The organism is Cutibacterium sp. KB22876 (assembly GCF_059728865.1).
Map to the genome: position 1 here is coordinate 1,548,049 of NZ_AP040858.1, position 922,746 is coordinate 2,470,794.

790 protein-coding genes, 21 tRNA genes, 6 rRNA genes, 1 other RNA gene, 22 pseudogenes and 2 riboswitches (2 of these 842 cut by a window edge) are annotated in these 922,746 nt (G+C 62.8%); of the genes and pseudogenes, 437 read left to right on the forward strand and 403 right to left on the reverse strand.

What is annotated here, in order from left to right:
* The 12 genes and pseudogenes from AC6I1W_RS07005 to AC6I1W_RS07060 form a co-directional block, all read left to right on the forward strand.
* Positions 1–848: the 3' portion of a glutamate-5-semialdehyde dehydrogenase gene (locus tag AC6I1W_RS07005; protein WP_065673964.1), read on the forward strand. Its footprint begins 400 nt before the window's first position; 848 of the gene's 1,248 nt are visible here — the last part of the coding sequence; its start codon lies off the left edge, out of view; the stop codon is at positions 846–848.
* A gap of 59 nt (positions 849–907) precedes the next feature.
* Positions 908–1,030, forward strand: coding sequence for a hypothetical protein (locus AC6I1W_RS07010; RefSeq protein ID WP_004811737.1), 123 nt, complete (start codon positions 908–910; stop codon positions 1,028–1,030).
* Positions 1,030–1,695 carry a nicotinate-nucleotide adenylyltransferase gene (gene nadD, locus AC6I1W_RS07015; RefSeq protein WP_004811736.1) on the forward strand — a complete coding sequence of 222 codons (666 nt, stop codon included), beginning with the start codon at positions 1,030–1,032 and terminating at the stop codon, positions 1,693–1,695. Before AC6I1W_RS07010 ends, nadD begins: the two co-directional genes overlap by 1 nt.
* Positions 1,692–2,078, forward strand: coding sequence for a ribosome silencing factor (gene rsfS / locus AC6I1W_RS07020; protein WP_016667376.1), 387 nt, complete (start codon positions 1,692–1,694; stop codon positions 2,076–2,078). The genes nadD and rsfS overlap by 4 nt, the downstream gene beginning before the upstream one ends.
* Positions 2,075–2,707 carry a histidine phosphatase family protein gene (locus tag AC6I1W_RS07025; protein ID WP_016667377.1) on the forward strand — a complete coding sequence of 211 codons (633 nt, stop codon included), beginning with the start codon at positions 2,075–2,077 and terminating at the stop codon, positions 2,705–2,707. Before rsfS ends, AC6I1W_RS07025 begins: the two co-directional genes overlap by 4 nt.
* A gap of 433 nt (positions 2,708–3,140) precedes the next feature.
* A pseudogene (locus AC6I1W_RS07030) lies at positions 3,141–3,374 on the forward strand (ATP-binding protein); the annotation flags it as partial.
* 231 nt (positions 3,375–3,605) lie between these two features.
* Positions 3,606–4,283, forward strand: coding sequence for a DUF6803 family protein (locus AC6I1W_RS07035; protein WP_270235835.1), 678 nt, complete (start codon positions 3,606–3,608; stop codon positions 4,281–4,283).
* Between the two features lie 31 nt (positions 4,284–4,314).
* Complete coding sequence (locus AC6I1W_RS07040; protein ID WP_270235837.1) at positions 4,315–5,010, forward strand: response regulator; 696 nt, start codon at positions 4,315–4,317, stop codon at positions 5,008–5,010.
* Complete coding sequence (locus AC6I1W_RS07045) at positions 5,010–6,149, forward strand: sensor histidine kinase (RefSeq protein ID WP_179856593.1); 1,140 nt, start codon at positions 5,010–5,012, stop codon at positions 6,147–6,149. Before AC6I1W_RS07040 ends, AC6I1W_RS07045 begins: the two co-directional genes overlap by 1 nt.
* A 35-nt stretch (positions 6,150–6,184) precedes the next feature.
* Complete coding sequence (locus AC6I1W_RS07050; protein WP_270235840.1) at positions 6,185–7,663, forward strand: multicopper oxidase family protein; 1,479 nt, start codon at positions 6,185–6,187, stop codon at positions 7,661–7,663.
* A gap of 176 nt (positions 7,664–7,839) precedes the next feature.
* On the forward strand, positions 7,840–8,145 hold the full coding sequence (locus tag AC6I1W_RS07055) for a hypothetical protein (RefSeq protein WP_284950918.1): 306 nt from the start codon (positions 7,840–7,842) through the stop codon (positions 8,143–8,145).
* A 68-nt stretch (positions 8,146–8,213) separates the two neighbouring features.
* Positions 8,214–10,550, forward strand: coding sequence for a copper-transporting P-type ATPase (locus AC6I1W_RS07060; RefSeq protein ID WP_270235841.1), 2,337 nt, complete (start codon positions 8,214–8,216; stop codon positions 10,548–10,550).
* Positions 10,551–11,042: 492 nt separating this feature from the next.
* Here the strand turns inward: AC6I1W_RS07060 and AC6I1W_RS07065 are convergent.
* The 5 genes from AC6I1W_RS07065 to AC6I1W_RS07085 all read right to left on the reverse strand — a co-directional run bounded on the left by AC6I1W_RS07065 (position 11,043) and on the right by AC6I1W_RS07085 (position 15,091).
* A tRNA-Ala gene (locus tag AC6I1W_RS07065) sits at positions 11,043–11,115 on the reverse strand.
* A 69-nt stretch (positions 11,116–11,184) separates the two neighbouring features.
* Positions 11,185–11,260: transfer RNA gene (locus AC6I1W_RS07070), tRNA-Ala, on the reverse strand.
* A 219-nt stretch (positions 11,261–11,479) separates the two neighbouring features.
* Positions 11,480–12,772 (reverse strand): N-acetylmuramoyl-L-alanine amidase, encoded by a 1,293-nt coding sequence (locus AC6I1W_RS07075; protein ID WP_065673970.1) that lies wholly within the window; start codon positions 12,770–12,772, stop codon positions 11,480–11,482.
* A 110-nt stretch (positions 12,773–12,882) separates the two neighbouring features.
* Complete coding sequence (locus tag AC6I1W_RS07080) at positions 12,883–13,920, reverse strand: nitronate monooxygenase (protein WP_249361343.1); 1,038 nt, start codon at positions 13,918–13,920, stop codon at positions 12,883–12,885.
* A 226-nt stretch (positions 13,921–14,146) separates the two neighbouring features.
* Positions 14,147–15,091, reverse strand: a complete 945-nt coding sequence (locus tag AC6I1W_RS07085) for a sugar-binding transcriptional regulator (RefSeq protein WP_065673971.1) — start codon at positions 15,089–15,091, stop codon at positions 14,147–14,149.
* A gap of 180 nt (positions 15,092–15,271) precedes the next feature.
* Here AC6I1W_RS07085 and AC6I1W_RS07090 point away from each other — a divergent pair, with 180 nt between their 5' ends.
* From AC6I1W_RS07090 to AC6I1W_RS07115, 6 genes are all read left to right on the forward strand, one after another.
* Positions 15,272–16,264 carry a phosphotriesterase family protein gene (locus tag AC6I1W_RS07090; RefSeq protein WP_117189801.1) on the forward strand — a complete coding sequence of 331 codons (993 nt, stop codon included), beginning with the start codon at positions 15,272–15,274 and terminating at the stop codon, positions 16,262–16,264.
* Positions 16,265–16,269: 5 nt separating this feature from the next.
* Positions 16,270–16,923, forward strand: a complete 654-nt coding sequence (locus AC6I1W_RS07095) for a 3-keto-L-gulonate-6-phosphate decarboxylase UlaD (RefSeq protein WP_065673973.1) — start codon at positions 16,270–16,272, stop codon at positions 16,921–16,923.
* On the forward strand, positions 16,920–17,807 hold the full coding sequence (locus AC6I1W_RS07100) for an L-ribulose-5-phosphate 3-epimerase (RefSeq protein WP_065673974.1): 888 nt from the start codon (positions 16,920–16,922) through the stop codon (positions 17,805–17,807). The genes AC6I1W_RS07095 and AC6I1W_RS07100 overlap by 4 nt, the downstream gene beginning before the upstream one ends.
* 91 nt (positions 17,808–17,898) lie before the next feature.
* The gene (locus AC6I1W_RS07105) at positions 17,899–18,567 is read left to right on the forward strand and encodes an L-ribulose-5-phosphate 4-epimerase (protein WP_065673975.1); all 669 of its coding nucleotides are present in this window, start codon (positions 17,899–17,901) and stop codon (positions 18,565–18,567) included.
* Positions 18,564–19,514, forward strand: coding sequence for a sugar kinase (locus AC6I1W_RS07110; RefSeq protein ID WP_065673976.1), 951 nt, complete (start codon positions 18,564–18,566; stop codon positions 19,512–19,514). Before AC6I1W_RS07105 ends, AC6I1W_RS07110 begins: the two co-directional genes overlap by 4 nt.
* Before the next feature lie 34 nt (positions 19,515–19,548).
* Positions 19,549–20,907 carry an MFS transporter gene (locus AC6I1W_RS07115; protein ID WP_270235846.1) on the forward strand — a complete coding sequence of 453 codons (1,359 nt, stop codon included), beginning with the start codon at positions 19,549–19,551 and terminating at the stop codon, positions 20,905–20,907.
* Positions 20,908–20,911: 4 nt separating this feature from the next.
* On the opposite strand, the gene AC6I1W_RS07120 is transcribed toward AC6I1W_RS07115, so the two are convergent.
* The gene (locus AC6I1W_RS07120; RefSeq protein ID WP_270235847.1) at positions 20,912–22,279 is read right to left on the reverse strand and encodes a serine hydrolase domain-containing protein; all 1,368 of its coding nucleotides are present in this window, start codon (positions 22,277–22,279) and stop codon (positions 20,912–20,914) included.
* A gap of 110 nt (positions 22,280–22,389) precedes the next feature.
* Positions 22,390–22,498, forward strand: a riboswitch (TPP riboswitch).
* Here AC6I1W_RS07120 and thiM point away from each other — a divergent pair.
* From thiM to AC6I1W_RS07140, 4 genes are all read left to right on the forward strand, one after another.
* Positions 22,467–23,300, forward strand: a complete 834-nt coding sequence (thiM, locus tag AC6I1W_RS07125) for a hydroxyethylthiazole kinase (RefSeq protein WP_270235849.1) — start codon at positions 22,467–22,469, stop codon at positions 23,298–23,300. (Overlaps the previous riboswitch by 32 nt.)
* Positions 23,287–23,934, forward strand: coding sequence for a thiamine phosphate synthase (thiE, locus tag AC6I1W_RS07130; RefSeq protein WP_065673979.1), 648 nt, complete (start codon positions 23,287–23,289; stop codon positions 23,932–23,934). Before thiM ends, thiE begins: the two co-directional genes overlap by 14 nt.
* A gap of 98 nt (positions 23,935–24,032) precedes the next feature.
* The gene (locus AC6I1W_RS07135) at positions 24,033–25,001 is read left to right on the forward strand and encodes an L-lactate dehydrogenase (RefSeq protein WP_016667398.1); all 969 of its coding nucleotides are present in this window, start codon (positions 24,033–24,035) and stop codon (positions 24,999–25,001) included.
* Positions 25,002–25,043: 42 nt separating this feature from the next.
* Positions 25,044–26,750, forward strand: a complete 1,707-nt coding sequence (locus AC6I1W_RS07140; protein ID WP_065673981.1) for an NAD-dependent malic enzyme — start codon at positions 25,044–25,046, stop codon at positions 26,748–26,750.
* A 109-nt stretch (positions 26,751–26,859) separates the two neighbouring features.
* Here the strand turns inward: AC6I1W_RS07140 and AC6I1W_RS07145 are convergent, their stop codons facing one another.
* Entirely contained in the window at positions 26,860–27,102 is a 243-nt protein-coding gene (locus AC6I1W_RS07145) for a hypothetical protein (RefSeq protein ID WP_036976547.1), read from the reverse strand.
* On the opposite strand from AC6I1W_RS07145, the pseudogene AC6I1W_RS07150 reads away from it, so the two are divergent.
* A pseudogene (locus AC6I1W_RS07150) lies at positions 27,095–27,385 on the forward strand (hypothetical protein); the annotation flags it as partial. The gene AC6I1W_RS07145 and the pseudogene AC6I1W_RS07150 overlap by 8 nt on opposite strands.
* A gap of 171 nt (positions 27,386–27,556) precedes the next feature.
* A complete protein-coding gene (locus tag AC6I1W_RS07155) occupies positions 27,557–28,561 on the forward strand; it encodes a DUF4192 domain-containing protein (RefSeq protein WP_065673982.1) in 1,005 nt (334 codons plus the stop codon).
* A 19-nt stretch (positions 28,562–28,580) separates the two neighbouring features.
* Here AC6I1W_RS07155 and AC6I1W_RS07160 read toward each other — a convergent pair whose 3' ends face one another.
* Positions 28,581–29,408 carry a VIT1/CCC1 transporter family protein gene (locus AC6I1W_RS07160; RefSeq protein WP_270235853.1) on the reverse strand — a complete coding sequence of 276 codons (828 nt, stop codon included), beginning with the start codon at positions 29,406–29,408 and terminating at the stop codon, positions 28,581–28,583.
* A 142-nt stretch (positions 29,409–29,550) separates the two neighbouring features.
* On the opposite strand from AC6I1W_RS07160, the gene leuS reads away from it, so the two are divergent.
* From leuS to holA, 5 genes are all read left to right on the forward strand, one after another.
* The gene (leuS, locus tag AC6I1W_RS07165; RefSeq protein WP_065672588.1) at positions 29,551–32,031 is read left to right on the forward strand and encodes a leucine--tRNA ligase; all 2,481 of its coding nucleotides are present in this window, start codon (positions 29,551–29,553) and stop codon (positions 32,029–32,031) included.
* A gap of 152 nt (positions 32,032–32,183) precedes the next feature.
* Positions 32,184–33,038 (forward strand): helix-hairpin-helix domain-containing protein, encoded by an 855-nt coding sequence (locus AC6I1W_RS07170; protein WP_065672589.1) that lies wholly within the window; start codon positions 32,184–32,186, stop codon positions 33,036–33,038.
* 40 nt (positions 33,039–33,078) lie between these two features.
* Positions 33,079–35,361: a ComEC/Rec2 family competence protein gene (locus AC6I1W_RS07175; RefSeq protein WP_493536879.1), complete on the forward strand. Its 2,283-nt coding sequence runs from the start codon at positions 33,079–33,081 to the stop codon at positions 35,359–35,361.
* A gap of 113 nt (positions 35,362–35,474) precedes the next feature.
* Positions 35,475–37,223: a DEAD/DEAH box helicase gene (locus tag AC6I1W_RS07180; protein ID WP_474063897.1), complete on the forward strand. Its 1,749-nt coding sequence runs from the start codon at positions 35,475–35,477 to the stop codon at positions 37,221–37,223.
* A gap of 32 nt (positions 37,224–37,255) precedes the next feature.
* Positions 37,256–38,254, forward strand: coding sequence for a DNA polymerase III subunit delta (gene holA, locus AC6I1W_RS07185; RefSeq protein ID WP_179856522.1), 999 nt, complete (start codon positions 37,256–37,258; stop codon positions 38,252–38,254).
* A 186-nt stretch (positions 38,255–38,440) separates the two neighbouring features.
* Here the strand turns inward: holA and rpsT are convergent, their stop codons facing one another.
* Together rpsT and AC6I1W_RS07195 are read right to left on the reverse strand one after the other, a co-directional pair.
* Positions 38,441–38,707, reverse strand: coding sequence for a 30S ribosomal protein S20 (rpsT, locus tag AC6I1W_RS07190; RefSeq protein ID WP_004811708.1), 267 nt, complete (start codon positions 38,705–38,707; stop codon positions 38,441–38,443).
* A gap of 145 nt (positions 38,708–38,852) precedes the next feature.
* Positions 38,853–40,766: an alpha-amylase family protein gene (locus AC6I1W_RS07195; protein ID WP_270235865.1), complete on the reverse strand. Its 1,914-nt coding sequence runs from the start codon at positions 40,764–40,766 to the stop codon at positions 38,853–38,855.
* Positions 40,767–40,941: 175 nt separating this feature from the next.
* Here AC6I1W_RS07195 and lepA point away from each other — a divergent pair, with 175 nt between their 5' ends.
* Genes lepA through menD form a run of 3 tightly spaced genes read left to right on the forward strand, consistent with a single transcriptional unit; the run spans position 40,942 to position 45,343 of the window.
* Positions 40,942–42,789, forward strand: coding sequence for a translation elongation factor 4 (gene lepA / locus AC6I1W_RS07200; protein ID WP_171048675.1), 1,848 nt, complete (start codon positions 40,942–40,944; stop codon positions 42,787–42,789).
* Positions 42,786–43,796 (forward strand): o-succinylbenzoate synthase, encoded by a 1,011-nt coding sequence (locus AC6I1W_RS07205; RefSeq protein WP_081302554.1) that lies wholly within the window; start codon positions 42,786–42,788, stop codon positions 43,794–43,796. The genes lepA and AC6I1W_RS07205 overlap by 4 nt, the downstream gene beginning before the upstream one ends.
* Positions 43,793–45,343 carry a 2-succinyl-5-enolpyruvyl-6-hydroxy-3-cyclohexene-1-carboxylic-acid synthase gene (gene menD / locus AC6I1W_RS07210; RefSeq protein ID WP_260186293.1) on the forward strand — a complete coding sequence of 517 codons (1,551 nt, stop codon included), beginning with the start codon at positions 43,793–43,795 and terminating at the stop codon, positions 45,341–45,343. Before AC6I1W_RS07205 ends, menD begins: the two co-directional genes overlap by 4 nt.
* A gap of 6 nt (positions 45,344–45,349) precedes the next feature.
* Here menD and AC6I1W_RS07215 read toward each other — a convergent pair whose 3' ends face one another.
* Genes AC6I1W_RS07215 through AC6I1W_RS07230 form a run of 4 tightly spaced genes read right to left on the reverse strand, consistent with a single transcriptional unit; the run spans position 45,350 to position 49,351 of the window.
* Positions 45,350–46,540: an isochorismate synthase gene (locus AC6I1W_RS07215; RefSeq protein WP_270235872.1), complete on the reverse strand. Its 1,191-nt coding sequence runs from the start codon at positions 46,538–46,540 to the stop codon at positions 45,350–45,352.
* A gap of 60 nt (positions 46,541–46,600) precedes the next feature.
* Positions 46,601–47,767 carry an AMP-binding protein gene (locus AC6I1W_RS07220; protein ID WP_270235874.1) on the reverse strand — a complete coding sequence of 389 codons (1,167 nt, stop codon included), beginning with the start codon at positions 47,765–47,767 and terminating at the stop codon, positions 46,601–46,603.
* Positions 47,768–47,806: 39 nt separating this feature from the next.
* The gene (locus tag AC6I1W_RS07225) at positions 47,807–48,796 is read right to left on the reverse strand and encodes a 1,4-dihydroxy-2-naphthoyl-CoA synthase (protein ID WP_004811696.1); all 990 of its coding nucleotides are present in this window, start codon (positions 48,794–48,796) and stop codon (positions 47,807–47,809) included.
* Between the two features lie 33 nt (positions 48,797–48,829).
* Positions 48,830–49,351, reverse strand: a complete 522-nt coding sequence (locus tag AC6I1W_RS07230) for a rhomboid family intramembrane serine protease (RefSeq protein ID WP_270236143.1) — start codon at positions 49,349–49,351, stop codon at positions 48,830–48,832.
* Between the two features lie 228 nt (positions 49,352–49,579).
* Here AC6I1W_RS07230 and acs (AC6I1W_RS07235) point away from each other — a divergent pair, with 228 nt between their 5' ends.
* Positions 49,580–51,466, forward strand: coding sequence for an acetate--CoA ligase (gene acs / locus AC6I1W_RS07235; RefSeq protein ID WP_270235877.1), 1,887 nt, complete (start codon positions 49,580–49,582; stop codon positions 51,464–51,466).
* 144 nt (positions 51,467–51,610) lie between these two features.
* Positions 51,611–53,494 carry an acetate--CoA ligase gene (gene acs / locus AC6I1W_RS07240; RefSeq protein ID WP_270235878.1) on the forward strand — a complete coding sequence of 628 codons (1,884 nt, stop codon included), beginning with the start codon at positions 51,611–51,613 and terminating at the stop codon, positions 53,492–53,494.
* Between the two features lie 94 nt (positions 53,495–53,588).
* Here acs (AC6I1W_RS07240) and AC6I1W_RS07245 read toward each other — a convergent pair whose 3' ends face one another.
* From AC6I1W_RS07245 to AC6I1W_RS07255, 3 genes are read right to left on the reverse strand one after another with little or no spacing between them, the layout of a single operon-like run.
* Complete coding sequence (locus AC6I1W_RS07245) at positions 53,589–54,443, reverse strand: carbohydrate ABC transporter permease (RefSeq protein WP_270235880.1); 855 nt, start codon at positions 54,441–54,443, stop codon at positions 53,589–53,591.
* Positions 54,436–55,440, reverse strand: a complete 1,005-nt coding sequence (locus tag AC6I1W_RS07250) for a carbohydrate ABC transporter permease (protein ID WP_270235882.1) — start codon at positions 55,438–55,440, stop codon at positions 54,436–54,438. Before AC6I1W_RS07250 ends, AC6I1W_RS07245 begins: the two co-directional genes overlap by 8 nt.
* Positions 55,437–56,729, reverse strand: coding sequence for an ABC transporter substrate-binding protein (locus tag AC6I1W_RS07255; protein WP_270235884.1), 1,293 nt, complete (start codon positions 56,727–56,729; stop codon positions 55,437–55,439). Before AC6I1W_RS07255 ends, AC6I1W_RS07250 begins: the two co-directional genes overlap by 4 nt.
* Before the next feature lie 151 nt (positions 56,730–56,880).
* Between AC6I1W_RS07255 and hemW the strand changes: the two genes are divergently transcribed.
* From hemW to AC6I1W_RS07270, 3 genes are all read left to right on the forward strand, one after another.
* Positions 56,881–58,059: a radical SAM family heme chaperone HemW gene (gene hemW, locus AC6I1W_RS07260; protein WP_117189541.1), complete on the forward strand. Its 1,179-nt coding sequence runs from the start codon at positions 56,881–56,883 to the stop codon at positions 58,057–58,059.
* 84 nt (positions 58,060–58,143) lie between these two features.
* A complete protein-coding gene (locus AC6I1W_RS07265; protein WP_171048644.1) occupies positions 58,144–59,022 on the forward strand; it encodes a DUF3097 domain-containing protein in 879 nt (292 codons plus the stop codon).
* Positions 59,019–59,780, forward strand: a complete 762-nt coding sequence (locus AC6I1W_RS07270) for an inositol monophosphatase family protein (protein ID WP_004811680.1) — start codon at positions 59,019–59,021, stop codon at positions 59,778–59,780. Before AC6I1W_RS07265 ends, AC6I1W_RS07270 begins: the two co-directional genes overlap by 4 nt.
* A gap of 26 nt (positions 59,781–59,806) precedes the next feature.
* Here AC6I1W_RS07270 and AC6I1W_RS07275 read toward each other — a convergent pair whose 3' ends face one another.
* Positions 59,807–60,490: an MBL fold metallo-hydrolase gene (locus AC6I1W_RS07275; RefSeq protein ID WP_117189616.1), complete on the reverse strand. Its 684-nt coding sequence runs from the start codon at positions 60,488–60,490 to the stop codon at positions 59,807–59,809.
* Between the two features lie 143 nt (positions 60,491–60,633).
* Here AC6I1W_RS07275 and hrcA point away from each other — a divergent pair, with 143 nt between their 5' ends.
* From hrcA to AC6I1W_RS07290, 3 genes are read left to right on the forward strand one after another with little or no spacing between them, the layout of a single operon-like run.
* A complete protein-coding gene (gene hrcA / locus AC6I1W_RS07280; protein WP_004811678.1) occupies positions 60,634–61,653 on the forward strand; it encodes a heat-inducible transcriptional repressor HrcA in 1,020 nt (339 codons plus the stop codon).
* A 3-nt stretch (positions 61,654–61,656) separates the two neighbouring features.
* Positions 61,657–62,832 (forward strand): molecular chaperone DnaJ, encoded by a 1,176-nt coding sequence (gene dnaJ, locus AC6I1W_RS07285; protein ID WP_117189543.1) that lies wholly within the window; start codon positions 61,657–61,659, stop codon positions 62,830–62,832.
* Entirely contained in the window at positions 62,829–63,569 is a 741-nt protein-coding gene (locus AC6I1W_RS07290) for a 16S rRNA (uracil(1498)-N(3))-methyltransferase (RefSeq protein ID WP_117189544.1), read from the forward strand. Before dnaJ ends, AC6I1W_RS07290 begins: the two co-directional genes overlap by 4 nt.
* 17 nt (positions 63,570–63,586) lie before the next feature.
* On the opposite strand, the gene AC6I1W_RS07295 is transcribed toward AC6I1W_RS07290, so the two are convergent.
* From AC6I1W_RS07295 to AC6I1W_RS07325, 7 genes are all read right to left on the reverse strand, one after another.
* Positions 63,587–64,633 carry a zinc-dependent dehydrogenase gene (locus tag AC6I1W_RS07295; protein WP_069101535.1) on the reverse strand — a complete coding sequence of 349 codons (1,047 nt, stop codon included), beginning with the start codon at positions 64,631–64,633 and terminating at the stop codon, positions 63,587–63,589.
* A 26-nt stretch (positions 64,634–64,659) separates the two neighbouring features.
* Positions 64,660–66,573, reverse strand: a complete 1,914-nt coding sequence (locus AC6I1W_RS07300) for a PTS mannitol transporter subunit IICBA (RefSeq protein ID WP_171048633.1) — start codon at positions 66,571–66,573, stop codon at positions 64,660–64,662.
* A gap of 187 nt (positions 66,574–66,760) precedes the next feature.
* Entirely contained in the window at positions 66,761–67,162 is a 402-nt protein-coding gene (locus AC6I1W_RS07305) for a DoxX family protein (RefSeq protein WP_270235892.1), read from the reverse strand.
* Positions 67,163–67,323: 161 nt separating this feature from the next.
* Positions 67,324–69,474 (reverse strand): RecQ family ATP-dependent DNA helicase, encoded by a 2,151-nt coding sequence (locus tag AC6I1W_RS07310; RefSeq protein ID WP_270235894.1) that lies wholly within the window; start codon positions 69,472–69,474, stop codon positions 67,324–67,326.
* Positions 69,475–69,557: 83 nt separating this feature from the next.
* A complete protein-coding gene (locus AC6I1W_RS07315; RefSeq protein ID WP_063280019.1) occupies positions 69,558–70,775 on the reverse strand; it encodes a hypothetical protein in 1,218 nt (405 codons plus the stop codon).
* 41 nt (positions 70,776–70,816) lie between these two features.
* On the reverse strand, positions 70,817–71,668 hold the full coding sequence (locus AC6I1W_RS07320; protein WP_270235896.1) for an EamA family transporter: 852 nt from the start codon (positions 71,666–71,668) through the stop codon (positions 70,817–70,819).
* 102 nt (positions 71,669–71,770) lie between these two features.
* Positions 71,771–73,003, reverse strand: a complete 1,233-nt coding sequence (locus tag AC6I1W_RS07325; RefSeq protein WP_270235898.1) for a hypothetical protein — start codon at positions 73,001–73,003, stop codon at positions 71,771–71,773.
* 147 nt (positions 73,004–73,150) lie between these two features.
* On the opposite strand from AC6I1W_RS07325, the gene tgt reads away from it, so the two are divergent.
* The 3 genes and pseudogenes from tgt to AC6I1W_RS07340 form a co-directional block, all read left to right on the forward strand.
* Entirely contained in the window at positions 73,151–74,392 is a 1,242-nt protein-coding gene (tgt, locus tag AC6I1W_RS07330; RefSeq protein ID WP_270235900.1) for a tRNA guanosine(34) transglycosylase Tgt, read from the forward strand.
* A 251-nt stretch (positions 74,393–74,643) separates the two neighbouring features.
* Positions 74,644–74,766: pseudogene (locus AC6I1W_RS07335) on the forward strand (ABC transporter ATP-binding protein); the annotation flags it as partial.
* A 92-nt stretch (positions 74,767–74,858) separates the two neighbouring features.
* A pseudogene (locus tag AC6I1W_RS07340) lies at positions 74,859–75,025 on the forward strand (ABC transporter permease); the annotation flags it as partial.
* A gap of 126 nt (positions 75,026–75,151) precedes the next feature.
* Here the strand turns inward: AC6I1W_RS07340 and AC6I1W_RS07345 are convergent.
* Positions 75,152–75,904 (reverse strand): queuosine precursor transporter, encoded by a 753-nt coding sequence (locus AC6I1W_RS07345; protein WP_117189618.1) that lies wholly within the window; start codon positions 75,902–75,904, stop codon positions 75,152–75,154.
* A 37-nt stretch (positions 75,905–75,941) separates the two neighbouring features.
* On the opposite strand from AC6I1W_RS07345, the gene pip reads away from it, so the two are divergent.
* On the forward strand, positions 75,942–76,946 hold the full coding sequence (gene pip, locus AC6I1W_RS07350; RefSeq protein ID WP_117189551.1) for a prolyl aminopeptidase: 1,005 nt from the start codon (positions 75,942–75,944) through the stop codon (positions 76,944–76,946).
* A gap of 64 nt (positions 76,947–77,010) precedes the next feature.
* On the opposite strand, the gene AC6I1W_RS07355 is transcribed toward pip, so the two are convergent.
* A complete protein-coding gene (locus tag AC6I1W_RS07355) occupies positions 77,011–78,153 on the reverse strand; it encodes a phosphotransferase family protein (protein ID WP_171048635.1) in 1,143 nt (380 codons plus the stop codon).
* Between the two features lie 36 nt (positions 78,154–78,189).
* Here AC6I1W_RS07355 and AC6I1W_RS07360 point away from each other — a divergent pair, with 36 nt between their 5' ends.
* Genes AC6I1W_RS07360 through era form a run of 4 tightly spaced genes read left to right on the forward strand, consistent with a single transcriptional unit; the run spans position 78,190 to position 81,992 of the window.
* Positions 78,190–79,218, forward strand: coding sequence for a PhoH family protein (locus AC6I1W_RS07360; RefSeq protein WP_169311836.1), 1,029 nt, complete (start codon positions 78,190–78,192; stop codon positions 79,216–79,218).
* Entirely contained in the window at positions 79,215–79,682 is a 468-nt protein-coding gene (gene ybeY / locus AC6I1W_RS07365) for an rRNA maturation RNase YbeY (RefSeq protein ID WP_063280017.1), read from the forward strand. Before AC6I1W_RS07360 ends, ybeY begins: the two co-directional genes overlap by 4 nt.
* The gene (locus tag AC6I1W_RS07370) at positions 79,679–80,977 is read left to right on the forward strand and encodes a hemolysin family protein (RefSeq protein WP_016667429.1); all 1,299 of its coding nucleotides are present in this window, start codon (positions 79,679–79,681) and stop codon (positions 80,975–80,977) included. The genes ybeY and AC6I1W_RS07370 overlap by 4 nt, the downstream gene beginning before the upstream one ends.
* Positions 80,970–81,992, forward strand: a complete 1,023-nt coding sequence (gene era, locus AC6I1W_RS07375; RefSeq protein WP_016667430.1) for a GTPase Era — start codon at positions 80,970–80,972, stop codon at positions 81,990–81,992. The genes AC6I1W_RS07370 and era overlap by 8 nt, the downstream gene beginning before the upstream one ends.
* A 14-nt stretch (positions 81,993–82,006) precedes the next feature.
* Here the strand turns inward: era and AC6I1W_RS07380 are convergent, their stop codons facing one another.
* Complete coding sequence (locus tag AC6I1W_RS07380; protein ID WP_117189619.1) at positions 82,007–83,503, reverse strand: amidohydrolase; 1,497 nt, start codon at positions 83,501–83,503, stop codon at positions 82,007–82,009.
* Positions 83,504–83,714: 211 nt separating this feature from the next.
* Between AC6I1W_RS07380 and leuA the strand changes: the two genes are divergently transcribed.
* Positions 83,715–85,439, forward strand: a complete 1,725-nt coding sequence (gene leuA, locus AC6I1W_RS07385; RefSeq protein ID WP_117189552.1) for a 2-isopropylmalate synthase — start codon at positions 83,715–83,717, stop codon at positions 85,437–85,439.
* A 27-nt stretch (positions 85,440–85,466) separates the two neighbouring features.
* On the opposite strand, the gene AC6I1W_RS07390 is transcribed toward leuA, so the two are convergent.
* Positions 85,467–86,162: an isoprenyl transferase gene (locus tag AC6I1W_RS07390; protein WP_065672839.1), complete on the reverse strand. Its 696-nt coding sequence runs from the start codon at positions 86,160–86,162 to the stop codon at positions 85,467–85,469.
* A 222-nt stretch (positions 86,163–86,384) separates the two neighbouring features.
* A complete protein-coding gene (locus AC6I1W_RS07395) occupies positions 86,385–87,050 on the reverse strand; it encodes a hypothetical protein (protein WP_065672616.1) in 666 nt (221 codons plus the stop codon).
* Positions 87,051–87,193: 143 nt separating this feature from the next.
* Between AC6I1W_RS07395 and recO the strand changes: the two genes are divergently transcribed.
* Positions 87,194–87,934 (forward strand): DNA repair protein RecO, encoded by a 741-nt coding sequence (gene recO, locus AC6I1W_RS07400; RefSeq protein ID WP_117189620.1) that lies wholly within the window; start codon positions 87,194–87,196, stop codon positions 87,932–87,934.
* A 124-nt stretch (positions 87,935–88,058) separates the two neighbouring features.
* Complete coding sequence (locus AC6I1W_RS07405; protein ID WP_117189553.1) at positions 88,059–88,280, forward strand: hypothetical protein; 222 nt, start codon at positions 88,059–88,061, stop codon at positions 88,278–88,280.
* A 66-nt stretch (positions 88,281–88,346) separates the two neighbouring features.
* Here the strand turns inward: AC6I1W_RS07405 and AC6I1W_RS07410 are convergent, their stop codons facing one another.
* Both AC6I1W_RS07410 and AC6I1W_RS07415 read right to left on the reverse strand, forming a co-directional pair.
* Positions 88,347–89,510 carry a sensor histidine kinase gene (locus AC6I1W_RS07410; protein WP_065672617.1) on the reverse strand — a complete coding sequence of 388 codons (1,164 nt, stop codon included), beginning with the start codon at positions 89,508–89,510 and terminating at the stop codon, positions 88,347–88,349.
* Positions 89,511–89,564: 54 nt separating this feature from the next.
* Positions 89,565–89,750, reverse strand: a complete 186-nt coding sequence (locus tag AC6I1W_RS07415; RefSeq protein WP_065672618.1) for a hypothetical protein — start codon at positions 89,748–89,750, stop codon at positions 89,565–89,567.
* 229 nt (positions 89,751–89,979) lie between these two features.
* Between AC6I1W_RS07415 and AC6I1W_RS07420 the strand changes: the two genes are divergently transcribed.
* On the forward strand, positions 89,980–90,654 hold the full coding sequence (locus AC6I1W_RS07420; protein ID WP_065672619.1) for a response regulator: 675 nt from the start codon (positions 89,980–89,982) through the stop codon (positions 90,652–90,654).
* Here AC6I1W_RS07420 and AC6I1W_RS07425 read toward each other — a convergent pair whose 3' ends face one another.
* Complete coding sequence (locus tag AC6I1W_RS07425) at positions 90,655–91,065, reverse strand: Fur family transcriptional regulator (protein ID WP_065672841.1); 411 nt, start codon at positions 91,063–91,065, stop codon at positions 90,655–90,657.
* 212 nt (positions 91,066–91,277) lie between these two features.
* On the opposite strand from AC6I1W_RS07425, the gene AC6I1W_RS07430 reads away from it, so the two are divergent.
* The 4 genes from AC6I1W_RS07430 to AC6I1W_RS07445 all read left to right on the forward strand — a co-directional run bounded on the left by AC6I1W_RS07430 (position 91,278) and on the right by AC6I1W_RS07445 (position 96,480).
* Positions 91,278–92,696, forward strand: a complete 1,419-nt coding sequence (locus tag AC6I1W_RS07430; protein WP_117189621.1) for a glycine--tRNA ligase — start codon at positions 91,278–91,280, stop codon at positions 92,694–92,696.
* A 129-nt stretch (positions 92,697–92,825) separates the two neighbouring features.
* Positions 92,826–93,596, forward strand: coding sequence for a succinate dehydrogenase cytochrome b subunit (locus tag AC6I1W_RS07435; RefSeq protein ID WP_004811651.1), 771 nt, complete (start codon positions 92,826–92,828; stop codon positions 93,594–93,596).
* Positions 93,593–95,725 (forward strand): fumarate reductase/succinate dehydrogenase flavoprotein subunit, encoded by a 2,133-nt coding sequence (locus tag AC6I1W_RS07440; protein ID WP_065672621.1) that lies wholly within the window; start codon positions 93,593–93,595, stop codon positions 95,723–95,725. The genes AC6I1W_RS07435 and AC6I1W_RS07440 overlap by 4 nt, the downstream gene beginning before the upstream one ends.
* The gene (locus AC6I1W_RS07445; RefSeq protein ID WP_284950669.1) at positions 95,722–96,480 is read left to right on the forward strand and encodes a succinate dehydrogenase/fumarate reductase iron-sulfur subunit; all 759 of its coding nucleotides are present in this window, start codon (positions 95,722–95,724) and stop codon (positions 96,478–96,480) included. The genes AC6I1W_RS07440 and AC6I1W_RS07445 overlap by 4 nt, the downstream gene beginning before the upstream one ends.
* A gap of 83 nt (positions 96,481–96,563) precedes the next feature.
* Here the strand turns inward: AC6I1W_RS07445 and nadC are convergent, their stop codons facing one another.
* The 3 genes from nadC to nadA are packed head-to-tail and all read right to left on the reverse strand — an operon-like array spanning position 96,564 to position 100,031.
* On the reverse strand, positions 96,564–97,454 hold the full coding sequence (gene nadC, locus AC6I1W_RS07450) for a carboxylating nicotinate-nucleotide diphosphorylase (protein ID WP_284950670.1): 891 nt from the start codon (positions 97,452–97,454) through the stop codon (positions 96,564–96,566).
* Positions 97,451–99,031, reverse strand: coding sequence for an L-aspartate oxidase (nadB, locus tag AC6I1W_RS07455; RefSeq protein ID WP_284950671.1), 1,581 nt, complete (start codon positions 99,029–99,031; stop codon positions 97,451–97,453). The genes nadC and nadB overlap by 4 nt, the downstream gene beginning before the upstream one ends.
* Positions 99,024–100,031 (reverse strand): quinolinate synthase NadA, encoded by a 1,008-nt coding sequence (gene nadA / locus AC6I1W_RS07460; protein ID WP_284950672.1) that lies wholly within the window; start codon positions 100,029–100,031, stop codon positions 99,024–99,026. The genes nadB and nadA overlap by 8 nt, the downstream gene beginning before the upstream one ends.
* A 99-nt stretch (positions 100,032–100,130) precedes the next feature.
* Here nadA and AC6I1W_RS07465 point away from each other — a divergent pair, with 99 nt between their 5' ends.
* Positions 100,131–100,883 (forward strand): NUDIX hydrolase, encoded by a 753-nt coding sequence (locus AC6I1W_RS07465; protein ID WP_117189556.1) that lies wholly within the window; start codon positions 100,131–100,133, stop codon positions 100,881–100,883.
* Between the two features lie 60 nt (positions 100,884–100,943).
* Here AC6I1W_RS07465 and bluB read toward each other — a convergent pair whose 3' ends face one another.
* A complete protein-coding gene (gene bluB / locus AC6I1W_RS07470) occupies positions 100,944–102,710 on the reverse strand; it encodes a 5,6-dimethylbenzimidazole synthase (RefSeq protein WP_081302557.1) in 1,767 nt (588 codons plus the stop codon).
* Between the two features lie 136 nt (positions 102,711–102,846).
* Between bluB and dusB the strand changes: the two genes are divergently transcribed.
* Positions 102,847–103,992, forward strand: a complete 1,146-nt coding sequence (gene dusB / locus AC6I1W_RS07475) for a tRNA dihydrouridine synthase DusB (RefSeq protein ID WP_270235925.1) — start codon at positions 102,847–102,849, stop codon at positions 103,990–103,992.
* Positions 103,993–104,040: 48 nt separating this feature from the next.
* Positions 104,041–105,159 (forward strand): HD domain-containing protein, encoded by a 1,119-nt coding sequence (locus AC6I1W_RS07480; protein ID WP_117189558.1) that lies wholly within the window; start codon positions 104,041–104,043, stop codon positions 105,157–105,159.
* A gap of 31 nt (positions 105,160–105,190) precedes the next feature.
* Here the strand turns inward: AC6I1W_RS07480 and AC6I1W_RS07485 are convergent, their stop codons facing one another.
* The gene (locus AC6I1W_RS07485; RefSeq protein WP_117189559.1) at positions 105,191–105,985 is read right to left on the reverse strand and encodes an ABC transporter permease; all 795 of its coding nucleotides are present in this window, start codon (positions 105,983–105,985) and stop codon (positions 105,191–105,193) included.
* Between the two features lie 42 nt (positions 105,986–106,027).
* Here AC6I1W_RS07485 and dnaG point away from each other — a divergent pair, with 42 nt between their 5' ends.
* The 4 genes from dnaG (at position 106,028) to AC6I1W_RS07505 (ending at position 109,460) form a co-directional block, all read left to right on the forward strand.
* Positions 106,028–107,872, forward strand: a complete 1,845-nt coding sequence (gene dnaG / locus AC6I1W_RS07490; protein WP_065672845.1) for a DNA primase — start codon at positions 106,028–106,030, stop codon at positions 107,870–107,872.
* A gap of 86 nt (positions 107,873–107,958) precedes the next feature.
* Entirely contained in the window at positions 107,959–108,771 is an 813-nt protein-coding gene (locus AC6I1W_RS07495) for a sigma-70 family RNA polymerase sigma factor (protein ID WP_016667450.1), read from the forward strand.
* 4 nt (positions 108,772–108,775) lie between these two features.
* The gene (locus AC6I1W_RS07500; protein WP_171048639.1) at positions 108,776–109,291 is read left to right on the forward strand and encodes a hypothetical protein; all 516 of its coding nucleotides are present in this window, start codon (positions 108,776–108,778) and stop codon (positions 109,289–109,291) included.
* A gap of 96 nt (positions 109,292–109,387) precedes the next feature.
* Positions 109,388–109,460: transfer RNA gene (locus AC6I1W_RS07505), tRNA-Asn, on the forward strand.
* A gap of 133 nt (positions 109,461–109,593) precedes the next feature.
* Here the strand turns inward: AC6I1W_RS07505 and AC6I1W_RS07510 are convergent.
* Positions 109,594–110,997: an alpha,alpha-trehalose-phosphate synthase (UDP-forming) gene (locus AC6I1W_RS07510; protein WP_065672627.1), complete on the reverse strand. Its 1,404-nt coding sequence runs from the start codon at positions 110,995–110,997 to the stop codon at positions 109,594–109,596.
* A gap of 125 nt (positions 110,998–111,122) precedes the next feature.
* Between AC6I1W_RS07510 and otsB the strand changes: the two genes are divergently transcribed.
* Positions 111,123–112,016: a trehalose-phosphatase gene (gene otsB, locus AC6I1W_RS07515; RefSeq protein ID WP_462552499.1), complete on the forward strand. Its 894-nt coding sequence runs from the start codon at positions 111,123–111,125 to the stop codon at positions 112,014–112,016.
* Between the two features lie 180 nt (positions 112,017–112,196).
* Here the strand turns inward: otsB and AC6I1W_RS07520 are convergent.
* A pseudogene (locus tag AC6I1W_RS07520) lies at positions 112,197–112,293 on the reverse strand (kinetochore protein); the annotation flags it as partial.
* 255 nt (positions 112,294–112,548) lie between these two features.
* On the opposite strand from AC6I1W_RS07520, the gene AC6I1W_RS07525 reads away from it, so the two are divergent.
* The 3 genes from AC6I1W_RS07525 (at position 112,549) to cysK (ending at position 114,787) form a co-directional block, all read left to right on the forward strand.
* A complete protein-coding gene (locus AC6I1W_RS07525; protein WP_249361287.1) occupies positions 112,549–113,553 on the forward strand; it encodes a YeeE/YedE family protein in 1,005 nt (334 codons plus the stop codon).
* Positions 113,550–113,777 (forward strand): sulfurtransferase TusA family protein, encoded by a 228-nt coding sequence (locus tag AC6I1W_RS07530; protein WP_117189563.1) that lies wholly within the window; start codon positions 113,550–113,552, stop codon positions 113,775–113,777. Before AC6I1W_RS07525 ends, AC6I1W_RS07530 begins: the two co-directional genes overlap by 4 nt.
* Before the next feature lie 74 nt (positions 113,778–113,851).
* Entirely contained in the window at positions 113,852–114,787 is a 936-nt protein-coding gene (cysK, locus tag AC6I1W_RS07535; protein WP_016667456.1) for a cysteine synthase A, read from the forward strand.
* 52 nt (positions 114,788–114,839) lie between these two features.
* Here the strand turns inward: cysK and pdxR are convergent, their stop codons facing one another.
* Entirely contained in the window at positions 114,840–116,246 is a 1,407-nt protein-coding gene (pdxR, locus tag AC6I1W_RS07540) for a MocR-like pyridoxine biosynthesis transcription factor PdxR (RefSeq protein WP_171048645.1), read from the reverse strand.
* An 83-nt stretch (positions 116,247–116,329) separates the two neighbouring features.
* On the opposite strand from pdxR, the gene pdxS reads away from it, so the two are divergent.
* The 5 genes from pdxS to AC6I1W_RS07565 are packed head-to-tail and all read left to right on the forward strand — an operon-like array spanning position 116,330 to position 121,308.
* Positions 116,330–117,226 (forward strand): pyridoxal 5'-phosphate synthase lyase subunit PdxS, encoded by an 897-nt coding sequence (gene pdxS, locus AC6I1W_RS07545; protein ID WP_081302560.1) that lies wholly within the window; start codon positions 116,330–116,332, stop codon positions 117,224–117,226.
* Complete coding sequence (gene pdxT / locus AC6I1W_RS07550; protein WP_117189565.1) at positions 117,177–117,884, forward strand: pyridoxal 5'-phosphate synthase glutaminase subunit PdxT; 708 nt, start codon at positions 117,177–117,179, stop codon at positions 117,882–117,884. Before pdxS ends, pdxT begins: the two co-directional genes overlap by 50 nt.
* An 18-nt stretch (positions 117,885–117,902) precedes the next feature.
* The gene (bioA, locus tag AC6I1W_RS07555) at positions 117,903–119,240 is read left to right on the forward strand and encodes an adenosylmethionine--8-amino-7-oxononanoate transaminase (protein ID WP_063279690.1); all 1,338 of its coding nucleotides are present in this window, start codon (positions 117,903–117,905) and stop codon (positions 119,238–119,240) included.
* A complete protein-coding gene (gene bioD / locus AC6I1W_RS07560; RefSeq protein WP_016667461.1) occupies positions 119,237–119,941 on the forward strand; it encodes a dethiobiotin synthase in 705 nt (234 codons plus the stop codon). Before bioA ends, bioD begins: the two co-directional genes overlap by 4 nt.
* Complete coding sequence (locus tag AC6I1W_RS07565) at positions 119,938–121,308, forward strand: APC family permease (RefSeq protein WP_063279691.1); 1,371 nt, start codon at positions 119,938–119,940, stop codon at positions 121,306–121,308. Before bioD ends, AC6I1W_RS07565 begins: the two co-directional genes overlap by 4 nt.
* Positions 121,309–121,324: 16 nt before the next feature.
* On the opposite strand, the pseudogene AC6I1W_RS07570 reads toward AC6I1W_RS07565, so the two are convergent.
* Positions 121,325–122,526: pseudogene (locus tag AC6I1W_RS07570) on the reverse strand (SLC13 family permease); the annotation flags it as partial.
* 192 nt (positions 122,527–122,718) lie between these two features.
* On the opposite strand from AC6I1W_RS07570, the gene AC6I1W_RS07575 reads away from it, so the two are divergent.
* Positions 122,719–122,792, forward strand: a tRNA-Ile gene (locus tag AC6I1W_RS07575).
* Between the two features lie 335 nt (positions 122,793–123,127).
* Positions 123,128–124,162, forward strand: coding sequence for an esterase/lipase family protein (locus AC6I1W_RS07580; RefSeq protein ID WP_117189567.1), 1,035 nt, complete (start codon positions 123,128–123,130; stop codon positions 124,160–124,162).
* Positions 124,163–124,308: 146 nt separating this feature from the next.
* Here the strand turns inward: AC6I1W_RS07580 and AC6I1W_RS07585 are convergent, their stop codons facing one another.
* Together AC6I1W_RS07585 and AC6I1W_RS07590 are read right to left on the reverse strand one after the other, a co-directional pair.
* The gene (locus AC6I1W_RS07585) at positions 124,309–125,106 is read right to left on the reverse strand and encodes an HAD hydrolase family protein (RefSeq protein WP_016667464.1); all 798 of its coding nucleotides are present in this window, start codon (positions 125,104–125,106) and stop codon (positions 124,309–124,311) included.
* Positions 125,106–126,026 (reverse strand): hypothetical protein, encoded by a 921-nt coding sequence (locus AC6I1W_RS07590; protein WP_117189568.1) that lies wholly within the window; start codon positions 126,024–126,026, stop codon positions 125,106–125,108. Before AC6I1W_RS07590 ends, AC6I1W_RS07585 begins: the two co-directional genes overlap by 1 nt.
* Positions 126,027–126,177: 151 nt before the next feature.
* On the opposite strand from AC6I1W_RS07590, the gene AC6I1W_RS07595 reads away from it, so the two are divergent.
* The 6 genes from AC6I1W_RS07595 (at position 126,178) to AC6I1W_RS07620 (ending at position 131,630) form a co-directional block, all read left to right on the forward strand.
* A complete protein-coding gene (locus AC6I1W_RS07595) occupies positions 126,178–127,302 on the forward strand; it encodes an AAA family ATPase (protein WP_117189569.1) in 1,125 nt (374 codons plus the stop codon).
* 48 nt (positions 127,303–127,350) lie between these two features.
* Entirely contained in the window at positions 127,351–128,355 is a 1,005-nt protein-coding gene (locus AC6I1W_RS07600) for a DUF58 domain-containing protein (protein ID WP_171023463.1), read from the forward strand.
* Entirely contained in the window at positions 128,352–129,326 is a 975-nt protein-coding gene (locus AC6I1W_RS07605) for a VWA domain-containing protein (protein ID WP_117189570.1), read from the forward strand. The genes AC6I1W_RS07600 and AC6I1W_RS07605 overlap by 4 nt, the downstream gene beginning before the upstream one ends.
* Positions 129,317–130,279, forward strand: a complete 963-nt coding sequence (locus tag AC6I1W_RS07610; RefSeq protein ID WP_117189571.1) for a VWA domain-containing protein — start codon at positions 129,317–129,319, stop codon at positions 130,277–130,279. Before AC6I1W_RS07605 ends, AC6I1W_RS07610 begins: the two co-directional genes overlap by 10 nt.
* A 54-nt stretch (positions 130,280–130,333) precedes the next feature.
* Positions 130,334–131,053 (forward strand): YggS family pyridoxal phosphate-dependent enzyme, encoded by a 720-nt coding sequence (locus AC6I1W_RS07615; RefSeq protein ID WP_117189572.1) that lies wholly within the window; start codon positions 130,334–130,336, stop codon positions 131,051–131,053.
* 73 nt (positions 131,054–131,126) lie between these two features.
* A complete protein-coding gene (locus AC6I1W_RS07620) occupies positions 131,127–131,630 on the forward strand; it encodes a DUF3145 family protein (protein WP_063279693.1) in 504 nt (167 codons plus the stop codon).
* 61 nt (positions 131,631–131,691) lie between these two features.
* Here the strand turns inward: AC6I1W_RS07620 and AC6I1W_RS07625 are convergent, their stop codons facing one another.
* The 6 genes from AC6I1W_RS07625 to AC6I1W_RS07650 all read right to left on the reverse strand — a co-directional run bounded on the left by AC6I1W_RS07625 (position 131,692) and on the right by AC6I1W_RS07650 (position 136,697).
* Positions 131,692–132,966, reverse strand: coding sequence for a beta-ketoacyl-[acyl-carrier-protein] synthase family protein (locus tag AC6I1W_RS07625; RefSeq protein ID WP_117189573.1), 1,275 nt, complete (start codon positions 132,964–132,966; stop codon positions 131,692–131,694).
* Positions 132,967–133,038: 72 nt separating this feature from the next.
* Positions 133,039–133,284, reverse strand: a complete 246-nt coding sequence (locus AC6I1W_RS07630; protein ID WP_004811613.1) for an acyl carrier protein — start codon at positions 133,282–133,284, stop codon at positions 133,039–133,041.
* An 81-nt stretch (positions 133,285–133,365) separates the two neighbouring features.
* A complete protein-coding gene (locus AC6I1W_RS07635; protein ID WP_270235967.1) occupies positions 133,366–134,364 on the reverse strand; it encodes a beta-ketoacyl-ACP synthase III in 999 nt (332 codons plus the stop codon).
* On the reverse strand, positions 134,361–135,233 hold the full coding sequence (locus tag AC6I1W_RS07640; RefSeq protein ID WP_270236148.1) for an ACP S-malonyltransferase: 873 nt from the start codon (positions 135,231–135,233) through the stop codon (positions 134,361–134,363). Before AC6I1W_RS07640 ends, AC6I1W_RS07635 begins: the two co-directional genes overlap by 4 nt.
* Before the next feature lie 187 nt (positions 135,234–135,420).
* Positions 135,421–136,335, reverse strand: a complete 915-nt coding sequence (locus AC6I1W_RS07645) for a 2-dehydropantoate 2-reductase (protein ID WP_202725232.1) — start codon at positions 136,333–136,335, stop codon at positions 135,421–135,423.
* Positions 136,332–136,697, reverse strand: coding sequence for a NifB/NifX family molybdenum-iron cluster-binding protein (locus AC6I1W_RS07650; protein ID WP_016667476.1), 366 nt, complete (start codon positions 136,695–136,697; stop codon positions 136,332–136,334). The genes AC6I1W_RS07645 and AC6I1W_RS07650 overlap by 4 nt, the downstream gene beginning before the upstream one ends.
* Before the next feature lie 157 nt (positions 136,698–136,854).
* Here AC6I1W_RS07650 and AC6I1W_RS07655 point away from each other — a divergent pair, with 157 nt between their 5' ends.
* Entirely contained in the window at positions 136,855–138,300 is a 1,446-nt protein-coding gene (locus AC6I1W_RS07655; protein ID WP_270235971.1) for a sugar porter family MFS transporter, read from the forward strand.
* A 19-nt stretch (positions 138,301–138,319) separates the two neighbouring features.
* Here AC6I1W_RS07655 and AC6I1W_RS07660 read toward each other — a convergent pair whose 3' ends face one another.
* Positions 138,320–139,423, reverse strand: coding sequence for a PucR family transcriptional regulator (locus AC6I1W_RS07660; protein ID WP_179856519.1), 1,104 nt, complete (start codon positions 139,421–139,423; stop codon positions 138,320–138,322).
* Between AC6I1W_RS07660 and AC6I1W_RS07665 the strand changes: the two genes are divergently transcribed.
* The 3 genes from AC6I1W_RS07665 (at position 139,422) to AC6I1W_RS07675 (ending at position 143,063) form a co-directional block, all read left to right on the forward strand.
* Positions 139,422–139,550: a hypothetical protein gene (locus tag AC6I1W_RS07665; RefSeq protein WP_256998299.1), complete on the forward strand. Its 129-nt coding sequence runs from the start codon at positions 139,422–139,424 to the stop codon at positions 139,548–139,550. The genes AC6I1W_RS07660 and AC6I1W_RS07665 overlap by 2 nt on opposite strands.
* Positions 139,551–139,788: 238 nt before the next feature.
* Positions 139,789–142,542: a pyruvate dehydrogenase (acetyl-transferring), homodimeric type gene (aceE, locus tag AC6I1W_RS07670; RefSeq protein WP_270235977.1), complete on the forward strand. Its 2,754-nt coding sequence runs from the start codon at positions 139,789–139,791 to the stop codon at positions 142,540–142,542.
* Positions 142,543–142,658: 116 nt separating this feature from the next.
* Complete coding sequence (locus AC6I1W_RS07675) at positions 142,659–143,063, forward strand: DUF3052 domain-containing protein (protein ID WP_004811605.1); 405 nt, start codon at positions 142,659–142,661, stop codon at positions 143,061–143,063.
* Between the two features lie 99 nt (positions 143,064–143,162).
* Here AC6I1W_RS07675 and AC6I1W_RS07680 read toward each other — a convergent pair whose 3' ends face one another.
* Complete coding sequence (locus AC6I1W_RS07680; RefSeq protein ID WP_270235980.1) at positions 143,163–145,400, reverse strand: glycoside hydrolase family 3 C-terminal domain-containing protein; 2,238 nt, start codon at positions 145,398–145,400, stop codon at positions 143,163–143,165.
* A 154-nt stretch (positions 145,401–145,554) separates the two neighbouring features.
* Here AC6I1W_RS07680 and AC6I1W_RS07685 point away from each other — a divergent pair, with 154 nt between their 5' ends.
* The 11 genes from AC6I1W_RS07685 to pyrE all read left to right on the forward strand — a co-directional run bounded on the left by AC6I1W_RS07685 (position 145,555) and on the right by pyrE (position 158,782).
* Complete coding sequence (locus tag AC6I1W_RS07685; RefSeq protein ID WP_270235983.1) at positions 145,555–147,165, forward strand: glycoside hydrolase family 13 protein; 1,611 nt, start codon at positions 145,555–145,557, stop codon at positions 147,163–147,165.
* Positions 147,166–147,339: 174 nt separating this feature from the next.
* Positions 147,340–148,353, forward strand: a complete 1,014-nt coding sequence (gene mgrA, locus AC6I1W_RS07690; protein ID WP_036975936.1) for an L-glyceraldehyde 3-phosphate reductase — start codon at positions 147,340–147,342, stop codon at positions 148,351–148,353.
* A 157-nt stretch (positions 148,354–148,510) separates the two neighbouring features.
* Positions 148,511–149,086, forward strand: a complete 576-nt coding sequence (gene pyrR, locus AC6I1W_RS07695) for a bifunctional pyr operon transcriptional regulator/uracil phosphoribosyltransferase PyrR (protein ID WP_016667483.1) — start codon at positions 148,511–148,513, stop codon at positions 149,084–149,086.
* Positions 149,083–150,027 carry an aspartate carbamoyltransferase catalytic subunit gene (locus AC6I1W_RS07700; protein ID WP_016667484.1) on the forward strand — a complete coding sequence of 315 codons (945 nt, stop codon included), beginning with the start codon at positions 149,083–149,085 and terminating at the stop codon, positions 150,025–150,027. The genes pyrR and AC6I1W_RS07700 overlap by 4 nt, the downstream gene beginning before the upstream one ends.
* A complete protein-coding gene (locus AC6I1W_RS07705) occupies positions 150,024–151,361 on the forward strand; it encodes a dihydroorotase (protein WP_063279696.1) in 1,338 nt (445 codons plus the stop codon). Before AC6I1W_RS07700 ends, AC6I1W_RS07705 begins: the two co-directional genes overlap by 4 nt.
* Entirely contained in the window at positions 151,358–152,446 is a 1,089-nt protein-coding gene (locus tag AC6I1W_RS07710) for a carbamoyl phosphate synthase small subunit (protein WP_016667486.1), read from the forward strand. The genes AC6I1W_RS07705 and AC6I1W_RS07710 overlap by 4 nt, the downstream gene beginning before the upstream one ends.
* On the forward strand, positions 152,446–155,652 hold the full coding sequence (carB, locus tag AC6I1W_RS07715) for a carbamoyl-phosphate synthase large subunit (protein WP_270235990.1): 3,207 nt from the start codon (positions 152,446–152,448) through the stop codon (positions 155,650–155,652). Before AC6I1W_RS07710 ends, carB begins: the two co-directional genes overlap by 1 nt.
* On the forward strand, positions 155,652–156,446 hold the full coding sequence (locus AC6I1W_RS07720; RefSeq protein WP_270235993.1) for a dihydroorotate dehydrogenase electron transfer subunit: 795 nt from the start codon (positions 155,652–155,654) through the stop codon (positions 156,444–156,446). Before carB ends, AC6I1W_RS07720 begins: the two co-directional genes overlap by 1 nt.
* The gene (locus tag AC6I1W_RS07725; RefSeq protein ID WP_270235995.1) at positions 156,443–157,366 is read left to right on the forward strand and encodes a dihydroorotate dehydrogenase; all 924 of its coding nucleotides are present in this window, start codon (positions 156,443–156,445) and stop codon (positions 157,364–157,366) included. Before AC6I1W_RS07720 ends, AC6I1W_RS07725 begins: the two co-directional genes overlap by 4 nt.
* Before the next feature lie 26 nt (positions 157,367–157,392).
* A complete protein-coding gene (gene pyrF, locus AC6I1W_RS07730) occupies positions 157,393–158,103 on the forward strand; it encodes an orotidine-5'-phosphate decarboxylase (protein ID WP_016667490.1) in 711 nt (236 codons plus the stop codon).
* 28 nt (positions 158,104–158,131) lie between these two features.
* Positions 158,132–158,782, forward strand: coding sequence for an orotate phosphoribosyltransferase (gene pyrE, locus AC6I1W_RS07735; protein ID WP_016667491.1), 651 nt, complete (start codon positions 158,132–158,134; stop codon positions 158,780–158,782).
* Positions 158,783–158,908: 126 nt separating this feature from the next.
* On the opposite strand, the gene AC6I1W_RS07740 is transcribed toward pyrE, so the two are convergent.
* Entirely contained in the window at positions 158,909–159,715 is an 807-nt protein-coding gene (locus AC6I1W_RS07740) for a fructosamine kinase family protein (RefSeq protein ID WP_270236001.1), read from the reverse strand.
* Between the two features lie 35 nt (positions 159,716–159,750).
* Here AC6I1W_RS07740 and rimO point away from each other — a divergent pair, with 35 nt between their 5' ends.
* From rimO to AC6I1W_RS07760, 4 genes are all read left to right on the forward strand, one after another.
* On the forward strand, positions 159,751–161,175 hold the full coding sequence (gene rimO, locus AC6I1W_RS07745) for a 30S ribosomal protein S12 methylthiotransferase RimO (protein ID WP_270236004.1): 1,425 nt from the start codon (positions 159,751–159,753) through the stop codon (positions 161,173–161,175).
* 120 nt (positions 161,176–161,295) lie between these two features.
* Positions 161,296–161,916, forward strand: a complete 621-nt coding sequence (gene pgsA, locus AC6I1W_RS07750) for a CDP-diacylglycerol--glycerol-3-phosphate 3-phosphatidyltransferase (protein ID WP_016667494.1) — start codon at positions 161,296–161,298, stop codon at positions 161,914–161,916.
* On the forward strand, positions 161,913–162,398 hold the full coding sequence (locus AC6I1W_RS07755) for a CinA family protein (RefSeq protein WP_016667495.1): 486 nt from the start codon (positions 161,913–161,915) through the stop codon (positions 162,396–162,398). Before pgsA (AC6I1W_RS07750) ends, AC6I1W_RS07755 begins: the two co-directional genes overlap by 4 nt.
* A 101-nt stretch (positions 162,399–162,499) precedes the next feature.
* A complete protein-coding gene (locus AC6I1W_RS07760) occupies positions 162,500–162,775 on the forward strand; it encodes a helix-turn-helix domain-containing protein (RefSeq protein ID WP_004811583.1) in 276 nt (91 codons plus the stop codon).
* Between the two features lie 120 nt (positions 162,776–162,895).
* On the opposite strand, the gene AC6I1W_RS07765 is transcribed toward AC6I1W_RS07760, so the two are convergent.
* The gene (locus AC6I1W_RS07765) at positions 162,896–163,654 is read right to left on the reverse strand and encodes a DeoR/GlpR family DNA-binding transcription regulator (RefSeq protein ID WP_065672851.1); all 759 of its coding nucleotides are present in this window, start codon (positions 163,652–163,654) and stop codon (positions 162,896–162,898) included.
* A gap of 149 nt (positions 163,655–163,803) precedes the next feature.
* On the opposite strand from AC6I1W_RS07765, the gene AC6I1W_RS07770 reads away from it, so the two are divergent.
* The 4 genes from AC6I1W_RS07770 to rny all read left to right on the forward strand — a co-directional run bounded on the left by AC6I1W_RS07770 (position 163,804) and on the right by rny (position 167,622).
* The gene (locus tag AC6I1W_RS07770) at positions 163,804–163,998 is read left to right on the forward strand and encodes a DUF3046 domain-containing protein (RefSeq protein ID WP_016667497.1); all 195 of its coding nucleotides are present in this window, start codon (positions 163,804–163,806) and stop codon (positions 163,996–163,998) included.
* Positions 163,999–164,306: 308 nt separating this feature from the next.
* A complete protein-coding gene (recA, locus tag AC6I1W_RS07775; protein WP_270236010.1) occupies positions 164,307–165,353 on the forward strand; it encodes a recombinase RecA in 1,047 nt (348 codons plus the stop codon).
* Positions 165,350–165,898 carry a recombination regulator RecX gene (recX, locus tag AC6I1W_RS07780; RefSeq protein ID WP_081302564.1) on the forward strand — a complete coding sequence of 183 codons (549 nt, stop codon included), beginning with the start codon at positions 165,350–165,352 and terminating at the stop codon, positions 165,896–165,898. The genes recA and recX overlap by 4 nt, the downstream gene beginning before the upstream one ends.
* Positions 165,899–165,996: 98 nt before the next feature.
* The gene (gene rny, locus AC6I1W_RS07785) at positions 165,997–167,622 is read left to right on the forward strand and encodes a ribonuclease Y (RefSeq protein WP_493536867.1); all 1,626 of its coding nucleotides are present in this window, start codon (positions 165,997–165,999) and stop codon (positions 167,620–167,622) included.
* Positions 167,623–167,676: 54 nt separating this feature from the next.
* Here the strand turns inward: rny and AC6I1W_RS07790 are convergent, their stop codons facing one another.
* The gene (locus AC6I1W_RS07790; RefSeq protein WP_065672657.1) at positions 167,677–168,576 is read right to left on the reverse strand and encodes an aldose 1-epimerase family protein; all 900 of its coding nucleotides are present in this window, start codon (positions 168,574–168,576) and stop codon (positions 167,677–167,679) included.
* 181 nt (positions 168,577–168,757) lie between these two features.
* Between AC6I1W_RS07790 and AC6I1W_RS07795 the strand changes: the two genes are divergently transcribed.
* The gene (locus AC6I1W_RS07795) at positions 168,758–170,299 is read left to right on the forward strand and encodes a YfcC family protein (RefSeq protein ID WP_117189594.1); all 1,542 of its coding nucleotides are present in this window, start codon (positions 168,758–168,760) and stop codon (positions 170,297–170,299) included.
* Positions 170,300–170,348: 49 nt separating this feature from the next.
* Positions 170,349–171,833: a tRNA (N6-isopentenyl adenosine(37)-C2)-methylthiotransferase MiaB gene (gene miaB, locus AC6I1W_RS07800; RefSeq protein ID WP_270236013.1), complete on the forward strand. Its 1,485-nt coding sequence runs from the start codon at positions 170,349–170,351 to the stop codon at positions 171,831–171,833.
* 156 nt (positions 171,834–171,989) lie between these two features.
* Here the strand turns inward: miaB and AC6I1W_RS07805 are convergent, their stop codons facing one another.
* Complete coding sequence (locus AC6I1W_RS07805; protein WP_016667505.1) at positions 171,990–172,190, reverse strand: antitoxin; 201 nt, start codon at positions 172,188–172,190, stop codon at positions 171,990–171,992.
* A gap of 117 nt (positions 172,191–172,307) precedes the next feature.
* Between AC6I1W_RS07805 and miaA the strand changes: the two genes are divergently transcribed.
* The 4 genes from miaA (at position 172,308) to AC6I1W_RS07825 (ending at position 177,708) form a co-directional block, all read left to right on the forward strand.
* The gene (gene miaA, locus AC6I1W_RS07810; protein WP_117189596.1) at positions 172,308–173,267 is read left to right on the forward strand and encodes a tRNA (adenosine(37)-N6)-dimethylallyltransferase MiaA; all 960 of its coding nucleotides are present in this window, start codon (positions 172,308–172,310) and stop codon (positions 173,265–173,267) included.
* Between the two features lie 4 nt (positions 173,268–173,271).
* Positions 173,272–174,096 carry a diaminopimelate epimerase gene (gene dapF, locus AC6I1W_RS07815; RefSeq protein WP_016667507.1) on the forward strand — a complete coding sequence of 275 codons (825 nt, stop codon included), beginning with the start codon at positions 173,272–173,274 and terminating at the stop codon, positions 174,094–174,096.
* Positions 174,097–174,218: 122 nt separating this feature from the next.
* The gene (hflX, locus tag AC6I1W_RS07820) at positions 174,219–175,670 is read left to right on the forward strand and encodes a GTPase HflX (protein WP_016667508.1); all 1,452 of its coding nucleotides are present in this window, start codon (positions 174,219–174,221) and stop codon (positions 175,668–175,670) included.
* The gene (locus AC6I1W_RS07825; RefSeq protein ID WP_270236018.1) at positions 175,660–177,708 is read left to right on the forward strand and encodes an ATP-dependent DNA helicase; all 2,049 of its coding nucleotides are present in this window, start codon (positions 175,660–175,662) and stop codon (positions 177,706–177,708) included. Before hflX ends, AC6I1W_RS07825 begins: the two co-directional genes overlap by 11 nt.
* A gap of 10 nt (positions 177,709–177,718) precedes the next feature.
* On the opposite strand, the gene AC6I1W_RS07830 is transcribed toward AC6I1W_RS07825, so the two are convergent.
* Positions 177,719–178,402: a LexA family protein gene (locus AC6I1W_RS07830; RefSeq protein ID WP_069101461.1), complete on the reverse strand. Its 684-nt coding sequence runs from the start codon at positions 178,400–178,402 to the stop codon at positions 177,719–177,721.
* Positions 178,403–178,685: 283 nt separating this feature from the next.
* Between AC6I1W_RS07830 and AC6I1W_RS07835 the strand changes: the two genes are divergently transcribed.
* The 8 genes from AC6I1W_RS07835 to AC6I1W_RS07870 all read left to right on the forward strand — a co-directional run bounded on the left by AC6I1W_RS07835 (position 178,686) and on the right by AC6I1W_RS07870 (position 192,509).
* Entirely contained in the window at positions 178,686–179,036 is a 351-nt protein-coding gene (locus AC6I1W_RS07835; protein WP_016667511.1) for a hypothetical protein, read from the forward strand.
* 226 nt (positions 179,037–179,262) lie between these two features.
* Positions 179,263–179,769, forward strand: coding sequence for a transcriptional regulator NrdR (gene nrdR / locus AC6I1W_RS07840; protein WP_081302567.1), 507 nt, complete (start codon positions 179,263–179,265; stop codon positions 179,767–179,769).
* A gap of 81 nt (positions 179,770–179,850) precedes the next feature.
* Complete coding sequence (locus AC6I1W_RS07845) at positions 179,851–182,700, forward strand: vitamin B12-dependent ribonucleotide reductase (RefSeq protein WP_284950494.1); 2,850 nt, start codon at positions 179,851–179,853, stop codon at positions 182,698–182,700.
* A 195-nt stretch (positions 182,701–182,895) separates the two neighbouring features.
* Complete coding sequence (locus tag AC6I1W_RS07850; RefSeq protein WP_270236025.1) at positions 182,896–183,822, forward strand: T3SS (YopN, CesT) and YbjN peptide-binding chaperone 1; 927 nt, start codon at positions 182,896–182,898, stop codon at positions 183,820–183,822.
* Positions 183,823–183,911: 89 nt separating this feature from the next.
* Positions 183,912–184,766: a universal stress protein gene (locus tag AC6I1W_RS07855; protein WP_065672665.1), complete on the forward strand. Its 855-nt coding sequence runs from the start codon at positions 183,912–183,914 to the stop codon at positions 184,764–184,766.
* Between the two features lie 420 nt (positions 184,767–185,186).
* Positions 185,187–189,269, forward strand: coding sequence for an ATP-dependent RNA helicase HrpA (gene hrpA / locus AC6I1W_RS07860; RefSeq protein ID WP_270236029.1), 4,083 nt, complete (start codon positions 185,187–185,189; stop codon positions 189,267–189,269).
* A 102-nt stretch (positions 189,270–189,371) separates the two neighbouring features.
* Positions 189,372–191,546, forward strand: coding sequence for a 1,3-beta-galactosyl-N-acetylhexosamine phosphorylase (gene gnpA, locus AC6I1W_RS07865; RefSeq protein ID WP_270236031.1), 2,175 nt, complete (start codon positions 189,372–189,374; stop codon positions 191,544–191,546).
* A gap of 54 nt (positions 191,547–191,600) precedes the next feature.
* Positions 191,601–192,509 carry an acyl-CoA thioesterase gene (locus AC6I1W_RS07870; RefSeq protein WP_202725266.1) on the forward strand — a complete coding sequence of 303 codons (909 nt, stop codon included), beginning with the start codon at positions 191,601–191,603 and terminating at the stop codon, positions 192,507–192,509.
* Positions 192,510–192,572: 63 nt separating this feature from the next.
* Here the strand turns inward: AC6I1W_RS07870 and AC6I1W_RS07875 are convergent, their stop codons facing one another.
* On the reverse strand, positions 192,573–193,511 hold the full coding sequence (locus AC6I1W_RS07875) for a sigma-70 family RNA polymerase sigma factor (RefSeq protein ID WP_065672668.1): 939 nt from the start codon (positions 193,509–193,511) through the stop codon (positions 192,573–192,575).
* A gap of 332 nt (positions 193,512–193,843) precedes the next feature.
* Between AC6I1W_RS07875 and AC6I1W_RS07880 the strand changes: the two genes are divergently transcribed.
* Positions 193,844–195,397 carry an RNA polymerase sigma factor gene (locus AC6I1W_RS07880; protein ID WP_270236036.1) on the forward strand — a complete coding sequence of 518 codons (1,554 nt, stop codon included), beginning with the start codon at positions 193,844–193,846 and terminating at the stop codon, positions 195,395–195,397.
* Positions 195,398–195,466: 69 nt separating this feature from the next.
* Here AC6I1W_RS07880 and AC6I1W_RS07885 read toward each other — a convergent pair whose 3' ends face one another.
* Positions 195,467–198,037 (reverse strand): glycoside hydrolase family 2 protein, encoded by a 2,571-nt coding sequence (locus AC6I1W_RS07885; protein WP_065672670.1) that lies wholly within the window; start codon positions 198,035–198,037, stop codon positions 195,467–195,469.
* A gap of 106 nt (positions 198,038–198,143) precedes the next feature.
* Here AC6I1W_RS07885 and AC6I1W_RS07890 point away from each other — a divergent pair, with 106 nt between their 5' ends.
* The gene (locus AC6I1W_RS07890) at positions 198,144–198,755 is read left to right on the forward strand and encodes a TetR/AcrR family transcriptional regulator (protein ID WP_016667524.1); all 612 of its coding nucleotides are present in this window, start codon (positions 198,144–198,146) and stop codon (positions 198,753–198,755) included.
* Here the strand turns inward: AC6I1W_RS07890 and AC6I1W_RS07895 are convergent.
* Complete coding sequence (locus AC6I1W_RS07895) at positions 198,696–199,877, reverse strand: alpha/beta hydrolase (protein ID WP_284950503.1); 1,182 nt, start codon at positions 199,875–199,877, stop codon at positions 198,696–198,698. The genes AC6I1W_RS07890 and AC6I1W_RS07895 overlap by 60 nt on opposite strands.
* Before the next feature lie 191 nt (positions 199,878–200,068).
* Here AC6I1W_RS07895 and AC6I1W_RS07900 point away from each other — a divergent pair, with 191 nt between their 5' ends.
* The gene (locus tag AC6I1W_RS07900; protein WP_065672671.1) at positions 200,069–200,650 is read left to right on the forward strand and encodes a GNAT family N-acetyltransferase; all 582 of its coding nucleotides are present in this window, start codon (positions 200,069–200,071) and stop codon (positions 200,648–200,650) included.
* 156 nt (positions 200,651–200,806) lie between these two features.
* On the opposite strand, the gene AC6I1W_RS07905 is transcribed toward AC6I1W_RS07900, so the two are convergent.
* The gene (locus tag AC6I1W_RS07905; protein ID WP_016667527.1) at positions 200,807–201,013 is read right to left on the reverse strand and encodes a DUF7455 domain-containing protein; all 207 of its coding nucleotides are present in this window, start codon (positions 201,011–201,013) and stop codon (positions 200,807–200,809) included.
* Positions 201,014–201,167: 154 nt separating this feature from the next.
* On the opposite strand from AC6I1W_RS07905, the gene AC6I1W_RS07910 reads away from it, so the two are divergent.
* The 3 genes and pseudogenes from AC6I1W_RS07910 to AC6I1W_RS07920 all read left to right on the forward strand — a co-directional run bounded on the left by AC6I1W_RS07910 (position 201,168) and on the right by AC6I1W_RS07920 (position 206,231).
* Positions 201,168–203,327: a DNA gyrase/topoisomerase IV subunit B gene (locus tag AC6I1W_RS07910; protein ID WP_065672857.1), complete on the forward strand. Its 2,160-nt coding sequence runs from the start codon at positions 201,168–201,170 to the stop codon at positions 203,325–203,327.
* A 200-nt stretch (positions 203,328–203,527) separates the two neighbouring features.
* A pseudogene (locus AC6I1W_RS07915) lies at positions 203,528–204,846 on the forward strand (anaerobic C4-dicarboxylate transporter family protein).
* Positions 204,847–204,899: 53 nt separating this feature from the next.
* Positions 204,900–206,231, forward strand: a complete 1,332-nt coding sequence (locus AC6I1W_RS07920; RefSeq protein ID WP_284950497.1) for an MFS transporter — start codon at positions 204,900–204,902, stop codon at positions 206,229–206,231.
* A 69-nt stretch (positions 206,232–206,300) separates the two neighbouring features.
* On the opposite strand, the gene AC6I1W_RS07925 is transcribed toward AC6I1W_RS07920, so the two are convergent.
* The 3 genes from AC6I1W_RS07925 to AC6I1W_RS07935 form a co-directional block, all read right to left on the reverse strand.
* Positions 206,301–206,783 (reverse strand): carbonic anhydrase, encoded by a 483-nt coding sequence (locus tag AC6I1W_RS07925; protein ID WP_065672673.1) that lies wholly within the window; start codon positions 206,781–206,783, stop codon positions 206,301–206,303.
* Between the two features lie 16 nt (positions 206,784–206,799).
* Complete coding sequence (locus AC6I1W_RS07930) at positions 206,800–209,451, reverse strand: DNA gyrase/topoisomerase IV subunit A (protein ID WP_284950499.1); 2,652 nt, start codon at positions 209,449–209,451, stop codon at positions 206,800–206,802.
* A gap of 65 nt (positions 209,452–209,516) precedes the next feature.
* Positions 209,517–210,614 (reverse strand): App1 family protein phosphatidate phosphatase, encoded by a 1,098-nt coding sequence (locus AC6I1W_RS07935; protein ID WP_336620869.1) that lies wholly within the window; start codon positions 210,612–210,614, stop codon positions 209,517–209,519.
* Here AC6I1W_RS07935 and AC6I1W_RS07940 point away from each other — a divergent pair.
* The 3 genes from AC6I1W_RS07940 to AC6I1W_RS07950 are packed head-to-tail and all read left to right on the forward strand — an operon-like array spanning position 210,595 to position 213,025.
* The gene (locus tag AC6I1W_RS07940) at positions 210,595–211,257 is read left to right on the forward strand and encodes a DUF5998 family protein (protein WP_036975946.1); all 663 of its coding nucleotides are present in this window, start codon (positions 210,595–210,597) and stop codon (positions 211,255–211,257) included. The two genes, AC6I1W_RS07935 and AC6I1W_RS07940, sit on opposite strands and share 20 nt — an antisense overlap.
* Positions 211,254–212,381 (forward strand): alkaline phosphatase family protein, encoded by a 1,128-nt coding sequence (locus AC6I1W_RS07945; RefSeq protein WP_221269055.1) that lies wholly within the window; start codon positions 211,254–211,256, stop codon positions 212,379–212,381. The genes AC6I1W_RS07940 and AC6I1W_RS07945 overlap by 4 nt, the downstream gene beginning before the upstream one ends.
* Positions 212,378–213,025, forward strand: coding sequence for a thymidine kinase (locus tag AC6I1W_RS07950; protein ID WP_036975948.1), 648 nt, complete (start codon positions 212,378–212,380; stop codon positions 213,023–213,025). Before AC6I1W_RS07945 ends, AC6I1W_RS07950 begins: the two co-directional genes overlap by 4 nt.
* Positions 213,026–213,100: 75 nt before the next feature.
* On the opposite strand, the gene sepH is transcribed toward AC6I1W_RS07950, so the two are convergent.
* Positions 213,101–214,171 (reverse strand): septation protein SepH, encoded by a 1,071-nt coding sequence (gene sepH, locus AC6I1W_RS07955; RefSeq protein WP_065672676.1) that lies wholly within the window; start codon positions 214,169–214,171, stop codon positions 213,101–213,103.
* Between the two features lie 209 nt (positions 214,172–214,380).
* On the opposite strand from sepH, the gene AC6I1W_RS07960 reads away from it, so the two are divergent.
* Complete coding sequence (locus tag AC6I1W_RS07960; protein ID WP_002513666.1) at positions 214,381–214,677, forward strand: DUF4193 domain-containing protein; 297 nt, start codon at positions 214,381–214,383, stop codon at positions 214,675–214,677.
* 68 nt (positions 214,678–214,745) lie between these two features.
* Here AC6I1W_RS07960 and AC6I1W_RS07965 read toward each other — a convergent pair whose 3' ends face one another.
* Positions 214,746–215,045 carry a DUF4235 domain-containing protein gene (locus tag AC6I1W_RS07965; RefSeq protein WP_015582794.1) on the reverse strand — a complete coding sequence of 100 codons (300 nt, stop codon included), beginning with the start codon at positions 215,043–215,045 and terminating at the stop codon, positions 214,746–214,748.
* A 38-nt stretch (positions 215,046–215,083) separates the two neighbouring features.
* Here AC6I1W_RS07965 and AC6I1W_RS07970 point away from each other — a divergent pair, with 38 nt between their 5' ends.
* Genes AC6I1W_RS07970 through AC6I1W_RS07985 form a run of 4 tightly spaced genes read left to right on the forward strand, consistent with a single transcriptional unit; the run spans position 215,084 to position 217,268 of the window.
* Entirely contained in the window at positions 215,084–215,644 is a 561-nt protein-coding gene (locus AC6I1W_RS07970; RefSeq protein ID WP_036975951.1) for a DUF3093 domain-containing protein, read from the forward strand.
* Positions 215,637–216,095 carry a dUTP diphosphatase gene (dut, locus tag AC6I1W_RS07975; RefSeq protein WP_065672678.1) on the forward strand — a complete coding sequence of 153 codons (459 nt, stop codon included), beginning with the start codon at positions 215,637–215,639 and terminating at the stop codon, positions 216,093–216,095. The genes AC6I1W_RS07970 and dut overlap by 8 nt, the downstream gene beginning before the upstream one ends.
* 43 nt (positions 216,096–216,138) lie before the next feature.
* A complete protein-coding gene (locus AC6I1W_RS07980) occupies positions 216,139–216,873 on the forward strand; it encodes a DUF3710 domain-containing protein (protein WP_016667541.1) in 735 nt (244 codons plus the stop codon).
* A gap of 2 nt (positions 216,874–216,875) precedes the next feature.
* On the forward strand, positions 216,876–217,268 hold the full coding sequence (locus AC6I1W_RS07985) for an OB-fold nucleic acid binding domain-containing protein (RefSeq protein WP_065672680.1): 393 nt from the start codon (positions 216,876–216,878) through the stop codon (positions 217,266–217,268).
* 611 nt (positions 217,269–217,879) lie between these two features.
* Here AC6I1W_RS07985 and AC6I1W_RS07990 read toward each other — a convergent pair.
* Both AC6I1W_RS07990 and AC6I1W_RS07995 read right to left on the reverse strand, forming a co-directional pair.
* Positions 217,880–218,539, reverse strand: coding sequence for a potassium channel family protein (locus tag AC6I1W_RS07990; RefSeq protein WP_016667543.1), 660 nt, complete (start codon positions 218,537–218,539; stop codon positions 217,880–217,882).
* Positions 218,540–218,581: 42 nt separating this feature from the next.
* Positions 218,582–219,277 (reverse strand): potassium channel family protein, encoded by a 696-nt coding sequence (locus AC6I1W_RS07995; protein ID WP_081302568.1) that lies wholly within the window; start codon positions 219,275–219,277, stop codon positions 218,582–218,584.
* A 134-nt stretch (positions 219,278–219,411) separates the two neighbouring features.
* On the opposite strand from AC6I1W_RS07995, the gene AC6I1W_RS08000 reads away from it, so the two are divergent.
* The 6 genes from AC6I1W_RS08000 to dxs all read left to right on the forward strand — a co-directional run bounded on the left by AC6I1W_RS08000 (position 219,412) and on the right by dxs (position 229,427).
* Positions 219,412–221,436, forward strand: coding sequence for an APC family permease (locus AC6I1W_RS08000; RefSeq protein ID WP_065672682.1), 2,025 nt, complete (start codon positions 219,412–219,414; stop codon positions 221,434–221,436).
* Between the two features lie 180 nt (positions 221,437–221,616).
* Positions 221,617–222,798 (forward strand): class I SAM-dependent RNA methyltransferase, encoded by a 1,182-nt coding sequence (locus AC6I1W_RS08005; protein WP_065672683.1) that lies wholly within the window; start codon positions 221,617–221,619, stop codon positions 222,796–222,798.
* A 19-nt stretch (positions 222,799–222,817) separates the two neighbouring features.
* Positions 222,818–223,051, forward strand: a complete 234-nt coding sequence (locus tag AC6I1W_RS08010) for a DUF6767 domain-containing protein (protein WP_004811475.1) — start codon at positions 222,818–222,820, stop codon at positions 223,049–223,051.
* Positions 223,052–223,404: 353 nt separating this feature from the next.
* Positions 223,405–226,074, forward strand: coding sequence for an aconitate hydratase AcnA (gene acnA / locus AC6I1W_RS08015; RefSeq protein WP_117189607.1), 2,670 nt, complete (start codon positions 223,405–223,407; stop codon positions 226,072–226,074).
* Between the two features lie 210 nt (positions 226,075–226,284).
* Entirely contained in the window at positions 226,285–227,406 is a 1,122-nt protein-coding gene (locus AC6I1W_RS08020; protein WP_117189608.1) for an alpha/beta hydrolase, read from the forward strand.
* A 152-nt stretch (positions 227,407–227,558) separates the two neighbouring features.
* Positions 227,559–229,427, forward strand: coding sequence for a 1-deoxy-D-xylulose-5-phosphate synthase (gene dxs, locus AC6I1W_RS08025; RefSeq protein ID WP_065672686.1), 1,869 nt, complete (start codon positions 227,559–227,561; stop codon positions 229,425–229,427).
* Positions 229,428–229,461: 34 nt separating this feature from the next.
* Here dxs and AC6I1W_RS08030 read toward each other — a convergent pair whose 3' ends face one another.
* The 3 genes from AC6I1W_RS08030 to msrB all read right to left on the reverse strand — a co-directional run bounded on the left by AC6I1W_RS08030 (position 229,462) and on the right by msrB (position 231,836).
* Positions 229,462–230,700, reverse strand: coding sequence for an HRDC domain-containing protein (locus AC6I1W_RS08030; protein WP_493536866.1), 1,239 nt, complete (start codon positions 230,698–230,700; stop codon positions 229,462–229,464).
* Positions 230,697–231,266, reverse strand: a complete 570-nt coding sequence (locus AC6I1W_RS08035) for a DUF3000 domain-containing protein (RefSeq protein WP_065672688.1) — start codon at positions 231,264–231,266, stop codon at positions 230,697–230,699. The genes AC6I1W_RS08030 and AC6I1W_RS08035 overlap by 4 nt, the downstream gene beginning before the upstream one ends.
* Positions 231,267–231,389: 123 nt before the next feature.
* On the reverse strand, positions 231,390–231,836 hold the full coding sequence (gene msrB / locus AC6I1W_RS08040; RefSeq protein WP_016667552.1) for a peptide-methionine (R)-S-oxide reductase MsrB: 447 nt from the start codon (positions 231,834–231,836) through the stop codon (positions 231,390–231,392).
* A gap of 134 nt (positions 231,837–231,970) precedes the next feature.
* Here msrB and AC6I1W_RS08045 point away from each other — a divergent pair, with 134 nt between their 5' ends.
* Positions 231,971–232,825, forward strand: coding sequence for a PPK2 family polyphosphate kinase (locus AC6I1W_RS08045; RefSeq protein WP_065672689.1), 855 nt, complete (start codon positions 231,971–231,973; stop codon positions 232,823–232,825).
* 56 nt (positions 232,826–232,881) lie between these two features.
* Here the strand turns inward: AC6I1W_RS08045 and AC6I1W_RS08050 are convergent, their stop codons facing one another.
* From AC6I1W_RS08050 to AC6I1W_RS08065, 4 genes are all read right to left on the reverse strand, one after another.
* Entirely contained in the window at positions 232,882–233,640 is a 759-nt protein-coding gene (locus AC6I1W_RS08050) for a sirohydrochlorin chelatase (protein WP_065672690.1), read from the reverse strand.
* A 244-nt stretch (positions 233,641–233,884) separates the two neighbouring features.
* Positions 233,885–233,959 (reverse strand) — tRNA-Val (locus AC6I1W_RS08055).
* A gap of 1 nt (position 233,960) precedes the next feature.
* Positions 233,961–234,031: transfer RNA gene (locus AC6I1W_RS08060), tRNA-Cys, on the reverse strand.
* Between the two features lie 28 nt (positions 234,032–234,059).
* Positions 234,060–234,132: transfer RNA gene (locus AC6I1W_RS08065), tRNA-Gly, on the reverse strand.
* Between the two features lie 499 nt (positions 234,133–234,631).
* On the opposite strand from AC6I1W_RS08065, the gene AC6I1W_RS08070 reads away from it, so the two are divergent.
* Positions 234,632–234,706, forward strand: a tRNA-Val gene (locus tag AC6I1W_RS08070).
* 165 nt (positions 234,707–234,871) lie between these two features.
* On the forward strand, positions 234,872–235,936 hold the full coding sequence (locus AC6I1W_RS08075) for an NAD(P)-dependent alcohol dehydrogenase (protein ID WP_117189610.1): 1,065 nt from the start codon (positions 234,872–234,874) through the stop codon (positions 235,934–235,936).
* Here AC6I1W_RS08075 and AC6I1W_RS08080 read toward each other — a convergent pair.
* Together AC6I1W_RS08080 and AC6I1W_RS08085 are read right to left on the reverse strand one after the other, a co-directional pair.
* A complete protein-coding gene (locus AC6I1W_RS08080) occupies positions 235,893–236,681 on the reverse strand; it encodes an ABC transporter ATP-binding protein (protein ID WP_065672692.1) in 789 nt (262 codons plus the stop codon). The two genes, AC6I1W_RS08075 and AC6I1W_RS08080, sit on opposite strands and share 44 nt — an antisense overlap.
* A 33-nt stretch (positions 236,682–236,714) precedes the next feature.
* On the reverse strand, positions 236,715–237,776 hold the full coding sequence (locus tag AC6I1W_RS08085) for an FtsX-like permease family protein (protein ID WP_065672693.1): 1,062 nt from the start codon (positions 237,774–237,776) through the stop codon (positions 236,715–236,717).
* 228 nt (positions 237,777–238,004) lie between these two features.
* Here AC6I1W_RS08085 and AC6I1W_RS08090 point away from each other — a divergent pair, with 228 nt between their 5' ends.
* From AC6I1W_RS08090 to AC6I1W_RS08165, 16 genes are all read left to right on the forward strand, one after another.
* Entirely contained in the window at positions 238,005–239,225 is a 1,221-nt protein-coding gene (locus AC6I1W_RS08090) for a sensor histidine kinase (RefSeq protein WP_065672694.1), read from the forward strand.
* Complete coding sequence (locus AC6I1W_RS08095; protein WP_016667559.1) at positions 239,222–239,854, forward strand: response regulator; 633 nt, start codon at positions 239,222–239,224, stop codon at positions 239,852–239,854. Before AC6I1W_RS08090 ends, AC6I1W_RS08095 begins: the two co-directional genes overlap by 4 nt.
* 73 nt (positions 239,855–239,927) lie before the next feature.
* Positions 239,928–241,997, forward strand: coding sequence for a threonine--tRNA ligase (gene thrS / locus AC6I1W_RS08100; RefSeq protein WP_493536865.1), 2,070 nt, complete (start codon positions 239,928–239,930; stop codon positions 241,995–241,997).
* Positions 241,990–242,550, forward strand: coding sequence for an HIT family protein (locus AC6I1W_RS08105; RefSeq protein ID WP_015582769.1), 561 nt, complete (start codon positions 241,990–241,992; stop codon positions 242,548–242,550). Before thrS ends, AC6I1W_RS08105 begins: the two co-directional genes overlap by 8 nt.
* On the forward strand, positions 242,543–243,166 hold the full coding sequence (pgsA, locus tag AC6I1W_RS08110; protein WP_117189630.1) for a phosphatidylinositol phosphate synthase: 624 nt from the start codon (positions 242,543–242,545) through the stop codon (positions 243,164–243,166). The genes AC6I1W_RS08105 and pgsA (AC6I1W_RS08110) overlap by 8 nt, the downstream gene beginning before the upstream one ends.
* Positions 243,167–243,211: 45 nt before the next feature.
* Entirely contained in the window at positions 243,212–243,865 is a 654-nt protein-coding gene (gene clsA, locus AC6I1W_RS08115; RefSeq protein ID WP_117189612.1) for a cardiolipin synthase ClsA, read from the forward strand.
* Between the two features lie 20 nt (positions 243,866–243,885).
* Complete coding sequence (locus tag AC6I1W_RS08120) at positions 243,886–244,629, forward strand: DUF881 domain-containing protein (RefSeq protein WP_065672860.1); 744 nt, start codon at positions 243,886–243,888, stop codon at positions 244,627–244,629.
* A gap of 42 nt (positions 244,630–244,671) precedes the next feature.
* On the forward strand, positions 244,672–245,004 hold the full coding sequence (locus AC6I1W_RS08125; protein WP_002513635.1) for a small basic family protein: 333 nt from the start codon (positions 244,672–244,674) through the stop codon (positions 245,002–245,004).
* Positions 244,997–245,749 carry a DUF881 domain-containing protein gene (locus AC6I1W_RS08130; protein ID WP_065672696.1) on the forward strand — a complete coding sequence of 251 codons (753 nt, stop codon included), beginning with the start codon at positions 244,997–244,999 and terminating at the stop codon, positions 245,747–245,749. The genes AC6I1W_RS08125 and AC6I1W_RS08130 overlap by 8 nt, the downstream gene beginning before the upstream one ends.
* A gap of 64 nt (positions 245,750–245,813) precedes the next feature.
* Positions 245,814–246,206, forward strand: coding sequence for a glycine cleavage system protein H (locus tag AC6I1W_RS08135; protein ID WP_065672697.1), 393 nt, complete (start codon positions 245,814–245,816; stop codon positions 246,204–246,206).
* An 8-nt stretch (positions 246,207–246,214) separates the two neighbouring features.
* Entirely contained in the window at positions 246,215–246,796 is a 582-nt protein-coding gene (locus AC6I1W_RS08140; protein ID WP_117189613.1) for a zinc-ribbon and FHA domain-containing protein, read from the forward strand.
* Positions 246,796–247,506, forward strand: coding sequence for a transcriptional regulator FtsR (ftsR, locus tag AC6I1W_RS08145; RefSeq protein ID WP_016667568.1), 711 nt, complete (start codon positions 246,796–246,798; stop codon positions 247,504–247,506). Before AC6I1W_RS08140 ends, ftsR begins: the two co-directional genes overlap by 1 nt.
* Before the next feature lie 67 nt (positions 247,507–247,573).
* Complete coding sequence (locus AC6I1W_RS08150; protein WP_117189614.1) at positions 247,574–248,053, forward strand: bifunctional nuclease family protein; 480 nt, start codon at positions 247,574–247,576, stop codon at positions 248,051–248,053.
* Positions 248,054–248,236: 183 nt separating this feature from the next.
* Complete coding sequence (locus tag AC6I1W_RS08155; RefSeq protein WP_016667570.1) at positions 248,237–248,824, forward strand: MerR family transcriptional regulator; 588 nt, start codon at positions 248,237–248,239, stop codon at positions 248,822–248,824.
* Between the two features lie 109 nt (positions 248,825–248,933).
* A complete protein-coding gene (locus tag AC6I1W_RS08160; RefSeq protein ID WP_117189631.1) occupies positions 248,934–250,154 on the forward strand; it encodes a YhjD/YihY/BrkB family envelope integrity protein in 1,221 nt (406 codons plus the stop codon).
* A gap of 217 nt (positions 250,155–250,371) precedes the next feature.
* Positions 250,372–251,526 carry an MFS transporter gene (locus tag AC6I1W_RS08165; protein ID WP_117189615.1) on the forward strand — a complete coding sequence of 385 codons (1,155 nt, stop codon included), beginning with the start codon at positions 250,372–250,374 and terminating at the stop codon, positions 251,524–251,526.
* 90 nt (positions 251,527–251,616) lie between these two features.
* Here the strand turns inward: AC6I1W_RS08165 and AC6I1W_RS08170 are convergent, their stop codons facing one another.
* Positions 251,617–252,816: a pyrophosphate--fructose-6-phosphate 1-phosphotransferase gene (locus AC6I1W_RS08170; protein ID WP_016667573.1), complete on the reverse strand. Its 1,200-nt coding sequence runs from the start codon at positions 252,814–252,816 to the stop codon at positions 251,617–251,619.
* Positions 252,817–253,076: 260 nt separating this feature from the next.
* Between AC6I1W_RS08170 and AC6I1W_RS08175 the strand changes: the two genes are divergently transcribed.
* Genes AC6I1W_RS08175 through AC6I1W_RS08185 form a run of 3 tightly spaced genes read left to right on the forward strand, consistent with a single transcriptional unit; the run spans position 253,077 to position 254,793 of the window.
* Entirely contained in the window at positions 253,077–253,397 is a 321-nt protein-coding gene (locus tag AC6I1W_RS08175; protein WP_069102812.1) for a hypothetical protein, read from the forward strand.
* Positions 253,398–253,434: 37 nt separating this feature from the next.
* Positions 253,435–254,055: an L-threonylcarbamoyladenylate synthase gene (locus tag AC6I1W_RS08180; protein WP_065672702.1), complete on the forward strand. Its 621-nt coding sequence runs from the start codon at positions 253,435–253,437 to the stop codon at positions 254,053–254,055.
* 51 nt (positions 254,056–254,106) lie between these two features.
* The gene (locus tag AC6I1W_RS08185; protein ID WP_462552539.1) at positions 254,107–254,793 is read left to right on the forward strand and encodes a 5'-methylthioadenosine/adenosylhomocysteine nucleosidase; all 687 of its coding nucleotides are present in this window, start codon (positions 254,107–254,109) and stop codon (positions 254,791–254,793) included.
* A 29-nt stretch (positions 254,794–254,822) separates the two neighbouring features.
* On the opposite strand, the gene AC6I1W_RS08190 is transcribed toward AC6I1W_RS08185, so the two are convergent.
* Genes AC6I1W_RS08190 through AC6I1W_RS08210 form a run of 5 tightly spaced genes read right to left on the reverse strand, consistent with a single transcriptional unit; the run spans position 254,823 to position 260,707 of the window.
* Positions 254,823–255,734: a diacylglycerol/lipid kinase family protein gene (locus tag AC6I1W_RS08190; RefSeq protein WP_069101422.1), complete on the reverse strand. Its 912-nt coding sequence runs from the start codon at positions 255,732–255,734 to the stop codon at positions 254,823–254,825.
* Positions 255,735–255,778: 44 nt separating this feature from the next.
* Positions 255,779–256,429: an IMPACT family protein gene (locus AC6I1W_RS08195; RefSeq protein ID WP_065672704.1), complete on the reverse strand. Its 651-nt coding sequence runs from the start codon at positions 256,427–256,429 to the stop codon at positions 255,779–255,781.
* A complete protein-coding gene (locus tag AC6I1W_RS08200; RefSeq protein ID WP_065672705.1) occupies positions 256,426–258,180 on the reverse strand; it encodes an FUSC family protein in 1,755 nt (584 codons plus the stop codon). The genes AC6I1W_RS08195 and AC6I1W_RS08200 overlap by 4 nt, the downstream gene beginning before the upstream one ends.
* Positions 258,177–259,664: an Hsp70 family protein gene (locus tag AC6I1W_RS08205; protein WP_065672706.1), complete on the reverse strand. Its 1,488-nt coding sequence runs from the start codon at positions 259,662–259,664 to the stop codon at positions 258,177–258,179. The genes AC6I1W_RS08200 and AC6I1W_RS08205 overlap by 4 nt, the downstream gene beginning before the upstream one ends.
* 35 nt (positions 259,665–259,699) lie before the next feature.
* Entirely contained in the window at positions 259,700–260,707 is a 1,008-nt protein-coding gene (locus AC6I1W_RS08210; RefSeq protein WP_270236067.1) for a PAC2 family protein, read from the reverse strand.
* Positions 260,708–261,093: 386 nt separating this feature from the next.
* On the opposite strand from AC6I1W_RS08210, the gene AC6I1W_RS08215 reads away from it, so the two are divergent.
* The gene (locus AC6I1W_RS08215) at positions 261,094–261,597 is read left to right on the forward strand and encodes a peptidylprolyl isomerase (protein WP_065672863.1); all 504 of its coding nucleotides are present in this window, start codon (positions 261,094–261,096) and stop codon (positions 261,595–261,597) included.
* A gap of 9 nt (positions 261,598–261,606) precedes the next feature.
* On the opposite strand, the gene AC6I1W_RS08220 is transcribed toward AC6I1W_RS08215, so the two are convergent.
* On the reverse strand, positions 261,607–262,419 hold the full coding sequence (locus AC6I1W_RS08220; RefSeq protein WP_016667583.1) for an alpha/beta fold hydrolase: 813 nt from the start codon (positions 262,417–262,419) through the stop codon (positions 261,607–261,609).
* Positions 262,416–262,697 carry an Rv1322 family protein gene (locus AC6I1W_RS08225; RefSeq protein ID WP_036901816.1) on the reverse strand — a complete coding sequence of 94 codons (282 nt, stop codon included), beginning with the start codon at positions 262,695–262,697 and terminating at the stop codon, positions 262,416–262,418. Before AC6I1W_RS08225 ends, AC6I1W_RS08220 begins: the two co-directional genes overlap by 4 nt.
* A 72-nt stretch (positions 262,698–262,769) precedes the next feature.
* Between AC6I1W_RS08225 and nucS the strand changes: the two genes are divergently transcribed.
* Entirely contained in the window at positions 262,770–263,528 is a 759-nt protein-coding gene (gene nucS, locus AC6I1W_RS08230) for an endonuclease NucS (protein WP_171048550.1), read from the forward strand.
* Between the two features lie 84 nt (positions 263,529–263,612).
* Here the strand turns inward: nucS and AC6I1W_RS08235 are convergent, their stop codons facing one another.
* Both AC6I1W_RS08235 and mce read right to left on the reverse strand, forming a co-directional pair.
* On the reverse strand, positions 263,613–264,965 hold the full coding sequence (locus AC6I1W_RS08235; RefSeq protein ID WP_117189028.1) for a DivIVA domain-containing protein: 1,353 nt from the start codon (positions 264,963–264,965) through the stop codon (positions 263,613–263,615).
* A gap of 137 nt (positions 264,966–265,102) precedes the next feature.
* Positions 265,103–265,561 carry a methylmalonyl-CoA epimerase gene (gene mce, locus AC6I1W_RS08240; RefSeq protein ID WP_015582742.1) on the reverse strand — a complete coding sequence of 153 codons (459 nt, stop codon included), beginning with the start codon at positions 265,559–265,561 and terminating at the stop codon, positions 265,103–265,105.
* A gap of 245 nt (positions 265,562–265,806) precedes the next feature.
* On the opposite strand from mce, the gene AC6I1W_RS08245 reads away from it, so the two are divergent.
* Together AC6I1W_RS08245 and AC6I1W_RS08250 are read left to right on the forward strand one after the other, a co-directional pair.
* Complete coding sequence (locus AC6I1W_RS08245; RefSeq protein WP_016667586.1) at positions 265,807–265,965, forward strand: hypothetical protein; 159 nt, start codon at positions 265,807–265,809, stop codon at positions 265,963–265,965.
* Positions 265,966–265,967: 2 nt separating this feature from the next.
* The gene (locus tag AC6I1W_RS08250; RefSeq protein ID WP_015582741.1) at positions 265,968–266,495 is read left to right on the forward strand and encodes a PH domain-containing protein; all 528 of its coding nucleotides are present in this window, start codon (positions 265,968–265,970) and stop codon (positions 266,493–266,495) included.
* 90 nt (positions 266,496–266,585) lie between these two features.
* Here AC6I1W_RS08250 and pgm read toward each other — a convergent pair whose 3' ends face one another.
* Positions 266,586–268,217, reverse strand: coding sequence for a phosphoglucomutase (alpha-D-glucose-1,6-bisphosphate-dependent) (gene pgm / locus AC6I1W_RS08255; protein ID WP_016667587.1), 1,632 nt, complete (start codon positions 268,215–268,217; stop codon positions 266,586–266,588).
* A 112-nt stretch (positions 268,218–268,329) separates the two neighbouring features.
* On the opposite strand from pgm, the gene AC6I1W_RS08260 reads away from it, so the two are divergent.
* From AC6I1W_RS08260 to AC6I1W_RS08270, 3 genes are all read left to right on the forward strand, one after another.
* Entirely contained in the window at positions 268,330–269,268 is a 939-nt protein-coding gene (locus tag AC6I1W_RS08260) for a tetratricopeptide repeat protein (protein ID WP_117189030.1), read from the forward strand.
* Between the two features lie 108 nt (positions 269,269–269,376).
* Positions 269,377–270,120, forward strand: coding sequence for an HAD family hydrolase (locus tag AC6I1W_RS08265; protein WP_117189032.1), 744 nt, complete (start codon positions 269,377–269,379; stop codon positions 270,118–270,120).
* Positions 270,117–272,630, forward strand: a complete 2,514-nt coding sequence (locus tag AC6I1W_RS08270) for a glycoside hydrolase family 65 protein (protein ID WP_117189034.1) — start codon at positions 270,117–270,119, stop codon at positions 272,628–272,630. Before AC6I1W_RS08265 ends, AC6I1W_RS08270 begins: the two co-directional genes overlap by 4 nt.
* Positions 272,631–272,723: 93 nt before the next feature.
* On the opposite strand, the gene AC6I1W_RS08275 is transcribed toward AC6I1W_RS08270, so the two are convergent.
* The 7 genes from AC6I1W_RS08275 to glgX all read right to left on the reverse strand — a co-directional run bounded on the left by AC6I1W_RS08275 (position 272,724) and on the right by glgX (position 285,470).
* Complete coding sequence (locus tag AC6I1W_RS08275; RefSeq protein WP_065672716.1) at positions 272,724–274,805, reverse strand: glucose PTS transporter subunit IIA; 2,082 nt, start codon at positions 274,803–274,805, stop codon at positions 272,724–272,726.
* A gap of 96 nt (positions 274,806–274,901) precedes the next feature.
* Complete coding sequence (locus AC6I1W_RS08280; RefSeq protein WP_065672717.1) at positions 274,902–275,696, reverse strand: NUDIX hydrolase; 795 nt, start codon at positions 275,694–275,696, stop codon at positions 274,902–274,904.
* Positions 275,697–275,717: 21 nt separating this feature from the next.
* A complete protein-coding gene (gene glgB, locus AC6I1W_RS08285) occupies positions 275,718–277,652 on the reverse strand; it encodes a 1,4-alpha-glucan branching protein GlgB (protein WP_016667593.1) in 1,935 nt (644 codons plus the stop codon).
* 81 nt (positions 277,653–277,733) lie between these two features.
* Entirely contained in the window at positions 277,734–279,032 is a 1,299-nt protein-coding gene (locus tag AC6I1W_RS08290; protein WP_065672718.1) for a phosphotransferase, read from the reverse strand.
* Entirely contained in the window at positions 279,029–280,801 is a 1,773-nt protein-coding gene (gene treS, locus AC6I1W_RS08295; protein WP_284950650.1) for a maltose alpha-D-glucosyltransferase, read from the reverse strand. The genes AC6I1W_RS08290 and treS overlap by 4 nt, the downstream gene beginning before the upstream one ends.
* A complete protein-coding gene (locus tag AC6I1W_RS08300; protein WP_371258407.1) occupies positions 280,798–282,894 on the reverse strand; it encodes an alpha-1,4-glucan--maltose-1-phosphate maltosyltransferase in 2,097 nt (698 codons plus the stop codon). The genes treS and AC6I1W_RS08300 overlap by 4 nt, the downstream gene beginning before the upstream one ends.
* Positions 282,895–283,379: 485 nt before the next feature.
* Positions 283,380–285,470, reverse strand: coding sequence for a glycogen debranching protein GlgX (gene glgX / locus AC6I1W_RS08305; RefSeq protein WP_016667597.1), 2,091 nt, complete (start codon positions 285,468–285,470; stop codon positions 283,380–283,382).
* 156 nt (positions 285,471–285,626) lie between these two features.
* Here glgX and AC6I1W_RS08310 point away from each other — a divergent pair, with 156 nt between their 5' ends.
* From AC6I1W_RS08310 to AC6I1W_RS08325, 4 genes are all read left to right on the forward strand, one after another.
* Positions 285,627–286,772, forward strand: a complete 1,146-nt coding sequence (locus AC6I1W_RS08310) for a cysteine desulfurase family protein (protein WP_117189040.1) — start codon at positions 285,627–285,629, stop codon at positions 286,770–286,772.
* Positions 286,773–286,863: 91 nt separating this feature from the next.
* Positions 286,864–287,964, forward strand: coding sequence for a tRNA 2-thiouridine(34) synthase MnmA (gene mnmA / locus AC6I1W_RS08315; protein WP_270236075.1), 1,101 nt, complete (start codon positions 286,864–286,866; stop codon positions 287,962–287,964).
* Positions 287,961–288,944 carry a methionine synthase gene (locus tag AC6I1W_RS08320; protein ID WP_336620870.1) on the forward strand — a complete coding sequence of 328 codons (984 nt, stop codon included), beginning with the start codon at positions 287,961–287,963 and terminating at the stop codon, positions 288,942–288,944. Before mnmA ends, AC6I1W_RS08320 begins: the two co-directional genes overlap by 4 nt.
* Before the next feature lie 18 nt (positions 288,945–288,962).
* On the forward strand, positions 288,963–289,175 hold the full coding sequence (locus tag AC6I1W_RS08325; protein ID WP_016667601.1) for a hypothetical protein: 213 nt from the start codon (positions 288,963–288,965) through the stop codon (positions 289,173–289,175).
* Between the two features lie 28 nt (positions 289,176–289,203).
* Here the strand turns inward: AC6I1W_RS08325 and AC6I1W_RS08330 are convergent, their stop codons facing one another.
* Both AC6I1W_RS08330 and AC6I1W_RS08335 read right to left on the reverse strand, forming a co-directional pair.
* Positions 289,204–289,716 (reverse strand): SNARE-associated domain-containing protein, encoded by a 513-nt coding sequence (locus AC6I1W_RS08330; RefSeq protein ID WP_004811374.1) that lies wholly within the window; start codon positions 289,714–289,716, stop codon positions 289,204–289,206.
* A 6-nt stretch (positions 289,717–289,722) separates the two neighbouring features.
* Complete coding sequence (locus AC6I1W_RS08335; RefSeq protein ID WP_016667602.1) at positions 289,723–290,334, reverse strand: ACT domain-containing protein; 612 nt, start codon at positions 290,332–290,334, stop codon at positions 289,723–289,725.
* Between the two features lie 144 nt (positions 290,335–290,478).
* Here AC6I1W_RS08335 and gatC point away from each other — a divergent pair, with 144 nt between their 5' ends.
* The 3 genes from gatC to gatB are packed head-to-tail and all read left to right on the forward strand — an operon-like array spanning position 290,479 to position 293,797.
* Positions 290,479–290,802 (forward strand): Asp-tRNA(Asn)/Glu-tRNA(Gln) amidotransferase subunit GatC, encoded by a 324-nt coding sequence (gatC, locus tag AC6I1W_RS08340; protein WP_036910368.1) that lies wholly within the window; start codon positions 290,479–290,481, stop codon positions 290,800–290,802.
* Positions 290,799–292,304, forward strand: a complete 1,506-nt coding sequence (gene gatA / locus AC6I1W_RS08345; protein WP_284950652.1) for an Asp-tRNA(Asn)/Glu-tRNA(Gln) amidotransferase subunit GatA — start codon at positions 290,799–290,801, stop codon at positions 292,302–292,304. Before gatC ends, gatA begins: the two co-directional genes overlap by 4 nt.
* A complete protein-coding gene (gatB, locus tag AC6I1W_RS08350) occupies positions 292,304–293,797 on the forward strand; it encodes an Asp-tRNA(Asn)/Glu-tRNA(Gln) amidotransferase subunit GatB (RefSeq protein ID WP_270236154.1) in 1,494 nt (497 codons plus the stop codon). Before gatA ends, gatB begins: the two co-directional genes overlap by 1 nt.
* A gap of 31 nt (positions 293,798–293,828) precedes the next feature.
* On the opposite strand, the gene AC6I1W_RS08355 is transcribed toward gatB, so the two are convergent.
* Positions 293,829–294,464, reverse strand: coding sequence for a TIGR03085 family metal-binding protein (locus tag AC6I1W_RS08355; protein ID WP_270236076.1), 636 nt, complete (start codon positions 294,462–294,464; stop codon positions 293,829–293,831).
* 96 nt (positions 294,465–294,560) lie between these two features.
* Here AC6I1W_RS08355 and hisI point away from each other — a divergent pair, with 96 nt between their 5' ends.
* The 12 genes from hisI (at position 294,561) to pbp4b (ending at position 309,868) form a co-directional block, all read left to right on the forward strand.
* Positions 294,561–294,926, forward strand: coding sequence for a phosphoribosyl-AMP cyclohydrolase (hisI, locus tag AC6I1W_RS08360; protein WP_270236077.1), 366 nt, complete (start codon positions 294,561–294,563; stop codon positions 294,924–294,926).
* Positions 294,926–296,425 (forward strand): anthranilate synthase component I, encoded by a 1,500-nt coding sequence (locus AC6I1W_RS08365; protein WP_065672725.1) that lies wholly within the window; start codon positions 294,926–294,928, stop codon positions 296,423–296,425. Before hisI ends, AC6I1W_RS08365 begins: the two co-directional genes overlap by 1 nt.
* 47 nt (positions 296,426–296,472) lie before the next feature.
* Positions 296,473–297,054 carry a Trp biosynthesis-associated membrane protein gene (locus AC6I1W_RS08370; protein ID WP_065672867.1) on the forward strand — a complete coding sequence of 194 codons (582 nt, stop codon included), beginning with the start codon at positions 296,473–296,475 and terminating at the stop codon, positions 297,052–297,054.
* 150 nt (positions 297,055–297,204) lie between these two features.
* Complete coding sequence (locus tag AC6I1W_RS08375; protein WP_004811364.1) at positions 297,205–297,420, forward strand: HGxxPAAW family protein; 216 nt, start codon at positions 297,205–297,207, stop codon at positions 297,418–297,420.
* Positions 297,421–298,221 (forward strand): indole-3-glycerol phosphate synthase TrpC, encoded by an 801-nt coding sequence (gene trpC / locus AC6I1W_RS08380; protein WP_065672726.1) that lies wholly within the window; start codon positions 297,421–297,423, stop codon positions 298,219–298,221.
* A gap of 31 nt (positions 298,222–298,252) precedes the next feature.
* A complete protein-coding gene (trpB, locus tag AC6I1W_RS08385) occupies positions 298,253–299,509 on the forward strand; it encodes a tryptophan synthase subunit beta (RefSeq protein ID WP_065672727.1) in 1,257 nt (418 codons plus the stop codon).
* Positions 299,506–300,339 (forward strand): tryptophan synthase subunit alpha, encoded by an 834-nt coding sequence (trpA, locus tag AC6I1W_RS08390; RefSeq protein WP_065672728.1) that lies wholly within the window; start codon positions 299,506–299,508, stop codon positions 300,337–300,339. Before trpB ends, trpA begins: the two co-directional genes overlap by 4 nt.
* Positions 300,336–301,175 (forward strand): prolipoprotein diacylglyceryl transferase, encoded by an 840-nt coding sequence (gene lgt, locus AC6I1W_RS08395; RefSeq protein ID WP_065672729.1) that lies wholly within the window; start codon positions 300,336–300,338, stop codon positions 301,173–301,175. Before trpA ends, lgt begins: the two co-directional genes overlap by 4 nt.
* A gap of 126 nt (positions 301,176–301,301) precedes the next feature.
* Positions 301,302–305,825: a glutamate synthase large subunit gene (gltB, locus tag AC6I1W_RS08400; RefSeq protein WP_065672730.1), complete on the forward strand. Its 4,524-nt coding sequence runs from the start codon at positions 301,302–301,304 to the stop codon at positions 305,823–305,825.
* Complete coding sequence (locus tag AC6I1W_RS08405) at positions 305,818–307,290, forward strand: glutamate synthase subunit beta (protein WP_065672731.1); 1,473 nt, start codon at positions 305,818–305,820, stop codon at positions 307,288–307,290. Before gltB ends, AC6I1W_RS08405 begins: the two co-directional genes overlap by 8 nt.
* A 63-nt stretch (positions 307,291–307,353) precedes the next feature.
* Complete coding sequence (locus tag AC6I1W_RS08410; protein WP_016667618.1) at positions 307,354–307,656, forward strand: hypothetical protein; 303 nt, start codon at positions 307,354–307,356, stop codon at positions 307,654–307,656.
* Positions 307,657–307,768: 112 nt separating this feature from the next.
* Positions 307,769–309,868 (forward strand): penicillin binding protein PBP4B, encoded by a 2,100-nt coding sequence (pbp4b, locus tag AC6I1W_RS08415; protein WP_249361203.1) that lies wholly within the window; start codon positions 307,769–307,771, stop codon positions 309,866–309,868.
* Positions 309,869–309,937: 69 nt separating this feature from the next.
* On the opposite strand, the gene AC6I1W_RS08420 is transcribed toward pbp4b, so the two are convergent.
* Entirely contained in the window at positions 309,938–310,597 is a 660-nt protein-coding gene (locus AC6I1W_RS08420; RefSeq protein WP_065672732.1) for an HdeD family acid-resistance protein, read from the reverse strand.
* A gap of 22 nt (positions 310,598–310,619) precedes the next feature.
* Positions 310,620–311,483 carry a MurR/RpiR family transcriptional regulator gene (locus AC6I1W_RS08425; protein WP_065672733.1) on the reverse strand — a complete coding sequence of 288 codons (864 nt, stop codon included), beginning with the start codon at positions 311,481–311,483 and terminating at the stop codon, positions 310,620–310,622.
* 180 nt (positions 311,484–311,663) lie between these two features.
* Between AC6I1W_RS08425 and murQ the strand changes: the two genes are divergently transcribed.
* From murQ to AC6I1W_RS08555, 26 genes and pseudogenes are all read left to right on the forward strand, one after another.
* On the forward strand, positions 311,664–312,578 hold the full coding sequence (gene murQ / locus AC6I1W_RS08430; protein WP_065672734.1) for an N-acetylmuramic acid 6-phosphate etherase: 915 nt from the start codon (positions 311,664–311,666) through the stop codon (positions 312,576–312,578).
* A 16-nt stretch (positions 312,579–312,594) separates the two neighbouring features.
* Positions 312,595–312,765: pseudogene (locus AC6I1W_RS08435) on the forward strand (PTS sugar transporter subunit IIB); the annotation flags it as partial.
* A gap of 300 nt (positions 312,766–313,065) precedes the next feature.
* Complete coding sequence (locus AC6I1W_RS08440; protein ID WP_081302571.1) at positions 313,066–313,992, forward strand: N-acetylglucosamine kinase; 927 nt, start codon at positions 313,066–313,068, stop codon at positions 313,990–313,992.
* A gap of 14 nt (positions 313,993–314,006) precedes the next feature.
* Positions 314,007–315,023 carry a Tat (twin-arginine translocation) pathway signal sequence gene (locus AC6I1W_RS08445; protein WP_065672736.1) on the forward strand — a complete coding sequence of 339 codons (1,017 nt, stop codon included), beginning with the start codon at positions 314,007–314,009 and terminating at the stop codon, positions 315,021–315,023.
* Positions 315,020–316,450: a glycoside hydrolase family 1 protein gene (locus AC6I1W_RS08450; protein ID WP_117189047.1), complete on the forward strand. Its 1,431-nt coding sequence runs from the start codon at positions 315,020–315,022 to the stop codon at positions 316,448–316,450. The genes AC6I1W_RS08445 and AC6I1W_RS08450 overlap by 4 nt, the downstream gene beginning before the upstream one ends.
* 28 nt (positions 316,451–316,478) lie before the next feature.
* Positions 316,479–316,790, forward strand: a complete 312-nt coding sequence (locus AC6I1W_RS08455; RefSeq protein ID WP_081302572.1) for a PTS sugar transporter subunit IIB — start codon at positions 316,479–316,481, stop codon at positions 316,788–316,790.
* Positions 316,787–318,064 (forward strand): PTS sugar transporter subunit IIC, encoded by a 1,278-nt coding sequence (locus AC6I1W_RS08460; RefSeq protein WP_065672738.1) that lies wholly within the window; start codon positions 316,787–316,789, stop codon positions 318,062–318,064. Before AC6I1W_RS08455 ends, AC6I1W_RS08460 begins: the two co-directional genes overlap by 4 nt.
* Positions 318,065–318,113: 49 nt before the next feature.
* Positions 318,114–318,434 (forward strand): PTS lactose/cellobiose transporter subunit IIA, encoded by a 321-nt coding sequence (locus AC6I1W_RS08465; protein WP_065672869.1) that lies wholly within the window; start codon positions 318,114–318,116, stop codon positions 318,432–318,434.
* Between the two features lie 183 nt (positions 318,435–318,617).
* The gene (locus AC6I1W_RS08470) at positions 318,618–318,776 is read left to right on the forward strand and encodes a hypothetical protein (protein ID WP_171048554.1); all 159 of its coding nucleotides are present in this window, start codon (positions 318,618–318,620) and stop codon (positions 318,774–318,776) included.
* Positions 318,777–318,880: 104 nt separating this feature from the next.
* On the forward strand, positions 318,881–322,453 hold the full coding sequence (dnaE, locus tag AC6I1W_RS08475) for a DNA polymerase III subunit alpha (protein WP_284950655.1): 3,573 nt from the start codon (positions 318,881–318,883) through the stop codon (positions 322,451–322,453).
* Positions 322,450–323,004 (forward strand): hypothetical protein, encoded by a 555-nt coding sequence (locus AC6I1W_RS08480; protein WP_284950656.1) that lies wholly within the window; start codon positions 322,450–322,452, stop codon positions 323,002–323,004. The genes dnaE and AC6I1W_RS08480 overlap by 4 nt, the downstream gene beginning before the upstream one ends.
* Positions 323,005–323,008: 4 nt before the next feature.
* Positions 323,009–324,328: a histidinol dehydrogenase gene (gene hisD / locus AC6I1W_RS08485; RefSeq protein WP_065672740.1), complete on the forward strand. Its 1,320-nt coding sequence runs from the start codon at positions 323,009–323,011 to the stop codon at positions 324,326–324,328.
* A gap of 32 nt (positions 324,329–324,360) precedes the next feature.
* Complete coding sequence (locus AC6I1W_RS08490) at positions 324,361–325,488, forward strand: histidinol-phosphate transaminase (RefSeq protein ID WP_065672870.1); 1,128 nt, start codon at positions 324,361–324,363, stop codon at positions 325,486–325,488.
* The gene (gene hisB / locus AC6I1W_RS08495) at positions 325,488–326,108 is read left to right on the forward strand and encodes an imidazoleglycerol-phosphate dehydratase HisB (protein WP_065672741.1); all 621 of its coding nucleotides are present in this window, start codon (positions 325,488–325,490) and stop codon (positions 326,106–326,108) included. The genes AC6I1W_RS08490 and hisB overlap by 1 nt, the downstream gene beginning before the upstream one ends.
* Positions 326,101–326,721 carry an imidazole glycerol phosphate synthase subunit HisH gene (gene hisH / locus AC6I1W_RS08500; RefSeq protein ID WP_284950657.1) on the forward strand — a complete coding sequence of 207 codons (621 nt, stop codon included), beginning with the start codon at positions 326,101–326,103 and terminating at the stop codon, positions 326,719–326,721. Before hisB ends, hisH begins: the two co-directional genes overlap by 8 nt.
* Positions 326,722–326,734: 13 nt before the next feature.
* Positions 326,735–327,502, forward strand: coding sequence for a bifunctional 1-(5-phosphoribosyl)-5-((5-phosphoribosylamino)methylideneamino)imidazole-4-carboxamide isomerase/phosphoribosylanthranilate isomerase PriA (gene priA, locus AC6I1W_RS08505; protein WP_016667632.1), 768 nt, complete (start codon positions 326,735–326,737; stop codon positions 327,500–327,502).
* A gap of 149 nt (positions 327,503–327,651) precedes the next feature.
* Positions 327,652–328,446, forward strand: coding sequence for a YebC/PmpR family DNA-binding transcriptional regulator (locus tag AC6I1W_RS08510; protein WP_065672743.1), 795 nt, complete (start codon positions 327,652–327,654; stop codon positions 328,444–328,446).
* A gap of 41 nt (positions 328,447–328,487) precedes the next feature.
* The gene (gene ruvC, locus AC6I1W_RS08515; RefSeq protein ID WP_117189240.1) at positions 328,488–329,033 is read left to right on the forward strand and encodes a crossover junction endodeoxyribonuclease RuvC; all 546 of its coding nucleotides are present in this window, start codon (positions 328,488–328,490) and stop codon (positions 329,031–329,033) included.
* Positions 329,030–329,635 carry a Holliday junction branch migration protein RuvA gene (gene ruvA / locus AC6I1W_RS08520; RefSeq protein ID WP_069101383.1) on the forward strand — a complete coding sequence of 202 codons (606 nt, stop codon included), beginning with the start codon at positions 329,030–329,032 and terminating at the stop codon, positions 329,633–329,635. Before ruvC ends, ruvA begins: the two co-directional genes overlap by 4 nt.
* Before the next feature lie 47 nt (positions 329,636–329,682).
* A complete protein-coding gene (gene ruvB / locus AC6I1W_RS08525; protein WP_036901822.1) occupies positions 329,683–330,711 on the forward strand; it encodes a Holliday junction branch migration DNA helicase RuvB in 1,029 nt (342 codons plus the stop codon).
* Positions 330,712–330,773: 62 nt separating this feature from the next.
* A complete protein-coding gene (gene yajC, locus AC6I1W_RS08530) occupies positions 330,774–331,211 on the forward strand; it encodes a preprotein translocase subunit YajC (protein ID WP_016667636.1) in 438 nt (145 codons plus the stop codon).
* A gap of 73 nt (positions 331,212–331,284) precedes the next feature.
* Entirely contained in the window at positions 331,285–332,928 is a 1,644-nt protein-coding gene (secD, locus tag AC6I1W_RS08535; RefSeq protein WP_065672746.1) for a protein translocase subunit SecD, read from the forward strand.
* 1 nt (position 332,929) lies between these two features.
* A complete protein-coding gene (gene secF / locus AC6I1W_RS08540; RefSeq protein WP_065672747.1) occupies positions 332,930–334,099 on the forward strand; it encodes a protein translocase subunit SecF in 1,170 nt (389 codons plus the stop codon).
* Positions 334,096–334,629 carry an adenine phosphoribosyltransferase gene (locus AC6I1W_RS08545; protein ID WP_063279940.1) on the forward strand — a complete coding sequence of 178 codons (534 nt, stop codon included), beginning with the start codon at positions 334,096–334,098 and terminating at the stop codon, positions 334,627–334,629. The genes secF and AC6I1W_RS08545 overlap by 4 nt, the downstream gene beginning before the upstream one ends.
* A gap of 2 nt (positions 334,630–334,631) precedes the next feature.
* Positions 334,632–335,726 carry a potassium channel family protein gene (locus AC6I1W_RS08550; protein ID WP_065672748.1) on the forward strand — a complete coding sequence of 365 codons (1,095 nt, stop codon included), beginning with the start codon at positions 334,632–334,634 and terminating at the stop codon, positions 335,724–335,726.
* Between the two features lie 141 nt (positions 335,727–335,867).
* Positions 335,868–338,189 carry a RelA/SpoT family protein gene (locus AC6I1W_RS08555; protein WP_284950659.1) on the forward strand — a complete coding sequence of 774 codons (2,322 nt, stop codon included), beginning with the start codon at positions 335,868–335,870 and terminating at the stop codon, positions 338,187–338,189.
* Positions 338,190–338,284: 95 nt separating this feature from the next.
* Here AC6I1W_RS08555 and AC6I1W_RS08560 read toward each other — a convergent pair whose 3' ends face one another.
* Positions 338,285–339,583, reverse strand: coding sequence for a DUF349 domain-containing protein (locus AC6I1W_RS08560; protein ID WP_171048555.1), 1,299 nt, complete (start codon positions 339,581–339,583; stop codon positions 338,285–338,287).
* On the opposite strand from AC6I1W_RS08560, the gene AC6I1W_RS08565 reads away from it, so the two are divergent.
* The gene (locus AC6I1W_RS08565; protein ID WP_081302573.1) at positions 339,561–340,250 is read left to right on the forward strand and encodes an MBL fold metallo-hydrolase; all 690 of its coding nucleotides are present in this window, start codon (positions 339,561–339,563) and stop codon (positions 340,248–340,250) included. The genes AC6I1W_RS08560 and AC6I1W_RS08565 overlap by 23 nt on opposite strands.
* Before the next feature lie 107 nt (positions 340,251–340,357).
* On the forward strand, positions 340,358–341,722 hold the full coding sequence (gene hisS, locus AC6I1W_RS08570) for a histidine--tRNA ligase (protein WP_065672752.1): 1,365 nt from the start codon (positions 340,358–340,360) through the stop codon (positions 341,720–341,722).
* Between the two features lie 73 nt (positions 341,723–341,795).
* Here the strand turns inward: hisS and AC6I1W_RS08575 are convergent, their stop codons facing one another.
* From AC6I1W_RS08575 to AC6I1W_RS08585, 3 genes are read right to left on the reverse strand one after another with little or no spacing between them, the layout of a single operon-like run.
* Positions 341,796–342,491, reverse strand: a complete 696-nt coding sequence (locus AC6I1W_RS08575; protein WP_371258406.1) for a DUF998 domain-containing protein — start codon at positions 342,489–342,491, stop codon at positions 341,796–341,798.
* Positions 342,485–343,048, reverse strand: coding sequence for a GNAT family N-acetyltransferase (locus tag AC6I1W_RS08580; protein ID WP_065672872.1), 564 nt, complete (start codon positions 343,046–343,048; stop codon positions 342,485–342,487). The genes AC6I1W_RS08575 and AC6I1W_RS08580 overlap by 7 nt, the downstream gene beginning before the upstream one ends.
* Positions 343,049–343,082: 34 nt before the next feature.
* Positions 343,083–347,516, reverse strand: a complete 4,434-nt coding sequence (locus AC6I1W_RS08585) for an acyl-CoA dehydratase activase-related protein (RefSeq protein ID WP_284950660.1) — start codon at positions 347,514–347,516, stop codon at positions 343,083–343,085.
* Between the two features lie 85 nt (positions 347,517–347,601).
* Between AC6I1W_RS08585 and AC6I1W_RS08590 the strand changes: the two genes are divergently transcribed.
* The 14 genes from AC6I1W_RS08590 to AC6I1W_RS08655 all read left to right on the forward strand — a co-directional run bounded on the left by AC6I1W_RS08590 (position 347,602) and on the right by AC6I1W_RS08655 (position 364,131).
* Positions 347,602–348,255, forward strand: a complete 654-nt coding sequence (locus tag AC6I1W_RS08590) for a TetR/AcrR family transcriptional regulator (RefSeq protein ID WP_474063896.1) — start codon at positions 347,602–347,604, stop codon at positions 348,253–348,255.
* Between the two features lie 123 nt (positions 348,256–348,378).
* Positions 348,379–349,449 carry a hypothetical protein gene (locus AC6I1W_RS08595; protein WP_065672755.1) on the forward strand — a complete coding sequence of 357 codons (1,071 nt, stop codon included), beginning with the start codon at positions 348,379–348,381 and terminating at the stop codon, positions 349,447–349,449.
* A 180-nt stretch (positions 349,450–349,629) separates the two neighbouring features.
* A complete protein-coding gene (gene aspS / locus AC6I1W_RS08600; RefSeq protein WP_284950425.1) occupies positions 349,630–351,453 on the forward strand; it encodes an aspartate--tRNA ligase in 1,824 nt (607 codons plus the stop codon).
* Between the two features lie 107 nt (positions 351,454–351,560).
* Entirely contained in the window at positions 351,561–352,952 is a 1,392-nt protein-coding gene (locus AC6I1W_RS08605) for a replication-associated recombination protein A (protein ID WP_065672757.1), read from the forward strand.
* Positions 352,949–353,410, forward strand: coding sequence for a DUF948 domain-containing protein (locus AC6I1W_RS08610; RefSeq protein ID WP_016667652.1), 462 nt, complete (start codon positions 352,949–352,951; stop codon positions 353,408–353,410). Before AC6I1W_RS08605 ends, AC6I1W_RS08610 begins: the two co-directional genes overlap by 4 nt.
* A 170-nt stretch (positions 353,411–353,580) precedes the next feature.
* Positions 353,581–356,259, forward strand: a complete 2,679-nt coding sequence (gene alaS, locus AC6I1W_RS08615; protein WP_117189065.1) for an alanine--tRNA ligase — start codon at positions 353,581–353,583, stop codon at positions 356,257–356,259.
* A gap of 35 nt (positions 356,260–356,294) precedes the next feature.
* Positions 356,295–356,738, forward strand: a complete 444-nt coding sequence (gene ruvX, locus AC6I1W_RS08620) for a Holliday junction resolvase RuvX (protein WP_171048567.1) — start codon at positions 356,295–356,297, stop codon at positions 356,736–356,738.
* The gene (gene mltG / locus AC6I1W_RS08625; protein WP_065672760.1) at positions 356,735–357,844 is read left to right on the forward strand and encodes an endolytic transglycosylase MltG; all 1,110 of its coding nucleotides are present in this window, start codon (positions 356,735–356,737) and stop codon (positions 357,842–357,844) included. The genes ruvX and mltG overlap by 4 nt, the downstream gene beginning before the upstream one ends.
* Before the next feature lie 16 nt (positions 357,845–357,860).
* Positions 357,861–358,667, forward strand: coding sequence for a shikimate dehydrogenase (locus tag AC6I1W_RS08630; protein WP_117189069.1), 807 nt, complete (start codon positions 357,861–357,863; stop codon positions 358,665–358,667).
* Between the two features lie 13 nt (positions 358,668–358,680).
* Positions 358,681–359,877 (forward strand): chorismate synthase, encoded by a 1,197-nt coding sequence (gene aroC / locus AC6I1W_RS08635; protein ID WP_117189071.1) that lies wholly within the window; start codon positions 358,681–358,683, stop codon positions 359,875–359,877.
* Positions 359,874–360,389 (forward strand): shikimate kinase, encoded by a 516-nt coding sequence (locus AC6I1W_RS08640; protein WP_117189073.1) that lies wholly within the window; start codon positions 359,874–359,876, stop codon positions 360,387–360,389. Before aroC ends, AC6I1W_RS08640 begins: the two co-directional genes overlap by 4 nt.
* Positions 360,386–361,465 (forward strand): 3-dehydroquinate synthase family protein, encoded by a 1,080-nt coding sequence (locus AC6I1W_RS08645; protein ID WP_117189075.1) that lies wholly within the window; start codon positions 360,386–360,388, stop codon positions 361,463–361,465. The genes AC6I1W_RS08640 and AC6I1W_RS08645 overlap by 4 nt, the downstream gene beginning before the upstream one ends.
* A gap of 199 nt (positions 361,466–361,664) precedes the next feature.
* Positions 361,665–362,060 carry an ArsR/SmtB family transcription factor gene (locus tag AC6I1W_RS08650; protein WP_117189077.1) on the forward strand — a complete coding sequence of 132 codons (396 nt, stop codon included), beginning with the start codon at positions 361,665–361,667 and terminating at the stop codon, positions 362,058–362,060.
* Positions 362,061–362,172: 112 nt separating this feature from the next.
* Positions 362,173–364,131 (forward strand): heavy metal translocating P-type ATPase, encoded by a 1,959-nt coding sequence (locus AC6I1W_RS08655; protein WP_117189079.1) that lies wholly within the window; start codon positions 362,173–362,175, stop codon positions 364,129–364,131.
* Here the strand turns inward: AC6I1W_RS08655 and ppk2 are convergent.
* Positions 364,050–365,000, reverse strand: coding sequence for a polyphosphate kinase 2 (gene ppk2 / locus AC6I1W_RS08660; RefSeq protein WP_015582679.1), 951 nt, complete (start codon positions 364,998–365,000; stop codon positions 364,050–364,052). The two genes, AC6I1W_RS08655 and ppk2, sit on opposite strands and share 82 nt — an antisense overlap.
* Before the next feature lie 231 nt (positions 365,001–365,231).
* Between ppk2 and efp the strand changes: the two genes are divergently transcribed.
* From efp to rpe, 12 genes are all read left to right on the forward strand, one after another.
* Positions 365,232–365,801, forward strand: coding sequence for an elongation factor P (gene efp / locus AC6I1W_RS08665; protein WP_016667663.1), 570 nt, complete (start codon positions 365,232–365,234; stop codon positions 365,799–365,801).
* Positions 365,798–366,490 (forward strand): transcription antitermination factor NusB, encoded by a 693-nt coding sequence (gene nusB / locus AC6I1W_RS08670; protein ID WP_069101361.1) that lies wholly within the window; start codon positions 365,798–365,800, stop codon positions 366,488–366,490. Before efp ends, nusB begins: the two co-directional genes overlap by 4 nt.
* A 90-nt stretch (positions 366,491–366,580) precedes the next feature.
* Positions 366,581–366,898 carry an integration host factor, actinobacterial type gene (mihF, locus tag AC6I1W_RS08675; protein ID WP_016667665.1) on the forward strand — a complete coding sequence of 106 codons (318 nt, stop codon included), beginning with the start codon at positions 366,581–366,583 and terminating at the stop codon, positions 366,896–366,898.
* A gap of 51 nt (positions 366,899–366,949) precedes the next feature.
* On the forward strand, positions 366,950–367,549 hold the full coding sequence (gene gmk / locus AC6I1W_RS08680) for a guanylate kinase (protein ID WP_117189081.1): 600 nt from the start codon (positions 366,950–366,952) through the stop codon (positions 367,547–367,549).
* Positions 367,550–367,569: 20 nt separating this feature from the next.
* Entirely contained in the window at positions 367,570–367,917 is a 348-nt protein-coding gene (rpoZ, locus tag AC6I1W_RS08685; protein ID WP_002516821.1) for a DNA-directed RNA polymerase subunit omega, read from the forward strand.
* 12 nt (positions 367,918–367,929) lie between these two features.
* Complete coding sequence (coaBC, locus tag AC6I1W_RS08690) at positions 367,930–369,162, forward strand: bifunctional phosphopantothenoylcysteine decarboxylase/phosphopantothenate--cysteine ligase CoaBC (protein ID WP_117189083.1); 1,233 nt, start codon at positions 367,930–367,932, stop codon at positions 369,160–369,162.
* Between the two features lie 40 nt (positions 369,163–369,202).
* Positions 369,203–370,399, forward strand: coding sequence for a methionine adenosyltransferase (gene metK / locus AC6I1W_RS08695; RefSeq protein WP_065672873.1), 1,197 nt, complete (start codon positions 369,203–369,205; stop codon positions 370,397–370,399).
* Between the two features lie 52 nt (positions 370,400–370,451).
* Positions 370,452–372,461 carry a primosomal protein N' gene (locus AC6I1W_RS08700; protein WP_117189085.1) on the forward strand — a complete coding sequence of 670 codons (2,010 nt, stop codon included), beginning with the start codon at positions 370,452–370,454 and terminating at the stop codon, positions 372,459–372,461.
* 36 nt (positions 372,462–372,497) lie between these two features.
* Positions 372,498–373,445 (forward strand): methionyl-tRNA formyltransferase, encoded by a 948-nt coding sequence (gene fmt, locus AC6I1W_RS08705; protein ID WP_065672771.1) that lies wholly within the window; start codon positions 372,498–372,500, stop codon positions 373,443–373,445.
* Complete coding sequence (locus AC6I1W_RS08710; protein ID WP_117189087.1) at positions 373,442–374,806, forward strand: RsmB/NOP family class I SAM-dependent RNA methyltransferase; 1,365 nt, start codon at positions 373,442–373,444, stop codon at positions 374,804–374,806. The genes fmt and AC6I1W_RS08710 overlap by 4 nt, the downstream gene beginning before the upstream one ends.
* Positions 374,807–375,201: 395 nt before the next feature.
* Positions 375,202–376,047, forward strand: coding sequence for a CAMP factor family pore-forming toxin (locus AC6I1W_RS08715; RefSeq protein ID WP_117189089.1), 846 nt, complete (start codon positions 375,202–375,204; stop codon positions 376,045–376,047).
* 425 nt (positions 376,048–376,472) lie between these two features.
* Positions 376,473–377,144, forward strand: a complete 672-nt coding sequence (rpe, locus tag AC6I1W_RS08720) for a ribulose-phosphate 3-epimerase (protein ID WP_065672774.1) — start codon at positions 376,473–376,475, stop codon at positions 377,142–377,144.
* A gap of 9 nt (positions 377,145–377,153) precedes the next feature.
* Here rpe and AC6I1W_RS08725 read toward each other — a convergent pair whose 3' ends face one another.
* Positions 377,154–377,960, reverse strand: a complete 807-nt coding sequence (locus AC6I1W_RS08725) for a proteasome assembly chaperone family protein (protein WP_065672775.1) — start codon at positions 377,958–377,960, stop codon at positions 377,154–377,156.
* Between the two features lie 51 nt (positions 377,961–378,011).
* On the opposite strand from AC6I1W_RS08725, the gene metH reads away from it, so the two are divergent.
* Together metH and AC6I1W_RS08735 are read left to right on the forward strand one after the other, a co-directional pair.
* The gene (gene metH, locus AC6I1W_RS08730) at positions 378,012–381,497 is read left to right on the forward strand and encodes a methionine synthase (RefSeq protein WP_117189091.1); all 3,486 of its coding nucleotides are present in this window, start codon (positions 378,012–378,014) and stop codon (positions 381,495–381,497) included.
* A 7-nt stretch (positions 381,498–381,504) separates the two neighbouring features.
* On the forward strand, positions 381,505–383,127 hold the full coding sequence (locus AC6I1W_RS08735; RefSeq protein ID WP_117189093.1) for an HAD-IA family hydrolase: 1,623 nt from the start codon (positions 381,505–381,507) through the stop codon (positions 383,125–383,127).
* A 114-nt stretch (positions 383,128–383,241) separates the two neighbouring features.
* On the opposite strand, the gene AC6I1W_RS08740 is transcribed toward AC6I1W_RS08735, so the two are convergent.
* From AC6I1W_RS08740 to AC6I1W_RS08755, 4 genes are read right to left on the reverse strand one after another with little or no spacing between them, the layout of a single operon-like run.
* Positions 383,242–383,634, reverse strand: a complete 393-nt coding sequence (locus AC6I1W_RS08740; RefSeq protein WP_065672778.1) for a DUF3054 domain-containing protein — start codon at positions 383,632–383,634, stop codon at positions 383,242–383,244.
* The gene (locus AC6I1W_RS08745; RefSeq protein WP_117189096.1) at positions 383,631–385,817 is read right to left on the reverse strand and encodes a YhgE/Pip domain-containing protein; all 2,187 of its coding nucleotides are present in this window, start codon (positions 385,815–385,817) and stop codon (positions 383,631–383,633) included. Before AC6I1W_RS08745 ends, AC6I1W_RS08740 begins: the two co-directional genes overlap by 4 nt.
* 3 nt (positions 385,818–385,820) lie before the next feature.
* Positions 385,821–386,729, reverse strand: a complete 909-nt coding sequence (locus tag AC6I1W_RS08750; RefSeq protein ID WP_117189098.1) for an ATP-binding cassette domain-containing protein — start codon at positions 386,727–386,729, stop codon at positions 385,821–385,823.
* Positions 386,729–387,349 (reverse strand): TetR/AcrR family transcriptional regulator, encoded by a 621-nt coding sequence (locus tag AC6I1W_RS08755; RefSeq protein ID WP_036975990.1) that lies wholly within the window; start codon positions 387,347–387,349, stop codon positions 386,729–386,731. Before AC6I1W_RS08755 ends, AC6I1W_RS08750 begins: the two co-directional genes overlap by 1 nt.
* A 143-nt stretch (positions 387,350–387,492) precedes the next feature.
* Between AC6I1W_RS08755 and prcB the strand changes: the two genes are divergently transcribed.
* The 7 genes from prcB (at position 387,493) to AC6I1W_RS08790 (ending at position 393,454) form a co-directional block, all read left to right on the forward strand.
* Positions 387,493–388,332 carry a proteasome subunit beta gene (gene prcB, locus AC6I1W_RS08760; protein WP_065672781.1) on the forward strand — a complete coding sequence of 280 codons (840 nt, stop codon included), beginning with the start codon at positions 387,493–387,495 and terminating at the stop codon, positions 388,330–388,332.
* Positions 388,329–389,006 carry a proteasome subunit alpha gene (prcA, locus tag AC6I1W_RS08765; protein ID WP_065672782.1) on the forward strand — a complete coding sequence of 226 codons (678 nt, stop codon included), beginning with the start codon at positions 388,329–388,331 and terminating at the stop codon, positions 389,004–389,006. The genes prcB and prcA overlap by 4 nt, the downstream gene beginning before the upstream one ends.
* Positions 388,927–390,090, forward strand: a complete 1,164-nt coding sequence (locus AC6I1W_RS08770; RefSeq protein WP_260186314.1) for a prephenate dehydrogenase — start codon at positions 388,927–388,929, stop codon at positions 390,088–390,090. Before prcA ends, AC6I1W_RS08770 begins: the two co-directional genes overlap by 80 nt.
* A gap of 62 nt (positions 390,091–390,152) precedes the next feature.
* Entirely contained in the window at positions 390,153–390,824 is a 672-nt protein-coding gene (gene cmk, locus AC6I1W_RS08775) for a (d)CMP kinase (protein WP_081302575.1), read from the forward strand.
* 64 nt (positions 390,825–390,888) lie between these two features.
* A complete protein-coding gene (gene der / locus AC6I1W_RS08780; RefSeq protein ID WP_065672784.1) occupies positions 390,889–392,259 on the forward strand; it encodes a ribosome biogenesis GTPase Der in 1,371 nt (456 codons plus the stop codon).
* A gap of 63 nt (positions 392,260–392,322) precedes the next feature.
* A tRNA-Pro gene (locus tag AC6I1W_RS08785) sits at positions 392,323–392,396 on the forward strand.
* A gap of 209 nt (positions 392,397–392,605) precedes the next feature.
* Positions 392,606–393,454 (forward strand): HAD family hydrolase, encoded by an 849-nt coding sequence (locus tag AC6I1W_RS08790; RefSeq protein ID WP_065672785.1) that lies wholly within the window; start codon positions 392,606–392,608, stop codon positions 393,452–393,454.
* On the opposite strand, the gene AC6I1W_RS08795 is transcribed toward AC6I1W_RS08790, so the two are convergent.
* Entirely contained in the window at positions 393,455–394,672 is a 1,218-nt protein-coding gene (locus AC6I1W_RS08795) for an acetyl-CoA hydrolase/transferase C-terminal domain-containing protein (RefSeq protein ID WP_117189100.1), read from the reverse strand.
* A 67-nt stretch (positions 394,673–394,739) separates the two neighbouring features.
* Between AC6I1W_RS08795 and metX the strand changes: the two genes are divergently transcribed.
* The 5 genes from metX to AC6I1W_RS08820 are packed head-to-tail and all read left to right on the forward strand — an operon-like array spanning position 394,740 to position 399,468.
* Positions 394,740–395,966 (forward strand): homoserine O-acetyltransferase MetX, encoded by a 1,227-nt coding sequence (gene metX, locus AC6I1W_RS08800; RefSeq protein WP_171048556.1) that lies wholly within the window; start codon positions 394,740–394,742, stop codon positions 395,964–395,966.
* Positions 395,942–396,592 carry a methionine biosynthesis protein MetW gene (gene metW, locus AC6I1W_RS08805; RefSeq protein WP_117189102.1) on the forward strand — a complete coding sequence of 217 codons (651 nt, stop codon included), beginning with the start codon at positions 395,942–395,944 and terminating at the stop codon, positions 396,590–396,592. The genes metX and metW overlap by 25 nt, the downstream gene beginning before the upstream one ends.
* A complete protein-coding gene (locus tag AC6I1W_RS08810) occupies positions 396,589–397,080 on the forward strand; it encodes an Lrp/AsnC family transcriptional regulator (RefSeq protein ID WP_117189104.1) in 492 nt (163 codons plus the stop codon). The genes metW and AC6I1W_RS08810 overlap by 4 nt, the downstream gene beginning before the upstream one ends.
* Positions 397,077–398,669, forward strand: a complete 1,593-nt coding sequence (gene lnt, locus AC6I1W_RS08815) for an apolipoprotein N-acyltransferase (protein ID WP_065672789.1) — start codon at positions 397,077–397,079, stop codon at positions 398,667–398,669. Before AC6I1W_RS08810 ends, lnt begins: the two co-directional genes overlap by 4 nt.
* Positions 398,650–399,468 carry a polyprenol monophosphomannose synthase gene (locus AC6I1W_RS08820; protein ID WP_117189106.1) on the forward strand — a complete coding sequence of 273 codons (819 nt, stop codon included), beginning with the start codon at positions 398,650–398,652 and terminating at the stop codon, positions 399,466–399,468. Before lnt ends, AC6I1W_RS08820 begins: the two co-directional genes overlap by 20 nt.
* 113 nt (positions 399,469–399,581) lie before the next feature.
* On the opposite strand, the gene AC6I1W_RS08825 is transcribed toward AC6I1W_RS08820, so the two are convergent.
* Together AC6I1W_RS08825 and AC6I1W_RS08830 are read right to left on the reverse strand one after the other, a co-directional pair.
* A complete protein-coding gene (locus AC6I1W_RS08825; protein ID WP_004811252.1) occupies positions 399,582–399,914 on the reverse strand; it encodes an RNA polymerase-binding protein RbpA in 333 nt (110 codons plus the stop codon).
* 161 nt (positions 399,915–400,075) lie between these two features.
* Positions 400,076–400,870 (reverse strand): glycerophosphodiester phosphodiesterase family protein, encoded by a 795-nt coding sequence (locus AC6I1W_RS08830; RefSeq protein WP_171048557.1) that lies wholly within the window; start codon positions 400,868–400,870, stop codon positions 400,076–400,078.
* Between the two features lie 66 nt (positions 400,871–400,936).
* Here AC6I1W_RS08830 and pdxY point away from each other — a divergent pair, with 66 nt between their 5' ends.
* The gene (pdxY, locus tag AC6I1W_RS08835) at positions 400,937–401,812 is read left to right on the forward strand and encodes a pyridoxal kinase (protein ID WP_117189110.1); all 876 of its coding nucleotides are present in this window, start codon (positions 400,937–400,939) and stop codon (positions 401,810–401,812) included.
* Here pdxY and AC6I1W_RS08840 read toward each other — a convergent pair.
* On the reverse strand, positions 401,749–403,275 hold the full coding sequence (locus AC6I1W_RS08840; protein WP_065672792.1) for a helix-turn-helix domain-containing protein: 1,527 nt from the start codon (positions 403,273–403,275) through the stop codon (positions 401,749–401,751). The genes pdxY and AC6I1W_RS08840 overlap by 64 nt on opposite strands.
* Before the next feature lie 151 nt (positions 403,276–403,426).
* Between AC6I1W_RS08840 and lpdA the strand changes: the two genes are divergently transcribed.
* Positions 403,427–404,830 carry a dihydrolipoyl dehydrogenase gene (gene lpdA / locus AC6I1W_RS08845; RefSeq protein WP_065672793.1) on the forward strand — a complete coding sequence of 468 codons (1,404 nt, stop codon included), beginning with the start codon at positions 403,427–403,429 and terminating at the stop codon, positions 404,828–404,830.
* A 183-nt stretch (positions 404,831–405,013) separates the two neighbouring features.
* Here lpdA and AC6I1W_RS08850 read toward each other — a convergent pair whose 3' ends face one another.
* Genes AC6I1W_RS08850 through AC6I1W_RS08860 form a run of 3 tightly spaced genes read right to left on the reverse strand, consistent with a single transcriptional unit; the run spans position 405,014 to position 407,572 of the window.
* Entirely contained in the window at positions 405,014–405,643 is a 630-nt protein-coding gene (locus tag AC6I1W_RS08850; protein WP_117189112.1) for a hypothetical protein, read from the reverse strand.
* Positions 405,644–405,649: 6 nt separating this feature from the next.
* Positions 405,650–406,216: a hypothetical protein gene (locus tag AC6I1W_RS08855; RefSeq protein ID WP_065672795.1), complete on the reverse strand. Its 567-nt coding sequence runs from the start codon at positions 406,214–406,216 to the stop codon at positions 405,650–405,652.
* A gap of 57 nt (positions 406,217–406,273) precedes the next feature.
* Entirely contained in the window at positions 406,274–407,572 is a 1,299-nt protein-coding gene (locus AC6I1W_RS08860) for a hypothetical protein (RefSeq protein ID WP_065672796.1), read from the reverse strand.
* Between the two features lie 504 nt (positions 407,573–408,076).
* Positions 408,077–408,198: riboswitch (cobalamin riboswitch) on the forward strand.
* Positions 408,199–408,359: 161 nt separating this feature from the next.
* On the opposite strand from AC6I1W_RS08860, the gene AC6I1W_RS08865 reads away from it, so the two are divergent.
* Genes AC6I1W_RS08865 through AC6I1W_RS08875 form a run of 3 tightly spaced genes read left to right on the forward strand, consistent with a single transcriptional unit; the run spans position 408,360 to position 411,270 of the window.
* The gene (locus AC6I1W_RS08865) at positions 408,360–409,379 is read left to right on the forward strand and encodes a FecCD family ABC transporter permease (protein WP_117189114.1); all 1,020 of its coding nucleotides are present in this window, start codon (positions 408,360–408,362) and stop codon (positions 409,377–409,379) included.
* Complete coding sequence (locus tag AC6I1W_RS08870; RefSeq protein WP_284950444.1) at positions 409,379–410,209, forward strand: ABC transporter ATP-binding protein; 831 nt, start codon at positions 409,379–409,381, stop codon at positions 410,207–410,209. The genes AC6I1W_RS08865 and AC6I1W_RS08870 overlap by 1 nt, the downstream gene beginning before the upstream one ends.
* Positions 410,206–411,270 (forward strand): ABC transporter substrate-binding protein, encoded by a 1,065-nt coding sequence (locus AC6I1W_RS08875; RefSeq protein WP_249361207.1) that lies wholly within the window; start codon positions 410,206–410,208, stop codon positions 411,268–411,270. The genes AC6I1W_RS08870 and AC6I1W_RS08875 overlap by 4 nt, the downstream gene beginning before the upstream one ends.
* A 67-nt stretch (positions 411,271–411,337) precedes the next feature.
* Here the strand turns inward: AC6I1W_RS08875 and AC6I1W_RS08880 are convergent, their stop codons facing one another.
* The 9 genes and pseudogenes from AC6I1W_RS08880 to AC6I1W_RS08920 form a co-directional block, all read right to left on the reverse strand.
* Positions 411,338–411,892, reverse strand: coding sequence for a YagU family protein (locus tag AC6I1W_RS08880; RefSeq protein ID WP_117189245.1), 555 nt, complete (start codon positions 411,890–411,892; stop codon positions 411,338–411,340).
* Between the two features lie 135 nt (positions 411,893–412,027).
* Positions 412,028–415,051: a type I restriction endonuclease subunit R gene (locus AC6I1W_RS08885; protein WP_493536863.1), complete on the reverse strand. Its 3,024-nt coding sequence runs from the start codon at positions 415,049–415,051 to the stop codon at positions 412,028–412,030.
* Positions 415,052–415,054: 3 nt separating this feature from the next.
* On the reverse strand, positions 415,055–416,281 hold the full coding sequence (locus AC6I1W_RS08890; RefSeq protein WP_333490142.1) for a restriction endonuclease subunit S: 1,227 nt from the start codon (positions 416,279–416,281) through the stop codon (positions 415,055–415,057).
* Positions 416,278–417,606 carry an HsdM family class I SAM-dependent methyltransferase gene (locus AC6I1W_RS08895; RefSeq protein WP_497743538.1) on the reverse strand — a complete coding sequence of 443 codons (1,329 nt, stop codon included), beginning with the start codon at positions 417,604–417,606 and terminating at the stop codon, positions 416,278–416,280. Before AC6I1W_RS08895 ends, AC6I1W_RS08890 begins: the two co-directional genes overlap by 4 nt.
* Positions 417,607–417,982: 376 nt before the next feature.
* Positions 417,983–419,210, reverse strand: a pseudogene (locus AC6I1W_RS08900) (IS256 family transposase).
* A gap of 273 nt (positions 419,211–419,483) precedes the next feature.
* Positions 419,484–421,226 carry an ABC transporter ATP-binding protein gene (locus AC6I1W_RS08905; protein ID WP_013170750.1) on the reverse strand — a complete coding sequence of 581 codons (1,743 nt, stop codon included), beginning with the start codon at positions 421,224–421,226 and terminating at the stop codon, positions 419,484–419,486.
* 14 nt (positions 421,227–421,240) lie between these two features.
* Positions 421,241–422,983: an ABC transporter ATP-binding protein gene (locus AC6I1W_RS08910; RefSeq protein ID WP_201612957.1), complete on the reverse strand. Its 1,743-nt coding sequence runs from the start codon at positions 422,981–422,983 to the stop codon at positions 421,241–421,243.
* Positions 422,984–423,018: 35 nt separating this feature from the next.
* Complete coding sequence (locus tag AC6I1W_RS08915; RefSeq protein WP_497743539.1) at positions 423,019–425,301, reverse strand: ATP-binding cassette domain-containing protein; 2,283 nt, start codon at positions 425,299–425,301, stop codon at positions 423,019–423,021.
* 37 nt (positions 425,302–425,338) lie between these two features.
* Positions 425,339–425,860, reverse strand: coding sequence for an ECF transporter S component (locus AC6I1W_RS08920; RefSeq protein WP_332106851.1), 522 nt, complete (start codon positions 425,858–425,860; stop codon positions 425,339–425,341).
* A 371-nt stretch (positions 425,861–426,231) separates the two neighbouring features.
* On the opposite strand from AC6I1W_RS08920, the gene AC6I1W_RS08925 reads away from it, so the two are divergent.
* Both AC6I1W_RS08925 and AC6I1W_RS08930 read left to right on the forward strand, forming a co-directional pair.
* Positions 426,232–426,489: a helix-turn-helix domain-containing protein gene (locus AC6I1W_RS08925; RefSeq protein ID WP_041630930.1), complete on the forward strand. Its 258-nt coding sequence runs from the start codon at positions 426,232–426,234 to the stop codon at positions 426,487–426,489.
* A complete protein-coding gene (locus AC6I1W_RS08930; protein WP_497743540.1) occupies positions 426,482–427,699 on the forward strand; it encodes a DNA-methyltransferase in 1,218 nt (405 codons plus the stop codon). The genes AC6I1W_RS08925 and AC6I1W_RS08930 overlap by 8 nt, the downstream gene beginning before the upstream one ends.
* On the opposite strand, the gene AC6I1W_RS08935 is transcribed toward AC6I1W_RS08930, so the two are convergent.
* Positions 427,680–428,852 (reverse strand): 5-methylcytosine restriction system specificity protein McrC, encoded by a 1,173-nt coding sequence (locus tag AC6I1W_RS08935; protein WP_230972836.1) that lies wholly within the window; start codon positions 428,850–428,852, stop codon positions 427,680–427,682. The two genes, AC6I1W_RS08930 and AC6I1W_RS08935, sit on opposite strands and share 20 nt — an antisense overlap.
* Positions 428,852–430,156 (reverse strand): AAA family ATPase, encoded by a 1,305-nt coding sequence (locus AC6I1W_RS08940; RefSeq protein WP_201517971.1) that lies wholly within the window; start codon positions 430,154–430,156, stop codon positions 428,852–428,854. Before AC6I1W_RS08940 ends, AC6I1W_RS08935 begins: the two co-directional genes overlap by 1 nt.
* A gap of 165 nt (positions 430,157–430,321) precedes the next feature.
* Here AC6I1W_RS08940 and AC6I1W_RS08945 point away from each other — a divergent pair, with 165 nt between their 5' ends.
* Positions 430,322–431,812 carry an MFS transporter gene (locus AC6I1W_RS08945; protein WP_497743575.1) on the forward strand — a complete coding sequence of 497 codons (1,491 nt, stop codon included), beginning with the start codon at positions 430,322–430,324 and terminating at the stop codon, positions 431,810–431,812.
* A 17-nt stretch (positions 431,813–431,829) separates the two neighbouring features.
* Positions 431,830–432,402, forward strand: coding sequence for a TetR/AcrR family transcriptional regulator (locus tag AC6I1W_RS08950; RefSeq protein ID WP_021353195.1), 573 nt, complete (start codon positions 431,830–431,832; stop codon positions 432,400–432,402).
* Between the two features lie 530 nt (positions 432,403–432,932).
* Here the strand turns inward: AC6I1W_RS08950 and AC6I1W_RS08955 are convergent.
* Genes AC6I1W_RS08955 through AC6I1W_RS08970 form a run of 4 tightly spaced genes read right to left on the reverse strand, consistent with a single transcriptional unit; the run spans position 432,933 to position 436,159 of the window.
* Positions 432,933–433,145 (reverse strand): helix-turn-helix domain-containing protein, encoded by a 213-nt coding sequence (locus tag AC6I1W_RS08955; RefSeq protein WP_014320331.1) that lies wholly within the window; start codon positions 433,143–433,145, stop codon positions 432,933–432,935.
* The gene (locus AC6I1W_RS08960) at positions 433,142–434,791 is read right to left on the reverse strand and encodes a DUF2326 domain-containing protein (protein ID WP_014320330.1); all 1,650 of its coding nucleotides are present in this window, start codon (positions 434,789–434,791) and stop codon (positions 433,142–433,144) included. Before AC6I1W_RS08960 ends, AC6I1W_RS08955 begins: the two co-directional genes overlap by 4 nt.
* Entirely contained in the window at positions 434,785–435,003 is a 219-nt protein-coding gene (locus AC6I1W_RS08965; protein WP_041630928.1) for an ABC-three component system middle component 7, read from the reverse strand. The genes AC6I1W_RS08960 and AC6I1W_RS08965 overlap by 7 nt, the downstream gene beginning before the upstream one ends.
* Entirely contained in the window at positions 434,990–436,159 is a 1,170-nt protein-coding gene (locus AC6I1W_RS08970) for an ABC-three component system protein (protein WP_242619971.1), read from the reverse strand. The genes AC6I1W_RS08965 and AC6I1W_RS08970 overlap by 14 nt, the downstream gene beginning before the upstream one ends.
* 474 nt (positions 436,160–436,633) lie before the next feature.
* On the opposite strand from AC6I1W_RS08970, the gene AC6I1W_RS08975 reads away from it, so the two are divergent.
* The 7 genes from AC6I1W_RS08975 to AC6I1W_RS09005 all read left to right on the forward strand — a co-directional run bounded on the left by AC6I1W_RS08975 (position 436,634) and on the right by AC6I1W_RS09005 (position 441,982).
* Positions 436,634–437,275: a sigma-70 RNA polymerase sigma factor region 4 domain-containing protein gene (locus tag AC6I1W_RS08975; RefSeq protein WP_071345765.1), complete on the forward strand. Its 642-nt coding sequence runs from the start codon at positions 436,634–436,636 to the stop codon at positions 437,273–437,275.
* 63 nt (positions 437,276–437,338) lie between these two features.
* The gene (locus AC6I1W_RS08980) at positions 437,339–437,581 is read left to right on the forward strand and encodes a hypothetical protein (protein WP_071346043.1); all 243 of its coding nucleotides are present in this window, start codon (positions 437,339–437,341) and stop codon (positions 437,579–437,581) included.
* On the forward strand, positions 437,578–438,006 hold the full coding sequence (locus tag AC6I1W_RS08985; RefSeq protein ID WP_071345766.1) for a hypothetical protein: 429 nt from the start codon (positions 437,578–437,580) through the stop codon (positions 438,004–438,006). Before AC6I1W_RS08980 ends, AC6I1W_RS08985 begins: the two co-directional genes overlap by 4 nt.
* On the forward strand, positions 437,999–439,132 hold the full coding sequence (locus AC6I1W_RS08990) for a DUF2800 domain-containing protein (protein WP_497743541.1): 1,134 nt from the start codon (positions 437,999–438,001) through the stop codon (positions 439,130–439,132). Before AC6I1W_RS08985 ends, AC6I1W_RS08990 begins: the two co-directional genes overlap by 8 nt.
* A 25-nt stretch (positions 439,133–439,157) precedes the next feature.
* Positions 439,158–439,715 carry a DUF2815 family protein gene (locus AC6I1W_RS08995; protein WP_049189297.1) on the forward strand — a complete coding sequence of 186 codons (558 nt, stop codon included), beginning with the start codon at positions 439,158–439,160 and terminating at the stop codon, positions 439,713–439,715.
* 17 nt (positions 439,716–439,732) lie between these two features.
* On the forward strand, positions 439,733–439,942 hold the full coding sequence (locus tag AC6I1W_RS09000; RefSeq protein ID WP_497743542.1) for a hypothetical protein: 210 nt from the start codon (positions 439,733–439,735) through the stop codon (positions 439,940–439,942).
* Between the two features lie 78 nt (positions 439,943–440,020).
* Positions 440,021–441,982: a DNA polymerase gene (locus tag AC6I1W_RS09005; protein WP_497743543.1), complete on the forward strand. Its 1,962-nt coding sequence runs from the start codon at positions 440,021–440,023 to the stop codon at positions 441,980–441,982.
* Here AC6I1W_RS09005 and AC6I1W_RS09010 read toward each other — a convergent pair.
* Positions 441,967–442,788, reverse strand: a complete 822-nt coding sequence (locus AC6I1W_RS09010; RefSeq protein WP_497743576.1) for a TIGR02391 family protein — start codon at positions 442,786–442,788, stop codon at positions 441,967–441,969. The two genes, AC6I1W_RS09005 and AC6I1W_RS09010, sit on opposite strands and share 16 nt — an antisense overlap.
* A 163-nt stretch (positions 442,789–442,951) precedes the next feature.
* Between AC6I1W_RS09010 and AC6I1W_RS09015 the strand changes: the two genes are divergently transcribed.
* From AC6I1W_RS09015 to AC6I1W_RS09045, 7 genes are all read left to right on the forward strand, one after another.
* Positions 442,952–443,719: a phage antirepressor gene (locus AC6I1W_RS09015; RefSeq protein ID WP_497743544.1), complete on the forward strand. Its 768-nt coding sequence runs from the start codon at positions 442,952–442,954 to the stop codon at positions 443,717–443,719.
* Positions 443,716–444,159, forward strand: coding sequence for a DUF7768 domain-containing protein (locus AC6I1W_RS09020; RefSeq protein WP_497743545.1), 444 nt, complete (start codon positions 443,716–443,718; stop codon positions 444,157–444,159). Before AC6I1W_RS09015 ends, AC6I1W_RS09020 begins: the two co-directional genes overlap by 4 nt.
* Positions 444,156–446,420 carry a phage/plasmid primase, P4 family gene (locus tag AC6I1W_RS09025; protein WP_497743546.1) on the forward strand — a complete coding sequence of 755 codons (2,265 nt, stop codon included), beginning with the start codon at positions 444,156–444,158 and terminating at the stop codon, positions 446,418–446,420. Before AC6I1W_RS09020 ends, AC6I1W_RS09025 begins: the two co-directional genes overlap by 4 nt.
* A 136-nt stretch (positions 446,421–446,556) precedes the next feature.
* Positions 446,557–446,835, forward strand: coding sequence for a PDDEXK family nuclease (locus AC6I1W_RS09030; RefSeq protein ID WP_497743547.1), 279 nt, complete (start codon positions 446,557–446,559; stop codon positions 446,833–446,835).
* A complete protein-coding gene (locus tag AC6I1W_RS09035; protein WP_497743548.1) occupies positions 446,816–448,177 on the forward strand; it encodes an SNF2-related protein in 1,362 nt (453 codons plus the stop codon). The genes AC6I1W_RS09030 and AC6I1W_RS09035 overlap by 20 nt, the downstream gene beginning before the upstream one ends.
* Positions 448,174–448,638: a hypothetical protein gene (locus tag AC6I1W_RS09040; protein WP_440226222.1), complete on the forward strand. Its 465-nt coding sequence runs from the start codon at positions 448,174–448,176 to the stop codon at positions 448,636–448,638. The genes AC6I1W_RS09035 and AC6I1W_RS09040 overlap by 4 nt, the downstream gene beginning before the upstream one ends.
* A gap of 155 nt (positions 448,639–448,793) precedes the next feature.
* Positions 448,794–449,171: an HNH endonuclease gene (locus tag AC6I1W_RS09045; protein WP_005295540.1), complete on the forward strand. Its 378-nt coding sequence runs from the start codon at positions 448,794–448,796 to the stop codon at positions 449,169–449,171.
* Between the two features lie 219 nt (positions 449,172–449,390).
* Here AC6I1W_RS09045 and AC6I1W_RS09050 read toward each other — a convergent pair whose 3' ends face one another.
* Positions 449,391–449,957 carry a ClbS/DfsB family four-helix bundle protein gene (locus tag AC6I1W_RS09050; RefSeq protein WP_005295544.1) on the reverse strand — a complete coding sequence of 189 codons (567 nt, stop codon included), beginning with the start codon at positions 449,955–449,957 and terminating at the stop codon, positions 449,391–449,393.
* Between the two features lie 84 nt (positions 449,958–450,041).
* Here AC6I1W_RS09050 and AC6I1W_RS09055 point away from each other — a divergent pair.
* From AC6I1W_RS09055 to AC6I1W_RS09215, 33 genes and pseudogenes are all read left to right on the forward strand, one after another.
* Positions 450,042–450,906 (forward strand): annotated as a pseudogene (locus AC6I1W_RS09055) (IS5 family transposase).
* A gap of 27 nt (positions 450,907–450,933) precedes the next feature.
* Complete coding sequence (locus AC6I1W_RS09060) at positions 450,934–451,509, forward strand: P27 family phage terminase small subunit (RefSeq protein WP_005295551.1); 576 nt, start codon at positions 450,934–450,936, stop codon at positions 451,507–451,509.
* Positions 451,510–451,597: 88 nt separating this feature from the next.
* Entirely contained in the window at positions 451,598–452,788 is a 1,191-nt protein-coding gene (metK, locus tag AC6I1W_RS09065; RefSeq protein WP_060797815.1) for a methionine adenosyltransferase, read from the forward strand.
* A complete protein-coding gene (locus tag AC6I1W_RS09070; protein WP_497743549.1) occupies positions 452,760–454,010 on the forward strand; it encodes a site-specific DNA-methyltransferase in 1,251 nt (416 codons plus the stop codon). Before metK (AC6I1W_RS09065) ends, AC6I1W_RS09070 begins: the two co-directional genes overlap by 29 nt.
* Positions 454,011–454,156: 146 nt before the next feature.
* Positions 454,157–454,342: a hypothetical protein gene (locus tag AC6I1W_RS09075; protein WP_005295559.1), complete on the forward strand. Its 186-nt coding sequence runs from the start codon at positions 454,157–454,159 to the stop codon at positions 454,340–454,342.
* Entirely contained in the window at positions 454,339–454,989 is a 651-nt protein-coding gene (locus AC6I1W_RS09080) for a hypothetical protein (protein ID WP_005295561.1), read from the forward strand. Before AC6I1W_RS09075 ends, AC6I1W_RS09080 begins: the two co-directional genes overlap by 4 nt.
* Positions 454,990–454,991: 2 nt before the next feature.
* Complete coding sequence (locus AC6I1W_RS09085; protein ID WP_005295562.1) at positions 454,992–455,189, forward strand: DUF4314 domain-containing protein; 198 nt, start codon at positions 454,992–454,994, stop codon at positions 455,187–455,189.
* Between the two features lie 94 nt (positions 455,190–455,283).
* Positions 455,284–455,619, forward strand: coding sequence for a hypothetical protein (locus AC6I1W_RS09090; protein ID WP_497743550.1), 336 nt, complete (start codon positions 455,284–455,286; stop codon positions 455,617–455,619).
* A 193-nt stretch (positions 455,620–455,812) separates the two neighbouring features.
* The gene (locus AC6I1W_RS09095; RefSeq protein WP_497743551.1) at positions 455,813–456,100 is read left to right on the forward strand and encodes an Nmad4 family putative nucleotide modification protein; all 288 of its coding nucleotides are present in this window, start codon (positions 455,813–455,815) and stop codon (positions 456,098–456,100) included.
* Between the two features lie 33 nt (positions 456,101–456,133).
* The gene (locus AC6I1W_RS09100) at positions 456,134–456,424 is read left to right on the forward strand and encodes a hypothetical protein (protein ID WP_005295569.1); all 291 of its coding nucleotides are present in this window, start codon (positions 456,134–456,136) and stop codon (positions 456,422–456,424) included.
* A gap of 106 nt (positions 456,425–456,530) precedes the next feature.
* Positions 456,531–458,129 (forward strand): terminase large subunit, encoded by a 1,599-nt coding sequence (locus AC6I1W_RS09105; protein WP_497743552.1) that lies wholly within the window; start codon positions 456,531–456,533, stop codon positions 458,127–458,129.
* Positions 458,130–458,156: 27 nt separating this feature from the next.
* A complete protein-coding gene (locus AC6I1W_RS09110) occupies positions 458,157–459,479 on the forward strand; it encodes a phage portal protein (protein ID WP_007000809.1) in 1,323 nt (440 codons plus the stop codon).
* Positions 459,476–460,306: a head maturation protease, ClpP-related gene (locus tag AC6I1W_RS09115; protein ID WP_007000810.1), complete on the forward strand. Its 831-nt coding sequence runs from the start codon at positions 459,476–459,478 to the stop codon at positions 460,304–460,306. Before AC6I1W_RS09110 ends, AC6I1W_RS09115 begins: the two co-directional genes overlap by 4 nt.
* Positions 460,307–460,328: 22 nt before the next feature.
* Complete coding sequence (locus AC6I1W_RS09120; RefSeq protein WP_497743553.1) at positions 460,329–461,549, forward strand: phage major capsid protein; 1,221 nt, start codon at positions 460,329–460,331, stop codon at positions 461,547–461,549.
* A gap of 32 nt (positions 461,550–461,581) precedes the next feature.
* Positions 461,582–461,896, forward strand: a complete 315-nt coding sequence (locus tag AC6I1W_RS09125; protein WP_014320303.1) for a head-tail connector protein — start codon at positions 461,582–461,584, stop codon at positions 461,894–461,896.
* A 21-nt stretch (positions 461,897–461,917) separates the two neighbouring features.
* Positions 461,918–462,262, forward strand: a complete 345-nt coding sequence (locus tag AC6I1W_RS09130; RefSeq protein WP_497743554.1) for a phage head completion protein — start codon at positions 461,918–461,920, stop codon at positions 462,260–462,262.
* Positions 462,231–462,668 (forward strand): HK97-gp10 family putative phage morphogenesis protein, encoded by a 438-nt coding sequence (locus AC6I1W_RS09135; protein ID WP_100622305.1) that lies wholly within the window; start codon positions 462,231–462,233, stop codon positions 462,666–462,668. Before AC6I1W_RS09130 ends, AC6I1W_RS09135 begins: the two co-directional genes overlap by 32 nt.
* A complete protein-coding gene (locus tag AC6I1W_RS09140) occupies positions 462,665–463,009 on the forward strand; it encodes a hypothetical protein (RefSeq protein ID WP_007000815.1) in 345 nt (114 codons plus the stop codon). Before AC6I1W_RS09135 ends, AC6I1W_RS09140 begins: the two co-directional genes overlap by 4 nt.
* Before the next feature lie 18 nt (positions 463,010–463,027).
* Positions 463,028–463,624: a major tail protein gene (locus tag AC6I1W_RS09145; RefSeq protein ID WP_005295596.1), complete on the forward strand. Its 597-nt coding sequence runs from the start codon at positions 463,028–463,030 to the stop codon at positions 463,622–463,624.
* Between the two features lie 12 nt (positions 463,625–463,636).
* The gene (locus tag AC6I1W_RS09150) at positions 463,637–464,047 is read left to right on the forward strand and encodes a hypothetical protein (protein WP_007000816.1); all 411 of its coding nucleotides are present in this window, start codon (positions 463,637–463,639) and stop codon (positions 464,045–464,047) included.
* Positions 464,048–464,064: 17 nt separating this feature from the next.
* The gene (locus AC6I1W_RS09155; RefSeq protein ID WP_007000817.1) at positions 464,065–464,241 is read left to right on the forward strand and encodes a hypothetical protein; all 177 of its coding nucleotides are present in this window, start codon (positions 464,065–464,067) and stop codon (positions 464,239–464,241) included.
* A 131-nt stretch (positions 464,242–464,372) separates the two neighbouring features.
* Positions 464,373–466,955 carry a phage tail protein gene (locus AC6I1W_RS09160; protein ID WP_497743555.1) on the forward strand — a complete coding sequence of 861 codons (2,583 nt, stop codon included), beginning with the start codon at positions 464,373–464,375 and terminating at the stop codon, positions 466,953–466,955.
* Positions 466,955–467,641 (forward strand): hypothetical protein, encoded by a 687-nt coding sequence (locus tag AC6I1W_RS09165; RefSeq protein WP_497743556.1) that lies wholly within the window; start codon positions 466,955–466,957, stop codon positions 467,639–467,641. The genes AC6I1W_RS09160 and AC6I1W_RS09165 overlap by 1 nt, the downstream gene beginning before the upstream one ends.
* Before the next feature lie 81 nt (positions 467,642–467,722).
* On the forward strand, positions 467,723–470,644 hold the full coding sequence (locus AC6I1W_RS09170; protein WP_497743557.1) for a phage tail spike protein: 2,922 nt from the start codon (positions 467,723–467,725) through the stop codon (positions 470,642–470,644).
* A 21-nt stretch (positions 470,645–470,665) separates the two neighbouring features.
* A complete protein-coding gene (locus AC6I1W_RS09175; RefSeq protein WP_007000821.1) occupies positions 470,666–471,106 on the forward strand; it encodes a DUF1617 family protein in 441 nt (146 codons plus the stop codon).
* Complete coding sequence (locus AC6I1W_RS09180) at positions 471,103–471,312, forward strand: hypothetical protein (RefSeq protein ID WP_007000822.1); 210 nt, start codon at positions 471,103–471,105, stop codon at positions 471,310–471,312. Before AC6I1W_RS09175 ends, AC6I1W_RS09180 begins: the two co-directional genes overlap by 4 nt.
* Positions 471,313–471,398: 86 nt before the next feature.
* On the forward strand, positions 471,399–471,866 hold the full coding sequence (locus AC6I1W_RS09185; protein ID WP_007000823.1) for a phage holin family protein: 468 nt from the start codon (positions 471,399–471,401) through the stop codon (positions 471,864–471,866).
* Positions 471,866–472,708, forward strand: coding sequence for an N-acetylmuramoyl-L-alanine amidase (locus AC6I1W_RS09190; RefSeq protein ID WP_497743558.1), 843 nt, complete (start codon positions 471,866–471,868; stop codon positions 472,706–472,708). Before AC6I1W_RS09185 ends, AC6I1W_RS09190 begins: the two co-directional genes overlap by 1 nt.
* A 481-nt stretch (positions 472,709–473,189) precedes the next feature.
* Complete coding sequence (locus AC6I1W_RS09195) at positions 473,190–473,600, forward strand: hypothetical protein (protein WP_007000825.1); 411 nt, start codon at positions 473,190–473,192, stop codon at positions 473,598–473,600.
* Positions 473,601–473,602: 2 nt separating this feature from the next.
* Positions 473,603–473,812 carry a hypothetical protein gene (locus AC6I1W_RS09200; RefSeq protein WP_497743559.1) on the forward strand — a complete coding sequence of 70 codons (210 nt, stop codon included), beginning with the start codon at positions 473,603–473,605 and terminating at the stop codon, positions 473,810–473,812.
* A 19-nt stretch (positions 473,813–473,831) separates the two neighbouring features.
* Positions 473,832–475,268, forward strand: a complete 1,437-nt coding sequence (locus AC6I1W_RS09205) for a recombinase family protein (protein WP_497743560.1) — start codon at positions 473,832–473,834, stop codon at positions 475,266–475,268.
* Entirely contained in the window at positions 475,269–476,855 is a 1,587-nt protein-coding gene (locus AC6I1W_RS09210; RefSeq protein WP_060797832.1) for a recombinase family protein, read from the forward strand. It abuts the gene before it with no gap.
* A 76-nt stretch (positions 476,856–476,931) separates the two neighbouring features.
* On the forward strand, positions 476,932–477,378 hold the full coding sequence (locus tag AC6I1W_RS09215; RefSeq protein ID WP_197408649.1) for a GCN5 family acetyltransferase: 447 nt from the start codon (positions 476,932–476,934) through the stop codon (positions 477,376–477,378).
* Positions 477,379–477,403: 25 nt separating this feature from the next.
* Here the strand turns inward: AC6I1W_RS09215 and AC6I1W_RS09220 are convergent, their stop codons facing one another.
* The 4 genes from AC6I1W_RS09220 to AC6I1W_RS09235 form a co-directional block, all read right to left on the reverse strand.
* Complete coding sequence (locus AC6I1W_RS09220; protein ID WP_497743561.1) at positions 477,404–478,096, reverse strand: type I restriction-modification system subunit M N-terminal domain-containing protein; 693 nt, start codon at positions 478,094–478,096, stop codon at positions 477,404–477,406.
* Between the two features lie 359 nt (positions 478,097–478,455).
* Positions 478,456–478,878 (reverse strand): alternative ribosome rescue aminoacyl-tRNA hydrolase ArfB, encoded by a 423-nt coding sequence (gene arfB, locus AC6I1W_RS09225; RefSeq protein ID WP_065672803.1) that lies wholly within the window; start codon positions 478,876–478,878, stop codon positions 478,456–478,458.
* A 221-nt stretch (positions 478,879–479,099) separates the two neighbouring features.
* Positions 479,100–480,299, reverse strand: coding sequence for an MFS transporter (locus tag AC6I1W_RS09230; RefSeq protein ID WP_270237271.1), 1,200 nt, complete (start codon positions 480,297–480,299; stop codon positions 479,100–479,102).
* Positions 480,296–480,619, reverse strand: coding sequence for a MarR family winged helix-turn-helix transcriptional regulator (locus AC6I1W_RS09235; RefSeq protein ID WP_270237294.1), 324 nt, complete (start codon positions 480,617–480,619; stop codon positions 480,296–480,298). Before AC6I1W_RS09235 ends, AC6I1W_RS09230 begins: the two co-directional genes overlap by 4 nt.
* Before the next feature lie 263 nt (positions 480,620–480,882).
* Here AC6I1W_RS09235 and AC6I1W_RS09240 point away from each other — a divergent pair, with 263 nt between their 5' ends.
* The 3 genes from AC6I1W_RS09240 (at position 480,883) to AC6I1W_RS09250 (ending at position 483,769) form a co-directional block, all read left to right on the forward strand.
* Positions 480,883–482,094: a low temperature requirement protein A gene (locus AC6I1W_RS09240; RefSeq protein WP_171048559.1), complete on the forward strand. Its 1,212-nt coding sequence runs from the start codon at positions 480,883–480,885 to the stop codon at positions 482,092–482,094.
* Positions 482,095–482,096: 2 nt separating this feature from the next.
* Positions 482,097–482,933, forward strand: a complete 837-nt coding sequence (locus AC6I1W_RS09245) for a uracil-DNA glycosylase (protein WP_065672806.1) — start codon at positions 482,097–482,099, stop codon at positions 482,931–482,933.
* Between the two features lie 185 nt (positions 482,934–483,118).
* Positions 483,119–483,769, forward strand: a complete 651-nt coding sequence (locus tag AC6I1W_RS09250; RefSeq protein WP_117189129.1) for a cob(I)yrinic acid a,c-diamide adenosyltransferase — start codon at positions 483,119–483,121, stop codon at positions 483,767–483,769.
* Here the strand turns inward: AC6I1W_RS09250 and AC6I1W_RS09255 are convergent, their stop codons facing one another.
* The 21 genes and pseudogenes from AC6I1W_RS09255 to lysA all read right to left on the reverse strand — a co-directional run bounded on the left by AC6I1W_RS09255 (position 483,770) and on the right by lysA (position 503,820).
* Complete coding sequence (locus tag AC6I1W_RS09255) at positions 483,770–484,282, reverse strand: DUF2550 domain-containing protein (protein WP_117189130.1); 513 nt, start codon at positions 484,280–484,282, stop codon at positions 483,770–483,772.
* A 130-nt stretch (positions 484,283–484,412) separates the two neighbouring features.
* The gene (locus tag AC6I1W_RS09260) at positions 484,413–484,844 is read right to left on the reverse strand and encodes a F0F1 ATP synthase subunit epsilon (protein WP_065672809.1); all 432 of its coding nucleotides are present in this window, start codon (positions 484,842–484,844) and stop codon (positions 484,413–484,415) included.
* Between the two features lie 5 nt (positions 484,845–484,849).
* Entirely contained in the window at positions 484,850–486,304 is a 1,455-nt protein-coding gene (atpD, locus tag AC6I1W_RS09265) for a F0F1 ATP synthase subunit beta (protein ID WP_270237276.1), read from the reverse strand.
* 11 nt (positions 486,305–486,315) lie between these two features.
* Complete coding sequence (locus AC6I1W_RS09270) at positions 486,316–487,260, reverse strand: F0F1 ATP synthase subunit gamma (protein WP_270237278.1); 945 nt, start codon at positions 487,258–487,260, stop codon at positions 486,316–486,318.
* A 3-nt stretch (positions 487,261–487,263) separates the two neighbouring features.
* Positions 487,264–488,901: a F0F1 ATP synthase subunit alpha gene (gene atpA, locus AC6I1W_RS09275; protein ID WP_270237281.1), complete on the reverse strand. Its 1,638-nt coding sequence runs from the start codon at positions 488,899–488,901 to the stop codon at positions 487,264–487,266.
* A 53-nt stretch (positions 488,902–488,954) separates the two neighbouring features.
* On the reverse strand, positions 488,955–489,746 hold the full coding sequence (locus tag AC6I1W_RS09280) for a F0F1 ATP synthase subunit delta (RefSeq protein WP_270237283.1): 792 nt from the start codon (positions 489,744–489,746) through the stop codon (positions 488,955–488,957).
* Entirely contained in the window at positions 489,743–490,297 is a 555-nt protein-coding gene (locus AC6I1W_RS09285) for a F0F1 ATP synthase subunit B (protein ID WP_004811192.1), read from the reverse strand. Before AC6I1W_RS09285 ends, AC6I1W_RS09280 begins: the two co-directional genes overlap by 4 nt.
* A 10-nt stretch (positions 490,298–490,307) precedes the next feature.
* Positions 490,308–490,529 (reverse strand): ATP synthase F0 subunit C, encoded by a 222-nt coding sequence (gene atpE / locus AC6I1W_RS09290; RefSeq protein ID WP_004811190.1) that lies wholly within the window; start codon positions 490,527–490,529, stop codon positions 490,308–490,310.
* 85 nt (positions 490,530–490,614) lie between these two features.
* Positions 490,615–491,391 carry a F0F1 ATP synthase subunit A gene (atpB, locus tag AC6I1W_RS09295; RefSeq protein WP_270237285.1) on the reverse strand — a complete coding sequence of 259 codons (777 nt, stop codon included), beginning with the start codon at positions 491,389–491,391 and terminating at the stop codon, positions 490,615–490,617.
* Positions 491,388–491,666 (reverse strand): hypothetical protein, encoded by a 279-nt coding sequence (locus AC6I1W_RS09300; protein WP_015582632.1) that lies wholly within the window; start codon positions 491,664–491,666, stop codon positions 491,388–491,390. Before AC6I1W_RS09300 ends, atpB begins: the two co-directional genes overlap by 4 nt.
* A gap of 14 nt (positions 491,667–491,680) precedes the next feature.
* Positions 491,681–492,184 (reverse strand): cyanate permease, encoded by a 504-nt coding sequence (locus tag AC6I1W_RS09305; RefSeq protein ID WP_249361210.1) that lies wholly within the window; start codon positions 492,182–492,184, stop codon positions 491,681–491,683.
* A 156-nt stretch (positions 492,185–492,340) separates the two neighbouring features.
* Complete coding sequence (locus AC6I1W_RS09310; protein ID WP_117189134.1) at positions 492,341–493,444, reverse strand: MraY family glycosyltransferase; 1,104 nt, start codon at positions 493,442–493,444, stop codon at positions 492,341–492,343.
* Between the two features lie 203 nt (positions 493,445–493,647).
* Positions 493,648–494,431: pseudogene (locus AC6I1W_RS09315) on the reverse strand (L-threonylcarbamoyladenylate synthase); the annotation flags it as partial.
* A gap of 1 nt (position 494,432) precedes the next feature.
* The gene (gene prmC / locus AC6I1W_RS09320; RefSeq protein ID WP_016667726.1) at positions 494,433–495,299 is read right to left on the reverse strand and encodes a peptide chain release factor N(5)-glutamine methyltransferase; all 867 of its coding nucleotides are present in this window, start codon (positions 495,297–495,299) and stop codon (positions 494,433–494,435) included.
* Complete coding sequence (gene prfA / locus AC6I1W_RS09325; RefSeq protein ID WP_065672813.1) at positions 495,296–496,384, reverse strand: peptide chain release factor 1; 1,089 nt, start codon at positions 496,382–496,384, stop codon at positions 495,296–495,298. The genes prmC and prfA overlap by 4 nt, the downstream gene beginning before the upstream one ends.
* Before the next feature lie 103 nt (positions 496,385–496,487).
* On the reverse strand, positions 496,488–496,697 hold the full coding sequence (gene rpmE, locus AC6I1W_RS09330) for a 50S ribosomal protein L31 (protein ID WP_004811173.1): 210 nt from the start codon (positions 496,695–496,697) through the stop codon (positions 496,488–496,490).
* A gap of 114 nt (positions 496,698–496,811) precedes the next feature.
* A complete protein-coding gene (gene rho / locus AC6I1W_RS09335) occupies positions 496,812–498,713 on the reverse strand; it encodes a transcription termination factor Rho (RefSeq protein WP_117189140.1) in 1,902 nt (633 codons plus the stop codon).
* Positions 498,714–499,013: 300 nt separating this feature from the next.
* Entirely contained in the window at positions 499,014–499,904 is an 891-nt protein-coding gene (thrB, locus tag AC6I1W_RS09340) for a homoserine kinase (RefSeq protein WP_270237290.1), read from the reverse strand.
* 10 nt (positions 499,905–499,914) lie between these two features.
* Positions 499,915–500,991, reverse strand: a complete 1,077-nt coding sequence (thrC, locus tag AC6I1W_RS09345; RefSeq protein WP_270237292.1) for a threonine synthase — start codon at positions 500,989–500,991, stop codon at positions 499,915–499,917.
* Positions 500,988–502,313, reverse strand: coding sequence for a homoserine dehydrogenase (locus tag AC6I1W_RS09350; RefSeq protein WP_065672816.1), 1,326 nt, complete (start codon positions 502,311–502,313; stop codon positions 500,988–500,990). Before AC6I1W_RS09350 ends, thrC begins: the two co-directional genes overlap by 4 nt.
* A 70-nt stretch (positions 502,314–502,383) precedes the next feature.
* The gene (gene lysA / locus AC6I1W_RS09355; RefSeq protein WP_117189146.1) at positions 502,384–503,820 is read right to left on the reverse strand and encodes a diaminopimelate decarboxylase; all 1,437 of its coding nucleotides are present in this window, start codon (positions 503,818–503,820) and stop codon (positions 502,384–502,386) included.
* 122 nt (positions 503,821–503,942) lie between these two features.
* Between lysA and AC6I1W_RS09360 the strand changes: the two genes are divergently transcribed.
* From AC6I1W_RS09360 to AC6I1W_RS09375, 4 genes are all read left to right on the forward strand, one after another.
* Positions 503,943–504,014: transfer RNA gene (locus AC6I1W_RS09360), tRNA-Arg, on the forward strand.
* Positions 504,015–504,165: 151 nt separating this feature from the next.
* On the forward strand, positions 504,166–505,395 hold the full coding sequence (locus tag AC6I1W_RS09365) for a glycosyltransferase 87 family protein (RefSeq protein ID WP_270237295.1): 1,230 nt from the start codon (positions 504,166–504,168) through the stop codon (positions 505,393–505,395).
* 186 nt (positions 505,396–505,581) lie between these two features.
* Positions 505,582–509,382 carry a multifunctional oxoglutarate decarboxylase/oxoglutarate dehydrogenase thiamine pyrophosphate-binding subunit/dihydrolipoyllysine-residue succinyltransferase subunit gene (locus tag AC6I1W_RS09370; protein ID WP_221267856.1) on the forward strand — a complete coding sequence of 1,267 codons (3,801 nt, stop codon included), beginning with the start codon at positions 505,582–505,584 and terminating at the stop codon, positions 509,380–509,382.
* Between the two features lie 76 nt (positions 509,383–509,458).
* Entirely contained in the window at positions 509,459–509,635 is a 177-nt protein-coding gene (locus AC6I1W_RS09375; RefSeq protein WP_171048560.1) for a DUF6104 family protein, read from the forward strand.
* Between the two features lie 48 nt (positions 509,636–509,683).
* On the opposite strand, the gene AC6I1W_RS09380 is transcribed toward AC6I1W_RS09375, so the two are convergent.
* Positions 509,684–510,082, reverse strand: a complete 399-nt coding sequence (locus AC6I1W_RS09380) for a hypothetical protein (RefSeq protein WP_270237022.1) — start codon at positions 510,080–510,082, stop codon at positions 509,684–509,686.
* A gap of 278 nt (positions 510,083–510,360) precedes the next feature.
* Between AC6I1W_RS09380 and AC6I1W_RS09385 the strand changes: the two genes are divergently transcribed.
* Positions 510,361–510,612 carry a WhiB family transcriptional regulator gene (locus AC6I1W_RS09385; protein WP_002513444.1) on the forward strand — a complete coding sequence of 84 codons (252 nt, stop codon included), beginning with the start codon at positions 510,361–510,363 and terminating at the stop codon, positions 510,610–510,612.
* 69 nt (positions 510,613–510,681) lie between these two features.
* On the opposite strand, the gene AC6I1W_RS09390 is transcribed toward AC6I1W_RS09385, so the two are convergent.
* The gene (locus AC6I1W_RS09390) at positions 510,682–512,157 is read right to left on the reverse strand and encodes a sensor histidine kinase (protein ID WP_065672819.1); all 1,476 of its coding nucleotides are present in this window, start codon (positions 512,155–512,157) and stop codon (positions 510,682–510,684) included.
* Between the two features lie 181 nt (positions 512,158–512,338).
* On the opposite strand from AC6I1W_RS09390, the gene AC6I1W_RS09395 reads away from it, so the two are divergent.
* Positions 512,339–512,413: a 50S ribosomal protein bL37 gene (locus AC6I1W_RS09395; protein ID WP_369797015.1), complete on the forward strand. Its 75-nt coding sequence runs from the start codon at positions 512,339–512,341 to the stop codon at positions 512,411–512,413.
* 343 nt (positions 512,414–512,756) lie between these two features.
* Positions 512,757–514,862 (forward strand): PHP domain-containing protein, encoded by a 2,106-nt coding sequence (locus AC6I1W_RS09400; protein ID WP_270237026.1) that lies wholly within the window; start codon positions 512,757–512,759, stop codon positions 514,860–514,862.
* A 216-nt stretch (positions 514,863–515,078) separates the two neighbouring features.
* Here the strand turns inward: AC6I1W_RS09400 and AC6I1W_RS09405 are convergent, their stop codons facing one another.
* Both AC6I1W_RS09405 and AC6I1W_RS09410 read right to left on the reverse strand, forming a co-directional pair.
* A complete protein-coding gene (locus AC6I1W_RS09405; protein ID WP_171048569.1) occupies positions 515,079–515,354 on the reverse strand; it encodes an anti-sigma factor RsrA in 276 nt (91 codons plus the stop codon).
* Positions 515,345–516,055, reverse strand: a complete 711-nt coding sequence (locus tag AC6I1W_RS09410; RefSeq protein ID WP_016667739.1) for a sigma-70 family RNA polymerase sigma factor — start codon at positions 516,053–516,055, stop codon at positions 515,345–515,347. Before AC6I1W_RS09410 ends, AC6I1W_RS09405 begins: the two co-directional genes overlap by 10 nt.
* A gap of 190 nt (positions 516,056–516,245) precedes the next feature.
* On the opposite strand from AC6I1W_RS09410, the gene AC6I1W_RS09415 reads away from it, so the two are divergent.
* From AC6I1W_RS09415 to rsgA, 3 genes are read left to right on the forward strand one after another with little or no spacing between them, the layout of a single operon-like run.
* Positions 516,246–516,878 carry a DoxX family membrane protein gene (locus AC6I1W_RS09415; protein WP_284950462.1) on the forward strand — a complete coding sequence of 211 codons (633 nt, stop codon included), beginning with the start codon at positions 516,246–516,248 and terminating at the stop codon, positions 516,876–516,878.
* On the forward strand, positions 516,868–518,157 hold the full coding sequence (aroA, locus tag AC6I1W_RS09420; protein WP_270237029.1) for a 3-phosphoshikimate 1-carboxyvinyltransferase: 1,290 nt from the start codon (positions 516,868–516,870) through the stop codon (positions 518,155–518,157). The genes AC6I1W_RS09415 and aroA overlap by 11 nt, the downstream gene beginning before the upstream one ends.
* Positions 518,158–519,159, forward strand: coding sequence for a ribosome small subunit-dependent GTPase A (rsgA, locus tag AC6I1W_RS09425; RefSeq protein WP_270237031.1), 1,002 nt, complete (start codon positions 518,158–518,160; stop codon positions 519,157–519,159).
* Between the two features lie 21 nt (positions 519,160–519,180).
* Here rsgA and AC6I1W_RS09430 read toward each other — a convergent pair whose 3' ends face one another.
* Positions 519,181–520,698, reverse strand: coding sequence for a S10 family peptidase (locus tag AC6I1W_RS09430; protein WP_117189156.1), 1,518 nt, complete (start codon positions 520,696–520,698; stop codon positions 519,181–519,183).
* Positions 520,699–520,780: 82 nt separating this feature from the next.
* Between AC6I1W_RS09430 and AC6I1W_RS09435 the strand changes: the two genes are divergently transcribed.
* A complete protein-coding gene (locus AC6I1W_RS09435) occupies positions 520,781–521,569 on the forward strand; it encodes an inositol monophosphatase family protein (protein ID WP_065672825.1) in 789 nt (262 codons plus the stop codon).
* Positions 521,570–521,651: 82 nt separating this feature from the next.
* Here the strand turns inward: AC6I1W_RS09435 and serA are convergent, their stop codons facing one another.
* From serA to AC6I1W_RS09465, 6 genes are read right to left on the reverse strand one after another with little or no spacing between them, the layout of a single operon-like run.
* Positions 521,652–522,842, reverse strand: coding sequence for a phosphoglycerate dehydrogenase (serA, locus tag AC6I1W_RS09440; RefSeq protein WP_016667745.1), 1,191 nt, complete (start codon positions 522,840–522,842; stop codon positions 521,652–521,654).
* Positions 522,843–522,888: 46 nt separating this feature from the next.
* Positions 522,889–523,674 carry an ABC transporter ATP-binding protein gene (locus tag AC6I1W_RS09445; RefSeq protein ID WP_117189158.1) on the reverse strand — a complete coding sequence of 262 codons (786 nt, stop codon included), beginning with the start codon at positions 523,672–523,674 and terminating at the stop codon, positions 522,889–522,891.
* On the reverse strand, positions 523,671–524,483 hold the full coding sequence (locus tag AC6I1W_RS09450) for an ABC transporter ATP-binding protein (protein WP_117189160.1): 813 nt from the start codon (positions 524,481–524,483) through the stop codon (positions 523,671–523,673). Before AC6I1W_RS09450 ends, AC6I1W_RS09445 begins: the two co-directional genes overlap by 4 nt.
* Entirely contained in the window at positions 524,483–525,295 is an 813-nt protein-coding gene (locus tag AC6I1W_RS09455; protein ID WP_221267861.1) for an ABC transporter permease, read from the reverse strand. The genes AC6I1W_RS09450 and AC6I1W_RS09455 overlap by 1 nt, the downstream gene beginning before the upstream one ends.
* The gene (locus tag AC6I1W_RS09460; RefSeq protein ID WP_065672828.1) at positions 525,292–526,269 is read right to left on the reverse strand and encodes an ABC transporter permease; all 978 of its coding nucleotides are present in this window, start codon (positions 526,267–526,269) and stop codon (positions 525,292–525,294) included. Before AC6I1W_RS09460 ends, AC6I1W_RS09455 begins: the two co-directional genes overlap by 4 nt.
* A complete protein-coding gene (locus AC6I1W_RS09465) occupies positions 526,266–527,753 on the reverse strand; it encodes an ABC transporter substrate-binding protein (protein WP_065672829.1) in 1,488 nt (495 codons plus the stop codon). The genes AC6I1W_RS09460 and AC6I1W_RS09465 overlap by 4 nt, the downstream gene beginning before the upstream one ends.
* 219 nt (positions 527,754–527,972) lie before the next feature.
* Here AC6I1W_RS09465 and AC6I1W_RS09470 point away from each other — a divergent pair.
* The 4 genes from AC6I1W_RS09470 to AC6I1W_RS09485 all read left to right on the forward strand — a co-directional run bounded on the left by AC6I1W_RS09470 (position 527,973) and on the right by AC6I1W_RS09485 (position 531,314).
* Positions 527,973–528,046: transfer RNA gene (locus AC6I1W_RS09470), tRNA-Met, on the forward strand.
* 704 nt (positions 528,047–528,750) lie between these two features.
* The gene (locus tag AC6I1W_RS09475; protein ID WP_270237096.1) at positions 528,751–529,149 is read left to right on the forward strand and encodes a helix-turn-helix domain-containing protein; all 399 of its coding nucleotides are present in this window, start codon (positions 528,751–528,753) and stop codon (positions 529,147–529,149) included.
* 208 nt (positions 529,150–529,357) lie between these two features.
* Positions 529,358–529,822 (forward strand): type IV secretory system conjugative DNA transfer family protein, encoded by a 465-nt coding sequence (locus AC6I1W_RS09480; protein ID WP_270237035.1) that lies wholly within the window; start codon positions 529,358–529,360, stop codon positions 529,820–529,822.
* 670 nt (positions 529,823–530,492) lie between these two features.
* Positions 530,493–531,314 carry a hypothetical protein gene (locus tag AC6I1W_RS09485; protein ID WP_333490139.1) on the forward strand — a complete coding sequence of 274 codons (822 nt, stop codon included), beginning with the start codon at positions 530,493–530,495 and terminating at the stop codon, positions 531,312–531,314.
* An 80-nt stretch (positions 531,315–531,394) separates the two neighbouring features.
* Here AC6I1W_RS09485 and AC6I1W_RS09490 read toward each other — a convergent pair.
* A pseudogene (locus tag AC6I1W_RS09490) lies at positions 531,395–532,664 on the reverse strand (IS3 family transposase).
* A gap of 379 nt (positions 532,665–533,043) precedes the next feature.
* On the opposite strand from AC6I1W_RS09490, the gene AC6I1W_RS09495 reads away from it, so the two are divergent.
* From AC6I1W_RS09495 to AC6I1W_RS09510, 4 genes are all read left to right on the forward strand, one after another.
* Positions 533,044–533,796: a hypothetical protein gene (locus AC6I1W_RS09495; RefSeq protein ID WP_117189168.1), complete on the forward strand. Its 753-nt coding sequence runs from the start codon at positions 533,044–533,046 to the stop codon at positions 533,794–533,796.
* An 85-nt stretch (positions 533,797–533,881) separates the two neighbouring features.
* The gene (locus AC6I1W_RS09500) at positions 533,882–534,391 is read left to right on the forward strand and encodes a hypothetical protein (protein WP_117189170.1); all 510 of its coding nucleotides are present in this window, start codon (positions 533,882–533,884) and stop codon (positions 534,389–534,391) included.
* 696 nt (positions 534,392–535,087) lie between these two features.
* Positions 535,088–536,191, forward strand: coding sequence for a hypothetical protein (locus tag AC6I1W_RS09505; protein ID WP_117189174.1), 1,104 nt, complete (start codon positions 535,088–535,090; stop codon positions 536,189–536,191).
* A gap of 166 nt (positions 536,192–536,357) precedes the next feature.
* Positions 536,358–537,002 (forward strand): cation efflux transmembrane domain-containing protein, encoded by a 645-nt coding sequence (locus AC6I1W_RS09510; RefSeq protein ID WP_117189176.1) that lies wholly within the window; start codon positions 536,358–536,360, stop codon positions 537,000–537,002.
* Between the two features lie 73 nt (positions 537,003–537,075).
* Here AC6I1W_RS09510 and AC6I1W_RS09515 read toward each other — a convergent pair whose 3' ends face one another.
* From AC6I1W_RS09515 to AC6I1W_RS09525, 3 genes are all read right to left on the reverse strand, one after another.
* The gene (locus AC6I1W_RS09515; RefSeq protein ID WP_171048571.1) at positions 537,076–537,561 is read right to left on the reverse strand and encodes a universal stress protein; all 486 of its coding nucleotides are present in this window, start codon (positions 537,559–537,561) and stop codon (positions 537,076–537,078) included.
* A 167-nt stretch (positions 537,562–537,728) separates the two neighbouring features.
* Positions 537,729–538,292 carry a PPA1309 family protein gene (locus AC6I1W_RS09520; protein ID WP_171048572.1) on the reverse strand — a complete coding sequence of 188 codons (564 nt, stop codon included), beginning with the start codon at positions 538,290–538,292 and terminating at the stop codon, positions 537,729–537,731.
* Positions 538,289–539,437: a YlbL family protein gene (locus tag AC6I1W_RS09525; protein ID WP_065674071.1), complete on the reverse strand. Its 1,149-nt coding sequence runs from the start codon at positions 539,435–539,437 to the stop codon at positions 538,289–538,291. The genes AC6I1W_RS09520 and AC6I1W_RS09525 overlap by 4 nt, the downstream gene beginning before the upstream one ends.
* A gap of 86 nt (positions 539,438–539,523) precedes the next feature.
* Between AC6I1W_RS09525 and AC6I1W_RS09530 the strand changes: the two genes are divergently transcribed.
* Positions 539,524–540,885 (forward strand): zinc-dependent metalloprotease, encoded by a 1,362-nt coding sequence (locus AC6I1W_RS09530; protein WP_065674070.1) that lies wholly within the window; start codon positions 539,524–539,526, stop codon positions 540,883–540,885.
* Here the strand turns inward: AC6I1W_RS09530 and AC6I1W_RS09535 are convergent.
* On the reverse strand, positions 540,873–541,496 hold the full coding sequence (locus AC6I1W_RS09535; protein WP_117189180.1) for a M48 metallopeptidase family protein: 624 nt from the start codon (positions 541,494–541,496) through the stop codon (positions 540,873–540,875). The genes AC6I1W_RS09530 and AC6I1W_RS09535 overlap by 13 nt on opposite strands.
* Before the next feature lie 442 nt (positions 541,497–541,938).
* On the opposite strand from AC6I1W_RS09535, the gene AC6I1W_RS09540 reads away from it, so the two are divergent.
* Positions 541,939–542,619: a hypothetical protein gene (locus AC6I1W_RS09540; protein WP_249361213.1), complete on the forward strand. Its 681-nt coding sequence runs from the start codon at positions 541,939–541,941 to the stop codon at positions 542,617–542,619.
* Here the strand turns inward: AC6I1W_RS09540 and AC6I1W_RS09545 are convergent.
* Positions 542,577–544,658 carry an ATP-dependent DNA helicase UvrD2 gene (locus AC6I1W_RS09545; RefSeq protein WP_117189252.1) on the reverse strand — a complete coding sequence of 694 codons (2,082 nt, stop codon included), beginning with the start codon at positions 544,656–544,658 and terminating at the stop codon, positions 542,577–542,579. The genes AC6I1W_RS09540 and AC6I1W_RS09545 overlap by 43 nt on opposite strands.
* Positions 544,659–544,822: 164 nt before the next feature.
* Here AC6I1W_RS09545 and AC6I1W_RS09550 point away from each other — a divergent pair, with 164 nt between their 5' ends.
* From AC6I1W_RS09550 to recD, 3 genes are read left to right on the forward strand one after another with little or no spacing between them, the layout of a single operon-like run.
* Complete coding sequence (locus AC6I1W_RS09550; protein WP_117189184.1) at positions 544,823–547,981, forward strand: exodeoxyribonuclease V subunit gamma; 3,159 nt, start codon at positions 544,823–544,825, stop codon at positions 547,979–547,981.
* Positions 547,978–551,211: a UvrD-helicase domain-containing protein gene (locus tag AC6I1W_RS09555; protein ID WP_270237048.1), complete on the forward strand. Its 3,234-nt coding sequence runs from the start codon at positions 547,978–547,980 to the stop codon at positions 551,209–551,211. Before AC6I1W_RS09550 ends, AC6I1W_RS09555 begins: the two co-directional genes overlap by 4 nt.
* Positions 551,204–553,072 carry an exodeoxyribonuclease V subunit alpha gene (gene recD, locus AC6I1W_RS09560; RefSeq protein WP_065674064.1) on the forward strand — a complete coding sequence of 623 codons (1,869 nt, stop codon included), beginning with the start codon at positions 551,204–551,206 and terminating at the stop codon, positions 553,070–553,072. The genes AC6I1W_RS09555 and recD overlap by 8 nt, the downstream gene beginning before the upstream one ends.
* A gap of 31 nt (positions 553,073–553,103) precedes the next feature.
* Here recD and nudC read toward each other — a convergent pair whose 3' ends face one another.
* The 4 genes and pseudogenes from nudC to AC6I1W_RS09580 form a co-directional block, all read right to left on the reverse strand.
* The gene (gene nudC, locus AC6I1W_RS09565; RefSeq protein WP_371258435.1) at positions 553,104–553,892 is read right to left on the reverse strand and encodes an NAD(+) diphosphatase; all 789 of its coding nucleotides are present in this window, start codon (positions 553,890–553,892) and stop codon (positions 553,104–553,106) included.
* A gap of 133 nt (positions 553,893–554,025) precedes the next feature.
* A complete protein-coding gene (locus AC6I1W_RS09570) occupies positions 554,026–557,274 on the reverse strand; it encodes an ATP-dependent helicase (protein WP_117189187.1) in 3,249 nt (1,082 codons plus the stop codon).
* Positions 557,271–558,974: pseudogene (locus tag AC6I1W_RS09575) on the reverse strand (RecB family exonuclease); the annotation flags it as partial. The gene AC6I1W_RS09570 and the pseudogene AC6I1W_RS09575, both read right to left, overlap by 4 nt.
* A 72-nt stretch (positions 558,975–559,046) precedes the next feature.
* Positions 559,047–560,441 (reverse strand): annotated as a pseudogene (locus AC6I1W_RS09580) (UvrD-helicase domain-containing protein); the annotation flags it as partial.
* A gap of 269 nt (positions 560,442–560,710) precedes the next feature.
* Between AC6I1W_RS09580 and AC6I1W_RS09585 the strand changes: the two are divergent.
* Together AC6I1W_RS09585 and AC6I1W_RS09590 are read left to right on the forward strand one after the other, a co-directional pair.
* Positions 560,711–561,574 (forward strand): PP2C family protein-serine/threonine phosphatase, encoded by an 864-nt coding sequence (locus AC6I1W_RS09585; protein ID WP_065674061.1) that lies wholly within the window; start codon positions 560,711–560,713, stop codon positions 561,572–561,574.
* Positions 561,575–561,595: 21 nt separating this feature from the next.
* Positions 561,596–561,823: a DUF3107 domain-containing protein gene (locus AC6I1W_RS09590; protein ID WP_065674060.1), complete on the forward strand. Its 228-nt coding sequence runs from the start codon at positions 561,596–561,598 to the stop codon at positions 561,821–561,823.
* Positions 561,824–561,915: 92 nt separating this feature from the next.
* Here the strand turns inward: AC6I1W_RS09590 and AC6I1W_RS09595 are convergent, their stop codons facing one another.
* Positions 561,916–562,482 carry a hypothetical protein gene (locus tag AC6I1W_RS09595; protein ID WP_171048573.1) on the reverse strand — a complete coding sequence of 189 codons (567 nt, stop codon included), beginning with the start codon at positions 562,480–562,482 and terminating at the stop codon, positions 561,916–561,918.
* 249 nt (positions 562,483–562,731) lie between these two features.
* On the opposite strand from AC6I1W_RS09595, the gene AC6I1W_RS09600 reads away from it, so the two are divergent.
* Complete coding sequence (locus tag AC6I1W_RS09600; RefSeq protein ID WP_065674058.1) at positions 562,732–564,369, forward strand: DEAD/DEAH box helicase; 1,638 nt, start codon at positions 562,732–562,734, stop codon at positions 564,367–564,369.
* Positions 564,370–564,422: 53 nt separating this feature from the next.
* Here AC6I1W_RS09600 and trpS read toward each other — a convergent pair whose 3' ends face one another.
* The 3 genes from trpS to AC6I1W_RS09615 form a co-directional block, all read right to left on the reverse strand.
* A complete protein-coding gene (trpS, locus tag AC6I1W_RS09605; RefSeq protein ID WP_117189191.1) occupies positions 564,423–565,514 on the reverse strand; it encodes a tryptophan--tRNA ligase in 1,092 nt (363 codons plus the stop codon).
* Between the two features lie 145 nt (positions 565,515–565,659).
* A complete protein-coding gene (locus tag AC6I1W_RS09610) occupies positions 565,660–566,457 on the reverse strand; it encodes a PHP domain-containing protein (RefSeq protein WP_065674092.1) in 798 nt (265 codons plus the stop codon).
* A gap of 59 nt (positions 566,458–566,516) precedes the next feature.
* Positions 566,517–571,127 (reverse strand): NAD-glutamate dehydrogenase, encoded by a 4,611-nt coding sequence (locus AC6I1W_RS09615; protein WP_065674093.1) that lies wholly within the window; start codon positions 571,125–571,127, stop codon positions 566,517–566,519.
* A gap of 151 nt (positions 571,128–571,278) precedes the next feature.
* Here AC6I1W_RS09615 and AC6I1W_RS09620 point away from each other — a divergent pair, with 151 nt between their 5' ends.
* Positions 571,279–571,752 carry a DUF2505 domain-containing protein gene (locus tag AC6I1W_RS09620; protein WP_065674056.1) on the forward strand — a complete coding sequence of 158 codons (474 nt, stop codon included), beginning with the start codon at positions 571,279–571,281 and terminating at the stop codon, positions 571,750–571,752.
* A 28-nt stretch (positions 571,753–571,780) separates the two neighbouring features.
* Here AC6I1W_RS09620 and AC6I1W_RS09625 read toward each other — a convergent pair whose 3' ends face one another.
* Positions 571,781–572,278 (reverse strand): DUF6912 family protein, encoded by a 498-nt coding sequence (locus AC6I1W_RS09625; RefSeq protein ID WP_016667780.1) that lies wholly within the window; start codon positions 572,276–572,278, stop codon positions 571,781–571,783.
* A gap of 179 nt (positions 572,279–572,457) precedes the next feature.
* Between AC6I1W_RS09625 and AC6I1W_RS09630 the strand changes: the two genes are divergently transcribed.
* Entirely contained in the window at positions 572,458–572,982 is a 525-nt protein-coding gene (locus AC6I1W_RS09630; RefSeq protein WP_117189192.1) for an Rv3235 family protein, read from the forward strand.
* A 48-nt stretch (positions 572,983–573,030) separates the two neighbouring features.
* Here the strand turns inward: AC6I1W_RS09630 and secA are convergent, their stop codons facing one another.
* The 7 genes from secA to AC6I1W_RS09665 all read right to left on the reverse strand — a co-directional run bounded on the left by secA (position 573,031) and on the right by AC6I1W_RS09665 (position 582,246).
* Positions 573,031–575,733: a preprotein translocase subunit SecA gene (gene secA, locus AC6I1W_RS09635; protein ID WP_442542392.1), complete on the reverse strand. Its 2,703-nt coding sequence runs from the start codon at positions 575,731–575,733 to the stop codon at positions 573,031–573,033.
* Positions 575,734–576,001: 268 nt separating this feature from the next.
* On the reverse strand, positions 576,002–576,613 hold the full coding sequence (hpf, locus tag AC6I1W_RS09640; protein ID WP_016667783.1) for a ribosome hibernation-promoting factor, HPF/YfiA family: 612 nt from the start codon (positions 576,611–576,613) through the stop codon (positions 576,002–576,004).
* A 217-nt stretch (positions 576,614–576,830) separates the two neighbouring features.
* Complete coding sequence (locus AC6I1W_RS09645) at positions 576,831–577,325, reverse strand: ComF family protein (RefSeq protein WP_117189254.1); 495 nt, start codon at positions 577,323–577,325, stop codon at positions 576,831–576,833.
* 194 nt (positions 577,326–577,519) lie between these two features.
* Positions 577,520–579,301, reverse strand: a complete 1,782-nt coding sequence (locus AC6I1W_RS09650) for an LpqB family beta-propeller domain-containing protein (protein ID WP_117189194.1) — start codon at positions 579,299–579,301, stop codon at positions 577,520–577,522.
* Positions 579,298–580,776, reverse strand: coding sequence for an MtrAB system histidine kinase MtrB (gene mtrB / locus AC6I1W_RS09655; protein WP_117189256.1), 1,479 nt, complete (start codon positions 580,774–580,776; stop codon positions 579,298–579,300). Before mtrB ends, AC6I1W_RS09650 begins: the two co-directional genes overlap by 4 nt.
* A gap of 116 nt (positions 580,777–580,892) precedes the next feature.
* Positions 580,893–581,603 carry an MtrAB system response regulator MtrA gene (gene mtrA, locus AC6I1W_RS09660; protein WP_117189196.1) on the reverse strand — a complete coding sequence of 237 codons (711 nt, stop codon included), beginning with the start codon at positions 581,601–581,603 and terminating at the stop codon, positions 580,893–580,895.
* 64 nt (positions 581,604–581,667) lie between these two features.
* The gene (locus AC6I1W_RS09665) at positions 581,668–582,246 is read right to left on the reverse strand and encodes a YqgE/AlgH family protein (protein ID WP_065674053.1); all 579 of its coding nucleotides are present in this window, start codon (positions 582,244–582,246) and stop codon (positions 581,668–581,670) included.
* A 419-nt stretch (positions 582,247–582,665) separates the two neighbouring features.
* On the opposite strand from AC6I1W_RS09665, the gene AC6I1W_RS09670 reads away from it, so the two are divergent.
* Positions 582,666–583,529: an amino acid oxidase gene (locus tag AC6I1W_RS09670; protein WP_117189198.1), complete on the forward strand. Its 864-nt coding sequence runs from the start codon at positions 582,666–582,668 to the stop codon at positions 583,527–583,529.
* Positions 583,530–583,830: 301 nt separating this feature from the next.
* On the opposite strand, the gene ssrA is transcribed toward AC6I1W_RS09670, so the two are convergent.
* From ssrA to prfB, 12 genes are all read right to left on the reverse strand, one after another.
* Positions 583,831–584,201: a transfer-messenger RNA gene (gene ssrA, locus AC6I1W_RS09675) on the reverse strand.
* Between the two features lie 29 nt (positions 584,202–584,230).
* Positions 584,231–584,842: a DUF1707 SHOCT-like domain-containing protein gene (locus tag AC6I1W_RS09680; protein ID WP_171048562.1), complete on the reverse strand. Its 612-nt coding sequence runs from the start codon at positions 584,840–584,842 to the stop codon at positions 584,231–584,233.
* 97 nt (positions 584,843–584,939) lie between these two features.
* Positions 584,940–585,473, reverse strand: a complete 534-nt coding sequence (locus tag AC6I1W_RS09685) for a DUF1707 SHOCT-like domain-containing protein (protein WP_117189202.1) — start codon at positions 585,471–585,473, stop codon at positions 584,940–584,942.
* Entirely contained in the window at positions 585,470–586,876 is a 1,407-nt protein-coding gene (gene argH / locus AC6I1W_RS09690; protein ID WP_117189258.1) for an argininosuccinate lyase, read from the reverse strand. Before argH ends, AC6I1W_RS09685 begins: the two co-directional genes overlap by 4 nt.
* A 145-nt stretch (positions 586,877–587,021) precedes the next feature.
* Positions 587,022–588,221 carry an acetylornithine transaminase gene (locus tag AC6I1W_RS09695; protein ID WP_036980101.1) on the reverse strand — a complete coding sequence of 400 codons (1,200 nt, stop codon included), beginning with the start codon at positions 588,219–588,221 and terminating at the stop codon, positions 587,022–587,024.
* 10 nt (positions 588,222–588,231) lie between these two features.
* Positions 588,232–589,164 (reverse strand): acetylglutamate kinase, encoded by a 933-nt coding sequence (gene argB / locus AC6I1W_RS09700; protein ID WP_004811010.1) that lies wholly within the window; start codon positions 589,162–589,164, stop codon positions 588,232–588,234.
* Complete coding sequence (gene argJ / locus AC6I1W_RS09705) at positions 589,161–590,327, reverse strand: bifunctional glutamate N-acetyltransferase/amino-acid acetyltransferase ArgJ (RefSeq protein ID WP_117189204.1); 1,167 nt, start codon at positions 590,325–590,327, stop codon at positions 589,161–589,163. Before argJ ends, argB begins: the two co-directional genes overlap by 4 nt.
* Positions 590,328–590,338: 11 nt before the next feature.
* Positions 590,339–591,394 carry an N-acetyl-gamma-glutamyl-phosphate reductase gene (argC, locus tag AC6I1W_RS09710; RefSeq protein WP_117189206.1) on the reverse strand — a complete coding sequence of 352 codons (1,056 nt, stop codon included), beginning with the start codon at positions 591,392–591,394 and terminating at the stop codon, positions 590,339–590,341.
* 98 nt (positions 591,395–591,492) lie between these two features.
* Positions 591,493–591,975, reverse strand: coding sequence for an SsrA-binding protein SmpB (gene smpB, locus AC6I1W_RS09715; protein WP_004811003.1), 483 nt, complete (start codon positions 591,973–591,975; stop codon positions 591,493–591,495).
* A 46-nt stretch (positions 591,976–592,021) separates the two neighbouring features.
* Entirely contained in the window at positions 592,022–592,924 is a 903-nt protein-coding gene (gene ftsX, locus AC6I1W_RS09720) for a permease-like cell division protein FtsX (protein WP_212750683.1), read from the reverse strand.
* A 32-nt stretch (positions 592,925–592,956) separates the two neighbouring features.
* Entirely contained in the window at positions 592,957–593,643 is a 687-nt protein-coding gene (ftsE, locus tag AC6I1W_RS09725) for a cell division ATP-binding protein FtsE (protein WP_117189208.1), read from the reverse strand.
* Between the two features lie 10 nt (positions 593,644–593,653).
* Positions 593,654–594,760, reverse strand: a complete 1,107-nt coding sequence (gene prfB, locus AC6I1W_RS09730) for a peptide chain release factor 2 (protein WP_172590591.1) — start codon at positions 594,758–594,760, stop codon at positions 593,654–593,656.
* A 98-nt stretch (positions 594,761–594,858) separates the two neighbouring features.
* Between prfB and AC6I1W_RS09735 the strand changes: the two genes are divergently transcribed.
* Together AC6I1W_RS09735 and AC6I1W_RS09740 are read left to right on the forward strand one after the other, a co-directional pair.
* Positions 594,859–594,932 (forward strand) — tRNA-Val (locus AC6I1W_RS09735).
* A gap of 152 nt (positions 594,933–595,084) precedes the next feature.
* Positions 595,085–595,657, forward strand: coding sequence for a DUF805 domain-containing protein (locus tag AC6I1W_RS09740; protein WP_004810996.1), 573 nt, complete (start codon positions 595,085–595,087; stop codon positions 595,655–595,657).
* A gap of 78 nt (positions 595,658–595,735) precedes the next feature.
* On the opposite strand, the gene AC6I1W_RS09745 is transcribed toward AC6I1W_RS09740, so the two are convergent.
* Positions 595,736–598,108, reverse strand: a complete 2,373-nt coding sequence (locus AC6I1W_RS09745) for an FtsK/SpoIIIE family DNA translocase (protein WP_065674046.1) — start codon at positions 598,106–598,108, stop codon at positions 595,736–595,738.
* A 19-nt stretch (positions 598,109–598,127) separates the two neighbouring features.
* Here AC6I1W_RS09745 and AC6I1W_RS09750 point away from each other — a divergent pair, with 19 nt between their 5' ends.
* Positions 598,128–598,382: an amidase gene (locus AC6I1W_RS09750; protein WP_065674085.1), complete on the forward strand. Its 255-nt coding sequence runs from the start codon at positions 598,128–598,130 to the stop codon at positions 598,380–598,382.
* A gap of 50 nt (positions 598,383–598,432) precedes the next feature.
* Here AC6I1W_RS09750 and AC6I1W_RS09755 read toward each other — a convergent pair whose 3' ends face one another.
* Positions 598,433–599,395, reverse strand: a complete 963-nt coding sequence (locus AC6I1W_RS09755) for a thiamine-phosphate kinase (RefSeq protein ID WP_004810989.1) — start codon at positions 599,393–599,395, stop codon at positions 598,433–598,435.
* Positions 599,396–599,446: 51 nt separating this feature from the next.
* Here AC6I1W_RS09755 and AC6I1W_RS09760 point away from each other — a divergent pair, with 51 nt between their 5' ends.
* Complete coding sequence (locus tag AC6I1W_RS09760) at positions 599,447–599,905, forward strand: DUF3515 family protein (protein ID WP_171048563.1); 459 nt, start codon at positions 599,447–599,449, stop codon at positions 599,903–599,905.
* Between the two features lie 9 nt (positions 599,906–599,914).
* Here the strand turns inward: AC6I1W_RS09760 and AC6I1W_RS09765 are convergent, their stop codons facing one another.
* From AC6I1W_RS09765 to leuC, 4 genes are all read right to left on the reverse strand, one after another.
* A complete protein-coding gene (locus AC6I1W_RS09765) occupies positions 599,915–601,012 on the reverse strand; it encodes a D-alanine--D-alanine ligase family protein (protein ID WP_004810986.1) in 1,098 nt (365 codons plus the stop codon).
* Positions 601,013–601,060: 48 nt separating this feature from the next.
* Entirely contained in the window at positions 601,061–601,783 is a 723-nt protein-coding gene (locus AC6I1W_RS09770; RefSeq protein WP_171048575.1) for a lysophospholipid acyltransferase family protein, read from the reverse strand.
* Positions 601,784–601,925: 142 nt separating this feature from the next.
* Positions 601,926–602,516, reverse strand: a complete 591-nt coding sequence (gene leuD / locus AC6I1W_RS09775) for a 3-isopropylmalate dehydratase small subunit (RefSeq protein ID WP_270237071.1) — start codon at positions 602,514–602,516, stop codon at positions 601,926–601,928.
* Between the two features lies 1 nt (position 602,517).
* Positions 602,518–603,939, reverse strand: a complete 1,422-nt coding sequence (gene leuC, locus AC6I1W_RS09780) for a 3-isopropylmalate dehydratase large subunit (RefSeq protein ID WP_065674042.1) — start codon at positions 603,937–603,939, stop codon at positions 602,518–602,520.
* 120 nt (positions 603,940–604,059) lie between these two features.
* Between leuC and AC6I1W_RS09785 the strand changes: the two genes are divergently transcribed.
* A complete protein-coding gene (locus tag AC6I1W_RS09785) occupies positions 604,060–604,779 on the forward strand; it encodes an IclR family transcriptional regulator (protein ID WP_004810977.1) in 720 nt (239 codons plus the stop codon).
* A 139-nt stretch (positions 604,780–604,918) separates the two neighbouring features.
* Here AC6I1W_RS09785 and AC6I1W_RS09790 read toward each other — a convergent pair.
* The 4 genes from AC6I1W_RS09790 to AC6I1W_RS09805 all read right to left on the reverse strand — a co-directional run bounded on the left by AC6I1W_RS09790 (position 604,919) and on the right by AC6I1W_RS09805 (position 607,038).
* Positions 604,919–604,994 (reverse strand) — tRNA-Glu (locus AC6I1W_RS09790).
* 134 nt (positions 604,995–605,128) lie between these two features.
* A tRNA-Gln gene (locus tag AC6I1W_RS09795) sits at positions 605,129–605,200 on the reverse strand.
* A 75-nt stretch (positions 605,201–605,275) separates the two neighbouring features.
* Complete coding sequence (locus AC6I1W_RS09800; protein WP_270237075.1) at positions 605,276–606,238, reverse strand: CPBP family intramembrane glutamic endopeptidase; 963 nt, start codon at positions 606,236–606,238, stop codon at positions 605,276–605,278.
* Entirely contained in the window at positions 606,238–607,038 is an 801-nt protein-coding gene (locus AC6I1W_RS09805) for a fumarylacetoacetate hydrolase family protein (RefSeq protein WP_065674084.1), read from the reverse strand. Before AC6I1W_RS09805 ends, AC6I1W_RS09800 begins: the two co-directional genes overlap by 1 nt.
* Before the next feature lie 82 nt (positions 607,039–607,120).
* Here AC6I1W_RS09805 and AC6I1W_RS09810 point away from each other — a divergent pair, with 82 nt between their 5' ends.
* The gene (locus AC6I1W_RS09810) at positions 607,121–608,404 is read left to right on the forward strand and encodes a thymidine phosphorylase (protein WP_065674040.1); all 1,284 of its coding nucleotides are present in this window, start codon (positions 607,121–607,123) and stop codon (positions 608,402–608,404) included.
* Between the two features lie 111 nt (positions 608,405–608,515).
* Here the strand turns inward: AC6I1W_RS09810 and AC6I1W_RS09815 are convergent, their stop codons facing one another.
* The gene (locus AC6I1W_RS09815) at positions 608,516–609,607 is read right to left on the reverse strand and encodes a branched-chain amino acid aminotransferase (RefSeq protein WP_493537009.1); all 1,092 of its coding nucleotides are present in this window, start codon (positions 609,605–609,607) and stop codon (positions 608,516–608,518) included.
* A gap of 89 nt (positions 609,608–609,696) precedes the next feature.
* On the opposite strand from AC6I1W_RS09815, the gene AC6I1W_RS09820 reads away from it, so the two are divergent.
* Positions 609,697–610,755 (forward strand): 3-isopropylmalate dehydrogenase, encoded by a 1,059-nt coding sequence (locus AC6I1W_RS09820; RefSeq protein WP_065674039.1) that lies wholly within the window; start codon positions 609,697–609,699, stop codon positions 610,753–610,755.
* A gap of 100 nt (positions 610,756–610,855) precedes the next feature.
* Positions 610,856–611,434 carry an O-methyltransferase gene (locus AC6I1W_RS09825; RefSeq protein WP_036976641.1) on the forward strand — a complete coding sequence of 193 codons (579 nt, stop codon included), beginning with the start codon at positions 610,856–610,858 and terminating at the stop codon, positions 611,432–611,434.
* Positions 611,435–611,518: 84 nt separating this feature from the next.
* Here the strand turns inward: AC6I1W_RS09825 and ilvC are convergent, their stop codons facing one another.
* The 12 genes from ilvC to AC6I1W_RS09885 all read right to left on the reverse strand — a co-directional run bounded on the left by ilvC (position 611,519) and on the right by AC6I1W_RS09885 (position 623,520).
* Positions 611,519–612,547, reverse strand: a complete 1,029-nt coding sequence (gene ilvC / locus AC6I1W_RS09830; RefSeq protein WP_016667806.1) for a ketol-acid reductoisomerase — start codon at positions 612,545–612,547, stop codon at positions 611,519–611,521.
* 60 nt (positions 612,548–612,607) lie between these two features.
* On the reverse strand, positions 612,608–613,114 hold the full coding sequence (gene ilvN, locus AC6I1W_RS09835) for an acetolactate synthase small subunit (RefSeq protein WP_004810963.1): 507 nt from the start codon (positions 613,112–613,114) through the stop codon (positions 612,608–612,610).
* On the reverse strand, positions 613,111–614,943 hold the full coding sequence (locus tag AC6I1W_RS09840) for an acetolactate synthase large subunit (RefSeq protein WP_117189222.1): 1,833 nt from the start codon (positions 614,941–614,943) through the stop codon (positions 613,111–613,113). The genes ilvN and AC6I1W_RS09840 overlap by 4 nt, the downstream gene beginning before the upstream one ends.
* 207 nt (positions 614,944–615,150) lie before the next feature.
* Entirely contained in the window at positions 615,151–615,561 is a 411-nt protein-coding gene (locus tag AC6I1W_RS09845) for an HIT family protein (protein WP_016667808.1), read from the reverse strand.
* Positions 615,562–615,605: 44 nt separating this feature from the next.
* Positions 615,606–616,367: an imidazole glycerol phosphate synthase subunit HisF gene (gene hisF / locus AC6I1W_RS09850; protein WP_016667809.1), complete on the reverse strand. Its 762-nt coding sequence runs from the start codon at positions 616,365–616,367 to the stop codon at positions 615,606–615,608.
* Positions 616,368–616,438: 71 nt separating this feature from the next.
* Positions 616,439–619,198, reverse strand: coding sequence for a DEAD/DEAH box helicase (locus AC6I1W_RS09855; RefSeq protein WP_117189224.1), 2,760 nt, complete (start codon positions 619,196–619,198; stop codon positions 616,439–616,441).
* A 29-nt stretch (positions 619,199–619,227) separates the two neighbouring features.
* On the reverse strand, positions 619,228–620,121 hold the full coding sequence (locus tag AC6I1W_RS09860) for a diacylglycerol/lipid kinase family protein (RefSeq protein ID WP_117189226.1): 894 nt from the start codon (positions 620,119–620,121) through the stop codon (positions 619,228–619,230).
* A gap of 38 nt (positions 620,122–620,159) precedes the next feature.
* Positions 620,160–621,053 (reverse strand): twin-arginine translocase subunit TatC, encoded by an 894-nt coding sequence (gene tatC, locus AC6I1W_RS09865; protein WP_065674033.1) that lies wholly within the window; start codon positions 621,051–621,053, stop codon positions 620,160–620,162.
* Between the two features lie 8 nt (positions 621,054–621,061).
* Positions 621,062–621,295, reverse strand: a complete 234-nt coding sequence (locus tag AC6I1W_RS09870; protein WP_004810948.1) for a twin-arginine translocase TatA/TatE family subunit — start codon at positions 621,293–621,295, stop codon at positions 621,062–621,064.
* 92 nt (positions 621,296–621,387) lie between these two features.
* Entirely contained in the window at positions 621,388–621,591 is a 204-nt protein-coding gene (locus tag AC6I1W_RS09875; RefSeq protein ID WP_004810945.1) for a hypothetical protein, read from the reverse strand.
* A 1-nt stretch (position 621,592) separates the two neighbouring features.
* On the reverse strand, positions 621,593–622,561 hold the full coding sequence (locus tag AC6I1W_RS09880; RefSeq protein WP_065674031.1) for a WYL domain-containing protein: 969 nt from the start codon (positions 622,559–622,561) through the stop codon (positions 621,593–621,595).
* A complete protein-coding gene (locus AC6I1W_RS09885; RefSeq protein ID WP_015582539.1) occupies positions 622,558–623,520 on the reverse strand; it encodes a helix-turn-helix transcriptional regulator in 963 nt (320 codons plus the stop codon). Before AC6I1W_RS09885 ends, AC6I1W_RS09880 begins: the two co-directional genes overlap by 4 nt.
* Positions 623,521–623,565: 45 nt before the next feature.
* Between AC6I1W_RS09885 and gluQRS the strand changes: the two genes are divergently transcribed.
* Positions 623,566–624,597 carry a tRNA glutamyl-Q(34) synthetase GluQRS gene (gene gluQRS, locus AC6I1W_RS09890; protein WP_117189228.1) on the forward strand — a complete coding sequence of 344 codons (1,032 nt, stop codon included), beginning with the start codon at positions 623,566–623,568 and terminating at the stop codon, positions 624,595–624,597.
* Between the two features lie 48 nt (positions 624,598–624,645).
* Here gluQRS and AC6I1W_RS09895 read toward each other — a convergent pair whose 3' ends face one another.
* The 15 genes from AC6I1W_RS09895 to AC6I1W_RS09965 form a co-directional block, all read right to left on the reverse strand.
* On the reverse strand, positions 624,646–625,722 hold the full coding sequence (locus AC6I1W_RS09895) for an FKBP-type peptidyl-prolyl cis-trans isomerase (RefSeq protein WP_311734330.1): 1,077 nt from the start codon (positions 625,720–625,722) through the stop codon (positions 624,646–624,648).
* Between the two features lie 9 nt (positions 625,723–625,731).
* Positions 625,732–626,469: a pseudouridine synthase gene (locus tag AC6I1W_RS09900; RefSeq protein WP_016667813.1), complete on the reverse strand. Its 738-nt coding sequence runs from the start codon at positions 626,467–626,469 to the stop codon at positions 625,732–625,734.
* A gap of 17 nt (positions 626,470–626,486) precedes the next feature.
* Entirely contained in the window at positions 626,487–626,849 is a 363-nt protein-coding gene (locus AC6I1W_RS09905; RefSeq protein ID WP_065674029.1) for a hypothetical protein, read from the reverse strand.
* A complete protein-coding gene (locus tag AC6I1W_RS09910; protein WP_065674028.1) occupies positions 626,834–627,751 on the reverse strand; it encodes a ParA family protein in 918 nt (305 codons plus the stop codon). The genes AC6I1W_RS09905 and AC6I1W_RS09910 overlap by 16 nt, the downstream gene beginning before the upstream one ends.
* A gap of 96 nt (positions 627,752–627,847) precedes the next feature.
* Positions 627,848–628,768, reverse strand: a complete 921-nt coding sequence (locus AC6I1W_RS09915; RefSeq protein ID WP_065674027.1) for a site-specific tyrosine recombinase XerD — start codon at positions 628,766–628,768, stop codon at positions 627,848–627,850.
* A complete protein-coding gene (locus AC6I1W_RS09920; protein WP_462552638.1) occupies positions 628,765–629,424 on the reverse strand; it encodes an NUDIX domain-containing protein in 660 nt (219 codons plus the stop codon). The genes AC6I1W_RS09915 and AC6I1W_RS09920 overlap by 4 nt, the downstream gene beginning before the upstream one ends.
* Positions 629,421–631,121 (reverse strand): CTP synthase, encoded by a 1,701-nt coding sequence (pyrG, locus tag AC6I1W_RS09925; RefSeq protein WP_117189232.1) that lies wholly within the window; start codon positions 631,119–631,121, stop codon positions 629,421–629,423. The genes AC6I1W_RS09920 and pyrG overlap by 4 nt, the downstream gene beginning before the upstream one ends.
* 75 nt (positions 631,122–631,196) lie before the next feature.
* Positions 631,197–632,876, reverse strand: coding sequence for a DNA repair protein RecN (gene recN, locus AC6I1W_RS09930; RefSeq protein ID WP_065674024.1), 1,680 nt, complete (start codon positions 632,874–632,876; stop codon positions 631,197–631,199).
* Positions 632,873–633,829: an NAD kinase gene (locus AC6I1W_RS09935; RefSeq protein ID WP_171048576.1), complete on the reverse strand. Its 957-nt coding sequence runs from the start codon at positions 633,827–633,829 to the stop codon at positions 632,873–632,875. The genes recN and AC6I1W_RS09935 overlap by 4 nt, the downstream gene beginning before the upstream one ends.
* A gap of 21 nt (positions 633,830–633,850) precedes the next feature.
* Positions 633,851–634,588, reverse strand: a complete 738-nt coding sequence (locus tag AC6I1W_RS09940) for a TlyA family RNA methyltransferase (RefSeq protein ID WP_117189262.1) — start codon at positions 634,586–634,588, stop codon at positions 633,851–633,853.
* A gap of 216 nt (positions 634,589–634,804) precedes the next feature.
* A complete protein-coding gene (locus AC6I1W_RS09945) occupies positions 634,805–635,428 on the reverse strand; it encodes an energy-coupling factor transporter transmembrane component T family protein (protein ID WP_117189827.1) in 624 nt (207 codons plus the stop codon).
* On the reverse strand, positions 635,425–636,144 hold the full coding sequence (locus AC6I1W_RS09950) for an energy-coupling factor ABC transporter ATP-binding protein (RefSeq protein ID WP_117189828.1): 720 nt from the start codon (positions 636,142–636,144) through the stop codon (positions 635,425–635,427). The genes AC6I1W_RS09945 and AC6I1W_RS09950 overlap by 4 nt, the downstream gene beginning before the upstream one ends.
* Positions 636,141–636,710, reverse strand: a complete 570-nt coding sequence (locus tag AC6I1W_RS09955) for a biotin transporter BioY (protein ID WP_117189829.1) — start codon at positions 636,708–636,710, stop codon at positions 636,141–636,143. Before AC6I1W_RS09955 ends, AC6I1W_RS09950 begins: the two co-directional genes overlap by 4 nt.
* A gap of 70 nt (positions 636,711–636,780) precedes the next feature.
* Positions 636,781–637,779, reverse strand: a complete 999-nt coding sequence (locus AC6I1W_RS09960; RefSeq protein ID WP_117189830.1) for an HAD-IIA family hydrolase — start codon at positions 637,777–637,779, stop codon at positions 636,781–636,783.
* Positions 637,776–639,170, reverse strand: coding sequence for a hypothetical protein (locus tag AC6I1W_RS09965; protein WP_117189831.1), 1,395 nt, complete (start codon positions 639,168–639,170; stop codon positions 637,776–637,778). The genes AC6I1W_RS09960 and AC6I1W_RS09965 overlap by 4 nt, the downstream gene beginning before the upstream one ends.
* 152 nt (positions 639,171–639,322) lie before the next feature.
* Between AC6I1W_RS09965 and AC6I1W_RS09970 the strand changes: the two genes are divergently transcribed.
* Positions 639,323–639,982, forward strand: coding sequence for a class I SAM-dependent methyltransferase (locus AC6I1W_RS09970; protein WP_117189832.1), 660 nt, complete (start codon positions 639,323–639,325; stop codon positions 639,980–639,982).
* A 345-nt stretch (positions 639,983–640,327) separates the two neighbouring features.
* Positions 640,328–641,506 carry an IS256-like element IS1249 family transposase gene (locus tag AC6I1W_RS09975; RefSeq protein WP_005323424.1) on the forward strand — a complete coding sequence of 393 codons (1,179 nt, stop codon included), beginning with the start codon at positions 640,328–640,330 and terminating at the stop codon, positions 641,504–641,506.
* A 102-nt stretch (positions 641,507–641,608) separates the two neighbouring features.
* Here AC6I1W_RS09975 and rrf (AC6I1W_RS09980) read toward each other — a convergent pair.
* The 6 genes from rrf (AC6I1W_RS09980) to AC6I1W_RS10005 form a co-directional block, all read right to left on the reverse strand.
* A 5S ribosomal RNA gene (rrf, locus tag AC6I1W_RS09980) occupies positions 641,609–641,725 on the reverse strand.
* Positions 641,726–641,827: 102 nt separating this feature from the next.
* Positions 641,828–644,910, reverse strand: a 23S ribosomal RNA gene (locus AC6I1W_RS09985).
* A gap of 275 nt (positions 644,911–645,185) precedes the next feature.
* Positions 645,186–646,707 (reverse strand): 16S ribosomal RNA (locus AC6I1W_RS09990).
* The 16S, 23S and 5S rRNA genes sit together here, the layout of an rRNA operon.
* Before the next feature lie 733 nt (positions 646,708–647,440).
* Positions 647,441–648,697 carry a tyrosine--tRNA ligase gene (gene tyrS / locus AC6I1W_RS09995; RefSeq protein ID WP_117188475.1) on the reverse strand — a complete coding sequence of 419 codons (1,257 nt, stop codon included), beginning with the start codon at positions 648,695–648,697 and terminating at the stop codon, positions 647,441–647,443.
* 87 nt (positions 648,698–648,784) lie between these two features.
* Positions 648,785–649,324: an arginine repressor gene (locus AC6I1W_RS10000; protein WP_117188476.1), complete on the reverse strand. Its 540-nt coding sequence runs from the start codon at positions 649,322–649,324 to the stop codon at positions 648,785–648,787.
* Positions 649,325–649,421: 97 nt separating this feature from the next.
* Positions 649,422–649,988 carry a TetR/AcrR family transcriptional regulator C-terminal domain-containing protein gene (locus tag AC6I1W_RS10005; RefSeq protein ID WP_117188477.1) on the reverse strand — a complete coding sequence of 189 codons (567 nt, stop codon included), beginning with the start codon at positions 649,986–649,988 and terminating at the stop codon, positions 649,422–649,424.
* A gap of 60 nt (positions 649,989–650,048) precedes the next feature.
* Here AC6I1W_RS10005 and bioB point away from each other — a divergent pair, with 60 nt between their 5' ends.
* Complete coding sequence (gene bioB, locus AC6I1W_RS10010; RefSeq protein ID WP_065674181.1) at positions 650,049–651,215, forward strand: biotin synthase BioB; 1,167 nt, start codon at positions 650,049–650,051, stop codon at positions 651,213–651,215.
* Between the two features lie 89 nt (positions 651,216–651,304).
* Here bioB and pheT read toward each other — a convergent pair whose 3' ends face one another.
* The 7 genes from pheT to AC6I1W_RS10045 all read right to left on the reverse strand — a co-directional run bounded on the left by pheT (position 651,305) and on the right by AC6I1W_RS10045 (position 658,175).
* Positions 651,305–653,824: a phenylalanine--tRNA ligase subunit beta gene (gene pheT / locus AC6I1W_RS10015; RefSeq protein WP_065674182.1), complete on the reverse strand. Its 2,520-nt coding sequence runs from the start codon at positions 653,822–653,824 to the stop codon at positions 651,305–651,307.
* The gene (gene pheS, locus AC6I1W_RS10020) at positions 653,821–654,930 is read right to left on the reverse strand and encodes a phenylalanine--tRNA ligase subunit alpha (protein WP_065674183.1); all 1,110 of its coding nucleotides are present in this window, start codon (positions 654,928–654,930) and stop codon (positions 653,821–653,823) included. Before pheS ends, pheT begins: the two co-directional genes overlap by 4 nt.
* Before the next feature lie 153 nt (positions 654,931–655,083).
* Complete coding sequence (locus AC6I1W_RS10025) at positions 655,084–655,905, reverse strand: TrmH family RNA methyltransferase (protein ID WP_171048529.1); 822 nt, start codon at positions 655,903–655,905, stop codon at positions 655,084–655,086.
* Position 655,906: 1 nt separating this feature from the next.
* Positions 655,907–656,278 carry a 50S ribosomal protein L20 gene (rplT, locus tag AC6I1W_RS10030; protein ID WP_004808521.1) on the reverse strand — a complete coding sequence of 124 codons (372 nt, stop codon included), beginning with the start codon at positions 656,276–656,278 and terminating at the stop codon, positions 655,907–655,909.
* Between the two features lie 100 nt (positions 656,279–656,378).
* Positions 656,379–656,585 (reverse strand): 50S ribosomal protein L35, encoded by a 207-nt coding sequence (gene rpmI / locus AC6I1W_RS10035; protein WP_015582520.1) that lies wholly within the window; start codon positions 656,583–656,585, stop codon positions 656,379–656,381.
* Positions 656,586–656,686: 101 nt separating this feature from the next.
* On the reverse strand, positions 656,687–657,328 hold the full coding sequence (infC, locus tag AC6I1W_RS10040) for a translation initiation factor IF-3 (RefSeq protein ID WP_004808524.1): 642 nt from the start codon (positions 657,326–657,328) through the stop codon (positions 656,687–656,689).
* A gap of 370 nt (positions 657,329–657,698) precedes the next feature.
* Positions 657,699–658,175, reverse strand: coding sequence for an SseB family protein (locus AC6I1W_RS10045; RefSeq protein ID WP_221267918.1), 477 nt, complete (start codon positions 658,173–658,175; stop codon positions 657,699–657,701).
* A 97-nt stretch (positions 658,176–658,272) separates the two neighbouring features.
* On the opposite strand from AC6I1W_RS10045, the gene AC6I1W_RS10050 reads away from it, so the two are divergent.
* Complete coding sequence (locus AC6I1W_RS10050) at positions 658,273–658,851, forward strand: hypothetical protein (RefSeq protein ID WP_065674185.1); 579 nt, start codon at positions 658,273–658,275, stop codon at positions 658,849–658,851.
* A gap of 94 nt (positions 658,852–658,945) precedes the next feature.
* Here AC6I1W_RS10050 and hisG read toward each other — a convergent pair whose 3' ends face one another.
* The 6 genes from hisG to AC6I1W_RS10080 all read right to left on the reverse strand — a co-directional run bounded on the left by hisG (position 658,946) and on the right by AC6I1W_RS10080 (position 663,046).
* Positions 658,946–659,800 carry an ATP phosphoribosyltransferase gene (gene hisG, locus AC6I1W_RS10055; RefSeq protein ID WP_065674186.1) on the reverse strand — a complete coding sequence of 285 codons (855 nt, stop codon included), beginning with the start codon at positions 659,798–659,800 and terminating at the stop codon, positions 658,946–658,948.
* A 71-nt stretch (positions 659,801–659,871) separates the two neighbouring features.
* Positions 659,872–660,138, reverse strand: a complete 267-nt coding sequence (locus AC6I1W_RS10060; RefSeq protein WP_065674225.1) for a phosphoribosyl-ATP diphosphatase — start codon at positions 660,136–660,138, stop codon at positions 659,872–659,874.
* Between the two features lie 84 nt (positions 660,139–660,222).
* Entirely contained in the window at positions 660,223–660,888 is a 666-nt protein-coding gene (gene pnuC, locus AC6I1W_RS10065) for a nicotinamide riboside transporter PnuC (protein ID WP_065674187.1), read from the reverse strand.
* 72 nt (positions 660,889–660,960) lie between these two features.
* Positions 660,961–661,800: an SCO1664 family protein gene (locus tag AC6I1W_RS10070; protein ID WP_016665650.1), complete on the reverse strand. Its 840-nt coding sequence runs from the start codon at positions 661,798–661,800 to the stop codon at positions 660,961–660,963.
* On the reverse strand, positions 661,758–662,339 hold the full coding sequence (locus tag AC6I1W_RS10075; RefSeq protein WP_016665651.1) for a DUF3090 domain-containing protein: 582 nt from the start codon (positions 662,337–662,339) through the stop codon (positions 661,758–661,760). The genes AC6I1W_RS10070 and AC6I1W_RS10075 overlap by 43 nt, the downstream gene beginning before the upstream one ends.
* Positions 662,340–662,392: 53 nt before the next feature.
* A complete protein-coding gene (locus tag AC6I1W_RS10080; protein ID WP_016665652.1) occupies positions 662,393–663,046 on the reverse strand; it encodes a histidine phosphatase family protein in 654 nt (217 codons plus the stop codon).
* A 94-nt stretch (positions 663,047–663,140) separates the two neighbouring features.
* Between AC6I1W_RS10080 and AC6I1W_RS10085 the strand changes: the two genes are divergently transcribed.
* Positions 663,141–664,112 carry an aldo/keto reductase gene (locus AC6I1W_RS10085; RefSeq protein WP_016665653.1) on the forward strand — a complete coding sequence of 324 codons (972 nt, stop codon included), beginning with the start codon at positions 663,141–663,143 and terminating at the stop codon, positions 664,110–664,112.
* A 24-nt stretch (positions 664,113–664,136) separates the two neighbouring features.
* Here AC6I1W_RS10085 and AC6I1W_RS10090 read toward each other — a convergent pair whose 3' ends face one another.
* Complete coding sequence (locus AC6I1W_RS10090; RefSeq protein WP_117188484.1) at positions 664,137–665,435, reverse strand: citrate synthase; 1,299 nt, start codon at positions 665,433–665,435, stop codon at positions 664,137–664,139.
* A gap of 2 nt (positions 665,436–665,437) precedes the next feature.
* A complete protein-coding gene (locus AC6I1W_RS10095) occupies positions 665,438–666,802 on the reverse strand; it encodes a M20/M25/M40 family metallo-hydrolase (RefSeq protein ID WP_065674189.1) in 1,365 nt (454 codons plus the stop codon).
* A 139-nt stretch (positions 666,803–666,941) separates the two neighbouring features.
* Between AC6I1W_RS10095 and AC6I1W_RS10100 the strand changes: the two genes are divergently transcribed.
* The 4 genes from AC6I1W_RS10100 (at position 666,942) to AC6I1W_RS10115 (ending at position 669,540) form a co-directional block, all read left to right on the forward strand.
* Positions 666,942–667,027: transfer RNA gene (locus AC6I1W_RS10100), tRNA-Leu, on the forward strand.
* Between the two features lie 320 nt (positions 667,028–667,347).
* Complete coding sequence (locus AC6I1W_RS10105) at positions 667,348–668,478, forward strand: alpha/beta fold hydrolase (RefSeq protein ID WP_063279752.1); 1,131 nt, start codon at positions 667,348–667,350, stop codon at positions 668,476–668,478.
* Between the two features lie 275 nt (positions 668,479–668,753).
* On the forward strand, positions 668,754–668,969 hold the full coding sequence (locus AC6I1W_RS10110; RefSeq protein ID WP_004808547.1) for a CsbD family protein: 216 nt from the start codon (positions 668,754–668,756) through the stop codon (positions 668,967–668,969).
* A 49-nt stretch (positions 668,970–669,018) separates the two neighbouring features.
* Positions 669,019–669,540, forward strand: a complete 522-nt coding sequence (locus AC6I1W_RS10115; RefSeq protein ID WP_249361179.1) for a methylated-DNA--[protein]-cysteine S-methyltransferase — start codon at positions 669,019–669,021, stop codon at positions 669,538–669,540.
* Here the strand turns inward: AC6I1W_RS10115 and dprA are convergent.
* The 21 genes from dprA to AC6I1W_RS10220 all read right to left on the reverse strand — a co-directional run bounded on the left by dprA (position 669,515) and on the right by AC6I1W_RS10220 (position 687,970).
* Positions 669,515–670,654 (reverse strand): DNA-processing protein DprA, encoded by a 1,140-nt coding sequence (gene dprA, locus AC6I1W_RS10120; protein ID WP_117188488.1) that lies wholly within the window; start codon positions 670,652–670,654, stop codon positions 669,515–669,517. The genes AC6I1W_RS10115 and dprA overlap by 26 nt on opposite strands.
* Positions 670,651–672,174, reverse strand: a complete 1,524-nt coding sequence (locus AC6I1W_RS10125) for a YifB family Mg chelatase-like AAA ATPase (protein WP_117188490.1) — start codon at positions 672,172–672,174, stop codon at positions 670,651–670,653. Before AC6I1W_RS10125 ends, dprA begins: the two co-directional genes overlap by 4 nt.
* Positions 672,171–672,593, reverse strand: coding sequence for a YraN family protein (locus AC6I1W_RS10130; protein ID WP_016665660.1), 423 nt, complete (start codon positions 672,591–672,593; stop codon positions 672,171–672,173). Before AC6I1W_RS10130 ends, AC6I1W_RS10125 begins: the two co-directional genes overlap by 4 nt.
* Before the next feature lie 111 nt (positions 672,594–672,704).
* Positions 672,705–673,016, reverse strand: a complete 312-nt coding sequence (locus AC6I1W_RS10135; RefSeq protein ID WP_004808565.1) for a DUF2469 domain-containing protein — start codon at positions 673,014–673,016, stop codon at positions 672,705–672,707.
* Positions 673,013–673,660, reverse strand: a complete 648-nt coding sequence (locus AC6I1W_RS10140) for a ribonuclease HII (RefSeq protein ID WP_117188492.1) — start codon at positions 673,658–673,660, stop codon at positions 673,013–673,015. Before AC6I1W_RS10140 ends, AC6I1W_RS10135 begins: the two co-directional genes overlap by 4 nt.
* Before the next feature lie 7 nt (positions 673,661–673,667).
* Positions 673,668–674,495 carry a signal peptidase I gene (gene lepB, locus AC6I1W_RS10145; RefSeq protein WP_065674193.1) on the reverse strand — a complete coding sequence of 276 codons (828 nt, stop codon included), beginning with the start codon at positions 674,493–674,495 and terminating at the stop codon, positions 673,668–673,670.
* 176 nt (positions 674,496–674,671) lie between these two features.
* Positions 674,672–675,025, reverse strand: coding sequence for a 50S ribosomal protein L19 (gene rplS / locus AC6I1W_RS10150; protein ID WP_004808571.1), 354 nt, complete (start codon positions 675,023–675,025; stop codon positions 674,672–674,674).
* A 244-nt stretch (positions 675,026–675,269) separates the two neighbouring features.
* On the reverse strand, positions 675,270–676,043 hold the full coding sequence (locus tag AC6I1W_RS10155; RefSeq protein ID WP_004808573.1) for a succinate dehydrogenase/fumarate reductase iron-sulfur subunit: 774 nt from the start codon (positions 676,041–676,043) through the stop codon (positions 675,270–675,272).
* Positions 676,040–678,067, reverse strand: a complete 2,028-nt coding sequence (locus tag AC6I1W_RS10160; RefSeq protein WP_004808575.1) for a fumarate reductase/succinate dehydrogenase flavoprotein subunit — start codon at positions 678,065–678,067, stop codon at positions 676,040–676,042. Before AC6I1W_RS10160 ends, AC6I1W_RS10155 begins: the two co-directional genes overlap by 4 nt.
* A complete protein-coding gene (locus AC6I1W_RS10165) occupies positions 678,067–678,747 on the reverse strand; it encodes a succinate dehydrogenase cytochrome b subunit (RefSeq protein WP_081302734.1) in 681 nt (226 codons plus the stop codon). Before AC6I1W_RS10165 ends, AC6I1W_RS10160 begins: the two co-directional genes overlap by 1 nt.
* A gap of 202 nt (positions 678,748–678,949) precedes the next feature.
* A complete protein-coding gene (gene trmD / locus AC6I1W_RS10170) occupies positions 678,950–679,648 on the reverse strand; it encodes a tRNA (guanosine(37)-N1)-methyltransferase TrmD (RefSeq protein WP_016665666.1) in 699 nt (232 codons plus the stop codon).
* Between the two features lie 2 nt (positions 679,649–679,650).
* Positions 679,651–680,190, reverse strand: a complete 540-nt coding sequence (gene rimM, locus AC6I1W_RS10175; protein WP_117188494.1) for a ribosome maturation factor RimM — start codon at positions 680,188–680,190, stop codon at positions 679,651–679,653.
* Positions 680,191–680,329: 139 nt separating this feature from the next.
* Entirely contained in the window at positions 680,330–680,608 is a 279-nt protein-coding gene (locus AC6I1W_RS10180; RefSeq protein ID WP_004808588.1) for an RNA-binding protein, read from the reverse strand.
* Positions 680,609–680,610: 2 nt separating this feature from the next.
* On the reverse strand, positions 680,611–681,054 hold the full coding sequence (gene rpsP / locus AC6I1W_RS10185) for a 30S ribosomal protein S16 (protein ID WP_016665668.1): 444 nt from the start codon (positions 681,052–681,054) through the stop codon (positions 680,611–680,613).
* Between the two features lie 204 nt (positions 681,055–681,258).
* Positions 681,259–682,422 (reverse strand): amidohydrolase family protein, encoded by a 1,164-nt coding sequence (locus AC6I1W_RS10190; RefSeq protein ID WP_016665669.1) that lies wholly within the window; start codon positions 682,420–682,422, stop codon positions 681,259–681,261.
* Positions 682,423–682,497: 75 nt separating this feature from the next.
* Positions 682,498–684,084: a signal recognition particle protein gene (ffh, locus tag AC6I1W_RS10195; protein WP_270236636.1), complete on the reverse strand. Its 1,587-nt coding sequence runs from the start codon at positions 684,082–684,084 to the stop codon at positions 682,498–682,500.
* Between the two features lie 75 nt (positions 684,085–684,159).
* Complete coding sequence (locus AC6I1W_RS10200) at positions 684,160–685,302, reverse strand: alpha/beta hydrolase (RefSeq protein WP_065674227.1); 1,143 nt, start codon at positions 685,300–685,302, stop codon at positions 684,160–684,162.
* Between the two features lie 46 nt (positions 685,303–685,348).
* Entirely contained in the window at positions 685,349–686,536 is a 1,188-nt protein-coding gene (gene ftsY, locus AC6I1W_RS10205; RefSeq protein WP_270236639.1) for a signal recognition particle-docking protein FtsY, read from the reverse strand.
* Positions 686,537–686,586: 50 nt separating this feature from the next.
* Positions 686,587–686,754 (reverse strand): hypothetical protein, encoded by a 168-nt coding sequence (locus AC6I1W_RS10210; protein WP_270236640.1) that lies wholly within the window; start codon positions 686,752–686,754, stop codon positions 686,587–686,589.
* A gap of 63 nt (positions 686,755–686,817) precedes the next feature.
* Entirely contained in the window at positions 686,818–687,450 is a 633-nt protein-coding gene (locus tag AC6I1W_RS10215; protein WP_429830879.1) for a GtrA family protein, read from the reverse strand.
* A 343-nt stretch (positions 687,451–687,793) separates the two neighbouring features.
* On the reverse strand, positions 687,794–687,970 hold the full coding sequence (locus AC6I1W_RS10220; RefSeq protein ID WP_171048531.1) for a zinc finger domain-containing protein: 177 nt from the start codon (positions 687,968–687,970) through the stop codon (positions 687,794–687,796).
* A 68-nt stretch (positions 687,971–688,038) separates the two neighbouring features.
* Here AC6I1W_RS10220 and AC6I1W_RS10225 point away from each other — a divergent pair, with 68 nt between their 5' ends.
* Positions 688,039–688,314 (forward strand): hypothetical protein, encoded by a 276-nt coding sequence (locus AC6I1W_RS10225; protein ID WP_143483483.1) that lies wholly within the window; start codon positions 688,039–688,041, stop codon positions 688,312–688,314.
* A gap of 302 nt (positions 688,315–688,616) precedes the next feature.
* Here AC6I1W_RS10225 and AC6I1W_RS10230 read toward each other — a convergent pair whose 3' ends face one another.
* From AC6I1W_RS10230 to AC6I1W_RS10250, 5 genes are all read right to left on the reverse strand, one after another.
* Positions 688,617–688,916 carry a hypothetical protein gene (locus AC6I1W_RS10230; RefSeq protein ID WP_270236643.1) on the reverse strand — a complete coding sequence of 100 codons (300 nt, stop codon included), beginning with the start codon at positions 688,914–688,916 and terminating at the stop codon, positions 688,617–688,619.
* A 39-nt stretch (positions 688,917–688,955) separates the two neighbouring features.
* Positions 688,956–689,798, reverse strand: coding sequence for a bifunctional DNA-formamidopyrimidine glycosylase/DNA-(apurinic or apyrimidinic site) lyase (gene mutM, locus AC6I1W_RS10235; RefSeq protein WP_270236645.1), 843 nt, complete (start codon positions 689,796–689,798; stop codon positions 688,956–688,958).
* Positions 689,791–690,528, reverse strand: a complete 738-nt coding sequence (rnc, locus tag AC6I1W_RS10240; protein ID WP_171048532.1) for a ribonuclease III — start codon at positions 690,526–690,528, stop codon at positions 689,791–689,793. Before rnc ends, mutM begins: the two co-directional genes overlap by 8 nt.
* Before the next feature lie 10 nt (positions 690,529–690,538).
* Positions 690,539–690,730: a 50S ribosomal protein L32 gene (gene rpmF, locus AC6I1W_RS10245; protein WP_015582493.1), complete on the reverse strand. Its 192-nt coding sequence runs from the start codon at positions 690,728–690,730 to the stop codon at positions 690,539–690,541.
* Between the two features lie 63 nt (positions 690,731–690,793).
* Entirely contained in the window at positions 690,794–691,354 is a 561-nt protein-coding gene (locus tag AC6I1W_RS10250; RefSeq protein WP_117188509.1) for a YceD family protein, read from the reverse strand.
* Between the two features lie 212 nt (positions 691,355–691,566).
* Here AC6I1W_RS10250 and AC6I1W_RS10255 point away from each other — a divergent pair, with 212 nt between their 5' ends.
* The 3 genes from AC6I1W_RS10255 to AC6I1W_RS10265 all read left to right on the forward strand — a co-directional run bounded on the left by AC6I1W_RS10255 (position 691,567) and on the right by AC6I1W_RS10265 (position 694,809).
* Complete coding sequence (locus AC6I1W_RS10255) at positions 691,567–692,877, forward strand: ABC transporter substrate-binding protein (protein ID WP_117188699.1); 1,311 nt, start codon at positions 691,567–691,569, stop codon at positions 692,875–692,877.
* 82 nt (positions 692,878–692,959) lie between these two features.
* Positions 692,960–693,916 (forward strand): carbohydrate ABC transporter permease, encoded by a 957-nt coding sequence (locus AC6I1W_RS10260; protein ID WP_117188512.1) that lies wholly within the window; start codon positions 692,960–692,962, stop codon positions 693,914–693,916.
* The gene (locus tag AC6I1W_RS10265) at positions 693,913–694,809 is read left to right on the forward strand and encodes a carbohydrate ABC transporter permease (RefSeq protein ID WP_065674202.1); all 897 of its coding nucleotides are present in this window, start codon (positions 693,913–693,915) and stop codon (positions 694,807–694,809) included. The genes AC6I1W_RS10260 and AC6I1W_RS10265 overlap by 4 nt, the downstream gene beginning before the upstream one ends.
* A 94-nt stretch (positions 694,810–694,903) precedes the next feature.
* Here AC6I1W_RS10265 and AC6I1W_RS10270 read toward each other — a convergent pair whose 3' ends face one another.
* Positions 694,904–695,911, reverse strand: coding sequence for a LacI family DNA-binding transcriptional regulator (locus AC6I1W_RS10270; protein ID WP_065674229.1), 1,008 nt, complete (start codon positions 695,909–695,911; stop codon positions 694,904–694,906).
* A gap of 209 nt (positions 695,912–696,120) precedes the next feature.
* Here AC6I1W_RS10270 and AC6I1W_RS10275 point away from each other — a divergent pair, with 209 nt between their 5' ends.
* The 3 genes from AC6I1W_RS10275 to AC6I1W_RS10285 all read left to right on the forward strand — a co-directional run bounded on the left by AC6I1W_RS10275 (position 696,121) and on the right by AC6I1W_RS10285 (position 702,834).
* On the forward strand, positions 696,121–698,457 hold the full coding sequence (locus tag AC6I1W_RS10275; protein ID WP_117188514.1) for a TIM-barrel domain-containing protein: 2,337 nt from the start codon (positions 696,121–696,123) through the stop codon (positions 698,455–698,457).
* 70 nt (positions 698,458–698,527) lie between these two features.
* Complete coding sequence (locus tag AC6I1W_RS10280; protein ID WP_117188516.1) at positions 698,528–701,611, forward strand: alpha-mannosidase; 3,084 nt, start codon at positions 698,528–698,530, stop codon at positions 701,609–701,611.
* Positions 701,608–702,834 carry a glycoside hydrolase 5 family protein gene (locus AC6I1W_RS10285; protein ID WP_117188518.1) on the forward strand — a complete coding sequence of 409 codons (1,227 nt, stop codon included), beginning with the start codon at positions 701,608–701,610 and terminating at the stop codon, positions 702,832–702,834. Before AC6I1W_RS10280 ends, AC6I1W_RS10285 begins: the two co-directional genes overlap by 4 nt.
* 67 nt (positions 702,835–702,901) lie before the next feature.
* Here the strand turns inward: AC6I1W_RS10285 and coaD are convergent, their stop codons facing one another.
* Positions 702,902–703,378, reverse strand: coding sequence for a pantetheine-phosphate adenylyltransferase (gene coaD, locus AC6I1W_RS10290; RefSeq protein WP_065674206.1), 477 nt, complete (start codon positions 703,376–703,378; stop codon positions 702,902–702,904).
* Positions 703,375–703,968 (reverse strand): 16S rRNA (guanine(966)-N(2))-methyltransferase RsmD, encoded by a 594-nt coding sequence (gene rsmD, locus AC6I1W_RS10295; protein ID WP_081302736.1) that lies wholly within the window; start codon positions 703,966–703,968, stop codon positions 703,375–703,377. Before rsmD ends, coaD begins: the two co-directional genes overlap by 4 nt.
* Positions 703,969–704,135: 167 nt before the next feature.
* Here rsmD and AC6I1W_RS10300 point away from each other — a divergent pair, with 167 nt between their 5' ends.
* Positions 704,136–704,558: a pyridoxamine 5'-phosphate oxidase family protein gene (locus tag AC6I1W_RS10300; RefSeq protein ID WP_004808626.1), complete on the forward strand. Its 423-nt coding sequence runs from the start codon at positions 704,136–704,138 to the stop codon at positions 704,556–704,558.
* A 63-nt stretch (positions 704,559–704,621) separates the two neighbouring features.
* Here AC6I1W_RS10300 and AC6I1W_RS10305 read toward each other — a convergent pair whose 3' ends face one another.
* From AC6I1W_RS10305 to rimP, 26 genes and pseudogenes are all read right to left on the reverse strand, one after another.
* A complete protein-coding gene (locus AC6I1W_RS10305) occupies positions 704,622–706,841 on the reverse strand; it encodes an ATP-dependent DNA helicase RecG (protein ID WP_249361196.1) in 2,220 nt (739 codons plus the stop codon).
* A gap of 91 nt (positions 706,842–706,932) precedes the next feature.
* A complete protein-coding gene (rpmB, locus tag AC6I1W_RS10310; RefSeq protein WP_016665706.1) occupies positions 706,933–707,118 on the reverse strand; it encodes a 50S ribosomal protein L28 in 186 nt (61 codons plus the stop codon).
* Between the two features lie 177 nt (positions 707,119–707,295).
* Entirely contained in the window at positions 707,296–708,042 is a 747-nt protein-coding gene (locus AC6I1W_RS10315; RefSeq protein ID WP_493536874.1) for an Abi family protein, read from the reverse strand.
* 72 nt (positions 708,043–708,114) lie between these two features.
* Entirely contained in the window at positions 708,115–712,470 is a 4,356-nt protein-coding gene (locus AC6I1W_RS10320; protein WP_270236743.1) for a DEAD/DEAH box helicase, read from the reverse strand.
* Positions 712,412–712,987, reverse strand: a complete 576-nt coding sequence (locus AC6I1W_RS10325) for a restriction endonuclease (RefSeq protein ID WP_270236662.1) — start codon at positions 712,985–712,987, stop codon at positions 712,412–712,414. Before AC6I1W_RS10325 ends, AC6I1W_RS10320 begins: the two co-directional genes overlap by 59 nt.
* A 103-nt stretch (positions 712,988–713,090) precedes the next feature.
* Positions 713,091–714,782, reverse strand: a complete 1,692-nt coding sequence (locus AC6I1W_RS10330) for a ribonuclease J (RefSeq protein ID WP_270236663.1) — start codon at positions 714,780–714,782, stop codon at positions 713,091–713,093.
* A 10-nt stretch (positions 714,783–714,792) separates the two neighbouring features.
* Positions 714,793–715,443, reverse strand: a complete 651-nt coding sequence (locus AC6I1W_RS10335; RefSeq protein WP_065674210.1) for a lysophospholipid acyltransferase family protein — start codon at positions 715,441–715,443, stop codon at positions 714,793–714,795.
* Positions 715,440–716,543 (reverse strand): glycosyltransferase, encoded by a 1,104-nt coding sequence (locus tag AC6I1W_RS10340; protein WP_333490128.1) that lies wholly within the window; start codon positions 716,541–716,543, stop codon positions 715,440–715,442. The genes AC6I1W_RS10335 and AC6I1W_RS10340 overlap by 4 nt, the downstream gene beginning before the upstream one ends.
* A 160-nt stretch (positions 716,544–716,703) precedes the next feature.
* Positions 716,704–718,443 carry a pyruvate dehydrogenase gene (locus tag AC6I1W_RS10345; RefSeq protein ID WP_016665714.1) on the reverse strand — a complete coding sequence of 580 codons (1,740 nt, stop codon included), beginning with the start codon at positions 718,441–718,443 and terminating at the stop codon, positions 716,704–716,706.
* A 107-nt stretch (positions 718,444–718,550) separates the two neighbouring features.
* Positions 718,551–719,366, reverse strand: a complete 816-nt coding sequence (locus tag AC6I1W_RS10350; protein ID WP_270236664.1) for a DUF2993 domain-containing protein — start codon at positions 719,364–719,366, stop codon at positions 718,551–718,553.
* A 16-nt stretch (positions 719,367–719,382) separates the two neighbouring features.
* The gene (dapB, locus tag AC6I1W_RS10355) at positions 719,383–720,123 is read right to left on the reverse strand and encodes a 4-hydroxy-tetrahydrodipicolinate reductase (RefSeq protein ID WP_004808670.1); all 741 of its coding nucleotides are present in this window, start codon (positions 720,121–720,123) and stop codon (positions 719,383–719,385) included.
* Positions 720,124–720,302: 179 nt separating this feature from the next.
* Positions 720,303–722,510: a polyribonucleotide nucleotidyltransferase gene (locus tag AC6I1W_RS10360; protein WP_270236666.1), complete on the reverse strand. Its 2,208-nt coding sequence runs from the start codon at positions 722,508–722,510 to the stop codon at positions 720,303–720,305.
* A 327-nt stretch (positions 722,511–722,837) separates the two neighbouring features.
* A complete protein-coding gene (gene rpsO / locus AC6I1W_RS10365; protein ID WP_002514283.1) occupies positions 722,838–723,101 on the reverse strand; it encodes a 30S ribosomal protein S15 in 264 nt (87 codons plus the stop codon).
* Between the two features lie 494 nt (positions 723,102–723,595).
* Positions 723,596–724,564: a bifunctional riboflavin kinase/FAD synthetase gene (locus AC6I1W_RS10370; RefSeq protein WP_371258438.1), complete on the reverse strand. Its 969-nt coding sequence runs from the start codon at positions 724,562–724,564 to the stop codon at positions 723,596–723,598.
* 73 nt (positions 724,565–724,637) lie between these two features.
* A complete protein-coding gene (locus tag AC6I1W_RS10375; RefSeq protein WP_270236667.1) occupies positions 724,638–725,645 on the reverse strand; it encodes a glycine betaine ABC transporter substrate-binding protein in 1,008 nt (335 codons plus the stop codon).
* Positions 725,646–725,727: 82 nt separating this feature from the next.
* Positions 725,728–726,594: an ABC transporter permease gene (locus AC6I1W_RS10380; protein ID WP_069102739.1), complete on the reverse strand. Its 867-nt coding sequence runs from the start codon at positions 726,592–726,594 to the stop codon at positions 725,728–725,730.
* 5 nt (positions 726,595–726,599) lie between these two features.
* On the reverse strand, positions 726,600–727,943 hold the full coding sequence (locus AC6I1W_RS10385) for a quaternary amine ABC transporter ATP-binding protein (RefSeq protein ID WP_270236669.1): 1,344 nt from the start codon (positions 727,941–727,943) through the stop codon (positions 726,600–726,602).
* A gap of 337 nt (positions 727,944–728,280) precedes the next feature.
* The gene (gene truB, locus AC6I1W_RS10390) at positions 728,281–729,177 is read right to left on the reverse strand and encodes a tRNA pseudouridine(55) synthase TruB (protein WP_270236670.1); all 897 of its coding nucleotides are present in this window, start codon (positions 729,175–729,177) and stop codon (positions 728,281–728,283) included.
* Between the two features lie 34 nt (positions 729,178–729,211).
* Positions 729,212–729,649 carry a 30S ribosome-binding factor RbfA gene (gene rbfA / locus AC6I1W_RS10395; protein WP_270236672.1) on the reverse strand — a complete coding sequence of 146 codons (438 nt, stop codon included), beginning with the start codon at positions 729,647–729,649 and terminating at the stop codon, positions 729,212–729,214.
* Positions 729,650–729,729: 80 nt separating this feature from the next.
* The gene (locus AC6I1W_RS10400) at positions 729,730–730,341 is read right to left on the reverse strand and encodes a hypothetical protein (RefSeq protein WP_270236674.1); all 612 of its coding nucleotides are present in this window, start codon (positions 730,339–730,341) and stop codon (positions 729,730–729,732) included.
* Positions 730,338–731,510: a conjugal transfer protein TraL gene (locus tag AC6I1W_RS10405; protein ID WP_270236675.1), complete on the reverse strand. Its 1,173-nt coding sequence runs from the start codon at positions 731,508–731,510 to the stop codon at positions 730,338–730,340. The genes AC6I1W_RS10400 and AC6I1W_RS10405 overlap by 4 nt, the downstream gene beginning before the upstream one ends.
* Positions 731,507–732,288: pseudogene (locus tag AC6I1W_RS10410) on the reverse strand (ABC transporter ATP-binding protein). The gene AC6I1W_RS10405 and the pseudogene AC6I1W_RS10410 overlap by 4 nt, the downstream one beginning before the upstream one ends.
* A 684-nt stretch (positions 732,289–732,972) precedes the next feature.
* A complete protein-coding gene (gene infB, locus AC6I1W_RS10415; protein WP_270236676.1) occupies positions 732,973–735,873 on the reverse strand; it encodes a translation initiation factor IF-2 in 2,901 nt (966 codons plus the stop codon).
* Positions 735,874–736,104: 231 nt separating this feature from the next.
* Positions 736,105–736,341 carry a YlxR family protein gene (locus AC6I1W_RS10420; protein ID WP_221267945.1) on the reverse strand — a complete coding sequence of 79 codons (237 nt, stop codon included), beginning with the start codon at positions 736,339–736,341 and terminating at the stop codon, positions 736,105–736,107.
* Between the two features lie 89 nt (positions 736,342–736,430).
* Complete coding sequence (gene nusA / locus AC6I1W_RS10425; protein WP_016665729.1) at positions 736,431–737,402, reverse strand: transcription termination factor NusA; 972 nt, start codon at positions 737,400–737,402, stop codon at positions 736,431–736,433.
* Between the two features lies 1 nt (position 737,403).
* Entirely contained in the window at positions 737,404–737,940 is a 537-nt protein-coding gene (rimP, locus tag AC6I1W_RS10430) for a ribosome maturation factor RimP (protein WP_065674222.1), read from the reverse strand.
* Positions 737,941–738,084: 144 nt separating this feature from the next.
* Between rimP and AC6I1W_RS10435 the strand changes: the two genes are divergently transcribed.
* Positions 738,085–739,029, forward strand: a complete 945-nt coding sequence (locus tag AC6I1W_RS10435; protein WP_270236678.1) for a DUF4439 domain-containing protein — start codon at positions 738,085–738,087, stop codon at positions 739,027–739,029.
* Between the two features lie 31 nt (positions 739,030–739,060).
* Here AC6I1W_RS10435 and AC6I1W_RS10440 read toward each other — a convergent pair whose 3' ends face one another.
* The 3 genes from AC6I1W_RS10440 to AC6I1W_RS10450 form a co-directional block, all read right to left on the reverse strand.
* Positions 739,061–739,828, reverse strand: coding sequence for a sulfite exporter TauE/SafE family protein (locus AC6I1W_RS10440; RefSeq protein WP_016665732.1), 768 nt, complete (start codon positions 739,826–739,828; stop codon positions 739,061–739,063).
* Positions 739,829–739,915: 87 nt separating this feature from the next.
* On the reverse strand, positions 739,916–741,667 hold the full coding sequence (locus AC6I1W_RS10445) for a TIGR03767 family metallophosphoesterase (protein WP_270236679.1): 1,752 nt from the start codon (positions 741,665–741,667) through the stop codon (positions 739,916–739,918).
* A gap of 162 nt (positions 741,668–741,829) precedes the next feature.
* Positions 741,830–743,575 (reverse strand): proline--tRNA ligase, encoded by a 1,746-nt coding sequence (locus tag AC6I1W_RS10450; protein WP_063279310.1) that lies wholly within the window; start codon positions 743,573–743,575, stop codon positions 741,830–741,832.
* A 506-nt stretch (positions 743,576–744,081) separates the two neighbouring features.
* Between AC6I1W_RS10450 and AC6I1W_RS10455 the strand changes: the two genes are divergently transcribed.
* Genes AC6I1W_RS10455 through AC6I1W_RS10475 form a run of 5 tightly spaced genes read left to right on the forward strand, consistent with a single transcriptional unit; the run spans position 744,082 to position 751,217 of the window.
* Complete coding sequence (locus AC6I1W_RS10455) at positions 744,082–746,958, forward strand: TIGR03773 family transporter-associated surface protein (protein WP_462552994.1); 2,877 nt, start codon at positions 744,082–744,084, stop codon at positions 746,956–746,958.
* Positions 746,955–748,481: an anchored repeat ABC transporter, substrate-binding protein gene (locus tag AC6I1W_RS10460; protein ID WP_065673865.1), complete on the forward strand. Its 1,527-nt coding sequence runs from the start codon at positions 746,955–746,957 to the stop codon at positions 748,479–748,481. The genes AC6I1W_RS10455 and AC6I1W_RS10460 overlap by 4 nt, the downstream gene beginning before the upstream one ends.
* Positions 748,482–748,500: 19 nt before the next feature.
* Positions 748,501–749,580 (forward strand): choice-of-anchor M domain-containing protein, encoded by a 1,080-nt coding sequence (locus tag AC6I1W_RS10465; protein ID WP_117188549.1) that lies wholly within the window; start codon positions 748,501–748,503, stop codon positions 749,578–749,580.
* Positions 749,573–750,346 (forward strand): anchored repeat-type ABC transporter ATP-binding subunit, encoded by a 774-nt coding sequence (locus AC6I1W_RS10470; RefSeq protein WP_069102718.1) that lies wholly within the window; start codon positions 749,573–749,575, stop codon positions 750,344–750,346. The genes AC6I1W_RS10465 and AC6I1W_RS10470 overlap by 8 nt, the downstream gene beginning before the upstream one ends.
* 13 nt (positions 750,347–750,359) lie before the next feature.
* On the forward strand, positions 750,360–751,217 hold the full coding sequence (locus tag AC6I1W_RS10475; protein WP_270236682.1) for an anchored repeat-type ABC transporter permease subunit: 858 nt from the start codon (positions 750,360–750,362) through the stop codon (positions 751,215–751,217).
* 536 nt (positions 751,218–751,753) lie between these two features.
* On the opposite strand, the gene AC6I1W_RS10480 is transcribed toward AC6I1W_RS10475, so the two are convergent.
* From AC6I1W_RS10480 to dxr, 5 genes are all read right to left on the reverse strand, one after another.
* Positions 751,754–752,593, reverse strand: a complete 840-nt coding sequence (locus AC6I1W_RS10480) for a GNAT family N-acetyltransferase (RefSeq protein ID WP_270236684.1) — start codon at positions 752,591–752,593, stop codon at positions 751,754–751,756.
* A gap of 1 nt (position 752,594) precedes the next feature.
* Positions 752,595–753,776, reverse strand: coding sequence for a flavodoxin-dependent (E)-4-hydroxy-3-methylbut-2-enyl-diphosphate synthase (ispG, locus tag AC6I1W_RS10485; RefSeq protein WP_036975348.1), 1,182 nt, complete (start codon positions 753,774–753,776; stop codon positions 752,595–752,597).
* Between the two features lie 86 nt (positions 753,777–753,862).
* Positions 753,863–756,508 carry an ExeM/NucH family extracellular endonuclease gene (locus tag AC6I1W_RS10490; RefSeq protein ID WP_270236686.1) on the reverse strand — a complete coding sequence of 882 codons (2,646 nt, stop codon included), beginning with the start codon at positions 756,506–756,508 and terminating at the stop codon, positions 753,863–753,865.
* Positions 756,509–756,664: 156 nt separating this feature from the next.
* A complete protein-coding gene (locus AC6I1W_RS10495) occupies positions 756,665–757,942 on the reverse strand; it encodes a M50 family metallopeptidase (RefSeq protein WP_065673470.1) in 1,278 nt (425 codons plus the stop codon).
* Positions 757,939–759,162: a 1-deoxy-D-xylulose-5-phosphate reductoisomerase gene (gene dxr / locus AC6I1W_RS10500; RefSeq protein WP_270236687.1), complete on the reverse strand. Its 1,224-nt coding sequence runs from the start codon at positions 759,160–759,162 to the stop codon at positions 757,939–757,941. The genes AC6I1W_RS10495 and dxr overlap by 4 nt, the downstream gene beginning before the upstream one ends.
* 98 nt (positions 759,163–759,260) lie before the next feature.
* Between dxr and AC6I1W_RS10505 the strand changes: the two genes are divergently transcribed.
* On the forward strand, positions 759,261–760,631 hold the full coding sequence (locus AC6I1W_RS10505; RefSeq protein ID WP_270236688.1) for a serine hydrolase domain-containing protein: 1,371 nt from the start codon (positions 759,261–759,263) through the stop codon (positions 760,629–760,631).
* A gap of 158 nt (positions 760,632–760,789) precedes the next feature.
* On the opposite strand, the gene gdhA is transcribed toward AC6I1W_RS10505, so the two are convergent.
* The 8 genes from gdhA to AC6I1W_RS10545 form a co-directional block, all read right to left on the reverse strand.
* The gene (gene gdhA / locus AC6I1W_RS10510; protein WP_016665745.1) at positions 760,790–762,127 is read right to left on the reverse strand and encodes an NADP-specific glutamate dehydrogenase; all 1,338 of its coding nucleotides are present in this window, start codon (positions 762,125–762,127) and stop codon (positions 760,790–760,792) included.
* An 86-nt stretch (positions 762,128–762,213) separates the two neighbouring features.
* Positions 762,214–763,467, reverse strand: coding sequence for a dual-specificity RNA methyltransferase RlmN (gene rlmN, locus AC6I1W_RS10515; protein ID WP_270236747.1), 1,254 nt, complete (start codon positions 763,465–763,467; stop codon positions 762,214–762,216).
* 61 nt (positions 763,468–763,528) lie between these two features.
* Positions 763,529–764,392: a phosphatidate cytidylyltransferase gene (locus AC6I1W_RS10520; protein WP_063279302.1), complete on the reverse strand. Its 864-nt coding sequence runs from the start codon at positions 764,390–764,392 to the stop codon at positions 763,529–763,531.
* Positions 764,393–764,403: 11 nt separating this feature from the next.
* On the reverse strand, positions 764,404–764,958 hold the full coding sequence (gene frr / locus AC6I1W_RS10525; protein WP_016665748.1) for a ribosome recycling factor: 555 nt from the start codon (positions 764,956–764,958) through the stop codon (positions 764,404–764,406).
* Between the two features lie 33 nt (positions 764,959–764,991).
* Positions 764,992–765,708 carry a UMP kinase gene (gene pyrH, locus AC6I1W_RS10530; protein WP_036975349.1) on the reverse strand — a complete coding sequence of 239 codons (717 nt, stop codon included), beginning with the start codon at positions 765,706–765,708 and terminating at the stop codon, positions 764,992–764,994.
* A 233-nt stretch (positions 765,709–765,941) separates the two neighbouring features.
* Entirely contained in the window at positions 765,942–766,754 is an 813-nt protein-coding gene (tsf, locus tag AC6I1W_RS10535; protein ID WP_016665750.1) for a translation elongation factor Ts, read from the reverse strand.
* Positions 766,755–766,789: 35 nt separating this feature from the next.
* Positions 766,790–767,638, reverse strand: coding sequence for a 30S ribosomal protein S2 (gene rpsB / locus AC6I1W_RS10540; protein ID WP_065673467.1), 849 nt, complete (start codon positions 767,636–767,638; stop codon positions 766,790–766,792).
* 326 nt (positions 767,639–767,964) lie between these two features.
* On the reverse strand, positions 767,965–771,285 hold the full coding sequence (locus AC6I1W_RS10545) for an endo-beta-N-acetylglucosaminidase (protein ID WP_065673466.1): 3,321 nt from the start codon (positions 771,283–771,285) through the stop codon (positions 767,965–767,967).
* Positions 771,286–771,612: 327 nt separating this feature from the next.
* On the opposite strand from AC6I1W_RS10545, the gene AC6I1W_RS10550 reads away from it, so the two are divergent.
* Positions 771,613–772,548, forward strand: coding sequence for a tyrosine recombinase XerC (locus AC6I1W_RS10550; RefSeq protein WP_065673465.1), 936 nt, complete (start codon positions 771,613–771,615; stop codon positions 772,546–772,548).
* On the opposite strand, the pseudogene AC6I1W_RS10555 reads toward AC6I1W_RS10550, so the two are convergent.
* Positions 772,510–773,261 (reverse strand): annotated as a pseudogene (locus tag AC6I1W_RS10555) (peptidoglycan DD-metalloendopeptidase family protein). The gene AC6I1W_RS10550 and the pseudogene AC6I1W_RS10555 overlap by 39 nt on opposite strands.
* A 151-nt stretch (positions 773,262–773,412) precedes the next feature.
* Here AC6I1W_RS10555 and AC6I1W_RS10560 point away from each other — a divergent pair.
* Together AC6I1W_RS10560 and def are read left to right on the forward strand one after the other, a co-directional pair.
* A complete protein-coding gene (locus tag AC6I1W_RS10560; protein WP_221267966.1) occupies positions 773,413–774,495 on the forward strand; it encodes a lactonase family protein in 1,083 nt (360 codons plus the stop codon).
* Between the two features lie 66 nt (positions 774,496–774,561).
* Positions 774,562–775,164 (forward strand): peptide deformylase, encoded by a 603-nt coding sequence (gene def, locus AC6I1W_RS10565; RefSeq protein ID WP_270236693.1) that lies wholly within the window; start codon positions 774,562–774,564, stop codon positions 775,162–775,164.
* On the opposite strand, the gene AC6I1W_RS10570 is transcribed toward def, so the two are convergent.
* On the reverse strand, positions 775,148–775,987 hold the full coding sequence (locus AC6I1W_RS10570) for a TrmH family RNA methyltransferase (RefSeq protein ID WP_117188561.1): 840 nt from the start codon (positions 775,985–775,987) through the stop codon (positions 775,148–775,150). The genes def and AC6I1W_RS10570 overlap by 17 nt on opposite strands.
* A 32-nt stretch (positions 775,988–776,019) precedes the next feature.
* On the opposite strand from AC6I1W_RS10570, the gene AC6I1W_RS10575 reads away from it, so the two are divergent.
* A complete protein-coding gene (locus tag AC6I1W_RS10575) occupies positions 776,020–777,006 on the forward strand; it encodes a bile acid:sodium symporter family protein (RefSeq protein ID WP_065673462.1) in 987 nt (328 codons plus the stop codon).
* A 4-nt stretch (positions 777,007–777,010) separates the two neighbouring features.
* Here AC6I1W_RS10575 and AC6I1W_RS10580 read toward each other — a convergent pair whose 3' ends face one another.
* The 5 genes from AC6I1W_RS10580 to AC6I1W_RS10600 all read right to left on the reverse strand — a co-directional run bounded on the left by AC6I1W_RS10580 (position 777,011) and on the right by AC6I1W_RS10600 (position 781,284).
* On the reverse strand, positions 777,011–778,147 hold the full coding sequence (locus AC6I1W_RS10580) for an MFS transporter (RefSeq protein ID WP_270236695.1): 1,137 nt from the start codon (positions 778,145–778,147) through the stop codon (positions 777,011–777,013).
* On the reverse strand, positions 778,144–778,485 hold the full coding sequence (locus AC6I1W_RS10585) for an ArsR/SmtB family transcription factor (protein WP_065673460.1): 342 nt from the start codon (positions 778,483–778,485) through the stop codon (positions 778,144–778,146). The genes AC6I1W_RS10580 and AC6I1W_RS10585 overlap by 4 nt, the downstream gene beginning before the upstream one ends.
* A 169-nt stretch (positions 778,486–778,654) precedes the next feature.
* Complete coding sequence (locus tag AC6I1W_RS10590) at positions 778,655–779,923, reverse strand: SPFH domain-containing protein (RefSeq protein ID WP_004808720.1); 1,269 nt, start codon at positions 779,921–779,923, stop codon at positions 778,655–778,657.
* Positions 779,924–780,008: 85 nt separating this feature from the next.
* The gene (locus tag AC6I1W_RS10595; protein ID WP_004808721.1) at positions 780,009–780,473 is read right to left on the reverse strand and encodes an NfeD family protein; all 465 of its coding nucleotides are present in this window, start codon (positions 780,471–780,473) and stop codon (positions 780,009–780,011) included.
* Positions 780,474–780,498: 25 nt separating this feature from the next.
* Positions 780,499–781,284, reverse strand: coding sequence for an ABC transporter ATP-binding protein (locus tag AC6I1W_RS10600; RefSeq protein WP_036979508.1), 786 nt, complete (start codon positions 781,282–781,284; stop codon positions 780,499–780,501).
* 113 nt (positions 781,285–781,397) lie between these two features.
* Between AC6I1W_RS10600 and AC6I1W_RS10605 the strand changes: the two genes are divergently transcribed.
* On the forward strand, positions 781,398–782,138 hold the full coding sequence (locus AC6I1W_RS10605) for an Rv1486c family protein (RefSeq protein WP_069102703.1): 741 nt from the start codon (positions 781,398–781,400) through the stop codon (positions 782,136–782,138).
* Here AC6I1W_RS10605 and fabI read toward each other — a convergent pair whose 3' ends face one another.
* Both fabI and AC6I1W_RS10615 read right to left on the reverse strand, forming a co-directional pair.
* Positions 782,139–782,912 (reverse strand): enoyl-ACP reductase FabI, encoded by a 774-nt coding sequence (gene fabI, locus AC6I1W_RS10610; RefSeq protein ID WP_016665763.1) that lies wholly within the window; start codon positions 782,910–782,912, stop codon positions 782,139–782,141.
* 41 nt (positions 782,913–782,953) lie between these two features.
* Positions 782,954–783,673, reverse strand: coding sequence for a beta-ketoacyl-ACP reductase (locus AC6I1W_RS10615; protein WP_016665764.1), 720 nt, complete (start codon positions 783,671–783,673; stop codon positions 782,954–782,956).
* Between the two features lie 135 nt (positions 783,674–783,808).
* On the opposite strand from AC6I1W_RS10615, the gene AC6I1W_RS10620 reads away from it, so the two are divergent.
* The 3 genes from AC6I1W_RS10620 (at position 783,809) to AC6I1W_RS10630 (ending at position 785,816) form a co-directional block, all read left to right on the forward strand.
* Entirely contained in the window at positions 783,809–784,096 is a 288-nt protein-coding gene (locus AC6I1W_RS10620; protein WP_311734356.1) for a DUF3099 domain-containing protein, read from the forward strand.
* 71 nt (positions 784,097–784,167) lie between these two features.
* Positions 784,168–784,998, forward strand: a complete 831-nt coding sequence (locus tag AC6I1W_RS10625) for an SURF1 family cytochrome oxidase biogenesis protein (RefSeq protein WP_270236699.1) — start codon at positions 784,168–784,170, stop codon at positions 784,996–784,998.
* Entirely contained in the window at positions 784,995–785,816 is an 822-nt protein-coding gene (locus AC6I1W_RS10630) for a methyltransferase domain-containing protein (RefSeq protein ID WP_333490129.1), read from the forward strand. Before AC6I1W_RS10625 ends, AC6I1W_RS10630 begins: the two co-directional genes overlap by 4 nt.
* A 22-nt stretch (positions 785,817–785,838) precedes the next feature.
* On the opposite strand, the gene AC6I1W_RS10635 is transcribed toward AC6I1W_RS10630, so the two are convergent.
* The 3 genes from AC6I1W_RS10635 to AC6I1W_RS10645 form a co-directional block, all read right to left on the reverse strand.
* Positions 785,839–786,342 carry a helix-turn-helix domain-containing protein gene (locus tag AC6I1W_RS10635; RefSeq protein WP_270236701.1) on the reverse strand — a complete coding sequence of 168 codons (504 nt, stop codon included), beginning with the start codon at positions 786,340–786,342 and terminating at the stop codon, positions 785,839–785,841.
* Positions 786,343–786,410: 68 nt separating this feature from the next.
* Complete coding sequence (locus AC6I1W_RS10640) at positions 786,411–788,009, reverse strand: ABC-F family ATP-binding cassette domain-containing protein (protein ID WP_065673455.1); 1,599 nt, start codon at positions 788,007–788,009, stop codon at positions 786,411–786,413.
* Between the two features lie 54 nt (positions 788,010–788,063).
* Entirely contained in the window at positions 788,064–788,561 is a 498-nt protein-coding gene (locus AC6I1W_RS10645) for a GNAT family N-acetyltransferase (protein ID WP_179856566.1), read from the reverse strand.
* An 18-nt stretch (positions 788,562–788,579) separates the two neighbouring features.
* Between AC6I1W_RS10645 and AC6I1W_RS10650 the strand changes: the two genes are divergently transcribed.
* The 3 genes from AC6I1W_RS10650 to AC6I1W_RS10660 all read left to right on the forward strand — a co-directional run bounded on the left by AC6I1W_RS10650 (position 788,580) and on the right by AC6I1W_RS10660 (position 791,992).
* The gene (locus AC6I1W_RS10650; protein ID WP_036975351.1) at positions 788,580–788,939 is read left to right on the forward strand and encodes a hypothetical protein; all 360 of its coding nucleotides are present in this window, start codon (positions 788,580–788,582) and stop codon (positions 788,937–788,939) included.
* A gap of 11 nt (positions 788,940–788,950) precedes the next feature.
* Positions 788,951–789,823 carry a KPN_02809 family neutral zinc metallopeptidase gene (ypfJ, locus tag AC6I1W_RS10655; protein ID WP_117188567.1) on the forward strand — a complete coding sequence of 291 codons (873 nt, stop codon included), beginning with the start codon at positions 788,951–788,953 and terminating at the stop codon, positions 789,821–789,823.
* Between the two features lie 156 nt (positions 789,824–789,979).
* Complete coding sequence (locus AC6I1W_RS10660; protein WP_171048535.1) at positions 789,980–791,992, forward strand: oxidoreductase; 2,013 nt, start codon at positions 789,980–789,982, stop codon at positions 791,990–791,992.
* Between the two features lie 76 nt (positions 791,993–792,068).
* Here AC6I1W_RS10660 and AC6I1W_RS10665 read toward each other — a convergent pair whose 3' ends face one another.
* The 8 genes from AC6I1W_RS10665 to AC6I1W_RS10700 form a co-directional block, all read right to left on the reverse strand.
* Positions 792,069–792,425 (reverse strand): metal-sulfur cluster assembly factor, encoded by a 357-nt coding sequence (locus AC6I1W_RS10665; RefSeq protein ID WP_004808735.1) that lies wholly within the window; start codon positions 792,423–792,425, stop codon positions 792,069–792,071.
* Positions 792,425–792,916 carry a Fe-S cluster assembly sulfur transfer protein SufU gene (sufU, locus tag AC6I1W_RS10670; RefSeq protein WP_117188569.1) on the reverse strand — a complete coding sequence of 164 codons (492 nt, stop codon included), beginning with the start codon at positions 792,914–792,916 and terminating at the stop codon, positions 792,425–792,427. Before sufU ends, AC6I1W_RS10665 begins: the two co-directional genes overlap by 1 nt.
* Positions 792,913–794,154: an aminotransferase class V-fold PLP-dependent enzyme gene (locus tag AC6I1W_RS10675; RefSeq protein ID WP_270236706.1), complete on the reverse strand. Its 1,242-nt coding sequence runs from the start codon at positions 794,152–794,154 to the stop codon at positions 792,913–792,915. Before AC6I1W_RS10675 ends, sufU begins: the two co-directional genes overlap by 4 nt.
* 2 nt (positions 794,155–794,156) lie before the next feature.
* Complete coding sequence (gene sufC, locus AC6I1W_RS10680) at positions 794,157–794,924, reverse strand: Fe-S cluster assembly ATPase SufC (protein ID WP_004808738.1); 768 nt, start codon at positions 794,922–794,924, stop codon at positions 794,157–794,159.
* 6 nt (positions 794,925–794,930) lie between these two features.
* A complete protein-coding gene (locus AC6I1W_RS10685) occupies positions 794,931–795,254 on the reverse strand; it encodes a non-heme iron oxygenase ferredoxin subunit (protein ID WP_270236709.1) in 324 nt (107 codons plus the stop codon).
* Positions 795,254–796,354, reverse strand: a complete 1,101-nt coding sequence (gene sufD / locus AC6I1W_RS10690; RefSeq protein WP_036976103.1) for a Fe-S cluster assembly protein SufD — start codon at positions 796,352–796,354, stop codon at positions 795,254–795,256. The genes AC6I1W_RS10685 and sufD overlap by 1 nt, the downstream gene beginning before the upstream one ends.
* 160 nt (positions 796,355–796,514) lie before the next feature.
* Positions 796,515–797,963 carry a Fe-S cluster assembly protein SufB gene (gene sufB, locus AC6I1W_RS10695; RefSeq protein WP_015582398.1) on the reverse strand — a complete coding sequence of 483 codons (1,449 nt, stop codon included), beginning with the start codon at positions 797,961–797,963 and terminating at the stop codon, positions 796,515–796,517.
* Complete coding sequence (locus tag AC6I1W_RS10700; RefSeq protein ID WP_065673450.1) at positions 797,960–798,724, reverse strand: helix-turn-helix transcriptional regulator; 765 nt, start codon at positions 798,722–798,724, stop codon at positions 797,960–797,962. Before AC6I1W_RS10700 ends, sufB begins: the two co-directional genes overlap by 4 nt.
* Positions 798,725–799,860: 1,136 nt before the next feature.
* Here AC6I1W_RS10700 and AC6I1W_RS10705 point away from each other — a divergent pair.
* Positions 799,861–800,043: a hypothetical protein gene (locus AC6I1W_RS10705; RefSeq protein WP_065673449.1), complete on the forward strand. Its 183-nt coding sequence runs from the start codon at positions 799,861–799,863 to the stop codon at positions 800,041–800,043.
* On the opposite strand, the pseudogene AC6I1W_RS10710 reads toward AC6I1W_RS10705, so the two are convergent.
* The 3 genes and pseudogenes from AC6I1W_RS10710 to AC6I1W_RS10720 form a co-directional block, all read right to left on the reverse strand.
* Positions 799,989–800,117, reverse strand: a pseudogene (locus AC6I1W_RS10710) (transcriptional regulator); the annotation flags it as partial. The gene AC6I1W_RS10705 and the pseudogene AC6I1W_RS10710 sit on opposite strands and share 55 nt — an antisense overlap.
* A complete protein-coding gene (locus AC6I1W_RS10715) occupies positions 800,114–800,296 on the reverse strand; it encodes a hypothetical protein (RefSeq protein WP_216362421.1) in 183 nt (60 codons plus the stop codon). The pseudogene AC6I1W_RS10710 and the gene AC6I1W_RS10715, both read right to left, overlap by 4 nt.
* A 97-nt stretch (positions 800,297–800,393) precedes the next feature.
* Positions 800,394–800,585: a hypothetical protein gene (locus AC6I1W_RS10720; RefSeq protein ID WP_036975357.1), complete on the reverse strand. Its 192-nt coding sequence runs from the start codon at positions 800,583–800,585 to the stop codon at positions 800,394–800,396.
* Between the two features lie 153 nt (positions 800,586–800,738).
* On the opposite strand from AC6I1W_RS10720, the gene AC6I1W_RS10725 reads away from it, so the two are divergent.
* The gene (locus AC6I1W_RS10725; RefSeq protein ID WP_138774602.1) at positions 800,739–800,930 is read left to right on the forward strand and encodes a hypothetical protein; all 192 of its coding nucleotides are present in this window, start codon (positions 800,739–800,741) and stop codon (positions 800,928–800,930) included.
* A 308-nt stretch (positions 800,931–801,238) separates the two neighbouring features.
* On the opposite strand, the gene AC6I1W_RS10730 is transcribed toward AC6I1W_RS10725, so the two are convergent.
* Positions 801,239–801,541: a hypothetical protein gene (locus AC6I1W_RS10730; protein ID WP_416241598.1), complete on the reverse strand. Its 303-nt coding sequence runs from the start codon at positions 801,539–801,541 to the stop codon at positions 801,239–801,241.
* On the opposite strand from AC6I1W_RS10730, the gene AC6I1W_RS10735 reads away from it, so the two are divergent.
* The 4 genes from AC6I1W_RS10735 (at position 801,525) to AC6I1W_RS10750 (ending at position 806,287) form a co-directional block, all read left to right on the forward strand.
* A complete protein-coding gene (locus AC6I1W_RS10735) occupies positions 801,525–802,631 on the forward strand; it encodes a sugar ABC transporter substrate-binding protein (RefSeq protein ID WP_270236712.1) in 1,107 nt (368 codons plus the stop codon). The genes AC6I1W_RS10730 and AC6I1W_RS10735 overlap by 17 nt on opposite strands.
* A gap of 105 nt (positions 802,632–802,736) precedes the next feature.
* Positions 802,737–804,341 (forward strand): ABC transporter permease subunit, encoded by a 1,605-nt coding sequence (locus tag AC6I1W_RS10740; RefSeq protein ID WP_270236713.1) that lies wholly within the window; start codon positions 802,737–802,739, stop codon positions 804,339–804,341.
* The gene (locus AC6I1W_RS10745) at positions 804,341–805,246 is read left to right on the forward strand and encodes a sugar ABC transporter permease (protein WP_270236715.1); all 906 of its coding nucleotides are present in this window, start codon (positions 804,341–804,343) and stop codon (positions 805,244–805,246) included. The genes AC6I1W_RS10740 and AC6I1W_RS10745 overlap by 1 nt, the downstream gene beginning before the upstream one ends.
* 27 nt (positions 805,247–805,273) lie before the next feature.
* A complete protein-coding gene (locus tag AC6I1W_RS10750) occupies positions 805,274–806,287 on the forward strand; it encodes a LacI family DNA-binding transcriptional regulator (RefSeq protein ID WP_270236716.1) in 1,014 nt (337 codons plus the stop codon).
* Between the two features lie 105 nt (positions 806,288–806,392).
* Here the strand turns inward: AC6I1W_RS10750 and AC6I1W_RS10755 are convergent, their stop codons facing one another.
* Together AC6I1W_RS10755 and AC6I1W_RS10760 are read right to left on the reverse strand one after the other, a co-directional pair.
* Positions 806,393–806,683 carry a hypothetical protein gene (locus AC6I1W_RS10755; protein ID WP_497743562.1) on the reverse strand — a complete coding sequence of 97 codons (291 nt, stop codon included), beginning with the start codon at positions 806,681–806,683 and terminating at the stop codon, positions 806,393–806,395.
* A gap of 500 nt (positions 806,684–807,183) precedes the next feature.
* Complete coding sequence (locus AC6I1W_RS10760; protein ID WP_497743563.1) at positions 807,184–807,384, reverse strand: hypothetical protein; 201 nt, start codon at positions 807,382–807,384, stop codon at positions 807,184–807,186.
* 612 nt (positions 807,385–807,996) lie between these two features.
* Here AC6I1W_RS10760 and AC6I1W_RS10765 point away from each other — a divergent pair.
* From AC6I1W_RS10765 to AC6I1W_RS10780, 4 genes are read left to right on the forward strand one after another with little or no spacing between them, the layout of a single operon-like run.
* A complete protein-coding gene (locus tag AC6I1W_RS10765) occupies positions 807,997–810,480 on the forward strand; it encodes a sodium-translocating pyrophosphatase (RefSeq protein WP_270236752.1) in 2,484 nt (827 codons plus the stop codon).
* A gap of 28 nt (positions 810,481–810,508) precedes the next feature.
* Positions 810,509–811,264: an ABC transporter ATP-binding protein gene (locus AC6I1W_RS10770; RefSeq protein ID WP_171048536.1), complete on the forward strand. Its 756-nt coding sequence runs from the start codon at positions 810,509–810,511 to the stop codon at positions 811,262–811,264.
* A complete protein-coding gene (locus AC6I1W_RS10775; protein ID WP_270236718.1) occupies positions 811,239–812,030 on the forward strand; it encodes an ABC transporter permease in 792 nt (263 codons plus the stop codon). The genes AC6I1W_RS10770 and AC6I1W_RS10775 overlap by 26 nt, the downstream gene beginning before the upstream one ends.
* Positions 812,027–812,905: a COX15/CtaA family protein gene (locus tag AC6I1W_RS10780; protein ID WP_065673441.1), complete on the forward strand. Its 879-nt coding sequence runs from the start codon at positions 812,027–812,029 to the stop codon at positions 812,903–812,905. The genes AC6I1W_RS10775 and AC6I1W_RS10780 overlap by 4 nt, the downstream gene beginning before the upstream one ends.
* 109 nt (positions 812,906–813,014) lie before the next feature.
* On the opposite strand, the gene AC6I1W_RS10785 is transcribed toward AC6I1W_RS10780, so the two are convergent.
* Positions 813,015–814,310, reverse strand: coding sequence for a cytochrome P450 (locus AC6I1W_RS10785; RefSeq protein ID WP_284956412.1), 1,296 nt, complete (start codon positions 814,308–814,310; stop codon positions 813,015–813,017).
* A gap of 229 nt (positions 814,311–814,539) precedes the next feature.
* Positions 814,540–815,526 (reverse strand): heme o synthase, encoded by a 987-nt coding sequence (locus AC6I1W_RS10790; protein WP_065673439.1) that lies wholly within the window; start codon positions 815,524–815,526, stop codon positions 814,540–814,542.
* Positions 815,527–815,787: 261 nt separating this feature from the next.
* On the opposite strand from AC6I1W_RS10790, the gene zwf reads away from it, so the two are divergent.
* The 8 genes and pseudogenes from zwf to AC6I1W_RS10830 all read left to right on the forward strand — a co-directional run bounded on the left by zwf (position 815,788) and on the right by AC6I1W_RS10830 (position 829,313).
* Entirely contained in the window at positions 815,788–817,362 is a 1,575-nt protein-coding gene (gene zwf, locus AC6I1W_RS10795; protein WP_117188585.1) for a glucose-6-phosphate dehydrogenase, read from the forward strand.
* A 9-nt stretch (positions 817,363–817,371) separates the two neighbouring features.
* Positions 817,372–818,301, forward strand: a pseudogene (locus AC6I1W_RS10800) (glucose-6-phosphate dehydrogenase assembly protein OpcA).
* Entirely contained in the window at positions 818,301–819,035 is a 735-nt protein-coding gene (gene pgl / locus AC6I1W_RS10805; RefSeq protein ID WP_065673445.1) for a 6-phosphogluconolactonase, read from the forward strand. The pseudogene AC6I1W_RS10800 and the gene pgl overlap by 1 nt, the downstream one beginning before the upstream one ends.
* Before the next feature lie 111 nt (positions 819,036–819,146).
* On the forward strand, positions 819,147–819,941 hold the full coding sequence (locus AC6I1W_RS10810) for a DsbA family protein (RefSeq protein ID WP_270236724.1): 795 nt from the start codon (positions 819,147–819,149) through the stop codon (positions 819,939–819,941).
* Positions 819,942–820,040: 99 nt separating this feature from the next.
* A complete protein-coding gene (locus tag AC6I1W_RS10815; RefSeq protein ID WP_065673435.1) occupies positions 820,041–820,544 on the forward strand; it encodes a DoxX family protein in 504 nt (167 codons plus the stop codon).
* 85 nt (positions 820,545–820,629) lie between these two features.
* Entirely contained in the window at positions 820,630–821,424 is a 795-nt protein-coding gene (locus tag AC6I1W_RS10820; RefSeq protein WP_270236758.1) for a DsbA family protein, read from the forward strand.
* A 110-nt stretch (positions 821,425–821,534) separates the two neighbouring features.
* The gene (gene valS, locus AC6I1W_RS10825; protein WP_270236725.1) at positions 821,535–824,144 is read left to right on the forward strand and encodes a valine--tRNA ligase; all 2,610 of its coding nucleotides are present in this window, start codon (positions 821,535–821,537) and stop codon (positions 824,142–824,144) included.
* A 279-nt stretch (positions 824,145–824,423) separates the two neighbouring features.
* A complete protein-coding gene (locus AC6I1W_RS10830; protein WP_493536869.1) occupies positions 824,424–829,313 on the forward strand; it encodes an endo-alpha-N-acetylgalactosaminidase family protein in 4,890 nt (1,629 codons plus the stop codon).
* A gap of 129 nt (positions 829,314–829,442) precedes the next feature.
* Here AC6I1W_RS10830 and AC6I1W_RS10835 read toward each other — a convergent pair whose 3' ends face one another.
* Positions 829,443–832,718: a S41 family peptidase gene (locus AC6I1W_RS10835; RefSeq protein ID WP_270236728.1), complete on the reverse strand. Its 3,276-nt coding sequence runs from the start codon at positions 832,716–832,718 to the stop codon at positions 829,443–829,445.
* Positions 832,719–832,767: 49 nt separating this feature from the next.
* Between AC6I1W_RS10835 and AC6I1W_RS10840 the strand changes: the two genes are divergently transcribed.
* On the forward strand, positions 832,768–833,151 hold the full coding sequence (locus AC6I1W_RS10840) for a hypothetical protein (protein WP_004808763.1): 384 nt from the start codon (positions 832,768–832,770) through the stop codon (positions 833,149–833,151).
* Positions 833,152–833,153: 2 nt separating this feature from the next.
* Here the strand turns inward: AC6I1W_RS10840 and clpX are convergent, their stop codons facing one another.
* From clpX to tig, 5 genes are all read right to left on the reverse strand, one after another.
* Entirely contained in the window at positions 833,154–834,446 is a 1,293-nt protein-coding gene (gene clpX / locus AC6I1W_RS10845) for an ATP-dependent Clp protease ATP-binding subunit ClpX (protein ID WP_270236730.1), read from the reverse strand.
* 203 nt (positions 834,447–834,649) lie between these two features.
* Positions 834,650–835,339, reverse strand: a complete 690-nt coding sequence (locus AC6I1W_RS10850) for an ATP-dependent Clp protease proteolytic subunit (RefSeq protein WP_016665810.1) — start codon at positions 835,337–835,339, stop codon at positions 834,650–834,652.
* Positions 835,340–835,346: 7 nt separating this feature from the next.
* Positions 835,347–835,952, reverse strand: coding sequence for a ClpP family protease (locus AC6I1W_RS10855; RefSeq protein ID WP_002516946.1), 606 nt, complete (start codon positions 835,950–835,952; stop codon positions 835,347–835,349).
* A gap of 81 nt (positions 835,953–836,033) precedes the next feature.
* Complete coding sequence (locus tag AC6I1W_RS10860) at positions 836,034–837,290, reverse strand: AI-2E family transporter (RefSeq protein WP_270236760.1); 1,257 nt, start codon at positions 837,288–837,290, stop codon at positions 836,034–836,036.
* 191 nt (positions 837,291–837,481) lie between these two features.
* Positions 837,482–839,095, reverse strand: coding sequence for a trigger factor (gene tig, locus AC6I1W_RS10865; protein ID WP_270236732.1), 1,614 nt, complete (start codon positions 839,093–839,095; stop codon positions 837,482–837,484).
* Positions 839,096–839,338: 243 nt separating this feature from the next.
* Here tig and AC6I1W_RS10870 point away from each other — a divergent pair, with 243 nt between their 5' ends.
* Positions 839,339–840,586, forward strand: coding sequence for a peptidase T (locus AC6I1W_RS10870; protein WP_270236734.1), 1,248 nt, complete (start codon positions 839,339–839,341; stop codon positions 840,584–840,586).
* Positions 840,587–841,142: 556 nt separating this feature from the next.
* On the opposite strand, the gene AC6I1W_RS10875 is transcribed toward AC6I1W_RS10870, so the two are convergent.
* Positions 841,143–841,817, reverse strand: a complete 675-nt coding sequence (locus AC6I1W_RS10875; protein ID WP_270236735.1) for a metalloregulator ArsR/SmtB family transcription factor — start codon at positions 841,815–841,817, stop codon at positions 841,143–841,145.
* 164 nt (positions 841,818–841,981) lie between these two features.
* Between AC6I1W_RS10875 and arsD the strand changes: the two genes are divergently transcribed.
* On the forward strand, positions 841,982–842,383 hold the full coding sequence (gene arsD, locus AC6I1W_RS10880; RefSeq protein WP_016665816.1) for an arsenite efflux transporter metallochaperone ArsD: 402 nt from the start codon (positions 841,982–841,984) through the stop codon (positions 842,381–842,383).
* On the forward strand, positions 842,374–844,146 hold the full coding sequence (arsA, locus tag AC6I1W_RS10885) for an arsenical pump-driving ATPase (protein ID WP_065673425.1): 1,773 nt from the start codon (positions 842,374–842,376) through the stop codon (positions 844,144–844,146). The genes arsD and arsA overlap by 10 nt, the downstream gene beginning before the upstream one ends.
* Positions 844,147–844,603: 457 nt before the next feature.
* Here the strand turns inward: arsA and AC6I1W_RS10890 are convergent.
* A tRNA-Gly gene (locus AC6I1W_RS10890) sits at positions 844,604–844,674 on the reverse strand.
* Positions 844,675–844,833: 159 nt separating this feature from the next.
* On the opposite strand from AC6I1W_RS10890, the gene AC6I1W_RS10895 reads away from it, so the two are divergent.
* The 3 genes from AC6I1W_RS10895 (at position 844,834) to AC6I1W_RS10905 (ending at position 846,905) form a co-directional block, all read left to right on the forward strand.
* A complete protein-coding gene (locus tag AC6I1W_RS10895) occupies positions 844,834–845,277 on the forward strand; it encodes a DUF2871 domain-containing protein (RefSeq protein WP_069102668.1) in 444 nt (147 codons plus the stop codon).
* Between the two features lie 966 nt (positions 845,278–846,243).
* Positions 846,244–846,462, forward strand: coding sequence for a hypothetical protein (locus AC6I1W_RS10900; protein WP_270236736.1), 219 nt, complete (start codon positions 846,244–846,246; stop codon positions 846,460–846,462).
* Complete coding sequence (locus AC6I1W_RS10905; protein ID WP_270236737.1) at positions 846,459–846,905, forward strand: hypothetical protein; 447 nt, start codon at positions 846,459–846,461, stop codon at positions 846,903–846,905. The genes AC6I1W_RS10900 and AC6I1W_RS10905 overlap by 4 nt, the downstream gene beginning before the upstream one ends.
* Before the next feature lie 58 nt (positions 846,906–846,963).
* Here the strand turns inward: AC6I1W_RS10905 and AC6I1W_RS10910 are convergent.
* The 5 genes from AC6I1W_RS10910 to AC6I1W_RS10930 all read right to left on the reverse strand — a co-directional run bounded on the left by AC6I1W_RS10910 (position 846,964) and on the right by AC6I1W_RS10930 (position 853,808).
* Positions 846,964–847,036: transfer RNA gene (locus AC6I1W_RS10910), tRNA-Pro, on the reverse strand.
* A gap of 91 nt (positions 847,037–847,127) precedes the next feature.
* Positions 847,128–848,069, reverse strand: coding sequence for an alpha/beta fold hydrolase (locus AC6I1W_RS10915; protein WP_270236738.1), 942 nt, complete (start codon positions 848,067–848,069; stop codon positions 847,128–847,130).
* A 37-nt stretch (positions 848,070–848,106) separates the two neighbouring features.
* The gene (gene lysX, locus AC6I1W_RS10920; protein WP_493536957.1) at positions 848,107–851,352 is read right to left on the reverse strand and encodes a bifunctional lysylphosphatidylglycerol synthetase/lysine--tRNA ligase LysX; all 3,246 of its coding nucleotides are present in this window, start codon (positions 851,350–851,352) and stop codon (positions 848,107–848,109) included.
* A gap of 261 nt (positions 851,353–851,613) precedes the next feature.
* Complete coding sequence (locus AC6I1W_RS10925; RefSeq protein WP_171048549.1) at positions 851,614–852,891, reverse strand: hypothetical protein; 1,278 nt, start codon at positions 852,889–852,891, stop codon at positions 851,614–851,616.
* A 98-nt stretch (positions 852,892–852,989) separates the two neighbouring features.
* A complete protein-coding gene (locus AC6I1W_RS10930) occupies positions 852,990–853,808 on the reverse strand; it encodes an Fpg/Nei family DNA glycosylase (protein ID WP_021107701.1) in 819 nt (272 codons plus the stop codon).
* Between the two features lie 97 nt (positions 853,809–853,905).
* On the opposite strand from AC6I1W_RS10930, the gene AC6I1W_RS10935 reads away from it, so the two are divergent.
* Positions 853,906–854,145, forward strand: coding sequence for a hypothetical protein (locus tag AC6I1W_RS10935; RefSeq protein ID WP_065673362.1), 240 nt, complete (start codon positions 853,906–853,908; stop codon positions 854,143–854,145).
* Here the strand turns inward: AC6I1W_RS10935 and AC6I1W_RS10940 are convergent.
* Positions 854,134–854,607: a ribose-5-phosphate isomerase gene (locus AC6I1W_RS10940; protein WP_016665831.1), complete on the reverse strand. Its 474-nt coding sequence runs from the start codon at positions 854,605–854,607 to the stop codon at positions 854,134–854,136. The genes AC6I1W_RS10935 and AC6I1W_RS10940 overlap by 12 nt on opposite strands.
* A 71-nt stretch (positions 854,608–854,678) precedes the next feature.
* Between AC6I1W_RS10940 and AC6I1W_RS10945 the strand changes: the two genes are divergently transcribed.
* Positions 854,679–855,968: a GNAT family N-acetyltransferase gene (locus tag AC6I1W_RS10945; protein WP_065673363.1), complete on the forward strand. Its 1,290-nt coding sequence runs from the start codon at positions 854,679–854,681 to the stop codon at positions 855,966–855,968.
* Between the two features lie 100 nt (positions 855,969–856,068).
* Here the strand turns inward: AC6I1W_RS10945 and ligA are convergent, their stop codons facing one another.
* The 3 genes from ligA to AC6I1W_RS10960 all read right to left on the reverse strand — a co-directional run bounded on the left by ligA (position 856,069) and on the right by AC6I1W_RS10960 (position 860,711).
* Positions 856,069–858,291: an NAD-dependent DNA ligase LigA gene (gene ligA, locus AC6I1W_RS10950; protein ID WP_117188606.1), complete on the reverse strand. Its 2,223-nt coding sequence runs from the start codon at positions 858,289–858,291 to the stop codon at positions 856,069–856,071.
* 117 nt (positions 858,292–858,408) lie between these two features.
* A complete protein-coding gene (locus AC6I1W_RS10955; protein ID WP_117188604.1) occupies positions 858,409–859,983 on the reverse strand; it encodes a histidine-type phosphatase in 1,575 nt (524 codons plus the stop codon).
* Positions 859,984–860,108: 125 nt separating this feature from the next.
* Positions 860,109–860,711 (reverse strand): mycothiol-dependent nitroreductase Rv2466c family protein, encoded by a 603-nt coding sequence (locus AC6I1W_RS10960; protein ID WP_171048539.1) that lies wholly within the window; start codon positions 860,709–860,711, stop codon positions 860,109–860,111.
* A 172-nt stretch (positions 860,712–860,883) separates the two neighbouring features.
* On the opposite strand from AC6I1W_RS10960, the gene pepN reads away from it, so the two are divergent.
* A complete protein-coding gene (gene pepN, locus AC6I1W_RS10965; protein ID WP_117188602.1) occupies positions 860,884–863,496 on the forward strand; it encodes an aminopeptidase N in 2,613 nt (870 codons plus the stop codon).
* An 86-nt stretch (positions 863,497–863,582) separates the two neighbouring features.
* Here the strand turns inward: pepN and AC6I1W_RS10970 are convergent, their stop codons facing one another.
* On the reverse strand, positions 863,583–863,765 hold the full coding sequence (locus tag AC6I1W_RS10970; protein WP_065673387.1) for a hypothetical protein: 183 nt from the start codon (positions 863,763–863,765) through the stop codon (positions 863,583–863,585).
* A gap of 65 nt (positions 863,766–863,830) precedes the next feature.
* A pseudogene (locus tag AC6I1W_RS10975) lies at positions 863,831–865,058 on the reverse strand (IS110 family RNA-guided transposase).
* Positions 865,059–865,628: 570 nt separating this feature from the next.
* Between AC6I1W_RS10975 and AC6I1W_RS10980 the strand changes: the two are divergent.
* From AC6I1W_RS10980 to AC6I1W_RS10990, 3 genes are all read left to right on the forward strand, one after another.
* On the forward strand, positions 865,629–866,555 hold the full coding sequence (locus AC6I1W_RS10980) for a putative endonuclease domain-containing protein (RefSeq protein ID WP_117189818.1): 927 nt from the start codon (positions 865,629–865,631) through the stop codon (positions 866,553–866,555).
* A gap of 268 nt (positions 866,556–866,823) precedes the next feature.
* Positions 866,824–868,272, forward strand: coding sequence for an NADP-dependent phosphogluconate dehydrogenase (gene gnd / locus AC6I1W_RS10985; protein ID WP_117189817.1), 1,449 nt, complete (start codon positions 866,824–866,826; stop codon positions 868,270–868,272).
* 91 nt (positions 868,273–868,363) lie between these two features.
* Positions 868,364–870,037 (forward strand): glycoside hydrolase family 13 protein, encoded by a 1,674-nt coding sequence (locus AC6I1W_RS10990; RefSeq protein ID WP_284950790.1) that lies wholly within the window; start codon positions 868,364–868,366, stop codon positions 870,035–870,037.
* 7 nt (positions 870,038–870,044) lie between these two features.
* On the opposite strand, the gene AC6I1W_RS10995 is transcribed toward AC6I1W_RS10990, so the two are convergent.
* Together AC6I1W_RS10995 and AC6I1W_RS11000 are read right to left on the reverse strand one after the other, a co-directional pair.
* A complete protein-coding gene (locus AC6I1W_RS10995; protein WP_065673370.1) occupies positions 870,045–870,890 on the reverse strand; it encodes an acyl-CoA thioesterase in 846 nt (281 codons plus the stop codon).
* On the reverse strand, positions 870,887–872,794 hold the full coding sequence (locus AC6I1W_RS11000; protein ID WP_284950791.1) for an AMP-dependent synthetase/ligase: 1,908 nt from the start codon (positions 872,792–872,794) through the stop codon (positions 870,887–870,889). Before AC6I1W_RS11000 ends, AC6I1W_RS10995 begins: the two co-directional genes overlap by 4 nt.
* A 142-nt stretch (positions 872,795–872,936) precedes the next feature.
* Here AC6I1W_RS11000 and AC6I1W_RS11005 point away from each other — a divergent pair, with 142 nt between their 5' ends.
* Both AC6I1W_RS11005 and AC6I1W_RS11010 read left to right on the forward strand, forming a co-directional pair.
* Entirely contained in the window at positions 872,937–873,494 is a 558-nt protein-coding gene (locus AC6I1W_RS11005; RefSeq protein WP_065673371.1) for a MarR family winged helix-turn-helix transcriptional regulator, read from the forward strand.
* 4 nt (positions 873,495–873,498) lie between these two features.
* Positions 873,499–876,402 (forward strand): FAD-binding and (Fe-S)-binding domain-containing protein, encoded by a 2,904-nt coding sequence (locus AC6I1W_RS11010; RefSeq protein WP_065673372.1) that lies wholly within the window; start codon positions 873,499–873,501, stop codon positions 876,400–876,402.
* A gap of 95 nt (positions 876,403–876,497) precedes the next feature.
* Here the strand turns inward: AC6I1W_RS11010 and AC6I1W_RS11015 are convergent, their stop codons facing one another.
* From AC6I1W_RS11015 to AC6I1W_RS11060, 10 genes are all read right to left on the reverse strand, one after another.
* Positions 876,498–877,823 carry a toxic anion resistance protein gene (locus tag AC6I1W_RS11015; protein ID WP_284950794.1) on the reverse strand — a complete coding sequence of 442 codons (1,326 nt, stop codon included), beginning with the start codon at positions 877,821–877,823 and terminating at the stop codon, positions 876,498–876,500.
* 46 nt (positions 877,824–877,869) lie between these two features.
* A complete protein-coding gene (locus AC6I1W_RS11020) occupies positions 877,870–879,027 on the reverse strand; it encodes a hypothetical protein (protein WP_284950795.1) in 1,158 nt (385 codons plus the stop codon).
* Positions 879,027–879,662 carry a hypothetical protein gene (locus tag AC6I1W_RS11025; RefSeq protein ID WP_284950797.1) on the reverse strand — a complete coding sequence of 212 codons (636 nt, stop codon included), beginning with the start codon at positions 879,660–879,662 and terminating at the stop codon, positions 879,027–879,029. Before AC6I1W_RS11025 ends, AC6I1W_RS11020 begins: the two co-directional genes overlap by 1 nt.
* A complete protein-coding gene (locus AC6I1W_RS11030) occupies positions 879,659–881,314 on the reverse strand; it encodes a vWA domain-containing protein (RefSeq protein WP_284950798.1) in 1,656 nt (551 codons plus the stop codon). The genes AC6I1W_RS11025 and AC6I1W_RS11030 overlap by 4 nt, the downstream gene beginning before the upstream one ends.
* Positions 881,315–881,395: 81 nt before the next feature.
* Positions 881,396–883,081: an energy-dependent translational throttle protein EttA gene (gene ettA, locus AC6I1W_RS11035; RefSeq protein ID WP_065673376.1), complete on the reverse strand. Its 1,686-nt coding sequence runs from the start codon at positions 883,079–883,081 to the stop codon at positions 881,396–881,398.
* A 120-nt stretch (positions 883,082–883,201) separates the two neighbouring features.
* The gene (locus AC6I1W_RS11040; RefSeq protein WP_065673377.1) at positions 883,202–883,654 is read right to left on the reverse strand and encodes a single-stranded DNA-binding protein; all 453 of its coding nucleotides are present in this window, start codon (positions 883,652–883,654) and stop codon (positions 883,202–883,204) included.
* Between the two features lie 144 nt (positions 883,655–883,798).
* Complete coding sequence (locus AC6I1W_RS11045; protein ID WP_284950799.1) at positions 883,799–885,409, reverse strand: YfjP family GTPase; 1,611 nt, start codon at positions 885,407–885,409, stop codon at positions 883,799–883,801.
* Complete coding sequence (locus tag AC6I1W_RS11050) at positions 885,406–887,271, reverse strand: GTPase family protein (protein ID WP_016665853.1); 1,866 nt, start codon at positions 887,269–887,271, stop codon at positions 885,406–885,408. The genes AC6I1W_RS11045 and AC6I1W_RS11050 overlap by 4 nt, the downstream gene beginning before the upstream one ends.
* Before the next feature lie 22 nt (positions 887,272–887,293).
* Positions 887,294–888,604 carry a PrsW family intramembrane metalloprotease gene (locus AC6I1W_RS11055; RefSeq protein ID WP_284950800.1) on the reverse strand — a complete coding sequence of 437 codons (1,311 nt, stop codon included), beginning with the start codon at positions 888,602–888,604 and terminating at the stop codon, positions 887,294–887,296.
* A 75-nt stretch (positions 888,605–888,679) separates the two neighbouring features.
* Positions 888,680–888,755 (reverse strand) — tRNA-Arg (locus AC6I1W_RS11060).
* A gap of 141 nt (positions 888,756–888,896) precedes the next feature.
* Here AC6I1W_RS11060 and AC6I1W_RS11065 point away from each other — a divergent pair.
* The 3 genes from AC6I1W_RS11065 to AC6I1W_RS11075 all read left to right on the forward strand — a co-directional run bounded on the left by AC6I1W_RS11065 (position 888,897) and on the right by AC6I1W_RS11075 (position 890,912).
* Positions 888,897–890,069, forward strand: a complete 1,173-nt coding sequence (locus AC6I1W_RS11065) for an MFS transporter (protein WP_179856560.1) — start codon at positions 888,897–888,899, stop codon at positions 890,067–890,069.
* 73 nt (positions 890,070–890,142) lie between these two features.
* Positions 890,143–890,751, forward strand: coding sequence for an oligoribonuclease (orn, locus tag AC6I1W_RS11070; RefSeq protein WP_065673380.1), 609 nt, complete (start codon positions 890,143–890,145; stop codon positions 890,749–890,751).
* An 85-nt stretch (positions 890,752–890,836) separates the two neighbouring features.
* A tRNA-His gene (locus AC6I1W_RS11075) sits at positions 890,837–890,912 on the forward strand.
* A gap of 507 nt (positions 890,913–891,419) precedes the next feature.
* Here the strand turns inward: AC6I1W_RS11075 and AC6I1W_RS11080 are convergent.
* The gene (locus AC6I1W_RS11080; RefSeq protein WP_284950801.1) at positions 891,420–892,754 is read right to left on the reverse strand and encodes an amidohydrolase family protein; all 1,335 of its coding nucleotides are present in this window, start codon (positions 892,752–892,754) and stop codon (positions 891,420–891,422) included.
* A 117-nt stretch (positions 892,755–892,871) separates the two neighbouring features.
* Between AC6I1W_RS11080 and AC6I1W_RS11085 the strand changes: the two genes are divergently transcribed.
* The 4 genes from AC6I1W_RS11085 (at position 892,872) to AC6I1W_RS11100 (ending at position 899,136) form a co-directional block, all read left to right on the forward strand.
* A complete protein-coding gene (locus tag AC6I1W_RS11085; RefSeq protein WP_419762712.1) occupies positions 892,872–894,293 on the forward strand; it encodes an amino acid permease in 1,422 nt (473 codons plus the stop codon).
* A 76-nt stretch (positions 894,294–894,369) separates the two neighbouring features.
* Positions 894,370–895,875, forward strand: coding sequence for a serine/threonine-protein kinase (locus tag AC6I1W_RS11090; protein WP_284950804.1), 1,506 nt, complete (start codon positions 894,370–894,372; stop codon positions 895,873–895,875).
* 258 nt (positions 895,876–896,133) lie between these two features.
* Positions 896,134–897,168 carry a glycoside hydrolase family 3 N-terminal domain-containing protein gene (locus AC6I1W_RS11095; RefSeq protein WP_284950809.1) on the forward strand — a complete coding sequence of 345 codons (1,035 nt, stop codon included), beginning with the start codon at positions 896,134–896,136 and terminating at the stop codon, positions 897,166–897,168.
* Between the two features lie 393 nt (positions 897,169–897,561).
* On the forward strand, positions 897,562–899,136 hold the full coding sequence (locus tag AC6I1W_RS11100) for a hypothetical protein (RefSeq protein ID WP_462553052.1): 1,575 nt from the start codon (positions 897,562–897,564) through the stop codon (positions 899,134–899,136).
* Between the two features lie 607 nt (positions 899,137–899,743).
* On the opposite strand, the gene rrf (AC6I1W_RS11105) is transcribed toward AC6I1W_RS11100, so the two are convergent.
* From rrf (AC6I1W_RS11105) to imuA', 6 genes and pseudogenes are all read right to left on the reverse strand, one after another.
* Positions 899,744–899,860, reverse strand: a 5S ribosomal RNA gene (rrf, locus tag AC6I1W_RS11105).
* Between the two features lie 102 nt (positions 899,861–899,962).
* Positions 899,963–903,045, reverse strand: a 23S ribosomal RNA gene (locus AC6I1W_RS11110).
* A gap of 275 nt (positions 903,046–903,320) precedes the next feature.
* Positions 903,321–904,842: ribosomal RNA gene (locus AC6I1W_RS11115) — 16S ribosomal RNA — on the reverse strand.
* Between the two features lie 527 nt (positions 904,843–905,369).
* Positions 905,370–908,767, reverse strand: a pseudogene (locus tag AC6I1W_RS11120) (error-prone DNA polymerase).
* Positions 908,768–908,772: 5 nt separating this feature from the next.
* A complete protein-coding gene (locus AC6I1W_RS11125; protein ID WP_462552877.1) occupies positions 908,773–910,356 on the reverse strand; it encodes a Y-family DNA polymerase in 1,584 nt (527 codons plus the stop codon).
* Positions 910,346–910,942, reverse strand: coding sequence for a DnaE2-dependent mutagenesis accessory factor ImuA' (gene imuA' / locus AC6I1W_RS11130; RefSeq protein WP_065673689.1), 597 nt, complete (start codon positions 910,940–910,942; stop codon positions 910,346–910,348). The genes AC6I1W_RS11125 and imuA' overlap by 11 nt, the downstream gene beginning before the upstream one ends.
* 333 nt (positions 910,943–911,275) lie before the next feature.
* Here imuA' and AC6I1W_RS11135 point away from each other — a divergent pair, with 333 nt between their 5' ends.
* The 6 genes from AC6I1W_RS11135 to AC6I1W_RS11160 all read left to right on the forward strand — a co-directional run bounded on the left by AC6I1W_RS11135 (position 911,276) and on the right by AC6I1W_RS11160 (position 917,034).
* On the forward strand, positions 911,276–912,430 hold the full coding sequence (locus AC6I1W_RS11135) for a MurT ligase domain-containing protein (protein ID WP_065673690.1): 1,155 nt from the start codon (positions 911,276–911,278) through the stop codon (positions 912,428–912,430).
* Positions 912,427–913,155, forward strand: coding sequence for a type 1 glutamine amidotransferase (locus tag AC6I1W_RS11140; RefSeq protein WP_065673691.1), 729 nt, complete (start codon positions 912,427–912,429; stop codon positions 913,153–913,155). Before AC6I1W_RS11135 ends, AC6I1W_RS11140 begins: the two co-directional genes overlap by 4 nt.
* A 56-nt stretch (positions 913,156–913,211) precedes the next feature.
* Positions 913,212–913,284: transfer RNA gene (locus tag AC6I1W_RS11145), tRNA-Lys, on the forward strand.
* A 401-nt stretch (positions 913,285–913,685) separates the two neighbouring features.
* Positions 913,686–914,999 (forward strand): ABC transporter substrate-binding protein, encoded by a 1,314-nt coding sequence (locus tag AC6I1W_RS11150; RefSeq protein WP_065673692.1) that lies wholly within the window; start codon positions 913,686–913,688, stop codon positions 914,997–914,999.
* Positions 915,000–915,112: 113 nt separating this feature from the next.
* Positions 915,113–916,159 (forward strand): carbohydrate ABC transporter permease, encoded by a 1,047-nt coding sequence (locus AC6I1W_RS11155; protein WP_016665894.1) that lies wholly within the window; start codon positions 915,113–915,115, stop codon positions 916,157–916,159.
* Entirely contained in the window at positions 916,156–917,034 is an 879-nt protein-coding gene (locus tag AC6I1W_RS11160) for a carbohydrate ABC transporter permease (protein WP_004808821.1), read from the forward strand. Before AC6I1W_RS11155 ends, AC6I1W_RS11160 begins: the two co-directional genes overlap by 4 nt.
* A gap of 99 nt (positions 917,035–917,133) precedes the next feature.
* Here AC6I1W_RS11160 and AC6I1W_RS11165 read toward each other — a convergent pair whose 3' ends face one another.
* Positions 917,134–917,700 (reverse strand): DUF3618 domain-containing protein, encoded by a 567-nt coding sequence (locus AC6I1W_RS11165; protein WP_221268104.1) that lies wholly within the window; start codon positions 917,698–917,700, stop codon positions 917,134–917,136.
* Positions 917,701–917,783: 83 nt separating this feature from the next.
* Between AC6I1W_RS11165 and bcp the strand changes: the two genes are divergently transcribed.
* From bcp to AC6I1W_RS11185, 4 genes and pseudogenes are all read left to right on the forward strand, one after another.
* Complete coding sequence (bcp, locus tag AC6I1W_RS11170; RefSeq protein ID WP_493536890.1) at positions 917,784–918,269, forward strand: thioredoxin-dependent thiol peroxidase; 486 nt, start codon at positions 917,784–917,786, stop codon at positions 918,267–918,269.
* A gap of 52 nt (positions 918,270–918,321) precedes the next feature.
* Positions 918,322–918,403: transfer RNA gene (locus AC6I1W_RS11175), tRNA-Leu, on the forward strand.
* Positions 918,404–918,790: 387 nt separating this feature from the next.
* Positions 918,791–918,994: pseudogene (locus tag AC6I1W_RS11180) on the forward strand (lyase family protein); the annotation flags it as partial.
* Positions 918,995–920,155 (forward strand): lyase family protein, encoded by a 1,161-nt coding sequence (locus AC6I1W_RS11185; RefSeq protein ID WP_270237475.1) that lies wholly within the window; start codon positions 918,995–918,997, stop codon positions 920,153–920,155. It abuts the pseudogene before it with no gap.
* Here AC6I1W_RS11185 and AC6I1W_RS11190 read toward each other — a convergent pair.
* Both AC6I1W_RS11190 and dcuC read right to left on the reverse strand, forming a co-directional pair.
* Entirely contained in the window at positions 920,145–921,020 is an 876-nt protein-coding gene (locus tag AC6I1W_RS11190; protein WP_065673696.1) for a MurR/RpiR family transcriptional regulator, read from the reverse strand. The genes AC6I1W_RS11185 and AC6I1W_RS11190 overlap by 11 nt on opposite strands.
* 75 nt (positions 921,021–921,095) lie before the next feature.
* Positions 921,096–922,460, reverse strand: a complete 1,365-nt coding sequence (gene dcuC, locus AC6I1W_RS11195; RefSeq protein WP_060801722.1) for a C4-dicarboxylate transporter DcuC — start codon at positions 922,458–922,460, stop codon at positions 921,096–921,098.
* Between the two features lie 162 nt (positions 922,461–922,622).
* Between dcuC and AC6I1W_RS11200 the strand changes: the two are divergent.
* A pseudogene (locus AC6I1W_RS11200) lies at positions 922,623–922,746 on the forward strand (hypothetical protein); its annotated part runs 134 nt beyond the window's last position; the annotation flags it as partial.

Sequence of the window (922,746 nt, forward strand, 5' to 3'; positions counted from 1 at the left end):
CCGCCGGTATCTGCCTCAAGTCCGGCAACGCTTGCCTGTTGCGAGGATCGTCCTCGGCTCTAGAGTCCAACCGTGCCGTCATCGCGGCGATGCGCTCCCGGTTGCCCGAGGAAATCCGTGAGGCGGTGCAGCTCGTCGAGGGTGGCCATGAGGTCACCGACGAGCTCATGGCTGCCCGTGGGTACGTCGACCTGCTCATTCCGCGTGGTGGGGCCGGGCTCATCAACGCCGTCGTCTCCGGGGCTGAGGTGCCCGTCATCCAGACCGGAACCGGCAACTGCCACCTCGTCATCGACGCCAGTGCCGATGTGGAGATGGCGATCAGCATCGCCGTCAATGCCAAGACGCAGCGTCCCAGTGTGTGCAATGCCATCGAGACGGTGCTGGTGCATCGGGGAATTGCGGACACCGCAGTGCCGCTGCTGGTGGACGCCATGAGCGATCGCGGAGTGACGGTGCATGGCGATGAGGACAGTACTCGGCTGGATCCCCGCATCGTGCCGGCCGAGCCCGATGAGTACGACGACGAGTACCTGTCCCTGGACCTCGCGCTGCACATCGTCGACGACCTGGAGGAGGCCGTCGACCACATAGCCAAGCACGGTTCGGGCCACTCGGAGACGATCATCACAAGGTCGATGACCTCCCAGGAGTTCTTCACCTCCAGCGTCGATGCCGCGGCGGTGCTGGTGAACTGCTCCAGCCGGTTCGTCGATGGCGGGGAGTTCGGATTTGGTGCCGAGATCGGTATTTCCACCCAGAAGCTCCATGCCCGCGGACCGATGGGTCTGTGGGAGATGACGACGACGACCTACGTCTTGCAGGGAGACGGTCAGACCCGTCCGTGAGGCCGTCCTTGACCGTTCAACGGTCGTTCTGGGGTGGTTGTGGGATAGGCTGAGGCGCCATGAGCATGGTTCCTCTTCTCATGGAGTCCTCGGCCCTCGTCGTCGGTATCCTGACGCTGCTGGTGCTGCTGATTGCACTTGGCATCGTTCGTGGTATCGGCAAGGGTCGGCCGCATTCCTGATGCCGAGTGTTGAGCTGGGGCTGGCGCGGGTCCACAACGGACGCCGTTACCGGCTCGGGGTGATGGGCGGTACCTTCGACCCCATTCATCATGGCCACCTCGTCGCAGCCTCTGAGGTTGCGGCCAGGTTCGACCTCGACGAGGTCGTTTTCGTGCCCACTGGCGTGCCCTGGCAGAAGAAGGGACGCAAGGTTTCGCAGGCCGAGGACCGTTACCTCATGACGGTCATCGCGACGGCGTCGAACCCGTCATTCTCGGTGTCACGGGTCGACATCGATCGTCCGGGGGACACGTACACCGTCGACACCCTCAAGGATCTGCGACGAGAGCGAGGCAGTGATGTCGATCTGTTCTTCATCACCGGTGCCGACGCGCTGAGTCACATCCTCACGTGGCGTGGCGCTGAGGAACTGTTCGACCTCGCACACTTCATTGGGGTGTCGCGTCCCGGGGTGCCGCTGGGAGCCAAGGACATCTCCCATCTGCCGGCTGAGAAGGTCACTCTTCTCGAGGTGCCGGCTATGGCCATTTCGTCAACCGACTGCCGTCAGCGGGTCGGGGAGGACATGCCGATCTGGTACCTCGTGCCGGATGGCATCGTGCAGTACATCAACAAGCGCGGTCTCTATCACGACAACATCAACATCAATCCGGAGGATCATTGAGCGCCACCGAACAGGCCATCGAGCTCGCCCGTGTGGCGGCACACGCCGCCCTTGACAAGAAGGGCTTCGACATCGTCGCCCTTGACGTCTCGGAGCACCTCGCCATCACTGACATCTTCGTCATCATCTCTGCGGCCAGCGAGCGTCAGGTGTCGGCCGTGGTCGACGCCATCGACCAGACCATGCATGAGCACGAGGCTCATCGCGCCCGCCGCGAGGGAGAGCGGGAGAACCGTTGGGTGTTGCTCGACTACGTCGACATCGTGGTGCACGTGCAGCATCAGGAGGAACGCGAACTGTACTCCCTGGAAAGGCTGTGGAAGGACTGCCCGGCCGTCGACCTGCAGCTGCCTGAGGAGCAGCTCGACTGGGACCAGATGTGACGACGCGGATCGTCCTGGTTCGGCACGGCGAGACCGAGTTCAACGCCGACGGACGGCTCCAGGGGCAGTTGGACATTCCGCTGTCCTCGGTGGGGATTGCCCAGGCCGAGGCCGTTGCGCCCGTCATTGCCGGGATGGATCCGGTGGCGATCGTGTCGTCGCCGTTGGTGCGTGCCAGGGTGACGGCCGAGACGATCGGGCGTGCTACCGGTCTCGAGGTCGGTTTCGATGACCGGCTCAAAGAGGTCGACGTAGGTCAGTGGGCGGGGGAGACCGTGCCCGATCTACATCGCAACGACCCCCATTACACGCGCCTGATGGCCTCTGGCGAGGATTTCCGGCGCTCTGACGGCGAGACGACCGCCGAGGTTGCCGAGAGGGTGACGGCGGCGGTCAGGGATGCCGTGGACGAGCAGAAGAACCAGACGGTGTGCCTGGTGGCCCATGGATTTGCTCTGCGGGCTGCCGTGGTGTGGCTGCTCGGCGGTGGGTATCCGGAGTTCCTTCGGTTCGGTGGGCTGGGGAATTGCTCGTGGACCGTGCTGGATCGGATTGGATCCGGCGAGGCCGACCGACGCGGAATGGACGATCGGTGGAGGTTGCGGACATATAACGCGACCGTACTGTGACTTGGCGATGCTGGTGTACTGATCGGACACGTTGATTTGCGTCCGCCAAGAGACCTCGTCCCACGGGCGCTACTACAAGTTGTACTTGTGGCACTGCCTGGGAGGTCATCGTGGACATGGAACACATGCCCCGACCGGACAAGTACCCTGCAATGTCAAGGTCGGCCCGACGCCGAGCTTCCCCTCTCACGATTCATCAACGTCCCCAGTCAGTACAACGTGAGCAACGCTGGGCATGAGAGCGAGGATGGTGGGCTTGGTCCTGCAGCATGGCTTTCGCTTGGAATAGTCGACTTGAGCGTCATGCCTCCGGCGACTGCGATCCGGTCAGCCACACCTGGAAACTCTCGGTCAGACACTGCTTGAGTAGGCGGACATCCGGTTGGGTTGAGGTGGCCGGCCAGGCAAGCAGTCCCTCGAGCCCCACAGCGACATGGAGCTCGACCGGCGCGGCGCCGAGCTGTTGTTCCAGGTCCTCACAGAGCGGGAGGAGAAGAACGCCATCGCGATCGCGTCCAACCAGTCCTTCTCCGCCTGGACCGACACCTTCACTGACCCCAGGCTCTGTGCAGCGATCGTCGACCGCCTCACCTACAACGCCACCATCATCGAGACCGGAACCAACTCCTATCGCCTCGCCCACACGCGAGCTCGCCAGACTCTGTGACTCGACGGGTCATGGCGTGGCCATCGAGAGCAGTGCACGGCAGAGAGGCGGCCGAACCGAATGCCGGTCGACTTCTGGTGGGTTTCTGTGCCACTGCGGGTACTGCACAGGTCCGGGGCATCGATGGTCCGGACGGGGGAGGTGGGTGACAGCCGGTGTTCGCGGTGGATCTTGATCATTTCTCACACTGTCTTGCTCGTGGCTCGACATGCCGCCTGGAGGCTTGGCGGCATGACGACAAATGAATCCTCATCCCTGGCTCGTGGGTCCCTCGCATTCCTGGGAATTGCCAGCGTGGCCGCGGTCGGGCTGGCCCTGGCCGTGCCCGACCTGACTGCTGGCTCGGGCATGGCTGGCATGGCGATGACCCACTACATGGAACTCCTCGCGGTGCGGCAACCGTGGAACCTGCTGTTGTTCATGGCCCTCCCGGTCATCCTGGCCGAGACCTTGGCGATCACGGAACTGGTCATGCTGCTGGGGCGCCGCAATGACCGGCCCGCAGCCCCGTGGGTGGCGAGGCTCAGTCGGGCTGCTGGCCTGCTCGCCGGTCCCGTGTGGGTCTTCATCGGGACGCACCTGATGGTCCACGCGGTGGTGCCCTTGACCATGAATGGGGGATGGCGCGGCCCGGCTGATGTCATCGCGGTCCTCAGCTACCTGGTCGGTGGCCTGCCCATGCTCGTGATCAGTCTCCTCGAAGCGGGGGTCCTGGGCCGCAGTAGTGAGAACCGTCTGCGGATGCACGTGGCGATGGCGGCGGCCTTCCTCGTGGTGGCCCACGTGGCGATGATCTTCGGGATGGTCGATCCGGCAGTCCTGGGAGGTGACACGTCGTCGAGCGTCATGAACCACGACATGGGCAGCATGAACCACAACATGTCCCCGTCCTCGCAACCGACGAGGTGACGCCTGCTGGGTCTCGTGGTGAGATGGAGTCATGAGCGATGTGGCGCGCACTTCGGTGCTGGTGGTCGACGACGAACCGGTGCTGGCCGGCATGGTGAAGAACTACCTGGAACGGGCCGGCATGGCCGCAGACACCTGTGCAGACGGGAACGAGGCGGTTTCGCGGATCCGGGAGGAGCAGCCGGATGTCGTCATCCTCGACCTCGGCCTTCCGGGCCTCGACGGAGTGGAGGTCTGTCGCAAGGTGCGCACCTTCAGCGACTGCTACGTCCTGATGCTGACCGCGCGAGCTGACGAGGTGGACATGCTCATCGGGTTGTCCGTGGGCGCGGATGACTACCTCACCAAGCCCTTCAGCCCGCGCGAACTCGTGGCACGCGTCCAGGTGATGCTGCGTCGCCCGAGATCCACGGCTTCGGCATCCGTCGCCCGCAGGATCGGGGAACTGGTGGTGCATCCCGACTCGCGCGAAGCTTTCATGGATGGTGTGGCGGTGGACCTGACACGCACCGAGTTCGACCTGCTGAAGGCGCTGTCCGCGCATCCCGGACGTGTGTTGAGCCGGCGTCAGCTCACGGACATGGTCTGGGGCGAGGACTGGGTCGGCGACGACCATCTGGTCGATGTCCACGTGGCACACCTTCGCAAGAAGCTGGGTGAGGAGGCCGCCGATCCCCGCTACGTGCTGACTGTGCGGGGCGTGGGCTACCGGATGGGCCGAGGCTGATGGGAGGACGGCCATCAGAGCTGTGGCCCGGGTTGTCGTGGGGTCGACGGCTGGTGTGGACCCAGTTCGCCGTCCTGGTCACCATGAGCGTCACGCTGGTACTGACCGCCCTGGAGATGGGCCCGCCGTTGTTCAAGAAGCACATGGCCGAGGCCGGGCACACCCAGCCCATGGTGCTGGACCATGCCGAGCGTGCCTTCCATGACGCCGGTGCGGCCTCCCTGGGATTGGGACTTGCCGCCGCGATGATGATCGCGGCGGTGACGTCATGGGTGCTGAACCGCAGCCTCATCCGAGGGCTGGATGCCCTGGCCGAGGGGGCTGAGAGGGTCGCGCACGGCAACTACGACGACCCCGTGCGCATGCCGCCACTGGGGCGCGAACTCGAATCCGTGGCCCATGAGTTCAACCGGATGGCGGCCCAGATCGCGGCCACGGAGGCCACCCGACGACGCATGTTGACCGATCTTGGCCATGAGCTGCGAACGCCCCTGTCCGTGACGAGGGTGACGCTCGAGAGCCTCCAGGACGGAGTCGCCGTGTATGGGCCGGAGGTCCTTGAGGTCCTCCAACGCCAGAACGAGCGCATCACGGCGCTGGCGGCCGACATCTCCGAGGTCTCCAGGGCAGAGGAGGGGCGGATCCCCTTGGAACTACGGCTGACCCGCATCGATGACCTGGTGGAATCGGCGGTCACCTCGTGTGCGAAAGCCTGTGCCGAGGCAGGTATCCAGCTGGTGACCCGTGGCAACTGCCCCGTGGAGGTGGATGTCGACCCTGCACGCATCGGCCAGGTCCTGGACAACCTGCTGCGCAACGCCGTCCAGCACACGCCACGCGGGGGTGAGGTATGTGTGACGAGCTGGTCTGACACGGACTCGGTGTCCATCCAGGTCAGCGACACCGGCGCAGGCATACCCGCCGGTGAGGTGTCCCACGTCTTCGAACGCTTCTTCCACCAAGGATCACGCAGGGTCCGTGACGTCGACGGCGGAACCGGAGTCGGCCTGACCATCGCCAGAGCCGTCGCCCGGGCACATGGGGGCGACGTGCTGGCGGCCAGTCCGGGGGTGGGCTGCGGTGCGTCGTTCACCCTGGTGCTGCCACGAAGTCTTGATCGAATCTCCACACTTCCCTGACCCGGTCACAATGCGGGGCGGGAAGAGTCGTGGGCATGAACACGATCACTCGCCGACAGGCCTTGCTCGCCGGCCTCGGCCTGGCATCCACCAGCGCCCTGGCTGCATGCGGCGCCAAGCAGCCCTCCCCGGCCAGCACCACCCCGGCCACATGGGCCATCCCGACCCAGACACCACTCGCCACCCCGGCCGGGGCGACGACCGTCACCCACACCCTGACCCCGCGCCCTGTCACCTTGGACCTGGGCGGTGTCCTGGCCAAGACCTGGGCCTACACCGACGAACTCGACGGGAACGTCCTGCGCGGCAAGGCGGGCGACCTGTTCCGGGTCACGGTCGACAACCAGCTCCCCACAGCCACCTCGGTGCACTGGCACGGCATTGCCCTGCGCAACGCCTCCGACGGTGTGCCTGGTGTCACTCAGGACCCCATCGCCGCCAAGAGTGCCTTCACCTACGAGTTCGTCGCACCCCATGCCGGAACCTACTTCTTCCATCCCCACAGCGGAGTCCAGATCGACCGGGGGCTGTACGCTCCCCTCGTGCTGGACGACCCACGCGATCCGGGCGACCACGACGCGGAATGGGTCCTGGTCCTGGATGACTGGACCGATGGGGTTGGCAAGTCACCGGATGCGATCTTCGCCGACTTCAAGGCCAACAGCGGCCCCCTGTCCCAAGGAATGAACCACGACATGGGAGGCATGGACCACGGCAGTTCCCCCTTGGGCGATGCCGGAGACGTGAGCTACCCGCACTACGTCGTCAACGGCCGGATCCCGGCCGCACCGCGCACCCTCACGGCACGCCCCGGGGACAAGGTCCGGCTACGGCTCATCAATGCCGGAGCCGACACGATCTTCAAGGTCGGCCTGTCCGGGCACCGACTCACCATCACCCACGCCGACGGTTTCGCCGTGCAGCCGGTCGAGGCGACGGCCATCTACCTCGCCATGGGAGAAAGGATCGACGCCACCGTCACCGTCGGCGACGGCGTCTTCGTGCTGCAGGCCGCCCCCGAGGGCAAGACCGGTACTCCCGCCCGCGCCATCGTCAAGACCGGCGCCGGCAGCATTCCGCCGGCCACCACCCGAATCCCCGAACTCGGAGGAAAGGCTGTCCTGGGCACCGCCCTGCGCGCCGCCGACGCAGCCAAGCTGCCCGACAAGGAACCGGAGCAGACCCTCGAGGTCCAGCTCAACGGCCAGATGAAGCCCTACGCCTGGGGCATCAACGGCAAGAAGTTCGGTGAGGACACACCCCTGTCGATCAGCCCGGGACAGCGGGTCCGGATGCGGATGACGAACATGACGATGATGGCCCACCCGATGCACATCCACGGCCACACTTGGTCCCTGCCGGGCAGCAACGGACTGCGCAAGGACACTGTGCTGCTGCTGCCCATGCAGACCATCGAGGCCGACCTGCAGGCCGACAACCCCGGAGCCTGGATGCTGCACTGCCACAACATCTACCACGCCGAGATCGGCATGATGACCAGCCTGCGCTACTGACCCCCAGCCCACGCCGGTGCGGTTCCCGCGTCACCCCGGGAACCGCACCGCCGCATGCCCGCACATGCCTCCGACGTCTTGGTCAAACCTTCATCATTTGCCCCGGTCCAGCTTCATGGACGCTCGACAGTCTGGATGGTGACGGCAGCCAGCCACACACGACGAAGGAGACCACCATGTACACAAGCCCCACCCAGCTCAACCGCAGTGACAGCGACGCTCCCCGCCCCGCCGCCGACCCGGTACTCGAGCCCGTGCGGCACCGGCACGATCCGAAGATGACAGGCCACGGCAAGAGCCACCACTGGATGCACCTGCTGATGTGTGCCCCGATGCTGCTCATCGTGGCCGGATACCTGTGGACAGGTCGTGCCAGCCGCTCCGCAGGCGGCGTCATGGCCGCCGCCATCCCCGCCCTCGGCTGCGTAGTGATAATGTGGCTCATGATGCGGATGATGAACCACGGGGCCGATCACCACTGAGCCAAGAACCTCGCACCACGCGCCCACCAGCACCACAGAGCACCACCACTCAACGGACGAAGAAGACCATGACCAGCCCTACCCCACCCGACAAGCCCATCACGGCTGAAGGGGACTCCTTCACCTGCCCCATGCACCCCGAGGTCACCAGTGACCACCCTGGCCGCTGCCCCAAGTGCGGCATGTTCCTCCAACCGGACGGACAGCCCCCCGCGCCAGCAGCACACCAGCACACCGACCCCGGGCAGCCTGCTGCCCACCAAGAGCACGGCGGGCAAAGCGCCCCGCCACCACAGGCCGACACCGGCCCACGCGATGGCGAATGGACCTGCCCCATGCACCCCGAGATCCGGCAGGATGGGCCGGGCGAGTGCCCGATCTGTGGCATGGCGCTCGAACCGGTCTCGGTGGGCGTCCACGACGGACCCAACCCAGAGCTGGCAGACATGCGCCGCCGTCTCCGCGTGGCAGCCGTGCTCAGCCTGCCCCTGGTGGTGCTGGCGATGGTCCCGGCCCTGGCCGTCGGGGCGTGGGTGCCCTGGGTCGAACTCGCGCTGTCCACCCCCGTGGTGTGGTGGGCCGGGTGGCCATTCTTCGCACGTGGCGCCCGATCAGTGGCCAGCCGGCACCTCAACATGTTCACCCTCGTCAGCCTCGGTGTGGGTGCCGCGTGGTTCTACAGTGTGGTCGCCGTCCTGGCCCCGGGGATCTTCCCGGCCATCATGCGTGATGACGGTGGCCGGGTCGGCGTCTACTTCGAGGCCGCCGCCGTGATTCTCACCCTGGTGCTGCTGGGGCAGGTACTCGAACTGCGGGCACGCGACCAGACCTCGGGTGCCATCCGCGCCCTGCTGGACCTGTCGCCAGCCACCGCGCATCGCATCAACCTCGACGGAGAAGAAGAGGAAGTGCCATCCGCGGACCTGCAGGTCGGCGACCATTGCCGGGTCCGCCCCGGTGAGAAGATCCCAGCAGACGGCATCGTGGTCGACGGCCACGCCTACGTCGACGAATCCATGATCACCGGCGAGCCGGTACCTGTTGACAAGAACCCCGGCGACCGTGTGATCGGCGGCACCATCACCAGCGGCGGCAGCCTGGTCATCGAGGCCACCGGCCTGGGCGCCGACTCGACCCTGGCCCGCATCGTCGACCTCGTGTCCCAGGCGCAACGTTCCCAAGCCCCCATCCAAGGGCTCGTCGACAAGATCTCCGCTGTGTTCGTGCCGGTCGTGATCGGCATCGCACTGATCATCTTCGCCGTCTGGGCCACGGTCGGGCCACAGCCCCGGCTACCGTTCGCGATCGTTGCTGCAGTGTCCGTGCTCATCATCGCCTGCCCTTGCGCGCTTGGCCTTGCCACACCCATGTCCATCATGGTCGGGGTTGGTCGCGGAGCCCGCGATGGCGTCCTGGTCAAGAACGCCGAAGCACTCGAACGACTGCAGAAGATCGACACCCTGGTGGTCGACAAGACCGGGACCCTGACCCAGGGCCATCCCAGCCTCGTCGACCAGAAGGTCGTCGCCGGCCACCACGCCGAGATCGTGCTGGCCATGGCGGCCGCTGTCGAGTCCGGGTCCGAACATGCCTTGGCCCGCGCGATCGTCGACGCGGCGCGAGAACGCGACGTCACCGTACCGACCGCCACTGCATTCACCGCCCGCCCGGGTGGCGGCGTCGAAGCATTGGTCGACGGTCACCAGGTCATGGTCGGCAGCCCTGCCTTCCTCACGACCCAGCATGCCGACACGACCCCCCTGACCGACGACATCGACGCCTTCCGTCGCCAAGGAGCCACTGCCGTCATCGTGGCTGTCGATGGTCAGCCTGCAAGCATCCTGGCCATCGCCGACCGACTCAAGCCCACCACCGCCCAGGCCATCGACGACCTACGTCACCGTGGCATGCGGATTGTGATGCTGACCGGGGACAACGCCACCACCGCCCACGCCATCGCCGACGAGCTCCACATCGACGAGGTGATCGCGGACGTGCTTCCGGATCAGAAGCATGGGCACGTCCAGCGGTTCCAGGAGCAAGGTCACACGGTCGCGATGGCCGGTGACGGCGTCAACGACGCCCCTGCCCTGGCCGGGGCGGACGTTGGCGTCGCCATGGGCACCGGGACCGACGTCGCCATCGAGAGCGCAGACGTGACCCTCCTCGGCGGCGACCTCGCAGCCCTGGTCAAGGCCCGCGACCTGTCCGTCGACACTATGCGCAACATCAAGCAGAACCTGCTGTTCGCATTCATCTACAACGTCATCGGCATTCCGATCGCCGCGGGAGTGCTCTACCCCGCCTTCGGCTGGCTGTTGTCCCCGATGATCGCCGCAGCCGCCATGGCCCTCAGTTCGGTGAGCGTCATCACCAACTCCCTGCGCCTGCGCCGACACCACTGACATGAACTGCCCCCCATAAGCTGCCCGGAGTTCACTCTGGGTTGGCTTCTCGCACCCAACCGGGGCCCAGCCAGACCGACAATCCGGGGCCAAATGAAGTTGACATAGCCAGCCCTGCTCGCAGCGGGACCATCCGGACCGCCGCCGCTTTCTCGTCCGGGGCGTAGCGCCGTATCTGCGGTTTCCCGGGAACCTGCCACTTCGACATGTGCTCGTCCCCGTTTCTAGACCGATGCCTGAACAGGCTTGGATCAGCTCACCGAAGTCCTCGACGACCTCCACCAACAATTGCGAATCAGCCGAACGCCGCATCCTCAACCGCACACTGTTCACCCACATCACCGTCGACGACGAAGAGAACGCCCCACATATCCGCCGAGGCCACCGTCAGCGTCCTCGCTCATACGAGCATCGACGCCCCGGCGCACGTCACCGCAGAAACAAAACTGCCCCACCATCAGGCGGGGCAAGCTTCGATATTCTTATTTTACGTGGAGCATAGGGGATTCGAACCCCTGACCTCTTCCATGCCATGGAAGCGCGCTACCAACTGCGCCAATGCCCCGCGGGCGACCTCGTCAGGCCTTCGACACGATCCTCCGCTGCGGCGTCCACCACGCCGGAACATCCTGTCTGGTGGAGCATAGGGGATTCGAACCCCTGACCTCTTCCATGCCATGGAAGCGCGCTACCAACTGCGCCAATGCCCCGAAAACAACTCCTCAGGAGGGTCATCCTCTTCGTTCACCCGACCGCCCGGGCGACCAGGCAAACGTTACCGGATCCCACCCATCCTCACCAAATCGGACCAAGCCAGGCCAGTACCTGCGTATGGGTATCGACACACACTCATGCGCAACGCACCCTCACTGCCCCAAGCAGCCGTCCATCACCGCGTCCGTCCCTCTGCGCGACTCCTACCGCCGACGTCAGCTCTGCACGTCTGTGGCTTTCAGGTAGCCCTGACGGTGTCCCAGGAAGACACATACGTACCGGTCCTTTCCGGTCACATTGACGTGGTCCTTGGGCGGCGGGGCGTCGAACGTCGTGGACCGGTAATAGTCTGTCGCAGGCTGAGAGTCGATGACGACATAGCGCTGACCAGGCTCCAACACGTACGGCAACGCAGCCTCGGGCTGCACCCAGGTGCCGTCCGGATAGGCAGAGGCTTCCGGGTACGCCCGGCCATAACCTGACGTGCGCGAAACCACGGTGATCGTTCGCGCTCCCGGGACAACTCGTGCCACCGGCTGTCGAGCGGGATTGTGGAACCACGCCTTAGCTCCCAGGTACCAGACGGCGACCCACTCGTCGTTCTTCCCTCCAACCTCTGCGACGACATATTCCGCACCCGTGTTCAGCCGGGCGCCGACGTCGGCAGGTTCTGTTGTTGCCGGCTCCGGGCTGATACCGGCATCAACAACCGTCGGGGCATCCGACGACGGGGCTTGCCTCGCCGTCACAAAGTTCACTCCTCTGACGACCTGGCCGTTGTAGGCCTGCGTGTTCATTTCGAAATCAGGCAAAATCCTCACGACGTCGCCGCGCTTGGGTCTGGTGCTCACCGTGCCCTCGGTGAGTGGGCGGCCCAACAGCTCAAAGTATCGAGCCCAGTTCCAGAAGGCGCCCGGATCCCAGTGCATCCCCTTGATGTGCTCGGTGTCAATGCCAGGAACCTCGTCATGGCCAATGACGCGACCACGCGTCAGCGGGATCTCATATTTATCGCACAGATAGCGGACTAGCGCTGCACTCGAGCGGTACATCGCGTCCGTATACCAGGATTCTCCCTCGAGAGCCTTACCCTCGTGTTCGAGTCCGAGGGCGTGCATGTTGTAATACCAGTTCCCGGAGTGCCAGCCGATGTCCTTGGGATCGAGGTGTTGCGCAACGTGACCGTCAGAAGATCTCAACGTGTAGTTCCATGCGAGGTAGTTCGGCTTCTCCACGAGTTTGATGGTGTTGTCGTAGGTCTCCTCGGTGTCGTGGATGACGATTCTCGTCAGTGAAGGCGCAGAGGGGCGGCGCGCAAGGTCGTGATTTCCGTACTTCACCGGATCAGATCCGTACTGCTGATACGGGGCAGGTACCCACTCGATGTGGAGGCTGTCCGGCCCGTCAATCGGTGGCCCGGACACCTTATGCTCAGGTAACGCTGTTCGGCTGATAAGCGGGCCAAAGATGGCCATGGCAGTAAACGAACGGCGGCTCATGTCAATCATCGGAATCGTCCTCTCGCCCGGTAAAGATGCTTGTGAAGCCACACAAGCGCACCACATATGGGGGTCACATCACGGAGGATCACCGCGCAGGAGCGTTACACCCATGCCGGTTAGGTGAGGTGCTCATCGTCGGGGAGTGGGTAGAGCGTGCGGATGATGTTGGCGGCTGGGCCGGTGGGTGCGTTGCGGTAGCCGGTTCCGGCCCAGAGGTGGACCCGGTGGGCGTCTCCGGCTTGGGTGGCAGCTTGTCGCAGTGGACGGGTGAGGTGGTGCACGGCGGGGTATGCGTGGGGTGCGGTGGCGTGGTGTTGGGTGATGAAGTCGTTGGTGAGGGCGCGGGCCGGTCGTCCGGTGAAGGCGTGGGTGATGGTGGTGTCGTCGAGGGCGGGGTCGGCCAGTGCTGCCCGGTGGGTGGCTGAGGTTCCGGCTTCGTCGGTGCGGAGCAGAAGGGTCCCTACCGCAACGGCGATGGCGCCTGCATCAAGTGCTGCTCGTACCGCTTTAGCGTCATCGATGCCGCCGGCGGCGATCACTGGCAAGGGGCTGGCCTTGCGCACGCGGCAGACGAGAGTGGGGAGGTCTTCCGGTTGTGGTGTCCGCGTGGGGTCGAAGGTGGCGCTGTGTCCACCGGCTGCGGGGCCTTGGATGATGAGCCCGTCGGCGCCGCGTTCAGTTGCGGCGGCGGCTTCCTCTGGGGTCGTGACGGTGATCAGTGCCTGTGTGCCGTGCTCGTGGAGTTTGGCGATGATGTCCTGGGGTGGCAGGCCGAAGGTGAAGGACACCACGGGGACGGAATGTGTGGTCAGGAGCGCGATCTTGTCATCCCAGTGGTCGTCATCGGAGACGGGGCAGGGGTCGAGTTGCAGGCCGTAGTGTTCTGCTTCCGGGGCAAGCTCATCGGCATAGGCAGACAAGGCAGCCGGGTCGACGGTGGCGTTGCTCGGCACGAAGATGTTGACGCCGAAGGGAACGTCCTTGGCCTGAAGCTGCTGGATTTCTGCGTGGAGGGCTTCGGCGGTTTTATAGCCGCCGGCGAGGAACGGGAAGCCGCCTGCTTCGGCGACCGCCAGGGCAAGCGCGACAGTGGTGGGCCCACCTGCCATGGGTGCAGCAACGATCGGCCGGGGAGTGGGAATGAGGATAGTCACGAGCGTTTCCTTCCCCCTGAGGGGATTCATGTGGTCTCGGGCTGGGGATGGGTTGCATTGAAGCAAGCAAGTCCAACGATACGAGCAGTGCCAAGTGGATGAGGGCGGCTGCCGGCCTCGGCGACGAGGGGTGCGCCGTCGTTGGTGAGGAAGATGGGGACGTTGTTGATCTCGCGGAGTTCTTGGCAGGTGGGTACTCTGCTTTGCGGGTCCGGTCATACCAACCTCAGCCACGACGATCGAGCACAGCCTTCGCAGTTGCGATGTCGGTTACCAGATCCGTTACCAGATGGGCTCGAAGGATCGCCGATAAAGCTGGCACCTTTTCAGCTCCGAAAGCGCTGACGATGACGTGGGTGATCGATGGGATTCGGTCGATCGGTATCGTCATCAACCCTTGGCAGAAGTCCGCATCGACGTGACGGCCCTGAGCATCGATGTGGTGCCCACAGATGTGGCCGACCGCTCCCCGCGACAACAACTCGGCATGAGCCCGTTCGGGCATCACATGATCGAAAATCGGTGCCACCGAATTCACCCCGACCGCGCCCACCCCTGTTACCAAGATGTCGGCGTGGGAGGCCATTGCGATCGTCATTCCAATGGATTTCTCTGCCTTTAAAGCCGCTGCTACTTGCGGATTCGATACCAACACTGGCGCGGGCATCACTCGGTAAGCGCAGCCAAGTCGCTCCGCCAGTTGGCGACACAGTTCGGGGGAGTCAAGGACTAGATTCCCCCGCGCTGTCCCCCCAATTGCCTGGACCACTGTCGCTTCAGGGTGACGTGTCGGGGTCATGGCGCGCACCACCGAAGCTACTCCACGCCCATTCGACAGCGCGATGACCGAGTCCGGGTGCATATATGTAGTCACGAGATCGGAAGCCATCCGTGATACCTCGTGAGCCGCAGAGTCGTCATCCGACATGGCTACGCGCGCGCACGCTAACCCGAAGGTGCGAGTCAGGTCCTGTTCCAACTCAATTGCTCGTTGTAACGGGTGCTGCACGGTAAACGTGATGATTCCGCGGCGCCGCGCTTCATCGAGCAGGCGTGACACCATTGATCGGGAGTAGCCGATCTCAGCGGCGATCTCGGCCTGAGTTGCTTGTTCCAACCAGTATCGCTTTGCCACGGTCAGTAAGGTCTGGATGTGTTCGCGGTCAGTCATATGAATCTCACAAATGTGAATCTTTGTAATCATAGCCCCGCTGAAACGCGGTGTTGAACCAACGTACTGGCGTTTTAGCGCTTAGTGAATTCACATATGTGAGCTCATGGCCTTGCGAAGGATGTCGGGCTGACGGCTGAATGGTTCTCGTCACACAGTCGTGAGAGAGGAATCACCCCAATGGCCGTCGTTCGTACCATCACTGGCGACGTTTCACCCGACACGCTTGGTGTCGTCAATGCCCACGACCACCTCATCCGTGTTGGCGCCGGTGAGGTCTACATCGATCCTGACCATCTGCTCGACGACGTCGACAAGGCAGCTCAGGAGGCCACCTACTTCGTCGAAGCTTCCAGGAGCTGGGCCGACGGCGCCACGATCGTCGACATGTGCCCCGCATCCTCGGGTCGCGGTGTGCTCAAGACCCTTGAAGTTGTTGAGAAGGTCCCAGGCCTCCAGGTCGTCCAGGCCACCGGATTTCACCAGCAGAAGGTCTACCTGGAATGGCGTCAGAGCTGGGTCAACCAGTACACCGTCAACCAGATTGCCGATCTGCTCATCGCCGACATCGTCGAGGGCATCGACCGCTTCGACTACATGGGCCCCATCGTCGAACGTACCGGGGCCAGGGCCGGCGTCATAAAGTGGGCGACCGCTTACGGCAAAATTACCGAGTGGGAACAGAAATCCGGCAAGGCGGTGGCTATCGCATCTAAGGAGACCGGATGCCCGATTAACACCCATGTGACGGCCGGAACCTGCGGCCCTGAGCAGGCACGCTTCCTCGTCAACCAGGGCGTCGATCCTGCCAAAATTGCAATCGGTCACATGCAGCGTAACTGGGATCCGTGGGCCCACGAGCAGATCTGCAAGCTTGGCTGCTACGTCGAGCTCGACGGCACAAACCGCATCAAGTACGTCCCGGACAATACCCGCGTCAACCTGATTAAGGCCCTCGGGAAGAAGGGCTACGGCAAGCAGGTTCTGCTGGGTACTGATTCCGGTAAAGCCTCTTACCAGAAGGTCTACGGTTCGGTCTCGGGCATTGACTACGATCCGGCCGTCTTCTGCCCGCGTCTGGTTGAGGACGAGGGCTTTGACCGCAGCTACGTCGATGACCTGCTCATCAACAACGCCGCGACCTTCCTTGGCTTCGAGCCCCTGGCTGGGTGACAACGATGCCACGACTCCAAGTTGCGCTTGATACCTACGACCTGCCGTCGGCCCTCGCCCCGCTGGCCCAAGTGTCCAACGAGGTTGACGTCATCGAGTGTGGCACCATCCTGGTTCTAGCCGAGGGCATGGATGCGGTGCGTGCCGTTCGGGCGGTTTACCCTGAGAAGGCTATTCTTGCCGACGTTCGCATAGCCGAAGCCGGAGCCAAGATCGCCCGGCTGTGCTTCGAAGCCGGAGCTGACCTCGTCTCCTGTGTCGCCGGGGCATCACTGACCACCATCGATCAAGTGTGCAAGGTGGCAGAGGAATTAGGTGGTGAAGTCCAGGTCGAGCTTGCTGATGAGTGGTACGACGCTGACCGCGCCCGCACCTGGCGTGAATTAGGTGTCCAGCACGTCATCGTTAAGCGTTCCCGCGACCGTGAGGCCGCCGGGGACTTGTCATGGAAGCCCGAGGACCTCGGGCGGGTAGACGAACTCGCCGAGATGGGATTCACGGTCACCGTCACTGGGGGCATCACTCCCAAGGACCTTCCGGTCTTTGCTGAGCATCCAGTCGGCATTGTCATCGCTGGTCGTTCAATCGTCGCCGCCGACGACCCAAGGGCTGCGGCACAGCAGCTACGCTCCACCCTGGACGAGGTGTGGCCGAAATGATTGAGCCCCTGTCAGACGGAGTGACCCTCGGCATCTACGAGAAGGCCCTCGTTGGCAACCCGCTTGAGACTGCCGACGACTGGCGTCGCTTCCTTATCCAGGTGCCTGAGTCCGGCTTCGGTTTCGTCGACCTATCGATCGATGAAACCGAAGAACGAACCGCACGGCTTGAATGGGATCAGAACCAGCGTCGTATGGTGCGCCACTGCATCGAGGAAACAGAGACTACGATCGGTGGTATCTGCTTGTCAGTGCACAGGCGCATTGGTCCCGGTAGCGCCGACCCCACGGTGCGTCAACGCGCCCGCGAAGTGATGGCCGAAGGGTTGCAGCTGTGCCACGATCTCGGAGTGCCTGTGCTTCAGGTGGCGGGATACTACTGCTACTACGAGCAGATGAACGATCAGTCTGAGCAGTGGTACACCGATCTTCTGATCGACGCCGTCCCGATGGCTGCCCGTCTCGGCGTCGTGATGGGTATCGAAAACGTTGACGGCACCGACGTCACCTCGATCCGCAAGGCCATGGAGTTCGTCAAGCTCGCTCACTCTCCTTACCTGCAGGTCTACCCCGACATCGGAAACATTGCCGAGCAGCAGCTCGATGCCACGATCGAACTCGAGGCTGGGCGCGGCCACATGGTTGCGATCCACGTGAAGGATGTCCGGCCCGGCGAGCCTCGGCGGGTACCGATGGGAGAGGGGACCGTCGACTGGGACGATGCCTTCGCCATCCTTGCCAAGCAGGGTTGGCGCGGCCGAATGATGATCGAGATGTGGAACGACGATGCCCCCGATTCCAGTGATCGCAGTGTGTCGGCGCGTGAGTTCATCGAGGAACGCCTTCGAACCGCCGGAATCCCGGTTCGTAGGACCCTCGCTTGATTCGAGATCGGTCGGCCCAGCCTGAATCTCGGGCCGACCGACACCAAACCTCCAAAAAATTTCTATACCGCTGTTCAAAGGAGAACGTTCGATGCTCGAAGAGCTCAAGAAAGACGTTTGCGAAGGCAATCTCGACCTGCCCCGACACGGCCTGGTGACCTGGACCTCGGGCAATTTGTCTGCCCGGGACCCCGGGACCGGCTTGGTGATCATCAAGCCTTCCGGGATGCTATACGACGAGATGACCCCTGACGACATGGTTGTCGTCGACCTTGACGGAAAGGTTGTCGAAGGAGATCGTGGACCATCTTCGGACACCGCTTCGCACCTGTACGTCTATCGTCGCCATGACGACATCCGCAGCATCATCCACACTCACTCCACTTTCGCCACCGCCTGGGCTGCCACGGGCCAGGACATACCCTGCGCCATGACCGCCGTCGCTGATGAGTTCGGTGGACGAGTCCCGTGCGGAGATTACGCCCAGATTGGCACTGAGCAGATAGGTGAGCAAGTTGTACGGTTCATCGATGAGTCCCCAGCCGTACTACTCAAGAAACACGGTGTCTTCACTGTCGGCACTTCCATTGAGAAGGCTGTCAAGGCAGCCGTTATGGTCGAGGACGTCGCCAGGACCTTGACCTTTGCCAAGCTCATCGGCGAGATCTCCCCGCTCCCGCAGTCGGAGATCGACTCCAACCACGACCGATACACCAACCGCTACGGCACCCCAGCTGCGTCCCAGGGAGTGACGTCATGACTTACGACATCTCAACTATCGGTGAGGGACAGATCCGGCTCACCTGCTACAAGGGCGAGCGTCTCGTTAATGCCCAGCAGCTACGGGCCACTGCTGCCTGCTCCGAAGCCAACGTCGCAGGCTTGTTGTCCCAGGTCGGTCGCGACACCTGCTGGACATCTGTTATGCCACAGGGCGATCTCACCGACCGGGTTGTTAACGAGTTTCGTAGTGTCGGTGTCGATGTCTCCCACATCTGTATCAAGCCTGAGGGACGCGTCGCCCTGTACTTCATGGAGCCTGGTGAGTACCCGATGCCAGCACGTGTACTTTACGATCGCGAGCACACCCCTTTTCGTGACGTCCGTGTCGAGGATCTCGATTGGGAGGCCATGCTCGACACGAAATTGGTTTTCGTGACTGGCATCACAGCTGCTCTGACCGAGAACACGGCTGTTGTGGTGAGCCATTTTGTCGAGGAGGCTCACCGTCGTGGAATAGCCGTCGCACTTGACGTCAATTATCGTTCCCTGCTGTGGGAGCCGAGGCGAGCTCGAGAGGTGCTCGAGCCCATTGCTCGCATATCGGATATTGTCTTTTGTTCAGTGCGTGATGGCAGGGCGGTATTTGGAATAGAATCTGACGGAGAACAGGCATGCCACGATCTGCGCGAATTGTTCGGAGCTCCGACGGTCGTGTCCACTGACCAGATCAATGGTGTCTATCTATCCGACGACGAGCGCGGCGACCGCACCTTCCCAGTGGTTCAGGTTCCTGTCGTCGACCGTCCAGGTGCAGGAGACTCCTTCGTTGCAGGAACATTGCACGGGTATCTTGCAGGTGACGTGGTCCAGGGAATCTATTACGGGCAGCGGACATCTGCTTACGCCCTGACTCATTATGGAGACCTTACTCGTGTGAGTCCCAGTGAGCTCAATATTCCTTCGAACACAGACATTCTGCGTTGATAATAGCCGCGGCGCGGGTAGGAGATATAATTACATGTCCACTTCTACAACATCCAAGAAATCAGCATTAGATCTTATAGATTCGCGCCCTTTGACGCGCAATCAGAAGAACCTTGTCGCCCTTGCTATCATCGGAAATATTTCCGAGTTCTTTGACATCTTCCTCATTGGTTTCGTTGTATCCGTCCTCACTAAGCCATGGAACCTGACCGGCGCTGAGGCGGGCGTCATCCTCGCCTGTTCTGGCTTGGGTACGGTCATCGGTGCCATTATGTGGGGACGTCTGGCAGACAAAATCGGACGCCGTTCGTCATTTTTCTGGTGCGTCCTCATGTTCGTTGCATTCACCGTCCTATCAGTGTTCACCCCAGATCACGGCTGGGTTATGCTTGCCATATTGCGTATTGGTGTGGGGATCGGTGTTGGCGGCCTCAATACCACCTCGATTCCGTATGTTCAAGAGTTTGTGCCAGCTAAACAGCGTGGACTTCTTGCTGGATTGGCGTCGGTATTCATACCACTCGGTCTATTTCTGGGGTCACTCGCGCAAAATGTCTTGGGTGATAATTGGCGTGCCCTCATCGCACTGGGTGCGATTCCCGTCTTCCTGCTTGTGTGGATTCGCTTTGTCCCCGAGTCGCCAAGATTCTTACAGAGTCATGGACGGGAAAATGAAGCTCGTGAGGCTTTGGCGTGGGCGTTGGAGATGCCGGCTGACGACATTGGAGATCTGCCGCCCGTAGAGCACGTCCGAGACGCTTCGTACTCACTTGTCTTCGGCAAGTACCGCAAGAGCCTCCTTATTGTCAGCCTAGGGTCCTTCTGCTTCATTCTGGGGTCATTCACGATTCAGTCGTGGGGTCAGACCCTCCTCAAGACCGGCTTCGGCAAGTCTGCAGAGCAAGTTGGAATCCTGTTTATGTTCGTCTCTCTGGCCGATCTCATCGGGCGCTTCCTGTCAGCATGGCTGGCCGACCGCATCGGTCGGAGGATCACGATGCTGTCATTCGGTCTGGTAGGTGCCGCCGGAACTCTGATCATCGCGCTTTCGGCTCATCTGGGTTGGGGCTGGCAGGTCTTCTTTGCCGGCGTCCTTGTTGCGATGGCCTTCGGCGACGGCGCCTTCGGTATTCTGAACGCCTTCGGCGCCGAGCAATTTCCCAATGAGGCTCGCTCCACCGGTCTCGGACTCGGTTACGGCATCGGTGCGACTGCCAAGGTCATCGGTCCGGCGCTCATGGGACTCATGGTGGGCGGATCTGCGGTCAAACAGAATGTCACCTTGGACGCGGTCTTCCCGGCGTTCATCCTGTTCACCGTGCTGCTCGTCATCGGCGGTGTGACATACATGTTCGCCCGCGAAACTCGCGGCACCTCACTCGACACGATCTGACCTATCAAACGATCCTGACGTCGAGGGCCTGTACCTGACCCAACGGGTTAACCGAAGCCGTGACCTGACGGGTAGCCAAGGGGCCCTCGACACGCCAGATCCAGCAATACGGCGTCATCTCGACGACGTCGATCGTGGCATCCGCGGATTCCCCGGTGGCCTTGACCACGTCCTCGAAATCCTTGCGGCGCTGATCCAACGGACGATCCATGTCCATCGTCGGGCACCACTCCTGAGCCACCAGATCGTCCGACCAGTTGCGAATGATCTTCTCGACGTCGTCGAGATGCTGCCGGACTTGGGGATTCATCGGCGAAGGATGGACGGCATCACAGGCCTTGCGATCCTTGGCCGCGGAGGGCAGCAGCAGGTCACCCACCCCGGGAACAACGGTGTCGAGGGCCGTGGAGGTTACGCGGATGGCCGGGTGATACGTCCGATTCGCCAGCACCACGACGCCGACCCCGGAGGACGGATGCCACATCATCGTCGATCCATACCCTGGATACCCGCCACAGTGGTAGACGATGTGTTCCTTCCCCGTGACAGCGACGTGCAGGCCATATCCGTACCCTTCGGTGACTGGGCCGTACGTCGTGAAATACCGCTGCATTTGCTGCATGTCGCGAAAGACCTGGCCCCAACCATCGTCCTCGCTGGTCCACGCGGTGATGAAATGGCTCACCCAGATCCCGACATCCTTGGCCGTGCAGATGAGGCCGCCGATGGGGGAGAAGGTTCCGGAGCCAAGCAAGGGCTGGACGCTGCCATCTCTGCCGAGGCCTGGGGCGAGCTTTCCCTCGGGTACTTGCGTGACGTCGAGGAAGGATTCGGTCATCCCCAACCGACGGATGACGTCTTCCTCGACGACGTCGATGAATGGCCGCTCGGTCGCCAATTCGACGACGCGGCCCAGGATCGCGTAACCGAGGTTGGAATAGGCGTACCCCGTCCCCGGCGCGAAGTTCGTGATGAAGGGTTTACCCAACAGCGCCTCGAACTCCTCGCGTGACATGGCCTGCTGACGGTCGGCCCACGGATCGTCCGGTGGTAGACCGGTAGACATGGACAACGCGTCACGGATCGTCGCGCTGGCGATGGGCTCCTGAAGCTGCGGAATCCAACTACCGAGGGTGTCGTCGAGAGCGGGCCGTCGAGAAGCCACGTCGATCAGCCCGTGACAGATCCCAAGGACGCTGGCAGCGGTGAACGACTTCGACATCGACGCGATGCTGTAGACGCGATCGTCGGTGTCGTTACAGCGCACCTCACTGTCGTCAACGGTTGCCCAGGACAACGAGGTTCCACTCCCGGCGGCTTCTGACGACGCAGCATTGAGAACGTCGGCGACAGGGCTAAGACGGGGATTCATGGCGGCATTGTGTCACTTGAGACGTGGGTTGGTAGAGCGGATTCGGACACCGCTGGCCCTAGAAGACAGGAGTGCGGCGTTGGCAGCGCGCATCGTGGCAGTAGATTGGACCACAACAACGCGGGAGCCCACCACAAGGGCTGAGAGGGTGTCGTGATGGCACCGACCGTCTGAACCTGTCCGGGTAATGCTGGCGAAGGAAGTGGTTGGCATGACTGAATTGTCGAATCTGGTGTCGGAGTCTGTGGAGCGGCTGCGTCGGGACAAGCCGCTGGTGCAGTGCTTGACGAACATCGTGGTTGCCAATTTCACCGCGAATGTGTTGTTGGCTGCGGGGGCGGTTCCCGCTATGGTCGATAACCCCTCAGAATCTGAAGGGTTCGCCTCGGTGGCTGACGGCGTGCTAGTCAATATTGGTACCCCGTACCGGGAGACCGCTGAGGCCATGGTTGTTGCCGCGCGTGGCGCCGCAGGTAGTGACACGCCGTGGGTGCTCGACCCGGTGGGGGTCGGGATGCCATGGCGTACCCAGGTCGCGCTGGACGCGTTGCACGTCGGCGCTCCAGCCGTCATCCGGGCGAATGCCTCCGAGGTATTGACCTTGGCTGGAACGGGAGCGTCTTCCCGAGGCCCGGAGGCTGGAGATACCGTCGAGGATGCCTTGGGATCCGCCGCTGAGCTCGTGCGCACATACGGCACCGTGGTCGCCATTAGTGGTCCCGTCGATCACATCGTGGACGCTCGCCGGCACGTAACCGTGTCATCGGGGCATGAATGGATGGCGCGAGTGACCGGGGTCGGATGCTCACTAGGGGCTCTGACAGCAGCCTTCGCAGGCGTCCAGAAGGATCACCTCATTGCCGCTACATCCGCAACCGCCATGCTGTGCGTAGCTGCCGAACGAGCAGCAGATCGCAGTGTGGGCCCGGGCGGATTCGCTCAAGCTCTCATCGACGAGCTGTTCCTGGTGTCACCCGACGAAGTTGGCGCGAGAGGAGGGCTTCGCGATGTCACGGCCTGACTTCGATCTGTCGGTGTACCTCGTCACAGACACCGCCCAATGTGGCGGCCCAGACAGGGTCGTCGAGACCGTGCGGCGTGCTATCGCCGGCGGGGTGACTCTGGTCCAATTCCGCGACCACGATCTGCCCGACGACGAATTCGTCACCTTGGGACGGCGGGTGAAGGATGCGTGCAGTGGAGTACCCCTTATTATCGACGACCGGGTGCATCTGGTCGCCGACATCGGAGCCGACGGCGCCCATGTCGGGCAGTCCGACATGCCGGTCGCCCAAGTTCGAGAGATTCTCGGGGACGATCTGCTAATTGGCTTATCCGCGCAGACCTCCGCCCATGTGGAGGCTGCGCTGTCTCATGGCCGTGACGTCGTCGATTACTTGGGTGTTGGGGCTTTGCATGGCACGGGGACTAAACCTGAGGCAGGCGAGCTCGGCTTAGCCGCGATACGCGATGTCGTCGACGTCAGCCCGTGGCCGGTGTGCATCATTGGCGGCGTCGCTGCCTCTGACGCTCAGGATGTAGCCCGGTTGGGTTGCGACGGCCTCAGCGTAGTCTCGGCAATTTGTCGAAGCGCCGATCCCGAGTCCAGTGCTCGGGAACTCGCACAGGCGTGGCGCCGCGCGAAGGGGAGGTGACGTCAGGGCGTGCACAACCGCCCAGTGCGACTGGCATCTTGTTCAGATGAGCGGCCCTGGTGCGCATGGTACATAATCAGGCACGAGGGCACCCTAAGATGAGCGCCATGAGCACTTCTGACGTCACTCGTCGCGCCTCCAAGATCTCCGTCGTCGGGGCCGGTTCGGTTGGTTCCTCGCTGGCCTACGCCTGCCTCATCCGCGGATCGGCCGACCTCGTTGCCCTCTACGACATTGCCAAGGACAAGGTCGAGGCCGAGGTAGCGGACCTCGCCCATGGCACTCAGTTCACCCCCGCCTCAGTGATGGGTGGCGCTGATGTCCACGACACTGCCGACTCTGATGTCGTCTTCATCACTGCCGGGGCCCGTCAGAAGCCGGGCCAGACCCGTCTGGACCTTGCCGGCGTCAATGCCAATATTTTGCGTTCCCTCATGCCGCAGCTGGTCGAGCAGTCCCCGAACGCCCTGTTCGTGCTCGTCACCAACCCCTGTGACGTCCTGACCGTCGTTGCCCAGCAGGCCACCGGGTTGCCGGCTAACCGCGTCTTCTCGACCGGTACCATGCTCGACACCTCGCGGCTGCGCTGGCTCATCCGTCAGTGGGCCAACGTCGAGCAGCGCCATGTACACGTGACCATCGTCGGCGAGCACGGCGACTCGGAGTTCCCGCTGTGGTCGACCGCCAACATCTCCGGTGTGCCGATCCACGACTGGACAGTCGAGGGTGAGCGCGTCTTCACCGAGGACGTGCTCGCTGATCTGGCTCACGAGGCCGCCTTCGCCGCGTACAAGATCATCGAGGGCAAGGGTGCGACGAACTACGCCATCGGTCTGACGGGTGCTCGTCTTGCCGAGTCCCTGCTGCGTCCGGGCCGTTCCGTCCTGCCGCTGTCCAGCGTCATCGAGGATGTCCACGGAGTCTCCGGGGTAGCCCTGTCCATGCCGTGCATCGTCTCGCGTGACGGCATCGAAGGAGTGGTCCCGGTCTCCATGAGCGCAGCGGAAATTGCCTCCCTTGAGGCTTCCGCGGAACGCTTGCGTGACACTTTGTCATCCATCTCGTGACCTGCTGAACATTTGTGCTGACGACCTTCTAGGCTAGGGGGTATGTCAGTTCCTTTTCAGTATGCACAGGACAGTGACGGAGAACTTCTCAAGATTGCGGCTCGCGGCCAGGAGGTGTTGACGAACCCCCTGGCCAACCGAGGCACGGCTTTCACCCTCGAGGAGCGCAAGACCCTTGGTCTCACGGGCCTGTTGCCGTCGGGAGTCATGACGATCACCGACCAGCTCAAGCGGGTTTACGCCCAGTACTCGGCGCAGCCGGACGACCTGGCGAAGTACCTGTACCTCAACCACATGCACGACCGTAATGAGGTGCTGTACTTCCGCCTCATCGCCGAGCACATCGAGGAGATGCTGCCCATCGTCTACACCCCGACGATCGGCAAGGCGATTGAGGAATACAACCACTGGTACGACCGTCCGCGCGGTATTTACCTGTCCATTGACGACCCGGAGGACATGGAGCAGGCCCTGGGGCAGTTGGGCCATGGCCCTGACGATGTCGACCTCATCGTGGCCACCGATGCAGAGGGCATCCTTGGCATCGGTGACCAGGGTGTCGGTGGCGTGGCGATCACCGTCGGGAAACTGGCGGTGTACACCGCGGCAGCCGGAATCCACCCGCACCGTGTCCTACCCGTCATCCTCGACGTCGGCACCGACAACATGGAACGCCTCAATGACGACGGCTACCTCGGTGTGCGTCACCCTCGTGTGCGCGGAGAACGCTATGACGCCTTCGTCCAACAGTACGTCGAGACGGCCCACCGGATGTTCCCGCACGCCCTGCTGCACTGGGAGGACTTCGCGGCCGGTAACGCCACCCGAATCCTCAACAAGTACCGGGACGACTACTGCACCTTCAACGACGACATCCAGGGCACCGCGGCCGTGGTCGTCGCCGCCGTGTTGAGTGCCGTCAAGGCGTCCGGCACCCCGCTGAGCAAGCACCGTATCGTCATTCACGGCGCTGGTTCAGCTGGCACCGGCATCGCGAATCTCCTGGTACAGCTCATGGTCAGCCAGGGCCTGGACGAGGAAACTGCGCGTTCCCACTTCTGGGGATTGGGATCCCGGGGTCTGCTGCGGGACGGTCTGCGGCTGCGTGACTTCCAGCAGCCCTTCGCTCGCAGCAAGGAGGAGCTGGAAGGGTGGACCACTGACGCCCCCGACCAGTACACGTTGAGTGACGTCGTGCGTAACGTCCATCCGACGATCCTCATCGGTTGCTCCGCCCAGACGGGGGCCTTCACCGAGGAGATCGTCAAAACGATGTCGGCCCACTGTGATCGTCCGGTGATCATGCCGCTGTCGAACCCGACCCGTAAGGCCGAGGCACTGCCTTCCGACATTCTCAAGTGGACTGAAGGACGCGCCCTGGTGGCCACCGGTTCGCCGTTCAAGCCGGTCATGGTCAACGGTGTGACGTATCAGATCGCTCAGGCCAACAACGCCCTGGTCTTCCCGGGCATCGGTTTGGGAGCCATCGCAGTGCGGGCGTCCCGCGTCACCAAGGGCATGATCGCGGCTGCTGCCGAGGCGGTCGCCATGCACGTCGACAACCGGGTGATGGGAGCCTCGCTGCTGCCGTCCATCAAGACCCTGAGACCGCTGTCGGCGTCGGTGGCCATTGCCGTTGCCCAACAGGCGATGGAGGAAGGTGTGGCGACCGAGGCCACCGATACCCCGGTTGAGAAGGTGTTCTCGGCGATGTGGCAGCCGCGGTACCCACGCGTCGAGGTCATCTGAGCGACGATGCAGACTGATGACAGTGAAGTGACGGGACTGAGCTGATGACATGGGGTCCGGCATCGTGCCGGACCCCATGTCATCTCAGATGGGCATCAGAGGTGGCGAGTCACGCCTTGATCGTCAGAGCTGAGATGGGGGAGGACATCCCCGATCCATGAGTGAACATGACGGTGGCGTCAGCGCGCGGACAGTCAATGGTGACCGTGCCGTGCACCTTATGTCCCGGGGAGATGGTGTCGCCGAGGGTTCCGGTGGGCGGCAGGCTGGCCTCGTGGATGTTAGTCGACTCGTTCTCCATAATGAAGAAGGTGTAGTCGCTCAGGGATCCCCTGGTGACCTCGATGGTCACCGTGAGGGTGACACTTCCGGGACCCCAACTGACGTCGTCGATCGACCATGTTCCCTCGCTCGAGTCGTCCTTGGACGAGAACGGCACCGAGGAGGCCACAGCCGTCACTGACGCCGGAATCGGTGTCGGCGTGGTCGCCGATGACGGCGTCGCCACCGGAGTTGGGATGGGGGACTGGGGGAGATCAGGTTCGCTGGTGACCCGGCGAGCCACCAGAACAAGGGCGATGATGACGGCCACCGCGATGATGGCTGCGATCCAGCCGCGGTGGCGTTTCGGCGGCTGATACTGGCTGATGTCAGGCGGTTGGCTCATGGTGGCTCCACTTTACGTGGTTGGTGGTCGTCGGTGCTGTCCACAGGTTGGCGTTGAGACGAGATGACGCTGCCGGGAGTTGTCCACAGGTCCCCAATTGCTTGGCGGATTTCACGGGGTCGGGACGACAACTGAAGGTATGACAACACTGCATTCGTCCACCACCGATGACCGTGATCCACTGACTGTCAGGACCGTCGACGAGGCGATAACCCTGGCGCCCTACCTGCTCGGCTTCCAACCCAGCGAGAGCCTGCTCCTCATCGTCGCTGACGATGGCGCGACCTGCCAAGGTTTCGTCGCCCGGGTCGATCTCGACGACGTCGAACTGACCCTGGCCATGGACGCCTTCGCATCCCGAGTCGTCTCGTTGGCAGGGCAAGGACGGACGGTGATCCTGGCCTTCACCGAGGACCAAGACCGTGGCATGGCTGCCTTGGCGTTGGCCATCCGGGCGATGGAAGGCATGAACATTAGTGACGCTGCCTGGACAGATGGTGAGAGCTGGAGCAGTATCTTCGGCGATGAACGGAGCTGCGGGGAGAATCACCCGTACATTCCCGCCCCGGAGATTGCTGCCGAGGCGGTCTATCGGGGGCTCACCGTTCTGCCGAGCCGCACCAACCTGGTCGATCAGCTGTCCGGGCCCGGAAGAACCTGTGACCCAGGTACTCGTCGACTCATCACCAATGCGCGACGACGACTCTCTCGCCGCGGTGACGACGTCGTCGCTGCCAGATGCCGTGCCCTCGTGAGGTCCGGTTCACCGATTGATGATGCCGCCGCCGTTGAGATGGCCGTTGCCGTCCAGCGTCCGGAGGTGGCACGCACCTTGTGGATGACGATGGAACGGGAGCACGCGTCGAGATGGCTGACGGTCTGGAGCCAAGCCGTCGGAATGATCCCTGATCGGTTGGCCCCGGCCCCGCTGGCCCTCTGCGGGCTGGCCGGGTGGCTGAATGGAGACGGGGCGGTGGCGTCAGTGTGCGCCCACCGATGCCAATCCATGGTGGGGGCTGCGGACCTGCCACAAGCCTTGATGGTCATCGTCGACGCCTTCGTGCCGCCCAAGCTATGGGAGATCATGGATCGCGACCCAACGTTGATCGCCCACCCACTCCCGGCGGAGCAGGTGGGCGAATAAGTCACAGCGGCGACGACAGTCAGACCTGCATACCGACGAGGTGACCGATGACATAGGTGATCGTCATGGAACAGATGCCCACGATGATGTTGCGGGCGATGGGGTGGGCCTTGCCACTGCCGCTGGCGATGGCTGACCCCAGACCGGTGAGGAACAGGCCGATCATCGTGGCGGCGATGGTGATGTAGACGCGGGTTGCCGTCGGGGAACACACCATGGCGAGCAACGGGACCAAGGCGCCGACGGTGAAGGCAGCCATCGAGGCGAAGGCCGCGTGCCAAGGGTTGGTGTACTCGTCAGGGTCGATACCCAGTTCGGCCTCGGCGTGGGCTCGCAGCGGATCGTGATCGGTGAGCTCTCGGGCAACCTGACGAGCAGTCTGCTCGGACAGGCCCTTCTCGGCGTAGATCCCGGCGAGTTCCTCGAGCTCCTCGTCAGGGAAGTCACGCAGCTCAGCGGCCTCCTTGGCCATGACGGCCTTCTCGATGTCGCGCTGTGAGCTCACGGAGACATACTCGCCGCCGGCCATGGACAGGGCACCGGCGACAAGCCCAGCCAAGCCGGCGATGAGGAGGGAGGAGCGATCGATGGTGGCGCCGGCGACACCCATGACGATGCCTGCCGTCGAGATGATGCCGTCGTTGGCTCCGAGCACCGCGGCACGCAGCCAGTTGAGTTTGGAGTTGAGGCTTCCCATGCCCTTGTCGGCCTCGTGAGGCTTGCGGGCTGGGGCGGGGGAGTCGGCCGACGTTGCGTCGTCGGCGGGGGCCAGGGCGGACATGGCCGGAACGGAGGCCGGTTCGGTCTTCCCGACTGACCTGTTCGCGCGGTGGGCCGTGGTGCTCATGACACCAACTGTGCTCGTGTTCAACGAGTGTTCACAAGGAAGGACAGGGAATCCTGACGGTAGGTGTGGGGCAGCTTCGCTAAACTCTGGTCCGTATGTGTCGCGGGTCGGTGAGACCCGTAGTGGATCCGAGAGGTGTGACGTGAGCGACCAGGTGCGCGAGACGACGGGCTACGACGCAGCCGCAGCCCAGGAGAAGTGGTCCAGGTACTGGGAGGAGAACCGCACCTTCGCAGCCCTTGACGACGGTTCCAAGGAGCGCCGCTACGTCCTCGACATGTTTGCATACCCCTCCGGTGACCTCCACATGGGTCATGCCGAGGCATTCGCCATCGGCGATGTGCTCGCGCGCTACTGGCGACTGCGCGGGTTCGACGTCCTGCACCCGGTCGGTTGGGACTCCTTCGGTCTGCCGGCCGAGAACGCCGCCATCAAGCACGGCACCCACCCCGCCGAGTGGACCTACAACAACATCGACACTCAGGCAGCCTCATTCAAGCGTTATGCCGTCTCCTTCGACTGGTCGATGAGGCTGCACACATCCGACGAGGAGTACTACCGCTGGACCCAGTGGCTGTTCAATCGCTTCTTCGAGAAGGGGCTGGCCTACCGCAAGGATTCCTGGGCCAACTGGTGCCCCAATGACCAGACCGTGCTCGCCAACGAGCAGGTCAAGGACGGCTGCTGCGAGCGCTGCGGCGCCGTCGTCACCAAGCGTCAGCTCAACCAGTGGTACTTCCGCATCACCGACTACGCCCAGCGTCTGCTCGACGACATGGGTCAGATCGAGGGCAAGTGGCCCGATCGCGTGCTGTCGATGCAGCGCAACTGGATCGGACGTTCCGAGGGGGCCTACGTCGACTTCACCATCGACGGTCGTGAGGAGCCGGTGCGGGTCTTCACCACTCGCGCCGACACCCTCTATGGAGCGACCTTCATGGTCGTCGCTCCCGACTCCGCCTTGGCCCAGGAGATCGTCTCCGACGAAGCCCGTCCCGACTTCGAGACCTACCTTGGTGAGGTCAAGAAGAAGTCCGAGATCGAGCGTCAGTCCACCGAGTACGAGAAGACCGGTGTGCCTCTCGGTGTCGAGGCGACCAATCCCGTCAACGGGGCCAAGATTCCAGTGTGGGCTGGCGACTATGTGCTGGCTGACTACGGCACCGGTGCCGTCATGGCCGTGCCGGCCCACGATCAGCGTGACCTCGACTTCGCCCGCAAGTACGGCATCGACGTCATCCCTGTCATCGACACCGGCGAGGCCGATCCGCGCGAGTCCGGCATCGCCACCACCGGTGACGGCGCATACCAGAACTCCGGATTCCTCGATGGCATCACCACCAAGACTGAGGCCATCGAGAAGATGTGCGAGTTCCTCGGGGACAAGGGCATCGGCGAGCCGACGATCACCTACCGTCTGCGCGACTGGCTGCTGAGCCGTCAGCGCTTCTGGGGATGTCCGATCCCGATCATTCACTGCGACACCTGTGGCGACGTCCCTGTCCCCGATGACCAGCTGCCGGTCAAGCTGCCCGATCTGCGCGGGGCCGAGCTGGCTCCCAAGGGCAAGTCACCGCTTGCCGGTGAGGAGGCTCGCGAGTGGCGAGAGGTCTCCTGTCCCAGGTGTGGCGAGGACGCCCAGCGTGACACTGACACTATGGACACCTTCGTGGACTCGTCCTGGTACTTCATGCGTTACTGCTCCCCGCACTTCGACCAGGGGCCGTTCGACACCGACGCCGTGCGTCGTTGGATGCCGGTCGCCCAGTACATCGGCGGCGTCGAGCACGCCACCATGCACTTGCTGTACTCGCGGTTCTTCACCAAGGTGTTGCACGACCTCGGCATGCTCGACTTCACCGAGCCCTTCCAGCGGCTCATGAACCAGGGCCAGGTCATCAATGAGGGTCGGGCAATGTCGAAGTCGCTGGGCAACGGTGTTGATCTCGGCAAGCAGATCGACGAGTTCGGCGTCGACGCGGTGCGGACCACCGTCATCTTCGCCGGTCCGCCGGACGAGGACATCGACTGGGCGGACGTCTCCCCAGCTTCGATCCTGAAGTTCCTGCAGCGTGCCTGGCGGGTGGCTTCCGAGGTCACCAGCGACCCCGACGTCGACGTGACCAATGGCGACGTCGGCCTGCGCCGTGTGACTCACCGCAGCATCGCCGACATCACCGAGCTGCTCGACGGCGGCCGGTACAACGTCGTCGTGGCGCGCATCATGGAGCTCGTCAATGCCACCCGCAAGGCCATTGACTCGGGTTGTGGCCCGGTCGACCCGGCGGTGCGCGAGGCCGTCACCTTCACCGCCCAGGCGCTCTCCCTGGTGGCCCCGTATCTGGCCGAGGAGATGTGGGAGATGCTCGGCCTCGAGCCGTCCGTCGCCAACTCTCAGTGGCCGACCGCTGACGAGAAGCTGCTGGTCGCCGAGGAGGTGACCATGGTCGTCCAGGTGACGGGCAAGGTTCGTGCCAAGATCCAGGTGAGCCCTGACATCACCGAGGAGCAGGCCCGTGAGCTGGCCCTGGCTGACTCCAACGTCCAGCGGTTCACCGAGGGCAAGGAGATCGTCAAGGTCATTGCCCGTCTGCCGAAGATGATTTCCATCGTCGCGAAGTGACCCCCTGAAATCCTCGTGATCATGCCAGTCATGAGCTGATACCCCGACGACGCGGCGGCGAGTCTGTGGAAAACAGACTCGCCGCCGCGTTGCGTTGTCCACAGATTTGAAAAAGGTGGCGGATTCCAGGTCCTTCGACGACAACTGACGGTATGAGCGATGAGTACCGAGAACGTCTTGAGGACCTCATGGCGCGGCTGCCTGCCCGAAGTATGGGGCCCAGACGCTCTGCCACCCCCGCGGCGGAGGAACCGGCAGAGGATGACGCCCCAAGGCCGACACGGTCAGTGACCCGTGTCCACGCCTCGGCCGTGGGCATCCTGCTCGTCCTGGTGCTGTCGGTGGTGGCCGTCGTCTTGCTGAGATCCAAACCCGCCGAGGTACCCGCTGGGGCAGTGGTCGTCTCGACGGTGCCAGAAGGTGCGACTCTGCCGGGCGCGGCCAGCAGCGATGCGGAGACGCCTGAGGGATCTGCGTCTGCTCCAGCGGCAGTGTTGAGCCCCTCACCAGCTCCCACCGAGAATCAGAGTGTCCAGGTGCACGTGGCGGGGCGGGTGAGGCATCCCGGGGTCTACACGGTGCCTGGCGACGCGAGGGTTGCTGACGCCGTCGAAGCAGCTGGAGGCATGGCGTCAGGAGCTCACCCGGGACGCCTCAACCTTGCCGCTCCGGTCTGTGATGGCTGCCAGATATGGATTCCAGCTCGTGGGGACGGAATGGTGGCCCCGCCTGGTCAGACTGGCAGCGTCACAGCGACTCAGAGAACCGGACCGAGTGAGACTGGTGGGGCCGCCGGCGGGCCGTCCGCGGCTGGCGCTCCGATCAATCTCAACACCGCGAGCCAGGGTGAGCTCGAGTCGATCGATGGGGTGGGGCCGGTCATGGCCGGTCGGATCGTGGCGTGGCGGCAGGAACATGGCCGCTTCACCTCGGTCGATCAGTTGCGCGAAATCTCAGGGGTCGGTCCCAAGACCTTCGAGAAGATCAGACCTCATGCCACGGTCTGAGCATGGCCATGGCGAGCAGGCCGTCACACCTGACGTCCGCATGGTTCCGGTCGCCGTGACGGCGTGTGTGGCGGCTGCACTGGGGATCAGTGGTCGGCCTCGGCTCATCCTCGTCGCTGCTGCGGGATGGCTTCTCGCGAGCATGATCGCAGCACGGCGCAAGGGATGGCTCGTGGTCGTCACGGCCCTCGTGGGTCTCAGCGTCCTTGTCACCTCCGGAATGCGCGACCACATCGTCCATGGCATGGGAGTGGCGGAGCTGGCTGACGAAGGGGCCATGGCGACCGTGACAGGTCGAGTGACCGTGGAGCCACGGACCTTTGACGGCAACGGGTCAGGAGGACCGATGGTCATGATCACCCTCGCTGTCAGTCGCGTCGCCACCGAGGACCGGGCCATCAGGCAGTCGACACAGGTCGTCGTCATGGCAACTGGGCCCAGATCGGCCGCAGCCGCGAAGCTGTCCGTCGGGGAACAGATCGAGGTGCGTGGGCTGCTGACCCCGCCACGGGAGGGACGCTCGGAAGCGGCTGTCATGAAGCTGCGCTCACCGCCCAAGGTTGTCGCTCCCGCCGGTCCGCTAGACCGTGCCGTCAATCGCTTTCGCGCCGGCTTGGTGAGGGCGGTGGCAGGGTGCCCTGATGGTCAGCGGGCCATCGTACCGTCCTTGGTCGTTGGGGATACCGCGGCGGTGTCGGAGGAGATGTCGGAGGACTTCCGCGTCACTGCATTGACCCACCTCATGGCCGTCTCAGGAGCCAACCTGGCGTCCACGACCGCTTTGCTGTGGTGGATCGGAGCGTGGTGCGGCATGAAGAGGCGCGGGTTACGCGTGCTCTCGGTGATCGGGGTCGTCGGTTTCATCGCGGTGTGTCGAGCAGAGGCATCCGTGGTGCGTGCAGCTGCCATGGGAGCCGTCGCCATGTCGGCGACCGGGGTGTCCTTCGATCGTCGCGGGGGAGTACGGACCTTGGCGGTCGCGGTGACCGGACTCATGCTCGTCGATCCGTGGCTGGTGCGATCAGTGGGATTCTGGCTGTCCGCCTGCGCCACGGCAGGGATTTTGTGGTGGGCCCGACCCTGGACGACCGCGATGGCGTGGGCGCCAACCTGGTTGGCAGCGGCCGTCACCGTGCCATGGGCCGCCCAGCTTGCGACCCAGCCAGTCGTCACCTGGATGGCAGGGACGGTCTCCACCACCGGTCTGGTCGCCAACCTGGCCGCAGCTCCCTTCGTTCCGCTCGCCTCGGCCCTGGGAATGACGGCTGGACTCGTGGCCTTCATCTGGCCACCGCTGGCCGTGCCGTTGGGACGCCTGGCGGGATGGTGTGTCCAGCCGATCATCTGGATCGCGCACCTGGGAGCCAAGGCTCCGGCTGGCCTGTTGACCTGGCCAGCGGGAGGGACGGCCCTCGTCGTCCTCGGTGGGTTGTGTCTGGGCCTGGCCTTGATCACACCTGCTGTCCTGGCACGGCCATGGTTGACGGTGGTGGCAGGCGTCGCGGTGGTTGCGGCCACTGTCGTCCGCCCTCCTGTCCCTGGCTGGCCGGGGGCGTGGCAGGTGGCCATCTGCGACGTCGGGCAGGGAAGTGCTGCGTTGGTGCGCGCTGGCCCTCGTGCCGCAGTCGTCGTCGACACTGGTCCTGATCCTGACAGGCTGGGCCGGTGCCTCGATGATCTAGACGTCAACCAGGTGCCCATGGTGGTTCTCAGTCACTACCACGGCGACCACATCGACGGGTTGGACGTCATTCGTGATCATGGGCCGACGACGACTGTCGTCGTCTCCCAACTGGCGTCTCCGGAATGGGCAGCCAAGCGGGTGACGCAGGTCGCCACCCAGATGGGAGCACAGGTTCTCGTCGCACACCCGGGCCAGGTCATGACGGTTGGTACGGCGAGTCTCACGCTTTTCGGCGGAATCCACCTGGTCGACGCTGACGAATCGGAGGAGGAACCTGCCGTTGAGAACAATTCCTCCGTCATCGTCAAGGCCACGGTCGAGGGGCTACGAGTTCTCCTTCCAGGAGATGCCGAGCTCGGTGAGCAGCGCCACGTCCTGGCAGATCACGCTGATCTGTCGAGTGACGTCCTCGTGGTTCCCCATCACGGATCTGCTCATCAGGACGACGACTTCTGGGCCGCGACAGGGGCTAGCGTCGCGGTGATTTCGGCAGGTAAGGCCAACCCTTTCGGACATCCCACTCACAAGGCTATTTCCCTGGCCAAGAAGATGGGGATGCAGGTTCACCGCACTGACGAGGAAAGTACGGTTCTGCTGGCGCGCAGTGGTGGGACCGTCCTGGTGCAGACGCGATCATGACTGATCCCGTGTTCCGCGTCGCAGGGAGATTCGTCGATGTGGAGGTGTCGGACGAGCGCGCTAATCTGAGCGGTCGGTTCACCTGAGGTGAGCCCTCACGGGAAGGAGAGCAGGTGGCGTCACGGTTCACGACCAAAGGGCCTCGCATGCCGATGCGGTTGCGCACATGGCAGCGGGAGGCGCTGGATTCGTACCTGGCTTCCAGCCCACGTGACTGGCTGGTGTGCGCTACCCCTGGCGCCGGCAAGACGACGTTCACCCTGGCCGTCGCGGCTCACCTGTGGCAGGACCACGTCATCAACCGTGTCATCGTCGTCTGCCCGACCGACCATCTGCGCACCCAGTGGATAGGTGCGGCCCGCGGACTCGGCTTTGACCTGCGCGACACCACGAATGCTGAGGCGCTTCCGCCCGACTGCCACGGCTGCGTCGTCACCTACGCCCAGGTCGCCCAGAAACCAACCCTCCACGCAGCCCGGTCTACCAACATGCGCACCCTCGTCATCTTCGACGAGATCCACCACGCCGGCGACGTCATGAGCTGGGGATCTGGCGTCATCGAGGCCTTCTCGGGCGCGGTGCGACGCCTCGGTGTCACCGGAACCCCGTTCCGTTCCGACGAGGCCAGGATCGCCCACGTCCGCTACGAGGAAGTCGGCGACGGCGCCTTCGAGTCGGTGGCCGACTACACCTATGGCTACGGTGACGCGCTGCGTGACGGGGTCGTGCGTCCCGTCACCTTCGCCACCTATACCGGACGATCCACCTGGACCGACGCGCTGGGGGAGACCCACACCGCCATTCTCGGTGACTCCGAACTCACCAAGGCCAACGAGGAAATGGCCTGGCGTACCGCCTTGGACTCAGACGGGGAGTGGATCGCCCATGTCATGGCCGCGGCATGGGCGCGGGTGAACCAGCTGCGCGATTCCGGGACGATCCCGCACGCCAAGGTGCTCATCCCGGCCTCGAATCAGAAGGTGGCCAAGGAATACGCGGAGGTCTGGCGAGAGGTCACGGGCAATGAGCCCTCGGTGATCCTGTCCGAGGATGCGGCCTCGGCCAAGAAACTCACCGCCTACCGTGACGACCCGGACAAGATCTGCGCGGTCTGTGTGCGCCTCATCACCGAGGGGGTCGACGTTCCCGACGCCGCCGTGCTGATCTACTCGACGACGGCCTCGACCCCGCTGTTCTTCGCACAGATGGTGGGGCGTGTGGTTCGTGCGCGCAATCGTCGCGAGCGTGCCACGGTCTTCTTGCCAGTAGTGGGACGTCTGCTCGACATGGCCTCCGAGATGGAGGAGACTCGCGACCACGTCATCGGGCCGCCCGAGGAGCCGGACCTCATCGAGGAGTTCGACACCCGGGAACGCTCCGAGCCTGACCCTGATGCCGGGACCTGGCAGGCCGTCGCCTCTGATGCCATCCTCGGCGAGGTCATCGACACCTACGCTCCCCTCCCATCCGATGGCGGACTCTTCGCCCTCGACGGCCTCTTGAGTCCTGAGCAGGAGCGCGCTCTGCTGGCCCGTGACGAGAAGATCCGCGCCGAGCAGGCCCGGCGCGTCGCCTCGGCTCGCCGTGCCTCCAAGGCGTCGAAGGCAGCGGAGGAGAGGCAGGCCCGACGTGACAACCTCGTCGCCCTGCAGCGCCGTGGTGGCTCGGTGTATGACACCATCAGTGACCCGCGCGAAATGCGCCGAGAGATTCATCGAGCCCTGCTCGACTACTCCCACCATCACGACCTCACCCCGCAGGCGGGCTGGGGGCAGCTCTACCGAGAGGTGCCGGGCCCCAAGAATGAGTCAGCGCCGATGGATCTGCTTCGCACCCGGTTGGAGTGGCTGCACTCTCACTGATCCTCTGACGAGACAGAACACCACCTGACGCGATCCTGACGGCATCCTCTGGCATCCTTGGGAGAGTGAGTTCGGTCTACGGCACAGCATTGTTGGTCCAGGGGTCGGAGACCCTGTTGTCGGACAGGGCCGTCGATGCTCGGGTGAAAGCCGCCCGACAGGAGGTCCCAGAGGCTGAACTGGTTGAGTTGGAGGGCCGCGAGGTCGACGCGGGCCGGTTCGTGGAAGCCACCGGAGGGTCCCTGTTCAGCGAGGCGACGATCGTCGTCGTCGATTCCATCGCTGATCTCGACAAGGACCTCTTCGACCTGGTCGTCACCACGGCGTCACAACCCTCGGACGACCTGTGCCTCGTCCTCGTCCATCCCGGTGGGATGAAGGGAAAGGGGCTCTTGACCAAGCTCTCCAAGGCGAAGATCGAGACGGTGAAGGTGGAACCCCCCAAGCCTTGGGCCATCCCTGACTTCATCGCCAAGGAGGCTCGTCGAGCCCATCTCGACATGGATCATGACGCCTACGACGCCTTGCACCAAGCCCTTGGCAACGATCTTCGCACTTTGGCCGCGGCCATCGACCAGCTGGCCAGCGATTCACCGGATGGCCGGATCGGGGCCGAGACCGTCAAGACTTATTTCGGTGGCAGGGCGGAGATCTCGGCATTCAATGTTGCCGACGCCAGCCTGGAAGGACGGCTTCCCGATGCCCTGGAAACCTTGCGCTGGGGGTTGTCGACCGGGGTTCAGCCAGCAGCGGTGACGGCCGCGATGGCTCGCGGTCTACGATCCCTGGGACTGTTCCTGGACATGCGCAGCCAGCGGATGGGGGACAAACAGCTGGCTCAGGCGATCGGCGTCTCGCCCTGGAAACTCAAGGCCCTCAACAAGCAGGCTCGGTCCTGGAGCAAGGCTGGAGCGGCCAAGGCAATTCGGCTCGTCAGTACCTGCGACGCCGCCGTCAAGGGTGCCGCAGTTGACGCCGATTACGCCCTGGAGTCGATGCTCATCGACGTCGAGAGGGCCCGACAATCCTGAACCAGAGCCCCGGGCCGTATCCTTACCAAGGCTCTGAAGAGTGTCAGGTCCGATGGAGTTCCTGGGTTGGCCGGGCCGCATGATTGGCGGTAGCGTCTTGACATGTTCCACGACAGGCACGTCAAGCGCCTCGACCACCCAGTGGGTCGAGGCGCTCTGTGCATCCCCTGAGGGGGAGAGGAAGACTCAGGCTGCCAGAGAGTTGAGCTTCTTGGAGATGGCCGACTTGCGGTTGGCGGCCTGGTTCTTGTGGATGACGCCCTTCGACACGGCCTTGTCGAGCTGACGGTTGGCGATCTTGGCAGCCTTGGTGGCGACCTCGACGTCTCCGGCCTCAGCGGCGCGACGGAAGTTGCGCACGTAGGTGCGCAGGGCGGACTTGACGGCCTTGTTGCGCTGGCGCGACTTCTCGTTGGTCTTCACGCGCTTCATCTGCGACTTGATGTTCGGCACTGGGCAGCCTCTGATTCCTTGATCGGTGTACGTGGAAAGCGCCAAACAGGCGCGACAGGTCATGTTACCAAATCAACGCCGTACGCCCCAAATCAGCGGGTACCCTCGTGGTCTCACCCCTAGTCGGAGCATTGTGGTGGGCACATCAGGATCCAGGTCGGGCACTCAACCAGAGACACTCGTATGGGGCAAGCCGCAGGTTCATGGGGGTGAGATCGTAGTCGAATCCGCTCAGCAGCTCGGTGACGACGTCGTCGAGTTCCGATCGGAGGGTTTCCATGGGGAACCAGACTTCCTGCTCGCTGACGTTGTACAGCTCGATCATTCGGCCTTCTGGATGCGGTCGGCCCCACATGATGACCTTGCGGCTGGGTGAGGGCAGTACGACCGTCTCCACCGACGCATGGAACTCGGGGCTGCGACGACGGGCATTGATGGCTCGTCTCACCCCGCGCCAGATTCGACCAGGGACGCTGTGAGGCTCGGCCTGAGCCTGCTCCACCAACGACCAGTCCATCACCGGACGATGGACCCATCGGTTATCGTCAGTATGATCAGGGTCGCGCTGCCAGTCGTCGTTGAGCATTCCGACCTCGTCACCCATCCAGATGAGCGGCACGCCGCCGTACCCCAGGATCGCGGTGTGCAACATGACGATGCGGGCGATGGCGGCGTCGATGAGGGCCGGGTCCTCGGCCTCCAAGGCACGTTCCAATCCAGCGAGGCTCGCCAGGGAGCCGCTGATGCGACGGTCACCGGTCTCCGGGTTGTCCTGGAAGACCAGGCCGCGGGCGAAGGACCCGGGGAAATCCCCAGAGTAGAAGTCTGAGAGGAATCGACGGTGGGCGACGGGGTCCAGCCCGGTGTCGCGGGCGTCAGCGTCGTCGATCGCCCATCCGATGTCGTCGTGACACCGGGCATAGGTGGCCCAGGTTGTCGTCGAGGGCTTGTCGGGGACCCGGCTCAAGGCCGTCTCCATGAGACTGACGTCGCGGGCAGCCAGGGCGCTCCACAGCTGCACCATGAGGCTATTGTGGTACGCCATGTCCGATACCTTGCCCCAGTGGCGGCCTCGTCCCAGATACCCGATGAGGTCATTCGGGCCGACGACAGCCTCGGCCTTGAAGGCCACGGCAGGAGCGACGATTCGCATCGCCTGGCGCAGTGACTGGGTGATGTCGTGGACTTGTGGGAGGTTCTGGCAGCCGGTGCCGAGCTTCTTCCAGATGAAGGCGATGGCGTCCAGACGGAAGACCTCCACTCCGCGGTTGGCGAGTTCGCACATGAGGTCGAGGAACTCGCAGAAGACGTCGGGATTGGCCCAGTTGAGGTCCCACTGGAACTCGTTGAAGGTCGTCCAGACCCATCCCTGACAGTCGTCGTTCCAGGTGAAATTGCCACGCGCAAAGTCGGGGAAGACCTCCGGGAGATCCTTCTCCCACGCATCGACCTCGTTCTGAGTCTTCAGGACGTGGAAGTAGTCACGGTATTTCTGCTGACCAGCACGTGCTCGCTGAGCCCACTCATGCTCGGCTGCCACATGGTTGACGACCAGGTCCACGACCAGGGAGATGCCGTGGCTCCTCAGCGTGGTCGTCAGATCGTCGAGATCGTCCATCGTACCCAGATCAGTACGGATCGTGTGATGGTCGGCGACGGCGTAGCCCCCGTCATTGACTCCTTGTCGTGGTTGCAGCAAGGGCATGAGGTGCAGATATCGCACCCCCATCTCGGACAGATGGTCCAGATGATCGTTGATGCCCTTGATGGTGCCCGTGAAACGGTCGGTGTAGGTGGCGTATCCGATCATGGACGGCTTCTGCAGCCAGTCGGGTTCAAGGAGCCGAGCCTCGTCGAGACGCTTGAGATCGTCAGGGCGCTTGGCGATCCGGGTCACGAGAATGTCCCGGACTCTCTGCAAGGTTTCGTCGGCGCGATCGCCGTAGACCCTGCTGAGACCGATCCACAGATCGGGGAGATAGCGCTCCCAACGCAGTTCGAAGGATTGCTGGGTGGACGGATCGAGGCTCGCATGTCGGAGGCTGTCGTCGGCGACCATGATTCAAGCCTAATCGGGTGTGGAGCTGACCGTCGGGATTGACGTGTGGTCGACGGGATGAGCGCCGTGATGAGTACTGAGTTGAACCAGGCCGTGAGCACTGGTTGAGCACTGTGTCGCTGGTGCGTGAGAGACTGGAAGTTGAGCCGGGCACCCCCGGCACCATCGTCGAGACATGAGGGAGCAGATGTCCGCGCCTCAGCCTGGCAGCACAGATCCGGCCATCATTCGGAACTTCTGCATCATCGCGCACATTGACCACGGCAAGTCGACCCTGGCCGACCGGATGTTGCAGATCACCGGTGTCCTTGACGAGCGCAGCGCTCGCGCTCAGTACCTGGACCGTATGGACATCGAGCGGGAACGCGGCATCACCATCAAGTCCCAGGCGGTGCGGATGCCGTGGGAGGTCGACGGTGCCACCCACATTCTCAACATGATCGACACCCCGGGGCACGTCGACTTCTCCTACGAGGTCTCGCGGTCCCTGCAGGCTTGTGAGGGGGCGATTCTGCTCGTCGACGCGGCTCAGGGCATCGAGGCCCAGACCCTGGCCAACCTGTACCTGGCCCTGGAGGCCGACCTGGAGATCATCCCAGTTCTCAACAAGATTGACCTTCCGGGCGCCGAACCGGATCGTCACGCCGCTGAGATCGCCGGAATCATTGGATGTGATGAGTCCGAGGTGCTGCGGGTCTCCGCGAAGACCGGTGACGGGGTAGACGACCTGCTCGACACCATCGTCGCTAAGGTGCCTGCTCCCGAAGGAGTGGCCAACGCTCCAGCTCGTGCCCTCATCTTCGACTCGGTCTACGACACCTACCGCGGCGTCGTCACCTATGTCCGCGTCGTCGATGGCGCTTTGCGTCACCGCGAGAAGATCCTCATGATGAGTACCGGGGCAGCCCACGAGGTGCTCGAAATCGGCGTCATCTCCCCGGAGATGGTGCCAGCTGACGGACTGTCCGTCGGCGAGGTCGGTTACCTCATCACTGGCGTTAAGGATGTCCGTCAGTCCCGAGTCGGCGACACCGTCACCAATGCCGCTAAGCCCTCCGAGAAGGATCTCGGCGGGTACCAGCATCCCAAGCCCATGGTGTACTCGGGGCTCTTCCCAATCGATGCCAAGGACTATCCGGAGTTGCGCGACGCCCTCGACAAGCTGCAGCTCAACGACGCAGCCCTGGTCTACGAGCCCGAGACCTCGACCGCCCTGGGATTTGGTTTCCGCGTCGGCTTCCTGGGATTGCTGCACATGGAGATCGTGCGCGAGCGCCTGGAACGCGAGTTCGATCTCGATCTCATCTCCACCGCGCCCTCGGTGGTGCATCACGTCCTCATGGAGGATGGGTCGACCGTCACCGTCACCAACCCGTCGGAGTACCCGACCTCCGGGCGTATCGCCGAGGTGCACGAGCCCATCGTCGATGCCACCATCCTCAGTCCTGCCGAGTACATTGGCACTATCCTCGAGCTGTGCCAGCAGCGCCGTGGGGTCCAGCAGGGACTGGACTACCTCTCCTCGGACCGCGTGGAGATTCGGTACCGACTACCCCTCTCGGAGATCGTCTTCGACTTCTTCGACCAGCTCAAGTCCCGCACGAAGGGCTACGCCTCGCTGGATTACCACGAGGCGGGTGAGCAGGCCGCTGACCTCGTCAAGGTCGACATCCTGCTCAATGGCGATCCGGTCGACGCCCTCAGCTCCATCGTCCACCGCGACAAGTCCTATTCCTATGGCGTCGCGATGGCGGCCAAGCTCAAGGAACTCATCCCGCGCCAGCAGTTCGAGGTGCCGATCCAGGCTGCCATCGGCGCTCGCGTCATCGCTCGAGAGACCATCCGTGCCGTCCGTAAGGACGTGTTGGCCAAGTGCTACGGCGGTGACATCTCCCGAAAGCGCAAGTTGCTCGAGAAGCAGAAGGCGGGTAAGAAGCGGATGAAGGTGGTCGGCTCGGTCGAGGTGCCCCAGGAGGCCTTCGTGGCCGCTCTGCGCACCGGCGAGTCGACGGAGAAGAAGTGAGTTCCCGACTGCACGCCCGTCGGCTGCAGGTTCCGCCCCAGCTGGCTGATCGCGGCATCGACCAGGTGATCGCCTTCACCGTGCCGCTGACGGTGAGGTTTCGTGGCATCGAGGTGCGCGAGGGAACCCTGCTGCACGGCCCGGAGGGCTGGGGAGAGTGGTCCCCGTTCTGGGACTACGACCCGGCCGAGTCCGCGTCCTGGTTGCGTGCGGGCATCGAGGGGGCCACTCAACCTGTCCCGGCCGCCCGACGTGACCGCATCCCCGTCAACGTCACCATCCCTGTTGTTGACGCCGATCTCGCCCGGACGATGGCAGCTGAATCGGCCTGCACCACCGCCAAGGTCAAGGTCGCCGATCCCCGCAGCGACTTGTGGGAGGACTGCCGCCGGGTCGCCGCGGTGCGTGAGGCCATGCCAGACGGCCAGATCCGGGTGGACGCCAATGCTGCGTGGGACGTCGAGACGGCAGTGTGGGCCATCGCCGAACTCAACGCCGCAGCCGAGGGACTGGAGTACGTCGAGCAGCCTTGCCCCCAGGTCGAGGATCTCGCCCAGGTGAGACGCCGGGTCGATGTTCCGGTGGCGGCCGACGAGTCGGTGCGTCGCGCTGACGACCCGGTTGCGGTGGCACGAGCTGGTGCGGCCGACCTCATCATCGTCAAGGCTCAGCCGTTGGCCGGTGTTGTCCGCGCCCTCGAGGTCATCGATGCCGCCGGGTTGCCGGCCGTCGTCTCCTCGGCCCTGGACACCAGCATCGGCATCGGACTGGCCACCCACCTGGCGGCCGCCCTGCCCGAGCTCGACCATGCCTGCGGGTTGGGGACCCTGAGGCTCTTCCGCGGTGACGTCAGTGGCTCACCCCTGATGCCCGTTGATGGCTACCTGACTCCGCAGCGAGGCGTGGTCGACGTCGAGGCCGACGATCCCGACGACGACCTGTGTCCGAGATGGACCGAGCGTCTGGATCTCACCGTGGCCGCCCTGGCCGACTTGGAACGGAGATGACCGTGAACCCCTCCACTGCAGTAGCTCGCCGATTGGTGAGTGCCCTTGTCGGAGCCGGGGTCGAACATGTCGTCTACTGTCCTGGATCCCGCGACGCCCCCATCGGATATGCCTTGGCGGATGCTGAGGCTGCTGGATGGCTGCACGTCCACGTGCGTCTCGACGAACGGTCGGCCGGATTCGTCGCCCTGGGGCTCTCACGAGGCTCGATGATGGAGGGTTTGTGGCGCCCGGCTGTGGTCGTGACGACCTCGGGGACAGCGGTGGCCAACCTGCATCCCGCGGTGTTGGAGGCCGACGCCAGCGGAGTTCCGCTCGTCGTGTGCTCTGCCGATCGTCCCCACGAGATGTGGCAGACCGGTGCCAACCAGACCACCACCCAGGAAGGGATTTACGGGACGGCACCGAGGTTCTTCGGCGCCATTCCCGCCGGTTTCCCCGCTGACGACCGTCTCGACGGGCTCGTGCTGCGCGCCGTGACGGCTGCCAGTGGGGCACTGTCCTCGGACCCCGGGCCGGTCCATCTCAACGTCGGATTCCGTGACCCGCTCGTCCCCGACGAGCCGTGGCATCCGGTGCCCCCCAAGCCCCGAGTCGTGGACAGGATCGTCCGGCCGTCGACCCCGGTCTTCATGCCTCCTCACACCGTCGTCGTCGCCGGTGACGGTGCCGGACGTGACGCGGTCGCCCTGGCCGAGGAAGGACGCTGGCCACTGCTGGCCGAGCCGAGTTCCGGGGCGCGAGTGGGGGAGAACGCCCTCACCGACTACCAAGGAGTGCTCGGGACCAATCTGGCCGACGAGGTCGAGGCCGTCCTCGTCCTCGGACATCCCACCTTGTCACGACCCGTTACACGACTCTTGGCGAACCAGCCCGTCACGGTCGTCGCCGACGGTTCTCGCTGGACCGACGTCGCCGGTGGTGCCCGGGTCGTCCCAGGTCCCATCACGGTGCGCACCGCCAGTCGGGACGAGGCCTGGCTCGCTCGGTGGAAACGCGCCGACCATCCGGTAGCCGTCACTCGCAAGGACGAGATCTGCGCGGCCATCTGGGCCGACGCCTGCCGCGGGGTCGGGCCACTTCTCGTGCTCGGCGCTTCCGCCGTCATCCGCTCCTTCGATCGCTGCGCCGTTCCCGAGCAGCGGGGACCGGTGGCCATCGCCAACCGAGGACTGGCTGGGATTGACGGCACCGCTTCGACAGGTGTCGGCCTGCACCTGGGGCTGGGAATGCCGGTGCGAGTCGTCGTCGGGGACCTTACTGCCGCCCACGACGCGACCGCCCTCCTCAGGGGAGCTGCGGAACGGGACATCGACGTCCAGGTCGTCGTCCTCAATGACGCCGGGGGAGCGATCTTCACCGGTCTGGAGCACGCCGCTGCTCCTCGTCCGGTGTTGGAGAGGTTCTTCCTCACCCCGCAGGAGCTTGATCTGGCAGGGCTGGCGAAGACCGTCGGGGCCCGCTACCAGTGCGTCGAGACCACGGATTTCCTGACTGAATCTGTCCGCGGACGAAGCATCGTCGAGGTGACATTGCCCCAGGTCTGAGGGGTCTCAGCCCTCCAACGCCGACGTGAAGGCCTCCATCTTGGCTCCGGTCTCGATCCATTCCTTGTCCGGGTCGGAGCTGGGCATGATGCCCGCACCGGCGTGTACCCGGACGGATCGGTTGTCCTCGGAGAACTGACCACAGCGCAGGGCCAAGGCCCACTGGCCTGACCCATCCGGCGACATCCATCCCACTGGCCCGGCGAACCGTCCTCGGTCAATGACCTCGGTCTGCTCGATGAACTGGTAGGCGAGCTCTCGAGGAGTGCCGCACACAGCTGCGGTCGGGTGGATGACGTCGACGATCTGTGCAGCATTCGACGTGCCGACCCTAGCGGTGATGTCCGTGGCGAGGTGGGTGACATTGGGCAGTTCCAGCAGGAAGGGCCCGCGGATGGCAGGGTCGGACAGGCCAGCCTCGGTCAGTCGTCCTGTCACGGAAGCCACCGCCAGCTCGTGCTCACGATGCTCCTTGGGATCCTGCAACAACTCATGGGACCAGGAAGGCTTGCGGGTACCGGCGAGCACCCGGCAACGGAACAGGCCATCGCGGCAGTCAACGAGCAACTCGGGAGTCGCCCCAACCAGGCCATCATGGCAGTAGGTCCAGCAGCCGCTGAACTTGCCCGATAGCCGGGACGCGACGAGTCCACGGTCCATCGGGGCGGACGCCTGGACGGTCACCGACCGCGAGAGCACCACTTTTTCCAGCTCGGGGTCCTGGGACAGCCGGGTCGTCGCGGCGTTGACGGCCTGGCTCCAGTTCTCAGCGTCAAGATCGGGAAGCTGGGTCTCGATGACCGGCAGGTCAGAATCGCCGCGATGAATCGGGGTGGGATCCGGGCAGAAGACGAGAGTGCGCTCGCCCAGGTGACGACGGAGGAGGAGGACAGCGGGGACGACGAGGAATCCGTCCTCGTCCCGGGAAAACGGGAAAGAACCGAAAGCCACGGGAGCTGCGTCAGAGTGCTGCGCAGCCCACGATGAATAGGCATTGAACGCCTTCGCGGCAGCGCCGTGGCCGCCTGCGGTGAAGCGGGCCTGCTCGCCCCACCCGACCATGGCCGGGGCATCGTCGGTGTCGGGAGCCACCCAGATCCACGGCTCGACCTCGGGCGGGCAGTAACGACGCGTGGTATCCAACCACCGAGCCCCACTCGCAGCGGACAGGTCGACATCGCAGGACAAGGTGTGCACGAGGGGAGATGCTACTCCGGGCCTGTCGGCCGGCCACGGGAACGGCAGCAGCGGCCTGAGTCAACGCGTCCAGGCAGATCCGTCTGCCTTGGCCTGCTCGGCTAGTCTCCTCACCTCGAGACGATCCACTTTCCCGGAAGCCAACATGGGAATGGCCTCGACCGTCACGACGATTCGCGGACGAAGTTGCCGTGGCAGATTGACGGTGTCCCGGACACGCTCCGGTTCCTGACATCCCGTGACGACGGCCGTGACGACCTGGCCCCACCTCTCGTCGGGCAGCCCGACGACGACACAGTCCTTCACCAACCCGGTTGCGGTGACGGCATCGGCCACCTGGCTGGGGGAGATCTTGAGTCCACCGGAAATGATGAGGTCGTCGGCCCGACCATCGACGGCGAGTCGGTCGTCTCGCCAGTGGGCGATGTCGCCGGTGAGGTACCAATCATCGGCCGGTCCCTCATCGAGATACCCCGACATCACCATCGGACCAGACAGTGACACCCGACCATCCTCGTCCAGACGAACCTGCACCCCGTCGAGCGGGACCCCGTCGTAGACACAACCGCCACAGGTCTCGCTCATGCCATAGGTCAGCACGATCGGCATCCCCGCAGCTCGAGCCTCGGAAACCAACTGCGAGGAGGTCGCGGCACCCCCGACGAGAATCGCGGAACATCGCGTCAAGGTGTCACGGGCAACTGAGTCATCCATGCAGTCGGTCAGCTGGGTCGGCACCAGGGACAGATACACCCGACCGTTCGGATCCCTCCGTACCGCTTCGTCGATGGCGTCAGACAGGGCCTGAGGAGTCACCTTCCCCTCGACGACGACCACCGAGCGATCACCGGCTGCGGCCCTGGCGACGACCTGTAGACCGGCAATGTGGTTGGGGGGAAGGGCGAGCACCCAGGTTCCGGCCCCGCCAAGTCGCGCATCCGTGGCGTTGATGGACGCCAGCAGCTGAGCCGCTGAGATACCCACGAGGCGTCCGTGAGCAGAGGTCGACCCGGACGTGCGCATCACGAGCCCGACCTCATCGGGCAGGAAGACCGTCCTCCTCTCGAGGTCCTCGAGGGTGGCCACTGGGTTCTCCTCGCTCCCGGCCGGCACGAGAACCGAGCGCGTTGAGCCTTGGAAGAAGCGTGTCAAGCGCTCGGTCAGCCAGACGACGTCTGTCTGGGTGCGTTCCACCCTGACGACGTGCAGTCGTGCGGTCTCGGCCATCGGGCCTCCTGTCGGGTCGTGGTGTCCAGAGGTGAGGAATCAGAAGTAGTACGGGTAGCTGGACCAGTCGGGGGAGCGGTGCTCGAGGAAGGCGTCGCGACCCTCCTGGGCCTCCTCGGTCATGTATGCCATGCGGGTTGCCTCGCCGGCGAACGCCTGCTGACCGGCGATGCCGTCGTCGACCATGTTGAAGGCGTACTTGAGCATTCGGATGGCCTGCGGGGACTTACCGGCGATCGTCAGGCCCCACTCGATGGCGATGCTCTCCAGCTCGACGTGATCGACGGCACGGTTGATGACCCCCCACCGCTCGGCCTGCTCGGCGGTGTACGTCTCCGCCAGGAAGAAGATCTCGCGGGCCCTCTTGTCACCGATCTGGCGAGCCAGCAGGGCCGAACCATATCCGGCGTCGAAGGAGCCGACATTGGCATCAACCTGCTTGAACCGAGCGTTCTCCCGGCTGGCCACCGCCATGTCGGCCACCACCATGAGGGAGTGGCCACCACCGGTCGTCCAACCAGGAATGGCGGCGATGATCGGCTTGGGGGTGGCGCGCATGAGCCGCTGCACCTCGAGGATGTGGAGACGCCCCAGACGTCCCCTGGCGATCCGCTCTCGGCGGGCGTCGGTGGCCAGGTCCTCGTCGCCGGCCGTCTCCTCGGACTCGTACTGGTAACCAGCTGCACCGCGAATGCGTTGGTCACCGCCGGAGCAGAAGGAGTATCCGCCGTCGCGCGGAGAGGGGCCGTTCCCGGTCAGGATGATCGCTGCCACGTCAGGGGTGCAGCGTGCCGCGTCGATACAGCGGTACAGCTCGTCGACGGTGTGCGGGCGGAAGGCGTTGCGGATGGCAGGACGGTCGAAGGCGATCCGCACCACCGGCAGGTCCTCGCCGGCCGGGGCGTGGTCGACCTCTCCACGCGAGATGAGGCGGTGGAAGGTCATGTCGGTCAAGGGGTCGCCGGGAAGGTTGACCTCGCGCCAACGGTCTGCGTCAAAGGTGTCGGAGACGAAAGGAAGGGTGCTCACCCGGTGGAAGCTACCACCCCTGGTCAGGCAGTCTCACCTGGGACGACGAGCCAGCCACGACGCCGCGATGACACCTCCGACCGCACCGCCCAGATGGGCCTGCCAGGACACCCCAGCCTGTCCCGGAAGCACACCCCACAGCACAGACCCGTAGATGAGGAAGACGACGATGGCCACCAGGATGTCGCGCAGCCTCTTGGTGAACAGGCCCCGGGCCAGCAGATACGCCAACCAACCGAAGACGATCCCGGACGCACCGAGGGTGATGGTTCCCGGTGCGCTGAAGAACCACGCGAAGAGCCCCGAGCACACCGTGATCATGAGCCCTGAGGTGACCCAGGTTGATGTCGATTCCATGTAGACGAGCATGCCGAGGACGAAGAGCGGCACGGAGTTACCGGCCAGATGGGCCCAGCCGTAATGCAGCCACGGAGCAGTGAAGATTTCCCACAGTCCCTGACCGGTCCAGGAATGGATCCCGAACTGATCGAGGGTGTTGCCGAGCACGGTGTCGACGATCTCGAGGATCCACATGATCGCGACGACGACAGTCATCACCCCGGCGCTGCTGGCGATGGAGTTCGTGCGACTCGGTGTTTCGGCCCGACGTCGGTGGACAGGAGTGGACGACGGAGGCAGGTAGGAAGTCATGTATCCAGTGTCGCAAAGAAGAATCGGGAAATTTCTGTGATTTTCCTCACAAACGACCCGTCGGTGTGGTTCTATCGTTCCCAACACACGAAACGGATGCCGCAAGAGCGGTAGAAGGTCGAGGAGGACCGTATGGCGGACCAGCAGGACGTCTTCGAGCCTGATCAGAGCATCATCGACAACGCCTGGGTCTCGGACTGGAAGACGCTCGAGGAAAAGGCCAAGGCCGACCCAGTCGCTTACTGGGAGGAACGAGCCCGGGAGCTTGAGTGGTCGAAGCCATGGGACAAGATCCTCGACGATTCAGGCAAGCCCTTCTTCAAGTGGTTCACCGGGGCCCGCACGAACATCGTCACCAATGCGGTGGACCGTCATCTCGATACCGCGCGTCGTAACAAGTTGGCCCTCATCTGGGTCGGCGAGAACACCGACGAGGTGCGCACCTTCTCCTACTTCGCCCTCAATCGCGAGGTCGAGCAGATGGCGAACGTTCTCAAGGCCATGGGCGTGCACAGGGGTGACGTCGTCACCATCTATCTGCCTCGGATCCCCGAGATCTTCTTCGCGATGCTGGCCTGCGCCAAGATCGGTGCCGTTCACTCGGTGGTCTTCGCCGGTTATTCCTCGGAGGCCCTCAACGCCCGTATCGACGGTTCGGAGTCCAAGGTTGTCATCACCGCTGACGGGTCGTGGATCAACGGCAAGGTCTTCCCGATGAAGCAGATCGTCGACGATGCGGTGAAGTTCTCACCGACCGTGGAGAACGTCATCGTGGTGCGCAACACCAAGTCCGACGTCGCCCTGGACTCCACTCGGGACCACTGGTATCACGAGCTGTGCAAGTTGCCGATTGCCAAGGGTAAGTGCCAGACCGTCCAGGTGGACGCTGAGGACCCGTTGTTCATCCTCTACACCTCGGGCTCGACCGGTAAGCCGAAGGCCATCGTTCACACTCACGGTGGCTACCAGGTTGGTACCTATACCACCCTCAAACAGTGCTTCGACATCAAGGAGGAGGACCGCTGGTGGTGCACGGCCGACCCGGGCTGGATCACCGGTCACTCCTACCTCGTCTACGGACCGCTGCTCAACGGAGCCACCGTCTTCATGCATGAAGGCGGCCCGACCTATCCGTACCCCGATGGCTGGTGGCAGCTCATCGAGCACTACGGCATCACGAGCTTCTACACCGCTCCGACCGCTATCCGTACCTTGATGCGCTTCGGCGAGGCCTGGGTGCGCAAGCACGACCTGTCCAGCCTGCGCATGCTCGGCTCGGTCGGCGAGCCGATCAATCCGGAGGCCTGGCGTTGGTTCCACGATGTCGTCGGCGACGGCACGTGCCCGATCACCGACACCTGGTGGCAGACCGAGACCGGCATGTTCCAGATCACCACGGTTCCCTCCATGCCTCTCAAGCCCGGCGCTGCTGGTCGACCGGTCTTCGGTCAGGAGGCTGCTGTCGTGGACGAGGATGGCAACGAGCTGCCCGCCGGTAAGGAGGGATTCCTGGTCCTCAAGAACCCGTGGCCCGCCATGATGCGTACTCTCTATAAGGACCCCGACCGTTACCTCGACACCTACTGGAAGAAGTATCCGGGGGTCTACCTCACCGGCGACTCCGCCCGTATCGACGAGGACGGCTACATCTGGATCATCGGACGTACCGACGACGTCATCAAGGTGTCCGGTCACCGCATCGGCACCGCCGAGGTCGAGTCCGCCCTCATCTCCCACCCGGCCGTCGCCGAGGCTGCCGCGATCGGTTTGCCGCACGAGGTCAAGGGCAACTCCATCCACTGCGCCGTGATCCTCGCCCAAGGATACGAGCCCACCAAGCAGCTCACCGCCGACCTGCGCGCTCATGTCGCCGAGGTGCTCTCCCCGATCGCCAAGCCGGACAGCTTCGACTTCGTCGAGAAGCTCCCGAAGACTCGTTCCGGAAAGATCATGCGAAGGGTCCTCAAGGCTCGAGCCCTCGGCCAGGATGAAGGCGACCTTTCCACCCTGGAGGACTGATCCTCGACTCCCTTCCTCGGAGGATCCGCACACCACAACCACATATGGACAACTGAAAAGGGTCCCGACGCCGGGTATGCCAAGCGTCGGGACCCTCCCATACCCAGCCCCGATCCACTAACCCCAGATGTCAAGGAGGACACCATGACTGACGAGAACATCGTTGAAGCACCGCAGCCCGTTGTCGACGTCGCCAATGTGGGCGATTGGAACAAGCTGCTCGAATCCGCCACCACTGATCCCGAAGGATTCTGGGAGGCCGAGGCCCAGGAACTCGAGTGGTCGAAGCCGTGGGACAAGGTTCTGGATCGTTCCGACACTCCGTTCTTCAAGTGGTTCACCGGGGCCAGCACGAACATCGTCACCAATGCGGTGGACCGTCATCTCGATACCGCGCGTCGTAACAAGTTGGCCCTCATCTGGGTCGGTGAGGACACCTCGAAGGTGCGCACCTTCTCGTACTTCTCGTTGGCACGCGAGGTCGAGCAGATGGCCAACATCCTGCTCTCGATGGGCGTGCGCAAGGGTGACGTCGTCACGATCTATCTGCCTCGGATCCCTGAGCTGTTCTTCGCGATGCTGGCCTGCGCCAAGATCGGTGCCGTTCACTCGGTGGTCTTCGCCGGTTATTCCTCGGAGGCCCTCAACGCCCGTATCGACGGTTCGGAGTCCAAGGTTGTCATCACCGCTGACGGGTCGTGGATCAACGGCAAGGTCTTCCCGATGAAGCAGATCGTCGACGATGCGGTGAAGTTCTCACCGACCGTGGAGAACGTCATCGTCGTCAAGAACACGGCCACCGAGGTCACCATGGACCCGACCCGGGACCACTGGTATCACGAGCTGTGCAAGTTGCCGATTGCCAAGGGCAAGTGCCAGACCGTCCAGGTGGACGCCGAGGACCCGTTGTTCATCCTCTACACCTCGGGCTCGACCGGTAAGCCGAAGGGAGTTGTCCACACCCACGGTGGTTACCAGGTGCATTTGTCGGCAACCATGAAGTACTGCATGGACATTCACGAGGAAGATCGCTGGTGGTGCACCGCTGATCCGGGCTGGATCACCGGCACCTCCTACGTCATCTACGCCCCGCTGCTGCGCGGTGCGACCACCTTCATGGCCGAGGGCAGCCCGGTCTTCCCCTACCCGGACGTGTGGTGGCAGCTCATCGAGCACTACGGCATCAACAGCTTGTTCACCGCTCCGACGGCCATCCGCACCTTGATGCGCTTCGGTGACGCCTGGGTGCGCAAGCACGACCTGTCCAGCCTGCGCATCCTCATCAGTGCCGGTGAGCCCCTCAACCCGGAGGCCTGGCAGTGGTTCCACGACGTCGTCGGCGATGGCACGTGCGCCATCATCGACACCTGGTTCCAGACCGAGACCGGTGCCATGCAGCTGACCAGCCTCCCGACGATGCCGAAGAAGCCGGGATCTGCGGGCAAACCCATCCCCGGCCAGGAGGTCGCCGTTGTCGACGAGGAGGGCAAGGAGGTCCCGCCGGGCACCGATGGCTTCCTGGTCCTCAAGAACCCATGGCCGTCGATGCTGCGCACCCTGTATAAGGAGCCGGAGCGTTACGTCGAGACCTACTGGAAGAAGTATCCGGGGGTCTACCTCACCGGCGACTCGGCCAAGATCGACGAGGACGGTTACGTCTGGATCATTGGTCGTACCGACGATGTCATCAAGGTGTCCGGTCATCGCATCGGCACCGCTGAGGTCGAAGCTGCCGTCGGCTCCCACCCGGCCGTCGCCGAGTGCGCCGCGATCGGTCTGCCGCACGAGGTCAAGGGCAATGCGATCCACATGGTCGTCGTGCTCAACACTGGATATGAGCCGTCCAAGGATCTCATCGCCGACATCCGCGGCCACGTCGCCGAGACCCTCTCGCCGATCGCAAAGCCCGACGCCATCGAGTTCGTCGAGAAGTTGCCGAAGACTCGCTCGGGCAAGATCATGCGTCGCGTCCTCAAAGCTCGTGCCTTGGGAGAGGACGAGGGGGACCTGTCGACCCTGGAGGACTGAGCCACTCCATTGACGTGCGAGGGCCGGGACACCATCTGGTGTCCCGGCCCTCGTGATGGTTCTCGACGGCGTAGCTACACCGGAGCACGGTTCCTTAGTCCATGCCAGAGGTCTCCAGGCCCTGCACCAGGTAGCGCTGCAGGACGAGGAAGACAATGACCACCGGCACGATTGCCACCAGAGCGCCGGCGAAGAGCTCGGAGTAGTTGACTCCCTGGCTCGTCATGAACCGACTCAAGGTGAGCTGGACGGTCGTGGTGTTGTCGCGAGCCACCAGCAGCGGCCACAGGAAGGAGTTCCAGGCCCCGATGAAGGTGATCGTCGACACGGCCGCGATGATTCCCTTGGAATTGGGGACGACAATGCGCCACATCGTCGTCCACGGATTGGCTCCGTCGAGGTTCGAAGCCTCCTCCAGCTCCTTGGGGAACTCCAGCAGGGATTGCCGAAACATGTAGGTCGCGAAGGCCGAGAACATCATCGGGATGATGAGGCCACGGTAAGAGTCGATCCACCCGAATCGGGTCGTCATGATGAAACTCGGCACGAAGGTGACAGCGGTCGGTACCATGAGGGTGAGTACCGTCAGACGCAACACCACCGTCTCAGCCTTGCTGCGGAATCTCGCAAGCCCGTAGCCAGCCATGAAACTGACGATGACCGTCAGCACCGTCTGGCCGACGGCCTGCATGGCTGAGTGGACCATCGCCCCAGGCAGGTTGAGGTCAGTGTCGGAGAAGAGATCCCGCAGCACCGAGAAGTCGAGGTTGTCAGGCAACCACTTCCAGTCCGCGGCGACGAAGGCCTCCGAGCTGCTGAAGGCATTGCGGAAGATGACGTAGAAGGGCAGCAGGAAGAGCAGGGCCAGGATGAACAGCACGACGATCTTGAGACCGTGCAAGAAGCTCCCCGAGCGGCCCGTGACCATGTGGGAACGTTCCTCAGCCATCGAACACCTCCTTGCGGTGGGTCTTGGCAGACTGCTTGATGGCCTTCTTCTCGCGACGCTCCTGGCCACTCATGAGCCAATTCTGGGCCAGTCCGAACAGCACGATGATGGCGGTGAGGGTGACGGTCCCGGCGCCACCCATACCGAGATCCTGGTCGGCTCCACCGACGCTGATGAGGTACAGATGCACCAGCGGGGGGCGAGCGTAGGGCGGGTAGGTGCCCGAGGAGGACAACAAGTTGTAGAACTCGTCGAAGGCCTGGAAAGCACCGATGAGCAGCAGCATGAGGACGGCCGCACTCACTCCCCGCAGCTGCGGCATGGTGACGTGACGCAGGGTCGCCCAGCGACCGGCACCGTCAATCGCGGCAGCTTCATAGGTGTCGGTGGGGATGCGGTTGAGACCCGCGATGAGCAGGATCATGTAGTAGCCGACCTGCAGCCACAACCGCAGTGAGATCAGCGCGATCCAGTACCAGTAGCCCACTCCGGACAGCCAGTCGATGTTGCTACCGCCGACCTTGCGCAGCAGGGAGTTTGCCAGGCCGAACCGTGCTCCGTTGAAGAAGCTGAGTCGCCAGACCATTGCCGCGACGACGTAGGAACATGCTGTCGGGATGAAGAAGGAGGAGCGGAAGAAGGCCCGGAACTTGCCGACGTTGTTGAGGGCCAGCGCAAGGGCCAGGGAACAGACGTAGGTGAGCGGAACGATGAAGACCGCGAAGATGATGAAGACCAGCATCGAGTTGCGGAACAGGGTGTCCGACAACAGGTTCTGGTAGTTCGCGAAACCGACGAACTTCGTGGGGGACAGGGTTGCCCGGGCGTCGAAGAATGACAGGTAGGCGCTCCAGATGATCGGGATGTAGACGAAGACCAGCAGCCCGATCAGGAACGGCGCAACGAACAGGGCAAACCAGAGGTTACGCCCCTGGTGCCCCCGAACCCGCTGCCAGAAACTGCGGGTGGGGGGCACCGAGACTGCCGACGAACTCACTTGTTGACGCGCTTGAGCTCGGCCTTGGCCGCCGACTGCACTCCGGCAAAGGCCGACTTCGGGTCTGCACCCTTCTTGACGACGTTCGTGAGCGCGGCGCTGTAGGCGTCGGAGATCTTGGAGGTCCAGAAGAGGCTCGCGGCCTTGCCATGCTTGTCGACCATCTCGGCAGCGGCCTTGCCTGCGCCGTTGTTGATCTGGGAGCACTTGTCGGTGAGGTCAGGCTGAGACGGGATGTGGGTGCCGTAGGAGTTGGCGAAGTCGACCTGCTTGTCGGTCTGATCGACCCACAGCCACTTGGCGTACTTCTTGGCGGCCTCGACGTCGTTGCTCGCTCCCTTGGCGGCGACACAGGAACCGTAGGCGCCGAAGGGCACGGCCTGCTTGCCGGACTTACCGATGGCAGGGAACGGGATGACGCCGAAGTCGTCCTTCCACTTCTTGGAGATGTCGCCCAACGACCACAGGCCGCCCCACTGCATGGCGGTCTCGCCATTGGTGAAGGGGGAGGCGTCGAACCAATCCTTGGAGGCGGCAGTTAGCAGGGCGCCGGACTTGTAGAAGTCGCGGTAAGCGGCGACGGCGTCGAAGAAGGCCTGCTCCATGAAGGCGACGTCAGTATGGTCGTCGTTGAGCTGGTCGAATCCGGAGGCCCAGATGAGAAGGTTGCCGAGCACACCGACGCCACCGTCGTTGCCAGCGAAGAAGCCGCCCATCTCCTTGGTCTTGACGGCCTTGGCAGTCTCGACGAGCTGCTCGAAGGTGGTCGGGGCCGACAGCTTGGCCTTCTCCAGGGCTGACTTGCGGTAGTAGAGCAGCTGCATGTCGACGACCTGCGGGATCGCGTAGATCTTGCCGTCGAGGGTCATGCGATCCAGCACCGGCTTCGAGAACTTGGACTTGGCGTCACCGATGGTGTCGGTGAGATCAACGACCTGACCCTTCTGAATCATGTCGAGGGTGGCGCCGTACTCGGACTCGAAGACATCAGGGATGCCCGATCCGGACAGCAGGGTGGTGCTCAGCAGCTTCATGTAGTCGGTACCGGGGTTCCACTTCACGGTAACCGTGGCGTCCTTGTAATCCTTGGCGTAGCGATTGACGGCCTGCTGGACCCCTTTCTCGCCGTATTCGTGGTACCACTGGACGATTTTTCCGGAGCCACCCGAAGCAGCGCTGGATTTCGAGCCGGTGGAGACGCTACCGGTGTTCGATCCGCATCCGGTTAGGACCGCGGCAGTGGCCAAACCGGCTGATGCGCTGAGGAAGTGACGGCGAGAGAAGATCATGACGGCAGCTTAAACCTCAAACTGTTGAAATTTCACCCGTTGATCGTGGTGTTCGCCATTCGAATAGCTGTGAACTCGTGCGGCTGAGCCGTCTCCGGCCCAGATGGCATCATGCAAGGGCCGCATTCGCACCTTGGACCTCAGGAGGACCATGACTCACGCAAACGGCGACCTGCCACAGCTCCAGGCAGCTGACGGCCCATGGAGCATCTATCTGCACGTGCCGTTCTGTGCGTCCCGGTGCGGATACTGCGACTTCAACACCTATGTGCTCGCAGCCATGGGGGAGGACGCCATCCCTGGTTACCTGGAGGCGGCTCATCGCGAGTTGGACCTCGCTGGGCAGATGTGGAGACGGCGTCCGGCGGTGTCCACCATCTTCTTCGGGGGAGGCACTCCGACGATGCTCACCCCGGCCCAACTGGGAGAGCTCGTCGACCACATCCGTACTGTGTGGGGGATCGACGACGACGCCGAGATCACCACGGAGGCCAACCCGGAAACCCTGGACGAGGATGTGCTCTCTGGGTTGCTCGCAGCCGGGATCAACCGGTTGTCCATGGGAATGCAGTCCTCCGATGAGTTCGTCCTGACGATTCTGGATCGTCGTCATCGGCCCGGGCGTGCCGTGGAGATGGCAAGGCTGGCCCGCCAGGTGGGATTCGACGACGTCAGCCTCGACCTCATCTTCGGCGCCCCCGGGGAGGACCTCGGTTCCTGGCGGTGCAGTCTCGAGGCCGCGCTGTCGGCCGAGCCCGATCACGTCTCCGCCTACTCCCTCATCGTCGAAGAGGGCACCAGGCTGGCAGCGCGCATCCGGCGTGGCGAATTACCGATGACTGACGAGGACGACCTCGCCGACAAGTACCTCATCGCCGAGAAGGCCCTCACCGAGGCAGGGTACGTCAACTACGAGGTGTCGAACTGGGCCCGGTCCCGCGACGGTCATGACCATCGGTGTCGTCACAACATGGCGTACTGGCTGGGACGTGACTGGTGGGGGATTGGTCCTGGAGCCCACTCCCACGTGAACGGGACGAGGTGGTGGAATGTCAAGCATCCCGCCACGTACCGGGGCAGGCTGGCCGAGGGTCGTCTGCCCGTCGAGGACCATGAGGTCCTCGACGCGGAGCAGCGTCACGAGGAGACGGTGCTGCTGCAGCTGCGTCTGGCTGACGGGTTGCCGTTGTCCCAGCTGACAGAGGTGGAACGTCACCGGGCTGACCACGTCGTGGAGCAGGGACTTGGGGCGATCCGAGGCGGTCACCTGGTACTCAACCTGTCCGGGCGAATGGTGGCAGACAGGATCATCACGGATCTGTTGGTGTGAGGCCATTGCGCGGGTGGTCATGCCGAGTGGGTCATTTCAGCTGGTGATGCACGGCTTGTCGTCATAGCCATGCGTGGCAATACAGTGGCTACCGTGATCGACCGGTATTCCCACGACGTCCTCGCAAGCGGCTGGCGCACCTCTCACATGAAGAAAAGCGTCGACATGCCATTGGAACTCGACATGGTTGTCGAGGATCCATCGAGCGGATACGTCGGGGCCGTCGTCGCGTGGCAGAACGGCTTGGTCGTGCTCGAGGATCGCAAGGGCAAGCGCAAGTCCTTCCCCATCGGTCCGGGTTTCTGGGTGGACGGCAAGCCCGTCAATCTGTGCATTCCCCCTCGTCAGGGCAGTGCCAGCATCAAACACACGGCGTCGGGGTCCGTTGCCGGAGCGGCTGGGCCAGCTCGCGTTGCCCTTCCCAGCCGCATCTACGTCGAGGGTCGTCACGACGCCGAACTCGTCGAGAAGATCTGGGGAGACGACCTGCGCCACGTCGGGGTCGTCGTGGAATACATGGGCGGTATGGACGACCTGGTCGGAATCGTCGCCGAGTTCAAGCCGGGCCCTGGGCATCGACTGGGAGTGCTCGTCGACCATCTCGTTGCCGGAACCAAGGAATCCCGCGTGGCTGACGAGGTGAGACGCGGCGGATATGGCGAGTACGTCATGATCACCGGACACCGGTTCATCGACATCTGGCAGGCCATCAAGCCCGAGCGGATCGGACGGAAGGGGTGGCCGGAGGTTCCGATGGACGAGGACTTCAAGCTCGGCACCCTGAAACGTCTCGGCCTGCCACACTCCACCCAGGCCGACGTGGGCAAGGCCTGGCAGGCCATGTTGAAGAGGGTGCGTGACTGGCACGACCTGGATCCACGGTTCAACACCGAGATGGAGAAACTCATCGACTTCGTCACCTGTGACCACGTCGACGAGCTGGACGATGAGGAGACGGCATGAGTATCGATGCCGAGACGGTCTGCGACCTCATCCGGGACGTCAGTGCCAGGATCATCGATCCGCGGTTCCGGTCCTTGCATGATCATCAGATCCACCAGAAGAAGCCCGGAGACTTCGTCACCGACGCCGATCGTCAGGCCGAGAAGGAGCTTGGCGCGGCGCTGACCAAGCACGCCGGTGGAGTCGTCGTCGGGGAGGAGTCCGCCTTTGCCGACCCGACCATCCTCGACGCCGTTCCGGGCGCCGACCTGGCGTGGGTCATCGATCCCATCGATGGCACGAAGAACTTCGTCCACGGATCGGTGGACCACGGGGTCATGCTCGCTCAACTCATTCGTGGCGAAACGGTGAGGGCCTGGATCTGGCAGCCCCAGTACGGCCACATGTGGTGTGCCGAGCGCGGTGCCGGGGTCACCTGCGACGGTCAGGCGGTGACCCGCGACGGGTCCCGCATCCCGGTTCGCGCCGCGACGACCCACGAGGCTTACAAGATCGCCTCACCACAGGTGGAGTGGCGGATGTCGAAGTGGTGCTGCGCGGTGGACTACCCACTGATCTGCCTGGGGGAGAACGACGTCACCGCCTATCAGCACTCCCACCCGTGGGATCACCTGCCTGGCGCCCTCATGGTGCGCGAGCTCGGCGGGGTCGTTCGGACTGTCGACGGGGCCGAGTACGGGCCTCGCGAGATGTCGGGAACACTCGTCGTCGCAGCCGACGAGGATGCCTACCGGGTAGTTGCTGAACTGCTGCGCTGAGCTAGCCGTGCGGGGCCGGGCCCGCATCAGGCCGGCTGGGGAGGAACGTGCCTGGTCACCGGGGTGAGCGGGATCTCGACGGGGACTCTCTCGGCGAGCGCGGCGCGCTGCTTCATGACGGCGGTCGCATCGATCGGGTGCCCGTGGCCAGGTACGTAGACGCCTACACCATCGGTGCCGGTGATAACCGAGTCAATGGCGCGCGGCCAGCCTCGGACATCGGTCGTCTCGTCGGACTGTGGCTCTCCTGCGGTCTCCACCAGGTCCCCGACGAAGGTCACCTTCTCGTCGCGGACGATGACGACGAGGTCTCCGTCGGTGTGGGCCGGACCAGGGTGGATGACCTCGGCGCCGATGCCGCCCAGGTCGACATAGGCCATCAGCGCGATGGGATGGTCGACCCAGAGATCAGGGCAGTGAGCCAGAGCGGCCTCATGCATCCAGGTCTCAGCCCCGTCAATCCCAGGGAGTCCGCCGCTGTGGTCATAATGATGGTGGGTGACGACGACCCGATCAACCGGACGACCTAGCATGCATGCCGCCGACATCGCCAGGGCGTGTCCCTGTTCAGGAGCCGAGCCGGTGTCGATGAGGAGGACATGATCGTCACCGGCGACCAGTCCGCAGGTGACGGCTTCCGGTTTGATGACGGTCGTCCATACCCGGGCAGTGAGAGCGGACCACCGGGGAGTCTCGGGATTCGTCGACATGATCACCAGTGTGGCACGTCCCGAGGCGTGCGCTGCCAGCGAGAGAGGCAGAAGGACGTCAGGTGAACGCGATAAGGTGGCACTCGGCACCTGAGAGTGCCAAAGTGGGACTTGTACCCGATGGGATCGCGTGAGGAGGGATTGTGCTCGACGACCGCAAGCTCGACGTGCTCAAGGCCATCGTCACCGATTACGTCTCCAGTAAGGAGCCGGTGGGTTCCAAGGCGTTGGTGGAACGCCACGGGCTTCGGGTGTCCCCGGCAACCGTTCGCAATGACATGGCCGTCCTGGAGGAGGAGGGGTACGTCACCCACCCCCACACCAGCGCCGGTCGTATCCCGACGGACAAGGGGTATCGCCTCTTCGTCGACCGGATCGCCACCCTCAAACCGCTGTCCGGGCCAGAGCGCCGGGCCATCCAGGCCTTCATGACCGGAGCCGTCGACCTCGATGACATCGTGCGTCGCACGGTGCGACTGCTCGCCCAGATCACTCACCAGGTCGCCATCATGCAGTATCCGGTGGCGACGACGGCGACGATCCGTCACCTCGAGTTGGTGAGCCTGTCGACCGACCGCATCCTCATCGTCCTCATCATGTCCTCGGGGTCGGTGGAGCAGCGGATCGTGGAGCTTCCCGGTCACGACGAGCAGAATCTTGTCGCCCTTCGTACCCGGCTCAACCAGGCCCTCGTCGGTCTGACGGTGGCAGAGGCCGTCGACTCCCTCAATCGGCTTCTTGACGAACTCGGGCCGGCTGAGGGGCCGCGCGCGACCTCCGTCGTCGCGACGGTCCTGGAGATCCTCGCCGTCGACCCATCTGCCCGCGTGGTGGTCGCCGGGGTTCCTAATCTCACCGCATTCGGTGCACAGTGGGAGACGACGGTGCGTCCGGTCTTGGAGGCTCTCGAGGAGCAGGTCGTCCTGATGCGACTGCTCGGCGAGGCCACCGCTGGAGAAGCCGGTGAGGTCACGGTGCGTATTGGTGCCGAGAACACTGACGTGCCCTTCCAGTCCACCTCACTGGTGGCAAGCACATACGGATCCGACGATACCCTGTCGAGCCTCGGCGTGGTCGGACCCACCCGAATGGACTACCCCTCAACCATGGCAGCCGTGCGAGCCGTGGCCCGTTATGTGGGCCGGTTCCTGGCAGAAGGATGATCCTTGAGCAACGACTACTACGAGATTCTCGGTGTTTCCCACGATGCGAGCGCCGACGAGATCAAGAAGGCTTATCGCCGCAAGGCCATGAAACTCCACCCCGATGTGGCCGGACCGGGATCCGAGGACGAGTTCAAGAAGGTCCAGGAGGCCTATGAGGTGCTCCAGGATCCGCAGAAACGCGCCGTCTTCGACCGTGGTGGCGACCCGAATGCCCGCATGGGCGGATTCGGGGAGGGAGGATTCAGCAGCGCTGGATTCGACTTCACCAACCTCGTTGACGCCATGTTCGGTGGTGGAACCTCCTTCGGTGGTGGCGGACGTGGGCCACGCTCACGGACCCGGCGAGGTCAGGACGCCCTGGTGCGGATGCGCCTGAGCCTGGCCGAGGCGGTGTTCGGCGTCACCAAGCCGCTGGAGGTCGACACCGCAGTTGTGTGTCCCAAGTGTCAGGGCAAGGGGGCCGAGTCCGGCTCCGAGCCCGTCACCTGCAACACCTGTCAGGGACGTGGTGAGGTCATCACGGTGCAGCGTTCCTTCCTGGGCGACATTCGCACCAGCCAGCCCTGCCCGACCTGCCGTGGTTACGGCACGGTCATCCCGGATCCGTGTCAGGAGTGCTCCGGTGAGGGACGAGTGCGCACCACCCGCACCATCAACGTCAAGATTCCTGCCGGTGTTGCCGACGGCAACCGGATCCACCTGGATTCACAGGGAGAGGTGGGGCCCGGTGGTGGCCCAGCAGGTGACCTGTACATCGAGATGACGATCAGCCCGCACGAGGTCTTCACCCGCGAGGGTGACAACCTCGAGATGGTCGTCACGATCCCGATGACGGCGGCTGCGCTGGGAACCAAGGTTCCGGTGCACACCCTCGAGGCCGATCGCGAGGACTTCGAGGAGTCCCAGAAATCGGTCAGCGTCGAGGTGCCGGCAGGAACCCAGTCGGGAACCCGCATCGTCGTGCCTGAGCGGGGAGTGCCGAGGCTGCGTCGTGGCGGTCGGGGCGACCTGGGCGTCACCTTCATCGTTCAGACACCGACCAAGCTCGACTCCCACCAGAAGGACCTGCTGCGCCAGTTGGCCGAGGCCCGCGGGGAGACCAAGGTGGCGGCGTCCGTGGAGAAGTCGGGTGGACACGGCATGTTCTCCCGCATCAAGGAAGCCTTCGGCGGATGAGTGACGCCTGCTTCCTCGGGGAGGTTTCCGGGGCCACGCCCGGGTCGGTGGTCGAGATCACCGGTGCGGAAGGCCACCACGCCGGTTCGGTGCGCCGCATTCGGATGGGAGAGTCCGTCCTCGTCACCGACGGCGTGGGCCATGCGGTGCGCGGACCTGCCGTCGAGGTGACGAAGGGATCCGTGAGCGTCGAGGTGACCGAGGTGCTCGAGGCCCCTGTCACGGCTCACCGTTGGGTTGCCGTCCAGGCCCTGCCGAAAACCGACCGCGCTGAGCTTGCGGTGGCAACCCTCACCGAGATGGGGGTTCACGAGATCTTGGCCTGGCAGGCCGATCGCAGCATCGTGCGCTGGAAAGGCGACAGGCAGGCCAAGGGTGTGGCGAAGTGGCAGGCGGCTGCCCGCGAGGCCACCAAGCAGTCACGACGATTCCTCGTTCCCCAGGTTGAGCTGGCGCAGACCAAGGATGTGGTTGAGAGGATTCGCGATGCTGACGCTGCCTATGTGCTCCACGAGTCGGCCACCGAGCCGCTGGTGAACCAGGACCTGCCCGAGTCTGGTGAGGTGATCGTCATCGTCGGGCCTGAGGGCGGCATCACCGACCAGGAAGTCGAGTCCTTCGTGGCTGCCGGGGCTCATCCGGTGATCGTGTCTGATGGGGTCCTGCGGACCTCGACGGCTGGCGTGGTCGGACTGGCCCAGTTACGGGCCATAGCCGACCTCACCGCCTGCGGATGAGAATTTAACGGAGCCGGTCAGGGCTCGACGGTTACTTTGATGGCCTCGCCCTTGGCGACGATGTCGAAGACCGTCATGACGTCATCGAGTTTCACGTGTCGGGTGATGAGGTCCTTGACCGGAACCCGTCCCGACGCGATGTACTGCAAGGCGCGCTTGTTGTGCTCGGGGGCTGAACCGTTCGCGCCATGGATATGGAGTTGACGGTAGTGGACCAGATTCGAGTCACAGGTGATCGTCGGGTTGGTTTTCGGTAGTCCGCCGAAGAATGAGATACGGCCGTTTCGAGCTGCCATTGACAAAGCTTGCTCCTGAGTAATGTTAGCTGGGGTAGCTGTGATAACGACATCAGCACCTCGGCCATCGGTAAGGTCCATGATCTTGGCGACGACATTTTCTTGTGAACCGTCAATGGTGACGTCGGGTTTGACAGCAGCGGCCGACATAGCGAGGCGTTCGGCATTGATGTCGATCATGACGATAGTGCCGGCCTTGTGCACGCCGCGTGCGATGCGGGTATGCATACAGCCGATTGGGCCGGCACCGAAGATGACGACGAAATCACCTTCTTCGATGCCAAGTTGTTCTTGGGCGTTGATAGCGCACGCGAAGGGTTCGGCAGCACTGGCCTCATCGAAATCGACGCCGTCGGGGATGCGATTGAGACCGTCTACCCTGAGCACCTCCGGCGGGATAACCATATATTCGGCGAAGCCACCGTCGTATTGGTATCCGATACTGGTCTGGTTCTGGCAGACCTGCATCCATCCCTTTCGGCACTCGTGGCATTCGCCGCATGGGACCGCAGCAATCGATTGAACTCGGTCACCGATCTTCCATCCTTCAGCCACTTTCGAGCCAATCTCGACGATCTCACCGGCAACCTCGTGTCCCATGGTCGTGACTCGAGTGATGTTCTGGTGACCGTTGTGGAGGATCTTGACGTCGGTGCCACAGGTGGAGCAATTGCGAACCTTGATTTTGATCTCGTCAGGTTTGCACTCTGGTTCGGGAATGTCTTCGAGACGAACGTCCTCGGGTGCGCGGAACCTCAATGCCTTCATGATGTGTGCCTTTCTATGATGTGGTTTTACGCCTGCTGGGAAGTGAGAAGACGGAGTACTTCGTCGGCGGATGACGCCTCACGAAGTTGGCGGGCGGTTTCAGCATTGGACAAGAGTCTTGCGAGGGTCGCCATGATCTCGAGGTGCTCGTCGCTCGACGATGCGATGGGAATGACGACGGTGCAGGTGTTCCCATCCCATTCAACTCCCTCGGGGAACTGAAGAAAGCCCAGGGTGGCCTTGCCAATGTGATTGCGGACTTCATTGATGCCGTGGGGAATCGCGACTCCCGCGCCCATGTAGGTGGAGATCTGGTCTTCTCGGGCGAGCATGCCCTTGACGTAGACATCGTCTGCGGCACCTTCGTCAATGAGTACCTGGCCAGCCATGGTGATGGCCTCCTCCTTGCTCGCGGCGTGTTGTCCTAGACGGATGGCGTCTCGGGGCAGCACGCTGGTGGCGACATGGGTGCTAGAGGGCCTGTCTGCGGTCGACGTCTGGGGGAGTTTTTCGTCGTCAGCAGTCCCTGGTGCACCGTGAGCGGCGCGGATTTCAGCCTCGACGCGATCGAAAGCAGGATCGTTCATGTAATTCGTAAACGCGACGACACGGGCGCCCGGGGCGCGCTTGTGAGCGCGGTCAACGAGCCCTTGCTGGGTGAGAATGAGTGATGCGTCTGGGGGAATTTGGTCGATGGCCGTGTGGGCGACGTTGATCCCATATGGCGACAACCTCTTTTTCATGGCGGACGCGACCATTACCGAGGAACCCATACCGGCGTCACAGGCGATGACGACTTCGGAGATGTCAGTAAGTGGTGCTGCGGCACTGGCTGGGGCGGCGCTAACGACGTTCCGGTCCTGATCCTCAGCGACGGTGTCGCCCTTGTCATGATCCTTGCGGATAACCAACATTGCCACAATGAAGGAGACGACGGTTGCAATTAGGAAATCGGCAATCATGGCCACGTAGTGTCCAGGCTGACACATGAGGAACCACGCAATGATTGACCCCGGGGAGGCAGGTGCAACGAGGCCAGCGTGAAGGGCGACGCCGACGGCTAGACCACTCATACCGCCGGCAATGGTGGCGAGAATCGTCTTGGGCTTCATGAGCACGTATGGGAAGAAGATCTCGTGAATACCGCCAAAGAGGTGGATGATGATGGCGCCCGGAGTCGATTGACGGATCTGGCGGGAACCGAAGAACTGGTAGGCAAGTAGAAGGCCGAGGCCGGGGCCAGGATTCGACTCGACCATGAAAAGAATCGAACGCCCGGTGGTGTGAGCCTCTTGGGTGCCCAACGGAGTGAAGATGCCATGGTTAACGGCGTTATTGAGGAAAAGAACTTTCGCTGGCTCGACGAGGACAGATGCGAGCGGCAGCAAACCGTGGTGGACGAGGAATCCAACCCCGGTGGCCAACCAACCCATGAGGGTAGACACGATCGGCTCGACGCCCACGTGCCCGATAATTGCTAGGACCATGCCGAGGATGCCAATCTCAAAGTTGTCCACGAGCATCTCGAACCCGGAGTGAATTCGACCTTTGAGGAGCTTGTCCACTTGTTTGAGCAGCCACGCGGCGAACGGGCCCATCACCATTGCGCCAAGAAACATCGTGATGTCGGCACCCACGACGACGCCCATTGTGGCGATCGCGCCGATGACTCCACCACGTGTCCCATTGACGATCTTGCCACCGGTGTAGCCGATGAGTACGGGAAGCAGATAAGTCAGGGTCGGACCGACGAGCTTGGCGAGGGTTGCGTTGGGAGCCCACCCCGTCTCGATGAAGAGGGCCGTTAACAAACCCCAGGCGATAAACGCCCCGATATTCGGCATAATCATGCCGGCCAGGAAGCCTCCGAATCGTTGGACGGAGGCACGTACGCTGCGTCCCTGCAGGTTCTTATTGACCGTCGCATCAGGTAATGACATCGGAACTCCAGTGTGCTCAGCTGCCAGCATCGGCAGGATCCCCATCGATCTGTGAACAAGTCTGGATCTATCTGTTTGTGTTGTCAAGGAGTTGGGTTGTGTTGGTTTCTTGGGGGTATAAACCACGGGGTCGGACAGATGACATCTGTCCGACCCCGTTGATGTACGTCGCTTTCAGGGCGAAACGTCACTTAGCGCCATCAAGAGCGACGACGAGCAGGCCACCGATGAGACCAAGGTTCTTGAAGAACTGGATCTGCTCACCGGTCTTCTCGTCGCCATTCTTCTCCCAGAAGGGATGTCCGGCGAGGGTCACGGGGACGAGCTGGGCGGTCAGGATGGTGGCGGCCAGACGCGGCTTGATTCCGAGGGCCAGCAGGGAACCGGCTGTCAGCATGGTGCCGCCGCTGACCTTGACCAGCAGTGAGGGGTCAACCTCAGCAATCTGAGAGCGGACCGATTCGGGCAGCTTCTCGAGCAGCCCGTCAACAGCGCCGGAGAGCTGATCGGCATTCTTGAACTCGGCGAGGCCCCCGGTGACGAAGATGGCCGACAGGGCGGAACGGGCGGTGAACTTGGCAAGGGACATGAATCCTCCTGACTACTAGGTGCTACTTCCATCGTGCCCCATCAAGGCTCGCTTGGGTGGTCACGTTCGCGTTTAGGTGACGAATCCACTTCTTTTCATGGTGGCAACTCAAGGACGATGGCGGCCATGGACGAGTGATTCGTGGGTGAACACCGGGGGGATCAGTGGGTCAGTGCCAGGGCCAGCGGCAGGACAGGGCCTGACCCAGCTCGTCTCAACGATCGTGCGGCGACAGTCATCGTCCATCGACTGGAGATGACGTCATCGACGAGGAGAACCGGGGCACCCCCGAGGTGTGACAGGCGTGACATGAGCTGCGGACCGACGCTGAAACGGTTGTGTACGTCGCGAAGGCGGTAGGCCGAATTCGTCGATGAATTGAGTCGTGGTGCATTCTCTGCGAGATCGAGCCCGCCAAGGTCCTGGAGGTGGCCGACCCGGGCAAGTCCCGAGGCCAGAGAGTCGATGAGGTGAGGTCGAGTGGCGGATGGCACTCGGACCACAGCGGTCGGACGATGCACCCATTCCCACTCGGCCAGTACTCGGACACAGGCCTTGGCCAGTGCCGGGGTGATCTCGGCGTCGATGGGGACGCCGTCGGCGTCGTTGCGAAGCAGGTCTCTCAGCGGCCCACCCCAGCCCAGATCGGAGAGCCTGGCGATGACGCGGCCCTCCTCGGCCGTCTCGTCGGCGCTGATCCGACCCTTGAGCCCAACTCCCAGGGTGTCCATTCCCGATGGCCACGTCGTGCGAGGCTCCACAGGTACGCCTACCCGGTCCAGGGCGGCCGTCGCCGAGGATGATGCTGTTGGGTCAACCTTCGTCGGATACCACGGTCCGGTGCAGACATCGCAACGACCGCAGGGAGCGGGTGAGGGGTCGTCGAGCTGACCGGTGAGGAAGACCATCCGGCAGGTGTCCAGCCGTTCGTAAGTGAGCATGGCCTGCTGCTCATCGCGTCGCGCCTGGGAGATCCGCTCGTAGCGCTCGGTGTCATGGATCCACGGCTTTCCGGTCGCCCGCCAACCACCACGAACCTTTTCGACCGCCCCATCGACCGCCATCACCTTGAGCAGCAGATCGAGCTGACTGCGTTTGATGTCAACACGGGCTTCCAACGCCGGCACCGACAGCACCTGACCGTTGGACAGTGCTCCCAGGGTGGTGTCGGTACGTTCCTGGGTAGGCATGGATGCGGTTGCGAAGTAGGTCCATATCCCCTGGTCCTCAGGACCCGGAAGCAGCAGGACGTCAGCGTTCTCAGTGGCGCGACCGGCTCGACCGATCTGTTGGTAGTAGGCGATGGGGGAGCTGGGTGCTCCCAGATGAACCACGAACCCCAGATCGGGCTTGTCGAACCCCATGCCAAGAGCACTCGTCGCGACGAGTGCTTTCACCTGGTTGTCGCGCAGAGCCTCCTCGAGGGCTGCTCTTTCCTCGGGGTCCGTGCGTCCGGTGTAGGTGCGTACCTGGTGCCCGGCCTCGACCAGTGCTCGTGCGGTGTCCTCCGCCGTGGAGATCGTCAGGCAGTAGATGATCCCGGACCCCGGCAGCTCACCCAAGTGCTGCACGAGCCAGGCCAGGCGGTCGGCCGGCCTGGACAGGTTGAGCACTCCTAAGCGTAGGGAGGCTCGGGCCAGGGGTCCGCGCAATACGAAGACGTCATGACGATCACGAGCCGGTGCGATCTGTTCGGCGACGTCCTGGACGACCCGCGAGTTGGCGGTGGCAGTCGTCGCCAGCACCGGGATGTCGTCGGGCAGTGCCGAGACGAGATCACGGATGCGTCGATAATCGGGTCGGAAGTCGTGGCCCCAGTCGGAGATGCAGTGAGCCTCGTCAATGACGAGCATCCCGAGGCGTCTCACCAGATCAGGCAATTGCTCATTGGCGAATTGTGGATTGACGAGTCGTTCCGGAGACACCAGCAGGACGTCGACCTCGTCAGCATCGAGCCGCTGGATGATCTCGGCCCACTCGGTGACATTGGCCGAGGAGATCGCGGCGGCCCTTACCCCAGCGCGCTCCGCTGCAGCCACTTGGTCGCGCATGAGGGCGATGAGAGGGGAGACGATGAGGGTCGGCCCTGAACCCGTGGCACGCTGAAGCAGGGTGGCGACAAAGTAAACCGCCGACTTTCCCCAGCCGGTGCGCTGGACGACGAGCGCTCGACGATGATGGGCGACGAGAGCTTCGATGGCCTCCCACTGTCCGGGGTGGAACTCGGCATCATCACGACCGACGAGCCGGCGCAAGATTGCCAGTCCGCGGCTGTGCAGGTCGCGGTCCGGTGTCTCAGACGTTGTCGTCATGGTCCCTCCTCTCACCCCTCATCCTGACCGGAACCACCGACAGTTTCGTGCCGCGGTCCCGGAACGCCAGGAGAACAGCGAGGTCAGAACGGTAACGGCAGTTGGTCGATGACTTCCTGGGCCTGGGACTGCTGGGTCGAGACGATGCTGCCCAACCATTCGATGACAGCCTCTTGGGTGGCTTCGTCGAATCCCTGCACGACGTCGAGGTACTCGGCGCCACTGTTCGCGGCTGCACCACAGGAACGCACCACGTCAGCCGGAGCCGGCGCATCGACGACGGACAAGATGGACAGGAAGACGTCACGGCTCTCGATCAACTGAGCTCGGCCTGCGTCGGTCGGCCGGAGCTTGCCGACGAGGGACTCGAGCCTCTTGACCCGCTCGGCACGCGCCGAGGCGAGGTTGTCGAGGGCTCCCTGCCACACCAGCCCGGACAGCCGGTCGTGCGACATGAAGAGGCGACGAATCTGGCGGTACCAGGCCTCCAGGGCCGACAGGTTGCCGAGGTAGGTGACGTTGTGGGCGATGATCCTGTCGAGCTTGGCGTAGCTGGCCGGGGTCACCGGACGCTGCCTACCGGCGGGCGGAGGAGTGAGGACGAGCTGGTCGTCATCGGGGATGTCGTCACGCAGGATCGACCCAGCCCCGACCACGGTTCCGAATCCGGTCGCCACCGGCCCGACCGTCCCACCCTGACCGCCGAGGAAGATCGGGTGTTGGTTGAGCAGCACCCCGTGCGGGACGTCGCCGAAGAGGGATGCCGTCGTCTTGTCGCCGTCAGGAGTGAAGTTGAAGTGAATGTAGGACGACCCGACCTCGGAGTGATCTGACCGAGAGGTTCCTCCGGCCATGAGGACGTCACAGAAGTTGATGAGGCTGCCGAGGGTGACGAATGGCAGCAGAATGGTCTGCTTGAGGCCGACGGTGTGGGCGCCGCTGGCTTCTTCCTCGAGGATGGTGCCGCCGCGGACGTGCGCGCCCGATGCCATGTTCGCCCCGGCCAGGAAGACGGCGTCCTGGGCGAAGCCGCCCTTGAGCTTGACCCCGGTGCCGAGCTGGCAGTCCTGGATCGTCATGGGGGTTTCGTCGCCGAGCACGCACCCGGCGGAGATGACCGTGCGACGGCCACGAATCCGACATCCGGGGCCAATGACGACACCGTCACCGCTGATGTTGTCGACGTCGACGTCGTCGTCAATGTCGACGGTCAACGGATTGGGGATGCGCACCCCCCTGTCGATGAGCTTGGCCGCTTTCTCCAGGCCACGCGGTTGCAGCGCAGGGGAGTTGACGTCCATCGATGGTCCTTTCGGGTGGCGGTTCGTACCGACCAGCGTAGTCAGTCGTGCTGACGGCCGCGGGCCATGACGAGCCAGGCCGCTGCGACGACGAAAGCCATGCCAACCATCTGCACCGGGGTGAGGGTCTGGCCCAGGATGAAGAATCCTGCGGTTGCGGCCACGGCCGGTTCCATACCGGTGAAGACGCCATAGACCGTGGTGTCAATGTGGCGCAGGGCGTACATCTCCAGGCTGTAGGGCAGGGCGGAGGACATCAGGGCTACCACGAGACCAATGAGGAGGTGACGGGGCTGGACGAGGTCAGCCCCCTGGGCAACGAATCCGATCGGCAGCAGGACGACCGAGCTCAGCGCGATGGCCCACCACAACCCCTCGAGCTTCGACCAACTCGCCCCGACGAGCTGTGCTGACTTGGCGTAGAGGGCCCAGAAGATACCGGCGGTGAAGGCCAGCAGGAGGCCGAGAATGCTGATGCTGGCCCAATCGGCATTGAGGGCCCCGGAGACCCCGACGACACCGCCCAGAGCGAGCAGGATCGCCAACCAGTCACGCACTGAGTGGCTTCCCAGGGCGGCCATCCCCAGTGGCCCGAGGAACTCGACGGTCACCGCCACACCCAGCGGCAATCGCTCCAGGGAGAAGTAGAAGGCGGTGTTTAAGCCGCCCAGGGCGATGACCAGAGCCAGCACCCTCATCCAGTCGTCGCGGGTGTGGCCGTGTAGATGAGGTCTGACGACAGGGGCCATGAGAAGGGCGGCCAGCGACATTCGCAACGCAACGGTTCCCAGCGGTCCCACCTGAGGGATGAGGGTGGCAGCCAAAGCTCCCCCGATTTGAACTGAGAGGACAGCTCCTAACATGAAAAGAACTCCGCGCACGGGGCCCACCATAGTGGCGCACCTGCCACGATCATGGCGCTGCTGTCGGCTCGTCGCGCCCTGGAGGGTCTGGATCGATGCCCCACACTCGGTGTATCGGTTCTGTGGCTGACCTCAGCGCGGCACCACCAGGGCGAATCCTGACAGGAATAGGCCGGTGAAGATGCCTCCGGAGCGTTCTTGGGCTTTCTTGGCTGCTGATGAGTCCACTTCTTTGATCATGGCTCCGGTTTGCAGATCGTAAAGTCTGATGACAGGACTGTCGGTGGCGGTGTCGACCACCCCGACGGTTTTACCTTGGATTCGGAGTGGAATTCCCTGATCTGCGGCCAAGTGGGTGTTCACGATGAGGCGGGATTTTCCAGTGGTCAGGTCAGTGGCCACGACTTGCCCGGACAGGAGGGTCCAGATGAATTCATGTCCCATGATGACCGCGTCTGAACCGGTAGGGCCCATGCTGTCTTCGCGGACTCCTCCGCCGTCGATCGTATTGAGGGGTTTCCCGTGTTCATCGATGATCGGGATCTGCCGGGCTGATCCTGTTTTCAGGTCGAAGAATGCCAAGGTGGTTTGCGGGTATGTCGCCTTTTTGTTCCATGACGTTGCCCCCAGTCGCACGACAAGATCCTTCCCGTGACATGCGAGGCCGCTTTCGGGGGTCAACCCCCACCGGGGTGTCATAAGAGGCCCGAGGTCTACCGTCTTGTGGTGCTGTCGGTCGATGCGGAAGAATTGCACTCCTGAAGGGCTATGGTATGTGTTGTAGGAAATCCCATATATCTGATTGTTGCACATTGTAATATCAGACACCCAGTGTGGTATGTGCATTGATGTGCCATCGGTGAATTCGAGAAGGAATGTATATCTGTCGGGATTTGATGAATCGTCGCCCCAATTCGACAAGAATGCAAATTCTCCGGCACCGAGAGGATAGGGGTAGATGAATTGCGAATCTGATACGTAAGGATCTTTTCGGGGTATGATCCTGGTTCCTGATTTCCCCATGACGTACATGTTGGAAAAGTCAATGAAGGCGACATTTCCGTCACTATCGGAGCTAGCGCTGGTGTATCGGGGTGCGTTTTCAAGTTTTTTGAGTTCATGGGTGGTGTCGCCGTCGAGGGACAGAAAACCCGGGCGATTGAAGATGGGGGAATCTGGTTGGCTCCAGGATGTGGCGATCCTGACATCGGCATGAAGCGTATCGGCTTCACTGATGGAACTCGTTCTGACTTTTCCGCACGCACTGGTTGTAATGAGACAGATCACCGCGACCATGCAGGTCGCGAACCTTGTGCGCTTGTGTCGATTGCGTGTTGCTCTCATGGTGATTGGCGCGGTTTTCATCCTCAGTACTTCCCGGAGGTGAGCCACATCGCTCACAGCGTAGCCACAGGCTAGCAGTAGGGGCCGTACCGGAGAGGGGCAGGGTGGTTTCCCTGGTCCCCTCTGGCCCGGCGCGCCCAGGGGGGACTCGTCAATACAATGACGCCCATGCCATTCGGATTCGACGTCACCTCGCACCTCAACGACTCCTATGGGCGCACTGGCGTCATCCACACCCCGCACGGTGATATCGAGACCCCGGCCTTCGTCGTCGTCGGGACCAAGGCCACCGTCAAGTCCTTGCTGCCTGAGTCCGTGGCGCAGCTGGGAGCCCAAGCCGTGCTGGCCAACGCCTATCACCTCTTCCTGCAGCCGGGTCCAGACCTCGTCGACGAGGCCGGCGGACTGGGACGGTTCATGAACTGGACCGGCCCAACCTTCACCGATTCCGGCGGCTTCCAGGTGCTCAGTCTCGGCGCCGGGTTCAAGAAGACCCTGGCGATGGACGTCTCGGAGCTCACCGAGGAAGACGTCATTGCTGCCGACGCCGACCGCAAGGCCATGGTCGACGACGACGGCGTCACCTTCCGCAGCCCGCTCAACGGTGACCTCCATCGCTTCACCCCTGAGGTGTCGATGGGGATCCAGCACCATCTCGGTGCGGACATCATGTTCGCCTTCGACGAGCTGACCACGCTCATGAATACCCGCTCCTACCAGGAGGAGGCGTTGGAGCGGACGCGACGGTGGGCCGAACGCTGTCTGGCTGAGCATCGTCGCCTCACCGAGGCCCGGGCCGGCAAGCCGTACCAGGCTCTGTTCGGGGTTATCCAGGGAGCACAGTACGAGGACCTGCGCCGCAAGGCCTGCCGGGATCTGTCGCAGATGGAGATCGACGGCCAGCGGTTCGACGGCTTCGGCCTGGGAGGTGCCATCGAGAAGGTCAATCTCGGGCGGATCGTCACCTGGTGTGCTGAGGAGCTTCCGGAGGATCGTCCCCGTCACCTGCTGGGCATCTCCGAGCCTGACGACCTCTTCGCCGCCTGCCGTGCTGGTGCCGACACCTTCGACTGCGTCAACCCTTCCCGGGTGGCCCGCAACGCCGCCATCTACACCGTCGATGGGCGCTACAACGTCAACACCGCTCGATTCCGGCGTGACTTCGGTCCGTTGGAGGAGGGCTGCGACTGCTACACCTGCACTTATTACTCCCGTGCCTACCTCCACCACCTGTTCAAGGCGAAGGAGATGCTTGCCAACACCCTGGCGACGATCCACAACGAACGCTGGACGGTTCGGCTCGTCGATCAGATTCGCGCTGCCATGCGTAACGGGGAGTTGGATGCCCTCGAGACCGAGTTCATGGGTCGCTGGAATATCAACGGTGGAAGGTTGGTCAAGGCCAACTGATATGCCTGTTCTCCCTCATTCCCGGCCTCGCGACGGAAGAGACTGAAGGCGCCATTCGTGACGCTCGCGAACGCGAGAGTCGATCGTGGCCTTCGTGGCGATGGACGCCCTTGACGTCGATGACGACGTCGAGGTGGGGTCACTGATAATGGTCGGTCGATTCGATCGGCTCCCTCGACCAGGGTGATGATTGACGGGATGCCCGAGCGGGTCGAGGTCCTGGGCGGCACCATCGCCTCGTCGAATTCCGTGGTTCCACTCAGATCGACCGTCTCCTCGAGATCATCGTCACCGAGCCGATGAACCGTGGCGGACTGATCAAGCTGGACCATCTTCGCCCGAGCTTGAGCGGGGTCTACCGAGAGGTGTCCCAGTGGGACCTGGCTGTCAGCGAGGTAATGGACAAGATCGAGGTGGTTCGGGATGCTGATGAGGCCGAGGCCGATCGCAGGTTTCAGGGTGACGGCTGGTCTTCATTCCACTGCGCATGCTCGGTCATCGCACGCGGCGGTGGCCCTTGTCCTGATGGCGTTCTCCGTGCTCGCAGGAGAAAGGATCTACCGACACTCGATCTTGCAGACGATCGGCCGGGTCAGCGTCGAGAACGCTTGGAGGCCGAACGAATTCGTGGCGCGACGTTCGAAGGTGCTGGTGTACGGGACTGTCAGCGAAATCTGCCAAAAATCGGCCCGACACCATGATGGCAACGTCACCATCGGCGTTTATTGGCAGATTTCGCCGGTATTCCGAGGCACAGCGTCAATGCTGAGCTGCTGCCAGCCTCTCCTGGTAGGTCGGCTCACGCTTCTTGATCCACGCGATGATGCGAGTCGTGATCGGGATGCAGGCGTACTCAACGAGGGTCTTCCACAAGAATCCGAAGAAGGCGTAGTTACACCACTGGCCGAAGCTGGTGATTCCGACGACTGGTGCCGCGATGGCGCAGAAGATGACGGTGTCGACGGCCTCACCAGCGCCGGTGGACCCCATCAGTCGACCGACCAGGCCGCGCTCCAACCACTTGGCCTTGAGACGAACCATGATGACCGAATTCGTGAACTGCCCGGCGAGGAATCCGCACGCACCGGCCAGCACCATCTGCCACAGCGGTCCCAGCGACATCTCGAGGGCGGCGTCATGAGCCACAGAGTAGGGATCGGTGAACCCCGGAAGGGCAATGATCGCCCAGAAGCACAGCACCGAGAGGATTGCACATATGAACCCCATGACGATGGCCCGGCGAGCAGCCTTGATCCCGTAGATCTCAGTGGTGATGTCTCCCATGACGTAGGCGAGCGGGAAGAGGAAGAACCCGCCGTCGGTGGTGATGGGGCCGAGCTGGACTCCCTTCGATCCACCGATGTTCGACAGGATGACCACGACACACATGAGGGTCAGGAGGATGTCGTAGTGCCCAGATCCGCGATCGGCATACGTCGGGCGGATGGTGGCAGATGATCTGCGGCTGGAGGAGTCTGATGTCACGGCGACATGGTATCCGTGTTGAGAAATACCATCGAGGTGACGACCACAACCAAAGGAGGTTTCCGTGACCCTTGCAAGCTCGGAACTCAGCATCAGCCCACAGCGAGATCTTTACCCGCCGATCGAGCCTTATGACACCCGGATGGTCGATGTGGGTGATGGTCAACAGCTTTACGTCGAGCAGTGTGGCAACCCCAATGGCAAGCCGGCGGTCTTCCTGCATGGTGGCCCTGGCGGCGGTGGCGGTGTCGAGCGCCGTCGTTTCTTCGACCCCGAGGCCTACCGCATCGTCGTCCTCGACCAACGCGGTTGCGGCCTGTCGACCCCGCACATCGCCAAGGCTCGCACTCCGAAGGAGATGACCAGCAACACCACCTGGAAGCTCGTCGAGGATCTTGAGAAGATCCGTGAGCTGCTGGGTATTGAGCGCTGGCAGGTCTTCGGCGGATCCTGGGGATCGTGTCTGTCCCTGGCCTACGCCGAGAGCCATCCCGAGCGGGTGACCGAACTGGTGCTGCGCGGCATCTTCACTCTGCGTGAGCAGGAACTCGACTGGTATTACAACTTCGGTGCGTCCGAGGTGTACCCAGAGCTGTGGGACAAGTTCTGCGAGCCGCTGCGTCGAGCTGGACATGACTTCTCCCGCGACAACATCGCTGCCTACTACGACCTGCTCTGGGACGACGACCCCGATGTCCACGGCCCCGCCGCCGTGGCCTGGACGACCTGGGAGGGAGCGACCACCTCGCTTTCCTTCGACCCATCCCACGTCAAGGAGTTCTCCGATCCGGAGTTCGCGCTGGCCTTCGCCCGCATCGAGAACCACTACTTCGTCAACCACGGGTTCATGGTCGAGGGACAGCTGCTGCGCGATGCCCACAAGCTCGCCGACATCCCGACGATCATCGTCCAGGGCCGCTACGACATGTGCTGCCCGGACGTCACCGCTGTCGACCTGTCGAAGGCCCTGCCGAGCGCCGACCTGCGGATCGTGCTGGCCGGACACTCGGCCTTCGAGCCGCTCGTCGCCTCCGAACTGGTCAAGGCCACCGATCAGTTCCGCGGTTGAGATCTGACTCCGGGAGGGCCGGCGTCGAGAGGTGCCGGCCCTCCCGGACTGTCCTCCAGACTGATCACCCGCGGAAACAGGGGACCGTCTCCAACTCCCCGGGCCATCCCCATTCCTGGACGGCCAGGTCTGCCGCCCGGCCACACATCCGGGCCAATTCCGGCGTCCGTCCGCGGTGGTCGGCCACCCACCGCCACCGCGAGACCAGACGTTGACGCCCGCTCCCGAACCGTCCGGAAGCCTCCCGTCGCCGCAACGGGCCCAGCGACAACTCGGTGGTTTGCAAGGTGGCCGCAGCCGCAGCCAGGGCAACCATGTCCTCACTCACCTCGGGGCCGACCTCCCGATACCCGGCCATGGCAGCTTCCCTGAAAAGCTTGCTCACCTGGCCAGAGTCGTCACAACTGACCCACGGAACCTGCAGATGTGCGAGATCGACCGCGGGATGATGGACGCTGCTGGCCTCGAAGTCGATGAAGGTGGCGTCACCCCCATCAGCGGGAATGACGATGTTTCCCGGACACGGATCAGCCTGGGTGAGGACGGCGTCATCCCCGCCTGCGAGCTCGGCGAACAGCTCGATCTCGGTCAACGCCTCCGCGCTGAGCACCCCGTCGTCCAACAGCTCAGCGAGTCTCGTCGCCCCACGCCCTGGCAGCCGAGGAGAGGCCGGACCGCCTGCGGACAGCGTCCCCGGATCGGCCTTCCTGATGAGTTGTCGGAAGGTCGCCACATCGGCCCCGCGCATCGTCGCCCCCAGTCCGCGTCCCCACGCCCGAGCGGCCTCCACAGCGGTATCAGGATCAGATCCGGACAGCACATCGGCCAAGGTCGTCATCTCGCCGAGATCGGCCATGACGATGACCCCGAGATCCAGGTCGGCGGCCAACAACCGTGGCGCCCCGGGGATCGTCGCCAATCCAGCCCATTCCCGCACGATCCCGAAACCGCCGGAGTTGTGGGCCATGGCCTTGGATCGAAAACACTTGGCAATGACGGTGTGGGCTCCCTCGCTGGCCACGGTGGAACCGTCCACCCAGCACCGAGCGACGCTGGTGCGCACCCCGTCGCGCAAGACCTCGTCAAGGGACAACTCCGTGCCCAGGACGAACGCGGCGTCGTCGAGCCAGCCCAGTCCCATCTCCACCTCCTGGCTACCGCGGCGATCAATACAGTCGTTGGCTACGTCTACAGTGGGAGAGTACACATTCGCGTCATACCGGAGAGAACCCTGACCACCACCTTGCACTCCCACAACACCGATACCGGCAACCCCGGCCCGGCGCGCCGAGTCGTGACGGTGCCCGCATCGATTCCCATGGTCACCCTGGTCGGCCCCAACGACGAGTTCCTCAAGCATCTCGAGGACGCCCTCGGTGCCGACATCCTGGTGCGAGGCAACGAGATTCACCTCGCCGGGCATCCCGCCGATCTTGCCGACGCCAACGACATCCTCACGGAGATGACCACCATCATCCGTACCGGGCAGGGACTGTCCGCCGACGACGTCGACCGGATCGTCGCGATGACCCGCAACGGGGAGGGGCCGGCCGAGATCATGACGGCCGACATCCTCAGTAGTCGTGGCAAGACGGTTCGCCCCAAGACCCTCAACCAGAAGCGCTACGTCGACGCCATTGACGCCCACACCGTCACCTTCGGCATCGGCCCCGCCGGTACCGGCAAGACCTACCTGGCGATGGCGAAGGCGGTCCAGGCCCTGCAGACTAAGCAGGTGAGCCGGATCATCCTCACCCGTCCGGCCGTGGAGGCGGGGGAGAAGATCGGCTTCCTGCCGGGCACCCTCTCGGAGAAGATCGACCCCTACCTGCGCCCGCTCTACGACGCCCTGCGCGACATGGTCGACCCGGACTCTATCCCGCGTCTCATCGGCGCCGGAACCGTCGAGGTGGCACCGCTGGCGTACATGCGTGGCCGCACCCTCAACGACGCCTTCGTCATCCTCGACGAGGCCCAGAACACCTCGCCCCAGCAGATGAAGATGTTCCTCACCCGTCTGGGGTTCGGATCCAAGATCGTCGTCACCGGCGACATTACCCAGGTCGACCTGCCCGGTGGGGTGAAGTCCGGCCTGCGAGTGGTGCAGGGCATCCTTGACGGCATCGATGACATCGCCTTCTGCAACCTCACCAGCCGTGACGTCGTCCGTCACCGTCTCGTCGGCAAGATCGTCGCCGCCTACGACCGGTACGACACCGTCGCCGAGTCATACGGCCCCAGGAACCCGCGCAAGAACAGGAAGACCCGATGATCGACATCACCAATGAGTCCGGTTCCCCGGCCGATGAGGAGGGGCTCGTCGGACTGGCGACCTTCGCCCTCGACCGGCTCCGCATCCATCCCTCCTCGGAGCTGTCGATCATCCTCGTCGACGAGGACACGATGGAGGCCTACCACGAGAAGTTCATGGGCCTCCCCGGACCGACCGACGTGCTGAGCTTCCCCATGGACGAGATGCGTGCTCCCGGCGACGACGAGGACCCGCCGTCAGGTCTGCTTGGCGACATCGTGCTGTGCCCGACTGTCACGGCTCGGCAGGCGGCCGAGAACGGTCGTACCCCCGACGGGGAGGCGGAATACCTCCTCATCCACGGTTTGCTTCATCTGCTTGGCCACGACCACGCCGAGCCGGAGGAGAAGCGCGTCATGTTCGGACTCAACGACGAGATCATCGCCGCATGGGATGGTCATCGAGAACAGGCAGGCCAGCGGTGACGCAGCAGGAATGGGTCGTTCTTGCGATCGCCTTCATCTTCACGGTGTTGGCAAGCCTCAACGTGGCCATGGAGACGGCCCTTCAGCATATGTCCCACTCCAAGGCCGAGGAGCTGGCCGCCGATGGGCGGAAGCCTCACCTGCGAGTGCAGGACATGGTGGCCGATCCCGCCCCCTTCATCAACACCGCGATGCTGGTGAGAGTCATTTCCGAGGTGACGGCGACGGCCCTCGTCGCTCTCCTCATCTTCGGTCATTTCGATCTGCTCTGGCAGCAGGTGCTTGTCGTCGTGGCGATCATGGTCTTCGTCGATTTCTTGGCCTGGGGAGTGGCGCCGCGCACCCTGGGTCGCCAGCATGACACCGCCATCTGCACCTTCTGGTCGCGACCGTGGGGTGTGTTGGCGCAGATCCTTGGCCCGATCGCAGCCCTGCTCATCCTCATCGGCAATGCGCTGACCCCCGGAAAGGGATACGCCGAGGGGCCGTTCACCTCCGAGGCCGAGCTGCGCGAGATGGTCGACTACGCCGAGGCCTCCGACCTCATCGAGGCTGGCGAGCGCGAGATGATCCACTCGGTCTTCGAGCTGGGTGACACCCTCGCCAAGGAGGTCATGGTCCCGCGTACCGACGTCGTCTTCATCCCGCGGTCCAAGAACTTGCGTCAGGCCATGTCCCTGGCCCTGCGTTCCGGATTCTCCCGGGTCCCGGTCATCGGTGAGAGCCTCGACGATGTTCAGGGGGTCGTCTACCTCAAGGACCTCTCGCGTCGAGTTCTCGACAACCCTGAGGGCTACGCGTCCGAGACCGTCGAGTCGATCATGCGTCCGCCCGTCGTCGTTCCCGATTCCAAGCCGGTCGATCAGGTGCTGCGCGAGATGCAGCGTGACCGTAATCACCTCGTCATCGTCGTGGACGAGTTCGGTGGCACTGCTGGCCTGGTGACGATCGAGGACATCGTCGAGGAGATCGTCGGCGAGATCGTCGACGAGTACGACGCCGAGCCCACCCTCACCGAGGAGATCGAGGACGGAGTCTTCCGGATTTCCTCGCGTCTGCCGGTCGACGACCTGGGCGAGCTGTTCGACCTCAAGGTCGACGATGACGACGTCGAGACCGTCGGCGGCCTCATGGCCAAGGAATTGTCCGTCGTCCCGATCCCCGGATCTGTCATCATCTGGGAGGGGCTGGAGATCACCGCCGAGAAGGCAACCGGGCGACGTCACCAGGTGGACACCTGTCTGGTGAAGCGGGCCCCCGAGGAAACCCCCGATGAGGAGGACGACGATGAGTGACGACGAGATGCCCTCGCTGGCCTATCTCATGGACGGTGACGACGAAGAGATCTCCGACGTCGACTATGTGGCCGCCCGGGTGGCCGAGTCCACCCGCTCCGGGTTCCATTCCGGGTTCGTGTGCTTCGTCGGGCGCCCCAACGCCGGCAAGTCGACTCTGACGAATGCCTTGGTCGGCTCGAAGATTGCGATCGCCTCCTCGAAGCCCCAGACGACCCGCCACGTCATCCGCGGCGTCGTCACCGACGAGAACTCCCAGATCGTCGTCATCGATACCCCCGGACTACACAAGCCGCGCACCCTGCTGGGCCAACGCCTCAACGACCTCGTCTTCGACACCTGGACCCAGGTCGACGTCATTGGGGTGTGCCTGCCGTCCAACCAGCGGATCGGGCCGGGAGACACCTATCTCGTCAAGCAGATCGCCGACCTTCCCAGGAAGCCTGCACTCATCGCGCTGGCGACGAAATCGGATCTGGTCTCCTCGGCGCGGATGGTTGAGCACCTCACCGCCATCGACAAGCTGCAGGAAGAGGTCGGGATCGAGTTCGCCGCGATCGTCCCCTGTTCGGCGGTCTCCGGTGAGCAGGTCGACGAGGTGCACGACGTTATCGTCTCCCTGCTGCCAGAGGGGCCGGCCTACTACCCGGACGGAGAGGTCACCGATGAGCCGACCGAGACCCTCGTCGCCGAGCTCATCCGTGAGGCGGCTCTGGAGGGTGTACGCGAGGAGCTCCCGCACTCGCTGGCCGTGGAGATCGTGGAGATGGGGCTGCGTGAGGGAAGGCCGGAGGACCGTCCGCTGCTCGACGTCCACGCATCCCTCATCGTCGAGCGTGACTCTCAGAAGGGAATCATGATCGGTCACCGCGGATCCCACATCAAGGAGGTCGGCACCCAGGCCAGGCAGCAGATCTCTGCTCTGCTGGGGACACCGACTCATCTGGACCTGCAGGTCAAGGTGCTGCCGAATTGGCAGTCCGACCCGAAGTACCTCAACCGGCTGGGGTTCTGAGACCGATGACGGCCTCATATGGCTGAGGCCGTCACCTCTCCGCCGACGATCGTCAGGTCACTGGTCAACCCTGCCAGTGTCTCCCCGGAGAGGTCGAAAGGGTTGGTGCCCACGGCGATGACGTCGCTCGGCCCGCCCTCGACCACCTTGGCAATCTGGCGAGTACTGGACAGCAAGGCCTGGGAGATGGTGAGGGCATGCTCCATGTGCCATCCCGGGCGAAGGTCCCCGGTCCGCTCGACGGCCACCCGTACGGCACCCCATGGATCGACTGGGGAGACCGGGGCATCCGACCCCATTGCCAACTCGGCCCCGGCCTCCACCATGTCGGCGAATCGGAAGCAGCGATCGGCGCGGTCGGCCCACATGACGTCGGTGGCGTCACGATCATCGACCATGTGCAGGGGCTGGACGCTGGCTCGCACTCCCAACTTCGCGAACCGGGGGACATCGGAATCGGTGAGGACCTGGGCGTGCTCCACCGATCCCGAGATGCCGGTCGTCTCGAAGGCGTCGAGGACCTCCCGGACGGCGCGATCGCCGATGGCGTGGGCCGCACACTGCAGGTTGGCGGCCTTCGCCCGTCTCATGAGCTCGACGAGGTCCTCAGGTGTGACCGAGTCGATTCCGGCCCCCTCAGGTCCACCACCCGATGGATATGAATCCATGCACCACGCGGTGCGCGTTGACATTGAGCCATCGACGATGACCTTGAGCGGGCCCATGGCGACCCGGCTGGGACCAGGCTTCTCAGTGATGGGGGACTGCCCGGTGGCCAGTCCTTGCGCGATCGCCTCGTCAAGACGCTCGGGGTAGACGCTCACCTCGACTCGCAGCGGACAGCGTCCATCTGCCTCGCGCCGCAGCCAGGTCTCGACGTCGGTGTCGAATTCCATGTCGCGGATGCCGACGACTCCCAGCCGAGCAGCCGCACCTCCGCAACTTCCGACCCAACCGTCCAGCACATGGGGATCGACATGGGAAAGCTGGGTCTGGATGTCGAAGCTGGCCTTCTCGCGGAAGAATCCGTCACCCTGGACGCCGAGTTCGCGCATCGCGGCGGTGTTGCACCACACCGAGTGCAGATCAGCCGAGACGAGGACGGCCGCCCGGTCGCCGGTCACGGCGTCGAGCTGCGCGGCATTCGGGTTCGAGTCCCACACCGAGGACCGGAAACCAAACCCTTGCAGGATGGGCTCGTCACTGTCCGCGCGTCGTTCCACGTGTGTCGCGACCTCGTCGAGGACCTGTTGGTAACCAGCGGTCTGGCTGACGAGGAATTTTCGGGATGCCAATGCCGACTGCCCGACGTGGACGTGCTCGTCCCACAGCCCGGGCATGAGGATGCGTCCGTCCAGGTCGACACGGCGCACGGCCTCCGAGGAATCAGCGGCACGTTGCCAGGCCTCCGGACCGACCGCGACGACGCGATCGGAGAGCAACACATCGGTGGGTTCGCCAGCGGACCCGTCAATCAGGTCGAGAATGCGGGCGTCGTGAAGCAGCAGCATGACCAGATGGTCCCACCGACGGCGGTCCATGTCAGACTTCGGACGATTTTGAGAGGAATCCCACGTTTCCACGACTGCGGTGTACTCTGACACACATGTCGCGCGCGTTCCTGCTTGTGTGCCGCAGCGAGACCCGTTGAAAGGGTGGCCTCCTCGCTGCGGGTGATCGGGCTGCCCGAGAAGTCACACACTTTCGGAGAGACCACTACTGATGACGCGAATTCAGCCCCTCCCCTGTCAGCTGGCCAGTCAGATGCCCATCGGTCGCTACCAGCCCTTCGTCCCGCAGAAGCTGCCTGACCGCACCTGGCCCGACAAGACCCTCGACCACGCCCCGCGCTGGCTGTCCACCGACCTGCGCGACGGCAATCAGTCCCTCATCGACCCCATGACCCTGGCTCGCAAGATGCGTATGTTCGAGCTGCTCATCGAGATGGGCTACAAGGAGATCGAGATCGGTTTCCCCTCGGCCTCCCAGACTGACTTCGACTTCGTCCGTCAGGTCGTCGAGTCCGGCATCGTCCCTGACGACGTCACTATCTCGGTCCTGACCCAGGCCCGTGAGGACCTCATCGAGCGCACCGCGCAGAGCCTCGTGGGCGCCCACCGCGCCACCATCCACATGTACAACGCGGTCGCCGAGCTCTTTCGCCGGGTCGTGTTCAAGATGGATGAGCAGCAGTGCATCGACCTGGCTCACCGGGGCACCGAGTGGGTCGTCAAGTACGCCGAGAAGTACCTGGACGACGTCGAGTTCGGTTACGAGTACTCCCCGGAAATCTTCAGCCAGACCTCCACGGACTTCGCCATCGAGGTCTGCCATTCCGTCATGGACGTCTGGCAGCCCGGTCCGGACCGCGAGATCATCCTCAACCTGCCGGCCACCGTCGAGATGAGCACCCCGAACACCTACGCCGACCAGATTGAGTACTTCTGCCGCAACATCCGTGACCGCGAGAACGTCTGCGTCTCCCTGCACCCGCACAACGACCGTGGCACCGCCGTCGCGGCCGCCGAGTTCGCTCAGATGGCCGGCGCCGACCGCGTCGAGGGCTGTCTCTTCGGCCACGGCGAGCGCACCGGCAACGTCGACCTGGTCACCCTGGGCATGAACCTCGTCAGCCAGGGAGTTGACGCCGGTATCGACTTCTCCGACATGCCCAAGATCCGCCGCACCGTCGAGTACTGCACCGGTCTGCCAGTGCCGGCCCGCCAGCCCTACTCCGGCGATCTGGTCTTCACCGCCTTCTCCGGTTCCCACCAGGACGCCATCAAGAAGGGTCTGGAAGACCTGGCCCGTCGCGCCGAGGACCAGGGCATTGACATCAACGAGATCGGCTGGGAGGCCCCGTACCTGCCCGTTGACCCGCACGATCTCGGCCGTACCTACGAGGCCGTCATCCGTGTCAACAGCCAGTCTGGCAAGGGCGGCATGGCTTACCTGATGAAGACTGAGCACCAGGTCGACCTGCCGCGTCGTCTGCAGATCGAGTTCTCCCGCGCGGTGCAGAACTACACCGACGACCAGGCTCGCGAGATCTCCCACGACGAGATCTGGGACCTGTTCAACCGCGAGTACCTGCAGGTGCCCGGTATCGAGCTGGTCAGCCGCACGACCTCCACGGAGTCTGGCTCCTACCAGCTCACCGCCAACCTGCGAAACAACGACGAGAACACCCAGGTCCATGGTGAGGGCAACGGTGCGGTCTCGGCATTCATCGACGCCCTGGCCTCCCTCGACGTCGCCGTCCAGGTGCTCGACTACTCCGAGCACGCCATGACGTCCGGCGGCACCGCGAAGGCCGCCGCCTACGTCGAGTGTGAGATCGGAGACGGCGAGACCTCGCAGATCCTCTGGGGTGTCGGAATCGATCCCGACATCACCCAGGCCTCCCTCAAAGCCGTTGTCAGCGCGGTGAATCGCTCCCGTCGCTGACCCAGCCAAGGATGGGCGACCAGCAGATCAGGCGGTGGGGTTGACCTCATTGGGGACGGCCCCGCCGAACCTGCGGTCCCGCTTCGCGTACTCCAGGACGGCGTCCCACAGGTCTCGGCGATCGACGTCGGGCCACAGCACGTCGGAGAACACCATCTCGGCGTAGGCCGACTGCCACAACAGGAAGTTCGATGTGCGCTGCTCTCCCGAGGAACGCCAGAACAGGTCGACGTCAGGAATCTCTGGCTCGTCGAGGTGAGTGCGGAAGCTCTTCTCAGTGATGTGATCCGGAGCGATCTTCCCCTCGGCCGCCAGCCTGGCGATGTCTCGCACCGCGTCGACGATCTCGGCGCGACCGCCATAGTTCACGCAGAACTGCAGGGTCAGGACGGTGTTGTCAGCTGACTGCTGCTCGGCCGACTCCAACTCCTTGATGACCGACTTCCACAACTTGGGGTGACGACCCGCCCAGCGGATACGCACCCCCATGGCGTCAAGCTGGTCACGACGACGATGGATGACGTCGCGGTTGAACCCCATCAACCAACGCACTTCGTCGGGGGAGCGCTTCCAGTTCTCGGTGGAGAAGGCGTAGGCGCTCAGGTAGGGGATGCCCATCTCGATGGCCCCCTCGATGACGTCGAAGAGGGCGTCCTCACCACGGGCGTGCCCCTCGGTTCGTTTGAGGCCGCGCTGCTTGGCCCACCGTCCGTTGCCGTCCATGACGATGGCGACATGTCGGGGGATGAGCTCCGGAGGTAGTTCCGGAGGACGAGCTCCGGACGGGTGCGGCAGCGGGCCGCGCTTCGGGGGTCGCGGTGTGGTGTGAGCCATGGGTCACAGCGTAGTGGCGTTGCGCTCGTCAGGGATCCGACGGTGGTGTTACAGCCGACGTCCCATGTTGCACAGACGGACCAGCAGCAACTGGCAAGCCTGTTTCGACCCTCACAGCGTCGTCCAGACGATGATGATTCCCGAGCCGAGACAGGCGATGATCGAGGCGACGCTAGTCCAATGGCCGATGCGTTCTCGAGTCCGTCCGGAGATACCCGAGGAATTGGGGCGCAGACGATCGACAACGATCGGCAGCCATGCCGGGATGAGGACGATCCACCACGTGACGATGAGGGTCAGGATGCGCACGATGAGTGGCAAGTCGGATGTTCCGATGCGCTGGCTTGACGAGATGAACAGTGGGATCGTCGTGAAGTTGGTGGCCATGCCGAGAGCACCCCAGGTGAACATGCCGTGCGCACCCGTGGATCGCGGACCCGACGATTTCTTGTGTCGGAATTTCTGGACGCGATGGGATCCCCATTTCTTCCACGCCAGATAACAGCCGAAGAGGAAGAGCAGAATGCCCAGTACACGGTCGACGGCGTGGGAGGCCAGCTGACGGGAGGCGAAGTCGGTGGCGGCACTTCCGAGCAAGCCAAAACTCGTGATGCCAATGGCGCCGAGCACCAGCCCTGCACCGGACACGAAGGCCCAACCATGGTTCTGTTTCTGGCCATGCACAGCGGCGCTGGCATTGAGGATCATGACCGGACTGACGGCTGCCACGAGCACCAGGTACCACACGCTGCCGAGCAGCGCGACGAAGGTATCCATGAGGCTTCTCCTGGTGGGGGTTCGCGACAACGTTACTGGGTGGGGGCATGCTCAGAGTCGGCGGACACCCTGAAAGGCCAGGCATGGCAGTTTTGCGCGGAGCATTTTCGGTTGCACACCGTGACTGGGAGACAATGGGGGTCATGCCCACCTACCGCGATCAAGCTGTCGTCCTGCGCACGCACAAGCTAGGTGAGGCCGATCGCATTGTCTCCATGCTGTCGCGGGAACACGGCAAGATTCGCGCAGTGGCCAGAGGTGTCCGACGCACCTCCAGCAAGTTCGGAGCCCGGCTGGACCCTTTCAACCTCGTCGATCTGCAGTTGGTGCAGGGACGAAACCTCGACGTCGTCGCTCAGGTGGAATGCCTTCACCCATATTCCGCGCCACTGCGTCAGGACTATGGGCTCTTCACGGCCGCAGAGGTCATGGTCGAGGCCGCCGATCACCTGGTCCCGGTGGATCGGGAGCCCGCCCCGGCCCAGTATCGGTTGCTCGCCGGTGCGCTGCGAGTTCTTGGCCGGGGGACGGCTGACGGTCCACGTCCACCTGAGATGGTGTTGGACTCCTACTTGTTGCGATCCTTGTCGGCGTCGGGATATGCCCCGGATCTGGTCGATTGCGTCCGCTGTGGAGCTCCCGGCCCGCACCCTGGGTTCTCGCCCAGCCTGGGCGGAGTGGTCTGCATCAACTGTCAGCCACCGGGCACGCCACATCCCCATGAGGAGACGATCGCCTACCTGCAGGCACTGCTGGTGGGGGACTGGCCTGCTACCCGTGAGGTGACGTGGCCGAGGATCCGGGAAGGATCGGGGCTCGTCGCCGCCTTCGTGTCCTGGCACATGGATCGAGGACTGCGTTCGATGCCGTTCCTGGAGCGTTGATCTGGTCTGGAGCCTGACCTCTGGCCACCTGCGGTGGCTACGACGACATCAATCACAACGTGCCGATTATCTCCACCGACACCAGCGGTCCGGTGAAAGCCAATCTGCTCAGTACCCACCCGGTGTGCAAGCAGGGCGACTACCGCGCCGTGATCTCCCCGGGACGAGGGACACCTTCAAGCCCTACGGGGCCTTCGAGGCGACCAGCACCACTGACCGGGAGATGCCGCTCACCCAGGCTGGTCGCCTTCCTGACGACCACGCCGCGTGGAATGACCAGGACACTAATTCCCATAAGTGGACCTGGAACGACACGAATCACCGTCAGAACGCGGGACTGTCCTGAGCTGTCAAAGATAGCGGGAGGCCGGCGTGATGTCGGCCTCATGTTTGTGTGTTCTTGTACGGACTATCAGGTTTCGCGAATGGGTTTGGCGCGCGGGATTCGAGCATCGACGACCCACCAACCATTGCGCAGACCAATGGAGATCTCACCACGGAGCAGGGAGACCCGCTCCTTGAGTCGCGCAATACCCATCCCGGTGGAACGGACGGGTTCAATCTCGGATTCGGTAACCGGATTGGAAACGGTGACGACGACGCCATCGCCATCGTCTCGGACAATGATCTTTGCCGTGGTCGGGCCATTGTGTTTGATCGCGTTCGCGGTCGACTCGTCGAGGATTCGGTTGACGGCGTCGGAAACACTCACTGGCATTGGTTCACAATCAACCGACCAATCGACGTGCCATCCCAAGGTTTCAAGGCGCGTCACCATGGCTGCCACGGTGGCCTCGACGGAGTCCTCGTGGGTGGGGGAGGACACCAGCGGAAGATTCTGGTTTCGCAGCACCAGGAGCAGGCGCTGAAGGTCGTCGAGGGCCGTCCGGGAGGTCGTCTCAATGGACTTCGACGCCGTGATGACGTCTTCGTCAGCGGTATTGAGACGAAGGGAACCCGCCAGCATGGTGATGACGGTGAGGTCCTTGGCCACGACGTCGTGGAGCTCGGCTGCCAGCTGTTGGCGCTCTTCCTCGCGGGCGTGGGCGGCCTGTTTGAGGGCGTCAGCTGCTTGCTCCTCCGCCTGTTCGCGGCGGTGATCGAGCCAGCGGAATGCAGAGCCGAATCCGACACCGATTCCGCATGCGAGGCCTGAGACCAATAGGATGGAAGCCAATCGCGTTTCATGAGTGGTCGCTCGAACTATGACGACAGTGGCTCCGATAATAATCGGAATGAAATGGCGTCTTAGGCCGTGTTGGCTGGCGAAGAATGCAAGCACGACCAGCAGGGGGATGCTAAATGCGATGTTTCCTGCGGCTACGCTACTGACCAGGCCGACGAGGAGTAGCAACTCCTGTAGTACAGGACGCCCCCAGCACAGCAAGGCCACCGTGGTGAAGACGTAGGTGGCTGCCATCCAGATCAGCGTACTGCTGCATCGGTGAGTTACGACAGCCACACGAAGATCGTCCGCACCGGAAAACACCAGCACAGTGATGACGGTAACCGTGATACCAAAGGTTCGACTGCTCCCTTTGGAAATGAGGCGACGCCCAGGCGAATCACTATTCATTTAATGTGCTTCCATATGGCCCAGACGGCCCTCATATTGGGTATGGGTGCCGGATCAGTAGTAACACCAATCAGGGTAGATGCTGCACAAGCCGTCCATAACTCCCTCGGCATGTGCCTTTGGCTGCGTATTGACGGCGTTCTGGACAGGGGCGGACTCGGCGGAGGCCTGAGCGGGGACTGCCATCGAGAAGGAGCTAACTGCTAAGGCAGCCACGATGCCGGTGATGATTTTCTTCATGGGCACAATGTATCCCTTCGGAGGGGCCACCTACAACGGGATGCAGAGAGTCGCGCGGATGTCACTGACACGTGCAGCGACATGCTGTGCGCATGGGCCGGTTGGCCGCGCACATGGCCCGGAATGTGGCCTGACTTTGATCATTTGTTCGTCAGTGGCGCTGGGTCGAACCCGCTGTCATGGGGGCTGCTCAGACATGCGAGGATGGTAACCAGCGTAAGGAGGTGCGATGTCAGTTCGAGTCGTTGTCACTGACGATCATCCGATCATGAGGCAGGCCCTCGCGGGCTATTTCTCCCGCGTCGAGGAGATGGAGGTCGTCGGCCAGGCCTCCAACGGTCGTGAAGCCGTCGAGCTCGTTGACCAGCTGTTGCCCGACGTCGTCCTCATGGACCTCAAGATGCCTGAGATGGACGGTCTGACGGCCACCCGAATGATCGTCTCCCGCCATCCTTCTGTTCGCGTCGTCGCCCTGACCACCTTCGCCCGCCGGGACATCGTCGTCGAGGCCATCCTTGCCGGTGCCGCCGGATATCTCCTCAAGGAGTCCGAGCCCGAAGCCGTCATCGCTGGGGTACGCGCCGTCATGGCCGGTCAGGTGACCGTCTCACCAGAGATCGCCCGAGGGGTTGTCGAGACCTTCTCGGCCCAGGTTGGGGGGAAGGCAACACCTCGTCATGTCGACATGAACCCGGTGGAACTCTCCAACGCCGACGACGACGTCCTCAAGCTTCTCGCCGAGGGGCTGTCGAACGCTGTCATCGCGGAAGAACTGTGCCTCAGTGAGTCTGCCGTCAAACAGCGTATTGGTCATCTGGCGAAGAAACTGGGAGTGCGAAGCCGTCTCGAGGTGCTGGTGCGAGCCTGCGAGCTGGGTCTCGTCACCCCGCGGCTGCGCCGCTGATCAGGAATTGTCGCGCGTTGTCGAGCATTCCGAGCAGATCCCGAACAACTCCAATTCGTGTCCGGTCTCGCTGAACCCGTGCTTGGCAGCGATGTCGCGCGCCCAGTCCTCCAGGATTTTCTCCGGGCCAATCTCGACAGCCTTGCCGCAATTACGGCACACCAGATGGTGGTGGTGAGCTGAGGAACAGCGTCGGTAGGTCATCTCGCCATCCTCGGAGCGGATGGCATCGAGTTCGCCGTCCTCGGCCATCGTCTGCAAGTTCCGGTAGACCGTGGCCAGACCGACCTGGTCCCCCCGTTCCCTCAGTTGGTCGTGGACCTGCTGGGCAGTGAGGAAGAACGACTCGTCGTCAAACAGAGCACGAATGGCAAGGCGCTGTTTGGTCGTACGCCGCTGATTCTCCACCATGATCACCTCACTGCTGGGCGTGGAATTGCCTCAAATGTACCCCAGCGTCTTGTGGATGACCCCGGGTGCACCATCTCGGACGGCTCCGAGGCGGGGTTGGTGGTGATTGCTGCCGCGTGGTTACCGGTAGGCTGGTCAATGGCCTCGCTGCCTGGACATGTAGATCCGTCGGTGGCGCTGCCCGCGTGGACACCATCCGGGTGTCCACTCCAATGAGGACTTGGAAGAAAGGGACGGCTGTGGCCTCCACCAGCACACTCGACAACGTCATCAACCTTTGCAAGCGTCGCGGATTCGTGTTCCCCTGCGGCGAGATCTACGGCGGCACCCGGGCGGCCTGGGATTACGGCCCATTCGGCGTCGAGCTTAAGGAGAACATCAAGAGGCAGTGGTGGCGTTACATGGTCACCTGTCGTGACGACGTCGTCGGCCTTGACTCGTCGGTCGTCCTGCCCCGCGATGTGTGGGTCGCGTCCGGCCACGTCGGCGTCTTCAATGACCCGTTGACCGAGTGTCTGTCGTGTCACAAGCGTATGCGTGCTGACCATCTTCAAGAAGGCCACGCCGCCAAGCACGGGATCGGCGATCCGGACTCCGTCCCTCTGGGGGAGATCAACTGTCCCAACTGTGGCAACAAGGGCCAGTGGACCGAGCCCCGTGACTTCAACATGATGCTCAAGACTTACCTCGGCCCGGTCGAGGACGAGTCCGGTCTGCACTACCTGCGTCCCGAGACCGCCCAGGGTATCTTCGTGAACTTCCAGAACGTGCTCACCAGCGCTCGTAAGAAGCCGCCGTTCGGTATTGCTCAGACCGGTAAGTCCTTCCGGAACGAGATCACCCCCGGGAACTTCATCTTCCGCACCCGCGAGTTCGAGCAGATGGAGATGGAGTTCTTTGTCGAGCCCGGCACCGACGAGGAGTGGCACCAGTACTGGATTGACAACCGCACTGCCTGGTACACCGACCTCGGTATCAACCCCGACAATCTGCGTCACTACGAGCACCCCAAGGAGAAGCTCTCCCACTACTCGAAGCGTACCGTCGACATCGAGTACAAGTTCGGGTTCGCCGGTTCCGACTGGGGCGAGCTCGAGGGCATCGCCAACCGCACCGATTTCGACCTGGGCACCCATTCGAAGCATTCTGGCAAAGACCTGTCCTACTACGACCAGGCCAACAACAAGCGTTACCTGCCTTATGTTATTGAGCCGGCGGCTGGTCTTACTCGTTCGCTCATGGCGTTCATGGTTGACGCGTACACTGAGGATGTGGCTCCGAATGCCAAGGGTGGGGTTGATAAGCGTACTGTCCTGAAGCTGGATCCGCGTCTCTCGCCGGTCAAGGCTGCTGTGCTGCCGCTCAGCCGTAATTCCGATTTGTCTCCGAAGGCTCGCGATCTGGCGGCTCGCCTGCGTCAGTACTGGAACGTCGACTTCGACGATGCTCAGGCCATTGGTAAGCGTTACCGTCGCCAGGATGAGATCGGTACTCCGTTCTGTGTCACTGTGGACTTCGATTCCCTCGAGGATGACGCTGTGACGATCCGTGAGCGCGACACCATGGCTCAGGAACGCATCGCCATCGACAAGGTCGAGGAGTTCCTCGCCGGGAGGTTGCTCGGCTGCTGATCCTCTGGTCAGACCAATCCGACTGACAGTGGGGCCGGGGTATCCATCTCAGGTATCCCGGCCCCGGTGCGTCTTAGGAAAACGTCGTCCTTTAGGCTGTTCGGACAGCAGTGAAAGGGTGATGACTCCATGAGCGTGCCTGACGTTCGAGAGCGACGTGAACTTGAGCGCGGGGGGGATGCCGTGGCCATTCGTGCGCGCAGCGCAGCGCGTCCCTCCAACGTCACACTGAAATTGATCATGGCCATCACGGGGACGATCTTCGCGTTGTTCGTCTTCGTGCACATGGTCGGAAACCTCAAGGCCTTCATGGGCGCAGACGACTACAACGCCTACGCGGAGTTTCTCCGCACGGTCCTGTACCCACTGTTCCCCATAGGTGGGGTGCTGTGGTGCTTCCGGATCGTGCTACTCGTCTGTCTGGTCCTGCATGTGTGGGCCGGTCTGACGATCTGGGCAAGGGGTCGACGAGCCCGCGGAAAGTTTTCCCGGCACAACATGAAGGCGTTGGGATGGGGGGCCCGCACGATGGTGCTGTCGGGCATTGTCATCTTGGCCTTCGTCGTGGTGCACATCCTTGACCTGACCTTGGGTAAGGGTGTCGCGTCCGCGTCCTTCCAGGGGCCGGTCAACGAGGGAACTCCTGACATCCAGATCACCGCGTACCAGAACCTCATCGCCAGTCTGTCGCGGCCGTGGATGGCGATCTTCTACACCGTCGTCATGATCATCATCGGGTTGCACATCTGCCAAGGCGTGCGCAACACCATCAATGACTTCGGCGGAACCGGCCGTCGTCTCCGCGCCGTCTGGACGGTGATTGGCCTGCTCATCGCACTGGCCATCGTGGTGTGCAACGGCGCACTTCCCATGCTCATTCTCGCCGGGGTGATCTCATGAAAAACGTCATTGGTGCCATCATCAAGCCTCTTGAGAAGATTGCCGGACGTCACGGTGAGGTGACTGTCGACGAGCCGGCCAAGGAACTTGTCAAGCCCGAGCAACCTCAGCCACGTCAGGCTGAGGTGAGCGTGCCGAGACGAGCAGCCCGCAAGGGTTCCAAGGCCCGCGACAACCTTGGGCCGGCTCAGAAGAAGGCCGGATACCTCGTAGGGGACGAGCTTGACGGCAAGGCCCCCGAGGGGGACCCGCTGACCGCGTGGACCCGTCGTCAGAGCGAGTACAAGCTGGTCAACCCCGCCAACCGACGCAAGATGAACGTCATCGTGGTGGGAACTGGACTGTCCGGTTCCGGCGTCGCCGCGACCCTGGGGCAGCTCGGCTACCACGTCGACTCCTTCTGCTTCCACGACTCGCCGCGTCGGGCCCACTCGGTGGCCGCTCAGGGCGGTATCAACGCCGCTCGGTCCCGCAAGGTTGACGGCGACTCCCTCAAGAGGTTCGTCAAGGACACCGTCAAGGGAGGCGACTACCGAGGCCGTGAGGCCGATGTCGTTCGACTCGGCACCGAGTCTGTACAGGTCATCGACCACATGTATGCCATCGGCGCTCCGTTCGCCCGCGAGTACGGCGGTCAGTTGGCCACCCGATCCTTCGGCGGCGTGCAGGTCTCTCGCACCTACTACACCCGTGGTGAGACTGGTCAGCAGCTCGAGGTTGCCTGTTCCCAGGCCTTGCAGGCCCAGATCGACGCCGGATCGGTGACGATGCACAACCGAACCGAGATGCTCGACCTCATCGTCGCCGACGGCAAGGCTCAGGGCATCGTCACTCGTGACCTGCTCACCGGTGAGGTCAGGGCTTGGACGGCTCACGTCGTCATCCTGTGCACCGGCGGATACGGGTCGGTCTACCACTGGTCGACCCTGGCCAAGGGATCCAACGCCACCGCGACCTGGCGGGCTCACCGTCAAGGTGCCTACTTCGCCAGCCCTTGTTTCGTGCAGTTCCACCCGACCGCCCTGCCGGTCAGTTCGTACTGGCAGTCCAAGACGACCCTCATGAGTGAGTCGTTGCGCAATGACGGCCGGATCTGGGTGCCGCGGAAGGCCGGTGACGAACGTCCGGCGAACGACATCCCGGAGGAGGAGCGTGACTACTACCTGGAGCGCAAGTACCCGGCCTTCGGCAACCTGACGCCTCGTGACGTCGCCTCCCGCAACGCCAGGACTCAGATCGACAGCGGCCACGGTGTGGGTCCGCTCAAGAACTCGGTGTACCTGGACTTCCGGGATGCCATCCAGCGTCTGGGTAAGAAGACCATTGCGGAGCGTTACGGAAACCTCTTCGACATGTACCTCGATGCCACCGGGGAGAACCCCTACGAGGTGCCGATGCGTATCGCCCCGGGAGCCCACTTCACAATGGGTGGCCTGTGGGTCGATTACGACCAGATGAGCACCATCCCGGGTCTGTTCGTCGGTGGTGAGGCCTCGAACAACTACCACGGCGCCAACCGGCTGGGAGCCAACTCCCTGCTGTCGGCCAGCGTCGACGGGTGGTTCACCCTGCCCCTGACGGTGCCGAACTACCTGGCCGGATTCGTCGGGAAGCCAGTGCTGCCGCTGGATGCTCCCGAGGTCACCGCGGCCATCGAGAGGGTCCGGAAGCGCACCGATGCCCTACTCAATTGTGGGGGGACCCACCGTCCGGAGTGGTTCCATCGCAAGCTGGGCGACATCCTCTACGAGCACTGCGGGGTCTCGCGTGACGAGTCGGGCCTCCTCGAGGGTCTGTCCAAGGTGCGTGAGCTGCGTGAGGAGTTCTGGCGCGACGTCAGAGTCGTCGGAAGTGGTGACCGACTCAACCAGGAACTGGAGAAGGCTGGCCGGGTCGCCGACTTCATCGAGCTCGGCGAGGTCATGATCCTCGACGCCCTGGATCGCCGGGAATCGGCTGGTGCGCACTTCCGCACCGAATACGCCACCGAGGCTGGCGAGGCCAAACGTAATGACGACGACTGGTGCGCGGTCTCGGCGTGGGAGACACGGCCCGACGGCACCCAGGTTCGCCACAGCGAGCCGCTGACGTTCTCGTTGATCGATCTGCAGGTGAGGGATTACCGATGAGGGTGACATTGGATATTTGGCGTCAGGACGGCCCGAAGGCCAAGGGACGTTTCGAACGCCACGTCGTGGAGGACGCCGAGCCGGAGTGGAGCATCCTCGAGTTGCTCGACCGGCTCAACGACCAGATCGTCGAGAATGACGGTGACCCGATCGTCTTCGAGTCCGACTGCCGCGAGGGAGTGTGTGGCTGCTGCGGATTCGTCGTCAACGGCAAGCCGCACGGGCCGCTGCCGAACACCCCGGCGTGCCGTCAGCACCTCAGGGCCTTCCCCGAGATCACCCACTTCAAGATCGAACCCTTCCGCTCGGCGGCCTTCCCGGTCATCCGTGACCTGGCCATCGATCGCTCGAGCCTGGACCGCCTGGTGCAGGCCGGCGGAACCGTCGACGTCATGACGGGAACCGCTCCCGACGCCGACTCGGTGCCCCAGCCGCACAAGGATGCCGAGCAGGCCCTCGACTTCGCATCCTGCATCGGATGCGGAGCCTGCGTGGCTGCCTGCCCGAACGGTGCTGCCATGCTTTTCGCCGGCGCGAAACTCTCGCACCTGGCGATGATGCCGCAGGGTCGTCAGGAGCGCTCGAAGCGAGCGCGTCGCATGGTCAATGCCCTCGACGAGAATTTCGGCCCCTGTTCCCTCTACGGGGAATGCGTCGAGGCCTGCCCGGTGAGCATCCCGTTGGTTGCCGTTGCCCGGGTCAATCGGGAGCGCTGGCGTGCCGGGTTCCGTGGGGCGCGCAGCAAGGACAACTGATTGGAAAGGTCAGCTGAGACGACGAGAGGGCTGGTATCCGTGACGGGTACCAGCCCTCTCGCGTGATGTGTACGGGATCCGGCTCAGTCGAAGTCCAGACCCAGGTCGAGCACCGGGGCGGAATGGGTGATGGCACCCACCGCTATGTAGTCGACCCCGGTCGCGGCCACATCCTTGGCTCGGTCGAGTGTCAGGCCACCAGAGGCTTCGGTGATGACACCGCGGGGCCGACAGATGCTGACTGACTCCGTCATGAGGGAGTCGTCCATGTTGTCGAGCAGAATCGTCGTCACACCTGCCTCGACGGCCTCGCGCACCTGGTCGACGGTGTCACACTCCACCTCGCAGACGATATCGGGCTGGTGGGATCGCACCGCTTCGACAGCGGCCGTCAGAGACCCGGCCGCGGCGATGTGGTTGTCCTTGACGAGGGCAGCATCCGACAGTCCCATGCGATGGTTGAGCCCACCTCCGCAGCGCACCGCGTACTTGTCGAGGTCACGCAGACCGGGGACGGTCTTGCGGGTGTCGCGGACCTTGGTGTCGGTGCTTGCCAGGGCATCAACCCACTGGGAGGTGGCCGTCGCCACTCCGGAGAGATGACTGGCCAGGTTGAGCATGGTGCGCTCTGCCACCAGCAGGGTGCGCAGCGGCCCCGAGACGGTCGCGACGGCGTCGCCGGGGGAGACCCGGGTGCCGTCGTCGTGGTGGGTGGTGAACTCGACATTGGTTCCGGTGCGGTTGGCGAGGAGGTGCAGCACGGCAGCGCCGACTGGAACCCCGGCCAGGCAGCCGTTCTGACGAGCTCTGATGTCGGCTCGGCCGGCGGCCCCACCGAAGATCGACTCGGTTGTGACGTCAGTGCCGCCGCGCAGGTCCTCGTCCAGACAGGCCTCGATGGTTCTGACGACGAGGTCGGGATCGAGCCCGCGTTCGGAGATGGTGCGGACCAGATCGTGCGGCAGTGCGGTCATGCGATGCTCCTCTCCTGGCTGCGCGTGATGACCGTCGGACGTCCACCGACGAGGCGCAGGTCAGTGTGCAGCTGGAAGGACGGGTTCTGACCCGGATGATCGCTGCGGCGATGAGCTCCCCGGGACTCCGTGCGCCACAGGGCCGCGATCGCCAGGGTTGCCGCGACCAGAGCGGCATTGGTCGCGGTGAGGGTGGCGTCTTCGAGACCCTCAGTGGGAGTCATCCGGTGCAGGTCTCGGAGGGCTCGCCGCAGACCGGTGGCATTGCGACTGATGAAGACGTCGCGGTCCATGATGGCCTGCACGGACTCCAGATGCTCGCCCGGTAGCCAGCGACGATGGCGCAGCTGCTCAGGGACGTGGGACGTCGGGGAGAGCGGGCCAGTGGGACTGGTGGAGCAGCGTCCGCTGCGCTCGCCAGCGATGAGGGCCTCGGTCAAGGAATTCGAGGCCAGACGATTGGCCCCGTGAACTCCTGTGCAGGCAGCCTCGCCGACGGTCAGCAGGCCGGGGACCGAGGTGCGTCCATCCATGCCGGCGGCGATGCCACCGCAGTGGTAATGAGCTCCTGGAGCGACCGGGATCGGCTCGGTACAAGGGTCGATGCCGTGTTCTCGACAGCTGGTCAGGATCGTCGGGAAGCGATGCCGCCACATGTCCTCGCCGAACCCGGTCGCGTCGAGGAGTACGTGGTCAGATCCGGTGGCGATCATGGCCTCGTGCTCGGCGGCGGAGACGATGTCGCGGGGTGCGAGGTCGGCGAGCGGGTGGACTCCGGTCATGATGCGACGACCGTTGACGTCCAGGAGGACGGCACCCTCGCCGCGCACCGCCTCCGAGATGAGGGGAGATCGGCCCTCGTTCCCGGGGAGGAAGAGAACGGTGGGGTGGAATTGCATGAACTCGGGGTTGCGGATCGTCAGTCCGGCGCGCAGGGCTGCCGCCATCCCGTCACCGGTACACACCGAGGGGTTGGAGGTGGCCGACCACAGCGCTCCGATGCCCCCGGTCGCCAGTACGACGCAACGCGCCGGAATCATCACCGCATTTCCGTCAGACAGAGCCGTCACACCGCATACATCCCCATTCGGACCGATGATGAGGTCGATGAGACGGGTACCCGTCAGGACGGTGATCCCGGTTCCCTCCAACTGAGCGCTGAGGCACTGATGGACCTCGTGTCCGGATCGGTCGCATTCGGCATGGAGAACTCGACGAGCATGGTGGCCCCCTTCGAGGTGGAGATCCGGCTCGCCATCGGCCCCGGTGTCGAAGTGAGCTCCGAGGCCCATGAGATGACGCAGGGCTCCCGGGGCGTGGTGGACCAGGTCGTCGACGTTGTCGCGGTGGCACAGCCCAGCACCTGCCGCGAGGGTGTCGTCGAGATGGAGGGAGAAGGAGTCATCCTTGCCCCAGACCGCAGCCAGACCACCCTGCGCCAGATCGGTGGAGGAGTCGTCTATCCCCTCGCGGGTCATGATCGTCACGGAGCGCCCGATCTCGGCAGCGGCCAGAGCGCAGGACAGGCCCGCGGCTCCGCTGCCGACGACGAGAACGTCGCATTGATGCTCAGGCATGAGCCGACTCCTTGACGGGGGCGGCCGTCCCGCCGATGGCGATCATGCGCTCAACGGCTCTGCGAGCCTTCTCGGCCAGGGCGGGATCGACGGTGACGGCCTCGGCCCCGGTCTCCAGGCAGCGCAGCAGTTTCTCCGGAGTGATCATCTTCATGAAGGGGCAGACGGCATCCGGGTTGACCGCGGTGAAGGTGGTGCCGGGATTGGCCTGACGCAGCTGGTGGAGCATGCCGGTCTCGGTGGCGACCAGGACGTGGCTATTGCGGGTGGCGCGGGCGGCATCGAGCATTCCGCCGGTCGACAACACATGGGTACGATCCTGGGGAAGGTCGCCGTTGCTGGTCAGCCACAGGGCGCTGGTCGTGCAGCCACACTCGGGGTGGATGTAGAGGTCGGCCTCGGGATTGGCCTTGACCTGGTCACACAGCTCGGTGGGGGAGATGTCGGCGTGCACGTGGCACTCGCCCATCCAGACGTGGATGTTGTGGCGTCCGGTCATGCGGCGCACATGGGCACCGAGGAACTGGTCAGGACCGAAGAGGATCTCCTGGTCGGCAGGTAGGGAGTTGACGACGTCGACGGCATTGGAGCTGGTGCAGCAGATGTCGGACTCGGCCTTCACCTCGGCGGTGGTGTTGACGTAGGTGACGACGGCAGCGTCGGGATGCTCGGCCTTCCAGGCCCGCAGCTGTTCGACGGTGAGGGAGTCGGCCAGGGAGCAGCCGGCCTGGGCGTCAGGGATGAGGACGGTCCTGTCGGGGCACAGCAGGGCAGCGGTCTCGGCCATGAAGTGGACCCCAGCCAGCACGATGGTGCTTGCCGAGCTCTTGGCGGCCAGGCGCGCGAGGGCCAGGGAGTCGCCGACGTGGTCAGCCACGTCCTGGATCTCGGGGGCCTGGTAGTTGTGGGCGAGGATGATCGCGTCGCGCTCCTTTGCGAGGCGACGGACAGTGTCGGCCCAGGTCGAGGAAACTCGGGTAGTGGCGCAGTCGGTGGTCACGGGAACGACTCCTTTCAGGTAATCGACGTCTAGTCTAGAACTACTCGTCTCGGAGACGAAAATGGGATCGTCGAGGCATCCGGATAAGCTGACTCCGTGATGACAACGGCTCACGGAGACGCCGGAGATTCCGCCCCGCGTCCGACCTATCGAGACCAGCGCGGGGTGGCGAAGTATCGTCACGAGGTGCTGGTCGTCGTCGTCAGGGTCGCGGGGGATGATCTCGAGGTAGTGGTCAAAGATCGTGCTCGCGAACCGTTCACCGGGATGCCTGCTCTGCCCGGTGGGCCACTCGAGGTCTGTGAGACCATGGAGCAGGCCGTCGTCCGCCACCTCAAGGGTCTGTTGGACGTCTCACTGTTGGGCCACCACGAGCAGTTGTCCACGCGCTCCGAGCCGGGACGTGACCCCTTCGAGAGGACGGTCGCGACGACATACCTCGGTCTGGTGGCCCCCGGCGTCGAGGCTGGCGGGGGAGCGCGCTGGCTGCCTGTGCGGGAGTCCGTACCGATGGCCTTCGACCACGCGCAGGCCGTCGAGGAAGCCGTCGTCAGACTGCGTGGCAAGATCTCCTACACCAACATCGCCCATGCCCTTGCGCCTGCAGAGTTCACCCTGGCCCAGTTGCGCGACATCTATTGCGCTTGTCTGGGCCATGACGTCGACGTCACGAACCTCTCACGAGTGCTGCGTCGCCGTGGCCAGATCGTCAAGACCGGTCACCTAGAGGAGTCGGGGGAAAGAGGAGGCCGGCCACCGGCCACCTGGACCTTCACCCGACACGACTACGAGGTCACCGATCCCTTCGCCGTGCTGCGCCCGGCGTCACGGGACAACCTCACGGGACAATGAGTCTTGAGGCCTGACTGAACCCTTGCGACCCAGTGGCTCAACCAGACGCCTCAGCTGAGTTCAACGCGTGCGCGCGGCCGTCCGTCGCACTTGAAGACCAGTGAGGATCATCTGGGCTCCAAGACATGCGCCGACACCCTCACCGGCTCGCATCCGCAATTCCATGAGGGGTTCCACCCCAAGCTCGGCCAGCACGGCTTGGTGAGCGTGCTCCCGGGACGCGTGGGAGGCGACGAGCCAGCCATGAAGACCTGGCGAGAGCTTGGTGGCGATGAGGGCTGCGACGCTGGTGGCCAGCCCGTCCAGGACGACGGGGGACCCGGCCTGGGCGGCCCCTAGACACACTCCGGCGAGGACGACGAACTCCGGTCCGCCGAGGGATGCCAGGAGATGCTCGGGGTCGTTGGGGCCGGCCTGGGTGCGGGCCAGCGCAGCTGTGATGACATCAGCCTTGCGCTCAACCATGGCGGTGTCGCTGCTGGCTCCTAGGCCGACGGCCTTCGTGGGATCCAGACCGGTGAGGGCGCAGGCCAGAGCCGTGGCAACGGTGGTGTTTCCGACACCGACCTCTCCCAGGCACACCAGGCCGGCCTCGGCAGCCTCCTTGCCCAGGGCCCGACCATCGCGCAGCAGGGCCTCGACCTGGGCTGGGGTCATGGCGTCGGTATGCAGAAGATCACCGCGTTCTCCGGGAACGCGCATGGAGCGAGCGCCCTCCACTGGCTGGGTGACCCCGGCGTCAACAACGAGATGGGAGAGCTCGGCGGCCGTGGCCGTCGAGACGCCGAGCCCCGTTCCGGCAACCGAGGCAGCCATGACGTCATGGGTCACCGTGGGGTCGAAGGCCGTCACCTCCAGGTCGGCGACCGGGTGGTCAGCCCCGACGAGGACGAGGGTGCCGCCCGTGATCTCAGTTCCGCCTGCTGCCTCGACGCGGTCCAGGGTCTGGTCGAGCAGGCCGAGAGATCCAGGCGGGGTGAGGAGCTGGTCGGCATCGTCGTGGGCCGCCACCACCCGGTGGCGGTCGGGTGAGTGCAGGGTCTCCCGGAGAGCAGAGACGGGGGCCTCGGGCTGACCGTCGTCGGGCCAGCGATCGGCCAGGGTGACGTCGGCCAGCGGGAGTCGACGGGACCAGCCGCGTCGCTCGAGTCCCGGGGCTGGGGGACGTTCGTCAGGCCACCCCAGGCACAACCAGCCGAGGGTCTCCACCCCCTCGGGCAGGTGAAGCAGGGCGGCGAGTTCCTCTGGCTGGAAGAGGGTCACCCATCCCATTCCGAGTCCGTGGGCGCGGGCAGCCAGCCACATGTTCTCCACGGCGCAGGCACAACTCCACATGTCGGCGTCGGTGAAGGTGTTGCGTCCCAGCACCCCCGATGCCGGGGTGCGACGATCGCAGGCCACGACGACGCCGACCGGGGCCTCACGGATCCCCTCGAGCTGGAGATCGAGGAGCCGGGCGCGACGATCCGGGGTCAGCAAGTCGGCCTGACGCAGTCGCTCCCGGTCGGCCATGACGGCGGCACGATCGCGGGTGTCGGCGTCACGCACCACGATGAACCGCCACGGCTGGCTGTGACCGACGCTGGGGGCGCGGTGGCCAGCCCACAGGACGGTATTGACGAGGTCTTCGGGGACGTCGTCGTTGCGGTAACGACGGATGTCACGGCGGGCGTCGATGGCGGTGTCGAGCCCCTGCTGCACCTGGTCACCCAGGGACCACCCAGCGGGATCAGCGGCGCGAGTGGCCGAGGAGGTGGTGTCGCCGATCCGGGGGATCGGGCGGGCCCAACGCTCGCTGGTGGATGCGGTCTCATCAGGGGTGCTCACAGCACGAGGGTAGTGGGAAGCCCGTCGCGGCTCGTCGCCGGGATGGTGTGGCGAGGCCGTTTGCGGCGGCTTGTGGTGCCACGGGGCGGGCACGACGGTTTCGGTCGAGCCGGTGTGCCACGTCTACCATGGGCGAATGCCTTCCAACCCTCTGACCTTGACCGCGCCTTCTGGCGGCACCGTTTCGGTGGACACTCCGGTGGTGTTGGCACCGATGGCCGGTGTCACCAATGCCGCTTTCCGTCAGCTGTGTGCCGAGCAGGGGGCAGGGCTCTACGTCTGCGAGATGATCACCTCTCGCGGCCTGGTCCATGGTGACCACAAGACCCACGACATGCTCGCCTTCGCTGACTGCGAGGACGTCCGTTCCGTGCAGCTCTACGGGGTCGACCCCGGAATGGTCGGTGAGGCCACGTCGATCCTGTGCGAGAAGTACAGGGTCAACCATGTCGATCTCAACTTCGGCTGCCCGGTACCGAAGGTCACTCGCAAAGGCGGCGGGGGAGTCCTGCCCTGGAAGCTCGACCGGTTCGCCGCGGTCGTCTCCGCTGCCGTCCAGGCCGGCGACGCCCACGGAGTTCCCGTCACCGTCAAGACCCGTATCGGCATCGACCCCGACCACATCACCTACCTCGACTCTGCCCGCGTCGCCGTCGACTCCGGGGCGGCTGCGGTGTGCCTGCACGCTCGCACCGTCGCCGAGGCCTATGCCGGGCACTCCCACTGGGAGGCCATCGGCGACCTCGTCGAGACCGTCGACGTCCCGGTCATCGGAAACGGCGACATCTGGGAGTCCAGAGACGCCATGGCGATGGTCGAGCAGACCGGATGCGCTGGCGTGGAGGTCGGACGCGGTTGCCTGGGCCGTCCCTGGCTCTTCCGCGACCTGGCAGACGCCTTCGCCGGTCGCGACACGACCACCCTGCCGGCCCTGGGTGAGGTCTGTACGATGATCCGACGTCACGCCGAGTTGCTCGTGAGGTATCAGGGCATCCATGGCCTGGTTGACATGCGAAAGCACATGGCCTGGTACCTCAAGGGTTTTCCAGTGGGTGGGGAGACCCGTCACGCCTTGGGGCAGATCTCCAGCTTCGAGGAACTCGACGCACTGCTGGCCACCCTCGACCACGATGCGCCCTTTCCCGTCAAGGAACTCGGTAAGGCACGTGGCCGCCAGGGCACCCCGCGTCGCAAGGTCGTCATGCCCCACGGTTGGCTGGACTCGCGCACCCTCGACGACGACGATCTGTCGGCCGCCGAGATTGACGCTTCCGGGGGCTGATCCCACCCGGGTCTGGTCCCACGGGCCGAGGTGGGACAGGATGGAACCATGTCCGAAGTGGGAGAACGTGCCCGGGCCTGGGCCCTGACGATGGCCGGTCATCGCGGCGTTGATGACGTCGTCCATGCCCATCCGTCAGGTGGCGTACGAATCGAGGCCGGAGAGGTCGTCGGACGGGAGATTCGGGAGGAGAGGGAGAACCTCCTCCTGCGTCCGGGAGCCACTAGTGCCCACGGCGCAGGGAACCGCGCCATCCCGGAGGAGCCGGATCCCGAGCGGACCTGCTTCGAGCGGGATCGGGACCGGATCGTCCACTCCACGTCTTTCCGGCGACTGGCAGGCAAGACCCAGGTCGTCGTCCATCCCACTGATCACCAGCGCACCCGCCTGACCCACGCCCTCGAGGTGGCCCAGGTGGCTCGATCCATCGCGGCCGGCATCGGAGCTAATGTCACCCTGGCCGACGCCATGGCACTGGGGCACGACTGCGGCCACGGACCGGGAGGTCACGCGTCGGAGCAGGCCTTCGACGCCTTCATCCCGGAGGGTTTCGATCACGGGCCGTGGGGCGCGGACGTCAGTCTGGCGAGTCTCAATCTGTGCGCGGAGACCCTGGACGGCGTCCGTAACCATTCCTGGTCGCGTCCGGCCCCCAGCACCGTCGAGGGGGAGGTCGTCTCGTTCGCCGACCGGATCGCCTATTGCGCCCATGACCTGGAAGACGCTATCAAGGCGGGGATCGTCACCGTCGCGGATCTGCCGCAGGTCGTCGTCGAGGTGGCTGGGACGGATCGGCGCACACAGTTGTCGGTCTTCATCCGGTCCGTCGTCGACACCACCTGCGCAACTGGACGGGTGGGGATGGCAGCCGACGTCGCGGACGCCCTGGCGGCTCTCAGGGCCTTCAACTATGAGCGGATCTACACCAGGCCCGAGTCATTGGGGCAGTCGGAGGCCGTCATCGAGGTTCTGCACGGATTGGTCGCGTACTACCAGGGACACATTGATGATGTGCCGGCCGAATTCCTCGAGACCGATGCCGACCGAATCCATCAGGTCGTGGCATATGTGGGGGGAATGACCGATCAGTTCGCCTTCTCCCGGGCAACCCAGCTGCTGGGATGGGATCGCAGCCGGCTGCCCAAGGGTATGGGCAGGGGTTTCTGACAACTGTCAGGGGGCGTTGATCAGGGTGTTGTCACGGGTGTAGCTTGCCCGCCAGATCATCGGGCAACAGCTTCGCCCTCTTGACCAGTTCGTGCGCCACCACCACGGTGACGGTCTGGCCCGCCAGGATGCCGATGAGGACGAGGGCCTGGGCAGCACCGGCCTGGAGAGCCGAACCGCCACCGAGCAGCACACCGACGAAGGCGCCCGGCAAGGTCACCAGACCGACGGTCGCCGTGCGGTCCACGGTGGGCAACACGGATTCCGTGACGCTCGGTTCGGTCACCAGAGCGATGGCGTCCCGACGCGGGAAACCGACGGCCAGACCAGCCTCGAAGATGCCGATTCCCTCGCGCAGGTCAGCGAAGAAACGGCGGCATGCCAGGGTGTGACCGCTCATGATGTTGCCGATGATGATGCCGGCCACCGGGATGAGGGAAGCGGGGCTGAACGGCGCGCAACCCGTCGCGAAGATGATGAGGAGGACCGGACTCACCCCGGCAAGCATGGCCACCGCGGCCCAGATCCAGGCCTTGCCGACTCCGGAACGATTCGCCGTCGTGCGAACCGCGATGGCGAACATCAGCAGGGTGAACAGGCAAGCAGCCCACAGATGGGCGAGGGCATAGACGAGGATGACGGAGACGATTCCGAGCTGCACGACGGCGCGGATCGACGCGATCACGGACGACTTGGCGATGCCCAGACGTCCAAGGAGTGAGGCGACGACGGCCAGCACGACGAGCATGACCATCGCCAGGGCGAGCTGCCAGGTGGGGTTCACTGTCACGGCGGAAAGTTTGGCACCAATTTGGCCCACCTGCATGCATGGATAGCATGTCCTGCGCAGATGGGTAGGATCGTGGGCATGGCTGGCCGGATCAACGAGGAGGACATCGCGCTGGTCCGGGAACGCGCTCGGATCGACGAGGTCGTCGGCGAATATGTGGCCCTGCGCAATGCCGGCGGCGGTTCCCTGAAGGGGCTGTGCCCCTTCCACGACGAGAAGACGCCCAGTTTCCAGGTGACCCCTTCCCGTGGGCTGTTCTACTGTTTCGGGTGTGGGGAAGGTGGCGACACCATCTCCTTCGTCCAGAAGATCGACAACCTCACCTTCGTCGAGGCCGTCCAGCGTCTCGCCGACAAGGTTGGTGTACAGCTGCGCATCGTCGACGACGGTCGCCCCGGGCTGGAACCAGGTCTACGCATGCAGATCCTGGCCGCCAACGAGGCAGCCGCGGAGTTCTTCCAGGCCCAGATGTCGACGAAGGAAGGTCAGATAGCCCGAGATTTCGTCGCCGGGCGCGGATTCTCCCAGGATGCCGCGGTGCAGTTCGGGATGGGATATGCGCCGCGCGGCGGCCACGTGCTGCGCGACCACCTGTTGGCCAAAGGGTTCACACCCAAGGCCCTCATCGAGTCCGGCCTGGTGCGATCCCAGGGCTGGGACTTCTTCCAGGGACGTGTGCTGTGGCCGATCAAGGATTCCGGAAAATCCGTGCTGGGTTTCGGGGCTCGGCGGGTTTATGACGACGATCGTCTGCCGGCCAAGTACGTCAACACCCCCGAGACCCCGGTCTACAAGAAGTCGCACGTCCTCTATGGCTTGGACATGGCTCGAGCCAACATCGGCAAGAAGAGTCAGGCTGTCATCGTCGAGGGGTACACGGACGTCATGGCGGCGCACCTGTCCGGCATCGACACAGCTGTCGCGGCCTGTGGAACCGCGTTCGGTGAGGACCATGCCCGACTCATCCAACGGCTCATGGGCAACAGCGGTTCCCTCAATGGCGAGGTCATCTTCACCTTTGACGGTGACGCCGCCGGCCAGAAGGCCGCCCTCAAGGTGTTCCGCGGTGACAAGCAGTTCTCCGCCCAGACCTATGTGGCCATAGAGCCCACCGGCCTTGACCCGTGTGACCTTCTCATGCAGCGCGGCCCGGAGGCGGTTCGGGAATTGGTGGCCCGACGGATTCCGCTGTACCGCTACGTCATGGAGAACACGGTCAGCCAGTTCGACCTCGACCGAGCGGATGGACGCGTCGCCGCGGTCAGGGCTGCAGCCCCGCTCGTGACGAGTATTCGTGATCAGTCCTTGGTCGATGGTTATCTGCGCGAGCTCTCCCAGGTGGTGGGTGCCGACATCGATCTGGTGCGTCGTGAGGTGTCCCGTGCCGGCAAGCAACATCATGCCGTGACGGTGGTGCCTCCGCCCCAGCCCCAGCAACCCGCTGGTATCCCGTGGCCCGACCCGGCCGACATCTCGCTGTCCGTGGAGCGCGGATTCCTCAAACTTGTCCTGCAATACCCCGATCTCTTCGACGAGGACTGGGACCAGGTCGAGGTTGAGGACCTGCGTCACCCCGCCTACCAGGCGGTTTTCGAGGCCATCCTGTCAGTGCCTCGTGGTCAGGAGAACTGGGCCGAGGAAGTCGGTAAGGCGACGAGCGACCCGCAGGTGAAACAGCTCGAGGTGGCCCTCCTCGTCGAGCCCATCTTGCGCGAGGAGCCGGACCAGAGCTACGCCGCTGCGTACGCCGCGCGGGTGCGATTGCTGTCCATTACTGACGACATCGCCAACCTCAAGTCTCGCCTGCAACGCACCAACCCGAACCAGGATCGTAAGCTCTACGACGCGATGTTCTCCGACCTGGTGACCCTCGAGGCGCTGCGCAAGAGTCTCATTCTCGCTGGTGGAGCGACCTCGGCCTGATGTGACATCTGTGGACAGCTCATTCGCCGTCCACAGATCACCGCGGAAGGGTTCCACCGTGGCCCGGGGCGAGTCATCGTCAGACCATGAGATACACGGATTTCATCGACGATGTCGTCGCCCTGGACCTTGCCGATGAGCGCGAGCTCTTTCGCAGACTCGATGCCGGGGTGATTGCTGATGCCATCTTGTCCGGACGGTTCCTGGCCACGACACCGGTCACCGTCTCCGAGTTGAACGCGATTTCCGACGACGGAGCAGTAGCCAGGCAGGAGCTCTGGCGACAGATGCTCGCGATGGTGCTCACCCAGGCTCGTCAAGCTGCTGCGACCTATCGATGCAGCGTCGAGGATCTCATCCAGGCCGGCTGCGTGGGGCTGGGAGAGGCGGTCGAGAGGTACGACGAGCGCCGAGGGGCTCGATTCTCGACGGTCGCCTGGACCTGGATCCGTCGTCGTGTCGGCGAGGAGGTTGTCCGCCTGCGTGGCGCCAGGTCCCGGGCCGCGATGAGGGAGTCAGCCGAGGTCGCCCGAGTCGAGGAGGAGTTGACGACGCGGTCCCGGCAGGTGCCGACCAGCGAGGCGATTGCCGAGTGCATGGGCAAGGACGTCATGTGGGTTGAGCAGCGGCGCGCCGAGTGTTGGGAGGTCGACAGCGACGTCCTCGAACACGTGGCGGCCCCACGAGGACGACCAGTCCGTCCGGAACTCCACCTGCTTGCCGTGCTGGCGGGGCAGGAACGGCAAGTCGTGGCATTGCGTCATGGATTCGAGGGAGAACCCATGAGTTTCGAGGCGGTGGGCGAGGAGATGGGGATGTCCGCCTCCAGCGTCCGGCGGATCGAGCAGAGGGCACTGGATCGGCTGCGACGTCATCTGCAGCAGGCTGGGGCGGCGTGACAGGATGGACGCCATGTGGTGGACGAAAGGGCCCAGTTCTGAGGAAATGACCCGAGTGCGAGCCGTACTCGGGTTCGACGACGTCAAGGTGCTCGCCTGCGGGAGAGGAGAGAGGGCGACCGTCATCGCGGTGACGGAGGGGCTCGTCATCCTGACCGACGAGACGGACTCCGCGGTCGCTTGGCACGAGATCGTCCATGGTGGCTGGAATGGCGACACCGCGACGCTGACCTGGGACTTCCTGGACGGATCTGGTGCCTCGGCGGTGTTGGAGAAGCCCGGCAAGATCCCTGAGGTGTTTCGAGCGCGGGTCACCGAGTCGATCGCCGCGACCCGAACCGTTCCGGTGCGTGGCGGAGACGTCCTCGTCGCCGGGCGTGTTCCGGCCGGCCACCTAGCCGTCCCGGAAGGAGCCATCACCTGGACCGCGATGGCTCGGGAGTCCGCCGACCTCGATGACCCCGAGACCCGTCAGAAGGTGTTGGAGGCCACTGACGCTCTCAAGAAGGAGTGGAACTGACGAGGTCGCGCCGTTGCCCAGAACTCGACAAATGCCAACGATTTGTCATCTGGCGAAGAGCGCTGCTAGTGTTTCATTTCGCGCCCGGGGCGCTGATCCCCTGTAGCTCAATTGGCAGAGCATCTGACTGTTAATCAGAGGGTTACTGGTTCGAGTCCAGTCGGGGGAGCGCAGATCATCCCAGATCCGATTTCGGATCTGGGATTTTTCATGCCCAGACAGCATTGAGCATTGACGTTGACGGCGGCCGGTCGGTGATCACCCGACCGGCCGCCGTCAACGTCAATGTGTCCGTCTGTCGCTCAGCGACCTTCCAGCTCCGTGAGGAAGTCATCGGCCCAGACGTCGATCGTCTTGTCGAAAACCTGACGACGCATGGAGCGCATCTTGCGGGCCTTGACCCTCGGGGAGTCAGTGAGGGCCTTCATGATCGTGGCCTTCATGCCGTCGATGTCATACGGGTTGACCATGTAGGCCTGCTTGAGCTCTCGAGCGGCACCGGCGAACTCGGAGAGCACCAAGGCCGAGTCGTCGTTGGAGCGGCAGGCGATGTACTCCTTGGCAACGAGGTTCATGCCGTCGCGCACCGGGGTGACGAGCATGAGATCAGCCACCTGGTACATGGCGGCGAGGACTTCACGAGGCACCGACTCGTTGCGGTAGACGAGCGCCCGGTTGGCGATTGTCCCCACCTTCGAGTTGATCTGGCCGACGAGCTGGTTGATGTCGTCGCGCAGGATCTTGTACTCCTCGACGCGCTCACGCGACGGGGTGGCCAGCTGCAGGAAGACGACCTCGTGAGGATCGAGCTTGCCCTCCTTGAACAGCTCTCCGACGGCGCGGATGCGCTGACGAAGACCCTTGGTGTAGTCCAGACGGTCGACGCCGAAGATGATCGTCTCCGGGTTGCCCAGGTCCTCGCGCAACTTCGCAGCCTCGGCCTGCACCTTCTCCGAGGTGGCCAACTCGTGGAATCCACGCGAGTCGATTGAGATCGGGAAGTCGCGAGCAATGACGTCGCGTCCGTCGGGAGTGTGAGCGCGACCGCGAGAGGCCGTGACGCCCGGACGACGCTTGGCCAGGCGCAGGAAGTTCGCGGCTGCACCCGGGGTCTGGAATCCGACGAGGTCGGCCCCCAGCAGACCCTCGACGAGCTCCTCGCGCCACGGCAGACGGCTGTAGAGCTCGATCGGCGGGAACGGAATGTGGAGGAAGAAGCCGATACGCAGGTCGGGGCGCATCTCGCGCAGGTACTTCGGGACGAGGTTGAGCTGGTAATCCTGCACCCACACCGTGGCGCCCTCGGCCGCCAGCTCAGCGCCCTGCTCGGCAAAGCGCTTGTTGACCTTCTGGTAGGCCTCCCACCATTCGCGGTGGAACACCGGCTCGACGACGCAGTCGTGGTACAGCGGCCACAGCGTCGCGTTGGAGAATCCCTCGTAGTACTCCTCGACCTCCTGGGCGCTCAGGGGAATCGGGTGAATGTCGTAGCCGTCATGGTGGAAGGGCTCGACGACCTCGTCGGGAGCACCGTGCCATCCGATCCAGGCGCCACCCTTGCGCTGCATGACCGGCTCAAGCGCCGTCACCAGACCACCGGGGGAGGACTGCCAGCTGACGTTACCCTCATCGTCGACCTTCCGGTCCACGGGTAGGCGGTTTGCGATGACAAGGAAATCAACCTTGTCCTGGACGGTCTCCGACATCTCTGATCACACCTCTCATGGAGGTCCTGCTGCACAGCAGGCCCACTTTCACGCTACCAAGCAGGAGTTTCCGTCCGAGGACGATCCTCGCTATTTGGCGGCTGAGGGCCCGCCATGGGACCGATGTGTGTGACGATGGGGCCATGACTGACCGCCCTGCTCCAACCGAAAAGTCCTGGACCCCTCTCACTGAGGCCGGAAGGGGGATTCTCGACGCTGTCGCCGCCGATCCGAGCTCAGTGCTTCTCGCCCTGGACTTCGATGGCACCCTGGCACCCATCGTCGATGATCCCGCTGACTCGGTGATGGCCCAGGAGTCCCGCGACGCGATGTCGCGGATGGACGGCAAGCTCGCCACCATGGCCATCGTCACTGGCCGAGAGGTCGCCGCAGTGCGACGCATGACGGCTGTCGACGATGTCCCTGGCCTGGAGCACCTGGTCGTCCTGGGGCAGTACGGGGTGGAGCGTTACGACGCCGCATCGGGGGCATTGCGTGATCCTGAGGTGCCGGACTCGGTGCGAATCGCCAAGGGGCGTCTCGAGCAGCTTGCCGAGGAGCTCGGCCAGCAGGATCCCCGTGACGTCGGCTGCCGGATCGAGGACAAGGGCCGCGCCGTCGCCCTGCACACCCGTCGGGCCGCGGATCCCGCTCATGCTCTGGCGAGCGCGGTACCGCGAGTCCGTGAGATCGCCGAGGAGCTCGATCTTCACTGTGAGGACGGCCGCAACATCATCGAGTTGAAGTCCGCCGTCACCACCAAGGCCCAGGCCCTGCGTGAGCTCATCGACGAGGTGGAGCCGCGGGTCGTCATCATGTGTGGCGACGATCTGGGTGACGTCCCGGCCCTGGAGGTCATCTCGGAGTGGATTGGGCAGGGTCACCCCGGTGCACGCGTCGTGAGTTACTCCGACGAACAGCCATCCATGGCCGATCACGCCGACATCATCTGTGACCAGACAGAGGGCGTCTCCTCCCTCCTCAATGCCATCGCAGATCGCGTTTGTTTCACAAAGTGATACGCAATCTCACCTTATAAGACAAAATCGCCTTTTTCTTGAGTCCTCAAGTCAACTGTGCTTGCATGATTTCAGACGCCATTGATGAACGTTGTGGCGCGGCTCCGGGGAGATCCCGGGAAAGCCGGTGAACGCCGTGACGGAATCATCGATCATGGTTCATGAATGGAAGGACGAGAAGGTGAACACACACCGTGTCTGGGGTAATCGTGCCGGTCGATCGGTCATGAGCTCCACCATGATGATGTGTTCGATGTGTCGGTGTTGTTGCTGATATCGATCGCTCATGCGCCGGTCGTGTGAGGTCGTCCGGGCTCTGCGCCTGTGGCAGTCCCCATCCGGGTCAGTTGTGAGCCCACGTCAGCGCACCTCGCATGCGCACCACGTCCATCCCTGAATCCGATCCCATCTGTGTTCTTGGAAAATCCACAATGGTGACGTCGGATTGTTCTGAACGGAATTCTCGATGATTCTTACCGGCTTACTCGTCGGAATTGCTTTCGGCTTTGTTCTGCAACGTGGTCGCTTCTGTGTGACCAATGCCTTTCGTCAGGTGTGGGTTGCCAGGAGCACGACCTGGATCACGGCTTTCCTGCTGGTGATCGCCATTCAGGCCATCGGCGTCACGACGTTGACCCAACTCGGCGTCATCCACCTGTCCTGGAAGCCGCTGCCGTGGCTCGGTGTCATCGTCGGAGGACTGCTCTTCGGCGTTTCGATCGTGCTGGCCGGCGGATGCGCCACCGGAACCTGGTTCCGCAGTGGTGAGGGCCTCGTCGGCTCCTGGATCGCGCTGGTCTTCTATGCCATCGGTGCGGCGGCCATGAAGTATGGCGCCCTGTCGGGGCTCAACCAGTCGGTGCGGTCCCTCAAGGCCCCGGTGACGACGATTTCCGCCCTGGGAATCTCACCCTGGATTCCCACCATCGTGTTGGCCCTTGTCGTCGGAGCCCTGGTGTGGCGGCAACTGCGCAAGCCGGCCCGAAAAGTCGCCACCCTCCCGCCGGAGAAGACCGGCCTCGCACACTGGCTCTTCGAGGCCAAGTGGCATCCGTTCCTCACCGCCGCCCTCATCTCGGTGATCGCGATCATCACCTACCCGCTCGGCGAGGCCACCGGTCGTCACGCCGGACTGGGCATCACCACCCCGACCGGCAACCTGCTGGAGTGGGCGGTGACCGGAGATGCCTCATACGTCGACTGGGGAGTGCTGCTCGTGGTCGGCATCCTCGTCGGCTCCTTCATCGCAGCCAAGGCCTCCGGTGAGTTTCGGGTCCGCGTCCCTGACTCGGCCCAGGTCGTCAAGTCCGTCGCCGGAGGGCTCGGAATGGGAATCGGAGCCAGCTGGGCCGGAGGCTGCACCATCGGCAACGCGATGGTCGAAACTGCACAGTTCAGCTTCCAGGGATGGATCGCCTTCCTCTTCATGTTCCTGGGCGTGGGCCTCGGCACGAAGGTCTTCGTGCTCGGCTTCACCCGACGCAACCCCGCACTGGGGACGCTGCCAACCGCCACCGTCACTGAAGGAGTGTCATGACCACACATGTTCTCGAGACCGGTGGGCAGGTGTGCCCGTTCCCGCTGGTCGAGGCCCAGAAGGCCATCGCCGGGCTGCCAGTCGGAGATCGTCTGACGATCAACTTCGACTGCACCCAGGCCACCGAATCCATCCCGGAATGGGCTGCCACGGCCGGTTATCCGGTCACCGGCTTCCGGAAGGTGGGTGATGCCGGCTGGACGATAACCGTCGAAAAGGCATGACCCGCATCAACCTACGCACACAGAGATTTTCCGAACACCCATGGACTTGAATCTCAATCGAAAGGACTGACACCATGACGACGATCGCCAACGACATCACCGAGCTCATCGGCCACACTCCGCTGGTCAAGATCAACAAGCTCTTCCCGGACTCCCAGGCCACCGTGTTGGCCAAGCTGGAGTTCTACAACCCGGCCTCCAGCGTCAAGGACCGCATCGCCAAGTCGATCATTGACGCGGCCGAGGCATCTGGACAACTCAAGCCCGGCGGCACCATCGTCGAGGCCACCTCTGGAAACACCGGCGTCGGCCTGGCCCTCGTCGGCGCGGCTCGCGGCTACAAGGTCATCATCACCATGCCCGAGACCATGTCCAAGGAGCGTCGCGCCATCATTCGTCTGCTGGGTGCCGAGCTCGTGCTCACCCCGGGTGCTGATGGAGTTCCGGGGGCCAACGCCAAGGCCGCCGAAATTGTCAAGGAGACCCCTGGTGCCATCCTGGCCAGCCAGTTCGACAACCCGGCCAACCCTGAGGTTCATCATGATGCCACCGGCGAGGAGATCTGGAACGACACCGAGGGCAAGGTTGACGCCATCGTCGCCGGCATCGGCACCGGTGGCACCATCTCCGGTGCCGGCAAGTACCTCAAGGAGAAGAACCCCGAGGTGAAGACCTTCGGCGCCGAGCCCGCCGAGTCCCCGGTCATCACCAAGGGAGAGAAGGCGCCGCACAAGATCCAGGGCTGGGGCCCGGGCTTCGTGCCGGAGAACCTCGACAAGTCCGTCGTCGACGAGATCCTGCTCGTCCCTGGTGACGACGCCATTGCTCTCGCCCGCCGTGCCGCCGCCGAGGAGGGCATCATCACCGGCATCTCCGGTGGTGGCGCTCTGCAGGCCGCTGGCCAGGTCGCGGCCCGTCCGGAGTTCGCCGGCAAGACGATCGTCGTCGTCATCGCCGACACCGGTGAGCGCTACCTGTCGACCGCTCTCTTCGAGGGCCTCGTCGACTGACGGCTCATTCGCGGATCGGCCGGTACCCCACCGGGGTGCCGGCCGATTTGCGTCACGGACCGGTGCGGTCGGCGACCACCCGAGCGATCGTCGTCAAGGCCATTGCCAGGGTGTCGTCGTCGTGGCTTCCGAAACCCAGCACGATCCCAGCCGCGTCGGCGTCAGCTGATCCCCAGTAGGTCGACAGGGGAGTGACGCCGACCCCTTCGTGACGACACTGTCTGACGACGTCCTCCTCGGACCCGTCGAAGAGCAACACGGCATGCAACCCACCGTCGATCGGCTGCAAGGTCGCACCTGGCACCGACCCGAGAATGTCGATGACGGTGTGGCGACGGCGTCGGTACACCTGGCGCATCCGCTGGGTGCGACGCCGTAATGCCCCGGTCGACAGGTAGTCGGCGACGGCCTCCTGGACAATGGCGGGAACAGGCTGCCCGGTAGCCTGACGCTGTTCGGCGAAAGGGTCCATCAAGTCGGGCGGGATCACCAGATAACCACACCCCAAGGCGGGGGTCAGTACCGACGAGAAGGTACCCAGCAAGATGGTGTGTTCCTCGTCCAAGGACGCCAACGCCGGAAGGGGAGCGCCGACGTGACGCAGCTCGGAGTCGAAGTCATCCTCGACAATCCAGCAATTCGCCCTCTCGGCCCACTCGATGACGGCAGCCCGACGACTCGCCGACAACGATCCTCCCCAGGGGTACTGATGGCTCGGGGTGATGAGCACCGCATCCAGATTCGTCGCGTCACTTCCGGTGGGAAGGCCCTCCGGGTCAAGTCCGTGGTCATCAGTCGGCAGCCCGACGATGCGATGGCCAAGCGCCGTCGGCACCTTCCTCAAGCTGGGGTACCCAGGGCTCTCGACCCCGACCATCAGGTGTCTGGACCTGTCACAGAGCACCTGGATGAGCTCGGCCAGTCCGGCGCGGGCACCACCGGTGACGACGACTTGGCGCGGATCGGCGAGCAGGCTTCGCATCTGACGTAGGTGCTCGGCGATTTCATGACGCAGCCGAGGGGACCCCAACGGATCGGTGATCCGGCGCGGTTGGACGCAGGCGCGATGCCAGGCTGACCGCCAGGCTGAGTTCGCCAATCCAGCCGTGTCAGGTGCTCCCGGCGTCAGATCGATTCCGTGGCGATGGTGAGGGGACGGGGACGGAGTCGGCGTCGTGGAGCGCCGATGGAGACCTCGCAGATCAGGGTTGACCTGGGTGCCCGACCCGCTCGCTGCGACGAGGTATCCCTCAGCCTCCAGCTGTTCGTAGGAGGCGACGACCGTGCCGCGGGACACCCCGAGTTGGGCGGACAAGGCCCTGGTACTTGGCAGATGGTCTCCCGGGGCCAGCACCCCGTCCATGATGAGACTGCGCACCCCCTCGCAGATCCGCACCGGGAGCGGCCGGGAATCCTGAGGAAGATCCAGCGGGACGTCGACGACGAGATCCGGTCTCATCTCGTCCATCCGAGAAGTGGTCCAACAGAAGTGGTCATATATGGATCTTGTCATGAACCACAATCGTCGATTCGATGAGGTACATGACTGAGAATGCAACTACCACTGGGACCACGCGGGTCAAGCGTGGACTGGCCGACATGCTCAAGGGCGGCGTCATCATGGACGTCGTCACCCCCGAGCAGGCGAGGATCGCCGAGGATGCCGGAGCCTGCGCCGTTATGGCCCTGGAACGTGTCCCTGCCGACATCCGCGCCCAGGGCGGAGTGGCCCGGATGAGTGATCCCGATCTCATCGAGGGAATCATCGACGCCGTCTCCATCCCCGTCATGGCCAAGGCTCGTATCGGCCACTTCGTCGAGGCCCAGGTGTTGGAATCCCTCAAGGTGGACTTCATTGACGAGTCCGAGGTGCTCAGCCCGGCTGACTACGCCAATCATATCGACAAGTGGGCCTTTGACGTCCCCTTCGTCTGCGGCGCCACCAACCTGGGTGAGGCCCTGCGTCGCATCACCGAGGGCGCCGCCATGATCCGCTCCAAGGGTGAGGCCGGCACCGGTGACGTCTCGGAGGCCGTCCGCCACCTGCGCACCATCCGAGCCGAGATGGCACGTCTGAGCAGCATGTCTCCTGACGAGCTCTATGTCGCCGCCAAGGAACTGCAGGCCCCATACGATCTCGTCGCCGAGGTGGCTCGTACGGGTGAGCTCCCGGTGGTGCTCTTCGTTGCCGGTGGTGTGGCGACTCCTGCTGACGCCGCCCTCGTCATGCAGATGGGCGCCCAAGGTGTCTTCGTCGGGTCTGGCATCTTCAAGTCCGGCAATCCTGCTGCCCGCGCCGCTGCCATCGTCAAGGCCACCACCGCCTACGACGATCCCGACACCATCGCCGAGGTCTCCCGCGGACTGGGCGAGGCCATGGTGGGCATCAATGTCGCCGACGTCCCGGCGCCGCACCGTCTGGCCGAGCGGGGTTGGTGAGGTGGCTCCACTCATTGGGGTCGTCGCCCTGCAAGGCGGATTCGCTGAGCACATCGAGGTTCTCGAATCCCTCGGCGCGACGACCCGTCGAGTCCGTCGGGAGGCTGATCTTGACGGACTCGACGGGATCGTCCTGCCCGGTGGGGAGTCGACGGTCATCGACAAGCTGATGAGATCCTTCGGTCTCGCCGACCCGCTGCGAGAAGCCATCACCGTAGGCCTTCCGGTGCTGGCCACCTGTGCAGGTCTCGTCGTGCTGGCGGCAGAGGTGGAGGACGCCGCCACAGGCCAGCAGACTCTCGGACGGCTCGACGTCACCGTGCGTCGTAATGCGTTCGGATCCCAGCTCGACTCCTTCGAGGGACATCTGGACATCAATGGGGTGGGCGAGGGGATCCCCGCCACCTTCATTCGCGCTCCGATCGTCACCCGTAGCGGGCCTGAGGTCGAGGTCATCTCGACGCTGCCCGACGATGCCGGCGAGGCGGGTGGGGCCATCGTCGGTGTCAGGCAGGGGAACATCCTCGCCCTGTCCTTCCATCCCGAGGAGACGACGGATGATCGGGTGCACCGACGGTGGCTCGACGAGCTGCAGGAGGGGTCTCCAGGCCGTCGGGACGGCCAATTCCACCCCCTCCTGAACACTGTTCAAGGGTGACGGCTAGCATTCCTCGCTGTGAGTCTTGAACAGCATCTTCTCGAATACGACAGACGTCATGTCTGGCACCCCTATGCTCCGACGGTCGGGGCCGATCCGATGCTTGCCGTCACGGCCGCCGACGGGGTCCGGTTGCAGCTCCATGACGGGGAACACCGCTACGAGGTCATTGATGGCATGGCCTCGTGGTGGTGCCAGATCCATGGTTACCGCAACCCTGTCCTCGACGAGGCCGTGAGCCGTCAGAGTTCCCAGTTCAGCCATGTGATGTTCGGTGGGCTCACCCACCAGGCAGCCGTCGACGCCGTCAAGGCCCTCGTCGACCTCGCCCCGGAACCGTTGGATCGGGTCTTCCTGGCCGACTCCGGCTCGGTGGGTGTCGAGGTGAGCCTCAAATTGGCTCGTCAGGTGCAAATTGCGCGCACTGCTGCGCGTGGCGGTACCCTCACCCGTACTCGTATCGCCGCCCTGCGTGGTGCCTACCACGGAGACACCCTCGGTGCCATGAGCGTGTGCGACCCGGTCGGCGGCATGCACGCCATGTTCTCCGACTCGATTCCCCGGCAGCTCTTCCTGCCTCGCCCGCCCTCCTTCGATGCCGATGTCGATGCCGTCGAGACCTGGTGCGACCAGACCGATGATATTGTCGACGCCCACCGCGACGAGCTGGCCGGCATCATCGTCGAGCCGATCCTGCAGGGGGCGGGCGGCATGTGGCCGTGGTCTCCGGCATGTCTGAAGCACCTCCGCCAGCGCGCTGACGATCTGGACCTCGTTCTCATCGCTGACGAGGTCGCCACCGGATTCGGTCGTACCGGAAAGCTCTTCGCCTGTGAGTGGGCCGACATCGTCCCCGACATCATGGTCGTCGGGAAGTCCATGACCGGCGGGTACATGACCCAGTCGGCCGTGCTGTGCTCCGACGAGCTCGCCACCGAGGTCAGTCGAGGCCCGGGCGGGTCCCTCATGCACGGGCCGACCTTCATGGGCAACCCACTGGCCAGCGCTGTCACCGCGGCCAGCCTGGGCATCGTCGCCCAGGGCGGATGGCAGGACGATGTCGCCCGGATCAACGAGGTCATGTCCCGCGAGCTGACCCCGCTGCGGGACCTCGACGGTGTCACCGACGTGCGCGTCTTCGGAGCCATCGCAGCTGTTCAGGTCGACAGCCCGATCGCCATGAGACGAGCCACCCGTACCGCCGTCGAGAACCAGGTGTGGTTGCGCCCCTTCCGCGACCTCGTCTACGCCATGCCGCCCTACATCTGCACCGAGGACGACCTGGTGGGGATGGCTGCCGGAATGCGGGCAGTCGTCACCGATCAGCTGACACACACGTCATTGGAGGAGTCATGAAGATCACCGATCTGGACGGAATCGTCATCGTCACCGGAACCGACACCGATGCCGGCAAGACCGTCACGACGGCCGTCATCGCCTCGGCCCTGAAGCAGGCCGGCAAGGACGTCCTCATCGTCAAGCCCTACCAAACCGGTTTGGCCCCCGAGGAACCCGGCGACGTCCATGACGCAGGACGTCTGGCAGGAATTGATTCCGAGAATCTGCTCGAGTACGCGCGCTGTCCTGAGCCGCTGGCCCCGACGACGTCGGCTGCCCGCGCTGGGATGACGATTCCTTCCATCGAGGAGGTCGCGGCGCGAGTCCTTGTCGACTCCGACGGTTACGACGTCACTCTCGTCGAAGGCGCAGGGGGAGTTCTCGTCGGTCTGGACAACGACGGAGCCGGTGTCCTCGATCTCATGGATTCCCTGGCACGCCGTGGACACGAGCCCCACGTGGTCGTCGCGACCCGCTCGGTGCTGGGCACCCTCAACCACACCGGACTGACCTGCAATGCGATCCGCGATCGCGGCCACCAGGTCGACGCCATCATCATCGGGTCCTGGCCGGCCGAGCCCGACCTGGCCGAGAGGTGCAACCTCGAGGAGATCGAGGATGCTGCCGGAGCCCCATTGGCTGGAGTCATTCCGGCCGGCATTGGGAAAGACCCCGGCGCCGTTCAGCGGACGGCCCTGACACTGGGAGAAACTCAGTGAGCGTAACCCTCGCCCCCGACTCCCAGTTGGAGGACCTGGGCTACCAGCCCAGTCTGAACCGTCAGCTTCCCCTCGGTTCGCTGTTGGTCTACGGACTGCTCTTCTTCGTCCCGATGGCCCCGGTCGCCGTCTTCGGCCCGGTGGTTAACCGCTCCGGTGGGGTACCGGTGCTGGTGTACCTGGTGGCCGCTGCCGTCATGGGACTCTCGGCCATCAGCTATCGCGAGATGGCCCTGCGCTTTCCAGTTGCCGGATCGGTGTACGGGTACACCCGGTTCTCCCTGGGGCGATTCCCCGGGTTCATCGCCGGATGGCTCATCCTGCTTGACTACATCCTCATGCCTTCCTTGTTGACGGTGCTCTCGGCCGTCGCCCTGGCCCACATCTGGCCCAGCGTCCCGACGGGAATCTTCGCCGTGGTCTTCGTGCTGGCCTCCATGGCCCTCAACCTGCAAGGGGCGACGGTCACCACCCGGGTTGGCCTCGTCCTGCTGGCCATCCAGTTGGTGACGATCGCCGTCTTCCTGGTGTGCGTCGGGCAAGGGTTGGCCAGTGGCGACGTGGCGTGGAGTTGGCATGCCCTGTGGCGTCCGGGGACGTCGTGGGTGTCGGTGGCCTCGGCGGTGTCCATAGCCGCGCTGAGCTACCTCGGTTTCGACGCTGTCGCCACCCTGAACGAGGAGGCCCGTGGGGGAGGCCGAGCCGTCGGCATCGTCACCCTCCTCCTCGTCGGCCTGCTCGCCGTCCTCTTCGGGGTGCAGGTGTTGGCCGCCGGTCTGGTCTCTGACACCATGCACTTCGCTCCCGGCGGGGCGACCGATCGGGCCTTCTACCGCACCGTCGATCAGGTGTGCCCGGGCTGGTTCACCTCGATCTTCACCGTCGTCAATGCCTTCGTCGCCATCTTCGCCTGCCTGGTCGTCGCCCATTCGTCGACGGCCCGGCTGGTCTTCGCCATGGCTCGTGACAAGGTGATGCCCTCGGTGCTCTCGCGCACCAGTTCCAAGGGTGTGCCGTGGGTGGCCACCGTTGTCGTCGCCACCGTCACCGTCATCCTGGCCGTCACCTTCGCCTCCCACGTCGAGACGATGACGACCCTGGTGACCTTCGGTGCGCTGTCGAGCTACGTCTTCCTGCATGCTGACGTCATTGCCCAGTGCGTGTTCAAGGAGGGCTCACGCAAGTGGATGCGTCACCTCGTCGTCCCGATCCTGGGTGCCCTGACCCTGCTCATCGCCCTGGCGAAGACCGAGGAGATGACGCGGATCGTGGGCCTCAGCTGGCTCGCGGCTGGTGTCATTGGTGCGATCATCGCTCGGGCGCACAGGTCACGTCAGGCTGGGAAACTGGCCTCACATCAGGCGTAATTCCGCCCCGAAGAGGCCGCTTATCGCCCACACCGCGCACACCGAGACGAGGATGCTCGCGGGAACGGTGAGCAGGCCCAGCCGGGTGAATCTGCCGATGGGGGCAGGTCGGTCATGTTCGCCGATGATGCGACGCCACAAGAGGGTGGCCAGGGATCCGGCGTAGCTGAGGTTGGGGCCGATGTTGACCCCGATGAGCATGGCCAGCACTGCGACCCACCCGGCGGGGGAGACGAAGGGCAGAAGAACCATCACTGCGGGCAGGTTGTTGATGAGGTTCGACAACAGAGCCGCGATGACGGCGACGGCCAGCAGGCTGAGCAAGGTCTGGCCGGAGGGGACGAGACGGTCGATAAGGTCCCCCAGCCCGTTGCCGACGACGGCCTCGACGATGATTCCCAGGCACAGGACGAAGGCCAGAAAAAGGGGCTTGGTTGCGCGCAGGGCGCGTCCGGCCTCGACTGCGAAGTTCCCGCTGTGACGGACGAGCCTCAGCACCATCAAGGCGAGGACGCCTCCCAGAGCAGCCCAGAAAGGTTCGGCCCCCAGCAGCGAGCACACCGCGAATCCGGCCAAGGTGAGTCCGAGGATGATGAGAGCTGCGATCGGGGCGGGTTGCTGCTTTTCGACCTCTGCGGTGACCTTTCCGGAGAGTTCCTCGCGGAACTCGATGTGCATCGCCAACCATTCGATGCTGATGGACAACAGCCATGGCAGGGCCATGACGGCGGTGAAGCGTCCGAAGGTGAGTTCGGGCACGGCTGCCACCGCTAGCAGGTTCGTGAGGTTGGACACCGGCAGCAACAGGGACGCCGTATTGGCCAGATGTGCGGTGGCGTACAGGTGTGGTTCAGGTCGGGCCTCGAGTCGTCTCGTCGTCGTCAGGACGATCGGTGTCAGCAGGACGATGGTGGCGTCGAGGCTGAGAACCGCCGTCGTTACCGACGCCACGATGAAGACCCACAATAGAAGACGATTCGAGGAGGATTTTGCGTGGGTGGCCATGAGCTCGCCGGAGTAGCGGAAGACCCCTTCGGCTCGGGCAAGCTCGGACAGGGCGAGGACTGCTGCCAAGAAGATGACGGTAGGTCCCATGGTGGTGACCTGGTGGCCGGCATCGGACCAACTGATGGTTCCGACGAGGCACAGCAGCAGAACTCCCGGCACCGCGGTCGTTGCCTCCGGCAGACCGTGCGGACGGACGAGGGCGAAGATCATCACGGTGACGAGGACCACCACGCCGAGTGTCTCAGCCAACCACAACGTCACTGCTGAATGCTATCAAAAGGCGGTGACGGTGGGTGGTGAAAAGTGTTGGCGACGGCTGGCACGAAGCACGGTCACATAGCCATAACGGGACCGAGGAGGATGCTGCCATCAGCATAACCCGGTAAGGTGATCATTCGTCTCGGGGCGTTAGCTCAGCCGGTCAGAGCAGGGGACTCATAATCCCTGGGTCGCGGGTTCGAGCCCCGCACGCCCCACTCCATCCGATCCTGCAATTTGCCCGGGCAGCTCGCCACTGCGGTTATGGGTTCCGCGGCGTCGAGGTGTGAAATCGTCCGTCGAACCCGGAGCGAAGATGATGTGGGCGGTCATTCATTCGCATGATGAAATGAATTATTCAATCGGATGTTCAGATGTCAGTAAAATGACACATATGAGTCTACCGTGAAGTGAAAACCTGTGCGTTGAGATGCCTTTGTGCTGCACAATTGGTCGTTTTGGCGATGGTGTACTGAAATGCACCATCCCCTCGGTAGCGTGATCGTCGCCTGGGCATAGGAGCCAGGTTATTGATCGACAAGGAGTGTCATTCATGAGATCTACCAAGCTACGTAGGTCGGTTCTTGCCGTCCTCACTGCGGCAGCTACTGCGCTACCGATGACGATGGCAGCCGGCACCTCATGGGCTACGGACTCGGGAATCACTCCCGATCATCCCGGTGGCGTCGCTGCTCCGCACAGCCCGGATGGCGTTCCGTCGAGTGGCACGGGGCCGCAGTTTCGCACCTGGCCGGTGGCTTCCCAGTATTCACACGCGCATGTGGGTACGAATCCAAAGGGAGCTAACGACTTCACGTGTAAGCCTGCGCCAGGTACTCGACCCGTCGTCCTCATCCCTGGTACCGGTGAGGACGCATTCGCCACGTGGTCATATTACGCGCCGGAGCTCAAATTGGCCGGTCTGTGCGTATTCACCTTCAACTACAACATTCAAACGAACCCTGATCGCGAATGGGCTGCCACCGCTGGCGACATTCGTTCCAGTGCCGCGTTTCTGGCCCACTACGTTGAGAAAGTACGGGCCGCGACCGGAGCCGAAAAGGTTGACCTGGTGGGGCATTCCCAGGGTGGAGGCCCCCTCCCTCGTGCCTATATCAAGTGGTTTGGAGGAGATCGGGTCGTCAACCATCTGATTGGTCTCGTCCCCTCCAATAAAGGCACCAGTGTCTACGGTTTGGCTACTTCCGTTGGCCTCGACCGGCCCGGAAGCCTGAGCGCTCGGGCTTTGCAGAACTATGCGGATAGACACAACTATGAGTCGCTTCCGCAGCAGCTTGCGGGCTCTCGCTTCCTGGGTGAACTCAATGACGGTGGGATGACCGCACCGGGTGTCCGGTACACCGTCATCAGTACCAAGTATGACGATGTGGTGACTCCATACACCAACGCATTCATCCGTGAGCCTGGAGTAACGAATATCACCATGCAATCAGTGTGTGCCAAGGACCACACGGATCATTTCGGGTTCACCTATGACCCCGTCGCCTTCCAGGTCGTCTTCAACACGTTGCTTCCTGACAAGGCCAAGGCCATCCGCTGCGTATACGTGCCGGGGTACATCCAGTGATCGTTATCGCTGTTGCTCCATTGGTGTGATGAGTCCTGTTCGCGCTGGTTGCCATCCTGGCAGCCAGCGCGAACGATGTCATGGTGGTGGTCGAGTGCTGTGACTCATAAGTATGAGGGGCTGCACTGGATTGGCCATGACGCGAATTAACCCAGCAAAATACGTATCTGTCGTCCTACCGCAGACTCGTCATGGTTTCCGATGATGGGGAATCCACGATCACGCAGTATTGGGTGGGCGTCCGAGACAACATACGGATGTCCTACTAACTCCAGCATGGTGAGATCGTTGGGCATATCACCAAAAGCTGCGGCGTCAGATGGGTCAATGCCGAGATCTTGACAGACCTGGGCCAACGCCATTCCCTTCGAAACCCCGGGAGCCGCGATCTCCACGAGACCGTTCGTCATGGTGGCGGAAAAAGTCGCCGTGCCGCGGTCGCCCACGATGGGATTGACGACGTCGAAGAGCTTGTCGCTGGGGAAGTTGAAGGTACGCACCAACAGCTTGACGATGCGGCGATCGGCTCCAAGGTAGTTCTCGATCGGTCCCTCGCCGTCCGGAGGGCCGCCAATCTGCCAGCGATCGAATCCCTCGTCGGCGAACCACTGGGTGGCCTCCTCGGTGCAGAACAGAGCTTCAGGCAGGGCCTCGCGGACATCGGCAATGATCTCGGCGACGCGGGTGGGGCTCATGAAGATGTCGTGGAGGACCTCGCCGGTCGTGGCATCGACGCTCACTGCCCCATTTGAGGCCAGCAGGGTCGGATGGATTGAGCGGAACGGGTCGAGAACCGTCAACCAGCGGTAGGGCCGTCCAGTGGCGAAGACGACGTGGACCCCCGCCTCGGCCGCAGCGAGCATCGCCTCGGTGTTCTCGGCGCTGGGCATCTTGTCAGCGCCCAGAAAGGTGCCGTCCAAATCAGTGGCAATGAGTGAGACCATCACAACCTTCCTCGCCCGGTCGGAGATCCCGACGACGTACCGGTGCCGGCTCCCGGCGACTGCATCGACGGGGTGCGCGACGGACTCCTTGATGGGTTGTTCGACATGCTCGGCGATGCGCTCCTACCCGTTGACGGGGACTGCGACTCGCTCGGCGTGACACTGTTCGACCCGCTGCCGTTCGACGGAGACGCGCTCTGGCTCGATCCTTGGCTCGGGCTGGGACTCGAAGAACTGTTGGCAGAACTACTCGACGAGGCCGAGGTCGGAACCGGTGGAGGCGGGGGAGTGGGCGGCACGTTCTGGAACAACAGCACCGCGATGAGTAGACCAGTCAGGGCGATGAAGATTGTGAGCAGCCATGCCACCACAGTCGTCGACCAGCCGACCCTGTCACGACGACCCGGCCACGGCAGCGGCCAGGCGCGCACCCGGCCGGGAAGGGTGTCGTCGATCCAGTGCAACCGGAAATTCGGGCCTGCAACTGACGATCCCGAGAGGGCCGACATGTCGACGGCCTCCAGGATGCGTCGGGTCTCGGCCACCGCTGCTGCCGACCCGTCATAGACCAAGGCCACCCACGGGGCCAGGGACTCACCGCCAGCCCCGCCCGGACCAGTCACAGGGCGGTACAACTCGCCCAAGCGTCCAGAGTTCTGTCCCGCACCACCGCGAGCGATGACGGTCTCGGAGCGCAGGTGGTTGACCTCCCCTGCCAACCGGTCCCAGGAAGCTGGATCACTCGCGGCGCCATGGGACAACAGAATGATGAGGACGGCCTGGCCGTCGTCGTCATGGGCCCGGAACACAGTGCCCGAGGGCATCGCGAGAACACGGACATCGAGCCAGAACTCGTCGATCCTCGGTGGGTCGCACGGTTCCAGGGGCAGGGCCTCGATGGGCCACGGGTTACTCGACATCGCCCACCATCTCACCACATTCCAGCCGTGACCTCCGAACGGCAGGCGTTCGCGCTTGGTGATTTCTCACCGTTCTTGGGCTGCGGCACTCTGACGGTATCGTGAGTGCGGGCCCGTCACGGGTCATGCGCAAGCCAGGCAGGAGACGTTAGTGAGCACCCAGCACTACTCGGATGGTCAGGACATCGGCAAGGGCAACCAGGATGCCCCGATGTCCAATGACGAGGCCGCTCGCCTCATCGGGCAGGCCATCGGGCAGGTCCAGCGGGTCATCGTCGGCCAGGAGCGCATGGTCGAACAGCTCATGGTCGGTGTGTTGGCCAGGGGCCACATCCTTCTGGAAGGTGTCCCCGGTGTCGCCAAGACCTTGGCGGTGCGCTCTTTCGCGACGGTCCTCGGCGGTGACTTCGCCCGAGTGCAGTTCACCCCGGACCTCGTCCCCTCCGACATCGTCGGCACCCGCATCTACTCGGCCTCCAAGGAGACTTTCGACATCGAGCTCGGCCCGGTCTTCGTCAACTTCGTGCTGGCCGACGAGATCAACCGAGCTCCGGCCAAGGTCCAGTCGGCGATGCTCGAGCTGATGGCCGAGAAACAAGTGTCCATCGCAGGACAGACCTTCCCGGCCCCGCACCCCTTCAGCGTCATCGCCACCCAGAACCCGGTGGAGTCCGAGGGCGTTTACCCGCTTCCGGAAGCCCAGCGCGACCGTTTCCTGCTCAAGATCGACGTTCCTTACCCGCGAGGCAACGAGGAGTTCGAGATCCTGCGCCGGATGAGTGTCAAGGCTCCCGAGCCCCAGCAGGTGCTGACTCCCGAGACCGTCACAGCCCTGCAGGACATGGCCTCCGACGTCTTTGTCCACAACCTCGTCGCTGAATACGTGGTTCGGCTGGTGCTGGCCACCCGTAATCCGGGCGATTTCGGGATGCCGGACCTCGCCAACGTGATCCAGATCGGCTGCTCTCCGCGCGCCACCCTCGGTCTGATTGCCGCTGCGCGTGCCCTGGCCCTCGTTCATGGTCGTGACTACGTCCTTCCCACCGACGTCCAGGCTGTCGCCGTCGACGTCATGGCCCACCGGCTGGTGCTCAGCTTCGACGCCATAGCCGACAACGTTTCGGCCTCGGACGTCATCGAGCGGGTTGTCGCCATGGTTCCGCCGCCCACCCCGGTATGGAACGAGGAGCAGCGCCAGGCCGCCCATCAGCAGCACAGCTATCCCGACGACCTGGGCCAGTACCCCGCACCGACGACTCCGCCTGTCCAGCACTGAGGCGTCCTCATGACGCGACCGACATTCCGCGACCCGCAGCCACCGTCGGTGGCGCAGACCCTGGTGAGTCCGCCCACCGGGGCGACCCTGCCGCTCAACCAGCTCGCCCCCGAGGCTGCGCTGCGCCGACTGGAGCTGACGATCGTGCGTCGTCTGGAGGGTTTCCTGCACGGTGACCATCTCGGTCTGCTCCCGGGCACCGGGGCTGACGTCAATGATGCCCGCCCCTACGAGCCCGGCCAGGACGACGTGCGCATGATGGACTGGGCCGTCACCGCTCGTACCACCGTTCCACATGTGCGAGAGACCATTGCTGATCGCGAGCTCGAGGTGTGGGCCCTGCTGGACGTCACCGGGTCGATGAACTGGGGCACCGTGTCCATGACCAAGCGTGATCTGGGGATCGCAGCGGTTGCCACCATCGGATTCCTGTCCCAACGGATGGGGGACCGATTCGGTGGCCTCATCATGCGCCCTGATTCAGTGCGTCGTCTGCCAGCGCGCTCTGGCAGAACTGCCCTCTACGGCTTGTTGCGCTCGATGCTGACCGAACCGATCGTCGCCGACAATGCAGCTGGTGACATGACCCTGGCCAAGGGGATCGAGAACCTGGCTGCGTCGGGCCGACGCCGAGGCATGAAGGTGGTCGTCTCGGACTTCCTCTCCCCGGGCGACAACACCCTCGACCCCAACAATCGCCCCGACTGGGAACGGTCCCTGCGAAGGCTCTCGGTGCGCAACCAGGTGCTGTGCATCGAGGTCGTTGACGCTGCCGAGGTTCATTTCCCCGACGTGGGTGATGTCATGGTGCGAGATCCAGAAACTTCCTTCGCCCACTATGTCGATACCGCCGACAAGGCCACCCGGGAGCGCATGGATGCGGCCTCCCGGGCTCAGCGCGAGCGGGTCGCGGCTGCCATTCGACGAGCTGGAGCCGGTCATCTGCAATTACGCACCGACTCCGACTGGGTCACCGATATTGCCCGCTTCGTGCTCGGGTACCGCCGCACTGCGGCGATCCTGCATCAGCCTCCGCAGGGGGTGACGAAATGACGCCATTGTTCCTGGGCCTGCCTGAGGTCAAGACCCCGTGGGTCCTGTGGCTGCTGTTGATCATCCCGGCGCTGTTGATCTTCTACATCTGGGCCCTGCACCGCAGCCGCTCAACCGCGATGAGGTTCACCAACACCGCGATCCTCGGCTCGGTGATGAGTAGACAGCCGCAGTGGAAGAGACACATCGCCGTTGCTGCCGCGCTGCTGTGCCTGGCGACGACCACCTTCGCGTGGGCCCGTCCGCTGGGCATCGAGAAGGTGCCGCGCGATCGCGCCACGATCGTGGTCGCCATCGACGCCTCCTTGTCTATGAAGGCTGAGGATGTCTCGCCCAATCGTCTCGCAGCTGCCAAGGCCAAGGCCAAGGGCTTCATCAACAGTCTTCCGGAGGGGTTCAACGTCTCGGTGGTGAGCATCTCCGATCATCCCGAGATTCGGATGCCCCCGTCGACCGACCGACCCACCGTGCTGCGTGCCGTCGACGGTATTGACCTGCAGGACGGTACCGCTCTCGGCGGGGCCATCGACAAGTCCATCGAGGCTGTCAAGATGACTCCGGGAGCCAAGGACTCTAAGGATCCCATTCCGGCAGCGATCGTCATGCTCAGTGACGGCGGCAACACCCAGGGCGGGTCGCCGATGGTTGCCGCTACTCGTGCTGCCGCAGCCAAGGTGCCGGTGTACACCATTGCCTTCGGCACCGAGACCGGCTATGTCGATCTCGACGGGAATCGGGAAAGGGTCGCTCCCGACACCAAACTCCTGTCAGCCATTGCCGACCGAACCGACGGTCGGTCCTGGTCTGCGGACTCGGCTGACAAGCTCCAGGAGGTCTACAAGCAGGTGCACTCCTCGGTGGGTTATGAACCGGTGAAGAAGGAGGTGACGTCGACCTGGGCCTTCTACGCCTTCTGCTTCGCCGTCGTCTCCGGGCTGGCGACACTGTCAGTGGCGGTGAGATGGACATGATGACCCTCATCGCATTCGGACGTCCGGGACGACTGTGGTGGCTGGTGGTGCCGTTCGCCTTCCTCGTCGTCTACCTCATCGTCGTCCTGTGGCGTCGCCAACCTCGCCAGGGCCGCAACGAGCTGAAGAGGTTGTTGCCCAGCTCCCGACCGTGGAAGCAGCATCTGGCGATGGGGTTGTCGGTGGTGTCGATGGCGACCATGGTGCTGGCGTTCGCCCAGCCGAAGGCCTATCACGAGGTGCCACACGACCGAGCGACGGTCGTCGTCGCCATTGACGTCTCACGGTCCATGGTCGCCACCGACGTCGACCCCTCCCGCCTGTCAGCGGCCAAGACCGCTGCCAAGGATTTCCTGGGCGATCTGCCGCCACGATTCAATGTCGCCCTGGTGAAGTTCGCCGCCTCGGCCCAGATCGTCGTCCCTCCCACCACAGATCGGGCTGCGGTGTCGACTGCGATCACCAACCTCCAGGTGATGCCGTCCACTGCGATTGGTGAGGGGATTTACTCCTCCCTCAATGCCTTGAAGCTGGTGCCGGACGACCCGAAGCGTCCCGGACAGAAGCCTCCCTCGGCGATCGTGCTGTTGTCCGACGGTGCCACCAATGTCGGGCGTCCGTCCCTCGAGGCGGCCACGGATGCCGGACGCGAGCACGTCCCGGTGTACACCATCGCTTACGGCACTGCCGGTGGATATGTCGTCGAGGGTGGTCAGCGTCAGCCCGTTCCCGTCAACCACTATGAGTTGGCTGCGGTGGCGAAGGCCTCGGATGGCGAGAAGTTCTCCGCGGAATCGTTGGGTCAGCTCTCCGACGTCTATAAGTCGATCGCCCAGTCAGTCGGTTACGAGAAGGTCTTCGGGGAGGTCTCCGACAAATATGTCGGCGTCGCCCTCGCCCTCATGGTCTTGACGGCTGCTTCCGTCGTCACTCTGTGTGCCCGTTGGCCCTGATTACTCGTCCCGACCGGGAGTAGATTCTTCGACGTCTTCGCAGAAGGAGTTCCCATGAGCGTGGCCGACAATCTGATGGCTGTACGTACCCGCATCGACGACGCCTGCCGGGCCTGTCATCGCGACCCCGACGAGGTGTCCCTTCTTCCGGTGTCCAAGACCAAGCCGCCGAGCATGGTGGAGGAGGCATATCAGGCGGGGTACCGACTCTTCGGGGAGAACAAGGTGCAGGACGCCTTGGCGAAGTCGGAACTCATGGACGCCGATCACCCCGGGCTGGGGTGGGCCATCATCGGCGGTCTGCAGACCAACAAGGCCAAGTATGTCGCCCGGTTCGCCACCGAGTTTCAGGCCCTGGACTCCCCCAAGGTGGCCCACGAGCTCGACAAGAGGTTGCAGAAGGAGGGGCGCCAACTTCGGGTGCTGGTGCAGGTGAACTCCTCGGCCGAGCCCCAGAAGTCCGGTATCGCTCCAGAGGAGGCCATCGACTTCGCCAAGGAGCTGGCGGCCTTCGACTCCCTCGACGTGCGAGGCCTCATGACGGTGGCCCTCAACAGCCCCGACCCGGAGGCAGTGGCCGACTGCTTCGACGTCGTCGTCGGAGTGCAGGAGAAGTTGCGTCAGGAGGTCAACGAGGTCTCCGACTGGGCAGAACTGTCCATGGGGATGTCGGGGGATCTGGAAATCGCGGTCGCCCACGGATCCACCCAGGTGCGTATCGGCACCGACATTTTCGGTGCCAGGACCGATCCCGCGGAGATCTGGCGTCCCTGAACCCGGTCGTCTATGGTTGAGATGTCCATCCGTACCGCTGCAGGGGAAGGCACGTGGTACCGGGAGGACGACCGTGGAAACAACACAGCTGGCCAGTGGAACTCTCTTCATCCACTCGGCACCGACGGCATTGCGCAGCCACATCGAATGGGCCGCCGATGCCGCTTTCGCCATACCCGCGCCGCTGCGCTGGACCAGCCAGCCGGTGGAACCCGGGACGTGGCGTGCAGAGACGCCGTGGCGCGGGGACGTCGTCGATGCCGGCAAGTTCATCTCCACCCTGGCGGCATGGCAGCGGGTACGCGTCGAGATGACGGTGGAAACCGGCGCCGTTCCGCATCGTTGGAGTCTGACACCGAGCCTGGGTATTTTCTCCGCCCACACGGACGAGGCCGGCTCGGTTCTCGTCGACGAGATGAGACTACGAGCCGCCGTGACCGCGGCACGAAGGACAGGACTTCGTCTCGAGGACGAGATCTGTGACCTGCTTGGTGAACCGTGGGACGTCGAGCTGGAGGCCTACCGGGCCTGTGACCCGTCCCTGGACGTATCGTGGCTTGCTCGCGAGGTCGGCTGACTCCTGAGACATGACGAGGCCCCGGTCACACGAACGGTGACCGGGGCCTCGTGCGATTGAATCAGCGGGTGGCGTTGGCGTTGGTGAACGCCAGGGTGACGTTGTGTCCGCCGAACCCGAAGGAGTTATTGAGGGCGACGAGGTCTCCGCCGGGCAGATCAGTCGTCCTGGTGATGATGTTGACCTTGAGCCCTTCCTCAAGCTGGTTGATGTTGATGGTGCCGGGAACCTTGTGGTCCAGCAGGGCCATCACCGACGCGAAGGACTCCAGAGCGCCGGCTCCACCGAGCAGGTGCCCGGTCATCGACTTGGTACCCGTGACGAGCACCTGATCGGTGGCGTCTCCGAGCACCGAGGCGATGGAGTGAGCCTCAGCAGTGTCGCCGAGCGGGGTCGAGGTGGCGTGGGCGTTGACGTGGTTGACGTCAGAGGGGGAAAGCCCAGCCGAGTGGAGAGCCTTGCGCATCGCGGAGGCCTGACCTGAACCGGTCGGATCGGGCTGGACGATGTCGTGGGAGTCGGCGGAGATGCCCGATCCGGCCAGGGTGCCGTAGATCTTGGCACCGCGGGCCTTGGCGTGCTCCTCGGTCTCGATGACCATGATTGCGGCACCCTCACCAATGACGAATCCGTCACGGTCGACGTCCCACGGACGGGATGCGTGCTCGGGGTCGTCGTTGCGGGTCGACAGCGCCTTCATCTGGGCGAAGGCGGCTACCGGCAGCGGGTGGATGATGGCCTCGGCGCCACCGACGACAGCGATGTCGGCACGTCCCAGACGAATCTGGTCCAGACCGAGAGAGATGGCCTCCGACGAGGAGGCACAGGCCGACACCGGGGTGTGGACGCCTGCCTTGGCATGTACCAGCAGACCGATGTTGGCGGCCGGCGCGTTGGCCATGAGCATCGGGACGGTGAACGGACTGACCCGCTTGAACCCCTTGTCCTTCTGGATGTCCCACTGGCCGAGCAGCGAGTGCAGACCTCCGATACCGGTGGCGCAGCAGACCACCAGACGCTCGGGGTCGATACCGTTGGAGTCACCGGTCTCGTCGTCGGGCTCGGGAAGCTCCAGGTCGGCGTCGGCCCAGGCCTCCTTGGCTGCCACCAGGGCAAGCTGGCTGGAACGGTCCAGGCGGCGAGCCTGCGGGCGCGGGATGTGGTTCGTCGGCTCGTCCACCGCTGATGCGGCGAACTTGACCGGCACGTCGTCCATCCAGTCGAAGTCCAGGGTGTGCACCCCGTTTCGGCCTTCCAGCAGCCCCTGCCATGTGGTGGGGGCATCGGGTCCCAACGGTGTGGTGGCCCCGAAGCCAGTGATGACGACGTCGCTCATGAGTTCTCCAGTGTCGGTGATGGGTTGGTGCGGGCCGGTGTCCGGGACTCATCCGCCCCGGACACCCTGGAATCAGCCCTTGTGCTCGATGATGTAGTTGACGGCGTCGCCAACGGTCTTAATGTTCTTGGACTCCTCGTCGGGGATCTCGACGCCGAACTTCTCGTCGCAGGCGTAGATGATCTCGACCATGGAGAGAGAGTCGACGTCGAGGTCGTCGACGAAGGACTTCTCAAGGGTGACCTCGGACTGGTCGACACCGGTGATGTCGTTGACGATGTCAGCCATGTCGGCGAGGATCTGGTCTTTATCGGCCATGATGATTGTTCCTTTTCTCGTGATTTCCCCGGGCCATCGACCCGAAGTGTGTGGGTGGTGTTCGTGCCATGAATATGGGTCTCAGGGGAGCCGGATGACCTGACCGGCGTACACCAGTCCGGCTCCGAAACCGATGATGAGGGCGAGGTCGCCGCTGTGGGCCTCCCCACGCTGAAGCATACGGTCGATGGCGATCGGCACGGACGCGGCGGAGGTATTCCCCATGTCAGCGATGTCGTGGCAGATGGTCACCGACTCGGGCAGTTTGAGGTGGCGGCAGATGACGTCGGTGATGCGATCATTGGCCTGGTGCGGGATGAAGACGTCGAGGGCTTCGGGGGTGATCCCGGCCGCGGCCACCGCTTCGGCGGAGCGCTTGGCGACGTCGGTCATGGCCCACTTGAAGACCGCGCGGCCCTCCATGTGGATCAGGGGGTGGACCTTTTCGGGATCGGCGCTGGCGCTTGCCCAGTCCTCGATCTCGATGGTCTTGAGCTGGTCAGAGCGCGATCCCCAGATGACCGGACCGATTCCCGGCTCGTCGCTCGCGCCGATGATTGCAGCCCCTGCGCCGTCGGAGAAGAGGAAGGCAGTGGAGCGATCGTCGAGGTTGGTCATCTCGGAGAGCTTCTCGACGCCGATGACGAGCACGTTGTTCGCGGATCCGGTGCGGATCATCGAGTCGGCCAGAGCGGTCGAGTAGCAGAATCCCGCGCAGGCACCGTTGAGGTCGAAGGCTGCGGCGTTGCCCAGGCCGAGCTCGCGAGCGATGTAGGTCGCCAGGCTCGGGGAGGGACGATGATGCGAGACGGTCGCGACGATGATGGCGTCGATCTGCGAGGTCTCGAGGCCGGAGCGCTCAAGGGCGGTACGAGCGGCCTCGGTGCCCATCGACAACACGGTCTCGGACTCGGTACCCCAGCGACGCTCGGTGATACCGGTGCGTTGTTCGATCCACTCCGGGGTGGAGTCGATCATGGTGCACATTTCCTCGTTGGTGACGACCCGCGAACCGCGGACTGACCCGGTGGACAGGAACTGCGAGTACCTGTCGACCGGGCGGGTCTTGATGGCTGTCATGCATTCTCCTTGCCAGCGTGGGCCGCGATGAAATCGCGGGCAGCCGGAATCTGGTCTGGGGTGTTGAGGTTGAACAGCTCAACACCCCCGAGGTTGCGCTTGGCGATACCCGTCAGGGTGCCAGCCGGGGTGAGTTCGAGCATGCCGGTGATGCCGCGCTCGGCCATGGTGCCCATACACAGGTCCCAACGCACCGGGTGGGCAACCTGGTTGACAAGACGATCAGCGAACTCGCGTCCGTCCGTGACGACGACACCGTCGCGGTTCGACAGCAGGGCCACCGACGGGGTGGTCGTCGGCATGGCCGCGGCGACCTCGCGCAGGTGGTCAACGGCAGGCTCCATATGAACGGTGTGAAAGGCGCCGGCAACCGAGAGCGGGAAGAGTCGGGTACGAGCCGGAGGCTCAGCGGCGAAGGCCTCGAGTTGCTCGACGGTTCCGGCCGCGACGATCTGACCCTTGCCATTGTGGTTGGCCGGGGTGAGGCCCGCAGACTCGATGGCCGCCAGGACCTCGTCAGGCTTGCCACCAATGACGGCGGTCATCGAAGTCGCGGTGCGAGAAGCGGCCTCTGCCATGGCGCGGCCGCGCTCACGGACGAGAACCATTGCGGCCTCGGCCGAGAAAGCACCAGCGGCAGCGCCGGCGGCGATTTCGCCGACCGAGTGTCCGGCCAGCAGGTCCGCCTTGGAGAAGATCTCGGGATCGACCGACCATGCGGTCGCCAGCGCGGCGGCGACGAGCAGCGGCTGGGCGACAGCGGTGTCCTTGATGGTCGCCTCGTCGGAGGTCGTGCCGTGGGTCACCAGATCGATGTCGGCCACCGCTGACAACCATGCGAGGTGGTCAGAGAAGGTGGGGTCGGACATCCAGTCCGACAGGAATCCTGGTTTCTGGGCTCCCTGGCCCGGAGCGACGATTGCAAGCACGTTCCCACTTTGCCCCCTGGCAGGCCCTGAGGCGAGACATGGAACCGACGAAGTACCCGGGGTTGCCTTTGTGGGGTTTCCACAAAGGGACAAGGGGGTTCCTCCAAAACCCGGTGTGTGTCTCGAATCAGGCCCGATTGGCGGCCTCCCGGCGTCCCAGCACAGCGGCAATGACGTCATTGACGGGGGTGTCGACGCCTACCTCGTCACCCAGTCCGGGAACGGCTCCGACCTGGGCGGCATACTCGCTGGGACGACCGGCAAGGATGTCGCGTTGGAATGAGGTCGTCGAGGCAGGATCCTGTCCGGCGAGGAACCTGAGGTTCTTCTCGACGAAGTCGTCGGCGATCTTGGCGCCGTGTCCACGAGCGACATGCACCGTCTCGTCAATGCACCGGGCGAAGATGTCGCGATGGGTGCTGAGTAGGTCGCCCAGAGCGACGTCGAGGACGGCCCCACAGGCTCCCTGGGGAACGACGGAACACATCTTGACCCACAGCGTGGTGGTGATGTCGGCGATGACGGGGGAGACGATGCTGGCCGTCTCGTAGGCAGCTCGCAACTCATCGATGATCGGATTGGGGGAGTCGTCCATCGTCGAGACCTCCAACATGCGAGGTCCGCCCAGATCCATGACGAGGCCTGGCTCGACGATCTTGACCCATTCCCTGCAGACACCGGGGGCCACGTGCTCGGCGCCGATGATCTCGGCCAGCACCCGAGGTGCAATGACGCCATTCTGGGTCGTGACGACGAGGGTGTCGGGTCCCATGAGAGCAGACAGGTGGGTACGAGCGGCATCGGCTACCTGGAAGGTCTTGGTACACATGAGCACGACATCGACCTGTCCGATCTCGGCAGCGTTGTCAGTGGCGGGAACGTCGAGGGTCACCTCGGTGTTTCCGACGATGCGCAGTCCGTGCTCGCGAATGGCTTTCAAGGTCTTGCCACGGGCGACGAAGGAGACGTCGGCCCCGGCGTCGGCCAACACGCCACCGTAGAAAGCGCCGATGGCTCCGGCGCCGATCACAGCTGCTCTCATCGCTCCGCCTCATTCTTGACGGTGGCGCAGGCGGCGACCATCGCCTGTTCGACTGATTCCCGGGCGTCGGGGAGGGTTGCTGGCAGCAGCGGAACCTTCATCGCTGCCAACGTGCGCTGCATCCCCATTCCGGCGTGAGTGGCCACGCATGCCACGACCTCGTGTTCGCGCAGGAAACGGACGATGCGAGCGTGATGACTGCCCTCGGTGCCCTCGTCGTGGAGGCGGTCCCACTCCACCTCGAAGGTCTGCCACTGCGTGACGTGACCGTTGTCATCGACCTGTGCGACGGCCACCATGGGTGCCTTGCCGAACCGGGGCTCCACCGAGCCGTCCGGGCGAACTGGAATCATGACGTTCATAACGTGAGCCTAGCTTCCCGGACGGCAAGTGTGATGGCAAGAGAAACTCGATGCGCGGCGCGGGGAAGCGGGGTGACGACCATTAACTGTAGTGTTAGGGAGCTAGCCGGGTCGGTTATTGCGTGCGTGAAGTTCAGTGCTCGGAGAAAGGGAGTATATGGCGTCGAGTGATCCTGTGCGGGGGAATGTCAAGGCAGGCGGATACGAGACAGATGGTGCCGCGGACGGTAGCCAGATGCGTAGGGCTGTATTCATGGCGGTGACAGCAGCAGCTCTGGGAATTACCTACGGTTATGATATTTCTAACACCGCTGCTGCGTTGCAGTTCGTGAAGCGGGACTTTGGTATCTATGGTGCCATCAACACGGCGTCGGTCGTGGGTCAAATAGCTGGCGCTATTCTCGGCGGCCCCATGGCTAATGCCATTGGGCGCAAGAAATCGATGATCATCATTGCCGCTGGCTACACTGTTTTTGCGATTTTGACTGCCATCTCTCCGTCTGCCGGGTCATTCCTCGCAATGCGAGTCCTCCTGGGAATAACTATTGGACTCTCCATTACAGTCGTCCCGGTGTTTATTGCTGAATCCGCTCCGGCATCGCGGCGTGGCGGGTTGGCGACTGCGTATCAGGTGACGTGCGTTATTGGAATTATTTTGGGTTACCTTGTCGGGTACTTGTTGCTGCCCACGGACACATGGCGTTGGATTCTCGGTGTGGCAGCCGTCCCGGCATTCATCGTTCTGTTGATGCTGTTTCGCACTGAAGAAACTCCGTCGTGGTACATGCTCAAGGGACGAGAGGAGGAGGCTCGCCGTGCAATGGAGCGCATTGAAGTAGCAGAATTGGTTGAGCCAAGCCTCAACGAGACCCGAAACTCATTGTCGTCCCAAGCTGCCGGATCTGTGTGGGGACGATTGCGTGAGATGTTCCATGGTGGCATGGCCCGAACCACCATTTTTGCCATTGTACTAGGATTCTCAATCCAGATCACCGGGATCAATGCCACTATTTATTATGCGCCTGGCATCTATTCTCGAATGGGGTTCACGGATACCGCGACGACCTACCTCGTGCCGTCCCTGGTCCAGTTCTTGTCGCTGATAAGTGTTGTCGTCTCCATGTTGGTTATTGACAAGGTGGGGCGTCGGTTTGTACTCATTACAGGAATATCTACGATGATCGTTGCGACGATCATTCTCATCGTGACCTATCTGGTGAGCGGCTTCGAGGGTACCCCAGCCGGTGTTATGGGCCTCATCGGCATGTCCTTGTTTACGATGGGATTCACCTTCGGCTTCGGCTCAATCGTATGGGTTTACGCAGGTGAGATCTTCCCGGCTCGTTACCGGTCACTCGGTGCGTCCTTGGTGCTCACCGCCGACTTGGTCGCCAATGCGATCACTGCTCAACTGGGAGCCGTGATGCTCGACGGCATCGGGCTTGCTGGAACCTTCGGCGTATATGGTGGGCTCCTCGTCCTTGCGCTGCTATTCCTGCTGCGATACGCCCCGGAAACCTCTGGTCGTTCGCTCGAGGAAATCCAGGACTACTGGAACAACGGCGCGAGGTGGCCTGAGACTGAATCATCTTCGATGGCGTGAGCCCTGAGACCGGTTCGCATCAGTTCGTCAGCCGCCCCAAGGTGATCGCCAGTCGTAGTACATAAGCCTCTCGAGGGTCCGATGGGGAATAGCCAGTGACGGCCTGGATCCTCTTGAGGCGGTAGCGCACCGTGTTCGGGTGGATGAACATGGCCCGCCCGGTGCCTTCCACCGAGCAGCCGTGATCGAGGAAGGAGACGGTGGTGTCCATGAGGTCCCCACTCGCGGCGGCCAACGGGGTGTAGACCTCATCGACGAGCCACGCAGTGGCCTCGGCGTCACCGGAGAGAACCTGCTCAGGTAGAAGATCGATGGCAGCCATGACCCGCGGACCCTCCGGCCAGGCTCGCGCGGCTCGGGCTCCTGACAGTGCGGCGCGAGCGGAGGCCGGTGCCAGGGTGAGGTCAGCGACAACCGGTCCGACGACGATGGGGCCGGGCGCAAAATGCTCGGCCAAGGCTTCGGTGGCAGCCACCGCAGCCGGAGCGTCGACGAGTTTCTGACTGGCGAGGATGATGACGAGGCGATCGGACTGCAGGGCGGCCAGCACGGTCATCTGCATCCGTTCCCCGTCGCGACGCAGCACGTGCAGTTCATGCTCAGTGGTCGGGGCACGGCCCACGACGACACACAGATTGATACCGGGACGCCACCCGAGGGTGGAAGCGCGAGAGATGAGCTGCTCGTCGGCGTCGGCGCGGACCACGGCATCGACGACGAGGGATTCCAGTCGCTCGTCCCAGGTGCCTCGGCGCTCGGCGGCTCGGGCATACACCTCGGCGGCTGCGAAAGCGACCTCTCGGGAGTAGTGGACGATGGCGGTACGCAGGACCTGGCGATCTCCGCGTGGCATCTCGGTTTCGATCTGAGTCTCGACGACCTCAATCGTGGTGCGGACCAGCTCGACGGTCTGGTGCAGCGAGATCTTGCGAGTCATGGATCGCGGTGCCACGTCGAAGACGTCGGTTGGGGAGTAGGGCTCGGCGTCGTCGTCAGCAAACCATTGCACAAAGCCGTCGATGCCGGATCGGGCCACGATCGAAATCCACGACCTCTCCTCGGCAGAAAGGTCGCGGAACCAGGAATGACGACGGCCCATCTCCTCGAGGGTGGCGGTTGTCATGGCGGAAGTGCGAGCAGTCAAGCGCTTCGCGATGGCTCGGCGGGTGCGGTCAGAGGGGACGACGGTGCGACCGGTACTCGACGTTCGGCGCGCGGACGTCGGCGCGATGTCATTCCTGGCCACCTGAGCCTCCCCCCGGCGAAACGTCGGACAGTCTAATGGGGATGTGGTTTGGCCGCGATGTCCTTCCTCGCGTCTGCCGTCAAGGCGGGAATTTCGCGCTGAGTCGATTTACGACATCTGCAAGTGACTTTTCTTTCATAACACGACACAATAGGTTGGCGGCGGGCCCTCGGGCTGCCACCTCGAACCGTCACCGGTGACGACGCCGGTAGCGCGTCAACGTCGATGAGAAAGGACCCAGCGTGATCCCACGCGAAGAACGCGGACCAGTCCTCAACGGACTACCGACAACACTGCCTGACATCGATCCCGAGGAGACCCAGGAGTGGATCGAATCCCTCGACAAGATGGTCGAGGCTGACGGTCCCAACCGCGCCCGGATCGTGTTGCTGAAGATGCTGGAGCGGGCTCGTAGCCACGGTCATCTCGATCTGTCGGCTCTCACCTCCACCGATTACATCAACACCATCGCTGCCGAGGACGAGGAGGAGTACCCCGGCGACGCCGAGATCGAGCGGAACATCCGTCGTCTGCTGCGATGGAACTCCGCCATCACGGTGCATCGCGCTCAGCGTCCCGGTATCGGCGTCGGTGGCCACATCTCCACCTATGCCTCCGCAGTCACCCTCTACGAGGTCGGCCAGAACCACTTCTGGCGTGGACAGGACGCTCCCGGCGGCGGCGACCAGGTCTTCTTCCAGGGCCATGCAGCTCCGGGTATGTATGCCCGCGCCTTCCTGGAGGGACGCCTCAGTGAGGAGGATCTTGACGGGTTCCGTCAGGAGAAGTCGAAGGCTGGTTACGGCCTGCCCTCCTACCCCCACCCGCGCATGCTTCCCGACTTCTGGCAGTTCCCGACGGTGTCAATGGGTCTGGGGCCGATGGACTCCATCTACCAGGCGTCCATGAACAAGTACCTCACCAACCGTGGTGTCAAGGACTGCTCCGACCAGCACGTCTGGGCCTTCCTCGGCGACGGCGAGATGGACGAGCCGGAGTCGCGTGGCTTCCTGCAGGTTGCCGCCAATGAGGAACTCGACAACCTCACCTTCGTCATCAACTGCAACCTTCAGCGTCTGGACGGCCCAGTACGTGGCAACGGCAAGATCGTCCAGGAGCTGGAGGCCGTCTTCCGCGGTGCCGGCTGGAACGTCATCAAGGTCATCTGGGGATCGGGCTGGGATCCGCTGCTGCAGGCTGACCGCGACGGCGCTCTTGTCGACATCATGAACAACACTTGTGACGGCGACTACCAGACCTTTAAGGCCAACGACGGCGCCTATGTCCGTGAGCACTTCTTCGGTCGTGATCCGCGCACCGCCAAGATGGTCGAGAACTGGACCGACGAACAGATTTGGGCGCTGCGTCGCGGTGGCCACGACTATCGCAAGATCTACAACGCCTACAAGGCCGCCACCGAGTTCAGGGGAGCTCCGACCGTGGTGCTCGCCTGCACCATCAAGGGCTACGACCTCGGAACCCACTTCGCGGGCCGCAACGCGACCCACCAGATGAAGAAGCTGGCCCTCGAAGACCTCAAGCAGTTCCGTGACCGTCTCGAGATCCCGATCTCCGACAAGGTCCTGGAGGCCGACCCGTACCGCGCCCCGTACTTCCACCCGGGCGCCGACGATGAGCGCATCCAGTACCTCATGGAGCGTCGTCGTGCTCTGGGTGGTTTCGTGCCGGAGCGTCGCTTGAAGTTCACCTCTCTGCCAATCCCGGAGCAGAAGGCCTTCGACGGTGTCAAGCGTGGATCGGGCAAGCAGGAAGTCGCCACCACCATGGCTTTCGTGCGTTTGCTCAAGGATCTCATGCGCGACAAGAACTTCGCCCCGCACGTCGTCCCGATCATCCCTGACGAGGCCCGTACCTTCGGCATGGACTCGTTCTTCCCGACGATCAAGATCTACAACCCGCACGGCCAGAACTACACCCCGGTGGACCACGAGCTCATGCTCAGCTACCGCGAGGCCAGGAACGGCCAGATCCTGCACACCGGCATCAACGAGGCAGGCTCGACGGCTGCCTTCATCGCTGCCGGTTCGGCCTACTCCACCCAGGGCGTGCCGATGGTGCCGATCTACCTGTTCTACTCGATGTTCGGATTCCAGCGCACCGGTGACTCCTTCTGGGCAGCCGGCGACCAGATGTGCAAGGGATTCATCATCGGCGCAACCGCCGGGCGCACCACCCTGACAGGTGAGGGCACCCAGCACATGGACGGCCATTCGCCGATCCTGGCTGCCACGAACCCGGCGGTCGTCTCCTACGACCCGGCCTACTCCTACGAGATTTCCCACATCGTCCAGGCCGGTCTGGAACAGATGTACGGTGAGAACTCCGAGAACGTCATGTACTACCTGACGGTCTACAACGAGCCGATCGTCCAGCCCGCCGAGCCTGAGGGAGTCGACGCCGAGGGCATCGTCAAGGGCATGTACCTGCTGTCGAAGGGTTCCTTCGAGGGTGTTGGTGAGGACGCTCGTCGCGTCCAGCTGTTGGCTTCCGGCGTTGCGGTGCCGTGGGCCCTTGAGGCTCAGAAGCTCCTCAAGGACGACTTCGGTGTCGTCGCTGACGTCTGGTCGGTCACCTCGTGGAACAAGCTGCGTCGTGACGCCATGGAGACCGAGGAACAGGCCTTCCTGCATCCTGAGCAGGACAAGCGCACCCCGTACATCGTGCAGCGCCTGGCTGATGCCCCTGGCCCAGTCGTCGCGGCCACCGACTACATGCGTCAGGTCCCTGACCAGATCGCTCAGTGGGTGCCGGAAGACTATGCGTCCCTGGGCGCCGATGGGTTCGGGTTCTCCGACACTCGCGCCGCTGCCCGTCGCTTCTTCCACATCGATGGACCGTCCATGGCCGTCCGAGCCCTGCAGATGCTCGCCGAGCGCGGTGAGATTCCGCAGGACTGGCCGGCCAAGGCGGCTGAGAAGTACGACCTTCTCAACGTCAACGCCGGGTCGTCCGGCAATGCCGGCGGCGACGCCTGATCGAATCTGACGACGCGGAGGTCACCCCTGAGGTGGCCTCCGCGTCTCGCATCTGGCACGCTTGTTCCAAGGCGTCTTTCGCGCCAGACGCACATACGTGAGGAAGCTGAGGATTCGTGGGAAGCGGCACCGATTTGGACAAGCTCGGTCTCGAGGCCGGGCAGGTGGTCCAGGAGCTCGGTTGGGACGATGACGTTGACGAGGACCTCCGTCAGGAGGTCATGGACATCATCGACGGCGACATGATCGAGGATTCGATCGATGCCGTCGACATCGTCTGGTTGTGGTTGCGTGCCGAAGACGGGGATGTGGCCGATGGACTGGTGGACGCCATGCGCGACCTCTCCGACGACGGTTTCATCGTGCTCGTCACCCCGAAGGTGGGACGTCCTGGCACCATCGATCCGGCAGATCTTTCCGACGGTGTCGACACCGCTGGCATGGTGCTGACGACCAGTTATGACGCCGGCGAGGACTGGCAGGCCCACAAGGTCTTGCGTCCCCGCGGTGGACGTCGTTGACCTGGTCCACTTCCTGACTCAGTCTGATCTCATAGGCGTGCGGCGGCACGCTTCCTTTGACATGCATCGGTGACCCGTCATGGGCCATCGACTCGCGTCTCAGTCGCCGAGCATCTCGTCGAGTTCCTCCGGCGTCATGATTGACGCCATCTGGAGCATCTTGTAGGCCGGCATGGCAAGGATGAAGGCAGCCGTTGTCGGGTCGCTGTCAAGGTCGATGCCGGTTTGCTCGGTGGCCCGCCGGACCTTGGCGGCGAACTCCTCATCCGCGGCCATCCACTCAGCCACGGTGGAATCGCGACGCAGCGGGTGGTGGACTGTCGGGGCGTCGAGGATGACCACTCCGGTCAACGGAAGATCGCGACTTGGCCTGCCCACCTCAACCCTGACAGTGCCTGGCTCGACGGCCCATGACTGCAGCAGGATGTCCCAGTAGGACAGGTCTCGACGAGTGAGGTCAATGGTGATCGATCGGCTCTTGCCGGGGTCCAACTCCACGCGGCGGAAGGCCTTGAGTTCGCGTACACAGCGGTTGACAGTCGCGTCGGGGAATCCCAGGTACACCTGCGGGACGGCGGAACCAGTGCGGTCACCGGTGTTGGAGATGGTGAAGGTGACGGTGAGCACCGACTCGTCCTGGGCGGTCTCATCGGTGACGGGCCGGACGGCCAGATCGAGATCGGAGTAGTCAAAGGTCGTGTAACTCAGCCCGTGGCCGAAGGGATAGGCAACCTCGCGCTCGGTGACGTCAAGGCCGCGGTAGCCGATGTATCTGCCCTCGCCGTAGGTGACGTGCTGAAACTCTCCAGGGAAGTTCAACTGGGCAGGGATGTCGGACAGCGTCACCGCGATGGTCTCGGCGAGGTGTCCGGAGGGATTGACCTTGCCGGTCAGGACATCGACGACGCCGGATCCGCTGGCCTGTCCACCCAGCCAGCACTCGACGATGGCGTCGGCCTGGTCGTCCCACTCGGCCATGCCCACCGATGATCCATTGGAAAGGACGACGATCGTGTGGGAAGCGACCTTGCTCACACAGGCCAGAAGGTCGAGCTGGTCGGCCGGTAGATCGGTGTTCGTGCGGTCGTAGCCCTCGGACTCGGCGACGGCCGGAAGCCCGAGGAAGAGGACGGCTGTCTTACCCCGGGCCAAGGACTCGGCGTCTTCGGCCAGACGGGGATCAGACTCGCCGGTGAGGGCGAATCCGGGAGCGAAGGGGACGTCGCCCCAGATATGGCGCAGACTGCCCAGCGCGGTGTCGACGCGAGTCGGATTGACCTTGGATGACCCCGCTCCCTGAAAACGCGGCGTGCGTGCGAACTCTCCGATGACGACGACGTCGTCCGTGCCGGTCAGTGGCAGGGCGTCCCCGTCATTCTTGAGCAACACCGCCGAGGCAGCAGCCGCCCGACGAGCCAGCTGATGATGGGCCTCGATGTCGTAGCTGCCGGGATCGGCCATGGCAGCCGACGCCCGCGCAATGAGGGAGAGAATCCGTGCCACAGCGGTGTCGAGGATCTCTTCGTCAAGATCACCGTTGCGTACCGCCTCGACGATCCGGGTATCGTTGCGGGGAGCATCGCCGGGCATTTCGAGATCGAGCCCGGCGCGTAGCCCCTCGACCCGATCGACGACGGCGCCCCAGTCAGAGATGACGAGACCGTCGTACCCCCATTCGTTGCGCAGTACTTGGGTCAGCAACCAGCGATTCTGGCTGCAGTAGACCCCGTTGAGGGCGTTGTAGGAGCACATCACCGTCCAGGGCTTCGCGTGCTTGACGACTATCTCGAAGGCAGGCAAGTAGATCTCGCGCAGAGTGCGTTCGTCAATCTCAGCGTTGACTCTCAGTCGGTCGGTCTCCTGATTATTCGCGGCGAAATGCTTGAGGGAGGTGCCGACTCCCTGGGACTGGATGCCGCGCACCAACTCGGTGGCCAAGGTCCCGGCGAGAACCGGGTCCTCGGAGAAGTACTCGAAGTTGCGTCCGCACAGCGGGGAGCGCTTCATGTTGATGCCAGGGCCAAGGAGGACTGACACAGATTCGGCCCGTGTCTCCTCACCCAGAGCCACGCCGATGTCATGGACGAGTTCTGGATCCCACGTCGATGCCAACCCAGCAGCGGTGGGGAAACAGGTCGCGGGGACGGAGTCATAAATCCCTGCCATGGATCCGTCGGCAACCTTGCGCAGGCCGTGTGGACCGTCCGTCACCATCGGTCCGGGAATCCCCAGCCTTTCGACGGTCTGGAGGTGCCAGGAATCACCTCCTGAGCACAAGGAGGCCTTCTCCTCGAGGGTGAGCTGGGAGATGAGGTCGGTGATCTCAGATGGGGTCATGCTGGCTCCTTCGTCAACGTCGAGACCATTATCGTCCTGGCCTGCGACAGATCAGGGGAGAGGATGTTCTGGCTTGTCACGGCGGAATCATGAGTCAGCATCGCAAGATCGAACTGGACCAGTAGGCTTGGCGCCCTAGGCAACAGGAGGTGCGATGTCCCAGCAGTGGTGGAGCGACGGAACCGTCTATCAGGTTTATCCGCGTAGCTTCGCCGACGCCAATGGTGACGGAATTGGCGACCTGGCCGGTATCCGCGACCACATCGATCACCTTGTCGAGCTCGGGGTCGACGCCGTGTGGCTCAGCCCCTTCTACCCATCCGGATTCGTTGACGGTGGATACGACGTCATCGACTTGCGCGACGTCGATCCAGTCTTCGGGACCCTCGATGACCTTGATGACCTCATCGCCGATCTGCACGCGCACGGCATCAAGGTCATCATCGACATCGTCGCCAACCACACCAGTGACCGGCATCCGTGGTTCCGGGAGGCTCTGGCATCCGGACCCGGCTCACCGGCACGGCAGCGATATCACTTCCGCGACGGCGACGAGCCTCCCAGTGACTGGGTGTCGATTTTTGGTGGCTTGACGTGGACGCAGGTTCCTGACGGGCAGTGGTACTACCACTCCTTCGCACCAGAACAGCCAGATCTCAACTGGGACAACTCCGAGGTGCAGCAGGAGTTCCTCGACATCCTGCGCTTCTGGGCCGACCGAGGGGTTGACGGTTTCCGTGTTGATGCCGCGTCCCTGTTGGCCAAGGATCTCCACGAACCGCTCCCCTCCAAGGCGGACCTGGACGCATGGCCCATCGGCGAGGACCACCCTCTGCAGGATCGCGACGCCACCATCGAGATCTTCCATTCCTGGCGACGGCTCCTGGATTCCTTCGACCCGCCTCGCGCTGCGGTGGCCGAGGCAACGGTCCCGGCGGCTCGCCTGCCCCGGTACACCGACCCCTCCTCCTTGGGCCAGGCCTTCTTCTTTGATCTGTTGTCCGCCGAGTACGATGCGGAAGTCTTTGCCGACGTCATCGACCGGTGCATCACGGCCGCATCGGGATCGTCGGTGACTTGGGTGCTCAACAACCACGACACCGTCAGGTCGGCCAGCCGATACGGCACGGTCTATCCGGGGCTGGGTGAGAACGGCTGGCCCATCCGCAAATACGGCGGGGACTGGTTACAGGCCGGTGGCGACCCGGCGATGTGTGATGCGGCCCAAGGCCTACGCCGGGCGAGGGCCGCCGCTCTGGTGATGCTGGCCTTGCCCGGTTCGGCCTACCTCTATCAAGGTGAGGAATTGGGTCTGCAGGAGGTTGCTGAGATCCCGGTCGACCAGCGTCAGGACCCAACATTCTTCCGTCGCGGTGACGAGGAGGTCGGGCGGGACGGTTGCCGCGTCCCCCTGCCGTGGGAACCGATCGGGCCTTCCTACGGATTCGGGCCGGCGGGGCCCCACCTACCGCAGCCGCTGTGGTTCTCCCACTACGCCGTCTCGACGCAGAGAAACGACCCCACCTCAACCCTGACGATGTATCGCGACGCGCTGCGGCTGCGCAAGGAGCTCATTGGTAACGATGACCTGATCTGGACCAGTCACGGCGAGAACGACGTCCTGGCCTTTCGGCGAGGGGAGTGGCTCATCGTCTCCAATTTCGGTGATGACCCCAGCCCGCTCCCCGGGGGTACCGTCGAACTGGCCTCGGGTATCGTCACGGATGAGCTCCCGGGGGAGACGACGGTGTGGGTTCGTCGCTGAGATCGGTCAGGTACCGCGTCTCGAATCCCAGCGGCTGAGCATCGAGACTGGTGTCCTTGCACTGTGCCAATCCTGAGTCGTGACCACTATCCCGTAACGATCGTGGCGGGCAGCGATGTGACGAGGTCCTGGACACTTGCTCCCACCACGGCTGACTGTCGGTACGCTGAGGCCATGGCAGTGAGCACCTATGGGGCAGCCCAAGATCGCTACGACACCATGGAGTACCGACGTTGCGGGACCAGCGGTTTGCTGCTGCCTGCCATCTCCCTGGGCCTGTGGCACAACTTCGGAGACCTTCACCCAGGGTCTACCCAGCGTGCCGTGCTGCGTCGTGCCTTCGACCGTGGCATCACCCACTTCGATCTCGCCAACAACTACGGTCCGCCCTACGGTCAGGCGGAGATCAACTTCGGCCGCATCTTGGCCACCGACTTCAAGCCCTACCGTGACGAGCTCATCATCAGTTCCAAAGCGGGTTACGACATGTGGCCTGGCCCCTACGGGCAGGGAGGCGGCTCCCGCAAGTACCTCATCGCCTCCTGCGACCAGTCCCTCAGGCGCTTGGGCCTGGACTACGTCGACATCTTCTACTCCCACCGCTTCGACCCGGACACCCCGCTCGAGGAGACCATGGGATCCCTCGACCGGATCGTCCGCTCCGGACGCGCCCTCTACGTCGGCATCTCCTCCTACGATCCGGAGCAGACCGAGAAGGCAGCCGCCATCGCCCGCGACCTCGGCACCCCGCTTCTCATCCACCAGCCGCGCTACAACATGTTTGACCGCTGGATCGAGGATGGCCTCGTCGACACCTGTGAGCAGGAGGGGATGGGCATCATCTGCTTCTCCCCGTTGGCCCAGGGGATCCTCACCGACAAGTACCTCAGAGGCGTTCCGGCCCAGTCCCGGGCTGGCATGGGTGCGGTTTCCCTGCGTCCCGAGCAGATCGACGACGCCACCCGCGCCGCCGTCTCGGCCCTCAACGCGATCGCCAAGGACCGCGACCAGACCCTCGCCCAGATGGCTCTGTCGTGGATCCTGCGGGATTCCCGCATCACCAGCGTCCTCGTCGGTGCCTCCTCGGTGCCGCAACTGGACTCCGACCTTGACGCGCTGGGAGCGACACCGTTCACCGACGACGAGAGGGTGAACATCGAGTCGGTGCTCGCTGATCACGCCTGCTGAGACAACTTCAGCCCGGGTCGTGCTACGCTCCTAGCGACGCCCTTTAATGGCGATCCCGTGAGGTCGCGAAGGTCGTGCCAACAGGCGGCTGCGCATGTGCGCGTCGCCCGGTGTGCTCCACCCTCGCACCCGCGGTGTCCAGCGGTAGGAGCCTGTTATGCAACTCACCCAGTCATCCGGCCAAGTCACCGTTCTCGACTCCAAGGCTTTGGAGCGGGCGCTGACGAGAATCTGTTACGAAATCGTCGAGCGCAATGAGGGGCTCGACCAGTTGGTCATCGTCGGTATTCGCACCCGCGGCGCATACCTGGCACAGCGAATGGCCGCCAAGCTGTCCTCCCTGAGCGATGTGGATGTTCCCGTCAGCGAGCTGGACATCACCTTGTACCGGGACGACCTCGATCCCAATGAGCACCGCGAGCGTCCGCAGAACCCGGTGCTCTCCGGCAACAACGTCCCGAGGGACCTGGCCGGCAAGACGGTCGTCCTCGTCGACGACGTCCTCTTCACCGGTCGCACCGTGCGGGCTGCCCTTGACGCCCTGCTCGACACTGGCCGTCCCGACCGCATCCTGCTGGCTGTCATGGTTGATCGCGGTCACCGCGAGCTGCCGGTCCGTGCCGATTTCGTCGGGAAGAACATCCCCACCTCTCTGGGGGAGGCTGTTGACGTCCGCGTCACCGAAGTCGATGGCGAGGACGCCGTCACCATTCGAAAGGTGGCATCCCGATGAGTGCTGAGGTCGTTGACGAGTTCGACGTCGACTACTCCGGACGTCACTTCCTGTCCGTGGAGGACATGTCCAATGACGACGTCATGAAGATCATCGATCGCGGACGTCAGTTCAAGGCCGGCGAGGCCCCGCACGTCGGGCCTGGGCACGTAGCCATCAACATGTTCTTCGAGAACTCCACCCGAACCATGACGAGCTTCCAGATGGCCGAGCACCGCCTGGGCATGAAGGTCCTCGACTTTGATCCGGGACACTCCAGCGTCACCAAGGGGGAAAGTCTCTACGACTCGGTGCGCACGGTCGACGCTATCGGTGCCGAGGTGGCCGTCATCCGCCACTCCACCAACCATTACTACGACTACCTGTTGTCGACCGGGATGCTCGGTCTGTCGGTCGTCAATGGTGGCGACGGTTCCGGCCAGCACCCCAGCCAGTGCATGCTCGATCTCATGACCATTGCCGAGGAGTTCGGTCACGTCGATGGCCTGACGGTCGCCATCAGTGGGGACATCGCCCACTCGCGAGTGGCTCGTTCCGATGCCCAGATCCTTGCCCGTCTTGGTGCCAATGTCGTCTTCACCGGCCCGCGCGAGTGGATGGACCACGACGTCACCAGGCTTGGCACGATGGCCACCCTCGACGAGATCATCTCCGACGTCGACGTCACCATGATGCTGCGAGTCCAGCACGAGAGGTTCGACGCCGGCCCAGACTTCTCCGCCACCGACTACCTGCAGGCCTTCGGACTCACCGACGAACGGGCGAAGCGGATGAAGCCGAACGCGATCATCATGCACCCGGCTCCGGTGAACCGAGGATGTGAGATCTCCGGTCACCTCGTGGAGGCCCCCTCGTCTCGTATCTTTGAGCAGATGGGGAACGGAGTCATGGTGCGAATGGCCATTCTGGAACAGGTGCTGCAGGCCAGGGAGACGAAGTGAGCCGAAGGGTCCTCCTCACCGGGTTGACCATGCTGGAGGGAGCCACCCCGGTTCCCTCCCAGCTCCTCGTCCACGATGACCGAATTGAAGCCATTTCACGAGGTCGTCGCAATGCCCTCGACGGAGCCGACGCCGAGGTCATCGACCTGGGCGGGGCTCTCGTGACTCCCGGCATGGTGGACCTGCACGTCCATCTGCGCGAGCCGGGACAGGAGCACAAGGAGACCATTGCCTCGGGCACTGCCGCCGCAGCCCGCGGCGGGTGGACGACGATCTGCGCGATGCCGAACACCGTGCCCGACCCGCACACCGCTGAGCTCATGGCCGACCTCAAGCGCAGGATCAAGGAGTCAGCGATGGTGCGAGTGCGGCCCATCGCTCCCATCACCGTCGGGCTGACGAGTGCCGATCTGGTCGACGTCGATGCCCTGACCCAGGCCGGGGCCGTGGCCTTCTCCAATGATGGCAAGGGCGTCCAGCTGGCCGGAACGATGTACGACGCCATGCGCGCTGCCGCCGCGGCGGACCGTCCCATCGCTGCCCATGCCGAGGACGAGTCCCTGGTGCGTGGCGGGGTCATCAATGACGGACGCCGGGCCCGTGAACTCGACCTGCCGCCCATGACCCGTCTCACCGAGACCGTCCAGGTGGCCCGAGACGTCATGATCGCAGAAGCCACCGGGGCCCAATACCACCTGTGCCATGCCTCGACCAGGCAGTCGATTCGCACCCTGCGTCGTGGCCGGGAGGACGGTGCGCGGGTCACCGGCGAGGTAGCACCCCATCACCTGCTGCTGGCTGACGAGGACATTCCTGGCGACGACGGGTTCTACAAGATGAATCCACCGCTGCGCACTCGGGATGACGTCGACGCCATGGTCGAGGGGCTGTGTGACGGCACCTTGACCTGCATCGCCACGGACAATGCCCCGCACGCCGGCGCTGAGAAGGACTGTTCCTTCCGCAATGCCGCCTTCGGGGTCATCACGAATGAGCACACCTTCGCCCTGCTGTACACGAACTTCGTGCTGAACCGTCGATTCCGCCTGGACCAGTTGGTCGACTGGCTCACCGTTGGGCCTGCGGACACGTTCGGGCTGGCCGATGCCGGACGACTGCGAGTGGGTGGACCGGCCGATCTGGCCGCCTTCGACCTGCAGACCCAGACGACGATCATCCCCGAGGAGGGTGCCGGCATGGGACGCAACACCCCATTTGCCGGTCGTCCCGTCCTCGGTGACTGCGTGCTGACGATGGTCGGTGGCCGGACGGTGCACCGTCGAGGACAGCAGATCGGCAAGACTGATGACCACGAGATGGGAGACCCGCGATGAGCAGACGCACCCTGTTGTTGGCCGATGGGACGAGTTACGAGGGGGAGGCCTTCGGGGCTGACCTCGAGGTGAGGGCCGAGGTCGTTTTCACCACTGGGATGACCGGTTATCAGGAGACCCTCACCGACCAGTCCTACAACGGACAGATCGTCACCTTCACCTACCCCCTCATCGGAAACTGCGGCATCAACCGCGACGACATGGAGTCCCTCTTCCCGACGACTGCCGGGGTCATCTGCCGAGAGGTGCCGCGACTGGCCAGCAACTGGCGCAACCGACGCAGCCTCGACGAGTTCCTCACCACCCATGGCATTCCAGGCCTGGCTGGTATCGACACTCGTGCCCTGGTGCGACGACTGCGTAACGAGGGGGTCATGAAGGGGGTCCTGCTGGGCCCGGGCGCCGATCTCGACGCCGAGCTGGAGAAGCTGCGCGACACCCAGCTTCCCACCGACCAGATCGCCCAGGTTTCCACCCGCACCGCCTATCCGTCGCCCCTGGGTGGACGCAGTGTGGTGCTCCTCGACTTCGGCCTCAAGCACTCCATCCTGCGCGAGCTCGGCAAGCGGGGATGCGCCGTCACCGTGGTGCCCTGGAACATCTCGGCCGACCGGGTGCGTGCCCTGGCCCCGGACGGCATCATGTTGTCTAACGGCCCCGGCGACCCGAAGTCGATCCCACAGGTCCAGGACGTGGTGCGTGAGCTCCAGGAGGACTATCCGGTCTTCGGTATCTGTATGGGCCACCAGATCTTCGCCCTGGCCAACGGAGCCGACACCTACAAGTTGTCCTTCGGACACCGTGGTTTCAACCACCCGGTGCGTGAACTGTCCACCGGACGGATCGACTTCACCAGCCAGAACCACGGATACGCCGTCGATCCCGACTCAGTGGCCGGGACGGAGTTGGAGATCACCCACATCGAGATCAATGACGAGACGGTCATGGGTGTGCGTCACACCCGTCTCGGGTCCTTCTCGGTGCAGTACCACCCCGACGCGGCCGCCGGGCCGCACGACGCAGCCCACGTCTTCGACGACTTCGTGGCACTCATGGACGCCAATCACTCTGGAGGCCAGAACTGATGCCCCGCCGCACCGACCTGCATCGCATCCTCGTCATCGGATCCGGTCCGATCGTCATCGGTCAGGCCGCCGAGTTCGACTACGCCGGCACCCAGGCCTGTCTGGCCCTCAAGGAGGAGGGGTACGAGGTCATCCTCGTCAACTCCAACCCAGCCACGATCATGACCGACCGCGACATCGCCGACAAGGTCTACATCGAGCCGATCACCCTGGAATTCGTCTCCTCAATCCTGCGCCGGGAACGTCCCGACGCCATCGTCCCCACCCTGGGCGGCCAGACTGGTCTCAACATGGCCACCGAACTGGCTAAGTCCGGGATCCTCGACGAGTTGGGCATCGAACTGCTGGGAACCAAGCTCTCCGCCATTGAGAAGGCGGAGGACCGTGACCTGTTCAAGCAGCTCATGGACGAGCTGAGCCAGCCGGTGCCGGCTTCCGAGATCGTCCACACTGTCGACGAGGCGGTTGAGGTGGGTAACACCATCGGTTACCCGCTCATCGTCCGTCCCGCCTACACCCTCGGCGGTACCGGCGGCGGTATCTGCCATGACGAGGCCGAACTGGTTCGCATCGTCGGGAAGGGTCTGGAACTCTCCCCGGTCACCGAGTGCTTGGTCGAGCAGTCGATCGCCGGGTACAAGGAGATCGAGTACGAGATGATGCGCGACGGCGCCGACAACACCATGGTCGTCTGCACCATGGAGAATTTCGACCCGGTCGGTGTCCACACCGGAGACTCCATCGTCTTCGCCCCCACCCAGACTCTCACCGACGTCGAGCACGAGATGTTGCGCGACGCGTCGATCGAGATAGTCCGGGCGCTGGGCATCGAGGGAGGCTGCAACGTCCAGCTCGCCCTGGACCCGGAGTCTTTCCAGTACTACGTCATCGAGGTCAACCCGCGAGTCTCGAGGTCCTCGGCCCTGGCTTCCAAGGCCACTGGCTACCCGATTGCCAAGATCGCTGCGAAGATTGCCGTCGGTATGACCCTCGACGAGATCCGCAATCCGGTCACCGGGACGACCTGGTCGATGTTCGAGCCCATGCTCGACTACGTCGTCGCCAAGATTCCGCGCTGGCCCTTCGACAAGTTCGCCCGGGCTGATCGTCGTCTCGGCACTCAGATGAAGGCCACCGGCGAGGTCATGGCTCTGGGGCGCACCATCGAGGAATCCCTGCTCAAGGCAGTGCGCTCCCTGGAGATCGGCGTCGACCACATTGCTCTGCGTGATGTCGCGGACCTACCTGACGACATCCTCGAGGAACGCCTGCTGCACGCCCGTGACGACCGTCTCTTCTGCTTGGCCGAGGCGATCCGCCGCGGTCGCACTGTGCACGAACTCCACGAGCAGACCAAGATCGACGTCTTCTTCCTCGACAAGATCGCCCACATCCTTGAGATCGAGGAGAGGCTGCGGGCCTGCCCTGATGATCCGGAGACTCTCTGGATCGCCAAGCGCAACGGCTTCTCCGATCCGGCCATTGCCCACTTCTGGGGCAGGACCGCCGATGAGGTACGCAACCGTCGAGTCGAGACCGGTATCAAGCCGGTCTACAAGATGGTCGACACCTGCGCCGGCGAGTTCGACTCCTCGACCCCGTACTTCTACTCGACCTACGAGATGGAGAACGAGTCGGTGAAGTCGAATCGCCCCAGCATCCTGGTGCTGGGTTCCGGGCCGATCCGCATTGGTCAGGGCATCGAGTTCGACTACGCCACCGTGCACTCGGTCAAGGCCATCCAGGCCGCCGGGTATGAGGCGATCATCATGAACTCCAACCCGGAGACGGTGTCCACCGACTTCTCCATCTCCGACAAGCTGTACTTCGAGCCTCTCACCATCGAGGACGTCATGAACGTCATCGACCTCGAGCAGCCGGAGGGGGTCATCGTCCAGTTCGGTGGCCAGACGGCCATCAATCTTGCGGGCCCGCTGGAGGCTGCCGGGGTGCCGATTCTGGGCACCCAGCTTGCCGACCTCGACCGCGCCGAGGACCGTGAGGGATTCGAGTCCCTGCTTGCGGAGCTGGGGATCCCACAGGCTCCTGGTGGTACCGCCCGGTCCACCGAGGAGGCTCTGGTGGTTGCCGAGGAGCTCGGGTACCCGGTGCTGGTGCGTCCTTCCTACGTCATTGGTGGTCGTGCCATGGCCATCGTGACGAGCGCCGAGGAGCTCAGGCGGTACATGCGCGACGCCGTCCACGCCAGCCCCGACAAGCCGGTGCTGGTGGACCGTTACCTCAACGGTCTTGAGTGCGAGGTCGATGCCATCTGTGACGGCGCCGACGTCCTCATCCCCGGCATCATGGAGCACATCGAGCGTGCGGGCGTACACTCCGGAGACTCGATGGCCGTCTACCCGCCGCAGCGGATGGGCCAGCGGGTCACAGATCGCATCGTCGAGGTGACGACGGAGCTGGCCCTGGGACTGAACACCAAGGGCATCCTCAACATCCAGTTCGTCATCGCCAAGGACCCCTCGAGCGGTGCGGACACGGTCTACGTCATCGAGGCCAACCCTCGTGCCTCGCGCACCGTTCCCTTCCTGTCCAAGGTCACCGGGGTGTCGATGGCCGAGGTGGCCACCCGGATCATCCTCGGGGAGAAGCTCTCGGACCTCGATCTGCAACCTGGACTGCTGCCGGTCTCCACGCGCATCCACGTCAAGTCTCCGGTGTTCAGCTTCTCCAAGCTCGACCTGGTCGATTCGCACCTGGGACCGGAGATGAAGTCGACCGGTGAGGTCATGGGTTCTGACGACACCGTCGAGAAAGCGTTGTACAAGGTCTTCGAGGCCGCAAGTCTGCACGTCCCCGAATACGGCAAGATCCTCATCACGGTGGCCGACGACGCCAAACCCGAGGCTCTCACCCTGGCCCGTCGCTTCGACCGGATTGGATTCCAGCTCGTCGGCACCAAGGGCACCGCGCGGTTCTTCGACGAGGGTGGCCTGAGGATCGACGTGGCCGAGAAGATCGGGTCGGGGGAGGCTGGTTCCACCGAGTCCGTCCTCGACCTCATCAGTCGCAACGGCTGTGACGCCGTCATCAACGTCATGGGCAACGGCCAGGGCACCATCATCGACGGAAAGCAGATCCGTCGTGAGGCCATCGCCCGGGGCATCCCGCTGTTCACCTCCCTCGATACCGCCGCAGCGATCTGCCGGGTGATGGAGTCGCGAGCCTTCTCGACGGAGTCGATCTGATGAGCGGGGCCACGGGGCAGCGTCCGGCCCCTCAGATGATGGAACTGACGGATCGCCAGGAGATTGCCCGTGGGGTGTACTCGGTGCGGCTCATCCCTGACAGGCCGATGCCGAGGGCCGTCCCGGGAACCTTCCTCGACCTGCTGCCCGGTGGGTTGCACGTGCTGCGTCGGCCACTGTCCATAGCTGACGCGGACGAGGAGGGATACACCCTCATCTTCAGGGTGGTCGGACGGGGAACCGACGAGCTGTCGCGGGTGCCTCTCGGGGCAAGGATGGATGTCCTCGGCCCGCTGGGACACGGATTTGCCCTCGACTCCGTGCAGTCTGGACAACGGGCCCTGCTCGTTGGTGGAGGTGTGGGCATCCCGCCGCTGTACCTGCTCGGTCGTCGCCTCGTGGAGCGTGGCGTCCAGGTGCAGTTCCGACTGGGATTCCGGGGCCGCAACGACATCTTCTGGGCTGATGAATTCTCCCAGCTGGGCGAGGTGCTCATCTCCACCGATGACGGGTCGGTGGGGACGAGGGGGACCGTCGCCCAGATCGTCGAGACTGACGCAGCGCGACGGTTCATCCCCGACATCGTGCAAGCCTGTGGGCCCATCCCGATGCTGAAGTGGGTGAAGTCGGCCCTGGCTCCGACGGTGCGCACTCAGCTCTCCCTGGAGGAGAGGATGGCCTGCGCGGTGGGTGCCTGCTACGCCTGTGTCATCGGGGACGCAGGGGACCCCGATCATCAGTTCCGGGTGTGTTACGACGGCCCGGTGTTCGAGGCCGAGGAGGTCGTGCTGTGAACAGGTTGGCCGTCTCGCTGCCGGGCTTGGAGCTCAAGAATCCGATCATGCCCGCCAGCGGGTGTTTTGGCTTCGGTTCCGAGTATGCCCAGTACTACGACCTGTCAGTGCTGGGATCGATCATGATCAAGGCGACCACCGTTGAGCCGCGTCCCGGCAATCCGATTCCTCGGGTCGCCGAGACCCCCGGCGGGATGCTCAATGCCATCGGTCTGCAGAATCCGGGTCTCGACGTCGTCATGGCCGAGAAGCTGCCGTGGCTGGCCGAGCGTTTCCCGGACCTGCCGATCATTGCCAATGTCGCCGGGTACACTACCGAGGACTACGTCACGGTTTCCGAGGTCATCTCGACCGCTCCGAACGTGGCAGCCCTGGAGATCAACATCTCCTGCCCCAACGTCAAGCGCGGAGGAATCACCTTCGGCACTAATGCGACCGCCGCCCACGACCTGACGAAAGCCGTCGTCGCGGCCGCCAACGTGCCGGTTTACGTCAAACTGTCTCCCAACGTCACCGACATCACTGAGATCGCCAGAGCGGTCGCTGACGCCGGGGCCGACGGCCTGACCCTCATCAACACCCTCACCGGGATGAGGATCAACCTGGGATGGCGAAAACCTGTCATCGCCAACGGCACGGGCGGGCTCTCCGGGCCAGCCGTCCTTCCCATCGCAGTGCGCATGATCGACGCCGTCACCCGGGTTGTCGACATCCCCGTCATCGGGATGGGTGGGGTGATGACCAGCGCCGATGTCCTGGAACTCATGATGGCTGGGGCCTCGGCGGTCGCCGTCGGTACCGCCAACTTCACCGATCCGGTGGCATGTCCCAAGATCATCGACGGCCTTGAGCCGCTCATGGACGACCTGCACATCCCCAGCCTCGAGGACCTCCGCACCGAGGTCCGTCGGTCTCGCTGATCATCGACCACCATCAAGGAGTACACATGGACACCAGCCGTCCGATCATCGCCCTCGACCTTCCCGGCGCCGAGGCTGCCCTCGACTTCGTCGCGAAGTTCGACGAGAGCCTCTTCGTCAAGGTGGGGATGGAACTGTTCTACGCGGCAGGTCCGAGTGTCATCACCAGCCTCAAGGATGCCGGGCACGATGTTTTCTGCGACCTCAAACTCCACGACATCCCCAACACCGTCAAGGGCGCGGCCGTAAGCCTGTCCCGGCTGGGAGCAGATCTGCTGACCGTCCACGCTGCGGGCGGAAAGGCCATGATGGAGGCAGCTCTGGAGGGCCTCGGGGATGCGGCCGAGACCACTCGTGTCATCGCCATCACCCAGCTCACCTCGACCTCCCCAGAAGCGCTCAAGACCGAGCAGCTCATCGAGGTGCCGCTGGCCGAATCGGTGCGTAACTACGCCAAACTTGCCCAGTCGGCCGGTCTGGCCGGTGTCGTCTGCTCGGCCCATGAGGCCGCCGACATCGCCTCGGTGACGGGTCCGGACTTCCTGCGTGTCACCCCCGGTATCCGTCCGGCAGGCGCCGCAGTGGGGGACCAGTCCCGGGTTGCCACCCCTGGCAACGCGGCCTCGATGGGGTCCTCGGCCATCGTGGTGGGCCGTCCCATCACCAAGGCCGACGACCCGGTCGCGGCCTATCACGCCATCCGCGACGAATGGAATGCCGGACGCACGGCAGCCTGACGACAACACCACCTGGAGGAAGACCGTCATGACCGTCACCAACAAGGAGATCGCCCAGCAATTCGCCGAGCGTCTGCTCGACATCGAAGCTGTCTCGCTGTCCCCGGATGCCCCGTTCACCTGGGCCTCCGGCCTGCACTCACCGATCTACTGCGACAACCGCGTTACCCTCTCGGACCCACAGATCCGTGACCTCATCGCCTCGGGCCTGGCTGATCTGGTGCGCGCGAATTTCGATCAGGTCGACGTCGTCGCCGGGACCGCCACTGCTGGCATCGCCCACGCCGCGCTGGCTGCCGATCGTCTCGGAGCCCCGATGGCCTATGTCCGTTCCGCCCCGAAGGACCACGGACGCGGCAACCAGATCGAAGGACGCATCCCGGCCGGCTCCAAGGTCGTCATGGTCGAGGACCTCATCTCCACCGGCGGCTCGGTGCTCAAGGCTGCTCAGGCCGTCGAGCGAGAGGGATCGACGGTGGTCGGCGTCCTCGCCTTGTTCTCCTACCAGTTGGAGAAGGGGCATCGTGCGTTTGAGGAGGCCGGCCTGCCTCTGTACACCCTGTCGAACTACCCGACCCTCATCGAAGTGGCAGCGGAGTCCGGACGCATCACCCCGGAGCAGCTGGCCACCCTGCAGACCTGGTCCTCAGATCCGCAGGCCTGGTCCGACTCCCACTGATTCCTTTCATGTGAGCCTGTCCAGGCTGGCCTCATCGGCTCACATCGATGCCGAGAACCGGCTGGTGAGACATATTCGTGGCCTCCTCACATGGCGGGGCCATGAGCTCGTTCCTGGGGAAAGCGATCAGAGGTAGCGGCGTGCTACCTCGACGGTCTCACCGACATATCCGCCGCCGAAGAGGAAGCAGTGGACGATGAGCATGTGGAGCTGGTGCAGCCCAACTCGCTCCTGCCAACCGTCGGCCAGTGGGGACTCCTCGTCGTAGGCGGCACGAATCTCGTTGGTGAAGGGGGCACCAAAGACCGACAAGGAGGCAAGGTCCTCCTCGGCATGACCACCTTGGGCAGCAGGATCGATGAGGACGACTCCGTCGGAGGTCCACATGAGGTTCCCGGACCACATGTCACCGTGCGTACGCGCGGCAGGATCGGTCACCAGGGCGGGCTGGTCGTGGTCGAACACCCCGCTGGCCAGCCGGTCGACGAGTTTGGACATGATCGCGCGGGCGTCGGCGTCAAGGCTGTCCATGTAGGGCTCGATGCGCTGGTGGGCGTAGAACTCTCCCCATGAGTCGATGTGTTCGGAGGGCAGGCGCAGGGGAGCGCGGCCGATGTATCCGCCGTCAGGGGTGAACCCGTCGGGAGCCGCTCCCAGGTGGGATGCCCCTGCTGCGTGGGTGTGAGCCAAGCGTCGACCGAATGCCTCAGCCGCCTCACGGGTGGGACGGATCGGGGAGAGCTCGGGTTCCGTGAGCCAACCATTGCCATGGTCCAACACCTCGACGATCGCAGCTCCAGCGGGCTGAGCAGCCGCGAGCCATGTCAACCCGGCAACCTCGTAGTCGATGGCGTTCTTGTGGTGATCGGTCTTACGAAAGGTCATGTATCTCACGGTAGACGCGTAGGATGCAGCCGAAACCACCTCGTCCATCAGAATGGAGTCTCGTGTCTGCCGGTGATCACCTCATGACAGTCCATCTCGTGTCGATGGGCTGCGCGCGCAACGACGTCGATTCCGAGGAGCTTGCGGCCCGCATGGAGGCTGGCGGATTCCGTCTCGTCGACGACCCCAGCGAGGCCGAGACGGTCGTCGTCAACACCTGCGGATTCATCGAGCAGGCCAAGAAGGACTCCGTCGACACGTTGCTGGCAGCCGCAGACCTCAAGGGCCACGGGCCAACCCAGTCGGTTGTAGCGGTTGGGTGCATGGCCGAGCGCTACGGACGTGAACTGGCCGAGTCCCTCCCTGAGGCTGACGCCGTGCTGGGATTCGACGACTACGACGACATCGCCGATCGACTTCGCACCATCCTCGACGGGGGATCCATCGAGGCCCATGTTCCGCATGACCGTCGCACCCTACTCCCGATCAGCCCGGTCGACCGCAGGTCAGCCAGCTCTGGTGTGTCGATTCCCGGCCATGGCACCGCCCCTGATTTGTCGGCCACGATGGCCCCGGCTTCGGGACCTCGAGCCACCCGACGCCGTCTCGGCTCGGGACCCAGCACAGCGCTGAAGATGGCCTCGGGCTGTGATCGTCGCTGTGCCTTCTGTGCCATCCCGCGATTCCGTGGCTCCTACCTCTCCCGACCTGCCGCCGAGATCGTCGAGGAGACACGCTGGCTGGTTGACCATGGCGTCAAGGAGGTCTTCCTCGTCAGTGAGAACTCCTCCTCCTACGGCAAGGATCTGGGGGATCTGCGCGCTCTGGAGAAGCTCCTCACCGGCCTGGATAATGTCGACGGACTGGAGTGGATTCGGGTGTCCTACCTGCAACCCGCGGAGCTTCGACCAGGGCTCGTCGACACCATGCTGGCGACCGCCAAGGTCGTGCCCTACTTCGATCTGTCCTTCCAACACGCATCAGGGCCGTTGCTGCGCCGGATGCGCCGCTTCGGTGACGCCGAGTCCTTCATTGACATCATCGAGTCCATCCGTTCGCGTTGTCCGGAAGCCGGCTTCAGATCGAACTTCATCACCGGCTTCCCCGGCGAGACCGAGGCCGATGTCGAAATCCTCGCTGATTTCCTGCAGCGGGCGCGTCTCGATGTTGCTGGCATCTTCGCCTACTCCGACGAGGAAGGCACCGAGGGAGCCACCCTCGACGGCCATGTCGACGAGGACGTGATTGCTGCACGACGCGAAGATCTCGCCGATCTCATCGACGAACTCGTCTCCCAGCGCGCCGAGGATCGTATCGGCACCCGTGGTCGGGTCATGATTGAGGAGACCGACGAAGTCATCGTCGGCAGGGCGGAGCATCAGGGCCCGGAGGTCGACGGGGTCGTGACCCTCGTCGATTCTGCCGGGGTGAGCGTCGGCGACATCGTGGATGTCGATTTCGTCGGCTCTGACGGCGTCGACCTCGTCGCGCGCCCGGTACTGACCTGAGCGTCAGTGCCACGGCATCGGCACTACCGTGGTCCCACGGCGCTGACGTCGACGGACCAATCGGGAACCATTTCGGGGCGGTGAGTCGCATCAGGCGTCGTCACGCGAGATACTGTGCCCATGGCCACGAAGAAGGACCGCTCCAGCAACATCAACGTTCCGAATGCGCTGACCCTGCTGAGAGCCGTTGCGGTTCCCGTCTTCGGATGGATGCTGTTGGCCCATGCCCATGAGGGCAGCTGGCGGACGGCGACAACGATCGTCTTCATGGTGGCGATCCTCACCGATTTCGTCGACGGCAAGATTGCCCGCAAGTACAACCTCGTCACCAACTTCGGCAAGATCGGTGACTCCATCGCTGACAAGGCACTCACCGGCATGGCCTTCATTGGTCTATCGATTCTCGGCGAGTTGCCATGGTGGATGACGATCATCATCCTGCTGCGCGAGTGGGGCATCACCGTCATGCGGATGAAGATGCTCAAGTATGAGGTGATGGCGGCCAACAAGGGCGGCAAACTCAAGACCGCGATGCAGTCCTTGGCAATCACGCTGTTCTGCCTCGGCCTGTGGCGAACCCCGACCTTCGTCGACGTCTTCGCCTGGGCCGTCATGATCATCGCCTTCCTGCTCACCGTCGTCACTGGCCTGGTGTACATCAGGGACGCCATCCAGATCCGTAACCGTGCCAAGAACGCTGAGGTCAAGCCGGTGAAGTCTCGGAAGCAGAACCTCAAGTGACCGGCGACGAAGGCGCACGTCGACTCATTGCCGAGCTGTCGGAACGCGGTCTGACGGCGGCAACCTGCGAATCCCTGACAGCAGGCCTGGTCTCGGCGATCATCACGACCGTTCCGGGGGCGTCGGCGGTCTTTCGTGGCGGTCTCGTGACCTATGCCAGCGACCTCAAGACCAAGCTCGCTGGGGTCGACGCCGGCTGGATCGCCGAGAACGGGGTCATCAATTCCATCACTGCGGCCCAAATGGCGATGGGATGTCGGAAAGCCTGCCGGGCTGACATCGGTCTGTCCTGCACCGGGGTTGCCGGGCCAGATCCCCAGGACGGTGAAAGGGCCGGAACAGTCTTCATCGGTGCGGTGTACGAGGGAGCTCCGATCGTGAAGCACCTTCAGCTGGAGGGACCACGCGAGGAGATTCGACGGGCGACGGTCCAGGCGCTTCTGGACCTCGGATGCGAGGTTTTGAGCGGTTCACAGAACTGACGACGCCCCCTCAAGAAAAAATGTGAAGGATTTCGCCGTGTGGGGAATGTTCCATTCGCCGGGAGCGTTGTCATGGATGAATCACCTAGGAGGAGACGCCCATGAAATCAGCTATGCTGCGTGAGATGCTCGGCGAGTCGCTGCGTGAACAGAGGTTCGCACAGGGCCGTACCCTGCGTGAGGTGTCTTCTGCCGCACGCGTGTCCCTCGGATACCTCTCGGAGGTGGAGCGGGGCCAGAAGGAAGCTTCCAGCGAGCTCATCCTGGCCATTTGCACCGCTTTGGATCTCCCGCAGTCCGAATTGATGCGCATCGTCAGCGACAAGATGCTCAAGAGTGAAGGCACCCCCGAGCACCGCATTACTGTTGCGGCATGAACAACACCCTGAACTTCTGACGTTTCCCGGTCCCGTTGGGGCCGGGAACTTCTGTGTTGTGGGTCTCTCGACCACGCATGGTCCGGATTGGCTCCGTCTCTGGGGCGATGTGCGGCCTGATCAGTCAGTCGATGCGTGGACGATGCGAATGGCGATTCCGAGGGCGCGCAACCGGGTCAGCTCGTCGGGATCAGCTGAGTCGTCGGTGACGAGGAGGTCGACGTCCTTGGCCTCAGCCAGCTTTGCCAGGGTGACCCGGCCGATCTTGGAACCGTCCACAGCCGCGATGATGCGAGCTGCCCTCTTGATCATGGTGTGGTTTGCAGCGGCTTCGATGCCGTCGTGGGTCGTCAGGCCACCCTCGGCGCTCAGTCCGTCGCATCCCACGATGGCGGTGCCGACGTTGACCTGTTTGAAGGTGGACTCGGCCAGGGAGCCGACCAGTTCCAAGGAGGAGGGGCGTAGCACCCCGCCGGTGATGAGGACACGTTGCTGACCCTGGCTGGCGGCCTCGAGGGCGATGCTCACGGAGTTCGTGATGAGGGTGAGGTCATGGCGATGATGCAAGGCTCGGACGATCTCGGTGGTCGTCGTGCCGCCGGTGAGTCCAATCGCGTGACGTCCCACCGGAAGCTCGGAAGCAACGGCATGTGCGATGGCTTCCTTGGCGCGACGACGACGGCCGTCCCGTAAGTTGACGGGTAGTTCGGCCCCCGTTCCGGCGCGGCGAGCTGTTCCATGTGAGCGAATGAGAAGGCCCTGTTCAGCGAGTGAGGCGACATCGCGTCGGATCGTCGCAGCACTCGCTCCCAGGGTGGCCGCCATGGTCCGCAAGGGGACCTCGTCGTGGTCACGCAACATGGCGAGAATGGCGACCATGCGGTCGTTTCGCCGTGAGGATGATGAGTGGGCATCCGACGGCATCGTCATCGCTTCTCCTTTCGCGCGACTCACGGCTCGTGGGGAGAGCCGTGCAGTGAGCGTTCGCACATCTGCGCTGATCTTATCCTGCCCTTAGGCTTGTCTTCATGACAGAGACCCAATTGTGGACGCGACTGGCTGAGGCCCTGGGTGACGACTACTGCCGAATTTGGGCTGCACAGCAGGCTGTACCGGGTCTCGACTCACGGACGGTGCAGGAAGCCTTGGCTGACGGAGTCGATGCCAAGACGATTTGGCGGGCCTGCTGGAAGGCACTGGAGCTGCCCGACTCGCTGCGCTGACCTGGGGAGATGGGGCGTGTCCGGATGCCGAGGAACGGTGCCAGAACGGAAACGGAACAAAACCGGAACACGACGCGCTGCAAAGTCGTCAGTGGCATCTGGAAGGGTTGTCCACAAGCGAGCGGACAGCCGTGACGGCAGTCATCCACAGGAACGAACTTGCCTGACGGATTGTCCGACCCCGCTCCTACAGTTTGAGTGATGACACAAGGAAACCGGTGAGTCTCCCTCATCACGACACATGACCAACGCTGCGGCGATGCCGCGCGGCAAATGGGGCGGGAGACCGTCTTCAAGGAAGGAACGACATGGCAGCGACCGCAGATCGCGAACAGGCCCTTGCCACGGCCTTGCAGCAGATCGAGAAGCAGCACGGCAAGGGCTCCGTCATGCGCCTTGGCGAGCAGGAGACCGTGAAGATTGCGGCGATTCCGACGGGATCGGTGGCCCTGGACGTCGCCCTCGGCGTGGGAGGCCTCCCACGCGGCAGAATCGTCGAGATCTATGGTCCGGAGTCCTCGGGCAAGACGACGGTGGCCCTGCACGCCATCGCGAACGCTCAGGCCGAAGGCGGCATCTGCGCCTTCATCGACGCCGAGCACGCCCTCGACCCGGAGTACGCCCGCAAGCTTGGTGTCGACACTGACTCCCTGCTGGTGAGCCAGCCTGATAACGGTGAACAGGCCCTCGAGATTGCCGACACCCTGGTGCGGTCGGGCGCCCTTGAGCTCGTCGTTATCGACTCCGTCGCAGCCCTCACCCCGAAGGCTGAGATCGAGGGAGAGATGGGTGATTCCCACGTCGGTCTACAGGCTCGCCTCATGAGCCAGGCCTTGCGCAAGATGACTGGTGCCCTCAACGCGGCCGGGACGACGGCCATCTTCATCAACCAGCTGCGTGAGAAGATCGGTGTCATGTTCGGCTCTCCGGAGACGACCACCGGTGGACGCGCGCTGAAGTTCTACTCTTCAGTGCGACTGGACGTGCGTCGCATCGAGACCCTCAAGGACGGTTCCGAGATGGTCGGTAACCGTACCCGCGTCAAGGTCGTCAAGAACAAGGTCGCCCCGCCGTTCAAGCAGGCCGAGTTCGACATTCTCTATGGTCAGGGCATTTCCCGAGAGGGAAGCCTCATCGACATGGGCGTGGACTGCGGGATCATCACCAAGTCCGGATCGTGGTTCAGTTACAGCAATGAGCAGCTGGGTCAGGGTAAGGAGAATGTCCGCAACTTCCTCAAGGGCAACCCGGACGTCGCCAACGAGATCGAGGACAAGATCCTCACCCACCTGGGTCTGCGTGAGACCGAAATTCCCGAGGGAGTCGATCCCGAAACCGGTGAGGTGGAATTCTGAGCCGGCGACGCAAGGATTCTCCAGAGGAGTTGACCGACGACCAGTGGTACGAGGAAGCTCGCGAGATCTGCCTCAAACGACTGGATCGTCGGGCCAACACTCGAAGTGAACTCGCAGCAGCTCTGGATTCCAAAGGTGTGCCTGAGCAGGTGCGTGAGGCAGTCCTTGATCGCCTCACTGAGGTGGGGCTCGTCGATGATGCTGACTTTGCCAACCGATGGATAGCGTCCCGTCACGGTGTGCGAGGTCTGTCCCGCAGAGCAGTGGCAGTCGAATTGTCGCGCAAAGGGGTCGATTCCCAGATCATTGAGGACGCGACCTCCCAGATCACGGAGGCTGACGAGTTGGATGCCGCCACCGAACTCGCAGTGAACAAGCTGCGGGCAGGTCGAGGTGTCGAGGAAGCCCGTCTGACCCGCCGGGTGTTGGGTGCCCTGGCCCGCAAGGGCTACGGACCTCAGGTATCCTGGGCCGCCATCCGTGCCGCCCGCGAGGAACTCGGTGAGGAACCCCCCGAAGCGCCGATAACCGGCCCCTTCGACTAGGGTCGTATCGTTTGCCTCTCACCTCGGTTTTCCTGGCACCGACGTCAGGGGGGGCGACGCTGCAGCTCCGAGTCAGGATGTGAGGAAGGGTGGAGGTCATGCTCATCGCACTCGTCGTGGTGGCGGTGCTCTCAGTGGCAGTCATCATTGGCTGGCTGGCAGACCGTCGAGCCATTGGCAGGAGGGCGGAACGAGCAGAGTCCGAACGTGATGCGAAGGCATTGGAGCTTTCTCGCAGCGAGGAGCGCCTGGTGCGCGCGACTCAAGATCTTGCGGGCAGTCGTGACGAGACCGCGGCAGCTCGCGCTGCGCTCGAGTCCAGTCGAGTGCGGCTCGTTGATGAAGAGCGTCGAGCCGATCATGCCGAGCAAGCTCGCCACAGCGCCGAGGCCCTGCTCGAGATCAACCAGCGCTCTGCCGAAGAGTTGACAGAGCGTGATCGTCAGCTGCGCGAAGCCCGTCGCCACCTCGACGCCGGCCTCGACAAGCTCGAGAAGGAGCGCTTGGAGTTGGCGGAGCGCAGCTCTCACCTCGATGAGCGGGACGCCGAGCTAGATCGACGTGACGAGCAGATTGTCGCGGAGCTGGAGCGCGTCGCCGGGATGTCCCTTGGCCAGGCCCAAGACGAACTGGCAGAGCACCTCGGCAGAGAGTCTCGTGCGGTGGCTGAATACAGTGCCCGGGCGATCATCGCCGAGGCGACGACGAACGCCGAGGGCAAAGCTCGGCACATCGTGGCTGATGCCATTCAGCGGTGTTCCTCCGAGATGGTTGCCGACACCGTCGTCAGCGTCGTTCCACTGCCCAGCGACGAGATGAAGGGTCGCGTCATCGGGCGAGAAGGCCGCAACATCCGCACCTTCGAGCAAGTGACGGGAGTCACGGTCATCATCGATGACACCCCGGGCATCGTCTTGCTGAGCTGCTTCGACCCCATGCGGCGCGAGGTGGCCCGACAGGCTCTCGTAGATCTGGTCGAAGACGGTCGCATCCACCCCATCAGCATCGAGAAGGCCCATCAGCGAGCCGTCGACCACATCGAACAGATGTGTCTGGAAGCCGCATCCGAGGCGCTGTCCGAAGCCGGGATCGCCGACATTGACGATCGGCTCCTCCCCATCCTCGGGTCCCTGCGCTTCCGGACCTCCTACGGTCAACAGGTGCTCGATCACTGCGTCGAGTGCGCCCGACTCGCGGCCACCCTGGCAGCTGAAATCGGTGGCGACGTCGACACCTGTCGTCGTGCGGCCTTCCTGCACGATCTCGGTAAGTCCCTCACCCCGGGGGTTGGAGGAACCCACGCGGCCATCGGTGCTGAACTGGCACGACGCCATGGGGAATCCGATGAGGTCGTGCATGCCATTGCAGCTCACCACGATGAGATTGAGCCCGTGAGCGTCACGGATCTCATCGTCAAGGCTGCGGATGCAATCTCTGCGGCTCGTCCAGGGGCACGTCGAGATTCCTTGGAGGCCCATGTCCGCAGGATGGACACCATCGAGGAGATTGCCACCAGCTTCTCCGGGGTCGAACGGGCTTTCGCCCTGCAAGCTGGACGTGAGGTCCAGATCCTCGTCGATCCGGGTACGGTGGACGATCTGCACGCGTCCCGACTCGCACGTCAGATCGCGTTGGCGGTGGGTGAGCAGGTCACCGTGCCAGGACGCACCAGGGTCACCGTCATCCGCTCCTTCCAAGCCGTGGAGACGGTGGGGGAATCCTGAGCCACCAGCCCTTGTGGAAACGTGGTGGTTCGGGATGCCGTCCCGAGCAGCAGCTCAGGCGATTCCCCAGGTGAGGGTGACCTCGTCCCCGGGTTCCAGGCGGATGGCGTCTCCATGGGTGGGTCCCTCGTTGAAGGCGTCCGGCCCGCATGTCATCGGTTCGACGGCGAGGCTGAGGCGGTCATCTGGAGTGTAAATCTGTGCCCAGCCCATGGTCGCATCTCCCCACAACTCATGGCTCGCCTCATCGCTGGTGACCTTGATGCGCCATGCCGGCGATCCAACGGTTCCTCCACGATTCAAGGTGTAGGCGGTGTCGAAGGTGCGCTGACCGAGCGACTGCCCACTCATCGTGTGAACCTCGTCCATCCCACAAATCCGCACTGGCAGAAGCCGATCGTCAACCTGCAGCCAGGATGCAAACGGGGCGTCAATCTTCCACTCATCGATGGACCGGCCGAGGCAGAAATAGGGATGGGCGGCATAGCCGAAAGGCACTGCCGTGGCCCCGACGTTCCGAGCCCTCACGGTGACCGTCAGTCCGTGATCATCCAGGTTGTGGGTCAGCTGGACATCAATCGTTCCAGGCCAGCCAGGCCGAGCCATGATCCGGATCTCCTGGGTCACCGAGGAGTCGGTGTGTTCGACGAGGTGCCACGGTGACCACGCCACCAGACCATGAATGGCATTGTTGCGATCGACCTCGCTGATAGCCAGCTGCTGGTCAACGTCATCGAATCGGTAGCGGCCGTCACGGATGCGGTTGGGCCAGGGGAGGAGCTGCTGCCCCTGCGACGAAGCGGGGGACTGGTCGGCCTCAAAGGTCTTGATGACGTCGTCTCCGTTGTGGCGAAGACTGCGAAGGGTGGCTCCCTGCTCCGTCACGACGGCCTGCCAAAGACCGTGGGAAATCTCGTACTGGGTGCCGGTGGGGAGCATGACGTCATTGATCATGATGAAAAGCCTATCGTCCCGTCCTTTCCGGGCGTTAATTCTTAAGCCCCAGTACCTGCCGGTGCTGGGTTGTTATACTGTTGTTAGTCGAGTTGATAGTGCCCAGCGGAGGGCAGGTGAACCGGCAGTGTCGTCGGTCTTTCCGTTGCGACGACTCACCGATGCTGAAAGTAGGTGAACCTTGTCGAGCAACAATGCCACTGAGACCCGCCATCGCCTACGGGTTCCGTCAGCTTTCACAATCCTTTTCGTCCTCACAGTTCTCGCCGTTGCGTGTACATGGCTAGTCCCAGCCGGAAGTTACTCAAAGATGAGTTACTCCGCAGGTTCGCAGCAGTTGGTCATTGTGGATCCTCATGGCGCCATGACGAAGCATGCGGCCACCCAGGAGACCCTGGACAAATACGGGGTCGCCATGAAGATCTCGGAATTCACCTCAGGGTCCATGACGGGGTCGGTGTCAGTACCAGGTACTTATCAACGCCTGGCATCCCATCCAGCCGGTATCGGAGAGATTACGAACGGCATGGTGACGGGAACGATCGAGGCCGTCGACATCATCGTTTTCATCCTTGTACTGGGTGGCCTCATCGGCGTTGTGAGGGCTAGCGGCGCATTCGAGGCCGGTCTCGGGAGACTCACTGCCAAGTCCAAGGGAAAAGAGTTCATCCTTGTCCTTTCCGTGTCCCTGTTCATGATCGTGGGCGGGACGACGTGTGGACTCGAGGAGGAGGCAGTCGCCTTCTATCCCATCCTTGCGCCGGTCTTCATCGCCATGGGGTATGACGCTCTGGTCGTCGTTGGGTCGGTCTTCCTCGCTGGATCGATTGGTACGTGTTTCTCGACCATCAACCCGTTCTCCTCTGCCATTGGAGCGAATGCGGCCGGTATTCGACTCACCGAAGGTATGTCATGGCGTGTTGTGGGTCTGGTTGGAGGAGCGATAGCTGTCGTCATCTATCTCGCCTGGTATTCACGAAAGGTGAAGGCAGATCCGGAATTCTCCTACGTCTGGGAGGATCGCGACGCTTTTGCGGCTCAGTGGGGTTTGGGTGATGACGGCGCCGAGATGGGATTCGATTGGCGTCGTAAAGTCATCCTCGTCCTCTTTGCGGCAGCCTTCCCCATCATGGTGTGGGGAGTTATGGCCCGAGGATGGTGGTTCCCGGCGATGGCGTCATCATTCCTCGCCATTGCCATTGTCATCATGTTCATTGCTGCGACCGGACCAAATAAACTCAGTGAGAAAAAACTTGTCGATGCGTTCAGCGCAGGATCATCAAGCCTGGTGGCCGTATCCCTCATCATCGGGTTGGCGCGGGGAATCAATCACATCCTCAATGAAGGCTTGATTTCTGACACCTTGCTGTATGAGTCAGCCAAGGTGGTCTCCCATGTCAACGGCCCCGTCTTCGTACTGTCCCTGCTCATCGTGTTCTTCCTGCTGGGATTCATCGTGCCCTCGTCGTCAGGTCTGGCCGTTCTGGCACTGCCGATCATGGCTCCCCTCGGCGACACCGCCGGGGTATCGCGGGCCACAGTGCTGTGCGCCTATCAGTGGGGTCAGTACGCGATGTTGTTCCTGGCACCCACAGGATTGGTCATGGCAACTCTGCAAATGCTGGACATCAGGTACTCGCACTGGCTGAAGTTCGTGTGGCCATTGGTCGTGTTCGTCCTGGTGTATGGCGGGATCCTCCTGGTCCTGCAGACGATCGTGTGAGGAACGGGCTGGTCCGGTACGTGGGCTGATGACGTAGAGTGTTCGCGCCATGCCCAGTAACACCGTGCGGCAGACCGAGGCCCCGACCTACCGGGTCGTGACCTACGGATGCCAGATGAATGTCCATGACTCCGAGCGCATTGCCGGTCTCCTCGAGGAGGCCGGCTACGTTCCCGATCCCAGAACCGACACCTTGGCTCCGGCTGACGTCGTCGTCTTCAACACCTGTGCAGTCCGGGAGAACGCCGACAATCGTCTCTACGGCACCCTCGGCCACATGGCCTCGGTGAAGTCGGCCCATCCCGGGATGCAGCTGGCCGTCGGCGGCTGTATGGCTCAGAAGGACAAGGACACGGTCGTCGCACGGGCACCATGGGTGGACGTCGTCTTCGGCACCCACAACGTGGGCTCCCTGCCGGCCCTGCTCAAGCGCGCCCGTCACAATGCCACGGCCCAGGTGGAGATTGAGGAGTCCCTGGTCACTTTTCCGTCGAACCTGCCCACCCGACGCGATTCGGCGTACTCGGCCTGGGTCTCCATCTCGGTGGGATGCAACAACACCTGCACCTTCTGCATCGTCCCGCAGCTGCGCGGCAAGGAAACCGACCGACGCCCCGGTGAGATCCTCTCGGAGATCCGAGCCCTCGTTGACGAGGGAGTCCAGGAGATCACCCTGCTCGGCCAGAACGTCAATTCCTACGGAGTTCAGTTCGGTGATCGCGGCGCCTTCGCCAAGCTGCTGCGGGCCTGTGGCGAGATCGACGGTCTGGAGAGGGTGCGGTTCACCTCACCCCACCCGGCCGCCTTCACCGATGACGTCATCGAGGCGATGGCCGAGACCCCCAATGTCATGCCCAGCCTGCACATGCCTCTGCAGTCCGGGTCTGACGAGGTGCTGCGCCGGATGCGCCGATCCTACCGGTCCAAGAAGTTCCTCGGAATCCTTGACAGGGTGCGCGAGGCCATTCCGGACGCCGCCATCACCACAGACATCATCGTCGGGTTCCCCGGGGAGACCGACGAGGACTTCGCCGAGACAATGCGTGTCGTCGAGGAGTCGAGGTTCTCCGCTGCCTTCACCTTCCAGTACTCCATCCGTCCCAACACCCCGGCAGGGATCATGGAGGACCAGGTCCCCAAGCCGGTCGTCCAGGAACGCTACGAACGCCTCGTCGATCTCGTCGACGACATCGCCTGGCAGGAAAACAAGGCTCAGGTCGGTCGCACCGTCGAGGTGATGTTCGCCGAGGGCGAGGGGCGCAAGGACGAGGTCACCCACCGCGTCACCGGAAGGGCCCGGGACAACCGCCTGGTTCATGTCAGCTTGGCCCCAGATGACGAGGTCCCGCGTCCGGGCGACATAGGAGAGGTCGTCATCACGTCCGGTCATCCCCATCACCTGGTCGCCGATGGTGGCCTGGTGAACCTGCGTCGTACCCGTGGTGGCGACGCATGGCAGATCCGTGAAGGGGCATGCGCTCAGCCCGGTGTCACCATGCTCGGTATTCCGACGATCGGCGCGGCGCAGGGCTGACCAAGGGTGGGTGGCATCGGAGCCTGCTGTGAAACTTGTTCAGACATGCGACGAGGGGTGGTGCTCAGTGGAGCACCACCCCTCGTGTCGCAGCTCATCCGCTCCCATCCGGAGCAGGTCCCCTCAGAGGACGGGCCGCGTCATGTCGTGGACGACTCAGAGGTCGCCGAGCTTGTCCTTGAGGGCATCCTGGCCCTTGTCGACCTGATCGGAGAACTTGCCGCCGGTCTTGTCGTCGACAGTGTCGCCAGCCTTGTCGATGCCCTGCTCGACCTTGTCGCTGTGCTGGCTGACCTGGTCCTTGATGTCGTCCTGGTGGTCGCTGATGGCGTCCTTGGCCTTGTCGAAGAGTCCCATGTGATCTCCTTTCGGGAGCTTTCCCCCTCTCGGGGATGACCCCTTTAGGCTACACACAAGATGGTCCACTCATGTGAGGTTTTTCGCTCTACGCGTTGGCCCCGCAATGTCGTTGCAGTGCGCAAGGATGAACGTGTGAGTTTGCCGGTCATTTGTCTTCTCGGGCCTACTGCCAGCGGAAAATCAGGGTTGGCGGTGCGAGTCTGTTCACGCCTGGGACGTGAAGGGCGCCCGGCCGAGATCGTCAACACTGATTCAATGGTGGTGTATCGGGGGATGGACATCGGTACCGCCACCCCCACGCTTTCCGAGCAGCGTGCAGTGAGGCACCACGTGGTCTCGATCCTTGACGTCACCGAATCCTCCTCAATCGTCCTCATGCAGAAGTTGGCGCGCGAAGCGACCGAAGAGTGCTTGTCTCGCGGTGTCGTCCCGGTGCTCGTCGGCGGTTCGGCCCTGTACACCAAGGCCGTCGTCGACGAGATGACCATTCCCCCCACCGATCCGACGGTACGGGCGAAGTGGCAGAAACGTCTGAAGGCCGAAGGTCCGGAGGCCCTGCACAGGGAACTGGCACGACGGGATTCCAAGGCGGCTGAATCGATCCTGCCGGGGAATGGCAGGAGGATCGTGCGAGCCCTCGAGGTCATTGACCTCACCGGATCCTTCACCGCCACCATTCCCGACGGCACCTCTCACTGGCCTGACACGGTGCACATTGGTCTGGAACTTCCTCGTGAGGACATGGATCGACGGATAGCCGATCGCGTCGACCAGATGTGGGAGAACGGACTGGTTGACGAGGTTCGTGCCTTGGTCGACGTCGGATTGAGGGACGGCCTCACGGCAAGTCGAGCGCTGGGATACCGGCAGGTGCTGGAGTTCCTTGACGGCGAGTATGACGAGGAGGAGGCCCGTCGTCGTACCGTGACCGGCACCCGCCGCTTCGCCCGGAAACAGCTCATGTGGTATCGCCGGGACGATCGTATTGAATGGCTCAATGCACTTGATCCCGATCTCGATGACAAGGTTGTGGCGCGGGTGTTGACCGCCCTGTCCACCGACGAGGAGGATTGACGACATGACGACGACGTTCTGGAAGGCACACGGGACCGGCAATGACTTCGTCATCGTCGACCGCCCCGACCCCCTGACCCCTGGGCAGGTGCGATGGCTGTGCCACCGTCGATTCGGTATCGGCGGCGACGGCACCCTGCAGGCTCTGCGGGCCGGCGACGTCGCCGGGTGGGACGGTGATCCGGAACTGTGGTTCATGGACTACCGCAATGCCGACGGCACCGTCGCGGAGATGTGCGGCAACGGACTACGAGTCTTCGCGCGGCACCTCGCCCGGACCGGGCGCATCGCGGGTAACGAGGCTGACGTCGCGACGCGGGCCGGTGTTCGTCACGTCACCCTGTATGACAACGGCGGTGTGTCGGTGACGATGGGGACGGTCCGAGTCGAGGGCGACGATCTCACCATCGAACATCAGGACATGTGGTGGCCGGCATGCAAGGTTGACGTTGGCAACCCACACGCTGTGGTCGTGACGGACCACACCACCATCACTGCGCTCAACCTCGATGAATCGCCCACCTGGCGTCCACGGTCGGCCTTCCCCGAGGGGGCCAATGTCGAATTCGTCGAGCAGCTGGACGGTCATTCGGTCTCGATGAGGGTCCATGAGCGCGGATCGGGAGAGACGATGTCGTGCGGTACCGGAACCGTGGCCGTGGCAGCGACGATGGCCACCCGTACCGGTCACCGTGGTCCGTGGACGGTCCATGTGCCCGGTGGCCGCGTCATCGTCACCCTCACCCCTGCTGATGACGGCTATGACGCGGTGCTGACGGGCCCTGCGGTCATTCTCGCGACCGGGACGGTCAGCCTTCCCGAGGAATGAGGAACACCGAGGTCAAGGAACCGCCGTTGACCTGTCGGCTTCTCCTCCTACACTTGGCCCGATGACCTCGAAGCACGAGGTGTCGGGGGCACGAGACAGTGGGCCAACAGGACGGGGACCGGGTGAGCGACACCGCACGATTCGACGACGAGCGCGAGGATGCGCCCGAATTCGTTGAGGACTTCAGCGACGATCAGAACGAATATGACGGTGACCAGTTCGACCTGGATGCCCGGTTGTCCCTGACTCGTGTGCCGGGCATGTCGACCGACTTGTCCGACATCTCGGAGGTCGAGTACCGACAGTTGAGGCTCGAGCGAGTGGTGCTCTGCTCGGTGTGGATGAAGGGGTCAGCTGTCGATGCCGAGAACGCCATGGCCGAGCTCAAGTCACTGGCTGAGACCGCGGGGTCCCAGGTCCTCGAGGCCGTCATGCAGAGGCGAACGACCCCGGATCCGGCGACCTACATCGGCTCGGGCAAGGTGGTTGAGCTCGCCGAGATAGTCCGAGCCACCGGAGCTGACACCGTCATTTGTGATGGTGAACTCGACGCCGCTCAGCTTCGAAACCTCGAGGACCGCGTCAAGGTCAAGGTGGTGGACCGGACGGCGTTGATCCTCGACATCTTCGCCCAGCACGCTCGCAGCGTGGAAGGCCGTACCCAGGTCGAATTGGCCCAGCTCAACTACCTCAAGCAGAGGCTGCGTGGCTGGGGTGGAAACCTCTCCCGCCAGACGGGTGGCCGCGCGGCTGGCGGCGCCGGTATCGGTGGCCGTGGCCCCGGTGAGACCCGGATCGAGACCGACAGACGACGTATCGGTCATCGCATCGCTGTGCTGCGTCGTCGTCTCAAGCGCATCGAGTCCACCCGTGTCTCCAAGCGGGCTGATCGCCTTCGCAACAAGGTGCCCTCCGCCGCCATCGTCGGATACACCAACGCGGGGAAGTCCTCCCTGCTCAACCGGCTGACCCGTGCCGGAGTGCTCGTCGAGGATGCCCTCTTCGCCACCCTCGACCCCACCACCCGTCGTACCACGACGGCGGATGGTCGCGTCTACACCCTCACCGACACCGTCGGCTTCGTGCGGCATCTTCCCCACGACCTCGTCGAGGCCTTCGCCTCGACCCTCGAGGAGACGGCGATGGCAGATGTCCTGGTGCACGTCGTCGATGCATCTGACCCCGACCCCATCGGACAGGTCGACGCCGTGCGTGGTGTGCTCGCGGGAATCGGTGCCAGTGACATTCCTGAGATCCTGGTACTCAACAAGATTGATCGTCTCGACGACGACATCATCTTGACGTTGCGTTCGACCTTCCCCGGTGCTCATGTCATCTCGGCTCATACCGGAGAGGGAATCGACAACCTCGTAACAGCCATCGAGGGGTCGCTGCCGGTGCCGTCCCAGAAGGTTGATGTCGTCATGCCCTATGCGCGCGGAGACCTCATGGACAAGATCCACCGCGACGGGACGATCGAACTCATTGACCACACCGCCGATGGCACCCATGTGATCGCCCATCTTCATCCTGCTCTGGCCGCTGAGGTCGAGGAGGCGTGTCATGACGCGTGAGTCGGCTGAGGTCAGCAAGATGTGTCGCGATCTCCTCGGCGTAGCCGTCTCCCAGATGGGGGGTCAGGAGAGATCTGGTCAGGTGACGATGGTCGAGGCCGTCGACCAGGCGATGCGTGAGGAACTGCACCTCTTGGTTCAGGCCGGAACCGGAACCGGAAAATCCTTGGGGTACTTGGCGCCTGCTCTGGTCCATTGTGTCGAGGAAGGGGCGCAGGTCGTCGTCGCCACTGCCACCCTTGCCTTACAGACACAGCTCGCCCACAAGGACATTCCGGCAATTCTCGACGCCTCGGACAAGGTCCTATCCCGTAGGCCGAAGGTGGCCGTGCTCAAGGGGCGCAACAACCACGTCTGTCTGCACAAGGTTCGCGGTGGATCGACGGGGGCGAGAGGACAGGACGCGCTGGTCCCTGGGGCTGATCTCGCGGCTGAGGCCGAGGACACCAGGGAGGCTGGGACGGCGCCGACCTCCGCACTGGGCGCCGAGGTCGTCATGCTGCGTGAATGGGCCGAGAAGCAGGTCGAGGAGTCGGGGCTCGGCGATCGTGATGACGCACCTCCGCACACTCCGTTGGCGTGGGCTCAGGTGAGTGTGCCAGCCAACGAGTGTCTAGGGACTCAGCGCTGTCCCTTCGGCAGCGAGTGCCTCTCCGAAGCAGCCCGTGAGAAGGCCCGAAACGCTGACCTCGTCGTCACCAACCACGCCATGCTCGCGATCGATGCGCTGAACGGTAACAACGTGTTGCCGGAGCACGACACCGTCATCATCGACGAGGCCCACGAGCTGGTGGATCGGTTCACCGGGGCTGCTTCCAAGGGTCTGTCTCCCTCCCTCGTGACGACGACGTCGAAACGGGCCTCGACATGGCTTGACGATGACGTGAGCGCCGATCTGCTCAATCAGGCGGACGTGCTGGCCAGGGCCCTGGAAGCGACCGCGCCGGGACAGGTCACCGAGCCCGAGGCCCAGGTCATACAGGCGTGCACGGTATTGCGAGATCTGGCCAGGGAAGCAGTGAGCCAGTTGGGTCGACGGGACGAGGATTCTAAGGAATCCCTCGACGCCGAGAGGGTGCAGGCTCAGGCCGCCATGCGCGAGGTCTTCGAGACCGTCGACCGCATGGTGTCGATGGCAGCTGCTGACGTGGTGTGGGTCTCGGAATCGGAGAAGGGGTACCGCAGCATCCACGTCGCGCCATTGAGTGTGGCAGGCCTGCTGCGCGAGAACGTCTTCGCGGGGGCGATCACGATCCTCACCTCGGCCACCTTGTGCATCGGCGGTAATTTCCTGGCCACGGCAAGGAACGTCGGGCTGTCGCCACGTGAGCAGATCGAGGGGGACGCTCCGGAGGTTCTCGACACTCAGATGGGGTGGCGAGGGGTTGACGTCGGCTCACCGTTCGACTACTCGAAGCAGGGGATTCTGTATGTCGGTAAGTCCCTGCCGCGCCCGGGTCGAGATGGCATCGCGCCAGAGGTTCTCGACGATCTTGCCGAGCTGATCTGGGCCGCTGGTGGACGTACCCTCGGGCTGTTCTCCTCCCAACGCAACGCGGTGGCTGCCTCCGAACACATGCGCAAGGTCATGCCGGACATTCCGGTGTTGTGTCAGGGGGAGGGACATCTGGCCGATCTCACACGCCGATTCACGGCTGATCCGCCGACATGCCTCTTTGGGACCTTGTCCCTGTGGCAGGGGGTGGACGTTCCTGGTGACACGTGTCGGTTGGTCATCATTGACCGGATTCCCTTCCCACGTCCGGATGACCCGCTCATGGCGGCACGGGGCAAGGCAGTTCAGGATGCTGGCGGTAATGGATTCATGACGGTGTCGGCCGGACATGCGGCCCTCCTGTTGGCCCAGGGGGCGGGCCGGCTCATTCGACGTTCCGACGATCGGGGAGTCGTCGCGGTTCTGGACCCGCGGTTGGCGACGGCGCGATATGGCGGTTTCCTGAGGGCGTCAATGCCCTCGTTCTGGACGACAACGAATCGTGAGATGGCTGTCGGAGCTCTGTGCAGGCTGGGGGAGTGACCACCAGGGGTCACAGTCGTCTCATGATGGAGACGGCGCGACCGATGAGAGAAGCATCATCGAGGTTTACCGGTGAGTGAGCGGGGTTCGAGGCCATCAGCCACGGTTTCCCCCCGAGCTTGGCCAAGGAACGGATGATGGTCGTGCCACCCACTGTGGCCGCCACGAAATAGGGCTCGGGTGGGTCGTCGGGAAGGTCCGCCATGGGTAGCTGCTGGACGAGGACAAGGTCTCCGACGTGGAAATCGGGTGCCATCCCATCGTCGCGGACGACGACCACCACGTGGTCTCCGTGGCTCAGTAACTGGGGGGGAACCGCGATGACAGTGTCGTGATGCTCGTCATCGGCAATCTCATTCGGGTTGAAAACCTCGATCTGAAGGGCCTGGGGTCCGTGGGGATCATTGACGTCGACGACGTCCTCAACGACCTCAAGGGTGCCGTCAGTGCGTCGCAACAGGCCGAGATCGATGAGTGCGGAGATACGCCTCTGGACGGTCGACGTACTGGCTGCTCCCGTCATGTCAGCCAGGGCACGAACAGTCGGTGCGCGACCGTCGCGGCGCAGCCCTTCCTTGACGGCGGTCAGCACCGCGTGCTCCTTGGCAGAAGGTCGACGGGTAGTGGTGAACGGGACGGCCGACGAGACGGCGGCCGAGTCCGAGGAGTCGGTTCCGGGCGTATCGGTGGTCATGCCAGTCACGGTATAGGTCGGGTACGACAGTTCCCCGTCAGCTCTGTTCGATGGTTGTTCCGGAGCATGGGGGCGGCGTTGATCTGAGCTCTCAGGGAACCTATGAACTGCTTCTGACTAGGTTGTTCTCCTGGTGTTCCAGTCTGATGACGGTGAACCTGTCGGTCGGGTCGGATGTCATGGATGGCGCCGGCGGAGGTTGTGCCGCCGGGCCCTTCCCCGGGATCCATTCCGGGGACCGCTGACGGGAGCGGATGGCTCTCGTCGACAGAGAGGTGATCCGATGAGTGCTCAGACGTACGAGTGGGATGTTGAGACGACGACCAGTCGGCAAGGTGACCTGGTCATCGGACCGTGGCAGGATGAGCTGGCCGAGCCGGTGGTCGTCATCGATCGTCAGGAATTGATGGCAGGGCGTCCCGGTGCCGTCGCACGCCATGAACCCGTCCACGATCGGTTCTGGGACGTCGCCGTGATGGCTACCGTTGTCGTGATGATCATTGGTGTGATCTTGTCCCTGGGACGCCTTGGTCAGGTGTGGCAGGGCAACTCCGAGAGCGGTCACCCCGACCCGGCTGCCGTCGTCCAGACCGATGGACATCAGTCGGGCGACCTGCCTGATATCAGGTCCTGATGGTGGAAGGTGGTCGTGTGGACTGAGCATCTTCGGCGTGTCACGCGTGGCAGCTTGACGGATGATCAAACGACATCCTCAATAATTCCCCCTCGACACCAGATGTTGTGGTGTTCAGATTCGCCATCCCCATAAGTTGTGTTTTCGGTCCAAGTTCGGAGTAGTCTTCTGAATCAACGGCATATCTGCCGTTCGGAACCCAGCGAGGTCGGGGAAGGAGGCGACGATGCGCTGTCCGTTCTGTCAGCATGACGACTCACGAGTCCTGGACTCCCGAGTGTGCGAGGACGGCACTGCGATCCGTCGGAGACGACAGTGTCCCGTGTGTGAACGACGGTTCACCACCATCGAGCGCATGCAGATGACGGTTCACAAGCGTAACGGCATCGAAGAACCCTTCTCCCGAGACAAGGTGATCCGTGGTGTGCGCAATGCATGCAAGGGACGCCCGGTCACGGATGCCGATCTGGCTTTGTTGGGTCAACGCGTCGAGGACGGCCTTCGAGCCCGAGGAGTCGCGGAGATTCCGAGCGACGAGATTGGGTTGGCAATCTTGAGCCCACTTCGTGAGCTGGATCCCATCGCCTATCTGCGGTTCGCAAGTGTGTATCTCAATTACGACACCATCGAGGATTTCGCCACCGAGATCGATCGGTTGCGCGACGAGTCCCCCGAGAAAACACGGTCCTCGGGCCGCAAGCGGCCTTCGAAGCGGGACGAGCCGCTGTTCTGACGAGCCTTGGCCAAGTGCGCCTCAGCTCATGACAAGTACCGACACCAAACCACCCGTATCACCGAATATCTAGAGGGAGCCATGACCGAGACCAAGTCCGCACCACGCAGGACGAGCCGCTCCAAGGGGCTGCACGTCGAGCGCACCTTCAGCACCGAGGGTATCCATCCCTACGACGAGGTGACGTGGGAGCGTCGCGACGTCGTGCAGACGAACTGGCGCACCGGTGACGTAGTCTTCGAACAGCGCGGAGTCGAGTTCCCCGACTTCTGGAGCGTCAACGCCTCGACGATCGTCACGAACAAGTACTTCCGTGGCGCCCTGGGCACTCCTGTCCGTGAGAACAGTCTCAAGACCCTCATCGACCGCGTCGTCAAGACCTACGTGACGTCCGGACGTGAAAACGGCTACTTCGCCTCTGAGGAGGACGCCAAGGTCTTCGGTGAGGAGCTGACCTGGCTGCTGGTCCATCAGTACTTCAGCTTCAACTCCCCGGTGTGGTTCAACGTCGGTACGACGAGCCCTCAGCAGGTCAGTGCCTGCTTCATTCTCTCGGTGGACGACTCCATGGAGTCGATCCTCAACTGGTATCGGGAAGAAGGATTCATCTTCAAGGGTGGCTCTGGTGCCGGTCTCAACATTTCCCGTATCCGTTCTTCCAAGGAGCTGCTGAGCTCCGGCGGCACTGCTTCCGGCCCGGTGTCCTTCATGCGCGGTGCCGACGCGTCTGCCGGAACCATCAAGTCCGGTGGCGCCACCCGTCGCGCTGCCAAGATGGTCGTCCTTGACATCGATCACCCGGACGTCGAAGAGTTCATCGAGACCAAGGCTCGCGAGGAGGACAAGATCCGCGCCCTGCGCGATGCCGGCTTCGACATGGACCTGGGTGGCCGCGACATCACCAGTGTCCAGTACCAGAACGCCAACAACTCGGTGCGCGTCTCGGATGCCTTCATGACGGCGGTCGAGCAGGGCAAGTCCTTCGGGCTGACTTCCCGCACCGAGCCGGGCAAGGTACTCGACACCGTCGATGCCAAGGAACTCTTCGGCAAGATCGCCCAGGCTGCCTGGGAGTGCGCTGACCCCGGTCTGCAGTACGACGACACAATCAATGCCTGGCACACCAACCCGAACACCGGGCGGATCAACGCCTCCAACCCGTGCTCGGAATACATGAGCCTGGACAACTCCTCGTGCAACCTGGCCAGCCTCAACCTGTTGAAGTTCCTCGACGAGAATGATCACTTCGACGTCGAGAAGTTCACCAAGGCCGTCGAGCTCGTCATCACCGCGATGGACATCTCCATCTGCTTCGCCGACTTCCCGACCGAGGCCATCGGGGAGACCACTCGCAACTTCCGTCAGCTCGGGATTGGATATGCCAACCTGGGCGCCCTTCTCATGGCCCTGGGCCTGGGATATGACTCTGATGGTGGACGTGCCATGGCTGCTGCCATCACCTCCGTCATGACCGGTGTCTCCTACCGACGCTCCGCCGAGTTGGCGGCCATCGTCGGTCCTTATGCCGGCTACGCCGAGAATGCCGAGTCGCACCAGGCCGTCATGGCCAAGCATCGCGACGCCAACCGCCAGGTTCATCCGCTGCACGACAATGACACCACCGTCCTCGCTGCTGCCAAGGCCGAGTGGGACAAGGTCGTCAAGCTGGGACGTACCAATGGCTTCCGCAACGCCCAGGCCTCGGTGCTGGCCCCGACCGGCACCATCGGCTTCATGATGGACTGCGACACCACGGGCATCGAGCCGGACTTCTCGCTGGTGAAGTTCAAGAAGATGGTCGGTGGTGGCTCGATGCAGATCGTCAACCAGACGGTGCCGCGTGCCCTCAAGAACCTCGGCTACACCTCTGAGCAGTCCGAGAAGATCGTGGCCTACATCGCCGACAACGGGTCGGTCGTCGGGGCTCCCGGCCTCGACGAGGCCCACTACGAGGTCTTCGACTGCGCCATGGGCACCCGCTTCATCGCGCCGATGGGCCACGTGCGGATGATGGCTGCCGTCCAGCCCTTCCTGTCTGGTGCCATCTCCAAGACCGTCAACCTGCCGGAGTCCTCCACCGTCGAGGACATCGCCAACGTCTACATGGAGGGCTGGAAGCTCGGCCTCAAGGCCCTGGCCGTCTACCGCGATAACTGCAAGGTTGGCCAGCCTCTCTCCGAGGTCAAGAAAGAGGAGGAGAAGGCCGCGCCGGAGGTTCGCATCGAGTACCGTCCGCGTCGTCAGCGTCTGCCGAAGTCGCGCATGGGCCGCACGACGAGCTTCCAGGTCGCTGGAGCTGGCGGTTACCTCACGACTGGCGCCTACGATTCCGGCCGCTTGGGCGAGATCTTCCTCAAGCTCGGCAAGCAGGGTTCGACCTTGGCCGGCGTCATGGATGCCTTCTCCATCGCGGTGTCCATCGGTCTGCAGTACGGCGTGCCGTTGGAGTCCTTCGTCCAGAAGTTCTCCAACCTCAAGTTCGAGCCTGCTGGTATGACTGACGACCCGGACATCCGGATCGCCTCGTCGATTATCGACTACGTGTTCCGTCGTCTGGCCTTGGACTACCTGGACTTCGACGAGCGCGCCGAGCTGGGTATCTACACCGCCGCTGAGCGTGCCCGATACGTCGAGACCGGCTCCTACGCGTCAGACGAGGAGGAGGACGAGCTCATCGATTCCGAGACCCTCAAGGACACCCCGGCCGACCGCGTCCGGGTGCACGAGGACGGTGCCAACCAGCCAGGGCTCTTTGCTGCTCAGGAGGCTGTTGAGCGAGTCGCTGGTGCCCACACCAGTGCCGAACTGCTCGAGGAGCAGATGGGCCGTGAGGTCGATGCCCCGCTGTGCATGACCTGCGGAACGAAGATGCGTCCGTCGGGATCCTGCTATGTCTGCGAAGGTTGTGGATCCACCAGCGGTTGCAGCTGATGACGTCATGATCTGACCAGGTGGCCGGGGTACAGCAGAGGTTGTGCTCCGGCCCCTGGCGTGTGCGTGTCATCGCACCCGTCGGCTTCCGGATGCCGAGGCCCATGCGTGCGTTCAACCATGCACGTTCACCAGATGGCACCGGAAGACGAGCACAGGCTGCACATCTGCCTCCGGACCTACTAGGTTGGAGGCATGGACGAGCCACCAGACTTCGCGTTCGACCTGGATCGCAGCACAGCACAGGCCTGGGACCAGTTCACCGAGCGTCTGGCCGAGGTCGTCTCCGTCATTGACGACGATGGTGAGTTGACGATCTCGACCATGTCAGCGCGCAATGACCCCACGCCCTTCATCCGGTTCGTGCAGGATGACCCCGATCACAGTGATGACACCGCGATGATTCTGGCCGAGGCGTCGAGCAACAGCTGTCTGCCGGACAGCTCTCAGCTCACCCCCGGCCAGCTCGACGGACTGAGCTCCCTGGGATGGCAGGAGCCCGGAACCTGCACCTCTCACAAGACTGACAACTACTGGGTCTACCGAAGCCAGGATGACAGTGAACAGCTTGCTGAGCTGGCGGTGACGACCCTGCGTGACATCTTCGGTGTCCCGCACCCGGTCTTCCTGGCCCCCGACCAGCTCGCAGAGATTCTGCAGCCCGAACCTCCGCTGTCTCCCACCGAGGCGGCCAGCGTCCCCGCCATCATGCCGGTCGACAAGGATCACCTCGACCGCCTTGTGGCCGACGAGCTGTCCCAGATCTTCGGACACCCCGCCATTCGCGACAGCGAGGGAGATTTCGCCATCCGGGTGGGCACCTGCATGGTGTTTGTGCGAACCACTCCTGACGCCTCTGAACTACTGCTCTTCGCAGCTCTCGTCCACAACATCGAGGGACGGTCTCGAGCCGTCGAGGTGCTCAACGACCTCAACGTCCAGTCCCGCTACGGACGCTTCGCCCTGCATCAGGACCGGGTCTTCGTCACGATGTCAGTGATGGCTCGTCCGTTCGTTGCGGCACACTTGCACCAGGCAGTCTCCATCGTGTCCAGGCTGGCTGACGGATTGGACAACGAACTGGCTCGCAAGCTGCACGGCAGAACCACTTTTGAAGAATGATCCGGACCCGATCCCTTTGTCACAAGGCAAGTGGTGGGACAATGTGACAAGGGGTTGACGCCCCTGACGTCTCACTGAGGAGGACCACCATGGCCGACGATCGAACCTCGTCAAGGACTCGCCGTACTACCGTCATCGTTGGAGTCGACGGCTCGGAGGACGGCCTGCGCGCCGCCCGGTACGCCGCAGGATCCGCGATCAGGAGAGACGCCGATCTCATTGTCCTTCACGCTGTTGACGATGCTGCTGTCGCCGGTGCCTGGGGTGTCGTCTATGACCCGACCGCTCTGCAGGACGCCGGCCAGGTCGTCGTCGATGACGCCATCAACGTCGCCAAGGGCCGCGGCATAGATCCCGATCGCATCTCGGGTGAGGTGGTTCTGGGTAACCCGGCGGCCATCCTTGCCGACCGCAGCGCAGACGCCCAGCTCGTCGTCGTCGGTCGTCGCGCCAGCTCCGGACTGGAGCGGATGTTCGTCGGATCGACCTCTGTGGCCGTGGCTGGCATGTCCGCCGCACCTGTTGTCGTCATCTCCCGTGCGTCGAACCCGGACCCGACCGGTGGCAAGAAGTGTGTGGCCGTCGCCGTCGGCCCTCAGAGCGCAGGAACTGCCGCTCTCGGATTCGGATTCGCCGAGGCGGACCACCGTGGCTGCAAGCTATTGGCCGTGACCGTTCCCGGCCAGGATTCCCAGAAGGTCCACGCCGAGGCACTCAAGCGACTCAACGAGGTCGTCAAGCCCGTCGCTGACGAGCATCCCGACGTCGAGGTTGAGACTCGGGTGCTCTCCGGCGAGCCAGTGGACGCCCTGGTCGACCTGTCCGGCGATGTCGACCTCCTCGTCATCGGCATGAAGAAGCACCCGATCCTGGGATGGACCGCTGGCGGAGTCAGCCGTGGCATCATGGCTCACGCCCAGTCTCCGTTGGCCATTTGCCACTGACCTGTCGGCTCGAAGGACTACCAGTGGTTGTCCCGCCATGTGGTTGGTCCTCGAGGAGCTCATCACCGATGACATCTGCACCGTGTACTCCAACTCGGCGCCCTTCATCCCGATGAGCCCCTTCCCGGTGTGGTCGATCGCATCACCATCAGATCCTTCAGCAAGGACATCAACGAGAACAACGTCGTGACCGCGCAGCCTTTCACGCTCTGCGGCTTCGCAAGGGGGCGCAGTCTCACTGGCTGTTGGCACTGTCTTCGAGCCCCACTGCGGCATTATCTGGCGCGTGGGGATTGACCAGATCACCGAGGCACTCGACCAGATCCAGCGGATGGAGATCTTCACGGCTTGACCGACGAGACGGTGGCCAGCACGAGCCCGTCGCTGAGTGTCAGACCTCTCACATAAACTGAATAGGCCATGCCTGATTCACGACTGGAAGGTGAGCTGCCCGGTGGGGGAGTCGTCGCCTTCGACACCGAGCTTCCCATCGCGGCGCATGCCGACGAGATCGCAGACCTCATCCAGGACCATCAAGTCGTGGTGGTCGCCGGTGAGACAGGTTCGGGAAAGACCACCCAGCTTCCCAAGATCTGCCTGGCACTGGGGCGTCGACACATCGCCCACACCCAGCCTCGCCGGATTGCCGCGCGCAGCGTCGCCGAACGCGTCGCGGAGGAGATGAGGGTCGATCTGGGGGAACAGGTTGGCTATCAGGTGCGGTTCACCCGTCGCGCCACCTCTGACACTGCGCTGACGGTCATGACCGACGGTGTGCTGCTGGCCGAGATCTCCCATGATCGCGACCTGCGTGCTCACGACACCATCATCATCGACGAGGCTCATGAGCGTAGCCTCAACATCGATTTCCTGCTCGGCTACCTCAAGCAGCTACTGCCACGGCGTCGCGACCTCAAGGTCATCATCACCTCGGCCACCATCGACACCGCGAGGTTCGCGGCCCACTTCGACGACGCTCCCGTCATCGAGGTCTCCGGACGGACCTATCCCGTCGAGGTGCGATACCGGCCCCTGGATCCCTCGGAACAGGTCCGCGCCGATGACGACGATGAGGACGAAGAGCTCTCGGAGCGCCCCTCGACTCCTGCCCCGGTCGATACGAAGGACGAGGTCATTGACCAGGTCACCGGTATCTGCAGAGCTGTCGAGGAGCTCACCCGGGAAGGAGAGGGCGACATCCTCGTCTTCCTGGCGGGCGAGCAGGAGATCCGGGAGACCACCGAGGCTCTCGCCGACCTCGGACTGGCCAACACCGAGATTCTGCCGCTGTTCGCTCGGCTGTCGGCTGCCGAACAGCATCGGGTCTTCACCCCGCACAGCGGCCGGCGCATCGTGCTGGCCACAAATGTCGCCGAGACCTCCCTGACGGTGCCGGGCATCCGTTACGTCATCGATCCTGGAACTGCTCGTATCTCGCGGTACTCGGTGCGTACCAAGGTGCAACGTCTTCCCATCGAGCCGGTCTCCCAGGCCAGTGCGAACCAGCGGGCCGGACGATGCGGCCGCGTCGCTCCCGGTATCTGCATTCGTCTCTACTCGGAGGCCGACTTCGAGTCCCGTCCAGAGTTCACCGAACCCGAGATCCTGCGCACCAACCTGGCCGCCGTCATCCTCCAGATGGCCCAGGCTCGACTCGGTGCCATCACTGACTTCCCCTTCGTCGAGCCTCCCGATCGCTCCCGGATCGATGACGGAATCCGCCTGCTCGACGAGCTGGGAGCCCTCAAACCTGGCCATCGGGACGCTCCCAGACTGACCAAGATTGGCCATCAGCTTGCCCGTGTCCCGCTGGATCCACGTCTGGGGCGCATGCTGCTTGAGGGGTCGAAACAGGGCAGTCTCGCTGAGGTCCTCGTCATCGTCGCGGCACTGTCCATCCGCGATGTCAGGGAGCGCCCCGCCGAGAAGCGGGAGGAGGCCGACAGCTTCCACCGACGTTTCGCCACCGAGGCGAACCTGCTGCAGACCCTCCAGGCCGTCGACGACGCCGACAACAACCGGGTGGGGGACTGGTCCCAGGTTCGTCAGCAGGTACACCGGCGGCCCGCCAACGCCCCGACACCGGGGACACCGGCGCGCCACACCCCTCACACCAATTCCCGTCCGGGCAAGCCTGCCCCTCAGCCCCAGCCTGGTGGGATCGACGAGGGCGGGGACATCCTGGCCATCCACCGACTGTGGCGCTACCTGCGTCATCAGCGTCGGCAGATGGGATCCTCGGCGTTTCGTCGTATGTGCCGGGCTGAGTACATCAATTACCTGCGCGTGCGCGAATGGGACGACCTGCACGGCCAACTGCGCCAGATCGCCAAGGAGCTGCACCTGGAGGTCAACCGCACCTCGGCTCCCACCGACCGTGTTCTCGTCGCATTGTTGTCCGGCCTGCTCTCCCACATCGGTCTGGCCCAGGTTCGGGAGTCCTCGAAACGTCGCGGCCAACGTCCTGGACCTCAGGAGTACATCGGTGCTCGCGGTACCAAGTTCGCCATCAATCCCGGATCCCTGCTGTCGCGCAAGTCCCCGGAACTTGTTGTCGCCGTCGAACTGGTGGAGACCTCCCGGCTGTGGGCCCGGACGGTGGCCGCCGTCCAGCCGGAGTGGGTGGAGGAGGTCGCCGGACCGCTCATCAAGCGTTCCTGGGCCGCTCCGCACTGGGCAGCCTCGACGGCCTCCGTGGTCGCCACCGAGCGGGCGGCCCTCTTCGGGGTACCGCTGTGGGCAGATCATCGCGTCAACTACGGGCGCATAGACCCGGTCGTCTCCCGGCAGATCTTTATCCGTTCCGCTCTGGTGGAGCGGGACTGGCGATCCAACCACGGCTTCCTCAAGCACAATGACCGGGTCCGGGACGAGGCAGCCGACCTCGAGGAACGTAGCCGTCAGCGCGGATTGGTCGCCGACGATGACGCCATCTTCGCCTTCTACGACCGTCGTGTTCCGGAAGGCATCGTCTCGGGATCCCATTTCGACGCCTGGTGGAGACGAGTCCAGGATCGTCACCAACTCGACTTGTCCCTTGACGACCTCGTCGACTCCGACTTGGTCGACGCCGACGCCTTCCCCGACCATTGGAAGGTTGGCAATCTCGATCTTCCGGTGCGTTACGTCTTCGAACCTGGATCCGGGCATGACGGTGTCACCGTCACCATTCCGCTGGCCCTGCTCAACCAGGTGCCGACCGCTCCTTTCAGCTGGCAGGTTCCGGGTCTGCGCACCGAGTTGGCCACCGAGCTCATCCGGGCCCTCCCCAAACGGATTCGGACCCAGCTCGTCCCCGCTCCCGACCGTGCCCGAGCTGCGCTGACCTGGCTCGAGGACAACGATGCTGACCGTCAAGCCCCTTTCACCGAGGAACTCGGGCGAGCATTGCGGGCTCTGACCGGGGTCATCGTCGACGCCGATAGCTGGAACACCGCAGCCATCCCAGCGCACTTGCGGGTCGGGTTCGACATCGTTGACGCCGAGGGGCGCACCGTCGGCAAGGAGCCCGGGAAGAAGGGTAGGAACAAGTCGACCTTCTCCCAGCCCAAGCACGTCGCCAGGTCCGAGGACCTGGAATCCCTTCAGACCGATCTGGCCACCAAGGTCTCGCAATCCTTGACCAAGGCCGCCGGACGACCTCAGGTCCATGGGGCGACGCAGTGGACCTTCGATCCGATCCCGGAACGGGTTGACCTGTCGCGCAAGGGGGCTGACGCCGTCGGCTACCCATGTCTGGTTGATGAGGGAACTGCGGTCGGTAGCACCGTTCTCGACACTCCGAGGGCTCAACGCGCCAGCCACGCCGCAGGAGTCGTCAGGCTGTTCGTCCTCACCCTGCCCGATCCGACGAAGTGGGTCGTCTCGCACATGGACAATGGCACGAAGTTGGCGTTGGCGACCTCGCCATATCCCACCGTGCCGGCATTGCTGGCAGATGCGCGTCACAAGGCGGTTGCCTCGGTTGCTCATGAGAAGGCGGGGGATCTGTCGGGGATTCGGACGAAGGAGGCTTTCGAAGACCTTTCCCTGGCCGTCCGTCAGGACCAGGCCGACCGGATGGCCCGAGTGGTGCGCACCGCCGGGCGGATCCTCGCCCGACTCGTCGACGCCCGTCAGGCCCTGGCAATGGTTTCGGATCCGGCAATTCGCGCCGACATCACCACTCAGATTGATGACCTCGTCTTCGAGAACTTCATCTCGGCCACCCCGGATCCCTGGTACGACGACATGCCTCGCTGGATCCAGGGGGTGAGCGTGCGCATCGAGTCCCTCATGACGAATCCGACGCGCGATCTCCGCCAGATGGCTGAGTTGGAGCCGCTTCTGGTCGAGTACGACGCCCTGTGCGAGGAACAGCCGGCTGGCAAGCTTCCCGCCGAGATCGAGGAGATCGGGTTCATGTTGGAGGAGCTTCGCGTCCAGTACTTTGCCCAGCGCCTCGGAACCAGGGTCACCGTCTCCCCGAAACGGATTCGCTCCGCGATGAACAAGGTGTCCTGACCACAGCCATGAACACGTTCACATGGAGTGAGCAAGAGGCCGGATCCATCGCCTCGCCGCCGGTAGGATCGTGGCCCGGCCGCACTCAAGGAGGAATGCCCCATGACCCCGTCTGATCCCCGCTTCTCGGGTCGAGTCACCCTGCCAGTTGAGGAGGGGATGGACGACGAGTTGGCTGCGATCATCGATCGTCTCGGTGCCGACGCGGTGCGTAACAGTGACGGCACCTGGTTGCCGAAGATTGTCTCCAACCTGGGGAAGAAGGTCTACTCAACCCGTTTCTGTGCCCGTGGGGACGAGGCCTGGGCCCTGGACCATCTCGACGAGCACGTCAGCCTGTACCTGTGTTCCGATCGAGTCCCGGCCCTGGAGGACGGTCCGCTCGAGATCCACATCATGCGTGGGTTCTTCGCTGAGCAGGTTCGCCCCGACACAGATGTCGACGTCAAGCGATGGTGGCAGGTACGGGACCGCACCACCGGCGAGGTCGTCGACGACTGGACTGTGAGTGGCGAGGGTGCCGACTGCGTCGTGGCGGTGCCCGCGACGGCCGGACACGTCTACACCGTCGCATTCCTGGCAGCCCAGCTGTGGGACACCACCCAGATGTACAACTACACGACGAATCACTGGGAGAACGATCCCACTCGCAGCAAGGAGCATCCTTTCGACGTCGTGCACCCTGCCACCTGGAATCACGTCCAGGAGTCCTTGTCCGAGTGGCTCGACGCCCACCCAGAGGTCGACGTCGTCCGTTTCACGACCTTCTTCTACCATTTCACCCTCTACTTCAATGAGCAGGCCAAGGAGAAGTTCGTCGACTGGTTCGGCTACTCCGCGAGCGTTTCGGTACCTCTCATGGAAGCCTTCGAGGCCGAGACCGGCTGGCAGATCAACCCGGAGGACTTCGTCGACGCCGGCTATCACAACTCGTCCTTCCGCCCGCCCTCCCAGTTTTTCCTGGCGTGGATCGACTTCGTCAACCGCTTCGTGACTGACCGAGTGCGTCGACTCGTCGAGATCTGCCATGACAAGGGCCGCGAGGCGATGATGTTCCTCGGGGACAACTGGATTGGCACCGAGCCCTATGGTGAGCTCTTCGCCACCACCGGTCTGGACGCCGTGGTCGGCTCGGTGGGATCGTCCGCCACCTGCCGGATGATCTCCGACATCCCTGGTGTCCACTACACCGAGGGACGATTCCTGCCCTACTTCTTCCCCGACGTCTTCAATGACGAGGGGGACCCGGTGGGGGAGGCGAATACCTCCTGGGTGCAGGCCCGTCGCGCTATCGTCCGCAAGCCCCTGGACCGTATTGGCTACGGCGGATACCTCTCCCTGGCCAATCAGTACCCGGAGTTCATGGAGCGAATTGCGCAGATCTGCCAGGAGTTCCGCGACATCTGGGAGCGCAGCGGCGGAAAGACCCCGCGCACCGCTCCGTTCCGGGTTGGCATCCTCAACTGTTGGGGAGCCCGTCGTACCTGGATGTCCCACATGGTCGCCCATGCCCTGTACTACAAGCAGGCGGCACCGTACCTGGGCGTCGTGGAAGCGCTGGCGGGCCTGCCCTTCAACATCGACTGGCTCGATTTCGACGACATTCGTGACGGCGTTCCCGAGGGAATCGGGGTACTCGTCAACACCGGCTCTGCCGGGACAGCCTTCTCGGGGGCCCAGGAGTGGTCCGACGTCACGGTGCAGGCGGCAGTGCGCACCTTCGTGGCTCGTGGTGGCGGTTTCATCGGGGTGGGCGATCCCACCTACTGGCCTGGCGACGGAGCGTGTTTCCGGCTCTCTGACGTCCTCGGCGTCGATCGTGAGATCGGCTGGAGCCTGTCGACCGACCGCTACCCGAATGTCGTCGACTCTCATTTCATCACTGACGGTCTGGCCCTGGATGTCGGACCGGTCGCTCCCGAGATCGTCCCGGTCTGTGACGACACCGAGGTTCTGGAGCTCCATGACGGCTCGATACATGCTGCCGTCCACACCCTCGGCAAGGGGCGGGCGGTCTATCTCGCCGGTCTGCCGTACACCGTGGACAACTCGCGACTACTACACCGGGCGATCTGGTGGGTCGCTGGTCGCGACGACGAGTTCGCAGACCAGTTCATCGCGGATGATCCTCGCGTCGAGACGGCCTGCTATGACGAGGCTGGCCTGCTGCTGGTGACCAACCTCAGTTTCGACGAGGTGACGACGACCATCAGTGGTCTGGACGACGAGGTGACTCTTGCCCCGGCCGGGTCTGCCTGGATCGACATCTCCGCTTGACGATGAGAACCCGAATTCGCTGTGCCGGACCTGTCGATCTGGCACAGTGGTTGGGTGCCATCGACGACTGCTGAACTGCTTGACCTGCTCGATCTCGAGGACTTGGACCTCGACCTGTTCCGAGGTAAACAGCCTCGCACCACGTGGCAGCGAACCTTCGGTGGTCAGGTGCTTGCCCAGGCTCTGGTGGCCGGTGCTCGCACGGTCCCCCAGCGTACTGCCCACTCCATGCATGCCCTCTTCCTACATGCCGGTCGCACTGACCTACCGATGATTTTCGACGTCGAGCGGATTCGTGACGGACGGACATTCAGCACTCGTCGGGTCAATGCTCGCCAGCACGGCCGGACGATCTTCACCGCGGAGCTGTCCTTCAAGAACCGTGAGAACGGACCGGAGCACTCCGATCCGATGCCGGACTACCTGCCTGGTCCGGAGAAGTGTCCGACCCTGGCCCAGGCCTTGGAACAGATGTTCGGACGGTCGATGCCGACCGTCAAGGAATGGGACGCCCTCGACGTCCGGCTGGCCAGTGACGGGTCCAACCTCGTCGACCCCAACCACGTCACCCATCTGAGCTTGTGGGTTCGCACCACCGCGAGCCTTCCTGACGATCGGGTGGTGCAGCGGGCCATCCTCGCCTACATCTCCGACATCAGCTTGATGGCCGGTGCCGTCATGCCCCATCTGGGGTCGATCCCACCGGGCATGATCGTCAATCCGGCCTCCTTGGACCACGCGATGTGGTTCCACCGCACTGCCAAGGCAGATGAGTGGATGCTCTACGACCAGGTTTCCCCAAGCGCCTCGGGTCTACTCGGATTCTCCATGGGCCGCTTGATGCAAGATGGAAAGCTCATCGCGTCGTGTTGCCAGGAGGGAGTCATGAAGCTGGTGGACGCCAACGACGTGGATGCCTCGGTGACCTTCCCCGTTGGGCCCCGACCAACGGCCACGTCATGACGACAACGATGGCCCCGGATTTCTCCGAGGCCATCGTTGTCGTTGGTGATGTCGTTGTAGGGATCAGGCAGCCATGGTGGCCAGGTTGCGCTGACGCATGGTGGCCAGGGCGGCACGCTCGATCTGACGGACGCGCTCAGCGGTGATTCCCCACACCTTGCCGATGTCAGCGAGCTTGGCCTGGCGGCCGTCAACAAGTCCGTAGCGACGACGGACGACGTCGGCGGAACGCTCGTCAAGATCGTCGAGCAGACCTTCGAGACGACCACGGTCCTCGGCGTCCAGGACGATGTCGTCGGGACCGGGGGAGGTCTCACGGGCAATGAGGTCACCCAGGCTGGTGTCTCCGTCGTCCTCGACCGGGGCGTCGAGGGAGACGTGGTCGCGTCCGAAGCGGATGAGCTCGATGACGCGCTCCTCGGTGATCTCCAGCTCATCAGCGATCTCAGCGGTCTCGGGCTCGCGGCCCAGCTGGCGCTCGAGGTTGCGGCGAGCGGCTGAGACCTGGTTAACCTGTTCGGCGACGTGCACCGGAAGGCGGACGATGCGGCCCTGCTGAGCAATACCACGGCTGATGGCCTGACGAACCCACCAGGTGGCGTAGGTCGAGAACTTGAAGCCCTTGGCGTAGTCGAACTTCTCGACGGCGCGAATGAGGCCGGTATTGCCTTCCTGCACTAGGTCAAGAAGCGGCATCTGGGAGCGACCGTACTTTCTGGCCACCGACACGACCAGACGCAGGTTGGCGCGCACGAAGTGGGCCATTGCCTCGTTACCGTCAGCCGCGATGAGATGAAGCTCCTCCTCAGTGGCATCCGACTTGGTCTCGGCCTGACCCTCGAGAACGGCGCGTGCAAACACACCCGCTTCGATCCGGCGGGCCAACGCAACCTCCTCTGCGGCATTGAGCAGTGGGGTGCGGGCGATTCCGTCCAGGTAGAGGCCGACCGCGTCCTTTCCATCAATGCCATCGGTGGTACGAACCCGGGACTTGGTGTCCATGTGCTTCGCCTTTCTCCGTCTGACTGGTTGACACCTATATCAACGCCCGAAGGGATCGAATGTCATCCCTCATCAGCGGAAGAGCGCCTGCAGTCGTGGGCGAAGGCGGAGGACCAGACTGTGGTCGTACACGGTTGCGCAGTGCAGCCATTCCATGGCAGGAGGGTGGGGAGAGGGTGTCCCAGTTTGTGTCATCGGTTACGGGGTGCCACAATTGGTACAAGGTCTTGACGCCTGCCGGGCGTCGTATGCCCTTGGGTCCGTCAGGCGTGTGTTCGCCGATTCTCCCGGACTCATTTTGGAGGGGACAGCACTGAAGGACTAGTCAGTCCTTGGAGAGGATACCTGTGTCGACCACCACGTCCAGCACTGCAAACACCGCTGCAGACGAGGAGGCGAAGACAGCCACCACGAGGAAGAGCACACGTTCCACCTCTGCCAAGACCGGTACCACCGGCCGAGCCAGGAAGACCACGACGAAGACGAGCTCTTCATCGACCACCAAATCATCAGCCAAGAAGTCTGCCGATGAGGCCAAGGCTCCCGCAGCCAAGAAGGCTGCTAGTGCCAAGACTGGTGCGAAGTCCACCAAGATGACCGCAGGCGGGACGACGAAGACCTCCGGTTCGAAGGCTTCCGGAACCAAGTCGACGACGAAGCCGTCCGGAACCAAGTCCACTGGTACTAGGAAGTCCACGGCCAAGAAGTCGACCACCAGGGCGAAGGCCAAGAAGGAAACCACCATCGCCGAGGCTGCGTCCGGAGCGGTCGACGTAACGGTGGAGCGCGATGGCGACGACGTTGTACTGACCGTTGGCGGCAAGAAGCGTTCCCTCGATGACGTCGACGACCGGGACTACAACCCGGACGAGGCCGCCAAGGACGAGCAGCAGATCAACAAGGAGGCCGAGGGGTTCTCCCTGTCCGACAATGATGATGCCGACGAACCCGAGCAGACCGTCATGGTCGCGGGTGCCACCGCCGACCCCGTCAAGGATTACCTCAAGCAGATCGGCAAAGTGGCCCTGCTGAACGCTGTCGAGGAGGTTGACCTCGCCAAGCGTATTGAGGCTGGCCTGTTCGCCGGCGAGCAGCTGGCCGCCTCGGACACCAAGATCCCCGAGAAGGATCGAGAGGACTACGAGTGGATCGCCGAGGACGGCAAGGCCGCCAAGAACCACCTGCTGGAAGCCAACCTCCGACTGGTGGTGTCACTGGCCAAGCGCTACACCGGCCGCGGCATGCTCTTCCTCGACCTCATTCAGGAAGGAAACCTCGGCCTCATCCGCGCCGTCGAGAAGTTCGACTACACCAAGGGCTACAAATTCTCGACCTACGCGACGTGGTGGATTAAGCAGGCCATCACCCGAGCCATGGCTGACCAGGCCCGCACCATCCGTATTCCGGTGCACATGGTCGAGGTCATCAACAAGCTGGCCCGAGTGCAGCGTCAGATGCTCCAGGACCTGGGACGCGAACCCACCCCGGAGGAGCTGGCCAAGGAACTTGACATGACCGCTGAGAAGGTCGTCGAGGTGCAGAAGTACGGCCGTGAGCCGATTTCCCTGCACACCCCACTGGGTGAGGACGGCGACTCCGAGTTCGGCGATCTCATCGAGGATTCCGAGGCCATCGTGCCGGCCGACGCCGTCAACTTCACCCTCCTGCAGGAGCAGCTCCACGACGTCCTCGACACCCTGTCCGAGCGCGAGGCCGGCGTCGTCTCGATGCGATTCGGCCTGACCGACGGCCAGCCGAAGACCCTCGACGAGATCGGCAAGGTGTACGGCGTCACCCGTGAGCGCATTCGCCAGATCGAGTCCAAGACGATGTCGAAACTGCGCCACCCGAGCCGCTCCCAGGTGCTGCGCGATTACCTCGAATGAGGAATCATCACGACGAATGAAGGGGCGCCCGATCGGGCGCCCCTTCGTCATGTCCGAGTGATCAAGACATCATCGTTTGACATCGTCAAGGAAGTGACGGACGGTGATCTCGTCAGGATTGAACCCGTCGGGTAGCCCTTCGAGGTTCATGACGACAGTCTTCCCCGGCCGCATGTCGAGGGCCGAGACGTCAGCTCGGACGCCGGGCCACGGCGTCAGAACGCGGACGAAATAGGCGAACTTCGAGGCCCTCACCCGGACCTTCGCCGTCGTGATTCCCGTCGGCGTCACCTCGACATCGAGTTCGGGGTCGGGCAGGGCGAGGTCAGCTATGTGTGTCAGGAAGAGCCGGTTGCTCGGCAGCATTGCCCCTTCAACCCACACGTAATGGCCGCCGTTCACCGGCACCTGGGCACGCGGTACCGACCACACCCTCTCTGACGTGGATGCCGGAACGGACACCTTGACCTCGTGCGTCTGCTCAACAGTGCCGTCAAATCCCTCGATGCTGACGGTCACCGTGTCGATGACGCGATTTGGCTGGACGTTGCTGACCCACAGTTCCAGGGCTTCGTCAGTCAGTCGCAGGATGGGTAGGGCCGGAGCGAATGCTCGAGCCGCGGCGTAATAGCCCGGCTTGGCCCCGAGATCATGATCGAGTAGGGACCACGTCATCCCTGGCCAGGGTTCATTGAGCTGCCAGACCAAGGTGCCGGCGCAGTGGGGCCAACGACGTCGATAGTGCTCGATGCCGTACTTGAGCCCCTCAGCCTGCACCACCTGGGTAGAGGTGACGTAGGACTGGAGCGAGGTGGGTCTCCCGACCTCGTACTCGAGGAGGGCCATCCCCTTGGCCTTCGGAGTGTCCTTGTTGCGTGCGATGAGCACCGGATCGTCGAGCTTCAGATGGTCCCTGCCGAGCCACCTCTCGAGGGTGGGTAAATCGGCGCTGGCGTGGATGCCGAACTCGCTGATGAAACGCCCGGTGTCATGGCGATAGCGGTGGAAGTGCATGGCCTCGGCCGGGCTGGCATAGTCCTCGTGGGTTCCGGCTCCGACGTCGGCTCCGTGCCAGACCTCCCAGGCATGACGATCGCCGGCACCGGTGCCATTGACACGCGGGTCTGTGTCGGAGTCAGTGGCAGGGCTGTTAGCCCAGTAATCCACGGTGGGACTGTTGCGACGAACGGCCTCGGGCAAGATCTCGTCAAAGATCTCCGATCCCCACTGGCCGGGGTCCAGATTGCTCCAGACAGCCTGGTGCATGGCCTGCACCTCGTTGCCGCCAGCCCACAGGGCAAGACTCGGGTGACTGGCCAGACGACGGGTCTGGTAATCGGCCTCGGTACGCACCTCAGACATGAATTCCTGGTCGTCACCGGGGTAGTCGATGCAGGCGAACATGAAGTCGTGCCAGACGAGGATGCCATTCTCGTCGCAGGCGTCCATGAAGGCATCGGAGGCGTAGATCCCACCACCCCAGACACGCACCATCGTCATTCCGCCGTTGCGGCAGGCGCGTACGAGATCGCGATCCTGTTCCGGGGTCACCGAGCCCACCAACATTGACTGCGGAACGAGGTTGGCGCCCCGGGCGAAGACCGGCACACCGTTGAGGATGAAACGGAAGTGACGAGCGGGCCCGTCGTACTCGGGATCATCGGGATCGGGGGAGCGGTCGACCTCGATCGTCCGGATGCCGGCCGTCCCGGACTCCGTGGCGATGATGTTGGCGTCCTTGTCATGGGCATTGACCTCGAGACGATACAACGACGGCTCGCCGAGATCGTGGGTCCACCACAGTTGCGGATGCTCGATGTGCAGCTCGACCGTGGCCACCCCGTCGCGGATGCGGGCATGGCCACCGGTGCGCTCTCCGGTGGGCGAGGTCAAGGAGACGTCGACGTCGAGAGGCCGAGGGCCGTCATGATGGGTGACGGCCACGATGACCTTGACCGAGGCGGAGTCCCCGGAGATGGAGACGGTCTCGACGCGATGAGTGAGCTCGACAGGCGCCCGTCGGTACAGTTCTACCGCCCCCGTCAGTCCGATGGAGGGAACGCGCGGGGCAAAGTCCCATCCCCACGAGAACATCCCCTTGCGGCGTCGAGTCGCAGCCAGATCGAGGGTGAGGATCCCGGCTCCGGGGTCGGTGTCGAGCTCCTGTGGAGCCGCCGCATTGAGGAAGTCGCTCACGGCATTGACCATCGCCCGCGTGGCAGGCGGCTCGGTGAGACCGTCCAACGGGGGAGCGAAACGAATAAGGACCTCGGCCTGGTCCCCGTCAATGGCTGGAAGGATGGTCGAGAAGGGACGGTACTGGCTCGCATGGCGTCCGACGTGCTCTCCGTCGACCCAGATGTCCGCGACCGTGTCGACTCCTGTCAAGGACAGGACGAGGGGATCCTCCCCACTCGGCACAGGCAGGGTCCCGCGATACCACCAGGCGCAGTCCTCGACCCAGCGACAGTCCTTCTCGTGGTTCCTCAGGTAGGGGTGATCAATCACCCCGGCAGAAATGAGGCTTTCGTGGACACCACCTGGTACCACCGCGTCGATCCACTCGCAATCTTCGGCGGCCAACTCGACTGGATCGACGACACGCGGGTTGCTTGAGGTGAGCTGGAAGAGGGCACTCATGAGAACTCCTTTGTCGGCCCGAAGCACCTCTAAAACCTAGCACGGCTCAGTATTCATTGGTGGGCCAGGGGCAGGCAGTCCGCGTTTTCCCTCTATCGTTGGGCCCATGGCAGTGACGACGAAAACCTCGGCTCGACGTGGACCATACGCCAAGGGGGTTGCTCGCAGAGCCGAGATCCTTGACGTCGCCCTGCGGCTCTACGGCGCAAGTTCCGGCGAACGACCCACCCTGGCTGCCATTGCCGCTGAGGTCGGTCTCACCGAGGCTGGCGTGTTGCATTATTTCGGGACGATGGACGAGCTCTTCGTCGCCATCCTGGAGGCTCGCGACGCTCATGCCGTCGACGCCGGCGCGCTCACCGACCCCGATCATGTCTGGGCATACATGGCTGGGACGACCCGCACCCCGGGGTTGACGAAGCTCTTCGTCGACATGAGTGTGGCGGCCGCCGACCCCAACCATCCCGCACATGCCTTCATGGAAAGGCACCGCCAACGAGTCCACGAAGTTGTCAGGATGGCACTGAGGATCGATGACGAGCAGGCCGTGCGGCTGGCGGTGGCGGCGGCCGAGGGCTTGCAGATGAGGTGGATCCAGAACAAGGACACCGACATCGCCGGGGATCTCGAGGCCTTGGCCCGGGTGCTCACCAGCGGATCACTGGTGCTCGCTGAGGAAGGTCTGCCCGAGACTGGTGACGGCCTGGAATCCCAATGAGTCTCGCGCCTGGGCGTCGAAGGCATGGTTGAGCATTGGCAATTGCACGTGCGTAATGTCCACCCCGGCCTGGCGAGCGCGGGCAACGAAGTCTCGCACACTCGATGGCGGAACGAAGGTGTCGTGATTACCCTGGATCACCATCGTCGGAGGAGCCTTGGCTGTGATCCAGGTGGAACTGTTGACGGCGCGGTAGCGATCAGGGAATTGTTCTGGGGTGCCACCGGTGTACTTCGTCGCGGCATTTCCCGCTCCCAGGGTGGTGACTGACTGGACGGCTGCGACATCCACCGTCGGGTACAGGGCGAGAACTGATTTCGGGGCTCGCACCGGTCCGCAGGAACTCGTCAGCTTCCCACTCGCGGCGCCGTAGGCCAGGTTGATGGCCATCCCACCGCCAGCGGAATCCCCCATGATCGACACTCGGGTCGGGTCGCCACCGAGCTCCTTGGCGTGAGACAGGCTCCAGGCCCAGGCACACGCCACCTGCTTCGGTGCGATGTCCCAGGTGGGGTGACTTTTGGATGCCAGGGTGTACGAGGGACGGATGACCAACCAGCCATGGTCGGAAAACCACCTCAAGGTGGCAGGCATGGTGGCATTGGTGTTCCATCCTCCGCCGTGAATGTCGACCAGAACCGGGGTATCGTGGTTTCGCAGACGATAGATCTGGGCCGTCTCGTCGGGTCCCGATCCATACCGGACCGTCTCGTCAGGATGATCTGCCATCGATGACACCGCAGCGGCTGAGAAGACGTTGATCCATCCACCGGCCCGATCGGTCACCCACATCGTCGACGCTGTGACGGATGTCGGAATGATGAGGGCCATCACCGAGATGACGACCGCCGTCATTCGCAGGCCACCTCGTCCCAGAAGGGCGAGGATGAGGGCAATGGCGGCAATGACCAATGCCGGTACGGCCAACGAACCCGCCAGAACGGAGGAGACGAAGGTCAGGGCATGGTGGGACGGCAGGATCGCAGCCACTGACCACGCCAGCACTGGAACGGCTAGTACCAGACCCACGAGACCAGAAGCGGTGCGTAGCCAGGAATGACGAGAGCCTTTCGTGTCTGCCACGCGTCCACCGTACTCAAGGGCTGTGGTCGGTGGGATCATGGTGCGGGAGGGAGCGATGGTTATTCGGATCAGACAGGCGGCCGCCGGCGACGGGCAGGCCATTGCGGCGTGCATGAGGAGATGTTGGAGGAGTCCTTCCTCAACTGTTCGCCATGGTGTCTGGACTGGTTCGACAATTCGACCGTTGCGAACCGGGCCTCTGTGAGGCCCCGGACCGGTAGGATCAGGTCATGGATACGTCAGTCAAGGTTGACATGCCGTCAAGACCGGCGCACGACTCGGCCACCGCTCCCGGTCGTTTCGTCGTCAGGGATGCTCATCGTGAGGACCTTCCTGAGGCTGCGGCTGTTCAGGCAGTGTGCTTCCGGGAAATCGGTCAGGGGGTGATCCCCGACGACATCCTCACCGAGGTTACCGGCCCCGGTATCGTCCACACCACCATCGAGCAGTGGAAGCAGTTCATGGACGACGGTGCGGTTTTCAAGATCCTCGTCGATCGCCTCGACATGAGGACCGTCGGAGTGGCAATGGCACGCATCTCCACCAGCCCGGATGCTCCCACGCCGTGGGAGGTTGCGACCCTCCACGTCCTTCCCGAAGCTCGTAACTGCGGGGCCTCGGACGATCTCCTCAACGCCTGCATCGGACATCGCTCGGCCTATGTGTGGCTCTTCGCTGATAACGCCCGCGCGATCAAGTTCTACGAGCGCCACGGGTTCCACGTCGACGACACTGATGGTGCCGTCGACGACTCTCTCGGTGGGGTGGAACTTCAGCGGCTCATTCGTGAGGACGCGATCGAAGCCGAATGACGGTCCACCTGGTTGCTGTAGGTCGTTGCCAGACACCCAACTCTGGGGTCGCCGGTGGCACCGGACAGTGCAACGGCGTGGGCAGCCAGGGGGCGAATTCGGCGCTGCACCGCCGTCCGGGGCGGTAACCCCGACACGCCGACGATCGCGGGTTCCTCAGGTATGGGAGGAGAGTTTCGTGGTGTCGTCCTGGATGTGCAGGGCCACCTGCTTCAGCTTGTCCTCGTGAGCCCTGGCGTGGTGGGCACAGAAGAGGAGCTCGCCACCATTGCGCAGCGTGATGCGCACATAGGCCTGTGCGCCGCAACGATCACAACGGTCCGCAGTGGTGAGGGCGTGGTGCTCGATCATCGTGGTGCTCATGACAACCTCCTCCGGTTCAAGTGTTCAGTCACCGTATGAACAACGTACGTCATCGTGCGAATGTTCCCAGGAGTATCGCGGAATGAACGCCGCTGGGCACGAACATTCTTGTCGAAAGCCTGTCCGAGTGTGCCGATAGGCTGTCTGCGTGACCATGGACAAGATCTCCATCCCATCATCCGTCGCTGCTGACACCTCAGCCAGTGCCGGAAACACAGTGCGCACGGCGTCGACGAGCCGTGAGTACGGCGCGAAGAACCTCTTGGTGCTTGAAGGTCTGGAGGCCGTCCGAAAGCGTCCCGCCATGTACATCGGGTCGACCGACACCCGCGGACTCATGCACTGTCTGTGGGAGATCTTCGACAACGGTGTCGACGAGGCGCTGGCCGGGTTCGGGCGTCGCATCACCGTCACCTTGGAAAAGGGCGGGTCGATCCTCGTCACCGACGAGGGACGCGGTATTCCGGTCGACGTCGAGCCGAGGACCGGGCTGAGCGGCGTCGAGGTGGTCTACACCAAGCTCCATGCCGGCGGAAAGTTTGGTGGCGGGGCCTACAACGTCTCAGGCGGTCTGCACGGCGTGGGCGCATCGGTCGTCAATGCCGTCTCCTCCCGTCTGGACGTCGAGGTGGACCGCAAGTCCACGGTGTGGGGGATGAGCTTCCGACGCGGTGTCCCCGGTTCCTTCGACGGGGACGGCCCCGATGCCCCCTTCACCCCCGAGTCCGGGGTGCGCAAGATCGGCAAGGCCAAGCGCGGAGCCACCGGTACCCGGGTGCGCTACTGGCCGGACCGGCAGATCTTCCTGCCTGATGCCAAGCTGTCGTGGTCCAAGCTTGCCGATCGTGCTCGTCAGACGGCTTTCCTCGTTCCGGGTCTGGAGATCGTCATCACCGACGAACGTGGGATCCAGACTGATCCGGAGACCGGCGACGTCATCGAGACCGTTTCCGAGACGATGCGCTTCGACGGTGGTATCTCCGAGTTCGCCGAGTACCTCGCCAATGACCAGCCGGTCAATGACGTCATGAGGTTGCAGGGTGGAGCCTCCTTCACCGAGACCGTTCCGATGCTCGACGAGAACGGTGGCATGACGCCGACCGACGTCGACCGCGACCTCGAGGTGGACATCGCCCTGCGCTGGGGCACCGGGTACGACACCACGGTGCGCTCCTTCGTCAACATCATCGCCACTCCCAAGGGAGGCACCCATGTCCAGGGGTTCGAGCAGGGCCTGCTGCGAGCCTTCAACGCAGGCCTGGAGGGGACGCGGATCCTCAAGTCGTCCGAGGAGATCGTCAAGGACGACGTCCTGGAGGGCCTGACGGCCGTGGTGACGGTGAGTCTCGCCGAACCTCAGTTCGAGGGCCAGACCAAGGAGGTGCTGGGCACCCCGCCGGTGCGCCGTCTGGTGGCTCGCATCGTCGAGGAGAGGATGGCGGCCTTCCTGACCTCGGCCAAGGCTGCCGACAAGCCGGTGGCACGCACCCTCATGGAGAAGGTCGTCAATGCCTCCCGGACGCGGGTCGCGGCCCGCGCCCACAAGGAGAACCAGCGCCGCAAGAATGCCTTGGAGTCCTCGCACCTTCCTCCCAAGCTCAAGGACTGCCGCTCCTCGGATCCCGACGTGACCGAGCTGTTCATCGTCGAGGGCGACTCTGCCCTGGGAACGGCCAACGTGGCCCGCAACTCCGAGCACCAGGCCCTGCTGCCGATCCGAGGCAAGATCCTCAACGTTCAGAAGGCCGACCTCGGCGCCATGCTCAAGAACCTCGAGTGCGCGTCGATCCTCCAGGTTGTCGGGGCCGGGTCGGGAAAGACGTTCTACCTCGACCAGGCCCGCTACGGCAAGGTCATCTTCATGGCTGACGCCGACTCCGACGGCGCCCACATCCGCTGCTTGCTGGCAACCCTCTTCTTCCGCTACATGCGCCCGATGGTGGAAGCGGGCCGGGTGTTCTCGGCCGTGCCTCCGCTGCACCGCTTCGAGCTCATCAATCCCAAGCGCGGGATGGACAAGTACCTCTACACCTACACTGACGCCGAGTACCAGCGCACCGCCGCCCAGTTGACCAAGAAGGGGGTGCGGTTCAAGGAACCGCAGCGGTACAAGGGTCTGGGTGAGATGGACGCCTCCCAGCTCAAGGAGACGACGATGGACCCGCGACATCGCACCTTGCGTCGCATCACCGTCGACGATGCCGCCGAGGCCGAGAGCACCTTCGAGATCCTCATGGGCAACGACGTGGCCCCGCGTAAGCAGTTCATCGTCGAGGGGGCCTATCGTCTCGACGCTGAACAGATCGACGCCTGAGAGGGCTTGCTCACGGCTCGTTAATGCTGCCTCGCGGTGACGCTGTGAGGTGCAATCGGTGTGCTGCCTAGGTGACTGGTCTTAAGCGATGCCACGGCCCTGGGCGGATAGGAGTAGGCCATGCTGGATCACATACGACAGTCCGGTGGCGGATACAACGACAAGATTGATGGAGAATCCGCTGCGGGGAGGCTGCAGCAATGATCTGGTTCCACCTTGCTGTGGCCATCATCTTCATCATCATCGGGTCGCGCCTCGGTGGGGTTGGTGTCGGGCTCGCGGGAGGCGCGGGATGTATTGTCCTCGCCGCCACTGGTCTCCACACGAAAGTAGCTGAGGACATTCCCTGGACGGTCATCGGAATCATCATGACCGTCATCTGCGCCATCGCAGCCCTCCAACTTGCAGGTGGTATGCACTACTTGGTGCACCTGACTGAGGTCATGCTGCGCAAGAACCCGACCACATCAATTATCTTGCGCCGTTATCAACGTTCCTCCTCTCCTTGCTGTGTGGCACTGGACATACCGCATATTCTGTGTTGCCTGTCATCGTCGAAGTGGCGAAGGAGCACAAGATCAGACCGTCGAGGCCGTTGTCCATAGCTGTTGTTGCGTCCCAGGTCGCGGTTGCATCCTCACCGATTTCGGCAGCGACATTGGCGTTGGTCGGAGTTCTGGAGCCGTTGGGGGTGGGATACCTCAAGATTCTTGCGGTGACGATTCCTACCACCTTTATCGGGTGCGCTGTTGGTGCGGTTGTGGCATCGCACCAGGGCAAAGATCTCGAGGATGACCCGGTCTATCAGGAACGCGAGGCCAAGGGCTTGGTGAGCCACAATGCGGCTGTCGGCGACACCGCCTGGAAGCCAAAGCGATCGGCCGTACCCAGCCTTGTCGCCTTCCTGATCGCCCTTGTCGTGGTGGTCGGTTACGCCACCATTTCGTCAGAGGAAGTCGGTGTGCTGTCCAAGCCACCTATGACGTCGTCGGCGGCGATCATGCTCATCATGTTGACGACAGCGATGATCATCTGCATGATCTCGCATGAGGACGTCAAGCAGCTCACTACCCAGGCGACATTTAGGGCCGGAATGTCAGCAGCAATCTGTATTCTGGGGCTGGCATGGCTTGGCAACATGTTTGTCAATAACTACATGGACGTCCTGACCCATGCTGGCGCTTCGATCCTGCACTCCGCCCCGTGGTTCCTGTCGGTGATCCTGTATCTGGCTGCGGCACTGATGTTCTCTCACGCTGCGACCACCGTTGCCTTCATGCCGGTGGTGGCCAAGATCGGTGTGTCACCCGCGGTGATGCTGGCTTGCTACCCGGCAGTGGCTAATTACTATCTGCTGCCGAACTACCCTACGACGGTTGCCGCTATGGAGATGGACGACACCGGCTCGACGCGAGTTGGACGCATCGTCTTCAACCATCTCTTCGTCATTCCGGGGACCGTCTCGATCGTCGTGACGATCCTGGTGGGAGCTTTTTGGGTTCCCGTCGTGCTGGGTTGATGCTGCGATGAGCAGTGACCACAAGTGGCTGGGCAGCGCTAAACTCCACAACCATGAGCCACGTCGACGTGCCGGCGGACCAACGCAAACGCGTCTTCGCCTGGGCCATGTGGGATCCGGGCACTCAGCCTTTCGCATCGGTCATCACCACCTTCGTCTTTGCCGTTTACCTTGTCGGTGACGCCTTCGGGCCGAAGGACACCACCGTCACGGCCCTGTCATGGACGATGAGTCTGGCCGGTTTGGCGATCGCCTTGCTGGCGCCGATCGTCGGCCAGTGGGCAGATAGACGAGGACGCCAGGTGACTGCCCTGAAATGGCTCACCTGGACCCTGACCGTGATGTCCGGGCTGCTGTTCTTCGTCAAGCCCCATCCGTCCTACCTCCTCCTTGGGCTGGTGTTGTTGGGAGTCGGCACGGTCATCTCGGATGTCGGCAGCTCGCTGTACAACGGCATGCTCGACGACGTCGCGGAGCCCGGCAAGATCGGTCGCATCTCCGGTCTGGGATGGGGCATGGGTTACCTGGGCGGCATCATCGCTCTGCTCGTCATCTACATTGCCTGGATCAAGCCGAAGGTCGGTTGGTTCGGGGTCACGAGCCACGAAGGCATGAACATCCGTGTGGCGATGCTGTTCTGCGCCATCTGGATTCTGGCGCTGACCCTGCCCACCTTCCTCATCCTGCGTGACGACCCACGCCCGGTGGACCAGTCCGAGCCCCAGTTACGAGGATTCCGCGCGCTGGGACATGCCTACGCCGAACTGTGGCGCAGCGTGGTGAGAATCTGGCACATCAGCCGCAACACCATCATCTTCCTCGTCGCCTCGGCGCTGTTCCGTGACGGCCTCAACGGCGTCTTCCAGTTCGGTGGCCCGTTGGCCCGTCAGACCTTTGGATTCAGCGCTGCCGATGTCCTCATCTTCGGCATCGTGGCCAATCTGGTCGCCGGTATCTCGACTATCCTGCTGGGACGCCTGGACGACCGGATCGGTCCCAAACACCTCATCATCGTCTCTTTGGTCGTGCTGTCTGCCTGTGGCATCGGTGTTTTCATCGGCCACAACGGTTCGGCCATGGTGTTCTGGGTGCTCGGCCTCATCATGTGCGGCTTCGTCGGCCCGGCCCAGTCGGCCTCGCGAAGTCTCCTCGCCCGGATCTGTCCGCCGGGATGCCAAGGCGAGGTGTTCGGCCTCTACGCCACGACGGGTAAGGCGGTGTCCTTCCTGGCACCAGCCCTCTTCGGTCTCCTCGTCACGATGGGACACGCCGTCACGGGTGGCGACAACAACCAGTACTGGGGAATCATCGGTATCGTCCTGATGCTCGTGGTCGGTCTGGTGGCGATGATCCCGGTCAGCACCGCCGAGCCCCAGAACAAGTGATTGGTTCAGGCATCCCGGCTCACCTGAACCAGGACACCTGGACAGGCAACTGTTCGCGGACGACTGGGATCAGCAGACCCGCTCGACCCGTCCGGTCGTGACGTCGTAGACCATGCCGCACACGTCGGCGGCCACCAGCGGGTCCCGGCGTAGGGTCGCGACATCGTGACGCAGGCCAGCCATCTGATCGGGGGTTGACCCGATACGCATGCCTGACAGGTCAGTGCCGTCGGTCTGTCGCACCTTCTCGATGACCGAGGTGTCGTCCCCGCTGGCCATCGCGCACTTGGTGTGGGCCAGCATGACGATTCGATCAATCCCGAGGACGTGAGAGCCCACGACGAGCCCGATGCGAGCATCGGGGGTCAACCGGCCACCAGGAGTACGCAGCACCTTCGCGTCCCCGACCTTGAGATCGAAGATTGCCGGAGGATCCAGCCGGGAATCCATGCAACAGACGATCCCGACCCCTCGAGCTGCCTGCCCCGGCACGTCTGCCAGGTCGAAGGACTCGGCATAGCGGGCATTGCCATCCATCAGGTCGTCGAACATGGTCACAGTCTCCTGATCAGCTGAAGAGATCCGGTTCTGATTCGTCGTCGTGCTCAGTCTTGGTACGGCGACGACGGCGGTGCGGCTTGGACTCCTCCGAGTCCTTCGCGAGGGTCGACTCCGGGGCGGGGATGAGAGCTCCGCCCGCGTCTGGAGTCGTCCCGTCCTTGACGGCGGTGGGTTCGAGATCGTCGTCCGAGGTGTCCGGATCGAGCCGGTCGGCGGGATTGGCCACGTCGTCACCGCCATGATTACGGGTACTGACGGCCAGGATGGGCTGGCGTCCCTGATCCCCGGAACCGTCACGACGCAGGCTCGGCTCCGGCAGCTCGACAGGAACACCGGATGCCGCACATGCCACGGCAGGGTCAGGGCCGATCCAGGCGAGCACCAAGGCCGTTTCACCCTTGAGGAAGCGCTGACATCTCATGCCGCCGGTCGCACGGCCCTTGGGCGGAAACTGGTCGAAGGGGGTTACCTTGACCGAACCGGGCTCCTTGCCGGCGGCAGCGGGGGAGGAGGCCGCAATCGTCACGACCGACGAGCTATGGCTGGGAGCCGCGCCGAAGAAGACGACTGGGTCCTTGGCCTTGATACCGGCCACACCACCACCGGAACGTCCTTGCGGGCGCACCGCCGAGGCCGGGAAGTGAAGCAGGGAGGCGCCTTCGGTGACGAAGCACAGTTCGAGGTCCTCGTCGTCCAGCTCGACGGCTCCGACGACCTCGTCACCGTCCTTGAGGCTGATGACCTCCCAGAAATCCTTGCCGAGCAGTTCCGGATTGACGCGTTTGACGATGCCGTTTCGGGTTCCCAGGGCCAGGGAGGGGCCTTCCCCGGACAAACTCGTCACCGCGAGGGCCTTCTCATCCTTCTCCAGCCCCACGAGGTCCGCCAGTGGGGTGCCACCGGCCACCGACGGTGCGGTGGCAGTCATGGGCAGACTGGCCAGCTCGATGGCATGTGCCCTGATGAGACGACCAGCACTGGTGATGATGCCGAAATCACCACGGGCGGTGGTGCGGGCACGGGAGATGATGACGTCATGGCTGGCTCTGTCCCCGCCACTGGGCAGGTCATCCTCGGTGTCGATACGGGCCAGCAGACCGGTGGCCGACAGCAGCACCCAGCAGGGATCGTCGGGGATCTCCAGCGGGGCGGAGGCGGCAGCGACGACGGGAGCCGCTCCCAGCAGTACGGTGCGACGAGGCGTGCCGTACTTGGTGGACACCTCGGCCAGGTCTTTCGAGACGACTCGACGCAGTTCGGACTCGTCATTGACGATGAGAGCAAGCCCCTCGATGCGCTCGCTCAGCTCGTCACGCTCGGACTCCAACTCGATCGTGGAGAACTTGGTGAGTCGACGAAGCTGCATGTCGAGGATGTAGTTGGCTTGCACCTCGTCGAGGTTGAAGGCTGCCATGAGTCGGGTGCGGGCCGTTGCCGCGTCCTCGGAGGACCGGATGATGGCAATGACGTCGTCGATGTCGACGATGGCCAGCAACAGTCCCTCGACGAGGTGCAGCCGGTCCTTGGCCTTGTTGAGCTGGAAGTTGGTGCGCCGCAGCGTGACCTCGAGGCGATGGTCGAGGTAGACCTGCAACATCTCCTTCAGACCGAGGGTTCGCGGCTGTCCCTCGACCAGGCTGACGGCGTTGATCGCGAAGGAGTCCTCGAGCTTGGTGAGCTTGTACAACCGCTCCAGCAGGGCCTCCGGGTTGATGCCGTTCTTGACCTCTATCACCAGACGGGTGCCGTTGGCCAGGTCGGTGAGGTCCTTGACGTCGGAGATGCCGGTGATCTTCTTGGACTGCACCAAGGTCTTGATCTGGTCGATGATGCGCTCCGGGCCGACCATGTACGGCAGCTCGGTGACGACGATGCCGCGGCGTCGCGGGGAGACCTTCTCGATGCGGGCGGTGGCGCGGATCTTGAAGGAGCCCTTGCCGGTTCGGTAGGCGCCAGCGATGCCGTCAAGGCCGACGATCCGCCCGCCGGTGGGCAGATCCGGTCCCGGCACGAAGCGCATGATCTCCTCGAGATCAGTGTCCGGGTGGTCGAGCATGTGACGCAGGGCCGCAACGACCTCGACGAGGTTGTGTGGCGGAATGTTGGTGGCCATCCCCACCGCGATGCCCGACGCTCCGTTGACGAGCAGGTTCGGGAAGGCGGCCGGCAGAACCGACGGCTCGGTCTCCTTACCGTCGTAGTTGGGCTCGAAGTCGACGGTGTCCTCGGCGAGCCCGTCAATCATGGCCAGGGCCGGGGGAGCCATCCGGCACTCGGTGTAACGCATGGCGGCCGGGCCGGCATCCAGGGATCCGAAGTTGCCGTGCCCGTCGACCAGAGGGAGGCGCATGGCCCAGGGCTGGGCGGTGCGGACGAGGGCGTCGTAGATGGCGGCGTCACCGTGAGGGTGGAGCTGACCCATGACCTGACCGACGACACGGGCCGATTTCACATGGGCGCGATCAGGGCGGACCCCCATGTCACCCATGGTGAAGAGGATGCGACGCTGAACGGGTTTGAGGCCGTCACGGGCATCGGGCAGGGCACGAGAGTAGATGACGGAGTAGGCGTACTCGAGGAAGCTGTTCTCCATCTCGCGGGAGACATCGACGTCGATGATGTTCTCGGTGAAGTCGTCATCCACCGTCTTCTTGGCCATCGTGATACCTCCCTAGCAGCACACGCTAACGACCTATATTGGTTGATCGGCGCGAAATCCGCATGTCAGGGCCGCCCTGGTGAGTCTTCGTGGTTGAGCACCTTGTCCAGGAGTGGAGCCAACTGGTCGCCGTCAGGGGCGCGTACCAAAGGGGCTGATTCGGGGGTCCACTGCACACGGTGGCGGTCCTCCATCACTGTCGTCGTGCCGTGGGCCAGCACCTGCTGGGTCGTCGAGAGCTCCCGAATGGCGATCGCGCGGGTGTGGCCGGGTTGCAGCTCGTCGAACTCGGAGTAGATCCGGATGTCGTGCTGCCCGTCATCGCCGACCAGGACCCACTCGATATCAGGAAAATCGCGCGCCAATTCGCGCAGGGCTGTCCGTTTGTGGTCGACGCCGGAGCGGAACCAACCGGTGTTCGTCGGCCCCCAGTCAGTCAGCAGCAACGGTCCTTGCGGATAGCCGTGACGGGCCAGGAACCTCACCAGGAAGGGATAGGTGTTCCAGGCGCCGGTGGACACGTAGACCACGGGTGCGTCGGGATGGCGTTCCAACAGCTTCTGGTACATGCGGGCCATACCGGGAATGGATTTGCGGGCCTGCTCGGTGAGCACGAAGGAGTTCCAGGCGGCGATGAGGGATCGTGGCAGGGAGGTCGCGATGACGGTGTCGTCGATGTCGGACACGATGCCGAAACGGGTGTTGCGTGAGACGACGAGGACCTTCGCCTTCGTCGTGTCCCCGGAGGTCGAGAGGGTGACCTCGTGCCATCCCGGTTGCAGTCCATTGTTCTTGACGCGCACGTCTACGTATCCGCCACGGTCTGCCAGGACGGTGATCTTCTCTCCGTTGACGTCGACGACGACCTCGGTACCCGGTGCTGGAAGACCGAGGAAGTTGCGCCATCCCCGCTGGGACAGCAGGTCGATGGACAACATGTTGCGCTGGGTGAGCGGAGAACGGTCAGGATGACGCTCCTCTTCCGGATTGGCACCGGGAGGACTGGTGAGGACGACTCGGCCCAGAACGCGCACATGGGTGGCCGATCCGTAACTGCGATATCCGATCACGCGCGGCACCCAACCGCGTCGACGCAGCGTGGTGTTGAGGCGCCTGTGAAGGGCATCCTCGACTCGGGCTCCGATGAACGGCCGGTTCGACATGTCTTGGAGATTACTGGATCGGGCTTCGTCGTGGGACGATGGGCCGGTGAGCCAGTCTGTCGATCAAGCCCGAACTCCTCTTCCGGCTGCCCTAGCTGCCGAAATCCAGTCCTGTGGGTTCTTCCCTGAACTGGTCAGCGACGTCGCCGAAACCTCCTTGGCAGGAGAGGAGATCCTCGACCATCTGCTTCACCTTGAGGCAGCATTCGACAATGACGAGGTTCACCGGCATCTCACCGTCATTCTGCGTACTGCGACGCGAATGCTCATCGGTCACACCGACGAGCGGACCGAGGGGGGACGGCTCCAGGCCGTGACCTCAAGTGAATCGATCCCGCTGTCGGAGGTGAGCTCGGTGGTGCTGACGCGTGTCGTCCAGCACCCCGACAAATTCGGCAAGGACCCCTCCGCGGCGACCGTGGAGACCTGGCTGCAAATGACGTGGGGCGCGGTGTCGCGCATCGAGCTCGAGCCTGCCACTTGCGGTGACCCGATGTGTACCGCCGATCATGGCTACACCGGCACCTTCAGCGGGGATGACATCGTCATCCGGATGAGTCCTGCTGCTGATGGCCCCGACCAGGTCGAGCGGATGATGGGGTTTGCCACTCGAATGCAGGTCGCCACTGGAGCAGCACGATGAGTTCATTGCTTGGCCCTGATCTCATGGCGCCGGGTCCGCAGACCCTTTCCGACCTGGTGCCCGCCATAGGAAGGGTGTTGACGGGTCAGAGGTCGGCTGGGCTCGGCCTGCCCGAGGCGAGGCGTTACGTCTTCCTACTCGTCGACGGGATGGGGCGGGAGAACCTCGAGCAGTCCCGTCACCTGGCTCCTACCCTGTCGGACATGCAGGTGTGCCATGACCTGACCTGCCAGGTTCCGTCGACGACGGCCACCTCGTTGAGCTGTATCGGTACAGGTGCCGTTCCCGGACGCCACGGCGTCGCCGGGTACACCTTCCGTGCTCCCTCCGGACAGGCCATGAACGCATTGAGCTGGGCCAACGGCGACGACCCCGAGGTGGTCCAGCCTCACCCGACGGCCTTCGAAGACCTGGTGACAGCGGGAGTGACGGTCAGCAGCGTCGGTCCGGCTCGGTTCGAGAGGTCTGGGCTGACGCGAGCGAGCTTGCGCGGTCCGAGATTCGTGGCCATTCGTGACGAGGACGACGTCGACGAGCGGGTCCGCAAGACCCTCGCCGCATCTCAGGACGGGGAGGTCTCTCTGACCTACGTCTATGAGCGTTCCCTGGACCATGTCGGCCACGGTGAGGGATGGCAGTCGGCTGCGTGGAGGTCGCGTCTGATGTGGGTTGACGATCTCGTCGGGGCTCTCCTCGACGAGCTGGATTCCGGCACTGCACTGGTGGTCACAGCAGATCACGGCATGATCGACGTGCCGCAGGACCACCGCGTCATGGTGGAGGACGAGGGAGGACTGCTCGCAGACGTCGATCTGCTGGCAGGGGAGCCGAGATTCCGCCACATCTACACCCGACGTCCCGACGAGGTCGCACAGCGTTGGCGACGGGTGCTCGGAGATCGCGCCCAGGTCGTGGTGGGTGATGACGCCGTCGACGCGGAACTTTTTGGGCCTGTCGATGAATCCACTCGATCCCGGTTCGGTGATGTGCTGGCGATCACCCGTGACGACTGGGCGATCATGAGCCGTGCCACCCCCAAGGAACTCTCCCTGGTCGGCATGCATGGTTCCCTGACCCCGCAAGAGATGAGGATTCCGTTGCTGGCGCAGGTCTGCGAGGGATGAGGATGGCTGAACTCGTCTTCCACACCGGGCCGATGGACTCCGGAAAGTCCACACTCGCGCTGCAGATGGACCACGCTCAGTCGGCCCATGACCGTCAGGGTGTCAGGTATGCCATGCACGATCGGTCTGGCGGTGCCCGCATCACCTCCCGAATCGGTCTGAGCGTCGAGGCCGTCGAGGTGACGGACTCCCTGGACCTCTACCAAGACGTCGTGGCGCGGTTGAGTCGCGGTGGGCGCATCGACTACCTCATCTGCGACGAAGCTCAGTTCTACCGTCCCGAACAGATTGATCAGCTCGCGCGGGTCGTCGACGACCTGGGGGTTGACGTCTACTGTTTCGGCATCCTCGCCGATTTCCGGACCGCGCTCTTTCCTGGCTCCAAACGGCTCGTCGAGCTCGCCGACCGTGTCGTCCAGCCTCCCGTCTCGCCACTGTGCTGGTGCGGGCGTCCTGCGACCCACAACGCCCGTATCGTCGGCGGCGTCATGGCGCGTGAGGGGGATCAGGTGGGCGTCGGCGACATCGGCGGCGGATCCGAGATCCACTACGAGGTGTTGTGTCGTCGTCACCACCGTCAGGGGATTACCGGAGAAATGTCCAGGGCGACCCTTTCGGAGCAGACCCTGCCCTTCGACGGCTGAGAGCCCCGAATGCCCCGAGCCCGGCTGGACGGCGGGGCTCGTGTGGTTGTGAACGTCTCCGGCGGTCATGACCTCTCACGCGTGGGGGGTGGGTCCTCCGAACATAATTTCGTCCCACGACGGGATCGACGCTCTCTTGGACTTGCGAGGCTTGCGCTTCTTGCGCGGCTGCTCGCCACCCTCGACGAGGGCATCCTGTCGGGGCTCGTCCTTGTCGGCAGGCTGGCTGTCCTTGGTGGACTTCGACCTGCGAGACGTCGCCCTGGTCGTCGGCTTCCTGGCAGGAGCGTCCTTTCCGGGCTCAGGCCTTTCCGGCTCAGGAGCGGTGGAGGACTCGTCGGTCGCGTCCGAGGGGGTGTTCTCGTCCTGGAAGTCGTTGGTCTGGGACTCCTGCGTTGCGGCCTGTGATGTTTCCGACGTCTGGGTTCCGGGGGCGGAATCGGCGTCGACCACCGGCGTCTCCAAGCCCTCATAAATGTTGACCGAGTCCTCCTGGAAGCCCGCCAGCATCTCGTAGAGCATGTCCATGTCGGCTGGGGATGAGGGGACGAAGTCATAGACCCCGTCGTGTTTGGTCATCCCGGCGACGGCATTGGGGTCGTCCGGCTGCTGCGGATGATTGCTCACTGCGCGAACGATGGCCAACTCGTCGTTGAGATCCAGCGTCGGCTCCTGATCGGGATCAGGAGCACCATCTGGCAACGGCTCAGCGGGAGCAGGGGACCGGTCGTTGACGAGCCAACGTGCACCGGCGTCCTCAGGGGAGGTGTGGCGTCCCTTGAGATCGAAGCGGAACATCGCTGCGCTCGGAGCTCCATCCTCGGTCTCGGGCCAGGTGGCCTCGAGGGCCCAGGTAAGGTCCTCGTGGCGCCACGACCGCCAGGAGATCTTCTCATCGGGGATTGAATTGGCCTTGGCGACGCGGGAGATGACGGTACCCAGGGTGCGGTGGGACCCGGCCGCGCCGGCGCGGCGAACCGGGCACGTCATGGCAACCTCGATGATGTGGTCCAACTCGGCGAGGACTGGTACGGCGAAGGGCTCCACCTGGTCGACGCCGACGCCCGCCTCTGCGGCCACCTCCTCGACAGTGGCCCCGGAACGGATCCGCGACTGAATCTCGCGGGGGCTCAGAGCGCTGTCCATCGTCCACCTTCCCTCCCGACCCCTTGTGGTCGGGGTTTGGCTGTGTGAGTCACCAACTTACTGCCTCCGGGCGTGATGGTACCGCCCGGATGCCCTGGCGCGCTGTCTGTCGACTTGACAGGTGTGATACACAAGGGTGCGAATGTTGTGCGGTCGCAGCTCGCAATGAGCGAGCTGGCGACGTCTCGAGTCCTTACTGGAAGGTGACTATGGCTACCGATTACGACGCTCCCCGCAAGACTGATGAGGAGGTCAGTGAGGACTCCATCGAGGAGCTCAAGAACCAGCGCAACGACAAGAACTCCGGAAAGGTCGACGAGGACGAGGTCGAGGCTGCTGAGGCTTTTGAGCTTCCCGGCGCTGACCTGTCCCATGAGGAGTTGACCGTCCGGGTGTTGCCTCGCCAGTCCGGCGAGTTCACCTGCGCGTCTTGCTTCCTCGTGAAGGGACGCTCCCAGCTGGCTGAGGAGCGTGACGGTCAGTTCTACTGCGTCGATTGCGTCTGATCCTCCCTTGACATGAACGGGCCCCCGCCACGTGGCGGGGGCCCGTTGTCGTTTCGTGGGGTAGGGGCTCAGTCGTCGTTCTTGTCCTTGAAGTCCTTGCCGGTGATGGGGTTGACCGAGCTGAACTTCATCCAGCGCTTGTTGACGAAGCGGTGCATCAGCAGCTGGGATCCGGCGATCCCGATGCCGCTGGCCAGCGCCCATGAGAGTGCTTTCGTGGTCGAGACCTCGGGGTCATCAGGCTGGGGAGTCTCGTCGTCGCCGGTGACGTACTTCCACACGCCTTCGACGACCTTCTGGCTAACGATGGTGGTGACGGCGCCGAGGGCACCGGCGTAGACCTTCCACAGGATCTTTTCTGGGATCATGACGTCATCATATTGCGTCACGGCCCGTCGACTAGGCTGTGACGGTGAATTCCCCCCATCCTTCTGGACCAGTCGTCTACTCCGAGAGACTCTGCGCCCCGCCTGCATGGTGGCTCATCGGAGCTGCCGTCGCGATCTCGCTCATCGTGGCGATCGGTGCCTGGACGAGCCCGACCACTGGGATGATCGTCGCCGTCATCATCGTCGTGCTCGTCGTTGCTGCCTTCGTCGAGGCCGGACGGGTACGCATCGTCGTCACTGAGGACGGATTTGGTGCAGGACGGTCCTGGATCGAGTGGAGATGGGTCGATCGGGTTCGGGGCGTGGACGCAGGGACGATGACATCCGTGATGCACTCCAGCCACCAGGTCGGGTCGTTCCTCGTGACACGGCCCTGGATAAAGTCTGGGCTCGTGTTGAGGCTCGCTGATCCTGCAGACCCGCATCAGGCATGGATCGTCAGTACCCGCCACCCCGACAAGTTGGCGGCGATCGTGTCCGAGTACGTGGTGGCGCCGGATTCTGCCGCTGTGTCCTCCCCACCTGTTTCCAAGGATCCTTTCAGTGACTCTCGTGATGAGGAGGACAGCCGTGACTGACGTCATCGTCCCGACCGTGGCAGATTCGGAAGCCATGCCCCGCTATGCGATGCCCGGTGACGCCGGGGCCGATCTCACCTGCCGCCATGACGTGGACCTGGGTCCGGGGGAGCGGGCCATGGTCGAGACCGGTGTGCGTATTGCTCTGCCGGAGGGTTACGTCGGGCTGGTCAACCCGCGGTCAGGCCTGGCCGCGCGGTGCGGACTGTCGATTGTCAACGCTCCCGGGACCATCGACTCCGGGTACCGAGGACAGATCAAGGTGCTGCTCATCAACACTGATCCCAGGGAGTCCATGCACCTTGATGCCGGGTCGCGAATAGCTCAGCTCGTCATCGTCCCGGTGATGCAGGCAGTCTTCCAGCCGGTCGGCGACCTGGACGAGACCGAACGCGGCCAAGGCGGATACGGGTCGACCGGCGTTTCTGGTGTGCGTCCCGCTGATGGTTAGACTGCATTTGTTGACACCACAGTGTCGGTCGAGGAAGGACACAATGTTCGGTCGCAAGAAGCGCAACGACGACGTCGAGACGGATGAGGGCATCGACGAGGAGCTCGAAACCACCGAGGAGGCTCCCGACGATCCCGACGTCGAGGAGACCACTGACGAGGACGAGCCCGGCGAGGAGAAGGACGCCTCCACCTACCGGATCAACCTCGACCGCGAGGATGGCCCCTTCGACATCGACGAGGTCGACCTCGACGCCGACGATGTCGAGCGCATCGACTTCGGTTCCCTCATCGTCACCCCGTTCGAGAACATGCAGATGCAGATCCAGTTGGACCAGGCCTCTGGTGCCGTGCAGAGCCTGCTCGTCGTTCAGGGGAACTCCGCCATCGAGGTGGCCCTCTTCGCTGCTCCTGCCTCGACCGTCATGATTGACGAGGTCCATGAGGAGATGGTCCGCGGCACCGCTGCTCAGGGCGGCGAGGCCAATGTCGGCCCCGGACCGATGGGTGCCGAGCTTCGTCGTATCGTCCCGATGAAGGGACCGGACGGTGAGGATGGGTACCACGTGTCCCGCACCTGGCTGGCCCAAGGGCCGCGCTGGCTGCTGCGCGGTGTGCTGATGGGCGAGTCGGCTCTTGGCGAGAAGCTCGACGCCACCGGCCAGCTACTGTTGGAGTTCTTCTGCAACCTCGTGGTGCGTCGTGACGACAGCCCGCGTGTCCCCGGCGATGTCATCCCACTGAAGGTTCCTGAGGGTCTGCACCCGGAGGAGTCCTGATCATGGCCGAAGGCACCGATGCTCGCGCCCCCCGCGAGTCGATGCTTCGGCGGGTCCTGCACCGGGTCACGGCGTCCAACGAGGATCTTGCCGATGACGACTTGCAGCGCTCCAGCATTAGTGCCGGGGTCTCGACCATTGCCGAGGCCAAGATGCGTTCCCGTGCGTCCCTCCAGGGGAGGATCGAGGTGCTGACCCTCAACCCTCGCGGAACGAATCGCTGGCTCGAGGCCGAGCTGCGCGACGGCACTGGTGCTGTGACGTTGATATGGATGGGTCGGCGTCGCATCCCGGGTCTACGCGCTGGGCGAAGGATCAGCGTCGAGGGGATGATCACCGAGGCGGATGGGCGCCGAGTGATTTACAACCCCAGGTACACCGTTCTTCCCGACTGAGTGGCAGTCCTCGACTAGGTGACAGCTTCGGCGAAGGATCTTGGGGTTTCCGGGCCTTCGCCGGGCCCCGGGACTCGTCTTCAGACCGGGTGGCCCCAGCCCCCTTCGCTGGCGCTTCTTCACCGCTCGGTGCCTGTTTCCCTGATATGGCTGCCCCATTCCTGATCTCGTGTCTCCGTTTCCCATCTTCCTTCCGACCCGTGTTGGCCTCCCGCTCACCTCGCGCGTTCACTCCGCCTCGGTGTGGTGATGTAGGTCCTGATGGCTCCTGTTGTCATGTGGGTTGGCAGCAGGGACCGTCGTAACCGTTATTGCCACCACTTGGGCAGGGTGAGGCGCGGGGCGCGTGGGGCATTGATGCTCCCCAGGCCAGCCATAGATTGTCGAGGCGTTCAACCCTGGTGGGGATCTGGGTGACAACCGGCCCTGATGCAACCACAGCTGACAGCAGCCTTATCCAGAACCGGGATTACCACGACGGAGGGGAACCGGGGCACGAGGGGGAAGAGGAGAACACGAAGAGGAGCGCGGGACAACAGGGTGGGTGCTGCCTCACAGTTGCGGGATGCCCCACAAGAAGCCTCAGGGCGGTGAGAATCCGAATCAGCTGATCAGTGAGGCGCCAGCAGATCGACCAGATCGGGCTCGTAGTTCGGTGAGACCATGAAGAGCAGCTCATCGCCGGCCTCCAGTGCGGTCTCACGCTCCGGCGCACGTCCCTGACCATCACGGATGATGGCGACGAGAACTGCATCTCCGGGCATCGAGATGTCGCGGATGCGGTCACCCACACGCGGCGAGTTGTCAGGCAGGGTGAGCTCGACAAGGTTCGCGCGGCCCTTCTGGAAGGTGAACAGGCGGACCAACTCTCCGACGGTTACGGCCTCCTCCACCAGTGCCGCCATGAGCCGCGGGGTTGACACAGCAACATCGACTCCCCACACCTGGTCGAACATCCACTCGTTGCCGGGATGGTTGACACGGGCGACGGTCCTCGGCACGCCGAATTCGGTCTTGGCGAGCAGCGAATGGACCAGGTTGACCTTGTCATCGCCGGTGGCCGAGATGGCGATGTCACAGTTGTCGATGCGGGCCTCTTCGAGGGCAGCCAACTCGCAGGCGTCCGCGCACAGCCACTCGGCTTCCGGCACGGTGTCCGGCTTCATGGCCTTGGGGCTCTTGTCGATGAGCAGGATCTGATGCCCATGAGCCGTGAGCTCACGGGCAATGGATCGACCGACGTTACCGGCTCCAACGATGACGATTCTCACGATTCTCCTTGCCTCGGGTGATCAGAGCGTTGCGTCTAGCACTCAACGCTTGACCGGCGGCTTGGCCAGCAGGCCCTCGATCTCGGTGATGCGCTCGACCTCGACGGCTGCGTAGACGACGTCTCCGTCTTGCAGCAGGGTGGCGTCGTCAGGAACCATGCCCTGACCGAACCGCAATAGGAAGGGCAGCGGGGTGTGGATGCGGTCCTGGATGGCGGAGATCTTCATCCCGACCCAGTCAGTGTGGGTGTTGACGCGGATGAGACGGACCTGACCGGAAGGATCACGCCAGGCCGGCTCAGAACCCTCCGGCATGAGGCTTCGCAGCACCTGGTCGGCAGCCCAGCGCACGGTCGCGACTGTCGGGATCCCAAGCCGCTCGTACACCTCAGCACGTCCCTGGTCGTAAATGCGCGCCACGACGTTGTCGATTCCGAACTCTTCGCGGACCACGCGGGCGGCCAAGACGTTGGAATTGTCCCCACTGGAGACGGCAGCGAATCCGTCAGCCTCGCGGACGCCGGCCTTCTCCAGCACAGAGCGGTCGAATCCGACCCCCTTGACCGTCCGTCCCTTGAAGTCGGGCCCAAGCCGGCGGAAGGCGTTGTCGTCAATGTCGATGACCGACACGTCGTGGCCACGTTTCTCCAACAGGATGGCCAAGCTCGAACCGACTCGGCCACATCCCATGATGACGATGTGCACGGGACCCCTTTCCTGGGTTGCGGTGGCACCCATCCGTGTCGTGGTTGTCGGGGCCATTCTGCCGCGTCCCGGTCTGCCTGTCTCGTCCGAGGGCGGTTGCTGACCTCACGGTCATGAGGGTACCGGCAATGTGCCGATGATGTTCCACGCAAGTAGAGTGGCCCGTCGTGAAGGTTTTCCAAGCCGTCAAGAGGGTGCTCATCGGGCGCAAACTCGAGAGCAGTGCTCTGGGCGAGACCCTCCTGCCGAAGCGGATCGCACTGCCGGTGTTCGCCTCCGACGCCCTCTCGAGTGTGGCGTACGCCCCTGACGAGATCCTCATCACCCTGTCTCTGGCAGGCGCTGCCGGATTCGCATTCTCGTGGAAGATCGGCATTGCCGTTGCCCTCGTCATGCTCATCGTCGTGATGAGCTACCGCCAGACGGTGCATGCGTACCCGTCCGGTGGTGGTGACTACGAGGTCGCGACAGCCAATCTCAGCCCGCAGTTCGGGCTCGTCGTGGCCTCCGCCCTGCTCGTCGACTATGTCCTGACGGTGGCTGTGTCGGTGTCGTCGGGCATTCAGAACGCCGAGGCGATGATCCCCGGCCTTGCCGGGCACGAAGGCGTCGCGGCGGCTGTCGTCATCGCGATCCTGACAGCCATGAACCTGCGTGGTGTCAGGGAGTCCGGAACCTTCTTCGCCGTGCCCACGTACGCCTTCATGATCTCAGTGATCTGCATGGTGATTTGGGGTTTGACAAGGGTTTTCGTCCTGGGAGACAGCCTGCGCGCTCCCACCGCCGATTACACGGTCGTCGGAGCACCGAAGTACACCGGTCTCGTCGGTATCGCCTTCGTCATCCTCATGGCGCGTACCTTCTCCTCAGGCTGTGCCGCGCTGACCGGCGTCGAGGCCATCTCCAACGGTGTCCCATCCTTCCGCGAGCCGAAGTCGAGAAACGCAGCCACGACCTTGGCAATGCTCGGTGGAATCGCCGTCTCCATGCTCATGGGCATCCTCGTCCTGGCCAATGTCACGGGCGTCAAGATGTTCGACCCGACGGGGGAGTCCCACCTCGTCGACACTCACGGAAATGTCGTCAAGGACCAGGTGACGGTCGTCGGCCAGCTCGCCCGAACCGTCTTCTACGACTCCTTCAAACCGGGCTTCTACATCATGATCGTCTGCACGATGATCATCCTGTTCTTGGCTGCCAACACTGCCTTCAATGGCTTCCCGGTGTTGGGTTCGATCCTCGCCCGTGACGGCTTCCTACCCCGTCGTCTGCACACCCGTGGCGATCGTCTGGCCTACTCCAACGGCATCCTGACGCTGGCCACCGGCGCCATCATCCTCGTGCTGGTCTTCAACGCCTCGGTGACTGCGCTGATCCAGTTGTACGTGGTCGGCGTCTTCATCTCCTTCACGGTGAGCCAGACCGGAATGATGCGCCACTGGACGCGGCTGCTGCGCACCGACACCTCGGCCTCGGTCAAGGAGCGCCGCAGATGGAAGCACTCGCGGATCATCAACGGCATCGGCCTGGTGGGAACTGGTGTCGTCCTGATCATCATCCTGACGTCGAAGTTCATCCACGGTGCCTACCTCGCACTCATTGCCATGGCCTTGGTCTACGTCCTCATGACGGGGATCAAGAAGCACTACGACTCGGTGGCCCAGGAGTTGGAGCTGAACAGCCCGTCCGACCGTGCCCTGCCGTCGCGGGTCCACGCGGTCATCATGATCTCGGACCTCAACAAGCCAACGATGAGGGCGATTCAGTTCGCGAAGGCCACCGTGCCAACTTTCCTGGAAGCCGTCATCGTCGACGTCGATCCCGACGTCACGGACCGCCTGCTGGAGCGTTGGGACGAGGAGGACATCGACATCCCCCTCAAGGTCATCGCTTCCCCGTACCGCGAGATCACCAACCCCTTCATCGACCACATCCGTCATATCCGCAGTGAGAATCCGCGAGACATGGTCGAGGTGTTCATTCCTGAGTACGTCGTCGGTCACTGGTGGGAGCATCTCCTGCACAACCAGACGGCTCTCGTGGTGCGGGCGCGCCTGCACTTCATGCCCGGAGTTCTCATCTCCTCGGTGCCGTACCAGTTGTGCAGCTCGGCGATTCTGGAGAAGCGCTGGAAGCGCAACGATCCGCGATCGTGGCGGGATCCCAGCGCGACGATCACGCCACGGCACTGACGGGATGCTTTCCTTGTGACGGCTTCGTGGTGATGATCACCACGAAGCCGTCACGGGTAGTGCCACAACGTCAGCTTTTCGCGAACGTGGCCTCGCTCACCCCTGATATTGCGGGGTTCGAGGCCCATCAAGGCCTCAGCTGCACGGAAGTGACACCACTGGGGGCCTAGACTTGGCCTGATGCAGGAGTCTGTTGATGCGTCCCCGGCTGAGGAATTCGACCTCGTCATGGGCAAGGTCGCCCACGGTGGTTACTGCGTGGGGCATCTGGACGGCAGGGTCGTCTTCGTCCGCGGTTCATTGCCAGGGGAGAAGGTTCGGGTCCGATTGACCGATACCTCCAAGGCCTCGCACTGGTTCGGGCAAGCCGTCAAGGTCATTTCGCCTGACCCGCACCGGGTTGTCCCGCCGTGCCCCGTCGCGGGGGTGTGCGGTGGCTGCGACTTCCAGCATGTCGATGTCGAGTTCCAGCGCGAGCTCAAGCGACGGGTCGTTGCCGAACAGCTCAGTCGCATCGCCGGCATCAAGTGGACTGGATCCGTGGAGACTGTCGACGGTTCCTCCGACGGCCTGGGTTGGCGGACCCGTATGCAATATTGCAGCCTCGATGGACGGCCGGCTCTGCGACGCCACCGCAGTCATGATGTGGTGAAAGTGCCTGAAGGTGGTTGTCCCATCGCGCATCCCGCTGGGCGTCCGGCTGCCGAGTCAGCGTGCCGCGTGGCCGACCAGGCGATTGTCATGGTGACCAGCTGCCTCACACAGTACCCGGAGGTGAGTGTCATCGCGGATGGTCAGCTCATTGCCGGCGGCGAGACGATGACGGCTCAGGTGGGGCAGCGTCGTTGGAAGGTTGGCGCCGGCGGCTTCTGGCAGGTCCACCCCGGGGCGGCCGAGGCATTGGCTGACGCCGTGGTGGGTGGTTTGGATCCTCATCAGGGTGACGAGGCCCTGGATCTGTACTGCGGAGTCGGACTCTTCGCAGGTCTGCTTGCCGATCATGGTGTTCGCGTTCGTGGCATTGAGGTGTCGCGCCAGGCGGTGGCATTGGCACGACGAAATGTCCCCGGTGGGCGTTTCACTGCCGGGCGGGTGGAACGAGTCCTGCCGCGTATGAAGGCCAAGTCGAATCTTGTCGTGCTGGATCCCCCGCGCAAGGGGGCGGGCAAGGCTGTCGTCCAGGCCGTGACGCGAACGTCACCGCGAGCGATCGCACATGTCGCATGTGATCCGGCTGCGCTGGCCCGCGATCTGCACCTGTTCGACGTCGGCGGATATGCGCCGCGTTCGATCCGTGCGTTCGACGTCTTCCCGATGACTCATCATGTCGAGGCCGTGGCGATCCTGGAGCCGAAGATCTGAGATGGCAGGTCCAGTTCCGATGTGTCCGCTGCGCCCGGGGGATCCTTGTAGTCTGTGCCAGCTCTACGTCACCGGCCCTCAGGACTGCGGTCTGGTATACCTCGTCATGGGTGATGACGCCCTGCGCAGCGAGCTCGCGAAGTCCAGGAAGGTGGCGCGTGAGAAGGAGAAGCAGAGCGCTCCGCCGCATGCGGTCGAAGTGACAGATGACGACGAGCTGGGGCCCGATCCCCGATCTGAGGGACTTGACTGATCCATACGATGAAACCTGTCCGGAACCACGATGTGATGCAGGCTGGGTTGGTGACGCCGTGTTGCGGTGCTGACAGGGACGTCACCATGACCACCATGACTGTATCCCGCCGCACCGTCCCAAAAAGGGTGCAGCGCGGGGCTCTGGTGCCATGAGCAAGTCGGATGGAGGTGTTCACCTTGAGCATGTCGGCGGGGCCTGATGATCCTGTGGGTTCATTCTGCTTCTTAGCCAAGCCTAACTTTGGGCTCGTTTCACAACAAGATATCTTGACATCAAGATATCTTGTTCCGCCACGATGGTGGAGCTCGACGCGAGATGATGAGATCCGCATCGACTAGTCAGGAGTCCACATGAGTGTCAACAGCTTCGACGCGAGACGAACCCTCGACGTCGACGGCCAGTCCTACGAGATCTACGACGTCACCAAGGTCGACGGTTCCGACAGCCTGCCGTACAGCCTCAAGGTTCTGCTCGAGAACCTGCTGCGCACCGAGGATGGTGCCAACATCACCGCTGAGCAGATCACCGACCTGGGACATTGGGACGCCGACGCCCAGCCGTCCAAGGAGATTCAGTTCACCCCGGCTCGCGTCATCATGCAGGACTTCACTGGCGTGCCCTGCATCGTCGACCTGGCCACCATGCGTGAGGCAGTCACCGATCTTGGTGGTGACCCAAGCAAGGTCAACCCGCTGTCGCCCGCCGAGATGGTCATCGACCACTCTGTCATCGTCGAGCGCTTCGGCACTCCGGAGGCCTTCGAGCAGAATAAGGACATTGAGTACCAGCGCAACCGTGAGCGCTACCAGTTCCTGCGTTGGGGCCAGACCGCGTTCGAGAACTTCCGTGTCGTCCCGCCGGGCACCGGCATCGTCCACCAGGTCAACATCGAGCACCTCGCCCGCGTGACCTTCGTTCATGACGAGGACGGCAAGAAGGTCGCCTACCCGGACACCTGCGTCGGCACTGACTCCCACACCACCATGGTCAACGGTCTTGGCGTTGTCGGCTGGGGTGTGGGTGGCATCGAGGCCGAGGCCGCCATGCTCGGTCAGCCGGTTTCCATGCTGGTCCCGCGTGTCGTGGGGTTCAAGCTCTCCGGTGAGCTGCCTGACGGCGTCACCGCCACCGACCTCGTCCTGACGATCACCCAGATGCTTCGTGAGCACAAGGTCGTCGGCAAGTTCGTCGAGTTCTACGGCCCCGGCGTCGCCGCCGTGCCGCTTGCCAACCGCGCCACCCTGGGCAACATGAGCCCTGAGTACGGCTCGACCATCGCCGTATTCCCGATCGACGACGTCACCCTGGACTACCTGCGCCTCACCGGTCGTGACGAGTCCCAGGTCAAACTCGTCGAGGCCTACGCCAGGGCCCAGGGCATGTGGCACGACCCGGATCGCGAGCCTCGCTACTCCGAGTACATGGAGCTCGACCTCTCGACGGTCAAGCCGTCCATTGCCGGCCCGAAGCGTCCGCAGGACCGTATCCTCGTCTCCGAGGCGAAGGAGACCTTCGAGAAGACTGTTCCCGACTACACCACCAAACCAGGTGTTGCCATTCCGGTCACCCTGGCCGATGGACGCTCCTTCGAGCTGCGCAACGGTGCCGTGACGGTTGCCGCTATCACCTCCTGCACCAACACCTCGAACCCGAGCGTCATGATTGCCGCCGGACTGGTGGCCAAGAAGGCCCACGAACTGGGTCTGTCGCCGAAGCCGTGGGTCAAGACCTCGTTGGCCCCGGGATCGCAGGTCGTCACCGACTACTTTGAGCGAGCCGGACTCTCCGAGCACCTTGCTGCCATGGGATTCGACCTGGTCGGCTACGGCTGCACCACCTGTATCGGTAACACTGGTCCGCTCATCCCCGAGGTCTCGGCCGCCATCAACGAGAACGATCTGGCCGTCACGGCAGTACTCTCCGGCAACCGTAACTTCGAGGGTCGCATCAGCCCCGACGTCAAGATGAACTACCTGGCCAGCCCGCCGCTGGTGGTGATCTACTCGATCGCTGGCACCATGGACATCGATCTCAACAACGATGTGCTGGCCACCACCCCGGACGGCCGCGAGGTTCGTCTGGCCGATCTGTGGCCCTCCACCCAGGAGATCGAGGAGATCGTCGGATCGTCCATCTCCGCCGAGATGTACTCCGAGCGCTACGCCGACGTCTTCGACGGTGGCCCGCGGTGGAAGGAGCTGGAGACCCCCGAGGGTGAAACCTTCTCCTGGGATCCTGCCTCCACCTATGTCCGCAAGCTGCCGATCTTCGACGGCATGAAGGCTGAACCCGACCCAGTCGGTGACATCACCGACGCCCGCGTCCTGCTCAAGCTCGGCGACTCGGTCACCACCGATCACATCTCCCCGGCCGGCAATATCAAGACTGACTCCCCGGCGGGCCAGTGGCTTGCTGGCAACGGCGTCGAGCGTCGCGACTTCAACTCCTACGGCTCCCGCCGTGGAAACCACGAGGTCATGATGCGTGGCACCTTCGCCAACATCCGCCTGCGCAACCAGCTCGCCCCGGGAACCGAGGGTGGCTTCACCCGCGACTTCACCAAGGTCGACGGCCCCGTCACCACGGTCTACGACGCCTCGGTGAGCTACCGCGAGCAGGGCATCCCGCTGGTTGTCCTGGGTGGCAAGGAGTACGGTTCCGGATCTTCCCGTGACTGGGCCGCCAAGGGTACCCAGTTGCTGGGGGTCAAGGCCGTCATTACCGAGAGTTACGAGCGTATCCACCGATCCAACCTCATCGGCATGGGCGTCCTGCCGTTGCAGTTCCCGGAGGGTGAGTCGGCTGATTCCCTCGGCCTGACCGGCGAGGAGACCTTCGAGATCACTGGCGTCGACAAGATCAACGAGACGATCCCGGAGACGGTCCACGTCAAGGCCGTCAACGGTGACAAGGTCGTTGAGTTCGACGCCGTCGTCCGCATCGACACCCCAGGAGAGCGCTCCTACTACCTCAACGGAGGCATCCTTCAGTACGTGTTGAGGAACATGGCTCGTAACTGACGCATGCGTTCAACCGGGGGCGGAAACCACGTGGTTCCCGCCCCCGGTCATCGTCTTCTGAGAAATCGCACCAGGGCAGGGGCGACGACGAAATGGTGGGTGCCCTCGAGAAGTCCTGAAATCCGTGTGACAACCCTCACATCCCGTGACCCTCTGGTCACTACAGTGACGACATACAGCACTGAGAATCGTAGACGAGGGGAAACACCGATGGGACGACTCACCCGAATCGTGGTCACCGCACTGGCAGGCGGAGCCTTGACACTGACGCCCATGGCAGCCCACGCCGCACCGGCCACCTCCGATGCCCCGACCAGTGACGTCACGGCGGCCGTTCCGGGAATCCTCGGACAGATCCATGACACGCAGATCCATGACACCAAGGGCATCACCGTCACCTCCGTGACGAAGGTCTCGGGGCAGCAGCGCACTTGGCAGATCAATTACTCGACCCCGTCGATCGATCCCGCACAGACCTTTGATGGTCAGATGGCCATCCGCGTCACTCTGCCAGCTGGGTACGCCTCCCATCCCGACAAGCATTACCCGGTCCTCTACCTGCTTCCCGGCGGTGGAAGCGGTCGGGTCCGTGACTGGACCGACGAGTCGGGCAAGCAGGGCAAGGCAGAACAGATCACCGCCGATGCCGATCTCATCACGGTGACATTGGAGGGTGGCAAGGTCAGCTGGTACTCCGACTGGGCGAACCAGTCTCGCGGTGACGCCGACTGGTCGCACCACCACCTCGACGAGGTAATTCCCTTCGTCGACGCCAACTTCCGCACTGTGGCGTCAGGCAAGCATCGCGCCATTGCCGGTCTCTCCATGGGCGGCTACGGGGCCTATCACTACGCGATGGAACATCCGGGGATGTTCTCCTCGGTCTCGGCCTACTCTGGTGCCGTCGACATCGAGAGCGCCTCGGTGCGGGCCACCGTGGCCGAACAGCTCGTCAAGAGTGGATATCAGCCTGACTCGGTCTGGGGCCCGATGGTGCGAACCAACAAGACACTCGTCGAGGCGAACCCGTCCAGTGGAGAGGGAGCCGACAACCTCGCCAGCATTCAGCGCGACGGCACCCGTCTGGCTTTGTACGCGGGCACTGGGCTGGGTAGCGGCAATCCAGGTGCCATGGCCATCGAAACGGCTGTTGGAGCCAATACGACCGCTCTGCACGTGCGGCTCGCTGCTCGCCAGGTTCCCCATACCTACATCCGTTACACGACCCGCACTTACGGCGGTTTCAAGTGTGATGGCGGCCACGACTGGGGCTGCTGGAACGCTGATCTGAGCCAGGACCTGCCCCTCATCCTCAGGGCCGTGCGTGCCTGACTCCCCCCATGATCTGCCGGGCCCATCCTTTTCTTCCGGCTTTTCTTCCGGGGCTTACCAGTTGTGAAGAAGGTAGCCGGATTGTGAGCGTGAGGCGAAACGGGACGCAAACTGGACCCGGCACTCTGGTGGCAGGTCCTAAGATGGCACGTATGGCTCTTCTCGACGACATCGGCTGCCCCGACGACGTGAGGAAACTCACCACTCAGCAGGCCGACGACCTCGCCGAAGAGATTCGTAGCTTTCTCATCGACAATGTTTCGCGTACTGGTGGCCATTTGGGTCCGAACCTCGGCGTCGTCGAGCTGACGATCGCACTCCACCGGGTTTTCGACTCACCTCATGACCCCATCATCTTTGACACCGGTCACCAGAGCTATGTCCACAAGATCCTGACCGGACGTGCCGCTGGCTTCGAGAAGCTGCGTCAGCGCGGCGGTTTGTCCGGATACCCGAGCCGGTCCGAGTCGGCTCATGACTGGGTGGAGAACTCGCACGCGTCCACCTCCTTGTCCTGGGCCGAGGGCCTTGCCGAGGGATTCCTCTCGCGTGGCGAGGACCGCACGGTCGTCGCCGTCATCGGTGATGGTGCACTCACCGGTGGTATGGCCTGGGAAGCCCTGGACTCGATCGCGGATCAGCAGGATCTGCGTCTGGTCATCGTCGTCAATGACAACGGACGCTCCTACACCCCAACGGTGGGAGGTCTGGCCAACCAGCTCGCCATTATTCGCACCGATCCTCACTATGAGGAAGCCCTTGATCGTATGAAGCGGCATGTCACCGAGAAGCCGCTGGGCAAACAGGTCTTCGGTCTCATGCACGCGGCGAAGGCCGGCGTCAAGGACGCCCTCATCGGCAACGGGATCTTCTCGGACCTGGGAATCAAGTACCTCGGTCCGGTTGACGGTCATGACGTCTCGTCCGTCGAGCGCGCCCTCGAACTGGCCAAGCGCTACGAGCATCCCGTCATCGTCCACGTCATGACGACGAAGGGCAAGGGATTCGCTGCCGCTGAGGCCAACCAGGAGGACCACTTCCACGCCGTCGGTCAGATCGACCCCAAGACGGGAAAGTCCCTCAAGGTTGCCGGTGGTGCCTCGTGGACCCATGCCTTTGCCGGTGCCATGGTCGAGCTGGGGGAGAGGCGTCCCGACGTCGTCGGCGTGACTGCTGCCATGCTCCACCCAGTCGGACTGGCCCCGTTTGCCGCCCGTCACCCGGAGCGGGTTCTCGACGTCGGAATTGCCGAGCAGCATGCGGTCACCGCGGCGGCTGGCATGGCCGCTGCCGGTCTTCATCCGGTCGTCGCCTTGTACTCGACCTTCCTCAACCGGGCCTTCGACCAGCTCCTCATGGATGCTGGTCTGCACCATGCCGGCGTGACGATCGTGCTGGATCGGGCTGGAATCACCGGCACCGACGGCGCCTCTCACAACGGCATGTGGGACATGGCGATCTGTGGGATCGTGCCCGGCCTCATGCTCTCGGCACCTCGTGATCGTCAGCATCTGATCTCGCTACTCGACGAGGCCGTCGACACTGATGACCGCCCCACCGTCATCCGGTACTCGAAGGCTCCCATGCCTGACGACATCCCAGTGGTGTCCTCCCACGAGGGCCTGGACGTCCTGCGCGAAGGACCGGAGGACGGCATCCTCGTCGTTGCCCATGGGCAGTTGTGCACTGATGCCTTGAAGGCAGCAGACAGTCTCGACGTCCCGGTGCGAGTGGTCAGCCCCCGCTGGTCACTCCCGGTCTGCGAGGGTCTTCTCGAGGAGGCCTCAAGGGCTCATGCCATCATCAGTGTGGAGGACGGGTTGGTCGTCTCCGGACTCGGATCCCATCTGGCTGACGCCTTGTCAGAACGAGGTGTCTGGCGTCCGACCCGCAACCTCGGCATCCCGCAGCGCTACCTCGACCATGACTCGCGGTCGGCCATCATGGCTGAGCTGGGCCTGAATGCCGAGGGGATCGCTGAAGCGGTCGCTCAGCTGGCCTCCCAGCTCGACACCCAGTGAGCTGACTCCCCGACCAGAGAGCCTGAGGTCGCGATCACAGCTGGGCCATGACCTCGCTGAGCAGACTCGCGAGGATCCCTCGCTGCCACGGACGGGCGCCCAAATCTGCGAAGAACGCATCGACCCCCGCGACGGAGAGGTCGTGCGGTGGCTGCCATGCGAATTGCCGCAACCATGCCGGGGTACAGAGGTTTTCCGGTGGGACGTCATGGTCAGCAGCCATCTCATTGACGGCCGGTCTGACGGCCGCCCAGCGGGCAGCCTCCTCCGGATGGTGACGCTCCCAGGAGCGGGGGTGGGGGATCGCTGAGGAGTATTCGCGAAATGGCGGGTACTTCTTCGGCGAGACGCCACGGGCGTGGTCGATGGCGTCGACCCAAGTCTGGTGATATTTCATGGCCTGGCCGCGATGGAACCCCTTGACGGACAGGATTTTCTCGACATCGACGTTGACGGTGCGGTCGCAGTGCTTTGCGGCTGCGACGAGGGCCTCGTCACGCAACAGCCTGCCCGGAGCAATGTCGAGGTCGTGGGCGAGGTTGTCGCGCGCCAGCCACAGGTCATGCGCCAGTTGCAGCCCAGCTCTGCTGCGAATGTCACCGATGTGGCTGATCCGGCGCCAACGGGATGCGTCGACACCCGGTTCTTCGCTGGGGAGTCCAGCGGCCACCGTGACTAGGTGGGCGAACTCCTGACGAGCCCATTCGTCCTTTCCAGCCTCTCGGAGGTCGGCGATGACCTTTTCTCGCACGTCGTTGAGGAGCTCGACATCCAGAGCTGCGTAGACGAGCCAGTCATGGGGGAGGGGACGTCGAGACCAGTCCGAGGCGGAGTGCTCCTTGAGAAGGGTCACCCTGCAGTAGTGCTCGACCATCGATCCCAGGCCGACGCGAGGAAGGCTGAGAAGGCGTCCAGCCAACTCGGTGTCGAACAGATCGTCAGGACGAAGACCGTCCATCGCCAGGCATGGCATGTCCTGGGCGGCGGCATGGAGGATCCACTGTGTCCCGGCGAGGGCATCGGCAAGCGGCTTTAAGCCCTCCGTCTCGCCGAGAGCGACGGGATCGACGAGGTGAGTGCCAGACCCCTCACGGCGCAACTGGATGAGGTAGGCGCGCGGGTTATAACGGAAACCATGGGCCCGCTCGGTGTCAATCGCGATGGGACCGTAGCCGTTCTGAAGTGCCTGGCACGTGCGGCGAAGAGCCTCGGGAGAAGCGACGACTGGCGGCACTCCTTCCCGAGGCTCTGCAAGGACGGGGAAATCGCTCACGCGAGTTTGGCCCGTCGTGGTGAGATCGCGGTGATCTCGTCAGGAATCGGGGAGACCCCGCACGAGAGCAGGCAGAGGTCGCTCCATGATTCCGCGTGTGAATCGACGTCCTCGGCAGTCGAGAAGGTCGGCGTCCATGAAGCGCGCACCTCGATGTGATTCGACTCTGGGTCGTCAGCGAGCTGCCCGAATGGCCGGCTGACGACTGAGGTGACGGTGCCGGCCTCTGCGTGACGGAGCGCGTGATGGGTGTCGAGGGAATCGGTCAACCAGGACCATGCGACGTTGCCGACCAGGGGGTCAGAAGCCATCGACGGATCGACCTCGGCACGGATCATGGCAACGAATCGGCTCGTTCCCTGCCAGGCCTCGGATCCCGAGGGGTTGTGGAGTAGGATGAGACGTCCGCTTCCGAGTTCGTCACCCTTGATGATGACGGATCCTTCGATCGCCACCGAGAACGGCGAGATGCGGGTAGGAGCGGGTATCTCGCGAACCTCGAGCTTGCCTGACCACGAATACTTGAGGATTCGGGAACGCAACTCCTCGAAATCCACCGGATACATCTGCCGAATCACCCCTTCAGGCTATGGGGATTGCCATGCCCTGGTGCTCTCCGACGCGCCGCGCACCGCGGATAGATGCGGTCCTCATGGTTCAGGTTGAGGGTTTTCACCGTGAGGAGGTCGTCACTTGTCGGTTTCTGCCGGATCGAGATCGAGGCAGATCGAATTGATGCAGTACCTCAGGTCGGTCGGGGTGTCGAAGCCTTCACCGGCGAAAACGTGTCCGAGGTGGGAGTCACATCGGGCACATCTGACCTCCGTCCGTGGGCGCCCCGGAAGGGACTCATCAGTGAGGTAACGAACCCGGTCCTCGGCCAGTGGCGCGTAAAAGGAAGGCCAACCGCAGCTGGACTGGAATTTTTGGGTGGAGCGAAACAGCTCCGCCCCGCAGGCGCGACAGCGATAGACGCCCTCGGTAGTGGCGTCGGTGTATTTCCCCACGAAGGGAGCCTCGGTGCCTGCCTCCCGCAGCACGTGGTATTCCTCGTCGCTGAGACGCTGACGCCACTGATCGGGTGTCAGCACGAGACCCGGTTGCAGGTCTGGTGGGGTGGTGTTCTCGTTGGTCATGATCTCCTCCAGCCCGGCGCATCTCGCCGGTTCCATGTTGAGTGAAACGGTAATTCGGATGTTGTCATTCCCGCGCCGAGTCTGCCGGGTCGCGGCAGGATGGAGGAGCAAGAACCGAGGAAGGACGAACTCACATGGCCAAAGACTCCCTTCAGCTATCCGATGTGCTGCGCTGCCCGCAGCCCCCGGTTGACATCAGCAAGATTGATACCGGCGCGACTCCGGAGGCACCTGGGGACAAGGAAAGGACCCTCAAGGAGTTCGAGCCGATGGCCGAGGAACTCTCGGAGTTGCAGGAGACGCTGTTCGCCCGCGGTCGCAGTAACCCTGACGAGGCTCGACGCGTGCTCGTCGTTCTCCAGGGGCTCGACACCGCTGGTAAGGGTGGAGTGGTCCGCCACGTCTTCGGACTGGTTGACCCGCAGGGGATTCACCACCACAGCTTCAAGGCTCCGACCGACGAGGAGCTTAAGCACGACTTCCTGTGGCGAGTGAGGAAGGCCTTGCCCGAACCCGGAATGCTGGGCGTCTTCGATCGCTCCCACTATGAGGACGTCCTCGTGGCCAGGGTCGACAACCTCGTCGAGGAGAAGGTATGGAAGGAGCGTTACGACCTCATCAACGAGTTCGAGCTCGGACTAGCGGCTGACGGCTGCAAGGTCATCAAGTGCTTCCTGCACATTTCCCCGGACGCCCAGAAGGAGAGGCTGCAGGCTCGTCTTGATGACCCCGCCAAGTACTGGAAGTACAACCCCGGGGATCTCGACACCCGTTCGAAGTGGCCTGATTACATGGACGCCTACAACGACCTGCTCAGCAAGTGCAATCCGGACGTGGCTCCCTGGTACATCATCCCCTCGGATCGCAAGTGGTACCGCAACTGGGCGGTGGGACGCATCTTGCTGGAGACGATGCGTTCGATGAAGCTCACCTGGCCTCCCGCCGATTTCGACGTGGATAAGGAGAAGGAACGCCTCGGCAACGCGTGACGAATGAGAGACCGGCCCGGACCCTTGTCCGGGCCGGTGCTGAGTTGATGGGGGTACTACTCGGGGACGACCTCGTCGTCGGTCCGCCCGGAGACCAAACCCATGGCGGCCGAGCAGTACCGCTGAAAGGCGAGGGCTGCGAGGACCGGATCGTCCCCCAAAGGCGCGGAGACAACCTCGGCGCCAGCGTGAAGCGCCATATGAGTGTGGGCGCGGAAGGTCTCGTCGTCGCAGATCCACAGGCTTCCCACCGCAATGTGACGACGACCCTCTCGACGTAGGTGGGTGACGACCTCCTCGACGTTGGTGGTGCCGCCGCTGTTGGTGGCAATGTGAACCGGTAGGTGGTGGTGCTGGGACCACAGGCGCGTCATTTTGGAGAGCATGGCCGCGCCCCGCTGGTCTCCGCTGTCGGGGGTCGAGAGGATGAGTGCATCCAATTCCTGGGCGTGCACGCGATGGGCTGCCAGTCGCAGACGTGCATCGACGAGGTTGAGTAGAGCCGGGGCCGGGCCGGTGGGCCGGGCTACGCGGATGGCCAGGTCCGGATGATTCCGACGGATGTCCTCGGCATGGCGAGTCAGCTGCGGCGGGCTGGAATGAAGGTGAGTGGCATTGATGGGGACCAGGACCAGCTCACTCCACGACGGTTTGATGCGAGGAGCTTTGCAACGGCCTTTCTCCGGCACGAAGCTGACCGTTGACTCGATGTGCGGGTGGAGGTGAGACATTCGCTGCCGCAATCTCTGGCCGATGAGATTCGCGGAGGCTTCGGACATCGCGGGGAGGACGAGGTCGAGTATCGGCGCAGCCATCTGAGCACTCCCTTCCCCAGCCATCAGGACAACAAGTCCGACACGTCGCGTTCACCTTATCGAAGTAGGTCCGTCGAATTGGCGGAATTGTCTCTGTGAACCGGTGTGCATGCAGTCCGTCAAGATGTGGGGCGAATGAGCGGCGACTGTGAGCGTTACGGATTCAACAGGACAGAATCTTTGAGGGAAGGGAGAAACGGTCGGTGTAGCAAAAGGTCGACCGACTCATGTCGGCCGACCTTTTTGGTGGGCGATGCCAGGTTTGAACTGGCGACCTCTTCCGTGTCAGGGAAGCGCGCTACCACTGCGCCAACCGCCCGAGGTGGAGACGGGATTTGAACCCGTGTACACGGATTTGCAGTCCGTTGCCTCGCCTCTCGGCCACTCCACCATGTGGATAGGTCCGAAAGACCTCTCCGAGCGGACGACGGGACTCGAACCCGCGACCCTCACCTTGGCAAGGTGATGCTCTACCAACTGAGCCACGTCCGCATGTTTTCCAGCAGTTCTCTGAGGGGCTTTCACTCCTTGTCGTTCCTGCCGGGCGACGAGAAAGAACTTTAGAGGATGTTTCGGTGACGACGCAAATCGGGGCGGGATGCTCGCACCAAAAACTTGTGATTCCCCTAGTCAGAATGGAGTTTCATTGATGTGGTCCATTGGCGTGTCGCGATTCGGGATCGGTTGGGCGTGCTCCACATCGGGCCCGGATGGATGCTGATCCAGGTCACGGTGCGGGGGAATCAGGCTGGGAGGGGCGTGCGACCGGGGGAAAGCGGTTGATGGGTATGGCGGTGACCGGGTTGCTGATCGGGTTCGCTGCCACCGTGCGTTGCACGATGAGGTGTCAGGACCGCGGTCACCACACACGGGCGTGTCAGACGTCATCAGGTGGTTGGATGATCTTCGCGATCCCCGGCATTGGTGTCTGCGGATAGTGGCCCGTCGACTTGGACAAGCACCCCCGCTTCTGGCATAGTTTCTCCAGCGCGGGCGGTTGGCGCAGTGGTAGCGCACTTCGTTCACACCGAAGGGGTCGCGGGTTCGAACCCCGCATCGCCCACCACCAGACATGGCTGTACAGGAGTCCACAGAAGACTGTGCAGCCATTGTCGTCTCCTTTGCTGAAGCATCTGATTGTGCTTCTGGGCCGCCTCACAGGCTGATTCGCAATACTCTGACAACGTCAGTGCCAGGGATCGGCACTGGGGATCACCGAGGAGGCACACTCATGCCCATCACCGTCAAGGCCCTTCAGAAGGAAGGCCCGGACACGCCGTTCAGGGTTGTCGACATCGAAAGGCGAGATCCTCGCCCGGACGACGTCGTCATTGCCATCAAGGCTGCAGGTATCTGTCACTCCGACATCCACACGATCCGCAACGAGTGGGGTCACGCGCATTTCCCGCTCACCGTCGGTCACGAGATCGCCGGTGTCGTCGAGGCCGTCGGTTCCGAGGTGACGAAGTACCAGCCCGGCGACCGGGTGGGTGTCGGGTGTTTGGTCAATTCCTGCGGCCACTGTGAGCAGTGCGCGGCAGGAGAGGAGCAGGCCTGTCTCAACGGGTCCGTGGGAACATACGACTCCCGTGACGTCGACGGCACCATCACCCAGGGCGGGTACAGCCAGAAGGTCGTCGTCAACGAGAGGTTCGTCTGTCGCATCCCCGACTCCTTGGGCTTCATGGCGGCAGCTCCGCTGTTGTGCGCCGGGATCACCACCTATTCGCCCATTGCCACTTGGAACGTGGGCCCTGGTGACGAGGTCGCCGTTCTGGGTCTTGGTGGCCTGGGACACATGGGCGTTCAGATCGCGGCGGCGAAGGGGGCTGAGGTCACCGTTCTGTCTCGCAGCCTGCGTAAGGCTGACCTTGCCGAGAAGCTCGGAGCCACGCGCACCCTGGCGACCAGCGACGAGAATCTCTTCCGTGACCATCGCGGTGAGTACGACTTCATTCTCAACACCATCAGCGCCCCGATTGACCTGAAGTCCTATCTCAAGTTGCTCAAGCCGCGCGGCGTGATGGCCTGTGTCGGACTGCCCCCGGAGGAGCTGGGCCTGCCGATTGGTTCCCTCATCAACGGTTCCAAGGTGCTCGCCGGATCCAACATCGGCGGTATCCCGCAGACCCAGGAGATGCTCGATTTCTGCGCGGAGCATCATCTCGGCGCCTGGGTGGAAAAGATCGGCGTTGACGAGGTCGATGCGGCCTATGACCGTGTCGTCGCCGGAGACGTGAGGTTCCGCTTCGTCATCGACACAGCGACCTTTGAGGATGCAGCCCCAGCCGAATGAGCCACGCGCCGATACGACCACGAGCTGAGTCCGAGCCGTTCCGCGACGACTTCTCGTCGCGGACTCCACGCGCCTGGGCGAGATGTCCATCGAGCATCTCCAGATGCTGGGAGCCGTGATCGATGAGCTCCTCGTCGTGGGTCACGAGCATCGTGGCGGTGTCATGCTCATGGGTCAGTTTGGCCACGAGTTCGATGATGCGGGTGCCAGCCTGGGAATCCAGGGCACTGGTCGGCTCGTCGACGACCAGTACGCTGGGGTCGTTCATGAGGGCCCGGGCGATGTTGACTCGCTGGCGCTGTCCACCTGACATCTGCGCCGGCCTCTTGTGCATGTGGTTGGCCAGGTCGACGGCGTCGAGGAGTTCCTTGGCCTGCTCGCGGCGCTCGTCACGGGTGGAGCGATGCGCACCGTCGAGTTCTCCCATCATGACGAGCTGGTCGACGGCGTCGAGGCTGGGGATGAGGTTCGACTGCTGAAAGACGATGCCGATCTTCTCCCGGCGCAGTTCGGTGGCGCCGGCGTCGTCGAGTCCGGTGACGTCGATGCCGTCAATGAGGATGGTGCCGGTGTCGGGCCGGGCCAAGGTGGAAGCGACGGCCAAGAGGCTCGATTTTCCCGACCCGGACGGTCCGGTGATGACGGCGACGTGCCCGTTGTCGACGTGCATGCTGACGTCCTCCAAGGCGGTGACGCGACGGTTGCCGTCTGGACGGGTGAAGGTGACGTTGTCGAGGGTGATCATGCGAAGCTCCTGAAAACTGTGGGGACGGACAGGTCAGCGGGCCGAGCCGAGGGCCTGCTCGGGTTCTGCCCTCGACAGGGAGCGGATGGCCACAGCAGCTCCGGCAAGGCCCAGTAGACCGAGCAGGGTTCCTGGACCGAGTACCGTCCACCACGTCATGGCGAAGGGCATGGTCGAGCGGATGGCGAATCCGGTGATCGTCACGAGGACCAGGCCGGCACCGATACCGATGGCCAGCACCACACCTGCCTGTCCCAGGGCGTCACGACGCAAGGCCTGGGTCGTCGCTCCCAGCGCACGCAGCACACCGATGTCGTGCTGACGCTGGATTGTCCAGACGGTGAAGAATGCTCCGACGACGAGGGCCGAGATGCCCAGCAGGAGGCCGATGATGAGAGCCAGGGAGCCAATCTCAGGTCCGAAGGTCGGCAGCATCCGCACTGACTTCCAAGGCGAAGCCGACTCGGTTCCGGCGGCCTTGTCGACCGCCTTCCAATCGGGCTCGCCATGCACCAGCAGGGCGGTTGGCTCGGCCTTGGGCTGGCCCATGCGCGCCACGGTCGCCTGCCAGTCCGCGTAGCCCATGGCGACGACGGCCGAATGGCAATACCAGGTGTCGTCACTGACGGACCCGACAGCGAACTTCTGGGACCCGATTCCCACCGTGTCCCCGGCTGCTAGTCCGAGGTCATCGGCGATGGTCCGGGAGATGATGACCTTCCCCCTCGCCGGGGTGCCGAGGGAGGTCGCCGTGACGTCGGACCCGAAGATGGCCACTGCGGATCCGGTGCCGTCCTTGCTGGCGCGGGTCTGGGTGACGCCCAGGGGAGTGACCCCTGAGACCCCGTCAGCTGACTGCCAGGTCTTGAGCTGGTTCTCATGCACCCTGGAATCGGTCCACGTCGTCGTCGATCCCGTCTTGGCCAGCACGACCCGATCAGCCGGTACCTGTACCACCGCGGCGACGCTGCGCTGGGCGAGGCCGCCTGCCAGACCGGTGAGGAAACCGACCAGTACGCAGATGAGAGCCACTACCACGGTCATGAGGGCAAACCGGCCCTTGGCGAAGGCCAGATCACGCCGGGCGAGGAACATGGGAACTCCTTGTCGTTGTCGTCGTAACCACCTTCCTGGTGAAAACCCTTGTCGGAATCAGCGCGTGGTGTGGTTGTGGGGCGACTCCAGGCGGAGGCGGACATCAACCTTTTGGATGACGCGGGGGGGAGGGGGCCTGGTGGCACGGACATGTGGGTTGCGCACCTACACTTGGGGCCGATGAGAACGACCGCACTTGCTCGTGATGGGTTGCACCGGTGGCGCGACATGGACGCCGGTCACCGCGGACGTGCGGTGGTCATTGAGGTGGGCATGCAGATCGGCATCCAGGTGCTCTTTGCCGGTCTGGTCATCTTCACCGTCGTGATGGCCCTGGTGCTGTCCCCACCCCACTTGTGGCGAATCCTCACCTGGGAGATCCTGCTCATCCTCGTCCACATCGCCCTCATGACGACCCACGTCATGGATCGCACTCGGCGTGACAGGTGGCGGCCCATCCTGGTGACAGTGATGGTCGCCACCTCGATCTTGTTGGCCGTCGACTTCCCCTATGCCGCCTACCTGACGATCCCGCTCTCCTTCGTCTACCTGGATCACCTGGCCCCTCTCCATGCCTGCATCTCCGTCGTCGTCGGAGCCGTGGCCATCGTCCTCGGCGTCGGACTGACGAGTGGCTGGAGCGTCGGGGGAGTCGTCGGGCCGGTAGCCGGTGCCGCAGTGGCCGTCGTCGCCGGTCTGTCCCTCAAGGCGCTGCAGGCTCAGGCGGCCGAGTTGGAACGCCTCAATGTCGACCTGCTCGCCGTGCAGGAGAGGTTGGCAGCCTCCCAGCGGGAAGCTGGGGTGCTGGAGGAACGTGCCAGGTTGGCACGGGAGATCCACGACACCGTCGCGCAATCCTTGTCGAGCATCGGTCTGCTGCTGTCGGCGGTTGAGCGCACGGCCCCTGACCATCCGGCGATCGAGCAGATCCAGCTGGCCCACCGCACCTCGTCCGAGGCGTTGTCCGAGACCCGCGTCCTCATCGCGGAACTGGCTCCTCCCACCGTGGCCGATCAGGGTTTGCCGGCAGTTCTCAAGCGACTGGGTGCGACGACGTGGTCACTCGGCGGACTCCACGTCGACGTCGACTGTCCTGACACCTCAGACCTGTCGATGGAGATCCAGACAGTCCTGCTCAGACTGTGCCAGGGAGCCATGTCCAACGTGGTCCGTCATGCCCGTGCCCGGCACGCAACGATCCGGATCTCGCGTACCGATGAATCCCACGTCCATCTGAGGGTGACCGATGACGGCGTCGGGATGGACCTCGACGCTCCAGTGCGAGAGGGAGCTTTCGGGCTGCACGCCATCAGACAGCGGGTCGACGAGCTGTCCGGGGAGGTCTCGCTGACCTCAGAGCCGGGGGAGGGGACGATCATCGACGTCGATCTCCCGGTGCATTCCACCGCCGAGCAACCACGCCTCGTTCACCAAGGAGAACCATCATGACCGTGCGCGTCCTTATCGCCGACGATCATCCGGTGGTTCGAGCCGGAGTGACGGCCCTTCTCGGTACCGATCCGGACATCGAGATCGTCGCCACCGCATCGACCCCCGCCCAGGCCCTCGCCGCCGCAGCGACGACGGACCTCGATCTCATGCTGCTCGACCTGCAGTTCAGCAGCGATGCCAATGCACCGTCCGGGGTGGACGTCACCCGCAAGGTCCGGTCACAACCGAATCCCCCGGAAGTCCTCATCCTCACCAACTATGACACCGACGCCGACATCCTGGCAGCGGTCGAGGCGGGTGCCACCGGTTACCTCCTCAAGGACGCTCCCGCCGAGGAACTGCTGTCGGCGATCCATCGTGCCGCTCGCGGTGAGGGAGCCCTGGCGCCGGCCGTCGCCACTCGTCTCATGGCTCGGATGCGCTCCCCACAGACCTCCTTGACGGCCCGGGAACTCGACGTCCTGGAAGCCTCGGCGGAGGGGCTCTCCAACACACAGATCGCGGATTCCCTGTACGTCTCCGAGGCCACCGTCAAGACCCATCTGTCGCACATCTACACCAAGCTCGGAGTGACCTCTCGCAGCGCGGCAGTGGCTCGCGCCCGAGACATTGGTCTCATTCGCTGACCCGCAACTCGAAGCGACCCGACCCGGTACGGCATTATTGGACCATGTCCGGCATCCGCCGGGTTGCAATCGAGTGAGGAAGTCAATCGTGTCCATCAGCATCACCCTGCACCGTTCCGGTACCTCCAGGACCGAGCAGGTGGACACCACCACGACCGGTCTGGATCTCTTCGGCTCCGAGCGTGACGTCGTCGCCATGCGGGTCGACGGCAACCTCGTCGATCTGCAGCGCGAACTTCACGACGGCGCCGAGGTGGAGCCCGTCGAGGCGACGAGCGAGGACGGGCTCAACATCATTCGGCACTCGTGCACCCACGTCATGGCACAGGCCGTCCAGCAGCTGTACCCCGAGGTGAACCTGGGTATCGGCCCGTTCATCACCGACGGTTTCTACTACGACTTCGGCAACATCGAGCCCGTCACCCCCGAGGTGCTCACCGAGCTCGAGAAGCGGATGAAGCGGATCGTCAAAGAGAACCAACGCTTCGTGCGTCGGGTCACCAGCGAGGAATCCGCCCGTGAGGAGCTGGCTGACCAGCCGTACAAGCTGGAACTCATCGGCACCAAGGGCAAGGGCGCCGATGGGGCTTCGGTCGAGGTCGGTGGCGCCGAGTTGACGATCTACGACAATGTGCGCCGCAATGGCGAGGTTGCCTGGAAGGACCTCTGCCGTGGCCCGCACGTTCCGTCAACCAAGTATCTGGCCAATGCCTTCGCTCTGACGAAGTTCTCGGCTGCCTACTGGAAGGGTGACCAGGCCAACGACCAGTTGCAGCGCATCTACGGCACCGCGTGGGCCAGCCGTGAGGATCTCGTTGCCTACCGGGAGCGGATCAAGGAGGCCGAGCGTCGGGACCATCGCAAGTTGGGAGCCGAGCTCGATCTGTTCTCCTTCCCCGAGGAGATCGGTCCGGGCCTGGTGGTCTTCCATCCCAGGGGTGCGATGCTGCGTCACCTCATCGAGGAACACGTCATCGCGCGCCACATGGAGGCGGGATTCTCCTTCGTGCATACCCCGGAGATCACCAAGGGTGGGCTGTTCCACACCTCGGGTCACCTGCCCTACTACGCCGACACCATGTTCCCGCCGATGCTCGTCGACGAGGAGCGTGACGAGGAGGGCAACGTCACCCGGGCCGGCCAGGAGTACTACCTCAAGGCCATGAACTGCCCGATGCACAACCTCATCTTCCGCTCGCGTGGTCGGTCCTACCGCGAACTGCCGTTGCGGTTTTTCGAGATGGGCCATGACTACCGCTACGAGAAGTCGGGCGTCGTGCACGGGCTGACCCGTATGCGCGGGTTCGCCCAGGATGACTCGCACACCTACTGCACCCGCGAGCAGGCCCCTGGCGAGATCGAGAAGCAGATCGAGTTCTTCCTGTCGATCCTGGCCGACTTCGGTCTGAACGACTTCTACCTCGAGCTGTCCACCCGCGAGGAGGACGGTGCGAAGGAGGAGAAGTTCATCGGCTCCGACGAGGACTGGCAGGCTGCCACCGACACCCTCGACCAGGTGTGCCGCAGCACTGGTCTGCAGTTGGTCCCCGATCCGGGCGGCGCCGCCTTCTACGGTCCGAAGGTCTCGGTCCAGGTCAAGGACGCCATTGGTCGTACCTGGCAGATGTCGACGATTCAGTATGACTTCAACCAGCCTGAGCGCTTCGACCTCGAATATGCGGCTGCTGACGGCACCCACCAGCGCCCGATCATGCTGCACTCGGCCAAGCTGGGCAGTGTCGAGAGGTTCATCGGCGTGCTCACCGAGCACTACGCCGGTGCCTTCCCGGTCTGGTTGGCCCCCGTTCAGGTGCGCCTGGTCCCGGTTGCTGAGGCCTTTGACGAGTACGTCACGACCTTTGCCGAGGTGCTGCGTTCCCAGGGCATCCGGGTCGAGATCGACCTGTCGTCCGACCGCTTCGGCAAGAAGATCCGCAATGCCTCCAAGGAGAAGGTTCCCTTCACCCTCATTGCGGGTGGGGAGGACGCCGAGGCCGGTGCGATCTCCTTCCGACTGCGTGATGGTTCCCAGGTCAACGGCATCGCCCAGGACGAGGCCGCGCGCATCATCGCAGGCTGGAACAGGGCCCGTCGCAACGACGACCCGACTGCTGAGACCTTGCGTGGAGCCGTCGATGACTGAGGACTACCGCCTCGAGTTCGCCGAGGATTTGGTCGGGGTCCCGGATCCCTTCCGAAGGTTCTGGACCCCGCACCGGATGGCGTACATCGGCGGTGAGAACAAGCCCCGGGGCGACCGCCCGGAAGACGGGTGCCCGTTCTGTGTCGCTCCGCAGCGCAGCGACGAGGATGCCCTCATCGTCCACCGTGGCGAGACCTGCTACGTCATCATGAACCTCTATCCCTACGGACCGGGGCACATGCTGGTGTGCCCCTACCGTCACGTTGCCGGCTACGTCGACGCCACCGAGGTGGAGGTCGTCGAGATGGCCCACCTCACCCAGGCCGCGATCCGGACCCTTCAGGAGGTGTCCCACCCGCAGGGATTCAACGTCGGGATGAACCAGGGAGCCTCTGGCGGAGCCGGAGTGGCCGCCCATCTGCACCAGCACGTCATTCCACGCTGGACGGGAGACACGAATTTCCTTCCCATCGTGGCAGGTGTCCGTGCTGTTCCACAGCTGCTGGGAGATGGCCGTCAGATGTTGGCCGATGCGTGGGTGGCTCATGCTTGAGCATTTCCGGGCCGCCTGGGCCAAGGTCATGAACCCCATCGCCGACGCCCTGCTGCGGGCGCACGTCACCCCCGACATGGTCACCTGGGTCGGCACCGTCGGTGCCGTCGCCATGGCACTCATCTGCTTCCCACAAGGGTGGCTGTGGCAGGGGCCGTGGCTGGTCGCCCTGTTCATCTTCTCCGATTCGCTCGACGGCAACATGGCCCGCAAGATCGGGCGTCACTCCCAGTGGGGATCCTTCCTCGACTCCACCTTGGATCGATTTGGTGACGCCGCCATCTTCGCGGGGGTGGCGTTGTACTACGCCGGCCTGGGAAACAACCTGCTGTGGACCTCGATGTCCCTCGCAGCGCTGGTCTTCGGGATGGCCACCTCCTATGTACGTGCCAAGGCTGAGTCCTTGGGACTGGAGGCCAAGGTCGGCATCGCCACCCGTGCGGATCGTCTGCTCGTCAGCTTGCTGGCCGTCGAGATCACGGGTCTGGCCAAGGCCGGGGCCTTCCCCTACTGGTGCCTGGCCGTCCTACCGATTGCGCTGTGTTACCTGACGGTGGCCGGAGCCATCACCGTGGTGCAGCGGATGGTGGCAGTGCGTCGGGCATGTCAGTCGTGACGGGTCGGGGCACGGCGTGGGCAGGCTCTCGGCTGAACGGGATGAATGGTTAGGGTGGAGGTTGTGACGCGCACCCTGCCGCCTGAGGAAGTGCCCGAGGCCAATCCGTGGGACACCGATCGATTCTGGACGGTTCCCAACATCCTGTCAGTGATCCGTCTCATCGGCGTACCTGTCTTCCTGTGGCTCGCTCTGGGCCCGCATGAGGATGGCTGGGCCGTTGCGGTGCTTGCTGTTGCCGGCATCACCGACTGGCTCGACGGCAAGATTGCCCGTCGCTGGCACCAGGTCTCGCGCATCGGCCAGATGCTTGACCCCATCGCCGATCGTCTCTACATCTTCGCCACGGTCATCGCGTTGACCCTGCGCGACGTCATACCACTGTGGCTGGTCATTCTGCTCATTGCCCGAGACGTTTGCATGGCATGTCTGGTTCCGGCTCTGAGAACTCGCGGGTTCACCTCGTTGCCGGTGCACTTCGTCGGCAAGGCGGCCACCTTCTGCCTGCTGTACTCCTTCCCGTTGGTCCTGCTGGGGCATCTCGGAACAGGGGGCTGGACGGTCTGCCGGGTCCTCGGGTGGTCCTTCGCCATCTGGGGAACGGCGCTGTACTGGTGGGCCTACTTCCTCTACCTCGTCCAGACCGTTCAGATCGTTCACACCCTGCCGCGGGTCGATCGCCGGGGTGAGCAGTCGTGAAGCAGCGCCCTGATGCATCGATGGACCTGCTTCGGGAGGTTCGCTCGCAGGCCTTGGACCAGGGGTACCAGGAGTACCACGACCGCAGCCCCGGCAGCACGAAGCGACGTCCCGTTGGGGTTGCTGCCGTTGTCATCCTGCTCGTCACCGGGGTGCTCATCGGTATCGCGTGGCGCTCAACGGCTGCACGCGCGCCGCTGGACGCACGAGAACGCAGGAACCTGGTCGCCCACGTGCAGTCGGCCCAAGCTCATGAATCAGCTCAGCATGCAGAATTGGCCAGGTTGCGCGCCTCCATGGATGCCATGAAAGGTGCCTCCGCATCACCCATTGGTGACGAGACAGGGCAGGACTCAGCGGTGATCCCATTGACGGGCCCAGGGGTGCGGATCTTCCTCGATGACGCCAATGCGGCGCCGGACGATGAACTTGGTGACGCCGACCTGCGCAAACTCGTCAACGCTCTGTGGCAGTCCGGAGCGGAGGCTGTGGCCATCAATGGTCACCGAATCGGGCCCCGCACGGCGATCCGCTCGGCCGGATCGGCGATCACCGTCGACTACGTCTCGCTGTCTCGACCCTATGTCATCGAGGCGATCGGCTCCCCGCAGACGATCCCGGCGAAACTGACTGACACACCTGGAGGTCGCTGGATGACCTACCTGAGCGACAATTCATCGATCACCTATACGGTGGCGACGAGGGACCGGGTCTCGGTGCCAGGATCGAGGGCGTCGGTGAGTCACGCGAGTCCTCACCGATGACAATGAGACGATGAACGGCATCGGAGCACAGGAAGGACACCCATGATTGCGCTCATCGGCCTGGTGGTCGGGATCATCATCGGCATCGTGGTCAACCCAACGCTGCCACCTGGCCTTCAGCCCTACCTGCCGATCATGATTGTCGCTGCCCTTGACGCCATTTTCGGAGCGGTGCGTGCTTATCTGGCGCACACCTTCTCCGACCGCGTCTTCGTCGTCTCCTTCCTCTCCAACGTCGCCATCGCCGCCCTTATCGTCTGGGTGGGTGATCAGATCGGTGTGGGTTCGCAGTTGTCGACTGCCGTCGTCGTCGTGCTCGGCATCCGAATCTTCACCAACGCTGCCGCCATTCGGCGAGAGGTGCTCCATGCCTGAGCATCACGATCCGCGGGAGTGGGCCGGAAACCACTGGCGCAAGATCGGCAAGGACCTGACCTCGGTGTCGACCGGGCAGATCCTCGTCGCCATCATCTTGTGCCTGTGCTCCTTCATGATCGTGACTCAGGTGCATTCCCAGCACAATCAGGACGCCTATTCGACGATGAGCAGGGCAGATTTGGTGACGATGCTGGACACTCTCTCGGAATCCTCCCGTCAGCTGGATTCCGAGATCGCTGACCTGCGTGCTACGACGAGGGAGCTGCAATCGGGGGCCAATTCGCGCAAGGTCGCTCAGCAGGAGGCCGAGGACCGACTGACCCGGATGAAGGTGTTGGCCGGCACCGTTCCGGTCCATGGACCGGGAATCAAGATCACTATCGACGACCCGGACGAAAAGGTGACCTCCGACATGATGCTCGACGCCGTCGAGGAGATGCGTGATGCCGGGGCTGAGGCCATGGTTCTCAACAACAAGGTCCGCATCGTTGCCGACACCTGGTTTGCCGCCAGCCCTGATGGCCTCGAGGTCAGCGGAACGACGATCAGCCGTCCCTACACCCTGGCTGTCATTGGTGACCCCCATGCCCTCCGGGAGGGGGCACGGTTCCGTGGCGGCCTGGTCTCCCAGATGGAGTCCGACAAGGTGGGGGCCTCCGTCGAGATCACGACTTCTCAAGACCTCATCATTTCCGCGGTTGCCCATCCGCGTCCGATGACTCACGCCACACCGGTGAGATGACGCGGGCATCGAGGCGCTGAGCGCGGTAGTCTGCGGGTACGAGGATTTTTCCGTCGGCCGTGTCATGGAGGTGGCGATGTCCGAGATTCCCGATGATGTGTTGTGCACCTCGGATCACCTGTGGATCAGGCCCGGTAATGGTGACAGGGTGCGCGTCGGAGTCACGCCGGCCCTCCTTGACCAGTTCGGGCCGGTGGAGTCGTTGTCCCTTGCTGATGACGGGGAGGAGATCGTTGCGGGAGACACCTGCGGCGATCTAGAATTCTCGTCTCGCAGCTGGGAGCTCGTTTCCCCGGTTGCCGGGGAAGTCGTCTCGGTCAACCAGTCGGTTGACACTGACCTGCTCGAGGCAGACCCATGGGGTGACGGATGGCTCTTTGACGTGAGACTGTCTGACCCCGAAGAGCTCAACGAACTGCTCGACCCGGACGAATACCTCGCGAGCATGGGGGAGTGACCCCTAAGATGACTGTTTCGGAGACCCCCGAGAGCGAGGACGCGAACATGAACAAGTGCACCATGTGCGGCCACGTCAATGAAGATGGCGCAAACTTCTGCTCCCGATGCGGGACTCGTCTCGGGGTGCCCATCGACACTCCCGGGGACAACACCGGCGTCATCCCGACCATCACCGAATCGACGGTGGCCGAGGAGACCTCGCCCAATCTTGACCTTCCCGCCGACGTGTTGCAGGACATCGCCGACTTGCCTGCCGAGAACGCCATGCTGGTGGTGCGACGCGGACCGAACCTCGGTGCGCAGTTCCTGCTCGATCAGGATGAGACGACGGCTGGACGTTCCACCCGATCTGACATCTTCCTCGACGACATCACGGTCTCTCGTCACCATGTGAAGTTCATCCGTCAGCCCGACGGTCGCATGATCATCGAGGATCAGGGCAGCCTCAACGGCACCTACGTCAACCGTACCCTGGTTGACGGTTCAGCCGTGCTGCGGGATGGTGATGAGGTGCAGATCGGCAAGTTCCGGATGACCTATCACACCGGTGGGACGGCATCTGGTGCCAGCGGGGCTGGTCGCGTCTGATGCCAGGATCTGTCCGCACCATCGGGCAGGTGATGAAGACTCTCAAGCCGGATTTCCCCGATCTGAGTATTTCCAAGATCCGATTTCTAGAGTCTGAGGGCCTGCTGTCCCCTGAGAGGGCACCATCGGGATACCGCAAGTACTCCGACTCCGACGTCGAGAGATTGCGGTACATTCTGACGTGCCAGCGTGATCACTTTCAGCCGCTGCGTGTCATCCGAGATCATCTGGAGATGATGGACCGGGGCGAAGAGCCTCCGGTGGCTGAGGCACCGCCGCTGCCGTCCGAGAGTGAGGGGACTCCGGCCCCGAAGGATTCGGCAGGTCAGGGAATCGTCCAGACCCGTGGTCCCATCAGGATGAATCGGCGTGAGCTCATCAGGGCCTCGGGTATCACTGAGGCTCTGCTCATGGAACTCGAGCGTCACCAGCTGGTGCGTCCCAAGAGAGGAGTTTCCTACTTCGGGCAGGAGGCTCTCGTCATCTGCGTCGCGGCTCGACGGCTCTCTGCCTACGGGATGGACTCGCGTCACATGCGCGCCATCCGTCAGGCTGCTGAGCACGAGGCCGGCCTTATTGAGCAGACTCTCATTCCGCACGCTCGTCATCCCGAGCAGGCGTCCAAGATTGCCGCCGAGACGACCAAGGTGATGATGCACGCCCATACGGCGATGGTCTACGACATGCTGGAACACTGGTCGGCCAACTAGGCCTGCCTTGCCAGGCGAACGCTGTCACGCCGAAGGATCGACTCCAAGGCCGCGCTAGGCTGGCAGCATGGTCTTGCTCGAGGTTGCCGAGATTCGGACCGAGCCGGTGTCCGGGGCAGCGGTGCTGCTGTTGCGCGAGGTTGATGCTCGTCGCCATCTTGCTTTGTGGATCGCAGAGCCGGAGAGATTGGCCATCACCGACGCCATCAATGAGGAGGAGCCGATCCGGCCTTACACCCATGACCTGCTCGCACGCGTCGTCGCGGTGCTGTGCGAGGAAGAGCCGCAATGCGTCATCACCAAGGTTGAGGACGGCGTCTGGTTCGGCGAGTTGGTGCTGGGGACCATGAGGATCGATGCTCGGCCCTCGGACCTGGTCGCCCTGGCACTGCGTCTTCCAGTACCGATCTGGTGTACCGAGGAGGTCATCTCCTCGGCCGGGATACTCCTCGATGCCGGACCGGAGGACGCGGTGGAAGAGTTCCGGCAGTTTCTGGACCAGGTCAGTCCGGACGACTTCGGACCTGGACCCTCGACCTCTGGTTGACCTTGAGTCAACAGCAAAACACCTTGTCAAACTTAAATTCGCAACTGGGATGTGAGGACGGTGTGAAGCCATCGGCGTGGCTTCGACGGTGATCTGGACTGGCGCCGTAGCGTCGAGGGCGTTCGACGGGGTAACCGTGCTCCGCCGTTGAGACGATGAACAGAACTGGTGAAGGGTGACGAGATGGCAACGACCGGTGAGCAGCCGAGTGTTGAAACTCCCCTCGACGGCCCCGCGCGTCGTGGCCAGGATGCCCTCTTTGAGGGTGACTTCGCTCCGATGCCCGAGGACATTGGATTCCGGGGGCCTGTCGCGTCCGGCGCAGCCGGCATCACCTACCGCCAGCTCGACTACTGGGCGCGAACCGGGTTGGTCCGTCCGGAGATCCGAGCTGCTCGCGGCTCCGGTAGCCAGCGTCTTTACTCCTTCCGCGACATCCTCATGCTCAAGGTCGTCAAGCGCCTGCTCAACGCTGGCGTCTCCCTGCAGCAGATTCGGGTTGCCATCGACCATTTGCGCAGCAATGGCGTCGAGGATCTTTCCCGGGTCACCCTCATGAGTGACGGGGTCTCCGTCTATGAGTGCACCAACGACAACGAGGTCATCGACCTGCTGCGCGGTGGTCAGGGAATGTTTGCCATCGCTTTGGGAGGAGTGTGGCGAGACGTCCAGGGAAGCCTTGCGGAACTGCCGAGTGAGCGTCTCAATCCGATTGACGAGGAAGAGCTCGACGAGTTCACTGCCAGAAGAATTGCCAAGCACGCCTCCTGAACTGGCGGTGAATTGACGAGAAATCGTCCCCGTCATTCCTGATGCGTATGCTCGTTGAGCGTGCGCCTGGGGCGTTCTCCATGCAATGATTCAGGATGAGGAGGCCCCTGTGAAGGACACAATTGCCGCCATCATGAAGCGGCCCGGTATCGCCCATCTGCTGCGAGCCCACACCCGATTCACCCGACGTCTCGGCAACCATTTCGCCGCATCCATCACCTATTTCACGGTGCTGGCGATCGTCCCGGTCATCGCATTCGCCTTTGCCGTGCTGGGATTGATTCTGAGTCGGTTGAGCCCGTACCTGCTCAATCAGGTGGTGGATTCGGTCGTGAGTCTGGCCACTCAGCAGGATGACAAGGAAAAAATTCGCGGCATTATCGAGAATGCGATGAAGGTCGGCGGATCGGTCTGGGCGTTCATCGTCTCCATCCTCACCGCTTTTTGGGCCGGAATCGGCTGGGTCGGAAACATCCGCAAGGGAATCCAGGCGGAATGGGCCCCGGACTTTGACATGGTGGCCGACGACCGCGGATTCGTGCGCGCCAAGCTTTCCGACATGTTGGCATTCCTGGGATTGCTGCTGGTGAGCCTGCTGACGATCGTCACCTCCCAGGTCGGCTCCTCGATGGCCGGGCTGTTGGCCAGGTGGACTGGCCTCGACACCGTTCCTGGCCATGGCCTGCTGCTGGCCCTGGCCGGCCTGCTGGCCTCGGTGATTGCCGGTTGGTTGCTCTTCATCTTCTTGTACACCGTCATGCCGCGTGGCAAGCCGGTGTGGCGTCCGATCCTCAAGGGATCGCTGGCCGCAGGTTTTGCCCTGGCCTTCCTACAGGTGGGTGCTGGCTATCTTGTGCAGGCCTTCAGCTCTAACAAAGCTGTGCAGGCCTTTGGATCTGTCATCATCATCATGCTGGTCTTCGATCTCATCGCTCGATTGAGTCTCTTCATCGCCTCGTGGATCGCGACGGCGAACCAGCCGGCTGTCGACAAGGAGTGGAACGACTGCGACGAGCCCCTGCTTGGTCGTGACGACTGCCGTACCGTTGACGGGCACTGGGAGGCCGCGTTAGCGGATCGCGCCCGCAAGCACTCGAACGAGGATGGAGCGGAAGTCGTCGGTGTCGCCTCACAGGCCAATGGGGGAGAGGAGGACGCCAGCCAGCAGGAGACGGAAGACGCATCGGCCGACGCACATGCTGCTTCTCGTGCCTTGCCTCCCGCGCACGCCGAGCCTCGTCGTTGGCCGGTTGTCGGAGCGAGTATCGTCAGTGCTGTTGGGGGCATGGCAGTTGGCGCCATACTCGGTCGACGTCGCGAAGACCAATGACCCACTGATGATGCTGCGTGCGTGGTGACAGGTCAGTTCGTTACGGCGTGATTCAGCTGCGGGCTGGCGTTTGCCCCATATGTGATTGACCCCGAGGTCATTGGGCCCTGGCGGACCCAGAAAGGGAATCGCAATTTTGCAAGGGTCGTCGTCGCGGAGAGCTGCTCATTGTGCTTTGGCTGCCAGTCTTCTGGGCACGTTGTTCCCCGGAGTCGTCATGTTCACGTTGCCTCCGCTGTTCACCTCATGGTGGAGGAGCTCTACCAGAGCTTCAGATGCATCACTGGGCTGGGTGACGACGTGTGCGGTTCTTGCGTCGGGGCTGTTGACATACGTCGCCGGGATCGTTCGTCAACAGTTGGGCACTCGCTGGATGTATGTCGTGGCGACGGTCCTCATGATGGTGTCTCTGGCGGTCGTCGTGGTGGACTCACGGTCGCTACCGGTTGCTTACATGTGGGCGCTGTTGTCCGGAGCATCCTCGGCCTTCACGTATTCCCCCTCATTGACTGCGGTCCAAGAATGGTTTCCGCGACAGTTGGGGCTGGTTACCGGATTGGTCAACGCCAGTTTCGCCCTTCCCGCTGCCGCAGCTGCCCCTGTCGTCGCGGCAATGCTGAAACATTGGGGGTTCACAGACACGGTCGTGACGCTGATGATCGGCGTTGCCGTCACACAGGTCCTGGTGATTTTTCTTTCCACCCCGCACTGGCTCGAGAAGGAGCGTAGGGCAGGGTTAGCGGCATCGCGGGAAGAAATTTCAGCACCGTCTGCAACCACCGCGCAAGCCGTGCGGACGCCCGCGTTCTGGCAGGTTTGGGCGATCTGGTTCGCTGGTGGTGGGGCAGCCATCACGATGATGACTTTCGCTGCCACTTATTCCGCGCATCTCAATGATATTGGGGTGCGAGTCAGCGCGGTGGCGGCGGTTACCGCGTTCGTCTCCGGAAATGGGCTGATACGAGTGATCAACGCGATGGTGCTCGATCGTGTCGGACCGACGGTCATCGGAGCCGTGACTTCCTTGACCCTTGCCATGGGGTACGTGTTGTTGGGTTTCGTCACCAGTGGTTGGGCACTCATCGTGGTGGCTTTCCTGGCAGGAGTCGCTTTGGGGACAATCTTCACGATCTCGCCCTTGTTACTGACACCCCTCTTCGGTCTCAAACACTTTGGGCCCATCTTTGGGCTGGCCTTCACTGCCTACGGTGTTTTCGGTGCTTTTGCTGGCCCTATGCTTAGCTCATATCTGGCTCAGCAACTGGGATATGCCCTGGTATTCATCTATCTTGCCGTGTTGATGGTCTGGGCTTTCTTGTCTGTACTCGCCGTCAATCGCTCAAGACGGCGAATGACAGCGCATTGGGTTTAATAGGGTTCCACGTACCACAATGGCCCTTCCGCTCTCAATCAGTCCACCGGGACCGATTCGTGCGGAAGGGCCATTGGCGAGTCAGAACTGTCAGGCCTGCCCGATCTCGCTGAGCATGTCGGTGAACCAGGGCTGCGTGACATCGAAGGGCTTGCCACCCTTGATGCGGTCGAAGGCGATGTTGGTCAGCTCGTCGCCGTTCTCCTCGTCCTGACCGATGACGCCAGCCCTGCCGGCGAGGGCGCAGTCGACGGCCAGATCGGTGCAGCGGCCGATGAGCTCGAGATCGGCCTCGTTGGAGGCAGCCGAACGGGAGAAGTAACCCGACTTCTGGACCATGACCTTCTCGGCTCCCAGCTTCTCGGCGAACTGCTTGCCGAACCAGGCGCCAGGGTTGACCTTGTCGAGCTTGACGTGGCCGAAGGGGTCGCGCGGGACCTCCTGTCCGGCCTTCTCCATCTCCTCAATGATGGCGTCGAGGCCAGCGCCCTCGGACAGGAAGATGGTGACGTTGCCGATCTCGTCCATGACCTTGTTGAGGCGCTCGGCCTCGGCCTCGAGGTCGAGGTGAGCCTCCGGGACGTACACGGCGTGGACGTCCCAGGCCTCCTTGGACAGACCGATCTCGGGGACCCACTCCTGGGTGTCCAGCCACTCGCGGTACTTGGCGGCGGTGGCTGCGGTCAGCCAGCCACAGTTACGTCCCATGACCTCGTGGACGATGAGCATGCGGGATCCGGAGTTGTGCTCACCGACGATGTTCTGGGCGAAGCGGGAACCCTGCTCAGCAGCGGTCCAGGCGCCCAGCGACTGACGGATCGGGATGACGTCGTTGTCGATGGTCTTGGGCAGACCGACGACGGTGAGGCCGTAGTCGTGCTCTGCCAGGTACGCGGCGAGGTCAGCGGCGGTGGTGTTGGTGTCGTCGCCACCGATGGTGTGCAGGACGTCGACCCCGTCGGAGACCAGACGGTCAGCAGCAACCTTGAGGGGATCGTCGCCCTCGGCGACCAGACCACGCTTGACGAGGTCGGCGGCATTGGTGAGCTTGACGCGGGAGTTGCCGATCGGGGAACCACCGAAACGCTTGAGGACCTCGGCGTTCTTGCGCACAGTGTCGGTGACCTCGATGAAGTCTCCCTTGAGCAGGCCCTCGTAGCCGTGTTTGTAGGCGATGATCTCGACCTCGGGGGCAACCTCGGTGTAGCGCTGGATCAGACCACTGATCGCCGTGGACAGGCAGGGCGCGAATCCACCGGCGGTGAGGAGAGCGACCTTCTTGACGGCCATGGGAAACCTTTCGTTCGTCGTGCGATGACGCTATTAAGCCTATGGCACGAGTCGAAACGCCACACCGGGGGAGCAAATGTCAACCCTTTCCAGGGCACTGGGGTTCGTGTTGGTGTGATGGTATGACGAGTAATGCGTTAATGCACCGACGTGTGGCCAGTGCGAGGAGGATGGATCCATCCCAGCGCCATGGCGATCGTGGCGTCAGTCTTTCCGTCGTCGTCACGGTGTTGCTTCCGGTCCTTCTCCTTGCCGCTGGGGTGGCCGTGGATGGGGCAGAACAGGCGAGGGCTGCTCGACTTGCCCACACCGTCGCTGCGGAGGCTGTTCGGGCTGGATGCGAGGAGGGATCAGCTGCTCAGCTGGTAGGACAGGACGGCTCCGGATCAGCTCGCAAGGCCGCGGAGAAGTCGGCTCGTGGAGCCGAGATCAAGGGAATGAGTCAGCTGGCCATTGACGTCGAGGGAGACGCCGTCAGCGTCGCTGTGCAGGTCACCAGACCAACTCATCTGCTCTCGCTCATCGGCGTGCTGGAGGTCCATGGTCAGGCGCGCGAAATGTGCACGTTGATGGCTCGCTGACCGCCATGGGAGTCCGCTGCGGCGATACGATGACAGGGTGTCCAAGTACTTCCCGGTGCACCCGGAGAACCCGCAGCAGCGTTCCCTCAACCAGGTCGTCGACATCCTGCGCGACGGTGGCCTGATCGCCTACCCGACCGATTCAGGTTACGCGTTCGGGGCACGGCTGGGGAACAAGGACGCCCTGGATCGGATTCGCAAGTTCCGTGAGCTGTCCGACAAGCATCACTTCACCTTGGTGATGAGCGAGTTCGCCCAGGTCGGACAGTACGTCCAGATGGACAACTGGGTCTTCCGGGCCGTCAAGGCGGCCGTCCCCGGGCGATACACGTTCATCCTCAAGGCGACTCGTGACGTACCGAAGATCATGCTCCATCCGCGCAAGAAGACCGTGGGTGTCAGGGTGCCTCAGCACGTGACAGCTCTGTCTCTGCTGGAGACCCTCGACGAGCCGATCGTCTCCTCGACCCTCATCATGCCCGGGCATGGTACCCCGATGGTCGACGGTTGGCAGGTCCAGGACGAGATCGGTGATCATCTGGACGCCGTCATCGATTCTGGAGACTGTGGCATCGAACCGACGACGGTGGTTGACTTCACCTCTGGGGAAGCAGTGATCACACGCCGCGGTGCCGGTGATCCGTCCCCCTTCGAGTGAGACCATCTGTCCCTCGAATCGTGACGGCGACTGACGAAGGATGTTGACGACGTGCTTGGCCTGATGGGTGCAATGGAGGATGAGGTCCGTCTCATCCGCGAGGACCTTGACGAGGTCGTGGAGTTGGACGGTCCGTGCGAATTGCTGCGCGGCCGGTTGGACGGAACACCGGTGGTGCTGGCGAAGTGTGGCATCGGCAAGGTGAATGCGGCCCTGGCGGCCTCAGCCATGGTTCAGGCCGGCGCTACGAGCATCGTCTTCACCGGTGTCGCTGGTGCCGTAGCCCCCGGTCTGGGTATCGGTGACGTCGTCGTCGGGGACAAGTTCCGACAGCACGACGCTGACGACACTGCCTTTGGCAACCCCATCGGCATCATCCCCGGGGAGCCAGCATTCTGGGAGCCGGATCCGGATCTTTCCACCAAGGTACTGGGGGCGCTGCAGGCTCTCGAGGGGCCGCGCGGTCACCACGTCGTCGCCGGAACCATCGTCAGTGGCGACCAGTTCATCGCTCAGGCCGAGAAGGTCGCGTGGTTGCGCACCACCTTTGACGCCAGTGCGGTCGAGATGGAGGGTGCGGCTCTGGCACAGGCTGCCAGCCACCTCGGGGTGCCCTTCGCCGTCGTGCGAATCCTGTCGGACTCCGCCGATGGTGACGCCACTTCCGATTTCCCCGCTTTCCTCAACGACGCCGCCCGTCGCGGACGTGACCTGGCCCACGCCTTGGCTCAGGCCTGAGAGGTCAGGTCCGAATCCATCCGGGGCCCTCAGGCCCGCACCAGCAGGGCTCCGGGGGCCACCCGTGTTCTCATCGTCGTCACCTTGCCCACCAGATCGCCATCAACCTCGGCGAGGATCGGCCCGGAACCAGACCTCACGAGCGCTGTTCGTGAGGAGGCGTGACGCACCAGTCGGTGTCCGTGACGATGCCGGGTGACGAAATGGTTGAGGACGGCGACCCAGCCGACGATCCCGTGGGGAGACAGGGTCAGGACGTCCAGGGTGCCGTCGTCAATACGGCCGTCCGGGACGAGATCGACCCCACCAGGCAGGACGGAGCAGTTGCACACCAGCACTGTCCGAGCCCGCGTGACGACCGGTTTGCGACCATCGACGCTGGTGCGGGCCTGGAACCCGGGTTGGATGAGGGTCTGGGCACCTGATGCCACATAGGCCAGCCATCCGAGTCTGTCCTTGAGACGGTCCTGGGTGCCGGCCATCATCTGAGCATCCATGCCCATGCCAATGATGACGGTGAAGCAGATCTCCTCGGACTCGTCGAAACGGACGTAACCAAGATCGATGGCTCGCACTGGGCGGGTCAGTACGGCGTCGAGGGAGGCCGCCAGATCAGTGTGGGGCAGATTGAGATTGCGGGCCAGAAGATTGCCCGTCCCCATGCCGAGAATCCCCATCGGGACTCCGGTACCTGCTAGACCAGCTGCGACCTGACGGATTGTTCCGTCGCCGCCCAAGGCCAGGACGAGGTCGGCGCCATCATTGACAGCGCTCATGGCCAGGCCGTGACCGAAGTCATCGTCGGTGGTGGGAAGGAAGGACGGGTTGACCCCCAAGTGCTCCTGGCATTTGTCCTCGATGAGAGTGCGCCACTGGGGGTTGGTGGCAGTCTTCACCGAATTATGGATGACTGCCACGGTGCGCGGCTGAGATGTGTGCACGTCGTGAGCCTAGGGCATCAGACCAATTTCGTGGCCGCTCCGTCTCAGTGCGTGAGGTCGACCCAACGCTGCGCCCTCGGCGTCAGATCGACGTCACGGCCCAGGAGCTCGGCCAGTTCGACAGCCAGATGGTCGGCCTGACCCGCTCGGCAAGCCAAGGTGAGGAGGGCCCCGTCTGCGGTGTAGTCGACCGTAACGACCTCGTGTCCGGCAGCTCGGATGACTCCTTCTTCGTGGCCAGCTTGTCGTAGGTCGAGTAGGGTCGTGAAGGTGTCCATGAGGACTCGACGATGCAGCGAGGCCGAGTCCAAGACCTTGGTGACCGCGTTGCCATAGGCGCGGGTCAGGCCGCCAGCTCCCAGCTTGATGCCACCGAACCACCGGCTCGTGACGGCTACGACGTCCGACAGATGCGGCTGGTCGTCAGAATTCGAGGCCGTGAGGGCTTTCAAGGTCGGCATTCCGGCTGTTCCAGCAGGCTCGCCGTCGTCGCTGCAGCGCTGGGCATGGCGATCAGGTCCGATGACGAAGGCGGAGACGTGGTGACGGGCATCGTGGCCATCTCGTCTCGCTTGGGCGATGACGTCACGAGCTTCTTCCTCGGTCTCGACGCGGACCAGTTTGGTTCGGAAGATCGAGCGTTTGATCTCCAGTTCAGCCTCGACCGGGTCCGTCAGGACGATGTACTCGTTCACCTGACCCCCGGTAGGGAGGTGACCATGTCGAGGCGGATCTTCTCCATCTCATCGACGACGATGTGGGCATCGAGGTTCTGACTGGAGATCGGAGGTAGACCGGTGATGAAGACCGCGATGTCGGCCAACAGCCGGCGTGCCCACGGCACGGGCTTGTCGATGGTGTGCCAACACACCGATAGCAGGTCGTAGCCGGTCTCGGTGACGGTGCAATCGACCTTGGACCAGTCCTGCAGAGCTTGTGGAGCGTCGGGGCGAGTAGCAGAGAGCAGGGCAGATCCGCGGATCAATTCATGGACCATCTGGTTGCGTTCCACCTGGGCCTGTGAGGTACTGGTGTGGCCGTCTGCCAGCGACCGCAGTACAGGCATCATCGAGCGCAAGGTGCGGCGGTACTGACTGCGCACCAGAAGCACGGGAGCCCGCCGACCGACGACGTGGATCGTGATGATGCCGACGGCCAGACCGACGACCGTCTCAAGGATCCTGTCCTGGGCCAGCTGGTACATCTCACCGGGCTGGGTGAGTGGTGTCATGAGCAGTGCGAAACAGGTGATGAAGATGCAGGCGATGCCGTAATTGCGCGTCACCATGGCCTGCATGATCCACAGGAAGACGATGATGAGGCCGATCTGGACCCAACCTGACGGTCCGAAGGCTGCCACGGCCAGGTAGAGCCCCAGCCCGATGACCGTCCCGAGCACGCGGTGGATGGCCCGGATGGTCATGTCGGAGCGGGTGGCGTCCATGTGCATGAGGATCAGCACGCTGAGGATGGCCCAGTAAGGATGGCCGAAGGGCAGCAGGATCATGAGCAAGGCGGCGAAGAAGACGCCGGTGGCTGCTCGAAGTGCCAGCATTGTCGGTCGGGAGCCACGCTCCAGTGCTGTCCGGAGCAGATAACTTGCCTTGGGTCGCCCCAGCGGGGTCCAGTCCAGATGGTCTGGAAGAGACACGTCGGCGGATGGGAAGGCTTCCAGCCTCAGCTCGTGCTCCAGGCGCATGTGGGCGGTGACGAGTCGGGCTCTCAGCTCGGAGAGCTCGGACATCTCCGACGGGTTGTCGGCCCCGGAGGCGTGACCGTCGTTGTAGGCCCACCACGCCTGATGGATGGCAGCGTGGGCTGCCGAGCGCAGCCGGGCAACCTCGTGGCTGTCGGCATCCTCGTCGGGCTCACAATAATTGTTGACCGCTGTCTCGGCCTTCTCGACGGCGAGCCGCACCGGTCGGTGCGGCGAGATGAAGCAGATGATCATCGACACCATGGCGGCGATGAGGAAGGAAGGGCCGGTCGAGGTGAAGACCGTTGCGATCGTCCACCCATGGCTGGCCATGTAGGCGCCGAAAGCCCCGGCGAAGAGAATGTTGAGAGGTCCCGGCGGACCCAACTGCAGAGCGTGCCAGGTCCAGATGATGACGAGGCTCCACGCGGCCAGGATGAGCGGCATGATCCACTCCACCCGCATGGACAACAGGCCTAGACACTGGGAAAGGACCGTCGCGACACCGACGCCGATGAGGATTCGAGCGCGCGACAGTGGGGCATTGCTGTTGCCCGCCAGTGCGCCCATGGCACCCATCATTCCCATGGCGGCATGGCTTGGGTCGGTGATGAGCCCCATCGTCACCAAGGACACTGCCATCGGGATGATGAGGATGACTGCCTGCTTATTGCGTCCCGGAGCTGGGCGAATGGTGATCAGTCTGTGCAGCAGGTGGCGCAGTGAGGATGGTTTGTCAGTCGGGCTCATCGATGCACCGTACCGGTGCTCGTCGTTGTTGGACGTCCCATGGTAACGGTGGTGGACCATCCAGTGTCGACGTCGGTGATCGTCGCGGTGACCATACCGGTCTCGAGGATGGTGTAGGTCTCCTCAATGAGGTGACCGTTGTTGACCTCGTGGACGTCGACCTGGTCAGCGTCGAGGTCGTTACCCGTGTTCTGCAGAGTCTCGTCGAAGGGGAAGACGACAGTGGCAAAGGGAATGAGGTCACCCACCGGTTCGCCGTTGGCGTCAGTCCGCGAGAACTCCACGAAGCGGAAGACGCCGATGTTGTGACGGCAACGGTAGGTTCGCGTGATCGTCGTCGTCCCGGAGAGCCGGGTGCTCTGGTCGGTGAGGACGTCGAAGCCGATGCCTCGTCCGGACTCAGTCTCGCGGAACACACCGAAACCGCGGGAAAGGCGGTCACGGATTCCCAGGGTGTCCGCGTCAGCGGCGACGGCCAGACCGATCGCGGTGGCCGAGGTCGGGTTGGGAGAACGGTGCACTCGTCGCCCGAAGAGTTCGCGCAGCCGGCGGGGAACGATCAGCAGGGACGTGGCGCCACCGACGAGATGGATACCGGCGACGTCGGAGTCAGCGCTGTTGAGCAGGGAGGACAACGGATCCATGGTCTCGATGGTGCGATCGACCAGCGGCTGGCACGCTTCGGCCACCTCGGCGACCGGAATGCGAAGAGTCGTCGAGTCGAGGTCCACGAGGAGGTTCCGAGACTGGGGACGCAGGGCTTCCTTGGCGATTCGGCACGCCTCGACGAGTTCGTCACGATCGACAGAGATGTCGCTGAGATGACGTGCGGCCAGATCAGCCAGCACCTCGTCGAAGTCGTCGCCACCGAGGTCATTGAGACCGACGGAGTCGAGGACTTCCGGGCTCTGGCCGGACATGTTGACCAGGGATGCGTCGAAGGTGCCACCACCGAGGTCATAGATGATGACCCTGGTGCGCTTGGAATTGAGGTTCCGGGCGTGACGGAGGGCGAATTCCAGCCCGGCCGCAGACGGCTCGTTGACGAGGCCGAGCACATCAATACCGGCCTGACGTGCAGCATCCATCGTCACGAGGCGCTGTCCGGTGTGAGCGTGGGCGGGTACACCGAGGACGGCACGATGAGGTCCGGGGACGTCGATGCACGAGATGACATGACGCAGAAAGTCGGCCCACAGATCGACCAACGGGATCTCCATCTCCCCGATGTGGACCAGGGTCGACGGGCCGGCCCCGGGGGCCGCCAGGAGGCGCTTCACCGAGCGGACGCCAGGGGCTCCACCGGCCATCGCCTGGCGGGCCTCAAAGCCGTGGACGAGGGACCCGCCGACGACCGCGCTCACGCTGGGCAGCTGGTCGTGTGAGTCTCCTTCCGTGTCGAGGAAGGGCAGCAGGGGGTGGTTTCCGTTGTCAACAGCAGCAACCGCGGTGTAGGTGGTTCCCAAGTCGATTCCCAGATCCATGCCGGGCAGTCTATGACTGGGTACAGACAATGCCCTTATCCGTCCGAATCGCCTCCGCGACGGGGACGGTAATCAGGGGTGTCGTCGTCGGCGTCACCGTCGTTGCCACGTCGCGGACCGGAAGGATTGTCGTCACTGCGGGAATCGTCCCCGTCGTCGATGGAACGCAGGAAGTCCTCGACCTCGGCGCCAATGTCCTCAGCGTCAGGGACTGTGACCTCGGTGGTGCCGAGCTCGCGCTGGGCAACTCGCGAGTCGTACTGCTCCTCGAGGGCATGGAGCATGGTCTTGAGCTCCTCAGAACCATTGACCTGGGTGTCGATCTCGGCACGAACGGTCTTGGCGGCCATTGCCAGAGCGTTGATGGGCAGGGCCAGGCCGGTTGCGCCGCGCAGTGCCTCGACGAGGGCGCGGGCCGACTCCGGGTAGTCCAGGTCAGCCAGGTAGTGCGGCACGTGGGACGCCAGGCCGATGACGGCGTGGTTAGTTTCCCCCAACCGCTGCCCGAGGACAACCGGGAAGGACGCCGGCACCTGAACGCGGCCAAACGGTGAGGTGGATCCCAGGATGAGTTCGGGACGCGACGCCCATCGGGTGACCATGGCGGGTCGGGTATGAGGAGTCGGTACGGGAATCGAATCAGTGATAACGGTCAGACGGATCCCCATGGAGTCCACGAGGTTTGTCAACGACGACACCAAGGTCTCCCAGCCCAGTGCCGGTTCAGGGCCGTCGAGGACGAGGAAGGCCTGTCCGAGTTGATCCGTGACCTCGTGAAGGACCAGACGTGGGCGTTCATAGCCCTCGAAATGGTCAGTGTCGAAGATGATGGGCTGGCGGGAATCGCGGTGGTCCAGGAGGAAGTCGATGTCGAATTCACCGAGCTCGTGGTGGGGGAGTTCGGTGAAGATCGCGTCACGGACCCGTGCCTGTACGCGTCCGGTGTCGTTGAAGGACTGCACCAGGGTGATGAGGGCGGACACCTCCTTATCGGGACCCACGATTCCGGGGTGCCAGCGGAAGCGGTCGCTCTGCTGATCCATGGGTGTCCTCCTTCGAATAGGTCCAGGTTGTGTAACCCCGTGAGTCCTCACTCTATTCCGTCGGAGCGGTGGGTAGCCTGACCGCGTTGCCAGATAACAGAAGGACGGACTACATGAGGATGACGTGCCGAGCAGCAACCGCGGTCGCCGTTGCAGGGTTCTCCCTGCTCGCCGGATGTTCACAGACTCGCGGAGAGGTGCCCGGGGTCAGCGATTCCCCTGATCGTTGGTGGACGGCTGCCCCCTCGACGACGAGCCAGCCAGCCAGCACCCATGAAGCCCAGCAGAGTCCCGCCCATGCCCCGGCACCGACGACACCGACGCCAGCGGCGGCCAGCGGTCCGTGCGGTTACGCCGTGACAGGCAAAGCGGCTCGTCCTGTCGACATGCCTCGTTCCGACGAGATTGAGAGGACGGGATCGGCAACCGTCACCTTGACGATCAACGAGGCGCCCGTGGTGCTGACGGTGGATCGTGCCACGGCTCCGTGCGCCGTCAACTCGTTCATGTCCTTGGCCGAACAAGGTTTTTACAACGACACGTCGTGTCACAAGCTGTCGACCGGAGACGCGAAGTACCTTCAGTGCAGCGACCCGTCCGGCACTGGTAATGGCGGACCCGGGTACTCGTACCCGGTTGAGAAGGGAGCCAAGACCGGCGGATCAGTAGGTGCGGGCACCCTTGCTCTGGTGACAGATTCCCAGCACCGTCTGGGATCGCAATTCGCCTTGGTGTACGGGGACTCCAAGCTGCCAGACTCATTCGTAGTCATCGGGAGCATCGATCGGGAAGGTGTCGACAGCATCTCCGAAATCGCTGACAAGGGGTTGGCCGAGGACGGGAGCTCCCCCAAGGTCGACACCCGTATCGGCTCGGTGGTGATGGGCTGAGCCTCGGCGTCAGGAGGGATCTCCCTGACAGCGCGACAGGAAAGCTGCCAGAACCTGCACGAAAACTGCGGGCTGGTCCGAGTGCACCCAATGACCCGAGTTCTTCACTCGAATTCGGCGCACCTGGGGGAAGAGCTCGTGCATGGCCTGGGAGTGATCTGGGCCGACGTAATCAGACTCCTCGGCGGTGATCCACAGCACCGGTCCGTCCCAGGTCGTATTGACCGACGGCCACGAACCAATGTCTGACAAGCCACTACCCAGCAGGTCAAGATTCATCTGCCAGTACCAGCGGTTGTTCTCACCGGTGTCATGCCGCAGGTTCTGCAGCAAGAACTGACGGATCGTCGCGGAAGGGATCACATCGGACATCTGCTCCTCGGCCTCGCGTCGCGTGGTCAAGGCACACAGATTCACTGATTTCATGGCCTGGACGAGGGGATCCAGGCGGGTGAGACGTGAATCCACCGGTGCCATATCGACGACGGTGAGGCTGCGCGCAAGATCAAAATTGTCCAGAACTGTCCGCATGACGACCTTGCCGCCCATGGAGTGGCCCAGGAGATGAACCGGGCGGTCCCCGCTGGTCGTCCTGATCGTCTCGGAGAGGGCCTTGGCCATGGCTGGGTAGGAGAAATCCTGTGTCCAGGGGGACCGGCCATGGTTCGGCAGGTCCACGAGGATGCAGCGATAGTCGTCCGGACCGGTGGCGAGGAGGTCCTTGGCGACCCTGGTGAAGTTCTTTCCCTGCCCGAAGACCCCGTGACACCAGTAGACGTCCTGACGACCGTCACCGAGGGTGGTCAGGTGAAGCTCATTCATGGACGCGACCTCCAACACCCGGTGTGCCAGTGACGACGCTCCTCGACCGGGGACGTGGAGAACATCGATGGTTCATGCGGCCAGGCGACGACGTGCGGGGTTCCCGGCTGGATGGGATGAAGACACCCGGGGCACGTGTAGACCTTGAGCGCTCGGTCAGCAGGCACCATGCGTACGACGTGCTGACCGTCCCTCTTGTACTCAGAATGGGGATGGCTGGTCGCACTGAGGGGGCGGGCTCGACGCTGCCACTTGCGCGAACCATGATGACGACCCATGGGGTCCATTGTGCCGCACCTGGTACCGGGGAGGACAATGCTGAGGGGATGGGCCCATGCCGGCGCACCAGAATGGCGTTCGAGGTCGAGGCTGAGGTGCAGGTAAAGTCCGACTCCGTGCGTCTCGTCATTGCGCCCTGCCAGGTTGACTACACCGGTCGTCTTACCGCCCATCTGCCATGGGCGAAGCGGCTCATCGTCGTCAAGTCAGACAACTCGGTGAGTGTCCATGCCGACGACCGTGCATACAAGCCACTGAACTGGATGAGTTCCCCGTGCACCTTGACGACCCGTCCTTGTCTGCCCGACGAGCCGGCCGCCACGGCCGCCGTGGACGCCGAGGTCGAAGAGGTCTGGGAGGTTGATGCCCCGACCGGAGATCATCTGCAAATCCTGCTGGGCCCGAAATTCCTCGACGTCACCGAGGAGCTGGGAGCTGACCCTGGTCTGCAGAAGGACGGGGTGGAGGCTCATCTTCAGGAGTTGCTCGCCGAGAATCCGGACACCTTTGGGGCAGGCTGGTCGCTGGTCCGCCGTGAATACATGACGCCGATTGGTCCGGTGGACCTGCTGTGCCGTGATGCCGAGGGTGTCTACGTTGCTGTCGAGGTCAAGAGACGCGGTGAGATCGACGGGGTGGAGCAGCTCACCCGCTATCTGGAACTCATGAACCGCGACCACCTGTTGGGTGATCGGGTCAGGGGGGTCTTCGCGGCCCAGAAGATCAAGCCACAGGCGCGCACCCTGGCCACGGACCGTGGCATCGAATGCGTCACCGTCGACTATGACGCCCTACGTGGCATGGATCATCCGGAGGATCGCTTGTTCTGACCCCGAGGTCATTCCTGGCTCCCTACTGAAATGTGAGTGGCCCCGACCTGAAGGTCGGGGCCACTCACATTTCAGGGCCAGTTCTCACTTCTCGGGCTTACTGCCCTGAGGGAGGACCTGGGTCTTCTCATTGTCCGACTCATCGTCCTCGGAGTCCCGGGACTCTGACTGCTGAGCGGTGGTCGCGCCTCCATGCTCGCCATCCTTGGCCTTGTCATTCTTGGTTGCTGGGAGCACCTGGGTGGCCTGATCTTCCTGGGGAGCCTTTGCCGCAGACGGCATACCGTCAGTCCTGGGCTTCGGGTCGATGACGATGGTGGCGTCCTCGGAGCTGTCAGCCTCCGACTGCTCGGCGAACGGATCAGCATCGGGGTAGGCGCTCTCGGCTTCCCCTGCCAGAGCCTTGAGGTTGCTGAGCTGGGCGAGGACGGCCTTCTTGCGCTGCAGCAGGGCAGCGGTCTCGCGTTCCAACTGTTCCTTGCGCCAGGCGTATTGCTCCTCAAGGCGTTCCTTCATCATGGCTGCTTGACGGTGAGCCGTGGCAATACGGTTCTCCGCGTCACGAGCAGCTTGGTTACGCGTGGATTCGGCCTCCTCGAGTGCGCTCTGACGGATGGTGTCGGCCTCTTCTGTGCGCTTGGCGACAGTGTCGCTGCTGGCCTGCTGATGGGCCTTGGCCTGTTCGAGCAACTCATTGATCTTGGCCATGGCCTGGTCGTGGCTGGCGCGAGCCTCTGCAGTGACGGCAGCGGTCTCCTCTCGTGCCTTCTGGGTGATCTCGGCAGCTTCGTGACGAGCGGACTCAGTGATCTCGGCGGCCTCGGAACGAGCCTTCTCGATGATCTGTGAGACCTGAGCTCGGGCGTTCTGGTCGATGACCGACGCCTTGGTACGTGCCTCGGTGACGATGGCCTCGGCATGAGTTTCGGCCTGCTCGACGATGGTTCGGGCCTGCACGCGGGCCTGCTCGACGGCGGTACGGGAATCCTTGGCAGCCTGGTCACGCAGCTCGTGCTGGTTCGCCAGCCCGGCGACGCGGATATCGTCGGACTCGGTCTGTGCGGCGGCGCGCATGTCAGCAACGACCCGACGGCCTTCCTCCTTGATGCGCTCCGCCTCGTTGCCAGCCATGGCGACGATGTCCTTGGCCTGGGCCTCCGCGGCGGTGAGGATTTCGGTGGCGTGAACTCCCAGACGCTTGAAATCGGTCTGGGTGGCCTCAGCCTGGGCCTGGGAGACCTGTCCGCGTAGGTGCCGGGTGAGTTGCTTCAGGGTCGAAACCTGCTGCTCGATCTCCCGGACGTAGTTGTCGACGCTGGTGCGGTCATAACCCCACATCGAATGGGTGAAACTACCGGCCGCGCTGGCGGTGTCGTCGAAGAGGTTGAGTCCGGTCTCCTCGTCGAACTGGCCGTCAGAGACGTCTTTCGTGCTCACCGATGATCCCCTTTCATTAGGTGACTCCAACGGTACCAATCGGTACCGAATTACAACGGCGCAACTCACCGGGACGAGGCGGGCCCCGGGGACAGTGTCCCCGGGGCCCGAAAACCTCTCACCTCAACGGTGTGACATCAGTCCTTGTAGGGCATGCCACCGGCCGGGGGCTCGGTGATCTCGACGAGAATGCCACCGGTGTGCTTCGGGTGAAGGAAGATGACGCGGGAGCCAGCAGTTCCGATGGAGGGCTCACCGATGAAGACGGCGCCGCGCTCCTTCAGGGTGGCGATGGTCTTGTCCAGGTCGTAGGTGCGGTAACACACCTGCTGGATCATGTTCTTGTTCTTGGAAATGTACTTTCCGATGGTGCTGTCCTCGCCGAGAGGAGCCAGCAGCTGGACGACGGTGCTCTCCTCGCCGCGCTTGCCGGTGGCGATCATCGCCTCCTCGACGCCGTGGCCCTCGTTCTTCTCGCGAAGGAGGACGTGGAAGCCGAGGACGTCGCAGTGGTACTTGATGGCCTCGTCCATGTCCTTGACGGCGAAACCAACGTGGTCGATGCACGCAAAGGGATCATTGTTGAAGTTCTCCATGCGTCAATCCTTGCACTGCCAGCCAAGCCGGAGTCAGTCGGGGTGGGTATTCGACACGACATTGACCGACCTTGTCCGGAGCATCTATGCGATGCGGTGCGATCTGCTGTCCACACCAGTGGGCCTTGTGACGATGTGCGTTCTGCTCGGCGTTGCGAGTGGTGCGGAAGAGATCGTTCGGTCAAGAATGGCTTTGCAGTGTCCCCGAGCCCTTCCCCGGGCCACGTGCCGAGCAAGGAGCCTTAGTGAACGTGAAGAAGACCATCCACACGATCATCGTCGTGTTCCTCGTCGTGTTCTGCTTGTACTACGCCTTCACGGATCCGGCTGGTACTGCTCGCGTGATTCGTGGCTTCTTTAGTGGCCTCTTCGGGTTCATCAGGGCACTGGGCGGGCAGTCCTGACCTTGCCCGACGTCATCCGTCGTTTCATAGACCCCGATGTTGACCGACACCTGCTGGTCGGCGAGGGGGAGTACGTCATTGACGAGGTTTCCAAGCACTGGATCGTCCTGGTGGCCCCAACGATCGCCATGGTGTTGGCAACACTGCTGTTCATCTCAATGGTCTTTGCGCAGCGGTGGTGGGGCCTCCCCCTCGTGATGGGAATCTCCTTGGCGACCTGGGGAGCACTGCGCTTTCACCTGGATCACATGGACCGTTTCGTCATCACCAACATGCGGGTTTTCCGCGTCCATGGCATCTTCGATCAGCACCTGGCGACGATGCCCATGACTCGTATTCTCGACATCTCGGTCGAGCAGCCCTTCCTCGGACGTCTGCTCGGTTATGGCCATTTCATCTTCGAGTCGGCGGCTCAGGACCAAGGCCTGCGTGAGATCGACTACGTCGGGCGCCCGGAGGATCGCGACCTGACGATCCAGCGCGTCATTCAGATGGCCGGCTTGCGGACAAACCTGGCCCATCCCAAGTGACCATGTTGCACGTGACATCGTGATGGACATGACATCGCCCCGACCGCATCCCAGCGGTCGGGGCGATGCAGCGCTCATGATGTCACTGTGTCAGCCTTGCAGGGCCTTGTCGACGATCTCGCGGGCCTCCGTCTGCACGGCAGCCAGGTGGGCGGCGTCGCGCAGGGACTCGGCGTAGATCTTGTACTTGTTCTCGGTGCCGGACGGACGGGCGGCGAACCAGGCATTCTCGGTGATGACCTTGATGCCACCGATGGGAGCACCATTGCCCGGCGCCGTGGTGAGAATCTGCTCGATCCTCTCGCCAGCGATGGCGTCGGCGGAGACGTCGTCGGGGGAGAGGGCCTTGAGGCGGGCCTTCTGCTCACGGTTGGCGTCGGCGTCGATACGGGCGTAGTAGGACTTGCCGAAGCGGTTCTCCAGATCGGCGTAGTGCTCGGAGGGAGAACGTCCGGTGACGGCTCTGATCTCGCTGGCGAGCAGGGCCAGGAGGATGCCGTCCTTGTCGGTGGTCCAGGTGTGGCCGTCGAGATCGAGGAAGGAGGCACCAGCGGATTCCTCGCCACCGAATCCAAGATTGCCACGCGTCAGGCCGGGCACGAACCACTTGAAGCCAACCGGCACCTCGACGAGGCGACGACCGAGATCAGCGGCCACCTTGTCGATGAGGGAGGAGCTCACCAGGGTCTTGCCGATACCGGCGCCGAGGCCCCACCCGGGACGATGGGCGAAGAGGTAACCGATCGCCACCGCCAGGTAGGCATTGGGATTCATGAGACCGGCATCAGGGGTGACGATGCCGTGGCGGTCGGAGTCGGCGTCGTTACCGGTGGCAATGTCATAGGCGTCCTTGTTGGCGATGAGGGAGGCCATCGCGGACGGGGAGGAGCAGTCCATCCGGATCTTGCCGTCGGTGTCGAGGGTCATGAATCGCCAGGTCGGATCGACCTCGGGGTTGACGACCGTCAGATCGATGCCGAGATGATCGGCGATGTACTCCCAGTACTGCACCGAGGCGCCGCCCAGCGGGTCAGCGCCGATGTGTACCCCGGCCTCGTCAATGGCGTCGAGGTCGATGACATTGCGCAGGTCGTCGCAGTAGGCGCTGCGGTAGTCGTAACGGGAGACCTCGTCGCGCACCTGCGCGTACGGCTTGCGACGAATAGCCGACGGATCGGCGAGTAGCTCGTTGGCGCGGTCGGCGATCCAACCGGTGGCATCGGTGTCGGCCGGACCACCGTGCGGCGGGTTGTACTTGAAGCCGCCGTCGCGCGGCGGGTTGTGCGAGGGGGTGACGACGATGCCGTCAGCCTGGCGTCCCTCGCTCAGGCGGTTGTGGACGATGATGGCTCGCGAGACCGCCGGGGTCGGGGTCCACTCGTCGTCATGCTCGGCAACGACCTCGACGTCGTTGGCACGCAGTACCTCGATGGCAGTGGTCCACGCGGGCATGGACAGGGCGTGGGTGTCCTTGCCGATGAACAACGGACCGTCGATGCCCTGGGAGGCACGGTACTCGACGATTGCCTGGGTCGTGGCGGCGATGTGGGCGTCATTGAAGGCGCCGTCCAAGGAGGAGCCGCGGTGACCCGAGGTGCCGAAGACAACCATCTGGTCCGGGTTGGAGGGATCGGGAGTGATGTCGTGGTAGGCCGACAGGACGGCATCGACATCGATGAGATCGGATTCCTGGGCAGGTTTCCCAGCACGTTCATGAGCCATGGGGCCATTCTGTCACCGAGCGGAGCACTGCGGCAGGTCACCGTGAGGAATCAGGGCGTTCAGACCATCGATCGTCACCGATGCTGGGGCGGATTACGAGAGGTCTGGTTGAATGGACGACATGTCTTCTGACTCGATTCATCGTCATGATGCCGTCGATCTGTCGGGGCTGGCAGCTGCAGCTGGTTCCTCCGACTCTCCTGCCGGACCCGCCCCAGCTGGCTCGGGAACCACCAGGACCTGGGTGATCGAGGGTACCGAGGAGAATTTCAACTCGCTGCTCCAGAAGTCGGTGCAGCACCCGGTGCTGGTGGAGTTCACGACACCGAATGCCCATGGTGCCGAGCAGATGTCGTCCGTGCTGCGTCGAGTCACCGACGAGGCCGCCGGCAAATGGCTGCTGGTGCACGTCGACATCGACGCCCAGCCTCAATTGGCCAAGAGCCTGGGCGTTCAGGCCGTTCCGATGCTCGTCGCCGTCATCGGTGGACAGTTGGCACCGCTGGCCCAGGGCACGATCGACGAGCAGCAGTTCCGTCAGATCACCAACCAGGTGACTCAGGCGGCGACGGCCGGTGGCATGGTCGGTCGCGCGGAGCCGGTGACGGTCCAGGCGAGCAGCGAGGAAGCCGTTGGCCCTGACCCGCGCACGGTCGAGGCCGAGAAGCTCATGGACGCCAAGAGGTTCGACGATGCGGTCGCCGCCTATGACGCGCTGCTGGCCAAGGAGCCCAACGACCCCGTCCTCATCGCGGGACGTAACGGGGCAGCGCTGCTGGCACGGCTGGACGGCAAGGACGCTGCGGCACTGCTCACCGCTGCCCAGCAGAATCCTCACGACGTCGAAGCCCAGCTGGCCGCTGCCGACGTCGAGCTCATGGGCGGACGGACCGCTGACGCGTTCAACCGGATCATCCAGGTGGTGCGCACCACCCACGACGAGGAGCGCGAAGCCGCTCGCACTCGCCTGCTGGAGCTCTTCGCCATGGTGGGACAGTCCGATCCTGATGTGGCAGCCGCGCGACGTTCGCTGGCAGCAGCATTGTTCTGATCATCGCCTCCAGACGTGCTCACGGCCCGGGAGTACGCTCCCGGGCCGTGAGCACGTGGGGACAAGTCTGACCCAACCCAGCTGGACGTGTCGTCATCGACCAATAGCATGGAGACCATGGACTCGACCCCATTCGACGAGAAGTTCCATGCCGTTTTGTTCGACCTTGACGGCGTCCTCACCCCTACCGCGCTGATTCACATGCGTGCCTGGGAGGAGATGTTCAACGAGGAGTTGGCCCATCGCGAGGGCCAGGATCCTTACACCGACGAGGACTACTTCGCCTACGTGGACGGCAAACCTCGATACGACGGGGTACGTGACTTCCTTGCCAGCCGCGGCATCACTCTCCCGGAGGGGGATCCCTCCGATGCTCCTGATGCCGAGACGATCTGCGGGTTGGGAAATCGAAAGAATGACCTGTTCAACACGGTGCTGGCCCGAGACGGCATCCAGCCTTACCCGGGGTCTCGCCGTTGGGTGGATCTGCTCCACGAACGCGGTGTGGCGATGGCTGTGGTGTCCTCGTCGCGCAATGCCGCTGTGGTGCTCGAGGCAGCCGGTATGAGCGAGGATTTCCCGGTGCTGGTCGATGGCAACCGGTCGAAGGCGGAGAACCTGCCTGGAAAGCCCGCCCCTGACACCTACCTCCGTGGAGCTGATCTGCTTGGTGTGTCTGCGGAGCAATGCGTTGTCGTCGAGGATGCGGTCTCGGGAGTGCGCGCAGGTGCGGCTGGTGGATTTGGAATGGTGCTCGGCGTCAATCGCGGCGTGGGTGCTGACCGGCTGCGTGAGGTGGGTGCTGACCGAGTGGTCGATGACCTGGACGAGATGGCTGAGGAGATGGCATGACGCGAACGGGCACCGACCCGATGGATCGATGGCGCTTTCCCGACGATCCGTGGGCGATCGTCGAGACGGCACCGAGTACCGACGACCTGGGAAAGACCGAGACCTTGTTCTCGGTCGGCAACGGGTATCTCGGCATGCGCGGCAATCCGTCTGAAGGGCGTGACTCCTTCAGTCACGGGACCTACATCAACGGGTTCCATGAGATCTGGGACATCCATCACGCCGAGAATGCTTACGGCTTTGCGCGCACCGGTCAGACGATCGTCAACGTCCCCGACGCTAAACTCATGAAGCTCTATGTTGACGACGAGCCGTTGCTGCTCAGCGTCAACGAGATTCAGTCGTACAAGCGTTGGATCGACTTCCGTGAAGGGGTGCTGCGTCGCGAACTGGTGTGGCGGACCCCGGCGGGCAAGCTGTTGCGGGTGGCGACGTCACGGATGGTGTCCTTCACCCACCGTCACATGGCTCTCATGAGCATCGAGGTGACGATGCTCGAGGGGGATGCCCCCATCGTCATCAGCTCTCAGATCCTCAATCGTGAGGACGGCATGGACGAGTATCACGTTTGTCCTGAGGACTCGGGGAATGCCGACGATCCTCGTCAGGCCCGCAAGTTTGCCGACGAGGTGCTCGTCGCGGAGAAGGACTGGCACTCGGACCGGCGGATGATCCTGGGGTTCCACACGGCCAGGTCCGGGATGACGCTGGCCGTGGGCGCCGACCATGAGATCACCACCGACAATGAGTACGTCTCCCTCATAGACACCGAGCCCGGATGTGGCAAGCGGGTGTACCGCATCGAGGCGACCCAGGGCCGACCCATTCGCGTCGACAAGGCCGTGGCCTACCACTCCTCGCGGGAGGTACCGGTGCACGAGCTGTTCGACCGTGTCCGTCGCAGCCTTGATCGGGTCCGCGAGCAAGGGCATGGGATCTACTACGACGAGCAGCGCGAATGGCTCGAGGACTACTGGGCGACGGCCGACGTCGAGGTGGAGGGTGCGCCGGCAGGTATCCAGCAAGCGGTGCGGTGGAACCTCTTCCAGATTGCTCAGGCCTCGGCCCGCGCTGACCAGCTGGGTATCTCTGCCAAGGGTGTGACCGGATCTGGCTATGAAGGCCACTACTTCTGGGACACCGAGGTCTACGTCATCCCGATGCTGACCTACACCCATCCGCGAATCGCTGAGAACGCCCTGCGGTTCCGGGTCAACACTCTTCCACAAGCCCGACGACGAGCCGAAGAACTGTCCGAGCGGGGAGCTCTCTTCCCGTGGCGGACGATCACCGGTGAGGAGGCCTCCGCCTACTACGCCGCAGGTACGGCTCAGTATCACATCAATGCTGACATCGCTCACGCGATCATGAACCACGCTCGTGCGACGGGGGACAAGACCTTCCTCTTCCGCGATGCCGCTCCGGTCCTCGTCGAGACGGCGCGGATGTGGGCAGATCTGGGCTTCTGGCGGATCAACGGAGGCCGGGAATTCCACATTCATGGCGTGACCGGGCCCGACGAGTACACCACGGTCGTCAACAACAACCTCTACACCAATGTCATGGCGCGGGCGAACCTCATTGACGCAGCCAGCGTCATGAGGCGGATGAAGGATGAGGACCCGCTGTGGTTTGAGCATCTGTGCTCCGAACTGGACCTCACCGAGGACGAGGTCAGTGGTTGGGAGGAATGTGCCGCAGGAATGGTCATCCCGTTCGATGACACCTTTGGCATCCATCCTCAGGACGACCAATTCCTCTCCCGGGAGCTGTGGGACCTCACGAACACCCCCGACGACAAGCGTCCGCTGCTGCTGCATTACCACCCGCTGGTGATCTACCGGTTCCAGGTACTCAAGCAAGCCGACGTCGTGCTGGCCCTGTTCCTGCAGGGGGACCAATTCACCCAGGCGGTCAAGCTCGCCGACTTCGAGTACTACGACCCCATCACGACCGGTGACTCGAGCCTCTCAGCAGTGGTGCAGTCAGTGATGGCAGCCGAGGTGGGCCATCAGGAGATGGCCATGGAGTACTTCCTGGACGCCCTCTACTGCGACCTGGCCGACACCCACCACAACGCCTCGGATGGTGTGCATGTTGCCTCGACCGGTGGTGTGTGGGGTTGTCTGGTCCATGGATTCGTGGGCATGCGCAATGACCGAGAGAACCTACGTTTCGATCCTCGGCTGCCGGCCCAGTGGACATCCATCAAGCACCACATGCTCATTGGCGACTCGCACATGCTGGTGAAGCTGGAACGTGACGCGATCACCTTCCAGATCTTGTCAGGTCATGACCGCGAGGTGACGGTACGCAGGGAGCTCCATCACATCGGCGTCGAGCCGGTTCGGATCCCGCTGAGCGACCAGGGCCCGCTGCGTCCCAGTCTGCGCGGAACGCACCCGATCTCGGGATTGCGACGTGCAGACGGTTCCCTCATGACGGCGGAGGTTCCCGGAGGTATCGCCGAGACAATCGTCTCCTCACCGATGCCGTCCTTGTGGGACTGACGAGGACAACAACAAGGAGGCCGGCACCATCACGGTGCCGGCCTCCTGTTCGTGGGGGTAGGGGGCGGCCGAGATGCCCCGGCCGCCCTCGACTCACTTCACCACGGTGATGACCGGGGTGCTCGTGGTGACGTCGTCAGCAGGAATGCCGGTGACGTTGGAGTAGTCGAACCCGTTGGTCACCAGGACCGGGGTGATCTTCGAGTAGCCCGCCTCGTCGATGACGGCGGGATCAAAGACGACCAGGGGCTGACCGGCGCTGACGTGATCGCCGGCCTTGACCTTGACGTCGAATCCCTTGCCGCCCAGCTCGACGGTGTCGACACCGACGTGGATGAGCAGTTCGACGCCCGAATCGAGCTTGAGCCCGAAGGCGTGGCCGGACTCTGGAGCGGTGACGACGGTGGCGTCGGCAGGGCAGACGACCGTGCTGTCACTGGGCTCGATGGCGATGCCGTCACCGACGACGCCGGTGGAGAAGACCGGGTCGGGAATCTGGGAGATCGGAACCGCACGCCCCTTGAGAGGGGAGGCGATGGTGATGGCCTCGGATGCGACCTCCGCGGCCGTGGGGGCTTCGACTCCCTCAACCGTGGCAGTTTCCGTCTCGGGTTTGGTGGCAACCGCGGTGGCAGCCCCAACGGGCGCAGCGGCAGCCGGGGCGGGGGCGAGAGCCGACGACTCGGTGTTGGTGGCCTCAGCTTCATCACGACGAGCCTTGGCAGCAGCTTTCTCGTCGTCGTCACGGTAGTCGCGCACGATGACCAGGGCCATGGCGGTGAAGAAGGAGGCCGCGATGGCGACAGCGTACAGACCGATCTTGTCGAAGGCCGGGATCGTCAGCAAGGAGGTGAAGACGAAGGCCGGGGTGTGCAGGCCGCCGCCGGCACCGATGATGACGCCACCGACGAGGCAGCCGACCAGCATGGACAGGTAGATCTTCTTGTAGCGCAGGTGGATGCCGTAGAGGCTCGGCTCGGAGATACCGCCGAGCAGGCCGGCGGCGAGGGCGCCGGTCGCCGTCTGACGCATCGTCACGTCCTTGTCACGGACCGACAGGAAGAGGACGCCAGCGGTGGCGCCGAAGCAGGCGAAGTTCCAGGCACCCATCGGGCCCTGGATGTAGTCGTAGCCCAGCGTCTGGATGTTGAGCAGCATGACGGCGTTGAGCGGCCAGTGCAGGCCCAGCGGGACCATGAACGGGTAGAGCAGAGGGATGAGGACGGCGAAGATGAACGGGGAGACGTCGTTGACCGCCTTGAGCCCGTTGGCCAGGCCGGCGCCGGCGTAGACACCGATGGGGCCGATGAGGAAGGCCGTCAACGGAATCATGATGAGCATGGTCAGGAAGGGCACGAAGATCATCTGAACATTGGGGGAGATGACCTTCTTCAGCCACTTGTACAACGGAGCCAGGATGGCCGCCATGATGAGGGGAGGGAAGACCTGGGAGCCGTAGTTGAAGATCGTCAGTGGCAGGCCGAAGATGTCAACGACGTCGACCTTGAATCCGCCCAGGGACAGCGGATGTGCCGCCTTACCGAGCTCGGTGAATCCCGGAAGCATGACGACGGCCATGACCGAGAACCCGACCCAGGGGTCGGCGTTGAGGCGCTTCGTGGCGTTGTAGGCGACCAACAGCGGCAAGAAGTAGAAAACACACTGCCAGGCCAGGTTCACGAACTGCCAGCTCGGAGGCAGGGAGACACGGGAGTCGGCCCAGTTGCCGATGACTCCCATGGAACCCATGAGGGCCATGAAGGTGATGAACAGCGAGGCACCGAGCAGGGCGCCCATGATCGGACGGAAGGAGTCCGACAGGTACTCGAACAGGTTGTCAAGCCACGAGAACTTGCCGCGCGGGCCCTTGGAACGATGTGCGGCCTTGACGTCCGCATCGGACTGCTTGCCGTCCTCGGAGCCGAAGTTCTGCATGCCCGGCAGGTTCATGATGTCGTTGTAGACGCTGTTGACGGCGCCGCCGATGACGACCTGATAACGGTTGCCCGACTGGGGCACAGCGCCCATGACGCCGGGGATCTTCTCCACCTCGGCCTTGTCGATGGACGAGGAATCACGAAGCTGGAACCGCAGGCGGGTTGCGCAGTGGGTCAGGCTGACGATGTTGTCGCGGCCGCCCACCACGTCCACGATCTGGGACGCAGTTGATGACATGTAGGTGGTCCTCCTGTGTGTTCAGTCATTTTTCTTCCAGGACAACGACGAAGAAGCATAACCACCAGGGCCGAACGTTCGTTCACCACCCCAGGGTTACAACGAAAACCCGTTCTCAGTGGCACGTGGGGTGGGATCTGCCAGTATGGCCGCGATACGTCGGGCCGACAGCTCGGTGACGTGTGCAGGGACGTCAGCAGGATCCACCCAGTGCAGATGGCCGATCTCGCCGTCAGCAGGATTCATGATGGCGGCGAGGGACGGTTCGACCACACCGGCGGCATAGATGAACTCGATGGCGTCAGACCACCCGAGGGCAGGTGGCATCCAATCGATGAGGACGGGGGTGGCAGGGATGTCGATGGTCACGCCCAATTCCTCCCGGCACTCCCGAACTGCTCCGGCATGGGGAGATTCCACCGGCTCGACGACACCGCCGGGGAGTTCCCAGTCAGGCTTGTACGTCGTCTCGCACATGAGAACCCGCCCGACTTCGTCGTGGACCAGGACGTGGGAGATGACCCGTTTGGTGGGCAGCACCGAGTCGAGCATGCCGGTGTGACCGGTCCGGGTGTAGATCTCGTCGGTGGCCAGTCGGGAGTAGACGAATTCGTCCACCCAGCCATCCCCTCGGCTGCCGGCTTGGCGTAGCCGTCCCTCACGGCGGTATCCGGCCCGGTGCAGGGCATGGATGACGTCTCCGTCGTCGACGGTCACCCGGGCCTCCAGACGACGCACCTCGTGACCGAGGATGGCGTCGTCGGAGGCCAATGAGATGGCCCGCGTCAGACCCTCCGGATATGGCGGATCGTCGAGCAGCAGGCGACCACAGTCGCCTACCACCTCGACCTGAATCCGAAAGTCCTCGGGATCGGACTCGTCATCGACCACGAACAATCCTCCTTGCCAGAGTCACTGCATTCCCGGATCGCCGGGCAGAGCAGCGGTTGCCGAGGGATCGTGGCGCAGCCACACCGAGCCCATCGGCGGGACGCACACGGTGGCGACGGCCGGGAAGCGATCGGGAACTGGAAGCGGGGTGGCCACGACCTGGCCGAGGTTTCCGAACTCTCCCGTTCCGTCGTACTCCAAGGAATCGGTGTTGAGGATCTCGGTCCACACGCCTTCCTCGGGTAGTCCGACGCGGTAGTCGGTCTGCGGGTTGGGGGAGAAGTTCGTGAAGCAGGCGATCGTCGAGCCGTCCTCGCTGCGGCGCAGCCAGGAGAACAGATTGTTGCCGGCGTCGTCGGCGTTGATCCATTCGAATCCGCGCGGATCGCTGTCGAGCTGCCACAGGGCGGGGTTCTCCTTGTAGATCATGTTGAGATCGCGGAAGAGGCGCTTGAGACCACCGTGACCCCACAGATCGGCGACGAACCACTCGAGGCTGGCGGACTCGTCGAACTCGTGACGCTGGCCGAACTCCTGACCCATGAAGATGAGCTGCTTGCCCGGGAAGGACCACATGTAGGAGTAGAAGGCTCGCAGGGACGCGAACTGCTGCCAGTCGTCACCGGGGATCTTGTTGATCATGGATCCCTTGCCGTGCACGACCTCGTCATGGCTGATCGGCAGGATGAAGTTCTCCGAGTACTGGTACACCATGGCGAAGGTCATCTCGCCGTGGTGATACTGACGATGGAACGGATTGAGCTCCATGTAGCGCAAGGAGTCGTTCATCCAACCCATGTTCCACTTGAACCCGAATCCCAGGCCGCCGTGATCGACCGGCTTGGTGATGCCGGGGAAGCTGGTCGACTCCTCGGCAATCATGAGGATGCCGGGGTGGCGCGAGTACAGGTGTGAGTTGACATAGCGCAGGAAGTCGATGGCCTCCAGGTTCTCTCGTCCGCCGTACTTGTTGGGCACCCACTGACCCTCCTCGCGGGAGTAGTCCAGGTAGAGCATCGAGGCGACGGCGTCGACGCGCAGACCGTCGACGTGGAACTCGCTGATCCAGTACAGCGCGTTGGAGACGAGGAAGGACTTCACCTCGTTGCGGCCGTAGTTGAAGATGTAGGTGCCCCAGTCCACGTGCTCGCCCTGGCGCGGATCGGCGTGCTCGTAGAGGGCGGTGCCGTCGAAGCGTCCCAGAGCCCAGTCGTCCTTGGGGAAGTGCCCCGGAACCCAGTCCATGATGACGCCGATGCCGGCCTGGTGGAGCTTGTCGATGAGGTAACGCAGGTCGTCGGGGGAGCCGTAACGGCTGGTCGGTGAGAAGTATCCGGTGACCTGGTAACCCCAGGACGGGGCGAAGGGATGCTCGGCCAGCGGCATGAACTCCACGTGGGTGTAGCCCTGCCACAGCACGTAGTCGACCAGTTCGTCAGCCAGCTGACGGTAGCTCAGCCCGTGACGCCATCCGCCCAGGTGGACCTCGTAGACGCTCATCGGTTCGGCATGGGCGTGCGAGGCCTCACGGTGGGCGATCCACTCGTCGTCATTCCACTCGTAGTGGGTCTCGGTGACGATGGACGCGTTCTGCGGGGCCTGCTCGGAGTAGCGGGCCATCGGGTCAACCTTCTCGTGCCAGTTGCCCCACTGGTCCTGGATGCGGAACTTGTAGAGAGTGCCTTCGCCCACCCCTTCGATGAAGGCGCCCCAGACCCCAGATCCCGGGATGAGACGCATCGGGTCACCGGTCCACCAGTTGAAGTCCGCGATCACCTCGACGGCCTGGGCGTTGGGGGCCCAGAGGGCAAAGCGGGTCCCGGTGATGGGGCCGCGCTCGTCGTCGGTAATGGTGACGACGTGGGAGCCGAGTCGCTTCCACACCTCCGTGTCCCCACCGGAATGGAACCCCTCGAGGTCCCAACCGGTGAGTCCTCCGAACTCATCGTGAGCCATGTCGTCCTCCTGGCATGTCGTTGGTGTGGATGTCGCCGTCGGGTCGGTGACTCGACGGAGGTTCGTGGGGCGGGGACATCATCAATCCTGCACCATCGCCCGAATGGCCGACAACGGGATGTCAACCCAGGCCGGCCGGTTGAGGGTTTCATAGACGGTTTCGTATCCGGCCTTGTCGGCCTCGTAGGCGGCCAAGACGTCGCATTCGGCGTCGTTCGGGCGACCATAGCCGTCCAGGAAGGCATCGCGAGCTCGTTGTGCCCAGGCCAATGTCTCCGGTGCGGTGGGTTCGGCATGGGCCGAGGTGGCATAGGACAGTGAGCGCACCATTCCTGCCACGTCACGCCAGCGGGAGTCCGGCAGGCGACGCTCGGCCAGGGTCTTGAGGGGTTCGCCCTCGAAGTCGATGATCCGCCAGCCGTCGGGGGTCAGCAGGGTTTGTCCGAGGTGGAAGTCACCGTGCACCCTTTGAGCGGCCAGGCGGCGACCGCGCAGCTTCTCGAAACGTGTGGCGAGGAGGTCGCGGTGTGGTTCCAGCGCCGGGGCTGCCGCCACTGCAGCGTCGAGACGACGCACCATGTCGTCGGCAATCTGGCCCCCGTCCAACTCGGCCGTCCCAAAGGTCTGCTCCAACGCAGAGTGGATGGTTCGCAGGCATCGGCCCAGGTCGGCGACGAGATCGGCGACGTCCTCCAGATCGGCAGCCTTGTCGGTGATGAGTTCCCAGCCATCCTGGGGATGTGGAAGCCGCTCGATGATCATGGCCAGATCGGTCTGGATGTCCTCGTCAGCCGGGATCTGCCCGGAGATGTGACCGTAGAGCTTGGCCACCGAGGAGACGCCGGCGTCATTGAGGGCGCCGTGAATGGTGATGTCGAGATTGTCGCCGGGTTCGAGGCGGCGGAACATCTTGACGATGATGGCGTCGCCAACCATGATCGAGGTGTTCGACTGCTCACCGCCAAAGCGCTCGGCGGTCCGAACCGGTTCAGGTGCCTCCAAGCGGCGATGGAGCTGCCATGAGTCATCCGCGGCCTGAGGATCAGCCTCGAGGATCGTCCTGGCCCACACTGTCAGGGCCTCCTGGTCGGTGGTGGCGTCGCTGACCGTGATGGGATCACCATCGACGTGAATCTGCGTCAGTCCCGCAGAACTGCCGGGGCGCAGGGCCAATAGGAGCTGGTAGTACTCCTCCGGGGCCTGCGGGTAACAGACCAGGGCAATGACGGGCACCACCTTGAGATCGTGCTCGTCAACGACTGGAGCCAGCGGCAGTAACCTGGCCAGGGTGCCATCTCGGCCCTTGCCGGAGAACCACCGAGCGGTACTGATGTGGTCCCAGATGCGGTCCCGGACGTCTGCGTCATCCCAATCGGTCATGGCTTCTCCTCTCCGGTCATCTGCAGCCATCGGTAGCCGTAGGGCGGCATCGGAACCGTCAGGGTTCCGTCGGCCTCCACCGGCTGGGCATCCTGGCCGTGAATGAGGGACGCTCCGGTCACACCTGCGAATTGCGGCAGGGTGAGGGTGACGGTCCTATCGGTGTCCGACAGATTGGCCAGGCACAGAATCGTCTCGTCCTCGTCGTGGCGTAGGAAGGACATCACGGCCATGTCCTCCGCGCCCAGATCGGTGAACTCTCCGGTACCGAAAACGGGGTGACGACGACGGATGCCCAACATGGCGCGGGTCCACACCAACAGGGAGGACGGGTCATCCATCTGACGCGCGACGTTGACATGTTCCGGACCGTGACCGAAGGTGTGGATGAGTGGGAGATGGAAGTCCTCCGGCAGCGCGGTCGAGAATCCGGCCGTCTCGGAATCATCCCACTGCATCGGGGTTCGCACGCCGTCGCGGTCAGGAAGCCATGGATCGTCGCCCATGCCGATCTCGTCGCCGTAATAGAGAACCGGGGAGCCGGGCAGAGACAGCAGCATGGCGTTGAGCAGACGAACCCTGGCCTCGTCGTTGTCGACCAGGGGGCTCAACCGGCGACGAATGCCCAGGTTGCACCGCCAGCGCGGCTCGGGAGCATATTCCTCCCACATGTACTGACGGTCTTTCTCGGTCACCATCTCGAGGGTGAGTTCGTCATGGTTGCGGAGGAAGGTTCCCCACTGACAACCCGCCGGGATGTCCGGTGTGGAGGCGAGGATCTCGCTGATGCACTCCCGTGATCCGCGGCGCAGCCCCATGTACAGGCGTGGCATGACGGGGAAGTGGAAGGCCATCTGGCACTCGTCACCGTCACCGAAGTACTCGACGACGTCGTCAGGCCACTGATTGGCCTCGCACAGCAGGATACGTCCCGGGTACTCCTCGTCGACCATCGCGCGCAGCTGTTTGAGGATCTTGTGGGTTCCCGGCAGGTTCTCGCAGCTCGTTCCCTCGGCCTCGATGAGGTAGGGGACGGCGTCGAGACGGAAACCGTCGATGCCCAGGTCCATCCAGAATCGGACGGCGTCGAGCATCTCCTCCATGACCCGGGGCTCCTCGAAGTTGAGGTCGGGCTGGTGGTGGAAGAAGCGGTGCCAGTAGAACTGCTTGCGCTCGGAGTCCCACGACCAGTTGGAGTCCTCGGTGTCACAGAAGATGATGCGAGCGTCCGAATATGCCTCGTCGGTGTCGGCCCAGACGTAGTAGTTGCCGTAGGGGCCGTCAGGATCGGCACGGGAGGACTGAAACCACGGGTGGGAATCAGAGGTGTGGTTCATCACGAAGTCGATGATGACGCGCAGACCACGGTCGTGAGCGGCGTCGAGGAAGACCTTGAAGTCCTCGATCGTCCCCAACTCCTCGCGGATCCAGCGATAGTCGCGGATGTCGTAACCGCCGTCGTGCAGCGGTGAGTCGTAGAAGGGGGGAAGCCACAAACAGTCCACTCCCAGCCATTGCAGGTAGTCGAGCTTCTCGGTCAGCCCCTTGAAGTCGCCGATGCCGTCACCGTTGGAGTCCTTGAAGGAGCGCACCAAGACCTCGTAGAAGACGGCGGTGCGGAACCATTCGGTCTCCGTGCGGTCGATCGACCCGACCGGGTGGATCGCGTCGAGCTTGGCCTGCAACTGGGCCGAGGTCAGCCCAAGAGCCCCGGTGGGTGCGAGGGTCTCGGGAATCTCCTCGGCAGGCGTGTAGGAGGAATGGGTCATGAGGTGGTCTTTCGCACGTGCAGGATGTGGGCCGGCTGGGCTGGGTGGAGCCTGACGAAGGCCTGCTGTCCCCAGGTGAAGTCAGCACCGGTGAGTTCGTCGTGGACCTCGAAGGTGTCGTCGTTGCCAAGACCAAGAGCGGCCATGTCCAACATGACCTGCGACTCCACACCCCACACCGGATCCAACGAGATGACGACGATGACGACGTCGTCCCCGGCCTTCTTGGAGAAGGCAAGCACATTGTCATGGGGGGCATGGTGAACGGTGGTGTCACGCAACTGCTGCAGGGCCGGGTGAGCGCGCCGAATCTCGTTGAGACGAGTCACGAGCAGTTTGATGTTCGGCTCGGAGTCGAAGTCACGGGGACGGTACTCATACTTCTCGGAGTGGGCGTACTCCTCGCGTCCCGGCAGCGGTTCGTGCTCGCAGATCTCGAACCCGGAGTACATGCCCCACGACGGGCTCATGGTTGCAGCCAGGATCGCGCGGATGGCGAATCCGGCCGGGTTGCCGTCATTGAGGTAGATCGGGTTGATGTCCGGGGTGTTGGTGAAGAAATTCGGGCGGTAAAAGTGCGAGGTCTGGTGGGAGACCTCGTTGAGGTACTCCTCCAACTCCCACTTGGCGGTGCGCCAGGTGAAATAGGAGTATCCCTGCTGGAAGCCGACCTTGCCCAAAGCACCCATCATCTCGGGGCGGGTGAACGCCTCGGCCAGGAAGATGACCTCCGGATAGCGGCGATGCACCTGCTCCATGAGCCAGGCCCAGAAATTGATCGGCTTGGTGTGCGGGTTGTCGACGCGGAAGATCGTCACCCCATGGGAGATCCACAGCTCGAGCAGCCGCAGGCACTCGTTGTAAATCCCCTCCGGGTCGTTGTCGAAGTTGATCGGATAGATGTCCTGGTACTTCTTCGGGGGATTCTCGGCGTAGGCGATGGTTCCGTCGACGCGGGTGGTGAACCACTCCGGGTGCTCCTGCACCCACGGATGGTCCGGGGAGGCTTGCAGGGCGAAGTCCAGCGCCACTTCCATGCCCAGGTCGTGGGCGTGGGCGACGAAGCGGTCGAAGTCCGCGAAGGTGCCAAGATCTGGGTGGATGGCGTCATGGCCCCCGGCCGAAGAACCGATGGCCCATGGCGAACCGGGATCGTCCGGCCCAGGGGTCAGGGTGTTGTCCTTGCCCTTGCGGAAGGCAGTTCCGATGGGATGGATCGGCGGCAGGTAGACGACGTCGAATCCCATGGCGGCAGCGGCGTCCAGCCGCTCCCAGGAGGAATCGAAGGTGCCCGAGACCCAGTGGCCGTCCTCACCGACGTGGGCTCCTTGGGAGCGCGGGAAGAACTCGTACCAGGAACCGTGGAGAGCGCGACGTCTCTCGACCCGCAGCGGGGACGGGGTGGTGGGAGAAGTCAGCGGGCGCGGGGCATGGACGCGCATCGCATCGGAGAAGAGGAAGGTGTTGATGACCTGGCGCAGCGACCCCGGAGCGCGATCCGGGGTGAGACTGGCATCGGCCTCGCGCAGAACTGCGACGGCGTCGGTGTCGGCAGCTTGCTCGGCATGCGCGATGGCCTGTTCGATGAGGGCGTGACCTTCGGCGCAGACCAGCTCGACGTCGATGGCAGCGGCCAGCTTGGCGTCGGCGTTGTGGTGCCAGGTGCCCCAGGTGTCCGACCAGCCCTCGACGTGCATCGTCCAGTCGCCCTCAGCGTCGGCCGAGACGCGGGCCTTCCAGATGTCCAAACCCCATGGATCGACTTGGTGCATGTCAGTGACGTGACGATTACCCTGTGGATCGGTGAGGACGACGCTGGCGCCGACTGCGTCATGACCCTCACGGAAGACGTTGGCCGTGACCTCGAACTCCTCGTCGACGACGGAGTAGATCGGCAGCTGACCTCCCTCGACCTCGGGATGCACGTTGTGGACGGGGATGCGCCCGAAACCACGCAGCGGTGGACGGCCAGGGGCGTCAAGGTCCGAGGTGGCCGCCACGAGGGCCTCGTCGCCGGAGGCGTGGTCAGCGGCGTGACGCGGTGAAGGGGTGTCGGCATCCTGCAGGCGCGTGTCACCCACCAGGGCGCTCATCGGTAGGGAGCCCGAGGCATCCTCGGCGTCGGAAGGCGAGTCGTCGGGTGCATCGAGTGTCTGGTCGGCCTCGTCGGCAAAGTCCGGCCTGACCGGGGACTCAGGCGACGGAGATGACTCCGGAGAAGGAGCCGACTTCGGCGAGTCAGCGGGGATGACAGGGGCCACCGGTTCGGGTGAGGGTTCCGGGGCAGGGGCTGTCACCTGCACGTCCTCGTCATCGGGGCCATTCTCGTCTTGACGGCGGTCTCGCCTGTTGATCCTCCACACGAATCACAGGCTACCGTGGCTGGTTCCGGGGCGTCATGATTCGGACTAGCGCCGCAGTGACAGTCTCGACCCGAATTCTCGGAGCAAGGTTTGGGAAAGTGTGCACTGACTACTGGCTTACGGCCCCTGGCCCTGAAATGTGCTGACGAGAACGGCGGATGAACCTCTCGATCCATCCGCCGCCTGTGCGCTTGGGGCGTAACTGGTGCTTGGGATCAGGCCTCGTCGTCTCCCAGTGAGGCCTGCATGACGACGACGCACCTGCTCGGCAGGGTCATCGACATCCCGGCAGGAACCGTCTCGTCAGGGATTTCGCCAGGAACGGTCGTCGAGGCAACCACCTGCCAGGACTCGCCCCATCGGGCGCTGGGCAGGATGATCTCGGTCGGGTGATCTGCGGCGTGAAACCAAACGAGGAAGGCCTCGTTGTCGTCGCTGGTGTACATGCCCAGGGTGCGACGGCCTTCGTCGTGCCAGTCGTCGGTGACCATCTCGCCACCGTGACCGGAGAACCAGGCCAAGTCCGCCCGTCGCGGTCGCTCATCGGTCGAGCGACCCACCGGGTCATGGTGACGGTAGATCGGTGGGCGAAGGGTGGGATGCTCGCGACGCAGTGCGGTGAGGGTGCGGACGAGGTCGGTGACGTCCGACCAGCCCTCGGCCTCGTCCCAGTCCATCCAGGAGATGGGGGAGTCCTGGCAGTAGGCGTTGTTGTTGCCCTGCTGGGTGCGACCCATCTCGTCGCCGGCGGTGATCATCGGCACACCGGTGGCCAGCAGCAAGGTGGAAACGAGGTTGCGGACCTGACGATGACGCAGCATGACGATGGACTGGTCGGTCGTCTCACCCTCCCAGCCACAGTTCCAGGAGCGGTTGTCATTGGACCCGTCGTGGTTGTCCTCACCGTTGTCCTGGTTGTGCTTCATGTCATAGGTGACGAGATCACGCATGGTGAAGCCGTCATGGGCAGTGATGAAGTTGACGCTCGAGATCGGCTGACCGTAGAGGTCCGGGGATCCGCACAGCCGGGTGGCGAGTTCCTCAACCCCGCAGACGGCACCGCGCCAGAAATCGCGGATGTAGTTGCGGAAGCGGTCGTTCCACTCGCTCCAGTGAGGGCCCCAAGCGCCTACCTGGTAACCGTAGGGGCCCAGATCCCACGGCTCGGCGATGTGCTTAACCTTGTTGAGGACCGGATCATCGACGAGGGCTTGTTTGAAGGGATGGTTCTGGTCAACCCCGTGGGACTTGTCACGGATGAGGGTGGTCGCCAGGTCGTAGCGGAAACCGTCAACACCCATCTCGGTGACCCAGTACCGCAGCGAGTCGAGGACCAGGCCGAGGACTTCCGGATGGGAGGTGTCTACTGAGTTGCCGCAGCCGGTGACGTCGTAGTCGTTGCGGTGATCATTGGTGAGTCGGTAGTAGGACTCGTGGTCGATACCGCGGAAGGACAGCGTCGGTCCTTCGTGGCCACCTTCGCCGGTGTGGTTGTAGACGACGTCGAGGATGACCTCGATGCCGGCCTCGTGGAAGGCCGTCACCATCTCCTTGAACTCGCGCACCTGGGCACCCGTGGATCCCACCGAGCAGTAGGCGGCGTGAGGAGCGAAGAACCCCAGGGTGTTGTATCCCCAGTAATTCGACAGTCCCCGGCCCACGACGAAGGGTTCGGAGACGAACTGCTGGATGGGCAGCAACTCAATGGCAGTGACGCCGATGGACTTGAGGTGCTCGATGACGGCCGGGTAGGCCAGACCGGCATAGGTGCCGCGCAGATGCTCGGGGACGAGGGGATGCAGCCGGGTGTAGCCCTTGACGTGGGTCTCGTAGATGACCGACTCACTGATGTCTCGGCGGTGCTCGATGGGCTTGGGAGGCTCGGAATCCTCGATCACCACGGCGAGCGGGACCGAGGTCGCGTCGTCGGTCGGATCCGGCTCGTAGTTGGACTCCGGGGTGTGATCCATGATCGGTCCGTGGTAGTCGACCCCTGCCGTGATGGCCTTGGCATATGGGTCGAGCAGCAGCTTGGCCGGGTTGAACCTCATACCGCGATCAGGATCCCACGGACCGTGAACTCGGTAGCCGTAGCGCTGACCGGCCGTGACGTCAGGGACCTCGATCGTCCAGACACCATGCTCGTCCATAGTCATGTCGTGGTTGACCTGTGACCTGTCATCTGCCACGAGTGCTAGCTCGACACGCTCTGCGCGTGGTGCCCACAACCCGAAACGGCAACCGTCGTCAATGAGGGTGGAGCCAAGCGCACTGGTGTCGAATGACGCCGTGTTGGTGTCGGTCACAATAGGGGCCTTTCGTCGGGGATGGTGGCCGGAACATCGGCGGACCGACGAATCATTTTAGTCTGAGTCGGCCGCGGCGTCCGCAGGAGCGAGAACGCGCAATTCCATACCCTGCCGATCGGCAGTAGCGTCAAGGAGTCGCCAGGAAGGACAGGTATGTCGCAATCGCAGCCCGACTCAGTACATCACGCTCGTGCCTATTTCGACCACGCGGCGACCTCCCCGCTGCGCCCGGAAGCCTTGGCCGCGATGGCCGAACCGGTGCCCGGGAACCCTGGTGCCATTCACGGTTCAGGCCGCGCGGCGAGGGCTTTGCTGGAGGATGCGCGAGAGGAGGTCGCCAGCCTGCTCGGAGCGGGTCCGTTGGAGATCGTGTTCACCAGCGGAGGAACAGAGGCCGACATGTTGGGCGTTATGGGAGCGGCCCGTCATGGCCACGCACTGATCTCGGCAGTGGAGCATCCCGCCGTCGGTACGGTGACGTTGCCATGGCTGCTCGGCGAGCGGGTGGGGGTGCTCCCGGTCGACGACGCGGGAGTCGTGGACCCTGATTCGATTGCTGCGAGCCCACTGAGCAGCGACCTCGACGTCGTCTCGGTGATGGCCGTCAACAACGAGACCGGCGCACGCCAACCCGTTGACCAGATCACCGAACAGGCCCATCGGGTCGGAGCCCTCATGCACACCGACGCCGTTCAGGCCCTTGGCCATGTCCCGGTGAACCTCGACGAGTGGGGAGTGGACCTGGCGTCCTTCTCCGCACACAAGATCGGTGGACCCGTCGGGATCGGGGCACTCTGGGTCCGCAGGGGAGTCGAGGTGCATCCAGTCTCCCCGGGAGGTGGGCAGCAGTACGGGATTCGCTCCGGCACCCAGCCGGTCGCGCTGGCTCGAGGTTTCGCGGCTGCTCTGCGGGCCTGCCTCAATGAGTTCGACGAGAAGAAGGCTCAATGGCAGGCATGGCGGGAACGGATCGTTGAGTCGTGCCGACAGATCCCTGGGGCCAGCGTGGATGATGCCGGCACGACGAGCCCCACGATCATCCACCTCAGCGTGGCCGGAGCACGAGGGACCGACGTCGTCATGCTCGCGGACCGGGACGGGGTCGACCTATCGGCCGGATCGGCGTGCCATGCCGGGGTATCCCGTCCCTCACCGACGATGCTGGCCATGGGTCGTGACGACGAGGCAGCATCGTCGGGAGTGAGGATCTCAATGGGCTACAGCACCACCGAGGCCGAGGTCAATCGTCTGCTCACCGTCCTGCCTGCGGTCATCACTCAGGCCAGCGGGGCGCGATAAGTCGGCGTCAACCCCTATCATCGACATTCCCGCCGGGATCACGTTCCCACCATTAATCCGTATCCCTGCACGTTCGCGGAGAGGAAGCACTGTGAAGGTTCTCGCTGCCATGTCGGGAGGAGTCGACTCCGCCGTCGCCGCTGCCCGTCTCGTCGCGGCAGGCCACGACGTCACCGGTGTGCATCTGGCGCTGTCACGCAACCCGCGTTCCCATCGGGAAGGGTCACGAGGATGCTGCTCCCTGGAGGATTCCTTCGACGCCCGGCGGGCCGCGGACAAGCTGGGGATCCCGTTCTACGTGTGGGATTTCTCCGACCGCTTCGCCGAGGAGGTCATTGACCCCTTCATCGCTGAGTACCAGGCCGGTCGCACGCCCAATCCCTGCCTGAGATGCAATGAGAGGATCAAGTTCGCGGCCCTGCTGGAACGCGGTCTCGACCTGGGATATGACGCCGTCGCCACCGGCCATTACGCCCGGACTGAGGTCGACGATGGAATGACGAAGCTGTACCGCTCGGTCGACCCGGGCAAAGACCAGTCCTACGTGCTGGCTGTCCTCAACCAGGATCAGCTGTCCCATTCGTTGTTCCCGCTGGGGAATTCCTTCAAGACTGATGTGCGACGGGAAGCGGCGGATCTTGGTTTGTCGGTGGCTGACAAACCTGATTCCAACGACATTTGTTTCATCCCTGACGGGGACACGCCAGGTTGGCTCTCGGAGAAGATCGGCTCGGCCGCCGGAGAGATCCGCGATGAGTCCGGGGCTGTTGTCGGTCATCACGACGGGTATCACCATTTCACGATTGGCCAGCGGAGAGGTCTTCGGCTCGGAGTTCCGGCCCCGGATGGCAAGCCGCGATACGTCCTCGACATCGAACCGGTCAACAACACCGTGGTCGTCGGAGGAGCCGAAGGGCTGACTGTACGCCACGTCGAGGCCATCCGGCCGGTGTGGTGTTCTGGCGAGTCTGCCACGACCTGGCATGGTCAGGTTCAGGTGAGAGCCCATGGGGATCCGGTTGACGCCACGATCACCACGGTCGCCGGTGGGGTGATGATGGACCTCGAGCAGGCCTTGCGCGGAGTCGCTCCCGGTCAGGCGGCGGTCTTCTACGACGGGGACCTCGTCGTCGGATCAGCAACCATATGCGGGACGGATCGAGCCGGAATGACAGTGGAGCAGGCAGCATGATCGCCACAGGTATTGGGTCGCTGCCCGGCACCGACATGCGCGGCAGCGTGGCTGCGATGGCTGAGATCTTCGACGAGCTCATCCCGTTGCCAGAATTACCGGCCCGTGGAGTCGGTGGTCAAATGGTCGGGAGGGCGACGGCCCTCCTCGTCGATCTGCCGGTTGATCATGGCCCGGGCGGATGGCGGCTCGCGGACGCCACCGACCATGCCGCTCGCTCAGCACGATCCCTTCTGCGCAACGACCTCGATGATCTCGAGGAGGTGCTGGCCAACGAGGAGGCCACCGTCAAGATCACTGTGGCTGGTCCTCTCACCCTTGCCACGGGCCTACACATGCGCGCCGGGGAGTCGATCCTCGCGGACTCCTCGGCCCTGAACGACGTCACAGCCAGCCTGGCGGAGGGGATCAGCCAGCTTCTGACCGAACTGCGACGCCGGATGCCACGCGTGACCTGGACGATGCAGATCGACGAACCTGCTGCTCCTGTCGTTCTCGCGGGATCCATTCCGACCCAGTCGGGGCTCTATCGGCATCCGGCCATGGAGGCCACCACGGCGACGCGGCTCTGGCAGACGATCGTCAGTGGCTGTGGGCAGGTCTCGGCGGGACTGCACTGTTGTGGCCATCCCATCCCGTGGGCGCCGGCCGGCAAGGCCGGATTCACCACGATGTGGTGCGAGATCACAGACGCGGTGTCACTGGACTCCGCCGCGCAATGGGTGGAGTCAGGTGGACGGCTGGGCATGGGAGTCGTCGACACCATGACGGTCGATCAGGTGCCACCAGTGGATCGCCTCATCGACCGTGTGCTGTGGTTGGCGCGACGCACCCAGGTGGATCCCACCCTGCTGAGGGCAGGGGTGCTGAGCCCTGCCTGCGGGCTCGCCGGCTGGTCCCGTCAATCGGCTGCCGAGGTCTGCCGGACGGTGAGACGGGCAGCTGACCTCGTCGATGAGCAGCTGGATCGAGCAGGCTGAGCAGGTAGGGTTCCGATCGTGGGTTTCTTCACCAATCTCGACCTTGACGGCCAGACGCCGGAGCGCACTCGGCCGCGTGTCGGTGAGAAACAGTGGGCTCCGACTGGAGTCCCGACCACGAAGCGCAAGAAGGTGCAACGAGTTCTCGCACCCATCGCCTTCGTCGTCGCTCTCGCGGTGTTGGTCGGAGTGGGGTACTACTTCTTCCGCATCCTCGTCATGCGCGGGTGACAAGGGTCTTCACGGCATCGCGCTGGTGTCAGATGATGATGTGGAACCCATACTGGGTCGCCAGGGCCAGGAGGTAACACCGAATGAAGAATCCGACGGTGACCCACAGCGAGAACCACCAGAAGTGCATCTTGGTCGTCGCCGCGTAGATGACGACGAGGTAGACCGGCGGGACACCGGTAATGGCCGAGAAGAACAGCAGAGGCATGCCCCATCGCGGGGTCTCGACCACGTGAGCAGCCTTGTCATTCCATCTCCGTAGACGCCACCGCCAGGATCCCTCCGGAACCGGTTTGGGCTCCTTGTGCTTGATCCACTGCGAATTCGATCCGCGTCGGATACCGATGAACATGATCTGTTTGCCAACGCCGTGGCCAAGAGCCAGCCCCAGTGCGACTTCCAGCGGACCCAGGAGTTTTGATCCTAGGGCGCCGACGATGAATAACTCCGAATTGAGCACCGGCACCAAACTGGAAGCCACGCCGAAGGCGAAGGCTGATAGAACCTGGTACCAGAACTGCCAGGTGAGGTAGACCTCCATGTGGCCTCAGTTGGCCAGAGCGGCCATGTGCTGCAGACGATTGAGCTCGGAAGCCAGGAACCCTGGGCCTCCCTGACGTCCGGCAACCAGACAGCGCCCCCTCGATAGTGGGACAGCGGCGATGACGGTGTCACCCCAACCTGGCATCCAGCCAGCCTCGAGCTCAGCGACATGGGAGCGATCCATCGGTGTCAGACGTGCGATGCCCTCAGGAGTGAATTCCGGAGACAGGGCAGTAGAGATGATGACCTGCTCATCGGCATCGAAGAGTGCCGACCAATGAGTGTGGAAGACGACCGGGACGGCACCACAGAGAATCTCGGCGGAATGCTTCGGGTCCTCGGACATCCGATTCAGGGCTGCGATGTCGGACTCAATACTCCAATTCTCCGGATACCTGCTCAGCCACAGCACGTGAACTCCGTCAAGCATGTCGCAGGCCGATACCAAGGTGTCAGGCATCGTGGTCGGAGGAAGGGTCAGCATGAAGTCGTCGACGACGTAGTGATCGCCCTTTTCGACAATCTCAATCGCGGATATGTCGGCATCGGCGGTGCCCATGGCGGTCGCCACCGACCCCAGGGAACCCGGCGTGTCTGGCAGCTGAATACGAATCATGAGCACTCACTCATTGTTGCGGGTGGATCCGACGATCCCAAACTGAATTCGTGTTCCGGCGGGTCATCATCAAGGACGGAGGTGCTCATCTGGCAGTCGTGTCGGCCAGTGGTCCTAGGATAGTCCGAGGGCATTCCCGCCCCCATGCCGCCAACCAGGAGATTCATCGTGGCCCTCACGCCGGATGACGTCGTCCGCCTGGCCGGCCTGGCACGCATCGACCTCACTGACGACGAGACCGCGTATCTGGCTCCTCAGCTTGACGCGATCCTCGACGCCGTGGCCGCAGTGTCAGCCGTCGCCACCGACGACGTGCCACCTACCTCGCACGCTCTGCCGCTGTCCAACGTCTTCCGCGAGGACGTCATCAAGGAGTCGATGTCGGCTGATGACGCCCTGGCCATGGCCCCCCGCAGTGAGGATCAGCGCTTCCGTGTGCCCCGCATCCTGGACGAGGAGGCACAGTGAACGAGCTCGTGACCCTGACCGCCGCCGAACTCGGCGCACGCATTGCGTCCCGCGAGGTCTCCAGCGAGGAGGTCACCCAGGCACACTTGGACCGGATCGGCGAGGTCGACGGCGACGTGCGTGCCTTCCTTCTGGTTGATCACGACGGTGCCCTGGAAACTGCCCGACGGGTTGACTCTCGGATCGCCGACGGTGAGAAGCTCGGTCCGCTGGCCGGTGTGCCGCTGGCCGTGAAGGATCTCTTCTGCACCAAGGGACTGGCCACCACGGCCTCGTCCCGGATGTTGGAGGGATGGATCCCGCCCTATGACTCGACCATCGTCACCCGATGCAAGGACGCCGGCATGGTGATCCTGGGCAAGACGAACCTGGACGAGTTCGCCATGGGATCCTCGACCGAGACCTCTGCCTTCGGCCCCACCCACAACCCGTGGGACCTCGACCGAGTTCCTGGTGGCTCGGGCGGCGGATCTGCCGCCAGCCTGGCTGCTTTCCAGTCCCCGTTGGCTCTCGGTACCGACACCGGAGGGTCCATTCGTCAGCCCGGTGCGGTGACCGGCACCGTCGGCATCAAGCCGACCTACGGGTCGACGTCCCGGTACGGCGTCATCGCGATGGCGTCTTCCCTGGACACCCCCGGACCCTGCGCTCGTACCGTCCTGGATGCGGCCTTGCTGCACCAGGTGATCGGCGGTCATGACTTGATGGACCAGACGACCATCGACCAGCCCACCCCGGTCATCGTCGAGGCTGCGAACCAGCCGGATGTCGCCGGAATGCGGATCGGTGTCGTCACCGAATTCGCCGGTGAGGGGTACGACCCGCAGGTCGAGGCACGCTTCGACGAGGCCGTCGAGATCCTGACGAGTGCGGGAGCCGAGGTCGTCGAGGTCTCCTGCCCCAACTTCGACCTGGCCCTGCCTGCCTACTACCTCATCCAACCCGCTGAGGTCTCCAGCAACCTGGCCCGCTACGACGCCATGCGCTACGGCCTGCGCGTCGATGATGACGGCGAGCACTCCGCCGAGCAGGTCATGCGTGCCACCCGTGGCGCCGGATTCGGTGCCGAGGCCAAGCGTCGCATCATCCTGGGTACGTATGCCTTGTCGGCCGGCTACTACGACGCCTACTACGGCTCGGCCCAGAAGGTCCGCACCCTCATCCAACGTGACTTCGAGAAGGCCTGGAAGACCTGTGACGTGCTCGTCTCCCCGGCCACCCCGACGACGGCATTCCGACTGGGGGAGCGCACGGCCGACCCGATGGCGATGTATCGCTCCGACCTGTGCACCATTCCGGCCAACATGGCCGGCAGCCCTGCTGGGTCCTTCCCGATCGGCCTGTCCGAGACCGACGGGATGCCCGTCGGTATGCAGGTGATGGCCCCGATTATGGCGGATGACCGCGTCTACCGGGTCGGTGCGGCCCTGGAACGGCTGCTGAACGAGAAGTGGGGTGCCCCGCTGCTTGCGAAGGTTCCCGAGCTGAGGGGAGAGGCATGATGACGGACGAGCTGCTGCCCTATGACGAGGTGATGGCTGACTACGAGCCGGTCATCGGACTCGAGGTCCACGTCGAGCTGTCGACGGCGACCAAGATGTTCTGCGGATGTTCTACGGACACCGAGAAGGATCCCAACACCAACGTCTGCCCGGTCTGCCTGGGTCTTCCCGGATCGATGCCGGCCATCAACGGCCACGCCGTCGAGTCGGCCATCCGCATCGGTCTGGCCCTCAACTGCAAGATCGCCGAGTGGTGCCGCATGGCCCGGAAGAACTACTTCTACCCGGACATGACGAAGAATTACCAGACCTCGCAGTACGACGAGCCGATCTGCTACGACGGCTGCCTTGACGTCAAGGTCGACGGCGAGGTCTTCCGTGTCGAGATCGAGCGTGCCCACATGGAGGAGGATGCCGGAAAGTCCCTGCACGTCGGCGGATCCGACGGACGTATTTCCGGTGCCAGCCACTCCCTCATGGACTACAACCGCGCCGGCGTCCCGCTCATCGAGATCGTCACCAGGCCGATCCGTGGACTGGGAGCCAAGGCGCCGCAGGTGGCACGGGCCTACATGGCTCAGCTGCGCGACATCATGATCGCTCTGGGAGTCTCCGAGGCCAAGATGGAACGAGGCAACCTGCGTTGTGATGCCAACGTCTCCCTCATGCCACGCGGTAGCAGCACCTTGGGCACCCGTACTGAGACCAAGAACGTCAACTCGCTGCGCTCGGTCGAAGGAGCCCTGACCTACGAGATCCAGCGTCAGGGATTCGTGTTGGCCGAGGGACGCAAGGTTCGTCAGCAGACCCGGATGTGGCAGGAGAGCGGCGAATACACCATCGCCGGACGCGACAAGTCCGACGCCGAGGACTACCGCTACTTCCCCGAGCCGGACCTGGTTCCGATCGCGCCGTCCCGGGGATGGGTAGAGGAGCTGCGTGCTGGCCTGCCGGAGCTTCCAGCTGCCAAGAGAGCTCGTCTGGCCTCCCAGTGGCAGTTCTCCGAGCTGGAGATGACTGCGGTCGTCAATGCCGGCGCCCTCGACCTCCTTGAGGAGACCGTCAACGCTGGCTGCCAGCCCGCTGCCGCGCGCAAGTGGTGGCTCACCGAGCTGTCCCGTCGTGCCAACGAGGCCGGGGCGGACCTGCCCGAGGTCGGTATGTCCCCGGCCCAGGTCGCCCAACTGCAGAAGCTCGTTGACGACGGCACCCTCACCGACAAGCTGGCCCGTCAGGTCATCGACGGTGTCATCGCTGGCGAGGGAGATCCTCAGCAGGTGGTCGACGGACGCGGTCTCGCCGTCGTCTCCGACGACGCCGCCCTTGGTGCTGCTGTTGACGACGTCATCGCTGCCAACCCACAGATTGCCGAGAAGATCCGTGGTGGCAAGGTCCAGGCGGCCGGTGCCCTCATTGGTCAGGTCATGAAGGCCATGAGGGGTCAGGCAGACGCCAAGCGGGTCAGGGAGCTCATCCTCGAGAAGTTCTCCTGACCCACGCGGTTGAGTTCCTGCGCCCCGGCTCTCACAACGAGTGGTCGGAGCGCATGAACTCGGAGAGGGTGTCCGGCTCACCGAGGACGTCGACCCGGGCGACCGAGGTGCGTCCGGTGAGCAGTAGGAGGATTTCCGAGGGCTTGCCGACGATGGTAACGATGCGGTCACCGGGATGAAGGGTGACGGGGTCCCCCAGTCCGGTCATCTCCGCGCGCACGCCCACCGGGGAGTGACGAGTCAGAGCACGTCCGTACTTACGGATGATCCCTGCCAGTTGAAGCTCGGCGCGGTGGCCCTGTTGTCGGGGTCGCCAGCCGGGCTGGGCCCGAAGCAGATCCTCGTGGTGGATGAAGTACTCCATCGAGTTGGCGGCGGCGTCCATCCCCGGAACGCGGAAGATCGAGAAGCGGTCTGGCCCCTGAGCGAAGCGTGCCACCAGATCCTCGAAGGATCCCGACGCCTCCATTTTGTCCGCACGGGCCTGTGTGACGGCGTCGAAGACGCTGACGGCCATGCCGGGGATGGCCAATGGATCATTCTCCCGGAGCAGGACGTGGGTCAGCAGATCTCGGGCGGTCCATCCCTCGCACAGAGTCGGGGCATCGGGGCCAAGTCGTGACAGGTCTGCAGCCAGTCCGGCTCGTTCGTCTCGTGCAATGGACATTCAGGTCCTCCTTCGAACTATGAGCCCATCTTGCCAGCACCGGTCCGAAACGCGGCGCGGACTCCAGATGTCGGTGGTTCGGTGTTCAATGGGCCCGTGCTGACCGAAGAACCCACTCTCGCCCCCGACGTCGCAGCGCGCCTGCGACGCAATGACGCCGGTCTGGTACCTGCCGTGGTCCAGGACGCCACGACCGGGGACGTCCTCATGATGGCTTGGATGGACGATGTTGCCCTGGCCCGCACCCTGACCACCCGTCGTGCGACCTACTGGTCCCGGTCGCGTCAGGAGTACTGGGTCAAGGGGGAGACCTCCGACCACACCCAGCACGTTCGTTCGGTTCAACTCGACTGTGACGGCGACACCCTGCTACTTCGCGTCGACCAGGTCGGAGGGGCATGCCACACCGGTGACCACACCTGTTTCGACGCCGATGTGCTCCTGGACGAGGTGGCCGAGTGATGATCGACGTCACCCCATCACGTGAGGAGTTCGCTGCCCTGGCGGAGGAGCATACTGTCGTCTCGGTGCGGACCAAACTGATCTGCGATGACGACACCCCGATTGGTCTCTACCAGCATCTCTGCGGGGACCGACGACTGACCTTCCTGCTGGAGTCCGCGGAGTCGGGCATCTGGTCGCGGTGGTCCTTCATCGGGGTCATTACTCGCTGCGCCCTGACGTCCGACGGGCGTTCGGTGGAGTGGATCGGCGAACCGCCTGCGGGTTTGACGGTCAGTGATGACCCGCTCGGCGCCCTCAAGGAGGCCCTGGCCGCCCTGAATACCCCGGCAGAGTCTGGCCTTCCACCCTTGACGAGCGGTTTTGTTGGATATATCGGATACGACATGGTTCGTCGTCTGGAGGATATCGGCGACGATCTCGTCGATGATCTGGACCTCCCGGTGGCATGCCTCATGCTCGCCGGGGAGATGGCGGTCCTCGACCACCAACGCGGTGAGCTGTGGCTCATCTCCAACCAGGTGGTGGACGGAACCGATCTCGATGAGGCTTACGACGACGCGGTTGACGCCCTCGAGGCGATGGTGACGAGGTTGGCCGAGCCGCGGGAGGTGCTGACGGCCCGTGCCGTGGACCGCGCCGCGAGTCAGGTACATCGTCAACGCACGCCCAAAAAGTTCAGCGAGATGGTCGACACCGCCATCGAGCGCATTCGCGACGGTGACATCTTCCAAGTCGTCCCCAGCCAGCGCTTCGACGTCGAGACCGAGGCCGATGCCCTCGACATCTACCGTCAGCTGCGTCGCACCAATCCCAGTCCCTACCTCTACCTGCTGCGGTTACCTGGATTCGACGTCATCGGATCCTCCCCGGAGGCTCTGGTGACGGTGGCAGACGGTGTCGCGACGACTCACCCCATTGCCGGTACCCGCCCGCGCGGACGCACTGCGGCCGAGGATAGGGCCATGGAGGACGAGCTGCTGGCCGACCCCAAGGAGCGCTCCGAGCACACCATGCTCGTCGATCTGGGACGCAACGACCTGGGCCGGGTCTGCGTGCCCGGAACTGTCAACGTCACCGAGTTCATGCACGTGGGGCGATATTCCCACGTCATGCACCTGGAGGCGGCGGTGACCGGACAGATCGTTGACGGCCTGGACGCCGTCGACGTGACGATGTCGTGTTTCCCGGCTGGCACCCTGTCCGGGGCACCGAAGATTTCCGCCATGCGGATCATCGAGGAGCTCGAGACCACCCGACGTGGCGTCTACGGTGGCGTCGTCGGGTACTTCGATCTGCACGGCAATTCGGACTGTGCCATTGCCATCCGGACTGCCGTCCTCAAGGATCAGGTTGCCCATGTGCAGGCCGGAGCCGGAATCGTGTTGGACTCGGTCGGAGCCAAGGAGAACGCTGAGTGCCAGAACAAGGCGGCGGCCGTTATCCAGGCGATTCAAGATGCGGGAACCCTGCATCCCCTGCGGGAGGACGCACAGTGAGGACTCCAATCCCAGTCGTGTGGCGAGTGGTTCTTGCCGCCTACCCGATCCTGGCTGCCATCCTCGTCAGCGTCGCATCCAGGCGAACCTGGATGGAGCGTGCCGGAATTGGACTGACAGGTGCTGACGTCACGGGAGGATTGATCACGGCGACCGTCCTCATGCTCGTCATCACGGTGGCCCTCCTCCTCGTCGTCAAGACGGTCGGTCGTCGCGTCACCGGAATCGTGCAGGCCTTGGTCGGCGTCGGGATCGCGGCTGTCGTCCTCACCCACCGCAGTGCGTCGCCACATCAGTGGGCTGCCAAGGGGGTCGACGCCGGAGCGCCGCAGATGACCGTCACGCCATGGCCATGGGTGTGTCTGGTGGCCGGAGCCCTGACGATTGTCACCGGCGCCGGGGTGGCGGCCTTCGCCGACCGTTGGCCCAGCCGTTCGGCCCGTCGTACCGGAGAACTGGTCGGCGACTCGCGATCCGCGTGGGATGCCCTGGACAGGGGAGAGGATCCCACCCTGGCGGATTTCCGGACTCAACCAGTGGCCCGGTCGCAGGCAGAACCTGAGTCGTCGGAATCGAATTCTGACGAGTCGGCCCACGAGGGCGGGAATGGCTCACACAATGGTCGGTAGGCCCGCGCCGACGGCCAATCAGAGTAGGATCATTACTGGATTCGCCGCGTTGCGGGTATCCGACGGCACCCCTGACCAGCTCGGGGAGTCCACCCGCATCATCGACCAGCTGCGTGGAATAAGCCGCGCCTGACCACCGGAGGGAACACCATGAGCGTTGATCGCGCCACTCGTCAGTACAAGCACGGTGGGAGCCCCGCGAACTGGGCGGGTTCGATCGTCGCCCTCATTGGCTTCATCGTCGCCACCGTCGGTGCCATGTCTGGCCCCAGCTGGATCACCTGCATCGTCGGCGCTGCTCTCGTCGTTCTTGGCGGTGTCGTCACCCTGGTGATGCGCGCCATGGGTTATGGCGGAGCACGCTGAATGTCGCCCACCGTTACCGGAACAATTCTTGACGAGATCATCGCTGGTGTTCTCGAGGATCTCCACGAGCGCCAGCTCATGGTCACCTCGGACAACCTTCGCGAGGCCATCGACCTCGTCACACCCGCAATTGACCCCGTTCCTCGGCTGACCGCTCCTGGTCTGTCGGTCATCTCCGAGGTCAAGAGGTCTAGTCCGTCGAAGGGACACCTCGCGCCGATTGGCGATCCTGCTGCGCTGGCCGATCAGTACCGGGTTGGCGGGGCAGCCGCCGTCAGTGTTCTCACCGAGGAGCGTCGTTTCCAGGGATCCCTCGCCGACCTCGACGCGGTGCGGGAAAAGGTCGATATTCCGATTCTCCGTAAGGACTTCGTCGTCACCGAGTACCAGGTGCTCGAGGCCCGTGCTCACGGCGCCGATCTCGTCCTCCTCATCGTCGCTGCTCTGCCCGACGACGAGTTGCGACGCCTTTACGATCTTGCGACCGAGCTGGGCATGACCCCTATGGTCGAGGTTCACACCCCACAGGAGGCTGCTCGGGCAGCGACCCTTGACGCCCGAGTCATCGGGGTGAACGCCCGTAATCTTAAGACCCTCGAAGTCGACAGGGCCATCTTCGGCACCCTTCTTGGCGAATTGCCGGAGAATGCCGTCAAGGTGGCTGAGTCTGGAATCCTCTGCGTGGACGACGCCGTCGAGGCCCACGAATGTGGTGCCGATGCGGTGCTGGTGGGGGAGATGCTGGTTCGCCACGGTGAACCAGCCCAGGTGCTGCGTGAGATCCATCGCGCCACCGTCTGACCACGCCTGACATCCAACGGAAAGGACGACCATGTCCGCACGAGACCTGCCCGACGTCCACGGCCATTTCGACGCCTTCGGTGGCCGCTTCGTCCCGGAGGCACTTCAGGCTGCCCTCAACCAGCTTGAGAAGACCTTTGAGGCCGCCCTCGCTGACCCCGACTTCGACGCCGAGCTGGATGCACTGCGTCGTGACTACGCGGGACGCCCCTCCCCACTGACGGAGGCCCCCCGGTTCTCCGAGTACGTGGCCGAGCAGACCGGCCGCGAGGTGCGGGTCCTGCTCAAGCGTGAGGACCTCAACCACACCGGCTCGCACAAGATCAACAACGTGCTGGGGCAAGCGTTGCTGACCCGACGAATGGGCAAGCACCGCCTCATCGCCGAGACCGGTGCAGGTCAACACGGGGTGGCGACGGCCACCGTCGCCGCCATGATGGGCATGGAATGCCGGGTGTACATGGGCCAGGTCGACACCGAGCGTCAGGCTCTCAACGTCGCTCGTATGCAACTCCTGGGCGCTGAGGTCTTCGCCGTGGAAGCTGGCTCTCGTACCCTCAAGGACGCCATGAACGAGGCCATGCGCGACTGGGTCGCCCACGTTGACGACACCCATTACCTCATCGGCACCGCGTCTGGCCCGCATCCCTTCCCCAAGTTGGTGCGCGAGTTCCAGCGAGTCATCTCCGCTGAGGCGCGTCAGCAGTGTCTCGACCGCGCAGGGCGACTTCCGGACGCGGTTTGTGCCTGTGTTGGCGGCGGATCCAACGCCATCGGCTCCTTCGCCCAGTTCATCGATGACCCCGAGGTTCGCCTCTACGGATTCGAGGCTGGCGGTGACGGCCTCGAGACCGGACGTCACGCCGCGTCGATCACCGGAGGTTCGGTCGGCGTGCTGCACGGCACTCGCACCTACATCTTGCAGGACGCGGACGGTCAGACGATGGAGTCCCATTCTATCTCGGCCGGCCTGGACTACCCCGGTGTCGGTCCCGAGCACTCCTGGTTGGCCGCCAACAAGCGAGCCACCTATCTTCCCGTGAACGACCGCGACGCCATGAAGGCTCTGCGCACCCTCACCCAGACCGAGGGCATCATGCCCGCCATTGAGTCGGCTCACGCCGTGGCCGGCGTGCTGCGGATCGTCAAGGATCTGCCGGACCACGGCGGTGAGCCGCCGATCGTCATCGTCACCGTGTCGGGACGAGGGGACAAGGACGTCGACACCGCCCTCACCTGGTTCGACATCGACGGCAGTGTTGACGCCACCACCGGAGGTATGGAATGACCAGAAGTGCGAGTGCCTACCTGAAGGCCCGTGAGGAGAATCGTCCGGCCCTGGTTGGTTTCCTGCCGGTGGGGCACCCTTCGGTACCCGATTCTATCGACGCCATGAAGGCTCTCACGACCGGTACGACTGGTATCGGCGTCGATCTCGTCGAGATCGGGATGCCCTATTCCGACCCCATGATGGACGGGACCGTCATCCAGCACGCCACCACTCGAGCACTCGAGGGCGGGGTGCGCACTCGTGACACCCTGCTCGCTGCTGAGGCGGTGGCCGACACCGGCACCCCGTGTGTCGTCATGACCTACTGGAATCTCGTCGAGCACTACGGGGTTGACGCGTATGCCCGAGATCTGGCATCGGCCGGCGGGGCCGGGCTCATCACCCCTGACCTCACTCCTGACGAGGCGGAGGAGTGGATGGCGGCGTCGGAGGCCCATGGTCTGGACCGAGTCTTCCTGGTCGCCCCGTCCTCGACCGACGAGAGGCTGGCCTCCACCGTCGCCGCCTGCCGTGGCTGGGTCTACGCCACCTCCGTCATGGGGGTGACGGGAACTCGCGCCCAGACCTCCTCGGCCGCCCCCGAATTGGTGGCTCGCGTCAAGGCCGTCAATTCCGAGATTCCCGTCGGTGTCGGTCTGGGCGTCTCCAACGGTGACCAAGCAGCTGAGGTTGGTTCCTTCGCCGACGGTGTCATCGTCGGGTCCGCTCTTGTCCGCGCCCTCGTCGAGGCGGAGGAGCAGGGGGAGACTGCACACGTCGGTATCGACCGGATGCGCACCATCGTCGATGACCTGGTGTCCGGAGTGCGGCGGGCGCGACTCCAGTGAACCTGCTGTCGATCCCCAGCCCATCGGTCGAGGCCTTTCACCTCGGACCGCTGACGATTCACATTTACGCCCTGTGCATTCTGGCCGGAATCGTCATTGCCTACACCAGTGGCGAGCGTCGCTACCTCTCTCGAGGTGGTAAGCAGGAGCACTTCGAGGAGTTATGTGCCCTCGCGGTCGTCGCTGGCATCATCGGTGGGCGCCTGTACCACGTCATCACAGACCATCAGCTCTACTTCGGTCCCGGCCGTACCTGGTACCACTGCTTCTACATCTGGGAAGGCGGGCTCGGCATCTGGGGCGCCATCGCCCTGGGAGGCCTGGCGATCTGGCGGTACTGCCGCCACAAGGGGATCATGTTCGCCTCGGTGGCCGATTCCCTGGCACCGGGCATCCTGGCCGCTCAGGCCATCGGACGTCTCGGGAACTGGTTCAACCAGGAGCTCTTCGGCCGCCCGACGACCTTGCCATGGGGACTTGAGATCGACCTCGCCCATCGACCGGCGGGGTATCTGCAGTACGCAACCTTTCATCCCACCTTCTTGTACGAGTTGGTGTGGAGCTTGGCAGGGGCGGCGTTCCTGGTCTGGGCGGATCGTCGCTGGAAGCTCGACCATGGCCGTTTGTTCACCCTTTATGTCGTGGTCTACACCTTTGGTCGTTTCTGGGTGGAGCGGCTGCGCATCGATCCGGCCCATCACGTGGGACAATGGCGACTCAACGACGTCACCGCCCTGGTCGTCCTCACCGGCGCGGTCGTCATTCTGATCATCCTGCAGCGCCGGCATGGCAAGGATGACGAGCACAGCGGTCGCCCAGCAGCTCAAGCCCAGTGATTCTGCCGCGATGAGCCCACAACCCGGACAAATGTGTCAAGGCGTGGTCATCGTGTGACAGTCTGTCCCCGGGTCGGGTGTGGCTGCGCAATCGCAGCACACCTGTCTCCGTCGAAAGGAGTACCGATGATCTTCGGCCATCGCCCCCGACAGGGCCTCTACGACCCCCAGTTCGAGCACGATGCCTGCGGCGTGGCCTTCGTGGCCACCATGACAGGTGTGGCCAGCCACGAGATCGTCGAGCAAGGACTTGAGGCACTGCGCAATCTTGACCACCGTGGTGCCACTGGCGCTGATCCGGCCGCTGGCGACGGCGCAGGCATTCTCCTCCAGGTTCCGGACGCCTTCCTGCGACGGGTAGCCGGAATCCGCCTCCCGGAACCTGGGGCCTACGCCGTTGGCCTGGCGTTCATGCCCGTTGACGAGGCCAAACGTGCCCGCGCCCGCGCTGCCATCGAGCTCATCGCTGCGGACGAGGGCATCGAGGTGCTGGGATGGCGTGAGGTCCCGGTCCACACCCACACCCTTTCCAAGGTGTCCTTGGGCACCATGCCCCATTTCGAGCATCTCCTCATTCGTGCCCGTGACGGTCGTATTGGCATGGATCTGGAGCGGCTGGCCTTCGTGTTGCGGCGACGTGCCCAGCACGAGGCCGGGGTCTACTTCGCCTCTCTGTCCTCGCGGACCCTGGTCTACAAGGGGATGCTGACGACTAACCAGCTCGAGGAGGTCTTCCCCGAGCTCCACGACGCCGACCTGTCCAGCGCACTGGCCCTGGTCCACTCCCGGTTTTCGACGAACACCTTCCCGGCCTGGGAGTTGGCCCACCCGTACCGACTCATCGCCCACAACGGCGAGATCAACACGGTGCGCGGCAACCGCAACTGGATGCAGGCTCGTGAGGCCTTGCTGAAGTCCGACCTCATCCCAGGTGACCTGGCTCGGCTGTACCCCATTTGCACCCCGACCGGATCGGACTCGGCCTCCTTCGATGAGGTGCTCGAGTTGCTCCACCTGGGAGGACGCTCCCTGCCGCACGCCGTCCTCATGATGATTCCCGAGGCGTGGCAGAAGAACACCGAGATGACTCAGGAGCTGCGCGACTTCTACGAGTTCCACTCCTTCCTCATGGAGCCCTGGGACGGTCCGGCCTGCGTCACCTTCACCGATGGCAATCAGATCGGCGCAGTGCTTGACCGCAACGGTCTGCGTCCCGCCCGGTACTGGGTGACCGATGACGGACTGGTCGTCTTCGCGTCCGAGTCCGGTGTGCTCGACCTGCCGGCGGCCCACGTCGTCGAGAAGGGACGCCTCAAGCCCGGACGTATGTTCCTCGCCGATCTCTCGGAGCATCGCGTCGTTGACGATGCCGAGATCAAGACCCGACTGGCTTCTGCCAAGCCCTATGGAGAGTGGCTCGATCAGGGTCGCATCGACCTCGACGACCTGCCCGAGCGCACCCACATCGTTCACTCCCACGCGTCCGTCACCCGTCGTCAGCAGCTCTTCGGCTACACCTCCGAGGAGCTCAAGATGCTCATTGCCCCGATGGCGAACCAGGGGGCAGAGGCCACGGGAGCCATGGGTTCCGACACTCCGCTGGCTGTTCTGTCGAATCGGCCACAAATGTTGTGGGACTACTTCAGTCAGCTTTTCGCCCAGGTGACGAACCCGCCGCTGGACGCCGTTCGTGAGGAACTCGTCACCTCCCTGACAGGTACCATCGGTCCCGAGGCCAACCTGCTTGAACCCGGACCGGAGTCCTGCCGTCAGGTGGTCGTCAGATACCCGATCATCGACTCCGACCAGCTCGCCAAGATCGTCCACATCGATGCCGACGGTGAGCACCCGGACCGCAGGACCCATGTCGTCCGGGGACTCTTCTCCGTCGAGGAAGGCGGTGACGGGTTGCGACGTCGCATCGAGGAGATCCGGGCCGAGGTTTCCGAGGCCATCGCCGATGGAGCCACCATCATCGTGCTCTCGGACCGTCACGCTACCCGTGAGCTGGCCCCGATCCCGTCCCTGCTGCTCACCTCCGCCATCCACCACCATCTGGTTCGCGAGAAGACGCGTACCCAGGCCGGACTGGTCGTGGAGGCCGGTGACGTCCGAGAGGTCCACCACGTCGCACTTCTCATGGGCTATGGAGCCTCGGCGGTCAACCCCTACCTGCTCTTCGAGTCGGCTGAGGACATGGCCCGCCACGAGGTGTGGGTCTCGGCTGACCCTGAGATCGCCATCCACAACGTCTACAAGGCCCTCGGCAAAGGTGTCCTCAAGACGATGAGCAAGATGGGCGTCTCTACCATCCCCTCGTACACCGGTGCCCAGATCTTCGAAGCCACCGGCCTGTCCCAGGAGTTCATCGACGAGTACTTCACCGGGACGACCAGCCGTATCGAGGGAATCGGACTGACCGAGATCGCCGACGAGATCCTTGCTCGTCACCTCAGCGCCTACCCCGAAACCGGTGTACGTCTCGCCCACCGCACCCTCAAGCCCGGCGGTCACTACCAGTGGCGTCGGGAGGGAGAGGAACACCTCGTAGACCCGGAGTCGATCTTCCGGCTCCAGCTGGCGGCTCGCACCAACGACTACGCCCAGTTCCGCCGCTACACCGACCACATCAACGACAACTCCAGCCGACTCATGACCCTGCGGTCCCTGCTGGAGTTCCGCCACGATCGTCCGGCCGTGCCGCTGGAGGAGGTCGAGCCGGCCAGCGAGATCGTCAGGAGATTCTCCACCGGCGCCATGAGTTATGGCTCGATCTCCATGGAGGCCCACCAGACCCTGGCCATTGCCATGAACCGGATCGGCGGCAAGTCGAACACCGGTGAGGGTGGCGAGGATCCCGAGCGTCTCCACGATCCGGAGCGTCGATCGGCCATCAAGCAGGTGGCTTCCGGACGATTCGGCGTGACGAGCGAGTACCTTGTCAATGCCGATGACATCCAGATCAAGATGGCCCAGGGAGCCAAGCCCGGTGAGGGTGGCCAGCTCCCCGGACCGAAGGTCTACCCGTGGGTTGCGAAGACTCGCCACTCGACCCCAGGTGTCGGGCTCATCTCCCCGCCGCCTCACCACGACATCTACTCGATCGAGGATCTCAAGCAGCTCATCCACGACCTCAAGTGCGCCAATCCGCGGGCCCGGGTTCACGTCAAGTTGGTTGCCGAGACCGGAGTCGGCACGGTTGCTGCCGGTGTCTCGAAGGCCAAGGCCGACGTCGTGCTTATCTCGGGCCACGACGGCGGAACCGGCGCGGCTCCGCTGACCTCGATCAAGCACGCCGGTGGTCCCTGGGAGCTCGGCCTGGCCGAGGCCCAGCAGACCCTGCTTCTTAATGGCCTGCGGGATCGTATCGTCGTGCAGTGCGACGGTCAGCTCAAGACCGGACGAGACGTCGTCATCGCCGCCCTGCTGGGCGCCGAGGAATTCGGGTTCGCAACCACGGCGCTCATCGTCGAGGGATGCGTCATGATGCGCAAGTGCCACACCGACACCTGCCCGGTTGGCGTGGCGACCCAGAACCCTGAGCTACGCAAGAAGTTCGCCGGGGACCCTGACCACGTCGTCAACTTCATGATGATGATGGCCGAGCAGACTCGCGAGATCCTCGCCGAGCTGGGATTCCGCTCCATCGACGAAGCCGTGGGCCATGTCGAGGTCCTCGATACCCGTAAGGCCATCACCCACTGGAAGGCCAAGGGCCTCGACCTCTTACCGATCCTGCACCAGGTGGAACTGCCGGAGGGCACCCCGCTGCACCATGTCTGCGACCAGGACCACGACCTGGCTACGAGCCTGGACATGAAGCTCATCGACATGTGTGCCGATGCCCTCACCGACGGCACCCCGATTCGACGGGAGATCAGCATCCGCAACGTCGATCGCACGGTCGGCACGATGCTCGGCAGCCGGGTGACGGTGGCGACGAATGGCACGGGGCTTCCCGACAACACCATTGATCTCACCTTCACCGGTACCGCTGGTCAGAGCTTTGGTGCCTTCGTGCCACGCGGTATGACGATGAGGCTCGTCGGAGACGCCAACGACTACGTCGGCAAGGGATTGTCCGGTGGCCGGGTGATCGTCGCCCCGGCCCCGCAGGTGCCCTTCCGTCCCCGTGATCAGATCATCGCCGGAAACGTCGTCGGTTACGGCGCTACTTCCGGGCAGATCCTGCTGCGCGGCCAGGCGGGTGAGAGATTCTGTGTGCGCAACTCCGGAGCCACAGCGGTGGTCGAGGGGGTTGGCGACCACGGTTGTGAGTACATGACCGGGGGAGAGGCGCTCGTCCTCGGCTCCACCGGACGCAACTTCGCCGCCGGCATGTCGGGCGGGGTGGCATGGGTCCGCAATCTCGACGCCGACCGGCTCAACCCGGAGATGGTTGACGCCCTGCCGATGGAAGAGGCAGACGTCGATCGCGTCATCGAGCTGCTGACGCTGCACCAGACCGAGACCGGATCGACCCTCGCCGGAGAGATCCTGGCCGAAGGCCCGGAGTACATCCGAAACTCTTTCACCAAGGTGCAGCCGCGTGACTACGCCAAGATGATGAAGGCCATGGTCGAGGCCGAGGAACGCGGACTGGACGACAACGAGACGACCGAACTTCTCATGGAGGTGTCCCATGGCTGATCTGCACGGTTTCATGAAGGTGCCGCGACAGGAGGCAGAGCGTCGTCGGGTCGAGGAGCGCATCCATGACTGGAAGGAGGTCTACCCCGGAGGCCCCGGCCACGCCCTGTTGCCGATCATCACTGATCAGGCCAGTCGGTGCATGGACTGTGGTGTGCCGTTCTGCCACACCGGGTGCCCGCTGGGCAACCTCATCCCGGACTGGAACGACCTCATCTGGCGTGACGAGTGGCGCGAGGCACTGGAGTCTCTGCTGGCGACCAACAACTTCCCGGAGTTCACCGGTCGCCTGTGTCCGGCCCCCTGCGAGACTGCCTGCGTTGAGGGAATCAACCGTGACCCGGTGACGATCAAGAACGTCGAGGTCGCGATCATCGACAAGGCGTGGGAGGACCGTCGCGTCATTCCCATTGTCCCCGAGTGGCACTCCCTCAAGACGGCCGCCGTCGTCGGGTCCGGTCCTGCCGGTCTGGCAGCAGCCCAGCAGCTCACCCGCGCCGGCCACACCGTCGTTGTCTACGAGCGGGACGACGCCATTGGCGGCCTGCTGCGCTACGGCATCCCGGACTTCAAGATGGAGAAGTCGGTCCTGGATCGTCGTATCAAACAGATGGTGCTGGAAGGCACCGTCTTCAAGACGAACATCGAGATCGGCGTGGACATCACCGGCGAGCAGCTGCGCGAGCGGTTCGACGCCGTCGTCCTGGCCACCGGTGCCACCGTGCCGCGCATGCTGGACGCCCCGGGGATCGAGCTCGACGGTGTCTGTTACGCCATGGATTACCTCACCCAGCAGAACAAGGTGCTGGCTGGGATCGATGTTCCCGACCAGGTCCGCGCCGACGACAAGCACGTCGTCATCATCGGTGGGGGAGACACCGCCAATGACTGTGTTGGCACTGCGGTGCGTCAGGGGGCGGCATCGATCACCCAGCTGCAGTACAACCCCGAACCGCCGAAGGATCGTCCGGCCAATCAGCCGTGGCCGACCTATCCGCTCATCCTGCGTGTCTCCAGCTCTAATGAGGAGGGCGGCGAACGGATCTACTCGACCAACACCGTCGAGATCGTCAGCGATGACGGGGGCCACGTCAAGGCCGTCCGAGTGGTCTCGGGCCATCGTGACGAAAACCGGGTCTTCATCGCTGACGAGGGCAGTGAGCACGACCTTCCGGCCGATCTGGTCATCTTCGCGATGGGATTCGCCCACCCCGAGCATGATGGGGTCGTCCAGGAACTTGGACTGGAACTCGACGGTCGCGGAAACATCGTCCGGAACGACGCCTACGAGACCAACGTCCCCGGAGTCTTCGCCTGTGGTGACGCGGGTCGTGGTCAGTCCCTGGTGGTCTGGGCCATTGCGGAGGGACGGGCGGCGGCCAACGGTGTCGACGCGTATCTCATGGGTTCGCGGTCAGTGCTGCCGAAGCCGGTCAGACCCTCTGATCGCCAGATGATGGTCTGATCTCGACGGGAATGGAGCCTTGTGAGTTCGACAGGAGATACCGGGTGGGAGGAGACTGCTGGGATGAACGATGATCAGCAGGATCTCGATTCGGCGATTCATCACGCCAGGGTGCTGACGTGGGTGTGCGTCGCCCTTTTCGTGGTGCTTGACGTCGTCGGGCTGACGGCATCGAGCCAGAGCGATCCGCGCTTCGTGCTGGGCGCCTTCGGTGGGGCTGCATCCTTCCTGGGCATCATCGGCGCCGGGGTCTGGTGGGCCTATCTGGCCTCCCAGCGCAGGGCTCGGTCCTTGGATGACCGTCTCGATCACGAGCTTGGTATGGAGGACGAGCACGACGACCGTCGTGAACCACCCTCCGTCTAGTGTTCCGCTATGAATGACGCCCTGCGACGCAGAACCGTGTTGGGCGCCTCGATAGGCGCGATCATGGCCGCACCCCTGGCTGCCAGAGTCACCCGCGCCACGGCCTCCGGACATGGCCGACTTCACCATTCACCTCGTGGGGGCAGCAGCCTCGTGTCATGTCGAGGTGAAAAACCTCGATGGACACGTCCGCCGTTTCGCCACCACACCGAAGACCTGGTCCCGGGATGTCACCTTGTCGACCCTCTCCTGTCGCTTTGCAGCGCGCTCTGGTTCCGGGAGATGGCGCTGGATCGTCAGAGGTGACACCTCTGAGGTGTGGATCCTCCATGACGACAACTGCGAGGACCCGGCGACCTACGGCCGTGCCCTTTCAGTCCCCTCCTCAGCAGCGCGAGGGAACAGGATGAACGTCGATTGGCTGGCCAAGGCCTTCGGCTGGATCGTGACTCGTGGCCAGACCCCACTCGGCGGAGAAGCTGTCTCGCCAGCGGACCTGCTGTCGGTGCGGAGGGGTCGAGACCTCGACGTCTTCGACACCCGGCGCAACCTCTTCACGAGGAACTTTGACGACGAGTTCTTCCACGACAATCCCGAGATCATGATCGAGACCGTCGACGGGCAGATGTCTGACGGTCAATACTGGCTGAGTCTGGGAGCTGTGCGTCGGCTCTGGGACATCAGGGTCGTCCGCGTCGGCGGCCAGCTGCTCGCCCTGCAGCGGATTCACGTCGGGTATGACTCTTTGGTCACCAGTGGCGATGCCGAGTCCCTCGGCTTCGACAAGGGAAAACTCTCCGAGATCGGTACCTGGATTAATGACCAGGTGAAGCGTGGTTTCTCTGGTACGAGCGTGCTGGTAACCCGTCATGGTCAGGTCGCGTGGCGTCACCACGCGGGTCAGGCCCTCAAGTACTCCACCAAGGTGGTTGGCGGCTCGGTCCGTCCGGCCCACCTCCTCCCGGCCACCCAGCAAATTCCGGTGACGACGTCCACCCAGTTCGACATCGCCTCGAACACCAAGATGTATGCCGCCAATCTGGCCCTACAGATGCTCGTCAGTCAGGGACGCATTGATATGTCGAGACGGGTGTGCACCCTGCCTGGCTGGCAGGCCTTCCGAGACGAATCAACGGTCTACACGGGGTCGTGGACCGTAGGCGGATCAGGCGGTATCAAGGACAGGTACACCGGGAAGGACACCATCCGACTTATTGATCTCATGCATCACCGGGGCGGACTCATTCCGGATCCCCAGTACCCCAATGCCGAGGTCGCGGGCGATCTCTACCTGCAGAACCTTGACGATGTCGCGAATCGGGCGGAGGCGATTGACCGCATCTGTCGCACCCCGCTCATGCACGCTCCGCGCACCGAGCGGGCCTACAGCGACGTCGACTACATGATCCTCGGCCTCGTCGTCGAGCAGATCGTCGGTCAGCCACTGCATCAGTACCTTCAGGACGGGGTCTACCGGAGCCTCGGCCTGAGGCACACCGGATTCCGCCCGCTGGATCAGGGGGAGTCGCGCACGCTCATCGCCGCGACCGAACTCAATGGCAACACCCGTGACGGGAATGTCGATTTCGGTATCCTCCCCGATGGTCAGCCTGCTTTCATCCGTACCGAGACGGTGTGGGGCCGAGTCCAGGACGAGAAGGCCTTCTACACCATGTCCGGGGTCTCCGGACATGCCGGATTGTTCTCCACCGCGGACGACCTTGGGGTGTTGCTGCAGCTGATGTCCAACGAGGGCATCTATGACGGTCGGGAGTACTTCCGTCCCGACGTCCTGCGACATGTCCTCGTTCCTGACGATGACGACGCCACATATGGTCTGGGATGGCGCACGAACAAGTACTACTACTTCCACGGCGGGCCGAGCGTCGCCGCCTTCGGCCACACCGGGTGGACCGGAACGATCACGATGGTCGACCCGGTCCGGGACATCCAGATCGTCCTGTTGACGAACATGCGTCACAGTCCGGTCGTCGAACCACCGAATGGATTCGCCGCCGGTGCCTTCCCCCTGGCTGATTACGTCGGGCTCATCTCACAGGTGTACTCGGCCTTGTCCGAGGATGATCGGATTGCGCAGGTCACGGTTCCCGAGCGGTCCGCAGCGCATACTTCTACCCCGTCACCGACGAATCGTCCCGGCTCAGGGACATCTGATGGTCACCCGCGCGGTCTCCCGCATACCGGTGCATGATCCGGCTCAACACATGACACTGCGGCCCGGCTTGGAGGCCGGGCCGCAGCAGGTGCTCAGGGCCACTCGTCACTTGAGTTCGCGGTGGGGTGAGGTCTCCTGAGAGGTCGCGGGGGAATCGACGACCTCACCCTCGATGAGGGTATTGCGTGGATCTCGCCGTACTGCCGAGGAAATGGAGTTCGTGATCTTGTGGACACTCACTGCGATGGCGATGTTGGCAACGCCGTAGAGCAGGACGCCGATGGCCAGCAGCCAGCTCATGGCCACCACGCCGAATCCGGGGTGGACGAGGATGACGATGCCCAGCGCGAACAGTCCGATGCCGCCGCCGAGCATCCAGGCCCAGGCCTTCTCGGTGACGAACCTCATCGGCAGGGCAAAACCGGTCGCCGCAACGCCGAGGAGAACCAGCCAAACTCCGATGAGGATGGCGATGACGTGGAGTGAGAATCCAGGGTGGACGATGAGGACGAGGCCAATGATGATGCCGATAATGCCCCAAGCTCTCATGAACCCGGTGCCAACCATGCCGCGAAGAGCCTGAGCATTGATGAGAGTCATGACGGAGTCGACGATGGCGTAGACACCGACGATCACCACGAGGGCCTCCATGGTCTGGTGGGACCAGACGACAGCCATCACCGCCGCGATGATCGCGAGGATCCCCTTCGTGAGGGGAATCCACCAAATTGACTTCCAGGTCTTTGTCAGGGTCTGTGACGACATGACTCAAGTCTACGTGAGGACCTCAGGTCCGGTGAGTGCTGACTGCCGTTCGGGTGCTGGTCAGGTGGGTTTCAAGATCGTCCATGCACAGCTGAGCGACCCTGGCGAAGAGGAAGTCGATGACGGCCAACTGAGACATTCGGCTAGACATTGCTCCGGCCCGGACCTGGGTTTCGCGGGCTGGGGTGACGAGAACGTGATCCGACAGCTGCGCGACGGGGGACTGGGGCACTCCCGTCATGGCGACCGTCGTGGCACCGTGGGCCCGAGCCACGGTGAGAGCCTCGACGACTTCCTGGGTGCTACCGCTGAACGAGATTCCCACGGCGACGCACGCCTGTCCGCACAGTGCGGCATGGACGAGTTGGATGTGGGTGTCGTTGTGATGTTGGCAGACCAGACCGATGCGTTCCAGCTTCTGGGAGAGATCGTCGGCCACGAGCCCGCTGGAACCGACTCCGAAGAGGACGGTCCGCGGCGCGATGGAGATGGCGCTGGCCACGGCTTCGAGCTCTTCCGGGTCCACCGAGCGGGCGGTGTCCTCAATGGTGCGAGCCTCATGGAAGGCGATCTTGGAGATCATCTGTTCCAAGGTGTCGTCAAGCGAGATGGTGCCCTCGGCCACCGACGAGCGCTCCATCTCAATGCTGCGGCGAGACAGGTCACGGGCAAGCTCGGCACGCAATTCGCGATAACCCTTGAGCCCAAGGGCACGACAGAAGCGCACCACGGATGCAGGGGATACTCCGGCAGCCTCGGCGAGCTGGCTGGTTGATGCTTCGAGCGCCCAGTCCGGTTCAGCAAGGACCACTGCGGCAACCTGCGCCTCTGCCGGGCGCATGGTGGACCTGGCCATGTCAATGCGGGGCAACAGGCTGCCAGCCATATGAAAAGTCCTTCCATAAGTAGCAATTCTCGTGTAATATTGTTTCACACCGTCTGAACTGTTTGGTCCTGCTGCGGACCGTGGAAACACAGTGTGGTCTATGTGGCCCACACGGTTGTACAGAGGGCGTGGTTTCAAGACATGGAACCACGAAGTTTCGTCGTCGCAGGAGGCGAGTCCATGGACCATCTCACTAGGCTCACCACCACGGAGGGTCGGAATCCGGTCAGTGAGGGTCTTGACCAGCTGACGACCCTCGAGGTGCTTCGCGTCATGAATGATGAGGACCACCGTGTTCCTGATGCCGTCGCCCGGCAGCTTCCTGCCATTGCGGCGATCGTCGAGGCTGCGGTGGCGGGATTGTCGGCCGGTGGTCGGCTGATCTATGCCGGGGCGGGGACGAGTGGGCGGCTTGGGGTTCTCGACGCTGCCGAGTGCCCTCCCACCTTCAGCACACATCCCACCATGGTCGTCGGTCTCATTGCCGGTGGCCAGCAAGCCATGTTCCAGGCAGTTGAAGGAGCGGAGGACGACCAGGAGCGCGGGGCTGAGGAGATCAATGCCCTGCATCCCGGGCTCCACGACGTCGTCGTCGGGCTCGCTGCCTCCGGGCGCACCCCGTGGGTGATAGGAGCGGTGCGCGCCGCCAAGCAGGCCGGTGCCCACACGGCGTCAGTGTGTTGCAACCATGACGCCCTCATCAGTGACGAGGTCGATCTGCCCGTCGAGATCGACGCCGGCCCAGAGGTGCTCACCGGGTCGACCCGTCTGAAGGCCGGAACGGCACAAAAACTCGTCCTCAACATGATCTCCACGGCGACCATGGTCGGGCTCGGCAAGACTTACGGGAACCTCATGGTCGACGTCTCTCCGAGCAACGAGAAACTGCGGCAACGTGCTGTGTCCATCGTCGTGTCCGCGACGGGATGCACCCGGGACCAGGCCGTTATCGCCCTTCATGAGGCTGACGGTCACGCCAAGACGGCCATCGTCATGATCCTGCTGGACATGACGGCGGCACAAGCCCGAGAACGACTGACGACATCTGGCGGAGCGGTTCGCGCCGCTGTCGACGAGGACCATCCTCACAACTGAGTTTCAGGAGAACGTCATGGATTACAAAGAATGCGCGCAGAGAGTACTTGACTTGGTTGGTGGTCCTGGCAACGTCGAGTCGTTCACCATTTGCATGACCCGGTTGCGGCTCAACCTCGTCTCCCCACACGCTGCCGACGTTGAGGCCATCATGGGCCTCGACGGGGTGTTCAGTGAGGCTAGGGGATCGTTCCGGACTTTGCGTGAACAAGTGACTGTTGCACGACATCAACACGCTGGAAGCGTGGCTCTTCAGTGCTCTGAGTACTTGATTTCCGCGGGGTAGGTCGCGTTATTCAAAATTACCAGAATATCACCCCATGTGGTTTTGTGGATTCTAGAAAAGAGTCACAGTTGGATATCTTTGAGATAAGCGGAATTGTAGATAGAAATCAGTATTGAGAACAGAATAAAAATCAATCTTATATATTGACATATGTTTAATGTTTAATGCGGAACTATGACAGGCGCGAAAAAGAGTCTTGATATGAATTTCTTGGGTGTTGACATTGGTGGAACGAGTGTGAGATCCCTCGTCACCGACGCAGATGGAACAATACTGGGATATCAACGTGCTGCTCGTATCAGCCGACCGACGTTGTCGCAGGCTCTCAACGACTGCTTGACGGCCCTGTTAACCGAGTCTGCGGTCGGACGTGTGGAAGCAGCTGTCGTTGGGGCGGCTGGCGCAGGTCCGGCTGGTAACCGCCATGTTCGGGACAGTGTTGAGGAAGCGTTCCGCACTGCCGGTCTACGCGTCGCCCCTCGTGTGGCGACCGACATAGAAATCGCATATTGGTCAGCCGCAACATCGGGTGATGGTTCCATTCTTGCGGCAGGCACCGGAGCGATAGCCGGTCGTTTCTCGGAGTGGCACTGGGTTGATCGCCGAGACGGTGCCGGATGGTTGCTTGGCGACCATGGTTCCGGTTACTGGATCGGGAGAAAAGCCTTGAGAGCTGCCGCTGCAGACCTCGACGGACGAGGTCCTCACACCACCATTACTAGTGAAGTTGTCAACGCTCTTGGCTTGCCTGCCGGATGTAGTTTGCAGGACCTCATTGCTGAGACTAAAGAGCTCCGGCCGTCCGACGTGGCAGGTTTTGCGCCCATTGTTTTGTCTGCGAGCGACGACGAGACCGCGTCGTTCATCGTCGCTTGTGCAGCATCCGAACTAAGAGCAACTGTGAAAACCCTGAGCGCTAACCGTGTAATCCTGGCAGGAGGCTTGTTCGCCCCGAGAATTGACCACAACGGTGTGCGTCCCAACCCGTTACGGAGCATTGTTGAACAATCGTTGGGCGGGTGTATGTACGCAAGTCATCCGGTAGTTGGGGCATGTTGGGAGGCAGGGCGATCGAAAGGATTGGACCTCCCCAAACATGAAATTACGTCCCAATTAGAAATGCAGTAGGAGTTAAGGAAGGGATGACGATGAACGCTAGCGGTCCTATTATGGGAAGAAGGCTGATTCTGGGCACGTGTGTAGCGTCGGTGGCGGCGGCCATGAGTCCGGAGTTCACGTTGGAATCGAAAGCAGCGTGTAGAAAACCAACAACAATGTGGAAAGAATCCATGGAAGGCGCATTGAAGTGTTTTCCCGTGGGTGGTGGATATCACACAGGAAGAAATATTCCTCCAGGTTTCCAGCAAACCACTTGGGCGGGAATGGACCGCGCCGTTAACGTTTCGGAATCTGGGGTTGAGGTGAATCCACAGCTCGCAACGCCGTCGTTCTGTTCTTCGGCGGTCTATCTTCTGCTACTGAAGAGTATTGAAATGTACGAAAATGCTTGTGATCACGTTCTCCCACAGAAACAGTGGGAGTACCTGAAGCCTTACACCGTCGAGAATCGAGCGTACCCGATTCAAGCCGATGGAGTTGGTGCGTGGGGCCGAGCCAACGCGAATGGACCGGGCGTCGCTGAACTTGTTCGTGAATTGGGAATCGGAACCAACATGTACATCGGTACAGCAGATGAGTACAGAAACTCGTGCCACCGAAATTTTCTGTTCGACACTATTCACAAATTCGATTTCATGAAGATCTTCTGGAATGATGAGATAGGAAAAGATGAGTCTGGTCACATGGTGGTTGTTCTAGGAAAGTCTTGTGAGCGTGACCAGGATGGCAATACTATGAGCATCCTGCACTACTGGTCCTCCAATGGTTCACACACCGATATCAATGCAGGGTATGGAATTAAATCTGTTTCGGTGGATAAAATTCATCGGGCCGTCGTAACACGAATCGATCGGCCTTGGAAACTGTGGCACACCGAGGTGATGATGCCCGATGATGTGTGCGCACCCCTAGCTGAGATTGCTAAGGATCGGAGCATGACACCGGAAGAGATGAAACGGCTGGTGGATGCCAATAGCTTCTGGTTGATAAGGGGCCGGAGATCGTCGCATGATGCTGATGCGGATAGGAGCATGAGATGAACCGTATTCTGTGGGGTGGCGCTACTGCTGCTAGTCAGTATGAAGGTGGGCTCTGTGATGGGAAGGGGCTCGATACCCAAGACTGTCGTCGATGGATACCGCGGACGGCGAACGATACGGTGCAGACGCGTCTTCTCACTCAGGATGATGTCGAGAATGCAAAAGAAGCCCGTGCAGATGACGCCGTATACCCCTTTCGTGTCGGCTCGAGAGGCTACGAGCACTGGAAGTCTGATTTGCGCCAGATCATAGATCTTGGCTTAGACATATATCGACTATCAATTAGCTGGGCTCGTTTGTTCCCAACTGGGTTTGAAGATGAACCTAATCCAGTTGGTGTGGCATATTATGATCGTGTCATTCGTTGTCTTACTGATGCTGGTATCCGGATTTTTATTACGATTAATCATTATGCGCTCCCTCTTGCGATAGTCGACAAATACGGAGGATGGAAACATCGCGACGTCATCGACCTCTATCTAAAAATGGCGAAATATGTCGTTGATAGATGGGGTAGCGAGGTGGATTACTGGCTCCCTATTAATGAGATTAATGCCGGATATTTCAGCCCATTTAATGGACTGGGAATAATCGGCAATGATGATCATGTGTATGACTACAATTCTGTATTCAACGGTCTTCACTATCAAATGGTAGCGAGTGCACTAATAACAGAATATGGTCGCGATATAGGCGTGCCGGGAAAATTTGTCTGTATGGTGAGCTGCTTCGACTACTATGCTCTGCATCCCACCCCTGAAGACAACATGAAACTAGTTCATGACGAGCAGATCAATCAGTGGTGGTGTGCTGATGTGCTAGCAAATGGCGAATACGGGTATTACGCAGGTAGGTTTTTGTCTGAACATAATGTTGAACTGGACATTACTGAAGACGACCGCGACGCGATGAAATTGAATACATGTGATGTCGTGTCTTTTTCTTATTATTCATCTTCAATCTGCAGTGTGGATGAAAAGCGGGAACAAGTTCCGGGGAACTTGGTAGCTTCACTCAAAAATCCTAACCTTGAAGCCACTGCCTGGGGATGGCAGATAGACCCAATTGGGCTAAGGATTGCCGCCCATAAGGTGTACGACCGATATCGAAAGCCTGTGATGGTCGCCGAGAATGGGTTAGGCGCACGCGACAAAGTAAGTCCTGATAACCGAATTCATGATGATTACAGAATTTCATATCTCGAACACCATATGAACCAAGTTGAGTTGGCTGTACGGGAAGGCGTGGATGTCGAAGCATATTTTGTGTGGGGAATTATCGATATCGTGAGCGCTGGAAGCTGTGAAATGGAGAAACGATACGGCGTTATTTATGTTGATGCTGACAATGAAGGCCATGGTAGTTATAACAGGTTGCGGAAGGATAGCTACTACTGGCTTCATGATTTCATCGCAACCAGAAAGTAATTAAACCTACAATCAAGGAGTATCGGTTATGTCAAATGTGTTGCTGATTTGCTCTGGCGGCATGTCGAGTGCGATTGTGTTAAAGAATCTAGAAAAAGAATTTAACAAGATAGGTGAAAGCGTTCATGCCAAGGCTGTTGGATCTGGACAGGCGCAGGAAGAAATATCGACAGGAAATTGGGATTTGATTTTAGTCGCTCCCCAAGTAAGAAATAGAATGAAGGTTTTTCGAGAGTACGCCGAACAGTACGGAACTCCGATTTGTTCGATACCTCCGGTCGCCTATGGTCCGCTCGGAGGTTCGGAGCTAATTAAGACCGTCAAGGAACATTTAAGGTGATCGCAATGGAGAAGTTCTTTGACTTCTTGGACAGGCGTGTCGCTGGACCGATGTCCATGGTTTCTGAGCAGCGGCATATTCGAGCTATTCGCGACGGTGTTATTTCTGCTATACCGTTCATTATTGCGGGAAGTTTTGTCCTTATCATAGCTGCTCCGCCTGTGCCAGAAACTACCGGACTCGCTATTTGGGCGAAAGCGCATATCGACCAAATTCTAGTTCCATACCGCATGACCTTTGGGCTAATGTCGTTATATGTATGCTTCGGTGTCGGTTCAAGCCTCGCTCGGAGTTACGATCTTGATGGACTTGCTGGTGGTCAGTTGGGTGTTGCCGCATTTTTGCTAAGCCTGACTCCGAAAGCAATTGGTGATGGAGTCTTCTTGGATCTCGAGAGTCTGGGATCGCAAGGATTATTTCCGGCGATGATCTTGGCTCTATTAGCTGTTGAGGTGATGCGAGTATGCTACAAGCATAATTTAACCATTAGGATGCCTGAACAGGTGCCTGAATCAGTAAGCAAGTCTTTCGGGGCAGTAGTACCGGCTTTTACCATAATGGTTGTCATGGCACTGGTATCTGTCGTCCTAGGTATCGATATTATTGACATCGTACGGGTCGGGTTGGCTCCTCTGGTTACAGCAGGTGATTCGTTGCCTGGTGTATTAGTGCCGGCGTTTTTGGTAGTGTTTCTGTGGTTTTTTGGTATTAGCGGTGATTCGGTAGTCGGATCAGTTGCCCGGCCGATTTGGTTGCAGTACCTCAGCGATAATGCGAGCGCAGTTGCCGTGGGCTCTCCCGCTCCACACATCGCACCGGAGACCTTTTTTCAGTGGTTTGTGTCGATAGGCGGTTCCGGCGCGACAATAGGGCTAGTGATTTCTGGGTTTTTAGTTGGGAAGGCGAAATATACAAAATCTATAACACGAGCAGTAGCGGTTCCTGCTCTGTTTAATATTAGCGAACCGATCATGTTTGGGCTTCCGGTTATGATGAATCCCTTTTTCGTCATTCCGTTTCTTCTGGCCCCTTTGATTCTTTGTCTGGTGTCATGGTGTGCATTTAGTTGGGGGTTGGTGAGCTATATGGCAGTGCAGCCTCCATGGACGCTTCCTGCTCCGATAGGCGCTTTTTTGGCAACCGGTGGCGACTGGCGAAGTATTGTGCTTTGCCTGTTGAACATTTTGATTGCTACTGTGATTTATTATCCATTCATGAGGATGTATGACAGGAGTCAACTGAAGAAAGAAGAGCTCGAAGAGCCTAACGAATAATTTGTCCTGTTGCTAGGAGATTGTGATGCGTCAAGACGAAGAATTTGAAATGAAGGATATTGAAGCCTCTATTTTTGAAATAATTACTAATGCTGGTTCGGCTCGGTCGTTGCTGTATGACGCTCTTGATAAGGCTCACGCCGGAGAATTTTCGGAGAGTGAAAAATGTATGATCGACGCAGAAAAATACTTGAAGACTGCTCATGATGTTCAGACTGAACTCATCACTCGAGATCTGAATGGGTCACTGCCGATGTCACTTCTTCTTGTTCATGCTCAGGATCAAATCATGACGACCATGACTGAACAGTCCCTTATTGAGCAAATGATTCGACTTATTCGGCTTGTGCAGATGGGCAAAGAATTGTGAATTCCTGATTATCCAGGATCTGAGCCTCGGCTTACTCAACGTCCGTACATGAGGTTAAGGGCTGCCTGCTGGGCTGACCAGCATTGCGGGCAGCATCATGAGAAGCGGGTACGGAAGCGTGAGTCTTTTCGTGACGCCCCCAACGCCGGGTGCCACAGGGCCAGATCCCTCCAGATGGACACCGTGGGGAGATATCGCGGTGAGGTTCACCTCATGGTGCATGACGACAGGCTTGACGGGGACTTCGTCAGGGTTGGTGAGATTGCTGGTCCGTACACGGATCTGGTGCCCCAGTTGGCCGGTGGGATGCAGGTTGACTTCGTCGTTCGCCGCCCGACGTGAGTGGTCGGGTCGCTCCGGTCGGTGGTGCGGACTAGTCTGTCCGAGTCAGCATCACCCAGGGCCGGAGTGACCGCCATTCCGGTCGGTTCGTGAAAGGACTGTCCGTGGCCCGATCCGACTTCGTCCACCTTCACACTCACACTGAGTACTCGATGCTGGATGGTGCTGCCAGCAACGAGAAGCTCTTTGCCGAGGTGGCTCGTCAGGGCATGCCGGCGGTCGCCATGACCGACCACGGCAACATGTTCGGTGCCTACGAGTTCTTCCAGATCTCCAAGAAGTACGACGGAGACCAGAATCCGCTGGTCAAACCGATCATCGGTATCGAGGCCTATGTCGCCCCGAGTACTCGTATGTCCCGGGTCCAGGAATTCTGGGGAACCTCCCGTGACGCAGGTGATCCGGACGCCGAGGGTGGCAAGGACGTCTCCGGAGGTGGTCGGTACACCCACATGACGATGTGGGCCAAGGATCCGGAGGGGCTTCACAACCTGTTCCGGTTGTCCTCCCTGGCCTCTTACGAGGGCTATTACATGAAGCCCCGCATGGACCGCGAACTGATGTCCAAGTACCCCGGTGGCATCATTGCCTCCACCGGATGTCCGTCGGGTGAGGTGCAGACCCGACTGCGTCTGGGGCAGTTCGAGGAAGCCTGCCAGGCCGCGGCCGCCTACCAGGACATCTTCGGCAAGGAGAACTACTTCTGCGAGTTGATGGACCATGGTGTCCCGATCGAGAAGCAGGTGCGATCCGACTTGCTGAGGCTGGCCAAGAGGCTGGACATTCCTCTGCTGGTCACCAATGACTCGCACTACGTCACCGAGGACCAGGCTGACGCCCATGACTCCCTGCTGTGCGTCGGTGTGGGGCGTAACAAGGATGATCCGAACCGCTTCCGCTTCAATGGTTCGGGCTACTACATCAAGTCCTCTGACGAGATGAGGGCGCTGTTCCCGGATCATCCCGAGGCCTGCGACAACACCCTGCTGCTGACCGAGATGATCGGGTCCTACGACGAGGTCTTCAATCACGTCGACCGGATGCCGCAGTTCGACGTCCCGGAGGGGGAGACGCAGGAGTCCTGGCTTCGTAAGAAGCTTCAGGAGGGCATGGATGAGAAGTTCGGTCCGAATCCGCCCAAGGAGGTCCTCGACCGCCTCGAGACAGAGCTCTCGGTCATTGAGCCGCTGGGATTCTCCTCCTACTTCCTCGTCGTCTCCGACATATGCAATGCGGCGCGCTCCATGGGCGTGCCGGTCGGGCCGGGTCGTGGATCGGCTGCCGGTTCCCTCGTCGCCTATCTGACGGGCATCATCGCCATCAATCCGCTGGAACACGGATTGCTGTTCGAGAGGTTCCTCAACCCGGAACGCGTCAACCCGCCCGACATCGACCTCGACTTCGACGATCGTCAGCGTGACAAGGTCATCGATTACGTCACCCACAAGTACGGGGCGGAGTACACCAGCCAGGTCAACACCTTCGGCAAGATCAAGGCCAAGGCTGCCGTCAAGGACGCTAATCGTATTCTCGGCTATCCCTTCGCCCTTGGAGACAAGATCACCAAGGCCATGCCCCCGGACGTTATGGGCAAGGGAGTGCCGCTGAGCAAGATCTTCGATCCTTCCCACGAGAGGTATGGCGAGGGCCAGGAGTTCCGCCAGCTGGTTGCCGACAATCCTGACGTCGCTAAGGTTGTCGAGACGGCGAAGGGTCTCGAGGGATTGATCCGCGGTACCGGTGTGCACGCATGTGCCTTCATCCTGTCCAGCGCTCCGCTGCTCGACCTGGTGCCGATGCACAGGCGAGACAAGGACGGCATGATCATCGCCGGCTTCGCCTACCCCCAGCTCGAGGAGATGGGGCTCATGAAGATGGACTTCCTGGGCCTGCGAAACCTCGGCATCATGGATCACTGCATCAAGATCATCAAGGAGAACCGGGGGATCGACGTCGATCTCAAGGATCTTGCCCTTGATGACGAGAACACCTACGAGATGCTGGCCCGAGGCGACACATTGGGCGTCTTCCAGCTCGATGGCACGGCCATGCGATCCCTGCTGCGTCTCATGGGACCAACCTGCTTCGATGACATCGTCGCCGTGTTGGCCCTGTACCGACCGGGCCCGATGGGTGCCAATGCACACATCTCATATGCCCAGCGCAAGAACAACCGAGAACCGATCATCCCGATCCATCCCGAACTCAAGGAGGACCTCGACGAGATCCTTGCTCCCACGTACCACCTCATCGTGTACCAGGAGCAGATCATGTCGATCGCCCGGAAGCTCGCTGGCTACACCCTGGGTGGCGCTGACCTTCTGCGTCGTGCCATGGGCAAGAAGAAGAAGCACATCCTGGAGGAGAACTTCATCCCCTTCCAGGCTGGCATGCGTGAACACGGGTACTCCGACGATGCCATCCAGACCCTGTGGGACGTCATGGTCCCCTTCGCCGGATACGCCTTCAACAAGTCCCATGCTGCCGGTTACGGACTGGTCTCCTACTGGACGGCCTATCTCAAGGCCAATTACCCGGCCGAGTACGGAGCCGCCCTGCTGACCAGCGTCGGTGACGACAAGGACAAGATGGCGATGTACCTGGCCGACATGCGGTCCCAGCACATCAATGTCCTGCCTCCCGACGTCAACGCCTCCTCGCTGGAGTTCACCGCTGTCGGTGAGGACATCAGGTTCGGCCTGGGAGCTGTCCGCAATGTCGGTGCCAACGCCGTCGCGGAGATCATCCGGGCGCGTGAGGAGAATGGCCCGGCCACCGATTTCTTCAGCTTCCTTGACCAGGTCAGCCTGACGGTGTGCAACAAGAGGCTCATTGAGTCCCTCATCAAGGCTGGTGCCTTCGATTCCATGGGCCATTCCCGACGCGGCCTGATGGCGGTCTACGAGCAGGCCGTCGATGCCGTCATCGACATCAAGCGCCACCAGGCCAATGGTCAGGACGACCTCTTCGGCATGGGGGACGATTCCGAACCCACCCAGCTGGGTGTCGAGAGGGTGGTTCCGGAGGACGACTGGGACCGCAGCACCAAGCTCGCCTTCGAGCGCGAGATGTTGGGTCTGTACGTCTCCGATCACCCGCTGCGAGGCCTGGAAGCTGCTCTGGAGGCCGAATCAGACATCTCGGTGGCCGAACTCGTCAACCCTGAAGGCCATCACGAGGGGCGCTACACCATTGCCGGTATGGTCACCCAGATCGTCCGACGTACCACCAAGAACGGTGACATCTGGGCCTCTATCACGCTGGAGGACCTCGGCGCCTCCATCACTATTGCCTGTTTCCCGAAGGTGTACCAGCGCGTGGAGCCGCTACTGGCCGTAGACAGCATCCTCAAGGTGCGCGGATTCGTCCGGGAACGTGACGAGACCGTCGAGATGTCGGCCAATGACGTCTGGCTGCTGGACCTCACCGATGCCGGCAATGCACCCATGACGATTGATCTACGTCGCGGACGATGCAACCGGGGCACCATCGAGGGCCTGCGGGGAGTGCTACGCAACCACCCGGGTAGCTCCGAGGTGAGACTGCGACTCCTCGACGGAAAGGTGACGACCACCTTCCGGCTTGCCGATGAACTCAAGGTCACCACTGGCCAGCCGCTGATGGCCGACCTCAAGGCCCTGCTCGGCCCCTCATGCATCCCCAGGAGGCAGTCATGAACGAGACGATCCGTGCCCACGGTCTCGCGATTCTGCGGTCGAGCCTGCTCGTCGTGGGGGTGGGCATCGTCCTGGGCGGACTGGCTGCTCCGATATGGCACTCCATGGTGACCCTGCCGACTTACACGGTGGGATCCGATGGTGCGGCATCGACAACGGAGAAGGGCCTCACCCAGGTCTTTTCGACCGACGCCGTGTACTGCCTCGTGGGCCTGATCGTCGGACTGATCATCGGCTTCCTGAGCTGGGTTCTGATGCGCCGTCGCGGTGCGTGGGGAGTACTGGCTGCCGGGGTGTCGTCCTGTCTGTCTGCCCTGGCCTGCTGGTGGGTAGGGGTACTCATCGGCCCGGACTCCTTCGCCGAGCGCATTGTTGCGGCCAAGACGGGTGAGGTCGTTCCGGTTGATTTTGCCCTCCACACCTGGGTGTCGGTGCTGGTCTGGTTGCTTGCAGCAATGATCCCGATGCTTATTGCATCCTTGGTGGCGGCCCGGCGTCGCTCTCCGCGGACTGGACGCTCCGAACCGGCGACTGAGGCTTCATTAGACTGACGGTGTGCTGAGAATCGTCGATCTGACCCGTGAGACCACTGGCGACCTGCGTCGCGCCGTGCCGCGCGCTGACTTTGATGTCAATGCCGCGATGGCGGCGATCATCCCTGTCTGTACTGCGGTCAAGGACCGTGGCGCCGAGGCACTGCGTGAATACAGCGAGAAGTTCGACCATGTGGTTCCGGATCATCTGAGGGTTCCGGCTGAGGCCCTGGTCGAGGCGGCTGCCAATCTTGACGACACCTTGCGTCAGGCGTTCACCGAGTCCATTCGTCGACGTCGTCAGGTGTGCCGGGAGGTCGAGGTGGAAACCTCGCCGGCGCCGGTCGAGGTGGCTGCCGGTGCTCGTGTGAGTCAGCGCATCGTCCCCGTAGGCCGAGTGGGGCTCTACGTCCCTGGCGGATTTGCCCCGTTGGCCTCCTCGGTCATCATGAATGTCGTCCCGGCCCAGGAAGCCGGCGTTGCGTCGATCGCGGTGGCGTCCCCACCGCAGGCTGAGTTCGGTGGCCTGCCGCACCCCAACATCCTCGCTTTGTGTCACCTGCTCGGGGTTGACGAGGTCTATGCCGTCGGCGGCGCCCAGGCCATCGCCATGTTCGCCCACGGTGTCGAGGGCTCTGATGAGGCCGATTCCTGCCCGCGGGTCGACATGGTCACCGGACCGGGCAACATCTATGTCGTTGCTGCCAAGCGCTACCTGCGTGGCACCGTCGGCATCGACTCGGAGGCTGGTCCGACCGAGATTGCCATCCTGGCCGACAAGACCGCTGATCCACGTCACGTTGCTGCCGACCTCATGAGCCAAGCCGAACACGACACGCTCGCCGCCGCTGTTCTCGTCACCGATTCCACCGAGCTGGCCGACGCCGTGGAGAAGGAGTTGGCCCCCATGGTCGAGGCCACCTTGCACTCCGAGCGGATCCGTACCTCACTGACCTCCGAGCAGTCGGCCATAGTCATGGTGCGCGACATCGACCAAGGCCTTGAGGTTGTCAATGCCTATGCCGCCGAGCACCTGGAAATCCAGACGGCTGATGCCGCCGCGGTGGCAGCGCGAGTCCACAACGCCGGTGCCATATTCGTCGGTCCTTGGTCCCCGGTCTCCCTGGGTGACTACTCGGCCGGATCCACCCACGTGCTGCCGACGGCAGGTGCTGCCTGCCATTCCTCGGGATTGTCGGTGCGTTCGTTCATGAGAGCTGTCCACGTCATTGACTACACCGAGGACGCCCTGCTCGACCTTGCCGATTCCGTCGAGAACTTCGCCCTGGCCGAGAACCTGCCCGGCCATGCCAATGCCATCACCGTGAGGAGGCCGCGATGACCCAGCGTCGACGGACGACCCAGCCCCGTCCGATGGCCAAGCCGCAGCAGGACCCCATTCAATTGGCTGATCTGCCGCTTCGCCCCGAACTGGTGGGGGAGGAGCCCTATGGTGCCCCGCAGCTCGACGTCCCGGTGTGTCTCAACGTTAATGAGAACCCGTACCCACCGTCGGAATCGGTGCGCAAGGACATGGCCAAGGCCGTCTCCAATGCCGGCAAGGGGCTGAATCGCTACCCGGACCGAGAGGCCACGGGTTTGCGCGAGGACCTTGCCAGGTACATCGGATTCGGGGTCAGCAGCGGTCAGATCTGGCCGGCCAATGGGTCCAACGAGGTCATGACCCACATCCTGCAGGCCTTCGGTGGCCCGGGCCGTACTCTCCTGACCTTCACGCCGACCTACTCGATGTATCCCGAGTACGCCCGAAACACTCACACCGAGTACGTCACTCGTCCCCGCAATGTCTCCTACGGTCTGACCACCGACGAGATCGTGAGCGCCATCGAGGAGGTCAAGCCGGACGTCGTCCTGCTGACCACGCCGAACAACCCGACCGGCACCACCATCCCGGTGGCGGTCATAGACGAGGTCTGTTCGGCCACCGATGCGATCGTCGTCGTCGACGAGGCCTACCAGGAGTTCACCGATACCCCGGAGGACTCGGCAATCGCCCTGCTTCCCAAGCATGGACGCCTCATTGTGGTGCGCACCCTCTCGAAGGCGTTTGCCCTGGCCGGAGGTCGTCTTGGGTATGCCGTTGCGGCTCCTGCCGTGGTGGACGCCCTACGGATTGTCCGGTTGCCCTACCACTTGTCGGAGGTGTCCCAGGTGGTGGCCCGGGTCGCTCTGGCCCATGCTCCCGAGATGCTCGCTCGGGTCGACGAACTCCGCGAGACGCGTGCCAATCTCGAGGACTGGCTGCGCGCACACGGTCTGGACGTCGTCTCTTCTCAGTCGAACTTCGTCCTCTTCGGGAGGTTCGCCGATCGCCATGCGGTCTTCCAGGCCCTTCTCGACCACGGCGTTCTCGTCCGTGAGGTGGGCCCGACCGGCTACCTGCGTGTCTGCGCTGGTACTCCTCGGGAGACCGACGCATTCCGAGCTGCACTGCTCGACGTCCTTCCGACCGCTCGTCGACTCGATCCCGAGGAGGATTGATGACCCACCGCTGCGCTCACGTTCACCGCGAGACCTCCGAGTCCAACGTCGACGTCTCCATTGATCTGGACGGTGAGGGGGAGTCGACCATCTCCACCGGGGTCGGTTTCTACGACCACATGCTCACGGCCCTTGCCAAGCATTCAGGCATCGACATGTCGATCACCACCACCGGAGACGTCGAGATCGACGGTCACCACAGCGTCGAGGACACTGCCATCGCGCTGGGACAGGCCTTGGTCCAAGCCCTCGGCGACAAGCGAGGGATCGCTCGCTTCGGTGACGCCGTGGTTCCTCTCGACGAGGCGCTTGCACAATGCGTCGTCGACGTCGCTGGACGCCCGTGGGTGGAGTGCACCGGAGAGCCGGAGGGTCAGATCTACGCCCGTCTCGGCGGTTCGGGCGTTCCCTACCAAGGATCCATGACCTACCACGTCGTGCAGTCACTGGCTCTCAACGCTGGCCTGTGTGTGCACCTGCGTCTGCTGGCCGGACGGGATCCCCACCACATCTGCGAGGCCCAGTACAAGGCTCTGGCCCGCGCTCTGAGGATTGCCGTCGCTCCGGATCCGCGCAATGCCGGGCGTGTCCCCAGCACCAAGGGTGCTCTCGATGTCTGATCCGGTGCGGGTCGGCATCATTGACCACGGCTCGGGAAACCTGCATTCGGCCGGGCGCGCCCTGCGCAGGGCCGGTGCCACCGTCACGATTTCCCGCGACCCGGGAGCCCTGCTCGACAATGACGCCCTCGTCCTGCCCGGAGTGGGAGCCTTGGCAGCCTGCATGGTGGGCCTGCGCGCCATGGGTGGGGAGCACCTGGTGCATCGTTGGGTTGACGAGGGACGGCCCTTGCTCGGGATCTGCGTCGGCCATCAGATGCTCTTCGAGCGTGGCAGCGAGCGCGGCGTCGACGTCGAGTGCCTCGGGGTACTGCCCGGTGTCGTCGAGGAGCTGCCGGCTGACCGCCTGCCACACATGGGGTGGAACACCGTCCAACCGGGGACCCGGACGACCCTGTTCCGGCATGCGGATGGCGAGAGGTTCTACTTCGTCCACTCCTGCGGGGTGCTCGTCGACGGGCCTGACGACCACTTCACCACGGCAAGCCATCAAGGTGCGACCTTCGTCGCCGCCGCTGAGGTTGGTCCGGTGACCTCAACCCAGTTCCATCCCGAGAAGTCCGGAACGGCGGGCCTGGCCTTGCTCGAACGGTGGCTGGCTCGGGTGTGTTGATAACCTGACCCTCGTGACCGGAGAACTCACACTACTTCCAGCCGTTGACGTCCAGGGTGGACGCGCCGTCCAGTTGCAACAGGGGGTGGCCAGTTCCGAACGCGCGTTCGGTGATCCCCTGGAGGTGGCTCACAGGTGGCGAGGTCTGGGAGCCCAGTGGATTCACCTGGTCGACCTTGACGCCGCCTTCGGACGTGGATCCAACACTGAGATCATCAGCAACATCGTCGAGCAGATGGACATCAACGTCGAGGTGTCCGGCGGTATCCGCGATCAGAAGAGCCTGGAATCGGCCCTGTCGGCCGGCGCCACTCGCGTGAACATCGGTACCGCCGCTCTGGAGAATCCCACCTGGTGCGACGAGGTCGTGCGCCGCTACGGCGAACAGGTCGCCATCGGTCTGGACGTCAGGGGAGATCAGCTCGCGGCGCGCGGTTGGACTCGCGAGGGCGGCAAGGTTCTCGACGTCCTGGCTCGGCTGGAGGACGCCGGGTGTAAGCGCTACGTCGTTACCGATGTGGCCAGCGACGGCATGTTGACCGGACCGAACTACGAGCTCTTGGGCCGAATCTGTGCGCGCATCCAGGGAACCGTCGTCGCGTCCGGAGGCATCGCCACCCTCGAGGACCTGCGTCGTCTGCGCGGATTGGTCCCGATTGGGGTGGAGGGGGCCATCGTGGGAACTGCTCTCTACGTGGGTAATTTCACCCTGCCGGAAGCCCTCGAGGTGTGCCGGGCACCGATCCCGGCGGACTCTGCCCCCGTACCCAAGGCTGACTGACGGTCACTCACCGTCCGCTCTCCTCAGCCCGATTCGCTGTCGGGTGAGGAGTGTAAACTATTTCATTGTGTGCGTGGGCTTGTCCCGCGCCGAATGCTTGGCCCCTCTGGGCCGATAACTGCGACATTCGAGGAAGGGAGACACCGTCCATGAGCGGTCACTCCAAGTGGGCCACCACCAAGCACAAGAAGGCGGCCATCGACGCCAAGCGTGGCAAGCTGTTCGCCCGCCTGATCAAGAACATCGAGGTGGCGGCACGACTCGGTGGTGGGGATCCGTCGGGCAACCCGACCCTCTACGACGCCATTCAGAAGGCGAAGAAGAGCTCGGTTCCCAACGACAACATCACCCGCGCCGTCAAGCGTGGTTCCGGTGAGGGCGCCGACGCCGTCAACTACGAGACCATCATGTACGAGGCCTACGGTCCCGCCGGTGTTGCCATCCTCATCGAGTGCCTGACCGACAACCGTAACCGTGCCGTCTCCGACGTTCGCGTAGCCGTCACCCGCAACGGTGGCACGATGGCCGATGGTGGCTCGGTGCAGCGTCTGTTCCAGCGCAAGGGTGTCGTGGCGGTCTCGAAGACCTACGAGGTCGAGGAGGGTCGCAAGACCGAAACCCGTGAGGTGGACGAGGACCAGCTCATGGAGGCCACCATCGACGCCGAGCCCGAGGACATCGTCGACGAGGGCGACGTCTTCGAGATCATCTCCGACCCCAACGCCGTCGTGGACGTCCGTAAGGCCGTCCAGGACGCCGGCATCGACTACGACTCGGCCGAGGTCTCCTTCAAGCCGGACTTCACCCAGCCCGTAGAGCTCGACGATGCTCGCAAGCTCTACAAGATCCTCGACGCCCTCGAGGACCTCGATGACGTCCAGAACGTCTTCTCCAACGCTGACGTCCCCGCCGAGGTCACGGCGGCTCTCGACGAGGAGGAGTGACCATCCCAGAGACGACCCCCAACCCGCGTGTCACGCGGGTCATGGGGGTCGACCCCGGTATGACCCGATGCGGGGTCGGGGTCGTCGAAGGCGGCCCCGGGGCCCCGTTGAGGCTCATCGCGGTCGGCGTCATCCGTACCCCCGCAGATCTGGATCACGCTCATCGTCTGCTGCGCATCCACGATGGGTTGGAGGAGTGGCGCGACCACACCCGTCCTGACGCCATCGCCGTCGAGCGGGTTTTCGCCCAGCACAACCGCAATACCGTCACCGGCACCGCTCAGGCCGCAGGCATGGCGATGATGATCGCTGCTCGCCACGGCCTGCCGGTCGCCCTGCACACCCCTAGCGAGGTCAAGGCGGCCATCTCCGGTTCTGGGCGTGCTGACAAGGCCCAGGTGGGTCTCATGGTCGCGCGGGTGTTGCGCCTGTCAGCCCCGCCGAAACCAGCCGACGCTGCCGATGCCGTGGCCTTGGCGATCTGTCATCTGTGGCGAGGCGGAGCCACCAATCGCATCGAAGCAGCCGTGGCAGCCCAACGACGCGGCCGTCCGGCACCTCGTTCCTGGAAGGATCTTGCCCGGTGATCTCCCATTTCTCCGGCACCGTGACTGCGGCCGGCCCGACCTGGGTCGTCCTCGACAACCACGGAATCGGCGTCAAGGTGCTGTGCCCGCCTGCCACGGCTGCGAGTGCACGTGTCGACCAGACGATGACCTTGCAGACCTCCCTCGTCGTCCGCGAGGACTCCCTAACCCTCTACGGCTTCGTCGAGGCTGACGACAGGGACGCGTTCGAGCTCGTCCAGACGGCTTCCGGGGTCGGCCCCAAGCTCGCCGCGGCGATCATGAGTGTGCTGGATGCCAACCAACTTGCGTCGGCAATCAGCGCCGAGGATGAGGCGACGCTGTGCCGCGTGCCCGGTATTGGTCGCAAGGGCGCAGCGAAGATGATCCTCGAGCTCAAGGACAAGATGGCAATCGTCGCTCCTGCCGGGTCAACCCCTGCCGGTACGAGCCAGCCGGTGGCACCGTGGAGAGAGCAGGTTGCTGATGGGCTCATCGGTCTGGGGTGGTCTGCGAAGGATGCTGACAAGGCTGTTGAGGAGGTGGCCACCCTCAAGGAGGCCGATCCCTCGATGACGATCGGCAACCTCATGAGGGCAGCCCTGCGCAGTTTGGCTCGATGAGATGTCGGACCCCTCTGGCACACTGACAGACGTCGTCAGGAAGGAGAATCTCGGTGGAGCATTCGCCCGTCGACCCTTGGGCCGAGCCTCCTGAGAAGGCCGAAGAGGCTGCTCTGCGCCCTGGTGCCCTGGCGGAATTCGGGGGACAGCAGCGCGTCGCCGAGCAGTTGGGACTCGTCCTGGCCGCGTCACAGTCACGCGGTACGACCCCGGACCATGTCTTGTTGTCCGGACCTCCAGGGCTTGGAAAGACCACCTTGGCCATGATCATCGCGGCCGAGATGTCCGCCCCGATTCGCATCTCCTCCGGCCCTGCTATTCAGCACGCGGGGGACCTGGCTGCGATCCTGTCCTCGCTTGTTCCCGGTGAGGTCTTCTTCCTTGACGAGATTCACCGGATGTCCAAGCCTGCCGAGGAGATGCTCTACCTGGCGATGGAGGATTTCCGCGTCGACGTCGTCGTCGGCAAGGGCCCTGGGGCCACTGCGATCCCGATCGACATTCCACCGTTCACCCTTGTCGGGGCGACGACACGGGCAGGCCTGCTGCCCGGGCCGCTGCGGGACCGATTCGGCTTCACGGCCCAGCTCGACTACTACCAGGTGGCCGACCTTGAGCGGATCGTCACCCGCTCGGCCGGGGTCATCGGGGTCGACCTGGCTGAGGGGACTGCCCATACCATCGCCTCCCGCTCTCGCGGCACACCTCGGATTGCCAACCGACTGTTGCGCCGCGTCCGTGACTGGGCCGACGTCAACGACGAGTCCCCGGTGACACCGAGGGGGGCGGAGACGGCTCTGGATCTCTATGAGGTGGATCCGCTCGGCCTCGACCGCCTCGACCGTGCCGTGCTCAATGCCGTCTGTCTCAAATTCGGCGGAGGCCCGGTCGGCTTGTCCACCCTTGCCATCAGCGTGGGGGAGGAGCCTCAGACCGTCGAGGAGGTCGCCGAACCCTTCCTCGTCCGGTTGGGCTTCCTCATGCGAACCCCTCGGGGTCGGGTTGCCACCGACAGGGCGTGGCGCCACCTCGGTCTTGAGCCACCTACCAACAGCACCGGCGACGGCCTGTTCTGACCATGTTCACCACTCCGGGGTAGCATGACCCCGGTTACACCCGTAGACAAGGAAAACTCCCTATGCCTCTTCTCGCCAGCCCGCTGGGCGGTTTCATGCCCATCCTGATTCTCTTCATCGTGCTCATCGGATTCACCGTGTGGCAGGGAAAGAGGCAGGTCAAGAAGCAGCAGGAGGAGCGAGCCAAGCTCGAGTCGAACCTGCAGGAGGGCACTCGTGTCGTGCTCAACAGTGGTCTCTTCGTGACGATCACCCACCTGGGTGACAAGCAGGCCGTCGTCGAGCTCGCCCCTGGCGTCGAAGTCAGCGTCCTCAAGCAGGCCATCGTACGACCTGCTGGTGACGAGGAGGAATTCGCCTTCGCCGACGACGTCCCGGCACAGACCTCTCCGGCCAGCAACGAGACCGTCGCCGAGGCCCCGGCAATTGACGCCCAGCCTGAGACCTCGGCTACCGAGTCCACCGTCGCTGCTGAGACTGACGAGCAGCCCCGGGCCTGACAATCCACCAAGACCAAGGACTATTTTCGACGTGGCAACGAAAAAGCGGACACACCATCCAGGCAGAACCCTGGTGATCTTCCTGGTGGCCATCATCGTCATGTACGTGCTCATGGGAGCTACGCGTACGTGGGCACCCAAACTTGGCCTGGACCTCAGAGGCGGTACGTCCGTCACCCTGACGGCCAAGACGGATGATGGCAAGGCTCCCACACCGACGAGCCTCGAGCAGGCGCGGCTCATCATTCAGCAGCGCGTCAACTCGCTGGGTGTCGGCGAGTCGTCAGTGACGACGATGGGTGACCGCAACATCGTCGTCTCGGCCCCGAACGTCGAGAGTTCCAAGCTCGTCGAGATGGTCGGCCAGACCGCCCAGCTCGGATTCCGCATGGTCCATGCTGAGGAGTCGGTGGGTGAGAAGGGTCCGACTCCCGGCCCCGCAAAGCCCTCTGCCCTCCCCACTGCCGATCCGAGGGCCAAGGCGTCGTCAAGTGCCTCTGCCAGCTCGAAGCCTGGTGCCAAGGACAGCGGCCCACAGTACAACGAGAAGGATCCGACCTCCGCGGCCAAGATGGTCAAGGACGCCGAGAAGTGGAAGCCGTCCCCGGAGGACATGAAGGCTTTCCAGGACTTCAAGTGCACCAAGTCCGTCGAATCCCCGCCGAACAAGGCCCTGGTGACCTGTGACCGTGAGGGCAAGACCAAGTATCTGCTCTCCCCGGTCGCCATCACGGGAACCCAGGTCGAGAGCGCCGACTCCGGAATCCCGCAGGGCCAGCTGTCCTACGTGGTGAACCTGAAATTCAACTCCATCGGCACGAATTCCTTCAGTGAGGCGACCACTTTCCTGTGCTCGCGCCAGAGCCCGCAGAACCAGTTCGCCGTCGTCCTGGATGGCAAGGTCATCTCCTCACCGCAGTTGGATGGCGGCAAGGGAGCCTCCTGTCCGATCAACGGTGGTCAGGCCGAGATCTCCGGACACTTCACCCAGGACAGTGCTGCTGACCTGGCCAACGTCCTCAAGTACGGTGCCCTGCCGCTGTCTTTCGACATCTCCAGCGTTGACAATGTTTCGCCGACCCTTGGTGGCGAGCAGCTGCGTGCCGGGATCATCGCCGGCGTCATCGGACTGATCCTGGTTGCCGGTTACTGCCTGCTGTACTACCGAGGACTGGGCCTGGTGGCCATCGGCTCCCTGCTTATCGCCGGTATCACGACCTACACGGCCATGGTGCTCCTGGGCGAGGCTGTCGGATTCACTCTTTCCCTGGCTGGTATCGCTGGCGCGATTGTCGCCATTGGTGTGACGGCCGACTCCTTCATCGTCTACTTCGAACGCATCCGAGACGAGATCCGAGAAGGACGGACCCTGCGTACCGCCCTTCAGACCGGCTGGACGAAGGCCCGCGGCACCATCCTGATGGCCGACGGCGTCTCCCTGCTGTCCGCCATCGTGCTGTTCGTGCTGTCGGTCGACCAGGTGAAGGGATTCGCCTTCACCCTGGGTCTGACGACGTTCATCGACCTCCTCATCTGCTTCTTCTTCACCCACCCCGTCGTCACTCTGCTGGGACGCACCAAGTTCTGGGGCCAGGGTCGACGCGGCTCCGGCCTTGAGGCTGGGCACATGGGTGTCACGGAAGCCCAGTTGCTCGGTCGGCGAAGCAGGCGATCTGCCCCGCGGGCCAAGCGCACCATCGAGACGGAGGAGGCCTGACATGACTGACGACAAGAACGCCAAGACCTCGTCTGTCGCCTCGAGGCGGTCCGAGGAGAAGGACAAGAAGCACAAGCACGGTTTCACCCATGCCCTGTACACGGGTGAGATTTCCTACGGCTTCATCCAGCGCCGCAAACTCTGGTACACGATCTCGATCATCGTCATCGCGATCTCGCTGCTTGGCCTGTTGGTGCGTGGCCTGAACCTCGGTATCGAGTTCAAGGGCGGTGTGCAGTTCCGTTCTCCTGCCCACGTTGCGACCTCGACCGTCGACGACATCCGCAGGTCGGTGCTGTCCTCCGGAGTCCCGGACATGGACTCCACCGAGGTCGTCAGTCTCGGCTCGAACGCCGTCCAGGTGCAGACCAGGGCACTCGACAACGAGGAGACCACCAAGGTTCAGGGGGCTATCGCCAAGGCCACCGCGACCAAGACGGACTCCGTCACGTACTCCAAGGTCGGTAGTCAGTGGGGAGACCAGATCACCGGCAAGGCCATCAAGGCATTGGTCGTCTTCCTGGTCTTGGTGATGTTGCAGATCTGGGCCTATTTCCGGCACTGGAAGATGTCTATTGCCGCCCTGATCGCTCTCCTGCACGATCTCATCGTCACCATCGGCATCTATGCTCTGATCGGCTTCACGGTGTCCCCGTCGACCGTCATCGGCGTGCTGACGATTCTGGGTTATTCCCTCTACGACACCGTCGTGGTCTTCGACAAGGTGCGCGAGAACGTCCAGGACATCCAGAAACGCGACTACACCTTTGCGGAAGGCGCCAACCGAGCCGTAAACCAGGTGTTGGTGCGTTCCATCAATACCACCATCGTCGGCGTTCTGCCGGTGGCGGCACTGCTCTTCGCCGGTGCCTTCGTGCTCGGGTCCGGGCCTCTGGAGGATCTTGGCCTGGCCCTCTTCGTCGGCATGATCGTCGGTGCTTACTCCTCGATCTTCATCGCCACCCCGGTGTTCACCCAGCTGCGTGAGAATGAGCCGGCTATGAAGGAACACACCGCTCGTGTCTTGCGCCGCCGTGAGCGTGCTGCGCACAAGGATCCTCAGGTGACGGCTCAGACCGTCGCCGCCGAAGGGCCTGGTGACGTCACGTCCATCACTGGGAGCGAGCGTCATCAGCCGCGTCGTTCCACTCGCTCCGAGAGGAAGAAATGACCTACCGTACTGACCTCATCACCGGCCTGATCCGGGATGTTCCGGACTTCCCGGAGCCCGGGGTGACCTTCAAGGACATCACCCCTCTGCTGGCCAACGCCAACGGGTACGCCGCCGCGATCTCTGAACTCGTTGACACCGCTCCGCGCGGGGTTGACGTCGTTCTCGGCATGGAGGCACGTGGATTCATGTTCGCCGGGCCGGTGGCCCTGTCCTTGGGCGCTGGGTTCGTCCCGGTGCGCAAGCCCGGAAAGCTTCCCGGCGACGTCTACTCCCAGTCCTTCGTGCTGGAGTATGGTTCCGCCACCCTCACCGTTCATCAGGACGCCGTTCAGCCCGGCTCGAAGGTGCTCATCGTCGACGACATCCTCGCGACGGCAGGAACGGTCGGTGCCACGGCATCCCTGGTGGAGAAGCTCGGTGGTGAGCTCGTCGGTGTGTCGGTGCTCATGGAGCTGTCCGCCTTGGGGGGCCGTGAGAAGCTCGACCGGGCCGGTATTGGTCCGGTCAATGCCGTGATCACGGTCTGATCATGGTGCCAGAATCAATGGAGTCTTCGAGCCGTCGCAACGTCTTTGAGCAGTCGGCTCTGGTCAAGCTTCCGTTCAAGACCACCAAGCCCTTTCGAGAGCTGGTCAAGCGGCTGGTCTGGTCAGCGATTCTGTTGCTGGCCAGTACCTTGATCGTCTGGTTCGACCATGACTCCTATGTTGACTCCACCGCCGGTGACGGCGTCTCCCTGATCGACGCCTTCTACTACTCGACGGTTACCGTGACCACGACTGGTTACGGTGACATCACCCCGGTCGCGCCCCATGCGCGACTCATCAATGCCTTCATCATCACCCCGTTGCGCATCACCTTCTTGGTGCTGTTGGTCGGTACCACCCTCGAGATGTTGGCCAACGAGGGGCGACGCGGACTGCTTGACAGTGCTTGGAGGAAGCGCATGAGGAACCACACCGTCGTCATCGGGTACGGCACGAAGGGGCGCAGCGCCGTCAACACCCTGCGCAACCATGACGTTCCCATCGAGAAGATCGTCGTCATCGACAATCGTCCCTCTGCGGTGGCCGAGGCCAATCGGTCAGGCCTGGCTGCCTTCGAAGGCGACGCGACGAGGCGGGACCTGTTGAGACGAGCTGAGATCAGCAAGGCGCGCGAGGTCGTCATCACCCTCAACCGAGATGACTCGGCCATCCTCACCACACTGACGGTGCGACAGCTCAATCCGCGCTGCCACATCGTCGTCTCTGGCAGGGAAGACGAGAACCTTCCCCTGCTGCGTGAGTCCGGGGCCGACGCCGTCGTCACCTCCGCCGACGCGGTGGGCCGTCTGCTTGGTCTGTCCTCGGTCAACCCGCACGTCGGTACCGTCGTCGACGACCTGCTGTCCAGCTCGAAGGGTATGGAGGTCGTCCAGCGGATGGTCTCCAAGACGGAGATCGGCGCACGTCCAGCCGACATCCAGAACGAGCGGCTCCTGGCCGTAATCCGCAATGACGTGCTGCGCAACTTCTACGACCCGTCGATCGGTCAGTTACAGGCTGGTGACGTCATCGTCGTCGTGCGGAAGGCGGTTCCTCGCGCCACCGGCACCCAGACCGAGTCTGACCTGGTCCGCTGAGAACAGCAGGAACCCCTGCACCGGAAGGCCAATTCAGCTGTCGGCATGGGTGCTGACCGACCACATGCCGTCGCACTCAGCCGACATGACGGTGGTAAATACCACTAGAATGAATGGTCCAACTTGCCAGGAGGTGCCCCGATGGCCGACGACAGCGTCTACGGTCCGTACGGATCGGGCAAGGGAACCCTGGGCAAGCCGAAGACTGACCAGCAGCGTCCCCAGCCTCGGATGGGGATGCGCGAGCGCATCGTCCGCTGGGGGACCCCGAAGCCATCAGGTCCGCCCCAGAGCGTCACGGATCCGCTCATCTCGGTAGTCCTGGCCAATCACCCGAAGGCCGACACCGCTGTCATCGAGCGGGCATACCGCACGGCTGAGCATTATCACCGTGGGCAGACCCGCAAGTCGGGTGATCCCTACATCACCCATCCCCTAGCGGTGACGATGATCCTGGCCGAGCTCGGCATGGACGAGCAGACCCTGTGCGCCGGTCTGCTGCACGATACCGTCGAGGACACCTCGTACACGCACGAGCAGCTAACGGCAGACTTCGGCGAGGAAGTGGCCCTGCTCGTCGACGGGGTGACGAAACTCGACAAGGTTCAGTACGGTGACTCGGCGAAGGCCGAGACCATCCGCAAGATGGTCATCGCGATGAGCCGCGACATCCGAGTGCTGGTCATCAAGCTCGCCGATCGGCTGCACAACATGAGGACTTTGGGGTTCCTGCGGCCGGACAAGCAGAACCGCATCGCCAAGGAGACCCTCGAGATCTTCGCGCCACTGGCTCATCGTCTTGGCATGAATGCCATCAAGTGGGAACTGGAGGACCTGTGCTTCTCCACCCTCAATCCCAAGCTCTACGACGAGATCGTCCACATGGTGGCCGAGCAGGCCCCGCAGCGGGAGGCTCAGCTCAAGGAAGTCATCGCGATCGTCCGTCAGGACCTCGATGAGGCCAGCATCGAGGCCACCGTCTACGGTCGGCCGAAGCACTACTACTCGATTTATCAGAAGATGGTCGTGCGCGGTCGGGACTTCTCAGACATCTACGATCTCATCGGTCTGCGCATCCTCGTCGACACCCCGCGCGACTGTTATGCCGCACTGGGCGTCATGCATGTGCGATGGAACCCCCTCCCAGGGCGGTTCAAGGACTACATCGCGATGCCGAAGTACAACATGTACCAGTCCCTGCACACTACCGTGCTGGGGCCCGGTGGGCAGCCGGTGGAATTGCAGATCCGTACTCACGAGATGCACCGGCGGGCTGAGTACGGTGTTGCGGCCCACTGGAAGTACAAGGAGAACCCCAACGCCGTTGGCAAGGGGATTCAGCCTGACGGCACCGACCTGTCCTGGGTACAGTCGCTCAACCAGTGGTCCAAGGAGGAGTCCGATCCCGGCGAGTTCCTGGATTCGTTGCGTTTCGAGATCAATTCCTCGGAGGTTTACGTCTTCACCCCTAAGGGCGACGTCATGGCCCTTCCCCAGGACGCTACCCCCGTTGACTTCGCCTATGCCGTCCACACCGAGGTCGGCCACCGCTGTATCGGCGCTCGCGTCAATGGCAAACTCGTCACCCTGGACACCAAGCTGACCAACGGCGACGTCGTTGACATCCTGACCTCGAATTCCCCCGATGCCGGTCCCAGCCGTGACTGGCTGGGGTTCATCGCCTCTCCACGTGCTCGTTCCAAGATTAAGTCCTACTTCACGAGGGAACGCCGTGAGGAGTCCATAGAGGCTGGTAAGGATGCGATCGCCAAGCAGCTGCGTCAGGCTGGTGTGCCGCTGCAGTCCTTGCTGACGGTGGAGTACCTCACCGCGGTGGCCGATGACCTGCGGGTGTCCGGCATCAACGCCTTGTACGCCGCGGTCGGGGAGCACAACGTCAGCGCCCAGTCGGTCGTCGAGAAGCTCATCGCCCTGGGTGGTGGGCCGGAGGAGACCACGGCCGACGTCGAGGAGGAGCTCGCCGTTGGCGTGAAGACTCCGCGGCATCGCAGCAACGAGACCGGGGTCATCGTCGACGGTGACGCCGACATGCTCGTCAAGCTGGCTCGGTGCTGCACCCCGCTGCCGGGGGACCCGATCATGGGCTTCGTCACCCGCAACGACGGGGTCTCGGTACATCGCACGGACTGCTCGAACGCCAAGAACCTGCTTGAGCACCCCGAACGGATCGTGCCGGTCTCCTGGTCGGAGAACCAGCAGGAGGGCTACCAGGTCACCATCCAGATTGAGGGTCTCGACCGTGCCGGCCTGCTGCTGGACACCTCACGCGTCCTCGCCGAACAGGGGGTCAGCCTCATCTCGGCGAACATGAGCGCATCGAAGACTCATCTGGCTCGATTGCGGCTCACCTTCGAGGCTCCCGACCCAACCCACCTCAAGCACCTCATCGAGTCCATCCGGCGGATCTCCGGGGTCTATGACGTCTTTCGCGTGAAGTCGTGACCCGGTATGGCTCTCGGGGTTTGACTTCTCTGTCTGGAAAGCCGCCGGTATGACGAACGGCCCCGGTCGTTGTGACCGGGGCCGTTTCCTGTCAGTCAGGCGCTGAACTCGTCGAGGGCCTTCTGAGCCTCTTCCAGCCAGGTCTGGTAGGTCCTGATCGACTCGCGGTCCTTCTCGGCCTCCTTGGTGTGGCCAGCAGCCTCGGCCTTCTCGGCCTGGGCGCTGAGCTTGTCGATCTGGGCGCTGAACATGTCGACGGTGGCGCGGGCACGCTCACGAGCCTGCGGATCGGTGCGCTTCCACTCGGCCTCCTCCGCGGAATGGACCTGACGCTCCAAGTCACGGACGCGGGCGTCGATGCGCTTCATGGCGTCACGGGGCACTCGACCGACCTCGTTGAACTTCTCCAGGAAGGAGCGGAACTTGGCCTTGGCCTCCTCAATGTCCTTGACCGGCAGGATGTCCTTCTCGGCCTCGTCGAGAAGCTTCTCCTTGACCTCCTGGTTGCCGCGATATTCCTCGTCCTGCTGGCTCTGAGCAGTACTGCGGGCGTCGAAGAACTTGTCCTGGATGGCGCGGAACTCCTTCCACAGCTTCTCGTCGATGTCGCGAGGAGCCGGGCCAGCAGCCTTCCAACGGTTCATGAGGTCGCGGAACTGACGAGAGGTCTCGCCCCAGGCCGTCGAATCGGCCAGCGGACGAGCCTCCTCGATGATCTGCTCCTTGAGCACGCGAGCCTTCTCACGCAGGTGATTCTGCTCGGCCATGTGCTGCTTGCGGCGACGGGTGAAGGCGGTGCGAGCCCCGGAGAAGCGGTGCCACAGTTCGTCGTCGGTGGTCTTGTCGATACGGGGGAGATGACGCCACTCCTCAAGCAGGTCGCGGAACTTGCCGATGCCACCGCGCCAGTCGGTGCCAGCAGCGATGGCCTCCGCCTTGGCGACCATGTCCTCCTTGGCCTGCTTTGCGCGGGCCTTGGCCTCGGCCCTCTCCTCCCGACGGGTCTCCGCCTTGGCGTCGATGGTGGGGCTGAGAGCCTCCACCCGAGCTGCGAGCGATTCCAGGTCGCCGACGGCATTGGCCTCACGGATGGACGTGACGAGTTTGCTTGCGGCCGATCGGGCTTCCTCCGGCGAGGCGGTCCCGGAGCTCACTCGTGATTCCAGCAGCGACACCTCGGTCTCGAGGGCGTGATAGCGGCGCACGAAGAATTCAAGGGCTTCCTCGCTGGTGGAGTCCGGCACCTGGCCGACAGGCCTCTCCCCGTCACTGGTTCGGACGTAAACGGTGCCGTCATCATCGACGCGGCCGAAAGACTGCGGAGCTTGTGCGTGACTCATACGCTCCATCTTGCCCGATAAAATGGCAAACGTGTTCATTGCGTCCTTCATCACTGGTTCTTTTCAGGCCAATTGCTATCTTCTGGCGCGCGAACCAGGGTCTGACTGCGTCGTCGTCGACCCTGGGATGGGTGCCGAGGAGTTCCTTGGCGAGGCGCTCAAGACCCACCATCTGACCCCGGTGGCGGTCGCGCTCACCCACGGTCACATCGACCATGTCGGTTCAGCTCGCCAGGTTGGAGATCAATACGGCATCCCCGTGCTGTGCCCTCGAGATGACCGGCATCTCCTCACCGACCCCATGGCAGCCTTGGCTGACTTCGCCCGTCCACTCATCGAGCAGTGCTACGGATCGACGACCTTGCGCGAACCCGAGGAAGTCGTCGATGTCGAGCCGTTCTCCCACCACGAGTACGCCGACCTCGACCTGGAATTCCTGCACGCCCCGGGCCACACCCCTGGGTGTTCCATGATCCGCATGGTTGACGCGCAGTTCGGCCCGATCGTCATGTCCGGTGATGTCGTCTTCGCAGGTTCCATCGGTCGAACCGATATGCCCGGGGCTGACCCGGCACAAATGTCTCGCAGCCTGTCCGACGTCGTCTGGCCCCTTGACGACTCCACCCACCTACTGCCAGGACACGGGGGACCGACGACGATGGCCCAGGAGCGCATCTCCAACCCATTTCTCAACCGCACGGTCTCGTCGGACTTCCACTGAGAAGTCTCACCGAATAGTGACGAATGAGCCCGATCGCCCTCGGGCTGGCAGAATGACCCCTGCGGGGTAACCCGCCCTGATACCCAACTCTTCGAAGGATTCCTTCCATGGCCCGTCTCAAGCCCTTGTCCGGTTTTCCCGAGTTCCTGCCCTCAGGACAGATGGTGGAGAACCATGTGACCCGGATCCTTGAGGAGACCTTCGAGCTTCATGGTTTCGCGCCGATCCACACCCGTGCCGTCGAGCCCATGGAGCAACTCACCCGCAAGGGGGAGATCGACAAGGAGGTCTACGTCGTCGATCGACTGCACGCTGACCCTCATGACTCGCGGTCCGAGAAGGACCGTCTGGGCCTGCACTTCGACCTCACCGTTCCCTTCGCCCGCTACGTGTTGGAGAACGCCGGCCACCTGCACTTCCCGTTCCGTCGCCATCAGATCCAGAAGGTGTGGCGTGGTGAACGTCCTCAGGAGGGCCGCTACCGCGAGTTCACCCAGGCTGACATCGACATCGTCGGCGACCAGACCCTGGCCGAGCACCACGATATCGAGACCCCGCTGGTGATGCTGTCGGCTCTTGAGCGTCTGCACACTGAGCTGGGCTTCCCGACCGTCACCATGCACGTCAACAACCGCAAGCTCTCCGAGGGGTTCTACCGCGGGCTGGGCATCGAGGACCACATGGCCGTTCTGCAGCGGGTCGACAAGTACGACAAGATCGGCCCGGACGCGGTGCGTGAGCTTCTCACTGACGAGCTGGGCCTGTCTGACGAGGTCGCCGGCAAGTGTGTCGCCCTGGCCTCCATCCAGTCTGCCGACGACTCCTTCATCGGCAAGGTGCGCGAACTCGGGGTGTCCAACGACATGCTCGAAGAGGGCCTGGATTCCCTCAACCGAGTCGTCACTGCCGTCAACAAGGTCGTTCCCGGACGCATGGTTGCCAACCTCAAGATCGCCCGCGGCCTGGATTACTACACCGGCACCGTCTACGAGACCGAACTGACCGGCCACGAGTCGATGGGTTCGGTGTGCTCGGGCGGCCGTTACGAGTCCCTGGCCTCCGACGGCAAACACATCTACCCGGGCGTGGGAATCTCGCTCGGCCTGACCCGCTTGCTGGCCCCGATCATCTCCCGAGGAGAGCTGAGGTCTTCTCGTTCGGTTCCCTCAGCGGTTCTCGTGGCCGTCAACAGCGAGGAGGATCGTGTCAGCTCGGAGGCCGTCGCCCACGCGATGCGCTCCCGCGGCATCCCCTGCGAGGTGGCCCCCAAAGCCGACAAGTTCGGCAAGCAGATCAAGCATGCTGATCGTCGCGGGATCCCCTTCGTGTGGTTCCCGGGTGCTCAGCACAGCGACCACCGGGACCCCGACACCGTCAAGGACATTCGCTCCGGTGACCAGGTCGAGGCTGACGCCGCGAGTTGGAATCCGCCTGCCGAGGATCTTCATCCCGGAGTCGTCGGTTCTTGGTGAGTGCGGCCTGCCGAAGGGCGACACCTACGAGGAACAGGGCTCCCGGTAACCTCCGGGAGCCCTCCTTCACACCTCAGCAGGTAACTGGGCGTCGCTGGGCACGGGAGGTGATGATGTCGTCGGCGGCTAACGTCAGCCACCACAGGGTGCCCAGGGACAAGCTGAAACGCTGCCAGATCCCGGTGTAATCCATCGGGGTGCCATCGAACCAGTCCATGGCCCCGATGCCGTTGAGCAGGGTGAACACGATCCACGCCCATGCCACTATCAGACCGAAGGTGCGGAACCTCGTCATGGTGGAGTTGAGCAGCAGGATCGGGAGGGTAAAACCGACGACGACGATCGTCGAGGTCCCGACGTGGACGAGGTGGCTCGGGCTGACGTGACCGGCCTCCTCGGCAGCCAGACAGGCCGTGGAACGGGTAGGGGAGCAGTCCATCGTCACCAAGGCGTCAAGAACACTGAAAAGTCCGCCAGCCACGAATCCAATGCCCGACCACCCCTGGCGGCCAAGGGGACGACGGCCAACCCAGGCAAGAGTGGCCAGGCCTGCCAGACACAGGGAGGCCCCCATGATGACGTCGGTGGTCTGGAAGAGGTAACGCCACGGCTGGTCACGGGCGGAGTACTCCGATACGAAGGCATGCAGCTGGCTCATCGCGGGGTTGAGAACGCCTGCGAATGCCCAGGTCAGGGAGGCCAGTGACGCGAAGATGAGGAAGGTCGCGCGCCACCGTCGACACGTCGCTTCACGATGAGGATTCAGCACTGACGGCCTTCCCACTCGCTGCGCAGTATGCCGTGATAGATCTGGTCACGGATCGTTGACCCGCTAAGGCAGGAGGCTCGACGCAGACCCTCGGTCACCATACCGGCCTTCTCCATGACTCGTCCCGAGGCGACATTGGCCGGGTCGTGGCTGGCCTCCACCTTGTTGGCCTGTGCTACGGCGAAGAGATAACCTGTCACTGCGACCAGCGCTTCGGTGCAGTACCCCCTGCCCCACCAGCGCCGTCCGACGACATAGCCGACATTGACCAGGCCGACGCTGAGATCCTGTTCGACGACCGAGGTCTGCCCGATGAGGGTCTCATCCTCGATCAGCTCAATGCCCCAGTTGAAGGTTCCTGGATCATCGTAGGAATCGACCCAGGCACCGACGACGGCCCGGCTCACATCCACGCTGGAATGGGTGGGCCACCTGAGGAACTGTGTGACCTCCGGGTCACTGGCCCAGTTGTCATATACCTGCTGGGCATCGCCGACGGTCAACCGGCGAAGTACTAGGCGATCCGTCTGTAGCCGACGGGTGCCAGTCAATTCCATGCCGGTGACGATATCACCGGTTCCCAAAGGCCAATTACACGTGCAGTGACAGCTCCATCACAGGGGTTCCGTTGAGGTCTGGGCGTGATGCCGTCTGGGGTGAGGTCGGGATCTCCTCGTCCGACTCCGGCCGTACGGCCTCGTTGGCGTCGAGCTCTTCCGAGTCGTTGCGATCGCGCGCGGTGGCAGCCATCAGCTTGATGCGGTTGAGCTGGTTGACCTGGGAGGCACCGGGGTCGTAGTCCACCGACACCACATTGGCATGCGGGAACTGACGGCGGATCTCTCGGAAGATACCGCGACCGGTGACGTGGTTCGGCAGGCAGGCGAACGGCTGGACGACGGCGATGTTCGGCACGCCCTCGCGGATCATGTCGACCATCTCACCGACGAGGTACCACCCCTCGCCAGCCTGGTTGCCGAGCTGGACGATGCGTTGGGCGTCCTCCATCAGCTCTGTGATCGGGGTCGGGACCTCGAACCGGGTCGACTTCCTCAGCGCCGTGGTCACCGGCTTCTGATACTGCATCAGTAGACCACGGAAGGCCTTCTTGAGGTGACGGCTCCACTTGTCAGTACCGAAGGTCTTGTAGTTGTAGTCGCCCGCTGACAAACAGTTGTAGACGAACCACATCAGACCTGGCAGGACGGCCTCGCAGTCCTCAGACTCGATGGTGTCGACAATGTGATTGTTGGCGTCCGGGTGGAACTGCACCAAGATCTCGCCGAGGACACCGACGCGAGGTTTGCGCGGGCCATCGACGAGTTCGAGGTGCTCGAAGCCGTCGACGACGCCGTTGATGATCGCCTTGTAGGAGGTGCGCCGTCCCCAGGTCTTGGAATGTCCGCCATCCAGGAAGTGCTCCCTGGCGATGGTCGTCCAGTGGTGCATGAGCTCGTCAGCTGAACCCGGAACCGCCTCGTAAGGTCGGGTACGCAAGTGGACCTTTTGCAGCAGGTCCCCGATCGTGATGGCCTGAACCATGCGGTGAATCAGGGGAGCGGTGAGGGAGAAGCCCGGGTTGTCCTCGACACCCTGCAGGGAAGCTGCGATGACCGGGATGCTTCCGAATCCGGCATCCTTGAGGGCCTTGCGCAGCAGACCAATGTAGTTGGTGGCACGGCACATGCCACCGGTCTGGGTGAGGAAGAGGGTGGTGTGGTCCAAGTCGTATTTGCCCGACTTCAATGCCGAGACGAGCTGACCAATGACGACGATGGCGGGGAAACAGGCATCGTTGTTGACCACCGACAGGCCGAAGTCGATGTTCTCCCTGGAAGCTTGCTCCAACACCTCGACGTTGTAACCGGAGGCGCGCAGAGCTGCCTCCGCGACCGAGGTCTGGTACGGGGCGAGCTGGGGCACCAGGATGGTGTGGGTCGCCTTCATGTCCTTGGTGAAGGGGACCCGGTCGTCGGAAAGCGGATGGGTCACCAGCTTGCGATCGTGGCCGGTGCGTTCCTTCGCCGCGGCCTGCAGGGAGCGCATCCGAATACGGGCTGCACCCAGGTTCGATACCTCGTCAATCTTGAGAGTGGTGTAGATGCGGTCACGCGCTGCCAGGATCTCGCGCACCTGGTCGGTGGTGATGGCGTCCAGTCCGCAACCGAAGGAGTTGAGCTGGACGAGCTCGAGATCGGGGCGGGAGCCCACGAAGGCGGCTGCCTGGTAGAGGCGGGAGTGGAACATCCACTGGTCACGCACACGCAGCGGACGCTCTAGCAGGTCAGACCCAAGATGGGCCACGGAGTCCTCGGTGAGGACCGCCATGCCCAGGGAATTCACCATCTCGGGAATGCCGTGGTGAATCTCGGGATCGACGTGATAGGGGCGTCCTGCCAGCACGATGCCGGGAACGTTGTGCTCAGCCATGTAGGCCAAGGCGTCCTCGCCCATCTTGCGGACGTCGTCATGAAAGGCCCTGTCCTCCTCGAGCCCCTCGGTAACGGCTTGACGGGCCTCCTCGACGGTCACCCCGTCCTCGGCGAAGATCTCCGCCAGTCGTTCGGCGAGCTTGTCTGGGTTGGCCAGGGAGAGGAAGGGAGAGATGAGCTCGACGTCCTTCTCGCGCAGGCTCTCCACGTTGGCACGGATGACCTCGGGGTAGGAGGCGACGACTGGGCAGTTGAAATGTGCGTCGGCGTCGGTCACGCTGACCTGTTCGAAACGGATGCAGGGGTCGAAGATTCGCTTGACACCGCGCTTCACGAGATCTTCCACGTGACCGTTGTTGAGTTTGGCGGGGTAGCAGATGTTCTCGCTGGCGATGGACTCCATGCCCTTCTCGAACAGGGCGTGGGAGGAGCGCCCCGAGATCATGACGCGATAGCCCAAGGCCGAGAGGGTCGTGAACCAGAACGGGTAGTTCTCGTACATGTTGAGGGCGCGAGGCAGACCCAGGTCCCCGCGGAAGGCCTTCTTGACGGTGAGTCGTCGGTAGCTGAAGAGCCTCTTGTACTTGGCCTCGAAGACGTTGGGCAGTTCGGACTTCGGCAGCTTGGCCATCGTGCGGTTGTTGACCTCGGCGCCGCGGTCACAGCGGTTGCCGGAGACGAAGACGCGTCCGTCCGAGAAGGTGGCGATGGTGCGCTGGCAGTGGTTCTGGCACAGGGTGCAGTCGTCGCGGTGGGTCTCGACGGCGAACCCGTCCAGTTCGGCGCGATTTCGCAGACCGTCAGAGGTGGTGGGCTCGCCCGCATGGAAGCGGGCACGGGCCGTTAGCGCGGCACCGTAAGCACCCATGAGTCCGGCCTCGGCAGGACGGACGACCTCGCGGCCGGTGAGTTTCTCGAAGGCTCGCAGCACGGCATTGTTGAGGAAGGTGCCGCCCTGGACGACGACCTTGTCACCCAACTGGGACGGATCGGTAAGCTTGATGACCTTGTACAGGGCGTTGCGGACCACGGAGTAGGACAGTCCGGCAGCGATGTCGGCGGGGGAGGCCCCTTCCTTCTGGGCCTGCTTGACCGAGGAGTTCATGAAGACGGTGCAGCGGCTGCCCAGGTCGACGGGATGCTGGGCCATCAGGCTCATGTCGGCGAAGGACTGGATGTTAGTGTCCATCCCGGCGGCGAAGGTCTGGAGGAAGGATCCACATCCCGACGAGCAGGCCTCATTGACGGAGATGGAGTCAATGACCTGGTCGACGACGCGCAGGTACTTCATGTCCTGGCCGCCGATGTCGATGATGGCGGTGACTCCGGGAAGCAGGTGATCAGCAGCCCGGTAGTGGGCCATCGTCTCGACCTCACCGTCCTCGGCGCCCAGGGCAGCCTTGACGAGCCCCTCGCCGTAACCGGTGGTACAGGTACGGGCGATGGTCGCCTCTGCGGGCATGGTGTCGTAGAGATCGGTGAGGATCTGCACTGCTGCGCTCACCGGGTCGCCCTCGTTGGAGGCGTAATGGGAGGCGACGATGTTGAGGGACTCGTCAAGCAGTACCGACTTGATCGTCGTCGAACCGGCGTCGATACCGAGGAAGAGGTTGCCGCGAGCATCATGCAGTGGCAGATGGGGGAGTTTGGCCTGGGAGTGACGCTTGGTGAACTCGGTCAGTTCCTCTTCATTCCTGAACAGTGGCGGCATCGACTGGGAGATGCCGTTCTGGGTGCGGGCGTGACGGGAACGCTCAGCGGTCTCGGAGAGGTCCACCGGCTCCGAGGCAGACGTCAGGGCAGCCCCCATGGCCACGTAGAGCTGGGCGCGCTCCGGTGTGATGTATTCGTCGACCTTGCCCTCAAGAACTCGCGCGAAGGCGTCTCGTAGGGCCGGCATGAAGTGTAACGGACCACCGAGGAAGATGACCTTGCCGCGGATCGGACGTCCACAGGCCAGGCCGGCGATGCACTGGGTGGCGACGGCCTGCATGACCGACGCCGCGAGGTCCTCGTGACGCGCACCCTCGTTGATGAGGGGCTGGAGGTCAGACTTGGCGAACACACCGCAGCGCGACGCGATGGGGTGGATGGTGTGGGCACGCGATGCCAGGTCGTTGAGGCCAGCGGCGTCGGTGTGGAGCAGGGTGGCCATCTGGTCGATGAAGGCACCCGTTCCGCCGGCACACGAACCATTCATGCGCTGCTCGGGGACCGGCTTGAGGTAAGTGATCTTGGCATCCTCGCCGCCGAGCTCCAGGAGGACGTCGGCGTCCGGGTTCCAGTGCTGGACGGCCGCGGTCTCGGCCATGACCTCCTGGATGAATGTGAGGCCCAGGGCCTCGGCGGTTCCCAGACCTGCTGATCCGGTGACGGCTGCGCGCACCTTGGCGCCGGGGAGGGCCTTGGCGGCGTCGCCGAGCAGTGACGCTATGGCGCCGGTGATGTCGGCATGGTGGCGTCTGTAGTCCTCGAAGAGAATGTTCTCGTCGGGGTCGAGGACGACGGCCTTGATCGTCGTCGATCCGACGTCAAGCCCCATTCGGAGATCCTGGTCGGCCAGAGGGATCGCATTGCCATGATGTGCGTCCATGCCCCCATTTCATCACCGTGGAAATCACTTCGCAGCCACCGGGGTCCCCTTTTCCGGAAGATTTTTTGGGGAGTACGGTCGTGGCATGTCTGTCCGGAGTCAGTCACAGCGCACTCGAGCGCCCCGCCGTGGTCCTCGTGGCGAGGCCGGGGCAGCGCGAGCATCGATTCTGGCAGCTGCCAGGGCTCTCTTCCTGGCGGGAGATTTTCAGTCGGTGAGTCTGCGGGCCGTTGCCCGGGAAGCTGGGGTGGACACCTCATTGGTGAGCTACTACTTCGGATCCAAGCAGGCTCTCTACAACGAGGCGATGTCCCTGCCGAACGGACCACACCGGATCATTGCTGACGTCTGTTCTGGCACAGAGCCGGATCACCTGGGCGAGGCACTGGTCAAGGCCTTCATCGATGCCTGGGACGGGCATCTCGGCCTGGGCGGACCGGATCCGCAGATGCAGGGGGTGGTTCAGGCGCTCCTCACCCAGCCTGGCACCTTCGACATGGTGAGCGAGTTCTACACCGATCAGATCCTGGCCCCCGTCGTCGAGCTCTTGGTGCCCCGGTTCGGGGAGGAGGAGGCAGGAATCCGGGCCTCGCTGGGGCTCTCGCAGTTGTTGGGAATCTTCACGGCCCGTTATGTCGTCGGGCTGCGATCCCTGGCAGATCTCTCCGCTTCGGAACTCATTGCTCGAGAGGCTCCGACCTTGCAGAAGACCCTGACGGGTTCGGTTCCCAGGGGATGACACATCCTTTTAGCCCTCAGGGCGTTCAGTTCGCCCACCGGAGTGCCACGTCCGGCGATAGGGTGATACCCATGAACTTGGCGCACGGTCGCGCCTCCGCCCACGGATAACGGGAGATGACCAATGACCATCGCAATCAAGATGGGTTTCCTCGATGGTGACCCCATCGTTGACGACCAGGGTCGACTTGTCGGACGAGGAGGCGGAACCGCGCTGGTTGAGCGACTCCTCAAGATGTACCCGGGAGCCGTCGTCGTCGACCACGAGGATCGGCAGTGTGACGGTTTCGAGGCCAAGACGCTGTCCAGCCTTGACCCGCTGGAGACCCTCGTCATCAACCTCGACGTCATCGACTCGGTCGGCGTCTTCCAGACGATGCACCGTGAGGGTGCTGAGCCGAAGATCCTCAACCTGCAGTGGCTGCCCCCGTCCCACTACCACCACAAGGTGAACTTCGCGGCCATGGGCCTGGCCTACGCCCTCTTCCCGACCCTGTGCTCCGGTGAGCGCACCGCCGGCGAGGTGACCGAGCTGGTTCGTCGCTGGACGATCTCCCCGCTGGCCCACCAGGCTCGGATCGCCTGGGTTCAGCCTGGTATCCGTGACGATCTCGTCCGCGAGCACGTCGATCCCGAGGTGCCGACCGTCCTCTACCCGGCCATTCACCTCACCGACAACAAGCAGCCGAAGGTCTTCCTCGACGTCATGAATCGCGTCGCCTCCGAGATGGACGTGCGCATGGAGGTTCGCCTGAGCCAGCGCGATCTCGCCAGCGTCATGGCCATGAAGATGTCCTCGCCCAAGTGGGCCTCGGTCGGCCCACTGTTCGGTCAGCGCGAGGAATACTGGGAGGCCCTGGCGCGTATGACGGCATTCCTCGCCACTGCGAAGAATGAGGCCTACGGCTTCGAGTATCTTGAGGCCCTGGTCGCTGGCGCGATCGGTGTCTTCCCGGATGCTGCTTGGGCCCGCAAGACCGTTCCTGAGGACTACCCGTACTTCTACCGCACCACCGACGAGGCGGTATCGATGCTGAAGGACGTGTTGCGCGATCCCGAGACGGCCCGAAACGCCATCAATGACGCTGCCGGCGGCTCTCTGCGCGAGTGGATCCTCGCCAATAACGAGCGTTCCGGTGGTAACGAGGCCATCCGCAAGCAGATCGAGGAGTGGTTCCCCGAGATCGAGGCCTGATCCTTGGTCGAGACATGATTGAGCGCCGTGACGGTCGACCGTCACGGCGCTCAATCATGTCTCGACGTGGGGCATGCCCCACGGGCAGTGTGTCCCGGATGACGGCTGAGGTGGCCGCCGGTATGCTGGCTCGCGGCCCGTACCGTCTATACGTGGCCTGCGACAACGGAAGGATGAAACGTGCTGCGAACCCATGACGCCGGAAGCCTGCGAGCCAGCGACATCGGCAAGGAGGTGACTCTCGCCGGATGGGTTGGGCACCGACGCGACCATGGCGGCGTTGCCTTCATCGATCTTCGCGACGCATCCGGTCTGGCCCAGGTCGTCATCCGTGACGAGATCTTGGAGTCCTCTGGCGCCCATGATCTGCGCAACGAGTACTGCATCAAGGTGACTGGTGTCGTCGAGGCTCGTCCGGAGGGCAATGCCAACCCGAACCTTCCCACCGGCGAAATCGAGGTCGCCATCTCCGAGCTCGAGGTTCTCAACCCCTCGGCCCCGCTGCCCTTCCAGATCGACGAGCACGTCACCGTCGGTGAGGACGCCCGTCTCAAGTACCGCTACCTGGACCTGCGGCGTCCACGTCAGCACGAGGCGCTGGTGCTGCGCTCCAAGGTGGCTCACGCCATTCGTGAGGTTCTCGACCGTCATAACTTCTATGACATCGAGACCCCGACCCTGACCCGTTCCACTCCTGAGGGTGCCCGTGACTTCCTGGTGCCGGCCCGCCTTGCCCCCGGGTGCTGGTACGCCCTGCCGCAGAGCCCCCAGCTGTTCAAGCAGCTGCTCATGGTGTCGGGCATGGAGCGCTACTACCAGATCGCACGTTGCTACCGCGACGAGGACTTCCGAGCTGACCGTCAGCCCGAGTTCACCCAGCTCGACGTCGAGATGAGCTTCGTCGACCAGGATGACGTCATCTCCCTGGCGGAGGAGACCATGGCGGCCTGCTGGAAGATCATTGGCGTCGACATGCCGACCCCGTTGCCGCGCATCACCTGGCACGAGGCGATGGACCGTTACGGCTCCGACAAGCCTGATCTTCGTTTCGGCAACGAGATCACCGAGGTCACTGACTTCTTCGCTAACACCCCGTTCCGCGTCTTCCAGGCTCCCTACGTGGGCGCCGTCGTCATGCCTGGTGGAGCCTCGCTACCGCGTCGCCAGTTCGACGCTTGGCAGGAGTGGGCTCGTACCCGAGGCGCCAAGGGCCTGGCCTACATCACCATCTCCGACGAGGGTGTGCCTGGCGGTCCGGTCGCCAAGAACATCTCGGAGGAGGAGAAGGCTGGTATCGCCGAGAAGGTCGGTGCCAGGCCCGGTGACGCCATCTTCTTCGCCGCTGGACCGAAGACCTCCTCCCAGGAGCTGCTCGGTGCGGCCCGTCTGGAGATCGGTCGTCGTTGTGAACTCTTCGATCCCTCCGACTGGGCCTTCTGCTGGGTGGTCGACGCCCCGCTGTTCAAGCCGACCAAGGAGGCCGAGGCCTCTGGCGACGTCGCGGTCGGCGGCGGTGCCTGGACTGCTGTCCACCACGCTTTCACCAGCCCGACCCCTGAGTGCATGGACACCTTCGATACCGATCCGGGTTCGGCCCTCGCCTACGCCTACGACTTCGTCGTCAATGGCAATGAGGTCGGCGGTGGATCCATCCGTATCCATCGTCGTGATGTCCAGGAGCGCGTCTTCAACGTCATGGGCATTGGTCCGGAGGAGGCCCAGGAGAAGTTCGGCTTCCTCCTCGACGCCTTCAAGTTCGGTGCTCCGCCGCATGGTGGCATCGCCTTCGGCCTGGACCGTCTGGTCATGCTGCTCGGCAGCTTCGAGACCATCCGGGACGTCATCGCCTTCCCGAAGACCGGCAACGGCTATGACCCGTTGACGGCCGCTCCGGCTCCCATCACCCCGGCTCAGCGTCGTGAGGCTGGGGTGGACGCCAAGCCGAAGAAGAAGGCCGAGTCCCCCGAGGGGCAGAAGGACGACGCAGAGAAGTCCAAGAAGTGACGATTCCGAGCTGACGACGGGCGGCGACTGATGCGTACGGTCGTCGCCCGTTCCTCATGTCGAGCGTCGTTGGACGTCGGGGTGTCGCAGCGCGGCGATATGGTGCCATGGTGAGTGAGGATCTCTTCGGCAACGTCGGGCCGGCACAGCCCGACGCGACCAGTGGCGGGTCCCTGGACACTCCCAACCCTGACGCGCCACTGGCCGTTCGACTGCGCCCCCGCACGATTGACGAGATCGTCGGTCAGCAACACCTGTTGACCCCCGGGTCGCCGTTGCGTCGGCTGGCTGAGGGCACCGGGGCCATGAGCGTCTTCCTGTGGGGCCCTCCGGGGGTCGGCAAGACGACGATTGCCTCTGTGGTGTCCCACGCCACGAACCGACGATTCGTGGAGATCTCGGCCGTGACCGCCGGAGTCAAGGATGTCCGACGGGAACTCGACACCGCTCGTCGTCAGCTGGCGCTGGGAAAGCCGACCGTCCTCTTCGTCGACGAGGTGCACCGGTTCTCCAAGGCCCAGCAGGACGTGCTCCTGCCCGCAGTCGAGAACCGGACCGTGACCCTCATCGCCGCCACCACGGAGAATCCATCCTTCTCGGTCATCTCCCCGCTGCTGTCCCGATCCCTGCTGCTGACCCTGAAACCCCTCACCGAGGCTGACGTCTCCTCCCTCATCGACCGTGCACTGAGTGATCCGCGCGGTCTGCGCACCGAGTCGGACGGGCTCTACGCCCTTGACGACGATGCCCGAGCCGACCTGTTGCAGCTGGCGGGGGGAGACGCCCGACGAGCCCTGACCTATCTCGAGGAGGCCGCCGCCGGAGCGAGCACGGCTGGAACTGACATCATCACCAGTCAGATCGTCTCGACGGCTGTGGATCGCGCTGCGGTGCGGTACGACCGTGACGGTGATCAGCACTACGACGTCATCAGTGCCTTCATCAAGTCGGTACGTGGTTCGGACGTCGACGCAGCCTTGCACTATCTGGCCCGGATGATCGAGGCGGGGGAGGATCCCCGGTTCATCGGCCGCCGTCTGGTGATCTTGGCCAGCGAGGACATCGGCATGGCCGCCCCGAGCGTGCTGCAAACCTGTGTCGCCGCAGCCCAGGCCGTTCAACTCATCGGTATGCCCGAGGCCCGCCTCAACCTGGCCCAGGCGACCATTGCAGCGGCCACCGCCCCGAAGTCCAACGCGGTCATCACCGCCATCGACGGGGCACTGGCCGACGTCCGCGCCGGTAAGGGAGGAGAGGTGCCTGCCCATTTGCGGGACGCGCACTATTCATCCGCCCACGACCTCGGTCACGGGGTCGGATACCGTTACGCTCACAACTTTCCGCACGGGGTGGCCGAACAGCAGTATCTTCCTGACGACATCGCCTCGACGCGGTATTACCACCCGACCGACCACGGCAATGAGGCTGCCATCTCACAACGTCTGAGCCAGATACGGATGCTGCTCGGACGAGATACCACCGAGGAGAAGAAGTCATGACCCTGGGTCAGATCGCCGGACTCATCGCTGCCCTCGCGGCGGTGGTGCTCGTCGCGCTGTGTGCCGTTCCCCTGCTGAAACTTGGTGGCGTCCTGGATGAGGTGCGCAGGACGGTCCGCGACGTGGATGAGTCGACGGTGCCGATCTTGGAAGAACTCAAGGGAACGGTCGTCATCACCAATGGTGAGATCTCGAAGCTTGACCAGGTCATCGAGGACATTCACACCATTTCCGAACACGGCACCGTCGTCACCGGTCAGGCTGCTGAACTCGCTCAAACCTTCACCCAGACGGTCGGGACGCCGATGGTGAAGGCCGCTGCTTTTGGTGAGGGAGTGCGACGCACGATTCGTCGTCCCAGGCGTCGCAATCATCCCTCCCAGGTCGAGACCGAGGCAGCTCCCGCCGAGGTGAGTCATGGTGCGTCAGCGGCTGAGGACCTCGACGACGAGAACTGATCCACAATCGGATCACCCTCGCTCCACGATTCCTCAGCTCGACATTTTCCGAGGCGCGCTGAGATGTGGCCTACCGCGCGTCCGGGTAGGGTTGGGACCCGGTATGTCCTGAAAATTTGTCAGGATTTCCCACAGGCCACAATCAGCGACCACGTCAAGAAGGACCAGGCATGAGAACAGCGGAGATCGGACAGCGCTTCGTCGACTTCTTCGAGAACAAGGGTCACGCAGTGGTGCCGAGCGCCTCGCTGTTGTACAACGACCCCACGCTGCTGTTCGTCAATGCCGGCATGGTGCCGTTCAAGCCCTACCTCATGGGCACCGAGCCTTCCCCGTGGAAACGCGCCACCAGCATCCAGAAGTGCGTCCGTACCCTCGATATCGACGAGGTCGGCAAGACCACCCGCCACGGCACCTTCTTCCAGATGCTGGGCAACTTCTCCTTCGGTGACTACTTCAAGAATGAGGCCATCCAGTACGCCTGGGAGCTCGTCGCCAAGCCTGCCGACCAAGGTGGATTCGGCTTTGACCCGGCCAGCATCTGGGTGACGGTCCTCGGCCCGGGATTCCATCCGGACTACCCCGAGGGCGACATCGAGGCGCGCGAGGCCTGGCGAGCCGTCGGGGTGCCCGATGAGCACATCCAGGGCCGTTCCCTTAAGGACAACTACTGGCACATGGGCGTCCCCGGTCCGGGCGGCCCGTGCTCCGAGATCTACATCGACCGTGGTCCGGCTTACGGCCCCGACGGAGGTCCGCAGGCCGATGAGGATCGTTACCTCGAGATCTGGAACCTCGTGTTCGAGACCGAGGATCTGTCCGCGGTTCGCGCCAAGGAAGACTTCGACATCGCCGGCCCGCTGCGCAGCCTCAACATTGACACCGGCGCTGGTCTGGAGCGCATCGCGTACCTGCTCCAGGGCGTCGACAACATGTACGAGATTGACCAGGTCTTCCCCGTCATCGAGAAGGCTTCGGAGATGTCGGGCAGGCGTTATGGCGCCAACCATGACGACGACGTCCGGCTGCGCGTGGTTGCCGACCACGTCCGTTCCGGCCTCATGCTCATGACCGACGGCGTCACCCCCGGCAACGAGGCTCGTGGATATGTGCTTCGTCGTCTGCTGCGTCGCGTCGTCCGTGCCATGCGTCTGCTCGGTGTGGAGGATCCGGTGCTACCTGAGCTGCTGCCGGTCTCCCGTGACCTCATGTCTGCTTCCTTCCCGGACGTCCTCGCTCAGTGGGATCGAGTCATCGGGGCCGCCACTGCCGAGGAGGAGACCTTCCGTCGTACCCTCAGCGCCGGTACCGCGATGCTCGACGCCGCGGTGGCAGACACCAGGGCTGCGGGCTCCAAGACCCTGTCTGGCGATAAGGCCTTCCAGCTGCACGACACCTACGGTTTCCCGATTGACCTCACCCTTGAGATGGCGGCCGAACAGGGCCTGCAGGTTGACCGTGACAAGTTCACCGCCCTGATGGCCGAGCAGCGCGCCCGTGCCAAGGCAGACTCCAAGGCCAAGAAGGGCCTGCTCACCGACCCGGAGGCCTACTCCCAGGTGCGCGCCCTCGGCGAGACTCCCTTCCTCGGCTACACGGATCTGACCGTCGACACCACCGTCACTGGCATTATCGCCAACGGTGCCTCCGTCACGGTTGCCGAGTCCGGATCAGTCGTCGAGGTCGTGCTCGCCGAGACCCCGTTCTACGCCGAGATGGGTGGCCAGGACTCCGACTCCGGCATCATCCGCGCCAATGGCTTCGATCTCGAGGTCCTGGACGTCCAGCGCCCGGTTCCCGGCCTCATCGTCCACAAGGTACGTCTCGACGGAGACCTCGCTGTCGGTGACAAGGTGACCGGGCAGGTCAACCCGACCACCCGTTTTGGAGCTTGCCAGGCCCACACCGCCACCCACGTCATCCACGCAGCCCTGCGCGAGCTGGTCGGGCCGTCGGCCACCCAGGCCGGCTCCTACAACAAGCCCGGCTACCTGCGTTTCGACTTCTCGGCCACCAAGGGACTCTCGGAATCCCTCAAGGAGGAGATCGAGGAGCGCTGCAACGTCGCCATCCACGACGACTTCGAGGTCACCGACACCCAGATGCCTCTTGAGGATGCCAAGGCCATGGGAGCGATGGCCATGTTCGGCGAGAAGTACCCGCCGATCGTGCGCGTCGTCGAACTGGCCGGCCCGTGGTCCCGCGAGTTGTGCGGTGGCACTCACGTCGCCTCCACCGGTCGTATCGGCATGCTGAGCCTGCTGAGCGAACAATCGGTCGGTTCAGGGACTCGCCGCGTCGAGGCGCTGGTCTCCACCGATGCCTTCCGCCACATGGCTGCCGAGCGTGCCCTGGTCAACGAGCTCACCGGCATCCTCAAGGTGCAGCCTGACCAGCTGGCCGACCGCGTCTCCAAGCTCGCTGCCGACCTCAAGGACGCTGAGCACAAGCTGGCCGCCGCCCGCACCCGCGAACTCATGGGGCAGGTTGACGACATCGTCGCCGGTGCCACCCCGGCCGGGTCCTTTGACCTCATCGCGGCCAGGGTGCCTGGTGTTCTTGGCAACGACCTGCGCACCCTGGCCTCCGAGGTCCGGGTCCGCGTCAAGGATCGCCCGGCGGTCGTCACCCTCATCGGAGGTACAGACGACAAGCCCGCCATGATCGTCGCGACGACTGAGTCCGCTCGCGCCGCCGGAGCCAGGGCTGGTGCCCTCATTAAGGCCGGCACGGGGCCGATCGGTGGCCGCGGTGGCGGCAAGGATGACATGGCTCAGGGGGCCGGCAGCGATGCTTCTGGTATCGACGCCGCACTTCGTGCCATCAACGCCGAGTTGGCTGCGCTGTGAACTCCGAGGAGCGCCCCGATACCTCCCTGCGCGGTGTGAGGATCGCTGTCGACTGGGGGAAGGCCCGGATCGGTGTGGCCGCGAGTGACCGTGATGCCATCCTTGCCTTCCCGGTAGAAACGGTGCAGACCGCGAATCGTCCGGTACAGCGCCTGGCCGAGATTGTCGCCGAGTATGAGCCCGTCGAGGTCATCATGGGCCTCCCGGTGGCCCTCGACGGCACCGAGAAGATCGCCGCGCGGGATGTCCGGCAGGCCGGACATCAGCTTGCCGAGGCCATCAGTCCGATTCCGGTGCGCTGGGTCGATGAAAGGATGACGACACGTACGGCCGCTCGTGCTCTCCACGATGCCGGGCGAGACGCGCGCAAACAGCGTGGCGTTATTGATCAGGTGGCTGCGGTGGCCATACTGGAGCACGTGTTGGAGCAAGTCCGGTCGGCCCGATCGGCGACGACGACAGGAGGGACGGATTCGTGAACGGACCGTTCGACGAACAAGATGACCCCAAGGCGGAGTTCTGGTACAAGTTTCGCAGTGCTGTGGCGGTCATCTTGTCCTTGGCGGTTCTCGTTGGTGGGTGCGTCTTCGTCGGTGTCAAGACTTATGACGCCTACATCTCGTACAAGTCGGCCGACGACTACCTCGGAGACGGTGAGAAGGACGTCCTGGTGCGTGTGCCCTCGGGCGCGTCGGTGAGCGAGGTCGGATCGATCCTGCTCGACAACGACGTCATCAAGTCGACGAAGGCCTACAACAAGGCCATTCGCGAGTCGGAGTCTGACGTCACGATCCAGGCCGGCCAGTACAAGCTCAAGACCCACATGAGCGCGGCGAAGGCTGTCTCCATCCTGGGCAACCCGGACAACATCCAGCGCACTCGCGTCACCCTTCCCGAGGGACTGACAACCGAGGAACAGTTCGCCATCATGGCCAAGGGCACCACCATGCCCGTCGACAGTTTCAAGGTCGCGTACAAGCAGACCAAGAAGCTTGGCCTGCCGGTGTGGGCCAAGGACCGTCCGGAGGGTTTCCTCTTCCCCGACACCTACGAGGTGGGTTCCAACCCGACGCCGCTGGAGATTCTGCAGATGCAGGCGAACCAGTTCGTCAAACAGGTGAACACCATGAACTTCATGGGTCAGGCCCAGGCCATCAAGCGCAGTCCCTATGATGCCCTCATCGTCGCCTCCATCCTGGAGAAGGAGGCCAGGAACCCCAAGGACATGAGGATGGTCGCCGGCATCATCTACAACCGTCTCAACCAGGGTATGAAGGTGGAATCGGATGCGACGGTGCTGTACGCCAACCATGCCGACGGAAAGCTGACGACGACCGACGAGCAGCGTGCCAAGGATTCTCCTTACAACACCTACCTGCACAATGGCCTCCCGCCGACTCCCATCAACAATCCTGGTACGGCGTCGATGGAGGCGGCCGTGACCCCGATCAAGAGCGACTACCTGTACTGGGTCGTCACGGATCCCGACAAGGGGACGACGGCCTATGCCAAGACCTTGGCCGATCACGAGAAGAATGTGAAGAAGTTCCAGGCGTGGTGCCAGGACCACAAGGGCAAGTGCTGATCGGGAGGAGTTGACGATGCGGTGCGCGGTCGTTGGTCATCCAGTGGCTCATTCCGTGTCGCCGGCAATCCATCGGGCCGCATATCGGGTTCTCGGACTGGACTGGTCCTACGACGCCATTGACGTCGAGCCCGGTGGACTGCGCACCTTTGTCGATGAGCTAGACGAGTCGTGGCGCGGCTTGTCGGTGACGATGCCCCACAAGGTTGATCTCAGTGAGTTGGGGGAGACCGACGAGACCGTCGAACTGCTCGGAGCGGCGAACACCTGGGTACGTCGTGACGGGAGAACCATCGTCCGTAACACCGACGTGACCGGCGCCGGGGCTGCGCTTCGGTCTCGGGGCGTCACCGGGGTTGAGAAGGTCGTCATGCTCGGGGCGGGGGCGACGGCACGGTCAGTTCTTGCCGCTGCCGTCCAATTGGGGGCAGACGAGGTCATCATCATGTCGCGCTCTCGCGATCGGTCGACCGAGATCCTTGAGCTTGCCAACCGTCTCGGGATCCGCGTCGCCTGGTTGCCCTTCGAGTCCGAGCCGTCGCGTTGTGACCTCATGGTCTCGACGGTTCCGGCCGGGTCTGTCATGGACCGGGCTGAGGACCTCGCTGCCCATGCTGACGCCGTCTTCGACGTCATCTACGACCCGTGGCCGACGCCGCTGACGGTGGCTGGGGAGAACGCCGGCATCACGGTTATCGATGGCCTCGACCTGCTTGCCGGACAGGCCGTCGACCAGATTCGTCTCATGACGGGCCATGACGTTCCCATGGATATCTTGAGGTCCACAGCGCAGAACGCTCTGGCTGAGCGCGCACGCCTTTGAGAGACTGGGCTCCATGTTGCGTTACCTCACTGCCGGGGAGTCCCACGGCGCTGCCCTTGTCGCGACGATGGAGGGCATCCCGGCCCATGTCCGCGTCGGGGCCGACGAGATTTCAGAGGAGTTGCGACGTCGTCGCCTCGGGGTGGGGCGAGGGGCCCGGATGTCCTTCGAAGCCGATGAGTTGGAGCTGATCGCGGGACTCCGTCACGGGGAGACCCTCGGCGATCCCATCGCGATCCGGATCGGTAACTCCGAATGGGATAAGTGGCGTACCGTCATGGCCCCCGGACCGGTATCCCCCGAGGAGCTGGCCGGTCAGGCTCGTGGAGCTGCTCTGACCCGTCCCCGTCCGGGACACGCTGACCTCGCGGGTATGCAGAAGTACGACTTTGATGAGGCCCGGCCGATCCTGGAACGCGCATCGGCCCGTGAAACCGCTGCGCGAGTGGCCCTGGGAGCAATTGCCAAGGCCTTCCTCAAACAGGCCCTCGACGTCGATGTGTTGTCCCATGTCGTGTCCCTCGGGCCTATCGAGTGTCCTGAGGATGTGCGGCCGGAACCGGCGGATCTGGCCCGTATTGACGCTGATCCGGTGCGTTGTACTGACCCGGCCACGAGCGAGCGGATGGTTGCTGAGGTGGAGGCGTGCCGCAAGGAGGGCGACACCATGGGTGGTGTCGTCGAGGTGTTGGCATATGGCCTGCCTGCCGGGTTGGGATCCCACAGCCAGGGGGACCGACGACTCGATGCGCGTCTCGCCGGAGCACTCATGGGGATCCAGGCCATCAAGGGCGTCGAACTGGGGGACGGCTTTGAGCTGGCCCGTCGTCGCGGCTCTCAGGCCCATGACTGGATGGAGCCGACCGAGGCGGGTATCCACCGCATGAGTGATCGTGCGGGCGGTACCGAGGGCGGCATGTCCACCGGCCAGGTGTTGCGGGTGAGGGCGGCCATGAAGCCCATCGCAACTGTTCCCCGCGCCCTGCCGACGATCGACACCACCACGGGTGAGGCCGCCACGGCCCATCATCAGCGTTCCGACGTCTGCGCGGTCCCGGCGGCAGGTGTCGTGGCCGAGGCCATGGTTGCCCTGGTGCTGGCCGAGTGCGCCCTGGACAAGTTCGGCGGAGACTCGGTGGCCGAGACCCGCCGTAACGCTCAGGCCTACCTGGGTCGCCTGGCCGAACGCGGTCTGGTGGTGGCCCCGTGAGTGTCATCGTCCTCATCGGTGCTCCAGGGTCCGGCAAGTCGACGGTGGGGCCGCTCTTGGCTGAGCGCCTGGAGGAGGAGTTCGTCGACGTCGATGCTCTCATCGAGCAGGTCGAGGGGCGCGACATCCCGGAGATCTTCCTCGTCGAGGGAGAGCCGTACTTCCGCCAGGTGGAGAGGCGGGAGACCCTCGCTGCGATCGAACGCGGCGGGGTGGTTTCCCTCGGTGGGGGAGCGCCGGTCGACATCGAGGTCGGTAAGGCCTTGGACCAGGTGTGCGTCGTCTGGCTGGACGTCTCGGCTCGTACCGCGGCTGACCGGGTGGGGCTGAAGGACACCGGCCGACCACTGTTGGGAGGCCAAGTGCACTCGCAATTGGTGCGGCTCATGACGGATAGGCGAGCGGTGTACGAGCGCCCGGCAACTATCCGAGTGGCCACCGACAAACTGACCCCTGACCAGGTCGTCGAGGCGATCATGAGTGAGCTGGCCGACCTGGAGGGGAAGTCATGAGCCGTGTCGAGGTACCAACGGCGCAGCCCTACCAGGTGCGGATTGGCCCCGGCGCGGTGACGGAACTGCCCACTCTGGTGGCAGGACGCAGGGTCGCCGTGGTGTGTCCCCAGCCACTCGTGGACCGCGTCGGGCGACTTGGAATTCACGATCCGGTCGTCATCGAGGTGCCGGACGCCGAGGCCGCCAAGTCACCTGATGTGCTGGCCCGCGGTTGGCAGGGCCTTGCCGAGGCTGGCATGACTCGCGGCGACGTCATCGTCGGTCTCGGTGGGGGAGCCGCCACGGATCTCGCCGGGTTCCTGGCGGCGACCTGGATGCGTGGGGTCGACGTCATTCAGGTCCCGACGACGGTGCTTGCCATGGCCGACGCCGCGATCGGCGGCAAGACTGGTATCAACATCCCGGCCGGAAAGAACCTTGTCGGGGCCTTCCACGAGCCGAAAGCGGTGCTGTGCGACACCGACCTGTTGACGACCCTGAATGCCCGTGAGGTGCGATCGGGCATGGCGGAGATCGTCAAGTGTGGGTTCATCGATGACCCGGTGATCCTGGATCTTGTTGAGGGACAGGACGTTCTAGACGTCACCTCGAAGGCCTTCGTTGAGGTGCTGACCAGAGCAGTCACTGTCAAAGCGGCCGTTGTCAGTGGAGATCTGCATGAACGGACGTCATCGAGTGGCCACGTTGGCCGCGAGAGATTGAATTATGGGCACACCCTGGCTCACGCCGTCGAGGCCCACACGCACTTCACCTGGCGCCACGGTGAAGCGGACGCCGTTGGGATGGTCTTCGCTGCTGAGTTGTCTCGGCGGTACCTGGGACTGTCTGACGAGGTGGTGTCTCGTACCCGGGCCATCCTGCTGGGAATCGGACTGCCCATCACCTTCGACGAGGTCGAGTGGGCGGATCTGCGCGGGACAATGGACCTCGACAAGAAGACCCGGTTCGATCCTGAGACCGGTCGGCGGGTCCTGAGGCTCGTCGGCATCAGCAAGCCCGGCGACGTCGCGATGATCGTCGATCCCGACGAGGACGTGCTGGTCGAGTGCTACCGGAGCCTGCAGCCTGCCTGACATCGACAGTTGCTGCCGGGCCCCGGCCCACGGCTGTTGAGGTTGTCCTCACATCACGAGCCTGCGCGCTCTCATGTGGAGATCCCGGTTGTGAGAGTCGAGGCAACGCCCAACGATTCCCTTGGTCCGTGCTGTGAATGGGCCTTTACCAGGACTCTCTGGGTTGTCGCTCGGTACCGCCCACACCTACTATCTTCATATGCGCGAAGATATGAAGACATGCACATTTGGTGTCGACAGCGACTATGTCGACCTTGCAGCGGAGGTGTTCGCCTTGCTCGCCGACCCAACTCGCATCCGCATCATCCTCTCCCTTCGGGATGGAGAGATGTCCGTGAAGGACCTGGCCGATGTCGTGGGCAAACGCCCTACTGCTGTTTCCCAGCATCTGGCGAAATTGCGCATGGGTCGTATGGTCTCGGCCCGCCGCGACGGCACCACGATGTACTACAGCCTCACCGACGAGCATGCTCGCAATCTCGTGTCGCAGGCTGTCTTCCAGGCTGAGCACGAGGTTGATGTGATCCCGAGCCATCACATGGTTGAGATGACTCGGGCACGATCATGTCCTGCCCGCCAGTCGAGCAAGGCCTGAGTCCTTTGTTCCCGGGCTTTGCCCATCGAAGCCCGTTTCACGTTTCACGCCCACCAAGGCGCCTTTCCAGCGCGTGCACCTGCGCTGAGCACACTCACGTTCAGGAGATCACATGCCCACGTGGCGCGAACACATTGACATCAACCTCGCCTGGCGCGTCGCTCTCTGTGCCGTTGCGGCGGTCGTCGTCGGGCTGGGGCTCACGTGGCCGGGCCATCGTTTTCCTGCGGTTGGCATCATCTGCCTCATCATCGGTTGCTGGCCCTTCCTCGCTGAGGCCTTCGACGACCTGCGTCATGCCCATATGAGTATGGAGCTGTCGATGCTGCTCGCCATCGCTGCTGCCGCAGCCATCGGTGAATGGGTCACCGCACTCATGATCACCACATTCGTCCTCGTTGCCGAGATTCTCGAGGACTTGTCCATGGAACGTGGCCGTGACGCACTCACCGACCTCATGGCTTTCCTTCCCGACTCGGTCCGGGTGCGATGCAACGAGGGGATCATCGAGACGACGTTGGCCGGTGTGACCTCGGGGGACCTCGTCGTCATCTCCCCGGGAGACCGCATCGCCGTGGATGGACTCGTCGAAACTGGTGCATCCGAGGTGGACCAGTCCCGGATCACTGGAGAGCCGATGCCGGTGGCAGTACGGGGAGGGGATCGTGTCCTGGCAGGTTCGGTCAATCACGGAGGCGCCCTCGAGGTGCGGGTCGAGCACGTTGGTGCCAACTCCAGTTATGGCCAGATCGTCGAGGCTGTGCGCTCCGACCAGGACAGCCCAACCCCGGTTCAGCGGCTCAGCGATCGCGTTGCCACCTGGATCGTCGCAGCAGCCTTCCTCGCTGCAGTCATCACCTGGTTCGCGACCCATGACCTGCGAGCCACCATCTCGGTCATCGTCGTCGCCGGTGCATGTGGTGTTGCAGCTGGTACGCCACTGGCGATCCTGGCTGGCATGGCCCGGGTTGCCAGACGCGGAGCCTTCGTGAAAGGCGGCGTGCACCTGGAGCAACTAGGTCAGGTCGACACGGTGGTGATCGACAAGACCGGCACGATCACTGCTGGACAACCGACGGTTTCGGGGGTCGACCCGGCTGCGGGCTGGGCGGACGAGGATGTCCTCTCCCTGGCCGCATCCGTCGAGCAGTTCAGCGAACACCCGGTTGGCCGTGCCATCTGCGCGGCCGGTGACGTGACGGTCTCGATGGCCGAGGACTTCCGCTATGAGCCTGGACATGGTGTCTCAGGCGTCGTCGGCGGCCGCCGCGTCGAGGTCAGCAGACGCGTCCCGGCCGGGTTCTCCACAGACGCCATCGCTAGGTCATACGTGTGGGTGGACGACGAATGGATTGGCGCAATCCAGTTCGTTGATGAGATTCGTGAGACGTCCGCAGCAGCAATTGAGGAGTTGCATCGCATGGGGCTTCAGGTCGTCATGTTGTCGGGAGATGCGGAGGCAACAGCCAGACAAGTGGGCGATCAGGTCGGTGTTGACGAGGTCCGTGCTGGATTGCGTCCGATTGAAAAGGCCGATGTCATTTCGGAACTCATGGCATCGGAACGCAAGGTGGTCATGGTTGGTGATGGCGTCAACGACGCTCCCGCTCTTTCGGCAGCCACCGTTGGGGTGGGCATGGGCGCCGGTACCGAGATAGCTAGACGATCTGCCGACGTCGTCCTCATCTCCTCGGACCTTGCCGACCTCGTCGGCGCCGTCAGAACGGCTCGACGGGTGCGAGGCATCATCTGGTTCAACGTCGTCGGGACCCTGGCCGTGGATGCCCTCGGCATGGTCCTGGCCGCGACCGGAGCTCTCGGACCTCTCGGAGCGGCGCTGGTTCACGTCGGTAGTGAGACGGCCTTCATCCTCAACTCGGCACGGCTCATTCCCACGGGGTTCAACTCAGGTGAACGACGGCACCCAGAGTCACGTATCAGCCCCGTCGTCAGGGGCGCCGCCATCCACCCCCGGCGGGACAGCCTCCCTCAGTCTCCAACGGTGTCTCGGGCTCGACGTACCAACCGAGGATCGGGCTGGCCGACGACATCTTCGTCTTTGCCTTCGTAATCGTATTGGGACAGGAAATACCTCATGGCGTTGAGACGCGCGCGTTTCTTGTCATTGGACTTGACGCAAATCCACGGGGCAGCATCGGTGTCAGTCGCGGCGAACATCTCTTCCTTGGCGCGGGTGTAATCGTCCCAACGTCCCAAGGATTCCAAGTCCATCGGGGAGAGCTTCCAGCGGCGAACCGGATCGAGCTGACGAATTGCGAACCGAGTGCGCTGTTCCTGACGGGTTACCGAGAACCAGAATTTGGTGACGTGGATTCCCGACTCAATCATCATCTCCTCGAGTTTTGGGGCCTGGTGCAGGAAAATTCGATGCTCTTCGTCGGTACAGAATCCCATTACCCGTTCGACGCCGCCACGGTTGTACCAAGATCGGTCAAAGAGGACTATCTCGCCGGCAGTGGGAAAGTGCTGGATGTAACGCTGGAAGTTCCACTGACCGAGCTCGCGGTCCGAAGGCTTGTCGAGGGCGACGGTACGGCATCGACGGGGATTGAGATGCTCACTGAACCTCTTGATCGCGCCACCCTTCCCGGCTGCGTCGCGTCCCTCAAAGACGATGACGTGACGGTCGCCGGTGTCGTCAATGGAGTATTGGAGCTTGAGAAGCTCGATTTGCAGCAACCTTTTCTGAGTTTCGTACTCGCGCCTGTCCATGAGATTCGGATAGGGATAATCCTCATGCCAGGTCTCCACGGCGGAACCGTCTGGAGCGATGAGTTCGGGATCGTCTCCGTGCTCATCGGAATCGACGACATATCCGGCATCAGCGACCAGGTCAATGAATTCGCGCAGCGAGTGCTGGTCGGAATCCGTGGCGGGATCAAAGTGGGCGCGCAGCCCGGTGGAGTCAAGGTCGTGCATGATGTCAACGTTACTGAAGAGGTGTGCGGCCAAGGCCTCAATGACATGAACGGGACATGACGGGACCATGTCGTGGGGGCGGCGAGTGGTCCGCACCTGCCTGTCATGGGTCTGCCTTCCACCGGCATAGGGGGTTGAAGCCCTGCGTCCGCTAGACTTGCCCAGGGTGTCGGCTGGCGTGCCGCATCCTGATCCGTGATCGACGCAATTCATCTCGAAAGGGACCGACCTGTGGTTATCTCCACCAATGACATCAAGAACGGCACCGTTCTCAACCTCGACGGCCAGCTGTGGACGGTCATCTGGTTCCAGCACCACAAGCCGGGTAAGGGCAACACCGTCGTTCGGACCAAGCTGAAGCACGTGCTGAGTGGCAAGGTTGTGGACAAGACCTTCAACTCTGACGTCAAGATCGAGTCGGCCGAGGTTGATCGTCGCGACATGCAGTACCTGTACCAAGATGGCGACGTTTACGTCTTCATGGACGAGACCACCTACGACCAGCTGCCAATTCCTTCTGAGGTCGTCGGCGACGCCAAGGACTTCATGCTCGAGAACCAGACCGCCACCGTCGCCCTGCACGAGGGCAACCCGCTGTACATTGACCTGCCTGCCTCGGTCGAGCTCGAGATCACCTACACCGAGCCTGGCCTGCAGGGTGATCGTTCCACCGGCGGCACCAAGCCCGCCACCCTTGAGACCGGTCGCGAGATTCAGGTTCCGCTCTTCATCACCACCGGTGAGAAGATCAAGGTCGACACCCGCTCCGGCGACTACCTCGGTCGTATTTCCGAGAAGTGAGTACGAACATCACTCCGACGCCTGACGACGAGGGCCCCATCGAGAGGATCGGGGATCTCGAAGTCAAGCGCATCAGCGGAGACATCCAGAAGCACGCTGACCTCTCGACGCGGTCCAAGGCTCGCAAACAGGCCCTCGACATTCTGTTCGAGGCTGACCTCATGGGTACCGACACCCTCGAGGTCTTGGCCGCCCGCCCGGGCGTCTTCACCAACCCGGTACGCCCGTTCGCGGCTGATCTGGTTCGCGGGGTGGCTGCCTCTCAGGCTGGCCTGGACTCAGTCCTCACCGATTGTCTGTCCGAGGGCTGGACGTTGGATCGGATGCCGCGCGTCGATCGTGTCCTCGCCCGCCTGGCCACCTTCGAGATTCTGCACACGGATACGCCGGACCCGGCCGTCATCTCTGAGGCCATTGAGCTGAGTGAGGAGTTCTCGACCGATGACTCGGCGCCATTCCTCAACGGTTTGCTGAACGCCGTCGTTGCTCATGGCCCTGCTCGGGTGGAGGACGTGTCCTCTGCGGACGTTGTCTCCCCGGAGGCTGCTGGTGACGGCGAGAACGCGGCCGAAAAATCAGTGGTGGAGGAGTCCGCTGACGGGGCAGATCTGGAATCGGAAGAACATCCGACATCCAACGATCACGAATTGGACACAGATCCCCACGAATCGTCCCCAGGCTCCGACTAAGCAGACTAGTGTACCGAAGGTCTCCACCAGGGTTCTGGTGGAGACCTTCCGCACTGTTCGGAATGGCTGCACACTTGATCGGAGGGGCTCGTGTCCATACCCACTCTTTCACCGGAACAGCTTTCGGCTGCTCGTGAAGCAGCGACACGGGCCAGGCGAGTCCGAGCTGAGTTCAAGGCGAGGGTTCGCGCCGGGGACCTGTCGTTGTCCGAGGCCTTGGACGAGGCTGCCGAGGATGATGTACTCGCCCACGTCAAGGTTGTTGACCTGCTGAAGGCCCTTCCTCGCGTGGGGGAGAAGCGCGCTGCCGAGATCATGGAGCGTCTCGATATCGCCCCGAATCGCCGCATTCGTGGCCTGGGCAGACATCAGATCGCCGGCCTGCGTGCCGAGTTCGACCGTTGTTGAGGTTCTTCACCCCTGCGCGACGTCGTCGCCATTGACCACTAGGGTGTTGCCATGAGCAGCGACCCCGTCATCCCACAGGCCCGTGGTCTTCGACACGACCATCCCGTCACGGTGGCCGTCGTCTCAGGGCCAACAGCCGTCGGCAAGGGAACCGTAGTCGGCGCGTTGTTGCGTCGTCACCCCGAGATCGTCGTCTCGAGGTCGGTGACGACCCGTCCACCTCGCCCCACTGAGCGCGACGGCATCGATTACGACTTCGTCACCCCGGCGCAGTTCGACGAGCTTGTCGACGGTGACGGGCTGCTGGAGTGGGCCGTCGTCCACAACAGCCACCGGTATGGCACCCCACGCGAACCCGTTGAGAAGGCGGTTGCGGACGATCGCACCGTCATCCTTGAAATCGATCTTCAGGGTGCCCGCCAGGTGCGCGAGACATATCCGCAGGCCACGCAGATCTTTCTCGCCCCGCCATCGTGGGACGAGCTCGTCCACCGTTTGATCGGTAGGGGGACGGAGACCCACGAACAGCGGGAGCGCCGGTTGCAGACGGCTCGTGTGGAGCTGGCGAACGCCAATGAGTTCGACGCCGTGGTCGTCAACGACACCGTGGACCATGCCGTTGCTTCTCTGGTAGAGTTGCTGGGTCTATGACCATACTGGGAGGACATTCCTTGACCGAGACCACGCCTGAAGGCATCGTCAACCCGCCCATCGACCAGCTCCTCGAGCACGTCGACTCGAAGTACCGCCTCGTTCTCTTCGCCGCGAAGCGCGCCCGTCAGATCAATGCGTATTACTCGCAGCTGGCGGAGGGCCTGCTGGAGAACGTCGGCCCGCTCGTGGAGACCACCAACCAGGAGAAGCCGCTGTCCATCGCCATGCGTGAGATCCAGGCCGGTGTCGTTGAGGCCCATGAGATGGACGCCGAGGAGATCGCTGCTCAGGCCGCTGCGGCCCAGGAGGCCCCGGCCATCGAGCTCGACGATCCCTTCGCCGACCTCGCTGATCCGAACGCCTGATTTGAGTCTGGCGTGAGTGTCGTCGTCCTCGGTGTCGGAGGAGGAATCGCCGCCTACAAGGCGTGTCTGCTCTCGCGGCTCCTCTCCGAAGCCGGTCATGAGGTCCACGTCGTCCCCACCAGGACTGCCCTCGAATTTGTCGGTCGTCCCACGTGGGAGGCGCTGAGTGGACATCCGGTCCACACCGAGGTCTTTGACGACGTTCCCGGCGTCGAGCACATTCGGTTGGCCGAGCGTGCCGACGTGGTCGTCGTTGCTCCGGCGACCGCCGATCTCATGGCGCGTATCGCTGGTGGTCACGCCGACGACCTCCTGACGACGACGATTCTCGCCACGTCCGCGCCGGTTCTGCTGGCTCCTGCCATGCACACCGGGATGTGGCAGAATCCAGCCACCGTCGACAATGTCGCGACCCTTCGTCGTCATGGCATCGTCGTCAAGGATCCTGCATCCGGGCGCCTCACCGGTCGGGACTCCGGTCCTGGGCGACTACCTGATCCGGATGAGATCGCCGAATTCGTTGAGCTGTTGCTGGCCTGTCCGGATGCCGCTTACGCAATGTGTCGCCGGGACCTTGCAGGGAAACGCGTCGTCATCTCGCTGGGTGGCACCCGCGAGGCCATCGACCCAGTGCGTTACCTCGGAAACTCCTCATCCGGACGGATGGGGAAGGCGATCGCTCAAGTGGCAGCTGCTCGAGGTGCGGACGTTCACGTCGTTGCAGCTCACGTCGATGTCGCCATACCGTCCTGTGTCGAGGTGACGCGGATCGACAGCACTGAAGACCTTGCCGAGGCCATGGACGATCTGGCACCTCACGCCGATGTCGTCATTCAGGCCGTTGCTGCCGCCGATTTCGCACCGGTGGTCGCCGACACCAAGATCAAGAAACACGAGGGGGACTCCGCTGTCGGCGCGACGACGTCCCTCGAACTCCACCAGACTCCCGACGTCCTGGCCCGGATCTGTGCCCAATCGGTACCGCATCGGGTCGTCGTCGGGTTTGCCGCCGAGACGGCACCTGACCGTGCCCAGCTCCTTGAGCTGGCGCAGGCCAAACTCGCCCGCAAGGGATGCGACCTATTGGTCGTCAACGACGTGAGCGAGGGGAAGGTGTTCGGCAAGGTCGGCACCGACGTCACCGTGGTCCACCAGCAGGGGCCCGGTCGACGCGTCACCGGATCGAAGTCGCAGGCTGCAGTAGCGGTCCTCGACGAGGTCCACACGCTGCTGGCCACTCAGTAACACGATGCGCGGCTTGTGGCCGCGCGGACAGGAAACCATCATGCCCACCACTCGTCTGTTCACATCCGAATCGGTGACGGAAGGCCATCCCGACAAGATTGCTGACGCGATCTCTGATGCCGTCCTCGATGCTCTCCTTGCCGAGGATCCCCATTCCCACGCAGCCGTGGAAACGGTCGTGACGACTGGTCAGGTGATGGTCTGCGGCGAGGTCACCACTGAGGCCTACGTCGACATCGCGGGTATTGCTCGTTCCCGCATCCTTGAGATCGGCTATGACTCCTCGGCCAAGGGCTTCGACGGTGCTTCCTGTGGCGTCTCGGTCGCGATTGATGCCCAGAGCCCCGACATTGCCCAGGGCGTGACCTCAGCCTACGAAACTCGGCATGGTTCCACTGACCTTATCGACGCTCAGGGCGCTGGCGACCAGGGCCTGATGTTCGGATATGCCTGCACCGAGACCCCGTCCCTCATGCCACTTCCGATCGACATGGCCCACGCCCTGTCCCTGCAACTCACCAAGGTCCGCAAGGAGGGCGCGCTGGACTACCTGTGCCCCGACGGCAAGACCCAGGTGACGATCCGTTACGACGAGAACGACAAGCCGGTAGCGGTGGACACCGTCGTCGTCTCCAGCCAGCATCGCGACGGGGTAGACATCGACGCGACGATGACCCCTGATCTGCGTCACCTGGTCATCGACCCGGTGCTGGAGCGCTACGACCTTGATCACAAGGACATGAGGGTGCTCGTCAACCCGACCGGCAAGTTCGTCATCGGTGGCCCCATGGGCGACGCCGGTCTGACCGGTCGCAAGATCATCGTCGACACCTATGGCGGCATGGCCCGTCACGGTGGCGGTGCCTTCTCCGGCAAGGACCCCTCCAAGGTCGACCGTTCCGCTGCCTACGCCATGCGCTGGGTGGCCAAGAACGTCGTCGCCGCAGGTCTGGCCGACCGCTGCGAGTGCCAGGTGGCTTACGCCATCGGTGCCGCGCGTCCAGTGGGATTCCGCATCGACACCTTCGGGACCAACCATGTTCCCGAGATCGAGATCGAGCGCGCAGTCACCGAGGTCTTCGACCTTCGTCCCGGGGCGATCATTAAGAACCTCGACCTGCTTCGTCCGATTTACTCCCAGCTCGTCGCCGGAGGACACTTCGGACGCGAGCTCCCCGGCATCACCTGGGAGGTGACGGACCGTGCCGAGGCCTTGGCCGCGGCCGCCCGTCTCTGAGAGAACACCACCTGTCGCGATGCCGTCGGTGGTGGGCCGTAGCATCTGACCCATGACCGAACCGCTGCTCGAGACGACCACATGGATTGCCCATGTGGTCGTCTCCTCTGGTTTGGCGCACCTAGACCGTCCCTTCGACTACCTCATCCCTGATGACCTCGTCGGTCGGATTCAGGTGGGTGCGCGGGTCAGGGTGAAACTCGCCGGACGGCTGTGTGACGGCGTCGTGATGGTGGTCGACCACGAACAGGAACCAGGGGTCAAGCTTTCCCCGGTCGTGAAGTTGATCTCAGAACAGGTCGTGTCGACCCCGAACCAGCTCAGGCTGGCTCGTAAGGTTGCCGATCACTGGGCTGGCACTCTCGACGAGGTGCTCAGGTGGGCCATTCCGACCCGTCACGCGACGACAGAGGCTGCTGACCCGCCGCCGTGGCCAGTCCCGTCCGCGACGATGCCGTCAGGCACCTTGCGGGCTCTCACGGATGGACGTCATTTCCTCGACTTGGTGGCAGCCGGCGAGCGTCCCCGAGCTCATTGGCGGGTCACTCCGGTATGCGGTCCGGGAGATGACGAAGGTCTGGGGGACTGGGGCAATGGCCTGTTGCAGGCCGTCTCCGCAGCTCTTGCCTCCGGGCGTAGTGCCATTGTCTGCTGTCCGACCGTCGAGGATGTCACCGCCCTCCATTCCAGGTTCGAAGCCGTCCTGGGGGCGGGGACGGTGGCCGTCCTCCACGCTGATCAACCGGCGTCGACGAGATGGCGTCATTATCTGGCCGTCATTCGTGGCACGGCCAAGGTCGTCATCGGCACCAGGTCAGCTGTCATGGCCCCCGTCGAGAACCTCGGACTGGTCGCAGTGTGGGACGAGGGCTCTGACCTCCATGACGAACCGCGAGCTCCCTACCCGAACACCCGAGATGTCGCCGCCCTACGAGCCCAGGTCGATCACGGCGCCCTGCTGTTGGCGAGCTATTCCTGCTCGGTTCGCAGTGCGTCCTGGCTGAGGTCAGGCTGGCTCGTGGGCATTGGGGCAGACCGTCAGACGATGAGATCTGTCTGTGCTCCGGTGCGCGTCCCAGGGGATTCCGACTTCGCTCTGGAACGAGATCCGTTGGCCCGATCCGTGCGGTTGCCCGATCTGGCCATGACGACGATCCGTGAGGGGTTGCTGCGTGGACCGGTCCTGGTGTCGGTGCCTCGAGTTGGGGATCTGGTCTCACCATCCTGCTCGGTGTGTCGGACACCCGTGAGATGCCCTTCCTGCGGCGGCCCGGTGACAGGACGGCGTACTGACACGGGAGTTGACCTTCACTGCACTTGGTGCGGCACCCATCTACCTCGGTGGCGTTGCCCCGAGTGCGGTTCCACCGACGTCAGGTCCGGAATCGTCGGAGCGACGACGACGGCCGGCGAACTGGGCCGCGCCTTCCCGGACGTGCCCGTCGTCGACTCCTCGGGAAACCACGTGCGAGACAGCGTCGACCCAGCTCCCAGACTCGTCGTCGCCACGCCGGGGGCTGAACCAGCGCCGGAATCGGGATACGCCTGCGCCGTCATCCTCGATGCGCTGTCCTCCCTGTCTCGACCGGGGCTGGCTGCGGTGGAGCAGACCGTTGATCGCTGGATGGCGATCATGGCCCTCGTCAGATCAGTTCGCGATGGCGGGCGGGTGGTCGTCGTCGGCCCATCGGAGGATGCTGCCTTGCAGGCCATGGTTCGCAACGATCCCATCGGTTGGGCGGCCCGTGAGCTCGAAGACCGACGAGAGGCTCGGTTCCCACCCGCGGTTCCCTGTGGGATCGTCGACGGGGAACCGCAAGCGGTCGCCCTGGCAACCGAGCGACTGAACGCGGACATGGGGGACAAGCTGGAAGTACTGGGCCCGGCCCCTCAACAGCGGCGAGCTGGAGAGAGTGAGCGTGACCGGATCATCGTGCGTCCGGTGGGACAACTCTCCGTCGGGGAGTTGTCCTCAACTCTGTTCCACCTGCGTTCCAAACACACCATGAACCATGAGCAGGGCACTCTGCGCGTCGTCATCGATCCTGCGCATCTCTTGTGAAGCCGGCAGGCGTTGCCCGGCCGATAGGCTGGAAGGGTGAAATTACTTTTCGCTGGCACCCCGGACGTAGCCGTCCCCACCCTGACGGCCCTTGTTGACGACCCACATCATGAGGTCGTTGCCGTCCTGACCCGGCCTGACGCCGCAGTAGGGCGTCACCGCACACCCCGTCCCTGCCCCGTCGCCAAGGCCGCCGAGGATCTTGGCATTCGCGTCATCAAGGCAACCAGCGTGAAGTCCGGCGAGGGACACGACGCCGTCGCGGCCCTCGACATTGATGCCGCAGTCGTTGTCGCTTATGGCGGTCTCATCCCCACTGATCTCCTGGCTGCGCCGGAACATGGTTGGATCAATCTGCACTTCTCCCTGTTGCCCCGTTGGAGGGGAGCTGCCCCGGTGCAGCGGGCCATCATGGCTGGGGACGAGGAGACGGGTGCCTGCGTCTTCCAACTCGTCAAGGACCTCGACGCCGGACCGGTGTATCGCTCCATGACAGTGCCGATTGGCGAGACGACCACAGCTGGTGAGCTCCTTGACGAACTGGCCCAGACCGCGACCCCGCTGGTGACTCAGACACTCGAGGACATCGATTCCGGGATCGAGCCGACGCCTCAGTCGTCTGAAGGGGTGACGACCGCCCCACAGATACACCCAGGTGACGTCCGCATTGATCTGACGGCTCCTGCCGAGGAGATCGACCATCTGGTCCGTGGCACGTCCCCGACCCCGGGAGCATGGGCTGAACTCGATGACAAGCGCTTCAAAGTGTTGCGCACCTGCCACCTTGGCCCCGACGCCACGGTCCCGGACACCGTGACGACGGCTCAACCGGGCCAGCTCGTCGCCACCCGCAAACAGCTCTTCCTCGGGACTGGTTCTCGGCCCCTCGAACTGCTGCAGGTCCAGGCTTTCGGGAAGAAGGCCATGAACGGAGCTGACTGGGCGCGAGGCGCAGGGATTGACGCCGGAACCAGGCTGCGATGAATCAGCGTCCCCACCAGAAACGCCGCAAGACGGATCCAGCACGACGGCTGGCATACACCGCACTGTTGGCCGTCGAAACCCATGGTGCCTATGCCAACCTTGCCCTGGCCGACCAATTGCGTGCCACCGGGATGACCGGACGTGACGCGGCGTTCGCGACCGAGCTCGTCGACGGCACCTCCCGCGGATCGGGTACCTGGGATCGCATCATTGAGGCGGCATCAGGGCGAAACCCTGCCAAACTCCAGCCCGGAGTGCGCGTCGTCCTACGGATGGCGGCACACCAGATCCTTGCCATGAGGGTGCCCACCCGGGCTGCTGTGGCCACTTCGGTGGATTTGTCCCGTCAAGTCATCGGAGAACGAGTAACAGGTCTTGTCAACGCTGTATCCCGGCGCATCAGCACCCACAGCCTCGAGGAATGGGCCAGTGAGATCGGTGGACGCGAGGGCGTCGACGTCATGGCCCTGCGAACCCTGCACCCGACCTGGATCGTCAAGGCCTTCCAGGATCGTCTTGGAACTGACGAGGTGGAGGCCGCTCTGCTGGCGGACAACGAGCCGCCGGTCCCGACCCTGGTCGTCCGCCCTGGCCTCGCTGAGCGCGACGAAATTGAGTCTGGGACCCCAACTCGGTATTCCCCATGGGGTGTCGTGCGTCCAGGAAACCCGTCCGATGTCACTGCGGTGCGTGAGGGGAGGGTCGGCGTACAAGATGAGGGCTCTCAATTGGTGATCCTGGCCTTGCTTCATGCAGCCGAGGCGAATGGCAATTTTGGTCAATGGCTGGATCTCTGTGCCGGACCGGGTGGCAAATCCGCGCTCCTGGCCGGACTCGCGAACCAGCACAACACCAATCTGACCGCGGTGGAACTGCATGAACATCGTGCTGATCTCGTGGCGAAGGCCCTCAAGACCATCCCGGGCAACCATCGCGTCATGACTGCCGACGGCATGTGCCCGCCACTTCCAGCTCGGTCTTTTGACTCCGTCCTTGCTGATGTGCCGTGTTCGGGTCTGGGATCCCTGCGCAGACGTCCAGAAGCGCGCTGGCGTCGTACTCCTGCTGACGTCGAGGAGTTGACGCACCTGCAGCGTCGACTTCTTACCTCGGCGGTCAATCTCAGCCGACCAGGTGGGATCGTCGGATACGTCACGTGCTCACCGCACCGAGCCGAAACCATCGACATCATTGAGTATGCTCGCGCGTCCCTGCCAGTTGACGTCCTCGACACTCCTGCCATGCTCCCGGGCATTCCTGGTATCGCTGCGTCCGGAAACTCAAACGCCATCCAACTGTGGCCACATCGTCACGGCACCGATGCCATGTTTTGCGCATTGTTCCGCATACACGATGAGTGAGGAATGCGATCATCAGGCATATGTGTGGCTGAAGGATGTCAACGACATCCCAAGATGCAAAAACAGTCCAATCCACGCTGACGTCGGCACTTGACGCACTGGATATTTCCGGAAGCGGGGCCGAGGGGTGTGGTTGCCCCGGGTCGGTGGGCAACCACACCGTAGGTCAGAACGTGCTACATGTGACATGGGTCGGCAGCAGTCTTGGTGCGCGTGGTGCTCGACACGGTGTGGAGGACGAAAGTTAGCTCTCGTCATCCTGCGAGGTTCCTTGGTATACATGCAGGTAGCTTTTTGGGGGATATCCCGGCTTTTCCATTCTCAGCACTCGGTCTCGTCTGCGATCGTGATGTGGTCCGAGGTCGCGGACACGTCGCTCTAACGAGGAGAACCTCATGAGGATCAAATTGATCGCCGCCCCACTGGTTGCCGGTGCCCTGATGGCTCCAGCCGCTCTTTCTACCCCCGCAGCTCACGCTGCCGTACCGGCTGTTTCCGCCGTGTCGAGTAATACCTCTGATGCATACGCATTGCTCGGCGATGTCAATAATCGTATTGACTCGCTGACCAATGATCTCAAGGTCGCCAAGGTATCTCTGTCTCCTAAGGAAGTCATCGATACCATTTCGGACCTCCTGAAGCAGGCCAAGATTCTTAAGGCCCAGCTTGAGAAGGTCATCAAGGGAGTCACCACCTTCGTCAAGTCGCTTCCGGCTCGTGTCGAGTTGTTCCTGACCATGTGCGACACCACGCACACCGCAACTCTCACCATCCAAGACAAGGTGCAGAACGCGCATACTGTCGTGTTCGATGAGATTGCCCACGCCATCAACGTGCTGATTTCTCTTGATTCCACCCCCGCGCAGTTGACCGACGAGGTGGCTGCGCTCAAGAAGGCTCTCGCTACAGCTCAGGCCATGCCTGACCTTAAGCCGACCGATGTTGCCACCAAGTTCGTGCGCGCCAAACTGGGACGCTTGATGGCGCAAGTTCTGTTTGATCGCGACACGTGCGTCATCAATTACAAGGACAACGACACCATCCGTCTGCTCAACCGTGCCATCGACAGGGCTGGTCTCATTCGTGGTAACGCATGGGTGCGGGTCGCCGAAGTCGACCAGGCCATGAAGGACCTCAAGGTCGCCTACCAGGATGCCCTCAAGGCCCCGAACAAGAAGGGTGCTCCGGCCTCGCCATCCTTCTGCATGCCGGCTGCCAATGCTCCGATAACTCTTGCCTGATACCAATGATCCTCGGGGCCACGGTGGTGGTCCCGAGGATCGCCTTAAGTGTGGCTGGTTATGTCAGTCGTGATCAATGTCCTTTCCACATCCGGGGCAATGGCGTGAGTCGCAGTCGTCACCGGTGGATGATGCGGAAGCCACGATGTTGGTGATGATGCATCGAAAGGGTATTGCGGATGTCCACCTGTGACAGTTACCGAATCGGCCACCGTCCAGTGGCCGTGCATCGCGACATGTCACGGGTCAGGCGTCGGTGTTCCTGCACTCGAGCCTGTGTCGATAGTTGACGAGCGACGCGGTAGTCGTCTTCATCAACTCTGGGTACCCCATCACTTCAAGCGGGGGTGGTGGGTCACGGTGTTAACGTCGTAGCAAGGAGAGTCCTTCCCCGCGGCCTCCGTATGACCCTCTAGGCTGGCAGCATGACAGTTCGCATCACGCCGTCCATCTTGAATGCCAATTTGGCCAGCCTCTCCGATGAGGTGGGACGAATCCCGTCAGCAGACGGTTTGCATATCGACGTCATGGACGGCCACTTCGTGCCGAACCTCGTCATGGGAGCACCTTTTGTGGCATCCCTGCGTCCAACCACTGACCTCATGTTTGACGTCCACCTCATGATCGAGGACCCCGACAGGTGGGCACCGCAATATGTCGAGGCCGGTGCCCAGTCAGTCACATTCCATCTGGAAGCTGCCACTGCGCCCATCAAGCTGGCTCGGGAACTCCGGGCGATGGGAGCGCGAGCATCCGTGGCACTGCGTCCGGCGACCCCAGTCGAGCAGCTCGCTGGTTTCCTGACCGAGTTTGACCAGATTCTCCTCATGACCGTGGAGCCTGGATTCGGCGGACAGAAATTCCTCGATCCCGTTCTCGCCAAGATCCGTAGTGCACGCAAACTCATTGACGCATCCGGGGCGGACATCTGGTTGCAGATTGACGGCGGAGTCTCGGCTGACACCATTGAGCGCGCTGCCGAGGCCGGGGCTGACACCTTCGTGGCGGGTTCTGCCGTCTACCGATCCGATGACCCCGACCAGGTCGTCACCTCACTGCGCAATCAGGCTCAGGCGGCCCAGGACTGCTGCCACTGAGTACTGCGGTCAGGTACCGCGGTGGCGTAGATAGGACTGAAACTCCACGGCCAGGACGTCTCCCGTAAGCCCCTCGGGCAGGGTGGCATCCTGTTCCGTCTCGAGGGCTGCGACGTACTCGGCCAGTTCGGGATGCTCAGACAGGGCCTCGTCAATGGCTCCGACCCATTCTCGCTTGTCCTCCTCGAGACCAGCTTGCGGCACGGCAATCCCGGTGAGTTCCTCGATCCGGACAAGGAGGGACTGCACAGCCGGAGGGCAAGGGGATTCACAGGCGTATTGCGGCACACCGACCCACAGCCCGATGGCGTTGAAGTCGTGGTGCCGTGCCTCTGTGACAAGGACGAAGGGGATGCCCGTCGGGCCGTCGTACTCGAGCTTCTCCGCCCCCAGGGCACTGACGAGGTCAGGGTCGGTCGTCGAGACCATCACGGGCAATTGCCGTGTGTGGGCGACATCAGTGGCCATCGCGCCAAGCACGACGAGACCAGCCGGTTTGAGCTTGCGTAGTCGCCGCAGCAAGCGGAAGCAGTAGGTTCGCCAGCGCAGACTTGGCTCAGGACCGGTGACGATGACGATCGGCTGGCCTTGCCACCTGCCAACACGGATCGTCGTGCACGGCCAGTTGACGATTTCGACGTCATTCATGACGGTGATGGCAGGACGGGTCTGACGGAAGTCGTGGAACTCCTCGCCACCAATCGTCCGCCAGGTTTTTGCCTCGGAGTACTCAGCGATGAGGGTCGCCGCTTGGGTGGCGGCCGAGCCGGCGTCGTTCCAGCCACTGAAGGCCACCACGACCCATGGCCGGTCCATGTGTCGAAATCGCATGGTGCCAAGGCTAGCCTGACCCCTAGGCTGGAACCCATGACCCTTCGCACCGCTCTGTCCCGGCACGTTCTCGTCATTGATGGCGCCATGGGCACGATGCTGCAGAGCAGCGATCTCACGATGGATGACTTCCAGGGACTTGAGGGCTGCAACGAGATACTCAATGTCACCCGACCTGATGTCATCTCCGGCATTCATGACGTCTACCTGGATGCCGGGGCTGACATCATCGAGACCAACACCTTCGGCGTGAACTTGCCAGCCCTGACGGAGTACGGCATCGCTCCGCGTGCTGTCGAACTGGCATCTGCTGCCACGAAACTGGCTCGTGAGGCAGCTGACAAGCGTACGGACAAGCCGCATTACGTCGTTGGATCGATCGGTCCGGGAACCAAGCTGCCGACCCTTCGCCAGATTGGTTTCGCCGCCATCCGCGATGTCTACCAGCAGGTCATCGAGGCCATGATTGACGCGGGCGCCGACGGTGTCCAGATCGAGACCTGCCAGGACCTCTTGCAGGCTCGCGCCGCAATCATAGGCGCTCATCGTGCCGCCACCGCGCGCAAGGTCGACCTGCCTATTCTCGTCGACTTCACCGTCGAGACCACCGGAACCATGCTCATGGGGTCGGAGACCGGTGCAGCATTGACGGTGCTGGAATCTCTCGGCGTCGACGCCCTCGGCCTCAACTGCGCCACCGGACCCGCCGAGATGGCCGAGCACCTGCGTACCCTGTCCCGCGGAGCACAGGTACCGATCATGTGCATGCCGAACGCTGGCCTGCCCGAGATCACGGGGGAGGGGGCCCGTTATCCCCTCGGTCCTGACGATCTCGCCCCCGTTCTGGACGACTACGTTGATCGTTACGGCCTGTCGGTCGTCGGTGGCTGCTGCGGTACCACCCCTGACCACATCCGTGCCATTGCCGAGCGGGTTTCAGGTCGACCGGTTCCCGAGCGCGAGATTCACCACGCCGACGCCGTTGCCTCCCTGTACAACGACGTCCCGTTGAGCCAGGACACCGCCTATCTGGCCATTGGCGAGCGCACCAACGCCAACGGTTCCAAGGCCTTCCGTGAAGCGATGTTGGCCCAGAACTGGGATGAGTGTGTTGACATCGCCAGGGCCCAGACCCGCGACGGCGCCCACTTGCTCGACCTGTGCGTCGACTACGTCGGTCGCGATGGCGTGGCGGACATGTCCGAACTCAGCGCCCGACTGGCCACCTCCTGCACGCTGCCAATCATCCTTGACTCCACCGAGCCCGACGTCCTGGCTGCTGGTCTGGAGCATCTGCCCGGTCGCTGCATCATCAACTCGGTGAACTTCGAGGACGGGGACGGTCCTGGATCGCGCTACCAGCGCGTCATGCCGATGGTCGTCGAGAATGGGGCTGGAGTCGTCGCACTCACCATTGACGAGGAGGGCCAGGCACGCACTGCCGAGTGGAAGGTACGGGTGGCCTCTCGCCTCATCGATGATCTCGTCGACAACTGGGGCATGGACATCGGTGACATCCTCGTCGACTGCCTCACCTTCCCGATCGGCACTGGTCAGGAGGAGACCCGTCGCGACGGTCTGGAGACCATCAACGCCATCGCCGAGATTAAGAAGCGTTACCCGGGTGTGCGTACCACCCTCGGTGTCTCGAACATCTCCTTCGGCCTCAACCCGGCAGCCCGCATCGTCCTCAACTCGGTCTTCCTCCACGAGGCCGTCAAGGCCGGGCTGGACTCGGCCATCGTCCACACCGCGAAGATCCTGCCGATCGATCGCATTCCGGAGGAACAGCGCGAGGTCGCCCTCGACCTCGTCCACGACCGGCGTCATGACGGTTATGACCCGCTCAGTCGCTTCCTGGAACTCTTCGAGGGAGTGACGGCTGCCTCGATGCGTGCCGAGCGCGAGGCCGAGCTGGCCGCCATGCCGCTGTTCGAGCGCCTCAAGCAGCGCATCATCGACGGCAATGCCAAGGGCCTGGAGGATGACCTCGACGAGGCCATGGAGTCTAAGACTGCTCTCGACATCGTGAACGAGGATCTGCTGGCCGGTATGCAGGTGGTTGGCGACCTCTTCGGGTCGGGCAAGATGCAGCTTCCCTTCGTGCTGCAGTCCGCGGAGGTCATGAAGGTGGCAGTCGCTCACCTCGAGCCTCACATGGACAAGTCGGACACCTCCGGCAAGGGCACCCTGGTGCTCGCCACGGTCAAGGGTGACGTCCACGACATCGGCAAGAACCTCGTCGACATCATCGTCTCCAACAACGGCTATCACGTCGTCAATTTGGGCATCAAGCAGCCGGTGACGGCGATCATCGAGGCCGCCGAGACCTATCGGGCTGACGTCATCGGCATGTCTGGTCTGCTGGTGAAGTCGACGATGGTCATGAAGGACAACCTGCTCGAGTTGAACCAGGCCGGACTGGCCTCCAAGTACCCAGTCATGCTCGGTGGTGCGGCCCTGACGAGGACATTCGTCGAGGAGGACCTCAACGACCTGTTCGAGGGCGAGGTGCGCTACGCAAGGGACGCCTTCGAGGGACTTCGCCTCATGGATTCCGTGATGGCCGTCAAGAAGGGGGTTCCGGGAGCTGAACTCCCGAAGCCTCGACGTCGTCGTATCAAGGTCAAACAGGTCACTGTTGAGACCGACGACATGACTTCTGATGACGATGCCCCGCGCGCCGATGTGGCCCGACCCGTTCCAGGGTCGGTCGAGATCCCGACCCCGCCGTTCTGGGGTTCGAGAGTCTCGACGGGTATTCCGTTGGCCGACGTGCTGGTCTGGCTCGACGAGCGCGCCACCTTCATGGGCCGGTGGGGGCTCAAGGGTTCGCGCAGCGACGGTTCCTGGGATCGCATGGTCAATGAGGTGGCTCGGCCGCGTTTGCGGCTTCTCCTGGACCGCATCCGGCAGGAGAATCTGGCCCAGTTCGGCGTGGCCGATGGCTACTGGCCGTGCTTCTCCCAGGGGCACGACCTCATCGTCCTGGACCCCGAGGACACCTCGAAGGAGGTCACCCGGTTCACCTTCCCACGCCAAAGTAGTGGTCGGAAGCTCTGCCTGGCTGACTTCTTTCGCGACGCCGACGAGGCCGGCGAGTACGGCCCGGACGTCATTGGTTTCCAGCTGGTGACGATGGGAAAGGCGGTCTCGGCTGCCACCCAACGACTCTTCGAGGCCAATTCCTACCGGGAGTACCTCGAGTTGCACGGGCTGTCCGTCCAGTTGACCGAAGCTCTCGCCGAGATGTGGCACGCCCGTGTGCGTCATGAATTGAGGATTGACGACGACAGTACCTCTGTCACCGATGCCATCGACCATCAGACCTACCGGGGCTGCCGGTACAGTTTCGGGTACGCCGCCTGCCCGAACCTCGAGGACAGGGCCAAGGTGGTGAAACTGCTCAACCCGGCGAGGATCGGTGTGGAGCTGTCGGAGGAGTTTCAACTCCATCCAGAACAGTCCACCGACGCCTTCGTCGTCCATCATCCGGAGGCCAACTATTTCAACGCCAAGTGAGACGTCCTTGCACACCTCGACTGCCGACCGTTTTGCGGCGGTGTTGTGGGACTTTGACGGGACCCTCGTCGATACAGAACCTCGCTGGGTCGAGGCAGAACTGGCGATTCTGTCCTCCCACGGAATCATGTGGGAGTCCGAAAAGGCCAGTAGCTTCACTGGCGGACCGATGACCGATGTCTGCGAGGCGATGGCCGGAGAGATTGGGGAATCGGCAACCACCGAGGATGTGCGGCACCAGCTCATCACGATGGTCTCGACCTTCAACCGGGAACGAGAGGTGCCGTGGCGTCCGGGTGTGCTGGACCTGCTGACAGAGATCCGTGAGGCCGGTGTCCCCATGGCGATCGTGACGGGATCGGCGCACGCTGTCGTCGAGCCGGTGCTTGAGGCCATCCATGACCGTATCGGCAACTCCTTTGACACCGTTGTGACCTTCGACGACGTCACCCCGGGGACGGCCAAACCGGCGCCAGATCCGTACTTGTTGGCTGCCGAAAGGCTTGGCGTCGACATCGCCGACTGTCTGGCGATCGAGGATTCCCCCAAGGGGACTACCTCAGCGACGACCGCTGGGGCCGCGGTGCTCACCGTTGACGGGCTGGCCGAGGCCGGTCCTGGACCTCGCCGGGTTCATCGCCCGGACCTGTCCGGTCTGTCACTGGCTGATCTCGTCAGCCTGTGGCACCTTGCCGACGAGCCTGCTGCTCCGGTGGCCAATGGCGGCGGGGGAGTCCTGCGTGCTGGGGAGCGGATCACCCTCACTGATCCCAAGGGGCGCAAACACTCGATCGTCCTGCAGTCGGGTGGCATCTTCCACACCACGAAGGGGGCAGTGCGCCACGACGACCTCATCGGCGGGCCTCAGGGAGTCGTCGTCACCTCCGTCGGCGGCTTGCAGTTCCTGGCCATGCGACCGATTCTCAGCGAGTTCACCGTCTCCATGCCGCGTGAGGCCGCGATCATCTACCCCAAGGAGGCGGCCCAGATCACGATGTGGGCCGACATCTTCCCCGGGGCGCGCGTGCTGGAGGCTGGAGTCGGGTCCGGCGGCCTGTCGATCCCATTGCTGCGCGCCATTGGGCCGAACGGACGCCTGCATTCCTATGAGAGGCGGCAGGAGTTCGCTGACGTCGCCCACAAGAACGTCGAGTCCTTCTATGGTGAGGTGCCGTCCACCTGGGACCTCAAGGTCTCCGATCTGGTGACGGGCATTACGTCCGAGCCGATCGACCGCGCCATCCTCGACATGCTTGCCCCATGGGAGTGCGTCGAGACGGTTGGCAAGGTCTTGGTTCCGGGCGGCGTGCTGTGCTGCTATGTCGCCACCACGACCCAGATGGGTCGGGTGATGGACACTCTTCGTGCCGATGGTGGGTGGACGGAGCCGCAGGCCACCGAGACGACGACCCGGGACTGGCACGCTGAAGGCTTGGCCATCCGTCCGGCTCACGGGTCGACGGGCCACACCGGCTTCCTCGTCATTTCACGTCGGCTTGCTCCTGGTGTGACGGCGCCCGTGCGTAAGCGTCGCCCTGCTCCGGGCGCTTACGGGCCTGACTATCACGGACCTCGTCCACGCAACATCACCGAGCACGATCAGTGGCGGTTGCCGAAGGAGGAGAAGTGATGGTTGGGGTCGCATGACCACGTTGTGGCTGTGCCGCTGACGCGTTCAACCGCACGGTTTCATCAACAACCACAGAAGAGGGCCGGCGGGGTTCACTCGCCGGCCCTCTTGCCGTCACACCTGCCGTTTCCTGCGACGCGCCGTCCTGATGCCGATCATCACGGCGCGCCACCCGATGAGGGTGAGAGCCAGGAAGCTTGCCGCCACGATGATGAAGGCGACTGCCACCCCCTGATCGGTGAAGTAGCGAACCACCATTCCCACGAGGAGGGTGGACGCCCACAGAACCAGTCCAGCCAGCCAGCGCTGTGCCGGGATACGGGCCGTCACGACGATGACCCAACCGACGGCAAGTCCCAGCACGAACGGAGTGCCGGTTCGTAGCAGGCCGCCGGGGGAGAGGGCCTCCCCGTGACTGGCGCGTCCAATCGTTGCGAACAGGATTACGCAGATGATGTCGGCGACGAGAGCTCGTCGTACCGAGGGCGATGCCAGCTCGTCATTCATCGCGGCCTCACGGAGAAGGCGAAGTCGGCCGTGGAGGTCGATGTGATCATCGGCGGGTGCAGGTCACGCATACGGAACAGCTTGTGGCGATGGACAAGGGCCAAGGTGATGATCGTCGAGATGATGAGGATGCCACCCTCGACGGCGAATCCAAGCGCCATCGTCGACATCGGTCCACCTGAGATGAGGACGCGGAAGGCGTCGACGGAGTACTTCATCGGCATGACGACAGCCAGTTTCTGATAGACCGGCGGCAGCATCGTGACAGGGAAGGTTCCACCACATGTGGGCAGCTGGAGCACCAGGAGGATGAGGAAGATGGCTGTCTGTGGCGAGCCGAAGATGAGTCTCATCCAGAAGGCCAGCATCATCCATGACAGTGATGTCAATGTCACAAAACCTATGAAGTACCAGGGATGGACCGGGTCGAGTCCCAAGGTCAACCAGACGCCGAAGGCCATGATGTACGCACCAACCAAGGCGATCACCGCCAGCGGGCCGAAACCGACGAGCGCGATCGACAGGGCGTTGGCCCGACCAGTCATGGCACGACCGGAGAAGGTACGCACGACGAGGAAGGTTGAGATGCAGGCGATCCACATGGCGATGGAGAAGAACATCGGCGCGAGGCCACGTCCGTAGTACTTCGCGGAGTGAAGGATGGTCTGCTCGACGTCGACTGGGGAACTCATGACATCGGCCAGATTGGTGCGCTGATCATCCGTCATGCCGGGAATCTGCTTGGCACCGGTATCGAGGCCTTGATGGAGCTTTGTCGCTCCCTTGGACAGAGCGTCAGCACCCGCCTTGAGCTGTCCCAGACCATTGCTCAACTGCATGACGCCAGAGGCAATTTCCGGAGCTTTCGCGGTGAAGTCGCGGCCGGCGTCGGTGGCGTTGTTGACAGCCTTGTTGAGATCCTTCGCAGCCGAATCAGCGTTGTCCATGGCACCGTTGATCGTCTCAAGGCCATTGTTGACCTGCTGAGCATCCTTGTTGAGACGATTCAGCGAGGCCTTGGCATTGTCGGCCAGGGTGTCAGCATTCTGCTGGTTGAGGCTCAGATTGAGACCGGCCGAGATATTTGCGACCGCCGCAATATTGGACGACACGGTTGTCGTTGAACTTGCGGCGCCATTTATTTGCTTGGTCAATGCGATGTAGTCAGGATCATCGGCAAGTTCAGGATGTTTGGCAGCAAGAGCCGATGCTTTGTTCGCCGCCCCGGTCACATCGTGCTGAATCTTGACGACAGAATTTCCGTTGGGATTCTGCAACGTCGCCGTCGCGGAGACGAGGTTACCGGACTGTTTCTGTAAAGCAGGAAGGTTCTTGGTCACATTGTTGATGAGCGGAATCATTGCAGAATTGACGGCCTGGGCATCGGCCATGACGCTTTGTGCGGCGCCGGTGATGGCTTGGGCGCCCACCCTGGTCTGGCCTACTGCCATCGACGTCTTGGCCGCTGCCGAATCGGCGTTCGCCAGTGCGGAATTCACCTTGTTAACGGTTGCGGTGGAGTCGCCAACGGCCTTGGTTGCCCCCAGGACCTTGGTGTTCATCTCATTGACGCCGGCGTCAAGGGTTTTCATGCCGGAGTCGAGTGTTGCTGAACCCTCGGACGCTTTCGTCAATGAGTCCTTGATGACCCCCAGGTTGACGAAGAGTGCATTGAAGTAGGTCTCGGACACACTTTGGTCCAAGGCCTGCTCAAGGGCTGTCTGAACCTGTGAGGTCAACAGACCGATGATGAATCCGTTTGCGTCGTCGCGGTGGAGCTTGAGTGTCGCCCGAGCCGGCTTGAAGTCACCGGCAGACACGATGCTCGTCGAGAAGTTCTCGGGTACCTCGATGACCATGAAGTACTCGGCGTCACGAAGACCCTGATAGGCCTTGTCCTCATCGGTTCCGAGGAACTGCCAGTCGAATCGTGGGTTCTTCTTCAGCGTTTCCTGGAATTCCTTGCCACCTTCGACGGTCCGACCATCAAACGTGGCCGGCTTGTCATGATTGACGATCGCAATCTTCACCTTGTCGGTATTGGAATAAAGATCCCAGTTGGCGTGAAGATAAATACCACCGTACAGCAGCGGAATAATGAGAATGAAGATGAGGCCGAGCTTGGAGCGTCCTTTGAAACGCCGAAACTCGAACTGTACGAGTCTGATGAATCGAGTCAGCATGCGTTATCTCCGGGGGCAGTCATCGGTATGGGCATTTTCCGTCGGAGTGTTGTATTCGGTTTCTTCGTCGGGCGCGGAATCGGTCTTGGTGTCGACCTCAGGTTCGATGTTTTCTTCCTCTCCTTCGAGAGGAATCTGTGTCACCTCTGGGGCTTCCGGGTCGCGAGAATTACCGTCGACATCCTTGTTGCCATGAATGTCCTTGACCGCATGGGCACGGTTGTGGGCCGGCAGTTCGACGTCGAGGGATCCGGGCGGCGCCATGTCGTCGTCCACTGTCGCGGCGATGATGGTCGAGTCGTCGAGCTCGGTGAGCTTTGAGAAGATCTCGAACAACAATCTCTGCTGGTTGTGGGGAACCATGACATCGGCATCGTCAATGACGACTACCTTCGTCTCCCTCAGCATGGCGAGAGCCACCGACGTCACGGCACGCTCAATGGCTTCGAGCTGCTCGAACTCGCAGGAACGGTCAATACGGAAACCGACGATTTCCTCGATCTGACGCACCCTGCTCTCGGCTGTCTTGAGGTTGACAGCATCGAGGTGGCATCGCTCGGCGACTGATTCATTGAGGGTCAGGCGATCCTCTGGGACGACGTAATCGGCGATACGGGCCACGGACGTGCGATGAATGGCGCGGTAGGGCTCGGCCATCGCATCAATGCCGTCGATGATGAGGGTTCCGCGTGTTCTGCGGAACCGTCCGGAGAGGGCCAGCAGCAGGGCGGACTTTCCGGCGCCGGCGGGGCCATGGATGACGGCTAGCTGACGCGGCGCGAGGTCCATGTCGAGAGGCCCGAAGATCATTCCTTGCCGCCCCTGGGCGTTCAAGTCGCGGGCGTGGAGCACCACTCCCGAGGCGTCCTCAAGAGCCTGGGTGTCGACCGGAGGACGTTTCGAGAAACGCATCACTGGAGAAACCCCCTGATTGAACGTTCGATGACATCGGTTATGACCTGCTGGTCGATGACTGCACTGGCCACCGAGAATTCCAGGGCAAGCACGTTGACCAGACTGAGGACCACTACCGCGAGGCTGCGTGGGTTGGCATCCTCCGCGGACTTGACGCGGTCGAGTACACAGTACTGGGTCGTCAAATCGACCAGTTGAGCGATCCGCTGTTTCTGCAGTTTTGTGTAGGCCTCGGCGATCTCCTCGTCGTGGCGGGCCAGAGCGCGGAATTCCGCGAGAATGACCTGCCACGGAGCATCTTCCAGGAGGATCTCCGTGAGCTTCTCGCTGATCTGCCTCATGACCTCGTCGGGGTTGCCACCGCTCGAAAAGATGGGGGAGAGGGCATCGACGACATCCCTCTCGCCACTGGCAAGCCTTTCGGTGCACACCTGTCCGAAGAGGTCGGGCTTGGACCCGAAATTGGAGTACACGGCCCCTTTGGTGAATCCGGCATCCGATGCGATGCGACGCAGACTCGCGCCGGCATAGCCGTCCCGTTCGAAATTTTCGGTGGCAGCGACGAGTATGCGATTTTTGACCTCGTCGCGATGAGGCCTTTCCACTGCGGTAGGCATCACAGGTTGTCGTCCTTCGGAAGAGCAAGGGGATCGTAGGCAGTACCACTGGTATCGAATACCGATGGTATCCGCATCGGGGTCTGTACCCAAATCGGTCGGCTAGGCTGGAAATCCCGAGTGCATCCGTGACGAGGAGGGTCATGCCACTGTCGCTGTCCGATCTCGATGAGGATTACCTCACATCGAGTTCAACCACCGATTCGTTTGCACTGTTCCTGAGGCGTGTGGCCCCTGAGCTGCTGCCTCCGACGACGGTGGACACCAGTGTTCCTGAGTTGTCGAGGCACGGCAGAACGGTGCTGGCCATCCGTTGCAGCGGGGGCGTGATAGCCGCCGCCGATCTCGGATCGGCGATGACGCGGCACCCAGATCAGCGAGATATTGACCGAATCCTCGGTACCGATGATCGCTGTGTGATCGGAATTGCAGGCGCAGCGGGTCTCGCGGGGGAAATGATTCGTCTCTTCCAGGCCGAGGTTGATCACCTCGAGAAGATCCAGGGGCAACGGATCAGCATGGACGGTCGAGCCGCGAGGTTGTCGAGTCTAGTGCGCTCGAACGGCACAATGATGGCTCAGGGGATGGCTGTGACGCCGTTGTTGGCCGGGTGGGATGACCTCGCTCACCGCGGACGCATCTTTTCCTATGACGGAACGGGTGGACGCACCGAGAAGCACGCCCACGCCTGCGTCGGGTCCGGGACTCTGTTCGCCACCGATGTCCTCGATGACGGTTACCGCCCCGGGATGGATCGCGACGAAGCCATCATGCTCGCGATTCGCGCCCTGCACACCGCCATCAGTGACAGCACCACTTCGGCGCTGTCGGGACCTGATCTGTCTCGTGGTCTGTACCCGACCGTTGCCCATGCCGATTCCACCGGTGTCACGCGGATTCCCACCGAGGAAGTCGCGGTGTTGGCGAAGCGGGTCGTCGACGAGATCACTGCCGAGGCGGAGCACGAGGAGGTCCAGTCATGACGATTCCTGCCTACGTTCCACCGAGTCAGTGGGTGGCCGACCGGGCCAGTTTCGTGTCTGATTCGATCCGTGATGGAGGCGACGGCGTCATTGTCGCTCGTTGCGCGGAGGGCATTGCGTTGGTTGCCCGTCAGCGTGGTGCAGATCTTCCCAGGGGTATGAGGTCGATCTCCGAGATCCATGATCGGCTCGCCTTTGCCGCGGTCGGGATCTTCCATGAGGCCGAGGACCTGCGGGTGGCGGGCATCCGTTTCGCCGACCTTCGTGCCTACGCCTATGACCGACTCGACGTCACGGGACGCAGCTTGGCGAGCATGTATTCCCGCATTATCGGCAAGGTCTTTACCTGCCCTGATATCAAGCCCTATCAGGTCCAGGTGACGGTGGCAGAGCTCGGCCTCGTCCCTTCCGAGGATCGCTTATACACCATTGACTTCGACGGGACCGTGCGTGCCAGCACTGATCCCGTTCTCATGGGAGTGGCTTCTGAGAAGTCTTTCGACCTGCCGGACCATGTGTCGGTGTCTGAGGTCGTTCGGGCTTCGATGAGCGTTCTTGACGCCGAACCAGAGAGCATCGAAGTGGGACTACTCGATCGCCACGCCTCGACCCGACGTCATTTCCGCCGTCTCGACGCTGCCACCGTGCTGGAGGCTGACAGTGACGAGTCCTGAGGACGTTGCACTGGCCTTGAGGGGTCCCATTCTCGTCGTCGGTGCAGGACTCATCGGTGCGTCAGTCGGGAAAGCCCTCGTCGCCGCGGGGGCTGACGTCCACCTGTGGGACATCGATCGCGGCAACGCCTTGGTGGCGGCCGGACGTGGCGCAGGCCAGCTGGACGGCCTCGACGACGATGCGTATCGGGTCGTCGTGGTGGCAACCCCACCCTCCGCAGTCGCCTCGACCATCGTCGAGCGCCTCAACCGTCATCCCCACGCCGTCGTCACGGACACCGCGTCGGTCAAGGGAGCGGTGCTCGCCGAACTCATCGACTTGGCAGCTGGTCGAGATGTCGATGTCACCAGGTATGTCGGCTCACACCCCATGGCTGGCACTCAGTACACAGGCCCATTGACAGCTTCCGACGAACTGTTCGTCGACCGCACCTGGGTGGTGACTCCCCGTACTGACAACCGGCATGATGACGTCGAGCAGGTCATTGCTCTGGCCAGGACGTGCGGCGCTCGTGTGGTGAGCATGGATGCTGACGAGCACGACCGAGCCGTCGCCGAGGTGTCCCACCTTCCTCACCTCATGAGCATCCTCACGGCGGCCAATCTGCGACATGCTCGTCCTCAACATCTCAGGCTGGCAGGATCGGGGATCCGTGACATCACGCGAGTGGCTCGTTCCCAGACCACCATGTGGCGTCAGATCCTCAACTCCAATCGCACTGAGGTTCGTCGTCAGCTGGAAGCCATTCGTGACGATCTTGACGACCTGCTGTCTCGTCTGGACGACCCGGACCGTCTGGAGGAATTCCTGGGCGTCGGGCAGTCGGGGGCACGCAAGATCACCGGTAAGCATGGCCACCAGATGATGGAGATCAGCGTCGTCGTCGTCGAGATTCCCGATGCGCCTGGTGGCCTGGCCAGGTTGTTTGCTGATGTCGAGGCTGCTGGGGTCAATGTCGAGGACCTGTCGGTGGAGCATGATCCGGCTCGTGAGGTTGGTTTCCTGTCCATCGATGTCGCCCCGGATCGTGCGGAGCAGTTGAGGGCCTCAATGCGCGATCATGGCTGGTCGGTGCGTTCCTGACCCTTGTCGGTGGATGCCGATAGTCTCGCCTGGTCGGATCGTCATCGAAAGGCAGGCAGAACGTGTCACCCTCACCTCTTGTCATCGCCATTGACGGGCCCAGCGGGTCCGGTAAGTCGTCGACCTCTCGCGGGGTTGCCAATCGACTCGACGTGGCCCATCTGGACACCGGATCGATGTATCGCGCGGTGGCCTGTCGTGTTGCCCATCTTGGAATTGATCCGAAGGCCAATCCGCTCGACGCCATCGAGGTGGCTCGTACCTGCCGGTTGGACATTGACACCTCTGCCAACCACGACCTCGTCGTCATCGACGGTGACGATGTCACCGAGGAGATCCGGTATCCGGAGACCAGTGCCACGGTGTCTGCGGTTGCGACCATTCAGCCTGTTCGAGACGCCCTCACCGCTCGCATGCGCCAGATCGCGGCCAACTGCGGACGCATCGTCATGGAAGGTCGCGACATCACCACGGTTGTGTGCCCCGACGCCCAGGTGAGAGTGCTCCTGGTCGCCGATCCTGCCGTTCGCATCGCGCGTCGTCAGGCTGAGTTGGGGGAGAAGGTCGACATGGAACAGGTCATCGACTCGATCGTGCGTCGTGACCGTGACGACTCGACGGTGTCCACCTTTGAGCAGCCCGCTGAAGGGGTGACCTTGGTCGACTCCACCCATCTCGATCTGGAGCAGGTCATCGACGCCGTCATCGGCCTGGTTCCTCAGTCGCTGCGCTGAACGATATTCCCACGGGCGCGAGTGCGTGTACCGTGGTTCAGTCCCCTAGCAGGAGTGTGCCCTCATGTCCGACTCGCCCGAGTTCCTCGACGGCCCCAGTGACGGCACCGAGGAAGCCCTTCCCAAGCCGGTCGTCGCCGTCGTCGGGCGGCCCAATGTGGGTAAGTCCACCCTCGTCAACCGCATCCTCGGACGCCGAGCGGCTGTTGTGCAGGATGTCCCCGGCGTAACCCGAGACCGGGTGTCCTATGACGCCGAGTGGTCCGGTCGTCAGTTCGTGCTCGTAGACACCGGTGGTTGGGCCTCCGATGCCTCAGGCATGGCCGCCATGATCGCTGAGCAAGCTGAGCTGGCCATCTCGACGGCCGACGCGGTGCTGTTCGTCGTCGACGCCAATGTCGGTACGACTGACGAGGACGAGGCCGTCGTCCAGGTGTTGAGACAGTCGCGCAAACCCATCGTCGTGGCAGCCAACAAGGTTGACGACGTGCGTGGTGAGGCCGAGGCCGCGACGATGTGGAACCTCGGCCTGGGGGAGCCCCACCCGGTGTCCGCCATGCATGGTCGCGGATCGGGTGACCTTCTCGACGCCCTCATCGAGGTGCTGCCGGAGAGCCCGGCCAGTTACGAGACGACCGGTGGTCCGCGCCGTGTTGCCATCGTCGGCAGGCCGAACGTCGGCAAGTCCTCGCTTCTCAACCGTCTAGCCCGTCAGAATCGTGCAGTAGTCTCGGATGTCTCCGGGACGACGGTTGACCCGGTCGACGAGTTGGTGACCGTTGGCAGCACCCTGTACCAGTTCATCGACACTGCTGGACTGCGCAAGCGGGTCAAGGAAGCCTCCGGACACGAGTACTACGCGTCCCTACGTACCCAAGCGGCCATCGAGCGCGCCGAGGTGTGCGTCGTCGTCATCGATGCCTCGGAGCCGATCAGTGACCAGGATCTGCGCATCCTCACCATGGTCGAAGAGGCCGGACGCGCGATGGTCATCGCCTACAACAAGTGGGATCTGACCGACGACGAGCGTCGTCGTTACCTGGAGCGCGAGATCGAACGTGACGTGCAGGCCTACTCCTGGGCTCCGCGGGTCAACATCTCTGCTCTCAAGGGTCGCAACGTCGACAAGCTCGAAAAGGCCATCGAGACGGCTGCCGCAGGTTGGGAGACGAGGATCTCGACCGGAAAGCTCAATGCCTTCCTCGGACGTCTGGCGGCGGCACATCCCCACCCCGTGCGTGGTGGCAAGCAGCCGAGGATCCTCTTCGGTACCCAGGCTCACACCTGCCCGCCGACCTTCGCCCTGTTCACCTCAGGGATGTTCGACCAGGGATACGTGCGGTTCATCATCAGACGGCTGCGCGAGGACTTCGGCTTCGCCGGATCACCGGTGCACGTCGAGATCCGTCCACGCGAGAGGCGCGGAAAGAAGTGACCAATTTGGTTGCAGGAGCGGAAGTACGCTAGTGTACTTCTCCGGATCGCCGAGCGATTCAATCGGGCTGTAGCGCAGCTTGGTAGCGCACTTGACTGGGGGTCAAGGGGTCGCAGGTTCAAATCCTGTCAGCCCGACGAAATGCCTGGTGAGAAGGTGATTCTCACCAGGCATTAATCATTTCTGGATAGGAGTCCCTCCCCCCATGACTACTCCGGGAGGGTGCTCGTTGTTGCTGGGGCCGGGCACCGGGCGCGTGCTGCGCTTCTGGTCCCGGCCATCTCAGATGGGCTCGTCGTCTTCGTGCCCTGTCACACTCCGGTATCGGTATCCTGAGCGGGTGGACATGCCGAAGCCAACCCCGTTTCCTGCCCCCGCCGACGATCTCCGACTGGTCATCTCCGACATGGATGGCACCCTCCTCGACGGCGAGGGGAACATCCCGGCCCAGCTGTGGCCACTTCTGGAGATCATGAAGGATCGTGACGTCGCCTTCGTACCGGCTTCCGGACGCCAGTGCGCCACCCTGTCCACGATGTTTCATTCCCACCTCGACGGGATGCCAATCATTTCGGAGAACGGTACCTATGTCGTCCGCGATGGCGCCGACGTCTCCTCATCGATCATCGACCCCGACCTTGCGCACGAGGTGATCGAGGGAGTTCGAAGGCTCGCCGAAGATGGGCATGACGTCGGTTTGGTCGTCGCGACCAAGTCCATCGCATACCTTGAACGCGGGGATGATCGTTTTGTCTCCCACGTCGCGACCTACTACCACAGCCACACCGTCGTCGATGACCTCACCGAGCACACCGGCGACGTCATCAAGTTGTCCATCTATGACTTCGGCGAGGCCTCCGAGGTCACTCACCCGACGATGCAGCGCATCGCCCCTGACCACCAGGTCATCCTTGCCACCCCGAACTGGGTCGACATCATGAACCCCGGCGTGAACAAGGGCAGTGCCGTCAAGGCTGTGCAGGCCGATCTGGGTGTCACCCCGGATCAGACGGCGATCTTCGGCGACTTCCTCAATGACCTTGAGATGATGCCGCTGGCGAAGTGGTCCTTCGCAATGGCCAACGCCCATCCCGACATCATTGAGGCCTCGAACTACGTTGCTCCGTCCTACAAGGAGAATGGCGTCATCACGGTCCTCGCCAAGCTCCTCGACGTCGAAGTACCCGACGCCTGATCAGGCCAACCCAAACTCCCTGGCCCGCCGCCAGAGATGGTCGCGGGCATCCGGGTGGGCAGTGTTCTCGATGAGTTGACGAACCTGCTCATTCTGGGAGTTTCCGAACAGCTCAGCCGTGCCCTGCTCCGTGATGATGACCGAGGGCTGGATCGCCGAAACCGGTGAATCAAGCACGTCCACGATCGTCGAGCGGTTGGCTTTCGGATGCCAACTGCGCATGGCAATGAGGGCCTGACCACTGGGGGAGTGCATGGCGCCCACTAGGAAGTCGGTGGATCCACCGACCCCGGAATAGATCTTGGTACCGACGCGAGTTGCGTTGACCTGACCGAACAGGTCCACCTGCAAAGCCGTATTGACACTGGTGGCCTTGGGTTGGCCAGCGATGGTCCCGGGGTCATTCGTGGTCTCGCAGCGTAGCAACCGCACCCGCGGATTGTCGTCGATCCACTCGTACAAGGCGGGTGTTCCCATCGCGAAGGTGCCGGTGACGACGCGATCGTCCAGGGTATGAGCATCGTCCAGGAGGCGGATGGAGTCGGTGAGGAGTTCGGTCCACACGCCTACGTGGATGTTCTCGGGCAGCTGAGCGACGACGGCGTCAGGAACCGCACCGATCCCCACCTGGAGGGTGGCGCCGTCACGGATCCGAGAAGCCACCCGGTCACCGATTTGGCGGGCCAGCGGACCCGGGGACGGCATGGAGGCAGTTGGCAGAGAAGCGTAGACGAAAACACCGATATCAATGTCATCGACGTCAACGATCCCGTCGCCGAGGACATGGGGCATGTTCGGATTGACCTGGGCAATGATGAGAGCACCTCGCCGCTTGGCCGCGTCGAGGGCGGCCGGCAACACCTGGACCTCAATACCCATGCTCACGGTGCCATTGCGTGGCGTGCTGGTGTGCAGAACGAGGATGTCGGGCGCGAGTCGCTCCTCGTAGAGGCTCGGTGCCAGGCTTAAACGACAGGGGACGTACTCGAGGCTCTCGGCACGTCGACTACCCGGGCCGATGAAGATCGTCTCGTGAACGACGTCCTTGCGTGTGGGTACACCGACTGGCGCATTGATGCACACCAACCGCCACGTCTCGACACACCGGTCGATGATGCCCAGGAGTGGTACGGGAGTGGCTCCCGAACCGCCACAGACGACCCGCGGCTGGCCTGCCACACCCCGCAAGACGCGTTCAAGGCCGACTTGATCCATCATGCGCACGACAAAGAGAGTAGTGGCTGGGACCCTTCACATGGTGGGCACGACGACGAGAACTGGCAGAATGGTCGCGATGTCACCCCGTCTGCCAGCGCACAGAACCAGCCCCGTAGGCCCCGGAGTCGGGACCGTCGAGACCAAGTACGCGACGGTTGCCACGCCGGACGACCCTCTCCATCTGATCACTGGTGGCCGTCTCGATCACGTCACCGTCGCCTACGAGACCTACGGCACTCTCAATGAAGCTCGTGACAATGCGGTGTACATCTGTCACGCTCTCACCGGAGACGCCCACGCAGCGGGTTTCCACCCGGGAGCGGATCGCCCAGGGTGGTGGGACAACATCATCGGACCGGGTCGCGCCATCGACACCGACCGCTTCTTCGTCATCGCCTCCAACCTGCTGGGAGGCTGTTCCGGTACAACTGGACCGGCGTCGACCAATCCGGACACCGGGAAACGCTGGGGACTCGATTTCCCTCAGATCGACATGCACGACTTCGTCGAAGTGCACCTGCGACTCGCCGAGCACCTGGGTGTGGAGCACTTTCACGCCGTTGTCGGCGGCTCCATGGGCGGTATGCAGGCCCTCGACTGGTCGCTGACGTACCCGTCGACCCTGGACAACGCCATCATCATTGCCTCGTCGAGCGGGTTGACAGCTCAGAACATCGCGTTCTCCGCGGTGGGACGCGAGGCGATCCTACGCGATCCAGCCTTTGCGGATGGCACCTATGACGACGTCCGCCCAAACACCGGATTGTCGATCGCGCGGATGCTCGCTCACATCACTTATCTGTCCGAGGACGCCTTCGCCGAGAAGTTCGGACGGTCTCGTCAGTCCGAATCGGTGGAACGCGGGTTCGGCATCAACTTCGCCGTCGAGTCATACCTTGATCACCAGGGCGAGGCCTTCCTCACCCGATTCGACCCACTCAGTTACATCTATCTGACTCGGGTCATGGACTACTTCGACCCGTTCGGTCGCGCCGGGGCCACCGACGCACTGGTGGCAGATCCGGTTAACTTCCTCGTCATCTGCTTCGACACCGACTGGCGATTCTCCCCGGCCCACTCACGCCGGATCGCCCGTCATCTCGAGGGGGGAGGGCTACCAGTGAGTTTCGCGACGATTGCCTCGTCGTGGGGTCATGACTCCTTCCTCATGAAGCTCGACCCCTACCACGACCTCGTCAAGGCCTTCCTCACCGCCGACCGGTTGCCGATGAGGGCATCACCGCGGGCACCACACTTCGACGGCCACCTGTGCACGAGGGAGACGACGCTGTGACACTCCGTCCCGATCAACGCATCATCACCTCGCTCGTGCCGTCCCATTCCCGCGTCCTAGACCTTGGATGTGGCGACGGTTCCTTGCTCTGTCACCTCATCACCACCCGAGACTGCCTGGGGACCGGTGTCGAGTTGGATCAGCCCTCCCTCGCCACCGCGATGTCGGCGGGGGTGCCGGTGCTGGGGATGGATCTCAACGAGGACCTGGGGGAGTTCCACGACGACTCCTACGACGTCGTCATCTTGTCGCAGACCCTGCAGGCCGTCGTCTCTCCTGACGTCGTCTTAGCGGAAATGGCACGCATCGGCACCCTGCTCATCCTGCTCGTGCCGAACTTCGTGTACTGGCGCAACCGGCTCAAGATCATCGGAGGCAGAATGCCGGCCTCCCACGATCTGCCGTACTCCTGGCATGACACCCCCAACCAGTCGTATTCCGGCGTGGCAGACCTCGAGGACTGGTTCGCCGAGTTCGACCTGGAGATTGTCGAAAGAGTCTGCCTCGACGGCCGAGGTCGCCCGTCCCGAGTAGCATCTGCGGCACCGAATTTGCTCGCCGGATCCACCATTCACGTGCTGAGATCCCACTGGGCCGAACCGGGGACAGGGAGGAGCCACTCATGACCAAGCACCACAACGAGGAGGACGAAGATCGGTCGCCGATCCTGGAAGCCACCGACCGCCAAATCCTGAGTCTGCTCGAGGGAGACGGTCGGATGTCGTGGACTGAGCTCGGACATCAGACGGGTTTGTCCACCTCAGCCGCCCAGCAGCGCGTCAAGAGGCTCGAAGCCAAGGGAATCATCTGCGGCTACCACGCCACCCTCAACCTGGAAGCCATCGGCGCAGGCATTACGGCTTTCATCTTCCTCAACCCCATCGATCCTGGGGAGGACGAGAGGATCCCCGACGTCCTGAAGACCTTCTCGGAGGTGCGAGGCTGCCACTCCATCGCTGGCGCAGCCTCCTACCTGGCGAGAGTTCAGGCACCCAATACCAGTCACCTCGACCAACTGGTCACCCGCATCCGCAAGGAGTGTCACTGCGGGACGGAAACGGTCGTCGTCCTCGACACCATGTTCGACGATCTCGGCATGCTGGGTACCCGGTGACACACCTCTCCCACCTTTCGCGCACGTCGTGGCTGCGCGGCCTGGCTGCACTTGCCGCCGGAGCCGCCACAGGTACTGGATTCCAGCCGCTGGATTGGTGGATCCTCGTCATTCCAGGACTCGCCGCACTCATCCTCCTCGTCCGTCCCACGACAGGCCGTGCCGCGGCCGGTCTAGGATACCTCTTCGGTCTCGGCCTGTTCGCCACCACCATCGCCTGGGTCGGCGTCATGGGCCATCCGGTGGCGGTGCTTCTCACTGCCGTCATGGCGTTGTGGTGTCTCCTGGCCGGGTGGGCCATCCGCTGCGTCAGTGTCCTGCCCGGTGCGCCTTTGTTCCAGGCCATGGTCTGGACGGCCACAGAAGTGGGAGCCGCTGCGGTCCCACTTGGGGGGTTCGGCTGGGTTCGGCTGGCCTGGGCTGTCGTCGACACTCCATGGGTCGGAGCCCTCAGGTGGGCTGGGACGACGGGGACGAGTCTTCTTGTCGCCCTGGCGGCAGCCCTCTTGGCGCGTGTCGTCGCTGCCCGAGGAAAGAGGAGAGTCCACAATGCGGTTGGCCTCATGGCAGAACTCGTCGTCGTCGCAGTCCTGGCGACCGTGTCAGGGACGATCGCCACACGAGTCACTCATCATGATGACAGCGTTCGGGTACTCGTCGTCCAAGGGGGAGTGGACGGTACTGCCGGTCCCTACGCGATGGGCTATGCCCGGTCCGTCACGGACAATCATCTGTCCCAGACGATTATGGCCGTCGCCGAGCAACGGGTTTCAGGCAAGGGCGCACACGACATGATCCTGTGGCCCGAGAACTCCACCGACATCGATCCAGTTCTTGACGTCAAGAGCCACCAGATCGTCATGGGGGCGCTGGCCATCTCGAAGCGGCCAATTCTCGTGGGAGCAGTGACCGACGGACCCGGCGATGACGAGCGCCAGACGACGTCGATGTGGTGGCCGGCGTCGTCACCCAAGCCGACATCCATCTATCACAAACGCAACTTGGTGCCGTTCGGTGAGTGGATTCCGGCCAGGTCATTCTTCCTGCCGCTCATTCCCATATTGGAGAATATTGGACGCCAGTCCGTTCCGGGAACGACTCCGGGTGTCCTCGACTCAACTATTTCTGGGACGAAGGTCCCGATCGGTGTGGTGGTCTGTTTCGAGGTTGCCTATGACGACACTGTCGCGGACACGGTTCGCCATGGGGCAAGAATTCTCGCGGTTCAATCCAACAACTCGTCATTCATCGATACCGCCCAAACTCCCCAGCAATGGCAGATCACCAGAGCGCGCGCGGTTGAAACTGGGAGACACATCATCGTCTCAACGACAAATTCCTTTTCCGGGTTGGTCAATCCGGATGGCTCAGTATGCCTGCGTACCGAAGAGGGAGCGCACACCAATTTCACGGTACGGGTTCCGCTGGAGTCCGGGCTGACGCTGGCCGTGAGAATGGGGATGTGGCTACGGGTCGTCGTCGTTCTCGTTGCGGCTGGCGCGGCAGTGGTGTCGGTGATTCGACGTCGTCGCGATATGCTCGCACAAGCAAACAACAGATCGGAGAGGAATGTTCGCCACCGACACTGAGGTCCGGCTCGACAAGGTCCTCGTCATCATTCCGACCTACAACGAGGCGGAGAATGTCGAGACGATTGTCGCGCGCACCCGCCGCGCTAATCCGAAGGTCGATGTTCTCGTCGCCGACGACAATTCTCCGGACGGCACCGGCGAGATCGCTGACCGTCTGGCGTCTGCAGACGATCACGTTCTCGTCATGCATCGCAAGGGCAAGGAAGGCCTCGGTTCCGCTTACCTTGCCGGGTTTCACTGGGGTTTGGACCACGGCTACGACGTCCTCGTCGAGATGGATGCCGACGGCTCCCATCAACCCGAGCAACTGCCGTTGCTCCTCGAGGCTCTCAAGCATGCCGACATGGTCAAGGGATCTCGCTACGTCAAAGGTGGGTCCGTCGTCAACTGGCCGAAGTACCGTGAGCTCATCTCGCGTGGTGGCGGCCTGTGGACCCGGATGTGCCTGGGAATTGGTGTCAAGGATCCCACCGGTGGATTCAACGCATTCCGCGCGAACACCTTGCGGACAATCGGCCTGGACGAGGTTGCCTCGGCCGGTTACTGTTTCCAACTCGACCTGACGTGGCGCACCCTCAAGAAGGGCATGACCGTCGCCGAGGTGCCGATTGAGTTCATCGAGCGCGAGTACGGCAACTCCAAGATGAGCAAGGAAATCGTCGTCGAGGCTCTGCTTCGCACCACCTTGTGGGGGGTTGACTACCGTTCTCACCAGCTCAAGGATCTCGGGCACGTCGCCCTAGAACGGGCTGAGCAGGTTGCTGGCGACACCAAGGACCGTCGTTCGAAGCGCTGAGGCCAAACCAGAGACCATGAGAGTGCCCCGCAGAGAAGCTCTGCGGGGCACTCTCATGGTCTTCGGGGCCACGACACGCTGACTCGGTGTCGCCCCAGGACTCTGGCCGAGGATCAGTCCCCCTTACGGATCTCCTCCAGCCTTTCGGCAAGCAATTCCTCGAGTTCGGGGATTGAGCGACGCTCAGTAAGCATGTCCCAGTGGGTGCGCTGCGGCTTCTGCTTCTTCCGCTGAGGATCGGTGCCATCGCTCCTCAGCGCCTCAGCGCCACAGCGCGGGCACTCCCACAAGCTCGGCAGATCTGCCTCGGTGGAGAAGGTGAGGTCGAAGTGGTGACCGTTCTGACAGTCGAAGCCAATCTCTTGGCGTTCGGCCATCTCAACGCCTTCTTCGTCCTCGAAGCTCTTGGATCCCAAACCCATGCCTCGCAGTGCACGGTCGGCCATGATGCTCCCTCCTGGTCGTCGGCGTCAGGCCCTGGTTGGGCCGTCGTCCATGGGTCCAGCATCCCACAAGCCACAAAATCCGGGAGCAGAACCGAATTTCGGGACGAGCGTTCGCGTCGTGGAACAAGCTGTGACCAGTTGGGCATCCAGCTCGCCGCGACTCACCGTGGAATGAGTGTCGGGGCGTCCTTGGGCTGGTGAATGCGCGCGAAGTCGCACATGAGGTCGGGGCGATCCGTGACGATCCCGTCGACTCCCATGTCCATGAGTTCTCGAGCCTCTGACACCTCGTTGATCGTCCAGACGTGAACCGCTCGACCAAGGCGATGGGCAGCGGCAACGAAGGTCGGCGTCACCAGGGGAACACCGTACCGGCTGACACGATGGGGGACCTGGTACGCGTCGCCTCGGGATTCGGCCATCTGGAGGCTGTTCGGTCCGACGACGGCCCACCCAACTCCGACCGGTCCCACCGCGGTGGCCGTGCGCTCACGCACCAACCGGCGGAACGTTCGGATGCGTTTGCTGCTGAACGATCCGACGCAGACCCGATTCCAGGCCCGGTGACGGGAAAGGACCTCGATGAGGGGCATGGTGGCGGCGTCGTGCTTGATGTCGATATTGATGAAGGATTCCCGAAAGGCGTCAAGGACGTCATCGAGGGTGGGGATGGGCTCTCCGCCGACGCTGGCTTGCCTGACCTCGTGCCACGGCATCTTTGCGATGACACCGCTGGACTCGGTGACCCGGTCGAGAATGGGGTCATGAAAGGCCATGAGGACACCGTCACTGGTGGCGTGAACATCAGTCTCGAGGTGGGTGCACCCGAGATCCACCGCATGTCTAAAAGCTGCCAGGGTGTTCTCGATCCCCTTGTTGGCAGTCATTCCGGCTCCGCCCCGATGGGCAAGAACGGTGAACGGACGTTGGCAATACGGATAGTCAGTGGCTCGCACAGCCATCCATTCTGCCCTTGAGATGGTTCGGATCCGTGATCGCCATGGCAACTACAGTGTTCATGCGTGAGGCCCACCGTCTTGTCATTGCAGTCCCATGTCGTCCAGGGAACCGTCGGAAACAGCATCGCGGTTCCGGTGATGCGCGTCATGGGGGTCCGAGCATGGGGGATGCCCACGGCCCTGCTGTCCAACCACAATGGCCGCTCCAGCGTCGCCGGTGTCCCGATCGATGCTCAGCAGATCAACGGCATGGTTGACGCCCTCAATTCCAACGGCGAACTCAAGCATGTTGACGCTGTATTGTCGGGTTACCTCACGGCTCTCACCGGTCCCACCGTCTTGCGGACCGTGGAGAAGTGCCGGGAGCACTATCCCGATGCCATGTGGGTCTGTGACCCCGTCATGGGAGACATGGTTGGCGACCAGGTGAGGATTTACGTTCCCGAAGACACCGTGGCTTTCATGAAAGAGGCTGTCCAGAGTGCCGACGTCCTTGTGCCGAATGTGGCCGAGCTCGGCATTCTGACCGACACCATGCCGCGCACGATTGACGAGATCGTGGACGCAGCTCGTGGCCTTGATGGCCCGAAACTCGTCGTCGTCACCTCGGTACCGCATCAGGACGAGAACGGTGACGGGCTGGCCATGGTTGCGGTGACGGGGAAGAGGACCGTTGTGACCCATGGTCCCCTCATCGACCGTCACTTCAACGGCGCTGGCGACCTGACGACGGCAGTCCTGACGGCCCAGCTCGTCGCAGGGGAGTCCCCGGAGACTGCACTCGGCAAGGCTGCAGGCGTCGTCCATGCGGTCCTCGAGCGCACTTGGAACCATCCCGGTGACGAATTGGACTGGTCGCCCGAGGACGCCTCGGCTCAGCCGTGGAAGACGGAGATTTTGGCTCCCAGCGCCCCGAGTCGGGTGGGTAGGTCCTCGTAACCGCGGTTGATCATGTAGACGTCGCGCAGGGTCGTCTCGCCGGAGGCGGCCAGGGCAGCCAACAACAGGCAGACGGCCGGGCGCAGGGCCGGTGGGCAGATGAGTTCACGGCCGCGCCAGCGCGTCGGTCCCCGCACGATGAGTCGGTGCGGATCGAGGAGCTGGACGTCGGCTCCAAGTTTGCCCAACTCGAGCAGATGGATGGCCCGGTTCTCGTAGCACCAGTCGTGGATGAGGGTCTGGCCCTTGGCCTCCGCGGCGATGACGGCGAAGAACGGCAGGTTGTCGATGTTGAGGCCCGGGAAGGGCATCGGGTGGATCTTGTCCGCGACCGCGCGTAGCTTGCTCGGGCGGACGGTGGCGTCGACCAGACGGGTGAATCCGTTGTGGGAGACGTACTCGGGGGAGAGATCGAAGTCCAGACCCATCTCGGAGAGAATCGCCAACTCGATTTCGAGGAACTCGATGGGGCAGCGGGTGATCGTCAGCTCAGACTTGGTGACGACGGCTGCCGTGAGAAGGCTCATGGCCTCGATCGGGTCCTCGGACGGCGCGTACTCGACGTCGACATCAATGTTCTCGACGCCACGAATGCGCAGGGTCGTCGTCCCGATGCCCTCGATCTCGACGCCGAGCTGGCACAGGAAGACGCACAGGTCCTGAACCATGTAGTTCGGGCTGGCATTGCGCAATACCGTCACGCCCGGAGTCTGGGCTGCGGCGAGCAGAGCATTCTCGGTGACGGTGTCGCCGCGCTCGGTCAGGACGATGTGACGCTCCTTGACCGTGCGATCCGTCACGTGACACTGGTAGAAACCCTCGGTCGCGACGACGTTAAGACCGAAGGCGCGCAGGACCTGGAGGTGAGGCTCGACGGTACGGGCGCCCAAGTTGCAGCCGCCGGCGTACGGGAGCTTGAAGGAGTCATAGAAGCGCATCAGTGGGCCGAGGAACATGATGACGCTTCGGGTGCGACGGGCGGCCTCGATGTCCATGTCGTCAAGATTGAGCTCAGCAGGACGAATGAGGGTGAGGTCGCGCTCGTCCTCGGACCACTCGTAGGTGACGCCGATGGACGTCAGCACCTCAAGGATGCGATTGACCTCCTCGATGTGAGCGACTCCGCGCAACACAGTGCGGCCACGGTTGATGAGGCAGCCACACAGCAGGGCAACGGCAGCGTTCTTGGAGGAACGCACCTCGATGGAGCCCTCGAGCTGGTGGCCGCCTTCGATGCGGTAGTTCATCGTGCCGCCACCCGGCTGGGTGATGATGGGGGACTCAAGGGCCTCGGCGATGCGGTTGATGTACTCCAGCGAGAGGTTCTGTGTGCCTGACTCGACCCGGTGGATGGCGCTCTGGGAGGTCTTGAGGAGCTCCGCCAGTTGGTTCTGCGTCATGCCGCGCTGCTTGCGTGCGTCGCGGATGAGGCGACCGACGGCAGCTGGGGTGATGTTGTCCACAGCAGATCCTTTCGACGAGATGAAGTCTTCCGACAAGGATATATCAGATCTGAGGTTGAACCGCGGGGCAGAAGGGGCCAGTCGCAACCCGACAGAAATCTCCTCAGTGAGATCTTCGTCACAGGCCGACCTTCCCACTAGAGTGTTACCCATGAGCTCACATTTTGACGTTGTTGTCCTCGGAGCTGGCCCTGGCGGCTACGTTGCCGCCATTCGTGCCGCTCAGCTCGGCAAGAAGACCGCCATCATTGAGAAGGAATATTGGGGTGGTGTCTGCCTCAACGTTGGCTGCATCCCCACCAAGTCGCTTTTGCGCAACGCGGAACTTGCGCACATCGTCACCAAGGAGGCTGGCGCCTTCGGCATCGGCGGCGACATCTCCGTCGACTTCGGCAAGGCCTACAGCCGGTCGCGTGAGGTGTCTGACCGGATGGTCAAGGGTGTCCACTACCTCATGAAGAAGAACAAGATCACCGAGTTCTCCGGGTGGGGTGAGTTCACCGGGCCCAAGTCCGTCGTCGTCAAGGACGGGCAGGGTCAGGTGTCCGACGAGATCACCTTCGACAACTGCATCATCGCCGCTGGGTCCACCGTCAAGACCTTGCCGGGAACCCAGCTGTCGGCCCGCGTCGTCACCTACAAGGAGCAGATCCTCTCCGACGAGGTCCCCGGATCGATCGTCATCGCTGGTTCCGGCGCCATCGGCACCGAGTTCGCCTACGTCCTGGCCAACTACGGCGCCCAGGTCACGATCGTCGAGTACCTCGACCGGATGGTCCCCAATGAGGATCCCGAGGTCTCCAAGGAACTCACCAGGGCCTACAAGAAGCTCGGTGTCAAGGTCATGGCCGGTACCAAGGTCGAGTCGATCGACGACTCGGGAGACAAGGTCAAGGTGACGGTGAGTCCGGCCAAGGGCGGCGAGTCCACCGTGCTCGAGGCTGACCGGGTCCTGCAGGCTGTCGGCTTCGCCCCGCGGGTCGAGGGTTACGGCCTGGAGACCACCGGTGTCAAGCTCACCGAACGTGGCGCCATCGAGATCGACGACTTCATGCGCACCAGCGTCCCGGGCATCTACGCCATCGGTGACTGCACGGCCAAGCTCATGCTGGCCCACACCGCCGAGGCCCAGGGCGTCGTCGCCGCCGAGACCATCGCCGGGGCGCAGACCATGCCCATCAACTACGCCATGATCCCTCGGGTCACCTACTGTCAGCCGCAGGTCGCCACCTTCGGCTACCCCGAGGCCCAGGCCAAGGAACAGGGCTACGACGTCAAGGTGTCACGGTTCCCGTTCTCGGCCAACGGCAAGGCTTGGGGCATGGGTGACGGGTCCGGCTTCGTCAAGGTCGTCGCCGACGCCCGTCACAACGAGCTGCTGGGAGCCACCATCATCGGACACGACGTGTCCGAGCTCATCCCGGCGCTCACCGTAGCACAGATGTGGGACATCACCACTGACGAGGTCGCCCGCAACATCTTCCCGCATCCGTCCCTGTCGGAGGCCCTCAAGGATGCTGTCGAGGGTATTGGCGGAGAGATGATCAACATCTGACGTTCTCATGTATGGCTTGAGGCGGGGTCCTGATGACGGGGCCCCGCCTCGGAGTCTGGGCCGCAAGCCCCGGTGTTGCAACAGAGCGGGTTCGAAGACGCGAATGGAGGGCATGAGACCCACGACGAAGACGGATCGAGGGGCCGCGGTCATCCGCGGCCCCTCGATCTCTGGTGTCCGGTGTCAGTACGAGAGGTCCTCGTACTCCGGGTTGTCGATCTGGAGTTCGGCGTACCGGCTCTCGGGGGCCGAGACGTGGTACGGGCGACCTGTGGCCTGCCAGCTGAGGTTCGGCGCACAGTGGACGTTCTGGGCGTCGGCGTCGAGGATGATGAATCCCCAGGCCAGACGTCCTTCCTTGCCGGCGGGCAGGGTGTAGGGCCCGACGACCTGCTTGAGCGACCAGTGGACCTCGTTGACGTAGGTGAACCCGAAGGTCTGCGTCATGATCTTGGCCAGGTCACCCTGACCGGCGACCTTTGCGCTGACCTGGAGGGTCTGGGTGCGCGACTGTTTCACCTTCGTCGAGACGGGCACCGCATTGGCGGTGTTGTTCGCGACGCTGGAGGCATCGGTCTGCTTGAACCAACGCTTCTTGGCCGTCAGGTAGGTGCCGTTCTCACCGGGGGTCGAGCACGCGGTTCCCGGCTCGTAATCGGAGTTCCACCGTTGCGGCAGCTCGAACTGGGTGGGGTCACTGGCGGAGGCCGACTCGGCCGCATGGGCGTCGGAGACGGCGAACGGGGCCACTGACAGGGCAGCCGCCGCCGCGAGTGTGACCCCGCGACGCACCTGGTGTGTCAGGAATCCCATGGGCGATCAGGCCTCGAGGGAGGGGTCGTTGTCGCGGGTGCTGATGGCGATGTGACGCTCCTTCGGAAGGCTCGCGGTGAACTCGCCACCGTTGGCCTTCCAGGTGTGATCGGAGCCGCAGACGGTGTGCTGGCCACGGAAGTCCGAGACGACCCATCCGGCACGCAGGACCGCGGTCTTGCCCGGCGCCAGGTTGTACGGGCCGACGGTGTCGCCGACCTCGTAGGACTGGCTGTCGGTGTAGCTCGTCGAGAAGGTGACGTGGATGAGGTCGAGGATCGGGAAGTCGACCCCGGCCGAGACGTTCCAGGTTTTCGTCTTGGTCTCGGTGATGGTCCGGGTGATGGGCAGCGGCTCGTCGTTGTAGTTCGAGATGGTCCACGTGCCGGCCGAGCCGTCGAAGTAGCTACGGGTCCGGGTGATGGTCTGGCCGGTCTCACCGATGTTGGCGCAGGAGGCGCCGATCGTCGTGGGGTTGGCGGCCTGGGCCGGGGTAGCAGCCTGGGCCGGAACGACCGTGAAAGCGGCCGAGGCGGCGAGGGCTGCGGGAACGGCAAGAAGTCGGGTGATCATGAGTGTTCTCCTTCGTGGTCGGGATTGACGGTGGTCGTGGTGTCGGGGACGGCTAGGTCAGCGGTCTGACTGAGTCGGCAGGGGGAGCTGGCGGTACTTGTCGGGAGTGACGTCGATCTTGCGAACGCTGCCGTCCCGGGAGGTGACGGTGGCCTCGGCCCAGAAACCGCTCGGCGCCGAGGCGGTGCCGTAGTTCGACACCAAGCTGTACTTTCCGTCCCTGCCGCAGTGGATCTCGCGATAGTTCACGCGGGTCATCGTCGTGCCATAGGTGACGCGCACGCGCTCACCGGGCTGCAGATGTACCGCACCGAGGGCGGTTCCGACGGGCATATAGGCACGGTAGGTGCTGTCAACCGAGCCAAGCCATCCTGCCGGCGGGCGGCCGTAGCGACCCATCCAGTTGGCGTACCCGTTGTACTGGGCGCCCACGACGAAGTCGGTCACCGGGTGGTAGTCGTAGGGGGCCTTCGACCAGTTGAGGAAGTCCGTCGAATAGCCGGGCTTGCGGTAGGTGGGCTGGATCGACGAGATGTCGTAGGGGTACCACGCGATGTCGCGGGCACGGCAGGTCTGACCCTTCGCCGGCCAGGACGGATCCTTCTGCGGAGCGACGGCGGGCTCGACGACGTGGTCGGTCGGCTTCGCCACGGACTCCAGGCTGGGGCCCGACATGGCGGTGTACGCGTCCGATCCCATCGGCTTGCTGTTGGCACCCGCGTGGCGCGACGGGATCTGCATCGCCAGATCCGAGATGGAGCCGTCGGCGTGGATGAGGTAGACGAAGGCGTATCGCCCGGCCGGACCGGTGCCACGAATGACGTTAGCGCCGTTGGAGTTCTGCAGGACGCCGTCGCGGCAAGTGACGAACATCGAGACGAAGTCCTTCTCGAGGACGCCGTATTCGACGCGGATCGACTCACCTGGCTTGAGCTTGACGGGACCGACGGTCTCACCCTCGACCCAGCCATTGGACATCTTGAGGCCGATGTCAGACTTGGCGGTGGTGTTCCATCCAGAGGGGAGCTTCGCCGCCGAGGTCGCCGAAATGTCGTGGTTGCTCTCAGTTTCGATCGTGCCGGTGTACGGCACGACCTGATCGGTGCGGTTGGTGAACTGGATCGTGCCGTCGCTGAGGTAGCGTCGTCCCGTCTCACCGTAATGCCACTCGGGGTATCCCTGGGCGTGGGCGGAGGCATCCGTGCACGACTCATAGAGGTGCGCGATCGGATAGCCCTGCGGCTTGGGTGGAATGACGGCGTGAGCCGCCGGCACCTGCATCATGGCAGACACTGCGAGGACTGCCGAGGCAGCCGCCGCGAGAACTCTGCGCCCTGGACGTCTCTTCAAGGACATGGCTTTTTCATACTCCTCACGGATTCGCATCCATAGGAATTGACGTGCTTCACAGAGCCCCTGTGGAAGTCGATGCACGCCCCTGTCAAGGAGTATGGGCAACCATCCCGGGAGGATCTGCGATCCGATGCTAGCGACGCGGAGGTTCAATTCACAAAGGGCGGCGATCTGGAATATCGAGTAATGACGCGGTTGCGAACAGGACATGAACCCGTGATGACGAGCATGTGATCGGACACCGAACCGGTGCAATGACGCCCAAGCAATAACAAGACCACTGGACCCGTCGACAGCCTTTATATCATCTCGTAAATATATACCGAATCCGCACGTCGCCTTCCGGGTCCGCCATCACTGCATGACCTCGCATGTGGACAGTGTACGAGTGAGACATCCGCCACTTCTTGGACATGTCGCTCGGGATGGAAATTTGGATTCTCGGGGCGGGGTCATGGATGAGTGGGACGATTCACCACCTGCGTGGTACGGTGCGTTTCGCCGGCCAGGGAACCTGGTGCGAATCCAGGACTGACGCGCAGCGGTGTGGGTGATGGCTCGCCGCGAGCCCACTGGGTGGAGACACCTGGGAAGGGGGACGAGCCGCGCGACCCCGAGTCCGAAAACCTCCCGGCGAATGCAGCCGCCGTACGCCTCGCGAGATGGGCGTCAACCGCCAGGAGTTCCTTTGCCACACGTCCGCCATCGAGACACCCATCCCTGCGCTTCGCGCGGGCAACGGCAATCGTCGGACGGATCGACGTCATCGCGGGCCCACGAGGATCGCCGGTTGCCCGCCGGGCCCGTACTGCTGGTCCTGGCGGTTGCTCTTGCTCTGAGGGTCGTGCTCTCGCTGGCCTTCGGCACGATCCGGCTGCCCGTCGAACAGGCGTGGCATGTCCTGGATGTACACGTGCGCGGAGGCAGCGTCGAGGCCACCGCGGACCAGATCGTGTGGGGGTTGCGACTTCCACGAACGGTGCTGGCCGTCGTTGCCGGGGCCGGACTGTCCGTCGGTGGTGCCGTCATGCAGACCTTGGTACGCAACCCGTTGGCCGATCCCTACATGCTCGGGGTCTCGGCAGGGGCCAGCGTCGGGGCGACAGCCGCCATCACCACGGGAACGCTGGCGGCCTTCGGCGTGTACTCGCTGTACCTGGGTGCCCTTCTCGGTGCCCTCGTCGCGACCGCGGCCGTGTTCGGCATCGCCATGGCCCAGGGAGGTCTGAGCCCCTTGCGGCTCGTCCTCACCGGTGTCGTCATGTCCTCGGCCTTCAGCGCGATGTCGAGCTTCCTGGTCTTCCACAGCAACGACCCGAAATCGGCCCAGTCCGTCCTCTTCTGGCTGTTGGGCAGCGTGGCGGGTGCCTCCTGGCAGACCCTCGTGCCGACGGCGGTGGTGGTCCTCGTCACCCTGCTGTTGCTCATGATTGGATCGAGGTGGCTCGACGCGCTGGCAGCAGGCCCGGAACTCGCCTCCTCGCTCGGGGTCCCGGTCACCGGCCTGAGAGTCGCCCTCTTCATCGTCCAGGCCATCCTCGTGAGCGCGATCGTCGCGGTCTCCGGCGGCATCGGATTCGTGGGCCTCGTCATTCCCCACCTCACTAGGCTCCTCGTGGGACCGCGCCATCGCGTCGTCCTGCCGGTCAGCGCTTTGTTCGGTGCGCTCTTCCTCGTGTGGGTCGACGTCCTCTCCCGGGTGGCGAGCCGACCTCAGGAGACTTCGTTGAGCATCGTCACAGGTCTGCTAGGAGCCCCAGTACTCCTACTACTGCTGGGACGGCGCCACTACCAGTACGCGGGGGCATGATGGGAACCCGACTGACCACACGACGTCTCGCGGCGCAGGTCGAGGGGCGAACCATCGTCCGAGACGTCGATCTGGACTTCGAACCCGGTACCGTCACGGCCATCATCGGGCTCAACGGTTCGGGCAAGTCGACCCTGCTGCGTGCCATCGCCGGAATCAGCCGGCCGGCCGCCGGAGACGTGTTCCTCGACGACGTCCCCCTCCGACGTCTCTCGGCCAGACAACGCGCACGCCAGGTGTCCTTCGTCGCCCAGGAGGACTCACCACCTGGTGACCTGCTCGTGCGTGAACTCGTCGCCCTGGGTCGCACCCCTTATGGACGGCCGTGGGACCACGGCGGTGAGGACGAGCATCGCATCGTCATGGAATCACTAGACCGGGTCGACATGTCCGACTACGCCGATCGACCCTGCTCACGACTGTCCGGTGGGGAACGCCGTCGAGTCATGCTGGCCCGTGGGCTGGCCCAGCGCACTCCCATACTCATGCTGGACGAACCGACCAACCACCTGGACCTGGCCCAGCAGCACCACCTGCTCGCACTCATCCGTGACCTCGACCAGACCGTCGTCGTGGCGATCCATGACCTCACGTTGACCGAGCGGTACGCCGATCACGTCGCCGTCCTCGCAGGGGGACACGTGCTCACCCAGGGTCCACCACATGACGTGTTCACCCGTGGCGAGGTGAGCAGGGCGTTCGGCATGAGGCTCACACGCCACGTCGACCCCATCACGGGCCTATCCCATCTTCTCTGTGACCCGGCGAGCCCCGGCCCGTTGTGTCACACCCATCCCACTGACACATCCCGACCGGAAGGCACCTCATGACCCGATCACCACTCATCGTCGCCGGCGCGGCCGCCCTCACCATCGCCCTCACGAGCTGCGCCCACGTGACCCACACGAGTTCCTCGACCTCGAGCGCCTTTGGCCCCTCGACGGTCACCATCACCAATTGTGGTGCTCGCCGAGCCTTCCCCTCCCATGCGCGACGAGTGTTCGTCAACGACAGCAACATGGTCGCGATGATGTTGTCCATCGGCGCCGGCGACCAGATCGTCGCGGCAACGGGGATCAAGGGCCAGACTGACGCCCTGGCGAAGGTTTACGGCCACCGGGCGGTGTCGGCCCTGCCCGACAGTGACGGCTCCTACCCGACGCTCGAACAGGTTCTGGGCGCGCGACCCGACGTCATGCTCGCCGGGTACGGATATGGATACGGTGAGAGCACCCATCTCACTCCCGAGGAGCTGCGCGCACGGGGCATCAGTGCCTACGTGTTGTCGGAGAGCTGCCGTGCGAAGAGCGATGACAAGGCTCGCGGAGTCATGGACCCCTGGACGGCCCTGCGGTCGGATCTGAGCAACCTGGGCGCCGTCACAGGGCACACCCAGGAGGCCCGGAAGGTCGTCAAGGACATCGACACGCGACGTCGGGCTCTGGCCCGAGCCCCTCAGGCATCGACCAAGCCGACGGTGCTCATGGTCGACAGCGGCGACACCGGCAGCGTGTTCACCAGTGGGCGCTACGGCGGCCCCGAAGTCATCATCAAGGCGGCGGGTGCCGTGAGCGCCACCACGGACGTGGCCAACACGTGGACGACGATCTCGTGGGAGAAGATCGCGCAGACCCGACCCGACGTCATCGTCTTCAACGACTACCCCGGCCAGACGAAGGCCCAGAAGGTCGCCCTGCTCGAGGCCAATCCGGCCACGAAGAACCTTCCTGCCGTGAAGAACCGCCGGTTCGTCAACATCGCGTACCCGGCGTGGACCAGCAGCCCACTCAACGTCGATGCCGCCGAGACACTACGACAGTCCTTGGAGAAGTACCGCATGGTCCCTGCGTCAGGGATCAAGCCGCGGCACGACGTGACCGCTCGTGGCTGAGCTTCGCTCGACGATCGCCCACCTTCACACGGTCGTCGAGCAGACCAGTGCGGATCCACATCCGATGTCAGTTGCCTCCAAGTGCAGGGAGCGGAACCTCGGCATCAGGCTCTCCGGTGATGCGATTGCGCAGGTCACGCCGGGTGAGCTCGATGACCCACATCCAGAACACGTGCCCGAAGGACTCGCTGAGGTGCTCGTCGAAGGGCTGGTGCCAGGGGGCGGGGACGGTGCCCATGGCTGGCATGAGGACGAGATGGAAGAGCACCCAGATGGCCAAGCCGAACACCGCGCCCTGCCACAGCTTGACGCGAGGGTACTTCTCGGCCAGCAGCGCGTAGACGACAGCGAAGAAGATCGAGAACCCGAAGTGGACGATGAAGCTCACGAAGGGGAGCGGCCACCCGCTGAAGGTGTACGACATGTGAGTGAAGTGCTCGCTGAACCCAAGTTGCTGAAGGAGCTGCTGAGGAGGGTTCGTGGCATTGCGTGCCGCGGTGCGCGGAGGCAGCGGAACCTCCCAGCCGAACTTCACGATGGCGCCGATAATCCCGGCGAGCACGCCCGCCCATAACGCGGCACCGTACCTCCGGCGACACGGCTCCGTGGTGCTCGAGGTCATGTGATCAACTCCTTGCACGACCCAGCGCTCCGGGACGATGACATGCTGACAGATACTCATGGCGTGACCGCTCGCTGCTGAGAGTATCTCAGGACCACGCTGCATCCTCGCCACGGCCAACGCATGGTGCGATGACTAGCATCGGTCCGCGCGAGTCTCACCGATGCCTGCGCGAAACTCGTCATAGGTGACCATGAGGTAGTCGACGAAGGACGTGCGGACCTCGGGGCGGGAGAAGTAGGCAGCGACGAGCCGGCCGTTGCGGTTGGTGCGGTCGACGATGATCTCGTCAGCCATCTCCTCGAGGGCGAGGCGGTACTGGTCACGATCGTTGTTCTCAGCGACCATGCGCATGTCGTCGCGTTGTATGACGTCTCTGCGAGTCTGTTCGAAGGTGAGCTTGTCGGCGTCGGTCAACTCGGCACCGAACTTCTCGTTCATCACCGCGATGAGGGCCGAAAGCTTGTCGGTCTCGGGCTCGTTCTGCTTGCCGAGGCCACCGCCGGGCAGCGCGGTACCGGGGATGTCGTCGTCGGCTTCCAGGTCGATGGCGGTCTGGTCGGTCACGGCCATCCGCAGGTGGGTGAGCTGCACCTGCTTACTGATCTGCGGCATGGGGTCCCCGTCTCGGGCGGGAAGTTGGGTGAGCAGCACCTTGCCGTACAGGTAGAGCTTCTCCAGCGACGGGTCGATGTACTGCATCACCTGGGCCAGGAAGGCGTAGGCGCGGCAGAACTGGTCGAGGGTGGCGCGGAATGCCTCCTGCTGCTCCTCGTCCAAAGCGGTCCAGCGGCCGACCGCCGAGTGAAGGTTCGCGTACACCTCGCCCTGGCGGTCCGGGGCATCGCTGAGCAGCGCGGTCACCGAGGCGTCCATCTCGGGCTCGGACAGCACCTGCGCGGACCACAGGTCGTTGCTCATGTTGTAGAGCACATTCGGATCGGTCGGCGTGGCCAGCGATGCCTGGTAGAAGGGTTGGAAGGCCTGCTGGATCTCCTCGGCGGTGTTGGCGAAGTCGAGCACGAAGGTGTCGTCCTTGCCGGGCGTCGTGCGGTTGAGCCGGCTCAGCGTCTGGACGGCCTTCACCCCGGACAGCTTCTTGTCGACGTACATGGTGTGCAGCAGGGGTTCGTCGAAACCGGTCTGGTACTTCTCCGCCACCACGAGCACCTGGTAATCGGCGGTGCGGAACTTCTTGGGAAGTTGTCCCTCGGGGAAGCCGTTGAGCTCGGCCTCGGTCCACTGCTTCTCGGGCATGTCGGGATCGGTCACCGGGCCACTGAACGCGACCAGCGCCTGCAGCGGGTGAACTCCGCGGTCGTAGCCCTTGCGCATGATGTAACGGTCGATGGCCTCCTTGGTCTTCACCGCGTGCAGTCGGCTGCGGGTGACCACCATGGCCTTGGCGTGCCCGTTGATCTTCATGGCGGTCTTCTGCCGGAAGTGCTCGACGATGATCTCGGCCTTCTGGTCCATCTCGTAGGGGTGCAGGGACGCGTATCGAGCCAACGCCGCCTTTCCCTTCCTGGTCTCCAGGTCGGGGTCCATAGCGCCCTCGGCGTTCGCGAGCCGGTAGTACACCGAGTAGGTCGTGTAGTTGCGCAGCACGTCCAGGATGAAGCCCTCGGCGATAGCTTGGCGCATCGAGTAGACGTGGAAGGGGCGCATCAATCCGTCCTCGCCCCGTTGCCCGAACAGGTCGAGGGTCTTGGGCTTCGGAGTCGCGGTGAACGCGAAGAAGGACAGGTTCTTCTGCTTGCCACGGTGCGCCGCCGACTCGATGATGACATCAGCCGCATCGGCCGCCTCCTCGGCGGCGTTCTCGGCCTCTTCGGCGGCCGCGAGGAGGGCTTCGGGGCCGCCGAGCACCCTCTTGAGGTCCTTCACGGCTTCCCCGGAGGTGGAGGAGTGGGCCTCGTCGACTATCACCGCGAAGTGTCTGCCCGCCACCTCCTTGGCCTCGCCGTTCTTGGCGTCCTCAGTGGCGGCCTGCACCACAACGGGGAACTTCTGCAGTGTCGTGACGATGATGCGGGCCGCGTTGCCCTCCAGCGCCTCCTTGAGCTGCGCCGAGTTCTTGTCGACCCGCACGATCGTGCCCAAGGTGTGGTCGAACCCCACTACGGTGGCCTGAAGCTGCTGATCGAGCACCTTGCGGTCGGTGATGACGACGACCTTGTCGAACATCGGTTGATCGTTGTCGTCGTGGAGCCGGGAGAGCTGGTGGGCCGACCATGCGATGGTGTTGCTCTTGCCCGACCCGGCCGAGTGCTGGATGAGCCGATCGACCCCGGCGCCGTCGCGCTTCGTCGCCTCAAGGATCGAGCGGACGGCGTGCCATTGGTGGAAGCGGGGAAACAGGATCGTGCCGTCGCTGTCGTGGACGAAGTTGCCCAGGATGTCGAGCCACGCGTCGCGCTGCCACACCTGCTCCCACAGGTATGACGTCTGGTAGCCGCCTGAGCTGGCTGGAGGATTGCCCGCAGTTCCTGGATGGCCAGCACCCGCACTGCCCTGATCGAAGGGGAGGAACCGGGTCTTCTGCCCGGCGAGTCTGGTGGTCATGGACACGTGGTGCGGGTCGACGGCGAAATGCACGAGCGTGCGGCGGGCGAAGATCAGGTCGGCCGGGTTGCGATCGGTGCGGTACTGCTCGCGCGCGTTCTCGACGTCCTGCCCGGTGAGGGTGTTCTTCAGTTCGGCCGTGGCGACGGGGATGCCGTTGACCACGAGCGTCATGTCGAGTGAATCCTTCGGACGCGACGCTGAGTGATGAAGTTGCCGCACCACAGCCAGCCGGTTCGCCTCGTAGCGGGCGGTCTGTTCCTCGTTGAGCCCGGAGGCAGGTTTGAAGTAGCAGAGGCGCACGTCGACGCCCCGGTCCTTGATGGGGGAGCGGAGCACCGAGATCGTGCCTCGCTGGTTGAGTTCGGCGGCCAGGCGCGTCAAGAACTTGGTGCGTGCTGCGTCGTCACCACCATGGTGCCGGACGAGTTTCGCCCACGCCTTCGGCTGAGTGGACTGGACGAAGGCGATCACCTCGTCGGGAAAGAGTCCGATCTTCTTGTCGTAGTTGGCGGGGGAGACCTTCACCCAGCCATGCGACAGCAGGTGGGCCTCGATGTTGCTCTCGAAGGTGTGCTCAGTGGTGACAGACATGGCTCACTCCGGAATTTTCGTGGAGGCTGTGGTGACGTCGAACTCGCCCGTGACGGCGGCCGTGATGAGGGATTGCTTGTATTCCTGCAGAAGAGAGACAGCAGAGATGAGCGCCGTCACACCCGCATCGACAGCTGCAAGTTGATTCTGACACTCCGACGCGAGATCTCGCTGCTCGGAGATCGGAACGAACGGGATTGGCAACGCCATGACCTTGGACGCGCTGGTCGATGCCAGGTTGGTAGTCTTTGACCCAGTTCGCTCGAAGTAGCTACGGGCGGCAGATGACTGTGTGTACAGCGCGAGATAGTCAGCTATAAGAAGCTCCCGAGCTGGTCGCACCGAGAAGACATGATTTTGGTGGAGACAAGGTGAGATCTCACCATGCCAAACCGTGCCCCGACCGAGCTTGTCAAGATCGCCACCCTCAGTCATCAGGACGTCGCCAGGCCTGAGCGTGCAGCGCTTAGCAAGCGCCTCTTCCGCGACCACCGTCTTGATCTCTGCCAAATCTAGCCCGCCAGCCTGCACGTTTGCGACGCGAAGATACGGGTAGCAATCCCCGCCACTTGCGTTCGAACGCTTTTCATCAACGGTGAGCCCGGACTGGATAGTGGCAAGGCGCCCGAGTCGGGTCATGCCAGATGGATGTGCCGGGGTCAGGACCGAATCGACAAGCGAGATTCGAGCTCTGTCGGCGTGTCTCACCTGCTGTTGGCGGGCGGCGATGATCTGGTCGATCCGGGCGACGCGGTCGTCGAGGAAGTCCGCGATCCGCCGCTGCTCCGCTCCTGTCGGCCATGGGATCTCGATCGCGGTCATGTCATTGGCATTGATCGCGGGATAGCCCACTCCTGTGCTGCGTGCAACGACCTCTTCGACAAAGGGCGTAGATCGGCAAGTATAATTCAAGAACCTCGGGTCACCGACTCTAGCCTCCAGCGTGGCGAACCCCGTGCTGAAGACTAAAGGTTCTTCAGAGGTGGGCACCTGAGCTATAGCCCGCAGATACGTTCGTACTGTCGAAACAATCGTTGCACCTTCTGGTGCTAATCGGCGTGCTCGACTTGGTGCGTCCTTAAATGTGACTGAGTTGGAGGATGTGTCGACCGCACCAGTCGAGGACACCTGAGAAATATCCACGTAGCGAAATCGATAGCTCGGATCGGTCGTTTCAGGGAGCACATCGGCGTTAACCCGTGCGACGTACTTCAGCGGTATCGTCCTCACAGCCCGAGCCCCTTCATCCAGCCCTGGATCTGGGCCTCCAAGTCCTTGATCTCCGCGGCGATCTCCTCGACAGGGCGGGGCGGCGTGTAGACGTAGAACTGGCGGGTGAAGGGGATCTCGAAGCCGAGCTTGGTCTTGGCGTGGTTGATCCACGCGTCAGGCACGTACGGCCGGATCTCCTCGGTCAGGTGCTTCTCAGCAGAGTCGATCAGTGCCTGGGCGCGGGCGTCGTCATCGAGGTCGAACCAGCCGGCGGGCAGAGGAATGTTCTCCTGGTCGCGCAGGTCGGTGTCGGGTTCCGGCTTGCCCTTCTTCATCACCACCGGCGCACCTGGATCATCCACCGCGCAGGCGGCGGCGTACTTCTTCTTCTGCGTTGCGGTCAGGCCGGGGGCGTCGGCAAGCAAGGCCTTCTGCGTGCCGTATGTCCTCCCGACCAGATGGGTGAACTGCTCAAAGGGTGGGGTCTCCACAACGGCCTCGGTCACCTCCCAGCGCCGATGCAGGGGGCGTTCGACGGTGACGCGCTGGAATCCGAAGGTCTCTCGGGGCAATACCTTGACGCGCTGGTCGTCGGCGAACTCGTCAAGGGCGCCGCTGAACAGACGCACGATCTCGTCGATCGCGTCGTCAGTGAGTTCCTTGCGCTTATCACCGAGGCTCTTGCGCATCTTGGTGCCCATGTCGCGGGCATCAATGAGTTTCACCAAGCCACGTTCGGCGTCGGTCCTGGCATTGGTGAGAATCCACACATAGGTGGAGATGCCGGTGTTGTAGAACATCTGGTCGGGCAGGGCGACGATGCCCTCCAGCCAGTCGTTCTCCAGCAGCCAGCGGCGGATCTCACTCTCGCCCGATCCGGCCTGACCGGAGAACAGGGGAGAGCCGGAAAGGACGATGCCGACGCGCGATCCGTTCGGACTGGCGTCCGTGACGGGCTTCATGTGGCTGAGCATGTGCTGCAGGAACAGTAGGGAGCCGTCGGAGACGCGGGGGAGTCCGGCGCCGAAACGACCATTGAAGCCTTGTCTGTTGTGTTCGTCCTTGATGGGTTGGGCGTAACCCTTCCAGTCGACACCGTAGGGCGGATTCGCGAGGATAAAGTCGAATTTGTTGGTGGGGAAGGCATCGGAGGTGAGAGTGTTGCCGTTGTGCATCTGCTCGGGGCCGATGCCTTGCATCATGAGGTCGGACTGGGCGATGGCCCAGGTCTCGTCGTTGAGTTCCTGGCCGTAGACCTTGACGAGGGCCTTCGGGTTGAGCTCCTTGATGCGGTCCATGGTGATCATGAGCATGCCGCCGGTGCCGGCCGCCGGATCGCACAAGTGGTCACGATGGATACAAGACCCCAGTGCGGAGCAGGGCCATCGAACAGCTTCGATACCGGCGATGAACTGGGATTTCCGGCTGCCGCGGACGTTTGGAGATTAGCCTGCTGTACCGCTGAGTATCTGGCACGTCACTACCCGGATGGCGTCCGTAGAGGGGGTGAACCAGTCGGGATCTCGCGCGCAAGAATAGACGCGGGGTCTCGACAAATGATGCGGGTAGCACCTCTACCTGTAGACGATACCGCTTGCTATTCGTTCTTGCAGGTGGGCCGACGACCATCTGCACTCCTAGTCAACTACAAAGCTTTTAGCAAGTTGGGGGTCAAGTCCCTTGTAGTGGTGTAACGGTGTTTTCCTCTCGTTTGGGGTTTTAGCCTGCGAGTGCGGGCATGTCGGCATCGGTCGTGGTTGTGGGTGTGGTGATCAGGTTGAGGCGGCTCTTGGCGAGGACTTCCAGGCCGAGGTAGCGGCGGCCTTCTGCCCATTCATCGGTTTGCTCGGCCAGGACGGCGCCGACGAGCCGGACAATCGCTTCCCGGTTTGGGAAGATCCCAACCGCATCGGTGCGGCGCCGGATCTCGCGGTTCAGCCGTTCGGTGGGGTTGTTCGACCAGATCTGCTGCCAGACCTCGGTCGGGAAGCTGGTGAACGCGAGAATGTCAGCGCGGGCGGCATCGAGGTGGTCTGCGACGTCGGGGAGTTTCTCGGCGGTGTAGTCCAGCAGCCGGTCGAACTGGACGTGAACAGCATCGGCGTCAGGCTGGTCATAGACGGAGTGGAGCATGGCCTTGACCGCCGGCCACAAGCTCTTGGGAGTGATGCTCATCAGGTTCGCGGCGTAGTGAGTGCGGCAACGCTGCCAGACGGCACCGGGCAGGTTCGCCGCGATCGCTTCCACGATGCCTCGGTGGGCGTCGGAGGTGACCAGCCGGACCCCGGACAGTCCTCGGGCGACCGGATCGGCGAAAAACTCGTTCCAGGCCGGGCCGGTCTCGCTCGTGGCGACCCGCATCCCTAAGACTTCGCGATGCCCGTCGGCGTTGACCCCGGTCGCGAGCATGACGACCGCGTTGACCACACGACCTCCCTCGCGAACTTTCATCGTCAACGCGTCGGCGGTCACGAACGTGAACGGCCCAGCATCGCCTAGTGGGCGGTGTCGAAACTCGGCGACGTGCTCGTCCAACTCGGCGGCCATGCGAGAGACCTGGGACTTCGACAGCCGGTCGATTCCCAACGTCTTGACCAACTTGTCCATCCCGCGAGTACTGACTCCAGCGAGATAGCAGTCGGCAACAACAGTGATCAATGCGGACTCGGCGCGCTTGCGACGCTCCAGCAGCCACTCAGGGAAATAGGTGCCCTGGCGTAGTTTCGGGACCGCGATGTCCAAGGTCTCAACACGGGTATCGAGAAGCCGGTGGCGGTAGCCGTTGCGCTGGGCCCGTCGGTCAGGATCTGGGCGGCCGTACTCGGCACCTGCAACCGCATCAGCATCCGCAGACAGCAACTCGTTGATCACAGTCTGCAACAGGTGACGCCTCGGCAAGCAGTTCGCCAAGCAGCCCGGCAGGGTCGACAATATGGGTAGCGGTCATCGTGTGGCCTTTCGCGAGTGAGTTGTAGGGGACGAAACTCGAGGATCACGCGGTGACCGCCCTGCTGTCCAGCACGACCACCCCGCTACACCACTATGAGGGACTCAACTCCCTTGGTGATTAGTAGCGCCCTCGCTCATCAGCGAGATGCTGTTCGCACATGATCCCACTAGCGCCATGTTCGCGACAGCACCACGTGTGCCAAACGTGTCGAGGTACTCCGATTCGAGCTGTGGGTTTAGGGCTTGGCGCCTGGCACCGGGACCGCGTCCGCTAATCTGAGGTGTGTCTCAGCTGCCAACGAGACGACGCATCGGCGGCAGCCACGAAATCGTGGAACCGTCCGGGCCGACTAGACAATTCCTTAGGCGTGCCGGTTTCGGCGACGATAGCACCGTCCGCTAAGGGTTCGAGGAAGACCACCTGATCGGCGCTATCTATGGTGGATAGTCTGTGCGCTACCACGATCACAGTGCGGCCCTCAGATAGTTGACTGATGACGTCGCTAATCGCCGATTCATTCTCGCCGTCCAGCGCCGAGGTAATCTCGTCGAGCAGCAGTATCGGAGCATCCTTGATGAATGCCCGAGCGATTGCCACTCGTTGGCGCTCACCTCCAGACAGGCTCTGCCCGGCAGGCCCCACTTCGGTATCCCAACCGTGAGGCAGCGCCTCAATCACCCGATCAAGTCTCGCCTTGCGAGCTGCCTCTTCCAACTCGGCGTCCGTCGCATTGGGGCGCGCAATCCGCAGATTCTCCCGGATCGTGGTGTCAAACAGGTAGGTGTCCTGGAACACCATCGAGGTCAGCTCCATGATCCGCGTGGTTGGAATCTCGCGCACGTCCACCCCGCCGATGGTCACGCTACCGGCGTCGACATCCCAAAACCTTGCGGTGAGACGCAAGATCGTTGACTTCCCGGCCCCTGACGGCCCCACTAGTGCGGTGACTGCTCCCTGCGGGGCGGTGAGCGAGACATCGTCTAGGACAGGCCGGCCTGACTCGTAGGAAAACGACACTCCTCGGAATTCAATCGACGTCCCACGCGGTTCCCGTGCCTGCTCGGAATCAGGTTCGGCAAGTGGCGCGGCATCAAGGATTATTCCCATCTGGCGCAACGCCACTGCGGCGTTATCGACCTCAGATGCGTAGAGCGCGGCTTTTGTGAGCGGCAGCAGCATGCGCGCACTGACCGCCGCGATCACCAGATACGCAATCGGGTCCAGACGCGCTCCGGTCACGAACGACAGCCCCAAGGCGAGCACCACCGCGAAAGTCACGTTAGCGATGAGGTTGAATCCTTGGGCAGGTCGGCCCTTGATCCGAAGCCCGGCCAACGTCGCCTCAGAGTCGGCTTGCAGAGTCTCTTGTACGGGGTCCCACGACGTCGCGGCACCCGTGGCTCGAAGCACCGGTTGTAGCCTGGCGAACTCAATCAACCGGCCGGCTGCGGCGGCCGAGGTACGGTCTTCCATGTCATTGGCTCTGGTTGTTGCCGCCGACATTTTCCGCCACGTGAGAATAAACGGCAAGATCGACACTGCCATGACCACAGCTAACGGCCACTCAATGAATGCGGTGGCAACGAGCATCACCAACGGCACGATGAAGGCGTTGCACAGGTTCGGGATCACCATTGATGCCAGATGCGACAGGGTGTTGATCTCCTTGGATGTCGCATTAGCCACGTCCGCTTCGCGTTTAGCATTAAACCACCCAAGCGGCAGCTGCAAGACATGATCTGCTACGCGATCAATTAAGGTATCGCATACTTCATAGACGCTGATCCGATAGGAGCGGTACATCGCGAAGGTGTCGACCGTCACCGTGATCGCGCCGAGGATGGCAACGACGACGAGCCAGGTGCCAAGGGTTTCAGAGCGGGAGAATAATGCCCGAAGGAAGGGGATCATCAACGCCAGTGTGATGCCTTGTAGGACAGCGGAGAAGGCGAACCAGCCCACCAACGTACGCAACTCGGCCCTGTTGACGACCCTGATCATTAGTTTCCACATGAGCGTGTCTCTCCTTAGGCCATGTAATGGAGTTCTTGGGCCCGCCACATCTCGCTATAGGTCCCCGCTTGGTCGACCAAGTCCTCGTGCCTACCACGCTGAGTGATGTGGCCGTCCTCAATCACGAGGATCTGGTCGGCGTCTCGGATGGTGGCGAGTCGATGCGCGATGATGATCACCGTGCGCCCGGATGCCAAGGTGCTGAGCGCTTCGTGGATCGCACGCTCCGACTGGGGGTCTGCTTGCGCGGTGGCCTCGTCGAGAATCAAGATCGGCGCATCCTGCAAGTATGCTCGCGCCAGGGTGATGCGTTGCCGCTCACCGCCCGAGAGGAAGCCACCAACCTCGCCAAGCACGGTGTCATACCCCTCGGGCAGACGCATAATGCGATCGTGGATGCATGCCGCACGGGCTGCTGCCTCGACCTCGGCGCGCGTTGCCGACGGTTTCGACAGCGCGATATTGGTATGGACCGAATCGTTCGACAACGTTACGTCCTGTAGGACGATCGCGACGCGGGAAAGTAGCCACGAAAAACTCGCCTCGCGCACATCCACACCGCTGATGCGTACCACGCCATCATTGACGTCGTAAAAGCGCGCAATTAGCCGGGCCAGTGTGGACTTCCCTCCGCCCGACGGGCCCACCAGAGCCGTGACCGTTCCGGGCTCAGCCGTAAAGGAGACACCGTGCACAACGGGCACGTCAGGCTCGTAGGAGAAGGAAACCTCACAGACCTCAACTTGGCCGGGGTTTGGGCCCTCTTCTTGGGTGCGGCTGCCTTCGGGCATGGGTTTCTCGGAAAGCAGCTCTGCCGTGGTGCGAGCCGCCAGCTGCGACTCATAGATATGCTGCATCAGACCGACTAGCACCGTGAACCCCTCCGGGATACCGGGAGCGATCAGGAAGAATGGCAGCGTCGCCGACAGCGTGCTCCAATCCTGTGCGACGAATAGCGCCGCCAGTAACGCGACCGTGACGAAGACCGTGGCTGGACGCAGTAGCGAACCGAGCAGACTAATCGCTCTGCCGGAGCGACGAACCCAGTCGAAGGAGATGGCAGAAAATTGCTGGCGAGCGGCGTTAAAGCGCGTTCGGGTCGCATCGGTGGCCTGGAAATTCTTGATCTCCTTAATGCCCTCAAGCATTTCGACGGTGGCTGCGGCCAGTGCGGTCTGGGCATGTCCGAATCGCTCGGTGATATCGCTATAGCCGCGCATGGTCGTGCTGACGATGATCATGATCGCTACGGCCCACGTTCCAAAGAGCGCGAGCGCCAGTCGCCAATCGACCCACACGAGATACCCGAGGCCTACGACCATCGAGACCACGGCGTTGGTGACATCACCGGGAACATGCGCAACGAGAGTATGGATGGCTGCGGTATCGTCACACACCATCTTGCGGATGGCCCCGTGCGGCACCTGCGAGACCCTACCCAAGGGCAAACTGCCCAGCGCTTGGACCACATTGCCGCGCAACCGATGTCGGAGCTTGGCTTCTGCCTCGTGGGTGACACCCAATCCAAACAGGTAGAGCAATTGGCCCACGAACAGCGAAAGCACCGCTATCACGGCCCAAACCCACGGCTTTCCGGTCCAGCCGGTGCGCACCTGCCCGTCAAGCCAGATCGCGGCCATGTTGTGTAAGGCGACGAACGGCACCAGCGTGACGATAGCGCTTAAGGCTGTGAGGACTGCGGAAAGGACCATCGCGCCCTTGGCCGGGCGGATTAGTGCGGCGACGGAAATACTCACATCAGGCTCCTGTCGAGTCGAGTCTTTCGAAACGTTCATTGGCGCCACCACCACAGCAACGCAGTAACGGCCCAAAGGAGGCCCACCAGGCACCAATCTCGCACCTGCCACGGTGTGTGTTGGAGTTCCGTGCGCCGCGGATAGGCGCCAAAGCCACGTGAATCCATCGACAGGGCAACCCGTTCGCCGTGCTGGACGGCGAGGATCGCCAGCGGCACGAGGGAACCCACCCATCGAATTGCGGGCGCTAACGGCCCCCATGATGCCCCAATACCCCGCAATGCCCGCGCTGTGCGCAACAGCTGGAAATCTTGCCGGAAACGAGTGACGAAGGCGACAGCCGCAGTTCCCGCCGCAGTGACCCGATAGGGAAGCTTGAACGTCGTCGTCAACGTGCGAAGCAGCGCTTCCGGATGAGTGCTGATGCCTGAAAGCAGCATGAGGGACAACAGTGCCCCGATACCGCTCGCTGCCGCAAGCTCGCCACCGTGATTGTAGAGTGGGCTGACCTCTTCAAAGGTGTAGTTGTAGCGGAACACCGGCAGTAGCACAGCTGCGATGACCCAGGGTGCTAGCAGTGACATGACCGTTCGAGCGCGACTCGCTCTCGCGGCTACCATGGCCAGGCTCGCTGCGATGAGCACTCCAACATTGACGGCCGGGTCCTTGCATACGAACACCATGACCATCGCCGGGATTAGCGCCAATAGCAACGTCACAGGATTGAACGACGAGAAGAGTCCACGGGGCACGGACGGCGAAGGCGGGTTCGCTGGTGCTGCGGATGCGGCGTTTTCACGAGTTTCGCTAACGGCAGCAGGTAGCGCGATGATGTGGCTGCAGCGTGATAGGGCAAGTTCTAGGTCGTGGGTGGCCATGATGACGGTTCTGCCCTCAGCGCGCAGTTCGTCGATGAAGGCCATGAGTTCGCAGGTATTCGCCCAGTCCTGGCCGTACGTGGGCTCGTCAAGGACAATCACATCGCGGCTCTCGGCGACCATCGTAGCCACCGATAGTCTACGAATCTGGCCGCCTGAGAGAGTCAACGGGTGTTGGTCTCGATACTGGGAGAGATGGAATTGCTCCACAATAGCCTCGGCTTTAGACGCGGAAACATCCCCCGTGGAGATTTCGCCAGCCACGGTGGAACAAACCATCTGATGTTCCGGGTTTTGAAACACGTAGCCGACCTGGTGCCGCCCTCGCCGCACAACCTTTCCGCAGACCGTAGCGCGTTGTGCCTTTGATGGTATGAGACCCGCCAGCGCCGCGAGCAGGGATGTTTTGCCTGCGCCATTCGGCCCTATAAGGGCGATAAACTCGCCACCCCGTAGCCGCATAGAGATAGCTGGGGAACGTCCGGGAACACAGAAATCTGCCAGCTCTACCGTGGCGCTGCCTCCACCGTCGAGCGTGTCAATCGCATCGATGGTTTCCCATCCTGCTTCGGTGCGCCGCTGATATTGCACCGAATCACCACAGATATCCGTGATGCGGGGAACTCGAATGCCCGCCTGCTCGCAGGTCAAGGCGTGGTGCGGGGATTCGTCGCGTAACGCACGGGGCAGCCACACTCCGCACGCCTCAAGTTCCGCGGTATGGCTGAGAAAAACCCCATGTGGAGTTCCCTGCGCGATCACCGCGCCCTGCGCGTTGAGCGCTATGACGTGATCGCACAGGGGTAGGACCGGGTCGAGGTCATGGTCGATCACCACGATGCCCACGCCATCGCTAACCAGCTGTTGGATGACGCTGTAAAACTCGTCCGTGCCTTGCGTGTCAATCATCGATGTTGGCTCATCGAGGACTAGTAAGCGGGGCTGCATAGCCAGTGCTACCGCGATCGCTAGGCGCTGGCGTTGGCCGCCCGATAATCTCCATGGGCTCTCCCACAGCTTGGTCTCCAGACCAACCGCAGCCAATGCCTCGCGTACCCGTCGATCAATCTCAGGAACAGGCAGGCAGAGGTTCTGCAGCGCAAACGCGACATCGTCATACACCGTACGGGTAATGACTGCGGCATCCGGATTTTGTCCCACGTAGGCGACATTGGTAGCGATCAACTGGACCGTGGCGTCGGCGATTTCGGCGCCGGTAACTTGAACGCTGCCGGAGTATTCGGACGGCAGACAGTGGGGCACAAGGCCGCACACGGCTCGGACGAAGGTAGTTTTACCGCATCCAGAGGGCCCAATGACGGCCGTTACCTGACCGCTCAGGTGGACCAGGCTTGGACGTTGCAGCACCCACCGGTCCTGACCCAAGTAGTGAACGGAAAGATCCTCAACCGCCAGGAGCGCCCGCGCGGACTCGCTCACAGACCGTTGCTCGCTGCTCAAAGTGGAGGCCAGCCTTTCACTCACGATGGTCTACGCCTACGCCTACGCCTGCATTGTTGAGCAAACGGGTTAGTCCGACGACGGCCAAACCGCCAATGACGGACGACGTGACTCCCGCCAGCACGATCAGTCCCGATACCGAGATTCCCACCGCGTGCTTGAGCAGCGTGAGGTACAACAGGCTGTTAAATGCCCCGAAGAATGCGGCGGAGATCAGATACGCCCACCACGTCCACTTCCGGTACAGCATCAACGCCATGGGAAACTCAACCAGGAGCCCGCCAATGACGTTACCGACAATCGCGGCAGGCCCAGTGGGAGTAGTAAATGCGCTCACAACTCCGATGATCAGCGCGGCCAGCAGCGAAGCGCCCGGCCTTCGCACAACGGCCAGAGGAAGGAGGTAGGGAATGACCCAAAGTCCGAGAAGGGACACCCCGAGCCAGACTGCGCTCTGCGAAGCCGCACCCGCCGGCGCGATGTAGTTCAGTGGGATGAGGATGATGAGGCCGACCACCGACAGGGAGGCCACCATCATGAGATTTCGGGTACCTAGAATTGAGTCGGTTAATCCTCCGCGAGCTGAGCGTCGAACTGTACCGGATCGGTCTGTCACAGCAAACCTCCTTCCACTTAGGTAAGCCTAACCTAACGCCCGACCGGGGTCAAGTCCCTTGAGCTAGACGTTGAGCCTACGTAGAGACGCAGCTCGAGGGGTTTCTCGCGTTTTGAAAGGACGCAAAGTGACCGCTGAGGATCTCTGGGCAGAGCTGATCCGGGTTTGCGAGTCACTGCAGCACCCGAGAGTGTAAAAAGTATCGGTAGGGCGTCATGCGATACCCAAATGTACACCTTGATCAAAGCTGGCTGTATCGCACGAATAGTCATGCGATATGGTCTTCTGGCTGCATGGTTGACACATCGAACGCGCCTCGCGAGGACTATAGAAACCTCTGGAAGTTGCTTATCGACAGAGGAATTCGGAAGGGCGAGCTTAGAGACCTTGCCGGTCTGAGCTCATCAACCATCACGAAGCTGGGTCGAAATCAGACGGTTACCACCGCGACACTTGGGCGGATTTGTAAAGCGTTGGATTGTTCACCCAACGACATTCTGGCTTTTGAAGACTGTTATGAGGAAGGAACCGGCGACGGTCGTAATGAGTGAGATGAAGCAGGCATATACCATCAAGCCTCAAACGGCGGTCGCCTCCCCCGACAGCAGTACTACCGACTTAGTGTTCCCAATTGAGCTTGTTGCCCCCGTTGTGGGCATGAATCACAGCTTCATTAGGCGTGCCCTTGGCAGGAAGTCAATCTTGTCCGAGGCCGACGTTCGGCAACTTCTAGATCAAGATGCATTCTCCGAGACGTTCGTTCCTCGCAGCAGAGTTCTTGAATATCTCCGTCGAGCCGTCACCGGAGCCGTGCTCGTTGCCGAGAGTCAAGAGGTCATTCAAAAGGACTCCTTCGTTGTCGGAGACGCTCTCCAGCTGATTGGAAGACTGAAAGATGGTTCGGTGAATACTGTTGTCACCTCAACGCCGTACTGGGCTATGCGGGTCTATGACGAGCCTGGTGAGCGCCTTTGGGCGGATGGCGAGAACTGCTCGTTTGGTCTCGAGCAGACACCTGAAGGGTTTATTCGCCATTCGGTCGAGGTCTTGCATGCATTGCTTCCGAAAATTGCTGCAGATGGCTCCGTGTGGTGGAACATCATGGATTCGTACAACACTCGCACTCAAATCCGTGGTAGTGCAGTTGAGACACTGCATGCGATGCAAGGCAAGGATGGTCGATCGTGGAAAGATCACGAGTACTTGCGGTATTCCGCCGGACACTCGTATCTGAAAGATGGTGAGCAGTGTTTGATCCCGCAACGGATTGCTCAGCGTGCTGCCCAAATCGGCTACTACGTAAAGAGCACGATCTCGTGGTGCAAGCAGGCCACAACTCCTGAACCCCAGCAGTCGCGAGTCAGCAGAAATGTTGAGTACATTCTGCATCTCACTCGGGAACGAACCCCCAAGTTCAACAAGGCCGCATACTTGGAGCTACCTTCAGACCTTGGTGGGCGACAGCTGCTTGAGTCGGACAAGCTTAGTGACTTCTGGTACTTGCCAACCTCTTCTGGCCGAGATGGGCATGGGGCTCAGTTCCCGGTTCAGCGTCCTGGGCGCTGCATCGCGATCTCAACGGACCCTGGTGATGTGGTTCTTGATCCATTCATGGGTGCTGGAACTACCGCCGTTGCAACGAAGAAGCTCGAGAGGAGCTATATCGGTTTTGATGTAAGCGCAGAATATCTTGCCACTGCTGAGCGAGTGTTGGCTTCAACCACCGTGCAGCAACCCCTCTTTACCGCAGAGCTTCGATAACCCTCGAAGCAAGTGCGTCGACGTCTATCGCATAACTGCTATCCAAACCAAGGCATTTGATTCGGTGACCGTCGAACGTCTCGACCACGTCTCCAGTTCGAACGGAAGGTGAGATGATATAAGCCTCGTTGAGACGCGCAAACTGCATGTATGTATAGATCTGATACAGATCCTTCGCATCGGGTACCTTATACTTTACGTCGAGGACAGCTTCTATAGATCCGCCGCGATAGATAGTCAGGTCTGGAATTAGCTCGATTTCGCCATTCGTAAGCAGAAAGCTACTGGAGGCAAAACCCTTTTGAACGCTTAGAGCAGTGGGCTCTGCAGCTCTCATAAGACTTGTTCGCACAAAGTCTTCGTAAAGTCCAGGCATATTGAACAAGTATCCGTCAGACTCCCAGCTTTCACCGTGGTCAATTCCGGATGCTTGGAGGATGACGAGGCTGAGACCGAGCGCATTGCTGTAGTAGGAATGCGAACCGCCAACATTCTTCGTTCGCATCATCTGGCTGACCTTGCGGATATCGTCATAACCAGCAAAGGTAGATGCCTGCCAGTTTGCCCAATCGTGAGTTACACGCGCCCCAGGAGCGTCACTAGACAAGAGTCCCAATACTCGTTTGGCAGCCGACTTGATAATTCTGTTCTCGGGGATATCAAATGTCGGCCTGTGTCGTCTCGTTACGATTGGAGCGGCATCTCCTCGCCGCGCTCGGAGGTTTGTCACAGGCCAGTTTATCTGTCCAACGGCAGATGACGTGGCCTCAAGCGTAGGCTTGCGGCGAAATAACTTTGGTTTTGCTGCAAAGGATAAGAGCTCCCGGGACAACATCTCTGCCAACGAACTCAAGCCGAAATCGTGCGACCCGCTTGAGTATCCGAACGGAGCATCGTTCACCAGTCGAGCCGACTGAGAATCGTGAAGATACAGCAGCATCGAAACTGGATTGAGCGATGCATGCTTCGGAGAAATGACAAGCTTATTTCCATTAAGAAGCGGGATATTCCCGGCAACATTTGACGCCAGAATCTGCAGAACTCCACCTTGAAGGAGAACGCGAATGTTGTCTGGCAAGCCAGTGGGGACATCAGCTGGGGTTAGGCCGGGTAACGCCGAAATCTCGTTCTCGACGGCATGCCAAGTCTGCATCACGCTGTTCCTGTGAAGAGTTCATCTACGCGGTTGTCGATTTGCGCTACCACTTCAGGCTCATAGGCAGAGAAATGATTCATCAAGACCGGTCGGATTCTCCACATGTAGTACATCCGGAAGTCATCACTCGGCTGAAGCCCGGCGAAGTAGCCATGACCCAGCGGATACTTGTCTTGAATAGCAGTGAAGACAGTCTTAATGGCTGCGGCTGTATCTGAAGGAATAGCTCTGTGCCTAAGTATCGCGTCAAGGTCTTCAACGCGTGGACCAAAGTAGACACTTGCCATACGTCCCATGAGTGCGTCGTCAATATCCTCCGTGTTCGTGTCGACGTTATTCATAGTGAAGTAGAAAACCACTTCTGGATCGATAAAGATCTGCGCACCATTCGGAAGCGTGATGCCGTTGGTCTCGCCCCGGTACGCTGGCTCGATAAGAGAGAATAACTCGCCCAAGGCCTGGCTAATTCGAGTGCGGTTGATCTCTTCTAGAACGATATGCCTCTTGCCGTTTCGAAGCGCGCGAAGGAGTGGACCTTCAGTCCATTCGAATTCTCCCGGTTTCTCACCGGGCGCGAGTCCTAGGATCAGGTTCTCATAACCCCACCCCTCATGGAGCTGAATAGTCTCACGATCCTCAGAATTACGCGGAATAAGTTTATCGATGGCACGGGTTTTCCCGGTTCGGGGCGGTCCAAACAGAAGAATTGCGCGCTCTCCCGCTTTGACTAGCGAGGCTAGCTGTTCACTTGGGGAAATCCTGGTCCATGCTGGTGCTGAATCGATTGTTGTCACTGACTGAATCCTATTTGTGTACTCAAGCCGATCTTCTTTGCGGATTTCGACTTCCAACTTGGCCTCAAATGCCGAATTGCAGATTGCCAACAACTCCGCATCGCTAAGCGGAGCGTCGCTGGTCTCGATATCGATTGGCTTGTTTACAAAAACTGCCTCGATCTCGCCGGGCTCAAGGTTCAGCTCGCGTATGAGGGCTTCGACGAGTTGCTGCGAGAGCTTGTTAGGGTCACTATCGCCAAAATACTGGTCCAACTCATCTTGACGGAAGAGCCAAACCGCCATTGCTTCAATAGGGATAGCGACTCGTGCGTCCTCTTCTAGGGCGAACCCGTCTCCACCGTGTCCCAGACCTTGGGGGTAGATCCTTCCGAGGGATACTCGAATCTTGTTTCCCTCATCGGAGAAATCAAGGTATGCAGTGGGAGATCCAGAAACTACTGAATCCGATGTTTTCCATCGCTGAATAGTGGTTTGAATAATTGAACGCGAAGCGTCGCCTTTCATGAAGGCGTAACGGACGGTGTACCCAAATGAGCGCCACGCTCGTAGTCACTGGCCTTAGGCGCCGTGAACAGGGAGTGACGCGGATCTCTCTCGCAGTAGACATAACTACACCATCCATCCGGTACACTTACGTTGTTCACGATTAAGGAGACGCGCATGTCCACGATGACGAAACGGCGACGCTGGTCGCTGCTGGTGACTGTCGGAGCGGGGGTCCTACTGATCACCCTCGACAACTCGATCCTGTACACGGCATTGCCGACACTGACCGAGGACCTTGAGGCATCAAGCACCCAGAGCCTGTGGATCATCAACGCCTATCCCCTGGTGATGGCGGGCCTGCTGCTCGGTAGCGGGACCCTCGGTGATCGCATCGGCCACACGCAGATGTTCGTCGTCGGCCTGGTGATCTTCGGGTTGGCGTCCCTGCTCGCAGCGTTGGCGCCGTCGCCCGAGGTGCTGATCGGTGCACGCGCTGTGCTCGCTGTCGGTGCGGCAGCGATGATGCCGGCAACCCTGGCACTGATCCGCACGTACTTCACGGTCGAGCGCGAGCGGAATTTTGCGATCGCGATCTGGGGCAGCCTGTCGGTCGTCGGGTTCGCTCTCGGTTCGATTCTCGGCGGCACGCTGCTCGAGAACTTCTGGTGGGGCTCGGTGTTCCTGGTGAACGTGCCCGTAGTGGCGCTGGTGCTGGTTGCTACCTGGTTGATCCGCCCGGCCAATGACCCGGATCCTTCGAAGCGCTGGGATGCCGTGTCTTCGATACTGGTGATGATCGGGCTCGTCGGAACGGTGGTGGCCATCAAGGAGATCGGCCACGCGCCCCCGTCTGTCGCGACCATTGTTGTTGCGCTGCTCGTTGCTGCCATCGGGTTCTGGCTCTTCGTGCGCCGTCAGCGGCGCCTGGAGAATCCGCTGCTGGAGTTCTCCATCTTCCTCAACCCGGCGTTCAGTGCTGGCGTGCTCGCCGCGGCGTTCGCGATGTTCGCCATCGGTGGCATCCAGCTTGTCACCACGCAACGGTTCCAGCAGGTCGTCGGCTTCAGTCCGCTGGAGGCTGGGCTTTTGGTTGCCGTGATTGCCGTGGGCTCGTTGCCGACAGCGCTCCTGGGTGGTGCCTTCTTGCACCGTGTCGGGCTGCTCGCGCTGATCACCGGTGGTCTCGCCGTCGCCACCGGCGGCGTCGTGGTGACGGTAGTCGGGTTCCAATCATCCTTCGGCGTGCTGGTTCTCGGCCTTCTGGTGACGGGTGCCGGTCTCGGAGCTGCCATGTCGGTCGCCTCCACCGCCATCATCGGGAACGTGCCGGTGCGCCGTGCAGGCATGGCCGCTTCCCTCGAAGAGGTCTCCTACGAGTTCGGCAGCCTCATCGCCGTGTCCGTGCTCGGAAGCCTGCTCACGGCCATCTATACCGCCAGTGTTGTCCTCCCCAACGGCGCACCGGCGGCGGCTGGTGACGGTATCGCTGAGGCACTGGAGGCGGCGCAGGGAGACGCCGCCATCATTCAGGCGGCCTCCACGGCCTTCGACTCCGCGTACCTCGTCGTGATGCTAGTCGTTGCCGGCGTCCTGGCAGCGGCCACTGTCATCACGGGAGTGCTGCTGCGTCGGTACCTGCCTGGCACGCAGTCGCAGCTGCACTCCGAGCACTGACCACGAAAGGACCGCTCATGCGGACCAGCAAACGAGACTCCATCCTCCAAGCCGCCCTCCACGTTGTCGAAACCGACGGCGTCACGGCCGTCACGTACGAATCGGTGGCCGCCGCCTCCGGACTCACCAAAGGTGGGCTGCTCTACCACTTCCCCTCGAAGGACGCCCTGGTGCTCGCGCTGCACGAGCATCTTGCCGAGCGCTGGGACCACGAGATGATCAACGTCCTGGGCAAGGACCCAGACGAGGCAACGCAGGACGAGCGCGTCGCCGCCTACGCCCGCGTGAGCGCTCGCAGCGCCACTGGCCCCGAGCTGCTGTTCATGCTCGAGGCGAGCACCGACAGCGAGCTCAACAAGCCGTGGAGAAGGGTCATCTCCCGATGGATACCCGACCCTGCCGAGATTGACCCGACTGACCCTCGGGCGCTGCAGAAGATGGTCGCGTACCTTGCCGCCGACGGACTCTGGCTTAGCGAATCCGTCGGAGCCGCCCCCCTTCCGCCCGAACTGCGCGCCGCGCTGGCAGAGCACCTCGCCCACTCCGTTGCGGACGCAGCCGGAACCTCGAGCAACGCGGCGAACCGATGAGCGCATCCATCTCGCAGATCTGAACCGATCCAGGTTCGCTGCCGCTGCCTTTCGCCTTCTCAAGAGGCTGCTCGTTCGCGGCCTCGTCGAGTCAGTGCCATACAGGGGCACCCCAGCGGGACAGTTACGGCGCAGTAGTTTGCTGTTGCCAATAGGCTCGGTCTCGCCATTTTTGCGACACATCTGTCGCACTGGGTGTGCGCAAAGGGAACAAAAAGTTTTCCCTCAGGACTGCCGCAGGAGAACAGCCTCTGCAGGGTGGGAGTTGAATTCTGCGTATCGATCAATATGGACGTGTCTCGGCTCAAACCCATGTGCTTTAATACAAGCCAGATTTTGAGCAGGTGGGAAGCTGTCCCTTGGAGCTGATCGAGTGCCGCGCTGATCGTCTTAGCGGAAAGATACATCTTGCCTCCTTGCACGCGGACTTGCGGTTAGACTCGGGAGCAGTATTCGGAGACCGATCATTTCCATCAAGCCCTTACGTCGAAGCGTGGTCCAACTGGTCCTAGTTTCTGGCAGCATTGGCATCATCTCTCTGAGTCAGTTTGGGTCTCGAAAAGGTCTTCAACTCTGCAGTCGAGGGCGGTCGCTATCTTCATGAGGACGTCCATGTGTACTGGTTCGTTCTTGCCGAGTTTGGCTAGTGAGTTGCTGCTGATGCGCGCCTTGTCTCGGAGCTGGACTTTGTTCATGTTCTTGTCGATGAGGAGTTTCCAGAGCTTGTTGTATTGGATCTTCATGGACGTTCCTTCCGGCTCCACTTCTCTCCAAAGAGCGCCTTCTCGTTGTTGTCCAGTTTCAGGACGGTGGTTTCTTGCAGGATGGATTGGGCTTCGGGGGTGCATTCGCTGGTCTTGTCCACAGCGATGAAGATTTGCTTCTCCACTTGATCGGCGTAGACGCGGATCAGGTTGCTGAGGTCTGGGCGGGGCATGGAGTCGAACACGATCGAGTCGTGTGCCAGTGCTGGGAGCACAGTGTTCTGCAGCACGGCGAGGTCGTAGATGATCATGCTGCGATGGTTTGTGCCTGTGCCTTTGTCCTTCGGCGTTTCGAAGTCGTAGGAGTTGAAGGCCTTGATCGTCAGTCGGGGCGCGTTGTACTCCCCGCCGGTGACCTCGTCGTTGATGGCGTCCATCTGCGTGTTTATGGCGATTTCGATTTGTGCCAGCACGCTTTCGAGTTGGTTTTGGTAGCGCGTGTTGGCTTCTCGTTTCGCGGTCTGGAGCTTGTGGTTTTGGTCGAACGCTTCGTTCTGCTCTTTAAGCTTGGTGATCCGCCGATCCAAGGTCGTGTAGGCGTCGAGGAATTCTGGCGTGAACGCTTTGGATGTGGGGATCGCATCCATCTGGGAAAGGATGCGGTCGTGGTGTTCTTGAAGCTCGGTTACCTCGCGTTGGACGCGCTCGCGGGCCTGGGCGAGTTCTTCCGCGAGGATCGTCTGGATCTTGGTGTGGAACTTCTCGACCTCGACAAGCTTGGCCAGGTTCGCTTCGGGGAAAAATTCTTGCAGGCTCTTGAGGTCGGCCTCGGTGGGGTACGCGCCGTGGCGTAGGTTCAAATCGAGCAGGTGTAGCTCGTCGTGCCTTTCCTTGATGAGGCGTCGAACGTCGCCGAGTTGGCGGTTGAGTTCGTTGCGTGCGTTAGCGTGTTCGACCTCGCTCGGATCGACTGTCGCTTCATCTGATTCGGCCAGTTGCGCACGTTCCTGCTCCAAGGAGGCGATCTCGACGACGTTCTGCTTGTACTTAGTCAACCCGTCAACTGCCGATGGGATGAACTCGTAGCGTCTGGCAGCTTTGAACGCTGCAATCATGCCCTCAGCGCTCTGTAGTTGCTGCTTGAAGTCCTCGATCGAGCTGTAGTACTGGAACAAGGAGATCAGGATCGCGATGGCATCCTTCTGGGATTCCTCACCACCACGGGTCTGGAGTGGTTTGAGTTCGTTGTGGTTGTTTTTGCCGTAGATCCGGAAGAACCTGCTGAGCATCTGTCGGAACGACGCGCCCGGCAACTGCATGCCGTACTGGACGGCCAACCAGTCTGTGAACTCCTTGAGCTCAAGGGTTTTCAGCACGCTGCCGTCGGCATCAATGTTGACCACAACTTTGGGTTCATGGGGGCGTCGCACGAAGTTGTAAGAGGCACCGTCAAATTCGAAGGTGAAGTTGATGGCGTGCTCAGGCAGTTCCCGGACGGCATCGCTGTCGACGTAGGTGTTGCCACCAAAGACGAAGTCGATGATGAGCATCATCGTGGACTTGCCGATTGACCCGGCCTCGCCTCGGACTGCGCCGAGGATCGTGTTCAGTCCTTGATGGAACTGGATCGGCGGGCGTGGTGTGCCGCCTTCTTTGAACAAGTCACAACTGATCTGCTTCAGCATCGCTCCAGTGCTCCTTCCTCACTGAGCGTGACCTTGCCGAGGGAGTAGAGACAGTCCAGCGCATCAATCAGCCGGATTGGATCCGTCGTGACGGAGGCAAGCGCGACGGCAAGTTCATTCGGGGTCTTCGGGGTGTCCAGGAGCCTTAGGATCGTCGGAAGCAGCGGCAGCACCGTGTCCTGGTAGGCAAACAACTTGTTAGGAAGCAGCATCGAACACCTCACAGGACTGGACGAAGTAGGAGGTCACGTAAGCGCAGTAGCGGGCATCCTGTTTTGTGATCTGACTGAGCCGAATGGTCAGGGCTTCATGGATCCGCTGTTTCGCGTACCCCTTGTCAGCGAGCTTCGTGTACGAGGCTCTGATCTCAGCTCGCAACAACCCATCATCAAACGTCTTGAGCTGAGCCTGCTCCTGCAGCTCTTTCTCGATAAACCTGAAGTATCGCGTGACGTGCATGAATACTTCGTCGAACACGAACACGTCGACTGACTGGTCGATCTTGTCCTTGACTGCGACTGGGTCGAAGTTCAGCGGCTCGAATTCTTTGGGGTTGGCGTTGCCGAGCTTCTCGACGACCTTGCTGATGCCACGTTCAATATCGACCGTGGTCAGTGTCTTGCGTGCCTGGGCTGCGTCGACTTGTGCCTTCTTATTACGCCTCAGGTCTTTTACGTCGGATTTCTTGTGGTTGAGCGTGTAGGCGTGGAAGCAGTCCGGACACAGCGCGACCAGATTCTCGTAAGTACGCGCTTCGCCTTCAATTCGTCCAATCGCATAGAGCGGAGCTGTCGCGCCGTCGTCGGTGACGGGCTGGAGGTGCTTGCCGCAGCCGGTGCGCGAGCAGGTGTACTTGCACTCCTCCAACAGGCGAGAACCGAGCTTGCCCTTGACGGCATCCGACACCGCCGTGGCTCGCTGGAGCTTACGGTCATTCTCCAATTCCGGATTGACAACGAACTCCAACGCTTGCTGGATCAAGTCGAACAACACGTCGCCAACATTGAAATCGTCGACATCTTCGCCGGTAAACGGCTGGATACTGCGAGCCAGCGCCGCCTTGACCTCCTCGACTGACTGCGTCTCGATGTCATCGACGTAGTTGAGGGAATCGACGAAGTTGTCGCGGGTGGGATTAGCGAGAATGGCGCGCGCCAGCTTTTTCGTGATCCCGCGACTATAGAACTTCCGCAGGGATTCATCCTTGTAGTCCTGATCCGGTGTCCTACCTCGGGGCGTGAACCAGTGCTCCTCAGGGACGGCGCATAGCCGTTCGATCATGTTGCGCATGAAGTCGGCTGTGTTCCGGGTGCCGCGCAGGTGCGGGTAGACGGCCTTCATCACATCGTTGAAGAGCAACTTCGCCATCACCTCCACCGGATTGTCCCAACTGTCCCAGGCTGTCCCAAAGCGTCTAAATGGCCGAGGTGCCATTTTCTACCGTGGACATAGCTCACGAGAGATGGGTATGAGTCTATCACGGCTGTGCATTTGCAACGAGAAGTTGGCGATTGCGTATCTTGCGTGGGTTATGCGGGGCAGGTGGCGTGGCCTCGCGCTCAGGACACGACCGGGATGTGCACGATCTGGTCGAGTCCATGGAGACACCTCACGCAACGTGAGGCGCATCCACCGGATCGACCGTGATCACGCCGATCCGTAGCCAACAACTGAGCTCAGGTTTCTATTCGTCCCAAGTCGGAACGATCTGCAGGAGCCGCTGGGGCGGGCATCCATCCGGATGTCCGCCCATAGCCATGCCAATGCAGACCGCTTCACCGACACCAGACGACTAGCGGCGTCTCCCGTGGGTCTTTCCGCATCCAGCGGAAGGAGCCAGCCGTGGCAACTCCTACTTTTTCAACCACACAGAAACCCGACACCGGATACCAGCCCTATGCCGTCCGCACCAAGAAGGTCGGAGGCAAGGAGTTCACCCAAATCTACGTGCCCTCGAAGGTCAAAAGAGGAGTCCAAAAGTATGCATGGATCGAGCTCGTCGACCCACCCGTTGGAGACGAAAAACTTGGTCTGAGCGCCGACGAGGTGCTCGCCTTGCTCTACGACCCGACGTACGTGCCGGAGTGGAAGGTCGCATATCTGCGCGCTGCCTACCGCAGTTTTCGTGCCGTTGAGAACGCTCGAAACCGTGGCGACCTCTCGTATAGCGACTGGGAAGTCGAGGTCCATGACGGACCCCAGTATCTGAACGTCTCGGTTCACGAAGACCAGATCGACAGCGAGTTGGTTGTCGATTGGCTGCTGTCTCAGGTGAGCGCCAAGCAAGCCGAACATATCCGCCTGCACGTGTTTGAAGGGCTCTCCTTCGTCGAGATCGCGCGTGAGGAGCTGCCCGGTGCTGGCGAAGCCGATGTAGCCAAGCGAGCGAACAGCATCGGGCGCTCGGTCAAGCGGGCTCTGAAGAAGCTTCGCGAATTCATCGAGCAGGAATGTCCGGATCTGGCTCCACTCGGGGGCGTATGAGTGCCCGGCCCGCATGAAGGCCAGCACAAACCGACGCTCACTCTGATTCACAAGGAGGAAACGATGTCCAAGCATCGTCTCAAGGTCACGTTGACTGACCAGCCCGAACCTGACGCTGCGGTCTCTGCCCGCAAGGTCAGCATCCGAAGCAGGATCGCCCGCAAGCTGCTCGGCAACCCCCAGCAGCTCACCGTTCTCGTGCCGGGCAACCAGGTCCGCTCAGTAGAAATCATCCGCCCAGACGACGACCTCATGGCACTGGCCCGTGCCGTCGGGGTTACCCAGAGCGGTGGTGATGCCGCGTGAACGTCACCGAAGCGAACCGCTACGTCCCGGCGCTGAATCAAATCGCGGAGGGGGTCACGATGCTGGCCTCTGCGATCGAAGAAGCCGCGTGGGAATCGTTCGAGGATCACCCTGGCATGTCGGGGGCTCGCCCGATCGCCGCAGCCCAGCTCGCCCAGCCAGCACTGGAAGCAGCTGCCGAAGAGTACGAAGCCGCTCACCAGCCGCCAGCCCCGGAACCGGCTCCTGCTCCTACTCCTACTCCGGAGGTTGTGCAGGTGACGTTGGAGCAGGTCCGCACGGTGCTAGCGCGCCTGTCGCAGGCGGGCCATACCACGCAGGTGCGCGAGCTGATCCAATCCGCTGGCGCGAACAAGCTCTCCGAGCTTGACCCCTCCAAGTTTGGGCAGCTGCTGGAGCAGGCGGAGGCGATTGCTGATGCCTGACCAGCACGCACTGCTCAGCGCCTCGGGAGCACACCGATGGCTTGCCTGCCCACCGTCAGCAACGCTGGAGGCCGGGCTGCCGAAGTCCTCCTCGTCCGCTGCCGAGCAAGGAACCGCCGCGCATGCGCTCGCGGAGTGGAAGCTGCGCCGCGCCCTGCATGACGCTCCAACCACGAAACCGGTCTCAAGCTGGCATGACGAGCAGATGAATGCCCTGACCGACGACTACGTGGCCTTCGTTCAGGAGCGTCTGCGTGACGTGCGCCAGGCGTGTGCTGATCCGCAGGTGCTCATCGAACAACGCCTGGACTTCTCCCACGTCGTGCCGGGCGGGTTCGGCACCGGCGACTGCGTCATCATCGCTGAGCCCACGCTTCAGATCATCGATTTGAAGTACGGCCAGGGTGTCATGGTCGAGGCCGAGCACAACCCGCAGCTCATGTTGTATGCGCTCGGAGCGTTGAATGCGTTCGGGTCGCTTTACGACATCACCGAGGTGGCGGTGACGATCTTCCAGCCCAGGCGCTCGAACGTCTCGACGTGGACGATCCCGGTGTTTGAGCTGGAGGCGTGGGCGGAACAGGTGGTGAAGCCTCGTGCCGCGCTGGCTGCCAGCGGTGATGGCGAGTTCGCTCCCGGTGAGTGGTGCCGGTTCTGCAAACTCTCACCTACCTGCCGGACGCGTGCTGAGGCGAACCTTGCGCTTGCCAAACATGAGTTCGCACCACCTGCCGAGCTCACCGATGCCGAGATCGCACAGGTGCTGGCCCAGCTGCAGGAGTTGAAGGCGTGGGCTGCCGATGTGGAAGCGTACGCGCTGTCGCTGGCGGTGAACCAGGGCAAGAACTGGCTCGGGTTCAAGCTCGTCGAAGGCCGCTCGATCCGCAAGTACGCCGACGAGTCCGCTGTCGCTCAGACGGCTGAGGCAGCCGGTGTCGATGTGTGGGATCGCAAGCTCAAGACGATCACCGCGCTGGAGAGGCAACTGGGCAAGAAGCGGTTTTCCGATCTCCTCGGGGGCCTCGTGGTCAAACCCGCCGGTAAGCCCACGCTCGTGCCCGAATCCGACAAGAGACCCGCACTGGAAATCCAGTCAGCAACAGATGAATTCACTGCAATCAAGTAACGAACAAGAAAGAAGGTAAGACAAGATGTCTGCAACCACGAATCCGACCCGTGTGGTCACCGGCGAGGTTCGCCTGTCCTACGCCAACATTTTCGAGGCGAAGTCCATCCAGGGCGGCAAGCCCAAGTACTCCGTGTCGCTGATCATCCCGAAGTCCGACACCGAGACCCTGGCCAAGATCGAACGCGCCATTGACGCGGCAATCGATGCCGGGATTGGCAAGTTCGGTGGCAAGCGACCGAACAAGGCCGCCTTGAAGCTCCCGCTGCGCGATGGTGACATCGATCGTGACGATGCGGCGTATGCGAACGCGATGTTCGTCAACGCCAACTCGACCACCCCGCCACAGGTCGTGGGCACCGACCTTCAACCCATCCTGGACGCAACCGAGGTCTACTCGGGCTGCTACGCACGGGTGAGCATCAGCTTCTACGCGTTCAACACGAACGGCAACCGGGGTATCGCCTGCGGGCTGGGCAACATCCAGAAGCTGCGAGATGGCGAACCGCTCGGCGGCAACCGCATCAGCGCCGAGGCCGACTTCGGAGGCTTGACCACCGCGTCGGATGACTTCCTCAACTAGGAGAACGGAGAAACATCATGAACGAGTGTTATTCAGCAGCGCTGTGGGCCGGAACGACTCTGATTGTTGCCTGGGCGATCGGTTCCATCGTAGGTCACCTGCTCGGGGCATGGCTGGCCTTGTGGCTTGAAAACCGCGCGATCCGCAAAGAGCGCCAGTGCGTCACCCAGCTCATGGCAGATGCCGAAGCGCAGCGCGAGCAGTATCCCACGCCTGCTGAACAGTAACCATCACCCCCTGGCCGGGAGACCACCCACCACACGTGTGTGGTCTCCCGGCCCTTACCGCATTGTGGAGCCGATACCGTGCATGAGCTTTTCGTTGATCTTGAAACATTTTCGCCCGTCAACCTCACCAAATCTGGGGTCTACCCTTATGCCGAACACCCAGACTTCGACGTTCTCCTGTTTGGCTACTCCATCGACGGCAATCCCGTTAAGGTCGTTGATGTGGCCTCGAGTGAGCAGCTACCTGCCGAGGTTGCAGAGGCGCTGGTTGATCCGGGCGTGACAAAGTGGGCGTTCAATGCTGCCTTCGAGCGTGTGTGCTTATCTGCTTGGCTGGCCCGACACCACCCAGATCTCATCGCCGGTCGTAACTTTCTGGACCCAGCGCAGTGGCGCTGCACCATGGTCTGGTCCGCCTACCTCGGCCTGCCGATGAGCCTGGATCAGGTCGCCACCGTCCTTGACCTGCCGGTGCGCAAAGACAGTGCAGGTAAGAAACTCATCCGCCAGTTCTGTACCCCGGCCACACCCAGCGTCTTCAACCAGGGCGGGATGCGCAATCCACCCGCATCCGACCCGGACGGGTGGGAGCAGTTCATCTCCTACAACCGGCGCGACGTCGAGGTGGAGTTGGCCATCCACGACCGGCTCGCCGGTTTCCCGATGCCCGAAGCCGAGTGGGACACCTACGCCCTGGACCAGAACGTCAACGACACCGGCATTCGGCTCGACCGGGTGCTCGTGGACAACGCTGTGGCGTGCGACCGGCAGCACCGCGCCGCCACACTGACCCGCGCCCAGGAACTCACTGGACTGGAGAACCCGAACTCGCCGATCCAGCTCAAGGAGTGGCTTGCCGATCACGGCACGCCCCTGCAGTCACTGACGAAAGACGAAGTCGCCGCCGCGCTCGACACCGCTACCGGCCAGGTGCGTGAGGTCCTCCTGCTGCGCGGTGAGCTTGCGAAGTCGTCGGTGAAGAAGTACGAGGCCATGCAGCACGTGGCAGGTCGTGATGGGCGCGGACGGGGGTTCCTCCAGTTCTACGGGGCAGGGCGCACCGGGCGTTTCGCTGGCCGCCTCGTCCAAGTCCAAAACCTGCCCCGCAACTACCTACCAGACCTCAGTGAGGCCAGAAACCTCGTGAGGACCGGAAACTATGATGCGGTCGAGCTGCTCTACGACTCCGTTCCCGACACCCTCTCGCAGCTCATCCGCACGGCGTTCATCCCCGCCGACGGGCACCGGTTCGTGGTGGCCGACTTCTCCGCGATCGAGGCGCGGGTCATCGCGTGGCTTGCAGGCGAGGCCACCACGCTTGAGGCCTTCCGTGACGGGAAGGATTTGTACTGCGAGACCGCGAGCCGCATGTTCGGGATCCCCGTCGACAAGCACGGAGCCAACGCCGAGCTGCGTCAGAAGGGCAAGATCGCAGTGCTCGCCTGTGGCTATCAAGGCGGCGTCGGTGCCCTGAAAGCCATGGGGGCGCTGCGGATGGGGCTCGCCGAGTCCGAGCTCCAGCCGCTGGTCGACGCGTGGCGGGCAGCCAACCCGAACGTCGTGCAGCTGTGGGCCGACATCAACGCCGCCGCCATCGAGGCCATCTCTACCCGCCTGCCGACAAGTGTTGGTGCGCTGACCTTCACCGTGGAATCCGGGATCATGTTCATCCGCCTGCCCTCCGGACGCCGCCTCGCCTACGTCAAACCCAAGCTGGGTGAGAACAGGTTCGGTGGCACTGCCATCACGCACGAGGGCATCACGACGGGTCGAAAGTGGGGCCAGTTGGAAACCTACGGTGGGAAACTCACCGAGAACATCGTCCAAGCCGTCGCCCGAGACCTGCTCACTTTCGGCATGCACCAGGTCGATCGCGCTGGGCACAGGATCGTCATGCACGTCCACGACGAGATCGTGGTGGAGACCGCCACGGCCACCGTGGACGAGATCTGCAAACTGATGGCCATTACGCCTGACTGGGCAACGGGGTTGCCGCTAGCGGCAGACGGGTACGTGTGTGATTTCTACATGAAGGACTGATATTGCTGGGCGGAATCGAGGCGACGATGGACATAGGAGAACAAGCTGAAGGCATCGAGGAAGTCATGTTTACCTTCCTCACTACCTAGTCGGGTTTTGTGAGCGCGGGGATTGCGATAGTGCCCGTGGATCCCTATAAGCAGGTTCTTAAAACCCTTGTGCTCTGATTTTTCCGACTCCGTGGAAAAGCTATTAATCACGAGCTTAGGGGCAGAATTGTTTGTTCCCAAAGCTGCGTCGAACAACTCCTGACCATCGTCGGTCAAGCTAGTAAGGATACGGATGCGGTCAGGGATCGACTTGGCTGCCTCGGATATCGCGTGGAACAGAGACTCCGCGATCAGTTCTTGGCTGCAATACTCCATTAGGCGTTCGTGGGTACCGCGCCGCTGAAGTTCCTCCACGAGAGAGCTGGTAAGACGCTCGATATCATCGAATGTGCGTGCCGCCTCAGCGAGTTGGGTCAACTCGCCAGCATCGTCGATATGCCATCCTTCGGTCGCCAGCACCTTGTTGAGCAAGCGGCGCAAATCATTCCAACGCTGACGATCGGTGATATGCCGTGCCGGGCTCATCGCAGTCGTTATGAACTCACGAGTGAGTTGACCTGCTTGCGGTGCGGACATTCCTTCCGTAAGCGCGCCAAACAGTCCTTCTCGCTTACTCCCGGCAACACGCGGTGGCGCACCAATGTCGAGGAGAAGCTCGTCGATTTGGCTTCCGCTTAGGCCCGGCAAATCGGTACTTGCCAGGACATTCGCAATACTGCGGATAGTCGAGCGTTGGGAGAAAGAATCGGACTGCATCACCGCTCCAGCTTCTCATGTGAGCGAGTGGCCTGAGTATTTCAGCAAGACCCGGGTGTCCGGATTCTTGCGCGCTCAGGGGCGTATGCGTGAGAGCCCGACGCGGCCGCACCCGTGGCTTGCTGGAATTCACGTCAATCCTGGCTCTTAGAAGGAGCCAGACATGGCTACGAGAGATCTTCAGGTATTCACCAACGATGCCTTTGGAACGATCCGAACTGTCGAGCATGAGGACAAGGTGTATTTCTGTGGCCGCGATGTGGCCACCGCCTTGGGGTACAAAGATCCAGTTAACGCCATCAAGCAGCATGGACGTGGGGTGGCGTTTCACCACCCCATCACGGATGCGCTCGGTCGCACTCAAGAAGCCCGGTTCATCACCGAAGGTGACCTCTACCGGCTCATCTTCTCCTCCAAGCTCCCCGCAGCCCAGGACTTCGAAGCCTGGGTTGTCAACGAGGTCCTCCCCACGATCCGCCGCCATGGCGTCTACGCCATCGACGAACTCTTAGACAACGACGAGTTCCTCGAGCACGCCATCATCCAACTGCGCTCCGAGCGGACCAAGCGACTGGCAGCCGAACAAGCCCTGCTCGAGGCCGCCCCGAAGGTCTCCTACTACGACGTGGTGCTCCAGTCGGACTCGCTGCTGACCATCACAGAAATCGCCAAAGACTACGGCCTGTCAGCCAAGAAGCTGAACACGCTGCTGCACGAGGCTGGGGTGCAGTTCAGGCAATCCGGCCGCTGGTTCCTCTACGCCCGCTTCGCCGAGCAGGGCTACACGCAGTCCAAGACCCACGAATACGACGAAGGCAAGACCCGCACGCACATGTACTGGACCCAAAAGGGCCGCTTGTTCGTCTACGACCTATTGAAGAACCAGTTCGACCTGCTGCCGGTCATCGAGCAGGACGGCGGTGCGGCATGACGACGACTGCACTCACCGCCGACCTGGGTTTCTCGCCCCACAACACGGAGGGCTACCCAGACCCCACCTCATACAAGGCGCTGAAGAGTCTCCAGCGCGCCGAGTACGGCTACCGGCCCTTGGTCTACATCTGCTCCCCGTACTCCGGTGACATCGAGAACAACGTGGAGCTGGCTCGCGCGTTGTGTGCTCACGCGGTGTCACGGCACAAGATCCCGCTCGCGCCGCACCTGTTGTTTCCGCAATTCATGGACGACACCGACGCGAGCGACCGCGAGCTGGCGATGTTCTTCAACCGAATTCTTCTTAGCAAGTGCGAGGCGATCTGGGTCTACACGGCCCGCGTCTCGGCAGGGATGCGCGCCGAGATCGAATGGGCCCACCACCTCGAACTGCCGATCACCTATCTCGACGCCGACTTTCAGGAGGTCACCCTATGAAGGCGATGACGATGTTCACCGCGCAGGTGGCAGGCCAGCAAAACAACGCCCACTACCCGAACCCGCACACCGTGACCACGGCAGCCGACCTGGAGGCGGTCGCCAGGCTGGATCATGTGGTTGCCGAATACCTAGGCAGCAGACGCTCGGCAGCCAGTTTCGTGACCTCCAACTGCCTGGTATTGGACGTCGACAACGCCCACAGCGACGATGAGGCCACATGGGTCACCCCAGAAACCCTCGCCGAGCAGCTGCCAGACGTAGCGTTCATGACCGCCACCTCCCGCAACCACCAGCGGGCGAAAGGAGCCCAGTCGGCAAGACCCCGCTTCCACGTCTACTTCCCGATAGACCCCGTAACTGATGCTGAGGCCTACGCGGGGCTCAAGAAGCAGCTCGCCGCCCGGTTCGAGTTCTTCGACCCGAACGCGATCGACGCTGGCCGTTTCATCTACGGCCACAATGATCCGCAGATCACCGTGCTCGAGGGTGAACGCACCATCGACGCGTGGCTTGCCGACGCGGTGGATGAGGACGTGTTCGCCCAGTGGGATGACGCCACCCAGACCATTGAGGAAGGCTCCCGGAATGCGACCTTGTCGAGGTTTGCTGGCAGGTTGTTGATTCGCCTCGGCACGACCGATGAGGCGCGCGCCTTGTTTGACCGCAAGGCCGCTCGCTGCAACCCGCCGCTGCCGGAGGCGGAGGTGGAGTCGATCTGGCGGTCGGCCACCCGGTTCGCCAAGACGGTCGAGAACCAGCCCGGGTATGTGCCACCAGAGGATTTTGAGACAGGCCTAGAGTCCGTCCGCCCGGCCGATTACAGCGACGTCGGCCAAGCCCACGCCCTAACCAAGGCGTACCCGGACTCGCTGCGCTACTCGGAGGCCACCGACTGGCTCGTCTATTACGACGGTGTCTGGTACGAATCAGCCCCCGCAGCACAAGCCGTCGCCCAAGAACTCACCGAACGCCAACTGGCCGAGGCCCACGAGCTGCTCGAAGACGCCAAAGACCAGCTCGCCGCCACGGGGGCTGCCATGTTGTTGGCGTCGATGTCGAAGGCGAAAGCCCAGGCCATGTTCAACACCGCCCAACAAGAGGCGTTCGCCGCCTTCGAGGACGCGAAAACCTATGCGGCCTACGCACTCAAACGCCGCGAATCGCGCGGGATCACCAACTGCCTGAAAGAAGCCCGCCCCATGCTGCTGACCACACCTGAGCAGCTCGATGCCGACCCGTATCTGCTCAACACCCCAACAGGCACCTACGATCTGCGCCACGGGACCATGTCACGCCACGACCATGATCCGGCGGATCTGGTGACCAAGCAGACCAGCCTCGACCCGGGCACCGACGGCGCGCACCTGTGGCAGGAAGCCCTCGAGGTGTTCTTCCAAGGCGATGCCGAGCTCATCGCCTACGTGCAGCGCATCGTCGGCCTTGCTGCGATCGGGCAAGTCTTCGTCGAAGCCCTCGTCATCGCTTACGGAGATGGTCGCAACGGCAAATCGACGTTCTGGAACACCATCGCCAGAGTCTTAGGCACGTATGCAGGCAACATGAGTGCTGATGTGCTCACGATCGGTGGGATGCGCAACGTCAAACCGGAGCTGGCTGAGGCCAAAGGCAAACGCCTCATCATCTCCGCCGAGTCCGAAGAAGGCGTGCGCATGTCCACCTCGGTGGTCAAGCAGCTGGCCTCCACCGATCAGATCTACGCGGAGAAGAAGTACAAGGCACCGTTTGCCTTCACCCCCTCGCACACCTTGATTCTCTACACGAACCATCTGCCCAGGGTGGGTGCGATGGATGCGGGCATCTGGCGCAGGCTCATCGTCATCCCCTTCGAAGCGAAGATCGAAGGCACATCCGACATCAAGAACTACGCCGACTACCTCTACACGCAGGCAGGCGGGGCGATCCTGGCCTGGATTATGGAGGGCGCGCACCTCATCCACGCCGAGAACTACCACCTCAAGGCCCCGGCCCGAGTGGTGGAGGCATCAGTGGCGTACCGGGAAGAGAACAACTGGTTCGCCCAGTTCCTCGAGGCCAACTGCGACCTCGACCCTGGGCTGTCGGAACGGGCCGGGGATCTGTATCAGACCTATCGGGCGTGGGCGATGTCGACCTCTGGGTGGGCGCGTCCCATGGTCGATTTCAACGCGACTGTTGAACATCACGGCTTCACACGTAAAAGGACGATGCACGGCATGTTCGTCCACGGTTTGGCCTTGAAGAACGAGTTCGACAACTAAGCCAGACGGGCCTTATGACGACCTATGACGACCCATATGTGAGTTTGCTATAGGGCAGAAAATATAGCCCTTAGGAAAAGTCCATATCGCATCGTCATAGGTCGTCATGGGCCTCTCACGAGAGAGGACATGAACCATGAACGAGCACGCAATCGAACAACACTTGAAGCACGCCGTTGAGGCGATCGGTGGCCTGTGCTGGAAATTCACCAGCCCCGGTACCGCAGGGGTTCCAGACCGCATCTGCATCCATCGCGGACGCGTCATCTTCGTCGAACTCAAAGCACCCGGACGCTTCCCACGTCCCATCCAACGCCGTCGCATCCAGCAGCTCAAGGATCACGGCGTTGATGCGGTCGTCGTTGACAACATTGACGCGATCCAGGAGGTGGCTGATGCGCTACGAGCCGCATGACTACCAACGACAAGCCACCGGGTTTATCGAAGATCACCCGCAGGCCGCGATCCTGCTCGGGATGGGGCTAGGCAAGACGGTGATCACCCTGACGGGCGTCTGGAACCTGCTGCTGGACTCCTTCCAGGCCCGCCGCGTCCTCATCGTCGCACCCCTGCGAGTCGCCCGCGATACCTGGCCCGCCGAGGCCACCAAATGGGACCACCTGGCAGGACTCACCATCGCCGTCGCCGTCGGGCCGAAAGCCCAGCGGGTGGACGCGCTTGCCGCCGAGGCGATGGTGACCGTCATCAACCGCGAAAACGTGCCCTGGCTGGTGCGCCACCTCGGCAAAGCCTGGCCGTTCGACATGGTCGTCATCGACGAGCTGAGCTCGTTTAAGAACCACCGGGCGCAACGGTTCAAAGCACTCGCCGCCGTGCGGCCACGTCTCACCCGGATCGTGGGACTGACCGGCACGCCAGCAGCCAACGGGCTGATGGACCTGTGGGCGCAGTTCCGTCTCCTTGATGAGGGCCAGCGCCTCGGCAGGTTCATCACCCACTACCGCAACCGCTGGTTCGTACCCGATCGGCGAAACGGCCAGCAGATCTTCACCTACAAGCCCGCACCCGGTGCTGAGGACGAGATCTACGAGGCGATCAGCGACATCACCTTGTCGATGCGCACCACCGACTACCTGCGCCTGCCCGAGCTGACGGTCACCACCAAGCTCGTCGACCTCGAACCGAAGGAGCGTAAAGCCTACGAGCGGTTGCGAGATGAGATGGTGCTCGACCTCGACGGGCAGGTCATCGACGCCGCGAACGCCGCAGCCCTGTCAGGCAAGCTGCTACAGCTGGCCTCCGGTGCGATCTACGACGAGGACGGCCAGCCACTGGTGGTGCACGACCGCAAGCTCGACGCGCTCGAAGACCTGATCGAGGCGGCCAACGGCCAGCCGCTGCTCGTGGCGTACTGGTTCAAACACGACCGTGAGCGCATCACCGAACGGTTCCCGCAGGCCCGCGAGCTGACAACCAGTACCGATATCGAAGCGTGGAACGCCCGCGAGATACCGCTGGCGCTCATCCACCCGGCCTCAGCCGGACACGGGCTCAACCTCCAGCAAGGCGGCAACCTCCTGGTCTGGTTCTCCCTGACCTGGTCGTTGGAGCTCTACCAACAGACCAACGCGAGGCTCTACCGCCAGGGACAAGACCAGCCGGTGACGATCACCCACCTGGCAGCAGCCGACACCCTCGATGAGGCGGTACTGGCCGCGCTGGACAACAAAGACATGACACAGGCTGCGTTGATCAATGCGGTCGCCGACACTCTGGGAAAGCAGGCACACTCATGAACGACCACCCCATCTGGGACTACTTCGACTACCGCAAAGCCGCTATCGGCGTCCTCCAGGACTACGCAACCCAAGCTGTCATTCTCCAGCAAGGCGACGGGTACGCCGACGAGCTCAAAGCCTCACTGACCTCAATCGGCTCACCCCGATTCGACGGCCTGCCACGGGGCAACAACCCGCACGCCGGTGAAGCGCGAGTCTGCTCGATCCTCGACAACCTCGACGCGCTCAAAGCCCGCAACCAAAAGGCGCAGGCCTACATGGATTGGTTCAACCCGGCCTGGGAAAGCCTCAGCGACGATGACCGGCTGATCCTCGAGATCTTCTTCCTCGACGACCTCTCCGCCGAGGACGCCGCCGTCAAAGTCGCCGAACACTTCTACGTCGAACGCAAGACTGCCTTCGCCAAGAAGCAGCGCGCCCTGGCCCGCTTCGCGCGTCTCTTGTTCGGCAGAGACTGAAGCATTGGCGCGCATGAGTGTCGCAAAGAGGGGATGACTTTCAGGGTGTGCCTGTCGCATGCTGTAAGTGGTTGAAAAGTAGGTCCCGACCCCCAGACGAATCATCACGGTCCGTCTGGGGGTCGTTGCCATGAACGACAAGGGTGGTGAGACGGATGCCTTTCAAACCCAAGCGCCCGTGCTCCCAGCCCGGCTGCCCCGAGCTGACCGGCACCCGGTTCTGCCCGGCCCACGCTAAGGAAGAGGACGCCCGTTACCGCAACTACCAGCGCGACCCGAAGATCAACCGACGCTACGACCACCGGTGGCGAAAGATCCGCGCGGCCTACGTCGAAGCCCACCCGTTGTGCGAGGACTGCCTGGCCCGTGGCCGGTACACGCCCGTGGCTGAGGTCCACCACGTGATCCCGCTCGACCACGGCGGCACCCACGACGAGTCGAACCTGCGCAGTCTGTGCAAGCCGTGCCACTCGCGCCAGTCCGCGCTCGATGGCGACCGGTGGCGGCAAGCCCCTCGGGTCTACAGCTACTAAAAAGCGCTGTGTGCCCGCCTGTCGCGGCCTCCCTGCCGACCCTCACCTGTGCCAACCTCGACCCCGTTCGCCCGGCACGAGGCGACGTGGCGCGCTTGCCGAGGGGGTGGGGGCGAGCGGATCTCCACAGCTGGGCTGCTCCTCAGCGGGCGGGGCCAACCGCGCACAAAATCCACGAATCAAACCGGGTATTGACCCGCCGTCTTGAGCTGGTGCGTTTTACGGTGTCTGGTTTGGGGCTTTCGGGCTTGCCTTGTTGGCTTTCTGGTGGGTGCGCAGTTTCTTGATGGCCCAGTCGTAGTGGCTGGGTGCTGCTGAGACCAGGTAGGAGCCCAACGAGGTGGTTCCTGTCCACGGGAAGTACTTTTTAGTGAACAGCTCCTCATCGGTGAAGCTTTCGATGAGCTCGATGATCTGGGAATGGCTCGAGCCCAGCATGTCCTGTATGTCGCCCAGTGACGTGTCTTGGTAGTGCTCCCAGATTTCCATGTTTAGGGATGGCGTGGTCCGCCACGTGTGAGGTGCGGGCAGGAATGGCCGGGCAGTCCCGTTTTGATTGGCGTCAACGAAGTCGAACAGCATTTTTTGCCACGCATAGAGATGGGCAAGGACATCGCGCAGATTCTTGTCCCTGCCCCAGTGGGGTTCAGGACGGTCGAAGTCAGCGCCGAAAAACAAGCCGACGCTTTCTATCTCTGGCCGCATGGAGTCAATCAATGATTGCAGCACGTCCCATTGGGAGGTGGTTGCTGTCAGCAGTTCCGTTTTCGTTTTCGCTCGGGCCATACCCAATTAGAACACAGGACGGCGAGGAAGCACTAGGGCGTGTTGCTAAATGGTGTTCCGGGGTGCGTGGGTGATGCTGGAGTCATGTCGAGAGGTGTCATCACCGACGAGGTCTGGGAGCTGATCGGGGACGTGTTCCCTGCGGTGAACACGAGGGGCCGCCCGCCGGTGGGCCGGCGCACGGTGGTTGAGGCGACCGCGTGGCGGTTCCGGACGGGGTCAGCATGGAGGGACCTGCCCGAGCGTTTCGGGAACTGGAACACGATCTACAAGAACTTCCGCCGATGGGCGACCGAGGGTGTCTGGGAGGACCTGCTCACCCATGTCCAGCGGCGGGCCTCGCTCGCGGGCGAGGTCGACTGGGTCGTGTCGGTGGATTCATCGATCGCGCGTGTGCATCAGCACGGTGCGACCCTGCCCCGGGGCACAGGGGGCTCCATCGAACTACAAGAGATCCGGGCCGGAGCCGTGTGACCACGCGATCGGCCGGTCACGAGGTGGTTTGACGACGAAGATCCACCTGGTCTGCGATGGGTGAGCTCGCCCGCTGGCGTTCGTGCTGACCGGTGGACAGGTCGCGGACACGAGCGTGTTCACCTGCGTGCTCGACGAGATCCGCGTCCCCGGGCGAGGCCAGGCGCGCACGAGGCCGGACCGGGTGCTCGCGGACAAGGGGTACCCGTCGAAGAAGAACCGTGCCTGGCTGCGCGAGCGCGGTATCAAGGCCACGATCCCCGAGCGCGCTGACCAGATCGAGAAGCGTCAAAAGAGGCCGGGCCGACCGATCGACTTCGGCAACGAGCAGCGGGAACGCTACAAAGGGCGCAACGTCATCGAACGATGCTTCAACGCAGTGAAGCAGTGGCGAGGGCTCGCTTCCCGGTTCGACAAGACCGCCCGCTCCTACGCGGCCGGAATCTACCTCTCCGCCACCCTCCAATGGATTTAGCAACACGCCCTAGAGGAGGTTTACGTCGTGGCCAAAGACGGCACCAACCGAGGCGGACGCAGAGTCCGTGCCGGGGCGAAACCCGAGGCGCTGAACGACAAGCTCGCCTCAGGTCGACCTGCCACCAGGCTCACCACACCGGCCGAGCTCGATGTGTTCGACCTGGACGGCACCGACATCGGCGATGGTGCGCTGCTCGCAGGCGAGACGATGCCTGAACCTAGCGAATACCTGTCGGCCGAGCAGCGCGACGGCCAACCGCTCGGTGCGGACCTGGTCTACCGGGAGACCTGGAACTGGCTGGATGAACGCGGCTGCACCGAGTTCGTCTCCAAACGCTTAATTGAGCAGTACGCGCAGGCGTTCGCCCGATACATCCAGTGCGAGCAGGCAATCTCCAAGTTCGGTCTGCTCGGCAAACACCCCACCACGGGCGCTGCGATCGCCAGCCCGTTCGTGGCCATGTCGCAGTCGTTCGGCAAGCAGGCCAACGTGTACTGGTACGAGATCTTCGACATCGTGCGTGCCACCTGCACCACCGACTACTCCGGCACCACGCCAGGCGATGAGGTCATGGAGCAGCTGCTCAAAGCCTCCTCCTAAGGCCCCTCATCCCGCTTGTTTCGTTTCTGGCCTGCCCGGCACCCGGGCGGGCTTTCTTGTTGTTCGCATTTGTGAAAGGAGCCCTCGCGTGTCTGTAGTGCGAAGTGCTGAATCTGTGTGTATCGGCCACCCCGACAAGCTGTGCGACCTGATCGCAGATCACATCCTCGATGACATCCTTACCCGCGACCCGGCGGCACGCGTGGCCGTTGAGGTCATGGCGAGTGGCAGGCGCATCATCGTCACCGGCGAGATCACCACCACCATCCGGCCGCAGCTGCGCGCCTGCGCGCGGGAGGCGCTGCGCCGGGCCGGGTACAACCCGAACCGGTTTGTCATCTACGTGTGGGTGCGCCGCCAATCCGCCGACATCGGCGCAGGTGTTACAACCTCCATCGAGGCGCGTGCAGGTGATGAGTCGGCGTATGCGAGCCTGGGGGCGGGTGACCAGGGCACCGTCTACGGGTACGCCACGAGCGAGACGCCCCAGCGCCTGCCGCTGCCGCTCGTGCTCGCCCACGAGATCTGCCGCCGCCTCGATACAGCCCGCACCGACGGCACGATCCGTGGGATCGGCCCCGACGGCAAATCCCAAGTCAGTGTGGTCTACGACGAGCTGGGCACTCCGGTCGGCATCGACACCGTGATCGTCTCAATCCAGCACAATGCAGACAAAGACCCCGAGGCGCTTGAACGGGAGGTGCGCACGCTGGTCGTCGCCCCGGCCATCGAGGCGCACCTGCCCGGTGCCACGGCTGAGCGCGTGTTGGTCAACCCGTCCGGTCGGTTTGTCACCGGTGGGCCCACCGCTGACACCGGGCTGACCGGACGCAAGCTCATGGTCGACACCTACGGTGGGCTCGGCCCGCACGGCGGTGGCGCGTTCTCGGGTAAGGACCCCTCCAAGGTCGACCGAACGGGCGCGTACATGGCGCGGCTCATCGCGAAAACCGTGGTGGATGCGCGCCTGGCCGAAGAATGCCACGTCGCTATCTCCTATGCGATCGGTAAGGCTGACCCGGTCGCGTTCCGCATCGACACCTTCGGCACCGGTCAGCACCCGGATTGGCTGCTCACCGACGCCGCCCAGGCGGTCTTCCCGCTGCGACCGGCCGCGATGATCGAACACCTGCACCTGCGTTCTCCGATCTACGCGAAGCTTGCCACCTATGGGCACATGGGCCATGGTCTGAGCGAGTGGGAATGGACGCTGCCGTTTACCGACAAGCTCAGAGAAGAGGTGATCCGCCGTGCTCATCAAGCAGCTACCCATCAGTGAGCTCAAGCCCGCCGACTACAACCCGCGTAAGGACCTGAAGCCCGGGGATGCGGACTACGAGAAACTCAAGCGGTCGCTGACTGAGTTCGGTTATGTCGAGCCGGTGATCTACAACCACACCACCGGCCACGTCGTCGGTGGCCACCAGCGCCTGAAAGTACTGGCGGATCTTGGCCACACGAGCATCGACTGCGTGGTTGTCGAATTGGACGAGACCCGCGAGAAGGCCCTGAACGTCGCATTGAACAAGATCAGCGGCGACTGGGACGAGTCCAAGCTGGCCCTGCTCATCGCGGACCTTGACGCGGCCGACTTTGATGCTGAGCTCACCGGCTTCGACGATGACGAAATCCAGGCGATGATTGGTTCCCTCGACGATGACGAGGTCACCGATGACGGCTTCGATCTCACCGCCGCGCTCGAGGCCGCCTCCTTCGTCCAGCGCGGGGACATCTGGACCATCGGCAGGCACCGGCTGGTCTGCGGGGACGCTACCAACGCAGACGATGTCGCGGTGCTCATGGATGGCAAGAGCGCGAACCTGGTGCTTACCGACCCGCCCTACAACGTCGCCTTCGAGTCCTCCGACGGGCTCACGATCAAAAACGACGCGATGAAGGCCGACTCGTTCTACGAGTTCCTACTCGCGGCGTTTACCAACATGGCGGGTGTTCTCGACAAGGGTGGGTCTGCTTATGTGTTTCACGCCGACACCGAAGGGCTGAACTTCCGCAAAGCGTTCATCGATGCCGGGTTCAAGCTCTCCGGCTGCTGCATCTGGGTCAAAGACTCCCTCGTGCTGGGACGCTCGCCGTACCAGTGGCAGCACGAACCGGTCCTCTACGGGTGGAAGCAGGGAGCCAAGCACAAGTGGTTCGCTGACCGGAAACAGACCACGATCTGGAACTTCGCCAAGCCGCGAAAGAACTCCGACCACCCGACGAGCAAGCCGCTGGACCTGCTGGCCTATCCGATCCGCAACTCCACCCAGGCCAACGCGATCATCCTCGACACCTTCGCTGGCAGCGGTTCGACCCTGATGGCCGCCGAGCAGACCGACCGCATCGCCTACCTCATGGAGTTGGACGAGAAGTACGCCTCGGTGATCCTGCGCCGCTACGCCGAGGCGACCGGGGATGCGGCCGGGATCACCTGCCAGCGCGACGGCACCCAGTACGCCTACCTGGATCTGGTCAAACAGGTCGACCGCGACCGCGAATAAAACCCCGCAATATGCAGGGAAAACAGGGGCGTGAAACTGAGCCGTTGATGAGGGCAAAAACGACTGGATAAGCGGAAAAACGTATGGCTGTATGTACATGACCAAGCACCCCTAGACCTGGGGGAACCGAGCGAAAAGGACTGGTCATGAGTGAATTACACATCGAAATCAGCGAGCTCATCGCAGCCGGAGTCAACGTCTACGACCCCGAGGAAACCCTGCGGGTTGCCACAGCACGCGGCTACCAGCTGGTGGTGCGCGTGATCGAGCACGACCCGAAGCGTTTCCTCACCATGGTGGCCGCCTGGTTCGAGCAGGAGGTCGTGGCATGAGCATCCTCGCCTTCACCCCGCACAAAACGGGCAGGAAAAAGCTCGCCCAGCTTCTCGCCGATCACCTTGGCACCGAGGCCACCTATCTGGGCACGCCCTCGTTTGCCTACCAGATCGCAGACGCCACGCTGGATCGGGACTGGACCCTCTACCTGCCAGATGGCATCGAGGCGCAGGCCGTGCTCGAGGCCGCCCACAAGGCGGGCTTTGAAACCGCCGACCCGGGCGAGGTGGCGTTGACGGTCACGATGCCCACCACCGGGTGGAGTGAGCGCACTCGCGCCAACCTCGAAGCGCTCCTGGCAGCCAAAGGGCCACTGATCGCCAAGGCCCTGGGCATCCCGGCCACACCCATCGAGTTCAACGATGACGAGACCGTCTCGTTCCCGTGGTGTGAGTCGATTACGCCGGAGACGGCACGCGAGGCGGTGATCCCGCTTGTGGCCAGGCTCTGCCAGCGCGCCCAGGAGGCAACCCGGATCCGCTCCACGCCGCCAGCACCGGGCAATGACAAGTACACGATGCGCTGCTTCCTGCTTTCCCTGGGCTTCATCGGCCCCGAATACAAGCAGGCACGCCGCATCCTGCTGGCAGGCCTGGAAGGGGACGCCGCCTGGCGCACCCCGACGAGCAGGAAGGAGGATTGACCATGACTCCTGGCCAGCGGGTGCGCCTGATCGCCACCAGCGACCCGTACACGACGCTGCGCCCCGGTGTGCTTGGCACCGTGGCGTTCGTCGACGACCTCGGCACCGTCCACGTCGACTGGGACACCGGATCGAATCTGGGGCTCATCCCGGGCGAGGACTCCTGGGAAACCCTACCCACTGAAAAGCCCGAAAAATAGCGGCTCATCAGGGCAAATAGTGACTGGATATGCGGCAAAACGTATGGCTGTATGTACATACCGAAAGCACACCACCTCAGGGAAGGACACAGCCATGAACACCCAGGCAAAGATGAGCATCGAAGAGGAAACCACCCAGCACCTGGTCAAGGACGCGAACCGGCTCGGCTACACCATCGTCACCATCGACACCACAGACGACCTCGCGATCGAGATCCGCCCCGCAGCCCGCATGCCGTACACCCCGCCCTTGTACCGGGATTGGCAGACCGGCCAGTGGACGATCCAAACCACCTCATACGGCTCCCTCGACCCGGAAGAGATCGAGAAGGTCACCGACGGCTATCGACGCGCCATTGCCATGGTCAGCGAACTGGCACCCCTGAACGCCCGCGACCTGGTGAACTGCAGCATCACCCGCAACGCCTGACCTTTTGGCACCCGGAAACCCTGCCTCGAGCGGGGTTTCCCTCGTCACAAGCCTTGTTTCTCCACGGTTTTTCCGAGTGCTGTAGATCCCAAAAAATAGTGCCTGATCTGGGCAAATACGACTGGATAAGTGACCGCACCTATGGCTGTATGTACATGACAAAAGAACAGCCCCTCAGGAAAGGACAACAGCCATGAACACCACCGAGAAGCTCACCACCGAAGCCCTGCAGATGCGCGTCGACTCCTACGGGGCGATCCTCGCACACGGCGACTACACGCTGGCTTCTTTCGCGACCTGGACCAAGAAAGACGGCTACGGCAACAGCGCCCAGGTCTACCGCCTCACCGAAGCTCCGATCGACGGCTTCGGCCCGAACGCGCGCGGCCGCAGCGAATGCGCCCTGGAGCTCATCTCCGAGGCCGACCACCTTTTCGCAGACGCCGGGCACGCCATCGCCTGGGCCCTGACCCAGATCTAACCCACACCCCACCAAGGCCAAGGAGGACACCCGATGGACGCCACCAGAGAGCTGGTCACCAACCACCTGGAGATTCCCGCCGACGCGGTGGCCCACGGTGACATTCAGGCCGCCGCCGAGATCCCCTTCAGCGTCCTCGACGAGCTCGCCGAGGAGGTCGGGGCTGAGAAGATCCCGGTCCACACGCTCAGCCGCATCGGCTGGCACTACACCAAAGCCGATCAGATCATCGCCCTGGCCAGGCAGCGCGGCCTGTCCGATTGGCGCTACGGCGGCTTCGACACCGGCCAGGTGGTCGCCGACTTCCGCGCCACCTACTGCTAACCCGCCTGCCGCCCCGACCACGCAGACGGGCCGGGCCCTGCACGAACTGTTTCGCCCCACACGGTTGGGGCTTTTCTTATGCCCCGAGGAAGGAGCTGCCGCCACGATGACGAGCACGTATCAGCCGACCAGGTTCATGGCAGACGGCTCCACCTACAACCAGCGCAAAGCCGACTTCGCCGTGGCGTTCATTCAGGCGCTGCGCCACACTAAAGGCCGCTGGGCAGGACAACCGTTTAAGCTCTTGGGCTGGCAGGAACAGATCGTGCGTGACCTGTTCGGCACCATCAAGCCCGACGGCTACCGGCAGTTCACCACCGCCTATGTGGAGATCCCCAAGAAGCAGGGCAAGTCCGAGCTGGCTGCTGCGATCGCGCTGCTGCTGACGTGCGGGGACGGGGAGCAAGCCGCCGAGGTGTACGGGTGCGCGGCCGACCGGCAGCAAGCCAGCATCGTCTTCGAGGTCGCCGCCGACATGATCCGCCAATCACCGGCCCTGTCGAAGCGGGTGAAAATCCTCAGCAGTCAGAAGCGGATCATCTACAAGCCGACCAACAGCTTCTACCAGGTGCTCTCGGCTGAGGCGTACTCCAAGCACGGGTTCAACATCTCCGGGGTCGTCTTCGACGAGCTGCACACTCAACCCAACCGCGCGTTGTTTGACGTGATGACCAAGGGTTCGGGTGATGCGCGCACCCAGCCGCTGTATTTCCTCATCACCACCGCAGGTACTGACACCCACAGCATCTGCTACGAGCAGCACCAAAAAGCGCGCGACATTCTGGCGGGCAAGAAACACGACCCCACGTTCTACCCGGTGATCTACGGCGCTGATGTGGACGATGACTGGACAAGCGAAGATGTCTGGCACAAGGCCAATCCTTCGCTTGGGGTCACTGTGCCGGTGGAGAAGGTGCGGGCGGCGTGCAACTCGGCTCGCCAGAACCCCGCCGAGGAGAACTCGTTTCGCCAGCTGCGGCTTAACCAGTGGGTGAAACAGTCGGTGCGGTGGATGCCCATGCACATCTGGGACGCCTGCGCGGACCCGGTGGACTTGGACGAGCTGGAGGGTAGGCCCTGCTACGGAGGGCTGGACTTGGCCTCCACGACGGATATCACCGCGTTCGTGCTGGTATTCCCGCCCTACGGGGATGACGAGAAGTACCGGATCGCCCCGTGGTTTTGGATACCGGAGGACAACCTGTCGCTTCGGGTGGCGCGTGATCACGTGCCCTACGACCTGTGGCACGCCCAAGGCTTTCTGGAGACCACGGAGGGCAACGTGGTCCACTACGCCCACATCGAGCACCTCATCGAGCAGCTCGGTGAGAGGTTCGATATCCGCGAGATCGCCTTCGACCGGTGGGGCGCGGTGCAGATGAGCCAAAACCTCGACGATGCCGGTTTCACCGTCGTGCCGTTCGGGCAGGGATTCAAGGACATGAGCCCACCGAGCAAGGAGCTGATGAAGCTCGCACTCGAAGGACGCCTCGCCCACGGGGGCCACCCGGTGCTTTCTTGGATGGTCGACAACATTCATGTACGCACCGACCCGGCAGGAAACATCAAACCCGACAAGCAGAAGTCCACCGAGAAGATCGACGGGGTCGTGGCCACCATCATGGCGCTGGACCGCGCGATCCGAGGCGGCAGCGCCCACGCGGGCACGTCGGTGTACGACTCGCGCGGGCTGCTCGTCCTCTAACGCTTCGACAACGTAAAGGAGGCCCCTGTGGGACTTTTCGACTGGCTCAGACCCAATCCCCGGCAGGTGTCCAACCACCAGCTGTCCTCGAGCTACAGCTTCTTGTTCGGGCCCACCAGCTCCGGGCGCACGGTCACCGAACGCTCAGCGATGCAGATGACTGCGGTCTATTCGTGTGTGCGGATTTTGGCTGAAGCTATCGCTGGTTTGCCGCTGCATGTGTATCGCATCGAGTCGGACGGATCGAAAGTCAAAGCCACCGATCATGGCTTGTATCGGCTTCTTCACGATGAGCCGAACCCGGAGATGACCAGCTTCGTCTTCCGCGAGACGCTGATGACGCATCTGCTGTTGTGGGGCAACGCCTACGCGCAGGTCATCCGCAACGGCCTCGACGAGGTCATCGGCCTCTATCCGCTCATGCCCAACCGGATGAGCGTCGGCAGGGATGATGCGGGCAGGCTCTACTACGAGTACCAGGCCATCAGCGACGAACCCGCTGGCCAGTGGTCTCGCATCCGGCTTTCGCCTGCTGACGTGCTGCATATTCCTGGGCTCGGGTTTGATGGGCTGGTGGGCTATAGCCCGATTGCGATGGCGAAGAACGCGATCGGTATGGCCATGGCCACTGAGGATTACGGCGCGAGTTTCTTCGCTAACGGGGCTGCCCCCGGTGGGGTGTTGGAGCATCCGGGCACGATCAAGGACCCGTCTCGGGTGCGTGAGTCTTGGCAGCAAACTTTTGGTGGGGCCCGCAACGCCAACAAGGTCGCGGTGTTGGAAGAGGGCATGAAGTACACGCCCATCTCCGTCTCCCCGGAGCAGGCGCAGTTCTTGGAGACCAGGAAGTTTCAGATCAACGAGATCGCCCGGATCTTCCGCATCCCACCGCACATGGTGGGAGACCTCGAAAAATCGAGCTTCAGCAATATTGAGCAGCAGTCGTTGGAGTTCGTGAAATACACGCTCGACCCGTGGGTCATCCGCTGGGAACAAGCCCTGACCAAGACGCTGCTGAGCCCGCGTGAGAAGCCGAGCGTGTTCGTGAAGTTCAACCTTGAAGGTCTGCTGCGCGGCGACTACGTCTCGCGCATGAACGGCTACGCGGTAGCACGCCAGAACGGGTGGATGAGCGCGAACGACATCCGCGCCCTGGAAAACCTTGACCGTATCGCTGTCGCTGATGGTGGCGACGTGTACCTGGTCAACGGCAACATGCTGCCGCTCTCCATGGCCGGGGCCTACGCCACCAAGGGGCAGGAAGAACCAGCGGGGTTGGAGCCGTCAGAAGGCGGTTCGCCTCCTGGCGGGCCACCAACTGAACACAGAGTTGAAAGGAGGAGCCGGTGAGACGGTTCTGGAACTGGGAGCCACCCGCTCCCGACACATCTGACCCGGCGGGTAGCGATACCAGCCGGGTTTTGCGTATCAACGGGGTGATCGCTGAGGAGTCATGGTTTGACGACGACATCACCCCGGCCCTGTTCGCCTCCGAGCTGGCGGCAGGTTCCGGTGATGTGACGGTGTGGATCAACAGCCCCGGCGGCGACGTCGTCGCGGCAGCCCAGATCTACAACATGCTCCTCGACTATCCCGGACACGTGCGGGTGTGCATCGACGGGATCGCGGCCAGTGCCGCCAGCGTGATCGCCATGGCAGGTGAAGTCGTGGCGATGAGCCCGGTGTCGATGCTCATGATCCACAACCCCGCCACCCTCGCCGTCGGTGACGCCGATGAGCTGGGCCGTGCCATCGACATGCTCGCAGCGGTCAAAGAATCCATCATCAACGCCTACGAGCTGAAAACCGGGATGAGCCGGGCCAAGCTCGCTCGCCTGATGGATCAAGAGACCTGGATGGACGCGCGTGCTGCCATCGCGATGGGTTTTGCCGACGGCTACCTCACCGGCAACGCCCCGAAGGTCACCGACCCCGATGAGGACGACGATGAGGGGCCGGACACGAAGCCACCGTGGCCGCCGAAGACCGGAAACCCAGCCCCGCTCGCCGATACCGCCAGCGGGGTGTGTTTTGCCCGAAAGCCCGCCGAGCAGCGCCTCGTCGCGCACCTGACCGACACGCCACCAGCCACCCAGCCACCAACCCCAGCGCCCGTACGGCTCACGGGTCGTCGGGTGGTGGACCTGTACGCCGCCCTGGTCAATCACACCCACTAACAAGCAAGGAGAACCCTTTCCCATGTCCACGATGACGATTTCTGACCTGCGTACCCGCCGCGCCGACACCTGGGAGAAGGCCAAGGCCTTCCTCGACGAGCGCCGCGACACCACCACCGGCTGCCTCTCCGCCGAGGACGACCAGACCTACGCCCGCATGGAAGCCGACATTGAACGGCTGAGCGCCGAGATCGCTCGCGCCGAGCGCGCCCAGCGCCTAGACGCTGATCTGGCCCGCGCCACGAATACGCCGCTGACCTCGATGCCCGGCCAGACCGGCGAGGAGAGCGAACCCAAGACCGGCCGCGCCACCGCCTCCTACAAGCGCGCCTTCTGGGATGCGATGCGGCTCAACGCCTCTCCCATGGAGGTGCGCAACGCCCTGTCCGAGGGGGTCGATTCCGAGGGCGGCTACCTCGTCCCGGACGAGTTCGAGCACACCCTCGTGCAGTCGCTCGCCGACCAGAACATCATGCGAGGGCTTGCCAACGTCATCCAGACCACCAGCGGGGACCGCAAGATCCCGGTCGTCTCCACCCACGGCAGTGCCGGGTGGCTCGATGAGGGCAAGCCCTACACCGAATCCGACGAGACCTTCTCCCAGATCACCCTCTCGGCGTTCAAGCTCGGCACGTTCCTCAAGATCAGCGAGGAACTGCTCGGCGATTCGGTCTTCGACGTCGAGGCCTACCTCGCCGCCGAGTTCGCCCGCCGCATCGGTGCCGCCGAAGAGGAGGCTTTCCTTGTCGGTGACGGCAAGGGCAAGCCGACCGGCATCTTCGACACCACCGGTGGTGGCATCTCGGATGTGACCACCGCGAAGGCCACAGACATTACCGCCGATGAGCTCATCGACCTGCACTACAGCCTGCGCGCCCCGTATCGGGCCCGGGCGGTGTGGCTGATGAACGATGCCACCGTCAAGACCGTGCGCAAGCTCAAGGACAACCAGGGCCAGTACCTGTGGCAGCCAGCACTCACCGCTGGTGCCCCGGACATGATCCTGGGCAAGCCGGTGCACACCTCCACGTTTGTCCCTGAGATCAAGGCGGGCGCGAAGACCGTGGCGTTCGGTGACCTGTCCTACTACTGGATCGCTGACCGGCAGGGACGCTCGTTCAAGCGGCTGAACGAACTGTTCGCCACCTCCGGCCAGGTCGGTTTCCTCGCCTCCCAGCGCCTGGACGGCAAGCTCGTCCTGCCCGAGGCCGTCAAGATCCTCACCCAGAAGGCCGGAGCCTAAAACCCCCACGCAACGAATAGGAGGTGGCAGCCATGAACCACCAGCTCATCGACCAGGTCAAAGCCAACCTCATCCTCGCCCACGACGAGGATGACGAGCTCATCGCCAACCTGGTGGCAGCTGCCACCTCCTATGCCACCGCCTACCAGCACTTGCCTGAGGACTACTACGAGGCCCACGAGATGCCCGGTTCGACCCGGCAGGCGATCGTGATGCTCGCCAGTCACTTCTACGAGTCGCGTGACGGGTCTACGGCCGGGTTCTGGTCCGACAAACCCGATGCCGCCAAGGCCATGTGGGGCGCGGTGAACACGCTGCTGCGCCTTGAGCGCGAATGGAAGGTCTAACCCATGGCAGGCATTGGCAGTATGCGAGAAACCATCGACCTCATCACCCCCGTGGCCCGAAGGGACGCTGCGGGTTTTACCGCTAGCGCCGAGCAGGTGGTCGCCTCGGTGCGCGCCTACCGAGAGGTCCGGCACGCCAGCTCAGCGTGGGTGAACCGTGCGGCCTACACGCATGCAACCGTCTTGTTCCGCATCCGCACCATCCCCGGGCTCACCGTCTCAGAGGTCATGCACATCGCCGCTGCCGATGGCCGCTACGTCATCGACACCGTCGAGCCCATCGGCGGCTACATCGAGATCCTTGCCCACCGTCTGCAACCGGAAGGAGCCCATCATGGCGCGCGTCCAGATCCGACTCCCCAATAAGTACATAGACGCACTCGAGGCCACCTCACGCCTGCTGGACACTGCAGCCGACGAAGTTCTGACAGCTGGCGCGAACGTGGTCGAACCACGCATGCGAGCCAACCTCGCCGCCGCGATCGGGCAGGCGACCACCACGCCGTCGCGCTCAACCGGCCAGCTCCTCGGGGCCCTGGGTGTCACGAGCGTGAAGGTCAACTCACGAGGCGATCACAACGTCAAGGTCGGTTTCGCCGAGAACCGCCGCGATGGCAGGTCGAACGCGCTCATCGCCAACGTGCTTGAGCACGGCAGGAGCAACCAGCCCGCACGCCCGTTCCTGGCACCGACACGCTCCCAGACCAGACGGGGCGCGATGGAGGCGATGAAAACCGTGCTTAAAGCCAAGCTCGACGGGATCACACCATGACCATCCCGCTTTTGGAAACCCTCACCACGGTCGCTGACCGGCTTGATCTGCCGATCGCGGTGAGCCTGTTTAGCGCCTCGCCCGCACCGGATACCTATCTGGTGGCCACCCCGATCGGCGACACGCTGGAGGTGTTCGCCGACAACACCCCGAGCGTCGAAGTCGAAGAAGTCCGCCTCGGCCTGTTCACAACTGGCAACTACCTGACCTGGCGAGACACGCTCACCCACGCGCTCGTCGACGCGGGGCTGGTGGTGACCGCCAGACGCTACATCGGCTTCGAGGACGATACGGGCTACCACCACTACAGCTTCGATATCAGCTGCCACCACCCGTTTTAACGAAAGGACGAATCACCCATGGCCACGATTGGTCTTGACAAGCTCTACTACGCCACGATCACCGAAAACCCCACCACCGGCGAGGAAACCTACGCCAGCCCGAAGCCACTGGCCAAAGCGATCTCAGCGGAACTCTCCGTCGAGGTCGCCGAGGCGATCTTGTATGCCGACGATGGGCCCAGCGAGATCGTCAAGGAATTCAAATCCGGCACGCTCACCCTCGGCGTGGACGACCTAGGAGCAGAAGCCGCAGCGGCACTGACCGGTGCCACCCTGGATGCCAACGGGGTGCTCATCTCGTCCTCGGAAGACGGCGGCACACCGGTAGCGATCGGGTTCCGTGCCGCCCGCTCCAACGGCACCTTCCAGTACTTCTGGCTCTACCGCGTCAAGTTCGCCCTGCCAAGCACCACGCTTGCCACCAAGGCCGACTCGATCACGTTCTCCACCCCGAGCATCGAGGGCACGATCCTGCGCCGCAACAAGCCAGACGCGAAGGGCCGCCACCCGTGGAAAGCCGAAGCCACCGAAGGCGACCCCAAGGTCAAGGCCGAGATCATCACCGGCTGGTACCAGTCCGTCTACGAGCCCGCCGCCACCAGCCCCGGCAAGTAAAGGAGCCCGCTCATGACAAACACATCCTCGATTGATGTTGCCGGGCGCAGTGCGACCGTGACGATTGGTGGGAGCGAGTACGAGCTGGTGCTCACCACCAAGGCCACCCGGCTGATCGCCGAGCGCTACGGCGGGCTGGACAAGCTCGGAGCCGCGTTGGAGACCTCCGAGGACCTCGGCCAGACACTGACCGAGGTGATCTGGCTGATCACGCTACTGGCCAACCAGTCAGTGCAGATCCACAACCTCACCCACCGCGACAACCCGCGCCCGCAGTTGACGGAGGACGAGGTGGAGCTGCTGACGGTTCCTGCCGATATCGCCGACTACCGGGGTGCGATCGCTGAGGCACTGCAGCGAGGCACCCGCCGCGACATCCTCACCGAGCCAGCCCCAAAAGTGAGCCCGGCAGCGGACGGATAGTCGAATCCGACCGGGCAGTGTTCACCCGCCTGACCTACATCGGTTTAGCCCACCTCGGCCTGAGACAAGACGAGGTGGGCCTGATGGTCTTTGGTGAGCTCCTTGACCTGGTGGACTGCTGGCGGATCGAGACAGGACGAGCGAAACCAGCACGGGTGTGGTTCATCGACGACATCATCCCGCCCGGGATCTAACCCCACTGACAGGCAGGTGAATCCTCATGGCTGACTCATCGTTTGGTCTCAAGATCGGTCTGGAAGGTGAACGCGAGTTCAAGCGGGCCATCACCGACATCAACCGTGAGATGCGGGTGCTGGGCTCGGAGATGAAACTGGTGGCCTCCCAGTTCGACAAGAACGACAAGTCCACCCAGGCGCTGGCCTCCCGCAACCAGGTGCTGACCAAAGAGATCGAGACCCAAAAGGCCAAGATCGAAACACTCAAGGCCGCGCTGGAGAACTCGGCCGCGTCGTTCGGGGAGAACGATTCGCGCACGAAAAACTGGCAGATCCAGCTCAACAACGCCGGTGCCGAGCTCAACGAGCTGGAAAAAGAGCTAAAGGCCAACAATGATGCGCTCGGCGAGTTCGGTGACGAGGCCGACGGTGCAGGCGATGATGCGAAAGACGCTGCCAAGGATGCCGGGCATTTGGAGGACGCGGTCGATGATCTCGGCGACGAGATGGACGACACCGGGGATAAGACCCGGATCTTCGGGGACGTGCTCAAAGCGAACCTGGCCGCCGAGGCGATCGTCGCTGGTGTCAAGGGCATCGGCAAGGCGATCACGAGTATCGGCCGGGGTATGGCCGATGCGTTGAAGGACGGGGTGGAGTACAACGCCCGCATGGAGCAGTACACCACCAGCTTCACCACGATGCTCGGCGATCAGGCAAAAGCCCAACAGCTGGTCAACGACCTGAAAACCCAGGCCGCGAAGACCCCGTTCGGCATGGAGGATTTGGCGAAGAACACCCAAACCCTCATGGCGTTCGGTATCAGCGCCGACGAAGCTACCCGCAGACTAGGCCAGCTCGGTGATATCTCCCAAGGTGACGCGCAGAAGATGGAGTCACTGACGTTGGCGTTCGCCCAGATGTCCTCGACAGGCAAGCTGACTGGCCAGGACCTCAACCAGATGATCAACGCCGGGTTCAACCCGCTGGAGGAGATCTCCCGCAAGACGGGCAAGTCCATCGGCGAGCTGAAAGAGGAGATGGCCAAGGGCGCGATCAGCGCGGACATGGTCGCTGACGCGTTCGCTTCGGCAACCGAGGAAGGCGGCCGTTTCCACGGGGCGATGGAAGCCCAGTCGAAAACCTTCACCGGACAGCTCTCTACCATGCGCGACGGCATCGACAACCTCAAGGGCCTGCTCGCCCAAGGTTTGACCGACGCGCTGGCTGGCACGGTCATGCCGATGGTCAACGGGTGGATCGATGAGCTCACGGCAGCCTTCGAGCAGGGCGGAGCCCCGGCGTTGATCGACAAGCTCGGCGAGATCCTGCAAGAAGCACTCGCGTTCATCGCCGAGCAGCTGCCGATGGTCGTCGAGACCGGCATGTCGATCCTGACCGCCCTGCTGGAAGGCATCATCGAGGTGTTGCCGTCGGTGGCCGAGACAGCGGTGATGCTCGTCGTCGCACTAGTCGAGGCGATCATCGAGGCGCTGCCGTCACTGTTGGAAGCAGCCCTGCAGATCATCGCCACCTTGGTCACCGGTATCGGTGAGGCACTCCCGGAGCTCATCCCGGCGGCCGTGGAGATGATTGTCGCCCTGGTCCAAGGGCTGGTCGATGCGCTGCCAATGATCCTGGATGCCGCGTTGCAGCTCATTTTGGGGCTCGCCCAGGGCCTGCTGGAGGCGATCCCGGTGCTCATTGAGGCGCTGCCGCAGATCATCACCTCGATCGTGGAGTTCCTCATCGGGGCGATCCCGCAGATCATCGAGACCGGTATCGCGTTGTTGACCTCCTTGGTCGACGCGCTCCCGGAGATCATCACCGCGATCGTGACGGTGCTGCCACAAATCATCACCGGCATCATCACCACGCTGCTGTCGGCCCTGCCGCAGCTCATCGAGGCTGGCGTCAAACTACTCACCGCCTTGATTGGGGCGCTGCCGCAGATCATCAGCACGATCGTGGCCGCGCTGCCGCAGATTATCGCAGCGATCGTCTCGGCGATCGGTGGGGCGATTCCGCAACTGGTCATGGCGGGTGTCGAGCTGTTGACCGCGTTGATTACGAACCTGCCGCAGATCATCTCGACCATCGTGGCGGCGATCCCTCAGATCATCACCGGGATCGTGGGCGCGGTCGGTCAAGGGGTCGGCCAGATGGCCTCTGCTGGCGCGGACCTCGTGCGGGGCTTGTGGAACGGCATCCAGTCGCTGGCAGGCTGGCTCTGGGACAGGGTTACAAGCTGGTGTTCTGACATTTGGGATGGCATCACCGGCTTCTTCGGCATCAACTCGCCGTCCAAGGAAATGGCGTGGGTCGGTGACATGCTCACCAGAGGCCTGGCCGGAGGTATCGAAGACACCGGAAACCGCGCAGTCGCAGCCGCCGAGGACGTCGCCGCAGACACCCTTAAGGCCATGAGCGAGCTCACCAGCGGTATCGACGTGCCGATCACCACCAGCCTGGAGCCGGTCGATCTGACCCCAACCCACCTGCAACCACCGCTTGCAACCACCAGCCACAGCGCTGTCGGCCAGGAGGAAGGGCGCGCAGGAGAGGTGGCGGGCATCGTCGACCAGACCGCCCGGGCACTGCTGGAGGCCATGGACATCAAGGTCGTGCTCAACGACGGCGCGCTGGTGGGCAAACTCGCTCCCGGCATCAACCGCCAGTTGGCTCGTATCAACTCCCACCACACGGTGCTCGCTACAGGAGGAGGTGTCTGATGCATGGTTTCACTCTCGACAAGACAGTGTCCTCAACGTCGCTGGGCCTGCGGCTCACCGGCCCGGTCGACCTACCTGTCGCCGAGCGGGTCACAGACGATATTGAGGTGGCAGGCAGAGCCGGGACGCTGACCCGCCTGGGCGGCTGGCATGACACGTCGATCACGTTGCCGCTCGCGATCACAGGCAGCCTGGCCGCCTACCACAAAGCCGCACTGGCGCTGACCCGGGCGGCGACCATTCACCTGTCCCACCAGCCCGAGGCGTTCCACAAGATCAAACACGCCTCCATCAGCCCACTGCGCGCGGACATGTCCTCGTGGGGATTCTTCGAGGCGCACCTGGTATGCGAGCCGTTTAGCTACCTCGACTCGGGGCTGACCACCCACACGCTCACCGCCTCCGGGCAGATCACCAACCCTGGCCTGGTGGATGCGGCACCGATCATCACGATCAAGGGCACCGGGGCGTTGACGCTGACGATCAACGGGGCCGCCTATCGCGTTCAGTCACCGGCAGGGCAGATCACCCTGGACTCGGCCCGGCTTGTCGCGCACGTGGCAGGCCGGGTGCAAACCGACGCGCTGACCGGCACGTTCCCGATCCTTACTCCAGGGGTCAACCGGGTCACTTTGGGTAGTGGCATCTCCAAAGTCGAGATCACCGGGAACTGGCGAAACCCCTAACCCGGCCCATCTCTTTGCTCCCAGTGCGCCCGTAGCCGTTTCTTTGGCTGCGGGTGCACGTCTGCGAAAGGAACACCACCGATGCTCACCGTGCATGCCCCGACTGCCACCACGTTCACCGCCACCGGCGAGGGTGTCCTCGACCCTGAACTGATCGACGCCCGGGTCGTTGAGGAACTCGGCGGAGCCTACCAGCTGACCGTCACCTATCCAGCCGATGGGCCGCTGGCCTCAAAGCTGGTAGTCGAGGCGATCATCGCAGCCCCTGTTCCCGGCACCACCATCCGGCAAGGGTTTCGTATCCACGAGGTCACAACCAGCCTGGACGGGCTGTTGGAGGTCACCGCCTTCCATCTGTTCTACGACCTGGCAGGCAACTTCATCGCCGACACCTTCGTGGTCAACAAAACCCCCAAGGCAGCCCTCGATCAGCTCCTTAGGTCTGCGACCACGCCGCACCGGTTCACCGCGACCAGCTCCGATACGGCCACCAGGGCCTCTGCGCGCGTGGTGCGGATGAACCTTGCCGCCGCGATCATGGACCAGGGGTCGGATAACACGTTCGCTTCCCGGTGGGCCGGAGAGCTCACGCGCGATAACTGGCACATCCACCACACCGCCACACGCGGCGCAGATCGTGGGGTCGTGATCCGCGATCGCAAGAACCTCACTGGTTACACCTCGACCATCGATCTGACGAGCGTGGTCACCCGGATCGTGCCGGTCGGGTTTGATGGGATCACCCTGCCCGAGCTCTACGTCGACTCACCACACCTGAATGCCTACGCGATCCCGCATATCAAGGTGATGCGCTACCCGGACATCAAAGCGATCGCCGACGCAGATAACCCCCGCGAGGACGAAGTACCTCTGCCGCAAGCACACGCCCTTCTGCGTCAAGCCGCTAAGACCGAGTTCACCACCAACCACGTCGATACGCCTGCCGCGAGCTACACCGTCTCGTTCGTTGATCTCGCATCGACTGCCGAGTACGCCGACCTCGCCGAGCTGGAGACCGTCCTGCTGGGAGACACGGTGACGGTACAGCACGCCGACCTGGGCATGTCCTTGTCCGCGCGGGTCGTCGGCTACGAATACGACCCGCTCCAGCAGGCGTATGTCTCGGTGGAGCTCGGGTCGGTTGCAGGGAAGTTCACCCAGATCACCCGCCAGATCACCACCGCGCAGACGGCCGCCCAGATGGCTGCTGATCTTGCTGGCGTGGCGCTGGCATCAGCGGACGGGAAATCCACCAACCATTACGGGCCGAAACAGCCCGCTGCCGCCCGCCTCGGGGACACGTGGTTTAGGGACAATGGCGAGAGCATCGAGATCTGGATCTACCAGGTCACCGACACCGGCGAGCCCGGCTGGGTTGCCCTTGCCACGGACCTCAACCATGCTCAGGTCAGCGCTGAGCTCGCCGAAGCTCGCGCTGAGGTAGAGGCCGCGAAAACCGCTGCTGACGATGCCCAAGCTGCCGCTACCGCTGTCGCTGCTCGCCTCACCGTAGCCGAAACCGAGATCAGTCAGGCGCGCGAAGCAGCCAGCCAGGCCGAAGCCACAGCACGGGAAGCTGAGGCTGTAGCCGGAGAGGCTGGCATGAAGGTGACCGGGCTTGAGAGCTCAGTCTCCCAAGCACAGCACCGTGCCGATACGGCCTACGAGACGGCACGGCAGGTTCAAACCAGCAGCGAGGCCCGGTTCACTGAGCTGACGAACGCGGATAACAGCCTCGCCTCGTCACTTTCAATGATGGCCAGCGACCTGAACCTGCGCGTGCGCTCAAGCGAGATCATCTCCCAGATCAACATCTCACCCGAAACCATCTTGATCGCCGGTGAGCGCATACACATCACCGGCCGAACCAGCATCGATAACGCCACGGTCACTACCGCAATGATCGCCAACGCGGCGATCACCGACGCCAAGATCTCCAACCTGTCGGCAGCCAAGATCACCACCGGCACGCTCGCGGCTGCCAGGATTGCGGCAGGCTCTATCACCAGTGACAAGCTCACGATCGCTGATGGGTTCATCAAGACGGCCATGATAGCTAACGCGGCAATCACGGACGCAAAGATCGGTTCGTTGTCGGCCTCGAAGATCACCACCGGCACCCTGTCCGCTGCGCGGATCGCGGCCGGGTCGATCACCAGCGACAAGCTCACGATCGCAACCGGCTTCATCCAAACCGGAATGATCGCGGATGCGGCGATAACCTCGGCGAAGATCGGTGCGCTGGATGCAGGCAAAATCACCACCGGCGTGCTTAATGCCTCGCGTATCGGGGCAAGGTCGATCACGGCGGACAAACTCGCAACAAACGCCATCCAGGTGGGGCTGGCGGGGTGGACGAGCTCCATCCGCATCAGCCCCACACAGATCGCCTGGTACAACGGGTCCACTCTGGAAGGAAGCATCACCTCGAGTGGGATGAATTTCTATTACGGGACTAGGTTTATCGGCAGAACAGGCCAGCAGTATAAAACCGGCAACACGAGTGTGCGAGGGATTTCAAACTCACTGGATACCCAAGGTGACTACATCACCTGGTCGTATAAAAAGCTCCAATCTGACGATTCGTACACCACCATGCTCACCTTGGATCCTCGTGGAAAGTTCTACGGCCATGCAGGTATTCACTTGGGTGCAGAGCTACGCACCCACGGGCACTCGTTTTATACCGGCGAGAACCGTTCCGTTGTCTTGCAAGACTGCACACTCACGGGTAAAGGCACGTTTGCTGGCTGGGCAGGCAGCTCAAACCTATCCAAAGTGGTGTTCCATACCTACGACCTGATGATCGTTACCAACGGGTCGTTCTACAACATGACCCGATTGGTCGACCGAGTTAATGACCTCATGACCCGCGTCAACTCACTGATTCTTTCATTGAACCAAGGCTGGGTGAAAAACATCAACGATGCTGGCAATGGCCGAATCACCTGGAACTACTTCTACAACACCGGATTATCGACCATGTCAACCAACCTCAACTAGAAAACCGAAAGGACACCACAGATGCGATTTCTGCTCCCACCACGCCATCTCCAGCCCACCTTGGAACTCCTTGAGGCGATGCCGCTAGCCGCATCAGCATCCCGTGCACGCACCAAACTGGTGCACCTGCTCAAAGCTGCCTACGCCCGCTTCGCTGAAGACGAATACGATCTAGTGGTCCACTACGCCACCTGCCACGACGACGGCACCCCAGTAGTCGACTCTCACGGCATGTTCACCCTCAAAGACCCCGACACTGCTGCCGAGTTCCACTCCCACCACGACACACTCCTGAACACGCGCGTAGAAGTAGCCGGAGCCACCTATGAACAACACGCCTGCGACATCCTCGACTTTCTTAAATCTTCAACCATGGAACTCTCCGGCTGCCAAGCAGAAGCCTACGACGCGCTCTACGACGCCATCACCGAAACCGTCGCCGGAGGTCAGCAGCACCCATGAACAGCCCAGCCACCCCAATCACCACACCCGTGACCAGTGACGACGAAGAAGGGATCGTTGAGGTCATCAGCAGCGGACCGTCATCTCGCCACACCGTCTCGGCCACCCCAGCCACGGATCAACCGCCTGCCGCGCCCACCGAACACACCGGGACGATCGACCTGTACGAGCCGATCCTGGAGATCCTCACCAGCCCGGAAATCTAACCCCAAACCGCACTCCCAACAGGCCCACACCACTTCGGTGCGGGCCTTTGTCGTGTGCCCACAAAACGGGAAGGAACCCACTTTCTATGTCGCTCAAAGCTATCTGGGCCACGATCCAAACCGGCCTGGCCGGGGTCGGGGCCGTCATCGGCGCGTTCCTCGGAGGCCTCGACGGCCTGGTGTACGCGCTCATCGCCTTCGTCGTAGTCGACTACATCACCGGCGTACTCGCCGCGATCGCCGAACGCCGCGTCTCCTCAGCCATCGGGTTTCGGGGCATCTCCCGCAAGATCCTCATCTTCACCCTGATCGGACTTGCCCACCTGCTCGACGTGCACGTCATCGGAACACCCGGAGCGCTACGCACCGCCACCGTCGTGTTCTACCTGTCCAACGAAGGCATCTCCCTGATCGAAAACGCCACCCGCCTTGGGCTGCCCGTGCCTGATCACATTCGCCGCGCCCTGGACCTGGTCACCCGTGACGTGACAGGCAAACCCGACCTCGAACACCACCCCAACCAAACCACCCCAGCAGAAAAGGAGAACCTCTGATGAAGAACTGGGCCACCCTCGAAGCCGACGAAAACCGGCTGATGAACAAGCACTACAGTGCCGGACGAAGCGGACGGAAGATCAACAAGGTCATCATCCACCACAACGCAGGCAACCTCACCATCAAGTCCATCTGGGACGTGTGGCAGACCCGCCAAGCATCCGCCCATTACCAGGTCGACTCAGGCGGCCGGATCGGCCAACTCGTGTGGGATCGCGACACCGCCTGGCATGCAGGCAACTGGGATGCCAACACCACCTCCATCGGTATCGAACACGCCGACATCTCCTCCAAGCCCTGGCGCATCTCCGAGGCCTGCCTCGACAACGGTGCCCACCTCGTCGCGGCCATCTGCCACTACTACAAGCTCGGACGACCCGTGTGGGGCAAGAACGTGTTCGGCCACAAGCATTTCTCTTCCACCGAATGCCCGGCCTCCCTTGCAGGAAGCCAGCATGCGGCCTACATGGCACGCGCCCAGTACTGGTACGACCGCCTGAGCGGCACCAAGCCCGCCCCGACACCACCGGCAAAGCCCACACCGCCCGCACCCAAGCCCTCCGCCAACATCGACGCTCTGGCTGATGCGGTGATCCGAGGCGAGTACGGCAACGGGGACGAGCGCAAGCGCCGACTGGGAAGCAACTACGCCGCCGTGCAGAAACGCGTCAACGAGAAGCTCGCCGGAGGAAGCCCCGCCAAGCCCTCCGTCAACATCGATGCCCTGGCTGATGCGGTCATCCGAGGCGAGTACGGCAACGGTGAGGAACGCAAGCGCCGCCTCGGCGGCAACTACGCCGCTGTGCAGAAGCGCGTCAACGAGAAGCTCGGCATCGGCTAACCCACACGAGAACACTCTCTGGCCCCGTCATCACCTTCATCGAGGTGGTGGCGGGGCCTTTTGTGCGTTTGCGCAGCTGGTGTTTACCGCAGGTCGTCGAACGGGTCGATGACGGACTGCACTCCACAGCTCGGGCAGATGAACGCGATACGTATTCCCTCGCCTTCGCCTGTAACAAACGGGTCGGGGACACAATCTGAGCCGCATTCTGAACAGGTTCAGTACGACTGGTCGTCGAGAAACACCGGGAGTTCAAAGTCGTCGTTAGTCATCTTCACCCGCCCTTGCTCTGTCGCGGTTCACACGTCGATCGGCCCGCATTGTGAATTGAGCAAAGAATAGCTGCCTTATCTGAATAGAGGCGCAAACCCAGCCACGGGTGCGAACGCGGCAGGGAGCTTTGTTTCTGCTGTCCGGTTTCGTCTGGTGCAACCGGCGTATGGGCGACCACCTTTCGCCTCGTTGCCAGGAGGGCCTGCTCATGGCTCTGAACCATACTGATCGCCATCACATTCAGATGATGCGCGCTGCGGGGGTTGCCTACTCTCGTATCGCCGCGCACCTGGATCTCAACGCCAACAGTGTCAAGACCTATTGTCTGCGACACGGCATCACCGTCGATCCTGCCGTTGAGCAGGTCAGCGACCCAGTTGGAGTGTGGTGTTTGCACTGCTGCAAGCCAATCGAGCTCCGGCAAGGATCGAAGTTCTGCTCCAAGGCCTGTCGACGAGCCTGGTGGGCCACCCACCGCAGAGTGGTCACCGAAGAACTGGTCTGCGCGAACTGCCACCGACAGGTCACTGTTGCTCGCACGAGCCAGGTGAAACGCAAGTACTGCTGCCACCCGTGCTACATCCAGCACCGTTTCAACACACGTGGCGGTAAACGATGAACATGGCAGCCGAGCTGACGGCTCATCGCCAGCTCACGCAGGTCAAGCAGCTTCTCGAACGCGGCATCCTCACCCCACGCGAAGCCATCACCGTGTGCCAGCGCCTCGACGCCCCCGATGCGCCGCTGGCCGCCCTACAAAGAGCCTGTTTCGTTGACTATCTCGAGGGTTTGAGGGATGTATGGATACAACCTGAAACCCTGTCTGACTAGGAGAAATACCTTGAAGAGAATGGAGCAAATCACCCCGCCACCGATCAGTGCTGCTCCGCTTGTGAAAGTGGCAGCGTATGCCCGCATCAGCATGGAAACCGAGCGCACACCGCTGAGTTTGTCCACCCAAGTTTCCTACTACCAGCAACTCATTCACGACACTCCTGGCTGGACGTTCGCCGGAGTGTTCGCCGATTCTGGAATCTCTGGAACCACCACGCATCGCCCCCAGTTCCAAGAACTGCTGGCCCTTGCCCGGGAAGGGGCAATCGACCTGATCCTCACCAAGTCGATCTCGCGATTCGCTCGCAACACCGTCGACCTGCTCGAAACCGTTCGCGAGCTGAAAGACCTCGGGGTGGAGGTGCGGTTCGAAAAAGAGAACATCTCCTCAACCAGCGCTGACGGAGAACTCATGCTCACCCTGCTGGCGTCTTTCGCGCAGGCAGAATCAGAGCAAATCAGCCAAAACGTGAAGTGGCGCATTTGGAAAGGCTTCGAAGAAGGCAAAGCGAACGGCTTCCACTTGTACGGTTACACCGACTCCGCTGATGGCACCGACGTGCAGATCATCGAAGAAGAAGCAGCCGTGGTGCGCTGGATCTTCGCCCAGTACATGAAGAAGACCTCGTGCGAAAAGATGGCCGCGCAGCTCATCGCCGAGGGCAGGGTTCCGCATCTGGCTGACAACAAGTTGCCCGGCGAATGGGTTCGTCACATCCTGAAGAACCCGCACTACACCGGCGACCTCCTGTTGGGGCGATGGTCCACTCCGGAGGGTAGACCTGGACGAGCAGTGCGCAACACCGGCCAGTTGCCCCAGTACCTGGTGGAAAACGCGATCCCCGCGATCATCGACCGCGACACTTTCGTCGCGGTCCAAACCGAGATTGCACGCCGACGTGAACTCGGGGCCCGGGCGAATTGGTCCATCGAAACTGTGGCGTTGACGTCGAAGATCAAATGCGTGTCCTGCGATTGCTCGTTTGTGCGCAACGTACGCAATCCGAAAACCCAAAACTCGATCTCCACCGAGCACTGGATCTGCACCGAACGGAAGAAAGGCCGCAAAACCGGATGCGGCACCTGCGAAATCTCTGACACGGCGCTCAAAGGCTTCATCGCTCAAGTTCTGGGTATCGAGGCCTTCGACGAGGATGTGTTCAACGAGCGTATCGACCACATTGACGTGCAGGGAAAAGACCATTACACGTTTCAGTACACCGATGGCACCAGCAGCTCGCACACGTGGCGACCAAACCTGAAGAAGAGCTCGTGGACCCCAGCAAGAAAAGCCGCCTGGGGTGATCTCGTGCGTGCCCGCTGGGCAGAAGCCAAAAGGCTCGGGTTGAACAACCCACGGCAAGCACCAACACCGCCAGAAGCATTGGCGAAGTACCGGGCCGTGGCCAAGGCAGAGGCTGAGCGCCTGCGCGCCGAGCGAGGCGAACGCTAAATGGCCCGCACCGTCACAGCAATCCCCGCCACCCGAGCGCTCCACACTGGTGCTCCACTTGGACAGACAACCCTGCGCAGGGTCGCCGGGTATGCCCGCGTGTCCACCGACCACGACGATCAGGTGACGTCCTACGAAGCCCAGGTCGACTACTACACCCGCTACATTAGCGATCACGCGGGCTGGCAGTTCGTGAAGGTCTATACCGATGAAGGCATCACCGGTACCTCAACCAAACACCGCGCTGGATTCCAGCAGATGGTGACCGACGCGCTCGACGGCAAGATCGACCTGATCATCACCAAGAGTGTGTCCCGGTTCGCCCGCAACACCGTCGACTCGCTGACCACCGTTCGAGCGCTTAAAGACAAAGGCGTGGAGGTCTTCTTCGAGAAAGAAGGCATCTGGACCTTCGACGCCAAAGGCGAGCTCCTCATCACCATCATGAGCTCGCTGGCGCAAGAAGAAGCCCGCTCCATCTCGGAAAACGTCACCTGGGGGCACCGCAAACGCTTCGCCGACGGCAAGGTCACCGTCCCATACTCTCGGTTCCTTGGATACGACAAAGGTGAAGACGGCAGCCTCGTCATCAACCCCGAGCAAGCCAAACTCGTGCGCCGTATCTACAACATGTACTTAGGTGGCATGTCCATCGGCACGATCGCCCGCACCCTCACCGACGAGCCAGAGACCTTCACCGCTGCAGGCAACAAGACCTGGTATTACCGATCCATACGAGCGATTCTCACCAACGAGAAATACAAGGGTGACGCTCTCCTGCAGAAGTCGTACGTCGCTGACTACCTGACGAAACGTCAAGTCATCAACCAAGGCGAAGTGCCCCAGTACTACGTCACCGCCAGCCATGAGGCGATCATCAGCCCGGCAGTGTGGGACTTCGTCCAAGCCGAGATAGCTAAAGGGGCTAGGGATCAGCGAACCCAGCATCGCACCCGGCCCTTCTCATCGACCTTGGAGTGCAGCCAGTGCGGGCACTTCTTCGGCTCGAAAACCTGGCACGCGGGCAGTAAGTACGAAAAGGTCATCTGGCGGTGCGGCCACAAATACGCAGGCCAGGAAAAATGCGCCACCGGGCACATCAGCGATCAACGACTCAAGGACATGTTCCTTAAGGCCATTCGCCTTCGATTCGGCTCATCGACCGACACAGGTGTCAACCAAGCCGTTCTCGACGCCCTCGACACGAGTGACCTGGAGGTTGAGGCCGCCGGGCTTCTCGCTCAGATCAACGAGGTGGCCAAAAAGCTCCAATCGATGATCGCCCACAACGCACGAGTCGCTCAAGACCAGCAAACCTACGAGAAGGCGTTCAACGCTAGCCACGAACAGCACCAGGCGCTGTTAGCTGATCACGCTGCCGTGGTCGCCGAGATCCAGAACAAAAACAACCGACTGGCCGCCTACCACTATTACATGCAGGAGACCGCCAACCTTGATCTTGAACGCTTGGTCTTCAGCCCATACCTCTGCGTAGCTTTGCTCGATAAAGGCACCGTCGACGTCGACGGCAACGTCACCTTTCAATTTCGCGACGGCAGCACCCAAGTAGTCGCCATCAAGCAGTAACCCAGTATCCACATCTAAGCGCCTGCCAGAACCTGGTGGGCGCTCGCGTAGTCTTGGAGTGGTGGATTGCTTACAATTGAAAATTCTTCAGCAAGTTGAGGACTACGTGACGCCGTTCCAGGTGGTCGAGGGATTCGATGACCGCTGGTGGCACGACAGGGCTGGACGAGTCGGCGACGACACCCTGGGTGGCAAAGAGTACATCCAGTTTCTTGCCGATAGTGTGGAAGTCGGGCGCGCTGAGGTGACAGATTGGCCGCTCTCCGATAGCTATATCGGAGTTGACTCGACGGTGCCAACCAAAGAGATCTGGTTCTTTGAAATCCGCCATGACCTTCGCCGACAGCACTATGGGGCTGAGTTTGCAAGGCATCTGATCAGCCACTACGCAGGTTACCCCTTGATCGCTTTCTCCGAAGGCGCTGACGAGTTTTGGGCAGGAATTGGCTGGCACTATTACCCGCGTAAAGACGGGGATCCCCATTACCGCAAGCTCTTCGTTTCCCGGAAGATCGGCCCATGACCCTCGCTCGCTGGAAGTGAACCAGTCAAGCGGCTAAATCGTAGTTGGCGCGCGTTTGTATCCGTTGTGACATGAAAGTTTCGTAGATGGTACGCACCGGTATCTGGTTCTCGGTCAGGTCGCGGGCGGTCTGACCCCCGATGAGAAGATCGGCGACCAGACGAATCACCTCACGCGGGGTGTAGTGCTCACCGGCGGTCTCGTTGCTCATCTCGGAGAACTTCCGCAGCAGTTCCTCGAAGATGTAACCCATGGTCTCGTTGCTGACCTCGCTGGGACGCAGGTCCAGGTCCGCGAAGTCGGCCATGACGCCGTACAGGATCCCGGCATGGTCCATCCGGGTGATCTTCCCGTCGAACTGGTACGCCTCGATCACTGTTGCTGCGTCAGGGGAGAGGGACGCGATGTACTTGGCGAGGTTGTCAGCCAGGTTCTTGTCGTCACTGAGCAGCCGGGTGAACGTGTACCGCGACGTGTTGTAGAACCGCTGGCCGCAGATGCGCTTGAGCACCCTGTCCTCACCAGGGCCAATCTCCACCAGGCCGTCGGCATGCTCCAGGACCTCGTCCTTGGTGGGCTCCAGCACCGCATCCATACGGCGCAACACCAGCAGCGGCAGCATCACCGAGCCGTACTCGTGTTGCTTGAAGGTACCGCGCAGCTTGTCGGCCACCCGCCAGACGAACGCCACCTTGTCCTGAAAACCCTGCGGAGCCATATGATCCCTTCGTCGCGAGTGGAGCAATGGCATCATAACGTCGAGACACCCGATTCACGCGCGGTGAACCGTCCAACCGAGCCATCTCACCACCGTGCCCGCCACCTCACCATGGTTGTCCGATAAGAGACATTATGTCATTCTATAAAGATGGCGACACTTCCCCTCGGCTGAAATCCCTCCCCTCCCGGTTCAATGCAGTTGTCGCGCGTTCGCTGCCATCCGTGGACTCGCAACCTTGCCACCAATTCGCGTGTCGAATGGTCATTCATCGTCGAGCGCGCCCCGCATGTGCGCTATCCCATATCGGTGACGCGCGGACCACGAATGTCTTCGGTACCGGATTCGTGGATTCCTGACTACCAGCTCGGGCGCTGTCGGTTCCTTTTGATCTCCCCGCGTCGTTTCTTCGCCTCAAGGCGACGACGCTGCGATCCCCTGGTTCGTTTAGTGGCACGGCGTCGTCGCGGTTGGACGCATGCCTTCTGGAGCACGTCGGCCATCCTGGCACGAGCAAGACGGCGGTTGGCCAACTGAGCCCGCTCATCCTGAACGGCAACCGTCAAGACTCCATTGACCAGGCGATTCGACAGGGTTGTCAGCAACACCGGTCGCAAGTGTTCTGGCACGGCGTCAGAGCGAGCCACATCGAACTGCAGTTCGACCCGTGAGTCGCTGGTGTTCACGCCCTGGCCGCCAGGCCCGGAGCTGTGGGAGAACCGCTCCTGCAGCTGTGCCTCGGGAACGACGAAACCAGGAATGATCTCCATCGCTTCTATCATGGTCGTCGCTCCCCTCGCTTCGTCATTTACTCGGTCCGGATACTCCTTCGAACAGACCATCAAGGATATCCACGACCCCGAGCACCACCCCCACAGGAGCCTGTGCGCTACGCAGAATTCGCGTCAACGGCTCCGATGACCGGCACGGCATATACCTCCTCCTGCGCCTTGATGGGTGAGAACTTCTAATCCGGTGCGGACCATCAACACTTCACGGGACGTCACTCCAATGCGACACTGTGTGCCGTCATCCGCCTGCGGCGCTGACGATCGATCCACAGCAGGACGATTGTCAGCGCGAGCGTGACAGCTCCGACGTAGTACGGGCCACCGACTCCCCACAGGGAGCTCAGTGCACCGGCAAGGGTGGGAGCGCACGCGCCGCCAAGGAAGCGAACGCCGGAGTAGGCCGACGACGCGACCTCGCGCTGGATGTTGCTCGCAGACATCACGATCTCAGTCATGGCAGTGTTGACGATGCCGATAAACAGACCGCCAATGATGACCCCGATCACCTGAGGAATCGGCGAGATCCAGGTCGCTAGTAGGACCTCGTCAATGGTGAACAGGATCAGGGTGACGGCAACTGTGCGATGAATACCGAGGTGCTCGCAGGAACGCGGTCCGAGCCACACCGACCCCAACGAGACCATGAGGCCCCAGCCGAAGAAGACCAATCCCAGATCGAGCGGGGTGAACTGACCACCAGCTCGAACGGACGCCTCGGCCAGCGGGAACGGCGCGTAGGCAAGCAAGGTGAAGTAACCGTAGTTGTAGACCAGGGCAGCCAGCATGAGAATCGAGATCCGCGGATCGACGAGAGTCTTGAACGGCTCGATGGCAGACCGGCGCTGGGACTTGTCGATCAGGGTCGGCGGGACGAAAAACGCGATGGCGACAAGACCGATCGCCATGAGAATAGCGGTGCCGAGGAAGGGGCCCCGCCATGAAATCGAACCCAGAGCGCCACCGACGAGTGGACCCAAGGCCATTCCGGCCCCAAGAGCCCCCTCGTACAGCATGATGGCGCGGCGGGCATCGGCAGAGGCGCCAAGAACCGTCGCCAAGGCGGTCGAGACGAAGAGAGCGTTCCCAACCCCCCAGCTGCCGCGGAATCCGATGATGAGGTTGACGTGACCGGACAACGCGCAGGCCGTCGCAAAGGTCACGATGATGATGAGTCCGACGAGAAGGGTCTTCTTGCGGCCAATGCGGGTGGCCACCCATGAGGCGAAGAACATCAACGCGGCAGACACGAAGAGGTAGGTGCTGAACAGCAGCTCGGTCTGCCCCGGGCTGGCGTGGAGAGCCGACGAAATCTCCGGGAGGATGGGGTCAACGACGCCCACCCCCATGTAGGAGAAGGCCACCGCAATGGTGACGGCCCACACAGCCGGTCTGATGGGTTCTTCGCTCGTCACTTCTTCGTCGTCCTCTCGTCGTCGTCAGACAGCACCTGGACTGCCCTTCGCAAAGCCGGAAGCGCCTGAATCAGTACGGAACGCTCTTCGTCAGTCAATTCCTTGAGGGCAGGCACGACCGACTCCCCCACTGACAATTCGCAACGGCGGCAGTAATCACGACCCTCATCAGTGATCTCGATCAATCTGCTGCGGGCGTCGTCGGGGTCACGCCGTCGCGTCACCAGGCCGTCATGCTCAAGCCTCTCGACGATGTCCGTCGTGGTGGTTGGCCTGGTTCCCTCCACGCGGCTGAGGGTTCCGGTGCTGATGCTCCCCATCACTTCGAGGGTGTGCAGGACCCGCCACGTCACTGAGGACGGCGGAATGCCAGCACGTCGCTTGGCCAGGCGTTGTACTCGTCCGCATGTGAGAACCAGGTCGGCTGCGGATTCGGCCTCGAGCGGGTTAAAGGGCTCGGGCAAGGTGCGTCCGGAAGTCACGTGACCTCACGTTACTCCGGTTTCCGGAATACTTCATCGTGTGATCGGCGTGACGCCCGGTTCCCGTAGAATGTGACGCGACACCTAACTGATGAGGACCCATGAACGACACCACGATGCAGGACGATGCCTCCGATTCCGCGAGCATGGAAGAGCGGACCACAGCCGTCACCGCGATCGAGCTCCTCTTCGACCTGGTCTTCGTCGCTGCCATTGGTCAGCTCGCAACCACCCTTCACGATCATGTGACGTGGCGGGGCGGGCTCGAGACCATCGTGCTGTGGGTACCGCTCTACTTGTTGTGGGCCAACACCTCGTTCTCGGCAACCGGAACCATCACCGAGAACAAGTCGTTGCGGCGGCCCATCCTGTGGGTGCTCTTCTTCGGAATCTTCATGGCTGCCGGCATCCCCGTGGCGTTTGAGGACGGCGTCGAGTGTCTCGCCTTCGTCGCGCCATATCTCATCGCCCAGCTCGGTCAGGTCGCCATGACGTGGTTCATCCACGGTCGCGAAGAGATGAAACTCCATTCCCGCGGGGTCATGGTGTGGCATTGCCTGTCGGCCATCGGTTGGATCATCGGCATTTTCGTTGAGCCGCACGCCCGACTGTGGGTTTGGTTCGCTGCGGCCATCGTCGAGGTGGCAGGAGCGCTGCTGCGTCATCCGCTGGGAAGCAGGAACAACATCGACACCACCGAGTGGCAGTTCGACACCGCACACATGCTTGAACGCATCCGGCTGTTCCTCATCCTGGCTCTGGGCGAGCAGATCGTCAGCATCGTCACCGGCCTTCACGAAGCAGGGTTCCATCTACTCAACCTCCTTGCCGCCACCACATCCATCGTCACCTTCTTCGCCTTGTGGTGGCTCTACATCTGGGACGTCGAGGTCATTCTGGAAACCGACCCGGCTGAGCACGATGATCCGGCCGAGTCCGGGGCACGATCCGTCACCGTGCAGATGGTCCTTGCGCTAGGCCTCATCCCGCTCGCGGTGTCTGATGAGATCATCGTTGGCGAACCGGCCCATCATGGCAGCCTCACGCTGACAGCCCTGGCCTGTGGGGGTGCCATCCTGTATCTCGCGGCACAGGCATGGCACATTCACAAGGTCACTGGACACACGCCATGGCGTCGCCTCGTGGCAATCCTCGCCCTCGTCATCGTCGCGGCGGCAAGCTTCATTCCTGCCATCGTGACCAATGCCTTGGTTGCGACCATCCTCGTCATCACCGCTGTCATGAGCCGACGTCACCACATGAAACACTTCGACCGAGACCCGACTGAGCACGACCGAATTGTTGAGAAGTGACCATGACTGCTCTCCCCCATCCGCACACTGGGGACTTGTTCGAATCCCCCGTCATTCCTGGAACCGGCTGGCCAGGAGACCTGGCAACGCCGCGGACACCAGTCGCCAACAACGCTGATGACGTTGCGAAGATCGCCGGCCGATGCAATGAACTCACCGACCTTGACGCCGCGATTTCTGTGTGCCGGGCATGTCCTCGCCTCGTCGAGTGGCGGGAGGACAAGGCGATCAGCAAGCGCGCTCAATGGCGCAATGAACCTTATTGGGGACGACCCGTACCCTCGTTCGGGGATCCGATGGCCCAAATGGCAGTCATCGGCTTGGCACCCGCTGCGAATGGAGCCAACCGAACTGGTCGCATGTTCACCGGAGACCAGTCCGGCGATTGGCTGTACCGTGCCTTGCATGACGCCGGTATTGCGTCTCAGGCGGAAAGCGTCGACGCCGCTGATGGTCTGAGCCTCGATGACTGTCGCATCATTGCCCCGGTGCACTGCGCTCCACCCGACAATTGGCCGAGTCCCGACGAGAAACGCACCTGTGCGATCTGGTTCGACAACGAACTCTCTGCGCTGACCACCCTGCGCGCGGTGATGTGCCTTGGTCAGATTGCCTGGACGTCAACTCTGGGAGCTGCCCGCCGGCTTGGGTGGCAGGTCCCCCGCCCCGCTCCCCGCTTCGGCCACGGGGCTAGAGCCGAAATCACGAGGACGGACGGCACCACAGTCCACGTCGTCGGGTGTTACCACGTCAGTCGGCAGAACACGAACACCGGACGCCTCACGCGTCAGATGCTTGACGAAGTCGTCCACACACTTCGAGGTCTGGCTGTCGAATGATGCCCCGGCACACCAGCCAACCTCTTGGTATGACGCTGCTCCCTGCCGCACCATCGCCAGTTCAGCGGCCAGGTCAACACCGAGGAAAAGATCCCGATCCATCCCCGTAAGGACAGCTTGGCGATGTGAACGCTCGCGCATCATGATCGCCTTCCCTGCATTGCGAATGCCCGTAGGCTGGGATCATGGTCATTCTCTCCAAGATTTACACCCGTACTGGCGACCACGGCTCGACCCGTCTGGTCGACAACTCAGTGGCAGCCAAGTCAGATCTGCGCGTGGAAGCGTATGGTCTCGTCGACCAGGCCAACGCCAACATCGGTCTGGCCATTGCCCTGGACTCCACGATCCACGTGCTCACCGATGAGGTGCGAGAAGCGCTCGGCATCATCCAGAACGAACTGTTTGACGTCGGCGCTGATCTGGCCAACCCGCTTGTCGCAAACCCGAAGTGGGAACCGCTTCGCACCGTCCAGGAAAGCGTCGATCGGCTTGAGCGTTGGTGTGACGAGTTCGGCGACGATCTCCCGACCCTGAAGTCGTTCATCCTCCCGGGCGGAAACCCTGTCGGTGCGCAGCTGCACGTGTGCCGAACTGCCATTCGTACCGCGGAGCGAGCGGCATGGCGAGCTGCTGAGACATACGGAAATGAGATTTCGGATGACCCCGAGACGACTCCGGGCGGTGTCAACGAACTGGCGATCACGTACCTCAATCGCTTGTCCGACCTGCTCTTCATCCTGTCGCGAGCAGCAAACAAGGCTGGCGAGGATTCTTCCGACGAGGTGTTGTGGGTTCCAGGTGGAGAACGCAACCCGGGAGCCACGAAGGAATGATCAGATGAGGTGACCTGCGGCGGCATATTCGACGCCACCGGGGGGAGCCGCCTCGAGCCACGACATGAGGCCGGTCACCACGCCAGGGTCAACGACGATCTGGCACACCGCGGACTTGCCCTTGCGCCTGGTCTGAAGGGTGACGATCTCGTAGGCATCGGAGGCAAGTGCCAAGGAGTCATTCACGTTCGGCGGGCGGTGCTCGACCATGACGAGTCCGCCCCGCCTCAGGACAATGGCGGGAACGGGACGGGGATCAATCGCTCGATACCACTCGAAGGTGCCGTCGGCGTAGCGGGCAGTGCCAATCATCCATCCGCCGGGCTTGGGCCCGCCCATGACTCGCAAACCGCACAAAAAAGCACCGCGTCTACGCATGAGAACGCGGTGCCTGACGAGGAGCCAAATCATGTAGATGACGGCACAACACACGATGAGGCCGATGATGACAGCATCCATCGCTAGCGTCGACAACATCGGTGTCATACCGATGAAAGCGATGGAAGCGTGCATGTTTCAACGCTAGTCGTCAGATCATTGACAGTCCACAAAGGTAACCCTAAGTTCCCTCGTCAGCGACAAGAAGAAAAAGAGTCGCCGCGAGTGGTTCGCGGCGACCCCTTCCCCACCCTTGTCAGACGTTCTACTTCCTGGCGACGCGGGCAGCAGCAAGCTGAGCCTGCGCCAGGTGAAGGCGGTGGGTCAGATCCTGGACGACCAAGGAGTCCTCCTCGGTTCGCTCGTCCGCGTTGATCTTCTTCCTCAGTTCGTCGAGGTCGCGGTGAGCCTGATCGACCGAGATCTCCTCCGACTTCGTGGCGTACTGGGTAATGATCGACACGTGGCCGTCATTGTCCAGGGCCACGAAGCCGCCGTCACAGGCGATGACCTCGCGGGCACCGTCAGGAGTGATGATCTGAGCTGCGCAGGGCGCGAGGGCCGCGAGGAAGGCCTCGTGTCCGGGAAGGAGACCAATATCACCCTCGGTGGTCCGAACGATGATGTTGACCGACTCCCCCTTCCAGACCTCGCCGTCGGCGCAGACGACCTTGACTTGAAGCGGCGGGTGGTCCATGGGACTCAGCCCTCCTTCTTCATCTTGTCCCAATTCTCCATCACCATGTCCATGTTGCCAACGTTGAAGAAGGCCTGCTCCGGAACGTGGTCCACGTCGCCACGGCAGATCATCTGGAATCCCTCGATGGTGTCGGCCATGGAGACGGTCGAGCCCGGGACACCGGTGAACTTCTCCCCCGTGTAGGTGTTCTGGGACAGGAACTGCTGGATGCGGCGGGCACGAGCGACGGTGACCTTGTCCTCCTCGCTCAGCTCATCGACACCAAGGATGGCGATGATGTCCTGAAGCTCCTTGTTGCGCTGCAGAACCTGCTTCACCTGGGTGGCAGTGTCGTAGTGCTCCTGCCCCACGTACAGCGGGTCGAGGATACGAGAGGTCGACGTCAGCGGATCCACGGCCGGGTACAGACCGCGAGAAGCAATCTCACGGGAGAGCTCAGTGGTGGCATCCAGATGGGCGAAGGTCGTCGCCGGAGCCGGGTCGGTGTAGTCATCGGCAGGGACGTAGACAGCCTGCATCGAGGTGATGGAGTGACCACGGGTCGACGTGATTCGCTCCTGCAGCTGGCCCATCTCGTCAGCCAGGTTCGGCTGGTAGCCCACGGCTGAAGGCATACGACCGAGCAGGGTCGAGACCTCGGAACCAGCCTGCGAGAACCGGAAGATGTTATCGATGAACAACAGCACGTCCTGGTTCTGGACATCGCGGAAGTACTCAGCCATCGTCAGGCCGGTCAGGGCGATGCGAAGACGGGTGCCCGGGGGCTCGTCCATCTGGCCGAAGACAAGGGCGGTGTCCTTGAGAACCCCGGCCTCGTCCATCTCGTTGATGAGGTCGTTGCCCTCACGGGTACGCTCACCGACACCGGCGAACACCGAGGTACCGCCGAAGTTGTGAGCAATACGGTAAATCATCTCCTGAATCAGAACCGTCTTGCCAACGCCGGCCCCGCCGAAGAGGCCGATCTTGCCGCCCTTGACGTACGGGGTGAGCAGGTCGAGAACCTTGATGCCGGTCTGCAGCATCTCGGTCTCGGGCTCCAGGTCATCGAATCCAGGCGGATCGCGATGGATCGGCCAGCGCTCGGAGACCTCGATGGTCGACGGATCGACGTTGAGGACGTCACCGGTCACGTTCCACACGTGGCCCTTGGTGACATCGCCCACCGGCACAGTGATCGGGGCACCGGTGTCACGGACCTCGGTGCCACGGCGCAGACCGTCAGTCGGCTTGAGGGAGATGGCACGCACGACGTTCTCGCCGATGTGCAGGGCCACCTCGAGGTTGATGGTGTGGGTCTCACCCATCACCTCGGTGTCGACGTGAAGGGCATTGAGGATCTCCGGCATCTGTCCAGCCGGAAACTCGACGTCGACGACGGGGCCGATGACACGGACGACGCGGCCAATGCCGGCAGCCTCGTCCTTCGTCTCGGGGGTAATAGCTGTCGCAGTCATGATGTTCTCTCTCACTCCTGTGGGGCGGACTCTGCAAGGGCAGCGGCGCCACCCACGATCTCGGTGATTTCCTGGGTAATGGCAGCCTGACGGGCCTGGTTGGCTTGCCGACTCAGCGACTGGATCAACTGCTCGGCATTGTCGGTGGCTGCCTTCATGGCGCGTTGCCGGCTTGCCAACTCCGAGGCAGCCGATTGCAGCAAGGCGTAATGGATACGGTTCGCGACGTACAAGGGCAGCAACTGATCCAGAACGCTGACCGGATCCGGTTCGAAGTTGTACTCGTGGAAGATCTCCTCATCGGATGTGCCGACTCCAGGATCACCAGCCTCGAGTTCTCCCTCCGGCGTCGCCTTCGGATCGACGACGGCCAGCGGCAACAGTCTCACGACCTTTGGTTTCTGCGTCAGCATCGAGTCAAAGTGGGTGTACACGACGTGGATCTCGTCAACCCCACCTTCCTCGGTCGGACGGAGGAACCCCTCGATCAACGTGTCCGCGATATCGCGAGCCTGTCTATAGGTCGGCGAATCGGAGAAACCACTCCACACGTGCTCGGCCTTGCGACCACGGAACTCGAAGTACTGCACTCCCTTGCGACCACACAGGTAGGTGACGACCTCCTGCTCCGGCCTGAGAGCGGCGTGCAGCTGCTCGGCCGACTTGATCGCGTTCGAGGAATACGCTCCGGCGAGACCGCGATCAGAGGTGACCAACAGCACAGCCGAACGCTTCGGGGCCGGATTGACGGAGGTGAGGGGGTGCTCCTCGTGGGTGTGGGAGGCAACCGCCGACAGGGCTCGCGTCAACTCCAAGGAGTAGGGACTCGCCGCCCTGACGATGTTCTGTGCCTTGACGATCCGAGAGGAGGCGATGAGCTCCATCGCGCGGGTGATCTTCTTCGTCGTCGCGACGGAGTTCCGCCTTTCCCGCAGTTCCCGCAGGTTTGAGGCCACGGCTCAGCCCTTCTTCGCGCGAACGATCTTGACCTGGTCGATCTCCTCGTCGGACATCGGATCGAACTCCTCGTGACCAACCAACATCTTGCCGTCAGAGGTCTTGAATCCCTTCTTGACCTCGTCGAACGCGGCCGCAGCTTCCTTCTGGGCGTCGTCGTCGAACTTACCGGTCTCACGGATCGTGGTGAGCACGTTTCCGTGGCTGCGCAAGTACTCGAGCACATCGCCCTCGAAACGCAGCACGTCGCTGACGGGGACGTCGTCGAACTTGCCAGTGGTGCCGCCCCAAACGCTGATGGTTTGCTCCTCGACCGGGTACGGGGAGAACTGTCCCTGCTTCAGGAGCTCCATCAGCCGGGCGCCACGATCCAACTGACGACGGGAGGTCTCGTCCAGGTCGGAGGCGAACATGGCGAAAGCTTCCATATCCCGGTACTGGGCCAGGGAGATCTTCAGCGTGCCGGACACCGACTTCATGGCCTTGATCTGGGCAGCGCCACCAACTCGGGACACCGAGATACCGACGTCGACAGCCGGACGCTGGTTGGCGTTGAACAAATCCGACTGCAGGAAGATCTGACCGTCGGTGATGGAGATGACGTTCGTCGGGATGAAGGCGGACACGTCGTTGGCCTTGGTCTCAATGATCGGAAGACCGGTCATCGAACCGCCGCCCAGCTCGTCGGACAGCTTCGCGCAACGCTCCAGCAGACGGGAGTGGAGGTAGAAGACGTCACCGGGGTAAGCCTCGCGACCCGGCGGACGACGCAGCAACAGTGACATTGCTCGGTAGGCCTCGGCCTGCTTGGTCAGGTCATCGAACACGATAAGGACGTGCTTGCCCTGATACATCCAGTGCTGTCCGATGGCCGAACCGGCGTACGGAGCGATGTACTTGAAGCCAGCGGGGTCAGACGCCGGGGCGTGAACGATGGTGGTGTACTCCATCGCACCAGCCTTCTCGAGGGCGCCCTTGACCTCGGCCACCGTCGATCCCTTCTGACCGACGGCGACGTAGATGCAGCGAACCTGTTTCTTGGGATCGCCAGACTCCCAGTTGGCCTTCTGGTTGATGATGGTGTCGATCGCAATGGCGGTCTTACCGGTCTTACGGTCGCCAATGATGAGCTGACGCTGACCACGGCCGATCGGGATCATCGAGTCGATTGCCTTGAGACCGGTCTGCAGCGGCTCGCGAACCTCCTGGCGGTCCATGACACCGGCAGCCTGAATCTCCAGGGCACGACGTCCCTCGACATCCTTGATCTCCCCGAGACCGTCCACGGGATTGCCCATCGCGTCGACGACGCGACCGAGATAGCCCTCACCGACCGGCACCGACAGTACTTCGCCAGTACCACGAACAGTCGATCCTTCATCAATACCGTCGGAGTCGCCGAGCACGACCACGCCGACCTGCCGCTCCTCCAGGTTGAGGGCGATGCCCATCGTCCCGTTCTCGAAGCGCAGCAACTCGTTGGCCATGACCGAGGGAAGACCCTCGACGTGGGCGATACCGTCGCCGGACGTGACGACGGTGCCGACCTCCTCACGGGCCGCCGCCTCCGGCTGGTAGTTCTGGACGAAGTTGTCCAGGGCGTCGCGGATCTCCTCCGGACGTATCGTCAGTTCCGCCATTGCGTCTCCTTGTAAGCTCCCCCATCCCGCACCCGAGGTGGGGGTCACGTGTGTCAGCCCAGTTCTCGTCGGGCTTGGTCCAGACGGTGGGCCACCGTCGAATCGATAACCTCGTCACCGAGGTCGATGAGCGCACCACCGAGCGTCGCCGGGTCGACGACCTCGGACAGCTCGATCGGGCTGCCGGTGATCCGTTCCAGTTGCTTCACCATCTCGGCACGCTGTGCGTCAGTCAGCTCACTGGCAGTCGTCACGATGGCCCGTCTCCGCTCGGCCAGTTCGGCGGCAATGTGAAGATAGCCGTCGACGACCTGCTCGAAGGTGTTGTCGGACGACACCACCGCGCGGCGAGCCAGGAGAAGGGTGTCCTCGCTGACTCGATCGCCAATCAGCGTCGTGAGTAACTTCTGTCGATCCTCCACCGAACGGTTCGGATCACCGATCGCCACCTGAAGTGAAGCCTGTCCGCGCACCAGTCGACTGATGTGGAACAGCTCGTCGGCAACCGTGTCAAGACGGTCAGCCTGCCGGGCTCCGCGCAGCACGGCGCGAACCCCCTGGCGCTCCAGCGCACGCGTCAAGGCCGCTGGTGACCGCCATTTGCAGGTGGTGGTCGCGTCCAGTAGTTCCTTGCAATCGGGAGAGACCTTCGACGCGAAGACCGCGTCCACGAGCCCCTGACGAGCCTTGGCCTCAGAACCCGTGTCCGAGACGGCTCGGCACAGACCACGTTCGCGATCCAAGACGTCGACAACCGCGAAGACCTCGCTGGCGAACTCGGCTGTAGCGCCGAGTCGACCTCCAGCTTCATCCAGCTGTCGTGACGCGCTCACCACTGTTGTCATGCCCGATTCACCGTCCGCGAGTCAGAAGCCGAGGGCTCCTCGGCCAGCGAAGAGAGGAAGCGGTCGACGGTCGCCTGGACGCGCTGATCGTCCTGAAGGGACTCCCCCACAATCCGACCGGCAAGAGTCGTGGCCAGACCACCAATCTCAGAGCGCAGTTCTCGCACTGCTTGTTCGCGCTCCGCCTGAATCTGAGCGTTGGCACGCTCAGTGATGCGATTGGCCTCGGCCTGGGCCTTGGCACGCATCTCCTCAACGATCTGTGCGCCTTGGCTCTTGGCGTCCTCGCGAATCTGGGCAGCCTCGTCACGGGCGTTGGCAAGCTGAGCCTGGTACTTCTCCAGAGCAGCCTTGGCCTCCGCCTGAGCCTTCTCGGCCCTCTCGATCCCACCTTGAATCGTCTCGGTGCGCTCCTCGTAGAGCTTCTCGAAACGGGGGACAACCGCCTTGGCGATGAGCCAGGTGAGAAGCAGCAGAAGGATGATGCCGACGATGATCTCGATGGAATGGTGTGGGACGAGTGGCCCCAAATCCATTTCGAGAATGTTCATGCGTCCGGGCTCACTTAACGATGAAGGCGAGCACGAAGCCGAACAGGGCGAGGGCCTCGACCACGGCGAAGCCGATGAATGCCGTCGACATCATGGCCGGGCGAGCCTCAGGCTGACGAGCGGTGCCATTGATGACGGACGCAAAGATCCACGCCACGCCGAGAGCCGGGCCGAGGGTTGCCAGGCCGTAGCCGAGGGAGTTGAGCGAGCCACCGATGAGCATGGGAACCATGGTGTGTCCTTCCGGATTGTGCCCCTTGTGGGGCGTTGTCTTCGTCGCCGGTCGGTTTGACGACGAGGTCTAGGGGGTTGTGCCGTCAGTGTCCTTCGGAGATGGAGGACGCCACGTACTGTGCCGACAGCACGGTGAACACGTAGGCCTGCAGGAAGCCCACGAACAGTTCCAGCGCGAAGAGCGCGAAACTGAGAATCAGGGAGAAACCACCAGCGATGTTGTACATGACGCTGGAGGGGTAGGTGAGAAGGAATCCGCCGCCGACGACAAAGATCATGATGATGAGGTGGCCGGCGAACATGTTGGCGAACAGTCGCAACGACAGGGTCAGCGGACGGGTGATGAAGTTTGACAGGAACTCGAGCGGGATGATGAGCCACCACAGGTACCACGGGACGCCCGGGGGAAGCATCGAGTCCTTGAGGTAACGGATGCCCTTGGTCTTGAAGCCGGCGATAACGTAGACGGACCACGAGACGATCGCGAGACCGTAGACGTACCCGACGTGGGAGAAGGTCGGGAACATGAAGACGAAGAGCTCGCCGAACCAGTTGTTGATGAGGATGAAGCTGAACAGCGCTACCAAGTACGGCAACCAGGGCTCGAACCCATGACCGATGGTGTCACGCACCAGCGCGTTGCGGATGAAGTTGTAGCAGTACTCACCGAAGACCTGGCGCTTGCCGGGAACGACCTTGAGGCCACTGCTCATCCACAGCCAGAAAGCGATGACGATGACGAAGGCGATGATTGCCTGCCAGAACGGTTTGTCCATCCAAGCCGTCCCGAGAGTCCCGTCGAACTCGAAGTCCTCAAGCCCCGGAGTGTGGAACTCCAGGGGAGACACGATCCCGTTCACTGACCCTCCCGGTCGTTGTTCTGTTCAGGCACGGTTCCGTACCGTTTGACAATGAGGTAGACACTCGCCGCGAGACCGACAACCATGCCGACGACGAAGATCCACATCTGGTGGAAGTGGCTGGCCAACAGCCACCCGATGCCACCGTAGAAGAGCATGCCCGCCAGGACGTAGCTCAGGACACCCCAGGCGTCGTCGCTGGAGGACGGCGTGGAGCTGGTGCTCGTTCGCGTCATCGAGTTCGTGCCCATATCCAGGCTGACTTTAGCAGCCATAGGCCTGTCAGTGCTCATCGTCGAGCTCCGTCGGTCCGACGAGTTTCGGCACTGGAGGAATCATGATCCTGCGGGTCTTCATAAATGCGTTGGGGACGTCGTCCGGCGACGACGACACCGACGATCCACGCGAGGGAAACGGCGATGATCGCTGCCGCACACGGGATCGGGAGCAGGCCGGTGCGGTACTGAGCCAGGAGTGAGCCGAGACCACCAAGAACGGCGATCTGGATGATGAAGAGCCCTACTCCCAGGATCCAGGATCCACTGCGGTTCAACAGGTGGACTCCGCGTCCACAGGCCAGAAAGACAACGGCAGCTGCGGTGCCGGCCAGGCCACTGAGAGCGGAAGCCAGATGGGGGGTGACGCCAACCGTCGCCACCGTGGTGGCAAGAAGTCCACATGCTGTGGCCCAGACCAAGCCGTTTCGGTAAATGCGTGACAGCACGTGAGAAGTCACGGGAGCAGGATCGGCCGCAGGAGTATGCCTGGAACCAGCCATGGCGAGACTCGTCATCTCGTCATCCCTCCCCGACGTCATGACCGATGGATCCAGTGATGGTGATTCAGGCCGTCAGAACTCGACAACGCTACGCTGTGAGTCGAGTAATTGGCCCTGTGAGGTTGCCCTCGGTGAGAAACGTAACACATAACGCGTGATGGCGTCGAAATCTCAGGCATCGGCGGCCGGATGCCACGAGTTCGCCATGGTCAGGAGCACGCACATGACGAGCCCCGCAATGACGATGACAACCGCCCACCAGGTCCTCTCCAGGCCGATGAACACCGTCCCGAAGGTCAACACGGTGGTCCACAGATACATCAGCAAGACGGCTCGAATGTGGGAGTGACCATGCTGCAGGAGGCGGTGGTGAAGGTGCTGCTTGTCTGCGACGAAGAACCAGGTTCCCCGCCAAGTCCGCCTAACGTATCCCATGACGAGGTCGAGGACAGGGATCGCGAGCACCATGAGCGGGACGATGATCGGGAGGTAGGCGGGCACCAATCCGCCACCCTGTGCCGTCAAGGCCGTGGAGTCTATCTGCCCGGTGAGGGAGATCGTGGAGGTGGCGAGCAGCAAACCCAGCAGCAAGGCCCCCGAATCCCCCATGAACATTTTCGCGGGATGCCAGTTGTGAGGCAGGAATCCCATACAGGCTCCCGCAGTCGCAGCGGTGATGAGGCTCGTCGTCGTCGCCACCACAAAATCTTGTTCGTGGGCAAGCAGATAGGTGTAGGAGAAGAAGGCGAGAGACCCGATGGCGACGACGCCAGAGGCCAATCCGTCCAGTCCATCGATGAAGTTCACCGCGTTGGCGCACAACACGATGAAGAAGACCGTGACGAGGATCGATGTGGGCGTCCCCAGGGCAATGATCGAGTTGGGCAGCGGGATCCAGAACATTCGGACACCACCTGTGACGACAATTCCGGCCGCCAGCACCTGCCCCGCTGCTTTCGCCAGGGCAGGTAAGTCAAGCAGGTCGTCAAGGACACCCACGGCGCAGATGACCGCCCCAGCGACGCAGATCGTCAGGGCATCGTCAGCCACCAGGAGGTGATGCCCCAGGAAGGGCATGTTTCGTGCCAGCAGGCATGCCAGTGCCACTCCACCGAGCATGGCCACCCCCCCGAAGTAGGGAATCGGCCTGGTGTGCACGTCCCTCGAGCGCACCTTGGCGACAGCCCCCCACCTCAGGGCAGCCTGCCGGCACAGGCTCGACAACAAATAGGTCGTCAGGCCTGATGTCAGCATCACCAGGATGTACTCGCGCATGTTCGCAGGTCAGTTCTCGTCAGTCGGCGTGACTGGGGCCTCGGTGTCCGCAGCAGTCGCGCTCTGAGCGATCTGTTCGGTCTCCTCGGCAGGTACGACGTCATCGGTCGTGGAGGTCGGAGATTCGGCCGCGCCCTCTGGACTGGGCTCGTCCGACGGAATTGTTTCGGCCTTGCGGACGTCCTCCTCAGCGGCCTCATCCTCGGGCCCCTCCATCCCGACGACATCGGGAGCCACCTCATGGATGGCTTCCAAGGACAACGCTCCCTGGCGAACGACCTTGCCGTCAGTGGTCGACACGAAGTCGATGATGGTGGAGGCCTCTCCCACCCGACTCGGGCCGGCATCCAGATACACCGCAACCGTGACGCCGAGCTGATTGGCGGCCTCCTGAGCCGTCAGCGCGGCCGGATGTCCAGACTTGTTCGCACTCGAGACCGCCATCGGGCCCGTCATACGCAACAACTCACGGGTCTGATCCTGGTCGGGAACGCGCACGGCGAGGGTACCGTTGGTCTCCCCCAGATCCATCCCGAGCGACTCCTGAGCACGCAGGATGAGAGTCAGACCACCTGGCCAGTACTTCTCCGCGAGAGCCTCCGCTGCGACCGGAATGTGCTGGCACAAAGCAGGCAAGGCGACCGAATCACTGACGAGGACTGGCGGCGGCATGTCGCGACCGCGTTCCTTGGCGTTGAGAAGACGTTGAACGGCCAAGGAGTCAAGAGCATCAGCGCCGATCCCATAAACGGTGTCGGTCGGCAAGACGATGCACTCGCCGTCGGCGATGGCGTCAGCTGCCTGTTCCAGAGCCTCTTCGTAGGTCGCCGGATTCGCGACGTCGAGTATGAGCGGGGCGATCCCGGTGTCCTCGGTCTCAGCCACGGCCTCGATGGGCTCGGACTGACCGTCGGTGTCGGTCGACTCAACGTCAGTGTCTTCCGTCAGCTCATTGTCCTCGACCGTCATCTGGTCAGTCTCATCCATATCATACATCCTTGCACCGTCGTCGAGCCGTGACGAACCTCGGCCTACCTGCGAGATCATCATGGTCCTTGATCTCGTCCCACTGTGCCGTCATTGCCATGCACCCGGTCACGGCCTCGCGCTGAGTGTCGTCGTGCTCCATCACGAACAGACCCCCCGGCACGAGTAGCTGTGCGGCGCGGTCGATGAGACGACGCGGAAGGTCCAACCCGTCATCCCCGGAGAACAGCGCGAGGTCGGGTTCGTGGTCCGTGACGTCAGTAGGCATGACTGGGGCATCGACACGTCGCAGATACGGCGGGTTGGTGACGACGACATCGAAGCGACGCCCATCATCAGGGGCCTCGAGGGCATCCCCGGCAAGAACCTCCACCCCGGTATCGGCAAGGTTCCGATGAGTCCACACCAAGGCAGCCTCGTCGAGCTCGACCGCGCTGACACGAGCTCCTGGTACCTCGCTGGCGATCGCGAGCGCGATGGCGCCGGTGCCCGCACACAGATCAATGACGCTCGGAGCAGACCCCGCCATGACGAGACGCCGTGCCTCGTCGACGGCGCATTCGGCCACCAATTCGGTTTCCAGCCGAGGAATGAAGACTCCTGGGCCCACGTCCAGGCGCAGACCGCGGAACCAGGCATGCCCGACGATGTACTGAGTCGGTTCCCCGGATCGACGTCGCTCCACCATCTCGTTGAACCGATCCTCATCATGAGGGCTCACACTCGACACGAAGATGAGTTTGGCCGGTTGGACGTCGAGGGCCTCGCACAGCAGCATCCGTGCGTCAGCAGCTGGGGTCTCGATACCTCCGCTGGTCAGCTGCCGGGTGGCTCGTGCCAGGAGAAGTGAGGGGCTGGGATCCGTCATGATGCTTCCTGCCCATCACGACGATCAGCCATCCGTCGGCTCACCTCGTCTGCGTGGAGGGCGTCGAGGACCTCGCCGAGATCACCCGCGAGGACCTGGTCAAGTTTGCGGGACTTGTAGCCGATGCGGTGATCGGTGAGCCGATTCTCCGGAAAGTTGTAGGTACGCACCCGCGCCGAGCGGTCGACGGTACGGATCTGGTCCCGACGCATCCGATCGTTCTCGTCGGCAGCTTGCTGGGCAGCCAGTGCGGCAACCTTGGCGCGCAGCATCCGCATGGCCTCGGCCTTGTTCTGCAACTGGCTGCGTTCATTCTGACAGCTGGCAACGATGCCGGTCGGAAGGTGGGTGAGCCGAACTGCGGAATCGGTGGTGTTGACCCCCTGGCCGCCGGGGCCTGACGAACGGTACACGTCGACGCGGACGTCGGCAGGATCAATGTCCACCTCGGTCTCGTCGACGTCAGGCATGACGAGGACACCGACCGCCGAGGTGTGAATACGTCCAGCGGATTCCGTCACCGGTACCCGCTGAACCCGGTGAACACCGCCCTCGTGCTTGAGATAACCGTAAGCCGGGCGTGACGGAACCCCCTCGACGGCAACGACGACGGAGCGATAACCACCGAGATCGGTCAGCTCGCTGGTGAGTTCACGAATCGACCAGCCAACCCTCTCGGCATAGCGGATGTACATCCGTAGCAGGTCGCCGGCGAACAGGGCGGACTCCTCGCCACCCTCGCCGGAATGGATCTCGACCAGGGCGTCCTCCTGGTCAAGGGGATCCGAGGGAGCCAGCAGCTCGGTCAGTTCACCGTTGACAGTCTTGAGCTGGTTTCGTAGCGCGTCGGCCTCCTGCGCGAAGGCGGGATCCTCGTCAGCGAGGTCCTCTGCAGCCTGGATGTCTGCTGCCAGTTGGTCGACGCGGTCGGCCACCGACACGACGTGGCGCAGGCGCGAATGGCGTTTGCCCAATCGTCGCATCGCAACCGGATCGGACAGCACCCGTGGGTCGGCGAGCTGGATCTCGATCTCCCGCAGATGACGACGAACCTCGTCAACCGCTTGCTGCGTCGATTCGCTCATGACCCTCCTGGCCAACCGTGTCGGGACCACACGAGCCCCCTGAAAAGACCATGACGCCGAGCATCAGCCCGGCGTCATGGTGATACGTCATTGATGGACGACGTCAGTTCTTCTTACCGTAGCGGCGCTCGAACCGGGCGACGCGGCCGCCGGTGTCGAGGATCTTCTGCTTACCGGTGTAGAACGGGTGGCACTTCGAGCAGACATCGGCATTAAGGGTGCCGGACTTCGAGGTGCTGTGGGTGGTGAAGGTGTTCCCACAGGTGCATACCACGGTCGTCTCGTGGTATTCGGGATGAATTCCCTGCTTCATACGTGATCTCCTTAATCAAACGTGCCCCGGGTCGCCCGACTGATCATGCGGACGTGAACCGGAACCGGCGTTCGACGATACACCGAACGGCCGGCACCGGTCCACCTGACGACGTCAGTCCTGGCTGGGAGTCGTCTTGGAGATCGTGTAGAGGAACTCGACGTTGGTCTGAGTCTTGCGCAGCCTCGAGAGCATCATCTCGAGGGCCTGGGAATCTTCCAGGCCGGAGAGAACGCGTCGCAGCTTCCACATGATCGCGGTCTCCTCGCGCGAGAGCAGCAGTTCCTCGCGACGGGTACCCGATGCGTCGACGTCGATGGCCGGGAAGAGCCTCTTGTTGGCGAACTCACGGCGCAGACGCAACTCCATGTTGCCGGTGCCCTTGAACTCCTCGAAGATGACTTCATCCATCTTGGATCCGGTCTCGACGAGCGCGGTGGCGAGAATCGTCAGGGAGCCGCCGTGCTCAATGTTTCGGGCGGCACCGAAGAACTTCTTGGGCGGGTAGAGAGCCGCGGAGTCGACACCGCCGGAGAGGATTCGCCCCGAAGCAGGGGCAGCCAGGTTGTACGCACGTCCCAGACGGGTGATTCCGTCCAGCAGGATGACGACGTCGTGGCCGAGCTCCACCAGACGCTTGGCCCGCTCAATGGCCAACTCGGACAACTGGGTGTGGTCGTCGGCAGGACGGTCAAAGGTCGACGCGATGACCTCACCACTGACGGTGCGCTGGAAGTCGGTGACCTCCTCGGGACGCTCGTCGACCAGCACCACCATGAGGTGAACCTCAGGATTGTTCTTGGTGATCGAGTTCGCGATCGACTGCATGATCATCGTCTTGCCAGCCTTCGGAGGCGAGACGATGAGGCCACGCTGTCCCTTGCCGATCGGGCTGACCAGGTCGATGATGCGGCCGGTCATGTTCTTGGGATCATCCTCGAGGCGCAGACGTTCCTGCGGGTACAGCGGGGTGAGCTTGGAGAACTCGGGACGCTGCTTCATCTGCTCAGGATCCGCGCCGTTGACCTGCTCGATCTTGACCAGGGGTGCGAACTTCTCACGCCGCTCCCCCTCGCGGTGTGCACGCATTTGACCGACAATGACGTCGCCCTTGCGCAGCCCATGGCGACGGACCATGGCCATCGAGACATAGGCATCGTTCGAGCCAGGCAGGTATCCCGAGGTGCGCACGAAAGCGTACTGGTCACGAATGTCGAGAATGCCGGAGCAAGGCACGAGGACGTCATCCTCGCGGAGATTCGGCTCGGAATCGGAGTAACGCTCGTTGGAACGCTTGCGACGATTCTGTCGATCGCGCTGACGGCGGCGGCGTGAGCGGCGACCACCATTGCCATATTCCGAGGAGCGGCCGTAATCGTCGTCAGAATCATGGTTCGAGTCATTGCTGTTGCGGTCACGCTGGCTGCTGCGATTCAGTTGGGGACGCTCGCCATTCTTCCCGCGGGACAGTGCCTCCAACCGGGCACCAACCTCGTCGTTGACATTGTCGCCGGAATTGCTGTTGGAATTCTCCCGGGAGGTGTTGCGAGCCCGACGACGCGGCGAGTCTCCTCTACCGCCACGGTCGCTATCGTCACGGTGCGGACGGTCGTTGGTGCCGTCCTCCCCACGCTGACCCCCGTCTTCCTGCGCCGGCACCTTGTCGGCACGCTTCTGCACTTCTGCGGCATCGAGAAGGTCACCGACCGACGGAGTCCTTTCGCCCTCAGAGGAGCGCGACTCGGGATCAGCCGAGCCCTTGTCGCGGCGACGACGAGTGCGCTGCGGACGGGCATCATCACCCTCACCGGAAGTGTGGGGCGCTTGACCACCATCACGACGAGGGCCGGATTTCCCAGTTCCTGGGTATCCCCCCTCAGAGATGGCGGCCACGAGGTCAGCCTTGCGCATACTGCGAGCACCCTTGATACCCATCTGGATGGCGATGGATCGAAGCTCGGGCAGTAACTTCGCGGACAGATCCGAGGATCCACCCGGCTGTGAGGTTTGAGTCACGTAAGTCCCTTCGAACTGCCCCGGCCGGTGCAACTTCCGGCGGGCGAGATTTCATCGGGCCTGCCGTCGGAATCGACAATGGGTCGGGCGGCTGACACCACGGGGATCCGAGATGATCTGCTGAGAGAGACTCTCGGCCATGGTGTGGCGTTCGAGGCCCTCGAACGCCGATGACATGGTCCCCACGAACGGGACTGTGGCACAGGGGTCACGATTCGGTCGCCAGTGGGGAATTGCGCGCATCAAGCGCGCTTGCCTCACCACTATAACGCACGAAGCGGATCGCATTCACACAAGGCGTCAGAGGAAATGAACGCCTTCACCGAGAACAAGATCGTGGACGACGAAACCAGTGGTGTCGACGTCCCATCCTCCCTCGAACTGATCACGGGTCCCCAGGGCCAGGACGGTGGGTCCGGCGCCGGAAATGACGGTAGCAACACCACGGTCGCGCAAAGCGTCCATGAGCGCAGCTGACTCCGGCATGAGAGTGCGACGGTAAGGCTGATGCAGCCAGTCCTGAGTGGCGGCCAACAAATGCTCTGGCGAGGTCGTCAGGGCCGTGACCAGGAGAGAAGCAGCCAGAACTTGATGCACGGCGTCGGCACGGTCAACCTGCCCAGGAAGGACCTGGCGTGCCAGCGCGGTAGGCACATGGCGATCAGGAACGAAGACACGGAAGATGATTGACGGGTTGACGGCCAGCCCGATGTGGTTGACGACTCCCCCACTCAACCAGGCCAGCTGGGCCCCACCGAGGATGGCCGGGGCAGCGTTGTCCGGATGTCCCTCGATGGCAGCCGCCATCGTCAGTAGCTCGGTGCGGTCCAACGGCACTCCCGGACGCACCAGTCCCCAAGCCAAGGCCAATCCGGACACGATTGCCGCGGCTGAGGAGCCGAGGCCACGGCTCTGCGGAATGGCATTGAAAGCGGTCAGGTGCAACCCAGCATCCGGGCGGGGGTAACCCAGTTCCACCAACCCCTGTCGCAACGTTGCGACGACAAGGTGAGATTCATCATGCGGGACAGTGTCGGCCCCCTCCCCCGCCACATCAATCTGCACCCCGGGGTGATCAAGGACTTCGACTCCAACCTCGTCCCACAGGTCCAACGCCAGACCCATGCAGTCATAGGCAGGGCCCAGATTGGCCGAGGTGGCAGGAACACGTACCCGCACGCTGTCAGGCATCGTCAACCTCTCAGGAGTGGAAATCCAACAAAGCTGCGACCTTGTCGGTCGACGCCTCGACGGCCTCGGTCGACAAGGTGGTGCGGCTCAGAGCAGTGTCAATGTCCTTGAGGCCATTGCCCGTCACAGTGATGACGATGCGCTGACCGGGCTCCAGACGGCTCTCGGACTTCAGCTTGAGAAGACCGGCCACACCAGCTGCCGATGCCGGCTCCACAAAAATACCCTCGCGAGCTGCCAGGAAAGCCTGCGCGTCGAGGATCTGCTCATCGGTGACGGCCTCGATGAGGCCGTTCGACTCATCGCGGGCGGTCAGGGCGAGATCGCCGGATGCCGGACGACCAATACGAATGGCCGTGGCCACCGTCTCGGGATCGTCGACGTTGTGCCCGAGTACCAGCGGAGCGGCCCCAGAGGCCTGGAAACCAAACATCCTCGGGGCGTGGCGGGCCGGGCCGTCAGCGGCGTACTCGCGGTAGCCCTTCCAATACGCGGTGATGTTTCCTGCGTTACCGACGGGCAGGGCGTGGATGTCAGGGGCATCGCCGAGGACATCGACGATCTCGAAGGCAGCCGTCTTCTGCCCCTCGATGCGGTACGGGTTGACCGAGTTCACCAGGGACACCGGGAAGTTCTCGGCCAGCTCGCGAGCGATGCGAAGACAATCGTCGAAATTCCCGAGGACCTGAATGATGCGACCGCCATGGACGACGGCCTGGGCAAGCTTGCCAGCTGCGATCTTTCCCTGGGGAAGAAGCACGACTGGGGTCATGCCAGCCCGGGTCGCGTAGGCCGACGCCGAGGCCGAGGTGTTGCCCGTGGAGGCACACACGACTGCTTTGGAACCATCAGCAAGCGCCTTCGTCATGGCCATCGTCATGCCCCGGTCCTTGAAGGAACCGGTCGGGTTGGAACCCTCGACCTTGATCCACACCGAGGAGTCGAGCTCGGCACCCAGACGCGGCACCGGCACCAACGGCGTGGAGCCCTCCCCCAGGGTGACGATCTCGTCGATACCGTCCATCGGGAGACGGTCTCGGTAGTTCTCGATGACGCCGAAGGGACGCTTCTGCTGGGTCATGATCACATTCCCTCCACTCGGATGACGCGGGGATCAGAGTTGACGTAATGGTGTCCGGTGAGTTCGTCGACGCATTCCTTCACGTCGCACTCTCGGGCCTCGTGGGTGAGAATCTTGAGGGTCGCGGACCAGCCATCGACGCGGTCATTGCCCTCCACCGCCGACTGCTGCACGGTCTGCAAGGAGACGCCATGGCTCGCGAAGATCTTCGCGACCTCGGCGAGGACCCCAGGCTCGTCGCGTACCTGCAGGCGCAGGTGGAACCTGGTGTGAACCTCGGCGATGGGCAGAATCGGGAACTCGCCGTAGACGTCCTGAGGCGGACCGGCAACTCCTCGAACCAGGTTACGAGCCACCGTCACCAGATCACCCATCACAGCAGAAGCCGTCGGGGAGCCACCCGCACCTGGGCCGAGGAACATCAGCTGCCCAGCCTCGCGAGCTTCCACGAAGACAGCGTTGAAGGCGCCAGAGACTCCGCCCAGCGGGTGGGCGGCAGGAACCAGAGCCGGATGAACGCGAGCAGAGATGCCGTCAGGACCGGCCTGGCAGACGGCAAGCAACTTGATGACGCAGTCCATGTCCCGAGCGGCGGCAATGTCCTCCCGGGTGATGGCAGTGATGCCCTCCCGGTACACCTGGTCGCCGCGCATGCGCGTGTGGAACGCCAAGGTGGACAGCAGGGCCGCCTTGGCGGCGGCGTCATATCCCTCGACGTCGGCCGTCGGATCGGCCTCGGCATATCCCTTGGCCTGCGCCTGGGCCAGGGCGTCGTCGAAACCTGCTCCCGTGGTCGTCATCTGGTCAAGGATGTAGTTCGTCGTGCCATTCACGATTCCCATCACTCGGGTGATCTGGTCACCGACAAGCGACTCGCGCAGCGGCCTGACGATCGGGATGGCTCCGGCCACTGCGGCCTCGTAGTAGAGGTCGACGCCATGGTCCTCGGCGACCGCGTGCAGTTCCGTGCCATGGGCAGCCAGCAGAGCCTTGTTGGCAGTGACGACGGAATGTCCCTTCTCCAGGGCAGCCGTCAGGAGCTGACGTGCGGGGTCGATGCCACCAATGAGCTCGATGACGATGTCAATGTCGTCACGGTTGACCAGCGCTGTCGGGTCATCCGTGAACAGCCGCGAGTCAAGGCCCTGACGGGGGCGATCAGGATGGGCGACAGCAATGTCAGCGAGCTCGACACGACGGCCCACCCGAGCCGCGACGTCGTCACTGCGGGACTCAATCATGCGGGCCACCTGGGAGCCCACGACCCCGCACCCCAGGAGGGCCACGCGGATCGGCTGGGCTGACGCGGGACCGGTGGTGTTCGTCATCTCGTCCTCATCTCGTTGTTGTCAGCTGATGGTTGGTCAAGGGCCATGGGCCGTGTGCTTCTGTGATCCATCACGGCCACTGCACCTCGGACTTGACCGGGCCCGGATCCAGGGACAGCAGGTCATCGATGCTCTCCCGTCGCAGCAATACCGATGTGTCCGGGTGGTCTCCGATGCCGACGCGGACGACGGCTGGTCGCGGCACGTGGTTGTAGTTCGATGCCATGGACCTTGAATAGGCGCCGGCACCAGGAACTGCGATGACGTCCCCCGGCGACACGTCACCGGGGAGGTACACGTCGCGGACCAAGATGTCGCCGGCCTCACAGTGCTTTCCGACGATGCGGCACAGCACCGGGGTGACGGTCGAGGCACGGTTGGCGATGACGGCAGAGTATTCCGCAGCATAAAGAGCGGGACGAATGTTGTCGCTCATGCCGCCGTCAACCGACACGTAGATCCGTTGGGCGCCGGTGTCCAGGTCCACTGGCTTGACGGTGCCGACGGTGTACAGGGCCATCGTCGTCGGCCCGACGATCGCACGACCAGGCTCCAGGGAGATGTGGGGAACCTCCATTCCCCTACCCCGGGCCTCAAGGGTGACGATCTCCCGCAGGGAAGCAGCCAGGCTCTCAGCGGTGGCCGGAGAGTCCTGGTTGGTGTAGGCGATGCCGAATCCGCCACCGAGGTCGAGTTCCGGCAGGGCAGTGCCGGTGGCCTGCCGGAACTGTTCAAGCAGTTTCATGGTGCGACGAGCCGCCACCTCGAAACCCGCGGTGTCGAAGATCTGGGAGCCGATGTGGGAATGAATGCCCTGCAGGTCAATGACGTCACTGGTGTGGCACCTCACCATGGCCACCATGGCCGCACCATTGGTGATCGAGAAACCGAACTTCTGGTCCTCATGTGCGGTGGCGATGTACTCGTGGGTGTGAGCCTCGACGCCCGCAGTGACACGCACCATGACTCGGGCGTGCCAGCCGTTCTCTCGACACAGCTTCTCGATACGGGTGATCTCGTCCAGCGAGTCGACGATGATCCGCCCGACCCCGGTGCTGAGAGCCAGCTTGAGCTCGTCAATGGACTTGTTGTTCCCATGCAGGCCAATGCGTGCAGGATCCATTCCGCCCTGGAGCGCCGTGATGAGCTCTCCACCGGTGCAGGTGTCCAGGCAGAGGCCCTCCTCGTCGATCCAGGAGGCGACGGTGCGCGTCAAGAAGGCCTTGCCTGCGTAATAGACGTCCCAGCCTGCGAAAGCGTCGCGGAAGGTCCGGGCGCGCTGGCGGAAGTCAGCCTCGTCGAGGACGTAGAGAGGGGAACCATACTCGGCCAGGAGGTCTGTCACGGAGACGCCTGCGACGTCGACAATTCCGTCATGTCCACGTCCCGCTGACCCGGACCAGAGCGCAGGATCCAGGGCATTGACGTCATCGGGCAAGGTCAGCCACTGAGGGCCGGCAGCCGCGACATCGGCATGGACCGAGCCGGCAACGTGCATGTGCGTCATGGTTCCACCTTGCCAGAGGGTGACGACAGGGCCAGCGGGTGTCCACGTTCGTCGCCATGAATGGCGTATCATCCCACCAATGCGCTAAAGTCGACGGACGGTCGGGGTCCACGGACCCATCGGCTCCCGTAGCTCAGGGGATAGAGCACCGCCCTCCGGAGGCGGGAGCGAGGGTTCGAATCCCTCCGGGAGCGCCCACCAGTGACGCAGCGAGACACCAGCTCTGACCGGGTAGGGTTTCACATCGTGCGAGCCCTTGCCACCGAATCCCCTCGTCAGAGATCACGAGCCGCCCTGTTTTCCGGGGCCGGTGTCATCATGCTGTGGGTCGCCGGACGCATGACTATGCTCCATGTCTTCATCAAACCCTCGTCGAACTACATCACCGGGGATGTGCAGTACTACCTGTGGTGGATGCAGGGCGGACAGCCCGATCCAGTGGTTCTTCCGGAATACCCGCTTCCTGTCGTGTGGTTCCTGCGTGCCTTGCACTGGTCTGCCGGTGACTCCTACTTCATACCGGCATTCGCCACGACGATGCTGCTGCTTGACGCACTGCTTGCTGTCGCCATGTGGATCCACGGCCACCGAGCCGGCGCTCTGTGGTGGATTGTCCTGGTGCCATTCCTCGGACCCATCATGTGGAATCGCTTCGACATGGTGCCCGCCGTTTGCATGGGGTTGGCAGCTCTCTGGTACCGCCGTCACCCGGCCGCGTGTGGCGTCATGATCGCCTTGGGTGCCGCGGTGAAGTTGTGGCCGGCCCTTCTCGTCCTTCCCATGATTTCCCGGCACAAGGCGGCCATCCGACGCCTGATCGCATTCGGCGCGACTGGTGTCGCACTCGCACTGGCCTCGTTGCTGGACGGTGGATGGGGCCGCCTCGTGTCCCCATTGACGTGGCAGTCGGGCCGGGGACTTCAAGTCGAATCCGTACCCGCCACCGTCCCCGTGTACCAACACTTCAAGAATCCCGACGGTGGTTACAAGGTCGAGATGTCGAAGTACAACGCCTTCGAGATCTTTGGCCCGGGTGCGTCTACGTGGCAATCACTCTCGACCATCCTCATGGCCCTCACTGTGGCACTGGCGATCGGGGTGGCCCTTCTCTCGTGGCGACGCAACGGTCTTGACCACCGCAGCGCAGTGCTGGCTGATCTCGTCATCATCGGCGCTCTCATCATCGCCAACAAGACGTTGTCCCCCCAGTACTTCGTGTGGTGGGCCGCGCCAGCCGCCATGGTTCTCGATCGAGTCTCTGGTGAGAACACCTCTGAGAACCCTCCCGATCCGAACACCCTGTCCTGGGCCCAGACATGGTGCTGGACCGCCGCAATGTTCCTTCTCATCACGGCTTTCTTGACGCAGCAGGTGTACCCACTGAATTACGCTGGCATCATCGGCTTGCCTCCCAGTCGCATCAGCACGAACCTCCTGGTCAGCCGCAACATCATGACCATCGTGACCTTCGTAGCTTGTGTTGTTGCGTTCTTCGCGAGCCTTCGCATGCACCGTCCCGCCCAGCCGACATCGGCCCCGACGAAACCAGTCCACGCTACGCTGGACGAGCGGTGACCAATATCACATTTTGGTGATCGGGAATGAGTGTTCCTCGATGTGCCCAAATTGTTGGGATGGCCTGGTCAATCCGGCTACGATCATCACGTCTGGGTCCATGGACACAGACAGAGCAGCGCAGCTCGGAGGGCCTTTCCAGAGGTTCCGCGAGTGCTTGACACGACGGTTTGACGGAAGAAGGCAGTGGTGAGTCCCGCCCCACACGACAAGTCCAACAACTCTCCTGATTTTGGAGCCAACGACTGGCTCATCGAGGAGATGCGTGACCAGTACCAGAATGATCCGAGTTCGGTCGATCCTGCTTGGGCCACATTTTTTCACCACGAGGCGGCCCAGGCGTCCGATGAGGTGACCGGATCGGCAGCCGGCGAACAGCCTGCTCGTCAGGATCCCAAGCCTGAACCGGCTCCCAACCCAGTCGCTAATCAGAAGCCTGCTCCGGCTGCGAAGGCCGAGCCCAAGCCGGCTCCCAAACCCGCTGCATCAACCGCCCCCACCCCGACACCGAAGGTCAAAGACATGGCATCGAAGCCCGAACCATCAAAGACCTCCCGCGAGCCTGCCCGTCCTCTTCTGACGGCTGACGCCCCGCGTCACAGCGCCAAGCTGGAAACTGTCGAGCCCACGGTGACGAAGATGAAGGGTGCGCCGATGCGCACCGCCAAGAACATGGATCAGTCGCTGACCATGCCGACGGCCACCACGGTGCGTGACGTACCGATGCAGCTCGTCATCGAGCAGCGCACCATGATCAACAACTTCCTTCGCAAGGCCAAGGGCGGCAAGATCTCCTTCACCCACATCCTCGCCTATGCGATGGTGCAGGCGCTCAAGACCGTTCCGGCGATGAACAACGCCTATGCAGAGATCGACGGCAAGCCTCACCTCATCGAGAACCATCAGATCAACCTCGGCATGGCCATCGACGTCGTCAACAAGGACGGCTCCCGCAAACTCGTGGTGCCCGCCATCAAGGGCGCCGAGCAGATGGACTTCCTCGACTTTTGGCGTGCCTACGAGGAGATCGTCCGCAAGGGTCGCACCAATGAGCTGACCATCGAGGACTTCAAGGGAGTCACGGCCTCCCTGACGAACCCAGGCGGTTTCGGAACCAACCATTCCATTGCCCGCCTCATGCCTGGTCAGGGCATGATCCTCGGCGTCGGATCGATCGACTACCCAGCTGCCTACCAGGGCAACTCCCCCACCCGTATGGCGGAGCTGGGCATCTCCAAGGTGACGACCCTCACCTCTACCTACGATCACCGCATCATCCAGGGCGCCCAGTCCGGCGAATTCCTGCGTCGCATGCACCAGCTGCTCTTGGGTGCTGATCGCTTCTACGAGAACATCTTCGAATCCCTGCGTATCCCCTACGCTCCGGTCCAGTGGGCGAGCGACCGTCAGGCCAACCGCCCCGACCAGGTCGGCAAGCAGGCTCGCGTCATCGAACTCATCGACTCCTGGCGTCGCTTCGGCCATTTGTCCGCCGACATCGATCCCATCGAGTACCGGCCGCGGTTCCACCACGACCTCATGCTCAACAGCCACGGCCTCACCCTGTGGGACATGGACCGCACCTTCCCGATCGCGAACTTCGCCGGGCAGCGTCGCGCCATCATGACCCTGCGTGAGATCCTCACGATCCTGCGTGACTCCTACGCCTCGACGATGGGCATCGAGTACATGCACATCGCTGATCACGAGCAGCGCAAGTGGTTCCAGGATCGTTTCGAGAAGGAGCACCAGCCCCTCTCCCGCGAGATGCACCTGCAGATCCTCGACCAGCTCAATGAGGCCGAGATCTTCGAGACCTTCCTGCAGACCAAGTTCGTCGGTCAGAAGCGGTTCAGCCTCGAGGGTGGCGAGTCGGCCATCGTCCTGCTGGCCGCACTGTGCAACCTGGCTGCCGACGACAGCCTCAACGAGGTCTGCATCGGCATGCCTCACCGTGGTCGTCTCAACGTGCTGGCCAACATCATCGGCAAGTCCTACGGGCAGATCTTCCGTGAGTTCGAGGGCAATGCCGAGCCGGTGAACTCCCAGGGATCGGGTGACGTCAAGTACCACCTCGGTGACGAGGGTGAGTTCACCGCAGCCTCCGGCAACACCATCAAGGCCTCGGTTGCCGCCAACCCGAGTCACCTCGAAGCCGTCGATCCTGTCCTCGAGGGCATCTGCCGGGCCAAACTCGACGCTCTGGGCAACCCGGACAACTTCCCGGTCCTGCCAATCCTCATGCATGGTGATGCTGCCTTCTCGGGTCAGGGTGTCGTCTACGAGACCCTGCAGATGAGCCAGCTCGAGGGATACCGCACCGGTGGCACGATCCACGTCATCGTCGACAACCAAGTCGGATTCACCACCTCGCCCCGTGACGGACGTTCCTCGACCTACTGCACCGACGTTGCCAAGGCCGTTGGGGCTCCGGTCCTGCACGTCAATGGAGATGACCCCGCCGCGGTGGTCCACGCTGCTCGTATTGCCTACGAGTATCGCCAGATCTTCCACCGTGACGTCGTCATCGACGTGGTCTGCTACCGCCGCCGCGGCCACAATGAGGGTGACGATCCCAGCTTCACCCAGCCGCACATGTACGACCTCATCGCTGAGAAGCGTTCGACCCGAAAGCTCTACACCGAGAGCCTCATCGGTCGTGGTGACATCACCGACGAGGACGCCGATGCCGTGATGTCGAAGTTCCGGTCTCGCCTCGAGACAGTTTTCAAGGAGGTCCGTGAGGCCACCTCGAAGCCCGAGCCCTACAGCGGCGTTCCGGACTACCCGGTCAAGCACAGTGGCCTGCATCTGACCACGGTCGAGGCCGACACCTTGGAGGCCGTCGCCCGGGCTCACGAGAACCTACCGGAGACCTTCAACGCCCATCCCAAGGTTGCCCCTCAGATGACGCGTCGTGCCAAGCACATTCGCGAGGGTGGGATCGACTGGGCGACCGGCGAGATGATCGCCCTGGGCTCCTTGCTGCGTGACGGCATCCACGTCCGCCTGGCCGGGCAGGACAGCCGCCGCGGCACCTTCTCGCAGCGCTTCGCAGCCCTGGTCGATCGTGCGACCGGAGAGTTCTACGTGCCCGTCAACCACCTCGGTGGTGAGCAGGGTCACCTGGACGTCCTCGACTCCCCGCTGAACGAGTATGCGGCGATGGGCTTCGAGTACGGATACTCGGTCGCCCGTCCGGACTCCTTGGTGCTGTGGGAGGCCCAGTTCGGTGACTTCGTCAACGGAGCCCAGACGATCATTGACGAGTTCATCGCCTCGGCAGGTTCGAAGTGGGGGCAAAAGTCCGGCGTCGTCCTGCTGCTCCCCCACGGCTATGAGGGCCAGGGACCGGACCATTCCTCGGCCCGCCTGGAGCGCTTCCTCAACCTGTGCAGTGAGGGAGCCTTGGCTGTCTGCCAGCCCTCGACCCCGGCGAGCTACAGCCACCTGCTGCGTCAGCATGCCTACGTCAACAGGCACCGACCGGTCGTCATCGCGACTCCGAAGTCCATGCTGCGTAACAAGATGGCGACCTCTGACCCGGAGGAGTTCACCACTGGCAAGTGGCGCCCGGTTCTGCCCGATCCGTCCATCACTGATCCGTCGGCCGTCACCAGGATCATCCTCTGCTCAGGCAAGGTGCGTTGGGAACTCGTCAAGCAGCGCAAGGCTGCCGGGCTCGACGGTCAGCTGGCCATCATCCCGCTGGAGCGGCTCTACCCGCTGCCGGACAAGGAACTGGCCGAGGTGCTCGAGCCCTACAGCAATGTCACTGACGTTCGCTGGGTGCAGGAGGAGCCGGAGAACCAGGGTGCTTGGTACTACGTCCTCACTCATCTGCCCCACGCGATGTCCGACAAGCTGCCTGGCTTCTTCGATGGCCTGACAGCCGTGACGCGCCCGCCGTCCTCGGCCCCCTCCGTGGGCCAGCACAGTGTGCACGTCCGCGAGGAGCAGGAGCTGCTCGAGAAGGCCATGGCCTGACCCGCCCGAACACCACCACGGCGCCATCCCATGAGGGGTGGCGCCGTGGCGCATGCTGTGGTGCATTATTGTGCCCATGTATTTCACCGACAGGGGCATTGAGGAACTGGAAGATCGTCGCGGAGACGAGGAAATCACCGTCGCGTGGTTGGCCGACGAGCTACGTCACTTCGTCGACCTCAACCCGGAGTTCGAAGTCCCCGTTGAGCGTCTGGCCACCTTCCTCGCCCGACTCGACGACGAGGACGACTGAGCCACCACGAGCCCGGAACCGATGCGGTGACGACTGGCTGCGGGGCAATCAGTCCCGCAGCCAGGCTCGCGACCGTGGCGACAAGGAAGCTATGACAGCCGCAGCCGGGATGACGGCCAGGATCCAGAACCACACCGGGCCACCTGAACGCTGCAGTGATACCAGGACAACGACGTGTAGTAGACCACTGGCGACCATGAGCCCCTGCGCCGGCGGTCGTCCCTTCACGGCCATCCAGCCGACCAGCACGACGAGAGCGGCATAGATGATGAGCATCGCGCCTACTCCGGCGCTGAAGACGTCGCGACCACTCACCATGACCGCGATGTCCACCACGAGGAGGGCAATCGCGCAGATCCAGGTCGCCACCACCGCGACCAGGACCGATACCGGGATGCCGCCGCGCAACGCTGACGATCGTGAATCCTGCTCACTTGACGGAATCATTGTTTTGCTCCTGCACGGGTGGACCGACGACGTATCATAATTGAACTGGCCGCGAACTCCTCGAAGCGTCCTCGCCTGGACCGACGTTCATCGTGTCCGAGCGATTCGTGGGAGGATGTTCGTCCTTCGGTGGATGCTCTTGCCAAAACATTCGACGGTTGCCAGACTTTCATGGTTGCCCGCCGAATGGCCACTCGTCGGTCGTACGGCATGACGGGTCATCCACCCGCACATCACACGTGCCCCGGGTTGCGCTGGGGAGAAGGAGTCGAAGAGGCATGGACTGGCGCCACAGAGCTGCCTGCCTTAGTGAGGATCCCGAGCTGTTCTTCCCGATTGGGAACACTGGCCCGGCCCTTGCCCAGATCGAGGAGGCGAAGAAGGTCTGTGCCCGGTGCGAGGTTCGCGCCGAGTGCTTGGCCTGGGCTCTGGAAGCCGGCCAGGATCACGGTGTGTGGGGCGGCATGAGCGAGGATGAGAGGCGCGCGATCAAGCGTCGTCAGTCCCGCTCCCGCGTTCGTCGTTCCTGACTCAGCTCAGACAGGCAGCCCGGAATCATTCGAATCCGTTCCGGGACAACCATCGGTCGCGTCACATACTCACGACCGGTCAAGCGGAATCATGAGCTTGGCGCAGGTTCCCACGCCGTCAGGATTGTTTTCGAGGGTGAAGGTTCCACCGAGGTCCTGGACCAACGTCGTGACGATGGACAGCCCCAAGGAGCTGCGGTGCTGGTCGAGTGAGAATCCCTCCGGCAGGGGACTTCCGTCGTTGACGATGTCGACGACCAGCGAATCCTCGGTGCGGTAGGGACGCACGATGACGTTTCCCGACGAGGAATCCAAGCTGTGCTCGATGGCGTTCTGGCACAGCTCCGTCGTTGCCAAGGACAAGGCTGTGGCGGTCTCGGCAGGAACACTGCCGAAGCTCCCTTCACGCCGTGCCGCCACGGACCCCGAAGATGCCGCGACGTCTCCGACCATGTGGAGAATGCGATCGGCAACCTCGTCGAAAGCCACCTGCTCCTCGAAGTTCTGCGACAGGATCTCGTGCACCACGGCGATGGCCGAGACTCGCCCCATGGCCTGTCGGAGAGCTTCCTTGGCATCCGGATTCTTCATCCGCCGCGACTGCAGACGCAGGAGAGCCGCCACGGTCTGCAGGTTGTTCTTCACCCGGTGATGGATCTCGCGGATCGTGGCGTCCTTGGTGACGAGCTGACGATCTCGGTCCCGCAACTCGGTGAGGTCGCGGATGAGAATCATCGTTCCTGCCGAGACCTCGACGTCGTCCAACCAGGTCTGCAACGGAATGACGCGGGCACGCAGGGTCGCCTCGGAATTCTCAATATCGGTCTCGGAAAGCCAACGACCCTCCAGATCAAGGGTGAAGGACTGACCAACTTCACGCACCTTGGGGCACAGGTCCCGAACCATCGGGATGAAGTACTCGCCGTCCAAGTCTCCTGTCAGGCCCAAGCGTCGAAAGGCCGACAGGGCATTCGGGCTAGCAAAGGTCACCATTCCTGTGGATGCGACCCGGATGACCCCGTCCGTGACCTTCGGCGCCAGAGCCCTGTCAAAGTCCGGGAAGAGTGGGAACCGGCCGTGATGAAGCATCTCCGACAGGATGTCGGCAATCTCAAGGTAGTTGTCCTCGGTGCTTCCGGGAGCTCGCACCCCCATCTGGTTGGTGTGTCTTTCGACCACGGCGATGACATCGTCATGACGAATGACGGGAATCGCCCAGACGTCCACAGGAATACCCGCCGACAGCTTGTTGTCGCTGGTCTCGCACATCTCGGCGCTCATGAACGCCTCGGTGACCAGGCTCTCGTCGTCGTAGGAGACCGACTCACCGACGACGTCGTCCTCCAGGGCCGTCGGGCCGGTGTCCGGACGTACCTGGGCGGCTGCCCAGAACACATTGGGGTCCTTGTCCGGAACCCACAGGATGAGATCCGAGAAGGACGTGTCAGCGAGCATCTGCCAGTCGTCGACAAGTTCCTCGAGCCACGTGATGTCGGCGGCAGCGAGGCTGGTCCGGTCAGCGACCAAACGATTGATGGCAGGCATGCCGTCACTCTAGTGACCAGAATCCAGCCAGCTCCAACTGGCATCAACGTGTCGACGAATGTGCGTTTCAATTTGGGCCAGGCCCGCCCCATACGGCAGAATTGATCGTCGTTGCCGCGTATCCGCGCGGACCCTCCTTCATCAGTAGGGAGGCTTCTGACCCCTCAGGAAGGAGAGCGCCATGGGCAAGACTGGTCGTAAGCGTCGTGCGCGTCGCAAAAAGGGCGCCAACCACGGCAAGCGTCCCAACGCCTGAGTTTTTGGGATGACGAGGCCCCCGTCCATATGGACGGGGGTCTTTTACTAATCAGCGGTCTCAGGCCTGCCAGCTATGGGACACCTGCATCTGTACGACTCGGATTCTCAGTTGCATCGGTGCAGCTACAGAGCGACGACGGCGCGCACCATGAGCGCGATTCTCACCCAGTGCGTCAACCAATGACGCGACGATGGCCACGAGCGAGCCCATAAACAGACTTACAATCAACAACCCCAGGAGCAGGTGCGGTTATTGCACCCCACCGTGTGACATGTGTTCGCATGGGCGTTAACTACGCTTCACCTCACTGTGCTTAAAGTTGTGGCTCAGAGAGGGGACCATGAACCATCACCACGACGATAAGCACCTATCGCCTGACGAACTCGAGGATGTCCGTCACCGCGGCGACGAAGAACTGGCCCGCCTGAGCTTCAGCCGCCGTTCGATCCTGCAGGTCGGCATGGCCGCGGCAGCCAATGCGATGGTCACTGGCTTCGCACTACAAGGCGCCCAAGCCGCCGCCGCTCCTAACAAGGACTCAATCGATCCCGACAAGCTGCTCTGGCTAATCGGCGATCACCACGTCCACACCCAGTGGAGCTACGACGCAAAGTACCGGATTAAGGATCAGTTGGATGCCGCCGAGTACTTCGGCTGCGACTGGGTGGTGTTTACGGAGCACTCCAACTTCGTGCATGCCGACCCAGGTGTGTTCAACTCCCATAAAGAGATCGAGGCCGAGCGTAAGGCACGCAAGAACTTGCTCATCTTCCAGGGCCTGGAGTGGTACATCCCCGCGGCTGAGCACGGCACGGTCTTCGTCACCGGTAAGAACGAAGCGAAGATTCTCCGTGCGTTCGAACTTGCCTACGACGGCAAATTGAACGGTTGGGAGAAACCGAAGGTCGGCAGTCCTGAGGAAGCCGAGCAGGAGACGATGGCCGCCGCCGGCATCGCCTGGCTCGGCAAGCAGAAGGCTGAGGGCAAGATCGACGACGTCCTCGTCCTCGCAAACCACCCAATGCGTTTGGGCATTGACTCCCCCGACGAGTTCCGTCTGTGGCACGACGCCGACCCGCACGTCATGATCGGCATGGAGGGTGCGCCAGGCGCGCAGGGTTACCCGTACGGCCGTAACGTCGGCAATGGCGATATGCGCGGGGAATACACCCACGATCCGCGTGAGGACTCCTACCCCGGTTACAAAGCTGAGCACATGCGACCGTATGGCGGTTGGGACTGGCTGACGGCCACCGTGGGCGGATTCTGGGACTCCATGCTGGCTGAGGGACGCCGCTTCTACATCACCGCGAATTCGGACGCCCACCTCGCCTCGTGGCACACGTGGCGTCTGGGCGACTACCCGAAGAAGCCGGAGTACGACAACGCCAAGAACGAGAACGTGCAGATGAAGCTCCTCGGCGGGCGCCGTCCGCACCCGATTGACACCGCGACGGGTGAGGTCGCCGGCGATCTGTTGATCAAGAACCCCGACGGTTCGGTCGGCATCTCCGGTGATCTGCTGCGCAGCCCTGAGGACGCGAAGTTGTACAAGGACGCGCAAAAGGTCCGCGCCGAGATCGACGCGAAGACCCCCGAGGGCGAGGAGCCGAAGTATCCGGAGCCCCTCATTGACCCACAAGGTGGTTCGGACTTCTGGCCCGGCCAGTTCACCCGCATCCACGCAGGTGCAACGGAACGCAGCTACACCGCCGTCATGGATGCGCTGCGCGCAGGCCGCGTATGGGCCAGCCACGGCCAGCTCATCAAAAGCTTCATCGCCAAGGTGAGCGCAAATGGTCGAGTCGTCACGCTCGGTGACACGATTGAGGCGTCGAAGGGCGGCAAGATCACCGTCGAGCTGACGATCGAGACGGCGACCGAGCCGGTCAAGAGCATCAAGATGTCACCGAAGGAACCGAAGGCTACGGACCCGACGGTGGGTGTCGAGTGGGTGCCGGAACTGGCATTCGTGGACATCATCGGAGGGCCAATCACTGGCCCGGTTGCGGATCGTGAGACGCTGCGGGCACCTGAGACCCGCGTACTGCACACGTTCAAGACGAAGGGTCAGAAGGGCAAGCTCGTCCTCACACACGAGTTCAAGGATCTCAAGGAGGACTTCTACATCCGTTTCCGCGGCTCCGACGGCAAGCGCACTGGCGCTGGATACCACGGCGCGGATGTGGATCCGCACGGTCCAATCATGCACGACGGCACGGCCCGCGCGGGCAATCCATGGGTGGATACCTGGTTCTACGCGAACCCGGTGTTCGTGAAGGTGGTCGACCCTGCGTCGCCCAGCTCCTCGCCATCCGCAACCCCGGCGAAGGCCCCATCGCAGCCCGCCTCGCGCAAACCCACACCGACGACTGCCCCGACTGCCGATCCAGGTGAATCGAGCCCGCCCGTTAAGCGGCCGAAGCTACCCAACACTGGTAATTAGAACCTCATCAAACCTCAGGTTTGTGCATCCCGTACTCGCGACTGGCATGGGATGCACAAACGTGTGTTTCAGTTGGTGATGGAGGAGGTCATGTCGCAAGATCTCCCCCGTCATTGACGCCAGTCCCCTGACGTCCTGCGTGGTGGTGATTCCTCCACACAATTGACTATCCCCGAGGACCACACCCCTGCTTGTGCGTAAGGGGTCTTTTACTAGTCAGCGGTCTCCGGCCTGCCAACGATAGGACACCTGCATCTGCACGACGCGGGTTCTCAACTGCATCGGTGCGGCAACGGTGCGATTGCATCGTCTGAGGGCTCGGGACACGGCTGCTTCCATGTCCGCCTCGTCCATGCAGCTCTCACAGGCCGCGATGTGACGACGGAAGGCGTCGGCCTCTTGTTCGCTCATCTCGCCGTGCAAGAACTCCTGGAGGTGGTCGATGACCCAACAACAGGACTCCTCGTCACCATTAGACAGCGTCATCGTGATCCCTCCTTTCCTGCACTACGCGCCAATTCCGGACGACCAAGGTCCTCCTCGTCAATCTGACCGGCATGAGGGCCAATCCCCCGCGCCCCGGCGACGTCGACCAACTGCTTTCGCAACTGCTTACGGGCACGATTGAGCCGACTCATGACCGTCCCGATTGGCGTTCCCATGATCTCGGCGATCTCCTTGTAGGCGAATCCCTCGACATCGGCCAACAGAACAACCTGCCGGAACTCGTCGGACAGCCCGTCGAGAGCGTCAAGGATCTGCTGGTCGGGCAGCCCGTCCAAGGCTTCCAATTCGGCGGACCGAAGCCCATTGCTGTCATGGGAGGCCGCCCGCGCGATCTGCCAGTCCTCGATGTCCTGGTCATCTGAGGTCTGCGGTCGGCGCTGCGCTTTGCGATACGAATTGATGTAGGTATTCGTCAGGATGCGATACAGCCAGGCCTTGAGATTGGTTCCGGGACGAAATTGGTGGAATGACGCGAATGCCTTCGCGTAGGTCTCCTGGACGACATCCTCGGCGTCAGCCGGGTTTCGGGTCATCCGCAATGCAGCACCATAGAGCTGATCGAGATACTCGAGGGCGTCACGTTCGAACCGCTCGGCTCTTTCAGCCTCGGTTTCCTTGGCGACATCCACGGTGCCCGGCACGTCCCCGTGACGATCCATCCTGGGTTCGAACTGTCGTGTGGTCATCGCTGTCCAGCTTAGTGCACAGCGCCGATGACCGGACGGGCGACGGCTCCGCCTGGTGCACGGCGTGGTGAGGACAGCGTTCATACCGGGTCAACGCATCACAAAGGTTGATCTATTCCCACGGCGACCGTTCATCTGACGAAAATATTGCCCATCCGGCTACCGCGGAAAGCCTTGGCGCGGTAGACATATGCCCATGAGTATCATCCGAGGCTTGGGCCGGACCATGTTCGCCAGTTACTTCATCGTCAAGGGGACGAACTCCGCGATGAAGCCCGATTCTTTCGTGGAGGATGCCGAGCCGGTTGCTGACCGTCTCCTTCCTCTGGTGCAGCGCACACTGCCGGCATCTGTCGGCGCATACATCCCTGAGGACACCAAGACCTTGGTTCGCATCACCGGCGCTGCCCAGGCCTTTGGCGGTCTCGGAATGGCGACGGGTCTCGCCCGTCGTGTCGGTGCCGGCGTTGTTGCCACCACGATGGTTCCGCATGTGCTCGCTTCCATACCTGACAAGTCCTTGCCGAGGGACGAGCGTGCCGCGGCTCGTTCGGTCCTGCTGCGTAACGTCGCTCTGTTGGGTGGGGCCATGATGGCCTCCCGCGACACCGCCGGTCGTCCCAGCCTGGCCTGGCGCGCTGGTGACACCCAGCGTCGCGTCTCGTCTGCTGCCAGTGACCAGCGCAAGGCCATCAGCTCCTCCTTCGACGACCTGTCGAAGTCGGCCCACAAGAAGCTCGAGAAGGCCCAGAAGGAAGCCGCCAAGGCTCAGAAGAAGGCCGAGAAGAAGGCCAAGAAGGCTCAGAAGAAGATTGCTGACTGACCAGCATCACTGGACCGCCCCGCGAGTCGTCCATCGTCTCGCGGGGCGTGTCGTCGTCCCGGGATCCAAGTCCCAGACGAACCGCGCCCTTGTCCTCGCGGCACTCGGCGACGGGCCCAGCGTCCTCGACGGTGTCCTCACCTCACGTGACTCTGACCTCATGACCGCCGGGCTGCAGTGCCTCGGTGCCGACATCCAGCCTGCCGGCCCGTCCTCAGTTCAGGTCGTTCCTGACCTGGCGCGTTCTGCCGGCCCGATTGACTGCGGCCTCGCCGGTACCGTCATGAGGTTTCTCCCGGTGGTAGCCGCACTCGTCATTGGCAAGACCCGATTCATCGGTGACGAGCAGGCGTCCCGACGCCCGGTCGGACCCGTTCTCGACGGGTTGCGTCAGCTCGGTGTGACAGTTGATGCCGACCAACTGCCATTCGCCATGACGGCTCCTGCCCGTCTCGGTGGCCCCGAGGTGACGATCGATTCCTCGGCGTCTAGCCAGTTCATCTCGGCCTTGTTGTTGCCCGCCGCTCGCTTCCCGCGCGGTATTGATCTTCGTCATGACGGGGCGTCTGTGCCGTCAGCTCCCCACATTGCCATGACCTGCGAGATGTTGGCAGAGCGTGGCGTCACGGTGATCAGTGACGAGCCCTGCCGCTGGCTGGTGCATCCCGGCCCGATTCACGCTCTCGACGATGTCATCGAGCCAGACCTCACCAATGCCGCCGCCTTCCTCGCCGCAGCCATGATTGCTGGCGGATCCGTGACAGTGCCGGCGTGGCCAGCTTCCAGCACTCAACCTGGAGCGCAGTTCATCCAGATCGCCGCCACGATGGGAGCTGCTGCGACTCGTTCCGAGGGATCCATGACACTGGAGGCTCCCGGATGGCATGCCCTCCAACCGATTGACGTCGACCTGCACGAGGCGAGCGAGCTCACCCCCGTGGTAGCCGCAGTCGCGTCCCTTGCCCAAGGCCCGTCCCGTATTCGTGGGGTCGCACACATTCGCGGCCACGAAACAGATCGCCTTACCGCCCTCGAGCATGAATTGTCCGGTATCGGCGTCACCGTCCGGCAGACCGAGGACGGTCTGCAGATCGATGGCCAGGGTGCCGACTCCCTCCATGGCGGGCTGTTCGGGTGCTACGCCGATCACCGGATGGCCCATGCCGGGGCCCTCCTGGGCCTGGCCGTCGAGGGGATCGAACTCGACGACATCACGTGCACGTCGAAGACCATGCCGCAGTTCCCACAGATGTGGGCTGAACTCGTCAAGGAGGGCTGAGTGTCGCCACGACGTCTGGCTTCCTCGGGAATCGACACCGGCGACTGGTCCTCCTACGACCGGCCGCGTCGCCGTACCAAGCCGCGAACCAAGCAACGCCCGGATCACTCATCGCTGCCCGTCGGGACCGTCATCACCATCGACAGGGGCCGCTACCGCTGCCGTCTCGATGACGACGTCGAGGTCATCGCCGCCAAGGCACGACAACTCGGTCGGAAGTCAGTCATCGTCGGGGACAAGGTGCGTCTTGACGGCGATGTCTCAGGTGCCGAGGGAACCCTGGCCAGAATCGTCCACACCGAGGACCGGACCACCGTCCTGCGGCGCACGGCCGATGACACTGATCCGCATGAGCGTCCCATCGTTGCCAACGCCAATCAGGTGGTCATCGTCACCGCCCTCGCCGATCCCCCACCGCGTCCCGGGATGATCGACCGCATCCTGGTAGCTGCCCATGCCGCCGGTGTCTCCCCCATCCTCTGCCTGACCAAGGCCGATCTGGCGCCCGGAGATGACTTCGTCGAGCTGTACTCGGATGTGGGGATTCCGGTCGTGACCAGCCGCCCTGGTAGTGACCTGAAGGACCTTCACGAGTTGCTGGACGGCAGGATCAGCGTACTCGTCGGCCACTCCGGGGTCGGAAAATCAACACTCATCAATGCCGTGGTTCCCGGCGTCCATCGCATCACCGGCCACGTCAATGACGTCACCGGGCGCGGTCGTCACACGTCCACGAGCGCGGAAGCCATCCCGCTGCCCCAAGGCGGCTGGATCATCGACACCCCAGGGGTGCGATCCTTCGGTCTGTCCCACGTTGAGCCCGACGGCATCCTCGCCGGTTTCAAGGAACTGGATGAGGTTGCCGTCAACTGCCCACGCGGATGCCGCCACAGTGCCGACAGTCCCGAGTGCGCCATCGACGACGCCCTCACTGCGGGAACGGTGCGGCAGTCCCGGGTGGACTCGCTGCGACGTCTGTTGAGTGCTACCGCCCCGCGTTGAGCAGGGCGGTAGCAACGTCGTTCACTCGCTGCCGTCCCCGTGGTCCTCGGCGTTCTCCTCGAGCACCTCGGTCACGGGACGTCCACTAGTCCGACGGATGAAGGTCGCGATACCGTCAGCCTCTTCGTCACGGCAACCGAGGTACGGCATGTGACCGGTGTCGAAGAAGGCCTCCTCGATGCGATCGAAGGCATCGTCGTCAAGCTTGAGATGGTTGATGGTGTCACGGGCCGCGAAGTAAGGGGTGGCCAGGTCGTAATGGGCGTACTCGACGCGCACGTGCAGACCCTTCTGAGCACGCATGACCCGTTCCAGCTTGTCGGTGACGTTGACCGGACGGCCCTGGAACTCCTTGTAGTTCCAGTTCCGGTACAGCGGCAGGCCCAGGTTGTACTGGGACTCCGTGGTCACCTCGAGTTCGCTGCGCAGGTAGTGCTGGAAGCCGTGGACGAAGGCGGCGCCGGTGTCGTCGCCGCTGGGGTCGGTGTCGGCGACTTCGTCGGTCCGCTTCGGCAATGCACCCTTGTAGCGACCGTCGATACGGCCGACGACCTTGCCCTCGCCACGCAGCAGCTCGGTGCAGAAGCGCATGTGCTCAATGCGCAGGTTGGCACGCTCGATGTAGCTGACATCCAGGCCGGTGAGCTGGGACAGGGTCGCCGTGACCTGAGCCCTCTCCGCAGGGTCGAGGCGATGGCCGGCAGCGAGAGCCTGACGGTAGGGGCCGTCGGCGAATTCCTCGGCCTCTGCGAGGACGTCTTCCAGGCCGCGATCAGAGTTGTGGCCGTGGTAGTGGGCGACGGCGGCATAGGTCGGCAGGAAGTCGACGCAGGCTCGGTCCCAGGTGAGGTCCTCGAAGTCCTGGTTACCGAAGTCGAGCACGGAGGAGACCAGGATGATGCCATTGAGGTACAGCGAGAAGGTGTCCTGCAGGCGCTCGGCAACACTCACGGCCCGAACAGTTCCGTAGGATTCTCCCAGCAGGTAGAGCGGGCTTCCCCACCTGCCATGACGGGTGACCCACAGTCGGATGAGTTCGCTGACGAGCTCGACATCCTTGCTCCAGCCGTGCCACTGATTTGGATCCTCGCCATCGACGACTCGGGAGTATCCGGTCGACATCGCATCAATGACAACGAGATCAGTCTCCCGAAGCAGCGTGTGCCCGTTGTCAATGAGGTGGAACGGCGGGGTGGCCGGCTCCTCGGGGGTCCCCGGATCAACCACACGTGGTCCGACAAGGCCCATGTGCAGCCACACCGAGGAGGATCCCGGGCCGCCGTTAAACACGAATGTCAAAGGCCTCGTGGTGGGATCGGTGTCGTCCAGGGTGTAGGCCGTGATGCCCATGAGAGCCTGCGGCATATGAGCGGTGAAGGCATTGTTGGCGATCTTCTCGCTGCCCAGAACGATGCGTCCGGTGGTTGCGGTGTAGCTGAGGTCACCGTCAACCGTGGAGATGGTGTGGTGAGTTGTCACCAGGTCATCAGTCGGAGCTGGCGCGTCAGCGGCCACGGTGGGGGTTTCGTCTGTCGTCATGACCTAAGCCTAGGGCCGTCGGTCGCAAGCCACCCGGGTTTTGGTGCCCTTGATGCCACACCCACACCAGTAAGGTAAGGGCATGGCCGACCACACCGATGACCTCCGCCTGGCACACATCCTCGCTGACGATGCCGACTCCTTGACGATGTCTCGATTCGGAGCCAGGGACCTGACGGTCTCGACCAAGCCCGATCGTTCCGAAGTGACCGATGCAGATCTGGCCGTTGAGGACTCGATTCGCCGCACCTTGTCACGGATGCGCTCCCGAGACGCGGTGCATGGCGAGGAACGGGCTGACACCGGCGAGGGCCCGCGTCGCTGGATCATCGATCCGATCGACGGCACCGCGAATTTCCTGCGCGGAGTTCCGGTATGGGCAACCCTCATTGCACTCAGTGTCGAGGACGAGATCGTCGCGTCCGTCGTGTCGGCTCCAGCCTTGAGACGTCGCTGGTGGGCTGCCAAGGGCTCCGGCGCGCGGACCGGCAAGTCGCTTGCCTCGGCAACGCCCATTCACGTATCCAATGTGCGCAACCTTGACGACGCCTTCCTGTCCTACTCCTCCCTCCATGGATGGGTGGAGGGAGGTCGCGGTCGCGGTTTTGGTGAACTCATGAGATCGGTGTGGCGTACCCGCGCCTTCGGTGATTTCTGGTCGTACATGATGGTTGCCGAGGGAACCGTTGACCTGGCGTGCGAACCGGAGCTGGGGCTGCACGACATGGCCGCCCTTGACGTCATCGTCACCGAAGCCGGCGGCACATTCACTGGTCTCGACGGCAAGGACGGTCCCTGGTCAGGAAATGCCATGGCGTCCAACGGATTCCTTCATGCCGAGGCCTTGGCCATGGTTCAGCCTGAGGATTGAGGCTGCGTCGTCAGCATCAGAACCCGTTGAGAATAGAAGCGGGCGGGTGATGATCACCCGCCCGCTCTTTGTGTCGTGGAGATCAGAGGATTCTGGCGCGAATCGTCCCCTCGAGATCGGTGACACTGGCCAACAACCCGCCGTCAGTTTCGGCAATGTCGAGGACACAGTAGCCGAGCTCCCCCTTGGTGGCCAGCGCCTGATACGTGACGTTGCCGCCCTGGTCAGCGACGAGTCGGTTGAGCGTGGCCATCACACCGGGAATATTGCGATGAAGGTGACCAATACGGGCGCCAGTACGCGGGGAAGGCGTGATCTCGGGAATATTGACGCTCATCCCGGTTGCGCCATTCTCGACGTAATCGATGAGCTTTCCGGCGACATAGCGACCGATGTCGACCTGGGCTTCCTGGGTCGAACCACCAATGTGCGGAGTGAGGATCACATTGTCCAACTCGCGCAACGGGGAGGTGAACAGCTCCTTGCCCGAGGCGGGTTCCTCGGGGTAGACATCGACTCCAGCACCCGCGATGTGGCCGGTACGCAGATTGTCGACCAGGGCGTCAATGTCGACGATCTTGCCGCGGGAAAGATTGAGGAACAACGAGCGCGGCCTCATCATGGCGAACTCCCGCGCTCCGATGAGGTTGTTGTTGCTCGGGCGTCCATCAACGTGCAAGGACACGGTATCGACGCTGCCCAGCAACTCCTCCATGGACTCACACTTGTGGGCGTTCCCCATGGGCAGTACGTCGGCAATGTCGTAGAAGAAGACCTGCATGCCCATGGATTCGGCCACCACGGACAGCTGCTGGCCGATATTTCCGTATCCGATGATGCCGAGACGACGACCGCGGATCTCGTGGGACCCAATGGCGGACTTGCGCCACACTCCGTTGTGCATCTGGGTATTGCGATCACCGAGACGACGGGCCAACGCAATGATCTCCGCCATCACCAGTTCAACAACCGAACGGGTGTTGGAATAAGGGGCGTTGAAGGCCGGAACACCAGCCTGGGCCATGGTGGCCAGATCCATCTGGTTCGTGCCAATGCAGAAGGCACCCACGGCGGATAGGTTGTCACCACACGCCTCGACGACTCGACGGCTGATGCGAGTCCGCGACCGGATGCCCAACAGATCAACTCCGTCGAGGGCACTGATGAGGTCGTCCTCGTCGAGGGCCTCGCTCACCCGCTCGACCTCGTAACCGGCATGTTTCAGGGTTCGAACGGCTTCATCGTGGATGTTTTCGAGCAGGAGCGCCTTCATGACGGTCAGTTTATGGAGGGAGCAGGGCCGAACTACCGAGTTCGTCTCAGTGGGTGGAATCGTCCACACGGATACGAGGAATCGCTGTCAACAATTCCTGGGTGACCTCGTGCTGCGGATCGCGGTAGACGTCAGAAAGTCGGCCTCGCTCGACGATGCGTCCAGCACTCATGACGGCCACGGTGTCGCACAGGTGACGCACCACGGCCAGGTCGTGAGAAACGAAGACCATCGTCAGTCCCCGTCGACGCACCAAGTCATTGAGCAAATTCAGCACCTGAGCACGCACCGACACGTCGAGAGCGGACACCGGTTCATCGGCCAGCAGGACGTCAGGTTCAGTGACCAAGGCCCTGGCAATGGCAATGCGCTGACGCTGGCCGCCAGAGAACTCGTGTGGAAATCGGCTGGCGGACTCGGGATCCAAACCGACGTCAACCATGACCTCTGCCAGCCGGTCCTTGCGTTCCTCACGGGTCATACGCCGGGCAACCGGGGACCGCAGTGGCTCGGTGATCGCCCGACCGATGTTCATACGCGGGTCCAGGGAGGACCGTGGGTCCTGGAACACCATCGCGGCCGACCGACGCAAATCGCGTACCGCGTCGATCTCGCTCAGGGATCGTCCCCGGAAGCGGACGGTGCCGGAATCCGGTCGACGCAAGGCCATCATGACTTTCAGCAGGGTTGACTTCCCCGACCCAGACTCCCCCACCAGGCCGAGCCGTTCCCCCTCGCCGACGTGCAGGGAGATTCCGTCCAGGGCGTCGATCCCGGCGCCACGCGGTCCCAGATGAAGATGCAGGTCCTCGACCTCGATCTGGGTGGTCATGAATCCTCCAACACAATCGTCGTCCCGGGCTCGACAAGGTCGAGTCGGGCGGCTCGCAGCAGCCGTCGGGTGTAGGGGTGATCAGGTTCGGACAGCACTGTGCGGGCTGGACCGGTTTCGACGATCTGGCCCGAGGTCATGACGATGAGGTCGTGGCAAATGTGGGACACCACCGCCAGGTCGTGGGTGATGAACAAACATGCCGCGCCCACTGAGCCGAGCACCTGGTCAATCGTTGTGAGAACCTGGGCCTGCACCGTCACGTCAAGGGCTGTCGTCGGTTCATCGCAAATGAGCAGGTCTGGGGAATTGACCAAGGCCATGGCGAGCAGAACTCTCTGACGCTGGCCACCAGAGAGTTGGTGCGGGTAGGAGTTCGCCACTCGGGTCGGATCCTCGATACCAACCTGTTCCAGCATCTCCAGGACGCGGTCATGAGTCCGGCCTCGCGCGACGGAATGGTGCAGCAGGGCAACCTCGCCAACCTGTCTCCCGACCTTCATCGTCGGGTCCAGTGCTGTCATGGGTTCCTGGAAAACCATGCCGATGCCACTGCCCCGCAACGCGGACACGGCCCGATCGCTGGCCCCGATGAGCTCCTCGCCACGCCAGCGGATGGAACCCGACACGTGGGCGTTGCCAGGAAGCAGACCCATGATCGCCAGGGCGGTGACAGATTTCCCCGATCCGGACTCACCGATAAGGCCGAGACGCTCACCGGGGTCCAGGGACCAACTGACGTGGTCCACAGCGACCCGACGATGCCGTCCGAAATCGACAACGAGATCGTTGACCTCCAGAAGTGCCATCAGCGGACCTCCCGCAATCTCGGATCAAGGAAATCACGCAACCCGTCTCCCAGGAGCGTGAATCCCATGACGGCTGCGGCAACCGCCAGGGCAGGCGCCACGGTCAGCCAGGGGCTGTCGAAAAGGTACACCTGGGAATCACGCAGCATTCGTCCCCAGGTGGCGACGGTTGCCGGAGTGGCCAGACCGAGATAACTCAGCGCGGCCTCCGCGAGGATCGCCGTGCCATAGGACACTGAGGCCTGCACGCCGATCAGCGGAGCAATGTTGGACAGCACGTGGTTGTAGGCGATGGAATGCCATGACATCCCTGAGCTGCGCGCCGCGACGATGTAGTCCTGGGAAAGGATCTGTCGGCTGGCGGTTCGCGTGATACGGGCGAACACGGGGACCGTCGAGACACCGATGGCCACCATGCCGGTCAGAGTTGATCCCCCCACTGCGGCGGCCAGGATGATCGCCAGCAACAGGGCTGGGAACGCGTACAGCAGATCGGCAGCTCGTCCCACGATCGTGGACCAGGGGCGAGGAAGCATGGCGGATGTCACCCCCCACGGCACGCCGATTCCGGCGGCGATGAGTACCGACACCACTCCGACGAGCAGACAGGTACGAGCACCCACGAGCATCCGGGATGCAATGTCGGAGCCGAATCCGTCAGTCCCAAGCCAATGCTGGCTGCTTGGTCCCAGAAGACGATCTGCCGGGACGACGAGATTGGGATCGTATGGCGTCCACACCGCAGAGGTGATTCCAGCCACGACGACCACGCCCACCAGAACACACCCAATGACCAGACCTGCCCTCCTCATGAGTGGTCCCCCTGTCTGGAGGTGGCACTGGTACGCAGCCGAGGATCGAGGGCCACGATGAGGAGATCCGTGAGGTAGGAGATCACCAACACGATGGCCACGATGACCATGACGACGTCACTGACGACGAGAAGATCACGGGTACTGACAGCGTCGAGGAGATAGGACCCCAGACCGGGAATGACGAAGACCTCTTCGACGACGATGGCTCCCACCAGCATTGCGCTGGCCTGCAGACCAAGAACCGTGGCCAAGCTGATCGAGGCGTTGCGCAATCCGTGACGATGCAGTGCGGGCCACAGCCGCCAGCCGACGGCGCGTGCCGTGCGCAGGTGATCGTCAGCGAGAACGTCGATGAAGGCGCTGCGTACGTAACGTGTCATCACTGCGGCCTGCACGATGGACAGGGACAACACCGGAAGAACCAGGTGCGCCACCCATCCTCCGACATCCTCATGCAGCGGTACGTATCCTCCGGCAGGCAGCCATCCGAGGGTCACCGAGAACAGCAGGATGAGGAGGATTCCGGCGAGGAAGGCAGGAATGCTCATGAGGACCTGTGACAGTGCGGAAGCCGCAAATCCTCGACCCTCACGACGATGGACGGCCGCGTAGGCTCCCACCGGCAAGCAGACCACCAGGGCCAGCAGCAACGACAGCCCGACGAGCCAACCCGTCACTGCCAGTCGCGACACAATCTGCGGACCGATCGGTTCAGCGGAAACGATGGAGATGCCCAGGTCGCCCCTGACCAGGGAACTGATCCAATCCCAGTACCGCTGGGGCCACGGGAGGTCCAAGCCCAGTCGGGTACGCACGGCTGCTGCAGCTTTCGGGTCCGCGTTGGCGCCCAGAATGACCTGGGCGACGTCACCGGGAAGCAAGCTGAGCAGGGCGAAGATGATCAAGGATGCGACCAGTAGCCACACCAGCAACTCCCCCAATGGGAGGAGCACGCGTTTGAGGACGGTCACCTCGTCCTCCTGACCTTGGTGAGGTCGAAGCTCATCGAGGTGGAATTGCGCTGTAGCCCGCTGATGCCAGCCTTGCTGATGGTGATCTTTGGCATCAGGAAGAGGAATCCTCCGGCGGCGTCAGTCGCCAAGATCCGACTGGCCTGCATCATGGTCTCGTTGGTGCGGTCGGCTGGTCCCGTCTGGGCGGATTCGATGAGCCGGTTGAATTCCTTGTTGCGGTAGCGCCAGTAGTAGTCGGGGTTGGCCCAGTTGACGATGTCGCGTGCCTCCACGTGGGCGACGATCGTCAGGTCGTAATCAGCATGGGTGTAGACGACATCGAGCCAGCGGGCCGGGAATTCCAGCTCGTCGCTTTCGACGGTGATCCCGATCTGGGCCAGGTCGGAGGCAACCACCCGAGAGGCTGCCGTCGCGTAGGGCAGGGCCGCGGCCCGCAGTCTGAGGGTCAGTCCGTTGGGGTACCCGGCCTCAGCAAGTAGCTTGCGCGCCCGTGCCGGGTCATAGGGCCAGGTGTGGGACAGGTCGGTGAACCACGGGTCTGTGGGTGGAACCATCGAGCCAATGAGTGTTCCCTGGCCATTCCACACGACGTCCAGCAATCCGTTGCGGTCGATCGCCATGAGGATGGCCTGCCGAACCCGTCGGTCTGACAGCGGCTTGGAGGTGTTGTTCATACCCAGCACGACCTCGCCGTTGGTGGTTCCTCGCAGGACCCGGTAGGCCGGGTTGCTCGTGAAGCGGGAGAGGGCCTGGGGAGTCGTCAGATCAGAGACGACGTCAAGGTCTCCCGACAGCAGGGCGGCTGTCTGCGAGGTCGGGTCCGAGTAGTACGAGAAGCGAACGGTGGGACGGCCCCCCTCGTGCCACGGATGAGGGGACGGCGACAAGGTCACCGAGTGACCCGGCGTGAACTCGGTGACGACGTAGGGGCCAGATCCTTGCGGCCGAGTGGCCAGATCCTTGGTGGCGGGATCAATGACGACACCCGATGTGCTGGCCAGGTTGAACAACAGGAAGTTGTCGCGATGGGACAGGTCAAGAATGACGGTGGCGTCGTCAGGGGTACGGATGGCCTTGACTGCCGACAGGTTCGCCTGGTTGACGGGGCTGGCGGATTCGGCTCTCATCCGCTCCAGAGATGCCTTCACCGCCGCTGAGTTCACCGCGGCCCCGGATGCGAAGCGCGCCGAGGGATCGAGGTGGAAGGCGAGGTGAAGTCCGTCCTCGGACAGCTGCCACGACTTCGCCAGCAGACCGACGAGCTTGCCCGAGTCGTCGACGCGGATGAGGGTCTCGTACACGTTGTAGAGGAGAACCTGCGGGATCGCTGCGGCAGCATTTGACACCAAGTCCAGTGTCGGCGGAGCAGCCGTCGCCCCAATGGTGAGAACTCCCTCTTCTGTGGACTGGCAGCCGGTAATTCCGGTGGTCGACAGAGCCACTGCCACGGCAAGTCCCGCAGCCTTCAACTGGCCTCGCATCGTCTGGTCATGCTCCCTTCGGGCGTGGTGCCCTGCGAATGAGCATAACCACCCCCGACCTCACGCAGTCTGCGGGGGTCAGTACTGCAGTCAGATGTGCACGGTTTCCGAAGGCGACCGAACGGACGTCGCAGATAGGGGGTGATGCGCCGATCGTTCGGGCACATCCCACCCCGATTTGTATTGCACCAGTGTGATCTGTATAGTCGAGCAGGTCGACGCGGGGTGGAGCAGTTCGGTAGCTCGCCGGGCTCATAACCCGGAGGTCACAGGTTCAAATCCTGTCCCCGCTACGAGAGAGGCCAGCTCGTCTCCCCCTTGGGAGGCGGGCTGGTTTTCTTTGCGCTTGGGGATGAGGTCCTCGACATGGACGTCGAGGAGTTCAGCGGTCGCAATGAGATCCGTCACCGACCATCCGAGCTCTCCACGAATTCTCTTGCCCGCGGTAGCCGGAGAGACATGCAGTGCTCTAGCAAGGTCACGAAACTTCAACCGCTTCTTAAACAGCAACATCTGTACGGTCATGCCGACAGCTTCATCAGCAGAGTAGGTGTCAATGAGGCCAGCTTCACGGGCTTGCTCATAAATCTTAGCCATGAACAAGATGGTGCATAGATGCATATATGGTGTCAATGTTTCCATTATTGCCACTTTCATATCTATGTAGCACGCTATGTGTATGACCTCCTCCCATCTCGATGTCGAAGCTGTCGCTGACAGTCTTCTGTCCCCCCAGACTGTCGCCGCGGTGCTGCCGGAAACGAGTACGGCCACGGTCACTCGGTGGTGTCGCGATGGTCGGTTTCCTGGCGCTCGGAAGTTGCCGTCGGGTCGGTGGATTATTCCGACCGCGTGGGTCTCGACCTTGTGACGCCTCCTGAGTCTGTCGAATCTGGCCCGTCGTTGCCTGATGGTCAGGCGTCTTTGTTTGGCACGGTTTCGTGAGCGGTGGTGGGCGATGTCGATTTGGGCGGTCAACTGGGCGTTGCAGAAGTGTGTGGCGAATCCGACGCACAAGTTGGTGTTGGTGGCGTTGGCGAATTACGCCGATGACAATGATTGGGCGTGGCCGCGTGTGGATACGTTGGCGGAGTTGACGTCGTCGTCGCGGCGGACGGTGTTTCGGGCGTTGGATGGCCTGGCTCAGACGAGTCTGATTGAGCGGCTGGAGGGTTTTGAGCCGGAGTGGAATGGCTCGACTCGGCGGGTGCAGTCGGTGTGGCGGTTGATGATTCCTGACAGTGTGTCACGCCGGTCGTCGGGGGCGTCGAGGCCGTCTGTTGTGCGCCGGCGAGTGGCGGCGTCGCGTGATCGTGAAACCCGTAGTGGGGTCCAGTGTGACACTGGTGACACAGTGGAGCCGACTAGGGGAGACGCTCTTGAATCGCCCCACTGAGTCCCCGGACTCACCGGGGCGATTCATGCCTCAGAGCAGCAGTTGTTTGCGCCGGTGTTTGAGACGCTGGTGAACGCGGTGTATCGGGAGGTGGAGGAGGCGTATGCGGCCAATGGGTCTCACCCTCTCGATCCTCTTTTGTTGTTGGCGTTGGATGAGGCGGGCAATGTCGCCCCGATCAAGCGGCTGCCTGAGATAGCCTCGGCTGGTGGCGGGCAGGGGGTGTCTGCTGGAGTCGGTGTGGCAGGATGAGGGCCAGATTGTGGCCCGGTATGGCCGGGAGCAGGCTGCGGTGGTCATGTCGAATCATTGGGGCCGGGTGTATATGCCTGGTATTTCTGATGAGCAGTCGTTGCGGGCGTTGTCGGAGTTGATTGGCCGCGATGAGATGCAGGCGGTGTCGTGGTCGACTGATACGTGGGGTCGTACGACGACGTCACGGTCGTTCCACGAGGTTGACGTGGCCCCGGTGGCTGATCTGAAGACGATGCGTGCTGATGAGACGATCGTGGTGATGGGCCGTCATAAGCCGGCCCGGTTGCGTCAGCCTGGGTGGTGGGAACTCGACGAGTTGCGTCGGTTGGTTCCTGCCGATGTGGCGGCCGCGTTCGATGCTGATTACGGAAGAAGGACCCGACATGACGATCACTCCCCCGCCAATCCATTCTTATGAGACGCCGACGTATAGCGAGTTAGCCAACGATTTCAGGTCGTGGGTTGATTGGTTGTGGCGCACCTGGTACGTGGCGGCCGCTGATCCGGATTTGGAGTGGGAATCTATTCCGGGCGTGGTGGTCGAGCTGGATGTGTTGTGGCGGTCGTGGGCACATGCCTGGAGCGGGGCCGGTTCCTTGTACGAGCGGCGTGAGTGGCTGGATTATTTACCGCGCGCGGTTGATCATATGGCTCGGCTGGTGGCGGGCTGGAATGAGTCGGCGGGTATGGAGTCCTCCCGTGCGGCTTATTCTCTAGCCACATCCGGGGCGGGGTCGTTAGGGCTGGTGCCTGGGGGCCCTGCGCTGGGCTAATACCAAGCCATCCCGCGCTGCTGGTGCGTTGCTGCGGTGGCGAGGTCGTTCACGGTGTCTCGCCAGACGTTGTATCGGGCTTTGGAGGCTCTTCACAATCGAGGGGGTAGGTGGGGTCTGAATCCCTCAGCTTCGAGTAGTAAGCGGACGGTGTCGTGGGTGGGGTTGCGCAAGTCGAAAGCGCTGCCTCAAAGGTGTTCGAGTCGGCAGTTGATGTTGTGGTGGGGCCGAGAGGGGGCTTGCCAGCGTATGCTTGGTGGAGGTTCATGTGCGGATACCGGTTGGTGAACCTCATTGCCGTACCTGGCCGTGAACATGGACAGCCACGTACCGGGAAGACACGAGATGACGGCAGCCAATGACGCCCCGCAAGTATGCGAGGAGGGGCCTGGGCAAAACAATGACCTCGGGGGTATACCGATATTTCGCGGCATTGACCTTCCCGAGGCCTATCGTCACCCACCCTACCACGCTCCCACGGTGAGTCGTGAGACGTTGCAGGAGTGGTTCTCACCCGCCAGGCTCAGCCGCTACCGGATCGAACCAGTCGATGCGTGGTACGTGTGGAACACCCGCATCTCGAAAGCGTTCTTGGAAGACATCAGCCATGTCGAGGTACTCCTGAGAAACTTCATTGACGTGCGCCTGAGCGCCGATACTGGCATACGGCGTTGGTGGGAATCCCCGAGCTATCGGCTCGGTGGTTTCCCGCGTAACGTCGCCAGGGCCGAGGCGCGACTGCGGCGCGCGGGGCTCGATGCGACCCCTGATCAGATCGTGGCGAGTCTGTCACTGGACAACTGGCGCTTTCTGCTCACCCCGCGCCTGGAAGCAACCGTATGGAAAGCTCTCACTGACTTACGTAACGGAGGCATGCCTCACTACCCGGGGCGTAGCCGACGCGACTTCGAGGAAAGCGTCGAGCTCATCCGCCACGTCCGTAACCGCGCCTCCCATCAAGAGCCCCTCATCAGCGCTCACCCTGACCGACAAGCTGAGATTCGTAGGCTTGCCCACTACGTAACAGCGATCGACACCGTCGCCCGCAGCATCAACCCCGACGCGGCCGAATGGATCGCCACCCACTCACGCGTTCTCGATGCCATCGCCCAGCGCCCCACACCGCAAGACCATTAACCCGCATTCGTCGTAGACCGACGCCTCTTTCAACACCATGCGTAAACTGGCTCTTGAATCGCCCCGGTGAGTCCGGGGATTCAGTGGTGTGACAGTTCCAGCTCCTGATGGGGCTGGGTGTGGTCAGCGTAGTAGGCCTGTTCCAGCTCGGCGGGCGGGATGTCGCCGCAGTACTTATACAGGCGTCGGTGGTTGAACCAGTCGACCCCTTCCGCGGTGGCGAACTCGACCTCATCAACGCCCTTCCACGGCGCTCAGGGCTTGATCAGCTCAGTCTTGAACAACCCGTTGATCGTCTCCGCCACAGCGTTGTCATAGCTCGACCCGACCGATCCGACCGAGGCAGCAATCTCGGCTTCCGAAAGACGCTGTGACAAGACAATTGAGGTGTACTGGCTGCCCCGGTCCCAGTGATGCACCAGCCCAGTCAAGTCATGGCCTTCGCGTTACCGAGTCCAGATCGCCTGCTCCAACGCGTCCAGCACCAGCTGGGTAGTCATCGTGGTACCCGAACGCCAGCCCACAATTGTGCGGGCATAGGCATCGGTGACCAATGCGACGTAGACCCAGTCCGACCACGTCGACACATACGTGATGTCGGCCACCCACAACCGGTCCGGCGCCAACGGCACGAACCGGCGACTGACCAGGTCATCCGGCCGCTCAGCAGCAGGACCAGCGATCATGGTCCGCTTCACCTTCCCACGACGTGCCCCTTCCAGCCCCGCACCGCGCATGAGTCGTTCGACGCTGCAGCGAGCCACCGGGATACCTTCCCAGTTGAGCTGCAGCCAGACCTTACCGGCCCCGTAAACACCGAAATGAGCCTCGTGGACCCGACGGATCTCGACCAGCAGGGCCTCATCACGCTGCTCACGCTTGGAGAACAGCTTGTCGCGCCACTGGTAGTAGGTCGATGGGGCGATCTACACGCCATGCTCGCGCAGCACCTGGCAGATCGGCTCGACACCCCACCACAACCCATCCCCCTCACGCCGCTCGGCATGCTCACCGATGAAGTCGACGATCACTGCCCTGGCCGGTCAAGCTCGGCCGCGAAGAAAGCCCAGGCCTCTTTCAGGATCGCATTCGCCCTTCTCAACTCAGCACTCTCTCACTTCAAGCATTTGATCTGGGCCGACCCCTCGTGAGGCCAAGACGTTGACCTTGGTCTACCTCGTCCTGACAGACCCAGCGCCGCAGGGTTTCCGCGGACGAGACCCCGACCAGTTCAGCGACCTTGACCATCGCCGGCCAATCCCCCGCATAGTCCGGGCGGGTCTGGTGATACATCCACACCACCCTGGTCCTCAACTCAGCCAGGTAGCGCTTGATCGTGTTGCCTAGCATAACTCCAACCTTCCCAAAGTTCGGAGTCTCCCGACATCCCAGGGCGATTCAAGTATTCATGAACTGGTGCCAAATGTAACGAGAGCCGTCCGGGAAACCGAACGACGACATGACAGCCCACACACCACCACCGGCCACGGCGAAGCCAAGCATGATGACCCCGACGACACCGAGAACCCTCGCACGCGCTCCAAGGTCGAATTTTCGAGAGCACGACGGACCTCCATGGGTCTGCGGGGGTGACGGTGAGATTTGACGGGCGCAAAGTCACCTCATACAGCTGGCATGAGATAAGTAGCGCCTTGGCAGCTGCCGTGACAGCCTGTGGGTTCTCCCGTGCTCGACTTTCACCGGCAGTTAGGAAGAATCGTGAACGCCCATGATCAAAACCCGGACAAGTCGTCGAACCGTCGTCAAGGGGGCGGCCTGGGCCGTTCCAGCCGTCTCCCTGGCGTCGGCCATCCCTGCGTACGCCATCAGCAATGCGACATGCTCCTCGTACACGTGGACGTCCCTCAGAGGCTACGCGAATCCGACGGGTAGTTACTCCCAGGCATCCTCGGACGGCTCGGGCTCTGCGGTCACCGTTGCTGCTAGCAAACATGGGAACTGGAACTACACCCGCGAAACCACGTACTCCCCCCTCGACCTGACGTCTTCCGGCGGTTCGCTGATCCTCTCGGGCTATGTCACGACTGGCGTCACCCCGACGTTGAATGATTACGGTGAGACCGTCCTCGCTTTTCCCACGACGGCGGGCGGACCGATCAGCTTTCAGATCTGCGGTCTCGACTCCTACACGCGCTCGAGGAACTCGACGCACGCCCAGTACTTCACCGACATGGTCCAGGTGAGCCAGTCGGGCAACATCATCACGCCCTCCGCGCTGAGCAACGCCACCGTCGACAAGACGACCTCCTGGACCGTGGCGACAGGTACGACCAGCGGCTGCGCCACGTACACCGTCGCCGATCCCGCAGTCGGACCCGTCACCATCAAGCTCGGGAATGCGTACGGTTCAAAGATCCCGGTCTCGGACCGCTATGGAAACACCCATCCCGACCAGGCCGTCACGCTCAGCGAAATCACCTGTGGCAAGGCCACATCTCCCGCGCAACATGTGTCCCGTTGACGTGGTCCCAGACCGGGTTTACACCGCTGGATGAAAACCCAACGCCTACGGACCGGGTACGGCCCAGACCTACGGCAACGTATCGGTGTGGGCCGACGCGACCTTCACCTCCGGTGGGTCCTACCCCTATTTCCTCAACGGTGCCACCGACTCGCAGGAACGGCTCACCATGAGTCCGGCGCCCGTAAGGATCTATCTGTCAGGTTGGCAGCAGGTCGGCTCCGCCGGTACGACGAGTAAGTACATGTCCCTCAACCTCACCGGTCTGACGGGCCCGATCTCCTTCACCATCAGCGACCTGGATGCCCGCACCTCGAATGCCACCACATCGGGGGCCACCTATTACACCGACACGATCCAAGTGACCAACAATAACGCGGTCATCGCCCCGACCTCCTCGTCGAACCTCAACACGACAGCCCACTCCGGCTGGGTGACGGCCACGACCATGGGGGTCGGAAGCGTCACCTACACCATCGCCAATCCCGGCACCGTCACCATCAAGTTGGCGAATACCTACTCGGGCACGATTCAGTCAACCGCCCACCCCAGCCAGGTCGTCATCCTGAGCGACATCTCCTGTGTGACGACCTAGAGCACCGCTATCTGCACCCCGGACAGCGACGGTATCGTTGCGTCCCCCAAGGTCACGGGACGGTCGCCAGAACACCGCGCAAGCATTTCTCTTCCGGCGCCGGTGACATTTACGGTCTACCCCAGGCGAGGATCACCGCGGTCTCTTTGGGACTCCGGGTCCAGGACTACGACCCGAAAACGGGCAGAAGCACCCCCGGCACCGAACGACTCGATCGTCACCAACAACGGTTCCTTCAGCGAAACCGACATCGGGTCGGTGCTCACATCTATCAGGCTTGCCTACGGTAACAGCACCTGCCCCCAACTATTCGAGCAGCTGCTTCCTGCCACGGCAACAAGGATTTGTTGTGCAATGGTTGCAAGGGCTTCCCGACCTCCGACAGCAAGGACATCCCGCTCCTCAACATCCCACAGAAGGAACGCTCCGGGAGCACCACCGAGCCCGTCATGCAGTACCACTTCAGCGTCAACGTACCTCGGGAGGCGCGTCCTGTGCTGTGGCGTACACCCACCTGTACTGACTAACCTGCGGGCTCGTCCCGGACCCGGAACGCAGGTGGCCCGCGTGTGGCGAGGGCCACGAGAGACGATGTCGCTGCGGGGTCAACCGCCCTCGTGTACTCTTTCCTACGACGTGTGTACCCCCAGCCGCTTCACCATCTCGAGCCAGTCGTCCCACAGGAGGTCAACCCGCATGTCGCAGCACGACGTCAACCGCCGGACCATCACCAAGGGTTTGGCGTGGGCCGTTCCCGCTGTGAGCGCCGCAGCAGCCCTTCCCGCCTACGCCGTCTCGTGCCCGGGCACTGCCGCGGCCGAGATCGATTCATGGTTCGCCGCCTACCAGTCGAGCCTGCCTGACCTCACCGGCGTCAACATGGCGATCTCGTTCAACCAGTCCGGCGGACTCAATGGTGCCGGCTTGAGCAATGTCGGCATCAGCCTCAAGAACATCGGCACCAAGTCGTTCGACTCCTCCTTCCCCCTGGGGTTCGACGTCGGTATCCAGAACGTCGCCACGTCGAAGGTGGTCAATGACAGCCTGACCGCCGTGGCCGGACCGGCGAACACCAATCCCATCCTCAAGCCGTGGGCCCCTCAAGGCGACAATGGGTCTCCCTCCCTCAGCGACGCCCAGGCCGTCGGCAACACGACGCGCAAACGGTCATTCTCAATGACGTCCTCGAACCTCACCTTCTATAACCCGTCGACGAACGCACGCATCGGGACCTCCTCCGACCAGTCCAACGCCACCCCCTTCCCTGACACCCCGAGCGCCTACGGCTGGCGAGTGGCCCTGCGCAACACCACGTGGAATCCCGGTGACAGGAAGAAGGTCCTCGCCATCGTCCCGGGCGACGGCGCCTGGAATGGTGGCCGCATCTACGCCGCGTGGGGCATCCGGCTGCGAGGGTTCGCGCCCCTGCCGTGGACCACCCTCGTGACGAATGCGACGGCGGCCCACCCCGGCATGACGGAGAACACCGTCACCAACTGCTACCTCAAGCTGTACGACCAGCGCGTGGAGAGGTGGATCGCGGGCCGGGAAGGCCTGCGCAACATGAAGATCTCGATTGACGGATGGAACGCCACCATGGGCAGCGTGATGGGATGGGAGAATTCCGGTGCCCCCAACACGTGGTACTGGTCCACCGATGTCGGTAACTTCATGGCCGCTGGAACCGAGTACGACACGAGCCGCGTCACCGGCGTCGGTACGTGGAGTACCTCGGTGGTCAAGACCTCCTCCGTCGGCCAGTCGATCACCGAGATCCGCCATCGCGACGGCATCTTCTGACACCGACACCCAGTCACACGTGAGCCCCGTCGCCACCGCGATCACGTCCGATCCGTGGTAGCGACGGGGTTTTCGCTCGGCTGCCGAAACCTGTTCGCAGGCCGAGCCGTCAAACCACTCCTTGGCCTTGTACCCGGTCATGCGTAGTCTGATAGACTGGTCTCTCGTGGCACAGTTCGATGACTCCCCCACCTGCATCAACGACGCAGCCGACGAGATCAATTCCCCGTCGACCAGGCGGATCATCGCTCTCGTGACAATCCTCAATGCCATCGGATTGGTCATTGACGTCACGGTGGCATCCATCATCGGATCGGCATCTCTCTTCGCCGACGCGGCCGACTTCCTCGAGGACGTCCTCATCAACGGGCTCGTCCTGGTGGCCCTCGGGTGGTCGGTGCAGTCACGACGGAAAGCCAGCATTTGGTTGGCCGGTCTCATCCTCATTCCGGCAGCTGCAGCATTGGGAACTGCCGTCTGGAAGATCACCTCGGGAGTCCCGCCTGAGCCCGTGCCGTTGTCAGTGACGGCCATCATCGCCCTACTCATCAACCTGTCGTGTGCCATCGCCCTCATGACATTGCGTCGCCAGAGATCGAGCCTGGTTCGAGGTGCGTGGCTGGCAGCACGCAATGACGTACTCGGCAACGTGCTCATCCTCGTCGCTGGTCTCATCACGACGGTGTGGTTCACGGTCTGGCCCGACGTCATCGTCGGACTCGTGATGGCCGCCATCAATGCCACGGCTGCCAAGGAAGTGTGGGAGCAGGCTCGCCGCGAGGTACCTGAACTCGAGATTGGCGAGGGCTGAGCCGCATTGAGACATCTCGCCAGTCCCGGTCGTCGGTCGCCTTCCGACACGGAGCTGCCAGACGCGACGGCACTCACTGGCAGAGCGGCTGATCCCAGTCCTCGCCTCGCAATGGGACGATGATGACCGGGCGCAGCTGACGGCGTCCCAGCTGGACTGCCACCGATCCGTCCAGCCACTCCTGCAAACCGGCACGGAAACCGGGACGCCGAGTTCCCAGCACGAAGCAACCAGCGCCAATGTCATGGGCGAGGTGGGCAAGCTGTTGATCCGGCAGACCAGACAGATAGACGAGCTCCCACTCCGTCTCTGGGTAGTTCGCCATGAAAGTGTCCAAGGAACCTTGGATCGACGATCGGGCGGTCGCATTCGAGATGCGTTCGGCGGTCGGGTCGAGTGGGTGGCTTTGGTCGGGATCAGACGGGTTCGGCACGCGATCGGTCGCGACATGGGCGAAGACGATCTTGCTACCCATGGCCCTGGCATGCTCGACGCCAGTCGCGAGTACTGCCCGTGGGATGTCCGGCATGATCGCGATGATGACCGGACGGCCCCTCATCGTGCCTCGGGGCGAACGTTCGTATGTCACGGATGCATGGCGGTTGGTCTCGAACTCGTCTTTGGCCATCTCGGGTTGCTGCTCCGTCATGATCGTCTCCTAGATGTCGCGGCACGCTACCGACACGATGCACATTACCGACCACGAGACGATCTCGTGACCGGTCGTCACTCCAGGGTGCCGAGAACCGCAGACTCCAGGGCCGGGACGAGGTTGACCGATCCGAGCAAATCCTCCGGATGGTCGACGAGACGGGCCACGCCGTAATGGCTTCCATCACGCAGCGCACCGGCCACGACACGTACTTCCTGACGACGGGGATGAGCCGCGACGAAACCCGCAGCCTTGTCCGGATCGTCCGGAATCTCGTTGGCGCACTCGTCGGGCAGGAAGATCCGTTCGACGCAGATGGCCGCCCCGTCAACGGCCTCTCCCCAGGCTGTCGTGGCGAGGGCCTGGGCCAGATCCTCTCCCGGTCGGAAGTCGTCCTGCTCGATACTGGAAAGACTGTCTAGTCCACCCACGGCGAGCTGACCGGCAAGGGCAGGCTCAGCCTTCATGAGGTCGACGGTGCGCACCAAGGCGAACAGGCGTGGCGGGCCGCCCCAGCTCGATGTCCCGACGAACCTCTCGATCTCAGCCAGACATGCCACCAGGGCATCATTGACCGACGGTGTCTCGAGCCCTGCGTTTTCGGCGTCCTGACTCATCTTGTCGTCCTCATCATTCAGCAATGTGGTACTCCCGTTCCGCCAGCGCGGATCTTCTGGATGGCCGCGATGGCGTCCTTGAGGCTAGAGACCTTGACCAGGCGCATCGAGGTCTGAACCCCACTGATGTCTCGGCAATTACCTGCTGGCACGAGGAAGATCTTGGCGCCATCCCGCTCGGCACCGGATATCTTCTCCTGGACACCGCCGATGGCAACGACTTTGCCATCAGGGGAAATACTTCCGGTACCGGCAATCCGCAGCAAACCAATGAGGTCATTCGGGGCGACCATTTGATAGATCGACAGGGCCATGGCAAGTCCGGCTGAAGGACCGACGATGTCCGCCGGGATTCCATAGGTGATCGTCGGGGCGTATCGGTATCCAGTGTCGACAGTGATGCCGACGGCAGGAGCTCTGCGGTCACTGACTGATGAGACCGTCGTCACGGCAATCGTTTTGCGAGTGGAGTTCCGCAACACCACGAACACCACGGTGTCGCCCACGGCATGCTTGCGAACCGCCTTGCCGACGTCGAGAAGGGAGGCCACCGGCTTCCCATCGACCTTCTCGATGAGGTCACCCGGCTCGAGTTTTCCGTGAGCCGGACCAGCCGCACTGACGGCGTTGACCATCGGCATCTCAGTGACAGGCTGGCCTGCAGCGCGCAGTGCAGCCACGGCAGCGTCACGCTGGGAGGTGTCCATCATGTACGATTCCTCAGCATTGACCTGCTGAGGAGAGCGGCCTGGCGGATAGATGGCTTCCCGCTGCAAGACGTCATGGTCCCGACGAATGCGGTCCACCAAGGCCTCTGCGAGGCTGAGACGCGAATCCGCGCGGGTGATAGACACCGTTGTCATCCTCATTTCGCCCTCGCTGTGGCGAGCCGTCAAGCCGTCAATCTGGATCATCGGCTTGCCCTGCTCGTTCGTTGAGAGCAGATCCACGGTCTGTCCTGGCGACCTGGCCACGAACGGGATGGGCACGAGGATCAGGGCCAGCACGCACAGCAGCACGACAAGAGCCGACGAGATTGCCGTCCAACGGGTGGGGAAACGCACCCCTTGTCGGGCCTCGACATCGACCGCGGTGGTCGTCGCTGCGGGCGTGCCGGAGTCATGCGCCTGTGAATTGGGCGTGATCGACTCGGACATGGTGGCCATGCTAGCCGGAACGGACAATTACTTTTCCACGACGGCGACGGCTCTAGACTTGGCGAGGACACCATGCCAAGCGAACGGAGACGGGAATGAATGACGGACCCCAGAATCCTGGGCAGCCCGACCCCGAGGAGATGGCCGAGCAGTTGCGCCGCATGATGCAGCAACTGGGCCTGCCCGCCAATGGGGACCTCACCTCTTTCATGACCCAGTTGTCGCAGATGTTCGGCTCAGGCGGACCGGTCGGTTTCGGAATGCCCGGAGCCAATCCGAGTGAGGGACCGGTCGACTGGTCTCACATCAAGGACATGGCCCGCCACATCACGGCGTCCCACGGCCCTGACCCGACGCCAGGACAGCAGGAGCGCAGTGCTCTGCTCGACGCATCGCGTCTTGCAGAGAGCTGGCTCGACCGAGAATGCGAGTTCGCCCAGGTCAACACACAACCTGCCTGTTGGAGCCGTGCAGAGTGGATCGAGCACACCTTTTCCTCATGGCAGTCTGTCGTCGAGCCGGTGCTGGTCTCCCTGACCGAGGCGATGACCGGATTGATGTCACCTGGCGGTCCCAATGACCCGATGGCTGCCCTCACCCAGATGATGGGACCGGCGCTTCGCCGGATGTCAGCCATGCTGTATGGAGCTCAGCTGGCCCAGGGCCTCGGCGAACTGTCGACCTCGACGGTGACGGGAACCGAAATTGGTCTCCAGGTCTTGTCGGTACCTCAGGTCGTCCTTCTCCCAACCAACATCGCCGCGGCATGGAAGGATCTCGACCTCGATCCACGAGATGTCGAGCTCTACCTCGTGCTGCGTGAGTCGGCCCGTCAGCGTCTATTCAATGCGGTGAGTTGGCTCGGACCACAGCTGTTGGCCCTGGTTGAGCACTATGCACGCGAAATTCGCATCGATTCCTCGGCCATCGAGGACGCCATCGACATTGATGACTTGTCCCAATTGACCCCGGAGAAGGCCCAGGAGATGTCCGAGCGGTTGCAAGGACGCCTCTTCGAGCCGACCCGCACGCCAGAGCAGGAGGGCGTCCTACAGCGCCTGGAAACCCTGCTCGCCCTCATCGAGGGATGGGTCGACGAGGTGACATCCCAGGTCGCCCGCACCTGGCTTCCCAGTCACGATCAGCTGGCCGAGGCCGTGCGTCGACGTCGCGCCACATCTGGCCCCGCCGAGGTGTTCTTCCAATCCCTGCTCGGTCTGGAGCTTCGCCCTCGCCGCGTCCGCGACGCAGCCAACCTATGGGCGGCACTGCGTGATGCCCGCGGCACGGTCGGACGCGATCAGGTGTGGAACCACCCCGATATCGTGCCTACCGCCGCCGACCTCGATGACCCGCTGGGCTATGTCTCAGGCGACCGTCAGGACATTGCTGAAGGCGGCGATGATCTCGATGCCGAGTTGGAGAAGCTGCTGCGCGATCACGGTCAGGACGACTGAGCCAACGGATCGTCCGGCTGACGTTCGGGGGAATCGACTCCCCCGGAAACAGCCCACTGGTACCCGTTGAGGAATCCCTCCGCGCGCTCCGCATTGGGGAATCCTGCGAGCAACTCGTGGAACCGCCGATTGTGATTGGCTTCCACCAGATGGCACAGCTCGTGAGCCAGAACATGATCTATGACCCAGTTGGGAAAGCCGACCATGCGATCTGAGAGCCTAATCTGTCCCGTCGCCGGGGTACATGACCCCCACCGAGTGTTCTGGTTCGACACCCACCTCACTGAGATGGGCTCGACCGGGTGCCCCACCCGCGGCTCGAGGTGGGCCCGACACAGCCGACGGGCACGACGCGTCAGTTCGTCGGAGGTCGCACCGGATCGTCGTCGAGCCTGGGATCGCGTCACCTTGTCGACCAGTTCCATGACTTGACGGTTCTGGTCGGCTTTCCGCATCCCCATGGGAACCATGACGAGGACGGATGTGCCCTCCATCCGTGCGCTCAGGGTGCGGTGGCGTCGGGAACTACGCCGAATGATGATTTCCGGCCTGCCGTCGCATGCTGCGATGATCTCGTCGGTGGTCGCCCTGCCAGCCATGTGGCCCATCATGCCCGGTGGTTAGGACAGTTTCGGTGAAGCGGTGTTCTGCCCCGCGGCTCGACTCAGAAACATCATGACGTCCGGGGGCGACGTGGTTGACGAGAACCCCGACCTGCCCTAGATTGAGAGTAACCCCCGGATCTCGGATGTGCAGGGGAAGGCACATCGTGATGGTCCGGGGGTTCCCGTGTCCCCCGAATCCCCTGCTCTGACATGCCAGATGGCGTTCGAAATTCAGTGTTGTTCGAACTCCCGCATGTGTTGTCCGTGAAGGACAGCGTGTTGCCCGTCATTGTTGACGTGTTGCCCGTCGTCTCGTTGGTCCTTCCCCGCGCTTCAAGCCTTTCGCAATTCTCAGGGCATGCGTGTTGAACTTGATTGTCCCTGGACGCCCGTACCGGGCGGATTGCGTCTGCTTGCTCCAGACGGTCGATCATTTCGGCTGCGAGGCGTGCGAGCAAGCTATGACGGACACGTCGATGTTCCTGCAGACATCGCGAATCGCCTTCACGAGTCCGGAATGGTGACGATGCCGACCGGCCTACGGGTAGCCGTTGTCAGTGATGACGGTGTCTCCCAAGACATTGTCCGCGGTTTGGAGGCACGACGTATCGAGGTGACGACGTGGATGCGTGGCCGGCAGCCGGGGAGATTCCATGACCTTCGGTGTGTGTCCGGGGCGTCCTGCCCCGTGGTTCACGTCGTCGTGATCTGTCCGAGGACCCTGCTCGGGGGACGTGACATCGCCGAACAGTGCCATCGAGCCGGCGTCCCGTCGGTCATTGCCTGGGGACGCCATCGCTGGGGTGTTCTCGGACCGATCAACGATCACCACCCCGGATGCCAACACTGCGCAGACATGGCACTGGCTGCGCGCGACCCCGACTGGGTGACGGTGGCCCGTACGACGACGGGAGACAGCCACGATCCGGCCGTCACTGCGTGGCTGGTGAACCAGATCGAAGCCACAGCTGGCGCCCTTCGCGATGGCTTAGACGTCTATAGCGTGAAGTCCGTCCATGTACGTACGAACGCCGGAGAACGCAGTCTCGTCGTGCCGGCCCAGCCCGGTTGTCGCTGCTGGCCGCCTCAGGAGGCGTCGTGCAATACCTTGATGAGATCAGCTGCGTAGTGATCGGCCTTGCGTCGGCCGATACCAGGCACCTGCAGCAGTCCCTCCACCGAATCTGGCCGCTTCTCGGCCACGCTGAGCAGGGTGGCATCGGTGAGAATGACGAAGGCGGGCACACGATCCGCCTCCGCTCGTTCGCTGCGCCATTCGCGCAACCGCTCGACCAGGGTCGGGTCAACCCCGACCTCGCAAGCAATGTGGTGGCCGAGTTTGCGATCCCGGGCAGCCGTCAACGCCTCTCCACAGACCGAGCACACTGCAACGGTGGCGCGACGTTTGCGGTGGCGTGGGGGTTTGGTCGACGCATTTCCGGTCCCTGGCAATCCCCGCAGGAAGCGCGAGATACCCTGACGGTCTCGGTTCGAACCCGACCAGGAATACGAAACCCACAGGTCTCGACGAGCCCTGGTGACTCCGACGTGGAGCAGACGTCGCTCCGAGGCAATCTCGACGGGAGTTTCAGCCATGATGAACGGCACCATGGCGTCGCTCATCCCGTACAGGGCAACGACATCCCATTCAAGACCCTTCGACGCGTGCAATGTCGCAAGGGTGACGCCGTCTCCGACAGGGGCCTCCTGGGTGGCAGCTCGCCGGGAGAACACAGTGGCCAAATCCGCCAGAGTTGCCGTCCCCTCCTCGACAGCGGAAGCCGCCAAGTCACGGAGTGCCTGCAACGATTCCCACCGCTGCCTCACCTCCCCCTCTCCTTGAGGAGCTGCGGCCGTCCACCCTTGCGACACAAGAAGGCGGTCGAAAGCAGGCAGTGCGTCGGCCCCGGGTTCATCGGCGACGATCCGGACGAGAGCATCGAGAGCGCGACGCACCTCCCGTCTCTCGTAGAACCGCTCGGATCCCTTGACCAGGTATGGGATGGACCGCTCGGCGAACGCCGTCTCAAGGTGGGATGCCTGAGAATTGATCCGGTACAAAACGGCAATCTCAGACCACGGAATCCCCGCGGCATGACGGGATTCCACCCACATCGCGATCGCCGAAGCCTCGGAGGAGTCGTCACCGAGCGCTTGGTAGACCGGCTCGGGACCCGACCGGCCACGAGAAACCAAGGTCACTCCCCTGCCATGCTCGGGAGCTTCGTCCGGGGTCACACGGTTGACGAGAACCTCATTGGCCAGCCGGATGATCTCCGGGGTCGAACGATAATTCCGGACCAGGTCGATACGTTTCGCACCCGGATGATCTGCCACGAAATTCATCAGGTAGTCAGCACGTGCACCAGCGTAGGAGTGAATGGCCTGATGGGGATCCCCGACAACGCACACATCATTGCGGTCGCCGAACCACAGCTCGAGCAATCGGTGCTGGAGAGGAGAAACATCCTGATACTCGTCGACGACGAAGTGCTGATAGCGGGAGCGGATTTCCTCCGTGATGTCCCGGTGCTGGACCATCATTCCGACGGCACACAGCAGGATGTCGTCCAGATCAATGACGCAACGTTCCCGTTTGACCGCTTCGTATCCGGCCAGGACCCTACCGACATCGGTGGCCGAAACCCCGGCCACGACTCGTCCTTCCGTTCGCGCCAAGGCTGCATATTGTTCGTTGGGGACATTCGAGACCTTCGCCCAGGAAATCTCGGCGGACAGGTCCCGCACCAGTGCCTTGTCATTTCCCAGACCAATGCGTCGGGCTGCCTCGGCGACCATGGAGAACCTGGAATCACTCACCGGTGGCAACTCACAGTTGTAGGCGCGTGGCCAGAAGAACTTGATCTGGCGCAGGGCGGCCGAGTGAATGGTGCGAGCCTGAACCCCCACCACGCCGAGATCAGCGAGTCGTCCCTTCATCGTGCCGGCGGCCTTGGTGGTGAAGGTCACCGCAAGGGTCCGGCGCGGGTCGAGCTTCCCGGTCGCGGCTCCGTAGGCGATGCGATGGGTGACAGCGCGAGTCTTTCCCGTTCCGGCACCAGCGATGACACACACCGGAACGTCGAAGGTCTTAGCAACCTTGACCTGCTCAGGATCCAGTGCTGCCAGGATCGCATCTGCCGACTGGGTTCTCACGGCGATCACCATAGGGGCACGCACCGACAGCTCCGCGACGGCATGTTCTGCCGCGATGTTCCGCTCCTGTACCACCGACTACACCGAAACCTGTCCGACAGCGTCCCTAGACTGATTCACCAGTTCGGCCTCCAACAGTTCAGGACAAGGCCGAGTCGTCACGAGGAGGTGCCCCGATGGCAGGTGTGGTGAAGGTGGTTCGTACCTGGCACCAGGTCCGAGAAGCGGTGACGACGGCCCTTGCCCAACCCACTGAGGACCCTTTCGTTCGTCCGCTGCTCGTGGCACCCAGCACCGCCCATTCCCGCGCTCTGCTGCAATCCCTTGCCCGCCGCCATGGCATCGCCGCTGGCATCCAGTCGACCACGCCCCACGGTCTTCGAGCCCACCTCGAAGAACAGCTCCTCGAGATCGGGCGCGACGAGGATCCGTGGCGCCCGGGGCCGTTGGCGTTACGCATTGCGCGCATCATCGAGACTAGTTCCCCAGGTTTCGAGATCGTCTCCGCTCATGTCGATGCCAGCCGCCGACAAGGCATTCCACGTGCATCATGGACGACAGCCCGACAAGCCGCAGAAGTTTTGACGGCGCTCGCCCGAGACTCCCACGAGGTGTTGCGGACCTGGGCACAAGGCCACGGCCCCGGACACGACGATGAACATGACGTCGACCTCGCTGGTGCCCCCTTGGACCCCGCCCGATCCTGGTGGGCCCCACTCTGGCGTGCCCTGCTCGCCGATTCCTGCTCCGTTGCCGATCCGGTGACCAGACACGAGATGTTGGTGGACGCACTGCGAGGCCAAGAAACCTCCTCCGGTGCACCCATCGTGTGGTTCTCATCGACGGCTCTGCCCCATCATGACGTCGAGTTGGCCGAAGCACTGGCAGCATCGCGCACCATCACGATCGTCCACCTCGACCACGCCATTGGACATGACGATCCGTGGCACACCTTCGACCGCCTGCGCACCACGACGACCACGAGGTGGACCTCATCATCGCTTCCGGCGACGAGTGAAGCTCCGGGCGCTCCAAGCGACGAGTTAGCCCCCGTCGAGATCCACAACTGCCATGGGCCGGACCGTCAGGCAGAAGTCATCCGCGACGTCGTCTGCGCAGTTCTCGCCGACGACGAGACGGTTCAGCCAAGGGACGTCGTCATCGTCTGTTCGGGACGTCAGGATACCGCGCACCTGTTGTCCGCAAGCACCATGGCGGACGTCAGTCACCCGGCCAACCAAATCCGGTTCACGACTCCCCCACCCCAGGATCGCGTCAATCCGGTGACCGAGGCCGTCACAACCGTCCTTGGTCTGGCGTCTTCTCGCGCGACTGGGCAAGACCTCCTCAATCTGTGCGCGATGCCGGCCGTGAGGGCACGTTTCGGATTCTCCGACGATGACCAGGAAACCATCGAACGGCTGGTGAGCCAGGCCGACATCCGATGGGGAATTGATCCAGCAGCTCGTGAGGATGCCGGGCTGGGACGCATCAGGCAGTCGACCTGGCTGGCCGGAATCGAGCGCATGGTTCTCGCCATCGCGATGTCGTCGGCTCCTCCTACCCACCTCGGTACCGTCACACCCATTACTGACGTCGGTTCCACCACGATCCCAGTGGTCGGGAAGCTGGCCGAACTGGTATCGCGATTGCGCAAGGCGTTTCTGGACACCGCGGCACCCGCGCCAATCACCGCGTGGTCGACTCGCATCAGCGACATCGTCGACAACCTCACCGCCGCGCCCAGCGATGCTCCGCGATCGGTCCTGGACACCCTCTCCCTTCTGACCGGTCTGGATGTAGCTGCCGAGAATCGACTGTTCGATCGCCAGGAGATCATTGATCTTCTGATCTGGTTGTCGCGCACGCATCACGGCCGTCACACATGGTTCGACGGTTCGCTTCACGTTTGTCGTCCCGGGGACCTTTCTCCCATTGATCATCAGGTCGTCATCATCGTTGACCCTGATCAAGACGTCATTCGGGCCGACCAGCTTCAAGGGTTGCGCGATGACTGCATTGACCCGACCGCGAGAGCACGCCAGGACCTACTTGACGTTGCCCTGTCGGCAAGGAGCCGCCTCATCGTCGTGCGACAGGCTCGAAACGCTGTGACCAACCTGCCCGTCCTGCCTGGCCCATTCACAACGACCCTCATGCAGTCATTGGAGGTGGGGTCCGTCACTGCCCGCTCCGTCGATCACGGTTTGCAGCCCTTCTCGCCTGATGAGTTCTGCGATGGAAACGGTGCATGGTGGCGCGGTTTCGATCACACCGCAGCCCACGCGGCACGATGCCAACCTGGTTCGCAGCGACGTCGTCAACGCGTTGTCCTACCACCGGTGACGGAGCTTCCCGAATCACGGATGTCGCCAACCGATCTCACCCTGGCGTTGTCTCACTCCGCTCGGACATTGCTCCGGGCACGGGCAGGTGCGCCAGCCAACGAGAGAAACACGGAGTTGCCAGTCGACCTCCCCCTTGCCCCGACATCGTTGGACAAGTACTGGATCCGTTCTCGGATACTCGCGGACCTCGAACATGGTTCGAACCCAGAAGATGCCATCAACGCCGAGCGTTTGCGCGGGTCAACTCCCCCAGGCCGCTTGGGGCAGCAAATCGTCAGTTCCTTGGCAGACGATGCGGTGCGTATTTCGCAGACGGCCAAGGAACTTCGTGGTGGCCACGATGAACGATTCATCGAAATCAACCTTGATCTCATTGACGGTGACAACCCGCCATTGACGTGGCCTGATGGTCTCATCGTTGATCCGATGCATGTGGTCTCACTGCGAGGCCGTGTCGGCGTGAGGAACAACCAGATCGTTCATGCTGTCGCGACGCGTGCGAATGCCAGGCCAATACTTGACCTGTGGGTTGACCTCCTCGCGGTCGCCATTGCCACTGACGAGGTCGGATGGTTCGGGACTCTGGTCTCGAGCGACGGGGTTCGAAGGATGGTGGCTCCGGACCCCGAACGCGCACGCGGGATTCTCACCGGTCTGGCACGTCTGGCCTGGTGGAGCAACCAGCAGTTCATCCCCCTACCCGTCAAACTAGCCCATGCCCTGGTAGGCCTGTCTCCCATGGCTCGCAATGACTACCGCACCGGCGCCAGCGCACTGCAAGTGCAGTGGTCGCGGGAGCGTGATCCGAACTGGGCAGCATTCCTGGGCACTGACGTCACCGAGCTGATTACCCGCTGTCATGAACTCGGCACCACTCTTGAGGAGCTTTCCGGGTGGTTGTTCGACCCCATCATTCGGGCATCGCAAGGTACCGGATTCTCACCACCCTCGATGGCTCGATTCGCTCGTCCCGGGAGTATAGCATGACGACGAAGACCTCATTCAACATCGTTGATCCGCTACCTCAGGGAACGGTCCTGTTGGCTGCGAGCGCGGGAACCGGGAAAACCTGGACGATCTCGGCGGTGTGCGCCAAAGCGATCGCCACCGGAATGGTGAACATCGAAAGTCTCCTCCTGGTCACCTTCAACCGATCGGCAGCTCGGGAACTGCGTGGCCGCGTGTATGAACGCCTTGTCAGCACCGCATCCCTGCTCGCGGGGCGCCGGAAGCCTGCAGATGCCTGCGATGACTCCGTGATGAGCCTCGGCGCAGAAGGGCTGAAACGTGTAGAGGCGGCCCTCGACTCCTTCGACCGGGCCGTCATCACGACCACCCACGAGTTCGCCTCCCGAATGCTCGCCGAGTTGGGAGTCCTGTCAGACCACGACCCGTCGTCAGTCCTGATGGCCGACCTCACTCCAGTGGCCAACGAGGTGTCTGACGACTTTTATCTGGCTCGACATCTCGATGCTGACCGACCTCCGTCTGTCCGTGACAAGCGGGATCTGTCCAGGGATGTTGCCGTCAGGTATGGCGAGGTGCCGATCGCGACAGATATGGAAGCCATGTCGCCCGATGCTGGCTGGGCCATGTCCGTGCGTGACGAGGTACGAAAGCGCTCACGAAAGCGAGCAATACATACCTTTGACGACCTCATCGGAGATCTTGTCGGAGCACTGCGAGATCCGGTACGTGGCCCGATGGCATGTGCGACGTTGGCACGGCGCTTCTCCCTGGTCATGGTTGATGAGTTCCAGGACACAGATCCTCTCCAGTGGGAGATCTTACACCGGTCATTTCACGGACACAGCAACTTGTGGCTCATCGGAGATCCCAAACAGTCCATCTATGCGTTTCGCGGCGCCGACATCTACGCCTATCAGGACGCCGCGAATTCCGCTGAGCACGTCCTCCATCTCGACGTCAACTACCGGGCGGACAAGCCCATCGTCGAGGCGGTCAATACCCTTTTCGACAACGCACAGCTAGGACGCGGGATCGCCATGGAGCCGGTCACCGCCCGTCACCAGACGTCACGAATTGGCACTGACGCCTCGCAGACTCACCGGTACAGCTGGTCACAACCATTCCAAATCCGTTGTCTCCAAGCCCCTCTCGACGGGCAACTGGATGCCACGACCTCGGATCGCCTCGTCACCGAGGATCTCGTCAATCAAGTCATCATGATGCTGGAAGGCGGCACGATCATCCATGACGAGGATGAGCAGGACAAGCCACTTCGCCCCAACGACATCGCCATCCTCGTCAGGACGCGCAGGAGAGGTGCGGAGATCGCTGCTGCCTTGTCACGGGCCAATCAGCCCGCTGTCTTCTCCGGAGCATCACCGGTGTGGTCTTCCCAGGCCGCCGAGGATCTCGTCACTCTCCTGGAAGCTCTCGACAACACTGACGAGCGGCTGCGCACCCGGTTGTGCCTGTCTGACCTCATTGGTGCAACCCCTGCTGACCTCGCGGCATCGGATTCAAGGGTGCGTTCCGACCTCGCCATCGATGTGGCCCGTTGGGCGAGCGTGTGGCCCAGCACCGGAGCGTGGGGCACCGTCGAAGCGGCACTCCACCGACCAGGGGTGTTGGATCGTCTAGTCAGCATGAGCGGGGGCGAGCGATACGTCACCGACCTCCGCCAGGTCGCTCAAAAGGCCCATGCCGCGGCTGTCGAGGCCAGATTGACGCCGACGGCAACTGCCGGATGGATACGCGATCAGCAACGACGAGCGGGGGACGATGACCCCCGTCGTCTCGACAGCGACCATCAGGCCGTCAACGTCATGACCATTCATGAGGCGAAGGGGTTGGGGTTCCCCGTCGTCCTGCTGCCAGACATCGCCAATGGATGGGCACCGAGAAAGAACATCAGTGGGCCGGTTGTCTGGCATGACGGGCAGCGCCGAGTCCTGAACATTTCCTCCCAGGGGATTGATCGCGCCAGGGCGATTGAGAGCCACGAGGAGGATGAGCGTGGCGAGAATCTGCGACTTCTCTACGTCGCTCTCACCCGAGCTCGATCAGCCGTTCGGCTGTGGTGGTCTCCATGCTCACGACGCAATCGATGGTCGGCCTTCCAACGCCTGGTCGAGATGGACCGTTCCACTGGTGAACTCGGCCTGGGTAGGGCCGGAACTGATCCGGGTACCCTCCCCTGGCTCAACTCAGGGCCAATCACGACAGCCATTGCACCCGCAAATCAGAAACAGCTCACTCGAGCATCGGACGCCGAGCATCAGAGCATTGCGGCTCCTCGTTCTCTGACACGACCCCTCGACCTCGACTTCGTCCGAACCTCGTACTCGGGATTGACTGCCGAACTTCATGGCTCCGTCCTCACTCCCCTGCCGACCACTTTGACTGACGAACCTGAGGACGACGAGTCCCCCGACACCACTGCACCAGGTCTCTGCGGACTCCCAGGCGGCACCTCCTTCGGCACACTGGTACACGCGGTCCTTGAATACGTCGACACCGGTTCTGCAAATTTGTTCAACGAGGTCCTTACGATCACCCGCAGAACTCTGCGCACCACGCCATTGCCGGATGTCCCTGCAACAGATCTTGCCAGCGGCTTGGAACAGGTTCTGCGGACTGATCTTGGCGACCTGGCGCCGGGCATGTCCTTGGCGAGCTTCTCCCCCGACGACCGACTCGCGGAGATGAACTTCGAGTTGGCGATGTCCCAATCTGGTCTGGCAGCGACGATGGCCGATCTGGCAGCTCTACTCAGGGATCCAGGCTTGGTGCCATCTGACGATCCGATCAATGGCTATGGGGACGCCCTGGCCCACATACCCAACAGTGACCAGACTCTGCGAGGGTTCCTCACCGGTTCGATTGATGCCGTCCTGAGACGGCCGGATGGACGCCACCTTGTGGTCGACTACAAGACGAATCGGGTTCCCGGCGCTCGGAAGCTACGGGCCGACATGTACGACACCGCCACCATGCGCGCCATGATGTTCAGCTCTCACTATCCCCTTCAGGGACTGTTGTATTCGGCTGCCCTGCATCGTTTCCTGTCGTCGAGCCTTACCGGGTATGACCCTGCCCGTCATCTCGGTCCGATTGGGTATCTCTTCGTTCGAGGGATGGCCGGTCGCCCAGCTCCGGAGATGGGGATGCCGCAGGGAGTGTTCACCTGGCATCCAAAGCCGGAACTCATCGAGGCCATCAGCGAGTGTTTGGGAGGTCACCATGCCTGAACTTGTACCGGTCGGGGCCGGAAGCAGGTTGGAGCCCTTCGCCCGCGCCGGCGTTCTCGAACCAAGCGACATCCACCTCGCCAACCTGGTGTGCCGTATCGGCGAGGAACACAACGCTGACGTCAGTTTGGCCATTGCGTTGTCGTGTCGTGAGCTGCGTCGAGGGTCGGTGTTCTGGGACCCCCACGAGATTGCCGAGTCCATCCGACGTCAGGTTCTCGACCCAGCCATCCCGGACATCAACGACAGTGAGCAGGCCGCGCTCTTTGACGACTTGGAATGGCCCGAACCGAGAGTATGGCTGTCTGCCCTTGCGGAGAGCCCTGTCATCGCGGGCCGTGGTGATCCACTCAACCAATTGCCGGCTCGCTTGGACGATGGTCTGCTCTACCTTGAGAAGTACTGGCAGGCTGAGCACGATGTCGCTCGCGATTTGGCCTCACTCGCCGCAGACCCACCCAGCCAGGGACCCGTGCCCGCCGAGCAGATCGTGTCAGAGGTCAGCGCTGCTCTTGCATCCTCCGGAATCACGTTGGACCAGGCTCAGGCCGAGGCTGCTGTTGCCGCCATCACCCACAGGATCAGTGTCCTTGCTGGTGGACCTGGAACAGGCAAGACGACGACAGTGTGCACCCTCCTGGCATCACTTCAGAAGGCGGATCCTCACCTCGGTGCCATCGCCCTCGCGGCCCCCAGCGGCAAAGCAGCGGCCCGACTTCGCGACTCGGTGTCAGAGGTATCAGAGCGCATGCCTGACGATCTCAGCCCCGTCGTCGCTGACGCCACGACCGTCCATTCCCTCTTGAAGTGGCAGGGACCAGGGACATCCTTCGGCTACGACGAGCAGCACCAGCTTCCCTTCGGAGTGGTCGTCGTCGACGAGGCGTCCATGCTCTCCCTCCCACTGGCGGCCAGCCTCCTCGCCGCCATTGGGACCGGGACTCGCCTCATCCTGGTGGGAGACCCGGGCCAGCTCGTCTCAGTGGACGCCGGAAGTGTTCTGGCAGACATTGTGTCGTCAGCCGGTACCCTCGATACACGTCTGCCTGTCACGATCCTCACTCGCAACCACCGGTCGCGAGGCGACATCGCGAATCTGTCGGAAGCCGTTCGTGAGGGCGCCAAGGAAGCCGCTTTGGAGGTGCTCACCAGGTCTCAGCCCGACCATGATGCGTCAACGCCGAGCTCCGTCCTGCCGAGCATTTCCTGGATCGACGCCGATCCCGCCAACATCACCATGGCTGACCTTCCAGCTGTCGCGGACGTCATCGCACGGACGGGATCGCAGATGCTCGAGCTGGCCCGGTCGGGCTCCGACGCCGCTGCCCTCAAACTCGTGGATGGCCATCGCTTGCTGTGCGCCCATCGGGAAGGACCATATGGCGTCGACGAGTGGTCGCAACGCATGGTTTCTGTCCTCGCCGATGTCCTTCCCGGAGTCGATCAGAGCCGATGGGCGCTCGGTGAAACTGCCATGGTCACACACAATCTCGCTCAGCTGGGCGTGAACAATGGCGACTGTGGGGTTGTCGTGGAGACGCGGCCTGTTCCGACAGTAGCTCTTCCCGGACCTGGCGGGGCCCCTCGACGCTTGCCCTGTTCCCTCATCCCATCTCTGCAACCTCTGCAGGCGATGACGATCCACAAGGCCCAGGGCAGTCAGTTCACCAATGTCACGGTGATCTTGCCGCCCCCGGATTCCCCGCTCCTCACCCGTGAGTTGTTCTACACGGCGATTACTCGTGCCCGTGAGCACCTCACGGTTGTCGGGATGAAGGAGTCCGTGGAGCGGGCCATTGATCGGACCAATGATCGTCGGTCTGGTATCCAGCGTCGGTGGGAGGAGACTCGCTCACTGTGACCAAAGCAGTTGCCGAAGAACTTGCGGTCGCTCACCTCAGCGGAGACGACAAGTCGAGTCCGCTCTCAGGTTCCGGAAGCCGATGTGCCAACCATGCATCAATGAGAGCTCTGGCAATCGACAAGGTCGGTGGCAGCTGCAACCGACCGGACTCAACCTGATCGGACACCTCGTCGCGGGTGAGGAAACCAGCCTCTGCCAGCTCGTCGTGGCCCACGTCGATCATTCCGGCTGCTCGTGCGACGTAACCGAACATGAGTGACCGCGGGAAAGGCCATGACTGTGAGCCAACATACCGAGCAGCGGTGATACTCAGAGTCGTCTCCTCAGCAACTTCACGGACCAGGGCATGTTCCGCTGGTTCCCCAGCTTCGACGAACCCGGCCAGAAGGGACCGACGATGAGGAGCCCAGGAGTGTTGCCGAGCCAGCACAATGCGGTCCTCGGCGTCCAGTACCGCAGCGATGATCGCCGGGTCGGTACGCGGGAAGACCTGGTGACCATGGGCACAGATCCGAGCCGGGCCGCCGTTCGTGATGCGTGTCGGTTCCCCACACCGAGGGCAAGTCGGCTTGCTCTCGTGCCATGCGAGAGCTGCAACCGCTGACATCACCACTTCACGATCAGTCGGGTCAAGGTCCACTGTGCGCAAGCTGCAAGCTTCTGTACGCGGCTCACCGTTCCGCCGGGCGAACCACGGCACTCCACCGACGACGCCCAGGAACAGGTCGCGCTGGTCGTCCCGATCCCCCTCAGTTGGAACCGTCGCCACGCGTCCGTCGGACATCACGACCTTGTCGTGCGGATCGATCAGCAACAATCGGGCCATCGGATCCTTCCACCGAGCTCGATTCGCCTCGTCGTCGTCCCGGTCTGCATGGCACCGATCCAATATGGGTCGAGCCACGATGCGCGTCTCGCTGATCCCAGTCACGTTGTCACTGTAATCCCGGTCATCGCGAACGGGACGAGGGCCGGGACTTGCTGGACGACATATCGGATTCGTCCTCCACACCGTCCAAAATCGCAGCCACCTGATCAGCATCCAACAATGGTTCTGCGGTGATGGTCTCGTTGGCCCCGACATGATGGAAAACCGCTCGCACCCGAGACGGATCGATCCCTCGGGCCTGGGCCCATGCCAACCGATAGATGGACAACTGAAGCGGGTCAGCCGACCGTGGCCGCGAGGTTTTCCAGTCAATGACCAGTTCATCGCCGGGATGATCGGGATCGGCCACCACCGCGTCAAGACGCCCACGGACGACGGTGTTCCCAATCGTCATGACGAAAGAGCTCTCCACCGCGAGGACTGTCGCGTCTGCCCACCGACTTTCCTCGAAAGCCTGGCGAAGGGTTCGCAGTGCGTGACCCCCGGCCGACTCTGCCACCGCACTACCCTCGAGTTCCAGGCTGTCCTTCTCAGATTCGTCGATCTCTTCGATGTCAAGGAGCGGGATCGGCTCGGTCGGAGCAAGGCGTTGGCTCACCCACTCGTGGAATGCCGTTCCAATACCGGCTCCCCTGTCTGCAGGTCGGGGCATCGGACGCCGCAGTTCCTCCCGGAACGCCTGTGGATTGGCGTGGAGCCTCACCATCTGCGAGGTGGTCAGTCTCGGCGGAATGACCGCATAATCACTGTCATCGCGCCGACGTCGAGCATCAGCCACCAAGGCATGCGCGTCAGACCGCCACGATGCCACCCGATCAGCGTCCTTGGGATCATCAACAGCTGGGAGATCGGCACCGTCAGGCATCCTGGTGCTGGCCCATGGGATGACGCTCTCATCGGCGAACACCGGCCATGGAGTCCCATCCTGGGTACTGGCCTCAGGTCGCTCGCCAAGCTCTGGCCACGTGACATCGAGCATGGTGGCAAGGAGATCTGCGTACTGGCCGGGTATGTAACAGCCTTGTCGTCGTGAGTCCCATTTGTGCCATGACACGATCAAGCGTTCTTTGGCTCTCGTCAGGGCGACATAGGCGAGCCTGGCCTCTGACCATCGTGAATCGTCCTTGAGAGCCGCGACGTATTCCTTGGCATCGGTCTCACTTCCGGAAACGGGGTGGTTGATCTCACTCGCGTCTCCCCTGGCGAAGGATGGCAGGACAGCGGCCACGGTCACGAAATTATCCGGGCTCAGCTCCGATGGGAACACGCCTTGGGCCATGTCAGGAATGATCACGAACGGCCATTCCAGTCCCTTGGCCCCGTGGACGGTCGATATCGTCACGGCATCGCTGCGGTCTGCGGAGGCTCGGGCAAGGCCATGCCCATGGTCCTCCTCGGCTGCCAGCCATGCGACGATCCCCGCGATCGTCATGTCGGGGTCGCTCCGCCGTATCTCTCGTACTGCGTCCCACAACTCGTCGAGCTGGTCACGACGGGCCAAGCCACGACCTAGGTCGTCGGCAGCCATGTCGTCCACGAGCCCGGTAATTTTTTCGATGTGCAGGATGAGGTCGTCGGGGCTGTCCCCCTGATGGACCTCGACCTCGACGATCTCCGCAGCGAGACGTTTGAGTGCAGATCGCACCCGTTCATCGCCTACCGGTAGACCTTCCATGACAGCGTCGACGAGATGGACGTCGACAGCCTTGGGATCCAGGCCGTCAGCCTCCGCCTGTGTCTTGGCCAAGGTCCGTGCCCGTCGGTGGACCCAAGCAAGATCGTCCGTTCCCAACCCGAATCGAGGGGCAGCGAGCAGGGTCGTCATGGCTGCATCGTCGTGAGGATCGACGAGCAGACGAAGATGAGCCACCACCATGGCAACATCCGGCAGAGACAACAACCCGGAGAGGTTTGCCACTCTCACCGAGATGTCACGAGAGCTCAGCGCATCGTAGAGGTCGGCAATGTCGCCGTTGCGTCTGACCAGGATTGCGGCATCGGACCACCGTGTGATTGCCCCACGTTCTTTGGCCTCCACCAGCATGTCGGCACACGCACGGCACTCATCAACCCAAGTCGGATATGCGGCAACACCGACGTCCCCTTGACGGTTCCCCTCTGGAGCTGCGAGAGGCATCCCCACCGCGAGTTCCACGCGGTCCTCGGCCGCGCTGTCGTCGATAGATTCCATGGACGATGCCAGCGACTCCCGTAGCTCCTCGGATGCCACGTTCGCGGCGTCAATGATCTGATTGGCACATCGTCGATTCGTGGCCAGGGACAACATGGTCGCAGGGCGACCCGTCTCATCCGGAAACCGCCGGTGGAAATCCAAGATGTTGCTCGCGGCCGCTCCACGCCATCCGTAAATGGCCTGCAACGGGTCACCGACAGCCATCACCGGATGACCCATCCCGTGATCAGCATCCGGGCCCGAGAAGAGGGCGGCCAACAGATCAGCCTGCGCCGACGATGTGTCCTGATACTCGTCGAGAAGAACGACACGGTATCGGGCCCTCAATTCCTGCCCGACCCTTGGATGATGTGCGACGAGGTGCAGGGCCTGCAGCATGCGATCGCCGAACTCGACGAATCCGCGCTGCCGTTTGAGATCCCGGTAAGTCTTGACCAGATCGAGTAGGTCCTCACGTTCGTCCACCGTGAGAAGGTTCTTCTTCACACTGGCGTACTGCTCCCCATCGCGTCGTGTCGGTGCATCGACAAGCATCTGGCGCCAACGAGCATCCGCAGCTCGCACCGTATCCTCACTCGCATCGTGTGAGGACATCGCTCCGGCCAGTGACACCACTGCTTGAGCAATCGACGTCGGCGTCAGATGGGCGCCCACCAATGGTGGCCTGTCCAGCTCTGACACAACCTCCGTGGCCAACTGATACGCCCTCGCTCCTGTGATGAGATGAGCACCCGTGTCTATCCCATCCCACGCCCCGTAGTCGGCTACCAGAGTTCCGGCAAAGCTGTCGTACGTCGCCACTGTGGGCCTGGGCTGCTCCGGGGTCAGTAAGCCTGCACTGGTGAGGTTCTTCTCGATCCGCTCCGACAATTCGGATGTGGCCTTGTTGGTGAACGTCAAGCCCAGGATTTCCTCCGGCCTGACCAGCCCACCGGCGACAAGCCAGACCACCCGGGCCGCCATCACTGTCGTCTTACCCGTGCCTGCTCCAGCAATGACGACGCACGGTTTGAGCGGTGCCGTGACGGCCCTCTGCTGTTCAGCTGAGATGGGGATCCCCAGCAGAGATGCAATGTCGACGTCATCGTTCCGGATCTCGTCAGTCGACTCCGTCATGAGGCCCTCCCGCGCTGTCGAGGTACTGCAGTTGAGGAGTCCTTCGGGACCAAGGCCGGGCATCCAGCCCTCGCCGGGCAATGACCGCAACCCTTGTTCGCAATCGCGGTGTACTCACCGGACTTGACGATCTTGACGGCCTTGTCAACGCTCGCCTCAATCCAGTTCTGGCAACCATCAACTGGCTCCGTGCCCTTGGGCCAGGGAACGTCCGAAAGCCCACTCTGGCGGTCGATCTTCGCATTTGCCTGTCCCTTGCCCGCCCCGATCCGAAGATGGACCAATTCCGCGCCACTCACCGACGCCTTCCCAAGACTCGCGACTCCACCGGCGGCGACGACGGCTTGGTAGACACCGATCTGTAGGTGATGGGAGTTCTTCGTTTCAGGAGACTTGCTTGTCCCAGTTTTGAGATCCACCACATAACAGGCGCCTTCTGCGTCTCGTTCGAGCCGGTCTATGCTTCCACGTACTCGAGCCACACCGGACGGAACCTTGATCGTGCCATCGACACGCACCTCAGCACCGATGAGATCTCGATCACGCGAAGCCAACCACCCGTCAAAACGCTTTAGCGCAGCTTTTGCATCGTCGAGCTCGGCCTCTTGCTGCCACTCCGCGGTCAATTCGATGTCCGACCACGACTCCTCCAACTCAGCCAGTGCTCCGGACAGGGACCATTGATCCATGTTCTCCGCACAGATCCGGTGGACAAGGGTACCGATACTTGCCCTGAGGGCGGCACCGTTGCTGGCTCCGGCACGACGAGTCATGAACCACCGTCTCGGGCAGGTGAGCAATTCCCCAATGTGCGAGGCGCCCAACTCGATCTCACCGGTGACATCAGCCTGACGAGGGGCACCCTCACGCCACCAGGTTTGCGGGTCAGCCTGTGGCACGAGAGGCCGTCCGTGGTGCTCTTCACCACGCAAATCATCCAGAAGCTCCTGGGCTTGGACCCGTACCCCGGGTGACTCGGTCTCGTCCGCGACAACTCGACGCAGTTCACCAACGAGCTCGGTAAGGCTGGCGAAGTTCAGGGCATTCGCGCTGTCCTCGAGGTGTGGAATCCCCGTCAACACCCCGGACGGGCGAATGCCCTCATCCGGAGACTCGACTGAGCACAAGAGCAATTGATCTCTCGCGCGCGAACATGCCACAAGCAACAGCCTGGTCTCGGCACGAAGGTTTTCCGACCATCCAGGAACCATCACGGGACCGTCCGGAGACCATCTGTCTGCAGCGACCAGGGAACCAGTGTGGTTGTCGGCAGGCCAGTTGCCTTCTTCCAGTCCGCAGACCGCCACCACGCTGAATTCTCTTCCCTTGACACGATGAGCAGTGACGACGGTGACCCCATCGCGATCTTCATCAGATTCACGAGCGCGGTCTGCTGGAATCTGCTCCCGACTGACCATGTCGATGAGGCGACGTCCTCCCGACACACCAGCCATGGTGCGGGCTGCCTCGGCCATGTCGAAGAGAGAACACAGCCCGTCGAGATCACGATCAGCTGATGCATCCCCGGCCAAGGCGCGACGACGCAGGGCGGACGCCCATGAGCTGCCCTGCCACAAGGCCCACAACGCCTCATGACACGTGCCACCGAGGCGCAAAAGGCTTGCCGAGAGGTGAACTCGCCGGACCAAGGCGGCAAGCGGTTCGGCCAGAACTCGTAGTCCTGGAGGCACTGTGGTCACATCGCTGTCATCGTGAGCTCCATCACTGACGGCGTCGTCGGCCATTTCTGTCCTCGTCACAGAGCTGCTCGCATCCGCGGCCAGCTCCTGCAACACCTCCCAATTCAGCTCCTCCCGGCGAACGAGTCGGCACCAGGTTTCGAGGCGATGAACGACAGTGAGATCGATTCCTGCCAATGGGTTCGTGATCAGGGCCGACACTTCTCGCCGGCCCGGTTGGGTTCCTGTTGCGAGATAGACCGCCACCTCAAGAGCATTGAGGATCTGAGTGACGGCGTGGACGTCGGACAACGCGTGCTCATCCCGCGAGCGCAAGACCGGTATGCCCTGAGAGGCAAGGATCGTCGCGATCACTCCCAGCTCAGCGCCATGACGGGTCACCACCGCCATCTCACTCCAAGGGACGCCATCGGCCACGTGAGCATGGCGAAGACTTCCAGCGACCTTTCTCACCAGGCGAGTGGCGCTGCCAGCTCGAACGGCGGCTACCGTTCCCGCGTCTGTGGCCGCGGCGTTGTTTGCCCGCCGTCTCAGACGGCTGGAGGACGGTATCGCTGGCATTCCTGCACGCAACGACTCAACGACGTCGGCAACATGCGCATGATTACGGTAATTGATCGTCAGGTGGTGAATCGACACGTCCGGGAACTCATCGATCAGATCGTCGAGGCGTTCCGCGGCTGCTCCTCGAAAACCGTAGACGGTCTGGTCCGGATCGGCGGTCAGCACACAAGGAACATGGCATTGCGCAATCTGGGCAATGAGGCGAATCTGAGACGGATCGCACTCGGTCAGATCGTCGCACACCAGCAGCTTGACCCGTGACCTCACGTCGATGGCCGCACCTGGACGGGTCAAGGCGATCCGAGCACGATGCACCGCCTCGGCGTAATCCACTGCCCCCTCCAGATCAAGAACGTCCAGATAATCCGTCAGGAATGGTCCCAAAACCTGCCATTCCGGCACGCCCCAGGTCATCCCCGCAGCAGTGAGGTCCTGCGGGTCGCATCCTTCTTGACGAAGTCGCGCCGCCATGACACGCACGTCAGACGCGAATTGAGAGGTCTGTGCGCATGCCTGCAGCTCCTCGGGCCAGTCCGTCATGTCACGAGCCGCAAGAAGCTCTCTGATACGAAACTCCTGCTCAGGAGCGGTCAACAGCCGTCCCGAGAAATGTCGAGATCCAAGAATGCGCCGGGCCAACGCGTGAACCGTCATGACATGAGGGTCCAGATGAGCGCCTCCGAGTCGTCGTACGAGGCCATTGCGCAATGTCTGGGCAGCCGGTCTTGTCTGGCCGAGCAGCAGGATGTCGGACAGGGAGCCGCCAGCTTCGACGTACTGCGCGGCCACCTCAAGACACAGACCCGTCCGTCCGGTGCCCGGCCCTCCCATGACGAGGACCGTGCCGGCGTCATCATTGAGCACCCGCACCTGAGCGTCATCCCATCCATGCATGGCACACATCCCACCACCGACCTGCGACAGCATTGCCGTCCGGCTGGGTCTTTTCCACAGAACAACGACGTCAGCAGTCATTTCCTGGTCTCATCGGCCCACCATGTGAAAGGGTAGAAGAGCTGTCTCATCCCCATGGGACGCGTCCGCATGTTCGTAGTTGGTCATGAACCTCGACGGTAGACATGGGTCTACCGCGATCGCCACACCACGTCGAGCGCTGCACCCGGATACAGCCGGAGCCCTGCGGAGAACAATTACCCAGTCTGAGGACCTTCATGAATGAATCGGACCAGTCATCGACCGAAATCGTGACGCCCGATACCTCCGCCATCTCGCGAGTGGACCTCACCGAGCGAGCCGCAGCTCGTGGAGATGTTGCCTGCGCCTCACACATCGGACTACGTCATGAAACGAACCAGGACGCGGCAGCCCTCGGCATCGACAGTTCTGGGCGTCATATCGTCCTTGTCGTCGCTGATGGTGTCTCGTCGACCGAGGGTGCAGAGGAATGCGCCAGAATCGCATCTCACACCGCGCGCGATTACCTGACGGCGACAATGGACCAGGGGATGCCAGCCAACGACGATGACATCGTCACCCTCTTCGAGCGAGCATTCCGAAAGGCGCACGAGGCTGTGGTGAGCGAATCGCGTCCTATTGGTGCGTGCACTCTTGCCGTCGCCGTTGCGACACAAGAACGCATTGTCGTGGGCAATATCGGTGACACCCGAACCTACTGGTTCCCTGATGACGGTAACTGTGTCCGGCTGTCCATCGATGATTCCATGGCCCAGGCACAAATGGATCTGGGAATGTCTCGGGAAGAGGCAGAGGCGGGGATCGGCGCCCATGCCATCACGAAGTGGCTCGGCGCCTCCGCCACCGACCTCGCTCCCCGCGTCATGGCCTATCAGCCACAGCATTCCGGATGGCTCCTGGTGTGCAGTGACGGATTGTGGAATCACGTTCCCGATCCGGACGACTTGACCACGCTCGTCACTGATCTCGCGGGCACGGCGCGAAAAAATGACCAGGGTCGTCCCGACCCAGCAGATCTCGCGGCCGGACTCATTGCGCACGCCAACGCGTGCGGCGGTCATGACAACATCACTGTGGCGCTGTGGCGTCGGGACGCTTGATCCAACGGTAGATTTGTCGTCATGGAGATCAAGATCGGCATCGTCAACACCGCAACCGAAGTCAGCATCGACGCTCAGGAAAGCGCTGGATCCATTGAGCAGCAGCTCAAGGACAGCCTCAGCCAGCCCGACGCCGTCCTCACCCTGACGGATGCCAAGGGCCGCAAGGTTCTCGTTCCCGCCCGTGGGATCGCCTACCTCGACCTGGGGCAGCCCAACAGCCGTCAGGTCGGGTTTGGGACTCTCTGAACTCGGTCACGGTTGAAAGTCATGGCAGCTTCGGGTCATTCCGGAAGCTGCCATTGTCATCTACCACTCGAGGCCACTCGCCGTTTCGTCAATCACGGTTCGAGGCCGAGATCGATCATGCGTTCGTCATGGGCGTTCAACACACCAGCCATCACCTCATTGATGAGGTCGAGATCATCGAACTCTCCCCCACCAGCTTTCGTCAGGGCCGCGGTCAGCGCCTGATGACGGGCAAAGAGCCGTTGGGCCACCGACAGCACCTCTCCCACGAGACGTCGTGCGAACAGAGATTCTGCCGATTTGTCACGTTGCCCGGCGATGATGTGACGCATCGCGGCATCCCATCTCACGCGGCTCCCCGTACCGCGACCGAGCCACGGGCCGAAAGAGCCGCAGGCCGGACGAAGTTCGGGTGCGAGATTCGGCTCGACCCGGTCCAGGAAATCGGCGATGAGATCAACGACGATGTGGTCGCGCAGCAACACCTGGGACCAAGACTGGGAGGGCACGTACTCCTCCACGGACCCGATGAGGGGTTCCGTCTCTGCCAGAACCGTGCGATCCGTCAGATGGGTTCTGGCTTCGGCCAAGATCTGCTGAATCTCAGCACTGCGATCAACGATGAGGAACCGTTCGGACAGGCTGGGAGCCAGGACCATGCCGGACACCGTTGCGGAGAATCCATGCAAGGCACAGGACGCTGCGACGGACCAGAAGATCGTCACAACCGAGGAGTCGTTGGGGTTCGTGTCGTCAATGCTCACGCCAACAGGTTAGAGGGTCGACGACACTGGAGGTAGGATGCTCAATGGTGTGTCGACCGCGTCACCTCGCAGGTCCACACCGCACGTGACATCGTCGCAGAACAGAGTTCCGCGCGACGACATCACGAGGAACGACTACGAAGAATGACACAGGGCCTTGACGGGCCCACGCACGAAGAGGCCAAGACACTGACCGAGACCACTGTTTCCATTTCCACCTCTTTCGCCGATCTCGGCGTCCGAGAAGACATCTGCCAGGCGCTGGAGGGGGTGGGGATCGTCTCTCCCTTCCCCATCCAGGCCATGTCCATCCCGATTTCCATTCAGGGCACCGATCTCATAGGCCAGGCCCGCACGGGCACCGGCAAGACGCTCGCCTTCGGCATCACCGTCCTGCAGCGCATCACCCTGCCCGGAGATGACGACTGGGAGGAGTTCGAACACACGGGCAGGCCCCAGGCACTGGTGATGTGCCCGACCCGGGAGCTCGCCCTACAGGTGTCTAAGGACATCTCGACCGCCGCCTCGGTGCGCGGCGCGCGGGTCCTCACCGTCTATGGCGGCGTCGGCTACGAACCACAGATCGACGCTCTGAAGGCCGGGGTCGACGTCGTCGTCGGCACCCCCGGACGTCTTCTGGACCTCTCCCAGCGCAAGGACCTCGACCTGTCCCACGTGCGCATCGTCGTTCTCGACGAAGCTGACGAGATGCTTGACCTGGGCTTCCTGCCCGACGTCGAGAACCTCATCGGGCGCACCCCTACCTCTCGCCAGACCATGCTCTTCTCGGCCACCATGCCGGCACCGATCATGGCTCTGGCCCGTTCCCAGCTGAACCGTCCGGTACACGTGCGTGCCGAGGGTGCCGACGCCCAGGCCACCGTTCCGGACACCCAGCAGTTCGTCTACCAGGCTCATCCGATGGACAAGATCGAGGTCATCGGGCGCATCCTGCAGTCCCACGATGTCGAGAAGGTCATCATCTTCTGCCGTACCAAGCGCACCTGCCAGCGTCTGGCCGACGACCTCGACGACCGTGGCTTTAAGGCTCGGGCCATCCATGGCGACCTGACCCAGGTCGCTCGCGAAAAGGCCCTCAAGAAGTTCCGCAACGGCGACGCCACCATCCTCGTCGCCACTGACGTCGCTGCACGTGGCATTGACGTCACAGGGGTCTCCCACGTCATCAACCACGAGTGCCCCGAGGACGAGAAGACCTACGTCCACCGTATTGGCCGTACCGGACGTGCCGGTGCCAAGGGCGTGGCCGTCACCCTCGTTGACTGGGCTGACGTCACTCGCTGGAACCTCATCAACAAGGCACTGGACCTCGAGATCCCCGAGCCCATCGAGACCTACTCGACCTCCCCACATCTCTACACCGACCTCGACATCCCGGAAGGCACCAAGGGTGCTTTGCCCGGCGCCGAGAAGCGTGAGCGTCATCACCACAAGCGTGACGACAAGCACGACGGCCATCACAGACATGGTGATCGCAGTGGGGGCCGTCGTTCCCGCGAGGATTCCAAGGACGATGGCACGCCGCGCCGCAAGCGCACCCGTCGCCGCAACGGCAAGGTGATCCGCGGTGGTGACGAGGTCGGCAGCGCGCACGGCAGGCATGAGGCCAAGGAACACAAGAAGGCTCCCGAGAAGGACGCTGCTTCCGCCAAGGAGCAGGCACCCAGGAAGAAGGCCAGCACGAAGACCGTTGGCGATAAGGGGACTGGCGCTGTCCCGCGCCGCCGCAGGGCACGTCGGTCCCTTGTGAGTTCGGACTGAACACAGAACGAGGCACGGACATCATGTCCGTGCCTCGCTTCATATCACCAGATTCAGTAGACCATCCTCATGGCTGTCCGCACCTCAGCGAGAGTCTGGTCGGCGACGGCGTTGGCACGCTCATTTCCTTCCCGGAGCACCTCGCGCAGGTGGCCCTCGTCAGCAGCGAGTTCAGCACGACGCTCACGAATCGGGGCGAAGTAGTCGTTGAGAGAGGCGGTGAGACGCTTCTTGAGGGTACCCGAGCCACCGTCACCGATCTCCTCGGCAATGGCAGCGGGATCATCGTTCTCGCACAAGGCTGTGAGCAGCAACAGGTTCGAGACCTCGGGACGGTTCTCCGGATCCCACGTGATGTGGCGCTCGGCGTCCGTCTTGGCCTTCTTGATGAGCTTGGCGGTCTGGTCGGCGGTCATGCCGATCTCGATGGTGTTGCCCTTCGACTTGCTCATCTTCGTGCCATCGAGACCCAACACGTGCGGGGTGGCGGAAAGCAGCGCCTCCGGCTCGGGGAAGACCGGCTTGGAGGCATCGGCTCGCCCGTACCTCTCGTCGAAGCGACGAGCGATGACGCGGGTCTGCTCGATGTGTGGCAGTTGGTCACGGCCGACCGGGACGAGGTTGGCCTTGCAGAAGAGGATGTCGGCAGCCTGGTGCACCGGGAAGGTGAGCATGAGACCCGACATCGGGCGGTCCGAGGTGGCCAGCTCGTCCTTGACAGTCGGGTTACGACGCAGCTCCGCGTCGGTCACTAGCGACAGGAAGGGCAGCAGCAGCTGGTTGAGGGCAGGCAGGGCCGAGTGGGTGAAGATCGTGGTACGGACCGGGTCGATACCGATGGCAAGGTAATCGGCGATGTTCGACATGACATTGGCCTGCAACTCGCCGACGCCGTCACGGTCATAGATGACCTGGTAATCAGCGATGACGAGGAAGGACTCGATTCCCTCGTCCTGCAGACGCACCCGATTGGCCAGGGAGCCGAAGTAGTGACCGATGTGGAGACTTCCGGTGGGACGATCCCCGGTGAGAAGCCGCCATTTCTCCGGATGGACGGCCAGATCGGTCTCAACCTTGTCACTGCGGGCCTGCGAGCGCGCCAAGGTGGCAGCGTTCGATCCGATTTCGGAGACGTCGCTAGTCATCGAAAATCCTTCCTCGCCGCCCACCTCGGCGACGAGGCGACGCCGCCGGGCAGGGCGGCCGTCACATCGTCAGTGCCGCACGCAGCGACGCCACCACGAGGTGGCATTCGCAGGTGCAGTCGTCATGTCGGTCACTGTAGCAGTCTCACCGGACGCGAAGAACTCCACCACGCAGCTGGATCCTCGTCACGAGCTCTCGGTAGGCGGTCTCACGGGTGAGATTGCATCCCAGCTCGTGGTCCTTCTTGCCCGAGCCGTGGTAATCGCTCGCTCCGGTCCGGACCAACCCGAGCCGTCCTCCCAGATCGAAGAGCATTCGGCGGGCTGCCTGGTCGTGGTCCTGGTGCTCCACCTCGATTCCGTCGAGCTGATGATAGGCAGACAACGACGCGATCACCTGCGGGGTGAGGACCTGCTGGGCTCCCCTGCCCCACGGATGTGCTAGGACGGCGACGCCGCCGGCGTCGTGGATGAGGTCGATGCCCTCTTCCAACGCCACGCTGTGCCGTGGAACATAGGCGGGCTTGCCGTCAGCGAGCCAGTCTCGGAAAGCCTCGTCACGGTCTTCGACGTAGCCCTTAGCCACCATCGCGTCCGCTACATGGGGCCGACCCAGGCTCGAGGCCGAACCGGCCGCTCGATGGACGTCCGCCGTCGTCACCGACATTCCGACCTCGGCGAGTATCTGACAGATGGCGTCCAGACGCCCAACTCGCGAATCCCGCGTGATCTGCAGCTCCCTGCCCAGAGCTGGATCGTCAGGATGCGGCCCGTAACCGAGAAGGTGAACGTCACGACCACCAATGTGGCACGTCATCTCGAGGCCAGGAAGCAGCCGGACGCCGAACCGTTGTCCGGCTGCCTGAGCCTCCTCCAGCCCATCGAAGGTGTCATGATCAGTCAGGGCGATGACGTCCAGACCGCTCGTGGCAGCTTTCATCACGAGGCGGGTCGGGGAATCCGTCCCATCCGAGATCGTGGAATGGGTGTGGAGATCAATTCTCACTGCTTGGCCTCCTGGCCCACGGAGGACCGCAGGTCACTGACCATCACGACGCAGTGCGCTAGATCCGGGGTTGTCGTCATCGCTTCAACAATACGTCCACCATCGACCAGAACGTTTGCCGTTCCAATCTCAAGGGCCCGACGCGTTGCCTCGGACATCACCTGAAGGAGATCCTCGCGGAGGCTTGCCCGCACTCGGGCATCCGTCGGACGGTCCTGGGGAAGCTGTTCGACGAGATGGGTCAGGCGGGTCATGTCCACCCTGCGCGCCAGCGTCAAGTATGCCTCGGCGACTTCGTCGAGAGGATGACCTTCGTCAGAGATCTCGACGACGCTCAACAGCACTGAACCCCAGTCGTGAGAGGCGACCACAGCGGCATCTGCACGATCGAGTCCCAACTCGGTGACATCATCAACCTTCTCCTGCCACTCGTCGGCACTGTCGCCCAGCAGGTCGGAGAGCTTGTCGACGAGTTTGGCGACGCCCGGACGGTAGGTCTCGATCGTGGCAGAGATGTTGTCCGCACCACCGTGGTTGAGGAACCACCTCGTGGCGTCCATGGCGAGATCTCGAAGAGCGAGCCTGATCTCGGCAGTACGGGCTGCGTCCAGTCCGAGGTGGGTGAGGTTCGTCTCCACCCTGCCCAGTCCGAAGACCGATCGGGCCGCCAGCTGGCAACGGATGACCTGAGCGATGTCTGCCCCGGTCTGCAGATGCAAGCGGTGGAAAGCCGTAATGCCCTGGGAGTCAACGAACCTGTTGACGGCTTCGGTAGTGATGATCTCCCGGTGCAGCCGGTGATCTGGCATCCGATCAGCGAACCTCTCACGCAGCAGCGGCGGGAAGTAGCCCACCAAGCGATCCGCCACGAAGGGATCTTCTGGAAGATCCGTGGCAAGCACGGCATCGCACAGGGCGATCTTCGTCCACGCGAGCAGGGTGCACAGCTCCGGGCTGGCAAGCCCCTCCCCTGCGGCCATTCGACGATTCATCTCAGCGGTCAACGGCATGGTGTCGACGACGCGATCAAGATGGCCAGACTCCTCGAGTTCGCACATCCAGGCTTCCAGGACTCCAGGAGTCGGCCCTGACGGGCTCACCGCATTGGCCAGCGCGAGGTTCTGAGAACGGTTGTGCCGCAATACCAGGGTAGCGACGTCGTCAGCCATGGCAGGCAGGAGTTCGTCGCGTTCCTCAGCGCTGAGGCGGCCAGCAGCCACCTCAGCATCAAGCAGGATCTTGATGTTGACCTCATGATCAGAGGTGTCGACGCCGGCAGAATTGTCGATGAAATCGGTGTTGATTCGGCCACCGTTTCGGGCGTATTCGATGCGGCCTGCCTGCGTCCATCCCAGGTTTCCGCCTTCGCCAGCAGCCCTGGCCCGCACGTCCTTGGCCGTGATGCGAACCGGATCATTGGCGCGGTCGCCGACCTGGGCGTCGGTCTCACTCGTGGCGCGTACGTAGGTTCCGATTCCACCATTCCACAGCAGGTCAACCGGAGCCCGCAGGATCGCTGAGATGAGATTGTCAGGGGTCATCCTCTTGACGGAGCCGTCGATGCCGAGGGCCTCGCGCATCTGCTGGCTCACCGGAATCGACTTCAAGGTGCGATCCCAGACGCCGCCGCCCTCGGAGATGAGGGACGAGTCGTAATCGCCCCAGCTCGAGCGCGGAAGATCGAAGAGGCGACGACGCTCCTGCCAGGACGCGGCAGGATCCGGGTTCGGGTCGACGAAGACGTGACGGTGGTTGAAAGCTGCCACCAGCTTGATGTGCTTGCTCAGCAACATGCCATTGCCGAAGACGTCACCGGACATGTCGCCGATACCGACGCAGGTGAAGTCGTCAGCCGACTGGTCGATACCCAGGTCGGCGAGATGCCGGGTCACCGACTCCCAGGCGCCGCGGGCCGTGATGCCCATGGCCTTGTGGTCGTAACCATGGGATCCACCCGAGGCGAAGGCGTCACCGAGCCAGAACCCGTGCTCCGCGGCAATTGAGTTCGCGGTGTCGGAGAAAGTGGCAGTGCCCTTGTCAGCGGCAACGACGAGGTAGGGATCGTCCCCGTCGTGGCGCACCACGTGGTCAGGGGCGACGACCCTGCCCTCGACGACGTTGTCGGTCAGGGACAGCAGCGACGAGACGAAGATGCGATAGCACTCCTTGCCTTCCTCTGCCCAGCCCGCGCGGTCGGTCGTGGGATCGGGCAGATGGGCGGGAACGAAGCCGCCCTTGGCGCCCGCAGGCACGATGACCGAGTTCTTGACCATCTGGGCCTTGACCAGGCCGAGGACCTCGGTACGGAAGTCCTCGGGACGATCCGACCAACGCAGGCCTCCTCTCGCCACCGCACCGAAACGCAGATGAGTTCCGGAGACCCTCGGCGAATTGACGAAGATCTCGAACTTGGGTCGTGGGGCTGGGGCGAAGTCAAGCTCACCTGGACGCACCTTGAAGGCCAGCGCTCGGCGATCCTTCTGCCACCAGTTGGTGCGGATCATGGCCTTGATGACGGCATGCATCATGCGCAAGATGCGATCGTGATCAAGGGAGGCGACGTCGTCCAGATCAGAAAGGAAAGCCTGTGACAGCTCCTCCACCTTGGCCAACCGCTCGGCTCCGGCATCGACCCCGTCATCGTAAGCCGACGGATCGAACTTGGCCTCGACGATCCTCACGAGGTCCCCTGCCAGATTCGGGTTCGCCCGTAGTGCCTTCGCCATGTAGGTCTGGGAGAATGGGCTACCAACCTGCCGGAGGTAACGAGCGATACAGCGCAACATGGCCACCTGGGACCAGGACAAGCCCGCCTCGGTCACGAGGCCCGAGAACGTGTCGGATTCGCACTTCCCAAGCCAGGACGCGGCAAACGCCTCGGTGAAACGATGTCGCTCGGATTCCTTCCACAGCTCACCGGGGGCCTGCAGGCCAAGGTCGAACAGCCAGATCTCCCGACCGCGCAGAACAATCCGGTGCGGATGCTCATCGACGATCTGGACGCCAAGGCTCGACAGGTGCGGCATGACCTGGGACAGCGTCATCGGCGCGTGCTGATTGAAGATCTTGAGGCGCAGGTCGGAAGGATCGGCGGGGTCATCCGGACGGTACATGACCAGGCCCAGGTCGTCCTCAGCCAACCCGTTGAGCAGTTCGAGGTCCAGAATGCCCTGCTTGGCCGTGAATTCCTGCTTGTACTCGGGTCCGAAGTCAATTCCACGTCGGTCGCTCTCAATGCTGCTGGCCAGGGCAATGAACTCGTCATCCCAGTTCGAGGTGGCGTCAGCGAGCTCTGCCTGCAGTTCCGCATCATCAACCGGAGGAAGGACCTCACCGTCAGGGACCTTGGCAGTCAAGATGATCCTGACCAGGGAGGACTCACCCATCATGATGGTCGAGTCGAACTCGACCGCGCCGGTCCGCTTGGCGACGATTCCCTCGACGACGCCAACAGTGCTGGCGTCGAAACGGTCGGCCGGGACGAAGACCAACAGGTGGAAGAACCGGCCCCACGGACCGCGGCGGACCAGTGCCCGAAGGCGCTGCTTCTCGCGCAGGTCGACGATCGTCATGATGAGCGGCACGAGCTCTTCGGCCGAGGCCTCGAAAAGGGCGTCACGTGGGAACTCGGCGATGGTACGAATGACCGCCTTGCCGCCATGGGAGTTGGCTCGGTATCCCGAGAGTGCGAGCATACGGGAGGCCTTGGCGCGAAGGACCGGGATGTGCGTCACCGACTCGGTGTATGCGGCCGACCCCAGCAGACCGATGAAGCGGTGCTCAGCGACGACGGTGCCGTGTTCGTCACGGATTCGCACGCCAACGTAATCCCGGTATCCATTGCGCTGCACGGTGGAACGAACCGAGTCCTTCGTGACGACGATGGTGGATTGATCCTCGCTGTGAGGGACCGCATCGAAGCGCGGCCCGTCATCGGTGATGCCCAGCCGGGTACCGGGTACTGGCGTCATGGTGTCCCCGTCGACCCGGAACTCCTCGTACGACAAGTACATAAAATGGTCATCGGCCAACCATTCCAGGAGCTCACGCGTCGAGTCACGATCATCGGCGCGCCCTTGGGAAGCACTCACCACCTCAGCGGTCCGCAACATCGCCTCTTGCATCGCCGCCCAATCGTCCGTGGCCCGAACAACCTGGTCAAGGCAGCTGTGAAGATCCTCATCGAGCTGCTTGGCAGCCTCGCCAGTGTCAACACCAATCGGCGCCGTGGCATCGATGTGAATCCAGGACTCCGGCTCGCAGCCCTCGCGTCCGGGAGTTCCGACACTCTCAACAGCTCCCTCGGCGTTGCGCTTGACACCGAAAATCGGGTGCCGAACGTCCTCAACTCGCCACCCATGACGAAGCAGGCACGACACGACGGTGTCGACGAGGAAGGGACGGTCATCCATGACGACCTGCACCGAGTTGACCTGACCGTCAGACCACGGCGGAGCGATGCTAACGTCGACGCGAACCGGTCCAGGCTTCACGGCAACCTTCACCTGCCGTTCCATCGCCTGACGAATCACCTCTTCACAGCAGTGATCTCCAGTGGCGTGCTGCTCCAGCACCGATGCCACGAGAGCCGGGATGACTTTCTCCATCTCTGACACGATCAGGTCACCTTCGTCATGGTCACGGGGCCACCTCAACGTGGTCCTCGATGAGAACTCTACAAGGGTTTATGCCTTCGCGTGAACCACCGAACAAGGTCGTTTTGCGAGGTGTGTCGCAAACGTCCGGCATCATGGTGACATGGACATCAATTCACGGGCCCATTTCGACGCAACCCCTGATCAAGTCGTCGCCATGATGACCGATCCGGCATGGTGGCAGGACGTCCACCGACGCGCCGGGGCCACCACCAGCAATGCCGTCGTCACGGGGGATTCGTTGAGCCTGGACGTGGCCGTGCCCGCTCCCAGCCAGGTGACGAAGTTCGTCGGCTCCACCCTCACCGCCAAGCAGACCGTGTGGTGGCAGCCCGCCAATCCTGATGGATCGAGAGAGGGCTCCTTGCAGATCGTTCCTCAGGGCATGCGGGCGAAGGCAGACGGACACGTCTCCGTGCGTCCCGACGTCACCGGAACTGAGGTCATGTACACCGGTACCTTCACCGTGTCGGTCCCGCTGGTGGGCAAGAAACTAGAAAAGGCTGCGGCCCCACACATCACTCAGGCCTTCGACATGCAGCAGCGGGCGGGCGACGACTGGTTGGCCTCCCACTGAGGCCAACCCCACCCGTCGCGGCGGTCCGTCACTCCAATCCGGGAAAACCCTCGGGGTCGGTGTCGGCCGCCGGAAGCTCCTCGGTGATGTCATGCCACGACAACTCGTGCTCACCGATGAGAGTCTGAACGGCGACGTCATTCCAGGCATCGTCGATGATCATGCCCTTGACGTCCGCGGCAGCATCCTTGGAGTCGGCGTCGTCATCGTCGGCAAACCACGCCGTGATCTGCGAGGGCTCGAGACGGGTCAGCGTCACTCCGCCGTTGTCGACCTCTTCGTGCTCTGCAATTTGCTCGGCAGGGACATGGGCGACGAGAACCAGTCGACGACCGGTATGGGTCAGGCCCCATACCGAACCGATGACCATAGCAGCATGTTCGGTTTCCTCGGGATCAGTGACGTCGAGGATGACACGAAGCTCCTCGGTGACCGTGAAGGCCGTCACCTGTTCTCCCGGCGCGGCAACGAGCTCACGAGCCCGTTGCGCATTGGTTGGGATGAAAACGATGGTGGACGTCGACAATTGAACCCTCCTTGGTCAGCGTGACCCCTGATGCATCGTCCACGGTACTCAGATGCGGACGGGAATCATATATTGGCTCGCGTCGTCCCAGATGACGACATCGTTAGCTCGCTCGAGTTATCCACAGATTTGCGCATCAACCCTTCCCGAGGAAGGCAGCGTGAACTGTTCTAGAGCCCATGACGACCACATCAGCGCCCATTCCCCTTGATTCGGCCCGGCCACATCATTCGGACATCTTCCTGGAGCTCGACCGGGACTGGTGGCCGGACGAATTGCGCGTCGTCTCGTCATCACCGGTGACGAGCGCCGTGGAAGGCAGCATCCAGGCTCGCCAACAGGCTGTGCGACTGACGCGGGCAATCCACGTCATCATCGTGGAGACGATGGCCGGGCGACGCCCCATGAATCAGCTCATGCGAGCATCCAGCCCTCGTGCTGCGGCAACCATGCGCAAATGGCCCCGGGGACCTGGCTGGAGCCGTATGCTCCTCGTCGGCGAGCCTCAAGTCAGTTTTGACGACGACCACGTGGACGGGGTCGGCCTGATCGATCTGCGTGGCAGGCGGCTCCCGTTGGCCACGAACCTGGTTCAGCACGAGGGTGTCTGGCATCTCGACGCCGTCGAGCTCGTTCTGAACCCCAAGGTGGCCGCGCTCCTCAGCAACAAGCACATCACGCAGGAGGCCGTCGGTATGGCGTGACGAAAACGGCGCCGACACTGTCGTGTCGACGCCGTCCCCGATGTCACATCAGCGCTTCTTGCGGTTCTTCCTCGACTTCTTGGACGCAGACCTCCTCGCGGCCCGGTTTCCCTCCGCCTTGGGATTCTTCGGCGCACCACCTTCAGCAGTCGTCTTGGCGTCACCCTGCTCGTCGGGAGCCGAGTAGCTCAGAGCGCGACGCGGACGGCTCTCCTGGGGCAGCACCGAATCTGCCGTCACCGGCTGTCCTCCGGCGTCGGTCACCAGACCAACCTGCGGACTGGTCTCGATCTCAAGATTGAACAGGAACCCGACGACCTCCTCCTTGAAGGAATCCATCATCGAGTTGAACATGTCGCCGCCCTCACGCTGATACTCGACCAGCGGATCGCGTTGGGCCATCGCACGCAGGCCGATGCCCTCGCGCAGGTAGTCCATCTCGTAGAGGTGCTCGCGCCACTTGCGGTCGAGCACCGTCAGGAGGACCTCACGCTCGAGCTGGCGCATCGTCGCCTCACCGAGCTCGGCCTCGCGACGGTCATAGGCATCCTGGGCATCCGCCTTGAAGTCCTCGACGAGCTCCTCGCTGTCCTGGCAGTCGGCGTACTCGTTGATGTCGAGACCAACGGGGTACACGGTGCCGACCTCGTCCCACATCGCCTCGAGGTCCCAGTCCTCGGAGTAGCCCTGGGTGTACTTGCGCACACCGGCCTCGACGACGCGATCAGTGGTGGCGCGCAGCTCGACCTCGACGTCGGCACCCTCGAGAACCTTGCGACGGTCCCCATAGATGACGTGACGCTGACGGTTCATGACGTCGTCATACTTCAGGACGTTCTTACGCATCTCGAAGTTCTGCGCCTCAACCTGTTTCTGGGCGCTCTCGATCTGACGAGACACCCACTTGGACTCGATCGGCATGTCCTCGGGCATCTTGAGGGTGACCATGGCGCGGTCGATGACCTCAGGCTTGAACAGGCGCATCAGCTCGTCCTGCAAGGACAGGTAGAACCTGGACTCGCCCGGGTCGCCCTGACGGCCGGAACGTCCACGCAACTGGTTGTCGATACGGCGAGACTCGTGACGCTCGGAACCGATGACGTAGAGGCCGCCCAGCTCCTCGACCTCCTCGTGCTCGGCCTTCGACTGCTCCTCGTACCTGGCCAGGGTGTTGTTCCAGGCGGTCTGGTAGGCCTCCTCGTCCTCCACCGGGTCGAGCCCCTTCTCGCGAAGGTCCAGCTCGGTGAGGAATTCTGGGTTACCACCCAAGATGATGTCGGTACCACGACCGGCCATGTTGGTCGAGACCGTCACAGCTCCCTTGCGGCCGGCCAGGGCGACGATCGCCGCCTCGGACTCGTGGTGCTTGGCGTTCAACACCTTGTGGGGAACGCCGGCCCGCTTGAGCTTCTCCGAGAGCAGCTCCGACTTGGCGACGGATGCGGTACCGATGAGGATCGGTTGACCAGCCTCGTGGCGCTCGACGACGTCGGAGATGATGGCGTCGAACTTGGCATCCTCGGTGCGGTAGATGAGGTCCTTCTGGTCCTTGCGGATCATCGGGCGGTTCGTCGGGATCGGGATGACGCCCAGACCGTAGATCTTCTGGAACTCGCTCTCCTCGGTCTTAGCGGTACCCGTCATGCCGGCGAGCTTGTCGTACATGCGGAAGTAGTTCTGCAGGGTGATCGTCGCGAGGGTCTGGTACTCGTCCTTGATCTCGACGTGCTCCTTGGCCTCGAGGGCCTGGTGCAGACCCTCGTTGTAGCGACGCCCTGCCAGGGTACGACCGGTGTGTTCGTCGACGATGAGGACCTCGCCATCGATGATGACGTAGTCCTTGTCGCGGTGGAAGAGCTCCTTGGCCTTGATGGCGTTGTTGAGGTAACCGATGAGAGGAGTGTTTGCCGATTCGTACAGGTTCTGGATACCCAGACGCTCCTCGACGACGTTGATGCCGTGCCCCAGAACGGCCACGGTCCGCTTCTTCTCGTCAACCTCGTAGTCGACGTCGCGTTGAAGTCTCGAGACGATCTTGGCGAATTCCGGGTACCACTGCTTGTTCTCCTCGGCAGGGCCGGAGATGATCAGCGGGGTACGAGCCTCGTCGACGAGGATCGAGTCGACCTCGTCGACGATGGCGAAGTGATGGCCACGCTGCACGCACTCGCTCAAGGAGCTGGCCATGTTGTCGCGCAGGTAGTCGAAGCCGAACTCATTATTCGTGCCGTAGGTGATGTCGGTCTTGTATGCCTCCTTGCGCTCCATCGGAGGCATGTCCGACAGAATCGCCGAGATCGTCAGACCCAGGAAGTGGTGCACACGACCCATCTGCTCGGACTGCACTCGAGCCAGGTAGTCGTTGACGGTGACGACGTGGACGCCCTTGCCGAGCAGTCCCTCGAGGTAGGCGGGGAGAAGACCGACGAGGGTTTTGCCCTCGCCGGTCTTCATCTCGGCGATGTTGCACTGGTACAGGGCCGCACCGCCCATGATCTGAACGTCGAAGTGACGCTTGCCGAGCACTCGCCTGGACGCCTCACGCACCGTCGCGAAGGCCTCCGGAAGCAGCCGGTCCAAGTTCTCGCCGTTATCGAGACGCTGACGGAAGTCGGCGGTCTGTCCCGCCAACTCGTCGTCGCTCATGGCGACGTAGTCCTCCTCGATGCTGTTGACCTGGCCGACAATGCGGTTGAGTCGGCGGATGATCTTGCCTTCACCGGCGTGCAACACGCGATCCATGAGGTTCACGGGGTGGGTCCTTCAAGGAGTAGACGTCGTGTCGTCCGGGCGCATCCCGGACGAGCAGCTCAAGAGAGCTGCCTTCCCCATCCTAGGGGGTTTGCGGCCGAACCAAGAACGCCGCAACCTTTCGTCCTGGCCACGTGAGGGTTGCTGAACCCCTCATGAGTCCATTCCTCACCGTCCTTTCCCGCCATTGACCCGCGACATGAATCGGCGGCGGCGCCAGATTATCTCGCACCGCCGCCGATGTCGTTGTGTCTTGACGATCCAGGAATCACTCGTGGTCAAGATCCAGATGGATCACGCCGTAGTTGTACCCCTTCTTGCGCCGGTAGACGACGCTGGGCTGCTTGGAATCCTGATCGAGGTAGAGGAAGAAGTCGTGCCCGACAAGTTCCATCTCGTCGAGAGCCTGGGCAAGGGTCAGGGGAACGGCTTGGAAGACCTTTTCCTTGACATAGATGGGGCTGTCCCCGGTGACTTCCACGTCGCCCGCGATCTTCCTGGTGGCCAGGATCTCGGGTGCATCATCGGTACTTTCCTCGGGCAAGACGTCCAGGACCTGGGAGACGCGCAAGCCACGACGACTGCGACGACGATCAGCAGCCTTGACGAGCTGGGTGCGGAGTCGATCGGCAGCCATGTCAAAGGCAACCATCTTGTCTTCCGCCTGCCCGACAGCTCGCACCACCGGCCCCTTCGCCCGCAGTGTGATTTCACACGTCATGGCCTGGTCCTTGGACCCCTTGGCGTCCTGGGCAGTGAAAACCACCTCCGCGCGCTGGACCCGGTCCCTGAACTTCTCGACCCCGGAGAGCCTGTCCTCGACCTGGGCGCGCACGTCGTCACTGACGTGGCAGTGCCGTCCCGTAACGATGACATCCATGACAACCTCCTGTATTGGGGTTCGCATCGGTGTTTCCGACGCAGAAACAAATGACACGACCGCGTCCCATCCCCCTCGTGGAGGTCCGGGTACCAATCGGTCGTGCCATGCACCTACGCTAGCCCATAAGAGGGGCTCACAACAGCTGTTTGGCAAGGTTCGACACCCACGCTGACGTGTCGCCCGACAATGTGATCACGCTCGCGTCCAGGTGTGGTCACGGCCATCTCAGTGGGGTCGCAGCATCAGCCAGGACAACCACGGACAGCACTCGCCGCCCGGACCACCCCAAGGCTCTGCACGCCTCGTCGATCGTCGCCCCTGAGGTACGAACGTCGTCGACGAGAATGACATCTCCCTCTCCCGTCGGAGCTCTCATCGACCCGCGCTGATTGGCGCTGCGATCCTCATGGCGAACCTCAAGCTGGTCCGCCACGCGTCGAGTTCGGTGCAAGACCTGGGCGAGGGAGGCATTGGACGCATCCAGAGTTCGCAGAGCTGATCGCGTCATGTCGGCAGCATGATCAGCACCTCGTCGTCGCACAGCCCTCGCCGTCGAGGGAACTGGAACGACGTCAACGTGGCCGGGAACGGCTGCTATCGCCGGAGCGAGCCCATGAGCCAGCCAGTGGCCGAGCTCGTCGGTCAACCATGCCGCACCACGATCCTTGTGAGCTGTGACGATCCCGGGAACAGGACCGTGGTAGCCCATGCAGGCAATGACCGGTGGCGGCCCGTCAACAATGACCCGAGGGGTCGGGTTGATCGCAGACCGACACGCGTCACACAGACCCACGCCCGGCTCCCCACATCCAGGACAGCACGCTCCCAGCAGCAGGTCGGCCAGGGAGTCCATTGGGTTCACGATGAACCAGTGTCGCCGGTCACCGTCGTGTCACGGAAGGGTCAAGCTGTAATCGCGACCGCACTGACCCCCTGCAGGACCTGGCGCCAGTGAAATCTCTCCTCGTGGTGAAGCAGTTTTCCGTCCTCACTGAGCATGACAGCCTCAGTGCCAATTTCCATCGGGACTGCCACCACGGATTCCACGCTCTTCCCGCTGAGCGGCCCCATGGACGTCGCACCCGAGCCGTCAACAATGACCTCGTACGGCGCAGTTACCCCAGACTCGATCGCGCTGCCCAGGACACACAATTGGGTTTGGGAAAGCCAGGCAACGTCGGTGATCCTCGACAGATTCGCGTCCGAGGAGGACAACGGCATGTCGACGATGTGGCCGAGATGAACTGCGCCGTCCTGCCGTGACAGCAGGCCGATACCCAATCCATAGGTCTTCCCCCGCTGAAGGACCAGGGCCACGCGAATGCCATCAGGAGAGACACTGAAGGAAGTCACTGTGCGACCACCAAGGTCAACGACAGTGGACATTCGGGAACCATCCGCGGCGACGACGATGAGCGTCGGATCTGTTGTCGAGAAGGTCGCCACACTGCGATCGACGAGGACTTGAGGACGAAGCAGATTCACCCCGGTGGCAACGACGTCGACCTGATCACTGCCTTCACGCCATTTCACCAGCGACCGTCGATCCGCGGAAACGGCGTGCCACACCGCACCCGGGGTGCTCACAGTTGCGACCGGCATGGCGAACTGGGTGGAGGCGACAGCTGAGACACCAGTTTCCGGGCGAGCGTCCTGCCCCAACGCTCCAGGCATGATCTGGAGGGCTTGGCCTACTGCGTTGACCCGTCCCATCTGTCCCTTGACGACGGCGACCACCGTGGGGGAATCCGTCGACGGGAGCGGTAGGAGGTCGGCGTACAAGTCTGCCGACACTGTGTTGTCCTCAGCCGCCTCGGGAAGAGGCAGCAGAGACCCGCCGGCGGTGAATCGGATACGTGAGATGGCAGCGAAACCACTCAGAGTCCAGGTGACTTGGCTGGCGAGCAACCGACGTTGAGATTCTGAGAGTTGGGCTGCGGACGCACTCAGTGGCACGGTGACGACGCCAACGGCGTCAACCGTGGTCGTCCCGACGGCTCTCACCCCTGCCGGCAGTGCCGTGCGAAGCGCAGGCTTCAGGTATTCCGGCACACCCGCCATCATCGCCCTGAGCGCGGCGTCAGGGGTAGCCCCCAGGCTCGGCAGATGAATGACGTCCGGGACCAGACGGTCAACGTCGGCAGCAAAGAAGTAGACCGGAATCGCCGACCAAGCGCGCTGGAAGGTGTACTGCGAGATCAGCAGCCCCTCGGGAGGCCGGGAAATCCGCCATTGTCCGGATTCCTGGGCCATGCCGAAATCATGTTTGAGCGTCTGCGATTCCCCTGGGTGGTAATGACCGTCGGCATCAACGGTGCCGATGATCGGAGCCTGGAGAGAAGCCGTCGCCACCGTGCTGGTCGGCTTGTGATTGGTGGCCTGGTAAATCGTCGCTCCGGAATGGGGATCCCAGCGGTCCGCCATGTCCTTCGTGAGATAGGCACGAGCGACCCGGTAGTCATCGCGAGCACTCGTCATGGCCTGCAGGAAACCGCCCACGACAAGGTCAATCGATGCGCCATCAGCAGGAGGCTGAGGGGCGACGTCAATGCCCTCCCGCTGACCTGAGGCTTGGTGTGGGTCTTCAGCCTGTGTCACTGCCCCTGTGGACGGCACCTCGGCGCAACCTGCCAGCAGGAGGGCGGCTCCCGACAGCACGGCACGCCGTGTGGGACGCAGTGTCATCGCTCCTCCTCCGATTCGGTCGGACCGGCATCGCTCGGCGCAGCGGGTAATGGGGACTCGACGATCACTCCCCCGGAATCCCTCGGAATGACCAGCCGGAAAAAGGCACCATCTCCGGGTCGTCCCCACGCCGTCAACCAGCCATGGTGCAGGTTGGCGTCCTGACGAGAAATGGCCAGGCCGAGACCACTGCCACCCACGGTGCGCACCCGGGACGGGTCCCCACGCCAGAACCTGCCGAAGACCTTTTCTGCCTGCCATGGCTCGAATCCGACTCCGTGGTCACGCACGGCGACCCCTACAGCACAGTCATTACCGACGACGGTCACCTCGACCGTCCTTCCCTCGGCATGCTCAACAGCGTTCGACAACAGGTTCCTGACGATGCGGCTGATCCGTCGCGGGTCAACCTCAGCAGTCTGCGTCGTATCGGTGGTCAGTACGATCGGAACTCCCAGGCGCTCTGCGAGCGGAGTCACGTCGACGGTCTCGGCGCGCACGAGTTCGACGATGTCGCAGTCTTCCAGTGTCAATTGTGCGGCGCCGGCGTCAAACCGAGAGATCTCGAGCAGGTCGGCCAACAGAACCTCGAAACGCTCCATCTGGGCCCGCATGAGCTCGACCGACCGCACCTGGACCGGATCATCGGGATTGGCCTCGATCATGTCGCAGGCCATCCGCATCGTCGTCATGGGGGTGCGCAACTCGTGGGAGACATCCGAGACGAACTGCTGCTGCAGTGTCGACAGCCTCTCCAATTCCCCAATTCGCCGATCCAACTGGGCTGCCATGTCATTCATCGACTTGGCAAGGGCCGCGAGGTCGTCAGTCCCCCGCACCGCCATGCGCTCGTCCAACGCCCCGTCGGCCAATTTCGAGGCTGTGATGGAGGCTTGCCGAATGGGTTGGGACAGGTGACGGGTCGCCAAGTAGGTTGCCAGGGCGATGGCCAGGGCCATGAGGGCTCCGACGCTGATGACACTGCGTCGCAGCAACTCGACGGTGGCGACCTCCTGGGTCTCCGGAAAGATGAAGTAGACCGGGATGGACTGGCTGGCCCCGGGGGACCACAAGGTCGACCCGACGACAATCCCGGGGACGTCAGGACGCACGTGATCGGTGTAATGGACCATCGTTGGCGCGGTCCACATCCCGCTCGACTCCCCCACCTTCGCGGTGAGTTCAGCTGGGACGGAGTCCGGCGAAACCCCCTGGGAGATGAGTCCGGAAACAGGACCCTGGATGAGGACGTGATACTGCCCCGACTGTCCAGCTGCGTCGTCTGCAAGTCGATTGAGCCGCTCGTAGAGAGAAGCTGTGCGCAGATCGGTGTCACGTAGCTGGCCCTGGATGCGATTGATTGTCGTGGTCGTCTCCGCAATGGCAGAGGCGCGTTTGGCGTCGAGGATTCCCACGGTGGCCTGACGAACCAGGAAGAAGCCACCGACGATGAGAATGACCAGACTGCTCGACATGGTGATGGTCACCATGCGCAGCGGCAATGACGACCACCACAGTCGTCGCAGCCCGGCGAGCCAGGACTGGGGCCAAGCAGGTCGTCGGGGGCGGCCAGCATGCCGCGCTGGGGTGATCAGCTTTCCTCCCCGGGTGTCCTGATGCGATATCCGACTCCGCGCACCGTCACGATCATCTGTGGACGTTCTGCGTTGCGTTCCACCTTGGAGCGCAATCTCTGCATGTGGACATTGACCAACCGGGTGTCCGCATTACTGGTGTAGCCCCAAACTTCCCGCAGCAGGGTCTCACGGCTGAACACCTTGTTGGGGCGTTGGGCCATCGTCATGAGCAGGGAGTACTCCAATGGCGTCAAGGAGATCTCTTCCCCGCCTCGCTGCACCAGGTGAGCGGCAGGATTGATGGTCAGGTCCCCGACGGTGATGATTCCCCCCTCATCCCGCTCAGCAGCTGGGGTGCGGAGTCGGGCTCGGATTCGGGCCACAAGTTCTGCGGAGCGGAAGGGCTTGGAGACGTAGTCGTCAGCACCGGCACCCAATCCACGAACGACGTCAGGGGTGTCGGACCGCGCTGTGAGCATGATGATCGGGGCGCCGGATTCTCGTCGGATGTCCTGGCAGATCTGGATGCCGTCACGGCCCGGAAGCATGAGGTCGAGGAGGACGAGTGCGGGTTTGCGCTGCCGAAAGACGTCCATGACGTCGTTGCCGTGCCCGACCCACACGGTTGAGAATCCCTCCTTCACCAGGACGAGCTGGAGCATCTCGGCCAGGGCCGGGTCGTCATCGACGACGAGGATCGGCCCATGCTCACCGGTGGCGCCCACCACAGACCTCCTGACTCATTCCGGGATGGTGCACATCGTAGTCCCAACGGCATCCAGCCATCGATCAATTCAGGGCGGGGTTGTCCGTAGCGGTGGCGAGCATCGCCGCCGTGCCGTTCTGGCGGTGGAGGACGGCTCGCCACAAGCCATGCGGCTCCGAGGAGAAGACGTCCTCCGGGTGAGCGATGGCGCGAATCCAATCACCGCGAATGAGCTCAGCCTCGAGTTGTCCAGGCCCCCACTCCGCGTATCCGGCAAAGATCCGTACGTCCGTGAACGCTCCCACAACCAATTCCGTCGGGGTGTCGAGATGGAGCAGACCGATCAGTCCTTGGACTCGTCGCCACCCGGGAGGCTCCTCGCTGGAACGCTGCACACGAGCCAGACAAATCGCCCCGCTGGGCGACATCGGACCCCCGAAGAAGAGGTCCTGCGGAGGGGTGGCGAGAGGCTCCCAGTCGGGTAGTTGGCTGCGCAACGTTCCCGCCGAGCAGGGTTGGTTGACGATGACTCCGAGGACACCGTCAGGGGCGACGTCGATGAGATAGACGACGGACTCGCAGAAGCACCCCTCGTCGATGTGGCGACTCGCCAACAGCAGGTCACCAGCTTTGAGAGGGTTCGCGAGTATCACGACGCCCATTGTGTCACCCAGAGCCGGGGTGATTCGAGGTAATCGTCAATGTGAGGTCGGCTGTAAGCGGCCGCCGCAGTAGCTCAATCGTGTCGACCTGTGACCAACTCGACGGTGTAGGGGTTCAGAGGCACATGATCGGCATCCGCAGCAGGATAGCCATAAGATATGGGCGCAAACACAGTGAGACCATATGATGAGCATTATTTTGCATGGCATCAATCAATAGGGTATCACCAAACCGTTTTTATGCTGCCATACTGTGAAAGGCTATCGTGAATTCTCCCGCGATCCGACGGCGCACCGTGATCTCAGGCACTGCGTGGGCGACGCCGGCTGTCATCTCCGCACACCGACTGCCAGCTTCCGCAGCGTCCACCCCCCACCCCGCAGCCTCCGCCGAATATGGTCTGTTTGTCACTACCGGCATGACCACTCAGATCAATCCGGAAAATCGCAATCCGAAGACGAAGAATTATGTCGGATATGACCAAACCGACGATCCTTCTACCGGCAACTACCCGACGACCCCCAGCAAATACTTCGCTGCAGTCAAGTCCGGTAGCAGCCCTCAAACTGACACCCATTGGGACGATTCTGACACGTGCTACACCAATGGCGCCTACGTGCACACCAGTGAAGGGTTATTCACTTACTTTCACAACAGTGAAGGGTCACTCACTCCCGTCACCAACATTTCATCGGGAGCGGATGGCTCTTATGCTTCGTCGAGCGGTTTCTGGTGGTCCGTTCCCACCACGTCGCCACAGACGGGCACCGGATATATTCCTGGCTCGACCGCAACGCTGAACCGTGGGGCCACCTTCGTGACCGATATCGAGGTCATCGTTCCGCAAAAGGCCCAGAACGCGGCGAACCACATTAAGGTGAACCGGGACGACTGGACTAAAGAGCTTTCTGGAAGACTAGTCACGGTAACTGGCAACGCGACTTATCTGAACAGCCAAAGTGTCGCTGGCAACTGGTCCGTCACCGCGCCGACAACAACCACATTGCCAGACGGATCCCTGAAGGTCACCGGCACGCTCACCTACACGACCACGGCGTCATCCACGGTGACCCAGGCAAAGAGCAAGTACTACGGGCAAACCCTCATCATGCCGGCAACATTCCGGATGATCGCTAATGACGGATGGTCATCATTTAGTCTCAGGTCATATGTGCAGTCAGCAACCATCACATACACCGGGCAACCGTCCAGTTCCCCCTCGAGCACCACTCTGACCAACCAGCTGCTGACCACGAGCAAAGTCGTCAACAAGGTTTGCTGAGCGCCTGTTGATGGTTGGGGCCAAGGACTAAGGTCGGCATCATGAGCCACCGTGAGGGCCTTTCCGGTTGACGACGGGTTCAACCGGAAAGGCCGTCACACTGTCCTGGTCGTTGCAACCTATCGAGTGAGTACCCCGACCGATTTGGACATTGACCAGCTCGTCCCGTTCTATTCCTCGGGTAGTAGAGAGTGCGCTCGATGTCCCGGTCCTCCTGCCCCCCGGTTAGGACCGATGGCCCCAGCGTAGACAGCATCAAAATGCCTGCCGGCGCGCCAATGTACCAACGCCAGCAGGCACTCAGTGGAGATGGCGGGAATTGAACCCGCGTCCTTGAAAGACCGTCCAGACATTCTCCGGGCGCAGTCGATGCTGTCGTTGTTACTCGGCTCCTGCACTCACACCGACATGGTGCAGACAAGCCCAGTCACGGAAAAGTCCCGTACAGCCTCCGTGACCACGGCTGTACAGCAAGCCTTCTAAATGAGGCCAGAATCCGGACGGAAGGCTACATCCGGGCTGACCCTTCGATCACTGATCAGGCAGCGAGAGCGAAGTCAGTGCGAGTGTTCTCGGCACTTATAGGTTTCCAGGGGTCGTTAACGAGTTGACCCTGGGTCCTCGGCCCGCTTCTCCTGGAACAACCATTCCAAGTCGAAACCAGTCATCCCCTCTATGGTGTTGTACCAGTCAAGTCTACCTCATCGGCCCCGAGTCACCGAACCCGTCAGCCGACGCCGACCGTCGTCGAAGAACTTCAGCGGGATCGCGTCGAGCAGCGGATTCGTCCACTCGACACCCTCGAAGGCACGAGCGGCGTGAGTGATCGTCCCGGCGAACCACGCCATTCCGACGAGGGGGAAGGCGATGACAAGCATGCCCGTTTTGGCAACAACCCCCAACACAACCATGGCCAACAACAAGGCAAGCACCTGGAAATTGGCCTGATGGGCAACTTGACGACGAGTCCAGGAACCTCGAGGCGAAATCGCCACACCCAACATCGGACCCAGCGGCCCGAGGAAGAGCGGAGACAACCCGATCAGCCCGGCAGCCAACGATTCCCCAGGAGCGATACGTGCAGTCTGAGGGGAACGGGCCCGACCACCGATGACAGCTAGACCAGCCAGGGTCGCATTGAGATCAGCTCGTGTCACCGCAGCCAGGGCACGACTCACCCTGTCCTCGAAGTCAGCAGGCGAGAGACGACCGTCGACATAGGAATTTCGCAAGAAGTCAACGACTCGATCACGCTGAGCGTCGTTGACGAGCCACTGATCCTCTCCCGACTGCCACGGCTGACAACTATTCACGACATCCATCGTGATTCGGTCCGTTGCCCAAACCAATGAAGGCCACCTCGACACCGACCGCGGTCATAGGGCCACGGCATGAACACAGACCAGCGTCTCAGTCTTGTCCCTCGAATCCGCGAATCGCCTGGACGATGGTCACGATCATCCAGATCAGTCCGACCGTACCGAGCGCCGCGCTGTCACCAGAGAATGCGGAAGGAGAGAACGCACCGAAGAAGCCCATCAAGGCGAAGAACACAACCTGAGTGATGAACTGGCGCTTCACCCTGCGTCGCGCCCAGGATCCCCTCCTCGTCACCGCAACACCAATGGCCGGACCGATTGGTCCGCTGATGAATGCTGACAAGGCACACAGCCCGACTCCCTTCGTCGTCCTCTCGGCAGGAATGTCAGGCAGGGGTGCCCTGATGGCTTCCGGAACCGATGGCTTGAAGGACGGCAGCCCACGGTAGCCCTGGTCAAGCTCGGACCGAGTGCGCGCCAACAAGGTTATCTCGGTGCGACGCTCTCGCTCCGCGTCGTCAATCACTCCGTGGGCGTAGGCGTCATTGATGTGGTCGAGGACTCTCTCGCGTTGTGTGTTGGTCACCCGCAGCGAGGCATTCTCCGGTTGCCACCCGGAACTCATCGGGACACGTCCCTCCCGAAATCACTCAACTGCGAAACAGCATCTCGCAACTCAGCAATCTGTCCGGCCACGCGGACGGGGGCAGTGCCACCGCGTCCGGACCGGGAGCGCACCGACCCCTCGACCGTCATGACTTCACGGACCTGCGGGGTGAGTCGGGGATCAATGGCGGCCAGCTCGTCGTCAGTGAGATCGGCCAATTCCTTGCCCTGGGACTCGGCCTCACGCACACATGCCCCGGAAAGCTCATGAGCGACGCGGAACGGCACCCCCTGTCGCACCAGCCACTCGGCGACATCGGTGGCCAGGGAGAATCCCTGACCAGCCATCTCGGCCATGCGCTCGGTGTTGAACACCGCGGTGTCCATCATCCCGGTCACGGCAGGAAGCAGCAGATGGAGCTGATCGATCTGGTCGAAGACCGGCTCCTTGTCCTCCTGCAGGTCCCGCGCATATGCCAGCGGCATGCCCTTGAGGGAAGCCATGAGACCAGCAAGGTCGCCGATGAGTCGGCCCGCCTTGCCACGAGCGAGCTCGGCAATATCGGGGTTCTTCTTCTGCGGCATGATGGACGACCCGGTCGAGAACGAGTCGTCAAGGGTGACGTAGCTGAACTCGCGGGTATTCCAGATGATGATCTCCTCGCTGAGCCGCGAGAGGTCAACCCCAACCTGGGCAGCCACGAAAGCGAACTCGGCAACGACGTCGCGAGCCGCGGTGCCATCGATCGAGTTGGGAGCAGACGAGGAGAACCCGAGGTCCCGTGCGACGGCTTCCGGATCCAGACCGAGTGACGACCCCGCAAGGGCCCCCGAGCCGTACGGAGAGCAGTCCATCCTGGCATCGAGGTCACGGAAACGCTGCACGTCGCGCACCAGCGGCCAGGCGTGAGCAAGCAGATGATGAGCCAACAGCACCGGCTGGGCGTGCTGCATGTGGGTACGACCAGCGATGACGGCGTCACCAGCCTCCTCGGCCCGTCGCGCCAACACGTTGACCAGTTCCAGTACCTCGCCGGCCAGGCTACGAGCCTCCTCACGCAGATACCGCCGCAGCAGCGCAATGATCTGGTCGTTACGAGAGCGACCAGCACGCAGACGTCCGCCAAGATCGTCACCAGCTCGTTCCATGAGGCCGCGCTCGAGGGCGGTGTGAACGTCCTCGTCATCAGGGCCGGCGACGAATCGTCCGGAGACGACATCGTCCTCAAGCCTGTCGAGGGCCTCGATCATGCCTTGGTACTGCTCGTCGTCTAGCAGACCCGCGGTGTGGAGAACTCCGGCGTGGGCCCTGGAGCCAGCAATGTCGTGGCGCGCCAGCCGCCAGTCGAACTGGGTCGACACGGACAGGGCCGCCAATGCGTCGGACGGCCCACCGGAGAAGCGTCCACCCCACAATGCCATCGGACGGTCAGAGCTGTTCCGGTTGTGGTCGTGCGGTTCGGTGGTCAAGAAGAACTCCTCACTCGGGGACGTGATTTTCAGCTTACCCACCACCATGACCGTCCCCGTTCATCTGTGGCGTTTCCCGGGGACCCCGACCAGATTGTCAGACGGTCACCGCGTCGATGAGGCCGGGGAGGGCGTCGACGAAGGATTGGGCCTGCTCCGTGGTCAGGATGTATGGAGGGGCCAGCCTCAGCGTCGACGGATTGGCCGCATTGACGATGAACCCAGCGTCGCGGGCCGCAACGACGAGGTCGGCAGCAATCTCGGAATCGAACTGGACACCGAGCAAGGCGCCACTGCCCCGCACCTCGGTGATGCGAGGATGGCACTGCCTCAGCGTGGACGACAGCAAGGTACCGATCTGACGCACATGGGCCAGCAGATCCTCGGACTCGATGGTGTTGATGACTGAGTAGGCCGCCGCGCAGGCCAACGGGTTGCCGCCGAAGGTCGTCCCGTGTTGTCCGGCGGAGAGGATGCCGGAGACGTCGGGTCCGAAGGTCATCGTCGCCCCGATGGGGAAGCCGCCGCCCAGAGCCTTGGCAAGGGTCATGATGTCGGGTGTGATGTGAGCGCCATGGTGAGCGAACCAGTGACCGGTGCGCCCCATCCCACACTGCACCTCGTCAACGACCATGAGGACGTCGTGGGAGGCCGTCAGCTCACGTACCCGTTGCAGGTACGCCACTGACAGCGGCACGACCCCGGCCTCTCCCTGAACCGGCTCGACGAAGACCCCGGCCACGTCGCCCTTGTCCAACTCAGCGGCGAGAGAATCGGGGTCCTCCGCAGGGACGAAGGTCACGTCAACGGCTGAGGGGCCGAAGGGCTGACGGTAGGCGATCTTGTGCGTCACCGAGAGAGCACCCAGGGTCCGGCCGTGGAAGGCATGCTCGAGCGCGATGATTCGACCACCGGGGTCACGGGCAAGGCAGATCTTGACCGCCGCCTCATTGGCCTCGGCACCCGAGTTCGACAGGAAGACCGCGGATCCCTGTGGAGCCTTGGCCAGGGCCAACAGCTTCTCGGCAAGGTCGAGCTGCGGCCCGGTGGTGAAGAAGTTCGAAACGTGGGCAAGGGTCGCGGCCTGATGGCTGACGGCCTCAACCCATGCGGGATGCGCATAGCCCAGGGCGTTGACGGCAATACCGCCGAGCAGATCGAGGTACTCCTTGCCGTCACTGTCGACGACGACGCAACCGTGACCGCGTTCCAGGCACAGCTGGGGGCTGCCGAACACGCCGAGCAGGTCGCGCCGGTAGCGCTCCCGCCAAGTGCCAGTCGTCTGATCGTCAGTCATCGTCATCCCCTCAGACGTAGTCATCGCGCCGGGCCATCGTTCCGACTCCCCTGGTGGTGAAGATCTCCAACAACAAGGCGTGCTCGATTCGTCCGTCGACGATTGCCGCGCTCGCGACCCCGCCGTCAATGGCGTCGAGTAAGGCCTGACCCTTGGGCCGCATCCCCTCCCCCAGGCGAGGGATCATGGCGCGCAGATCCGTGTCCGAGATCTCCGAGATGAGGGTGTGCGGATCCGGCCAGGCGCCGTAGATACCAGCAACGTTCGTCAGCATGACGAGTTTCTCGGCACACAGAGCTTGGGCGATGGCGGTTGCAGCGGCGTCAGCGTTGACGTTGAGGACCTGCCCGGTCGGTCGGCCGGCCTCGTCGACCTCGGGACTCACCGGGGCAATGACGGGGATCTGCCCGCGATCCAACATGGAGTTGATGAGTTCGGTGTTGACGTCGACGATGTCTCCGACCAAGCCCATGTCGATCCGTTCCCCATCAACGATGACCCGAGACTTCCGCGCCGCCAACAATCCGGAATCCTCGCCCGACATGCCAGCCGCAAGTGGTGCGTAGGAATTGATCCGGTTGACGAGCTGACGACCGACCTGGCCCACGAGCACCATCCGGACGACCTCCATGACCTCGGGAGACGTCACCCGCAAACCGTTGCGGAACTCCACGGGTGTCGCGGATTCGGCGAGCATGGCGTTGATCTGAGGTCCACCGCCATGGACGACGATCGGACGGATACCCACCGACGCCATGAAGACGATGTCGTCGGCAAAGGCCTGCTGCAAGCCCGGGTCAACCATGGCATTGCCACCGTACTTCACGACGACGGTCCGGCCCTGGAACCGTCTGATCCAAGGTAGCGCTTCAACCAGCACCTCTGACTTTCGCTGAGCCGAGAACTGTGAATCGTTGAGGGGAATGTCAAGGGCAAGGGTCATGATGTGTATGCGCTGTTCTCTTCGACGTACTCGTGGGTCAGGTCATTGGTCCACATCGCGGCCTCGGCATCACCAGCGTGCAGGTCAATGTCGATGTGGACCTCTCGCGGGTTCATGTCAACGAGATCGCGGTCGTCGCCGATCCCTCCCGATCTGCACACCTGGATGCCGTTGACCGAGACGTCCACCGCGTCGGGATCGTAGGGGGCCACGTCCTCGGGCACGCATCCGACAGCTGCCAGGATTCGTCCCCAGTTGGGGTCGTTGCCGGCAATGGCGGTCTTGACGAGGTTGGATCGGGTGACCTCGCGTGCGACGGCCACCGCAGCCTCGGTACTCGTCGCTCCGTGGACGGTCACCTTGACGTCGTGGTGGGATCCCTCGGCATCGGCGACGAGCTGGCGAGCCAGGGTTGCACACAAGTCGGTCAGGGTAGAGACAAGGGCATCACCCGTGAGGCTGACGCCGGATGCCCCGGACGACATCGCAACGACAGTGTCATTGGTCGACATACAGGCGTCAGAGTCGACGCGGCTGAACGTGACGTCACACGCCTGGGCCAGGACGTCCTGGAATTCCTCGGGGTCCACGACGGCGTCGGTGGTAAGGAAGACGAGCATCGTCGCGAGTTGGGGAGCCAACATGCCTGCCCCCTTGGCGATCCCTCCGAATCGTGTCCCATTCCTCTCGACGGTGGCGGACTTGGGAACGGTGTCGGTCGTCATGATTGCCCGTGCCGCCGACTCGTCAACGGCGTCTCCCCTGTCCAAGGAGGTGTGCGCGGTCGTGGCTCCCACCAAGATTGAGGGCATGTCGAGTCGCACACCAATGACTCCTGTCGAGGCGACGACCACCTCGTCAGTCTGACAACCGACCAGTGTTGCGACATGCTCGGCCTCGCACTGGGAGTCCGTCAGGCCGTCGATTCCGGTGCAGGCATTGGCGACAGCTGCATTCGCAATGACCGCTCGTGCCTTGTGGTCAGAAACAACCTGGCGAGACCACTGCACGGGAGCGGCACTGACGCGATTGGTCGTGAACACTCCGGCGACGGTGTCGCGAGGGCCGTCGTTGACGATCAACGCTAGATCCGGGGCCGGTTTGGTTCGCAGCCCGGCCTGGACGCCACGGGCGCGGAATCCGAGCGGATAGGTAACGGACATGAATCCTCCTGTCACGGATTGAGGCCAACCATGGGAAGCCCCGCTGTCTCGGGGAGTCCCATGGCCAGATTGAGGCTCTGGACGACAGCACCGGCGGTGCCCTTGACGAGGTTGTCGAGGGCGACGACGACGGTGGCCAGACCGTTGTCGAGGTCACCGACGGCATTGATGTGCGCCATCGCCGATCCGGCGACGTCATGGGTGTCTGGGTGAGCATTGGTGACGTGAATGAGCGGCTCGTCGTGGTAGACCTCGCGCAGGCGTCCGCCGAGTGTCGCGGTCGAGGCCTGGGACGGTGCGGTACACACCGCGAGAATTCCACGGGTCATGGGGACGAGAACGGCGCTGACGCTCAGGTGCGGATCCGTGGCACCCGAGGTACGCAGGGACTGCATGATCTCGGGGATATGCCGGTGAGCATTGCCGACGGAATAGGGGTGGGCTCCCCCACTCATGCGGGAGAAGGTGAGGTCCGGACGACTCGACTTCCCGGCCCCCGAGGTCCCCACTACCAGGGTCACTGCCGTCTGAGAGGTGTCGACGAGGTCGACCAGCGGCGCCAAACCGAGGGCCACCGCTGAGGCATTGCAGCCGGGTCCGGCGATCCGCCTGGCCCTGACGAGGTTGCTGCGCTGCGAACCGCCGGCAGCCAGCGGAAGTTCCGGAAGACCATAGGTCCAGGTGCCGGCATGATCGCCGCCGTACCAGCGCTGCCAGTCCGAGGACGACGACAGCCGGAAGTCTGCACCGGCATCGACGATGACAACATCAGGATTGACCTCGCTGAGCCCGCTGGCAATCCTGCCAGAGGCGCCATGGGGAAGGGCCAGCACGACGGCGTCATGGCTCGCCAACCGATTGACGTCAATCTCGGACAGCGTCCGTTCCCCCGCCACCCCGGCCAGGTGTGGCATCGCCTGGCCCACTGGGAGGCCAGCCTGCCGGTGCGCGGCAAGGTCCCCCATCGTCAGCTCGGGGTGTTGGGCCAGCAAGCGCACGACCTCAGCTCCCGCGTATCCGGAAGCTCCAACCACCGCGACGGTGAATCCTTTTGCGCTCATGTGCATAGTTATACACTAGAACGCATGTTCCTCCAATTCGCATTCACAATGTGGGGTCAGAATGCCGCCACCGCACTGTGAGCGCAGTGGCGGTCGTCAACGATTCAGCGCTTGCGGTTGCGCACGCGATTCGCCAGTGCTCGTTGCGCCTCACGCTTGGCGTCGCGCTCACGAATGGCCTGACGCTTGTCCCAGTCCTTCTTGCCGGTACCGACGGCGATCTCGACCTTGGCGTAACCGTCCTTGAAGTACAGCTGCAGCGGGACGATCGTCTTGCCCGGACCGTCAGCCTCCCGCGACAGCTTGGCGATCTCGCGTTTGTTGAGAAGCAGCTTGCGCTTGCGCATGACGTCGTGGTTGCGCCAGGTTCCGAAGGCGTACTCGGGGATGTGCAGGTTGTACATCCACACCTCGCCCCTGTCATCGACCTGGGCGAAAGCATCGGTCAAGGTAGCCTTGCCGGCGCGCAAGGACTTCACTTCAGTGCCCTGTAGGACGAGCCCGGCCTCCCACTTATCACCGATGGTGTAGTCGTGGGTGGCGCGGCGATTACGCGCGACGACCTTGACACCCTGTTCCCTGGGCATGGCGGACCTCCTTCGACACAGGACGTTCCATCCTATACGGAGGAACTCAGACCCTGAGGTACTTCTTGGTCGCAATGTAGGCCGGTGCCACGGACAACACGATGGCCACGACGATCATCCACGCGATCGAGGTCCACACCTGGGGCCACCCAACCCACGCCACCGTCGTGATGAAATGAGCCATCTTGCGCATGACCACCAAGTCGGCGCCCAAGGCGAGGGTGAGGCAGGCCAGCAACGCTCCGATGAGACCCGCGATGAGGGACTCCAGGAGGAAGGGCATGAGGATATACGCGTTCGAAGCACCTACCAACTTCATGATGCCCAGTTCGCGACGTCTGGCGAAGGCAGCCATCCGAATGGTGTTGCCAATCTGCAAGGCCGCAGCGACCAACAAGAGCGCCGACATTCCGAAGGTCACCCATTTGAGGGCATTCATCCACAGAAATATCGGGTCCAACACGTTGTGCAGGTCAACGACCGACTGCACACCGGGCAGGCCCTGCGCCTCCGTCACCACCCCCTCATATTGCTGGGGATCGACCAATTTGACGCGATAGGAGTCCTGAATGGTGTCCTCGGTGAGAACGTCCTTGACCGGTGAATCCGCATAGATGCGCTGGTACTCCTGGAAGGCCTCGTGCTTGGACTCGTAGTAGACATGCGAGACCTGGGGATTGGTCTGCAGAGCCTGACGAATCTCGTCCTTCTGAGCCTGAGTGGCGGCCTTCTCCCCCGAGCACTGCGCCCCCGAGACGCCGTCAACACACAGGAAGACCGAGACCTCGACCTTGTCATACCACTTGCCCTTGAGCAGGTCGACCTGCTGGGTGGCCAGCAGGGCCGCCCCGAACAGGGACAGGGAAACCCACATCGTGACGATGACGGCCAGGGTCATCGTCGCATTGCGGCGCAGCCCGGACCACGTCTCTCGCAAGGTGTGACGCATGTATTTCCTCGTTCTGTCTCGTGTCGGGGATCTCAGGAGTTGCGGTAAACGCCCTCGTTCTCGTCCCGGACGACATGTCCGGACTCGAGCTCGATGACTCGTCGTCTCATCTGGTCGACGATCGTCGAGTCATGAGTGGCCATGACAACCGTGGTACCAGTGCGGTTAATGCGATCAAGGACCTTCATGATGCCCACGGCAGTATCAGGGTCGAGGTTTCCGGTCGGCTCGTCGGCGATGAGGATCTTGGGACGATTGACGAAGGCCCTGGCCAAGGCGACGCGCTGCTGCTCACCACCGGAGAGCTCATCGGGCGTCCGCTTCTCCTTGCCGTCCAAGCCGACCAGTTCCAAGGTCTCAGGGACGACGGTACGAATCTCCTTGGTCGACTTGCCGATGACCTGCATCGCGAAGGCGACGTTGTCATAGACCGACTTGCCCGGCAGCAGGCGGAAGTCCTGGAATACCGTACCGATCTGACGACGCAGGGCCGGCACCTTCCACGACCTCAGCTGATTGAGGTTCTTACCGGCGACGTAGAGGGTTCCCCTCGTCGGGCGGTACTCGCGCATGATCAGTCGGATGAAAGTCGACTTGCCCGAACCGGACTGGCCGACGAGGAAGACGAACTCCCCCTTGTCGATGTCGACGTTGACGTCGGACAAAGCGGCCTGACTCTGTCCGAAATATGTCTTCGTGACGTTTTCGAAGGTGATCACGTCTGTCCCGTCAGTCAGTCTCGTTCTTGCGACGCCAACGGATGCCGGCGTCAATGAAGTCGTCGATGTCGCCGTCGAAGACCGCGTCGGTGTTGCCAACCTCGTGATTGGTGCGCAGATCCTTGACCATCTGGTACGGATGCAGCACGTAGGAGCGCATCTGGGCACCCCACGAGTTGCCTTCCGACTTCAGCGAGTTCATCTCGGCTTCCTGCTCCTCGCGCGCCTTCTCCAGCAGCTTGGCCTGCAGGACTCGAAGGGCAGCAGCCTTGTTCTGTATCTGGGAACGTTCATTCTGACAGCTCACCACGATGCCAGTGGGAAGGTGGGTCAGGCGGACAGCCGAGTCGGTGGTGTTGACTCCCTGGCCACCGGGGCCGGACGCGTGGAAGACGTCGACGCGCAGGTCCGACTCCGGAATGTCGACGTGGTCGGTCTCCTCGACGACGGGGAGCACCTCGACACCGGCAAAGGAGGTCTGACGACGTCCCTGGTTGTCGAAGGGGCTGATACGCACCAGACGGTGAGTGCCCTGTTCGACCGACAAGGTGCCGTAGGCGAAGGGAGCATGGACGACGAAAGTCGCGGACTTGATGCCCGCCTCCTCTGCGTACGAGGTGTCAAGAACCTCGATCTTGTAACCGTGACGCTCGGCCCAACGCAGGTACATCCGCAGCAACATCTCGGCGAAGTCAGCCGCGTCGACGCCACCAGCCTCCGAACGGATGGTGACGACCGCCTCACGCTCGTCGTACTGACCGGACAGCAGGGTACGAACCTCGAGAGCGTCGATATCCTCACGAAGCTTGGCCGTCTCACTCGTCGCCTCCGCCAGGGACTCTGCGTCATCGCCGTCAGCTGCGAACTCCAGCAGGACCTGGACGTCCTCGATGCGAGAACGCAGTCGCTCCAAGCGCTCAATCTCAGCCTGAAGGGCAGACAGCCTGGAGGTCACCCGCTGGGCGTTCTCCTGGTCATCCCACAGATTGGGGGCGGCCACCTCCTCCTCAAGGTCCGCGATCTCGGCCTTCTTGGCCTCGGGGTCGAGAACGTTCTCAATCGAGGAAAGGGATGCGCCAAGCTCCTCGACGGTCTGCTGAAGGTCTACCAATGCCACGTCGACCAACTCTACAGGGACACGACGACAACTCAGCTGCGACGACGCCGACCCGGACGGTGTGCTCGCACTCATGACTCGCTACAGTGGTGCGTCCGGGGCGTATAGCTCAGTTGGTCAGAGCGCCTGCCTTACACGCTGGAGGTCGCCGGTTCGAGCCCGGCTGCGCCCACCCTTGCGCGCCGCAGATCGCATTCGGGTCAGGTACTACGTTTTGGCGGCTACGAACCACCTTTGCATGTCTGGTTGTGTACGCTGTGACGGTGCTGTGCCATTCAGGTATCCTGAATATTGCTGCCGTCAATTGATGAATAAGGAGTTCGCATGACACAGCCGAACCACCCACAGCAACCTGACTATTTTGGCGGCCCGGAGTGGCCCAGCGAGAGCCACGCGCAAGGCGGTTTCGACCAGTTCGGACAGCCTGTGACCGCTCATCCCTACCAGGCTCCAGATCCTTACTCCAATCACAGTGACCCGTCTGGCGAGGACCACCGAAGGCCGCACGTCGATTTCGGCCGCGCCGTCAAACTCTTCTTCAAGAATTACGCCGTCTTCAACGGGCGGGCATCCCGATCCGAGTACTGGTGGATCTTCCTCTTCTCGATCCTGGTCGAGATGATCCTCAATGCGATCAATTTCGCCATGGACGGGACCCCCAACGACCCGGCGAGGCTCTACGCGGTCCTGAGCACCATCTGGTTCTTGGGTACTCTCATCCCCTCAATCGCGATCGGTGTGCGCCGCCTGCACGACACCAACCACACCGGCTGGTGGCTGCTCATCTCCCTCATCCCGGTCATTGGTTGGATCTGGGTGCTGGTCTACCTCGTCCAGGATTCCGACGAGAATGCGTGGCAGTCCTACGACAAGGAGCCGCTGCCCGTCACCGAGTAACTCTTCAGTCACCAGACATCAGAAAGGGTCCGAACACATTGTTCGGACCCCTCTCGCGTACCTCAGTTCTTGGGTTCCTCAGGCTTCTGCTTGCAGATTCGCGAGGACGTCGTCAAGATCGTCAGGGCGCACCAGCACGTCTCGAGGCTTGGAGCCCTCCGACGGCCCGACGACATTGCGAGTCTCCAAGATGTCCATGAGACGACCGGCCTTGGCGAATCCCACGCGCAGCTTGCGCTGCAACATCGACGTCGATCCCAGCTGCAACTCAACGACGAGCTTGGCCGCCTCGAGCACGAGCTCCATGTCGTCACCAATGTCCTCGGCAACCTTCTTCTCGGCGGTAGGGGCGGCGACGTCCTCGCGGTAATGGGCCTCCATCTGGGACTTCACGTGAGCGGCGACCTGGTGGATCTCGGAGTCCGACACCCAGGATCCCTGAACACGCAGGGGTTTGGAGGCTCCCATCGGTAGGAAGAGTCCGTCGCCCTGACCGACGAGCTTCTCGGCGCCCGGCTGGTCAAGGATGACTCGAGAATCCGTCATCGAGGAGGTCGCGAAGGCCAGCCGGGACGGTATGTTTGCCTTGATGAGGCCGGTGCAGACGTCGGTCGACGGCCGCTGGGTGGCCAGTACCAGGTGGATGCCGGCAGCTCGGGCCAGCTGGGTGATGCGGACGATGGAGTCCTCGACGTCACGCGGGGCCACCAGCATGAGGTCAGCCAACTCATCGACGACGACCAACAGATATGGGTAAGGGGCCAGCACCCGCTCGGAACCGGGCGGAAGAGTGACCTCTCCCGCCAGCACAGCCTTGTTGAAGTCCTTGACATGGCGGAAGCCGAAGGCGGCCAGGTCGTCGTAACGCTGGTCCATCTCGCGGACCACCCACTGCAAGGCCTCGGCAGCCTTCTTGGCACTTGTGATGATGGGGGTGACCAGGTGAGGAATCCCCTCGTACTGGGTCAACTCCACTCGTTTGGGGTCGACGAGCATCATGCGGACCTCGTCGGGGGTCGCTCGCATCATCACAGACGTGATGAGGGAGTTGACGAAGCTTGACTTACCGGAACCCGTCGCACCGGCCACCAAGAGGTGCGGCATCTTCGCGACATTGGCGATGACGAACCCGCCCTCGACGTCCTTGCCCAAGCCGACGACCAACGGGTTGTGGTCATTGCGAGCCTTCGAGGAGCGCAGCACGTCGCCCAAGGAGACGATTTCCTTGTCGCGGTTGGGGATCTCGATGCCGATGGCCGACTTGCCGGGGATGGGCGACAGAATGCGGACGTCCGGGGATGCCACCGCATAGGCAATGTTCTTGCTCAGTGCGGTGACCTTCTCGACCTTGACGGCCGCTCCGAGCTCGACCTCGTAACGGGTCACCGTCGGGCCACGGGAGTAGCCAGTCACCTGGGCGTCGATCCCGAACTCGTCGAAGACCGACGACAATTTGGAGACGACAGCGTCAGAGGCCTCCGTGCGAGCCTGCGGAATCGATCCCGGATGGAGCAGCTCAGAGGCCGGCAGGGTGTAGGCGATGTCACCGGAGAGCTGCAATTGCTCGACGCGAGCTGGCATCGGTTCATGGGCCGGGGGTTCGAGGTCCGCATGTTCGTGAACGGTGAATCCCTGCGGCAACCCGGCAGTCGTGCGTTCCTTGGCAGGTTCGTCGTCCCCGGTCGGAAGATCGAGCGGCAAGGAATCCCCGGCCACGTCGGAAGGGTGCTCATCGACGATTTCGGCGTCAAAGATCGCGTCAAGACTCTCATCGGTGCGCTCGGAGCTGCTCTTGCGCTTCCTGGAACGACGACCCTTGACAGAGGGCATCTCTTGTGTGGCGATCTCGTCAGGATTGTGGTCAACGAGGGTGTCTGTCACCAGAGGGGTGTCGTAGGCCCGGCGAGACTCGATCTCACGAGGCTTGGCCACCGCGCGACGAGAGGCGTTTCGCACCCGTGCGGCCCCGTCAACGAGGGGGCGTCCCACGATGAGGAGCACGCCCAGGACCGTCACGAGGATGAGCAGAGGCAAGGCGACCCACTTCGTCAGCAGGTCAGCCAGCAGACTCGAGGAGATGTAACCAAGCATGCCGCCGGCGGCGCGGACTGCCTCAGGACGATCCGGGCGGGGAAGGCCGTGGGCAATGTTGACGACGCCAAGTAGGCCGAGGAAGAAACACACCCAGCCCATTACCTGGCGTCCACCCGTGCCGTTGGTCGCCGGGTGACGCAGGGTGTGCCACATCATGGCTAGCCCGAGCAGCGGCAGGGCGTAGGACAGCGACCCGAAGATCGTCGCCACCCCCATTCGCAAGCCGTTGCCGAAGCCACCGGGCAGATCGAACCAGAATCCAGCGGCTACCAGGGCCGACAACAACAGCAGCATGAGCCCGGTACCGTCGTGGGTCACCTCAGGCTCCGCGGGACGTCCACCGATACCGCGGACCATAGTTCCCAGTCCGCGAGCAATACCCGACCAAGTTGCCGACAGCGCTCGGGCCACCGGATTCGTGGAAGCGGGTGCACTCGGTGGCGTCGACCTGCTCCTCGAGCTGGTCGACGTTTTCTTGTTGCTTCCGTTCGAGCGTGTGCCCGAGCCACGTGACGATTTCTTCGCCGTCGTATTTCGGGACCGCGCTGGGGAAGACGCACGGGTCGCCATGTCATTGACGTTATCAACCATGGCCACCAGCAGCCGACAGGCCAGGCGGAGAGTCAGGTGATTGATCAGCGAGTGTCATCGCTCGAACGCGATGTGAATGCCGTGGTCATCTCAGGAATGGAAGTGGGTCCAGCCTCGCTCACGCTGCCACGGTTGGCCGTCGACGAGAACCGTGGGGTCGGCGACCTGGTCGGGCGGAAGGACCCGCCCGATGACCGTCCATCCCTCCGGAACGGTGCCGGGAGCAAAGGTTGCCGCCAAGGCATGGTCCTCCCCTCCGGCCAGCACCCAGTCGAGCGGGTCCATCCCGGTGGCCATGCCGACGGTCCGCACTGATTCCTCGATGTCGAGAACCGAGGTGTTGACGTCGATGGCGAATCCAGACTCCTCTGCGATGTGGCCAAGATCGGCCAACAGGCCGTCCGAGAGGTCAATCATCGCGTGGGCGCCCGCCTGAGCCGCCACCCGTCCCTGCCCGTAAGGGACCTCAGGACATCGTTGGGCCGAGACCGCTGCACGCGGTGACCGGAATCCTCGACCGAGCAGCACGAGTCCAGCAGCAGCCAGGCCAAGCTGACCGACGACTGCCACCTCGTCTCCAGGCACGGCGCCGTCACGCCGGACCGGGGCCATCCCAGCTGTCTGACCTATCACGGTGACCGCAATGCTGATGACAGGTCCAGCGGTCGTGTCACCTCCCACGACGCTCACCCCAGCCTGCTCGGCCTCGGCAGCCATTCCTGCCATGAACTCCCGGGCCCAGGACGCCGGCAGATCTCCGGGCGCGGAGAATCCGACGACGAGGGCGACCGGGACAGCGCCCATCGCCTCGATGTCGGAGACATTGACGGCGACGGCTTTCCGACCGACATCGGTAGCCGTCGACCATCTGCGACGGAAATGTACCTCTTCGACGAGGACATCGGTCGAGACGACGACAGATCCGTCAACCTGAAAGACGGCACCGTCGTCCCCCGGTCCCAGGGTGACGGCCTGGCTCATGGGCAGATCCCTGACGATGGAGGAAATGAGCGGGAACTCCCCCACCTGGGAAATGGTCGTCGTGGTGGCCATTGGATCTCCTTGGTACCGGGCTGGTGGTCGAGAACACGCTAGCGTGAGTGCGTGCCCATCCATCATGCAACCCGGTGCGCAACCATGCTGGCTGTCTGTCTGTTGGCCGGCACAGCAGCGTGCTCGAACGAGGAACCCATCACCCATCCGTCTCCCAGCGGTTCAGCCGCTGCCGGATGTCAGGCCGCGATGGCCGATCTGCCACAGACGGTTGCCGGAGCGAACCTCGAGGATCATGACGGGACGGTGGCGACCTGGGGTGGCCCCCGCATAGTGCTGCGCTGTGGGGTGGACAAGCCCGCCAAACTCGAACCAACGTCGCGATGTGACGTCATCAACGACGTGGGCTGGTTCGCCGAGCAGATCGAGGACGGCTGGCGCTTCACGACCATCGGGAGGGCTGGCAACGTCGAGGTGACCGTTCCTGCCACGTACGCCCCGGAGGCCGATGCCTTGGTCGACCTGTCGGCCACCGTCAAGAAGGTGCCAGTGGTGCAGCCCTGCCAGTGAGGGCTCAGATCAGCGCAGTCCCAGAGGACGTTCCAGGGCAAGCTCGATGAGTTCGCTGACGATCTGGGCATACGTCATACCACTGGCCTGCCACATCAGCGGGAACCCCGAGCTGCGGGTGAATCCCGGCATAGTGTTGGGCTCGTTGACGTAGACGGTGCCGTCAGGGGCCACGAAGGTGTCAATGCGGGCGAGTCCTTCACAGCCAAGCACCCGGAACGCCTTGATCGCGACCTTCTGGACCCGATTGCGAATCTCGTCATCGAGCTTGGCTCGGGCCTGTACGGAGGCCTTCTGTTCCCCGCTGAGGTACTTGGCCTCGAAGTCATAAAAGCCATCCGGGTCATGGACGACGATCTCACCAGGCACGGAAGCTCGAGGGGCGGCACCATGGTGACCGTCGAGGACGGAACACTCGATCTCGCGGCCTCGGATCCCCTGCTCGATGAGGACCTTGTTGTCATGCTCGCGAGCCACCTCGATGGCGGCTTCCAGCCTGTCGGGGCTCATCACCTTGGAGATGCCGATTGACGATCCGCCCCGCGCTGGCTTGACGAACAACGGATATTCCAAGCGGGAAGCGGCCTTGAGAACGGCATTGCGGTCCTCTCGCCACTCATGGTCACGGACGACGACATAGGGACCCACGAGAACCCCGGCCTCGGCCAGGATCATCTTGGTGAGGTGCTTGTCCATGCAGTTGGCACTTGCCGCGACGCCGCACCCGACATAGCGCACGCCGGCCATCTCCAGCAGACCCTGGATGGTTCCGTCCTCTCCGAAAGGACCATGAAGTACTGGGAAGACCACCTGGACGAGATCGGCGTTGCCCTCGGTGTCAACGATGCAGGTACCCTCCGGCATCTGCTTGACCGACACCAAGGAACGATCCCCCACCTCCACGACGGGAAGCTGGCCGGTGCTGGGCAGGCCAAGGATCTCGTCAACCCCGTATCGCACCCAGACACCATCGGGGGTGATGCCCACACCGGAGACGTCGAATCGTTCACGGTCAATCGCAGCTACCACGTTCGCCGCTGACAGGCAGGAGATCGAATGCTCCGAACTCATCCCACCGAAGATGACGGCAACGTGGGTGCGATTCATGTGAGGTCCTTTCGCTATGACGGCACCCCACCCTACCGAGGCATCACGTCACCGAGGGTCGACGACTGGCCGCGCAGGAGCAACCGACTTGGGAACCCGCCTCCCCTTGCGCATGTCGTAACGGTCCGACGGCGGGAACTCTCCGCGAGCACGGGCGACCTGGGCGTCGATGGCATCCATGATGCGATTGGTGGCCTCGCGGACCGACGCGCGGTCGTGATGGCCATGGAGGTCCGACAGTTCGACCTCGGTCCCGCAGTACAGCTTCATGGTCTTGCGCGGCCACAGTTTGGGGAAGGTCATCTCCTTGTATCCCATGACCTCCTGGGGTCCCCATTGCCCCACGGGAATAACGGGAACACCGGTCTCCAGGGCCAGGCGTGCGGCCCCTGTTCGTCCGGTCATCGGCCAATGCAGGGGATCCGCGGTGATCGTGCCTTCCGGGTACATGACCACCGTCATGCCCTTGTCCAAGGCAGCCTTGGCGTCGTCGAGGACCTTGGCCGGATTCGGACCCTTCCGGTCCACCGAAATCTGACCACTGGCCGAGGCCACCCATCCGACGATCGGCACCAAGAACAGCTCCTTCTTGGCCAACCAGTGCGGCCAACGACCATTGGCCACCAAGAAGGACCCCAGCACGATGGGATCGTAGTTGGAGACGTGGTTGCTCACGACAAGGGCTGGCCCTGGTCCAGGCAGATTCTCACCACCGTGGTGGTCGAACCGCGTCAAGGTACGAGCCAGCGGGTACAGCGTCCCCACACCCATCCGGAAGATGAGACCAGGGGTGTCGGCTGGATTGGTCACGGCGGGCAGCGCCACGGTGTCCCTCCTGAGTGATGTGGATCAACCCACCCTATCGGCTCACTGATACTGTCATCGGTGATCGATGAGTGGGTTGATCAACGGGTCAAGCCGTCGTCGGCAGGAAGGATGGCCGACGAGCCTCGTAAGCTGCGATGTCGTCGGCGTACTCGAGGGTCTCGCCAATGGCATCCAGGCCTGCAAGCAGACGCTGACGGGTGGCGTCGTCGATCACGAACGGGTGGGACGTACCGTCGGGTAGGCTGATGGTCTTGTCTTCGAGGGAGACGGTGAGCTTCTCACCGGGGTTGTGCTCGGCGAAGTCCCACAGTTTCTCGACGACCGCGGGGTCCACCTGGGCGAGCAGCAGTCCGTTGTTTCCGGAGTTGTTACGGAAGATGTCGGCGAACCGCGATCCGATGACGACCTTGAACCCGTAGTTCTGCAGTGCCCACACCGCGTGCTCACGGGAGGATCCGATACCGAAGTCGGGCCCCACGATGAGGATCGAGCCGGTGCTCCACGGCTCCTTGTTGAGCACGAAGTCCAGCTCGGAGCGCCAGGAGGCGAACAGACCGTCCTCGAAACCGGTTCGGGTGATCCGCTTGAGGTAGCTCGCGGGAATGATCTGGTCGGTGTCGACGTTGGCCCGTCGCAGTGGGACAGGAACTCCGGTGTGCGTAGTGAAAGCATCCATCTCAGGCCTCCTGGGAAACGGGTGGCAGATCGGCGGGACTGGAGAGCCGTCCGGTGACGGCCGTGGCGGCGACGACGGCCGGGGAGACGAGGTGGGTTCGTCCTCCCTTGCCCTGACGCCCCTCGAAGTTTCGGTTCGAGGTCGACGCCGAGCGCTCCCCCGGTGACAGCTGGTCAGGGTTCATGCCCAGGCACATGGAACATCCGGCTCCGCGCCACTCGGCTCCGGCCTTAATGAAGACCTCGTCCAGACCCTCCTCCATGGCCTGCAGTCGCACCCGCGCCGAACCGGGAACGACGAGCATCCGGGTGCCTTCGGCGATGTGACGCCCCTTAATGACCTCGGCGGCCAGACGGAGATCCTCGATGCGACCGTTGGTGCACGACCCCAGGAAGACGGTGTCAATGGGGATGTCGCGCATCTTGGTACCTGGCGTGAGGGCCATGTACTCCAGGGCGCGAGCAGCGGCGCTACGAGCGACCTCATCCTCGAAATCCTCGGCGGCAGGGACGACCCCGCCCAGCGGGACCCCCTGGCCGGGGTTCGTCCCCCACGTCACGAAGGGGGTGAGCTTGGATGCGTCGAGGTGGATCTCGGCGTCAAAGGTGGCGTCGTCGTCAGTACGCAGGGTGCGCCAGTACTCGACGGCCTCGTCCCACTGCTCGCCTTTGGGTGCATGCGGACGGTCCTTGAGGTAGGCGAAGGTGGTCTCGTCAGGGGCGACCATGCCGGCGCGGGCTCCCCACTCGATCGACATGTTGCAGATCGTCATGCGGCCCTCCATCGACATCTTCTCGATGGCCTCACCGCGATACTCGACCATGTGGCCCTGGCCACCGCCGGTGCCGGTCTTGGAGATGAGGGCCAGGATGAGGTCCTTCGGGGTGACGCCTTCCGGCAGCTTCCCGTCAACCGTCACCGCCATGGTCCTGGGCTTGACCTGCGGCAGGGTCTGGGTCGCCAACACGTGTTCGACCTCGCTGGTGCCGATGCCAAAGGCCAGAGCACCCAAGGCGCCATGGGTCGAGGTGTGGGAGTCACCACACACGATCGTCATACCCGGCTGGGTAAGCCCCAGCTGGGGGCCAATGATGTGTACCACTCCCTGGTCCGCGTCACCCAGAGGATGCAGCGGCACCCCGAACTCAGGGGCGTTCTCACGCAACGCCTCGACCTGTGCCCGCGAGATCGGGTCGGCGATGGGCTGGAGAATGTCGAGGGTGGGGATGTTGTGGTCCTCGGTCGCAATCGTCAGATCCGGACGACGAACCTTGCGCCCCGCCAACCGCAGTCCGTCGAAGGCCTGGGGACTGGTCACCTCGTGCACAAGGTGAAGGTCGATGTAGAGAAGGTCGCGCTCCCCGTCCTGTCCGTGCCTGACAACGTGGGCGTCCCAGAGCTTCTCGCTCAGTGTTCTCCCCATCGCGTCTTCCCTTTCGCTGGTCGTTCGTCACCGATGTTGTGTGGCATGTCATCAGCCCCCACCGGTTGGCGAGATCCATTCTGACTCGACGATCAGGATTTGGAACGCTAATATCGCCATATGGACGAATCAAGTGGTGTGGGCGTACTCGACAAGGCCGCCCTCGTGTTGGCTGCCCTGGAGACGGGTCCGGCATCCTTGGCAGGACTGGTTCAGATGACCGGATTGGCCCGTCCGACGGCCCACCGTCTGGCCCGCGCGCTGGAACACCATCGGTTCGTCAGTCGTGATCTGCAAGGCCGCTTCATTCTCGGCCCGAGGCTCTCAGAGCTCGCGGCGGCAGCCGGCGAGGATCGTCTCCTGGCTGCATCTGGACCGATCCTGGCCAGGCTTCGAGACATCACCGGTGAATCCGCTCAGCTCTACCGTCGTCAGGCTGGCAGCCGCGTCTGTGCAGCCACCGCCGAGCGTCCGACCGGATTGCGGGACACCATCCCAGTGGGATCCATCCTGTCCATGGACGCTGGATCAGCGGCTCAGATTCTGCTGGCGTGGGAGGACAGCGACAAGATCCGTCGTGGATTGAGCAACTCCGCCTTCTCCGAGGTCACCCTCGCTGCCGTACGCAAGCGCGGCTGGTCCCAATCGGTGGGCGAGCGCGAAGCCGGCGTCGCCTCGGTCTCTGCCCCGGTGCGGTCCCCCTCCGGCAAGGTCATTGCGGCCGTCTCCGTCTCTGGACCGATTGAGCGTCTGACCCGCCAACCCGGACGTATTCACGCTCCTGCGGTCGTCGCTGCCGGAGGGCGTCTGTCCGAGGTGCTGCGGCGCTCTGCCAAGTGAGGCCGGTCGTCCCGGTGTGCGCCTGGGATGCGGGGGAATTCCCTTCCACCCCTTCTTGATTCTCGGAAATGGCAGCGTCAGCATTTCCCCGCTGTGAAATCAATGGCCCGGATCCCGACGGATCCGGGCCATTGATTGATGGTAGCCCCGAGCGGATTCGAACCGCCGTTTCAGCCTTGAGAGGGCCGCGTGCTAGGCCGCTGCACTACGGGGCCATCGGACATCAATACTCGTTAAATTCGGGTCTTGATAACTCTTTCTGTTGTTCCCGCATCCTTTCCGGACCAGGCTGGAAAACCTTAGCAATCATTCTGTCGCTTTCGCAACTTCATGGTTTCAGTCTTCCGAGCTGGGGTACCAGGACTCGAACCTGGACTAACTGAACCAGAATCAGTCGGGCTGCCAATTACCCTATACCCCATTGCCGTTCCACCTCGGTGTACCTCAGTGGCGCAACGACGAGAAACTTTAACGAACTCTCCTCCCACTTTGCAAATCAGGACGAAATGCCTTGCCGTGGGGGTGTCCTTCGAGCGACTCTCATGAGGTTCGCGATCCACCACCCGGCCAAGGCAATGGCCAGGAATCCGCCGATGTCCCAGGCCGCGTCGACCCAACCCATCGAGGTCATGCCGCGAGCCTGCGACACCCCTCCCAGGAAGACCGCATAGCCGAAGGCAAAGAGGTTGTTGACGACGTGGGCAGCAACCCCGGCCTCCAAGCCACCGGTAACGATGACGAGCCATCCAGCGAGTAATCCGAAGGCGAGTCTGTCGGCGAAGAGCCAGGCGTTCTGGGTGCCGTGCATCAAGGCGAAGATGAGGGCGGAACCGACGACCGAGAGCCACCGGCCCGCTTTCTCAGGCAGGTTCAAGGTCAGTCCGGAGATGACGTTCATGAGATATCCCCGGAAGAACATCTCCTCGGCAAGGGCCTGCAAGGGCGATGTGATGATGATCGCCAACAGCCACACCCACCAGTACCGGGGAACGGTGTAATGGGAGTCCGCTCCCCCGCGTACCAGCAGCTGGGTCAGGTTGAGCACGACGACGGCAACCAGAGCCACCAGCAGGCCGAAACGCCATCGAATGCCTGGTTGGACTGATGCCACCCACCGAGGCGCGCGATGATTGAGATACCGCGCCAGCACCAACACCACGACGATGAGGCTTGCCAGCGCCAGATGGGTGGCGATGAGGCCTCCGACGGTGTGATAGCCAGCTGCTCGCTTGTAGTAGGCGCTGAACCCTTCCCCGTCGTTGCGCTCGAAGAGGAAACCGATCCCCAGGAAGGCGTACAGCAGCCCGGGGACGATGATCGCATACCCCAGTAAAAGCCCGATGAGACCGAGCAGACCGGGGCCCGGTCCAGCCGAGGAATCGACGAGGACCCGGGTGTAGTCCGCTCGCGGCTCGGGGTCGGTCACCGTCGAGCGGCGGGACACGGCACGAGTCGCCATCAAGCCTCCACGACGGTATTGGCCAGGGTACCGATCCCCTCGATCTCGACCTCGACGTGCTGGCCGGGTTCCATGGGCCCAACTCCAGCAGGAGTTCCGGTGAGGAGGACGTCGCCGGGCAACAGGGTCATGAAGGACGAGACGTAGGAGATGAGTTTGGGAATGGTGTGGATCATCTGGCCGGTGTTGCCGTGCTGGACCTCCTCGCCGTCCAGACGAGTGACGATCTGTCGGTGTGAGGCCTCGGCGATGGAGAAGTGGGTGACCATCCATGGACCGAGTGGGCAGAAGGTGTCCGCCCCCTTGGCACGCACCCAGTGGCCGTCGGAGTTCTGCATGTCGCGAGCGGTGACGTCGTTGGCCGCGGTGAACCCGAAGATGACTTCCTGGGCCCTTTCCTCGGGGACGTCCTTGCAGATGCGACCGATGACGATGGCCAGCTCCCCCTCGTAGTGCAGGTTCGAGGATGCGGCCGGCCGGACGATGGCCTCGTCAGGCCCGATGACCGAGGTGTTGGGCTTGAGGAAGAGCAGAGGCCGGGATGGGACTTCATTACCCAGCTCACTGGCATGTTCGGTGTAGTTACGGCCGATTCCGATGATCTTGGAGCGCGGAATCACCGGAGACAGCAACCGGACGTCAGCGAGGTCGTGACGAGCACCGGTGTACTGAACCGGAGCCGCCACTGGATCTCCAGTGATGCCGGCGATGGTGTCGGGATGGTCTCCGTGATCGGCGGCGAGTTCAACGATCCCGAAGGCGGGGTCGGAACCAGCTGTGACAAACCGGGCAATACGCATGGGTCCAAGAGTAATGGCGACACGCGACACAACGGGGGCATCCACGCACCGGGAACCCGCTGGTCCTGCCATACTTTCCGGCATGACCACCACCTACTCCGTCCTCGACCTCATCCGCGCCAAGCGCGGAGGTCAGACCCTCGACTCCGATCAGATCCGTTGGCTCATTCGCGCGTACACCGATGGTGTCGTCGCCGATGAACAGATGTCCGCCATGGCCATGGCGGTGTTCTTCCAGGGTCTGGACGACGAGGAGCTCTCGACCTGGACAACGGCGATGGTCGAGTCCGGCGAGCGAATGAGCTTCAAGGGGCTGTCTCGTCCCACCGTCGACAAGCACTCCACCGGTGGTGTCGGTGACAAGATCACCCTGCCCTTGGCCCCCCTCGTCGCTGCCTGCGGTGCAGCCGTTCCCCAGCTGTCCGGCCGCGGCCTGGGCCACACCGGCGGCACCCTCGACAAGATGGAGGCAATTCCCGGTTGGCGGGCCGACCTCTCCCACGACGAGATGGTTGCCCAGCTCGACACCGTCGGCGCCGTCATCTGCGCTGCCGGGCCCGGGCTTGCCCCCGCGGACAAGAAGCTCTATGCCTTGCGTGACGTCACCGGCACCGTCGAGTCGATCCCCCTCATCGCCTCCTCGATCATGAGCAAGAAGATCGCCGAGGGCACCGACAGCCTTGTCCTCGACGTCAAGACGGGCTCGGGAGCTTTCATGAAGACTGAGGAGGACGCCCGCGAGCTGGCACGTCGTCTCGTCGGCCTGGGCGAGTCCGCCGGCGTGCGCACCACCGCCCTGCTGACCAGGATGGACGTCCCGCTGGGTTATGCCTGCGGTAACGGCATCGAGGTGGCCGAGTCCCTCGAGGTGCTGTCCGGCGGTGGACCTGCCGACGTCGTCGACCTCACCGTCGCGCTGGCCCGCCAGATGGTCAAGGCCGCTGGGCTGGATGGCACTGACCCGGCCGACGTCCTTGCCAGCGGCAAGGCCATGGACGTCTGGCGCGACATGGTCCGCGCCCAGGGCGGTGACCCCGATGCTCCGCTGCCGGTGGCTCACCATTCCCAGGACGTCATCGCCTCCGAAGCTGGCATCGTCACCGGAATCGACGCGATGTCCGTCGGCCTGGCCGCCTGGCGTCTGGGAGCGGGACGAGCTCGCAAGGAGGATCCGGTGCAGGCTGCCGCCGGCGTCATGTTGCGCGTTCGCCCGGGTGATCGGGTCGTCGCTGGCCAGCCGCTGGCAACCCTGCTCACCGATACCGCCGACACCATCTCGCGCGCCGAGGACGCCTTGATCGACGCCTTCACCGTCGGGAAGTCCTTCCAGCCCCGCACCATCGTCGTCGACACCATTACGGCCTGAGCGGATCGCACCTAGGGCATCTGACGACGACTGGGGCCGGTCCACTTCTGGTGAACCGGCCCCAGTGCCGTCAGGACAGGTGTCGTCAGGACAGTTTTGACGTTGTGCCGGTCAACAGACTCGCTTGAGCCAACCATGAGTGTCCTCGGCACGACCGAACTGGATCTCAAGGAGACGACGACGAATCTCCATCGTGGTCTTTCCGGTCGGCTCGGCGACCGTCACCTCGTCGTCGCCGTCGAGGAAGGATCCGATCGAGGTGACGACCGCAGCGGTACCGCAGGCGAAGACCTCCGGGAACTCGCCCGAGCGCACTCCGTCAAGCATCTCGTCGATGCCGAGCTTGCGCTCCACCGGCTCCAGGCCGAGATCCGGGGCCACCTCGAGGATGGACCTACGGGTGATACCGCGCAGGATCGTGCCCGTCAGCTCCGGGGTGATGAGCTGGCCGTCCTTGCTGACGGCCATGAAGTTCATGCCGCCGAGCTCCTCGATCCAGCGGTGCTCGACCGCGTCGACGAAGAGCACCTGGGCGCAGCCGCGGGCCTGAGCCTCGATCTGGGAGCGCAGCGAGGCAGCGTAGTTGCCACCGCACTTCGCCTCGCCTGTGCCGCCGGGAGCAGTACGGGCCTGCTGGCGCTCGACGAGGATGCGCACTGGCTTCACTCCCCCGACGAAGTAGGCGCCCACCGGTGAGCCGATCACGGAGAACAGCACCGTCGTCGCTGGAGCGACGCCGAGGAAATCCTGGTTGGCAATCATGAACGGACGCAGGTAGAGGGACTTCTCGCCGTCCTCCCCGGGATCAGGAACCCAGCGGGCGTCGACCTCGGCCAACCGCACACAGGCGTTGACGAAGTCATCAATCGGCAACTTGGGCAGGGCAAGGCGCTCAGCCGACAGGGCGAAACGCTCACCGTTCTGGTCGGGACGGAAAAGCCATACGGACCCGTCGGCGTGACGGTAGGCCTTGAGGCCCTCGAAAATCTCCTGGGCGTAATGGAGAACAGCACCACCAGGATTGATGTCCAGACCACGGTAATTGACCACGGCGTCGTCTCCCCAGCCGTCACCGGCCTGCCAGGTGGCAAGGGCCATGTGGTCGATGAAAACCTCACCAAATCGGGGAGTGGCATGTTCCAGCGCGATCCGCTCGTCGGAGGACCACGTCAGATCATCAGCAGAAGCAAAGCGCAAACTCATGGCCACACGCTACACCGAGGGAGAACCCTCTGTTCCAATTCGTGAAATCGCATGATCACATCGTGGACCATCCAGGTAGGGTTTCGACCATGACGAACGACGTGATGCAGCTCGCCGTCATCGGTGGCGACGGAATCGGCCCCGAGGTCACCGAGCAGGCTCTCCACGTGTTGGAGCGGACGATCGGGACCGAGACCTTCACCACCCATGAGTACCACCTCGGCGCCGAGCACTGGAAGACCACCGGGGAGGTCCTCAATGACTCCACCCTGGTCGAGATCTCGAAGGCAGATGCCATCGTGCTGGGAGCCGTCGGTGCCACTCCCGGCTCGACCGAGGTCCCCTCAGGACTCCTGGAACGAGGTCTGCTGCTCAAACTTCGGTTCGCGCTTGACCATGGTGTCAATCTGCGGCCCTCGACCTGGTACCCCGGCACCGCCACTCCGTTGGCTCCCGAGATCACCGATGCCGGACCCATCGACTTCATCGTCTGCCGAGAAGGTACCGAAGGTCTCTACTGTGGCAATGGCGGATCAGTGCGGACCGGAACCTCCCACGAGATTGCCACCGAGGTGAGCATCAACACTGCCTTCGGGGTTGAGAGGGTCGTTCGCGACGCCTTCTCGCGAGCAGCTGCCCGTCGTGGCCACCTCACCCTCGTCCACAAGCACAATGTCCTCGTCAACGCCGGTTCGCTGTGGCGTCGAATTGTCGACGAGGTCTCCGTGGAGTTCCCCCAGGTGACGACCGACTACATGCACGTCGATGCCGTGACGATCGCTCTGGTCAAGGAGCCCCAGCATTTCGACGTCATCGTCACCGACAACCTCTTCGGAGACATCATCACCGACCTCGCAGGAGCGGTGACCGGTGGCATCGGCCTGGCCCCCAGCGCAAACATCAACACCTCTGGTGAGTACCCGTCGATGTTCGAGCCGGTGCACGGTTCGGCTCCTGACATCACTGGAACCGGTAAGGCTGATCCCACCGCCGCGATTCTCTCGATGGCCTTGCTCCTGGACCATCTCGATCACGCCGACGACGCTGAACGCATCCGCAAGGCTGTTGCGGCCGACATCGCTGCCAGGGCGTCGGGGCCATCCCGTACCACCAGCGAGATCGGGCGAGGCATCGCCGAGCGTCTCTGAGCCGCAACGAGAACCCTGACCCGACAGGACCGGGGCTCCCTGTGTCCAGTTGTCGGCCACCACCGTCCAGAAGGATGTGCCCTCCTGGCACAATGTCCCCGTGCTATCCATTCCCGAGATTCCTGAACCGGTGACGAAGGCCCTCCACAATGCGCTGGAGATGGGCTATTTCACCACCACCCGTAATGAGACCGGCCGTTTCATGGCCACCTTGGCTGCGGGAGTGCACGGTTCCATCGGGGAATGCGAGACAGGATCCGGTGCCGGAGCTGCCTGGCTGCGTCTGGGGGCCCGCAAGCGCACCAAGGTCATCAGCTACGAGCCTGATCCGACGGTGTGCGCCCGTGCCCGCGAGGTCTTGGCTGACCTCGACATTGACATCATCGAGGGCACCTGGGACGACCTGTTGGAACGCGGACCCTTCGGTCTTCTCTCCGTCCCGATTCGAGTGGCTCGGGTACGTGAGGTCGACGACATCCTCAAGGCTGTCGCCGTCGGCGGTTTGGTCGTCATCGACGACATGCCCCCCAGCCACGGATTCCCCCCGCGCGACATCAATGGCATCGTCGACACCACCAGGCTGGCGTGGCTCACCCACCCGAAGGTCCATGCCACCGAGATTCAGCTAGCCTCCGACATGGCGGCCATCGTCGCCTGCCGCCTGTCCCCGCGCGGCTGAGCAACCGCTCATCATACCTCCTGCACACAGCCCGAGGGCCCGTGGTTGTCCACGGGCCCTCGGCATTTGTCAGCAACCTCGAGCTCAGCGAGCAGCGCTGCCCTCGGTGTAGCCCTCGTCGGTGGCGGCCAGCCAGGAGTACATCTTGCGAAGCTCCTTGCCGGTGGCCTCGATCGGGTGCTTGGCCTCCTCCTCACGCAGCTTCCTGAACTCCGGAGCACCGGCGTCCTGGTCGTCGATGAATCGCTTGGCGAAGGCGCCGGTCTGGATGTCATCCAGGACGGCCTTCATGTTCTCCTTGACATGGTCGTCGACGACCCGCGGACCAGAGACGTAGTCGCCGTACTCAGCGGTGTCGGAGATCGACCAACGCTGCTTGGAGATGCCGCCCTCAATGATGAGGTCGACGATCATCTTCATCTCATGGCAGACCTCGAAGTAGGCCATCTCCGGCTGGTAACCGGCATTGACGAGGGTCTCGAAACCAGCCTGGATGAGATGGGACAGGCCACCACACAACACGGCCTGCTCACCGAAGAGGTCGGTCTCGGTCTCCTCACGGAAGCTGGTCTCAATGCCGCCGGCGCGCAGACCACCGAGGGCCTTGGCGTAGGACTTGGTCAGGGCCCAGGCCATGCCAGAAGCATCCTTCTCGACACAGACAAGCACCGGGACACCGCGGCCGTCGGCGTATTCACGACGCACGATGTGACCGGGGCCCTTCGGGGCGACCATGCAGACATCGACGCCCTCGGGGGCCTCGACGTAGCCGAAGTGGACGTTGAAGCCATGGGCGAAGAAGAGGGCGTCGCCGTCCTTGAGGTGCGGGGCGATCTGCTCGGCGTACAGCTGACGCTGGTTCTGATCGGGGGCCAGGACCATGATCACGTCGGCCTCCTCACACGCTTCCTCGATGGGCAGCACGCGCAGACCCTGAGCCTCAGCCTTGGCGATCGACGAGGAACCCTCCCGCAGACCAACCCGCACGTCAACGCCGGAGTCACGCAGGTTGAGGGCGTGGGCATGTCCCTGGGAGCCGTAACCAATGACGGCAACCTGACGGTTCTGGATGATGGACAGGTCGGCGTCGTCGTCGTAGTAGATCTTTGCCATGGTGTGTTATCTCCTTGTTGTGTTTCGGCCTTCTTGTGTTTCGGTTCGAGGAATTCCTGGTCACCCAGAGCGTTTTGCCCCGAGAGCGGCGGCACCACGGTTGAGGGCCACCTGTCCGGACTGAACGAGTTCGATGATTCCGAACGGCTCCAGCATCTGCAGCAATGCGTCCAGCTTCTCACGTCCCCCGGTCGCCTCGATCGTCAGTGACTCCAGTGAGACGTCGACGGTCTTGCCCCGGAACAGTTCGACGGTGTCGATGATCTTGGAGCGATTCTCGACGTTGGAGCGCACCTTGACGAGGATGAGCTCACGGGTGACCGCACCGGGATCCAACTCGACAATCTTGTGAACCTCGATGAGTTTGTTGAGCTGCTTGACGATCTGCTCGAGGGCCTGGGCGGAGACGACGCTCACCCCGATCGTCATCCGGGACTCGCTGGGATCATCGGTCGGCGAAACGGTCAGGGACTCGATGTTGTATCCCCGGCGGGCGAACAGGCCCGACACCCGGGTCAGCACGCCCGGACGGTTCGTCACCAACACCGACAGCACGTGTCTGGTCATCTCAGTTCTCCTCGGTTCTGTCGTCCGCTGTCGTCCGCATCGTCCTCGTCATCGACGGGTGCGATCTCATCCCCGGCATCTCCCCAGTCGGGAGCCATGTCGCGAGCGATCTTGATGTCGTCGTTGCTGGTCCCGGCGGCCACCATCGGCCACACCATGGCGTCAGTGTGGACGACGAACTCCACGACCACCGGACGGTCGTTGATCTCATTGGCAGTCTTGATCGTCTCGTCGACCTTGTCTGGATCGGTCACGCGGAAGGCCGCACAGCCCATCGCCTCGGCGAGCTTGACGAAGTCCGGCAGACGGTCGGAGTGCAGGTCAGTGTGGGAGAACCTGGAGTCGAAGAAGAGGTTCTGCCACTGACGCACCATGCCGAGCACGTTGTTGTTGATGATGGCGATCTTGACCGGTGCACCGTTGAGGGCGGCCGTGACGAGCTCCTGGTTGGTCATCTGGAAGCAGCCATCACCGTCAATACCCCACACGGTGGCATCAGGACGCCCGACCTTGGCACCCAAGGCTGCCGGGATGCAGTACCCCATCGTTCCGGCGCCGCCGGAGGTCAACCAGGAGCGTGGCTTGTCGTGCGGCAGGAAGTGGGAGGCCCACATCTGGTGCTGGCCCACACCCGTCACGAACACGCTGTCCTCGGGTGCCAGGGCGCCGATGCGCTGGATGACCTGTTGCGGGGAAATCTCGCCCTCGGGCACCTCTTCCCACGACGGCGCGTAGATCTCCTTCATCCGCTGCAGCTGACGCACCCAGTTGGAGATATCGGGCAGTTCCTTGCCCTCCAGGGACTCCGCCAAGCGCGACAGGGTCAGCCTTGCGTCCCCGACAATCGGGACATCGGCATGACGATTCTTGCCGATCTCAGCCGGATCGATGTCGGCGTGGATGACCTTGGCGCCGGGAGCGAAGGTGTCGAGACGCCCGGTGACACGGTCGTCGAACCGAGTGCCAACGGCGATGAGGAGGTCAGCGCGCTGCAACGCCCCGACGGCAGCCACCGAGCCGTGCATGCCGGGCATGCCGAGGGCCAACGGATGTGTGGCCGGTAAGACGTCGCGGGCCATCAAGGTAGTTGCGACCGGGATGCTCGTCATGTCGACCAACCGAGCCAGTTCGCCCGCACCCTCGGCCTTGGCGACGCCGCCACCGATGTAGAGCACCGGACGACGAGCGGCACGGATGAGGTCGGTCGCCTCCTTGATCTGCCTGCCGTGGGGACGAGTCGTCGGCTTGTAGCCAGGCAGGTCGAACTGCTTGGGCCACGTGAACGGGACGACCGAGGTCTGGGCGTCCTTGGTGATGTCGATCAGGACCGGGCCGGGTCGTCCGGTCGACGCGATGTGGAAGGCCTCGGCCATCGCCAACGGGATGTCCTCGGCACGGGTGATGAGGAAGTTGTGCTTGGTGATCGGCATCGTGATGCCGCGTATGTCGGCCTCCTGGAAACCGTCAGTTCCGATGAGGGTGGTACCGACCTGACCAGTGACGGCCACCAGTGGCACCGAATCCAGGTAGGCGTCGTAGAGCGGGGTGACGAGGTTGGTCGCGCCTGGCCCCGAGGTCGCCATGCACACACCCACCTTTCCGGTGGCGACTGCGTACCCCTCTGCGGCATGGCCAGCTCCCTGTTCATGGCGCACCAGGATGTGCCGCACCCTCGCGGAATCCATCAGCGGATCATAGGTTGGCATGATCGCACCACCGGGAAGTCCGAAGACAACCTCGGCACCGAGCTTCTCGAGGCTCTCGATGACGATCTGTGCGCCAGTCATCATCTGTTGATGCCGGGATTTCTCGGTCATGCCATCCTCCATCCGTGGTTGCGAAACGGTGCCCTTCATTGGCGCTGCCAAGATCCTGGACAAGAAAAAACCCTCGCTGCCGAGGTGGCACACGAGGGAGCGTCCTATCCGAGGATGAGGACGCTAACCAATAACAAGAAGCTGGCCGTTCATGCCTTTGAGCTTCGTGCATGAGCGGCCAGCCGTCAACCAATTCGGACAAACGTCCCATATTGTGGACTATCTTCTGTTCGGCTCTCCGGTCACCATGGCAGCAACCTCCTCGACCGGGCGTCGCGGCATGGTCGAACGAATGGCATTGATCCCGGGCTCGCGGTCATACCGCGGAACGACATGGACGTGAAGATGATGGACGCTCTGACCAGCGACTTCACCCGCGTTGGAGACGATGTTGACCCCGGATGCTCCCAGCGAATCGACGAGACGCCGAGCCACCTTCGTCACCATCGGGCTGATACGAGCCAACTCCCCGTCATCGTCGAGAACGCTCGTGACATGCTTCCGCGGGATGACGAGGGTGTGGCCATCCTGGAAGGGCTCGATGTCGAGGAATGCGACCGAGATGTCGTCGGAATCAACGATCGTCGCAGGGATGTCCCCCGCAGCAATTGAGCAGAAAAGGCAGTCCATGAATCATGACTACCACAACAGCTCTCCCTAATGACGATGTTCGCTCAGCGGACCTCGAAACCGGCCTCGCGCAAGCCGTCCTTGACCTGGGCAATCGTCAGGGTGCGGTAGTGAAACACCGATGCAGCCAGGACGGCGTCGGCACCGGCTCGCACCGCCTCGACGAAGTCAGACACCTTGCCGGCCCCGCCCGAGGCGATGAGTGGGACGTCGACTGCCCGGCGTACCGCCTCGATCATCTCGATGTCGAAACCATCCGTGGTGCCGTCAGCGTCCATGGAGTTGAGCAGGACCTCTCCGGCTCCTCGGTCGACGGCTTGACGCGCCCACTCAACGGCATCAAGACCGGCCGAACGGCTTCCACCGTGGGTGGTCACCCCGAATCCGGAGGGCTGGTCTGGTTCCCGTCGTGCGTCGACCGACAGCACGATGACCTGGTTGCCGAATCGGTCGGCGACCTCGTCGATGATCCCCGGGTTGGCGATGGCTCCGGTGTTGATCCCCACCTTGTCGGCACCCGAGCGCAGCAGGACGTCGACGTCGTCAACCCCGCGTACCCCGCCGCCCACCGTGAGGGGCACGAAAACCGTCTCGGCGCAGCGGGTCACCACCTCGCGGGTGGTGGCTCGTCCCTCGCTCGAGGCGGAGATGTCAAGAAAGGTCACCTCGTCAGCACCCAGGCGTCCGTACTCAGCCGCCAATTCCACCGGATCACCGGCGTCGCGCAGACCGACGAAGTTGACGCCCTTGACGACTCGTCCGTCTTTGACGTCGAGACACGGGATGACACGCACAGCCACAGCCATGGCCACAGGCTACCGGGCGTGGCCCCTTGGCCCAGGGGGTGAGCAGGTGCCGTCGGGGGTGAGCGGCGGTCTCACTCCTCCTCGCGGTCCATGGTGACGACCCCGCGCTGCATGGCACCGACCACCTGACGGCAGGTGTGGGCAAGCTCCTCAGAGACTCCGGCATGAGCGATCTGGCCCGCCAGATCACAGACCTGGCGCACCCGGCGCACGAAGTCACCGGCACTCATGTCATCGAGCACCGTTTCCAACCCGGCCCCAGCAGCCCAGGCATAGGCCATCTCCGCGAATCCGATGTCGAGATCGCGAGGACGCTCGATACGGTGATCGCGCTCCAGCAGGCCGATTTCGGCTCGCACGGCTCGGAGCTGGGATTCCGCCGACTCGCTGCCATGGTCGGGCATGCGGTGCAGGTGGCCACGATCACCAGGACGAGATTCGTGGACGATGGTCGACAACACCGCGGCCAGCTGGGGGTAGTCCAGTTTGTCGAAGACACCACGCCGAATGGCCTCGGCCGTCACGAGGTCGAGTTCGGAGTAGATCCCCGACAACATTCGGCCGGCGTCGGTGACGTCCTGGCCCCCTTCACCGAGGTATCCCAGTGCCTCCAGGACGAGCACGATCCGCTCGAACTGGGTAGCGATCGACGTGGCTTTGGCCCGCGCTTTCGCCAACTCTCGCTCGCTGCGACGCGACAGCCTCATGGCACGCTCGGCAAAGCGAGCGTGGGATTCCCGATCCGGGCAGGAATGGCAGGGATGCTGCCTCATCCGAGCCCTCAGCTCACGGATGCGCTCGGCCAGTTCCGCGTCCACCTCGGGACGTTTCGGTTGGATGACCGGCTGCCCCAGACCGTCAAGGACTCGATCGAGGGCCTTACCCAGGGATCGACGATCGGCCTGATTTCCTGGGTGAAAATGGCGCGGAACCGTGACCCCGGCAACCCGCTTGACGGGGGCGTCGACGTCCTCATGACCTAGGCGAATCACGGTGCGGCCCGGGGTCATGACAAGTGGATGCGGACGCTTACCCCGTTTTCCGTGAGTACCGGGGTCGACGACGACAACCCACCCGGCGTACGGACCGGACGGCACCGCGATGACGTCACCCGAGTCGAGACGGGACAGGGAATCGGCGACCTGGCTGGGCCGTTCCCCCTTGCGCAGCCGAGCCTGCTCATGCTCCAGCTCGCCGATCTCCTCACGCATGCGGGCGTACTCCGCGAAATCGCCGTGCTCGCAGTGGGCCGCTTTCAGGTAGGCGTCGATCTCGGACTGGGTCTTACGGCTCCGTACTGCCGAACCACCCAGCCTGCGATCGGTCTGGAACTGGGCGAAGGAGTGTTCCAGCAAGTCACGGGCCTTCTCGCGTCCCATCGATCCGACGAGGTTAACGGCCATGTTGTAGGTCGGGACGAAGGCCGAGTTGAGCGGATACGTCCGTCGCGACGCCAGACCGGCCACCGCACGGGGATCCATCCCAGCTTGCCAGCACACCACCGCATGTCCCTGGGTGTCGATGCCGCGGCGTCCGGCGCGACCGGTGAGCTGGGTGTACTCGCCCGGTGTGATGTCGGCATGGGTCTGTCCGTTGTACTTGACGAGCTTTTCCAGCACGACGGTGCGAGCAGGCATGTTGATACCCAGAGCCAGCGTCTCCGTGGCGATGACGACCTTGAGGAGCCCTGCGACAAACCCTTCCTCGACGATGGCCTTGAGCACCGGCAGCAGTCCTGCGTGGTGAGCGGCGATACCGCGCTCGAAGGCCGCCACGAAGTGGTTCCAGCCCACCGCTCGACGCTCCTCGTCTGTCAATCCCTCGCCGTGGCGCTCAGCGATCCGGCGCAGTTGGCGGGCCTCCCGCTGGCTCGTGAGGACCAGGTCGGTGTTGAGTAATTGGCTGACGGCGGCGTCACATCCGGCCCGGGAGAACACGAAGATGATGGCGGGCAGCAGATTGGCCCTCTGGAGGGACCGCACGACCTGAATGCGACTGGGTTGGTTACGAGGACCGCGCGGCTTGTCACGTCCGCCTCGTCCTCGACGCTGGGCGGAGGCTCCGCCGAACCGGCCACTGCCATAGGAGACATTGCGTTTCCCCTTGCCAGAGCGGCCTCGGGGACGACGGGAGTCGTCCCGCTGGAATCTGGACTCCTCCTTGGCGATGGAGATCAGCTCCGGATTGACGTCGGTGAGACGCCTGTCGCCAAAGAGATCATGGAGTCGCCATCCAACGGCCACGTGCTGGGTCAACGGGACGGGGCGACGCTCGGAGACGACGACACGAACGTCCCCGCGCACCTCGTCCAGCCACTCCCCGAATTCCTCCGCGTTGGACACGGTCGCCGAGAGTCCGACGATCTTGACCTGCGGGTCCAGACCGAGGATGACTTCCTCCCAGACCGGGCCACGGAAACGATCAGCCAGGTAGTGCACCTCGTCGAGCACGACCCAACCCAGGGTGTCGAGGGTGTGGGAGTTGCGGTAGATCATATTCCGCAACACCTCAGTCGTCATGACGACAACGGGAGCTTCCGAGTTGATGGTGACGTCACCAGTCAACAGACCCACCTGGTCCTCACCGTGACGAGCCACCAGATCATGGAACTTCTGGTTGGACAGCGCCTTGATAGGGGTGGTGTAGAAGCACTTCAGACCTGAGGCCAGAGCCAAGTCAGTGGCGTACTCGCCCACCACCGTCTTACCGGCCCCCGTCGGCGCGGCGACCAGGACCCCGGCACCGTCGTCGAGATCCTGACAAGCCGTCACCTGGTAGTCGTCAGGTTCGAAGGACAGCCCTGCGATGAACCGGTCAAGAGTCTCGCTCATGCCTCCAACCTAGCGGCCAGGTACGACCGTCACGGCAGACCGACGAGGTTGACCGCGGATGAACGAGCGACGACGGTCAGTGGAACGTCCCCGATCTCTTCTCCGTCGGCCATCGCAAACATGTCATCTCCATCAATGTCAACGCGTCGGGCGCGCAGGGTCTCCACGAAGTCGAGATGGGTGAACCGGCCGGCGTACAGCAGGGGCAGGCAGCTGAGCAGTGTCCGGCGGGATACGGCATGGATGATCGTGATGTCGAGCAACCCGTCGACGACGCTGGCCGTCGGACAGACCCTCATCCCGCCACCGAAGTGTCCGCCATTGCCGACGGCGATGAGCATGGCGTCGAGCTCTCGGTCCTGCCCATCGATGCTGATCCGGTAGTGCCTGGGAGTGAACTCGGCCAGGGCTGACAGCGCGACCCAGCCGTAACTCAGCGGGCCGAACTTCGTCGTCATGCGGTTGGTACGTCGGTTGACGATGGCGTCGTACCCGGTGGAGACAACGCATCCCACCCAGCAATGCCCGCCGTACACGGCACCTGTGACCTCGGCGAGGTCGATCCGAGTGGGCTGATCAGCCACGATGTGCCTGATCGCATCGTCAACCCTGGAGGGCAGGCCCACCGACGAGGCAAAGTCATTCCCGGTTCCCGATGGCACGATGGCGAGCCGGATCCTGGTCCCTGCGAGATGGTTGAGTCCCAGGTGGACCATGCCGTCTCCGCCCATGACGACGACGCGGTCCCCCTCACCGTCGGTGGCCGCAAACTCAGCCAATGCCTCGTCGGCATTCTGAAAGCTGGTGGTGTGTACGGCATCGACGTCACCGAAGGCCCGCTGCAACTGTGCTGCCGCCCAGGGCTGGAGACGATCAGCGCGGCCGCCACCGGCGGCCGGATTGACAAGCAGACGGGTTGTCATGCGGCGCACTCCTGCCGCGACGCAGAGGTGGGCACGGATCAGTCGATCTGAATGTTGAACTCGGATTTGTCGATGCCCAGGTCATCGGTGTTGCGCTTTCGCTCATTGCTGCGGCAGATCCACTCGGCGATGACGTACATCACGCTCAGTGGTACCGCGAGGGCACACATCGAGATCGGGTCACCGGACGGATTGACGAAGGCGCCAAGGCAGAAGAAGCCGAAGATGGACCACTTGCGCGCCGACTTTAACTGCGCAGACGACAACACGTGGACCAGGTTGAGCAGGACCAGCACGACCGGCAACAGGAAGCTCACCCCGAACAGCAGGATGACGCGAATCTCCAGCGCAAGGAAGGCATTCATGTCCAGCAGGTTGGTGATGCCCATGCCGTGGGGAGTGAAGTTCAACATCAGGGCGATGCCCTTGGGCAGCACCCAATATCCCAGCGCGGAGCCGATGAGGAACAACGGAATGGCCGATCCCAGGAATCGCAGCGCCCATTTCTTCTCGTTGACGAGAAGACCAGGGACGATGAAGGCCCAGATCTGGTACAACCAGACAGGACAGGCTGCGATGAGTCCGGCGACGATGGCCACCCTCATGTTCAACACGAACGGGGCGACGACACCGTTGTTGACGACCTGCAAGGAGGCCGTCGGATTCTTTTCCTTGATCGCGGCGCTGGCCTGCTGGTAGGGATACATGACGATCTCGACCAGCGGCCGGTAGAACACGAAGGCCACGGAGCTCGTGATGACAACCGCGATGAAGGACACGATGATTCGGTAGCGAAGCTCCCGGACATGATCCAGGAGAGACATCGTGCCGCCCTCCCCGGCCTCGGGCGGACGAAATCGGGCAAACCGACGGTGCTCCTCACCGACGGTCTGCCCCACCTCAGCTTGCTCGACCGGAGTATCCGTGGCCATGAGTTGACTCACTCGGTCGGCTTGCTCTGATCCTTGACGACGTCAGCCTCGACGGCCTCGATGTCCTTCTCGGCCTCCTTGTCCTTGCCCTTGTCGAGACCGGCAGTCTCTTCCTTGAACTCACGGATGGCGCGACCGGCACCCTTGCCAACACCGGCGATACGGGAACCACCGAAGAGAACAAGCGCGAGGACGACGATGATGATGATGGTCATGTCATTCGCGATGAGCAGAGGAGCCATTGAGGCTCTCCTTCCAGACTTGGCTGGCACCCTTCCCGCACCACACAGGAGGGCCGCCAGCTCGACGATCGGCGTTCAGGCTACCACGACGCTCACCGTACATCGGGCCTCATCGACTCCTTGCCAGCAGTGGTGTCGAGATCCTCCAGGACGTGAGCCAACTCGTCGAGCCGACTGGTCGTCCGTTCCACGTCGCTCAGCAATGCGACGACCTTGTGCCACAACCAGATCATGCCGACCACGATCTCCACGACAAACAGGACGAATGCGAGGACAAGGACCCACATCCACCACATATCAGGACTCGCCCCCAGCCTCACGCTGTGGCACCTCAATACCGTTGGCGATGGCGGCCGCGCGTGCCAGCTGAATCGCTGGAGCAGCCGCACGAGGCGGATCTACGGCGAGGACATCGGGGCTCAGACCCACCATGAGCTCGGCGAGCCAGGTCGGTGAGGCGACTGCGAACGTCACCTTCCACACGTCCCCATCCTTCTCGACGTGACGCACCGGGTGGTATTCGGCGACCCATCCGGCACGCGGGGCCAGGGTCAGTGTCACTTCATCGACGACATCGGAAAACCACTCAAGAGTCTTGGGCGGACGGCCATGATTTGTGGCGTGACCCACCCTCTTGCCTGTCACGATGCGATCCAGACGCCAGGTTCGCCACTGTTTGCGGGCCATCGACCACCCTACGAGGTAACGATGACCGTCACGAACCTCCACCCGGACAGGATCGACGACCTGGGTGTGCGGGGTGGGGTCATCGCCTCGCTTGTGGACGATCTCGATGCGCCACTTGTTGGCGCAGGCTCCGGTGAACCATTCCGAACGCGGGTCGTAATCGGCCTCCACGCTGGCTTCGACCGGATCCGGACCGGACTGCGGGCAGACCTGGCGCAACTTCTCGACCGCCGACGCCACGGCAGGCCGAACGGTGTCGTCGGCCAGATCGGCGATGACCTGCAGAGCGGCCAGCAGGGACCACGCCTCGTCAGGTGTCAGACGCATGGGGCGTGGCAGGGCATCGGCATTGGTGATCGTAATGGTGCCGTCGGAGTCGACGGCATCCATGTCGATGTCGATGAGATCGTCCGGCATGCCGCCGGGCAGTCCGACCATCCACAGGATCTTGAGATCCGCGATCACCCGGTCGGTGGTCACTCCGAAGACCCTAGCGACCTCGGTGACGGCGACTCCGGGATGGGAACGCAGATACGGGATGAGCGCGAGCAGTCTGGCGGTGTCAGTACGGGCGGTCATGAGGCATCCTCCTCCAACCGCAGGACGGCCTGAATACGATCGGCGAGCACCGTGCGGGCCTTCTCCGGGGCGAGCAGAATGATCCGTCCACCAGCGCGCAGCACCGCGGTGGCGGCCTCGTCATATCCGCCAAACCCGCCGGTGACGACCTCGTACCCCTCAGGAACGGGTCCATCCCACTCCGCACGAGTCGTCATGACTCCCAGACGCACACCGGGAGCGACGGCCATGGTGACGTCGACCTCCTCGGGCTCCGGCGGTTCGAGGCGATTGAGGTGGGCCTCAATGACCTCAGGTTCGGGACTGGTGACGGTACCGGGCTCCCCCACAGTCGTCACCGCAGAACTGATGCGCGAGAGACGGAACAGTCGCGGCTCGTCGCGGTCCACGTCACGTCCAACGAGGTACCAACGTCCCCGGCGCAGAGCCATTCGCCATGGATCGACGGTGCGCTGTTTGCCACCTCGGTACCCGAACCTCACCCGGGACCGGTCGATGGTGGCCCGCCACAGATCAGAGAAGGACGGCGCGTCAGCTCCCGTGACGACCTGCGTGGCAATACCGGCCTCGGTGTCGGGCTCGACACCAGCAGCCCGCAGCTTCACCAGCGCAGAGGTGGAGGACTCGTCAAGAACGGACTCCCGCCACACCCTCGCCGCAGTGGCCAGGGCGTCGGCCTCGGCCTGGGTGAACTGCACGGGAGGTAGCTCGACGTCCGCACGGGGGATGCGGTAACCGACCTCGTCGCCGAAGAAGGTGTCGAGGGTCACGGACTCGACGGTGATGCCGATCCGACGCAGTTCCTCCTTGTCGCGCTCGAAGGAGCGCTGGAAAGCGACCTCGGAGACCCTGCGGTAGTCCTCGATCATGTCGCGCAGCTGGGCACGAGTGAGAGGACGGTCAGTGACCAGGAGAGCGATGACGAGGTTGACCAACCTCTCCGAACGCTGCGCAGCCATCGGCACCCTCCCTTCCAGCGTCACAGCCTACCCATGTGGGCGGGCATGCCCATTCCGTCACAACAATTTTTGCCTACACTGCCGCTCGTGACCGATTTTGCCGCGACCCATTCCTCTCCGCAGCCATCCGCGGCAGCGGGGCGATTCGCTCCGTCCCCCACCTCGACCCTCCACCTGGGGAACCTCCGCACCGCGTTGGCGGCCTGGTTGCTGGCTCGATCCTCGGGACGGCGATTCGTGGTGCGCATCGAGGATCTGGATCAGGCACGGGTGGCGGCCGCCGGAAACATCGCCGCGGCCCAGTTACGGGATCTGGAGATCCTTGGCATCGACTGGGACGGACCAGTGGTCCGACAGTCGGAGCGTCGTGATCTCTACGCCGACGCCGTCGCGGGCTTGGACACCTACCCCTGCTTCTGCACTCGCAAGGAGATCGCGGCAGCGGCCACCGCCCCCAACGAGGCCGACTGGCGTCCATACCCGGGGACCTGCCGAACCGTGACTGCACCACAGCGCGAGGAACGGGCGACGAAACGTCCTCCCGCCACCCGCCTGGCCAGCCAGGTCGACTCCTTCGAAGCCACCGACCTAGCTCGGGGACATTGCCGAGGACGAGTCGACGATCTCGTTCTGGTGCGTAACGACGGCATCCCCGCATACAACCTCGCGGTGGTCGTCGACGACGGACTGCAGGGGGTGGACCAGGTCGTTCGGGCACGGGACCTGTGGTCATCGGCACCGCGTCAGTCCCACTTGGCCGCACTGCTGGGTTTCGAGGCCCCAACCTATGCGCACACCGGTCTCGTCGCTGCCCCCGGTGGTGAGCGTCTCTCCAAATCGGCGGGAGCAGCAGGACTGACCCGGCTCATGGCTGGGGGGATCGACCGCAACCGCATCATGGCGTGGCTGTGCCGGTCCTTGGGGCTTCCAGAAGTCAGCGACCCGCATGACCTCATCGGGTCCGCGGCTCTGACCCCGCCCTCACCCCCGGCCGAGGTCATCCCACTGGATCCCGCTTCCCTCGATGGCCCGTTGGGGTGGTGGAATGACGCCGTCCTCTCCGTGGACGAGTTGTGACAACTGATTCGGCCGGGCCTGTCAGGCAGGACCAGCCGAATCAGTGCCTCAGGACTCCTTCTGAGCCGAGAGAATATCGATGACGTACACCAAGGTCTCGCCCTTCTTCACGGGCGGATTGGTGTTGCCCTCCGGATAGGCATCGGCAGGCGGGACGATGAGCATCACGCGCGAACCGACCGTCTGACCCACCAAGCCCTTCTTCCACCCCGGGATGACCGAGTTCATGGACCCGGTGACGGCCTCGCCGGAGAACCCGTCCTCGATGAGCTCCTTCGAGGACCAGGCGTAGGTGCGGTACTTGACGTCAATCGCATCCTTGGCCGTGACCTTCTTGCCATCTCCCTTGGTGAGGGGCTGGATGACAAGCTTCGACGGCTTCTTGGCGTTGCCGATCGTCACGACCGGGGCTCCATGAACCTCCTTGACGGTTGGCAGGCCGGACGCCGGGGTCACTGCCTCGCCCTTGGCCTTGGTGAGCGGCACACCGACGATGTCGACGACGAAGACGAGGGAATCACCCTTCATGATGCCAGCCTGCGGGGCACCACCCTGGGAATCGTAGGCGTCAGAACCCGGCATCATGATGAGGACGCGATCGCCCTCATGTTTGCCGGCGAGACCCTTCGCAAATCCTGGGACGACCTGGGACAGCGGGAAGTCCACGGTTGACCCACGCTGGTAGGAGGAGTCGAACACCTTTCCGGTACGCCCGTTGACGCCAAGGTAATTCACCTTGACAGTGGCGTTCTTGTCGACCTTCTCGCCGTCGCCCTTCTTGAGCACCTTGGACTGGGTCTTGGCGATGGCCAGCGGCCATGATCCCTCAACCTTGGGTGCCTTGCCGTCCTCGCCGGACACCTTGATCCGATCAAGGTTCGTGACCATGGTCGGCTTCTTGGTCGGAGTAGCCGAGGCCTTCACGCTCGCGGAGGCGGAGGCCGGGGCGCTTGCCGAGGCACTCGGCGACGGCTTGGTGTCGGAGGATGACTTGTTGCAGGAGGCGAGGGCCAGTGACGACACGCACAGTACGGCGGCAAGTGCCGCGGCGCTGACCGGACGATGCTTGTTCGAACTCACCTGCCTGAGATTACCCGAGGGATGCTTCAGCACAATTCCTGCCACTGAAGCGCCTCACAACTCGACGAGGTCGAGAAGCTGCCCCAGCTCCTCTCGCGTGAGCTCGCGCATATCGCCACGTCCCAAACGCCCTAGTCTGACCGGGCCGATCGCCGTCCGGGACAGCCGACGCACCGGGTGGGCAACCGAGTCCATCATGCGGCGCACGATGCGGTTTCGGCCCTCGTGAAGGCTCACCTCGACCAAGGAGTGCTCATCGTTGGCCTGCACGAGTCGCACGGCATCGGGCTTGACCGGACCGTCCTCCAGGGTGATGCCTTTCGTAAGGCGACGAATGACCTTGTCATCGACCCGACCCTCGACGTCAGCCAGGTAAGTCTTGAGAACCTTGTACGACGGGTGGGTCATGCGGTTGGAGAATTCACCATCGTTGGTCAGCAGTATGAGTCCAGAGGTCTCGGTGTCTAGACGACCGACGTGGAACAGACGAATGCCGTGTGGCACTCCCTCGATGTCTGACAGACAGGGGCGCCCTTCTGGATCGTCCATCGTGGACACGACGCCCTGCGGCTTGTTGAGCACATAGTAGACGTGACGTCGGGCAGTAGGTATACGGGACCCGTCGACGCGGATCTCGTCGCGCTCCGGATCGACACGTCGTCCCTGCTCAATGATGAGTTCACCATTGACCTCGACTCGTCCTGCCGCAATCATCTCTTCTGCAGCCCTGCGGGATGCCAGCCCCGCCTGGGCCAGCACCTTCTGAAGCCGGATACCTTGCTCGTCGCTCATGTTCTTCCTCGCGTTGTTCAGTCAGTGGTGAGGAGACGGGCTAGCCGGGATTCCTGGCCGTTCTCCTCCAGATCGGCCAAGGCCATGGCTACCGATGCGCGCACGATACGGCCACGATCGGCGTTGATTCCCTGGGATCGCAGGGCCAACCTGGCGGTCTCCAGAGCAATGAGTTCCTCGGTGGAGACATAGACGGTGATCTTCTCATCGTGGCGGATCCGTCCGCTACCAGCTCGTTTCCCTCCCGATGCGCTCGGCGGGGACGCCTTGGCAGTTTTCGTCTCCGTGTTCTTAGAGGCCTTCGCACGTTCCGGTTCGTGGTTGCCGACGGTGGGCCGGAAGAGCTCGTTGGCTCCCGGCAGGCTCACTCGACGCGGCATCGGGCCAGAACCTCCTTGGCCAGATCACGATAAGCCTGAGCGCCCGGTGACGAGGAGGCATAGCTGGTGATCGGCTCCCCCGCCACCGTTGTCTCGGGGAACTTGATGGTGCGCTTGATGACGGTGTGGAAGACGACCTCGCCAAAGGCCTGGACGACGCGCTCCATGACTTCCCGAGCATGCAGGGTACGCGGGTCGAACATCGTGCCGAGGATGCCGAGGATTTCCAGATCCGGGTTGAGGCGATCCTGCACCTTCTCGATGGTGTCGGTGAGCAGAGCGATACCACGCAGGGCGAAGAACTCACATTCCAGCGGCATGATGACGTAGTCAGAAGCCGTCAAGGCGTTGATGGTGAGCAGACCCAGCGACGGGGCGCAGTCGATGAGGATCATGTCGTACTCGCCACGGACACGATCGATGACCCGCTTGAGGGTCTGCTCACGGGCCACCTCGCTGACGAGCTGCACCTCCGCCGCCGAAAGGTCGATGTTGGCCGGTAGCAGATCCATACCCTCGGTCTCGGTGGGCTGGATGACGTCATGAACGTCGTCGCGCCGGGACATCAGGAGGGTGTAGATCGATTTCTCCAGGGTGTGTGGATTGACTCCCAGCCCCACCGACAGGGATCCCTGCGGATCGAAGTCGACGAGCAACACCTTGCGGCCATATTCGGCCAGTCCAGCACCCAGGTTGATGGTTGTCGTCGTCTTGCCGACTCCACCCTTCTGGTTGCACATCGAGATGACGGTGGCGTGCTTCGGACCGTCGGGAACCGGCGTCGGCTCGGGAAGGTCGGGAAGCGGGCGTCCGGTCGGACCAACGGAGTTCTCGGCAGCCTCCTGGGCCTCTCGGCCCGGCCCGGGGACACGGAACAGCGGTTCGGGGTCAGTCTCGGACACGTGGTGGCCTTCCTCTCGACGTCACGACAACAATCCATGCTCGCACCAACGATAGTGGGCGAACCTGACAACCTCACCCCATCCTCGAGACTGGCCTCAGAGGGCTCGGGGGTGAGAGGACCGGTACACCTCCCTGAGATGGTCGGCCGTCACCAGGGTGTAGATCTGTGTCGTCGTCACCGAGGAATGCCCCAGGAGTTCCTGCACCACTCGGACATCGGCTCCACCGTCGAGCAGGTGGGTGGCGTAGGAGTGACGCAAGCTGTGCGGTGACAGGTGCTCGACACCCAGACCCGCGGCTTGGCCTGCGCGACGAATGACGGCCCACGCTGACTGCCGGGACAACCTCCGCCCACGAGTGTTGAGGAGCAGGGCGTGGTCGCCATGTCCGGCCCCGGCCCAGGAGGGACGTCCTCGCACCAGCCATGCGTTCACCGCCTTCGCCGCATAGTTCCCCAGCGGGACGATGCGTTCCTTGTCTCCTTTGCCGACAAGCCTCAAGCCGAGTTCTGGATCGTCCAGGACGGGACGAATGTCGTCGACGTCAAGGGCGCAGATCTCCGAGACACGCGCACCTGTGCCGTAGAGCAATTCCAGTAACGCCACATCGCGCAGGCCTTCCACGGTCTCCGTGTCAGGTGCCGCCAGTAGCGCCTCGACCTGATCCATGGACAGGGCCTTGGGAAGTCGACGAGAGCGAGTTCCCGGAGAGATGCCAGCCGTCACATCTGTCGGAGTCTGCCCGGCACCTGCGGCAAACCGATGGAGATTGCGCACCGCAACCACAGATCGGGTGACCGATGCCGGGGCCAGTCCCAGGTCGTCGAGATGGCGGCGGAATTCCTCGACGTCGACGCGGGTGACCTCCGGGAGGGATCGGATCCCGCGCGAGTCGAGGAAGTCCTGATAGCGCGCGAGGTCGCGTCGGTAAGCCTGGACCGTGTTGTCGGACAACCCTCGCTCCACGACGAGGTGACGCAGGTAGTCCTCGACCTGCTCACCGACGGTCGACCTCACTCGGCAAGGGCTCCGTTGATGCCACCGGGGCGCTCACGAATTGGCCACGGCGAATCGGCAGGACGCAGCTGGTCGATCCGGCCAGTGCGACGAGCCAGTTCAAGGGCCATGACCCCGGTCACCAGGGTCGGTGACTGGCACTGTCCGGCGTAGATCGCCTCGACGAGGTCGTCCAGCGGCTCCCAGCCAGCTTTCATCGACACTTCCTCACCCTCCAACACGAAACCTTCGGGACGAGGCGCCTCGTGAAGCCCACGAGCCAGGTAGATCCGCAAGGATTCCTGGCATCCGCCCGGGGTGGTGACGATGTCGACGAGGATGCGCCAGTCATCGGCAGCGAGCATGGCCTCCTCGGCCAGCTCCCGCTGAGCTGCCACCAGGAAGTCCTCGCCGTCGACGTCGAGCAGACCGGCAGGCGGCTCGACGAGAACCATGCGCACCGGATGACGGTACTGCCTCACCACCGCGACGCGGTCCTGGTCATCGAGGGCGATGATGCCCACCGCGCCGGGATGGCTCATGTACTGACGATTGATGTGCTCCCCGGACGGGGTGACGACAGCGTCATCGACGAAGTTGCACACCCGACCGGTGGCCTTCACCTGGTGGTCAACGACCTGCCAGCACCCGTCGCGGTCCCAGCGCTCCTGGCTCACTTGTCGGCCTCCTTTTTGGCTACGTCCTTGGCTGTCTCCTTGGGGGCTTCCTTGGCAGTAGCCTTGGCATGCTCGACAGCAGCGGCGACGAGCCCACGGAACAGCGGGTGGGCGTGCGTCGGGCGCGACTTGAGCTCCGGATGGGCCTGGGTGGCGACGAAGTACGGATGAGCCTCGCGGTCGAGTTCCACGAACTCCGCCAGACCGCCGTCAGGAGAGGTGCCGCTGATCCTCAGACCTACCTGCTCGAGGCAATCTCGGTAAGCGTTGTTGACCTCGTAGCGGTGCCGGTGACGCTCGGAGACCGTCGTCGTGCCATAGAGCTCGGCCACCAGGGAATCCTTGGCGAGCTTGGCGGGGTAGGCCCCCAGGCGCATAGTGCCGCCCAGATCTCCCTTGCCGGAGACGGCGTCGACCTGCTCGGCCATCGTCGCGATGACCGGGTCGGTGGTCTGTGGGTCAAACTCACTGGAGGCAGCGTTCTCGATACCGGCCAGGTCCCGGGCGACCTCGATAACCGCGCATTGCATGCCCAGGCACAGGCCCAGGAAGGGCACCTTGTGCTCGCGGGCGTAGCGAATGGCACCGATCTTGCCCTCGACCCCACGGATGCCGAATCCGCCCGGGACACAGATGGCGTCAGCGTCCTTGAGCTGCTGTGCAGCGCCCTCAGGGGTCACGCAGGAGTCCGAGGCCACCCACACCACGTTGGCCTTGGCCTTGTTGGCAAATCCTCCGGCACGCAGGGCCTCCGTCACCGACAGGTAGGCGTCCGGCAGGTCGATGTACTTGCCGACCAGGGCCACCGTCACCTCGTTGCGCGGCTTGCGGACTCGGTCGAGCAGGTCTTCCCAAGTCGTCCAGTCGACGTCGCGGAAGAACAGGCTGAGTTTCTGCACGACGTAGGCGTCCAAGCCCTCGCGGTGCAGGACCTTGGGGATGAGGTAGATCGACGGGGCATCCGGACAGGACACGACGGCCGGGCCCTCGACGTCACACATGAGGGCGATCTTCGACTTGATGCCCTTGCCCAGCGGGCGCTCGGAACGGCAGACGATGGCGTCGGGCTGGATACCAACCTCCCGCAGGGCTGCCACGGAGTGCTGGGTGGGCTTGGTCTTCATCTCACCGGACGGCTTGATGTAGGGAACCAGGGAGACGTGCAGGAAAAAGACGTTCTCCCGGCCGATCTCGTGCCGAACCTGACGGGCAGCCTCGAGGAAGGGCAGAGACTCGATGTCACCCACGGTGCCGCCGATCTCATGGATGACGACGTCGGGGTTACCCTCCTCCATCGCCAACATGCGTTCCTTGATCTCGTTGGTGATGTGAGGAATGACCTGAACCGTGTCGCCCAAGTAGTCACCACGACGTTCCTTGGCGATCACGGCGGAGTAGACCTTGCCGGTGGTGACGTTGGCCTGGCCAGACAGGTTCTCATTGAGGAATCGCTCGTAGTGGCCGATGTCCAGGTCGGTCTCGGCACCGTCCTCGGTGACGAAGACCTCACCATGCTGGAACGGGTTCATCGTTCCCGGATCGACGTTGAGGTAGGGGTCCAGCTTCTGCATCGTGACCTTGAGGCCACGAGCCTTGAGAAGAGACCCGAGGGAGGAGGCCGTGAGCCCCTTTCCCAAGGAGGAGACGACTCCTCCGGTGACGAAAACGTGCTTGCTGGAGTGATTGTCGGTGCCCACGGACCTCCAGCCTAACGGATGGCCCAAGGTCTCGGCCAAAGCGGCCCGGCTGGCGGACAGTCGGCGACGGCCTTGTCAGTCCTGTCCCGCAACCTCGTGCAGCAGGTCATGAGCGTGCTCCAGACCAGACTCCGAGTCGACCATGCCGCTCATCATCCGGGACAACTCGATCTCGCGCTCGGACCCGCCGACCTCTCTCAGACCAGAGCTGGTGACGGCTCCGTCGGAAGCCTTCGTGATGACGACATGGGTGTCGGCGAAGGCGGCGACCTGGGCCAGGTGGGTGACGACGACGACTTGGTGACGACGTGCCAGTTGACGCAGTCGCCGCCCAATCTCGATGCCGACCGCACCTCCGACACCGGAGTCGATCTCGTCGAAGACGAAGGTCTGTGGGGACTGGGTCTGTGCCGCGACGACCTCGAGGGCCAGCCTCACTCGCGACAACTCACCACCTGAGGCCGCCTTGGACAGCGGCGCCGGATCCGCACCTGGGTTGGACGCCAGCATGATCGTCACGGCATCGGCACCTCGCGGCCCCATGGGAGCAGGGTCGACGCGAAACTCCAGCCGAGCGTGTGGCATGGCCAGGGCCGCCAACTCCGGCTTCACCTCGGCAGCCAACCGGACGGCGGTCCGGCGTCGCACAGCACTGATGCGGTCGGCCGATTCCCGCAGCTGGGAGCGCAACTTCTCCACCTCACGTCCCAGGGCATCGAGATCATTGGCAGCGGGATCGAGTTCGGCAAGACGCTGTCGATCCGCGGCGGTGGTCTCCAGCAGATCGTCAAGGGTCGTCGTGCGGGCCCTCAACAAGCGCTGAATCGCCGCCAGCCGTCCCCCCAGTTCTTCGAGACGCTGCGGATCGGACTCGGCGCGGGCGGCATGGCCGGCCACTGATGCGGCCAGGTCTGTCAGGTCGTACGACATCTGGCGAGCGCGCTCAGCCAGTTCGGCAGCTTCCGGATCGACGTCCCCGGTGCCGTCGAGCTCGTGAACTGCCTGTTCCAGGAGGGCCAGCGTTCCCGGTTGAGGCCCGGTGGACGTCTCCAGACCGTTGAGGAGGACATCGGCCCTGCGCAGCGATTCTCGAATCGACTGAGCTGCTTGGAGCCCCGCCATCTCCGCGATGAGGTCGTCGTCCTCATGGGGCTGTGGATCGACGGCGTCGACCTCTCCCACCCGTCGGGACAGCACCTCGCGCTCCATCTCGGCCCCGGCGCGATCCTCATTGAGGCGGTGAAGACGCTGGGAAGCGGTGCGAAATTGCGTCCATAACTGGGAGTGACGCTCCAACTGCGCGGCTAGTTCCTTACCAGCGGCACGGTCCACGACGTCGAGCTGACGCGATGCATCCACGAGGCGAACCTGCTCGGACTGTCCGTGGATCGTCACCTGCTCCCCGACGACCTCCGCCAACTGGTTCGCGGCGACCTGGGCCCCTCCCAGCAGAGCCCGGGAACGACGCGTCGTGATGTGTCGGGCGCAGATGACCTCACCGTCCTCGACGGTTCCGCCCAGGTCATTGATGCGATCAGCGTCAGGAACATCGAGAACGGCCTCGACGACGGCTCGGTCGCGACCATGGCGAACCAGTCCGGTGTCGGCCTTGTCCCCCAGCAGCAGGCCGATGCCGGTGACCACCATCGTCTTGCCGGCGCCCGTCTCGCCGGTCACCGCTGTCAACGCGGAAGAAGGCTCGAAGACAGTCTCGTCAATGACACCCAGCCCGCAAATCCGGACACTGAGAATCACGAGCTCTCCCCCGGATGATTACGTCCGCGCCCCTGGCGCCACCCACTGACCGGAAGCTCAAATTTCTTGACCAGACGGGAGGTGAAGGGTTGTGCGGCCAGGCGGGCAATGCGCAAACGATCGGGGTGACGCACGACGGTGATCCTCTCCCCCGGTCGCACTGTGCAGGAGCGGCGTCCGTCGCACCACAGCACCGCGGATTCCGAACCATCTGGCTGGATGTCGAGGTCGACGCGAGCTGCTGGACTCATGACAAGGGGACGAGCGAAGAGGGCATGGGCACTGAGCGGCACCATGAGCATGGCATCGAGATCGGGCCACATGACCGGGCCGCCGGCGGAGAAGGCATAGGCGGTGGAGCCGGTCGGAGTGGAGACGAGGATCCCATCACAACTCCAGCGCTGCACGGGCAATTCGTCGACGGATGCCAACACGTCGAGCATGCGGCGTCGGGCTGCTTTCTCCAAGGACAACTCATTGACGGCAAACGAATTCCAGCGATGCTGACCGGAATGCTCGGTGACGGCGATCTTGAGGACCAGCCGGTCCTCAACGGTGTATTCGCGCGAACAGACCTTGTTGACCAGGTCAGCCATGTCGGAGCGTTCCAATTCGGCCAGGAATCCGACATGTCCCAGGTTGACGCCGATCATGGGGACGTGCCGAGGGAGGGACCACTCCGCCGCCCTCAGGATCGTACCGTCACCGCCGAAGACGACGACGACCTCAGCCTCGTGGGTGAACTCTCCGAGAGCCTGGACCCGAATTCCGGGCAGCTTCTCCGTCATCGGTTCCACCTGATCGTCGGGAACGGCGCAGCCAATGTTCCTGCTATCCATCTCGGCGATGAACTCGGCGGCCGCGTCAAAGGCGTCGTCACGAGTGGCATGGGTGACGACGACAACGTATCTGGAAGGGCTCGTGTCGTTCACGTCACCACAGTAGCGGCCCAGTGTGACCTGTCCGGCCCGCTTTCACCGACCAGACCGTTCCAGCAGGACGAAGTGCTCAACGTTTCCGTCCTGTCCGGGCAAGGGGCTGTCGCACTCGTCGCGCACTGACCAACCCAGTTCTTCAGCCTTGGCGATGACTGTCGCGACGGCTTGAGCGCGCAGCTGCGGGTCGGTGACGACCCCGTGGGCACCAAGGGCCTTGCGCCCGACCTCGAATTGTGGCTTGACCAGTAACAACATGAGGCCGTCCGGGTTCATGACGGCCGAGATCGGTTCCATGATCATGGTCAGGGAGATGAAGGAGACGTCCCCCACGACGAGATCAACGGGTTCGAAGTGGTCGTCGATGGCCAGGTCATCCGGGGTGAGATCGCGCAGGTTGAGTCCCTCGTGGACGACGACCCTCGGGTCTTCGCGCAGCACCGGGGAGAGCTGGTCGCGCCCGACGTCGACGGCATGGACGAGCTCGGCTCCTCGCGAGAGGACCACCTGGGTGAACCCACCGGTGGATGCTCCGGCGTCAAGCACCCGAGCGGGCACCTCGACATCGAGAATGTCCAGTGCCCCGATGAGTTTGTGGGACGCCCGGGAGACCCACACCTCTTCCTCTGCCACCAGGTCGTCCGAGGGGCCAACCTTCGCCGCGGGCTTGGTGACGACCACTCCGTTGACAGTCACCCGTCCTTCGCGCACCAATCGGGTGGCCAGGGTGCGTGAACGCGCCAGCTCGGCGTCGACGAGGGCTTGGTCGAGTCTCACGGGGACAGCCTGCCACCTCTCGGTGACCTGGCGCACCAGAGGTGACACAGCAGGCGTCGTCGCTGGGGCTCTCACAGGCGACGAATGGCTACTGCTGGCCGAATGATTGACGCACTTATGCATCAGGGATGTGCAGTCCCCCCACAGCTTCAGCAGATTGTTCCCAATTTGTGAGCTTTTCGTTTCACAACCTGAGCATGCGACGTGCTGAAGAGGTCACTCGTCGCCGAGCCCACGGGCCTTGAGAGCCTCTCCCATCTCCAGGGCATGGCCCACCGCACCGACGAACATCGGGATGAGGAACCTCCAGCTGGAGTGTCTCAGCCCCCTCGCCCTGGCGGCCTCCCGCACCTGTCCGACAGAGTTGATGAGGTAGGGAATCGTGGTCCACATCAGGGCCAAGGTGAGAGCGAACTTCTCAGGTTTGGCGCCGAGTGGTCGCAGGGGGCGCACCATTGAGACGATGGCGTCCATGAGAGCGCCAGGATCCGTGGTGCACGTGACGAGCCGAGCGATGTAGAGGCAGGCAAGCAGGCCTGCCACATAGATCACTCCTCGCTGCCAGGTGGTGAAGAAGCAGTGATAGGCCAGGATGAGGACGTTCGCGATCCACAGTGGCACTCCGATGGACAGCGCAGTGCGGACGGGCATCCTGGCCACGACCAGGTCAATGATGACGGCCACGACCAGGCAACCGAGGGAGAACCACCACTGCTTGACGAAGAACGGGGAGACGCCTACGACCAGCACGAGCAGGTACTTCGACCACACCGGCATCCGGTGGGCCAGGCTGTGACCAGGACGGTAACCCCCGAGGAAGGCCGAGATGTCAGCCTTCATCGGGACAGCTCCTCGGTCATCATCCGTCGGCGGTACCCGGCAATGACTTTGGCAGGGTCCCCGTCATCGACGACCCTGCCGTCCTCGACGGCCAACACCCGATCGAAGGAGGCCGCCAGCTCCAGGTCGTGGGTGCAACACAGGATCTGCTGACCCAGGCGTTCAAAGGCGTGCCGGACCATTTCTCGGTTACGCAGGTCGAGCAGGGTCGTCGGCTCGTCGGCGAGGATGACCGACGGCTCCACGGCGAGGACGCTCGCCAGGGAGACCAACTGACGCTCTCCCCCGGACAGGGCGTGGACGCTACGGCCAGCGATGGCCTCCAGTCCCTGGTCGGCAAGGATCTTCAAGGCAGCGTCGTGACGCTCCGTGCGATTGCGGATGCGCTGGCGCAAGGACAGCTCGACGTCAGCGACGGGGGTCGACATGACGAGCTGGCTCATGGGGTTGGTGAAGATGTACCCCACTCGTCGCCGCGCCGCCTTGCCGTCGATCTTGGGATCGATCCCGTCGACGGTGACGGTGCCGCTGGTGGCTTCCATGAGCCCGTTGACGAGTTTGAGCAGGGTCGACTTGCCGGCGCCATTGGGGCCAACCACAGCCACCCGACGCTCAGGAAGGGTGAGGTCCACCCCACTGAGGATCGTCACTCGTCGGTGATGTCCCTCGACGTCATACTCGTCGACGTCAACACCGACGTCCTTGAACTCAATCACGGCATGAGACGCGGGAAGGCCGTCAGCACCGCTGTGGCGATGAGACAGGCCAAGATCCCCTTGACCAGGTCGAGTCCGACGAAGGCGATATTGGCAGCCAGTGCTGCATTCAGGCTGAGCTTCGCGAAGGCCATCAGCCCGAGGATGCCGCCAAGGTACACGCACACCAGGTCGACCAGTGCGACGAGAAAAAGCCAGACCGGCAGCATCGACTTACGCGGGCGTCGCCGCAGCACGGCCGTCGCCACGGCCCCAGCCACGAAGGCTCCCAGCAGCCAGCCCCACAGGAAACCACCCGTCGGGCCGACGAGTACGCCAAGTCCACTGGCCCCACCACTGAACACCGGAAGTCCCAAGGCGCCGACGATGATGTACAGACCAATGGCACATCCGCCGCGGACGCTGCCAAGCACCATCGGCGTAAGCATGACGGCAATCATCTGCAGGGCAAAGGGCACTGCCCCCACCATGAAGATCGGCGGAATGACCGCGAGCACCGCGATGAGGGCAGCGAAGACGGCGACGAGTGCCAGGTCGGTGGCCTGGAATCCTATGCGTGATGACATTGGGTTCCTCCCATGAAGAGATCGTGCGGCCGCACGAGATGGGCGACCGTCACAACCAATTGAACACTGTTCAGTGGAGCTTGTCGAAAGACTCCGCAGGCTTTTCGGGAACTGTCGCACCGGACTCGTGGACGAGAGTCATCATGGCGGTCACGGCATCGAGCTGTCCGGAGACGTCGCCGGGAACCATGTCAGCGCGGATCTCGCGGTCAGTCGTCAGTGAGACCTCCGCCTCACCACAACGAGCGTGGGCGTCCGACATCTCAACCGTCCGCGCAGGCTCCAGCAGACCCGACAGGTCAACAGCGATGTTCTGCGGTCGGTCCTCAGGTGTTGCAACCAGCAGATCAGCGACGCCGTGAGCCCCGGTGAAGACGAACAAGGAGTCCATCGTCATGGCGTTGGCACCACGAATGTCGGTGTCCAGCCGGTCCCCCACGAAGATCGGTGCCTTGCACCCGAGACGCGAAACGGTGGCCTCCAGCAGCGGACGGTAGGGCTTGCCAGCGATGACCGGCTTGGCGTCACACGTCGTCGCGACGACCTGGAGCTGGGCGCCGATGCCGGGTACGATGCCCCGATCGGTGGGGCGGGTGATGTCCGGGTTGGCCGCGTACCATTTGGCTCCGGCCTGCAGGGCGAACCCGGCTTCCTCCAGCAACGCCCAGTCAATGTGGGGGTCGTAGCCCTGGATGACCGCCACCGGATCATCCTGCGCCGATTCCACTGTCACGAGCCCGCGAGATCGCGCCTCCACACGCAGCGACTCGGTACCGATGATGAGCACCTTGGCCCCTGCAGATAGCTGTTCGGCGGCAAGATCGGTGATGGCCTGAGCTGAGGTGACGACGTCACTGGCCTCCGTGGGGATACCGATGTCGGTCAAATGCTGGGCAACTACCTCCGCGGACCGGGCCGCATTGTTGGTGACGAACCCGACCTTGACCCCTCGGCGACGCAGTTCCGCAATCGTGTCCGGGGCAGCAGGTACTGGATGGGGCCCCAGGTAGACGACTCCGTCCAGGTCGAACAGGGCCGCGTCATGACCGTCAATGAGGGCGTCACTCACTGATTCGTCTCCTCGTCGTCGTCCATCTCGATGAAAACCATGTCGTCCGCGTCGTCAAGGTCCTCGCTCGGCTCCTTGCCATCAATGATGTCGATGCGGTCCTGGCAGTCCAGGAAATTGGCCGGATCGTGACTCTGGGCCGACACGAACCACTTCCGCGCACCGGCGGTGTCGCCTTCCTCGAGCAAGGTCTCGGCGTAGGCGTAGTGCAGACGGGCTGTGGCCTCGGTTGGTGCCTTGAGGTTCTTGACGGCCTCGCGCAGCAGGCGGACGGCCTCGGCCTTCTGGTCGAGGTCTCGACGGGCACCGGCCTGGACGAGCACCAGCTCAACCTGCTGAGCCGGGGTGAGATCGGCTTCCTGCCCCTCACGAATGAGGCGAAGGGCAGCCTGGGGACGCCCCAGCGCGCGCTCGCAGTCGGCCATCACGGGAAGGAAGTTGTCATTACCGGTCATGCGCCGCAGGGCGCGGTAGTCGTTGAGTGCCGAGGCATACTCGCCGGCCTGGTAAGCGGCTTCGGCAGCCACCTCACGCAGCACGGGCAGACGCGGAGCACGCCTTCGCGCCGCCTGGGCATGGGCGTTGGCCTGGGCAGGATCCTCATCGAGGAGTTCGGCAGCCGCGACGAGGTGCCCCTCGATGATGTGGGCGGTGTCGGCAGGAACACCACGAAGCTCGGCACGCACCGAGGCGGGCAGAGCCTTCTCATCGAAGTCCAGCGGTGCCATTGGCTCGTCGGTGGCCTGGGTCACCTTCTCCTCAAGAGTGCCATCGCCAGTAGGACGACCGTTGCGACGGTCATCACGGTGTTCATTGCGACGGTCATCCCGCGGGCCGCTCCGGAAGTTCTTGCGATCCGACTTGCGGAATTCCCTGCGGCCGTCCTGACGGTCCTTGTCCCAGCGACGATCGCCACGTGCCTGGCCGTCACGACGCCGGTTGTCGCCCTCGCGGCGGCGGTCGTCGTCACGACGGTCATCGCGATGATCTTCCCAGCGACGGTCACCGCGCCGACGGTCGTCGCGGTCATTCCAGCGACCATCGCGTCCTTGACCGCCACGCCGTGCCCCACGGTCGTCTCGCCAAGGACGATCCGAGTCGCCCTCACGACGGGGCTTACGATCGTCATCCCAACGACGTCCACCGTCGCGACGAGACTTGTGATCGTCATTCCAACGACGATCTCCATCTCCCCCGCGTCCTTGCCAGCGATCCCCGCGACGACCTCCGTCATCGGACCAGGATCGACGGTCACGGCGGTCACCACCACGACCATTCGACTTCGAGTTCCAACCGCTGCGTCCGCCCGACTTGCCGGACCATCCATTGCGGCCCTGACCTCGTCGGTCTCCGCCGGATCGACCGTTGTTGGGGGAGGAAGAATCTGCCATGTCTCCTATTGTCCCGCACACCCGGCCATCATGGCGAACCGAAATCGAAGTCGGTTCACCATGTGCTTGACGGCCAGCCAACGACCCCATGATCGCCACCGTCGGCGATGAGCGCTCACAGATCGCACACCAGCCATCTAGGATCAACTGACGTGAGCCAATTCGACAACCGCGCCAAGGACTGGGAGACCAATCCTCACAGGCACAAGCAGGCAAAGCGCGTCGCCCGCGCAATCGTCGAGACGATGTGTCCGGGCGACAATCACAGAATCCCCGACCTCGACGTCTTGGAAATCGGAGCGGGAACGGGCCAGCTTGCCATCGAGATTGCCGATTTGGTGATGCCGGCCACCTGGACGTTCACCTTGACCGACACCAGTGAGGGAATGCGCAGGGTTGCCACCGAACGGACCTCGGACCGGGGATGGAAGGTCCTCGATCGGGACTACTCATGTCCTTCGACGAAGCTGGACGACGGCAACTATGACCTCGTCATCGCCCAGATGGTCCTGCACCACGTCAAGGACCTGGCGACATTGTTTTCATCCGTGCACAAGATGTTGAAACCGAACGGAACCTTCATCGCCATCGACCTCACCGAGAAGGAGGGACGGGCATTTCACGTCCATCACTCCGATGGTGACGACGACCCACGCTATTACCACGACGGCTTCACCGAAGAAACAATGAACCGACTGTGTTCACATGCAGGGTTCAGCGAGATGACGTGGTCAGTGCCGTTGACCATCAAGCGCGAACGCGACGGACAAATCAAGGAGTTCCCACTTTTTCTGGCCAAAGCTCAGCGCTGACGGCGCCCGAGTCGATGAATTCGAATTCGTCCCCATGACCGCGTCAACATGCCGGCGCGGTCATCGTTTTTGGTTTTCTTCGCCATCAGACATGACGAGGAACAACGCTGAACAATGACGCCCGAATACGGGAAGCCAGCACGCTCGGCATAGGTTGGCGGTTGTGTAGGAATACAGAAAAGCTGGGTTAAGGGTCAAAAAGTGTGTCCGGAATCGCGGATTTTCACGGATTGACCTGTAGGTTTCCGGAAAGTATATGCTCCGGAAGCATATATCTAGCCCCCGACGGGAAATCCTCGGTGTGGCAGCCGTGATGTGCTATGCGCGGCGTGGTGTGGTGTCGCAATGTCGAAGAACCAACCACGCTGCCACTGCGGCGGTGAAATGAAACGCAACGGCACCACCAGCAAAGGCACCACCAGATGGCGCTGCAAACAATGCGGCGCCTCCAGCGTCAAACGTCGAAACGACATCACCAACGCGGCAGTGTTCACCCAGTTCATCGAGCATTGCACCACCGCAATATCACTCGACGACCTAGCCAAACGAAACGGTGTTAGCCGCGCCACCATGAAGCGGCGCTTCAAGTGGTGCTGGCTCGTTGATGTGCCTGACCCCACCGCCGGCCACCACAAGCGGATCTACGACCAGGTATTTCTCGATGGCACCTACACCGCCGGTGGCTGCCTGATCGTCGCGGCGACCATCGACCACGTGATCGCCTGGCACTGGTGCAAACACGAAACCACCCGCGACTACCAACTGCTGCTTGAACGCATCGAAGCCCCACTCATCGCCGTCATCGACGGCGGCCAAGGCGCATACAGCGCAATCAAAAAGTGCTGGCCGACTACGAAAATTCAACGCTGCCTCGTCCACGCCCAACGCGTGGTCCGCCGCTACACCACCACCAACCCACGCACCGATGCCGGGCGCACCATCTACCGACTTGCGCTGAAACTGACCCGGATCACCACACTGGATGAAGCCGCCGCGTGGGGTGTGCAACTGCACGAGTTTTCAACGATCTACCGGGAATGGATGAACGAGAAAACCATGATCAAAGACCCCAAAACAGGTGCATGGACCCGCGTGTGGACCCACCACAACGTGCGCAAGGCCTACAACAGCCTCAACCATCTTTGGCGGTCCGAGATGCTGTTTGTCTACCTCAACCCGCCAGCAGGAGTCCTTGCGCCCGAGCGGATCAAATCCACCACCAACAGCTTAGAAGGCGGCATCAACGCCCAGCTCAAACTGCTCGCCAGAACCCACCGCGGCAGATCAGGCGAACGACAACGCCGCATGCTGGATTGGTGGCTCTACTTAAAAACGGAACTGCCTGACGATCCAGTACGAATCGCCAGGCAGTCCGACTGGGGCCAGGGCCAACTCGCCAAAGTATCCACCCTGACCCAAACCGAGAACCAAGCCGACCACGAAACAGGACGCCCAGCCCTCTACGACAACGCTATCGACACCGACTACACCCACTCAATCGGCATTCAAAAAGGCCAAATCTAACCCCCGCGACACGCCGAGCCAGACACACATTTTGACCCTTAACCCGAAAAGCTCCGGGCGGAACACTCGAAAATGTTCCGCCCGGAGCTATTGAAAAATAAATTCCGGCGGCGTCCTACTCTCCCACACGATCCCTCGTGCAGTACCATCGGCGCTGGAAGGCTTAACTACCGGGTTCGGTATGGGACCGGGTGTTTCCCTTCCGCCAAGGCCACCGGAAAAACTATGGGGCCAGTCAGGCTTGGCGCAACCCCCGCGTGGGGGCTGGGAGCCGTACAGTGGATGCGATCATCAAAATTCTTATTGGACGTGAAAGTGTGTGTTTGTAAGTCCTCGGTCTATTAGTACCAGTCAGCTCCACACCTTACGATGCGTCCACGCCTGGCCTATCAACCCGGTCGTCTACCGGAGACCTTACCAGATTCATCTGCAGGAACCCTCATCTTGAAGCGTGCTTCCCGCTTAGATGCTTTCAGCGGTTATCACAACCCGACGTAGCCAACCAGCCATGCTCTTGGCAGAACAACTGGCACACCAGAGGTCAGTCCGTCCCGGTCCTCTCGTACTAAGGACAGCCCTTCTCAAGATTCCTCCGCGCGCAGCGGATAGGGACCGAACTGTCTCACGACGTTCTGAACCCAGCTCGCGTGCCGCTTTAATGGGCGAACAGCCCAACCCTTGGGACCGACTCCAGCCCCAGGATGCGACGAGCCGACATCGAGGTGCCAAACCATGCCGTCGCTATGAGCGCTCGGGCAAGATCAGCCTGTTATCCCCGGGGTACCTTTTATCCGTTGAGTGACGGCGCGTCCACAAGCCACCGTCAGATCACTAGTCCCGACTTTCGTCCCTGCTCGACCTGTCAGTCTCACAGTCAAGCCCCCTTGTGCACTTACACTCAACACCTGATTACCAACCAGGATGAGGGAACCTTTGGGCGCCTCCGTTACCTTTTAGGAGGCGACCGCCCCAGTCAAACTACCCATCAGGCACTGTCCCTGAACCGGATCACGGCCCAAAGTTAGATAACCAGAACGACCAGAGTGGTATTTCAACAATGACTCCACAACCACTGGCGTGGCCGTTTCACAGTCTCCCACCTATCCTACACAAGTCGTCCCAATCACCAATACCAAACTATAGTAAAGGTCCCGGGGTCTTTCCGTCCTGCTGCGCGTAACGAGCATCTTTACTCGTAATGCAATTTCACCGAGTTCATGGTGGAGACAGTAGGGAAATCGTTACTCCATTCGTGCAGGTCGGAACTTACCCGACAAGGAATTTCGCTACCTTAGGATGGTTATAGTTACCACCGCCGTTTACTGGGGCTTAAGTTCACCGCTTCGCCAACGCTAACAGTTCCCCTTAACCTTCCAGCACCGGGCAGGAGTCAGTCCGTATACATCGTCTTACGACTTCGCACGGACCTGTGTTTTTGGTAAACAGTCGTTTCCCCCTGGTCTCTGCGCCCCTCACCGCTACCAACTGTAAAAGCCTTGACAGTTCAGGTCCCCCTTATCCCGAAGTTACGGGGGCATTTTGCCGAGTTCCTTCACCATGATGATCTCGATCGCCTCGGTATACTCTACCTATCCACCAGTGTCGGTTTAGGGTACGGGCGGACCAGCCACCTCGCTCACGAAGATTTTCTCGACAGTACAGGATCACTCACTCACCCACTTCCTGTGGGCTCGCCATCATGCCTCAACCACAACCCTGGCGGATTTACCTACCAGACGGTCCACACATTTAGCCCCGGACAACCATCGCCGGGGATGAGCTACCTCCCTGCGTCCCTCCGCAGCTTGCCTACTACATGATCGGTTCACACACTCACCACACCACCACCACATCAACGATGTCGCGGAGGCAGGCTCGCACGCTTAGCATCACACACCTCGACACGGACGGTGACAAGCCGGTACCAGAATATCAACTGGTTATCCATCGACTACGCCTGTCGGCCTCGCCTTAGGTCCCGACTCACCCAGGGCAGATTAACTTGACCCTGGAACCCTTGGATAATCGGCGGACGGGTTTTCCACCCGTCATTCGCTACTCATGCCTGCATTCTCACTCCCGCACAATCCACCACACGGTCACCCGGCAGCTTCACCTCGCACAGGACGCTCCCCTACCCAAACCCTCACGGGCTTGCCACAGCTTCGGCGGATAACTTAAGCCCCGCTACATTGTCGGCGCGGAATCACTTGACCAGTGAGCTATTACGCACTCTTTCAAGGATGGCTGCTTCCAAGCCAACCTCCTGGCTGTCTGCGCAACTCCACATCCTTTTCCACTGAGTTACCACTTAGGGGCCTTAGCTGATGATCTGGGCTGTTTCCCTCTCGACGACGAAGCTTATCCCCCGCCGTCTCACTGCTACGCTCCACTTGCCGGCATTCGGAGTTTGGCTGATTTCGGTAAGCTGATAGGCCCCCTAGACCATCCAGTGCTCTACCTCCGACAAGAACCACGCAACGCTGCACCTAAATGCATTTCGGGGAGAACCAGCTATCACGGTGTTTGATTGGCCTTTCACCCCTATCCACAGCTCATCCCCTCCATTTTCAACTGAAGTGGGTTCGGACCTCCACGACGTCTTACCGACGCTTCATCCTGGCCATGGATAGATCACACCGCTTCGGGTCTAGAACACGCGACTCACGCCCTTATCGGACTCGCTTTCGCTACGACTCCCCCACACAGGTTAACCTCGCCACGCATCACTAACTCGCAGGCTCATTCTTCAAAAGGCACGCCATCACCCCACAAGGCTCTGACGGCTTGTATGCGACCGGTTTCAGGTACTATTTCACTCCCCTCCCGGGGTACTTTTCACCATTCCCTCACGGTACTGATCCACTATCGGTCACCAAGGAGTATTTAGGCTTGACGGGTGGTCCCGCCAGATTCACGCGAAATTCCACGAGTTCCACGCTACTTGGGGTAACCCTCACCAGTGCCACGCTTACAGTTACGGGACTCTCACCCACTCCGGTACGCCTTCCCAGACGCTTCACCTTCACGCAACATTTATCACTGGCCAATCCTGCGGCAGCAGAACCCAAAGGCCCCCACAACCCCGCACATGCAACACCTGCCGGCTTGAACACACACACGGTTTAGCCTCATCCACTTTCGCTCGCCACTACTCACGGAATCACGGTTGTTTTCTCTTCCTACGGGTACTAAGATGTTTCACTTCCCCGCGTTACCTCCCACACCCCTATACATTCAGGGCAGGGTCACCGGACACTACTCCGGACATTCCAGGTTTCCCCATTCGGACACCCCCGGATCACAGCTCGTTTACCAACTCCCCAGGGCTTATCGCAGGTTACAACGTCCTTCATCGGCTCTTGGTGCCAAGGCATCCACCGATCGCACTTAACAACTTGCACAACAACACAAGACACAAAAAATTAAGATGCTCGCATCCACTATACAGTTCTCAACCACCACACGAATCAACACCACACCCACCACACAGCAGACGCAGCATCACCGCACCAGGCCACCACACACACGTGTGATACCCCAGAACCCCAACAGCATGCCTCAGACCGTCCACCACAAGATGAACACGCCAATGTTCCACAAGAAGCTAACCCATCCACCAACGACTCACGACGAGCCACACAGCAATAATGAGTCCTTACAATGAAGTGCTCCTTAGAAAGGAGGTGATCCAGCCGCACCTTCCGGTACGGCTACCTTGTTACGACTTAGTCCTAATTACCAGTCCCACCTTCGACGGCTCCCCCACACAGGTTAGGCCACCGGCTTCGGGTGTTACCGACTTTCATGACTTGACGGGCGGTGTGTACAAGCCCCGGGAACGTATTCACCGCAGCGTTGCTGATCTGCGATTACTAGCGACTCCGACTTCATAGGGTCGAGTTGCAGACCCCAATCCGAACTGAGACCGGCTTTCCGAGATTCGCTCACCCTCACAGGCTCGCAACTCTTTGTACCGGCCATTGTAGCATGCGTGAAGCCCTGGACATAAGGGGCATGATGACTTGACGTCATCCCCACCTTCCTCCGAGTTGACCCCGGCGGTCTCCACTGAGTCCCCACCATAACGTGCTGGCAACAGTGAACGAGGGTTGCGCTCGTTGCGGGACTTAACCCAACATCTCACGACACGAGCTGACGACAGCCATGCACCACCTGTGAACCAGCCCCACAAGGAGGCGTACCCATCTCTGAGCACTCCCAGTCCATGTCAAACCCAGGTAAGGTTCTTCGCGTTGCATCGAATTAATCCGCATGCTCCGCCGCTTGTGCGGGGCCCCGTCAATTCCTTTGAGTTTTAGCCTTGCGGCCGTACTCCCCAGGCGGGGTACTTAATGCGTTAGCTACGGCACGGAATCCGTGGAATGGACCCCACACCTAGTACCCACCGTTTACAGCGTGGACTACCAGGGTATCTAAGCCTGTTCGCTCCCCACGCTTTCGCTCCTCAGCGTCAGGAAAGGTCCAGAGAACCGCCTTCGCCACTGGTGTTCCTCCTGATATCTGCGCATTCCACCGCTCCACCAGGAATTCCATTCTCCCCTACCTTCCTCAAGTCAACCCGTATCGAAAGCACGCTCAGGGTTAAGCCCCAAGTTTTCACTTCCGACGCAATCAACCACCTACGAGCTCTTTACGCCCAATAAATCCGGACAACGCTCGCACCCTACGTATCACCGCGGCTGCTGGCACGTAGTTAGCCGGTGCTTCTTCTGCAGGTACCGTCACAAAAGCTTCGCCCCTGCTGAAAGCGGTTTACAACCCGAAGGCCGTCATCCCGCACGCGGCGTTGCTGCATCAGGCTTCCGCCCATTGTGCAATATTCCCCACTGCTGCCTCCCGTAGGAGTCTGGGCCGTATCTCAGTCCCAATGTGGCCGGTCGCCCTCTCAGGCCGGCTACCCGTCAAAGCCTTGGTAAGCCACTACCCCACCAACAAGCTGATAAGCCGCGAGTCCATCCAAAACCGCCGAAGCTTTCCAACCCCCACCATGCAGCAAGGATTCCTATCCGGTATTAGCCCCAGTTTCCTGAAGTTATCCCGAAGTCAAGGGCAGGTTACTCACGTGTTACTCACCCGTTCGCCACTCGAGTACCCCCAAAGGGGCCTTTCCGTTCGACTTGCATGTGTTAAGCACGCCGCCAGCGTTCGTCCTGAGCCAGGATCAAACTCTCCAATGAAAAAATATCACCCACCCACACACACAATGCAGGCAACGGTGTCACAAGAGAATCCAAAACACTAACCCCAAACACTGACCAAAAAAATCAGTCCATGTCCAGAATCACAAAGGAATTCATAAACAAATCCGACACATCGATAGATGCATCAAAAAATCATTGACTATCAAAGACACACTGTTGAGTTCTCAAGCATCACACCCACCAGAACAACCCCACCAACAAGCAGGACCACCCCGAGGCGACCCGACCGACCCTACCACACCAACCCCAACCCCGCAAAACCCGCGGTATCAAGATCAGCCAGCAAAACCAGCCAAACCGTGCCACCACCCCGAAAAGCAGCGACCCGACCAACCTTACCGGATCAACCCCGAATGTCAAATCCAGGAATTCACCAGGGAAATCACCATCAAGAAAACCATCCAGTCATTCCCAGCCCCCTCCAACAAGGGAACCCGCAGAAGCCTAAACACTCTTCAAACAATCGTCAAATCGTGTCACCAACAATCCCACAACAGGACCATCAGCACTTCCACCAGCCCACACCCACCGGGCGCCGGGCCGAGAGATAACACTGCCACAACCACACCCTCAACGCAAGTCGGGCTGATTCAGGACTCGAACCGCCCCACCGTCCGGCCGCGTCACGGTTGCGTTTGGTGGGTAAATACAACCGTCCGGGGACCACCGCAGACACGGTGATCCCCGGACGGATCCGACATGGAGGTGCTCAGCGGGTCAACGCACCCACCGTCTTCTTGCCTCGACGCACCAACGCCACTCGACCACATAGGAAGTCATCGTCACTCAGACGCTGATCCGGATCAGTCACCTTGACGTTGTTGAGGTATGCGCCGCCCTCTGTCACGGCCCGCTTGCCGGCAGACTTGGTGTCGACGATTCCAGCCGCAACCATGGCGTCAACGATTGTCGGGTACTCGCCACCCTCATGATGGGCAGCACCCAGCTCGTCAGCCAGGGAAACCACCGTTTTCTCGTCGAGGTCACGCAACTCACCGCGTCCGAAGATGGCCTGAGCAGCAGCCTGCGCAGCCTTGCGCTGCTCCACACCATGGACAAGATCAGTGAGGTCGTCGGCCAAGCAGTGCTGAGCAGCACGACGCCACGGCTCCTCCTCGGTCTTGCGAGCCAGCTCCTCGATCTCCTCACGGGAGCGCGGGCTGAAGATCTTGAGGTACTCGATGACCTTCGCGTCCTCTGCATTGAGGAAGAACTGGTGGAAGGCGTAGGCGCTCGTCAATTCCGGATCGACCCAGACCGTTCCGGACTCAGTCTTGCCGTACTTGGTGCCATCAGCCTTGGTCAACAGCGGGGTCACCAGACCGTGCACGACGTCACCGGTCGTCCTGCGGATGAATTCTGCACCCGCTGTGATGTTCCCCCATTGATCCTGAGCACCGGTCTGCAAGGTGCAGCCATAGCGCCTGTGCAGCTCGTAGAAGTCGAGCGCCTGAAGCAGGACGTAGCTGAACTCGGTGTACGAGATGCCGCTCTCGAGACGTCGGGCCACGACGTCGCGGGCAAGCATCCGGTTGATGGAGAAGTACTTGCCGACGTCACGCAGGAAGTCCAACGCGGTGTACTCGACCGTCCAGTCGTAGTTGTTGACGATCCGAGCGGCGTTCGGGCCCTCGGTGTCAACGTACTTGCTCACCTGCTCCTTGATGGACTCGACCCACTCGGCGACGACCGCATGGTCGTTCATCTGACGCTCACCCGTCATCTTCGGATCACCGATGAGACCAGTCGCCCCACCAACGAGAAGCAACGGCTTGTGACCGCGTTCCTGCAGGGCCCGCACCAGCATCAACTGAACGAGGTGACCAATGTGAAGGCTCTTGGCAGTTGGGTCGAAACCCACATAGAAGGTGACGGGTCCTTGGGCGAGGTGGGCCTCCAATGCCTCGCGGTCGGTGGAATCGGCTACCAGCCCTCTCCACTCCAGGTCGTCCAACAGATCCGACACGTCATATTCCTCTCGTCTGCGACCCCACGTGGAGTCGACCGGACGTCAGTCTACCGACACAGCTCTCTGCACTGCCCCCACGTTCGCTCAGGCTTGCACCGGGCGCGAGAGTATCTCGGCGGGAACACCACTGACGGCCATCTGTGAGAAGGCGCCCGCGAGCTCTCCGGCGTCGACCCCGGTGGCGCACATCAGAGCGATGGTGTCGTCCCCGGCAATCGTTCCCAGGATGATGTCCAGGCCCGCCTTGTCGATGGCAGATCCGTAGTACTGGGCAGCACCCGGCGGGGTCTTGAGCACCACGAGGTACTCATTGTTTTGCACCCCGGTGCACAGCTCCTTGGTCATTCGTGCCAGCTTGATCCATGCCGGCGAGCCCGTGGTCACATCCGAGGGGTGCTCTCCCTCAGGAATTGAATAACACGGGTTTCCGACATGATCACGCCCTCGGACGGCTCCGATCTCGACAAGGTCACGGGAAAGGGTACCTTGAGAGGCGACGAAGCCTTCCGAGGCCAGAATCTCGCCCAACTCAGCTTGGGAGGAAATCCTTCCCTCCTGAATCAAGGCGCGGATGCGGGCGTGCCGCGCTGCGCGTGAGGTCGGCGCCAAGTGCCCCTCGCCCATGGAACCTCCTTAGATCACGCACCATTGGACCGACTGCTAAATTTTCGACAGACCACATAAGTATGCATCAATACAGCGGCCCGAGTCCAACCACGACTCAGAGGACGCTCTCCATACCCGCAATGAAGATTGCCAGCGCGAGGTCGAAATCCGCCTCTTGCCGGGCGAGATCGGTCTCCCCCATGACGCCCAGGTCGTGCAACTGGGTGCGGGTCTGCTCCTCCATGGTGTGGCCCAGAACGAGATGCACGATGGCCCGCGAAACTCCCCCGGCACGATCAGCACCGAAGCCGTGAGCCGCCAGGAACTGGCGCAACATCACGGTGGGATCAACCTCCCCCAGCCCCACCGAGATCGTGGAGGCAACCAGTTCCGCCCCGTCGCGGTGAGCCAGCAAGGTCTTTCGGAAGCACCTCGCCCACTCGTCAACCCCATCAGCCAAGTCTGACTCTGCAGCCGGAACCGACGTAGGCCCTCCCCCAACTGACAGGATCTCGTCACTCACCGCTGCCAACAGGCTCTGCTTGTTCGCGACGTGCCAGTACAGAGCGCCAGCCTTGACGCCAAGCCGTTCAGCCAACCGGCGCATGGAGAGGTCACCGAGCCCGTAGGTGTCGAGGATCTCAACTCCCGCCCGGACGACGTCCGCCTTGGTCAGGCTCACGGTGACTCCTCGAACTCGATGACACTTTTTGTCGGGGGTGGCCCACGTCGACCGAACCTCATGGACTACATTGAACCCCGTTCAATCCTGAACGGTGTTCAGGACGTCTCCAGTCTCGGAAGGACCAGAACATTGCTGAATCTAGCCGACATGACCGAGCGCGGCCTGAGAGGGGAGTCGATCACCCGCGAGGAGGCTCTCGAGATCCTTCGCAGCAGTGATGAAGAACTCATGTCGATCATCGCCGCTGCCGGAAAGATTCGTCGCCACTTCTTCGACAACCGGGTGCGCCTCAATTACCTGGTCAACCTCAAGTCGGGACTGTGCCCCGAGGACTGCTCATACTGCTCGCAGCGCCTGGGGTCTCGTGCCGAGATCATGAAGTACTCCTGGGCCGACCCCGAGAAGGTGCACGAGGCCGTCGAGGCTGGTATCGCCGGCGGGGCCCGTCGCGTCTGCATGGTGGCCTCCGGACATGGCCCCTCCACGCGAGACGTCGAGCGCGTCAACGGCATGGTGCGCTCCCTCAAGGCAGACCATCCCGACGTCGAGGTCTGCGTCTGTCTGGGCTTCGTGGACGACGAGAAGGCCGCCTCCATCAAGGAGGCCGGCGCCGACGCCTACAACCACAACGCAAACACCGCTCGCTCCCACTACGACGAGATCTGCACCACCCACTCCTACGAGGACCGCATGGACACCGTCGAGGTCCTCAAGCGCAACGGCCTCTCCCCCTGCTCGGGCGTCATCGCTGGCATGGGCGAGACCGACGAGGAATTCGTCGACGTCATCTTCGACCTGCGTGAGCACGGCGTCGACTCGGTGCCCGTCAATTTCCTGCTGCCCTTCGAGGGAACTCCGCTCGCCGGTGGCGCCCAGCACATCACCCCGCAGTGGTGCCTCAAGCGTCTGGCCATGGTCCGCTTCGTCCATCCGGACTCCGAGGTGCGTGCTGCCGCCGGACGCGAGCAGCACATCCGTACCATGCAGCCACTGGCCCTCGAGGTCGTCAACTCCATCTTCCTGGGCGACTACCTCACCAGTGAGGGCGCTGCCGGCGCTGCCGACCTGCAGATGATTCAGGATGGCGGCTTCGTCCCTGAGGGGGCCGACGGACAGCCCATGGTTCACACCACCGTCGATTCGTACCAGTCAGCTGACCTGCCCATCAACGCGGTTCCGATCCGTCACCGTGGCGTTGGCAGTGAGGTTCCGGCAAACGCCTGAGCCACACCCATCCAGATCTCAGCACACGCCTGAACACAGCATGGGGGCCGACGTCATGTCGGCCCCCCATGGCAGGTATCGAATAGATATCAGGACCTCAGCTGGGCTCCACACGCCTCCTCGGCGCGGGCTACCGCAGCGTCGCGAGCCTCGGCAGCCTCGGCATCGGTGAGAGTCCGGTCAACAGCGCGCAGACGAAGGTTGAAGGCCAGGGACTTGTGTCCCTCACCGACCTGCTCGCCCTCGTAGACGTCGAACAGCTCGGCCGCCTCCAGCAACGGTCCAGCACCTTCGATGAGGGCCTGCAGGACGTCCTCGCTAGGGACGGACTCATCAACGACAAGAGCGACGTCCTCCTTGGCCACCGGGAAGCTCGAGATCGCCTTGACCTGGCCACCACGAGGTGCAGCGGCCACCAAGGCGTCAAGGTTGAACTCAACGGCACAGGTTCGCTGCGGCAGACCAGCACTCGACGCCACGGTCGGGTGCAGCTCGCCCGCGTGACCGATGACCTTGCCGCCCACGATGAGAGCGGCGCACCGGCCGGGATGCCACGGAGCCTGCCGGTCCGCCGTACGCTCCAACGTGACGCCGACGGCGTCAGCGGCCTTCTGAGCCACCAGCACCGCATGACGCCAATCCGCCTTGACGGGCTCGCCGTCCCAGCGATCAGGCAGCCAATTTCCGCAGATGACCGCGGCCAGCATGCGCGGCTGGGCTGGCAGAGCGGCGTCGATTTCAGCGAGAACCTCGTCGGAGGGACGCTCGTCGACACCAGGACGGGGAGCCGCAGCCGGGGTAACAGCACGGAAGACGGTGCCACTCTCGAAGACCGCAAGATCCTCCTGGGAACGCGACATGTTCGTGGTCACAGCATGGAAGAGCCCCGGCAACAGGCTGGTGCGCAGATAGGGGTGAGTGTCGTCAAGCGGATTGGCCAGCTTCACCGTCGCATAACGAGGGTCATAGGCACTGATCCCGAGGGTTTCGAGATCCTTGTCGCCCATGAACGGCAAGGTGATGAGCTCGACGAATCCGGCCTCGACGACCGAACGCAGCACGCGACGACGGGCCTGCTGGGCCTTGGTCAGACCGGCGGCGCCCAGGCTTGGCGGGAGAGCCAGCTCAATGCGGTCGAAACCGATCTTGCGGCCGATCTCCTCGACGTAGTCGTATGCGTCGACCAGGTCAGGACGCCAGGTCGGCGGGACGAGGCTGAGGGAATCGCCCAGGGCGGTAACCTTGACACCCGAACGGGTGAGGATCTCGATAACTTCCTCGGTGGACACCTTCGTGCCCAGGATACGGCCCGGCAACTCGGCGCTGATGGTCTGGTGCGGCATTTGCGGCACCTCGCCGACGACCGTCGGCTCACCGATGGTGGCTCCACCGTACTGAGCCAGCAGCTCGGCGGCGCGAACGGCGGCAGTGTGGGCGCACACCGGGTCGACTCCGCGCTCGAAGCGACGGGAGGCCTCCGAACCCAGCTTGTGACGTCGGTAGGCCCGAGCCACCGTCATGGGATCGAAGTGAGCACCCTCGAGGATGATCGAGGTGGACTCAGAAGTCATCTCGGTGGCGGCACCACCCATGACACCGGCCAGACCGATGGCTCCCGAGTCATCGGCGATGACCAGGTCGTCAGGATCAAGGGTGCGCTCAGTGCCGTCGAGGGTGACCAAGTGTTCTCCCTCGTTCGCCTTGCGAACCACGATCGTTCCGCTCACCTTGTCGGCGTCATAGGCGTGCAGCGGCTGACCGGACTCCAGCATGACGTAATTGGTGACGTCGACCGCCAGGCTGATCGGACGCATTCCCGCACGGGTAATGCGATCGGCGATGAACCGCGGGGTCGGTGCGTGCGGATCCAGACCGGTCACCGGCAGGGCGACGAACTGGCTGCACGCATTCGACTGAATGTCGACCGCCACAGGCCCTTCAACCGGGCTGATCGGCTGCTCGTCATAGGGATCGGGGAAGTGCACCGACATGGCATGGGCCACCTCGCGGGCGATGCCACGCACCGACATGCAGTAGCCAATGTCGGGAGTGACGTCGACGTCGAGGACCTCCTCGGGCACACCGAGAATCGGCAGGGCATCCTCGCCGGGAACAAGCTGGTGTCCCTCAACCGACGGAGGCAGGGTGATGATGCCGGAGTGATCAACGCCGATACCCAACTCGTCGGCAGCGCAGAGCATGCCGTCGGACATGTGGCCGTAGGTCTTGCGGGCACTGATGGCGAATCCGCCGGGAAGCACCGCTCCGGGCAGGGAGACGACCACCCAGGCGCCCTCGACGGCGTTGGGAGCACCACAGATGATGCCGCGTCCTTCGACGCCATCCTCAACGTTCTTGGGATGTCCCTCAGCGTTGTACCGCGGACCGACGTCGACCCGGCACCAGTTGATGGTCTTGCCGTTCTTCTGCGGCTCGGGGATCGAGGACAGGATGTGACCGATGACGATCGGGCCGGTCAGCTCGCCACCGACGACCTCGACCTTCTCGACGGTCGCGGTGTGATCGGTGAGGGCCTGGGCCACCTGCTCGGTGGTGGTGCCGTCAGGTAGGTTGACCATGGCCTGCAGCCATGACATGGGAACCTTCATCGTGCTCCTCCCCTGAGTGAGCGGCTGAATCGGACGTCGCCCTCGACGAAATCGCGCAGGTCAGGGGCGTTGTTGCGGAACATCACCGTGCGGTCAATGCCCATTCCGAAGGCGAACCCGGAGTAGACGTCGGTGTCGATTCCGCAGGCGATGAGCACGCGCGGGTTGACGATGCCGCAGCCGCCCCACTCGATCCATCCCTCGGAGCGGCACGTACGGCACGGACGGTCGGGATTGCCGACCGAGGCCCCGTGACAGACGAAGCACTCCAGGTCGACCTCGGCGCTGGGCTCGGTGAACGGGAAGTAGTGCGGGCGGAAACGGGTACGCACGTCGCCGAACATAGCGCGGGCGAAGGCGTCGACAGTGCCCTTGAGATGGCCCATGGTGATGCCCTTGTCGACGCACAAGCCCTCAACCTGGTGGAACACCGGAAGGTGGGTGGCGTCGTACTCATCAGCGCGGAACACCTTTCCTGGGCTGATGATGCGCACCGGAGGCTGCTGCTTGAGCAAGGTGTGAATCTGCACCGGGCTGGTGGCGGTGCGCATGCACTTGCCATCGCTGACCGGATCGAGCCACAGGGTGTCCTGCAGGGCGCGAGCGGGATGGTCGGTGTCAAGGTTCAATGCGTCGAAGTTGAACCACTCGGACTCGGCCTCCGGGCCCTCCGCGATCTCCCAGCCCATGGCGGTGAAGACGTCACAGACGTCGTCAATGAGGGCAGTGATCGGGTGTGGAGCGCCTTGAGGTGAGGTGACGACCGGCAAGGTGACATCGGTCGTCTCGGCGGCGAGACGAGCCTCCAGCTCGGCCTCGGCAAGCTCCTCCTGACGAGCCTTGAGAGCCTGGTTGACGCGGCCACGCGCCTGACCGATCCGCTTTCCGGCGTCCTTGCGGGCAGCCGGAGGCAGAGCTCCAATCTCGCGGTTGGCCAAAGCCAGCGGAGACTTGTCACCGGTGTGGGCGATGCGCACCTGCTTGAGCTCGGCAGTGGTGGACGCCCCGGCGATCGCTTCCAGGGCCTCGGCCACCCGGGCGTCGACCTGGTCGGCGTCCAGGGTGCTCACCTGGACCGGGTCATAATTCGTGTTGGGGCCACTCATGGGCCTTCCCCCTGATGGGTTGACGTTGGAAAAGCGCCCGTCTCCGGGGCGCGAGTGTGCGACTGGCGTCGATCACCACAAGTCTAGTGGTGTCGACGCCGTCAATGGTTGGTGGCCGCCCAGCAGTACTGAATCATGGCCGCTTCACGGTAATCAGGCGCGCTGCTCACTGGCCGTGGCATACAACACCACGGCGGCGGCGGTGGAGAGGTTGAGGGACTCAGCCGATCCCCACATCGGAACCCCGACAACCTCGTCCGCCAGGGCTCGGTCTGCCTCCGGAAGTCCCCACGCCTCGTTGCCCATCAGCCACGCGATGGGCCTCTTGAGACGTCCGGACCGGGCAACGGCGTCGAGGCCGTGACCTCCCCCGTCCGCGGCAAGCACCGTCATCTGGTGCCTGTGAGCCCACTCCACCGCATCGGCGAGGTCGACTCCGACGAGGACTGGCAGGTGGAAGATCGATCCCACCGAGGACCGAACCGTCTTGGGGTTGTGCGGGTCCACCGACCCGCGCGTCAGGATCACGCAATCGGCACCAAAGGCATCGGCGCAGCGGATGACCGTTCCGGCGTTACCGGGGTCACGGACCTGGGCACAGATGACGGCCAGGTGCACGTCATCGTCAGGCAACTCGTGGCGGGTGACCTGTCGGCAGACGGCGAAGACCCCCTGACTGGTGACAGTGTCGGACAAGGCACTGACGTCCTCGTCAGTCAGTAACGCCACCCTGATCCCACGACGTTCTGCGGCTCCGACGTGCTCGGCATCACGCACCGGATCCGAAGTGGCCAGCAGATTCACCTTGCCAGGCCACGCCAGTGCCTCGCGCACCGCCTGAGCACCCTCGACGAGAAAGAGCCCGGACTCCTCACGTCCGCGCCGCGATGAAAGACGACGGGCCGAACGCAGCGACCCCTTCGAGATGCGATCCCACCTCGAATGGTCGTCGTTCGGCCCGTCACTCATACCCACGTCAGGCAGCAGCGTTCTGCTGCTGGCTGGCCTTGGCGACCTCGACGAGGCTGTTGAAGGCGTCGATGTCGGAGACGGCCAGCTCGGCGAGCATCTTGCGGTCGACCTCGATGCCGGCGTTCTTCAGACCGTTGATGAAACGGTTGTAGGTCATGCCCTGGGCACGGGAGGCAGCATTGATGCGCTGGATCCACAGCGAGCGGAAGTCGCCCTTCTTGGCGCGACGATCGCGGAACGAGTAGGTGGCCGAGTGGAGGGTCTGCTCCTTGGCCTTGCGGTACAGGCGGGAACGCTGCCCGCGGTAACCGGAGGCCTGGTCGAGGACCTCGCGACGCTTCTTCTTGGCATTCACAGAACGCTTCACGCGTGCCATGGTGATTCTCCTTGGATCTCCCGGGTCAGTCCCGGATTGGTTCGGGGCGTGTGCCGCCCAGTGGTCTTGGGGACGTCGTCAGTGGCGACGTCGACTGTCGTCAGCGGCCGGGGTGGCCAGCGAGCAGCTTCTTGACCTTGGCGGCCTCGCCCTTGGGCAGCACGGTCTCGCCGGTCAGACGGCGAGTGACGCGCGAAGACTTGTGCTCGTTCAGGTGGCGCTTGCCAGCCTTGCGAGCGGTGACCTTGCCCGAGCCGGTCACCTTGAAACGCTTTTTCGTCCCGGAGTGGCTCTTCATCTTGGGCATGGATGGCTCCATTCGTTCATGTGTGTCGTCCCGCGAACCGGAGGGGAAGGTCCCGGGCTGGCTCACCGGTGAAGACCGGATCGCCTGGTTCTGAGCAGTGCTCAGAGGTCGATGTCGGGGTCCATGTTGTCGGCGGGACCCTTCTTCTTCTTTTTCTTGGCGGTGCCGGCAGCAGCTCGCTGAGCAGCCTCGTAAGCCTTGTCGGCCTCAGCAGCCTCGGCGCGCTCAGCGGCTCGACGGTCACGCTCAGCCTTCTGATCCGCCTTGGCCTCGTTCTTCTTACGAGTCGGGGCAAGGATCATGAGCATGTTGCGGCCCTCCTGCTTGGGAGGGGATTCGACGGTCGCGTACTCGGTCAGATCGTCAGCAAGACGACGCAGCAGGTTGACGCCGAGCTCCGGACGGGACTGTTCACGGCCACGGAACATGATCGTGATCTTGACCTTGTCACCGGCCTTGAGGAACCGCAGAACATGGCCCTTCTTGGTCTCGTAGTCATGGTCGTCAATCTTGGGACGAAGCTTCATCTCCTTGATGATGGAGTTTGCCTGGTTGCGTCGCGACTCCCGGGCCTTCTGGGCCGCCTCGTACTTGAACTTGCCGTAGTCCATGAGCTTGACGACAGGGGGCCGGGCTTGCGGAGCCACCTCAACCAAGTCGAGGTCCTGCTCGCGGGCGAGCTGCAGGGCCTGCTCGACCCTGACGATTCCGACCTGTTCGCCATTGGGGCCGACCAGGCGCACCTCGGGAACGCGGATCCGCTCGTTGATGCGGGGTTCAGTACTGATGGGGTCCTCCCGGATGTCTGTTCACTATGGGGACGTGTCTACGCCTCCGCGATCCGGGTACAAGAAAAGGCCCTCGCGGACATGCGAAGGCCTGACTCGTACGGGTGCATGAAACACCCCAACAAACCCCTGGGATGGCACCCTGAGGCTCGTTGTTGACAACCCGGCGAACGGAATCCGCCCAGGTGGGGAGGTCAGGCCCCCTCTTCCACGTGACCAGCTCTGTACTGATCGCTCTGGAGATGTTACGGCATCAGACGTCGACACCCCAAATCGGGGGGAAGGAACCATCCTCCGAAGCAACTCCAGACACCAGGACCCTGCGTCAGGAGAGGTCCTCCCTGCGCACCCAACCCCAGCCGTCCGCGAACTTCACGAGTTTTCCGCCGTGCTCGATCGGGCCGAGGACATCTGGCCCCAGGACGAGTGGAGCCGGACCCGCGGCGTCGATGAGAAGGGCACCAGCCTGGACCTCGGTGACCGTGGCGGCCAGATCCGGTAATAGACCGGGAACCGGTCGAGCTCGGGAGTCCCATGCCGTCAGGGAGTCGATACCGGTGAAGGCCAGCAGGGCAGTACTCCCCTGCTCGTTGGTGAGTTTGACCGCGCCGATCTCACCGGCCTCGTCCGCCATGACTGGCATGAAGAGACGAGCTCCCGCGCACAAGGTGGAGACCGCCTCGAGGTAGGCGTTGCGATACGTGTCGGGATCGTCGGCCAAGCAGGCAGCGAGGGCAGCGCGCACCCGGGGCTCGGCGTCTCCCCTGTCGCCGCCGCTGGGAGGAGATAGTGGAGCAGACACCTGCCGAACACTAGCTGACCGCCATGACACTCTTGCCTGCCGACCATGCCTATAGCCACGACGCACAAATGTCACCACCGTGTGGAACAGTTGAGGTATGAGCGAAACGACCGTCGTTGCCGTCGTCACCATCCTTCTGGTTGTCCTTCCGCTGTTGTGGGCCCTGTCAGGGTGGCTCTCGCGCCGCTCCTCCCGAGCCCTGCTGCGCGGATTGGGTCTGGCCCTCATTCCGACCGGACTGGTCCTGACCGGACTGATGCGTCTGCTGGTCCGAGCAATCCACCTCGTCGTGGACTGGTTCGCCGGTACTGTCATGACGACGACCATCTGGATCGGCGTCATCGTCATTGCCATTGGCCTGGTGACCTGGTTCGTCGCCGGTTTCATGTCCCCGGTTGACCGCGAGACCGGACGTCAGCGTCGTCAGGGCCACGCCGCGCGCAAGCAGGCCCGAACGAAGGATGCATCCCCGGAATCCGCATCCACTCAGAATACGTCCCGGAGAACGACCCCGGTGACGCGTGGTCGAACCGCCGATGCCCCGGTTCCGACCTCGCCTTCCAGCTCCTCCAAGCCAGCTTCCAGCTCCAACAAGGCGGCCCCCAAGATCTCGGCCGCCGAGAAGGACGAGGACGCCGAGCTCGAGGCCATCCTGCGCAAGCGCGGGATCGAGTGATCATTCCCCGAGACACACAGCAATGCCGTGGGCACCGATCATCGGATCGGTGCCCACGGCATTTTTCAGTGACGGTGGAAAGTCATCGTGGCGATCACAGCCGGCAGGCGGACAACTCCGTCGACAGGATGGCACGGGCACCGGCGTCCCACAGTTCGTCCATGAGCCCCTGCACGGCCCCACGGGGAACCATGGCGCGCACGGCATACCAGCCATTCTTCGCCAGCGGCGAGACGGTGGGGGCTTCCAGGCCAGGGGTCAGCTCGGTGACGGCGCTGAGAGCCTCGGCCGGCACGTCGTAGTCGACCATGACGTAGCCACGGGCCACCTGGACACCATCAATGCGTCGCATGAAGTGGTCGAAGGTCGTGCTACCGGTGAAGTCCCGCCGCTGGATGAGCACGGCTTCGGACTCCAGGATGACGTCTCCGAAGACCTCAAGACCAGCCTTGCGCAGGGTGGTTCCGGTCTCGACGACATCAGCGATGGCGTCAGCCACCCCGAGTCGGATCGAGGACTCCACGGCACCGTCCAGGTGGATGAGGTGAGCGTCGATACCGCGCGTGGTCAGGAAGGATCCGAGCAGGCCCGGGTATGACGTCGCGATGCGCTTACCGGCCAGCCCCTCCACGGTGTTCTCAGGACTCTTGGGTGCCGCGAAACGGAACCTAGAGTGACCAAAACCGAGACCCTTGATCTCAGCAGCATCCGCACCGGAATCCAGCAGCAGGTCGCGGCCGGTGATACCGATGTCGAGGGTTCCCTCACCGACATACACCGCAATGTCACGCGGCCGCAGGTAGAAAAACTCCACCCCGTTGGCCTCGTCGACCAAGGTGAGGTCCTTACGATCGGAACGTTGACGGTAACCGGCCTCAGTCAACAGGGAGGACGTGGCTTCCGACAGGGCACCCTTGTTCGGTACTGCTACGCGCAGCAGGTCTGACATGAACTCTCCTCGGGAGATTGAGAAATCGGGGAAGTGACGATGCTGGCCAGGCACAACCCGACCGGGGGAATTCACAGATGCTCGTAGACGTCGTCGAGGGTCAGCCCCTGCTTGATCATCATGACCTGCAAGTGATAAATCTCCTGGCTGATTTCCTCGGCCAGCCTCTCGTTACCTTCGTACTCGGCGGCCATCCAGACCTCAGAGGCTTCCTCCACAATCTTCTTGCCGATGGCATGCACTCCGCGGTCAAGCTCCTCGACGGTTCCCGACCCTACAGGGCGGGTCTGTGCCTTGGTGGACAGCTCAGCGAAGAGTTCCTCGAATGTCTTGCTCACAGTGGCCAGGCTACCGACTGCGGTGGCATGACCAAGCTTGGGACCACGTGACGGACCATGCACGGTACCGGGCCCGGCATCCGATCAGGTCGCAGTCTCTCCTGCGTGCTGAGCTCGCCACCACGTCAGGAAGCCGCAGAGGCAGAAGGCTCCGTAAAAGACATACATCAGGGCACTCGGGTAGTACTGCGCGGTCGCCAGCAACGGGACGCCAACGATGTCCACGGCGATCCACACGAACCAGAACTCATTCCAGCCGCGTGCCATCCCCCACGTGGCAAGGATCGATCCGGTGAGGATCCAGGAGTCCGACAATGGGCCCCAAGAACCGAGGGCCTTGAGAACGAAGTAGAAGACGATGAGCATGGCGAGAGAGGCTGTCAGGCTGAGGATGCGTTCCCGACGAGTGGCCCACCTGGGATGGACGGCCACCTGGGAGGCGCCATTGTTGCGTCGGGTGGCAGCCCACACCACCCAGCCATAGGCGCTGGTCGCGAGGAAGAAGATCTGGCGGCCAGCCTGACCCCACAGGTTGAGGTCCTGAGGAGTGTGGAACACCCCGCCCAGGAAGACGGTGAACAGGATGACGTTCCCGACGATGCCGACCGGCCAGGCCCAGACCCGACGACGGGCGCCTCCGAGGGCCGATGCCAGTCCAAACAGGTTCCCGATGACCTCGCGCCACAGAATCGGCTTGCCCAGGCCCACATCGAGTTGAGCATTGAGCAGGGACGTGAGGACATTAGACACAGTTACACCTTTCCGACTGCAGGAGGGTGGTCGGCTCATTCTCGCAGATGATCCCGGGTGGACTTCACCCCGTCACATGGGTGGCCACGGCAGGGCTGGACGCAGTCCGCTCGGCCCCGGGAATGCACCGAACTCGAGGAGGTCTGCGGCTCGTTGCCGTAACGCCTCGACCTCGGCCATGTTGATGAACTCATCGAAGATGTCATCAGGCACAGCGACAACCTGGTCGAGCATCATCTCCTCGACCGGTTCCAGGGGTTGGCCTGCCCATCCCCACAACACCGTGCGCAACTTGGGCGCAGTGTGAAAGGCCAGGCCATTGTCCACCGCCCAGACATGGGCCGTCCCGTCCAGGTCCGGATCGGGGCCGAGCAGGATGTGACCGCCCTTGCGGTCGGCGTTGTTGGCGACGGCGTCGAAGAGGGCCAGAGCACGCAGCGCAGGATGCGGAGAGTGGGCGAGCCCGATCTCGTAGTCGTCTTCGTCGATGCCCAGCATGAATCCGTGCCAGTGTCCCGGGAGACGTTCGATGGTGTCTGCCACCACCAACGGATTCTCCAGGTCGTCGTCAATCCATCGCTGCATCGAACCGGCCCCCCGTGGGCCGTCCTCAATGAAGACGGTCAACGGCACCAGCGCAATACCCATGAGTTGGGACAGCAGGTAGGACGCAACCTCACGTCCGGCAAGAGTCCCGGCAGGGAAATCATGGAGACGTCGCTCGCGGGCAACCGGTTTGTACACCCACAACCGGTCGCCCGCATCGCGCACCAGGAGAGCGCCATTACTGGAATCGGGCAGGGCGCCATCGATCCGCCATGGAGCTCGGGGTCGAGGTGCTTGTGGCAGGTCCCAGGGGTTCGTCGAACTCACCACACCAGCGGCCTGCGGTAGCCATTTGACCGGGGACACAGGTGGCCCCCTGCCGAAAGGATTTGCTGGGCACAGTACGGGCAGTATTGGCGTCCCGACGCCACAATGACATTGCACCGAGCGACGAATTGGCGAGCCTGGGAGGTCGTCATGAGGATTTCGAGGGAATCTGGTGCCGCTTCCGGAAGTGTGGTCAACAGCATCGCGGGATCGTTGATCATCAACTCGTCATCGCTGACGGCATACATCTCGATTTCGATGCGCTTGCTCGGGTCGTCAAAGGCCATCGCCATGGTGCCAACCGTAAATTCCCCATCAAGGGGTGCGTCCAGCGGGGCGAGGTCATCAGGGGCCTCGATGGCCGGTGGGACAAGGACGTCGGCGGCATGGGCGGCCAAGCCGTCCAGAATCCTGTCCATCTGAAGGGCAAGCTGGCTGATCTGAGCCTTCTCGCATTGCACCGTCACCAGGCGAGAGCCTTCCCGAACCTGAAGGTGGAAGACCCGTGCACCCGGGCGACCAACGGTGCCGACCACGACCCGATCGGGCCGTTCGAATCGGAAGGTGCGACGAGTCATGTCTCCACCCTAGCCACTCGGCCCACTCCGATGCGCACAGGCTGGGCACCGTCTCACTGGGTGTCACCGCCGAGATGGCGGCCCGCGCTCGATCCTGCACCCAGAGGTTTGTCAGGGCGCCAATTGAGGGTTTGGAGACGCCACGTCGTGCCGTCCTGGACGAGTACCGTCATGCTGGCCGGGCTGATGACCAAGGATTGGAAGAGCCGATGTGGCAGGCCCACCAGGTCGGCGACGATGGCGCGCAACGGGTCGCCGTGACTGACCACGACCGCCTCGCCATCCCGCACCTCGTCAGCGATTCTGCGGGCTGCCTGAGCCGTTCGCAGGAACATGTCAGTCATGGTTTCGCCGCCTGGGAAGGCAGCCGCGGGCGGATTGTCGACTACCGTGTGCCATTCCGGCTCGCTGCTGAGACTCGACAAGGATTGTCCCGCCCACGCTCCGTAATCGCACTCGGCGATGGCGTCGTTCACGCGTATCGGGCAGGTCCACCCCGCGCCTTCGGTGATGATTGCGGCTGTTTGCCGTGCTCGGGTAACGGGGGAGGTGACGACGAGGTCAGGTTCCACATCTGTCAGTTGAGATGCCAGGGCCTTCGCGTCTCGGGTACCGACCTCGTCGAGGGGATGGTTCGAACGACCAGCGAGGATTCCCTTCGCATTGGCCTCAGTACGCCCGTGTCGAATGAGCAAAAGTCGCGCCATGGCGTCACTGTATTGCGCCCCAGTCCTGGCACCTTGCCTCAAGGCCGGCTTGAGGGTGCTCCGTTAGGGTGATCTGAACGAGGAGGACGCACACATGCGCTTAAGAACCGTCGGGGCCAGCGGCCTCAAGGTGTCTGCCATTGGTCTGGGTTCCCTGACCTGGGGCGGCCAGACCGACGCTCGTGAGGCTCGCTCCATGGTGCGCCGCTTCGTCGATGCCGGCGGAAACCTGGTCGATACCGCCCCCGCATACGGTGGTGGCTTCGCCGAACAGCTCATCGGGAAGCTCATTCACACTGACATCAGCCGAGATGACCTCGTCATCGCCACGAAGGCTGGGTTCGTCGTCGAGGGGAAGAAACGGGTTGTCGACACCTCTAGAACCGCTCTGTTGCGCGACCTGGAGGGATCTCTGCGTCGCCTCCACACCGACCACGTCGACCTGTGGCAGGTGCATGCCTGGGGAGATGCCCCCGTCGAGGAGACCTGCGCCGCCCTCGACCATGCTGTGCATTCAGGTATGGCCCGCTATGTCGGCGTGTCCAACTTCGTCGGCTGGCAGGCGGCAACGGCGGCCACATGGCAGCAGACGACCGGAACGCGAACTCCGCTGGTGAGCAATCAGGTCGAGTACTCCCTGTTGGCTCGTCGCGCCGAAATCGAGGTCGTTCCCTCTGCCCAACATCACGGCATGGGACTGTTGGCGTGGTCATCCTTGGGACGTGGCGTGCTGGCTGGTCGTTACCGCAACGGTACGCCCAAGGATTCTCGTGGCGGTTCTGACCGTCTCTCCTGGTTCGTGCAGCCCTATCTGACGCCCAAGTCCCAAGCTGTCGTCAATGCCATCTCGAAGGCGGCCGACGGACTGGGAGCGACAACTGCACAGATGGCTCTGGCATGGGTGCGTGACGCCCCCGTGGTGTCATCAGCCCTCGTCGGGCCACGAACGACGACACAGCTCGAGGAACTGCTCGGCGTCGACGACGTCGTGCTGCCCCCGGAGATCACCTCGGCCCTCGACGACATCACGGGCGGGCCGAACCTGGCCCGTCCCGAAGAGTCCTGAGGGGTCGTCGCACCGCGCCTGATCTCAGCGCTCACTACGAGGAACCCACGGCGTGGAGACCGGACCGTCGTAGAGCTCACGCGGCCTGGAGATCCTCGTCATTGGGTCCTCGGCGACCTCCTTCCAGTGCGCAATCCAGCCGGCCATACGGCCAATGGCGAACATGGCGGTGAACATGTTGAGCGGAATCCCCAGGGCCCTCAGTACGATTCCGGAGTAGAAGTCCACGTTCGGGTAGAGCCTGCGCTCGACGAAGTAGTCGTCAGCCAGGACGGCCTCCTCGAGTTCCATGGCGACGTCGAGCAGTGGGTCCGGCTTGTGCATGGTATCCAGCAACGGACCGACAACACCGCGGAGAATCTTCGCCCTGGGATCCCAGTTGCGGTAGACGCGGTGCCCGAAGCCAGAAATCCTCTCCCCCGAGTCCTTGGCCTTTGCCAGGTACTGGCGCGAGGAGAGTCCCGAGTCATGGATACGCTGCAGAGCCCGTACCGCGTTGACGTTGGCACCACCGTGACGGTCCCCCCACAGTGCACACACCCCTGCCGAACACGAGGTGAAGAGGTTGGCACCGGATGACCCCACCATCCGCACCGTCGATGTCGAACAGTTCTGGCCATGTTCGGCGTGGAGGACGAAGAAGAGGTTGAGGGCCCTCGCGGCAATCGGGTCAGGCTCGTAGTCGCGGTACGGCAGGGAGAACATCATGTGCATGAAGTTCTCGACGTACTTGAGGTCGTAGCGCGGGTAGATCGCCGGCTCCCCGATCGACGCCTTGTACGAGGCTGCCGCGATTGTCCTCACCTTGGACATCAGCTTGGCGGCGGCATCGGTGAAGGATTCCTCATCAGTGATGCGCGGGCGGTCATGGGTACTCATCGCATTGATCATCGACGACATGATCGCCATGGGGTGGCCGTTGGGAGGGAAGGCATTGAAGTGCAGATCCATCGACCGGTGCAAAGCAGAGTACTCGGTCAACCGGTTCCGGAAGTCGTCACGCTGCGCCTCAGTCGGCAGCTCGCCGAAAATGAGCAACCATGCCGTCTCCACGAAGGAGACCTTCTCCTCGGCAAAGGTCTCGATTGGCAGACCCCGATAGGTGAGCACTCCCTCCTCACCGTCGATCCAGGAGATGGCCGACCGGCACGAGGCGGTGTTGGCGAATGCAGGGTCGAAAGTCGTCACGTCGCCGGTCATCTGACGAAGATCCGAGATGTCGATGACCCTGTCGCCGGTGGTGCCGATGAGGACGGGGAGGGAGTACTCCTGGCCGTCGAGAATGAGGGTTGCGGTGCCGCGCTGGCTTGGTTTCTGACTCATCGTCAGGCCTCCTGCAGGATGTGATCGACGACTTTGGCGCCGAAGACGAGGGAGCCCACCGGGACTCTCTCGTCGACACCGTGGAACAGACTGATGAAGTCGAAGTCAGCAGGAAGCCGCAATGGGGTGCAGCCGTAGCAGTTGATGCGACGGCCGTCCGGGAGGACGGCAAACCCCTTGGCGTCGGTTCCTGCCGAGTTGAGGTAGGGCAGCACGACCGCTCCCGGATCCTCGGCGTCAATGGCATGCCGGATGGCGTCGACAGCTGACCCTTCGAAGGGTGCTGCCGCAGCAGGTTTGAGGGAGATCGTCTCGAAATCGATCCCGGGACCAGCCAAGGACTTGATCGTCGAGATCATCTCCTCCTCAGACCCGGGAATGAAGCGGGCGTCAATCTCGGCGCTGGCCCGAGTCGGCACGACGTTGACCTTGTACCCGGCCGACAGCACCGTCGTGGTGACGTTGTGGGAGCAGCACGCGGCAACCATGCGGGACAGCGGCCCAATCGGTGCGAGGCACGACTCAAGGTCATCCCGGTCGATCGTCAGACCCCACATCTCGGAAACCTTGGCGAGGAACTCCTCCTGCACGGGGTGGCCCAGGTCGGGCCACTGATGGGAATCAATGCGCGACAGGGCTTCCAACAAGTGGCTGACCGCGTTGTCCGGGTTGCGCATGGAGCCATGGCCGGCTCTGCCGGTGGCACTCATTCGGAACCACCACAGGCCCTTCTCGGCCGACTGGACGACGTAGACCCGCTTGCCCCCAGGGGTCGTCAGGGAGAACCCACCCACCTCGCTGATGGCCTCGGTGACGCCGTCGAAGATCTCCGGATGGTTGGCACCCAGCCAGGTGGATCCGAGCGTGCCGGATGCCTCCTCGTCAGCGAACATAATGAAGCGAATCGGACGCGACGGCACCTCACCGCGACGATGACGGGCTCGGATGGCTGAGAGCACCATCGCGAGGAAACCTTTCATGTCGATGGCTCCCCTGCCCCACATGCAGTTGTCGTGAACCTCGCCGGACAACGGGTGATGGGCCCAGTCCTCGGCTTCGAAGGGCACGGTGTCGCTGTGGCCGTGAAGCAACAAGGCGGGACGACTCATGTCGGTGCCTTCGGGTGCCCACTCAGCGACCAGGGTGGCTCGGCTGGGCTCGGATTCGTAGATCGAGACGTCCACCCCGATCTCTTCCAGGAGCTCGGAGACGTAGCGACACATGTCGACCTCGCCACGAGCGTCTTGTGGACCAAAGTTCTGCGAGTCGATCTGAATCATGCGCGAGCAGATGTCGACCACCTCGGTCTGCGGACTGTTCGGCCCGTCGACAAGGTCTTCGAGAGGCATGCTGAAGAGATCTGACATGCAGCGATTGTGTCACCGACCGGGGTTTCCACCGTCATCAGGGACACTCGATGGACGCCGATTTGCATCGTGGCGCGAACTTCTACTAAAGTCCCGTGACTGTCCGGTACGACGCATGAGCGAAGAACCGGAGACCCGAGTCCGGGTGGCGGAATTGGTAGACGCGCTAGCTTGAGGTGCTAGTGGCCGATTAAGGCTGTGGAGGTTCAAGTCCTCTCTCGGACACAACAAGCCCCGTCTGACTGAACGAGTCAGGCGGGGTTCATTTTTCACCCCATTCGCGTGCCCGCCCCCCTTGAGGAGCAACCGGCCCTCGCATCGCCATCTGTGATATTTTTCGCCGTGAATACATATGAAAGGTTCACTTCAGTCCACCTTTCGTGGATGTGGACAGATTCCTTCAGCCGAGTTTCCGCCTGTGCACGAAAGACCAACTCTGCCGTTCAGACCACCATCACGAACCCTCGGCTCATATTGTCCTGTACATCCGAGGTGGCCGTCGCTCAAGGGTGAGACGGGCACGCACGACGCAAAGGAGCATCTTAATGTCATTCCCACGCAAACTCAGCGCACTGACGATTGCCGGCACCATGGCAGTGACTGGCGTCACCATTGCGACCCCAGCCATGGCTGCTCCTGAAGGTGGTTCTCAGCCTGCCGCCGCCCCGGCGACCGACCAGGTGAAGAAGGAGACCGGCTACTTCAAGACTACTGACAAGCTTGGGACCAAGCTCTTCTACCGCAAGGACATCGTCCCCAACGCCAAGGGCGCCGTCGTTCTGGTCCACGGTCTCATGGAGAATTCCTCCAACTACGAGTACCTGACCAAGAGCCTCACCAAGGCCGGCTACAGCGTCTACCGTTTCGACAATCGTGGTCACGGCCGTAGCGCCGCCCCGTACGTCAACAACGCCATTCCGCGTGGCCAGTTCGATGACTGGTGGAACATCGAGTCCGACATTCACCAAGTCGTCCAGACCGCACACGAGGAGAACGCCGACCAGAAGGTCTTCCTCCTCGGCCACTCGATGGGCGGCATCGCCGTTCAGTCCTACGGAATCATGTACCCGGGCACTGTCGACGGCATCGTCTCCTCCGGTGGCGGTACGTTCGCCAGCGTTGACGGGCCGAACACCGAGGGCGTCACCACCGTGACCCCCGACAATCTCAACTTCTTCGCCCGCCATGCCCTCCCACAGATCAGCCAGATTCTCCCGATGTCTCACCTGACGGCGTTCAACGGCCAGCTCGCCAAGGCTGCCGTCAAGGATCCCAAGAGCATCCGGATGCCATCTGGTCCGCTCTCTGCCGGCGTCATCCTCCCTGGCTACCCGGCTTACGGTCTGTGCTCCGATCCCGATGTCCGCATCGACCACTGGCAACGTGACCCGCTGTACAACCACTACATGCGTCTCGGTCTGGTCGAGCAGCTCGGTGTCGGCGAGGTCTACAACATCATGAATGCCCATGAGTTCGACTCCCCCACCCTCATCATGCACGGTGAGAACGATGGCCTCGTGCCGAGCTACTTCGACGTGAACTGGTACAACGCCATTAATTCGAAGGACAAGAAGATCATCCAGTGGCATGGCCTCATGCACGAGATCTTCAACGAGCCCACCAAGGACCAGGTCATCAAGACTGCTGTCGACTGGATTGACGCCCACAACAAGTGAACTTGATCCGGCCTACTTTCTGATGAGGGCTGCGTCTCCCACACATCGCGGGAGACGCAGCCCTCATTGTACCGGCATGCGACACGAACTCACACCAGTTCGCATGCTTCAGTTCTCAGGCACCTCTCCGCCCTGTTCTGGATCATGAACAACCGTGTTCGTGAGCCCAGATCACCCGTGCAACACGAACCACTGGTCAGACTTGGGTCACCCGATAAAATACAAATACGCCCCGGACTGATCAGCGGTCCTGGGACTGACGAAAGGAGCCACTCGTGGGCCTCAGCGACAAGATCAAGAGCAAGAGCGACGAGCTCGTCGGTGCTGCCAAGGAGAAGATCGGAGATGTGACTGACAACGCCGATCTCCAGGGCGAGGGCGCCGATCAGAAGGCCAGCGGCAAGGTGGACCAGAAGGTGGATGACGCCAAGGACAAGGCGACTGACCTCAAGCACGACGTCCAGGCTGCTACCGACAAGCTGAAGGACTGACAACTGACGGGCCGGGCACATGAAGTGCCCGGCCCTTTACCATGTCCTCATGACGATCACGGCGCGGCGTTATTTCGACAACTCCATCGGGGTGTTGACGCTCGCCGCGACCCCGCAAGGACTGGCCCAGGTCACGTTCGGCGAGGCACCAGCGCCATCGACCGTCCGCGAATCGTCCGAGCAACACCACATCTGCGAGGGAATCCTCGACGACGCCGCCCACCAGTTCAGCGAGTACCTCTCCGGCTCCCGAACTGCTTTCAGTCTCCCCCTCGACCTATCAGGAGCGACAGCCTTCCAACGAGCCGTCATCAACGGGCTACTCACGATTCCCTACGCCCAGACCATCAGCTATCGCGACTTAGCCACCCTCATCGGGCGTCCACAGGCCTCCCGAGCGGTCGGCAACGCCTGTGCCACGAATCCATTGCCGATCGTCATCCCTTGTCACCGGATCCTGCGTAGTGATCGCAAGCTCGGGGGTTACCTTGGCGGCCGAACCATCAAGCGTTTCCTGTTGGACATGGAAATCCGTCATGGTGCCATCACCTCCGGTTGCCGGCCAATGTGACCGACCACGTACCATCCAGGCAACATGCCGCCATGCCCAGCTGCTCGAGTACCGTCAATGCGGCTGAGCACTGAGCCACAGACACTCCCGCCGACGCAGACAACTCGTCCATCCCACAAGATCCATGAGCCGGGAGCGCCTCGTGCACGGCCAGTTCCGTGGCATCCAGGACATCCGTGGGAAGACTGCGACCTTCCGGTCTTTCGGGTTCAGGAGCAAGTTCTCCGACGATCCCGCGGACATCCTCGGCATCGCGCACCAAGATCGCCTCACCGTCACGGATGAGCTTGTTCGTACCGGTTGACCTGCTCGAGGTCACGGGACCGGGGACAGCCATGACTGCCCGGCCCAGAGCATTCGCCCATGAGACGGTGTTGATCGCTCCCGATCGCCACCCTGCCTCGACAATGACGGTCCCTGTCGTCAGCGCAGCAATGAGACGATTTCTGGCCAAGAACCCCGGACGCGTTGGATGCCGGCCTGGTGGCATTTCCGAGACCAGGGCGCCCGTTTCGGCAATGCGTTCCAGCACCGCGGCATTTCCCCTCGGGTACAAGACGTCAAGCCCACATGCCAGGACTCCGATCGTCGTCTCGTCGACGCACAAGGCGCCTCGATGTGCAGCGACGTCGATCCCGAATGCGCCACCGGAGACTATGACCTGACGACCGGTCCCGTCGCTGTGTCCCTGAGCAAGATGGTGGGCCATCTCCATCGCGACATCCTGGCCATAGCTCGTCGCAGCTCGGCAGCCGACGATGGCAACCGACCGCTCAGACGCCTCATTGACGCGTGTCGGGCCAAGAACCCACAACCCGATGGGAACCCCACCCATTCCTGACTTCCCCACCCACGAGAGGTCATCGAGCCCAACGGGCCACTCCTCATCTCCGGGGATGAGGAACCTCATCATGGCTTTCTCCGACCGGGCCATCACCTGGTCGACATCCGTCCCTCTGGCTCGCTCGTACCATCTCTCGTCCACATCGGTCAGCAGGCGGTGCCAGATCTCTTCGGCCGTCATGTCCAGCAATCGCCGCGCCGTGACGCTGTCCCCAGGCTGGACAACTGTTGTCAGGGCAGCTCGCGCCACCCTCTCGTTGTCCCATGTCATAGCAATCGTCCTCGTCTCATCCCCATGGCCTCAGCAACACATGCCTTGTCCACCTCGTCCTTGCCCTCCAAATCGGCCACGGTCCATGCGATTCGCAGCACCTTATCCACGCCTCGGGCTGTCAGCCGACCGGTCGTCAGGGCGTCTTCGATGATGCGAGTGGCATCATTGGCCGGGAGCTTCTGGCGAAGCACCTTCCCCGGCACCTCGGCATTGCATTTCCATGGCCTCCCTTCCCAGCGACGCGCAGCCCTCAGCCGGGCTTCTGCCACCCGGTCGTGCACGACGGCGCTGGACTCCCCTGCGGGCAACGTTGAGGCGTCAAGCAGGTGCGCCGAGGTCAGCGGGCGCATGCGTACCGTCACGTCGACTCGGTCGAGGATCGGGCCGGAGAGCCGACCCGAATATCGTTGGACCTGTTGTGGAGTGCAGGTACACCGCCCGGACGGGTCGTCAGCCATCCCACACGGGCACGGGTTGAGTGCCATAACGAGCTGAAACCGAGCTGGGAACGTCGTGTGGGCCTGAGAACGGCCGATGATGATCTCCCCCGTCTCCAAAGGCCCACGCAGCGAATCGAGGACCTTGGGGGCAAATTCCGGGGCCTCGTCGAGAAAGAGAACGCCGCGGTGCGCCAGGGAGATGGCACCTGGCTGGGCAATCCGTGCTCCTCCGCCGACCATGGCAGCCATCGACACGGAATGGTGTGGCTGTGCCAACGGCGGCCTGGTCATGAGACGCCCGCTCCCCCGGCCTGCCAAGGAGTGCAGAGCCGTCACCTCGAGGGCGTCCCGGTGATCCAGGCCGGGAAGGATCCCGGGCAGCCGTCGTGCCAGCATCGACTTCCCACAGCCAGGTGCGCCGCGAAGGAGGATGTGGTGACGTCCGGCTGCCGCCACTTCGAGGGCGCGGCGTGCTTCATGTTGGCCGATCACCTCTGCCAGATCTACCAGACCTGGATCAGCATCGGCGGCGTCAGTCACGGGTTCCTCAGTCGCCAGTACCGGACGGCCGTGCAGAACCTCGACGACCTCACGGAGATGACCGACCGGCCAGATCGTCACCCCCTGCACCAACCGGGCCTCGGCATACTGGCCGGACGGCACCACGGCACACTCGAACCCGGCCTCGCGAGCCGCCAACAATGCCGGAAGTACCCCACGCACTGGTCGTACCCGCCCGTCTAGCCCCAGTTCCCCCATGAGAACCGTCGACCCGAGCAGGGTCTGCGGGATCTTTCCGTCCGCAGCCAGGGTCGCAGCGGCAATGGCGAGATCGAAGTGAGTCCCGGCCTTCGGCAGGCCGGCCGGGGTGAGGTTGATCGTCAGGACGTTGCTCGGCCAGGACATGCCGGTGGCACCAACCGCAGCCCGACACCGATCCCGAGCCTCGTGCAGGGCCATGTCCGGAAGGCCGACGAGTACCGTACGCGGCAGCCCCGACGATATGGCCGTCTCCACCTCGACCAAGCAGCCTTCCAACCCCATCAGGGCAACCGACCATGCGCTCGCCCCGGTCACTGGATGCCCCGCACATGCGTAATCGTCGGCTGTTCGCCGGGGCGCACCATGACCCCGATGGCGTCGATCCGTACCGAGTGCATTCCTTTCTCCTGGTCGACCAACCAGGCCAACGCGAGCTCGTGAAGCTTACGGATCTTCGTCGTCGTGATGGATTCCAGGGGATCACCGAATCCAGTGCCGGACCGCGTCTTGACCTCGATGAAGACGATCGTCCGGTCATCTTGCGCAATGAGGTCGATCTCCCCCACTTGGCACGCCCAGTTTCGGGCGACGATCGTCCACCCGAGGGAATCCACGTACTGGGCGGCAATGTCCTCGCCCCACGCACCGAACGCGGGTCTGCCGCCACGACGCCCACGCAAGGCTGCTCCGCGAGGGGTCGTCAGTTCTGCCGACAACGGCTTGGGTGTCATCATGCACCACCTCCGACAACAGTTGTCGTCGCAGGAATGCTGATCATTCAGTTATCCACAGACCAATCTGGCCTGCCATGAACACCACGAGTTGTCCCCAGACGATGCAGCCACTTACGTGGAGGGAACCTCATCGAAGTCGGGATGCACGATCTCCTCGATCGACACATCGCGGAAGGTGAGGATCTTGGCGCTCTTGACGAACCTGGACGGCCGATACATGTCCCACACCCAAGCGTCCGCCATGGACACCTCGTAGTAGACGTCACCGCCCTCGGTACGTACCTTGAGGTCAACGACGTTGCACAGGTAGAACCGTCTCTCGGTCTCCACGGCATATTTGAAGATGCCGACGACGTCCTTGTACTCGCGGTAGAGCTCAAGCTCCATGCGGTTCTCGTACTGTTCCAGATCCTCGGCACTCATGATGAATGCAGCCTAGCCGCTCGTTGCACATTGCCGTAGCTCATCCGATGCTGGGGTGACGGCCCCAGCTCCTCCAGCCGTCGTTGGTGCAAGGCCGTCGAATATCCCTTGTGCACCGCGAAGTCATAACCAGGAATCTCCTCGTCCATGGCAATCATGATGCGGTCCCTGGCCACTTTCGCCACGATCGACGCCGCTGCCACGCAGGCGCACACTGCGTCGGCCTTCCACATTCCCAGGCCCGGAACGGTCAGTCCATCCACGGGGAACCCGTCTGACAGCACGTACCCTGGCTCGACATCCAACCGTGCGACGGCGCGTCTCAGCCCGCTGATGTCGGCTTCTTGCATACCCAACCGGTCGCACTCGTCGGCCTCCACACGGACCCATGACACGGCCAACGCTTTGTCCATGATGATGTCGAACAGCCGCTCTCGTTTGACGACAGACAAGGTCTTGGAATCGGCGAGCCCCTCGATCCGTGATGACCTGCGATCATCGAGGATCACGGCAGCGGCCACCAAAGGCCCGGCACAGGCTCCCCTGCCGGCCTCGTCACACCCGGCGACCGGACCCAGACCTGCTCTCGTCAGGGCCCTTTCATGGCCCATCGGACCAGGCCCGACGCGCACCGTCACGGCCATGGCGTCGTCATCGGGGCGAGCACTCGTCGCCGACGCAGATGCGCGCTTTGTCAGGGGCTGAGCCAGACCGGTCGGGAATGCCCTTGAATGTGTCAGGGGTCCCCAGCCCGTCAATACGGTTGAGAGGCATGAGAATGGCCTTTGCAGGCCCGACGACGTTGTCGAGAGGAACGAACCCGGGAGCACCCGTGTACCCGTCAGGATCGAGGTCCTGGATGTGGTAGCGAGAATCTCCCGACGCATTGCGGTGATCCCCCATCACGAACATCCGGTCCTTGGGAACGGTGACCCGGAACTTCATCGTCGACGGCTCGACCATCTGACCGTTCTCCGAGTACAGGTAGGAACGCTCGTCAAGGGCTTTCCCGTTGACGGTCACCTGACCCTTGACGTTGCAGCAGGCAACGGTGTCGCCGGGCATTCCGATAACGCGTTTGATGAGGTAGTTGGAGCTCGTGTTGGGCAGCAGACCCACGAACTCCAGCACTTTGCCCGCGACAGAGCGACGATCTTGGGCTGCGGGAAGCCAGTGCTCGGTGTCCTTGAACACGACGACGTCACCACGATGGAAGTCCGCTGCCTTGACGGCCACCACGCGATCACCAACCTGCAGGGTGTTCTGCATGGATCTGGAGGGAATGACGAACATCTGTCCCACGAAAGCTCGCAGGATTGCCGAGATGACGAGAGCTCCGACGATGATGAGGACGATTTCCATCATTCCGGATCGGAACCGCTGCCATCCGCTCGGTCGTTGCGACCCAGTCGTTCCTGCAGCCTGCGGGCCATCGGTGTCGCCATCGGCAGTCCTTCGCGCCTCGTAGTCATACGCCACGGCGATACCTCTCCCTCTTACCTCCCGGGAACGTCCCGGCAGGTGCCAACCTGCAGTGTAACCAACGTCCAGAACACACTCTGGTCACCTCGTCGAGCGTCGATCGACCCGGACCTCATAAGACACACGAAAACGGGGCCCCGCACAAGCGAAACCCCGTTACTGTGAGGACGACGTCAGCGAGCTGCGCCCTTCTCCTTGATCTTCGCAGCCTTGCCGCGCAGACCGCGCAGGTAGTACAGCTTGGCGCGACGGACGGCACCGTGGCGATCAACCTCGATCTTCTCAATGATCGGGGAGTGCAGTGGGAAGGTACGCTCGACACCCGTTCCGAAGCTCAGCTTGCGGACGGTGAAGGACTCCTGGACGCCACCACCGGTACGCGAGATGACGGTTCCGGCGAAGACCTGCACACGGGTGCGGCTGCCCTCGACGACCTTTACGTGGACCTTCACCGAGTCGCCAGGGCGGAACTCGGGAATGTCGTCGCGCATCGAGGCCTTGTCGATCTCGTCGATGATGTTGCTCATGGTGTTTCCTCGCCGGTGCCACAGGTCACCTGGTGCTCGTGTTCAAAAGATGTGGTCCCCGCACTCCGGACGATCCCCCTGTGGCAGGAGCCGGACACGGACAACAGCAGGATATTTTTCCACACTCAAAGGGCTGACACCAAATTGCATACCACGAGGCTGGCCCCGTCAGCTCCATGGAACCGACGGGGCCCCGGCACCAGATGGTGTCGGGGCCCGTGTGGTCGACCACATAGGTCAGAACTCAGTCATCCTTGCCGTCATGCTTGAACAGCGAGGCGATGAGGTCGCGGTTGAGCTGGCTGATGGACTCCAGCGGGATGCCCTTCGGGCACACCGAGGCGCACTCACCAATGTTGGTGCAGCCACCGAATCCCTCGGCGTCGTTCTGGGCAGCCATGGCCTTGACACGACGCATCCGCTCCGGCTGTCCCTGCGGAAGCATGGCAAGGTGGGTGATCTTCGCCGAGGTGAACAACATCGAGGAGCCGTTCGGGCAGGCAGCCACACAAGCACCACAGCCGATGCAGGTAGCGGCATCGAAGGAGCGGTCAGAGCGCTTCTTGTTGACCTGGACAGCATGGGCATCCGGGGCAGCACCGGTGTTCACGGAGATGTAGCCGCCAGCCTGGATGACGCGGTCGAGGGCCGAGCGGTCCACGATGAGGTCCCGCAGGATTGGGAAGGCACCGGACTTCCAGGGCTCAATCGTGATGGTCGAGCCATCAGCGAAGGAGCGCATGTGCAGCTGACAGGTGGTGGTACGCACCGGCTGGGCGACGCCCATGCCACCGTGCGGCACGCCGTTGATGACGACGCCACACTGGCCACAGATGCCCTCGCGGCAGTCCGAGTCGAAGGCCACGGGCTCCTCACCTTGAGCGGTGAGGTTCTCGTTGAGCATGTCCAGCATCTCGAGGAAGGACATGTCACCGGAGACACCGTCCAGGGTGTACTCGACGAGACGGCCCTGATCCTGGGTGTTGCGCTGGCGCCAGATTCGCAGGTTGATCTTCACTTGTAGCTCCTCTGCTTGACCTGGATGGACTTGTAGACCAGCGGCTCCTTGTGCAGGGTCGGCTTGTGGCCCTCACCGGTCCACTCCCAGGCAGCGACGTACTGGTACTGATCGTCGTGACGCAGGGCCTCGCCCTCCTCGGTCTGAGACTCGGCGCGGAAGTGACCGCCACAGGACTCGCGACGATGCAGAGCATCGATGCACATCAGCTCACCGAGCTCCAGGAAGTCAACGAGACGTCCGGCACGCTCGAGGGTCTGGTTGAGCTCCTCGTTGACACCGGTGACCTTGACGTTGGTCCAGAACTCGTTGCGCAAGTTGCGGATGAGACCGATGGCCTTGACGAGGCCGGCCTCGTTGCGCTCCATGCCGCAGTACTCCCACATGATGTGGCCGAGTTCCTTGTGGATCGAGTCGACGGTGCGGGTTCCGTTGATCGTCAAGAGCTTGTTGATGCGGCTCTCGACGGCCTGACGGGCCTCGACGGCGGCCGGGTGCTTCTCGTCCACCTTGCCGAACTTCGGGGAGTCAGCCAGGTAGTCGGTGATGGTGTTGGGCAGCACCCAGTAACCATCAGCCAGACCCTGCATCAGGGCCGAAGCCCCGAGTCGGTTGGCACCGTGATCGGAGAAGTTGGCCTCGCCACAGACGAACAGGCCCGGGATGGTCGACTGCAGGTCGTAGTCGACCCACAGGCCACCCATGGTGTAGTGCACAGCGGGGTAGATCCGCATCGGAACCTCGTACGGGTTCTCATCGGTGATCCGCTGATACATGTCGAAGAGGTTGCCGTACTTCTTCTCGACAGCATCCTTGCCCATGCGCTCAATGGCCTCGGAGAAGTCGAGGTAGACACCACGGGAGCGCATGTGCTCGGTGCCGTCGGCATCGACCTCACGGACCTTCGGGCCAACGCCGCGACCCTCGTCACAGCGGTACTTGGCCTGACGGGAGGCGATGTCACGAGGAACCAGGTTGCCGAAGGACGGGTAGATGCGCTCCAAGTAGTAGTCGCGATCTTCTTCGGGGATGTCACGCGGATCCTTCTCGCAGTCCTCCGCGCGCTTCGGCACCCAGATACGACCGTCATTGCGCAGCGACTCCGACATCAGGGTCAGCTTCGACTGGTTCTCGCCGTGCACCGGGATGCAGGTCGGGTGGATCTGCGTGTAGCACGGGTTGCCGAAGTAGGCACCCTTGCGATGGGCACGCCACGAAGCGGTGACGTTGCAGCCCATGGCGTTCGTCGACAGGAAGAAGACGTTGCCGTAACCACCGGTGGCCAGGACGACGGCGTCGCCGAACCACTCCTCGATCTTGCCGGTGACCATGTCACGGGTCACGATGCCGCGGGCACGACCATCGGCAACGATGAGCTCGACCATCTCGTGACGGGTGTGCATGTGGACGGTTCCGGCATGGACCTGACGCTCGAGGGCCTGGTAGGCGCCGATCAGCAGCTGCTGACCCGTCTGTCCACGAGCGTAGAAGGTGCGCTGCACCTGGACGCCACCGAAGGAACGGTTGTCGAGCAGGCCACCGTACTCACGGGCGAACGGAACACCCTGGGCGACGCACTGGTCGATGATGTTCGCGCTGACCGCGGCCAGACGGTAGACGTTCGTCTCGCGGGAGCGGTAGTCGCCGCCCTTCACGGTGTCGTAGAACAGGCGGTAGATGGAGTCACCGTCGTTCTTGTAGTTCTTCGCAGCGTTGATGCCACCCTGAGCGGCGATGGAATGGGCACGACGCGGAGAGTCCTGGTAACAGAAGTTCTCGACGCGGTAACCAGCCTCACCAAGGGTGGCAGCAGCGGAGCCACCGGCCAGGCCGGTGCCGACGATGATGACGGTCATCTTGCGGCGGTTGGCCGGGTTGACCAGACGAGAGGTGAACTGACGATCAGTCCAGATCTTCTCGATCGGAAGGTCGTGGTTGGCCTTCGTGTCATGAATCTCGTCGCCGGTCGTCCAGTACTGGTCGGCCAGAGCGGCGTTGTTGTTTGACGTAGCTGTTGCAGTCATCAGGAGATCACCCCGAACAGGATCAGGAAGGGAGGAACCATGAAGCCCACGAGGATCACGATGGCGACGATCCAGGAGCACACGCGCAGCACAGCGCGAGCGGTACCAGAGACGTTGACACCGAGGGTCGCGAAGGCGCTCCAGAAACCATGGGAAACGTGCATGCACACCGCGATGATGGCGATGAGGTAGATGAGCACGAACCACCAGTGACTGAAGGCTGTGAGCACCATGCCTGCACGCCCAGCCGCGTCGGTCGGCGGGTTGTTGAACAGATCAGGGCTGATGGTGAACTGCAGCAGGTGAAGGATGAGGAACGCGAAGATGATCCAACCGCCCCAGTACATCGTGCGGGCCGCGTAGGTGTTCTCCGGGGAGAGGTTCTTCTTCACGGAGTAACGACCAGCGCCACCAGTACCGATGCGACGCTGCTTCGTGACGCGGATCGCCGACCAAATGTGCAGCACAATCGCCAGCAACATGAAGATTCGGAAGATCCACAGGAACGACTCACCCGGAAGGATCGGGTTGAGAATCGTACGGAGGTAGCTGGCGTAGTCGTTGAACTCCTCGTTGCTACCGAGCAACTTCAAGTTGCCGAACATGTGCATGAGCAGGAAGAGGACCAAGATGATGCCGGTGACGGCCATGAGGGCCTTCGCCGCGACAGTTGATCGCACTGCTCTCTGATGAGTAGTAAGTGTTGTAGTCGCCACGGAGCAAAGACTATCCAATCAACAGCCCCTTTGCCGCACGACCCCCAGTGTTTTCAAAATCTCCTTACAACTGCACTCTGAGTACGTGTTTTAGTCAATATTAACGCAACATTTTTGGTTCGAATTTAGGGTATTGGCGACTTCGAATACGTTGTCTCCCTGAGTCTTAATCAGTCAAGTCCGGACGACGATCACGAGTGAGCAACAACGACTCCTCTCGTCTCCATTCGGCGATACGGCCGTGGTGCCCACTCATGAGGACCTCAGGGACATCCATCCCTCGCCATGACACTGGTCGAGTGAACAGCGGGTACTCCAACAGTCGTTCCTGTCCCGGCGAGAACGACTCCTCCGCGAGGGACTCCGGGTTACCCATGAATCCGGGGATCAGACGGACGACAGCTTCGGTGATGGCCAGGGCAGCGACCTCTCCCCCGTTGAGGACGTAGTCGCCCAGACTCAGTTCATGGACGGTCCACATGGTTCGCGCGTAGTCGATGACCCGGTGATCGATGCCCTCGTAGCGTCCGCAACAGAAGACGACCCGCTCAACCGTCGACAGCTCCTGGGCAGCGGACTGTGTGAACGGAATTCCGGAGGGAGTCGGGAAGATCACGTGGACCGACGGATCGGGTTCAATACCAATGATCCCGTCGAAGGCCTCGCCCCAGGGATCAGGCTTCATGACCATGCCGGCGCCACCGCCGCACGGGGTGTCATCGACAGTGCGATGACGATCGTGGGTCCAGTCGCGCAGGTCATGGGCGTGGACCTCGACCAAACCATTGTCGACAGCCTTTCCTAACAGGGAGATGTCGAGAACGTCGAAGTATCCGGGGAAGATCGACAGATAGTCCAGCCTCATCGTTACCTCGCCTCCTCGGCATCGTCGTCAAGAAGTCCAGGGATACTGGCGACAACGATCTGACCGGCAGCGACGTCAACGGTGGGAACGAGCTGGCGAACGAACGGCACCAGATGTTCGTCGCCGTCGACATCGATGGCGAGCACATCCTGGGCCGGCAGGTGGAGAATGTCCTTGACGGTTCCCCGTGCCTGACCCGACTCGTCAACCACTGCTAGTCCCCGCAACTGACGGTCCCAGAACTCTTCTGGATCAGCTGGCTTCTCATCGGCCTCGACGTCAGCCACCAACACCGAACCTCGCAGCTCCTCGGCGCCATTCCGATCGGCGACCTCCTTGAAGGCGGCGATCAGGCTGCCCTTGGCCCATCGTGATCTGGCAACTGTCAACTCCCGCCGCGTGCCTTCGATGCAAACTGTCGCACCAACGTCGAACCTCTCGTCGGGCTCGTCGGTACGAACCTCGATGACGACGTCTCCCCGCAGACCATGGGCACGTCCCACCCGACCGACGACAACCTCCACTGTTGCCTGCTGTTCCACTGTGACTCCTGAAGCTCATGGGTGCTGCCGCGTCTGCGGCTGGACAAAAGTGTCGAACACGACAAATGGGCCGCAGCCCCACCTAAGCGGGACCACGGCCCATATTGCCAATTGATTGGCGTATCAGAGAATTGGCGGCTCAGTGACGACGGCCACGGTGCTCGGAACGGCGTCCCGAACCACGGCGATCGACGTCGACGAAGTCGATCCTGATCTGCTCATCACCGGCCAGGGCATCGATGACCGTGCGCAGCGAGGAGGCCGTACGGCCCTGACGACCGATGACCTTGCCGATGTCGGAGGGGTTGACACGCACCTCGAGCATCCGGCCGCGTCGCAGGTCCTTCTCCCGAACCCGGACATCGTCGGGATTGGCGACGATGCCGGAAACGAGGTGTTCCAGGGCGTCGGCGAGCACGATCAGGCCTCAGCCTTCTCGTCGGACTTCTCCTCGGCGGCCGACTCAGCAGCATCCTCGGCAGCGGGCTCCTCAGCCTTCTTAGTGATGGCCTCGCGCGGGGCCTCATCAGCCTCGGCCAGAGCGGCGTTGAACAGGTCATCCTTGTTGGAACGCTCAGCCTGCGGGGTCACACCAGAGGCCGAGGTGTCACCAGTGAACTTCTGCCAGTCACCGGTGCGCTTGAGCAGGGCGACGACGGCCTCGGTCGGCTGGGCGCCGACGCCGAGCCAGTACTGGACGCGCTCGGAGTCGATCTCGATGACCGAGGGGTCGTTCTTCGGGTGGTACTGGCCGATCTCCTCGATGGCACGACCGTCGCGCTTGGTGCGCGAGTCCATGACGACGACACGGTAGTGCGGGGTGCGGATCTTGCCGAGACGCTTCAGACGAATCTTGGTAGCCACGTGTGTGGTATCTCCTGTAGTGAGACGCCCGGGATGAAACCCGGGAAGTTACGGGTGAGCGCGGATTGCGATGTGGGGACACCGTAACCGAACTCGGATGGAACCGTCCGCCGGCTAGAGAGGGCACCGAACGGACAGAAGCTCTCGGTATTGTGCCACATCCAGAGCGTCGACGCGAGTCCGAGCCCCTCCTCCGGCTACCCGTCACCGAATGACGACTCGCCCCCTCAGCAGGATGTGCATGGGAGACTCCAGGACTCTGACGTCCACCCTCGGGTCGCGATCGAGGACGAGAAGGTCGGCGGAGTCCCCAATCCCCAGTTGCTCGCCGCCCAACCAGGCCCGAGCTCGCCAGGATGCTGCCCCCAATGCCATCTCCGCTCCTCCAACTGCGGCCAACAACCGCACCTCCGAGGCGATCAGACCGTGTTCGATGGTGCCGCCGGCGTCAGTACCTGCGTAGATCGGAACCCCGGCATCGACGGCCTTGCCGATGGTTTCCATCCGGTGAGCATGCAGATGACGCATGTGGGCTGCGTAGGTAGGGAACTTGGCGTCGGCCTGGGCTGCGATGGACGGGAAGGTCTCGATGTTGACCAGGGTCGGGACGAGTCCGACCCCGCGCTCGGCCATGGTGGCGATGGTCTCGTCAGTCAGGCCGGTGCCGTGCTCGATGCAGTCGATGCCTGCGTCGACGAGCTGGGCCGGAGCCTCCTCGGAGAAGCAGTGGGCCGTGACACGGGCACCGAGTTCATGAGCACGATCGATTGCTTCCTTCGCGATGTCAGCCGGCCACAGCGGCGCCAGGTCCCCCTCAGCACGGTCGATCCAGTCACCGACGAGCTTGACCCAGCCGTCACCTGTGCGAGCCTGACGATCTACCTCGGCGACGAGGTCTTCCGGGTCGACCTCGGCTGCGTAGTTGCGGATGTAGCGCTTGGGACGAGCGATGTGACGTCCGGCGCGGATGACTCGAGGCAGGTCGTCGCGATCATCAATCCAATGGGTGTCACTCGGGGACCCAGCGTCGCGAATGAGGAGGGTGCCGGTCCTCGTCTCGGTGCGAGCCTGTTCCTCAGCAGTCTCCTTGTCGACGGCACCATGGCCGTCCAGCCCGATGTGGTTGTGAGCGTCAACCAAGCCCGGGATGATCCAACAACCGTCGGCGAGGGTGCGAGCACCTGGCAGTGGACCCTCGACAAGAACGCCGTCGTGAACCCATAGCTCACGCTCCTCCACGTCGGGCAGGACAACTCCCCGGATCCGCAGATCCTCGGCAGGAGCAGTCTGGGCCTCAGGAGCTACGTGAGTGTGCGTCCACCCGTCATGGGTATGAGTGTGGAACAGCGGCTGGGTGTCTTCATCCATGCCCTCATCGTGGCACGAGGCCGCAGAAGACGAAACGTCAAACCCGCGACCTCGTGAGGCATTGCCAACGTCAGATCAGCGCGGACCCTTATTGGTCTGGTTGAACATCTGCTGCATCGACGGCGGCATCTTGAACTCGCTCATCGCCTTCTGCAGATCTTCCTGGCTCGGCTGCTGCTGACCGGGAACACCGAATGCCTCGCCGCTGTTGTGATGCGGCTTCTCGGCTGCCTGACGGGCCTGGGCCGCGCGCTTCGCTGGGTTACCAGAACCCTTGCGGTTCTTCTGCTTCTTCTTGGACTGCTTGGAGCCGCGTTTGGCCATCGACCCCATCATGCGGCCAGCGCCCGGACCCATCATCTGGCCCATCTGGCTCATCATCTTGCGGGCATCGACGAAGCGGTTGACGAGGTTGTTGACGTCGCGGACCTCGACGCCGGAGCCCTTCGCGATACGGGCGCGACGCGAACCGTTGAGGATCGAGACGTCGGCACGCTCTGCCGGGGTCATGGCACAAATGATGGCCTCGATACGGTCGATCTCCCGCTCGTCAATGTTCTCGATCTGATCCTTCATCTGACCGACGCCAGGCAACATGCCCATGATCTTGGACATCGGACCCATGCGGCGCATCTGGCGCATGAGCCCGAGGAAGTCGTCGAGGCCGAATTCCCCCTTGCCGGCCATGAGTTTGGCCGCAGCGGCTTGAGACTGTTCCTGGTCGAAGGCCTTCTCAGCCTGCTCGATGAGGGTGAGCATGTCTCCCATGTCGAGGATGCGTGAGGCCATCCGGTCGGGATGGAAGACGTCGAAGTCCTTGAGCCCCTCACCGGAGGAGGCGAACATGATCGGCTTGCCGACGACCCGGGCGATGGACAGGGCGGCACCGCCACGGGCGTCGCCGTCGAGCTTGGTGAGGACGACCCCGTCGAAGCCGACCCCTTCCTGGAAGGCCACCGCGGTGTTGACCGCGTCCTGACCGATCATGGCGTCGACGACGAACAGCGTCTCGTCAGGATTGGTGGCCGCCTTGATGTCGGCAGCCTGGGCCATCATCTCGGCATCGACGCCCAGACGTCCGGCGGTGTCGATGATGACGACGTCATAGAGCTTGCGTTGGGCCTCGACGACGGCGTCACGGGCCACCTGGATGGGATCGCCGACACCGTTGCCGGGCTCAGGAGCGAAGACATGCACACCAGCCCGCTCACCGACGACCTGCAACTGGGTGACCGCGTTGGGACGCTGCAGGTCACAGGCGGCCAGCAGCGGCGAGTGCCCCTCTTCCTTGAACCACCGAGCAAGCTTGCCCGCCAGGGTCGTCTTACCGGCACCCTGAAGTCCAGCAAGCATGACGACGGTGGGCGGGGTCTTCGCGAACCGGACGGTGCGGGTCTGACCGCCAAGGATCTCGACGAGCTCCTCATTGACGATCTTGACGATCTGCTGAGTAGGGTTGAGCGCCTTCGACAATTCCTCATCGTGACAGCGTTCCTTGACCGCCGCAACGAATTCCTTGACGACCGTCAGGTTGACGTCGGCCTCGAGGAGGGCGATGCGGATCTGGCGAGTCGTGGCGTCGATGTCGGCATCGGTGAGACGCCCCTTGCCACGCAGTCCTTTGAAGGTGGATGCGAGGCGGTCCTGGAGAGTGTCGAACACGGTTGTCCTTCAGCGCGCTAGTTCCTTACCGGGACAGTTTACCGTCCCGGTCTGACATGATGATTCAGAGCGAGGTCACAGACCAAACTGGCCCAGCCATTCCAGACACTGCTGGACGTAGGGCATGTACACGATGTTGCGGTGCCCTCCTCCGTGCAGCACGATGAAGGTGAACTGCTGGTGACCCTTGGCGAGTCGATGGAACTGTCCACCGTCAGGTCCAACCTGGCCGTCAATGATCGCGGGTTCTCGCCCCGGACCCCAACTCTGCACGTCGCTGCGATTGAGAACAGACAGGAATCGCACGCTGCGGTCGACCTTCTTCTCCTTCACCCTACGCACCACTGAGTTATCGTCAATTAGCGGCTGAGTGACGCTGTTGAGAATCGCCCCTTCGAAAGTGGGGTGATAGTACCCGCCGATTCCGAATCCAGCATTGAAAGTCTTCGGGTACTTAGTGGTGAGGTTAGCCGAGCAGTATCCGCCGGAGCTCCACCCACTGATGAAACGGGATCCCCGCTCGTGACCCACACGGTAATGCGACTCGATTTGGGGCATGACGGTCTTCATGATCCACGACTCGTGGTAGACCGGGCCGACGTCAACGCACTCGCTGTCAATGCCATTACGAATTCGACCGGGCAGGAAGACGATGACGAACGGATTGATTTTCTGTCTCTTGACCAATTCCCGAGCGGGTGTGATGAGGTCCATGGAGACATTGCCATGGTCACCAGTGTCGTTGACTCCCCCGTTGTAATACAGCACCGGAAAACGGGTGCCCTGCTCCGACTTCTCGAAGTACTGCGGTGGCAACCACACCGGGACGTGAGAGTACTGAGGGTCCGTGCCAGGCATCGTCAACCCCACCAGCTGCCCGTTGGGATGCGGATTGTCCTTGCTGACAGGGATGTCCTTGACCTTGGTACGGCGGATCGGGACAAGATCGTGGACCGGACCTGCCGGCTCGGCCTCGCCGAGCAGGTCTGACCAACTGGTGAAGAACCCGTATTCACGATTGATGTGGAGGAAAGACCCCACGATCAACAGCGCCTGGGCCACCAGGATCACCACGAAATGACCCAGCCCACGCAAGGCTTTGCGCCACCAACTGCCCGTGCCCCGCACAGCATGCCATGTGGCGAAGGCCAGCGGTAGCGCGAAGGCCGCGATGAGGACAACAGCGCACAGCTCAGGGCTGAGAATACTGACCATCATGCGGCAACAGACGACAACAACGCACCGGTCACCAGAGGATTTCTCGTCAATGGCCAGCAGGCTCATCGCCCATGAGACCGGTGACGAAGTCCTCGGCATCAAAGGGGGCCAGGTCGTCAGGGCCCTCGCCTAGTCCGATGAGCTTGACCGGAACGCCCAGCTCGCGCTGCACCTGTACGACGATGCCGCCCTTAGCAGAGCCATCGAGCTTGGACAGCACGATGCCGGAGACGTCGACGACCTCGGAGAAGATACGAGCCTGGGTGAGACCGTTCTGGCCGGTGGTCGCATCGAGAACGAGTAGGACCTCGCTGACGGGGGCGAGCTTCTCGATGACGCGCTTGACCTTGCCCAGCTCGTCCATGAGACCGGCCTTGGTGTGAAGACGGCCAGCAGTGTCGACGAGCACGACGTCAACGTCTTCGTCGATACCGGCCTGAACAGCTTCGTAGGCGACCGAGGCGGGATCAGCCCCTTCGTCCTTGCGGACGGTGCGCACGCCGACGCGCTCCCCCCAGGTTTCCAGTTGCTCCCCAGCTGCGGCGCGGAAGGTGTCTGCGGCACCGAGGAGGACCGTCTTGCCCTCTGCGACCAGGACGCGGGCCAACTTGCCGCAGGTCGTCGTCTTGCCCGTGCCATTGACTCCCACCATGAGGACGACTGCCGGCTTACCCTCCGCATGATCGAGGTTGATGGACCGATCCATGTCTCGTCCGACAAGTTCGACCAGCTCGTGGTGCAAGATCCCGCGGGCCCGGGCCGGGTCGGAAACGCCGTCAATCGCCAGTTCCGAGCGCAGCTTCTCGACCAGTTCCGTGGTCGGGCCCACGCCAAGATCAGAGGTGATGAGGGTGGTTTCGAAGTCATCCCAGGTGTCGTCGTCGAGCTTGTCGGCGCTCAGGAGCTCTGCCAGACCACGGGCCAAGGCGTTGTTGCTGTTGGCCAGACGGCGACGGAGTCGTGCCATCCGCGAGCCCGCAGCCTCCGGAGTCTCAACCCTGGGTTCGGACGGCGCCTCAGGCTGGGTCGCAGGAGCAGGGGCCGCGGTCGCACCAGCCTCAGGCTTCTCCTCACCAGTGGCCTCGGGTTCCTTGGTCGGGGTCGGCTCAACCTCCGCAGGCTTGGAACCCTCGCGAAGCGCCTTACGTCGTGAGATCCCAGCGGTGACGGCGGCAACCACCGTCACGAGGACGAGGATGCCGAGAATGATCCAAATCAGGTAAGTCAGGTCCACGTCCGCCGATACTAGCCGCTCACATCACGGCACCAAGGATTCGCAACGCCTCAACGGCGTCGGACACCACTGAGATCCTCCCCGACCCGGGTGGCAGTATGACGCCAGAAACTCGCATCGGGATCGTCACCAGGATGGCGCAACCCAAGCATCACCACGGCACAGACGCCCAGCGCGACCGCCAGGATAAGAATCATCGCGATGATGAAAACGACCATCCGGGCACGACCTTTCCGTCAACGGGGTACCGAAAATTCAGGGTACCTGATGCGAGGCGTCTCTCAGACGTGCTGACGCGCCTCGGACGAGTCGTCCGCGTCAAGATTCTCCGGAGAAACAGCGGGACCCACCATGGGAACCTCACCAGAGTGCTTGACTGCGCGGAACGTCCACAACTTGTTGACGACGAAATTGATGGGCATGGTCACGCTGATGGCGAAGATCTGCGACCAGTACTCACGAGAGTGGAATCCCTTGCTCTCGTGGAACCACGGCTCGGGGAGGTAGATCGGGGAGGTTGGATTGGTGAACAGAATCTTGATGAACATGCCGATGATTGCTGCCACGGACCCCACGGCGAAGAAGGGCCAGAACTCGCGCCACCAGCCGCGGCGGCGCTCCCGCTTGAAGGTCCAGGATCGGTTGAGCTGGAAGTTCGTGACGTTTGCGACCACAAAACCCACCAACCAGACGAGGCTGGTGAAACGGAAGTTCCATCGTGTACCCGCCAAGTTAAACAGGATGTCCTGGGCATGCTCGGTGCCACCATTCAACTTGTTCATGATGATGGCAACGACGATATTGACCACGAATCCGGAGCCACCCACGATTCCGAATTTCAAGAACTCGATGAAGTGACGCTTCTTGATGCGTCGTCTCGCAGGTACAGATGGGTCAATGATCACCCGCGACATGATATGCCCGACAAGGAGGGGCCAAGAAATGGGTGTGCCCATCAGCAACACCCGAAAGCGAAGACAACACGTGCGATTGTGGAGGCTTGATCCTGACAGGCCTGACCGACGAAGTCACTGAGCGCGGCTACTGCTTTGGCCGTACGAGGATCACATCCGATCCAGCGCCATGAAGGTCACTCACCGTAACCTCTGAACAGCTCGATTACGAGATGGAGCACCTTCGTGCCAAGGTCACCGCCAGATCACCGGCGTGGCCTCCCCACCTCGACGCGGCGCGACCTCGCCCACTGTTCGCCGTCGTACCAAGACCTGTCGAGGTCTGGGAACGGACATGACCGGGTCACCGACGCGAGCGCTGACACCGGGAGCACCGGTGCGACGACCTGTTCGCGAAGGACTCCCGAACGATGACGGTGCCGCAACATCGACACTCCTTGCCCTGGCTTCCGTACACGTCAAGGGTCCGATCGAAGTAACCCGACTTCACGACTTTGTGACGCTGAGGTCGTCGACGCATACTGATCTGTGCCGGACATCATCGGAATCCAGCGTTGTCACGATTCAGAAGTCAGTAGCCTCTGAATCGTGACGACAAGAGGGATGTCGATACGATCCTGCGATCGAAGCGAGTTGGAGCCAGTACTGAATGCCCTCGAACTGAGCGACCGACAATTGCTGGGAAAGTACATCGATCTGGGCTTTGAGAAAGAGTACAACGTCTACCTCGCCGCAGGAAACCCGCGGCTAGTGGTCAAACTCGACGATGGCCAAGGCGTCGTCTACGAGCGATGGCTTGACGGGCAGCCCGATCTGCCTGTGCCTCAGTTGCTCGGAACCGCAGTTGTAGACGGCCACACGTGACATGCGTTCGAGGAGCGAGGCGGCGAGGATCTCCAGTGTCTGCGCAGGGAAGCTACAACCGCCGCAGGGAAGAGTTTGGCACGCCTCCATGCACGGTTTTGGTCAGAGTCCCCCGCCACGAACGTCAACGGAACCAGAGCCGAGAAATTCGCTCTGGTCGCAAAACATCTCCCCTCGCTGTCCTTAGCCCTCACCGAACTGGCTGATCGCGCGGCGAGCGCACCATCGACGTTGTGCGAGGACGCTCTGCTTCCGATGAATGTGCTCTGGGATGGGCATGACGCCACAATCATCGATTTCGGTCATGCTGACATCAGCCCGTACTTCGGCGATCCCGCACGATTCGTTGCTTTTGGCAAAAGCCCGAAGGTGGCTACTACGTTCATCCGACAGACGCTCGCGAAAAGTTTCTCACCCAATACTTCGAGATCATCCGCTCTATGCCGGGAACAACTCTCGACCGAGCGCGCTTCGACCGAGACATTGCGCTCGGCGAAATCGCCGAGTTGTCCCTCGTCCTCGCTACACACATCCGGCGAACGACGAAACTCGCTGATGTTGCCTCGCAGCCAGAGTTTGAACGCGTCCTGCAACTTGCCCACACCCTCGGGTAGAACACGGTCGCCTCGCGCTCACCGAGGTCAACGCAACTGCTGGCATCTCGGACACCGGAACGAGCTCCGGTTCATGAAGTGCTCCCGCACCATCGGCGTCCCGCAACGCTTGCACGGGAGCCCCTCCCGTCCGTAAGCATCCAGCGAGCGGTCGAAGTACCCCGACTCACCATTGACATCGACGTACAGGGCATCAAAGGATGTCCCACCCTGGGTAATCGCCTCGGACATCACCTCGCGCGCTGTCTCCAACAACTCCACAGCCTTGCGCTGGCTGAGGCGCGAGCACGGGGTCTCCGGGTGACGACGAGCCCGCCACAGGGTTTCGTCGACATAAATGTTGCCGACACCGGATACCAGTGTCTGGTCGAGCAGGCTGCGCTTGACGGTCGACCTGCGTGCGCGCAGTCGTCGCGCAACCTCATCGACGTCAAAGGAATCCTCGAAGGGATCAGGGGCAATGTGGGCGACCGGCCCGGGCACACCGTCAATCAGCGGGGCGAGAGAAAGTCCGCCAAAGGTGCGCTGATCCAGAAAACGTAGGTCACGGTCGTCACCAAGGCCAATGACAACACGGGTATGGCGATGCCGTGGGGCTTCCCTGTCGACGACACGGAACTGTCCGCTCATCCCCAGGTGGGCCAGCATCGCCGTGCCGTCGTCGAGGACGAACCACAGGTACTTGCCCCGGCGATTGATGGCGGTGAACTGGCGACCAGTCAGAGTCGCCTCGAAGACTCTGGCTTCTTCCGAACCACCGGTTGGGCGCAACCCGCGGACATCGACGACGTCGACCCGCTCGACGGCCGAGGGGATGACGAGACTCTCGAGTCCGGCTCGTACTGTCTCGACCTCAGGAAGCTCAGGCACCGGTGCGGGGAGGGATCAGTGCGGCAACCGCAAGCTGGGCCGCTCCCTGCTCGGCCTCCTTCTTGTTGTGGCCGGTGTAGGCAGCGTGCAGCTTTCCACCCACTTCTGCCCTGGCACGGTAGCGGCGATTGTGGTCCGGGCCAGATCCGACGATGTCGTATCGCGGAGCCTCAAGCCCTTGCTCAGAGCAGTACTCCTGGAGAACTGTCTTCCAGTCGGTGCCGGCTCCGGATCGATCCGCCTCGTCAACGAGGGGATCGAAGAGATGATGGACGAGGCGCAGGGCGTCCGGCAACCCCGAGGACAGCTCGACGGCACCCAACAGGGCCTCGGTGGTGTCGGCCAGGATCGACGTCTTGTCGTGGCCGCCGGTACGTTCCTCGCCCTTGCCCAGCTTGATACGCGGCCCGATGCCGAGGCGACGGGCCAACCGTCCCAAGGACACCGTGCTCACGACGGCTGACCTCAGTTTGGCGAGCTGACCTTCCGGTTTGTCCGGGAAGGCGCGGTAGAGGTAATCGGTAACGCCGACCTCGAGGACGGCGTCACCGAGGAACTCCAGCCTCTCGTTGGTGGGAATCCCACCGTTCTCAAAGGCATAGGAGCGATGCGTGAGCGCGAGATCAAGGAGTTGGGGGTCACATCTGATCCCCAACTCCTTGAGAAGACCCAGGAAAGGCCACTCCCCGTACTCGGGTGAACTGACGTTCTGGTCCTTTCGTGCGCTCACGGTGCTGATCTCAGACCTCGGCAACCTGGCGGCGATCACCACGCGGGCCGTACTCGCCGCACGCGGGACATGCGGTGTGGGGCAGGTGCTTCTCACCGCATGCCGGGTTGGCGCAGGTGACGAGATTGGTAGCAACCGTCTTCCATTGCGAACGACGGTGCCGGGTGTTGCTGCGGGACATCTTCCGCTTCGGGACGGCCACGATCTTCTCCTTGGTGTGCTTCAGATGTGGCATCCGTATGACACGGACGCCGTTGGGGAACGTTCAGGACTTATCCGAATCATCCTCGCTGACAAGCCCTTGCAGAGCCGCCCAGCGTGGATCGATCCGATCCGGATGGTCATGGTCCGGGTCATCGTTGAGGTTGGCGCCGCAGTCTGGACAAAGTCCCTCACAGTCGTCGCGGCACAGCGGGCTGAACGCCAGGTTCAGCACCACCGCAGCACGGACGACAGGGTCAAGGTCGATCGTTTCCTCGGCACTGACCCGACTGGCGTCCTCCTCAGCCTCCTTGTCCGGGTGGAAGTACAGCTCCTGGATGTCAAGGACGAGATCCTCCTCGATGGGATCCAGACAGCGAGAGCACTCCCCCTTCAGGGTGGCTTCGACGGCCCCGGTGACGAGAACTCCTTCACCCACCGATTCCAACCGAAGGTCGAGATCGAGAGGGGAGTTCTCGGGAACGCCGATCATGTCGACACCGAGATCCGCCGGAGCGGGCACCGTCCGTTGAATCCGGGTCATCTGACCCACCTGCCGACGCAGCGAATGGGTCTCGATGACGAGATCCGAGTGTGCGTCGGGGTGGCGATGGGTGGTATTCATCGCAAAGATCCCTTCGACCGGTGGAACACGACGAGGTCATGACCGACTTGCCACTGTACAACGGAGATCGACGCCAGACCAAAACTGTGTGTCAGCTTGACTGTGCACGCCGTTTCAGGCACTCTGAACTAAAGCGTATTAGTTCGCTGGGGTTCGACACCGACGCTGGAATCGGATCCCGCTGGACCCCCTTCAAGGAAGAAGTAGAGAGCATGGCAAACCTCACCATCGGCCGACGTCAACTTCTCGGTGGTACGGCCGCACTGGCAACTGTCCTAGCTGCCAGCGCATGCGGCATGAACGGATCGGGAGATAAGCCGTCGAGCCAGACATCCATCGACTTTTCCGCCAAGCTCGAGGGCAGCATCCAGTTCCAGACCTGGTCGCTCAAGAACGAGAAATTCACCCCGTACTTCGAGAAGCTCGTCAAATCCTTCGAGAAGGAGCATCCCGGCACGACCATCAAGTGGATTGACCAGCCGGGTGAGGGCTACGAGGAGAAGGTCCAGCAGCAGGCCACCGCCGGTCAACTGCCCGACGTCGTCAACATGCCCCCGAACTTCGCATGGCAGCTCCTCAAGGCCAACAAGGTCATGGACCTCAAGAAGGCCGATACCAAGACCATCGACACATACACCAAGGGCGGCATCGATGCTTACACCTTCGATGGTCACGACGGGGTCTACGGCTACCCGTGGTACCTCGGCACCGACCTCAACTGGTGGAACACCCAGGCCTTCGAGAAGTACGGTCTCGATCCCAAGAAGCTGCCGACCACCCTTGACGAGCTCTACGAGCAAGCCATCACCATGGCCGAGAAGTCCGGCGGCAAGATGCCCCTCATCTCCACCGCTCCAACCCTCGGCGATCTCGCAGCCCAGGACGTCGAGGTCTTCAAGGACGGCAAGTTCACCTTCAACACCGACAAGGCTGTCAAGATCATCGAGAAGTACGTCGAGCTCTATGCCAAGAAGGCCATGCCGCCGGAGGTGTTGCAGAACAACTACCTGGGCAACTCAAAGCTCTTCATCCAGGGCAAGGTTGCCTGGACCACCGGCTCGGCCTCCTTCCCGATCGACCTCAAGAAGGACGCCCCGAAGCTCGCTCCTCACGTCGCGATGACGAAGCGCATCGGCGTTCCACCTCTTTTCGTCCAGGGCATTTGCATCTCGAACGATTCCAAGAACCCGAACTTGGCGCTGGCTTTCGCCAAGTACGTCACCAACAACGCGAACCAGGTCGAGTTCGTCAAGCTGGCCCAGGGCTTCCTGCCCGGCACCAAGGAGGCCAACGAGAACCCGGAGTCCTTCACCTCGGTCATCGATGATCCACAGATGAAGAAGGCTGCCGAGGCCCTCGCGGAGGAAATGAAGGATGCGCAGATCGGCGAGCCGATGGCTTACACCGACGCCATGAAGACCTACGTCGGCCAGCAGATTTCCTCGGCCATGCGTGGTGACATCAAGGCCAAGGACGCCCTCGACAACGCCGTCAAGTACTGCAACGACCACATCGCGAAGTGATCCTCAGCCGGCCCCGCTCCCCATGCGGGGCCGGCTCACCTCCCCGCTGACAACGCCCCTACTCCGCCAAGGATCTGCGCCCATGAACTCCCACCGCTGGTACACCCCGTGGTTGTTGGTGGCTCCGGCAGTCGTGTGGACCGTCGTGTTCGCCCTCTACCCCTTCATCAACACGATCATTCTGTCCTTCACGAACACCCGGCCCCTCGTCGGCGGGGAGTTCATCGGCTTCGACAACTACGTCGAGCTGTGGCACGACGACATGTTCTGGAATGCCATGGCGACAACCTTCATCTACGTCATCGTGTGCATCCCACTGTTGACGATCCTGCCGTTGCTGTTGGCCTTGCTCGTCGAGAAGAAGATCCCCGGGATCTCGTTCTTCCGTACTGTGGCGTACTTCCCGGTGATTGCCTCGGTCGTTGTCGTGGCCCTCATCTGGAGCTGGATGTTCGACTCCCGTGGTCTCATCAACCAGTCCCTGCAGTGGATGGGTGTCGCGAACAGCTCCATCCCCTTCCTTGTCGATCGGTGGAAGCTGTTGGGCTGCGCGATCCTGCTGACGGTGTGGAAGGGCCTCGGGTACTACATGATCGTCTACCTCGCGGCCCTCGGAAACGTCGACCATGACCTCCATGAAGCCGCCGCCCTCGATGGCGCAAGCAGCTTCCAGCGGTTCCGCAACGTCACCATCCCCGGGATCAGGCCGGCCATGGTTCTCATCACCGCTCTCATTGCGGTGTCCGGGATGAGGATCTTCTCCGAGCTCTACGTCCTCACGAATGGAACTGGTGGCCCAGGCGGTGAGGACTCCAGTCTCGTCATGATCATCAAACAGGTCGGTACCGGTCTGTCCGGACAGCTCGGCTATGCGTCGGCCCTGTCAGTCGTGCTGTTCTTCCTCACCCTCATTCCGCTAGCAACCATCGGTTGGGCGAACAACAAGGACCTGCGGTCTGGCCACAAGCCCAAGCAGGCTGGCCGCCGTGCCCGCCGGGCAGCAGCCGTCCAGGCCGCCACGAAGGAGACGATGGCATGAGCACCTCCAGCGCAACTCGTCCTGCCAAGCAGAAGCCGTGGCGTAGCCGGCGGGCATTCGACCCGACCCGCCCTACCCTTGCCGGACTCATCGGGCGGTACATCCTGCTGATCTTCGTCGTCATCATCTCGGTCGGCCCCTTCCTGTGGCAGCTGTCCACCTCCCTCAAAGGCGTCAGCGAGGACGTCTACTCCTTCCCGCCCCATCTCATCCCCCAAGACTTCAGCGTCGACGCCTACCGTCGCGTTGCCCATGTCGTCCCGATCTTCAGTTACGCCTGGCATTCGGTCATCGTCGCCGCTGTCTGCGTCATCGGCAACGTCGTGCTGGCCTCCCTGGCCGGTTATGCACTGACCTGCATGAAATTCCGCGGCAAGAAGGTCGTCATGGGCATCCTGCTGTCGGTCCTCCTACTTCCCGGTGAGGTCACGCTGACCAGCCAGTACCTCGTCATCAAGGGCATGGGCCTGGCGAACACCCTGGCCGGCGTCGCCATCCCCGGTATCGTCGGTGCCATCAACGTTCTCCTCATGGCCACCGCCTGTCGGGCAGTCCCTCCGTCGGTCCTCGATGCGGCGACCGTTGACGGAGCCAACACATGGGACAAGATCCGGCACGTGGTCTGGCCCAACATCAAGGGGATGGCCTCGGTGGTTGCGGTGTTCTCCTTCATCGGGGCCTGGGACGACTTCCTGTGGCCATTGGTCGTCCTCAACGATCCTGACAAGTACACCCTGACCGTCGGCATGCAGTACCTCAGTTCAACGATGTCGACCGACCCGCGTGAGGTCGCAGCCGGAACGATCATCGCCCTCATACCGATCATCGTCGTCTTCGCCTCGATGCAGAAGGTCTTCTTCCGTGGCGTGGAGAGCGGTGGCGTGAAAGGCTGAGCGACCTACACCCAATTCAGGAGACGGTCAGGACCAGAAGGGTTCCGACCGTCTTGTCGTTGGCCCATTCCAATCTCCCGGGGCAGCCAGACGTTCAGAGCTGCCCTGTGGAACCCCGGACGACAAGTTCAGGCGGCTGCTCGGTGATGTCCTCCACGTCCTGGCCATCAATGATGCTCATCAACATCGCGACGGCGTCCCTACCCAGAATTGACGGATCACGACGCAGAGCGGTGATTCCGGGCGGTATCACTCGACATGTCGGGGAATCCTCGAAGGACACGACGGAGACGTCCGCAGAGATCCGTAACCGGTGCTGCGTCAGGGAGGTGATGCCTCCCAGAGTCAGTACTTCATTGTCATAGACGATGGCGGTGGGACGGTCAGGCCTGGAAAGAAGAGCGCTGGTCTCCTGAATTCCGGACTGCTCGGAGTAGTCGCTGGCCGCTGCCTCGATGACGACCACTCCGCGACTCTCCGCCTCCTGGGCGAAGACCTGGCGTCGGACCATGCTGTGCTCGAGGGTCGGGTCACCGCCGATATAGGCAATGCGACGATGCCCTTGGTCGGCCAAATGGTTGACAATGCTCCGCGCAGCAGTGGCGTCATCGATATGGATGCCGGGCAACGGGGTGTCCTCCGTGGCTCCGACGACGGTGCACGGCATGTTGATCTCCGACATGAGGGACCACCGCGGGTCATTGCGGGCCGGGTCGACCAGGACGACACCGTCGACACGATGCTGAGCCCACCACTGTCGATGGACCTCACACTCCTCCTCAGGAGAGCCCACCAGCTGCAACACCAGGGCGGTTCGAGCAGGAGTGAGAACCTCCTCTATCCCCGCGATGAGGTGCAGGAAGAACCTTTCCCCGGCGAAACTGCGATCGTCACGGGCGATAACGAGACCGACGGCACCGGCTCGGTTGACCGACAACGCCTTCGCGGCGACGTTCGGACGCCATCCCATGTCCTTGGCCACAGCCTTGATACGAGCTCGGGTGGCCTCAGAAACTCCAGGCTTGTCATTGAGGGCAAAGGACACCGCGCCCGGCGACACACCGGCGACTCTGGCGATGTCCTTGATCGTCGTCCTGCCCATGAAGCCACGGTCCCTTCCGGAAGCATGAATGCCCTGATGGGCGCAGGTCACAAGGCATCCTCGCCCGGGAGCACATGGCCTTCACCCGCGCAGCATCATCCTAGGGCCAAACCGGAGAATAGGTAAAACGTTTCAGCGATACCTTCACGATGACCTCCAGAGCGGTTCATTAGCTATTAGGGTGGGAGTCCCCAACGCTGGGAGACGCCATGCCTCAGACAACCTGTCTTGCCACAGATCACTACCGCATAACCCTCATCACCGATCGACTCATTCGCTGTGAGTGGCGCGACGACCCTACGGAGCCCTTCGAGGACCGACCGACACAGGTGGTCGCGGACCGCACGCCCCACGAGGTCACCAACACCATTGATGAGGAGAATGGCCATATCGTCATTCGAAACCGGTATTACGAGCTTCGCTACGACGGCATGGAGTTTTCCCCGGAAGGGCTGCACGCCTCGATAACGAGCGTCGGCAATTACCACGCCGTGTGGCACTGGGGCGATGACCCACTCTCGCAAACCCCATTCGGAATCCCCACCAATTTGGGCGGGACCGCTCGCACTCTCGACTGCATCGACGGCCGTTGTGACATGGGCGCAGGTGTGGCGAGTGCGCAGGGATGGGCCGTCCTCGATGATTCTCATTCACTCGCACTGGAAGATGATGGATCCACCCGATGGCCTCAACCGGTACGTCGGTACAACCCAGCTGATTCCGGTGGCAAGGATGTCTATCTCTTCCTCCACGGCCATGACTACGCTGCTGCAGCCGCCGATTTCTACCGCATCACCGGACCGCAACCGGTTATTCCGCGATGGGCCCTGGGCAACTGGTGGTCTCGCTACCACGCCTACAGCGCCGACGAGTACGAGGCCCTCATGGATCGATTCGAGGCGGACGGAATCCCGCTGTCGGTGGCCGTCATTGACATGGACTGGCACCTCACCGACATCGACCCAGTTCTGGGACATGGCTGGACTGGATACACATGGAATCGAGAACTCTTCCCCGACCCTCGTGCCTTCCTTGCCGGTCTTCACCAGCGGGGATTACGGACCTGCCTCAATCTGCACCCGGCCGATGGCATCCGTCGCCATGAAGAGTGTTACCGACAGGTCGCCACTGACATGGGAGTCGATCCGGACTCGGGCGATCCCGTCCCCTTTGACATTGCCGATCCACACTTTGCCACGGTGTACGTCGATGACGTCCTTCATCCCATGGAGGACGAGGGAGTCGATCTGTGGTGGGTGGACTGGCAGCAAGGACAGACCTGCTCGGTACCCGGACTGGACCCACTGTGGATGCTCAACCACGTTCACCACATCGACTCGGGACGCCCCCGCCCGGATGGCCGTCGCAGCCCGCTGACCTTCTCGCGTTACGCGGGACCTGGGTCTCACCGTTACCCCATTGGTTTCTCGGGCGATTCCGTCATCTCCTGGGAGACTCTGGACTTCCAGCCCGAGTTCACGGCCACCGCCTCCAATATCGGTTACGGCTGGTGGAGCCATGACATCGGTGGGCACATCTTCGGGGCCCGCGATGACGAGCTCATGGCTCGATGGGCGCAATTCGGGGTGCTCTCCCCCATCAATCGACTGCACTCGACCAAGAACGAGTTCGGGTCCAAGGAACCGTGGCACTACTGCGCAGAAACCGAAATGGTCATGACGCAGTGCCTACGAATGCGTCACCGTCTCATCCCGTATCTGCACAGCGAGAATTTGTCGGGCCATCGCGACCTGTGCCCTCTCATCCGACCTACCTACTGGACTCACCCGGAGTGGGAGGAGTCCTATGTCGATCGCAATGAGTACTGGTTCGGCAGCCAGCTCTTGGTGCGGCCGGTCACCAGCAAACGCGACCCCGTCACGGGACTCGCGACCACGCGTACTTGGTTACCCCCTCTCAGTGATGGTCTTCGGTGGGTCGACCTCCTCACTGGGCTCACCTACTCGCCACAGCGTTTCGTCACCATGTCTCGCACTATCGACGAGGTTCCTGTCCTTGCCAAGCCTGGAACCATCATTCCGACTGCCACCGACCCGCTGGCCAGGGGAGATGTGACGACCGATCTCACCTTGGTCGTCGTCCCGGGCGCTGCCGGCCACTTTGACTTGCTTGAGGACGACGACAGCCTGCGGACGACTCCTCTCGACCTCGACTCCGATGGACGGCTGCGAATCGGTCCATGCGAAGGTCCACGCACAGCTGTGATGCGACGATGGCGCGTGAGCGTCCACGCAGGAGGGCGTCCCGTCACGATTGATCTCGGGCAGCATCGTCTGGACGAGGTCGTCGAAACCACCATCTCGGTCTCGTCAGACTGCGCCGATGACCTCATGACGAGAGCCATCACGCTCATCGATGATGCTCAGATCGAATTCACCACAAAAACTCGCTTGGCAGACCTGTTGCGAAGCGGCCGTCCTCCCCTCGAGCTCACCGCAATGCTGCTGGCCGAGGATGCGTCCGAACCTCTTCGCAACGCCCTGTTGGAGATCGTCTGGGCACTCCCTTCCGAGCGAGTTGACTAAACCGTATTAGTAACTACACTTCAATTCTGAAATTATCCGTTGTCAATGTCGCAACCGCCAGGGACTCCCCATGCATGATCACGCCCCCATTCTTGACGGTCGGGTGCGCCGTCATCTCGCTGAGAAGATTCGCCCCGCCGAGACCACCACGGTGTGCCCACTCGACGTCGAGTGGGCTCCCGTCACTGACACCACCGAGGGACCGAACAGTCGCCCCGGAGTCCGCGGCCAGGGAGAGCCCATCTCGATCAGCGAGGGGCTGTCGCTGAGCTATGAGCCGTTCCGGGTGGGAGACAAGTGGGGCCCGCCATGGGGAACGACCTGGCTCCATCTCATGGCCACCGTTCCGCCGGAGCATCGCGACGATCATCTCGAGATGATCGTCGACCTCGGGGGCGTCTGGGACTCCCCAGGGTTCCAGTCCGAGGGCCTCGTGGTGCGTCCGGACGGGTCGGTCATCAAGGCTCTCAATCCGCGAAACACGTGGATTCCCGTCGAGATCGACACGGAAGGTCACATCGACATCTACGTCGAGGCTGCCTCCAACCCGATCCTGTTGGCCCAGCCTCCTTTCCAGCCAACCGAGGATGGGGATAAACTCACTGCCTCGACTGACGCCTACTACACCCTCAAGCAAGCTGATCTCGTCGTCGTCCACGACGAGATCCGCGAACTCATCGCTGACATCATGACCTTGTCCGGTTTGGCTGCCCAGCTACCGGAGGATTCTGAGCGCCGGTGGGAGATCCGTCGTGCTCTGGATCGTTCCATGGACAGAATCGATCTCTTCGACGTTGCCTCCACAGCATCAGCTGCTCGCGCCGAGTTGGCCCCAGTCCTCGCTCGTCCTGCCCACGACTCTGCCCAGACGATGACGGCCATCGGCCATGCCCACATTGACTCCGCCTGGTTGTGGCCGCTGCGCGAGACCCGACGCAAGGTCGCTCGAACCATCTCCAACCAGCTCAATCTCATCGAGAACGACCCCACCCATCTCTTCGCCTTCCCTGCTGCTCAACACTCGGCCTGGCTGGAGGAGGACCATCCTGATCTCTTCGCCAGACTGCAGAAGGCAGTCGCCGACGGCCGGATCATCCCGGTTGGAGGTATGTGGGTGGAGTCTGACGCCAACCTGCCTGGTGGTGAGGCGATGTGCCGTCAGCTGCTGTACGGGCAGCGGTACTTCATGGAGAAGTTCGGCCACCACTGCCCCGAGGTGTGGCTGCCTGATTCCTTCGGTTACTCGGGAGCCCTACCGCAGCTGGCCAAACTGGCTGGCGCCCAGTGGTTCCTGACCCAGAAGATCTCGTGGAACCAGGTCGACAAGTTTCCCCACCACTCCTTCTGGTGGGAGGGAATCGACGGCACCCGCATCTTCACCCATTTCCCGCCGGCTGACACCTACGGTTCTGACCTCTCGGCTCGTGACCTCGAACACGCCCGGTCCAACTTCCAGGACAAGGGCCGCGCCAATTCCTCCTTGGTGCCCTTCGGCTATGGAGATGGCGGCGGTGGTCCCACTCGCGAGATGCTCGCCCAGGCCCGTCGTGTCGCCGATCTTGACGGATCCCCCAAGCTGGCCATCGAGCCTCCGGCCACGTTCTTCAGCCGCGCCGAGGCCGAACACGAGGATCCGGGCGCCTGGGTTGGGGAGCTCTATCTCGAGCTGCACCGCGGCACATTCACCAGCCAGTACGAGGTCAAGAAGGGCAACCGTCGCAATGAGCACCTGCTGCGCGACGCCGAGCTGTGGTGCGCCACCGCAGCCGTACGCGGCCTGATGGACTACCCCGGTGAGCGGTTGGCCGAGATCTGGCGGACCATCTGTCTCTACCAGTTCCACGACATCCTGCCTGGATCGGCGATCGCGTGGGTGTATCGCGAGGTCGTCGCCGATCACCGGCGCATCTCTGACGAACTCACCGAGCTCATTCACCATGCCCAGGAGCTGCTAGCCGGAGAGGGTGACGAGCAGGTCGTCTTCGATTCTTCTCCGATGACTCGTCCGTGGGCTTCCACCGTGGCCATGGGGGCCGGAGTTGCTCCGACAATTGCCCACGGGGTTCAGGCTGAGGATGCGGCTGACGGATTCGTCGTCGACAATGGCCTGCTGCGTCTTACCGTTGACGAGCACGGCCTCATCACCCACCTCGTCGACCCTGCTTCCGGTCGCGATGCCATCCCGGCTGGTCAGCGTGGCAATCTTCTTCAGATTCACCCTGACTTCCCGAACATGTGGGACGCGTGGGACATCGATCCCTTCTACGCCAACAACGTCACCGACCTGGATGATGGCAGGGCCACCATGTCCCGCAACGGTGATTCCGTGACCATCAGCGTCACAAGGACGTTCGGGGATTCCCGCGCTACCCAGTCGCTGACCGTGAATCCGGGAGATCCGCGCGTCAAGGTGCGCACCCATGTCGACTGGCACGAACGAGACAGTCTGCTCAAACTGTCCTGGCCGGTGGACGTCCACACCGATCACGCCGACTACGAGATCGAGATGGGTCACATCACCCGTCCCACCCACACCAACACCTCGTGGGATGCCTTCCGCTTCGAGGTTCATGCCCATCGCTGGGTGTACATCTCCGAGCCCGGATTCGGCGTCGCCATCGCCAATTCCGGCACCTATGGGTGGAATGTGTCCCGCCATCCCAAGGACAACGGCGGCACATGGTCGGTGGCCCGCGCCTCCCTTCTCAAGGGAGCCCGATACCCCGACCCGCGCGCCGACGAGGGAGAGCATGACTTCTTCCACACTTTGCACGTCGGAGCCGATCTCACCGATGCCGTGCGTGACGGGTATGCCGCCAACCTGTGCGTGCGTCGTCGTCAGGGATCGCCGGTCGATCCGCTGGTCAGCGTCGAAGGCATTGCGGTAGAGGCCGTCAAATTGGCTGAGGATGGCTCTGGTGACGTCATCGTCCGGCTATACGAGCCCTACGGGCGTCATGTTCACACCACGATGACGGTGGGCTTTGATGCCACGTCCGCCGTTGAGTCCGACCTGCTCGAGGACCCCCTTGAGGACAACCCGCACGCCCAGGTCGGTCCGTCAGTCATCACCGCTGGCCTTGCTGACGACACCATCGGTCTGTCCATGCGCCCCTTCCAGGTTGCGACCTTGAGGTTGGGACGCAACCGATGAGGATTGGCGTCAATCACACACCGTCACAGGGATGGTTCCACAGCTGGCTTGACCTCGATATCGATGCGGCACGACGCGATTTCGAAGCAATTGCACGACTGGGCCTCGATCACGTACGAATCTTCCCACTGTGGCCGTTGTTGCAGCCCAATCGCGGTCTGGTGCGTCCCCGCGCCCTCGATGACGTCGTCTCCGTCGTGCGCGCAGCTGGCGAATTCGACCTTGAGGTCACCGTCGACGCCCTCAACGGCCATCTGTCGAGTTATGACTTCCTGCCCTCCTGGGTGGTCACATGGCACGAGTCAAATCTCTTCACCGATCCGCTCGTCAAGGCTGGCCAGACCGAACTCATCAGCCAACTGGCAACACGCCTGCGGGAAGAGCCGAACGTCACCGGTATGACGGTGGGCAACGAGTTCCCGCAGTACGCTGCTCTGGCCCCGGGGCACCATCATCCGACGCGCAGCGGGTGCACCGTCGATGAGGCCCAGACGTGGCTGGAGACGATGCTCGGGACCATGCGGGACCAGTGGCCGGACGGACGGTTCTGGTTCGGGTTCGACGACGACCTCTGGTTCGTTGACGATCATCCCTTCACCCCGCGTCACGCCGTCACCCTGGGCTCATCGACGACCATCCATTCCTGGGTGTTCGCGCAGGTCGGACCGCACTTCGGGGAGGGACATCCCGCCCTCACGTGGTTCCCACGCTATCTGCTCGAACTGGCCCGGGCCTGGAGTCCCGATCCCCACCGTCCACTCTGGCTGCAGGAAATTGGTGCGCCTCGCAGCCATGTTCCCGACGACCGGGCAGCGGACTTCGTCACGTCGTCCCTGGCCTCGGTGGCCACCACCCCGAGTCTGGAGGCGGTGACATGGTGGTGCTCCCACGACGTGTCAGACCAGCTGTTGGATTTCCCGAAGCTGGAGTATTCGCTCGGCCTGTTCACCAACGACGGCAAGCCAAAGCCGGAAGCCCTGGCCATCTCGGACGTGCTGCCCGATTTGCATAACGCTCAGCCCCAGGAACAGGCCGATGAGCCGCTGGAATTCAGCGCGGACTGGGCCACCGGGGCGGGACGGTCGGTGTCTTTCCCCATGGGCGATCTCTTCGCCCGATGGGTTGATGAAGCCATACAGACCGGACGAGCACCCAGGCTCGTCTTTCATCCCACCCATGCGCTCACAGGCCGAGAGGCCCTCGCCGGTGCTCTAGCCCGCTGACCTGTGCGACTGCGACCTCATGCTCGACACTCGGAGGCCTGGACCATGGCCCAAGGATCCCCGGTCGTCAGGAGCGCGGGAACCTCTCTCGCAGCGCGGCATCGACGATAGCTGGCACGAACTCTGAGACATTGCCCCCATTGCATGCCGCCGAACGAATCATGGAGGAGCTGATCGTCCCGAATTCGCGCCCAGCCGGCAGCAGGATTGTCTCGATCCCGCTCATGGCCTTGTTGAGGTGGGCCATCTGGAGCTCGTAGTCAAAATCCCCACCAAAGCGCAGGCCACGAATGATCGCGTCAGCCCCTTGCTCGGTGCAGAAGTCGACGAGCAACCCGTCGACGAGGGCGACCTCGACACCCGGGATGTCAGCGACGGCATCCCTGACGAAGGCCACCCGCTCCTCCATGGAGAAAATGCCATTCTTGGCCGAGTTGACCGCCACCCCGACGACGACCTCGTCAACAAGCTCGGCGGCTCGCGTCACGATGTCGACGTGGCCGAGGGTGATGGGGTCAAAGGATCCTGAAAAAACTGCTTTCACTGCTGCTCCATGGGCTCGTGGTTGCGCTGGGCATAGTAGACGACGGTTTCACCGTAACGAGAGTTCCACGACTCAAACCCTTCCGGGACGTGAGGCGGTCGGCTGCGGCGCGACCTCTCCACCACGATCAGTCCGTCATGGGCCAGGGCGTTCTGAATGGTGGCGTCGATGAGGCCATCCATGACGTCGTCGGCCAAGTCGTAGGGCGGGTCGAACCAGACGACGTCAAAGGTCTGCCGGTTGTCGGAGAGAAATGTCGATACCGTCTGGGCGACCACCTGAATCCGCAAGCGCGTGGTCCGGGCGTTCTCCTTCATGACATGACACGCCGAGCGGTCCCGGTCGACGGCAACGACCGTCGATGCACCGCGACTGGCAGCCTCGAGGGCAACTGCTCCGGACCCAGCGAACAGGTCGCAGAAGGCTTGCCCGGCCAGCTGGTCCTCGGGAGCCTCATCAGATGTTCCGTTCCAGGCTGCCAACGCAGAGAAGACAGCCTCGCGCACCCGATCGGTCGTAGGACGTGTGAGCCGCCCTGACGGAGTGGTCAGACGCTGTCCGCCAGCACGACCCGAGATAATCCTGCTCACCCCTCCAGGCTAGCGGTTTCGCCCGATCACGCCCGCATCGTCGCCGTACCCATTGCATCCACTCCTAAACCCCTCGACATGGTCATGTGGCGAGCCATCCTCACCAACATCGGCAACTTTGTGCCGGTCGGCTCCCGAAATGGGCCGTGTTCAGGAAGAATGGCCCCATGATCAATGAGGAGAACCCGATCACCGAGGTCCCGGAGGACAGCTGCTGGGGCTACCTTGACACGGCTGAGGTCGGCCGCCTGGCCACCAGCGTCAATGACCAGCCCGAGGTATTCCCCGTCAACTATGTCGTCGACGGGCAGAGCATCGTCTTCCGCACCGCCGCTGGAAGCAAGCTTGAGGACATCGTCACCAACAACCGTGTGGCCTTCGAGGCCGACGGTTGGACCGAGGAGACCGGCTGGTCGGTCGTCGTGCGCGGCAGCGCCGAGGTCATCACCGACGAGGCCGAGCTCGCGCTGTGCGACAAGATGCCCCTGCTGCCGTGGGTGCCGACCGTGAAGCGCAATTACGTGCGTGTCCAGGCCGATCAGATCACCGGCCGTACCTTCGCCTTCGGTCCGGAGCCCAAGGACAACTGACAGACCACTCATGAAGGTCCGGATCGTCGTCAACGTTCCGGACCTTCGTCACGCCTGGTCAGCTCATCCCTGTTCCATGAGATCGCCCTCAGCCAGCATCTCCGTCGCGGTGACAACGTCGAGCAGCCGGGGATCCTCGGGCTCCTCTCGCACCCACTGTTCGGCGAGATCCTTGGACGCAGTGACGATCTCGGCGTGGTCGAGCACCCGCAACAACCGCAGTGGCGAGGAATACCCCGACTGGGAGGATCCGAGCACATTGCCCTCGTGACGCTGGGCCAGGTCCAATTCGGCCAGCTCAAAGCCGTCACGGGACGATGCCACTGCGGCAAGCCGCTCACGGGCCGTCGATCCGGGCAGGGCCGTCGTCACCAGAAGGCACAGGCCCGGCAGCTTTCCTCGCCCGATACGTCCGCGCAACTGGTGCAACTGGGAGACGCCGAAGTGATCGGCATCCATGATGACCATCATGGTGGCGTTGGGGACGTCGACGCCGACCTCGATGACCGTGGTGGAGATGAGGACCTGGGACTCGCCGTCAGCGAAACGATCCATGACGGCCTTCTTCTCATCGGCGTCCAGCCGAGAATGGAGGACGTCGATGCGCAGTCCTGCGAGCGGACCGGAGGCCAGCTGAGGAGCGATCTCCTCGACCGCAGCCGTCGGCGGGCGACCACCCTCGACGTCGTCAGCGTCATCGCTGCTGATACGAGGACACACCACGAAGACCTGATGCCCGGCCTCGCACTCCTCTCGGATGCGCTCCCAGGCGCGGGTGAGCCACGAGCGGTGGGCTGGCAGATCAACCACAGTGGTTTGGATGTCGGCACGTCCTGACGGCAGTTCTCGCAAGGTCGACACCTCGAGATCACCGAAGACCGTCATGGCAACCGTGCGAGGAATCGGCGTTGCAGTGAGAACGAGCTCGTGAGGTCGAGCACCATCACCAGTCGTCAAGACACTGCGCTGCTCGACGCCGAAGCGGTGCTGCTCGTCAACGACGACCAGACCGATGTTGTTGTAGATGACCTTGCCCGACAACAGGGCATGGGTTCCGATGACAATTCCGGCCGCTCCCGAGGCGATGTCGGCCAAGGCGGTTCGAGTTCCAGCCGTCCTCATCGAACCGGTGAGCAGCGCAACTCCGGTGGAGTTCTCTGGAGCGTCGAGGCCACCGCCCGCGGCCAACTCGTCCATCATCCCGGTGATCGTGGCGTAATGTTGCTGGGCGAGAACCTCGGTGGGTGCCAGCAGGACGGCTTGGTACCCAGCGTCAACGACTTGGAGCATCGCTCTCAAGGCCACGAAGGTCTTACCGGAACCCACCTCCCCCTGCAGCAGTCGGTGCATGGGGTGATCGGAAGACAGGTCAGCGTCGATGGCCCGGCTAATGTCGTCCTGGCCTGCCGTCGGGGCGAACGGAAGCCTCGACTCAAAGGCTGCCAGCAGGCCGTCATCACGACGTCGACACACCGGCGCGTCATGACTGTCGGCATTACGTCGACGCACCGCCATCGTCACCTGGGTGGCGATGGCCTCCTCCCACACCAGTCGCTCGGCACCGCGAGTGGCTTCCTCCACCGAATGCGGGTGATGGATGGCGTGGTAGGCCTGCCACAGGGTCGGCAGATCAGCCTCCTGACGCAGCCATTCGGGCAGAGTGTCCTCAAGTTCGGGGGTGGACTCGAGCAGCATCGACTCCACCGAGGCAATCTCCCAGGTGCGCAACTTCGAGGTCTGCGGGTAGAGACCGAGCAAACCGTGACGCTGCACCTGCGCAGCCATCACCTTGCCCTCCTCACGGCCCGCCACGACCTTGCCGTTGCGGTCGATCATGACGAAGTCGGGGTGAACGAGCTGCGGGTTACCCCGGAATTCCCCCACCTTGCCGACGAAGATGCCGTGAGTGTGGGCCGAAAAAATGCGCTGCCAGTAGGACACGATGTGGGGTTTGCCGAAGAAGGTCACCGGCAGGCGTGCGTTGCCGTCGGACAGCATGACTTCCAGACGTTGACGCGGTCGCCTCTCTCGACCTGTCACAGTCTTGTTGGTGTGAACCTCGACTCCGACGACGTCGGCCACCAAGGCGACTTCAGTGTCAGCGACGAGGTGGGACACATCCGTGGTTTCGGTACCAGTGAGGTAGCGACGTGGAAGGTGACCGAGGGCCTCGCCGACGGTCTCGACGTGCATCGCGGCGAATGCTTTGGCCGTCTTGGCCCCCACCGCCTCTGCCAGAGGGCGGTGAAGTTCCTGCTGGGTGCGGGTGTGCCACCTGGTCACTGCATTCACAGTGTCACCGTACCGACAGGCAATGACACCCACAACGACAAAGAACCCGCCTTACGACGGGTTCCAACGTCGAACGCAGTGCTCAGCGGCTGACTCGGCCAGCCTTGAGGCACGACGTGCACACGTTCATGCGCTTGTGCGTGCCGTTCTCGACGACACGGACGCGCTGGATGTTCGGGCTCCACCGGCGATTGGTCTTCTTCTTCGACCAGGGGACGTTGTGTCCGAAACCGGGGCGCTTGGCGCAGACGTCACAGACAGCAGCCACTGGGAGATCTCCTTGTTCGGGGTCGGCGTCACGCGGACGCCCACACAATCGATGGGTTCGAGGGTTCCTGGGGAACTCAAGGGGTTCCCTTGGGAACTGGACAAGCTTATATGGTCGAACGACCAGAACCCAAATCCGATGAGATGGGCAGTTCCGGCAGCGACCGGACGATGTCCATCATGCATGATTGACACTTGGAGCAACGCTGGGTACTGATGACCACAGGTACGCCTGCCATGCACGGCCGGGGCTAGCATGTCCACAGATCGAGACCCGCCCAATCCTCGGGTGCACCCGTCCGAAACAATGGAACGATATCGTTGTCTGGATAGCTCTCAAAAAGAGTCGGCATCGGAAGGTAGCCCAGTACTTCCTCAACCAAGCTTCGTGTACGCCGCAATCATCTCTTCCACGAGACTTAGCCTGCACACCCAGGCGTTTCGGATCCAAGTAGATCAATGGGTCGATACGTCCCAGCTCGTAGCCAAGCATGGCGCGAACAGCCGTCTCCACCCGGTCCAGCTCAATGAACACGCTGTGACGTAATCGTTCATCAAACTTGTAGAGATCAACCACCAAGTCCAACGATGCACCAGCTACGAATTCATCACCGACTGCACCCTTGTCATCGGTGAAGCGGCGCATCGGATACCAATACCCCGACAATCGGTAGTAGTTGAGCCGTGCCAAGAGGTGCTCGGCTCGATCCTGATCATCAATGCGCATCCCGCGCCCACGCAACAGCTCGACCTGCTCTGTGTAGGTTTTGAACTGCTTGGCCTGAGCCACCCGCGGGATTGCCTTTCCGAAAAACGAGGACCGGCCCTGGACTCCCACCGAAGCGGGCAGCGGAACCGGTCGTGCTGGTGTCAACTGTACAACATCCAGGACAAGCTGAGCAACAAGGCCGACGACATCGCCCACGCCCCCCGGCCGACGGTGTAAGCATAGGCCTACCGGTATCTGGGGACCCGGCAATGAGGTACCACGATCCGATTAGATGGGCAGCTCCGGCAGCGATCGGACGATGTCCATCGTCTCGACCGACACCCGGGTGACCCGCTTGACGAGGTCGACGATGTATCGGGGGTCGTCGTGCTCGCGGCACCAGTCGTTGGGGTCGTTGACGATGCCGGAGGCCTTGTCGGTTTTCACCTGGTAGCGGTCGATGAGCCATTCGAGGCCGGAGCGGGAGCCAAGCCGATACTCGTGCGCGGCGGCGGGAATGTCACTCAGCGTGAGGTAGCCGTTGTAGATGATGGCCTTCCGAGTGGTCTTGTCCTCCCACCGCATCTTGGTGACGCGATACAGCTCCCACTCGTCGACATCGAGCGGATGCGTGGACTCGTGGAGCGGGTAGGGATCGACCGTCTCGTAGTTGACGTGCAGATCGGCAAGTGCGCGGCCGGCATCGACGAACGCCTGGAAGTCAGCCGATGAGGCGGCCAGCGGGATGCGCGGCAGCATCCGTTTGAGATCGGCGGCGAACACCTCCCGATACTGCTGGGAGTGCAGCACCCCGTAGACGTAGTGGAAGATGTCGTCCTTGCTCACCTGTGGCCCGAACTTCTCCCGGTAGACGGCGAGGATCTCATCGGTGATGTTGTCGACGCGACGGTAGCCGTACTCGTCGACCTCCCCGGGCGAGGCCGCAAAGAGCCCATCGTCTGCAGAGACCTTCTCGTAGGTCCAGCGGGGGAAGAACTGGGCGGGATCTACGAACGGGAAAGCATCAGGGACAACGTCAGACAACAGAGTCGCAAACGTAGTCCTAGGTGAGGGCGCAGTTACATAGAAACCCACATTCTCATGCTGCGGCGTCGGGAAAATCTTCTCCAGCTGGTACACCCTCTCGTTGAGAGGTCGGTCGAAGTAGGCGTACTGCTTGGTGAATGGGCGGTACGACCCGAGGTAGATACGGTGCTTCCTGAATTCGTGGGTGCGCCCCTTGCGAGCATCGGCGAGAAGGTCACTACTCCAACTGATCTTGGTCGGATCGTTGTCGATGTCGGCACCCACCGCCTGTGCATTGTAGTTCTCGACCATCCGGCTCATGTTCCCGTTGACCGATGCGCGACTGAAGTTGTAGCACCAGGCATCGCGGTTGGTCTTCAACCCTGCCGAGAACAGTTGGAAGATCGGGCACGTGGTCTCGCTCTTGCCCTTGATCCCCAGTGCAGGGAATGTGTCGAAGATGGCATTGCGCTGGTTGATCCAGTCGCCGGCCTCGTTCGGGGTGATCGAGCGCCACGGCACCGACGCCAAGGTGGCCTCGTCAATGTCGGCGAGCTTCTTTTCGCGGGACTGGTAGTCGGGCACGCTGTGGTAGTGCAGCTGGCATCCCGCAACACCGGGCTGTTTGGCGGCGATGAGGACCGCCACCCCGGTCCGGGCACCAGATCCGAAGACCTTGCCGCCCTCCCGGCGAGACGTCTCCCCTGCCGTACGCTGATTGCCGCGCAGGTTGTACACCCAGATCTGGGTGAACTCGTCCACCAAGGTCTTGCGGATGCCGTCGGCGGTGTTGCCGTCCACCCAACCATTGTTGGAGACGAAGGCCACCACTCCCTGCTCGCCGATTCGATCGCTCGCCCACCGGAAGGCGCGAATGTAGGAGTCGTAGAGGCTGTTCTTGTTCGTGGCCGTGGAACGAGCGGCGTAGGTCTGCCCTATCCGGGCGTCCAGGGTCGGGTAGTGCAGGTTCGCGTTGTCGTCATTGGCACTGGACTGGCCGGCCGAGTACGGCGGGTTGCCGACGATCACCTGGATCGGGGCCGCCAACTGCCGCTCGATGCGCTCATTGTTCGCCGGGATCAACGAGGTGTCGGCCCGATCCCCCTTCTCGGTGATCTGGAAGGTGTCGGTGAGTGTGGCACCCGGGAAGGGCGTGTACCGGGCGCTCGGAGCCTCCTGCGAAGCCCGCCCCTCGGACTGCTCGCCCTCGGTGCTGGGGATCTCACCTCCCGGCCCGGTTTCAGCCGCTGGGCGCGAGGCGAACTGCTGGTCCGCGATCTCGTCCACCCGGGCCTGGGTGAGAGTCTGGTACGTCGTCTCGATGTTGACGCACGCAATGTAGTAGGCCAGCAGCATGATCTCGTTGGCCCACAGCTCCCGGTCATGCTTGCGCCCCAGGTCCTCGGGCCGGATGATCCCCGATTCGAGCAGCCGCACGATGAACGTCCCAGTGCCGGTGAACGGGTCCTGCACGTGCACGTCGGTGTCGGTGAGACCGTAGCCGAACTGCGCACGGCACACGTCGTCGGCACTGCGCAGGATGAAGTCGACGACCTCCACCGGCGTGTAGACCACCCCCAGGGAACTGGACTGCTTGGGGAAGGCCTTCCGGAAGAACTGCTCGTAGAGCCGGTGGATGACGGTCTGTCGACCGGCTGTGGTCGTCACCCCTTGGGCGCTGCGGCGTACTGAGGCATAGAAGGATTCCAGGGCGGCGGTCTCCGCCTGCAGGCCGGCTCTCTCGAGCAGACCGATCATGGTCTGCATGGTGGCCGAGACCGGATTGTTCCGGGCGAACGAACCGGTAGGGAACAACGCCTCGAACACTGGTTGGGTGATGAGGTGTTGACTCAGCATGTCGATCGCGTCGGCCTCGCTGATCGACTCATTGATGTTGGCGCGCAATCCCTCGTGAAAAGCGCGGAAGGCGTCGGCAAGTTCGTCGTCCTCGGCTCGAGCACGCGTCAACAGACTCGTGATGCGGGTCACCTGATTGGTGTGGATGTGCACGACGTCGTCGGCCCAGTTCTCCCAGTACTCACGCTCGCCCACCTTCTTGACGATGCGCGCCAGGATCGCGTCCTTGAGCTGCGTGCTGAACAACGGGAACTGCTGTCCCAGGGCCTGCTGCGCCTTCTCGGAGCGCTCCTCGGAGGCACAGTCGCGACCGAAGACCTCGATCCCGATCCGACCCTTGGTCGACTTGTCCAGATCGATCGAGTTGACCATCGCCTTGAACCGGTCGTCGTGGGAGCGCAAGGCATTGAGCACGTCCCAGACCACCTTGAAGCGCTTATTGTTGCGCATGGCCTCATCGGGTGACTCGCTCGCATCGATCGCCACCGGCAGGATGATGTAGCCGAACTCCTTGCCCGGAGCCTTGCGCATCACCCGGCCCACCGACTGCACGACGTCGACCAGCGAGTTGCGCGGCGACAGGAAGAGCACTGCATCGAGGGCCGGCACGTCCACACCCTCCGACAGGCAGCGCGCGTTGGACAGGATGCGGCACTCGCTCTCCTCGACACCCGGTGACTTGAGCCAGGACAGTTCGTCCTCACGGGTGAGCGCATTCATCGTGCCGTCGACATGATGCACCGCGACCTCGAGATCGGGCATGTCCGGATCGGTGTGAAGATCTTCGACGACCGCCGGAAAGGTCTGGGCGAAGGCCTTGGACGCCTTGATGTTCTGCGCGAAGGCCACCGCCCGTCTCATTGGCACCGGGTCCGGGCCGAAATCCATGTCTGCGGTGCGTTTGGCCAGACCATTCCAGCAGCCCACGATCTTGGCAGCATCATCGAGGGAGAGCTCATGGTCCTCGTCGGCCAGCGCCGACTGCAACCCGCCGGAGACCGACTCGTTGTCGACGCACAGGATCATGACCTTGTAGTCGGTGAGCAGGTTGCGCTCGACGGCCTCACCGAACCCCAGCCGGTGAAACTGCGGGCCGTACACCGTCTCGTCGTCCATCGACGCGACGACTGCCGAGTGGTCGGCTGCCTTGCGCTTGGACTCCTCGCCGTAGATGCGTGGTGTCGCCGTCATGTAGAGCCGCTTGGCGGCGGGCAGGTAGTCGTTGTCGTGCACCTTGACGAAAGCCGACTCGTCGGCACCGCCGGGAAGTGTGACGCCGGTGGTGCGATGCGCCTCGTCACACAGGATGAGGTCGAACTGCTCCCTGGACTCCCGCTGGGCCCGAGCGACGACGTCAATGGACTGGTAGGTGGAGAAGACGACGGTCATCTGCTTGCCGCGCCGACCCGACGCCTTCATCTGCTCGGCAAGCCGGGCGGCATCGGTCGTCGGCAGCGGGATGTCGTAGGTCGTGATGTCCTCGGTCTTGCGGGACGCCTTGGTGTCGGAGCACACGACCATCGGGCGGATCCTCGTCTGGGACTGCGCCATCCACTCCCGCAGGGTCTGACTCACCAATGCGATGCTGGGAGCCAGGAAGAGCACCTTGAGGTGGCCGTCGTTGTCGGCACACCGCCGCTCGGCAAGCTTGAGCGAGGTGAACGTCTTGCCCGTCCCGCAGGCCGAGATCCACTTGCCCCGGTCATGGTTCTGGAACCCCTCCTGGATCTTCTCCAGTGCCTCCTTCTGGTGCGGACGCAGCCCATAGCGGACGGCCTTGCGGGGGCTCGTAGGAGAGCGACTCCGGCGTGAACATCCAGTCGATCGGCGACTCGGCGATCTCGGCCAGGCCAATGCGCTGCACGGGCACGGACTGATGCTCCAGCGCCTTCTCGGCATTCCTCGACCAGTGATCGGTGGTCGAGATGATGATGCGATTGTCGAACCAGATCTGGTCCCAGGCCTTGCCCGACGCCGTGAAGAACGAGTCGATGTCCTGTTTCTGCAGGTAGTGCCCACGGTCGTAGAACTTGCACTGGATCGCGGTCCAGCGTCCGGTGTGTCGGTTGTGGGCCACCAAGTCGATGCCCGAGTCGTGGGTGTGCTCGTTGTGCTCCCACCGAGGCCAGGTCGTCACCTCGTCGTACTCGGAGGCCAGCGTGGGGTCGGTCTCGAAGTACGACACCATGAGTTCCTCGAACTGCGTTCCGCGCTCGGTCGAGGATGGTTCCGCGCGGAATCGTTCGATGACGTCATGGATGCTGGTGCGCTTGGCCACGATTCTCCTTGGAGTGGGACGCCTCACCTGGGTGAGGCGTTGTCAGCCTAGTGCACCACTGTCCGGGACCACCGTTCGGTTCACCCAAGAGTCCAAATTACCCTCACACGACGATGATGGTCGGCACGATCATGGGGCGACGTCGGTAGGTCTGCGCCACCCAGCGCCCGATGGTGCGTCGGGCAACCTGCTGGAGTTTGTGCTGGTCGCTCATGCCGCCGCGCATCGCCGACTGCAACTCGCTCACGAGTCGGTCGCGGATCTCGTCGTAGCCACGATCGTCCTCGGCGAATCCCTTGGCCTTGATGTCTGGCCCCGACACGATGCTCGCGCTCTTGGGGTTGATGGCGGCCGACACCGAGATGAACCCCTCCTCACCGAGAATCTTGCGATCGGCCAGGGCATCGGGGGTGAGTTCGCTCACCCCGGTTCCCTCGACGAGAATGTAGGAGGCATCCACCTTGCCGACGACGCTGGCCCGGCCATCGTCCAGGTCGACGACGCCGCCATCGGTGACGACGATGGCGTCCTCGGGCTGCACACCGGTGGACACCGCGATACGGGAATTCGCCGTGAGATGCCGGTACTCGCCGTGGATCGGCATGACGGCGCGCGGTCGCACGACATTGTAGGCGTAGAGCAGCTCGCCCTGGGCAGCGTGCCCGGAGACGTGAACCAGCGCATTGCCCTTGTGCACCACCGTGGCACCGCAGCTCATAAGACCATTGATGACGCGGGTGACGGCGTTCTCGTTACCGGGGATGAGCGAGCTCGCCATGAGCACGACGTCACCCTCCCCCACCGAGATGTCCCGGTGCTCACCGTGGGCGATGCGGGCCAGGGCCGACAGCGGCTCGCCCTGGGAACCGGTGCAGATGATGGCGACCTTGTCGTCGGGGTACTTGTCGAGATCACGCAATTCGATGAGTGAGTCGTCGGGCACCTTGAGGTAGCCCAGGTCGCGGGCGATCGCCATGTTGCGCACCATGGAACGCCCGACGTAGCAGATCTTGCGACCGTGCCGCACGGCGGCGTCGACCGCCTGCTGGACGCGGTGGACGTGTGAGGCGAAGGTGGCAACGATGAGTTTCTGGGTGGCCTGGTCGAAGGTCTGCTCGATGGCCGGGGCGAGGTCACGCTCGGAACGCACGAACCCGGGCACCTCGGCGTTGGTGGAGTCGACCATGAAGACGTCGACACCCTCCTCACCGAGCCGGGCGAAGGCCCGCAGGTCGGTGATCCGCCCGTCGATGGGCAGCTGGTCCATCTTGAAGTCGCCGGTGTTGAGGATCGACCCGGCGTCGGTCTTGACGTAGACGGCCAGCGCGTCGGGGATGGAGTGGTTGACGGCGACGAACTCCAGGTCGAACTGTTCGCCGACCTCGGCGACGTCGCCTTCGTGAACAACATTGAGCTTGTATCCCCTGATGCGATGCTCACGCAGTTTCGCCTCAACCAGCGCCAAGGTCAGCTTGGACCCATAGATTGGGATGTCGGGGCGACGCTTGAGCAGGTAGGGCACGGCTCCGATGTGATCCTCGTGGCCGTGGGTGAGCACCAGCGCCTTCACCTTGGCCAGCTTCTCATCGTCGAGGTAGTCCAGTCCTGGCAGCAGCAAGTCGACGCCGGGATGGTCGTCCTCGGGGAAGAGCACCCCACAGTCAATGAGAAGGATCTCCCCATTGATTTCGTAGCACGACATGTTGCGTCCGACATCTCCCAGGCCGCCGAGGGGAATGATGCGCAGAACGTCCGGTTGCAGGTCCGGGGGTGTCGTCAATCCAGTATTAGCCACGGCGTGAAGCCTATCGGGAAACTCCGACAGCTTCGCCCCGATGTGTCCTGACCGCTTCATCAAGGGCCTGAGAGACGAAGTTCTCAGCTCGTTGGCGCAATTCCTCCCTGGCCTGGCGTCGTGGCAGGGTCTCATCGGCATACATCGGCGGCCCCACCTTGGCCTCCAGCTGCGGACGCCGCCACTTGACTCCGAGCTTCCGCCCGGACCGCACCAGTGCCACTGGCACCACCGGGGCACCGGTGCGCACCGCGAGGGCAAAGGCCCCTGGACGGAAGGTCCCTGCGGAGGTCTCGTAACAGGTGATGTCTCCCTCTGGATAGATGACGACGCAGTCACCGTCAGCCAGCGCCTGCGCATTGGCCGAGAAGAAACCTCGTACGTCAGAAACGTCAACCGGAATCGTTCCGAAGGCTCGCAGGATGAGCCCTGCCACCGGGATGTCGAAGTTGGAAGGTTGCGAGTTGAACCTCAGACCGGTCGGCCAGAACACCCGCACCAGGGCCAGACAGTCGAAATCGTGGACGTGGTTGCTGACGACTATCGTCCCTGGCTCCAGATGGTGGTGTCCTCGCCGGCGAAAAGCGAAGGTCATCCCGGTGAGAATCACCGCAGCTGGGCCGACAATCGTCAGATAGGCCAGTCGCCGCAGCTTCTTCATCCGGTCGACCCCGAGATGGCGGCGTCAAACATCTCGACCAGAAACCGAGCCGATCTGTCCAGGGCGTACTCCTGGCCACAGTGTGCCTGGGCCTTGCCCGCGGTCTCACGCTCCTTCGGGTGCTCCAGCCACCAATCGATGTCAGCCGCCATCCTCTCCGGATCGCGCGGCGGGCACAGACCGTGCTCGGGGACATGACAGAACTGGCTAGTGGCCGACAGCGGGCTGTCGACGATGAGGCAGGGTAACCCGACCGAGGACGCCTCCAGGGCAGCCAAGGACTCGATCTCGACGTCTGCGGGGTGAACGTAAAGGTCGGCGGCTCGCAGTTCAGCGATGAGGTCCTCCGGACGGTCGTGGCTGACGAAGCAGGCGTCAACCCCAGTGCGTTCGGCTCGCCTCTGCAACCATTCTCGCTGCGGACCTCGACCGGCGACCACCAGACGGATCCGATCGCGATGTCGAGACCGGGCAATGGCGTCGACGAGGACCTCGATCCTCTTCTCCGGTGAGAGCCTGCCGACAGTCATGACGGTGGCAGGGCCAGAGCTGTCCAGAGCCCACGTCTCTCGTGGCGGGCCGGGCCGAAACTCTGGCGGCACCCCATTCGAGATGACGTGAAGGTGCTGGTCGTAACCGTGTCTGCGCAACTGCTCGGCGATGAATTCACTGGGGGCATGGATGTGGGACACATCGTGGTAGAACGCCAGCCACAACATGCGATAAATGCGGTCGGCAAGGCGTCGAGCGTTGGCCAGGTGCACGTTGTAGGTGATGTTCTCAGGCTGGATGTGGAAACCCGCGGTGACGGGAACACCGGCATGCTGCGCCACGTGTTTGGCACAAGCCCCCAATAGCGACGGCATGACGACATGCACGAGGTCAGCCTCGGCCACCGCTGAGGAGACAATGGCCCTGACTGGGCGCGCGAGATCGACGAGCCAGGTGGGTGATGAGCGGCAGGTAGAGGACGGGCACGCTGACCACGGGGATCCCGCGAGTGCTGGGCACCGGGGTCGACTCGACGCTGAGTAAACGCACCTCGTGACCCTGGTCACGCAATGCGTGGGAAAAACGAAGGGTCGAGGCCGTCGTCCCATTTCCTGGTTGGAGGGCGTCGACCACAAGAAGGATCTTCATGCGGCAGCACCACCGCTGTTCATTGCCTGCATTGACGCCATCCAACCTCGGTCCCGTGATCCTGGTCCGAAAATGCCTGTGGGGCCCGTCCTCGTCGGACGGACCCCAAAACGTGATCTCTCAGAATCTTGGGATGTTACGCATGTTCGAGGTGGCCATCGAGACGGCCTCACCGGCACCACGGTTTAGCACGATCTTGCTCATGGCGGTGGCGAACCCAATCATCTGCTCACCCTTGATCTCCGGCGGCAGGGACAGGGCGTTGGGATCAGTGAGCACCTCGACGAGGGCCGGCCCGTCGAAGTCGAGGGCATCACGAAGAGCACGACGAATATTGCGCGGATCATCAACCCGCTCGGAGTGATACCCGATCGCCTTGGCGACCCCGGCATAGTTCACGTCGTGGACGTCAGTCCCGAAGTCGGGCAACCCATTGACCAGCATCTCCAGCTTGACCATGCCGAGGGTGGAGTTGTTGAAGACAACCACCTTGATCGGCAGGTTGAGCATGCGGGCCGTGACGAGCTCGCCAAGGAGCATCGAGAGGCCGCCGTCGCCGGACACTGAAATGACCTGTCGGCCAGGGTGAGATGCCTGGGCGCCGATGGCATGCGGCAGAGCGTTGGCCATCGATCCGTGCAGGAAGGATCCGATGAGACGACGGGTACCCAACGGATCAATGTAACGAGCCGTCCACACATTGCACATGCCGGTGTCAGCAGTGAAGATCGCGTCGCGGTCAGCCAGCTCGTTGAGCAGGTGAGCGACGTACTCAGGGTGGATCGGCTTCATGTGCTCGACATTGCGGGTGTACGAGCCGACCGGAGCCTTCATAATCTTGGCGTGACGCTTGATGGTGGCCTTGAGGAACTTGTCATCATGCTGCTTGAGCAGCGGGGTGACAGCATTGCACAGGGCCTTGACGTCGGCGTGGATCGGGAAGGAGACGTCGGTACGACGGCCCAACTTCTCCGGGCGGTTCTCAACCTGAACCGTGAGGGTGCCAGGTAGGAACTGGTTGTAGGGGAAATCGGTTCCCAACAGGATCAGCACGTCGGCATCGTTCATGCCCTCGGCTGCCGCACCGTAACCCAGCAGACCGGTCATGCCGACGTCGAAGGGGTTGTCGTACTGGATGAAGTCCTTGCCGCGCAGGGAGTGACCGATCGGGGCCTTGAGCTTGTCAGCCAGGGCCAAGACCTCGTCATGAGCACCCTCGACGCCGGCACCGGCGAAGATGGCGACCTTCTTGACGTCATTGAGAAGCTTGACGAGCTGACGGACGTCCTCCGGGTTTGGCTCGGTGGAAGGACGACGGCTCGGGACGAAGACCGGCGACGGAGCGGCAGCCTTCTTGTCGGTGATGTCGCCCGGGAGGGTCACGACCGAGACGGTGCTGCCCGCGACAGCATGGCGAATGGCCGAGTTGACGACGCGAGGTGCCTGCTCGGGGGTCGAGACCAGCTCGCAGTAGTCAGAGCATTCCACGAAGAGGCGATCCGGGTGGGTCTCCTGGAAGTAGCTCATGCCGATCTGGACGCTGGGGATGTGGGAGGCGATGGCCAGAACCGGGACCTGGGAACGGTATGCGTCGAACAGACCATTGATGAGGTGCAGGTTGCCCGGACCACAGGAACCTGCGCAGACAGCCAGCTCGCCGGTCAGAGTTGCCTCGGCAGCAGCGGCGAAGGCCGCAGCCTCCTCATGACGAACGTGGACCCAGTCGATACCGCCCTTGACAGAACCGCCGGTCTTGCGAACTGCGTCAACGACGGGGTTCAGGGAGTCACCGACGATGCCGTAGATCCGCCGCACCCCCGCATCGAGGAGCTGTTGGACGAGTTGTTCGGCAACATTCATGAAAGGGACCTCCACGGAACTGTCGACATGTGGTGGGCGGCCGAGCGGCCACTGACCAGAATACGACTTATTGGCCTAGCCTCACCTCATCATTCGCGCCAAGCTGATCACTTTCCGGTGAGGTCGGATAGTTTCACCTCGGTCCCGACAAGGGAAAACTCCAATCCCTTCGGCGTCGCCTTGAGGGATTCGTAATGCAGATTACCCAAATCGGGGAGGGTGAATCGATCTGTGATGCCTTCCAGAACGGACTTGAGCAGGATGTCCGGAATCGGAATGCCGTCCAAGCTCGCCGATGGGCTCGTCAACGTCACCCGCCGCGATGTGGTCTCGACGCCAGGAACGGCTGAGATACTGACACCCACTCGGGCTCCCAGAACCGACATGTCACGCACAATGGTCACCTTGCCGTTCGCACCGGCGTCATCGTTGTACGTGATCTTGCCGCCTGCCAGCCGAGACAGCTCGGGCCAGTTGACCCGACCAGTTGCAGACATCGTCTCGGCGACCGTCCGGGATTCCTCACGGGCATGACGGATCCCATTGGCGTGGATGTTCACGTCATGGAAGGTCACCGTCGTCTCGTCTCGAGCGACGGTCGCCGTTGGTATGGTCGCGTCAAGTCCCTGGAGCTCGTCGGTCAGCAAGACCCCAAGGAAGGGGCGATTGCGGATCGTGACACCGACGCTCGACTCGTCCGCCCCGACTGACTCCGCAATATTGGCCGCGATGGCCTTCTCACTTCTCGCTCGGAAGGTTTGATCGGTGATCACCGCCGCGACCGCGACCAAGGCAATGATGACGACGGCGACGAGCCACTTGATGAGGCGGTGGTGACGACGATCACGTTCGACCGTCACCACCGCCCCGGTATCAATCTGAGGCCTGGGCGGTAGCACCTGAGTCGGTTCAGATGGCGTCATCGAGAAATCAGGACGCTCATTCAAGTCCGAGCAACCCTTCGATGCCGATGGTCAGACCCGGACGATCAAGGACACCGCGCACGCCGGTGAGAACGCCCGACATGAAGGAGACGCGGTCCATCGAGTCATGGCGGATGGTCAGGGTCTCCCCCTCGGCTCCGAAGAGCACTTCCTGATGGGCGACGAGGCCGCGCAGGCGGACACCGTGGACGTGGACCCCGTCAACGACGGCTCCGCGAGCCCCGTCGAGCTGGCTCTGAGTGGCGTCCGGGACCTCTCCCATGCCGACCTTCTGCCGGGCAGCCGCGATCTTGCCGGCGGTCGTGCGGGCGGTGCCGGAAGGGGCATCGACCTTGTTGGGGTGGTGCAGCTCGATGACCTCGACCGACTCGTAGAACTTCGCAGCCTCCTCGGCGAAGTGCATCATGAGCACGGCACCGATGGAGAAATTCGGGGCGACCAGGCAGCCGGTGTTGGGATGGTCGGCGAGCTGGTCGCGCAAGGTCTGGTAGCGGTCTTCGTCAAAACCCGTAGTGCCGACGACGGTGTTGATCTCGTGGTCGATGGCCCAGGCGAGGTTGTCCATGACGGCGTCGGGGGTGGTGAAATCGACGACGACGTCGGCTCCCTCAGCGGCTGAACGGTCATCGCCACTGTCGATGGCGGCCACGAGCTCGGTGTCCTCGGCTTCCTCGACGGCCTGGCACACCGAAGCTCCCATACGTCCCTTGGCTCCGAATACGGCAACCTTGATCATCTGGACCTTCCTTCCTGACGACGGCACCTGCCCGGCGCCGCATCCAGATTACCCAGATGCTCTGACGTTCCCGAGGAATGATCCATCCGCGCACAACGAACGGGATGCCCTGGCGAAAGTGCCAGGACATCCCGCTGATGTCAGTCCCTCACAGGATCAACGACTCCAGGATTGATGACTCACTCCTCGGTGTCGTCGTCCTCCTCGTGGGAGGCCAGGACCAGGGAGAACTTGCCCCGGTCGTCGACCTCAGCGATCTCAACCTCGATCTTCTGACCGACCGACAGCACGTCCTCGACGGCCTCGACGCGCTTACCCTCGTTGAGGTCACGCATCTTGGAGATGTGCAGCAGGCCGTCCTTGCCAGGCAGCAGGGAGACGAAGGCACCGAAGCTCGTCGTCTTGACCACGGTGCCCAGGTAACGCTCACCGACCTCTGGCATCTGCGGGTTGGCGATGGAGTTGATCATCGTGCGGGCAGCGTCGGCGGAATTGCCGTTGTCGGCACCGATGAAGATGGTGCCGTCGTCCTCGATGGAGATATTGGCACCGGTGTCATCCTGGATCTGGTTGATCATCTTGCCCTTGGGGCCGATGACCTCACCGATCTTGTCGACCGGGATGTGCACGGTGATGATGCGAGGCGCGGTCGGAGCCATCTCGTCAGGAGAGTCGATGGCGTCGTTCATGACCTCGAGGATGGCGGTGCGAGCCTCCTTGGCCTGTTTGAGGGCACCGGCCAGCACGTCGGCGGGGATGCCGTCGAGCTTGGTGTCCAGCTGCAGGGCGGTGACGAACTCGCTGGTACCGGCGACCTTGAAGTCCATGTCGCCAAGAGCGTCCTCAGCACCCAGGATGTCGGTGAGGGCGAGGTACTTGGTCTTGCCGCCCTCGTCGGTCTCGCTCATGAGGCCCATAGCGATGCCAGCGACCGAGGCGCGCAACGGCACACCGGCGTTGAGCAGGGCGAGGGTCGAGGCGCAGACCGAACCCATCGAGGTGGAACCGTTCGACCCGATGGCCTCGGACACCTCGCGGATGGCGTAGGGGAACTCCTCACGGGTCGGCAGGACCGGGATGAGGGCGCGCTCGGCGAGGTTGCCGTGGCCGATCTCGCGGCGCTTCGGGGAGCCAACACGACCGGTCTCACCGGTGGAGTACGGCGGCATGTTGTAGTTGTGCATGTAGCGACGCGTGGTCTCCGGGGAGAGGGTGTCGAGCTTCTGCTCCATGTCGAGCATGTTGAGGGTCGACACACCGAGGATCTGGGTCTCGCCGCGCTGGAAGAGGGCAGAACCGTGAACACGCGGGATGACGCCGACCTCGGCCGATAGGGCACGGATGTCACGGGGCCCGCGACCGTCGATACGCACACTCTCGTCGAGGACGCGCTTGCGGACGATCTTCTTCATGACGGCCTTGAAGGCGCCGGAGATCTCGGCCTCGCGCTCCGGGAAGGTCTCGGCGAGCTCGGCCTTGATGCGGGTCTTGAGCTCGGACTCAGCCTCCTGACGCTCCAGCTTGGCAGCGATCTGCTCGATGCGGGAGAGCTCGTCGGCAGCCTTCTCCTCGACGGCGGCGTAGACGTCGTCCTCGTAGTCCTTGAAGACCGGGAAGTCGTAGGTTTCCTTGGGCAGCTTGGCAGCCAGGGCGACCTGGGCGTCGCACAGCACCTTGATGAAGGGCTTGGCGGCCTCCAGACCGGTGGCGACGACCTCCTCGGTCGGAGCCGTGCGTCCGCCACGGACGAGGTCCCAGGTGGCCGGGGTGGACTCGGCCTCGACCATCATGATGGCGACGTCACCGTCGGCGAGCACTCGGCCGGCGACGACCATGTCGAAGGTCGACTCCTTGCGCTGCTCGACGGATGGGAAGCACACCCACTGGTCGTCGATGAGAGCCATCCGGACGCCACCGATCGGGCCGGAGAACGGCAGACCAGCGAGCTGGGTGGACATCGAGGCGGCATTGATGGCGACGACGTCGTAGTAAACGGCCGGGTTGAGGGCCATGACGGTCACGACGACCTGGACCTCGTTGCGCAGACCCTTGACGAAGGAGGGGCGTAGCGGGCGGTCGATGAGACGGCAGGCGAGGATGGCGCCCTCAGACGGGCGTCCCTCACGACGGAAGAAGGAGCCGGGGATACGTCCGGCAGCGTACATGCGCTCCTCGACGTCAACCGTCAGCGGGAAGAAGTCGATGGAATCGCGGGGAGTCTTGGCAGCCGTGGTGGCCGACAGCAGCATGGTGTCACCATCGAGGTAGACAGCGGCGGATCCATCCGCCTGCTGAGCCAGCAGTCCCGCCTCGAAGCGGACGACGTGCTTGCCAAATTTTCCATTGTCGATGATGGCCTCGGTGAATTCGAGTCCGGGTCCCTCCACAGGGATGTCCTTTCGCAGGGCCGACCGCCGCCCGCTGGCGCTCCAGAAGGCGCCTCTTGTAAAACCACACCGGTCTTCGATCGAAGCCGCCGGGACCGTGCCCCGGTGACCACTACCGAGGACCCATGTGTCGTGGGGAGGCAGTCGACGGTTACAGTAATTCTGATTGTGGCTTTCAGTTTAGGGCATCTGTGGTCAATCCCACGAATCCTGGTTTCCAGGCGTTCAGGACGTGGGTACCCGCTTCACGGCATGACCGTATGACTCCGGACATGAAAACGGGGCGCCCCGAAGGGACACCCCGTCAATTCGTGTGATCCGCGACGTTCAGCGACGCAGGCCGAGACGAGCGATGAGCTCGCGGTAGTGCTCGATGTCGTTCTTCGCGATGTAGTTGAGAAGACGACGACGCTGGCCAACCATGAGCATCAGGCCACGACGGGAGTGGTGGTCACCCTTGTGGACCTTCAGGTGCTCGGTGAGCTCAGCGATGCGCTTGGTGAGGATGGCGACCTGGACGTCCGGGGAACCGGTGTCTCCGGGGTGGGTCGCGTACTCTTCGATGATCTTCTTCTTCTCGGCAGCATCCATCTCGGTGGGTTCCTTCCTGTCCGCTGCGCGGCGTCCCCGACGCTCTTACTGCAGGGGACTCTTCCAAGGCCGCGGCCGATCTGACGGCAACTAGGTGAGAATATCAGCTCTTCCCCGTCGAGTGCGAATTCGCATGTGCCGGACAGCAGCCGGGCACCCCCATGCAAAAGGCGTATCCGACCTGGCGAAGGTTCCGCGGCACAGCACCTCCTCGAAGATCGCGGCACTGATGGTCATGACGATGTACCCACCGACAGCCATGGGGAGTGAACGAGGCGAGGTGGCCCGTCACAACTCCACTGAGGCACAGGGACAGGATACCGAGAGCGGCAACAACGACAGCGGTGACGCGGGGATGACTCGCGACCAGGGATCGGCAACTGGCCACGCCTGAACGACCTTTCGATACATGGTCAGCGGCAACATGACCTACCGGGTAGTCCCGCGGCGTTCACACCGCACCGCCCCCGAACTGCCGGACGTGATTGCCAGCCTCAGGCCAGGATTTGCCGTGCCGCGTCGACGTCGTCGGTCATCTGCGAGATCAGCGGCTCGATACCGTCGAACTTGATCTGCCCACGCAGTCGCTCGGCAAAGGTGACCTTGACGTCGACTCCATAGAGTTCGAGATCATCGCGATCAATGACGTAGGTCTCGACTCGACGCTCGACACCGTCGAAGGTCGGGTTGGTCCCCACCGAGATCGCAGAGGGAAGTCGGCGACCGGCGTCCGGACCGCTACCAGGCTCCAACCATCCGGCATACACCCCGTCAGCCGGAACGGCACGCCCTTCCGGCAGGACGAGGTTGGCCGTCGGGAATCCCAGCTCGCGTCCGCGCTGGTCCCCCATGACGACGACCCCACCGACCTCGAAGGGGCGTCCGAGCAACTCGGCGGCCTCGGCGACATCGCCGGCTGCCACCACCTCGCGAGCCCGGGTCGACGACACCGTGACACCGGAAATGGCGACGAGATCCATGGCATGAACCTCAAAGCGACCACAGCCAATCTCCGACAGGGCCTGCGGAGTGCCCACGGCGTGACGTCCGAAGCGGAAGTTCTGGCCCACCAAGACATGCTCGGGTTGCAGAGGGCTGATCATTCGCTCGACAAAGGCCGCTGGGGACCAATTCGCGATCTCCGGAGTGAAATTGACCACGCGCACCTCGCTGGCACCGGCCTCCTTCAACCAGTCAATGCGTCGCTCCAGCGGGCACAGCAGGGCCGGGGCCTGGTCAGGGGCCAGGACGGTCAGCGGATGAGGCCAGAAGGTGACGACGACGACGTAACCGTCCGGGTCAAGCCTCTTGGCCTGCCGGACAAGGGCCTGGTGGCCACGGTGCACACCATCGAAGTTTCCGATGACGACGGTTGACGATTCCTCGGGAACAGACACGCCCGGCAGTCTATGGGGACAACCGCCCATGGCCCGAATCCGAAAATCATCACTGGGCGTCGTCATCGCGGAATTGGCAGGCGTCCCACCGCGTCAGGATACGAACCGGGCCGCCCACCTGGGCGGCCCGTCCTGCCGATCAGCTCTCGGCGAGTTCGCCGGACTTGAGCTTGTCGACCCACACCTTGTTGTGCGAGGTCCACTCCGCCACGGCCTTCTCCTGGTTCTTGCCTCCGTAGTTCTCCGCGGAGAACATGGTGTTCTCGAGGCTCGAGAGGGTGTTGTCGTCGAAGACCATGTTGCGCACCAGCTGCGCGGCCTTGGGATGATCCTTCGCGAATCCAGGACGGCCGAAGCTGTATAGCACCTCAGCCTCGCCCATGGCTTTCTTGGGATCCTTGAGATCGCGAACCGGGAAGGCCCCATAAGCCCAGTGCGGACGCCACAGCGTCACCGCGATGTCCTGACCGGCGTCGGTGGACTTCTTGAGCTGAGCCAGCATCGCCGGGGTCGACGAGATCTTGAAGTTGATGTTCTTCAAGCCGTACTTCGGAATGGCGGCATCCTTGGTGGCCTTCGTCAGCCCTGCGCCTGCCTCGATGCCGTACAGGGTGTTGTCGTACTTATCCCCCATGGTCTTGAGGTCGCCAATGGTGCGCGCCTTGGAGTCCTTGTTGACGGCGATGGTGAGTTTGGCGTTGTCATACCAGCAGCCAAGATTCTCCATCTTGTCGCCGTAGCGCTTGACGTAGTCGGCGTGAGTCAGGGGAAGCCAACCGTCGGTGATGAGGTCGATGTCACCAGCAACGAGTCCGGCATAGCCCGGGCCGGCGTCGAATCCCTTGATCGTCACCTTGTAACCGTCCTTCTCCAAGACGTTCTTGATGATTCCGGCAGTGGCAAAGGACTCATCCCAACCGTTGAAGGCACCGATGGTGATCTTGTTGTCATCATCGGTCTTCATGGACGTGGTGTCTTTGGATCCGGTACCCGGGGTGCAGTCGGCCCACTTCGTGTTGACGTTGTCGGAGCCCGTGTCAGAGCTGCCGGACTCTCCGTTTCCGCTGTTGGAGGCATCGCATCCGGACAGAGCCAGAGCCCCAATCGTCAGGGTGGAGGCCACGGCGATGAACTTGCGTCGAACCATACTTATACTCCTCATTGTTACCTCGTGTTCATGTTCTGCATGGGACTCAGTCGTCCTATTGGGTTCAGCTGCCCTGTTGTGATCAGTTGGCGCGCTGTGCCCGGGCGAGCGAGGTGCGATTGGCCAGTCCATTGGTGATGCGGTCCAGGTAGACGGCCACGATCACCACTGCCAGTCCAGCCTCCATGCCCAGACCGATGTCGACCTGGGACAGGGCTGCGACGACGTCACCGCCAAGACCACCGGCACCAACCATGCCCGACAGCACGACCATGGACAGGGCCAGCATGATGACCTGGTTGACGCCGGCCATCACCGTCGGCATGGCCAACGGCATCTGGATACGCCACAGGATGTGACGCGGACTGGCACCGAAGGCTGCGCCGGCCTCCACCGTCTCGGTGTCGACGCCGCGAATACCCAACTCGGTGAAGCGCACGCCAGGCGGCAGGGCGAAGATGATCGTCGCGATGGCCCCAGGAACCTGACCGATACCGAAGAGGACGATGACCGGAACCAAGTATGCCAGCGACGGCATCGTCTGCATGAAGTCGAGAATCGGCTTGATGATGGCCGAGAATCTCTTCGACTTGGCAGCCCAGATACCCAACGGGATCGCCAGGATGAGGGCCAGGATGACGGCCACAACCACCAGCGCCAGGGTCTGCATGGTGTTGTTCCACTGATCCATGGCCCGGACCAGGTAGAACCCAATGAGGGCGAACACTGCCACCTTCCAGTTCGCACAGGCCCAGCCGATGGCGGCGAAGACGACCAGCATGACCAGATACAGCGGCTTGGACAGGACGAGGTTGAGCCCGTCGTACATACCGCCGATGACGACGTTGGTGAAGGTGATGAGCCAGTCAAAGGCGTGCTGGAACCAGTCGAAGAAGGTCTCGATCCAGCTTCCCAACGGAATACGGGGGTTGACGAAATTGAAGCCCATCTCGATCAGGCCTCCTTCTCGGTGGTCGGGGCGGATGCGACCGTCGCGGTCGTCGTCTGGTCAGCAGGTGGAAGACCAACGGGGTCTCCGACGCCCTTGATGACGGGTAGCTTCCCGGTGTCCTCCAGGGACATCACGGATCCCTCGGACACCTTGTCCTGGGACCTCGACATGGAGTCAAGCAGAGCGACTCGGGAAATGACGCCCATGAGGTGGAAGTCCTCGTCGACGACGGCCAGGGGCACTCGTGCGTCCTTGGACGGGGCGAAAAGATCGGACAATGGGGTGTCCGTGCGAACGGTAAGGATGCCGCCGGTCTCGACGACTCCAGCAATGCTGCGATCGCCACGACGAGCAGCCTCGATGACCTCTTGGTCCCCGACCATGCCGAGCAGACGGCGGTGCTCGTCAACGACGAAGACGCCCGCCCAGTCGTGTTGGTCCATGATGCGCTGGACCTGGCGAGGATCTGCCGACTTGGAGACGATGGCCTCTGTCGGGCGCATGACCGCCGACGCCGTCAGAACCCGACTGCGATCGACATCCTGGACGAAGTCAGCGACGTAGTCGTCGGCCGGCTGGGTGAGGATCTCGTCAGAGGTGCCGATCTGGGCGACACGACCATTGCGCATGACCGCGATGTGATCGCCGAGGTACATGGCCTCGTTGAGGTCGTGGGTGATGAAGATGATCGTCTTATTGAGGGTGCTTTGCAGCTCGAGGAGCTGGTCCTGCATCTCACGACGGATCAGTGGGTCAAGAGCGGAGAAGGCCTCGTCCATGAGCAGGATGTCAGTCTCCGCAGCGAGAGCCCGAGCCAAACCGACGCGCTGCTGCATACCGCCGGACAGCTGGTGGGGGTACTTGTCTCCCCATCCCTTGAGCCCCACGGTGTGCAGCCACTCATTGGCTTTCTCCAAACGGTCCTTCGGCTTGAGCTTGCCCTGCAACTTCAGCCCGTAGGCCGCGTTCTCGCGAACGGTCAGGTGAGGGAGGAGGGCAAAGTGCTGGAAAACCATGGACACGTGGTCGCGACGAAGCTCCCGCAACTGGGCGTCGTTCATGTCGGAGACGACCTTGCCGGCCACCTCCACGGTACCTTCGGACGGAGCCCACAAACCGTTGATCATGCGGATGAGCGTGGACTTTCCGGACCCCGAGAGGCCCATGACGACGAAGGTCTCCCCCTTCGCGACTTCAAAGCTGACGTCGATAACAGCCGCCGTGCCGAGAGAGGCAAGATCTTCTCGAGACTCCCCTGCCTTGAGTCTTTCGATCACTTCTCGTTCGTGTTTACCGAAAACCTTGTACAGATGGGATGCTCGAACCAAATCCACGTCGTACGGCACCTTTCAGATGGGCGATGGAGTCAAAAGGGCTAGTTGAAAACAACTCATGCGAATCACGAGGGCACCACGACTTCGCGTCACGGTGCCGTGAGCCGCCTAAAATCACGTCTCCCCCAGCACAAAACAGCTATTTGAAGCTATCACGTCATATTTACACCTGCAACCAGAAGGTATTATCACCGTGACTAAATTAATTTCAATGAATACTTGGTAATATTCTGCTTCAGCAGCATGAACACCAAATAATTCAAACTCATGTGGGATATGTCACGCCACATGATAGTGTCAGTCTGACCGCATCCTGACAGGCTCACACGCACCTGTGACTGTGCTGTGGTCAAACCAGCACGCAGATTGCGCGACTCCGTTCTTCTTTCTCGCCATCTGGCCGATAAAGGGCCAGCATCTCTCCGGTTCGGGCGACCATCGCGGTCACGTCAGCGGGAACATTCAGATCCAGACGTCGTCCGACCCGAATGGCAGCTTCCTGGTCATCAGTGACCTCGACGACGGGGAAGCTCAGCTCGGCAGCCTCAGCCATCGTCATCGGGGTCGGGGCGACCGCATCATCGGCGAAGATGTCAGGGCAAGCCGCGGTGAGGTCGAAAGGTCCGATCCGGGTTCGCCGCAACGCAGTGAGGTGACCCCCCACTCCAAGATCGGCACCCACGTCACGGGCCAAGGCCCTCACATAGGTGCCGGAAGAACAGGTGACCTCGACGTCAACGTCGATCACCTCCTCATGGCGTCGTATCTCAGTGGCCTCGAATCGGGAGACGGTCACCCCACGCGGTTTCAGGACAACGTCTTCCCCGGCACGCACCTTGGCGTAAGCGCGCTGACCGTTGATCTTGATTGCGCTGACGGCGGTGGGAACCTGCTGGATCTCACCGGTTTGGCGTGCCATCGCGGCAATGATGGCCTCATCATCGATCCCGGATGCGTCGGTGATGCCGGTGGCATCCCCCTCGGCATCGTCGGTGACGGTACTCACTCCCAGCCTCACCGTCGCGGCGTAGTCCTTGTCGTGCAGGGACAAATGGCCGAGGAGTCGGGTGGCGCGATTGATCCCGATGATCAGAACTCCGGTGGCCATCGGGTCCAGGGTTCCGGCATGGCCAACCTTGCGGGTGCCCATGAGGCGACGCACCCGCCCGACGACCTGGTGGGAGGTCACTCCGGCGGGCTTGTCGACGACGAGGACGCCAGAGGGGACGTCGGGATTGGCCTTCATTGGCCAACCCCGAAACATGCCGACGCCATGATCGTCACTCGGCCTCGTCCTCGTCGCTATGACGGTAGGGATCAGCCTCACCGGCAGGCATGGCACCTTGGGAGCGTCGAGCGATCTCGGCATCAGAAGCGGCAGCTCGTGCCAAGGCGTCCTCGATCGACTTGGCGGTCTCAGGAGTGGCATCACGCACGAAGGTCAGGGTCGGGGCGTAGCGCAGCTTGAGTCTCTTGCCGACGGTGGAACGCAGCATCCCCTTCGCCGACTCAAGTGCCGCTTCCGTTCCGGCGATCTCCTTGTCGGTACCCATCGCGGTCCAGAACAAAGTGGCGTCACGGGAGTCCCCGGTCAGACGCACATCGGTGATCGTCACGAAGCCCAGGCGGGGATCCTTGACACGACGCTCAAGGGTCTCGGCCACCACGACTCGGATCTGATCGGCTAACTTGGCGACACGCGGATTCGGTGTGTTCATGATCTCTCCTCGCCATCGGTGTCCTGAGCGGATCAACCATTTTTGCACACCGTCCCCACCGACGCACGCGACAGCCAGTGTCAACGCGGGGGTCCGGGGGTACGCCACTGCAGCACCATCCCGACGACGACCAGCACGGCTGAGACTGCCAGACTCAGGGGGTCCAGAGGGCTCTGGTTCAGCAGCGCCCACCAGTAGGGAGTCGCCGCGGAATCCTTGGTACCCAGGATCCAGCACGACAGGACGAAGATCGTTCCCGGCAGCCACGCCCAGGCCACCGACAGCACGACGCTGGCGACCATCGCCAGTCCCACCAGCAGGACATGGTTGCGCGCAAACCACAGCACCCACCACTGAGAAATAGGTTGGTCACCGTTGAACAGGACAGCCCATGCCACTGGCCAGACGAGCACGATGAGGGCCCAGACCACCCTCATGGTGCGAATGGGACGGTCGGGGAAGGCCTGTTCCCGTTGTGGGTCCGGGGAGGAGAACAATACGGAGGCGAGGATTCCACTCAGGCTCGAAGGCCCCAGCCCCACATCAACCGACCTGCTGCCGGCAAACGGGACGGTGACGAGGTCGCCGCCAAGGTGATGGGCACAGACCATTCCCACCGTCAGATAGGCCACTACGGCCACCAGACCGCGGCTGCGCAGGAACCATCCGAAGCAGGAGAGCCGACCCGTCATGGACAAGCCCTCACCTGTGCCACCATGGATCGCAGCGAGTCCGGGGCGAGGGGTTGACCGTCCATGACCGACACCAGTGCGTCGTCAAGGATTTCGACCGTCCCGTCACACTGTGAGGACGTGGAATCCTCGACTCCCAACAGGTTGTCACCCAGCAGGGGTGCGTTGAGATCCCCGGCCCATTCTCTCGCTGTGGAGGAGGTCGACACGTGCGTCCGCACCGGCAGGTAACCGGCCTTCCCTGGCCCTCCCTCGGGGGCGTAGACAATGCGTCTTTGGACCCCGCTGGCCATCAACAGGTCATCGACGCGGCCCATAGCCGTTGCGTATTCCTCCAGCCGCCAGGACATGTCACCGGAGACGCATGCCATGGATCCGTGCTTGCCGACCTCACGACACCGCCAATCATCCGTGGATTCCCACACCTCCTCCAACCGAATCGTCGCTGCGGCGTCAACGATGACCACTGCCACCAGAATCGTCGCCGTGAGCCACCGCCACCAAGGCCCACCACCGGGTGTCGTGATCACGGCCACGAGCACCAAGGAGACGACGATGACGGCACAATCGAGTCCAGCCCACAACGCGATGGCGTGCCAGGTGAGATGCGAAGGGGCGCCGTCGATGGCCGCAGGACCAGACCATCCAATGAGCAGGTCATAGGCCTCAGGAACGGCCCCCGCCACCAAGTAAAACGCGATGGCAGCGACAGCGGCGAGCAGATAGGAACCAGCCGCCACTCCAAGGACGGCCCCCAGGGCCAGGAATGCCGTGGCGGCCATGGCGGTGAGGACCGAACCCATCACGAGTCGCGGATCGGCGTCACCGGAAGCCACCAATGCGAGGATTGCGGTCGTTACCCCCACAGCCAGGAGCAGAACGGCTCCGACACCCACCAGCCAGGTGGTGACGATGGCGGCGGTAGCGCTGCGCGGCCAGGCTCGGGATGTACGCGTGACCCCGGCGCGGCGAAGACGGGTGCCGTACGCTACCCCGACTCCGCAGCACACTGGAGACAGGATGACCGTGTCCACCGAGACACTCCCCGTCGTCAAGGCGAAGGACTTCCACACGCGGGAATACATGTGCATCAGGCCAACGCTCGTGGCGACCCACAACACGGCAAGCCCCAGCCCAGACCAGACGGCCTGCCGAAGACAGGCTTTCATCGGTCCCCCTCAAGGAGCTCAGATTCTGCGCGACCTTGCATCAGGTGCAGGTAGCCTTGCTCAGCCACTGACACGTGGTCCTGTGAATGAGATTCTGCTGCTGCAGCCATCAATTCGGGCAGGGTGCCGCTCCAGGTAATGTGCCCCCATCGACCAGATACACTTGGTCTGCGGACAAGGCGACGTCATCCATGAGATGGGTGGACAGCACGACGACCCGTGAGGCCGCCTGCTCGACGACGTGGCGGCGAAACGAGATCCGCTCCCCCGGATCCAGGCCCACGGTCGGCTCATCAAGAATGAGCACCTCGGGGTCGTGAACCAGTGCCGCCGCGAGGAAGACCCGACGCTTTTGACCGCCCGACAGAGTACCGATGGGCTGGTGGGCGAATTGACCGACGTTCAGATCGGACATGACGCCTTGGCACCTGTGCCTGACCTGCGTGGACGGTACTCGATACATGCGCGCACAGAAGGCGAGAAAGTCTTCGACCGGCCACGACGGTGACCAGGTGCATTCCTGCGGAACGTACCCGATGTGGGCCCGGTACCCAGAGCCCTCCCGTCGTCTCCTCACGGGTTGCCCGTCACGACGTAGCGTCCCGGCCCTCGGTCGTTTGATTCCGGTGAGCACAGCAAGCATCGTCGTCTTACCCGAACCATTGGGGCCGACAAGGGCACTCACCCCCACCGGAAAGGTCGCCGACACCGGCCCCAGTTGCCACCCGGACCGGTATCGGACGACCACCTGGTCAAGTTCAATCGTGTCAGCACTCATCAATCCAACCCATCGCTACACGGATCAGGTCAAGGCACTCGGTCGGGACACATTTTGGAAGAACATTGCCAACTGCCTCTTTCATCACGAACAACATCGATCGTAGAATCCGCAATATATACCTTGGATATTCCGTCAAGCAAACGACCGGTGCTGCCTGATGCCCCGCCCCTACGACTTGTGGAATACAGTTTCCACCCCACATGGGCTGGCATTTGTCATAAAGGACGGATGCGTCAACTTTGCCGTAACCGCCCTCTGTCGGATTTCTTGTGTCTTGAGACACTGAAGATGTATTCAGCCTTCGAATGCCAGATGCCACCCGATGACATGAGGGCTTGCTTATATCCTTGGGTTTTTCCTGGTGCTTTCGCCGATCCTCCCGTGATAGACAGACTCTCCACGTTGTCATAGGAGTCGCCCTGACAGTGTCTGCAAGTCTTGGCGGGCAGAACACAAGCAAAAATAGACACCGCGGATATCGACAAAAGTACAGTGCGAATCTTCTTGCGCCTTCATCAACTATTTGTCCAAACCATTGAGCAAGAGAGCAACACTGCTCTCTTACTGGACGAGCAGGGAATAATAATATAGTCGGGTGACAACAGGTCGAGCAATCGGGGAGCACACAAACGGGGCGACCACGCTTCCACGTGGACGCCCCGTTCAGGACAGTGACCAAGCTCAGTCGCGAGGCTTCTCCACCATCTCGTAGCACTGGACCTCGTCGCCGACACGGATGTCGGAGTAGTTGGTCAGAGTCAGACCACACTCGTAACCCTCACGCACTTCGGTGACGGCATCCTTCTCGCGCTGCAGCGTGTTGATCTCGGTCTCCTGGATCACCACACCGTCGCGGACGAGACGGGCCTTGGCATGACGACGGATGGTGCCGTCGGTGATCATGCAGCCCGCGATCGTTCCAACCTTCGAGGAGCGGAAGATCTGGCGGATCTCCGCGGTGCCCATTGCCTTCTCCTCGTAGATCGGCTTGAGCATGCCTCGCAGGGCGGCCTCGATCTCATCGATGGCGTCGTAGATGACCGAGTAGTACCGAATGTCGACGTTCTCCTCGTCGGCCATGCGCTGGGCATGAGCGGTCGGGCGAACGTTGAAGCCCACGATGACGGCGTTGGAGGCGGCAGCCAGCGAGACGTTGGTCTCGGTGATGGCACCGACACCACGGTCGATGACGCGCAGGTCGACCTCGTCGCCCACGTCGATCTTGGCCAGGGCGTCCTCCAAGGCCTCGACCGAGCCGGCGCCGTCACCCTTGAGGATGAGCAGCAGCTCCTCGGTCTCGCCCTTCTCGAGCTGCTCAAACAGCTGATCGAGGGTCTTGCGACGCGACGACTTGGCCTGCTGGGCAGCACGCATCCGGGCCTCGCGCTTCTCGGCGATCTGGCGAGCCATCCGGTCATCGTCGACGACCAGGAAGTTATCGCCGGCGCCCGGCACCGAGGTGAGGCCGAGCACCTGCACCGGGGCGGCCGGCGCAGCCTCGTCGACGCTCTCGCCCTGATCATTGATCATGGCGCGCACACGTCCGTAGGCAGACCCGGCGACGATGGAATCGCCGATGTGCAAGGTTCCGCGCTGGATGAGGGCGGTGGCCACCGGGCCACGACCCTTGTCAAGGTGGGCCTCGATGGCAACACCCTGAGCAGCCATGTCCGGGTTGGCACGCAGGTCCAGCGCCGCGTCAGCGGTCAGGACGATGGCCTCGAGGAGGTCGTCAAGACCCTCGTGGGTACGAGCGGAGACGTTGACAAACATCGTGTCACCGCCGTACTCCTCTGGAATCAGACCGTACTCGGTGAGCTGTCCGCGCACCTTGTCCGGATCGGATTCCGGCTTGTCGATCTTGTTGACGGCCACGACGATCGGCACATCGGCAGCTTTGGCGTGGTTCAACGCCTCGACGGTCTGCGGCATGACGCCGTCATCAGCAGCGACAACCAGCACCGCGATGTCGGTGGACTTGGCGCCACGAGCACGCATGGCCGTGAAGGCTTCGTGACCCGGGGTGTCGATGAAGGTGATGGCGCGCTCGACGTCGTCGACCTCGGTTTCGACCTGGTAAGCACCGATGGCCTGGGTGATGCCACCGGCCTCGCCCTCCACCACATGAGTGTGACGCAGGGCGTCCAGCAGCTTCGTCTTGCCGTGGTCGACGTGGCCCATGACGGTGACGACCGGTGGACGTGCGACGAGATCCTCCTCATCGCCCTCGTTCTCGCCGAACTCAAGGTCGAAGGACTCCAGCAGCTCGCGATCCTCGTCCTCCGGGGACACGACCTGAATGTCATAGTTGAGCTCGCCGCCCAGGATCTCCAGGGTGTCGTCGGACACCGACTGGGTGGCAGTCACCATCTCGCCAAGGTTAAACAGCACCTGCACGAGCTGCGCCGGCTCGGCATTGACCTTCTCGGCGAGATCGGTCAGCGAGGCACCACGACGCAGTCGGATGGTCTCACCATTGCCCTTGCGGACGCGCACACCGCCGACCAGCGGTGCCTGCATCTCGTCGAACTCTTGCCTGCGCTGCTTGCGGGACTTGCGACCACGACGGGAACCACCACGGCCAAAGGCACCCTGGGTGCCGCGACCACCGCGACCACCGCGACCACCGCCGACAGGACCGCGAGGTCCTCCGCCGAAGCCACCGCCGAAACCGCCGCCACGGGATCCACCACGGCCGCGGCCACCGCCGCGTCCACCACGACCAGTACTTGCCTGACCAATCTGAGAGGACTGGTGCTTCGGCATCATGGCCGGGTTCGGACGAGGCATACCGGAACCGCCACGCGATCCCTGGCTGCCGCCCGGACGCGGCATACGCTCACCCTGACCTGGACGAGGAGCTCCACCGGAGCGCCGTCCACCCTCAGGGCGATGACGGGACTGGCCCATTCCCTGGCTGGAGGCGAACGGGTTGTTCCCGGGACGCGGGGTTCCGGTACGACGACCAGCACCCGGACGCGGACCGGGGCGAGCACCCGATGGCAGCCCGCCGGATCCCCCCGGGCGCGGGCCCGGACGGGCACCCGGCTTCGGGGTGGCAGGCTTGGCCGACCCACCAGGCTTGGGGCCGGGGGTCGGTGCATGGGGCTTGGCGGCGTTCTGACCAGGCTTGGGAGCCGGCTTGGCGTCGCTCTTCGGTGCCGGGGTCTCCTGCTTCTTGGAGCCACCGGAAGACTTCATGAGACCCGGACGCGGAGTCGCACTGGTGCGAGCTGCAGAGCTGCGCCCAGGCTTCGGGCCTCCGCTAGAACCGGGACGGGGACCAGGCGCCGGCTTCGGCGCGGGGCCCGGCTTGGGACCGGGAGTCGGCTTGGCCGACGGAGTCTCCTTGGACTTCCCCTTGGATGCTGCCTGCGACTTGCGAGCCGCAGGCTTCGCAGGCTTGGCATCGCCAGTCGGTTCAGCCGAACCGATCTGGTCACGCAGTCGCCGCACAACTGGCGCCTCAATGGTTGAGGAAGCCGAACGGACGAACTCGCCCATGTCGTTGAGCTTCCCCAGAAGCTGCTTGCTTGACAGTCCGAGCTCCTTCGCGAGCTCATAGACGCGGACCTTGGCCACTACTCTCCTTCGGGCCCGGCCGCGGTGGACCTGGGCCTAGTTGTTGTGAATCCTCATTGGTGCGAACTCATCGAGTGTTCATGAGCTTGTGCCCACTTCCTATTCAGTCCCTTCGAGCCAGAATGACCGACCGTCCAGGGACACGATTCGGTGAGGCCGCCGGACCTCCCGGCGGGCATGCAGGAACAACTTTACCGAAACTGTCCTGTTGAGCCCAATTCACCGCGTTGGTCACTTGCCCCCATCAATCTCGTCGACGGTCACCCGCCGACGAAAGGATCGCGCGAATCCCCCGGACACGGCGCGCTTCCAGCACTCATCGCCAGGATGGACGTGAGCTCCCCTTCCAGCTGCACTGCCAGTCAGGTCTGCCACGACGACCCCGTCAATCAGCACATAACGCCTCATGTGGGCTAGATCGTCGACGCGTCGGCATCCGACGCAGGTGCGTTGGGGTCGTCTGGTCACCCGTCAACCCTAGGCCAGATGGAGAAACAAAAGCACGACACCGAACCTTCACGGGGAAGGTCGGGCGTCGTCGGCTACTTCAAGCGGTCTCAGACCTGGTTGTCAGGACGGATGTCAATACGCCACCCCGTGAGGCGAGCTGCCAGACGGGCGTTCTGACCTTCACGTCCAATGGCCAGGGAGAGCTGGTAGTCCGGGACGATGGCCCTGGCAGCCTTGGCCTTGGGATCGATGACCGTCACCGACGCCACCTTGGCAGGCGAGAGAGCCGCGCCCACGAACTCGGCGGGATCCTCCGACCAGTCGATGATGTCGATCTTCTCCTCGCCCAACTCATGCATGACGGCGCGCACTCGCTGACCCATCGGTCCGATGCAGGCCCCCTTGGCCGAGACGTCGGGGTTGTGGGAAACGACGGCGATCTTGGAGCGGTGACCGGCCTCACGAGCCAGGGCCTTGATCTCGACGACACCCTGTTCGATCTCCGGCACCTCCATGGCGAAGAGCTTGCGCACCAGGTTCGGGTGGGTGCGTGAGACGATCACCTGCGGGCCACGGACCTCCTTGCGCACTGCCACGACGTAGACACGAATACGACGGCCATGCGAGTAGTCCTCACCGGGAACCTGCTCAGCCGGGGGCATGATGCCCTCGAGGGCACCCAGGTCGACGCGAACCGTGCGGGTGTCGCGGTAGGACTGCTGGACCACGCCAGTGATGACGTCACCCTCGACCGCCGCGAAATGGCCGTACTTCTGCTCATCCTCGGCCTCGCGCAGACGCTGGAAGATCACCTGGCGAGCCGTCGAGGCAGCCACGCGCCCGAAGTCATCGGGGGTGCCGTCGTACCAGCCGACGATCTCCCCCTCCTCGTCCTTCTCCGGGATCATGACGGCGACATTCCCGGTCTTGCGGTCGAGCTGGACCTTGGCCCCCTTCACGGGAGCATCCGTCTTGTCGTAGGCGTTGAGGAGGGCGTCCTCCAGGGTCGTCAGCAGGTAATCGAGCGGGATGTCCTTGTCCCGCTCAATCATGCGCAGGGTCGACAGGTCGATGTCCATCTCAGTTCTCCTCCTCCGACGCCTGTGCGTCGCGACGATTGAGCTCCACCTGCACGATGGCCTTCGCCACGTCAGCCAGCTGGACCTCGCGGGTGGTGTACAGGGGCTTGTGAGGTTTCGAGTTCTCTGCCTCGACCTCGAGGGTGACCTTCTCCTCCGTGGCCGCGATGATGCGGCCGTCGAAGGTCTCCCCGGATTTCTGCCCCTCGGCTGGGTTGAGGGTGAACCGCACCAAGCGTCCGACGTTGCGTCGGTAGTGACGTGGCTGGGTCAACGGAGTGGAGACACCACGCGAAGACACCTCGAGGGTGTACGGCGACTCCCCCATGGCATCGGCATCATCGAGGCAGCGGGAAATCTCGGCAGTGGCCTCGGAGATCTCGTCAAGGCTGGGTCCGTGGCCGTCAGGGCCATCCCCGTCGACCGTCACTCGTACCAGGCGACGTCGTCCGGCAGGCACGGCCTCGACGCGATCGAGTTCGAGCCCGAGCTGGGACACGACCGGTTCCAGCAGGCTGGTGAGCCTCTCTGCATTCATCTGTGTCTCATCCTGTTGTCGTTGCAAATTGTCCGCACCGAGTCTAGCCGCTCAGTCCTGTCACCTGGACATCATCGCCTCCCCACCTGGGTGATCCCCGGCGTCAGGTCGGAGGTACAGCTTCAGTATGGATAGGGTGAGCACATGATCGCTCGGAGAACCCTTCTTGCCAGTGGAGCCAGTCTCGTCGCCATCGGGCTGGCAGGTTGCGATCATGAGTCCGGCAAGAGAACGACCCCGGTGCGCTCAACCATTGCCAGCGCAGCCCCACAACGTCGCGATGCCGTGTCCCAGGAAGCCCTTCTGGCGCAGTTGGCGACGAAAGCCGCGAGTACCGTCGGTGGCGGCCGGAAGGTGATGTACCAGCGCGTCGCTGCTGCCCATCATCGGCATTGTCAGGTGCTGAGCCAGACTGACCCTTTCTCCGGAAACACAGGCTCCCCATCCCCCTCGGTCTCACCTTCACCGTTGACCGCCGGACGGGGATCGCCAGTTGCCTTGCTACAGCGTCACGAAAAGGCTGCCGCTACCCAATATCTGTCGAATTGCCGAGCCGCAGGTGACCCCTCGGAATCCCTGGTGTGGGCCAGTCTCTCGGTGTTCTGCTCAGCTTTCGACCCCGACGCCCCCGCTCCACGTCCCACGCCCAAGGTTGTCCCGGTCTCCGTCGGACAGGAACCTCTCGTCAATGCCCAGCAGGCGCTCCTGACCCATCTCAATGCCCTCGTGGCAGGCCTGGAATGGGGCATTGGTCGCCTTGCCGAGGGCGACCCGCTTCGCGCCTGGGGATGGCGGCGACGCGACCGGGTCATCGCCCAGCGCGCCGAGGTCCGCCAGGGAATCCGCGAGGCCTCTGCCACCCCGACCCCTGATCTGCCTGGCTACCCCATGCCGACGACCCCTGTCAATGCGGCAGCGACCCGTTCGCTGTGGTCCGACCTGGAAGACAATGTGCTGTCTGGCTGGGGTCGGGTGACAGCCGCGAGCCCGGCGCCGGCACGTCCGCACGCCGTCGCTGCGATGGCCAGCCAGACTGAGGTCCTCGCCCATCTGGGCACTGGGGTGACGACCTGGCCCGGCTGGGTGTGAGCAGGAAGCCGCGCCCCGGCGGCAACGCGACTCAGATTCCCCAGATCAGCTGAACCAGCATCCGTACTGCCAGCACGCTGGTGATGATGAGGAACATCGTCCGGACGAAACCATTGCCATGTTTCATGGCGGTCCGAGCTCCGATGAATCCACCAACGACGTTGGCGATGACGAGCGGCCAGGCGACGTGCCACCAGACATGACCGTGAATGGCCAGCGTCGTGATCGTGACGAGGTTCGTCACCGTGTTGCAGATCTTGGCCATCCCGGAGGCCTTGAGGAAGGAATAGCCGCCCACGGCGACATAGGTGAGTACCCAGAAAGTCCCGACCCCCGGTCCGATGGCTCCGTCGTAACACCCCAGGAAGAGGCCGATGATCGGAACCAGAACGGGGTGTTTCCCGCCCTCTCCGTGCGAGCCCACGCCCAGGGCTGGTCGTCTCCAGGTGTAAATCCCTATGACCACGAGGACGATGAGCAGGATGGGAGTGTAGACCGCTCGGGACATGTAAGTGACGATCCGAGCACCGATCACCGCGCCGATGACGGCCATGCCGGCCGCTGAGAGGAACATCCGCCAGTCCGGGCGCTGCTTGCGCAAGTACCCCACTCCAGCGGTGAGGTTCCCGACGACTTGGGCCGTCTTATTCGTCCCGACGATCGTCGCCACCGGCGTCTCGGTCGGCAAACCAACCAACAAGGACGGCAGCATGATGAGTCCGCCCCCACCCACGACGGCGTTGACCCACCCTGCCATGAAGGCGGCGAGGACAAGACCAGCAAAGACCCACGACGTCACGTGTCAACCTTCCGTATGACACCAACAATTAGGGGCCCCGCCTCCTGAAAAGGGCGGGGCCCGACATCTTCTCGGTCTGGAGGTGCCTCAGGCCCACGGATGTGCCAGTAGCAACTCCGTGTTGTGATCGACCGATGTACCAAGCCTACGTGCCATCGTATGGATGTCGTTTGCCCCGAACTCTCGGTACAGGCTGGCCAGACCATCCGGGTCCGTGGTGTCGTAGTCGGCCTGATAAGGGGCATTGGACTCGATCAAGGTCGTGAAGATGCTAACGGTACCGTCGTGATTGTCAGCAAGCTCGATGACACGGGCCATCTGGGGAAAGTCGACGTGCGACGCCGTGTTGATCTCCCACCAGCTACGGCGGGCGTCGAGAGCGTGCCGGTGAGCGGTGATGTTGTTGGCATGCACATGACCGTTGACCCACGCGACCACATTCGGGTAGTGCGAGAGCAGGGACACCAGTTCAGGGCCGAGATGACGAATACCAGTGCCGTCACCGGGGAGGACGGGGTTGTTCATCGTCTTCGAGTCATGATGGCTGAAAAGGACGAACATGGTGTCGCTGGCCTCGTGACGCTGCCGCACACCCAGCTCGTCGTAGTACACGCTGCTACCGGCACGCAGCACGGACTTCAACCACTTCCACTGACGGTCGTCGATGGAACCATTGGTGTAGCCGGCCCGGTTGGTGGAGTCCAGGCTGATACCGGTCACGCCTTCTGCGATCGGGAAGGTGTAATAACCGCGTACCGCGTTGAGGTCATTTTCGCTGAAACCGTGACCATGCGGACCTGCACCATCAACATCCTCACGCAAGTGAGCCTTGATGAACTCAAAAGGAGTGAAGGGCACGCGCCGCTCATCCGCGGTGACCCGCCGAGTCAGCGAGACGGCATCATTGGACAGCGCGATCGGTCCGCCGCCTTGGGCAGCCTGAACGTACGCCTTGGCGTCCCTGTCACTGGCGAAACCGGTGATCTTTCGATCGCTGGTGTACATCGCCTTCAGAAACTCCCAATCAGCAGGCAGCGTGCCTTGGACTGAGTCGTCGTGGTTTCCGAACACCGCGTACCACGGGATCTTCACACCCGCGGACGACACCGGGGCCATGACGCGACGGAAGTAGCCGTCCACCTGGGGAAAGCCGGCACGTTTGTACATGTCGCCGTGATGCGCTTCAGGATTGTAAAACAGCGGATCCCCGAAGGTTTGCACACTCTCCCAGCGATCACGGGCACCAGTATTCGGGACGATCGTGCCCCCGGCCAACAAGGTGAGATACCAGTCCAGTTCGACGTGCTCATGGTTGTCGGTGTTGTCACCCGTGCTGACGAGAGCGTCGAAGGCCCGGCCAGTAGCCGGACCGCCCTGAAGCGAATTGACTCGGCGCACCAAGGAGGCCGTGGCGAGCGGCCCCAACGCCTCCTGCGGGCGAAAGGCCGGGCCAGCTAGCAGGTGCAGGAACTCGACCCGCATCGGTGACTGCACATCGGTCACGTGCAGGTCAGTGAGCTGAACGACCGACGCCAAGCCGTGGCGTCGGTCATCACGCCCGCTCTTGCCCCTGGCAAGTTCCTCGCGCACAACGAGCGGGTACCCGCGCCGTGCCTTGAGTCTGCGGTATCCGTTGCCCGGATCCCGCAGGCCCACCTGTTCGAGGGTGGTCCCGGCCGTGGAATGGAGACGCTTCGACGCATGAGCCAATGCCGGGGCGGTGCCGGTCACCGCTGCCGCAGCAACCAGGGTCATACCGCCGAGAAAGCTCCGTCGTCCCAACGTGTTCCTGGCCGCGTTGTCGTCAATTCTGGTTAATTTGTCTTCGTCCTCTGGCATCCATTTACCTTCCGCAAGGTCGAGGGGCCGTTCGGCCCGACGTACGAAACCCATTGTCAGAGGGGCATTGGGTCACTTGCGCGCCAGATTTCGAGAACAGTTGACGACGATACAGCCACGTGCGGATGTCGGCTGGTTAAACGATCACCTCCGGATCAGCGCTCAGCCGCGCACTTCCTCAAGGACGGCGGATACAGCCTCGGCCACACTGACCTCACGATTCTCACCCGTGGCACGATCGCGAACTTCAACGAGCCCGTCCTTGAGCCCCCGACCGACGACCACCGAGGTCGGCATACCGAGGATCTCACTGTCGGCGAATTTCACGCCCGGGGACGCCTTACGGTCGTCCAGGAGCACATCGAGTCCGGCCTCGGCCAACTCACTGGCAATCCTGGTCGCCTCCTCGAGGATCTCCGAGCCCTTGCCGGTGGCGAGCACCTGGACGTCGAAGGGAGCGACCTCGCGAGGCCAGGCCAGACCCTTGTCGTCACAGGTGCTCTCGGCGATGGCGGCCACCGCGCGCGAAACACCCAGACCATAGGAACCCATGGTGACGGTCACGAGCTTGCCATTCTGGTCGAGCACCTTGAGACCCAGGGCGTCGGCGTACTTCTTGCCGAGCTGGAAGATATGGCCGATCTCGATACCGCGGGACAGGTGCAGCTCACCACTACCGTCGGGAGCGGGATCGCCCTCGCGGATCTCGGCGACGTCGATGACTCCGTCGGGGGTGAAGTCTCGTCCTGCCACCATGTTGAAGACGTGACGATCCGTCTGGTCGGCACCGGTGATCCAGGACGTGCCGGTGACGACACGGGGATCGACGAGATAGCGCACCTTCGAGGAGTTCTCCTCGCCCAGGGATCCCGGGCCGATGTACCCCTTGACCAACTGTGGGTTGGCAGCGAAGTCCTCTTCCGTGAAGGGCTCAGCCACGGCCGGCTCGAGGGCGGCCTCGAGCCGTTTCTCGTCGACCTCGCGATCTCCTGGCAGACCGATGGCCAGTGGCTCACGCTTGCCGTCAGGATGGGTCACCATGAAGACGACGTTCTTGAGGGTGTCAGCCCCGGTCCAAGGACGATCCTCGCGAGGACGCACCTCGTTGGCCATACGGACCAGGGACTCGATGGTGGGAACCTCGGGGGTGTCGACGACCTCCGCATCCGGCAGCCCCTCGATCGGCAGCGGGTCCGGGGCAGTCATCCGAACCGCCTCGACATTGGCTGCATAGCCACCGGGAGAACGCACGAAGGTGTCCTCACCATTGTCAGCGATGGCCAGGAACTCCTCGGAGCGAGAACCACCCATCGGACCGGACATCGCCTTGACGATGGCATAGTCGAGACCGAGACGGTTGAAGATGCGAATGTAGGCGTCGCGCTGGGCCTGGTAAGCCTCGTCGAGACCCGCCGGGGCGACGTCGAAGGAGTAAGCGTCCATCATGACGAACTCGCGGCCACGCAGGATGCCAGCGCGCGGACGAGCCTCGTCTCGGTACTTGTTCTGGATCTGGTAGAGACACAGTGGCAGATCCTTGTACGAGGAGTACAGGTCCTTGACCATGAGGGTGAACATCTCCTCGTGGGTCGGGCCCAGCAACATCTCCACCCCCTTGCGATCCTTGAGACGGAAGAGGTTGTCGCCGTACTCAACCCAGCGACCAGTCTCCTTGTAAGGATCGGAGGCGAGGAGTGCGGGGAAGCACACCTCCTGAGCTCCAATTCCAGCCATCTCCTCGCGGCAGATGGCCTCGATCTTGCGCATCACCCGGAGACCCAGTGGCAGCCATGAGTAGATGCCGGGAGCAACCCGACGGATGTACCCGGCCCGCACCAGCCAACGATGGCTGGGGACCTCGGCGTCGGCCGGATCCTCTCGCAGGGTTCGGACGAAGAGCTGTGACATGCGCGTCAACACGACGTGTACCTTCCCGGCCGCGCTCGACCCTCCGCCGCCCTTCGACGTGACCGGCCACGACCACGTTGAATCCTAGCGGCAAGGAGGACGGTGCCCGATTTCGCCAGCTCACCCTCGACAGCCCGTCAGACTCTCAGCAGGTCACGCACAGCACGTGTATCGACTTCGACCGATCCCTCTACGCAAGCAATCTCGTGCAGCCTCAGGATGCAGGCACGTATGGGCCCATCATCCCGGTTCGCGCCGTCGATCCATGACCCGATATCACAGCTAGGGTCACCGGCAACCAAGTACAACGTTGATACAACGTGACACACATCACATTTCACAGCACCATGAAGCTAAGGAGGGGTCTTCGACAAGGTGAATTCTTGACGTCGGCAACCCGAGGATTGCCTGTCGCAACACGGTTCTCCACCGAGAACCCATATCAGACCCCAGTGGCGGTGATAACTGTTCTCATTATACAGTTAGTCGGAAATCACAGGAAGACAATGGAGGCCACCGTGAAACGGTTCGCATCGCTCCTTGCCGTCCTGCTGACGTTCCTGACGATCAACCCATCATCAGCGAACGCAGCAGCGCCGAGCCGGGAGCTCCTGCACAACGGCCTTGTCGACACCGCCCACGTCGAGTGGGGTACGGGCAACGACAGGCCGATCATGAAGGGTCTCTGGGGCAGTGATGACCTCAGGGATCCCAACAACGTCTACGCCCAAGTTGGATCGGACGCCGACCCGGGCAGCGAAAAGCCTATGGTCCTCGACCATGGTCACACTGACATCTTCCGCGTCGGATCGACCGACAATGGCGGACTCGACCTCAAGCTCAAGGAGGACGTAACCGGAGAGGGCATCCTGCACACCCCGGAGAACGTGCTTCTCAAGATCAAGGACGCTGCACTCATGGACATCCCGACAGGTCTGCCGGGAGCTCCCAGGGGTTATGTCCTCCCCCTCACCCAGAACCCGGAGGTTCTGTGGCCGGGTTGGGAGACCTTCGATGTCAAGCGCAATGACTTCAGCGCCGTCAAGATCAACATCAGCAACGTCAAGGGCCCCGGCCAAGTCAACCTGTTCTCGCAGGGGTCCTTCGGAGACCTTCAGTCACTGCTCGACGGTGGCTCCAATACCCTGCCGGGCACGATCACGGTTCATCATCCGTCCCACGTGCATGCCAACTGGGTGTTCAGCAAGCCAGGTGTCTACACCATGACCGTCCAGGCCGTGGCCGATAAGTCCGGAAAGACCTTCCAGACCAAGCCACACACCTATACCTGGGTGGTTGGCGACCAGACGGCCCTTCCGGCCCCGTGGGGCAAGCCGGCCCCCGAGCCGGCACCTACCCCGTCCGTGACGCCGACTCCGGAGCCCTCGGCCACCCCGAAGCCGTCCCTGACGCAGACCCCGAAGTCCTCGGCCACCCCGAAGCCAAAGCCCTCGGTCACCCCGAAGCCGAAGCCGTCCCTGACGCAGACCCCGAAGTCCTCGGCCACCCCGAAGCCAAAGCCCTCGGTCACCCCGAAGCCAAAGCCCTCGGTCACCCCGAAGCCAAAGCCGTCCCTGACGCAGACCCCGAAGTCCTCGGCCACCCCGAAGCCAAAGCCCTCGGTCACCCCGAAGCCAAAGCCCTCGGTCACCCCGAAGCCGAAGCCCACCCCGAAGCCGAAGCCCTCCGTCACCCCGGCCCCGAAACCGAGCAACGGCAAGGAGCCCTGCCACAAGAAGCTCGTTCTTGACCACGGTCATTCCGACGTCTTCCGCGTCGGCTCAGCTGCCAAGAACGGTCTTGACCTGCAGGTCAAGGAGGACGTGACCGGCGAGGGTGTGCTTCACACCCCGGAGAACGTCCTGCTTGCCGTCAAGGACTCTGCCCTGACCACCATCCCGAGCGGGTACCCCGGTGCCCCCAGGGGTTACCTGCTGCCCATCACGCAGAACCAGGATCTGCTGTGGCCAGGCTGGGAGACCTTCGACGTCAATCGCAATAGCTTCAACGAGGTCAAGATCAACGTCCGCAACGTCAAGGGCCCCGGCCAAGTGCACCTGTTCTCGCAGAGCTCCTTCGGAGGAGTCAAGGCCCTTCTCGACGGTGGGTCCAAGACCCTCCCGGGCACCATCACCGTCAAACAGCCGTCTCACGTGCACGCCAACTGGGTGTTCACCAAGCCCGGCCGCTACCAGATGACTGTTGACGCCACCGCCGTTCGCAATGGCAAGACCGTCAGCACCGGAACCCACACCTACACCTGGGTGGTCGGTTCCAAGGCCATCGCCGCCGCCAACACCTGCCCCACCAGTGACGGCGGCAAGGGCGGCACCCCGGTTCCCGGCAAGAACAGCACCAAGGGCGGTTCCGACAAGCCCTTCGATGATCTCGGTGTTGTCGGCAACACGCCGACCAACGAGGTTGGCGGAAACTCCGACCCGAACGGATCGACCGAGGGAACTACCACCAGCGGCTCCTCCGCCCGGAAGGAGATCTGCCGTCCGGTGAAGATCCCCACCAAGGCTGCCGCTGCCGTGAAGAAGACGGCTCAGTCTGCCACCCATCCTGCGTCCATCGCCACCGAGGGTCACTTCGACTGGGGCGTCCAGCTGCAGTCCGGCAAGCTCATCTCCGCTCTCAAGGACGACCGCTCCGCCCCGGCGAAGTGGGTTGTGCCGTCGAGCATCGTGATGGCTGTCGGTGACAAGGCCAACACCACGGCTCCGGCCGGCATGGAGTTCATCGCCAAGGGCGGCAGCAAGGTGTGGCTCATCGGTGCGACCCAGGTTCCCGGCGTGCCGTGGCTCGGCGTCAACACCATGCACGAGTCAATCGTCAGCGGCACCACCGGCCCGGTCCAGATGCACCTGGACAAGGTCAGCGGCCCCGGCAAGATGGCCGTGTTCATGTCCGGCACCTTCGGTGGTGGAGTGGGCCAGCGGGTCTTCGACAACGTCGGCGGACCCACCAGCTACACCGTCCCGGCCAACACCCATGCTCACCCGAACTGGGTGTTCACCGCCCCCGGCCACTACGCCGTGACCGTCACCCAGACGGCCACCACCAAGGCCGGCAAGAAGGTCAGCGCCACCGGCACCCTCCACTTCGCAGTGAGTATCGATGCCAAGTCGGTCGCCGCCTCCATCGGCAAGGTGTTGGCCTCCACCGGCGCCGACCAGAACACCGAGCCGGCTTACACCATCGTGGGCCGCACCCCCGATGGCAAGCCCTGCGATCTCAACGGGCTGCCACGCTCCGGTGAGAACGGCACCTTTGGCGATTCCGGTATCGCCTCCCAGACCAACCAGGGTCTGGTGGCCGGAGCCCTCGCGGTTATCGGTCTGACCGGCACTCTCCTCGTGGCGAGGAGACGACGCGGGTGAGAAAACGCCTGGTGTGCGTCGTGGCCGCACTCAGCCTTCTGGCTGGGTGCGGCCACGCGCCCGCTTCCCAGAACGACAAGCTTTCCGTGGTGACGACCACGCCCATCCTCGCTGACCTGACGCGCAACGTCGCCGGCGATCGTGCCACCGTCACCTCGATGGTGCCCTCCGGCGCCGACCCCCACGCCTACGAGCCGTCGCTGCGTGATGTCCGGACCGTCGTGTACTCGAAGGTCGCCCTGTCGAACTACCTCATGCTCGAGCCCCATTCGGTCATCAAGACCATCGACGCCTCCCTGCCTGCCGGATCGATCAACGTCTCTCTGGCTGAGGAGGCACAGAAGTATGGCGCTGAGGTCATCCCGCTCGTCGAGAATGCCAACCTGGACACCGTCTGGCTGGGCCTGCGGGTCATCGGCAAGGGCACTGCTCAAGGGGCCGACCGTTCGTCCTCGGTCCATCTCCAATTGAAATCCGTCGACGGTCCTGGCGATCTCACCGCCTACATCACCGGCACCTTTGGTCGTCCGCAGATCTACTACTCGACGACTGACGGCGTCGACGAGCGTGATGACGTCGAGCTTCCTGCTGACGCCCACACCCACATGTCGTGGGCGTTCAGCAAGCCTGGCATCTACAAGGCGACCTTCGCGGCCACCCTGTCCACGGCCAAGGGAGACACCCCCATCGGCACCCAGACCCTGACGATTGCCGTCGGAGCTGATCCACGCACGATCCCCGAACTCGCCAACCGGACGGTCGTCGACAAGGGCCACGCGGACCTCTCCGCCGACATCGACGAGGGCAAGATGATCATCCTGTCCGATCCAACTGGCGGTGGCGTCCGCACCCAGAAGCGTCTCAGCCCCGACAAGTCGGTGGTGTGGGTGCCCCCGAAGGCACTCACCGAAATCCCACCGACTCCGGCGTTCCGATTCCTGGGCCACCCTGGCGACTCGATCCACCAGCTGCCCCAGGCCGTTCTCGGCGCGCACGTTCATGGCGAGATCGACCCCCATCTGTGGATGAGCATCAAGAACACCAAGGCCTACGTGCAGGTCATCCGTGACGCTCTCATCAAGGCCGACCCCGACGGCGCCCAGCCCTACCGAGAGAACGCCAAGACATACCTGGCGAGGCTGGAAGAGACCTCGCACTACGTCGATCGCAAGATCGCCAGCATTCCCAAGGGGCGGCGTCAGCTCATCACGAGCCACGACGCCTACGGCTACTTCGCCCAGGCCCACGGCATGCACGTGGCCGGATTCGTGACCGCCAATCCCGGTGTCGAGCCGTCCATGGCACAACGACGCAAACTCAACCAGACCATCGCCGACCTCAAGGTGCCGGCCGTGTTCCTGGAACCCAATGTGCTGCGTGGCTCCTCAGTGCTCGCGGCCATTGCCGCCGAGAACGGTGTCCAGGTGTGCCCCATTTACGGCGACACCTTCGACGACCGAGTCACGAACTACATCGACCTCATGAAATTCGACGCCGACTCCCTGGCCAAGTGTCTGGGATGAGGCTCCTGCGGAGGAATCCATGATTACGAAACACCGTCGGTTGGCATCCCTGTCTGCCATGTTCATCGCGCTCAGTACTGGTTTCGCACTCTCGCAGCCAGCCCATGCCTCCCCTACCCCGCCACCAGATCCTGCCCTCAAGCAGACGGTGACAGACAACGAGAAGGTGGCCAAGGAACCCGCCGAGATCAGGCGAGGACACGTCGATGTCGGCCCTCGCATCGTTGACGGCAAGTTCACCCTCATGGCCCGCGACGACACCGCCAACCCGCCGGTGTGGCGCAACACCGATGACGCCGTGCTACGCGTGGTCGATGCGTCCCGTATCGACGTGCCGAACGACGAGGCCTACTCCTTCCTCGGCGACATGCGTGGCAAGAAGGCATATGTCATTCCACAGACCCAGGACCAGAAGGTCGTGTGGCTCGGTTGGAACACCCAGGCCCCGGAGATCGTCAAGAACTTCCCTCGTGGCGCCGAACTCGTCTTCACCGGGCACGAGGGTCCAGGTCAGGCCCACATGTTCATCGAGAACGGTTTCGACGCCCCGACACCGCTGTATGACTCCACCAGGTCCGGAGAGCAGTTGGTGCACATGGAGACCAACACCCATGTGCACGCCAACTGGGTGTTCTCCGATCCGGGAGCGCAGACCATCTCCGTCGATGTCCGCGGCACCGACGCCAAGGGCGCCAAGCACTCCTACTCGACCAAGCTGAGGTTCGTCGTCGGTGACAAGGGTTCGGTCGACGAGGCTCGAACCATGGGTGCCTCTGCCTCGGCGTCCTCCCAGGCTTCCGCGGCATCGGATTCCTCGGCGTCCGGCATGGCCTCAACAAGCAGCTCCGCCGCTGCCTCGGCCTCTGCGAAGGCCTCCACGCCAACAGCTGCCACCAACTCCACTGATGATTCCGACCATGACACCCCGTGGGGAATGATCATCGCGATCATCGCCGGAGTCGTCATCATCGCCCTCATCATCGCTGCTCTGGTGGGACGCTCGAAGTCCAGGAAGATGCACGACGAGGTATGGAAGGACGAGGGCACCGACGCAACATCGGCCAAGACCTCCGACAGTGGAACGAGTTCGCATGAGTGACCTCGGATCCATCAAGATCACTGACATGGCCGTCAACCTGGGCGGCCTCCGCGTGCTCCACGACGTCAACCTGTCAGCCAGCAGGGGTGACCTGCTGGCACTCCTGGGCCCCAACGGCGCCGGCAAGACGACCATTCTGCGCAGCATGCTCGGCTTGGTGAAACCAGCCAAAGGCAGTGTTGAGGTCGCTGGGTCCGCTCCCGGCAAGGGATGGCGTCACATCGGTTACGTCCCCCAGCGTCACGAATTCGCCTGGGACTTCCCCATCAGCGTCGCCGACGTCGTCATGAGCGGACGAACCCGCCACATCGGGTGGCTACGTCGTCCTGGCAAGGATGACCACATCGCGGTGCGCGACGCCCTGCGGATCGCCGGCATGGCGGACTTGGCAGATCGCACCGTGGGAGAACTCTCCGGTGGTCAGCGTCAGCGTGTTCTCATTGCCCGAGCCTTGGCCACACGTCCCTCCGTACTGCTTCTGGACGAGCCGTTCACCGGGGTCGACATGCCGACCCAAGAGATGCTCACTGAGCTGTTCTGCCGCTTGGCGACCGACGGCACCACACTGGTCATGACGACCCACGACCTCGCCCAGGCCATGGCCACCGCTGACCGGGTGTGCCTCATCAACCGCACCGTCGTCGCCGACTCCACCCCGGAGGAACTGCGGGATCCGACGATGTGGATGAAGGCCTTCGGGGTCACCGCGAACTCCCCGCTGCTGACCATGGTCGGGGCTGCTGAACCCGTCCACACCCCTGTCTGACAAGGAACCATCAATGCTCACTCCATGGGAGTTCTTCACTGATCTCACCAATCCCCTGCTGGTCTTCCTACCGAAGGCCTTGCTCGTTGCCGTGGTCTGCTCGATGGTTGCCGGCGTCATCGGTTCCCATGTCGTGCTGAGAGGCATGGCCTTCATCGGCGACGCGGTGGCCCACTCGGTCTTCCCCGGTTTAGCGGTGGCCTTCCTACTCCAGGGGTCGCTGCTCGTCGGTGGTGCTGTGGCCGGTCTCGTCACTGCCGTCCTGGTGGCCATCGTCTCCCAAAACCGACGCCTCAAGGAGGACTCCGTCATCGGAATCCTCTTTGCGGGAGCCTTCGCGTTGGGAATCGTCATCATCTCCAGAGCTCCTGGGTACTCGGGTTCCCTGCAACAGTTCCTCTTCGGATCCATTACGGGTATCACTAACGACGACATCGTCGTCGTGTGCGTGGCCGGGGTTATCGTGCTGCTCCTGGAACGCGCCGTCCACAAGGAGCTGGTGACCGTCGGCCTGGACCGCGAGACTGCGCGAGCCTCCAACCTTCCGGTCTTCGCCCTCGACCTGCTGCTCTACGTGCTGGTGACGATGACCGTCGTCATCTCTGTGCAGGTCATCGGCAACGTCCTCGTCCTGGCCCTGTTGGTGACCCCGGCCGCCACCGCCCACCTGTTCACCGATCGGTTGGGTCGAATGATGGTCCTGGCGCCGGTGATCGGCGGCCTCAGCGCCCTGGTAGGCCTGTACCTGTCGTGGTCGATCGACCTTCCGGCCGGCGGGACGATCGTCCTCGTCGCGACGGCGGTGTTTCTCCTGTGCTGGGTCCTCGCGCCGCGCGGGCTGCTCGGGGGGATGCGGCGCCGGGTCGCCTGAGGCAGTCCTGTTTCCTCCCTATTCCGCCCCCTGCCGTACACCGCTCACCACGTGGATGCCGATCACTCCACGGGCAGGGGGGCACCTCCGATTGGTCTGTTGGAGCACCGTGGAGTTCCATGGAATCAGAGCCGACGGTCTCCGGAAAACACATCACTGTCGACAATTCAAGATCTGGGGCACCACTGGAACCGTGAGCGTGCATACCTATTGGAAGGATTCATTTCTCCTTCTCGGGCTCAACGGCACGCGTGACAGCGCGTCTCTGAGCGAAACGGAGGATCGATTGGTTCAGGTGAACAAAATTCCCGACAGCGGAAATCGCCCGGCTGAAGCACCCATGTACGTCCTTGGTAGGCGACCATGCGCCCCGGGTTACTCACCACCGATGGCATTGTCACACACCGATCTCCAGCGACAGTGTCGAAGGCCCCGCTGTTGAGAGCGTTCACTTGGTGTCTGCGACGCGGGGCAAGGTCACCGACATGAGCGCCGACCCTGTTCATCCGCCTTTATGCCCCGGTCGCAGCGGGCCGTCAGTAGAGCACGGTGGCCATTTCCCCCACCTGACGGAAACCGACGGTGTCGTACATCGCCAGGGCTCGGATGTTGAAGTCATTGACGTAGAGGGACACCGACTCGTAGCGTCGCTGACACAGGTGTGCTACGGCAGTCATGGCAGCATCCGCAAGGCCCTTGCCCCGCCACGCCGGATCCAGCCAGACTCCCTGAATCTGACAGTGCGACCGCCAGCTGACGCCGATGTCTGACTTCCATCGCACGGTTCCGTCGTCATCGACAATGACAAAGCAGTGTCCCTTCTGGACGAGAGCGCGCATGTGTCGCATGTACCCGCCGGAGCTTTCGATCGGGCTGACGCCGACCTCCTCGGTGTACATCGCCACCGCAGCCTGGAAATAGGCCTGGAAATGACCCATTGTCGCAGCCGTGACACGGGGATCTGGATCGACGCGGGACGGTTCCTGCAGCTCCAACAACGGCTGGCTGGCACGGACCTCGCGGGGTCTCCCCCAGGCGCGCGGGTAGCGCTGCGACAGGATGCGTTGCAGAGCCATCACCGGACCGGAACGGCCCATCATGGACGAGGACGTCCGCCACGGACCAACTCTGGAGGACAGCTCCTCGATCGTTGACTCGTCCGAGGCCACCGGTACGACGTTGGCGCCCAGATGGAGTACCCCCTGCAATTCTCGGGAATGCACCACACCGACGACAGGGCACCCGAGTCTGCCGCGATCCAAGCCGTTGGCCTGGATGCGCGACAAGAGGAAGAGATTTCCCACCGGGTCCTGCTGCAGGAATTCAGTGACCTGACCAACGTCGGTGTCGTCGAGGACCCTGATCCTGGTGAACACGTCAGGAGACCGCGACTTCCGGTTCCCCGGTCTCGTTCATGGTCTCGGCCATCCGGTTCGCCTCGTCGACGAGGGTCTGGACGATCTCGCTCTCGGGGACGGTACGGATGACCTCACCGTGCTTGAAGATCTTGCCCTTGCCATTGCCGGCAGCAACCCCGAGATCGGCCTCACGACCCTCGCCCAGACCGTTGACGACACATCCCATGACGGCCACGCGCAGCGGGGCGTCAATTCCCTCGAGAGCGTCAGTGACGTCGTTGGCCAGGGACAGGACGTCGACCTGGCAGCGTCCGCAGGAGGGGCAGGAGACGATTTCCAGGCCGCGGGGGCGCAGGTTGAGGGACTCCAGGATCTTGATGCCGACCTTGACCTCCTCGACCGGGTCGGCCGACAGCGAGACGCGGATGGTGTCACCGATGCCCTCGGCGAGCAGGTGCCCGAAGGCGACCGCGGACTTGATGGTGCCCTGGAAGGCGGGTCCGGCCTCGGTGACGCCCAGGTGCAGCGGGTAGTCGCACTTCTCGGCGAGCTGTTCATAGGCGCGGATCATGACAACGGGGTCGTGGTGCTTGACCGAGATCTTGAAGTCACGGAACCCGTACTGCTCGAAGAGGCTCGCCTCCCACAATGCCGATTCCACCATGGCCTCGGCAGTCGGGGCGCCGTACTTGTCGAGCAGACGCTTGTCGAGGGAGCCAGCATTGACGCCGATGCGGATGCTGGTGCCGTGCTCGGTGGCAGACTTGCAGATCGCCTCGATCTGGTCGTCGAACTTGCGAATGTTGCCCGGGTTGACGCGCACCGCACCGCAGCCGGCCTCGATCGCTTGGAAGACGTACTTGGGCTGGAAGTGGATGTCGGCGATCACCGGGATCTGGGATTGCTTGGCGATGATCGGCAGCGCCTCGGCGTCCTTATCGGTCGGGCAGGCGACGCGGACGATGTCGCAGCCGGCCGCGGTCAGGGCGGCGATCTGCTGCAGGGTGGCACCGATGTCATGAGTCTTGGTTGTCGTCATGGACTGCACCGAAATGGGTGCATCCCCACCGACCAGCACATCTCCCACCTTGATCTGGTGCGTCTTGCGACGCGGCGCCAGGGTCGGAACGGGAGGGGTGGGCATACCCAGGTTCACGGTCATTGACGTGTCACTCCTGAAATCGCGGATTGTCGTTTCCATTGTGTCACCTACGTACACCAGTGTGGTGACGCTGACAGCGAGCACCCGCCCTGTCGTGGTGACAGGGCGGGTGCTGCGAGGGTTTGTCAGACTCCGGTGTGAGGCAGACCGGGGCGGGGTCCCGGCACATACTCGCGGGCCGGAGCGACCGTCGTACTGGGGGCAGTGGCCGATGCTGGCGCGGTGACCGACGGAGTCGTCGAGACAGTCGTCACCGGGGCAGTTGTCGGCGTCATCGACGGAGTCAGGGACGGGGTGGTGACCGACGGAGTCGTCGGGACAGTTGTCGGCGTCATCGATGGAGTCGGGGACGGAGCCTGCATCGAGAAGCCGACCAGTGCCGGGGAATGGTCCGAGGCGCCGAACTGGCTGGTGGTGTAGAAGTCAGTCACGTTGTAGTTACGACGCGAGTACTGCATGGCCACCGACTCGGAGCCATTGATGTCCCAGATACCGGCACCGGAGACCAGCTCATGGGCCTTGGCATTGGTGAAGATGTGGTCGAGCGAACCAACACGGCCGGAGTACTGGTAGCTGGCAGCACTCGGATCGTATTCCTCGACGACCTCGCTGAATCCGGCGTCCTTGATGGCGCGAATCGGATCTTCCATGGCGTAGGCGTTGAAGTCACCGAGCATGAAGACCGGGTCATCCTTGAAGGTCGTGTTCACCCATCCGGTCAGAGCCTTGGCCTGGGAGACGCGGCTGGGGTTCGACTTGCCCTGGCCGGTGCCGTCGTCCTCACCCGAGCCCTTGGACTTGAAGTGGTTGACGACCGCCACGAAGGTTCGCCTGGAACCCTCCGGCTGGAAGCGCTGGGCCAGCGGCTGACGGGCATTGGCGAAGGCCGGGTCGGTCAAGATCTGCGAGGCGCCCACCGGGGAGACCCTGCCGATCTTGTAGATGAAGGCCGAGCGGATGACGTCTTCGTTCGGCGGAATGACGGTCGGGCTGGGCACGTAGGCCCATACCTTCTCACCGGCGGCCTTGTTGAGGGCGGCAACAAGATTGGCCAGGGAGGCGTCGCGGGACTGTCCCGGATGCCAGGTGATCTGAGCGGAGTTCTCGACCTCCTCGAGGGAGACGACATCGGCCCCCAGACCGTTGATCGCGGTGACAATCTTGGCCTGCTGGTCGGCGAAGGCCTTCGGGGTGTAGGCGCCACGGACCAGGCAGTAGTTTGCCGAGACCGGGTTGCCGTCACGATCAACATAGGCCTTGCAGTTCGGCTCGTCCTGGCCCAGGTCGGTGAAGTAGCTCAGTACGTTGAAGCTGGCCAGCTTGACGTTGCCGCCGACGGCCGGCGGGGTGGTCGGGCGGTTGTTGCCGGCCTTGATCGGGGAGAGCTTGGAGTCCGCGCCGACGACCTGACCGGTGGGCTGGAAGTTCCAGCCGAACCGCTGGTCCATGATGACCGGCGAAGTGAAGTCGACGTGGGTGCCGGTGCGTATCGGGGTGTCCTGGGACAGGTACGGCAGCGGGGAGTTCTTGGCGTCGGCGTTCGTCATGAAGTTCCATGACGAACCGTCGTCAAGGTTGATGTACTTGGCCTTGTTGGCAGCCTCGACGGCCTCGGCGTCCTTGCCCGGAAGGGCAATCTCGGTGCCTTGGTAGAGGGGCTTGTCGCCATCGGCCAGGCCAATCTGACCGTACTGATTGAGGCCGTAATTGTTGGTGACGGTGTAGCCGCTGGTGGGCTTGACGAGCATGCCTTCGTAGGCTTCCCGGTCAGCGTCAGTGGCCGGCAGGGAGGTCAGCTCAGTGGCCTTGACAGGGGCGCAACCGGACTTGCGGTCGACTCGGGTGCTGCCACCGATCTCGGTGAGGTCGTTGTACTCCATGACGGTGCCCTTGACGGTCACGCAGTCGCCGACCTTGACGTTGGCGGCGGCCCACTTCGAGTACACGAAGACACCGTCAGAGGCGTCCGTGGCCTTCTTCGGGGTGCCACCGGATCCCGGGGTCTGGATGTAGATGCCGTTGAATCCGCCGGTCGGATAGGCAGCGGTGACGACGCCCACCGTGGTGACGGTCTTGTCGACCAGTGGGCTGGCCGGGCTATTGCCCTGGATCGTGGCAATCGGGGTCTCGGTCGGGTCCGGGACGGGAGTCGGGGTGGGCGTCGGCGCCGGGGTGGGTGCCGGGGCCGAACCAGAATGCGTCGGGGTGGGACCGCCGACCTCGAAGTCCGCCGAGTTGTCGTCGGTGTCGACGCCATGACGACGCTCGATCGAGGTGGTGTTCGACGGAGCGGGAGCCGCCTTCTTCTCGGCCACCGAGGCAGCACCGTAACCAACCAGGTCAACGGTGGCCCCAGATGCGTCAGTGATACGTACCGAACCCTTGGTGGCACTCATGAATGCCGAGCACTCGGCGTCGGGAGTCGGGAGGGCCTTGCTGCCGCCGTCTCCCCTGGCCTCCTGGACCAGGAAGTGGCCACCAGCCTTGACGACGCCGGCCAGGCTGCAGGTGTTGGCCACCTTGCCCTTGCCAGTGAGGTATTCCAGCTTCCACCCCTTGACGGAGACGTCCGTGGAGGTGGGGTTGAGCAATTCGACGAAGTCGTGGGTCCAAGTGGCACCGGAGTTACCGCCACCTCCATAGACCTCATTGATGACGACGTGGCTGGCTGCTGTCGGATCGGCATGGGCCGGCTGGACCGCGACGACAGCGGCGGCGCCGCACGACAGAGCAGAGAGGCCTGCCAGGACGCGTCTGGACATTGTGGTCATGAGAAATCCCATCTCGTGGCAGGGAACGTTCGCGCGCCACCTTGCCACGGTAGATACGACGGAAGGAACGGTTGTCACCGACAATTCACCGAATTTTCCCCCATCATTGCGTGACGACCCGGCATCTCACGGCTAATTCACAGGATTGCCGGAGAGTCAGAAGATCTTGACTGGGGAGACGACGTCAGCGACGACGAGGATAAGCCCCATGACAAGCATGAGGACGCCGATGACCCATGCCACGGGCAGCATCATCGCGGTATCGGCCGGGCCCGGATCAGGCTTGCCAGCAATCCGAAAGATCCGCCGTTTGCACGCCTCGTAGATGGCTCCGGCGATGTGTCCACCATCCATGGGTGGCAGGGGCACCACGTTGAACCAGAAGAGGAAGAGATTGAGGCCACCAAGCAAGCTCGCCCCCGAGGCAACCTTGTCCCCGAAAGTCAGTTGCCCATTGCCTGCGATGTCTCCGGCAACTCGCGACGCTCCCACGATGCTCATCGGGCTGTTGACGTCACGAGTCTTGCCGGTGACCATGTCAGAGGCGACATTCCAGGTCAGCACGGGGAGTCTGGCCAGGGCACTCAACGACTGCTGCGACATCACCCACATCTGGGAGACGGTGTCCCCCGGCCCGGAATGAACGATCACCATGGTCGGGCTGAATCCCAAATATCCCACCTTGACGCTGCGGCCAGGGTTGTTGATGTCTGGCATCTCATTGAGAATGGTCCGGGTCGGTTCCAGAGCCACCGGGTGACCGTCCCGCTCCACCTCCAGACGGACTTCCCCGTCCCCGTTGTCACGGATGAGTTCTTGCAACTGGGACCAGGACTCGACCTGTTCGCCGTTGAAGGAGACAATGCGGTCCCCCGGCTGCAGCCCGGCTCTCGCTGCCGGGGCCGGCGGGTCGTCCGACGAGCACTCCTGAGTCTTGGCCATCTGGACACACGGAGTCACCGCGGCCACCGTGGTCGTCTCGGCGGGCCGACCGTAGATGCCGAACACTCCCCAGAACAACAGGAAGGCCAGCAGCAGGTTGGTGAGGATTCCGCCACTCATGATGATGAGACGCTGCCAGACGGGTTTGTCGCTGAAGAGACGTCCGCGGTCCGCGTCAGTGATCTCCTCAGCCTCGGCTGCCCTAGCCTCGTCGGCCAGCTTCGTCAGCTTGTTGGCATGACGGTGATGCACCTCGGCCGGATACATCCCGACCAGGCGCACGTAGCCGCCGAGCGGTATCCACTTGAACCCGTACTCGGTCTCGCCGCGTTCGACCGACCACATCTTGGGCCCGAATCCGGCGAAGAACTCGGTGACCTTGACCCCGAAGATCTTGGCCGGGATGAAATGGCCACACTCGTGCAGCAGAACCGAAAGGATGATGAGGGCGAAGAAGAGGATCCCCGCCAGCACCTCGACCAGTACGGTCACTGGCCGCGTCCCCGTGCGCACAGCTCGGCGGCGCGGCGGCGGCCCCACGAGTCGGCCGCCAGCACGGCGTCGAGGCTGAGGGCTTCGTCACCGATGTGACGAGCGCCAGGCACACCATTACCGTCACCGGACAGGTGCTCGTCAAGGACGGCGGCGATGGTGTCGGTAATGTCGAGGAATCCGATGCGGCCCTCGCAGAAGGCGTCGACACAGGACTCGTTGGCGGCATTGAAGACGGCCGGAGCCGTGCCGGACGCCTTACCCGAGCAACGCGCCAGTTCGACGGCCCCGAAGGTCTCGTTGTCCAGCGGCTCGAAAGTCCACTGGGTGGCGGTCGACCAGTCACAACCAGCCGCGGCGTCAGGGATGCGATCGGGCCACGACAGACCCAGGGCGATCGGCAGCCTCATGTCGGGCGGAGATGCCTGGGCGATGGTGGCGCCGTCCCAGAACTCCACCATGGAGTGGACGACGGACTGGGGATGGACGACGACGGTGATGTCGTCGAGGTCGACGTCATAGAGCAGGGCGGCCTCGAGCAGCTCCAAGCCCTTGTTGACCAAGGTCGAGGAGTTAATCGTGATGACGCGTCCCATGTTCCAGGTGGGGTGCTTCATGGCGTCGGAGGCGGTGACGTCCGCCAGGGATTCCCTGTCACGGCCGCGGAACGGACCGCCGGAGGCCGTCAGGACGAGACGGCGCACCTCATTGCGTCCACCTCCGCGCAGACACTGGGCAAAGGCGGAGTGCTCCGAGTCGACCGCGACGATCTGTCCGGGAGTGGCCGCCTGAGTGACGAGCCTGCCACCGATGACCAGGGACTCCTTGTTGGCCAGGGCCAGGGTCGTCCCGGCAGCAAGGGTTGCCAGGGTCGGGCGCAGACCGGCAGCTCCGGTGATGGCATTGCAGACGACGTCAGCGGGCATCCCGGCCAGCTGTGTCGAAGCCTCCGGCCCCGCCAGGATCTGAGGATTGGGCACCGGGACATCGCGTGACCCGGCCTGGACAGCCAGTGCTCTCATGAGTTCCTCGGCTGCATCCTCCCGTGCGATCGCCACCACGGGAATGGAGAAGTCGAGTACCTGCTGGGCCAGCAGGCCAACGTCTGAACCACCTGCCGATATGCCGGCGACCTCGAATTGGTCACGGCGTGACGCAATGACCTCCAGGGTCTGCGTTCCGATCGATCCAGTGGAGCCGAGAATGATGACCTTCTTCACCCTGCCAGTCTGTCATGACCATTCCAGAGGGCCGATTCGAGGGAGAATTCGTTCAATCGTCGCCTCAAAACCCTGGCCAGCGGCCCTACAGTGGATTCATGACCGACAGTGTCCTCGACATCACCGCCGATGCCCTCGAAGAAGCCGGGGTCCACCCCCATCGACTCATCGTCCGTCAGCACGGGCAGGTCGTCGGGCGGCGTCGCTGGGCACCCTGGAGCCCCGACGTACCCGGCCTCGTCTATTCCTGCTCGAAGACCTTCACCTCTGCTGCCGTCGGCATCGCAGTGGACCGTGGCGCCTTCGGGTACGACGACACCCTGGCCGACCTGTTGCCCACCTCCTGCACCGGTGAGACCGGCCCGGTGGCCAGATCCATCAGGGTCCGTGACGTCCTGGCGATGGCGAGTGGCCACTCCCCCGAACAACTCGCCGAGCCTCCCCTGGGCGTACTGCGAATTCCCAGCACCGAGACCGCTCAGCTGTGGTTGGCGACCGAACCTGCCGAACGCCCCGGGGCCGACTTCGCCTACAACAACCTCGGCACCTGGCTGCTCTCTCGGATCGTGCGTCAACACACCGGGGCGGATGTCGACGCCATCATCACCCGAGAGGTACTGGAACCGCTGGGCTGTGGGCCACACAGCTGGGCCGGCGACATGGATGGCATTCCGTTGGGGTTCAGTGGCCTGCACATCGACGCCGAGGACATGGGTCGGTTCGCCCAGCTCCTCCTCGACGACGGCATCCATGACGGCAAGCGTCTGCTCCCCCGGGAATGGATCGAGCAGCACCGCGTCAAGCATGTCGAATCCGATGGCCTCACCGGCCCCGAGTGGGGACTGGGTTATGGCTGGCAGACCTGGATCTCGAGCCACGGCTACCGTCTTGACGGCGCCTTCGGCCAGTTCGCCCTCGTCATCCCCGAGGTCGACGCCGTCGTCGTCATGACCAATGAGGTCGGCGAGGGCCCCGGGGACAAACAGGCGATTCTGCAGATCGTCTGGGATCATCTCGTTCCCGCACTGGTGGAGGGGATCGATCCCGAACCCGAGGAAGTTGTCCGCACCCTGCCCACGGTCTCCGGGAAGTTCGACCCGGCGCGCTCGGTGCAGGGAATCGTCGATGGTTCTCACATTGTCGTCTCCCCTCGCGGTGACGGTGACGGCTGGGCGATGTCCTGGCACTGCGCCCAACCCCAGTTCGGCATCTTCGACGCCGCTCTCGACCTCGTCGTCGGTCATGACGAGTGGCTGACGTGTCACTGCCGTGTCGGTGAGGGTTCCATCGACATCGCGGCAAGCGGTGGTTGGCAGGGCGAGACCTTCATCGCGAAACTTGACGTCATCTCCAGTCCCCACGGCCTGACTGTGCGGATGTCGCCGGGTTCCACGACGATCCAGTGGGATCGTGTCCCCCTCGATCCCCGCGGTCTGCTTGGTTTGGTCCACCCGGAGCCGCATCGATGAGCCCGTCCCACATCGAGATCGAGAGGGTCGAGCAGCCGGAGCAGACGGCACCGGATCCATCCGGACGAGGGAAGGGGCCGATCTGACCGAGTGTGCCGCCCTTGCTGACGTCCATGATCTCGCTGCCACCGGCGGCGGACCAGGTGCGATGGATTCGCTCAGACGACACCCATCGCGATGACGGCGTCCGCCACCTTGGTGAATCCGGCGATGTTGGCGCCCATGACGTAGTCGCCTGGGTGGCCATAGGCGTCAGCGGTCTCGATGCAGCGATCATGGATGTCAGCCATGATCTGCTGCAGGCGGGCCTCTGTGGCGTCGAAGTCCCAGGAGTCGCGCGCGGCATTTTGCTGCATCTCCAGGGCCGAGGTGGCCACGCCACCAGCGTTGGAGGCCTTGCCGGGAGCGAAGAGGACACCGGCATCATGGAAGGCGTGCACAGCCTCGGGGGTACATGGCATGTTGGCACCTTCGGCCACGGCAACCACACCATTCCGGATGAGCGTGGCGGCAGCCTGGCCATTGAGCTCGTTCTGGGTCGCGCAAGGCAGGGCGACGTCAGCCGTGGTGTCCCAGATCGAGCCGTCGGTGTGGAAGGTGGCCGAGTCGCGGCGAGCGGCGTACTCGCTGATGCGTGCCCGCTCGATCTCCTTGACCTGCTTGAGCAGGGCGACGTCGATCCCCTTCTCGTCCACGACGTACCCGTTGGAGTCCGAGCACGCGACGACCGTCGCACCGAGGTCCTGGGCCTTCTCGATGGCGTAAATGGCGACGTTGCCCGACCCGGAGACGGTGACTCGCAGGCCGTCCAAGGACCTTCCATTGGTCGCCAGCATGCGCTGGACGAAGAAGACCGCGCCGTAGCCGGTGGCCTCGGTGCGCACCAGGGAACCACCCCAGGTGAGTCCCTTTCCGGTGAGAACCCCGGACTCGTGACGGTTGGTGATCCGCTTGTACTGGCCGAAGAGGAAACCAATCTCACGGCCACCGACGCCGATGTCACCGGCAGGGACGTCGGTGTGCTCACCGAGATGGCGGTAGAGCTCGGTCATGAACGACTGGCAAAACCTCATGACCTCACCTTCGGAGGCGTCGTGCGGATCGAAGTCCGAGCCGCCCTTGGCACCACCGATCGGCATGCCGGTCAGCGCATTCTTGAAGACCTGCTCGAAACCGAGGAACTTGATGGTTCCCAGGTACACCGAGGGGTGGAATCGCAGTCCGCCCTTGTACGGCCCCAGTACCGACGAGTACTCGACACGGAAGCCACGGTTGATGCGCACCTTGCCCTTGTCATCGACCCACGGGACCCGGAAGATGATCTGACGCTCCGGTTCGCAGATACGCGACAGGACTGCTGCCTCGACGTACTGCGGGTTCTTCTCGAGCACCGGGCCGAGGGACTCGAAGATCTCCCGTACGGCCTGATGGAACTCGGCCTCCCCCGAATTGCGCTTCAGCACCGCCTCGTAGGCGTCCTCGAGCTGGCTATCCATCCTGCGACCTCCTTCATGTGCAGACGTCCTTCGGTTGATTTTCGCACCACATCGCCCCGAGCCATCCCCCTGGCTCACCCAATGGACTAGTTGCCCAAACCTTCCGAGCGCCCCACAGCAGCCAACTGACCACATGCGCCATCAATTTCGGAGCCTCGGGTGTCGCGCACCGTGACCGGAATCTTCCAGCGCTCCAGGATCTCGACAAAGGCATCCTGATCCTCCGGGCGTGACGCCGTCCAGCGCGAACCCGGGGTCGGGTTGAGCGGGATGAGGTTGACGTGAGCCCAGGTCCAGTCACCACGACGACGAATCTGGCGAGCCAGCACGGCGGCCCGATCAGCCTGGTCGTTGATGTCCTTCATGAGAGCGTACTCGATCGAGACCCGACGCTTGGTCTTCTCCGCGTACTGCCAGGCGGCATCGAGGAGCTCGTCGACCTTCCAACGACGGTTGACCGGGATGAGTTCATCACGCAACTCATCGTCGGGGGCATGCAGGGAGACGGCCAGGGTGACGGGGATCCCCTCCTCGGTCAGCGCCTTGATACGCGGCACGAGCCCAACGGTAGAGACCGTCAGGGCCCGGGCACTCATGCCAACCCCGTCGGGCCCCTCAGCGGTCAAGGTGCGAATCGCAGTGAGCACCGAACGGTAATTGGCCATCGGCTCGCCCATGCCCATGAAAACGATGTTGTGAACTCGGCCACTAGCCCCGGGAACCTCTCCAGCCTCGATGAGACGGTTGGCCGCCAGCACCTGGCTCACGATCTCAGCGGTGGACATGTTGCGCTGGATACCGCCCTGCCCGGTCGCGCAGAACGGGCAGGCCATGCCGCAGCCGGCCTGGGAGGAGATGCACAAGGTGGTGCGAGCCGCAGAATGATGGGTGGCTGGGTAATGCATGAGAACCGACTCCACCAGCGCCCCGCCATGTAGCCGCCACAGAGTCTTCACGGTCATGCCACGGTCGCAGGACTGCCGGGAGACCTGGGTCAACAGGGTCGGGAACCATGCGTCGGCGACTTCCTGACGGGCTGACTTGGGCAGGTCGGTCCACTCGGTGGGGTCAACCTCCCAACGGTCGAAGACGTGGGTGGAAATCTGGCGTGCGCGGAAGGCCGGCAGACCGAGATCTTTGACTGCCTGCACCCTCTCCTCGACGCTCAGATCGATCCAGTGGCGGGGGGGCTTGGTGCGCTTCGGGGTACGCACCACCACCGGAATTTCCTTCTCGGCCAGCGGTGTGGTGGGCAGCACCAGTCCCGACGGAGACAGGCTCGGACGCTCGGATTCAAGGTCGGTCACGACATTCCTCTCAGAATTGAGGTCAGCCACCATGGATCCGTTCACGGTGGCTGCGAGGTTTCCCGGCGCGATCAGATGACAGGCACAAGCTCGGTCACAGCACCAAGGACATGACGAGCCATGCGAAGGGTGCTGAGAACAGCACCGAGTCCAGCCGGTCCATCACTCCGCCGTGGCCGGGCAGAAAGTTCGACATGTCCTTGATACCGGCATCGCGCTTGATCATTGACTCGACGAGATCTCCCGCAGTCCCAGTGAACGCGAGAACCACGCCGAGGAGCAAACCGGCCCAGGCCGGGGCTGAGAGCAGGCCACCCAGACAGGCCCATCCGACGAGGGCCGCCGTGATGACGGATCCGGCGAATCCCTCCCAGCTCTTCTTGGGGCTGATCATCGGAGCCATCTTGTGCTTGCCGAAAAGCACCCCGATGGCATAGCCGCCAGTGTCGGAGGCGACGACGCTGAGGATCCAGGTGGCGATGCGACGACTGCCTCCGTCGTCTCCCATCATGAGTGGGACGAAGCAGCCCAGCAGAGGCAGGTAGGCGATAGTGAACAGACTCGCCGCGACATCCTCGACGAATCCGTCGGAACCGCGCGGCAGACGCCATGCCATCGCCGCGACCGTCGTCGCCCCGAGGGTGGCAACGAGGAAGGTGTTGGGCAGGATGTGGAGGTCCATCGTCGAGGCCGCGTAGGCCCCGATGACCATCACCACGGTACCGACACAGATCGGCACAACTGCAGAATCCATGCCCAGTCGAGCCATCGCTCGATGAAGCTCGATGGCTCCGGCCACCAGAGCAAGGGCCATCAGCAGGACGAACCCCCAGTGCCACCACCCGACGGTGCCGATGACGGCCCCGCACAGCACCACACCCGTGGTGATGGCAGCAGGAAGGTCACGGCCGGCACGTGGGGTACGTGTGGCCGTGGCCTTCTGCTGCGAGTTGTCCATCCCGAATCCGATCAGATCTCGAGGAGCTCGCTCTCCTTGGACTTCAGGAGTTCGTCGATCTGTTCGACGTACTTGCGCGTGACCTGGTCGAGCTCCTTCTCCAGACGAGTCATCTCGTCCTCGGAGATCTCCTTGTCCTTCTCCTGCTTCTTGACGATGTCGTTGCTTGCGCGACGGACGTTGCGGACGGCGATACGGCCTTCCTCAGCCTTCCCCTTGGCCATCTTGATGTACTCCTTGCGGCGTTCCTCGGTGAGGGCCGGCAGGACACAACGCACGACGTTGCCGTCATTGGAGGGGTTAACGCCCAGATCCGAGTCGCGGACGGCCTTCTCGACCTCGTTGACGCAGCTCTTGTCGAACGGGGCGATGAGGACGGTGCGAGCCTCCGGAACCTGGAAGCTGGCGAGCTGCTGCAGGGGGGTGGGGGCGCCGTAGTAATCGACCATGATCTTGTTGAACATGGCGGGATTGGCACGTCCGGTTCGAATGGCCGCGAACTCCTCGCGGGCATGGTCGACCGCTGACCCCATCTTCTTCTCGGCGTCCTTGATGATGTCGCTCACTGTGTAGTCCTTCCTTGGTGTGTCTTCGATGGTTCAGCGATGGACGGTGGTGCCGATCTCCTCACCATTGATGACACGGGCGATGTTGCCCGGGGTCTCGAGGTTGAAGAAGACCATCGTCAGATCGTTGTCCCTGGCCATGGCGACGGCGGTGGCGTCGGCGACCTTGAGGTCACGTGACAGGAATTCGTCGTAGGTCAGTTCATCGAACTTGTGGGCGTTCGGGTTAGTCTTGGGATCGCTGTCATAGACGCCGTCCACTCCCTGTTTGCCCATGAGTAGGGCATCCGCGCCGATCTCGAGGGCTCGCTGCGCAGCAACGGTGTCGGTCGAGAAGTACGGCATCCCGGACCCAGCGCCGAAGATGACAACTCGTCCCTTCTCCATGTGACGCTCGGCCTTGCGGGGAATGTACGGTTCGGCGACCTGGCCCATGGTGATGGCGGTCTGGACGCGGGTGTCGACTCCAGCCTTCTCACAGAAATCCTGAAGGGCGAGGCAGTTCATGACAGTGCCAAGCATGCCCATGTAATCGGCGCGATCACGCTGCATGCCGCGTTGCTGAAGCTCAGCTCCACGGAAGAAGTTCCCACCTCCGACGACGACGGCCACCTGGACGCCGCTGTTGGCGATATCGGCGATCTCGCGGGCCTTGGCGGCCACGACATCGGCGTCGACACCGATTCCTCCCCCTCCGAAAACCTCTCCGGACAATTTGAGAAGAACTCGGTTGTAGCGCTCTGGCATCATCTCTCCTGGTCGGCGGACATTGACGCGGGATGCGTCACTTCAGCTTAGCCCGAGGATGGCTACCGCCGCAGTTCACCGTGGTCTCGACCGGCATTCACTACCGGGGGGATCCCGTCATGGGTGGCCCGGGACCTCTGAACTCCAGCGAACCCTCGAGTCTGGGAACGACGAACGGCCCCACCACGTGGTGGGGCCGTTCGTGTCAGCCATCCCCGGTTCGTGCCGGGAAGGAGTCACTCTCCAGCGGAGAAGCGCACGAAGCGCTTGATGGTGACGTCAGCGGCCTCAAGGGTCTGGGCGACGGACTTCTTGTCGTCGGAGATGGCCGGCTGGTCGAGCAGGCAGTTCTCCTTGTAGAAGCCGTTGAGACGACCTTCGACGATGCGGTCGATGATCTTCTCGGGCTTGCCCTCCTCGCGGGCGATGTCGCCGGCGACAGTGCGCTCGTGCTCGACGACGTCGGCGGGGACCTCGTCACGGGACAGCCAGCGCGGGTTCATGGCGGCGATCTGCAGGCAGACGCCGTGCACGGCCTCCTTGTCGCCACCCTCGTACTCGACCATCACGCCGACCTGCGGGGGCAGGTCCTGGGAACGACGGTGAAGGTAGACGTGAGCGTTGCCGTCGACGTGGGCGGCGTTGGCGAGCTCGATCTTCTCACCGATCTTGGCGGCGAGCTCAGCGAGCTTGTCGGCGACGGTGGTGCCGTCGGCCAGGGTGGCGGCGTTGGCGGCGTCCTTGGAGTCGGCTCCAGCCTTATCGACGGCCTCGGCAATCTCCTTGGCAGTGGCGATGAACTCCTCGTTCTTGGCGACGAAGTCGGTCTCGGAACCGATGTGCACCAGGGAAGTACCGGCAGCGGCGACCAGGCCGTTGCTGGCCTCGCGGTCGGAACGCTTGGCGGCCTTGGCAGCGCCGGAGACGCGCAGAATGTCAACGGCCTTGTCGAAGTCGCCGTCGGCCTCCGTGAGTGCCTTCTTGGCGTCCATCATGCCGGCGCCGGTGGCGTCGCGCAGCTTCTTGACCTCAGCAGCAGTGATAGCCATGGGTAATCTCAGTCCTGTCTAGACGTGGGCGAACTTCAGTTGGACTTCTCGGCCTCGTCGGCCTTGGGGGCGTCGGCCTTCGGCTCCTCGGCCTCAGTCTTGTTCTCAGCCTTGGCGTCTCCACCCTGGAGGAGCTCACGCTCCCAGTCAGGCATGGGCTCAGCCTCGGCAGCCTGGTCACCGGACTTGCCGGAGGAGCGAGCCATGAGGCCCTCGGCGACGGCGTCGGCGATGATGCGGGTCAGCAGGGACACCGAACGGATGGCGTCGTCATTGCCCGGGATCGGGTAGTCGACCTCGTCCGGGTCGCAGTTCGTGTCGAGGATGGCGACAACCGGGATCTTGAGCTTGCGAGCCTCGTCAATGGCGAGGTGCTCCTTCTTGGTGTCGACAACCCAGATGGCCTGAGGAGTCTTCGGCATGTCGCGGATGCCACCGAGGTCCTTGGCCAGCTTGTCCTTCTCACGGGAGAGCATGAGCAGCTCCTTCTTCGTGAGACCGGAGCCAGAGACCTTGTCGAAGTCCATGGCCTCAAGCTCCTTGAGTCGGGCGATGCGCTTCGAGATGGTCTGGAAGTTGGTGAGCATTCCGCCGAGCCAACGCTGGTTGACGTAGGGCATGCCAACGCGGCTGGCCTGCTCGACGATGGACTCCTGAGCCTGCTTCTTGGTGCCGACGAAGAGAATCTGGCCCCCCTTGGCGACAGTCTCCTTGACGAAGGCGTAAGCCTTGTCGATGTAGGCCAGCGACTGGTGCAGGTCGATGATGTAGATGCCGTTGCGCTCGGTGAAGATGAAACGCTTCATCTTCGGGTTCCAGCGACGGGTCTGGTGTCCGAAGTGAACGCCGCTCTCGAGGAGCTGGCGAGTGGTGACGACGGCCATGACCGTGTCCTTCCTCATCAGGGCACACCATGGGTGTGCCAAACGGTTGTGCGGCGACGCGGGATTGCGTCACCTCCTGATGCATCACCGCTCGCCCGCCTGCCGTGGCAGGACCGTGGGCGTCCGGTGTCGATGACGTCGATGCATGCGAAGTCAGCCCGAAAGCGTCCGGACTGCGTGTCTAGTGTATGACGCTGATCGAAGATTGGGCCAATTCATGACAGCGGACTGTGTGCGACCAATGGTGTTGGGCGACGACACCGCCGACGCCGTCATCCAACACCGCCATCACCCCTGCCGCTACGCGGACAGCAGGGCGCCCGCCGTCAGAAGCCGGTGTGGGGCATCATGCTGGGGCGTTCCTTCCGCATGGTTTCATGCCACTGCGAATGTGATGTCACGACCGGCGAGCGACCCGTACCTGTTGTGTTTGTGTTTGGGTTTGTGTCTGGAATGCGCGGGACAGTAACGATTGAAGTATTCGACGTCTCACCAGACGCGCCTGTTGACTTAGGTGCCGTAGACGACGTAGATGGGGCGGCAACGGTCTCCACGACGACCTCCTCGCTAGCACTATTTCCGTACACATCGGTCGCCTCGACGACAATTCTCTGTGTTCCAGTAGCTGTCGGGCTGCCCGATAACGTCCCACTGAGAGGCGTCAGTCCATCACCGGACATGTCACTACGCCACAACAGTCCATCGGGTAAAGACCCACGGGTCCGCCATGACAACGGCGCTGCTGCGCTTACCGTCATGGTGACCGGGTCGATCTCATGCCCCGCCGTGACTTTCTGGGTGCCCTTGCCCCTGACTGTGAACGATGGCTTGATGGTCGGTATCACTAGACCGTAACCCTTGATCATGAACCTCTGAACTGTTGTGTTCCCGGCATAATCGGTGACAGTCGTCACGAGAGTTCCGTCGGCTGCTGGAAAACGGTGAAAAGCTGTCGGATCGTCAGTGGTAGGACTGGCACCCCAGCCTCCGCGCACCGAACCTCCACGACGAATCTTGGTGATCAGCGAGGACGTACCGTCCATTCCCTGCCATGCCACGTCAAGCTGGTACCAGTCGGGCGAGGTGAGATTGCGCATGTGAAACCCGGAATGATCCTCGCCAATGACGATGTCGTTGAGGGTCACCGGGGCAGCCCACGAATCGTGGGTCCGCCCCCTATACGACAGCCCTTGGTCTTTATCCGAGCTGATCGTCAGGTCGTAGGGATATCCCTCGCGCACAGACACCGGCACCGTGGCTGACCCCGTGGAGCAGGGAACTGTCAGGCCATATGGCTGATTGTCAATGTCGCCAGGGGCGATATCAACGAGGCTGACGTGGATACGGCATGTCCCGGCAAGGCCCTTCGGGTCCCACGACACATCGAGATTGCCCGGAGTGGCCGCCTCCGTGAGCAGTTTCGAGGCCGTGGGAGATTCAGCCACCTTGATATGACGTGGCTGGGTCGAGTAATCAAAGACGGCCTTCGTAGGCTTCGAGACCTGACCGTCGTGACCGACAGCACGCACCGCAAAAGTCACCCTTCCCCTAGCGTCGGGAACTTTCTTGACATAGGCTAGATCGGTATATCCCGATGTCAGGTGGACAGTCTTGCCATCGGATCCAGTAGCGTCCACCACATACTCGGAGACGTCGTCGAAGGGTGCGGTCTGCCACGACAAGACGGCCTGCCCGTCGTCGTACACCTTGTCTAGTTTTACCCGACTGGGAGCCTCGGGCGCCTTGGCACCGTCACGTACCGATATCGAGCCGATGTTCATCTGGTAGTGAGACGAGGGGTCAAACTGAAGACCGATGGTGGTGATAGTTCGCCCTGCGAACCGCCCTAGGTCAAGGGTGGAGGTAGTCCACTGCCCACGGGCAGCACTCTGAGGCACCGCGAGGTTGATGACCTGCCCGGGGTGATCAGCGAAGACGAGGGCAACCTTCATGGCCCCTCCACTCGCCGAACTCTTGCGGAAAGTGAGTGGCATCGTAGTGTTGCCGCCCACCGTCAGGCGAGTTTTGAACAGCTTCAATGTCGTTTGCCGACTCATGTCACCGTGGACGACGAGGGATGAGCCCCCTCTCCATCCCCCGATTTGTTGGTAGGGGGTCTTCATCGAGACGCCGTCGACGCTTTTACGCTGTTCGGTCGGGCCGTAGTCGAAATCAACCGATGGTCGGGAACCTTTGGTGTCAATCCACCACTGCCAACTCGGCAGGATGGACTGGGCATCCATGTTGGTCCATGAGCGCGAGTTGGAGACCTCGCCATCGTGGTACCACTGCATGCCGTGACCGGTATTGAAATCAGTGTGGAAGCGTGACCCCGAAATGACCGACCTGGCCGGAGTGAAGTCGGCCACCCCAACCCATGATGAGGAGTCCTTGACGCCAACCTCAGGCCGGGAATTCCCTGGGTGTGACCCGGTGTCCTGCGGGTTAGATGTAACTCCCGAAAAGTACATCCTTTCACGTTCAGAAACCATCCATTGATAGGAATCCTGCTGGAACAGCGGAATGGACTTACTGACATTCTTGGGTTTAACATCGTCCGCCAGTCCCCGCTGGTACATATCGCTCGGGGTAAAGAGAGCAACCGACGCCTTCGGACTGTGATCCTCAACAGATTTGTAGAGACTCGGAAGCCGGGAGGCCGACGGGTGTTTCCCGTCGAACCGAGCCTGATTAGCTTCGACTCCGAAGAAGAGTGATTTGTGCGGATCATATCCACTGGCCCTGGCAGCGACAACCGACTGGTCCTGAGAGCCTGGCCACGTGTAGTTTAGGAACACTGAATCCATGATCTTGCCATGATCAAGCAAGTTGGATTTCGATGTCGAGAAGCTACCCGAAGAATTCGTGTACCACTGTGTGTAGAGACCTTTGGACGTCAGGTAGCTCATGAAAGGCTTGAATCGAGGATCTCGAAGGTTACCTTCTTCCTCATTGAGGAAGTACCCATCGAAACCGAAGTAACGTGCCATTTCGACCAGCTTCTCGGCAATAATGTATCCCTCAGAATTCGGATCTTTATCAAAGGCCTCAGCAAACGTGAGACCGGGACGAAAAGCCGGGTCAAAGTAGATCGTGCCGATGGATTTAACACCATTGCGATGGGCAGCGTTAGTGTAGGCGGCATTCGGGATGTCGACAATACCGAACTCGAAGTTGCGGGTGCGCCAATCACTGGTGGCGGGATCATACAACGCTTCAGGAGTGCGGGCTGTCGCAGAGCCATGCCAAGGACTCCAGTAGTCCACGTACTGCCAGAAATTAAGGACATTGTTCGCAAATCCATCATTATCCCGGAAATTCCCGAAAAATGAGTTGCCGTAGTCGCCCTGCATAAGCATAACCTCGGCCTTACCGTCAAGGTTGCGGCGAATCTGAGTGCCAGGGTCGCGGGCGATGCGCGACTGCAGCGGAACCTGAGCTCGCAGATAGGAGGCGTATGGGTCAGTCTGGGGACTCCAGGTACGGATGTCTTGCAGACGATGACCGGCATTGCGGGGCTGAGCCGACGCTAACACTCGATCCCCGACAGGGGCGACGCTGTCGTCAGCCTGCGCAGTCAACCCGCAGCCGACAATCCCTCCGAGTCCAACGATGACAGCCAGACCAGTAATAAGTAGTCGCTTCATAGTGGTCCTTTCAGCGGTGAAAGTAACACTACGCTAAACCGGATTAGTATATGGCGTCAAGGCCACGCCATAACTCGAGTAACATGCCAGCCAACTATCTCCGACACCTCACCGTGCACACTGGCACAGCTGATTCTTGATCCGACCCGCGCCGCGGCGTACCGATCCGTCACGTCATGGCTCTCCTGCCTCTATCCGACTGTTCGATATCTCTCTCCAACCGTCCGATATCGCGAGCAATATGACCGTCATACATCTGCTCAATCCTCAATCACCTCCGCGTGTCTACCTCGTCATCCCGACAGTGACAGGCCACAGTGGGAATCGATGAATCCCCGCCCTGACTCCCCGCGCCTTCCGAGTGCGCTCTCGGTGCCCATCGAGGACTTCTCCGATCATCTCGCAACCCTGCATCGCTCCCCCAACACCATTCGTGGCTACCGGGCTGACCTCACCGACCTCATGGAGCACGTGCACGACCACGGTGTCAACTCGATCGGACACATCGATACGGCCCGCGTGCGAGCCTGGCTGGCCGACACCCGGCTGGCTGGCGCAACGGCGGCCACCATGCAGCGCCGCTGGTCAGCGGCGCGGGTCTTCTTCCGATGGGCATCCAACGAGGGGCTCATCGACGGAGACCCGACGACCGCCCTGTCCTCGGCCAAGGCTCCGAAACGTCTGCCGACCACCCTCGGCGTCGAGCAGGCACGCCACATCCTTGACGATGCGGTTGCCGAGGCGCACAGCGATGAGTCACCGCAGGGTGCCCGTGATGCCGCCATCCTGGAAGTGCTCTACGGAGGCGGCCTGCGCGTCGGTGAGCTGTGTGGTCTGGACCTGGGTGACGTCGACCGCTCTCGCCAGACGGTGCGAGTGACCGGCAAGGGAAACAAGCAACGCACCGTGCCGATGGGAGGGCCCGCGCTGCGCGCTGTCGACGAATGGCTGGGGCGTCGTCAGGAATGGGTCTGCCCCACCTCTGGAAGGGCACTCTTCCTCGGCACCCGTGGTGGTCGGATCGACCAACGAGTGGTGAGACGCATCGTTCACACCCATCTGCGAGCCGAGCCGGATTCCCCCGACCTGGGACCCCACGGACTGCGTCACGCCATGGCGACGCACCTTCTGGAGGGCGGAGCTGATCTACGAACTGTCCAAGACATACTGGGCCATGAATCACTGGCCACCACTCAGATCTACACACACGTATCCACCGAGAGACTACGGACGGCTTTTCGTCAGGCTCACCCCAGGGCGTGACCCCTTCGGGTCACGGCCCGAGCCACCTGGTCGTCGACGAGGATCACCCCATCACGACCGGCTCCCAGCCATGGCGGCATCAACGTACCGGCAGACCTCATACGAGGTTTCGCGCCGGGAAGCTCCAAGGGCTGGCGAAGGTCCCGTCTGACCGACACCACCCGAGCTCGCCCCTGCATTGGCAGGAGACGTACCTCGGTGTCCAACAGGGTCATCGGATTCTGATACTCAGTTCCTTTCTTGAGTCCCCAGTGCAGACAAGTCCGGGAACATGGTGGTCCCACGCCCACTAGCCCAATGACCTGACCGGGAATGACGACGTCACCGACCGCCACGACAGGAACCACCGGCATGTGGGTGGTCCGCCGTCCGTCGGGCAACATGATGCTGACCGCCCCGGTGCCGGCGACTTGTCCGGCGAAGACGACGACCCCAGCGGTGACGGTCCTCACCGGCTCCCCCGGCGATGCCGAGAACTCCACCCCACGGCTGCCGGGCAACCACGGCTTGGCCGGAGGATCGAACCCCTTGATGACGGGACCGGGCACGGGAGGACGCCTCCCGGCCGGCACGCCACGATCACCTGTCGGTCGTGCTCGCCACGACAGAGCTTCCGCGGACGGAGCCGCAACGCTGCGCGTAGGGGCAGGCAAAACCAACAGACATGTCCCGATGACGATGATCAACACACTGATACAGACAGATTTCCTCACATCTTCAGTTGTCGTCCGAGCCCTCGACATCCGCCATCATCTTTCTGGCCTGTGGACAACCACACGACATTGGATGTCATTGCTTGTGGACAACCCCACGTCCTGCGTCATGTGGCCTTGTGGAAGGCTCATCGTGAGTAGGCTGCCAATCATGGCCCTCACCCCAGTTCTTGCCTGCCATCGCACCACCGATGTCTCAGTCGGAGGTATCACCGCATGGCAGCTGACCGATGATTCCGACGGGCTCCACACCGAGATCGTCGGCAGCTGCCAGCTCGGGGACGCGTCCTGGGTGACGCCGCTGTACAACGTGGTCGCCGTGCTCTGCGAACGTGACAGCACCCTGTGGCTCGTCCATCCCGGACGCCAGTTCCAGGTTGTCGGAACCGTCGAGCTGGAAGGCCAATCGCCCTGCCACGGTGCCGTCGATCCCACCGGTCGACTCATGGCGATCGCCGACTACGCCTCCGGTCAGGTTGAGTTCGTGGATCTGTCGGACCTAACCCGGCCGACGGTTCGTCACGTCCTGGATCTGGGCCAGGACCGCGCCTTCCCCGGCCCGCTGCCTGACCGTCAGGAAGGGCCTCACGCCCACCAGGTGACCTGGTTGGATCGCGCTCACCTCGCCGTCACCGACCTGGGGGCCGACCGTGTCTGTTTCCTGCGCTGGAGCGAGGCTGGTCCTGAGATCATCGGTTCTCTCAAGACCCCTGCCGGTATGGGCCCTCGTCACCTCACCCTCACCGAGGACGGCCGCAAGCAGATCCTGACCGTCGCCGGAGAATTGTCCGGAACGGTCAGCACTTGGTCACGGCCCACCGGACACGACATGTGGGCTCGGGATTGGCGATTCGTCACCGAGACGCCGTCATCGCGCTGGTCAAAGGTCCCTTCTCGGGGAGGTTATCCCTCCCAAGCACCTGCCCAGCCGTCTGCAATCGTGTCCTCCCCGGATGGCCAACACTTCGTCGCCAACCGTCTGGTGGGAAGTGTCGGGGTGTTGGAAGGCCGGTTCGGACGACTCGAACTGGTCGACGAATTCGACGGCACCGGGGCCAATCCGCGTGACATCACCGTGACCACGCAGGGCGGCACCCGAGTCTGGGCCGCACTGCCGGAAGAGGGCCACATCGCGATTCATTGCCGCGACGACCAGACCGGCGAGTGGCAGGTCGAGACCACCATCGACCAACCCGGGGTCATGCGGGTGCTCGTCGGCCCAACCATCGGGTGATCACGGGCACCTGCCCACTCGTGAGACAATCACCCCCGGACATTCATCAACCTCAGGAGATCAGCCATGCGCAAGCACACCCCCAATGACGACCCCCGTTGGGAGGATCTGTTCAAAGGTGGGTCCCTGCGCCGGGTCACCCGGTGGGGGGAGCCTGTTCTCCACGCCCAGACCCACCCCGTCACCGAGTTCAACGAGGACCTGACGACCCTCATTCGTGACATGTTCACCACCATGGACGCCGCCGACGGTGTGGGTCTGGCCGCAACCCAGGTGGGGGTTGACCTGTCTCTGTTCGTCTACATCTGCCCGGACGCCGACAACATCGTCCACCATGGTGCCTTCTGCAACCCGGTCGTCACCCTGCCGGAGGGACGCGATCGCCGCCTCGAGGCGGCTGACGAAGGCTGCCTCTCTTGGCCCGGCGGATTCCAGTCCCTGGCCCGCCCCGACCTGGCCACCTGCACGGGCCAGGATCCCTGGGGCAACGACATCACCGTCACCGGAACCGGTTTCTTCGCCCGCTGTCTGCAGCACGAGACCGACCACTGCAACGGAGTCGTCTTCGGGGACCGGCTCTCCAAGCGTTCACGTCGCAAGCTCGACGAGCAGCACGACAAGGTGGCCCATCTCTACCCCGACGACTGGCCGCTCACCCCGAAGGGCTGATTCGTGAGGGCGTGACGTCCCGCAACTCGTAGCAGGCCACCGCTGCAGCTGCTGCGACGTTGAGGGAGTCCACTCCTCCGGCCATCGGGATGCGCACCACGACGTCGGCCTGACTGATCCAGTGGGACGACAGACCCGCCCCCTCAGTGCCCATGAGCAGGGCAACCTTCCGTGGGTTGGCTCGCAGGTCCGCGGAGAACTCGTCCAGGGTGACCGAGTCGTCACTCAGGGCCATTGCCGCCACCGTGAAGCCATGGTTTCGCAGCTCGTCGAGACCACCTGACCAGTCCTCGAGCCTGGCCCAGGGCAGCTGGAAGACGGTTCCCATCGACGTCTTGATGGCTCGACGGTAGAGCGGATCGGCAGCGCGGGGGGCCAACAGGACACCGTCCCACCCGATGCCTGCGACACACCGGATGATCGCGCCGACATTGGTGTGGTCCACGATGTCCTCGCACACCACCAGTCGGCGAGCATCCGTGAGATCGGCGGCGCTCCAGCGGGTCTGTCGACACATCGACGCCAGAGCACCACGGTGGACGTGGAACCCGGTCACCTGCTCGGCCAGGGCTTCGGAGACGACGTAGACCTCGACGTCAAGGTCGTCGAAGAGATCGCGCAGACCGTCGATCCAGCGAGGAGCCAGCAGGAATGATCTGGGCGGGTACCCCGCCTCACAAGCGCGCCGGATGACCTTGGCCCCCTCCGCGATGAAGAGCCCATGCTCAGCCTCCAAGGACTTTCGCAAGTTGACGTCGCGCAAGCTGACGTAGTCGGCCAGGCGCGAGTCGGCCGGATCGTCGATGTCTATGAACGTTGCCACCGCTCCAACCTACCGGTGGCTATCGTGGGCAGGTGAGTTCCGCCAAGCCACGCCGCAAGCTGCCCATCGACGGATTCGTCATCGCCATCGTCGTGACGGCCATCATTGGGTCGATCTTTCCTGCCACGGGGCCGGCTGTACCCGTCGTCGATCACGGCGTCACTGTCCTTATTTTTATCCTGTTCTTCCTCTATGGTGCCCGGCTGGAACCCCGCGAAACTCTCGACGGTCTCAAGAATTGGAAATTACAGGGAGCGATCCTGGTCTCTACCTTCGTCGTCTTTCCGCTCGTCGGACTGGCAATGCACGGCCTAGTGCCTTGGGCGATACCCAAAACCCTGTACGTCGGAATGTTGTGGATTTGCCTGGTGCCCTCGACGGTGCAGTCGTCGATCAACTTCACCTCAATCGCCCACGGCAACGTCGCGGGGGCCATCGTTGCAGCAACCACATCGAATCTCTTGGGGACCTTCCTCACCCCCGTCCTGGCCCTCCTCATGATGTCGACGAGCGGCGGGCTGACGATTCAGGCGTCAAGCTTTCTTGATGTCATCATTCAATTGCTGCTGCCGTTTGTGTTGGGCCAGCTGTCACGTCGGTGGACCGCAGATTTCGTCACAAGGCACCGTAAGCCACTCAAATTTGTCGATCAGGGGTCAATCATCCTCGTCGTCTATTCGGCATTTTCAGAAGGTATGCGCGAGCACATGTGGTCCTTGGTGTCACCGGCATCGATGATCGTCCTGACCCTCATATGCCTGGTCCTGTTGTTCTTCATGCTGTGGTTGACCTGGGCAGGAGCCGGATGGCTCGGCTTCGACCGTGACGACCGCATCGCCATACAGTTTTGCGGCACCAAGAAATCGCTGGCCACCGGCCTACCGATGGCGACGGTGCTGTTCGCGGGACAGCCGGTCGGTCTCATCGTGCTGCCTCTCATGATCTTCCACCTGGCCCAGCTCATCGCTTGCGGGGTGCTGGCGGGACGCTATGCCCGCCAGCGGGAAACCACACAATGACGCGTCATGTCGACATCCGAATTCGCACAAGCTGAAGCAGGAACGCAACAATGACCGGGATTGCGGCGACATGTGCCAGGCTTTCACCGACGAATCCTTGGTCAACCAGGGCCGCGCCAGCCATCGATCCAATCGCCGATCCCAAATAATTTGCCGACGCGTTTGCGGCAACGGCTGTCGTGCCATCATGGGGATTGTCCACCATAAGGGTGTGCTGCTGAGGGGCGAGTGACGCCCACCCCAGCATCCCCCAGCACAAAATGCTCATGGCCACAACGATGACCGATGGGTTCCAGGCCAGTATCAGGAATGCGAGTAAGAGCAATGCGGTGATCAAGGCCGTCACGACAGTCGAACGTTGTGCCGCGTCAACCACACGACCTACAAACAATGCACCTATGGCACCACCTATCCCCCACACCCATATCAGCCATACATGGGCCGAACTCAGGCCCAGGCCGTCAAGCAGAGGTATGAAATAGGTGTACAGCCCCAGTGAAGCGATCCCGGTACATAGAGTCACCAGCATGGTAACCACGTTTGACGCCTTGCCGAGAGTCGCAAAGCGTGCACCCGCAGAGGGGGTTTCCACATTCGCTATCCGGCCACGACCAAGCAGACCTATTCCCAGCATCGCGCATAGCCCGACCCCGACGATGAGGCCAAAGGTCCACCTCCACGAGGCCCAGTCGGCCACCATCAGCCCGAGCGGAACCCCAAACACAGTGCCGCATGCCAAACCCGCAAGGATCAAGGACAACGCGCGTCCCCTCCGGTCAGCCGAAACGCTGTGTGCGGCCACCGCCGACGACAGTGGAGAGTAAACACCGGCCGCAGCACCTGCAAGAAGCCGCGACGCGATAAAAATTGCAACTGTCGTCGCCAATGCGGAGATGATGTTCGATGCTACGAAGAGGGACAGCGCTAGAAGGAGTGACCGAGCGGCCCGCCTGCCAGCAACACCTGCAAGAACAGGCCCAGATATCGCGTAGGCAGCTGTGAAGGCCGCAACACCCAGCCCGACCGTGCCCGAACTGCTGCCGAGATCCGATGCGATCTTGGGCAACATGCCTGCAATGACATAAGCATCGAGACCGAGGGCGACGGTTCCCACAAAATAAGGCCACAACCTGCCGATCACGAGGCTGAGTCCTCACGGGAGACGTCGGCCGCCAAGCCGGCAAGGACCGAGTCGAGTAAACCCGGAAAACGGTCGTTGAGGTCTCGGGCGCGCAGCGAAATCAGGCAGGACCTGCCTTGAGAGCGGGTAAAGGTGATCCCGTTCTCCCGAAGGATACGGGTGTGATACGTCAAGGTTGAGCGCGGCAGATCATCCGCCAAGTCAAGGCTGTCTGCCTCCTCGACCAGCGACAGGCGGCGCACCATCTCAAGACGAATCGGATCACTCAACGCATAGAGAACCCGCGGAAGGAGAATCTCCGACGCGTCAGGATGGACATATGTTCGAGACGGGGACATGGGACTCCTCAACACGGATACGACAACTGTGCATGTTTTCTTGCACGATAATCATGCAAGAAAACATGCACAGTGTCAATGGCCCCCATCGTCGTAGCGTGCCGCGTATCGGCGCCCCGTCCGTTGATAGCAGAGAGGCCGAGGCCATCATGGCCCCGGCCCAACTACCTCACTGATCCTGTGAAGGCCGCTGCCCTCCAAAGTGCTGATCACCGACGTACTGGGTGTTGGCCGGTTGATCAACCTGGTCTCCAGGAACTCCTTGTCGCCCCTGATCAGCAGCAGTCGACTCGGACTGAGCTTCAACCTGGGCAAGGGCCGAGGCGCCAGGAACCTGGCTCGGCTCCTTGTGACGTTTGCCTGACAGCCCCGGATTCTCCAGCTTGGCAGCTTCCTGAATGGCCTGTTGGACGGTGGCCTCGGAAGCCTCCTTCTCCTCAGCCTTCTGAGCCTCGATCTCGGCGAAGACGTCAACCTTCTCCGGCGCGGTGAACCGGCTCGGATCGGCGACCGAGAATCCACCCTCGTCGGACCCCTGAGGTGCACCGCCAGCCATCGATCCCAGCCCCTTGAGGGCGTCATTGAGCTCGGACGGTACGACCCAGACCTTGTTGGAGTCACCGCGAGCCAGGGTCGGCAGCATCTGCATGTACTGGTAGGCCAACAGGCCTTGGTCGGGCTGACCGGCATGGATGGCATTGAACACCGTCGTGATGGCCTGGGCCTCGCCCTCGGCCCGCAGCATCTGGGCCTGACGGTCGGCCTGGGCTCGCAGCACGGCAGCCTCGCGATCACCCTGGGCACGCAAGATGGCGGACTCCCGGTCACCACCGGCCGACAGGATCTGAGACTGACGCTGACCTTCCGCCAACAGAATGGCGGCCCGCTTGTCACGCTCGGCCCGCGCGCCCTTCTCCATCGCGTCGCGGATGGTAGGCGGCGGCTCGATAGCTCGCAACTCCACGCGATTGACCTTGATACCCCACTTTCCGGTGGCCTCATCGAGGACCGACCGAAGCTTCTGGTTGATCTCCTCGCGGCTGGTGAGAGCGGCCTCCATGTCCATGCCACCGATGATGTTTCGCAGCGTCGTCATGGTGAGCTGCTCGATGGCCGTCTTGTAGGACTGGGCCTCGTAAGCGGCGCGCTCGGGGTCAACGATCTGGAAGTAGATGACCGAGTCGATGTTCACCATCAGGTTGTCCTCGGTGATGACTCCCTGCGGCGGGAAGGGGACGACCTGCTCACGCATGTCGAGGTTGTACTGCACGCGATCGATGATGGGGATGACCAGGTGGGGGCCGGGGGTGAGTCGTCGGTTGAACTTTCCGAGCCGCTCGACCAAGCCAATCTTCTGCTGGTGGATGATCTTGATGCTCGAGGCCAGGAAGGCGACGAGCAGCGCAATGATCACCAGAACCACGATGAACTGGGGCATGGAAACTCCTGCAAGGGATCTTGGACCGTGCCGGTCACAACCCGGCACCGCCTACATCATCCCAGATCAGGGGCAAATCTCCAGATCACGGACCGAGGCTCTTGAAAACTGGATATACGACGAGGGTTGTCCCGTCCACTTCGAAGACCTCAACCTTCTCGCCTGAGGCAATTGTCATGCCGGGCTCGACCGACCGAGCCGACCACTCCTCGCCGTCAACCTTGACTTGTCCGTGCCCATCGGTGATCTCACTGGTCGCGACGCCGTTGGAGCCAACCAACTTGTCCAAGGACGAACGGTATCCAGGAGCCTCTCGCACCCGTCGCAACAGGGTGGGACGCAGCACCGCCAGCATGAGGATGGCAACGGCCACGGCCACGATCGCCTGGACCAGAATCATCCCCGGCAGGAAGAAAGCTGTGAGGGCACCAGCAGCCGCTCCACCAGCCAGCATGAGCAGGGTGAAATCACCGGTGAGCATCTCAGTGCAGGCCAGCACCGCCGAGCCGACCAGCCAGACCAGCCACGGCCAGTCCTCGAAGGGCTCCATCACGGCGTTCTCCCGTCGTCAGATATCAGTGCGCGGCGCGAGCGTTCCATCGGCCATCAACATGGCTGACGGTCAGCGGCATTCCGAAGGCACCCGAGAGAACCTCGGAGGTCAGGGTCGTCTCAACTGGCCCAGCAGCCACGATGCGGCCGTCAGCCATGATCAGGGCATGGGTGACGCCAGCCGGGATCTCCTCCAGGTGATGGGTGACGAGCACTGAGGCAGGAGCATCAGGATCGGTGAAGACGGACGAGAGCACGTCAACCAACTGCTCACGACCGGCGAGATCGAGGCCCGCCGCGGGCTCGTCCAGGAGCAGCAGCTCAGGATCAGTCATGAGTGCTCGGGCAATTTCGACCCGCTTGCGCTCCCCCTCGCTGAGGGTGCCCCAGGTGCGATCAACCATGCCGACCAGACCCATACGCTCCAGCAACTCATCGGCGCGGGTGACATCCTGCTCGTCATAGGCTTCACGCCAGCGTCCGACGACAGCCCAGGCAGCCGAGACGACGATGTTCCCGACCTTCTCCTGGGCCGGGATGCGGTGTGCCAGGGCCGAGGAGGCCATGCCGATACGTGGGCGCAGCTCAAAGACATCGACGGCTCCGAGGATCTCATCGAGGATTTCGACCAATCCCTCAGTGGGGTGAAGCTCAGCTCCCAAGACCTGCAGAAGGGTCGTCTTTCCCGCCCCATTGGGGCCAACCATCACCCAACGCTGGCCTTCTTCGACGTCGAGGTCGACATTGTCGAGGATCCATCGCTCCCCGCGTCGGACTCCCACGCCTGCCAACTGCGCCACTGCACTCATGCGTATGAACTTACCTTGTGTCGGCGACATTCACTGGCTGGCGCGACGAGGTTGGCGTGGTGTCGCCGCGAACTGTGGCCTTCGATGTCATCTCAGGCGTCTAATCTGGGCAGGTGCTCGAGATCTGCTGCCGTCTCACCTGTCTGCTCAACGAACTGTGTGCCGGTCGCACGACCGCTCCCCATGCCGAGGCGGAGCTGTTGGAGATGGTGGCGGCCCACCACGTTCATGATCCTGAGGAAGTCCTCGGCCTGTCCGAGCACGATCCGCTGTCCTCGGTCCCGATACGGATGGCCCTGGCCCGGATCTCCCACGCCCCCCACGACTCCCCGGTGTTCTGGGGCCTCCTACTGCCCGCCCCCGGCCAGCTCGCCGGTCTGCGCGGTCCAGCTCGGGTCAACCACGCGGCTCTCGACGCCGGGGCTGTCATCATCTGTCATCAAGGCTCGGCTGCCGTGCCCGCCGGTACGGCGTGGATCCCCCAGCCTGTCGGTTCTGCCATGCAGTGGACTATCGCCCGAGCAGTAGCTCCGCTGCCCCCGTTAACTCCCGCCGATGCGGCTCCCCTGCTTCGTTCGGCGATGACGGCCACGGCATCCCGGCTCAGTGATCTGGGCATGGTCGCCGGGGAACGCCCTGAGGCCATTGCCCCTCATCTGACCGGTCACCGCCCCTCCGACCAAAGGCTCCTCGACTCGGCGTGGACCGTGTTGACCGCCTGTGACGCCGGACTCGCCTCTGCCCACCAGCTGATCACGGCCCACAGCGCACACACGCGGGAGGCGGCGCTGCGCCAGTTGCGCAACGCCGCCTCCCAAGCGATCACAGCAGCCACCTCGTGGCCGCTGACCTGATCAGGCTCCGGTCGAACCCATGCCTCCGTCGACGTGGATCATCTCGCCGGTGGTGGCGGGGAACCAGTCGGACAGCAGGGCAACGATCCCCTTGGCGGCAGGAGTGGTGTCCTTGGTGTCCCAGCCGAGCGGGGCACGCTCTCCCCACAGGTCGTTGAAGGCGTCGGCGCCGGGAATGGCTGTCTTGGCCATGGTGTCCAACGGGCCGGCCGAGACGAGGTTGCAGCGAACTCCCTTGGGACCCATGTAGCGGGCCAGATAACGGTTGGCCGACTCCAGCCCAGCCTTGGCAACTCCCATCCAGTCGTAGAAGGGCCAGGAAACGGTGGCGTCGAAGGTCAGACCGACGACGGAGGCATGCTCGGCGAGCATCCCGTCGAGGGCGGTGATGAGGGAGACGTAGGAGTAGGTGGAGGTGTGCACCGCCACCGAGACGTCCTCCCACTCGGTCTCGAGGAACTTGCCGCCCAGGGCCGTCTTCGGGTTGGCGAAGGCGATGGCGTGGACGACGCCGTCGAGCTTCTCCACCCCGAGGCCGCGCAGTTGCTGGGGCAGGGCGGCAAGCTGGTCGTCGTCGGTGACGTCAAGCTCCAGCACCTCCGGCACCGGATCGAGCTTGCGCACTGCGCGACGGGTGACCCCGACCGCCCGAGGCAGGTTGGAGACGATGACCCGTGCACCCTGCTCCTGGGCGATCTGAGCCACCTTGAACGCAATCGAGGTGTGCATCGTCACGCCGGTGACGAGGATGGTGCGTCCTTCAAGAAGCCCCATGGTGATGTCCTTCCAGTCGATGGGGATGGATGTACGTGGTGTCAGTGGCCCATGCCGAGCCCGCCGTCGACGGGGATCACGGCACCGGAGATGTACCCGGCGGGGTCGGAGACGAGGAACCGGACAGCGGCGACGACATCGTCAACCGTTCCCAACCGCTTGGCCGGGATGCGCTCCAGGTAGTCCTCGACGACCTTCTCGGGCAGTTCGTCAGTCATCTCGGTGGAGATGAAACCGGGAGCGACGAGGTTGCAGGTGATGCCACGGGAACCGAGCTCGCGGGTCACGGACCGGGCGATACCGACCATGCCGGCCTTCGACGCGGCATAGTTGACCTGGCCAGGCGAACCGAGCAGGCCGACCACCGAGGAGGTCAGGACGATGCGTCCGAACCGGGAGCGAGTCATCGCCCTGGCAGCGCGACGAATGACGCGGTAGGCACCCGTGAGGTTGGTGTCGAGAACGTCGGTGAAGTCCTCCTCCTTCATACGGGCGAGGAGTCCGTCCCGAGTGATGCCTGCGTTGGCGACGAGCACCTCGACCGGGCCGAACTCCTTCTCCACCTGGCTGAATGCTGCGTCGACGGAGTCTGCGTCGGTGACATCGCAGGCGACCGGCATCACCCCCTCAGGTGCGGTGGCCGAGCGACTCGTGGCAGCCACTCGGTATCCCTGTGCGTGCAGATCTGCGGCGATCGCAGCACCGATACCGCGCGATCCACCTGTGACGAGGGCAACGCGGCCCGAGGTGTCTGGACTCATGGAATGAACCTATCGCAGGCCGCCACCAAGAGCTCGGACGGTTCGACCTGATTGGCGTCGCAGACTTAGGCTGGACGGGTGAGTGACGCTGCACGTGTTCGGTGGCACAGGGGGCACCATAACTCCCGGCACTCCATCACGTCCGCGAAGAGATCTGCCAGCGATGATCTGGAGATGCGTCAGCGTCGCTATCTGTGGTCAATGCTGGTGCGAACCTTGTGCTTCATCGGGCTCGTCATCACCCCCAGTCCCTGGCGGTGGACCTTCCTGCTGGGGGCTGCCGTCATCCCTGCCATCGCTGTCGTCCTCGGCAATGCGGCGGACCGACGCACCACTGACACCTTGCCCTCCCAGCACGCTGAGGAAACTCGCGGGGAGCTGAACCCGGCCGTGACGATCCATGGAGAAGTCGACGAGAACTGAATCCTGGGCACGGATCGGACGGCTGAGGCCTGCCAGCAGCCAACGTGGCAGGACCAACTAGGCTCGAGGACGTGAAGAAGCTGTGGGTTCGATGGGTGGCCCTGACCCTCCTGGTCATTGCGCTGGGCCTGGTCATGGTACGCCTCGGCGAATGGCAGCTGCACCGGCTGTCGGGCCGCCGCGAGGCCAATGAGATCATCCGTACCAACGAGAACAAGCGACCGGTCGAGTGGTCGACCCTCATGGGTGAGCACCCGGTGACCGCGCAGGAACAGTGGCGCCCGGCCACCATCACCGGCACCTTCGACACGGCTCACGAGCTTCAGGTGCGTTATCGTAGCAATGGCGATGATGAAGGGTCCGAGGTCGTCACCCCCATCGTCACCAAGGATGGTCAGCGCGTTCTCATCGATCGCGGCTTCCTCAAACGATCCTCCGCCACCGGTGACAATCAGGCCTTGCCGCCAGCGCCTTCTGGAACCGTGACGATTACCGGGCGGGTCAAGGGCAATGAACACGGCAAGCCCACCGCCACCGACCCGGTACAGGGCAAGGTCAGGCTCATCAACTCCGACGCCATCGGCAAGACGCAGAGGATCACCTACGTCAACGGTTACATCACGGCCACCTCGATGGTCCCGGCCCAGAGGGGTCTGGTTCCCATGGAACTTCCAGAACTCGATGATGGCCCGCACCTGTCCTATGCCATCCAATGGTTCTGCTTCACCGCCATCGCGGTGATCGGTCTCTTCGTGCTCATCCGAGGTGATGTCAAGGATCGTCAGAAGCGCCGGGCCAAGGCCAACCGGATCTCGGCGCATACTGCGACCATCGACGACGAAGGCACCATCGCAGCGCCCCAGGAGTCCGGGACCACTGAGACGAGGACGACCACCAAGTGACGCCGACCTTGTCCCTGGCCCTGCCGTGGCTGGTGTGCCCGACCTGTCAACGCCGTGGCCACGAAAGACCCCTGAACCTCGATGGGAGGTCCCTGCGCTGCGAGGAAGGCCATTGTCTCGACATCGCCAAACAGGGCCATGTGACGATGATGACCTCCCCGGCCGGAGCGAACGCTGACACCCCCGCGATGGTCACGTCACGTCAGCGGGTACTTGACGCCGGTCTCTTCCACGACCTCGACGGTCGTCTCACCGAGATCCTCGCCGACCGCGGGAGCATCGTCGAGGTCGGGGCTGGAACGGGACATCATCTGGCACAGGTCCTCGAAGGTCACGCAACTGCCTACGGTCTGGCCACCGATGTCTCATCAGCAGCCATTCGCAAGGCAGCGAGAACCCATCCTCGGATGGCAGCTGTCGTCGCCGACACCTGGGCCGGTCTACCGATCCGCACCGGGTGCATGGACGCCGTGTTGTGCGTTTTCGCGCCGCGCAACCGCGATGAGTTCAAGCGCATACTGCGTCCCGACGGCCTCCTCGTCGTCGTCACTCCCCTGCCCGAGCATCTGCACCAGTTGCGCGAGACAACCGGGATGATCGGTATTCAACCCCACAAGCATGACGAACTCGTGGCCGGTCTGGAATCACAGTTCGAAGTTGCCGGACATGAGGACATTAGCACCGTCGTCGGCCTCGACGGGCCGACGGCCTCAGACGTCGTCGCGATGGGGCCCAGCGCCCACCACGTCCAGGACGTTCATGTGGATGCGGTGGAAGTCACCTCAGCGGTGGAGATCACCACCCTGGTCCCGCGCTGATCACGGTCGACGCGTACGACCCTCAGAACTGACGAGGCTCTGCTGCGTGTTCGACCTCGTCGAGGCGACGACGAGCCTTGCGCACCTTGCGGTCGGCCTTCTCAGCCTTGGCACGATGCTTGTTGAGGGTCGCCTTGGCCTCCTTGCGGCGGGACTTCCCAGCTCCCTTGCGACGCAACTTGCGCAATGCCTTCTCAGCCTTGCGTGCCTTGCGGTCGGCCTTCTCCGCACGGGCCACTGCGGTCTCGACGGCCAGCCGGAGGGCCTCGACGTCGGGCTGATCATCTGCCTGTTCCTGCTGCACGTTCTCACGCTCGGCCTTGGTCTCAGGCGACGCCGGGTCCGCACCACCACGAGGACGAAACTCCACCCCGGCTTCCCGCAAGAGCTTCTGCACCAGTCCGTAGGACCGTCCGGACTCGCGTGCCAACGACCGGATCGACGCACCTTGGTTGTACCGACCCGCCAATTCCTCGGCCATCGCCTGCCTGGCCTCACCAACCAGTCTGGGCGCACGTGTGACCATCAGCCCTCCTCGACAACGTCCTGTGCGCCATCATGCTACGGCATGTCATGGTCGTCAGGACTGCAATATCAGGCCAGACTGATGAGGTCGGCGTAGTCAGCGCTCCACATGTCCTCAGTGCCATCGGGCAACACGAGCACCCGATCAGGGTCGAGGGCATGGACGGCTCCCTCGTCGTGGGTGACGAGAATGATCGCCCCACCGAAGTGGCCGATGGCGTCGAGGACCTGCTCTCGGCTGGCTGGGTCAAGATTGTTGGTCGGCTCGTCGAGCAGCAGCACATTGGCCGAGGAGACGACGAGGGTGGCCAGGGCAAGACGGGTCTTCTCGCCGCCGGAGAGCACCCCGGCCGGTTTGTGGACGTCGTCGCCAGTGAAGAGGAAGGAGCCCAGCACCTTGCGCATCTCGGTCTCGTCGAGATCAGCTGCTGCGCTGGCCATGTTCTCCAGCACAGTGCGATCCATGTCCAGCAGGTCGTGCTCCTGAGCAAAATAGCCCAGTTTGAGGCCATGCCCGGCGATGACCTCGCCGGTGTCGGGGGTCTCCTTGCCTGCCAGGATCCGAAGCAGGGTTGTCTTTCCGGCACCGTTGAGCCCGAGGACGACGACCTGGGAACCCCGGTCAATGGCCAGGTCCACCCCGGTGAAGACCTCCAGGGAACCGTAGGTCTTGGTGAGGTTGCGGGCCGTCAGAGGCGTCTTGCCACAGGGGGCCGGGTCGGGGAAGCGGATGGCGGCCACCTTGTCGACAGCTCTCTCTCCCTCTACCCCGGCAAGCAGCTTCTCGGCGCGCCGGGCCATCTGCTGGGCGGCAACGGCCTTCGTCGCCTTGGCATGCAGCTTGTCAGCCTGGACCTGCAGGGCAGCAGCCTTGCGCTCGGCGTTGATCCTCTCCTTGTGACGACGCTTCTCGTCAGCAGCTCGCTGCTCCAGATAGAGCTTCCACCCCAAGGAGTAGATGTCGAGGGTGGCGCGGTTGGCGTCGAGGTGGAAGACCTTGTTGACGGTGGCCTCCACCAGACCGGTGTCGTGGGAGATCATGAGGACCCCGCCCGAGTAGGACTGCAGAAAGCTGCGCAGCCAGACGATGGAGTCGGCGTCCAGGTGGTTGGTCGGCTCGTCCAGGAGGAGGGTGTCTGCCCCGGAGAACAGGATGCGCGCCAGCTCGACTCGACGACGCTGACCACCGGAAAGGTTCTTGAGTGGCTGGGACAGCACGCGATCGTCAAGTCCCAGGTTCGACGCGATCCGAGCAGCCTCGGCAGAGGCTCCGTAACCGCCAGCGGCGATGAGACGGTCCTCCGCCTTGGAGTACTTGTCCATCGCGACCGCCCGCTCCTCGTCGGAGCCGTTGGCCATCTGGTGCTCCAGGGTACGCATCCGTTCGAGCATGTGGTCCAGGCCACGGGCCGAGAGGATTCGTGCTCGGGCAATGGTCTCCATGTCAGGATCGCGGGGGTCCTGAGGCAGGTAGCCGAGTTCCCCGGTACGTCTCACCGAACCTGCGGCGGGTAGCCCCTCACCCGCCAGGATGCGGGTCAGGGTCGTCTTGCCGGCACCGTTTCGACCCACCAAACCGATCTTGTCCCCAGCGGTGACCTGGAAACTCACTGGGTTGAGCAGGAGCCTGGCTCCGACCCGCACCTCCACATCCTTGACCTGCAGCACCGGCCCATCTTCCCCCGTCCTGACGACTTGGACCAAATGGAGAGCCTGGATGAATCAGCGTCCCAAGGTCATGGGGACGTGATCGATACCTGCCTCGTCGAAGTGCGGCCCGGTGACGACGAAACCGAAATCGCCGTACCAGTTCTCCAAGTACGACTGAGCGTGCAAGGTGATCTCCTTGTCGACGGCGCGCGCAAGTTCAAGGGCCAGATCCATCATGCGCCGGCCAATGTGGAGGCCGCGGTGGTTGTCGTCGACGACGACTCGTCCGATGACGATGTGGTCGTCGTCAAGGATGCGAAGGGTTCCAACCGGATGCCCATCGACCGCGGCCCACACCAGGACCGTGGTGGGTTCGAGTTCTCGTCCGTCCAGGTCCGGCTCAGTGCACTGTTGCTCCCCGTTGAACACGGCGCTGCGCAGCCACAGGCATTCGTAGAGGGTAGTGGCGTCCATCCGCGTGGCGTGATCGTGATGAAGGGTGACAATGCCTTTTCCAGGGTCTTTCCGGGCGACATTGGGTTCATTTCCCCGCGCGAAAGGAGACATCATGCCCCACATCTTGACAGAATGTCAGGCATGAGTACGCCACGCCGAGCAGCACCAGAGGATGACGACGACCTTGAAGACGTCGCCCGTTCATGGCGCCGATACCTGATTCTCGTCATCTGCGGTGTTGTCGTCGCCGTGCTTGGATTGGGGATTTTCGGATATCTCGCGTGGTGGTCCCTCTGCGACCAGGCCGCCGACGTGTGCCAGCGTGGTGAGCCCGTCACCTACTGGTGTTCGGTGGTTGCCCTGGGCGTTCTTGGCCTCATCATTGGCGTCCTGACGCAGATCTGGTTGGAGAAACGGTGGTGGCACCTGTTGGCCATCATCATTCCAGCCGCGCTGGTCATCGCTGGCGTCATCTGCTGGTTCGCCGTCTGAGACGGGGCGTCATGGATTTCAAGGACGACGCAGGTATTGATCCCGGTTCCATCGGCTCCCCCGGTGGCGGTGGCGGCGGTGGGCGTGTCGCCATCGGAGGAGGTGCCGGGGTCGTCGTCCTTCTCATTGCGGTTTTGCTGGGCGTCAATCCTGGCGATCTGCTCGGTCAGAACGATCAATCACAAACCGTCCCGGCCAACTCGACGACCGCGGTGTCGCGCTGCCGTACCGGAGCCGACGTCAAGAGGGACCCCAACTGCCGCTGGGCGGCCTACGCCACCAGCATCAACCAGTACTGGGAAACCCAGATCGAGGGCTACGCCAAGGCCAAGACGACCCCATTCAGCCGTTCGGCGCGCACCGGGTGTGGTCACGCCGACGCCCAGACTGGGCCTTTCTACTGCCCGCCGGACAAAATGGTCTACCTCGACACGAACTTCCTCGGCACCCTGCTGCAGCAGCTTGGTACTCAGTCCTCCACCGCTGCCGAGGCCTACATCATGGCCCACGAATACGGTCATCACGCCCAGGACCTGCTGGGGACATTGTCCGAGGCTCACGCATCGGGTAACCAGACCGGCCCGAAGTCGGCGTCAGTACGCCTCGAATTGCAGGCCGACTGCTATGCCGGCACCTATCTCAAGTGGACCTCGGAGAACGAGGACGACATCATCGACAATGTCACCCGTGACGACCTGGCCAAGGTCGTCGAGGCTGCTCGAGCCGTCGGCGATGACCACATCCAGCGTCAGTACAGTGGCGGCGTGCAACCCGACAAGTGGACCCACGGCTCGTCGGGGATGCGAGTTCACTGGGCCCAGCGCGGCTTCGACACCGGCGACCCGGCCAAGTGCGACACCTTCTCCACCAATGACCTGGGGTGACGTGTGAGCCGTCGGCTCACACGACCTGACCCATAGCCCCCAACGCAGCGTCTGAACGGATTCAGCCACCGCGTTCGCGTCCAGCGAATACAATAGAGATGCACACGGCATCCAATTCAGTGCGTCATCGATGACGCCGGCCGAGGGGAGGTTGTTGTGAGCGAGATCCATCGAATTCTGTTCGAGCCGACGACCATCGGCTCCATCCACGTCAAGAACCGCTACGCCATGGGCCCGATGGGCCCACTAGGCATGTCCACCGCTGAGGGCGGCTGGAACCAACGAGGAATCGACTACTACGTCCGGCGAGCTGCCGGCGGTATCGGCCTCATCATCACCGGCGTCTGTCAGGTGACGAACCCGATCGAACACCTGCCCAGCGGCACGCTGCCCAATCCGACGCTGTCTCCTGCCTGCTTCCTGCGGACGTCACGGGAGATGACGGAACGGGTTCACGCCCATGACTCCCGCATCGTCCTGCAGGTCGGTGCCGGGTTCGGACGAGTCATCATGCCTGTCGTGCTGCGTCCCGGTGAGAAGCCGGCAGCCCCGTCTGAAATCCCCTACATGTGGAATCCGAGGGTTACCTGCCGCGAGATCACCAAGGACGAGATCCACCAGATCGTCGCCCAGTTCCGGATCGCCGCGAAGGTTGCCGATGAAGCTGGCTTCGACGGGATCCAGGTGCATGCCTGCCATGAGGGCTACCTCATTGACCAGTTCGCCATCGAGAGGTTCAACCACCGCACCGACGAATACGGCGGATCGCTGGAGAACCGCCTGCGGTTCCCGCGCGAGATCGTCGAGACCATCCACGAGGCGGTCGGGGACGACTTCCCGGTCCAGATCCGCTTCTCGCCGAAGTCCATGATGAAGGACTGGAACGTCGGTGCCCTTCCCGACGAGGAGTTCGAGGAAGTCGGTCGTGACATGCCTGAGGGCATCGAGGCCGCTCGCCTGCTGCACTCCTATGGATACGAAGCCCTCGACATCGACGTCGGCTGTTACGACGCCTGGTTCTGGAACCATCCGCCGATGTACCAGGCGAAGGGGCTCTACCTGCCCTATGCCTCCGAGCTCAAGGAGGCTCTGCCGGACATCCCGCTCATCGTCGCAGGACGGATGGACGATCCTGACCTTGCCGCCAATGCGGTCTCCGACGGGATCGTCGACATGGTGTCCTTGGCCCGACCAACCCTGGCTGACCCGGACATCGTCATCAAGTTGCAGACCGACCATTCGGAACGGGTACGTCCCTGCATCTCCTGCCAGGAGGGCTGCATCGGTCGTATCGGCAAGTACACCGTGCTGAACTGCTCGGTGAACCCGGAGACCGGACGCGAGGCCGACACCCATCTGCATCCGGTGTTGCCGCACCGCGCCAAGAGGGTGCTCATCATCGGTGCTGGTCTGGCGGGCATGGAGGCAGCGCGAGTCCTCAGCGAACGCGGACACGAGGCCGTCATCGTCGAGGCCAGCGACCACATCGGCGGTGTCGTACTCGCTGGTGGCCAACCCTCCTTCAAGGAGGACGACCTGGCCCTGCTCGACTGGTACCGAACGACCCTGGAGGAGCTGGGTGTGGAGATCCGTCTCAACACCCCGGCAACCGCCGACCTCATCGCGTCCTTCGGGGCCGATCACATCATCCTGGCCACCGGGTCAACGCCACGTCGACTCGATCTGGGTGATGACACCACGGTCGTCGACGCCACCGACGCCCTGCTCCATCGTGACTCACTGGGCAAGAGGATCGTCATCATCGGCGGCGGCCTGACGGGTTGCGAGCTGGCTCTGGCGATGCGGGAAGCCGAGGCCGAAGTGACGATCGTCGAGGCCGAACCCGACATTCTCACCCGAAATGCCCCGCTGTGCGCTGCCAATGAGGACATGCTGCGTCGCCTGGTTCCCTTCCATGGGATCGAGGTGATGGCTAATGCCAAGGCCCTGCACACCACGCCGAAGGGGCTCATGGTCGAGGTCAACGGCCACGAGAAGGAACTGCCCGCCGACTCGGTCGTCGCCGCCATCGGCTATCTGCCTGAGCAGGACCTGCGTGGCGCCGTCGAGGCGACCGGATTGCCGTTCAACATCATCGGGGACGCCCGCAAGCCCGCCAACATCATGTACGCGATCTGGGACGCCTACGAGGTGGCCTCCAGTATTTGAGTGTGCCCAGGGAGGGGCTGGGTCTTCCCCGGCCCCTCCCGTCAGTCCCTGCGGGCACAGGGGCGTGACGACAGACTCAGACGTTGAAGCCAATCGCCTGGAGCTGCGCCCGGCCATCATCGGTGATGCGCTCCAGACCCCACGGCGGCAGCCACACCCAGTTGATCGTCGCGGACTTGACGATCCCCTCCAGCACCGTCTGGGTGTCATACTCCAGCCGATCCGTCAGCGGGCAGGTGGGGCTGGTCAGCGTCATGTCGATGGTGACATTGCCCTCGTCGTCGATGTTGACCCCGTAGACGAGGCCGAGGTCAACGACGTTGACCATGAGTTCGGGGTCGATGACGTCCTTCATCGCCTCGATGACGTCGTCGACGGTCGGCATGGCCGTCAGCGTCACTTCCTGGGCGGGCACGGCGTTGTCATCGCTCATCAGCCCTCCTCCTTCGTCTCGTTCTTCTCAGCGATCGCATCGGCAGTGGCCGGAGCCTTCTCGGTCGCCTTGAGCAGACTGTCCTCCAGTGCTGACCAGCCGAGCATCGCGCACTTGACTCGCGCCATGAGCTTGGCGACTCCCTCGAAGGCAATGGCGTCCTCGTAGGTGTCCTCGTCGAGCTCGATGGTGCCGCGAGAGCGCATCATCTCCTGGAAGCCGCGGTAGAGCTCCTGGGCCTCGTCGATGGTCTTGCCGATGATGAGATCGGTCATGACCGAGGTCGACGCCTGGGAGATGGAGCACCCCACCGCGTCATAGGACACGTCGGAGATGACGTCGCCATCCAGGTGAACCCGCAGCAGCAACTCGTCGCCACAAGACGGGTTGACCTGGGTCACCTCGGCGTCGTAGTCCTCGCGCAGACCACTGTGGTGCTTCTCCCGGTAGTGATCCAGGATGATCTGCTGATACATCTCCTCGACGTTCATGCGACACCTCCGGCAAAGAAGCTCCGAGCGTACTCGACGGACTCGACGAGCCGATCCACCTCGTCCGTGGTGGAGTACAGGTATGACGACGCACGAAGGGACGACTGTATTCCCAGCCGTTCGTGCAACGGCCTGGCACAGTGGTGGCCACCGCGCACTGCGACCCCGTGACCATCCATGAGGCTCATGGCGTCGTGCGGATGTACTCCCTCGATGGTGAAGGACACCGTGCCGGTACGGGCGGTGGCGTCGATCGGTCCGAGGATGTGCACCCCCTTGACGGTCTGCAGACCCTCGAGCATCCGGGCCGCGAGCTCGTGCTCGTGCTCGGCAATGGCCTCCATCCCGATGCCATCCAGATAGTCAGCGGCCACGCCGAGGGCGGCGAGCTGAGCGATCGGCGGGGTGCCTGCCTCGAAGCGATGCGGGGGCTCGGCGTAGGTCGATCCCTCCATGCGCACGACCTCGATCATCTCGCCACCGCCGAGGAAGGGCGGGAGCTCGGCGAGCAGGTCGTAGCGCCCCCAGAGAATGCCAATACCGGTCGGGCCGCACATCTTGTGGCCGGTGAAAGCCACCAGGTCAGCTCCCAGGGCCGACACATCAACAGGCATCTGTGGGACGGCCTGGGATGCGTCGACCACCATGACGGCACCGACGGCATGGGCCTGCTCGGCGATCATCCCGATCGGGTTGATCGTGCCGAGCACGTTGGAGGCCAGGGTCAGGGAGACGACCTTGGTGTACTCGTTGATGAGGCCCTCCGCCTCGGCCTTCTCGAGGTCGAGACGGCCCTCATCGGTGATGTCGAACCACCGCAGGGTGGCTCCGGTGCGCTGACACACGAGCTGCCATGGCACCAGGTTGGAGTGATGCTCCATCACCGAGATGACGACCTCGTCACCGGGTCCGAGACGCTCACCCAAGGTGTGGGCACACAGGTTGAGAGCCTCCGAGGCGTTCGACAGGGCCACTACTTCCTCGGGACGAGACGCCCCGAGGAACCGCGCGGTGCGTTCACGCCCGCCCTCGTATGCCTGGGTGGACTCCAACCCGAGCTGGTGCATGGCCCGAGCAACGTTGGCGTTGTGTCGGGCGTAGTGCTCGCTCAGGGCGTCGATGACGACCTGCGGTTTCTGGGAGGTGTTGGCCGAGTCAAGGTACGTCAGCGGGTACTCCCCCACCCTGGTGGACAGGATGGGGAAATCCTTCCTGATCTTCTCGACGTCGTAGCTCATGATCAAGAGTTGGCCTTGACAGCGGACACGTACTTCTCGTAGCCCTCAGCCTCGAGCTCCTCACCCAGCTCCGGACCACCGGTGGCGGCCACCCGGCCATCGACGTAGACGTGAACCTGGGTGGGCTTAACGTAACGCAGGATTCGGGTGTAGTGGGTGATGAGCATGAGCCCATGCTCAGGGTCGGTCATGTACCGGTTGACGGTGTTGGCGACGACCTTGAGGGCATCGATGTCCAGGCCGGAGTCGGTCTCGTCGAGGATCGCGAACCTCGGGTGGAGCAGCTCGAGCTGGGCCATCTCGGAACGCTTCTTCTCACCACCGGAGAATCCCTCGTTGACGGACCGCTCGGCGAAGTCGAGGTCGAGCTCCTGACGGGTCAGGGCCTCATTGACCTCCTTGACCCAGGTGCGCAGCTTCGGGGCCTGACCGTCGGTGGCGGTACGAGCGGTACGCAGGAAGTTAGCGACGGAGACACCGGGCACCTCGACCGGGTACTGCATCGACAGGAACAGACCGGCGCGGGCACGCTCATCGACGGTCATCGCCAGCAGGTCCTCACCGTCGAGGGTGACGGAACCACCGGTGACGGTGTACTTGGGGTGACCGGCCAGGGTGTAGGCCAGGGTCGACTTGCCGGAACCGTTGGGGCCCATGATGGCGTGGACCTCTCCGGAGTTAATGGTCAGGTCGACTCCCTTGAGGATCTGCTTGGGACCGGCCTCGGTCTCAACGTCGACGTGAAGGTCATTGATCTGCAGGGTTGCCATGGTGGTTCAGGACTCCTTGGTGATGGGGTTGGCGACGTCGACGAGGACGTCGTCGCCGTCGATGGTCACGGGATAGACGGGAAGCGGCTCGGTGGCCGGAAGGCTGCGGGGTTTGCCGGTACGCAGATCGAAGATCGACCCGTGCATGTAGCACTCGAGGCCACAGTCCTCGACGTCACCGTCAGCCATCGGCACCTGAGCATGGGTGCAGATGGCTCCGATAGCGTGGACCTCACCCTCGGTGCGTACCAGGACGATCTCGGTGCCGTCGACCTCGAACTCCTGCGGGGAATCCTCCTCGAGGGCCGAGAAACTGGTGACGACCGGCATCAGTCCTCCTCCGCTGTGGTGGAGGGGCCGAGGTTCTCGACGAGCTCGGCCTCGATGCGGGCGACGAGCTCCTCGGAGATCTCTGGCACGCCGATCCTGCGGACGATGTCGGTGAAGAAGCCATGCACGACGAGACGACGGGCCTCGGCCTCCTCGACACCACGCGACTGCAGGTAGAACAGCTGCTCGGCGTCGAAGCGTCCGGTGGAGGCGGAGTGTCCGGCGCCACGGATGTTGCCGGTCTGGATCTCCAGGTTCGGCACGGCGTCGGCACGGCAGCCCTCGGTGAGGACGAGGTTCTTGTTGGACTCGTAGGTCTCGATGTCCTCGGCCACCGGACGGATCAGGACGTCACCGATCCACACCGAGTGCGCGTCCTTGCCCTGCAGACAACCACGGAAGTCCACGTGGGACTCGGTGCTGGGGGCATTGTGGTCGACGAACAGGCGGTGCTCGATGTGCTGGCCGGCATCGGCGAAGTAGGCACCGAGCTGGGTCAGGTTGCCACCGGGGCCGTCGTAGGAGGCGGTCTGGGAAATGCGCACGGCCTTGCCGCCGAAGCTGGCCTGGGCAGTGCGGACGGTGGCGTCACGACCGATCTCGAAGGAGATCTGGGCACCGTGAATGGCGGTGTCGTCCCACTCCTGGACGAAGAGGACGGTCACCTGGGCACCGTCACCGACGCGGAAGGTCCAGTTCTCACCGAGACGGGCCACACCACGGTGACGAACGATGACGGTGGCCTGGGCATGGTTGCCGATCTCGACGACCACGTTGTGGTGGCAGGAGATCTCGTCGTTGTGACCATTGACGGTGATCTCGACCGGAACCTTGAGCTCGGCCTCGGCCGGGATGACCAGACGATGATTGACGGCGTGCGGGTCGGCTGCGGCCAGAGCCGACAGACGGTCCTGCGGGGTCTCGGCCAGGTCATTCAGCTCGCTGGCAGCCAGGTCGGTGACGGTGATGCCCTCGGCCCCCCTGACGTCGACGTCGATGACGTCGGCCTCCTGGCTCGACTCGAGAGCGAGCTCGGAGAGGATCGGGGTGAAGGTCTTGATCGGGGTGAACCGCCAGATCTCCTCACGCCCGGTGGGCATGGGATGATCGGCGACCTCCCACGACGGGGTGGGGTGCAGATGGGATTCGACGTCGTTCTCGATGGCGACGTTGTGGCCCTTTCTGGGCGCGGCGGCTGGTGCGCTCAACGCAGTTTCTCTCTTTCTGGGAAAAGTGGGGTTCGTCTGGGCGGGGGTCGGATCAGCCGACCGCACCCTCCATCTGCAGCTCGATGAGCCGGTTGAGTTCCAGGGCGTACTCCATCGGCAGCTCCTTGGCGATCGGCTCGATGAATCCGCGCACGATCATGGCCATGGCCTCCTCCTCGGTCAGACCACGCTGCATGAGGTAGAACAGCTGATCCTCGCTGACCTTGGAGACGGTGGCCTCGTGGGCCATGGACACCTCGTCGGTACGGATGTCGTTGTACGGGTAGGTGTCCGAGCGCGAGATATCGTCCACCAGCAGGGCGTCACAGCGCACTGCTGAGGAGGAGTGGTGAGCGTCCTTGCCGACGGCGACGAGGCCGCGATAGGCCGAGCGTCCACCGCCCTGGGAGATCGACTTGGAAACGATCGTCGACGAGGTGTACGGGGCGTTGTGGACCATCTTGGCGCCGGTGTCCTGGTGCTGTCCCTCGGCTGCGAAGGCGACCGACAGAGCCTCACCCTTGGCGTGCGGGCCCATGAGGTAGCAGGCGGGGTACTTCATGTTGGCCTTGGAACCGATGTTGCCGTCGATCCACTCCATCGTGCCGCCCTCCTCGACGTAGGCACGCTGGGTGACGAGGTTGTACACGTTGTTCGACCAGTTCTGGATGGTCGTGTAACGGCAACGGGCGTTCTTCTTGACGATGATCTCGACGACTGCCGCGTGCAGTGAGTCCGACTTGTAGATCGGGGCGGTGCAGCCCTCGACGTAGTGCACGTAGGCACCCTCGTCGACGATGATCAGGGTCCGCTCGAACTGGCCGAGGTTCTCGGTGTTCATGCGGAAGTAGGCCTGCAGCGGGATGGTGCAGTGGACGCCCTTCGGCACGTAAATGAAGGAGCCACCGGACCACACGGCGGAGTTCAGCGCGGAGAACTTGTTATCACCGAGCGGGACGGCGCTGGCGAAGTGCTCACGGAAGAGCTCGGGCTCCTCCCTGAGGGCGGTGTCGGTGTCGAGGAACAGCACTCCCTGCTTGCCGAGCTCCTCGTTGATCTTGTGGTAGACGACCTCGGACTCGTACTGGGCGGCCACACCGGCAACCAGACGATCCTTCTCGGCCTCCGGGATGCCCAGACGGTCGTAGGTGTTCTTGATGTCGGTCGGAAGGTCCTCCCAGGACTGGGCCTGACGCTCCTGGGCGCGCACGAAGTACTTGATCTGGTCGAAGTCGATCGTGCTGATGTCGACGCCCCAGGTCGGCATCGGCTTGCGCCCGAAGAGCTTGAGGGCCTTGAGACGCATGTCAAGCATCCACTGCGGCTCATGCTTCATGGCCGAGATGCCGCGCACGACATCCTCGGACAGTCCGCGCTGAGAAGCTGCTGCGTAGGCATCGGAGTCGTGCCAGCCGTATTTGTAGCCGCTGAGGGCAGCCAGGTGTTCGTCCTGGCTGGCGCCGGTGCCCGGGAGGCTTGTGGGGGTGTCAACCTGGGTCATGAGTGATCCTTTCGGATGGATGGACGCTTGGACGGCTCGGAGAGTGCCCGACGGGTGATCTCGACGTCGACGGGAATGTGGGTGGTGCACACCCCGTCACCGTGAGCGATCGTTGCCAACCGCTGGACGTGCGACCCGAGGAGTTCGGAGAACAACTGGGTCTCGACCTCGCACAGCTGCGGAAAGACCTTGGCCACCTCGGCAACCGGGCAGTTGTGCTGGCAGATCTGCTGCCCGGCGCCCGCCGGCTGAGTGGTCGCCACGTACCCGTCTGCCGACAGGGCCTCGGCCAACAACTGGGCAGGAACCTCATCGGGACATTTCTCCCGCAGGGCGCGATACCGCGACTCGATGTCATCGACTCGGGCCTTGGCCACCGCATCGAGTGCCGACGGTCCGACGGCGTCGGCAAGTTGCCGTAGAGCCGAGATCGCCAGGTCGTCATAGGCGGTGTAGTAATCAGCCCTCCCATGATCGGTGAGGAAGAAGACGCGGGAGGGGCGACCCCTGCCGCGGGCCCCGAAGACCCTCTTCTCGCGGGAATCGACGAGGCCCTCGTTGACGAGGGAACTGAGATGGCGGCGCACTGCCGCTGCTGTCAGGCCGAGACGATCGGCCAGCTCACTGGCCGTCGACGGGCCATTGTGCAGGATGGACGACATCACACGATCCCTCGTGGAGCTATCCGCGCCCCCCTGCTGGTGCTCGCCGACGACGTCGCGACCTGCGGCGGCCACCTCGGTGTCGGTCGAATTTTTCACAACTCCATTGTTACTTAAACCGACCCTGATGCAAGTTAGGCAACCCTATGCCGATGCCGACCCGCCGGTGGGCACCCCGGGCACCAAAAGGCGGGGCCAGGCCTGGACCACATGCGGCTCGGGTTCACTGATACGAAGCCGGACCATCTGCGCAACGCCAAGAGAATCACTTCTCGTCGGCATAGGTGCACTAGACCACTCGATGCTGGAAGACACGGCCATCGTCGAGGAAGAGGACCGTCACCTCGTTGGTGACCTCACAGTTGGATCCCTTGGAAAGCGGGACATCAGCCATGTTCGGGGCTTTTTCTCATCGAGTCGACGTCAGACTGGGCGAAGGACTCAAACTGCAGAACCTCGCCGTCATCCTCCCCCACCAATCACACAGCCCCATGCCTTGTGTCCTTTGAGGGAATCAACATTCGAGGTGGTGAGTTTCTCCGCCCGAGACATGACGCTGGTGTCCTGACATGCGGAGCGGACATCTGCAGACGAGGTCACCTTGATGCTCGGAGAAGGAGAGACCTCAAGAGTCGCCACACCCCGACAGGCCGACGAGACCAACCATCAGAACTGGCAGCATAGCTAGCTTTCTCACCACGTCACCGACTTCTTCCACGCTCGAAGGGTCCTTGACGTAAACCCTCAAGCCAGAATAATCACGACAAAACTCGCCCCCACCCCATACGTCACGATACCGATCGAAAACGCTCGCCAATTCATCACTGGCGTCATTGACTTCCCTGAAAGGAGAGCCATCAAAGGAATAATCCCCATCAGCAGACCGAGGACTCTCACAGATCGCACGGACCAGCTCCCCCTCTTCTGGTGACGCTTGGGACACCCCCGCCTGAAGTACACCACAGCAGAGAATCCCCACAAGAACCAAAGCCAATCATGAATTCTTGTTCATAACCATCATCATTCTCACCGTTGAACGAGGTAACAGCACTAGCAGACACAGGTGTCATCGATGACCAAAGGGCGTCGTTACCCTTTTCCCGAAATCAAATGCCGCAACACCAGAACACCCACTCCGTCAAGCCTGCGACGACACTCACATAAAGTCCCCGCGTAGCAAGGGTCCGTACCCCACACATTTTTCCCCGCGAAGTGAGTGTCGGCCACGATCGGGTGTGAGCACCAAGAAGTATGCCCGGGCCTACCAGGCCGCTTCGGAGAAGGACAAGGGCCGGATCTTGGATCAGGTCGTGGAGGTGACCAGCTGGAACCGTGACCATGCCAGACAGCAGTTGAAGGCCCGTGCCGTCGACGGGCCGTTGTGCAGGATGGACGACCTCACGCGATTCCTCGTGTAGCTGTCATCACTGGCCTGCTGGTGCCTGCCGACGACATCGCGACCCGCGACTGTCAGGTGGCTCTCGGTCGTCAGCTCAAGTTCTCCCCGCACTCCACGATCCGATGCCACCACACCTGTCCATCGTCAGTCAGTATGTACACCTTGCCTGGCGCGACATGGCAGTCCGCGTCAGTGGGAACGGGTGTGTCGCCCAGGATTCCGGACTTGCGGGTCTCACGCATATCGGCGTCACTGTAAGGGCCTTGAGGCACGACCCCCTCCGCTTGACCTGACGGTTTTACCCAGCACACCCAGGCCTTGTGTCCCTTGATGTGGGCAAGATTGGATGTAGTCAGTTCTTGAGCGCGGTCAAGCTGACCTCGGTCTCGGCACATAGCCAGTGCCGCTGATGATGTCGTCGCGACAGGTGATGAGGCCGGACCGTCGGGCTTCGGGGTCGAGGTGCACGCCGTGGCCATCAGTACGATCACGACGATGGCACCCCACCATGCCGAGCTTCTCCTCACCATCGGACTGAGCTTTTCCACGCGCGAACTCCACTCAATTGCGTGGCGTAGTAGGTGCATCGTTTTTGTGTCCCCGGCTTCCACCACGAGTAACCTTTAACCAGGTCGGCATAGACCATCTTTCCAGATCCATTGTTATAATGGATGGGGCCGCCTGAATCTCCCCCCCTCTAATACCATTATAACCATGGGAATTCCATCTACCCTCTTGCTTTGCAAGCGTTATTTGATGGCCAGCCGTAACACCATCAAGCTTGATGCGACCAAAATTATCCTGCACGATATATCCGCAGATCTGCCCCGAAGTTCTACCCGAGCTGCACAGCTGACGGCCAATAGCGAGACCACCAAAATAGAGCCCAGCGCCAGAATGGCGTGATAACGAGGAATTCCCTGCGTTATACACGTTTGGCGAGTACGATTTTCCCGCAATCAATTTCCAGTCACCCTAGACATTCTAATTCCCAGAATACGCGGTAGTGTATTGATTTCCAACTGGCCTTTTCACCGGGGTGTAGGGAGTACCACGACGAAGCCCCGACTGGAGCCCATCGTGGCGACGAAGCGCCACGATGCAGACCAAGACCGCAACACTTTCATCAGGCGCGGTCCTCGTCGTCAGAACCCATTAGAACGCCGCCCGGGACTCGTAGCTGCTAGATAGTGATAAATCTCACCTCGCTTGGACTAGACAACCGTGTAACACTTTGCAACACTGACAGCACGCTGCAAACGACCGACAGCGATACGTCGGCCTGATGCACAACTACGTGCTCGACGATGAGCGTCGAGCTGCCTCGAAAGGTGTACCCACATGCCTGACATCACGCGTCGCTCAATGCTTTTTGGAGGTCTCGGTGTTGCTGCCGTCGGCGTCCTGTCCGCATGCGGCGGCAATGACTCCCCCTCGTCATCCACCTCGTCAGCATCCGGTGCTGCGTCCTCGGCCGCCGGAGCTGCCGGCTCAATCCTGGTGTGGACTGACTCCAACCGTGAACCCGTCCTTCGGAAGGTCGCCGAGCAGTTCAAGTCCGACACCGGGGTCACCGTCAAGCTGGCCGTCAAGGACTTCGCGAAGATCCCCGACGACTTCATCACCCAGGTCCCGACCGGTAAGGGCCCTGACGCCGCCATCGCTGCCCACGACGGCACCGGTCGCATGGTCGAGAACGGTGTCGTCGCCCCACTGGAGCTCGACGACACCTCCGCCTACCAGGGCGTCGCCATCCAGGCCTTCACCGTCAACGGCAAGATCTACGGCGTTCCTTATGCCACCGAGAACATTGCTCTGGTTCGCAACACCAAGCTCGTCACCGACGCCCCGAAGACCTTCGACGAGATGATCGAGATGGGCAGGAGGTCCGGCGCGAAGTACCCCTTCCTCGTGGGGCTTGACCCCAAGGAGTCCGATCCGTACCACCTGTACCCATTCCAGGCCTCCTTCGGCGCCCCGGTTTTCGAGTTCAAGGACAATGGCTTCGACGCCGCCAAGGTCGCCATGGGCGGTTCCAATGGCGAGAAGTTCGCCGCATGGCTGGCCGAGCAGGGGAAGGCCAAGAACCTCAACCTCAACATCTCCCAGGACATCTCCAAGGATCTGTTCGGCAAGGGCGAGGCTGCCTTCATCCTCACCGGACCGTGGAACCTCGACGGCTTCAAGAAGGCTGGCATCAGCTACGAGATCAGCGAAATCCCTTCTGCCGGTGGCCAGCCCGCCACCCCGTTCGTCGGCGTCCAGGGATTCTGGATGAGCGCCAAGACCAAGAACGCCGTCGCCACCCAGAAGTTCCTCGTCGAGTACGTCGGCAACCCGGACGTTCAGGCCGAGCTGTTCAAGGTCGGCAATCGTCCACCGGCCAACAAGCAGGCCTTCGAGAAGGCCAAGGCGGACAAGGACGTCGCTGCATTCGGCGCCGTCGGCCAGGAGGCCGTCCCGATGCCGAACATCCCCGCCATGGGATCGGTGTGGGCTGACTGGGGCGTCGCCGAGGCTCAGATCATCAGCGGCAAGGTCTCCAACCCCAAGGCCACCTGGGACAAGGCCGTGACGTCCATCAACGACAAGATCAAGAAGGGCTGATCTCAGCCTCCAGGTGGGGGCGCACGACGTCGCGCGCCCCCACCTCCCGCAACGCCAGTGCCGGCGTTTCCTCACATGCCCCGCTGAACCGGAGAACCCCACATCATGTCGTCATCATCAACCGTCGACCACGAGTCACGGGAAAAGCGTGTCGCCGCAGCCAGCGGCAAGTACTCCGGGTCACTGTGGGCCTGGATCCTCAAGATCGCACTTCTCGGCGTCCTCGACGCGATCGCCGTCTACGGCGTCATGACTGCCATCGCCCATGGATCCACTGCAATGGCCATCGGCATCGGCGTCATCGCCGTCATCATCACCCTCATCTACCTGCCACCCAACCGGATGCTGCCGGCCAAGTACCTGGCTCCCGGCATCGTCTTCATGCTCGTCTTCTCGGTGGGCGTGATGGCCTACACGATCTACGTGGGCTTCACAAATTACGGCGATGGGCACAACGGCAGTCATGACGACGCCGTCGCAGCCATCCAACGAGACAACCAGCAACGTGTCCCCAACGCTCCGGTCTATGACTCGAGCGTCGCCGAGAAGGATGGCAAGCTGGCCCTGATCATCATCGATCCCAGTACCAAGAAGGTACGAGCTGGCACGTCCGATCAGCCCCTAGAACCCGTCGATGGGGCGCAGCTCAACTCTCTGGGAAGGATCAAAGATCTTCCGGGCTACCGCGTTCTCCCGTTCTCTGAGGTGTCCCAACGCAGCGATGAGATCTCTCAGTTGCAGGTTCCCGTCTCCAAGGGCTCATCAGCCGGATTCATCCGCACCACGACTGGCTCACAGGCCTTCGAATTCACCTCGACGATGACCTACGACGAGAAGACCGCGACGATGACTGACACGAACGGCACCGTCTACAAGGACAACGGTCACGGCAACTTCGTCTCAGCCTCCGGCAAGGCGTTGGAGCCCGGTTGGAAGGTCACCGTCGGGTTCGAGAACTTCAAGAAGGCTCTCACCGACCATGATGTCCGCGGACCGTTCCTGAGGGTGACCGCGTGGACCTTCGCCTTTGCCGTGCTATCGGTGTTGACGACCTTCGCCCTCGGTCTGGCCCTGGCCCTGTTGTTCAACGACACCTCCATGAAGGGACAGAAGTTCTACCGCATCCTCATGCTCCTGCCCTATGCCTTCCCAGGGTTCCTGTCAGCCCTGGTGTGGTCGGGGATGTTCAACCAGGAGTTCGGCTTCATCAACCAGGTGTTGCTGGGTGGAGCATCCATTCCCTGGTTGACAGATCCCTGGATCGCCAAGGCAGCGGTCCTCATCGTCAACCTGTGGCTGGGTTTCCCCTACATGTTCATCGTCTCGACGGGCGCTCTGCAGTCCATCCCGGGAGACATCCTGGAAGCCTCTCGGATCGACGGCGCGAGCGCCTGGCGCACCTTCACGAAGATCAAGCTGCCACTGCTCATGGTGCCGCTGGCACCGCTGCTCATCAGTTCCTTCGCCTTCAACTTCAACAACTTCGTCCTCATCTACATGCTGACCCTCGGTGGCCCCCGATTCACCGACACCAGCCTCGATGTCGGCGCCACCGACATCCTCATCTCGATGGTGTACAAGGTCGCCTTCTCCGGTGCCAGTCGTGACTACGGCCTGGCCAGCGCCTTCTCCGTCATCATCTTCATCATCGTCGGCGTGATCTCCTGGCTCGGATTCCGCCAGACCAAGGACCTTGAGGAGGTCAACTGATGAGCACCGCAACAGTGTCCTCTGCCATCAAGGACGCCAACTGCCGCACGCCGTTCTCCAAGCGACTCAAGTCGCAGTGGTGGCGTCATCTGCTCGGCATCATCGCTGTTGTCTTCGCGGCCTTCCCACTGGTCTACGTGCTCTCGGCGTCCCTGTCGCCAGGCGGCACCCTGACCGGCTCCAACCAGCTGTTCTCGAAGATCGACTTCTCGAACTATTCCAAACTCATGAGCGACCCTGTGCGTCCGTACGGTCGGTGGTACCTCAACACCGTCATCATCGCCGCGGTCACCGCGATCTTCACCGTCTTCCTGGGAGCTCTGGCTGCCTACAGCTTCTCCCGGATGCGCTTCAAGGGGCGTCGCGGTGGTCTGTTGGCTCTCATGCTGGTTCAGATGTTCCCCCAGCTTCTGACGGTGGTGGCCATCTTCCTGCTACTGACATGGCTCGGTGACGTCTACCCGGTGCTGGGCATCGGGTCCCGGCTGGCGCTCATCATGGTGTACCTGGGCGGAGCCCTGGGAGCGAACACCTACCTCATGTACGGCTTCTTCAACACCGTGCCGCAGTCCCTCGACGAGGCTGCCCGGATGGACGGTGCAGGCCATGCCCGCATCTTCTTCACCCTCATCCTGCCGCTGGTGGCCCCGATTCTGGCGGTCGTCGGTCTGCTGAGCTTCATCGGCTCCTTCACCGAATACGTGGTGGCCTCGGTCATTCTTGGTGCCGACCCACATACCTCGACCCTGGCCATCGGTTTGTACCAGTACGTCTCCACTGAGACCAGCTCCAACTGGGGAGTCTTCGCGGCCGGCGCCGTGCTCGCCGCCCTTCCCCCAATGGTGCTGTTCCTCTGGCTGCAGAAGTACATCGTCTCCGGGCTGACCGGTGGGGCGGTGAAGTGACGTGACACACTGCCGGGAGGAGAAGAGATGAGCGGACCAACCCTTGCCGAGATCGCCGACCAGGCAGGTGTCAGCCAGGCCACCGTCTCCCGGGTCCTCAATAACAAGCCCGCGGTCTCAGAGTCCACCCGGCAGTGTGTGCTCACCGCCCTCGACGTCCTGGGCTATCAGCGCCCCACCCACCTCAAGCCCGTCACGACGGGGCTCGTCGGACTCATCGTTCCCGAGCTCACCAATCCCGCCTTCGCAAGCTACGCCCAAGCTATTGAGACCCTGCTTTCGCGGAAGGGGTACGCCACCGCCGTATGTACCCAGGCCCCCGGCGGCATGCGCGAGGACGACTACATCCGGGTGCTGCGATCACGTCAGGTCTCGGGAATCATCGTCATGTCAGGGTCGCATGCCGACACCACTGCGGACATGTCCACTTACCACCACCTCGTTGACGTCGGGTTACCGTTGGTGCTTGTCAACGGGTATTCGCCCACCATTGCGACGCCGCAGATCAGTGACGACGACGTGTCCGCCATGGATCAGGCCATCGCCCATCTCGTCAGCCTTGGGCACGAGCACATCGGCCTCGCGGTGGGTCCTCGCAGATACGTCCCGGCACAGCGCAAGGAACAAGGTGTACGCGCGGCCATGGATCGTCGACTCGGCGGGCATGGCAAGGTCACCGTCAGCAACACCGTGTTCTCCGTCGACGGCGGAGCTCATGCGGCTGTCGACCTCCTCGGTCAGGGGGTCAGCGCCATCATCTGTGGCTCCGACCTCATGGCTTTGGGAGCAATCCGGGCCGTCCGCGCACAGGGCCTGTCGGTCCCCCGTGACGTCTCCGTCATCGGTAGCGATGACTCAGCACTGATGCGGTACACCGATCCCCCGCTCACGAGTCTGCATCAGGACGTCGGGCTCATCTCGACGATGGCGGTGCAATCTCTCATCGGTCTGGTGCGCGGTGACGCGGTTTTCCTCAGAGAGAGACTGGTGCGCCCGGAACTGGTCATACGCGCTACGACGGGGCCCGCCCGAGGCGCATGAGCATCCTGAAAACCCTGAAGTAACGGCGCGAGAGTGAGTCTCACACGATACGGGGCCCAGCTCCGTTGACGCGGAGCCGGGCCACAACCACAGCGAACGGCCAGATCACTTCTCGTCGTGATACGAACACTCGACCAACCGATGCTGGAAAATACGGCCATCCTCAAGGAATAATAGATACACGGCACCGTGAGGGACGTCACAGCTGGATCCCGTCGGGACGGGGACGTCAGCCATAATGGGGGCTTTCTTCATTGAGTCGACGTCAGCCTGAGTGATGGTCTCAAACTGCATAACCTCGCCGTCATCATCTCCACCAATTGCACAGCCCCACGCCTTGTGCCCCTTGAGGGAATCAACATTCGAGGTGGTGAGCTTCTCTGCCCGAGAGGTCATAGAAGAGTCTCGACATGCAGAGCGAGCCGCTGCCGACGAGGTCACCTTGACCTCCGGAGAAGGCGAGGTCTCGCCCTGCTGACCGCCACACCCTGATAAGCCGACGACCCCAACCGCCAAGGCTGACATCAAGGCTACTCTTCTCACCACTTCACCGACCCCTTCCACTCCCGAACACCGCTCAGGTGAGTGACGTATTCACTCTCGACATTATCCCCCACATATACGACGGGGACGACGGTATGTGAAGCTTTCCGCTCGGAATACCGGAGTCGGCGTAGGCGCCCGCATAGCCCCAGCCGGGGGTGGCTTGGATCAGTTCGGAATAGCAGGAAATCTGTGACAACAACGACTTCGGGGTCCGGTCGTTTTCCATCGAAATGCAAGCATACGGCGCGATATTCCTGGTCCGAGCACTCTTGAGTGGCTCGGTGATGCGTTCCGTTGTCGCCATCACCACGCTTCTTTCTTTGACTACAGATTTTATATCGTTCGCACGTCTATACCCCGCTCTGATCGACGGTTAAGTCAACCAAGGTTTGTGCTTTCAACGCCCCGATTTCCACACCCCTATCAGCGGCGACCCGACCGGCGATACGAGCCATCTGTGCCCCGGTGAAGACACCGGATCGCTGAAGGTGGTCGAGTCGGGCGAGGGCGATTGCCATGGCCGCCTCGACACGCGGCTGAGTGGACGTCATAGGCATGCGCCTTTGGTGCCGAAGCGGTGGCGGATGTAGCAGGTGTGGCTGCAATACACGCGGGTCTGCCGCGAGTGTGGTTGACACGGTAGCTCAGGCGGCGGTAGCTGCCTGTTGTGATCGAAGCATCTCAAACTCGACCGGTGTCACGCGTCCGAGACGGGCTCGTCAGCGTCGCCGATGGTAGTTGCGTTCGATCCAGGTCACGATCGCGATGCGGAGCCGGTCGAAGCTGGCACACGAGAGCGTCCAGTTCCGCCAACGCCCGGGATCGAACATCATCCATTGGCGTCTGTGGTGCGTCAACGTGGTCCACGCACTCCTCCGGTGGGACGGCGGGGCAATATCGCTCGATCGCCGGAATCACTCTGAGAACGCTGACGCCCGACACCCCGGGTGCAGAGAGCCAACGCACCCGGCATGCCGAGACGCGCTGAACCCATGAGCGATACCGGCCCGACACGGTGACATTCTGCACATCGTGATCCCGACTGCTGACAATGTGACCAGCAAGTCATACCGTTGGGGATAAGGCCTGCACCGAAGCAGGTGCACGAGAGTTCTCAGGGAAGAGACAGGATCGTGAACACGATTGACAAGGGGGTTTCCCCCATGAAGCGCCTACTAGGCTGCACACTGCCCGCACTTCTCACCACCCTCGCTCTGACCGGATGTGGCTCAAGCGACGGGGAACCGAAGGGAGGTGGTGGTGAGGCCAATCTGAAACTGCCTCCTCTCAATGAGCAAGTCGGAAACGTCTCCGGAACCGCACTGCTGTGGATCGGTCTGGTCATCTGCCTGTTCGGTCTGGTGTTCGGTCTGGTGACGTACTCCAAGCTGCAGAAGCTGCCCGTCCACGAGGCGATGCACGAGGTTTCCGAGCTCATCTACGAAACCTGCAAGACCTACCTCAAGCAGCAGGCCAAGTTCCTCATGCTGCTGTGGGCCTTCATCGCGGCAGTCATCGTCGTGTACTTCCTGTTCCTGGAACATATGGGCGCCAAGGTGCTCATCATCCTGCTGTTCAGCCTCATCGGCATGGCAGGATCGTTCGGAGTCGCCTGGTACGGCATTCGCGTCAACACCTTTGCCAATTCCCGTACTGCCCACGCCTCGCTGCGTGGCTCCCCATGGGAAACCTTCGACATCCCGATGCGTTCCGGCATGAGCATCGGCATGGTCCTCATCAGCGTCGAGCTGACCCTCATGCTCTTCATCATGCTGGTGCTGCCCGGTGACCTCGCCGGCCCGTGCTTCATCGGATTCGCCGTTGGTGAGTCCCTCGGAGCCGCCTGCCTGCGTATCGCCGGCGGTATCTTCACCAAGATTGCTGACGTCGGCGCCGATCTCATGAAGATCGCCTTCCACATTAAGGAGGACGACGCCCGTAACCCCGGCGTCATCGCTGACTGCACCGGTGACAACGCGGGTGACTCGGTTGGCCCCTCCGCTGATGGATTCGAGACCTACGGCGTCACCGGCGTCGCCCTCATCACCTTCGTGCTGGGAGCCGTCCCGGACCAGACCGAGCAGGTCCAGCTGCTGGTGTGGATCTTCGTGGTACGCGTCGTCATGCTGATCGCCTCCTTTGTTTCGTACCTCATCAACAACGCGGTCGCCAAGGCCCGCTACGGCAAGGTCCCCGAGATGGACTTCGAGAAGCCGTTGAGCTCCTTGGTCTGGATCACCTCGGTCATGTCGATCCTGCTGACCGTCCTCACCACCTGGTGGATGCTCGGCTCGATGGGCGACGGGACGATGTGGTGGAAGCTGTCCATCATCATCTCCTGCGGCACCCTGGCCGGCGCCCTCATCCCAGAGCTCGTCAAGGCCTTCACCTCGACGAACTCCCGGCACGTCCGTGAGGTCGTCACGAGCGCCCGCGAAGGCGGCGCCTCCCTGGACATCCTGTCCGGTCTGGTTGCCGGTAATTTCTCCGGATTCTGGTTGGGCATCATCATCGTCGCCCTCATGGGCATCTCCTTCCTCGTCTCCGGCACCGGTTCCGGCTTGGGCGACATGGGAGCCATGAGCGAGGTCAAGTGGGCTGTCTTCGCCTTCGGCCTGGTGGCCTTCGGCTTCCTTGGCATGGGCGCGGTGACGATCGCCGTCGACTCCTACGGCCCTGTCACCGACAACGCCCAGAGCGTCTACGAGCTGTCGACCATCGAGGAGATCCCGAATGCCTCCGAGAACATCGAGAAGCAGTACGGATTCGCACCCCGGTGGGACGTCGCCAAGCACATCCTGGAAGCCCAGGATGGCGCTGGCAACACCTTCAAGGCCACGGCCAAACCGGTACTCATCGGGACTGCCGTCGTCGGTGCCACCACGATGATCTTCTCGATCATCATGATGCTCACCGAGGGCCTGTCGAATGCTGCCGAGGTCAACAAGCTCGGTCTGACCCACGCTCCGTTCCTGCTCGGCATGATCGCCGGTGGTGCGATCATCTACTGGTTCTCCGGAGCCTCGATGCAGGCCGTGACGACCGGTGCCTACCGAGCCGTCGAGTTCATCAAGAACAACATGCAGCTTGACGAGAACGCCACGAAGGCCTCCACCGAGGATTCCAAGAAGGTCGTCCAGATCTGCACCGAGTATGCCCAGAAGGGCATGCTCAACATCTTCCTGGGCGTGTTCTTCGCAGCCTTGGGATTCGCCTTCGTCGATCCGTACTTCTTCATCGGGTATCTGATCTCGATCGCTATCTTCGGCCTGTACCAAGCCATCTTCATGGCCAACGCAGGCGGCGCTTGGGACAACGCGAAGAAGATCGTCGAGGTTGACCTGGACGCCAAGGGCACCGAGTTGCATGATGCCTCCGTGGTTGGTGACACCGTCGGTGACCCGTTCAAGGACACCTCCTCGGTGGCCCTGAACCCGGTCATCAAGTTCACAACCCTTTTCGGTCTGCTGGCCGTCGAGCTGGCAGTGTCGATCGGTGCCGGACCGCTCACCTACATCCTCGCTGCGGTGTTCTTCCTCATCGCCTGCTTCTTCGTCTACCGCTCCTTCTACGGCATGCGGATTGACTCAGCCGGCGGCAACGACGAGTACGACGACGTCGCCAAGGAGGCTGGCAGCGGGCTGTGACTGATGGAAGGGTTCTACACTGGCCGTCGTGCCAGAAACCCCTTTGACCCCGAGTGGTGACCCTCACGCTCCGAGAGAAGCTCTGATTCTCGACGCCGTGAGGGTCACCTTTGGTCGTGTCACGGCCCTCGACGGGCTGAGTCTGTCCGCCGCCACCGGCGCCATCACCGCTGTGCTGGGCCCCAATGGTGCGGGCAAGACGACGATGATGCGCTGCTGCACCTCTCTCGTCTCCCCCGACTCCGGGCGTATCGACGTCCTCGGCCACGCCCCGGGCAGCTCCGAGGCCACCGCCGCCACTGGTCTCATGCCGCAAAGCGCGGGCGCCTGGAGCGGTATTCGGGCCGGTGAGCTGCTGCAGTACATGGCAGGTCTGCATGCCGACCCGATCGATCCCGATCTCCTCATCGACGCCCTGGCGATCACGCCCTTCGTGCGCACCACATACCGACGTCTCTCCGGTGGTCAGCAGCAGGCCGTCAACCTCGCTGCCGCCCTGATAGGACGTCCCCAGCTGGTCTTCCTCGATGAACCGACGTCGGGAATGGATCCCCACGCGCGTCACCACACCTGGGACATCATCGAGCAGATGCGACACGACGGGGTCTCCGTCGTCCTCACCACCCATGCCATGGACGAGGCCCAGCGGCTGGCCGACCACGTCTGGATCGTCGATCGGGGAAAGGTCGCCGTCCACGGGACGGTGCCGGAGCTCACCGTTGAGGCGAGTCTGGAAGACGTCTTCCTGACACACACCAGTGACCGCGCGGCGGGGAGGAACTGACGTGACGACACTAGACCTTCACCCCGCACCGCAAGCGGCACCGGCGGCTGCGCGGATCCGCAATCATGCCCGTACCGAGATTCGCCTCGTGATGCGCAATGGTGAACAGCTGCTGCTGGCCCTCGTCATCCCCATCGGGATCCTCGTCGCAGGACGATTTCTCGGCGACCGAGTCGGACTGACGATGGACCTGCTGGCTCCGTCGGTTCTTGCACTGGCCATCTGGTCGACCTGCTTCACGTCCCAGGCCATCATGACCGGATTCGAACGCAGGTACGGCGTGCTGGAGCGTCTGTCCGCCACTCCCCTGGGGAGATCGGGCCTGCTGGCCGGCAAGGCCATGGCTTACTCCGTCATCAGCCTGGTCCAGGTGATCTTGCTCGTCATCGTCTCCTCGACACTGGGATGGCATCCCCACGGGTCAGCTCTGGCCTGGTTGCCAGCCCTCGGGAACGTCATCCTTGCCATGCTGGCGTTCGGTTTCCTGGCCCTGGCGATGGCTGGTTCCCTCAAGGCCGAGGTCACCCTCGGGTTGGCCAATCTGATCTACATCGTCGGTCTGGTCGCAGGCGCCATCCTGTGGCCATTAACCGATTACCCGAAGGCCATTCGCCCCATCATCGCCGTCCTGCCAACCACTGCGCTCGGGGAGTCCCTGCGAGCCTGGGGCGCCGGACAGACTCTCTGGTCGCCACTGGCAAGTCTGCTGATCTGGGCGATTCTGCTTGGCCTGCTGGCACGAAAGGTGTTCAGGTGGATCTCATGACCTCCCGAGATGGCCGTTTGTACGGCTGGTGCATCGCTGCCCTCGTCACCAACATGGGCATCATCGTCACCGGTGCGGTGGTACGCCTAACCGGTTCAGGACTGGGATGCAACACCTGGCCCCATTGCACCGCCGGGACGTTCACCCCCCATGAGGCGATGGGGATCCACTCCTACGTCGAGTTCGGCAACCGCCTGCTGACCTTCGTCCTGGTGGCGGTGGCGATCGGCCTGCTCGTCCGCTGCTACCGGGTCCGCGTCACGGCCCAGCTCATGGCCTTGGCATGGATCAACCTGGTGTCCATCGCTCTGCAGGCTGTCATTGGCGGGATCTCGGTACTCCTCGAGCTCAACCCGTTCGTCGTGGCGCTGCACCTACTGTTGTCGGTGGCGATCATCCTCGTTGACGTCAAGATGATCTGGTTGACCGGACCTCATTCGAGCGAGGCCGTCGACGGACTAACGATGGGGTTGGTGCGCGCCACCGTGGCGATGATGTGCGTCGTGATGTGGCTGGGAACAGTGGTAACCGGATCTGGTCCCAACGCCGGGGACTCCGGCTCGGCACGGACCGGGTTCGACATTGAGGCTGTGGCACGACTGCATGGCATCTCAGTGTGGATCACCGTCGCCCTGACGATCGCCTGCCTGGCCGTCGCTACCACCCGCCACCTGGCCATGATGCGTCGCTGGAGCATTGCCTTGGTGGCTGTCGAGATCTACCAGGCCATCATCGGATACTCCCAGTACTTCACCCATCTCGACCCGTGGCTGGTCATCTGGCACATGGTGGGCGTCGCGCTGTCAGCAGCGGCGGTTGGGGCCCTGTGGTGCAGCGTGCGTCCGACCCCTTCCCCGGTACTCAAGCGGTCCTGACGACTCATGACGACGGCGGGCGGGCCAAGGAGTGTTCCCTGGCCCGCCCGCCATGTTTGTCTGTGCGACTACAAGTCTGTGCCCGTCGAACGACCAAGCGTGCTCGGCGTCAGTCCTTCTGCACGCGGCCACCACTGCGCGGCCTCGTCGGCATCATCGTGGGATCGTAATCCAGGTCACCCGGATCGATGTTGATTCCCGGCTGGCACAGGGCCGAGACGGTGGCAGCCAGCTCCGTGACAGCGACCTTCTCCCCTGGGCAGCGGTGACCGGTGGCGACGTCTCCACCACCCTGCGGGATGAAGGCCTTGATGGCCTCGGCGTCCTCGACACCCAGGAAACGCTCCGGCTTGAAGCGCAGCGGCTCCTCCCACTCGCTCGGGTCGGTGTTCGTGCCGAGTATGTCGATGATGACTCGCTGACCTTCCTTGATCTGGTGGCCTTCCCACTCAAAGTCCTCACGGGCGAAGGCCGGCAGCATCGGCACGAAGGGGCTGAGACGGCGTACTTCCTGAGCGAAGGCAATGGCGTGCTCGTTGTCCACGAGGGTTCCCGAGGTCTCTACCTCGCAAGCAATGTCCTCGCGGTACTGGGGGTAGAGGACGAGGAACCGGGCGGCGAAGGCGGCAAACCGGCTCACGGCGATCGCGGGACGGATGGAGTTCTGCAGCTCGATTCCGGCCAGCTTGGCGTCGAGGAGTTTGCCGTCCGTGCCGCGGTAGCGAGCCCACTCGCACAGGGCCGAACCCTCGGGCGCGTTGATCTGGCCGCTGCGCTGCTTCTCGATGAGACCGGCAGCCCACTTGTCACAACGGGCACGGTTCACCCAGGCCAGCGTGTGTCCGGCAGGCATGTGACCGAATCCCTCGACGATCTGACCGAGGCGCTTGGCCCACGGGTCGAGATCGACGTCGCTGCCGGGAACTCCGGCCCACTTGAGGACGGCACGACCGTAGGCCACCACGGTGTCGTCGTAGACGTTGCCCTCACGACGGCCCCAGGTCTCAACCACCTTGCGCATCTCGTCCTCGATGAGTGGTTTGAACCGCTCGACCTGAGCATCGTCGTAGACCACCTTGATGAAGTTGTCCTTACGAGCCTGATGCACCTCATCGTCAGTGCCGTGAATGGCTCCAGCTCCGAAGAGGGGGCCGCGCACGGGAAGAGGCATGGCCTCCTCGCGCATCATGCGCTTGGCGTTGTAAAAGAGGTCAACTCCCTTGCTGCCACGGACCAAGGTGGCCGGCTTGCCCATGAAGGTGAAATCAATGGGGCATCCGTCCCCGGCCTTACGGCCCTTCGACGCCCGCAGCCTCTCCTGGAACAAGTAGCCGTCGGCAAGCAACTTGGCTGCCTGGTCGACCTTCGTGCCCAGAGCCGATCGGATGGTTGACATGGTGGTCATAAATACTCCTCGGGTCATATGTTCACGCGCTGTCACAGCCACGTTGCTTAATCCGACGCTACCGGATGCAGTGGCACGGCGGTGCCGAAATATGCTCCTCTCGGTGGTGGCCGGAGCGAGGCTCGGATCCTGAGTGGATGCCATCACGCTCCCATGCCACGCCACCGGCCCCGACGGCTCCTGTACTCGTCGATGGCCTCGTGGGAAGGCCAATTGAGGACCTTGACCGTCACAGATGGATGAGCGGATCGATCGCGATGGCCAGGAAGAGCAGAGACAGATAGGTGTTCGACCAGTGGAACAGCCGCATCGGCTTCAACAGAGCGTCACGTAGACCAGCGTTGGCACGACGCAGCAACTGGATGGCCTCGAGGATGAAGATCGCCCCTGCGAGTACTGCGACGACGCCGTAGATCCACCCCATCTGGGCCACCGGCCACAACACCAGGGAAATCGCAACGGTGGCGACGGTGTAGACGAGAACCTGGATGGCGACCGCTGGTGCCCCCTTGACCACCGGGAGCATCGGCACACCGGCGGCTTGGTAGTCCTCACGGTAGCGGAAGGACAATGCCCAGGTGTGCGGCGGTGTCCAGAAGAAGATGATGAGGAAGAGGACGAGGGGCTCCCAGCCGAGATGTCCGGTGACGGCTGTCCAGCCGATGAGGGGCGGGAAGCATCCAGCGATGCCACCCCAGATCGTGTTCTGCCAGGTACGACGTTTGAGGAGCATCGAGTAGACGAAGACGTAGAAGAGGTTGGCAACCAGAGCCAGGACGGCCGACAACCAGTTCGTGCCGAATCCCAACACGAGGGTGGCCACGACACCGAGGACCACTCCGTAGATCAAGGCACTCCGGCGCGGCACCTGATGGCGCGGCAGGGGGCGACGCCGAGTCCGGCGCATCTTCTCGTCAATGTCGGCGTCAATGACGCAGTTGAAGACGTTTGCGCTCGCCGCAGCAAGCAAACCACCAAGCATCGTCGCGACAGCCAGCCCGAGCTTGGGCAACCCGTGGGACGCCAGGAACATCACTGGCAGGGTCGTCACCAGAAGCAGCTCAATGATGCGTGGCTTGGTCAAGGAGATGTAAGCACCCACGACGTCACGGGCCGACAGTCGGGTACGTTCCTGCGTCTGCTCCACCTTCGTCTCGACAGGGTCGGGACGCTGCGAGGCTGGCGCCGTCGCCACGTGCGTCGTCTGGTTGCTCACGGTGTCCTTCGAAATTGGAAGATGTGCTGAGGCCGCCTCTGGGCGTGGTACACCCGTGAGACAGGGTGTGCCGCGAAAGGTCGTCCTCACGATTTTAGGCTCTCCTGCCCCGGATGTCCTCATCGTCGAGTGCGGCAACGGGACATATCCGTCCGCCTGTCGCTGAACACGGTAACCAGCCGGACAGCTCGACCGACTACCGTTGGGCTGGTGGAACCTCAGTTCCGCAACATGACAACCGGTTTCGGAAGGACGGGTGAGGTGGCGGGTCGAGACGCTTCAGGAAGCACCACCAGAGCGACCAGTAGGCTGCGCGGCGATCGCATCAATCCGTTACGCGATCCAGCCGACCGCAGGTTGCCCCGCGTGGCAGGCCCGTGCGTCCTGGTGATGTTCGGTGTCACCGGCGACCTCTCACGCAAGAAGCTCATGCCGGCCGTGTACGACCTGGCCAACCGCGGCCTGCTACCACCAGGGTTCGGGCTGGTGGGATTCGCCCGACGCGACTGGGAGGACGAGGACTTCGCCAAGGTCGTTCATGACGCGGTAGCCGAGCACGCTCGTACCCCCTTCCGCGAGGAGGTGTGGGAACAACTGCTCGAGGGAATCCGGTTCGTTCGCGGCGAATTCGACGACAACGAAGCCTTCGAGCGACTGGCAGGCACGATCCGCGAACTCGACGAGGAACGCGGAACGGGAGGCAACCATGCCTTCTACCTGTCGATCCCGCCGAAGTCCTTCGAGTCCGTGGTGAGCCAGCTCAAGCGCCACGGCATGACCGGCCACGACTCTTCCCATTGGAGCAGGGTCGTCATCGAGAAGCCCTTCGGCCATGACCTGGAAAGCGCGCGAGACCTCGACGAGATCGTCGGAAGCGCGTTCAGCCCGGAGTCGGTCTTCCGCATCGACCACTACCTGGGCAAGGAAACCGTCCAGAACATCATGGCGTTCCGGTTCGCCAACCAGATTTTCGAGCCCATCTGGAACAACCATTACGTCTCCCATGTCCAGATCACCATGGCTGAGGACATCGGCATTGCGGGACGAGCGGGGTACTACGACGGCATCGGTGCTGCCCGTGACGTCATCCAGAACCACCTGCTACAGCTCATGGCCCTGACCGCCATGGAGGAGCCGACGAGCTTCGACGCCGAGCAGCTGTGTGCCGAGAAGACCAAGGTCCTGGCCGCCATCCAGCCCCCTGAAGACATGGCCACCCAGACCTGCCGCGGGCAGTACGTTGCCGGTAGTCAGGGAGGAGAACGGGTACGCGGCTACCTCGAGGAGGACGGCGTCGATCCGCACTCCCGCACCGAGACCTACGCAGCCGTCCGGCTGATCATCGACAACCGTCGGTGGGCAGGAGTGCCGTTCTACCTGCGCACCGCCAAGAGGATGCCGCGACGGGTCACCGAGGTAGCCCTCAACCTGCAACGAGCCCCACACCTGCCGTTCTCCGACACCGCGGCCCTCGGTACCAACGCTGTCGTCCTGCGTATTCAGCCCGATGAAGGAGTCACCCTGCGCTTCGGCGCGAAGGTGCCGAGCACCCAGATGGAGATCCGCGACGTCACGATGGACTTCGCCTACGGATCTTCCTTCACGGAGGCAAGCCCAGAGGCTTACGAACGGCTCATCCTCGACGTCCTGCTGGGCGATCCACCGCTGTTCCCCCAGCACGAGGAGGTCGAATTGGCGTGGAAGATCCTCGATCCGGTGCTCGACTTCTGGGCAGAGTCCGACACTCCCCCGTGCGACTATCCGTCCGGCAGCTGGGGTCCGTCCGAGGCTGACGAGATGATCGCCCGGGACGGCTTCGTCTGGCGCAGACCCTGAGGAGGAGACATGATCGTCACACTCAACGACACCACCGCGTCGAAGATCGGCGCCGCCATCGTGGAGGCCCGTCGCACCGTCGGGTCCGGTTCCGGATTGGTTCACACCCTCATCTGTGTCTGTGATTCCTCCGACTTCGACGCCGCTTTCGATGCTGCCCGAGACGCTGCTCGTCAGCACCCGTCGCGTCTTCTCATGGTGGTCACGACCCGTTCCCGCAAGGACAAGCTCGACGTCGAAGTACACGCTGGCGAGGGAACTCCCGGCGAGGTCATCGTGCTGCGGTTCTCCGGAGCCATGGCCAAGCGACCGGCCTCGGTCATCCTTCCGCTGTTGTTACCGGACTCCCCCGTCATCGCCTGGTGGCCCTTCTCGGGTCCCGACGATCTCGCCGCTGATCCCATCGGTGCCCTGGCTGACCGCCGCATCACTGATTCGGCCGCTGACAAGGATCCCTGCAGGACGCTGGCACGACGTGCCGCTTATCTGTCGCCAGGCGATTCTGACCTCTGCTGGCCTCGCACGACGGGATGGCGGGCGCTGGCTGCCGCTGCTCTGGATCAGCATCCCGCCACCGTCAGGGCTGCCCGGGTGGAATCGGCCGCCGACAACGCACCGGCCATGCTGCTGGCAGCCTGGTTGGGGCTCCGGCTCGGTGTTCCGGTGGAGAGGGTGTCCACGGATGCCCCCGGAATCTCGGCCATCGTCATGTCGACCTCCGGCGGCGACATCGAGATTTGACGCCGCAGCGGTCGGTATGCCGTCTACCGGATTCCGGGTGAACCTGCTCGTGGTGTGGCCCTGGACCGCCGGGAGATCCAGATGCTCATCGGCGAGGAGCTTCGCCGCCTGGATTCCGATGAGGCCTTCACCGCTGTCATGGCTGAGGTTCACGACGGAGCCGGCCGTGTCTCGTCGACGAGTGAGGGGGATGAATGATGACGAACCGACGACTCATGCGATACCGGTCCGCCCAGGGACTGGCTGAAGGCGTTGCCCACCGTCTCGTCCAGACCATCGTCAAGGTGCAGGCCGACCAGGAACGCATCGACCTGTGTCTGACTGGGGGACGGATCGCCAATACCGTCTATGCCGCGATGGGTGACGTCCCAGAGTGCACCCAGATCCGTCCGGACCAGTTGCACGTGTGGTGGGGTGACGATCGGTTCGTCCCCACCGGCCACCCCGACCGCAACTCCCTGCAGGCCCTGCCTCTGCTGTCGGCTGCCATCCGGCTGGACCCCTCGAAGACCCACGTCATGCCGGCTGCCGATGGCAAGGCCGATCCCGACGAGGCCGCCTACTCCTACGCCCAGGAACTCAGCGACGTGGTCTTCGACATCTGTCTGCTCGGAATGGGCCCGGACGGCCACGTCGCATCGCTCTTCCCGGGCCATCCTTCCTTCAATCCCACGACGACCGCACTGGCTGTCGGCGTCACGGATGCTCCGAAGCCCCCGCCGGACCGTCTCTCGGTGACGATGCCGGTCATCAATCGGTCGAAGCGGGTGTGGTTCCTCGTCAGCGGGTCGGAGAAGGCAGACGCCGTCGAGAAGGTCTTCGCCGGGGATGACTCCCTGCCGGCCACCTGGGCCAACGGCACGATCGAGACGAGCTGGATGGTCGACCACGACGCCTCGATCGGGTTGCCGCGGTACAACTGCTCGCTCTGACGCCGACGCCCACCTGGCTGGCCCCGCCCGGGGATGATCCCGGCAGCCGCTGGGAGCGGTGGCTACCATCGAGGGTGTCAGCTGGCCATGTGTGAGAGGACCCCCGGACCGATGACGAACAAGAAGACCCCGACAAGTACTTCGAGACGCGCTGCGCTGCGAGCCCAGCAGGAAGCTCAGGCAGCTGCCCAGAAGCGTCGACGGATCATCGCCGTCATCGTCGGGGTCGTCGTCGTGGCAGCCATCATCCTCGCCGTCGTCCTCGGCATCAACCACAAGTCCGACAGCAGCGCCTCGTCAACACAGATCACCCCACCCTCGGCCACCAAGACCGGCGTGTACACCCTCAACCCAGACAAGGTGAAGAAGGGCACCCCCACCGTGACGGTCTACCAGGACTACCAGTGCCCCAAATGCAAGGCTGTTGAGGACGCGTTGGGCAAGCAGCTCAACGAGCTGTCCACCAAGGGAGAGATCAGGCTCCAGTACCACACCATGACCTTTCTCGACCAGAGAATCGAGGGTGAGAACTCTCAGCGCGCTGCGATAGCAGCCGCCGCAGCTGACGTCGTCGGTAAGTACGAGGCCTACCACGACGTCGTCTACTCCCATCAGCCCAAGGAGGAGGGCACCGGCTACACCGACGACCAGTTGCGCAAGGAATTCGCCTCCGAGGCCGGAATCACCGGTGCGAACCTCACCCGATTCCAGCACATCTATGACACCCGTCAAACCGAACAATTCGTCAACGAGGCCAATGACAAGGGCCTTCACAAGATGCAAGACCTCGATGTTCCTGGAACCCCAGCCTTCGCGGTCAACGACAAGCTGTGGGAGGGGTGGGAGCAGCTCGGCAACAACACCACTCCCGACGAGCTCCTCAAGGCCATTGACGCGGCCAAGTGATCTCGGCGCCAATGCGGACATCTGATCGCCCACGCCGACGGCAATTCGCCGTCCGCAGGGCGGATGACCCACAGATCGCGGCCAGGGAACCCAACTAGGATGGCAGCCATGGACTCTCAGCCGTCGTCGCGATCCGCCAAGGTCCGTGACTGGGTGGGCTTTCTGGCCCGGATCATCCTCGGTGGCACCCTCCTGGTGGCCGGAATCATCAAGGCGACCGACATCGACTCGACCACCTGGTCCGTACGCACCTACCAGATCGTTCCGTGGGACTTCGCCCCGGTCGTCGGCTGGGCGATGCCAATTCTGGAGATCATCGTCGGTCTGATGCTCGTGTTCGGCATTGCGACGCGGTGGTCCGGCATGCTCGGGACCCTGGCCATGGTCGTCTTCATCATCGGTATCTCGTCGGTGTGGGCTCGCCACATCTCCCTGGACTGCGGTTGCTTCGGAAACGGTGGACCCGTCGAACGCAGCTGGGCCCACACCCAGCGCGCCTATGCCCTGGACATCCTGCGTGATCTCGGCCTTGCGCTGTGCGGCGTCTGGCTGGTCGTGCGCCCCCGCACCGCCCTGTGCGTGGACCGCTGGATCAACAGCTGATACGCGAGCGGGATACGGCGGTGGTTGACCGACCGGCTACCATCATGTGCGACACATCATTGATTGCATGAGGGGACTTCAACCGATGGCTGACAAGAAGTCAACCGCCAGCACCTCGAGACGCGCTGCGCTGCGAGCCCAGCAAGAAGCCCAGGAATCAGCGAAGAAACGTCGTCGGATCATCGGCGTCATTGCTGGAGTCGTCATTGTGGCGGCCGTCGTCGTCGCTGTCGTCCTTGGGCTCAACCACAAGTCCGACGACGTGCCGACCACCGGCCAGATCACTCCTCCCTCAGCCACCAAGGACGGCGTCTACACCTTGAACAAGGACAAGGCGAAGGGCGGCGTTCCGACGGTGACGGTCTTCCAGGACTACCAGTGCCCGGCCTGCAAGGGAGCCGAGGATCTGCTCGGCAAGCCGCTCAATGATCTGTCCTCCAAGGGCGAGCTCAAGCTGCAGTACCACACCCTGACCTTCCTGGATCGCAACCTGCGCAACGACTCCTCGTCCCGCGCCGCGATGGCGGCGGCTGCGGCCGATGTCGTCGGTAAGTACGAGGCCTACCACGACGTCGTCTACTCCCATCAGCCCAAGGAGGAGGGCGCCGGCTACACCGATGAGCAGCTGCGCAAGGAATTCGCCTCCGAGGCCGGGATCACTGGCAAGGATCTGACGACCTTCCAGCGGGTCTACGACAACAAGCAGACCGAGCAATTCGTCAAGAATGGCAATGACCAGGGTCTTCAGGAGCTACAGAAGTTCGGCAGCGCTGGTACCCCGACCTTCCTCGTTGACGGCAAGCCGTGGGAGGGCTGGGGAGATTTCCAGGCCGTCCCCTCTGCCGACGAACTCCTCAAGGCCATCAAGAAGGCCCACTGATTGTGACCGGCCGCTGGCTCCCAGCGGCCTGTTGATCAACCCAAATCCGGGCGGTTGGCGAACGCCGCTCGCCTGGCAACCTGTCCGAGTCGAACATTAGAGTTTGGAACATGACCTCACAGACCTCTGCGCCCTCATCCGCTACGTCTCCGACGCGTGGCGTCGTACCTGACAAGCCGGTCCTCGAGGGCCTCGAGGACAAGTGGGGTCAGGTCTGGGAGGACCAGCAGCTTTACGCCTTCGCCGCCACCTCGGCGGACTCCCGTGACCAGGTGTTCTCGATCGACACCCCGCCTCCCACCGTCTCGGGACACCTGCACCCGGGGCACGTCTTCTCCTACACCCACACCGACACCGTCGCCCGCTACCAGCGGATGCGCGGTAAGAAGGTCTTCTACCCGATGGGTTGGGACGACAACGGTCTTCCGACCGAGCGACGCGTACAGAACTACTACGGTGTGCGCTGCGATCCCTCGCTCCCCTATGACCCGGACTTCACTCCGCCGGCCAAGCCCGACCCCAAGCACCAGGTCGCGATCAGCCGTCGGAACTTCGTCGAGCTGTGCGTCGAGCTGACTGCCGTCGACGAGAAGACCTTCCAGGACCTGTGGCGTTCGGTCGGCCTGTCAGTGGACTGGAACCAGCTCTACACGACGATCTCCCCGGAGTCCCAGCGGATCGCCCAGTTGGCCTTCCTGCGCAACCTGTCGCGCGGCGAGGCGTACATGAACGACGCCCCCACCCTGTGGGACGTCACCTTCTCCACGGCCGTCGCCCAGGCCGAGCTCGAGGCCCGCGACTACCCCGGCGCCTACCATCGGCTCGCCTTCCACCGCACCGACGGTCATGGTGACGTCTTCATCGAGACGACCCGTCCGGAGTTGCTGGCCGCCTGCTGCGCCCTCGTCGCTCATCCGGACGACGAGCGCTACCAGCATCTCTTCGGCACCACCGTCACCACTCCGCTGTACGGGGTCGAGGTCCCGGTCCTGGCTCACACCGCCGCCGAGATGGACAAGGGCGCCGGTATCGCCATGTGCTGTACCTTCGGTGACCTCACTGACGTCGCCTGGTGGCGCGAGCTGCAGCTGCCGACTCGTACCATCATTGGTCGCGACGGACGTGTCCTCGGTGAGACCCCGCAGTGGATCATCGACGCCGGCTCCGCCGACAGGTACGAGGCCATTGCCGGCAAGACCACCTTCACCGCCCGCAAGCTCGTCGTCGAGGCCCTGGTGGAGTCTGGCGAGATGGACGGTGAGCCCAAGCCCACCCAGCGCAAGGCGAACTTCTACGAGAAGGGCGACAAGCCGCTGGAGATCATCGGTACCCGTCAGTGGTACATCCGCAACGGCGGACGTGACGCCGACCTGCGCGAGGCACTGCTGGAGCGTGGCCAGGAACTCGAGTGGGTGCCCGAGCACATGCGTCATCGGTACGAGAACTGGGTCGAGGGCCTCAACGGCGACTGGCTCATCAGCCGTCAGCGTTTCTTCGGCGTTCCCTTCCCGGTCTGGTACCCGCTGGACGCCGACGGCGAGCCCGACTACGACCACCCGCTGTTGCCCGAGGAGTCGGCCCTGCCAGTCGACCCGGCCTCCCAGGCACCGGCCGGCTACGAGGAGTCCCAGCGTGGCGTTGCTGGCGGCTTCATCGGGGACCCGGACGTCATGGACACTTGGGCCACCTCGTCCCTGACCCCCCAAATCGTCACTGGCTGGGAGCGCGACGCCGACCTGTTCGCCAAGACCTTCCCGATGGACTTCGCGCCCGAGGCTCACGACATCATTCGTACCTGGGTGTTCTCCCGTGTGGTGCGCGCGCATCTGGAGAACGGTGTGCTGCCGTGGAAGCGTGCCGCCATCTCTGGCTTCGTCACCGACCCCGACCGCAAGAAGATGTCGAAGTCGAAGGGCAACACCGTCGTCCCGACCGAGATCATTGAGGAGTTCGGTGCCGACGCCGTGCGCTGGCGTGCTGCCATGGCCCGGCCCGGTATGGACTCCCCCTTCGACAAGGCCCAGATGAAGGTCGGACGCCGCCTGGCCATGAAGATCCTCAACGCCTCGAAGTTCGTCCTGGGCTTCGGTGAGGGTGGAGACGTCACCGCTGTGACGAACCCAGCCGACCTGGCGATGCTGTCGCAGCTGCGCACCCTGGTGGAACAGGCCACCGCCAGCTTCGAGGAGTTCAACTACACCGCCGCCCTCGAGGCCTCCGAGCAGTTCTTCTGGACCTTCTGCGACGACTACCTCGAGCTGGTCAAGGAGCGAGCCTACGACTCAGGGGACGACGACCCGACCGGGGCCACCAGCGCCCGGACAGCCCTGCGGCTGGCCCTGGACGTGCTGCTGCGGCTCTTCGCCCCATTCCTGCCGTTCGTCACCGAGGAGGTGTGGAGCTGGTGGAAGACGGGCTCGGTGCACACCTCGTCGTGGCCGCTGGCCGAGGAGCTGCCGAGCGTCGGCGACGTGGAGTTGCTCGAGGACGTCTCGGCCGCCCTCGTCGAACTGCGAGGCGTGAAATCGACTCACAAGGTGCCCATGCGCACGCCGATCCTCCACGCGACCATCACCGCTCCGGCTTCGGTCATCGCCCATCTGCAGGCGGTCGAGTCGGACCTCGCTCACGTCTCGAAGACGGAGGAGTTCACCTGGCTCGAGGGCGGCGAGGCCATCACCCTCGACGCCAAGCTGGGACAGGTACCGGCCAAACGCTGACGGATCTGGCGTCGTCCGCGGGCTCCTGCGGTCCTCGCCGTCGTCGGAAGAACCCTCCGGCACAATGACGTACTCCGGTCACGCAGGTGACCGGAGTACGTCGGTGGTGTGCGCTATACGCGGCCCTCGAGCAGGCACATTACCGGTGAGCGTTCTCAGCGTGAGCACTTCCCATGAGTGACTTCCTCACCCTCTGCGCACGTGTTGTACACGTGTTCATAGACTGTCCTCGGACGACTCGCATCGATGCGCTCGTCGCCACCAGAGGGAAGGACACTGATGTCACAGTCACGACGAAGGAGAGCGCTGGGCGCCGGCGTGGTCTCGGTGGGCATGGTCGCCGCCGTCGCCATCACGACGGCTCCGGCCATGGGTGCGCCTCAGTACACGCGGATCGACCAGTCGTCAATGACCGCTGTCGCGGCCGACTCGGTCGAGAACAGCGGTGAGGGCGTCAACGGCCCGATCGGACTCGTGCTCGACGGGGACGACTCGACGTACTGGCACACCCAGTGGAAGGACACAGTGGCCCCGACGCCGCACTGGTTCGTCATCAAACTCGCCGACAAGGCGGTCGACCTGGCCAGGGTCGACCTCACGCCGCGACAATCGTCGAACGGGTCGGGGCGCGTCCACGAGTACAAGCTGTTCGCCGTCAACACCCCGCAGTGCACCAAGGACTCCTTCGGCACCGCCTCCCCAGTGACCTCCGGCCAGTTCGACGGCCTCGTCGCCAACAAGGCCCAGGTGCGGTCGATCGTCCTCGACAACCCGGTCAAGGCGACCTGCGCCAAGGTGCAGTACGACTCATCCTGGGGCGGAGCGAGCGGCTCGGCGGACACGTCCCCCACCGAACAGGTCGCCTCCCTCGCCGAGTTCAACGCCTTCACCGCCTCGACCTCCTCGGCGACGCCGACCACCCCCGCGGCGTCGCTCACCCCCCAGGTGCCCAAGGGGACACTGTCGATCGGTGACGGCACCCTGTCGGTGCGTCTACGACCCGACTTCCCCCAGGTCATCGACTACGCCCTGGCCGGTCGGACCCTCGTCGGCCGATACGGCGGCGCGCTGTCGTCCATGACCATCGACGGAAAGGTTCAGAAGGTCAAGGTCAGCGCACCCACTGTCTCGGCCGACAAGCACTCGGCGAGTTATCCGGTCACCGTACCGGGACTGCGCGGCGTCCACCTCACAGCGGTCGTCTCAGTCGCCGAGGACACCCTCACGTACAAGCTCACCGACATCGTCGACCCCGGCAAGCTCGTGCATCGCATCGCCATCCCCGGTCTCGACCTCGTGAGCCTCACCGGCGCCGACGCGAAGTCCCGGATCCTCGCCGCCGGAATCTCGGTGAGCCGCGACACCTCCGGTGACAAAGTCATCGACGTGGCGAAGGCGAGCCCCGGAACCGGCAGCGCGTGGATGGTCACGGCCAACAGCTCCGCCTTGGCAGCAGGCTTCGAGACCAACGCCATCGGCGACAACACCGTGCCTCACGGTGGTGGCACGACCGCACGCTTCGTCCACACCGTCAAGGATGTCTCCGGTACGACGGTGGCCTCCGTCTCCCCCGCCCAGTGGACCTACCGCTCGGGTGCGGTGACGACCCATGACGACGGGTCCGGGATCGGCCCCGACGACGACCCCACCATCCAGGTCCGGCTCACCGCCGACGCCAATGCCGACGGCACCGTCGACTGGCAGGACGGCGCCATCGCCACCCGGCACATCCTCGCGCCGATCGTCGGGGCCGCCGATGTGCCGAACGACGTCATCGCGCACATTCCGTTCAACATCGTCTCCCAGGCGACCCACCCGTTCCTGCGAACCCTCGACGACGTCAAGCGGATCTCCCTGGCCACCGACGGGCTCGGCCAGCAGGTCCTGCTCAAGGGCTACCAGGCCGAGGGGCACGACTCGGCCCAGGGCGACTACGCCGGCCATTACAACGGCAAGGCCGGCGGCCTCACCGACCTGCGCACCCTGGTGAACCAGGGCAAGTCGTGGAACGCCACCTTCGGCATCCACGTCAACGCCACCGAGTCGTACTCCGAGGCCAAGGCCTTCGGGCCCGACCTGCTGCAGATGCCCCCGCAGAAAGCCTGGGGCTGGATGAACCAGGCGTACTACATGAACAGCCCCAAGGACCTGGCCACCGGTGCCGTCCTCCAGCGGCTCACGCAATTGCGCAAGGACTTCCCGGCCGACAGCAACCTCAACTGGCTGTACTGGGACGTCTACTACCCGCGCGGCTGGCAGGGTGACCGGTTCGCGGCCGAGGTGGCCAAGCAGGGGTGGCGTCAGGGCTCCGAGTGGGCCGACGCCATGCCCCGCTCGAGCACCTGGTCGCACTGGGCCAATGACGAGAACTACGGCGGGTCCAACAACAAGGGCCTCAACTCCCAGCTCATCCGGTTCGTCGAGAACTCCTACCGTGACACGTGGAATCCCGACCCCATGCTCGGCAACACCAACGTCGTCGAGTTCGAGGGCTGGACGGGCCACAACGACTACAACGCCTTCATCGCCAATGTTTGGCAGCGCAACCTGCCGACGAAGTTCATGCAGCGCTCGCCCATCGTGGGCTGGTCCAACCACGAGGTGAAGCTGGCTGACGGCACCGTCGCCACCTCGCCGCTGGATTCCATCGACGGGCGGACCATACCCACCGACCGCACGATCACGACTGACGGGGCGGTCGTCTACCACGACGGCACCTATCTGCTGCCGTGGAAGGACGGCGGCTCGAACCGGCTGTACTACTGGAACCCGTCGGGCAAGGCCGCCACCTGGCAGCTGACGAAGGCCTGGGCCTCGCAGTCCAGCCTCACGCTGTTCAAGCTCACCGACACCGGCCGGGTCAAGGTCGCCGACCTGCCCGTCTCGGACGGCAAGGTCACCCTACCGGCCACCGAGGCGGACACGGCGTACGTCCTGTACCCGACCTCGGCCATCCCGGAAGCCGCCACCCCGAACTGGGGAGCCGGCAGTCACATCGCCGATCCCGGGTTCTTCTCGGGAACGACGAAGGCCTACCGGACGAGCGGGTCGGTCCACGTGACGAAGTCTGACCGGGGCAACTTCCAGGCTGAGCTCGGCACCGGGGCGTCCTCTCTGTCCCAACAGCTCACGTTGCCTGCCGGGACGTACAGCGCCTGGGCGTGGGTACAGGTCCAGCCGGGTGCCACACGTCACGTCGAGGTGTCGGTGTCCGGGTCTGGTATCGCTCCTGCCGGTCACCAGGGCGGGCGCAAGGGTGAGGCGGTGACGTCGATCGGCGCCTCAACGGCGCCCAACGCGACCGCCTCCGACGAGAAGGTCGGCACGTACTTCCAGCGGGTGCCGGTACGCTTCTCCACGAACGGGGCGCCCGCGACCCTCACGGTGCGTGCGGGCGAGGGCTCGGCGATCGTCTCTGTCGACGACCTGCGCGTCGTCCCCACCACGATTCCCAAGGATCCGGCACCAGCTGCCTCGACCGTCGTCTACGAGGACTTCGAGCACATCGACGACGGCTACGGGCCGTTCGTCACGGGGTCGGCGAATGCGAGCGGCGACGCTCGCACCCAGCTCGCCGAAAGACACGCCCCGTACTCGCAGTCGGGTTGGTACGGTCTCGTCGACGATTCGGCACGCACGGCCACGCAGGGCCAGAAGTACCTCGACAACGTCCTGGACGGCCACTGGTCGCTCATGGCACACCAGGAGAATGGCGGACTCATCCTGCGCACCACCCAGAGCCTCGTCCCACTGGCCAAGGGCCACACCTATCGGGTGAGCTTCGACTACCAGACCGCCTACGACGACGACTACTCGCTGGTCGTCGGACACGACTCGGCCACCGGCGGGGCGTGGAAGGCGACCACCGACCGTACCGTGCCGATCACCCGGGCTCGCGGCGCCGGGTGGCACTCGGGGAGGACCACCGGCTCGGGGACGAAGGTCTTCAGCACCGAGTTCACCGCCGGTGACAACGCCTTCCTCGGGGTCGTCAAGCAGGGCAGCAAGGTGCAGGGTGACCTGGTCATCGACCGGTTCCGGGTCGATGACCTCGGTGCGAAGCCGGTCCTCTCGGTCTCCTCGAAGGCGGTGACGTCGTCCGATCCGACGATGCGCGAGCTCACTGTCACCGGATCGCTGGCCCTGTCGCAGGGCTCCGCGACCGACGTGCGTCTGGCCCTCACTGGCCCGCGGGGATGGACGGTGACGCCTGTGACCACGGCAGCCTCGAACGTCTCGACCGGGCATGACGCCGTCGCATCGTGGACGGTCAAGGTGCCGCGGAATGCGGACCCCGGCAATCTCGTGGTCAAGGCGACATGGACCCTGGCTGGCAAGGCCGGGAAAAGCACCGAGTCAATCCCGATCGACCCTGAGCACTTCCCGCTCGTGGACCCGATCGGTGGGTCGGACCTCACGCTCGTCGAGGCGAGCTCGGAGCAGACCGGGGACGCCGAGCCGGCACCGAACGGCCCGGCGGCAGCCGCCATCGACGGCGATCCGTCGACCTACTGGCACACCCAGTGGGACCCGACCGTCGACAGCTACCCGCACTCCATCGTCATCCGGCCGACCGCCTCGCTCACCACGGGGACGACCTGTCAGATCAACGCGCTGGAATACACGGCGCGGCAGAACGCCGCCAATGGCCGGGCCAAGGGGTATCAGGTGTTCGCCTCCCGCGACGCCAAGACGTGGGGCGACCCGGTGGCCTCGGGTGACTTCGCCGACGTGACGACGCCGCAGGTGGTCGAGTTCACCAAGCCGATGCCCGGTCCGTTCGTCAAGCTCGTGGAGACCTCCTCGCAGAACGGGGCGCAGTTCGGCGGAGCCGGGGGGATTCGGCTCTCGGCGAGCTGCTCGGGGCCGGTGGCCCCGACCGTGACACCCGTGCCCACCGTGACCCCGACTCCGACAGTGGCACCCACGACGGCTCCGACGTCGGCCACGCCGAGTGACTCGGCATCACCCAGCCACCCGGGAACGTGGGATCGCCCCGAGGCCACGAGACACCCGGGCGAGTCCGGTCGTCCGAAGGTGCCGCAGCACCCCGCCGGCAGGCCGGACACGCTGCCGCACACGGGTGCCTCCGGTGACCACGCCAGCCTGCCCCTGGCTGCGGTGGTCCTGCTGACTTCGGTCGCAGTGGTGCATTTGCCCCGACGCTAAGACGCACCGAGCGAGGTGAGCCGACGGGCGGTGTCTTCGGGCCTCGCCCGTCGGTCTTCTCATTGGCGCTTGACGTGATTCGTCCGCAGGCTCCTACGACCCCGACGTCGGAAGGATCCCGTGAGCGCGTCAGTCCTGCCGCGGCTGACCGAAGACCGGGGCCGGGAACGCAGGCGCCGTGGCGGCAGGATGCTCCCCCAGCTCGGACAGGCAGACGTCGATGGCGGCGTCGAGCTGGATGTCGCGGTCGGACTCCCAATCCTCCGGCGAGACGACGGCCTCGATGTCAGGGTCAACGCCGTGGTTCTCCACGCCCCACCCGTAGTCGCCGTACCACCCGGCGTACCGCGGCTGGGTCACCGAGGTGCCGTCGACGAGGTCGAATCGTCCATCGATCCCGACGACACCTCCCCAGGAGCGTTCCCCGACGACGGTGGCGTACCCCATGGCCTGGGTGACGGCCGAGACGATGTCGCCGTCGGAGCCCGCCCACTGGTTGGTGACCATGACGATCGGTCCGCGCACCGCGTTCTGCGGATAAGTGGTAGGACTCTCGCACCAACGGCTGAAGTCCCATCCGACGACCTTGCGAGCCAGCCTCTCGACGACCAGCTGGGAGGTGTGGCCACCGTGGTTGAACCTCACGTCGGCGATGACGCCCTCATGGCTGGTCGCCTCGTTGATCTGACGGTGCAGCTCGGCCCAGCCGTCGGACACCATGTCCGGCACGTGCAGGTAACCGAGCCGTCCGCCCGAGTGTTCCTCGACATAGCGGCGACGAGACGCCACCCAGTCGTGGTAGCGCAGCGGGGCCTCGTCGGCCATCGGCACGACGGCGACCTGCCGCTGGTCCTCGCCCCGGCACACCGTCAGCTCGACGACCCGTCCGGCGGATCCCTCCAGGAGCTCGCCAAGGGTGCCGTCGACGCCAACCTTGCGGCCATCCACCGCGACGACGACGTCACCGTCGGCCACTGCGACCCCAGCCGCCCGCAACGGGGACCAGGCGCGCGGGTCCGAGGACTCACCGGGAACGACGCGGACGACCTTGGCCCCATCGCCTTCGCTGCTGACGTCAGCGCCCAGCAGACCCGCACGCATGTCGGGATCACCGGAAGCCCCCGCTGCAGAGACGTAGGAGTGCGAGGTGTTGAGCTCCGCGACGGTCTCCCACAGGATGTCGTGGAGGTCGTCGACGACATGGCACAGATCAACGAGCGGACGGTACCGATTCAGCACGCCGTCCCAGTCGACGCCGTTCATGTCCTCACGCCAGTAGTGGCTGGCCATCAGGCGGCCATTCTCGTCGAACATCTGACGCCATTCGGCACGCGGATCAATGGTTCGACGCAGCCGCGACAGATCGACGCGAATGCACGCCGGGTCGTCGTCGTCCACCTTGTGGGAGGAGGGAACGACGATGACGTCATCCTTGTAACGCACCACCAGACGCTCCCCGTCACCGGAGACCGAGTAGGAGTCGACGTGCTCGCAGAGCTTGTCGAGATGACGGTTGACGAGGTTGTAGTGCCACAACACGTCGCTGGGGACTTCCCCGCTGACACCGGCACGAGTAGCTCCGAGTTCGCCACCACGATCGGCAATCTCGATCCAGACCAGGCCATCCTTGACCGTTGCCAGTCCGCGATAGGAGCCCGAGGGCACCGGGAAGGGCACCATCCTCTCCTCGAAGCCATCAGCGGTGAGGTTGCAGACGACCTCGGGAGTCTTGTCGCCGTCATTGCCAGCCTCAGCGGTGGCCTTGGCCTTGGCGTCCTGGACCTCGCTGATCTGCCATCCCTGGGAGGACGGACCGAAGGGGGACACCTCGGTGGCGCTCAGCGGAACCAACCACGGACGCTGCGTGTGTCCGAAGGACAGGTCGAAGGTCTGGCCGTCGTAGTTCGGGTCAAAGGTGCGGGCCGACAGCATGACGAGGTACTTGCCGTCGGCGGTGAAGACCGGGCATGAGTCGTCGAAGGCACCGCGAGTGAGGGCGAAGGACTCCCCCATCCCCTGTTCGTCCCAGCAACGAATCTGACCGATCATGGCCTCTCCGGAGGCAACCGGTGAACGCCACACCAGATAGCGCGAGTCCGGGGACCACACCAGACCGCTGGCCTCACCCTCCGGGGAATTCGCAATCTGGCGGACGGCGCCGTCGGCCATGGTGACGATGAGGATGCGACCGTCATGGCTGACGAGGGCGACCTTCGTACCATCGGGGGCTGGTGCCATGTGCAGTACACGACCGATCTGTCCCTGCGCCACGCGATGGACATCGCCGGTGCCGTCGAGATTGGCGATCTCGAGGCAGTCCTCTCCCTCGACGTCGCTGGCCCACACCCCCTGACCAGTCTGGCCAAGAACGCGCGGTTCACGGATCCTGACCCCGTCTGCTGCCGAAAGGGCTCGAGCCGGGCCGGAGCGGTGGGTGAGGAAGTAGGCAGCTCCCCGCCACTCCAGCAGGGATCCGTCGCCGCCGTGGTCGGAGACGACGGCCTCCAGACGGTCGGTGGGGTCCAGTGGAACACGCTGGGGTGCTCCGACACCAAGATCGATCTCGAGACGCTGAGGCTCGGCGTCGAGGCCAGTCATTGCCCAGAGCGCACCGTGAGCGTGGTAGACGATCGTCCTTCCATCAGTACGAGGGTCGCGAACGTAACCCTGATCCTCGCCGTGATGGGTGTGCTGACGCAGGTCATGGCCCTGACCGTCAACCGACCAGAGCTGGGCCTGGGCGCGCGGGCAGTCGTCTTCACTCATGTCGGAACTGAAGAGGAGTCGACCGTCGACCCAGCCAACGCCGTAACGTCCCGCGGCGGCGTATCGACCGTCGTGGTCGTCGTTGCCGTCCCGCAGCACGCGCAGGAAACTGCCCACCCCAGCAGGACGCAGCCAGATCTGGGCGGCCGTGCCACCCCTATAGCGCTTCCAGCGCGAGCAGTCTCCAGAGTTCGGGGTGACGACGGCGACAGCACCGTCCGCGTTCACGGCCAGGTCCATTCCTGGCCCGTATCCAAGACGCTCGACGTGGCCGTCCAGGGAGACCGTGTACAGCCAGGACAGACCGACGTCATTGGTCTGATGCGGAGACGAGAACACCACGTGCTCGTCGTCCTGCCATCCCACCACGAGGTTGCGAGCAGCTCCCAGCCAGGTCAGCCGGCGCTGGTCGCCCGTGGCCAGGTCGATGACGAAGACTTCGGGTCGCTGACCCAGGTAAGAGGTCCATGCAATCTTCGTGCCGTTCGGACTGAAACGAGGATTACGGACCATGACGTGATCGCTGGTGAGCCGACTTGCCCGTCCTCCAAGGACGGGGACCAACCACAAGTCGTTGTCAGCAGTGAAAACCACGAGGTCACCGTGGACATCGGGGTATCGCAGATATCCGGTTGCCATAGGCGTCAGGGTACCGTCTTGTCAGGAGAGCAACAGGAGGAGTAACCCCATGGCAGGTACGCGAAAGTCCGCGAAGTCGAAGCTCGTCAAGACGGCCATAGCCGCCGGAACACCGCTGGCCAAGGATCTGTGGGATTCCATCAACACGGACGGCCGTGCCGAGGCATGGGCGAAATCAGGCTACGACAAGGCCCGTAAGTCGGCGACCTCGAAGACAGCGCTGGGACGGGTTCAGCTCACCGTGGATCGCGTGCTGGAGTATGCCGACCGCTCGCCCAGCTCCAAGGCCCAGGAATGGCGCGACGAGGCCAACGACATCGCATCCCGCATTCCGCTGGTCAAGGTGCAACGCGGCAAGGAACGCCGCAAGTCCGTCTCGAACCTGCAGAAACGGGCTGACAAGCTGCTTGCCGAAGTTCTCGACGAGCACTGAGGTCAGGCCGACAACCGTCCTCGCCCGTGCGCCAAGCTCGGTGAGGACAGGTACTGGCACTTCCCCTCCCCCTCGATGGCTTCGCGGGTCACGACAACACGGGCGACGTCATCACGGGAGGGTACGTCGAACATGACGTCCATGAGGGTCTCCTCGATGATGGCTCGCAGACCGCGAGCACCGGTCCCCCGGGCCACGGCCTTGTCGGCTATGGCTTCTAGGGCTCTGTCAGTGAAGGTCAACTCGACGCCATCGAGTTCGAAGAGCTTCTCGAACTGACGGGTCAGGGCGTTGCGCGGTTCAGTGAGGATACGCACCAAGGCGTGGCGATCCAGCGGATGAACGGCCGTGACCATGGGCAGACGACCGATGAACTCCGGGATGAGCCCGAACTCGTGAAGGTCCTCCGGGCGGGCCAGGCTCAAGGCCGCCGGTCCTTCGATGGCGTCGCGAACTCCTGGATCGTTGTTGAACCCGAGCGGACGAGTACCGATCCGCTTCGTGATGATGTCTTCCAGACCAGCGAAGGCGCCGCCCACGATGAAGAGGATGTTGGTGGTGTCGATCTGGATGAAGTCCTGCTGGGGATGCTTGCGTCCGCCCTGGGGCGGCACCGAGGCGACCGTCCCCTCGAGGATCTTCAGCAGAGCCTGCTGGACTCCCTCACCAGAGACGTCACGAGTGATCGACGGATTCTCCGACTTGCGAGCCACCTTGTCGATCTCGTCGATGTAGATGATTCCCCGCTCGGCACGCTTGACGTCGAAGTCAGCGGCCTGGAGCAGTTTGAGCAGGATGTTCTCGACGTCCTCACCGACGTAGCCGGCCTCGGTCAGAGCCGTGGCATCAGCCATCGCGAAGGGAACGTTGAGCTGACGAGCCATCGTCTGGGCGAGATAGGTCTTGCCGCAACCCGTCGGCCCGAGCATGAGGATATTCGACTTGCCGAGCTCCACCCCATCGTCCTCGGCGCGGCGGGCGTGCGGCACGTCGACCTCGGACTGAATTCGCTTGTAATGGTTGTAGACAGCCACCGAGAGGGTGCGCTTGGCCTCCTCCTGCCCAATCACCCACGCATCAAGGAACTCACACAGTTCACGAGGACGGGGCAACTCGTCGAGGCCACCGACCTCTTCAGAGGAGGAGAACTCCTCCTCGATGATCTCGTTGCACAGATCGATGCACTCATCACAGATGTAGACCCCGGGGCCAGCGATGAGCTTCTTGACCTGCTTCTGGCTCTTTCCGCAGAAGGAACACTTGAAGAGGTCCCCGCTCTCACCAATCCGCGCCATCCGGCTCTCCTCCTTGTCGGCAGGCCAACATCGTCACGTCCCTCCGGGCGTTCGTTCCCCGAGGTGTGCGCCGTCCACCATAGCCGTGGACGGTATCTACCCCGTCGTTGTCGCCTCCCGTGTTGGGTGACGACAAGGAACCCTGCAGTGGCCCTCGAGACTCGAGGGCCACCACACGCCGGACGAGAACTAGTCCGGCGACCTCACAGAGAGGTGAGGACGTCGTCGATCAGGCCGTACTCCTTGGCGCCCTGGGCGGTCAGGTACTTATCGCGGTCGATGTCCTTGGACACCTGCTCGACGCTCTGACCGGTCGCATCAGCCAACATGCCCTCCATGAGCTTGCGGATGCGCTGAATCTCGTCGTCCAGGATCTCGATGTCGGTGGCCTGGCCATAGGTGGCCTGACCCATCGCCGGCTGATGGATGAGAATGGTCGAGTTCGGCAGGGACAGACGCTGCCCCTTCGCCCCCGCAGCCAGCAACACGGCCGCAGCCGAGGCTGCCATGCCCAGACAGATCGTCTGAACATCGGGACGCACGTAATTCATGGTGTCGTAGATCGCCGTCATCGCGGTGAAGGAGCCACCGGGCGAGTTGATGTACATGCTGATCTGGCGATCGGCATCCATCGACTGCAGGCACAGCAGCTGAGCCATCACGGCATTGGCGATGTCGTCGGTCACCGGGGTGCCGAGGAAGATGATGCGATCCTCGAACAGCTTGGTGTACGGGTCGACACGACGCACGCCGTAGGAGGTGCGCTCCTCCCACTGCGGGATGTAGTAGTCGTTGCGCGGACTTGCCGGGGCCAGCCCACCAGGAGCAGCCTGCTCGGCCTGCTCGGCGTTCAAGGCGGCCAGCCGACTCCTGTCAAAGGCGTTGAATCCCATGGTCACCTCACTGATTGGGGGCGTCGCCGCGGAGCTGCGACGCGTTGCTGTAGACGTGGTCGATGAGCCCGTACTCAAGAGCCTCCTGAGCGGTGAACCAATGGTCACGGTCGGAGTCCTCGAGGATCTGCTCCAAGGTGTGGCCGGAGTGGTCGGCATTGAGCTGGGAGAGCTCCCGCTTGGTGTCCTTGAGCATCTTGGCGTTGATGGCGATCTCCGTGGCGGTACCGCCGACGCCACCCAAAGGCTGATGCATGAGGATCTTGGCATGCGGCAGGGCGTACCTCTTGCCGGGGGTACCGGCAGTCAGCAGGAACTGGCCCATTGAGGCAGCCATACCCATCGTCACCGTGGCGACATCGTTGGAGATCCACTGCATGGTGTCGTAGATCGCCATTCCGCCGGTGACCGAGCCACCCGGGGAGTTGATGTACAGGTAGATGTCAGCCTCGGGATCCTCGGCGTTGAGCAGCAACATCTGGGCGCACAGCGCGTTGGCATTCTCGTCCTTGACCTCGGACCCGAGGAAGACGATGCGGTTGCGCAGCAACGACTGGTAGACGTTGTCGGTCATCCCGGCACCGCCGGTCTCGGGGCCGGCCATGGCGGGCATGCCCTGGGAAGTGATCGAAGTGTTGTGGTTCACGATTCTGAACCTACCTTGTGGGAACGACAGTTCCAGGGGCTTTCGCCTTCAGCGGTCCTCGACGAGGTCGGCATGCTCCTCATCCGGGTTATCCTCAAGGCCCTCAGTAGGTCGGGAGGAGATGAGAGCATTGGCCCACCGGGCGCCCGGGTCGTGGTCGATGAGGGTCGCCTTGACGAGCAGCGAACACGGTAGAGCGATGAGGGTTCCCAGCGCACCGAAGACCCAGCCCCACAACAACAGGGAGACAAAGGACATCGTCGGAGTCAGGCCGACGGCGTCACCCGCGAACTTCGGCTGAATGATGGACTGGATGACGAAGTTGAGCACGGAATAAGCGATGATCACAGCAAGTGCCGCAACCCAACCGTCGCCGAAGAGAGCCAGCAGGGCCGGCGGGATGACACCGATGATGAAGCCGATGTTCGGGATGTAGTTCGTCAGGAAGCTGAACAACGCCCACACCCCGGCAAGAGGGACACCAATAATGAGCAGGGCCGCCCAGTCGAAGAGCGCAACGATGAGACCGAACACCGTCGTGACGAGCCAGTACTTGCGAATACCGCTGGCAAAGGACTCGAGGGCGATGACGACGTCGGGTTTCCGCTTACCAGCCAGACGAAGACGATCGTGCATCTGCGGGGTGTCCATGACCATGAAGATCATGCCCGTCAGGATGACGACGATCATCGTCACCACACTCGTGGTGTCCGAGGCCAAGGATGTCACGACCGACATCACCTGCTGAGGATCAATCTCCTTGAGTTTCTCGGTGATGACCTCTTGGGAGTAGCCGAGCTGCGTCGACCAGTTCAACAGCTGGGTGTAGGTCTTCTCCATCTGCGGGATGTAGCTCTGCAGCTGGTTGATCATGGCCGCGACCGACCACACCATTCCAGCCATTCCCGCTGCCAACACGATGACGACGACGGTGCCGGCTGATGTGGCGGAAATCCACCTCGGGCACTTGTGCTTTACGAGCCAGGTGTGGATCGGGTATGCCGTGATGAGCAGGTTCAGGGCGAAGAACAGCGGCGCAATGACGCTGGAGAGTTCGTGGAGGAAGCTCAGCCCGAGCCACGCTGCGGCCAGGGTGAGAAGGACGATCGTAACCTTGGGCAAGCCGTGCTTGCTGGACGCAGCCTTGGCCTTCTCCTCGTCCTTGGGCTGAGGCTGAAGACCGGACTCAGCAGCCATCTTGGCACTCGTCGCGCCATGAGTCGGGCGCTCCTCGAGCGTTGCTTCGTCGGTCTCGACCTCGCCGCGCTCGACAGCGCGGGCCACCGCGATGTCGTCGGCCACCATCTGGCGCACATTGCGCAACTGACGGGTGGCGGGAGTAACGGAGATCCGGCGTCGAGGCCGTGGGGTGCGTGAGGGGCGTTTGCTCATCGGACTTCCTCAGGTTGACATGAAGCCGGCGCCGCGCGGAAAACCCGCACGACGCCGGTCATCAACGGATCATGTCGATCCTAGGGGACTGCCGTCCCGGATCGTCACTCAGACTTGTCCTCCTTGGCAGCCGACTTGGTCGACTTGGCCGCAGTCGACTTCTTGGCGGCCGGCTTCTTGGCAGCAGGCTTCTCGTCAGCCTTGTCCTTATCGGCGGCCTTCTTGGAGGTCGTCTTCTTGGCAGCGGGCTTCTTGGCCGGAGCCTTCTTCGCAGCGGGCTTCTTGGCAGTGGGCTTCTTCTCGGCCTTGGCCTCCTCGGCGGAAGCCTCAGTCTTGCCTTCGACCTCCTCGTCGGAGTTCTCGGTCTCCGCCGGCTTGTCGGCAATGGTGCCGTCGGGCTGGATGCGGTCGAGCTCGAGGGCCTCACCCTTCGAATCCTTGACGGTGGCAGTACCGACCATCGAGGCCAGAGCCTTGCCACGACGGATCTCCTGCATCCAGTCTGGCAGGTGGTTGTGCTGCATCATGTGCTGGGCCTCCTCCTCAGGGGAGGTTCCGTTCTGCTGAGCCTTGCGGAAGAGCAGTTCGGTCAGCTCATTCTGCTCGACGCCGATCTCGTCGTCGTCAGCCATCTTGTCGAGGACGACCTGAGCCTTGAGGGCGTCGAGGGAGCGCTTCTCGATCTCAGCCCAGAAGTCGTCGGCGTTGTCGGCCTCCTCCTCGGACTCCTCGAGGTACTCCTCGACCGTCATGCCAGCCTGGGTCAGCTGCTGGCTGACCTGCTGACGACGGGCCTCAAGCTCGGCGTCGACGAGGGCGGTCGGCAGCTCGATGTCAATCTTGGAGATAACTTCCTCGAGGACCTTGTCACGAGCGTCGGCAGCCTGGTCCAGACGGGCCATGTTCTCGAGGGCGGTGCGCAGGTCGGCACGCATCTCGTCGACGGTGTCGAACTGGCTGACGAGCTGGGCGAAGTCGTCGTCAACGGCCGGGAGCTCCTGTTCGCAGACCTTGGTGACGGTGACCTTGATGTCGGCCTCCTGGCCGCGCAGCGGGCCACCGACGAGAGTGGAGTGGAAGTCGGCGGACTCGCCGGCCTTCAGACCGGTGACCGCCTCGTCGAGTCCCTCGAGCATGCCCTCAGAGCCCACCTTGTAAGTGACGCCGGAAGCGGTGGCGTCCTCCAGGGCCTCACCGTCGCGGGTCCCAGCCAGGTCGATGGTAACGAGGTCATCCTTGGCGGCAGCGCGCTCGACTTCAGTGTTGGTGGCGAAACGCTGGCGCAGGGTCTCGACGCGCTCGTCGACGTCCTCGTCAGGCACCTCGACAGCGGGCACCTCGACGGAGATGGCGGAGAGATCAGGCAGGTCGAACTCAGGACGGACGTCCACCTCTGCGGTGAACTCGACGACCTCACCGTCCTCCAGCTTGGTCACCTCGATCTCGGGCTGACCAAGGGGAACGACCTTATTCTCCTCGACGGCCTTGCCGTAAGCGGCGGGCAGCGCGTCGTTGATGGCCTCCTGAAGGACGACGCCACGGCCGAAACGCTGGTCGATGACCGGAGCCGGCACCTTTCCCTTACGGAAGCCGGGGACGTTCACCTGGTCGGCAATGTCCTTGTAGGCCTTGTCAAGGCTGGGCTTCAGTTCATCGAAGGGCATCTCGATCGTGAGCTTCACACGGTTGGTGCTGAGCTTCTCAAGGGTGCTGGGCACGAAGTTTCTCCTGTGGTTCCGATTCTGTCGTCCCCGTTTCAGGGAACACACATTCCATCCGATTCTAGCGATGTGGTGGCATGCGAGCCAATGAGACGCCTTCGAAGTGATCTGATGGTCCGCTACCCGCGTTTTTCCAGTGTCACCACGCCCATGCCGACTATTCCCCTCGGCCGCACGCAGATTCTGGAATGATCCCGATGATGATTCGTCCGTGCATTCGCCCATGAGAGGAAGCCCGCCGTGAGCACTACATCCATCGAGCTCCAGGACGCTCTCGCCACTCGTTTCCTACGCTACAGCGCAATATCCAGTCAGAGTGACGCCTCCGCCACCGTTGTTCCCTCCTCGCAGGGGCAGTGGGAATTTGCGCAGTTGCTGGCCACGGAACTCGAGGAAGCCGGCGTCGAGAACATTCATCTCAGCGACACCTGCGTGCTGACGGCACGGATCCCATCGACCCTGCCTGATGGCACGAAGGCGCCGACAATCGGCTTTTGCACCCACCTTGACACCGCTGACTCAGGCCTCAGCCCAGACGTCTACGCCCGGATCATCGAACACCCCGGTGGGGACATCCACCTGGGTGGTGACCAGTGGATCCGCCGTGAGGAACACCCAGAGATCGACGCCTACGTGGGCCAACGCATCCTGGTGACCGACGGAACCAGCGTGCTGGGGGCCGACGACAAGGCTGGCGTGGCGTCGGTGATGGAGGCTGTCGTCACATTGATGGCCGATTCGCGGCCTCATCCGGAGGTGTACCTCTCCTTCGTACCCGATGAGGAGATCGGACTGCGCGGAGTACGGACGATGGACCTCGAGCGATTCCCGGTCGACTGGGCGTACACCCTGGACTGCTGCGAGCTCGGTGAGGTGGTCGAGGCCACCTTCAACGCCGCCTACGCGACGGTGGTGATCGAGGGAGTTGCAGCCCATCCGATGAGCGCATTTGGCGTTCTGGTCAATCCGATCCTCGTTGCCCACGACCTCATCGGGAGGTTCGACCCGGCCCAGACTCCGGAGTGCACCAAGGACCGCGAGGGCTACATCTGGGTCGATGCCATCCACGGCGACCAGTCGGCGACGACAGTTGATCTGAACATCCGTGACCACGACCGTGCCCGTTTCGAGGAGCGCAAGGACGAGATTCGACATGTCGTCGAGCAAGTGCGCGCAGCTCATCCTCGGGCGCGGATCGACGTCACCTTCGAGGACATCTATGCCAATCTCGAAGACTCCAAGACCCCCGACAACGCGATCGCTGCCCAACGATTGCTCGACGCCATGTCGGCCGTGGGAGTCGAGCCCATCCACCGGTCAATGCGTGGTGGGACCGACGGCTCCTGGCTGTCCACCCAAGGCATCTTCACCCCGAATTTCTTCACCGGCGCCCACAATTTCCATTCCCGATGCGAATTCCTGCCGCTGCCGAGTCTGGAACGCAGCCATCAGGTCGTCATGGAGCTGATGCGGGGAGCCTCGTGCTGATAAAAGAAATTCGCCCCGTGCCAGACGGCTCGGGGCGATCAGCGACCAAAGGTGGTCACGATGGATACAAAGTTCGGGATGGGTGCGGTTGGCGCCCCGGTGGGTGCGTATCTAGCCGTGCTGGGTGCACAGTTCGAGCCCGTGGGTGCACGTCGTCCGGAAGACAGGGAAACTATATGACGGGAGCGCGTTGGGTGAAGGATCCTGTTGAGTCAGTGTGTTGCTCCGTTGTTGAACCTGATGGCGATAGCGTCGTCGGGGTGAATGGTGGCCTGGTCGACGAGGACTTGTGAGGCTTCGGGTGTGCGGGCAATTGCGGGGTGCTGAGTGTGGCGGCAAGGCCTATAGCTTTTGCTGCTATTAGGCGACGCAATGCAGGGAACAGAACTGTTAATGAAGGAGTGTCGACGCGACATTGGGGCTCCGCCAGGAGCTTTTCACTGGCTCAATGCAGCTGTTGCTAGAGCTCCGGAAGCTGCGCGAGAGCAATAAACACGGCCCCGGCGACCTTCCTAGTTGCACCAAGACTCTTTGCAACCAGAGAGGCTCATGGGGATTACCCTTGGGAGACTGTGTCAAGCAGTTCCTGGACGCGTGTTCTGATCTGGTCAATGATGCCCCGGACTTCTTCGAGTGAACGGTCGCTGGAGTCGTCGATCTTCCAATCCTGATAATGGACGCCTGGGAAGAAGGGACAGGCTTCGCCACACCCCATGGTGACGACCCAGTCAGACGTTTTCACCTGTGCGGGGTCTAGTGGTTTGGGTTGAGAATCGGGTTGGAGGCCAATCTCGGCGAGAGCCTCAACGACGACGGGATGAACTGCATCAGCAGGCTCGGATCCTGCCGACAGAATCGTCACACCTTCTGGCGCAAGCTGCTTAGCTAACGCTGCGGCAATCTGGGAACGCCCAGCATTTTGCCGGCAGGCGAACAAGATTGTGGTTTCTGAGGTTGTGTCACTGACATTCATGGCGACTCCTGACTCAAGGTTTTCAAGAAGATTGTGATCAAAGCTTGGATGGAGCGTGAAGTACGCCCATTTCCCTCGCTTCTGTCTTTCGAGAACCCCTGCTTTGACCAGCTTGCCTAAATGATGGGAGATCGTCGACTGGCTTATGCCGAAGGCTTCAGGGAAGTTGCATGCACACACTGGGGACGGTGCCGCCTGCTTGACCATCAAAGCTAGCTGCAGCCGGGTGATATCACCCAATGCCTTGAACTGCTCCACCCGAGCTTCAAGCGACGTTGACGGCGAGGTCACCTCGCCCACAGGGCAAGCGCACATGTAACTATCGTTCACCCTTCCATCATGCCACATGTTGATAGATTTCGATATGTAGGTGTAGTATGTGTCGTATCGACACTCATCGATATGACATGTGGAGGTAGGAGATGACCAAGATCGAGATCTTTGATCCGACGATGTGCTGTTCGTCGGGCGTATGCGGAGAGGACGTTAATCAGGAAGTCGTTGATGCGGCGGCGGCTGTGAGTGCCGCGCGGAAGGAAGGACTGGACGTGGTGCGGCACAATTTGGCCAGTGCTCCGTTGGACTTTGCGTCCACTCCGGTTGTGCGTGAGTTGCTTGAGTCTGAAGGGGCGGATTCTCTTCCCGTGGTGGTGATTGACGGCGAGATCGTCCTTAAGGGCGTGTATCCCACCCTGACACAATTGCGTGCGTGGGCGCGTCGGGATTCTGTAGGCACCTCCGATTCTCAAGTTGCACGTGACGGCCGATCGGAGCTTCCAGTGGCAGGCTCGTCGTGTTGTGGAGGTGCTTCGGGATGCTGTTGAGCCAGTGGCCGCCAACAACAAAGTTTCTGATGTTCACTGGCAAGGGTGGGGTCGGTAAGACGACGGTGTCATGCGCTACTGCCCTTTCGCTTGCTGCACAAGGGCGCAAAGTCTTGCTGGTGTCGACGGATCCGGCATCAAATGTTGCACAGGTTTTCGGGCAACCTATCGGATCTGAAATTACTGCGCTAGGCGACGTTGTTGCCAGGGACACGGGGATGGAGGTCGAGCTCGATGCGATCGAGATTGACCCGAACATGGAGGCAGAAAAGTATCGCGAGTCGATTCTTGCGCCAGTTCGTCATCTCCTGCCGCCCGAAGTGTTGCGCGAGTCCGAGGAGACGCTCTCTGGCTCATGCACGGTGGAGGTCGCCTCATTCAACAGGTTTGTTGATTTCCTCGATTCCCCGAACATTGTCGATGCTTACGATCACATTGTTTTCGACACCGCACCCACAGGCCACACGTTGCGGCTGCTCGCACTGCCGGGTGACTGGTCGTCTTTCATTGAGAAGGGAACTGGTGATGCTTCCTGCCTTGGTCCGTTGTCGGGACTCGATAAGCATCGCCAGACCTACGACGATGCGGTCAATACACTGAAGGACCCTGCTCTGACCACTTTGGTGCTTGTGGCACGTGCTCAAGATTCCACTCTCCAGGAGGCTGAGCGTGCAGCCAGCGAGCTCTCGGAACTCGGGGTTAATCCGCAGGCGCTGGTTGTCAACGCACTCTTGCCCGAAGCAGGCAATGACCCGCTCCACCGTAGGCTTATGCTCGGCGAGCGGAGTGTCCTAAATGGACTCGCAACTACCCATCCAGTGCTCAGTGGATTGGCATGCTTCACGATTCCCATGAACCCTGAACCCGTCATGGGAATCAAGGGACTGACCACTGTTGCCCCGCAGTCCCACGAGAGCGTGGCCGGCCTTGAGGAACTGCCCTCCGCCGAAGTTGTCGACGTTAACGAGGCGGTGCAATCTGCCCTGTCTCAGGCAACAGAAAAGATCGTAGGAGGCGGCCCCAAAGTCGTTCTGGCTATGGGTAAAGGTGGAGTAGGTAAGACGACCGTCGCGCAGGCTCTTGCCATCTCTGTCGCTCGCAAGGGGTTGCCTGTGCTTCTGGCGACCACTGACCCGGCCTCGCACCTGGATGTGACTCTTCCGCAGAAATATCCAGGTCTCGATGTGGTCAGCATCGATCCTCACAAGGTTGTGGAAGAGTACCGTCGAGAAGTGCTCAACACAAAGGGTGCGACACTGGATTCTGATGGCCGAGCACAGCTTGTCGAGGACCTTGCCAGCCCATGCACGGAAGAAGTTGCTGTCTTCAGAGCGTTCTCTGCTGTCCTAGAAGAAGCCGACCACCGCTGGGTCATCATCGATACAGCTCCCACCGGACACACCCTGCTGCTTTTGGACGCTACGGGTTCCTATCACCGAGAGCTCCTGCGCCAATCCGGGGCAGATGAAGGGAGTAATGGCACCCTGACCGCTCTAATGCGTCTGAGAGATCAGAGCCGGACATTCCCAATCCTGGTAACGCTTCCCGAGTCAACTCCGATCTTGGAAGCCAAGGAACTCGCTGATGACCTCGCCCGTGCTGGCATTACGCCACGAGCCTGGGTCATCAACCAGTACCTACCAATGAACCAGTCACAGTCAACATTTCTCAAACAACGAGCCACAGCGCAGCGCAACACTGTGGAGCGTTATCTGGCCACAGACCAGATGCGCACCCCTGTCTGGGAAATCCCGGTGGTATAGCCGCATCAGAGCAAAGGTGGGGTGTCCAGGGCAATTCAACTCCTGGACACCCCACCTTGATCGTTCTAAAGGCGTTAAACAAAATCTGCATTGAACACTACGCCAATTTATACAAGATGAGACCGACTATCCCACGACTGTGGCACATTCTGTATCAAGGTCGAAAAACACGAGCGCCCCGATGATTGCGCTTTCCCACGCTACATACGGCATCGGTGCATGGCTTCGGAAAACATATTGACGTTAGCCCCATACTTTTTGACGCTTCGCGCCTCAACCTGCTGAGCAAGCCCCCGAGAGGACTCTCCGAGGGCCTAATCAGCCGTCTCCAGGAGTCCATCAAGGGGCATCAGGATCAGTCGCCACAGATCAAAAACCGCTCCAGAACACGGAAAACGCCACCCCGTACACCGTCCAGTCAGGCCAGGATTCTTTGTATCCAGAGTGATGTTCTAGGAGCGGATGACGGGAATCGAACCCGCGTAGCCAGTTTGGAAGACTGGGGCTCTACCATTGAGCTACATCCGCATGTCCCCAACGGGACCCCAACAGTATACATGGATTGACCGTTGACGTCACATCCGTCGTGGCACGGTACGTCGGAACGTCCTGAACCCGTCCGCTCGTCACCCAGATATCAACCTTTCGGACCATGTCCACAGCCGATTCCCATGATGTGATGGCCTCATGACACCGTTGAAGAAGCTTGCAACCTGCGCGGCGACCTGGTTAGTCATTGGCCTGGTCGGCGGAGTGTTCTACCGCGAGTTCACCAAGGCCCACGATTTCACCGGCTGGACCCAGCTCAAGGTGGTGCACACCCACAGTCTGGCGCTGGGCTTCATGCTGACCCTCATCGCGCTCCTCTTAGAGCAGGCATTCACTCTGTCGCAGCACCGCGGTGCCTTCGCCACGTATTTTTGGGGATTCAACCTCGGTCTCCTGCTGACCATCGCGATGCTCGTGGTGCACGGCATCATGCAAGTTAACGGACATACCGACGTCTCCCCTGCCATCTCCGGCATCGCCGGCCTCGGGCACATTGGCCTTTCTGTCGGCCTCGTCGGGCTCATGGTGGCCCTGTTCAAATCGATTTCAGCTACCAACCGTCAGGTCGATCAGCAGGCCTGATCTCTCCACGTCTCCACGGCGACGGCGCATTCCTCGGGGTGCGCCGTTTGTCGTGGAGCCGGTCGTGAACCGTTCTGTCGGGTCTTCCACGCGCCAGCCTCTCGGGGCAGCCCGGCAACATGGGTCCGCCAACAGCACGTAGACCAGTGAGTCGCATCAATGTTGTCCCGCGGTTCGGAACCGTGCTGTTCCTTCAGCCTCGGCACAACTGCAGCCAGCATGGTATGTACGGGGGTCCACATGGATTCCCTGTCATACAACCTTCAGCGTCAGCGTTGCGACAGCCCGAACTGTTCCGTACCGAGCCCATCAAGACATTCACTCAGTCGAGCGGATCTCCCCTTGTCACAGCGACCGTCGAGAAATCAGCAGAGCCGTTCACCGTTCTCTGGATAGGGCCATACCCACTGCACAAAACGTTGTGACAAGGGTGAACAGAGTCGGGGCGACAGGACTCGAACCTGCCTTGGATGCTGAAGCCACGAAGCCGACACCACAGGGAATTGCGCCGCTGTCTAGCGTAGCCAGACAGCATTTTGGGACAGTGTCTAGGGTGTGCAGGTGTGAGCAAACGTGAGCAACTTTCTGGCGTGCTTGTCGCACGCATCGCATGCCTGAAGGCCCGCCCATGTCACCGTCCCGCCGATCCTTCGGCTACCTGCGCAAGCTGTCGGCGGGCAGCATCCAGACCAGCGCGATTGTCAGCGTGCGTCGTGCGCTCGGCGAGCTGGACGCCCACGGCACTGCCCCGCTGTGCATCGTGATGAACGGCGCCGACTGGAAGGCCATCGAGCTGGGCAGGCTGACCACGGGCCAGTTCATGCTCGGTGCGGCTACCTCGTGCGCCCCGCTGGACGCCGTGAAACGCCAGCTGTTCGGCGTGCCGGGCCCTGTCCACCGTCGCCAAGCCCGGCCAGGCCGTCGTCATGCCCGCGGACGGTCGCCAGATTGTGCCATCCTGTCGGCATGGATACTCAACGCACCTACAAGTTCGAGCACGGGAACAGCTTTAACCTGGAGACCGCGGAGGAACTGATCCGCTCCCATCGGTACAAGTTTCGCAAGAACGCGACTCTGGGCACGATCCGGTTGGACGTCATCGCCCCCGAGGACGCGGACCTGAAGACACTGGACGGCCCCCTGACGGATCTGGGCGGCACGCTTCTCACTCGGGATGAGCAGTGAGCACAAACCTACTTCCCCCCACTTGGGGCAACCAAGACCTGCCGACGCTCATCGCGGCCGTGCGGCTCACTGACGAGGAAGGCCGCGCCGAGGCGTCCCGAGTGGCCCAAGAGTCTGGCTTGGACTTGCCCACCACACACCGGGCCCTGCGCCGCCTGAACCACCAATTCTTGGTCGTTGACTTTGTGAACGCATGGGGCGGCGAAGTGTTGCGGGCCGCGGTCACCGACGTACTGCCCCAGGGACGCGTTACCTCCGGGCAGTGGCCGGATTCAGAAAGACTGGCCGCGGAAGTGGTCGCGCAGTTGCAGCAGATGGCCGAGCAATCGGGCGAGAAGAAGAGCAAGACCAAGAACTTCCTCCGCGGCGCCGGCTCCGAGTTCTCCACCATGCTGGGCGCCGCCGTCGGCTCTGCCCTGAAGGCGCAGGGACTCGGCTTCTAGCTGTCGCACGAACCAAACAAACCCCTAGCCAACCATAAGTTGACTAGGGGTTTTGTCGTCGGGGCGACAGGACTCGAACCTGCGGTCTCCTGCTCCCAAAGCAGGCGCGCTAGCCACTACGCTACGCCCCGTCTCATCACGTCTATCGCAACGAGAACATCGACAGCTTAGTGGAACACCCCGTCACTCGGCCAATGAGACACCTCTCCAACGCCAATTCCGTCACTTCGACACCGATCGGATGGCGTCGGCGATGACTTCAGGGCGATCCAACATCATGAGGTGATGGGAGTTCTCAACGACGACCAACTTCGCGCCGAGCATCGGAGCCAGACGCTCGTGAAACTCCAGCTCCTGTTCCTGACCCGAATACACCGCTGACAGCAGCACCGTGGGCAGTCCCGGCCATGGATGGTCTGAACGAACGGCCATGAGGTCCCATGCCTGCCGGTCGTAGCCAATCCACTCAGCTACCGCCATCGCCATGGCGTCAGGACTTCCGTAAACCCGGTACAGCCGATGCTCGTGGAATTGGTGCCACACCAACTTCCCGGACCTCATCGTCTGTGCCGCCACGCCAACGGCAAAAGCGGCGCGGCCCAACGAGCCCGCTACCGAATCCATCACTTTGTGGACGGCCTTGGGCAGCGCAATGCTGTGTTCGCGCGGAGGATGAGTCGGCCATTCCACCGACGGGTCCACGAGAACGATTCCGGCGACGACGTCAGGATGGATACGGGTGAAGGCCTCGGCGTGGAAAGCCGCCATGGAGTGGGCGACGAGAATGACCTTCCGTGGTTCCTTGGTGTCCCAATGCCCTTGAATGACCCCGACCAAGTCCCTCAGGCTGGCGACCTCTTCGTCGAGGTCCGGATAGTGTCCGGACCAGACCGTTCCGCCGAGCCCTGGTCTGTCATAGCTGACGACGTCGAGATTCTGCAGACGGTCCACGACCGGTGTCCAGAAGTCGCTCGACGCCGCGGCGCCAGCCATGAGGAGGATAACCGGGTCGTCGACGTTGTGATCGGGCCCTTCACCATCGTCGTAGACGACACGAATTGGCCGTCCGCCCAGCTCCCGAACCGACGTCAAGGCGTCGTGGGCAGAGTCAAGAGCCTTGTGACCGCACCCGTCGGAACAGCTGGCGTCAGTATTCTCACTCATGACAATCCCCTGTCTCACACCACACTTGTCTAGACCCTCACGAGATGCGCGGACGCACCAGTGGGAAGGCAATCGTCTCGCGAATTGATGCATTCGTCAGCATCATCACCAAACGGTCCAGGCCCATGCCCATCCCACCCGATGGCGGCATGGCGTATTCGAGAGCCTCCAGGAAGTCCTCATCGAGCTCCATGGCCTCCGGATCACCACCGGCTGCCAGCAATGACTGGGCGGTGAACCGCTCGCGCTGGATCACGGGATCGACGAGCTCGGTGTAGGCGGTACCTACCTCAGACCCGAAGATGATGAGGTCCCACTTCTCGGCCAGGCGCGGATCGTCGCGATGCTGGCGGGTCAGTGGGGAGACGTCGGTCGGGAAGTCACAGAAGAAGGTCGGCTCGACGGTGACGTGCTCGCTCAGGTGTTCGTGCAGCTCGAGGACGACGTCACCGCGGCTCCACTTCGGCATCGTCGCGATACCAAGCTTGTTGGCGTATTCGAGGAGTTTCTCCTTGGGGGTGTCGGCGGTGACCTCCTCCCCCAGTCCTCGCGAGATTCCCTCGTTGACGGTGATGACGTGCCAGTCGTCTGCCAGGTCGATCTCGTGCTCAACGCCCTTGCGGTCGCACCCTCGGATCACGGTGTGACCGATAGCGTTGCGCGCCGCTGCCAGGATCATCGCGCGCGTGAGATGACGCATCTGCACGTAGTCGCCATAGGCCTGGTAGGCCTCCAACATCGTGAACTCGGGGTTGTGCGTGGCGTCAGCTCCCTCGTTACGGAAGTTCCGGCCGATTTCGAAGACTCGTCCAGCTCCGCCAACCATGAGCCTCTTGAGGTAGAGCTCCGGGGCAATGCGCAGGTAAAGGTCCAGATCGTAAGCGTTGATGTGGGTGCGGAACGGCCGGGCATTCGCGCCACCATGGATCGTCTGCAGAATCGGGGTCTCGACCTCGATGTAATCGTGACTCAGCAGGGTTTCTCGCACCGCACGAATGGCGTTCGAGCGAGCCCTCAACTGATCACGAGCGCCCGGGTTGACAATGAGATCGAGGTAACGCTGCCGAACCTTCGCCTCAGGGTCGTTGAATCCCGACCGCCGCGACGGCAATGGTCGCAGGGACTTCGCCGCCAATCGCCACGACGCCGTCTCCAAACTCAGCGTTCCATTGCGGGAAGCCCCCACGGTCCCGGATGCCACGAGGTGGTCTCCCAGAGACACCGCATGCCGGAATTCCCGAAGCCTGTCGGCTCCCAGCGAGTCACGCTCCATCACCAACTGGCAGGACCCGGTCCAGTCGAACAGATCGACGAAGATGACACCGCCGTGATCGCGGCAGGCACCGATCCGCCCGGAGACCGTCATCTCCTGACCGGTCAGCTCGACGATGACGTCGCCAGGACGGTGATCGGGCTTGCAGTCGGGAGGGTATGCCTCCGCCCCGGACTCGAGGAGCCGCTCACGCGTGGCCATCCGGGTACGAACCTGCTCCGGGAGCCGCCGCTGAAGAAGAGTGGGAGTGCGTTCCTCAGCCAGAAATTCCGCGATCTCGGGGTGACCGCTAATCGAGTAAATCGGCTGGGGCGGCGGCTCCACCGGGTAGATCCAACTCGGAATGTCGAGCTGGCCCTCGGCAATACCCATCGCCACACCGATCTGCGCCAGGTCAGAAGTATCGGTGAAGTTGAGGTAGCGGGTCTGCCAGCTCGGCTTGTACTTCACGTTGGAGCGGTAGAGCTGCTCGATCTGGAACCACTTCGACGCAACGAGCACAAGCCAGCGGTTGAGACGACGCACCGGGGAAGCACCGACGCGGGCACCCTCCTCGATCGCCTCGCGAAAGACCGCGAAGTTCATCGACACGCGCCTGATACCAATCTCCGGTCCGGCAGCCATGAGACCGGCGACCATGAGCTCGGTGACTCCGTTGTCGGCTCCGTCCAGGTCACGACGCATGACGTCCAGGGACAATCCGTCATTGCCCCAAGGGGTGAAGGAGAGAATTCCTGCCGTCTGGCCAGCACGCGGACCGTCGTCGGGGTACAGCGCCTCCACCATGACGCATCGCCCGTCGAGCGGGTCTCCCAGACGGGAAAGAGCCATTGAAAACCCTCGCTCGTCACCATTCTGACGCCATTTGTCAGTGAGGTCGATGAGCCCCTGAAGCTCCTGCGGGTCGATGTCTTCATGACGACGCACTCGGGTGGTGTACCCCATTGCGCGCAACTTGGTGACGGTGTGGCGGACCGGCTTGAGGTCGGGGTCATCGAGGCTAAACGCGGCGGGAGAGATGATGGCCTCGTCGCCGATGCGCATGGCCTTGAGTCCGGCCTGGGTCCATGCCATCGCACCTTCCTCAGAAGTGCCGATGACGGCCGGAACCCAACCATAAGTGTGAGCGACGTCAAGGAATGCCTCAATGGCACCGGGCCACTGATCCACTGGGCCGACGGGATCCCCCGAGGCCAGTGCGACCCCTGTTTCGGTTCGATAGCACACTGCCGCATGGCTGTTTCGCGAGAACACGACGGCCTTGTCACGACGCAGTGCGAAATAGCCGAGGGAGTCCGCCGGATTTTCCTCGAGGAGCCGACGCAGGCGCAGCTCATCGGACAGGCTCATCATGGCGATGTTGCGCTGAGATCGCAGCATGACGACAAGAGCGGCCACCAGCACGAGGGCGAGAAGGAAGGAGATCACTTCCTGCACCCAGTGCGGAGACGTGGGAGCAGGTGCAATTTCGGCACCATTTCCGCGAATGATCCGACCGACAATGCGCACCAACCGGTTACGAGGCCGTCCGACACCACCGGTCAGGGAGACCAGCAACCAGCCAATAAAGCCGGTCGCCAACAGCCCGCCAATGAGGACGGCGATGGCCTTGCCGAGATTGGTCCGAACTGTGTGTGCCGCAAAGTCCTTTCGATGAGTCAGCAGGGCGACGAGGATCCAGCCGACTGAGAAGACGTTGAACAGATACCCCGCGAGATCGAGGTCATTGAAGGTGTCCGTCGGGCCACCCATGATGACCTCGGCAACAACAACGACGAAAAACGTGGCCGCAACGAGCCACATCAGCCCGAAGAGGATGATGCTCACCCACCAGGCGAATCTCTTGCGCCTCGACAGCGCATCCGCCAGCACCACCAGGACGACGGCCCCCGCCCAACCGAAACCGTCGATCGGGAAGATGAACACCGAGAACAGGTTGTTCGCGACTCCAACCCACGTCGTGCGGCTGAAGACCAGGCGCAGCACGATGAGGAGGACGGCAACATTCATCAATCGCGGTATGACGACAACCGGCATCGACCTCGGATTCGGGGTCGACTGCGAACCGGATCGCGTCCGGGCTGTCGTTGCTGCTCGCGTCTCAGGTACGAAATGGGACGAAGTCACGTCCCAACTGTGCCACGTGCCGCGGACACAACCAGAACCTCATTCGCTGCACAGCCGTTCTTGCCTACTGAAAATGGCACAACCGAGGCAAAATGAGACTTTTCCAACGGATTCATGATCCTGACAAATCTCGTTTCGGCGACATCACCATGTCAGGAGAGCCAGATCCTCGTCGTCCAGATGCTCACTGACGAGGAGGCGTCGCAACGTCCGCTGGCGCAATTCCCCCACCCGGGGCGAGCCGAACGAACTCGTCAGCTCCTCTGGCCACACCGTCGTCATGGCATGAGCGAGCGCGGCCCGGCGTCTGGAGACGCGATGGCCCTGCGCGTAAAGAGGCCCGCCAGGAACGGTCGGGAGGAAAGCTCCCAGCTCCCACACGGCCTCGTCGGCATCCCGGCTCGCGCACCTGCCGGTCCAAATGGCCCTCTCGGCACGTACCAGCGGGTCTTCCCCCTCGCCCGAGACGACATTGACCCACACGTGTTCGGGCACCAACGTCGCCAGCTCGGCCGAGGCGATACAGCGGGACATGAACGTTCCCGGCTCGTCCAATGACAGTTCCCACAACCGGCGCAATCCCTCGTCGCGCAGTTCGGAATCACTCATGCGATGGCCCAGCCTGAATGCTGCACAGCAGGTGAGAAGCCGAGCAACGTGATCATCAGCAGAACCGAACGGCCGTGACAAGACATTCTCGAGGCCCTCAACAGCCATCTCCAGAGCGGAAAATGGTGCGACCCTCATACCAACTGCACTCATGAGGAGCCACATCTGTGGTCCAGTGACGGTACGTGGGTCAAAACCGGAAAGAATCTCGTCGACCCGTGCGCCCACAGCCGTGGCCAGATCGGGTGACCAACCGATCAACACTCGGGTGGCTCCCCTGGACTCATGAATTGCCAGGTCATGCGCCCCCACCGGCAGCGGGCCAATCGTCTCGCTGGTGTGTTCGGCCCCATCGACGAGAATGCCCGCATCGGGGGTGTGACACACCATCTCTTCGGGCTGATCGACAATGGTCTCGGCTGGCAACCACGCAGGAAGGGAGCCCAGCGCCTCCCCGATGTCGTCCGTGAGCCGACCACGCCACAACGCCATCCGGGAATTGCCCGGGGCCAGGGCAATCTCGCTGCCAAGGAGGCTGACGCCCTCGTCCACCGCGCATGAATCCCCCATGTCTTGCCGCCAAACCATGAGTGCCGGATGCTCGTCGCGGCATGTTCTGGTGACGACGAGGCCGTGAGCCCCAGCCGCCCACACAGCAGCAGGGAGCGGATCGTCAGGGATCCAGATCGGACCGGGAACCGTCATTTCCGCAGTGTCGATGCCAGGAGGCATGGTGATTCCGGCAATGAGCTCGACCTCGTCGGATTGGCGTAGCCGGGCGGACAGCACCGCCCCGCACGGGTGAGTCCACATCCACGAAGAATCGTCGGCGGACTCCTGGCATGACACCAGGGTCCACGGCTGACCGACGCTGATGTGGCTCATCTTGACCTCCAGACCTGACTCAACCGTCAGTGATGCCGACGTTGGCACCGTGGGCACCAGAACAGGTGACGCCCTCCCCGTACGACCATCTTCACCGGCGTGTTGCACACCAGACATGGCTGGTTCTCTCGTCGGTAGACGTAGACCTCGCCACCGTGGCGATCAACGCGGGGCGGTCGCCCCATCGCCTCCGGGGTGTGCTCTGGCTGGACGGTATCGATGCGTCCTGCCTCGACCCCGGCGCGCATGAGCATGACCAGATCATCCCACATTGCCCGCCATGTCGAGCGGGAAATCTGCTTGCCAGGGGTCGCTGGATCGATCCGATGCCGGAAGAGGACCTCGGCTCGGTAGATGTTGCCAACCCCTGCTGCAATCTTCTGGTCCAACAACAGGTCACTGATCCGGCGGGAGGACCGTCGCACCTTGTGCCAGGCAATCTCGGGATCTGCGTCGTCACGAATGGGGTCTGGACCGATCGTGGCCGCGACCACCGCCCAGTCATCGTCATTGATGAGTTCGCAGGTCTGGGGCCCGCGCAGGTCCGCAGCCGTGACTCCGTCGGTAATGCGCAATCTGACTTGTCCGACCACCGGAACTGATGGCCCCACCGCAAGCTTCCCGATGAGCCCCAGGTGGATATGGAGCAGGTGGTCGTCACGATGATTGTCGAAATCGATGACAAGGTGCTTGCCCCGTGCCTGGGCCGACGCCAACACCGTTCCGTCGAGCATGGCTGCGGACTCGGCGAAACGGCCTTGTGGCGAGGTGACCTCGACCGGTTCTCCGGCGAAGGCGGTACCGATGGCGTTGGCAAGACGATGGATGACGTGGCCTTCGGGCACAGACGGTTGTCCTCTCGAGGTCGATGAGATGGCGAGGTAATCGCGGAAATCGTGGATTGATGAGTACGGCGACGAGTACTTGAGGCAGGATGGTCACATGAATGCCCCTGGCCACGGCAAACACCGACACACCCACGACCACGGACGCGGCCGTGGACCCATTCTCGATGGAGACCGCGCCATGAGGGCACGGGAACTCGCCGAGCAATCAGAGCCCGCCGCTGACTCCCAGATGCCCGATCCGGGTCAGGAATGGCCGACCGTGCTAGCGCATCTTCGTCGTCGAGCCACCGCCAGTACGGTCAAGGAGTCTGATGAGGTCGGTTCAGCCCAGTGAGCCCTCGTCCTCCCAACGCGTGAGCTTGTCAATACGACGCTGGTGACGATCCTCGTGGGAAAAGTCCGTCGTCAGGAAGGTCTCGACGATCTTCCAAGCCTCCTCGTGGGTCTGCATCCGGCCCCCCAAGGAGACGACGTTGGCGTCATTGTGAAGACGGGCCAGCTCGGCAATCTCGACGGTGTAGGCCAGCGCAGCACGAATTCCCTTGACCTTGTTGGCCGCGATCTGCTCGCCATTTCCCGAGCCGCCCAGAACGACGCCCAGGGAACCAGGCTCAGCCACCACGGCCTGAGCGCACGGAATGCAGTAGTCCGGGTAGTCGTCGAGGGAATCATAGGTCGACGCGCCATGGTCGACGACCTGATATCCGGCCTCGGTCAGCTTGCCGACGAGGAACTCCTTGAGCTCGAAGGCCGCGTGATCAGTACCAATATGAACGTGTGAAGGCTTGAAGGTCATGGTTCAATCATGGCACCAACCTCCAGCCCGTTGGCTGCTCAGGAGGGATCAACTCCGCTAGCGTGAGGGGTATGGTTGAAAGCACCTCATCCGTTCAGGTCCCCGACCCCTACCGCTTGGAGCTCGTCACCAGCGACGGTTCCCGCAGTGACGAGGTCGACAATGTGGTACGCGCCGTGGCACTGGGTTTCCACCTGGCACAACCATCCGACGCCGAGCTCGAGCACTACGCCACCTGTGTCGAGGGTGAACGGTTGTGGACGATTCGGCAGCCTGACCCCGATCCGGAGTTCCCGGGTCTCCCGGTCGCCACGATGGCCGCGTACCCCAGCACCATCAACACCGGACACGGTCATCTCGAACCAGCCACCTTCATCACCGACGTGACCGTGCGCGCCAGCCACCGCCGCCGCGGGCTGCTTCGCACCCTCATGACGAATGCCCTCACCCGGTCCATGGAGGAGGGCCTGCCTTTCGCCGCACTGACAGCCACCGAGGGAAGCATCTACGGACGCTTTGGCTACGGCATCTCGACTCGAGCTCAGAACGTCGAGATCATTGCGGATGGTCGGTTCAAGCTCAACCACGAACCGAGCGGAACTGTGTCGATGGCCGATCCGCTGGCCATCGATGATCTGCGCCTCAAGGTGTTCTCCGAATTCCATCAGGCCCATCGTGGTTCCCACAACCGCCAGCCCTGGCATGTCGATTTCTCCTCCGGGCGCTGGAGCTCCCAGAAGGGCGGTCCCAACCGTCGAATCCGTTCGATCGTCCACCGCAATGACGAGGGAGAGCCTGATGGCGTCGTGTCTTACGAGATCGACAAGGACTTCGGCTCACAGATCACCGTCGTTGACATGGTGGCAACCACCCCGAACGCCGAGGTGGCTCTGTGGGAGTTCCTGGCCTCCGTCGACCTCATCGAGACGATCAAGGCACCGCAGGTCGATCCCGCCACGCCGCTGCCGTGGGCGGTCGAGGACCCGAGGGTGGTCACGTTCACCCGTCACACTGATCTCGGGTGGCTGCGCATCCTTGACGTCGACCGGGCGATGGCAGTGCGAGGTTGGGATCACCAAGGCTCAGTGACCTTCCACGTCACCGACTCGATGGGCTACGCCGAGGGTACGTGGCGTGTCGACGTGGATGCCCCGGGGGCACCGGCCACGGTGACTCGGGTCGACGATTTCACCGATGCTGCAACTCTCGATGTGGCTGCCCTCGGATCGCTGTACTTCGGCATGGGACGTGGATTCTCGCTGGCCGCCGCCCACCGCATCACCGGTACTGACGAGCAGATCGCGGCGGTCGACCGAATGTTCTCAACCGTCGACGTGGCTCACAACATCTCGGAGTTCTGAGCCCTCATCTCGACAACATGGGCCGGGCGCTCATGCCCGGCCCACATGTATGTCCTACCAGCTGTGTCCTTCCCGCGTGGCGACCCGGGAAGATCGACCATCATGCGACGGTTGTGATTCCCTGTGGGCCGTTTTCGAGCAGGTATTGGAATCCCACCTCGTCGAGAATCGGACGACCCAGCTCACGTGCCTTCGTCTCCTTGGACCCGGCGTTCTCTCCCACCACGACGTAGTCAGTCTTCTTCGACACTGATCCGGCGGCCTTGCCTCCTCGGGAAACGATGGCTTCCTTGGCCTCGTCACGGGTGAATCCCTCCAGACCTCCCGTGACGACCACAGTCAGCCCTTCCAGGGTCTGCTCAGGTGCCTCGTTGCGATCGTCGGCCATTCGCACCCCAGCCGCAGCCCACCGGCTGACGATTTCCTGATGCCAGTCGACCTCGAACCACTGCTGGACTGATTCCGCAATGATCTCGCCGACCCCGTCGATCCCGGCGAGCTCCTCCAAGGATGATTCTCGAATGGCCGGGATCGAACCGAAGTGGGTGGCCAGAGCCCGGGCCGCCGTCGGACCAACGTGACGGATCGACAATGCCACCAGCACCCGCCACAGGGGCTGGGACTTGGCCTTGGTCAACTCGTCGAACATCTTCCTGGTCGTGGCAGTCGGAACGGAGGGCTTCTTCGTTGTCGGCTTCGTGAAGAAGTAAGGCTCGAGCTGCCAGGGCCCCAACTTCCCGCGCACCTTCCGACGACGCCACACCTTGACCTCGGCCAGGTCGTCGGGCTGTAGGTCGAAGAGCCCTGCTTCTGAGTTGAGCACCGGGACCTGCCGGTCCGGAAGCCCCTCGGCAACCTCACCCTCATCCGGTCGCTGATTCTCCGGGTCGACCAGAGCGATGGCGGCTTCCCATCCGAGCGCCTCGACATCGAGGGCGCCGCGTGACGCCAGCCCGAAAACACGCTCCCGCAGTTGAGAAGGGCATTCCTTGGCGTTCGGGCAGCGAAGATCCTTGTCACCGTCCTTTTCGTACGCTAGCTCAGCGCCGCAGCTGGGGCAGTGATCGGGCATAACGAACTCCCGCTCCGAACCGTTACGCAACTCGACAACCGGGCCCAAGATCTCGGGAATGACGTCGCCGGCCTTGCGCAATACCACGGTGTCTCCGATGAGGATTCCCTTGCGCTTGACCTCGAAGGCGTTGTGGAGGGTGGCCATCTCGACAGTCGATCCCGCAACGGTCACCGGCCTCATGACCCCGTACGGCGTGACGCGGCCCGTTCTTCCGACATTGACACGAATGTCGAGAAGTTCGGTATTGACCTCCTCCGGCGGGTACTTGTACGCGATGGCCCACCGGGGAGCTCGAGAAGTTGCACCAAGCTTGCGTTGCAGAGAGACATCATCGACCTTGACCACCACACCGTCGATCTGGTGGGAGGCCTCATCACGCGACTCTCCCCAGGAAGTGACGAACTCATGCACCTGCTCGGCGTTCTCGACGATCTTGAGGTACGGCGACACCGGCAAGCCCCATTCGGCGAGCTTGTCGTACGCGTGTCCCTGGCTGGGAAACTCATGTCCTTCAACGGTGCCAATCCCGTGAACGATCATCGACAGGGGACGTGAAGCCGTCACCCGCGAATCCTTCTGTCGCAACGATCCCGCGGCCGCGTTACGAGGATTGGCGAAGGGATTCTTGCCAGCCTCGACGAGAGCGGCGTTGAGGTCTGCAAAGTCGGCGACCGGGAAGAAGACCTCACCTCGTACCTCGAGCAGGCTTGGGATGTCGTCACCAGCCAGTTTCTGCGGGATCGCCTTGATGGTACGGACGTTCGCAGTGACGTCCTCACCGATACGACCGTCGCCACGGGTGGCCCCCGAGACGAGTTCACCATCGCGATACACGAGATCGACGGCAAGACCATCAATCTTGAGCTCGCACAGGAAATCCGGGACGTTTCCGACGGACGTGGCGACCCTATTCATCCACTCCGAGAGCTCGTCACGGGTGAAGACGTTGTCCAGGCTCAACAGACGCTCCAGATGCTCCACCGGGGCGAAATCGGTCACCCGCTGTGGAGCTCCAACTCGCTGGGTGGGCGAATCCGGACTCCTCAACTCAGGGTGATCGTCCTCGAGCTTTTTCAGCTCAATCATGAGCTGGTCGTACTCGGCGTCGGAGATCGTTGGGGCGTCGTTGGCGTAGTAGGCGTCCTGGGCGTCCAGGATGCGTTCGGCCAGCTCAGTCCAGCGATGGCGCGCCTCAGACTCGGACTCGCTTGGCTCCAACTCATCGCCTCGGATGGGATCGTCAACCATGGTCCCATCCTTGCGCAGTTCCCATACCTGTGCATTCGGGTATCAGTCGACCTGCCTCCCACAACGAGGTGTGGTGGCCGCGGAAGCTCCGCGGCCACCGGTCCCCACAGTGGTTTTTCAGACTCCGGTGGCCGGAAGTGCCCCGGCGAAGTCTCCTGGCCTGCTCGGCGTCACGGTCGGAGCGGTGGAGGAAGGAGCCGGCGTGGTCGGGGCCGACGGCCCGTCACCAGACGGCTTAACCAACCAACCACCATCAGCAATGGAAGCACCAGTCAGGCAATGTTTGAGCTCGTCGAGAGTGTAGAAGAATGAGTTGACCGAGATCGGACGACAGCCACGTCCGAAAGTAGCCTGCTGCTCGTTGAGGAGCATCCGGACGACCTTCTGCCCTGACCCCGACTCGAAGACGTCCCACTGCACGTTGGAGGCCAGCGGAGCCACCTTGGCACCCCGCCAATCTGTGGCCTGCCAGAAATTGGTGTCCTGCGGACTGATCTGGGTACGAGATCCAGGTGCGCCGATGAGCGCCTCGAAGGGAACGAGGGTCTCAGCGTGGGCGAACCGCAAGGTCGCCGATCCCTTGGGATGGTCCTTGGTCTGCTGATCGATCTGGGCCAGGAAATCGTTAAGAAGAGGGCGGGCATTGCGATGGGCGATGTCCGATCCCTTGAAGCCGGGACCCTTCTCGGCGTAGTCCTCAGCGTCGAGGGACATCGCGAAGACATTGGCCTGGTCCTTCGTGAAGTACTTGGCGAAGTCGACCTTGGTCTCAGCAGCCATCGAGGGAGCGATGATGTACAGGTTGTACAGGTTGAGGGCCGCGTCGACGTCGTTCTTGGCCTTCTTGCCCTCGGGGGTCTCGAAGGTCCACTCCCCTGCTGCCAGTCGGTCGATGAAGTCCTTTGTATAGATCTTTTCCAGAACCTCACGGGCGGCCTTGCGAACCTCCGGACGCGAATTCACCGCATCGACGTAATCAGAGAGTTCCTTGCTGTCCTGGTACTCCTTGTAAGCCTTGTAGTCCGGGTTCGACTTGTCCTTGTGGAAGTACAGCGTCTTGGTGTCGGCCTCAATGGCGCGTGACATATGCCCGCTCATCTGCGGGGCACCATGGAGCAATCCAGTGACAAAGTCGTATCCGGACTCCGCAGCACGCGGTTCTCCCGAGGACTCCACGACGACCGTGTTGTCTTCCCCGTTGAAGATCTCGGGCATCCGGTGGGCCAGACGCTCACCCAGTTGACGATGCTGATCAGCTCCCACCCGGGTGAGGTTGCCGTACCCCCTCTCGAGCTTGTTGCCCTTGCTGAGCTCAACTCCGTCGGCCTCCATGTGGGCCCAGGTGCCCTCGTTGCCGAGATTTTCATTGGCCTCATGAAGTTTCATGGCCTGGGCGTGAACATCCTGGCCGAGGGGAGTCACAGCTCCCAACTCATTGGCCTTTTCCCAGATCGCCATCGTCAGAGCGTCGTACTTGAAGCTCGACAGGCCACGAGAGCCGTGACGGGCAACGACCTGGGTGTTGACGCGGTGGAATCCGACGGGCGGGGCCTGCAGGGCGCCACCGGAATAGCGATACGGAGTCTTCGTCGACAGCGAGTCGTCGGTGTCAGCATGAGCAATTGGCGCACAGGTGATGGCCAGACACCCGACAGCCATGGCGCCAAGAACACGGAAAGGTCTGGAAGGCATGGTGTGCTCCCGAGAAGATCGATCAGTTTGGCCATACCCTCGCTGATTCGGACGTCACCTCCATGTACGGCAGGTGACGCCCGATCAACGTTTCAATGACCTTCCGGGGACAGCTCCAGAGGGGATCAGTCCAGGATCGGTCCAACGGTACGGGTCCGCTTCAGCTCGAAGAAACCGGGGTAGGCCGTCACCTTCTCGAACCCGTCGAAGAGCTCTCCGGCCTCCTCACCCCTGGGAGCCGGAGACATCACCGGACCGAAGAGCGCCATGCCGTTGATATGGAGAACAGGGGTACCGACATCCTGTCCGACCGGATCCATGCCTTTGTGATGCGAAGCGCGCATGGCCTCGTCGAACTCACCCTTGCCAGCACGATCCGCGATGGACTCGTCGTAGCCGCTCTCCACCAACGCTGCCTTGACGGTCTCGATGCTGCGCTCCTCCTTGCCAAGGTGGTAGCGGGTTCCAAGGGCGGTGTAGAAATCACGAACAGCCTCCTGTCCATGCACCTCGACGACGCCAGTGGCAGCCTGAGCGCCGATCCACGCCTTGTCCATCTCGGCACGATAGTCGTCCGGCAGATCACGTCCTTCATTGAGGACGGCCAGGCTCATGACGTGGAAGACGGTATGGACGTCACGAACCTTCTCCACCTCGAGCATCCAGCGCGACGTCATCCACGCCCAGGGGCAGGACGGGTCAAACCAAAAATCAACTGTTGTGGTCATGGCACCAGCCAACCGCACGCGCCCGCGCACGCAAAGACTGACCCCGTCATTGTTCGCGTAAGGCGCAGTAATGACGCGAGATACAGTTCCCGCTTAACGAGACAGCGAAAGGCAAGAACCGATAGAGTTTCATGGGAATTGTTGGGTGCTTTTGTGCGCCCTTAACTAACATATGTTCCACGGAGGCATGATGAGTTCGGTCAACATCACTCGTGAGGAGGCGCAGCAGCGCTCCCAGGTCATCACGGCGCACAACTCCAAGGTGCTCGTTGATCTTTCTGGACGTGACCCCAACGGCGATCCGCTCGCCGAGCCGACCGAAACCTTCGTCTCCTCGTCAACCATCGAGTTTTCGTCGACCGGCGGCGAGAGTCATCTTGACCTCATTGCTGACGGTGTCTACGCTGCAGATCTCGACGGCACCCCGCTGGATCCGGCTGCATTCTCGAATAATCGTTTCCCGTTCACCACGGAAGCGGGAACTCACGAAATCACGGTCACGGCGCTGTGCCGCTACTCCCATTCGGGTGAAGGCCTGCATCGTTTCGTCGACCCTGCTGACGGCAAGGTTTACCTCTACACCCAGTTCGAGATTGCTGATGCCAGGCGTATGTACGCTGATTTCGAGCAGCCCGATCAAAAGATGACATTCGAACTGCAGGTCATCGCTCCGACTGGTTGGACCGTCGTCTCGAACTCCCCGACCCCAGAGCCGACGGAAGGCCCCTGGGAAGGGATGTCACGGTGGTCTTTTGAGCCCACCCTTCCAATTTCGACATATCTGACAGCCCTTGTCGCCGGCGAGTACCACGTCGATCACGGAACCATTCACACATTGTCCGGCGAAATGGACGCCGACATTCTGTGCCGTCAGTCAATGAAGGAACACCTCGACGCCGACCGAATCCGCACCACCACACAACGTGGATTTGAGGTTTACGAGTCTGAATTCGGCTACCCGTACCCATTCGGCAAGTACACCCAGTCCTTCGTGCCGGAATTCAACGCCGGGGCCATGGAGAACGCTGCCTGCGTCACTCACCGTGACGACCTGCTGTTCCGTTCCCGCGTTACCTCGGCCGCCTACGAGAACCGCGACAACACCATCCTTCACGAGCTCGCTCACATGTGGTTCGGCGATCTCGTCACCATGAAGTGGTGGGACGACCTCTGGCTCAACGAGTCCTTCGCCGAGTGGGCGTCGCATCACTGTCAGGAGAAGATCGTCGAGAAGCACGGCGGCATTGACCCATGGGTCTCCTTCGCGAACCAGCGCAAGACGTGGGGTTACACCCAGGACCAGCTGCCAACCACTCACCCGATCGCCGCTGACATGGTCGATCTCGACACCGTCGAGCAGAACTTCGACGGCATCACCTACGCCAAGGGTGCCTCGACCCTGAAACAACTGGTTGCCTTCGTCGGGGAGGCCGAGTTCCTGGCCGGCGTGCGCACGTACTTTGCCCAGAACGCCTTCTCGAACACTGAGCTCAAGGATCTCCTCCATCAGCTCCAGGTGGCGTCGGGACGCGATTTGTCGTCCTTCACCGAGCAGTGGCTGCGCATCCCAGGGGTCAACACCGTCCGTCCGGACTATGACGTCGATGAGAACGGCAACTTCACCCGCTTCGACATCGTACAAACGGCCATCGAGAAGTACCCCACCCTACGGACCCATCGTCTGGGCATCGGCATCTACACACTGACCGACGGCAAGCTCGTCCGGACCGAACGCCTCGACGTTGACATCCATGACGAGCGCACCCCGATTGCCGCCCTCGTCGGACATTCCCGCGGTGATCTGGTCCTGCTGAACGACGGTGACCTGACCTACGCGAAGGTCCGTCTGGATGATCACTCGATGGCCACCCTCATCGAGCACATCGACGCCCTGTCCGATCCGCTGGCCCGCGCATTGTGCTGGAGTTCCGCCTGGGACATGTGCCGCGACGCCGAGATGAAGGCCCAGGACTACGTCACCCTGGTTGGCAAGGGGCTTCCCAGCGAGACAGATCTCACGGCCGTCACCTCCCTCCTTCGCCAGGCCACCACCGCCGCGATCTCATACACCACTCGTGAGGCTCGCCAGGATGTGCGCGATCATCTCGTTGCGATCTCGGCGGCGGGACTGCGTGACGCCGAGCCCGGCTCGGACCATCAGGTGGCCTACGCCAACGGTCTGGCCGCTGCTGCCACGAAGGACGCCGCTGACCTGCTCGAGGGGTGGCTGAATGGCGAAGAGGTGCCAGAGGGCCTCGACATCGATCAGGGAGTGCGTTGGCGTCTCCTCATCGCCCTGGCCGGTATGGGCCGAGTCGGCGAACCGGAGATCACTGCCGAATTGCAGCGTGACAACACCATCTCGGGATCGGAGCAGGCAACTGGCGCTCGCGCCGCGATGCCCACGGCCGAGGCGAAGCAGGCTGCTTGGCAGCGCGCCACCACCGACGACTCGGTGCCCAACGAGACCTACCGGCAGCTCGTCAGCCAGTTCATTCAGCCTGATCAGGCCGAGGCGCTCTCGCAGTACGTCGATCCCTACCTCGAGCTGTGCAAGTCCATCGACTCCCGCGACGGCCAGTGGGCCAAGGCCGGTCACGCCCAGGTCCAGAACGCCCTGATGTGGCTCTTCCCGAGCACCGAGGTCATCGACGAGGCTTGGCTCGACAAGCTCGATGGCTGGGTTTCCGACAACAACCCGGGCAGCACTGTGCGACGCGTTCTTGCCGAGCGCGCCGACAACGCTCGCCGCACCCTGCGTTGCCAGGAGGCCAGCCGTCACTGAGCTGTGACGCATGAATGCGGCCCCGAACCAGCCGGTTCGGGGCCGCATTCGTCCTCGTGCTCAGCACTCAGGCTGCGTGACGAGGATCAGTCCGAGTTCTTGCCGCCGCGTCCCTTGGCAAAATGGACTCCCCAACCAATGAGGGTGAACAGGACAGCCGTGGCGATCGGCCACACGACACACAACATGAGTAGGTGCACGGAGCTGAATTCGGCTTCGGGCCAGCCAGGCAGGGTTTTCATGGGCACAAGGGCCACCGCATCGATCATGGGCTCAGCGTAGCGTCTTCGCACCAGTTTTGGACCGACCTTGGGGGGTGTCCCTATGTTCCCCGTCAAGCGGCGAGGGGCAGGGGTGATGGCTCTCGCGTTGGGGTGGGGGCCCGGTAGGGCTCCCGGTTCTTGAGCATGGCGAACAGGACATCACAGCGTCGGCGTGACAAGCAGATGAGGGCGGCGTTGTGCTTCTTGCCCTGGGCTCGTTTGCGGTCGTAGTAGGCCTTGGAGGTGGGGTCTGAGCGCAGTGCGGCGAAGGCGGACAGGAACAGGGCTCGTTTGAGGTGTTTGTTGCCAGAGCGGGCGGGAAACTCGCCGCGGATGCTGGTTCCGGATCGTCGGGTGACTGGGGCGAGTCCGGCGTAGGCGGCGAGGTGTCCGGCGGTGGGGAATTGGGAGGCGTCGCCGACGTCGAGCAGGATCCGTGCTGCGGTCCTGACCCCGACGCCTGGCATCGAGGTCAGGACCTCGGCAAGAGGGTGAGCATCAACAACCTGTTCGATCTGCGCCGCGAGTGCGTGTCGCTGGTCCAGCGTCTGGCGCAGCGATGCAGCGAGTTGGGGGCAGGACCTGCTCGGCTGCGGCGGTTCCGGCAACGATGACGGTCTGCTCGGCCAGGGCGGTGGTGATGGCATCGGCGAACTCTTGGGCGCCGCGCGGGTAGGCCTTGCTGATGACCCGCAGCAGCTTGGACTTCGACGCAGCGGCCATGGCCTGGGGCCCGCCGAGCTGCTCGATCACCGCGAGGCCTTGCTTGGTGGTCAACCGGGGTCCGACAACGCGTTCCAGGGCCGGGTGGATCTGGGTGAGCAATCCTCGGATGCGGTTCGACAGCCGGGTCGCTTCGGCGGCGAGGTCCTCGTCGAACCCGACCAACACCTTCAGCTCCGCGAGGGTTTCCTCGCCGGCGTCGACCCGGCGCAGGGTGTGGGGCATGGTCCTCGCGGTGTCGGCGATGACGAACGCGTCGCGGGCGTCGGTCTTGGCGTTGCCCGGGTAGAGGTCTGCTGCGCGGCGCATGGCCAGCCCGGGCAGGTAGGCGACCTGGATTCCCATGGACCGGGCGACCGCGATGGGTAGTGCTCCGATTGTGTTCGGCTGGTCAACGATCACCAGGACCCGGCCATGGGTCTGGAGCTTGTCGAAGAGTTCCTCGAGGCGCTTCTGGTCCTGGGGCAGGGGCTTGTCGAAGACCTTCCGGCCAGCAGCATCCAATGCGCAGGCGTGGTGGCCGGTCTTGCCAACGTCCAGCCCGCACCAGATGTCGAAGCCGCTGTCCTGATTCATGACAACCGCCATCCTTCCATCCCGAGATGAACGGTCGCCCGGGTGGTGATGCATCAGCTGCCGGCACCCACGTTACGAAGAGACCTTTGAAGCAGGCCGTGTCCCTATCAGCGGTCGGCTGGCGCCACCAAGCCCGGTGACAACACCCCCCGGATCATTCATGAGACAGGGGCAGCAAGTCATGCCGGGCCCGACGACCGTGACCCCTCCTTACGGGGCCACCAGCAAGGTAACGGGAGAGATTTCACGGAGAAGTACGTTGGCGAACACGGACATATGGCGCGTCGCGAACTCTTCCCGATCATGGACGGTCCGTCTTTCCTGAGTTACCACGCCGGATAAGGGGCAACCCGAAACCTTGGGATCTCTCTCATCTTCATGGAGGACGGTGGGCTTCCTTGGTGGTTGTGCCGCGAATTCCTCTCCAGCCGGATCCCAGGACCCCATTCCTCGAGGTTATCCACAATCTTCTCGGTGGTTCTCCCGACGATGTCCACAGATCTTGATTTGGCTGACGGATTCTCTGGTGTCCCGCCGATAAATAGTGGTGTGAACGAACTTGAACTGGACATGAGGGACTGCGGCGGTGTCGTGCGGATACATCGCTTCAGCAGAACTCGCGGGCAAGCTGACCGCGCTGTGAAAGCCGGCCGCGCAATACGCATGCTCCCGGGAGTCGTTGCGGATGCCGGGCGAGCTGACGATTCTCGAGTGAAGATGCAGGCGATACACATGTGGCATCGAGACGCGGTCATCATTGGCAAAGCCGCCCTCGTCGCGCAAGGAATGATTCCCCCGGGGAGCCGGACGCGAGATTTCAGCGCCATTCACTTGGTGGAGGCGTTTTCACGGACGAGGGGCATCAAGCGAGAGGGAATCCTCGTGCACCGATGGCGAGTTCCGCGCCGATACGTCACCCAATACCGCGATGTCCCCATGGCAATTCCTGAGGCGTCCGTCCTCCTTCTGGCCGTTCGGGGAGAATGGGAATGGGTCTGCGAGGCGCTGAGACAAAAACTCGTCACCCCACGTTCCTGCAGGTCGGCTCGTTCCTGCCTGTCCTGGAAGTTCGGCCGTCACCGCATCACAGCAGCCTTGGCCGATATTTCCTTCAATCCCTGGTCGGTGCCGGAATTGTGGTTGTCTCGGGCGCTCCGCGCGGTCGGGTTCACCGGGTGGCACTCCAACACACGGGTGGACACCGCCGAAGAAGCCTTCACCCTCGACCAAGCCTTCGATGCGGAACGCGTTGGGGTTGAGGTCGACGGCCGCTGCGTGCACGGCACACCCGAAGGTTACGAAGCGACCATGATGCGATCAGCGAGTTTGGATCGACATGGCTGGCGGATGCTGCACATCACTCCGACGATGCTCAGGCAACGACCACGATTCGTGCTGGAGTGGCTGGCACAGCGGATCCACAAGCGGCATCGCCCAAAGGTCATGATGTCAGACCACGAGCTTTCGCGGATCATGCTTGGTCTGGCCCCGACCTGATAGTTGCCTGGGCGCTTTCGTTGGACCTCTCTGAGGAAAATTCGCCGTCGTCAAACCGTCACTGCACCTGACACCGTTGCGTCTCTGGTCACGATGTGTCATCAGCCCGGGTACGGCCACGCCTGTCGTGGTGATCTCGGAAACACCGCAGGATTCCATCACCAAAACTTCTATCATCCTCGCTGTCTCACGTCATCCCCACCCATCCGCGCCTGCACCACGCGGAAATGCCTGGAAGGATGGAAGCGAGACATCTAGGAGGAATCGCATGAGTGACACTGCGCCGCAGACCGCCGAGGTCGGCGTCATCGGGATGGCCGTGATGGGGTCCAACTTGGCCCGCAACATGGCTCACAAGGGTTTCCGGGTCGCCGTTTACAACCGCACAGCTTCACGCACCGACGAGGTCATGGCCGAGCACGGGAACGAGGGAACCCTCCTGCCGTTCCATGATCTGGCTGGCTTTGTCGCATGTCTCGAGCGCCCGCGCCGCATCGTCATGATGGTCAGGGCCGGTCGTGGCACGGATGCCGTCATCAAGGAGATCACTCCCCTGCTCCAGCCGGGTGATGTTCTCGTCGACGGCGGCAACGCCTACTTCGGCGACACCCGACGTCGGGAGGAAGAAATCCGCCCGACCGGCATCCATTACGTCGGCACCGGCATTTCCGGTGGCGAGGTCGGAGCGTTGGAGGGACCGTCAATCATGCCAGGCGGCTCCCCTGAGTCGTACGAAGCCATCGGTCCGGTTCTGGAGAAGATCTCGGCACAGGTCGACGGCGAGCCCTGCTGCGCATGGATGGGCACCGATGGCGCCGGACACTTCGTCAAGATGGTCCACAACGGCATCGAGTACGCCGACATGCAGTTCATCGGTGAGGCCCACGCCCTGTTGCGCGCTGCCGGTCTGACGAACGCCGAGGCCGGAGACGTCTTCGAGTCCTGGAACCATGGTGATCTCGACTCCTACCTCGTCGAAATCACCTCCCGGGTGCTGCGTGCCAAGGATCCTCGCGACCCTGCCACCGACCTCCTTGACGTCATCCGCGACGAGGCAGGGATGAAGGGAACGGGCACCTGGACCGTGCAGACGGCTCTTGAGCTCGGAGTTGGCGTCTCCACCATCAGTGAGGCCGTCTTTGCTCGCTCAGTCTCCAGCGCCCTGCCGCTGCGCACGGTGGGCCAGCAGACCCTCGAGGGGCCGGACCGCACCATCTCGGTCGATGACCGTCAGGCCTTCATCGACGACGTTCGTGACGCTCTGTGGTCCGCAAAGGTCGTCGCCTACGCCCAAGGGCTCGATGAGATCCGCATTGCGGCGGTCGAGTACAACTGGGAGGTCGACATGGGCCAGGTCGCCTCCATCTGGCGCGATGGCTGCATCATCCGAGCCCGCCTCCTTCAGCGCATCAAGGACGAGTACGCGGCCGGAGACCTCACCACCCTTCTGGAGGCACCTTCCGTCAAGGCCGAGCTCGCTCGCTGCCAGCAGGCATGGCGTCGTGTCGTCGCCCGAGCGGTCGAGGCCGGAGTGCCAGTTCCGGGATTCTCCTCAGCCCTGGGCTATTACGACCAGGTTCGCGCGCCACGTCTCAACGCCGCCCTCACCCAGGGCCTGCGCGATCTCTTCGGCGCTCACACCTACCGCCGTGTCGACGACGAGGGTTCCTGGCACGTCAACTGGTCCGGCGACGGACGAGAGGTCCGCGTAGACTGACCCTCCAACAGCTCCGCGGCGGCGGACATCGTCGGGCACGCCGCGGGCCCACCCCGCCCCTGACGACCCTCACAACCCTTCAAGGACCCCCATGACCACTATCCCCACGACCCACGACTGGTGGAAGTCCGCCGTTGTCTACCAGGTGTACCCGCGTAGTTTCGCCGACTCGAACGGCGACGGCATCGGCGACGTCCGCGGCATCATCGAACACCTTGACCATCTCGTCGCTCTGGGCGTCGATGCCCTCTGGATCTCACCGTGGTACCCCTCCCCGCTGGCCGATGGCGGCTACGACGTCAGCGACTACTGTGCCATCAACCCTGACTTCGGCACTCTCCACGACGCTGACACACTCGTGGCACGGGCCCACGAATTGGGCCTGCGAGTCATCATCGACCTCGTCCCCAACCATTCTTCCGAGGAGCATCCGTGGTTCAGGGATGCCCTCGCTGCTGCCCCCGGTTCGCCTGAGCGCGACCGCTACATCTTCCGAGATGGCCGCGGAGAGAACGGCGAACTCCCTCCGAACAACTGGCCATCGGTGTTCGGAGGTGGTGCATGGCAACGCATCACTGAGCCCGACGGCACCCCTGGGCAGTGGTACCTGCACTTCTTCGACGTCTCACAGCCCGACTGGAACTGGGAGAACCCCGAAGTCGTCGAGGAGTTTGACCGCGTTCTGAGGTTCTGGTTCGACCGCGGTGTCGATGGTTTCCGCATTGACGTCGCCAACTCGATGGTCAAGGAATCCGGCCTGCCCGACCTACCCGAGAACGAGGAGATCGGCGAGCTCGTTGGCGACAGCCCGATGTGGGATCAGCCTGGACTGGCGCCCATCCAGCGCCGCTGGCGAGCCATCGCCGACGAATATGCCGACACCCCCGAGGGGCCGCGCATGTTCGTCGCCGAGGCGTATCTCCCCCATGACCGTCTGGTGCGCTACCTCGAATCGGACAGGCTGCACACCTCGTTCAATTTCGAGTTCCTCATCTCGGCGTGGTCGGCCCGTTCGCTTCGCACCACCATCACCGAATCCCTGGCGGCCCACGAGTCAGTGGGCGCAAGTGCCACCTGGGTGCTGGGCAACCACGACAACTTCCGCCCCGTCTCCCGCTACGGCAAGGAGATCTCGGGTCTGGACTTCTCGGATCCCGCTGCTCCCCATGCCACGTTCCACGGCACACCGACCGATGTTGCTCTGGGACGTCGTCGCGCCCGCGCGGCCGTCATGCTCGAACTCGCCCTTCCTGGTGGCGCCTACGTCTACCAGGGTGAGGAGCTCGGTCTGCCAGAGGTGGAGGATCTCCCCGACGACGTCCTGCAGGATCCTACCTGGGAGCGTTCTGAACACAATGACCGCGGACGTGACGGTTGCCGCGTCCCGATTCCGTGGAGCGGTTCCGAGACCCCTTACGGATGGTCGTCAACGAGCGACACCTGGCTTCCGATGCCGCACGACTGGGCTGATTGGACGGTCGAGGCCGAGCAGGACGATCCGTCGTCCTTCCTGACCCTCTACCGCACTCTGCTGGCTGAGCGCCGGGTCAACCCTGCCCTGGGAGCCGGGACGATGACGTGGAACGAGTCGTCCGACGATGTCCTCGACTTCTCCCGCGAGCCCGGCTTCCGTTGCGTTGTGAACTTCGGTGACGACCCAGTGACCGTGGACCCAGACAAGATCATCGTCACCTCGACCTCGCTGAAGATCCACCACGGACTCGCATCCGTCGGCCGTGACCAAGCCGTGTGGCTGCGAGCCTGAACACTGATCAGACCGTGACGAGGTGGACTGCCAACGCCTCCCTCGTCCGGTCGTCAATCGGGACCGAGGCTCCGGTGTCCGGATCGACGCAGACGAGCACGGTGGCGGCATCGAGGGCAGATCCCTCGTCTGTGGCAATCGACCCGGCGAGGGTCATTGACGAGGTTCCCAGCCGTGTGAGCGCAGTATGCACCTTGCATGACCGCTGCGACGGTGGAACCTGGCGTCGATAACGTATGTCCTGACGCACGACGACCCACAGGTGGTCCCCAGCTCGCCTCATCCCTGGCGACCACGACGTCGTCGCGAGGATCCTGGCCTCCTGGAGGTAACCAGCCATGCTGACGTTGTTGACGTGACCCTGCCGATCGACGTCAGACCACCGGATAGGTACGTCGACGATGTCGCCGATCCCGGAGACGTCGACGACCTTGATCGGCTTCCACGGAATCTCGTCGACCTTCATGGCCTCGAAGGCGCCTCGCTCGCCGTTGGTGAGCCGGCGAGGGCGTCCTGCGTCGAAATCGAAGGGGCAGATGATCCCGCGTGCCCGAGCGACCTCGATGTCATGGTGCCAGGCGCGGTAATCCAGGATGGTTCGTGCCGCACCGACCTTGGAGCAGCCGACCTCGACCCGCAGCGGGCTCCCATCCACGACGAACGGGGCCAAGAATTCGACATCCTGAGTGACGACGACGATCCCGGTCTCGAGCATCTCCTGGGCGCCGTTCGTGTAGAACGCCTGATTTCGAGATTCCTGAACCAGCTCGCTGATGCGAACGTTGTTGACGTGTCCCTGCGCATCCATGTCGGACCAACGCAGTGGAATATCGACGACGACAGCGCCCGTCACGACGCGTCGTCTCCCCTGGCCACACTCGATTGTTCATTCTCGTCGGCAAACATCTCGTCAACGATGTCGGAATACTTCTCGGCCACGACGCCGCGACGCACCTTGAGGCTGGTCGTCACCGAATGGGAGTCCTCGGTCAGCTCGTGGTCGAGGATCGCGAACTTCTTGACGGTCTCCCAGCGCTCGAGGCGGGAGTTTGCGCGATCAACATACCGCTGGATGCTGCGCCGCACGTCCGGGTCTGCCGTGAGCTCGGCGTAACTGGCGTCGGGACGTCCATGCCGGCGTCCCCACGTCATGAGAGCACCCTTCTCGAGGGTGAGGAGGGCCACTGCATACTTGTGTCCCTCACCCAGAACCACCGCGTTGGACAGGTATGGGCAGTTGGCCATCAGGGTGGCCTCGACCTTCTGTGGGGCGACATATTTTCCGCCCGAGGTCTTGAACAGGTCGCGCTTGCGGTCGGTGATGCGCAGGTAGTTCATCTCATCGAGTTCGCCGATGTCGCCAGTGTGGAACCAGCCGTCGGTGAACGCCTTGGCCGTCTTCTCGGGCATGCTGTGGTAGCCACGAGCAACGATCGGTCCGGAGACCAGAATCTCACCATCCTCAGCAATCCGCGCGAGGCAACCAGGAGCGACCGGTCCCACTGTGCCAGGCCGAATGGCATCAGGCCCGCTGAAGAACGCGACTGCCCCGACCTCAGTCGCCCCATATCCCTCGATGATGGGAATCCCCGCGGAGGAGAACCATTGCCGAACCTGCTCCGACAACTTGGCACCGCCGCAGATCATGAACTCGATGCCGCCAAGCTTGCGACGCAGGGTCGAGAAGACCAGCGCATCAGCGATCTTCCGCTTGGCCTCGAGCACGGTCGGTACCCGATCGCCAGCGTTCCGGTAGCGCTGGGCGTCGCGTCCGGTTGCGAAGGCCCACCGCGAGACACGACTTGCCAGACGTCCTTGTGGGTATGCCGTCATGACACCGGCACGGATCTTCTCGAAGATGCGCGGCACACCACACATGACGCGTGGCTTCACCTCGCCCAGGCTACGGGCCAACCGCGAGATCCGGGGCTCAACGGCCTGCGTGATCCCGATCTCGACGCAAATGGCGATGAGACACTTCCCGAAGGCATGGGACAACGGCAACCACAACATGTGGACGTCCCCACCACGGAACATGTCGAGGTTCTTCCACGCCTGGCCCATGTACGTCCACGCCCGGTGAGTCAGCTCGACTCCCTTGGGCGTGCCCGTCGTGCCAGAGGTATAGATGAGGGTACACAGGTCGTCGGGTTCGACGGAATCGATCATGCGCCGCACGAGATCCGGCTCGACGGCCAGGCGTCGACGTCCATTCGCAATGATCTCGGCCATGGTGGTGAGCCGGTCATCTCGGACGCCGGTCTCCTCGGAATCGTCGGCAAAGCTGATGATGTGCCGAACCACCGCGTCGACCTCGGGCCTGCCCTGGATCTTGGCAACCTGGGCGGTGGAATCGACGAAAAGAATGGATGACTCGGAGTCCGCCAGGATGAAACTTGCCTCGTCCGGCCCGGAATTCGGGTAGATCGTCGTCGTCGCGCCACCGGCGGAGGAGATGGCCATGTCGGCAATGATCCACTCGGTGCGCGTTCCGGACAGCAGGGCGACACGGCCCTCCCGAGGAAGCCCCAACTCCATCAGTCCAGCAGCCACCTCGTGGGCCTGACGACGGAATTCAGCAAAGGTCATGGGGAGCCAGGCGTTGGGCTCATCGTCAGCGCCGGAAGGAGTGAGAAAGGCGATGCGATTCGGATGGGCATCGGCCTGTCGATCAAGCATCGCCGCGAAGTTCTTGGCCGAGGATGCAATGAGTTTGTGCTGCAGAGCAAGGGACTCCTCGTCACTGGTACGCCTCATCAACTCACCCTCTCCTCGGTCAAAAATGACTTCTGCCACGCTATTGCATGGCGCACTGGCCGGTCCCCACAATTCCCGATGACACCCGTAGGTAGGTGTCCACAGGAGCGGGCAGGAGGACGTTCCCCGCACCACAGGTACGATAGTGATCATGTCACAGGGCGGTTCCAGGCGCAGCATCCATGATGGCGATGCCTCGAAGACGCCATCGATGGCGTCTTTTGACGATGTCGGGCCTGAGGTAGAGCGGTCGGCGGCTGCCCCTTGGCTGAGCATCGAGCAGCAACGAATCTGGCGAGCCTGGCTCCTCGGATCAGCTCGTATCACGGCGCATCTTTCGGAGGATCTGCGACGCCATGGCCTTGAGCTGTGCGAGTACGAGATCCTCGTCAGTCTTTCGGAAGCCCCCGATCACGCAGTTCGGATGTCTGTCCTCGCCATCGAGGTGCATCAGTCACGGTCACGACTCACTCACGCCATCGAACGGCTCGAGGCACGCGGACTTGTCGTGCGTGAGCCTGACGTGCGGGATCGTCGCGGAGTGGTCGCAAGGCTGAGCTCTGACGGCATGGACCTGCTGCGGCAGGCTGCCCCCGACCATGTCCGTGCGGTCCGCCACGTTTTCGTTGACCCGGTCGATCCAGAGGATTTCTCGGCCTTGGGACGGGCCATGAAGGCTGTCCTTTCCGTGTCAGACTGAGCCCATGACGGCCACCACGGACATTCTCCAGGACTTTCAATCAACTCTGAGGGGTCTGGACGCCTCTGCCGTGGAAATCCTGGACGATTCCCGGCTGGCGCGCGCCCTGTACTCCTCCGATGCCTCGATCTACCGCGTTGTCCCTGCCGCAGTTGCCCATCCACGAAGTACTGACGAGCTCTGTGCCTTGGTCACGGCAGCCAGTCACGTCGGACTACCCGTGACAACCCGAGGCGCCGGTACGACATGTGCTGGCAATGCCGTTGGAACCGGACTCATCATCAATACCTCGGCGCACCTCAACCGCATCCTTTCCCTCGATCCCGAATCGGCTACCGCAGTCGTCGAGCCGGGTGTGGTCCAGGACTGGCTTCAACATGCCGGAGCTCCCCATCAATTGCGGTTTGGCCCGGACCCCTCCACATCGACTCGCTGCACCATCGGCGGGATGATCGGAAACAACGCCTGCGGACCGCGAGCCTTGGGGTACGGACGTACCGGGGACAACATCGTCGACCTTGACCTCCTCACTGCTGACGGCCACGTCACGACCCTCCGCCCCGGGGACCTCACGACTCCTTTCGCGGAACGCCTGGGTGATCTGGCAGACGCGAACCTTGCGACCATCCGGACCGAATTCGCGACCTTCTCCCGCCAAGTTTCCGGGTACTCCATGGAGTGGCTGCTACCCGAGCGTGGTCGCAATTTGCCCGCCTTCATCGCGGGCACAGAAGCTACCTTGGGTATCGTCACGAAGGCGACGGTCCGGCTCGTCCGCGAAGCTCCCTACGGATTGACGGCGGCACTGGGCTACCCATCAATGCCCGAGGCCGCCGATGCCGTCACGGCCTTGTTGCCCTTCTCCCCCGTCGCTTGCGAAGGATTCGGGCGACGGATCGTCGACGTGGTCTCCCGGGCAGGACGCCCGGTTCCCGATCTCCCGCGTGGCGACGGCTGGATGTTCGTGGAGCTTCGCGGCGATGACGAGGCCGAGGTGGCATCGCGAGCCAAAGACATGGTCGCTGCCAGCGGATGCCTCGATGGCTGGGTGGTCTCCGATCCAGTACAGGCCGCGGCCCTCTGGAAAATCCGTGCTGACGGAGCAGGGTTGGCCGGCGTCAGCCTCGACAAGCCCGCCTGGGCCGGGTGGGAGGATTCGGCCGTTCCCGCTGCCGACCTCGGCGCCTACCTCCGCGACTTCGAGTCCTTGTTGGAGGACCACGGTCTCCATGGCCTGCCCTACGGCCACTTCGGCGAGGGATGCCTGCACTGCCGCATCGACTTCCCCCTCGATCAGTCCGACGGACCCCAGCGCTACCGCTCCTTCGTCACCGAGGCGGCGCAACTGGTCGCACGGCATGGTGGGTCAGTCTCCGGTGAGCACGGCGACGGCCGGGCACGCTCGGCCCTGTTGGACACGATGTACTCCCCTGATGCCCTGAGCCTCTTCGGCAAGGTCAAGGCGATCCTCGACCCGGACAACGTGTTCAACCCGGGGATTCTCGTCGATCCCGCACCGCTCGAGACCAATATCCGAACCCACGAATCAGCTCTTTCCGCGATCACCATTTCCCATCCTGAATTCGCCGCCGACGTCCATCGCTGCACCGGAGTCGGAAAGTGCGTCGCCCACACTGCCCCAAGCGCGGTGATGTGCCCCTCGTACCAGGCCTCCGGGCTCGAGGTGGACTCCACCCGAGGCCGCGCCAGCGTCCTCAAGGAGATGGTCAATGGCACCCTCATCGACGGTTGGGACTCCCCCGAGGTGGAACGCGCCCTCGACCTCTGTATGGCATGCAAGGGATGTGCCCGCGACTGCCCTACCGGAATCGACATGGCCAGCTACCGCAGCACGGTCCTCAACGAGAAGTACCGCCACCGGCTTCGCCCCCGCTCCCACGTGACCATGGGCCTGCTTCCTCTCTGGGAGCGCCTTCTCAACCGCATCCCGGGAGCGCCTGCCCTGGCCAACAAGGTACTGGCGGTCTCACCCTTCGCTCACCTGGCCCGATGGACGGCCGGTGTCGATCAGCGCCGTCCGCTTCCCCGGTTCCAGCCCTCGTCCAGACTGGCCAGCAAGCAGGCGACCTCAGCCCGAACCATCGTGGCGGATCAGGAAACTCCGACCTCGCCTGCTACCAAAACCCCCTCAACCGGATCGACCTCACCGACTCGCCGCAGCGGGGACAGGGGAGACGTCGTCATTTGGGTGGATTCCTTCTCCGACATGTTGGAAGGCTCGGACCTCCCCGCCGTCGTCACGGTATTGGCCGACGCCGGCTACCGCCCGAGGGTCCTTTCCGATGACGTCTGCTGTGGGTTGACCTGGATCACCACTGGCCAGCTCAACGGCGCTCGTCGCCGGCTGCGCGCAGGACTGGCGGTGCTGGCTCCCCTGGCCGACGCCAACATCCCGGTCGTTGGCTTGGAACCGTCCTGCACGACCGTCTGGCGCGACGACGCCCTACGCCTCCTTCCGGACGATCCACGGGTTGGTCGCGTCGCCCGGAACATGCACACCGTCGCTGAGATGCTGGAGGCAGCGAACTGGGTCCCGCCCTCCCTGGCCGGCCACACTGTTGTCGCCCAGCCCCACTGCCACCATGCGTCGATCCTCGGATTTGGCCCGGACAAGCGCCTGCTCGAGGCTGCGGGGGCGAAGGTCACGGTGGTCGGCGGTTGCTGCGGTTACGCCGGAAACTTCGGCGTCGAGAACGGTCATTACGACTTCTCGGTGAAGGTTGCCCAGCACGACCTCCTCCCGGCCATCGAGGACGCCGGCCAGCAGGCCATCATCGTGGCCGACGGATTCTCCTGCCGGCGCCAGACTTCTGACCTGACGGGACGACGGGCCCTCACCTTCTCGGAACTGTTTGCCTCGCACCTGCCGTCCCACGCAACACGCTGACGGCACGACGTCGAAAGGACACAACGCGGCAGGGGCCACACGACAAGTCGGCCGGACCACCATTGGCCCGGCCTGAGCGCTACCTCACGCAGAGCTCACGCGGTGATCGCGACGACCGCAGACTTCTTCTCGGTGGGCACTTGGGCCATGACAGCCTCGGGCAGGTGTGGTGCGGGAGGAAGCTCAACCTTGTTCGCCGACTTGACGACTAGTTCGGCGACCGTCTTGTCCAGGTCGGCAGAGGTCCTGGCGATGCTCGACTGGGCGACGAGGATCGCGGCGACCACCTCCTGACGAGCCGACTCGCCGTAACGAACCGCGTCCTCCAGACCGGTGGCCTGCTGGTCAAGGGACTCAGCGACGTCGAGGATCGTCTGCGGATCCAGGGTCGGGGTCTGCATCGTGCGGGAGATCTCGCCAACGGTCTGTCCAGAAGCCGCGGCATAGGCCGATAGCACCTCGTTGGCACCCTCGGCGACGGCCTTCTGCATACCTGCGGCCTGCTGGGCCTCGAGCAGCAGACCCCACTGGGCGATGGTGAGCTTCATCGTCGGGATGGTGAGGTTGACCATGAGGGCCAGACGCTGGCCGAGCCCGTAGTGCAGGGCGCGGATGTTGCGAATCTGTGGGCTGGTCGACCATGCCACGAACAGACGCTGCTGGAACTCGTTGATGCGCGTCTGCATCGCCGTCATGAATTCGGTGATCCGAGCCCTCTCCTCCTGCTTGGCACGGCCATCTGGGGCAGACGGCTCGACGACGATCGCAGCCTGCGCCTTGGCAGCCTCGTCGAGTATGGCCTCCATCACGGCGATGGCGCCGACGAGTTGGGCGATCGAGGCCTCGTTGGCCTGGTAGAGCTCGTCACACAACACTACGTTGCGACGCAGCTCGTGCTGCTTGGTGGCGAGCTGCCCGGCAATGCGGTCAAGCTGCTGATCGACCGAGCGAGCCTCCTCGAAGAGCATCTCGACGATGTCGCGGCCACGTCGGAAGATTCCCTTGACGGCGTCGGCGAACTTGTCGAACGTCTCGCGCACCTCGCGGTTGAGGCTCGGGTCATAGTTGCGGCGGAAGGCACGCATCCGGTCGTTGATCTCGTTCATGATCGAGGTCAGCTCGGGAATCTGCACCGGGCCGACCTCCTGGAAGATCCGATTCACCTGGCTGTTGACGGCTGACAGCGCCTGGTCGCCGAAGGTCCCCAGCGCATCGGTGTCAGCGAGCAGGTGCGGAAACTGCTGTGCAGCCACCTTTCTCGCCGCCTCCTGCTGCTCAGGAGTGAGCATGGCCAAACATGAGAGGGTGTGACCGGGCTCAGCCCCCTGCGCGGCTTGGACGGCGAGTTCTCCCACACTGGACTCGGCCGCTCCCCTGTCAGGAGTCTCGACTCCCGCCAAGGCATTGAAATCGATCGACATCTCGGACATGGTCAACCTTTCGGTGGTGCTGTTCTCGTGGTTGTGTTCAGGAACACTTCTTGGCGTCAGTGAGGCAGGACATCAGGGCCTGAGTTACGTCCGCGTTGGTGGCGGGAATGGTCCGCACCCGTGACGCGAGAGGCAAGTCGTTGAAGGTTGACGTGGTGTTTATCCCAGCATTCGTCGTGGATCGGAAACCGTATTTCTTCCACGCGATCTTCTGAATCTCGTCGTCACGCATGGCGCTGATGAGCCTCCAGCCGTCCGTGTCCAATGCCAGGATCGGGTGATCCGAGTAGATCGTCGGGCTGGGGTACAGCACCGTGACATCCTTGAGGATCTCCTTCGAGTTCGAATTGGTGGCCGCCAGCTGGATGATTTGGTTCTCGTACCCGGCGAACAGCGGGGCCGCGTACTCACCGCCCTGGGTGAGCCACTGGCTGAAGCCATTCTCGGAACTGGCTGCCTGCAGACCCGAGGTCGCGTACAGCTGCCTCATCTGCGGCAATACCGCCTTGGCCTGGGCCAAGGTCGGCGACGAGGTGCTGTCCTTGGTGGCCAGGATCGTCAGTTCGAGCTGCATCATGGTGAATCCGGAGTTGGAGCTTCGAGCATCGGTGCTACGGATTCGCACCGGACCGGCCAGATTCCCGGCCTTGAGCTTCTGCCACGTGGTGCTCTTCGTGGCGTGGTCAAGTAGGAAGGTCTTGATGTCGAACTCGTAATGATTGTCGACCTTGGTGACGACCTTGGCGCGCTGCAACGCGGCCGTCGCCTCCGGACCGGAGTACACCACCTCAGGGGATTGCAGGACCGTCTGGGCACGGTATCCGGAGAACTGGCCGAGATGGTCGGCCTCGAAGATCCGCTGTGCCGAAGCGCTGGAGGGCCATAGACAGTTGTATCCGCCCTTCTTGATGTCATCGGTCGGCATCTGGACCTGGGAGTAGGAGCCCATCGGCACGAACTCGAGCTTGAGGTGGTACTTGTCGGCGAGCACCTTGGTGACTTCGGGATCGGCCATGAGTTCGGTCTTCTCCGAACCACCGGCACACTTGATCTCGGTGATCTCGGACGACGACGTCGCCTTGCCACTACCGGCAGACGAAGATGAGTCCGGTCGCAGGTACAGGTACGACGCTCCCCCGACGACGCACACGAGGAGCAGGATGACGACCCCGATGATGAAACGTGGTTTGGACATCATTTCTCCTCGATGGCGAGAACGGGCATTTCAGGCGGGGCGACGGTCGCGAGATTTGCGCGGTATTCCGCCAAATCACCCTGGTTGATGAGTCGGATCGAGTCGACGGTGAAGTCAAGGAATCGCCGCGTCGCCTGCTCCCCTTCCAGCAACACCTCGTCAGGCTGCTTGTAGTAGAACGGATGCTCCTCAACGTCGCAGTAGGTGTTCACCACCCCCGACAGTGAGCGCAGGTGCCCTTCCAGCTGGCTGGCCGAGGAATACAGGGATGACGGCGACGCCCGCTTCACCCGATCCAACAGATCCGGAACAACCTTGGAGATCTGCTGCACCAGTGACTTCATGGACGCCGAGTGCAAGGAGTGACCTTGACTACTGATCTCGTCGACAATCCGACGACATGACCTCACCTTGTCCTCGGCATCGTCGTTGTAGGAGTCGTCGCTAATTTGGGCCGGGGAGCGCCACATGACCAGGCTGACACCAACTGCGGTGGCGATGGCCAAGCCGGTCGAGATGGCCAGACGAGGGACCGTCGCGGCTCCGTCAAGAAGGATCATCATGACGATGAAGACCACGGCGATCGCAGCCAGGGCGGCCACGGAGGCGACAGTACGGGCGCGTCGTCGACTCACTTGTATCCCGCAGCTTCCCGCAATGCCGACACCATGTTCTCGTTGCTCACGTAGCTACCACCACTGGCCTTCGCGACCTCTTGAAGCTGTCCGGGCGAAGCACTCTTTCCAAAGGCGATCGTCACGACGGGGATGTGCGCCTTCCTGAGCGCATCGATGGACGGGTCTCGCGAATCGTCCTCGGACTGACCGTCGGACATGACGACGATCAGCTTCTTGCTCACCGAGGACGTCGACAGTTGTTGAACTGCACGGTCGAGGCAGGTGTACATGTTCGTTCCGCCATGAGGGTCGTAACCGTCAATCTTCTCGCGCAGATCGGTGAGTTTGCTGGGGTCATTGCCGGTGACCGTCCATGGTCCGGCGGTAAGGTTCCTGTTGAAGATCGCAACCGTGGTGACGTCCTTCTCCGCTGTTTGCAGCCTGTTGCGCTTGGCCTCGGCGGGATCAAACAATGCCCTCGCCGCATCCTTGACGCCGTCCCAGCCGCCATTGCTGTCCATCGATCCGGACCCGTCGAGGCAGTAGTAGGTGTTCACCGGCTTGCGGTACAGGGAGTGGTAATTGTCCAGAGCTTGGTCGATCACCTCGGAACTGGGGAAGGTGACTCCCTGCTCCTTGAGGGTGGTCTTGATACCCCAGTCAGGATTGAAGACCTTGGTGTCGGCGTTGCTCATGGACAGGCCGACCCCATTGCCCGGACGCCGTCCGATGGCGGCCAACTTCTTCAGTGCAGCATCGTCCTCGAGCAAGTAGTTCTGCAGCTCAGTGAAGATCTTGTGATGTTCCTCGGCATTGGCCTGACCATGGTCCACGAAACCGAGTGGAGCATCCGAGATCGCCAGAGCACCGCGTGGATAGGCGACGTAGAGAGGGTCCTTCCCCTCCCTGACCAACTTCTGGTTCTCCTCAATGACGAGGTCCTCGTAGGTGAACATCGTCTGGCAGAGGTTGGGCTCCTTGACGCACTGACTGGTCATGGTGCCGGTGGAAGGAGGGGTGCGATCCATGGCATTGAAGAACTTCTTCATGCCGTCGACAACCTTGGGATCCTTGAGCTGAGCCGCCGTCAGGGCCTGACCAGGTGGGTTGCCTGCGAAGTGGTTGAGGAAGCTGAACAGGACCGTGGCACCGGAATTCGACTGGGTCGGGTTGGTTGCCCACACCTTGGCCTTGCCGGATTCGAGGCTGTCAATGATCTGGACTGCGGTGACGTCCTTCCCGACGAGGCCAAGCCTGTCCATCACCGGCTTGTACCCGGCGTAGACGACCGGTGTGAGGAACATCGGCTTGACGTCGCTGAGGACGTGCTTGGTGTTGGCGAGCTGGGAGAACACCGAGGATGCGAACCAGTAGGCATCGGCCTCGACCTGCCCAGCCTGGAGGTCACGGGCCTGATCAACCGATCCCTTGAGCTTCCACGTACAGGTGTACCCCTTGTCCTTGCACCACGGACCGACGATGGTTTCGAGCACCGTCTTCTGCTCAGACCCAGCGACGATACGGAGAACCGCCGGACCCGTTGCCTCTGCGGCCTCAGGCGTACTCGGGTCACGGGACGTCAAGGAGCCCATTGAGCATCCTGTGACGGCCAGACACACCGCGGAGACAAAAGCGATGACGACGGTGGGAACATAACGACGCCGACCCATAACAGCGTTATAGCAATGAGCCGGCGCCGTGAACGGTGTCAACAGGAAGAGTTCATTGACTCTTCACCAGTGCGTCACCGCTCAGTCACGAGTGAGTCGACGATGCTTCGAGGCATGTGGACGAGCCGCCTCCGGCCCGAGGCGCTCGATCTTGTTGACCTCGTAGTCGGCGAAGTTGCCCTCGAACCAGAACCAGCGCGGTACACCGTCCTCGTCCTCGCCCTCCCAGGCCAGGATGTGGGTGGCGATGCGGTCGAGGAACCAGCGGTCGTGGGAGACGACCACGGCACATCCCGGGAACTCCAGGAGGGCGTCCTCGAGGCTCGAGAGGGTCTCGACATCCAGGTCGTTGGTCGGCTCATCGAGCAGGAGGACGTTGCCGCCCTGCTTGAGGGTCAGGGCCAGGTTCAGGCGGTTGCGCTCACCGCCGGAAAGCACACCGGACTTCTTCTGCTGGTCCGGTCCCTTGAAGCCGAAGCTCGCCACATAGGCCCTCGAGGGTTCCTCAAAGTTGGCGACCTTGATGTAGTCCAGTCCGTCGGAGACGACCTCCCAGACGTTCTTCTCCGGGTCGATGCCAGTACGGTTCTGGTCGACGTAGGAGAAGCTGACTGTCTCGCCGACCTTGAGGTCGCCGGAATCGGCCTTCTCCAGTCCGACGATGGTCTTGAACAGGGTCGTCTTTCCAACACCGTTCGGGCCGATGACGCCGACGATGCCGGCTCGCGGCAGGGTGAAGGACAGGTCCTTGATGAGGACACGGTCGCCGAACCCCTTGGTGAGGTGGTTTGCCTCCAGCACGACGTTGCCAAGGCGCGGGCCCGGCGGGATGTTGATCTCGGCGGTGTCGATCTTGCGGTTGCGCTCGGCCTCGGCAGCCAGCTCCTCGTAACGGGCCAGACGGGCCTTGTTCTTGGCCTGGCGAGCCTTCGGCGAGGAGCGCACCCAGTCCAGCTCCTTCTCGAGGATCTTGGCGCGCTTGGCGTCCTTCTTGCCCTCGACCTGGAGACGCTTGCGCTTGGTGTCCAGGTAGGTCGAGTAGTTACCCTCGTAGGGGTGCAGCTGACCGCGGTCGACCTCACAGATCCACTCGGCCACGTGGTCAAGGAAGTAGCGGTCGTGGGTGACGGCCAGGACGGCACCTGGGTAAGACTTGAGGTGGCCCTCCAGCCAGTTGACGGACTCGGCGTCCAGGTGGTTGGTGGGCTCGTCGAGGAGCAGCAGGTCAGGCTGCTCGATGAGGAGCTTGCACAGGGCGACGCGACGACGCTCACCACCGGAGAGCACGTCGACCGGGGTGTCGCCGGGAGGGCACTGCAAGGCATCCATCGCCTGCTCGAGGCGGGTGTCGATGTCCCAGGCGTTGGCGTTGTCGAGCTCGGTTTGCAGCTCGCCCATCTCGGCCATGAGGGCGTCGAAGTCGGCGTCCGGGTTGGCCATCTCGGCCGAAACCTCCTCGAACCGTGCGAGCTTCGCCTTGATGTCGCCGACGGCCTCCTCGACGTTCTCGCGAACCGTCTTGTCCTCGGTGAGCGGGGGCTCCTGGAGCAGGATTCCGACTGTGGCTCCCTTGGCGAGGTTGGCGTCACCGTTGTTCGGCTTGTCGAGCCCAGCCATCAGCTTGAGCATCGTCGACTTACCAGCGCCGTTCGGTCCGACAACACCAATCTTGGCGCCCGGGAAGAACGACAGCGTGACATTGTCGAGAATAACCTTGTCACCCACCGCCTTTCGGACGTTGTGCATGGTGTAGATGAACTCGGCCATCGGCACTCCTCCAGAATCTGCGGGAACGGGGCGGCCGGCACTTCACCGACCGTTGCACAGTATGCCAGTCGTTGTAACGACCCCCGTCACCAACTCATTCCCGATGGATCACCTCGGACTTCAGGAACCGACCAATTCGACGTCGTCGATCTCGTCGCCGTCAACCACATCGTGTGATTCCTGGAAGCGCAGCACGCGATCGTCGTCCAGCGGCGCCTCGGCCCGTTTCTCGGGCCGGCGGCACACCGCCGACACTCGAGACAGATCTGGTCCGACATTGCTCGCGACCACGATGAGTTGCGCGTGGGAGCCCTCGTCGTCGATCCAGTTACGGGTACGTAGTCGTCCAGTCACCATGACCGGATCCCCCTTGTGCAAGGAGGCGGCGCAGTTGTCCGCGAGACGCCCGTAGACGTGCACCGACAGCCACGTCGTCGTCCCGTCGACCCACTCCCCCTGCCTCATGACGCGAGGAGTGTGAGCAACCCGGAATCGGGCTCCCCGCCAACCCTCGCCAGTCTTCATCTCGACGTCAGTTCCAAGATTTCCGGTGAATGACACGTTTGCGTCCATCTGTGAGCTCCTTTCCGCTCACACATAGTTATCGTCGTGGACCCGCGAAACCCGTCAGACAATTTCAGATCTGTGGACAACTCCGATACCGTTTGCCGAGGGCCCTGTGGACAACTCGGGCCCGCCACTGGCCCCGAACCCGAGTCAGGACGCCTTGGACAAGATCTTGACAACCTCGTCGTGGTGATCGAGCTCCACATTGACCGGATCGACGACCGATTGCCATGCCACCTCGGTGAGGTTGGCCCGCAATTCAGACCTGGCATGATGCGCAGCTGCCCGCGCCCCCACCTGCACACCGACCTGGCACAGCAGTGACACCACGATCCCCGCGACGGCGCCCCCCATCACGATGAGGGGCGGCACCGGGACGTTGCGCCATCTCACCGGTGGAACCCGGAATTGGAAGTAGGCCGTCAAAGCATCCACCAGCCACCAGGCCGCCCCGACAACGACGATGACGATGAGAATCCACTGCACCACCGTCACCAACTTCCACCAGCCGGTCCCGCGATGCACCCCCAAATCCGTGGCGGCGACAGCTCGATCGATGTCGTCGGGTAGGTCCTTGCGGTTCGACAATGAGGCAGCCCGCACCGAGTCGGCCCACGGACGAGGTAGTCCATTGGACGCCTCCGACGTCAGAGAGCGCACTGCCGTGTCCACCTTGGCTCCTGCGACGCCGACGCGTGCCGTCATGGCGCTTCGCTGTACATCGGTGGGTTCCGTCCCGCGCGACAGCCCTTTCTTCCTCCTCGGCACCAGGTCCAGGTGCAGCCGATGCAACGGATCCTGACGAATCTTCGACACCCAGGACGTGACCGGCCAGCCAGTGGCGTAGTGCCCTCTCTTTCGGTAGGCCTCCCGGGTTGCCTCAACGACGGGGTCAACACCTCCGGCAGTGCACAATGCCTCGATCAATTGGTCGACGGAGTCCTGACTCACCTGGCCTGCCTCGTCACCGGTTGCCCCCGACAATTGCTGAGAGACGCTGTCGAGGTCAGCATGGAGACGAGCTGCCTGAGCCTTCTTGGCACGCACGGCACGAGCCAATGCGACGCGCATGTCTTCCACGCCCTCACCGGTGGTGGCCGAGATCGCCATGATCTTGGCCTTGTCCAGGCCTTCAGAGTCCAGCAGCCGACGCAGATCGCGCAGGCAGTTCTTGCGCTGCTCCTTGTCGAGACGGTCAACCTGGTTGAGGACGACCGTCATGACCTCGGAATGGGTCGCTAACGGCGCCAGATAACGAGTGTGCAGAGCGGCGTCGGCATATTTCTGGGGATCGACGATCCACACGATCATGTCGACCATCTCGACCAGCCGGTCCACCTCCAGGCGATGCTCGATTCGCACCGAATCGTGGTCGGGCAGGTCAAGCAGCACCAGACCGTCGAGGGCATCGTCGCTGCCCATGTGGTGTCGCCGAGGGACATCGAGCCAGTCCAGCAAGGACTCGGCCGACTCGCTTCCCCACACTGCTGACGTGGCTTTCGAGGTCGTCGGACGATGCACGCCGGGATCCGCCAGTTCCGCACCTGCCAGTGCGTTGAAGGTGGATGACTTCCCCGAGCCTGTGGCGCCGGCAAGGGCAATGACGGTGTGGTCCCCACCGATTCGGCAGCGTTGGTCAGCACGATCCAGAACCGTACGGGCATGGTCTGCCACATCGTCGGGGACACGTCCAGCAGACAGCTCCACCGCCTTGCTCAGCATCTCGATGCGCTCGGCGAGGTCGACGCGTTGTCTCCTCATCGTTCCTCCTGACGAGGCTCAGGTTCCAGAACAGCCGATGGTTCGACGATCTCGGCGTCGAGAACGGGCATGCCAGCTCTCATCTGCCCGAGTTCAGGAGCCCCGGACGCCTCCACCTCCCGGATCTTCGGACGGGTTCGAATCGTCACCTCGCCATCGCGAGATTCCGGCGCCTCCTGGGCCTGCCGCACCTCCTCGATCGAGGTGCGGATCCGAGCAGGCAGCTCCTCATCAACCCCCAATGATCCGAGCACGTCTTGATAGCGCGCAACCTCATTGGCGAGCAGCCCCTCGACACTGGCGTCAAGCTGTTCCTTGGCGACTTTCGCCAGACGCCGCACCGCGTCGTCGCCAAAGAGGGCCTCGAGAAGCCGCTGCGCGACGATGGCCGAGCCGCCGGCAATTCCGGCCTCCGCCCCGGAGAGTCCGCCAGTGTGGGCGAAGACGACGAGCATCAGTGCGACGGAAACCCCGTTGACGCCGAAGGCCATGAATCGGGCCTTGGATCGTTTGTCCATGCCCTCCCCAGCAACCAATTCCATGACGTCGCCCTGCCAGTCCCTCACCATGCGAGAGACGGATTCCTCAAAACTCTGCGACGGGCGGGCCAGATCCTCGTCCGCCCGTTCCAGGACACTGCGGCCGGCCGGGTCAGCTTGCCACACGGCCTCGATTCGCTCACACCCAGCTTGGGTTTCCGCGATGATGAGGTTTTCCAGGCCAGATTCCACCGCGACACTGACCTTCTCGACCTCCGGCGGTGCTCCCTTGAATGCCCGGACGACGCGGTCTCTGAGCCACGAGACCTTCGCCTCCATGGCCCGCATGAATTCACCAGTTCCCACGAATTCGTGCCACCGTGCCAGCACCTCGCCTCGTAGCAGGGTACCGTCGGCCGACTGCGCAGCAATCGATTGCGACTCCTCGGCCATGATCGACTGAGCATCCTCAGCCAGCCTGGATGTGGCATCCGCCTGGGCTTCCAGGCCAGCGGCGATGTAGGACGACCGTTCGCACACCGAGCCGATGGCCCCGGACAAGGTGGACGCGATGACCTCACGCCGCTTCTGCTGATCCTGGGCCAGGCTCGACAGGAAGAACCGTAGCGGTGAAACGGCCTGGTCAGGAAGGAGGCCATCGGCATTGGTCTTGGTCTCCGGCACGGCGAAGAGCGGGGAATCGGCCAGCCCACGCTCTGTCATAAGCCGACCGAGATCCGGGGGAACCTCCCTCATGGCCTCCGGCGGAACGCGGTCGCACACCACCGCCACCGAGGCATGTCGCTCCTGGGCCTCGTTGAGGAAGTCCCAGGGCACGGCGTCCGCGTAGCGAGCAGCCGAGGTGACGAAGACCCACAGATCTGCGGCCTGCAACAGCTGGGCAGCCAGGTCGCGATTTCGCGCTACCACGGAATCGATGTCGGGGGCGTCCAAAATGGCCAACCCTTTCGGGATCCCAGGCTCAGCGACCAGCTGGAGGCTCGAGGCGTCATTGCTGGCAACTCGGGAGCGCACCAGCGTGGGCAGCACCCGGTCACCGTCGAACCACGCTGCGTCGTCAGGGTGGTGGACGAGAACCGGAGAGGTTGTGGTGGGACGAATGACGCCGGGCCGTGTCACCACTCGTCCGACCAGCGAATTGACCAGGGTGGACTTTCCGGCACCTGTCGACCCACCGACCACGGCGAGCAGCGGTGCGTCGACGGTCTCCAGCCGAGGAAGGACGTAGTCGTTGAGCTGGTTGGAAATTCGACGAGCCAAACCTGCCTGGGTGATGGCCTCGGGCAGATCAAGGGGAAACTCAGCCTGACGCAGGTCGTGCCGCAGATCCGTAAGCGACAGCAGCATCTGCTCGGTGTTCATGGTGATCCTTCCTGGTCACTCGTCAGGCCTGTGGCGGTGCCCACTGCAACTCGTTGTTGACCGGCTGGTTCCGACGTCGTCTGAGGAATGCGGGCAGTCTCGGTTTGGACAGTTTCGCGCCTCGGGCCACGGTGACAGCCATGGGACGCAGCGAGTTCATGTGATTGATGAGTTGGATCTGACGCGTTCCCGGGTCATCGTCGAGTCCTCGCACAACGGCGTCACGCAGATAGGCCAGATCAGTGCCGGTACGCAGGAACTCCAGCGTGTGCCACCACCGACGCGGGCCCTGGCTGAGAGCGACCAGAGCCGCCCACTGACGACGCCGCAGCGCCGAGAGGGTGTCGGCATCGTGTTCCGGCAACCATCCGGCCTTGACGTAGTCCTCGAGACGGTTCCGAATCGTCCTGCCCTCGCGCACCATGCGGATGATCACGAAAACCACGATGGACGCGACGATGGCAAGGGCGACATACCAGAGGTTCTTCAGAGTGCCGATCGGCAGTACCGAGGAGAAGCCGTTGAAGAGCATGTGCCCCAGCACAGCGATGACGAAGCCGGTGGTCGGGGCCAGGACCCGCACGAGGCGGCTACGCGATCTCAGCCCGAGAGCCAGACCGATACCCGTCATGCTGGTGAACAGGGGATGGCCGAAGGAGGTGTACACGCCGCGCAGCATGACCATCTCCATGACAGCCTGTTTCGGGTCTCCGGCCGCGGCGGTCACGCGAGCATAGTTGTCAGCGCGGGCGTAATACATGATGTTCTCGACGAAGGCGAAGCCGATCGCCGAGAGCCCGGCCACGCTGACCGTCTGAACGACCGAGGTCATCCGTCGCCCGGTGACCACGGCCAGCCCGAAAAGCACCATGGCCTTGCAAGACTCCTCGACGAAGGGAGCCGAGTACACCGCAGGACCTGCACCTGAAGCCGGATCGACCCCGCCTGCCACCGAGAGCATCCCCGCCATCCAGGTGTTGACGTGCAGGCTGATCCAGGTCGCTATGCACGCTCCCCAGCAGAAGCAGAGGAACCACACGTGAAGATGCCGGGTCCTGAAACGATCGATGAGGATGAAGATCGCCGACCAGACCGCTGCCGTCGGCCATGCGTAGTGGAAGGCAAGTTTGAACGACTGATTGGTGATGCCGGGAACGACACCCTTCTGGCCGTCGCGCTCCACCTCGGTGTCCGCATGCATGCTCACGTAGGTGTGAACCACACAAGCAGCTGACACCAACACCAGGACGAGCAGCACCCAGAACCACGGATTACGCAACAGACGCTGCCACCAGGGACGACGCACAACGGGCGCGGGGGCAACGTAGGACATAGTTGAAAGACTACCGGGCACCTGGGACAGTTTCCGCTGCGTCGATTCCTCGCCCCGCGGAACGCGGAAGGATGATGGCGGCCCGGGTGGGAATCGAACCCACGCGCGACAGATTAGAAGGCTGCTGCTCTATCCGCTGAGCTACCGGGCCATGGTTGACATCCTAACGGGATCCGGCCACCATCACCCAGCCCGCCCCAATCAGGTGGCGAGCAAGGCTGCACACATTTGTTCGCCGTCCTAACCTTTCTCCGTGATTGGTTCGACGCGCACCGAGTCCCCGACCCCACCGGTGAAATGGTCGTCAATCATCGTCTCCGCCTACCTGCCGACATTGATGTCGTCCCTGGGATACGGCGCGGTAATCCCGCTCATTCCGCTCACCGCGGTTCACAACGGTGCATCCGCTGCCCTCGCTGCCGCGATCGCCGCTCTCGTCGGCATCGGCCAGATCATCGGTGACGTACCTGCAGGGTGGCTGGTCACGAAGATCGGCGAGAAGTGGTCCTTGGTCATCGCCATGCTCATCGACGCGATGGCCCTGGGGTCCATGGGGCTGGCCCATCACCTTGGACTGCTCGCCATCGCGGTACTCGTCAATGGCATGGCCGGTGCCGTCTACGGCATCGCTCGACAGAACTACCTGACGGTCGCCATCCCCTATCGCTACCGCGCCCGTGCCCTGTCCACCCTGGGAGGGGTATTCCGGGTGGGTTGGTTCGTCGGCCCCATGGCGGGGTCATGGATCCTCCGGGAATCCTCGATGGCATGGGCATATGGATTTGCATCCATCGCCAGTGTGCTCGCAGCCGCCGTGACCACCGTCATGCCCGACCTGCCACCGGTCGACACCCCGGAACTCGCCGAGGAAGGAGCTCCCGACGAGGTCTCGACCTGGACCATCGCCAAACAGAACGCGAGAGTCCTCTGGACGACTGGTCTGGGAGTGACGGCCCTCATGCTCGTTCGGTCGGCCCGCCGCTCTCTGCTGCCGCTGTGGTGCCATGCGAGCGGACTCACCCCGGCCACCACGGATCTCATCTACGCCTGGTCGATGGCTGCCGACGTCCTGCTCTTCCTGCCCGGCGGTGCCCTCATGGACAAGTTCGGACGCTGGTGGGTGGCAGTGCCGTCGATCTTCATCCAGGCCGTCGCGCTGTTGACCCTGCCGCTGGCCCACACTGCGACGACGATTGGCATCGTCGCCCTCATCATCGGCATCGGAAATGGCGCCAGCTCCGGCATCGTCATGACCCTGGGGTCCGACGCGTCTCCCGCCATCGGACGGCCTCAGTTCCTGGCTGCATGGCGACTGCTCTCGGACACCGGCTCGGCGATGGGGCCGATCGTCGTCACCCTCGTCACCCTGGTCTGGCCGCTGTCGGCAGCCAGCATCGTGATGGCGATTATCGGTCTGGTCGGCAGCTACTGGATGGGCCGCTGGGTGCCGCGCGGCAAACGGTAAGGACCTCTTCCTCATCAACCGCTCAAAAGTGGCATGTCGTCACCACCAACTAGTCTGTTGTGACGTGAAAGACATGTTGGTGTGGATCGATTGCGAGATGACCGGGCTCGACCTGGCCCACGACGGACTCATCGAGGTGGCCGCCCTGGTCACCGATGGGCAGCTCAACGTCCAGGGCGAGGGTGTGGACGTCATCATCAAGCCTGAGCCCGAATGGCTCGAGCACATGAATGACTTCGTGCGCGGCATGCACACCAAGTCCGGACTCCTCGAGGAGCTCGACAAGGGACTGACGATGGCCGAGGCCCAGGATCAGGTGCTCAACTACATCCGTACCCACGTCCCGCAAGCCGGCAAGGCCCCCTTGGCCGGAAACACCATCGGCACCGACCGCTCCTTCCTGGCCAAGGACATGCCGGAGTTGGAGTCCTACGTGCACTACCGCAATGTCGACGTCTCCTCCATCAAGGAACTGGCACGACGCTGGTACCCACGCGCCTTCGGCCACACCCCGGAGAAGCAGGGTAACCACCGTGCCCTCGCTGACATCCAGGAGTCGATCGAGGAGCTGATGTACTGGCGCGAAGCCCTCATGGTTCCCTCCCCCGGCCCGGACGCTAACCAGTGCGCCGAGATCGCTGCGAAGTACCAAGGCTTCCTCACTGGAGCCGGCAGGGACTGACGCCGACGACCGGGAGGGGAAGGCCGGGTTGCATTCACACTCCGAAAACCGGTACTCTTCTCGGGTTGTCTGATGAAGGCACATGGTGGCTATAGCTCAGTCGGTAGAGCACCTGGTTGTGGTCCAGGGGGTCGCGGGTTCAAGTCCCGTTAGCCACCCCAGTTTTCATCAAGGGGATACGACTCCCCCTTGAACTTCTCGAGCGAATCCAGCCAGCGGGCACACTCCGGTTATCCTGAGACTTGGGCGGCCCCCTTGCCACCCCGAGAGGGGCAAGACACTCTGAGAATCGCGACTTCCCTCGTACTCGAGTTTATGGGTCGAGCTGTTTTCATACGCTCCCGACGACTTCCCTGGACATATCCACACCGTTGTTCCGATGTGAACTCCTCAGAGTCGCATTCTCGGCGCAAAACGACGACAGGGACGAGTTCGGCCCCGCCGTCACTTTCGTGGTCGCGTCTCTCCTCGCAAGAGCAGGTTCGCTCCGTCAGCTTTCGCTGAACTCCGGTGAGACGATGCAGGTCCACCACCGCGTGGTCTCCTCCGGCGAGGGTGCGCTGCCAGGTCCAGGCCGGGACCACACCTGCACCTCGTGCTCACCAAACCCCCAGCACGACGATCTGCCTGGCCGCGTCACTCATCCGTTCTCTTCATAGTCGACGCCATCATCCGCGCAAGGTGTCGAGCAGCTCGTCGATCTCGCCGAACCTCTCCACCGTCGGGGTGTCAATGACATCGCCCCTGACGACAACCGTCTCAACTCCCTCAAGTGCCTTGAGATCGTCAAGAGGATTGGCTCCCAGCACCAACAGATCAGCCGACAGCCCTGGCTCCACCGCACCCGTCACGGATTCCAGATCGAGCATCTTGGCATTGACCCGGGTCACGGCCTCCAAAGCCCGTGCCGGGGACAACCCAGCCCGCGACACCACAAGGTCGAGCTCACGCCACATGGCGTAGTGGGGAGTAAAGGTCATCGAGGAATCCAACCCGGATCCGAGCACCACATCGTTCGTGATGGCGTCGCGAATCCCCTGGACCATCGAGTCCAGGACGATGCGAGCATTCTCCTTGACGACATCGCTGGCCCCGGTAATCTCCGTGTCGATCTCGACCAGAGGAGCGGCAGCCAACAGGGTGGCGTCGAAAGCCGACCAACCTCGCAGCGACCTGGGATTGTCGTGGAACAGTTCGACGATCTCGTCGGTCATGGCCGAGCCGTGCTCAATGGTGTCGGCTCCAGCCTTGAGGGACCTCAGCACCCCCTCAGGGCTCTGGGCGTGGGCAGCGACGAGCACGCCCGCCGAGTGGGCCTCCTCGCAGATTGCTGTCATTTCCTCGGTAGTCATCTGTGGACGCCCGGCCTCCCCGACGGCCTTCGCATCGGTGACACCGCCGGTCGCGGCGATCTTGATGGAGGTTGCCCCCAGACGCAGGTTCTGACGCACCGCCTTGCGTCCCTCCCAGGGAGCATCGACGATCCGCGCGACGCCCAGCTCAGCACCGTGGCCGCCCGTGATGGCCAGCAGCGGGCCCGACGCCATGACGCGAGGGCCGAGCCATTGTCTGGACTCGCTCTCGCGGCCCAGGGAGACGGCCTCGTTGTCATACTCACCGAGGCTGCGAATGGTGGTCACGCCGGAATTGAGCTCGGCGTCTGCAAATCCCCGTGCACGTTCGCGCAGCATGGGACTCCCCAACGGAGTTCTCCAGAACCCCACGATCCCCCGCGCGAGCGCCGGGTTCGTCAACGCTTTGGGCAGAGGACGTCCGTCAGCCACGAGGTGAGCATGGGCATTGATGAGCCCCGGCATGACCCATTTTCCCGCACAGTCAATACGACGCTGAGCCGCCGCCGCTCGATCAGCGAGCTCCTGACCAGGGCCGACAGCCTCAATCGAACCGTCTTCGCCAACGAGCACGGTGTGATCGGCCAGCACGGTTCCATCTCGGTCGCATGTCAGGACGCTGGCACCGGTCAGAGCTACGGTCGTGGTCATCGTCATCATCTCCTCGCAGAACGACGCTCACTCCAACATTCCCCGGAATGCCGAAGATCGGACAGTAGTTGCACAATGTGAGATGACACGCTGTACCTGGCCCCTTCTCGCGTAACAATCCTCCCCATGAACCGCGAGAACAACGATGTGGCTGGAGACATGCGGCACCTGCGCCGCAGCCTGAGCAACCGCCACATTCAGCTGATCGCCATCGGTGGCGCCATCGGAACCGGCCTGTTCATGGGGTCCGGAAAGTCCATCAACACCTCGGGCCCGAGCATCGTGGTTGCCTATCTCGTGATCGGCACGATGCTCTTCTTCGTCATGAGGGCCATGGGCGAGCTGTTGCTGCACAACCTGCAGTGGAAGTCCTTCCAGGATTTCGCGGCTGATCTCCTGGGCCCTTGGGCGGGATTCTTCCTCGGCTGGTCGTACTGGTTGTGTTGGGTCGTCACGGGTATGGCTGACGTGATCGCCATCACCTCATATTGGGGTTACTGGACCCACGACCGAATGTGGGCCTTCATCCTCACCGCGGCCACCTTGCTTCTCCTGCTGGTCCTCAACCTGCTCACGGTGAAGCTCTTTGGTGAGCTTGAGTTCTGGTTTGCGCTCATCAAGATTGTCGCGATCGGCATCCTCATCGTCGTGGCTGTGGTGCTCATCATCATGGGGTTCACCTCGCCGGGCGGATACAAGGCCTCAGTGTCGAACCTGTGGACCCATGGCGGATTCGCGCCGAAGGGCTGGAGCGGATTCTTCGGCGGCTTCCAGATTGCTGTTTTCGCTTACGTGGGCATCGAGTTGGTCGGTACTACCTCCGCGGAAACCCGTGATCCCCGCAAGACCATGCCCAAGGCCATCAATGCCGTCCCCGTGCGCGTCCTGGTGTTCTATGTGGTTGCCCTGCTCGCCATGATGTGTGTCATCCCGTGGAATCTCATCGAGAAGGACTCCTCGCCGTTCGTCCAGATGTTCGGACTCGTCGGTTTCACCGCGGCTGCCGGCATCATGAACTTCGTCGTTCTCACGTCTGCCGCATCCAGCGCCAACTCCGGGGTCTATTCGACCTCTCGGATGCTCTACGGACTGGCCCACAAGGGCATGGCGACGAGGGCCTTCGGCAAACTCACCCGCAATGGCGTCCCCGGTTGGGGCCTGGTGTGCACCGTCATCCTCATTGGTTCGGCCCTCATTCTTGCCGCGAAAGACACCGTGATGGGGGCCTTCACCCTGGTGACGACGGTCTCCGCCGTGCTGTTCATCTTCGTGTGGAGCATGATCCTCGTCAGCTACAACGTGCACGTGCGTCGTAACCCGCAGGCCCATGACGAGTCGATCTACCCGATGCCTGGGGCCCATTTCATGCCGTGGGTTGTCCTGGCCTTCTTCGTCTTTGTCGTCGTCCTTCTGGCTGGGGCTGACGACACCCGCCAGGCTCTCCTTGCCACCCCCGTGTGGTTCATCGTGCTCGGCATCGCCTGGGTGATCGTGCGTCGTCGCTCCCACAGTGACGACTTGGAAGACGTCACCGACTGAGGGCCGCTATGTCCTCGGCCGAGCTGTGGTCGCTACAGTGAGAGTGGTTGCCGAGCGATCATTAAAGGGGTGAATCATGTCCGAGGAGGACGCCACCGGCGGGTCGACAGTACGTCAAATTGGCAGCCATTACATCCTCGACGAGGTGCTCGGCCAAGGCTCGATGGGAACGGTTTGGCGTGGGCATGATCTCAACGACGGGTCACCTCGAGCCATCAAGGTCCTCAAACCCGAACTGACGAATGACAAAGGCGCGACGAGGCGCTTCATCCAGGAGCGCGACATCCTGATGACCGTCGCCGACGACGCGGTCGTCCGGGTGACTGACATGGTCGTCGAGTCCTCCACCTTCGCCATCATCATGGAATTGGTTGACGGCCCCGACCTTGCGCACGTGCTGGAGTCCATTCCCGACCACCGCCTCGAGCCAGCCACGGCGGTCCGCCTGGGAATCGAAGTCTGTCAGGCCCTTACCGCGATTCACCGGGTCGGCATTCGTCACCTCGACATCAAGCCGGCAAATATCCTCATCGAGGACCGAGAGGAGGTCCGTGGGGCACGAATCACAGATTTCGGCGTCTCGGAAATGGTCGCTTCAGGCAATCCCCACGAAATCGTCGGGACTCCCTACTATCAGGCTCCAGAAGTAGCTGCAGGACGAACGCCATTGGCGGCAAGCGACCTCTATTCCTTCGGCGTCACCTTGTACCAATTGCTGGCCGGCCGCGTTCCGTTCCAGGCAGATTCAGCTGGAAATATTCTGCGTGACCAACCCCCGGACCACATTCCCGGGGTTGATCCACGACTGTGGAACACCATCATGACGTGTCTGGCGCCTGATCCGGCCGGACGCCCTGCCAGTGCGGAGTTACTGGCATCTGAGCTGCGCTCATGGCTCGACGGCGGACCGCCGGTCCAGCTCGTTGTACCTCGTCCGCTACCGCCTCCTCCGACGCCGCCAGCCCCGGTTGCGCCGCCACAACCGGTTCCACCGTACTCGGCGCCCTCGGCGGCGCGGCCTCCGTCAGCGGTGAGCATGGCAACCCCGGCTCCGTCTGCGCCAGCAGCACATGCGGCGACAAACCAGCGCGGCAGCGACGCTGGATGGTTCATCGCTCTGTTGGCTTTGCTTCTGTTGGTCGGAGCCGGCGCGTTCGTCTATCTCAAAGGGATGCCCGGATCTCATTCCGAGGCCACCGCTCAGCCAATTCATACCGCGACCCCGGCACCCAGCCAGACGCCTGAGGTCAGACCGATGCGAACAGTAACGGCCCATGCCACGGTGACGACCACCGCTGCACCGCCCCCGGCTCCGGCCCAGGTCGGCGTCCCCGCCCACGTCGACCTCCCCGCCGGGGCCTCCGAGTGTGGTCCGGGGACATGGGTCGCCAACACGCGTACGGATTGCTCCTTGGCTCTGAACCTCGCTCAGTCAGTGCCGCCGAATCATCCGTCGAACTTCTTTGTCAGTACGCGAAACCCGCAAACTGGGCGCTCTCACAAGTTCTTCTGCAATGTTGTCGGCGAATACCTCGACTGCAGTAACATCGATTTGGAGGTATACCTCGTCATTCCGAGGTAACGTTCTTGGTCACTGTCAGCAATGGAAAGGCTGTGGAATACTGCGACCATGAGACGCCGAACAATCATCACAGCCGCTTTGAGCGCACCATTGGCTGGCTGCGTTTCAAAAGCCGAGCCCCCAGCCGAATCACCCTCGCCTGCACCCGTGACGTCGTCGTCTCCGTCTGACACGCCAACTCCCAGCCCGTCCTCAGCCACCCCCACCCCTACCCCGAGCCCTACCTCGACGCCGACGGAGAAGGTGACCCCAATCCCGATGGATCCACGGGCCGCCCATGTCGTGGCGGATATGTCGCTCGAAGAGCGTGCTGGTCAGTGCATTCTCGTCGGGGTGGTTCCCTCAGATTCTCCGGAGTACATCGCCAACCTCATTGACTCCAAGTGCCTTGCCGGCATCTTCATCTTGGGTCATTGGACCAAGAGGTCGAAGCTCGAGGCCATGCTTGACGCCGTCAACAGTGTCAGCCCGCACGGCATCAAGCCCATCGTCGCGAGCGACCATGAGGGCGGCGAGGTTCAGAACATCCGGATTCCGGGAGTCGACCGGCTGCCGAGCCAGGAAGCTCTGGCCCGGATGTCCCCGGCCAAAGCTCAGTCGGTGGTGATGAGAGGTGCCCGCCAACTCGCCGACCTCGGCGTCCACATGATCTTCTCCCCCGTCGCTGACGTCATCGATCCTGAACTTGGCGTCAAGAACAAGCCGATCGCCAAGCACCATCGTGGGTTCGGCACCGATACTCAGACGTGTGGCCGGTACGCGGCCTCCGTTATTGCGGGGCATCGCAAGGCCGGGATCATCCCGACGGCTAAGCATTTCCCCGGAATTGGGCGCATCGCCGAGGACACGGATTTCAAAGCTGATGGAATTACCGACCACAAGACAATTCGCCATGACCCGTATCTCGAATCGTTCCGAATGGCATTCAATGCTGGGTCTGAAGCGGTCATGATCGCCTCCGCGACCTACTCGAAGATCGATCCAGGAACTCTCGCGTTGTTCTCGTCGAAGGTTATGACCGACATGCTTCGCGGCGACTTCGGATACCAGGGCCTCATCGTTTCAGATGACCTGGGTAGCTCAGTGTCGGTGTTCTCGGTCGACGGTGGACGCCGTGCAAGCAAATTCGTGTCTGCTGGCGGTGACCTGGCGATTACTGCCGATCCTGGCCTGGCAGGCCCCATGATTCAGGCGTTGACGTCGATGGCGGCGTCCTCGTCGGGCAAGAAGCGTCTCAGTGACGCTGCTCGCCATGTCATCAACGTCAAACTGGCGCATTCACTGACACGCTGAGAGGGAGAATGAATCGTGGCTGACGATGGATTCGACAAGGGGAATCACCCCGACGATGCCCACTCTGACGACAATGAGACAGGGCTGATCCCTGAGCAGTCCGATTCAGGCTCTGCTGAGGGGCAGGGCCATGAACCCACCCAGGAGCTGCCAGAAAACAACGACGCGACACAACAGATCCCTGCCGAGCCGGACGGTTCGCAAACCCCCTACGCCGATCAGCAGTATCCGCAGCAGGGTGACTTCCCGAACGGCCAGTACCCGCAGGACTGGAACCAGTATCCGCAGGGCGGTAACGCGCCAGAGTGGAGTCCTCAGACAGGTCAGTATGACGGCTGGAATGCCCAGTACCCGCAGCAAGGTTGGGAACAGCAGCCCGGCCAACAGGGCTGGGTGGGAGATCCTTCCCAGCAGGGCTGGGACCCGAACCAGTACCCCCAGCAAGGCTGGGACCCGAACCAATACCCCCAGCAAGACTGGGATCAGCAGCCCGGCCAGCAAGGCTGGGTGGGAGATCTTTCCCAGCAGGGATGGGACCCCAACCAGTACCCCCAGCAAGACTGGGAACAGCAGCCCAGTCAGGAAAGCTGGGAAGGCCAACCCGCCCAACAGGCATGGACCGCTGATCAATACAGCCAACAGGGATGGCAGGAGTCCCAAAACCAGCCGGGGTGGGAGGAGCAGCAGGATTCGGACGCCAATCAGAATCCGCAGGGCTGGGATCCCAATCAAGACCAGCAAGGCTGGGCGGGCACTGAGCCAACGGGAAACTGGGATGGCACATATCCCCAGGAACAGCAACAGCTGGGCGACGGTAAACAGGCCGCCGAGTACCTGCCTGACGGGTCCGCAGGACTGGCGGGTGCGACTGCCGCTGATCGCCCAGACGTTAATGAGTCGATAGGCGGCATCCCCTTCAGCGATGGGCCCCAACCGAAACGTAAGAGCCAGTACTGGATCGTTGCCGTCGCCGCAATCCTCGTCGTGGCTCTGGGAGTTGGCCTCTTCTACTTCCTCAAGCCCAGGAATGATGATGCGACGAAGGCAGTCCCCGCGCCGGCCTCCAAGCCTGCCGCGTCAGCCTCCCACACCCCGACCCCAGAGGTGACGGTTACCTCGACGTCGACGGCGACCGCTTCATCGACAGCATCAACACCAGCCGCACCGAAGCCGAGCGTTCCGAACAATGCCTCGGTCACGCCGACGCCGGATCTCGTGCGACAGCTCTTCAACGCGCCCGACGCCCAGGTCCAGTGGGTCTCCTTGGCCGCCGACGGTCAGAACGCCGCTGTGGCGTATGCACCCAATTTCAACATCAACGGCAAGTCGGCCGGCCCTAATGGCGGCCACCTCGTCATGAGGAAGAACGGAGGGCATTGGGAGCCTCTCCCCCAAGGCGGGGTCATTGCTGACGACAATGACTGCGATGCCATACTCAAAGTGCTGGGAGACAAGGCTGCTGTCGCTGCCAGCCAGGTCATGAGCAGCAAGCAGTGCGATGCGGCAATCGTCTACGACATGGCGAAGAAGGGCTCAATCCGACTCGGCGATATGGCAGGTGTCGGGCCTCTTAACCTAGACAAGTCCACCGCGGAACTCGCCGGTACGATCCATGTCATCCCGGACGGCATCAGCGGAGTATGTACCCGCAACACCCCGGTGTATGCGCGTTACAACGGCTTCCTCGGCGGAGTATGGACGAGCGGAGACGATGTCCAGGCCTACCTGTTCGTTGGTGGTACTAACGCCAGCTCTAACGGTGCGCGGATCGGCATCACCGAGGCACAGCTGCGGTCCGACTACTCCAAGCTCAAGCTGACCGACGTCACCTCGGACTTCCATGGAATGGGATACGAGAAGGCCCTTGCGTTCTCCAGCGATGGCAAGGAAGTCGACTACCTATTCAACGGCGGCAGGGTCGTTGCCTACATGATCAGGAACTCCAGCTTCATCCCGACTACCTGCTGACGTCCTCCTCCAAAACTGACGTGGCCCTTCTCACAGAGAGGGGCCACGTTTTGTATCCTCACTTTCTCGTCGGGACATTCCTGCCCCAGGCTCTGGACCTCAGCCGCCACCCATGCATTTGCCACTCTCGGCTTCTCCGCACCTCACGAGTGGGGCGATGTGCCGGTACGCGAGCGTGGTGAGGACGCGAGTCCAGGTCCCGGTTGCCGGGGGAAGGAAGCACTGCGGTCAGTTTTCCCGAGGATGCATGTCGCCTTCAAGGCCCATGTTCTTGAGTTCGACTCAGCGCTGCTACCGCCTCGGCCGAGAGACCCTGACCCCGTGTTTTGAAGGCAGAAAGCCCGCTTCTGGAGGAAACGGCATCAATTACGGGAGGGCGTCTTGAGGATGAACAATCTCCTCAGTGCTATGTCCGCTCTGTCCGTATTTACCTAGCGCCTAAGGGGAAACCGAAAACAGATCTGCGTTGGTGTGGGTGGTTGTGAATAGACGGCACGGGGCCGGGGGTTGATTGGTGTCATCGCCCCCGGCTGTTGGGTGTGTGGGTATACAGAAAGAGCGTGTGGAGACAAGGATGATCCTTGTCTCCACACGCACACAAATATGATTCCGGCGGCGTCCTACTCTCCCACACGATCCCTCGTGCAGTACCATCGGCGCTGGAAGGCTTAACTACCGGGTTCGGTATGGGACCGGGTGTTTCCCTTCCGCCAAGGCCACCGGAAAAACTATGGGGCCAGTCAGGCTTGGCGCAACCCCCGCGTGGGGGCTGGGAGCCGTACAGTGGATGCGATCATCAAAATTCTTATTGGACGTGAAAGTGTGTGTTTGTAAGTCCTCGGTCTATTAGTACCAGTCAGCTCCACACCTTACGATGCGTCCACGCCTGGCCTATCAACCCGGTCGTCTACCGGAGACCTTACCAGATTCATCTGCAGGAACCCTCATCTTGAAGCGTGCTTCCCGCTTAGATGCTTTCAGCGGTTATCACAACCCGACGTAGCCAACCAGCCATGCTCTTGGCAGAACAACTGGCACACCAGAGGTCAGTCCGTCCCGGTCCTCTCGTACTAAGGACAGCCCTTCTCAAGATTCCTCCGCGCGCAGCGGATAGGGACCGAACTGTCTCACGACGTTCTGAACCCAGCTCGCGTGCCGCTTTAATGGGCGAACAGCCCAACCCTTGGGACCGACTCCAGCCCCAGGATGCGACGAGCCGACATCGAGGTGCCAAACCATGCCGTCGCTATGAGCGCTCGGGCAAGATCAGCCTGTTATCCCCGGGGTACCTTTTATCCGTTGAGTGACGGCGCGTCCACAAGCCACCGTCAGATCACTAGTCCCGACTTTCGTCCCTGCTCGACCTGTCAGTCTCACAGTCAAGCCCCCTTGTGCACTTACACTCAACACCTGATTACCAACCAGGATGAGGGAACCTTTGGGCGCCTCCGTTACCTTTTAGGAGGCGACCGCCCCAGTCAAACTACCCATCAGGCACTGTCCCTGAACCGGATCACGGCCCAAAGTTAGATAACCAGAACGACCAGAGTGGTATTTCAACAATGACTCCACAACCACTGGCGTGGCCGTTTCACAGTCTCCCACCTATCCTACACAAGTCGTCCCAATCACCAATACCAAACTATAGTAAAGGTCCCGGGGTCTTTCCGTCCTGCTGCGCGTAACGAGCATCTTTACTCGTAATGCAATTTCACCGAGTTCATGGTGGAGACAGTAGGGAAATCGTTACTCCATTCGTGCAGGTCGGAACTTACCCGACAAGGAATTTCGCTACCTTAGGATGGTTATAGTTACCACCGCCGTTTACTGGGGCTTAAGTTCACCGCTTCGCCAACGCTAACAGTTCCCCTTAACCTTCCAGCACCGGGCAGGAGTCAGTCCGTATACATCGTCTTACGACTTCGCACGGACCTGTGTTTTTGGTAAACAGTCGTTTCCCCCTGGTCTCTGCGCCCCTCACCGCTACCAACTGTAAAAGCCTTGACAGTTCAGGTCCCCCTTATCCCGAAGTTACGGGGGCATTTTGCCGAGTTCCTTCACCATGATGATCTCGATCGCCTCGGTATACTCTACCTATCCACCAGTGTCGGTTTAGGGTACGGGCGGACCAGCCACCTCGCTCACGAAGATTTTCTCGACAGTACAGGATCACTCACTCACCCACTTCCTGTGGGCTCGCCATCATGCCTCAACCACAACCCTGGCGGATTTACCTACCAGACGGTCCACACATTTAGCCCCGGACAACCATCGCCGGGGATGAGCTACCTCCCTGCGTCCCTCCGCAGCTTGCCTACTACATGATCGGTTCACACACTCACCACACCACCACCACATCAACGATGTCGCGGAGGCAGGCTCGCACGCTTAGCATCACACACCTCGACACGGACGGTGACAAGCCGGTACCAGAATATCAACTGGTTATCCATCGACTACGCCTGTCGGCCTCGCCTTAGGTCCCGACTCACCCAGGGCAGATTAACTTGACCCTGGAACCCTTGGATAATCGGCGGACGGGTTTTCCACCCGTCATTCGCTACTCATGCCTGCATTCTCACTCCCGCACAATCCACCACACGGTCACCCGGCAGCTTCACCTCGCACAGGACGCTCCCCTACCCAAACCCTCACGGGCTTGCCACAGCTTCGGCGGATAACTTAAGCCCCGCTACATTGTCGGCGCGGAATCACTTGACCAGTGAGCTATTACGCACTCTTTCAAGGATGGCTGCTTCCAAGCCAACCTCCTGGCTGTCTGCGCAACTCCACATCCTTTTCCACTGAGTTACCACTTAGGGGCCTTAGCTGATGATCTGGGCTGTTTCCCTCTCGACGACGAAGCTTATCCCCCGCCGTCTCACTGCTACGCTCCACTTGCCGGCATTCGGAGTTTGGCTGATTTCGGTAAGCTGATAGGCCCCCTAGACCATCCAGTGCTCTACCTCCGACAAGAACCACGCAACGCTGCACCTAAATGCATTTCGGGGAGAACCAGCTATCACGGTGTTTGATTGGCCTTTCACCCCTATCCACAGCTCATCCCCTCCATTTTCAACTGAAGTGGGTTCGGACCTCCACGACGTCTTACCGACGCTTCATCCTGGCCATGGATAGATCACACCGCTTCGGGTCTAGAACACGCGACTCACGCCCTTATCGGACTCGCTTTCGCTACGACTCCCCCACACAGGTTAACCTCGCCACGCATCACTAACTCGCAGGCTCATTCTTCAAAAGGCACGCCATCACCCCACAAGGCTCTGACGGCTTGTATGCGACCGGTTTCAGGTACTATTTCACTCCCCTCCCGGGGTACTTTTCACCATTCCCTCACGGTACTGATCCACTATCGGTCACCAAGGAGTATTTAGGCTTGACGGGTGGTCCCGCCAGATTCACGCGAAATTCCACGAGTTCCACGCTACTTGGGGTAACCCTCACCAGTGCCACGCTTACAGTTACGGGACTCTCACCCACTCCGGTACGCCTTCCCAGACGCTTCACCTTCACGCAACATTTATCACTGGCCAATCCTGCGGCAGCAGAACCCAAAGGCCCCCACAACCCCGCACATGCAACACCTGCCGGCTTGAACACACACACGGTTTAGCCTCATCCACTTTCGCTCGCCACTACTCACGGAATCACGGTTGTTTTCTCTTCCTACGGGTACTAAGATGTTTCACTTCCCCGCGTTACCTCCCACACCCCTATACATTCAGGGCAGGGTCACCGGACACTACTCCGGACATTCCAGGTTTCCCCATTCGGACACCCCCGGATCACAGCTCGTTTACCAACTCCCCAGGGCTTATCGCAGGTTACAACGTCCTTCATCGGCTCTTGGTGCCAAGGCATCCACCGATCGCACTTAACAACTTGCACAACAACACAAGACACAAAAAATTAAGATGCTCGCATCCACTATACAGTTCTCAACCACCACACGAATCAACACCACACCCACCACACAGCAGACGCAGCATCACCGCACCAGGCCACCACACACACGTGTGATACCCCAGAACCCCAACAGCATGCCTCAGACCGTCCACCACAAGATGAACACGCCAATGTTCCACAAGAAGCTAACCCATCCACCAACGACTCACGACGAGCCACACAGCAATAATGAGTCCTTACAATGAAGTGCTCCTTAGAAAGGAGGTGATCCAGCCGCACCTTCCGGTACGGCTACCTTGTTACGACTTAGTCCTAATTACCAGTCCCACCTTCGACGGCTCCCCCACACAGGTTAGGCCACCGGCTTCGGGTGTTACCGACTTTCATGACTTGACGGGCGGTGTGTACAAGCCCCGGGAACGTATTCACCGCAGCGTTGCTGATCTGCGATTACTAGCGACTCCGACTTCATAGGGTCGAGTTGCAGACCCCAATCCGAACTGAGACCGGCTTTCCGAGATTCGCTCACCCTCACAGGCTCGCAACTCTTTGTACCGGCCATTGTAGCATGCGTGAAGCCCTGGACATAAGGGGCATGATGACTTGACGTCATCCCCACCTTCCTCCGAGTTGACCCCGGCGGTCTCCACTGAGTCCCCACCATAACGTGCTGGCAACAGTGAACGAGGGTTGCGCTCGTTGCGGGACTTAACCCAACATCTCACGACACGAGCTGACGACAGCCATGCACCACCTGTGAACCAGCCCCACAAGGAGGCGTACCCATCTCTGAGCACTCCCAGTCCATGTCAAACCCAGGTAAGGTTCTTCGCGTTGCATCGAATTAATCCGCATGCTCCGCCGCTTGTGCGGGGCCCCGTCAATTCCTTTGAGTTTTAGCCTTGCGGCCGTACTCCCCAGGCGGGGTACTTAATGCGTTAGCTACGGCACGGAATCCGTGGAATGGACCCCACACCTAGTACCCACCGTTTACAGCGTGGACTACCAGGGTATCTAAGCCTGTTCGCTCCCCACGCTTTCGCTCCTCAGCGTCAGGAAAGGTCCAGAGAACCGCCTTCGCCACTGGTGTTCCTCCTGATATCTGCGCATTCCACCGCTCCACCAGGAATTCCATTCTCCCCTACCTTCCTCAAGTCAACCCGTATCGAAAGCACGCTCAGGGTTAAGCCCCAAGTTTTCACTTCCGACGCAATCAACCACCTACGAGCTCTTTACGCCCAATAAATCCGGACAACGCTCGCACCCTACGTATCACCGCGGCTGCTGGCACGTAGTTAGCCGGTGCTTCTTCTGCAGGTACCGTCACAAAAGCTTCGCCCCTGCTGAAAGCGGTTTACAACCCGAAGGCCGTCATCCCGCACGCGGCGTTGCTGCATCAGGCTTCCGCCCATTGTGCAATATTCCCCACTGCTGCCTCCCGTAGGAGTCTGGGCCGTATCTCAGTCCCAATGTGGCCGGTCGCCCTCTCAGGCCGGCTACCCGTCAAAGCCTTGGTAAGCCACTACCCCACCAACAAGCTGATAAGCCGCGAGTCCATCCAAAACCGCCGAAGCTTTCCAACCCCCACCATGCAGCAAGGATTCCTATCCGGTATTAGCCCCAGTTTCCTGAAGTTATCCCGAAGTCAAGGGCAGGTTACTCACGTGTTACTCACCCGTTCGCCACTCGAGTACCCCCAAAGGGGCCTTTCCGTTCGACTTGCATGTGTTAAGCACGCCGCCAGCGTTCGTCCTGAGCCAGGATCAAACTCTCCAATGAAAAAATATCACCCACCCACACACACAATGCAGGCAACGGTGTCACAAGAGAATCCAAAACACTAACCCCAAACACTGACCAAAAAAATCAGTCCATGTCCAGAATCACAAAGGAATTCATAAACAAATCCGACACATCGATAGATGCATCAAAAAATCATTGACTATCAAAGACACACTGTTGAGTTCTCAAGCATCACACCCACCAGAACAACCCCACCAACAAGCAGGACCACCCCGAGGCGACCCGACCAACCCTACCACACCAACCCCAACCCCGCAAAACCCGCGGTATCAAGATCAGCCAGCAAAACCAGCCAAACCGTGCCACCACCCCGAAAAGCAGCGACCCGACCAACCTTACCGGATCAACCCCGACTCACCAAAACCATCGGGCTGAGATCCAGTTCGGCTGCTATCTGGGAGCCGCTTCAAGCAGCCCCTGACAGCTCGGGAAACATTACACATGGATGAACAATGACGCAAATTAGGGTGCCGCTGTCATCGTATCCCCTTGTCAAAGGCTGTTCAGCGGAAGTCACGGGATCTCGTGGGTACTGATAAATCGAGGGCTTCCAACCGATCTGCTTGCAAACTCGTCACTCCCTCGTCGCTTCTTTCCAAGATCCCCCGCACCACCAAAGCTCGCGACGTCCGGGCCACACGTCGGTGATGCTTCCATGCACCCGGAGTGACGATGACGTTGAGCAGGCCGGTTTCGTCCTCCACGTTGAGGAAGGTCACTCCCCCTGCTGTCCCAGGTCTCTGTCTGTGGGTGACGACTCCAGCAACTTCTATACGCCGTCCAGCCTCGACGTCGCCCAGCCGGTCAACTCGCACCACACCTCGTCGATCAAGGACGCCCCGGACGTGGCGAACAGGATGGTCGGCCGTACTGACTCCGGTGGCACGGATGTCGTCACCCAATAACTCCAACTGAGTGGGTTCGGGAAGCAAAGGTGGCTGGGTGGCCACCTGAACATCCAGCTGGCCCGGTGCTACACCGTCGATCTGACCGATCTGCCACAGAGCGCCCCGTCTTGACCCCACGAGATCGTCGAAGACACCAGCCAGGGCAAGGGCCTCCACCTCTTCCTTGCCCAGTTCAACGCGCCGAGCGAGGTCGTCGAGGCTGGTGAAGGGTTCGCGTTCCCGCTCCGCAATGATCCGAGTGGCTGTCTCGGTACTGATACCGGAGACGTCAGAAAGGCCCAACCGCACCGCGAAGTGAGTATCCCGACGATGGTCACCGTCATCACGATCGGGGTCAAAAGGACCGATCTCGGACTCGTCGTGGTCATGAAGACAGTCGTCCATCCCTGTCTCCACGTCATCACGTCATCGCCTCCACGATCCAGTGCTTCCAGATCTGCCCCCACTGACGACTTCGTCAGGTCTGGACGTCGCGTCACCACACCGTGTCGTCGAGCATCCGCCACCAGAGTCGCCGGGGAATAGAACCCCATCGGCTGGCTGCGCAGCAAAGCCGCAAGAAAGGCTGCCGGGTAATGCAGCTTGACCCAAGCTGAGGTGTAGACCAGTCCGGCGAAGCTCAAGGCATGGGACTCGGCGAACCCAAAATTCGCGAAAGACTCGATGCGGGCATAGATGTCCTGGGCAGTGTCGTCGTCAATCCCATTGGCTGCCATCCCCTCGAAAAGCTTGGCGCGTAGCGAGTCAATGCGTTCGACCCCGCGTTTGGATCCCATCGCTCGGCGCAACAGGTCAGCGTCGGCAGCCATGCAATTGCCGACCGTCGTAGCCATCTGCATGAGCTGCTCCTGGAAGAGCGGGATTCCCAAGGTGCGCTCGAGCACCGGTTTGAGCAACGGGTGGGGATAGGTGATCGGTTCGACACCGGTACGTCGTCGGATATAGGGATGCACCGCGCCTCCCTGCACCGGACCAGGACGGATGAGCCCGATCTCCACGGCCAAGTCGTAGAAGCAGCGCGGCTTGAGCCGCGGCAGAGTGCCAATCTGGGCCCGGCTCTCCACCTGGAACACGCCGATGCTGTCACCACGGCACAACATGTCGTAGACCCCCGGCTCATTGCGCGGAATCGAGGCCAGGGCCCAAGATCGTCCGCAGTGCTGAGCGATGAGATTGAAGGAGGTGCTCAGCGCCGAGAGCATTCCCAGCCCCAGCAGGTCGAACTTCACCAGCCCCATCCAGGCGCAGTCCTCCTTGTCCCACTGCAGCACCGTGCGACCAGGCATCCGGGCTGGCTCGATCGGGCAGATGCGTCCCACCGGTTCTCGGGTCAGCACCATTCCGGCCGAGTGGATGCCCAGGTGACGCGGTAGCCCCATCACCTGCTGGGCGAGGGCGACGACCTCGTCAGGAATCTCGGGGCCCTCGGAGCTCCGGGAGCCCGGCACCACTGATCGTCTCTCCATCTGACGCGACCACGCGTCCTGCTGCCCTTGGGAATAACCGAGGGCTTTGGCCGTGTCCCGGATGGCACTGCGCGGCCGATAGGTGATGACGTCAGCCACCTGGGCAGCGTTGCGCCGCCCGTACTTGGCGTAGACGTACTGGATGACCTCCTCACGACGTCGAGCGTCGAAGTCGACATCGATGTCAGACTCCTCCTCGCGCAGCACCGACAGGAACCGCTCGAAGGGCAAGCCGTAAAACACCGGATCGACGACGGTGATGCCCAGCACGTAACAGACCGCCGAGGCCGCTGCTGATCCACGTCCTTGACACAAGATCCCCCGGGACCGAGCGAACTCCACGATGTCGGAGACGATGAGGAAGTAGCCGGCGAAATCCCGAACCTCGATAAGGTCGAGTTCCGTGGCCAGGCGGTCCTTGGCCACTGGGTCATCCCCGTAGCAGCCTCGACGCCCCTCCTCCACCAGATGACGCAGCCAACTGATGGGAGTGTGTCCCTCGGGCACCTTCTGGTCGGGCAGACGGGGACGCACCGACCTCAGTTGGAAAGCCGTCCTCTCAGCCACCGCTACGGTGTTGTCCACCGCATCTCGGTGACGGCTGAACAGGTCTGCCATCTCCGCGCCGCTGCGCAACCTCGCCACCGGGCCGGGAGGAAGCCAGCCGTCCATCTCGTCAAGACTGCGTCGAGCCCGCACCGCTGAGAGAGCGCAGGCCAGCTCGAACTGTTCAGCACCGGCGTAGTGGGCGGCTGTCGTCGCCACCGTCGTCAGGCCATGACGACCCGCCAGCTCAGCGAGGACGTCGTTGTCACGGGAATCGGTGGGAGCGCGATGATCGGTCAACTCGACCATGACATTGTCGATACCGAAGAGATCAACCAGGTGATGGAGCTCGGCCTCAGCTTGAGCCACCCCCTTGACCAAGCCCTGCCTCACTGTTCCCTTCCGACATCCGGTGAGGACAGTCCAGTGCTCGTCGGCCACCTCGGCCAGATGGTTGAGATCATGGACCGGATGCCCTTTCTGCCCACCCTCGGCCAGATAGGCGTCCGTGAGGGCACCGGCCAAGCGGCGATAGCCCTCCGGGCCGTTGGCCAGCACGAGCAGGTGGCTGCCCACCGGATCAGCCACCCCGTTCTGAGGCTCCGGCACTCCAATGGACAACTCCGACCCGATGATGGTGGGAAGACCACAGGCTTCAGCCGCTTCAGCCATTCTGACGACCCCGTAGAGGCCGTCATGATCAGTCAGGGCCAGCCCTGACAGGCCCAGCTCCACCGCTCGGGTGACGAGGTCCTCCGGACTGGAGGCACCGTCAAGAAAGCTGTAGGAGGAGTGACAGTGCAGCTCGGCATAGGGCACCACTGGCCCCTCGGGTCGGAGGGGACGACGGTCAAAGGGTTTACGGACGCGGCGATAGCCGGTCTGATCAGCATGGCTGTCCTGATGGCCATTGGGAGGACGCCGTCCCGAGATGCGTCTTTCCAACTCTCGCCACGGAATCGGAGGATTGTGGTAACTCACCCCGATCACGCCTCGGCGTAACGAGCCTCGACCCACCAACGGTCAGCCGATCCCGCCAACACCCATGCCTGTTGGTCCTCGGTGACCAACTGCACTCGCTCCACGGAGACGGCCGGGGTGCTCCACCACCTTTGGTGCACCGGCCATGGCCCGGCCCATGCGATGACGCGCCGTCGCGACGTGCCGTCATGAAACCATCCCGGGCTGATCGACGGTAAGTCGGACGATGTCGTCAGTGGCATGCCGTCGGTCGTCTCCAGCCGGGCTGGCAGAGGACGGGAATACACGATGACGGGAGCGGGGCCATCGAGGTGGCCCGGCCAGGGACGATCCACCGGACGCGCGTCCTCAGCAACCGTCCCGAAAGGAATCAGTCGGCGTCGGTCCCTGAGCATCCGGCCACCATCGACTTTCCCCATCAGAACCCCCTCGGGGCCTAACCTCTCCTGCAACTGGGAGATGATGTGGACGAGATGCTCGGCGGGCCTGGCACCAAACAATCCTTCGGCCGCCTCACCCGCACGATGGATGGTGGGAACGATCCGCACTGCCTCAACACCGGACTGGCAGAACTCATCAGCACCGAACTCGCCAATGCCCCGGGAAAGGTCGTCGAGCTGACGGGACAGTCGAGCCAACAGATCATCACCGCTGAATTGCCACGGTTGACGCCAGGTGCGCTCAGACAACCCAGCAGTGGCCCGGATGAGAATGCGGGCCTGGGAACATACCCGACCGCTGGCTGCCAGGCCGGCCATGAACTCCTCCACCACAGGACGCACCACGGCCACCACCTGTGCGCCGGAAGGTTCCGGATCGTCAAGGACGACTTCCATGGCATCGTCGTCCTCGGGCCGGTGTGCCGACAGCACCGCGACGTCCATGCCACGTGCCCAATCGTGGGCGCGCTGACCGACCTCCGCGAACCGCTGGACGACATGTTGACGGTCCAGACCGGCGAAGGAGCCAACAGTCGTCAGACCGAGCTGGCGCAAGGTCCGAACCAATGCCTCATCGGCTCGTCCGGTACGCGCCAGAACCGAGACGTCGCGGGGAGCCAGAAAGGCCGTGGACATGCCGGGACTGAGGATCTTGGGGCCATGACTCCCGGGGCCGGCCACTGCGGTGGCAGCCACCTCTGCCGCGAACAACCCGTCCGCCACCGAAATCCCCGTATCCGTGTACCCGATACGAGCCAACACCTCGGACATGCGCTGCGCAGCGGCGCGTTCACCACCGTAGAAACGAGCAACTCCGCGAGCAGCCACCCCTGGGCGCACCACGTGGACCGAAGGCGCCACTGACCTCTCAATCTCGCGAACCACCTCGTCAAAGAGGATCTCCTCAGAGGCAGGATCGTGAGACACGACAACGGCGTCTGGACAGCGTAACTGGGCAGCTCTCACTCGCAAACCAGGGACCGCTCCTTCCTCGGCTGCCCGGGAACAGCAGTCGACGACGACCCCGCGATCGACGACCAGAAGAGGGGCATCCCCAGGCTGACGTCGAGACGCCGCCACGATTCGCCACCCGGGAATCACTGCCATGAGGACTCGAACCGGCGCGGCACTGAGTGGTTCAGCAGACATCAGCCACCTCCTCGGCGGGGTACACCCCGGTGCCGGTACGGATGAGCCGCACGGAACGGTTGTGGTGATGCCTCACCACGGTCACCTCAAGCTCCTGGGCCGACAAACAGCCGTACCCCTGACCAAGTCCCTGCCACCCCACAGTGCGGACATCGATTCGAGCGGCAGGGCTGGGCCAAGGCCCCAGCACCACCAAGGACGAGCCGCGAGAACGCAGCCTGGCCGTCAATCGCCTGCTGGCCGTCATCGGCAACGGCGGCGGAGCTGCAGCAAGAACGACATCGAGGCCCTCGATGAGAGTGGCCACCGTCTCAAGCCAGTTTCCTGAATGAGGCACGAGCACCAATCGTGACAGCTCCACCCCCCACTGCCGAGCCGCCTCAACACTGAGTTCGGGCAGCCCGACCACCCCACACCAGCCATGGGTGAGCAGCCCCAGCCCGACCGAGGAAGCCCCGTCCAGACGATAGACGGCGGGCATGAGACCACCGGGGAAAAGAGGTTGAAGCAATGGGTGGATGGCATGGCCACCGGGAACTTCCAGACCGTCGACACCACGGCTCACCAACTCCTCGATGTCAACCATCACGCACCCCCTCGTCCGGCGTTCGTCAGCCCGTCGCAGCCGACGGGAATTACCGTGACACGCGTGCCCGACAGGTTTCTCGACGACTGCCTGGAACAACAGCGAACACCCTTGCCAGCCAGCGTTTGGAGGTCATAGAGCCGTCCTCGTCACCGGCCGGGCACACCAGGGCCGTCATCCCTTCCTGCCATGATTGGGGCCATGACCTCGTCACCTCGAAGACACCGCACCTCCCCGCGGCTGCAACTGGCCCTGCTGGCCGGGCGGACAGCCGCAACAGCCTCCCGCCTGACGGGGAAGGGCTCAGGAGCATCAATTCGTGGTCGGGTGACGATGAAGTTGGCTCCCCACGCCTTGCCTGAACTGCTGGCAGACCGTCGCATCGCCAGTGTCACCGGCACCAACGGCAAGACCACGACAACTCACTTCCTCACCGCCGCAGTGCGAGCTGGGACTCCTGACGGCCAACGAAGCGTCGTCACCAACGCCGATGGGGCCAACCTGCATCACGGCATCGTCTCGGCCCTGGGAGAGGCCCCTGACGCCACCATCGCCGTGCTGGAGACCGACGAGAGAGTCGTCGCCGACGTCGTCGCGATGGGCGACCCGGAAGTACTGATCCTGCTCAACTTCAGCCGTGACCAGCTCGACCGTAACCACGAACTGACCTTCCTGGGACGCGACTGGCGTGATGCCCTGGAGAAAGCCGCTGAGCACGGTCCGACGGTGGTCGCCAATGCCTGCGATCCGCTCATCGTGTGGGTGTGCCAGAAGGCTCGTCACGTCATCTGGGTGGACACCAAGCCTCGCTGGACCGCCGACTCGACGCTGTGTCCCAACTGCGGCACCGTCCTCACCCATGGCGAGGGCGGATGGGACTGCCCCGGATGTGAGCTGAGTCAGCCTGCTGCCGATTGGTGGGTGGAGGGTGACGAGGCCGTCGAGGCTTCCGGGAGACGATTCCACCTCGATGTCCAGGTGCCCGGTTCCTTCAACCTCACCAATGCCATCTGCGCCCTTGCCGCGGCCATCCACATGGGTATTCAGCCCGAGGACGCGCTGCGCGGAATTGCCACGGTGGAGTCCCCCGCCGGCCGCTATGCCACCTGCACCATCGGCGGCACCCATTGCCGCCTGCTGCTGTCGAAGAACCCTGCCGGCTGGACCGAATCCCTGCCGCTGACGACCTCCGATCCGCTGGTGCTCGCCATCGACGCGGTGGCCGCCGACGGCAAGGACGTCTCATGGCTGTGGGACGTCGATTACGAGCAACTGGCCGGACGAACCGTAATCTGCACCGGCCCGCGCGCACTCGATCTGGCCGTCAGGCTGCAATACGCCGGAGTGGAGCACGTCGTCATCGAGGATCTCGCCCAGGCCCTCAGCTCCCCACTGCTGGCCGGCACTTGGGACGCTGACCACCCCGTCGACGTGCTGTCGACCTACACCCCCTTTCAGAAACTGCGCCGACTCGGAGGACTGGCATGAACACCGACCGTCCCAAGATCGTCCTGCTGTACCAGTCCTTGTTGGGCATCTACGGCGACCACGGCAATGCAGTCGTCCTCACCAAGAGGCTGCAATGGCGCGGCATCGACGCCGAGCTCGTCACCGTCGAGCCCGGTCAGAAGGTGCCCACTGACGGGGCCGTCTATCTGCTGGGAGGCGGCGAGGACACCGCCCAGATCACCGCTGTCCGGGAGCTCAAGGCCGATGGCGGACTGTTCACCGCCCTCGACGACGGCGCAATGCTCTTCGCGGTGTGCGCCGGCTACCAGATCTGCGGCAGGTCCTTCACCATCGGAGCCCGTGACGAGGTCATTGCGGGACTCGGGCTTCTCGACGCCGAGACCCGACGCGGCCCGGAGCGTGCCGTCGGGGAGGTTCTGCACATCTGGACCCAGCCCGACGGGAACACCTGCCCGATCACCGGTTTCGAGAACCACGGCGGCTGGACAGAACTTGGTTCTGACGCCAAGCCGCTGGCTGCTGTCGAGGTTGGTTGGGGCAACGGCAACCATCGCGACGAAGGAGCCGTGCAGGGGCGTGTCATCGGCACCTACCCGCACGGACCAGTTCTCGCACGCAACCCTCAGCTCGCCGACCATGTGCTCGAAATAGCCCTAGGACGCCATTTGGAGCCCCTCGACCTGCCCGAGATCACGGCGTTGAGACAGCGTCGAATCGATGCCGCACGCACTGGTCGGCCATGAACTCGTCACATCGATTTTGCATCTTGGCCGAAGTCCGCTAATGTTTTTTCTCGCCGGCGCTGCTAGCTCAATTGGCAGAGCAGCTGACTCTTAATCAGCGGGTTCAGGGTTCGAGTCCCTGGCGGCGCACCGAAACGGAAGCCGTTCCATACTGGAGGCAGGATGGAACGGCTTCCTTCATGTTCGCATCTTGTACTCCTAATTTACCTTCTCCCGAGGCCAGAGATTGTCCAGTCACCAGCAGACGGCAATCCCAGGACACCGCTCGGAGCAATACCCTCCTTCCACAACGATTCAGACTGATCCAGTCATCTACCAACACCGCTCTGACCACCCCGGTGGAGGGAACGCCCCTCAATCCCACTTGTCGTGCACAATCATTCGGGTTCATCGCAAAACGACGTGCACACATGCCGGACAGTCGGTGTAATGTCCTGCCTGAGGTTATGACCTATCGCACCCGTAGGAAATCGCTGATGCGTACGTGATGTCGCTGTCGACATCGCCCAGTTCAAGGAGGAAGAAGTCACATGACGCACTACACACACTCCCGCCGGGCCTTCATCCAGGGCTCCGTCGGAGCACTGGCGCTCGGTGCCTTGGCAGCTTGTTCCAACGGAGACTCGAAGGACTCCGGATCCAATAAGCCCGCAGCCAAGGGCGCAGACTTCACTGGTGAGGGCCCCATCAGCTGGGTGCAGGGCAAGGACTTCTCCGGTGGAATGGTCCAGAAGCGCATCGATGAGTGGAACAAGAAGTACCCCAAGGAGAAGGTCACTCTCATCGAGCTGTCCTCGGAGGCCGACCAGCAGCGTCAGTCCTTCATCAACGCCGCTCAGACGAACTCTGCCGCCTACGACGTCATTGGCCTCGATCTGGTGTGGGTTGCCGAGTTCGCGGCTAACCGCTGGATCGTGGAGATCCCGCAGGACATGAAGCCCGAAGGCGTCATTGACTCGGTGTGGGAGACCGGTTCGTACCGCGGCAAGCAGTTCGCCGTTCCGTATGCCACTGACGCCTCGATCATGTACTACCGCAAGGACTTCCTCGAGAAGGCCAAGGTCGAGGTTCCCAAGACCTGGGAAGACGTCAAGAAGGCCACCGAGGCCGTCCGCAAGCTCCCCGGCATGCAGGACATCGGTGGGTTCGGTGGCCAGTGGGCCAAATATGAGGGCCTCACCTGCAACATCTCTGAATTCATCAACACCTGTGGTGGTGCGATCGTCGACGACTCCGGGAAGGTGACCGTCGACTCCCCCGAGTCCATCAAGGGCATCCAGACCGCCGTCGACGCCTTCAAGTCCAAGCTCATCCCGACCGCAGCCCTGGAATGGAAGGAGGAGGACAGCCGTAACGGCTTCGAGTCCGGCAAGGTCCTCTTCCTGCGCAACTGGCCTTACCAGTACGGCAACGACATGAAGGAACTCGGACCCGACAAGTTCGGCGTCGCCCCGCTGCCCTCCATCGACGGCAAGGACTACATGCCGACCCTGGGCGGCCACAACTGCGCCATCACCTCCAACTGCAAGAACAAGGCCACGGCCCTCAAGTTCGTCAAGTGGTGGACCAACCAGGAGTCCGAGCAGTACAACCTCGAGAAGCAGTCCAACGCACCGATCTACGGCGAGTTGTACACCAAGGACGAGAACGTCAAGAGGCTCCCGTACCTGCCGACCCTGAAGGCCTCTCTGGACAGCGCCAAGGGCCGTCCGCATGCCGTCGCCTACGGTGACGTCACCGCGGCCATCCAGGACGCCATCTACCCAGCTCTCCAGGGCAAGACGGACGCCGAAAGCGCTGCCAAGCAGCTGGCCGACAAGCTGAAGACGATCATCAAGAATTGATCGTCACGCAGAACTAACCACACGGATACGGCGGGGCGGGTCACTCACCCCGCCGTATCCATGACATCGCTCGCACCACCCGACGGACAACGCCGGGGACAAGGAGCTTCATCATGACCACTGCAACAGTGGAGAAGACCAACAAACGGTCTTCTCGGGCCAGGACCCAGGAACGCCTGGCCTTAGCTCTCATCACGCCAACCCTCATCGCCCTGACGATCGTCATCGTCATCCCAGTCATCCAATCGGTGAAGCAGGCCCTCTATGGCCAGCCCGGTCTGGATCCCGAAACTGGATTCGTCAACGACACCGAGCCGTTCGTCGGAATGAAGAACTTCACCGACATCTTCACCGGCTCCGGAGATCGATTCTGGAACGCGTTCTGGAACACCACGCTCTTCGGTGTCGTCACGGTCGTTCTCGAGACCATCCTGGGCGTCATCATGGCGCTCATCATGCATCGGGCGATCGCTGGACGAGGCGTCGTCCGAGCCGCCATCCTCGTCCCCTGGGCCATCCCTACAGCGGTCTCCGCCATTTTGTGGGGATGGATCTTCAACCAGAACGGTGTCGCCAACGCCATCCTCGGTCAGCACATCATGTGGGCCTCGGGCAACTGGACGGCCAAGTGGTCGATCATCATCGCCGACGTCTGGAAGACCGCCCCGTACATCGGTCTGTTGACGCTGGCAGGTCTCCAGGTAATTCCCACCGAGGTCTACGAGGCCGCCAAGGTCGATGGCGCCAATGCCTGGAAGAGATTTGTCTCGATCACCTTGCCATTGGTCAAACCGGCCTTGGTCGTCGCCGTGCTGTTCCGGACCCTCGATGCCCTGCGCATGTTCGACCTGCCGTTCATCCTCGTCGGCCCGCGCAGGAAGTCGGTCGAGACGCTGTCGATGCTGGTCCAGGACGAGGCCTCGAACCTGAGGTACGGCGCGGCCGCAGCGTACGCGATCATCCTGTTCCTCTACGTGTTCATCATCGCATTTGCCTTCATCAAGATCCTCGGCGCCGATCTCGTCGGTGACGAGCACAGGCGCAAGAAGATGAAGGCCACCACCTTCGTCAATGGCGGACGCCCTGGTGGACGTCGTGCCCGAGAGAAGGCCAACGCAGCACAAGCCGCAGCTTCGAGTGGCAAGGAGGTGTCGTCATGAGCACCGCTACTGCAACTGCACCGGGAGCCATCGACCAGGAGACCCACCACAAGAACGCCTGGGTCAAGGTACTGCCGGTCATCGGCATCGTCCTCATCGTCGTCTACTGCCTGGCGCCCTTCTACTGGATGGTCGTGTCCTCACTGCGTCCTGACAACGAGATTTTCGACAACACGTGGTGGCCAGCTCACCCGTCGCTGGAGAACTACCAGGCCGTCTTCCAGCCAAACAACAACTTCCTGCGCGGGCTGGGGAACTCGCTCATCGTCTCGATCTCGGTGACGATCATTGCCCTGCTCATCGCCACCTTCGCCTCCTACGCCCTCGCACGGCTGGATTTTCGTGGCAAGGGCGGATTCCTCATCCTCATCATTGCGACGTCGATGTTCCCATTGGTGGCCATCATCGTCCCGTTGCTGAAGAACTTCTCGGCATGGCACTGGATCAACACTTACCAAGCCATGATCATCCCCGATCTGTCCTTCTCACTGCCTCTGGCAGTGTGGAACCTAACGACGTTCTTCAAGCAGATGCCCGACGAGCTGGAGCAAGCCGCGATGATCGATGGCTGCTCTCCCGCCCAGGCATTCCGCAAGATCATCCTGCCGCTGGCTGCCCCCGGCATCTTCACCACGGCGATCATCGTCTTCATCGGTGCGTGGAACGAGTTCCTCGTCGCCGTCACGATGATCAACGACCCGAAGATGGAACCTGCCACGGTGCTGCTGTCGAAGTTCACCGGTGCTTCCCAGTTCAACACCCCGTTCGGTTCCCAGATGGCCGCCGGTGTCATCATGACGGTGCCGCTGGTCATCATGGTGCTGGTCTTCCAGCGCCGGATCGTCGCCGGTCTGGCTGCCGGTGGTCTCAAGTGATGCCTGCTGGACAACATAGTTCGGCCCCGGTCCACGACGGACCGGGGCCGAATTGATACTGGGTCGGTGCGGTCGATCAGCTCATGCCGAACCGATCGATCAAGCAGCACCCTCCTCGCGCTCAGCAGCGGCCTGTGCACGCAGCACGGCAGCCTGCTTCAGCATCTTCTCCGCAAGGTTGCTCACCGACGAGTCATCGGTGTCGAGCTTGCCGTACTTCTTGGCATTCTTCTTACCGAGCTTGGCGTTCCTCTTGGCAGCCTTGGCATCGTCCTTGCGACGCTGCTTGGCCTCCTTGCGAACCCGCTTGGCCTCGGAGAGCTGCAGCTTCTCGAGCTTGCGGCGAGCAGTGGTTCCGGTGGCGCGGCCGACGATCGCGCGCAGCACGATGATGCCGACGATGCCGGCAGCGAGCGCACCCCCGGCAATGCCGATACGATCCAGCCGCCAGCCGTGCTCGCCCTTGACCTGGCCCTTCACCTGCTCGAACTCACCCTGCACGTAGTCACGGGCGCGATCGGTGGCCTCGCGCTTGAGGGTGGCCGGATGCACCTCCTCCACGAGGCTCTCCACCCCGGCCGCCAGACGAGCACGAGTCGCTGCAATGTCCCGCCTGATCTCATCAGCGGAGCGCTCGTCCTTCGCCTTCGACTTGCTATCAGCCATGTGACCCCTCCTGGTGCCGTGTCTGCGCTTTGCGCCGGCGTAGGCGCGGCGCTGGTCTGGCAACAGCCTATATCGTTGAGGTCATGAGCACCCGTCTTGAGCCCGGTAATGCGGCCCCTGATTTCACTCTGCCCGCCGCTGACGGCAATCAGATCACCCTTTCCGACTTCGCTGGCAAGCAAGTCATCGTGTACTTCTACCCCGCAGCCATGACGCCTGGGTGTACCACTCAGGCCGTCGATTTCACGACTCATCTGGACGACTTCGAGGGCGCCGGCTACGAGATACTGGGCATCTCGCCCGACCCGGTTGCCAAGCTCCAGAAATTCGTCGCCAAGGAGTCCCTGACGTTGACCCTGCTCTCCGACGAGGACAAGGACGTCATGACGGCTTACGGCGCTTACGGACCCAAGAACGTCTACGGCAAGGAGATCGTCGGGGTCATCCGTTCCACCTTCGTCGTCGATGTCGGTGCGGACGGTTCGTGCAGGATCGTTGAAGCCCAGTATAATATTCGGGCCAAGGGCCATGTCGACAAGCTCTGCAGGGAGCTCAAGATCGACTGCTGATTCGGGAACACCGAGGGCCTATTGGTGACCCGGGGGCCGCTACGACCCCTATGCCGGAGTGGTGGAATTGGTAGACACGCAGGATTTAGGTTCCTGTGCCTTGTGGTGTGAGGGTTCGAGTCCCTTCTCCGGCACCGTGTGACGAACATCGTCGTCACCACGTCAGGGAACCTCCCCATGGGTATACCCAGCTGTAGGGCCGAGCGTCTCGGCCCCAGGGTCATCCTCCTCACCTCAGTCTGTCAAGACCAATGACCTCACTGATGAGGAAAAGGGGATGATCGCCAGGGGCCGGATGGTCCAGGCTGTCTCCGCCTACCCGAGACGTACCGGCGTCTCGTCAGTAGAGGCGAAAGCAACCATCGATTCATTCCAACCAGGGCTGAGACAGCCCATGGGCCTCCCACGCGACTCCCACATCGGCCAGCGCAACGCACCAATGACGACGAACCGCATGCCCCCATCCCGTCATCGTTGTAAAATAACTTTCAACCTCAGCTAGTTATTAAAGGTGGCAAACAATGGCGTTCGGAGCCTTCGACAACCAGATCACCCGCCGTGGCTACGTCACAGCCCAGATGGACGAGATCTGGTCAGAACGATCGACAGTGCAGAGCTGGTATGACGTCGAGGCTGCACTGGCTCGAGTCCAGACCGCGATCGGCATGATCCCGGAAGGAACCGGGGCTCGTATCACCGAGCAAGCTCAAGCCACCGATGCCGTCATGGAGCAGATCTTCAGCGGGGGGACGGGCAATCCCTTCGCTCTTGGCCTCGACGCGCTGCGCTCCGCCCTTGACGACGACCGCCGTCCCTGGGTCCACTACGGTGCCACTACCCAGGACATCCTTGACACTGCCCGCGGCCTCCAGATCCGGGATTCCCTAGACCTCATCGACGACTGCACTGACAAGCTCCTGACGCGTATCCGTGACCTTGCCGGCGTCCATGCCAAGACCCTCATGGTGGCACGCACCAATGGTCAGCATGCCGTCCCCACCACCCTCGGAATGCGGTTCGCCCGCTGGGCCGCCGATCTCGAACGTTCCCGTGATCGTCTCACTGAGACCCGGCAACGTTGTCTCCTGGTGCAGTTCTCGGGAGCTGCTGGAACCTATGCCTCGATGGGGGAACACGGCACCACCGTCGCCATGGGAGTCGCAAAGGAACTGGGTCTGGTGTGCGAGCTCATCGCCTGGCACGCTTCCCGCGACGGACTCACCGAGCTGGCATGTAACCTTGCCATCCACGCCCAGACCCTCGCGAAGATCGCCGAGGACCTCTACGACATGCAGCGCACCGACTTCCAGGAAGCCGCTGAGCCCCTCGACCCCCATCTGTCCGGGTCGAGCACCATGCCGCAGAAGCGCAACCCTTTCTCCACGATGAAAATCACGGCAGCCGCTCGTTTGGCTGCTGGTGCCGCCGCGACCGTCCTCACCAACCCCCCTGGCGACTTCGAGCGAGACCATCGTCAGCTCGAGGTCGAACGCGACGCCATCCCCCGCATCCTCGCGGCCGTCGACGGAGCGGGACAGAAGCTCCTCAAACTCCTTGACGTGCTCGAGTTCAACACCGGCCAGCTCGACGTCAATGCCCGTCGCGAAGGAGTTCTACTCGTCAGCGAGGGAATCATGATGGAGCTCGCATCGCGGTTGGGTCACGAAGGAGCACACGACCTCCTCCAGGAATTCTCAGCCGCTTATCGAGCTGCCGGAACCAGCCTGCGCGAGTTCGTCGATGCCCGACCAGAGATCGCCGAAAAACTCGATGACATCGACCTTGACAAGTTGTCCGACCCGTCGTCGTACACTGGTCTGTCTGCGGAACTATCACGGCGTGTTGCTGCTGGTCAGCCGCACACTGGAACCGGTGTCACAGAGTGATGAAGACTCCCAGCTCGTCGAAGAGCCCCTGCATCCTCTCGACCCGCGAGCGTTCCATCTCTGGGTCCGCAGGGGCCAAGGCAGCCACCAGCGACTCCAACAGGATGAGATAGCAGGCCCGGGAGCGGAAAGCCGTCGAGGATTCCGATGAGACCAGCAGGACATGATCTGCGTAACGACGCATCGGGGTCGACGAACGGTTCGTCAGCAGGATCGTCGTCATGTCACGCTGATGGAACATCCGCAGGACCGACTCAACCATCCGCGAATGCCGGTCAAATACCGAGGCCAGCAGGATGGCGTTGTCGGGAAGATCGATGAGCTGATGGGCCATCCGATCCGTCGATTCCAACAGGACGACCTCGCGACGGTAGTAGCGCACCAACGTCTGGAAGTAATCGAGCAGCGGATGGCCGCTGGCAGCCGCAACGAGGTAGAGCGGACGTGAATCGTCGCGAAGTACCTCGACGACGCGGTCGAAAGCTTCCCCGTCCATGGAATTGAGGCCGACGTCGATGCTGCGACGAGCAGCATCCATCTTGGAGCGCCACATCGCCCCGGGCTCATTGGTGATGGGACCATTCGTGGTGCGATCGCTGGGAAGATCGAAATTGACGGCCACTTCCTCGCGGAGGCTGCGTGAGAAGTCACGGAAACTGGCGTACCCGAGTTTGCGAACAAAACGGGTCACGGACGCCGTTGACGCACCTGTCGCAGCACTGATCTCGTCAAGGTTCTCCAGAGCCAGATGGGGAAATGAATCTTCAAAATACTGAGCAATGACAGCATCAGTCGGCGTCATTGTCTGCAACTCCCCCAACCGGGCGTACAGGCCGTCGCACGCCGAGCCCGTCGACTCAGCCATCGTCATCTCCTCCGCGGTTGAGAGCATGCTAGGACCGCCGACGCAGCCCTAGCAGCCATGAATATTACCCGTGGATCAGATGAGGATGAGACTTGAGGCCATCATGACGATGAAACCGACGAGCGTCGGGAGCGCAGTCCGCCTCACGACGGCCATCGGGGAGATCCCGGCAGCTCCAGCCACCGTGATGACCACACCCGAGATGGGCGACACCGAGCGGAACAAGCCACCGGCGAACTGCATCGGTGTCACGAGGTTCGTCGCGTTGCCTGACAAGCCGCTGGCGATACCGGAAGCCAGCGATGCGAAGGACGTGAAGGACCCGACGCCAGAACCCGTCAGGAAGGTCACCAGACCGACGACCAGGGTGAACAAGATCGCCATTCCCCACAACGGCAGACCGATCTCGGCCCCACTGACGAGCAACTTGATGACGCCGGCCTGCTTGAGGCCCTCGGCGAAGAGCTGCGCCGTGATGATGAGGGACACCACCTTGGCGAACATGTTGCCCATGCCGACGAACATGGTGTTCGCGTCGGTCAGCACTGCAGAACGGTCATGGTTACGAATGAGCTCGACGATGACGGCAAGCACCCACACCAGCAGGAACGCTGACACCGTCGAGAGCTGGATGGATTTGACAGCAAGCGGACTGAAGACGACCAACAGGATGATCGGCAGGAGCAGGAAGAGGGCGTACCACGTCGGCGCCACGCGGCCCGAGGACTTGTGCTCATCACTGCGTTCTCCGGCCTCGTCCTCACCCTTGCGATCCAGACGGCGCTGGACGAAGAAATGGGTGATGGCAACCGCGATGATTGTCGGAATTGCCACGGGCAGCTGATGCTTGACGAAGTACACCGCAGGAGAGAGACCGACTGTGTGGGCGGCCAGGATCTCGGTTCCAGTGGCCGGTCCGATGGGCATGGCACTCGTCGTCGCAATGACGGCGGCACCGGCCGCCGGGCTCACGCCAGCCGCAACGATGATCGGCATCATGACGACAACCAGCAGCATGGCCAGACCGGCGGCGCTCGGAATGACCATGAACAAGAGCTGTCCGATGACGTAGGCCAGCACGAGGATGAGGTAGGGCTGCTTCAGCTTGGTGATCGGGGTGATGACGAGTCGGACAAGCGCTTCCGTGGCCCCCACCCGATTCATGTATGCCGAGAAACCACCGGCAGCCATGATGATGAGTCCAACGCCAGTGAGCTGATCCTTCGCGATGGATTCGATCATCCCGACGATGTCGAACCAGACGCTGCCAGAACTCTCCTTGCCTTCCAGCAGCGGAACCGAAGGCCTGAGAATCACCCTGATGAGCAGCAGCAACAGTCCGGCTCCAAGCAAAACCAGCACTGGCTTGTATCTCTTGACCAGCAACCAACCGGCCGCAACCGTCACGAGCAGTGCACACACCGCCAGCACAGCTGTCATGATGACTCCTTCGTCAACCCATCACCGTTATGAAACTTTAACTACGTCATCGACGTTGACAGAAACAATACTAACATTGCCTCAGCTGGCGACGCCGCTTTCGATGGCACTGCCGCCTCCTGTGCAGTCCGTGCCCACAGGAACCAACAACAAGGAGCAATGATGCACTCAGCAACCGCGATGCGACGATCACGATCAGCGGTACATGTCCTTATCTGTCTCCTACTCATCGTGGTTGGAGCTGTCGGATCAAGCCTCGTCCAGACTGGCGGCGGCCACATCAGTG

Coding starts and splice junctions, on each gene's coding strand:
- AC6I1W_RS07010 (WP_004811737.1), top strand. CDS start 908: ATGAGCATGGTTCCTCTTCTCATGGAGTCCTCGGCCCTCGTCGTCGGT.
- nadD (WP_004811736.1), top strand. CDS start 1,030: ATGCCGAGTGTTGAGCTGGGGCTGGCGCGGGTCCACAACGGACGCCGT.
- AC6I1W_RS07035 (WP_270235835.1), top strand. CDS start 3,606: ATGACGACAAATGAATCCTCATCCCTGGCTCGTGGGTCCCTCGCATTC.
- AC6I1W_RS07040 (WP_270235837.1), top strand. CDS start 4,315: ATGAGCGATGTGGCGCGCACTTCGGTGCTGGTGGTCGACGACGAACCG.
- AC6I1W_RS07045 (WP_179856593.1), top strand. CDS start 5,010: ATGGGAGGACGGCCATCAGAGCTGTGGCCCGGGTTGTCGTGGGGTCGA.
- AC6I1W_RS07050 (WP_270235840.1), top strand. CDS start 6,185: ATGAACACGATCACTCGCCGACAGGCCTTGCTCGCCGGCCTCGGCCTG.
- AC6I1W_RS07055 (WP_284950918.1), top strand. CDS start 7,840: ATGTACACAAGCCCCACCCAGCTCAACCGCAGTGACAGCGACGCTCCC.
- AC6I1W_RS07060 (WP_270235841.1), top strand. CDS start 8,214: ATGACCAGCCCTACCCCACCCGACAAGCCCATCACGGCTGAAGGGGAC.
- AC6I1W_RS07075 (WP_065673970.1), bottom strand. CDS start 12,772: ATGATTGACATGAGCCGCCGTTCGTTTACTGCCATGGCCATCTTTGGC.
- AC6I1W_RS07085 (WP_065673971.1), bottom strand. CDS start 15,091: ATGACTGACCGCGAACACATCCAGACCTTACTGACCGTGGCAAAGCGA.
- AC6I1W_RS07090 (WP_117189801.1), top strand. CDS start 15,272: ATGGCCGTCGTTCGTACCATCACTGGCGACGTTTCACCCGACACGCTT.
- AC6I1W_RS07095 (WP_065673973.1), top strand. CDS start 16,270: ATGCCACGACTCCAAGTTGCGCTTGATACCTACGACCTGCCGTCGGCC.
- AC6I1W_RS07100 (WP_065673974.1), top strand. CDS start 16,920: ATGATTGAGCCCCTGTCAGACGGAGTGACCCTCGGCATCTACGAGAAG.
- AC6I1W_RS07105 (WP_065673975.1), top strand. CDS start 17,899: ATGCTCGAAGAGCTCAAGAAAGACGTTTGCGAAGGCAATCTCGACCTG.
- AC6I1W_RS07110 (WP_065673976.1), top strand. CDS start 18,564: ATGACTTACGACATCTCAACTATCGGTGAGGGACAGATCCGGCTCACC.
- AC6I1W_RS07115 (WP_270235846.1), top strand. CDS start 19,549: ATGTCCACTTCTACAACATCCAAGAAATCAGCATTAGATCTTATAGAT.
- AC6I1W_RS07120 (WP_270235847.1), bottom strand. CDS start 22,279: ATGAATCCCCGTCTTAGCCCTGTCGCCGACGTTCTCAATGCTGCGTCG.
- thiM (WP_270235849.1), top strand. CDS start 22,467: ATGCTGGCGAAGGAAGTGGTTGGCATGACTGAATTGTCGAATCTGGTG.
- thiE (WP_065673979.1), top strand. CDS start 23,287: ATGTCACGGCCTGACTTCGATCTGTCGGTGTACCTCGTCACAGACACC.
- AC6I1W_RS07135 (WP_016667398.1), top strand. CDS start 24,033: ATGAGCGCCATGAGCACTTCTGACGTCACTCGTCGCGCCTCCAAGATC.
- AC6I1W_RS07140 (WP_065673981.1), top strand. CDS start 25,044: ATGTCAGTTCCTTTTCAGTATGCACAGGACAGTGACGGAGAACTTCTC.
- AC6I1W_RS07155 (WP_065673982.1), top strand. CDS start 27,557: ATGACAACACTGCATTCGTCCACCACCGATGACCGTGATCCACTGACT.
- AC6I1W_RS07160 (WP_270235853.1), bottom strand. CDS start 29,408: ATGAGCACCACGGCCCACCGCGCGAACAGGTCAGTCGGGAAGACCGAA.
- AC6I1W_RS07170 (WP_065672589.1), top strand. CDS start 32,184: ATGAGCGATGAGTACCGAGAACGTCTTGAGGACCTCATGGCGCGGCTG.
- AC6I1W_RS07175 (WP_493536879.1), top strand. CDS start 33,079: ATGGTTCCGGTCGCCGTGACGGCGTGTGTGGCGGCTGCACTGGGGATC.
- AC6I1W_RS07195 (WP_270235865.1), bottom strand. CDS start 40,766: ATGGTCGCCGACGACAGCCTCCGACATGCGAGCCTCGATCCGTCCACC.
- lepA (WP_171048675.1), top strand. CDS start 40,942: ATGAGGGAGCAGATGTCCGCGCCTCAGCCTGGCAGCACAGATCCGGCC.
- menD (WP_260186293.1), top strand. CDS start 43,793: ATGACCGTGAACCCCTCCACTGCAGTAGCTCGCCGATTGGTGAGTGCC.
- AC6I1W_RS07220 (WP_270235874.1), bottom strand. CDS start 47,767: ATGGCCGAGACCGCACGACTGCACGTCGTCAGGGTGGAACGCACCCAG.
- AC6I1W_RS07230 (WP_270236143.1), bottom strand. CDS start 49,351: ATGACTGTCGTCGTCGCGATCATGTGGATCCTCGAGATCGTCGACACC.
- acs (WP_270235877.1), top strand. CDS start 49,580: ATGGCGGACCAGCAGGACGTCTTCGAGCCTGATCAGAGCATCATCGAC.
- acs (WP_270235878.1), top strand. CDS start 51,611: ATGACTGACGAGAACATCGTTGAAGCACCGCAGCCCGTTGTCGACGTC.
- AC6I1W_RS07245 (WP_270235880.1), bottom strand. CDS start 54,443: ATGGCTGAGGAACGTTCCCACATGGTCACGGGCCGCTCGGGGAGCTTC.
- AC6I1W_RS07255 (WP_270235884.1), bottom strand. CDS start 56,729: ATGATCTTCTCTCGCCGTCACTTCCTCAGCGCATCAGCCGGTTTGGCC.
- hemW (WP_117189541.1), top strand. CDS start 56,881: ATGACTCACGCAAACGGCGACCTGCCACAGCTCCAGGCAGCTGACGGC.
- AC6I1W_RS07270 (WP_004811680.1), top strand. CDS start 59,019: ATGAGTATCGATGCCGAGACGGTCTGCGACCTCATCCGGGACGTCAGT.
- AC6I1W_RS07275 (WP_117189616.1), bottom strand. CDS start 60,490: ATGTCGACGAATCCCGAGACTCCCCGGTGGTCCGCTCTCACTGCCCGG.
- AC6I1W_RS07290 (WP_117189544.1), top strand. CDS start 62,829: ATGAGTGACGCCTGCTTCCTCGGGGAGGTTTCCGGGGCCACGCCCGGG.
- AC6I1W_RS07295 (WP_069101535.1), bottom strand. CDS start 64,633: ATGAAGGCATTGAGGTTCCGCGCACCCGAGGACGTTCGTCTCGAAGAC.
- AC6I1W_RS07300 (WP_171048633.1), bottom strand. CDS start 66,573: ATGTCATTACCTGATGCGACGGTCAATAAGAACCTGCAGGGACGCAGC.
- AC6I1W_RS07305 (WP_270235892.1), bottom strand. CDS start 67,162: ATGTCCCTTGCCAAGTTCACCGCCCGTTCCGCCCTGTCGGCCATCTTC.
- AC6I1W_RS07310 (WP_270235894.1), bottom strand. CDS start 69,474: ATGACGACAACGTCTGAGACACCGGACCGCGACCTGCACAGCCGCGGA.
- AC6I1W_RS07315 (WP_063280019.1), bottom strand. CDS start 70,775: ATGGACGTCAACTCCCCTGCGCTGCAACCGCGTGGCCTGGAGAAAGCG.
- AC6I1W_RS07320 (WP_270235896.1), bottom strand. CDS start 71,668: ATGGTGGGCCCCGTGCGCGGAGTTCTTTTCATGTTAGGAGCTGTCCTC.
- AC6I1W_RS07325 (WP_270235898.1), bottom strand. CDS start 73,003: ATGAAAACCGCGCCAATCACCATGAGAGCAACACGCAATCGACACAAG.
- tgt (WP_270235900.1), top strand. CDS start 73,151: ATGCCATTCGGATTCGACGTCACCTCGCACCTCAACGACTCCTATGGG.
- ybeY (WP_063280017.1), top strand. CDS start 79,215: ATGATCGACATCACCAATGAGTCCGGTTCCCCGGCCGATGAGGAGGGG.
- era (WP_016667430.1), top strand. CDS start 80,970: ATGAGTGACGACGAGATGCCCTCGCTGGCCTATCTCATGGACGGTGAC.
- AC6I1W_RS07380 (WP_117189619.1), bottom strand. CDS start 83,503: ATGCTGCTGCTTCACGACGCCCGCATTCTCGACCTGATTGACGGGTCC.
- leuA (WP_117189552.1), top strand. CDS start 83,715: ATGACGCGAATTCAGCCCCTCCCCTGTCAGCTGGCCAGTCAGATGCCC.
- AC6I1W_RS07390 (WP_065672839.1), bottom strand. CDS start 86,162: ATGGACGGCAACGGACGGTGGGCCAAGCAGCGCGGCCTCAAACGAACC.
- AC6I1W_RS07395 (WP_065672616.1), bottom strand. CDS start 87,050: ATGGATACCTTCGTCGCGCTGCTCGGCAGCGTGTGGTACCTGGTGCTC.
- recO (WP_117189620.1), top strand. CDS start 87,194: ATGCCCACCTACCGCGATCAAGCTGTCGTCCTGCGCACGCACAAGCTA.
- AC6I1W_RS07410 (WP_065672617.1), bottom strand. CDS start 89,510: ATGAATAGTGATTCGCCTGGGCGTCGCCTCATTTCCAAAGGGAGCAGT.
- AC6I1W_RS07415 (WP_065672618.1), bottom strand. CDS start 89,750: ATGAAGAAAATCATCACCGGCATCGTGGCTGCCTTAGCAGTTAGCTCC.
- AC6I1W_RS07420 (WP_065672619.1), top strand. CDS start 89,980: ATGTCAGTTCGAGTCGTTGTCACTGACGATCATCCGATCATGAGGCAG.
- AC6I1W_RS07425 (WP_065672841.1), bottom strand. CDS start 91,065: ATGGTGGAGAATCAGCGGCGTACGACCAAACAGCGCCTTGCCATTCGT.
- AC6I1W_RS07430 (WP_117189621.1), top strand. CDS start 91,278: ATGAGGACTTGGAAGAAAGGGACGGCTGTGGCCTCCACCAGCACACTC.
- AC6I1W_RS07435 (WP_004811651.1), top strand. CDS start 92,826: ATGAGCGTGCCTGACGTTCGAGAGCGACGTGAACTTGAGCGCGGGGGG.
- AC6I1W_RS07440 (WP_065672621.1), top strand. CDS start 93,593: ATGAAAAACGTCATTGGTGCCATCATCAAGCCTCTTGAGAAGATTGCC.
- AC6I1W_RS07445 (WP_284950669.1), top strand. CDS start 95,722: ATGAGGGTGACATTGGATATTTGGCGTCAGGACGGCCCGAAGGCCAAG.
- nadC (WP_284950670.1), bottom strand. CDS start 97,454: ATGACCGCACTGCCGCACGATCTGGTCCGCACCATCTCCGAACGCGGG.
- nadB (WP_284950671.1), bottom strand. CDS start 99,031: ATGCCTGAGCATCAATGCGACGTTCTCGTCGTCGGCAGCGGAGCCGCG.
- AC6I1W_RS07465 (WP_117189556.1), top strand. CDS start 100,131: ATGACAACGGCTCACGGAGACGCCGGAGATTCCGCCCCGCGTCCGACC.
- dusB (WP_270235925.1), top strand. CDS start 102,847: ATGCCTTCCAACCCTCTGACCTTGACCGCGCCTTCTGGCGGCACCGTT.
- AC6I1W_RS07480 (WP_117189558.1), top strand. CDS start 104,041: ATGTCCGAAGTGGGAGAACGTGCCCGGGCCTGGGCCCTGACGATGGCC.
- AC6I1W_RS07485 (WP_117189559.1), bottom strand. CDS start 105,985: ATGCAGGTGGGCCAAATTGGTGCCAAACTTTCCGCCGTGACAGTGAAC.
- dnaG (WP_065672845.1), top strand. CDS start 106,028: ATGGCTGGCCGGATCAACGAGGAGGACATCGCGCTGGTCCGGGAACGC.
- AC6I1W_RS07495 (WP_016667450.1), top strand. CDS start 107,959: ATGAGATACACGGATTTCATCGACGATGTCGTCGCCCTGGACCTTGCC.
- AC6I1W_RS07500 (WP_171048639.1), top strand. CDS start 108,776: ATGGACGCCATGTGGTGGACGAAAGGGCCCAGTTCTGAGGAAATGACC.
- AC6I1W_RS07510 (WP_065672627.1), bottom strand. CDS start 110,997: ATGTCGGAGACCGTCCAGGACAAGGTTGATTTCCTTGTCATCGCAAAC.
- AC6I1W_RS07530 (WP_117189563.1), top strand. CDS start 113,550: ATGACCACACATGTTCTCGAGACCGGTGGGCAGGTGTGCCCGTTCCCG.
- cysK (WP_016667456.1), top strand. CDS start 113,852: ATGACGACGATCGCCAACGACATCACCGAGCTCATCGGCCACACTCCG.
- pdxR (WP_171048645.1), bottom strand. CDS start 116,246: ATGAGACCGGATCTCGTCGTCGACGTCCCGCTGGATCTTCCTCAGGAT.
- pdxS (WP_081302560.1), top strand. CDS start 116,330: ATGACTGAGAATGCAACTACCACTGGGACCACGCGGGTCAAGCGTGGA.
- pdxT (WP_117189565.1), top strand. CDS start 117,177: ATGTCGCCGACGTCCCGGCGCCGCACCGTCTGGCCGAGCGGGGTTGGT.
- bioD (WP_016667461.1), top strand. CDS start 119,237: ATGAAGATCACCGATCTGGACGGAATCGTCATCGTCACCGGAACCGAC.
- AC6I1W_RS07580 (WP_117189567.1), top strand. CDS start 123,128: ATGAGATCTACCAAGCTACGTAGGTCGGTTCTTGCCGTCCTCACTGCG.
- AC6I1W_RS07585 (WP_016667464.1), bottom strand. CDS start 125,106: ATGGTCTCACTCATTGCCACTGATTTGGACGGCACCTTTCTGGGCGCT.
- AC6I1W_RS07590 (WP_117189568.1), bottom strand. CDS start 126,026: ATGTCGAGTAACCCGTGGCCCATCGAGGCCCTGCCCCTGGAACCGTGC.
- AC6I1W_RS07605 (WP_117189570.1), top strand. CDS start 128,352: ATGACGCCATTGTTCCTGGGCCTGCCTGAGGTCAAGACCCCGTGGGTC.
- AC6I1W_RS07610 (WP_117189571.1), top strand. CDS start 129,317: ATGGACATGATGACCCTCATCGCATTCGGACGTCCGGGACGACTGTGG.
- AC6I1W_RS07615 (WP_117189572.1), top strand. CDS start 130,334: ATGAGCGTGGCCGACAATCTGATGGCTGTACGTACCCGCATCGACGAC.
- AC6I1W_RS07625 (WP_117189573.1), bottom strand. CDS start 132,966: ATGAGCGACGTCGTCATCACTGGCTTCGGGGCCACCACACCGTTGGGA.
- AC6I1W_RS07630 (WP_004811613.1), bottom strand. CDS start 133,284: ATGGCCGATAAAGACCAGATCCTCGCCGACATGGCTGACATCGTCAAC.
- AC6I1W_RS07635 (WP_270235967.1), bottom strand. CDS start 134,364: ATGACAGCCATCAAGACCCGCCCGGTCGACAGGTACTCGCAGTTCCTG.
- AC6I1W_RS07640 (WP_270236148.1), bottom strand. CDS start 135,233: ATGTCCGACCCCACCTTCTCTGACCACCTCGCATGGTTGTCAGCGGTG.
- AC6I1W_RS07645 (WP_202725232.1), bottom strand. CDS start 136,335: ATGAGAGCAGCTGTGATCGGCGCCGGAGCCATCGGCGCTTTCTACGGT.
- AC6I1W_RS07650 (WP_016667476.1), bottom strand. CDS start 136,697: ATGAACGTCATGATTCCAGTTCGCCCGGACGGCTCGGTGGAGCCCCGG.
- AC6I1W_RS07655 (WP_270235971.1), top strand. CDS start 136,855: ATGGCGTCGAGTGATCCTGTGCGGGGGAATGTCAAGGCAGGCGGATAC.
- AC6I1W_RS07665 (WP_256998299.1), top strand. CDS start 139,422: ATGGCGGAAGTGCGAGCAGTCAAGCGCTTCGCGATGGCTCGGCGGGTG.
- AC6I1W_RS07660 (WP_179856519.1), bottom strand. CDS start 139,423: ATGACAACCGCCACCCTCGAGGAGATGGGCCGTCGTCATTCCTGGTTC.
- AC6I1W_RS07680 (WP_270235980.1), bottom strand. CDS start 145,400: ATGACCCCATCTGAGATCACCGACCTCATCTCCCAGCTCACCCTCGAG.
- AC6I1W_RS07685 (WP_270235983.1), top strand. CDS start 145,555: ATGTCCCAGCAGTGGTGGAGCGACGGAACCGTCTATCAGGTTTATCCG.
- mgrA (WP_036975936.1), top strand. CDS start 147,340: ATGGCAGTGAGCACCTATGGGGCAGCCCAAGATCGCTACGACACCATG.
- pyrR (WP_016667483.1), top strand. CDS start 148,511: ATGCAACTCACCCAGTCATCCGGCCAAGTCACCGTTCTCGACTCCAAG.
- AC6I1W_RS07700 (WP_016667484.1), top strand. CDS start 149,083: ATGAGTGCTGAGGTCGTTGACGAGTTCGACGTCGACTACTCCGGACGT.
- AC6I1W_RS07710 (WP_016667486.1), top strand. CDS start 151,358: ATGAGCAGACGCACCCTGTTGTTGGCCGATGGGACGAGTTACGAGGGG.
- carB (WP_270235990.1), top strand. CDS start 152,446: ATGCCCCGCCGCACCGACCTGCATCGCATCCTCGTCATCGGATCCGGT.
- AC6I1W_RS07720 (WP_270235993.1), top strand. CDS start 155,652: ATGAGCGGGGCCACGGGGCAGCGTCCGGCCCCTCAGATGATGGAACTG.
- pyrF (WP_016667490.1), top strand. CDS start 157,393: ATGGACACCAGCCGTCCGATCATCGCCCTCGACCTTCCCGGCGCCGAG.
- pyrE (WP_016667491.1), top strand. CDS start 158,132: ATGACCGTCACCAACAAGGAGATCGCCCAGCAATTCGCCGAGCGTCTG.
- AC6I1W_RS07740 (WP_270236001.1), bottom strand. CDS start 159,715: ATGGACGAGGTGGTTTCGGCTGCATCCTACGCGTCTACCGTGAGATAC.
- rimO (WP_270236004.1), top strand. CDS start 159,751: ATGACAGTCCATCTCGTGTCGATGGGCTGCGCGCGCAACGACGTCGAT.
- pgsA (WP_016667494.1), top strand. CDS start 161,296: ATGGCCACGAAGAAGGACCGCTCCAGCAACATCAACGTTCCGAATGCG.
- AC6I1W_RS07760 (WP_004811583.1), top strand. CDS start 162,500: ATGAAATCAGCTATGCTGCGTGAGATGCTCGGCGAGTCGCTGCGTGAA.
- AC6I1W_RS07765 (WP_065672851.1), bottom strand. CDS start 163,654: ATGGTCGCCATTCTCGCCATGTTGCGTGACCACGACGAGGTCCCCTTG.
- AC6I1W_RS07770 (WP_016667497.1), top strand. CDS start 163,804: ATGACAGAGACCCAATTGTGGACGCGACTGGCTGAGGCCCTGGGTGAC.
- recA (WP_270236010.1), top strand. CDS start 164,307: ATGGCAGCGACCGCAGATCGCGAACAGGCCCTTGCCACGGCCTTGCAG.
- rny (WP_493536867.1), top strand. CDS start 165,997: ATGCTCATCGCACTCGTCGTGGTGGCGGTGCTCTCAGTGGCAGTCATC.
- AC6I1W_RS07790 (WP_065672657.1), bottom strand. CDS start 168,576: ATGATCAATGACGTCATGCTCCCCACCGGCACCCAGTACGAGATTTCC.
- miaB (WP_270236013.1), top strand. CDS start 170,349: ATGCCCAGTAACACCGTGCGGCAGACCGAGGCCCCGACCTACCGGGTC.
- AC6I1W_RS07805 (WP_016667505.1), bottom strand. CDS start 172,190: ATGGGACTCTTCGACAAGGCCAAGGACGCCATCAGCGACCACCAGGAC.
- dapF (WP_016667507.1), top strand. CDS start 173,272: ATGACGACGACGTTCTGGAAGGCACACGGGACCGGCAATGACTTCGTC.
- AC6I1W_RS07825 (WP_270236018.1), top strand. CDS start 175,660: ATGACGCGTGAGTCGGCTGAGGTCAGCAAGATGTGTCGCGATCTCCTC.
- AC6I1W_RS07830 (WP_069101461.1), bottom strand. CDS start 178,402: ATGACCACCGATACGCCCGGAACCGACTCCTCGGACTCGGCCGCCGTC.
- AC6I1W_RS07835 (WP_016667511.1), top strand. CDS start 178,686: ATGAGTGCTCAGACGTACGAGTGGGATGTTGAGACGACGACCAGTCGG.
- nrdR (WP_081302567.1), top strand. CDS start 179,263: ATGCGCTGTCCGTTCTGTCAGCATGACGACTCACGAGTCCTGGACTCC.
- AC6I1W_RS07845 (WP_284950494.1), top strand. CDS start 179,851: ATGACCGAGACCAAGTCCGCACCACGCAGGACGAGCCGCTCCAAGGGG.
- AC6I1W_RS07850 (WP_270236025.1), top strand. CDS start 182,896: ATGGACGAGCCACCAGACTTCGCGTTCGACCTGGATCGCAGCACAGCA.
- AC6I1W_RS07855 (WP_065672665.1), top strand. CDS start 183,912: ATGGCCGACGATCGAACCTCGTCAAGGACTCGCCGTACTACCGTCATC.
- hrpA (WP_270236029.1), top strand. CDS start 185,187: ATGCCTGATTCACGACTGGAAGGTGAGCTGCCCGGTGGGGGAGTCGTC.
- gnpA (WP_270236031.1), top strand. CDS start 189,372: ATGACCCCGTCTGATCCCCGCTTCTCGGGTCGAGTCACCCTGCCAGTT.
- AC6I1W_RS07875 (WP_065672668.1), bottom strand. CDS start 193,511: ATGGACACCAAGTCCCGGGTTCGTACCACCGATGGCATTGATGGAAAG.
- AC6I1W_RS07885 (WP_065672670.1), bottom strand. CDS start 198,037: ATGAGTGCCCTCTTCCAGCTCACCTCAAGCAACCCGCGTGTCGTCGAT.
- AC6I1W_RS07890 (WP_016667524.1), top strand. CDS start 198,144: ATGGCAGTGACGACGAAAACCTCGGCTCGACGTGGACCATACGCCAAG.
- AC6I1W_RS07895 (WP_284950503.1), bottom strand. CDS start 199,877: ATGATCCCACCGACCACAGCCCTTGAGTACGGTGGACGCGTGGCAGAC.
- AC6I1W_RS07900 (WP_065672671.1), top strand. CDS start 200,069: ATGGATACGTCAGTCAAGGTTGACATGCCGTCAAGACCGGCGCACGAC.
- AC6I1W_RS07905 (WP_016667527.1), bottom strand. CDS start 201,013: ATGAGCACCACGATGATCGAGCACCACGCCCTCACCACTGCGGACCGT.
- AC6I1W_RS07910 (WP_065672857.1), top strand. CDS start 201,168: ATGGACAAGATCTCCATCCCATCATCCGTCGCTGCTGACACCTCAGCC.
- AC6I1W_RS07920 (WP_284950497.1), top strand. CDS start 204,900: ATGAGCCACGTCGACGTGCCGGCGGACCAACGCAAACGCGTCTTCGCC.
- AC6I1W_RS07925 (WP_065672673.1), bottom strand. CDS start 206,783: ATGTTCGACGACCTGATGGATGGCAATGCCCGCTATGCCGAGTCCTTC.
- AC6I1W_RS07930 (WP_284950499.1), bottom strand. CDS start 209,451: ATGGCCAAGAAGACGGTGGATGACGACTTCACCGAGAACATCATCGAC.
- AC6I1W_RS07940 (WP_036975946.1), top strand. CDS start 210,595: ATGAACGGCCGGTTCGACATGTCTTGGAGATTACTGGATCGGGCTTCG.
- AC6I1W_RS07935 (WP_336620869.1), bottom strand. CDS start 210,614: ATGTCGAACCGGCCGTTCATCGGAGCCCGAGTCGAGGATGCCCTTCAC.
- AC6I1W_RS07945 (WP_221269055.1), top strand. CDS start 211,254: ATGAGTTCATTGCTTGGCCCTGATCTCATGGCGCCGGGTCCGCAGACC.
- AC6I1W_RS07950 (WP_036975948.1), top strand. CDS start 212,378: ATGAGGATGGCTGAACTCGTCTTCCACACCGGGCCGATGGACTCCGGA.
- sepH (WP_065672676.1), bottom strand. CDS start 214,171: ATGGACAGCGCTCTGAGCCCCCGCGAGATTCAGTCGCGGATCCGTTCC.
- AC6I1W_RS07960 (WP_002513666.1), top strand. CDS start 214,381: ATGGCTACCGATTACGACGCTCCCCGCAAGACTGATGAGGAGGTCAGT.
- AC6I1W_RS07965 (WP_015582794.1), bottom strand. CDS start 215,045: ATGATCCCAGAAAAGATCCTGTGGAAGGTCTACGCCGGTGCCCTCGGC.
- AC6I1W_RS07980 (WP_016667541.1), top strand. CDS start 216,139: ATGTTCGGTCGCAAGAAGCGCAACGACGACGTCGAGACGGATGAGGGC.
- AC6I1W_RS07985 (WP_065672680.1), top strand. CDS start 216,876: ATGGCCGAAGGCACCGATGCTCGCGCCCCCCGCGAGTCGATGCTTCGG.
- AC6I1W_RS07995 (WP_081302568.1), bottom strand. CDS start 219,277: ATGGGTGCCACCGCAACCCAGGAAAGGGGTCCCGTGCACATCGTCATC.
- AC6I1W_RS08005 (WP_065672683.1), top strand. CDS start 221,617: ATGCAGGAGTCTGTTGATGCGTCCCCGGCTGAGGAATTCGACCTCGTC.
- AC6I1W_RS08010 (WP_004811475.1), top strand. CDS start 222,818: ATGTGTCCGCTGCGCCCGGGGGATCCTTGTAGTCTGTGCCAGCTCTAC.
- acnA (WP_117189607.1), top strand. CDS start 223,405: ATGAGTGTCAACAGCTTCGACGCGAGACGAACCCTCGACGTCGACGGC.
- AC6I1W_RS08020 (WP_117189608.1), top strand. CDS start 226,285: ATGGGACGACTCACCCGAATCGTGGTCACCGCACTGGCAGGCGGAGCC.
- dxs (WP_065672686.1), top strand. CDS start 227,559: ATGGCTCTTCTCGACGACATCGGCTGCCCCGACGACGTGAGGAAACTC.
- AC6I1W_RS08035 (WP_065672688.1), bottom strand. CDS start 231,266: ATGTATCCGGTGGATTTCGAGGAGTTGCGTTCCCGAATCCTCAAGTAT.
- msrB (WP_016667552.1), bottom strand. CDS start 231,836: ATGACCAACGAGAACACCACCCCACCAGACCTGCAACCGGGTCTCGTG.
- AC6I1W_RS08045 (WP_065672689.1), top strand. CDS start 231,971: ATGGCCAAAGACTCCCTTCAGCTATCCGATGTGCTGCGCTGCCCGCAG.
- AC6I1W_RS08050 (WP_065672690.1), bottom strand. CDS start 233,640: ATGGCTGCGCCGATACTCGACCTCGTCCTCCCCGCGATGTCCGAAGCC.
- AC6I1W_RS08075 (WP_117189610.1), top strand. CDS start 234,872: ATGCCCATCACCGTCAAGGCCCTTCAGAAGGAAGGCCCGGACACGCCG.
- AC6I1W_RS08080 (WP_065672692.1), bottom strand. CDS start 236,681: ATGATCACCCTCGACAACGTCACCTTCACCCGTCCAGACGGCAACCGT.
- AC6I1W_RS08085 (WP_065672693.1), bottom strand. CDS start 237,776: ATGTTCCTCGCCCGGCGTGATCTGGCCTTCGCCAAGGGCCGGTTTGCC.
- AC6I1W_RS08090 (WP_065672694.1), top strand. CDS start 238,005: ATGGACGCCGGTCACCGCGGACGTGCGGTGGTCATTGAGGTGGGCATG.
- AC6I1W_RS08095 (WP_016667559.1), top strand. CDS start 239,222: ATGACCGTGCGCGTCCTTATCGCCGACGATCATCCGGTGGTTCGAGCC.
- AC6I1W_RS08105 (WP_015582769.1), top strand. CDS start 241,990: ATGACTGAGGACTACCGCCTCGAGTTCGCCGAGGATTTGGTCGGGGTC.
- pgsA (WP_117189630.1), top strand. CDS start 242,543: ATGCTTGAGCATTTCCGGGCCGCCTGGGCCAAGGTCATGAACCCCATC.
- clsA (WP_117189612.1), top strand. CDS start 243,212: ATGGTTAGGGTGGAGGTTGTGACGCGCACCCTGCCGCCTGAGGAAGTG.
- AC6I1W_RS08120 (WP_065672860.1), top strand. CDS start 243,886: ATGGACCTGCTTCGGGAGGTTCGCTCGCAGGCCTTGGACCAGGGGTAC.
- AC6I1W_RS08125 (WP_002513635.1), top strand. CDS start 244,672: ATGATTGCGCTCATCGGCCTGGTGGTCGGGATCATCATCGGCATCGTG.
- AC6I1W_RS08130 (WP_065672696.1), top strand. CDS start 244,997: ATGCCTGAGCATCACGATCCGCGGGAGTGGGCCGGAAACCACTGGCGC.
- AC6I1W_RS08135 (WP_065672697.1), top strand. CDS start 245,814: ATGGAGGTGGCGATGTCCGAGATTCCCGATGATGTGTTGTGCACCTCG.
- AC6I1W_RS08140 (WP_117189613.1), top strand. CDS start 246,215: ATGACTGTTTCGGAGACCCCCGAGAGCGAGGACGCGAACATGAACAAG.
- ftsR (WP_016667568.1), top strand. CDS start 246,796: ATGCCAGGATCTGTCCGCACCATCGGGCAGGTGATGAAGACTCTCAAG.
- AC6I1W_RS08150 (WP_117189614.1), top strand. CDS start 247,574: ATGGTCTTGCTCGAGGTTGCCGAGATTCGGACCGAGCCGGTGTCCGGG.
- AC6I1W_RS08155 (WP_016667570.1), top strand. CDS start 248,237: ATGGCAACGACCGGTGAGCAGCCGAGTGTTGAAACTCCCCTCGACGGC.
- AC6I1W_RS08165 (WP_117189615.1), top strand. CDS start 250,372: ATGTTCACGTTGCCTCCGCTGTTCACCTCATGGTGGAGGAGCTCTACC.
- AC6I1W_RS08170 (WP_016667573.1), bottom strand. CDS start 252,816: ATGGCCGTCAAGAAGGTCGCTCTCCTCACCGCCGGTGGATTCGCGCCC.
- AC6I1W_RS08200 (WP_065672705.1), bottom strand. CDS start 258,180: ATGAGCCCGACTGACAAACCATCCTCACTGCGCCACCTGCTGCACAGA.
- AC6I1W_RS08205 (WP_065672706.1), bottom strand. CDS start 259,664: ATGGATCTGGGAATCGACTTGGGAACCACCTACACCGCGGTTGCTGCT.
- AC6I1W_RS08210 (WP_270236067.1), bottom strand. CDS start 260,707: ATGGATCAGCAGAGCGACCGCTTCCGCTGGCACCCCGGAATCGTGGGT.
- AC6I1W_RS08215 (WP_065672863.1), top strand. CDS start 261,094: ATGCCTCGTTCCGACGAGATTGAGAGGACGGGATCGGCAACCGTCACC.
- AC6I1W_RS08220 (WP_016667583.1), bottom strand. CDS start 262,419: ATGAATGAGCTTCACCTGACCACCCTCGGTGACGGTCGTCAGGACGTC.
- AC6I1W_RS08225 (WP_036901816.1), bottom strand. CDS start 262,697: ATGGGTCGTCATCATGGTTCGCGCAAGTGGCAGCGTCGAGCCCGCCCC.
- nucS (WP_171048550.1), top strand. CDS start 262,770: ATGGCGTTCGAGGTCGAGGCTGAGGTGCAGGTAAAGTCCGACTCCGTG.
- mce (WP_015582742.1), bottom strand. CDS start 265,561: ATGGAGAACTTCAACAATGATCCCTTTGCGTGCATCGACCACGTTGGT.
- pgm (WP_016667587.1), bottom strand. CDS start 268,217: ATGGCTCATGAACGTGCTGGGAAACCTGCCCAGGAATCCGATCTCATC.
- AC6I1W_RS08260 (WP_117189030.1), top strand. CDS start 268,330: ATGGACGACATGTCTTCTGACTCGATTCATCGTCATGATGCCGTCGAT.
- AC6I1W_RS08265 (WP_117189032.1), top strand. CDS start 269,377: ATGGAGACCATGGACTCGACCCCATTCGACGAGAAGTTCCATGCCGTT.
- AC6I1W_RS08270 (WP_117189034.1), top strand. CDS start 270,117: ATGACGCGAACGGGCACCGACCCGATGGATCGATGGCGCTTTCCCGAC.
- AC6I1W_RS08275 (WP_065672716.1), bottom strand. CDS start 274,805: ATGTCATCAACTGCGTCCCAGATCGTGGACGTGGTGGGCGGCCGCGAC.
- glgB (WP_016667593.1), bottom strand. CDS start 277,652: ATGGCTCACGATGAGTTCGGAGGACTCACCGGTTGGGACCTCGAGGGG.
- AC6I1W_RS08290 (WP_065672718.1), bottom strand. CDS start 279,032: ATGACCGATTGGGATGACGCAGACGTCCGGGACCGCATCTGGGACCAC.
- treS (WP_284950650.1), bottom strand. CDS start 280,801: ATGACCCATTCCTCCTACACGCCTGCCGAGGAGATTCCCGAGACCCTC.
- AC6I1W_RS08300 (WP_371258407.1), bottom strand. CDS start 282,894: ATGAGCGCCCTGGTGGGTGACACGCGCCTGCAGGATGCCGACACCCCT.
- AC6I1W_RS08310 (WP_117189040.1), top strand. CDS start 285,627: ATGTCGCAATCGCAGCCCGACTCAGTACATCACGCTCGTGCCTATTTC.
- AC6I1W_RS08320 (WP_336620870.1), top strand. CDS start 287,961: ATGATCGCCACAGGTATTGGGTCGCTGCCCGGCACCGACATGCGCGGC.
- AC6I1W_RS08330 (WP_004811374.1), bottom strand. CDS start 289,716: ATGGAGGTCTACCTCACCTGGCAGTTCTGGTACCAGGTTCTATCAGCC.
- AC6I1W_RS08335 (WP_016667602.1), bottom strand. CDS start 290,334: ATGATTCGTATTCAGCTGCCAGACACGCCGGGTTCCCTGGGGTCGGTG.
- gatC (WP_036910368.1), top strand. CDS start 290,479: ATGCCGCCAACCAGGAGATTCATCGTGGCCCTCACGCCGGATGACGTC.
- gatB (WP_270236154.1), top strand. CDS start 292,304: ATGACGGACGAGCTGCTGCCCTATGACGAGGTGATGGCTGACTACGAG.
- AC6I1W_RS08355 (WP_270236076.1), bottom strand. CDS start 294,464: ATGTCCATTGCACGAGACGAACGAGCCGGACTGGCTGCAGACCTGTCA.
- AC6I1W_RS08365 (WP_065672725.1), top strand. CDS start 294,926: ATGATCGACGTCACCCCATCACGTGAGGAGTTCGCTGCCCTGGCGGAG.
- AC6I1W_RS08375 (WP_004811364.1), top strand. CDS start 297,205: ATGAGCGTTGATCGCGCCACTCGTCAGTACAAGCACGGTGGGAGCCCC.
- trpC (WP_065672726.1), top strand. CDS start 297,421: ATGTCGCCCACCGTTACCGGAACAATTCTTGACGAGATCATCGCTGGT.
- trpB (WP_065672727.1), top strand. CDS start 298,253: ATGTCCGCACGAGACCTGCCCGACGTCCACGGCCATTTCGACGCCTTC.
- trpA (WP_065672728.1), top strand. CDS start 299,506: ATGACCAGAAGTGCGAGTGCCTACCTGAAGGCCCGTGAGGAGAATCGT.
- gltB (WP_065672730.1), top strand. CDS start 301,302: ATGATCTTCGGCCATCGCCCCCGACAGGGCCTCTACGACCCCCAGTTC.
- AC6I1W_RS08405 (WP_065672731.1), top strand. CDS start 305,818: ATGGCTGATCTGCACGGTTTCATGAAGGTGCCGCGACAGGAGGCAGAG.
- AC6I1W_RS08410 (WP_016667618.1), top strand. CDS start 307,354: ATGAACGATGATCAGCAGGATCTCGATTCGGCGATTCATCACGCCAGG.
- pbp4b (WP_249361203.1), top strand. CDS start 307,769: ATGGCCGACTTCACCATTCACCTCGTGGGGGCAGCAGCCTCGTGTCAT.
- AC6I1W_RS08420 (WP_065672732.1), bottom strand. CDS start 310,597: ATGTCGTCACAGACCCTGACAAAGACCTGGAAGTCAATTTGGTGGATT.
- AC6I1W_RS08425 (WP_065672733.1), bottom strand. CDS start 311,483: ATGGCTGGCAGCCTGTTGCCCCGCATTGACATGGCCAGGTCCACCATG.
- murQ (WP_065672734.1), top strand. CDS start 311,664: ATGGACCATCTCACTAGGCTCACCACCACGGAGGGTCGGAATCCGGTC.
- AC6I1W_RS08440 (WP_081302571.1), top strand. CDS start 313,066: ATGAATTTCTTGGGTGTTGACATTGGTGGAACGAGTGTGAGATCCCTC.
- AC6I1W_RS08445 (WP_065672736.1), top strand. CDS start 314,007: ATGACGATGAACGCTAGCGGTCCTATTATGGGAAGAAGGCTGATTCTG.
- AC6I1W_RS08450 (WP_117189047.1), top strand. CDS start 315,020: ATGAACCGTATTCTGTGGGGTGGCGCTACTGCTGCTAGTCAGTATGAA.
- AC6I1W_RS08455 (WP_081302572.1), top strand. CDS start 316,479: ATGTCAAATGTGTTGCTGATTTGCTCTGGCGGCATGTCGAGTGCGATT.
- AC6I1W_RS08465 (WP_065672869.1), top strand. CDS start 318,114: ATGAAGGATATTGAAGCCTCTATTTTTGAAATAATTACTAATGCTGGT.
- AC6I1W_RS08480 (WP_284950656.1), top strand. CDS start 322,450: ATGAACGAGACGATCCGTGCCCACGGTCTCGCGATTCTGCGGTCGAGC.
- AC6I1W_RS08490 (WP_065672870.1), top strand. CDS start 324,361: ATGGCCAAGCCGCAGCAGGACCCCATTCAATTGGCTGATCTGCCGCTT.
- hisB (WP_065672741.1), top strand. CDS start 325,488: ATGACCCACCGCTGCGCTCACGTTCACCGCGAGACCTCCGAGTCCAAC.
- hisH (WP_284950657.1), top strand. CDS start 326,101: ATGTCTGATCCGGTGCGGGTCGGCATCATTGACCACGGCTCGGGAAAC.
- AC6I1W_RS08510 (WP_065672743.1), top strand. CDS start 327,652: ATGAGCGGTCACTCCAAGTGGGCCACCACCAAGCACAAGAAGGCGGCC.
- ruvC (WP_117189240.1), top strand. CDS start 328,488: ATGGGGGTCGACCCCGGTATGACCCGATGCGGGGTCGGGGTCGTCGAA.
- yajC (WP_016667636.1), top strand. CDS start 330,774: ATGCCTCTTCTCGCCAGCCCGCTGGGCGGTTTCATGCCCATCCTGATT.
- secF (WP_065672747.1), top strand. CDS start 332,930: ATGACTGACGACAAGAACGCCAAGACCTCGTCTGTCGCCTCGAGGCGG.
- AC6I1W_RS08545 (WP_063279940.1), top strand. CDS start 334,096: ATGACCTACCGTACTGACCTCATCACCGGCCTGATCCGGGATGTTCCG.
- AC6I1W_RS08550 (WP_065672748.1), top strand. CDS start 334,632: ATGGTGCCAGAATCAATGGAGTCTTCGAGCCGTCGCAACGTCTTTGAG.
- AC6I1W_RS08555 (WP_284950659.1), top strand. CDS start 335,868: ATGGCCGACGACAGCGTCTACGGTCCGTACGGATCGGGCAAGGGAACC.
- hisS (WP_065672752.1), top strand. CDS start 340,358: ATGGCCCGTCTCAAGCCCTTGTCCGGTTTTCCCGAGTTCCTGCCCTCA.
- AC6I1W_RS08580 (WP_065672872.1), bottom strand. CDS start 343,048: ATGGAATTGACTGGCACCCGTCGGCTACAGACGGATCGCCTAGTACTT.
- AC6I1W_RS08585 (WP_284950660.1), bottom strand. CDS start 347,516: ATGGACGCACATCATGGCAATGCGATCCCTCTGGCCGACCAGGATCTC.
- AC6I1W_RS08590 (WP_474063896.1), top strand. CDS start 347,602: ATGTCTGTCCGGAGTCAGTCACAGCGCACTCGAGCGCCCCGCCGTGGT.
- AC6I1W_RS08595 (WP_065672755.1), top strand. CDS start 348,379: ATGACCATCGCAATCAAGATGGGTTTCCTCGATGGTGACCCCATCGTT.
- AC6I1W_RS08605 (WP_065672757.1), top strand. CDS start 351,561: ATGGTGAGTGAGGATCTCTTCGGCAACGTCGGGCCGGCACAGCCCGAC.
- AC6I1W_RS08610 (WP_016667652.1), top strand. CDS start 352,949: ATGACCCTGGGTCAGATCGCCGGACTCATCGCTGCCCTCGCGGCGGTG.
- alaS (WP_117189065.1), top strand. CDS start 353,581: ATGAGAACAGCGGAGATCGGACAGCGCTTCGTCGACTTCTTCGAGAAC.
- AC6I1W_RS08630 (WP_117189069.1), top strand. CDS start 357,861: ATGCGGTGCGCGGTCGTTGGTCATCCAGTGGCTCATTCCGTGTCGCCG.
- aroC (WP_117189071.1), top strand. CDS start 358,681: ATGTTGCGTTACCTCACTGCCGGGGAGTCCCACGGCGCTGCCCTTGTC.
- AC6I1W_RS08645 (WP_117189075.1), top strand. CDS start 360,386: ATGAGCCGTGTCGAGGTACCAACGGCGCAGCCCTACCAGGTGCGGATT.
- AC6I1W_RS08650 (WP_117189077.1), top strand. CDS start 361,665: ATGCGCGAAGATATGAAGACATGCACATTTGGTGTCGACAGCGACTAT.
- AC6I1W_RS08655 (WP_117189079.1), top strand. CDS start 362,173: ATGCCCACGTGGCGCGAACACATTGACATCAACCTCGCCTGGCGCGTC.
- ppk2 (WP_015582679.1), bottom strand. CDS start 365,000: ATGCACGACCTTGACTCCACCGGGCTGCGCGCCCACTTTGATCCCGCC.
- gmk (WP_117189081.1), top strand. CDS start 366,950: ATGAGCAGCGACCCCGTCATCCCACAGGCCCGTGGTCTTCGACACGAC.
- metK (WP_065672873.1), top strand. CDS start 369,203: ATGCCCACCACTCGTCTGTTCACATCCGAATCGGTGACGGAAGGCCAT.
- AC6I1W_RS08700 (WP_117189085.1), top strand. CDS start 370,452: ATGACCGAACCGCTGCTCGAGACGACCACATGGATTGCCCATGTGGTC.
- AC6I1W_RS08710 (WP_117189087.1), top strand. CDS start 373,442: ATGAATCAGCGTCCCCACCAGAAACGCCGCAAGACGGATCCAGCACGA.
- AC6I1W_RS08715 (WP_117189089.1), top strand. CDS start 375,202: ATGAGGATCAAATTGATCGCCGCCCCACTGGTTGCCGGTGCCCTGATG.
- rpe (WP_065672774.1), top strand. CDS start 376,473: ATGACAGTTCGCATCACGCCGTCCATCTTGAATGCCAATTTGGCCAGC.
- AC6I1W_RS08725 (WP_065672775.1), bottom strand. CDS start 377,960: ATGGACCGGCCATGGGTCGTGGTGGCCTTCAGTGGCTGGAACGACGCC.
- metH (WP_117189091.1), top strand. CDS start 378,012: ATGACCCTTCGCACCGCTCTGTCCCGGCACGTTCTCGTCATTGATGGC.
- AC6I1W_RS08740 (WP_065672778.1), bottom strand. CDS start 383,634: ATGAATGACGAGCTGGCATCGCCCTCGGTACGACGAGCTCTCGTCGCC.
- AC6I1W_RS08745 (WP_117189096.1), bottom strand. CDS start 385,817: ATGCTGACTCGATTCATCAGACTCGTACAGTTCGAGTTTCGGCGTTTC.
- AC6I1W_RS08750 (WP_117189098.1), bottom strand. CDS start 386,729: ATGCGTTTCTCGAAACGTCCTCCGGTCGACACCCAGGCTCTTGAGGAC.
- AC6I1W_RS08755 (WP_036975990.1), bottom strand. CDS start 387,349: ATGCCTACCGCAGTGGAAAGGCCTCATCGCGACGAGGTCAAAAATCGC.
- prcB (WP_065672781.1), top strand. CDS start 387,493: ATGCCACTGTCGCTGTCCGATCTCGATGAGGATTACCTCACATCGAGT.
- prcA (WP_065672782.1), top strand. CDS start 388,329: ATGACGATTCCTGCCTACGTTCCACCGAGTCAGTGGGTGGCCGACCGG.
- der (WP_065672784.1), top strand. CDS start 390,889: ATGTCCGACTCGCCCGAGTTCCTCGACGGCCCCAGTGACGGCACCGAG.
- AC6I1W_RS08790 (WP_065672785.1), top strand. CDS start 392,606: ATGCCGAAGCCAACCCCGTTTCCTGCCCCCGCCGACGATCTCCGACTG.
- AC6I1W_RS08795 (WP_117189100.1), bottom strand. CDS start 394,672: ATGATGGATCAAGTCGGCCTTGAACGCGTCTTGCGGGGTGTGGCAGGC.
- metX (WP_171048556.1), top strand. CDS start 394,740: ATGGTCGCGATGTCACCCCGTCTGCCAGCGCACAGAACCAGCCCCGTA.
- AC6I1W_RS08810 (WP_117189104.1), top strand. CDS start 396,589: ATGACCAAGCACCACAACGAGGAGGACGAAGATCGGTCGCCGATCCTG.
- AC6I1W_RS08820 (WP_117189106.1), top strand. CDS start 398,650: ATGTTCGCCACCGACACTGAGGTCCGGCTCGACAAGGTCCTCGTCATC.
- AC6I1W_RS08825 (WP_004811252.1), bottom strand. CDS start 399,914: ATGGCCGACCGTGCACTGCGAGGCATGGGTTTGGGATCCAAGAGCTTC.
- lpdA (WP_065672793.1), top strand. CDS start 403,427: ATGAGCTCACATTTTGACGTTGTTGTCCTCGGAGCTGGCCCTGGCGGC.
- AC6I1W_RS08850 (WP_117189112.1), bottom strand. CDS start 405,643: ATGGGATTCCTGACACACCAGGTGCGTCGCGGGGTCACACTCGCGGCG.
- AC6I1W_RS08855 (WP_065672795.1), bottom strand. CDS start 406,216: ATGATCACCCGACTTCTTGCCGTTCCCGCAGCCCTCGCCGCCTCGGCC.
- AC6I1W_RS08860 (WP_065672796.1), bottom strand. CDS start 407,572: ATGTCCTTGAAGAGACGTCCAGGGCGCAGAGTTCTCGCGGCGGCTGCC.
- AC6I1W_RS08870 (WP_284950444.1), top strand. CDS start 409,379: ATGGGAACCCGACTGACCACACGACGTCTCGCGGCGCAGGTCGAGGGG.
- AC6I1W_RS08875 (WP_249361207.1), top strand. CDS start 410,206: ATGACCCGATCACCACTCATCGTCGCCGGCGCGGCCGCCCTCACCATC.
- AC6I1W_RS08880 (WP_117189245.1), bottom strand. CDS start 411,892: ATGACCTCGAGCACCACGGAGCCGTGTCGCCGGAGGTACGGTGCCGCG.
- AC6I1W_RS08885 (WP_493536863.1), bottom strand. CDS start 415,051: ATGTCTGTCACCACTGAGCACACCTTCGAGAGCAACATCGAGGCCCAC.
- AC6I1W_RS08905 (WP_013170750.1), bottom strand. CDS start 421,226: ATGTGGAAACTAATGATCAGGGTCGTCAACAGGGCCGAGTTGCGTACG.
- AC6I1W_RS08920 (WP_332106851.1), bottom strand. CDS start 425,860: ATGATGGTGGCCTCCCTGTCGGTGGTCGGCCTCATCATCCTCATCCCA.
- AC6I1W_RS08925 (WP_041630930.1), top strand. CDS start 426,232: ATGGTTGACACATCGAACGCGCCTCGCGAGGACTATAGAAACCTCTGG.
- AC6I1W_RS08930 (WP_497743540.1), top strand. CDS start 426,482: ATGAGTGAGATGAAGCAGGCATATACCATCAAGCCTCAAACGGCGGTC.
- AC6I1W_RS08935 (WP_230972836.1), bottom strand. CDS start 428,852: ATGCAGACTTGGCATGCCGTCGAGAACGAGATTTCGGCGTTACCCGGC.
- AC6I1W_RS08940 (WP_201517971.1), bottom strand. CDS start 430,156: ATGAAAGGCGACGCTTCGCGTTCAATTATTCAAACCACTATTCAGCGA.
- AC6I1W_RS08945 (WP_497743575.1), top strand. CDS start 430,322: ATGACGAAACGGCGACGCTGGTCGCTGCTGGTGACTGTCGGAGCGGGG.
- AC6I1W_RS08950 (WP_021353195.1), top strand. CDS start 431,830: ATGCGGACCAGCAAACGAGACTCCATCCTCCAAGCCGCCCTCCACGTT.
- AC6I1W_RS08955 (WP_014320331.1), bottom strand. CDS start 433,145: ATGAAGATCCAATACAACAAGCTCTGGAAACTCCTCATCGACAAGAAC.
- AC6I1W_RS08960 (WP_014320330.1), bottom strand. CDS start 434,791: ATGCTGAAGCAGATCAGTTGTGACTTGTTCAAAGAAGGCGGCACACCA.
- AC6I1W_RS08965 (WP_041630928.1), bottom strand. CDS start 435,003: ATGCTGCTTCCTAACAAGTTGTTTGCCTACCAGGACACGGTGCTGCCG.
- AC6I1W_RS08970 (WP_242619971.1), bottom strand. CDS start 436,159: ATGGCGAAGTTGCTCTTCAACGATGTGATGAAGGCCGTCTACCCGCAC.
- AC6I1W_RS08980 (WP_071346043.1), top strand. CDS start 437,339: ATGTCCAAGCATCGTCTCAAGGTCACGTTGACTGACCAGCCCGAACCT.
- AC6I1W_RS08990 (WP_497743541.1), top strand. CDS start 437,999: ATGCCTGACCAGCACGCACTGCTCAGCGCCTCGGGAGCACACCGATGG.
- AC6I1W_RS08995 (WP_049189297.1), top strand. CDS start 439,158: ATGTCTGCAACCACGAATCCGACCCGTGTGGTCACCGGCGAGGTTCGC.
- AC6I1W_RS09000 (WP_497743542.1), top strand. CDS start 439,733: ATGAACGAGTGTTATTCAGCAGCGCTGTGGGCCGGAACGACTCTGATT.
- AC6I1W_RS09010 (WP_497743576.1), bottom strand. CDS start 442,788: ATGCAGTCCGATTCTTTCTCCCAACGCTCGACTATCCGCAGTATTGCG.
- AC6I1W_RS09015 (WP_497743544.1), top strand. CDS start 442,952: ATGGCTACGAGAGATCTTCAGGTATTCACCAACGATGCCTTTGGAACG.
- AC6I1W_RS09020 (WP_497743545.1), top strand. CDS start 443,716: ATGACGACGACTGCACTCACCGCCGACCTGGGTTTCTCGCCCCACAAC.
- AC6I1W_RS09025 (WP_497743546.1), top strand. CDS start 444,156: ATGAAGGCGATGACGATGTTCACCGCGCAGGTGGCAGGCCAGCAAAAC.
- AC6I1W_RS09030 (WP_497743547.1), top strand. CDS start 446,557: ATGAACGAGCACGCAATCGAACAACACTTGAAGCACGCCGTTGAGGCG.
- AC6I1W_RS09035 (WP_497743548.1), top strand. CDS start 446,816: ATGCGCTACGAGCCGCATGACTACCAACGACAAGCCACCGGGTTTATC.
- AC6I1W_RS09040 (WP_440226222.1), top strand. CDS start 448,174: ATGAACGACCACCCCATCTGGGACTACTTCGACTACCGCAAAGCCGCT.
- AC6I1W_RS09045 (WP_005295540.1), top strand. CDS start 448,794: ATGCCTTTCAAACCCAAGCGCCCGTGCTCCCAGCCCGGCTGCCCCGAG.
- AC6I1W_RS09050 (WP_005295544.1), bottom strand. CDS start 449,957: ATGGCCCGAGCGAAAACGAAAACGGAACTGCTGACAGCAACCACCTCC.
- AC6I1W_RS09075 (WP_005295559.1), top strand. CDS start 454,157: ATGAGTGAATTACACATCGAAATCAGCGAGCTCATCGCAGCCGGAGTC.
- AC6I1W_RS09080 (WP_005295561.1), top strand. CDS start 454,339: ATGAGCATCCTCGCCTTCACCCCGCACAAAACGGGCAGGAAAAAGCTC.
- AC6I1W_RS09085 (WP_005295562.1), top strand. CDS start 454,992: ATGACTCCTGGCCAGCGGGTGCGCCTGATCGCCACCAGCGACCCGTAC.
- AC6I1W_RS09090 (WP_497743550.1), top strand. CDS start 455,284: ATGAACACCCAGGCAAAGATGAGCATCGAAGAGGAAACCACCCAGCAC.
- AC6I1W_RS09095 (WP_497743551.1), top strand. CDS start 455,813: ATGAACACCACCGAGAAGCTCACCACCGAAGCCCTGCAGATGCGCGTC.
- AC6I1W_RS09100 (WP_005295569.1), top strand. CDS start 456,134: ATGGACGCCACCAGAGAGCTGGTCACCAACCACCTGGAGATTCCCGCC.
- AC6I1W_RS09105 (WP_497743552.1), top strand. CDS start 456,531: ATGACGAGCACGTATCAGCCGACCAGGTTCATGGCAGACGGCTCCACC.
- AC6I1W_RS09120 (WP_497743553.1), top strand. CDS start 460,329: ATGTCCACGATGACGATTTCTGACCTGCGTACCCGCCGCGCCGACACC.
- AC6I1W_RS09125 (WP_014320303.1), top strand. CDS start 461,582: ATGAACCACCAGCTCATCGACCAGGTCAAAGCCAACCTCATCCTCGCC.
- AC6I1W_RS09130 (WP_497743554.1), top strand. CDS start 461,918: ATGCGAGAAACCATCGACCTCATCACCCCCGTGGCCCGAAGGGACGCT.
- AC6I1W_RS09135 (WP_100622305.1), top strand. CDS start 462,231: ATGGCGCGCGTCCAGATCCGACTCCCCAATAAGTACATAGACGCACTC.
- AC6I1W_RS09140 (WP_007000815.1), top strand. CDS start 462,665: ATGACCATCCCGCTTTTGGAAACCCTCACCACGGTCGCTGACCGGCTT.
- AC6I1W_RS09145 (WP_005295596.1), top strand. CDS start 463,028: ATGGCCACGATTGGTCTTGACAAGCTCTACTACGCCACGATCACCGAA.
- AC6I1W_RS09150 (WP_007000816.1), top strand. CDS start 463,637: ATGACAAACACATCCTCGATTGATGTTGCCGGGCGCAGTGCGACCGTG.
- AC6I1W_RS09160 (WP_497743555.1), top strand. CDS start 464,373: ATGAAACTGGTGGCCTCCCAGTTCGACAAGAACGACAAGTCCACCCAG.
- AC6I1W_RS09165 (WP_497743556.1), top strand. CDS start 466,955: ATGCATGGTTTCACTCTCGACAAGACAGTGTCCTCAACGTCGCTGGGC.
- AC6I1W_RS09170 (WP_497743557.1), top strand. CDS start 467,723: ATGCTCACCGTGCATGCCCCGACTGCCACCACGTTCACCGCCACCGGC.
- AC6I1W_RS09175 (WP_007000821.1), top strand. CDS start 470,666: ATGCGATTTCTGCTCCCACCACGCCATCTCCAGCCCACCTTGGAACTC.
- AC6I1W_RS09180 (WP_007000822.1), top strand. CDS start 471,103: ATGAACAGCCCAGCCACCCCAATCACCACACCCGTGACCAGTGACGAC.
- AC6I1W_RS09185 (WP_007000823.1), top strand. CDS start 471,399: ATGTCGCTCAAAGCTATCTGGGCCACGATCCAAACCGGCCTGGCCGGG.
- AC6I1W_RS09190 (WP_497743558.1), top strand. CDS start 471,866: ATGAAGAACTGGGCCACCCTCGAAGCCGACGAAAACCGGCTGATGAAC.
- AC6I1W_RS09195 (WP_007000825.1), top strand. CDS start 473,190: ATGGCTCTGAACCATACTGATCGCCATCACATTCAGATGATGCGCGCT.
- AC6I1W_RS09200 (WP_497743559.1), top strand. CDS start 473,603: ATGGCAGCCGAGCTGACGGCTCATCGCCAGCTCACGCAGGTCAAGCAG.
- AC6I1W_RS09205 (WP_497743560.1), top strand. CDS start 473,832: ATGGAGCAAATCACCCCGCCACCGATCAGTGCTGCTCCGCTTGTGAAA.
- AC6I1W_RS09210 (WP_060797832.1), top strand. CDS start 475,269: ATGGCCCGCACCGTCACAGCAATCCCCGCCACCCGAGCGCTCCACACT.
- AC6I1W_RS09220 (WP_497743561.1), bottom strand. CDS start 478,096: ATGGCTCCGCAGGGTTTTCAGGACAAGGTGGCGTTCGTCTGGCGGGTG.
- arfB (WP_065672803.1), bottom strand. CDS start 478,878: ATGATAGAAGCGATGGAGATCATTCCTGGTTTCGTCGTTCCCGAGGCA.
- AC6I1W_RS09235 (WP_270237294.1), bottom strand. CDS start 480,619: ATGGGGAGCATCAGCACCGGAACCCTCAGCCGCGTGGAGGGAACCAGG.
- AC6I1W_RS09240 (WP_171048559.1), top strand. CDS start 480,883: ATGAACGACACCACGATGCAGGACGATGCCTCCGATTCCGCGAGCATG.
- AC6I1W_RS09245 (WP_065672806.1), top strand. CDS start 482,097: ATGACTGCTCTCCCCCATCCGCACACTGGGGACTTGTTCGAATCCCCC.
- AC6I1W_RS09250 (WP_117189129.1), top strand. CDS start 483,119: ATGGTCATTCTCTCCAAGATTTACACCCGTACTGGCGACCACGGCTCG.
- AC6I1W_RS09255 (WP_117189130.1), bottom strand. CDS start 484,282: ATGCACGCTTCCATCGCTTTCATCGGTATGACACCGATGTTGTCGACG.
- AC6I1W_RS09260 (WP_065672809.1), bottom strand. CDS start 484,844: ATGGACCACCCGCCGCTTCAAGTCAAGGTCGTCTGCGCCGACGGCGAG.
- atpD (WP_270237276.1), bottom strand. CDS start 486,304: ATGACTGCGACAGCTATTACCCCCGAGACGAAGGACGAGGCTGCCGGC.
- atpA (WP_270237281.1), bottom strand. CDS start 488,901: ATGGCGGAACTGACGATACGTCCGGAGGAGATCCGCGACGCCCTGGAC.
- AC6I1W_RS09280 (WP_270237283.1), bottom strand. CDS start 489,746: ATGACAACAGTGGTGAGCGCGTCACGACAGCTGGATGAAGCTGGAGGT.
- AC6I1W_RS09285 (WP_004811192.1), bottom strand. CDS start 490,297: ATGAACATTCTCGAAATGGATTTGGGGCCACTCGTCCCACACCATTCC.
- atpE (WP_004811190.1), bottom strand. CDS start 490,529: ATGGTTCCCATGCTCATCGGTGGCTCGCTCAACTCCCTCGGCTACGGC.
- AC6I1W_RS09300 (WP_015582632.1), bottom strand. CDS start 491,666: ATGGCTGCTAAAGTCAGCCTGGATATGGGCACGAACTCGATGACGCGA.
- AC6I1W_RS09305 (WP_249361210.1), bottom strand. CDS start 492,184: ATGACGAGTCTCGCCATGGCTGGTTCCAGGCATACTCCTGCGGCCGAT.
- AC6I1W_RS09310 (WP_117189134.1), bottom strand. CDS start 493,444: ATGCGCGAGTACATCCTGGTGATGCTGACATCAGGCCTGACGACCTAT.
- prmC (WP_016667726.1), bottom strand. CDS start 495,299: ATGACGGATCCCAGCCCCTCACTTCTCCTGGCACGAGCCACCCGGCAG.
- prfA (WP_065672813.1), bottom strand. CDS start 496,384: ATGAGCGAATCGACGCAGCAAGCGGTTGACGAGGTTCGTCGTCATCTG.
- rpmE (WP_004811173.1), bottom strand. CDS start 496,697: ATGAAGCAGGGAATTCATCCCGAATACCACGAGACGACCGTGGTATGC.
- thrB (WP_270237290.1), bottom strand. CDS start 499,904: ATGCCTGACAGCGTGCGGGTACGTGTTCCTGCCACCTCGGCCAATCTG.
- AC6I1W_RS09350 (WP_065672816.1), bottom strand. CDS start 502,313: ATGACGAACACCACCGGTCCCGCGTCAGCCCAGCCGATCCGCGTGGCC.
- lysA (WP_117189146.1), bottom strand. CDS start 503,820: ATGACGCACATGCACGTTGCCGGCTCGGTCCATGCCGATGTCGCGGCT.
- AC6I1W_RS09365 (WP_270237295.1), top strand. CDS start 504,166: ATGCTCCATGTCTTCATCAAACCCTCGTCGAACTACATCACCGGGGAT.
- AC6I1W_RS09375 (WP_171048560.1), top strand. CDS start 509,459: ATGTATTTCACCGACAGGGGCATTGAGGAACTGGAAGATCGTCGCGGA.
- AC6I1W_RS09380 (WP_270237022.1), bottom strand. CDS start 510,082: ATGATTCCGTCAAGTGAGCAGGATTCACGATCGTCAGCGTTGCGCGGC.
- AC6I1W_RS09385 (WP_002513444.1), top strand. CDS start 510,361: ATGGACTGGCGCCACAGAGCTGCCTGCCTTAGTGAGGATCCCGAGCTG.
- AC6I1W_RS09390 (WP_065672819.1), bottom strand. CDS start 512,157: ATGCCTGCCATCAATCGTTTGGTCGCTGACCGGACCAGCCTCGCTGCC.
- AC6I1W_RS09400 (WP_270237026.1), top strand. CDS start 512,757: ATGAACCATCACCACGACGATAAGCACCTATCGCCTGACGAACTCGAG.
- AC6I1W_RS09410 (WP_016667739.1), bottom strand. CDS start 516,055: ATGACCACACGACAGTTCGAACCCAGGATGGATCGTCACGGGGACGTG.
- AC6I1W_RS09415 (WP_284950462.1), top strand. CDS start 516,246: ATGCCCATGAGTATCATCCGAGGCTTGGGCCGGACCATGTTCGCCAGT.
- AC6I1W_RS09430 (WP_117189156.1), bottom strand. CDS start 520,698: ATGACGACAGACGAAACCCCCACCGTGGCCGCTGACGCGCCAGCTCCG.
- AC6I1W_RS09435 (WP_065672825.1), top strand. CDS start 520,781: ATGGCCGACCACACCGATGACCTCCGCCTGGCACACATCCTCGCTGAC.
- serA (WP_016667745.1), bottom strand. CDS start 522,842: ATGAAGGCGCTCCTGCTCGAAAACATCCACGATGAAGCCGTTCGAACC.
- AC6I1W_RS09445 (WP_117189158.1), bottom strand. CDS start 523,674: ATGACCACCCAGATCGAGGTCGAGGACCTGCATCTTCATCTGGGACCG.
- AC6I1W_RS09450 (WP_117189160.1), bottom strand. CDS start 524,483: ATGGCACTTCTGGAGGTCAACGATCTCGTTGTCGATTTCGGACGGCAT.
- AC6I1W_RS09455 (WP_221267861.1), bottom strand. CDS start 525,295: ATGAGGAGGGCAGGTCTGGTCATTGGGTGTGTTCTGGTGGGCGTGGTC.
- AC6I1W_RS09465 (WP_065672829.1), bottom strand. CDS start 527,753: ATGCGAGGCCAGTTGAAGGCTGCGGGACTTGCCGTGGCAGTGGCTCTG.
- AC6I1W_RS09485 (WP_333490139.1), top strand. CDS start 530,493: ATGGACAGCCACGTACCGGGAAGACACGAGATGACGGCAGCCAATGAC.
- AC6I1W_RS09495 (WP_117189168.1), top strand. CDS start 533,044: ATGATCAAAACCCGGACAAGTCGTCGAACCGTCGTCAAGGGGGCGGCC.
- AC6I1W_RS09505 (WP_117189174.1), top strand. CDS start 535,088: ATGTCGCAGCACGACGTCAACCGCCGGACCATCACCAAGGGTTTGGCG.
- AC6I1W_RS09515 (WP_171048571.1), bottom strand. CDS start 537,561: ATGAGGGGCCGTCCGGTCATCATCGCGATCATGCCGGACATCCCACGG.
- AC6I1W_RS09525 (WP_065674071.1), bottom strand. CDS start 539,437: ATGGCCACCATGTCCGAGTCGATCACGCCCAATTCACAGGCGCATGAC.
- AC6I1W_RS09530 (WP_065674070.1), top strand. CDS start 539,524: ATGAATGACGGACCCCAGAATCCTGGGCAGCCCGACCCCGAGGAGATG.
- AC6I1W_RS09535 (WP_117189180.1), bottom strand. CDS start 541,496: ATGATGGGCCACATGGCTGGCAGGGCGACCACCGACGAGATCATCGCA.
- AC6I1W_RS09545 (WP_117189252.1), bottom strand. CDS start 544,658: ATGGTGATCGCCGTGAGAACCCAGTCGGCAGATGCGATCCTGGCAGCA.
- AC6I1W_RS09550 (WP_117189184.1), top strand. CDS start 544,823: ATGGCAGGTGTGGTGAAGGTGGTTCGTACCTGGCACCAGGTCCGAGAA.
- AC6I1W_RS09555 (WP_270237048.1), top strand. CDS start 547,978: ATGACGACGAAGACCTCATTCAACATCGTTGATCCGCTACCTCAGGGA.
- recD (WP_065674064.1), top strand. CDS start 551,204: ATGCCTGAACTTGTACCGGTCGGGGCCGGAAGCAGGTTGGAGCCCTTC.
- AC6I1W_RS09570 (WP_117189187.1), bottom strand. CDS start 557,274: ATGACGGAGTCGACTGACGAGATCCGGAACGATGACGTCGACATTGCA.
- AC6I1W_RS09585 (WP_065674061.1), top strand. CDS start 560,711: ATGAATGAATCGGACCAGTCATCGACCGAAATCGTGACGCCCGATACC.
- AC6I1W_RS09590 (WP_065674060.1), top strand. CDS start 561,596: ATGGAGATCAAGATCGGCATCGTCAACACCGCAACCGAAGTCAGCATC.
- AC6I1W_RS09595 (WP_171048573.1), bottom strand. CDS start 562,482: ATGGTCCTGGCTCCCAGCCTGTCCGAACGGTTCCTCATCGTTGATCGC.
- AC6I1W_RS09600 (WP_065674058.1), top strand. CDS start 562,732: ATGACACAGGGCCTTGACGGGCCCACGCACGAAGAGGCCAAGACACTG.
- trpS (WP_117189191.1), bottom strand. CDS start 565,514: ATGACTAGCGACGTCTCCGAAATCGGATCGAACGCTGCCACCTTGGCG.
- AC6I1W_RS09615 (WP_065674093.1), bottom strand. CDS start 571,127: ATGGAGAAAGTCATCCCGGCTCTCGTGGCATCGGTGCTGGAGCAGCAC.
- AC6I1W_RS09620 (WP_065674056.1), top strand. CDS start 571,279: ATGGACATCAATTCACGGGCCCATTTCGACGCAACCCCTGATCAAGTC.
- AC6I1W_RS09630 (WP_117189192.1), top strand. CDS start 572,458: ATGACGACCACATCAGCGCCCATTCCCCTTGATTCGGCCCGGCCACAT.
- hpf (WP_016667783.1), bottom strand. CDS start 576,613: ATGGATGTCATCGTTACGGGACGGCACTGCCACGTCAGTGACGACGTG.
- AC6I1W_RS09645 (WP_117189254.1), bottom strand. CDS start 577,325: ATGGGCTACCACGGTCCTGTTCCCGGGATCGTCACAGCTCACAAGGAT.
- AC6I1W_RS09650 (WP_117189194.1), bottom strand. CDS start 579,301: ATGACACTGCGTCCCACACGGCGTGCCGTGCTGTCGGGAGCCGCCCTC.
- mtrB (WP_117189256.1), bottom strand. CDS start 580,776: ATGTCGAGCAGTCTGGTCATTCTCATCGTCGGTGGCTTCTTCCTGGTT.
- AC6I1W_RS09665 (WP_065674053.1), bottom strand. CDS start 582,246: ATGGGCGTCGTGATACTCGCGAACCCTCTCAAAGCTGGTGACCTGCTG.
- AC6I1W_RS09670 (WP_117189198.1), top strand. CDS start 582,666: ATGACCACTCAGATCAATCCGGAAAATCGCAATCCGAAGACGAAGAAT.
- AC6I1W_RS09685 (WP_117189202.1), bottom strand. CDS start 585,473: ATGAGTTCCGGGTGGCAACCGGAGAATGCCTCGCTGCGGGTGACCAAC.
- argH (WP_117189258.1), bottom strand. CDS start 586,876: ATGGCATTGTGGGGTGGACGCTTCTCCGGTGGGCCGTCCGACGCATTG.
- AC6I1W_RS09695 (WP_036980101.1), bottom strand. CDS start 588,221: ATGACTGACGATCAGACGACTGGCACTTGGCGGGAGCGCTACCGGCGC.
- argB (WP_004811010.1), bottom strand. CDS start 589,164: ATGACCCTTGCCCTTGACATTCCCCTCAACGATTCACAGTTCTCGGCT.
- argJ (WP_117189204.1), bottom strand. CDS start 590,327: ATGTCCGTTACCTATCCGCTCGGATTCCGCGCCCGTGGCGTCCAGGCC.
- argC (WP_117189206.1), bottom strand. CDS start 591,394: ATGCACATGAGCGCAAAAGGATTCACCGTCGCGGTGGTTGGAGCTTCC.
- smpB (WP_004811003.1), bottom strand. CDS start 591,975: ATGCCCAGGGAACAGGGTGTCAAGGTCGTCGCGCGTAATCGCCGCGCC.
- ftsX (WP_212750683.1), bottom strand. CDS start 592,924: ATGCGTCACACCTTGCGAGAGACGTGGTCCGGGCTGCGCCGCAATGCG.
- AC6I1W_RS09740 (WP_004810996.1), top strand. CDS start 595,085: ATGACACAGCCGAACCACCCACAGCAACCTGACTATTTTGGCGGCCCG.
- AC6I1W_RS09745 (WP_065674046.1), bottom strand. CDS start 598,108: ATGGTCCGCGGTATCGGTGGACGTCCCGCGGAGCCTGAGGTGACCCAC.
- AC6I1W_RS09755 (WP_004810989.1), bottom strand. CDS start 599,395: ATGGCCACCACGACGACCATTTCCCAGGTGGGGGAGTTCCCGCTCATT.
- AC6I1W_RS09765 (WP_004810986.1), bottom strand. CDS start 601,012: ATGAATCGCACCCACGTTGCCGTCATCTTCGGTGGGATGAGTTCGGAG.
- AC6I1W_RS09770 (WP_171048575.1), bottom strand. CDS start 601,783: ATGGGTGTGGGGACGCTGTACCCGCTGGCTCGTACCTTGACGCGGTTC.
- leuD (WP_270237071.1), bottom strand. CDS start 602,516: ATGGATGCTTTCACTACGCACACCGGAGTTCCTGTCCCACTGCGACGG.
- leuC (WP_065674042.1), bottom strand. CDS start 603,939: ATGGGGAGAACACTGAGCGAGAAGCTCTGGGACGCCCACGTTGTCAGG.
- AC6I1W_RS09785 (WP_004810977.1), top strand. CDS start 604,060: ATGGACGAATCAAGTGGTGTGGGCGTACTCGACAAGGCCGCCCTCGTG.
- AC6I1W_RS09800 (WP_270237075.1), bottom strand. CDS start 606,238: ATGGCGACTCGTGCCGTGTCCCGCCGCTCGACGGTGACCGACCCCGAG.
- AC6I1W_RS09805 (WP_065674084.1), bottom strand. CDS start 607,038: ATGCGTATTGCCCGGTTTGTCACAGCTGGTTCCGACCCCGCCTTCGGG.
- AC6I1W_RS09810 (WP_065674040.1), top strand. CDS start 607,121: ATGACCACCACCTACTCCGTCCTCGACCTCATCCGCGCCAAGCGCGGA.
- AC6I1W_RS09815 (WP_493537009.1), bottom strand. CDS start 609,607: ATGAGTTTGCGCTTTGCTTCTGCTGATGATCTGACGTGGTCCTCCGAC.
- AC6I1W_RS09820 (WP_065674039.1), top strand. CDS start 609,697: ATGACGAACGACGTGATGCAGCTCGCCGTCATCGGTGGCGACGGAATC.
- ilvC (WP_016667806.1), bottom strand. CDS start 612,547: ATGGCAAAGATCTACTACGACGACGACGCCGACCTGTCCATCATCCAG.
- ilvN (WP_004810963.1), bottom strand. CDS start 613,114: ATGACCAGACACGTGCTGTCGGTGTTGGTGACGAACCGTCCGGGCGTG.
- AC6I1W_RS09840 (WP_117189222.1), bottom strand. CDS start 614,943: ATGGAGGATGGCATGACCGAGAAATCCCGGCATCAACAGATGATGACT.
- AC6I1W_RS09845 (WP_016667808.1), bottom strand. CDS start 615,561: ATGGACTGCCTTTTCTGCTCAATTGCTGCGGGGGACATCCCTGCGACG.
- hisF (WP_016667809.1), bottom strand. CDS start 616,367: ATGGCTGTGGCTGTGCGTGTCATCCCGTGTCTCGACGTCAAAGACGGA.
- AC6I1W_RS09855 (WP_117189224.1), bottom strand. CDS start 619,198: ATGAGCGAGACTCTTGACCGGTTCATCGCAGGGCTGTCCTTCGAACCT.
- AC6I1W_RS09860 (WP_117189226.1), bottom strand. CDS start 620,121: ATGACAACCCGTCTGCTTGTCAATCCGGCCGCCGGTGGCGGCCGCGCT.
- tatC (WP_065674033.1), bottom strand. CDS start 621,053: ATGGCCACGGATACTCCGGTCGAGCAAGCTGAGGTGGGGCAGACCGTC.
- AC6I1W_RS09870 (WP_004810948.1), bottom strand. CDS start 621,295: ATGGCTCCTCTGCTCATCGCGAATGACATGACCATCATCATCATCGTC.
- AC6I1W_RS09875 (WP_004810945.1), bottom strand. CDS start 621,591: ATGTGGTGGATGTGGGTCCTTGTCCTCGCATTCGTCCTGTTTGTCGTG.
- AC6I1W_RS09880 (WP_065674031.1), bottom strand. CDS start 622,561: ATGACCGCCCGTACTGACACCGCCAGACTGCTCGCGCTCATCCCGTAT.
- AC6I1W_RS09885 (WP_015582539.1), bottom strand. CDS start 623,520: ATGGCTGCGCAGCGTTCGGAGAGGTTGGTCAACCTCGTCATCGCTCTC.
- gluQRS (WP_117189228.1), top strand. CDS start 623,566: ATGCCCATTCCGTCACAACAATTTTTGCCTACACTGCCGCTCGTGACC.
- AC6I1W_RS09900 (WP_016667813.1), bottom strand. CDS start 626,469: ATGAGCGACGAGCAAGGTATCCGGCTTCAGAAGGTGCTGGCCCAGGCG.
- AC6I1W_RS09905 (WP_065674029.1), bottom strand. CDS start 626,849: ATGCCGCGTCGAGTGAGCCTGCCGGGAGCCAACGAGCTCTTCCGGCCC.
- AC6I1W_RS09945 (WP_117189827.1), bottom strand. CDS start 635,428: ATGAAGGCTGACATCTCGGCCTTCCTCGGGGGTTACCGTCCTGGTCAC.
- AC6I1W_RS09955 (WP_117189829.1), bottom strand. CDS start 636,710: ATGTCATCACGCATAGGATTCCAGGCCACCGACCTGGCACTCGTCGCC.
- AC6I1W_RS09965 (WP_117189831.1), bottom strand. CDS start 639,170: ATGGCAGATTCTTCCTCCCCCAACAACGGTCGATCCGGCGGAGACCGA.
- AC6I1W_RS09975 (WP_005323424.1), top strand. CDS start 640,328: ATGTCGAAGAACCAACCACGCTGCCACTGCGGCGGTGAAATGAAACGC.
- AC6I1W_RS10000 (WP_117188476.1), bottom strand. CDS start 649,324: ATGGGCGAGGGGCACTTGGCGCCGACCTCACGCGCAGCGCGGCACGCC.
- bioB (WP_065674181.1), top strand. CDS start 650,049: ATGGACTACATTGAACCCCGTTCAATCCTGAACGGTGTTCAGGACGTC.
- pheT (WP_065674182.1), bottom strand. CDS start 653,824: ATGAAGGTTCCCATGTCATGGCTGCAGGCCATGGTCAACCTACCTGAC.
- pheS (WP_065674183.1), bottom strand. CDS start 654,930: ATGAGTGGCCCCAACACGAATTATGACCCGGTCCAGGTGAGCACCCTG.
- rplT (WP_004808521.1), bottom strand. CDS start 656,278: ATGGCACGCGTGAAGCGTTCTGTGAATGCCAAGAAGAAGCGTCGCGAG.
- rpmI (WP_015582520.1), bottom strand. CDS start 656,585: ATGCCCAAGATGAAGAGCCACTCCGGGACGAAAAAGCGTTTCAAGGTG.
- AC6I1W_RS10050 (WP_065674185.1), top strand. CDS start 658,273: ATGAGCGAAACGACCGTCGTTGCCGTCGTCACCATCCTTCTGGTTGTC.
- hisG (WP_065674186.1), bottom strand. CDS start 659,800: ATGTCAGACCTGCTGCGCGTAGCAGTACCGAACAAGGGTGCCCTGTCG.
- AC6I1W_RS10075 (WP_016665651.1), bottom strand. CDS start 662,339: ATGACTCGTCGCACCTTCCGATTCGAACGGCCCGATCGGGTCGTGGTC.
- AC6I1W_RS10080 (WP_016665652.1), bottom strand. CDS start 663,046: ATGGCGCGACTTTTGCTCATTCGACACGGGCGTACTGAGGCCAATGCG.
- AC6I1W_RS10085 (WP_016665653.1), top strand. CDS start 663,141: ATGCGCTTAAGAACCGTCGGGGCCAGCGGCCTCAAGGTGTCTGCCATT.
- AC6I1W_RS10090 (WP_117188484.1), bottom strand. CDS start 665,435: ATGAGTCAGAAACCAAGCCAGCGCGGCACCGCAACCCTCATTCTCGAC.
- AC6I1W_RS10095 (WP_065674189.1), bottom strand. CDS start 666,802: ATGTCAGATCTCTTCAGCATGCCTCTCGAAGACCTTGTCGACGGGCCG.
- AC6I1W_RS10105 (WP_063279752.1), top strand. CDS start 667,348: ATGTCATTCCCACGCAAACTCAGCGCACTGACGATTGCCGGCACCATG.
- AC6I1W_RS10115 (WP_249361179.1), top strand. CDS start 669,019: ATGACGATCACGGCGCGGCGTTATTTCGACAACTCCATCGGGGTGTTG.
- dprA (WP_117188488.1), bottom strand. CDS start 670,654: ATGACATGGGACAACGAGAGGGTGGCGCGAGCTGCCCTGACAACAGTT.
- AC6I1W_RS10130 (WP_016665660.1), bottom strand. CDS start 672,593: ATGATGACACCCAAGCCGTTGTCGGCAGAACTGACGACCCCTCGCGGA.
- AC6I1W_RS10135 (WP_004808565.1), bottom strand. CDS start 673,016: ATGAGTGCCGAGGATCTGGAACAGTACGAGAACCGCATGGAGCTTGAG.
- AC6I1W_RS10140 (WP_117188492.1), bottom strand. CDS start 673,660: ATGGCCGTGACGGTGCGCGTCGGGCCTGGTCCGATGGGCCATGAAAGG.
- rplS (WP_004808571.1), bottom strand. CDS start 675,025: ATGAGCAACATCATCGACGAGATCGACAAGGCCTCGATGCGCGACGAC.
- AC6I1W_RS10160 (WP_004808575.1), bottom strand. CDS start 678,067: ATGACTGCAACAGCTACGTCAAACAACAACGCCGCTCTGGCCGACCAG.
- trmD (WP_016665666.1), bottom strand. CDS start 679,648: ATGAGGCTGGACTATCTGTCGATCTTCCCCGGATACTTCGACGTTCTC.
- AC6I1W_RS10190 (WP_016665669.1), bottom strand. CDS start 682,422: ATGGATGAAGACACCCAGCCGCTGTTCCACACTCATACCCATGACGGG.
- AC6I1W_RS10200 (WP_065674227.1), bottom strand. CDS start 685,302: ATGATGGTCAGTATTCTCAGCCCTGAGCTGTGCGCTGTTGTCCTCATC.
- AC6I1W_RS10210 (WP_270236640.1), bottom strand. CDS start 686,754: ATGGTCGTTTTCATCATCGCGATGATTCTTATCCTGGCGGTCGCGCTG.
- AC6I1W_RS10215 (WP_429830879.1), bottom strand. CDS start 687,450: ATGTCGCGGGTGATCATTGACCCATCTGTACCTGCGAGACGACGCATC.
- AC6I1W_RS10220 (WP_171048531.1), bottom strand. CDS start 687,970: ATGCGTCGACGACCTCAGCGTCACAAAGTCGTGAAGTCGGGTTACTTC.
- AC6I1W_RS10250 (WP_117188509.1), bottom strand. CDS start 691,354: ATGAATACCACCCATCGCCACCCCGACGCACACTCGGATCTCGTCATC.
- AC6I1W_RS10255 (WP_117188699.1), top strand. CDS start 691,567: ATGGCAAACCTCACCATCGGCCGACGTCAACTTCTCGGTGGTACGGCC.
- AC6I1W_RS10260 (WP_117188512.1), top strand. CDS start 692,960: ATGAACTCCCACCGCTGGTACACCCCGTGGTTGTTGGTGGCTCCGGCA.
- AC6I1W_RS10265 (WP_065674202.1), top strand. CDS start 693,913: ATGAGCACCTCCAGCGCAACTCGTCCTGCCAAGCAGAAGCCGTGGCGT.
- AC6I1W_RS10270 (WP_065674229.1), bottom strand. CDS start 695,911: ATGGGCAGGACGACGATCAAGGACATCGCCAGAGTCGCCGGTGTGTCG.
- AC6I1W_RS10275 (WP_117188514.1), top strand. CDS start 696,121: ATGCCTCAGACAACCTGTCTTGCCACAGATCACTACCGCATAACCCTC.
- AC6I1W_RS10280 (WP_117188516.1), top strand. CDS start 698,528: ATGCATGATCACGCCCCCATTCTTGACGGTCGGGTGCGCCGTCATCTC.
- AC6I1W_RS10285 (WP_117188518.1), top strand. CDS start 701,608: ATGAGGATTGGCGTCAATCACACACCGTCACAGGGATGGTTCCACAGC.
- AC6I1W_RS10300 (WP_004808626.1), top strand. CDS start 704,136: ATGATCAATGAGGAGAACCCGATCACCGAGGTCCCGGAGGACAGCTGC.
- AC6I1W_RS10335 (WP_065674210.1), bottom strand. CDS start 715,443: ATGAAGAAGCTGCGGCGACTGGCCTATCTGACGATTGTCGGCCCAGCT.
- AC6I1W_RS10340 (WP_333490128.1), bottom strand. CDS start 716,543: ATGGGACGACGGCCTCGACCCTTCGTTTTTCCCACGCATTGCGTGACC.
- AC6I1W_RS10345 (WP_016665714.1), bottom strand. CDS start 718,443: ATGAATGTTGCCGAACAACTCGTCCAACAGCTCCTCGATGCGGGGGTG.
- AC6I1W_RS10350 (WP_270236664.1), bottom strand. CDS start 719,366: ATGACGCCATCTGAACCGACTCAGGTGCTACCGCCCAGGCCTCAGATT.
- dapB (WP_004808670.1), bottom strand. CDS start 720,123: ATGATCAAGGTTGCCGTATTCGGAGCCAAGGGACGTATGGGAGCTTCG.
- rpsO (WP_002514283.1), bottom strand. CDS start 723,101: ATGGATGCTGCCGAGAAGAAGAAGATCATCGAAGAGTACGCGACCCAC.
- AC6I1W_RS10370 (WP_371258438.1), bottom strand. CDS start 724,564: ATGACGACGCCCAGTGATGATTTTCGGATTCGGGCCATGGGCGGTTGT.
- AC6I1W_RS10375 (WP_270236667.1), bottom strand. CDS start 725,645: ATGGTTCGACGCAAGTTCATCGCCGTGGCCTCCACCCTGACGATTGGG.
- AC6I1W_RS10380 (WP_069102739.1), bottom strand. CDS start 726,594: ATGGGCTTCAATTTCGTCAACCCCCGTATTCCGTTGGGAAGCTGGATC.
- truB (WP_270236670.1), bottom strand. CDS start 729,177: ATGAAGGCCAATCCCGACGTCCCCTCTGGCGTCCTCGTCGTCGACAAG.
- rbfA (WP_270236672.1), bottom strand. CDS start 729,649: ATGAACACACCGAATCCGCGTGTCGCCAAGTTAGCCGATCAGATCCGA.
- AC6I1W_RS10400 (WP_270236674.1), bottom strand. CDS start 730,341: ATGACGGGTCGGCTCTCCTGCTTCGGATGGTTCCTGCGCAGCCGCGGT.
- AC6I1W_RS10405 (WP_270236675.1), bottom strand. CDS start 731,510: ATGAAAGCCTGTCTTCGGCAGGCCGTCTGGTCTGGGCTGGGGCTTGCC.
- nusA (WP_016665729.1), bottom strand. CDS start 737,402: ATGGACATCGACCTGTCGACCCTGCGCATGATTGAGCGGGACAAGGAC.
- rimP (WP_065674222.1), bottom strand. CDS start 737,940: ATGAATGCAGAGAGGCTCACCAGCCTGCTGGAACCGGTCGTGTCCCAG.
- AC6I1W_RS10435 (WP_270236678.1), top strand. CDS start 738,085: ATGATCGCTCGGAGAACCCTTCTTGCCAGTGGAGCCAGTCTCGTCGCC.
- AC6I1W_RS10445 (WP_270236679.1), bottom strand. CDS start 741,667: ATGCCAGAGGACGAAGACAAATTAACCAGAATTGACGACAACGCGGCC.
- AC6I1W_RS10450 (WP_063279310.1), bottom strand. CDS start 743,575: ATGTCACAGCTCTTCGTCCGAACCCTGCGAGAGGATCCGGCCGACGCC.
- AC6I1W_RS10455 (WP_462552994.1), top strand. CDS start 744,082: ATGGAGGCCACCGTGAAACGGTTCGCATCGCTCCTTGCCGTCCTGCTG.
- AC6I1W_RS10465 (WP_117188549.1), top strand. CDS start 748,501: ATGATTACGAAACACCGTCGGTTGGCATCCCTGTCTGCCATGTTCATC.
- AC6I1W_RS10470 (WP_069102718.1), top strand. CDS start 749,573: ATGAGTGACCTCGGATCCATCAAGATCACTGACATGGCCGTCAACCTG.
- AC6I1W_RS10475 (WP_270236682.1), top strand. CDS start 750,360: ATGCTCACTCCATGGGAGTTCTTCACTGATCTCACCAATCCCCTGCTG.
- ispG (WP_036975348.1), bottom strand. CDS start 753,776: ATGGAAACGACAATCCGCGATTTCAGGAGTGACACGTCAATGACCGTG.
- AC6I1W_RS10490 (WP_270236686.1), bottom strand. CDS start 756,508: ATGACCACAATGTCCAGACGCGTCCTGGCAGGCCTCTCTGCTCTGTCG.
- AC6I1W_RS10505 (WP_270236688.1), top strand. CDS start 759,261: ATGACCGACAGTGTCCTCGACATCACCGCCGATGCCCTCGAAGAAGCC.
- gdhA (WP_016665745.1), bottom strand. CDS start 762,127: ATGGATAGCCAGCTCGAGGACGCCTACGAGGCGGTGCTGAAGCGCAAT.
- rlmN (WP_270236747.1), bottom strand. CDS start 763,467: ATGGTGGCTGACCTCAATTCTGAGAGGAATGTCGTGACCGACCTTGAA.
- AC6I1W_RS10520 (WP_063279302.1), bottom strand. CDS start 764,392: ATGGACAACTCGCAGCAGAAGGCCACGGCCACACGTACCCCACGTGCC.
- pyrH (WP_036975349.1), bottom strand. CDS start 765,708: ATGATGCCAGAGCGCTACAACCGAGTTCTTCTCAAATTGTCCGGAGAG.
- tsf (WP_016665750.1), bottom strand. CDS start 766,754: ATGGCTATCACTGCTGCTGAGGTCAAGAAGCTGCGCGACGCCACCGGC.
- rpsB (WP_065673467.1), bottom strand. CDS start 767,638: ATGGCCGTCGTCACCACTCGCCAGCTCCTCGAGAGCGGCGTTCACTTC.
- AC6I1W_RS10545 (WP_065673466.1), bottom strand. CDS start 771,285: ATGAAGCGACTACTTATTACTGGTCTGGCTGTCATCGTTGGACTCGGA.
- AC6I1W_RS10550 (WP_065673465.1), top strand. CDS start 771,613: ATGAATCCCCGCCCTGACTCCCCGCGCCTTCCGAGTGCGCTCTCGGTG.
- AC6I1W_RS10560 (WP_221267966.1), top strand. CDS start 773,413: ATGGCCCTCACCCCAGTTCTTGCCTGCCATCGCACCACCGATGTCTCA.
- def (WP_270236693.1), top strand. CDS start 774,562: ATGCGCAAGCACACCCCCAATGACGACCCCCGTTGGGAGGATCTGTTC.
- AC6I1W_RS10585 (WP_065673460.1), bottom strand. CDS start 778,485: ATGTCCCCGTCTCGAACATATGTCCATCCTGACGCGTCGGAGATTCTC.
- AC6I1W_RS10590 (WP_004808720.1), bottom strand. CDS start 779,923: ATGCCCCAGTTCATCGTGGTTCTGGTGATCATTGCGCTGCTCGTCGCC.
- AC6I1W_RS10595 (WP_004808721.1), bottom strand. CDS start 780,473: ATGGAGCCCTTCGAGGACTGGCCGTGGCTGGTCTGGCTGGTCGGCTCG.
- AC6I1W_RS10600 (WP_036979508.1), bottom strand. CDS start 781,284: ATGAGTGCAGTGGCGCAGTTGGCAGGCGTGGGAGTCCGACGCGGGGAG.
- fabI (WP_016665763.1), bottom strand. CDS start 782,912: ATGGGGCTTCTTGAAGGACGCACCATCCTCGTCACCGGCGTGACGATG.
- AC6I1W_RS10615 (WP_016665764.1), bottom strand. CDS start 783,673: ATGAGTCCAGACACCTCGGGCCGCGTTGCCCTCGTCACAGGTGGATCG.
- AC6I1W_RS10635 (WP_270236701.1), bottom strand. CDS start 786,342: ATGGTCACACGTGCGCCCAGACTGGTTGGTGAGGCCAGGCAGGCGATG.
- AC6I1W_RS10645 (WP_179856566.1), bottom strand. CDS start 788,561: ATGATGTCTCCTTTCGCGCGGGGAAATGAACCCAATGTCGCCCGGAAA.
- AC6I1W_RS10650 (WP_036975351.1), top strand. CDS start 788,580: ATGTCAGGCATGAGTACGCCACGCCGAGCAGCACCAGAGGATGACGAC.
- ypfJ (WP_117188567.1), top strand. CDS start 788,951: ATGGATTTCAAGGACGACGCAGGTATTGATCCCGGTTCCATCGGCTCC.
- AC6I1W_RS10665 (WP_004808735.1), bottom strand. CDS start 792,425: ATGAGCGATGACAACGCCGTGCCCGCCCAGGAAGTGACGCTGACGGCC.
- sufU (WP_117188569.1), bottom strand. CDS start 792,916: ATGAACGTCGAGGAGATGTATCAGCAGATCATCCTGGATCACTACCGG.
- AC6I1W_RS10675 (WP_270236706.1), bottom strand. CDS start 794,154: ATGAGCTACGACGTCGAGAAGATCAGGAAGGATTTCCCCATCCTGTCC.
- sufC (WP_004808738.1), bottom strand. CDS start 794,924: ATGGCAACCCTGCAGATCAATGACCTTCACGTCGACGTTGAGACCGAG.
- AC6I1W_RS10685 (WP_270236709.1), bottom strand. CDS start 795,254: ATGCCGGTCGTCACCAGTTTCTCGGCCCTCGAGGAGGATTCCCCGCAG.
- sufD (WP_036976103.1), bottom strand. CDS start 796,354: ATGCCCACCGGGCGTGAGGAGATCTGGCGGTTCACCCCGATCAAGACC.
- sufB (WP_015582398.1), bottom strand. CDS start 797,963: ATGACCCAGGTTGACACCCCCACAAGCCTCCCGGGCACCGGCGCCAGC.
- AC6I1W_RS10725 (WP_138774602.1), top strand. CDS start 800,739: ATGGGAATTCCATCTACCCTCTTGCTTTGCAAGCGTTATTTGATGGCC.
- AC6I1W_RS10740 (WP_270236713.1), top strand. CDS start 802,737: ATGTCGTCATCATCAACCGTCGACCACGAGTCACGGGAAAAGCGTGTC.
- AC6I1W_RS10745 (WP_270236715.1), top strand. CDS start 804,341: ATGAGCACCGCAACAGTGTCCTCTGCCATCAAGGACGCCAACTGCCGC.
- AC6I1W_RS10750 (WP_270236716.1), top strand. CDS start 805,274: ATGAGCGGACCAACCCTTGCCGAGATCGCCGACCAGGCAGGTGTCAGC.
- AC6I1W_RS10755 (WP_497743562.1), bottom strand. CDS start 806,683: ATGACCTCTCGGGCAGAGAAGCTCACCACCTCGAATGTTGATTCCCTC.
- AC6I1W_RS10760 (WP_497743563.1), bottom strand. CDS start 807,384: ATGACGTCCACTCAGCCGCGTGTCGAGGCGGCCATGGCAATCGCCCTC.
- AC6I1W_RS10765 (WP_270236752.1), top strand. CDS start 807,997: ATGAAGCGCCTACTAGGCTGCACACTGCCCGCACTTCTCACCACCCTC.
- AC6I1W_RS10780 (WP_065673441.1), top strand. CDS start 812,027: ATGACCTCCCGAGATGGCCGTTTGTACGGCTGGTGCATCGCTGCCCTC.
- AC6I1W_RS10785 (WP_284956412.1), bottom strand. CDS start 814,310: ATGACCACCATGTCAACCATCCGATCGGCTCTGGGCACGAAGGTCGAC.
- pgl (WP_065673445.1), top strand. CDS start 818,301: ATGACGAACCGACGACTCATGCGATACCGGTCCGCCCAGGGACTGGCT.
- AC6I1W_RS10810 (WP_270236724.1), top strand. CDS start 819,147: ATGACGAACAAGAAGACCCCGACAAGTACTTCGAGACGCGCTGCGCTG.
- AC6I1W_RS10815 (WP_065673435.1), top strand. CDS start 820,041: ATGGCAGCCATGGACTCTCAGCCGTCGTCGCGATCCGCCAAGGTCCGT.
- AC6I1W_RS10820 (WP_270236758.1), top strand. CDS start 820,630: ATGGCTGACAAGAAGTCAACCGCCAGCACCTCGAGACGCGCTGCGCTG.
- valS (WP_270236725.1), top strand. CDS start 821,535: ATGACCTCACAGACCTCTGCGCCCTCATCCGCTACGTCTCCGACGCGT.
- AC6I1W_RS10830 (WP_493536869.1), top strand. CDS start 824,424: ATGTCACAGTCACGACGAAGGAGAGCGCTGGGCGCCGGCGTGGTCTCG.
- AC6I1W_RS10835 (WP_270236728.1), bottom strand. CDS start 832,718: ATGGCAACCGGATATCTGCGATACCCCGATGTCCACGGTGACCTCGTG.
- AC6I1W_RS10840 (WP_004808763.1), top strand. CDS start 832,768: ATGGCAGGTACGCGAAAGTCCGCGAAGTCGAAGCTCGTCAAGACGGCC.
- clpX (WP_270236730.1), bottom strand. CDS start 834,446: ATGGCGCGGATTGGTGAGAGCGGGGACCTCTTCAAGTGTTCCTTCTGC.
- AC6I1W_RS10850 (WP_016665810.1), bottom strand. CDS start 835,339: ATGGGATTCAACGCCTTTGACAGGAGTCGGCTGGCCGCCTTGAACGCC.
- AC6I1W_RS10855 (WP_002516946.1), bottom strand. CDS start 835,952: ATGCCCGCCATGGCCGGCCCCGAGACCGGCGGTGCCGGGATGACCGAC.
- AC6I1W_RS10860 (WP_270236760.1), bottom strand. CDS start 837,290: ATGGTGGCCGACGACATCGCGGTGGCCCGCGCTGTCGAGCGCGGCGAG.
- arsD (WP_016665816.1), top strand. CDS start 841,982: ATGACCAAGATCGAGATCTTTGATCCGACGATGTGCTGTTCGTCGGGC.
- arsA (WP_065673425.1), top strand. CDS start 842,374: ATGCTGTTGAGCCAGTGGCCGCCAACAACAAAGTTTCTGATGTTCACT.
- AC6I1W_RS10895 (WP_069102668.1), top strand. CDS start 844,834: ATGACACCGTTGAAGAAGCTTGCAACCTGCGCGGCGACCTGGTTAGTC.
- AC6I1W_RS10900 (WP_270236736.1), top strand. CDS start 846,244: ATGGATACTCAACGCACCTACAAGTTCGAGCACGGGAACAGCTTTAAC.
- AC6I1W_RS10915 (WP_270236738.1), bottom strand. CDS start 848,069: ATGAGTGAGAATACTGACGCCAGCTGTTCCGACGGGTGCGGTCACAAG.
- lysX (WP_493536957.1), bottom strand. CDS start 851,352: ATGAATGTTGCCGTCCTCCTCATCGTGCTGCGCCTGGTCTTCAGCCGC.
- AC6I1W_RS10925 (WP_171048549.1), bottom strand. CDS start 852,891: ATGTGGACTCACCCGTGCGGGGCGGTGCTGTCCGCCCGGCTACGCCAA.
- AC6I1W_RS10935 (WP_065673362.1), top strand. CDS start 853,906: ATGAATGCCCCTGGCCACGGCAAACACCGACACACCCACGACCACGGA.
- AC6I1W_RS10940 (WP_016665831.1), bottom strand. CDS start 854,607: ATGACCTTCAAGCCTTCACACGTTCATATTGGTACTGATCACGCGGCC.
- AC6I1W_RS10945 (WP_065673363.1), top strand. CDS start 854,679: ATGGTTGAAAGCACCTCATCCGTTCAGGTCCCCGACCCCTACCGCTTG.
- ligA (WP_117188606.1), bottom strand. CDS start 858,291: ATGGTTGACGATCCCATCCGAGGCGATGAGTTGGAGCCAAGCGAGTCC.
- AC6I1W_RS10955 (WP_117188604.1), bottom strand. CDS start 859,983: ATGCCTTCCAGACCTTTCCGTGTTCTTGGCGCCATGGCTGTCGGGTGT.
- AC6I1W_RS10960 (WP_171048539.1), bottom strand. CDS start 860,711: ATGACCACAACAGTTGATTTTTGGTTTGACCCGTCCTGCCCCTGGGCG.
- pepN (WP_117188602.1), top strand. CDS start 860,884: ATGTTCCACGGAGGCATGATGAGTTCGGTCAACATCACTCGTGAGGAG.
- AC6I1W_RS10970 (WP_065673387.1), bottom strand. CDS start 863,765: ATGATCGATGCGGTGGCCCTTGTGCCCATGAAAACCCTGCCTGGCTGG.
- AC6I1W_RS10980 (WP_117189818.1), top strand. CDS start 865,629: ATGAGGGACTGCGGCGGTGTCGTGCGGATACATCGCTTCAGCAGAACT.
- gnd (WP_117189817.1), top strand. CDS start 866,824: ATGAGTGACACTGCGCCGCAGACCGCCGAGGTCGGCGTCATCGGGATG.
- AC6I1W_RS10990 (WP_284950790.1), top strand. CDS start 868,364: ATGACCACTATCCCCACGACCCACGACTGGTGGAAGTCCGCCGTTGTC.
- AC6I1W_RS11000 (WP_284950791.1), bottom strand. CDS start 872,794: ATGAGGCGTACCAGTGACGAGGAGTCCCTTGCTCTGCAGCACAAACTC.
- AC6I1W_RS11010 (WP_065673372.1), top strand. CDS start 873,499: ATGACGGCCACCACGGACATTCTCCAGGACTTTCAATCAACTCTGAGG.
- AC6I1W_RS11015 (WP_284950794.1), bottom strand. CDS start 877,823: ATGTCGATCGATTTCAATGCCTTGGCGGGAGTCGAGACTCCTGACAGG.
- AC6I1W_RS11020 (WP_284950795.1), bottom strand. CDS start 879,027: ATGTCCAAACCACGTTTCATCATCGGGGTCGTCATCCTGCTCCTCGTG.
- AC6I1W_RS11030 (WP_284950798.1), bottom strand. CDS start 881,314: ATGGGTCGGCGTCGTTATGTTCCCACCGTCGTCATCGCTTTTGTCTCC.
- ettA (WP_065673376.1), bottom strand. CDS start 883,081: ATGGCCGAGTTCATCTACACCATGCACAACGTCCGAAAGGCGGTGGGT.
- AC6I1W_RS11040 (WP_065673377.1), bottom strand. CDS start 883,654: ATGGACGCAAACGTGTCATTCACCGGAAATCTTGGAACTGACGTCGAG.
- AC6I1W_RS11045 (WP_284950799.1), bottom strand. CDS start 885,409: ATGAGGAGACAACGCGTCGACCTCGCCGAGCGCATCGAGATGCTGAGC.
- AC6I1W_RS11050 (WP_016665853.1), bottom strand. CDS start 887,271: ATGAACACCGAGCAGATGCTGCTGTCGCTTACGGATCTGCGGCACGAC.
- AC6I1W_RS11055 (WP_284950800.1), bottom strand. CDS start 888,604: ATGTCCTACGTTGCCCCCGCGCCCGTTGTGCGTCGTCCCTGGTGGCAG.
- orn (WP_065673380.1), top strand. CDS start 890,143: ATGTTGGTGTGGATCGATTGCGAGATGACCGGGCTCGACCTGGCCCAC.
- AC6I1W_RS11080 (WP_284950801.1), bottom strand. CDS start 892,754: ATGACCACGACCGTAGCTCTGACCGGTGCCAGCGTCCTGACATGCGAC.
- AC6I1W_RS11090 (WP_284950804.1), top strand. CDS start 894,370: ATGTCCGAGGAGGACGCCACCGGCGGGTCGACAGTACGTCAAATTGGC.
- AC6I1W_RS11095 (WP_284950809.1), top strand. CDS start 896,134: ATGGATCCACGGGCCGCCCATGTCGTGGCGGATATGTCGCTCGAAGAG.
- AC6I1W_RS11125 (WP_462552877.1), bottom strand. CDS start 910,356: ATGTCTGCTGAACCACTCAGTGCCGCGCCGGTTCGAGTCCTCATGGCA.
- imuA' (WP_065673689.1), bottom strand. CDS start 910,942: ATGGTTGACATCGAGGAGTTGGTGAGCCGTGGTGTCGACGGTCTGGAA.
- AC6I1W_RS11135 (WP_065673690.1), top strand. CDS start 911,276: ATGAAGTTGGCTCCCCACGCCTTGCCTGAACTGCTGGCAGACCGTCGC.
- AC6I1W_RS11140 (WP_065673691.1), top strand. CDS start 912,427: ATGAACACCGACCGTCCCAAGATCGTCCTGCTGTACCAGTCCTTGTTG.
- AC6I1W_RS11150 (WP_065673692.1), top strand. CDS start 913,686: ATGACGCACTACACACACTCCCGCCGGGCCTTCATCCAGGGCTCCGTC.
- AC6I1W_RS11155 (WP_016665894.1), top strand. CDS start 915,113: ATGACCACTGCAACAGTGGAGAAGACCAACAAACGGTCTTCTCGGGCC.
- AC6I1W_RS11160 (WP_004808821.1), top strand. CDS start 916,156: ATGAGCACCGCTACTGCAACTGCACCGGGAGCCATCGACCAGGAGACC.
- AC6I1W_RS11165 (WP_221268104.1), bottom strand. CDS start 917,700: ATGGCTGATAGCAAGTCGAAGGCGAAGGACGAGCGCTCCGCTGATGAG.
- bcp (WP_493536890.1), top strand. CDS start 917,784: ATGAGCACCCGTCTTGAGCCCGGTAATGCGGCCCCTGATTTCACTCTG.
- AC6I1W_RS11185 (WP_270237475.1), top strand. CDS start 918,995: ATGGAGCAGATCTTCAGCGGGGGGACGGGCAATCCCTTCGCTCTTGGC.
- AC6I1W_RS11190 (WP_065673696.1), bottom strand. CDS start 921,020: ATGGCTGAGTCGACGGGCTCGGCGTGCGACGGCCTGTACGCCCGGTTG.
- dcuC (WP_060801722.1), bottom strand. CDS start 922,460: ATGACAGCTGTGCTGGCGGTGTGTGCACTGCTCGTGACGGTTGCGGCC.